This is a genomic window from Pseudomonas cremoricolorata (assembly GCF_000759535.1).
In the GTDB taxonomy this organism is placed as follows: domain Bacteria; phylum Pseudomonadota; class Gammaproteobacteria; order Pseudomonadales; family Pseudomonadaceae; genus Aquipseudomonas; species Aquipseudomonas cremoricolorata_A.
Genome location: NZ_CP009455.1, coordinates 1,886,265 through 2,809,010, shown reverse-complemented (window position 1 = coordinate 2,809,010; position 922,746 = coordinate 1,886,265). Strand labels below are relative to the sequence as shown.

Annotated in this window: 811 protein-coding genes, 18 tRNA genes, 3 rRNA genes, 1 other RNA gene and 13 pseudogenes (2 of these 846 running past the window's edge); 389 read left to right on the top strand and 457 right to left on the bottom strand. The window is 63.6% G+C overall.

All coding sequences use genetic code 11. The features are described 5' to 3' along the window. From LK03_RS12415 to LK03_RS12310, 22 genes are all read right to left on the bottom strand, one after another. Positions 1-83: the beginning of a sensor histidine kinase gene (locus LK03_RS12415; RefSeq protein WP_038412686.1), read on the bottom strand. 1,138 nt of this gene lie to the left of the window's left edge; only the first 83 of its 1,221 coding nucleotides appear in the window; the start codon lies at positions 81-83; the stop codon falls past the left edge of the window. A gap of 206 nt (positions 84-289) precedes the next feature. Next, positions 290-1,765 carry a sigma-54 dependent transcriptional regulator gene (locus tag LK03_RS12410; RefSeq protein WP_038412684.1) on the bottom strand — a complete coding sequence of 492 codons (1,476 nt, stop codon included), beginning with the start codon at positions 1,763-1,765 and terminating at the stop codon, positions 290-292. Positions 1,766-1,939: 174 nt separating this feature from the next. Further along, positions 1,940-2,236 (bottom strand): flagellar protein FliT, encoded by a 297-nt coding sequence (fliT, locus tag LK03_RS12405; RefSeq protein ID WP_038412682.1) that lies wholly within the window; start codon positions 2,234-2,236, stop codon positions 1,940-1,942. Between the two features lie 17 nt (positions 2,237-2,253). Next, on the bottom strand, positions 2,254-2,655 hold the full coding sequence (gene fliS / locus LK03_RS12400) for a flagellar export chaperone FliS (RefSeq protein WP_038412681.1): 402 nt from the start codon (positions 2,653-2,655) through the stop codon (positions 2,254-2,256). A 78-nt stretch (positions 2,656-2,733) separates the two neighbouring features. Next, positions 2,734-4,122: a flagellar filament capping protein FliD gene (gene fliD, locus LK03_RS12395; protein WP_038412680.1), complete on the bottom strand. Its 1,389-nt coding sequence runs from the start codon at positions 4,120-4,122 to the stop codon at positions 2,734-2,736. Positions 4,123-4,203: 81 nt separating this feature from the next. Further along, entirely contained in the window at positions 4,204-4,560 is a 357-nt protein-coding gene (locus LK03_RS12390) for a flagellar protein FlaG (RefSeq protein WP_038412678.1), read from the bottom strand. A 74-nt stretch (positions 4,561-4,634) separates the two neighbouring features. After that, positions 4,635-6,062, bottom strand: coding sequence for a flagellin (locus tag LK03_RS12385; protein ID WP_038412677.1), 1,428 nt, complete (start codon positions 6,060-6,062; stop codon positions 4,635-4,637). A 246-nt stretch (positions 6,063-6,308) separates the two neighbouring features. Then, the gene (locus LK03_RS12380) at positions 6,309-7,250 is read right to left on the bottom strand and encodes a ketoacyl-ACP synthase III (RefSeq protein ID WP_038412675.1); all 942 of its coding nucleotides are present in this window, start codon (positions 7,248-7,250) and stop codon (positions 6,309-6,311) included. A 299-nt stretch (positions 7,251-7,549) separates the two neighbouring features. Then, a complete protein-coding gene (locus LK03_RS12375; RefSeq protein ID WP_038412673.1) occupies positions 7,550-9,112 on the bottom strand; it encodes a flagellar hook-associated protein 3 in 1,563 nt (520 codons plus the stop codon). Between the two features lie 13 nt (positions 9,113-9,125). Beyond that, positions 9,126-11,168, bottom strand: coding sequence for a flagellar hook-associated protein FlgK (gene flgK / locus LK03_RS12370; RefSeq protein ID WP_038412672.1), 2,043 nt, complete (start codon positions 11,166-11,168; stop codon positions 9,126-9,128). A gap of 10 nt (positions 11,169-11,178) precedes the next feature. Further along, complete coding sequence (flgJ, locus tag LK03_RS12365) at positions 11,179-12,363, bottom strand: flagellar assembly peptidoglycan hydrolase FlgJ (RefSeq protein ID WP_038412671.1); 1,185 nt, start codon at positions 12,361-12,363, stop codon at positions 11,179-11,181. Between the two features lie 11 nt (positions 12,364-12,374). Beyond that, a complete protein-coding gene (locus tag LK03_RS12360) occupies positions 12,375-13,484 on the bottom strand; it encodes a flagellar basal body P-ring protein FlgI (RefSeq protein WP_038412670.1) in 1,110 nt (369 codons plus the stop codon). 12 nt (positions 13,485-13,496) lie between these two features. Next, positions 13,497-14,192, bottom strand: a complete 696-nt coding sequence (gene flgH, locus LK03_RS12355; RefSeq protein ID WP_038412669.1) for a flagellar basal body L-ring protein FlgH — start codon at positions 14,190-14,192, stop codon at positions 13,497-13,499. A 40-nt stretch (positions 14,193-14,232) separates the two neighbouring features. Continuing rightward, complete coding sequence (gene flgG, locus LK03_RS12350) at positions 14,233-15,018, bottom strand: flagellar basal-body rod protein FlgG (protein WP_028694556.1); 786 nt, start codon at positions 15,016-15,018, stop codon at positions 14,233-14,235. A gap of 48 nt (positions 15,019-15,066) precedes the next feature. Further along, entirely contained in the window at positions 15,067-15,807 is a 741-nt protein-coding gene (gene flgF / locus LK03_RS12345) for a flagellar basal-body rod protein FlgF (protein WP_038412668.1), read from the bottom strand. 164 nt (positions 15,808-15,971) lie between these two features. Then, the gene (locus LK03_RS12340; protein WP_038414705.1) at positions 15,972-16,163 is read right to left on the bottom strand and encodes a hypothetical protein; all 192 of its coding nucleotides are present in this window, start codon (positions 16,161-16,163) and stop codon (positions 15,972-15,974) included. Positions 16,164-16,226: 63 nt separating this feature from the next. Beyond that, the gene (flgE, locus tag LK03_RS12335) at positions 16,227-17,546 is read right to left on the bottom strand and encodes a flagellar hook protein FlgE (RefSeq protein ID WP_038412667.1); all 1,320 of its coding nucleotides are present in this window, start codon (positions 17,544-17,546) and stop codon (positions 16,227-16,229) included. Positions 17,547-17,576: 30 nt separating this feature from the next. After that, positions 17,577-18,272 carry a flagellar hook assembly protein FlgD gene (locus LK03_RS12330; RefSeq protein ID WP_038412665.1) on the bottom strand — a complete coding sequence of 232 codons (696 nt, stop codon included), beginning with the start codon at positions 18,270-18,272 and terminating at the stop codon, positions 17,577-17,579. A gap of 13 nt (positions 18,273-18,285) precedes the next feature. Continuing rightward, a complete protein-coding gene (flgC, locus tag LK03_RS12325) occupies positions 18,286-18,729 on the bottom strand; it encodes a flagellar basal body rod protein FlgC (RefSeq protein ID WP_028694561.1) in 444 nt (147 codons plus the stop codon). A gap of 2 nt (positions 18,730-18,731) precedes the next feature. Continuing rightward, positions 18,732-19,139 carry a flagellar basal body rod protein FlgB gene (flgB, locus tag LK03_RS12320; RefSeq protein WP_038412664.1) on the bottom strand — a complete coding sequence of 136 codons (408 nt, stop codon included), beginning with the start codon at positions 19,137-19,139 and terminating at the stop codon, positions 18,732-18,734. Between the two features lie 269 nt (positions 19,140-19,408). After that, positions 19,409-20,236 (bottom strand): protein-glutamate O-methyltransferase CheR, encoded by an 828-nt coding sequence (gene cheR / locus LK03_RS12315; protein ID WP_038412663.1) that lies wholly within the window; start codon positions 20,234-20,236, stop codon positions 19,409-19,411. A 52-nt stretch (positions 20,237-20,288) separates the two neighbouring features. After that, positions 20,289-21,218, bottom strand: coding sequence for a chemotaxis protein CheV (locus LK03_RS12310; RefSeq protein WP_038412661.1), 930 nt, complete (start codon positions 21,216-21,218; stop codon positions 20,289-20,291). 65 nt (positions 21,219-21,283) lie between these two features. On the opposite strand from LK03_RS12310, the gene flgA reads away from it, so the two are divergent. From flgA to LK03_RS12285, 5 genes are all read left to right on the top strand, one after another. Next, a complete protein-coding gene (flgA, locus tag LK03_RS12305) occupies positions 21,284-22,036 on the top strand; it encodes a flagellar basal body P-ring formation chaperone FlgA (protein ID WP_038412659.1) in 753 nt (250 codons plus the stop codon). Between the two features lie 153 nt (positions 22,037-22,189). Further along, positions 22,190-22,507: a flagellar biosynthesis anti-sigma factor FlgM gene (gene flgM / locus LK03_RS12300; RefSeq protein WP_038412658.1), complete on the top strand. Its 318-nt coding sequence runs from the start codon at positions 22,190-22,192 to the stop codon at positions 22,505-22,507. Positions 22,508-22,552: 45 nt separating this feature from the next. Next, complete coding sequence (locus LK03_RS12295; RefSeq protein ID WP_038412657.1) at positions 22,553-23,020, top strand: flagella synthesis protein FlgN; 468 nt, start codon at positions 22,553-22,555, stop codon at positions 23,018-23,020. 49 nt (positions 23,021-23,069) lie between these two features. Then, positions 23,070-23,846: a flagellar brake protein gene (locus LK03_RS12290; protein WP_205621214.1), complete on the top strand. Its 777-nt coding sequence runs from the start codon at positions 23,070-23,072 to the stop codon at positions 23,844-23,846. Between the two features lie 176 nt (positions 23,847-24,022). Further along, the gene (locus LK03_RS12285) at positions 24,023-26,251 is read left to right on the top strand and encodes a TonB-dependent siderophore receptor (protein ID WP_038412655.1); all 2,229 of its coding nucleotides are present in this window, start codon (positions 24,023-24,025) and stop codon (positions 26,249-26,251) included. A 170-nt stretch (positions 26,252-26,421) separates the two neighbouring features. Here the strand turns inward: LK03_RS12285 and LK03_RS12280 are convergent, their stop codons facing one another. Both LK03_RS12280 and bkdR read right to left on the bottom strand, forming a co-directional pair. Further along, positions 26,422-27,759 carry an MFS transporter gene (locus LK03_RS12280; protein WP_038412653.1) on the bottom strand — a complete coding sequence of 446 codons (1,338 nt, stop codon included), beginning with the start codon at positions 27,757-27,759 and terminating at the stop codon, positions 26,422-26,424. Positions 27,760-27,994: 235 nt separating this feature from the next. Further along, positions 27,995-28,480 carry a Bkd operon transcriptional regulator BkdR gene (gene bkdR / locus LK03_RS12275; RefSeq protein WP_028694571.1) on the bottom strand — a complete coding sequence of 162 codons (486 nt, stop codon included), beginning with the start codon at positions 28,478-28,480 and terminating at the stop codon, positions 27,995-27,997. Positions 28,481-28,674: 194 nt separating this feature from the next. Here bkdR and LK03_RS12270 point away from each other — a divergent pair, with 194 nt between their 5' ends. The 5 genes and pseudogenes from LK03_RS12270 (at position 28,675) to LK03_RS12250 (ending at position 35,870) form a co-directional block, all read left to right on the top strand. After that, complete coding sequence (locus LK03_RS12270; protein WP_038412652.1) at positions 28,675-29,907, top strand: 3-methyl-2-oxobutanoate dehydrogenase (2-methylpropanoyl-transferring) subunit alpha; 1,233 nt, start codon at positions 28,675-28,677, stop codon at positions 29,905-29,907. 1 nt (position 29,908) lies between these two features. Then, the gene (locus tag LK03_RS12265) at positions 29,909-30,967 is read left to right on the top strand and encodes an alpha-ketoacid dehydrogenase subunit beta (RefSeq protein WP_038412651.1); all 1,059 of its coding nucleotides are present in this window, start codon (positions 29,909-29,911) and stop codon (positions 30,965-30,967) included. Then, entirely contained in the window at positions 30,968-32,251 is a 1,284-nt protein-coding gene (locus LK03_RS12260; RefSeq protein WP_038412650.1) for a dihydrolipoamide acetyltransferase family protein, read from the top strand. 2 nt (positions 32,252-32,253) lie between these two features. Continuing rightward, a complete protein-coding gene (gene lpdA, locus LK03_RS12255; protein ID WP_038412649.1) occupies positions 32,254-33,633 on the top strand; it encodes a dihydrolipoyl dehydrogenase in 1,380 nt (459 codons plus the stop codon). A gap of 146 nt (positions 33,634-33,779) precedes the next feature. After that, a pseudogene (locus LK03_RS12250) lies at positions 33,780-35,870 on the top strand (TonB-dependent siderophore receptor). Between the two features lie 63 nt (positions 35,871-35,933). Here the strand turns inward: LK03_RS12250 and LK03_RS12245 are convergent. Next, the gene (locus tag LK03_RS12245) at positions 35,934-36,242 is read right to left on the bottom strand and encodes a DUF6555 family protein (protein WP_049870481.1); all 309 of its coding nucleotides are present in this window, start codon (positions 36,240-36,242) and stop codon (positions 35,934-35,936) included. A gap of 216 nt (positions 36,243-36,458) precedes the next feature. On the opposite strand from LK03_RS12245, the gene LK03_RS12240 reads away from it, so the two are divergent. Further along, positions 36,459-37,178: a GNAT family N-acetyltransferase gene (locus LK03_RS12240; RefSeq protein ID WP_038412648.1), complete on the top strand. Its 720-nt coding sequence runs from the start codon at positions 36,459-36,461 to the stop codon at positions 37,176-37,178. On the opposite strand, the gene LK03_RS12235 is transcribed toward LK03_RS12240, so the two are convergent. Both LK03_RS12235 and LK03_RS12230 read right to left on the bottom strand, forming a co-directional pair. Further along, on the bottom strand, positions 37,175-38,179 hold the full coding sequence (locus tag LK03_RS12235; protein ID WP_038412647.1) for a bile acid:sodium symporter family protein: 1,005 nt from the start codon (positions 38,177-38,179) through the stop codon (positions 37,175-37,177). The two genes, LK03_RS12240 and LK03_RS12235, sit on opposite strands and share 4 nt — an antisense overlap. Positions 38,180-38,329: 150 nt before the next feature. Then, on the bottom strand, positions 38,330-39,514 hold the full coding sequence (locus LK03_RS12230) for an MFS transporter (protein ID WP_049870480.1): 1,185 nt from the start codon (positions 39,512-39,514) through the stop codon (positions 38,330-38,332). Positions 39,515-39,654: 140 nt separating this feature from the next. On the opposite strand from LK03_RS12230, the gene LK03_RS12225 reads away from it, so the two are divergent. Both LK03_RS12225 and LK03_RS12220 read left to right on the top strand, forming a co-directional pair. Continuing rightward, positions 39,655-40,614, top strand: coding sequence for a LysR family transcriptional regulator (locus LK03_RS12225; protein ID WP_049870479.1), 960 nt, complete (start codon positions 39,655-39,657; stop codon positions 40,612-40,614). Between the two features lie 67 nt (positions 40,615-40,681). After that, positions 40,682-41,869: an MFS transporter gene (locus tag LK03_RS12220; protein WP_038412646.1), complete on the top strand. Its 1,188-nt coding sequence runs from the start codon at positions 40,682-40,684 to the stop codon at positions 41,867-41,869. 1 nt (position 41,870) lies between these two features. Here LK03_RS12220 and LK03_RS12215 read toward each other — a convergent pair whose 3' ends face one another. The 8 genes from LK03_RS12215 to phnN form a co-directional block, all read right to left on the bottom strand. Further along, positions 41,871-42,485 (bottom strand): hypothetical protein, encoded by a 615-nt coding sequence (locus LK03_RS12215; RefSeq protein WP_049870478.1) that lies wholly within the window; start codon positions 42,483-42,485, stop codon positions 41,871-41,873. After that, a complete protein-coding gene (locus LK03_RS12210; protein WP_038412645.1) occupies positions 42,485-43,183 on the bottom strand; it encodes a hypothetical protein in 699 nt (232 codons plus the stop codon). Before LK03_RS12210 ends, LK03_RS12215 begins: the two co-directional genes overlap by 1 nt. A gap of 89 nt (positions 43,184-43,272) precedes the next feature. Further along, a complete protein-coding gene (pstB, locus tag LK03_RS12205; RefSeq protein ID WP_240478667.1) occupies positions 43,273-44,034 on the bottom strand; it encodes a phosphate ABC transporter ATP-binding protein PstB in 762 nt (253 codons plus the stop codon). Positions 44,035-44,109: 75 nt separating this feature from the next. Next, positions 44,110-45,003 (bottom strand): phosphate ABC transporter permease PstA, encoded by an 894-nt coding sequence (gene pstA, locus LK03_RS12200; RefSeq protein ID WP_038412642.1) that lies wholly within the window; start codon positions 45,001-45,003, stop codon positions 44,110-44,112. Further along, on the bottom strand, positions 45,003-45,968 hold the full coding sequence (gene pstC, locus LK03_RS12195; protein ID WP_038412640.1) for a phosphate ABC transporter permease subunit PstC: 966 nt from the start codon (positions 45,966-45,968) through the stop codon (positions 45,003-45,005). Before pstC ends, pstA begins: the two co-directional genes overlap by 1 nt. Positions 45,969-46,037: 69 nt before the next feature. After that, positions 46,038-47,066: a phosphate ABC transporter substrate-binding protein PstS gene (gene pstS, locus LK03_RS12190; protein ID WP_038412639.1), complete on the bottom strand. Its 1,029-nt coding sequence runs from the start codon at positions 47,064-47,066 to the stop codon at positions 46,038-46,040. A 174-nt stretch (positions 47,067-47,240) separates the two neighbouring features. Continuing rightward, positions 47,241-47,317: transfer RNA gene (locus tag LK03_RS12185), tRNA-Arg, on the bottom strand. A gap of 117 nt (positions 47,318-47,434) precedes the next feature. Next, positions 47,435-48,031: a phosphonate metabolism protein/1,5-bisphosphokinase (PRPP-forming) PhnN gene (gene phnN, locus LK03_RS12180; protein ID WP_049870610.1), complete on the bottom strand. Its 597-nt coding sequence runs from the start codon at positions 48,029-48,031 to the stop codon at positions 47,435-47,437. Positions 48,032-48,377: 346 nt separating this feature from the next. On the opposite strand from phnN, the gene LK03_RS12175 reads away from it, so the two are divergent. After that, positions 48,378-48,704: an Arc family DNA-binding protein gene (locus LK03_RS12175; RefSeq protein ID WP_027915923.1), complete on the top strand. Its 327-nt coding sequence runs from the start codon at positions 48,378-48,380 to the stop codon at positions 48,702-48,704. Positions 48,705-48,770: 66 nt separating this feature from the next. Here the strand turns inward: LK03_RS12175 and mgtE are convergent, their stop codons facing one another. From mgtE to acs, 21 genes are all read right to left on the bottom strand, one after another. Continuing rightward, positions 48,771-50,213, bottom strand: a complete 1,443-nt coding sequence (gene mgtE, locus LK03_RS12170) for a magnesium transporter (RefSeq protein ID WP_038412636.1) — start codon at positions 50,211-50,213, stop codon at positions 48,771-48,773. 347 nt (positions 50,214-50,560) lie between these two features. After that, positions 50,561-50,637, bottom strand: a tRNA-Arg gene (locus tag LK03_RS12165). 70 nt (positions 50,638-50,707) lie between these two features. After that, positions 50,708-50,784: transfer RNA gene (locus LK03_RS12160), tRNA-Arg, on the bottom strand. A 70-nt stretch (positions 50,785-50,854) separates the two neighbouring features. Then, positions 50,855-50,931, bottom strand: a tRNA-Arg gene (locus LK03_RS12155). A 107-nt stretch (positions 50,932-51,038) separates the two neighbouring features. Beyond that, positions 51,039-51,129 (bottom strand) — tRNA-Ser (locus tag LK03_RS12150). A gap of 72 nt (positions 51,130-51,201) precedes the next feature. After that, a complete protein-coding gene (gene csrA, locus LK03_RS12145; protein ID WP_028694590.1) occupies positions 51,202-51,390 on the bottom strand; it encodes a carbon storage regulator CsrA in 189 nt (62 codons plus the stop codon). Between the two features lie 150 nt (positions 51,391-51,540). Then, positions 51,541-52,776: an aspartate kinase gene (locus LK03_RS12140; RefSeq protein ID WP_038412635.1), complete on the bottom strand. Its 1,236-nt coding sequence runs from the start codon at positions 52,774-52,776 to the stop codon at positions 51,541-51,543. Between the two features lie 122 nt (positions 52,777-52,898). After that, positions 52,899-55,523: an alanine--tRNA ligase gene (gene alaS / locus LK03_RS12135; protein WP_038412633.1), complete on the bottom strand. Its 2,625-nt coding sequence runs from the start codon at positions 55,521-55,523 to the stop codon at positions 52,899-52,901. Between the two features lie 291 nt (positions 55,524-55,814). Beyond that, positions 55,815-56,822 carry a succinylglutamate desuccinylase gene (gene astE, locus LK03_RS12130; protein ID WP_038412632.1) on the bottom strand — a complete coding sequence of 336 codons (1,008 nt, stop codon included), beginning with the start codon at positions 56,820-56,822 and terminating at the stop codon, positions 55,815-55,817. Positions 56,823-56,833: 11 nt separating this feature from the next. Further along, positions 56,834-57,121 (bottom strand): topoisomerase II, encoded by a 288-nt coding sequence (locus LK03_RS12125; RefSeq protein WP_028694594.1) that lies wholly within the window; start codon positions 57,119-57,121, stop codon positions 56,834-56,836. 14 nt (positions 57,122-57,135) lie between these two features. Further along, complete coding sequence (gene astB / locus LK03_RS12120) at positions 57,136-58,485, bottom strand: N-succinylarginine dihydrolase (RefSeq protein WP_038412631.1); 1,350 nt, start codon at positions 58,483-58,485, stop codon at positions 57,136-57,138. Positions 58,486-58,507: 22 nt separating this feature from the next. Beyond that, entirely contained in the window at positions 58,508-59,971 is a 1,464-nt protein-coding gene (gene astD, locus LK03_RS12115; RefSeq protein ID WP_038412630.1) for a succinylglutamate-semialdehyde dehydrogenase, read from the bottom strand. Continuing rightward, positions 59,968-60,999, bottom strand: coding sequence for an arginine N-succinyltransferase (gene astA, locus LK03_RS12110; protein ID WP_038412629.1), 1,032 nt, complete (start codon positions 60,997-60,999; stop codon positions 59,968-59,970). The genes astD and astA overlap by 4 nt, the downstream gene beginning before the upstream one ends. A gap of 56 nt (positions 61,000-61,055) precedes the next feature. Further along, the gene (gene aruF, locus LK03_RS12105; RefSeq protein ID WP_038412628.1) at positions 61,056-62,075 is read right to left on the bottom strand and encodes an arginine/ornithine succinyltransferase subunit alpha; all 1,020 of its coding nucleotides are present in this window, start codon (positions 62,073-62,075) and stop codon (positions 61,056-61,058) included. Positions 62,076-62,141: 66 nt separating this feature from the next. Further along, positions 62,142-63,362 carry an aspartate aminotransferase family protein gene (locus tag LK03_RS12100; protein ID WP_038412626.1) on the bottom strand — a complete coding sequence of 407 codons (1,221 nt, stop codon included), beginning with the start codon at positions 63,360-63,362 and terminating at the stop codon, positions 62,142-62,144. Between the two features lie 271 nt (positions 63,363-63,633). Further along, complete coding sequence (gene argR, locus LK03_RS12095) at positions 63,634-64,614, bottom strand: transcriptional regulator ArgR (protein ID WP_038412625.1); 981 nt, start codon at positions 64,612-64,614, stop codon at positions 63,634-63,636. Between the two features lie 91 nt (positions 64,615-64,705). After that, positions 64,706-65,470, bottom strand: a complete 765-nt coding sequence (locus LK03_RS12090) for an ABC transporter ATP-binding protein (RefSeq protein WP_038412623.1) — start codon at positions 65,468-65,470, stop codon at positions 64,706-64,708. A 22-nt stretch (positions 65,471-65,492) separates the two neighbouring features. Then, positions 65,493-66,191: an ABC transporter permease gene (locus tag LK03_RS12085; RefSeq protein ID WP_038412622.1), complete on the bottom strand. Its 699-nt coding sequence runs from the start codon at positions 66,189-66,191 to the stop codon at positions 65,493-65,495. Continuing rightward, entirely contained in the window at positions 66,188-66,877 is a 690-nt protein-coding gene (locus tag LK03_RS12080) for an ABC transporter permease (RefSeq protein ID WP_028694603.1), read from the bottom strand. The genes LK03_RS12085 and LK03_RS12080 overlap by 4 nt, the downstream gene beginning before the upstream one ends. Before the next feature lie 88 nt (positions 66,878-66,965). After that, the gene (locus LK03_RS12075; RefSeq protein WP_038412621.1) at positions 66,966-67,751 is read right to left on the bottom strand and encodes an ABC transporter substrate-binding protein; all 786 of its coding nucleotides are present in this window, start codon (positions 67,749-67,751) and stop codon (positions 66,966-66,968) included. 449 nt (positions 67,752-68,200) lie between these two features. After that, positions 68,201-70,162, bottom strand: a complete 1,962-nt coding sequence (gene acs, locus LK03_RS12070; RefSeq protein WP_038412619.1) for an acetate--CoA ligase — start codon at positions 70,160-70,162, stop codon at positions 68,201-68,203. Between the two features lie 397 nt (positions 70,163-70,559). On the opposite strand from acs, the gene LK03_RS12065 reads away from it, so the two are divergent. Then, entirely contained in the window at positions 70,560-70,817 is a 258-nt protein-coding gene (locus LK03_RS12065) for a DUF2790 domain-containing protein (RefSeq protein WP_038412618.1), read from the top strand. A 41-nt stretch (positions 70,818-70,858) separates the two neighbouring features. Here LK03_RS12065 and LK03_RS12060 read toward each other — a convergent pair whose 3' ends face one another. Next, positions 70,859-72,409, bottom strand: coding sequence for a sigma-54-dependent phenylalanine hydroxylase transcriptional regulator PhhR (locus LK03_RS12060; protein WP_038412617.1), 1,551 nt, complete (start codon positions 72,407-72,409; stop codon positions 70,859-70,861). 255 nt (positions 72,410-72,664) lie between these two features. Between LK03_RS12060 and phhA the strand changes: the two genes are divergently transcribed. The 4 genes from phhA to LK03_RS12045 all read left to right on the top strand — a co-directional run bounded on the left by phhA (position 72,665) and on the right by LK03_RS12045 (position 76,506). After that, entirely contained in the window at positions 72,665-73,450 is a 786-nt protein-coding gene (gene phhA, locus LK03_RS12055) for a phenylalanine 4-monooxygenase (RefSeq protein WP_038412616.1), read from the top strand. A gap of 38 nt (positions 73,451-73,488) precedes the next feature. Further along, on the top strand, positions 73,489-73,848 hold the full coding sequence (locus tag LK03_RS12050; protein WP_038412614.1) for a 4a-hydroxytetrahydrobiopterin dehydratase: 360 nt from the start codon (positions 73,489-73,491) through the stop codon (positions 73,846-73,848). 114 nt (positions 73,849-73,962) lie between these two features. Further along, positions 73,963-74,091 (top strand): hypothetical protein, encoded by a 129-nt coding sequence (locus LK03_RS22650; RefSeq protein ID WP_276203299.1) that lies wholly within the window; start codon positions 73,963-73,965, stop codon positions 74,089-74,091. Between the two features lie 258 nt (positions 74,092-74,349). Next, the gene (locus LK03_RS12045; RefSeq protein ID WP_038412613.1) at positions 74,350-76,506 is read left to right on the top strand and encodes a TonB-dependent siderophore receptor; all 2,157 of its coding nucleotides are present in this window, start codon (positions 74,350-74,352) and stop codon (positions 76,504-76,506) included. A 113-nt stretch (positions 76,507-76,619) separates the two neighbouring features. Here LK03_RS12045 and LK03_RS12040 read toward each other — a convergent pair. After that, a tRNA-Ser gene (locus tag LK03_RS12040) sits at positions 76,620-76,709 on the bottom strand. 287 nt (positions 76,710-76,996) lie between these two features. Between LK03_RS12040 and LK03_RS12035 the strand changes: the two genes are divergently transcribed. Both LK03_RS12035 and LK03_RS12030 read left to right on the top strand, forming a co-directional pair. Continuing rightward, positions 76,997-77,686: a crotonase/enoyl-CoA hydratase family protein gene (locus LK03_RS12035; RefSeq protein WP_038412611.1), complete on the top strand. Its 690-nt coding sequence runs from the start codon at positions 76,997-76,999 to the stop codon at positions 77,684-77,686. A 14-nt stretch (positions 77,687-77,700) separates the two neighbouring features. Next, positions 77,701-78,672: a magnesium and cobalt transport protein CorA gene (locus LK03_RS12030; RefSeq protein WP_038412610.1), complete on the top strand. Its 972-nt coding sequence runs from the start codon at positions 77,701-77,703 to the stop codon at positions 78,670-78,672. 15 nt (positions 78,673-78,687) lie between these two features. Here the strand turns inward: LK03_RS12030 and LK03_RS12025 are convergent, their stop codons facing one another. Further along, positions 78,688-79,410 (bottom strand): amidotransferase, encoded by a 723-nt coding sequence (locus tag LK03_RS12025; protein ID WP_038412609.1) that lies wholly within the window; start codon positions 79,408-79,410, stop codon positions 78,688-78,690. A 520-nt stretch (positions 79,411-79,930) separates the two neighbouring features. Between LK03_RS12025 and LK03_RS12020 the strand changes: the two genes are divergently transcribed. Continuing rightward, a complete protein-coding gene (locus LK03_RS12020; RefSeq protein WP_038412608.1) occupies positions 79,931-80,731 on the top strand; it encodes a cytochrome c in 801 nt (266 codons plus the stop codon). 15 nt (positions 80,732-80,746) lie between these two features. Here LK03_RS12020 and LK03_RS12015 read toward each other — a convergent pair whose 3' ends face one another. The 4 genes from LK03_RS12015 to LK03_RS12000 all read right to left on the bottom strand — a co-directional run bounded on the left by LK03_RS12015 (position 80,747) and on the right by LK03_RS12000 (position 84,031). Beyond that, positions 80,747-81,079, bottom strand: coding sequence for a ribonuclease E inhibitor RraB (locus tag LK03_RS12015; RefSeq protein ID WP_038412607.1), 333 nt, complete (start codon positions 81,077-81,079; stop codon positions 80,747-80,749). A gap of 169 nt (positions 81,080-81,248) precedes the next feature. Next, complete coding sequence (locus LK03_RS12010) at positions 81,249-81,485, bottom strand: hypothetical protein (RefSeq protein ID WP_038412606.1); 237 nt, start codon at positions 81,483-81,485, stop codon at positions 81,249-81,251. 113 nt (positions 81,486-81,598) lie between these two features. Further along, positions 81,599-83,677, bottom strand: a complete 2,079-nt coding sequence (locus LK03_RS12005) for an LTA synthase family protein (RefSeq protein WP_038412605.1) — start codon at positions 83,675-83,677, stop codon at positions 81,599-81,601. A 162-nt stretch (positions 83,678-83,839) separates the two neighbouring features. After that, the gene (locus tag LK03_RS12000) at positions 83,840-84,031 is read right to left on the bottom strand and encodes a PLDc N-terminal domain-containing protein (protein ID WP_028694618.1); all 192 of its coding nucleotides are present in this window, start codon (positions 84,029-84,031) and stop codon (positions 83,840-83,842) included. A gap of 128 nt (positions 84,032-84,159) precedes the next feature. Here LK03_RS12000 and LK03_RS11995 point away from each other — a divergent pair, with 128 nt between their 5' ends. Further along, positions 84,160-85,098: a ZIP family metal transporter gene (locus tag LK03_RS11995; protein WP_038412604.1), complete on the top strand. Its 939-nt coding sequence runs from the start codon at positions 84,160-84,162 to the stop codon at positions 85,096-85,098. Between the two features lie 65 nt (positions 85,099-85,163). Here the strand turns inward: LK03_RS11995 and LK03_RS11990 are convergent, their stop codons facing one another. Genes LK03_RS11990 through LK03_RS11980 form a run of 3 tightly spaced genes read right to left on the bottom strand, consistent with a single transcriptional unit; the run spans position 85,164 to position 86,995 of the window. Beyond that, the gene (locus LK03_RS11990; protein ID WP_038412602.1) at positions 85,164-85,685 is read right to left on the bottom strand and encodes a DUF2937 family protein; all 522 of its coding nucleotides are present in this window, start codon (positions 85,683-85,685) and stop codon (positions 85,164-85,166) included. Then, positions 85,676-86,470 carry a class II glutamine amidotransferase gene (locus tag LK03_RS11985; protein ID WP_038412601.1) on the bottom strand — a complete coding sequence of 265 codons (795 nt, stop codon included), beginning with the start codon at positions 86,468-86,470 and terminating at the stop codon, positions 85,676-85,678. The genes LK03_RS11990 and LK03_RS11985 overlap by 10 nt, the downstream gene beginning before the upstream one ends. A 12-nt stretch (positions 86,471-86,482) precedes the next feature. Next, on the bottom strand, positions 86,483-86,995 hold the full coding sequence (locus LK03_RS11980) for a hypothetical protein (protein WP_038412599.1): 513 nt from the start codon (positions 86,993-86,995) through the stop codon (positions 86,483-86,485). Between the two features lie 117 nt (positions 86,996-87,112). Here LK03_RS11980 and LK03_RS11975 point away from each other — a divergent pair, with 117 nt between their 5' ends. Further along, complete coding sequence (locus LK03_RS11975; protein ID WP_038412598.1) at positions 87,113-89,164, top strand: S9 family peptidase; 2,052 nt, start codon at positions 87,113-87,115, stop codon at positions 89,162-89,164. On the opposite strand, the gene LK03_RS11970 is transcribed toward LK03_RS11975, so the two are convergent. Next, positions 89,161-89,436: a hypothetical protein gene (locus tag LK03_RS11970; RefSeq protein WP_038412597.1), complete on the bottom strand. Its 276-nt coding sequence runs from the start codon at positions 89,434-89,436 to the stop codon at positions 89,161-89,163. The two genes, LK03_RS11975 and LK03_RS11970, sit on opposite strands and share 4 nt — an antisense overlap. Before the next feature lie 134 nt (positions 89,437-89,570). Here LK03_RS11970 and LK03_RS11965 point away from each other — a divergent pair, with 134 nt between their 5' ends. Then, positions 89,571-89,939, top strand: coding sequence for a YajD family HNH nuclease (locus LK03_RS11965; RefSeq protein WP_038412596.1), 369 nt, complete (start codon positions 89,571-89,573; stop codon positions 89,937-89,939). 99 nt (positions 89,940-90,038) lie between these two features. Further along, entirely contained in the window at positions 90,039-90,359 is a 321-nt protein-coding gene (locus tag LK03_RS11960) for a DUF2892 domain-containing protein (protein WP_038412595.1), read from the top strand. 39 nt (positions 90,360-90,398) lie between these two features. Here LK03_RS11960 and LK03_RS11955 read toward each other — a convergent pair whose 3' ends face one another. Beyond that, positions 90,399-91,610, bottom strand: a complete 1,212-nt coding sequence (locus LK03_RS11955) for a hypothetical protein (protein ID WP_038412594.1) — start codon at positions 91,608-91,610, stop codon at positions 90,399-90,401. Between the two features lie 39 nt (positions 91,611-91,649). Next, positions 91,650-92,099: a YcgN family cysteine cluster protein gene (locus tag LK03_RS11950; protein WP_038412593.1), complete on the bottom strand. Its 450-nt coding sequence runs from the start codon at positions 92,097-92,099 to the stop codon at positions 91,650-91,652. Between the two features lie 213 nt (positions 92,100-92,312). On the opposite strand from LK03_RS11950, the gene LK03_RS11945 reads away from it, so the two are divergent. Beyond that, the gene (locus tag LK03_RS11945; protein WP_038412592.1) at positions 92,313-92,906 is read left to right on the top strand and encodes a nitroreductase family protein; all 594 of its coding nucleotides are present in this window, start codon (positions 92,313-92,315) and stop codon (positions 92,904-92,906) included. 42 nt (positions 92,907-92,948) lie between these two features. Here the strand turns inward: LK03_RS11945 and LK03_RS11940 are convergent, their stop codons facing one another. From LK03_RS11940 to rnd, 3 genes are all read right to left on the bottom strand, one after another. Further along, positions 92,949-93,881 carry a D-2-hydroxyacid dehydrogenase gene (locus LK03_RS11940; RefSeq protein ID WP_038412591.1) on the bottom strand — a complete coding sequence of 311 codons (933 nt, stop codon included), beginning with the start codon at positions 93,879-93,881 and terminating at the stop codon, positions 92,949-92,951. A 75-nt stretch (positions 93,882-93,956) separates the two neighbouring features. Continuing rightward, positions 93,957-94,250, bottom strand: a complete 294-nt coding sequence (locus tag LK03_RS11935; RefSeq protein ID WP_038412589.1) for a YcgL domain-containing protein — start codon at positions 94,248-94,250, stop codon at positions 93,957-93,959. Beyond that, the gene (rnd, locus tag LK03_RS11930) at positions 94,247-95,380 is read right to left on the bottom strand and encodes a ribonuclease D (protein WP_038412587.1); all 1,134 of its coding nucleotides are present in this window, start codon (positions 95,378-95,380) and stop codon (positions 94,247-94,249) included. The genes LK03_RS11935 and rnd overlap by 4 nt, the downstream gene beginning before the upstream one ends. Positions 95,381-95,583: 203 nt before the next feature. On the opposite strand from rnd, the gene LK03_RS11925 reads away from it, so the two are divergent. Next, the gene (locus LK03_RS11925) at positions 95,584-95,820 is read left to right on the top strand and encodes a YdcH family protein (protein WP_038412585.1); all 237 of its coding nucleotides are present in this window, start codon (positions 95,584-95,586) and stop codon (positions 95,818-95,820) included. 46 nt (positions 95,821-95,866) lie between these two features. Here the strand turns inward: LK03_RS11925 and LK03_RS11920 are convergent, their stop codons facing one another. Further along, positions 95,867-97,033 carry a trans-sulfuration enzyme family protein gene (locus LK03_RS11920; RefSeq protein WP_038412583.1) on the bottom strand — a complete coding sequence of 389 codons (1,167 nt, stop codon included), beginning with the start codon at positions 97,031-97,033 and terminating at the stop codon, positions 95,867-95,869. Positions 97,034-97,172: 139 nt separating this feature from the next. On the opposite strand from LK03_RS11920, the gene LK03_RS11915 reads away from it, so the two are divergent. From LK03_RS11915 to LK03_RS11895, 5 genes are all read left to right on the top strand, one after another. Then, positions 97,173-97,634, top strand: coding sequence for an Lrp/AsnC family transcriptional regulator (locus LK03_RS11915; protein WP_038412582.1), 462 nt, complete (start codon positions 97,173-97,175; stop codon positions 97,632-97,634). 137 nt (positions 97,635-97,771) lie between these two features. Next, positions 97,772-98,767: a GTP 3',8-cyclase MoaA gene (gene moaA, locus LK03_RS11910; protein WP_038412580.1), complete on the top strand. Its 996-nt coding sequence runs from the start codon at positions 97,772-97,774 to the stop codon at positions 98,765-98,767. 121 nt (positions 98,768-98,888) lie between these two features. Next, positions 98,889-99,773 carry a LysR family transcriptional regulator gene (locus tag LK03_RS11905; RefSeq protein WP_038412578.1) on the top strand — a complete coding sequence of 295 codons (885 nt, stop codon included), beginning with the start codon at positions 98,889-98,891 and terminating at the stop codon, positions 99,771-99,773. Between the two features lie 53 nt (positions 99,774-99,826). Further along, the gene (locus tag LK03_RS11900) at positions 99,827-101,116 is read left to right on the top strand and encodes a M18 family aminopeptidase (protein ID WP_038412576.1); all 1,290 of its coding nucleotides are present in this window, start codon (positions 99,827-99,829) and stop codon (positions 101,114-101,116) included. A 112-nt stretch (positions 101,117-101,228) separates the two neighbouring features. Continuing rightward, positions 101,229-101,774, top strand: coding sequence for a lipocalin family protein (locus LK03_RS11895; RefSeq protein WP_038412574.1), 546 nt, complete (start codon positions 101,229-101,231; stop codon positions 101,772-101,774). Positions 101,775-101,931: 157 nt separating this feature from the next. On the opposite strand, the gene mqo (LK03_RS11890) is transcribed toward LK03_RS11895, so the two are convergent. The 3 genes from mqo (LK03_RS11890) to LK03_RS11880 all read right to left on the bottom strand — a co-directional run bounded on the left by mqo (LK03_RS11890) (position 101,932) and on the right by LK03_RS11880 (position 112,674). Next, complete coding sequence (gene mqo, locus LK03_RS11890; RefSeq protein WP_038412573.1) at positions 101,932-103,566, bottom strand: malate dehydrogenase (quinone); 1,635 nt, start codon at positions 103,564-103,566, stop codon at positions 101,932-101,934. Positions 103,567-103,803: 237 nt separating this feature from the next. Then, the gene (locus tag LK03_RS11885) at positions 103,804-105,156 is read right to left on the bottom strand and encodes an aminotransferase class I/II-fold pyridoxal phosphate-dependent enzyme (protein WP_038412571.1); all 1,353 of its coding nucleotides are present in this window, start codon (positions 105,154-105,156) and stop codon (positions 103,804-103,806) included. A 9-nt stretch (positions 105,157-105,165) separates the two neighbouring features. Then, entirely contained in the window at positions 105,166-112,674 is a 7,509-nt protein-coding gene (locus tag LK03_RS11880; protein ID WP_038412570.1) for a type I polyketide synthase, read from the bottom strand. A gap of 699 nt (positions 112,675-113,373) precedes the next feature. Between LK03_RS11880 and LK03_RS11875 the strand changes: the two genes are divergently transcribed. The 8 genes from LK03_RS11875 (at position 113,374) to LK03_RS11840 (ending at position 125,772) form a co-directional block, all read left to right on the top strand. Further along, positions 113,374-114,300, top strand: coding sequence for a glycosyltransferase family 2 protein (locus LK03_RS11875; RefSeq protein WP_038412569.1), 927 nt, complete (start codon positions 113,374-113,376; stop codon positions 114,298-114,300). Between the two features lie 363 nt (positions 114,301-114,663). After that, complete coding sequence (gene rfbC / locus LK03_RS11870; protein ID WP_038412568.1) at positions 114,664-115,209, top strand: dTDP-4-dehydrorhamnose 3,5-epimerase; 546 nt, start codon at positions 114,664-114,666, stop codon at positions 115,207-115,209. Next, complete coding sequence (locus tag LK03_RS11865) at positions 115,209-116,036, top strand: ABC transporter permease (protein ID WP_038412567.1); 828 nt, start codon at positions 115,209-115,211, stop codon at positions 116,034-116,036. Before rfbC ends, LK03_RS11865 begins: the two co-directional genes overlap by 1 nt. Continuing rightward, a complete protein-coding gene (locus tag LK03_RS11860; protein WP_038412566.1) occupies positions 116,026-117,372 on the top strand; it encodes an ABC transporter ATP-binding protein in 1,347 nt (448 codons plus the stop codon). Before LK03_RS11865 ends, LK03_RS11860 begins: the two co-directional genes overlap by 11 nt. 5 nt (positions 117,373-117,377) lie before the next feature. Next, positions 117,378-121,796, top strand: a complete 4,419-nt coding sequence (locus LK03_RS11855; protein ID WP_038412565.1) for a glycosyltransferase — start codon at positions 117,378-117,380, stop codon at positions 121,794-121,796. Positions 121,797-121,932: 136 nt separating this feature from the next. Further along, the gene (locus LK03_RS11850) at positions 121,933-122,925 is read left to right on the top strand and encodes a glycosyltransferase family 2 protein (protein WP_038412564.1); all 993 of its coding nucleotides are present in this window, start codon (positions 121,933-121,935) and stop codon (positions 122,923-122,925) included. A gap of 1 nt (position 122,926) precedes the next feature. Continuing rightward, positions 122,927-123,265 carry a 4-amino-4-deoxy-L-arabinose-phospho-UDP flippase subunit E gene (locus LK03_RS11845; RefSeq protein ID WP_038412562.1) on the top strand — a complete coding sequence of 113 codons (339 nt, stop codon included), beginning with the start codon at positions 122,927-122,929 and terminating at the stop codon, positions 123,263-123,265. An 8-nt stretch (positions 123,266-123,273) separates the two neighbouring features. Then, positions 123,274-125,772, top strand: a complete 2,499-nt coding sequence (locus LK03_RS11840) for a DUF7657 domain-containing protein (RefSeq protein ID WP_049870477.1) — start codon at positions 123,274-123,276, stop codon at positions 125,770-125,772. 123 nt (positions 125,773-125,895) lie between these two features. Here the strand turns inward: LK03_RS11840 and LK03_RS11835 are convergent, their stop codons facing one another. The 17 genes from LK03_RS11835 to mtnA form a co-directional block, all read right to left on the bottom strand. Further along, positions 125,896-126,813, bottom strand: coding sequence for a glycosyltransferase (locus LK03_RS11835; protein WP_038412560.1), 918 nt, complete (start codon positions 126,811-126,813; stop codon positions 125,896-125,898). A 35-nt stretch (positions 126,814-126,848) separates the two neighbouring features. Beyond that, entirely contained in the window at positions 126,849-127,739 is an 891-nt protein-coding gene (gene rfbA, locus LK03_RS11830) for a glucose-1-phosphate thymidylyltransferase RfbA (RefSeq protein WP_038412559.1), read from the bottom strand. Continuing rightward, positions 127,736-128,641: a dTDP-4-dehydrorhamnose reductase gene (gene rfbD / locus LK03_RS11825; protein WP_038412557.1), complete on the bottom strand. Its 906-nt coding sequence runs from the start codon at positions 128,639-128,641 to the stop codon at positions 127,736-127,738. Before rfbD ends, rfbA begins: the two co-directional genes overlap by 4 nt. Beyond that, positions 128,638-129,714, bottom strand: coding sequence for a dTDP-glucose 4,6-dehydratase (gene rfbB / locus LK03_RS11820; protein WP_038412556.1), 1,077 nt, complete (start codon positions 129,712-129,714; stop codon positions 128,638-128,640). Before rfbB ends, rfbD begins: the two co-directional genes overlap by 4 nt. Positions 129,715-129,948: 234 nt before the next feature. Further along, entirely contained in the window at positions 129,949-131,961 is a 2,013-nt protein-coding gene (locus LK03_RS11815; protein ID WP_205621213.1) for a polysaccharide biosynthesis protein, read from the bottom strand. A gap of 87 nt (positions 131,962-132,048) precedes the next feature. Beyond that, the gene (locus LK03_RS11810) at positions 132,049-133,077 is read right to left on the bottom strand and encodes an MraY family glycosyltransferase (RefSeq protein ID WP_038412554.1); all 1,029 of its coding nucleotides are present in this window, start codon (positions 133,075-133,077) and stop codon (positions 132,049-132,051) included. Next, the gene (locus LK03_RS11805; protein ID WP_038414697.1) at positions 133,074-134,039 is read right to left on the bottom strand and encodes a UDP-glucose 4-epimerase family protein; all 966 of its coding nucleotides are present in this window, start codon (positions 134,037-134,039) and stop codon (positions 133,074-133,076) included. The genes LK03_RS11810 and LK03_RS11805 overlap by 4 nt, the downstream gene beginning before the upstream one ends. Before the next feature lie 148 nt (positions 134,040-134,187). Beyond that, positions 134,188-135,624: an MBL fold metallo-hydrolase RNA specificity domain-containing protein gene (locus tag LK03_RS11800; RefSeq protein ID WP_038412553.1), complete on the bottom strand. Its 1,437-nt coding sequence runs from the start codon at positions 135,622-135,624 to the stop codon at positions 134,188-134,190. A 102-nt stretch (positions 135,625-135,726) separates the two neighbouring features. Then, on the bottom strand, positions 135,727-135,990 hold the full coding sequence (locus tag LK03_RS11795; RefSeq protein ID WP_038412552.1) for a lipopolysaccharide assembly protein LapA domain-containing protein: 264 nt from the start codon (positions 135,988-135,990) through the stop codon (positions 135,727-135,729). Positions 135,991-136,010: 20 nt separating this feature from the next. Beyond that, positions 136,011-136,313, bottom strand: coding sequence for an integration host factor subunit beta (gene ihfB / locus LK03_RS11790; protein ID WP_038412550.1), 303 nt, complete (start codon positions 136,311-136,313; stop codon positions 136,011-136,013). A 243-nt stretch (positions 136,314-136,556) separates the two neighbouring features. Then, on the bottom strand, positions 136,557-138,233 hold the full coding sequence (gene rpsA, locus LK03_RS11785) for a 30S ribosomal protein S1 (protein WP_038412549.1): 1,677 nt from the start codon (positions 138,231-138,233) through the stop codon (positions 136,557-136,559). 123 nt (positions 138,234-138,356) lie between these two features. Then, positions 138,357-139,043, bottom strand: coding sequence for a (d)CMP kinase (cmk, locus tag LK03_RS11780; RefSeq protein WP_028694659.1), 687 nt, complete (start codon positions 139,041-139,043; stop codon positions 138,357-138,359). After that, positions 139,040-141,247: a bifunctional prephenate dehydrogenase/3-phosphoshikimate 1-carboxyvinyltransferase gene (locus LK03_RS11775; RefSeq protein ID WP_038414696.1), complete on the bottom strand. Its 2,208-nt coding sequence runs from the start codon at positions 141,245-141,247 to the stop codon at positions 139,040-139,042. Before LK03_RS11775 ends, cmk begins: the two co-directional genes overlap by 4 nt. A gap of 92 nt (positions 141,248-141,339) precedes the next feature. Next, positions 141,340-142,434, bottom strand: a complete 1,095-nt coding sequence (pheA, locus tag LK03_RS11770) for a prephenate dehydratase (protein WP_038412547.1) — start codon at positions 142,432-142,434, stop codon at positions 141,340-141,342. Next, positions 142,434-143,519, bottom strand: coding sequence for a 3-phosphoserine/phosphohydroxythreonine transaminase (gene serC / locus LK03_RS11765; RefSeq protein WP_038414695.1), 1,086 nt, complete (start codon positions 143,517-143,519; stop codon positions 142,434-142,436). The genes pheA and serC overlap by 1 nt, the downstream gene beginning before the upstream one ends. 68 nt (positions 143,520-143,587) lie before the next feature. Further along, entirely contained in the window at positions 143,588-146,368 is a 2,781-nt protein-coding gene (gyrA, locus tag LK03_RS11760; RefSeq protein WP_038412546.1) for a DNA gyrase subunit A, read from the bottom strand. A 245-nt stretch (positions 146,369-146,613) separates the two neighbouring features. Further along, positions 146,614-147,690, bottom strand: a complete 1,077-nt coding sequence (gene mtnA / locus LK03_RS11755) for an S-methyl-5-thioribose-1-phosphate isomerase (RefSeq protein ID WP_038412544.1) — start codon at positions 147,688-147,690, stop codon at positions 146,614-146,616. 167 nt (positions 147,691-147,857) lie between these two features. Here mtnA and LK03_RS11750 point away from each other — a divergent pair, with 167 nt between their 5' ends. The 6 genes from LK03_RS11750 to LK03_RS11725 all read left to right on the top strand — a co-directional run bounded on the left by LK03_RS11750 (position 147,858) and on the right by LK03_RS11725 (position 152,871). Then, the gene (locus LK03_RS11750; RefSeq protein WP_038412543.1) at positions 147,858-149,183 is read left to right on the top strand and encodes a TRZ/ATZ family hydrolase; all 1,326 of its coding nucleotides are present in this window, start codon (positions 147,858-147,860) and stop codon (positions 149,181-149,183) included. 65 nt (positions 149,184-149,248) lie between these two features. Further along, positions 149,249-149,947, top strand: a complete 699-nt coding sequence (gene ubiG / locus LK03_RS11745) for a bifunctional 2-polyprenyl-6-hydroxyphenol methylase/3-demethylubiquinol 3-O-methyltransferase UbiG (protein ID WP_028694666.1) — start codon at positions 149,249-149,251, stop codon at positions 149,945-149,947. A 2-nt stretch (positions 149,948-149,949) separates the two neighbouring features. Then, positions 149,950-150,621 carry an N-acetylmuramic acid 6-phosphate phosphatase MupP gene (mupP, locus tag LK03_RS11740; protein ID WP_038412542.1) on the top strand — a complete coding sequence of 224 codons (672 nt, stop codon included), beginning with the start codon at positions 149,950-149,952 and terminating at the stop codon, positions 150,619-150,621. 38 nt (positions 150,622-150,659) lie between these two features. Then, the gene (locus tag LK03_RS11735) at positions 150,660-151,400 is read left to right on the top strand and encodes a YciK family oxidoreductase (protein WP_038412540.1); all 741 of its coding nucleotides are present in this window, start codon (positions 150,660-150,662) and stop codon (positions 151,398-151,400) included. Between the two features lie 101 nt (positions 151,401-151,501). Next, positions 151,502-152,395, top strand: a complete 894-nt coding sequence (locus LK03_RS11730; RefSeq protein WP_038412539.1) for a DMT family transporter — start codon at positions 151,502-151,504, stop codon at positions 152,393-152,395. After that, positions 152,392-152,871, top strand: a complete 480-nt coding sequence (locus LK03_RS11725; protein ID WP_038412537.1) for a DUF4265 domain-containing protein — start codon at positions 152,392-152,394, stop codon at positions 152,869-152,871. Before LK03_RS11730 ends, LK03_RS11725 begins: the two co-directional genes overlap by 4 nt. 46 nt (positions 152,872-152,917) lie before the next feature. Here LK03_RS11725 and LK03_RS11720 read toward each other — a convergent pair whose 3' ends face one another. Together LK03_RS11720 and cysK are read right to left on the bottom strand one after the other, a co-directional pair. Further along, positions 152,918-153,853, bottom strand: coding sequence for an aspartyl/asparaginyl beta-hydroxylase domain-containing protein (locus LK03_RS11720; protein ID WP_038412536.1), 936 nt, complete (start codon positions 153,851-153,853; stop codon positions 152,918-152,920). A 159-nt stretch (positions 153,854-154,012) separates the two neighbouring features. After that, complete coding sequence (cysK, locus tag LK03_RS11715) at positions 154,013-154,987, bottom strand: cysteine synthase A (RefSeq protein WP_038412534.1); 975 nt, start codon at positions 154,985-154,987, stop codon at positions 154,013-154,015. 126 nt (positions 154,988-155,113) lie between these two features. Here cysK and LK03_RS11710 point away from each other — a divergent pair, with 126 nt between their 5' ends. From LK03_RS11710 to LK03_RS11700, 3 genes are all read left to right on the top strand, one after another. Beyond that, entirely contained in the window at positions 155,114-156,187 is a 1,074-nt protein-coding gene (locus tag LK03_RS11710) for a DUF748 domain-containing protein (RefSeq protein ID WP_038412532.1), read from the top strand. A gap of 72 nt (positions 156,188-156,259) precedes the next feature. Then, positions 156,260-157,105: an AAA family ATPase gene (locus LK03_RS11705; protein ID WP_038412531.1), complete on the top strand. Its 846-nt coding sequence runs from the start codon at positions 156,260-156,262 to the stop codon at positions 157,103-157,105. Positions 157,106-157,116: 11 nt separating this feature from the next. Further along, positions 157,117-158,295 carry a vWA domain-containing protein gene (locus tag LK03_RS11700; protein ID WP_038412530.1) on the top strand — a complete coding sequence of 393 codons (1,179 nt, stop codon included), beginning with the start codon at positions 157,117-157,119 and terminating at the stop codon, positions 158,293-158,295. A 45-nt stretch (positions 158,296-158,340) separates the two neighbouring features. Here LK03_RS11700 and LK03_RS11695 read toward each other — a convergent pair whose 3' ends face one another. Next, complete coding sequence (locus LK03_RS11695; RefSeq protein WP_038412529.1) at positions 158,341-158,865, bottom strand: hypothetical protein; 525 nt, start codon at positions 158,863-158,865, stop codon at positions 158,341-158,343. Between the two features lie 51 nt (positions 158,866-158,916). After that, a complete protein-coding gene (locus LK03_RS11690) occupies positions 158,917-159,438 on the bottom strand; it encodes an ankyrin repeat domain-containing protein (RefSeq protein WP_038412527.1) in 522 nt (173 codons plus the stop codon). A 315-nt stretch (positions 159,439-159,753) separates the two neighbouring features. Between LK03_RS11690 and LK03_RS11685 the strand changes: the two genes are divergently transcribed. Beyond that, entirely contained in the window at positions 159,754-160,026 is a 273-nt protein-coding gene (locus tag LK03_RS11685) for a DUF3509 domain-containing protein (protein ID WP_038412525.1), read from the top strand. 55 nt (positions 160,027-160,081) lie between these two features. Here LK03_RS11685 and LK03_RS11680 read toward each other — a convergent pair whose 3' ends face one another. The 3 genes from LK03_RS11680 to aroC form a co-directional block, all read right to left on the bottom strand. Beyond that, positions 160,082-160,615 (bottom strand): hypothetical protein, encoded by a 534-nt coding sequence (locus LK03_RS11680; protein WP_038412524.1) that lies wholly within the window; start codon positions 160,613-160,615, stop codon positions 160,082-160,084. Further along, positions 160,612-161,766 carry an MFS transporter gene (locus LK03_RS11675; protein ID WP_038412523.1) on the bottom strand — a complete coding sequence of 385 codons (1,155 nt, stop codon included), beginning with the start codon at positions 161,764-161,766 and terminating at the stop codon, positions 160,612-160,614. The genes LK03_RS11680 and LK03_RS11675 overlap by 4 nt, the downstream gene beginning before the upstream one ends. A gap of 125 nt (positions 161,767-161,891) precedes the next feature. After that, positions 161,892-162,983 carry a chorismate synthase gene (gene aroC, locus LK03_RS11670; RefSeq protein WP_038412522.1) on the bottom strand — a complete coding sequence of 364 codons (1,092 nt, stop codon included), beginning with the start codon at positions 162,981-162,983 and terminating at the stop codon, positions 161,892-161,894. A gap of 157 nt (positions 162,984-163,140) precedes the next feature. Here aroC and LK03_RS11665 point away from each other — a divergent pair, with 157 nt between their 5' ends. Both LK03_RS11665 and LK03_RS11660 read left to right on the top strand, forming a co-directional pair. Then, a complete protein-coding gene (locus LK03_RS11665) occupies positions 163,141-164,106 on the top strand; it encodes an alpha/beta hydrolase (protein WP_038412521.1) in 966 nt (321 codons plus the stop codon). Positions 164,107-164,210: 104 nt separating this feature from the next. Then, a complete protein-coding gene (locus tag LK03_RS11660) occupies positions 164,211-164,990 on the top strand; it encodes a hypothetical protein (protein WP_038412520.1) in 780 nt (259 codons plus the stop codon). 15 nt (positions 164,991-165,005) lie between these two features. Here the strand turns inward: LK03_RS11660 and prmB are convergent, their stop codons facing one another. After that, positions 165,006-165,914: a 50S ribosomal protein L3 N(5)-glutamine methyltransferase gene (prmB, locus tag LK03_RS11655; RefSeq protein WP_038412518.1), complete on the bottom strand. Its 909-nt coding sequence runs from the start codon at positions 165,912-165,914 to the stop codon at positions 165,006-165,008. 179 nt (positions 165,915-166,093) lie between these two features. Here prmB and LK03_RS11650 point away from each other — a divergent pair, with 179 nt between their 5' ends. From LK03_RS11650 to LK03_RS11625, 6 genes are all read left to right on the top strand, one after another. Beyond that, a complete protein-coding gene (locus tag LK03_RS11650) occupies positions 166,094-166,684 on the top strand; it encodes a cysteine hydrolase family protein (RefSeq protein ID WP_038412517.1) in 591 nt (196 codons plus the stop codon). Positions 166,685-166,797: 113 nt separating this feature from the next. Further along, on the top strand, positions 166,798-167,358 hold the full coding sequence (locus tag LK03_RS11645) for a Smr/MutS family protein (RefSeq protein ID WP_038412515.1): 561 nt from the start codon (positions 166,798-166,800) through the stop codon (positions 167,356-167,358). 69 nt (positions 167,359-167,427) lie between these two features. After that, positions 167,428-167,973, top strand: coding sequence for a GTP cyclohydrolase I FolE (folE, locus tag LK03_RS11640; protein WP_038412514.1), 546 nt, complete (start codon positions 167,428-167,430; stop codon positions 167,971-167,973). Positions 167,974-168,043: 70 nt separating this feature from the next. Further along, positions 168,044-168,415, top strand: coding sequence for a glutaredoxin family protein (locus tag LK03_RS11635; RefSeq protein ID WP_038412513.1), 372 nt, complete (start codon positions 168,044-168,046; stop codon positions 168,413-168,415). 133 nt (positions 168,416-168,548) lie between these two features. Continuing rightward, positions 168,549-169,739, top strand: coding sequence for a benzoate/H(+) symporter BenE family transporter (locus LK03_RS11630; protein ID WP_038412512.1), 1,191 nt, complete (start codon positions 168,549-168,551; stop codon positions 169,737-169,739). Between the two features lie 173 nt (positions 169,740-169,912). Next, positions 169,913-170,098 carry a hypothetical protein gene (locus LK03_RS11625; RefSeq protein WP_028694690.1) on the top strand — a complete coding sequence of 62 codons (186 nt, stop codon included), beginning with the start codon at positions 169,913-169,915 and terminating at the stop codon, positions 170,096-170,098. A gap of 73 nt (positions 170,099-170,171) precedes the next feature. On the opposite strand, the gene LK03_RS11620 is transcribed toward LK03_RS11625, so the two are convergent. From LK03_RS11620 to cysM, 5 genes are all read right to left on the bottom strand, one after another. Beyond that, positions 170,172-170,714, bottom strand: a complete 543-nt coding sequence (locus LK03_RS11620) for a DUF2058 domain-containing protein (RefSeq protein ID WP_038412510.1) — start codon at positions 170,712-170,714, stop codon at positions 170,172-170,174. 26 nt (positions 170,715-170,740) lie between these two features. Next, a complete protein-coding gene (gene mazG, locus LK03_RS11615) occupies positions 170,741-171,577 on the bottom strand; it encodes a nucleoside triphosphate pyrophosphohydrolase (RefSeq protein WP_038412508.1) in 837 nt (278 codons plus the stop codon). 33 nt (positions 171,578-171,610) lie between these two features. Then, a complete protein-coding gene (gene relA, locus LK03_RS11610; RefSeq protein WP_038412505.1) occupies positions 171,611-173,848 on the bottom strand; it encodes a GTP diphosphokinase in 2,238 nt (745 codons plus the stop codon). Positions 173,849-173,951: 103 nt separating this feature from the next. Then, positions 173,952-175,310 carry a 23S rRNA (uracil(1939)-C(5))-methyltransferase RlmD gene (gene rlmD / locus LK03_RS11605; RefSeq protein WP_038412504.1) on the bottom strand — a complete coding sequence of 453 codons (1,359 nt, stop codon included), beginning with the start codon at positions 175,308-175,310 and terminating at the stop codon, positions 173,952-173,954. Continuing rightward, the gene (cysM, locus tag LK03_RS11600) at positions 175,310-176,209 is read right to left on the bottom strand and encodes a cysteine synthase CysM (RefSeq protein ID WP_038412503.1); all 900 of its coding nucleotides are present in this window, start codon (positions 176,207-176,209) and stop codon (positions 175,310-175,312) included. Before cysM ends, rlmD begins: the two co-directional genes overlap by 1 nt. A gap of 246 nt (positions 176,210-176,455) precedes the next feature. On the opposite strand from cysM, the gene LK03_RS11595 reads away from it, so the two are divergent. The 4 genes from LK03_RS11595 to LK03_RS11580 all read left to right on the top strand — a co-directional run bounded on the left by LK03_RS11595 (position 176,456) and on the right by LK03_RS11580 (position 181,145). Next, positions 176,456-179,212, top strand: coding sequence for a response regulator (locus LK03_RS11595; protein WP_038412502.1), 2,757 nt, complete (start codon positions 176,456-176,458; stop codon positions 179,210-179,212). 23 nt (positions 179,213-179,235) lie between these two features. Continuing rightward, entirely contained in the window at positions 179,236-180,225 is a 990-nt protein-coding gene (locus LK03_RS11590) for a 2-hydroxyacid dehydrogenase (RefSeq protein ID WP_038412498.1), read from the top strand. 84 nt (positions 180,226-180,309) lie between these two features. Next, positions 180,310-180,744 carry a hypothetical protein gene (locus LK03_RS11585; protein ID WP_038412497.1) on the top strand — a complete coding sequence of 145 codons (435 nt, stop codon included), beginning with the start codon at positions 180,310-180,312 and terminating at the stop codon, positions 180,742-180,744. Next, positions 180,741-181,145: an META domain-containing protein gene (locus LK03_RS11580; protein ID WP_038414694.1), complete on the top strand. Its 405-nt coding sequence runs from the start codon at positions 180,741-180,743 to the stop codon at positions 181,143-181,145. Before LK03_RS11585 ends, LK03_RS11580 begins: the two co-directional genes overlap by 4 nt. A 43-nt stretch (positions 181,146-181,188) precedes the next feature. Here LK03_RS11580 and LK03_RS11575 read toward each other — a convergent pair whose 3' ends face one another. Then, positions 181,189-181,656: a TlpA disulfide reductase family protein gene (locus LK03_RS11575; RefSeq protein ID WP_038412496.1), complete on the bottom strand. Its 468-nt coding sequence runs from the start codon at positions 181,654-181,656 to the stop codon at positions 181,189-181,191. A gap of 88 nt (positions 181,657-181,744) precedes the next feature. On the opposite strand from LK03_RS11575, the gene arsC reads away from it, so the two are divergent. From arsC to LK03_RS22500, 4 genes are all read left to right on the top strand, one after another. Then, positions 181,745-182,098: an arsenate reductase (glutaredoxin) gene (gene arsC, locus LK03_RS11570; protein WP_038412495.1), complete on the top strand. Its 354-nt coding sequence runs from the start codon at positions 181,745-181,747 to the stop codon at positions 182,096-182,098. Continuing rightward, complete coding sequence (gene wrbA / locus LK03_RS11565; RefSeq protein WP_038412494.1) at positions 182,095-182,700, top strand: NAD(P)H:quinone oxidoreductase; 606 nt, start codon at positions 182,095-182,097, stop codon at positions 182,698-182,700. Before arsC ends, wrbA begins: the two co-directional genes overlap by 4 nt. Continuing rightward, the gene (locus LK03_RS11560; protein WP_038412492.1) at positions 182,693-183,106 is read left to right on the top strand and encodes a DUF2069 domain-containing protein; all 414 of its coding nucleotides are present in this window, start codon (positions 182,693-182,695) and stop codon (positions 183,104-183,106) included. Before wrbA ends, LK03_RS11560 begins: the two co-directional genes overlap by 8 nt. Before the next feature lie 222 nt (positions 183,107-183,328). Then, entirely contained in the window at positions 183,329-183,637 is a 309-nt protein-coding gene (locus tag LK03_RS22500; protein WP_240478605.1) for a hypothetical protein, read from the top strand. On the opposite strand, the gene LK03_RS11550 is transcribed toward LK03_RS22500, so the two are convergent. Continuing rightward, positions 183,627-184,298, bottom strand: coding sequence for a DNA-3-methyladenine glycosylase I (locus tag LK03_RS11550; protein ID WP_038412489.1), 672 nt, complete (start codon positions 184,296-184,298; stop codon positions 183,627-183,629). The genes LK03_RS22500 and LK03_RS11550 overlap by 11 nt on opposite strands. 3 nt (positions 184,299-184,301) lie before the next feature. Then, on the bottom strand, positions 184,302-185,126 hold the full coding sequence (gene ttcA / locus LK03_RS11545; RefSeq protein WP_038412488.1) for a tRNA 2-thiocytidine(32) synthetase TtcA: 825 nt from the start codon (positions 185,124-185,126) through the stop codon (positions 184,302-184,304). Between the two features lie 255 nt (positions 185,127-185,381). Here ttcA and LK03_RS11540 point away from each other — a divergent pair, with 255 nt between their 5' ends. Together LK03_RS11540 and LK03_RS11535 are read left to right on the top strand one after the other, a co-directional pair. After that, positions 185,382-185,981 carry a Yip1 family protein gene (locus LK03_RS11540; RefSeq protein WP_038412487.1) on the top strand — a complete coding sequence of 200 codons (600 nt, stop codon included), beginning with the start codon at positions 185,382-185,384 and terminating at the stop codon, positions 185,979-185,981. Positions 185,982-186,061: 80 nt separating this feature from the next. Further along, positions 186,062-186,556, top strand: a complete 495-nt coding sequence (locus tag LK03_RS11535; RefSeq protein ID WP_038412486.1) for a SprT family zinc-dependent metalloprotease — start codon at positions 186,062-186,064, stop codon at positions 186,554-186,556. Positions 186,557-186,642: 86 nt separating this feature from the next. Here the strand turns inward: LK03_RS11535 and LK03_RS11530 are convergent, their stop codons facing one another. The 4 genes from LK03_RS11530 to LK03_RS11515 all read right to left on the bottom strand — a co-directional run bounded on the left by LK03_RS11530 (position 186,643) and on the right by LK03_RS11515 (position 190,954). After that, positions 186,643-187,965, bottom strand: coding sequence for a dicarboxylate/amino acid:cation symporter (locus tag LK03_RS11530; protein WP_038412483.1), 1,323 nt, complete (start codon positions 187,963-187,965; stop codon positions 186,643-186,645). 293 nt (positions 187,966-188,258) lie between these two features. Next, positions 188,259-189,605, bottom strand: coding sequence for an ATP-binding protein (locus LK03_RS11525; RefSeq protein WP_038412480.1), 1,347 nt, complete (start codon positions 189,603-189,605; stop codon positions 188,259-188,261). Next, positions 189,602-190,279, bottom strand: coding sequence for a response regulator transcription factor (locus tag LK03_RS11520; RefSeq protein WP_028696927.1), 678 nt, complete (start codon positions 190,277-190,279; stop codon positions 189,602-189,604). Before LK03_RS11520 ends, LK03_RS11525 begins: the two co-directional genes overlap by 4 nt. A 69-nt stretch (positions 190,280-190,348) precedes the next feature. Next, positions 190,349-190,954, bottom strand: a complete 606-nt coding sequence (locus LK03_RS11515) for an outer membrane protein (protein ID WP_038412479.1) — start codon at positions 190,952-190,954, stop codon at positions 190,349-190,351. Positions 190,955-191,089: 135 nt separating this feature from the next. Here LK03_RS11515 and LK03_RS11510 point away from each other — a divergent pair, with 135 nt between their 5' ends. Beyond that, the gene (locus tag LK03_RS11510; protein WP_038412477.1) at positions 191,090-191,893 is read left to right on the top strand and encodes a dienelactone hydrolase family protein; all 804 of its coding nucleotides are present in this window, start codon (positions 191,090-191,092) and stop codon (positions 191,891-191,893) included. Between the two features lie 169 nt (positions 191,894-192,062). Here the strand turns inward: LK03_RS11510 and LK03_RS11505 are convergent. From LK03_RS11505 to dapA, 5 genes are all read right to left on the bottom strand, one after another. Further along, positions 192,063-192,152, bottom strand: a tRNA-Ser gene (locus tag LK03_RS11505). A 91-nt stretch (positions 192,153-192,243) separates the two neighbouring features. Next, entirely contained in the window at positions 192,244-192,954 is a 711-nt protein-coding gene (gene purC, locus LK03_RS11500) for a phosphoribosylaminoimidazolesuccinocarboxamide synthase (RefSeq protein ID WP_016392503.1), read from the bottom strand. 28 nt (positions 192,955-192,982) lie between these two features. Further along, positions 192,983-193,741: an MBL fold metallo-hydrolase gene (locus LK03_RS11495; RefSeq protein ID WP_038412472.1), complete on the bottom strand. Its 759-nt coding sequence runs from the start codon at positions 193,739-193,741 to the stop codon at positions 192,983-192,985. After that, complete coding sequence (bamC, locus tag LK03_RS11490) at positions 193,742-194,857, bottom strand: outer membrane protein assembly factor BamC (protein WP_038412470.1); 1,116 nt, start codon at positions 194,855-194,857, stop codon at positions 193,742-193,744. A 17-nt stretch (positions 194,858-194,874) separates the two neighbouring features. After that, positions 194,875-195,762: a 4-hydroxy-tetrahydrodipicolinate synthase gene (gene dapA / locus LK03_RS11485; protein WP_038412468.1), complete on the bottom strand. Its 888-nt coding sequence runs from the start codon at positions 195,760-195,762 to the stop codon at positions 194,875-194,877. Between the two features lie 247 nt (positions 195,763-196,009). On the opposite strand from dapA, the gene LK03_RS11480 reads away from it, so the two are divergent. Both LK03_RS11480 and LK03_RS11475 read left to right on the top strand, forming a co-directional pair. Next, positions 196,010-196,570 (top strand): glycine cleavage system protein R, encoded by a 561-nt coding sequence (locus tag LK03_RS11480; RefSeq protein WP_038412467.1) that lies wholly within the window; start codon positions 196,010-196,012, stop codon positions 196,568-196,570. Positions 196,571-196,581: 11 nt separating this feature from the next. Further along, complete coding sequence (locus tag LK03_RS11475) at positions 196,582-197,055, top strand: peroxiredoxin (RefSeq protein WP_038412466.1); 474 nt, start codon at positions 196,582-196,584, stop codon at positions 197,053-197,055. 20 nt (positions 197,056-197,075) lie between these two features. On the opposite strand, the gene LK03_RS11470 is transcribed toward LK03_RS11475, so the two are convergent. Further along, a complete protein-coding gene (locus LK03_RS11470; RefSeq protein ID WP_038412465.1) occupies positions 197,076-198,146 on the bottom strand; it encodes an AI-2E family transporter in 1,071 nt (356 codons plus the stop codon). A gap of 18 nt (positions 198,147-198,164) precedes the next feature. Beyond that, the gene (locus LK03_RS11465; protein WP_038412463.1) at positions 198,165-198,404 is read right to left on the bottom strand and encodes a sulfurtransferase TusA family protein; all 240 of its coding nucleotides are present in this window, start codon (positions 198,402-198,404) and stop codon (positions 198,165-198,167) included. 109 nt (positions 198,405-198,513) lie between these two features. Between LK03_RS11465 and LK03_RS11460 the strand changes: the two genes are divergently transcribed. Further along, positions 198,514-199,950 (top strand): M48 family metalloprotease, encoded by a 1,437-nt coding sequence (locus LK03_RS11460; RefSeq protein ID WP_038412462.1) that lies wholly within the window; start codon positions 198,514-198,516, stop codon positions 199,948-199,950. 54 nt (positions 199,951-200,004) lie between these two features. Here the strand turns inward: LK03_RS11460 and nadA are convergent, their stop codons facing one another. After that, positions 200,005-201,063 (bottom strand): quinolinate synthase NadA, encoded by a 1,059-nt coding sequence (gene nadA, locus LK03_RS11455; RefSeq protein ID WP_038412461.1) that lies wholly within the window; start codon positions 201,061-201,063, stop codon positions 200,005-200,007. Between the two features lie 252 nt (positions 201,064-201,315). Then, the gene (locus tag LK03_RS11450) at positions 201,316-202,809 is read right to left on the bottom strand and encodes a YdgA family protein (RefSeq protein ID WP_038412459.1); all 1,494 of its coding nucleotides are present in this window, start codon (positions 202,807-202,809) and stop codon (positions 201,316-201,318) included. Positions 202,810-203,031: 222 nt separating this feature from the next. On the opposite strand from LK03_RS11450, the gene LK03_RS11445 reads away from it, so the two are divergent. Further along, positions 203,032-203,625 (top strand): biliverdin-producing heme oxygenase, encoded by a 594-nt coding sequence (locus LK03_RS11445; protein ID WP_038412458.1) that lies wholly within the window; start codon positions 203,032-203,034, stop codon positions 203,623-203,625. Positions 203,626-203,664: 39 nt separating this feature from the next. Here LK03_RS11445 and LK03_RS11440 read toward each other — a convergent pair whose 3' ends face one another. Continuing rightward, positions 203,665-204,513 carry a glycine betaine ABC transporter substrate-binding protein gene (locus LK03_RS11440; protein WP_038412456.1) on the bottom strand — a complete coding sequence of 283 codons (849 nt, stop codon included), beginning with the start codon at positions 204,511-204,513 and terminating at the stop codon, positions 203,665-203,667. Positions 204,514-204,796: 283 nt separating this feature from the next. On the opposite strand from LK03_RS11440, the gene LK03_RS11435 reads away from it, so the two are divergent. Beyond that, positions 204,797-206,368 (top strand): glycosyl hydrolase family 17 protein, encoded by a 1,572-nt coding sequence (locus tag LK03_RS11435; RefSeq protein ID WP_038412455.1) that lies wholly within the window; start codon positions 204,797-204,799, stop codon positions 206,366-206,368. Here LK03_RS11435 and LK03_RS11430 read toward each other — a convergent pair. Then, on the bottom strand, positions 206,365-206,727 hold the full coding sequence (locus LK03_RS11430; protein WP_038412452.1) for a hypothetical protein: 363 nt from the start codon (positions 206,725-206,727) through the stop codon (positions 206,365-206,367). The genes LK03_RS11435 and LK03_RS11430 overlap by 4 nt on opposite strands. Positions 206,728-207,097: 370 nt before the next feature. Between LK03_RS11430 and LK03_RS11425 the strand changes: the two genes are divergently transcribed. Further along, complete coding sequence (locus LK03_RS11425; protein ID WP_038412450.1) at positions 207,098-208,396, top strand: serine/threonine protein kinase; 1,299 nt, start codon at positions 207,098-207,100, stop codon at positions 208,394-208,396. After that, positions 208,389-209,216 carry an MlaA family lipoprotein gene (locus tag LK03_RS11420; protein WP_038412449.1) on the top strand — a complete coding sequence of 276 codons (828 nt, stop codon included), beginning with the start codon at positions 208,389-208,391 and terminating at the stop codon, positions 209,214-209,216. Before LK03_RS11425 ends, LK03_RS11420 begins: the two co-directional genes overlap by 8 nt. 55 nt (positions 209,217-209,271) lie before the next feature. Here LK03_RS11420 and LK03_RS11415 read toward each other — a convergent pair whose 3' ends face one another. After that, on the bottom strand, positions 209,272-210,207 hold the full coding sequence (locus LK03_RS11415; RefSeq protein ID WP_038412448.1) for a lipid A biosynthesis lauroyl acyltransferase: 936 nt from the start codon (positions 210,205-210,207) through the stop codon (positions 209,272-209,274). Positions 210,208-210,318: 111 nt separating this feature from the next. On the opposite strand from LK03_RS11415, the gene minC reads away from it, so the two are divergent. From minC to LK03_RS11390, 6 genes are all read left to right on the top strand, one after another. After that, a complete protein-coding gene (gene minC, locus LK03_RS11410; protein ID WP_038412446.1) occupies positions 210,319-211,071 on the top strand; it encodes a septum site-determining protein MinC in 753 nt (250 codons plus the stop codon). Between the two features lie 110 nt (positions 211,072-211,181). After that, complete coding sequence (minD, locus tag LK03_RS11405; protein ID WP_038412445.1) at positions 211,182-211,994, top strand: septum site-determining protein MinD; 813 nt, start codon at positions 211,182-211,184, stop codon at positions 211,992-211,994. A 3-nt stretch (positions 211,995-211,997) separates the two neighbouring features. Continuing rightward, positions 211,998-212,252 carry a cell division topological specificity factor MinE gene (minE, locus tag LK03_RS11400; RefSeq protein WP_028696899.1) on the top strand — a complete coding sequence of 85 codons (255 nt, stop codon included), beginning with the start codon at positions 211,998-212,000 and terminating at the stop codon, positions 212,250-212,252. Positions 212,253-212,421: 169 nt separating this feature from the next. After that, positions 212,422-213,057 (top strand): RluA family pseudouridine synthase, encoded by a 636-nt coding sequence (locus LK03_RS11395; protein WP_038412444.1) that lies wholly within the window; start codon positions 212,422-212,424, stop codon positions 213,055-213,057. 70 nt (positions 213,058-213,127) lie between these two features. Then, positions 213,128-213,292, top strand: a complete 165-nt coding sequence (locus tag LK03_RS22305; protein ID WP_167334494.1) for a hypothetical protein — start codon at positions 213,128-213,130, stop codon at positions 213,290-213,292. 47 nt (positions 213,293-213,339) lie between these two features. Further along, the gene (locus tag LK03_RS11390; RefSeq protein ID WP_038412443.1) at positions 213,340-215,505 is read left to right on the top strand and encodes a mechanosensitive ion channel domain-containing protein; all 2,166 of its coding nucleotides are present in this window, start codon (positions 213,340-213,342) and stop codon (positions 215,503-215,505) included. Here the strand turns inward: LK03_RS11390 and LK03_RS11385 are convergent. Further along, a complete protein-coding gene (locus tag LK03_RS11385; RefSeq protein WP_049870475.1) occupies positions 215,450-216,211 on the bottom strand; it encodes a UTRA domain-containing protein in 762 nt (253 codons plus the stop codon). The genes LK03_RS11390 and LK03_RS11385 overlap by 56 nt on opposite strands. Positions 216,212-216,538: 327 nt before the next feature. Between LK03_RS11385 and LK03_RS11380 the strand changes: the two genes are divergently transcribed. Genes LK03_RS11380 through LK03_RS11355 form a run of 6 tightly spaced genes read left to right on the top strand, consistent with a single transcriptional unit; the run spans position 216,539 to position 221,748 of the window. Next, positions 216,539-217,603 (top strand): ABC transporter substrate-binding protein, encoded by a 1,065-nt coding sequence (locus LK03_RS11380; protein ID WP_038412442.1) that lies wholly within the window; start codon positions 216,539-216,541, stop codon positions 217,601-217,603. A gap of 60 nt (positions 217,604-217,663) precedes the next feature. Beyond that, positions 217,664-218,470, top strand: coding sequence for an alkaline phosphatase family protein (locus LK03_RS11375; RefSeq protein ID WP_038412441.1), 807 nt, complete (start codon positions 217,664-217,666; stop codon positions 218,468-218,470). Next, positions 218,467-219,306: an ABC transporter permease gene (locus tag LK03_RS11370; protein WP_038412440.1), complete on the top strand. Its 840-nt coding sequence runs from the start codon at positions 218,467-218,469 to the stop codon at positions 219,304-219,306. The genes LK03_RS11375 and LK03_RS11370 overlap by 4 nt, the downstream gene beginning before the upstream one ends. Further along, positions 219,296-220,090, top strand: a complete 795-nt coding sequence (locus tag LK03_RS11365; RefSeq protein WP_038412439.1) for an ABC transporter permease — start codon at positions 219,296-219,298, stop codon at positions 220,088-220,090. Before LK03_RS11370 ends, LK03_RS11365 begins: the two co-directional genes overlap by 11 nt. Before the next feature lies 1 nt (position 220,091). Next, on the top strand, positions 220,092-221,081 hold the full coding sequence (locus LK03_RS11360) for an ABC transporter ATP-binding protein (RefSeq protein ID WP_038412438.1): 990 nt from the start codon (positions 220,092-220,094) through the stop codon (positions 221,079-221,081). A 13-nt stretch (positions 221,082-221,094) separates the two neighbouring features. Continuing rightward, positions 221,095-221,748, top strand: coding sequence for an HAD family hydrolase (locus LK03_RS11355; protein ID WP_038412437.1), 654 nt, complete (start codon positions 221,095-221,097; stop codon positions 221,746-221,748). 52 nt (positions 221,749-221,800) lie between these two features. Here the strand turns inward: LK03_RS11355 and LK03_RS11350 are convergent, their stop codons facing one another. After that, positions 221,801-222,763, bottom strand: a complete 963-nt coding sequence (locus LK03_RS11350) for an NAD(P)H-quinone oxidoreductase (RefSeq protein WP_038412436.1) — start codon at positions 222,761-222,763, stop codon at positions 221,801-221,803. Positions 222,764-222,902: 139 nt separating this feature from the next. Between LK03_RS11350 and LK03_RS11345 the strand changes: the two genes are divergently transcribed. Continuing rightward, positions 222,903-224,978, top strand: coding sequence for a carboxy terminal-processing peptidase (locus tag LK03_RS11345; protein WP_167334518.1), 2,076 nt, complete (start codon positions 222,903-222,905; stop codon positions 224,976-224,978). 61 nt (positions 224,979-225,039) lie between these two features. Here the strand turns inward: LK03_RS11345 and LK03_RS11340 are convergent, their stop codons facing one another. From LK03_RS11340 to LK03_RS11325, 4 genes are all read right to left on the bottom strand, one after another. Then, a complete protein-coding gene (locus tag LK03_RS11340) occupies positions 225,040-225,420 on the bottom strand; it encodes a hypothetical protein (protein WP_028696888.1) in 381 nt (126 codons plus the stop codon). After that, a complete protein-coding gene (locus tag LK03_RS11335; RefSeq protein WP_038412432.1) occupies positions 225,417-225,764 on the bottom strand; it encodes a helix-turn-helix domain-containing protein in 348 nt (115 codons plus the stop codon). Before LK03_RS11335 ends, LK03_RS11340 begins: the two co-directional genes overlap by 4 nt. Before the next feature lie 99 nt (positions 225,765-225,863). Then, positions 225,864-226,304 (bottom strand): YkvA family protein, encoded by a 441-nt coding sequence (locus tag LK03_RS11330; protein ID WP_038412431.1) that lies wholly within the window; start codon positions 226,302-226,304, stop codon positions 225,864-225,866. A 297-nt stretch (positions 226,305-226,601) separates the two neighbouring features. Further along, the gene (locus LK03_RS11325) at positions 226,602-227,357 is read right to left on the bottom strand and encodes an FKBP-type peptidyl-prolyl cis-trans isomerase (protein WP_038412429.1); all 756 of its coding nucleotides are present in this window, start codon (positions 227,355-227,357) and stop codon (positions 226,602-226,604) included. Positions 227,358-227,578: 221 nt separating this feature from the next. Between LK03_RS11325 and LK03_RS11320 the strand changes: the two genes are divergently transcribed. The 4 genes from LK03_RS11320 (at position 227,579) to LK03_RS11305 (ending at position 232,059) form a co-directional block, all read left to right on the top strand. Further along, positions 227,579-227,782 carry a ParD-like family protein gene (locus LK03_RS11320; protein WP_038412427.1) on the top strand — a complete coding sequence of 68 codons (204 nt, stop codon included), beginning with the start codon at positions 227,579-227,581 and terminating at the stop codon, positions 227,780-227,782. Further along, positions 227,779-228,570 (top strand): type I methionyl aminopeptidase, encoded by a 792-nt coding sequence (map, locus tag LK03_RS11315; RefSeq protein WP_038412426.1) that lies wholly within the window; start codon positions 227,779-227,781, stop codon positions 228,568-228,570. Before LK03_RS11320 ends, map (LK03_RS11315) begins: the two co-directional genes overlap by 4 nt. A 124-nt stretch (positions 228,571-228,694) precedes the next feature. Then, a complete protein-coding gene (locus tag LK03_RS11310; protein ID WP_038412425.1) occupies positions 228,695-229,387 on the top strand; it encodes a DUF1266 domain-containing protein in 693 nt (230 codons plus the stop codon). Continuing rightward, complete coding sequence (locus tag LK03_RS11305) at positions 229,384-232,059, top strand: DUF805 domain-containing protein (RefSeq protein ID WP_038412423.1); 2,676 nt, start codon at positions 229,384-229,386, stop codon at positions 232,057-232,059. Before LK03_RS11310 ends, LK03_RS11305 begins: the two co-directional genes overlap by 4 nt. On the opposite strand, the gene LK03_RS11300 is transcribed toward LK03_RS11305, so the two are convergent. Continuing rightward, positions 232,053-233,765, bottom strand: coding sequence for a molecular chaperone HscC (locus LK03_RS11300; RefSeq protein WP_049870474.1), 1,713 nt, complete (start codon positions 233,763-233,765; stop codon positions 232,053-232,055). The genes LK03_RS11305 and LK03_RS11300 overlap by 7 nt on opposite strands. 260 nt (positions 233,766-234,025) lie before the next feature. Further along, complete coding sequence (locus LK03_RS11295) at positions 234,026-234,994, bottom strand: LysR family transcriptional regulator ArgP (RefSeq protein WP_038412422.1); 969 nt, start codon at positions 234,992-234,994, stop codon at positions 234,026-234,028. Positions 234,995-235,268: 274 nt separating this feature from the next. Here LK03_RS11295 and LK03_RS11290 point away from each other — a divergent pair, with 274 nt between their 5' ends. The 7 genes from LK03_RS11290 (at position 235,269) to LK03_RS11260 (ending at position 240,986) form a co-directional block, all read left to right on the top strand. Continuing rightward, positions 235,269-236,186 (top strand): fatty acid desaturase family protein, encoded by a 918-nt coding sequence (locus LK03_RS11290; protein ID WP_038412421.1) that lies wholly within the window; start codon positions 235,269-235,271, stop codon positions 236,184-236,186. Positions 236,187-236,261: 75 nt separating this feature from the next. Further along, complete coding sequence (locus tag LK03_RS11285) at positions 236,262-237,185, top strand: iron-containing redox enzyme family protein (RefSeq protein ID WP_049870473.1); 924 nt, start codon at positions 236,262-236,264, stop codon at positions 237,183-237,185. A gap of 20 nt (positions 237,186-237,205) precedes the next feature. After that, on the top strand, positions 237,206-237,922 hold the full coding sequence (locus LK03_RS11280; protein WP_205621212.1) for a 2OG-Fe dioxygenase family protein: 717 nt from the start codon (positions 237,206-237,208) through the stop codon (positions 237,920-237,922). Positions 237,923-237,937: 15 nt separating this feature from the next. Beyond that, positions 237,938-238,408, top strand: a complete 471-nt coding sequence (locus LK03_RS21925) for a GNAT family N-acetyltransferase (RefSeq protein ID WP_081951589.1) — start codon at positions 237,938-237,940, stop codon at positions 238,406-238,408. Positions 238,409-238,418: 10 nt separating this feature from the next. After that, complete coding sequence (locus LK03_RS11270) at positions 238,419-239,267, top strand: ThiF family adenylyltransferase (RefSeq protein ID WP_240478604.1); 849 nt, start codon at positions 238,419-238,421, stop codon at positions 239,265-239,267. Positions 239,268-239,349: 82 nt separating this feature from the next. Continuing rightward, on the top strand, positions 239,350-240,285 hold the full coding sequence (gene argC / locus LK03_RS11265) for an N-acetyl-gamma-glutamyl-phosphate reductase (protein ID WP_038412419.1): 936 nt from the start codon (positions 239,350-239,352) through the stop codon (positions 240,283-240,285). Positions 240,286-240,485: 200 nt separating this feature from the next. Beyond that, on the top strand, positions 240,486-240,986 hold the full coding sequence (locus LK03_RS11260) for a DUF3291 domain-containing protein (RefSeq protein ID WP_081951588.1): 501 nt from the start codon (positions 240,486-240,488) through the stop codon (positions 240,984-240,986). Between the two features lie 127 nt (positions 240,987-241,113). On the opposite strand, the gene LK03_RS11255 is transcribed toward LK03_RS11260, so the two are convergent. Further along, a tRNA-Asp gene (locus LK03_RS11255) sits at positions 241,114-241,190 on the bottom strand. Positions 241,191-241,203: 13 nt separating this feature from the next. Continuing rightward, positions 241,204-241,279: transfer RNA gene (locus LK03_RS11250), tRNA-Val, on the bottom strand. Between the two features lie 208 nt (positions 241,280-241,487). Here LK03_RS11250 and rdgC point away from each other — a divergent pair. The 3 genes from rdgC (at position 241,488) to sugE (ending at position 243,922) form a co-directional block, all read left to right on the top strand. Next, positions 241,488-242,408, top strand: coding sequence for a recombination-associated protein RdgC (gene rdgC, locus LK03_RS11245; RefSeq protein ID WP_038412418.1), 921 nt, complete (start codon positions 241,488-241,490; stop codon positions 242,406-242,408). A 107-nt stretch (positions 242,409-242,515) separates the two neighbouring features. Continuing rightward, the gene (locus tag LK03_RS11240; RefSeq protein ID WP_038412416.1) at positions 242,516-243,478 is read left to right on the top strand and encodes a bile acid:sodium symporter family protein; all 963 of its coding nucleotides are present in this window, start codon (positions 242,516-242,518) and stop codon (positions 243,476-243,478) included. 126 nt (positions 243,479-243,604) lie between these two features. After that, a complete protein-coding gene (gene sugE, locus LK03_RS11235; RefSeq protein WP_038412415.1) occupies positions 243,605-243,922 on the top strand; it encodes a quaternary ammonium compound efflux SMR transporter SugE in 318 nt (105 codons plus the stop codon). A gap of 21 nt (positions 243,923-243,943) precedes the next feature. Here the strand turns inward: sugE and LK03_RS11230 are convergent, their stop codons facing one another. Together LK03_RS11230 and LK03_RS11225 are read right to left on the bottom strand one after the other, a co-directional pair. Next, positions 243,944-245,818 (bottom strand): MFS transporter, encoded by a 1,875-nt coding sequence (locus LK03_RS11230; protein ID WP_038412414.1) that lies wholly within the window; start codon positions 245,816-245,818, stop codon positions 243,944-243,946. A gap of 114 nt (positions 245,819-245,932) precedes the next feature. Continuing rightward, positions 245,933-246,631 carry a YoaK family protein gene (locus tag LK03_RS11225; RefSeq protein WP_038412413.1) on the bottom strand — a complete coding sequence of 233 codons (699 nt, stop codon included), beginning with the start codon at positions 246,629-246,631 and terminating at the stop codon, positions 245,933-245,935. A gap of 155 nt (positions 246,632-246,786) precedes the next feature. Between LK03_RS11225 and LK03_RS11220 the strand changes: the two genes are divergently transcribed. Next, entirely contained in the window at positions 246,787-247,494 is a 708-nt protein-coding gene (locus LK03_RS11220) for a CatB-related O-acetyltransferase (RefSeq protein ID WP_038412411.1), read from the top strand. A 156-nt stretch (positions 247,495-247,650) separates the two neighbouring features. Here the strand turns inward: LK03_RS11220 and LK03_RS11215 are convergent. The 18 genes from LK03_RS11215 to LK03_RS11130 form a co-directional block, all read right to left on the bottom strand. After that, positions 247,651-247,726, bottom strand: a tRNA-Lys gene (locus LK03_RS11215). Positions 247,727-247,786: 60 nt separating this feature from the next. Next, positions 247,787-248,464 (bottom strand): 7-cyano-7-deazaguanine synthase QueC, encoded by a 678-nt coding sequence (gene queC, locus LK03_RS11210; RefSeq protein WP_038412410.1) that lies wholly within the window; start codon positions 248,462-248,464, stop codon positions 247,787-247,789. Between the two features lie 15 nt (positions 248,465-248,479). After that, positions 248,480-249,127, bottom strand: coding sequence for a 7-carboxy-7-deazaguanine synthase QueE (gene queE / locus LK03_RS11205; RefSeq protein ID WP_038412409.1), 648 nt, complete (start codon positions 249,125-249,127; stop codon positions 248,480-248,482). A 160-nt stretch (positions 249,128-249,287) separates the two neighbouring features. Next, positions 249,288-250,094, bottom strand: coding sequence for a tol-pal system protein YbgF (ybgF, locus tag LK03_RS11200; RefSeq protein WP_038412408.1), 807 nt, complete (start codon positions 250,092-250,094; stop codon positions 249,288-249,290). 6 nt (positions 250,095-250,100) lie between these two features. Beyond that, the gene (pal, locus tag LK03_RS11195; RefSeq protein ID WP_028696870.1) at positions 250,101-250,604 is read right to left on the bottom strand and encodes a peptidoglycan-associated lipoprotein Pal; all 504 of its coding nucleotides are present in this window, start codon (positions 250,602-250,604) and stop codon (positions 250,101-250,103) included. Positions 250,605-250,657: 53 nt separating this feature from the next. Beyond that, positions 250,658-251,908, bottom strand: a complete 1,251-nt coding sequence (gene tolB, locus LK03_RS11190; RefSeq protein WP_049870471.1) for a Tol-Pal system beta propeller repeat protein TolB — start codon at positions 251,906-251,908, stop codon at positions 250,658-250,660. Positions 251,909-251,955: 47 nt separating this feature from the next. Beyond that, positions 251,956-253,074, bottom strand: coding sequence for a cell envelope integrity protein TolA (gene tolA, locus LK03_RS11185; protein WP_049870470.1), 1,119 nt, complete (start codon positions 253,072-253,074; stop codon positions 251,956-251,958). Further along, positions 253,074-253,526 (bottom strand): protein TolR, encoded by a 453-nt coding sequence (gene tolR, locus LK03_RS11180; protein WP_038412405.1) that lies wholly within the window; start codon positions 253,524-253,526, stop codon positions 253,074-253,076. Before tolR ends, tolA begins: the two co-directional genes overlap by 1 nt. Positions 253,527-253,540: 14 nt before the next feature. Beyond that, complete coding sequence (gene tolQ, locus LK03_RS11175; RefSeq protein WP_038412404.1) at positions 253,541-254,236, bottom strand: protein TolQ; 696 nt, start codon at positions 254,234-254,236, stop codon at positions 253,541-253,543. A gap of 2 nt (positions 254,237-254,238) precedes the next feature. Continuing rightward, positions 254,239-254,691, bottom strand: a complete 453-nt coding sequence (gene ybgC, locus LK03_RS11170) for a tol-pal system-associated acyl-CoA thioesterase (protein ID WP_038412402.1) — start codon at positions 254,689-254,691, stop codon at positions 254,239-254,241. Between the two features lie 125 nt (positions 254,692-254,816). Beyond that, positions 254,817-255,863 carry a Holliday junction branch migration DNA helicase RuvB gene (gene ruvB / locus LK03_RS11165; RefSeq protein WP_038412401.1) on the bottom strand — a complete coding sequence of 349 codons (1,047 nt, stop codon included), beginning with the start codon at positions 255,861-255,863 and terminating at the stop codon, positions 254,817-254,819. Further along, positions 255,860-256,477, bottom strand: coding sequence for a Holliday junction branch migration protein RuvA (gene ruvA, locus LK03_RS11160; RefSeq protein ID WP_038412399.1), 618 nt, complete (start codon positions 256,475-256,477; stop codon positions 255,860-255,862). The genes ruvB and ruvA overlap by 4 nt, the downstream gene beginning before the upstream one ends. A gap of 108 nt (positions 256,478-256,585) precedes the next feature. Then, positions 256,586-257,110 carry a crossover junction endodeoxyribonuclease RuvC gene (ruvC, locus tag LK03_RS11155; protein WP_038412398.1) on the bottom strand — a complete coding sequence of 175 codons (525 nt, stop codon included), beginning with the start codon at positions 257,108-257,110 and terminating at the stop codon, positions 256,586-256,588. 118 nt (positions 257,111-257,228) lie between these two features. Beyond that, the gene (locus LK03_RS11150) at positions 257,229-257,975 is read right to left on the bottom strand and encodes a YebC/PmpR family DNA-binding transcriptional regulator (RefSeq protein ID WP_038412397.1); all 747 of its coding nucleotides are present in this window, start codon (positions 257,973-257,975) and stop codon (positions 257,229-257,231) included. 111 nt (positions 257,976-258,086) lie between these two features. Then, a complete protein-coding gene (gene aspS, locus LK03_RS11145) occupies positions 258,087-259,862 on the bottom strand; it encodes an aspartate--tRNA ligase (RefSeq protein ID WP_038412396.1) in 1,776 nt (591 codons plus the stop codon). An 88-nt stretch (positions 259,863-259,950) separates the two neighbouring features. Beyond that, complete coding sequence (locus LK03_RS11140; RefSeq protein ID WP_038412395.1) at positions 259,951-260,172, bottom strand: FmdB family zinc ribbon protein; 222 nt, start codon at positions 260,170-260,172, stop codon at positions 259,951-259,953. Between the two features lie 89 nt (positions 260,173-260,261). Further along, entirely contained in the window at positions 260,262-260,600 is a 339-nt protein-coding gene (locus LK03_RS11135) for a ribbon-helix-helix domain-containing protein (RefSeq protein WP_038412394.1), read from the bottom strand. A 155-nt stretch (positions 260,601-260,755) separates the two neighbouring features. Further along, positions 260,756-261,229 carry a Dps family protein gene (locus LK03_RS11130; protein ID WP_038412393.1) on the bottom strand — a complete coding sequence of 158 codons (474 nt, stop codon included), beginning with the start codon at positions 261,227-261,229 and terminating at the stop codon, positions 260,756-260,758. A 273-nt stretch (positions 261,230-261,502) separates the two neighbouring features. On the opposite strand from LK03_RS11130, the pseudogene LK03_RS22840 reads away from it, so the two are divergent. Together LK03_RS22840 and LK03_RS22835 are read left to right on the top strand one after the other, a co-directional pair. Then, a pseudogene (locus LK03_RS22840) lies at positions 261,503-261,808 on the top strand (cold shock domain-containing protein membrane protein); the annotation flags it as partial. Between the two features lie 78 nt (positions 261,809-261,886). Further along, a pseudogene (locus tag LK03_RS22835) lies at positions 261,887-262,096 on the top strand (cold shock domain-containing protein); the annotation flags it as partial. 53 nt (positions 262,097-262,149) lie between these two features. Here the strand turns inward: LK03_RS22835 and LK03_RS11120 are convergent. Both LK03_RS11120 and LK03_RS11115 read right to left on the bottom strand, forming a co-directional pair. Beyond that, entirely contained in the window at positions 262,150-262,356 is a 207-nt protein-coding gene (locus LK03_RS11120) for a SlyX family protein (RefSeq protein WP_038412390.1), read from the bottom strand. Beyond that, positions 262,346-262,777, bottom strand: coding sequence for an HIT domain-containing protein (locus LK03_RS11115; RefSeq protein WP_038414687.1), 432 nt, complete (start codon positions 262,775-262,777; stop codon positions 262,346-262,348). Before LK03_RS11115 ends, LK03_RS11120 begins: the two co-directional genes overlap by 11 nt. Before the next feature lie 672 nt (positions 262,778-263,449). On the opposite strand from LK03_RS11115, the gene LK03_RS11110 reads away from it, so the two are divergent. The 3 genes from LK03_RS11110 to LK03_RS11100 all read left to right on the top strand — a co-directional run bounded on the left by LK03_RS11110 (position 263,450) and on the right by LK03_RS11100 (position 267,578). After that, positions 263,450-264,715, top strand: a complete 1,266-nt coding sequence (locus LK03_RS11110) for an OprD family porin (protein ID WP_038412388.1) — start codon at positions 263,450-263,452, stop codon at positions 264,713-264,715. A gap of 158 nt (positions 264,716-264,873) precedes the next feature. Then, positions 264,874-266,589 (top strand): proline--tRNA ligase, encoded by a 1,716-nt coding sequence (locus LK03_RS11105; RefSeq protein ID WP_038412387.1) that lies wholly within the window; start codon positions 264,874-264,876, stop codon positions 266,587-266,589. A gap of 20 nt (positions 266,590-266,609) precedes the next feature. Further along, positions 266,610-267,578 carry a lipoprotein gene (locus tag LK03_RS11100; protein ID WP_038412386.1) on the top strand — a complete coding sequence of 323 codons (969 nt, stop codon included), beginning with the start codon at positions 266,610-266,612 and terminating at the stop codon, positions 267,576-267,578. Positions 267,579-267,620: 42 nt separating this feature from the next. On the opposite strand, the gene dinB is transcribed toward LK03_RS11100, so the two are convergent. Then, the gene (gene dinB / locus LK03_RS11095; RefSeq protein ID WP_430962078.1) at positions 267,621-268,682 is read right to left on the bottom strand and encodes a DNA polymerase IV; all 1,062 of its coding nucleotides are present in this window, start codon (positions 268,680-268,682) and stop codon (positions 267,621-267,623) included. A gap of 206 nt (positions 268,683-268,888) precedes the next feature. Between dinB and LK03_RS11090 the strand changes: the two genes are divergently transcribed. The 5 genes from LK03_RS11090 to LK03_RS11070 all read left to right on the top strand — a co-directional run bounded on the left by LK03_RS11090 (position 268,889) and on the right by LK03_RS11070 (position 273,530). Beyond that, positions 268,889-268,965: transfer RNA gene (locus tag LK03_RS11090), tRNA-Met, on the top strand. A 122-nt stretch (positions 268,966-269,087) separates the two neighbouring features. Continuing rightward, positions 269,088-269,164 (top strand) — tRNA-Met (locus LK03_RS11085). A gap of 134 nt (positions 269,165-269,298) precedes the next feature. Further along, positions 269,299-269,375: transfer RNA gene (locus tag LK03_RS11080), tRNA-Met, on the top strand. 217 nt (positions 269,376-269,592) lie between these two features. Then, positions 269,593-272,235 (top strand): bifunctional lysylphosphatidylglycerol flippase/synthetase MprF, encoded by a 2,643-nt coding sequence (gene mprF / locus LK03_RS11075; protein ID WP_038412384.1) that lies wholly within the window; start codon positions 269,593-269,595, stop codon positions 272,233-272,235. Then, entirely contained in the window at positions 272,235-273,530 is a 1,296-nt protein-coding gene (locus tag LK03_RS11070; RefSeq protein ID WP_038412383.1) for a virulence factor family protein, read from the top strand. The genes mprF and LK03_RS11070 overlap by 1 nt, the downstream gene beginning before the upstream one ends. A 54-nt stretch (positions 273,531-273,584) precedes the next feature. Here the strand turns inward: LK03_RS11070 and LK03_RS11065 are convergent, their stop codons facing one another. Beyond that, positions 273,585-275,483: a potassium transporter Kup gene (locus LK03_RS11065; protein WP_038412382.1), complete on the bottom strand. Its 1,899-nt coding sequence runs from the start codon at positions 275,481-275,483 to the stop codon at positions 273,585-273,587. Positions 275,484-275,824: 341 nt separating this feature from the next. On the opposite strand from LK03_RS11065, the gene rimO reads away from it, so the two are divergent. From rimO to tsaA, 5 genes are all read left to right on the top strand, one after another. Then, positions 275,825-277,162, top strand: a complete 1,338-nt coding sequence (rimO, locus tag LK03_RS11060) for a 30S ribosomal protein S12 methylthiotransferase RimO (protein ID WP_038412381.1) — start codon at positions 275,825-275,827, stop codon at positions 277,160-277,162. 101 nt (positions 277,163-277,263) lie between these two features. After that, a complete protein-coding gene (locus tag LK03_RS11055) occupies positions 277,264-277,719 on the top strand; it encodes a GNAT family N-acetyltransferase (protein ID WP_038412379.1) in 456 nt (151 codons plus the stop codon). Between the two features lie 104 nt (positions 277,720-277,823). Then, positions 277,824-278,534: an rRNA pseudouridine synthase gene (locus tag LK03_RS11050; RefSeq protein ID WP_038412377.1), complete on the top strand. Its 711-nt coding sequence runs from the start codon at positions 277,824-277,826 to the stop codon at positions 278,532-278,534. A 45-nt stretch (positions 278,535-278,579) separates the two neighbouring features. Beyond that, positions 278,580-279,041 carry a DUF1456 family protein gene (locus LK03_RS11045; protein ID WP_038412376.1) on the top strand — a complete coding sequence of 154 codons (462 nt, stop codon included), beginning with the start codon at positions 278,580-278,582 and terminating at the stop codon, positions 279,039-279,041. Position 279,042: 1 nt separating this feature from the next. Then, complete coding sequence (gene tsaA, locus LK03_RS11040; RefSeq protein WP_038412375.1) at positions 279,043-279,738, top strand: tRNA (N6-threonylcarbamoyladenosine(37)-N6)-methyltransferase TrmO; 696 nt, start codon at positions 279,043-279,045, stop codon at positions 279,736-279,738. Between the two features lie 54 nt (positions 279,739-279,792). Here the strand turns inward: tsaA and fpr are convergent, their stop codons facing one another. Then, entirely contained in the window at positions 279,793-280,572 is a 780-nt protein-coding gene (gene fpr, locus LK03_RS11035; protein WP_028696841.1) for a ferredoxin-NADP reductase, read from the bottom strand. 121 nt (positions 280,573-280,693) lie between these two features. Here fpr and LK03_RS11030 point away from each other — a divergent pair, with 121 nt between their 5' ends. Further along, entirely contained in the window at positions 280,694-281,620 is a 927-nt protein-coding gene (locus LK03_RS11030) for a LysR family transcriptional regulator (protein WP_038412372.1), read from the top strand. A gap of 3 nt (positions 281,621-281,623) precedes the next feature. Here the strand turns inward: LK03_RS11030 and LK03_RS11025 are convergent, their stop codons facing one another. From LK03_RS11025 to LK03_RS11015, 3 genes are all read right to left on the bottom strand, one after another. After that, on the bottom strand, positions 281,624-281,986 hold the full coding sequence (locus LK03_RS11025; RefSeq protein ID WP_038412371.1) for a diacylglycerol kinase: 363 nt from the start codon (positions 281,984-281,986) through the stop codon (positions 281,624-281,626). Between the two features lie 61 nt (positions 281,987-282,047). Then, entirely contained in the window at positions 282,048-282,698 is a 651-nt protein-coding gene (erdR, locus tag LK03_RS11020; RefSeq protein ID WP_038412370.1) for a response regulator transcription factor ErdR, read from the bottom strand. Between the two features lie 245 nt (positions 282,699-282,943). Beyond that, a complete protein-coding gene (locus LK03_RS11015) occupies positions 282,944-283,654 on the bottom strand; it encodes a tRNA-uridine aminocarboxypropyltransferase (RefSeq protein ID WP_038412369.1) in 711 nt (236 codons plus the stop codon). 226 nt (positions 283,655-283,880) lie between these two features. Here LK03_RS11015 and LK03_RS11010 point away from each other — a divergent pair, with 226 nt between their 5' ends. Both LK03_RS11010 and LK03_RS11005 read left to right on the top strand, forming a co-directional pair. Next, complete coding sequence (locus LK03_RS11010; RefSeq protein ID WP_038412368.1) at positions 283,881-284,297, top strand: PA3611 family quorum-sensing-regulated virulence factor; 417 nt, start codon at positions 283,881-283,883, stop codon at positions 284,295-284,297. Positions 284,298-284,540: 243 nt separating this feature from the next. Continuing rightward, positions 284,541-285,659: a TIGR00730 family Rossman fold protein gene (locus tag LK03_RS11005; RefSeq protein ID WP_038412367.1), complete on the top strand. Its 1,119-nt coding sequence runs from the start codon at positions 284,541-284,543 to the stop codon at positions 285,657-285,659. Positions 285,660-285,663: 4 nt separating this feature from the next. On the opposite strand, the gene recX is transcribed toward LK03_RS11005, so the two are convergent. The 3 genes from recX to LK03_RS10990 form a co-directional block, all read right to left on the bottom strand. Then, positions 285,664-286,131 carry a recombination regulator RecX gene (recX, locus tag LK03_RS11000; protein ID WP_038412366.1) on the bottom strand — a complete coding sequence of 156 codons (468 nt, stop codon included), beginning with the start codon at positions 286,129-286,131 and terminating at the stop codon, positions 285,664-285,666. 8 nt (positions 286,132-286,139) lie between these two features. Then, positions 286,140-287,207 (bottom strand): recombinase RecA, encoded by a 1,068-nt coding sequence (recA, locus tag LK03_RS10995; protein ID WP_038412365.1) that lies wholly within the window; start codon positions 287,205-287,207, stop codon positions 286,140-286,142. A 100-nt stretch (positions 287,208-287,307) separates the two neighbouring features. Further along, entirely contained in the window at positions 287,308-287,796 is a 489-nt protein-coding gene (locus LK03_RS10990) for a CinA family protein (RefSeq protein ID WP_167334493.1), read from the bottom strand. 182 nt (positions 287,797-287,978) lie between these two features. Between LK03_RS10990 and mutS the strand changes: the two genes are divergently transcribed. Continuing rightward, the gene (gene mutS / locus LK03_RS10985; protein WP_038412364.1) at positions 287,979-290,549 is read left to right on the top strand and encodes a DNA mismatch repair protein MutS; all 2,571 of its coding nucleotides are present in this window, start codon (positions 287,979-287,981) and stop codon (positions 290,547-290,549) included. Positions 290,550-290,689: 140 nt separating this feature from the next. Further along, positions 290,690-291,013 (top strand): ferredoxin FdxA, encoded by a 324-nt coding sequence (fdxA, locus tag LK03_RS10980; protein ID WP_038412363.1) that lies wholly within the window; start codon positions 290,690-290,692, stop codon positions 291,011-291,013. A gap of 469 nt (positions 291,014-291,482) precedes the next feature. On the opposite strand, the gene rpoS is transcribed toward fdxA, so the two are convergent. From rpoS to LK03_RS10940, 8 genes are all read right to left on the bottom strand, one after another. Continuing rightward, on the bottom strand, positions 291,483-292,490 hold the full coding sequence (gene rpoS, locus LK03_RS10975; RefSeq protein WP_038412362.1) for an RNA polymerase sigma factor RpoS: 1,008 nt from the start codon (positions 292,488-292,490) through the stop codon (positions 291,483-291,485). 110 nt (positions 292,491-292,600) lie between these two features. Further along, positions 292,601-293,455, bottom strand: a complete 855-nt coding sequence (locus LK03_RS10970; RefSeq protein WP_156109531.1) for a peptidoglycan DD-metalloendopeptidase family protein — start codon at positions 293,453-293,455, stop codon at positions 292,601-292,603. Positions 293,456-293,665: 210 nt separating this feature from the next. Continuing rightward, positions 293,666-294,304, bottom strand: coding sequence for a protein-L-isoaspartate(D-aspartate) O-methyltransferase (locus LK03_RS10965; RefSeq protein ID WP_167334517.1), 639 nt, complete (start codon positions 294,302-294,304; stop codon positions 293,666-293,668). A 38-nt stretch (positions 294,305-294,342) separates the two neighbouring features. Continuing rightward, positions 294,343-295,092 (bottom strand): 5'/3'-nucleotidase SurE, encoded by a 750-nt coding sequence (gene surE, locus LK03_RS10960; protein ID WP_038412359.1) that lies wholly within the window; start codon positions 295,090-295,092, stop codon positions 294,343-294,345. Then, entirely contained in the window at positions 295,080-296,138 is a 1,059-nt protein-coding gene (gene truD / locus LK03_RS10955) for a tRNA pseudouridine(13) synthase TruD (protein WP_038412358.1), read from the bottom strand. The genes surE and truD overlap by 13 nt, the downstream gene beginning before the upstream one ends. Continuing rightward, complete coding sequence (gene ispF, locus LK03_RS10950; protein ID WP_038412357.1) at positions 296,135-296,608, bottom strand: 2-C-methyl-D-erythritol 2,4-cyclodiphosphate synthase; 474 nt, start codon at positions 296,606-296,608, stop codon at positions 296,135-296,137. Before ispF ends, truD begins: the two co-directional genes overlap by 4 nt. A gap of 83 nt (positions 296,609-296,691) precedes the next feature. Beyond that, on the bottom strand, positions 296,692-297,546 hold the full coding sequence (gene fghA / locus LK03_RS10945; RefSeq protein WP_038412356.1) for an S-formylglutathione hydrolase: 855 nt from the start codon (positions 297,544-297,546) through the stop codon (positions 296,692-296,694). 8 nt (positions 297,547-297,554) lie between these two features. After that, positions 297,555-298,667 carry an S-(hydroxymethyl)glutathione dehydrogenase/class III alcohol dehydrogenase gene (locus LK03_RS10940; RefSeq protein ID WP_028696824.1) on the bottom strand — a complete coding sequence of 371 codons (1,113 nt, stop codon included), beginning with the start codon at positions 298,665-298,667 and terminating at the stop codon, positions 297,555-297,557. Between the two features lie 108 nt (positions 298,668-298,775). Here LK03_RS10940 and LK03_RS10935 point away from each other — a divergent pair, with 108 nt between their 5' ends. Next, positions 298,776-299,672 carry a LysR family transcriptional regulator gene (locus LK03_RS10935; protein ID WP_038412355.1) on the top strand — a complete coding sequence of 299 codons (897 nt, stop codon included), beginning with the start codon at positions 298,776-298,778 and terminating at the stop codon, positions 299,670-299,672. Between the two features lie 19 nt (positions 299,673-299,691). Here the strand turns inward: LK03_RS10935 and ispD are convergent, their stop codons facing one another. The 22 genes from ispD to rpsB form a co-directional block, all read right to left on the bottom strand. Further along, on the bottom strand, positions 299,692-300,399 hold the full coding sequence (gene ispD, locus LK03_RS10930; protein ID WP_038412354.1) for a 2-C-methyl-D-erythritol 4-phosphate cytidylyltransferase: 708 nt from the start codon (positions 300,397-300,399) through the stop codon (positions 299,692-299,694). Continuing rightward, positions 300,396-300,677, bottom strand: a complete 282-nt coding sequence (gene ftsB, locus LK03_RS10925) for a cell division protein FtsB (protein WP_028696821.1) — start codon at positions 300,675-300,677, stop codon at positions 300,396-300,398. The genes ispD and ftsB overlap by 4 nt, the downstream gene beginning before the upstream one ends. Before the next feature lie 157 nt (positions 300,678-300,834). After that, positions 300,835-302,124 carry a phosphopyruvate hydratase gene (gene eno, locus LK03_RS10920; RefSeq protein WP_028696820.1) on the bottom strand — a complete coding sequence of 430 codons (1,290 nt, stop codon included), beginning with the start codon at positions 302,122-302,124 and terminating at the stop codon, positions 300,835-300,837. 258 nt (positions 302,125-302,382) lie between these two features. Then, entirely contained in the window at positions 302,383-304,011 is a 1,629-nt protein-coding gene (locus LK03_RS10915; protein WP_038412353.1) for a CTP synthase, read from the bottom strand. A gap of 270 nt (positions 304,012-304,281) precedes the next feature. Continuing rightward, positions 304,282-305,577: a tRNA lysidine(34) synthetase TilS gene (gene tilS, locus LK03_RS10910; RefSeq protein ID WP_038414685.1), complete on the bottom strand. Its 1,296-nt coding sequence runs from the start codon at positions 305,575-305,577 to the stop codon at positions 304,282-304,284. Between the two features lie 63 nt (positions 305,578-305,640). Continuing rightward, positions 305,641-306,588, bottom strand: a complete 948-nt coding sequence (locus LK03_RS10905; protein ID WP_038412352.1) for an acetyl-CoA carboxylase carboxyltransferase subunit alpha — start codon at positions 306,586-306,588, stop codon at positions 305,641-305,643. Positions 306,589-306,691: 103 nt separating this feature from the next. Then, positions 306,692-310,216 (bottom strand): DNA polymerase III subunit alpha, encoded by a 3,525-nt coding sequence (dnaE, locus tag LK03_RS10900; protein ID WP_038412351.1) that lies wholly within the window; start codon positions 310,214-310,216, stop codon positions 306,692-306,694. Between the two features lie 130 nt (positions 310,217-310,346). Beyond that, entirely contained in the window at positions 310,347-310,970 is a 624-nt protein-coding gene (gene rnhB / locus LK03_RS10895) for a ribonuclease HII (RefSeq protein WP_038412350.1), read from the bottom strand. Next, a complete protein-coding gene (gene lpxB / locus LK03_RS10890; protein ID WP_038412349.1) occupies positions 310,970-312,097 on the bottom strand; it encodes a lipid-A-disaccharide synthase in 1,128 nt (375 codons plus the stop codon). Before lpxB ends, rnhB begins: the two co-directional genes overlap by 1 nt. Position 312,098: 1 nt before the next feature. Next, positions 312,099-312,875 carry an acyl-ACP--UDP-N-acetylglucosamine O-acyltransferase gene (gene lpxA, locus LK03_RS10885; RefSeq protein WP_038412348.1) on the bottom strand — a complete coding sequence of 259 codons (777 nt, stop codon included), beginning with the start codon at positions 312,873-312,875 and terminating at the stop codon, positions 312,099-312,101. Continuing rightward, the gene (fabZ, locus tag LK03_RS10880; RefSeq protein ID WP_028696812.1) at positions 312,872-313,312 is read right to left on the bottom strand and encodes a 3-hydroxyacyl-ACP dehydratase FabZ; all 441 of its coding nucleotides are present in this window, start codon (positions 313,310-313,312) and stop codon (positions 312,872-312,874) included. Before fabZ ends, lpxA begins: the two co-directional genes overlap by 4 nt. Before the next feature lie 113 nt (positions 313,313-313,425). After that, positions 313,426-314,481, bottom strand: coding sequence for a UDP-3-O-(3-hydroxymyristoyl)glucosamine N-acyltransferase (lpxD, locus tag LK03_RS10875; RefSeq protein ID WP_038412347.1), 1,056 nt, complete (start codon positions 314,479-314,481; stop codon positions 313,426-313,428). 1 nt (position 314,482) lies between these two features. Beyond that, positions 314,483-314,986, bottom strand: coding sequence for an OmpH family outer membrane protein (locus tag LK03_RS10870; protein WP_038412346.1), 504 nt, complete (start codon positions 314,984-314,986; stop codon positions 314,483-314,485). Positions 314,987-315,030: 44 nt separating this feature from the next. Next, positions 315,031-317,412, bottom strand: a complete 2,382-nt coding sequence (gene bamA / locus LK03_RS10865; protein WP_038412345.1) for an outer membrane protein assembly factor BamA — start codon at positions 317,410-317,412, stop codon at positions 315,031-315,033. Between the two features lie 72 nt (positions 317,413-317,484). Continuing rightward, positions 317,485-318,837 (bottom strand): sigma E protease regulator RseP, encoded by a 1,353-nt coding sequence (gene rseP, locus LK03_RS10860; protein ID WP_038412343.1) that lies wholly within the window; start codon positions 318,835-318,837, stop codon positions 317,485-317,487. Between the two features lie 36 nt (positions 318,838-318,873). Continuing rightward, complete coding sequence (gene ispC / locus LK03_RS10855) at positions 318,874-320,064, bottom strand: 1-deoxy-D-xylulose-5-phosphate reductoisomerase (protein ID WP_038412342.1); 1,191 nt, start codon at positions 320,062-320,064, stop codon at positions 318,874-318,876. After that, entirely contained in the window at positions 320,061-320,876 is an 816-nt protein-coding gene (locus LK03_RS10850) for a phosphatidate cytidylyltransferase (RefSeq protein ID WP_038412341.1), read from the bottom strand. The genes ispC and LK03_RS10850 overlap by 4 nt, the downstream gene beginning before the upstream one ends. Beyond that, positions 320,876-321,631 (bottom strand): polyprenyl diphosphate synthase, encoded by a 756-nt coding sequence (uppS, locus tag LK03_RS10845; protein ID WP_038412340.1) that lies wholly within the window; start codon positions 321,629-321,631, stop codon positions 320,876-320,878. Before uppS ends, LK03_RS10850 begins: the two co-directional genes overlap by 1 nt. 15 nt (positions 321,632-321,646) lie before the next feature. After that, on the bottom strand, positions 321,647-322,204 hold the full coding sequence (gene frr / locus LK03_RS10840; protein ID WP_028696804.1) for a ribosome recycling factor: 558 nt from the start codon (positions 322,202-322,204) through the stop codon (positions 321,647-321,649). After that, positions 322,201-322,944, bottom strand: a complete 744-nt coding sequence (pyrH, locus tag LK03_RS10835; protein WP_028696803.1) for a UMP kinase — start codon at positions 322,942-322,944, stop codon at positions 322,201-322,203. Before pyrH ends, frr begins: the two co-directional genes overlap by 4 nt. 178 nt (positions 322,945-323,122) lie before the next feature. Beyond that, positions 323,123-323,986, bottom strand: a complete 864-nt coding sequence (tsf, locus tag LK03_RS10830) for a translation elongation factor Ts (RefSeq protein WP_038412339.1) — start codon at positions 323,984-323,986, stop codon at positions 323,123-323,125. A gap of 186 nt (positions 323,987-324,172) precedes the next feature. Beyond that, entirely contained in the window at positions 324,173-324,910 is a 738-nt protein-coding gene (gene rpsB, locus LK03_RS10825; protein WP_027595792.1) for a 30S ribosomal protein S2, read from the bottom strand. A gap of 338 nt (positions 324,911-325,248) precedes the next feature. Here rpsB and map (LK03_RS10820) point away from each other — a divergent pair, with 338 nt between their 5' ends. From map (LK03_RS10820) to dapC, 3 genes are read left to right on the top strand one after another with little or no spacing between them, the layout of a single operon-like run. Next, positions 325,249-326,031: a type I methionyl aminopeptidase gene (gene map, locus LK03_RS10820; protein ID WP_028696801.1), complete on the top strand. Its 783-nt coding sequence runs from the start codon at positions 325,249-325,251 to the stop codon at positions 326,029-326,031. 37 nt (positions 326,032-326,068) lie between these two features. Further along, on the top strand, positions 326,069-328,771 hold the full coding sequence (locus tag LK03_RS10815; protein WP_038412338.1) for a [protein-PII] uridylyltransferase: 2,703 nt from the start codon (positions 326,069-326,071) through the stop codon (positions 328,769-328,771). 22 nt (positions 328,772-328,793) lie between these two features. Beyond that, on the top strand, positions 328,794-329,990 hold the full coding sequence (gene dapC / locus LK03_RS10810) for a succinyldiaminopimelate transaminase (RefSeq protein WP_038412337.1): 1,197 nt from the start codon (positions 328,794-328,796) through the stop codon (positions 329,988-329,990). 57 nt (positions 329,991-330,047) lie between these two features. Here the strand turns inward: dapC and LK03_RS10805 are convergent, their stop codons facing one another. Next, positions 330,048-331,700, bottom strand: coding sequence for a Na+/H+ antiporter (locus LK03_RS10805; RefSeq protein WP_038412336.1), 1,653 nt, complete (start codon positions 331,698-331,700; stop codon positions 330,048-330,050). 310 nt (positions 331,701-332,010) lie between these two features. Here LK03_RS10805 and LK03_RS10800 point away from each other — a divergent pair, with 310 nt between their 5' ends. The 4 genes from LK03_RS10800 to LK03_RS10785 all read left to right on the top strand — a co-directional run bounded on the left by LK03_RS10800 (position 332,011) and on the right by LK03_RS10785 (position 335,127). Then, positions 332,011-332,358, top strand: coding sequence for an ArsC family reductase (locus LK03_RS10800; RefSeq protein WP_038412335.1), 348 nt, complete (start codon positions 332,011-332,013; stop codon positions 332,356-332,358). Between the two features lie 38 nt (positions 332,359-332,396). Next, positions 332,397-333,431 carry a 2,3,4,5-tetrahydropyridine-2,6-dicarboxylate N-succinyltransferase gene (gene dapD / locus LK03_RS10795; RefSeq protein ID WP_038412334.1) on the top strand — a complete coding sequence of 345 codons (1,035 nt, stop codon included), beginning with the start codon at positions 332,397-332,399 and terminating at the stop codon, positions 333,429-333,431. An 89-nt stretch (positions 333,432-333,520) separates the two neighbouring features. Beyond that, positions 333,521-334,726: an aminotransferase class V-fold PLP-dependent enzyme gene (locus tag LK03_RS10790; RefSeq protein WP_038412333.1), complete on the top strand. Its 1,206-nt coding sequence runs from the start codon at positions 333,521-333,523 to the stop codon at positions 334,724-334,726. After that, positions 334,723-335,127, top strand: coding sequence for a SufE family protein (locus tag LK03_RS10785; RefSeq protein ID WP_038412332.1), 405 nt, complete (start codon positions 334,723-334,725; stop codon positions 335,125-335,127). Before LK03_RS10790 ends, LK03_RS10785 begins: the two co-directional genes overlap by 4 nt. A gap of 12 nt (positions 335,128-335,139) precedes the next feature. Here the strand turns inward: LK03_RS10785 and tcdA are convergent, their stop codons facing one another. Beyond that, on the bottom strand, positions 335,140-335,952 hold the full coding sequence (gene tcdA / locus LK03_RS10780; protein ID WP_038412331.1) for a tRNA cyclic N6-threonylcarbamoyladenosine(37) synthase TcdA: 813 nt from the start codon (positions 335,950-335,952) through the stop codon (positions 335,140-335,142). 231 nt (positions 335,953-336,183) lie between these two features. On the opposite strand from tcdA, the gene LK03_RS10775 reads away from it, so the two are divergent. The 4 genes from LK03_RS10775 (at position 336,184) to LK03_RS10760 (ending at position 341,211) form a co-directional block, all read left to right on the top strand. Continuing rightward, a complete protein-coding gene (locus tag LK03_RS10775; protein WP_038412330.1) occupies positions 336,184-338,757 on the top strand; it encodes a glycosyltransferase in 2,574 nt (857 codons plus the stop codon). Between the two features lie 93 nt (positions 338,758-338,850). Then, positions 338,851-340,002 carry a succinyl-diaminopimelate desuccinylase gene (gene dapE, locus LK03_RS10770; RefSeq protein ID WP_038412329.1) on the top strand — a complete coding sequence of 384 codons (1,152 nt, stop codon included), beginning with the start codon at positions 338,851-338,853 and terminating at the stop codon, positions 340,000-340,002. Then, positions 340,002-340,814: a putative RNA methyltransferase gene (locus tag LK03_RS10765; protein ID WP_038412328.1), complete on the top strand. Its 813-nt coding sequence runs from the start codon at positions 340,002-340,004 to the stop codon at positions 340,812-340,814. Before dapE ends, LK03_RS10765 begins: the two co-directional genes overlap by 1 nt. 19 nt (positions 340,815-340,833) lie before the next feature. Beyond that, entirely contained in the window at positions 340,834-341,211 is a 378-nt protein-coding gene (locus LK03_RS10760; RefSeq protein WP_038412327.1) for a hypothetical protein, read from the top strand. Between the two features lie 67 nt (positions 341,212-341,278). On the opposite strand, the gene LK03_RS10755 is transcribed toward LK03_RS10760, so the two are convergent. Then, positions 341,279-341,488, bottom strand: a complete 210-nt coding sequence (locus LK03_RS10755) for a cold-shock protein (protein WP_028696759.1) — start codon at positions 341,486-341,488, stop codon at positions 341,279-341,281. A gap of 230 nt (positions 341,489-341,718) precedes the next feature. Between LK03_RS10755 and plsB the strand changes: the two genes are divergently transcribed. The 4 genes from plsB to LK03_RS10735 all read left to right on the top strand — a co-directional run bounded on the left by plsB (position 341,719) and on the right by LK03_RS10735 (position 345,951). Then, positions 341,719-344,205 (top strand): glycerol-3-phosphate 1-O-acyltransferase PlsB, encoded by a 2,487-nt coding sequence (plsB, locus tag LK03_RS10750; protein ID WP_038412326.1) that lies wholly within the window; start codon positions 341,719-341,721, stop codon positions 344,203-344,205. 108 nt (positions 344,206-344,313) lie between these two features. Then, positions 344,314-344,760 carry a YbaY family lipoprotein gene (locus LK03_RS10745; RefSeq protein ID WP_049870469.1) on the top strand — a complete coding sequence of 149 codons (447 nt, stop codon included), beginning with the start codon at positions 344,314-344,316 and terminating at the stop codon, positions 344,758-344,760. A gap of 72 nt (positions 344,761-344,832) precedes the next feature. Continuing rightward, positions 344,833-345,231: a YbaY family lipoprotein gene (locus tag LK03_RS10740; protein ID WP_038412325.1), complete on the top strand. Its 399-nt coding sequence runs from the start codon at positions 344,833-344,835 to the stop codon at positions 345,229-345,231. A gap of 30 nt (positions 345,232-345,261) precedes the next feature. After that, positions 345,262-345,951 (top strand): DUF4197 domain-containing protein, encoded by a 690-nt coding sequence (locus LK03_RS10735; RefSeq protein ID WP_038412324.1) that lies wholly within the window; start codon positions 345,262-345,264, stop codon positions 345,949-345,951. A gap of 36 nt (positions 345,952-345,987) precedes the next feature. On the opposite strand, the gene LK03_RS10730 is transcribed toward LK03_RS10735, so the two are convergent. Further along, the gene (locus LK03_RS10730; RefSeq protein WP_038412323.1) at positions 345,988-349,047 is read right to left on the bottom strand and encodes an efflux RND transporter permease subunit; all 3,060 of its coding nucleotides are present in this window, start codon (positions 349,045-349,047) and stop codon (positions 345,988-345,990) included. 6 nt (positions 349,048-349,053) lie between these two features. Continuing rightward, positions 349,054-350,151 (bottom strand): efflux RND transporter periplasmic adaptor subunit, encoded by a 1,098-nt coding sequence (locus LK03_RS10725; protein ID WP_038412322.1) that lies wholly within the window; start codon positions 350,149-350,151, stop codon positions 349,054-349,056. A 198-nt stretch (positions 350,152-350,349) separates the two neighbouring features. Here LK03_RS10725 and LK03_RS10720 point away from each other — a divergent pair, with 198 nt between their 5' ends. Beyond that, on the top strand, positions 350,350-350,979 hold the full coding sequence (locus LK03_RS10720) for a TetR/AcrR family transcriptional regulator (protein ID WP_167334492.1): 630 nt from the start codon (positions 350,350-350,352) through the stop codon (positions 350,977-350,979). On the opposite strand, the gene pdxJ is transcribed toward LK03_RS10720, so the two are convergent. The 10 genes from pdxJ to rpoE form a co-directional block, all read right to left on the bottom strand. Further along, entirely contained in the window at positions 350,969-351,694 is a 726-nt protein-coding gene (pdxJ, locus tag LK03_RS10715) for a pyridoxine 5'-phosphate synthase (protein WP_430962077.1), read from the bottom strand. The two genes, LK03_RS10720 and pdxJ, sit on opposite strands and share 11 nt — an antisense overlap. A gap of 61 nt (positions 351,695-351,755) precedes the next feature. Then, the gene (gene recO / locus LK03_RS10710; protein ID WP_038412320.1) at positions 351,756-352,439 is read right to left on the bottom strand and encodes a DNA repair protein RecO; all 684 of its coding nucleotides are present in this window, start codon (positions 352,437-352,439) and stop codon (positions 351,756-351,758) included. Positions 352,440-352,490: 51 nt separating this feature from the next. Continuing rightward, complete coding sequence (gene era, locus LK03_RS10705; RefSeq protein ID WP_038412319.1) at positions 352,491-353,393, bottom strand: GTPase Era; 903 nt, start codon at positions 353,391-353,393, stop codon at positions 352,491-352,493. Further along, on the bottom strand, positions 353,386-354,075 hold the full coding sequence (rnc, locus tag LK03_RS10700) for a ribonuclease III (protein WP_038412318.1): 690 nt from the start codon (positions 354,073-354,075) through the stop codon (positions 353,386-353,388). Before rnc ends, era begins: the two co-directional genes overlap by 8 nt. 159 nt (positions 354,076-354,234) lie before the next feature. Continuing rightward, a complete protein-coding gene (gene lepB, locus LK03_RS10695) occupies positions 354,235-355,089 on the bottom strand; it encodes a signal peptidase I (protein WP_038412317.1) in 855 nt (284 codons plus the stop codon). Between the two features lie 5 nt (positions 355,090-355,094). Then, positions 355,095-356,894, bottom strand: coding sequence for a translation elongation factor 4 (gene lepA / locus LK03_RS10690; RefSeq protein WP_038412316.1), 1,800 nt, complete (start codon positions 356,892-356,894; stop codon positions 355,095-355,097). 210 nt (positions 356,895-357,104) lie between these two features. Continuing rightward, a complete protein-coding gene (locus LK03_RS10685; protein ID WP_430962076.1) occupies positions 357,105-358,508 on the bottom strand; it encodes a DegQ family serine endoprotease in 1,404 nt (467 codons plus the stop codon). 201 nt (positions 358,509-358,709) lie between these two features. Then, positions 358,710-359,675, bottom strand: a complete 966-nt coding sequence (locus LK03_RS10680) for a MucB/RseB C-terminal domain-containing protein (RefSeq protein ID WP_038412314.1) — start codon at positions 359,673-359,675, stop codon at positions 358,710-358,712. 8 nt (positions 359,676-359,683) lie between these two features. Further along, positions 359,684-360,277 (bottom strand): RseA family anti-sigma factor, encoded by a 594-nt coding sequence (locus LK03_RS10675; RefSeq protein ID WP_038412313.1) that lies wholly within the window; start codon positions 360,275-360,277, stop codon positions 359,684-359,686. A 31-nt stretch (positions 360,278-360,308) separates the two neighbouring features. Next, complete coding sequence (rpoE, locus tag LK03_RS10670) at positions 360,309-360,890, bottom strand: RNA polymerase sigma factor RpoE (protein ID WP_011535354.1); 582 nt, start codon at positions 360,888-360,890, stop codon at positions 360,309-360,311. 434 nt (positions 360,891-361,324) lie between these two features. Between rpoE and nadB the strand changes: the two genes are divergently transcribed. After that, positions 361,325-362,941, top strand: a complete 1,617-nt coding sequence (gene nadB, locus LK03_RS10665; protein WP_038412312.1) for an L-aspartate oxidase — start codon at positions 361,325-361,327, stop codon at positions 362,939-362,941. Positions 362,942-362,945: 4 nt separating this feature from the next. On the opposite strand, the gene LK03_RS10660 is transcribed toward nadB, so the two are convergent. Both LK03_RS10660 and LK03_RS10655 read right to left on the bottom strand, forming a co-directional pair. Then, positions 362,946-363,395: a protein YgfX gene (locus tag LK03_RS10660; protein ID WP_038412311.1), complete on the bottom strand. Its 450-nt coding sequence runs from the start codon at positions 363,393-363,395 to the stop codon at positions 362,946-362,948. Further along, positions 363,379-363,633, bottom strand: coding sequence for a succinate dehydrogenase assembly factor 2 (locus LK03_RS10655; RefSeq protein ID WP_028696741.1), 255 nt, complete (start codon positions 363,631-363,633; stop codon positions 363,379-363,381). The genes LK03_RS10660 and LK03_RS10655 overlap by 17 nt, the downstream gene beginning before the upstream one ends. Before the next feature lie 156 nt (positions 363,634-363,789). On the opposite strand from LK03_RS10655, the gene LK03_RS10650 reads away from it, so the two are divergent. Together LK03_RS10650 and LK03_RS10645 are read left to right on the top strand one after the other, a co-directional pair. After that, on the top strand, positions 363,790-364,731 hold the full coding sequence (locus LK03_RS10650) for a YgfZ/GcvT domain-containing protein (RefSeq protein ID WP_038412310.1): 942 nt from the start codon (positions 363,790-363,792) through the stop codon (positions 364,729-364,731). A 56-nt stretch (positions 364,732-364,787) separates the two neighbouring features. Continuing rightward, positions 364,788-365,594 carry an HDOD domain-containing protein gene (locus LK03_RS10645; protein WP_038412309.1) on the top strand — a complete coding sequence of 269 codons (807 nt, stop codon included), beginning with the start codon at positions 364,788-364,790 and terminating at the stop codon, positions 365,592-365,594. Between the two features lie 2 nt (positions 365,595-365,596). Here LK03_RS10645 and LK03_RS10640 read toward each other — a convergent pair whose 3' ends face one another. After that, positions 365,597-366,994 carry a sensor histidine kinase gene (locus LK03_RS10640; protein ID WP_038412308.1) on the bottom strand — a complete coding sequence of 466 codons (1,398 nt, stop codon included), beginning with the start codon at positions 366,992-366,994 and terminating at the stop codon, positions 365,597-365,599. Beyond that, positions 366,984-367,658, bottom strand: a complete 675-nt coding sequence (locus LK03_RS10635) for a response regulator (RefSeq protein WP_038412307.1) — start codon at positions 367,656-367,658, stop codon at positions 366,984-366,986. The genes LK03_RS10640 and LK03_RS10635 overlap by 11 nt, the downstream gene beginning before the upstream one ends. Before the next feature lie 196 nt (positions 367,659-367,854). On the opposite strand from LK03_RS10635, the gene LK03_RS10630 reads away from it, so the two are divergent. The 5 genes from LK03_RS10630 to LK03_RS10610 all read left to right on the top strand — a co-directional run bounded on the left by LK03_RS10630 (position 367,855) and on the right by LK03_RS10610 (position 373,249). Next, on the top strand, positions 367,855-369,144 hold the full coding sequence (locus tag LK03_RS10630; protein ID WP_038412306.1) for an OprD family porin: 1,290 nt from the start codon (positions 367,855-367,857) through the stop codon (positions 369,142-369,144). Positions 369,145-369,174: 30 nt separating this feature from the next. Continuing rightward, positions 369,175-370,167, top strand: coding sequence for a Bug family tripartite tricarboxylate transporter substrate binding protein (locus LK03_RS10625; RefSeq protein ID WP_038412305.1), 993 nt, complete (start codon positions 369,175-369,177; stop codon positions 370,165-370,167). A gap of 81 nt (positions 370,168-370,248) precedes the next feature. Beyond that, a complete protein-coding gene (locus LK03_RS10620) occupies positions 370,249-370,707 on the top strand; it encodes a tripartite tricarboxylate transporter TctB family protein (RefSeq protein ID WP_038412304.1) in 459 nt (152 codons plus the stop codon). A 3-nt stretch (positions 370,708-370,710) separates the two neighbouring features. Further along, positions 370,711-372,225 (top strand): tripartite tricarboxylate transporter permease, encoded by a 1,515-nt coding sequence (locus tag LK03_RS10615; protein ID WP_038412303.1) that lies wholly within the window; start codon positions 370,711-370,713, stop codon positions 372,223-372,225. Then, positions 372,218-373,249: an AbrB family transcriptional regulator gene (locus tag LK03_RS10610; RefSeq protein WP_038414682.1), complete on the top strand. Its 1,032-nt coding sequence runs from the start codon at positions 372,218-372,220 to the stop codon at positions 373,247-373,249. Before LK03_RS10615 ends, LK03_RS10610 begins: the two co-directional genes overlap by 8 nt. 363 nt (positions 373,250-373,612) lie before the next feature. On the opposite strand, the gene ung is transcribed toward LK03_RS10610, so the two are convergent. Further along, a complete protein-coding gene (gene ung, locus LK03_RS10605) occupies positions 373,613-374,305 on the bottom strand; it encodes a uracil-DNA glycosylase (protein WP_038412302.1) in 693 nt (230 codons plus the stop codon). A gap of 127 nt (positions 374,306-374,432) precedes the next feature. Here ung and LK03_RS10600 point away from each other — a divergent pair, with 127 nt between their 5' ends. Beyond that, positions 374,433-375,542, top strand: a complete 1,110-nt coding sequence (locus LK03_RS10600; RefSeq protein WP_038412301.1) for an enoyl-CoA hydratase/isomerase family protein — start codon at positions 374,433-374,435, stop codon at positions 375,540-375,542. 20 nt (positions 375,543-375,562) lie between these two features. Here LK03_RS10600 and LK03_RS10595 read toward each other — a convergent pair whose 3' ends face one another. Next, the gene (locus tag LK03_RS10595; RefSeq protein WP_049870468.1) at positions 375,563-375,961 is read right to left on the bottom strand and encodes a hypothetical protein; all 399 of its coding nucleotides are present in this window, start codon (positions 375,959-375,961) and stop codon (positions 375,563-375,565) included. A gap of 212 nt (positions 375,962-376,173) precedes the next feature. On the opposite strand from LK03_RS10595, the gene LK03_RS10590 reads away from it, so the two are divergent. The 5 genes from LK03_RS10590 (at position 376,174) to LK03_RS10570 (ending at position 379,779) form a co-directional block, all read left to right on the top strand. After that, positions 376,174-377,664: a sensor domain-containing diguanylate cyclase gene (locus LK03_RS10590; RefSeq protein ID WP_038412300.1), complete on the top strand. Its 1,491-nt coding sequence runs from the start codon at positions 376,174-376,176 to the stop codon at positions 377,662-377,664. Next, entirely contained in the window at positions 377,657-377,878 is a 222-nt protein-coding gene (locus LK03_RS10585) for a cysteine-rich CWC family protein (protein ID WP_038412299.1), read from the top strand. The genes LK03_RS10590 and LK03_RS10585 overlap by 8 nt, the downstream gene beginning before the upstream one ends. 37 nt (positions 377,879-377,915) lie before the next feature. Further along, the gene (locus tag LK03_RS10580) at positions 377,916-378,608 is read left to right on the top strand and encodes a pseudouridine synthase (RefSeq protein WP_038412298.1); all 693 of its coding nucleotides are present in this window, start codon (positions 377,916-377,918) and stop codon (positions 378,606-378,608) included. A gap of 98 nt (positions 378,609-378,706) precedes the next feature. Continuing rightward, on the top strand, positions 378,707-379,591 hold the full coding sequence (locus LK03_RS10575; protein ID WP_038412297.1) for an alpha/beta fold hydrolase: 885 nt from the start codon (positions 378,707-378,709) through the stop codon (positions 379,589-379,591). Positions 379,592-379,705: 114 nt separating this feature from the next. Beyond that, positions 379,706-379,779: transfer RNA gene (locus LK03_RS10570), tRNA-Gly, on the top strand. A gap of 56 nt (positions 379,780-379,835) precedes the next feature. On the opposite strand, the gene LK03_RS10565 is transcribed toward LK03_RS10570, so the two are convergent. From LK03_RS10565 to LK03_RS10530, 8 genes are read right to left on the bottom strand one after another with little or no spacing between them, the layout of a single operon-like run. Further along, positions 379,836-381,020, bottom strand: coding sequence for an ABC transporter substrate-binding protein (locus tag LK03_RS10565; protein ID WP_038412296.1), 1,185 nt, complete (start codon positions 381,018-381,020; stop codon positions 379,836-379,838). After that, complete coding sequence (locus tag LK03_RS10560; protein ID WP_038412295.1) at positions 381,017-382,006, bottom strand: CobW family GTP-binding protein; 990 nt, start codon at positions 382,004-382,006, stop codon at positions 381,017-381,019. The genes LK03_RS10565 and LK03_RS10560 overlap by 4 nt, the downstream gene beginning before the upstream one ends. Then, complete coding sequence (locus LK03_RS10555; RefSeq protein WP_038412294.1) at positions 382,003-382,302, bottom strand: hypothetical protein; 300 nt, start codon at positions 382,300-382,302, stop codon at positions 382,003-382,005. The genes LK03_RS10560 and LK03_RS10555 overlap by 4 nt, the downstream gene beginning before the upstream one ends. Before the next feature lie 8 nt (positions 382,303-382,310). Then, on the bottom strand, positions 382,311-383,060 hold the full coding sequence (locus LK03_RS10550; protein WP_038412293.1) for an SDR family NAD(P)-dependent oxidoreductase: 750 nt from the start codon (positions 383,058-383,060) through the stop codon (positions 382,311-382,313). Between the two features lie 43 nt (positions 383,061-383,103). Beyond that, on the bottom strand, positions 383,104-383,865 hold the full coding sequence (locus tag LK03_RS10545; RefSeq protein ID WP_038412292.1) for an SDR family NAD(P)-dependent oxidoreductase: 762 nt from the start codon (positions 383,863-383,865) through the stop codon (positions 383,104-383,106). 32 nt (positions 383,866-383,897) lie between these two features. Continuing rightward, complete coding sequence (locus LK03_RS10540; protein WP_038412291.1) at positions 383,898-385,253, bottom strand: MFS transporter; 1,356 nt, start codon at positions 385,251-385,253, stop codon at positions 383,898-383,900. Between the two features lie 51 nt (positions 385,254-385,304). Then, positions 385,305-386,186 carry a polysaccharide deacetylase family protein gene (locus tag LK03_RS10535; RefSeq protein ID WP_028696720.1) on the bottom strand — a complete coding sequence of 294 codons (882 nt, stop codon included), beginning with the start codon at positions 386,184-386,186 and terminating at the stop codon, positions 385,305-385,307. A gap of 29 nt (positions 386,187-386,215) precedes the next feature. Then, the gene (locus LK03_RS10530) at positions 386,216-387,565 is read right to left on the bottom strand and encodes an amidase (RefSeq protein ID WP_038412290.1); all 1,350 of its coding nucleotides are present in this window, start codon (positions 387,563-387,565) and stop codon (positions 386,216-386,218) included. 301 nt (positions 387,566-387,866) lie between these two features. Here LK03_RS10530 and LK03_RS10525 point away from each other — a divergent pair, with 301 nt between their 5' ends. After that, the gene (locus LK03_RS10525) at positions 387,867-388,871 is read left to right on the top strand and encodes a GntR family transcriptional regulator (protein WP_038412289.1); all 1,005 of its coding nucleotides are present in this window, start codon (positions 387,867-387,869) and stop codon (positions 388,869-388,871) included. A gap of 102 nt (positions 388,872-388,973) precedes the next feature. Beyond that, entirely contained in the window at positions 388,974-390,689 is a 1,716-nt protein-coding gene (locus tag LK03_RS10520) for a SulP family inorganic anion transporter (protein ID WP_038412288.1), read from the top strand. On the opposite strand, the gene LK03_RS10515 is transcribed toward LK03_RS10520, so the two are convergent. Beyond that, complete coding sequence (locus tag LK03_RS10515; RefSeq protein ID WP_038412287.1) at positions 390,673-391,155, bottom strand: hypothetical protein; 483 nt, start codon at positions 391,153-391,155, stop codon at positions 390,673-390,675. The two genes, LK03_RS10520 and LK03_RS10515, sit on opposite strands and share 17 nt — an antisense overlap. A 174-nt stretch (positions 391,156-391,329) precedes the next feature. On the opposite strand from LK03_RS10515, the gene LK03_RS10510 reads away from it, so the two are divergent. Beyond that, positions 391,330-392,337, top strand: coding sequence for a DUF4917 family protein (locus tag LK03_RS10510; RefSeq protein WP_038412286.1), 1,008 nt, complete (start codon positions 391,330-391,332; stop codon positions 392,335-392,337). A 5-nt stretch (positions 392,338-392,342) separates the two neighbouring features. On the opposite strand, the gene LK03_RS10505 is transcribed toward LK03_RS10510, so the two are convergent. Then, positions 392,343-393,563, bottom strand: a complete 1,221-nt coding sequence (locus LK03_RS10505; RefSeq protein WP_430962046.1) for a class I SAM-dependent methyltransferase — start codon at positions 393,561-393,563, stop codon at positions 392,343-392,345. A gap of 87 nt (positions 393,564-393,650) precedes the next feature. After that, the gene (locus LK03_RS10500; protein WP_038412284.1) at positions 393,651-394,268 is read right to left on the bottom strand and encodes a hypothetical protein; all 618 of its coding nucleotides are present in this window, start codon (positions 394,266-394,268) and stop codon (positions 393,651-393,653) included. Between the two features lie 202 nt (positions 394,269-394,470). On the opposite strand from LK03_RS10500, the gene bglX reads away from it, so the two are divergent. The 6 genes from bglX (at position 394,471) to LK03_RS10470 (ending at position 403,562) form a co-directional block, all read left to right on the top strand. Beyond that, positions 394,471-396,759 carry a beta-glucosidase BglX gene (gene bglX / locus LK03_RS10495; protein ID WP_038412283.1) on the top strand — a complete coding sequence of 763 codons (2,289 nt, stop codon included), beginning with the start codon at positions 394,471-394,473 and terminating at the stop codon, positions 396,757-396,759. A 94-nt stretch (positions 396,760-396,853) separates the two neighbouring features. After that, positions 396,854-398,611, top strand: coding sequence for a sensor histidine kinase (locus LK03_RS10490; RefSeq protein ID WP_038412282.1), 1,758 nt, complete (start codon positions 396,854-396,856; stop codon positions 398,609-398,611). Then, complete coding sequence (locus LK03_RS10485; protein ID WP_038412281.1) at positions 398,605-399,939, top strand: sigma-54-dependent transcriptional regulator; 1,335 nt, start codon at positions 398,605-398,607, stop codon at positions 399,937-399,939. The genes LK03_RS10490 and LK03_RS10485 overlap by 7 nt, the downstream gene beginning before the upstream one ends. Positions 399,940-400,244: 305 nt before the next feature. Then, the gene (locus LK03_RS10480) at positions 400,245-401,576 is read left to right on the top strand and encodes an MFS transporter (RefSeq protein ID WP_038412280.1); all 1,332 of its coding nucleotides are present in this window, start codon (positions 400,245-400,247) and stop codon (positions 401,574-401,576) included. A 158-nt stretch (positions 401,577-401,734) separates the two neighbouring features. Further along, positions 401,735-402,883 carry a Fic family protein gene (locus LK03_RS10475; RefSeq protein WP_038412279.1) on the top strand — a complete coding sequence of 383 codons (1,149 nt, stop codon included), beginning with the start codon at positions 401,735-401,737 and terminating at the stop codon, positions 402,881-402,883. A gap of 73 nt (positions 402,884-402,956) precedes the next feature. Next, entirely contained in the window at positions 402,957-403,562 is a 606-nt protein-coding gene (locus LK03_RS10470; protein WP_028696708.1) for a flavin reductase family protein, read from the top strand. Here the strand turns inward: LK03_RS10470 and LK03_RS10465 are convergent, their stop codons facing one another. The 4 genes from LK03_RS10465 to LK03_RS10450 all read right to left on the bottom strand — a co-directional run bounded on the left by LK03_RS10465 (position 403,563) and on the right by LK03_RS10450 (position 408,339). Further along, complete coding sequence (locus LK03_RS10465) at positions 403,563-403,796, bottom strand: hypothetical protein (protein ID WP_038412278.1); 234 nt, start codon at positions 403,794-403,796, stop codon at positions 403,563-403,565. A gap of 154 nt (positions 403,797-403,950) precedes the next feature. Beyond that, entirely contained in the window at positions 403,951-405,279 is a 1,329-nt protein-coding gene (locus LK03_RS10460) for a TolC family outer membrane protein (protein WP_038412277.1), read from the bottom strand. Beyond that, positions 405,276-406,610, bottom strand: coding sequence for an HlyD family type I secretion periplasmic adaptor subunit (locus LK03_RS10455; protein ID WP_038412276.1), 1,335 nt, complete (start codon positions 406,608-406,610; stop codon positions 405,276-405,278). Before LK03_RS10455 ends, LK03_RS10460 begins: the two co-directional genes overlap by 4 nt. Before the next feature lie 7 nt (positions 406,611-406,617). Next, a complete protein-coding gene (locus LK03_RS10450; protein ID WP_038412275.1) occupies positions 406,618-408,339 on the bottom strand; it encodes a type I secretion system permease/ATPase in 1,722 nt (573 codons plus the stop codon). A gap of 378 nt (positions 408,340-408,717) precedes the next feature. Between LK03_RS10450 and LK03_RS10445 the strand changes: the two genes are divergently transcribed. After that, positions 408,718-410,841: a TonB-dependent siderophore receptor gene (locus LK03_RS10445; protein WP_081951587.1), complete on the top strand. Its 2,124-nt coding sequence runs from the start codon at positions 408,718-408,720 to the stop codon at positions 410,839-410,841. A 53-nt stretch (positions 410,842-410,894) separates the two neighbouring features. On the opposite strand, the gene LK03_RS10440 is transcribed toward LK03_RS10445, so the two are convergent. Beyond that, positions 410,895-411,803, bottom strand: coding sequence for a LysR family transcriptional regulator (locus LK03_RS10440; RefSeq protein ID WP_038412273.1), 909 nt, complete (start codon positions 411,801-411,803; stop codon positions 410,895-410,897). Positions 411,804-411,902: 99 nt separating this feature from the next. On the opposite strand from LK03_RS10440, the gene LK03_RS10435 reads away from it, so the two are divergent. The 8 genes from LK03_RS10435 (at position 411,903) to LK03_RS10400 (ending at position 422,608) form a co-directional block, all read left to right on the top strand. Continuing rightward, entirely contained in the window at positions 411,903-413,426 is a 1,524-nt protein-coding gene (locus tag LK03_RS10435; RefSeq protein ID WP_038412272.1) for an MFS transporter, read from the top strand. A 42-nt stretch (positions 413,427-413,468) separates the two neighbouring features. Then, entirely contained in the window at positions 413,469-414,158 is a 690-nt protein-coding gene (locus LK03_RS10430) for a DUF6875 domain-containing protein (protein WP_049870467.1), read from the top strand. A gap of 48 nt (positions 414,159-414,206) precedes the next feature. Continuing rightward, positions 414,207-415,604, top strand: a complete 1,398-nt coding sequence (locus LK03_RS10425) for a tryptophanase (protein ID WP_038412270.1) — start codon at positions 414,207-414,209, stop codon at positions 415,602-415,604. Positions 415,605-415,630: 26 nt separating this feature from the next. After that, entirely contained in the window at positions 415,631-416,881 is a 1,251-nt protein-coding gene (locus tag LK03_RS10420; RefSeq protein WP_049870466.1) for a hypothetical protein, read from the top strand. Continuing rightward, positions 416,878-418,356: a 4-hydroxyphenylacetate 3-hydroxylase family protein gene (locus LK03_RS10415; protein ID WP_049870465.1), complete on the top strand. Its 1,479-nt coding sequence runs from the start codon at positions 416,878-416,880 to the stop codon at positions 418,354-418,356. The genes LK03_RS10420 and LK03_RS10415 overlap by 4 nt, the downstream gene beginning before the upstream one ends. A gap of 117 nt (positions 418,357-418,473) precedes the next feature. Beyond that, positions 418,474-418,992, top strand: coding sequence for a sigma-70 family RNA polymerase sigma factor (locus tag LK03_RS10410; protein ID WP_038412269.1), 519 nt, complete (start codon positions 418,474-418,476; stop codon positions 418,990-418,992). A gap of 47 nt (positions 418,993-419,039) precedes the next feature. After that, entirely contained in the window at positions 419,040-420,011 is a 972-nt protein-coding gene (locus tag LK03_RS10405) for a FecR family protein (RefSeq protein ID WP_240478655.1), read from the top strand. An 89-nt stretch (positions 420,012-420,100) separates the two neighbouring features. Beyond that, entirely contained in the window at positions 420,101-422,608 is a 2,508-nt protein-coding gene (locus LK03_RS10400) for a TonB-dependent siderophore receptor (RefSeq protein ID WP_049870464.1), read from the top strand. A 46-nt stretch (positions 422,609-422,654) separates the two neighbouring features. On the opposite strand, the gene LK03_RS10395 is transcribed toward LK03_RS10400, so the two are convergent. The 7 genes from LK03_RS10395 to LK03_RS10365 form a co-directional block, all read right to left on the bottom strand. Beyond that, entirely contained in the window at positions 422,655-423,155 is a 501-nt protein-coding gene (locus tag LK03_RS10395; RefSeq protein WP_049870463.1) for a YkgB family protein, read from the bottom strand. Between the two features lie 243 nt (positions 423,156-423,398). Then, on the bottom strand, positions 423,399-424,058 hold the full coding sequence (locus LK03_RS10390; RefSeq protein WP_038412268.1) for a hypothetical protein: 660 nt from the start codon (positions 424,056-424,058) through the stop codon (positions 423,399-423,401). After that, entirely contained in the window at positions 424,051-424,698 is a 648-nt protein-coding gene (locus LK03_RS10385) for a hypothetical protein (RefSeq protein ID WP_038412267.1), read from the bottom strand. The genes LK03_RS10390 and LK03_RS10385 overlap by 8 nt, the downstream gene beginning before the upstream one ends. 37 nt (positions 424,699-424,735) lie before the next feature. After that, positions 424,736-425,170: a hypothetical protein gene (locus LK03_RS10380; protein ID WP_038412266.1), complete on the bottom strand. Its 435-nt coding sequence runs from the start codon at positions 425,168-425,170 to the stop codon at positions 424,736-424,738. 226 nt (positions 425,171-425,396) lie between these two features. Then, entirely contained in the window at positions 425,397-426,485 is a 1,089-nt protein-coding gene (locus LK03_RS10375) for a pyridoxal phosphate-dependent aminotransferase (RefSeq protein ID WP_038412265.1), read from the bottom strand. A 146-nt stretch (positions 426,486-426,631) separates the two neighbouring features. Further along, positions 426,632-428,815, bottom strand: coding sequence for a TonB-dependent siderophore receptor (locus tag LK03_RS10370; protein ID WP_038412263.1), 2,184 nt, complete (start codon positions 428,813-428,815; stop codon positions 426,632-426,634). A 144-nt stretch (positions 428,816-428,959) separates the two neighbouring features. Beyond that, the gene (locus LK03_RS10365; protein WP_081951670.1) at positions 428,960-430,426 is read right to left on the bottom strand and encodes an MFS transporter; all 1,467 of its coding nucleotides are present in this window, start codon (positions 430,424-430,426) and stop codon (positions 428,960-428,962) included. 140 nt (positions 430,427-430,566) lie between these two features. Here LK03_RS10365 and LK03_RS10360 point away from each other — a divergent pair, with 140 nt between their 5' ends. Beyond that, positions 430,567-431,100 (top strand): TetR/AcrR family transcriptional regulator, encoded by a 534-nt coding sequence (locus tag LK03_RS10360; RefSeq protein ID WP_038412260.1) that lies wholly within the window; start codon positions 430,567-430,569, stop codon positions 431,098-431,100. Between the two features lie 78 nt (positions 431,101-431,178). Here LK03_RS10360 and LK03_RS10355 read toward each other — a convergent pair whose 3' ends face one another. The 5 genes from LK03_RS10355 to LK03_RS10335 all read right to left on the bottom strand — a co-directional run bounded on the left by LK03_RS10355 (position 431,179) and on the right by LK03_RS10335 (position 436,372). Then, on the bottom strand, positions 431,179-431,499 hold the full coding sequence (locus LK03_RS10355; protein ID WP_156109529.1) for a hypothetical protein: 321 nt from the start codon (positions 431,497-431,499) through the stop codon (positions 431,179-431,181). 201 nt (positions 431,500-431,700) lie between these two features. Beyond that, a complete protein-coding gene (guaA, locus tag LK03_RS10350) occupies positions 431,701-433,278 on the bottom strand; it encodes a glutamine-hydrolyzing GMP synthase (RefSeq protein WP_038412258.1) in 1,578 nt (525 codons plus the stop codon). A 145-nt stretch (positions 433,279-433,423) separates the two neighbouring features. Further along, the gene (gene guaB, locus LK03_RS10345; protein WP_038412256.1) at positions 433,424-434,893 is read right to left on the bottom strand and encodes an IMP dehydrogenase; all 1,470 of its coding nucleotides are present in this window, start codon (positions 434,891-434,893) and stop codon (positions 433,424-433,426) included. 123 nt (positions 434,894-435,016) lie between these two features. Beyond that, on the bottom strand, positions 435,017-435,568 hold the full coding sequence (locus LK03_RS10340; protein ID WP_038412255.1) for a hypothetical protein: 552 nt from the start codon (positions 435,566-435,568) through the stop codon (positions 435,017-435,019). 48 nt (positions 435,569-435,616) lie between these two features. Further along, on the bottom strand, positions 435,617-436,372 hold the full coding sequence (locus LK03_RS10335) for a sulfite exporter TauE/SafE family protein (protein ID WP_038412254.1): 756 nt from the start codon (positions 436,370-436,372) through the stop codon (positions 435,617-435,619). 97 nt (positions 436,373-436,469) lie between these two features. Here LK03_RS10335 and LK03_RS10330 point away from each other — a divergent pair, with 97 nt between their 5' ends. From LK03_RS10330 to LK03_RS10310, 5 genes are all read left to right on the top strand, one after another. Continuing rightward, on the top strand, positions 436,470-437,411 hold the full coding sequence (locus LK03_RS10330; protein ID WP_081951586.1) for a LysR family transcriptional regulator: 942 nt from the start codon (positions 436,470-436,472) through the stop codon (positions 437,409-437,411). Positions 437,412-437,419: 8 nt separating this feature from the next. After that, positions 437,420-438,799, top strand: coding sequence for an exodeoxyribonuclease VII large subunit (gene xseA, locus LK03_RS10325; protein ID WP_038412253.1), 1,380 nt, complete (start codon positions 437,420-437,422; stop codon positions 438,797-438,799). A 3-nt stretch (positions 438,800-438,802) separates the two neighbouring features. Then, a complete protein-coding gene (locus tag LK03_RS10320; protein ID WP_038412252.1) occupies positions 438,803-439,630 on the top strand; it encodes a M23 family metallopeptidase in 828 nt (275 codons plus the stop codon). Between the two features lie 377 nt (positions 439,631-440,007). Then, complete coding sequence (leuA, locus tag LK03_RS10315; protein WP_038412251.1) at positions 440,008-441,681, top strand: 2-isopropylmalate synthase; 1,674 nt, start codon at positions 440,008-440,010, stop codon at positions 441,679-441,681. 195 nt (positions 441,682-441,876) lie between these two features. Further along, positions 441,877-443,535, top strand: a complete 1,659-nt coding sequence (locus LK03_RS10310; protein WP_038412250.1) for a DUF2599 domain-containing protein — start codon at positions 441,877-441,879, stop codon at positions 443,533-443,535. 48 nt (positions 443,536-443,583) lie between these two features. Here the strand turns inward: LK03_RS10310 and LK03_RS10305 are convergent, their stop codons facing one another. From LK03_RS10305 to zwf, 4 genes are all read right to left on the bottom strand, one after another. After that, positions 443,584-444,864 (bottom strand): DUF2599 domain-containing protein, encoded by a 1,281-nt coding sequence (locus LK03_RS10305; RefSeq protein ID WP_038412249.1) that lies wholly within the window; start codon positions 444,862-444,864, stop codon positions 443,584-443,586. A gap of 300 nt (positions 444,865-445,164) precedes the next feature. Beyond that, positions 445,165-445,848, bottom strand: coding sequence for a bifunctional 4-hydroxy-2-oxoglutarate aldolase/2-dehydro-3-deoxy-phosphogluconate aldolase (locus LK03_RS10300; protein ID WP_038412248.1), 684 nt, complete (start codon positions 445,846-445,848; stop codon positions 445,165-445,167). A 17-nt stretch (positions 445,849-445,865) separates the two neighbouring features. Beyond that, positions 445,866-446,579 carry a 6-phosphogluconolactonase gene (gene pgl / locus LK03_RS10295; protein ID WP_038412247.1) on the bottom strand — a complete coding sequence of 238 codons (714 nt, stop codon included), beginning with the start codon at positions 446,577-446,579 and terminating at the stop codon, positions 445,866-445,868. Beyond that, positions 446,566-448,035 carry a glucose-6-phosphate dehydrogenase gene (gene zwf / locus LK03_RS10290; RefSeq protein ID WP_038412246.1) on the bottom strand — a complete coding sequence of 490 codons (1,470 nt, stop codon included), beginning with the start codon at positions 448,033-448,035 and terminating at the stop codon, positions 446,566-446,568. Before zwf ends, pgl begins: the two co-directional genes overlap by 14 nt. Before the next feature lie 200 nt (positions 448,036-448,235). Here zwf and hexR point away from each other — a divergent pair, with 200 nt between their 5' ends. Beyond that, positions 448,236-449,108 carry a DNA-binding transcriptional regulator HexR gene (gene hexR / locus LK03_RS10285; RefSeq protein ID WP_038412245.1) on the top strand — a complete coding sequence of 291 codons (873 nt, stop codon included), beginning with the start codon at positions 448,236-448,238 and terminating at the stop codon, positions 449,106-449,108. On the opposite strand, the gene LK03_RS10280 is transcribed toward hexR, so the two are convergent. The 10 genes and pseudogenes from LK03_RS10280 to edd all read right to left on the bottom strand — a co-directional run bounded on the left by LK03_RS10280 (position 449,101) and on the right by edd (position 460,809). Next, positions 449,101-449,955, bottom strand: coding sequence for an aldose epimerase (locus LK03_RS10280; RefSeq protein ID WP_038412244.1), 855 nt, complete (start codon positions 449,953-449,955; stop codon positions 449,101-449,103). The two genes, hexR and LK03_RS10280, sit on opposite strands and share 8 nt — an antisense overlap. 121 nt (positions 449,956-450,076) lie before the next feature. Then, positions 450,077-451,420, bottom strand: a complete 1,344-nt coding sequence (locus LK03_RS10275) for a carbohydrate porin (RefSeq protein ID WP_038412243.1) — start codon at positions 451,418-451,420, stop codon at positions 450,077-450,079. 19 nt (positions 451,421-451,439) lie between these two features. Next, positions 451,440-452,605 (bottom strand): annotated as a pseudogene (locus tag LK03_RS10270) (ABC transporter ATP-binding protein); the annotation flags it as partial. A 3-nt stretch (positions 452,606-452,608) separates the two neighbouring features. Then, the gene (locus LK03_RS10265; RefSeq protein ID WP_038412240.1) at positions 452,609-453,451 is read right to left on the bottom strand and encodes a carbohydrate ABC transporter permease; all 843 of its coding nucleotides are present in this window, start codon (positions 453,449-453,451) and stop codon (positions 452,609-452,611) included. Then, positions 453,444-454,352: a carbohydrate ABC transporter permease gene (locus LK03_RS10260; protein ID WP_028696670.1), complete on the bottom strand. Its 909-nt coding sequence runs from the start codon at positions 454,350-454,352 to the stop codon at positions 453,444-453,446. Before LK03_RS10260 ends, LK03_RS10265 begins: the two co-directional genes overlap by 8 nt. Positions 454,353-454,419: 67 nt before the next feature. After that, entirely contained in the window at positions 454,420-455,682 is a 1,263-nt protein-coding gene (locus LK03_RS10255; RefSeq protein ID WP_028696669.1) for an ABC transporter substrate-binding protein, read from the bottom strand. Positions 455,683-455,813: 131 nt separating this feature from the next. After that, a complete protein-coding gene (locus tag LK03_RS10250) occupies positions 455,814-457,268 on the bottom strand; it encodes an ATP-binding protein (RefSeq protein WP_038412238.1) in 1,455 nt (484 codons plus the stop codon). After that, positions 457,249-457,947 (bottom strand): response regulator, encoded by a 699-nt coding sequence (locus LK03_RS10245; RefSeq protein ID WP_430962075.1) that lies wholly within the window; start codon positions 457,945-457,947, stop codon positions 457,249-457,251. Before LK03_RS10245 ends, LK03_RS10250 begins: the two co-directional genes overlap by 20 nt. A gap of 79 nt (positions 457,948-458,026) precedes the next feature. Further along, positions 458,027-458,986 (bottom strand): glucokinase, encoded by a 960-nt coding sequence (locus tag LK03_RS10240; protein WP_038412236.1) that lies wholly within the window; start codon positions 458,984-458,986, stop codon positions 458,027-458,029. Beyond that, the gene (gene edd, locus LK03_RS10235; protein ID WP_038412235.1) at positions 458,983-460,809 is read right to left on the bottom strand and encodes a phosphogluconate dehydratase; all 1,827 of its coding nucleotides are present in this window, start codon (positions 460,807-460,809) and stop codon (positions 458,983-458,985) included. Before edd ends, LK03_RS10240 begins: the two co-directional genes overlap by 4 nt. Before the next feature lie 264 nt (positions 460,810-461,073). Here edd and gap point away from each other — a divergent pair, with 264 nt between their 5' ends. The 14 genes from gap (at position 461,074) to LK03_RS10165 (ending at position 477,260) form a co-directional block, all read left to right on the top strand. After that, positions 461,074-462,075 carry a type I glyceraldehyde-3-phosphate dehydrogenase gene (gene gap / locus LK03_RS10230; protein WP_038412234.1) on the top strand — a complete coding sequence of 334 codons (1,002 nt, stop codon included), beginning with the start codon at positions 461,074-461,076 and terminating at the stop codon, positions 462,073-462,075. A gap of 131 nt (positions 462,076-462,206) precedes the next feature. Continuing rightward, positions 462,207-462,716, top strand: a complete 510-nt coding sequence (locus tag LK03_RS10225) for an RNA polymerase sigma factor (protein ID WP_038412233.1) — start codon at positions 462,207-462,209, stop codon at positions 462,714-462,716. Positions 462,717-462,728: 12 nt separating this feature from the next. Continuing rightward, a complete protein-coding gene (locus tag LK03_RS10220) occupies positions 462,729-463,751 on the top strand; it encodes a FecR family protein (protein WP_081951585.1) in 1,023 nt (340 codons plus the stop codon). 194 nt (positions 463,752-463,945) lie between these two features. Further along, complete coding sequence (locus LK03_RS10215; protein ID WP_038412232.1) at positions 463,946-466,540, top strand: TonB-dependent receptor; 2,595 nt, start codon at positions 463,946-463,948, stop codon at positions 466,538-466,540. A gap of 124 nt (positions 466,541-466,664) precedes the next feature. After that, on the top strand, positions 466,665-467,273 hold the full coding sequence (locus tag LK03_RS10210) for a biliverdin-producing heme oxygenase (RefSeq protein WP_038412231.1): 609 nt from the start codon (positions 466,665-466,667) through the stop codon (positions 467,271-467,273). Between the two features lie 51 nt (positions 467,274-467,324). Beyond that, positions 467,325-467,729 (top strand): YbaN family protein, encoded by a 405-nt coding sequence (locus tag LK03_RS10205; protein WP_038412230.1) that lies wholly within the window; start codon positions 467,325-467,327, stop codon positions 467,727-467,729. A gap of 74 nt (positions 467,730-467,803) precedes the next feature. Continuing rightward, positions 467,804-468,166, top strand: coding sequence for a DUF5064 family protein (locus LK03_RS10200; protein WP_028696658.1), 363 nt, complete (start codon positions 467,804-467,806; stop codon positions 468,164-468,166). A 68-nt stretch (positions 468,167-468,234) separates the two neighbouring features. Then, entirely contained in the window at positions 468,235-469,743 is a 1,509-nt protein-coding gene (locus tag LK03_RS10195; protein ID WP_038412229.1) for a sigma-54-dependent transcriptional regulator, read from the top strand. Positions 469,744-469,986: 243 nt separating this feature from the next. Beyond that, positions 469,987-471,369 carry an amino acid permease gene (locus tag LK03_RS10190; protein WP_038412228.1) on the top strand — a complete coding sequence of 461 codons (1,383 nt, stop codon included), beginning with the start codon at positions 469,987-469,989 and terminating at the stop codon, positions 471,367-471,369. A 292-nt stretch (positions 471,370-471,661) separates the two neighbouring features. After that, positions 471,662-472,039, top strand: coding sequence for a glycine cleavage system protein GcvH (gene gcvH, locus LK03_RS10185; protein WP_038412227.1), 378 nt, complete (start codon positions 471,662-471,664; stop codon positions 472,037-472,039). 10 nt (positions 472,040-472,049) lie between these two features. Continuing rightward, positions 472,050-474,905 (top strand): aminomethyl-transferring glycine dehydrogenase, encoded by a 2,856-nt coding sequence (gene gcvP / locus LK03_RS10180; RefSeq protein WP_038412226.1) that lies wholly within the window; start codon positions 472,050-472,052, stop codon positions 474,903-474,905. A 100-nt stretch (positions 474,906-475,005) separates the two neighbouring features. Next, positions 475,006-476,127 carry a glycine cleavage system aminomethyltransferase GcvT gene (gcvT, locus tag LK03_RS10175; protein ID WP_038412225.1) on the top strand — a complete coding sequence of 374 codons (1,122 nt, stop codon included), beginning with the start codon at positions 475,006-475,008 and terminating at the stop codon, positions 476,125-476,127. 346 nt (positions 476,128-476,473) lie between these two features. Further along, the gene (locus LK03_RS10170) at positions 476,474-476,686 is read left to right on the top strand and encodes a cold-shock protein (protein WP_038412223.1); all 213 of its coding nucleotides are present in this window, start codon (positions 476,474-476,476) and stop codon (positions 476,684-476,686) included. 85 nt (positions 476,687-476,771) lie between these two features. Beyond that, positions 476,772-477,260 carry an RDD family protein gene (locus LK03_RS10165; RefSeq protein WP_038412222.1) on the top strand — a complete coding sequence of 163 codons (489 nt, stop codon included), beginning with the start codon at positions 476,772-476,774 and terminating at the stop codon, positions 477,258-477,260. Between the two features lie 39 nt (positions 477,261-477,299). Here the strand turns inward: LK03_RS10165 and lptG are convergent, their stop codons facing one another. Both lptG and lptF read right to left on the bottom strand, forming a co-directional pair. Next, entirely contained in the window at positions 477,300-478,361 is a 1,062-nt protein-coding gene (lptG, locus tag LK03_RS10160; RefSeq protein WP_038412221.1) for an LPS export ABC transporter permease LptG, read from the bottom strand. Continuing rightward, positions 478,354-479,469 carry an LPS export ABC transporter permease LptF gene (gene lptF / locus LK03_RS10155; protein WP_038412220.1) on the bottom strand — a complete coding sequence of 372 codons (1,116 nt, stop codon included), beginning with the start codon at positions 479,467-479,469 and terminating at the stop codon, positions 478,354-478,356. The genes lptG and lptF overlap by 8 nt, the downstream gene beginning before the upstream one ends. Positions 479,470-479,741: 272 nt before the next feature. Here lptF and LK03_RS10150 point away from each other — a divergent pair, with 272 nt between their 5' ends. The 3 genes from LK03_RS10150 to LK03_RS10140 are packed head-to-tail and all read left to right on the top strand — an operon-like array spanning position 479,742 to position 482,074. Then, entirely contained in the window at positions 479,742-481,235 is a 1,494-nt protein-coding gene (locus LK03_RS10150) for a leucyl aminopeptidase (RefSeq protein ID WP_038412219.1), read from the top strand. 48 nt (positions 481,236-481,283) lie between these two features. Beyond that, complete coding sequence (locus tag LK03_RS10145; RefSeq protein ID WP_038412218.1) at positions 481,284-481,712, top strand: DNA polymerase III subunit chi; 429 nt, start codon at positions 481,284-481,286, stop codon at positions 481,710-481,712. 5 nt (positions 481,713-481,717) lie between these two features. Next, positions 481,718-482,074, top strand: coding sequence for a hypothetical protein (locus LK03_RS10140; protein WP_038414673.1), 357 nt, complete (start codon positions 481,718-481,720; stop codon positions 482,072-482,074). Positions 482,075-482,148: 74 nt separating this feature from the next. Here LK03_RS10140 and LK03_RS10135 read toward each other — a convergent pair whose 3' ends face one another. From LK03_RS10135 to LK03_RS10095, 9 genes are all read right to left on the bottom strand, one after another. Then, positions 482,149-482,379 carry a hypothetical protein gene (locus LK03_RS10135; RefSeq protein WP_038412217.1) on the bottom strand — a complete coding sequence of 77 codons (231 nt, stop codon included), beginning with the start codon at positions 482,377-482,379 and terminating at the stop codon, positions 482,149-482,151. Further along, positions 482,379-483,077, bottom strand: coding sequence for a lipopolysaccharide kinase InaA family protein (locus LK03_RS10130; RefSeq protein WP_038412215.1), 699 nt, complete (start codon positions 483,075-483,077; stop codon positions 482,379-482,381). The genes LK03_RS10135 and LK03_RS10130 overlap by 1 nt, the downstream gene beginning before the upstream one ends. Before the next feature lie 393 nt (positions 483,078-483,470). After that, the gene (locus LK03_RS10125; protein ID WP_049870461.1) at positions 483,471-484,820 is read right to left on the bottom strand and encodes a sensor histidine kinase; all 1,350 of its coding nucleotides are present in this window, start codon (positions 484,818-484,820) and stop codon (positions 483,471-483,473) included. Then, positions 484,810-485,493 carry a two-component system response regulator ColR gene (colR, locus tag LK03_RS10120; RefSeq protein ID WP_028696644.1) on the bottom strand — a complete coding sequence of 228 codons (684 nt, stop codon included), beginning with the start codon at positions 485,491-485,493 and terminating at the stop codon, positions 484,810-484,812. Before colR ends, LK03_RS10125 begins: the two co-directional genes overlap by 11 nt. Before the next feature lie 170 nt (positions 485,494-485,663). Then, entirely contained in the window at positions 485,664-487,304 is a 1,641-nt protein-coding gene (gene groL / locus LK03_RS10115) for a chaperonin GroEL (RefSeq protein ID WP_038412214.1), read from the bottom strand. 48 nt (positions 487,305-487,352) lie between these two features. Beyond that, a complete protein-coding gene (locus tag LK03_RS10110; RefSeq protein WP_038412213.1) occupies positions 487,353-487,646 on the bottom strand; it encodes a co-chaperone GroES in 294 nt (97 codons plus the stop codon). Positions 487,647-487,905: 259 nt separating this feature from the next. After that, on the bottom strand, positions 487,906-488,367 hold the full coding sequence (locus tag LK03_RS10105; protein ID WP_038412212.1) for an FxsA family protein: 462 nt from the start codon (positions 488,365-488,367) through the stop codon (positions 487,906-487,908). Positions 488,368-488,432: 65 nt separating this feature from the next. Continuing rightward, complete coding sequence (locus LK03_RS10100; RefSeq protein WP_038412211.1) at positions 488,433-489,164, bottom strand: HugZ family protein; 732 nt, start codon at positions 489,162-489,164, stop codon at positions 488,433-488,435. 91 nt (positions 489,165-489,255) lie between these two features. Next, a complete protein-coding gene (locus LK03_RS10095; RefSeq protein WP_038412210.1) occupies positions 489,256-490,263 on the bottom strand; it encodes a DUF481 domain-containing protein in 1,008 nt (335 codons plus the stop codon). 152 nt (positions 490,264-490,415) lie between these two features. Here LK03_RS10095 and LK03_RS10090 point away from each other — a divergent pair, with 152 nt between their 5' ends. Together LK03_RS10090 and LK03_RS10085 are read left to right on the top strand one after the other, a co-directional pair. Next, positions 490,416-490,769, top strand: a complete 354-nt coding sequence (locus tag LK03_RS10090) for an MGMT family protein (RefSeq protein ID WP_038412209.1) — start codon at positions 490,416-490,418, stop codon at positions 490,767-490,769. 44 nt (positions 490,770-490,813) lie between these two features. Next, positions 490,814-492,346 carry an AmpG family muropeptide MFS transporter gene (locus LK03_RS10085; RefSeq protein WP_038412208.1) on the top strand — a complete coding sequence of 511 codons (1,533 nt, stop codon included), beginning with the start codon at positions 490,814-490,816 and terminating at the stop codon, positions 492,344-492,346. 30 nt (positions 492,347-492,376) lie between these two features. On the opposite strand, the gene LK03_RS10080 is transcribed toward LK03_RS10085, so the two are convergent. The 3 genes from LK03_RS10080 to LK03_RS10070 form a co-directional block, all read right to left on the bottom strand. Beyond that, positions 492,377-493,621, bottom strand: a complete 1,245-nt coding sequence (locus LK03_RS10080; protein ID WP_038412207.1) for an MFS transporter — start codon at positions 493,619-493,621, stop codon at positions 492,377-492,379. A gap of 145 nt (positions 493,622-493,766) precedes the next feature. Further along, positions 493,767-494,609, bottom strand: coding sequence for a mechanosensitive ion channel family protein (locus LK03_RS10075; RefSeq protein WP_038412206.1), 843 nt, complete (start codon positions 494,607-494,609; stop codon positions 493,767-493,769). A gap of 506 nt (positions 494,610-495,115) precedes the next feature. Then, positions 495,116-495,601, bottom strand: a complete 486-nt coding sequence (locus LK03_RS10070) for a YajQ family cyclic di-GMP-binding protein (RefSeq protein ID WP_038412205.1) — start codon at positions 495,599-495,601, stop codon at positions 495,116-495,118. Between the two features lie 122 nt (positions 495,602-495,723). On the opposite strand from LK03_RS10070, the gene LK03_RS10065 reads away from it, so the two are divergent. From LK03_RS10065 to LK03_RS10055, 3 genes are read left to right on the top strand one after another with little or no spacing between them, the layout of a single operon-like run. Beyond that, positions 495,724-496,641, top strand: coding sequence for a putative 2-dehydropantoate 2-reductase (locus tag LK03_RS10065; RefSeq protein WP_038412204.1), 918 nt, complete (start codon positions 495,724-495,726; stop codon positions 496,639-496,641). A gap of 37 nt (positions 496,642-496,678) precedes the next feature. Beyond that, positions 496,679-498,703: a sensor histidine kinase gene (locus LK03_RS10060; protein ID WP_038412203.1), complete on the top strand. Its 2,025-nt coding sequence runs from the start codon at positions 496,679-496,681 to the stop codon at positions 498,701-498,703. Positions 498,704-498,705: 2 nt separating this feature from the next. After that, a complete protein-coding gene (locus tag LK03_RS10055) occupies positions 498,706-499,272 on the top strand; it encodes a cob(I)yrinic acid a,c-diamide adenosyltransferase (protein ID WP_038412202.1) in 567 nt (188 codons plus the stop codon). A gap of 7 nt (positions 499,273-499,279) precedes the next feature. On the opposite strand, the gene LK03_RS10050 is transcribed toward LK03_RS10055, so the two are convergent. The 4 genes from LK03_RS10050 to secA form a co-directional block, all read right to left on the bottom strand. Further along, the gene (locus LK03_RS10050) at positions 499,280-500,227 is read right to left on the bottom strand and encodes a Nudix family hydrolase (RefSeq protein WP_038412200.1); all 948 of its coding nucleotides are present in this window, start codon (positions 500,225-500,227) and stop codon (positions 499,280-499,282) included. Next, positions 500,224-500,856 carry a glutathione S-transferase family protein gene (locus LK03_RS10045; protein WP_038412199.1) on the bottom strand — a complete coding sequence of 211 codons (633 nt, stop codon included), beginning with the start codon at positions 500,854-500,856 and terminating at the stop codon, positions 500,224-500,226. Before LK03_RS10045 ends, LK03_RS10050 begins: the two co-directional genes overlap by 4 nt. A gap of 62 nt (positions 500,857-500,918) precedes the next feature. Beyond that, positions 500,919-502,136 (bottom strand): bifunctional glutamate N-acetyltransferase/amino-acid acetyltransferase ArgJ, encoded by a 1,218-nt coding sequence (gene argJ, locus LK03_RS10040; protein ID WP_038412198.1) that lies wholly within the window; start codon positions 502,134-502,136, stop codon positions 500,919-500,921. Positions 502,137-502,277: 141 nt separating this feature from the next. Further along, the gene (gene secA / locus LK03_RS10035) at positions 502,278-505,016 is read right to left on the bottom strand and encodes a preprotein translocase subunit SecA (protein WP_038412197.1); all 2,739 of its coding nucleotides are present in this window, start codon (positions 505,014-505,016) and stop codon (positions 502,278-502,280) included. A gap of 340 nt (positions 505,017-505,356) precedes the next feature. Between secA and LK03_RS10030 the strand changes: the two genes are divergently transcribed. Next, positions 505,357-505,812, top strand: coding sequence for a DciA family protein (locus LK03_RS10030; RefSeq protein ID WP_038412196.1), 456 nt, complete (start codon positions 505,357-505,359; stop codon positions 505,810-505,812). A gap of 88 nt (positions 505,813-505,900) precedes the next feature. On the opposite strand, the gene lpxC is transcribed toward LK03_RS10030, so the two are convergent. The 18 genes from lpxC to rsmI all read right to left on the bottom strand — a co-directional run bounded on the left by lpxC (position 505,901) and on the right by rsmI (position 525,326). Continuing rightward, positions 505,901-506,812: a UDP-3-O-acyl-N-acetylglucosamine deacetylase gene (gene lpxC, locus LK03_RS10025; RefSeq protein WP_038412195.1), complete on the bottom strand. Its 912-nt coding sequence runs from the start codon at positions 506,810-506,812 to the stop codon at positions 505,901-505,903. A 112-nt stretch (positions 506,813-506,924) separates the two neighbouring features. Next, the gene (gene ftsZ / locus LK03_RS10020) at positions 506,925-508,127 is read right to left on the bottom strand and encodes a cell division protein FtsZ (protein ID WP_028696624.1); all 1,203 of its coding nucleotides are present in this window, start codon (positions 508,125-508,127) and stop codon (positions 506,925-506,927) included. Between the two features lie 55 nt (positions 508,128-508,182). Beyond that, entirely contained in the window at positions 508,183-509,439 is a 1,257-nt protein-coding gene (gene ftsA, locus LK03_RS10015; protein WP_028696623.1) for a cell division protein FtsA, read from the bottom strand. A gap of 14 nt (positions 509,440-509,453) precedes the next feature. Continuing rightward, positions 509,454-510,323 (bottom strand): cell division protein FtsQ/DivIB, encoded by an 870-nt coding sequence (locus tag LK03_RS10010; RefSeq protein WP_038412193.1) that lies wholly within the window; start codon positions 510,321-510,323, stop codon positions 509,454-509,456. 5 nt (positions 510,324-510,328) lie between these two features. After that, the gene (locus LK03_RS10005) at positions 510,329-511,285 is read right to left on the bottom strand and encodes a D-alanine--D-alanine ligase (RefSeq protein ID WP_038412191.1); all 957 of its coding nucleotides are present in this window, start codon (positions 511,283-511,285) and stop codon (positions 510,329-510,331) included. Continuing rightward, positions 511,282-512,736 (bottom strand): UDP-N-acetylmuramate--L-alanine ligase, encoded by a 1,455-nt coding sequence (gene murC / locus LK03_RS10000; protein WP_038412189.1) that lies wholly within the window; start codon positions 512,734-512,736, stop codon positions 511,282-511,284. Before murC ends, LK03_RS10005 begins: the two co-directional genes overlap by 4 nt. Further along, a complete protein-coding gene (murG, locus tag LK03_RS09995) occupies positions 512,729-513,808 on the bottom strand; it encodes an undecaprenyldiphospho-muramoylpentapeptide beta-N-acetylglucosaminyltransferase (protein ID WP_038412188.1) in 1,080 nt (359 codons plus the stop codon). The genes murC and murG overlap by 8 nt, the downstream gene beginning before the upstream one ends. Beyond that, the gene (gene ftsW / locus LK03_RS09990; RefSeq protein ID WP_038412187.1) at positions 513,798-515,012 is read right to left on the bottom strand and encodes a putative lipid II flippase FtsW; all 1,215 of its coding nucleotides are present in this window, start codon (positions 515,010-515,012) and stop codon (positions 513,798-513,800) included. Before ftsW ends, murG begins: the two co-directional genes overlap by 11 nt. Beyond that, positions 515,009-516,355, bottom strand: a complete 1,347-nt coding sequence (murD, locus tag LK03_RS09985; RefSeq protein ID WP_038412186.1) for a UDP-N-acetylmuramoyl-L-alanine--D-glutamate ligase — start codon at positions 516,353-516,355, stop codon at positions 515,009-515,011. The genes ftsW and murD overlap by 4 nt, the downstream gene beginning before the upstream one ends. Before the next feature lie 6 nt (positions 516,356-516,361). Beyond that, the gene (gene mraY / locus LK03_RS09980) at positions 516,362-517,444 is read right to left on the bottom strand and encodes a phospho-N-acetylmuramoyl-pentapeptide-transferase (protein WP_038412185.1); all 1,083 of its coding nucleotides are present in this window, start codon (positions 517,442-517,444) and stop codon (positions 516,362-516,364) included. Beyond that, positions 517,444-518,811, bottom strand: a complete 1,368-nt coding sequence (locus tag LK03_RS09975) for a UDP-N-acetylmuramoyl-tripeptide--D-alanyl-D-alanine ligase (protein ID WP_038412184.1) — start codon at positions 518,809-518,811, stop codon at positions 517,444-517,446. Before LK03_RS09975 ends, mraY begins: the two co-directional genes overlap by 1 nt. After that, positions 518,804-520,291 (bottom strand): UDP-N-acetylmuramoyl-L-alanyl-D-glutamate--2,6-diaminopimelate ligase, encoded by a 1,488-nt coding sequence (locus LK03_RS09970; protein WP_038412183.1) that lies wholly within the window; start codon positions 520,289-520,291, stop codon positions 518,804-518,806. The genes LK03_RS09975 and LK03_RS09970 overlap by 8 nt, the downstream gene beginning before the upstream one ends. Next, positions 520,291-522,024, bottom strand: coding sequence for a peptidoglycan D,D-transpeptidase FtsI family protein (locus LK03_RS09965; RefSeq protein ID WP_167334516.1), 1,734 nt, complete (start codon positions 522,022-522,024; stop codon positions 520,291-520,293). Before LK03_RS09965 ends, LK03_RS09970 begins: the two co-directional genes overlap by 1 nt. Continuing rightward, positions 522,024-522,317, bottom strand: a complete 294-nt coding sequence (gene ftsL / locus LK03_RS09960; protein ID WP_028696612.1) for a cell division protein FtsL — start codon at positions 522,315-522,317, stop codon at positions 522,024-522,026. The genes LK03_RS09965 and ftsL overlap by 1 nt, the downstream gene beginning before the upstream one ends. Next, complete coding sequence (gene rsmH, locus LK03_RS09955; RefSeq protein ID WP_038412181.1) at positions 522,314-523,261, bottom strand: 16S rRNA (cytosine(1402)-N(4))-methyltransferase RsmH; 948 nt, start codon at positions 523,259-523,261, stop codon at positions 522,314-522,316. Before rsmH ends, ftsL begins: the two co-directional genes overlap by 4 nt. Further along, positions 523,258-523,713 (bottom strand): division/cell wall cluster transcriptional repressor MraZ, encoded by a 456-nt coding sequence (gene mraZ / locus LK03_RS09950; protein WP_038412180.1) that lies wholly within the window; start codon positions 523,711-523,713, stop codon positions 523,258-523,260. The genes rsmH and mraZ overlap by 4 nt, the downstream gene beginning before the upstream one ends. Before the next feature lie 309 nt (positions 523,714-524,022). Further along, an RNA gene (gene rnpB, locus LK03_RS21660) (RNase P RNA component class A) lies at positions 524,023-524,382 on the bottom strand. A gap of 68 nt (positions 524,383-524,450) precedes the next feature. Further along, positions 524,451-525,326: a 16S rRNA (cytidine(1402)-2'-O)-methyltransferase gene (gene rsmI / locus LK03_RS09945; RefSeq protein WP_038412179.1), complete on the bottom strand. Its 876-nt coding sequence runs from the start codon at positions 525,324-525,326 to the stop codon at positions 524,451-524,453. A gap of 186 nt (positions 525,327-525,512) precedes the next feature. On the opposite strand from rsmI, the gene LK03_RS09940 reads away from it, so the two are divergent. The 4 genes from LK03_RS09940 to LK03_RS09925 all read left to right on the top strand — a co-directional run bounded on the left by LK03_RS09940 (position 525,513) and on the right by LK03_RS09925 (position 528,951). Then, positions 525,513-527,327: a penicillin-binding protein activator gene (locus tag LK03_RS09940; RefSeq protein ID WP_038412178.1), complete on the top strand. Its 1,815-nt coding sequence runs from the start codon at positions 525,513-525,515 to the stop codon at positions 527,325-527,327. Next, positions 527,324-527,695: a YraN family protein gene (locus LK03_RS21915; protein WP_081951669.1), complete on the top strand. Its 372-nt coding sequence runs from the start codon at positions 527,324-527,326 to the stop codon at positions 527,693-527,695. The genes LK03_RS09940 and LK03_RS21915 overlap by 4 nt, the downstream gene beginning before the upstream one ends. Before the next feature lie 87 nt (positions 527,696-527,782). Continuing rightward, positions 527,783-528,376, top strand: coding sequence for a phosphoheptose isomerase (locus tag LK03_RS09930; protein WP_028696606.1), 594 nt, complete (start codon positions 527,783-527,785; stop codon positions 528,374-528,376). Beyond that, positions 528,373-528,951, top strand: a complete 579-nt coding sequence (locus tag LK03_RS09925) for a BON domain-containing protein (protein WP_038412176.1) — start codon at positions 528,373-528,375, stop codon at positions 528,949-528,951. Before LK03_RS09930 ends, LK03_RS09925 begins: the two co-directional genes overlap by 4 nt. A 50-nt stretch (positions 528,952-529,001) precedes the next feature. On the opposite strand, the gene LK03_RS09920 is transcribed toward LK03_RS09925, so the two are convergent. The 7 genes from LK03_RS09920 to rplM all read right to left on the bottom strand — a co-directional run bounded on the left by LK03_RS09920 (position 529,002) and on the right by rplM (position 533,861). Then, positions 529,002-529,427 carry a ClpXP protease specificity-enhancing factor gene (locus LK03_RS09920; RefSeq protein WP_038412175.1) on the bottom strand — a complete coding sequence of 142 codons (426 nt, stop codon included), beginning with the start codon at positions 529,425-529,427 and terminating at the stop codon, positions 529,002-529,004. 10 nt (positions 529,428-529,437) lie between these two features. Beyond that, positions 529,438-530,061 carry a glutathione S-transferase N-terminal domain-containing protein gene (locus LK03_RS09915; protein ID WP_038412174.1) on the bottom strand — a complete coding sequence of 208 codons (624 nt, stop codon included), beginning with the start codon at positions 530,059-530,061 and terminating at the stop codon, positions 529,438-529,440. A gap of 118 nt (positions 530,062-530,179) precedes the next feature. Then, positions 530,180-530,959: a cytochrome c1 gene (locus tag LK03_RS09910; RefSeq protein ID WP_038412173.1), complete on the bottom strand. Its 780-nt coding sequence runs from the start codon at positions 530,957-530,959 to the stop codon at positions 530,180-530,182. Beyond that, positions 530,959-532,170: a cytochrome b gene (locus LK03_RS09905; protein ID WP_038412172.1), complete on the bottom strand. Its 1,212-nt coding sequence runs from the start codon at positions 532,168-532,170 to the stop codon at positions 530,959-530,961. Before LK03_RS09905 ends, LK03_RS09910 begins: the two co-directional genes overlap by 1 nt. After that, positions 532,170-532,763, bottom strand: a complete 594-nt coding sequence (petA, locus tag LK03_RS09900) for a ubiquinol-cytochrome c reductase iron-sulfur subunit (RefSeq protein WP_038412171.1) — start codon at positions 532,761-532,763, stop codon at positions 532,170-532,172. The genes LK03_RS09905 and petA overlap by 1 nt, the downstream gene beginning before the upstream one ends. A gap of 262 nt (positions 532,764-533,025) precedes the next feature. After that, entirely contained in the window at positions 533,026-533,418 is a 393-nt protein-coding gene (gene rpsI, locus LK03_RS09895) for a 30S ribosomal protein S9 (RefSeq protein WP_038412170.1), read from the bottom strand. Positions 533,419-533,432: 14 nt separating this feature from the next. Then, on the bottom strand, positions 533,433-533,861 hold the full coding sequence (gene rplM / locus LK03_RS09890) for a 50S ribosomal protein L13 (protein ID WP_028696598.1): 429 nt from the start codon (positions 533,859-533,861) through the stop codon (positions 533,433-533,435). Positions 533,862-534,120: 259 nt separating this feature from the next. On the opposite strand from rplM, the pseudogene LK03_RS09885 reads away from it, so the two are divergent. The 3 genes and pseudogenes from LK03_RS09885 to LK03_RS22170 all read left to right on the top strand — a co-directional run bounded on the left by LK03_RS09885 (position 534,121) and on the right by LK03_RS22170 (position 536,484). Further along, positions 534,121-535,167 (top strand): annotated as a pseudogene (locus tag LK03_RS09885) (NADP(H)-dependent aldo-keto reductase). Positions 535,168-535,383: 216 nt separating this feature from the next. Continuing rightward, a complete protein-coding gene (locus LK03_RS09880) occupies positions 535,384-536,286 on the top strand; it encodes a GlxA family transcriptional regulator (protein ID WP_205621240.1) in 903 nt (300 codons plus the stop codon). A gap of 15 nt (positions 536,287-536,301) precedes the next feature. After that, positions 536,302-536,484, top strand: coding sequence for a hypothetical protein (locus LK03_RS22170; RefSeq protein ID WP_156109528.1), 183 nt, complete (start codon positions 536,302-536,304; stop codon positions 536,482-536,484). A 66-nt stretch (positions 536,485-536,550) separates the two neighbouring features. Here LK03_RS22170 and zapE read toward each other — a convergent pair whose 3' ends face one another. The 3 genes from zapE to LK03_RS09865 all read right to left on the bottom strand — a co-directional run bounded on the left by zapE (position 536,551) and on the right by LK03_RS09865 (position 539,738). After that, the gene (zapE, locus tag LK03_RS09875) at positions 536,551-537,645 is read right to left on the bottom strand and encodes a cell division protein ZapE (RefSeq protein WP_038412169.1); all 1,095 of its coding nucleotides are present in this window, start codon (positions 537,643-537,645) and stop codon (positions 536,551-536,553) included. A gap of 83 nt (positions 537,646-537,728) precedes the next feature. Next, a complete protein-coding gene (locus LK03_RS09870; protein ID WP_038412168.1) occupies positions 537,729-539,078 on the bottom strand; it encodes a tryptophan--tRNA ligase in 1,350 nt (449 codons plus the stop codon). Between the two features lie 24 nt (positions 539,079-539,102). Then, positions 539,103-539,738 (bottom strand): alpha/beta hydrolase, encoded by a 636-nt coding sequence (locus LK03_RS09865; RefSeq protein WP_038412167.1) that lies wholly within the window; start codon positions 539,736-539,738, stop codon positions 539,103-539,105. 141 nt (positions 539,739-539,879) lie between these two features. Between LK03_RS09865 and LK03_RS09860 the strand changes: the two genes are divergently transcribed. Next, entirely contained in the window at positions 539,880-540,317 is a 438-nt protein-coding gene (locus LK03_RS09860; protein WP_038412166.1) for a YhcB family protein, read from the top strand. Between the two features lie 56 nt (positions 540,318-540,373). On the opposite strand, the gene LK03_RS09855 is transcribed toward LK03_RS09860, so the two are convergent. Next, positions 540,374-541,570: a methionine gamma-lyase gene (locus LK03_RS09855; RefSeq protein ID WP_038412165.1), complete on the bottom strand. Its 1,197-nt coding sequence runs from the start codon at positions 541,568-541,570 to the stop codon at positions 540,374-540,376. Positions 541,571-541,697: 127 nt separating this feature from the next. Here LK03_RS09855 and LK03_RS09850 point away from each other — a divergent pair, with 127 nt between their 5' ends. Next, on the top strand, positions 541,698-542,177 hold the full coding sequence (locus tag LK03_RS09850; RefSeq protein WP_038412164.1) for an Lrp/AsnC family transcriptional regulator: 480 nt from the start codon (positions 541,698-541,700) through the stop codon (positions 542,175-542,177). Positions 542,178-542,256: 79 nt separating this feature from the next. On the opposite strand, the gene cysN is transcribed toward LK03_RS09850, so the two are convergent. From cysN to LK03_RS09830, 4 genes are all read right to left on the bottom strand, one after another. Then, positions 542,257-544,158 carry a sulfate adenylyltransferase subunit CysN gene (gene cysN, locus LK03_RS09845; protein WP_038412163.1) on the bottom strand — a complete coding sequence of 634 codons (1,902 nt, stop codon included), beginning with the start codon at positions 544,156-544,158 and terminating at the stop codon, positions 542,257-542,259. A 53-nt stretch (positions 544,159-544,211) separates the two neighbouring features. Next, complete coding sequence (locus LK03_RS09840; protein WP_038412162.1) at positions 544,212-544,553, bottom strand: four helix bundle protein; 342 nt, start codon at positions 544,551-544,553, stop codon at positions 544,212-544,214. 102 nt (positions 544,554-544,655) lie between these two features. Next, positions 544,656-545,573 (bottom strand): sulfate adenylyltransferase subunit CysD, encoded by a 918-nt coding sequence (cysD, locus tag LK03_RS09835; RefSeq protein WP_038412160.1) that lies wholly within the window; start codon positions 545,571-545,573, stop codon positions 544,656-544,658. A gap of 159 nt (positions 545,574-545,732) precedes the next feature. Next, on the bottom strand, positions 545,733-546,491 hold the full coding sequence (locus LK03_RS09830) for a Nif3-like dinuclear metal center hexameric protein (protein ID WP_038412159.1): 759 nt from the start codon (positions 546,489-546,491) through the stop codon (positions 545,733-545,735). Between the two features lie 180 nt (positions 546,492-546,671). Between LK03_RS09830 and algW the strand changes: the two genes are divergently transcribed. From algW to rhlB, 3 genes are all read left to right on the top strand, one after another. After that, positions 546,672-547,835 carry a Do family serine endopeptidase AlgW gene (algW, locus tag LK03_RS09825; RefSeq protein ID WP_038412157.1) on the top strand — a complete coding sequence of 388 codons (1,164 nt, stop codon included), beginning with the start codon at positions 546,672-546,674 and terminating at the stop codon, positions 547,833-547,835. 162 nt (positions 547,836-547,997) lie between these two features. Further along, entirely contained in the window at positions 547,998-548,654 is a 657-nt protein-coding gene (locus tag LK03_RS09820) for an alpha/beta hydrolase (RefSeq protein ID WP_038412156.1), read from the top strand. 102 nt (positions 548,655-548,756) lie between these two features. Further along, positions 548,757-550,220 (top strand): ATP-dependent RNA helicase RhlB, encoded by a 1,464-nt coding sequence (gene rhlB / locus LK03_RS09815; RefSeq protein WP_038412155.1) that lies wholly within the window; start codon positions 548,757-548,759, stop codon positions 550,218-550,220. Positions 550,221-550,326: 106 nt separating this feature from the next. On the opposite strand, the gene moaE is transcribed toward rhlB, so the two are convergent. The 5 genes from moaE to LK03_RS09790 all read right to left on the bottom strand — a co-directional run bounded on the left by moaE (position 550,327) and on the right by LK03_RS09790 (position 554,400). Then, positions 550,327-550,773: a molybdopterin synthase catalytic subunit MoaE gene (gene moaE / locus LK03_RS09810; protein WP_038412154.1), complete on the bottom strand. Its 447-nt coding sequence runs from the start codon at positions 550,771-550,773 to the stop codon at positions 550,327-550,329. A gap of 2 nt (positions 550,774-550,775) precedes the next feature. Continuing rightward, on the bottom strand, positions 550,776-551,021 hold the full coding sequence (locus tag LK03_RS09805) for a MoaD/ThiS family protein (RefSeq protein ID WP_038412153.1): 246 nt from the start codon (positions 551,019-551,021) through the stop codon (positions 550,776-550,778). Continuing rightward, positions 551,018-551,491, bottom strand: a complete 474-nt coding sequence (moaC, locus tag LK03_RS09800) for a cyclic pyranopterin monophosphate synthase MoaC (protein ID WP_038412152.1) — start codon at positions 551,489-551,491, stop codon at positions 551,018-551,020. The genes LK03_RS09805 and moaC overlap by 4 nt, the downstream gene beginning before the upstream one ends. A 93-nt stretch (positions 551,492-551,584) precedes the next feature. Next, positions 551,585-552,979 carry a PhoH family protein gene (locus LK03_RS09795; protein WP_038412151.1) on the bottom strand — a complete coding sequence of 465 codons (1,395 nt, stop codon included), beginning with the start codon at positions 552,977-552,979 and terminating at the stop codon, positions 551,585-551,587. 287 nt (positions 552,980-553,266) lie between these two features. Next, positions 553,267-554,400: a polysaccharide deacetylase family protein gene (locus LK03_RS09790; RefSeq protein ID WP_038412150.1), complete on the bottom strand. Its 1,134-nt coding sequence runs from the start codon at positions 554,398-554,400 to the stop codon at positions 553,267-553,269. Between the two features lie 136 nt (positions 554,401-554,536). Between LK03_RS09790 and yaaA the strand changes: the two genes are divergently transcribed. Further along, complete coding sequence (gene yaaA, locus LK03_RS09785; RefSeq protein WP_038412148.1) at positions 554,537-555,316, top strand: peroxide stress protein YaaA; 780 nt, start codon at positions 554,537-554,539, stop codon at positions 555,314-555,316. Between the two features lie 75 nt (positions 555,317-555,391). Here yaaA and LK03_RS09780 read toward each other — a convergent pair whose 3' ends face one another. Then, on the bottom strand, positions 555,392-556,150 hold the full coding sequence (locus LK03_RS09780; protein WP_038412147.1) for a hypothetical protein: 759 nt from the start codon (positions 556,148-556,150) through the stop codon (positions 555,392-555,394). Positions 556,151-556,382: 232 nt separating this feature from the next. Between LK03_RS09780 and LK03_RS09775 the strand changes: the two genes are divergently transcribed. Further along, entirely contained in the window at positions 556,383-556,847 is a 465-nt protein-coding gene (locus LK03_RS09775; protein ID WP_038412145.1) for a hypothetical protein, read from the top strand. 38 nt (positions 556,848-556,885) lie between these two features. Beyond that, positions 556,886-557,710 (top strand): SDR family oxidoreductase, encoded by an 825-nt coding sequence (locus LK03_RS09770; RefSeq protein WP_038412144.1) that lies wholly within the window; start codon positions 556,886-556,888, stop codon positions 557,708-557,710. Here LK03_RS09770 and LK03_RS09765 read toward each other — a convergent pair. The 4 genes from LK03_RS09765 to LK03_RS09750 all read right to left on the bottom strand — a co-directional run bounded on the left by LK03_RS09765 (position 557,645) and on the right by LK03_RS09750 (position 562,820). Then, positions 557,645-559,168 (bottom strand): efflux transporter outer membrane subunit, encoded by a 1,524-nt coding sequence (locus tag LK03_RS09765; RefSeq protein WP_081951583.1) that lies wholly within the window; start codon positions 559,166-559,168, stop codon positions 557,645-557,647. The two genes, LK03_RS09770 and LK03_RS09765, sit on opposite strands and share 66 nt — an antisense overlap. After that, entirely contained in the window at positions 559,165-560,226 is a 1,062-nt protein-coding gene (locus tag LK03_RS09760) for an HlyD family secretion protein (protein WP_038412143.1), read from the bottom strand. Before LK03_RS09760 ends, LK03_RS09765 begins: the two co-directional genes overlap by 4 nt. An 18-nt stretch (positions 560,227-560,244) precedes the next feature. Next, the gene (locus tag LK03_RS09755) at positions 560,245-561,783 is read right to left on the bottom strand and encodes an MFS transporter (protein ID WP_038412142.1); all 1,539 of its coding nucleotides are present in this window, start codon (positions 561,781-561,783) and stop codon (positions 560,245-560,247) included. A gap of 134 nt (positions 561,784-561,917) precedes the next feature. Continuing rightward, positions 561,918-562,820: a LysR family transcriptional regulator gene (locus LK03_RS09750; protein ID WP_038412141.1), complete on the bottom strand. Its 903-nt coding sequence runs from the start codon at positions 562,818-562,820 to the stop codon at positions 561,918-561,920. A 151-nt stretch (positions 562,821-562,971) separates the two neighbouring features. Here LK03_RS09750 and LK03_RS09745 point away from each other — a divergent pair, with 151 nt between their 5' ends. Beyond that, on the top strand, positions 562,972-563,424 hold the full coding sequence (locus LK03_RS09745) for a universal stress protein (protein ID WP_038412140.1): 453 nt from the start codon (positions 562,972-562,974) through the stop codon (positions 563,422-563,424). Positions 563,425-563,446: 22 nt separating this feature from the next. On the opposite strand, the gene LK03_RS09740 is transcribed toward LK03_RS09745, so the two are convergent. From LK03_RS09740 to LK03_RS09725, 4 genes are read right to left on the bottom strand one after another with little or no spacing between them, the layout of a single operon-like run. Further along, positions 563,447-564,307, bottom strand: coding sequence for an efflux RND transporter periplasmic adaptor subunit (locus LK03_RS09740; protein WP_038412139.1), 861 nt, complete (start codon positions 564,305-564,307; stop codon positions 563,447-563,449). 10 nt (positions 564,308-564,317) lie between these two features. Next, positions 564,318-564,518 (bottom strand): DUF1656 domain-containing protein, encoded by a 201-nt coding sequence (locus LK03_RS09735; protein ID WP_028696569.1) that lies wholly within the window; start codon positions 564,516-564,518, stop codon positions 564,318-564,320. After that, the gene (locus tag LK03_RS09730) at positions 564,508-566,706 is read right to left on the bottom strand and encodes an FUSC family protein (RefSeq protein ID WP_038412138.1); all 2,199 of its coding nucleotides are present in this window, start codon (positions 566,704-566,706) and stop codon (positions 564,508-564,510) included. Before LK03_RS09730 ends, LK03_RS09735 begins: the two co-directional genes overlap by 11 nt. Then, the gene (locus tag LK03_RS09725; RefSeq protein WP_038412137.1) at positions 566,703-568,229 is read right to left on the bottom strand and encodes an efflux transporter outer membrane subunit; all 1,527 of its coding nucleotides are present in this window, start codon (positions 568,227-568,229) and stop codon (positions 566,703-566,705) included. The genes LK03_RS09730 and LK03_RS09725 overlap by 4 nt, the downstream gene beginning before the upstream one ends. 186 nt (positions 568,230-568,415) lie before the next feature. On the opposite strand from LK03_RS09725, the gene LK03_RS09720 reads away from it, so the two are divergent. Together LK03_RS09720 and LK03_RS09715 are read left to right on the top strand one after the other, a co-directional pair. Beyond that, entirely contained in the window at positions 568,416-569,363 is a 948-nt protein-coding gene (locus LK03_RS09720; RefSeq protein WP_028696566.1) for a LysR family transcriptional regulator, read from the top strand. 84 nt (positions 569,364-569,447) lie between these two features. Continuing rightward, on the top strand, positions 569,448-570,422 hold the full coding sequence (locus LK03_RS09715) for a 2-hydroxyacid dehydrogenase (protein ID WP_038412136.1): 975 nt from the start codon (positions 569,448-569,450) through the stop codon (positions 570,420-570,422). Between the two features lie 19 nt (positions 570,423-570,441). Here the strand turns inward: LK03_RS09715 and LK03_RS09710 are convergent, their stop codons facing one another. The 3 genes from LK03_RS09710 to LK03_RS09700 are packed head-to-tail and all read right to left on the bottom strand — an operon-like array spanning position 570,442 to position 572,656. Then, on the bottom strand, positions 570,442-570,774 hold the full coding sequence (locus tag LK03_RS09710; RefSeq protein WP_038412135.1) for a DUF3325 domain-containing protein: 333 nt from the start codon (positions 570,772-570,774) through the stop codon (positions 570,442-570,444). After that, positions 570,774-572,354 (bottom strand): PepSY-associated TM helix domain-containing protein, encoded by a 1,581-nt coding sequence (locus LK03_RS09705; protein WP_038412134.1) that lies wholly within the window; start codon positions 572,352-572,354, stop codon positions 570,774-570,776. Before LK03_RS09705 ends, LK03_RS09710 begins: the two co-directional genes overlap by 1 nt. After that, the gene (locus tag LK03_RS09700; protein WP_038412133.1) at positions 572,351-572,656 is read right to left on the bottom strand and encodes a DUF3649 domain-containing protein; all 306 of its coding nucleotides are present in this window, start codon (positions 572,654-572,656) and stop codon (positions 572,351-572,353) included. Before LK03_RS09700 ends, LK03_RS09705 begins: the two co-directional genes overlap by 4 nt. Before the next feature lie 268 nt (positions 572,657-572,924). On the opposite strand from LK03_RS09700, the gene LK03_RS09695 reads away from it, so the two are divergent. After that, a complete protein-coding gene (locus LK03_RS09695; protein WP_038412132.1) occupies positions 572,925-573,275 on the top strand; it encodes an HPF/RaiA family ribosome-associated protein in 351 nt (116 codons plus the stop codon). Positions 573,276-573,418: 143 nt separating this feature from the next. Continuing rightward, on the top strand, positions 573,419-573,649 hold the full coding sequence (locus tag LK03_RS09690) for a DUF3509 domain-containing protein (RefSeq protein WP_049870460.1): 231 nt from the start codon (positions 573,419-573,421) through the stop codon (positions 573,647-573,649). 15 nt (positions 573,650-573,664) lie between these two features. Here the strand turns inward: LK03_RS09690 and LK03_RS09685 are convergent, their stop codons facing one another. Further along, positions 573,665-573,973, bottom strand: coding sequence for a hypothetical protein (locus LK03_RS09685; protein WP_038412131.1), 309 nt, complete (start codon positions 573,971-573,973; stop codon positions 573,665-573,667). A 153-nt stretch (positions 573,974-574,126) separates the two neighbouring features. After that, positions 574,127-574,597, bottom strand: coding sequence for a phosphate-starvation-inducible protein PsiE (locus LK03_RS09680; RefSeq protein WP_028696559.1), 471 nt, complete (start codon positions 574,595-574,597; stop codon positions 574,127-574,129). Between the two features lie 286 nt (positions 574,598-574,883). On the opposite strand from LK03_RS09680, the gene LK03_RS09675 reads away from it, so the two are divergent. Continuing rightward, positions 574,884-575,150 (top strand): YebG family protein, encoded by a 267-nt coding sequence (locus LK03_RS09675; protein WP_038412130.1) that lies wholly within the window; start codon positions 574,884-574,886, stop codon positions 575,148-575,150. A gap of 26 nt (positions 575,151-575,176) precedes the next feature. Here the strand turns inward: LK03_RS09675 and LK03_RS09670 are convergent, their stop codons facing one another. Next, the gene (locus LK03_RS09670) at positions 575,177-576,382 is read right to left on the bottom strand and encodes an MFS transporter (RefSeq protein WP_038412129.1); all 1,206 of its coding nucleotides are present in this window, start codon (positions 576,380-576,382) and stop codon (positions 575,177-575,179) included. Positions 576,383-576,560: 178 nt separating this feature from the next. Continuing rightward, a complete protein-coding gene (locus LK03_RS09665) occupies positions 576,561-577,580 on the bottom strand; it encodes a Leu/Phe/Val dehydrogenase (protein ID WP_038412128.1) in 1,020 nt (339 codons plus the stop codon). Between the two features lie 125 nt (positions 577,581-577,705). On the opposite strand from LK03_RS09665, the gene LK03_RS09660 reads away from it, so the two are divergent. Beyond that, entirely contained in the window at positions 577,706-578,512 is an 807-nt protein-coding gene (locus tag LK03_RS09660) for a SirB1 family protein (RefSeq protein ID WP_038412127.1), read from the top strand. On the opposite strand, the gene maiA is transcribed toward LK03_RS09660, so the two are convergent. From maiA to hmgA, 3 genes are read right to left on the bottom strand one after another with little or no spacing between them, the layout of a single operon-like run. Beyond that, positions 578,506-579,138, bottom strand: a complete 633-nt coding sequence (gene maiA, locus LK03_RS09655; RefSeq protein ID WP_038412126.1) for a maleylacetoacetate isomerase — start codon at positions 579,136-579,138, stop codon at positions 578,506-578,508. The two genes, LK03_RS09660 and maiA, sit on opposite strands and share 7 nt — an antisense overlap. A gap of 12 nt (positions 579,139-579,150) precedes the next feature. After that, positions 579,151-580,443: a fumarylacetoacetase gene (gene fahA / locus LK03_RS09650; protein WP_038412125.1), complete on the bottom strand. Its 1,293-nt coding sequence runs from the start codon at positions 580,441-580,443 to the stop codon at positions 579,151-579,153. A gap of 3 nt (positions 580,444-580,446) precedes the next feature. Further along, a complete protein-coding gene (hmgA, locus tag LK03_RS09645; RefSeq protein ID WP_038412124.1) occupies positions 580,447-581,748 on the bottom strand; it encodes a homogentisate 1,2-dioxygenase in 1,302 nt (433 codons plus the stop codon). A gap of 158 nt (positions 581,749-581,906) precedes the next feature. Between hmgA and LK03_RS09640 the strand changes: the two genes are divergently transcribed. Further along, complete coding sequence (locus tag LK03_RS09640) at positions 581,907-582,686, top strand: IclR family transcriptional regulator (RefSeq protein WP_038412123.1); 780 nt, start codon at positions 581,907-581,909, stop codon at positions 582,684-582,686. A gap of 219 nt (positions 582,687-582,905) precedes the next feature. On the opposite strand, the gene LK03_RS09635 is transcribed toward LK03_RS09640, so the two are convergent. Together LK03_RS09635 and LK03_RS09630 are read right to left on the bottom strand one after the other, a co-directional pair. After that, positions 582,906-583,829 (bottom strand): alpha/beta fold hydrolase, encoded by a 924-nt coding sequence (locus tag LK03_RS09635; protein WP_038412122.1) that lies wholly within the window; start codon positions 583,827-583,829, stop codon positions 582,906-582,908. 179 nt (positions 583,830-584,008) lie between these two features. Next, positions 584,009-584,470: a flavodoxin gene (locus LK03_RS09630; protein ID WP_038412121.1), complete on the bottom strand. Its 462-nt coding sequence runs from the start codon at positions 584,468-584,470 to the stop codon at positions 584,009-584,011. Between the two features lie 95 nt (positions 584,471-584,565). On the opposite strand from LK03_RS09630, the gene LK03_RS09625 reads away from it, so the two are divergent. Both LK03_RS09625 and LK03_RS09620 read left to right on the top strand, forming a co-directional pair. Beyond that, complete coding sequence (locus LK03_RS09625; protein ID WP_038412120.1) at positions 584,566-585,003, top strand: PAS domain S-box protein; 438 nt, start codon at positions 584,566-584,568, stop codon at positions 585,001-585,003. 60 nt (positions 585,004-585,063) lie between these two features. Next, positions 585,064-585,681 (top strand): PilZ domain-containing protein, encoded by a 618-nt coding sequence (locus tag LK03_RS09620; protein WP_038414668.1) that lies wholly within the window; start codon positions 585,064-585,066, stop codon positions 585,679-585,681. Here LK03_RS09620 and LK03_RS09615 read toward each other — a convergent pair. Continuing rightward, the gene (locus tag LK03_RS09615; RefSeq protein WP_038412119.1) at positions 585,666-586,595 is read right to left on the bottom strand and encodes a MerR family transcriptional regulator; all 930 of its coding nucleotides are present in this window, start codon (positions 586,593-586,595) and stop codon (positions 585,666-585,668) included. The two genes, LK03_RS09620 and LK03_RS09615, sit on opposite strands and share 16 nt — an antisense overlap. A 198-nt stretch (positions 586,596-586,793) precedes the next feature. Between LK03_RS09615 and LK03_RS09610 the strand changes: the two genes are divergently transcribed. From LK03_RS09610 to LK03_RS09595, 4 genes are all read left to right on the top strand, one after another. Beyond that, a complete protein-coding gene (locus LK03_RS09610) occupies positions 586,794-587,360 on the top strand; it encodes an antibiotic biosynthesis monooxygenase (protein ID WP_038412118.1) in 567 nt (188 codons plus the stop codon). 86 nt (positions 587,361-587,446) lie between these two features. Beyond that, on the top strand, positions 587,447-588,133 hold the full coding sequence (gene folM, locus LK03_RS09605) for a dihydromonapterin reductase (RefSeq protein ID WP_038412117.1): 687 nt from the start codon (positions 587,447-587,449) through the stop codon (positions 588,131-588,133). Positions 588,134-588,142: 9 nt separating this feature from the next. After that, complete coding sequence (locus tag LK03_RS09600) at positions 588,143-588,436, top strand: DUF1244 domain-containing protein (protein WP_028696543.1); 294 nt, start codon at positions 588,143-588,145, stop codon at positions 588,434-588,436. Continuing rightward, positions 588,433-588,774, top strand: a complete 342-nt coding sequence (locus LK03_RS09595; RefSeq protein WP_038412116.1) for a HopJ type III effector protein — start codon at positions 588,433-588,435, stop codon at positions 588,772-588,774. The genes LK03_RS09600 and LK03_RS09595 overlap by 4 nt, the downstream gene beginning before the upstream one ends. Positions 588,775-588,860: 86 nt before the next feature. Here the strand turns inward: LK03_RS09595 and fabV are convergent, their stop codons facing one another. Beyond that, positions 588,861-590,072 carry an enoyl-ACP reductase FabV gene (gene fabV / locus LK03_RS09590; protein ID WP_038412115.1) on the bottom strand — a complete coding sequence of 404 codons (1,212 nt, stop codon included), beginning with the start codon at positions 590,070-590,072 and terminating at the stop codon, positions 588,861-588,863. A 387-nt stretch (positions 590,073-590,459) separates the two neighbouring features. On the opposite strand from fabV, the gene LK03_RS09585 reads away from it, so the two are divergent. Further along, a complete protein-coding gene (locus tag LK03_RS09585; protein WP_038412114.1) occupies positions 590,460-591,638 on the top strand; it encodes an acetyl-CoA C-acetyltransferase in 1,179 nt (392 codons plus the stop codon). A 145-nt stretch (positions 591,639-591,783) separates the two neighbouring features. Next, a complete protein-coding gene (locus LK03_RS09580) occupies positions 591,784-592,740 on the top strand; it encodes a bile acid:sodium symporter (protein ID WP_038412113.1) in 957 nt (318 codons plus the stop codon). A 51-nt stretch (positions 592,741-592,791) separates the two neighbouring features. Here LK03_RS09580 and hmpA read toward each other — a convergent pair whose 3' ends face one another. Continuing rightward, complete coding sequence (hmpA, locus tag LK03_RS09575) at positions 592,792-593,970, bottom strand: NO-inducible flavohemoprotein (protein WP_038412112.1); 1,179 nt, start codon at positions 593,968-593,970, stop codon at positions 592,792-592,794. Positions 593,971-594,124: 154 nt separating this feature from the next. On the opposite strand from hmpA, the gene norR reads away from it, so the two are divergent. From norR to LK03_RS09520, 11 genes are all read left to right on the top strand, one after another. Then, entirely contained in the window at positions 594,125-595,675 is a 1,551-nt protein-coding gene (gene norR, locus LK03_RS09570; protein ID WP_038412111.1) for a nitric oxide reductase transcriptional regulator NorR, read from the top strand. Positions 595,676-595,871: 196 nt separating this feature from the next. Continuing rightward, positions 595,872-619,244: a BapA/Bap/LapF family large adhesin gene (locus tag LK03_RS09565; RefSeq protein WP_038412110.1), complete on the top strand. Its 23,373-nt coding sequence runs from the start codon at positions 595,872-595,874 to the stop codon at positions 619,242-619,244. A 67-nt stretch (positions 619,245-619,311) separates the two neighbouring features. Further along, positions 619,312-620,745, top strand: coding sequence for a TolC family outer membrane protein (locus LK03_RS09560; RefSeq protein ID WP_038412109.1), 1,434 nt, complete (start codon positions 619,312-619,314; stop codon positions 620,743-620,745). Further along, entirely contained in the window at positions 620,742-622,898 is a 2,157-nt protein-coding gene (locus LK03_RS09555) for a type I secretion system permease/ATPase (RefSeq protein ID WP_038412108.1), read from the top strand. The genes LK03_RS09560 and LK03_RS09555 overlap by 4 nt, the downstream gene beginning before the upstream one ends. After that, positions 622,895-624,079 (top strand): HlyD family type I secretion periplasmic adaptor subunit, encoded by a 1,185-nt coding sequence (locus LK03_RS09550; protein WP_038412107.1) that lies wholly within the window; start codon positions 622,895-622,897, stop codon positions 624,077-624,079. The genes LK03_RS09555 and LK03_RS09550 overlap by 4 nt, the downstream gene beginning before the upstream one ends. A gap of 209 nt (positions 624,080-624,288) precedes the next feature. Continuing rightward, the gene (locus LK03_RS09545; protein ID WP_038412106.1) at positions 624,289-625,188 is read left to right on the top strand and encodes a chemotaxis protein; all 900 of its coding nucleotides are present in this window, start codon (positions 624,289-624,291) and stop codon (positions 625,186-625,188) included. A gap of 94 nt (positions 625,189-625,282) precedes the next feature. Beyond that, the gene (locus LK03_RS09540) at positions 625,283-625,594 is read left to right on the top strand and encodes a hypothetical protein (protein ID WP_038412105.1); all 312 of its coding nucleotides are present in this window, start codon (positions 625,283-625,285) and stop codon (positions 625,592-625,594) included. Next, positions 625,591-626,325 (top strand): YkgJ family cysteine cluster protein, encoded by a 735-nt coding sequence (locus LK03_RS09535; RefSeq protein WP_038414667.1) that lies wholly within the window; start codon positions 625,591-625,593, stop codon positions 626,323-626,325. The genes LK03_RS09540 and LK03_RS09535 overlap by 4 nt, the downstream gene beginning before the upstream one ends. Before the next feature lie 174 nt (positions 626,326-626,499). Continuing rightward, positions 626,500-626,712, top strand: coding sequence for a hypothetical protein (locus LK03_RS09530; RefSeq protein ID WP_038412104.1), 213 nt, complete (start codon positions 626,500-626,502; stop codon positions 626,710-626,712). A 194-nt stretch (positions 626,713-626,906) separates the two neighbouring features. Beyond that, positions 626,907-628,238, top strand: coding sequence for an OprD family porin (locus tag LK03_RS09525; protein ID WP_038412103.1), 1,332 nt, complete (start codon positions 626,907-626,909; stop codon positions 628,236-628,238). Between the two features lie 203 nt (positions 628,239-628,441). Continuing rightward, positions 628,442-629,941, top strand: coding sequence for a GGDEF domain-containing protein (locus LK03_RS09520; RefSeq protein WP_038414666.1), 1,500 nt, complete (start codon positions 628,442-628,444; stop codon positions 629,939-629,941). On the opposite strand, the pseudogene LK03_RS22725 reads toward LK03_RS09520, so the two are convergent. Then, a pseudogene (locus LK03_RS22725) lies at positions 629,938-630,021 on the bottom strand (aldehyde dehydrogenase); the annotation flags it as partial. The gene LK03_RS09520 and the pseudogene LK03_RS22725 overlap by 4 nt on opposite strands. A 132-nt stretch (positions 630,022-630,153) precedes the next feature. Continuing rightward, a pseudogene (locus tag LK03_RS22720) lies at positions 630,154-630,513 on the bottom strand (ferritin-like domain-containing protein); the annotation flags it as partial. A 199-nt stretch (positions 630,514-630,712) separates the two neighbouring features. Here LK03_RS22720 and LK03_RS09510 point away from each other — a divergent pair. Further along, positions 630,713-630,931, top strand: a complete 219-nt coding sequence (locus tag LK03_RS09510) for a DUF3820 family protein (protein WP_038412101.1) — start codon at positions 630,713-630,715, stop codon at positions 630,929-630,931. Positions 630,932-630,938: 7 nt separating this feature from the next. Here LK03_RS09510 and LK03_RS09505 read toward each other — a convergent pair whose 3' ends face one another. From LK03_RS09505 to ptsP, 3 genes are read right to left on the bottom strand one after another with little or no spacing between them, the layout of a single operon-like run. After that, positions 630,939-632,684: a fructose-specific PTS transporter subunit EIIC gene (locus LK03_RS09505; protein WP_038412100.1), complete on the bottom strand. Its 1,746-nt coding sequence runs from the start codon at positions 632,682-632,684 to the stop codon at positions 630,939-630,941. Beyond that, positions 632,681-633,628 (bottom strand): 1-phosphofructokinase, encoded by a 948-nt coding sequence (gene pfkB / locus LK03_RS09500; RefSeq protein WP_038412099.1) that lies wholly within the window; start codon positions 633,626-633,628, stop codon positions 632,681-632,683. The genes LK03_RS09505 and pfkB overlap by 4 nt, the downstream gene beginning before the upstream one ends. Further along, complete coding sequence (gene ptsP / locus LK03_RS09495) at positions 633,628-636,489, bottom strand: phosphoenolpyruvate--protein phosphotransferase (RefSeq protein WP_038412098.1); 2,862 nt, start codon at positions 636,487-636,489, stop codon at positions 633,628-633,630. Before ptsP ends, pfkB begins: the two co-directional genes overlap by 1 nt. A gap of 326 nt (positions 636,490-636,815) precedes the next feature. Here ptsP and cra point away from each other — a divergent pair, with 326 nt between their 5' ends. After that, the gene (cra, locus tag LK03_RS09490) at positions 636,816-637,811 is read left to right on the top strand and encodes a catabolite repressor/activator (RefSeq protein WP_038412097.1); all 996 of its coding nucleotides are present in this window, start codon (positions 636,816-636,818) and stop codon (positions 637,809-637,811) included. Positions 637,812-637,813: 2 nt separating this feature from the next. Next, a complete protein-coding gene (locus tag LK03_RS09485; protein ID WP_038412096.1) occupies positions 637,814-638,596 on the top strand; it encodes a TatD family hydrolase in 783 nt (260 codons plus the stop codon). A 6-nt stretch (positions 638,597-638,602) separates the two neighbouring features. On the opposite strand, the gene ampE is transcribed toward LK03_RS09485, so the two are convergent. The 3 genes from ampE to LK03_RS09470 all read right to left on the bottom strand — a co-directional run bounded on the left by ampE (position 638,603) and on the right by LK03_RS09470 (position 642,265). Then, complete coding sequence (gene ampE / locus LK03_RS09480) at positions 638,603-639,433, bottom strand: regulatory signaling modulator protein AmpE (RefSeq protein WP_038412095.1); 831 nt, start codon at positions 639,431-639,433, stop codon at positions 638,603-638,605. Continuing rightward, positions 639,430-639,996, bottom strand: coding sequence for a 1,6-anhydro-N-acetylmuramyl-L-alanine amidase AmpD (gene ampD, locus LK03_RS09475; RefSeq protein ID WP_038412094.1), 567 nt, complete (start codon positions 639,994-639,996; stop codon positions 639,430-639,432). Before ampD ends, ampE begins: the two co-directional genes overlap by 4 nt. 97 nt (positions 639,997-640,093) lie before the next feature. Beyond that, complete coding sequence (locus tag LK03_RS09470) at positions 640,094-642,265, bottom strand: DUF1631 family protein (protein ID WP_346423492.1); 2,172 nt, start codon at positions 642,263-642,265, stop codon at positions 640,094-640,096. 204 nt (positions 642,266-642,469) lie between these two features. Between LK03_RS09470 and nadC the strand changes: the two genes are divergently transcribed. After that, positions 642,470-643,318 carry a carboxylating nicotinate-nucleotide diphosphorylase gene (nadC, locus tag LK03_RS09465; RefSeq protein WP_038412092.1) on the top strand — a complete coding sequence of 283 codons (849 nt, stop codon included), beginning with the start codon at positions 642,470-642,472 and terminating at the stop codon, positions 643,316-643,318. A gap of 62 nt (positions 643,319-643,380) precedes the next feature. Here the strand turns inward: nadC and trxB are convergent, their stop codons facing one another. Continuing rightward, positions 643,381-644,343 carry a thioredoxin-disulfide reductase gene (gene trxB / locus LK03_RS09460; protein WP_038412091.1) on the bottom strand — a complete coding sequence of 321 codons (963 nt, stop codon included), beginning with the start codon at positions 644,341-644,343 and terminating at the stop codon, positions 643,381-643,383. A gap of 323 nt (positions 644,344-644,666) precedes the next feature. Between trxB and cysZ the strand changes: the two genes are divergently transcribed. The 3 genes from cysZ (at position 644,667) to LK03_RS09445 (ending at position 646,154) form a co-directional block, all read left to right on the top strand. Then, positions 644,667-645,431: a sulfate transporter CysZ gene (cysZ, locus tag LK03_RS09455; protein WP_038412090.1), complete on the top strand. Its 765-nt coding sequence runs from the start codon at positions 644,667-644,669 to the stop codon at positions 645,429-645,431. Positions 645,432-645,457: 26 nt separating this feature from the next. After that, positions 645,458-645,673, top strand: coding sequence for a TIGR02450 family Trp-rich protein (locus LK03_RS09450; protein WP_038412089.1), 216 nt, complete (start codon positions 645,458-645,460; stop codon positions 645,671-645,673). A gap of 109 nt (positions 645,674-645,782) precedes the next feature. Next, entirely contained in the window at positions 645,783-646,154 is a 372-nt protein-coding gene (locus LK03_RS09445) for a hypothetical protein (RefSeq protein ID WP_038412088.1), read from the top strand. A 42-nt stretch (positions 646,155-646,196) separates the two neighbouring features. On the opposite strand, the pseudogene LK03_RS22830 reads toward LK03_RS09445, so the two are convergent. Together LK03_RS22830 and LK03_RS22825 are read right to left on the bottom strand one after the other, a co-directional pair. Further along, positions 646,197-646,622, bottom strand: a pseudogene (locus LK03_RS22830) (methyl-accepting chemotaxis protein); the annotation flags it as partial. A 114-nt stretch (positions 646,623-646,736) separates the two neighbouring features. Further along, positions 646,737-647,423, bottom strand: a pseudogene (locus LK03_RS22825) (PAS domain-containing protein); the annotation flags it as partial. Positions 647,424-647,684: 261 nt separating this feature from the next. Between LK03_RS22825 and LK03_RS09435 the strand changes: the two are divergent. Beyond that, positions 647,685-648,884, top strand: coding sequence for a glycosyltransferase family 4 protein (locus tag LK03_RS09435; RefSeq protein ID WP_038412086.1), 1,200 nt, complete (start codon positions 647,685-647,687; stop codon positions 648,882-648,884). A gap of 2 nt (positions 648,885-648,886) precedes the next feature. Here LK03_RS09435 and LK03_RS09430 read toward each other — a convergent pair whose 3' ends face one another. Then, on the bottom strand, positions 648,887-649,369 hold the full coding sequence (locus LK03_RS09430; protein ID WP_038412085.1) for a glutathione peroxidase: 483 nt from the start codon (positions 649,367-649,369) through the stop codon (positions 648,887-648,889). 147 nt (positions 649,370-649,516) lie between these two features. After that, positions 649,517-650,002: an FKBP-type peptidyl-prolyl cis-trans isomerase gene (locus tag LK03_RS09425; protein ID WP_038412084.1), complete on the bottom strand. Its 486-nt coding sequence runs from the start codon at positions 650,000-650,002 to the stop codon at positions 649,517-649,519. Here LK03_RS09425 and LK03_RS09420 point away from each other — a divergent pair. Continuing rightward, a pseudogene (locus LK03_RS09420) lies at positions 650,001-650,323 on the top strand (DUF3565 domain-containing protein). The gene LK03_RS09425 and the pseudogene LK03_RS09420 sit on opposite strands and share 2 nt — an antisense overlap. A 30-nt stretch (positions 650,324-650,353) precedes the next feature. After that, positions 650,354-652,441 carry a phosphate acetyltransferase gene (gene pta, locus LK03_RS09415; protein ID WP_038412082.1) on the top strand — a complete coding sequence of 696 codons (2,088 nt, stop codon included), beginning with the start codon at positions 650,354-650,356 and terminating at the stop codon, positions 652,439-652,441. Positions 652,442-652,498: 57 nt separating this feature from the next. Here pta and LK03_RS09410 read toward each other — a convergent pair whose 3' ends face one another. The 8 genes from LK03_RS09410 to LK03_RS09380 form a co-directional block, all read right to left on the bottom strand. Then, positions 652,499-653,230 carry an OmpA family protein gene (locus LK03_RS09410; protein ID WP_028696373.1) on the bottom strand — a complete coding sequence of 244 codons (732 nt, stop codon included), beginning with the start codon at positions 653,228-653,230 and terminating at the stop codon, positions 652,499-652,501. A gap of 115 nt (positions 653,231-653,345) precedes the next feature. Beyond that, the gene (locus tag LK03_RS21905) at positions 653,346-653,687 is read right to left on the bottom strand and encodes a type II toxin-antitoxin system ChpB family toxin (RefSeq protein WP_276203320.1); all 342 of its coding nucleotides are present in this window, start codon (positions 653,685-653,687) and stop codon (positions 653,346-653,348) included. Continuing rightward, positions 653,684-653,938: an AbrB/MazE/SpoVT family DNA-binding domain-containing protein gene (locus LK03_RS09405; protein ID WP_038414665.1), complete on the bottom strand. Its 255-nt coding sequence runs from the start codon at positions 653,936-653,938 to the stop codon at positions 653,684-653,686. Before LK03_RS09405 ends, LK03_RS21905 begins: the two co-directional genes overlap by 4 nt. A gap of 193 nt (positions 653,939-654,131) precedes the next feature. After that, the gene (locus tag LK03_RS09400; RefSeq protein WP_038412081.1) at positions 654,132-654,824 is read right to left on the bottom strand and encodes a sensor histidine kinase; all 693 of its coding nucleotides are present in this window, start codon (positions 654,822-654,824) and stop codon (positions 654,132-654,134) included. Continuing rightward, on the bottom strand, positions 654,821-656,425 hold the full coding sequence (locus tag LK03_RS09395) for a tetratricopeptide repeat-containing response regulator (protein WP_038412080.1): 1,605 nt from the start codon (positions 656,423-656,425) through the stop codon (positions 654,821-654,823). Before LK03_RS09395 ends, LK03_RS09400 begins: the two co-directional genes overlap by 4 nt. A 231-nt stretch (positions 656,426-656,656) precedes the next feature. Further along, positions 656,657-658,021 (bottom strand): DUF1329 domain-containing protein, encoded by a 1,365-nt coding sequence (locus tag LK03_RS09390; protein WP_038412079.1) that lies wholly within the window; start codon positions 658,019-658,021, stop codon positions 656,657-656,659. A 24-nt stretch (positions 658,022-658,045) separates the two neighbouring features. Continuing rightward, positions 658,046-659,929, bottom strand: coding sequence for a DUF1302 domain-containing protein (locus tag LK03_RS09385; RefSeq protein WP_038412078.1), 1,884 nt, complete (start codon positions 659,927-659,929; stop codon positions 658,046-658,048). A 256-nt stretch (positions 659,930-660,185) separates the two neighbouring features. Beyond that, on the bottom strand, positions 660,186-661,868 hold the full coding sequence (locus LK03_RS09380; RefSeq protein WP_038412077.1) for a fatty acid--CoA ligase: 1,683 nt from the start codon (positions 661,866-661,868) through the stop codon (positions 660,186-660,188). A gap of 147 nt (positions 661,869-662,015) precedes the next feature. Here LK03_RS09380 and LK03_RS09375 point away from each other — a divergent pair, with 147 nt between their 5' ends. The 3 genes from LK03_RS09375 (at position 662,016) to LK03_RS09365 (ending at position 664,867) form a co-directional block, all read left to right on the top strand. Then, a complete protein-coding gene (locus tag LK03_RS09375; protein ID WP_038412076.1) occupies positions 662,016-662,981 on the top strand; it encodes a 2-hydroxyacid dehydrogenase in 966 nt (321 codons plus the stop codon). Between the two features lie 51 nt (positions 662,982-663,032). After that, positions 663,033-664,031 (top strand): class I SAM-dependent methyltransferase, encoded by a 999-nt coding sequence (locus LK03_RS09370; protein ID WP_038412075.1) that lies wholly within the window; start codon positions 663,033-663,035, stop codon positions 664,029-664,031. A 248-nt stretch (positions 664,032-664,279) separates the two neighbouring features. Next, positions 664,280-664,867 (top strand): TMEM165/GDT1 family protein, encoded by a 588-nt coding sequence (locus LK03_RS09365; RefSeq protein WP_038412074.1) that lies wholly within the window; start codon positions 664,280-664,282, stop codon positions 664,865-664,867. Between the two features lie 55 nt (positions 664,868-664,922). Here LK03_RS09365 and LK03_RS09360 read toward each other — a convergent pair whose 3' ends face one another. From LK03_RS09360 to LK03_RS09345, 4 genes are all read right to left on the bottom strand, one after another. After that, positions 664,923-665,738 carry a M48 family metallopeptidase gene (locus LK03_RS09360; RefSeq protein WP_038412073.1) on the bottom strand — a complete coding sequence of 272 codons (816 nt, stop codon included), beginning with the start codon at positions 665,736-665,738 and terminating at the stop codon, positions 664,923-664,925. Between the two features lie 88 nt (positions 665,739-665,826). After that, positions 665,827-666,447, bottom strand: a complete 621-nt coding sequence (locus tag LK03_RS09355) for an SOS response-associated peptidase (RefSeq protein WP_038412072.1) — start codon at positions 666,445-666,447, stop codon at positions 665,827-665,829. 15 nt (positions 666,448-666,462) lie between these two features. Beyond that, on the bottom strand, positions 666,463-666,723 hold the full coding sequence (locus tag LK03_RS09350) for a putative signal transducing protein (protein WP_038412071.1): 261 nt from the start codon (positions 666,721-666,723) through the stop codon (positions 666,463-666,465). Beyond that, the gene (locus LK03_RS09345; RefSeq protein ID WP_038412070.1) at positions 666,723-666,908 is read right to left on the bottom strand and encodes a CPXCG motif-containing cysteine-rich protein; all 186 of its coding nucleotides are present in this window, start codon (positions 666,906-666,908) and stop codon (positions 666,723-666,725) included. The genes LK03_RS09350 and LK03_RS09345 overlap by 1 nt, the downstream gene beginning before the upstream one ends. Before the next feature lie 125 nt (positions 666,909-667,033). Here LK03_RS09345 and LK03_RS09340 point away from each other — a divergent pair, with 125 nt between their 5' ends. Both LK03_RS09340 and LK03_RS09335 read left to right on the top strand, forming a co-directional pair. Next, a complete protein-coding gene (locus tag LK03_RS09340) occupies positions 667,034-668,203 on the top strand; it encodes a lysophospholipid acyltransferase family protein (protein ID WP_038412069.1) in 1,170 nt (389 codons plus the stop codon). A gap of 111 nt (positions 668,204-668,314) precedes the next feature. After that, positions 668,315-668,521, top strand: coding sequence for a hypothetical protein (locus tag LK03_RS09335; RefSeq protein ID WP_038412068.1), 207 nt, complete (start codon positions 668,315-668,317; stop codon positions 668,519-668,521). 54 nt (positions 668,522-668,575) lie between these two features. On the opposite strand, the gene LK03_RS09330 is transcribed toward LK03_RS09335, so the two are convergent. After that, positions 668,576-669,160 carry a YajG family lipoprotein gene (locus LK03_RS09330; RefSeq protein WP_028696358.1) on the bottom strand — a complete coding sequence of 195 codons (585 nt, stop codon included), beginning with the start codon at positions 669,158-669,160 and terminating at the stop codon, positions 668,576-668,578. 144 nt (positions 669,161-669,304) lie between these two features. Between LK03_RS09330 and LK03_RS09325 the strand changes: the two genes are divergently transcribed. Together LK03_RS09325 and mqo (LK03_RS09320) are read left to right on the top strand one after the other, a co-directional pair. Then, entirely contained in the window at positions 669,305-669,538 is a 234-nt protein-coding gene (locus LK03_RS09325) for a hypothetical protein (protein ID WP_038412067.1), read from the top strand. Positions 669,539-670,153: 615 nt separating this feature from the next. Next, complete coding sequence (gene mqo, locus LK03_RS09320; protein ID WP_038412066.1) at positions 670,154-671,659, top strand: malate dehydrogenase (quinone); 1,506 nt, start codon at positions 670,154-670,156, stop codon at positions 671,657-671,659. Positions 671,660-671,716: 57 nt separating this feature from the next. Here mqo (LK03_RS09320) and LK03_RS09315 read toward each other — a convergent pair whose 3' ends face one another. The 3 genes from LK03_RS09315 to LK03_RS09305 all read right to left on the bottom strand — a co-directional run bounded on the left by LK03_RS09315 (position 671,717) and on the right by LK03_RS09305 (position 673,188). Continuing rightward, a complete protein-coding gene (locus LK03_RS09315) occupies positions 671,717-672,007 on the bottom strand; it encodes a PA4642 family protein (RefSeq protein WP_038412065.1) in 291 nt (96 codons plus the stop codon). A gap of 69 nt (positions 672,008-672,076) precedes the next feature. Continuing rightward, positions 672,077-672,547, bottom strand: a complete 471-nt coding sequence (locus tag LK03_RS09310; protein ID WP_038412064.1) for a hypothetical protein — start codon at positions 672,545-672,547, stop codon at positions 672,077-672,079. 83 nt (positions 672,548-672,630) lie between these two features. Then, complete coding sequence (locus LK03_RS09305; RefSeq protein ID WP_038412063.1) at positions 672,631-673,188, bottom strand: hypoxanthine-guanine phosphoribosyltransferase; 558 nt, start codon at positions 673,186-673,188, stop codon at positions 672,631-672,633. A gap of 165 nt (positions 673,189-673,353) precedes the next feature. Here LK03_RS09305 and upp point away from each other — a divergent pair, with 165 nt between their 5' ends. Together upp and LK03_RS09295 are read left to right on the top strand one after the other, a co-directional pair. Next, positions 673,354-673,992, top strand: a complete 639-nt coding sequence (gene upp / locus LK03_RS09300; protein WP_038412062.1) for a uracil phosphoribosyltransferase — start codon at positions 673,354-673,356, stop codon at positions 673,990-673,992. Positions 673,993-673,994: 2 nt separating this feature from the next. Next, entirely contained in the window at positions 673,995-675,269 is a 1,275-nt protein-coding gene (locus tag LK03_RS09295) for a uracil-xanthine permease family protein (protein ID WP_038412061.1), read from the top strand. A 61-nt stretch (positions 675,270-675,330) separates the two neighbouring features. Here the strand turns inward: LK03_RS09295 and hemH are convergent, their stop codons facing one another. Together hemH and LK03_RS09285 are read right to left on the bottom strand one after the other, a co-directional pair. Then, the gene (gene hemH / locus LK03_RS09290; RefSeq protein ID WP_038412060.1) at positions 675,331-676,347 is read right to left on the bottom strand and encodes a ferrochelatase; all 1,017 of its coding nucleotides are present in this window, start codon (positions 676,345-676,347) and stop codon (positions 675,331-675,333) included. 13 nt (positions 676,348-676,360) lie between these two features. Continuing rightward, positions 676,361-677,266: a TIGR01777 family oxidoreductase gene (locus LK03_RS09285; RefSeq protein ID WP_038412059.1), complete on the bottom strand. Its 906-nt coding sequence runs from the start codon at positions 677,264-677,266 to the stop codon at positions 676,361-676,363. Between the two features lie 188 nt (positions 677,267-677,454). Here LK03_RS09285 and LK03_RS09280 point away from each other — a divergent pair, with 188 nt between their 5' ends. From LK03_RS09280 to LK03_RS09260, 5 genes are all read left to right on the top strand, one after another. Continuing rightward, positions 677,455-678,441, top strand: coding sequence for an NAD(P)/FAD-dependent oxidoreductase (locus LK03_RS09280; RefSeq protein ID WP_038412058.1), 987 nt, complete (start codon positions 677,455-677,457; stop codon positions 678,439-678,441). A gap of 92 nt (positions 678,442-678,533) precedes the next feature. After that, the gene (locus tag LK03_RS09275) at positions 678,534-679,502 is read left to right on the top strand and encodes a YbgA family protein (protein ID WP_038412057.1); all 969 of its coding nucleotides are present in this window, start codon (positions 678,534-678,536) and stop codon (positions 679,500-679,502) included. After that, positions 679,492-680,364 carry a MerR family transcriptional regulator gene (locus LK03_RS09270; RefSeq protein ID WP_038412056.1) on the top strand — a complete coding sequence of 291 codons (873 nt, stop codon included), beginning with the start codon at positions 679,492-679,494 and terminating at the stop codon, positions 680,362-680,364. Before LK03_RS09275 ends, LK03_RS09270 begins: the two co-directional genes overlap by 11 nt. A gap of 29 nt (positions 680,365-680,393) precedes the next feature. After that, positions 680,394-681,812 (top strand): deoxyribodipyrimidine photo-lyase, encoded by a 1,419-nt coding sequence (gene phrB / locus LK03_RS09265; protein ID WP_038412055.1) that lies wholly within the window; start codon positions 680,394-680,396, stop codon positions 681,810-681,812. Between the two features lie 21 nt (positions 681,813-681,833). Continuing rightward, positions 681,834-682,514, top strand: coding sequence for an SDR family NAD(P)-dependent oxidoreductase (locus LK03_RS09260; protein WP_038412054.1), 681 nt, complete (start codon positions 681,834-681,836; stop codon positions 682,512-682,514). A 67-nt stretch (positions 682,515-682,581) separates the two neighbouring features. Here LK03_RS09260 and LK03_RS09255 read toward each other — a convergent pair whose 3' ends face one another. The 6 genes from LK03_RS09255 to hemA form a co-directional block, all read right to left on the bottom strand. Next, positions 682,582-683,109 (bottom strand): acyloxyacyl hydrolase, encoded by a 528-nt coding sequence (locus LK03_RS09255; protein WP_038412053.1) that lies wholly within the window; start codon positions 683,107-683,109, stop codon positions 682,582-682,584. 103 nt (positions 683,110-683,212) lie between these two features. Next, entirely contained in the window at positions 683,213-684,010 is a 798-nt protein-coding gene (gene murI, locus LK03_RS09250) for a glutamate racemase (protein WP_038412052.1), read from the bottom strand. Beyond that, on the bottom strand, positions 684,003-684,758 hold the full coding sequence (gene moeB, locus LK03_RS09245; RefSeq protein ID WP_038412051.1) for a molybdopterin-synthase adenylyltransferase MoeB: 756 nt from the start codon (positions 684,756-684,758) through the stop codon (positions 684,003-684,005). Before moeB ends, murI begins: the two co-directional genes overlap by 8 nt. Then, positions 684,752-685,582 carry a peptide chain release factor N(5)-glutamine methyltransferase gene (gene prmC / locus LK03_RS09240; RefSeq protein WP_038412050.1) on the bottom strand — a complete coding sequence of 277 codons (831 nt, stop codon included), beginning with the start codon at positions 685,580-685,582 and terminating at the stop codon, positions 684,752-684,754. Before prmC ends, moeB begins: the two co-directional genes overlap by 7 nt. Beyond that, positions 685,583-686,665 (bottom strand): peptide chain release factor 1, encoded by a 1,083-nt coding sequence (prfA, locus tag LK03_RS09235; protein WP_038412049.1) that lies wholly within the window; start codon positions 686,663-686,665, stop codon positions 685,583-685,585. It lies immediately after the preceding gene. Then, entirely contained in the window at positions 686,662-687,939 is a 1,278-nt protein-coding gene (gene hemA, locus LK03_RS09230; RefSeq protein ID WP_038412048.1) for a glutamyl-tRNA reductase, read from the bottom strand. The genes prfA and hemA overlap by 4 nt, the downstream gene beginning before the upstream one ends. Before the next feature lie 740 nt (positions 687,940-688,679). Here hemA and LK03_RS09225 point away from each other — a divergent pair. The 12 genes from LK03_RS09225 (at position 688,680) to LK03_RS22165 (ending at position 702,211) form a co-directional block, all read left to right on the top strand. Then, positions 688,680-689,657, top strand: coding sequence for a hypothetical protein (locus LK03_RS09225; protein ID WP_038412047.1), 978 nt, complete (start codon positions 688,680-688,682; stop codon positions 689,655-689,657). Positions 689,658-690,230: 573 nt separating this feature from the next. Continuing rightward, complete coding sequence (locus tag LK03_RS09215; protein WP_038412045.1) at positions 690,231-691,961, top strand: tetratricopeptide repeat protein; 1,731 nt, start codon at positions 690,231-690,233, stop codon at positions 691,959-691,961. A 3-nt stretch (positions 691,962-691,964) separates the two neighbouring features. Then, the gene (gene lolB / locus LK03_RS09210; protein ID WP_038412044.1) at positions 691,965-692,582 is read left to right on the top strand and encodes a lipoprotein insertase outer membrane protein LolB; all 618 of its coding nucleotides are present in this window, start codon (positions 691,965-691,967) and stop codon (positions 692,580-692,582) included. A 3-nt stretch (positions 692,583-692,585) separates the two neighbouring features. Beyond that, positions 692,586-693,425, top strand: coding sequence for a 4-(cytidine 5'-diphospho)-2-C-methyl-D-erythritol kinase (gene ispE / locus LK03_RS09205; RefSeq protein WP_038412043.1), 840 nt, complete (start codon positions 692,586-692,588; stop codon positions 693,423-693,425). A 34-nt stretch (positions 693,426-693,459) separates the two neighbouring features. Continuing rightward, positions 693,460-693,534: transfer RNA gene (locus LK03_RS09200), tRNA-Gln, on the top strand. 46 nt (positions 693,535-693,580) lie between these two features. After that, on the top strand, positions 693,581-694,522 hold the full coding sequence (locus tag LK03_RS09195) for a ribose-phosphate pyrophosphokinase (RefSeq protein ID WP_028696334.1): 942 nt from the start codon (positions 693,581-693,583) through the stop codon (positions 694,520-694,522). A gap of 139 nt (positions 694,523-694,661) precedes the next feature. Then, on the top strand, positions 694,662-695,261 hold the full coding sequence (locus LK03_RS09190) for a 50S ribosomal protein L25/general stress protein Ctc (protein ID WP_038412042.1): 600 nt from the start codon (positions 694,662-694,664) through the stop codon (positions 695,259-695,261). A gap of 76 nt (positions 695,262-695,337) precedes the next feature. After that, positions 695,338-695,922, top strand: a complete 585-nt coding sequence (pth, locus tag LK03_RS09185; protein WP_038412041.1) for an aminoacyl-tRNA hydrolase — start codon at positions 695,338-695,340, stop codon at positions 695,920-695,922. 22 nt (positions 695,923-695,944) lie between these two features. Then, entirely contained in the window at positions 695,945-697,045 is a 1,101-nt protein-coding gene (gene ychF, locus LK03_RS09180) for a redox-regulated ATPase YchF (protein ID WP_038412040.1), read from the top strand. A gap of 458 nt (positions 697,046-697,503) precedes the next feature. Continuing rightward, positions 697,504-698,445: a DUF4123 domain-containing protein gene (locus tag LK03_RS09175; RefSeq protein WP_038412039.1), complete on the top strand. Its 942-nt coding sequence runs from the start codon at positions 697,504-697,506 to the stop codon at positions 698,443-698,445. After that, complete coding sequence (locus LK03_RS09170; RefSeq protein WP_038412038.1) at positions 698,442-701,264, top strand: toxin VasX; 2,823 nt, start codon at positions 698,442-698,444, stop codon at positions 701,262-701,264. The genes LK03_RS09175 and LK03_RS09170 overlap by 4 nt, the downstream gene beginning before the upstream one ends. Positions 701,265-701,266: 2 nt before the next feature. Beyond that, positions 701,267-702,211, top strand: a complete 945-nt coding sequence (locus LK03_RS22165; protein ID WP_156109527.1) for a hypothetical protein — start codon at positions 701,267-701,269, stop codon at positions 702,209-702,211. A 39-nt stretch (positions 702,212-702,250) separates the two neighbouring features. On the opposite strand, the gene LK03_RS09160 is transcribed toward LK03_RS22165, so the two are convergent. Further along, a complete protein-coding gene (locus tag LK03_RS09160) occupies positions 702,251-703,000 on the bottom strand; it encodes a phosphatase PAP2 family protein (RefSeq protein WP_038412036.1) in 750 nt (249 codons plus the stop codon). A 310-nt stretch (positions 703,001-703,310) separates the two neighbouring features. Between LK03_RS09160 and LK03_RS09155 the strand changes: the two genes are divergently transcribed. Further along, positions 703,311-704,993, top strand: coding sequence for a phosphoethanolamine transferase (locus LK03_RS09155; RefSeq protein ID WP_038414664.1), 1,683 nt, complete (start codon positions 703,311-703,313; stop codon positions 704,991-704,993). On the opposite strand, the gene LK03_RS09150 is transcribed toward LK03_RS09155, so the two are convergent. Continuing rightward, on the bottom strand, positions 704,969-705,916 hold the full coding sequence (locus LK03_RS09150; RefSeq protein ID WP_038412035.1) for a helix-turn-helix transcriptional regulator: 948 nt from the start codon (positions 705,914-705,916) through the stop codon (positions 704,969-704,971). The two genes, LK03_RS09155 and LK03_RS09150, sit on opposite strands and share 25 nt — an antisense overlap. A gap of 377 nt (positions 705,917-706,293) precedes the next feature. On the opposite strand from LK03_RS09150, the gene LK03_RS09145 reads away from it, so the two are divergent. Beyond that, positions 706,294-707,760, top strand: a complete 1,467-nt coding sequence (locus tag LK03_RS09145) for a M48 family metallopeptidase (RefSeq protein ID WP_081951581.1) — start codon at positions 706,294-706,296, stop codon at positions 707,758-707,760. After that, positions 707,757-708,416, top strand: a complete 660-nt coding sequence (locus tag LK03_RS09140; protein ID WP_038412034.1) for a hypothetical protein — start codon at positions 707,757-707,759, stop codon at positions 708,414-708,416. The genes LK03_RS09145 and LK03_RS09140 overlap by 4 nt, the downstream gene beginning before the upstream one ends. A 63-nt stretch (positions 708,417-708,479) precedes the next feature. Here LK03_RS09140 and LK03_RS09135 read toward each other — a convergent pair whose 3' ends face one another. From LK03_RS09135 to LK03_RS09110, 6 genes are all read right to left on the bottom strand, one after another. Further along, a complete protein-coding gene (locus LK03_RS09135) occupies positions 708,480-709,241 on the bottom strand; it encodes an ABC transporter ATP-binding protein (RefSeq protein WP_038412033.1) in 762 nt (253 codons plus the stop codon). Next, a complete protein-coding gene (locus LK03_RS09130) occupies positions 709,238-710,299 on the bottom strand; it encodes a FecCD family ABC transporter permease (RefSeq protein WP_038412032.1) in 1,062 nt (353 codons plus the stop codon). The genes LK03_RS09135 and LK03_RS09130 overlap by 4 nt, the downstream gene beginning before the upstream one ends. Then, positions 710,296-711,408 carry an ABC transporter substrate-binding protein gene (locus LK03_RS09125; RefSeq protein WP_038412031.1) on the bottom strand — a complete coding sequence of 371 codons (1,113 nt, stop codon included), beginning with the start codon at positions 711,406-711,408 and terminating at the stop codon, positions 710,296-710,298. Before LK03_RS09125 ends, LK03_RS09130 begins: the two co-directional genes overlap by 4 nt. Positions 711,409-711,588: 180 nt before the next feature. After that, the gene (locus LK03_RS09120) at positions 711,589-712,182 is read right to left on the bottom strand and encodes an HAD family hydrolase (RefSeq protein WP_038412030.1); all 594 of its coding nucleotides are present in this window, start codon (positions 712,180-712,182) and stop codon (positions 711,589-711,591) included. Then, positions 712,179-713,048 carry an acyl-CoA thioesterase II gene (tesB, locus tag LK03_RS09115; RefSeq protein ID WP_038412029.1) on the bottom strand — a complete coding sequence of 290 codons (870 nt, stop codon included), beginning with the start codon at positions 713,046-713,048 and terminating at the stop codon, positions 712,179-712,181. The genes LK03_RS09120 and tesB overlap by 4 nt, the downstream gene beginning before the upstream one ends. Positions 713,049-713,142: 94 nt before the next feature. Further along, positions 713,143-713,712, bottom strand: coding sequence for a GNAT family N-acetyltransferase (locus LK03_RS09110; protein WP_038412028.1), 570 nt, complete (start codon positions 713,710-713,712; stop codon positions 713,143-713,145). Between the two features lie 127 nt (positions 713,713-713,839). Here LK03_RS09110 and LK03_RS09105 point away from each other — a divergent pair, with 127 nt between their 5' ends. From LK03_RS09105 to LK03_RS09085, 5 genes are all read left to right on the top strand, one after another. Next, complete coding sequence (locus LK03_RS09105; RefSeq protein ID WP_038412027.1) at positions 713,840-714,754, top strand: histone deacetylase family protein; 915 nt, start codon at positions 713,840-713,842, stop codon at positions 714,752-714,754. Positions 714,755-714,905: 151 nt separating this feature from the next. Beyond that, positions 714,906-716,144: a TIGR03862 family flavoprotein gene (locus tag LK03_RS09100; protein ID WP_038412026.1), complete on the top strand. Its 1,239-nt coding sequence runs from the start codon at positions 714,906-714,908 to the stop codon at positions 716,142-716,144. A gap of 156 nt (positions 716,145-716,300) precedes the next feature. Further along, complete coding sequence (locus LK03_RS09095) at positions 716,301-716,816, top strand: sigma-70 family RNA polymerase sigma factor (RefSeq protein ID WP_038412025.1); 516 nt, start codon at positions 716,301-716,303, stop codon at positions 716,814-716,816. Then, positions 716,809-717,771 (top strand): FecR domain-containing protein, encoded by a 963-nt coding sequence (locus tag LK03_RS09090; RefSeq protein WP_038412024.1) that lies wholly within the window; start codon positions 716,809-716,811, stop codon positions 717,769-717,771. The genes LK03_RS09095 and LK03_RS09090 overlap by 8 nt, the downstream gene beginning before the upstream one ends. Positions 717,772-717,864: 93 nt before the next feature. Continuing rightward, positions 717,865-720,333: a TonB-dependent siderophore receptor gene (locus tag LK03_RS09085; RefSeq protein ID WP_038412023.1), complete on the top strand. Its 2,469-nt coding sequence runs from the start codon at positions 717,865-717,867 to the stop codon at positions 720,331-720,333. Between the two features lie 9 nt (positions 720,334-720,342). Here the strand turns inward: LK03_RS09085 and LK03_RS09080 are convergent, their stop codons facing one another. From LK03_RS09080 to LK03_RS09075, 3 genes are all read right to left on the bottom strand, one after another. Next, on the bottom strand, positions 720,343-721,506 hold the full coding sequence (locus LK03_RS09080) for an MFS transporter (protein WP_038412022.1): 1,164 nt from the start codon (positions 721,504-721,506) through the stop codon (positions 720,343-720,345). Between the two features lie 97 nt (positions 721,507-721,603). Then, positions 721,604-721,747: a hypothetical protein gene (locus LK03_RS22300; RefSeq protein ID WP_167334491.1), complete on the bottom strand. Its 144-nt coding sequence runs from the start codon at positions 721,745-721,747 to the stop codon at positions 721,604-721,606. Positions 721,748-721,829: 82 nt separating this feature from the next. Next, a complete protein-coding gene (locus LK03_RS09075; RefSeq protein ID WP_038412020.1) occupies positions 721,830-723,029 on the bottom strand; it encodes an MFS transporter in 1,200 nt (399 codons plus the stop codon). Between the two features lie 171 nt (positions 723,030-723,200). Here LK03_RS09075 and LK03_RS09070 point away from each other — a divergent pair, with 171 nt between their 5' ends. The 5 genes from LK03_RS09070 (at position 723,201) to LK03_RS09050 (ending at position 728,562) form a co-directional block, all read left to right on the top strand. Further along, on the top strand, positions 723,201-724,145 hold the full coding sequence (locus LK03_RS09070) for a FecR family protein (protein ID WP_038412019.1): 945 nt from the start codon (positions 723,201-723,203) through the stop codon (positions 724,143-724,145). Between the two features lie 94 nt (positions 724,146-724,239). Then, positions 724,240-724,316 (top strand) — tRNA-Met (locus LK03_RS09065). 164 nt (positions 724,317-724,480) lie between these two features. Further along, complete coding sequence (locus LK03_RS09060) at positions 724,481-724,981, top strand: RNA polymerase sigma factor (protein WP_049870457.1); 501 nt, start codon at positions 724,481-724,483, stop codon at positions 724,979-724,981. 52 nt (positions 724,982-725,033) lie between these two features. Beyond that, positions 725,034-725,978: a FecR family protein gene (locus LK03_RS09055; protein WP_038412017.1), complete on the top strand. Its 945-nt coding sequence runs from the start codon at positions 725,034-725,036 to the stop codon at positions 725,976-725,978. Between the two features lie 100 nt (positions 725,979-726,078). Further along, positions 726,079-728,562, top strand: coding sequence for a TonB-dependent siderophore receptor (locus LK03_RS09050; protein ID WP_049870456.1), 2,484 nt, complete (start codon positions 726,079-726,081; stop codon positions 728,560-728,562). Positions 728,563-728,611: 49 nt separating this feature from the next. On the opposite strand, the gene LK03_RS09045 is transcribed toward LK03_RS09050, so the two are convergent. The 3 genes from LK03_RS09045 to LK03_RS09035 form a co-directional block, all read right to left on the bottom strand. After that, entirely contained in the window at positions 728,612-729,313 is a 702-nt protein-coding gene (locus tag LK03_RS09045) for a DUF3053 domain-containing protein (protein ID WP_038412016.1), read from the bottom strand. Between the two features lie 121 nt (positions 729,314-729,434). Further along, a complete protein-coding gene (rimI, locus tag LK03_RS09040) occupies positions 729,435-729,887 on the bottom strand; it encodes a ribosomal protein S18-alanine N-acetyltransferase (protein WP_038412015.1) in 453 nt (150 codons plus the stop codon). Then, positions 729,884-730,675, bottom strand: coding sequence for a hypothetical protein (locus LK03_RS09035; RefSeq protein WP_038412013.1), 792 nt, complete (start codon positions 730,673-730,675; stop codon positions 729,884-729,886). Before LK03_RS09035 ends, rimI begins: the two co-directional genes overlap by 4 nt. 183 nt (positions 730,676-730,858) lie before the next feature. On the opposite strand from LK03_RS09035, the gene mksB reads away from it, so the two are divergent. From mksB to mksF, 3 genes are read left to right on the top strand one after another with little or no spacing between them, the layout of a single operon-like run. After that, positions 730,859-732,136 carry an Mks condensin complex protein MksB gene (mksB, locus tag LK03_RS09030; RefSeq protein WP_038412012.1) on the top strand — a complete coding sequence of 426 codons (1,278 nt, stop codon included), beginning with the start codon at positions 730,859-730,861 and terminating at the stop codon, positions 732,134-732,136. Next, positions 732,126-732,806, top strand: coding sequence for an Mks condensin complex protein MksE (gene mksE / locus LK03_RS09025; RefSeq protein WP_038412011.1), 681 nt, complete (start codon positions 732,126-732,128; stop codon positions 732,804-732,806). The genes mksB and mksE overlap by 11 nt, the downstream gene beginning before the upstream one ends. After that, positions 732,803-735,610, top strand: a complete 2,808-nt coding sequence (mksF, locus tag LK03_RS09020) for an Mks condensin complex protein MksF (protein WP_038412010.1) — start codon at positions 732,803-732,805, stop codon at positions 735,608-735,610. The genes mksE and mksF overlap by 4 nt, the downstream gene beginning before the upstream one ends. Positions 735,611-735,664: 54 nt before the next feature. On the opposite strand, the gene LK03_RS09015 is transcribed toward mksF, so the two are convergent. The 5 genes from LK03_RS09015 to rplU all read right to left on the bottom strand — a co-directional run bounded on the left by LK03_RS09015 (position 735,665) and on the right by rplU (position 739,375). Further along, entirely contained in the window at positions 735,665-736,108 is a 444-nt protein-coding gene (locus LK03_RS09015; protein ID WP_038414661.1) for a CreA family protein, read from the bottom strand. A 22-nt stretch (positions 736,109-736,130) separates the two neighbouring features. Beyond that, a complete protein-coding gene (gene proB / locus LK03_RS09010; RefSeq protein ID WP_038412009.1) occupies positions 736,131-737,249 on the bottom strand; it encodes a glutamate 5-kinase in 1,119 nt (372 codons plus the stop codon). A 104-nt stretch (positions 737,250-737,353) separates the two neighbouring features. Beyond that, positions 737,354-738,577, bottom strand: coding sequence for an Obg family GTPase CgtA (gene cgtA, locus LK03_RS09005; protein ID WP_038412008.1), 1,224 nt, complete (start codon positions 738,575-738,577; stop codon positions 737,354-737,356). 187 nt (positions 738,578-738,764) lie between these two features. Further along, entirely contained in the window at positions 738,765-739,022 is a 258-nt protein-coding gene (gene rpmA, locus LK03_RS09000) for a 50S ribosomal protein L27 (protein ID WP_023533198.1), read from the bottom strand. A gap of 38 nt (positions 739,023-739,060) precedes the next feature. Continuing rightward, positions 739,061-739,375 carry a 50S ribosomal protein L21 gene (gene rplU, locus LK03_RS08995; RefSeq protein WP_028696211.1) on the bottom strand — a complete coding sequence of 105 codons (315 nt, stop codon included), beginning with the start codon at positions 739,373-739,375 and terminating at the stop codon, positions 739,061-739,063. 245 nt (positions 739,376-739,620) lie between these two features. On the opposite strand from rplU, the gene LK03_RS08990 reads away from it, so the two are divergent. The 3 genes from LK03_RS08990 to LK03_RS08980 all read left to right on the top strand — a co-directional run bounded on the left by LK03_RS08990 (position 739,621) and on the right by LK03_RS08980 (position 741,477). Continuing rightward, positions 739,621-740,589: a polyprenyl synthetase family protein gene (locus LK03_RS08990; protein WP_038412007.1), complete on the top strand. Its 969-nt coding sequence runs from the start codon at positions 739,621-739,623 to the stop codon at positions 740,587-740,589. Between the two features lie 150 nt (positions 740,590-740,739). After that, positions 740,740-741,081 carry a zinc ribbon domain-containing protein YjdM gene (locus tag LK03_RS08985; protein WP_028631723.1) on the top strand — a complete coding sequence of 114 codons (342 nt, stop codon included), beginning with the start codon at positions 740,740-740,742 and terminating at the stop codon, positions 741,079-741,081. A gap of 147 nt (positions 741,082-741,228) precedes the next feature. Beyond that, positions 741,229-741,477, top strand: a complete 249-nt coding sequence (locus LK03_RS08980; RefSeq protein ID WP_038412006.1) for a PA4570 family protein — start codon at positions 741,229-741,231, stop codon at positions 741,475-741,477. Between the two features lie 52 nt (positions 741,478-741,529). Here the strand turns inward: LK03_RS08980 and LK03_RS08975 are convergent, their stop codons facing one another. The 5 genes from LK03_RS08975 to LK03_RS08955 form a co-directional block, all read right to left on the bottom strand. Then, positions 741,530-742,147 carry an FKBP-type peptidyl-prolyl cis-trans isomerase gene (locus tag LK03_RS08975; RefSeq protein WP_038412005.1) on the bottom strand — a complete coding sequence of 206 codons (618 nt, stop codon included), beginning with the start codon at positions 742,145-742,147 and terminating at the stop codon, positions 741,530-741,532. An 87-nt stretch (positions 742,148-742,234) separates the two neighbouring features. After that, positions 742,235-742,540 (bottom strand): DUF6482 family protein, encoded by a 306-nt coding sequence (locus LK03_RS08970; protein ID WP_038412004.1) that lies wholly within the window; start codon positions 742,538-742,540, stop codon positions 742,235-742,237. Positions 742,541-742,657: 117 nt separating this feature from the next. Further along, on the bottom strand, positions 742,658-743,146 hold the full coding sequence (locus LK03_RS08965) for a TIGR00645 family protein (RefSeq protein ID WP_038412003.1): 489 nt from the start codon (positions 743,144-743,146) through the stop codon (positions 742,658-742,660). Between the two features lie 103 nt (positions 743,147-743,249). Beyond that, complete coding sequence (locus LK03_RS08960; RefSeq protein WP_038412002.1) at positions 743,250-743,588, bottom strand: hypothetical protein; 339 nt, start codon at positions 743,586-743,588, stop codon at positions 743,250-743,252. 161 nt (positions 743,589-743,749) lie between these two features. Next, positions 743,750-746,188 (bottom strand): Lon protease family protein, encoded by a 2,439-nt coding sequence (locus LK03_RS08955; protein ID WP_038412001.1) that lies wholly within the window; start codon positions 746,186-746,188, stop codon positions 743,750-743,752. A 240-nt stretch (positions 746,189-746,428) separates the two neighbouring features. Here LK03_RS08955 and LK03_RS08950 point away from each other — a divergent pair, with 240 nt between their 5' ends. From LK03_RS08950 to LK03_RS08940, 3 genes are all read left to right on the top strand, one after another. Continuing rightward, positions 746,429-746,917 (top strand): DUF3015 domain-containing protein, encoded by a 489-nt coding sequence (locus LK03_RS08950; protein WP_038411999.1) that lies wholly within the window; start codon positions 746,429-746,431, stop codon positions 746,915-746,917. 76 nt (positions 746,918-746,993) lie between these two features. Next, on the top strand, positions 746,994-748,847 hold the full coding sequence (locus tag LK03_RS08945; protein ID WP_038411998.1) for a DUF4105 domain-containing protein: 1,854 nt from the start codon (positions 746,994-746,996) through the stop codon (positions 748,845-748,847). 82 nt (positions 748,848-748,929) lie between these two features. Next, positions 748,930-749,421 carry a GreA/GreB family elongation factor gene (locus LK03_RS08940; RefSeq protein ID WP_038411997.1) on the top strand — a complete coding sequence of 164 codons (492 nt, stop codon included), beginning with the start codon at positions 748,930-748,932 and terminating at the stop codon, positions 749,419-749,421. Positions 749,422-749,427: 6 nt separating this feature from the next. Here the strand turns inward: LK03_RS08940 and gdhA are convergent, their stop codons facing one another. The 3 genes from gdhA to LK03_RS08925 form a co-directional block, all read right to left on the bottom strand. Continuing rightward, the gene (gdhA, locus tag LK03_RS08935; protein ID WP_038411996.1) at positions 749,428-750,768 is read right to left on the bottom strand and encodes an NADP-specific glutamate dehydrogenase; all 1,341 of its coding nucleotides are present in this window, start codon (positions 750,766-750,768) and stop codon (positions 749,428-749,430) included. Between the two features lie 241 nt (positions 750,769-751,009). After that, positions 751,010-752,677 carry an energy-dependent translational throttle protein EttA gene (gene ettA, locus LK03_RS08930; protein WP_038414660.1) on the bottom strand — a complete coding sequence of 556 codons (1,668 nt, stop codon included), beginning with the start codon at positions 752,675-752,677 and terminating at the stop codon, positions 751,010-751,012. A 161-nt stretch (positions 752,678-752,838) separates the two neighbouring features. Continuing rightward, positions 752,839-753,222, bottom strand: a complete 384-nt coding sequence (locus LK03_RS08925; RefSeq protein ID WP_038414659.1) for a hypothetical protein — start codon at positions 753,220-753,222, stop codon at positions 752,839-752,841. A 247-nt stretch (positions 753,223-753,469) separates the two neighbouring features. Between LK03_RS08925 and LK03_RS08920 the strand changes: the two genes are divergently transcribed. The 3 genes from LK03_RS08920 (at position 753,470) to LK03_RS08910 (ending at position 760,216) form a co-directional block, all read left to right on the top strand. Further along, positions 753,470-757,297, top strand: coding sequence for a sensor domain-containing protein (locus LK03_RS08920; RefSeq protein ID WP_038411995.1), 3,828 nt, complete (start codon positions 753,470-753,472; stop codon positions 757,295-757,297). 136 nt (positions 757,298-757,433) lie between these two features. Then, entirely contained in the window at positions 757,434-758,687 is a 1,254-nt protein-coding gene (glyA, locus tag LK03_RS08915) for a serine hydroxymethyltransferase (RefSeq protein ID WP_038411994.1), read from the top strand. 296 nt (positions 758,688-758,983) lie between these two features. After that, positions 758,984-760,216, top strand: a complete 1,233-nt coding sequence (locus tag LK03_RS08910; RefSeq protein ID WP_038411993.1) for an aminotransferase class I/II-fold pyridoxal phosphate-dependent enzyme — start codon at positions 758,984-758,986, stop codon at positions 760,214-760,216. A 3-nt stretch (positions 760,217-760,219) separates the two neighbouring features. On the opposite strand, the gene yjiA is transcribed toward LK03_RS08910, so the two are convergent. The 3 genes from yjiA to LK03_RS08895 form a co-directional block, all read right to left on the bottom strand. Then, the gene (yjiA, locus tag LK03_RS08905) at positions 760,220-761,197 is read right to left on the bottom strand and encodes a GTPase (protein ID WP_038411992.1); all 978 of its coding nucleotides are present in this window, start codon (positions 761,195-761,197) and stop codon (positions 760,220-760,222) included. A gap of 78 nt (positions 761,198-761,275) precedes the next feature. Continuing rightward, entirely contained in the window at positions 761,276-761,473 is a 198-nt protein-coding gene (locus tag LK03_RS08900; protein ID WP_028696191.1) for a YbdD/YjiX family protein, read from the bottom strand. An 18-nt stretch (positions 761,474-761,491) separates the two neighbouring features. Next, positions 761,492-763,558, bottom strand: coding sequence for a carbon starvation CstA family protein (locus LK03_RS08895; protein WP_038411991.1), 2,067 nt, complete (start codon positions 763,556-763,558; stop codon positions 761,492-761,494). 161 nt (positions 763,559-763,719) lie between these two features. Here LK03_RS08895 and LK03_RS08890 point away from each other — a divergent pair, with 161 nt between their 5' ends. Both LK03_RS08890 and LK03_RS08885 read left to right on the top strand, forming a co-directional pair. Next, a complete protein-coding gene (locus tag LK03_RS08890) occupies positions 763,720-764,085 on the top strand; it encodes a PilZ domain-containing protein (protein WP_038411990.1) in 366 nt (121 codons plus the stop codon). A 261-nt stretch (positions 764,086-764,346) separates the two neighbouring features. Further along, on the top strand, positions 764,347-765,864 hold the full coding sequence (locus LK03_RS08885; protein WP_038411989.1) for a nucleobase:cation symporter-2 family protein: 1,518 nt from the start codon (positions 764,347-764,349) through the stop codon (positions 765,862-765,864). Positions 765,865-765,913: 49 nt separating this feature from the next. On the opposite strand, the gene radA is transcribed toward LK03_RS08885, so the two are convergent. Beyond that, entirely contained in the window at positions 765,914-767,284 is a 1,371-nt protein-coding gene (gene radA, locus LK03_RS08880) for a DNA repair protein RadA (protein WP_038411986.1), read from the bottom strand. Between the two features lie 177 nt (positions 767,285-767,461). Here radA and mscL point away from each other — a divergent pair, with 177 nt between their 5' ends. After that, on the top strand, positions 767,462-767,881 hold the full coding sequence (mscL, locus tag LK03_RS08875) for a large-conductance mechanosensitive channel protein MscL (RefSeq protein WP_028696186.1): 420 nt from the start codon (positions 767,462-767,464) through the stop codon (positions 767,879-767,881). Between the two features lie 48 nt (positions 767,882-767,929). Here mscL and LK03_RS08870 read toward each other — a convergent pair whose 3' ends face one another. After that, a complete protein-coding gene (locus tag LK03_RS08870) occupies positions 767,930-768,706 on the bottom strand; it encodes a ferredoxin--NADP reductase (protein WP_038411985.1) in 777 nt (258 codons plus the stop codon). A 327-nt stretch (positions 768,707-769,033) separates the two neighbouring features. Here LK03_RS08870 and LK03_RS08865 point away from each other — a divergent pair, with 327 nt between their 5' ends. After that, the gene (locus tag LK03_RS08865; protein WP_038411984.1) at positions 769,034-769,747 is read left to right on the top strand and encodes an autoinducer binding domain-containing protein; all 714 of its coding nucleotides are present in this window, start codon (positions 769,034-769,036) and stop codon (positions 769,745-769,747) included. Between the two features lie 94 nt (positions 769,748-769,841). After that, entirely contained in the window at positions 769,842-770,966 is a 1,125-nt protein-coding gene (locus tag LK03_RS08860) for a methyltransferase (RefSeq protein WP_038411983.1), read from the top strand. 65 nt (positions 770,967-771,031) lie between these two features. On the opposite strand, the gene LK03_RS08855 is transcribed toward LK03_RS08860, so the two are convergent. The 3 genes from LK03_RS08855 to LK03_RS08845 are packed head-to-tail and all read right to left on the bottom strand — an operon-like array spanning position 771,032 to position 773,643. Next, positions 771,032-771,184 (bottom strand): DUF2474 domain-containing protein, encoded by a 153-nt coding sequence (locus LK03_RS08855; protein ID WP_038411982.1) that lies wholly within the window; start codon positions 771,182-771,184, stop codon positions 771,032-771,034. A gap of 12 nt (positions 771,185-771,196) precedes the next feature. Beyond that, on the bottom strand, positions 771,197-772,204 hold the full coding sequence (gene cydB, locus LK03_RS08850) for a cytochrome d ubiquinol oxidase subunit II (RefSeq protein ID WP_038411981.1): 1,008 nt from the start codon (positions 772,202-772,204) through the stop codon (positions 771,197-771,199). Between the two features lie 2 nt (positions 772,205-772,206). Further along, positions 772,207-773,643, bottom strand: coding sequence for a cytochrome ubiquinol oxidase subunit I (locus LK03_RS08845; protein ID WP_038411980.1), 1,437 nt, complete (start codon positions 773,641-773,643; stop codon positions 772,207-772,209). Positions 773,644-773,994: 351 nt separating this feature from the next. Between LK03_RS08845 and LK03_RS08840 the strand changes: the two genes are divergently transcribed. The 5 genes from LK03_RS08840 to LK03_RS08820 all read left to right on the top strand — a co-directional run bounded on the left by LK03_RS08840 (position 773,995) and on the right by LK03_RS08820 (position 780,972). After that, a complete protein-coding gene (locus LK03_RS08840; protein ID WP_038411979.1) occupies positions 773,995-775,224 on the top strand; it encodes an MFS transporter in 1,230 nt (409 codons plus the stop codon). Between the two features lie 176 nt (positions 775,225-775,400). Next, on the top strand, positions 775,401-776,696 hold the full coding sequence (locus LK03_RS08835) for an NCS2 family permease (RefSeq protein ID WP_038411978.1): 1,296 nt from the start codon (positions 775,401-775,403) through the stop codon (positions 776,694-776,696). After that, positions 776,693-777,778 carry a tRNA (uridine(54)-C5)-methyltransferase TrmA gene (gene trmA, locus LK03_RS08830; RefSeq protein ID WP_038411977.1) on the top strand — a complete coding sequence of 362 codons (1,086 nt, stop codon included), beginning with the start codon at positions 776,693-776,695 and terminating at the stop codon, positions 777,776-777,778. Before LK03_RS08835 ends, trmA begins: the two co-directional genes overlap by 4 nt. Positions 777,779-777,927: 149 nt before the next feature. Then, a complete protein-coding gene (ypfJ, locus tag LK03_RS08825) occupies positions 777,928-778,812 on the top strand; it encodes a KPN_02809 family neutral zinc metallopeptidase (RefSeq protein ID WP_038411976.1) in 885 nt (294 codons plus the stop codon). 204 nt (positions 778,813-779,016) lie between these two features. Then, entirely contained in the window at positions 779,017-780,972 is a 1,956-nt protein-coding gene (locus tag LK03_RS08820; protein WP_430962063.1) for a methyl-accepting chemotaxis protein, read from the top strand. Between the two features lie 136 nt (positions 780,973-781,108). Here LK03_RS08820 and ggt read toward each other — a convergent pair whose 3' ends face one another. From ggt to LK03_RS08805, 3 genes are all read right to left on the bottom strand, one after another. Next, entirely contained in the window at positions 781,109-782,776 is a 1,668-nt protein-coding gene (ggt, locus tag LK03_RS08815; protein ID WP_038411974.1) for a gamma-glutamyltransferase, read from the bottom strand. Between the two features lie 76 nt (positions 782,777-782,852). Continuing rightward, positions 782,853-783,749, bottom strand: a complete 897-nt coding sequence (locus tag LK03_RS08810; RefSeq protein ID WP_038411973.1) for a LysR family transcriptional regulator — start codon at positions 783,747-783,749, stop codon at positions 782,853-782,855. An 86-nt stretch (positions 783,750-783,835) separates the two neighbouring features. Continuing rightward, entirely contained in the window at positions 783,836-784,423 is a 588-nt protein-coding gene (locus tag LK03_RS08805; RefSeq protein ID WP_038411972.1) for an NAD(P)H-dependent oxidoreductase, read from the bottom strand. A gap of 171 nt (positions 784,424-784,594) precedes the next feature. Here LK03_RS08805 and LK03_RS08800 point away from each other — a divergent pair, with 171 nt between their 5' ends. The 8 genes from LK03_RS08800 to LK03_RS08765 all read left to right on the top strand — a co-directional run bounded on the left by LK03_RS08800 (position 784,595) and on the right by LK03_RS08765 (position 791,457). After that, the gene (locus LK03_RS08800) at positions 784,595-784,909 is read left to right on the top strand and encodes a putative quinol monooxygenase (protein WP_038411971.1); all 315 of its coding nucleotides are present in this window, start codon (positions 784,595-784,597) and stop codon (positions 784,907-784,909) included. 256 nt (positions 784,910-785,165) lie between these two features. After that, positions 785,166-785,771, top strand: coding sequence for a CDP-alcohol phosphatidyltransferase family protein (locus LK03_RS08795; RefSeq protein ID WP_038411970.1), 606 nt, complete (start codon positions 785,166-785,168; stop codon positions 785,769-785,771). A 28-nt stretch (positions 785,772-785,799) separates the two neighbouring features. Continuing rightward, positions 785,800-787,557 carry a bifunctional alpha/beta hydrolase/class I SAM-dependent methyltransferase gene (locus tag LK03_RS08790; RefSeq protein WP_038411969.1) on the top strand — a complete coding sequence of 586 codons (1,758 nt, stop codon included), beginning with the start codon at positions 785,800-785,802 and terminating at the stop codon, positions 787,555-787,557. Next, the gene (locus LK03_RS08785; protein WP_038411968.1) at positions 787,554-788,864 is read left to right on the top strand and encodes a phosphatase PAP2/dual specificity phosphatase family protein; all 1,311 of its coding nucleotides are present in this window, start codon (positions 787,554-787,556) and stop codon (positions 788,862-788,864) included. The genes LK03_RS08790 and LK03_RS08785 overlap by 4 nt, the downstream gene beginning before the upstream one ends. Next, positions 788,861-789,295 carry a hypothetical protein gene (locus LK03_RS08780; protein WP_038411967.1) on the top strand — a complete coding sequence of 145 codons (435 nt, stop codon included), beginning with the start codon at positions 788,861-788,863 and terminating at the stop codon, positions 789,293-789,295. Before LK03_RS08785 ends, LK03_RS08780 begins: the two co-directional genes overlap by 4 nt. Positions 789,296-789,304: 9 nt before the next feature. Continuing rightward, entirely contained in the window at positions 789,305-789,928 is a 624-nt protein-coding gene (locus LK03_RS08775; protein WP_038411966.1) for a lysophospholipid acyltransferase family protein, read from the top strand. A gap of 1 nt (position 789,929) precedes the next feature. Continuing rightward, positions 789,930-790,862, top strand: a complete 933-nt coding sequence (locus LK03_RS08770) for a phosphatidate cytidylyltransferase (RefSeq protein WP_038411965.1) — start codon at positions 789,930-789,932, stop codon at positions 790,860-790,862. Between the two features lie 250 nt (positions 790,863-791,112). Then, on the top strand, positions 791,113-791,457 hold the full coding sequence (locus LK03_RS08765) for a cupin domain-containing protein (protein ID WP_038411964.1): 345 nt from the start codon (positions 791,113-791,115) through the stop codon (positions 791,455-791,457). Between the two features lie 102 nt (positions 791,458-791,559). Here LK03_RS08765 and mmsB read toward each other — a convergent pair whose 3' ends face one another. Both mmsB and LK03_RS08755 read right to left on the bottom strand, forming a co-directional pair. Then, complete coding sequence (gene mmsB, locus LK03_RS08760; RefSeq protein WP_038411963.1) at positions 791,560-792,447, bottom strand: 3-hydroxyisobutyrate dehydrogenase; 888 nt, start codon at positions 792,445-792,447, stop codon at positions 791,560-791,562. 10 nt (positions 792,448-792,457) lie between these two features. Beyond that, positions 792,458-793,993, bottom strand: coding sequence for a CoA-acylating methylmalonate-semialdehyde dehydrogenase (locus LK03_RS08755; RefSeq protein ID WP_156109525.1), 1,536 nt, complete (start codon positions 793,991-793,993; stop codon positions 792,458-792,460). Positions 793,994-794,119: 126 nt separating this feature from the next. Here LK03_RS08755 and LK03_RS08750 point away from each other — a divergent pair, with 126 nt between their 5' ends. Beyond that, complete coding sequence (locus LK03_RS08750; protein WP_038411962.1) at positions 794,120-795,064, top strand: LysR family transcriptional regulator; 945 nt, start codon at positions 794,120-794,122, stop codon at positions 795,062-795,064. Positions 795,065-795,107: 43 nt separating this feature from the next. Here the strand turns inward: LK03_RS08750 and LK03_RS08745 are convergent, their stop codons facing one another. The 3 genes from LK03_RS08745 to LK03_RS08735 form a co-directional block, all read right to left on the bottom strand. Then, a complete protein-coding gene (locus LK03_RS08745) occupies positions 795,108-796,415 on the bottom strand; it encodes an HlyD family type I secretion periplasmic adaptor subunit (RefSeq protein WP_240478654.1) in 1,308 nt (435 codons plus the stop codon). Positions 796,416-796,519: 104 nt separating this feature from the next. Beyond that, positions 796,520-798,673 (bottom strand): peptidase domain-containing ABC transporter, encoded by a 2,154-nt coding sequence (locus tag LK03_RS08740; protein ID WP_049870455.1) that lies wholly within the window; start codon positions 798,671-798,673, stop codon positions 796,520-796,522. A 36-nt stretch (positions 798,674-798,709) separates the two neighbouring features. After that, positions 798,710-803,668 carry a S8 family serine peptidase gene (locus LK03_RS08735; protein ID WP_167334490.1) on the bottom strand — a complete coding sequence of 1,653 codons (4,959 nt, stop codon included), beginning with the start codon at positions 803,666-803,668 and terminating at the stop codon, positions 798,710-798,712. Between LK03_RS08735 and LK03_RS22295 the strand changes: the two genes are divergently transcribed. Continuing rightward, positions 803,663-804,202 carry a hypothetical protein gene (locus tag LK03_RS22295; RefSeq protein ID WP_167334489.1) on the top strand — a complete coding sequence of 180 codons (540 nt, stop codon included), beginning with the start codon at positions 803,663-803,665 and terminating at the stop codon, positions 804,200-804,202. The two genes, LK03_RS08735 and LK03_RS22295, sit on opposite strands and share 6 nt — an antisense overlap. Here the strand turns inward: LK03_RS22295 and LK03_RS08730 are convergent. From LK03_RS08730 to LK03_RS08675, 12 genes are all read right to left on the bottom strand, one after another. Beyond that, on the bottom strand, positions 804,169-804,903 hold the full coding sequence (locus LK03_RS08730) for a hypothetical protein (RefSeq protein WP_038411960.1): 735 nt from the start codon (positions 804,901-804,903) through the stop codon (positions 804,169-804,171). The genes LK03_RS22295 and LK03_RS08730 overlap by 34 nt on opposite strands. Positions 804,904-805,251: 348 nt before the next feature. Then, a complete protein-coding gene (locus LK03_RS08725) occupies positions 805,252-807,228 on the bottom strand; it encodes a peptidase domain-containing ABC transporter (protein WP_049870453.1) in 1,977 nt (658 codons plus the stop codon). Between the two features lie 410 nt (positions 807,229-807,638). Next, positions 807,639-809,699 (bottom strand): exodeoxyribonuclease V subunit alpha, encoded by a 2,061-nt coding sequence (gene recD / locus LK03_RS08720; RefSeq protein ID WP_038411959.1) that lies wholly within the window; start codon positions 809,697-809,699, stop codon positions 807,639-807,641. Continuing rightward, a complete protein-coding gene (recB, locus tag LK03_RS08715; protein ID WP_038411958.1) occupies positions 809,696-813,391 on the bottom strand; it encodes an exodeoxyribonuclease V subunit beta in 3,696 nt (1,231 codons plus the stop codon). Before recB ends, recD begins: the two co-directional genes overlap by 4 nt. Then, positions 813,388-816,852, bottom strand: a complete 3,465-nt coding sequence (gene recC, locus LK03_RS08710; RefSeq protein WP_038411957.1) for an exodeoxyribonuclease V subunit gamma — start codon at positions 816,850-816,852, stop codon at positions 813,388-813,390. The genes recB and recC overlap by 4 nt, the downstream gene beginning before the upstream one ends. Before the next feature lie 158 nt (positions 816,853-817,010). Then, a 5S ribosomal RNA gene (rrf, locus tag LK03_RS08705) occupies positions 817,011-817,126 on the bottom strand. Positions 817,127-817,254: 128 nt separating this feature from the next. Further along, a 23S ribosomal RNA gene (locus tag LK03_RS08700) occupies positions 817,255-820,146 on the bottom strand. A gap of 265 nt (positions 820,147-820,411) precedes the next feature. Then, positions 820,412-820,487, bottom strand: a tRNA-Ala gene (locus tag LK03_RS08695). A gap of 24 nt (positions 820,488-820,511) precedes the next feature. Beyond that, positions 820,512-820,588: transfer RNA gene (locus LK03_RS08690), tRNA-Ile, on the bottom strand. A gap of 86 nt (positions 820,589-820,674) precedes the next feature. Further along, a 16S ribosomal RNA gene (locus LK03_RS08685) occupies positions 820,675-822,211 on the bottom strand. Together the 16S, 23S and 5S rRNA genes with 2 tRNA genes alongside form the textbook arrangement of a ribosomal RNA operon. Before the next feature lie 558 nt (positions 822,212-822,769). Continuing rightward, complete coding sequence (locus LK03_RS08680) at positions 822,770-824,263, bottom strand: CoA-acylating methylmalonate-semialdehyde dehydrogenase (protein WP_038411956.1); 1,494 nt, start codon at positions 824,261-824,263, stop codon at positions 822,770-822,772. 67 nt (positions 824,264-824,330) lie between these two features. Further along, on the bottom strand, positions 824,331-825,677 hold the full coding sequence (locus LK03_RS08675) for an aspartate aminotransferase family protein (protein WP_038411955.1): 1,347 nt from the start codon (positions 825,675-825,677) through the stop codon (positions 824,331-824,333). Between the two features lie 120 nt (positions 825,678-825,797). Here LK03_RS08675 and LK03_RS08670 point away from each other — a divergent pair, with 120 nt between their 5' ends. The 6 genes from LK03_RS08670 (at position 825,798) to LK03_RS08645 (ending at position 831,671) form a co-directional block, all read left to right on the top strand. Then, on the top strand, positions 825,798-826,715 hold the full coding sequence (locus tag LK03_RS08670) for a LysR family transcriptional regulator (protein WP_038411954.1): 918 nt from the start codon (positions 825,798-825,800) through the stop codon (positions 826,713-826,715). 71 nt (positions 826,716-826,786) lie between these two features. After that, positions 826,787-827,449 carry a TetR/AcrR family transcriptional regulator gene (locus LK03_RS08665; protein ID WP_038411953.1) on the top strand — a complete coding sequence of 221 codons (663 nt, stop codon included), beginning with the start codon at positions 826,787-826,789 and terminating at the stop codon, positions 827,447-827,449. An 8-nt stretch (positions 827,450-827,457) separates the two neighbouring features. Continuing rightward, positions 827,458-828,042 (top strand): IMPACT family protein, encoded by a 585-nt coding sequence (locus LK03_RS08660; protein ID WP_038411952.1) that lies wholly within the window; start codon positions 827,458-827,460, stop codon positions 828,040-828,042. Between the two features lie 404 nt (positions 828,043-828,446). Next, positions 828,447-829,130: an SDR family oxidoreductase gene (locus LK03_RS08655; protein WP_038411951.1), complete on the top strand. Its 684-nt coding sequence runs from the start codon at positions 828,447-828,449 to the stop codon at positions 829,128-829,130. A 120-nt stretch (positions 829,131-829,250) separates the two neighbouring features. Continuing rightward, positions 829,251-830,606: an 8-oxoguanine deaminase gene (locus tag LK03_RS08650; protein ID WP_038411950.1), complete on the top strand. Its 1,356-nt coding sequence runs from the start codon at positions 829,251-829,253 to the stop codon at positions 830,604-830,606. Positions 830,607-830,723: 117 nt separating this feature from the next. Next, positions 830,724-831,671, top strand: a complete 948-nt coding sequence (locus tag LK03_RS08645; protein ID WP_038411949.1) for an adenosine deaminase — start codon at positions 830,724-830,726, stop codon at positions 831,669-831,671. 23 nt (positions 831,672-831,694) lie between these two features. Here LK03_RS08645 and LK03_RS08640 read toward each other — a convergent pair whose 3' ends face one another. The 3 genes from LK03_RS08640 to LK03_RS08630 all read right to left on the bottom strand — a co-directional run bounded on the left by LK03_RS08640 (position 831,695) and on the right by LK03_RS08630 (position 834,235). Continuing rightward, entirely contained in the window at positions 831,695-832,411 is a 717-nt protein-coding gene (locus LK03_RS08640; protein ID WP_038411948.1) for a helix-turn-helix transcriptional regulator, read from the bottom strand. A 360-nt stretch (positions 832,412-832,771) separates the two neighbouring features. Then, complete coding sequence (locus tag LK03_RS08635) at positions 832,772-833,947, bottom strand: multidrug effflux MFS transporter (RefSeq protein ID WP_038411947.1); 1,176 nt, start codon at positions 833,945-833,947, stop codon at positions 832,772-832,774. A 90-nt stretch (positions 833,948-834,037) separates the two neighbouring features. Then, positions 834,038-834,235 (bottom strand): heavy-metal-associated domain-containing protein, encoded by a 198-nt coding sequence (locus tag LK03_RS08630; RefSeq protein ID WP_028696514.1) that lies wholly within the window; start codon positions 834,233-834,235, stop codon positions 834,038-834,040. A 28-nt stretch (positions 834,236-834,263) separates the two neighbouring features. Here LK03_RS08630 and LK03_RS22640 point away from each other — a divergent pair, with 28 nt between their 5' ends. The 10 genes and pseudogenes from LK03_RS22640 (at position 834,264) to LK03_RS08595 (ending at position 843,234) form a co-directional block, all read left to right on the top strand. Then, the gene (locus tag LK03_RS22640; RefSeq protein ID WP_276203319.1) at positions 834,264-834,386 is read left to right on the top strand and encodes a hypothetical protein; all 123 of its coding nucleotides are present in this window, start codon (positions 834,264-834,266) and stop codon (positions 834,384-834,386) included. Beyond that, the gene (locus LK03_RS08625) at positions 834,383-834,769 is read left to right on the top strand and encodes a hypothetical protein (RefSeq protein ID WP_038411946.1); all 387 of its coding nucleotides are present in this window, start codon (positions 834,383-834,385) and stop codon (positions 834,767-834,769) included. The genes LK03_RS22640 and LK03_RS08625 overlap by 4 nt, the downstream gene beginning before the upstream one ends. Before the next feature lie 53 nt (positions 834,770-834,822). Continuing rightward, on the top strand, positions 834,823-837,222 hold the full coding sequence (locus LK03_RS08620) for a heavy metal translocating P-type ATPase (protein ID WP_038411945.1): 2,400 nt from the start codon (positions 834,823-834,825) through the stop codon (positions 837,220-837,222). Beyond that, positions 837,219-837,617, top strand: a complete 399-nt coding sequence (cueR, locus tag LK03_RS08615; protein WP_038411944.1) for a Cu(I)-responsive transcriptional regulator — start codon at positions 837,219-837,221, stop codon at positions 837,615-837,617. Before LK03_RS08620 ends, cueR begins: the two co-directional genes overlap by 4 nt. Positions 837,618-837,789: 172 nt before the next feature. Continuing rightward, positions 837,790-838,875 (top strand): annotated as a pseudogene (locus LK03_RS22820) (cache domain-containing protein); the annotation flags it as partial. Between the two features lie 90 nt (positions 838,876-838,965). Continuing rightward, positions 838,966-839,733, top strand: a complete 768-nt coding sequence (locus tag LK03_RS22815; RefSeq protein ID WP_430962074.1) for a methyl-accepting chemotaxis protein — start codon at positions 838,966-838,968, stop codon at positions 839,731-839,733. A 66-nt stretch (positions 839,734-839,799) separates the two neighbouring features. Then, positions 839,800-840,942, top strand: a pseudogene (locus LK03_RS22810) (HAMP domain-containing protein); the annotation flags it as partial. A gap of 90 nt (positions 840,943-841,032) precedes the next feature. Next, positions 841,033-841,800 (top strand): methyl-accepting chemotaxis protein, encoded by a 768-nt coding sequence (locus LK03_RS22805; RefSeq protein WP_430962073.1) that lies wholly within the window; start codon positions 841,033-841,035, stop codon positions 841,798-841,800. Between the two features lie 238 nt (positions 841,801-842,038). Further along, entirely contained in the window at positions 842,039-842,647 is a 609-nt protein-coding gene (locus LK03_RS08600; protein WP_038411939.1) for a TetR/AcrR family transcriptional regulator, read from the top strand. Then, on the top strand, positions 842,644-843,234 hold the full coding sequence (locus tag LK03_RS08595) for a cytochrome b (protein WP_038411937.1): 591 nt from the start codon (positions 842,644-842,646) through the stop codon (positions 843,232-843,234). Before LK03_RS08600 ends, LK03_RS08595 begins: the two co-directional genes overlap by 4 nt. 7 nt (positions 843,235-843,241) lie before the next feature. Here the strand turns inward: LK03_RS08595 and LK03_RS08590 are convergent, their stop codons facing one another. After that, on the bottom strand, positions 843,242-844,519 hold the full coding sequence (locus tag LK03_RS08590; RefSeq protein ID WP_038411936.1) for an acetyl-CoA C-acetyltransferase: 1,278 nt from the start codon (positions 844,517-844,519) through the stop codon (positions 843,242-843,244). A 143-nt stretch (positions 844,520-844,662) separates the two neighbouring features. Between LK03_RS08590 and LK03_RS08585 the strand changes: the two genes are divergently transcribed. From LK03_RS08585 to LK03_RS08550, 8 genes are all read left to right on the top strand, one after another. Further along, positions 844,663-846,015: a 3-oxoacyl-ACP reductase gene (locus LK03_RS08585; protein ID WP_038411935.1), complete on the top strand. Its 1,353-nt coding sequence runs from the start codon at positions 844,663-844,665 to the stop codon at positions 846,013-846,015. A gap of 2 nt (positions 846,016-846,017) precedes the next feature. Then, positions 846,018-846,887: a MaoC family dehydratase gene (locus LK03_RS08580; RefSeq protein WP_038411934.1), complete on the top strand. Its 870-nt coding sequence runs from the start codon at positions 846,018-846,020 to the stop codon at positions 846,885-846,887. Positions 846,888-846,970: 83 nt separating this feature from the next. After that, positions 846,971-847,276 carry a MazG-like family protein gene (locus tag LK03_RS08575; protein ID WP_038411933.1) on the top strand — a complete coding sequence of 102 codons (306 nt, stop codon included), beginning with the start codon at positions 846,971-846,973 and terminating at the stop codon, positions 847,274-847,276. Beyond that, positions 847,273-848,022: a methyltransferase domain-containing protein gene (locus LK03_RS08570; protein WP_038411932.1), complete on the top strand. Its 750-nt coding sequence runs from the start codon at positions 847,273-847,275 to the stop codon at positions 848,020-848,022. Before LK03_RS08575 ends, LK03_RS08570 begins: the two co-directional genes overlap by 4 nt. Before the next feature lie 24 nt (positions 848,023-848,046). Next, positions 848,047-848,682 (top strand): DUF4136 domain-containing protein, encoded by a 636-nt coding sequence (locus tag LK03_RS08565; protein ID WP_038411931.1) that lies wholly within the window; start codon positions 848,047-848,049, stop codon positions 848,680-848,682. Positions 848,683-848,699: 17 nt separating this feature from the next. Further along, positions 848,700-849,260: a DUF4136 domain-containing protein gene (locus LK03_RS08560; protein ID WP_038411930.1), complete on the top strand. Its 561-nt coding sequence runs from the start codon at positions 848,700-848,702 to the stop codon at positions 849,258-849,260. Positions 849,261-849,494: 234 nt separating this feature from the next. After that, the gene (locus tag LK03_RS08555; RefSeq protein ID WP_038411929.1) at positions 849,495-849,965 is read left to right on the top strand and encodes a prepilin peptidase; all 471 of its coding nucleotides are present in this window, start codon (positions 849,495-849,497) and stop codon (positions 849,963-849,965) included. A 114-nt stretch (positions 849,966-850,079) separates the two neighbouring features. Next, positions 850,080-850,856 (top strand): response regulator transcription factor, encoded by a 777-nt coding sequence (locus LK03_RS08550; protein ID WP_038411928.1) that lies wholly within the window; start codon positions 850,080-850,082, stop codon positions 850,854-850,856. Between the two features lie 114 nt (positions 850,857-850,970). Here LK03_RS08550 and pbpC read toward each other — a convergent pair whose 3' ends face one another. Next, positions 850,971-853,325 (bottom strand): peptidoglycan glycosyltransferase PbpC, encoded by a 2,355-nt coding sequence (pbpC, locus tag LK03_RS08545; RefSeq protein WP_038411926.1) that lies wholly within the window; start codon positions 853,323-853,325, stop codon positions 850,971-850,973. A 65-nt stretch (positions 853,326-853,390) separates the two neighbouring features. On the opposite strand from pbpC, the gene LK03_RS08540 reads away from it, so the two are divergent. Then, positions 853,391-853,684 (top strand): hypothetical protein, encoded by a 294-nt coding sequence (locus tag LK03_RS08540; RefSeq protein ID WP_038411925.1) that lies wholly within the window; start codon positions 853,391-853,393, stop codon positions 853,682-853,684. 55 nt (positions 853,685-853,739) lie between these two features. On the opposite strand, the gene LK03_RS08535 is transcribed toward LK03_RS08540, so the two are convergent. Further along, a complete protein-coding gene (locus tag LK03_RS08535) occupies positions 853,740-858,641 on the bottom strand; it encodes an alpha-2-macroglobulin family protein (protein WP_038411924.1) in 4,902 nt (1,633 codons plus the stop codon). Positions 858,642-858,838: 197 nt separating this feature from the next. Between LK03_RS08535 and LK03_RS08530 the strand changes: the two genes are divergently transcribed. Further along, a complete protein-coding gene (locus LK03_RS08530) occupies positions 858,839-860,176 on the top strand; it encodes an MATE family efflux transporter (RefSeq protein ID WP_038411923.1) in 1,338 nt (445 codons plus the stop codon). Positions 860,177-860,248: 72 nt separating this feature from the next. On the opposite strand, the gene speA is transcribed toward LK03_RS08530, so the two are convergent. The 4 genes and pseudogenes from speA to LK03_RS08510 form a co-directional block, all read right to left on the bottom strand. After that, positions 860,249-862,162, bottom strand: coding sequence for an arginine decarboxylase (speA, locus tag LK03_RS08525; protein WP_038411922.1), 1,914 nt, complete (start codon positions 862,160-862,162; stop codon positions 860,249-860,251). Positions 862,163-862,311: 149 nt separating this feature from the next. Beyond that, positions 862,312-862,683 (bottom strand): translation initiation factor Sui1, encoded by a 372-nt coding sequence (locus LK03_RS08520; protein ID WP_038411921.1) that lies wholly within the window; start codon positions 862,681-862,683, stop codon positions 862,312-862,314. A 207-nt stretch (positions 862,684-862,890) separates the two neighbouring features. Then, on the bottom strand, positions 862,891-863,430 hold the full coding sequence (locus tag LK03_RS08515) for an NUDIX hydrolase (protein WP_038411920.1): 540 nt from the start codon (positions 863,428-863,430) through the stop codon (positions 862,891-862,893). Position 863,431: 1 nt separating this feature from the next. Further along, positions 863,432-864,498: pseudogene (locus LK03_RS08510) on the bottom strand (DUF2333 family protein). A gap of 293 nt (positions 864,499-864,791) precedes the next feature. On the opposite strand from LK03_RS08510, the gene LK03_RS08505 reads away from it, so the two are divergent. From LK03_RS08505 to accC, 6 genes are all read left to right on the top strand, one after another. Beyond that, the gene (locus LK03_RS08505) at positions 864,792-866,408 is read left to right on the top strand and encodes a GGDEF domain-containing response regulator (RefSeq protein ID WP_038411918.1); all 1,617 of its coding nucleotides are present in this window, start codon (positions 864,792-864,794) and stop codon (positions 866,406-866,408) included. 113 nt (positions 866,409-866,521) lie between these two features. Further along, on the top strand, positions 866,522-868,483 hold the full coding sequence (locus LK03_RS08500; protein ID WP_038411917.1) for a methyl-accepting chemotaxis protein: 1,962 nt from the start codon (positions 866,522-866,524) through the stop codon (positions 868,481-868,483). 104 nt (positions 868,484-868,587) lie between these two features. Next, a complete protein-coding gene (dsbD, locus tag LK03_RS08495) occupies positions 868,588-870,366 on the top strand; it encodes a protein-disulfide reductase DsbD (RefSeq protein WP_038411916.1) in 1,779 nt (592 codons plus the stop codon). A gap of 178 nt (positions 870,367-870,544) precedes the next feature. Further along, positions 870,545-870,997: a type II 3-dehydroquinate dehydratase gene (aroQ, locus tag LK03_RS08490; RefSeq protein ID WP_028695571.1), complete on the top strand. Its 453-nt coding sequence runs from the start codon at positions 870,545-870,547 to the stop codon at positions 870,995-870,997. 93 nt (positions 870,998-871,090) lie between these two features. Next, positions 871,091-871,552: an acetyl-CoA carboxylase biotin carboxyl carrier protein gene (accB, locus tag LK03_RS08485; RefSeq protein ID WP_038411915.1), complete on the top strand. Its 462-nt coding sequence runs from the start codon at positions 871,091-871,093 to the stop codon at positions 871,550-871,552. A 17-nt stretch (positions 871,553-871,569) separates the two neighbouring features. After that, positions 871,570-872,925 carry an acetyl-CoA carboxylase biotin carboxylase subunit gene (accC, locus tag LK03_RS08480; protein WP_038411914.1) on the top strand — a complete coding sequence of 452 codons (1,356 nt, stop codon included), beginning with the start codon at positions 871,570-871,572 and terminating at the stop codon, positions 872,923-872,925. A gap of 54 nt (positions 872,926-872,979) precedes the next feature. Here accC and LK03_RS08475 read toward each other — a convergent pair whose 3' ends face one another. Continuing rightward, a complete protein-coding gene (locus LK03_RS08475) occupies positions 872,980-876,894 on the bottom strand; it encodes a hypothetical protein (RefSeq protein WP_049870452.1) in 3,915 nt (1,304 codons plus the stop codon). A 179-nt stretch (positions 876,895-877,073) separates the two neighbouring features. On the opposite strand from LK03_RS08475, the gene prmA reads away from it, so the two are divergent. From prmA to LK03_RS08440, 7 genes are all read left to right on the top strand, one after another. After that, a complete protein-coding gene (gene prmA / locus LK03_RS08470; protein ID WP_038411913.1) occupies positions 877,074-877,967 on the top strand; it encodes a 50S ribosomal protein L11 methyltransferase in 894 nt (297 codons plus the stop codon). Between the two features lie 21 nt (positions 877,968-877,988). After that, positions 877,989-879,377 (top strand): DUF3426 domain-containing protein, encoded by a 1,389-nt coding sequence (locus LK03_RS08465; protein ID WP_038411912.1) that lies wholly within the window; start codon positions 877,989-877,991, stop codon positions 879,375-879,377. 246 nt (positions 879,378-879,623) lie between these two features. Further along, the gene (gene dusB / locus LK03_RS08460; protein ID WP_038411911.1) at positions 879,624-880,637 is read left to right on the top strand and encodes a tRNA dihydrouridine synthase DusB; all 1,014 of its coding nucleotides are present in this window, start codon (positions 879,624-879,626) and stop codon (positions 880,635-880,637) included. Then, complete coding sequence (fis, locus tag LK03_RS08455; protein WP_029614158.1) at positions 880,634-880,954, top strand: DNA-binding transcriptional regulator Fis; 321 nt, start codon at positions 880,634-880,636, stop codon at positions 880,952-880,954. Before dusB ends, fis begins: the two co-directional genes overlap by 4 nt. A 79-nt stretch (positions 880,955-881,033) precedes the next feature. Continuing rightward, positions 881,034-882,641 carry a bifunctional phosphoribosylaminoimidazolecarboxamide formyltransferase/IMP cyclohydrolase gene (gene purH / locus LK03_RS08450; RefSeq protein ID WP_038411910.1) on the top strand — a complete coding sequence of 536 codons (1,608 nt, stop codon included), beginning with the start codon at positions 881,034-881,036 and terminating at the stop codon, positions 882,639-882,641. Positions 882,642-882,823: 182 nt separating this feature from the next. Then, positions 882,824-884,119, top strand: coding sequence for a phosphoribosylamine--glycine ligase (gene purD / locus LK03_RS08445; RefSeq protein ID WP_038411909.1), 1,296 nt, complete (start codon positions 882,824-882,826; stop codon positions 884,117-884,119). Positions 884,120-884,249: 130 nt separating this feature from the next. Beyond that, a complete protein-coding gene (locus tag LK03_RS08440) occupies positions 884,250-887,003 on the top strand; it encodes a hybrid sensor histidine kinase/response regulator (protein WP_038411908.1) in 2,754 nt (917 codons plus the stop codon). A gap of 8 nt (positions 887,004-887,011) precedes the next feature. On the opposite strand, the gene LK03_RS08435 is transcribed toward LK03_RS08440, so the two are convergent. The 6 genes from LK03_RS08435 to cobG form a co-directional block, all read right to left on the bottom strand. Next, the gene (locus LK03_RS08435) at positions 887,012-887,653 is read right to left on the bottom strand and encodes a hypothetical protein (protein ID WP_038411906.1); all 642 of its coding nucleotides are present in this window, start codon (positions 887,651-887,653) and stop codon (positions 887,012-887,014) included. Between the two features lie 69 nt (positions 887,654-887,722). Next, on the bottom strand, positions 887,723-888,409 hold the full coding sequence (locus LK03_RS08430; protein ID WP_038411905.1) for a hypothetical protein: 687 nt from the start codon (positions 888,407-888,409) through the stop codon (positions 887,723-887,725). A gap of 250 nt (positions 888,410-888,659) precedes the next feature. Further along, positions 888,660-890,363 (bottom strand): precorrin-3B C(17)-methyltransferase, encoded by a 1,704-nt coding sequence (gene cobJ, locus LK03_RS08425; protein WP_038411904.1) that lies wholly within the window; start codon positions 890,361-890,363, stop codon positions 888,660-888,662. Beyond that, a complete protein-coding gene (locus LK03_RS08420; RefSeq protein ID WP_038411903.1) occupies positions 890,351-891,082 on the bottom strand; it encodes a precorrin-2 C(20)-methyltransferase in 732 nt (243 codons plus the stop codon). The genes cobJ and LK03_RS08420 overlap by 13 nt, the downstream gene beginning before the upstream one ends. Beyond that, positions 891,082-891,708: a precorrin-8X methylmutase gene (locus LK03_RS08415; protein ID WP_028695558.1), complete on the bottom strand. Its 627-nt coding sequence runs from the start codon at positions 891,706-891,708 to the stop codon at positions 891,082-891,084. Before LK03_RS08415 ends, LK03_RS08420 begins: the two co-directional genes overlap by 1 nt. Beyond that, complete coding sequence (cobG, locus tag LK03_RS08410) at positions 891,701-893,026, bottom strand: precorrin-3B synthase (RefSeq protein WP_038411902.1); 1,326 nt, start codon at positions 893,024-893,026, stop codon at positions 891,701-891,703. Before cobG ends, LK03_RS08415 begins: the two co-directional genes overlap by 8 nt. 129 nt (positions 893,027-893,155) lie before the next feature. Between cobG and LK03_RS08405 the strand changes: the two genes are divergently transcribed. The 11 genes from LK03_RS08405 to cycA all read left to right on the top strand — a co-directional run bounded on the left by LK03_RS08405 (position 893,156) and on the right by cycA (position 904,172). Beyond that, positions 893,156-894,367: a bifunctional cobalt-precorrin-7 (C(5))-methyltransferase/cobalt-precorrin-6B (C(15))-methyltransferase gene (locus tag LK03_RS08405; RefSeq protein ID WP_038411900.1), complete on the top strand. Its 1,212-nt coding sequence runs from the start codon at positions 893,156-893,158 to the stop codon at positions 894,365-894,367. After that, complete coding sequence (locus LK03_RS08400; protein ID WP_038411899.1) at positions 894,360-895,454, top strand: cobalt-precorrin-5B (C(1))-methyltransferase; 1,095 nt, start codon at positions 894,360-894,362, stop codon at positions 895,452-895,454. Before LK03_RS08405 ends, LK03_RS08400 begins: the two co-directional genes overlap by 8 nt. Then, positions 895,451-896,176, top strand: a complete 726-nt coding sequence (locus tag LK03_RS08395) for a cobalt-precorrin-6A reductase (protein ID WP_038411898.1) — start codon at positions 895,451-895,453, stop codon at positions 896,174-896,176. The genes LK03_RS08400 and LK03_RS08395 overlap by 4 nt, the downstream gene beginning before the upstream one ends. A gap of 114 nt (positions 896,177-896,290) precedes the next feature. After that, complete coding sequence (locus LK03_RS08390) at positions 896,291-896,728, top strand: NfeD family protein (RefSeq protein WP_038411897.1); 438 nt, start codon at positions 896,291-896,293, stop codon at positions 896,726-896,728. 25 nt (positions 896,729-896,753) lie between these two features. Next, on the top strand, positions 896,754-897,605 hold the full coding sequence (locus tag LK03_RS08385; protein WP_038411896.1) for an SPFH domain-containing protein: 852 nt from the start codon (positions 896,754-896,756) through the stop codon (positions 897,603-897,605). 116 nt (positions 897,606-897,721) lie between these two features. Further along, positions 897,722-898,108, top strand: coding sequence for a DUF2946 domain-containing protein (locus tag LK03_RS08380; RefSeq protein WP_038411895.1), 387 nt, complete (start codon positions 897,722-897,724; stop codon positions 898,106-898,108). A gap of 47 nt (positions 898,109-898,155) precedes the next feature. Next, positions 898,156-898,638 carry a copper chaperone PCu(A)C gene (locus LK03_RS08375; RefSeq protein WP_038411893.1) on the top strand — a complete coding sequence of 161 codons (483 nt, stop codon included), beginning with the start codon at positions 898,156-898,158 and terminating at the stop codon, positions 898,636-898,638. Positions 898,639-898,657: 19 nt separating this feature from the next. Continuing rightward, positions 898,658-899,086, top strand: coding sequence for a DUF2946 domain-containing protein (locus LK03_RS08370; RefSeq protein WP_038411892.1), 429 nt, complete (start codon positions 898,658-898,660; stop codon positions 899,084-899,086). 62 nt (positions 899,087-899,148) lie between these two features. Next, positions 899,149-901,212, top strand: a complete 2,064-nt coding sequence (locus tag LK03_RS08365; RefSeq protein WP_038411891.1) for a TonB-dependent copper receptor — start codon at positions 899,149-899,151, stop codon at positions 901,210-901,212. 64 nt (positions 901,213-901,276) lie between these two features. Further along, positions 901,277-902,638 (top strand): PepSY-associated TM helix domain-containing protein, encoded by a 1,362-nt coding sequence (locus LK03_RS08360; protein ID WP_038411889.1) that lies wholly within the window; start codon positions 901,277-901,279, stop codon positions 902,636-902,638. 142 nt (positions 902,639-902,780) lie between these two features. Next, positions 902,781-904,172, top strand: a complete 1,392-nt coding sequence (cycA, locus tag LK03_RS08355) for a D-serine/D-alanine/glycine transporter (protein WP_038411888.1) — start codon at positions 902,781-902,783, stop codon at positions 904,170-904,172. Positions 904,173-904,228: 56 nt separating this feature from the next. Here the strand turns inward: cycA and LK03_RS21900 are convergent, their stop codons facing one another. After that, positions 904,229-904,528: a hypothetical protein gene (locus LK03_RS21900; RefSeq protein ID WP_240478653.1), complete on the bottom strand. Its 300-nt coding sequence runs from the start codon at positions 904,526-904,528 to the stop codon at positions 904,229-904,231. Between the two features lie 517 nt (positions 904,529-905,045). Between LK03_RS21900 and LK03_RS08350 the strand changes: the two genes are divergently transcribed. Then, positions 905,046-905,579 (top strand): GNAT family N-acetyltransferase, encoded by a 534-nt coding sequence (locus tag LK03_RS08350; protein ID WP_038411887.1) that lies wholly within the window; start codon positions 905,046-905,048, stop codon positions 905,577-905,579. Here LK03_RS08350 and LK03_RS08345 read toward each other — a convergent pair. Both LK03_RS08345 and cbpA read right to left on the bottom strand, forming a co-directional pair. Then, positions 905,566-905,871: a chaperone modulator CbpM gene (locus LK03_RS08345; RefSeq protein ID WP_028695543.1), complete on the bottom strand. Its 306-nt coding sequence runs from the start codon at positions 905,869-905,871 to the stop codon at positions 905,566-905,568. The genes LK03_RS08350 and LK03_RS08345 overlap by 14 nt on opposite strands. A 2-nt stretch (positions 905,872-905,873) precedes the next feature. After that, complete coding sequence (cbpA, locus tag LK03_RS08340) at positions 905,874-906,827, bottom strand: curved DNA-binding protein (RefSeq protein ID WP_038411886.1); 954 nt, start codon at positions 906,825-906,827, stop codon at positions 905,874-905,876. Between the two features lie 162 nt (positions 906,828-906,989). Between cbpA and LK03_RS08335 the strand changes: the two genes are divergently transcribed. Beyond that, entirely contained in the window at positions 906,990-908,267 is a 1,278-nt protein-coding gene (locus LK03_RS08335; RefSeq protein ID WP_038411885.1) for an Hsp70 family protein, read from the top strand. Here LK03_RS08335 and LK03_RS08330 read toward each other — a convergent pair. Further along, positions 908,246-909,049 (bottom strand): DUF6515 family protein, encoded by an 804-nt coding sequence (locus LK03_RS08330; protein ID WP_038411884.1) that lies wholly within the window; start codon positions 909,047-909,049, stop codon positions 908,246-908,248. The genes LK03_RS08335 and LK03_RS08330 overlap by 22 nt on opposite strands. A gap of 394 nt (positions 909,050-909,443) precedes the next feature. Between LK03_RS08330 and LK03_RS08325 the strand changes: the two genes are divergently transcribed. Next, positions 909,444-909,920 carry an Lrp/AsnC family transcriptional regulator gene (locus LK03_RS08325; protein WP_028695539.1) on the top strand — a complete coding sequence of 159 codons (477 nt, stop codon included), beginning with the start codon at positions 909,444-909,446 and terminating at the stop codon, positions 909,918-909,920. A 55-nt stretch (positions 909,921-909,975) separates the two neighbouring features. Next, entirely contained in the window at positions 909,976-910,179 is a 204-nt protein-coding gene (locus LK03_RS08320; RefSeq protein ID WP_038411882.1) for a DUF2788 domain-containing protein, read from the top strand. A gap of 3 nt (positions 910,180-910,182) precedes the next feature. Here the strand turns inward: LK03_RS08320 and LK03_RS08315 are convergent, their stop codons facing one another. The 4 genes from LK03_RS08315 to LK03_RS08300 all read right to left on the bottom strand — a co-directional run bounded on the left by LK03_RS08315 (position 910,183) and on the right by LK03_RS08300 (position 916,061). Further along, on the bottom strand, positions 910,183-910,812 hold the full coding sequence (locus tag LK03_RS08315) for a pseudouridine synthase (protein ID WP_038411881.1): 630 nt from the start codon (positions 910,810-910,812) through the stop codon (positions 910,183-910,185). A 6-nt stretch (positions 910,813-910,818) separates the two neighbouring features. Next, complete coding sequence (gene amn / locus LK03_RS08310; RefSeq protein ID WP_240478652.1) at positions 910,819-912,291, bottom strand: AMP nucleosidase; 1,473 nt, start codon at positions 912,289-912,291, stop codon at positions 910,819-910,821. 69 nt (positions 912,292-912,360) lie between these two features. After that, a complete protein-coding gene (locus LK03_RS08305) occupies positions 912,361-914,013 on the bottom strand; it encodes an acyl-CoA dehydrogenase family protein (RefSeq protein ID WP_038411878.1) in 1,653 nt (550 codons plus the stop codon). Between the two features lie 59 nt (positions 914,014-914,072). Further along, complete coding sequence (locus LK03_RS08300; protein ID WP_038411877.1) at positions 914,073-916,061, bottom strand: sensor histidine kinase; 1,989 nt, start codon at positions 916,059-916,061, stop codon at positions 914,073-914,075. A gap of 238 nt (positions 916,062-916,299) precedes the next feature. Between LK03_RS08300 and LK03_RS08295 the strand changes: the two genes are divergently transcribed. The 4 genes from LK03_RS08295 (at position 916,300) to LK03_RS08280 (ending at position 919,724) form a co-directional block, all read left to right on the top strand. Next, positions 916,300-917,097 carry a hydroxymethylpyrimidine/phosphomethylpyrimidine kinase gene (locus tag LK03_RS08295; RefSeq protein ID WP_038411876.1) on the top strand — a complete coding sequence of 266 codons (798 nt, stop codon included), beginning with the start codon at positions 916,300-916,302 and terminating at the stop codon, positions 917,095-917,097. 16 nt (positions 917,098-917,113) lie between these two features. After that, positions 917,114-917,737, top strand: coding sequence for a thiamine phosphate synthase (thiE, locus tag LK03_RS08290; RefSeq protein WP_038411875.1), 624 nt, complete (start codon positions 917,114-917,116; stop codon positions 917,735-917,737). Positions 917,738-917,754: 17 nt separating this feature from the next. After that, complete coding sequence (hemL, locus tag LK03_RS08285; RefSeq protein WP_038411874.1) at positions 917,755-919,038, top strand: glutamate-1-semialdehyde 2,1-aminomutase; 1,284 nt, start codon at positions 917,755-917,757, stop codon at positions 919,036-919,038. A 140-nt stretch (positions 919,039-919,178) separates the two neighbouring features. Beyond that, positions 919,179-919,724 (top strand): tetratricopeptide repeat protein, encoded by a 546-nt coding sequence (locus LK03_RS08280; protein ID WP_038411872.1) that lies wholly within the window; start codon positions 919,179-919,181, stop codon positions 919,722-919,724. 26 nt (positions 919,725-919,750) lie between these two features. Here the strand turns inward: LK03_RS08280 and LK03_RS08275 are convergent, their stop codons facing one another. Then, entirely contained in the window at positions 919,751-920,077 is a 327-nt protein-coding gene (locus LK03_RS08275) for a DUF1820 family protein (RefSeq protein ID WP_038414653.1), read from the bottom strand. Positions 920,078-920,317: 240 nt separating this feature from the next. Here LK03_RS08275 and LK03_RS08270 point away from each other — a divergent pair, with 240 nt between their 5' ends. The 4 genes in view from LK03_RS08270 to lnt are tightly spaced (at most 8 nt apart) and all read left to right on the top strand, a layout consistent with a single transcriptional unit that may run on beyond the window. Then, positions 920,318-921,316 carry a PhoH family protein gene (locus tag LK03_RS08270; protein ID WP_038411871.1) on the top strand — a complete coding sequence of 333 codons (999 nt, stop codon included), beginning with the start codon at positions 920,318-920,320 and terminating at the stop codon, positions 921,314-921,316. Beyond that, entirely contained in the window at positions 921,309-921,797 is a 489-nt protein-coding gene (gene ybeY, locus LK03_RS08265) for an rRNA maturation RNase YbeY (RefSeq protein WP_038411870.1), read from the top strand. Before LK03_RS08270 ends, ybeY begins: the two co-directional genes overlap by 8 nt. Before the next feature lie 5 nt (positions 921,798-921,802). Next, entirely contained in the window at positions 921,803-922,642 is an 840-nt protein-coding gene (locus tag LK03_RS08260; RefSeq protein WP_028695526.1) for an HlyC/CorC family transporter, read from the top strand. An 8-nt stretch (positions 922,643-922,650) separates the two neighbouring features. Beyond that, on the top strand, positions 922,651-922,746 hold the beginning of the coding sequence (lnt, locus tag LK03_RS08255) for an apolipoprotein N-acyltransferase (protein ID WP_038411869.1). It continues 1,443 nt past the right edge of the window; 96 of the gene's 1,539 nt are visible here — the first part of the coding sequence; its start codon is at positions 922,651-922,653; the stop codon falls past the right edge of the window.

Here is a 922,746-nt window from a genome sequence, read left to right as displayed (position 1 = left end):
TCCAGCCCCTCCCGGCTCTGCTGTTCGACCGGGACACGGCGCTGTGGATCAGGAACTCGGGAAAAGGAGGCGGCCTGGGGCATCGTGGACTCTCGCGTGGCTGACCGTCATAAAAACGACCTGTTGGCGAGGGTGTAGCAAGGGGCGTGCCGGGGTGGCTGTATGGTCTGCGCTGCTCGGTGGCCTGCACAACAGGCCTAATCCAGCCGACTCAACACAGTCAGGTATCGAGGGGGAGGATCAAGCCCCCCTTGGGCCCACAGCGGCACAACCGCTGGCCCGGCCCAGCCTACTCCTCCGCCGAGTCCTCACCATCACGGCGGCTCATGCCGTACTTGCGCATTTTCTCGACCAGTGTGGTACGGCGGATGCGCAGGCGTTCGGCAGCGCGGGCGACGATGCCGTTGGCGTCGTCCAGGGCCTGCTGGATCAGCCCTTGTTCAAGGCCCCCGAGGTAGTCCTTCAGATCGAGCCCTTCTGCCGGCAGCATCGCCTGGCTGGCGAAGTTCGGGGTATGGCCGTTGATGGCCACGCGCTCTTCGAGGTCGCTGCGCAGGCTGTCGACCAGTTGCTCGTCCTCGTCCTCGATGTAGCGGAATTTCTTCGGCAGCTCCGCCACCCCGATCACCCCATAGGGATGCATGATCGCCATGCGCTCGACCAGGTTGGCCAGTTCACGGACGTTGCCTGGCCAGCCGTGCCGACACAGTGACATGATCGCTGCCGAGTTGAAGCGAATGGACCCGCGCTTTTCATGCTCCATGCGCGAAATCAGCTCGTTCATCAGCAGCGGGATGTCTTCGACGCGCTCGCGCAGCGGGGCCATCTCGATGGGGAAGACGTTGAGCCGGTAATACAGGTCTTCGCGGAACGAGCCCGCTTCGATCATGGTTTCCAGGTTCTTGTGGGTCGCGGCGATGATGCGCACGTCCACGCTCTGGGTCTTGTTGCTGCCGACCCGCTCGAAGGTGCGTTCCTGCAGCACGCGCAGCAACTTCACCTGCATAGGTAGCGGCATGTCGCCGATTTCGTCGAGAAACAGCGTGCCGCCATTGGCCAGCTCGAAACGCCCGGCGCGGCTGGTGATGGCGCCAGTGAACGCGCCCTTCTCGTGTCCGAACAGCTCACTTTCCAGCAACTCGGCAGGAATCGCCCCGCAGTTGACCGGCACGAACGGCGCATCACGGCGCTTGGAGTGGTAGTGCAGGTTGCGCGCAACGACTTCCTTGCCCGTCCCCGATTCACCGAGAATCAGCACACTGGCGTCGGTGTCGGCGACTTGCTGCATCATCTGCCGCACATGCTGGATGGCGCGGCTGGTGCCTACCAGGCTGCGGAACAGGTTGGGCTCGCGCTGACGGCCACGCTCACGGGCCTGGTCGTACATCTCGCGATAGACCTGGGCACGGTGCAGGGAATCGAGCAACTGGCTGTAGCTGGGCGGCATTTGCAGATTGGACAGCACACGCCGGCGCTGCTCGTCGGGGAAGTCGGCGGAAGAAATTTCACCTAAAAGCATAACAGGGAGGAACTCATCCCACCCTGCGACGGTCTTAAGCTGCCCAAGGACCCCGCCCGGCGCGTCCACCGAGCCGATGAACACGCAGAGTACCTCGCGGCTCGAAGGCAATGACTCGACCGTCTGCTGCCATTGCTGGCTAGAGCAGGCAAGGTTGTCTTCGCCCAGAAAGTTCAGCACCACCGCCATATCGCGGCGCCGGTCGCTGTCGTCGTCGATCAGCAGAATCTTGGTTTCACGCCACATGCAATAGCAACTTCCCTAGTCATATCGGCGCCGGGGAGGCGAGTTCGACATCATTCCGACAAGATTGTCAGCGTTCGGACGTCTGAAATTCGAAAACAGCCACTAGTAAAGTAAAAAATGTAGATGCAGTCAAATTAATGGCGCCGAGTGGGCGTTGTTTTTGCGTCGTTCTACTCAGCTGAACAGATGGTATACCTTAGCGGCGGATTTTGCCTGATTGATCTGAGACATTTCCTCGGCAATGGCTTGCCTTTCACCCATTGTCGCGCTGAGCAGATCGCGGTAGACCTCCAGCAAGTCTTCCAGCTTGGCCTTCACTTCGCGCTCATCGACCAGCGGTGCGGTGAGCATGTCATCGATGCACACCCGGCAGGTTTCGTCGAGCCGGCCGATGGCGTCCCAGTCGCGCTCACCCAAGGCGTTGAGCAAGGCATCGCGGGTTTCGTCGAAGCGTTGCATGGCGTTGCTCACGGTGCTCCCCTTCCGGCTCAGCCGGCTTGTTGCGCTGGCGGGATCTGATCCCAGCCGCTCTTGACGGTAATCAGCAGCCGGGCGACCTCATCGATCATCTCGGCATCATTGGCGATATTGGCCTGCATCAGGCGGTTGGTCATGTACACGTACAGGCTGGCGAGTTGCTCGATTGACGCTGGGTTTTCACTCTTTTGCGCATCCAGGCCATCGCGCAGGCCGATGATGATGTCGATCGCTTTGCCGATCATCAGGCCTTTCTCGGCCACATCGCCGCGGGCCAGCGCGCCCTTGGCCTGGGCCAGGCGATCCAGGCCGCCCTCCATCAGCATCTGCACCAGCCGATAAGGCGTGGCTTCGGAGATCTGGGCATGGGAATTGACCTTCTGATACTGGCGAAGGGCTCTCATGGGGTTCATCGTGCAACCTCGGGACAGGAAAAGTTAACGGCTCGATGACTTCTATGTCGGCCGAGCCGGAAAAAACTTGATGCTCGATCAGTCGTCGCTCTTGGCTTTGTTCAGCGCGTTGAGGGTGGTCATCACGCTATTGCTCTGGGCGCGCAGCTGGGCCACCAGGGTGTCCATGGCGTTGTACTTGTCCTGCAGGGTCTTCTGCAGGGCGGTCATGCGCTCGTCGAGCTTGCTCTGCTCGGTGGTGAGCTTGTTGAGGTTGTCGGTAAGGGTCTTGGTACGCTCGGCCAGGGTGCCAGTGTTGGCCTTGGCGAAGCTCTCGGTGGCGTTCTTCATGCGCGCCAACAAGCCGTCCTTGCCGTTGAAGACGCTCGACAGGTCGGCGATGTTGGTCGCCGCGGCTGCCGTCCACTTCTTGTCGTCCAGGCTCAACAGGCCACCATCCTGGGAGGTGGTGACGCCAAACTGGGCCAGGGACTTGAACGCGCCCTGCCCCGACAGCTGGCTCAGCTCGTTGCGAATCGAGGTCACCAGGCCACGCATCGTCGCGTCACCGGTCAAGGCCCCGGCCACCGGGTTGCCATCGGCGCCTTTGGTCACCTTGGTTTCGGTGTTGATGGTGGTCATCAGCGCGTTGTAGGTGTCGATGAACCCCTGCACACCCGACTTGAGGGTCGGAGCGCTGGTAGTCAGCGACAGGTAGATCGGAGAACGCTCCTTGCTGGTGCCAGTTTCCGGGGTTACTCCGGTCAGCGTGATGCTCAGGCCACTGACGGCATCGGAGATGTCGTTGCTCTTGGAACTCATGGCGATGCCATCGAGCAGGTACTTGGCATTGGCCGGCGCGGTAATCTGCGTGTATCCGGTGTCGATGCCCGAATCTCCGCCCAGGGTGATGTCCGAGCCTTCGCCCATCTTGGTGGAGGTGACCACCAGACGCGAGCCGTTGGCGTCGGTCAGCACGTTGGCACTCAGACCTACGGTGCCGAACTGGCTGTTGATGTTGTCGCGCACCTGCTGCAGGGTCATGCCCGGCGTGACCTTGAGGTCGTAGGTCTTGCCCGACTGGCTGATGCTCAAGGTGGTCGTAGCGTCGGTCTTGTTGACCACCGAGCCTGCCCCGCCGGCGTACACCTGAGTGGAAACCTTGGAGGCGGTGGCCAGGTTTTCGACGACCAGCGAGAACGTACCGTTGGCAGCGCCATTGCTGGCCTTGACCGTGGCGACCTTTTCATCGGACGACTTCACGCTCAAGCCGCTGAAGGTGTTGCTGTCGGTCATGGTCTGCAACGCGCCGCGGAACGCATCCAGCGCCGCCTGCACCTTGCCGATCGAAGACAACGTGGTGGTCGCCTTGAGGGTCTGAGTATTGATCTGGGCCTGTTTCGGCGCTTTCTGCGAATTGACCAGTGCCTGCACGATCGCCTGGGTATCGATGTTCGAACCGATACCGCTGACTGTTGAACCTGCCATCGTTGTCTCCCTGTTTCAGTGGCCGCCAACTGCTTGACGAGCCATACGCCAGGCAGCTTGGGCAACAAGTTTCATGCCAACCTACGCTTCATCCTTGAACAGTAGACTGTTGGCATCGTTGAGGTTCTGCGCCAGCTTCAGCGCAGTCTCGGAAGGAATCTGACGCACCACCTCGCCGGTGTCGGTGGCAACCACCTTCACGACGACCTTGCCGGTGGAGTCATCTATGGAAAAATCCAGGTTGCGGTGGTTGTCGCTGGCAAATTCGCGAATCTTGCCCACGGCCTTCTCCAGGTCTTCGCGGGTCGCGGCCTGGTCCACCGGGGTCACGGCGTCAGGCGCCTTGACCGTTGCTGCTGACGGGTCCTTGTCCGAAGAGACTGCAAGCGAGGTCACGATCGGCGTGTAGGCCTGGCTCAACTTGACGCTCATGTCCATCACTGAACTCCTCTAATCAGAACGGCAAAAGGGCACGGAGTACGCGCCCTTTTGCCTCTAGCCCACTGCGCGGATTACTGCAGCAGTTTCAGGACCGAGGACGGCAGCTGGTTGGCCTGGGACAGGATCGCGGTGGAAGCCTGTTGCAGGGTTTGCTGCTTGGTCAGTTCGGCGGTTTCCGAGGCGAAATCCACGTCCTGCACGGTGGAGCGGGCAGCGGTGGAGTTCTTCTGGATGTTCTGCAGGTTGTCGACGGTGGTGGTCAGACGGTTCTGCGTAGCACCCAGGCCGGAACGGACGCTGTCGATCGAGGCGATGGCCTTGTCGATGACTGCCAGGGCGTTCATCGCGGTGGTGGCGTCGGTTACGTCGGTGTCGGAGATGGTGGTTTTCTGCGAAGTCAGTGCGGTACCCGTACCGAACACTTCTTGTGCACCCGCGCCGCTCAGCGAGTAGCCCTTGGCCGAGTCCAGCGACACTGCACCGGTGGCGACCAGGTCGTCAGCGATCGCTACCGCGCCGGTGAACTTGCCGTCGCCGCCTTTGGAGGCAACTTCGATGGCCGCACCGCCGGTGACTGCGGAAAACTTGACGTTCTCACCGGAATCGGACTTGATCGACAGAGCGCCGCTGGATTGGTCAAAGTTGACGCTGATGCCCAGTTTGGCCGAGTTGGACTTGAGCTGGTCGGCCAGGCCGGCAACGTTGGTCACACCTTTGAGGTCAACCTTCTGACCGCCCACGTCCAGGGTGAAGTCCACAGGGGTGGTGGTGGCAGCAGCAGCGTCAACGGTGAACTTGACCTCAGTGCTGGCCGAAGCGGTCAGACCGCCGATCAGACCGTTCAGGCCTTTGGCGATGTCCTTGGCCGAAGCGCCGGCAGCGACGGTGTAGTCTTCGCTCTGGCCGTTACCCGTCACGGTGATCAGGCCGCCGGTCAGACCGTTGGCTTTCGGATCCGCGCCAGTGGTCAGGCTCTTGATCTGCTGCGAACCAATGTTGTTGGCAGCGACGTTTTCCAGCGACAGGTTGATGGTTTCGTTGGCGTTGGCGCCGACCTGAATGGCTTTGGTGCCGTACGAGCCGTCCAGCAGCTTCTGGCCACCGAAGGTGGTGGTCTGGGCGATACGGGTCAGTTCGGCAGTCAGCGCCTGGTATTCGTCGTTGTTCGACTTACGGTCGTCGTTGCTCAGCGAGCCAGTGGACGAGGACAGGGCCAGGGTACGCATCTTTTGCAGGATGTCGGTCGAAGCCTGCATCGCGCCTTCAGCGGTCTGGGCGATCGAGATACCGTCGTTGGCGTTTTTCACTGCCTGGCCCAGGCCGTTGATCTGGCTGGTCAGACGGTTGGAGATCTGCAGGCCGGCGGCATCATCCTTGGCGCTGTTGATCCGAAGGCCGGAAGACAGACGCTGCATCGAGGTCGTCTGGGCGTTGCTTGCCTTGGTCAGGTTGCTCTGAGTGGTGATCGAAGCAATGTTGGTGTTAACGGTTAAAGCCATGACGAAATCCTCGGTGGATGAGTTACTGCGGCTTCCGGCCTTGGCAACCGCCGGATGTGGCCTAGAGAACCTTCGTAATGGTTATCGTCGGATGCGTCCCTGGCTTGAGGGCAATTTGCAAAAAAAATTACTAGCACCTGGCCATCTTTCGATAAATCAAGCGTTTAGCTCGCGTCTTTGGCGATGAACGGGCAAAAAAAAGCGCCCGGGCAATAGGCCCGGGCGCTGCTGTTTCCATCGCTTCGGTCAGCTTCGCTGCAAGATCGCCGAGCCCCACGACAGCCCGACGCCAAAGCCACTGATCGCCACCCGGCGCCAGGTGCCGCCGAACATGTGCTTCTCGAGCAACAGAGGAATGCTCGACGACACGGTATTGCCGGTCTCGAGCATGTCCTTGACGAACTTCTCGGGGTGTTTGTCTTCCAGCTCTTCCTCAAAACGCCGGGCCACGGCGTCGACGATGGCCGCGCTGCCCTGGTGAATGCAGAAGGCATCGATGTCGGACGACTGCAAGTCGCTGGCTTCGAGCAGCTCGCGCAGGTGCGCCGGCACCTTGAGCAGGGCGAAGTTGAACACCTGGCGGCCATTCATGAAGAACGTGCCGTCGCTGACCTTCAGGTGCGCCGCGCCGGCGCCATCGGTGCCGAAGCGTGCCTGCCCCAGCTGCCAGTCGGCGCCCTCGGCCATCCAGGTGGCGGTGGCGGCGTCACCGAACAGCATGGTGGTGTTGCGATCATCCGGGTCGACGATCTTCGAGTACGGGTCGGCGGTGATCAGCAGGCCGTTCTTCAGCCCCGCCGCTTCCATGAAGCCTTTGATCGCGTACAGCCCATACACATAGCCCGAGCAGCCCAGGGAGACATCAAACGCGGCCACCGAAGTCGACAGGCCGAGCTTGTCCTGGACGATGGCCGAGGTGTGCGGCAGGCCTTCCTCGTCGCCATTCTGGGTGACGACGATCAGCGCATCGATGCTGCGCGGGTCGAGGCTTGGGTTGTTGACGAACAGCGCCCGTGCGGCCTCGACGGCGAGGTCGGAGGTCTCTTGTGCAGCGTCCTTGCGCGGCAGGAAGGCCGAGCCGATCTTGCCGAGGATGAAGTCTTCGTTCTTCTCGAAACGTGCACCTTGGGCATAGTTGTCCACGCCCTGGGCCGGCACGTAGCTGGCGATGCTTTTAATGCCAATCATTCTGGCTTCCCAATCAAAACAGCCAAAGTCCGCCGCTCGTCGTGCGAGGGCGCCAATAGTGGGGCTGGCGCGCGAAATCACAACGCGCAGGGCTCTCGTTGCCTGTAAGTCGAAAGATAAAAGGCAACAAAATGCGACAGCCGCCGACAGGATACAGGGAAGATGCAGGTTTTGACTCATTGGTCACATGGAAATAGCCAAACGCGACCCTTCGCACATGGCCGCGCCGGATACTTCGAAGGCGCTGCAGGCCCCGAAACGCGCCGAGCCGCCCTCCCCTGGCGGGCCGGCGCGCAGGATCAGAGCTTGTTGAACAGGCTCAATTGCGACACCCGGGCAAAGGCCATTTGAGAAGCTTCAAGCATGGCCTGCTGCAAGGTCAGGGTGATCGCGGCCTGGGACATGTCGGTATTGCCGATGGCGTTCTGCGTGGTCTTGTTGGCCACACCCAGGCTGGTGTTTTCCTGGCGCTGAATCTCCAGCGAGTTGCCGCGAGCGCCAATCGAGCCACGGGTGATGTCGATGCGCTCGCGGCCGCTGGCGAGGTTGGCGACTGCCGAGGCCACGGCATTGCGCAGGTCGATGTTGACGGTTTCGCCATCGATCGGTGCATCCAGCGCGGCGCGCAATTGCGCCAGGGTCTGCAACGGGTTCTGCGTCTGGTGGGTGTCGACGCTCACGCTGAACTCATCGCCTGCCGCTGGCGCATCGCTGACCTGATAAGTCACCCCGGCCACGGTGAAGGCATTGCCGCTCATGCTGCCCGTGGCCACCGGCTGGCTGTCATCGCTCATCGGCTGGGCATAAAGCGCGTAGTCGGTGGCGCTGGTGAAGCGAATCACCGCGCCGCCACTTGGGAACGTGCTGTGGTAGTCGGTCGGGTTGCTGATGCTGCTACCGGTGATCTGCGCGGTCGAAGGGTTACCGGCGCCACGGCTGGCGGTCAGGCTGTCCGGGCGCGTCTGCAGGCTGAACTGATGGCCGGCCACTGCGGCGTCTGCGTCTTCGCCGTCCTTGAGCGACAGGTCGATGCGAAACTCCACGCCGCGCAGGGTGACCACGTTGCCGCCTTCGGTGTTGGCATCGAACACGCCATTGGTGGCGGTCTGTGCGGTGATGTCATTGCCGCTGGCGTCGGTGATGGTGAAACGGGTCGAGCTGGTGAAGTTCAGCGAGTACGGCTGGCCGCTGGCGAAGCGCTCGTTGTAGGTCGAGGTCGAGGTCATCAACCCCTGCGAGACCTGCACCTTGTTGTCGTTGGGCAGCGGCGCGGTCAGGGCCGCCTCGGTGCGGTTCTTGTTCACCGCCTGGTCGAAGACCGTGAAGCCGGTGTCATTGGTTGCCAGGTTCAGGGTATCGGACACCTGCAGGCTCAGCTGGGTCTGGTCGCCGTGATAGCTGTAGGTGCCGTCGGCATTGCGCACATAGGGCGGCTGGGCGGTCTTGGAACCACCGAACATGTAATTGCCGTTGGCGTCGCGGGAGTTGAGCAGGCCAAAGACGTTGGCCTCGATCTCTTTGAGCTCGCTGCTGATCGAGGTGCGGTCGGCGTCGGTCAGGCCCGCACCGCCAGCGCGCAGGGCCAGGTCGCTGGCACGCTGCAAGGCCTCGTTGACCGTCGACAGCACGCTCTCTTCCTGCAACAGGGCATTGTTGACCGTGTTCATGTTGGCGTCGTACTGGCCGAGCAATGCCTGCTGTTGCTGCAGAATCAACAGCCGCGCGGCGCCGACCGGATCGTCGGCGGGCGTCTGAATACGCACACCAGAGGTAATCTGGTCGTTGGTCTTGGCCATGTCGGCGAAGTTCTTCGCGTAGCTGTTGGCGCTGGCATCGTAGAACTGAGCAGTGGAAATTCGCATGGTCAGCTAGCCCTCACAGCGCGTTGATCAAGGTTTGGAAGGTTTCCTGCGCCGCTTTGATGATCTGCGACGAGGCCGTGTAGTAGTGCTGGAACTTGACCAGGCTGGCCGCTTCGTCATCGAGGTTGACCCCCGATACCGCGCTGCGGCTTTCCTTGGCTGACTTGAGTACGGCATCGGTGGCGGTGCCATCGATCTTGGCCTGATTGGCCTTGGCGCCGACCTGCTCGACCAGCGAGGCATACGAGGCTGTGAAGCTGATACCGCCGCCAGACTGCGTACCGACCGTGGCTTTGGTCTGCAAGGCCAGCAGTTGCGCGGCATTGCGATTGTCGGACTTGCCGTCACTGTTGAACGACAGGGTGAAGGTGTCATTGCCGTTGGGGCTGCCGCCGATCCGCGTCTCGACCTTCAAGGTGCGCGGGTTGCCGCTGCCGTCGAGCAGTGGCGTACCGTTGGCATCGCGCAGCGGCACACTCAGCGCCAGCTTGTTGTCCTGCCCAGGCACGATGCTGCCGGTGCCGATCGAGGCGCCCTTGGCATCGAACAGGGTGTAGTTCTGCGTGCCGTTGCTGGCCGCCTGGAACACCAGGCGTACCGGCATGGAGCTGCGCATGGCGTCCTGCACGGCGGCGGTATCGGCGCCGCCGTAAATATCGAGGCGCTCACCGAGGGTGGGCTGGGTGATGGTGCCGGTGCCGCCATTGCCGCTGCCGGCAGCGGCACTGACGGGCGCAGCGAACGCCAGTTTGTTGGCATCCTGGGTGACCGTGCTGATGCCTAAGGCGGCGCTGCGGGTCGGAATCACCTTGAAGCTGTCGCCAGCGGCCAGCGCGCCTCCCTTGAGCGCCAGAGTGAAGCCGTCGATCACCGGCGCCGGATTGGCGCTGAGGTCGAAGTTGCCCATGTCGCTGCCATCGGAACGGCGCACGCTGTACTGATTGGCGCTGGAGAACTTGACCTCGTAGTCGTAGGTGGTCAGCGCCCCGCTGTTGGCGATGGTCACATCGAGGTTGCCCGAGCCTGCGCTGTTGCTCGACGAGGCCAGGCTGCGCTGAGCGATGGCCGTGGCGCTGTTGATGCTGGAAAACAGATTGCTGCCGAACTGGCCATTGGCATCGAGCCCCTGGCCGAGCTGGCCGTTGATGCTGTCGGAAACCACCAGCGCGACGCGGCCCAGCTCGTTCATGGCCGGCATCAGCACGTCGCTGCGGTAGCGCAGCAGGCCACCGATCTGCCCGCCGCTGATCACCGAGGTCACATCCGAGCTGAAATCCTGGTACTGGATCTGGAGGCTGGCCTGACTCTTGTCGGCACTGCCTGGCTGCACCGACAGCGGGTTGGCGCGTACCCCGACCACCAGTGCCTGACCGCTGCCCAACGACACATCGAAGTTGCCATCACGCTCCTGCACGGTGACGCCGACCAGCTCATTGAGCTGACGCACCGCCTCGCTACGCGCATCGAGCAGGCTGTTCGGCGCGTTGCCGGAGGCTGACAGCGCGACGATCTGCTTGTTGTACTCGGCGATGTTGTTGGTGAGCTTGTTGACCTGCCCGGCCTGGGTCTGCAACTGCGAGTTGATCAGCTCGTTCTGCTGGCTCATCTGCCCGGAGACGGCATTGAAACGGTTGCTCAAGGTCTGCGCCTGGGTCAGCAGCAACTGCCGCGAAGCGACATCTGACGGCGAAGCCGAGGCGGTCTGCAAGGCCGAGAAGAAACCGGTGAGCACCGAACTGATGCCGGTATCGCGGTCGGCCAGCAGCTTGTCGATGCCAGTGATCTGATCCTGGAACGCCGTGGCGTCGGCTTGCAACGAAGTGGCGGTCTGCAACTGGTTGTCGAGGTAGGCGCTGTAGATGCGCCGCACTTCCGACAAGGTGGTGCCGGTGCCGAGAAAACCCGCGCCGATGTTCTGCGAGGGCGACGAGGTCTGGATGACCTGCTGACGCGAGTAGCCCGAGGTCGCGGCGTTGGCGATATTGTTGGAGGTGACCGACAGCGCCGCCTGGCTGGCACTCAGGCCGCTCAGCCCGATCGAGATCAGATTAGTCATGGGTCAATCCTTATAGAGTCTTTGCAGAGCCGGCCATGGCGTACTGGGCAGTGGGTTGCAGCTGTCGGGCGATGCTGATGATCTTGCGTGCGTAATCAGGATCGGTGGCGTAGCCGGCCTTTTGCAGCTCTCGGGCAAACTGGTCCGGTTTATCGGCAGATGCGACGGCATCTTTATAGCGGCCGTTGTCCTGCAGCAGGCTGACCAGGTCGTGGAAGCTGTCGGCATAGGAGTCGTAGGAACGGAATGCCGCGCGCTCCTTGACGAACTTGCCATCGCGGAACTCGCTGGTGATGGCACTGGCTTCGCCGCCCTGCCACTTGCCGGTGGCCTTGATGCCGAACAGGTTGTGGCTGCTGCTGCCATCGCTGTTGCGCATCACCGACTTGCCCCAACCGGTTTCCAGTGCGGCCTGGGCCACCAGGTAACGCGGATCGATGCCGATGCGCTTGGCCGCCTCTTCGGCCATGGGCAGCATGGTGCGCACGAACTCGTCGCTGCCGGAGAAGGCCTTCTGCGGGGCCAGTGGCGGTTGCGCCACGGCGCGCCCGACGATCTGCAGGCCGTTGGCGGCCGGCACGGCCAGCGTGGGCGCCGGCCTTGCGCTGTGACCGACTGCACTGTCGCGGCCCAGCCGTGGTGCGGCGTCAGCCGCGCGGGGGTCGCTCGCAGACGGCACGATGCCGGCCAGCAGGCGGTCGGTGAGCTTGCCCGGCAGGGCCAGCCGGCGTGAATTGAGCGCCGCCACATCGTTGCGCAAAACACCGCTCTGGCCGCTGGTGCCGGGCGCCGCGACCTGCGCGCCCCACAGTGTCGGCGCGTGGCCGCCCCGCGGGAACGGGCTGGCTGCGGCGCTGGCAGCGCTGGCTTTGGTCTTGGACAACTGGCGCACCAGCACATCCTGCAATCCGATACCGCCGCCTTCGCGGGACATGCTCACGGCCATCTGCTGGTCGTACATGTCCTGGTACTGCTTGACCGTATCGGTGTTCATCGGGTTGTCGTCGGCGACCACGTTACTGGCCTTGCGCGACGCCTTGAGCATTTCGCTGATGAACAGCGACTCGAACTCCTTGGCCACCTTGCGCACGTTGGCGTCGCTGTCGCGATCGCCATGCTTGAGCGAGCTCAGGCGATTGAGGTCGGTGTAGGCACCACTGTCGGGCGTGTTCGATACCAGGCTCTTGGGCGTCATCGGCGCAGACCTCAGATCACGATCAGGTCGGCTTGCAGGGCGCCGGCCTGTTTCAGGGCTTCGAGAATCGCCATCAGGTCGCCAGGCGCCGCGCCGACCTGGTTCACCGCGCGGACGATCTCATCCAACGTGGTACCCGGACCGAACTTGAACATTGGCTTGGCTTCCTGCTCGGCATTGACCCGCGAGCGCGGCACCACGGCGGTCTGGCCGTTGGAGAAGGCGCCTGGCTGACTGACGATCGGATCTTCGGTGATGGTCACCGTCAGGCTGCCGTGGGTCACCGCGGCCGGTGAAACCTTGACGTTCTGGCCGATGACGATGGTACCGGTGCGCGAGTTGATGATGACCTTGGCCACCGCCTGGCCCGGATCGATTTCCAGGTTTTCCAGAATCGACAGGTAGTCGACGCGCTGGCTAGGGTCCATGGGCGCGGTAACCTGCACCGAACCCCCATCAAGCGCCTGGGCCACCCCTGGGCCAAGCAGTTCGTTGACCTTGTCGACGATGTGCTTGGCGGTGGTGAAGTCGGGGCGATTGAGGTTCAAGGTCAGTCTGTTGCCCTGGTTGAAGCCGCTGGGCACGGTGCGTTCCACCGAGGCGCCACCGGGAATGCGTCCTGCCGACGGCACGTTGACGGTGATCTTCGAGCCATCACGGCCTTCGGCATCGAAGCCACCGACCACCAGGTTGCCCTGGGCGATGGCATAGACATTGCCGTCGATGCCCTTGAGCGGGGTCATCAGCAGGCTGCCGCCGCGCAGGCTCTTGGAGTTGCCGATGGACGACACGGTGATGTCGACCACCTGCCCGGGCTTGGCGAACGGCGGCAGATCGGCATGCACCGACACCGCGGCGACGTTCTTCAGCTGCACGTTGCCCGACCCCGGCGGCACCTTGATGCCGAACTGGGCCAGCATGTTGTTGAAGGTCTGCAGGGTGAACGGGGTCTGGGTGGTCTGGTCACCGGTGCCGTTCAGGCCCACGACCAGGCCGTAGCCGATCAACTGGTTGCTGCGCACGCCGGAAATGCTGGCGATGTCCTTGAGACGTTCGGCGTGGGCGGCGAACGCGCAGGTGAACAGCAGGGTCGCGGCGAGCAGTTGCCTTGCGTTGAACATGGTCGTCGGTACTCAGAAGGGCCAAAGCGGGCTCATGAAAAAGCGGTCCAGCCACCCAGGCTGGCTGGCGTCGGCGAACGAGCCGGTACCCGAATAGGTGATGCGGGCATCGGCGATGCGGGTGGACGACACGGTGTTGTCGGTGGCGATGTCATCGGCCCGCACCAGCCCGGCAATACGCACCAGCTCGTCACCGGTGTTGAGGGTCATCCACTTCTCGCCCCGTACCGAGATGATGCCGTTGGGCAGCACGTCGGCCACGGTCACGGTGATCGAACCGGTCAGGGTATTGCCCTGGTTGGCCTTGCTGTCGCCTTTGGTCGAGCGATCGCCGCTGTAGCCGCCGCTGAGCGACAGGTCGCCGCCACCGAACGGGTTGTTGGTGGTCGCCGAACTGCCGAACAGCGAGGTCAGACCGAGCTTGGCCTTGCTGTTCTTGGCGATCTGCGAGCCTGCGTTCTTGCTCGCCGAGGTGCGCTCGTTGAGGGTGATGGTGATGATGTCACCGACGCGGAACGCTTTGCGATCGCTGTACAGGTTCTGCTCGAAGCCAGCCTGGTAAATCGAGCCGTTGTTGGCCGCGGCCGGCAGCGGCGTGCGCGGCAGGACTGGGGCGTAATACGGGTCGTTGGGCTTGGCGGCGGGCGCCACGCACCCGACCAGCGACACGGTTCCTGCCAGGGCGAACACGGACAACAGACGACTCATGGCGCGTACCTCACGGTGTAACGGGCGCGGGAAACGGGGTTCACAGTTGCTGGGTGACGAACGACAGCATCTTGTCGGCGGTGGAGATGACCTTGGAGTTCATCTCGTAGGCGCGCTGGGTGGTGATCATGTTCACCAGTTCTTCCACGGTGCTGACGTTGGAGTTTTCCAGGGTCATCTGCTGCGTGGTACCGAAGCCGTTCAGGCCCGGGGTGCCAACCTGTGGCGCGCCGCTGGCGGCGGTTTCGAAGAACAGGTTGTTGCCGATGGCCTGCAGGCCGGCCGGGTTGATGAAGTCGGCGGTCTGGATGTTGCCGATCACCTGTGCGGCCGGGTTGCCGGCGGTGGTGATCGAGACAGTGCCGTCCTGGCCCACGGTGAAGGTCTGCGCGTCGTTGGGCACGACCACGGCAGGCTCGAGAGCGAAGCCATTGGCGGTGACGATCTGCCCGTCGGAGTTGAGGTGGAAGGTGCCGTCACGGGTGTATGAGACGGTGCCGTCCGGTTGCAGGACCTGGAAGAAGCCGCGCCCGTTGATCGCCATGTCCAGCGGGTTCTCGGTGGTTTGCAGGCTGCCGGCGGTAAAGCTTTTCTGGGTGCCGACCACGCGCACACCGGTACCGACCTGCAGACCCGAAGGCAGCTCGCTGTCCTGGGTCGACTGGGCACCGGGCTGGCGCTTGACCTGGTACAGCAGGTCCTGGAATTCAGCGCGGTCACGCTTGAAGCCGGTGGTGGAAACGTTGGCCAGGTTGTTGGAAACCACGGTCAGGTTGGTGTCCTGGGCGGACAAGCCGGTCTTGGCGACCCACAGAGCCGGAAGCATTCAGTATTCTCCTGGTGCGCCTGTTTTACGGCGCACGTTCAAGTGTGATCAGCCGATTTGCAAAACACGCGCCATGGCTTCATCGCCTTCCTTGGCCGCGTTCATCATCTTGATGTGCAGCTCGAACTGGCGAGACAGCGACAGCATCGAGGTCATTTCTTCCACTGCGTTGACGTTGCTCGCTTCGAGAAAGCCAGACACCACGCGCACGTTGACGTCGGCATCGGCCGGCTGGCCGCTGCTGGTGTGGATCAGGCCATCGAGGCCCTTCACCAGCCCTTTTGTGTCGGGATTGACCAGCTTGATGCGGTCGACCTGAGCCATCACCCGCGGGTCTTCACCCATGGCGCGGATGCTGATGGTGCCGTCGTCACCCACCTCGACCTTCTGCTCCGGCGGCACGGCGATCGGGCCGCCGTTACCCAGCACCGGCATGCCGTTGCCGGCACGCAGCACGCCGAGGGCGTCGATGTTCAGGCTGCCGGTGCGCACATAAGCCTCGCTGCCGTCGGGCGCCTGCACGGCCATGAACCCAGAGCCCGAAACGGCCACGTCCAGCTCGCGCCCGGTCTCGATCATCGCCCCAGCGGAGAAGTCGGTGGCCGGCCGCTCGGTCATGGCGTAGGCGCGCGACGGAAAGCTGTCACCGAACACCGGCATCGATCGCGCCTGCTCCAGATCACGCTGGAAACCGGTGGTGGAAATGTTCGCCAGGTTGTTGGCATGGGCCTGCTGGGCCAATGCGTTCTGGCTGGCGCCGGTCATGGCCACGTAAAGCATCTTGTCCACGGATGATCCTCTGTGTTCGAAGCGCAACGTTGTCGCTGTGCTCGGCATCAAGCAAGGATCGAACCAACTTGGCGAAAGCCTTGTTTTACGGGGGTTCGAGCAGGACAGAGAGCGTCAGAGTGTCGGTTTGCTGGCAACTTCTTGCCAGGCGCCGGCAAGCCGGCTCAGCGCGGCCGGCAGCCGGCGTTGTCGAAGGGCCCGGCATGCCACACCCAGCCCTCGCCTGGCTTGTGCTGGCTGCACAGGTAGCGGCCGGTGAGCTTGCTTTGCCACAGCTGAAAAGGCGCAGGCGCGGCCTGTACCCAGGCATGGCCGAGCAGCAGGCAGAACACGCTGATGAGAAAGGCTTTTTTCATGAAGGATTCGCGCCGACCCACAAGCCGGTGGCCGCCGTAGCGGCGCACCCGCCTGAAGCCGCGTCACGCCATCTGGATGATGGTCTGCAGGATGGTGTTCTCGGTCGAGATGGTCTTGGCGTTGGCCTGGTAGTTGCTCTGCGCCTTGATCAGGTTGACCAGCTCGCCGGTGAGGTCGACGTTGGAGTCTTCCAGCGCGCCGCCAGTGATCTTGCCCAGGGTGCCGGTGTCCGGCTCGCCCACCACCGGCACGCCGGAGGCATACGACTCTTTCCATGCCGTGCCACCGACCGGGGTCAGGCCCTGCAGGTTGGCGAAGGTGGCCATCGCCACCTGGCCAATGACCTTGTCACGGCCATTGGTGAAGCTGGCGAACAGGTTGCCGCTGGTGTCCACCGCAAGGCCGGACAGCTCACCGGTGGCATAGCCATCCTGGGTCTTGGCGGTGGTCGCCGAGGCGGCGTTGTACTGGGTGGTGGCGAGCATGTCCAGGCGCACCCCGGTCGGGTTGGCCGTGGCGCCGTTGCTCGCCCAGTCGCCCAGGGCGTTCTTGTGACCCGGCACCCAGCCATCGACCTGGAAGGTCTTGTCGGTACCGATCGACAGACCGCCTGTCACCGGACCTGCGGTCATGGCGTCTACATCCAACGAACCATCGGACTTGAACGGCAGGTTGTTGACCAGCGGCGTGGTGTTGGTCGGGTCGGTCGGGTTGCGGCCGTTGACCGTGGTGTACATGGTCCACGAGTTGCTGACCGTGTCACGCACGAAGTACTGATTCAGCTGGTGCAGGTTGCCTTGGCTGTCGTACAGCTCGGTGTTGAACGTATGGTTGTAGCTGTCGACGTCAGCCGGGTTGAACGGGGTGACCTTGGGCGCGGTGGCGGTGGAATTGAGGTTGAGGGTCTCGCTGATCTTCGAGGTCGGCTTGGGCGCCAGGTTCGAAGTGTCGATCTGCAGATCGGTCAGCGCACCACGCACCACCTTGCCCTCGGCATCGACAGGATAACCCTGCAGATTGGCACCAGAGGCATTGACGATCTTGCCGTCCTTGTCGCTGTAGAACGCGCCGGCGCGGGTGTAGATGCGCGAGCCGTTGTCGTCCATGGCGAAGAAGCCATTGCCGTCGATGGCAAGGTCCAGGCTCTTGCCAGTGCTGACGATGTTGCCCGAGCTGAACATCTGCGATACCGCGGCGGTACGCACGCCGCTGCCGACATCGGTGCGGCCGCTGGTGCCGCGTACCGAGGCCGAATACTGGTCGGCGAACTCGGCGCGCGAGGACTTGAAGCCGGTGGTCGCCACGTTGGCGATGTTGTTACCGGTGACGTTGAGGGCCTTGTTGGCTGCATACAGCCCGCTCAGTCCGATATTGAAAGACATTTACTCACTCCTGCCGACGTCGGTCGGCCCTCAGATTCCGATCACTTGGACTTTCGACAGGGGCACACTGCCCAGCCCTGCCAGGTTCAACATCATTTCGCTGCCGTTGACGCCGGTGGTAACGCTGTTGACCGTGGCTGGCAGGTTGGTGGTCATGGCGGTGGCGGTGCCCTTGATATCGGCCGTGGCCTTGAAGGTGTAGGCACCGGCTGGCGCCACTTCGCCCTTGGCATCGCGGCCATCCCACGTGAACTCGGCCAGCCCGCCGCTCTTGCTGCCCAGATCGAGGGTACGCACCAGGTCGCCCTGGCTGTTGTACACGCCCACCTTGACCGCCGTGCTCGAGGCGCTGAGGTTGACCGAGCCCTTCATGTCCTTGCTGGTATCGACGCTGGCGGTGTCGGTCTGCACCACCACGTTGCGCCCGACCAGCGACGACGCCTGCAAGGCGGTGGACGACTGGAAGCCCTGGAGAATGCTGTTCACCGAGCTGTTCAGGGTCTGCATGCTTTCCAGGCTGCTGAACTGCGCCAGCTGGGCGACGAACTCGCCGTTCTGCTGCGGATCGAGCGGGTTCTGGTTTTTCATCTGGGTCACCAGCAACTGCAGGAACGCGTCCTTGCCCAACGCGCTGCCGGCGGTGCCGCTGCTGGCGTTTGTGGAGGAGCGCTGCTGTTGCAGTGAGGTCAGGTAGCTTGAACCGTTGACGCTGTCTGTGCTGTTCATGGCGATATCCCGCTTACTGACCCAGGGTCAGGACTTTCTGCATCATGGTCTTGGCCGTGTTCATCAGCTCGGCGTTGGTCTGGAACGAGCGGCTGGCGGAAATCATGTCAGCCATTTCCTGCACCACGTTGACGTTGGGGTAGTAGACGTAGCCGTCCTTGTTCGCCGCCGGGTGGTTGGGCTCGTAGCGCGCCTGCAGATCGCTCTGGTCCTCGACGATGCCGGTGACCTGCACGCCGCGTCCGGCCTGGCCCTGGTCCTCGAACAACGATTGCCCGGCGCCGTTTTGCGCCTGCTCGAAGGTGGTGGCGAACACCGGGTGGCGGGCGCGGTAGGTCTGATCGATGCTCGAGGACACGGTTTCGGCGTTGGCGATGTTCGACGCCACGGTGTTGAGCCGGGTGTTCTGCGCGCTCATGCCGCTACCGGCGATATTGAAGACGTTGGCAAGGGACATGGTCACTCTCCGCGCAGGGCCGATACCAGCCCTTTGAATTTGCTGTTGAGCAGAGTGAAGCTGGCCTGGAAGTCCAGCGCGTTTTGCGCATAGTTGGACTGCTCCATCTGCGCATCGACGGTGTTCTGGTCAATCGACGGCTGGGTCGGAATGCGGTACATCAGCGCTTCGTCAGCGCCGCTCAGGCCCTCGGCTTCGATGTGCCTGCCGTTGGTGCGGGTCAGTGCCACGCGGCCGTTGTCCTGCTTCTGCGCCTCGGCTGCCAGCACTGCCGAGAAGTCAAGATCGCGGGCCTTGTAATTGGGCGTGTCGGCGTTGGTGATGTTGTTGGCCAACACCTCAGCCCGCTGGGCGCGAAAATTCATCGCCTGCTGGTGGATGCCGAGCGCCTTGTCGAAGTTGATGCTCATGTCGGGGAACCTGCGCAGGTTGACCGGAAATAGGTTGAGCGAAACTTAGCAAGCGCTGTGCCAAACCGGCAAAAGCCTTGCCGGCCGTGGGGTTGAATGGCTGAGCCGCAACTCTGCTCGCCAGAAAAGCGGCAAAACCCTGCCGCCGGGATGGCAGCAGGCGGCAAAAGCAGGTTGGCGCACGGGGCGCAGCAGAATTTTGACGGGGCGTCAGCAGGTGCTGGTCAGCCAAGGGGGCGCGGCCGCTGTCAAAGCCGCGGCCATGGGGCTCACTTGGCCTGGTAGATGATGCCTGGGCTGCACTGCACCATCTGATAGTGGTCCGGCAGGCCGTTGAGGGCCTCGGAAGCGCCGAGGAACAAATAACCGCCCGGCTTGAGGGTGCCGTGAATGCGCATGAGAATGTCTTTCTTCACCTGGGCCGAGAAGTAGATCAGCACGTTACGGCAGAACACCACATCGAACTTGCCCAGTGCGGCGTAGCTGTCGAGCAGGTTGAACGCACGAAACTCGACGCGGCTGCGAATCGCCGGCTTGACCGCGTAGCGACCGGCGCCCTTGCTGTCGAAATAGCGCTGCAAACGTTCAGGCGACAGGCCGCGGGCAATCGCCAGGCTGTCGTACTCGCCGGTGCGGCAGTTGTTGAGCATCAGCCCGGATAGATCGGTGGCAACGATCTGCGCCCCCATCTTCAACTGGCCAAGGTTGCTGCGCTCGAACTCATCGAGGGTCATCGACAACGAGTACGGCTCCTGCCCCGACGAGCAGGCCGCCGACCAGATGCGCAGACGCTGGCCCGGGTTGTTCTTGATGAACTCGGGAATCACCCGGTTCTTCATCACTTCGAAGGGATAGTTGTCACGAAACCACAGGGTTTCGTTGGTGGTCATGGCATCGACCACCTGCTCGCGCAGACCGCCGCGCGGCTGGGTCTGGATGCGCTGCACCAGCTCGCCGAGGGACTTGATGCCCTGCTGCTCCATCAGTTTGTTGAGGCGGCTGGAAACCAGGTACTGCTTGTTGTCACCCAACAGGATGCCACAGGCTTTTTCCAGGAAGACCCTGAACTGCTCGAAATCTGAAGTCGCCGTAGACACTGTTGCCGCCCCTCTCAAATCACAGGTGCCGGGAGCAGCGCCCCCGGACATTTCAATGTGTTGCCTTGATCCGATCGACCACGCGCTGGGCAAGGTCGTCCGGCTTGAACTTGGCAAGGAAGTCATCCGCACCGACTTTCTTGACCATCGCCTGGTTGAACACGCCGGACAGCGAAGTATGCAGGACGATGTGCAGTTTTTGCATGCGAGGATCGCTGCGAATGGCGGCGGTCAGGGTGTAGCCATCCATTTCCGGCATCTCGATGTCCGAGATCATCATCAGGAATTCTTCTTCCGGATGCTTGCCCTCATCGAGTAAGCCGTGCAGGTAATCCAGCGCCTGACGCCCGTCGTTGAGCGCCACCACTTCGACGCCTACGGTTTGCAGGCAACGGCTGACCTGCTTGCGTGCCACCGAAGAGTCATCGACGGTGAGCACCCGCAGCATGACCGCCTTGTCCTGCACCTCGGCATCGATCACGCCGGCCGACACCGATTCGGAGGTTGGCGCCACTTCGGCCAGCACCTTCTCGACGTCGATGATCTCGACCATCTTGTTATCCACCCGGGTCACCGCGGTCAGGTAGTGGTCGCGGCCCGTGCCACGGGGTGGCGGATGGATCTCCTCCCAGTTCATGTTGACGATGCGTTCTACCGAATGCACCAGAAAGCCTTGGGTCTTGGTGTTGTACTCGGTGATGATCACGAAGCTGTTGCTGATCTCTTCCTGAAGCCCCGGCAGGCCGGTGGCCATGGACAGATCGAGGATCGGAATGGTCGCCCCGCGAATGTTCGCCACACCGCGCACCACCGGGTGCGACTTGGGCAACACGGTCAGCGGCGGGCATTGCAGCACCTCGCGCACCTTGAACACGTTGATGCCGTACAGCTGCGCGCCGTTCAGACGGAACAGCAGCAGCTCAAGACGATTCTGCCCCACCAGCTGTGTGCGCTGATTGACCGAATCCATTACTCCCGCCATGCCAGACTCCTCTACCTTTCAGCCCTGACTACCAAGTCGGCACGGGCTTTGCTTTTTTGAGCGTCATGCACATGAAAACGACGATTTTCCGACGACTGACGCAACTGCTGAGCGCCCCACTGGCGGCTCTGTGCCTGCTGGCACCGGGCGCCAAGGCGCTGGCGCAGGCGTTTACCTCGCCTGAACAGCTTATCGGCGTGACGCAGGGATTTCTTGAGTTCGCCGTCGAGGATTATCTGGCCACCACGCAGACCCCGGGGCGGTATGAAATCGCAGTCAACCCGCTCGACCCACGCCTGCGCATGCCGCAGTGCAGCCAAGCGCTTGACGCCTCGCTGGAAAGTCCGGCGCAGCCGCTGGGCCGAGTGACGGTACGGGTGCGTTGCGCCGGCAGCGGACCCTGGACGGTATTCGTCCCGGCCACCGTGCGCCTGCACCGCGACGTGGTGGTGATGGTGCGCCCGCTCAAGCGCGAAAGCGTCATCGGCGCAGGCGACGTGGCGCTGCGCGAACGTGACGTCGGCACCCTCAAGCAGGGGTTCATCACTGAACTCGATCAGGCGGTGGGCATGAAGCTGCTGCGCCCGACCGTACTCGACCAGGTACTGACGCCGCAGCATCTGGAGCAGGCCGAACTGATTCGCAAGGGCGACCATGTGGTGATCGTCGCCCGCAGCGGCAGCCTCAGCGTGCGCATGCCCGGCGAGGCGCTGAGCAAGGGGGGGCTGGCCGAACAGATTCGCGTACGCAACCTCAATTCCAAGCGGGTCGTGAAGGCACGCGTGACCGCGCCCGGACAAGTGGAAGTCGCCATGTAGGACAAACGCTGGCAGGAACGTGGTGCTTTTCCTAAACTGTGCGGCACCGCACAGTACGTAGCCGTTGATCGAGGTCAACGCAGGAGTGCCTAAAGTTTTGCCTGGGATGGCCGAAAACAAGGCAAGCGTCCATATCCCCAGAGGTTTCCGATCATGGTCATCGACTTCAGTCGTTTGAATAACACACCCGCCCCGAGCGGCGGTGTGCGCGGCAATGCCGCTGCCGGCCCCGCTGAGAAAGCTGCGGGCGCCACCGATGCCAAGCCCGCCAGCGCCACCAGCAGTGGCGAGGCCGTGCACCTGAGCCCCGAGGCCCAGCAGTTGCAGAAAATCACTGACACCCTGCGCGAGCAGCCAGTGGTCGACAGCGCCCGCGTGGCGCAACTGAAGCAGGCCATCGCCGATGGCAGCTATCAGGTCGATGCCGGACGCGTCGCCAGCAAGATGCTCGATTTCGAAGCTCAGCGCTGAGTTCGGCGCGCTGGCCTTCACGGACGCCAACGTAATGAGTGAGCCATGCCCGACACCACCCTGCTGCACCTGATCGAACAGGACATCGCCCCGACCCAGGAGCTGCTCGAGTTGCTGCAAAGCGAAGCCGTGGCCCTGCATGGCCGCGACATGCCGCTGCTGGAGACGATCCTGGCGCGCAAGCAGTCGTTGATCGTGCTGCTCGAACAGCATGGCCGCAGCCGTGCGCAGTTGCTTGGCGAATTGGGTCTGTCGGCCGACCGCGAAGGCGTGCAGGCTCTGGCTGCTCGGTCGGCACAGGGTGAAGTGCTGATGCAGCGCCTCGACCTGCTCAGCCAACTGCTCGACACCTGCCACCAGGTCAACCAGACCAACGGCCGGATCATCCAGGTGCAGCAACACGTCACCTCCAATCAGCTGCGCATCATCATGGGCGGCGAATCCCCTTCCCTGTACGACAGCCGCGGCGGCACCTCGCCAATGGCGCGACACCGGGCACTGAGCCAGGTGTAATCAGCCCCTATCAAGCCGCGCAGCATGCTGGCAAAATGCCGCAACCTGGATGTGTAGCTTTTTGCCTGGAGATTGTTTCCCCGTGTTCAATGACGCCGATGCTCCTCAGCCGCCGAAGGTGCTGACCACTCCCCTGGAGATCACCGCCAACCTTCGCCAACTGCTGGACAGCCACGATCCGCTGATTCTGACCTTCCCCGAACGTAGCCAGCGTTTCCAGAGCTATGTGGTCAAGGTCGACAAGGACAGCGACCTGCTGGCGCTCGACGAATTGATGCCGCGCGATGGCGAACGCTTCATCGAAAGCGGCGAGCCGTTCCGTATCGAAGGCTTCCACGATGGCGTACGCGTGGCCTGGGAATGCAATCATCCGCTGACCATCACCGAAATCGACGGCCACCGCTGCTACCGCGGCCCGCTGCCGAGCGAAGTGACCTACCACCAGCGACGCAATGCATTTCGCGCAGCGCTGAAACTGTCGCAACTGGTCGACATCGTGGTCGACGGCAGCCACCTCGAGGGTGACGGCCCGCTGCGCGGCAAGCTACTGGACATCTCCGCCACCGGCTGCAAATTGCGCTTCGACAGCGATGTGGAAAGCCGCCTGCAACTGGGCCAGGTGTACGAGCGCTTCAAGGCCGCCACCCCGCTGGGCCTTGCCGATGTGATGGTCGAGCTGCGTCACCTGCATTTCGAAGAACGCATCAACACCACCTTTGCCGGGGTGCGTTTCCACAACCTCAACGGCCCCTCGCAGCGCCGGGTGGAAAGCTTCGTCTATCAGTTGCAGCGTGAAGCGCGCCGCTTCGACAAGGATGATTACTGAGTCGGCCATCCAGGGCCAAGGCCCCTTCTAGCTCCAAGCTCCAAGCTGCTAACTCATAACTTGCAGCTTGCAGCTCATCGCTTTCAACTTAAAACGAGATTAATTGTCATTTGCGGTTGATTTTCATGTAGATTCCGCCCCAACGGATTTCACCATGATCAAGGAGACCACCCGCAATGCGTCTGTCCATCCGCCCTTCCATGACCCTCACCCTAGGCCTGTGGGCCTCGGTGTGCAGCCCGCTGTCCCTCGCGCAGGAAAGCAAGGACGCGAAAGAGGAATCCGAACAGCAGGTCCTGGAACTGGACGCCACCGATGTCTATGCCAACAGCCTGGGCAAGACCACCGAGAACAGTGGTTCCTATACCACTGGCAGCATGAGCGCCGCCACGCGCCTGAACCTATCGATCAAGGAAACGCCGCAGTCGGTGTCGGTGTTGTCACGCCAGCAGCTCGATGACTTTCGCTTGAACACCTTGTCCGAAGCCATGGCCCACGTCACCGGGGTCACCGTGCAGCGCAACGACTCCGAGCGGCCCGCGTATTACTCGCGCGGTTATGCGATCAACAACTTCCAGATCGATGGCATGCTCAACACCTTCTCGGGGCTCAAGTCAGATTCGGACACCATTATCTACGACCGCATCGAAGTGGTCCGCGGCGCCACTGGCCTGACCACCGGCGCCGGTGACCCCTCCGGCACCATCGCCATGGTGCGCAAGCGCCCAACCCATCAGTTGGCGGTGAGCAGCGGCGTGAGTGCCGGCAGCTACGACAACTACTACAGCTACCTGGATGTCGGTGGCCCGCTGGGCTGGGACGGACGCCTGCGCGGCCGCACGGTGCTGGCCTACCGCGACAACAAATCATTCATGGACAACTACGCCAACCAGCGCGAAGTGGCCTATGGCGTGCTGGAAGCCGACCTTACCGACAGCACCGTGCTGGCGGTGGGCTACGACTACCAGAACAAGCACGTACAGGGCAGCACCTGGGGCACCGTGCCGTACTGGAATGCCGACGGCAGCAAAGCCAAGCTGCCGCGCTCGACCAGCATGACCACGCCGTGGTCGTCCTGGCCGCTGAAGGACCAGACCTTCTTCGCCACCCTCGACCAACGCCTGGGCAACGACTGGCTGATGAAGGTGGCCTACACCCATCGCCAGACCGACACCGACGGCAAGGTCTACTACGGCGGCAACGGCTTCCCCGAGGCCGACCGCAGCGGCATGAAAGCGTGGTACCAGCACTTCAGCGGCGAAGAAAAAATGGACGCCCTGGATTTCAACCTCGCAGGCCCCTTCCAACTGCTGGGCCGCAGTCACGACTTCATGGTCGGCTATGGCGAATCGGAGCGGCGCAACAGCGACCCGTACTACATCGGCCTGCCCGTGCCGGACGGCTACGATGAAATCCCCGACTGGAAGTACATGGGCTCGATTCCCAAGTTCTACGACCTCTCCACCGGTCTGGATCGCAGCCGCTCGTACACCCGGCAGAAGGCCGGCTACATCGCCACTCGCCTCAACCCCACCGACCGCCTGCACCTGGTGCTGGGCAGCCGCTATGGCAGTTGGCAAACCCAGCGGCGCAGCTGGAACTACGATGCCAACCTGGTCGGCACCGAGCAGCCGAAAAGCCAGCAGACGCAGAACGATCAGTGGACGCCCTACGCCGGACTGCTCTACGACCTGACCGATGAATTCACCGCGTATGTCAGCTATGCCGACATCTTCAACCCGCAGAACGTGGTCGACGTCAACAAGCAGTACCTGGAGCCCATCGTCGGCAAGGTCTACGAGCTCGGCCTCAAGGGCAGCCTGCTCGATGAGCGCCTCAACCTCAGCACCGCAGTGTTTCGCAGCAAGCAGGACAACGTCGCCGAGGTGGACGACTCGGTGCCGCCGAACGGCAACGAGGTCTACTACAAGAGCGGCGGCAAGGGCATCGTCGTGCAGGGCTTCGAAGCGGAGGTGGCCGGTGAGGTGATGACCGATTGGCAGATGAGCCTGGGCTACAGCTACACCCACGCCCAGACCGCAGACAAGAAACGCAAGAGCACCGAACAACCGCTGAACCTGGTGCGCTTCTCCAGCACCTACAAGATCGATCCGGCGCTGACCGTGGGCGCCAGCGTCGACTGGGAAAGCGACAAGTTCCGCATGGCCAGACGCCCGGTCGGGCGCAACAGTGAAGGCATCATCACCACCCCCGACAAGATCAGCCAGAAGGCCTTCGCCGTGGTCGGCCTGATGGCCCGCTACCAGATCGACGAACACCTGGCGGCGTCGCTCAACGTGAAGAACCTGTTCGATGAGCACTACTACAACAACGTCGGCTTCTACAACGGCGTCTACCACGGCGAACCACGGACCATGATGGTGAGCCTGGACTGGAAGTTGTGAGGCCCATGGCGTAGATCGGCGTGAACGCCATTCGCGGCTGAATCCGCCCCTACGCAAACCCCGTGTAGGAGCGGCTTCAGCCGCGATGGCCGGCACCGCCGGCCCCATGCAGGCAACCGAGCAGCGTGGATTCGATCACCGCTCCGGCACGCTCCGGTCAGCGCGATGACTCAACTGCGCGAAACCTGCTCATCCCCCGCCTGCTCGATCTCTTCGGGCTGCTCCTCTTCTTCGGTATCCTCGGCCGCCACCGGCGCCTGCATGACATCCTGCACGGTCTGTTCGTCGACCCGCGGGTCGAGTGCTGCCGACAGCGGCGAGCTGGCGGCGGGCATGGCGACGTGGCTCAGTGGCGCATCGTCGACCTGGTGCAAGCCTGTCACCGCCTGCGGGCGAATCCGCCACACCAGCACCAGGGCGAAGAAACTGAAGAAGGCGTACAGCATCTGCTCGCCGAACAGCTTCATCAGCACGCCTGCGGCCAACGGGCCGATACTCGCGCCGACGCCATAGGTCACCAGCAGCATGGCGGTCAGCGACACCCGCCGCTCGCTCTCGACATGGTCGTTGGAGAACGCCACCGCCAGCGGATACAGACCGAACTGCAGCAGCGAAATCAGAAAGCCCATGCCGAACAACAGCTCCAGCGGCACCGAGGGGAAGATCGCTAGCGGCAGCGCCACCACCGCCAACCCACCGGCGACGCTGCGGATCAGCACCGCGCGGTCGTAGCGGTCGGACAGCCAGCCCAGCGGCCACTGCACCACCAGTCCGGCGAAAATGCAGCTACCCATGAACAGACCGATCTGCTCGGTCGAAAGCCCCTGGCTTGACGCATACAGCGGCGCCAGACCATAGAACGCGCCGACAATCAAACCCGCACCGAGCACGGTGGACAGTGACTGAGGCACGCGCTTGATGAAAAACCGCGGGTCCATCGGCGCCGGACGCAACGGCGCTGGGTGAATGCGCCGGGTCATCGCCACCGGCACCAGGCACAGGGCGAAGCACATCGCCACCAGCATCAGCAGTTCCAGGCCCAACTGCGGGTGCACCACCAGAATCAGCTGGCCCAGCACCAGGCCCAGGTACGAGGCGATCATGTAGCCGCTGAACACCGCGCCGCGCTGCTTGGCGTCGGCCTGCTCGTTGAGCCAGCTCTCGATGACCATGTACTGGCACATCATGCCCAGGCCGACGATCATCCGCAGTCCGACCCAGGCCGGCAGCCAGTCGGTCATGCCATGGCCGAGCACCGCAGCGCCGACGATGCCGGCACAGGTTGCGTAGGCACGGATATGCCCGACCCGGCCGATCAGCCGGTGGCCGACCTTGCCGCCGACCGCCAGACCGAAGTAGTTGGCCGCCATCAAGGCACCTACCCACAGGCTGTCGACGTTGTCGGCAGCCAGGCGCAGGGCCAGGTAGGTACTGAGCAGGCCCGAGCCGATCAGCATCATCAGCGCGGCGAAATACAACGAACGGAAGGACTTCCAGATATGGCGCATACGTCCCGGGCGGGCTCCCTTTTGGTCGACAACAGCAGGTGGACAACAGCGTGCAAGCATAAACCGGCCGGCACTCGCGCCGCAGTCCATCAGACTAAGGTGGCGCATGGCGAGGATGTTGTGTCGCGCTCAGGCCATTGGTCGCCAGGCGCTGCTGCCAAGGGCCTTGGCAGTGCTAAGCCTTCGATGAACTGACCGACGAACAGTTCCTTCTCCAGCCGCCCATCGCCAAGGCCTATTCGCGCAGGTTCAGGCCATTGGCCGGAAGCGGCAGCGCGGTCTTGTAGCGCACTTGCTTGAGGGCGAAGCTCGAGCGGATGTTGGCCACCCCCGGCAGGCGCGTCAGGTAGTCGAGAAAACGCTCCAGGGCCTGGATGCTCGGCAGCAGCACGCGCAGCAGGTAATCAGGGTCGCCGGTCATCAGGTAGCACTCCATGACCTCGGCGCGCTCGGCGATCTCTTCCTCGAAGCGGTGCAGCGATTGCTCCACCTGCTTCTCCAGGCTGACGTGGATGAACACATTCACATCCAGCCCCAACACTTCGGGCGACAGCAGCGTCACCTGCTGGCGAATCACCCCCGCCTCTTCCATGGCGCGCACGCGGTTGAAACAGGGCGTGGGCGAGAGGTTGACCGAGCGCGCCAGCTCGGCGTTGGTGATGCGCGCGTTGGCCTGCAGGCTGTTGAGAATGCCGATATCGGTGCGATCGAGTTTGCGCATGAGACAAATTCACCGGGCTTTTGTGGTTATGCGGAATGTTTATCTGCGCCGGAGCGCAAAGGCAATCAACATCAGAGAAATATTCTCTCGCCAGGCTTCTACCCTATAGGCAGTGCTGCCCTGGCACCTTTCCACGCAGGGGCAGCGACCGCTGCAAGCTCACAACAACAATCATCCGAGCGAGCGTAATGAGCATGAACGAGTACGCCCCCCTGCGCCTGCACGTGCCCGAGCCGACCGGCCGGCCCGGCTGTCGCACTGATTTCTCCTACCTGCACCTGAGCGATGCCGGGCAGGTGCGTAAACCTGCGCTGGATGTCGAAGCCGCTGACACCGCCGACCTGTGCACCGGCCTGATTCGCGTGCTCGATGGTGAAGGTCATGCCCTTGGCCCGTGGGCCGAAGACATCGACCCGCAACTGCTGCGCCGAGGCATGCGCGCCATGCTCAAGACGCGCATCTTCGACAGCCGCATGGTCACCGCCCAACGGCAGAAAAAGATGTCGTTCTACATGCAGAGCCTGGGCGAGGAAGCCATCGGCAGCGCCCAGGCTCTGGCGCTCAATCGCAGCGACATGTGCTTCCCCACCTACCGCCAGCAAAGCATCCTGATGGCCCGCGACGTGTCGCTGGTGGAGATGATCTGCCAGTTGCTGTCCAACGAGCGCGACCCGCTCAAGGGCCGCCAGTTGCCGATCATGTACTCGGTGCGCGAAGCCGGCTTTTTCACCATCAGCGGCAACCTGGCCACGCAGTTCGTGCAGGCCGTCGGCTGGGCCATGGCCTCGGCGATCAAGGGTGACACCAAGATCGCCTCGGCGTGGATCGGCGATGGCGCCACCGCCGAGTCGGACTTCCACAACGCCCTGACCTTCGCCCACGTCTACCGCGCGCCGGTGATCCTCAACGTGGTCAACAACCAGTGGGCGATTTCCACCTTCCAGGCCATCGCTGGTGGCGAGGCGAGCACCTTCGCCGGCCGTGGCGTGGGCTGTGGCATCGCCTCGCTGCGGGTCGACGGCAATGATTTTCTGGCCGTGTACGCCGCCTCGCGCTGGGCCGCCGAACGCGCCCGGCGTGGCCTTGGCCCGAGCCTGATCGAGTGGGTCACCTACCGCGCCGGCCCGCACTCGACCTCGGACGATCCCTCCAAATACCGCCCCGCCGATGACTGGAGCCACTTCCCCTTGGGCGACCCGATTGCCCGGCTCAAGCAGCACCTGATCGCCATCGGCCACTGGTCGGACGACGAACACGCCGCCGTCAGCGCGGAACTGGAAGCCGAGGTGCTGGCCGCGCAGAAGCAGGCCGAGCAGTACGGCACCCTCGCCAATGGCCATATCCCCAGCGCCGCCTCGATGTTCGAGGACGTGTACAAGGACATGCCCGACCACCTGCGCCGCCAGCGCCAGCAACTAGGGGTGTGAGATGAACGACCACACGACCAGCCTCGACCCACACACCGCTGCCGCCACCAGCAGCATGACCATGATCCAGGCGCTGCGCTCGGCCATGGACATCATGCTTGGCCGCGATGACGACGTGGTCATCTATGGCCAGGACGTCGGCTACTTCGGCGGTGTGTTCCGCTGCACCGAAGGGCTGCAGAACAAGTACGGCAAGTCACGGGTGTTCGATGCACCGATTTCCGAATGTGGCATCGTCGGCACCGCCGTGGGCATGGGCGCCTATGGCCTGCGCCCGGTGGTGGAGATCCAGTTCGCCGACTACGTCTACCCGGCCTATGACCAGATCGTCTCGGAGATGGCCCGCCTGCGCTACCGCTCGGCCGGTGAGTTCATTTCACCGCTGACCCTGCGCATGCCCTGCGGCGGCGGCATCTATGGCGGCCAGACCCACAGCCAAAGCCCGGAGGCGACCTTCACTCAGGTGTGCGGGCTGCGCACGGTGATGCCGTCCAACCCCTATGACGCCAAAGGCTTGCTGATCGCCTCGATCGAATGCGACGACCCGGTGATCTTCCTCGAGCCCAAGCGCCTGTACAACGGCCCCTTCGACGGCCACCACGACCGCCCGGTGACGCCATGGGCCAAGCACCCGCAAAGCAGCGTGCCCGACGGCTACTACCGCGTGCCGCTGGACAAGGCGGCCATCACCCGTCCGGGCAACGATGTGACCGTGCTGACCTATGGCACCACGGTTTACGTGGCTCAGGTGGCGGCCGAGGAAAGCGGCGTCGATGCCGAGGTGATCGACCTGCGTAGCCTGTGGCCGCTTGACCTGGACACCATCGTCGCTTCGGTGCAGAAAACTGGCCGCTGCGTGGTGGTGCATGAAGCCACCCGCACCTGCGGCTTCGGCGCCGAGTTGATCGCGCTGGTGCAGGAGCACTGCTTCCATCACCTCGAAGCCCCCATCGAACGCGTCACCGGTTGGGATACGCCCTACCCCCATGCCCAGGAATGGGCGTACTTCCCAGGCCCGTCGCGGGTCGGCGCAGCATTGAAAAAGGTCATGGAGGTCTGAATGGGCACGCACGTCATCAAGATGCCGGACATCGGTGAAGGCATCGCCCAGGTCGAACTGGTGGAATGGTTCGTCAAGGTCGGCGATGTGGTCGGCGAAGACCAGGTGGTCGCCGATGTCATGACCGACAAGGCCACGGTGGAAATTCCCTCGCCGGTCAGCGGCACGGTGCTGGCCCTCGGCGGGCAGCCCGGCGAGGTCATGGCCGTGGGCAGCGAGTTGATTCGCATCGAGGTCGAGGGCAGCGGCAACCATGTCGACACACCGGCACCGGTCGCGCACGCCACTGCCGCGCCGCCACCGGCCAGCGCCCCGACTGCCGTTGAGCCGGCCGCGCCTGTAGCGCTTACAGCCAGTGCGTCCACCCCCACCGCGCGGCAACAGCAAGCGCCCGCCACTGCGCGCCAGCCAGGCGAGAAACCGCTGGCGTCACCGGCGGTGCGCAAGCGCGCGCTGGAGGCCGGCGTCGAGCTGCGTTATGTGCACGGCAGCGGTCCAGCCGGGCGGATTCTGCATGAAGACCTGGACGCCTTCCTGCACGCCCCGAAAACCGCCGCTGCGCCCCCCGCCGCACAGGCACGGCGCACCGACAGCGAACAGATCGCAGTGATCGGCCTGCGCCGCAAGATCGCCGAGCGCATGCAGGACGCCAAGCGCCGGGTCGCGCATTTCAGCTACGTCGAAGAAGTCGATGTCAGCCAGCTCGAGGCCCTGCGCCAGCAGCTCAACCAGCTGTACGGCCAGCAGCGCGGCAAGCTCACCTTGCTGCCGCTGCTGGTGCGCGCGCTGGTGGTGGCGCTGCGTGATTTTCCGCAGATCAACGCCACCTACGATGACCAGGCGCAAGTCATCACCCGTCACGGCGCGGTGCATGTCGGCATCGCCACCCAGGGCGACAACGGCCTGATGGTGCCGGTGCTGCGCCACGCCGAAGCAGCCGGGCTGTGGGACAACGCAAGGGAAATCAGCCGACTGGCCCAGGCGGCGCGCAGCAACAAGGCCAGCCGTGAAGAACTGTCGGGCTCGACCATCACCCTGACCAGCCTCGGAGCCCTGGGCGGCATCGCCAGCACCCCGGTGGTCAACACCCCGGAGGTGGCGATCATCGGCGTCAACCGCATGGTCGAGCGACCGGTGGTGGTCAACGGCCAGATCGTCGTGCGCACCATGATGAACCTGTCCAGTTCGTTCGATCACCGCGTGGTCGATGGCATGGACGCTGCCTCGTTCATTCAGGCGGTGCGCCGCCTGCTGGAACAACCTGCCTGTCTGTTCGTGGAGTGAGCATGGCTGAAATCCTCAAGACCACCCTGCTGATCATCGGCGGCGGCCCAGGCGGCTACGTCGCCGCCATCCGTGCCGGGCAACTGGGCATTCCCACGGTACTCGTCGAAGGTCAGGCGCTGGGCGGCACCTGCCTGAACGTCGGCTGCATTCCGTCCAAGGCGCTGATTCACGTCGCCGAGCATTTCCACCAGGCCCAGCGCCAAGCTGAGCACGGCGAACTGGGCATCGGCCACAGCGCGCCGACCCTCGACCTTGCGCGCAGCGTGGCCTGGAAAGATGGCATCGTCGAGCGCCTGACCGGAGGTGTCGCCGCGCTGCTCAAGAAGCACAAGGTGCAGGTGATTCACGGCTGGGCGCAGATCATCGATGGCAAGACCGCCGCCGTCGGCGAGCAGCGTATCCACTGCGAGCACCTGCTGCTGGCCAGCGGTTCGAGCAACGTCGAGCTGCCCATGCTGCCACTGGGCGGCGCGGTGATTTCCTCCACCGAAGCATTGGCGCCGACCTCGCTGCCGCAGCACCTGCTGGTGGTCGGCGCCGGTTATATCGGCTTGGAGCTGGGCATCGCCTACCGCAAGCTGGGCGTGCAGGTCAGCGTGGTCGAAGCCCGCGAGCGCATCTTGCCCAGCTACGACGCCGAGCTGACCGCACCAGTGGCCGACACCTTGAAGACCCTGGGCATCGGCCTGCACCTGGGGCATAGCGTCGAAGGCTACGAGGACGGCGCCCTGCGTCTGCGCACTGGCGCAGGCGGGCATGTGCAACTGTCGGGCGACCGGGTGCTGGTGGCGGTCGGCCGCAGGCCACGTACCCACGGCTTTAACCTCGAGTCGCTGCAACTGCGCATGAACGGCGCGGCGGTGGCGGTGGACGAACGCTGCCAGACCAGCATGCGCAATGTCTGGGCGATTGGTGATGTCACCGGTGAGCCGATGCTGGCGCACCGGGCCATGGCCCAAGGGGAATTGGTCGCCGAGGTGATCGCCGGCAAGGCGCGGCGCTTCCAGCCGGCGGCGATCGCTGCAGTGTGCTTCACCGACCCGGAACTGGTGGTGGCGGGGCTTACCCCGGAACAGGCCGCCGCGCAGGGGCTCGATTGCCTGGTGGCGCAGTTCCCCTTCGCCGCCAACGGCCGGGCCATGACGCTGGAGAGCCGCAGCGGTTTCGTGCGCGTGGTGGCGCGGCGCGACAACCACCTGGTGGTTGGCTGGCAGGCGGTGGGCGTGGCGGTCTCGGAGCTGTCCACCGCCTTTGCCCAGTCGCTGGAGATGGGCGCCTGCCTGGAAGACATCGCGGGCACCATCCATGCCCATCCCACGCTTGGCGAGGCGGTGCAGGAAGCGGCCCTGCGCGCCTTGGGGCATGCCTTGCACCTGTGACCGACGGCCTGCTCGGCCGTGCCTTGGGTAACACTGAGGCACGGTCGAGGCAGGCGCCGACATGACGGCCTTATCCACTGCACATCGCTCGTGCAAGCGAACGGAGCTAAATGTTATGTTATAGCATCAATAACGGAGAACCCACCTTGAACTCTCGCGCTCCCCTACTCGCCGGGCTCACCCTCGGCCTGTTCGGCCAACCGCTGTGCGCGGCACAGCCCCTGACCCTGGACGCCACCGCTGTCACCGACAGCTATGCCGAGGAGCGTGCCGATGGGCCGGTCCAGGGCTATCGCGCTACCCGCTCGGCCACCGCCACCCGCACCGACAGCGATATCCGCGACACGCCGCAGAGCATCGAGGTGGTGCCAGCGCAAGTGCTCAAAGACCTCAACAGCACGCGCATCGACCGTGCCCTGGATTTTGCCGGGGGCGTGGCGCGGCAGAACAATTTCGGCGGCCTGACCTTCCTCAACTACAGCGTGCGCGGCTTCACCACAGGCGAGCTGTACAAGAACGGCTTTGCCATCAACCGCGGCAGCTACAGCGCCCCGGACGCCTCCAGCATCGAGCGCATCGAAGTGCTCAAGGGGCCGGCAGCCAGCTTGTACGGGCGCGGCGACCCGGGTGGCCTGGTGAATATCGTCAGCAAGCGGCCGCAGGCCGAAACCTTCAGCACCCTGAACCTCAGCGCCGGCAGTTGGGACCGCTACCGCAGCAGCCTCGACGCCAACGCCCCGCTCGATGCCGAGGGCACCCTGCTCGGCCGGGTCAACCTGGCGGTGGAAGACAACGGCAGTTTCCGCGACCACGTCGACAGTCAGCGGCAGATCGTCAGCCCCTCGCTGAGCTGGCAGCTGTCACCCGACACGCGCCTGCTGCTCGATACCGAGTTCTCCCGCACCGACGCCGTGTTCGACCGCGGCATTCCAGCGGTCAATGGCGAGCTGGGCGCGGTCAAGCGCTCGACCTTCATCGGCGAACCCAACGACGGCAAGGTGCGCAACGACAACCAGACCCTCGACCTGGCGCTGGAACACTACCTCAACGATGACTGGATGCTGCGCCTGGCCAACCACTACACCCAGGGCACGCTCAAGGGCGACAGCTCCGAGCCGCAGGCACTGGTCGGCAACACCATCACCCGTTTCTATCGCCAGCGTGATTTCGAATGGAACGACCTGATCACCCAGGCCGAGCTGCATGGCCACTTCGAACTGGCCGGCTGGCAGCACCAGACCCTGGCCGGGCTTGAGTACGAAAACTACCGCAACAGCCAGAAGTACCCACAAAGCGCGGCGTTGCTGGACTACGGTCTGGACGTGTTCAACCCGGTTTACGGCCAGGCCAAGCCGGCACTGACCCGCGCCAATGATTTCCATGAGCACACCGAAAGCGTCGCCCTCAACCTGCAAGACCAGGTCGCCTTCAGCGACCGCCTGCGCGGCCTGCTCGGGGTGCGCCTGGAGCGCATCGAACAAACCGCGCTGAACCGCAGCAGCGGCGTCAGTAACCGCCAGGAAAAAGACGTTGCCACCCCGCGCTTAGGCCTGCTGTATCAACTGACCCCGCAGGTCGGGGTATTCGCCAACGCCTCGACCTCGTTCAAGCCCAACAGCCTTGGCAGCCAGGGCCAGGTGTACAAGCCGGAAAAAGGCCTGGGCTATGAAAGTGGGGTCAAGCTCGACCTGCTCGACAGCCGCCTGGGTGCGACCGTTGCGCTGTTCCATATCGACAAGGAAAACGTCATCACCACCGACGCCTTGGGCGAGACCGTCGCTGCCGGCAAGGCGCGCAGCCAGGGCCTGGACATGCAGTTCAGCGGCCAGCTCAGCGATACCGTGCGGGTCATCGGCGCCTACGCCTACATCGACGCCGAGGTGACCAAGGGCGATGCCGCTGTGCCCAAGGGCAGCGACCTGCTGGGCATCGCCCGCCACAGTGGCAGTTTGCTGGGGGTGTATGAGTTTCAGGACGGTCAGCTGCGCGGCTCCGACCTGGGCGCCGCGTTCAACTACGTGGGCGAGCGTTCCGGCCAGGCCGGCAGCCGCTTCACCCTGCCCCGCTACAGCACCGTCGACCTGCTGGCCCACTACAAGGCCAGCGAGCAGCTGACCGTTGGTCTGAACCTGAACAACCTGTTCGATCGCACCTACTACGAACGCTCGTAAAACAGCGCGTGGGTGGTGCCGGGCGAGCCGCGCAATGTCAGCCTGAGTCTGAGCCTGAACCTGTGACCCAGACATGAAAAAACCCGCTGCCATCCCTCGAAGGCGGCAGCGGGTCGATCGCGCTCTGGCTCAGGAGCCTTCGGCGCAGACCTTGCCGGCATCGCCACCCATGCGCTTCATGTCGATGGGCGGGGCGACGAACTCCGGACCCTGCCCGGCAATCCGCCAACGTACCTCGGTGATGCCATAGCGCTCGGCCATGGGCCGGCTGACCTTTTTTATCTTGTGCTGACCGAAGCGAGGGATGATTCCCACTCCAGCATCGCAACTGGCCCAATGCCAGGCTTCGGCGTTGTCCATACGCTCCAGACGGATGATGAACGTACGCGGCGCGCCATGCAGGGCGTACTCGATCACATACAACTGCTGTCCTGCCATTGCGGCCTCCCTAATCGTTCTAACTGGCTATGGGAGCGCTGTGCGCCGGGAAAGATTCATTCTATCTGGCAAGACAACGACATCCGCGCACAAGGTCTCTGCCACGCCACCCTGCGCCGGCCGATTGGCACCTCGCGACACACCCGCAATGGCTCTTGGCTCATACCGTTGACGCGCTTAGAGTCAAGGCTTGTACTTGCACCAGGACCTGCGACGATGAACCGCACCAACGACTACGCGCAACCGATCGGCCCAGAGCTGCCTGAATGGACGCCGCGCCCGCGACCTGGCTCGGTCACCTTGCACGGCCACTATTGCCGCCTGCAGCCGCTGGACGCCGAGACCCACGCCAGCGATCTGTACGAAGCCTATGCCACGGCCAGCGACGGCCGTGACTGGACCTACCTGTTCGTCGGCCCGTTCGACGACTTCGAGCAGTACCGCGCCTACGTACGAAGTGCAGCCCAGAGCAGCGACCCGCTGCACTACGCGGTCATCGACCAGGCCAGCGGCAAGGCGCTCGGCACCCTGGCGCTGATGCGCATCGAGCCGGCCCATGGGGTGATCGAAGTCGGCAGCGTGACGTTCTCCCCGGCGCTCAAGCAGTCGCCGCTGTCCACCGAAGCGCAGTACCTGTTGATGGCCTACGCCTTCGATGAACTGGGCTATCGCCGTTACGAATGGAAATGCGACGACCTCAACGCACCGTCGCGGCGCGCTGCCCAACGGCTGGGTTTCGTCTACGAAGGCACCTTCCGCCAGGCCGTGGTGTACAAGGGGCGCAGCCGCGACACTGCCTGGTATTCGATCATCGACAGCCAGTGGCCAGCCGTGCGCGCCGCGCTGCAGGCCTGGCTGGCCCCCGACAACTTCGATGCGCAGGGCCGCCAGCGCAAGGCCCTGAGCAGTTTCAGGGCCGGGTGCGCTGATTCCTAGCGGGCGCCCTTGACGGTAGCTTGCGCGTCGTCGAGGTCTTCCGGGCGCCGTGCGTAGCGCTGCGCCAGGGCGGCGCAGACCATCAGCTGGATCTGGTGGAACAGCATCAGCGGCAAGATCAGCAAACCGATGGTGCTGCCGGCGAACAGCACCTGGGCCATCGGCACGCCGGTGGCCAGGCTCTTCTTCGAGCCGCAGAACAGGATGGTGATGCGGTCGGCCTGATTGAAACCGAGCCAACGGCCCAGCAGCGCAGTGATGCCCAGGGCCAGGGCCAGCAGCACGCAGCAGCCCAGCACCAGCCAGCCGAGCATTGCCGGCGGCACCTGTTGCCACAGACCGCCGATCACTGCGGCGCTGAACGCCGAGTACACCACCAGCAGGATCGAGCCCTGGTCGACCACCTTCAGCCAGTTGCGGTTGCGCCCCACCCACTCGCCGATCCAGCGTCGGGCGATCTGCCCGGCGATGAACGGCACCAGCAGTTGCAGGCTGATCTTGCGGATCGCCTCGACCGTGGAGCCGCTGTCGCCATGCACGTTGAGCAGCAGAGCCACCAGCAGCGGGGTGATGAAAATGCCCAGCAGGCTCGATGCTGCCGCGCTGCAGATCGCCGCCGGGATGTTGCCGCGGGCAAGCGAAGTGAAGGCAATCGCCGACTGCACGGTGGCCGGCAGCGCACACAGGTAGAGGAAGCCCAGGTACAGGTCCTTGCCTACCAGCGGCAGCAACAGCGGCTTGAGCGCCAGGCCCAGCAGCGGGAACAGCACGAAGGTGCAGACGAACACCAGCAGGTGCAGACGCCAGTGCCCGGCACCGGCAAGAATCGCCTCACGCGAGAGCTTGGCGCCGTGCAGGAAGAACAGCAGGCCAATGGCGATGTTGGTGATCCACTCGAACAGCACCGCGACCTGATCGCGGGCCGGCAGCAGTGTGGCGGTCAGGACCACGGCGACCAAGGTCAGGGTGAAGTTGTCGGGCAGGAAACGCGAGCGAGCCATGAAAATGATCCTGTTGTTATCGGAATGGCGTGCGCGCCCGCCAAGGTCGGCAGCCTGGCAGCAGTTCGGCGCGCGAGAAGCACCATACACCGACTGCCCGTCTGCGGAAATGTTACCGGTTCTTTCCGGGCCAAGCCGAGGCCCCTCCCATCACACAGCGTTGCAAGGGGTGGCCGTACGAGCACCCAGCCAGGGACGCAGCAGGCTGAGCACACCGCACAGGGCCAGCACCGCGCCCACCCACAACGGGGCACGCAAGCCATAACCCGCGTCGATGGCGGCACCGCCTGCCCAGCTGCCGAGCGCCAGCCCCGCGGTGATCACCGAGGTATGCAACGCATTGACCAGCGCACCAGGCTCGGCGGCCTTCATTACCCGCGCGACCATGGCCGGGTTGAGCGCAACGCCGGTCAGGCCGATGGCGATGAAACACCCCAGGTTCAACCACACCACCTGCCCGGCCATGGCAAATCCGGCCATCGCCAGCATCAGCAGCACCAGGCCCCAGCCCAGCGCGCTGTAGGTATGGCTGTCGGCGATGCGCCCCACCAGCAGATTGCCGAGCACGTTGGCCACGCCATACAGCGCCAGCAGCGGCGCTACCTGGCTCGGCAGCACGCCTACCGCATCGAGCAGAATCGGGGTGATGTAGCTGAAGCCGGCGAAGGTGGCGCCGATGATCAGCCCGCTGGTGAGGTACGCACCCCACAGTGCCGGATTGCCGAGTGACAGCCACTGCTGCCTGAGCGGGGTCTGCCGGTCGCCGGCACTGGGCTTGAGACAGGTCGCCACCAGCACTGCGCACAGCAGCGACAGCGCCACGATCAGCCAGGCGCTGGCGCGCCAGCCGAAGTGATGCTCGACGATGTTGGTCAACGGCACCCCGATGACCGGCGAGAGCATCAGCCCAGCCAGTACCACAGCCACCGCCCGGCCGCGTGCCGCCGGCGCCACCAGGCTGGCGCAGAGTGTCATGCACAGGCCGATACAGGCAGCACTGGACACACCCATCAGCACCCGCGCCAGCAGCAGCACCGTATAGCTCGGCGCCGCAGCGCCCAAGGCGGCGGACAGCACGTACACCACCAGCAGGCCGAGCAACGCACGCTTGTTGCCAATCCCACGGGCCACCACCAGCACTGTCACCGGCGGCGCGCCGAGGGCCATACCCAGGGCATAGAAGGCGATCAGGTTACCGACTTGGGCCAGGCTCACGGAAAAGTCTTCGGCCAAGGCCGGCATCATGCCGGCAACCATGAATTCGGCAGTCACCAGGGAAAAGATGGTCAACCCCAGCAGGTACACCGCTGCGGGCAAGGGAGAACGATCGGACATGGGTATCTCGGGCAGGCAAACAGCGCGATACCCTAGGCAGGTTTGCCGAACAGGTCAAATGTGCGCGAGGGATGCGCACAACGACGGATGCTGGATAATGCCCCCTCGCCTACGCCGCAGACTTGGGAAAGACCTCGACCATGCAAGCCTCCGAACGCCTCAAAGGCCTCGACGTGTTCGTCTGTGTTGCCGACCGTGGCAGCTTCGCCGCAGCCGCCGAGCACCTCAACCTCAGCGCCTCGGCGGTGAGCAAGAGCATCGCCCGGCTCGAGGCACGCCTGGGCTTGCGGGTGTTCGCACGCACCACCCGGCGCCTGGCACTGACCGAGGCCGGCGCGGCCTATTATCAGACCTGCGCCCGTCTGCTGGCCGATCTGGAGCACTCCGAACAGGCCCTGCACAGCGACCGCTGCGAACTGCGCGGGCCGATCCGTATCGACCTGCCGGCCGCCTACGGCCGGCTGCACGTGCTGCCGGTGATTCTCGACTGGGCCAGGCGCTACCCGCAGGTGCAGCCGCAGATCTCCTTCAGTGACCGTTTCGTCGACCTGGCCGAAGACGGCGTCGATATCGCCGTGCGCATCGGTGGCTCAGACGTCTGGCCCGAGGCGCTGGGGCGCCGCTTCATTGGCCGTCAGCACTTCATCTCCTGCGCCGCACCTGCCTACCTCAAGGCTCACGGACGGCCGCAAAGCACTGCGCAACTGATGGAACATGCCTGTGTGATCTACGGTCAGGCCAATGGCCTGGGCAGCCCATGGCTGATCAGCGGTGACACGCCTGGCGAGGTGGAACGGCGCAGTATGCCGGCGCGGCTGACCATCGGCGACGGCGAGGCAGTAGTCGCCGCCCTGCTGGCCGGCTTTGGTATCGCGCAGGTGCCAACCTGGCTGGTCGGACAGCACCTGCAATCAGGGGCATTGGTTGAAATCTTGCCGAATTTGGCACTCGATGGCCTGGCGATGAATGTACTGTGGCTGAAAAAGCGCGAGTCATTGGCGCGGGTCGACGCGTTGCTGCAGGTGCTGGGCGCAGCGCTACGAACCGACGGCCACCAAGTGAGCGAGACGATTGGTGAATCCAGTTCATCAGTGACATGAAAACTCACCCTAAATCCACCTCTCAAGACTGATTAGACTGCCCGGTTCCTCAGTTTCGGAACCTGTCATGAACGCTTCCACTGCCGCACCTGCCGTAGCTGGCTCACACCGCTCGAGCGCGGGCATCGTCATTCTCGCCCTGTCGGCCTTTTTGATCGTCACCACCGAATTTCTCATCGTCGGCCTGCTGCCGGGGCTGGCCCGCGACCTGGGTATATCCATTTCCGCGGCTGGACAACTGGTGACCCTGTTCGCCTTCACCGTGATGCTGGCTGGACCGCCGATGACCGCAGCCCTGGCGTATTTGAATCGGCGCATGCTGTTCACCGGCATTTTGCTGCTGTTCGCTGCAGCCAACGCCTTGGCAGCGCTGGCGCCAAACATCTGGGTGCTAGCGCTGGCGCGCTTCATTCCGGCGCTGGCCTTGCCGGTGTTCTGGGGCACGGCCAGCGAAACTGCAGCCAGCATCGTCCCGCCCGAAGCGCAAGGCCAAGCCGTAGCGCGGGTCTACCTGGGCATTTCCGCCGCCCTGCTGCTGGGCATTCCACTGGGTACCCTGGCCGCCGAAGCCGTGGGCTGGCGCGGCGCATTCTGGGCACTTGCGGCGCTATCGCTGGTGATGGCGGTCGCCATGGCCATGTGCATGCCGACCCCGCCCAAGGCGGTCAAGGTCAACCTGGCAAGTCAGCTCAAGCTATTCCGCGAACCGTATTTCCTGATCAACCTGATGCTGTCGGTAGTGGTCTTCAGTGCAATGTTCACCGCCTACACCTATCTGGCCGACCTGCTGGTGCAGCGCGCCGGAGTGTCGTCGCCGAACCTGGGCTGGTGGCTGATGGCGTTTGGCACGGTCGGGTTGATCGGTAACTGGCTGGGCGGGGTGTGGGTCACTCGGACGGCCATCGGCGCCACGGCGGTGTTCGTCCTGCTGCTGGCGGTGGGCATGGGCCTGTTCGGCGGGTTGACGCAATGGCCGGTGTTGCAGTGCCTGGCGTTGGCGCTGTGGGCGGTGGCCAATACCGCGCTGTATCCGATCTGCCAGGTACGGGTGATGAACGCGGTGAGCCATTCCAAGGCGTTGGCAGGTACTGCGAATGTTTCGGCGGCCAACGCCGGCATCGGCCTGGGGGCGGTGATCGGCGGCGCAGTCATTCCCACGTTGGGTCTGGCGGCCGTCAGCTATACAGCCACCGCTCTGGCCCTACTGGCGTTGCTCCTGACCCCGGCCGTGGCGCGGCTGCGCCCGGCAGGCTGAATCAGGAGGCGATGAACTGGCCGCGTTGCCCTGTCCGTGGGGCAGCAGCGTGCTGCCAATCGAGCTGCGCCTGGGCCCGGGCCACCGCCTCGCGCACGGCACCGGTCCAGTTCGCATCCTGCGGGTCGATCACCGCAACACGGAAGCCATGCTCGTGGCCTTCGCTGCGCACGCCTTCGGAGTCGTCGACATGCAGGTCGATGTCGAACGCCGAAGGCAATTTCGACGGCGCATTGAGCAGACCGCGACTGTCCAGCACCTGCTGGTGACGACTACTGTTGACCACGCCGTCGACGCGAATGCCGTACATCAGCAGCCAGCGGCGGATGTACGCCTGACTGCGCCCGGACGAGGTGTAGATCCAGATGCTGCAGCCCTGCTCGCGCAGCTCGCGGAACAGGTCGCGGGTGCCGGCGCGCAGCGGCTCGCCCAGCCAGCGGTGCAGGCAGCCGGGCAGTACGTCCGGCTCGGCGGCGCTGTGCTCGGGCAGGCACGCCAGGGTGTCGTCGATATCGAAAGAAACGCGCAACTGCGGGCGCTTGAACGCGCGTTGCACGGCGTGCTGGGCCAGGCGGCTACCGCTGCGCCAGTGGTCGAGCAAAAGATAGCGGGCCATCAGTGGCGCTCCTGGTGAATCGGGGTTGGCACGGGGCCAAGGCCGAACCGTTCTGCGGCCGGTGCTTGAGCTTCAAGGAAGGCGGCGTACTTTTTCTTGATCTTGGGCAACTCGTACAACGCCTTGACGCCATGCTTGGCCGAGTTGCGAATGACCGAGGACGGGTTGAAATAGCCCTCGGCATTGTCCAGGGTCAGCACGAACGGTGGCAGTCCAGCACGCATCAGCAGGTAGCTGACGATCAGCGAACCGGTGCGGTGGTTGCCTTCGATGAACAGTTGCGGCTTGCTCAGGATACGCACGTAGACACCTGCGGCACGTTTCCACAACGAGTCGCTGCGGTACGCGCAATACCAGTTGAACAGGTCCTTGATCCCGCCTTCGACATTGTTGAAGAAGCGCTCTTCGGTCGCTGCCAGATGCGGTGCGAACTCCAGTCGACGCGCAGGATCGTTGCCACACAGCACGGTGGCGTTGATCTCCAGCATCAGGTTCAGCTGCTGCAGGTCGAACAGGTCGACGCCGCGGGCGACATAATCGTCGATCAGCGCGTAGCCTTCAATGACGTTGTGCAGCACTTCGTCGGTGAACGGATCACGGGGTTCGGTGAACTGCTGGCTGAGCTGGGCAAAGCGCGCCTGGACGTCGCGCAGAGCACGTTCAATGGCAGTCAGATCGAGGCGACGCGTAACGGGCATTGGCAATCCTGTGAAGCGGTGAACGAAAAGCGGCGGATGCAGCCTGCGCCGCCCCGCCCGAGTGCCAGCCCCGTGGCTGGCGACATGCATCAGCTGAACTTGCCGCTGATGTAATCGCTGGTCAGTTGTTCGCGTGGGCTCTGGAAGATCTGCGCAGTCGGGCCCATTTCCACCAGGTAGCCAGTGCGCGTGCCCTGGGAGATGTCCACCGAGAAGAACGCCGTGGTATCGGCCACACGAATTGCCTGCTGCATGTTGTGGGTCACCAGGGCGATGGTGTAGTCCTTCTTCAGCTCGACCATCAGTTCCTCGACCCGCCGCGTGGCGATGGGGTCGAGCGCCGAGCAGGGTTCGTCGAGCAGCAAGACTTCCGGCTCGGTCGCGATGGCGCGGGCAATGCACAGACGCTGCTGCTGGCCACCGGAGAGCGACAGACCACTGACCTTGAGCTTGTCCTTGACCTCGTCCCACAGCGCCGCGCCCTGCAGGGCGTGCTTGACGCGGTCGCCCAGGTCGCCCTTGTAGCGATTGAGGCGCAGGCCGAAGGCGACGTTATCGAAGATGCTCATGGAGAACGGGTTGGGCTGCTGGAACACCATGCCGATGTAGCGGCGCACCACCACCGGATCGACGCCCTTGCCATACACATCCTGACCCAGGAAGTGCACGTGGCCTTCGAAGCGGAAGCCTTTGACCAAGTCGTTCATGCGGTTGAGGCTACGCAGCACGGTGCTCTTGCCGCAGCCGGACGGGCCGATGAAACCGGTGATCTTGTTCTTCTCGATCGGCACGTGGCTGTCGCGCACGGCGAGGAAGTTGCCGTAGAAGATCTTGTCCAGCTTGCAGTCCATGACCACTGGCGCTTCGCTGGCCATTGGAGCGGCTCGTTGCGCAGTTGATACGTTCACGTTCAGGGACTCCCGTTCTCAATACTTGGGCTTGCCGAAGACTCGGCTCACGATGTTAACCACCAGCACGATCATCACCAGCACCAGCGAGGCCGCCCAGGCGAGCTCGAGCTGGTTGTCGAAAGGCATGCCAGAGAAGTTGTAGATCAGCACGGCCAGCGACGCGGTGGGGTTCATCACCGCCAGGCTGCCGTCGTGGTAGATCCAGTAGTTGCTGAACAGCGCGGTGAACAGCAGCGGCGCGGTTTCGCCCGCAGCCCGTGCCACGGCCAGCATGACCCCGGTGAGAATCGCCGGCAGGCCGGTCGGCAGGACGATCTTCCAGACCACCTGGGCGCGGGTGCAGCCCATGCCGTAGGCGGCGTCCTTCATGATCTTGGGCACCATCTTCATCGACTCTTCGGCGGTCAGCACCACGATCGGCAGCATCAGCACCGCCAGCGCCACACCGCCGGCCGGGGCGGAGTAGGTACCGGTGGTCATCACCACCAGGGCGTAGGCGAACACGCCGGCCAGGATCGACGGCAGGCCGGTGAGCATCTTCGCGGCGAAGCGCGAGGCGTTGGCCAGCTTGCTCTCGGGGCCCAACTCAGCGAGGAAGATCGCCGCCAGGATGCCGATCGGCACGGCAATCGCCGCAGCGATGCCGACCATGACGAAGGTACCGGCCATGGCGTTGCCGAAGCCGCCGCCCATTTCGAAGCCGGTGGGCGGCAATTCGGTGAACACTTCCAGACTCAGCCGCGCACCGCCGCGGGTGATCAGCATGTACAGCACGGAAATCAGTGGCACGCTGGCGATCAACGCCGCGCACCAGACCAGCGAAGTCAGCACCAGGCTGCGCAGAGCGCGGCCTTCGAAACGGCGCTGCAAGCTGGGCAGGGCTTTGCTGGGGGTCGTCAGGCTGGTCATCATTTATTCCCCCGTTGTGCGTAGAGCATCAGCATGGAGCCGAGCACGTTCACCAGCAGAGTGATGAACATCAGCACCAGCGCGGCATACATCAACACCTCGATCTCGCTTGGGCCGGCTTCCGGGAAGTTCAGCGCGAGCAAGGCCGCCAGGGTATTGGCCGGGGCGAACAGCGACACCGACAGGGTGTTGGCGTTGCCCACCAGCATGGCCAGGGCCATGGTTTCGCCAAGGGCGCGACCCAGGCCCAGCACCAGCGAGCCGAAGATGCCGGTCGCAGCCGAGGGCACCATGACCTTGAGAATCGCTTCCCAGTGGGTCGTACCCATGCCGTAGGCGGCCTGCTTGGTTTTCATCGGCACGCTGGTCAGCGCGTCCTGGGACACCGCAGCCACGGTCGGCAGAATCATGATCGCCAGTACCAGTGCCGCTGGCAGCAGGCCGGGGCCGCTGAGCGAGGTGCCGAAGAAGGGAATCCAGCCCAGCTCGCTGTTGAGCCAGGTGGTTAGCGGGCGGATGGCCGGGATCACCACATAGATGCCCCACAGCCCATACACCACGCTGGGAATCGCCGCCAAGAGTTCGACAATGGTGCGAAACACCGCCGCAAGCTTGGCGGGCAGGAAATCCTGGGTGAGGAAGATAGCGATGCTGATACCGAAGACGCCGGCGATCAGCAGAGCGATGAAGGCGCTGTAGAGCGTGCCCCAGATCGCTGGAAGAATGCCGTATTGGCCTTGGTTGACGTCCCAGACGGTGCCGAACAGCACGTCGAAGCCGTATTTTTCCATGCCGGGGAGCGCTTTGCGTCCCACCTCATAAACCAGTGCGAAGACCAGTGCGAGAATCAACACAACGCCGATGCGCGCCAGCCCGCGGAAGATGCGGTCGACCAGAAAATCCTTGGCAGACGGCGGCCGACAAGCCGAGTCGGGGTTATCCGGTATGGAAAAAGGTGTATTCATGGGCGAATTCCGGAACGGGAAACGAACGCTCCCGGCCTGCCAGGGCCTGCCGAGAGCGACCTGCTTGGCTTACTGAATGTTGGCAGAAGCCTTGCGCACCTGGTCGACGACCGACTGCGGCAGCGGGATATAACCCATCGAGTCGGCGATCTTCTGGCCTTCGGTGAGGCTGTACTCGACCATCTCGCGCATGGCCTTGGCCTTGGCCGGGTTGCCGTTGTCCTTACGGAAGATCATCCAGGTGTAGGAGGTGATCGGGTAAGACTTGGCACCCTGTGGGTCAGGCAGCCAGGCCACCAGGTTTTCCGGCATGTTCACGGCGGCCAGTGCTTCGGCACCGCTCTCGGCGCTTGGCACTACGTACTGACCGGCCTGGTTCTCCAACTCGGCGAAATCGACCTTGGCCAGCTTGGCGAAGCCGTATTCGATGTAGCCGATGGCGCCTGGGGTCTGACGCACGGTGGCGGTGATGCCATCGTTCTTCGGCGACTTGATGAACTTGTCGGTGGCAGGCCAGTTGACCGTGTTGCCCTCGCCCAGCGCTTGCTTGAAGGCAGGGCTGATGGCCGACAGATGCTTGGTGAACACCGCGGTGGTACCGCTGGAGTCGGCGCGCACGACTACGGTGATCGGCGTGGCAGGCAGTTTCAGGTCAGGGTTGGCGGCGGCGATCTTCGGATCGTTCCACTGGGTGATCTTGCCCAGGAAGATGTCCGAATACACTTCGCGGGACAGCTTCAGACCCTTGGGGTTGCCTGGCAGGTTGTAGGCCAGAACGATTTCACCGGCAGTCATGGGCAGCAGTTGCACGCCCTCGCTGACCTTGGCGATTTCCTCAGGCTTCATGGCCGAGTCACTGGCGGCGAAGTCGACGGTCTTGTTCAGGAAGTCCTGCACCCCTGCCCCACTACCTTTGGACTGATAGTCGACGGTCACACCCTCGGTTTTCTTGCTGAAATCCTTGAACCAGGTGAGGTAGATCGGTGCTGGGAAACTGGCACCCGAGCCGGTCAGGCGGATGTTCTCTGCGGCGAACGCCGAGGTGGCGCTAAGGGAGACCGCAACGGCAAGTGCAGCAGACTTCATCAGGCGTATCATGGAAAAGCGCTCCGTGTGATGGCCGAAGCACTGTGCAGCAGCAGCGTTACAAAATTATGAACGTCCGGCGGCAGCCAAGAAAGTTCCCACAGCAATAGGAAAAAAATCACAACTATGCGGCGAGAAAAGCAGCTTGATCTGATATGAAAAGAATAGCTGGGCGGGTAATGAAGATGGCGTCCCAGGCAGGACTTGAACCTGCAACCTTCCCCTTAGGAGGGGGATGCTCTATCCAATTGAGCTACTGAGACAACAGCGTGGCGCCGAACGAGCGACGGCGCGGACGGCGTGCATGTTAACCAGCACACACCGGTTTGTCATGTGCGAATCAGACCAATTGCCCGTAAGTCCTTTCCCGGGGTGAGCGATCAATCTCGTGGCGCGATGATGCCTTCGTCCCGCAGCAGGGCAAGCAAGTCTTGCACGGCCTGGTTCAGCTCGCCCGAATTGTCCAGGCGACGCACATCAGGAAGATTCTCGGCACGCCACATTCCACTGCGTGCCAGGCGTTGCTCGATGACGTCTGGCGTCTCGCGGCCGCGGGCCTGCAGGCGCTGACGCAATACCGGCATACTCACTTCCAGGCAGATCACCAGCGCCTGCGGATAGCGCGCGCGAGCCTGTGCCAGATGTCCTCTGGAACCGTTGACCAACACCGACCTGCCCTGCTCCAACCAGGCATCGAGCTGCCGAGTGATGCCGTATTGCAGGCCATTGGCCCGCCACTGCAGGGCGAACGCCTCGTCTCGACTCATGTCGTCGAATTGTTGCTCGGTCACGGCCAGCGCCTGTTCGCCCACCGCCTCTGCAGAGCGAGTGATCACCCGCTGAGCGATCTCCACCCCCTGGGCCTGCAACAGCGGCCTGACGGCTTCCAGCAGCGAGTCCTTGCCCGCGCCAGATGGACCGACCAACAGCACAAGGCGCCCACCTTCCGTCTCACCGTCACTTGCCAGATACCGGATCGCCACTACGCTCACCTCAGAGTGTTCCTACAGCTTTGCTGATTTTAACGACGCATTATCGACTGTTACATGCTGTTTACCACAACATGCCTACAGGCGCTTGAGGCATGAAAAGGCTTTCACTTTTCTAACCAGTGCGCATTTCTGATAATAGGTGCTGGCAAAAAGCCTTTATTCGGCTCACTATTTGTCACAGATTTGACGCCAAGGAACCGGCGACCCTGAGGCACTATAAGTACCCTTGTCCACGCAGCGGTTGAACATTTTGCAGTCGTCGCGGTCGTACCATCACCGTGCGGGCAATCTGAGAACCGCTCCCCCTGAACCAGAAGAACCGGTCAATTATATGCGCCCAATGAAACAGGCTATTTACTCAAGCCGCACCGCTGACAAATTCGTCGTCCGCCTGCCAGACGGAATGCGTGAGCGCATTGCCGAAGTAGCGCGCAACCACCACCGCAGCATGAACTCCGAGATCATTGCCCGCCTCGAGCAAAGCCTTATTCAGGAAGGCGCGCTGGGTGAAGAACTGAGCATGCGCCTGGACAGCCCTGAGCTGAGCCTTCACGAGCGTGAACTGCTGCAGCGTTTCCGCCAGCTTTCCCACCGTCAGCAGAACGCTCTGGTAGCGCTGATCGCCCACGATGTCGAAATGGCTGCCGACGCTTCCTGATCCATCAGCCACGCAGCAAAAAGCCAGCTTTCGCTGGCTTTTTTTGTGCCTGCCGATCAGCGCAGATCAAAGCAGGAAGACAGTCGCCAGGCCCAGGAAGATGAAAAAGCCGCCGCTGTCGGTGACGGCAGTGATCATCACGCTGGCGCCCATGGCAGGATCGCGCCCTAGACGCATCAGGGTCATCGGGATTAACACGCCCATCAGCGCCGCCAGCAGCAGGTTCAAGGTCATTGCACCGGTCATCACTACACCAAGCGACCAACTGCCGTACAGCCAATAGGCAACCGCACCGATCACCCCGCCCCAGACCAGGCCATTGATCAACGCCACCGCCAGCTCCTTGCGCATCAGGCGCGCGGTATTGCCGGGACTGACCTGATCCAGCGCCATGGCACGAACGATCATGGTGATGGTCTGGTTGCCCGAGTTGCCACCGATGCCAGCCACGATCGGCATCAGCGCGGCCAGTGCCACCAGCTTTTCGATCGAGCCTTCGAACACACCGATGACCCGAGACGCCAGGAAAGCAGTGATCAGGTTGATCGCCAACCACGCCCAGCGGTTGCGCAGCGAACGCCAGACCGAGGCGAAGATGTCTTCCTCCTCGCGCAGACCGGCCATGTTGAGCACTTCGCTTTCGCTCTCTTCGCGGATCAGGTCGACCATTTCATCGATGGTCAGACGGCCGATCAGGCGATCGCTCTTGTCCACCACCGGCGCCGAGACCAGGTCGTAACGCTCGAAGGCCTGGGCCGCGTCGTAGCCATCTTCCTCGGGACGAAAGCTGACCGGGTCGGTCGCCATGACCTCCGCTACCTTCTTATCCGGGTCGTTGACCAGCAGCCGCTTGATCGGTAACACGCCCTTGAGAATGCCGTCGTAGTCGACCACGAACAGCTTGTCGGTGTGGTTGGGTAGCTCCTTGAGGCGGCGCAGATAGCGCAGCACCACTTCCAGACTGACGTCTTCGCGGATGGTCACCATCTCGAAGTCCATCAGCGCACCGATCTGCTCCTCGTCATAGCTCAGCGCCGAACGTACACGCTCGCGTTGCTGGGCATCGAGGGTTTCCATCAGTTCATGGACGACGTCACGCGGCAGCTCTGGCGCAAGGTCCGCCAGTTCGTCGGCGTCCATTTCCTTGGCCGCGGCGAGGAGCTCGTGATCGTCCATGTCGGCGATCAGGGTTTCCCGAACGGCGTCCGAGACTTCCAGCAGAATGTCGCCATCGCGATCCGAGCGCACCAGCTGCCAGACCGTCAGGCGGTCTTCCAGGGGCAAGGCTTCGAGGATGTAGGCGACGTCGGCGGGGTGAAGGTCATCGAGCTTGCGTTGCAGCTCAACCAGGTTCTGCCGGTGAACCAGATTCTCGACCAGATCGTGGTGTGGGCTTTCCTGGCGGTGCGTGAGGTCTTCGACGATGCGCTGGCGTTGCAGCAACTCGATGACCTGGGCAAGGCGGTCTTGCAGGCTTTCCTGCGCTTTCTTTACTTCGATTTCGGTCATAGGCGAACTCCACTCCCAGCAGCGGAGCACGCCGGGAGAATCAATCGGTCAGATCAGGCTTGATGAGGCTTATCGACAAGTAACTACTGGGTAAGTCCATGGTGGGATTCCACAAGCCCCGGCGGGGCTGACGGGCGCAATCATACACTGCCAAAGCGGCGGGTTCGCTTAAATTTTTTCGCATGAACAAGCGCTTGCAGACTGAAGCTATGACAACACGCACAAGATTCAGTGCGTATCGGCGAGCCGGAAATGACTGCCGCTGCGCAGTTTAGCGAGGGGGTTGGACAGAAACGTGAATGGCGGGCAATAAAAAGCCCGCTTGATCAAGCGGGCTTCTTTGAAAGTGGCGGACCCAAGAGGATTCGAACCTCTGACCGCTCGGTTCGTAGCCGAGTACTCTATCCAGCTGAGCTATGGGTCCGTGGTGGTAGTTTTAGACCAGATACCGCTGGCTGTTGAAGTTGCCTTGATGCACAAAGCCACTTCAAAAGTGGCGGACCCAAGAGGATTCGAACCTCTGACCGCTCGGTTCGTAGCCGAGTACTCTATCCAGCTGAGCTATGGGTCCGTAGTGGTAGTTTTAGGCCAGATACCGCTGGCTGTTGAAGTTGCCTTGATTCACAAAGCCACTTCAAAAGTGGCGGACCCAAGAGGATTCGAACCTCTGACCGCTCGGTTCGTAGCCGAGTACTCTATCCAGCTGAGCTATGGGTCCGTGTCTTGCAGCGCATTATAGTTTGCTGAGCGTATTTTCCAAGTTATTTTTCGTTTAAATTCAACGAGTTAACAACTTCGATCATTCCAGCAAGCTTTGCGAAATAATGGCGGTGAGGGGGGGATTCGAACCCCCGATACCCTTGTGAGGTATACTCCCTTAGCAGGGGAGCGCCTTCGGCCACTCGGCCACCTCACCGCAACACGGGGCGTATATTAACCAGACCCCTCCCCGTTTGCAAACCTTTTTTCTAAAAAAAACCGATAAAAATTAAAGGCTTGGTTCGTCGTCCTTCTCTTTCTTGATCCGCAGGTAGATTTCTTCACGGTGCACGGCCACTTCCTTGGGCGCGCTGACACCGATACGAACCTGGTTGCCTTTGACCCCCAGAACGGTAACGGTGATTTCACCGTCTCCAATGATCAGGCTCTCGGCGCACCGACGAGTCAGAATCAACATAGCTTTCTCCTCAAACAATCAATCAGGGATAACAGTCGTTGTGCAGCAGGGCCTAGGCCCGTGGAACGGTCGTGCCGGCAAGGACAGGAGCAGGCACGAGCGCCAGAAACGCGAAAGGGCGCGGCAAGCCGCGCCCTTTCCAGGGGCGTGTCACTCGCCCTGGCGAGCCGGAGCATCCAGCTCGAAAGCGGTGTGCAGCGCGCGCACCGCGAGCTCCAGGTATTTCTCTTCGATCACTACCGACACTTTGATCTCCGAGGTGGAGATCATCTGGATGTTGATGGTCTCCTTGGCCAGGGCTTCGAACATGCGGCTGGCGACACCTGCGTGGGAACGCATGCCAACGCCGACGATGGACACCTTGGCGATCTTCAGGTCACCGATCACTTCACGCGCGCCGATTTCACGGGCGGTGTTTTCCAGCACGCTCAGCGCCTTCTCGTACTCGTTGCGGTGGACGGTGAAGGTGAAGTCGGTGGTGTTATCGTGGGCCACGTTCTGCACGATCATGTCGACTTCGATGTTCGAAGCGCTGATCGGGCCGAGGATCTTGAACGCCACACCCGGGGTATCGGGTACACCGCGAATGGTCAGCTTGGCCTCATCGCGATTGAAGGCGATACCGGAGATGATCGGCTGTTCCATGGATTCCTCTTCGTCAATGGTGATGAGGGTACCCGGACCCTCCTTGAAGCTGTGCAGCACGCGCAGCGGAACGTTGTACTTGCCGGCGAACTCCACCGAGCGAATCTGCAGCACCTTGGAGCCGAGGCTGGCCATTTCCAGCATTTCTTCGAAGGTGATCTTCTCCAGGCGCTGGGCCTGAGGTACCACACGCGGATCGGTGGTGTAGACGCCATCGACATCGGTGTAGATCTGGCACTCGGCGGCCTTCAGGGCCGCAGCCAGGGCAACGCCGGTGGTGTCCGAGCCGCCACGCCCCAGCGTGGTGATGTTGCCGTGCTCGTCGACGCCCTGGAAGCCTGCGACCACCACCACGCGACCGGCCGACAGATCGGCGCGGATCTTCTGGTCGTCGATCTGCAGGATACGCGCCTTGTTGTGCGCGCTGTCGGTGAGGATGCGCACCTGGTTGCCGGTGTAGGACACCGCCGGCACGCCGCGCTTGATCAGGGCCATGACCAGCAGCGCGATTGTCACCTGCTCACCGGTGGACACGATCACGTCCAGCTCACGTGGGTCGGGCTTGTCGCTGATCTGCCTGGCCAGGTCGATCAGGCGATTGGTTTCGCCACTCATGGCCGACAGCACGACCACCAGGTCGTCGCCCGCCTCGCGGAATTTCTTGACCTTGTCGGCAACCTGCTCGATCCGCTCGATGGAACCGACAGAGGTGCCGCCAAATTTCTGTACGATCAACGCCATTTCAAAGGTGCCTCAGCCCCCCAGGGGCCCCAGTAAACAATCCATCATGCGCCGTGCGCCGCCGCAGTCGGACGCCTTGCCGACACCGGCAAGGCCCGATACGCAGCAGCGCACGGCGCATCTCAAAGTCCCTGCTCGGCGAATGGCACGGCCAAGGCCAGGGCCTTGTCCAGTGCAGCGACGTCCACGCCGCCGCCCTGGGCCATGTCCGGACGACCACCGCCTTTGCCGCCCACTGCCGCAGCGGCTTGCTTCATCAGGTCGCCAGCCTTGAGTTGGCTGGAGAGGTCCTTGGTCACGCCGGCCACCAGCACGACCTTGCCCTCATGCTCGCTGCCCAGCAGGATCACTGCATGGCCGAGCTTGTTCTTCAACTGATCGACCAGCGCCAACAGTGCCTTGCCGTCCTGTCCGTCGAGACGGGCAGCGAGCACCTTGGCACCCTTGACCGCAACGGCCGCATTGGAGAGATCATCCCCGGCGGCGCTGGCGGCCTTGGCCTGCAGCTGTTCCAGCTGCTTTTCCAGCTGACGGTTGCGCTCGAGCACCGCCGACAGCTTGTCGATCAGGTTGTCACGGTTACCCTTGACCAGCTGCGCGGCTTCCCTGACCTGCTCTTCGGCAGCATTGAGGTAGGCCAGCGCCGCTGCGCCGGTGACCGCTTCGATACGGCGCACGCCGGAAGCGACACCGCCTTCGCTGATGATCTTGAACACACTGATGTCGCCGGTGCGCTTGGCGTGGATACCGCCGCACAGCTCGACCGAGAAGTCGCCGCCCATGCTCAGCACGCGCACGGTATCGCCGTACTTCTCACCGAACAGCGCCATGGCGCCCTTGCGCTTGGCCGTCTCGATGTCGGTTTCTTCGGTGAGCACTTCGGTGTTGCGACGGATTTCGCGGTTGACGATGTCTTCCAGCGCCTTGATCTGCTCGGGCTTGACCGCTTCGAAGTGGCTGAAGTCGAAACGCAGGCGCTGGCTGTCGACCAGCGAGCCTTTCTGCTGCACGTGCTCACCGAGCACCTGACGCAGCGCTTCGTGCAGCAGGTGGGTGGCCGAGTGGTTGAGCGAAGTAGCTTGTTGCACCTCGGCCTCGACTCGCGCCTGGACCTCGGCATCGTGTGCCAGCACACCGCTGGCCATGATGCCGTGGTGCAGGAAGGCGCCGCCGGTCTTGGTGGTGTCACGCACCTCGAAGCGAGCACCGCCCACCTCAAGTACGCCAACGTCGCCGATCTGGCCACCGGATTCGCCGTAGAACGGCGTACGGTCGAGAATCACCACGCCCTCTTCGCCTTCGCCCAACTGCTGGACGGCCTGGCCGTCCTTGTACAAGGCAACGACCTTGCCCTGACCTTCGGTGGCGGCGTAACCGAGGAACTCGGTGGCGCTGTCGACCTTGACCAAGCTGTTGTAGTCCATGCCGAACGCGCTGGCAGAGCGGGCGCGCTCACGCTGGGCGTCCATTTCACGCTCGAAGCCTGCCTCGTCGATGGTCAGCTCGCGCTCACGGGCGATGTCGGCGGTCAGGTCCATGGGGAAGCCGTAGGTATCGTAGAGCTTGAACACCACATCGCCCGGCACGACCTTGCCGTCCAGTTGTGCGAGGTCCTGCTCGAGAATGCGCAGGCCCTGCTCGAGAGTCTTGGCGAACTGCTCTTCTTCGGCCTTGAGCACGCGCTCGATGTGCGCCTGCTGGCTCTTGAGTTCAGGGAAGGCATTGCCCATCTCGGCCACCAGGGCCGCGACGATCTGGTAGAAGAAGCTGCCCTTGGCGCCCAGCTTGTTGCCGTGCCGGCAGGCGCGACGGATGATCCGGCGCAGTACGTAGCCACGGCCTTCGTTAGACGGCAGCACGCCGTCGGCAATCAGGAAGCCGCACGAGCGGATGTGGTCAGCGACCACCTTGAGCGACGCCTGGGCGTCGTTGCTGCAGCCAATGGCCTTGGCCGAGGCGGCCAGCAGGCTCTGGAACAGGTCGATCTCGTAGTTCGAGTGCACATGCTGCAGGACGGCGCTGATCCGCTCCAGGCCCATGCCGGTGTCCACCGACGGCGCTGGCAGCGGGTGCAGCACGCCGTCGGCGGTGCGGTTGAACTGCATGAAGACGTTGTTCCAGATTTCGATGTAACGGTCGCCGTCTTCTTCCGGCGAGCCAGGCGGGCCACCCCAGATGTCGGCGCCGTGGTCGTAGAAGATTTCCGTGCACGGGCCGCACGGGCCGGTATCGCCCATGGTCCAGAAGTTGTCGGAGGCGTATGGCGCGCCCTTGTTGTCACCGATGCGGACCATGCGTTCGGCCGGTACGCCAACGTCTTTGGTCCAGATGTCGTAGGCTTCGTCGTCGGTGGCGTAGACCGTGACCCAGAGTTTGTCCTTGGGCAGGTTCAGCCATTTTTCCGAGGTCAGGAAGGTCCAGGCGAAGGTGATCGCGTCGCGCTTGAAATAGTCACCGAAGCTGAAGTTGCCGAGCATTTCGAAGAAGGTATGGTGGCGCGCGGTATAGCCGACGTTTTCCAGGTCGTTGTGCTTGCCACCGGCACGCACGCACTTCTGGCTGCTGACCGCACGGGTGTAGGCGCGCTTTTCCTGGCCCAGGAAGCAGTCCTTGAACTGGTTCATGCCGGCATTGGTGAACAGCAAGGTCGGGTCATTGCCCGGGATCAGCGAGCTTGAAGCCACTCGAGTGTGACCCTGCTCTTCGAAGAAGCGAAGGAAGGCTTCACGGATTTCTGCGCTTTTCATAGGTTCTTCCACGGAAACGGCGGCCCCTTGGGGCAAACGCGTCGACGAAACGACGGCAAAGGGCCGCATTATATCGGTCCTGCAAGCTCGGTGCAGTGTGTTTTATGCGTTGGAAAGCGTCGAATGAACGGCTTTTCAGGCGGATGCGAAGCAAAACGGCATGCCGCGATGCTAAATGCAGCCTCTCGCCACTGGCAAGCCAATTACCGCCCAAGGCTGGGGAAAAGGAAACAGGCGGCGAATTAAAAGGTTTTCATGCGCCAGCGCGAGGTTGCCCTCGGCGGCCCCCGCTCAGCCCAGCTCGCTGTCGCTTGCCGGTACGATGAGGATGCCCGCGCGCAGGCCGTTGCGCACATGTGGATTGGGAAAGATGATCCGCGCGCCCTGCTCTTCCACCACCCAGCGGCTGTGCGCCAGGTCTTCGGCGAGCACATAGCCAGGGGGCAGTTCGGAGAAATTTTCGATGTTGTCAGGCAGGTGCAGGCGGAACTGATCGCTGTGCTTGATCACCTCGCGCGCCACACTGAACAGCTGCAGGCCCTCGAGCGCATCATCGATGGCCGGCTCGCAGCCCTCGATCAACTGCTCCAGGCGCAAACGCAGGCGGTCGAGGTCGACCATGCCGTTATGCCCGAACGGGCGTGCCTTGCCCAATTCCAGTGTGAAGGCCTCGGCGCCGAGGCGCTCGTAGGTGAAGGCGCTGAAGGTGATGGAAGACTTGCGTTGCAACAGCACGGCCTGCACCCCGGCCGCTTTCAGCCGAGCCAGTTGCTGGCGCGAATGGGCACGGCCCTCCTGGTACGGATACAGCGCGAACTGTTCGATTTTCGAGCCACGAATGGCGGTGTGCAGGTCGTAGTGCAGGCGGCTGCGTTCGGGGAGGCTGAAAAACACCCGGGCGAACTGTTCCAGCTCGGCCGCGCGCATGGCTTCAACGCCACTGGCAGACTCGTGACGAGCATTGAACAGGCGATTGATGTCCTGCTCGACGTAGCGCTCGCCACGGCGAATGGCCGCCGGGTTGCCGAACAGGAACAGGATGCGCGCACGGGGCTTGAGCCGGCCGCTGGCGACCGCGCCAAGCAGCTCGTCGAGCAACTCGATGGGCGCGGTTTCGTTGCCGTGGATACCGGCCGAGAGCAGCAGGTCGAGGCCGCTGTCGGTAGCCGCAGGTGGACGCACTTCCAGAGCGCCCTCGCCGAGCCAGCGCAGGCGCACGCCCTCGACAGTCACTTGGGTCTTGTCGGCCGGCTCGCGACCGGCCAGCGTCAGTTCAAGCAATTTGCCGAGGGAAAGCATAGGGCGCTTCCTTAGTGGTGATGACCGCAATCAGGGCCGTGCACGTGATCGTCTTCATCGATCTCGGCGGCTTCCATTTCCAGTTGCAGGCTGACCAGGTTGGTGGCCATCGGCCGCAGCAACAGGTTGGCATATTCGCTGTCGCCCTCGGCGACATCGACACCGATCAGCAGTTGGCCGCGGCCATCTTGCTGAATCCAGACTTCCTTGCCTTGCCACAGTACGGCAAAACGATTACAGGAGGTTTCCAGCTGGGTGCCGTCGTCATCTTCGAGGATCAGGCGCAGAGCATCGGACATTACAGGGTCTCTCTTCAAGGTTGGCGTTGGAACGGATAGACCGCGCCCAACTGGAGGATTCGGGTCAGCTCGTCGAGGGCGCAGCGCGATTCGTCGAGCAGGTGTGGGTCAGCCAGGTCGGCGTCGGTGAGGCGGTCGCGGTAGTGCCGCTCGACCCAATGCAGCAAGGTGGCATAGAGGGCGTCATCGAGGATCACCGCAGGGTTGACCGCGGCCAGCTCTGTTTCGTTGAGCGCCACGCGTAAACGCAGGCACGCCGGACCGCCCCCATTGCGCATGCTCTGCTTGAGGTCGAACACCTCGATCTGCCGCACCGGCCCGCCCTGGGCCAGCAGCTCGCCGAGGTAGCCCCAGACCCGTGGGTTGTTGCGACACTCTTCCGGTACCACCAGCAGCATCGAGCCGTCTTCACGGCTGAGCAACTGGCTGTTGAACAGGTACGAGCCCACCGCGTCCTGCACGCTCACCGCGGCGCGCGGCACGTTGATGGCGTGCAGTTGACCGCCCCGGGCGGCGAGCTTGGCCTGCAACTCGCCAAGCATCGCTTCACTGTTGAGGAATGCGTCCTGGTGATGGAACAGCACCTCGCCATTGCCCACAGCGATGACATCGTTGTGGAACACACCCTGGTCGATCACCGCCGGGTTCTGCTGGGCGAAGACCACGCCATCGCGGCTCAAGCCATGCAGCCGGGCCACCGCCTGCGACGCTTCCAGGGTCTGCCGGGCTGGGTAGACGGTGGGCGCCGGCAAGCGGCTGTCAAACGCGCTGCGGCCATAGACAAACAGCTCCACCCCGGCCTCGCCATGGTGTGCGCAAAAGCGCGTGTGGTTGGCCGCGCCTTCATCGCCGAACTGCGCCACCGCCGGCAAGGCCGGGTGATGGGCAAAGTGCTGCGGGTCGTTGAACATCGCCTGCAGCACACGGCTGGTGGTCGGGTGCTCGAGGCTGCGGTGGTATTTGCAGTTGAGGTTGGCGGCAGTGAAATGCACGCGCCCATCGGCGGTGTCGGCACTGGGGCTGACCGTCGCAGCGTTGGCCACCCACATGCTCGATGCCGAACAACTGGCCACCAGCAGCGGCATCGCGTCACGCGCGGCACGGCGAATCACTTCGGCGTCGCTACCGGTAAAACCCAGGCGACGCAAGGCGGCGATGTCGGGGCGCTCCTGGGGGGCGAGCACGCCCTGGACGAAGCCCAGGTCGGCCAGCGCCTTCATCTTCGCCAGGCCCTGACGCGCGGCTTCGCGAGGGTTGGAACCCTGTTGGCTGTTGCTCTGCGAGGCCACGTTCCCGTACGACAAGCCGCCGTAGTTGTGGGTTGGCCCGACCAGGCCATCAAAATTCACTTCGAAGGCGTTCATGGGCATGCCTCCACGGCGCGGGTCACAGGCTCACCCCGGGGCTCAAGGTGGCCGGCAAGGTCAATTGTGCAGTTTCCAGCGAGGCCACCGGGTAGGCGCAATAATCGGCGGCGTAATAGGCGCTGGCGCGATGGTTGCCACTGGCGCCGACACCGCCGAACGGTGCGCTGCTGGCCGCGCCGGTCAACGGTTTGTTCCAGTTGACGATGCCGGCCCGACTGCGCAGCCAGAACTGCTGGTAACGCTCGGCCGAATCCGACAGCAGACCGGCTGCCAGGCCGTAGCGAGTGGCATTGGCCAACGCGATCGCCTGCTCGAAATCAGCGTAACGCGTCACTTGCAACAGCGGCCCGAACCACTCTTCGTCGCGCGGCGCGGCGATGCCGCTGACATCGATGATGCCCGGGGTGAGCAGCGCAGCACCGGGCCGTGGCTGGGTCATGGCCAGCAACGCGCTCGCGCCGCTGGCCAGCAGCTCGGCCTGGGCAGCCAGCAGCGCCTGCGCGGCGTCCAGGGAAATCACCGCGCCCATGAACGGCGCCGGCTGCTCATCGAAAGCGCCGACCTTGAGCGTGCGACACACCTGCACCAGGCGTTCGAGCAGCGCATCGCCCCAGGCACCGCGCGGCACCAACAGGCGGCGGGCACAGGTGCAGCGCTGTCCTGCTGAGAGAAACGCCGATTGCACGATGACGTACACCGCCGCGTCGAGATCAGCCACCTCCTCCACCAGCAACGGGTTGTTGCCGCCCATTTCCAGGGCAAGAATTTTCTCGGCACGGCCGGCAAACTGCTGATGCAAGGCGGTGCCGGTTGCGCTGGAACCGGTAAAGAACAGCCCGTCGATGCCCTCGCTGGCGGCCAGGGCGATGCCGGTGTCACGTCCGCCCTGCACCACGTTGAGCACTCCCGCCGGCAGGCCGGCAGCAATCCAGCAGTCGAGGGTCAGTTGCGCGACCTTGGGCGTCAGTTCGCTAGGCTTGAACACCACGCAATTACCCGCCAGCAGCGCCGGAACGATGTGCCCATTGGGCAGGTGCCCAGGGAAATTGTAAGGGCCGAACACCGCCACCACCCCGTGCGGCTTGTGCCGCAGCGCGGCCGTTGCATCGCCCAGCGGCGCCTGTTTCTCGCCGGTGCGCTGGTGGTAGCTGTGCACGGAAATCGCCACCTTGTTGACCATGCTGGTGACTTCGGTGGCAGCCTCCCACAGCGGCTTGCCGGTTTCCTCACCGATGCAGTGGGCCAGCAGCTCGGCATTGGCCTTGAGCTGTTCGGCGAAGGCTTCGAGGAGCTTGATCCGGGCCTCGAGACCCAGTTGCGCCCAGGCCGGGAACGCCTCGCGCGCCGCCCGGACCGCCGCCTCCACCTGGCCTGCCGAGGCGCTCTGGCCCTGCCACAGCACGGCCTGGGTCACCGGATTGAGTGATTGCAACGGGCTGCCCTGGCCGACCTGCCAGTGGCCGCCGAGGTAGTGGGTGGTCATGGCCGAGGCTCCTTGGGCACCGACAGTGGTACCGCACGCACGTGGTCGCCAGCGCCCAGACGCAGGCGCTTGGCAGCCTGCGGATCGACCACCAGGGTGCCTGCGGCAAAGCGTGCCGGTGCTGCGGTGATGCGGCAGTCTTCACGCTTGCGGTTGTGGATCAGGTAGGTCGTGGCATCGTCGCCAGGCGTACCGACCGCCAGCACCAGGGTCTGGCTGTCACGCACGCCGCGAATCTTCGCGGTTTCGCATTCGATAGCAGGGCCGGCGTCGAAAATGTCGACGTAGCCCTGGTGGGTGAAACCCTCGCGCTCGAGCATCGCCAGCGCGGGCTCGGTATCGGCGTGCACCCGGCCAATGACGCTGCGCGCCGCTTCCGAGAGGAAGCAGGTGTACAGCGGGAAGCGCGGCATCAACTCGGCGATGAAGGCGCGATTGCCGATGCCGGTGAGGTAGTCGGCCTGGCTGAATTCCATCTTGAAGAAATGCCGCCCCAGACTCTCCCAGAACGGCGAACGCCCCGAGGCGTCACACATGCCGCGCATTTCCGCGATGACCTTCTTGCCGAACAGCTCACTGAACTCGGCGATGAACAACAACCGCGCCTTGGACAGCAAGCCGCCGTTCAGGCCGCTGCGGTAATCGCCGCGCAGAAACAGCGAACACAGTTCGGAATTGCCGGTGAGGTCGTTGGCCAGAAACAGCGTGGGAATCTCGCGGAAGATCTTCAGCTCCTGCGAGGCGCTGACGGTCAGCCCGACCCGGTAGTTGTACCAGGGCTCGCGCAGGCCGACACCGCCGGCAATGGCGGAAATACCGATCACCAGGCCTTCGTCGTTTTCCAGCACGAACAGATAATCGGCGTCACCCCGCTCCAGCTCGCCGCGAAAGCTCTTCTCAGCCAGTGTCACACGGTGAGCCAGGCGCTCTTCGTTGGCGGGCAAGGTAGTCAACCCGGTGGTGCCGGCACTGCGGGCCAACTCGATCAGCGCGGGCAGGTCGCTGCTGCGGACGGGACGAACGATCATGCTATCTCCTTGTGCGGTGGCCGGTGCCTGCCGCAAAACTCACTGTAGCCAGGCGCTCAGACGGCAACCAGGCGCACGCTGTCTTCATCGCCCACACCCAGCGCATCGGCGGCTTCGATACTCAGGACCAGCGGCTGCCCGGGGCTCCAGTCGAGTTCCAGGACCACGGCGCGAAACTCCTGCAACTGGCCGTTGCACACCAGGTACGGACGCGTGCCGCCAGCCGTGCCTGCCTGCACATCGACTGCGACCACCTGGCTCTGGGCAATCGAGCGAATGCCCGACGTGCGCGCGTGCAGGGTCGGGCCACCATCGAAGATGTCGATGTAGTGCTCGGTTTCGAAGCCTTCACGCATGAGAATGTCGAAGGTGATCTGCGCCCGCGGATGCACCTGGCCCATGGCTTCCTGGGCTTTGTCCGGCAGCAAGGGCACGTAGATCGGATAGTGCGGCATCAGTTCGGCGAGGAAGGTACGGCTCTTGAGCCCACACAGACGCTCGGCCTCGGCGTAGTTGAGGTCGAAGAAGTTGCGCCCGATCGAATCCCAGAACGGCGAGTCGCCCTGCTCGTCGCTTTGCCCGACGATTTCGGTGACCACCGACTCGGCGAAACGCTCCGGGTGCGCCGCCATGAACAGCAGGCGGCCGCGGGAGTTGAGCTCGGCCCAGGGCGTGCCAATCAGCTCGGGCAGCACGTAGAAGCTGGTCAGCAAGCTATTGCCGGTCAGATCGTGACACAGCGACAGCACGTGAATCTTGTTGTGGATCTTCAGCTCGCGCGAGGCGTGCACGAAGGTCTCGTTGCGAAAGCTGTAGAACGGTTCGGAATAGCCGGCCGAGGCGACGATCGCCGAGCAGCCGGCGAGCTTGCCGGTTGCACTGTCTTCGAGGACGAAGAAATAGCGCTCTTCGCCATTGAAGCTCACCTCGGCGGCGAACGAGGTTTCCGAGACGGCGATCTTGTCGCCCAGACGACCCGCGTCGTCAGGCAACGAGGTGACACCGATGGGGCTGTCGGCAGCCAGACGCTGCACTTCATTCAGATCAGCCATTTGCGCGGGGCGCATTACCAGCATGGTGTCACTCCTCTGGGAAAAAGCCGCAGCGCACGCGACGCTGCGGGAAAACGGTGCAGCCGCGGCTCAGCCCTGCGTCAGGCGTGCCACGGCGCGGGCGAAGCGCTCCAGGCCTTCCTCGATGTCAGCGTGCTCGATCACCAGGCTTGGCGCGAAGCGGACCACGTCGGGCCCGGCCTGGAGCACCATGACGCCTTCCTGTTCGGCGGCGTTGAGCACGTCCTTGGCCTTGCCCGCCCAGGCCGGGCTGAGCACGCAGCCGATCAGCAGGCCGACGCCGCGCACCTGGCTGAACAGCTGGTGCTCTTGGCCGATCTGCTCAAGACGGCTCTTGAAGCGCTGATGCCGTTCACGGATGCCGGCCAGGGTTTCGGGCGTGTTGACTACATCGAGCACCGCACAGGCCACGGCGCAGCCCAGCGGGTTGCCGCCGTAGGTGGTGCCGTGGGTGCCGGGGGCGAAATGGCTGGCCAGCGCTTCGGTGGTGAGCATGGCGCCAATGGGGAAGCCGCCACCCAGGCTCTTGGCGCTGGTGAGGATGTCCGGCGTCACGCCGAAATGCTGGTAAGCGTACAGCGAGCCGGTACGGCCGACGCCGGTCTGCACTTCGTCGAAGATCAGCAGCGCATTGTGCTCGTCACACAGCTTGCGCGCGCCTTCCAGGTAAGCCTGATCGGCCGGCACCACGCCGCTTTCGCCCTGAATCGGCTCGATCACCACGGCGCAGGTCTTGTCGGAAATCTGCGCCTTGAGTGCGTTCAGGTCGTTGTAGGCGACATGGCTGATGCCGGTGATTTTCGGTCCGAAACCGTCGGAGTACTTTGGCTGGCCGCCGACGCTGACGGTGAACAGGGTACGCCCGTGGAAACTGTTAACGGTGGCGATGATTTCGTGCTTGTCGGCACCGAAGCGGTCGTGGGCCACGCGACGGGCCAGCTTGAACGCCGCCTCGTTGGCTTCGGCGCCGGAGTTGCAGAAGAACGCGCGGTCGGCGAAGGTCGCCGCCACCAGCTTGTGCGCCAGGCGCAGCGCCGGCTCGTTGGTGAACACGTTGGACACGTGCCAGAGCGTGTTGGCCTGCTCGGTGAGGGCCTTGACCAGCGCCGGGTGGCAATGGCCGAGGGCATTGACCGCGATACCGCCGGCGAAGTCGATCAGCTCGCGCCCGGCCTGGTCCCACACACGCGAACCGGCGCCGCGCACCGGAATGAACGCTGCCGGGGCATAGTTGGGAACCATTACTTGATCGAAGTCGGCACGTTGCACCGGGGCTTGCTCAACGGACATCGGAGTCTCCTGGAGAGGAACGCCGTCCACGGGAGGGTCAGCGTTGGGGAATTGTAAGGACTGCTCGGCGCCGGCCCTTGCCGCCAGGCGACAACTTGTTACAGCGCCAAACCGGCTTTGTACCGGGCTTTCGACAATGCGACAAATGTTGTCGCAAAGGCGCAGTGTACCGGCACAGCGAGGTGGGGTGAACGGGGCAGTTCGCAGACGCCGGCGGCAGTGTTCAGCGCGACGCCAGACAGGGCTTGCGAGACGCTGGCCTGAGCCGCCCTCAACCCTTCTCCACCGGTGCCGAGCTCAGCTCGAACGGGCTGCTGTTGCGCCGCTGGTTGCGGTCTTCGCGGGGGGTGGCGCCAAAGAAATTGCGGTAGGCGCTGGAGAAATGCGGCCCTGACGAGAACCCGCATGACAAGCCGATCTGGATGATCGACTTGCTGGTCTGCATGAGCATCTGCCGCGCCTTGTTCAGCCGCAGTTCCAGGTAGTACTGGCTGGGCACGCGGCTCAGGTACTGCTTGAAGATGCGCTCGAGCTGGCGGCGTGACACGCAGACATGCTGGGCGATTTCATCGGTGGTGAGCGGCTCTTCGATGTTGGCTTCCATCAGCAGCACGGCCTGGGTCAGCTTGGGATGACTTGAACCCAGACGATTCTGCAGCGGAATGCGCTGGCGTTCGCCGCCTTCGCGGATGCGCTCGACCACCAGCTCCTCGGAAACCGCCCCAGCCAGCTCCGCGCCGTGGTCACGGGCCAGCACCGCCAACAGCAGGTCAGTGACCGCCATGCCGCCGCAGGCGGTCAGGCGATCGCGGTCCCAGTCGAACAGATGGCTGGTGGCAAGCACCTTGGGGAAGCGCTCGATGAAATCATCCTGCCAACGCCAGTGCACCGCCGCGCGGTAGCCATCGAGCAGACCCAGCGCTGCCAGCGGATATACCCCCGCCGACAGCCCGCCGATCATGCAGCCGGCGCGGGCGATCTGCTTGAGCGCGGCAGACAACGCAGCGCTGAGCGTCTGGGGCGGCTCATCGGCCAGCAGGAACAGCTTGTGACAGCCCTCCAGGCGCCCGTTCCAGGCCTCGCCAGGCAAACGCCAGGCGTGCTCGGCAGGCGCTTCGGCCTGGGCGAAGACCAGCTCGTAGATCACCTCCGGGTGCACCCGCTGCGCCACCTGCAAGACCTCTTCGGCCAGCGCCAGGGTCAGCGGCCGAGTGCCGGGCCAGATGAGAAAACCGATACGCTGGGTGGTCATAGAGTGCGGTCCGAAGCCTTGAGTCGTTCGAGTCGATAGCGCCAAGGGTAGCCTGCGCAGGATGCCCTATTCTGGTGCAAAGCGGCAGCCTTTACTTCAGGCTGCCGGAAAGGAACTGCTTGAGACGTTCGGATTGCGGATTGGCCAGCACCTCACGCGGGTTACCGGTTTCTTCCACCACACCCTTGTGCAGGAACACCAGCTGGTTGGATACCTCGCGGGCAAAGCCCATTTCGTGGGTCACCACAACCATGGTCCGGCCTTCCTGGGCCAGGCCCTGCATGACCTTGAGCACATCGCCAACCAGTTCCGGATCCAGGGCCGAGGTCGGCTCGTCGAACAGCATCACCTCAGGTTCCATCGCCAGCGCCCGGGCGATGGCCACACGCTGCTGCTCGCCGCCGGACATGTGCCCTGGGTAGGCATCCTTGCGGTGACTCACACCGACCTTGGCCAGGTAGTGCTCGGCCTTCTCCCGCGCTGCCTTCTTGCTCATGCCCAGCACCTGGACCGGCGCTTCGATGATGTTCTCCAGGGCCGTCATGTGCGCCCACAGGTTGAAGTGCTGGAACACCATCGACAGGCGCGAACGCATGCGCTGCAGCTGCTTGGCATCGGCCGCACGCAGTGCGCCGTCCTTGCCGGCGACCAGCTTGAGTTCTTCGTCGTTGAGCAGGATCTTGCCGGCGTGGGGCTGTTCGAGCAGATTGATGCAGCGCAGGAAGGTCGACTTGCCCGAACCGCTGGAGCCGATGATGCTGATCACATCGCCGGCCTTGGCCGCCAGCGAGACGCCCTTGAGCACCTCGTGGCTGCCATAGCGCTTGTGCAGGTCTTGGACTTGAAGTTTGTACATGCGGTCGATTCTCACAGAGCGTTCAGTGCTTGCGCGGCGCCAGATAGCCGAGCCAGCGGCGCTCGGCCAGCTTGAACAGGCGTACGAGGATGAAGGTCAGGCACAGGTAGAACACCCCCGCCGTGATGTAGGCCTCGAAAGGCAGGTAGTACTGGGCATTCACCGTGCGCGCCGCGCCGGTGATGTCGATCAGGGTGACGATCGAGGCCAGGCTGGTGGTCTGCAGCATCATGATCACTTCGTTGCTGTACTGCGGCAGCGCCCGGCGCAGCGCCGAGGGCAGCAGAATGCGCCGGTACATCCTGATCTTGGACATGCCCATGGCCTTGGCTGCTTCGATCTCGCCATGGGGCGTGGCCTTGAGGCTGCCGGCGATGATTTCTGCGGTATAGGCACTGGTGTTGATGGCGAACGCCAGGCAGGCGCAGAAGGTGGCGCTCGACAGCCACGGCCAGAAGATGCTCTCGCGCACCGCTTCGAACTGGGCCAGTCCGTAGTAGATCAGAAACAGCTGCACCAGCATCGGCGTGCCGCGGATCACATAGGTGTAGAGCCACGCCGGCAGGTTCACCCAGGGGTTCTTCGACACCCGCATCAAGCCCAGTGGCACAGCAGCGAGCAGGCCGAAGAACAGCGAAATCAGCAATACCTTCAGGGTGGTCAGCAGCCCGTCCAGGTACAGCGGCATGGCATCCCAGATGACGTTGTAGTCGAAGATCATAGTTCAGCCGCCTTGACGCCCACCGAGTAGCGCTTCTCGAGGTACTTGAGCGCCAGCAGCGAAACACTGGTCAGCACCAGGTACAACGCCGCCACCGCCAGGAAGAAAGTGAAGGGTTCACGGGTGGCATCGGCCGCCTGCTTGGCCTTGAACATCATGTCTTGCAAGCCGACCACGGAAATCAGCGCAGTGGCCTTGGCCAGCACCAGCCAGTTGTTGGTGAAACCTGGAATCGCCAGGCGGATCATCTGCGGCACCATGATGCGGAAGAACACCTGCCAGCTGTTCATGCCGTAGGCAGCACCTGCCTCGGCCTGGCCTTTGGGAATGCCGAGGAATGCCCCACGGAAGGTTTCCGATAGGTAGGCACCAAAAATGAAGCCCAGGGTGCCGATACCGGCCGCCATCGGGTTGAGGTCGATGTAGTCGTCGTAGCCCACCAGCGGGGCGATGCGATTGATGATGTCCTGACCGCCATAGAAGATCAGCAGGATCAGCACCAGGTCAGGGATGCCGCGGATCACCGTGGAGTACAGATCACCCAGCCAGGCGAGCCAACGCACGGGCGACAGGCGCAGCGACACGCCAATCAGACCCAGTACCGTGGCCAGCGCCATCGACGACAAGGCGAGCTGTAGCGTCAGCCACGCCCCGTCGAGGATGACTGCCCCGTAACCTTTCAACATCGTTGCAATTCCTCACGACTTGGAAATGAAAAATGGTGCAAACCACAGCCGTGCTGCCGTTTGCACCATTGCACAGGCGAAACCTGTCTTATTGCGATTCTGGACCGTAGATATCGAAGTTGAAGTATTTGGCTTCGATCTTCTTGTACGTGCCGTCGGCACGGATCGCGTCGATGGCGGCGTTGATGCGCTCGCGGTTGGCATCGTCACCCTTGCGCACGGCGATACCGACCCCGTCACCGAAGTACTTCACATCGGTGAAGGCCGGGCCGACGAAGGCATAGCCCTTGCCAGCTTCGGTCTTGAGGAAGCCGTCTTCAAGCAGGGTGGCATCGGCCACGGTGCCGTCGAGGCGGCCGGCGGCGACGTCGAGGTAGACTTCGTTCTGCGTGCCGTACGGCACCACGGTGGCCCCTTTGGGCGCCAGCACTTCCTTGGCGAAGCGGTCGTGGATCGAACCACGCTGCACGCCGATCTTCTTGCCCTTGAGCTCGTCGAGGCTGTCACCGACGGTAGTGCCATCCTTCATCACCAGACGTGCTGGGGTCAGGTAGTAGCGCTTGGTGAAATCGACCGACTTCTTGCGATCTTCGGTGATCGACATCGACGAGAGAATGGCGTCGATCTTGCGAACCTTGAGCGCCGGAATCAGGCCGTCGAACTCTTGCTCGACCCAGGTGCACTTGGCTTTCATCTGCTCGCACAGGGCATTGCCGATGTCATAGTCGAAACCCGCCAGGCTGCCGTCGGGCTGCTTGAAGGCGAACGGTGGGTAGGCCGCTTCGATACCGATCTTCAGCGGTTTCTCGTCGGCATGCGATACCAGGGACATCACGGACAGCGCCAGGGCGCCGAGCAGTGCAAGCTTCTTCATCAGGTAACTCCATCGGTACGGGGCAATACAGGGCAGCGTAACGGCTGCCAGGTAGGCCAAATGGGTACAGCGTGAGCCACAGGCATCGACCAGAGTCGCAGAGCACAGCGACGTGGCATTTTAACGACAGCGCGCAGGTCGATATTTCTTCAAAGCGACAACTATGTATAGATGCGCATGAATACGTGGAGGACGGCATTGACAGCCCTCGCAGAATATGCAAGAGCGAGAGGAAAACAACCCGTGAATCAAGCAATAAGCGGGCCTATTATTGGCAAAGCCCGGTGCGACGGCAAGTGCAGCGATTCAGCAACCGTCTGCGGAGCAATGATATTGCACCATCGTTCCGCATGTGTGTTTCCCGATGCCCCACTGCGGGGCGAGCGCCGGAATCAGTAACAGTCGTCGCAAATGAAAGGGGCCGCTAAGCGGCCCGCGTGGTGATCGGATCAGGCACTGGCCAGGTTCATGGCCTTGTGCGTGTCGATCAGATGCTGCACCACACCTGGGTCGGCCAGGGTGGAGATATCCCCCAGCGCATCGTATTCGCCGGTGGCGATCTTGCGCAGGATGCGCCGCATGATCTTGCCCGAGCGGGTCTTGGGCAGGCCTGGGGCCCACTGGATGACATCCGGCGAGGCGATCGGGCCGATTTCCTTGCGAACCCAGGTTTTCAACTCCTGGCGCAACTGCTCGCTCGGCTCTTCACCGGCATTCAGGGTCACGTACACATAGATGCCCTGCCCTTTGATGTCATGGGGCACGCCCACCACCGCCGCTTCGGCGACCTTGCTGTGGGCGACCATGGCGCTTTCGATTTCGGCGGTGCCCATGCGGTGCCCGGAGACGTTGAGCACGTCATCGACCCGGCCGGTGATCCAGTAGTAGCCGTCTTCGTCGCGGCGAGCGCCGTCGCCGGTGAAGTACATGCCGCGGAAGGTCTTGAAGTAGGTGTCGACGAAGCGGTCGTGGTCACCGTACAGCGAGCGCGACTGCCCTGGCCAGGAATCGAGAATCACCAGGTTGCCCTCGGCGGCACCGTCGATCAGATTGCCCAGGTTGTCGACCAGAGCGGGCACCACACCGAAGAACGGACGGGTGGCCGAGCCTGGCTTGAGCGCTGTGGCGCCTGGCAGCGGGCTGATGAGGATGCCGCCGGTTTCGGTCTGCCACCAGGTGTCGACGATCGGGCACTGCTGCTTGCCGACCACGTTGTGGTACCAGCTCCAGGCTTCCGGGTTGATCGGCTCGCCGACCGAACCGAGCAGGCGCAGGCTGGAGCCATCGGCGCCGGCGACGGCCGCCTCGCCTTCAGCCATCATGGCGCGGATCGCGGTCGGGGCGGTGTAGAGGATGTTGACCTTGTGCTTGTCGACGATCTTCGACACGCGGGTGATGTCCGGGTAGTTCGGCACGCCCTCGAACAGCACGGTGGTGGCGCCGTTGGCCAGCGGGCCATAGACGATGTAGCTGTGACCGGTGACCCAGCCGACGTCGGCGGTGCACCAGTAGATTTCGCCAGGCTTGTAGTCGAACACGCGCTCGTGGGTCAGCGCTGCGTACAGCAGGTAACCGCCAGTGGTGTGCTGCACGCCCTTGGGCTTGCCGGTGGAGCCGGAGGTGTAAAGGATGAACAGGGTTTCCTCGGCGCCCATTTCCTTCGGCGCGCAGTGCTTGGAGGCCACCGCCATGAGGTCTTCGTACCAGATGTCGCGGTGCTGGTGCCAGGCGATATCGCCGCCGGTGCGCTTGCAGACGATGATCTTCTGCACTGTCGAGGTTTCCGGGTTGGTCAGCGCCAGGTCGACGTTGGCCTTGAGCGGGGTACGGCGCCCGCCGCGCACGCCCTCGTCGGCGGTGATGACCACTTTGGAGCTGCAATCGATGATACGCCCGGCTAGCGCTTCGGGCGAGAAGCCACCGAATACCACCGAGTGGATTGCGCCGATGCGGGCGCAGGCCAGCATGGCCACCACCGCCTCGGGAATCATCGGCATGTAGATGGTCACCACGTCGCCACGGTGCACGTCCTGCCCGCGCAGGGCGTTGGCGAACTTGCAGACGTCTTCGTGGAGTTCGCGGTAGGTGATGTTACGGCTCTGGGTCGGGTCATCGCCCTCCCAGATGATCGCCACTTGGTCGCCACGCTCTTCGAGGTGGCGGTCCAGGCAGTTGTAGGACACGTTCAGAGTGCCGTCGGCAAACCACTTGATGTCGACATGGTGGTCATCGAACGAGGTCTGCTTGACCTTGGTGAAAGGCTTGATCCAATCCAGACGCTGGGCCTGCTCGCGCCAGAAGCCATCCGGGTTGATCACCGACTGCTGGTACATGGCCTTGTAGGTGGCCTCGTCAGTCAGGGTGCTGGCAGCGACCTCGGGACGAACGGGATACAGTGGAGCGGCACTCATCTCTGATACCTCGGTTTAATAGTTGTTTTTGTATGGGACCGTTGTAACGGTAACAGACTTGCGACGGCCATTCGACGTTGGTAGTAGCGGCGCGCGGCTTTGTTCGCAGGCCAGCACCGTGCCATTGCCCAGTGCGACAGGCCGTGTACGGGTGGTTCTGGCAGGCCGCGCCATGATTCTTGTCGAAAGACGAAAAATCTTTATCAGAATTGGCCCTGTTTAACTCCAGCGCTCGCCGCTTAAACTTCTTCCTGCCTGCAACGGCACTGATTAACACCGACGACCACCCCCACCACGGCCGTATTAATCAGTAACTTCTGATACTTCCTACTTCGTTGGCTGCACGGCATTTTTCATGCGCCGGGCCGCCCCACGAGTTCAAACAGGTAATTCGAACATGAACGTTCTACTGGCATTGGTACTGGGCAGCGTCTGCGGCGCAGCCCTGGCTGACGACGCCGCGTCCGCGACTGCTGAACCTGCAGTCGAAACCTACAGTTACTCGCAGCACCTGGATATTGCCAAGGTCTTGAACATGAGCCCTGTGGCCAATGTCTGCGCCGTGGTACCGGCACGCATGACCTACGAAGACTCCCACGGCCAGCGCCATGTGGTCGAGTACGAAGTCATGGGCAACGGCTGTTCGAACGGCTGAACAGCGCCTGCACAGGGCCGCATTCCGGCCCTGTGGCTTGGTCAGCGGCTGATTCCGTAATCGCGCAACTTATTGGCGATGGTGGTATGGGAAACCCCCAGACGCCTGCCTAACGCACGACTGCTGGGATGTTCCAGCGCCAGGCGTTCAAGTACCGCCTTTTCAAAACGCCCGACAATATCGGCCAGACTTCCGTCCAGGGAAAACTCACCCAGTGGTTGACGCACTCCATAATCAGGCAAGCGAATATGTTCAGCATTGACCGCCCCCTCTTCGGCCAATGAAACTGCCTGAAACAGTACATTCTCAAGTTGCCGTACATTACCCGGCCATTGATAAGCCGCCAACTTTTCAAACGCGCCCGGCATTAACCGCGGCAAGGCACAACCGATCTGCCGACTGGCCTGATCGAGAAAATGCTCGACCAACCCAGGCAGGCCATCGAGGCATTCGCGCAAGGGCGGAATGTGCAGTGAAAGCACGTTGAGCCGGTGATACAGGTCCTGGCGAAATTCGCCGCGGGCGCACAGTTCGGAAAGGTCCAGCTGGGTAGCGCAGATCACCCGCACATCCAGATACACCTCATCGTCACTGCCGACCCGGCGGAAACCGCCATCCTGCAAAAAGCGCAGCAGCTTGACCTGCAAGCGCGGGCTCATTTCGTCGACACCGTCGAGGAACAAGGTCCCGCCAGCGGTGAGTTCCAGCAGGCCCAACTTGCCTTCGGCACGCGCCCCCTCGAACGCTCCCGGGCCATAGCCGAACAGCTCGGTCTCAGCGCGTGATTCGGGCAGTCCGGCGCAATTGAGCGCCATCAACGGCGCCTGTCCGCGCGGGCTTGCCAGGTGACAGGCGCGGGCCAGCAGCTCCTTGCCGGTGCCAGTTTCCCCCTCGATCAGCAGCGGCGCGTCGAGCGGCGCCATGCGCCGCGCTTCACGCACCACCGCAGCCATCGAGCGCGAGCTCTGGAAGATGCTGTCGAAGCCGCGCAGCTCTTGCTTGCGCACGTTGTAGATGCGCTCGCCGATGCGGTCGGCGCGGTGCAGGGTCAGCACGGCGCCGGCCAGGGCCTCGCTGTCGTCGTGCTCCATTTGCAACGGCGCGATGTCGGCCAGGAACACGTCGCCCCGCACCTGCACGCGCAGGCCGTTGACCCGCGACTTGTTCGAGCGCACCAGCGCCGGCAGGTCGAAATCCTCGACATAGCGCGACAGCGGCAGTCCCGGCACTTCGTCGACCCGTACCCCGAGCAGCTGCGCGGCACTGCGGTTGGCCGCGACGATGCTGCCGGCCATGTCGATCGACAGCACCGGAAACTCCAGGGCACCAAGCAGCGCGTTGAGCTCCATGTGCCGCCGCTCGCTGGGCATCAGGCCGACACGCTTGACGCCGAACACCCCGGCAATCGCTTCGAACTTTGCCCGCAGCGCCTGGAACTGCAGGTTGATCAGGTTCGGACAGTGCAGGTAGATGGCATTGCCATGGTCGCCCCCCACCTCGCCACGCCGCACGTTGATGCCGTAGTCGACCAGCAGTTCGAGGATGTCGCGCAGGATGCCGATGCGGTTCTGGCAGTGCACTTTGATTCGCATGTCGCCTCGCAGAGCGTCGGGAACCTGCTCTCGACGCAGAAATTCTGTAAAGAAAACCTGACAAATAGCCCGGATATGAGCGCGTTCCGAAGCCGATGATCCGGCATCCCTGCGCTATTGTAAAATTTACGTTACGAAGAAACCGACACACGCTCACTTTTGCTAGCAGGCGGGGCGATGCGCCAGGGCGCGCTCGGCGCTACAACTGAACCTATGTGCACCCCACAACAACAAAGCTTTCATCAGGAGAGCGACATGAAGCAGACGCACTATGTGGCACGCGAACCCGATGCCGACGGGTTCATCGACTACCCGGCCGCGGAGCATGAGGTGTGGAACACCCTCATTACCCGCCAGCTCGAGGTGATCGAGGGCCACGCCTGCGACGAGTTCATGCACGGCCTGAAACGGCTCGACTTGCCCCATGAGCGCATTCCGCAACTCAGTGAAATCAATCAGGTACTCGGCGCCACCACCGGCTGGCAGGTCGCCCGCGTACCGGCGCTGATCCCTTTTCAGACCTTCTTCGAGCTGCTGGCCAGCAAGCGCTTCCCGGTCGCCACCTTCATTCGCACCCCGGAAGAACTCGACTACCTGCAAGAGCCAGACATCTTCCATGAGATATTCGGCCACTGCCCGCTGCTGACCAATCCCTGGTTCGCCGAGTTCACCCACGCCTACGGCCAGCTGGGCCTGGCGGCCAGCAAGGAACAGCGGGTGTTCCTGGCGCGGCTGTACTGGATGACCATCGAGTTCGGCCTGCTCGACACGGCGCAAGGCACGCGCATCTATGGCGGCGGGATTCTCTCCTCGCCCAAGGAAACCCGTTATGCGCTGTCGGGCGAGCCCGAGCACCAGGTTTTCGATCCGGTAGAAGCCATGCGCACGCCCTACCGCATCGATATCTTGCAGCCGGTGTACTTCACCCTGCCCAGCCTCAAGCGCCTGTTCGACCTGGCCCACGAGGACGTCATGGCGTTGGTCGCGCAGGCGACTGCACTTGGCCTGCATGCCCCCAAATTCCCGCCCAAGGCCGCCTGAGGCGCTTTGTCTCATTATTTCTGCAAGGAATCGTTGCCATGACCACGTTGCATCAGAACCATTGCGAAGCCTGCAGCGCAGACGCGCCGAAAGTCAGCGATCAAGAGCTGGCAGAACTGATTCGTGAAATTCCCGACTGGAGTGTCGAAGTGCGTGATGGCCATATGGAGCTGGAGCGGGTGTTCCGCTTCAAGAACTTCAAGCACGCCCTGGCCTTCACCAATGCCGTGGGCGAGATCGCCGAAGCCGAGGGTCATCACCCAGGCCTGCTGACCGAGTGGGGCAAGGTCACCGTGACCTGGTGGAGCCACTCGATCAAAGGCCTGCACCGCAATGACTTCATCATGTGCGCCCGCACCGACCGAGTGGCGGAGGGTGCAGAAGGCCGAAAGGCCTGAGCCAGAAGCCAGCTGCTAAAAACGGTCACACAAACTCCGGTATGCTGCCTGGGCCACAGCTTAGCCAGGCTTGCCTGGTGCTATCCCTTGACTCATCCTTGCGAGGACCTCGAGATGCACGAAATCCCGAACCATCCCTTCCCAAGCCTGAACCCCGAAGAGCCTGCCGTTAGCGCCCAGGCCGAACCCGCCACGACGTCCGAGCATGACGTCGAAGAACCCGCCAGCGCCGAACAGGACTGACGCCGCAGCGCATGACGGCGTGAAAAACAGCTGAATGCCGGAACCACCCGACAGCCGTTTTCCACGCCGCCCTGCCGAACAGCCCTCCCCACGCAATCGATAATTCCCCGCCTCGCCATTCGTTCTTCCTACACAAATCGGCTTTCTGCCTATGGGGCGGCGCGCCTGATACCATGTCGCGCGGAAAAATGGCGCAAAGCCATTATTGCCGTCACTCGCGCCTATCGCTGTGTTCCCGCCCGCCGCCAAGGAGTTCGCATGTCCTCGCTTCACCCTCGCCTGCCGCTGAGCCTGCTGGCCCTGAGCATGTCCCTGCCTGCACAGGCCTGGGCTGTCGAAGACGTGACCTTGGCGCCGGTGGAAATTTCCGGCAGCGTCTCCAGCAACGGCTATCAGGCACGCGACGCACAGGTCACCGGCAAGTCGGCGACGCCGCTGCTCGACACCCCAGCGGCGGTCAGCGTGTTCAACCGGCAACTGCTGGACGATCGCCAGGTGCGCCTGCTCAGCGAAGTGCTACAGAGCGACGCCTCGGTGGGCGAAAGCTACGCACCGATCGGCTACTACGAGAACTTCAACGTGCGCGGGTTCGCCCTCAATGCCGCCAGCAGCTACCGCATCAATGGCCAGACCATTGCCGGCGAGCAGAACGTCGCGCTGGAGAACAAGCAGCAGGTGGAACTGCTCAAGGGCTTGTCAGGCCTGTACAGCGGCGTCGCCGAACCGGGCGGGCTGATCAACTACGTGACCAAGCGCGCCGAAGACGTGCGCAGCGTCACCGTCGCCAGCAACGAACAGGGTGAACGTTACCTGGCCACCGACCTGGGCGGCTGGTTCGGCAGCGAGCGGCAGTTCGGCCTGCGCGCCAACCTGGCCCATGAAGACATCCGTTCCTACGTCGATCATGCCGACGGCCGCCGCGACTTCGCCTCGCTGGCCTTCGACTGGCAGATCAACCCCGCAGCGACCTTGCAACTGGATGCCGAATACCAGCACCGCGAACAGCAGTCGGTGCCCGGCTATCAGTTATTGGGCAACCGCGCCCTGCCCCACAGCGTGAACCCGCGCGACCGCCTGGGCTATCAAAGCTGGGCCAAACCGGTGCAGAGCGACTCGCTGAACCTCGGCGGGCGCTTCGAGTACCGCTTCGACGACACCTGGACCGGTGCCATCAGCGCCTCGCGCAGCCAGGTGGTGATCGACGACTACAGTGCCTTCGCCTGGGGCTGCTATGGCGCGCCAAGCTGCGCCGATGCGACCAACCCCAACTACTTCAGCCCCGAAGGCGACTACGACCTGTATGACTTCCGCAGCCCCGACGACACCCGCAGGGTGGTCGAGGCCCAGGCTACCCTAAACGGCCGCTTCGAGGCTCTGGGGGTCAGCCACGACCTCACCGTGGGCAGCACCGCGCAGCGCCGTACCCTCGATCAACGGCCGTACTACAGCGAGTATGTCGGCGCCGGCAACATCGGCGAAGATGCCCCGCCCGCCGACCCTGCCACCCGCGCCAATGGCCGCCTGGAGCGACGCCTGGACAGCCGCCAGTACAGTCTGTTCTTCACCGATACCCTCCGCTTCGATGAGCACTGGCAGGCCGTGCTCGGCGCCCGTCAGGTACGCCTGGACGAACAGACCTGGGGCGAAGGCCGCACGCCAGGGCGGCACACCCAGCGCTACCAACTGCTGCCCAACGCCGCGCTGATCTACAAGCCGCAGGCCGACACCACCTTGTATCTGAGCTATGCCAAGGGCCTCTCGGCCGGCGGCACAGCGCCGATCTATGCCAGCAACCACACCGAAATCCTTGCCCCGAGCCTGTCGCACCAGCTCGAGCTGGGCGCTAAGCGCGAATGGCACGGCATGACCTTCGGCGCGGCCTTGTTCCAGATTCGCCAAGCCAATCAGTACGCCAGGCCCGAAGCGGACGGCAGCTACCTCTACCTCGAGCAGGGCCAGCGCAAGAACACCGGCCTGGAACTGAGCGCCAGCGGCCAGGCCAGCGAGCGCCTGCAACTGCACGCCAGCGCGGCGGCGATTCGCGCGCGCATGGAAAACAGCGGCACGCCCGCCTACGAAGGTCATCAGGTACTCAACGTGCCCAAGCTGCGTGCGGCCGTGCAGGCCGACTACAGCCTGCCGATTCCAGGCCTGGCCCTGCTCGCCGGCGCACGCTACAGCGCCAGCAAGTACGCTGACCGGCGCGGCGATGTCGAGGCCGGCGGCTACACCGTGTTCGATGTCGGCAGCCGCTACCAGACGCGGATTTCCGGCTATGACACGGTGCTCAGGCTGACCGTCGACAACGTTTTCGACAAACGCTACTGGCGTGATGTGGGCGACTACCTGGGCGACGACTACCTGTTCCAGGGCGCGCCGCGCACGGCGCGGGTGTCGGCTTCGGTCAATTTCTGAGGCTGGCGGCGCGGGGCATCGACGCCCCGCGCCATGGCCCGCCGTCAGAGACCGTGCGGGCCAGAATGCAAAAATCCCCCGCTTCTTTCGAGGCGGGGGCTTCTTGACGAATGTGGCGGTGAAGAAGGGATTTGAACCCTTGATACGATTTCTCGTATACACACTTTCCAGGCGTGCTCCTTCGACCACTCGGACACTTCACCGTTTCTCTTCAAGCCATTCAGCCTGTCGAGGCGCGCTAATTTAGTGGAAGGCCTGCCCTTTGGCAAGCGCTTTTTTGAATATTTTCATGCGCTTAAGCCGCTGCTACGGCGGCATGCGCCGCTCAGGGCACTCATGCCAATCGCACGGTCGCTTTTCCCAGGCAATCATTCAACGCCTGTATCGGCGGGCCCAACCCGTGCTGCCTGACCACCCAGTCAGTCTTGCCGCTTTACCTACCCGTGCGCGCTGGGTAACGTCGGCGCCACGCCCACACAAGGATAACGCCATGAGCGAGCTGATCACTTACCACGCCGAAGACGGCATCGCCACCCTCACCCTCAGCAATGGCAAGGTCAACGCCATCTCGCCGGAGCTGATCGCCACCTTCCACACCCTGCTCGACCGTGCCGAGCAGGAACGTGCCGTAGTGGTCATCACCGGCCAACCAGGCATTCTTTCCGGCGGCTACGACCTCAAGGTCATGGGCGCTGGGCCAAAGCAGGCGGTCGATCTGGTCAGTGCGGGTTCGGCACTGACTCGCCGGCTGCTCGCCCACCCCTTCCCGGTGGTCATCGCCTGCCCAGGCAATGCCGTGGCCAAGGGCGCCTTCCTGCTGCTGGCTGCCGATTACCGTATCGGGATCGAAGGGCCGTACAAGATCTGCCTGAACGAAGTGCAGATCGGCATGACCATGCACCATGCCGGCATCGAACTGGCCCGCGACCGCCTGCGCCGCTCTGCCTTCCACCGTGCGGTGATCAACGCCGAGGTGTTCGACCCCCATGCCGCCGTCGATGCCGGTTTTCTTGACCAGGTGGTGCCCGCTGCTCAGCTTCAGGAGACTGCACTGAATGTAGCCCGCGAGCTGAAAAAACTGAACATGCTCGCGCACAAGAACACCAAACTCAAAGTGCGCCACGGCCTGCTCGCAGCGCTGGATGAAGCGATCGTCCGTGACCAGGCGCACCTGGGCTGAGAATCGGAGACACCATGGGTCGAGTCGTTGCGGCGGCGGTATACAGCGCTGGCAGAAAGGTCACCAACATCAACCTCGATGAAGGCCGTGAATGGGCGCAAAAGCCCGGTCACTTCGTCTGGATCGGCCTGGAAGAGCCCACCGCTCAGGTGCTGCACACCCTACAGCAGCAATTCGACCTGCATGAACTGGCCATTGAAGATGCGCTGGAGAAACACAGCAAGCCCAAGCTCGAGACTTTCGGTGACGCGTTGTTCATCGTCACCTATTCCCCAGTACGCGATGAAGGCCGCCTGGCCTTCATCGAGACCCACATCTTCGCGGGCAAGGGTTACGTCATCACCTGCCGCAATGGTCATTCGCAATCCTACGCACTGGTGCGCCAGCGCTGCGAGGCGCGCCCCTTGCTGCTCGAGCATGGTGAAGACTTCGTCCTCTACGCCCTGCTGGACTTCGTGACCGAGAACTACCAGCCGGTCAGCGAAGCCATCCATGAAGAAATCGAAGCGCTGGAGCACACCGTGCTGACCAAGTCTTTGCGCGAAGCCGACATCCAGCGCCTGCACTGCCTGCGCCGCGACACCTTGCGCATGCGCCGCTACGTGGCGCCGATGGTCGAAATCGGCGAAGAACTGCAGCGGCTGAACTTCCCCTTCATCGACAAGAACATGCGCCCCTACTTCCGTGACGTGCAGATCCACGTCAACCGGCAGATGGAAGACTTGAGCACCATCCGCGACATTGCCAGCCAGACCATCGAAGTGGGCATGCTGCTGGAGTCATCGCGCCAGAGCGTGACTCAGCGCAAGTTCGCCGCCTGGGCGGCGATCCTGGCGCTGCCCACGGCCATCGCCGGTATCTATGGGATGAACTTCAAGAACATGCCGGAGCTGGACTGGCACTACGGCTACTTCACCGTACTGTCGGTCATCGGCCTGGGCTGCGCAGGCCTGTATGCCAGCTTCAAGCGCTCCGGCTGGCTGTAACGCAGCGAGTCGACCTTACGCCCTGGCCGGTGCGTGCTCGATGAAGCGCAGCATCCACTCGCCAACCAGATCGCCCTGATGCGCGGTTGCCAGGCTGGCCACCGCACGCTGGTACACCTCATCGCCCAGATGCTGCTGACGGGCATCGAGCAAGGCGCGGGAGTAGTCGTTGACGAACTCAGGGTGGCCCTGGAAGCACAACACCTGATCGCCGATGTGGTACGCCGCATTCGGGCAGAAATCGCTCGAGGCGATGACCGTCGCCCCCTCTGGTAGCTGGGTGACCTGGTCCTGGTGGCTGATGAGCAACGTCAGTTCGGTGACCTGGGGATCCATCCACGGCGCATGGGCGGCCAGGCGATAGCGATGAGTACCCACGCCCCAGCCTTGCTTGGCGCGTTCGGCCTTGCCACCGAGGGTCAGGGCCAGCAATTGATGCCCGAAGCACACGCCCAGCAACTTCTCGCCGCGCGCGTAAAGTTTCAGCAGGTAGGCCTTGAGCGTGACGATCCATGCATCTTCAGCGAACGAATCGGCTTTGCTGCCCGTCACAAGATAGGCATCGAATCGTTCGTCATCGCCTGGATAATTGCCGTTCATGACGTTGTAGACGACAAACTCGGCGGGAATGTGCTGGCGTGAGAACAATTGTTCGAACATCCGTCCGTAGCCCTGGTACTGCGCGATCAATTCCTCGCGCAGGACATCGGTTTCCAGGATGCAGATGCGTAGCGACATGGCGGTAGTCCTGAACGACATAGGTTAGGGATGGCCGTAGAGACTGCCGCGAAAGATCGGTACAAGCAAGTAGGCCGCACTGACGAGTGGCTATGCCGCCGCGCAAAAGGCTGCCAGGCGTTGCAGGTGTCTAGGCAGAGCCATTGCGCAGGCGTCAGATTAAAACGATAACTCAACGCAATTAAAAACCCGACAACTAGAACAAAGGGGTCTCTGACATGGATACGCTTGGCCCTACTGTTGAATATGCAAAGACACGCTCTGCGCGCGACGCACGGGTAGCGCCCATTACCCTTGATCCGACGCCACGCAAGGAAGCCATCGGGTATACAGGAATAACAACAAGAAGGCCGTCAGCCATGTTCAGACATTCCAAGTTCCGCCAGGCCGGACTCATCGTGTTTGCCACTACGCTGTTGCTCATTCTGCCCAACATGACCCGCCTGTTTGGTTGAAAGCAGACTGGTCCGACGCGTGCGGTGCGCGTAACCTGCCGAGCCTTTTCGCTCGGAGCCAGCCCATGCGCGTTTGTCTGCTGCTATTGACAGGGTTGTTCACCCTGCCCCTTTACGCTGCGCAATTGCAGCTCGACGCCGATGCATTGTCGCGCCAGTGGAGCACCGCCGAGTTGCTCGACCATCCCCAGGCCATGGTTATCGAGGTACCTGCAGACGTTTCCTATAAACGCGCGATGCATTACCGCGCGGTGCCTCTCGCAGCTCTGCTCGAAGGTCTGGGCAGCGACGACCACCTGCAAGCTGTGGCATTGGACGGCTTCGCCGCAGAAATGCCCGCCGCGCCGCTGTTGCAGGCAGGCCCCGCAAGGGCGTGGCTGGCGGTGGAAGACCCTGAGCAGCCGTGGCCGCCGCTGGCCGCCGGCAAGCCCAGCGCCGGGCCGTTCTACCTGGTCTGGACCGATCCTCAGCGCAGCGGTATTCGCCCCGAGCAATGGCCGTTCCAGATCGCCCGCCTGCGCCGCCTGCAACCGGTCGAGCAACGCTTCCCGCAAATGCGCCCAGACCCGGCGCTGCCTGCCAATGCGCCCGAGCGTCTGGGTTTTGCCCTGTTCCAGCAGAACTGCATGGCCTGTCACCGCCTCAACGGCGGTGGCGACGCCCAGGTCGGTCCGGACCTGAACCTGCCGCACAATCCTACCGAATACTTCGCCGCGCCCTGGCTACGTCAGCTGATTCGCGACCCACAGTCGCTGCGCCAATGGCCGCAGAGCAAGATGCCGGCCTTTAGCGAGGCAGTACTGAACGAAGCGGAACTGGATGCCTTGCTGGCCTACCTCGAGCATATGGCAGGCCGCAAGTCGTGAGTGTCAGTCAGACGATCAGGCGACGATACGCTCCTGCTTGACGCCCCACCCGTTGACCTCACCACCCAGGGGCGAGACGACCCGTTCGAGCGCCTGCTCGAACGCACCGATACCCCGATGCGTGGCATACATGACTTTGCTCAACTCCAGATGCCAGTCACCCTCCTGTGACTCATGCACCTGCGCCAGGGTCGACTCACCGCGAAACGCTTGCGCGGCGCGCCAGGCGTCTTCCTCGCTGGGAAGCACGGCATAGAACTCGATGGGATGGATACGCGTGAAGTCGAACCCGCCCTCCTTCATCTGGCGGAGTACGGTGCTGCTGATGTCGTCGTTGTGGCTGGTCATGAAACGTCCTCCTGCAATGCGATGGATAGACTTTTCTTACAGTACACGGTGGCCGGCGTGACGCCTTGGAGCAGCTTGGGTGGGGGGAAGAAGACAGGGGCCGGCGCACGACAGCGCTGACCCCAAGATCAAGCCTAGCGTCACCCGCGACGGCGCGCCAGGGGCCAATTCAGGGGCGTTCGACAATTTCGCTGATAGTCACGCCGCTGTTTTCCTTGAGCCAGCGCGCCGTGGGCGACACGCTGCGATCCTGAAAATCATTGAGGTCCAGCTCATCCATGACCGGGAACAGTACCGAACGAATCGCACGCGCAGCCTCTTCCTCACTCGGGCGCTGTTCAGCGCTGAGGTGCAACGTGGTCAGTTCGCCCTTCTGATCGGCAAAGATGATGTCCCACTCTTTCATTAACGAGCCCTCTGATGGTCACGGAACAGCGAGTACTGCCTGTTCTAGCTGACCCTGGGTGCCAGGGTTTTGTTCAGTCCGCCTGCCGGGGCGCAGGGCCCCGGCAGCGGTGCTTATTGCGGGGTGCCGTGGACGACTCCGGCGGTGTTGTCCAGCAGGCTCTTGGTAGCGGTCTGGATGAACGCTTCGAGGGTCTTGAGCAACTGTGGCTGATCGGGACTTTCGATCAGCTCGGCCTTGAACTCGCGGCCCAGCTGGTAACGATACAGGCGCGGCGACATGTCCTTGGACTCGATCAGCACGCGGTCACCGGTGACCAGACCGACGATCTGCTCACTGCCCGACGGCTTGATCATGCCCACCCCAGGATCGCCCGCTGGCAGGCTGAGCAGGTCACGCCCCCAGCATTGGTGGCGGGTTGGCCCACCCAGACGGCCCATGATGGTCGGCACGACGTCCACCTGAGTACCCACGGTGTGGCTGACCGCGCCGAACTTGTCCTGAATGCCCGGGGCGATCAGCAACAGCGGGATGTTGAAGCGGCCGAGGTCGAGCTCGGTGACCTGCTGATGGTTGCCGAAGCCGTGGTCGCCGACGATGACGAACAAGGTCTCCTTGAAATACGGCTCCTTGCGCGCCTTCTCGAAGAACTGACCGAGCGCCCAGTCCGAATAGCGCATGGCGGTGAGGTGTTCATCCAATCGGCCCTGGCCGGTGACCGGCGCCACCGGCAGGTCTTTGGGCAAGGCGTAGGGGGTGTGGTTGGACAAGGTCTGCAGCAGCGCATAGAACGGCTTCTTGCCGTAGTTGTTGGCCAGTTCCTGTGCGCCGCGATCGAACATGTCCTGGTCGGAGACGCCCCAGGTCGGGTCGGAGAACACCGGATTGACGAAGTCGTTGCGGCCGATGAAGGTGGTCATGCCTTGGTTGCCGAAGAAGCCGGACTGGTTGTCCCAGGCGAAGTCACCGTTGTAAACGTACACATCGTCGTAGTCACGGGCGCTGAGCAGCGCCGGCAGCCCGGAGAGTTTGTGCCCGCCCTCGGGCGTCTGCATCAGGTACTCGAAGCCCGGCAGGTTGGGGAAGCAGGCCATTGTGGCGAACATGCCCTGGTGGGTATGGGTGCCGTTGGAGAAGAAGCGGTCGAACAGCAGGCCCTCTTTGGCCAACTGGTCGAAATTCGGGGTGATGTCGTTGGGGCCGCCGAGGGCACCGACGGAGTGGCCGGCGAAGCTTTCCATCAGAATCACCACGACGTTCTTGATCGGCAGCGTCTTGTCCGCAGGCGGGACGAAGTCACGGCGGATCGCCGCCTGGTCGGCATCGACCAGGGTGTCGTGCTCGGTCAGCAGTTGCTTGCGCACGCTCTCGAGCGCCACCTGCGGGTCGAGGGTGGCTTTCCAGATGTTGGCGCGGTCTTCACCGAAGCGGCTCTTGGCGGCATCGATCAGGGTCAGCGTGCCGTTCAGACCCAGCTGGTTGACGAAATTGGAGTCGGTGGTGAACGCATCGCCCCAGCGCATCGGTGGGCCCTGGCGTAGGGTGCCACGGGCGGCCACCACGGCAACCAGCAGAATCACCATGAACACTGCCAGACGGTTGTACCAGGGCGTCGCGCGGCTTGCGTCGAGGGTGGCGTCTGGATTGCTGCCGCCGCGGGTGATGCGGTCGATGCCTTTGAACACCAGGCTCAGCAACCAGGTGCCGAACAGCCAGGCCAGCAGGTAGCGCACCACGGGGAAGCCATACCAGAGCATGCTCAGCACCGTCTTCGGGTCTTCCTTCACATACTGGAAGACCAGGCCGTTCAAGCGCTGGTGGAACTCGCGGTAGAAGTCCAGCTCCATCAGCCCGAGCAGCAGCACCACGCTGGAGGTCAGGGTCAGCCACAGGCGAAATAAGCCACGTCGGGCCATTGCCCAGGTACTGAGGGTGGCCAGCAGCAGCGGTACGCTCAGATAGACCACCACCCGCAGGTCGAAACGCAGGCCGTTGAGAAACCCTTCCGCCACCGTGGCGGTAGGGGTATCACCGACCATATCGCTGTTGTAGAGCAACAGCGCCAGGCGTACCAGACTCAGCATGAGCATGATTGTCAGGGCGCTGAGCGCGGTGTACGCCAGGTGGCGGGAAACGGTTGGGGTAAAGGGAGCGCGCACGCCCCATTGCTTCAAGGCATTCGGATGAGCCATGAATGGAGAAGTCCTAAGAATGCAGGTTTGCGGAAAAAGCTGGGTCGTCGACAGCGCCCGCAATGACAAACTGGCAGCGGACGGACGCAGCATTATGCGGCGCGGATTTTCAGGAATCGAGTGTGAAAATTATGTCACGCCGCCCGCTGCGTCCTGCGCTGGCTAGACCCGCGGATTGCCCCGCGGCCCGGCGATGGCCCAGATGATCAGCCCCACCACCGGCAGCAGCAGGATCAACACGATCCAGAGAATTTTCGCGCCAGTCGAAGAACTGCTTCTTGCCACACTGATGATCGCCCAGATGTCCAGGGCCAGAATGATCAGCCCCACCAGGCCGTTGAATGTCGAACCCATACCCTTGCTCCTTATGAATAGCTGCACCGCTCAGCATAGCGGGCTATCGAGGCTATAGAACGGAATCCTTGGCGTGAGGTTCAGGTCAATCGCTAGACTCGCTCATTGTTCTGATTCCGAGGTTCGCGATGCCCCCAGCCGATTCTTCCACTTCCGCCCTGCCCTCGCTGCTGGGCGCCTGGCGCATACAGGCGCAGCGCAACCCGTGGCTGAGCGCCGGGCTGGGCGTGAGCCTGCTGGCGATCATCGTGCTGCTGCTGGCGAGCATCTACAACGCGGTCAATGGCGATCACGCCGACAACCTGCATTTCGCGGTGCTCGGCGGCCTGGCAGGATTCGGCGCTACCGCACTGGGCGCGGTATTGGCGGTGATTCTGCGCGATGTCAGCACGCGCAATCAGGATGTCATGCTCGGCTCCGCTGCCGGCATGATGCTCGCGGCCAGCTCCTTTTCGCTGATTCTTCCAGGGCTGGACGCTGCGCGGGAAATCACCGGCAACGGCTCGGCTGCAGCCGGCACGGTGGTGCTGGGCATGGCCCTGGGCGTGCTGTTGATGCTCGGGCTCGACCGTTTCACCCCGCACGAACACGAATCCACTGGCCCCTGCGGCCCGGAAGCGGCGCGGGTCAATCGGGTCTGGCTGTTCGTGCTGGCGATCACCTTGCACAACCTGCCAGAAGGCATGGCCATTGGCGTGAGCTTCGCCAATGGCGACATGAACATCGGCCTGCCGCTGACCAGCGCTATCGCCATTCAGGACATTCCCGAAGGCCTGGCGGTCGCCTTGGCGCTGCGCGCGACCGGGTTGTCGAGCCTGAAGGCGGCGCTGGTAGCGATTGGTTCGGGGTTGATGGAACCCCTGGGCGCGGTGATCGGCCTGGGGATTTCCACCGGGTTTGCACTCGCCTACCCGATCAGCATGGGCCTGGCCGCCGGGGCGATGATCTTCGTGGTGTCCCACGAGGTGATTCCGGAGACCCACCGCAACGGCCACCAGACCTCTGCTACCCTCGGCCTGATGGGCGGCTTTGCGGTGATGATGTTTCTCGATACCGCGCTGGGCTGAGCGGCGCAGGATTTGCGGCAGTCAGGCGCTTGGCGGAGGGTTCGCGACAGCCGGTAGAGCCGGCCTTAGCGCCAGCTCTCCTTGACCGGCCGGCGGCGTGCGCCGAGGACCAGCCAACCGATCAGACGCAACAGGCTCTCCACCGCCAGCGACAACAGCAGCCCGGCGCCCACGCCCCAGGCGATGGCTTCGGGCACCAGCAGGATCTGGTAGCTGTAGCCTTTGAGGGTTTCTTCGCGCAGGTCAGGGTCGGGCTGCACCAGCACGTGCCAGGTGCGCACCCACCAGTTGCCCTGCAAGGTCTGCCACTCGTTTTCCAGCATCTGGTTGCGAATCAGCAGGCTCTCGATGCTGTTGGCATCGCTGTTGAACACCGGGTCATCGCTGCTGCGGTAATGCCGCACCAGGGCTTGCAGGTCACCGTTGAAGAAGCGTTCGGCGGTTTCCTTGAAGCCATTCAAAGCTTCGCGGGACTCCAGCACATGGGCCTCGACCCGCTGGCTGTAGCTGTTGATCAAACCCGGCACCTGGATGCCGGCCAGCAGGCCGACGGTGAACAGCAACAGACGCAGGTAGCTCATGAACATGCCGGGGCCTCCTCGCTGTGGCCGTGGGCGGTACACTCACCGTGGCGCCACAGCGCCCAGTCACCGGGCGCGTAACGGTTCCAGGTTTCGTTTTCGGTCAGCGGCTCGGTGGCGATCACCGTGACCACGTCGTTGGGGGTGGTTTCGGTGAGAAAGTCGACGATCAGGTCGACATCCTTGAGCCGCGCCGCACCAAACGGCGCGCGCCGGGTGATGTGCACCAGCTTGGTCGAGCAGAAACAGAACAGCCAGTCGCCGTTGCTCAGCAGGCAGTTGAACACGCCCTGGCTGCGATACCCGGCGCAGGCCTCGACCAGCACCGGCAAGAGTTGCTCGACGGCCACCGGTTCGGGAAATGCTGCGCGCACGCGGTTGAGCAGGTCGCAAAACGCTGCCTCGCTGTCGGTATCCCCGACCGGACGGTAGAAGGTCTTTTCGCCGCTGAACTCACGCAATTGACCATTGTGCGCAAAGCACCAATTGCGGCCCCACAGCTCGCGTACGAACGGGTGGGTGTTGGACAGGCAGACGGTGCCGACATTGGCCTGGCGAATGTGACCGATCACCACTTCGCTCTTGATCGGGTAGCGCTGCACCAGATTGGCCACCTCCGACTCGCTGCTCGCCGACGGGTCCTGGAACAGCCGCAGGCCACGCCCTTCGTAAAAGCCGATGCCCCAGCCATCACGGTGCGGCCCGGTGCGCCCGCCACGCTGCATCAGGCCGGTAAAACTGAAGACGATATCGGTGGGCACGTTGGCGCTCATGCCGAGCAATTCACACATGAGGCTCTCCTGCTACAGGCGCGGTTCGAGACGACTACCAGCGCTGCCCGAACGCGGCGCGGCCGGTTCGAAGCGGACGTGGTCGTCGCGGTAACGATCGACACGCTCGGCGGCAAGCGACGGGTGTTCCAGCTGCTGGTCTTCGGCAGCGCGGCGTTGCGCGGCGGCCTCGGCCTGGGCACGGCGCTCGCCGGCGCGGCGTTCCAGGGGCCAGCGAATCAGCACGAAGAGGACGTACAGGATGAAGGCGATCAGGCCATACATCGCCAGATCGGACGCCGCGCGCCAGGCGTTGTTGCCGACCTTGAAGGCGAGGTCGAGGGTACTGATGGCCACGGCCGGAGCGAAACTGTCCTTGGCCGGGTCGACGATGGTCGGGCTGAACAACAGCACCGCCAGCACGACGCGCAAGGGTTCGCGCAGCCACCGCCACATCCAGCCGGTGAGTTTGAAAAAGACCAGCAGGCAGCCCAGAGCGGCAAAGGCATACAGGCCCCACGCGAGGGTGTAGTCGTGTTCGGTCATGGTGTGGGTGCACGCCAGGGAAAGAGTTGCCTATGATAACGACTTTTCCGGGCGCAGGCGCCCCCCATGCCGGCCATGCACGGGTTGACCCGGCACAGCCCCAGCCAAGAGAATCCGATGCCCGCCACCGATCGCACCGCCCAGCCGCCCATCGCCCGCACGCGGTCCTCCGGCGATCCCTACGCCTGGCTGCAACAACGCGACGACGCTGAAGTCCTGGCCTACCTGGAAGCCGAGAATACCTACCAGCAAACCTGCCTGGCACATCAGGCCCAGGCGCGCGAGACGCTGTTCGAGGAAATCAAAGGGCGCATCCTGGAAACCGACCTGTCGCTGCCTTCGCCGTGGGGGCCGTACCTGTACTACACGCGCACCACCGCCGGAGACGAATACCCACGCCATTACCGTTGCCCAAGGCCGGCCGACGATTCCAACCAGGTCGACGAGCAAGGCGAGGAACTGCTGCTCGACCCCAACGCGCTGGCCGCTGGCGGTTTTCTGTCGCTCGGCGCCTTCAGTGTCAGCCCCGACCATCAGCGCCTGGCCTACAGCCTCGATACCAGTGGCGATGAGGTCTACACGCTGTTCGTCAAGGAACTGAGCAGCGGCGCCGTCACCGCCCTGCCCTTCGACGACTGCGACGGCAGCATGACTTGGGCCAACGACAGCCAGACGCTGTTCTTCAGCGAGCTGGACGACACTCACCGACCCTGGCGCCTGCGCCGTCACACCCTTGGCCAGGACACTGCGCAGACGGTGTTCGAAGAGCCCGACGGACGCTTCTTCCTGCACTGCTACCGCAGCAGTTCCGAACGCCAATTGGTGCTGCTGCTCAATAGCAAGACCACCAGCGAAGCCTGGGTGCTCGACGCCGGCACGCCCAACGCCGCGTTCACCTGCCTGGCCCCGCGCATCGAGGGCCATGAGTACTTCCCCGACCACGGCCAGCTCGATGGCCAGTGGCGCTGGTTCATCCGCAGTAACCAGCATGGCATCAACTTCGCGCTGTTCCACGCCCCGGCCGACCAGGTGCCGAGCCAGCAACAGTGGCAGGTGCTGGTAGCCCATCGCGAGCAGGTCATGCTCGAAGGCCTCAATCTCAATGCCGGCGCCTACACCCTGAGCCTGCGCGAAGGCGGCCTGCCGATCATCGAAGTGCACCCGCAGGGCCTGGAGGCGTATCGCGTCGAGTTGCCCGATGCCGCCTACAGCCTGTATGTGCAGGACAGCCTGGAGTTCGTCAGCGCGCGCATTCGCCTGCGGTATGAAGCGCTCAATCGGCCTGCCCAGGTGCGTCAACTGAACCTGGTCGATGGCGCGCAGACGGTGCTCAAGCAAACCCCGGTGCTGGGCGACTTCGATGCCGACGCCTACGTCAGCGAGCGCTTGTGGGCGACCGCCGCCGATGGCACCCAGGTGCCGATCAGCCTGGTGCGAAGGCGCAGCGATCTGCAGCGCACGGTGCCCCTGTACCTGTATGGCTACGGTGCCTACGGCGAGAGCCTCGACCCGTGGTTCTCCCACGCACGGTTGAGTCTGCTCGAGCGCGGCGTGGCCTTCGCCATCGCCCATGTGCGCGGCGGCGGCGAGCTGGGCGAGGCCTGGTACCGCGCCGGCAAGCAGGCGCAGAAGCAGAACACCTTCGATGACTTCATCGCCTGCGCCGAGCACCTGATCGACACCGGGGTCACCACCGCCGACCGCCTGGCGATCAGCGGTGGCAGCGCTGGCGGGCTGTTGATCGGGGCGGTGCTCAACCAGCGCCCCGAGCTGTTCGGCTGCGCCATCGCCGAGGTGCCGTTCGTCGACGTGCTCAACACCATGCTCGACCCGGACCTGCCGCTGACCGTCACCGAGTATGATGAGTGGGGCAACCCCCAGGATCCGGAGGTGCATGCGCGCATCAAGGCCTATGCGCCGTACGAAAACGTCAAGGCCCAGGCCTACCCGGCCATGCTGGTAGTCGCCGGCTACAACGACAGCCGGGTGCAGTACTGGGAAGCGGCGAAATGGGTGGCGCGTCTGCGTACGCTCAAGACCGACGACAACCTGCTGCTGCTGAAAACCGAAATGGACGCCGGACACGGCGGCATGAGCGGGCGTTACCAGGGGCTACGGGACGTGGCGCTGGAGTATGCGTTCGTGCTGGAAACACTGCAGGTTGCCTAATCGCGGCCTGGAAGCCTGGCCGACGGCGTCTGCGCCGGCTGCGCCAGCGGCTGATCCTTGGGCGGGCCAGGCAGCGGCATGGGCGGCAGGGCCGGCCCACCGGGCTTGCCGGCGCCTTGACGCGGTGGGCTGCTTGGGGTGATTTGCGGATAAGGCGAGGGCGTGGCCGTGCCAGGCGCGCCCGGCGCCGGATTGAGCACCTGCGGCTGGGGCGCGGCGGCGTGAGCCGAGGCCCAGCCCGTCAGTAATGCGGCGATCAACAAGACGCGCATGGGTGAGCTCCGTTTCCTGAAAACGCTCTACAGGCTACCTGCTGGTTACACATCACGCCTGTCCGGAGTGCCGAGAGGCAGGCTAGACTTCATCCAACCGTCATTCGACTGCACACAACAGAAAAGGTAACACCATGAGCTCGGCCTCTACTTCCGCCGCCACCGCGCGCCTCGACCGCATCCTTGCCGACGCCAAGCGCGACAAGGAAATGGGCTACCGCGACAAGGCCCTGAAGATGTACCCGCACGTCTGCGGCCGCTGCGCCCGCGAGTTCGCCGGCAAGCGCCTGTCGGAGCTGACCGTGCATCACCGCGACCACAACCACGACAACAATCCCCAGGACGGCTCCAACTGGGAACTGCTGTGCCTGTACTGCCACGACAACGAACACTCCCGCTACACCGACCAGCAGTACTTCAGCGATGGCTCGCTGAGTTCCCCAACGACCGCCAAGGCGACCCACAACCCCTTCGCGGCACTGGGCGATCTGCTGAAAAAGTGACACTGCCGGCCATGGCCCGAGCGCCAGCCGGCAACCCGGCTGAACGCCTGGCCGCAGGCTGCGGTCAGCTCCTGTACCTACCCTTTCAGGAGATCAGCCATGCGCGACATTCTTTCCAACGAGCATAACGTCCAGGGCATCGAGCGTATCGGCTCGGTTGCCGGCGGCGCCCTGATGATTACCAAGGGCCTGCGCAAGGGCGGCTTCCTCGGCCTGGTGCAGATCGCCATGGGCGGCTTTGCGGTAGCGCGTGGCGTGCGCGGGCAGTGCGCTGCCAAGACCTGGTTCCAGGAGCATCGCTCGGAGTACCTGCGCCTGCGTGAGGGCATCGAACATGACGCCGCCGAGCTGACCAGGCTCAAGGCCAGCGCCGACGCCGCCACCCGCGGCGTGACCGTCACCGGTAAAGATCCGCTGTAATCTGCCAGGGCCGCCGCTCCGCGGCCCACGCTTGCCGGGCTAGGGACGCAGCACTTTGCTCTGCAACACTTCCGAGCGACGTCCCAGCACGCTCTCGCTGATCTGCACGAATTCTTCGGTACTCACGCTGGACAAGCGCATCAGCGCGCGCACTACATCATCCAGCGACCGCTTGGCGTGGGTGTGGATACGGATCTCGCTGTCCAGCGCCTGCAACAGCAGTACGCCTCGTGCCACCTGAGCCGCAGAGGCCTGCTCGCCGCGCAAGGTGGTCACTGCACTGGCCTGCTTTTGCAGACGCACCTGCAGCACCTGATAGCGGTCATCGCTGATTCCGCCGGCCCGGCGCAGCAGCTCGACGGCGTAGTGCTGGTTAAGGCTTTCGCTCAGCCAGTCACTGCGCTCGCGGTCACGGACTTGGGTAAACACCTGCACCACATCGCGCAGCAGTGGGCTGGCGCCGCTGTCGTCGATCAGCGCGCGGTTGCTGTGCAGGAAGATCGATTGATACCCCACCGACGCGCCGCGCCACATGCCGTCACGGGCGCCGACCACCAACAGCTTGCCCGGGGTGCGCGGAAAGATCGCCTGGGCCTGCGGCCAGACCACGGTGAGCAAGGTCAGCGTGTCCATGCGCCGCATGCCCTGGCCTTGGGGTGCAGCGACGGTGACCTCGGTTTCACCCAGACGGGCACGGCGGCTGCCCAGATTGCCGGCCAGTATCCAGCCGGTGGGACGGTCGAACAGCCGTGACACGGTGTCGATGCGAAACTTGTGCTTGCCGATGCGCGGCCAGGCGGTCTCGACGCTTTTCCAACCCTCGGGAAGCGTGAAACTCAGACGCGCGACCAGCTCGGTGCCATCCTGCTGATCGAGGCGCGCGGTAGGCACCAGTTGCTCACCGCGAAACACTGCCCAGTGCGGGGTGATGCGGCTGGTGAACACGCCGTTGGCTGCTGGCTGATCCAGCCGCACACGGTAGCTCAGCTGGCTCTTGCCGGGGCCCGGCTGCCAGACCCCACGTGTGCCCTGGCGCTGCCATTGGCCATCGGCGTGAAAGTCGCTATAGAGCTCGCCGCTGCCCAGGTCGAAGTCCAGGCTGCGCACCGTGCGGCCGTCCGCCAGCGACAGTTGCACCTCGGCCTGCCCGCTTTGCGGCAACAGGCGCACGGCATAATCGAGGTCGACTTTCTTGGCGAAGGCAGGGCTGCTGAGCAGCAGGCTCAATAGCAACAACAACCGGACATGCATGCAGGGACTCCTTGTCGGGGCGGGTACGCAGGGCTTAGGTCAGCCGGCGCGGAAGATCAGGTGGTCTTCCCAGTCGTCTTCGTTGACCTCGGACTCGCTGAGCATGCGCCCGGCCTGGGAGATGCGCTGGGCATGAACCTGGCTGCGATCGCCGCAGACCAGCGGATGCCAGGCGGGAAGGTCCTGGCCTTCACTGACCAGACGATAGCCACACGTGGTCGGCAACCACTTGAACTGGTCGGCCTTGCCCGGTGTGAGCTGGATGCAGTCAGGCACGGCGGCGAAGCGCCCTGGGTAATCGCTGCACTGGCAGGTCTGCAGGTCGAGCAGCTTGCAGGCGATGCGCGTGTAGTACACGCCACCGTCGTCTTCATCCTCGAGCTTTTGCAGGCAACACAGGCCGCAGCCGTCGCACAGCGATTCCCATTCGACCGGGCTCAGTTGTTCGAGGGTCTTGCGCCGCCAGAACGGCGCGGTGTCTGCGTTCATCAAACAGGGTTCCAGCGATGGGTTTCAGACCGCCAGGCGCGGCGGCGCCAGTCTAGAGCCTGCCCGACCGCTTTGCCAGACCGCTTGTCAGCGCTGCGGCTACGCGCTAGCGTGCAGCCTTTCCTACCCAGCGCTGGGCGGAACCCCAGACTGTGGCGGGTTGCACCTGCGCCTGCCAGAGCCTCTTTGCCCCCTTTCTCGACAGGAGCCGCCATGAGTGCCAACCCTCGTATCACCGAGCATGCCATCGACGAGCAGTTCATCAATCGCTGGTCACCACGGGCATTCAACGCCGAACCGATCAGCGAAGACACCCTGCTCAGCTTCATCGAAGCCGCGCGCTGGGCGCCTTCGGCCTACAACTCGCAGCCTTGGCGTTTCCTCTATGCACGCCGCGACAGCGCCCACTGGGAACACTTTCTCGACCTGCTGGTGCCGTTCAACCGCAGTTGGGCGCAGCACGCATCGGCTCTGGTGCTGATCCTCTCCAAGACCACCTTCACCGCCCCCGGCGCCAGCGAAGAAAGCCCGGCCCTGTGGCACACCTTCGACACCGGCGCAGCCTGGGGTCACCTGGCGCTGCAAGCGAGCCTGAGCGGCTGGCACACCCATGGCATGGCCGGCTTCGACCAAGAGCGCACGCGCAGCGAGCTGAACATCCCTGACGACTACGCCGTGCATGCCTTCATCGCCATCGGCAAGCAGGGTGATAAATCCACCCTGGCCGAAGCGCTGCAAGCCCGCGAAGTGCCCAGCAGCCGCCTGCCGCTGAGCGCGCTGGCCGCAGAGGGCGAGTTCAGCCTGTAACGCACCTGACGCGGCGGCCTGCCCTCAGGCAGCGCCGCTGCCTCAATAGCCGCGCTGGAAATCCACCTCACCGCGCAGCGGCTCACCGTTCTGATACGCACGCAGATTCTCGACGAACAGCCGCACCAGCGCCGGCGGTGATGTTGGTGCGGCGCTGTGGCCGGTAAGCAGCAGGCCCCAGGCGGTCCAGAACGGGTGCTTGGGCGGCAGCGGCTCCTGGCGGCAGACGTCGATCACCGCCCCGGCCAGATGCCCTTGGCGCAGCGCCTCGACCAGGTCGGCATCGACGATCGCTGCACCGCGCCCGGCATTGATCAGCAACGCTTCAGGGTTGAACTGGCGCAGCAGCGCCGCGTCGAAGATGTCCTGCGTGGCGGGCGTGTCCGGCAGCAGGTTGAGCACGTAGTCGGCCTGCGCCACCAGCCGCGGCAGCGCATCCAGACCGGCCACCTCGGCGAACGGTGCCTGCGCCCGAGCGCTGTTGGCAACCCCGTGCAGAATCACCCCGAACGGCGCCAGGTACTGCGCCACCTGCTGGCCTATCTCGCCGCAGCCCACGATCAGCACCCGCCGCCCCTCCAGGCTGCGTCCAGGCCGCTCATCCCAGCGCCGCTCCACCTGACTCAGCAAACGCGACAGCACTTCGCGCTCGTGGCTGAGCATATAGGTGAGCATGTACTCGGCCATCACCTGACCAAACACACCCACCGCACGGGTCAGCCGATAGCTTCGCGGCAAGCCGTCGCGCAGCAGTGGCGTGATGCCGGCCCAGGTCGACTGCATCCAGCTGGGCAGCGCGCCGCTGCGCAGCAGGTTGGCCAGCAGATCGGGCTGACCGAGCCAGATGTCGGCATCCACCGCCATGCGTTGCAGTTCGGCGGGGTCGCCGCTGCTCAATACCTGCACTTCAGGTGCATGATCGGCAAGCAGACGGGCATAGGTGGCGTGAGCCTTTTCGGCGATCAGCACGGGCATGGCAGGTGAACCTTGGCAGGCGATGCGGCCCGGTGGCGGGCCAGCATCAAGGGCGGGGCGTAGACGAGGGCGAACTCAGACGGGATCGTTGCGGCGCAGCAGTTCTTCGGGCAGGTGCTCGATGTATTCCTCTTCGGCAGGCGGCATCTGCAGGTGATAGCCCTGGCTGTCGAGGTTCTCCAGCACCTTGGTGATGTCCTCGCGGGCCAGGGTGCGTTCGGGAGTCAACACCAGGTCGAAGGCGTGCACGGGGGTGCCAAAGAACGGCAACAGGCCTTCCGGCACACGCTCGAGGCCGTCGGCCTTGAGCACGTACAGGTACATTTCATTCTTGCGCGGGCTTTTGTAGATCGAACAGATGCGTTTCATGACGGGTCTCCGGCACCTGCCAGGTCATCGAGCAGGGCCTGGCCCATTCGCTCGCGGCGCCAGCCACGCAGCGAATCGGGCAATTGATAGGGGCCGTTCGGGTAGCCGCTCTTGAGCAGCGCTTCGAGGGTCTTCTTGCGCAGCATCAGTTCCGGAGCGATGCCCAGCCGCTCGCCCTCGGCCTGGCCGATGGCGCGCAGGCGCTTGAGGATGCCGGACGCTTCGATGGGCAGCGGCTCGGGTTGCGCCGGTGGCCAGTCCTCGGGGGGCAGGTTGCCGGCCTGCTTGAGCAGCTTGAGCAGGTGTTCGCCATCCTGGCGCAAGGTGCGCGGGTGGATGTCGTCGATACGGGCCAGGGCGGCGAGGCTTTCCGGTTGGCTCTTGGCCATCGGCCACAGCGACTGCTCGCGCAGGATGCGGCTGCGCGGCACATCGCGGCTGCGCGCCTCGCGCTCGCGCCAGGCGCACAGTTCACGTAATACGGCCAACTGCTGGCGCGACAGCTTCCAGGCCAGCTTGACGTCGCGGTACAGGCCCTCCGGGGGCACTTCACGGCGCATCTGCGCCACCAGCTCGGCGCCATCTTCCAGCACCCAGGCGAATTTATCCGCCGACAGGCGCGGACGCAGCGCCGCGAACAGCTCGGCCAGGTGCACGGCGTCTTCGGCGGCGTAACTGACCTGAGTGTCGGAAAGCGGCCGCTGCAACCAGTCGGAGCGTGTCTCGCCCTTGGGCAGCTCGATGCCGAGCACCTCGTTGACCAGGCGCGAATAACCCATCGAGAAGCCGATGTTCAGGTAGCCGGCCGCCAGTTGCGTGTCGAACAGCGGTTGCGGCAACTTGCCAGTCAGGCGCAGCAGCACTTCGAGGTCTTCGCTGCAGGCGTGCAGCACCTTGATCACCGCGGAGTCTTCCAGCAGTTCGCCAAGCGGGGTCCAATTGCTGATCGTCAGCGGGTCGATGAGAAAGGCGCGTTGCCCGTCACCGATCTGGATCAACCCGGCCTTGGGGTAGAAGGTATCGACGCGCATGAACTCGGTGTCGACGGCCACGAACGGCAGTTCGTGCCAGTGTCGGCAGTGTTCGGCCAAGGCCTGATCGTCACGGATCCAGTGTATTTCGATGGGCACGAGGCTCTCCTACAAACAGTGGCGCGCAGTATATACGTCGAGGCCCCTGCGGGTGAAACCCGCACCGTGGTAGCCGGTCACAAGGCAGTACGATGACAGTCCCGACTGCCCGGCGCTGCGCCAGGCCCGGCAAGTTCGCCAGGCACCGGCAGCGGGTCTATCCTCAGCCACACCACCCTGTACCCCTGAACCGAGGTGAAGAGATGCCAGTTCCGCACGATTTGCTCGCCGACCTGAACATGACTGCCGACACCTTCCAGGCGCTGATCGACCAGGATCAGAACCTGCACACCCTGCACAAACAGTACAACGCCAAGGACAAGGAAGTGCTGGTGGCCGAGCGCAACGGCACCAGCGACGAGGCCATCAACCGCATGCGCAAGGAGCGCCTGCTGCTCAAGGACCAGATCGAGCGCATCGTTCACCCAACCCAGAACTGACCCCTCGCCCATTGGCTGCGCCCGGTTTGGCCGGGCCAGCCATCGCTCACCCCGCCGCCGCAGCCAGCGCCGTGTCCAGGTCGTCGATCAGGTCGCGGTAGTCCTCCACGCCCACCGACAGGCGCAGCAGGTTCTCGCTGATGCCCATGCCGTGCTTCTGCTCGGCGCTGAGCGAGCAATGCGACATGCTCCAGGAGTGGTTGATCATGCTCTCGACCCCGCCCAGCGAGTCGGCCAGCACGAACAACTGCAACGCCTCCACCAAACGATTGAGCGCAGCGTGATCGCCCTTCACGCGCATCGCCACCACCGCACCGCCACTGCGCATCTGCCGCTGACAGAGCGCGTGTTGGGGATGGCTGGGCAGGCCTGGGTAGAACACCTGCTCGATCTGTGCGTGGTTTTCCAGAAAGCGCGCCACCTGCAAGGCATTGGCGCACTGGCGCTCCATGCGCACATCCAGGGTCTTCAGCCCGCGCAGCGCCAGGTAGCAGTCGAACGGCCCCTGCACTGCGCCAATGCTCATGCTGATCCGCCGCAGTCGCGCAAGCAGGGTCTCGTTGGCGGCGACGACGATGCCACCGGTCAGGTCCGAGTGGCCGCCGATGTATTTACTCGCCGAGTGCATCACCAGATCGACGCCGAGGCTGATCGGCCGCTGGTTCCACGGCGAGCAGAAGGTGTTGTCGATGCAGGTGAGAATGCCGCGGGCCTTGGCCAGCTCGCACAGCGCCTTGATGTCGACCAAGCGCAGCAACGGGTTGGTGGGCGATTCGATCCAGATCAGCTGGGTATTGGGCTGCAGGGCGGCAGCGACGGCGTCCAGGTCGTTGAGGTCGACATAACTCGTGGTCAGTCCTGAGGTGTGCCCGCGAAAATCTTCGAGAATGCGAAACGTGCCGCCGTAGACGCCGTTCATGACCACCACGTGGGCATCCTTGGGCAGCAGCTCGAGCACTGTGGCGGTGGCGTTGACACCTGAGGCACAGGCGACCGCACCGACGCCCTCTTCCAGCGCCGCGACGCAGCTCTCATAGGCGTGCCGGGTCGGGTTGCCGACCCGGCTGTAGGAATACTCAGGCGTGTCGTCGAGGCTGCGCTTGATGAACGAGCTGGCCGTGACGATGGGCGGGAAAATGGCGTTGTCGGCGACGCGGGACTGCTCGCCAGCGTGGATCGTACGGGTGGCAAAACTACGCGGCTTGTCGGCCATGGCGGGCTCCGGTGGCTGGGAAGTGGCATCACTATGGCACAGGCATCACTGGCAGCGACGCCGCCACACGCCAGGGGATGCTTTTTCCCGCCCAGACGGTAGTCTTGAGACCTTCACCCTCAGGATCGCCCGCAACACCATGGACAGTTTCGACCAGCACATCCTCACCCTGCTGCAGCGCGATGCCTCGATGTCGCTCAAAGACCTGGCCGAGGCCGTCAACCTCTCGACCACCCCCTGCTGGAAACGGGTCAAGCGCCTGGAGGAAGACGGCTATATACGCGGCCGGGTCGCCCTGCTCGACCCGGAGCGTCTGGGGCTGGGGCTGACGGTGTTCGTCCAGCTCAAGACCCAGCGCCACGACAGCGCCTGGCTGGAACGCTTCGGCGCCACCATCACGGCCTTCGAAGAGGTGATGGAGTGCTACCGCATGGCCGGTGACTGGGACTACCTGCTGCGCGTGGTGGTGGCCGACATCGCCGCCTACGACCGCTTCTACAAGAAGCTGATCAACTGCACCGAAGGCTTGTCCAACGTGACCTCGAGCTTTGCCATGGAAAAGATGAAATACACCACGGCCTATCCCGTACGTCGCAGTTGAACGCTGATAGAGGCGATCGATGGTACGGTCGGTGAAAGCGATTTGACGGCGCCCCGATTCACGCTATAGCGTGGCCCATGCCGGGACGCGCTGCATCAAGGGCTCCTGGCAACTCTTCTGGCAACACAGGCAACGACGTGAACGACGCTTTGATCGACGGTTTCAATCGCAAGATCGACTACCTGCGGATGTCAGTGACCGACCGTTGCGATTTCCGCTGCGTCTATTGCATGGCCGAAGACATGCAGTTCCTGCCGCGCCAGCAGATTCTTTCCCTCGAAGAGCTGTACCAGATCGCCGAACGCTTCGTTGCCCTTGGCACGCGCAAGATTCGCCTCACCGGCGGCGAACCACTGGTGCGCCAAGGCATCGTCGAGCTGTGCCAGCGTATCGCTGCCCTGCCCGGCCTGCGCGAACTGTGCCTGACCAGCAACGGCTCGCAACTGCCGCGCCTGGCCCAGCCGTTGTTCGACGCGGGTGTCACCCGGCTCAACATCAGCCTCGACAGCCTGAAACCCGAGCGCTTCCACCAGCTTACTCGCACCGGCGACCTGGCCCAGGTTGTCGCCGGTATCGACGCCGCGCGCGCCGCCGGTTTCCGGCGCACCAAGCTCAACGCGGTGGTGCTCAAGGGGCGCAACGATGACGAACTGGTGGATCTGGTGCGTTTTGCCATCGAGCGCGAGCTGGATATCACCTTCATCGAGGAAATGCCGCTTGGGGTCATCAGCGAGCATGAACGCGGCGAATCCTTCTGTTCCAGCGATGAAGTGCGCGAGCGCCTGGCCGAACATTTCACCCTGATCGAGTCGGCCGAATCTTCGGCCGGCCCGGCCCGCTACTGGCGCCTGGCCGAAGCCGCGCAAACCCGAGTCGGCTTCATTTCACCGCACAGCCACAACTTCTGCGCCACCTGCAACCGCGTGCGCCTGACCGTCGAAGGTCGCCTGTTGCTGTGCCTGGGCAACGAACATTCGCTGGACCTCAAGCAGGTCGTGCGTGCCCACCCTGGTGACTGCGCACGGCTCGAAGCGGCCATCCGCGATGCGGTTCAGCTCAAGCCTTACCGGCATCACTTCGAGGTCGGCGGTGATGTGCAGATTCTGCGCTTCATGAACATGACCGGCGGCTGACGCCGGCTGCGCACCCAAGTCATCGACGCCGCTCACCACACGATCAACGTGCTCTATTAGAGATGGCGGCAACCCCCGGACTTGGTTATGGTCACAGACCTACGCACGCGCAGGTTTTTCCATGGACATCAAGCAGCTCAAATTCCTTCTGGCCCTCGACCAGACCCGCCACTTCGGCCAAGCTGCCGCCCTCTGCCATGTCACCCAGCCGACCTTGTCGATGCGCCTGCGCAACCTGGAAGACGAGCTGGAGCTGACCTTGGTCAAGCGCGGCCAGCGCTTCGAGGGCTTCACCGAGGCCGGCGAGCGCATCCTGGCCTGGGCACGCACGCTGCTGGCGGCGCACGACGGCCTGCATGCCGAGGCCGCCAGCTGTCGCGGCCAGGTGGTCGGCAACTTGCGCTTGGGTTCGGTGCCATTGGCCAGCTTCAATCCCATGAGCCTGCTGGTGCCGCTGCGTGCCGAACACCCCGGCCTGCAGTTTCAGCTGTCCTCGCTCAGTTCCGAGCAGATCATCGATGGCCTGAGCCGTAACCAGCTGGATTTGGGCATCTGCTATCTGGATCAAGTCGACACCCGCTACTTCGACGTGCTCGAACTGGGTGTGACCACCATGGGCCTGCTGCACGACACCCGTCATCACCGCTTCGAGGCCGAGCAGTTGCCATGGGAGGCGTTGGGCAGCCTTGCCCTGGGCCTGCCGAGCAAAGGCATGCATTACCGCCAGTCGCTCGACTTGAGCCTGCGCAGCCGTGGCCTGGAGCCACGTGTGGTGCTGGAGAGCGACTCCACCTTCCAGTTGCTGCAGGCGGTCAGCGGTGGCTTGTGCTGCGCGGTGATGCCGCTGGACTTCGGCCTGGAGGATGCCAGCGAGCACCTGCGCATCGTGCCGCTGGAGGATGCGCGCATCCGCAGCCAGCTGGGCCTGCTGCTGCGCCGCAGCGAACCGCGTTCGGCCATCGCCGAGCAGTGCTTCGCCCAGGCGCAGAAACTCTTCGGCGCCTGATCAGCGCGCGACAAACTGCGTTAAACTCGCGCCTCTGCTGTCTGGAGCGACCTATGCGCGATGCCCTCAATGCCGGCCTGATCGATTTCCTCAAGGCCTCCCCTACCCCATTCCACGCCACCGCGAGCCTGGCCCAGCGCCTGGAAGCAGCCGGCTACCAGCGCCTTGACGAGCGTGACAGTTGGTCGACGGTGCCCGGCGGGCGCTACTACGTGACCCGCAACGACTCGTCGCTGATCGCCATCAGCCTGGGCCGGCAGGCGCCGCTGCGCGGCGGTATTCGCATGGTCGGCGCGCACACCGACAGCCCTTGCCTGCGGGTCAAGCCGCAACCTGAACTGCAACGCCACGGCTTCCTGCAACTGGGCGTCGAGGTGTATGGCGGCGCGTTGCTGGCACCGTGGTTCGACCGCGACCTGTCGCTGGCCGGGCGCGTGACCTTCCGCCGCGACGGCAAGGTGGAAAGCCAGCTGATCGACTTCAAGCTGCCCATCGCGATCATTCCCAACTTGGCGATCCACCTCAACCGCACCGCCAACGAAGGCTGGGCGATCAACCCGCAAAGCGAACTGCCGCCCATTCTGGCGCAGGTGGCCGGGGACGAGCGTGTCGACTTCCGCGCCCTGCTCACCGAGCAACTGGCCCGCGAGCACGAACTGATCGCCGACGTGGTGCTCGATTACGAGCTGAGCTTCTACGACACCCAGGACGCTGCCCTAATCGGCTTGAACGGCGACTTCATCGCCGGCGCCCGCCTGGACAACCTGCTGTCGTGCTATGCCGGCCTGCAAGCGCTGCTCAGCGCCGACAGCGAAGAGACCTGCGTGCTGGTGTGCACCGATCACGAAGAAATCGGCTCGGCCTCGGCCTGCGGCGCCGACGGCCCGATGCTCGAACAGACCCTGCAACGGCTGCTGCCCAACGGCGATGAGTACGTGCGCACCATCCAACGCTCGCTGATGATCTCGGCCGACAACGCCCACGGCGTGCACCCCAACTACGCCGAAAAGCACGATGCCAACCACGGACCCAAGCTCAATGCCGGCCCGGTGATCAAGGTCAACAGCAACCAGCGCTACGCCACCAACAGCGAAACCGCGGGCTTCTTCCGCCACCTGTGCATGGCCGAGGAAGTGCCGGTGCAAAGCTTCGTGGTGCGCAGCGACATGGGCTGCGGCTCGACCATCGGCCCGATCACCGCCAGCCATCTGGGCGTGCGCACGGTGGACATCGGCCTGCCGACCTTCGCCATGCACTCGATCCGCGAGCTGTGCGGCAGCCATGATCTGGCGCATCTGGTCAAAGTGCTGGCCGCGTTCTATCGCAGCCACGACCTGCCCTGATCGACCCGCCGCCGCGCAGTCAACTTTCGCCGCGCCGCGGCATCAAACCTTCAGACGCTGCCGCCGCCAAGCCCATGGCGGCGGCGCCCCACCTGGCTGCTCTGGAGGTTTCATGAAAACCCGCACGCTGCTTCTGCTTGCCTGTATCCCCCTCGCCCTGGCCGCCTGCAGTAGCAGCAGCGAACGCTCGGCCTCGGCCCCCGCGACCATGCAGGTCGATCTGCAACGCTACCAGGGCACCTGGTACGAACTGGCACGGCTGCCGATGTTCTTCCAGCGCAAGTGCGTACAGTCCGAAGCCCACTACGCCCTGCGCGAAGACGGTCGGATCGACGTCACCAACCGTTGCCGCGACAAGGACGGCGAACTCAGCGAGGTCAACGGCATCGCCGAGCCGCAGGTGGCCGGCCGTACCGACAAGCTCTGGGTGCGCTTCAACAACTGGTTCAGCCGCATCGCCCCAGGCCTGACCAAGGGCCAGTACTGGGTGCTCTACCACGATCCCGACTACAAGGTTGCAGTGGTCGGCCACCCCGACCGCGACTACCTGTGGCTGTTGTCGCGCACCCCCGAAGTCACCCCCGCGGTACGTGAGCAACTGCTGAAAGTGGCGAAGGATCAGGGCTATGACACGTCGGAGTTGATCTGGCGCAAGTGATGTGAAGAGTTGAGGGGGGCTGCAATGGCGTCGTGTTCTTCAGGACGGTCAGGCGCAGCCACCACACCCAAGACACAAAAAAACCGGGCCACTACTCAGTGGCCCGGTTTTTTTCATCTCGACGATACCGCTCTGACAGCGGCATCAGCTCGACGGTTTACAGCGCCATGTCGCGTGCCGGGTCGTTCTTGGCAGGCGCGTCGGCCGGGGCGGCTTCGACGCTCTGGTCGATGACCGGCGGCTTCTCCAGCTGCAGCACTTCGGCGGTGTAGTTCCACTCTTTCTGCACCGCGGCAGCCGAGTCGTTCAGCTTGGTGCCATAGCTCGGCACGATCTGATGCAGCTTGGCTTGCCACTCAGGGGTCGCGACCTTCTCCTTGAAGATGGTTTCGAGCACGTTGAGCATGATCGGCGCTGCGGTGGAGGCACCTGGCGAGGCACCCAGCAGACCGGCCAGGGTGCGGTCCTTGGAGGCCACCACTTCGGTACCCAGCTTCAGCACGCCGCCGTGTTCGGCATCACGCTTGATGATCTGCACGCGCTGACCGGCCTGCCACAGACGCCAGTCTTCTTTCTTGGCGTGCGGGAAGTAGGTGCGCAGCGCTTCGAAGCGGTCTTCGTCCGACAGCATCAGCTGACCAGCAAGGTATTCAACCAGTGGGTATTGATCGACACCGACCTTGGTCATTGGCCACACGTTGTGCAGCGTGGTGCTCTTGAGCAGGTCGAGGTACGAGCCGTTCTTCAGGAACTTGGTCGAAAAGGTGGCGAATGGGCCAAACAGGATCACCCGCTTGCCGTCCAGCACACGGGTGTCCAGGTGCGGAACCGACATGGGCGGCGCACCGGTGGAGGCAATGCCGTAGGCCTTGGCCATGTGCTGCATGGCCACGCTCGGGTTCTCGGTGACCAGGAACGAACCGCCGACCGGGAAGCCTGCGTATTCCTTGGCTTCTTCGATGCCCGATTTCTGCAGCAGCTTCAGCGCGCCGCCGCCAGCACCGATGAACAGGAACTTGGCGTCGGTGGCCGACTCGCTGCCATCCTTGAGGTTCTTGTACTCGACGTGCCACGAGCCGTCGTCGTTGCGGGTGATGTCCTGCACTTCGCTGGACAGCTTCAGGTCGAAGTTGTCACGGGTCTGCAAGTGCTTGACGAACTGGCGGGTGATCTCGCCGAAGTTGACGTCAGTGCCGATCGGGGTCCAGGTCACCGCGAGCTTCTGGCTCGGGTCACGGCCTTCCATCATCAGCGGAACCCACTTGGCGATCTGCGCGTGGTCTTCAGAGTACTGCATCGGGCGGAACAGCGGGCTGGCTTGCAGCGCGTCGTAACGCTTCTTGAGGAACTTGATGTTGTCATCACCCCACACGAAGCTCATGTGCGGCGTGGTGTTGATGAACGAGTGCGGGTTGTTCAGCACACCCTGACGCACCTGCCACGACCAGAACTGGCGCGAGATCTGGAACGCTTCGTTGATCTCGATGGCCTTGCTGATGTTGATGCTGCCATCCTGGTTTTCCGGGGTGTAGTTCAGCTCAGCCAGCGCAGAGTGACCGGTGCCCGCATTGTTCCAGCCGTTGGAACTCTCTTCAGCCACGCCGTCCAGGCGCTCGACCATCTCCATCGACCAGTTCGGCTCGAGCTCATTGAGCCACACCGCCAGGGTGGAGCTCATGATCCCGCCGCCGACCAGCAGCACGTCTACTTTCTTGGTTTCTGCGGCGTGCGCGTGCATGAAGCTCGCGGCAACAGCCAGACCCAGCAGGGTCTTGCCAGCTTTCTTGAACATTGATCAATTCCAATCGTTAGCACGTAAGGACGGCGAGTGCCTGACCTCGATTGTTTCTGTCCTTCAGCGCACGCTTGTTATTGATCATTGGAGTCGCCAGCCGGAAAACAGCAACGCTCAGCCAAGGGTCAGAAAAACCCTACAAGGCTGAAACGTTTTTCCGATTGTAACCGAAACTCTGGCGTAAACAAATTGTCTGCCGCGTCAAGGCGGCAGGTTGTCCCAGGGCTCGACGACTCAGGCGAGCCGTGCCATTTCTTCGGCGACAATGGCGACCGTCTCGCGAATCTGCGCTTCACTGTGCTCGCACGAGACGAAAAAGCGCACCCGCGCAGCCTGCTCCGGCACCGCCGGATAGACGATGGGTTGGGCATTGATACCCCGCTCGAACAGTGCACTGGACAGCCGTCCGGCCTTGAACGAGCTGCCGGTAATCACCGGAATCACCGCAAGCCCGGTGCTGGTGGCCGTGTCCAGCCCGGCGGCAATCGCCAATCGCAGGAACAGTTCGCCGCGTGCCTGCAACTGTCCGACCCTCTCCCCTTGATCAGCCTTGAGCAGGCGCACCGCGGCCAACGCAGCCGCGGTTACCGACGGCGGCATGCCGACACTGTAGAGAAAGCCTGGGGCGAAGAATTTCAGATGCTCGACCAGCGCGCTGCACCCGGCAATGTATCCGCCGCAACTGGCGAGGGTCTTGCTCAGGGTGCCCATCCAGATATCGACGTCATCGCCGGCCAGCTGGAAATGCTCGCGAATGCCTTGGCCGGTGCGCCCCATGACCCCCAGCGAATGCGCCTCGTCGACCATCAGGAAGACCTTGTGCTTGCGCTTGAGCTCGACGAAGCGCGGCAGGTCCGGGTAGTCGCCGTCCATGCTGTAGATGCCCTCAACCACCACCAGCACGCGCTCGAAGTGCTGGCGCTGCTCACCCAGCAAACGATCAAGGGCTTGCCAGTCGTTGTGGGCGAATGACAGCCGCCGTGCGCCAGACAACTGGATGCCTTGCAGCACGCTGTTGTGGATCAGCTCGTCATGCAGCACCAGGTCGCGCGGGCCGAACAGATAGCCGATGGTGGTGACGTTGGTGGCATGGCCGCTGACCATCACCACCGCGTCATCCACCTGGTACAGCTCGGCCAGCTCGCGCTCCAGCTCGCGGTGCAACGGACGGTCGCCGGAGACCGGGCGGCTGGCCGATACCGAGGTGCCGTAGCGATCGATTGCCGCCTTGGCCGCCTCGGCGACCTCGGCGTGCCCGGAATAGCCCAGGTAGTTATAGCTGGCGAAGTTGACGTAGCGGCGCTCGGCGATGTCCGTCTGCGCCCCGGCAGTGCCTTGGTGCAGGCGGAAGAAAGGGCTGCTCAGGCCCATTCGCGCACCGGTCTGTTGCATCACCCGCAGGTGCTGGTAACCCGGGTACTGGTCGAAGCGGTAGAAGGCCTCGGGGACTTTTTGCGCAGCCTGTTGTGCCTGCTCCAATGTGGCGCCGCTCGCCTGTTCCGGCTCACTGCGCCGGCGCGCCAGCGCTTGCTGGATCAGACGTTGCTTGGCATCCACACCGAGGCCCGTAGGCGTTCTTGCTGTCATCGAGGGCTCTTAGTCAATCAATCGGTTAGGCGCCGAGCTGGCATCGGCCAGGTCGGCGTTCAGCGCAGCCATCTGCGCGGCATCCAGCTCGCTGCCATGACGGGCAAGCAGGTTCTGCGCCAGGTTATCCGGGGCCGCCTCGTCGCTGGCGTCACCGCGCAGCAGCTCGAGCAGGCGCACGCTCAGTTTGTCGATGCTGGAACTGTCGCTGAGTTCCATGACCGGCAAGCGAATCCCGAAGCGTTCTTCCAGCGCCACCACCAGCTCGACACTCATCAGCGAGTCCAGACCCAGTTCCTGCAACGGCCGCTGGGTATCCAGGCGCGCCGCCGGCAGGCGAAGGATTTCACACACCTCGTGCTTGAGCATTTCGGCGAAGCGCTCGAGCAGCTCTTCATCACTGAGTTCTGCGAGCATGCGCTGGATGTCTTCGCCATCGTTGTCATCGTCCTGGTCACCGCTATGGGCGCGGGCCAGCTCGATGAAGCGCGGGCTGCTGGAGGTGGGCAGGAAGCGCGACAGCGCCTTGAAGTCCAGTTCCAGCACGCCGTGGCCATCTTCGCCCGCCAGCAGCATGGCTTCCAACTGGGCCAGGGCAACTTCGGCGCGCAAGGCTGCGCCGCCCATACGACTCTGCAAGGCATCCTTGATCTGCGAGTTGCGGGCCAGGAAGCCGACGTCGTCGATGGCGCCCCACAGCACTGCCGTGGCAGCCAGGCCCTGGGCGCGGCGATGGCGCGCCAGGGCTTCGAGCCAATGGTTGGCCGCCACGTAGTTGGCCTGGCCAGGGTTGCCGAACAAGGTCGTGGCCGACGAGAACATGACGAAGAAGTCCAGCGCCAGGTGCGCGGTCAGTTCGTGCAGGTACTGCGCACCTTGGGCCTTGGGTGCCAGCACGCGCTGCATCTGCGCCGCATCGAGGTTGCGGATCAGGCCGTCGTCGATCACCGTCGCGGCATGCACCAGGCCGCGCAGCGGCCAGGCACTGGCGTCGATCTGCTCGAGCACCTGGGCCAGCGCGGCGCGCTCGGTGATGTCGCAAGCCACGGCACGCACATCGAGGCCCGCCGCCTGCCACTGGGCAAGGCTGGGTTGTGCCTCGACGCTGTCGACGCCACGCCGGCCGAGCAGTACCAGGTGCCGCGCGCCCTTGTCGATCAGCCATTGCGCGGTGCGCAGGCCGAAGCCGCCCAGCCCACCGGTGACCAGGTAGGTGGCATCGTCCTGCAGGCGCAGTTCGCCGCTGATCTGCTCACGGGTATCGACGGTCTGCTCGATGGGGTTGCCGTAGGTGACGACGATCTTGCCGATCTGCCGCGCCTGCTGCATGTAGCGGTAGGCTTCGACCACCTGATTGGCATCGAACTCGCGGAACGGCAACGGGTGCAGGATGCCCTGCTCGAACAGGCCCATCATTTCGCCGAACAGGCGGCGGGTCAGCTGCGGGCGTTCGCTCATCAACTGGTCGGCATCGATGCCGAAGTAGCTGATGTTGTTGCGGAACGGTCGCAGGCCGATGCGGGTGTTCTGGTAGAAGTCGCGCTTGCCCAGTTCGAGGAAGCGGCCGAACGGCTTGAGCACGCGCAGGTTGCGGTTGATCGCCTCGCCGGCCAGGGAGTTGAGCACCACGTCGACGCCCCGCCCGTTGGTCGCTGCCAACACTTGGTCGGCATAGGCCAGCGAACGCGAATCGTAGACCTTGTCGACGCCGAGCAGGCGCAGGAAGTCGCGCTTCTCGTCGCTGCCAGCAGTGGCGTGGATGTCGGCACCGAGCCATTTGGCGATCTGGATCGCGGCGATGCCCACACCGCCTGCGGCGCCGTGGATCAGCACGCTCTCGCCGGGCTCCAGGCGCGCCAGGTGGTGCAGCGCGTAGTAGACGGTGAAGAAGGTGCTGGGAATGGTCGCTGCGGCTTCGAAGGACATGCCCTCGGGAATCCGCGCCACGGCATTGGCGTTGGTCACCAGGCGGTTGGCGAAGCTACAAGGGCCGAAGCCGACCACGCGATCGCCCGGGGCGAAGTCACCTTCCACGGCGCTGCCCTTGCCCTGCACCACACCGGCGAACTCGAAGCCCAGGGTCGGGCCAGAGAATCCGTTTTCGATGGCTTCATCGGACAACAAGCCGAGGGCGAACATCACGTCGCGGAAGTTCAGGCCCGTGGCGCGTACCGCGATGTCGAGCTGATCGGCGGCAGGCTGCTGCGGCTCACGCACTTCCCAGCGCAGGTTGCGCAATTGGCCGGGCAAGTCGAAGCCCAGGCATACCCAGCCCTGATGCTCGCTGTGATCTTGCGCCTGGCGCTCGAGCACACGCAGACGCGGCACGTAACGCCGGCCTTGGGCGTCGAGTGCCAGTTCGGTTTCGCCGTCGGCATGCAACAGCGCCGGCAGCATCTGCTCGATGGCAGTGCCCGCGGCCAGGTCGAGCAGGCGAATACGGCAGCTCGGCGACTCGTTGGCCAAGGTCCGGCCAAAGCCCCAGAACGCCGCGTCGGCCAGCCCTGGCAGGCTGCTGCTGGCCGCAGCGTCATGCCAGTGCTCAGCGGCGCCGCGACTGATCAGCCAGCACTGCGGGGCGATGCCTTGCGCTTCGCAGGCCTGCACCAGGGCCGCGGCCAGCAGGCAGCGCTCGGTCTGCCCATCGAGGCCAGCCGCGCTGTCCAGGCCTGCCAGGTGAATGATGTGCTGCGGCGCCTGGTCGAGCGCGGCCAGCTGCGCTGCCAGCGCCTGGGCATCGCCCGGTTGCAGCAGGCTGACCTGCTGGCCGGCGTCACTCAGGCCAGCCAGCAATGCCTTGCAGGCAGCCTGATCGGCCGAGCCTAGCAGCGCCCAATGCGCAGGTGCGGGGGCAGCCTGGACAGGCACGGCCTTGGCGCCACTGTCGGCGAGCAGCACGTAGCTGCCGCAGGCGGTGCCTGGTAGCGCCTCGAGGGTGCTGACCGCGCTCAGGCCATGGCGCTGCAATTCATGCATCCAGAAGCTCGGCGCCTGCTGACGCGACAGCGCCTGCTGCGGGCCGGCCAGCCACCAGTCGTTCTGCGCGCCGAACACGAAGTCGACCCAACGCGCCGGGTACTGCGCCAGCAGCGCCAGTTGACCCTGCGGGTTGAGCCGCGCCGCCGCCTGCGCCAAGGCATTGCCGAGCACGCCAAGGGCACCCAGATCGCTCGGCAACAGTACCCAGTCGAAGCTGCCCGCCTCGGCCAGTTGCTGCAGATCGATCACCTGCAAGGCGGGGCAATCGTCGCCCAGGCGCTGCTCCAGGTCAGGCTCGGCGACGCAGTAGCAATAGTCGAGGCGGTCAAAATCCAGCCCCGGGTACAACAGTTCGGCGAACGATGGCCCGCCGACACCGAATTCCAGCACCCGCAGACGCTGGCCTTCGGGCAAGTGCGCCAGGCGCTCGGCCAGGCTCGCGGCAATCCCGCTACGCAGGCGTTGCTGGCCGGCAGCGCCAAGCACCAGGCGTGCCAGGCTGGCGCCGCTGGTTTCGCGCGGCTGCAAGCTGTCCAGCGTGGCCTCGCCGTCGAGCAGGCCCTTGAGGTGGCGGCCAATGCGACCCACCGAATGGATGATCTGGAAGTACTCCGGGTAGCTCTGGAACAGCTCCTGCCAAATCGCTTCGCTGCTTGGGCGCTCGTCCAGCGCCGCCAGGCTCACGCTGCCGTCGTCACTGCGCAGCAGGCTGCCGTCCTGCTCGGCGTGGCGCAACAGGCTGGACAACCAGTCGCCGTGGCTCTGCGCCCACAGCGCCAGTTGCTCGGCACTCAGGCGGCCACCAGCCTGCTCGACCAGGTCGAGCACGAAGCTTGCGCACAGCATATCGAGCAACGGCTCGACCTCATTGAGGTAGCGTTGCTGCGCAGGTTCATCCTGCAGGCTGGCCATGGCTTCGACCAGCGCCGCAGAACCCGAGGCCGAGCGCTGCAACGGCACCACTTGGCCCGGCGCTGCGATACCGACATGGCCCAGGCGCTTGACCTGCACGGCACGGTCGTATTGCAGGCGCACGCCGCGGAAACGCGCATCCTTGATCGCCAGCACGGCAGCGCCGCTGGCGTCGAACAGAGTGAAATCCACCAGCAGCGAATGCTCGGTGCGCTTGCTTTGGCGCACCTCGACCCGCTCGGGCACGCCACCGGCAACGCTGAAGGCGATGCGCCCGAACTTGACCGGAATGAAGGCCAGGCCACGGTTGCGCCCAGGCTTGCTGGCCAGCAGCTCGGTAATCAGTTGGAATGCGCCGTCGAGCAAAGCCGGGTGCAGGTGCAACTGCGGCAATTCCTGGACGATGGCCGCAGGCACGCTCAACTGGGCAAGGATGCGACCCGGCTCGACCCAGGCAGCCGCCACCGACTGATAGGCCGGGCCGTAGTTCAGCCCTACCGCGCGGGTCAGCGCCAGGTGTTGTTCACCGGTGAAGTCGGCCGCACGCTCAGGCAGCGCCGGCGCGCGGGCTTCGAGCAGCACGCCACGGGCTTCACCGGGTAGACGCGCAACCACGTGCTGCACCCAGTCTTCCTGGTGGGCCAAGGTCCGCGAGCGAATGCGCAAGGTGCCGTCGGCTTCCTCGATCTGCACCCGCACTTTCTTGCTGCCGTCACTGCCTAGCAGCAACGGGTTGTGAATCTCCAGCTCTTCGATATCGATGAACTCGCCCGGCTGGTGCAGTTGCGCCGCCGCCATGGCCAGTTCGGTGAAGCCGGCGCCGGGGAACAGCACTGACTCGCCAACCTTGTGATCGCCCAGGGTGGGGAACAGCTGGGTATCGAGACGGCTTTCCCAGGTCAGCGGCTGATCCGGCAAGGTGTAGCCGAGCAGCGGATGGCTGCGCTGACGTTGCAGAGTACCGCCACTTTCGGCGCTGACCGGCAGCAGGAAGCTGTCGCGCTGCCAGGCGTAGTTGGGCAGGCGCACTGGCTGGCCAACCACCGGAAAGCGCGGCTGGCCCTGGGGTTCGATGCCGGCGATCAACAGACGAGCGACGCAGCGCTCGAGCAGCAGCGGGCTGTGCTCGTTGCGCTTGAGGGTGGCGACCACCTGGCCGGGTTGCTCACAGGCGTTGAGCACGTCAGTGACGTAGCTGCGCAGAATCGGGTGCGGGCCGATTTCGACGAACAGGTTCGAGCCATCGCGCACCAGCGCATCGATAGCGCCCTGGAACAGCACCGGCAGGCGGATGTTCTGCCACCAGTACTGGCTGTCCAGGCGTTGGCCGTCGAGAGCACCGCCGACCACGGTGGAATAGAACGCAATGTCGCCGCTACGCGGGGTGATATGGGCAAGATCGGCAATGACCTGCGGCTCGATCGGGTCCATCGCCGCCGAGTGGAAGGCGTAGTCCAGATCGAGGCGACGGGCGAACACCTGCCGCTCGGTGAGCACCTGTTCCAGCACGCTCAGCCCATCGACGTCGCCGGCCACGGTGGCGCCGCGTTCGCTGTTCTCGCCAGCGACCACGATACGCTCGCCCAGGCCCAGCTCGGCGATCAGCGCTGCCGTGGCTTCACCCGACAAGCCCACCGCGGTCATCCGCCCGCTGCCACGGGTCAGGCCCTGCAGACGACTGCGGTGATAGATCACTTGGGTCGCATCGCTCAGGCTCAGCGCACCACTGGCCCAGGCCGCAGCCACTTCACCGACGCTGTGGCCGACCACCGCCTGCGGCGTGAAGCCCTCGCTGCGCAGTACCTGGGTGACCGCCACTTGCAGGGCGAACAGCGCCGGCTGGGCGATCTCGGTACGCGCGTAGCGCTCGTCACCGTTTTCACCGCGAAGCTCGGCCTCCAGCGAGAAGCCTGCCAGCGGCTGGAACAGCGCATCGACCTCACGCACACCCGCGACGAACTGCGGATGCTCGAGCAGCGCGCGGCCCATACCCTGCCACTGCGAGCCGTTGCCCGAATAGACGAATACCGGACCGCTCGGCGCATCCAGCGCCTGACCGCTTTCGAGCACCGCGCTCAGTTCGCTGAGGCTTGGGTCCTGGGCGTAGTCATCCAGCGCCTGGGCCGCTTCGGCCGGATCGTCACTGATCAGCACCAGGCGCTGGGCGTGGGCGTCGCGGCGGAACATGGCCTGGTAGGCCACATCGTAATAGTCAGCCTGAGGCTGCTCGGCCAGGAAGGCAGCGAAGCGTTCGGCAGTGGCGCGCAGGCCCTGCTCGCTCTTGGCGCTGAGCAGCAGCGGTACACGGCGGGGTTGCGCCGGACGTGCTGCCTGGGCCTGAGGCGCGGGGCTCTGCAGAATCACGTGGGCGTTGGCGCCGCCGAAGCCGAATGAGTTGATGCCCACGGTCAGCGGGCCCTCGGCTTTCAGCGACAGCGGTTCGGTGATCACCTGCAGGTTGAGGTCGGCGAACGGGATAGTAGCGTTGAGCGCTTTCACACCAATGGTGGCCGGCACGGTACGGGTGTGCAGGCAGTGCAGCGCCTTGACCATCCCGGCCACCCCGGAGGCGGCCTCCAGGTGGCCGACGTTGCTCTTCACCGAGCCGATCGGCAGCGGATTGCCGGCAGCACGGCGCTGCGCCAGGGCCTGGCCGATGGCGCGGGTCTCGATCGGATCGCCGACCGCGGTGCCGGTACCGTGGGCTTCCAGGTAGTCCAGCTGGGAAGGTTCGATGCCCGCCTTGGCGTAGGTGCTGTCGAGCAGCGCAGCCTGGGCCTCGGCATTGGGCAGGGTCAGGCTCGACTTGCGTCCATCGGTATTGACCGCGCTGCCGGCAACCACCGCAAGGATGGTGTTGCCGTCTGCCACGGCTTGGTCATAGTCCTTGAGCAGGAACAGGCCACCGCCTTCGGAGCGCGCGTAACCGTCGCCGTTGTCGTCGAACGACTGGCAACGCCCGGTACGCGAGAGCATGGTGGCCTTGGCGAAGATCATGAAGCCGAACGGGTGCATGTGCAGGCTGATGCCGCCGGTCACCGCCTGATCGACATCACCGCTGAGAATCGCCTGACAGGCCTGATGGAAGGCCACCAGCGACGACGAACAAGCGGTGTCGATAGCCATGCTCGGACCGCGCAGGTCGTAGAAGAACGACAGCCGGTTGGCAGCGATGCTCATGGTGTTGCCGGTGGCGGTGGCGGCATCGATCGAGGCCAGGTCATCGACCAGGCGGTACGCCTGCTCCACGCCGGCGATGCCTAGGTACACGCCACAATTGCTGCCACGCAGGCTCGATGGCTTGATGCCGGCGTTCTCGAAGGTTTCCCAGCACATCTCCAGCAGCATGCGCTGCTGCGGGTCCATCATCGCCGCTTCGCGGGGCGAGATGTTGAAGAAGCCCGCATCGAACGCACTGATGTCGCCCAGCGTGCCGGCCGCGAACGTGTAACTGGTGGCGGGGTTGGCTTTGTCCGGGTGGAGGAACTCCGCCTTGTCCCAGCGGGACGGATCGACCTGGGTGACCAGATCGCGTCCATCCATCAGGTTTTGCCAGAAGCTGGCCGACGTCGAGCCGGGGAAGCGGAATGAAGAACCAACGATTGCTACCTGTCTACGCTTGATCAAAACCCATTCCTTCAAAACTCATCGGGGGCACCGACATCTGCGGCACGCCGCCAGCACGCTTGGCCGGCCGTCGTGTGGCAGGTCGCGAGGTCAATGATGATCGCCTGATTATCTGAAGCCAGTCGGCTCGCCACGGAAAGCTAGACACCTTCGTCCAATAAAGATGTCGGAAGTTTCCTAGATATGTGAATGAATGATACGCGGTCGGCGGTTTACGGAAAACCCTAAGGCTGCCTGGCCGGCCTGGATGGGCCAAACGGTTCACATTTTCGCCTATTCAAACGGCCTAAGTCGGGCCCGCCGGGCGCGCTGATGCCAAGACACGGCGTTATTGCAGGCTGCGCTCGAGGCAGGGCCGACAACCCAAACACAACCATTAGAGTGCAGTAAAACAGCAATAAAAGCAGATGTCTGATTGATACTTTTGGTAGGAAAAATCCGAACTCCTATCAGGAGAATTCCTAATAACGACTCATGGCTTGGACGTGCATTGAAAAATCAACCCCCAACTGCGACCCTCTGACATCAGTGCTTCAGTCGTGCAAGCAGGTTCGTGACGGATGCTGGCGCTTTAATCCGACGACGGCCGTTCGATAGCGCTGAAAATCTGGCAGATCGCTTCGCGAGCTACTTTAATCAACCTGGCCTGATCCACATCGATTCGAAAACCATTGAAGCCGGCTCTACTAAAGAAGAAAAATGAACGAACCCACTGTGATTGCGATTCTTCTTTGTACCTATAACGGCTCAGCCTACCTGCGTGAACAGCTCGACTCCTTCATTGCCCAGACCCACGAACGCTGGGTGATCTACGCGTCTGACGACGGTTCCACCGATGAGACGCTCGACATTCTTCGCCAGTATCAGCAGCGCCTGGGCGATCAGCTCGTCATTCTCGATGGACCCCGCCAGGGCTTTGCCAGAAATTTCCTTTCACTGATCCAAAACCCGGCGGTCAAAGGCGACTATTTCGCGTTCAGCGATCAGGACGACATCTGGCTTGAAGACAAACTGGCCAGAAGCCTCGCCGCACTCCGCCAGCACAGCCTGGACGGTCCGGCGCTGTATTGTTCGCGCACCGACCTGGTCGATGCACAGGGCAGGCACCTAGGGTTCTCGCCATACTTTCACAAGCCGCCCAGCTTCGAGAATGCATTGGTGCAGAGCCTCGCGGGGGCGAACACCATGCTGATCAATGCATGCACGCGGCAACTGCTCGCCGCCACCAGGCCCGGCGCGCACATCGTCGCCCATGACTGGCTCACCTACCTTGTCGTCAGTGGCTACCAGGGCGTGATCGTCTACGACGCACAGCCAACGCTGCTCTATCGCCAGCATCACACCAACCTGATCGGCTGTGACAGCAGCCTGCGTAGCCGGCTGACCCGCCTGACCTGCGCACTGCGCGGTCGCTTCAGCGAATGGAATGACATGAACCTCGCCCTAATGGCCATGTACAAGCCCAGCCTTCCCCAAAGAAACCGGCGCATCCTCGAACAGTTCGAGGTGGCCAGACGCAGCCCACTGCTCAAACGCCTGCGCCTGCTGGGGAGAACCGGTGTGTATCGACAGACGCTGGCCGGCAACCTGAGCCTGCTGGCGGCGGCAGTATTGAACAAACTATGAGGTCGCTACAGGGCCCTCGACGCCAGGCCTGGGCGTTCGTTGTAAGGGGTCAGACCCCATGCTAGTCTCGAACCCGCTCACAGCAGGCCCGACGCGGGCTGTAGGCGTCATTTGCCGTAATGCCCTGCTAGCCTCTACATGCCGTCGGGCACAATCGAATGGTTCCTGCGAGCTCTGCGCTTGCACTCCAGCACGCCATCCCGGGTCTCCAGCGAGGCGGTACAGCTGCGGGCTATCACCACTGTCCAATGCTTCGTCCAAGCCGCCGCGGGTAATCGGCAGGCACACGTACGGATGCCTTTTTCAACGCCAATCAGCAGCGCCGACTCACAGGCCCTGATCGCATATGGAGATATCTGAGCAATGAAAGCTACCCCCCTTGCAATCGCCGACGTCGTGCTTTTCGAGCCCAGGGTATTCGGCGATGACCGCGGTTTTTTCTACGAAAGCTTCAATCAGAAGGTCTTTGAAGACGCTATCGGCAGACCCGTGACCTTCGTCCAGGACAACCACTCGCGCTCGGCCAAGGGGGTGCTTCGCGGCCTGCACTATCAAATCAAACAGGCACAGGGAAAGCTGGTGAGGGTGACCCTCGGCGAGGTGTTCGATGTCGCGGTGGACCTGCGCAAGAGCTCGCCGACGTTCGGCAGGTGGGTCGGCGCTCACCTCAGTGCTGCCAATCATCATCAGCTGTGGATTCCGGAGGGGTTCGCCCACGGATTCGTCGTACTCTCCGAAAGCGCCGAGTTCCTCTACAAGACCACCGATTACTGGGCGCCCGAGCATGAGCGCAGCCTGGCCTGGAATGACCCGAGCGTGGCTATCGAATGGCCCCACGACGCCTTGCCCATACTCTCGGCCAAGGATGCAGTAGCGGTGAGCTTGAAAGATGCCGAGGTGTTTGCGTAGTGAATCCTCACCTCAGCCCCCATGCCGACCCCATGAGCTTGCTGTTTGGCCTGTGGAGGAACAGGTCGCTGATCTGGCAGATGACCAAACGTGAAGTGATCGGCCGCTATCGCGGCTCGGTCATGGGTCTGGCGTGGTCATTCTTCAACCCGATCCTGATGCTGGCCGTCTATACATTCGTGTTTTCCGAAATTTTCCAATCGCGTTGGGTGGGCGTCGACACTGGTAAAGGCGGTTTCGCGATTCTGTTGTTTGTCGGCATGATCGTTCATGGCCTGTTCGCCGAGTGTGCCAATCGCGCCCCAACCCTAGTGCTGCATAACGGTAACTACGTCAAGAAGGTGGTCTTTCCGCTGGAAATCCTACCGGTGATCACACTGGGCTCGGCCTTGTTCCATAGCTGCATCAGCCTGCTGGTGTTACTCATGGCGCAGTTTCTGGTGGTCGGCACGCTTGGCTGGAGTGCATTGCTCTTCCCGCTGATTCTGCTGCCGTTGATCCTCGCGACCCTTGGAATCAGCTGGTTTCTTGCCTCGTTGGGCGTCTACCTGCGGGATGTGGGGCACGTGATCACGGTGCTGACCACCGTCCTGCTGTTCCTCTCGCCGGTGCTGTATCCAGTCGCCGCGCTGCCAGAGGTCTATCAGCCATGGCTCAAGCTCAACCCGCTGACTTACATCATCGAGGAGAGCCGCAGGGTACTGCTGTTCGGACACCTGCCTGACTGGGGTAGCCTGGCCATTGCGATCGCCGTGGGCCTCCTCATCGCCGCCGCGGGGTACTGGTTTTTCCAAAAGACACGCAAAGGATTCGCTGATGTCATCTGATCAACCAGTAATCAGCGTCAGGAACATCTCGAAGTGTTTCTACAGCTACGACAAACCCCACGACCGACTGAAACAGGCGTTCATGCCACGCGTGCAGCGCTGGATGGGTGATGCCGTCACCCAGTACGGCAAGGAATACTGGGCATTACGCGACATCAGCTTCGATGTGCAGAAAGGTGAAACCGTCGGTATCGTCGGGCGCAATGGCTCTGGCAAGTCGACGTTGCTGCAGATCATCTGCGGCACCTTGACGCCCACCGAGGGCGTGATCGAAACCCGCGGCCGCATCGCGGCACTGCTCGAACTCGGATCAGGCTTCAACCCCGAGTTCACCGGGCGCGAAAACGTCTACCTCAACGGCGCCGTGCTCGGCCTTAGCCGTGAGGAAGTCAATCAGCGCTTCGACGCCATCGCCAGCTTCGCCGACATCGGGGAGTTTCTCGATCATCCAGTGAAGACTTACTCCAGCGGTATGGCCGTACGCCTGGCCTTCGCAGTACAGGCGCAGGTCGATCCGGACATTCTCGTCGTCGACGAGGCGTTGTCGGTCGGCGACGCTCGCTTCCAGGCCAAATGCTTCGAACGCTTGCGACAATTGAAGGAAAACGGCACCAGCATTCTGCTGGTCACCCACTCCAGCGAACAGGTGGTGACCCATTGTTCACGGGCCATTCTGCTGGAACAAAGTCGGGTCGAGATGATCGGCCTGTCGCGTCCGGTGATAAATCGCTATACCGACCTGCTGTTCGGACGAAAGAAGCAGGAAGAACAAGCCCTCAAGGCCGAGCAGTCCCCGGCGATAGACCACGCATTCTCGGCCGTCGAAAACCAGGTCAGCCTGCTGTTCGACGAAGATGGGTACATCACCCGCCCAGGCTACAACAAGCATGAATACCGATGGGGCGACGGTGCCGCGACCTTGACCGATTTCCACCTTCGCGCAGGCGGCAAGTCCTACCCTGCAAGCGTAGAGCCGGGTGAAGACGTCACCCTGACCCTGGCCTTCATCTTTACCCGTGCTGTCATCAATCCAATCCTGGGCTTCACTATCAAGACCAAGGAAGGCGTGACGGTGTATGGCACCAATTCCATTTTCCTCGACTGCAAAGAAGCCCGAGAAATGGGCACTGCCGGATCGCGGAACACGGCACGCCTGCGCTTCAAGAACCGGCTCGCTACCGGCGACTACTTCATCTCCATCGGCCTGGCTTCACGTGAAGGCGAGGATGTAATTCCCCACGATCGCCGATATGACGCCATCCATTTCGTCGTCGAGCCTACGCCCCGGTTACTGGGCCTGATCGATCTTGACCTCACCATGGAAATAACCCGGTAAGCCTGATGCACACACTCGAACGACATGGCTACAGCAAAGACCCAAACACAGGCGTATGGGTGCGCTCGGACTATCAGGGAATCGCCTACAGTGATGGCGATACGACCGAGACCGACCTCGCCAGAATCATCCGTGAGGCCAGCGACGTTTCCGTACTTTCAGATGAACTACCGGAATTCTGCACAGACTGGGCGAAGCTGTATCACCTGAGTGCGACCCGCAGCAACCTGCTGCGCCCCTTCGAACACCTGCTCAAAGGCCGAGTGCTGGAAATCGGTGCCGGCTGCGGCGCATTGAGCCGTTACCTGGGCGAGTGTGGTGCAGATCTGCTGTGCCTGGAGGGCAGCCCACGTCGCGCCGCCATTGCTGCCAGCCGGACGCGCGGCTTGGACAACGTGACAGTGCTGGCCGAGCGCTTCGATGACTTTTCGCTCGATGTCCAGTTCGACGCCGTCACCCTCATCGGCGTGCTGGAGTACGCCAGCATGTTCAGCAATGCGGAAAACCCGGCGCTGGCCATGCTCAAGCGTGTTCGCCAGTTGCTCAAGCCTGACGGCCATCTGTTCATCGCCATCGAGAACCAATTGGGCCTGAAGTACTTCGCTGGCGCACCGGAGGACCATGTCGGTATCGCCATGTACGGCATCGAGGGTCGCTATGAACACGGGCAACCCAAGACCTTCGGGAAGGTGGAGCTGGAACGTCTGATCGCGTCAGCTGGATTCGCCAGTTCGGCATTCATGGCGCCCTGCCCTGATTACAAGCTACCCAATTCGATCATTACCGATGCGGGATTCAAGTGCGAGGGTTTCGACGCCGCAGCCCTGGCCTGGCAGAACGTCAAGAAGGATCCCCAACTGCCGGAGTCGACCGTTTTCAATCTGGAAAAAGCCTGGCAAGTCGTATTCAACAACCGACTTGGCATGGACTTGGCGAACTCCTTTCTGATCGTGGCTGCCTGCAGCCAGTGTGAAACCCCCGATGACCCGGTGCTGGCATACCACTACAGCGTTGGCAGAAAAACCCTGTATTGCAAAGAGTCGCTGTTCGTCCAAACCGCCGACGGTATCCAGGTCGAGTACAAGAAGCTCGGTGGCCCTCCAAGCACCGAGTGTGAGCTCGACGAGGCTGGGGTATTCAACTACGTCCTGCCACGCATCGATGCGTACGCCAGCGGCAAGGTACTGAGCCTCGACTTTCTCGACAGCGCCGCCCGTCATGACTGGACCATCGACAGCTTCGCTCCCTTCGTAAGCAGGTACCTGGGCTACCTGCAGACGCTGCTCGAGGATGCCGGCACACCTGTCGATCTGCGCTCGGCAAAGTCGATTCTTCCAGGGCAGTTCATCGATGCCGTTCCGCAGAACATCGTCATTCAAGCCGATGGCACACCGAGGCTTATCGATGTCGAGTGGGAGATGGCAGGGGGCGTCGAGCTTGGTCATCTGATGATGCGCGCGCTTCTGCTGCTGATGGCTGCTGCCAACCCCTTCTATCCCAGTCGCGTCACGTTCAGTCGCCAGGAGTTCACCATCGGCTTGTTGGCCCGCGCCGGCCTGCACATCGAGCCTGATGACTGCGAGCGATACATCGCTGTCGAAGCTGCCTTCCAGGAGAAAGTCACGGGCAAGCGGGCCGATTGCTTTCTTGACTGGGCCCCTCAGGCGCCCATCCACAAACTGGGCTCGGCCGATCGACCTACGACGCTCGCGACACTGTATATCAGTGACGAAAATGGCACATTCTCCGAGGATCACGCAGTGCATCGGGAGGTGAGTGACGGCAACCAACGGATCAGGTTCAGCTTGCCCGAGCAACTGCCACCTTCGACGCTGTTGCGTTTCGATCCCGTCAATCAGCGCCAGGCATTTTCGATTCACCAGATAACCGTCTACGCTGACGCTGGCGTGCACTGGGAATGGCCAGGTGATCCGGCTCAACCCCTGGTCGTCGCTGGCGCATTGAGGGTTCCGCGCTCAGCCGATGTGCTCCATCTGGCCCTTGATGCCGACCCAAGCGTACGCATCCCTTATACCTTCGAACCGTCGCGGAGCAGCGGCGGGCTTGAGCTTGAGATACACCTCACTTTGTTCACGGACGAGCAATCGACTCAAGAGATCGACATGATGAATCAACCGGAATTAGTCAGACCTGGTACCGATTTGCAATACGCACTAGATCTGATCGTTGACTCCAGCAAGGATATCGTCGACGCGCTGGAGCGGGTCAAGGGCTTGCTGGATCATAACGGCAGTGCACCAGCCCACGCCGGCCCACACAACGACGCTTGCGCCGCCCCTCAGGCGGCTGAGCGCCAGGCCTTGCAACAGACGCAGATCGACCATCTCAATCAGACCCTGATCGACAAGGAGGCATGCATTGCTGGGTTGCGCGAGCAGTTGCGCGTGCAGCAGGTCGAGAAGGATACCCATATCCATAACCTCAACCTGCACATCATCGCCCTGCAATCGTCGACCAGCTGGAAGGTCACTGCCCCAGTACGCCATGCGGCAAGGCTGGCCCGCAGAGCGAAGACGGTGGCCAGGCTCCTGCCCTTGATCATCCGCCGCGGTGGCGGCTTCACCTCCACCGTGCACAAGGCGCTGGCGATCTGGCGCGAGCACGGCACGGTAGGTGTCGTCAGCCGCCTGCGCTGGTTCGCTGGCGCTGGCAACTTCGAGTTCGTTGGCCAGGAAACCCGGGAAGTGCTCGATCGGCACGACTACTCCACCTGGGTGAAGTATTACGACACCCTGGATGATCACGGTCGCTGGAAAATCAGCGAAGAAATCAGAAAGTGGGCCGATCGCCCACTGATTTCGATTGTCATGCCCGTGTACAACCCTCCGCTCGACCTGCTCCGAGAGGCCGTCGACAGCGTCAGGTCACAGCTCTACACAGACTGGGAACTGTGCATCGCCGACGACGCCTCCAGCGATGCGCAAGTGCGCGCCTACCTCACCACGCTGGAGAAGCAGGAGCGACGGGTCAAAGTTATTTACCGCAAGGAAAATGGCCACATCTCCAACGCCAGCAATTCGGCTCTCGAGCTGGCCACCGGCGAGTTTGTCGCCCTCATGGATAACGACGATCTGCTGTCCGAGCACGCCTTGTACTGGATCGTAAGGGCAATTCGCGATAATCCCAATGCCGGCATGATCTACTCTGACGAAGACAAGATCGACACTTTCGGCAAACGCAGCGCACCGTATTTCAAGTCCGACTGGAACGAATTCCTGTTCAGGTCACAGAACATGGTCTGTCACCTGGGCGTCTACAAGTTGGAACTGGTCAGGAAGCTGGGCGGTTTCCGCGTCGGTTTCGAAGGTGCCCAGGACTACGATCTGGCCCTGCGCTGCAGCGAGCAGTTGCAGCGCCAGCAGATCGTGCATGTCCCGCGAGTGCTGTACCACTGGCGCATTCACGCCGGCAGCACCGCGATGGCAGGCGGGGAAAAGCCCTATGCAGCGCTCGCTGGAGTCAAGGCGCTGGACGAACACTTGCAGCGCCAGGGCAACCTCGGCACGACCGAACTACTGCCGATGGGCATGTACCGGGTGCATTACACCCCGCCCGCGACACAGCCGCTGGTATCCTTGATCATCCCCACACGCAATGCTTATGGGCTGGTCAAGCAATGCATCGACAGCATCGAGCGGCTCACAACCTACAAGCACTACGAAATCATCCTGATCGATAATGGGTCGGACGATCCTGTAGCGCTGGACTATTTTGCCAGGCTCGACCAGCAGGACAATATTCACGTCCTGCGTGACGACGGCCCCTTCAATTACTCGGCCCTGAACAACAAAGCAGTGCAACTGGCCCGCGGAGAACTGATCGGCCTGATCAACAATGATATCGAAGTGATCACGCCAGAATGGCTGGACGAGATGGTATCCATCGCCATGCAGCCAACTGTCGGCGCAGTGGGTGCTCGCCTGTGGTATCCCGACGACCGCCTGCAACATGGTGGTGTGGTGGTGGGGGTGGGCGGCGTGGCTGGGCACTCGCACAAGTACTTGCCCAAGGGTGACTATGGTTACTTCTGCAGAGCCGCACTGATCCAGGAGTTCTCGGCCGTCACCGCAGCGTGCCTGATCATCAGGAAATCGATCTTCGAACAGGTCGAAGGGCTGGATGAAGAACACCTGAAAATCGCCTTCAATGACGTGGACTTTTGCCTGCGTGTGCAGGAAGCCGGATATTTCAATGTGTGGACCCCGTTCGCCGAGCTGTATCACCACGAATCGGCAACCCGAGGACTGGAAGATACCCCCGAGAAAAAAGAGCGATTCGCCAAAGAGGTGCAGTACGCCAAATCGCGCTGGCCGAAGATTCAGGAAGATTACACCTACAATCCGAACCTGACGTTGGATCATGAGGACTTTGGGTTGGCGTGGCCGCCGAGGGTCAAGATGTGAGTGCATTGTACATCGGTGATAGACAGTATGCGTCACCGCGCCGTTCGCAATCGTTCATACTGAATCCTGCCGAACAAAGTACGGTAAGCTCGGAATTTGGCCGCATCTCCCATAACAACATTTAGATGAATTAGCGATGTCAGACATAAATGCTAGCACTACAAAAATATCGGTCGTCATCCCGTCATATAAAGTAAAGCCACATATCCTCTCAGTGATTGAGGGAATCGGCGAAGAGGTCGAAAGGATTTACGTTGTGGACGACTGCTGCCCGGAACGCTCTGGAGATTATGTCGAGGAGCACTGTGTCGACAGTCGCGTCGCGGTAATCCGGCATGCTGAAAACCAAGGTGTAGGCGGCGCAGTGATGACGGGGTACCGAGCCGCCATTGCAGATGGCATGGACATCATTGTCAAAATCGACGGTGATGGGCAGATGGACCCAAGTCTGCTACCTCGCTTCGTTGAGCCCATCATCCAAGGAGAAGCCGATTATACCAAGGGAAATCGGTTCTTCGACCTGGAAGAAATCCGACAAATGCCGAAAATGCGACTGTTTGGTAACGCGATCCTGTCATTCATAACCAAACTCTCGTCCGGGTACTGGGATCTATTCGATCCGACCAATGGCTATACCGCAATCCATAAGGACGTTGCCCGGCTATTACCGTTTCACAAAATCAGTCGCCGTTACTTTTTCGAAACCGACATACTTTTTCGCCTCAACACGATTCGCGCCGTGGCCGTTGATATCCCGATGGATGCCAGATATGCGGACGAAGTCAGCAATCTCAAAATATCCAAGATCGTCGGCGAGTTCCTGATCAAACACTTGAGAAATCTCGGAAAGCGGATTTTCTACAATTATTACCTTCGGGACATGTCCCTGGCATCCATCGAACTGCCAATTGGCACATTCCTGATCACGATCGGAACGATATTCGGCGCCTCCCATTGGATCGACTCACTACAAACTGGTGTCGCGTCGCCTGCCGGGACAGTAATGGCATCTGCACTTCCCGTCATACTTGGAACTCAATTGATTCTTGCGTTTCTCGGGCATGACATCCAATCCGTACCAAAACGTGCACTTCATCCCGTAAAGCGACTACAACAGAGACCCCTTTAAAATGATCTACATTGTTGCTCTTATTTGCGTTCTCGGGATCGCGGCAGGACAGATTCTCTTCAAGGTCAGCGCCTCCGCACTGCACCGTGCCGGAAGCATCTTTGACTTCCAGTTTCTCGCCACCTTGTTCGCCGCCTTTGCGCTCTATGGAATCACCACGATTGCCTGGGTATGGGTGCTGCAAAAAATCGAACTCGGCAAAGTCTACCCACTCATGGCGCTGGCCTTTGTGCTGGTGCCGATAGGCAGCCATTTCATCTTTGGTGAAAAGTTCCAGATTCAGTATTTCATTGGAGTGGCGGTGATTATCGCCGGCATCGTCATTACCGTCAGGGCCTGAACCACGCCATGCATACCTCACCTGCAGCTCGGCCGCTCCTCAACCTGCCCAACGTCTTCTACATCACGCTGATCCTGCTAGTCATGTGTCTGCTGAGCCCCTGCGTATCCGCTGCATCCAATGCCGGAACCGGCTATGTGGATTCAGTCAAGGTAGCGGATAACAAACTTACTCTTCAAGGCTGGGCTGGGGCGGCCGCGCCGGCGCAGCAAATCGTAGCAATGCGTATCACTCTGGGTAACAGGCAGATCTATCAGGGCCCTTTCGAGCGAATGCAGCGCCCCGATGTTGCCAAATCGACTCAACGATCAGATTGGTTGCGGTCTGGGTGGCGCATTTCCATACCGATCAGTGATGACATGGCTCCCGGTAACCAGCCGATTCTCGTCACTGCGATCCCTGATGCCGGGCCGCACTTCGATCTTCCCAATAGTGAGTCAGCCGCTACGCAAATCCCCGCTTCCGATCACTCGAATCAAAAAAATCTGGTCCGGGCTACCAAAGCTATCCTCATCTTCGCCCTCGCATTCGGCCTGTTCGTATTCGTGTATGCCGAAAAACTCTCCTGCGCGATGCTCCGCACCGACTCTTACGCGGCGCAGCTGTTTGCGGGTGCAGTCGTCCTCTGCTTTGCGTCATTCGTTTCGCTTGGACTCACAGGATCATCCATAAACTTTGGCTTAAAAAACACTCCATTCATCAGTAGTGACATGGTGAGCATCTGGGGTGCTGAACAGCCTATCCGTAGCGATGAATGGCTGGTGCTTACACCGCTTGCAATCGCTCAGTACAACCACCAGCCTGCAAATCCGGTCATCAACACTCATCACGGCGAAGATGGGCAGAACATGCTCATCGTCGGTATGACGGGTGTCCCGGTGGCACATGTGTCGCAGCTCGCCAAGCCCGCCACATGGGGCTTCTACCTGTTCGACCTGAAGCGCGCACTTGCCTGGGACTGGAACTTGCCGTTATTCGGCTGCCTGCTGGCGCTGTGGGCGGTGTTTTGCGTATTGCTCCCAGGGCGGTGGCGCGGTAACTTTATCGCGTCACTGATATTCAGTCTATCGCCCTATGTTGTTGGTTGGTCCTTATGGCCCGCCTACGCAACACTCTTTCCGTGCCTTGTATTCTTGGCATTCGTTGGATTGCTCACCAGTAGGGCGTTACTGGCAAAGGCTACCAACAGTGTGGTTCTGGGTGTAGCATTCGCTGGCTTTGTGTTCATACTCTATCCACCATGGCAAGTTTCTCTAGGATACGTTTTCGTAGCCGTGACGATCGGCGTGGCCATCCGTGACCAGCTTTATAAAAAGCTGGACCTGATCACTCTAGGCTTTCTGTTTGTCTCGCTCACGTTAGGCGGGATTATCGTAGGACTGTGGTGGATGGATGCGAAACCAGCCATCGAGGCGATGGAAAACACGGTGTATCCCGGTCAGCGCACGACCGTACTGGGTGGAAATCTATCCCTGCCGTTCATCTTGCGCGGTTTTACCAACATACAAACATTGCAACAGCTCTCCAGTCCGGTAAGTAACCAAAGCGAAATAGCGTCTTTCTACTACGTGCTGCTTCCTCTGCTGACAGCGTTCCTGATAGCCGTACGCAGGAGAGTGCTAGGCGCGGTGGAAATTTCACTCGCTGTGTTCATCGCCTTCACGTTGACGTTCATGACTGTCGGTATTCCTGAGTTTCTCGCCAAGTACTCCATGTGGGGACGTGTTCCTGCTAACCGCGCTGATCTTGGGCTAGGCCTGAGTACGCTGATTCTTGCAGTCATGCTGGTGTCGCGCATAGCGCCTAAGCATCTGAGCAATCTGGGCAAGCTGGGAGCAACATTGACATGTGTGGTATGGGCCTACGTCATTTACAGAAGCATGCACCAACTCGATGAAAGTATAATTTCGGGCCTGTCGAGCGGCGTCGTGCTCGGTGTACTCATGACGACAGGCGCCATCGGCTACAGCTTAATCGCTGGAAATCGGAAAGACTTCCTCGTACTCAGCCTTGCACTCGCTGTCGCTACCACCGCAACGATGAATCCACTCAGCATTGCACCCAAAAGCATTTCAAATACAATCGCCGATGCCAGCGGCATCCCCATTTCCAGCTCCGACAAGATCATCACTCTAAACAACATGCTCCCATCGATGTTCCTGTTAGCCAGCGGTGCTCGCCTGCACAACGGAATTTATTACTATCCACAGCAATCGCTCTGGGCTGCACTTGACCCCAAGCATGAAAAGACTGATGTATATAACCGTTACCAGCATCTATTCTTTACCTCCACCAACGAACTCGGTGAAGAGCCTTTCGAAATCACCACCCCCCAGTCCGATATTGTAAGAGTCAACATTACAGCGCGCCGTTTCGATTTCAGAATGACCGGTGCAACCATATTGGCATCACCTTCGTCGGAAGACGCCGAACTTATGGCCAATCCTGGGCTGAGGAAGCTTATTAGCGCTGATGGATGGTCGTGGTACAGGATCTCTGACCGTTGATCCTGACGGTTGGATTGCCCTGCCAAATGATGCGAACCGGCATCGGCTGACGCAAGGGGGTGCCGTTGCCCCGAAATTGCGTACGTGATAAGCCTGACATACGTCGGGCGCTCTTGCTTGAGGTCACTTCAAGCAGGCTGCCGCTACAATGCAAAACACAGCAAATATCACCTGATCTCGCGAGCGCCTCCGACATTGTCTGGATTGAATGCCCAGCGCAGCGATTGCTCGCCTACCGGTAACTTGCGGTCGGTCCGAAATAGATTGACTCCCGAGACCGGCCGTCAAATTGCTGATCCTTCGTACTTGACCTAACCACCATCCGTCCGTCATCTTTTTTACGCGCCTGATCGCAGACTGCAGACCGGAGTTCACCCCAACCTGATTCTCGGTATGTTGACGATAGTCCATGCTTGGAATGGGATCGATGTTCCAAGTAAATCCCGCACTTCGTGCAAAGGCGTAACACAGCCAGTCATGTAAAGTTACACCTTGTATATTTTCCCAGTGCTTGACTACGAAGTCGCGGAATTTATTGGCCATTTTCAGCGTCAGGACATAGGTACAGCCGGGCCCAGCCGCTTCGAACAGATAATCCCACTTCACCTGTGGCTGGGCTTTGTCCACCAGCATGCGCCGCCCATCTGGCCAGAACGCGATGACGTTGCTTGAGTAGCCGTCGATCCGCCCAGACTTTAACGTGGTTACCGCACGGTGCAGTTTGTCGGGGTACCAGATGTCATCCTGATCGGAAAAAGCAACGTAATCGAAGGCAGAAAAGTCGACGTCACGAATCAGACGGAAGAAATTGCGCGCGGCGCCACCAAAGGGGCCCGCCGCAGGCAACAACTCGACGTTGGCGTGCATTTCAGCGCAGCGAGCACACCAGGCCTCGGTGCCATCATTGGATGGGTCGACGCTGATATAAATCCTGACATCGACCTGGCCTTGCGTCAGGATCGAGGCAATCTGCTCCTCAATCCAACGCATGCCGTTGTAAGCAGCCAGCAGCACGGCGACCTGAGGCTGGGTATCTGCCATGTCAAGGGCAGTGGGCTTGCCATGATCAAACTCGCTCAGAAGTCACCTGCCGCAAGCAGCTTCTGCAAGTACTGGCCATAGCCGGTCTTTTTCAATTTCTCAGCCTGGGCTGCGACCTGTTCCTTACAGACCCAACCGTTGGCCAGCCCGATCTCCTCTAGGCAGGCCACCTTCCAACCCTGACGCTGCTCGATGGTATGAACGAAATGACTGGCTTCCAGCAGCGACTCGTGGGTTCCGGTATCCAGCCAGGCAAAACCGCGCCCGAGCATCTGCACGGTCAACGCTTTTCGCTCAAGGTAGATGCGGTTGACGTCGGTGATCTCCAGCTCGCCGCGGGCGGACGGCCTGATGTTCTTGGCAATTTCGACCACATCGTTGTCGTAGAAATACAACCCGGTGACCGCGTAATTGGACTTGGGTTTGGCGGGCTTTTCTTCGATGCTCAGTGCCCGGCCCGTCTTGTCGAACTCGACGACGCCAAAGCGTTCCGGATCATTGACGTGATACCCGAATACGGTCGCGCCTTCGGACTGCTCGGCGGCTGCGCGCAAGTTGTCCGAGAAGTGCTGCCCGTAGAAGATGTTGTCGCCCAGAATCAGGCAGCATGGGTCGTCGCCGATGAACGCCTCGCCGATGATGAACGCCTGGGCCAGGCCGTCTGGACTCGGTTGTTCGGCATAGCTCAGCTCGATACCGAACTGGCTGCCATCGCCGAGCAACTTGCGAAATGCCGGCAGATCGTCAGGCGTCGAGATAATCAGGATTTCACGCATGCCCGCCAGCATCAGCACTGACAACGGGTAGAAGATCATCGGTTTATCGTAGATCGGCAGCATTTGCTTGGACACGCCCAATGTCAGCGGATGCAAGCGTGTGCCTGAGCCACCTGCCAATACGATGCCTTTACGGTTTGTTGTTTTCATGTGTGCAAGATTTCCATGAGCATTCGAGTTACACCGGTTTTCCAGTCCGGCAATTGCACAGCGAAAGCAGTGCGTAGCTTCCTCGTATCCAAACGAGAGTTCAGAGGTCGACGGGCAGGTGTCGGAAAGTGCGTGGTGGGAATTGGGTTGATGTTCTCCACTGCCAGCCGCTCACCCGTAGCGCGGGCAAAATCGATGACGTAGGTCGCGTAGTCGTACCAAGTGGTTTCACCAGCAGGCGCCAGGTGGTAAATGCCACACAGACGTGGGTCGATCAGCGTTTTCTGCAGCGCATGCACTGCGATGTCGGCCAGCAACTCGGCACCGGTCGGTACACCGTGCTGATCGGCAATGATGTTGAGGGTCGGCTTTTCTCTGGCCAGGCGCAGCATCGTCTTGGCGAAGTTGTTGCCCTTGGCCGCATACACCCAACTGGTGCGGAAGATCAGGTGCTTGCAGCCCGAGGCAACGATCAGGCGCTCCCCTTCGAGCTTGGTTTCACCGTACTGGTTCACAGGCGCCACGGCGTCGCTTTCCTGCCAGGCTGCGGAGCCGGTGCCATCGAACACGTAGTCGGTGGAGTAATGCACGAGCAGCGCATCGAGACGCCTGGCCTCCAGGGCCATCACCTCACAGGCCTGCGCGTTGATGGTCAGTGCCAGCTCACGTTCCGTTTCGGCCCTGTCGACTGCGGTATAGGCGGCGGCGTTGACGATGACATCTGGCTCGACGTTGCGGATCGTCTGGCGTAGCTGCTCAAGATTGGCCAGATCGCCGCAGAGCGTTCCGTAGGGTGTAGACATCGGCTCGCGACTCAGCGCGATGACCTCCCCAGCCGGTATCAGCGCACGCTGCAACTCCCAACCCACCTGACCGTCTTTTCCGAGCAAAAGAATCTTCATTGTTCGCCCGCACGCGCGTTGTAGTTCTTGTCGATCCACTGCTGATAACTGCCGCTCTTGACGTGGGCGACCCACTCCGCGTTTTCCAGATACCATTGCACGGTCTTGCGAATGCCGGACTCGAATGTTTCTTCCGGAACCCAGCCCAGCGCCCGCTGAATCTTGCTGGCATCGATCGCGTAACGCAGGTCATGCCCAGGACGGTCGGTGACATACGTCACCAAGTCAAAATGCGGCACGAATTCCGAATCGCTGCGCAACTCATCCAGCAATGCGCATACCGTGCGGACCACTTCGATGTTCTGCTTCTCGTTGTGACCACCGATATTATAGGTCTCGCCGACTTGGCCTTGCGTCACCACGGTGTATAACGCGCGCGCATGGTCTTCGACAAACAACCAGTCACGAATCTGATCACCCTTGCCGTAAATAGGCAGTGGCTTGCCTTCCAAAGCATTGAGAATCACCAGTGGAATCAACTTCTCGGGGAAGTGGAACGGCCCGTAGTTGTTGGAACAGTTGGTAATCAACGTGGGGAGGCCATAGGTGCGAGCCCACGCTCGTACCAGATGGTCTGAACTGGCTTTACTCGCCGAGTAGGGCGAACTCGGTTGGTAAGGCGTCGTCTCGGTAAACAGATCGTCCGGGCCTTCCAGGTCGCCATAAACCTCGTCCGTGGAAATATGATGGAAGCGAAACGCGGATTTGCCGTGCTCATCCAGCCCTGTCCAATAAGCGCGCGCGGCTTCGAGCAGGATATACGTGCCCATGATGTTGGTCTGGATGAATTCCGCAGGGCCGCTGATTGAGCGATCAACATGGGACTCTGCGGCTAGATGCATGACGGCATCAGGTCGATGCTCACAGAACACACGGTCGAGTTCATCACGGTCGCAGATATCGACGTGTTCGAAGACATATCGCGAGTCCTGCTCGATGGACTGCAGCGATTCGAGGTTACCTGCGTAGGTCAGTTTGTCGACATTGACTACCGAGTCGTCCGTATTGGCAATAATGTGTCGCACAACAGCGGAACCGATGAAACCTGCACCACCTGTAACTAATATCTTCACGAGAATTTACTACCCTTGGGGCTGAATGTAATCAAAAGAGGTCTGCCCTGTTGAAGGACGCAACGGCACGGTAAGCGCGACCGCCGACCCCGATGCCAATAGCACGAATCAATGGAGGCGACATTCCACACATCAACATGAGCGGCGGTACTGCTTTCGCATGCTTCGAACAGATATCTCCCCCGAGTCTACTGGCCTCGATCATTGGATCGACCTGCATGCCAGCTGGTGATTTCAAGAGTCCAGACGGCGTTGCGCATACATCCAGTCAACGATCTCACCATTGGGCGAATACCCGTTCACCGTTTCGCGCAATAGCAGCCTCACCCGACTGTAGTCGTCTGCGGTAATAGCCGCGAGCAGTGCCGAGAGTGTTTCCTTGAGCGACTCCCAAGGCAGATAATCTTCATGGGCGGACATGATCATAGGATGCTCTGTGCCAGCCACTTGATCGCCAATCAGCAGCTCTTCGTAGAGTTTTTCACCTGGCCGCAAACCGGTGAACTCAATGGCGATATCACCCTGGGGATCGCGCTCGGAACGCACACTCAGTCCGGAAAGATGAACCATCTTCTCGGCCAGCTCGACGATACGCACCGGTTCGCCCATATCCAGCACGAAGACCTCTCCCCCCGCCCCCATCGAACCGGCCTGGATCACCAGTTGGGCTGCTTCGGAAATGGTCATGAAGTACCGGGTGATCTTTGGGTGCGTGACCGTGATCGGGCCGCCCGATTTGATTTGCTTATGAAACAGTGGCACGACCGAGCCGGATGAGCCCAGCACGTTACCGAAGCGCACTATGGTGAAGCGCGTCTTGTTCATGCGCGCCACCTTCCCGCTGTCGGCGAACATGATGGGCGCCATCTCACGGCTCAAGGCTTGCAGGATCATCTCTGCCAAGCGCTTGCTACTGCCCATGACATTGGTGGGACGGACTGCCTTGTCGGTCGAAATCAGTACGAAATGAGCGACACCTGCCTGCAGCGCTGCTTGGGCAGCATTGAGGGTGCCTATGACATTGTTCAGTACGCCCTCAGCCATGTTGTGCTCGACCATCGGCACGTGTTTGTAAGCCGCGGCGTGATAGACCGTATCGACATGCCATGCCCTGAAGATGTCGAGCATCTGGGCTTGATTGCGCACCGTGCCGAGCATGGGCAGCAACCGGATCGAAAGCGACTCACGGACGATGCGTTGTTCGAGTTCGGTAACAATGGTGTAAAGATTGAATTCGCAATGATCGAACAGCAGCAATGTCCGCGGGCGCAGGCTGATGATCTGCCGGCAAAGCTCCGAACCAATCGAACCTCCGGCCCCGGTCACTAGTACAGTCTGATTCTCGATGCAACGTACAAGCAGATTCTGCTGCGCCGGTATGGCGTCACGACCAAGCAGATCGGCAATGTCCACGTTCTGAATGTCGCCGACCTTGACCCGTCCACTGGCCAGGTCAGCGAATGAAGGTACGCTGCGAACAGGCAGAGTGAATGTCTCGAGAAATCCCAGAATTTCCCTGCGTCGCGCCCTCGACGCAGAAGGCAGCGCCAGCAGAATCTCCTGGGCTCCCGTCTCCTTGATCAAGTGCTCAAGCCGCTTGGGCTGGTAGACCTGTAGACCAGAAATGACGCGCCCGGACAGATCCTCGTCATCATCGACGAACGCGACCGGTCGCATCAATCGCCCCATGCGCAACGCTGCAACCAGTTGATTGCCTGCCGTGCCTGCGCCATAGATCGCAACTTTGGTGAGACCTTCATCCCGCCCCGTGAATGACATGGCGTGAGCGCCTGCAAACCAGTCTCCCATGAAGTAGTGACGCATCAGCAATCGCAGGCCACCGATGATCACCAGACTCAACCACCAGTAATTGAAAATGATCGAACGGGGCACCACTGCCTGGTGATTGCTGTACCAGAACACCACCACCGAGAGGATCAGCGACGACAGACTCACGGCCTTGATGATCGCGACCAGGGCATCGTTGCCAAAATAGCGCATGACCGCACGGTACATGCCAAATCGTGTGAACAGAGGAATGGCCACTATCGGCGCGAAGACGAACAGCCAGGCATGCTCGCGCAAAGGGCCAGCAAGGTCTTCAATACCAAGCCGGACAAGAAATGAAAGCCACAAGGCCAACCAGATGAGCAGTACATCGGTGACGACTTGAATCAGTCTCTTCTGCCGCCTGGGTCGCTCGACCAGAAAGGTCCGCAGTGTGTCCAACGGGTTATCGCTGCTCATCTACATTTCTTCATCTGCACGTGACACGTGAATGACAGAGCTGTCCATATCCCGTCCATTGAAGCACCAATATCTGCATTTCGCCGCTTATCGTTCACGCGCATTCGTTTCTCGCTTTCCTGCATGGAATCTGAGGGCCAGGGCTACCAGCGGCGCATAGGCCAGAAGCACTGCCCATACTCCATTCAGAGCCGTTTGCGCGCACAGAACGGCTATTGGCAGCAGCCAGAACACATTAATCAACGCAACCGCCAGAGTGACAGGCAGGTGCCGGCCGTAATGACGCGAGGCATATTGGTAAGCATGGGTGCGATGCGCCTCGTAAACCTTGTCGCCGCGCACTAGGCGACGTAGCAGAGTCGCCGTCGCATCGACGACAAAAACGCCCAGCAACACCAGCCAGCACCAGAACAGCTCAGCTGCAAAGGACGCTGCATGGAGCGACAGTACGCCAAGCACGATGCCCAGAAACCCGCTACCCGCGTCACCCATGAAGATGCGCGCCGGTGGAAAGTTCCAGCATAGGAAGCCGCAGACCGCCAGCGCCAGGAATAGGGGAACCCAAAGCTCGGATGGGTACCCGTTAAGGCCGTAGAGCAGACAAGCGGAAAAGCATGCAGTCACGGCTTGCACACCCGCGATGCCGTCTATTCCGTCCATGAAATTGTAGAGATTGAGCATCCATACCAGGAACACCAAGCCCACCAGCGTACCGAGCACGCCGAGATCCACTGATATGCCGAATACTGGCAGCACGGGCATGCCACCCAACCAGTAGAGCGCCCAACCGGCCGCCAGGAAATGACCCAGCAGGCGCCAGCGCGCGGCGATGTGCCCGTGATCGTCGAGAAAGCCGATTACCGCTACCCCTGCGCCAGCGCCCATCAGGGCCAGAAAGAGGCTCGGTGAGATGAGTTCGAGTCTCCGCAGGGCCAGCAACATCAGCAGGAATGTCAGCACGACGGCGACACCTCCCCCGCGAGGCGTTGGGATGCTGTGAGAACTTCGCGCATTGGGAATGTCCAGCAGGCTGCGCGCCAATGCATATCGGCGCAGCGCAGCCGTCAGGCAGAAACTAACGGCCAATGCGACGGGGATCATCCAGAACTGGCTCATCGGTCACGAGTGTCCAGGAAAGCCTGCGCAGTGAATTTCAGGCCTTCACGCAGATCGGTAGGTGGGATCCAGCCCAGCAGCGCCTGGTTCTTTTCAATATCGACCTGCAGGGATCCCAACAAGCGCTGGGCTACATCGTCTTTCCCCAGGAGGCGAGCAGTCGTGCGTAAGAGCGGCGCAGGCACCGGCAGCAACAGTGCTGGCCGGCCCAGAGCATGACCGAGTTCGCGCAACAGTCGGGTTGTCGAGACGTCGTCTCCGTCGCTCGCCAGAAAGGTTTGACCGGCTGCGGCCGGATGGTCGATGCAGACCATGATCAGGTCGATCAGGTTAGCCAGCGATACCAGGCTGCGGCGATTATCGATTGCCCCAAATGGCAGGGGCACACGCCTGTACAGCCACGTCATCATAGTCAGGAAGTTGGCCTGCACGCCCGGACCATAGACCAAGGTTGGACGAATGATCACCAGTTCCATGGTGGATGACTTGGCCATGTCCAACAGTGCCAGTTCGGCTTCGAACTTGGAAAGGCCATAAGCATCGGTAGGCGCACCCACTGCATCGGCAACGAACGGCCCAGTCAAGTCGGTAGATTCACCATTGACCTTGATGGAACTGAGGTAGATGAACCTTTTCACGCCAGCCGCCTGCGCCTGCTGGGCGAGGTTCAGCGTCCCAAGCACATTGACTTGGCGGAACGCGTCGAGCGCATTGGGCGCAGTTTCATTCATTACATGCACCCGGGCGGCAGTGTGGACAACGATCTCTACGCCCGAGAGCGCCGCATTCCAATCGGTGAACTGGCCGATATCGCCCACGCAAGTTTCGTTGCCAACACCGCTCTGGCGGGGTTTTCGGACTGCCACTCTGACGCCCTTGGAAGACGACAGCCTCAATTGGCGGCCCAACGCACTGCCCACAAAGCCGTTGCCTCCCGTTACAAGTATCGAACCTCGTTCCAATGAGCAGACTCCGAGCAAGTCGATCTTCGATGAATTCACATGCCAGGCCGTCGACTCGACAAGCATGACGACATTGAGCCCTGGCTTGGCACTAGCGACTACACCGCGTCGTGCTTCGAAAAGAGGTCAGCCAGCAAACCTAGCACACTTACGGAATGACGACAGTTGTGCGCTGACCTGCCCGAGCACAACGCTCGATCAAGGCGTTCTTCAGTGCGCGCTTGGCCGGAGTTTCGCCGTGCACAAGAACGATCTTTTCAGGCCACTGCCCGCCACAACCAGCGAACTCCACCAAACCACTCTGATCTGCGTGTCCTGAGTACCCCGGCAACGTCATGACCTTGGCGCGTATCTCGTACATACAACCATCCAGGCCAACCTGTACGAAACCAGAGGCACCTTCGCTGGCCTGGATCATGGCCCCGGGAGTGCCTTTGACCTGATGACCCACAAACATCACCTCATGCCGCGAATCCTCCAGCATCGCCTTGAGATAATTCACGATTCGGCCACCCGAGCACATGCCATTGCCAGCTATGACGATAGCTGGACGACCAGTACTTTTGAGGTAGTTCACGACCTGCTGATGACGAGCGTGGGTATCGATGCTCACGAGTTGGCGAAAATCCAGCGGATTACGCCCTTCGCGTAAGCGTACACGCGCGTGGTCGTTCCAGTGGGGGTGCAACTCCCTGTAGACGTGGGTTAAACGCTGAGCCAGCGGGGCGTCGAGAATGATCGGTAATTGCGCCAAGTCCAGCGAACCATCGACTTCCAGGCCGCCCCCTCCCCCCAGCAGCGACTTGCGATGAAGTATGTCTTCCAACTCGCAAAGCAGCTCCTGGGTGCGGCCCAGGCTGAAGGCTGGAATGAGGATGATGCCGCTGTCTGCGAGCGCGCGGTCGATCGCAGCCTCAAGACGCGATTGTCGCTCACTGCGACCTGTGTGCAGGCGATCGCCATAGGTACTTTCCAGTACCAGCAGGTCGGCGCGCTCGGGGGGCTGAACGCTGCGCAGCAAAGGATTGCATGGGGCGCCGACATCTCCAGAGAACACCACTCTAGAGGCTCGCTCGACACCGGCGTAGTGCACGTCACATTCGACATAGGCAGACCCCAGCAGGTGCCCTGCGCGCTGCAGGCGGATGGAACAGGTCAGCGCTTGCTCATCAAGCACTCGATGCCATCGCTCGAATGGCAACGCGACGATGAGCTGACTCAGAAGTGTGGTAAAGCGGTCGACGTGCGCCGGATCGCTGCTGATGCTTAGCTTGTAGGCATCCTTGAGGACCAGGGGCAACAGTGCAGCGGACGGCTCGCTGCAGATGATCGGGCCCCGATACCCAGCCGCCAGCAGGGCCGGAATTCGCCCGACGTGGTCGAGATGCACATGGGTGACCACAAGTGCGGCTATTGCGAAGGTGTCGAAAGGAAGCGGAGCGGACTCTGCGCCCACTGAAACATCGACATGCTGCAGCAGGCCGCAGTCGATGAGAAGACTGTGCTCATGGTTCAGATGGAGCTGATGGCATGAGCCAGTGACGTCGTGGACGCCACCATGATGAGAAAGGCTCGGGAACTCCATACAACCGCACGCTCATGGGGCCAAAAAATGAAGTGCGTATTACTCCACTTCTACCCGCGCACAAGGAAGCAGGCGCTTCCCTTTTAGGTGTAGGATTTTTCTTCAGTTACCATTCAGCGCTGCTTGTCGTGCAGAGGCACGAATTCTGCGCTTGCTACGTTGCAGGCCATAGGCCCCCAACAGCGGACCGACGGCTAGGCCTAGCAGCAACGCCCCCAGCAGTGGAACTGCAACCGGCATCGCGGGCGCCGACCAGCCGAACAGCACCAGCGACACCGCCTGCTGGTTTTCCAGAACGAAAAACAGCACCACGGCCGCCAATAGCAGGACGAACAGCGCCACGATGAGGCGCTTGAGATTACGCATTGATCTGCTCCTTGTAAGCCTCAACCATGGGTGACTTCGTCTTCTTCTTCGTTGACCCGATCACGCAGTTCCTTGCCTGGCTTGAAGTGCGGCACGTACTTGCCATCGAGGCTCACCGACTGTCCAGTCTTGGGATTACGCCCTACTCGCGCTGAGCGGTAGTGCAGAGAAAAGCTGCCAAATCCACGGATCTCGATGCGATCACCGGTAGCTAGGCACTGCGACATCTGCTCAAGCATGGTCTTGATTGCCAATTCCACATCCTTGGGCGAGAGCAGCCCCTGATGGGTGACAATGCGTTCGATCAGCTCCGACTTCGTCATTTTTTTCCCTTCGTTATCAAGCAGCTAGATCATTGCTTAGTCAGGTTGTAGCACGCTCCGCAGCATTTGAACAGACCAGTTCTTGACTTGCCTGAAAAATTCAAGATCAACACTTTGATCATTGCTGTTCACCACCGCGTGCAAGCGCAGCGCTCAGGGTTAGTCACCGCACCTGGGGAAAGGGTCAAATTTCAGGCAAAAAAAAGAGCGACCGAAGTCGCTCTTTTTTCACCGAAGCAGAACTTAGTTCTGCTTAGCCATTGCTTCGCGCAGCAGCGCAGCCATGGTGGTGTCTGCAGCCGCTTCTGGAGCTTGTTTCAGGCTCTGGATGGCTTCGCGCTCTTCAGCGTCGTCTTTCGATTTGATCGACAGGCTGATAACGCGGGACTTGCGGTCGACGCTGATGATCTTGGCTTCGATCTCTTCGCCTTCTTTCAGAACGTTACGCGCGTCTTCAACGCGGTCACGGCTGATTTCGGAGGCTTTCAGGGAAGCTTCGATGTCGTCGCCCAGGGTGACGATAGCGCCCTTGGCGTCAACTTCCTTGACGATACCTTTGACGATAGCGCCCTTGTCGTTGACAGCAACGAAGTTGGAGAACGGATCGTCTTCCATCTGCTTGATGCCCAGGGAGATGCGCTCACGCTCTGGGTCAACCGACAGGATGACGGTTTCCAGCTCGTCGCCCTTCTTGAAGCGACGCACGGCTTCTTCGCCAGCTTCGTTCCAGGAGATGTCGGACAGGTGAACCAGACCGTCGATGCCGCCTTCCAGACCAATGAAGATACCGAAATCGGTGATCGACTTGATGGTGCCGGAGATCTTGTCGCCCTTGTTGAAGTGGCCAGAGAAGTCTTCCCATGGGTTGGACTTGCACTGTTTGATGCCCAGGGAGATACGACGACGCTCTTCGTCGATGTCCAGAACCATGACTTCCACTTCGTCGCCAACCTGAACGACTTTCGACGGGTGGATGTTCTTGTTGGTCCAGTCCATTTCGGAAACGTGTACCAGACCTTCAACGCCCTCTTCCAGCTCAGCGAAGCAGCCGTAGTCGGTCAGGTTGGTAACGCGAGCGGTGACACGAGTACCTTCTGGGTAACGAGCCTTGATAGCGACCCATGGATCTTCGCCCAGCTGCTTCAGACCCAGCGAAACGCGGTTGCGCTCACGGTCGTACTTCAGGACTTTGACATCGATCTCGTCACCAACGTTGACGATCTCGGAAGGATGCTTGATGCGCTTCCAGGCCATGTCGGTGATATGCAGCAGGCCGTCGACGCCGCCCAGGTCCACGAAGGCGCCGTAGTCGGTGAGGTTCTTGACGATACCTTTGACCTGTTGGCCTTCCTGCAGCGATTCCAGCAGCGCTTCGCGCTCTGCACTGTTCTCGGCTTCCAGGACACTGCGACGGGAAACGACAACGTTGTTGCGCTTCTGGTCCAGCTTGATGACCTTGAATTCCAGCTCTTTGCCTTCGAGGTGGGTGGTGTCGCGCACTGGGCGGACATCGACCAGGGAGCCCGGCAGGAACGCACGGATGCCGTTAACGTCGACAGTGAAGCCGCCTTTAACCTTACCGTTGATAACGCCCTTGACCACTTCTTCGGCAGCGAAAGCAGCTTCCAGAACAATCCAGCACTCGGCGCGCTTGGCTTTTTCACGGGACAGCTTGGTTTCGCCAAAGCCGTCTTCGACCGCGTCCAGCGCAACGTGAACTTCGTCACCGACCTTGATGGTCAGCTCGCCAGCTTCGTTGAAGAACTGCTCGAGCGGGATGACGCCCTCGGACTTCAGACCAGCGTGTACGGTAACCCAGTCGCCGTCGATGTCGACAACGATACCGGTGATGATTGCGCCCGGCTGAAGATTGAGGGTTTTCAGGCTTTCTTCAAAGAGTTCTGCAAAGCTTTCGCTCATTTTCATTCCTGTAGATTCGGGCGAAACAGACGCCCATCGCCACATTCCAGACAATGTGGGTTTCGTTTAAATAAAGAAAAGCAGGCAGGACATTGACTGGTGCCCCTGCCGGCTTTCCTGGTATCAGGCGATATCGCGCAGGGCGATTTCGCTTCTGATTCGTTGCAACACCTGCTCGATGGACAACTCGGTGGAGTCCAGCTGAATGGCATCGGCCGCCGGCTTGAGCGGGGCCACTGCGCGCTGGGTGTCACGTTCATCACGTGCACGTATCTCATCTAGCAGACTCGACAGACTAACATCTTCGTTCTTGCCCTTCAACTGCAGGTAGCGGCGGCGAGCTCGCTCCTCGGCGCTGGCGGTCAGGAAGACTTTCAGGGGTGCGTCGGGAAATACCACCGTGCCCATGTCGCGCCCATCGGCGATCAGCCCGGGCACTTCACGGAAGGCGCGCTGACGCTGCAGAAGCGCCTCGCGCACCGCAGGCAGCGAGGCAACCGCAGAAGCCCCAGCCGCCACGGTTTCGGTACGAATCACGCTGCTGACATCCTCACCTTCGAGAATGATCTGCTGCAAACGCCCAGGCGCCGCGGCGATGAACTGCACGTCAAGGTGTGCCGCGAGCCGGGTGAGCAGCTCTTCGTTGGTCAGGTCGACGCCATGATTGGACGCAGCGAAGGCCAGCAAGCGGTACAGCGCGCCAGAATCCAGCAGCTTCCAACCCAGCTCGCGAGCCAGCAGGCCGGCTACTGTGCCCTTGCCCGAGCCGCTTGGGCCATCGATGGTGATGACAGGTGCCGATACGATCACGGGTTGCCCTCTTCTGCTACACGAATACCGACTTCGGCGCACAGGGCCAGGAAGTTGGGGAACGAGGTGGCGACGTTGGCGCAGTCATGGATGCGAATCGGCGCGCTGGCGCGCAGTGAAGCCACGCTGAAGGCCATGGCGATACGGTGATCGCCGTGACCATGCACTTCGCCGCCGCCGATCTGGCCGCCGTCGATGATGATGCCATCGGGTGTCGGCTGGCAGCTCACGCCCAGCGCGATCAGACCGTCAGCCATCACCTGGATGCGGTCGGACTCCTTGACCCGCAGCTCTTCGGCGCCACGCAACACCGTGCGCCCTTGGGCGCAAGCTGCGGCGACGAACAGTACCGGGAACTCGTCGATGGCCAGCGGCACGAGGTGCTCGGGAATGTCGATACCTTTGAGCTGAGCGCCGCGCACACGCAGATCAGCGACCGGCTCGCCACCCACTTCACGCTGGTTCTCCAAGGTGATGTCACCGCCCATCAGGCGCAGGATATCGATGACGCCCGTGCGGGTCGGGTTGATACCGACGTGCTCCAGTACCAGGTCAGAACCTTCGGCGATGGAGGCCGCCACCAGGAAGAACGCTGCCGAGGAAATATCCGCCGGCACTTCGATGCGGGTGGCGCGCAGCGTGCCACCGGCCTGCAGCGAGGCCACCGGGCCATCGCTGTGCACGTCATAGCCGAAGCCGCGCAGCATGCGTTCGGTATGGTCACGGGTGGGCGCGGGCTCAGTGACGGTGGTCCGGCCCTGGGCATACAGGCCGGCGAGCAGCAGGCAGGATTTCACCTGGGCGCTGGCCATCGGCAAGGTGTAGTTCAGTGCCTTGAGGGTCTGGCCACCACGGATGGTCAGCGGGGGACGCCCTTCCGGGCCCGTTTCGACCACCGCGCCCATTTCCCGCAGCGGGTTGGCGACACGGTTCATCGGGCGCTTGGACAGCGAAGCGTCACCGGTCATGGTCACATCGAACGGCTGCGCAGCCAGCAGGCCCGACAACAGGCGCATCGAGGTGCCGGAGTTGCCCAGGTAGATCGGCCCCGGTGGCTGCTTGAGGCCATGCAGGCCGGCACCGTGGATGGTCACGCGGCCGTGGTGCGGGCCTTCGATGACCACACCCATGTCGCGGAAGGCCTGCAGGGTCGCCAGCGCGTCTTCGCCCTCGAGGAAACCTTCGACCTCGGTGGTACCGTCGGCCAGCGAGCCGAGCATGATCGAGCGGTGGGAAATGGATTTGTCGCCCGGTACGCGAATACGTCCGGACAGGCGGCCACCCGGTTGGGCCAGGAAAATCAGGTCGTTGGCGTTCATAGCGTCCACATAGGCCCGGCGGGCCAGGATTTTACTGAAATGCTCGCGGGCCACCTTGGCGCGGGTGAATACCCCCAGCAGTTGGTGCCCGTCCCCTGCATCGACCGCGTCGCGCAAGGCGTCGAGGTCGCTGCGAAAAGTGTCCAGAGTGCGCAGGACAGCCTCGCGATTGGCGAGGAAGATGTCGTGCCACATGATCGGATCGCTACCGGCGATCCGCGTGAAGTCACGAAAACCGCCCGCCGCGTAGCGGAAGATTTCCAGGTTCTCGTTGCGCTTGGCCAGTGAATCGACCAGGCCAAATGCCAACAGGTGGGGCAAGTGACTGGTGGCTGCCAGCACCTCGTCGTGGCGCTCGACCGGCATGTGCTCCACATCCGCATCCAGCGCTCGCCACAACCGATCGACCAGCCGCAATGCATCTGCATCGGTCTCGGCCAGGGGCGTGAGAATCACCTTGTGCCGGCGAAACAACGCCGCATTAGACGCCTCGACGCCGCTTTGTTCGGAACCGGCGATCGGATGGCCCGGCACGAAGCGCGACAGGCCCTTGGCGAACGCCTGGCGGGCAGCGCCGACCACATTGCCCTTGGCGCTGCCCACGTCAGTGATGACGGCGCGACCGAGATCGAGTTCGGCAAGCCGCGCCAGCAGTTTTTCCATCGCCAGGATCGGCACGGCCAGCTGGATCACATCGGCGCCGACGCAGGCCAGCACAAGGTCTGACTCACACCGATCGACCACGCCCAGGGCCACCGCCTGACGCCGCGACTCGGCATCCAGATCGACCCCGACCACTTCCCGGCACAGGCCGCTTTCGCGCACGCCCTTGGCGAACGAGCCACCAATCAGCCCCAGGCCCACGACCACCAGGCGCCCGACGATCGGGCCCGGCTCTTTTGCTACCGCTTCAACCACGCGTGGAAATCCTGTTCTGTACGACAATCGTTGCCAGTCGAGCCACCGTCATCCAAAGCCTAGAGCACCGCTTTCGGATAGGAGCCCAGCACCTTCAGCCCCACCGCTTCCTGCCTGATGCTCTCGAGTACGGCCTTGATCAGCGGATCGCGGTGATGACCGACGAAATCGATGAAGAACACGTAGGTCCATTTACCGCTGCGCGACGGCCGGGTTTCGATACGCGTGAGGTCGATACCGTTTTCGTGGAACGGCACCAGCAGCTCATGCAGCGCACCCGGTTTGTTGCTCATGGAAACGATGATCGAGGTCTTGTCGTCGCCGGTCGGCGGCACTTCCTGGTTACCGATCATCAGGAAGCGCGTGGCGTTGTCCGGTCGGTCTTCGATCTTCTCGGCAAGATGGGTCAGGCCATACAGGCTGGCCGCCATTTCGCCGGCGATGGCCGCCGAATTCCACTCACCCTTGACCCGCTTGGCCGCCTCGGCGTTGCTCGACACGGCAATTCGCTCGACGTTCGGGTAGTGCGCGTCGAGCCACTTGCGGCACTGCGCCAGTGACTGCGCGTGGGAATAGATGCGGGTGATGCTGTCGGTCTTGGTGTTTTCACCCACCAGCAGGTGATGGTGAATGCGCAGCTCGACCTCGCCGCAGATCACCATGTCGTGCTCGAGGAAGCTGTCGAGGGTGTGACTGACGGCGCCCTCGGTAGAGTTCTCCACCGGCACCACACCGAAGTTGACGGCACCGGCGGCCACCTCACGGAACACTTCATCGATGGCAGCCATCGGCCGGCTGATCACCGCGTGACCGAAGTGCTTCATCGCGGCGGCTTGGGTGAACGTGCCCTCAGGACCGAGATAGGCGACCTTGAGCGGCTCTTCCAGGGCCAGGCACGACGACATGATTTCGCGGAACAAGCGCGCCATCTCTTCGTTACCCAGCGGCCCACGATTACGCTCCATGACGCGCTTGAGTACCGCCGCTTCACGCTCGGGTCGGTAGAACACCGGCTGTTCACCCTCGGCCAGGGTGGCGGTCTTGACCCGCGCCACTTCCTGGGCGCAGCGCGCTCGGTCGCTGATCAGTTCGAGGATCTTTTCATCAAGGCTGTCGATGCGCACGCGCAGCGCCTTGAGCTCGTGTTCCGACATCAACCGTGCTCCTTCTCGAATTCGCCCATGTAGGCCACCAGTGCTTCGACTGCATCCAGCCCCAGGGCGTTGTAGATCGAGGCGCGCATGCCGCCGACCGAGCGATGGCCCTTGAGGTTGAGCAGGCCCCGGGCGTCGGCACCGGCCAGGAAGGCCTTGTCGAGACGCTCGTCCGCCAGGCGGAACGGCACGTTCATCCACGAGCGAGCATTGTGGCTGATGGGGTTGCTGTAGAAGTCGCTGGTATCGATGAAGCCGTAAAGGCGATCTTTCTTGGCCCGGTTGCGCTGCTCCATGGCCTCGACGCCGCCCTGCTCCTTGAGCCACTCGAAGACCAGGCCCGAGAGGTACCAGGCGTAAGTGGCCGGGGTGTTGTACATCGACGCGTTGTCAGCCGCGACCTTGTAATCGAGCATGGTCGGGCAACTGCTGCGCGCGCGGCCGAGCAGGTCTTCGCGAACGATCACCACCACCAGCCCGCTGGGGCCGATGTTCTTCTGCGCGCCAGCATAGATCAGGCCGTACTGGGAAACGTCGATGGGCCTCGAGAGGATGTCGGACGACATGTCGACCACCAGCGGAACATCACCGGTCTGCGGCACCCAGTCGAACTGCAGGCCACCGATGGTTTCGTTGGAGGCGTAGTGCACGTAGGCGGCATCGGCGCTGAGCTGCCACTCGTTCTGACCGGGAATGGCGAGGTAATCGTAGGGCTTGGCGCTGGCGGCGACGTTGACGTTGCCGAAGCGGCGGGCTTCTTCGATGGCCTTTTTCGACCAGATACCGGTCTCGATGTAGTCGGCGGTGCCGTTTTCCGGCAACAGGTTCAGCGGAATTTCGGCGAACTGCTGGCTGGCGCCGCCTTGCAGGAACAGCACCTTGTAGTTCGAGGGAATGGACAGGAGATCTCGCAGGTCCTGCTCGGCCTTCTGCGCGATGGCCACGTAGTCGTCGCTACGGTGGCTCATTTCCATCACCGACAGGCCCTTGCCGTGCCAGTCGAGAAGCTCGGCCTGGGCCCGTTGCAGGACGGCTTCAGGCAGCGCAGCAGGGCCTGCGCAGAAGTTAAAGGCTCGTTTGCTCACATCCACTCTCGCTCTGCTCTATTCAGTCAACGGGGCGACCTGTGTCGCCCCGCCGGGTTATCGCCATGTCATTCCTGCGGCAGGTCGCCCGAGGCCTGGAGGCCGTCGTCATCCTGGCCTTCAGCGGCATCCGGCAGCTCGCCCTCGCCACCCTCTTCGCCCAGCTCAAGCAGCTCGTCGAGGTCTTCGGATGGCTCCTGGATACGCTCCAGACCCACCAGCGTCTCGTCGCTGGCCAGCTTGATCAGGGTCACGCCCTGGGTGTTACGGCTGAGGCTTGAAACCTCGCCCACCCGCGTACGCACCAAAGTGCCCTGGTCGGAGATCAGCATGATCTCTTCGCCTTCGTGCACCTGGATGGCACCGATCAGATTGCCGTTGCGGCCCTTGGTGCCCATGGCGATGACGCCCTGGCCACCGCGGCCACGGCGCGGGAACTTGGACAGCGGGGTGCGCTTGCCAAAGCCTCGCTCGGAAGCGGTAAGGATTTGCGCGCCGGATTCAGGAATCAGCATCGAGATGACTTCATGGCCTTTGGGCAGACGCATGCCGCGCACACCACGGGCACTGCGACCCATCTGCCGGACCACGCTTTCGGCGAAGCGAATCACCTTGCCGGCGCTGGAGAACATCATCACTTCCTTGGCGCCATCGGTGATGGCTGCCGCGATCAGTGTGTCGCCTTCCTTGAGCTTGACGGCGATCAGGCCGCTGCTGCGAGGACGGGCGAACTGCGCCAGCGGGGTCTTCTTGACGGTGCCGAAGGCAGTGGCCATGAAGATGAACGCGCCGGTGGGTTCGGCCACCAGTTCGGGCGTGTCGCCGTCTTCTTCGTCGACTTCTTCAGCCTCGATGACTTCACCTTCGAGCACGACGTCTTCGCCGTCCTCGATGTCTTCGTCAGGGTCGGCATTCTGCTGCAAGGCTTCGAGGTCGATCTGCAGCATCGCGGTGATGCGCTCGCCCTCTTCCAGCGGCAGCAGGTTGACCATCGGCCGACCACGCGCGGCGCGCGAGGCTTCGGGGATGTCGTAGGTCTTGAGCCAGTACACCTTGCCCTTGCTTGAGAACAGCAGCAGCGTGGCGTGGCTGTTGGCGACCAGCAGGTGTTCGATGTAGTCCTCGTCCTTGACGCCGGTCGCCGACTTGCCCTTGCCGCCGCGGCGCTGGGCCTGGTAGGCGGTCAACGGTTGAGTCTTGGCGTAGCCGCCGTGGGAGATGGTCACCACGCGCTCTTCTTCGGGGATCATGTCGCCGTAGTTGAGGTCGTGACGGGCATCGAGGATTTCGGTACGGCGCACGTCGCCGTATTCGGCGCGGATGGCTTCGAGCTCTTCGCGAATCACTTCCATCAGACGCTGGGAGCTGCTGAGGATGCGGATCAGCTCGCCGATCTGGGCGAGGATTTCCTGGTACTCGGCCAGCAGCTTCTCGTGCTCCAGGCCGGTCAGGCGGTGCAGACGCAGGTCGAGAATGGCCTGGGCTTGCTCTGGCGACAGCCAGTACTTGCCATCATGCAGGCCGAACTGCTCGGGCAGGTCTTCGGGGCGGCACGACTCGGCGCCAGCGCGTTCGACCATCACCTGCACGGCGCTGGATTCCCACGGCGTGGAAATCAGCGCTTCCTTGGCCTCGGACGGCGTCGGCGAAGCTTTGATCAGGGCGATGACCGGGTCGATGTTGGACAGTGCAACGGCCTGGCCTTCAAGGATGTGCCCACGTTCACGGGCCTTGCGCAGCTCGAACACGGTACGCCGGGTGACGACTTCGCGGCGGTGGCGGACGAAGGCTTCGAGCAGGTCCTTGAGGTTGAGCAGGCGCGGACGACCGTCGATCAGGGCGACGATGTTAATGCCGAACACGCTTTGCAGCTGGGTCTGCGAGTACAGGTTGTTGAGCACCACTTCCGGCACTTCGCCACGGCGCAGCTCGATGACGATGCGCATGCCGTCCTTGTCGGACTCATCACGCAGTTCGGTGATGCCTTCGAGCTTCTTCTCTTTGACCAGCTCGGCGATCTTCTCGATCAGGCGCGCCTTGTTCAGCTGGTACGGCAGCTCGGTGACGACGATCTGCTGGCGGCCACCGACCTTGTCGATGTCCTCGATGGTCGAGCGGGCACGCATGTAGATGCGCCCGCGACCGGTGCGATAGGCCTCGATGATGCCCTGGCGGCCGTTGATCTGGCCGGCGGTGGGGAAGTCCGGACCCGGGATGAACTGCATCAGCTCATCGACCGTGATCTCGGCGTTGTCGATCAGGGCCAGGCAGCCGTCGATCACTTCACCCAGGTTGTGCGGCGGGATGTTGGTGGCCATGCCCACGGCGATGCCGCTCGAGCCGTTGACCAGCAAGTTGGGAATACGGGTCGGCATGACCGCCGGGATCAGCTCGGTGCCATCGTAGTTGGGCACCCAGTCGACGGTTTCCTTGTGCAGGTCGGCCAGCAGTTCATGGGCCAGCTTGGCCATGCGCACTTCGGTGTAACGCATCGCTGCGGCGTTGTCGCCATCGACCGAACCGAAGTTGCCCTGGCCATCGACCAGCAGGTAGCGCAGCGAGAACGGCTGGGCCATGCGCACGATGGTGTCGTAGACGGCAGTGTCGCCGTGGGGGTGGTACTTACCGATGACGTCACCGACCACACGGGCGGACTTCTTGTACGGCTTGTTCCAGTCGTTGCCCAGTTCGCTCATCGCGAACAGGACGCGGCGATGCACCGGCTTCAAGCCGTCACGCGCATCGGGCAGCGCTCGCCCGACAATCACGCTCATCGCGTAGTCGAGGTAAGACTGTCTCAGTTCGTCTTCGATATTGACCGGGAGGATTTCTTTGGCCAGTTCGCCCATGAGAAGCCTGATTCCTTTTTCTGGTGAAACTCCGCTGGATCCCTCCTGGGACCAACGAAGCTCGTCGCCGCGACCCTCGAGAGTGCGACGACTTACGACAAATCAATGAGTTGTGACATGGATCTGCGCAAAGAAGGCGGCCGTCATACGCCGCCTTGGAAACTGCCGGATGGTATCACAACGGCCGCGCCGATGGGAGATATGGCAGGATGCCACGCGGCGCGCCGAAACGCCGCGTTCACGCCTCAATGCAGGCGCTTGCGGCACACCATCTGCGCGATCTTGGCGGTGTCGGGACGCTCGATGATGCCGCGCTCGGTGACGATGGCGTCGATCAGGTCGGCCGGGGTGACATCGAACACCGGATTGATCGCCTCGACCTGCGCCGCCACCGGCGCACCGGCCAGTTCCAGCAGCTCGTTGACCGGACGCTCTTCGAGCGGAATGTCCTCGCCACTGGCAAGGTTCAGGTCGATGCAACTGCTCGAGGCCACGACCATCAAGCGCACGCCGTGGTGCATGGCGCAGACGGCCAGCTGGTAGGTGCCGATCTTGCTCGCGACATCACCATTGGCGGCAATGCAGTCGGCGCCGACCACCACCCAGGTGATGCCTTTGGTCTTCATCAGGTGCGCCGCCGCAGAGTCGGCGTTGAGGGTCACCGCAATACCCTCGCGCGCCAGCTCCCAGGCGGTCAGCCTGGAGCCGTGCAACCAGGGACGCGTTTCGCCGGCATAGACGCGCTCGACCATCCCCTCCAGGTGCGCGGCACGCAGCACGCCCAGGGCCGTGCCGATACCGCCGCTGGCCAACGCGCCTGCATTGCCATGGGTGATGAACGTCTGCTCGCTGCCCTGGTGGCGCCGAATCAGTTCGACGCCGAACTGCGCCATGGTCAGGTTGGCCTCGCGATCGCTCTGGTGAATCGCCACCGCCTCGGCCTCCAGGGCAACCAGCGGATCTTCCTGCGCGCGCAGACGCAACAGGCGCTCACGCATGCGCTGCAAGACCCAGAACAGGTTGGCGGCAGTTGAGCGGGCTTCGCCCAACAGCTCGAAATCCTGCTCCAGCGCGCGCTCCCAGTCGTCGCCTTCGGCCAGGCGTTCACGCAACGCCAGCACCACGCCGTAGGCGGCGCTGATGCCGATGGCCGGGGCGCCACGCACGGCCATGTCGCGAATGGCCGCAGCCACAGCAGCGACGTCGCTGCAGATCAGCCAGTGCTCCACGCCAGGCAGCAGCCGCTGGTCCAACAGATGCAGGGCACCGTCCCGCCAGCGGATACCGATTACCTGCTCCGCCGCCAAAAGTCGCTCGCGCATCCCCACTCCCCGTGCCTGGCTGGTAAAAAACGGCGAAGTATACCCAGCTGTATCGGCAGGCGCTCGGGAAACCTCCGGTCTGCCTTGCGCCAGACCGCCAGCGGGAAGCTCAACCTTCTGCCATTGCGGTATACTCGCCGATCCGCCAGAACCCAGGTACACCCTGAATGCCCAGCGCCGCACCTCCCCTCGACCTGCTGCTGATTCCTGACTGGCTGGTGCCAGTCGAGCCTGCCGGTGTGGTGCTGCGTGAACACGCGCTGGGCGTGCGTGACGGGCTCATCGCCTGGATCGGCCCGCGCGACCGCGCGCCGGCTGCCAATGAAGTGCGTGAGCTGCCCGACTGCCTGCTCACGCCCGGATTGATCAACGCCCACGGCCATGCCGCCATGAGCCTGTTCCGCGGCCTGGCCGATGATCTGCCGTTGATGACCTGGCTCAAGCAGCACATCTGGCCGGCCGAAGCGCGCTGGGTCGATGAAGCCTTCGTGCGCGACGGCACCGACCTGGCCATCGCCGAACAGCTGCAGGGCGGCATCACCTGCTTTGCCGACATGTACTTCTTCCCCCGCGAAGCCTGCGACCGCGTGCATGAAAGCGGAATTCGCGCGCAGATCGCCGTGCCACTGCTAGATTTCGCCGTACCTGGCGCGCGCACCCCGGAAGAAGGCCTGCATCTGGCCATCGAACTGTTCGGCGACCTGCGCCATCATCCGCGTATCAGCATCGCCCTCGGCCCGCACGCACCGTATACGGTGAGCGACGAAAACCTGGAAAAGATCCGCGTCATCGCCGACCAGCTCGATGCGCCGCTGCAAATGCACGTGCAGGAAACTGCCAGCGAGGTGGAGCAGGCGGTCGCCGCCACCGGCGAACGCCCCCTGGCGCGACTCGCCCGCCTCGGCCTGCTGGGCCCGCGCCTGCAGGCCGTGCATGTGACTCAAGTCAGCGACGATGACCTGGCCCTGCTGGTAGAAAGCAACACCAGCGTGATCCACTGCCCCGAATCCAATCTCAAGCTGGCCAGCGGTTTCTGCCCGGTCGAGCGCCTATGGCAGGCCGGCGTCAACGTCGCCCTCGGTACCGATGGCGCGGCCAGCAACAACGACCTCGACCTGCTCGGCGAGGCGCGCACCGCAGCGTTGCTGGCCAAGGCGGTCGCCGGCTCGGCCACCGCGCTGGACGCCCACCGGGCGCTGCGCATGGCCACGTTGAACGGAGCACGCGCGCTGGGCATCGAAACCTGTACCGGCTCGCTGGAAGTGGGCAAGGCCGCCGATCTTGTAGTGTTCGACCTGTCCGGACTGGCCCAGCAACCCGTGCACGACCCTGTTTCGCAACTGATTTACGCCACCGGCCGCGAGTGCGTCCGCCATGTGTGGGTCGAAGGTCAGCACCTGCTCGACGAACGCCGCCTGACGCGCATGGACGCCCAGGCCCTGGCCGCCACCGCGCGGGCCTGGGGCGAACGCATCCGTGCCGGCGATCAATGACCGCGTGCCAGCCGAGGCTGGCAGCGCTGACACCTTTTAATGAAGTTCTTCCGAGGAATGGTTCTATGAGCAACGTCGACCGCGCCGAAATTGCCAAGTTCGAGGCCCTGGCCCACCGCTGGTGGGACCGCGAGAGCGAGTTCAAGCCGCTGCACGATATCAATCCCCTGCGGGTCAACTGGATCGACGAGCGCGTCGGCCTGGCTGGCAAGAAAGTCCTCGACGTGGGCTGTGGTGGCGGCATTCTCAGTGAAGCCATGGCCTTGCGCGGGGCCAGCGTCACTGGCATCGACATGGGCGAAGCACCGCTGTCGGTAGCGCGCCTGCACCAGCTGGAATCGGGGGTCGAGGTGGAGTACCGGCAGATCACCGCCGAGGCCCTGGCCGACGAAGCGGCCGGTCAGTTCGATGTGGTCACCTGCCTGGAAATGCTTGAGCACGTACCCGATCCTTCCTCGGTGATCGAAGCCTGCAAGCGCCTGGTCAAGCCCGGCGGCCAGGTGTTCTTCTCGACCATCAACCGTAATCCGAAGGCTTACCTGCTGGCCATTGTGGGCGCCGAGTACATCCTCAAGATGCTGCCGCGCGGCACCCACGACTTCAAGAAATTCATCCGCCCGTCCGAACTGGGCGCCTGGAGCCGCAACGCCGGCCTCGAGGTCAAGGACATCATCGGCCTGACCTACAACCCGCTGACCAAGCACTACAAGCTCAGCAGCGATGTCGACGTCAACTACATGATCCAGACCCTGCGCGAGGAATGAGCATGCGCCTGAGAGCTGTACTGTTCGACATGGACGGCACCTTGCTGGACACCGCGCCGGACTTCATCGCCATCAGCCAGGCGATGCTTGCCGATCGCGGCCTGCCGGCGATTGCCGACAAGACCATCCGCGACGTGATCTCCGGCGGCGCGCGGGCGATGGTCGCGGCGACTTTCGCCATCAGCCCAGACGATGAAGGCTTCGAGGCGCTGCGCCTGGAGTTCCTCGAGCGTTACCAACAGGACTGCGCCGTGCACAGTGCGCTGTTCCCGGGCATGGCCGAACTGCTCGCCGACATCGAGAAAGGTAACCTGCTGTGGGGCGTGGTGACCAACAAGCCACTGCGCTTCGCCGAGCCGATCATGCAGCGCCTGGGGCTGGCCGAGCGCTCCGCGCTGTTGATCTGCCCCGACCACGTCAAACGCAGCAAGCCCGACCCCGAGCCGCTGACCCTGGCCTGCGCTACGCTCAAGCTCGACCCGGCCAGCGTGCTGTTCGTCGGTGACGACCTGCGCGACATCGAATCGGGACGTGACGCCGGCACCCGCACCGCAGCCGTGCGTTATGGCTACATCCACCCCGAGGACAACCCCAACAACTGGGGCGCCGACGTGGTAGTGGATCACCCTCTGGAACTGCGCAAGGTGCTCGACAGCGCGCTGTGCGGGTGCTGAAGGCACCCTCCCGCCCTCCGATCTGAAGGACTCATTCCATGTTTGACTACACCGCCCGCCCCGAACTGCTCAAAGACCGGGTGATTCTGGTCACCGGTGCCGGCCGCGGTATCGGCGCCGCAGCGGCCAAGGCCTACGCCGCGCTGGGCGCCACGGTGCTGCTGCTAGGCAAGACCGAAGCCAACCTCAACGAGGTCTACGATCAGATCCAGGCCGCCGGTCACCCTGAACCCGTGGTGATCCCGTTCAACCTGGAAACCGCCCTGGCACATCAGTACGACGAACTGGCGGTGCTGATCGAAAACCAGTTCGGCCGCCTCGATGGCTTGCTCAACAACGCCTCGATCATCGGCCCGCGCACCCCGCTGGAGCAGCTGTCGGGCGATAACTTCATGCGTGTCATGCACATCAACGTCAACGCCACCTTCATGCTCACCAGCACGCTGCTGCCGCTGCTCAAGCTGTCCGAGGACGCTTCGGTAGCGTTCACCTCCAGCAGCGTCGGCCGCGTCGGACGCGCCTACTGGGGTGCCTATGGCGTGTCGAAGTTCGCCACCGAAGGCTTGATGCAGACCCTGGCCGACGAGCTCGAAGGTGTGGCCACGGTGCGCGCCAACAGCATCAACCCTGGCGCCACCCGCACCGGCATGCGCGCCCAGGCTTATCCGGGTGAGAATCCGCAGAACAACCCACTGCCCGAAGACATCCTGCCGGTCTATCTGTACCTGATGGGCCCGGACAGCAAGGGTGTAAACGGCCAGGCCTTCAACGCGCAGTAACCCCCTTGCCGAGCGGCGCCCAGGCGCCGCTTGGCTTTGCCCCGCGACGCTGTCACAGCGATCCAGTAGACTCTCGCCCCGCCCTGCCTCCGGAGCCGTCCGTGCCCGCTACCGCACTCGTTCGCCTGTTGCTGCTCGCCGCCGTCTGGGGCGCGAGCTTTCTGTTCATGCGCATCATCGCCCCGCAACTGGGCACCGTGCCCACGGCGTTCTTTCGCGTCGCCATCGCCTGCCTTGGCCTGCTGGCCATCGTTGCTGTCTCAGGCGCAGGTTGGCGCTTCCACGGCAAGCTCGGCGCTTGCCTGCTGCTGGGGATGATCAACTCCGGCATTCCGGCCACGCTGTATTCGGTGGCCGCGCAAGTGCTGCCGGCTGGCTATTCGGCGATCTTCAACGCCACCACGCCCCTGATGGGCGTGCTGATTGGCGCGCTGTTTTTCCAGGAAGCACTCACCGCGGCCAAGCTGGCGGGGATCTTCCTCGGTCTGCTGGGGGTGGGCATTCTCAGCGGCGCAGGGCCCGTGGCGCTGGATGCAGCGCTGCTGCAAGGCGCCCTGGCGTGCCTGGCGGCCACGACCTGCTATGGCTTTGCCGGTTATCTGGCGCGGCGTTGGGTCAGCGGCCTGGACAGCCGGCTGTCGGCCTTGGGCAGCATGCTCGGCGCCACCCTGCTGCTGGCGCCGGCGTTCGTCTGGAGCGCTGCCACCCAGCCGCCCGCCAGCTGGGGCGGCTGGCAGGTGTGGCTGTCGCTGCTGGGCCTGGGGTTGGTCTGCACGGCTTTGGCCTATGTGCTGTATTTCCGCCTGCTGGGCGATATCGGTCCGGTCAAGGCCAGTACCGTGACCTTCATGATTCCGGTATTCGGCGTGCTGTGGGGCGCCTGGCTGCTGGATGAGCCGCTGTCACTGGCCCACGCCTATGGCGGCGCGCTGATCGCCGTGGCCTTGTGGCTGGTGCTACGGCCAAGTGTCGTTCGGCCCGGCAAGCCGGCATGAACACCGACGACGCTGGCACCTGCGGCGCGCGCAAGATCCTGGTACGCCTGGCACACGACCACAACGGTTACCCCACCGCTTCGGTCGAGGGTTTGTGGGCGCAACCGGTCGAGGGTGGCTATCGCATCGACAGCCTGCCCTTCCATGCCTACGACGTGGCGCCGGGCGATATCGTCGAGGTGCGCATCGACGGCGAAATGGCCTGGCTGGAACGCGTGCAACACAGCAGCGGCGCCTCGGTGCTGCGAGTGATCGTCAAGGCTGCAGATGAGCTGAACGAGGTGCTCGCTGCGCTGCAACAGTTCGCCTGCCCCTGCGAACTGGAGCGCTCGACACGGATGATCGCCGTGCACGTGCCGGCGCAGGTCGGCATCGATGCGCTGCTGTACTTCCTGCTGGTGCAACGCCAGGCGGGGGTGGTGGATTTCGAGGAAGGGGTGCTGCGGCACGCATTTTCGGCGGGGTTACCGCTGTAGCCGAGGCGATGCTCAGGCCGACAGCGGTAACGCTAGCGGCAAGAACTCAGAACAGCCAGCGATACAGCAGGTACGCCACCAGCACTGCCAGCACCGGGCGCAGCACGCGGTAGGCCTTGGGGTTGGCGCGCTTGAAGCGTTTGACGTGGGTGCTGAGCTTGTTGCTGAAGCGCTTGCTCCAGGCGTAGGCCTGGTTGATCCCGCCAACGCGCTCTTCATCGGTGTTCTGCGGCGCGGTGGCGCGGCCGAGGAAGGCACTGACCTTGCGATTGATGCGGGTCATCAGCGGGCTGGTCAGCGGACGCTCGACGTCGCAGAACAGAATCACCCGGGTCTGCTCGGTTTCGTTTTTCACCCAGTGCACGTAGGTTTCGTCGAACATCACGTCTTCGCCATCGCGCCAGGCATAGACCTGGCCGTCGACGTAGATGCGGCAGTCGTCGGAGTTGGGCGTAGACAGCCCCAGGTGATAGCGCAACGAACCGGCGAACGGATCGCGGTGCGGATTGAGGTGGCTACCGCCGGGCAGCAGGGCGAACATCGCGCCCTTGACGTTGGGAATGCTGCTGACCAGCTCGACGGTGCGCGGGCACAACGCCTCGGCCGAGGGCAGCGGTTTGTCGTACCACTTGAGGTAGAAACGCTTCCAGCCCTTCTTGAAGAACGAACCAAAACCGGCATCGTTGTCTTTCTCGGCGGCGCGAATATAGCCCTCATCGAACAGGCGCATGGCCTCGACGCGGATTTCCTGCCAGTTGTCCTTGAGCACGTCCAGTTCGGGGAAGCACTGACGGTCGAGGTAAGGCTTGGATGGCACGCCCGAGAACAGGTACATCAGCGCGTTGTACGGGGCGAACAGCGCCGAGTGGTTGACGAACTGGCGCAGCACCGGCAGGCGCGCCTTGCCGCGCAGGTGCACGAACAGCACGCTGGCGGAGAACACCAGCAGCACACCCGCCTTGGCGATGAAGGAAAACGTCATGCAGCACTCCTTGGAGAGAAAAACCGGCGATCGCAGGCAGATCGCGCGACATCATAAACCCATCCGCCCCTGGGGAAAAACAACCCTGGGGCGGGCGGTGGTTCGGGAGTGTGCCGTGAAACCGGCGCAGAGACGTTGCGGCGGATCAGTCGAAGGTCATCACTGCTGGTTTTCCTGCTCGCTGAACAGGTCACTGAAGAGCATGCTCGACAGGTAGCGCTCACCCGAGTCGGGCAGGATGACGACGATGGTCTTGCCCTGCATCTCCGGTTTCTCGGCCAGGCGCACCGCGGCGGCCATGGCCGCGCCGCAGGAGATGCCGCAGAGGATGCCCTCTTCCTGCATCAGGCGCAGGGCCATGGCCTTGGACTCGTCATCGGTGACCGTTTCCACCAGATCGACCAGCGAGAGGTCGAGGTTCTTCGGAATGAAGCCGGCGCCGATACCCTGGATCTTGTGCGGGCTGGGCTGCAGTTCCTGGCCGGCCAGGGTCTGGGTGATCAACGGCGAGCTGGCAGGCTCGACCGCCACCGACAGAATCGGCTTGCCCTGGGTGGTCTTGATGTAGCGCGACACGCCGGTGATGGTGCCGCCAGTACCGACGCCTGCTACCAGCACGTCCACCGCACCGTCGGTGTCATTCCAGATTTCCGGGCCGGTGGTCTTTTCATGGATCGCCGGGTTGGCCGGGTTCTCGAACTGGCCGGGCATGAAGTAGGCATCAGGGTCGGAGGCGACGATCTCGCCAGCCTTTTCGATGGCGCCCTTCATGCCCTTGGCCGGCTCGGTCAGCACCAGTTCGGCGCCCAATGCCTTGAGCACCTTGCGCCGCTCCAGGCTCATCGACGCCGGCATGGTCAGCAGCAGTTTGTAGCCGCGCGCCGCAGCGACGAACGCCAGGCCGATGCCGGTGTTGCCCGAGGTCGGCTCGACCAGGGTCATACCGGGGCGCAGCTTGCCGCTGGCTTCGGCGTCCCAGACCATGTTGGCGCCGATCCGGCACTTGACCGAATACCCCGGGTTGCGCCCCTCGATCTTGGCCAGGATGGTCACCCCGCGCGGCGCGATACGGTTGATCTGGACCAGCGGCGTGTTGCCAATGGAGTGGGCGTTGTCTGCGAAGATGCGGCTCATTGCAGGGTCCTTGAGCAGGCGGGTTAGGCGTTCAAGGGTAAGCCTGCCCCGGGAACCCGTAAAGCCCGTTCGAACTCGCCGCGCGGCAGCACGGTCAACCAGCTACCGCACTTGGGAGAGCCCCTGATGAAAGCCCGTTATCGCTGGCCGCTGCTCAGTATCGCCGGCCTGGTCGCGCTGCTGGTGGCCCTGCATCTGGCCCTGCCCTGGCTGGTACGCGACTACCTCAACGGCAAACTGGCCGACATGGGCGAGTACCGTGGCGAGATCACCGATGTCGACCTGGCCTGGTGGCGCGGCGCCTACACCATCAACGGCCTGAAGATCGTCAAAACCAGCGGCAAGGTGCCGGTGCCGCTGCTGGAAGCGCCGCTGATCGACCTGTCAGTGAGCTGGCACTCGCTGTGGTACGACCAGGCGGTGGTCGCCCAGGTGACCTTCGAGCGGCCGGTGATCAACTTCGTCGACGGTGGCAGCAAGCAGAACTCGCAGTCGGGTCGCGGCACCGACTGGCGCCAGCAACTGGGCAAACTGCTGCCCATCACCCTCAACGAAGTGCGTATCCACGACGGCAGTGTGCGCTTTCGCAATTTCCAGTCCAAGCCACCGGTACAACTACAGGCCACCCAGCTGGAAGCCAGCATCCACAACCTGACCAACGTGCGCGATCAGGAAGGCCGCCGCGACGCCAGCTTCGAAGCCAAAGCGCGCCTGTTTGGCGACGCCAAGGTGGAAAGCAGCGCCACCTTCGACCCATTCAGCGACTTCGATGACTTCCAGTTCCGCCTGCGCGCCAGCGACATCACCCTGCGCCAGCTCAACGATTTCGCCAGCGCTTATGGCAAGTTCGATTTCAACGCCGGCAGCGGGGACGTGGTGATTGAGGCGCAAGCCGAAAACGGACGACTGAATGGCTATATCAAGCCGCTGCTGCGCGACGTCGAAGTGTTCGACTGGCAACAGGACGTCGAGAACCCGAACAAAGGCTTTTTCCGCTCGGTCTGGGAAGCCCTGATCGGCGCCGGGCAGACCGTGCTGAAGAATCAGCCCAAGAACCAGTTCGCTACCCGCGTGGAATTGCGCGGCAGCGTGCATCAGCAGGACATCAGCGCGTTCGAAGCGTTCCTGCAGATTCTGCGCAATGGGTTCATCCAGGCGTTCAACGCCCGCTACGAGCAACCCAAGCCGGATGCCGAATGACGCGCGTTTGCAGGCCCGGCAACGGCGGTTATAGTCGCGGGCACCTTATTTGAAGCTTGCGAGGACCGCTGAATGAAATTCGAAGGCACCCGCGACTATGTCGCCACCGATGACCTCAAGCTTGCGGTCAACGCCGCAATCACCCTGCAGCGGCCGCTGTTGGTCAAAGGTGAGCCCGGCACCGGCAAGACGCTGCTGGCCGAACAGCTGGCGCAATCGTTCGGCGCGCGGCTGATCACCTGGCACATCAAGTCCACCACCAAGGCCCAGCAAGGGCTCTACGAGTACGACGCGGTCAGCCGCCTGCGCGATTCGCAGCTGGGCGTCGACAAAGTGCACGATGTGCGCAACTACCTGAACAAGGGCAAGCTGTGGGAAGCCTTCGAGGCCGATGAGCGGGTGGTGCTGCTGATCGACGAGATCGACAAGGCCGACATCGAATTTCCCAACGACCTGCTGCAAGAACTCGACAAGATGGAGTTCTACGTCTACGAGACCGACGAAACCATCAAGGCCCGACATCGGCCGATCATCATCATTACCTCCAACAATGAAAAAGAACTGCCCGACGCCTTCCTGCGTCGCTGCTTCTTCCACTACATCGCCTTCCCCGACCGCAGCACCTTGCAGCGCATCGTCGATGTGCATTACCCCAACATCAGCCAGTCCCTGGTCAGCGAGGCGCTGGACGTGTTCTTCGATGTGCGCAAGGTACCGGGGCTGAAGAAGAAGCCGTCCACCTCCGAGCTGGTCGACTGGCTCAAGCTGCTGATGGCCGACGACATCAGCGAAGCGGTGCTGCGTGAGCGCGACCCGACCAAGGCGATTCCACCGCTGGCAGGTGCTCTGGTGAAGAACGAGCAGGACGTGCAGTTGCTCGAGCGCCTGGCCTTCATGAGCCGTCGCGGCAACCGCTGAGGAGCCTGGCCATGCTCCTGAACCTGTTCACCGAACTGCGCGCGGCCAAGGTGCCGGTGTCACTGCGCGAGCTGCTCGACCTGCATGCAGCGCTGGAGCAGCACGTGGTGTTCGCCGACATGCAGCAGTTCTATTTCCTCGCCCGCGCCATCCTGGTCAAGGACGAGCGGCACTTCGACAAGTTCGACCGCGCCTTTGCCGCTTACTTCGACGGCCTGCATGACCTCGACCAGCACCTGGAAGCATCGATCCCCGAAGAGTGGCTGCGCAAGGCGTTCGAGCGCTCGCTGAGCGCTGAAGAGCGCGCACAGATTCAGTCGCTCGGTGGCCTGGACAAACTCATAGAAGCGTTCAAGCAGCGCCTGGCCGAGCAGAAGGAACGCCATGCCGGCGGCAACAAGTGGATCGGCATCGGCGGCACCAGCCCGTTCGGGTCGGGCGGCTACAACCCTGAAGGCATTCGCATCGGCGATGCCGGCGAACGTCAGGGCAAGGCGGTGAAAGTGTGGGAACAGCGCGAATACCGCAACCTCGATGACCAAGTCGAGCTGGGCACGCGCAACATCAAGCTGGCCCTGCGCCGCCTGAGGAAGTTCGCCCGCCAGGGCGCGGCGGACGAGTTCGATATCGCCGGCACCATCGACCAGACGGCCCGCGATGCCGGCCTGCTCAACATCCAGATGCGTCCCGAGCGGCGCAACGCGGTCAAGCTGCTGTTGCTGTTCGACATCGGCGGCTCGATGGACGCCCACGTGAAGGTGTGCGAAGAACTGTTCTCGGCGTGTCGCAGCGAGTTCAAGCACCTTGAGTATTACTACTTCCACAACTTCATCTATGAAACGGTGTGGAAGAACAACCTGCGTCGCAACAGCGAGCGCATGGCGACCTTCGACCTGCTGCACAAGTACGGTGACGACTACAGCGTCATCTTCGTCGGTGATGCGGCCATGGCGCCTTACGAAATCACTCAGCCAGGCGGCAGCGTCGAGCACTGGAACGAAGAGGCCGGTTATGTGTGGATGCAGCGAGTGCTGGATAAATTCAGCAAGGTCATCTGGATCAATCCGTATCCGCTGCGCGCCTGGGACTACACCGCCTCGACTCAGCTGGTACGCGAACTGATCGGCGAGCGGATGTTCCCGATGACCTTGCAAGGCCTGGAAGACGGCATGAAGTACCTGGCCAAGTGAGAAAGGCGCGGCCCTTCCCGACTCAGGCTCAGTCGTTCAGGGCCCTCACTGCGCCGCTTTCAATGCCTCCAGCGCAGGCTCGGCAGCGATGCCGACGTGCGCAGCCAGTTCCAGCACCCGCGGCAGGTCGTTTTGCCCGACGATGACCATCTGCAACGGGTCGTCCAGCAGTTGGCTGAAGTTAACCAGCACGTAGCCACCGGCTTCCTTGTTCAAGGCAGCCATCTGCACCTGGATACGGTTCAGTGCCGTCAGCGCTTCGGTACGCTGCAATTGCTTGGGCTTGAGGTTGAAACCGATGCTGGGATCGAACGACGCGCAGATGGCTTCGAACAACTGCGGGTAGCTTTCGGCCTGGAACAGCACGGTATCGGGCAGGCTGCCGACCACGACCCACTCGCCCAAAGGGATGGGGAAGCTGTCGTCGTAGTTGATATCGGGGTTGGCAGCGAGGAACGCGGCCGGGTCGGCATAGGCCTGGGCCGCTTCCTCGGCGATACGCTCGATGTCGGCCTCAGGCATGCAGCCTGCACCGATGAGGCTGATAAGTTCGCGCAGTGAATCTTTCATGGCAGGGGCCTGGCACCTTGGTAAAAGGTGCCAAGGATACCCCCCAGGCGGTCAGCCAGCCAGCGCTTGCAGACGCTCGACCGCTTCCACCGCACCCATGGTCTGTGCCGCCACCAGTGCCGTGGCGCCGCGAGCATCGCGATGCGTGGGGTCGGCACCTTGGGCCAGCAGGTACTCGAGAATTTCGCCGCGGTTGAACATGGCCGCCAGCATCAGCGCGGTACGGCCATCCTGCGCGGCGGCATCGACCGGTACACCGTTCTCGACCAGCAGACGAATCATCGGCAGATCGCCTTTGAACGCTGCACCGGCGATGGGCAGCTGATTGTTGTCGTTGGCGATCAGTGGATCTGCACCATGGCGCAGCAGCACCTTCACCGCCTCGACATGCCCGTGATAGCTCGCCAGCATCAGCAGCGTGTCGCCCTTGCCATTGCGCAGATCGACCGGCAGACCGCTGGAGACCAGACGATCGAGCATCTGGGCGTCACCTGCCCGGGCACAGTCGAACACTTGTGCGGCGAAGGCAGCGGTTTCTTCATCGGTCATGGCAGCGGGGGCAGCGTCTTGCATGGTGAACCTCCTGGCAGATTGTGGGCCCAATGATGTGTGAGGCTGCACGGCGCGGGCAAAGGTTCCGAATCTATCGTCGCGACAGAGGCAGGCTATCTATCTGCAGGGTTACCCGCGCTGGCGCTGAGCGCGGGAAAGCCTGGCATTGCAAAATGCACTGTGCAAAATGCACGACCTTGCAGACTGCATGGAAGCACTTCGATAAAAACAGTATAAGTTACTGATTTAAAAGGATTTTATCGAAATCAAAATACTGGCACAGTCACTGCAACTACTGAACATAGAATCTTCGACCCTTCCCGTTCAGGAGTTGACATGGACCTTATCCAACAGAAATTCACTTCGGTTTTCCCGGCGTATCAGGTCAACACCCAGCCCCGTCCTGATGGTGGTGTGCTGCTGACCCTGCGCGCGACCGACGGTAAAGTCAGCCGCCGTGTGCTGTCCTACAGCCAACTGCACAGTGCTGAGCAGCTGTCCTGGGCGATCAGCGCCATCCGTCGCGACCTGGCCGAACAAGCCAGCGAACTGCCAGTCATCTCGATGCTGCAAAGCCAGCAGCGCTTCGCACTGCCGACCTACCGCTGATCGCGACTCACAGCACTGCATCAATAGGGGCCATGCTTATGGCCCCACGAATGGCCTAGAGTTCATCCATTCCTGGAAACTCCTTGGCCGTCGAAGTCTCTTCGAATACTGGCAACACGCCCTCTTTTTCCAGCAATCGCAGCGCCAGGCAGAATGGCCGATCACCCAGACTCAGCCAGCGCCCTGCCCCTTGCGGCACCCGCAGTACATCGCCTTTCTCGCCCAGCAGCGCGCAGACCCAGTCGCCGCAGCGCACGTTCAACTGTGCTCGGCCGCTGACCACGACGAATACTTCATCGCAGGCGTAGCGGTGCTCATCGGCCAGCCACAGGTTCGCTTCGGTATCGCCATCGACGTCGATCACGGTGAAGGTCTGGCAGCGCTGCGCATCCAGCCATTGCCCAACCTGCTCGCCCAGCGCCTGCAGGGCCGCTTCACGACCGGTGCCTAGCCGCGGTGGCGAGGCAATCCCGGCGGGGCTGTAGTTCAGGCCATGCTCGGCCAGCGTGGTGCGGATGTCGTCGGCATGGGTCAGCACCTTGTAGGGTTGGTGCGGGTCAGTGTTGTGGAAGACGCTGAGGATGCTCATCGCGTTTGACTCCTGCGTGCGCTCAAGCCGAGCGCGGTGATGATGGCGGCGGCCAGAGCGGCGACGCTGGCCACGGCGAAGGTGAAAGACGGCGCCAACAGGTTCCAGCTATAGCCTGCATACAGGGCCCCCAGGGCACCGCCGGTGCCCGACAGTGCGGCGTACAGCGCCTGGCCCTGACCCTGCTGGCGCGCGCCGAAACTGGCCTGGACGAAAGCAATGCTGGCCGCATGGAAGCAGCCGAACGTGGCGGCGTGCAGCAGTTGGGCCAGCACCAGCAGCGCGGGAATGTCGGCCATTGTGCCGAGCAACAGCCAGCGTGCGCTGGCGAGCAGAAAGCTCACCAGCAGCACCGCCTGCACCGAACAGCGGGCGAAGATCCGGCTCATCAGCAAGAACATCAGCACTTCGGCCACCACGCCAAGCGCCCATAGCAAGCCGATGGCGCTGCGGCTGTAGCCCAGTTGCTCAAGGTGCAAGGTGAGGAAGGTGTAGTACGGGCCGTGGCTCAGTTGCATCAGCGCCACGCAGGCGTAGAAGGCCAGCACGCCCGGCGCACGCAGTTGGCGCAGGAACCCGTGCGCCGCCGGGCGCTCGCTGTGCTCCAGCGGTTGCGCCGAAGGTACCCAGAGACTGGCAACGACGATGGCCGCCATGATCGCCAGCACCGCCAGCGGATACACATCCAGGCTCAACCACTCGAACAGCCGACCCAGGCCGACCACGGCGAGGATGAAGCCGATCGAGCCCCACAGGCGCACCTGACTGTAGCGCGAGGTCTGCCCGTGCAGGTGCGCCAGGGTGATGACCTCGAACTGCGGCAGCACCGCGTGCCAGAAGAACGCATGCAGCGCCATCACCAGCGCCAGCCAGGCGTAGCTGTGCTCGACGAAGATCAGCGCGAAGCTCGCCAGCGTACACAGCGCCCCCAGGCGCACGATCAACAGACGTCGACCGCTGCGGTCCCCCAGCCAGCCCCACAGGTTGGGCGCCACGCAGCGCATCAGCATGGGAATGGCCACTAGCTCGCCGATGCGTGCCGGAGAAAACCCCAGGTGATGGAAATACAGCGACAGAAAAGGCGCGGTGGCGCCGAGCAAGGCGAAATAGCAGAGGTAGAAGCTGGACAGGCGCCAGTAGGGAATGGGCATGGGCAATTCGATCCGATCAGGTCGTGGCGGCCAACCGGGGCAACCCGGTCAGCCGTACACCGCCGAGCCGACGCAGACCGCCGTTATCGACAGCCAGCCCCGGCAGCGTAGCGTTCGCTCACCGCTCAGCGCTGACCCAATACCGGCGTCTCGACCCGCACATCCGCGTTCTGCCCGCGGTGACGCAGCAGGTGGTCCATCAGCACGATGGCCATCATCGCTTCGGCGATGGGCGTGGCACGGATGCCCACACAGGGGTCGTGACGGCCCTTGGTGATGACCTCGACCTCATTGCCATGCACGTCGATCGAGCGCCCTGGCACGGTGATGCTCGAAGTCGGCTTGAGCGCCAAGTGGGCGACGATCGGTTGGCCGGACGAGATGCCGCCAAGGATGCCGCCGGCGTTGTTGCTGAGAAAACCTTCAGCGGTCAGTTCATCGCGGTGCTCGGTGCCGCGCTGGGCGACACTGGCAAAGCCTGCGCCGATCTCAACGCCCTTGACCGCATTGATGCTCATCAGCGCATGGGCCAGCTCGGCGTCGAGGCGGTCGAAAATCGGCTCGCCCAGGCCAGGCATCACGCCTTCGGCGACCACGGTGATCTTCGCCCCCACCGAGTCCTGGTCGCGGCGCAGTTGGTCCATGTACGCCTCGAGCTCGGGCACCTTGCTCGGGTCGGGGCTGAAGAAGGCGTTCTGCTCGACGCTGTCCCAGCTCTGGAAGGGAATTTCGATCGGGCCCAGCTGGCTCATGTAGCCGCGCACGCGGATGCCCTGGGTGGCGAGAAACTTCTTGGCGATGGCACCGGCCGCGACGCGCATGGCAGTTTCCCGCGCCGAGCTGCGGCCACCGCCGCGGTAGTCGCGCTCGCCGTACTTGTGGTGGTAGGTGTAGTCGGCGTGGGCCGGGCGGAACAGGTCCTTGATCGCCGAGTAGTCCTTGGACTTCTGGTCGGTGTTGCGAATCAGCAGACCGATCGAACAGCCGGTGGTACGGCCTTCGAACACCCCGGACAGAATCTCCACTTCATCGGCTTCCTGGCGTTGGGTGGTGTGCCGGCTGGTGCCGGGCTTGCGCCGGTCGAGGTCGAGCTGCAGGTCGGCCAGGGAAATCTCCAGGCCCGGCGGGCATCCATCGACAATGGCGACCAACGCCGGGCCATGGCTTTCGCCAGCGGTGGTGACAGTGAACAGCTTGCCGTAGGTATTGCCGGACATGGACGCTCCGCGAATCTGCCTGATGTGAACGAGGCAGGCAGTATACGGAAAATGCCGCTGGCGGGTGTAGGCGCGATCAGCCGAGCCCACTGCGCCCTGGCAGAACCTTCATCGGGCCGTCAGGTCTGAGTGTCATCTCCCCACGTAGCCCCTGTCCATGAAGTCGCGCCTTGTCGCTGTAGTGCTGCTGTCGCTGTTCGCAAGTTTCGTTCATGCCGCCGCCCCCACCGTACTGCATCGCCCCATCGAACTGGACACCGGCGACGGTGTGCTGCACGGCAGCTTGCTGCTGCCACAGCTGGACACTCCACCACCGGTGGTGCTGATCATCTCGGGCTCTGGCCCGACCGACCGGGACGGCAACAACCCTGCCTCGGGCCGCGTCGACAACCTCAAGCGCCTGGCCCTGCTGCTGGCCCGGCAGAATATCGCCAGCGTGCGCTATGACAAGCGCGGCGTGGCCGCCAGCCAGCCGGCCACGCCGGACGAACGCGATCTGAGCGTGGAGCGCTACGTGGCCGACGCAGTGGCCTGGGGTCGCCAGTTACGCAGTGATCCGCGCTTCGGCCCGCTGATCATCGTCGGCCACAGCGAAGGTGCGCTGATCGCCAGCCTGGCGGCCCACGATGCCGGTGCCAGCGCCGTGGTCACCCTGGCCGGCAGTGGCCGACCGATTGCCGAGGTTCTGCGCGAGCAACTGGCCAAGCGCCTGAGCCCGGCCGACATGCTGCGGGGCAATCTGCTGCTCGACCACCTGCAAGCCGGGCAGACCAGCCTCGACGTCCCTGCCCCGCTGCGCCAAGCCTTCCGGCCCAGCGTGCAGCCTTATGTGATTTCCCTGCTGCGCCAGGATCCGGCAGCAGCGTTCGCCAGCCTCGAGGTGCCCGCGCTGATCATCCAGGGCCGCAACGACGTGCAAGTGGACGTGCTCGACGCGCAACGCCTGCAAGCGGCCAAGCCCGACGCGCAACTGGTGCTGATCGACGGCATGAACCACATGCTGCGGATCAGCCCGCGGGACATGAGCCAGCAGCGCGAGACCTACCGCAACCCTGAACTGCCCCTGGCACGGCAGCTTGGCGAAAGCCTGGTGAGCTTCATTCGCGGTCTGCCCCAGGCATGAACCCCTCAGGTTGCCGGGATTGCTGCCGATAGCCTGGCATTGATCCCGCAGCCGCAGCGTCTGAACGCCCCGATTGCGGTCCGGCTGGATTCGAGGACCACCCCATGAGCATTGACCCCACCCCCGCAGAGCCGGCCATCACGCCGCCTGCGCCCGACGCTGCGCCGCTGCCGTGGGCCGACGTCGCCTGCGAGCACTTCCAGTTACTACGCCTGAGCCCACAGCCCACCGAACGCACCGGCCCGCGGCCGCTGCGCTTCGTGCAGCTCGGCCACGCTGAACGCTACAGCAAGACCCACGCCCTGCTGCGTATGCGTATCAGCCTGCCAGGCCAGTTGACCCACAAGGAACAGAATCAGCTGGACGTGCGCGTCGACCATGCCGAGCGCAGGGTGCAGGTCGGCGCACCCTTGCAGCTCGAGCCAGTCAACCGTGGCCTGGGCCGCTTTTTGCTGGCCAAGGCCGCGCGTTGGCTACAGCAGCGCTGGCCGGATTACCGCGTGCAAGGCATGGAGCTGGCCAGCAACGAGGTGCTCAGCGACGACGCCCGCCAGCGTCGCGACCATCTGCTGCGCAATGCCGGCCTGGACCTCAACTATGCCGACGGCCCGGCAGCCAAGGCGAGCGTGCTGGATGCCGCCGTCAGCCAGCTGCGCTCGCACTGGAACGAAGACAAGGTGCAAGTCCTGCCGGTGCTCGACACTGCAGCGCTTCTGCAGCAGGCCGAGCAGCAGTTGCAGGAACTGACCGTGCAACTGCGAGAGCGCGACGAGCGCGTGGCGCGGGTAGAGCGTGAAGACAGCGGCCTGCGCTTCACCATTACCTGCCTGGTGGCCTTCGCCGTGTTTCAGGCCGGACTGCTGATCTTCATCGCCACGCGTTGAATCGCTGCGGGTCGATCAGAGCCGCGAGCGGAACAGCTCCTGATGCTGGCGGCACTGCTCGGCGCTGAGCATGAACACACCGTGTCCGCCACGCTTGAATTCGAGCCAGGCGAAATCGACTTCCGGATACAACTGCTCGACGTGCACCTGGCTGTTGCCGACCTCGACGATCAGCAGGCCCTTGTCGGTCAGGTGGTCGGCCGCCTCGGCAAGCATGCGCCGCACCAGATCCAGGCCATCCTGGCCGCAGGCCAGCCCCAGCTCCGGCTCGTGCTGATACTCGGCCGGCATGTCGGCGAAGTCTTCGGCATCGACGTAGGGCGGATTGGACAAGATCAGATCGAAGCGCTGCTTGGGCAGGCCGGCGAAACCGTCGCCCTGCACGGTGTACACGCGCTCTTCCAGACCATGGCGCTCGATGTTCTGGTTGGCCACTTCGAGGGCTTCGAACGACAGATCGGCCAGCACCACTTCAGCCTCGGGGAACACGTCGGCAGCGACGATACCGATGCAGCCCGAACCCGTGCACAGGTCGAGAATGCGGGCCGGCTCGCTGCCCAGCCACGGCTCGAGGCGCGCTTCGAGCAGTTCGCCGATGGGGGAACGGGGCACCAGTACGCGCTCGTCGACGATGAACGACAGGCCACAGAACCAGGCTTCGCCCAGCAGATAGGCGGCCGGAATGCGTTCGTCGATGCGTCGCTTGAGCAGATGCAGCAGGCGTACCCGCTCGTCGTCTTCGAGCTGGCAGTCAAGGTAGCCGTCGGCGATTTCGTACGGCAGGTGCAAGGCACCTAGCACCAGCAGACGCGCTTCATCCCAGGCGTTGTCGGCGCCGTGGCCGAAGAACAGGTCGTGCTCATGGAAGCGGCTGACCGCCCAACGGATATGGTCGCGCAGGGTGCGCAGGCGGGAAGTGATCACTATGAACTCCTTTTGAGACAGCGTGAAAGTCTACCAGCAGAGGCCGGCAAATGGGTCGTGCGCAGGGCCTCACAGATAGCCACAGGCCAGCAACCATGCTGGCTGCGCTGTCAAGCATTCCCATTGTCGTCGCGGCAGAGGACAATAGCCGGCAAAAGCCCTAGCCGAAGGAGCCCTTGATGTCCGTTCCAACCACGATGTTCCGCCTCAGCGGCCGCGACTACCCGCCGGCCAAGCTGAGCCAGGCCAGCCTGATCATCATCGATGCGCAGAAGGAGTACCTGAGCGGTCCTCTGGCGCTGTCGGGCATGCCCGAGGCCACGGCCAACATCGCCCGGTTACTCGAAGCTGCGCGCCTGGCGGGACGTCCGATCGTGCATGTACGCCACCTGGGCACGGTCGGCGGGCTGTTCGACCCACAGGGCCCGCGCGGCGAATTCATCCCCGGCCTCGAACCCCGCGAGGGCGAGGTGGTGATCGAAAAGCGCATGCCCAACGCGTTCAAGAACACCAAGTTGCACGAGACCTTGCAGGGTCTTGGCCACCTCGACCTGATCGTCTGCGGTTTCATGAGCCACTCCAGCGTCAGCACCACCGTGCGCCGGGCCAAGGACTACGGCTACCGCTGCACCCTGGTCGAGGACGCCTCGGCCACCCGTGACCTGGCGTTCAAGGATGGGGTAATTCCCGCTGCGCAGATCCATCAGGGTGAAATGGCGGTCATGGCCGACAACTTCGCCTGCGTGGCGCCCACCTCCAGCCTGATCTGACACGGCTTGTCTGCCGGCGCAAGCGGCTGCGCGACCGGCACCGCGCATGACGCCCACAGACCTGCCGCGGCCTGGTCGACTCACGTACACTACGCCGCCCAGCTGGAGGCATCATGCAAGACGACGATTTTTCCCTCTTTCGCAGCGAAGTGCGCGGCGTCAAGCCGATCAACCACGATCGCGCCGAAGTTGGTAAGCCCAAGGCCGACCGCCAGCAACTCGCCGGCCTGCGCCAGAAGGCGACCCTGCGCAGCGACCAGCCGCTGGTGATCGACGGTCTGTCGGATCAGTTCGTCATCGACGTCGGCGCCGAAGACGAGCTGTCGTGGCGCCGCGACGGGGTGCAGGAAGCCCAGCTGCGCAAGCTCAAGCTGGGCCAGATCGCCTTCGAAGGCAGCCTCGACCTGCATGGCATGAGCGTCGAGAAGGCCCGCGAAACCCTGTGGGATTTCATCGCCGAGGCCAGCAAACTGGAAGTGCGCTGCGTGCGCGTGACCCACGGCAAGGCCGCGCGCCTGGACGGCAGGCGTCCGATGATTAAGAGCCACGTCAACACCTGGTTGCGCCAGCACGCGCACGTGCTGGGCTTTGTCTCGTGCCAGCCACGCCATGGCGGCACCGGGGCGGTGTATGTGATGCTCAAGCGAACCATGCTCGAAGGCCGCGACGAGTAACATCGCGCTTGCAGCGCCGCGCCCCGAGACTTAACCTTCATTTTTGCGAAAATTCCCACAGGTAGATCCATGTCCCTGGAACAGAACTACACCGAGATCCTTGGCCAGATCGGCGAGGACGTCTCCCGCGAGGGCCTGCGCGACACGCCCAAGCGGGCCGCAAAGGCGATGAAATACCTTTGCCGCGGTTATGAGCAGACCCTCGAAGAGGTCACCAACAACGCGCTGTTCAGCTCCGACAACAGCGAGATGGTGGTGGTCCGGGACATCGAGCTCTACTCGATGTGCGAACACCACATGCTGCCGTTCATCGGCAAGGCCCATGTTGCCTACCTGCCCAAGGGCAAGGTGCTGGGGCTGTCGAAGGTGGCGCGCATCGTCGACATGTTCGCCCGCCGCCTGCAAATCCAGGAAAACCTCAGCCGCCAGATCGCCGAAGCCATCGAGAAGGTCACCGGCGCCGCCGGCGTTGCCGTGGTTATCGAGGCCAAGCACATGTGCATGATGATGCGCGGCGTCGAGAAACAGAATTCCAGCATGATCACCTCGGTGATGCTCGGCGAATTCCGCGCCAATGCTGCAACGCGCACCGAGTTCCTCAGCCTGATTCGCTGATGCGACCGCGTTGCCAAGCCGGCCCCTCGTGGGTCGGCTTTTTCGTTTATTGCTGTTGAGGAGTGTTCTCATGATCGTCAAAGCCCTGCGGGTCGGTCTCGGCCAGCTCATCGTGTTCGGCGACTGGATCAGCCGTCCGGCCAAGCGCAAGCGTGACGCAGCGGCCCAGGCCAAGGTCGAAGAACAGGCCCGGGATCTGGCCCTGTACCAGTTCCACGCCTGCCCGTTCTGCGTCAAGACGCGCCGCGCCATGCACCGGCTCAACGTGCCCGTGGCGCTGCGCGACGCCAAGCACGACCCGGTCCATCGTCAGGCGCTGCTCGAAGGCGGCGGGCGTATCAAGGTGCCGTGTCTGCGTATCGAGGAAGCGGGTCAGGTGCGCTGGATGTACGAATCCAACGACATCATTGCCTACCTCGATCAGCGCTTTGCCAATGCCTGACCGGCACAGTTAAACCGGCATTGAGTGTAGTGATAACTGTACGGCCAAACCTGCACTTGGCTGTACCGCCCCATGAAGCGGCGCGAGGGGTAGGCTGAAAGAACTGCTTACATTCGTTCAGAGAGCCGCCCTAATGTCCGTCGCCAAACCTGCTCGCCTACGGCCCCTGGCCGACTCCTCCCCCTCGGCCGTGGTCGCTGGTTTCATCGCCATGCTCACCGGCTATACCAGTTCGCTGGTGCTGATGTTCCAGGCGGGTCAGGCGGCAGGCTTGAGCAGCGCGCAGATTTCTTCGTGGATCTGGGCCCTGTCGATCGGCATGGCGGTGTGCAGCATCGGCCTTTCGCTGCGCTACCGCACCCCGGTCACCGTGGCCTGGTCGACGCCCGGTGCGGCACTGCTGATTACCAGCCTGGGCGGCGTCAGTTATGCAGAGGCCATCGGCGCCTACATCACTTGCGCGGTGCTGGTGGTGATCTGCGGCCTGACGGGCAGCTTCGAGCGGCTGATGCGGCGTATTCCCGCCTCCTTGGCGGCAGCACTGCTGGCGGGCATCCTGTTCAAGATCGGCAGCGAAATCTTCCTCGCCGCGCAGCACCGCACCCTGTTGGTGCTGGGCATGTTCTTCAGCTATCTGCTGGTCAAGCGCGTCTCGCCACGCTACTGCGTTCTCGCCGCGCTACTGGTGGGCACCGGGCTGTCCGGCGCCCTGGGCCTGCTCGACTTCAGCGAGTTCAGCCTGGAGCTGGCCACGCCGGTGTGGACCACACCGAGCTTTTCAGTCGCGGCCACCATCAGCATCGGTATTCCGCTGTTCGTCGTGGCCATGACCTCGCAGAACATGCCAGGCATCGCGGTGTTGCGCGCCGATGGCTATCAGGTGCCCGCCTCCCCGCTGATTACCAGCACCGGGCTGGCCTCGCTGCTATTGGCCCCGTTCGGCTCCCATGGGGTGAACCTGGCGGCGATCAGTGCCGCGATCTGTACCGGCCCACACGCCCATGAAGACCCCGCCAAGCGCTACACCGCAGCGGTCTGGTGCGGCCTGTTCTATGCCGTGGGGGGAACCTTCGGCGCAACCCTGGCTGCGCTCTTCGCCGCCCTGCCCAAGGAACTGGTGCTGTCGATCGCCGCGCTGGCGCTGCTTGGCTCGATCATCAATGGCCTGAGCGTCGCCATGGCCGAAGCGCGCGAGCGCGAGGCCGCGCTGATCACCTTCATGGTCACCGCATCGGGCATGAGTCTGCTGTCGATTGGCTCGGCGTTCTGGGGAATCATCGCGGGTCTGCTGACACTGCTGATCCTCAATCCGCGCAAGGGCTGAATGCACCGCACGCAAGCCTGCCCGGCGTGCACCGGACCGGGCCGACCGTCATGACCCTGAGGCGGTTGCATGAAAGATGTTTAATCGCCGTTTTATTTACTTAGCCTGCTATCAAACCCTATAACTAAGGCCTGCGACATCGTGTCGCAATCAACCAGAAGTGGAGTTTGACGATGACTGTTCAAGTAACCGAACGCGACGAATCGAAAATGTCCCACGAAGGCCTGGCCGCCGGTGTGCGCATCTGGGATGTGCATCAGCAAGGCGAGCTGGTGGGCATGTTCCATGACGAACAACAAGCCCAGCAATACCGCGCAGAGCTCGAAGGCTGGGAAAGCCAGCGCGACGAACCGCATTGAATCGTTCGCGGCCAAGGCCGCTGCCACCGGGTGAAATGCCCTCTCGTTGGCAGCGGCCTTGGCCGCGAAGCTATTACCACATCAGATCGTCAGGAATCTTGTACGCCGCATACGGATCATCCGCTTCATCCGCTTCTTCGACGTGGGTGTTGAGCAGCAGAATGCGATGCGCGTCGCGCTCCTGGATCTTCAGCGCGGCTTCGCGCGGAATCACTTCATAACCCCCGCCATGGGAAACCACGGCCAGCGAGCCATTGCTCAACTTGCTGCGCATCAGCGCGTTGACGGCAATGCGCTTGACCTTCTTGTCGTCGACGAAGTTGAAGTAGTCCTCGGTGGTCAGCTTGGGCAGGCGGGTGGCTTCGATCAGTTGCTTGACCTGCGCCGCGCGGGCCTTCTGCTCGGCCTTGTCCTGCTGGGCGCGGTTCAGTTCCTGATCGCGCTTGGCCTTCTCGGCCATGGCTTGCTTGGCCAGACGCTGCTGCGAATCGTCCGCCTCGGCCTGGCCTTTTTGCACCAGGCGTTTTTGTTTCTTCTCGGCCTTGTTGGTTTGGGAAACCTGTTTCTGGTTGACCAGACCGGCCTTGAGCAATTGGTCGCGAAGGGAAAGGCTCATCGATGTTCACTCACTTATGCATCGGCTCAGCCGCAGCTGGGCAGGTTCTTTTCCTGACGCTTGGCTTCACCCCACAGGGCGTCCAGTTCGTCGAGGGTACGATCTTCGATCGGCAGGCCCTGCTCTCGCAAGGCCTGCTCGATGAAACGAAAGCGTCGCTCGAATTTTGCATTGGCGCGGCGCAGGGCGTGTTCGGGGTCATGCTTGAGGTGGCGCGTCAGGTTGACGGTGGCGAACAGCAGATCGCCCAGCTCGTCCTGCACCGCATCGGCGTCGCCTGCGGCCATGGCTTGCAACACTTCATCCAGTTCCTCGCGGACCTTGTCCAGCACCGGCAAGGCCTCGGGCCAGTCGAAGCCCACCGTGGCCGCGCGCTTCTGCAGTTTGGCGGCGCGTGACAGCGCCGGCAGGGCCGCCGGCACGTCGTCGAGCAACGACAACTGCTGCGGGCTGCTGGCCTGCTCGGCGCGCTCTTCGGCCTTGATCGCCTCCCAGCGCTGCTTGACCTGTTCCTCACTGAGCCGCGGCGTATCGAGCGAGGCATGCAGATCACCAGTAGGGAACACGTGGGGATGACGGCGGATCAGCTTGCGGGTGATGGCATCGACCACGCCGGCGAAGTCGAAACGACCGTCCTCGCGCGCGAGCTGGCTGTAATACACCACCTGGAACAGCAGGTCACCCAATTCGCCTTGCAGGTGCTGGAAATCACCGCGCTCGATGGTGTCGGCCACCTCATAGGCCTCCTCCAGGGTGTGCGGGACGATGCTCGCGTAGTCCTGCTTGAGGTCCCACGGGCAGCCGTGTTGCGGGTCACGCAGACGGGCCATGAGGTGCAGCAGATCGTCCAGGGTATGCTTCATCGATACGTCCTTTATACGGCGCTCAGCCACGTCTCACGGGGTACGGTTACGCCGCGTTTCGATGATGTTGGGCAATTGCGAGATACGTCCGAGCAGACGACCGAGGGCGTCCAGGCCGGGAATCTCGATGGTCAGCGACATCAATGCGGTGTTGTCGTCCTTGTTCGAGCGGGTGTTGACCGCCAGCACGTTGATCTTCTCGTTGAGCAGCACCTGCGACACGTCACGCAGCAGACCCGGACGATCGTAGGCACGCACGACGATGTCGACCGGGTAAGTCTGCACCGGAATCGGGCCCCAGCTCACCTGGATGATGCGCTCGGGCTCCTTGCCGGCCAGTTGCAGCACCGAGGCGCAGTCCTGACGGTGGATGCTGACGCCGCGGCCCTGGGTGATGTAGCCGACGATGGCATCGCCTGGCAGCGGCTGGCAGCAGCCGGCCATCTGCGTGAGCAGGTTGCCGACGCCCTGGATACGAATATCGCCGCGCTTGCCCGAACGGCTGCTGGGCTTGCGGGTGATCAGCTCGACCTGCTCGCTGCGGTCCGGTTCGAGCAACTGCTGCGCGGCGTTGACCATCTGCGCCAGGCGCAGATCACCCGCGCCGAGGGCGGCGAACATGTCTTCGGCGGTCTTGACGTTGGCCTTCTCGGCCAGGCGCTCGAAATCGACCTGCGGCAGACCCAGGCGGCTCAGTTCGCGTTCCAGCAAGGTGCGGCCAGCAGCGACGTTCTGATCGCGCGCCTGCAACTTGAACCAGTGGACGATCTTCGCCCTGGCTCGCGAGGTATTGACGTAACCGAGGTTGGAGTTCAGCCAGTCGCGGCTGGGGCTGCCGTGCTTGCTGGTGATGATCTCGACCTGCTCGCCGGTCTGCAGCACGTAGTTGAGCGGGACGATGCGGCCATTGATCTTCGCACCGCGGCAGTTGTGGCCGATTTCAGTGTGTACACGGTAGGCGAAATCGAGTGGGGTGGCGCCTTTGGGCAAATCGATGGCATGCCCGTCGGGGGTGAAGATGTAGACCCGATCAGGCTCGATGTCGACGCGCAGCTGTTCGGCGAGGCCACCGATGTCGCCCAGCTCTTCGTGCCATTCCAGCACTTGGCGCAGCCAGGAGATTTTTTCCTCGTAGTGGTTGGAGCCACCCTTGACGTCGGTGCCCTTGTACTTCCAGTGCGCGCACACGCCGAGTTCGGCCTCTTCGTGCATGCCGTGGGTCCGAATCTGCACCTCCAGCACCTTGCCCTCGGGCCCGATCACCGCGGTGTGCAGCGAGCGATAGCCGTTTTCCTTGGGGTTGGCGATGTAGTCGTCGAACTCCTTGGGAATGTGCCGCCAAAGGGTATGGACGATACCCAGCGCGGTGTAGCAGTCGCGGATCTCCGGCACCAGCACGCGTACCGCGCGCACGTCGTAGATTTGGCTGAACTCCAGCCCTTTGCGCTGCATCTTGCGCCAGATCGAATAGATGTGTTTCGCACGGCCGCTGATATCGGCGTTGACGCCGGTGGCCAGCAGTTCGTTTTGCAGCTGATTCATCACATCGCTGATGAAACGCTCGCGGTCGAGCCGGCGCTCGTGCAGCAGTTTGGCGATCTGCTTGTACTGATCGGGTTCGAGGTAGCGGAACGAGAGGTCTTCGAGTTCCCACTTGATGTGACCGATGCCCAGGCGGTGAGCCAGCGGCGCGTAGATGTCGAACACTTCGCGCGCCACGCGCAGGCGCTTTTCGTCGTCGGCAGCCTTCACCGCGCGGATCGCGCAGGTGCGTTCGGCCAGCTTGATCAACGCCACGCGCACGTCATCGACCATCGCCACGAGCATCTTGCGCAGGTTCTCAACCTGGGCCTGGGAACCGAGCACCAGTGACTGGCGCGGGCTCAGGCTGGCGCTGATGGCGGCCATGCGCAGCACGCCGTCGATGAGCTTGGACACCACCGGGCCGAAGCGCTGGCCGACTTCGGCCAGGGTCACCTTGCCTTCGCGCACCGAGCGATAGATCAGCGCGGCGACCAGTGAATCCTGGTCGAGCTTGAGGTCGGCGAGGATTTCCGCGATTTCCAGACCCGCCTGAAAACTCGACGTGCCGTCGGCCCAGGAATGCTTGGCCGGGTTGCCGTTCTTCTCGACTTCCTGAGCGAACTCGCAGGCCAGGGCCAGTTCCGTCCGGTCGAGTGCCGCGTCGACACTCGTGACATGATCCAGCCATCCCTCGAGATTGATACTGCCGTCCGTGTTGACCGGCTGGTGCACTCTCACCTGTACCATCTGTGTTCCACCTTTCCATAACAGCACGTCACACGGACATGCTGGCTTTCATCTGCGTGGCTTCCATTCCCTGGAAGCCGCGCCCACGGACCAGGCCTTGGACCTAGCCCGCTTCGAATAACGCCATGGCTTCGACATGCGCCGTCTGAGGAAACATGTCGAGAATCCCGGCCCTCGTTAACCGGTACCCCTGGTTGACCAGCACCTGCGCATCGCGCGCGAGGGTTGCCGGGTTACAGGATACGTAAACCAGCCTTTTCGCATTGAGCTGTGCGATGTGTCGCACAACCTCAAAGGCACCGTCGCGCGGTGGGTCCAAGAGTACCGCAGAAAAGCCTTCGGCGGCCCACTCGGCGCCGGCTAAAGGCTGGGTCAAATCGGCCTGAAAAAACGCCGCGTTATGCACATCGTTGTCGCGCGCGTTGGCCGCAGCCCGTTCGACCATGGTCTGCACGCCCTCGATGGCCACCACCTCACGCGCCTGACCGGCCAGCGGCAGGGCAAAATTGCCCAGACCGCAGAACAGATCGAGCACACGCTCGTCAGCCTGCGGCGCCAGCCAGTCGAGCGCTTGCTTGATCATCGCCGTGTTGACCGCGGCGTTGACCTGGACGAAATCGCCCGGTCGCCAGGCCAGGCGCAGTTGCCAGGGCGTGAGCTCGAAACCGAGCGTGGCACCTGCCACGTAGGGCGCAGGCTCGCCCTCCCCGTGCAGCCAAAGCTGCGCGCCTGCCTGCTCGCAGAAAGCCTGCAACCGCTGCAGATCGGCCTCGGGCAGTGCGCTGACATGGCGCACCAGCAGCGCCTCGGCGGTGCCGCTGAACAGCTCGACGTGGCCCAGCGCCTGGGGTTTGCCCAGGCTGCGCAGCACCGTCGGCAAATGCCGGAGAATCGTCTGCAAAGGCTGTACCAGCACCGGACATTCTTCGATGGCGATGATGTCCTGACTGGCCTCGGCGCGAAAACCGACGGCCAGCTGCTGCGCCTTGGCATCCCAGCGAACGGCGACCCGGGCGCGACGTCGATAACCGAACGCAGGGCCGAACAGGGGTGGCGCCCAGTGTTCAGGCTGGACGCCCGCCACCCGTTGTAACTGCTCGGCCAAGGTGCGCTGTTTGAGCGCCAGTTGTTCGGCATGGGGCAGGTGCTGAAGGTTGCAGCCGCCACAACGGGCGTAGTGCCGGCACGGCGCCTCGACCCGCGCGGCACTGGCCTGCAGCAATTTTTCCAGGCGCGCTTCGACGACCTTGCCGCGGGCGTTGAGCACCCGCACCTCGACCTCCTCCCCGGCCAGGGCACCGCTGACGAACCAGGTGCGCCCTTCGAAGAAAGCGATGCCGCGGCCATCGCCGGCCAGACGCTCAATGCTCAGGCGTTGCTTCTTGCCCACGGGTAGCTGGGCTGCGCGGTCGCCACCGGTGGGCTGGAAGCGCAGGCTGCTGGAGGATTTCTTTCTGGACATCAGGGTGCGTCGAACAGGCCGGTGGACAGGTAACGGTCGCCACGGTCGCAGATGATCGCGACCAGTACCGCATTTTCCAGCTCACGCGACAGGCGCAACATGCCAGCCACCGCACCGCCGGACGAAACGCCGCAGAAGATGCCCTCTTCGCGTGCCAGACGCAGGGTGGTCTGCTCGGCTTCTTCCTGGGACATGTCGAGCACCTGATCGACGCGGCTGGCATCGAAGATCTTCGGCAGGTAGGCCTCGGGCCAGCGGCGAATGCCGGGGATGGCCGAGCCGTCCATCGGCTGCAAACCGATGATCTGCACGGCGGGATTCTGTTCCTTGAGGTACTGCGAGCAGCCCATGATGGTACCGGTGGTGCCCATCGAGCTGATGAAGTGGGTCACGCTGCCGTGGGTCTGCTGCCAGATCTCCGGACCGGTGCTGTGGTAGTGGGCGATGGGGTTGTCACCATTGCCGAACTGATCGAGTACCCGTCCACGGCCCTCGGCCTGCAGGCGCTCGGCCAGGTCGCGCGCGCCCTCCATGCCCTCCTCCTTGCTCACCAGCAATAGCTCGGCGCCATAGGCCGTCATCGCCGCCTTGCGTTCGGCAGTGGAGTTGTCGGGCATGATCAGGATCATCTTGTAACCCTTGATCGCCGCCGCCATGGCCAGGGCGATACCGGTATTGCCCGAGGTCGCCTCGATCAGCGTGTCGCCAGGCTTGATCAAACCGCGCAGCTCGGCACGGGCGATCATCGACAACGCCGGACGGTCCTTCACCGACCCTGCCGGGTTGTTGCCTTCGAGCTTGAGCAGCAAGGTGTTGCTGGTGTCCCCGCCCAGGCGTTGCAGGCGTACCAGGGGCGTATTGCCGACGCAATCGGCGATGGTTGGGTACTGCGAGGTCATGGCGTAATTCGCATTCCGGGCGACAGGGGCGCCTATCATACCGGCAAACGTTTCAGCGCCATATCTCGCAATCATTGGAGGTTATAGCGCCTGGCTATATGAGCGTCGTACGAGGGACCGATGCCGCTGCATAGCAGCGGTCTGCAGGTACTGGACCTTACTAAGTCAGTGCAACCGCCAACTGACCGGGTTACCTTTCCATTCAGCGCGCAAGCAAGCGCACTGGCACATGTACAGGAGAACACTGTGCTCGATCGTCTGGGAATTCGCAGCCGCGTGCTGTTGCTGGCGCTGCTGCCGGCCAGCCTGATGGCCCTGGTGCTGGGGTGTTATTTCAATTGGCAGCAACAGGCCGAGCTGCGCGTACAACTGCTGCAACGTGGCACGCTGCTCGCCGAGCAACTGGCACCGCTGGCAGCCCCCTCGCTGGCCCGTCAGGCACGCGGGCAACTGGAACGGGTAGCGGCCGAGGCGCTGGAGCAGTCCGACGTACGCGCCGTGACCTTCCTTGCCCCCGACCGCAGCCGCCTGGCCCACGCGGGACCGAGCATGGTCAACCCACCGCCCAGTGGTGGTACCGGCACGCAACTGCTCGAGCGCAGCGGCAACGACGCCACGCGTTACCTGATGCCGGTGTTCGGCCATCATCGCGACTTGGCCACCGACGCCGTGCAGGGCGAGTCAGAACGTCTGCTGGGCTGGGTCGAGGTGGAAGTGTCCCACGATGGCGCACTGCTGCGTGGCTACCGCAACCTGTTCACCAGCATGCTGCTGATTCTCGCCTGCCTGGGCCTGACGGTGCTGCTGGCACTGCGCATGAGCCGCGCCATCAACCAGCCGCTGCATCGTATTCAGCATGCGGTGAACCAGCTCAGGGACGGCAATCTGGAAGAACGCCTGCCGGCCATGGGCAGCCACGAGCTGGATGAGCTGGCCGCCGGCATCAACCGCATGGCGCAAACCCTGCACAGCGCCCATGAAGAACTGCAGCACAGCATCGACCAGGCCACCGAAGACGTTCGGCAGAACCTTGAAACCATCGAAATCCAGAACATCGAGCTGGACATGGCACGCAAGGAGGCCCTGGAGGCCAGCCGCATCAAGTCGGAATTTCTCGCCAACATGAGCCACGAGATCCGTACGCCACTCAATGGCATCGTCGGCTTCACCCACCTGCTGCAAAAGAGCGAACTGACCCCGCGCCAGCTCGACTACCTCGGCACCATCGAGAAATCCGCCGACAGCCTGCTGGGCATCATCAACGAGATTCTCGACTTCTCGAAGATCGAGGCCGGCAAGCTGGTGCTCGACAGTATCCCGTTCAACCTGCGCGACCTGATTCAGGACACCCTGACCATCCTCGCCCCCGCCGCCCATGCCAAACAGCTCGAGCTGGTCAGCCTGGTGTACCGCGACACGCCGCTGTCGCTGATCGGCGACCCGCTGCGGCTCAAGCAGATCCTCACCAATCTGGTCAGCAACGCGATCAAGTTCACCCGCGAGGGCACCATCGTGGTCCGCGCCATGGTCGAAGAAGACCACGAAGACAGCGCGCAACTGCGCATCAGTGTGCAGGACACCGGCATTGGCCTGTCGCCGCAGGATGTGCGCGCGCTGTTCCAGGCGTTCAGCCAAGCCGACAATTCATTGTCGCGCGAGCCGGGCGGCACCGGTCTTGGGCTGGTCATTTCCAAGCGCCTGATCGAACAGATGGGCGGCGAGATTGGTGTCGACAGCACACCGGGAGAGGGCTCGCAATTCTGGATCACCCTGACCTTGCCCAAGGCCCACGACGACCTCGACCACAGCCAGCCGCAAGCGCTGCTCGGGCGCCGCGTGGCCATCGTCGAAGGCCATGAACTGGCCTGCCAGGCGCTTGAGCACCAACTCGAAGACTGCGGCCTGAAAGTCACCGCGTTCAGCTCGTTCGATCAGTTGATCCATGCCGTCGAAGCTGCAGCCCAGGCGCAGTTGCCGTTCGAGTTCGCTGTGCTTGGGGTATGCCTGGCAACTCTTTCGCCAGAACATCTGGGCCACATCAACAGCCAGCTCGAGCAACACGGTTGTCAATGCGTGGTGCTCTGCCCGACCACCGAACAGGCGCTGTACCACCCCTATCTACCCAATGGCTATGGGCAGCTTCTGTCCAAGCCATCCTGCACGCGCAAGCTGCGCCGCTTGCTGCAAGAGATCGTCCAGCCGCGCCGCGCCCTGCTCGAACCACAGGCCCTGCCCGGGCAGCGTTCGCCGCGGGTGCTGTGCGTCGACGACAACCCGGCCAACCTGCTGCTGGTGCAGACGCTGCTCGAAGACATGTGCGCCACGGTGGTGGCAGTGGACAACGGCCCAGCGGCGGTGCAGGCGGTCAAAGACGAAGCCTTCGACCTGGTATTGATGGACGTGCAAATGCCCGGCATGGATGGCTGCGCCTGTACCGAACAGATTCGCCGCTGGGAAGCCAGCCAGGGCGAGCAGGCGCTGCCGATCGTGGCCCTCACTGCACATGCCATGGCCAACGAAAAACGCGCGCTGCTGCACAGTGGCATGGACGACTATCTGACCAAACCGATCAGTGAACGCCAACTGGCCCAAGTGGTGCTGAAGTGGACCGGTCTGAACCTCAGCGCCGCGCAGCCGACCGGTACCCCGGAGCCAACGCTCGACAGCAGCGAGCTGCGCGTGCTCGATCCGGAAGAAGGGCTGCGCCTGGCTGCGGGCAAGCCGGACCTGGCTGCCGACATGCTGGCGATGCTGCTGGCCTCGCTCGAAGCCGACCGCCAGGCCATTGGTGCGGCTCGCGAGGCCGGTGATCGCCAGGCGATGATCGAGCGAGTGCACCGCCTCAATGGTGCTTCGCGCTATTGCGGTGTGCCGCAACTGCGCGCCGCCTGCCAGCGCAGCGAAACCCTGCTCAAGCAGCAGCATCCGCAAATGCTGCAGGCGCTCGATGACCTGGACCATGCCATCACTCGCCTGGCCGCCCAGGCTCACCTCGGCGCCTGAGGCCAACCTTGGAGGAACACTGCATGCGCGTTCTGCTGTTCAGCAGCCAGGAGTACGACCAGGCCAGCTTCACCCGGGCCAACCGGCACTGCGCGCTGGACCTGCATTTCCAACCCGCGCGCCTGACCGTGGACACCGCCGCGCTGGCCGCCGGTTTCGAGGTGGTCTGCGCATTCATCAACGATGAGCTCGATGCCCAGGTGCTGCAGCGCCTGGTCGACGGTGGCACACGGCTGATCGCCCTGCGCTCGGCTGGCTACAACCATGTCGACCTGAGCAGCGCAGCACGCCTGGGTCTGGCAGTGGTGCGGGTCCCGGCCTATTCGCCGCACGCGGTCGCTGAACACGCCGTTGCGCTGGTGATGGCGCTGAACCGCCGCTTGCACCGCGCCTACAACCGTACCCGCGAAGGCGATTTCACCTTGCATGGGCTGACTGGCTTCGACCTGCATGGCAAGACCGTCGGCGTGGTCGGCACCGGGCAGATTGGCGAGGCCTTTGCCCGCATCATGGCCGGTTTCGGCTGCCAGTTGCTGGCCTGCGACCCCTACCCCAACCCGCGCCTGCTCGACCTGGGCGCACGCTACCTGGAACTGCCCGAACTGCTGCACCAGTCGCGCATCGTCAGCCTGCACTGCCCGTTGACCCACAGCAGTGAGCACCTCATCAACGCCCAGACCCTGGCGCACATGCAGCCGGGCGCGATGCTGATCAACACGGGACGGGGCGCGTTGGTGGACACCCCGGCACTGATCGAGGCACTCAAGAGCGGACAACTGGGCTATCTGGGGCTGGACGTTTACGAAGAGGAAGCACAGCTGTTCTTCCAGGACCGCTCCGACCATCCCCTACAGGACGACGTGCTGGCACGCCTGCTGACGTTTCCCAATGTCATCATCACCGCGCATCAGGCGTTCCTCACCCATGAGGCGCTGGATGCGATCGCCGAGACCACCCTGCAGAACATCACCCGCTGGGCAGCAGGCAAGGCGCAGAATCTGGTCAGTGGCTGATGCCAGGCCGTGAAAAACAGGCCTCGGTACGGTTGCGATGGAGCGGGAACAGCCCCTACGATACGCGGCATTTCTGGAGGACCCATGGTCGAGCACGATTTCCGCTACACCCTGTTCAACCCGCAACACACCCTGATCGAGTGCCGGGCGCTGGTGCCAGGGCGCTACCAAGTGACCGGCAACGGTGGCTCGATCAAGAAGGATGACGTGCTGCTGGTCAGCCTCAAGGGCAGCAAGACACTGTCCATGCGCCTGATCGTGCAGACCGTGCGCCATCTGATCAACCCGCAGGGGCAATGGGTGGCCGTCGCCAGCGGGCCGGCGTTCAAGGAGCTGGAAATCCTCGAGTGGCAGGTCAAGTGCGACAGCTGCGAAGCGCTGCTGGACTTCGAATTCGCCGTGGACTCTTCACTGGGCAACAAGGCGCGGCAACCGGCAGCCAGCGCACGTATCCACGAGTTGGGCTGGAGCAGCCAGGGCGAGCGCCACTTGTGCCCGAACTGCCAGCCAACGCCATGAAGGGCCTGTGCAGCGGCGCGCTGCTGGCCTTGCTGCTGGCCGGCTGCGCGACCCCACCCTCGCCCCTGCAACGCGAACGCGGCTACGTACTGGAGTGGATCGGCGAACGCCCCCTGATGGACTACAGCCATCTGAGCCTGACGCTGGGCAGCGATGGCCGCGCCTATGGCAATGCCGGCTGCAACCACTGGTTCGCCAGCTACACACTCAGCGGCCAGCAGCTGAGCTTTGGCAAGGTCGGCAAGACCCGCAAGCTCTGCGCGCCGGCGCTGATGGAGCAGGAACAGCGCTTCCTCGCTGAGCTGGAAAAAGTGCAGCGTTGGGATGCCTCGGCCCAAGGCCAGATCAGGTTCTGGCCGGCCAGTGGTCAGGCGCTGCGGTTCTGGCCTGAGGATGACTGATCTGATCGAGGCCGCACGCGGCGGCCCCGAGTCGTGAAAGCGATCAGGCCCCGCCTTTGAGCGCGGTGATCTTCTCTTGCAGGCCTTCCAAGGTCTGCTCACCGAGCAACTGCTCGCGCACCTTGCCCTTGTCATCGATGATGTAGGTCACCGGCAATGCCTCGCTGCGCGGCAGCTCGTAACGCTCGGCGGGGTCTTGCGCCAGCACCATGAATTCGATACCCAGCGCATTGGCGGCCTCCTTGAGGTCGGCGCCTTGCAGGCCATCGAAGTTGACCCCCAGCACCTCAATGCCCTGCGCCTGCCATTGCTTGGCGGCGGCATTCAGTTCAGGGATTTCCGTGCGGCACGGGCCGCACCATTCCGCCCAGTAGTTGAGTACCAGCCAATGGCCATCGATCTGCTCGGCCTTGACGGTCTTGCCGTCCTGGTCCACGCCATAGTCCGCGCCACAACCGGCGAGCAAGAGGCTCGCGGTGATGGCCAGTGCTACTGCCAAACGCCTTGCCATGGGTCAATCCTTCTCAAAGTTTTGCAGCCTGCCAGGCAGCCCGACGGGTAGAATAGCCGCCACTCCCGGCTGGAAGCGAGACCCTGTCATGCCTGAACTGACCCTCTACCATAACCCACGCTGCTCGAAATCCCGCGCCGCCCTGGAACTGCTGGAGGCCCGAGGCCTGGCGCCGACCGTGGTGCGCTACCTGGAAACCCCGCCCGATGCCGCTACCCTGCGCGACCTGCTCGGTCGCCTGGGCATCTCGGCGCGACAACTGCTGCGCACCGGCGAAGACGAGTACAAGGCGCTGAACCTGGCCGACGCCAGCCTGGATGAAGAAGCACTGATCGCCGCCATGGTCGAACACCCCAAGCTGATCGAGCGGCCGATTCTGCGCGCAGGCGAGCGTGCAATCATCGGTCGTCCGCCGGAAAACGTGCTGGAGATCCTGCCATGAGCGCCCCTTACATCCTCGTGCTGTATTACAGCCGCCACGGCGCCACCAGCGAGATGGCCCGGCACATCGCCCGCGGCATCGAGCTGAGCGGGCTGGAAGCTCGGCTGCGCACCGTGCCAGCGGTGTCCACAGACTGCGAAGCGGTAGTGCCTGACATCCCTGCCAGCGGCGCACCCTATGCCACCCTCGATGACCTGCGCCACTGCGCCGGCCTGGTGCTGGGCAGCCCTACCCGCTTCGGCAACATGGCCGCACCACTGAAATATTTCCTCGATGGCACCAGCAGCCTGTGGCTGGGCGGCGAACTGGTCGGCAAGCCAGCGGCGGTCTTCACCTCCACCGCCAGCCTGCATGGCGGCCAGGAAACCACCCTGCTGTCGATGCTGCTGCCATTGATGCACCACGGCATGCTGGTGCTGGGCCTTCCCTACAGCGAGTCGGCCCTGCTCGACACCCGCGGCGGCGGCACGCCCTATGGCGCCAGTCACCATGCCGGGGCCGATGGCAAACGCCAGCTCGACGAACATGAAACCGCCCTGTGCCGCGCCCTGGGCCAACGCGTCGGCGCCACCGCCAAGGCGCTGGAGGCGAGCCGTGGCTAAACGGGTCAAGCCGTTGCCAGCACTGGACTGGCTGGCCCCGCGCCTGCGCATTGCCCGCAGCGCCAGCCTGGCCTGTTTCCTCGCGCTGATCGCCCTGCTGAGCCTGAACAACCTGCTGTTCGCCGACCTGCACGGCGCACGGGTTGGAGTGATCATGGCCATCGAACTGTTGCCCCTGCTGTTGCTGCTGCCTGGCATGCTCAAAGGCAGCGCCCGCGCCCACGCCTGGACCTGTTTCGTGGTCAACCTGTACTTCATCAAAGGCGTGCTCGCCGCCTTCGACCCAGCCAGAGCCCTGCTCGGCTGGGTCGAGGTCGCCCTGAGCCTGGGACTGTTCGTCAGCGCATTGCTGTATGTGCGCTGGCGGTTTCAGTTCGATCGGCGGGTGGCGGGGGAAGGTGGCTGAGGCCTAGATACCCAGACCGGACGCGCAGACATCGTGTTGAACCTGCGCAACAAGCTCTGTGGCGTCGAGTGAACTGGGCTGTTGGCTTCTTGGGTGAACGAGTCCTTGCCAATGAACTGCCCCCACCCGCAGGTCGTAATCTCGATACCGGTTGTAATGCAAGCCTGTCTCGAAGTGGCTGGAGTCGCGCGGTCCTAGCTTCTGTCCGAGGAGCTGACCGTTGTGTGTCCATTGTTGCCGCTGGATCAGGCCATTACCTTGTTCGCGGGTGATTTCGCGTTGCAGGTCATCACGCCCGTAGCTGAGCAGTTCGTGCTCGTCGAATTTCAGGCCCTGCAGGTGTCCGCTACCGTAGGTCAGCCAGCTGACGCGGTGGCCGTCCGGGCGGGTGCTGGCGATGCGCTGGTTGAGGGCGTCGTACTCGAAGTGGGTGACGCGGCGGCAATCAAACAGGATTTGGCTGGATGGGTGCTGCGGGTGAGTGGTGCCTGGGCGACCCGCACAGGTCGCGCAATGAGCCTCAGTGATTGACGGTATGCGCCAACATGACCGACAACTGGCACAGCGGCCGGCCGCTTTCGGCGTGCCACTGGTTGAAGGCGTCCTGCACCGCAGCCAGATCGCGCTGGCTGGTCGGGGCCTTGTCGATGATCTTCTGCGCGATCAACGCCGCCGAGGTGTCCTGGGTCGGCACGAAGGTGTCCTTGCCCACCATGCGCAGGAAGCGCGGCGCAGATAACCCGCCCAACTGGTTACCGTGCTTGGTCAGGTACTTCCACAGGTTGACGATATCAGTCACCGGCCAGTCGGCGATGAAGGTGCCGACGCTGCCGTGGCTCTTCTCGATGTCCAGCAGCATCTGCGCGTTGCGCGGCACGCTCTTGAGCTTGCCCAGGTGGCGGATGATGCGGGTGTCCTGCATCAGTCGCTCGAGGTGCTCGGCGCTCATCAGCACCACTTTTTCCGGATCGAAACCGAAAAACACCTGTTCGAACGCCGGCCACTTGGCGTCGACCAGGCTGTGCTTCAAACCTGCGCGAAACACGCGCAACGCCAGTGTCGACAAGTAGCGGTCGATGGGCATGGCGCGCAGTTGCGCAGGCGTGCGCGGTTGCGGCAACTGCGCTTCCAGGGCCTTGGCCGAACCGAAACGGTTCAGACAGAACTCATGCAGCCAGCGATAGTCGCGCATCGGTCAGAGGTTCACGACATCGAGAAAGCGCGGCGTGGCGCTCTGGTCGATGCTCAGGCTGGTGAAGTCGAACAGGCTGCGGTCGGCCAGTTGCGAGGGGGCGACGTTCTGCATCGCGCGGAAAATGCTTTCGGTACGGCCGGGGTGCTTGCGTTCCCAGTCGATCAGCATGTCCTTGACCACCTGACGCTGCAGGTTTTCCTGCGAGCCACAGAGGTTGCACGGGATGATCGGGAACTGCTTCATGTCCGAGTAGGCCTGGATGTCCTTCTCGTTGCAGTAGGCCAGCGGGCGGATGACCACGTTGCGGCCGTCGTCGGCACGCAGCTTGGGCGGCATGCCCTTGAGCGCGCCGTTGAAGAACATGTTGAGGAAGAAGGTCTCGACGATATCGTCACGGTGGTGACCGAGGGCCATCTTGGTCGCGCCGATTTCATCGGCGAAGGTGTACAGCGTGCCGCGGCGCAGGCGCGAGCACAGTGAACAGGTGGTCTTGCCCTCTGGGATCAGTTCCTTGACCACCGAGTAGGTGTCTTTCTCGACGATGTGGTACTCGACGCCGAGGGACTTTAGATAGGCCGGCAGCACATGCTCGGGGAAGCCCGGCTGCTTCTGATCCATGTTCACGGCCACGATGTCGAACTTGATCGGGGCCACCTTCTGCAGGTGCATCAGCACATCGAGCATGGTGTAGCTGTCCTTGCCACCAGACAGGCAGACCATGACCTTGTCGCCCTCTTCGATCATGTTGAAGTCGGTGATCGCTTCGCCGGCGAGACGACGCAGGCGTTTTTGCAGTTTGTTCTGGTTGACCGAGAGGGTGCCCATGGCGCTTGAATCCGCGAGGTGTGACAAAAGCCGGCTAGTTTACCGGCAAAGGCTGCCGAGGCGTAGCCCATCCGACAAAGACTACAAGTGAATCGTTTCGCCCCGGCACAGCGCGATTTGCTCTAAACAGCAGCGTTACTGATGGGATCGGCTTTCTATACTGCGTCATATGGCCACCCTGCCCCGCGGCATCCTGGCCGTATGGCACGGGCGCGTCGCCCAGGCCGCCTGCCCATGAGCAGAGGAGGCATCGACATGATTCATCACGTTCTGGGGCTGTTCACCCATCCTGACCAGGAGTGGAAGCAGATTCGTGGCGAGCAAGAGTCCATCAGCCATCTTTACCTCACCCACACCTTGATCCTGGCAGCGATTCCAGCCATCTCGGCATTCATCGGCACCACCCAGTTCGGCTGGGTGATCGGCGGGCGCGCAGCCGTGATGTTGGCAGTGCCTGGTGCGCTCTGGATGAGCGTGATGTCGTACATCGCCATGCTGCTGGGGGTAGCGGTGATGGGCGCGTTCATTCACTGGATGGCGCGCACCTACGACGCCACGCCGTCGATGGCGCGGTGCATCGCCTTTGCCACCTACACGGCCACGCCGCTGTTCATTGGCGGATTGGCCGCCCTGTATCCGCATGTCTGGCTGGGCATGCTGATCGGCATCGCGGCGGTTTCCTACACGGTGTATCTGCTGTACGTCGGCCTGCCGACGTTCATGGCTATTCCGGACGACGAAGGATTTCTGTTCTCGAGCTCGGTGCTGGCCGTCGGCCTGGTGGTACTGGTAGCGATCATGGCAGCGACGGTGGTGATCTGGGGCATGGGCGTGGGGCCTGTGTACATCAGCTAGCCTGCCGGACACGCTGACCAACGGTTTCTGTGCCGGCACCACGGGTGCGGCATAATGCCCGGCCAGGAGACCTCCCCTTTATGCCCGAGCAGCTCAAACAACGGGTGGAGGCCTGCTACGCGCAGGCCGAAGCCTTTTTCAAACGGCCCTTCACGCGCCCCGACGTCAGCTTCAAACTGCGTGGGCAGAAGGCCGGCGTTGCCCATCTGTACGACAACCTGCTGCGGTTCAATCCGCAGTTGTACCAGGCCAACCGCGAAGACTTCCTCCGCCAGACCGTGCCACACGAGGTGGCGCACCTGATTGCCCATCAACTGTTCGGTGCGGGTATTCAGGCCCATGGCGAGGAATGGCAGCTGATCATGCGCGGCGTCTATGAACTGCCGCCACTGCGCTGCCACAACTATGCCGTGCAGCGTCGTATGGCGACCCGCTACATCTACCGCTGCCCCTGCCCCGACAGCGACTTTGCCTTCACTGCCCAGCGCCACAAGCTGGTGCATCAGGGGCGTCGCTACCTGTGCAAGCGCTGTCGTCAGGTGCTGGTGTTCAGCGGCCAGACTCGCCACGAGTAAACCCCCGGGCCTTCCTGCCGCCCCGAGCCCAGCCCAAATAAAAAAGCCTGTCCGAAGACAGGCTTTCTCATACCACTAGCACGAACTTAGCGAGCCGGACCTTCGGCAACGCCCAGGTCGTCGGTCGGGCGGGTGTCTTCCAGCGGCGCGCCACCGGAAGCCAGCTCCGACTGCAGCTTGTTCTCGTCAAGCTCCTTGACCCACTTGGCCACGACCACGGTCGCTACCGCGTTGCCGACCAGGTTGGTCAGGGCGCGAGCTTCGGACATGAAGCGGTCGATACCGAGGATCAGTGCCAGACCGGCAACTGGCAGGTGGCCAACAGCCGACAAGGTTGCGGCAAGCACGATGAAGCCGGAACCGGTCACGCCTGCAGCACCTTTGGAAGCCACCAGCAGCACCAGCAGCAGGGTGATCTGGTGGGTGATGTCCATGGTGGTGTCAGTGGCCTGGGCGATGAACACCGCAGCCATGGTCAGGTAGATCGAGGTGCCGTCGAGGTTGAACGAGTAACCGGTAGGAATGACCAGACCGACCACCGACTTCTTCGCGCCCAGGCGCTCCATCTTCGCCAGCATGCGCGGCAGGGCCGATTCCGAAGAGGAAGTACCCAGTACGATCATCAGCTCTTCACGGATGTAGCGAATCAGCTTGAGGACGCTGAAGCCGTGGGCGCGGCAGATACCGCCGAGCACCACCAGCACGAACAGCAGGCAGGTGATGTAGAAGCAGGCCATCAGGTAGCCCAGTTGCACCAGCGAGCCAACACCGTACTGACCGATGGTGAAGGCCATGGCGCCGAAGGCACCGACCGGAGCGAGCTTCATGATCATGTTGATGATGTTGAACATGACATGGGCAAAGCGATCGATCAGGTCCAGCACCGGCTTGCCGTAGCTGCCCAGACGATGCAGGGCGAAGCCGAAGATCACCGAGAACATCAGCACCTGCAGGATGTCGCCGTTGGCGAAGGCGCCGACCACGGTGTTGGGGATGATGTTGAGCAGGAAGCCGACGGTGGTCTGCTGGGCGCCGGCGGCGGCATAGGCGGCCACGCTGCTGGCGTTCAGGGTGCTGACGTCGATGTGCATGCCTGCGCCAGGCTTGACCACGTTGACGACGATCAGGCCGATGATCAGGGCGATGGTGGACACGATTTCGAAGTACAGCAGCGCATAGCCACCGGTCTTGCCGACCGACTTCATGCTTTGCATGCCGGCGATACCGCTGACCACGGTGCAGAAGATGATGGGCGCGATGACCATCTTGATCAGTTTGACGAAGCCGTCGCCCAACGGTTTGAGGGCAACACCGGTTTCAGGATAGAAGTGACCGAGCAGGATACCGATGGTGATGGCGACCAACACCTGGATATACAGAGACTTGTACAGCGGCTGACGTTTCGTCATGGCGTGAATTTCCTCGAGTATGCCGGCTTCACCCTTCCCAGGGCGATGGCACCTGAATCGCTAACCCTCCTGCACATGGAGGGATTTGTCGTTGTGTTCGAGCTGCATGGCGCAGGCCTCTGCAAGCTGATTAGCAAGGGCAGTGCCAAGATGCCCAGGCACGGTGCAAACCCGTCATTCATGCGGGTGGAATGCGCCGCAATGGCGCAGAAAGCGCCCTCAGACATGGCGGAATTCCGCCCGGTGGCGGGAATTGAACAGGGGCGGTGGCGGGAATCCGCCCACCCCGGCATTCAGTCGAGGATGAACACCACACGAAATGCGGCACCACCGAGCGGCGAATCATCGAGGTGCAACCGGGCGTCATAGCTGTCGACGATATCCTTGACCACCGCCAGCCCGATACCTTGCCCAGGATGCTGCCGGTCGAGGCGCTCCCCACGCTGGAGGATGCGCTGGCGCTGATCAGGGGGGACACCCATGCCGTCATCTTCGATGCACAGCTCGAGTTCCCCGGCAGCGCCGCGCAGGCTTACACGCACCTGTTCCAGACACAAGCGATAGGCGTTTTCCAGCAGGTTGCCGAGCAGTTCGAGCAAAGCACCCTGCTCCATGGGCACCCGCGCCCGATCCGGCACGTCCACGGTGATCTGCACGCGCTTGTCGCGGTAGACCTTGGCCAAGGTGTTGCACAGGCTTTCAAGCAGGGGCTTGAGCTCGACCTGGTGGCGCACCAGACCACTCTTGCGCAAGCTGGCGCGCTGCAACTGGTAGTCGATCTGCTGGCTCATGCGCTCGATCTGACTTTGCAGGATGCGCGCCTGCTCGCGCTGGTCACCGCCCTTGCCCATGCTCTCGCCGACGCCTTGCAGTACCGCCAGCGGCGTCTTGAGGCTGTGCGCCAGATCATCCAGCGAATCACGGTAGCGCTGGCGCTGTTCACGCTCGCTATGCAGCAGGCGGTTGAGCGATCCGGTCAGGCGCAACAGCTCGCGGGGGTGCTCACGGCTCAGCCCCTCGCGCGCGCCAGACTCGACCTGATCCAGCTCGCGGCTGAGGTGGCGCAACGACCGCAGGCCCCAGGTCAGGCCCGCCCAGAGCAGCACCAGCAGTGCCAGCAAAGCAGCGCCGAAGCCTAGATAGAGTTTTTCCCGCAAGCCGTCGAGGGTGTGCTGGTACTCGCGCACCGGTTGCAGGGCGACGATGCTGTAGGCCGCGCTCTTGCCACCCAACAGCTTGATTTCCACGTCATAGACGAAGAACTCTTCACCATCACTCTGCCGGGCGCGGGCGAATTCGTTGCCGCGGCCGTCGTAGCGAGGGCGGTAGTCGATGTGCTGGTCGCGGGTGGCGCGGGAACGCCAGACGAGGGTGCCGTTGCGGTCGAAGATATAGCCGAGCAGACCGCTTTCGGGCAGTTTGAAGCGCTCGTCGGGCAACAACGCCGGCATCTTCAACTGCCCGCGCTCGATCCGTGCGGCCGAGATCAGCGTGGTGACATCCGAGGCCAGTCGTTGCTCGATGGACTCCTGCAAGGCCAGGCTGAACGCCTTTTGCAGCGCCGGCAGCAGCGCCAGCATGAACAATACCGCCAGCACCGCGGCGGCCAGCATCAGCCGCACGCGCAGCGAGCGAATCACCGGCAGCGCTCGTTGAACAGGTAGCCCAGGCCGCGCACGGTATCGATGGGCTTGAACCCGCCAGCCGCTTCGAGTTTGCGGCGCAGGCGGCCGACCAGCACTTCGATGACGTTCGGGTCGCGCTCGTCATCGTCGGCATACAGCTGCTCCATCAGCCGCTCCTTGGCGACCACCTGCTGGTGATGGCGCATGAGGTATTCCAGGATGCGGTATTCATAAGCGGTGAGCGCCAACGGTTGCTGGTCGAGGCTGGCCTGTTTGCGATTGATGTCGAGCAGCAGTGGACCGGCTTCGATGGTCGACTGGATGAAACCGCTGGAGCGGCGCAACAAGGCGTTGAGCCTGGCTTCGAGCTCCTCGAACTGGAACGGCTTGACCACGTAATCGTCGGCACCGGCCGCCAGGCCTTCGACCTTGTCCTGCCAGTTGCCACGCGCGGTGAGAATCAGGATCGGGAAGGTCTTGCCCTGGCGGCGCAGCTCGCCGATCAATTCCAGGCCGCTCATGCCGGGCAGACCGAGATCGATCACCGCCAGGTCGTAGCTGAACTCGCCAGCCTGATACAACGCCTCTTCGGCGTTGGCCACGGCCTGCACCACATGGCCGCTCTCGCCCAGGCGCGTGAGGAGGTGATGGCGCAACAGCGCTTCGTCCTCGACCACCAGCAGTTTCATGCATCTCTCCTCGAAGGCTGCGCCGGCGTTGGTGCGGCGGCCGGCACAGGATATCAGCCGAACGCGGCCCTAGAAGCGGTAGTTGGCCGACAGGTAGGTCTGCGCGCTGCTGGTCAGGCGCAGGGCGCCAGCCTTGGGTTCGCCATGGGGCGAGACTTCCACGCTGGCATTGCTGCGCAGGTAACGGTAGCCCAACTCCACCGAGGCGTTGTCGGTGACTTGTTGAATCACCCCGCCCTGCAGGCCAACCGCGTAGCCGTAGTCGGTATCGCGGCTGACGCCGGAAGATTCCTGGGTCAGCTTGGTCATGCCAAGGCTGGCACCGCCGAACAGCTTGGTGGTGTCACCGACCGGGTAGAACAGGTCGTAGCTGCCCAGCAGGTTTTCCTGACGCAGCTTGAGGCCGCTGTGGTCCCCCGAGACGTTGTCGTAGGTCATGTAGTAACGGGCCTGGTCGTTGATTTGCCCCAGACGCACACCCCAGGTGCCATCCTTACCGATGATGCCATCGGTGTTGAGGTTCTCGGTGTTGCGCTGCAGCAGGCCGGACTTGCGAACCTTGTCGCTGGTCTGGCCATAGGTGAGGCTGGCGAAGGTGTCGTCGGCCTGGGCGGAAGTGGCCAGGCCAGCGGCGCAGACAGCCACGGCGGCGAGCAGACTATTGAGTGTTTTCATGGGTAGGTACTCCAGTTTGGATGCGCTGAGTGTCTCTGCGGGCTAGAGTAGTGAGCGGCGCCTGAACCGCCGCTGAACCCTGGCTGAACCTGCGCTGAACGAACCTGACCCTGACCTCGATAGGGAGTACCGACCATGCGCTTCGCGCTTGCCGTGGCATTGATGTGCAGCGCTGCCTTCACCCAGGCAGCGGTGCAAACCCGCGAGATTCCTTATCAGGACGCCGACGGCAATCGCCTGATCGGCTACTACGCCTACGACGACGCACTCACCGGCAAACGCCCCGGCGTGGTGGTGGTGCATGAATGGTGGGGCCTGGACAACTACGCCAAGCGTCGCGCCCGTGACCTCGCGGCGCTGGGCTACAACGCGCTGGCCATCGACATGTACGGCGACGGCAAGCACACCGAGCACCCGGCCGACGCGCAGGCCTTCATGGCCCAGGCGATGAAAGACCCCGCCGCTGCCGTACGGCGCTTCGATGCCGGACTCGACCTGCTGAAAATCCAACCCGGCACCGACAAGCATCGCCTCGGCGCCATCGGTTACTGCTTCGGTGGCAAGGTGGTGCTCGACGCCGCCCGGCGCGGCGCCAAGCTCGACGGCGTGGTCAGCTTCCACGGCGCACTGGTCACTCAGACACCGGCGCAGGCCGGAGCGGTCAGGGCCAAGATTCTCGTCGAGCACGGCGCCGACGACAGCATGGTGACGCCGCAACAGGTGGCCGATTTCAAGCAGGAAATGCAAAACGCCAACGCGAGCTTCGAGTTCGTCAGCCTGCCCGGTGCCAAGCACGGCTTCAGCAACCCCGATGCCGACCGCCTTGGCCACGGCGAGCATGGCGGGCCGGACATTGGTTACAACAAAGCTGCGGACGAGCGTTCATGGGCTGACATGAAGCGGTTCTTCAAGGAGGTCTTCAGCAGTGATCAGGGATGACCGGAACATTTGACACCACCGTGCGCCTGCTCCACTCGATTACGCGTGCGCACCCTGCCCCCAAACCGTCAGGTTGCTCCAGGCGAGGCGGTACTGAGAGCACGGAGAAATCCTGAAACACAGATACGAAAAAGCCCCGCAAGTGATTAACTTGCGGGGCTTTTTGATATGGCGGAGAGATAGGGATTTGAACCCTAGGTACTGTTGCCAGTACAACGGATTTCGAATCCGTCCCGTTCGACCACTCCGGCATCTCTCCAGTGGCGCGCATGATACCAGCGTTTTCTCGGAAGGCAAACCTTTTGTTGAAAAAAGTCACGTGGTATCAGGCGCTTGCGTGCCAGTGCAGGTTACAGCGGCACGCCGAGACGCTTGGCGACTTCTTCGTAGGCTTCGATGACGTCGCCCAGACCCTGGCGGAAGCGGTCCTTGTCCATTTTCTTGCGGGTTTCCTTGTCCCACAGGCGGCAGCCGTCGGGGCTGAATTCGTCACCCAGCACGATCTGGCCGTGGAATACGCCGAACTCGAGCTTGAAGTCCACCAGCAGCAGGCCGGCGTCATCGAACAGCTTGCTCAGTACTTCATTGACCTTGAGCGACAGCTTCTTCATCTCGACCAGTTGCTCGGCGGTACCCCAGCCGAAGGCGACCACGTGGGATTCGTTGATGAACGGATCACCCTTCTCGTCGTTCTTGAGGAACAGCTCGAAGGTGGACGGCTCGAGCTTGATGCCCTCTTCCACGCCCAGGCGCTTGACCAGGCTGCCGGCGGCGTAGTTGCGCACCACGCACTCGACCGGAATCATGTCGAGCTTCTTGACCAGGCATTCGTTGTCGCCCAGCAGCTTGTCGAACTGGGTCGGCACGCCGGCTTCTTCGAGCTTCTGCATGATGAAGGCGTTGAACTTGTTGTTCACCATGCCTTTACGGTCCAGCTGTTCGATGCGCTTGCCGTCGAACGCCGAAGTGTCGTTGCGGAACAGCAGGATCAAGCGGTCGGCGTCGTCGGTCTGATAAACCGATTTGGCCTTGCCGCGGTACAGTTCGTCGCGTTTTTCCATGATGGGCTCCGCTTGCAGTGTGGGTGGGCTAGGCGATGTGGCGCCAGTCGAGCCCAGTGTCCTGGTTGGCCACCTGGAGCCAGTCCGGGTCGCACCCAAGGGTGTCGACGAAGCACTGACGGGCCAGATGTGGCAGGTTGTTCTTGCTGCTGAGGTGGGCCAGCACCAGGTGCTGCAAAGTATTCCAGCCCAGCTCGGCCACCAGGCTGGCGGCCTGGTGGTTGTTCAAATGCCCCTGATTGCCGCCGACCCGCACCTTGAGAAAGCGCGGGTAGTGGCCTCGGGCAAGCAGATCACGGCAGTGATTGGCTTCAATCAACAGTGCATCGAGGTCGCGGTAGCGCTCCAGCAGGCGAGCATCGTAGCTGCCCAGATCGGTCAGCATGCCGAAGCGACGACTGCCGTCACTGATCACGTACTGCAACGGCTCGAGGGCATCATGCTCGACGCGGGCGGCGCTGACCTGCAGGCTGCCGATGCCCAGTGTGGCACCGCATTCCAGAAAACCGGCGACCTCCACCGGCTTGCGCATGCCACGCAAAGTGCCCTGGCTCAGGTACACCGGCACATTGTAGCGCCGCGCCAGCAACCCAACGCCATGCACATGATCGGCATGTTCGTGGGTCACCAGCACCGCACTGAGATCACTGGCCGACACGCCAAGCAGCGCCAGGCGCCGCTCGGTTTCACGCAAGGAAAACCCGCAGTCGACCAGAATGAACGTGTCACCGCTGGCGATCAGCGTGCCGTTTCCCTGGCTACCGCTTCCCAGTACCGCGAAACGCACTTAACCCAGGTGGTCCTGAATGAGGCTCAGCACACGGCGAGCGACATCAGCCGGGGCGACGGTGTTGATGTTCTTCTCGACCGTGACCTGGACGTTCTCGCCGACCTTGCTCAGGCGAACCTGGTAACGCTCGGCACGGGCTTCACGCTCCTGCTCGGTCGGTTTGCTGCCGAACATGCGGCCGAAGAAGCCAGGCTCGTTCTGCTTGTCTTCAGGTTTTTCCGACAGGTTGATGTAGTACAGGCCCAGGCTGCGGTTGATGTCCTCCACGCGCCACTGGCCTTGCTCGAGGGCGCGGCCGACGCCAGACCAGGCGCGATCCAGATCGGAGCCCATGTAAAGCACCGGGTTGCCGCTGCCGTCTTCGCTCAGGCTGACACGGCTTGGGGTGTCGAAGTCGCGTTCGGCGAGCAGCGAGACCGAGCCGCCCTTCTCGGCGCTGCGGTTCATGCTGGCGAGCATTTCATCGACCAGCAGAGCATCGACACCGGCGTTGCGCGAGGTCGAAGGGAATGCCGGGTCGGCCGTGCTGCCAGCCGGACGCTCGACACTGACGATGTACACCTCACTGGTGTTGCGCTGCACGCCCGGTTCCATGCGCACGCGCACGCGGACTTCGCTGTCGCCGCTGCTGGCCGAACTGGCCAGGCGCTGGCCGAGCGAGGCGGACAGTTCGTCGAAACGCTGCCAGGTGGTGTTGAATTCGCCGGTCTGAGGACGCTCTTCGGCGATACGGAAGCCGTTGTCCTCGAAGAACTGGCGAGCCACCGGCCAGACTTCGGCAGGCGAGCGTTGGGCCAGCACCCAACGGCTGCTGCCGCTGCGTTGCAAGCTGTAGTCGGCGGTATCGGCAGCGGCATTGAGCGGCTGCGGACGCGGTACTTCGAATTCGCCGCTGATGTTGTCGTCGGCGACGTTACGCGGAATCGGCAGCAGTGGGTCGAGACGTTTGACGTGGGTGGCGTCCTGCGGAACCTGCATGGGCGCTGTGGTCTGCGCTTGCAGGTAGTCGCTGCCGCGATCACGGAAATAACCTTCGTCGCCCCACAGCCAGCCACAACCGCTGGTGCTGGAGATGATCAATGCCAGGGCGGATAAACCTGCCAGTCGCTTCATGCGGTGTACTTCCTCGATTAAACCAGTACGCCGGACTGGCGCAAGGCAGTACGGACTCGTTCGTGACAGCCTTCGCTCAGCCAGGTCAGGGGCAGGCGAATGCCTTTGTGCATGAGGCCCATTTCCACCAATGCCCATTTCACCGGGATCGGGTTGGCCTCGCAGAACAGATTCTTGTGCAAGGGCATAAGTGCGTCGTTGATCGCGCGGGCCTTTTCGGCATCGCCGGCAAGGGCGGCTTCGCACAGGTCGGCCATCTCGCGCGGGGCGACGTTGGCAGTGACGGAAATATTGCCTTTGCCGCCCAGCAGGATCAGCTCGACTGCGGTTGGATCATCGCCGGACAGAACCAGGAACGCTGGGTCGACGCCTTCGATGATGGCCTTGGCCCGGTCGAGGTCGCCGGTGGCTTCCTTGATGCCGATGATGTTGTGAATGGTCGAGAGGCGGATCACGGTTTCGGCCTGCATGTCGCAGGAGGTACGACCGGGCACGTTGTAGAGGATCTGCGGGATATCGACCGATTCGGCGATCAGCTTGAAGTGCTGGTACAGGCCTTCCTGGGTGGGACGGTTATAGTACGGCACCACCAGCAGGCAGGCATCGGCTCCGGCGCTTTTGGCATTCTGCGTGAGGTGAATCGCTTCGGCGGTGGAGTTGGCACCAGTGCCGGCGATGACCGGGATGCTCCGATTGCTGCGCTTGACCCGCTCGACCACGTGCTTGATGACCAGGATGTGCTCTTCGACATCGAGCGTGGCGGATTCGCCAGTGGTGCCGACCGCGACGATGGCGTGCGTGCCTTTTTCCAGGTGGAAATCGACCAGTTTGTCGAGGCTGAGCCAGTCGACGCGCCCTTGTGCATCCATGGGCGTGACCAATGCCACCATACTGCCCGCGATCATTAAGCTGCTCCTGCCGGAAAAAGAGAGCGGTAATGGTACTGGCGCCATCGACCTTGCACAAGCGAAGCTCTCGGCTGGAGCATTCCCCTGCAGCCCGGATTTCGCTACCCTTCCTCCTTTGCTCGGTAGCACGCGGCTCCACAGGCCGCCGACCCTGTTCTGCGCCAGCCGCAAGGGCTCGGTTCGATGCCGCAGCCCGGCCTCGCGCACGTTTCGTGCCGACCACTCATCGCTTTAGGAATGTTGCATGTCCACCCCAACCGTCCGTGAACAATTTCTCGTCATCAGCGCCCTGGGCCCCAACCCGATGGAGCTGGCCAACATTCTGAGCCGTGCCGCCTTCGACAATCGCTGCGCGGTGGTCACCTCGCGGCTGAGCCGCCATGGCGAAACCAGCGCCCTAGTGCTGCAGGTCGGCGGCAACTGGGACGCCCTCGCGCGCCTAGAGTCCACCTTGCCGGGTCTGGCGAAAAAACATGGCATGACCATCGATGTGGTGCGCAGCGCCGAGCAGGAGGTACGCCCCCAGGCCCTGCCCTACGTTGCCTATGTCAGCGCCGCCTATCGCCCGGACATCATCAACGAGCTGTGCCAGTTCTTCCTCGACCACCGCGTCGAGCTCGATGCCATGACCTGCGACACTTACCTGGCGCCACAGACCGGCAGCAGCATGCTCAACGCCCAGTTCACCGTGATCCTGCCGGCCGGCACGCAGATCAGCTGGCTGCGCGACCAGTTCCTGGACTTCGCCGACGCCCTGAACCTCGATGCCCTGATCGAGCCCTGGCGTCCACAGAACCCTGTTTGAGGAGACCCTGCATGAGCGTTGCCATCGACCAGGCGGTGCCTGACTTCCAGGCCCAGGCCACCAGTGGCCAGACCGTCCATCTCGCCGAGCTCAAGGGTCAGCAGGTGGTGCTGTATTTCTACCCCAAGGACAGCACGCCGGGCTGCACCACCCAGGGCCAGGGTTTCCGTGATCAGGCCTCGGCCTTCGCCGCCGCCAATACGGTGGTCTTCGGCATCTCGCGCGACGGCCTGAAATCCCATGAAAACTTCAAGGCCAAGCAGGGCTTCACCTTCGAGCTGATCAGCGACAAGGACGAAGCCCTGTGCCAGCTGTTCGATGTGATCAGGCTCAAGAAGCTCTATGGCAAGGAATACCTGGGCGTCGATCGCAGCACTTTCCTGATCGACAAGGATGGCGTGCTGCGCCAGCAGTGGCGTGGCGTGAAGGTACCCGGCCATGTCGATGCCGTGCTGGCAGCGGCCGAGGCGCTGGACAAGGCCTGACCGCCGACAGGGGCGCCGCCCTACAACAGCGGCGCCACACTTGGCTCCTGACGCGGCCAGGCATCGAGCACCGCCTTGAACAGTGTCGCCAGGGGAATGGCGAAGAAGATTCCCCAGAACCCCCACAGCCCGCCGAACAGCAGCACCGCGCAGATGATCGCCACCGGGTGCAGACTCACCGCCTCAGAGAACAGCAGCGGCACCAGCACGTTGCCATCGAGGGCCTGGATGATCGCGTAGGTCACCATCAGGTAGATGAACTGATCGCCCCAGCCCCACTGGAACAGCGCAATCAGGGTCACCGGCACCGTCACCACCACCGCGCCGACGTAGGGCACCACCACCGACAGGCCCACCAGCAAGGCGAGCAAGGCGGCGTAGTTCAGCCCCAGGCTGATGAAGGCAATGTAGGTGGCGATGCCGCAAATCAGAATCTCGATACCCTTGCCGCGGATGTAGTTGGCGATCTGGCGGTTCATCTCGTCGCCGACCCGATTGAGCAAGGTGCGCTCACGCGGCAGGTAACCGACCACCCAACGCGCGATCAGCTCACGGTCCTTGAGGAAGAAGAACACCAGGATCGGCACCAGCACCAGGTAGATCATGGCACTGACCAGCAGCGGCAGGCTCGACAGGGAAAACCCCAGCGCCCATTGGCCAAACTTGCCGATCTCGCCACGTACCGATTCGATGGCGCGCAGTACCTGCTCGTCCGACACCAGGTGCGGGTAGCGCTCGGGCAACAGCAGCAACAGCGACTGCCATTTGCCGAGCATGCCCGGCAGCTCGTTGAACAGGGTAATCAACTGATGCCAGAGCAGCGGCACCAGCACCAGCAGAAATACCGCCAGCGCACCCATGAACAGGGTGAAGACAAGACCTACCGCCACCCCGCTCGGCACCTTAAGACGCTCCAGAGCGTTGACCAGCCCCTGCATGAGGAAGGCCAGCACCATGCCCGCCAGCACCGGCGCAAGCATGCCGCCAAACGTCAGTACCACGGTGAAGGCGAGGAACAGCAGGACGGCCAGCACCACCGCCTGCTCGTCAGAGAAGTAGCGCTGCACCCAGCCGCGTAGCACGTTGAACATTACGGATCCTTGGAAAACTCAGGCCTTGCGCAGCCAGTAGGTGTAGACGCCAGCGTCGACCTGCTCGTCGACCAGGCTATGACCTGAGAGGCGGGCAAAGGTGTGAAAGTCACGCTGGGAGCCCGCATCGGTGGCGATCACCTTGAGGACCGCGCCGCTGGCCAGACCATTGAGCGCCATCTTCGCCTTGAGTAGCGGCAACGGACAGTTCAGGCCACTGGCGTCGAGTTCGGCAGCGCAGGTCAGGGGTTCGCTCACGGGGGGTCTCCACAGGGCAGGACACAAAGGCCGCCTAGGATAGCGCCACTGGTCGGCAAGGTGCGAGGCGGCTACAGTAGGAATCTTTCACTTCACGCGAGCCTACTGCATGAATTTACTGCGCCCCACCTTGCTGGCGCTGGCCTGTCTGCTGGCTGCGCCGAGCCAGGCCGACGATCTGCCGTCGTTGGGCGATTCCAGTTCCTCGATCGTCTCGCCCAAGCAGGAGCATGATCTGGGTCGCGCCTGGCTGAGCTTGTTGCGCGGCAACGTCAAGCAGTTGAACGATCCGCAGTTGAAGGATTACGTCGAGACCAGCGTGTACCGGCTGGCCGAAACCAGCCAGTTGCAGGATCGGCGTCTGGAATTCGTACTCATCGACAGCCGCGAACTCAACGCCTTCGCCGCTCCCGGCGGCATCGTGGGGGTCAACGGCGGGCTGTTCCTCAACGCGCAGACCGAAGGCGAGTACGCCTCGGTGCTGGCCCACGAACTGGCGCACTTGTCGCAGCGCCACTTCGCCCGCGGCGTCGAGGCCCAGCAGCGCATGCAATTGCCGATGATGGCCGCGCTGCTGGCCGGTATCGTGCTGGCCGCTGGCGGCGGTGGCGACGCCGGTATCGGCCTGATCGCCGGTTCCCAGGCCGCCGCGATCCAAGAGCAACGGCGCTTTTCGCGGCAGAACGAGCAGGAGGCCGATCGCATCGGCATCCAGAACCTGGAAAAGGCCGGTTACGATCCACGCAACATGCCCACCATGTTCGAGCGCCTGGCGCGGCAGTATCGCTACGACGGCAAGCCGCCGGAGTTTCTACTGACTCACCCGGTCACCGAATCGCGGATCGCCGACACCCGCAACCGCGCCGAACAGGCGCCCAAGGGTGGCGTGGAAGACAGCTTGCGCTATCAACTGATTCGCGCCCGCGTGGCACTGACCTACGAAGGCACTCCGGGCCTCGCCGCCAAGCGCTTCCAGGCCCAGCTCGATGAAGATCCGACCCTGGACGCAGCGCGCTATGGCCTGGCCCTGGCGCAGATCAAGAGCGGCAGACTCAACGAAGCGCGCGCCAACCTCAAGCCGCTGCTGGCCAAGGCACCCAACGACATTACCTACAACCTCGCGCAGATCGACCTGGAGATCACCAACAACCGCCTGGCCGAGGCCCAGCAGTTGGTGGAGCGCTTGCAGGTCCTGTACCCCGGCAGCTACCCGCTGAACCAGGTACGTGCCGACCTGTTGATCAAGCAGGGCAAGCCAGCCGAGGCGCAGAAGGTGCTCGATGCACTGCTGAAGAATCGCCCGCAAGACCCGGACGTCTGGTATGAAGTCGCAGAAGTGCGTGGCCTGTCAGGCGACACCATCGGCCTGCACCGGGCGCGGGCCGAGTACTTCACTCTGGTCGGTGATTTCGATCAGGCCATTCAGCAACTGGACTTCGCCAAGCGCCGCGCCGGCAGCAACTTCCCGCTGGCCGCGCAGATAGACCAGCGTCAGCGCGAGATCATGGAGCAGCAGCGCATGGTCAGGGACATGATGGGGCGCTAGTGAGCCTAGCGGGGGCAGCGCTCAATCGCCCCCTACAAGCGTTGCTCTGCCTGGTCAGGCATTGCCCGAGAGTTTCAACCGCGCTGCCTGGGTGAAGTCCAGCATCCGCTGCAACGGTTTGACCGCTCGCGGAATCAGCGCCGGGTCGACGCTGATCTCGTTGCTGCCGGTGCGCAGGCAATCGAGGGTGCGCTCGAGGGTGTTCATCGCCATCCACGGGCAATGCGCGCAGCTGCGGCACGCGGCGCCGTTACCGGCCGTTGGCGCTTCGATGAAGGTCTTGTCCGGGCACAACTGCTGCATCTTGTAGAAAATGCCGCGGTCGGTGGCGACGATGAAGGTGCTGCTGGGCAGGGTCTGCGCCGCTTTGATCAGCTGGCTGGTAGAGCCAACGGCATCGGCCAGCTCGATGACCGACTCCGGCGATTCGGGATGCACCAGCACCGCCGCGTCCGGGTAAAGCGCCTTCATGTCGGCCAACTGGCGTGACTTGAACTCTTCGTGAACGATGCAGGCACCGTCCCACAGCAGCATGTCGGCGCCGGTCTGCTTCTGGATGTAGCGACCCAGGTGCTGGTCAGGGCCCCAGATGAAGGTCTCGCCGTTGTCCATCAGGCTTTCGACGATCTCCAGCGCGCAGCTGGAAGTCACCACCCAGTCGGCCCGCGCCTTCACCGCCGCCGAGGTGTTGGCATAGACCACCACGGTGCGCTCGGGATGCTGGTCGCAGAAGGCCGAGAACGCCTCTACCGGACAGCCCAGATCGAGCGAGCAGGTCGCTTCCAGGGTCGGCATGAGGATGCGTTTGTGCGGGGTGAGAATCTTCGCCGTTTCGCCCATGAAGCGGACACCGGCCACCACCACCGTGTCGGCTTCGTGCTGCTTGCCGAAACGGGCCATCTCCAACGAGTCGGAAACGCAGCCACCGGTTTCCTCGGCCAGGGCCTGGATCACCGGGTCGCAATAGAAGTGGGCAACCAGCACGGCATTCTGCGCCTTGAGTTCGGCGGCGATGGCTGCGCGGTAGTCAGCCTCCTGCTCGGCCGTCAAGGGCTGGGGCTGCTTGGCATCAAGGTGGGCTTGAACCAGGAGACGTTCGGAAATCTGGGTCATGATCACGGGACCTGCGCGCGCGCGTCAATCGAGAGTAGCACCGCGTCCTGGCAGATCGGCTAAAGGTGCCGGACGGCGTGCCGTCGCGGCCCACCTGCGGGCGCGGATTGTTATCGGACGCCGAAGGCTACAGACAATCGGATCAATTCAAAAGCGATTTTTCCGAGCAGTGGTACGCCCCAGGGCACGCGGGCCTGGGGCATCGAAGCACGCCACGCACGGGCCTGGGCAGGCACCGTGCGCTACTGCCGATCAGCGCTGTGGAACCAGCGCCTGGAGCATCATCAGGAACTCTTCGACGGTCATCTGCTTGCCGTTGAAGTCGACCTGGCCGGCGGCGTAGTCCAGGCTCGAGACCACGTCATCGCCCTGCACCGTGGCCAGCCCGCTCTGCACCGCCATCATGCCGAGCATTTCACCCGCCTGGTTGGACTGCTGGGCGATCGCCTGGGCGTCGGTCTCGCCGCCGAGCAGCGCCTGCAAGGTGGCCAGGTCACCGACCATGGGCTTGGACAGCGACAGCTTGCCACTGAGCTTGGCGATGATCTGCCGGGTCAGTTGGTCAGCCGGCAGGTCGAAGGACGCCGGATTGGCGAAATCGACATCGAGTTTGAAGCGACTGGTGCCACGCGCGGTCTTGAACGACAGGTCTTCGATGGATGCCGTCGGCTTTGCCGCCAGCAGTTTCTGCAGATCACCGTGCACCTGGGCGCGCTCGGCATCGGTCATCTGAATCTGGGGCATTGCCTGGCCGTCGGCGGCTGCCGCCTGGATCTGCGGCATCTTACCCTGGTACCACTCGCTCAGCGCCAGGGTCGACGGAATGTCGAGCGAGCGGAAGGTCATGACCATCTGCCCGCTACCGACGGCACGGTTGGCGTAGGTGATGTCGGACACCTTGTATTCCAGGCGCCCGCCCAGACGGTCCTTGCCTTCGAGGTTGTACAGGTTGTTCTGCTCGATACCCTTGGCGACCAGCACGTCCTGCTTGGGCCCAAGGGTCGCCTGCAGTTGATCGAGGAACAGGTCGAGCTTGCCGACGTAGATCTTCTCGTAGTCGGTCTTGCTCAGGTCGCCACCGACCTTGAAACCTTCGAGCACGAAGGTGGCCGGTGGACGATCACCGACGATCTTCACTTCCAGCCGGTCGAAGTTGCCGTGAATCTTCATGGCGTTGCCATCGCGGTCGCCATCGACGTTCAGGGTCATGCCGGCAAAGTCGAACAGGCCGCCATTGTCCTGGGTGAACTTCAGCGGGGCGACATGCGTTTCGGTGTCGATGCTGCCACCGTAACCCAGCGTGCCGGTAGCGCTGACGGGCATCTTGCCGCCCGCTGCCTCGAACAGCGGCGCGAGCTGATCGGACTTGACCAGCTCGCTGTTGCTGACCGCCATGACCGGCAGCAGCTTGAGCGACTTGACCCGAGTCCAGGGGAACGGCCCGTGCTCGATGTGATCGGTCGCACCCAGTTCAAAGTTGAGCGGCTCACCCTGACCGATCTGCACATCCTTGATGACGATGCGGTAGCGCGCATCACTGGTGAACCAGTGCTGCTCGAGCGACACCAGCTCCATCGTCATGCTGCCACCCGTGCCGGCAACAGCGTTCTTGAACTCGGCGTTGGCACGGGTGACCGCGTGCTCCAGCTCGCCCGGAATCTGCTTGCCGGTGAACCAGGCACCAGCGGTGGTGATGGCGGCGATGGCGACGGCCAGACCGCAGAGAATACCTACTGATTTCTTCATGAATAAAACCGAATGCTGTCCATAGGGGCGACGCGGACGGCCGCGTGGACGGGAAGGATATCACCGTGGGTGGACGGTACAAGCGACCCGCGTCACGCCATCGAGTCAGCCCTGTACCGCCAGCACCATGGACCGTTCGCGCTGCCGCCGGTTCGCTGCCGCTAGTCAGCAGCCTGCGCGCCAGCCATCATATCGCCCCGCGCCCCTTCCACGGATCTTCTAATGAGTGCACCCGCCCCTTGCCTGGCCGAGCCGAGCCGCTGCAAACGCCTCAAGGCGGCCAGCAGCCGCGACCACGACAGCGTTGATGTGCAGGTCATGGCGGCTCGGCCCTTTGCCGATCTGCAACGCTATGCCTGTTTCCTACAGGTACAACACCGTTTTCATGGCAGTTTGCTCGGCCTCTACCACGACGCCGAACTCAATCGGCTGTTGCCCGGGCTCGCCGATCTGTCGCGTTTCGCTGCGGTGCGCAAAGATTTCAACGACCTGGGTCTGGCGTTGCCGGAGACACCGGCAGCCGTGCAGGCAAGTGCGGCCCACGCGCTGGGCTGGCTGTATTGCAGTGAGGGATCGAATCTGGGCGCAGCGTTTCTGTTCAAGCACAGTCAGCACCTGGGGCTGGATGCTTCACACGGTGCTCGGCACCTGGCGGCGCACCCCGAGGGACGGGCGCTGCACTGGCGTGCGTTCGTTGAACAGATCGATGCTTTGCGACTGACCGAGCAGGAGGAGTTACAGGCTCAGCAGGGTGCGATCGCAGCGTTCGACAGTTACCGCGCGCACCTGCACGCGGTGTTCGACGCCCGTCGCTGACGGGGCTGGCGGGCAGCCCCATCGGCAATGACTGGCCGCTTACTTGCCAGTCCACTCCTTGACGCGCTCTGGGTGCTTGGCCACCCAGTCTTTGGCCGCGGCATCAGGCTTGGCGCCATTCTGGATGGCCAGCATCACTTCGCCGATCTCATCCTTGGACTGCCAGGAGAACTTCTTCAGGAACTCGGCCACTTCCGGCGCTTTGGTCGCCAATTGCTTGCTGCCGATGTTGTTGACAGTTTCGGCTTCACCGAAGACTTTCTTCGGATCTTCGAGGAATTTCAGTTGCCACTTGGCGAACATCCAGTGCGGCACCCAGCCGGTCACGGCGATGGATTCTTTCTTGTCGTAGGCCTTGCCCAGTTCGGTGGTCATCGCCGCACCGGAACTGGCGACCAGTTTATAGCCGGTCAGGTCGTAGTCCTTGATGGCCTGTTCGGCCTTGATCATCACCCCGGCACCGGCGTCGATGCCGACGATCTTCTGCTTGAAGCTGCTGTCGGTCTTGAGGTCGGCGATGCTGTTGGCCTTGACGTAGTCCGGCACGATCAGACCGATCTTGGCGTCCTTGAAGTTCGGGCCGTAGTCGACCACCTTGTCCTTGTTCTTGGTCCAGTACTCGCCGTGGGTGACGGGCAGCCACGCCGACAGCGTCGCATCGAGTTTGCCGGTCGCCACGCCCTGCCACATGATGCCCGCGGCGACAGCCTGGAGTTTGACGTCATAGCCCAGCTTTTGCTTGATCACTTCGGCGGCCACGTTGGAGGTCGCGACACTGTCGGACCAACCATCCACGTAGCCAATGCTTACTTCCTTGGCCATTGCTTGCGCAGTGCTCATGGCCAGTACCAGGGCCGTTCCCACACCCAGTAAACGTCGCATTTTCATCAAAGCATCCCCGCGTCAGGTCTTATTGAGGTTCCATCATCAACCTGCGACGAGCATAGACCTGCTCCAACTGCGACCTGCACCACCGCCATATGCGACAGCACTTCGCCATTAGCGCCATTTACTCACACGGGTCTGCGCGATCCTTGCATGCCAAAGGATTGACGACGGGCTACTATCACCCGGCGTGCAGTTTCGACCCTGCACGCCACCTGAACCCCGTGCGTCTCGCCTCATCGCCTGACCGCCCCCCTGCCCTGCGCACCTGACGACGGAACGCCCGATGCCCCGCTCCACCCGCCTGCTCCTGCCACTGTACGCATTCGCCATTATCGTCGCCCTGCTCGGGCTGTGGGGCTTGTGGTACGCACTGGGTCAGCCTGTGCGCCTGGCCGACGCCGCCAGCCCCACTCACAAGCTGCAATGCGCCTCGTACACGCCCTTCGACAAGGACCAGTCGCCGTTCGACCAGCCTTTCCAACTGCGCCCGGCACGCATGGATGCCGACCTGGCCCTGCTGGCCGAGCGATTTCAGTGCATCCGTACCTATTCGATGACCGGTCTTGAAGCCATTCCAGCACTGGCGCGCAAACATGGCCTGAAAGTCATGCTCGGCGCCTGGGTCAACGCCAATCCCCAGGACACCGCACGGGAAATCGACCTGCTGATCGCCTCGGCCAACGCCAACAGCGATGTGGTCAGCGCGGTGATCGTGGGCAACGAGGCGCTGCTGCGCAAGGAAATCACCGGCCGCGCGCTGGCTGCGGCGATCACTCGGGTCAAGGCGGCGGTGACGGTGCCGGTGACCTACGCCGATGTCTGGGAGTTCTGGCTGCAGCATCCGGAAGTCGCACCGGCCGTGGACTTTCTGACCATTCACCTGTTGCCTTACTGGGAAGATCAGCCGCGCGACATCGACGCCGCGCTGGCGCATGTGGCCAAGGTACATCAACGCTTCGTCAAACGCTTCGCGCCCAAGCCGATCCTGATCGGCGAGACTGGCTGGCCCAGTGAAGGTCGCCAGCGCGAGACTGCCGTGCCAAGCCGAGTCAACGAAGCGCGGTTCATCCGCGGCTTCGTCACCCAGGCCGAGGCACACGGCTGGAACTACAACCTCATAGAAGCCTTCGACCAACCGTGGAAGCGCGCCAGCGAGGGCGCGGTGGGCGGTTACTGGGGCCTGTACGATGCCGACCGCCAGGACAAGGGTGTGCTCGAAGGGCCGGTCAGCAACCTGCCGCTGTGGACGCACTGGGCGCTGTCGAGCAGCGCGCTGATGCTGCTGACCCTGCTGCTGGGCGGACGCCCCCGCACGGTGCTGGCCGCCCTGGGCCTGCCACTGCTGGTGGCGTTCGGGGCCGGCTGCCTGGGGCTGTGGGGTGAACTGCTGCGCACCGATGCGCGCTTCGCCGGCGAGTGGCTGTGGGGACTGGCATTGGCGCTGCTGAACCTGGCGTGCCTGAGCTACACCGCCCTGGCGTTAAGCCAGCGTGCGGCATGGCGGCAACGGCTGTGGCTGCTGATCCAGCACCAGGGTCGCTGGCTGGTGCTGGCGGCCGGCTTCGCAGCGGCGGTGAGCATGCTCGGGCTGGTTTTCGATGCCCGCTACCGCAGTTTCCCCAGTGCCGCACTGGCCCTGCCGGCGCTGGTGTTGTGGCTACGTCCGCTGCCTGCGCCGCGCGGCGAAGTGGCGTTGCTGGCGTGGATAGTGGGTCTGGGGATCGTGCCGCAGTTGTATCAGGAAGGCTTGCAAAGCCAGCAGGCGTTGATCTGGGCTCTGGTCAGCGGGTTGATGACCCTGGCTCTGGTGCGTTGCCTGCACCTCACGGGCAGACAGCGCGGCAAAACCGTTTAACCCTGGGCGCGAACCACGCGCAATCCGCCGAGCACCACCGCGAACACCGCCAGACTCGCGGTGTACAGCACCAGCGCAGGAATGCCCAGCAGCAAGGCCAGCCCACCCAGCGCGCGTCCACTGCGGCCTTTGACCATCTGAGCCAGCACCGCGCTGCCCAGGGCCAGCCAGGCCAACGTCTGAAAATGAATGGTCAAGCCCAGCCATGACCGCGCCTGACACTGCCACTGGGCATCGACAGTGCTGCACAGGCCGACCCAGCGGGCGTCCTCCATCAGTCCATAACGCACGCCGTAACTGGCTGCCAACAGCAGGCCCAAGGCGAGTATGACGCTCAGTACAGCAGTGGTCCGGGTCATCCGTGCCCTCCGGGCAGCGCAGGGTTCGACATCGATAGTGGCCATTTACAACATCACTACAGACACAGCGCCACCGGGCGACTATGTTGCATGAAAACCCGCTTGCCGCGCCATTGATCCGTACGGCAATCTTTTGGGCGATAAACAGCTGCGCGGGCTGGCAACTTTGCCTCAGGCGCAGTGGTCGTAGACGTGTACGGAATGGAGTTGCATGCAGCCAGAGGGGTAGGCGCGAAGTTCGGGCAGCGCACAGCGCTGGACCATCTCACAGGTGGCCCTTGTCAGCTTCGCCCACCTTGCCGGCGCCCACCTACAGCTCCTGCACACACTAACAACGCAACGCCTTGCTGCTCTTCCCTGGGGACACCTGATGCTTCGATCATTGCGCCTTGCCGCCGTGCTGTGCGGTTCGCTTCTGGCTGCGGCCGCCTCGGCGCGGGATATCGACGCGGCCAGCTACGGCTTTCCGCTGACCAACCCGTTCGAGGCGACCATCGCCACCACACCTCCTGAACAACGTCCGACGCTGCCCAGCGACGATGACATCAATCAAAAAGACTACAGCCTGACGATGCGCCCCGAGCGTGCCTTCACCCTGCCGGACAACTTCTGGCCGGTGAAGAAGCTCACCTACCGCTTGGCCCGTCAGGACCACGCCGCGCCGTTGATCTTCATCATCGCCGGCACCGGCGCGCCGTATTCCTCGAGCATCAACGAATACCTGAAAAAGCTCTATTACCAGGCCGGCTACCATGTGGTGCAGCTGTCTTCGCCCACCAGCTGGGACTTCATGAGCGCCGCCTCGCGCTTCGCCACACCGGGCGTCAGCCAGGAAGACGCCGAAGACCTGTACCGCGTCATGCAGGCCGTGCGCGCCCAGCACGCGCGCCTGCCGGTCAGCGATTTCTACCTCACCGGCTATAGCCTGGGCGCGCTGGACGCAGCGTTCGTCAGCAAACTCGACGAGACCCGGCGTAGCTTCAACTTCAAGAAAGTGCTGCTGCTCAACCCACCGGTGAACCTCTACACCTCGGTGAACAACCTCGACAAACTGGTGCAGACCCGCGTCAAGGGCATCGACCGCAGCACCACCTTCTATGAGCTGATGCTGGAAAAGCTCACCCGCTACTTCCAGGACAAAGGCTACGTCGACCTCAACGAAGCCTTGATCTACGACTTCCAGAAGTCGCGTCAGCACCTGACCAACGAGCAGATGGCGATGCTCATCGGCACCTCGTTCCGCTTCTCGGCCGCCGATATTGCCTTTACGTCCGACTTGATCAACCGCCGCGGCCTGATCATTCCACCCAAGTACCCGATCACCGAAGGCAGCAGCCTCACGCCGTTCTTCAAGCGTGCATTGCAGTGTGATTTCGAGTGCTACCTGAACGAGCAGGTGCTGCCCATGTGGCGTGCGCGAACCGATGGCAACAGCCTGCTGCAACTGGTCGATCAGGTCAGCCTGTACGCGCTGAAAGATTATCTGCACACCTCGCCGAAGATTGCCGTGATGCACAACGCCGATGACGTCATCCTCGGCCCAGGCGACCTGGGCTTCCTGCGCCAGGTGTTTGGTGAGCGCCTGACCCTCTACCCACACGGCGGCCATTGCGGCAACCTCAACTACCGTGTCAATGCCAACGACATGCTGGAGTTCTTCCGTGGCTAATCGACTGCTGATCATCACTGCCCTGCTGCTGGCCGGCACCGTCCAGGCAGCGGAAGTCGCACCCCGTACCAGCGTGGTCGAAGCCGACGTATTCGACGCGCCCGAGCCGCAGCCTGTCGCCGGCCCGGATGGCTTTCTCAACCCATTGCGCGAGCTGAAGTTCAACCCAGGTCTGGACCAGCGCGAGTTCGAGCGCTCGACCCTGACGGCGCTCAACGTCTACGACCCCTGGGAGTCGATCAACCGGCGCATTTACCATTTCAACTACCGCCTCGACCAATGGGTGCTGCTGCCTGCGGTCGATGGCTACCGCTACGTCACCCCGCGCTTCATTCGCAGCGGCGTGACGCACTTCTTCGAAAACCTCGGGGATGTGTCGAACCTGTTCAACAGCGTGCTGCAACTCAAGGGCGAACGCGCCGGGCAGATCACCGCACGCCTGCTGTTCAACACCATCATCGGGGTCGGCGGCCTGTGGGACCCGGCGAGCAAGATGGGCCTGGCCCGGCAGAGCGAAGACTTCGGCCAGACCCTTGGCTTCTATGGCGTGCCGGAAGGTCCGTACATCATGTTGCCGCTGTTCGGTCCGTCGAACCTGCGCGATACCACCGGACGCGTGGTGGACTACGTTGGCGAGCAGTCGGTCAACTACCTCAACGTTGCCGACGCCAGCAGCCGTCACCCGGAGATCTTCGCCTTGCGCGCGCTGGACAAGCGTTACACCACCAACTTCCGCTACGGCCAGCTGAACTCGCCGTTCGAGTACGAGAAGGTGCGTTACGTGTATACCCAGTCGCGCAAGCTGCAGATCGCCGAGTAATCGCCTGGCCTGCCGCGACGCGAACCCTCCAGGTTCGTGTCGCGCGCCTGGTGCATCAACGCCGGCGCTTGTCGTACAACGGCGCGGCACCTTCGGGACGTGACTTGAAGCGCCGATGCGCCCACAGGTACTGCTCCGGACACTCGCTCGACACCCCTTCCACCCACTGGTTGATGCGCAGGCAGTCGGCCTCTTCGCTTTCACCCGGGAACCCCTCGAGCGGCGGATGCACCACCAGTCGATAACCGCTGCCATCGGCCAGGCGACGCTGGGTGAAGGGAATGACCCGGGCCTTGCCCAGGCGGGCGAACTTGGTGGTGGCCGTGACGGTGGCGGCAGGAATGCCGAACAGCGGCACGAACAGGCTTTGCTTGGCGCCGTAGTCCTGGTCGGGCGCGTACCAGATCGCACGACCTGCGCGCAGCAATTTGAGCATGCCACGCACATCTTCGCGCTCCACCGCCAGGGCATCGAGGTTGTGCCGTTCACGGCCGCGACGCTGGATGAAGTCGAACACGGCATTGTTGTGCTCGCGGTACATGCCGTCGATGGTGTGCGCCTGACCGAGCAACGCTGCACCAATCTCCAGGGTGGTGAAGTGCACCGCCATGAGAATCGCGCCCTGGCCGTCGCGCTGGGCGGCCTGCAGGTGTTCCAGACCCTCGATGTGCGCCAGGCGTGCCAGGCGCGCCCTTGGCCACCACCAGCTCATGGCCATTTCGAAGAACGCGATGCCTGTCGAGGCAAAATTTTCCTTGAGCAGACGCTGCCGTTCGTCGATGGACAACTGCGCGAAGCACAGCTCCAAGTTGCGCTCGGCCACGCGCCGGCGCTCACCGGCGAGGCGATACATGATGGCGCCCAGTACGCGCCCCAGGCTCAGCAATACGCGGTAGGGCAACTGCACGACCAGCCATAGCACGCCCAACCCCAGCCACAGGGCCCAGAAACGCGGATGAAGAAAGGCTTTACGAAAACGCGGGCGTTCCATTGAAACTCCGGCAAGACAAAGGCCGGGCATTCTACAACCTTTGGCCGCCGGTTGCGGGCCCTTGCAGTTTCTCGCTATAAGTCAGGGCACTTTTTCCGCAACAAGCCGTCTATGCAGACCATGAGCCCGAACCAGCCCCCCGACACCTCCAGCGTATTCCAGCTAAAAGGCAGCATGCTTGCCATTACCGTGCTGGAACTGGCGCGCAATGACCTGGATGCACTTGACCGGCAATTGGCGGCAAAGGTAGCCCTGGCGCCAAACTTCTTCAGTAATACACCACTGGTATTGGCCCTGGACAAGTTACCGGCCAATGCTGGCGTGCTGGATTTACCAGCCCTGATGCGCATTTGCCGCCATCACGGCCTGCGCACGCTGGCCCTGCGCGCCAGCCGCATCGAAGACATCGCCGCCGCCATCGCCATCGACCTGCCGGTACTGCCGCCTTCGGGCGCCCGCGAGCGGCCCATCGAGCCTGAGCCGGAAGTGAAAAAGCCAGAGCCGGCACCGTTGCCGCCCGCTGAACCTGAAATCCGCCCAACCCGGATCATCACCGCCCCGGTGCGCGGCGGCCAGCAGATCTACGCCCAGGGCGGCGACCTGGTGGTGACCACCTCGGTCAGCCCGGGCGCCGAACTGCTCGCCGACGGCAACATTCATGTGTACGGCGCCATGCGCGGCCGTGCCCTGGCCGGCATCAAGGGCAATACCCGTGCGCGTATCTTCTGCCAGCAAATGACCGCCGAAATGGTTTCCATCGCCGGGCAATACAAAGTCAGCGAAGACTTGCGCCGCGATCCATTGTGGGGGGCCGGGGTGCAAGTCAGCTTGTCCGGAGATGTGTTGAACATCACTCGACTTTGATTGATACTTGCCGGCATTTTCAACGAACACTCTATATAGCAACTTATTCATCGTTGCCATTTTCTGTATTTGCTGGGACACCTGTCCCGTTTATTTAGGGGTGAGAGACCTTGTCCAAAATTATCGTGGTGACTTCGGGCAAAGGGGGTGTGGGCAAGACCACCACCAGCGCCGCCATCGGTACCGGCCTCGCGATGCGTGGATACAGGACCGTCATCGTCGACTTCGACGTCGGCCTGCGTAACCTCGACCTGATCATGGGCTGCGAGCGCCGCGTGGTGTACGACTTCGTCAACGTGGTCAACAATGAAGCCAACCTGCAACAGGCACTGATCAAGGACAAACGCCTTGAGAACCTGTTCATCCTCGCCGCGAGTCAGACCCGCGACAAGGATGCCCTGACCCAGGAAGGCGTCGAGCGCGTGCTCAACGAGTTGAAGGAAACCTTCGACTACGTGATCTGCGACTCCCCTGCCGGCATCGAAAAGGGCGCCCACCTGGCGATGTACTTCGCTGACGAAGCCATCGTGGTGACCAACCCTGAAGTCTCTTCGGTACGCGACTCCGACCGCATGCTGGGCCTGCTTTCAAGCAAGTCGCGGCGCTCGGAAAACGGCGAAGACCCGATCAAGGAACACCTGCTGATCACCCGCTACCATCCCGAGCGCGTGGAAAAGGGCGAAATGCTCAGTGTGGCCGACGTCGAGGAAATCCTCTCGATCAAGCTCAAGGGCGTGATTCCCGAATCCCAGGCCGTGCTCAAGGCTTCCAACAGCGGCAATCCGGTCATCCTCGACGACCAGAGCGATGCCGGCCAGGCCTACAGCGATACCGTCGACCGTCTGCTGGGCAAAGAAAAGCCTCTGCGGTTCATCGAAGCGCAGAAGCAAGGATTCTTCGCGCGTCTGTTCGGAGGCAAATAAACCATGAACCTTTTTGACTTCTTTCGTGGCAGACAGAAAACCGCCAGCGCGTCGGTAGCGAAAGAGCGTCTACAGATCATCGTGGCGCACGAGCGTGGCCAGCGCAGCACCCCGGATTACTTGCCTGCCATGCAGCAAGAGCTGCTGGAAGTGATCCGCAAATACGTCAACATCGGCAACGATGATGTGCAGGTCGCTCTGGAGAATCAGGGCAGTTGCTCGATTCTGGAACTGAACATCACCCTGCCTGATCGTTGATCGGCCCTTGAAGAGCGGCACCGCGCCGCTCCGCAGCCCACCTTCCTGAAGCGAGTGCCGACTGTGGCGCGCGAGCAGGTATAGTGACGAGCTGTCGGAGTGGCGTGGTGCCGCTCTTTTTCGTTCGCGCCCGCCGGCTCCTGCAGCCGGCCTCTGCCGAGACTTTGCAATGCCGCTGTCGAATGTCCAGATCCTTCACCAGGACGCCGCCATCCTGGTGATCAACAAGCCCACGTTGCTGCTGTCGGTGCCGGGTCGTGCCGATGACAACAAGGACTGCCTGATCACCCGCCTGCAGGAAAATGGCTATCCTGACGCGCTGATCGTGCACCGACTGGACTGGGAGACTTCCGGCATCATCCTGCTGGCGCGAGACGCCGACAGCCACCGCGAACTGTCCCGGCAGTTCCATGATCGCGAAACCGAAAAGGCCTACACCGCGCTGTGCTGGGGGCAACCGACCCTGGACAGTGGCAGCATCGACCTGCCATTGCGATACGACCCGCCGACCAAGCCACGCCACGTGGTCGACCACGAGCAAGGCAAGCATGCCCTGACCTTCTGGCGCATCCTCGAGCGCTGCGGCGATCACTGTCGGGTAGAGCTGACGCCGATCACCGGTCGCTCGCATCAACTGCGTGTCCATATGCTCTCCATCGGCCACCCGCTGCTGGGCGACCGCCTGTACGCGAATCCAGAAGCACTGGCCGCCCACGAGCGGCTGTGCCTGCACGCCAGCATGCTCAGTTTCACCCATCCGCGCAGCGGCGAGCGGCTGCGTTTCGAGTGCCCTGCCCCGTTCTGATCTACCCGCGCGGCTGGCGTATGAAGGCGCCGGCTTGATTCCAAGGACGTTTCACACAAGGAAGTTGTCGATGTCTCCATTCATGCTTCACCTCCTGCCCATCGTCGCCGGCCTGCTGCTGCTGACACTTGGCTTCAGTCTGCGCGAGCGCAACAGCGGTGTACTGATGATGTGGATCGGCACCATCGCGGTGTTCGGCACCGCCTGCTGGAAGATCCTCGAGAAACTGGCCTGAAAAATCTCTACACTCGGGCAGTCGTTCATCCTGAGGTCGTTTTTCCAGTGCCAGCTCTTCTGCGTTGCCTGACTCTGCTGCTGTTGCTGTTCGTTGTTCCGGCCCAGGCGGCCGGCCTGCCTGGCCTGCTGGGTTCAAGCAGTACCCCGCAGCAACCCGAGGCCAGCGAGCCGCTGGGCAAGTCCCTCGACGAGGTGATCAAGAACCTTGAGAACGACCAGCAACGGGCCAAACTGCTGGCTGACCTGAAAAAACTGCGCGATGCCTCGCGTCAGTCGCAACCCAGCGTCGAGCAGGGTGTGCTGGGGCTGATCTCTGGCGCGCTGCACGATTTCGAAGAGCAGTTCAGCGGCGACTCCAGCCCCTTCGTGCGCTGGGCCGATGAATTTCACCAAGCCAAAGCCGAGCTGATCGACCGCGTCGTACCGATACAGCAGTGGCCGGCCATTCTGTTCGGCTTCGCTGCAGTGATCGCGGTGTGGAGCCTGCTGGCCTTCGCCTTCAACTGGATCAGCCATCGTGTGCGCCTGCGCTTTGGCCTGAGCGAAGAACTGCCGCAGCATCCGCGCACCTGGGACCTGGTGCGCTTCGCCCTGCGCAAGCTCGGCCCTTGGCTGGTGGCGCTGATCTTCACGGTGTACCTGAGCTTCGTCCTGCCGCCTTCGCTGGGCAAATCGCTGGCGATGGTACTGGCCTATGCACTGGTGGTGGGCACCTGCTTCTCGGCGATCTGCGTGATCGCCTTCTCTCTGCTCGACGGCCCGCACCGCCACCGCGCGCTGCACATTCTGCGTCATCGCGCGTTCAATCCGCTGTGGCTGATCGGCAGCTTCGCCGCATTTGGCGAGGCCATGAGCGATCCACGCCTGACCAGCGCCCTGGGCGTGCACCTGGCCCATTCCATCGCCACCGTGGCCAACGTCCTCGCAGCGCTGTGCACCGGGCTGTTCATCCTGCGTTTCCGCCGTCCGATCGCGCACCTGATCCGCAACCAGCCACTGTCCCGGCGCCTGACCCGACGCACGCTGAGCGACACCATCGAAGTGCTCGGCAGTTTCTGGTATTTGCCGGCGCTGGTGCTGGTGGCGATTTCGCTGTTCGCCACGTTCGTTTCGGCCGGCGACACCAGTACCGCTCTGCGTCAGTCACTGATGTGCACCGTGCTGGTGGTGGTATGCATGGTGCTCAACGGGCTGGTGCGTCGCCATGCGGCCAGAACTGCACTGACGACACGGCGTCAGGCGGCCTACACCGAACGCCTGCAGAATTTTGGCTACGCCCTGGCGCACCTGTTCATCTGGCTGCTGTTCATCGAGCTGGGCTTGCGCGTCTGGGGGCTGTCGATGATTCGCTTCGCCGAGGGCGATGGCCACGACATCAGCATGCGCCTGCTGGGCCTGATCAGCACCTTGATCGTCGCCTGGCTGGTGTGGATTCTTGCCGATACCGCCGTGCACCACGCGCTGGTGCGCTCGCGCAGGGGCATGGCCAACGCCCGCGCGCAGACGATGATGCCGCTGATCCGCAACGTGCTGTTCGTCGCCATCGCCATCATCGCGCTGATCGTCGCGCTGGCGAACATGGGCATGAACGTCACCCCGCTGCTTGCCGGTGCCGGTGTCATCGGTCTGGCAATCGGTTTCGGTGCACAGTCGCTGGTGGCCGACCTGATCACCGGTCTGTTCATCATCATCGAGGACTCGCTGGCGATCGACGACTACGTGGATGTCGGCGGCCACCTCGGCACGGTCGAAGGCTTGACCATCCGCACCGTGCGCCTGCGCGACATCGACGGCATCGTGCATACCATTCCGTTCAGCGAGATCAAGAGCATCAAGAACTACTCACGCGAGTTCGGTTACGCGATTTTCCGCATCGCCATTCCGCACAACATGAACATCGACACCGGTATGACGCTGATCCGCGACGTCGGGCAGAAGATGCGCAACGATCCGCTGATGCGCCGCAACATCTGGTCGCCGCTGGAATTCCAGGGCGTGGAGAGTTTCGAGTCGGGCGCCGCCGTTCTGCGCGCGCGCTTCAAGACTGCACCGATCAAGCAGTGGGAGGTGTCGCGGGCCTTCAACCTGGCGCTCAAGCGCCAACTCGACGAGCAAGGCCTCGACCTCGCCACGCCGCGCCTGTCGGTGCAAGTGGTCACGGCGGGGGGCGGCAAGCCGTCCGAGCCGATGCCGGCAGCCGCGACGGATTGACTTCAGCACAGATGCGAATCGCATCGTGACGCCAGTACTCCAGGTCACAATCGATCAGCCGCCCGTGCTGATCGCTGTTGCTGCGCAGCACGTGCAGCCCGGCGCTGCCACTGGACACGCGCAAGGCGCTGGCGGCTGCGGCGGGCAAGGCCGTGGGAAGGATTTCGAAGCCGACCTGGCCGTAGAAGATGCCGTATTCGCTGGCGTATAGCCGAGTCAGTGACTGGCTCAGGTCAAGTTGCAGGATGCCGGGAAAATACTGCGGGTTGAGGTAATGCTCGGCGTACAGCACCGCGCGTCCATCGATGCGCCGTACACGGCAGATGCGCACGACGCTCGACAGCGCCGGCAGTTGCAGGTGCGCGCAGATCAGCGCCGATGCCGGCTGCAGACCGGCCGACAGCAGTTGCGTGGCAGGGCTGCGTCCCTGTGCGCAAACCATCGCGTGAAAATGGCTACGCTCGATCAGGTCGTAGGTCAACCGCGCCGGCGAAACGAACCAGCCGCGGCGCTCTTCACGGTAGATCAGGCCCATGGCCTCGAGCTGCACCAAGGCCTCACGCAAGGTGATGCGGGTGGTGGCAAAGACTTCACTGAGGTGACGCTCGCCAGGCAACCTGTGGCCGGGCGCCAGCAGACCGTGTTCGATCTGCTCCTGCAAGGCATGGCAGATGGCTGTTACTGCGCGCGGTGGCGTTGACTGCATCACAAGTTACCTTTCTGGACTAGTCCAACGCACCTGAACAGGGCACCGGCTCAAGCCAGCAGCCTAAGCAGCGGCGATGACCAAGCTGTGACAACCCTCGTTGCAGTCACCGCCTGCAACCCCGCTGAGCCGCTCAGTGCTCCGCGCCGCTTGGTCTACGCTGTATTTCCAGGGTAGCGATCGATACCACCGCCCCCGCCGGCTACATCAAATTGTCACGCAACCGGCCTACCTTGGCTCGGGAGTTGCTGACCTAGACCAACCTGTTCGCAAGCACGCTTTCCTTTACCCAATCGAATGCACGGCATCCCTATAAAGGAGCTTCGGATGAAACAGTTCTTCATGGCCTCACTGCTGGGCGCAAGCATCGCCCTGTGTACTTCGGCGATGGCCGCTGACACTGATTTGAAAACCCTGGAGGACGCGGCCCGCAAGGAAGGCGTCATCAACAGCGTGGGCATGCCCGATGCCTGGGCCAACTGGAAAGGCACCTGGAACGACCTGACGCAGAAGTACGGCCTCAAGCACAGCGACACCGATATGAGCTCGGCCCAGGAAATCGCCAAGTTCGAAGCCGAGAAAGACAACGCCAGCGCCGACATCGGCGACGTTGGCGCCGCCTTCGGCCCCATCGCACTGGCCAAGGGCGTCACCCAACCGTACAAGCCGAGCACCTGGGAGCAGATCCCGACCTGGGCCAAGGATCAGGACGGTCACTGGGCCCTGGCCTACACCGGCACCATCGCTTTCATCATCAACAAGGATCTGGTCAAGGAAGAAGACCGGCCCAAGACCTGGCATGACCTGGAGCGCGGCAAGTACAAGGTCGCCATCGGCGACGTCGGCACCGCCGCCCAGGCCGCCAACGGCGTCCTGGCTGCCGCCATCGCCTACAAGGGTGACGAGAGCAACGTCCAGCCGGGCCTGGAACTGTTCACCAAACTGGCCCAGCAAAAACGCCTGTCGCTGGCCAACCCGACCATCCAGACCCTGGAAAAAGGCGAGGTTGAAGTGGGCGTGGTGTGGGACTTCAACGGCCTGAGCTACCGCGAGCAGATCGATCCGAAGCGCTTCGAAGTGCTGATTCCGTCCGACGGCTCGATCACCTCCGGCTACACCACGCTGATCAACAAGTACGCCAAGCACCCCAACGCCGCCAAGCTGACCCGCGAATACATCTTCAGCGATGCCGGGCAGATCAACCTGGCCAACGGCCACGCCCGACCGATCCGCGCCGAGCACCTCAAACTGCCCGCCGAGGTCCAGGCCAAGCTGCTGCCCAACGAGCAGTACGCGCCGGCTCAGCCGATCAAGAACGCCGACGCCTGGGAGAGCACCTCCAAAGAGCTGCCGCGCAAGTGGCAAGAGCAGGTCATCTTGGAAATGGAATAACCCCCCCGCTCGACCGGGGGCGCCTGGCGCCCCCACCTCTTCCCGGTTCGGAGCCCCCGAATGAAACATAACGTCATCCTGGTCTTGCTCGACGGCCTCAACTTCCACGTGGCCCGGCACGCCATGGGGCATCTGCATGCCTACGTCGAAGCCGAGCGCGCCGCCCTGTACCGCGTGGAATGCGAATTGCCGTCGCTGTCGCGGCCGTTGTACGAATGCATCCTCACCGGCACGGCGCCCATCGACAGTGGCATCGTGCACAACAACGTCAACCGCCTGTCCAACCAGCGCAGCGTCTTCCACTACGCTCGCGAAGCCGGCCTTGGCACTGCGGCGGCGGCCTACCACTGGATGAGCGAGCTGTACAACCGCTCGCCCTTCGACCCCCAGCGTGACCGCCACACCCATGCGCCGAAGCTGCCGATCCAGCACGGCCTGTTCTACTATGCCGACCATTACCCCGATTCCCACCTGCTGGCCGACGCCGAATACCTGCGCCGCCGGCATGCGCCAAACTTCCTCCTGGTGCACCCGATGAGCATCGACGATGCCGGCCATCACCATGGCCTGGACAGCAGCCAGTACCGCAACGCTGCACGCAGCCTCGACATTCTGCTGGCCGACTACCTGCCGCGCTGGCTCGAAGAGGGTTACCAGGTGCTGGTCACCGCAGACCACGGCATGAACAACGACCGCTCGCACAATGGCCTGCTCGCCGAAGAACGCGAGGTGCCACTGTTCGTGTTCGGCGAAGGCTTCAGCCTCGACCTCAACGCCAAGCCCTTGCAGACGCAACTGTGCGGCACCATTTGCGAGCTGCTCGGCGCAGCGCACGACAAGAGCGTATGCCGGGAGCTGCTCAAATGAGCGCGCAACCGCGTGGGCGCTACCTGGCACTGCTGTGTCTGTTGCCCTTTGCGCTGTTCTTCCTGGTGTTCCAGATCGCCCCGCTGGCGTGGGTGGCGGTCAACAGCCTGCAAAGCGAGGCTGGCTGGGGGCTGGACAATTTCATCAAGGTATTCAGCTCGAAGTTCTATCTGCAAGCGCTGCAGCGCAGCCTGGAAATCAGCTTCTGGTCGAGCCTGTTCGGCATCGTCATCGCCATCATCGGTGCCTACTCGCTGCGTCAGGTCGACTCGCGCCTGCGCGATTTCGTCAGCGCCTTCGCCAACATGACCAGCAACTTCTCCGGTGTGCCGCTGGCCTTCGCCTTCATCATCCTGCTCGGCTTCAATGGCGCGCTGACGCTGCTGCTCAAGCAGATGGGCCTGCTCGGTGATTTCAGCATCTATTCCAAGAGCGGGCTGATTCTGGTGTACACCTACTTCCAGATCCCCCTCGGGGTGTTGCTGCTGTACCCGGCCTTCGATGCCCTGCGCGAAGACTGGCGCGAATCGGCTGCCCTGCTCGGCGCAAACGGCTGGCACGTCTGGCGGTACATCGGCCTGCCGGTGCTGACCCCGGCGCTGCTGGGTACGTTCGTCATTCTGCTGGCCAATGCGCTGGGGGCCTATGCCACGGTCTACGCCCTGACTACCGGGAACTTCAACGTCCTGCCGATTCGCATCGCCGGCCTGGTGGCGGGCGATATCAGCCTCGACCCGAACCTGGCCAGTGCCCTGGCGATGGTGCTGGTGGGGCTGATGACCGTGGTCACGGTGGTTCATCAATGGCTGTTGCGAAGGAGCTACCATGCGCGCTGAACCCGGCAAGGGCGGCTGGTACCACCGTCTGGTGGTATACCTGCTGTTCGTCATTCTGCTGCTGCCACTGGCCGGCACCCTGCTCTACTCGTTGTCGACCAGTTGGTCGGCAAGCCTGCTGCCCAGCGGCCTGACCTTGAAGTGGTACGTGGCGCTGTGGAGCGAGCCGCGCTTTCTTGCTGCGTTCGGCCAGTCGCTGCTGGTGTGCGTCGGCGCGCTGCTGCTGTCGGTGGTGCTGATCCTGCCGCTGCTGTTCGTGGTGCACTACCACTTCCCGCGCCTGGATGCGCTGATGAACATTCTCATTTTGCTGCCGTTCGCAGTGCCGCCGGTGGTGTCGTCGGTGGGCCTGTTGCAACTGTATGGCAGCGGGCCGCTGGCCATGGTCGGCACGCCGTGGATTCTGATCGGCTGCTACTTCACCGTCGCCTTGCCATTCATGTACCGGGCGATCACCAACAACCTGCAGGCGATCAACCTGCGCGACCTGATGGACGCGGCCCAGCTGCTTGGCGCCAGCCCCTGGCAGGCCGCGCTGCAGGTGGTGCTGCCGAACCTGCGCAAGGGGCTGATGGTGGCGCTGCTGCTGTCGTTCTCGTTCCTGTTCGGCGAATTCGTCTTCGCCAACCTGCTGGTCGGCACCCGCTACGAGACCCTGCAGGTGTACCTGAACAACATGCGTAACAGCAGTGGCCACTTCAACAGCGCACTGGTGATCTCGTACTTCACCTTCGTGCTGGTACTGACCTGGGTCGCCAATCGCCTGAATAAGGACAAGACCTGAAATGAGCTACGTCAGCGTAAAGAACCTGCGCAAGCGCTACGCCAGCAGCACGGTGTTCGAAAACATCGACTGCCAGATCGCCCGCGGCGAATTCGTCACCCTGCTCGGCCCCTCCGGCTGTGGCAAGTCGACCCTGCTGCGCTGCATTGCCGGGCTGACACCGGTCGATGGTGGGCAGATCCTGCTCGATGGCCACGACCTGGTGCCGTTGAGCCCGCAGAAGCGCGGCATCGGCATGGTGTTCCAGAGCTACGCGCTGTTCCCCAACATGACCGTGCAGCAAAACGTCGCCTTCGGCCTGCGCATGCAGAAAGTGCCGGCCGAGCAGAGTCGCCAGCGGGTTCAGGAAGCATTGGCGCTGGTCGAACTGGGGGCGTTCGCCGAGCGCTATCCGCACCAGTTGTCCGGTGGCCAGTGTCAGCGCGTGGCCCTGGCCCGCTCGCTGGTGACCCGGCCCCGCCTGCTGCTGCTCGATGAGCCGCTGTCGGCGCTGGATGCGCGCATTCGCAAGCACCTGCGCGAACAGATCCGCGCGATCCAGCGTGAACTGGGCCTGACCACGATCTTCGTCACCCACGATCAGGAAGAGGCGCTGACCCTGTCCGACCGCATCTTCCTGATGAACCAGGGGCGTATCGTGCAAAGCGGCGATGCCGAAACCCTGTACACCGCCCCGGTCGATCTGTTCGCCGCAGGCTTTATCGGCAACTACAACCTGCTCGACGCCGACAGCGCCAGCCGTCTGCTGCAACAGCCGGTCAGCCAGCGCCTGGCGATTCGCCCCGAAGCCATCAGCCTGGGCCTTGATGGCGAGCTGGATGCGGTGATCCGCAGCCACAGCCTGCTAGGCAACGTGATCCGCTACCGGGTCGAGGTGCGCGGGATCGAGCTGGTGGTGGATGTGCTCAACCGCTCGCCGGCCGATCTGCATGAGGCGGGCAAGCGGGTATCCTTGGCGATCGATCCAACAGCGCTACGGGAAGTGGCTTAGGAGTTTCAGCAACATGGCACTGGCAATCTTCGATCTGGACGAAACCCTGATTCACGGCGACTGCTCATCGCTCTGGTGCGCGCAGATGGCGCGGCTGGGCTGGGTCGACGGCGAGTCGTTCCTGCGCCGCGACGCCGAGCTGATGCAGGCCTACGGCAAAGGCCACCTGCGTATGGAGGAGTATATGGCCTTCAGCCTGGAGCCGATCGCAGGGCGTACGCTGGAGGAAGTCGATCATCTGGTGGAGCCGTGGGTGGAAGATGTCATCGAGCCGATCATCTTCGGCGATGCCTGCCGCTGCATCGCCGAGCACCGCCAGGCTGGCGACCGGGTGCTGATCATTTCCGCTTCGAGCGCGCATCTGGTCGGGCCGATCGCGGCGCGCCTTGGGGTCGAGCAATACCTGGCCATCGACCTGGAAACCGCCCACGGCGTGTACACCGGCAACACCCGCGGGACGCTTACCTACCGCGATGGCAAGGTCACCCGACTGCTGGAATGGCTCGATCAGGAGCAGGAAAATCTCGAGGGCGCCAGCTTCTATTCCGACTCGCGCAACGACCTTCCACTGCTGCTGCGGGTCGACAACCCACGGGTGGTGAACCCAGATGCCGTACTGCGCGAACATGCCGAGCGCAATGGCTGGCCGATTCTCGAGTGGAAATGATGGGGGTCGAACCCCACCCGGCAGGCTGCCGGGCGGGGTCTGCGCAGAGTGATCAGCTCAGGCTCGGGTCGACCACCAGCACCAGCTTGCCCGACACCTGGTTGCTCGCAAGCTCGGCATAGGCCGCCTCGGCGAATGCCACCGGATAGGTATCGACCAACTGCGCACTGAGCCGGCCTTCGCCGAACAACGGCCAGATGTGCTGACGCAGGTCGCTGAGCAACTGCGCCTTGAACTCATCGCTGCGATTGCGCAGGGTCGAGCCGGTGATCTGCAGACGCTTGCTCAGCACCTGGGCCAGATCGATTTCCGCTTTGCGCCCGCTCATCAGACCGATGATGACCCAGCGCCCATCGCGGGCCAGCAGGCTTAGATTGAGCTCGACGTAGCCCGCACCGACTGGGTCGAGTACCACATCGAATGGCCCCAGTTGCTCCAACTCAGCCAAGTTGTCGTTACGCACCACCCCACCGCTGGCACCCAGCGCCTGGCAATGAGCGAGTCTCTCCTGCGAGCCGACGCTGACCCATACCGGGTTGCCGAACGCCTTGCACAATTGAATGGCAGCCGAACCCACACCACTGGCGCCGGCATGCACCAACACCTTCTCGCCCGCCTGCAGGCCGGCGAGCTGGAAGATGTTCAGCCAGGCCGTGGCGTAAACCTCCGGCACCGCAGCCGCTTCGTGCAGGCTCAGGCCATCGGGCACTGGCAGCACGTGACGCGCATCCACTACCACCTCTTCAGCGACCCCACCGCCGGCCAGCAGCGCGCAGACGCGGTCACCGACGCGCCAGTCGCAACCGGCACCGACTTCCTCGATCACTCCCGAGCATTCCAGGCCCAGATAAGGGCTGGCACCCGCTGGCGGCGGATAGAGGCCGGCGCGCTGCATGAGGTCGGCGCGGTTGAGTCCGGCGGCCGCCACGCGAATGCGTACCTGCCCCGCATCACAGGCCAGACGCGGTGCGTCGACCCAGGCTACATGTCCGTCAACGCCTTGCAATGCCTTCACAGTGCCTCCATAGTTGATTCATGACTGAGCCCGGGAAACCATGCCCGGGCTTTTTGCAGTTTCAGACCGGCTCGATGGAACCGGTGAACGGAAAAGACGGCCTACTATGCGTGATCAATTGCACCCACGTCGAATCAGCATGAAGCACTTCCTGCCCCGCACCGCACTCGCCCTGGTCGTTGGCCTGGGTACCCTTGCGCTGGGCAGTACTGCCTCGGCTGCCAACAAGTGGGACTCTCTGCAACCGGACCGCGACGAGGTGGTCGCCAGCCTCAACGTGGTCGAGTTGCTCAAGCGGCATCACTACAGCAAGCCGCCGCTCAACGATGCACGCTCGGTCATCATCTACGACAGCTACATCAAGTTGCTCGATCCCTCGCGCAGCTATTTCACTGCGGCCGACATCGCCGAGTTCGACAAGTGGAAGACGCAGTTCGACGATTTCCTCAAGAGCGGCAACCTCGACCCCGGCTTCACCATCTACAAACGCTACCTGAATCGGGTCAAGGCACGTCTCGACTTCGCGCTGGCCGAGTTGAACAAGGGCGTCGACAAGATCGACTTCACCACCCACGAAACCTTGCTGGTCGACCGCAAGGACGCACCGTGGCTGAAGAACGACGCCGAGCTCGATGACCTGTGGCGCAAACGGGTCAAGGATGAAGTGCTGCGCCAGAAGATCGCCGGCAAGGACTTGAAGCAGATTCAGGAAACCCTGACCAAGCGCTACAAGAACCAGCTCGCGCGTCTCGACCAGACCCGCGCCGAGGACATCTTCCAGGCCTACATCAATACCTTCGCCCAGTCCTACGATCCGCACACCAACTACCTGTCACCCGACAACGCGGAAAACTTCGACATCAACATGAGCCTGTCGCTGGAAGGCATCGGCGCGGTGCTGCAAAGCGACAACGATCAGGTCAAGATCGTCCGCCTGGTCCCGGCAGGTCCTGCCGCCAAGACCAAACAGGTCGCACCTGCCGACAAGATCATCGGCGTCGCCCAGGGCAACAAGGAAATGGTCGATGTGGTCGGCTGGCGCCTGGATGAAGTGGTCAAGCTGATCCGCGGTCCGAAAGGCTCGGTGGTCCGTCTGGAGGTGATTCCGGCCAACAACGCGCCGAACGATCAGACCAGCAAGATCGTTTCCATCACCCGCGAAGCGGTCAAGCTCGAAGAGCAGGCAGCGAAGAAGTCGGTGCTCAAGCTCAAGCAGGATGGCCGCGACTACAAGCTGGGGATCATCGAGATTCCAGCGTTCTACCTCGACTTCAAGGCCTACCGCGCGGGTGATCCTGACTACAAGAGCACCACGCGCGACGTGAAGAAGCTGCTCACCGAGTTGCAGAAGGAAAAAGTCGACGGCGTGGTCATCGACCTGCGCAACAACGGCGGTGGCTCGCTTCAGGAAGCCACCGAGCTGACCAGCCTTTTCATCGACAAGGGCCCGACCGTGCTGGTGCGTAACAGCGACGGCCGCGTCGACGTGCTTGAAGATGAAAATCCCGGGGCGTTCTACAAAGGTCCGCTGACGCTGTTGGTGAACCGCCTTTCTGCCTCTGCTTCGGAAATTTTCGCCGGCGCCATGCAGGACTATCACCGCGCGCTGATCATCGGTGGGCAAACCTTCGGCAAGGGCACGGTGCAGACCATCCAGCCGCTCAACCACGGCGAACTGAAGCTGACCCTGGCCAAGTTCTATCGGGTTTCTGGGCAGAGCACCCAGCACCAGGGCGTGCTGCCGGACATCGATTACCCGTCGATCATCGACACCAAGGAAATCGGTGAAAGCGCGCTGCCCGAGGCCATGCCGTGGGACACCATCCGCCCGGTGGTGCGGCCTGCGGCCGATCCGTTCAAGCCGTACCTTGCGCAACTGAAGGCGCGGCATGAAGCGCGCAGCGAGAAAGACCCCGAGTTCGCCTACATCCGCGATCGGCTGGCGCTGACGCAAAAGCTCATGAACGAGAAGACCGTCAGCCTCAATGAGCAGGAACGCCGCACCCGTCACGACGAGATCGACGCCAAGCAACTGGCCCTGGAAAACGTTCGTCGCAAGGCCAAGGGTGAGGAGCCGCTCAAAGAGCTGAAGAAAGAGGACGAGGACGCGCTGCCGACCGAGCCGGATGACACCAAGCCCGAGGACGATGCCTACCTGGCAGAGACCGGGCGCATCCTGCTCGACTACCTCAGCCTCAGTGGCGCCAAACGCTGACGCTGCAGGCAAAAAAGGGCCGAACGTGAAGACGTTCGGCCCTTTTGCTTCGTGCTGAAGATCAACAGTCCGCTGAGCGTTCCTCGGGGTAGCTGTACTCGAACACCCGCACCACCTCGGAGGCATGCCAGGAGGCCGCCTCCAGCCCATCGACCGGGCCGCTGAAACGGCCTAGACGCTCGACGCAGGCAAAGAAGCCGGTACGCGGCAGTCGACTGGCGCCCTGGCTGATCACCAGCGAACTGCGCAGTGGCTGCTCGGCCCGCGCGTCGAGCACCGCCAGGTACTCCAGCGCTGCGGTCAGGGTCTGCATGGCCGGGGTGGGAAGTTGCAGGCGTTCGATCAACGCGCGGTAGGTGAGCAAGTGCCGTTGCCGGCGGGCCAGATCGAGCTCGCCCAGCAGGCTGTGCCAATGCTGACGACTGATCCGCACCTGGCTCATGACGGCTGACTCCAGCCAGGAACACCCAGATGCCAGGCCAGGGCACGCAGGATGGCATCACCCGGCTCGCGCTCACCGGACTCTATCATTGCCAGATAGGCCGGGCTGATACCGACATTGCGCGCCAGCGCCTCGGGGGCAATGCCCTTGGTCACGCGCAGATGCGCCAACTCGCTCAGGGCCGGCAAGGCCACCTGCTCTGGCGCCAGCGCTGACGCTTCCTCACTGTGCTCGTCGCTCTTGGCCGGAGCCTGGCCTGCGGCCTTCAACAACGCCTGGTACTGCTCCCAGGGCACGACGGCGTACTCGGGCTGACCGTCCCGGCTGATGACCTGAATACCCATTGCTTCATCCTCTTGGCAGGATCACAGCATGCAATCCATCGACATGATCGTGCTGGCAAGTATAAGTCCATGCACGCGGATGTGTGCAGCGCAGGTGAATCAAGGGGCAGATCTTTCCAGGCGCAGCGCTTCTGGGCTGTCGGGGAGACGCTCGACCTTGCGCAGACGCTCTGGACTCTGGCTGTCGCGCCAGGCCTTGAAGCGGGCCAGCTCATCGGCCACGGTTTTCATCACCCAACCGAGCACGGCGATGTCGTCGAGAAAGCCGACACCCAGGATCCAATCGGGAATGGCGTCGATGGGGCTGACGAAATACAACAGGCCCGCGACGATGGTCACCAGTGCCTTGGTGCTGATCGCGCGGTACTCGCCGCGCCACCAGGCCAGACACAGCGACTGCATCAAACGCAGGTCGTCGCGCATCTTGCCAAGCTTGGGGCCTTTGCGCGCCACTGCGAAGAGCAAGGCAGGCAAACGCCCGCGACTCAGCAGGCGTTCAGCCAAAGGCAGGAAACGGGCGAAATTCCACGGTGCGCTCATGATGCCTCCGTTAGGCAGGAAGGTTATCCACATTTATTGTGGATAACCTTGTGAACAGGGGGGCGTTTTGCGTGTGATGCGCCCACAGGGCAAGGGCCGAGCTTAGATCGGGTATTTTTTACACAGTGATTTCAGCCGCGCAAAGCTTTTGCGACCGACCGTTACGGCCGTTGCCAAGGTCGTACTGCGTGGGACAGTACCTGACGCTGAGGGTTCGTTGTACCGGCATGGGCGCCAGCCAGGGCCGGATACGCGAACGCCCCGTCGAGACGGGGCGTTCGCGGTGAAGCGCTGAACTTACTGAGCCGGAGCGGCGGGTTCGGCGCTCGGCGAGTCTGGCGCCTGCTCCTGAGCCTGAGCCGGGTCCTTGATACCGAGCAGTTCGAGGTCGAACACCAGTACCGAGTTAGCCGGAATCTGTGGGCTTGGGCTTTGTGCGCCGTAGGCCAGCTCGGCGGGAATGTACAGCTTGTACTTCTCGCCAACGTGCATCAGTTGCAGGCCCTCGACCCAGCCTGGGATCACACCGCTGACCGGCAGATCGATGGGGCTACCGCGCTCGACCGAGCTGTCGAACACTTTGCCGTCGATGAGTTTGCCTTCGTAGTGAACAGTGACCACGTCAGTCGGCTTGGGCTGCGGGCCATCGGCCTTTTTCACGACTTCGTATTGCAGGCCGGAAGCGGTGGTGACGACACCCTGCTTCTTGCCATTTTCTTCGAGGAATTTCTTGCCAGCGCTGGCGGCCTCTTCGCTGGCCTTGGCCAGACGCTCTTCGGCGCGCTTTTGCAGGGCGGTGAACGCTTCTACCAACTCTTCGTCCTTGAGGCGCTGATCTTTCTTGCCGACCGCATCTTCGATACCCAGGGCCACGGCCTTGGAGTCCAGGTCGTCCATGCCTTCCTGAGCCAGGCTCTTGCCCATGTTCAGGCCGATGCCGTACGAGGCTTTCTGCGAAGGCGTCTTGAGCTCGACGTCGCTGGTCTTCGCGTCGCAGCCTGCAAGCACCAGACCTACCAGGGCAACCGCAGCCGCCAGACGATGTTGTTTCATGCTGATTCCTTGTTCATGCGCCAGAGGGGCAAATCAGGTAAAGCCGCGAGCTTAGCAGGCGGTCATGACCAATGGCTACCGGCATGAGAGCTGCTTGCGGCCATGAAGTTCCTTGGGTGAAGGCTTCTTCATGGGAACGGCGGCCAGTCAACCGACAGTGGCGCGGCAGGAGTGCCAAACGATATGCTTCGCATACGCTTCATATATCAGGGAGTACTTCAATGGGCATCGTCAAGATCTGCGACGCACTGCATCAGGACCTTCGCGTGGCGAGCACCGCCCTGTCACGCTCGATCAACGCCCAGGCCGAGCACTGGATTCGCCTGGGCATGCTGGCTGAACTGCATCCGGACTGCACCTATCAGCAACTGCTGCGCCAACTGCTGCGCCAGGAACAGGCCAACCTCAAGGAATTGCTGCAATGAGCAACGTGATCGTCAAAGATGCCGCGCAGATGGCGCTGATGCGCCATGCCGGGCGCCTGCTGGCGCAGGTGTTCGCGGACCTCGACACCTTCATTGGCCCAGGTGTCACCACCTTGCAGATCAACGACCGCGCCGAGGCCTTCATCACCGAGCAGCTCAAGGCGCGCCCCGCCAGCAAGGGCCAGTACGGGTTTCCCTATGCCCTCAACACGTCAGTGGACAACGTGGTCTGCCACGGCATGCCCAAACTCGATGAAGTGCTGCTCGAAGGCTCGATCATCAATGTCGACATCACCCTCGAACAAGGCGGCTATATTGCCGACTCATCGAAGATGTACTGCATCGGAACTATCGGCGGCGAGGCACGGCGCCTGGTCGAGACCACCTACGAGGCCCTGCGCAAAGGCATCGAGCAGGTGCGCCCCGGCGCTACCTTGGGCGATATCGGCCATGCCATCCAGAGCCATGCCGAAGCCGCTGGCTACAGCGTGGTGCGCGAATACTGCGGGCACGGGATCGGCAAGCAGATGCATGAAGCGCCGCAGGTGCTGCACTACGGCCAGCGCGGCATGGGCATGCGCTTGAAACCCGGCATGGTGTTCACCATCGAACCGATGATCAACCAGGGCAAGCGCGGCACCCGCACCCTGCGTGACGGCTGGACCGTGGTCACCCGCGATGGCGCACTTTCAGCCCAGTGGGAACACACCGTGGCGGTCACTGAGAGTGGCTTCGAAGTGCTGACCTGGCGCGAGGAAGAACGTGACGTACTGCCCATCACCGGCTGAAACCAGGCTGGCCGCGGCACCAAGTCGCCCTGCGAAGGTCTGACCCAGGTGCCATGGCCCTGCTGGCCTGGCGCCATCCCTGTTTTCCACTGCCTCAAGCCTGAGGCTCGCCTGGAGCCCGCTCATGGACGAATCCGCGCAGCACTGGCTGCACCTGCTGTCCGCCCCCATGGCCGCCCTCAACGGTGCCAGCCTGACCGCCGCCGACTACCACGAAGGCGAAGACAAGACCGACCTGGAGCGCTGGTGGGGTTTGAGCAATCGCGCTCAGTTGCTCGATATCCTCAACATGGCCGACAACGGTCATGCCCTTGAACTGGCCGACGCCTACTGGCAGTTCCAGCGCTGTCTGCCCCAGCAATGGCAGCGACGTCTGGCTGAGCTGCCGCTGCGCGAGCGCATCAAGTACCAGTACGCCGCGCGCACCTTTCCCGAATGCGGCCCCGGTGGCACCCGCGCCTGGGACCTGGGGCGCATGAGCTTTCTGCTGCGCAATGGCGTGAAGAAAGCCTGGATCACCTACGAAGAAAGCCTGTGGCTGCACTATCGCCTGGCCTTGCGTGCGCGGCATTACTACAACCACTGGGACAGCTACATCGCCGGTTACCTGTTCGGTAAGGCGCTGTGGAATGCTTCCGACTGTCCCGACGAGCAACTGGCGGCCGAGCTGCAGCGCCAGGGCAATGAGCACTGGAACCGCTGCATCGCGCTCAATCTGCGCTTGAGTGCTCAGCAACTGCTGGCCGACGTACCGTGGGACATGCCACTGCCCGAGCCCTACCGCCCCAACTCTCTGGAAGAGGACTGCTGGTCATGAGCTGCTGGATTCGCCTGGGTCTGGAACCGACCCAAGACCTCGACGCCATCCGCCTGGCCTACCGCACGCAGTTGCCGTCGCACCACCCCGAGACCGATCCGGAAGGTTTCCAGGCGCTGCGCAGCGCCTACGAAGAAGCCTTGCGCCTGGCCCGCGAGCACGAGGCGCTGGATACGCAGGCGCCGGTTGACGATGCAACCCCCACCGCCGACGCGTTGCATCCGACCCTGCAAGCCTTCCATCACCTGCTCGAAGAGCCGAGCCTGCGTTTCGACCCGCAAGCCTGGCAAACGCTGATCGACGAGCTCGACGAGTTGCCGCTCGAGCAGTTGGACGATGTCAGTTGGCAGATACTCGGCGGCCTGCGTGACTGCGGACCGATTTCGCACCGCTGCGTGGGACTGCTCGCCACCCGCCTGGGCTGGGCCGACCAGTTGCTGCGCATGGAAAACCCGCAGGAAGTCGAGGCCCTGCTGCAACGCCTGCAAGTGCCCGACCCGTTCGACACCGTACTGATGCGCGACTGGCCGCCGATGCTGCAGATGGAGGCCCTGTGGTACTTCCGCAGCCTGGAATTCATCTTCCAGAGTCGCCCGTTGTTCGAGTTCGAGCAGTTCGTCGAACAGCACACCTGCGTGGCGATGCCCAACGACCCGACCCTGATCGAACGCCTGTACATGCAGTTGAGCATGGCCGGTATCGCCAGCCCGACGGTGCATGCGCACTGGCAGGCAGAGCTAAAGGCCAGCCCGGACGATCCGGACCTGCTGTACCTGGTCGGCCGTCAGGCCGAACTGCTCGGCGACCAGACGCAGGCACTCACGTGCAACTTGCGCCTGCTGCGTGAACACGACTACCCCCAGGCCGAGCGCTGGCTGCTCGAATACTGCGCCCGCCATCAGCCGCAATGGCTGCCGTTGCTGATCCAGTCGCTCGATCAGCAACCGTTGCCCGACACCTGGCCGACCGAGCTCAGCGATCCTCTGCTGGGCATCCCGGCGCAGAACCCGCAGACGCTGGCGCGCTGGTCGGAAGCCTCCCGCGAAGGTCTGGGCGGTATTGCCGCGACCTTCATCGACTGGCGTCTGGACGGCGACGATGAGCTACCGTTGCTGGCCTGGCTGCTCGACGAGCAGGACGATGCCCTGCTGCACCGTCGTTACTGGCAGGCCTGGGCCTTGCAGCGTGGCGAAGCCGGGTTGCTGCAACAGATCATCAGTGCCACGCCGACCGACGACGCGCTGGATGCGTTGATCCTCGAAGGCTTCCAGCGGCAGGCCAATCAGCAGTTGCACTGGCTGTGTCAGTCCGAGGTTGCCGCGACCCTGACCGAGTATTCGGACCGCGACGACGCCGGCCTCGATCTGCCAGGTAGCCTGCTGACCCTGGAGGTGCATCCCGCCTGCCGTGAATGGCTGCGGCGCATGCGGGTCTATTCAGCGCCTGCGCTGCTGGGCCTGAACCGCCAGTTCCAGATGCGCCAGATGTTCACCGTACCCTTCGCCATGGCCTTGCAGGGGCAGTTGGCCGAGCGCGGCATCGTCCTGCCGCCAATGCCCGGCGGTGAGGCGCTGTGGGACTGGCACCGCCAGCAGTTGTTCATGCTGGCCATGCTCGATCAACCAGCGCGCTGGATGGAGCTGGTGTCGGCCCACGTCTCGCAACGCCTGCACTACCCACCCGAGCACCCGTTCCACGGCCTGCATCAACAACTGATCAGCGCCCAGGCCCACGCCGAGGGGGGCCTGCTGCAATGGCTCGATCACAGCGATCCAGTGCAGGAAATGGTCGCTGGGCGCCTGCTGCATTTCGGCAACGCCCTGGAGCTGGCGCGCCTGCCCAGTACCGCGCAGCTTTACGCCTGCCTGCAACAGGACACCGTGCTGATCAATGACTACCCCTTTGGCTATTCGCTGCTGTGTGCGGTGCTGCTGCACGATCTGTCGCTGGACAGCGAGCAGCGCGCCAAGCTGCTCGATCGACTGCAGGGAGCGCGAGTGGTTGCCGGATGGTTCGACGGCTTCCGCAAAGGATTGATCGAAGGCAAGCCAAAGCCCCCGGCTGCACAGGACATCAACGCACTGGGGCTCGACAGCGATCTGCTCAAACGCGTCGTGGAGGCCCTCGATCGTTTGATCAACCGCGGTCAGCCGCCCTCGACCCGGGCGCTGCGCGCGCTGCAGAGGGCCAAGGACGACGAGCACCAGAACCCTGGGCTGCGTTGCGCGATCATGGCCATTCTGAGCTGGTCGGAACGGATGCTGCGCAACCGCGCGCAACAGCCCGCGGCGCCAGCCTGGCAAGCGTGGAAGCTGCGCAGTCGGCTCGATCGCAAAGGTTATGCGCTGACGCTTGGCGCGGTAATCTTCGGCGCGGTGGCGCCGGGCTTCGTCCCTGATGTTGGTATACCGGTCATGCTTGGCGATGCCGGCAGGGTGCTGATCGTGCTGCTGCTGATCAGCGCGTTGCTGCGCAGAATGCGCGACCTAGACCAAGGCGTGTGGCTGATGATTGGGGTATTGGTACTCAGCCGCCTGATACCGTTCCTGCCGCTGGTTGTCATGGCGCTTCCCGGCGACAAGCTGCCTAACCAGTACGGCCCGCCGCCGGGCCGGTCCGAACCGTTGCAAGACGGCCTGCAAGCCGCCCTGCGCCGGCTGAACGGTCAGTAGCGCAGTTCGTCCAGCGCCTGGCTGAGCGCCTGGCGCTGGCGATTGATCTCGCTGCTCTGCTGTCCGGCGAGGACGCCGTTGAAGGTGTCCAGCCAGTTGCCGATCAACTCCCGCTCATCACCTAGCGCCTGCATCCAGGCGCGCTCCAGGCGTGCCAGCAAGGTGCGGTTGGGCAAGGTATCGCGCGGGTGGATCTTCAGGCCAGACAGGCGTTCGTGGCTGGCCTGACGCGCTTCGGGATCCAGACCGGTGGGGCTGCGGTCGATGCTGTGGCTGTGCTTGAGTCCGGTCTCGATGAAGGTGACGTCCACCTCCAGCAGGCCGTTGATGTCATAACTGAAACGCACGTCCAGCGACTGGATTTGCCCGGTCGGCTGCAACGGGATGTCGAAGCTGTCGACCAGAATGTTGTCACGCACCCACGGCCGTTCGCCCTGATACACCGCGATGCGCACACTCTTCTGCTCGGGATGAGCGCTGTAGAAGCGCTGCACCTTGGAAGTGGGGATGATGGTGTTGCGCTCGATGATCGGCGAGAACGCGCCCGGCGCATCTTCGCCGCGCTGCGAGGCCACACCCAGGGTGTACGGGCACACATCGGTGAGGATCAGTTCGTCGATGGCTGCGTCGCGCGCCTTGCAGGCCGCCTGGCTGGCGGCGCCGAGGGCGACGATGGTATCCGGGTCGAGGTGCCGATACGGCAGCTTGCCAAACAGCTTGGCCACCAGTTGCTGCACTTGCGGCATGCGCGTGGCGCCACCGACCAGTACCAGGCTGTCGAGCTCGCGCGGGCTTAACCGGGCATCGCGCAGGGCCTGCTCGATCGGCGTGCGCACACGCGCCAGCAACGGCGCCCAGATACTCTGCAAGGTGCTGTCGTCGATCTGCCATTCACGCGCCTGACCATCACCGTTCCAGTGCAGCACGCGACTGCCCTCACCGGCCTGACACTTGAACTGCTCGATGGCGTCATGCAGGCTGGCCAGCACCTGTGGCGACAGGGTCTCGAGGGTCAGCCCCCACTCGCGCAGGCAGGCCGCCAGCAAGGCGTCGGTGAAATCCTCCCCGCCCAGGTAGTTGTCGCCGGTGGAGGCATGCACCTCGATCAGCGGCAGGGCGTACTCCAGCACGGTCACGTCGAAGGTGCCGCCGCCCAGGTCGAACACCAGTGTGCGCTCGAACTTCTGCTCGTGCAGGCCGTAGGCCATGGCAGCGGCGGTCGGTTCGTTGATCAGGCGCTGCACCTTGAGCCCGGCCAGCTCGGCGGCGAACACGGTGCGTTTACGCTGCTCGTCGCTGAAGTAGGCCGGCACCGAAATCACCGCCTCGCTGACGCTGCAACCCACATGCGCTTCGGCGTCCTGCTTCAATGCCCCAAGCACCAGCGCGGACAGCTCTTCCGGGGTGAAGCGCTGATCGCCCAGCTGGAAATGCTTGTCACTGCCCATGAAACGCTTGAACGCAGCAGCCGTACGGTCTGGGTGAGTGGTCAACCGCGCACGGGCAGCCTTGCCGACCAGGATACTGCCGTCATCATCGACGCTGACCACTGAGGGCGTCAGCACCTCACCCAAGGCGTTGGCGATCAACTGCGCCTTGCCGTCCTGCCAGATGGCAATAAGGCTGTTGGTGGTGCCCAGGTCGATGCCCAGGAGGGGTGACGTGGATGTGACGTTCGGCGTGTCTGGGGCGAGGGCATCCTGCATGGGTCGGTCTCTGGCATACGGTGAATGGCCGGGAAGGTGCTCCGGCCGATGAAAACGATTGTGACGCAATGGGCGGAGCAGGTGAAGGCGTCGTAAGGTTTAGAGGCCTGCCGGTGCCGGATTGCTCAAGAGAAAATCGGAGATCACCGCACTCTGCGTGCAGTAGTGTTAACTGGGTCAGTGCTCACACACCGTCTCTCGCAACACCTCAGGTTTTGCCATGACGTCGGATAGCGAGAAACAGTGGCCGAGTCAGAGATTCATCGGGGTGGATTCAAGGGTACGCCAAGCCGCTCTGGCGAGGGTAATGAAGCGCCTAGAGCCAGTACTGCCGTAGTGCGCGGTACGATCAACCATCGCGGTGTAGACGCGAGCAGATGCTCTGTCATGCGCTTCAGCACGTCACCGCTATTACGCCAGTAATGCCAGTACAGCGGCACATCAATGGGCGTATCGGCAAAGAGCTCTTGAAGGCGTCCGTCCCGCAGTTGCTCGAGGATCTGCAACTCAGGCACGAGCCCCCAGCCGACACCCGCCTCGGCCATGCGTATGAAGCCCTCCGACGACGGGCAGTAGTGATGCTGAAAGCCGCCTTCATAACCCAGCGAGGCCAAGTAGCGGTGCTGAAGATAGTCGTCTGGACCAAACACCAAAGCCGGGCTGCAGGCAATCTGCTGCGCGGTGACCGGACCGGTGAAGTGGCGCAATCGGAACCCTGGACTGGCCACTGCACGATAGCGCATGGCACCGAGCAACTCACTGCGAGCCCCACTGAGTGGACGCTCGTTCGCACAGACGCAGGCCGCGACTTCGCCAGCGCGCAAGCGCTTGAGGCTTACGGCCTGATCATCAACCACTAGGTCCAGCAGGATTCGCTGTTCGAAGCAGAATTGTCCAACCGCTGCTGCCCACCACGTCGCCAGGCTGTCGGCATTGATCGCCAAGCGCAAACGCTCGGGTGCGCCGTCTTCATCCAGCGTGGGTACGTATTGACGTAGATCGCGCTCCAGCAGAAGCACCTGTTGAACGTGATACAGCAAGCGCCGGCCAGTTTCAGTCGGCACCGGCGGGGTGGCGCGCACGAGCACCGGTCGGCCAATCCTTGCCTCAAGCAATTTTATGCGCTGTGACACAGCAGGTTGAGAAAGCCCGAGAACTTGCGCAGCGCGTTCGAAACCAGCCTGTTCTACAACGGCGGACAAAGCGGCAAGCAGTTTGTAGTCAAACATCCATTTTCCTTATGAGCGATCACGATTTTCTTTTTTACTTCCCTGTCGGACCTGCGGAAAATCAGCGCACAAACATGACCCTGCCGAACACATGAACGTGCAAGATCAATAATTAACCATGCGCTGTTGAATCTTGCACATCGCTGGCGAGAAAAATACCGCAGGACCTACACCAACAGTTAACACGAGATCCCTCCGAAAACATATGAACTCAAAATAAAAATTGTGCAGCACCACTGGCCGCAGTAACAGACAATTCTCAATGGAGTGAACCGTGCAAAAAGCCACGACCGACGGACTGGGCAGACTCTCGCTGTCCGATATAAAAAGCAAATCCAACGATGTGACCTTCGCCTTGAAGTTCACCCTGTATGCAGCCTTGATAGGGATGGGTGGCTGGATGGCATTGAACGAACACATCGGAGTGATGCTAGGAGGTATGGTACTGCTGGGCTGCATGTTCGCCCATGGCGTTGAGCTTCAACATCAGGTACTACACGCGCAGGGTTTTCGTAACAAAAAACTGAATGAATGGATCGGCGTACTATTGGGCCTGCCCATGCTGGTATCGTTCGCTGAATACAGGGCAAGTCATATGCACCATCATCGCTTCCTGGGCACGCCCCAGAATGAGGAGTTCTTCGATTATGGCGACCAGTACGGCAAATTATCACTGCGCTCATTAAGTTCGATGCTGATCCGTCTATTCATGCTCACACACTACCTTCGGCTGCTAAGAAATATGTTTTTCAGCCTGACTTCGGAGCACCGAAAGTTCAGCCTCAACGTATCCAGACGCATCAAGCGCGACCACATTGCAATGTTGCTGATGATCGCGATGTTGAGCCTGCTCTCGGCAGAATTTGGCGTCCGCCTAGTACTCTGCCTATGGCTGCTGCCATTGCTATTCATTGCAGCACCGATTCATGCACTGATCGAGATGCCGGAGCACTTCCGCTGCGCGACCGACTCGACTGACCCGTTCCAGAACACCCGCACGATTAAAAGCAACGCATTCATGAACTGGTTCACCAACGGTAATAACTACCACGTCGAGCACCATTACATGCCGGGCCTCCCGATCGATCGACTGCACGATCTGCATGAAACTATTCATCAGCGATGCGCGTATGTGGAAACTTCATACACCGCATTTTATTCGCAACTGCTGAAGTCTGCATTCAAGCGCTGAACTCTCTAACCGACATGGCATGGCCGGTACTGGCCGAGATCGTGTGCAGCTCGTCGTCTCCCTTGAGGACTCATCATGCTTCACCACAATGAACTGCAACCCCAGATGTCGTGGCAACTGCCAACCTTCAATACCGTCCCCACGCAGCAAGTCCTGAATGATTTCTATCTTCGTGAAATCGCAGAGCCTTGGGATTTTAAAAGAGCCCCAAGGAACGACGAATACATCACAATTCATCGCCTTGAGCATCAATGGAATCAGTATGAGGAAGGTCGAGCCGACTGCGCGAACTTACCGAGCACCGCGGCCGAATTTCTCATCTGGTACCAAACGCTGCATCAAGAACACCGTCGTGAAGTAGCGCCGTTCTTCGAGTACCTCGCCGAGCGCTCATCCCTGGCAGAGCTCAACTTCTACATTGCCATGGAAGAGCAGGTTGATGGACGTTTTGACGATGTCATCGCACTCGCTCAACTGGGCATGTCCGGTGACATGAAGATGGCGTTGGCGGAGAACTTCTGGGACGAGATGGGCCTGGGCCAACTCAACGAGATGCACACGCTGTTATTCAAGGATTCGGCTCAGCGCCTGCAGGCGTTTTCCGCCTTACCAGAAACGGTTGTTGAAGCACCCTTCGAAGCCTTGAAGAACGGCAACATCCTGCTGATGTATGCCCTGCGCCGGCAATATCATCCGCGTCTGCTGGGTGCACTGACGATCCTGGAACACACTGCCCCTTATCGGTTCTCCCGCACCGTCAAGGCCATGCGTCGCCTCGGGGTGCCTGAGCAAGCCATCTACTACCACCACATGCATGTAAAGATCGATGCCAACCATGGCAAGCAGTTGCTCAACCGGGTCATCGTCCCGCTGATCGAAGCATCGCCGGCTGCGCTTGAAGAGATCTGCAGGGGTTGCCTGATTCGCTACAACATCGCTGCCGATTACTACCGCAGTATCGCGCAACGCCTGAACTTTCCGGCCAGCCTGGCCCAATAAAGACTGAAACAGGAATGCTCATGACCCTGCATGCCACTTACGACAAGGCCATCTTTGGCCTGAAAAACAACCGCTTCGTCACCGGTTCGACCAACCAACTGCTTGCTACTGACTTCGCCACATCGCCAAGCTGGCCGGCGTTTCAAGACTATTGGAACCATCTGGAACTGGACAAGTTCATGAATGATGGGGGCAAGTACCGTTACCGTCGCTTTGGCCGCTTCAAGTGGTTCGCAGACGGTAATCGCCTGGAGCAACAAGCTCACACCCCGTATTCCCAACCGGAGTATTTCAACCCGCTGAATGGTGGCATGGAACGGCACTTCGCACCCGTGACGGAGGACATGGCGAATAACTGGGTATTGCGCACCTTGCTCCTCGAATTGGCCAATAGCTATGCGCAGATCGAGGATGTGCAGAGCTGGAAGATTAATACCTATTTCAATCGCATCATCACCACTGCCGATATGCAAGGCTCACCGGTGCCGGAAGGTCGCCACCGGGATGGTGTGAAGTTCAGCTGCCTGTTCATGGCGGACTGCCAAAGCATCGCTGGCGGAGAGACGACGCTGTTCGACATCATGCATCAGCAACCCATCCATGTCGGCACGCTCGCCGCAGCAGGTCAGATGTTGGTGTTCCGGGACGACACGGTATTTCACGACACCACGCCGATTAAAATTAGCGGTGAGGCGCAGCAGGGCCATCGTGATCTGTTAGTCATCGAATTCTACTGACATTACGAGCCGAACATGACGCACTCATCAAGTCCCACAATCAGCGATCATACGACCTCCCGGCCAGCCGCGCAGGTGATTCGGATACTCGAAAAACATGAACTACCCAGCACCCTGCCATTGCTCTGCAGCGTCTACCCGTACTTATCTATCGACACACTTCAGACACGGATGGACGTTATTGCCAACGCGACATGGCAATGTGCTGGCGTGTTTCAGGACGGGCAACTGGTAGCGCTTTCCGGGTTTTGGGTGAATACCCGTTTGTATTGTGGCAAGTACCTGTACATCGACCACTTCATTGTTCAGTCGGAACAGCGCTCACTGGGTGTTGGCAGCCACCTGCTCGCCTACATGAAGCAGCAGGCTGAAGCGCTAGAGTGCGAGCAGATCTGCCTCGACACCTTCGTCACCAATCGCGTTGCCCAGCGTTTCTGGAGCCGTCATGGCTTCCACATCGTCGGCTTTCATTACGTATCCGAGTGAGGCATCAATAGTGACTCAAACCAATGATTACCCGCGCGACATCATCTACAGCCGCATGCTGGGTCTGGTCAGCGAACAGGAACTCGACACACTGGCTGGCAAGACAATTGCCGTACCGGGTTGCGGCGGGGTGGGGTTTACTCATGCGGAGACGCTGGTGCGCATGGGTGTGGGCGGCATCAAGATCGCTGACTTCGATACTTTCGGACCGGAAAATTTCAATCGTCAGTTCGGAGCAACGACCCATACGGTAGGACTGAAGAAAGCCGAGGTACTGCGCGAGCGCCTGCTGTCGATCAATCCGGCGCTGCGCATCGAAGTATTCGACGGTATCAGTGCCAATACCCTCGATCATTTCCTCGACGGTGTTGACGTACTCTGTGACGCCCTGGATTATTTCGTCATCGAACCGCGCATAAAGATGTACCGCAAAGCGCGCGAATTAAATATTCCAGCCGTCGTGTCATGCCCGATCGGCTTCGGCGGCACGCTCCACCACTTCAGCCCACAATCGATGGCATTCGAAACCTACTTTGCGCTGAGCGACGCGATGAGTGAGACCGATAAGTTGTTGAACTTCGGAATCGGTCTTGATCCGCTGCGGCTGCATCGCGCTTATTTACAGGATGCGCAGTTGGACTTTGAAAAACGCAAAGTAGCGTCGTTAAGCTCTGCCTGCCTGCTTGCCACGACATTGACCGCAACCTTCACGTTGGCCAAGCTATTGGGCCGGGAGCTATTTTTCAAGCCTGTGCCGTATGTTTACCAAATAGACTATCTCGCTGGAAAGTTTGAGGAAACTTATGTTGCAGACGGTGTGACCGGCCTCCTCAATCGTATCCATGAGACTCAGCCTTAGTATCCAATTGGATGGTTATCAACAGTGCGCCGAGATCTGTGTTAGGCTTTCGGCACATCCACTATCGCGATGATTTTTCAATATGAAGCCACTTATCTTTATCGACGGGGAAACCGGTACAACTGGCCTTCAGATACATGCGCGTCTCACGGGCCGTACTGACATCGAGCTGCTGCAATTGCCCCATAGCGAACGCAAGGATCCGGTCAAGCGTAGCGAGGCCCTGAATAGTTGTGATATCGCCATCCTCTGCCTGCCGGATGATGCAGCGAAAGAAGCCGTATCGTTCATTGAAAACCCCAGTGTACGCGTGCTTGACCCAAGTTCAGCACACCGCACCACGCCGGGATGGGTATATGGTCTTCCGGAGCTTACCGCAGGCCAGGCAGAGCGCATCGCGACCGCCAAGCGGGTGTCTAATCCTGGGTGCTACCCCACCGGCGCGATCTGCCTACTGAGGCCGTTGACCCAGGCGAGCGTTCTGCCGAAGGACTATCCAGTTAATGTGCACGCCATCTCGGGCTATTCGGGCTCCGGGCGATCCCTGATTGATGCCTATGAGTTGCCAGATCATCCCCAGCACACCACTGCGCCCTATCGTGGCTATGGCCTGAACCTCAAGCACAAGCATATTCCAGAGATGAAGGCGGAAGCATTGTTGACGCATCCACCCATCTTTACGCCGGGTTATGCCAAATACCGCCAAGGCATCGTACTCTACGTGCCACTGCACTTACGCCTACTGCCTGCTGGTGCGTCGACCGAGCAGATTCACGCGTGCCTGAGCAAGCATTACGAAGGTTGCGAGTTTATCAACGTAGTGCCACTGGACCAATCGGCTACTGTTGCACAACTGGACCCGGAGTATCTAAACGATACAAACAAACTGGATATTTACGTTTTCGGCAACGAGCAGGATGACCAGGTCATCCTTGCGGCCGTCTACGACAATCTCGGTAAAGGCGCCTCGGGCGCGGCAGTGCAGAACCTCAACCTTATGCTCAAGGGTCAGGCCTGACCACGTGACAGACTCAGCTCAGTGACTTAGCTGTTGCAAGCCAAGTCAACGTTTGCGCGTTAAATGCATGGGGCGAGGACTGCCGGGATAGCCCTGCGCTCAAACGCCCTATCTATTGTTTATTCGAACCGCTCGCGCCGCTGCTTTACCCGCAGCGGACGGGTTTCGCTTGTCTGCGATTTCTGCTGGAGAAACTATCCATGTCTGTCATGGCGCAATTCGACCTGGTCAAACCCAGGTACTCACGACTCGACCCTCGCATCGCCGAGTTCTATGCCGCAACTGAATACGTCAATGGCTTGGCTGAGGCTCATCCGGGGTTTCTCTGGCGCGAGACCCATGACAATCAGGTGCTGCTCGATGAGCTCTTTGGGGAGGGTTACCTTTACACACTGTCGGTCTGGCGCAGCCCGACGGCACTAAAGGATTTCCTCTACCGAACGCCACACAACGATTTCCGTGTGCGCGGCGCTGAATGGTTCCTGCCGATCGACGAGCCGCGGGTGGTGATGTGGTGGGTAGATGACCACCACACGCCGGACCTGATTGAAGCCAAACAGCGACTGATGCAGTTGCGCAGTGTAGGGCCTGCCGCCGACGCCTTCGACCTCAAATCAAGTCATCGATGGCATATCTCGACCGACGCTGAACTATCGAAAGGTAAGATGGAGACGTCAGAGCATTTGATGCGCAGACCTTGACGCGAGATAGACCAGGTCAACAGAATCTGCCCGACCTAAGCAGTTTCCGCCAGGCACAAAAAAAGCGACCCTAAGGTCGCTTTCTCTGTTGCTTCAAGGGTGTTCAGTGGGCCCTTGAAACTTAATATGGCGCAGCGGACGGGACTCGAACCCGCGACCCCCGGCGTGACAGGCCGGTATTCTAACCGACTGAACTACCGCTGCGCTATACATCGAGTGGTGGGTGATGACGGGATCGAACCGCCGACCCTCTGCTTGTAAGGCAGATGCTCTCCCGGCTGAGCTAATCACCCTTTCGTCTCGGTGTGGCGCGCATTCTACGGAGGAGGCCCTACCCTGGCAAGTACTTTTTTCAAAAAATTTTCGATCTTTTTCAATGACCTAGCGGAGCACCTATTTAAGCAGCGCATTTGCCCCTGATGGCTCGGTGACAGGGCTGGCATGAGATCGTCCCTCGGAGAATAATGCCCGGCTCACGTATCAATGAAGAGACTGTCCCGCATGTGGTTCAAGAACCTGCTGACCTACCGCCTGACCCAGCCCGTCGAATTCGAGCCTGAAGCGCTCGAGGCCGCCCTGGCCAGCAAGCCCGCCCGCCCCTGCGCCAGCCAGGAACTGACCACCTATGGCTTCGTCGCCCCCTTCGGAAAAGGCGAAGATGCGCCGCTGGTGCACGTGAGCGGCGAGTTTCTGCTGATCGCCGCGCGCAAGGAAGAACGCATCCTGCCCAGCAGCGTGGTCAACGATGCGGTGAAGGAAAAGATCGAAGAGATCGAAAACGAACAGATGCGCAAGGTCTACAAGAAGGAGCGCGAGCAGATCAAGGACGAGATCATCCAGGCCTTCCTGCCCCGCGCATTCATTCGCCGCGCGATGATCTTCGCCGCCATCGCCCCGCGCCTGGGCCTGGTGCTGGTCAACTCGGCCAGCGCCAAGCGTGCCGAAGACCTGCTGTCGACCCTGCGCGAAGTCATGGGCTCGCTGCCGGTGCGTCCGGTCACGGTCAAAATTGCCCCAAGCGCCACACTCACCGAGTGGGTCAAGTCGCAGCAACCGGTCGCAGACTTCCATATCCAGGATGAATGCGAACTGCGCGACACCCATGAAGACGGCGGCTCCGTGCGCTGCAAGCGCCAGGACCTGGCCAGCGAAGAAATCCAGCTGCACCTGAGCACCGGCAAGGTGGTCACGCAACTGGCACTGGGCTGGCAGGACAAACTGTCGTTCGTGCTCGACGACAAAACCGTCATCAAGCGTCTGAAGTTCGAAGAACTGCTGCAAGAGCAGGCCGAGCAGGACGGTGGCGAGGAAGCGGCTCAGCAGTTCGATGCCAGCTTCCAGCTGATGATGATGACCTTCACCGAGTTCCTTCCGGCCCTGTTCGAAGCCCTGGGCGGCGAAGACATTCCCCAAGGCGTCTGACCCGGCCCTGAAGCCGCGGGTCAGCGCTGTGCGCCTGGCCCGCCCTGCCCCCACTGCGCAAGCGCCGCTGACAAGACTCACCGCTCGATAACAACAAGGAATCCGCCATGCGTGCACTGGCTGCTCTAAGCCGCTTCGTCGGCAACACGTTCGCCCTGTGGGTGCTGTTGTTCGCCTGCCTGGCGTTCTGGCAACCGCAATGGTTCATCGGCCTGAAGGTGGCCATCGTGCCGTTGCTGGGGCTGGTGATGTTCGGCATGGGCCTGACCCTCAAGCTCGACGACTTCGCCGCCCTCGCCCGCCAGCCCTGGCGGGTGATGCTGGGGGTGGTCGCGCACTTTCTGATCATGCCGGGCGTGGCCTGGTTGCTGTGCCAGGTCTTTCACCTGCCGCCAGAGATCGCCGTTGGAGTGATTCTGGTCGGCTGTTGCCCGAGCGGCACGTCATCGAACGTGATGGTCTGGTTGTCCAAGGGCGATCTGGCGTTGGCGGTTGCCATCGCCGGTGTCACCACCTTGCTGGCACCGTTGCTGACCCCGGCGCTGATCTGGATGCTGGCCTCGGCCTGGCTGCCGGTCTCGTTCATGGACATGTTCTGGTCGATCCTGCAATTGGTGATGTTGCCTATCGTGCTGGGGGTGCTGGCGCAGCGTCTGCTGGGCAGCAAGGTCCAGGCGGCAGTGCAGGTGCTGCCGCTGGTGTCGGTGGTGAGCATCGTGCTGATCGTCTGCGCGGTGGTGGCGGCCAGTCAGGCCAAGATCGCCGAATCCGGGCTGCTGATCATGGCGGTGGTGGTGCTGCACAACGGCTTCGGTTTCCTCCTGGGCTACCTCACCGGCAAGCTGTGCAAGTTGCCGCTGGCCCAGCGCAAATCGCTGGCGCTGGAGGTTGGCATGCAGAACTCCGGGCTCGGCGCGGCGCTGGCAGCGGCGCATTTCTCGCCGTTGGCGGCAGTGCCCAGTGCGCTGTTCAGCGTGTGGCACAACATTTCCGGTGCGCTGCTCTCGACCTGGTTCCGCAAGCTCGAAGAACCGGCTGACACGGCGCGGACAAACGCCCGTGCAGAGTGAAGTCAGGGGTTGCCCTCGCCGCCGAGCATCGGCAGGATAGGCAACCACAGTTGAGGACGACCTCACGACGCACTGCGTGATCATCCGGGGACGGCCCCATCATTCCGTTATCGATGGAGGTGTCTTATGTCCTGGTTCATCCTGTTTTGCGCAGGTCTGTTCGAAATTGGCTGGGCAGTCGGTCTGAAGTACACCGATGGCTTCACCCGGCCACTGCCCACGGCGCTGACCATCGGCGCCATGGTCATCAGCATCGGCTTGTTGGGCATGGCTGTGAAGGAGCTGCCGCTGGGCACGGCTTATGCGGTATGGACCGGCGTCGGTGCGGTCGGCACAGTGATCGCCGGCATCATTCTGTTCGGTGAGTCGATGGCAGTGATTCGTCTGGTCAGCGTGGCACTGATCGTGGCCGGGCTGATTGGCCTGAAGGTCAGCGCCAGCTGATCTAAAGGCCTCTATCTGGTTTCAACGGCGGTCGCCGCGCAACGCGCTGACCCGCTCACGCAACAGCGCAGGCTGCGCCGCCTCCACCTCGATGGGGGCGCCAGCCACCACCGTCACCCGCGACCACAACCGGCGAAACACGCCCTTGTTCGGGTCACGGCTGAAGAAGCTCCCCCACAGACCTTGCAGCGCCAGCGGAATCACCGGCACCGGGGTTTCGCGCAGGATGCGCTTCACGCCACTCTTGAACACATCGATCTCGCCATCGCCGGTCAGCTTGCCTTCCGGGAAGATGCACACCAGCTCGCCCTGCTGTAGGCACTGGGCGATCCGCGCGAAGGCCTGCTCGTAGGTAGCAGCGTCCTCGCCCCGCCCGGCGATCGGAATCGCCCCAGCGGTGCGGAAGACGAAGTTGAGCAGCGGAATCCGATAGATTTTGTAGTACATGACGAAACGGATCGGTCGACGGATCGCGCCGCTGAGCAGCAGCGCGTCGACGAACGACACGTGGTTGCACACCAGTAGCGCGGCCCCTTCGTCCGGAATGCGCTCCAGCTCGCGGTGCTCGACGCGGTACATCGAGTGGCTGAGCAGCCAGATGAGAAAGCGCATGGTGAACTCGGGCACGATGCGGAAGATGTAGGCGTTGACTGCGATATTGAGCAGCGACACCACCAGGAACAGCTGCGGGATGCTCAGCTCGGCCAAGCTCAACAGGGCGATGGTCACCAGCGCCGAGGCCACCATGAACAGCGCGTTGAGGATGTTGTTGGCAGCGATTACCCGCGCCCGTTGCTCGACCGGCGTGCGCGCCTGAATCAACGCATACAGCGGCACGATATAGAAACCGCCAAACACGCCCAGACCGACGATCGACAGCATGATCCACCAGGCCTTGCTCAAGCCCAGCAGCGCCAGCCAGTCATACGGCACCTCGGTGCTCGGCACATCGCCCGAATGCCACCACCACAGCAAGCCGAACAGGGTCAGGCCGAACGAGCCGAACGGCACCAGGCCGATCTCCACCTTGCGCCCGCTGAGCCGTTCGCACAGCAGCGAACCCAGGGCGATACCCACCGAGAACAGGGTCAGCACCAGGGTCACCACGGTTTCGTCACCGTGCAACCAGTCCTTGGCGTAGGCCGGAATCTGCGTCAGGTAGATCGCGCCGACGAACCAGAACCACGAGTTGCCGACGATCGAGCGCGACACCGCAGGCGTCTGTCCCAATCCAAGGCGCAGGGTCAGCCAGGATTGCTTGAAGATGTTCCAGTCCAGCTTCATCTGTGGCGCCGCAGCGGCGGCGTGGGGAATCCAGCGGCTGGCCAGGTAGCCGAGCAGCGCCGTACCCACCACCCCGACCGCCACGACCACGGCATAGCTGCCCGACGACATCATGATCCCTGCCCCGATGGTGCCGGCCAGAATCGCCAGGAAGGTGCCCATTTCCACCAGCCCGTTGCCGCCGACCAGTTCTTCGTCGCGCAGCGTTTGCGGCAGAATCGAATACTTCACCGGACCGAACAGCGCCGAATGCGTACCCATGGCGAACAACGCCAACAGCATCAGCTCCAGATGACTGGTGAGGAAACCGGTGGCACCGATGGCCATGATGACGATTTCCGCCAGTTTGATCACACGGATCAGCGTGTCCTTGGCAAACTTTTCGCCGAACTGCCCAGCCAATGCCGAGAACAGAAAAAACGGCAGAATGAACAGCAGCGCACAGAGGTTGACCCAGATCGAGCGGTCGCCCTCCAGGCTGATCTTGTAGAGAATCGCCAGGATCAGCGACTGCTTGAACAGGTTGTCGTTGAAGGCACCCAGCGACTGGGTGACGAAAAACGGCAGGAAACGCCGGGTGCCGAGCAGGCTGAACTGCGAAGACTGACTCATCGTGCAGGGTCCTAAGGGCCTGATGCAGCAGGGCCCGTCATTGAGAAAGGGTCAAATCTGCATGCATCGCGCCGGTCTGGCAAGCCGCTCGGGCACATTGGTACGTTAGCTCGCCTAGCGCGGCATGTAGCCGCGCTGCCAGGCACGCGGAATGAACAGCGTCACGCAGGCCAGCACCAGGGTCAGTCCGGCGCACCCGACCAAGGCTGCGATGCCCAATCGCGCCTGCAGCCAGGCGCCGAGCACTGCGCCCAGCAGCATGCCGGCCCACGGCACCAGCTGCACCCGCCAGCCGCTGCGCCGTTCGCCCATCAGCCAGCGCCCCAGGCCACGACCGAAGCGCGACAACGCACCGGTCACGTAGGTCAGGCCAATCGGCAGGCCATTGACCTGCTCGACCACCGCATTGAGCATGCCCATGGCGATGATCGCCAGCGCCATCGCCAGTGGCGTCCACATCCCCGGCAATGCCGCGAGGGCGAGCGATGCGCTGATCAGCAGCAGCAACGGCGCTGCACGCCGGCGCAGGCTACGGGCGAGTATGACGCCCAAGGCGTTACCGACCACGAAGCAGACGATCGCCAGGGCCAGACGCGCGAGTGCCGAAACATCGCCGACGCTGACCGCCACCGCCAGGCGGGTAGTGTTGCCGCTCATGAACGAGACGAAATCACCGGTGGCGAGAAAGCCCACGGCGTCGGTCATCCCGGCCAGGAACGACAACGCCGCCACCAAGCCCAGGCCGACACGGCCATTGATCCGGCGCAGGCGAGCGCGGGGTGAGGTTGCAGAGTGGGGTCTATCGGGCAGCATGGATCAGGTCCGAGGGCACGACGAACGGGAAGACAACGAGGCGCCGGACGGCACCGACCAGGTATATACAGAGCTTTCCTACAGACAAGCGTAAAGATTTGCACATGATAGGGCACCTCAGCGAAGCGACGATACTACCGCTCTAGGGCTCACTCATGATCAAACTGCTGCAACCGTTCAAACAGTATCGCTACCAGCGTACTGTCCGCGCCCACGGCGGCAAGCTGGCGGCTGGGCCTACTGCATTCCAGGGTCGCGCCAGCGCCACCATCGAAGCGTTCGTCGAACTTGGGCATGTACGTATCCGCGCCGAGCATCTGACCATCGGGGCCCATACCTACATTCGCAGTCGCTGCCGCCTCGACGTCGTCTCATCCATTGGACGTTTCTGCTCCATCGGCAGCGATTGTGTGATCGGCCAGGAAAAACACACCCACCCCATTGACTGGGTCAGCACCCACCCCTTCCAGTACGAAGGGGCGCAGGCGCAGGCGTACAGGCCTGAAGAAGTCCCGTGCACCATCGGCCATGATGTGTGGATCGGTGAAGGCGCGACCATTCTCGCAGGGGTCAACGTCGCCACCGGCGCAATCGTCGCGACCCGAGCAATGGTGACCAAAGACGTGCCGCCGTATGCCATCGTTGCCGGCAATCCTGCAAGGGTCATCAGGTTTCGCCACTCGCCCGAGCTGATCGAGCGGCTGCTTGCCAGCGAATGGTGGACGCTGCGCAGCACCTTGCTGACGACCCTGGATGGCGCGCGGCCCGAGCAGTTTCTCGAGACACTGAAGGCGCAGCCGCTATCACCCAAGGCGACGTATCGCGTACTGCGTCTGGATCGGTACAAAGTCGACGTCCAATGACGTAGGCCGCTTCGTATCGATTACGGTCAAAACGACGGGCACAAAAAAACCCGCCATCAAGGCGGGCTTTCTGTGCAGAGAAGCGACATTGACTGCCGCCTCACAGGCTTGCGGGATACTTCAGCGTTGAACGCTTTCCGTCAACCATTGCAGATATGGTGGGTCGTGTAGGATTCGAACCTACGACCAATTGGTTAAAAGCCAACTGCTCTACCAACTGAGCTAACGACCCGTTGGATGGCGCGTATAATATAGAATTTCAGAGCTAAATCAATACCCTACGCGCAAAAAATTAAAAATAAGGGGTTGGATCAGCTACGCCTACGGCATGAAAGCCTTCGGCACGCAACCTGCAGCTGTCGCATTTGCCACAGGCACGCCCTTGGTCGTCGGCTTGATAGCACGACACGGTCAAGGCGTAATTCACACCACGCTCGATACCCGCCTGGATGATCTGCGCCTTGCTCATGTTCTGCAGCGGCGCTTGAATCCGAAAGCCCTGCCCTTCCACGCCGGCCTTGGTGGCAAGGTTGGCCATGGTCTCGAAGGCCTCGACGAACTCGGGGCGGCAATCTGGATAACCTGAGTAATCCACCGCGTTCACACCAATGAAAATGTCGCGCGCCTGCAGCACCTCGGCCCAGCCCAACGCCAGCGCCAGGAACACGGTGTTGCGTGCTGGCACGTAGGTGACTGGAATGCCCTCTGTGGGTGCTTCAGGCACGTCGATGCTGTTGTCGGTGAGTGCCGAACCGCCCATGCCATTGAGGTCCAGTCCAATCACTTTATGCTCGACCACGCCCATGTCGCGGGCAACCCGCGCAGCGGCGTTCAGTTCGGCGCGGTGACGCTGGCCGTAGTCGAAGCTCATGGTGTAGCAGCTGTAGCCTTGCGCTTGGGCCATGGCCACGACGGTCGCCGAGTCCAGGCCACCAGAGAGCAGAATGACTGCGCGTTTTTCAGTATTCATCAGCTAATCCTCTAATCAACGTCCGGGCTCGTCGTTCCACAGCAACTTGTGCAGTTGCAGCTGGAAACGCACGGGAAGGTTGTCGGCAACTATCCAGTCGGCCAGGTCGCGTGCATTGACCTGAACATGGCTGGGCGAGAACAGCACTTCACCAGCACGCTGAGCGAGATCGAACTCGATCAGTTTGGACACGGCCCAGTCGTAGTCCTCACGTGAGCAGATCACGAACTTGACCTGATCGTTAGGGGTGAGGTGCTGCATGTTCTCGTAGCGGTTGCGGTGACACTCCAGCGACCCCGGCGTTTTCAGGTCCACTACCCGGCTGACGCGTACATCAGTGGCAGAGATATCCAGGGCTCCGCTGGTCTCCAGGTTGACCTCGTAACCTGCATCGCAAAGCCGTTGCAGCAACGGCAGTGCGTTGGGCTGGGCGAGCGGCTCACCGCCCGTCACGCACACATGCCGCGGCTTGAACGAGGCCACCTGCTCCATCAACGAATCCAGGGTGCGCTGGGTGCCGCCAGTGAAGGCATAGGCGCTGTCGCAGTATTGGCAGCGCAGGGGACAGCCGGTGAGCCGGACGAATACGGTCGGCAGGCCTGCCGTCCGTGTTTCGCCCTGCAGCGAATAGAAGACTTCGGTAATACGTAAAGTGTCTTGCATGGTCCGCCTAGGGCAAGGCAGCGACACAGGCTGCCCGCCTCCGTGAGGCACTGATACGGACTCGACATAGCGTTATCCGCAACAGCGTGGTGGTTGAAAAGGGCGCAGAGTCTAACGAAAAAACCCGCGACAGGCGCGGGTTTCTTTCCGACGGTACCGCTTACAAACGCTGCAAGTCGCGTTGTGCCAGTTGTGCGGCAGAGGTGCCGGGATACTGGTTGACCACCTGCTGCAGGATACCTTTGACCTTGTCGGTATGGCCCAGACGTCGCTCGACATCGGCCAGTTTGTACAGTGAGTCAGGCACCTTGCTGTGTTTCGGATAGGCCTGGGCGACCTTGGCGAACGCCTGGCTGGCGCCTTGCAGATCACCTTTGGCCAGATTCACTTCACCCAGCCAGTACTGCGCGTTACCGGCATATTGGCTGCTGGGGTACTTGCGCAGGAACGCGGCGAAGGCCTGACTGGCCTTGTCGAAATCCTTTTGCTTGATCAGGTCGAAAGCAGCGTCGTAGTACAGCTTCTCTTTCGCAGGATCGCCGGCCTCGTTGCTTGAAGCTGACGGTTTGGCGTTGGTGCCCGAGTCACCACCCGCCGAGCCCGCGGCAGCGCCGCCGGCAGAAGAATTATCGGATGCCGCCGCAGGCGCAGGTGCGCTGCTGATGCGTCGATCCAGGTCCTGATAACGCTCCAGACCCTCTTGCTTCATGCGCGCAACATCGTTCTGCAGCTCTTCGATGATGCCCTGCTGGCGAGAGATCTGGTCTTGCATCTGTTGCAACTGCATGAACAGCTGCCCTTGTGCCGAAGCAGGGGTCGAAGCCCCTGCGCCGGCATAAGCGCCGCTCGTGCCATAACCCGCAGGTGGGTAGCCACCGGCGTTGTCATCAACGATAGGAACCGCAGCCAGCGCAGAAAGCGGCAGGCTGAGGGCGAGGACGGTTACAGCAAGGCGGCACTTACGCATAGGAACTTACTTACGCAGTTCTACGCGACGGTTCTGGGCCCAGCTCTGCTCGTCGTTGCCGGTAGCAACTGGACGCTCTTCGCCGTAGGAAACCAGTTCCAGCTGAGCAGGGGAAACGCCCTGCAGTACCAGGTAACGCTGAACGGCCTTGGCACGACGCTCGCCCAGAGCCATGTTGTACTCACGGGTACCGCGCTCGTCGGTGTTACCTTCCAGAACGACACGGTTGCCGTTGGCTTTCAGGTCCTTGGCGTGAACGTCCAGAGCGCGCATGGCTTCTGGCTTCAGGTCCGAGCTGTCGTATTCGAAGTAGAAGGTGGTGATTGCGCGCAGAGCAGCTTCTTCGCTCAGGCTGCCGTCGACCGCACCAGTGTTGGCACCGTAGCCAGCGTTAGGATCAACAGCAGCGCCGCCTTCACCTGCGTTGTCACCGCCCTTGGAGGAGCAACCTACCGCTACGGCCATGGCCAGAGCCAGCGCAGCGAATTTACCAAACTTCAGCATTTCCATCGTGAAACTCCTAATGAAACCCCAGTGTGTTAAGCAAAAGTATTACGCCGCAATCAGTTCAGGTAAGGGGACCAGGACGGTTCTCTGACTTCGCCTTGAGCGGTAGGAAGCGGGAGCCTCGTGCGTCCGTTTAGGGACACGAGCATCAAGACTCCCCGGCCCTGCTGGCGGGTGGCGTAGATTAGCATGGTGCCGTTGGGCGCAACAGTAGGCGACTCATCAAGACTGGTCTCGGAGAGAATCTTTACACTTCCGCGCTGCAAGTCTTGTGCCGCCACCTTGAAGTTGGTGAAACCTTGCTGGCGATGGATCATTACCAGGGTTTTTTCATCGGCGGAAAGTTTCGGGTTGGCGTTGTAGTTACCCACGAAAGTGACACGCTCGGCGCCACCACCGGAAACCGAACTTTTATAGATCTGCGGTTTGCCACCACGGTCGGAGGTGAAGTAGATGGTGTTGCCATCCTTGCCCCAGAACGGTTCAGTATTGATGCCAGGACCTGCGGTGACACGGCTGATCTGACGCGAACCCATGTTCATCACGTAGATGTCCGGGTTGCCGTCCTTGGACAGCACGAACGCCAGGCGCGAACCATCAGGCGACCAGGCCGGCGCGCCATTGAGACCTTCGAAGTTGGTGATCTGCTCGCGGCGGCCGGTGTCGATGTGCTGGACGAAGATGCGCGGACGCTTCTGCTCGAACGAGACATAGGCGATACGCTTGCCATCGGGCGCGAAGCGCGGCGACAGGATTGGCTCACGCGACTGCAGCAGGGTCACGGCCCGAGCACCGTCGTAATCGGAACGTTGCAGCGTGTAGCGGGTATTGTTGGCCGAGAAGCGTTCGGCAGTCACGTACAGCATGCGGGTGGAGAACGCACCCTTGATGCCGGTGAGCTTTTCGAACGACTGGTCGGCGATGTAGTGCGACATGTCGCGCAGCTGGTCGACCGTGCCGGAGACGCTGCCGGTCATGACCTGCTGCTCAGTGGCCACGTTGAACAGCGCGTACTGGACCTGCAGACGACCACCCGACGGGGTGATGCTGCCGACCATCACGTACTGTGCACCGAGCGCTTTCCAGTCACGGAAAATGACTTCGCTGGCCTGGCTTGGCTGGCTGATCATGTTCTGCCGGGGAATCGGCGCGTAGTAGCCGGAGTTGCGCAGGTCGTTGCCGATGATCTCGGCCATGTCCTCGGGCAACACGCTGCCGCCCTGCAGACCGAACGGCACGACCGCGATCGGAGTGGCCCGGTCGCTACCGCTGGTGACCAGGATGTTCTTTTCATCTGCCACTGCCATGCCTGCCACGCAGCAGAGCAAGACGAGCAGTCCTCTCAGACGTTTAATCACAACGCAAGATCCTCAGGTGTAAATGTCATCTTGAATGACCGATACGGGTTGAACTCGTTCGGCTTCAAGCCTTGCATTTCGGTCAGACGACCAATGTTCTTGACGGCCGCCACGGCTGAGCTGTCGAACGGACCATCGCCGCTGGACTTCAACACCTTGACGCCGGTCACCGTACCATCAGGCAGCATGTTGATCTGCAGCACCACCGTCATGCCCTTGCGTGCCGATGGTGGTCGAGCCCATCCTTCTGCCGCTCGCATGCGAATCAGGTCATCGAAATCACCTGCCACCTGGTCGCCCTGCTCGTCAGCCAGGGCCTGCTGGCGCTCGGTATTATCGGACAGCAGCTCGGCCAGGGCCTGCGCTTTCTTCTCTTCAGCCGACTTGCGTGCAGCCTCCTGGGCCTTTTTCTTCTGAGCATCTGCTGCGGCCTTTTTCTTGGCCTCTTCAGCTGCCTTCTTCTTCGCCTCTTCGGCCGCCGCTTTCTTCTTGGCGTCCTCTGCAGCTTTCTTCTTGGCGTCTTCAGCCGCCTGCTTCTTGGCGTCCTCGGCCGCCTTCTTCTTGGCCTCTTCGGCGGCCTGTTTCTTGGCCTCCTCTTCGGCTTTCTTCTTGGCCTCTTCCTCGGCCTTTTTCTTGGCGATATCGGCCTGCTGCTTTTCAGCGGCCTTCTTCGCCTCGTCAGCCTTCTTGGAGTCGTCGGCCTTCTTGGCCTCAGCCGCTTTCTTCGCTTCGTTGGCCTTGGCAGCCTCCTCGGCCTTCTTCGCCTCGGCGGCCTTGGCAGCTTCTTCGGCTTTTTGAGCAGCGTCGGCTTTCTTTTGTTCCGCGGCCTTCACGGCCTCCTGCTCGACCTTTTTCTGCTCGAGCTGCTCGACCTCGGTCTGACGCGAGGCGGTCTTCTTGGCCTCCCCGGCAATCTTCTGATTGGTCTGGGTGGTGGCCTGGCTCTTGGACTTGAGCTGATAGAGCGTAGCCTGAACGATGGGTTTGGACGGCGGCAGTTCAGGCGTCATGGCAAAGCTGACGAACAGCATGCCGAACACCAGCACATGCAGGCCAATGGCCCAGACGCTGGGCCAGAAGTAGCTTTCCGAGGCGGAGGGCTCTCGCTGCTGCATCAGGGGGCCTCGGTAATCAAGCCAACGTTACCGACACCGGCTTTCTGCAGTCCGCCCATGGCACCCATTACCGCACCATAGTCCACGGCCTTGTCGCCACGGATGAACACCTGCGTCTGCTTGCCCTGATCACGGCCTGCGGCAATGATCTTGGTCACGGCATTGGTCATGTCGGGCAACGTCATCGCCCGGTCCATCTGCTTGTCGGTGTCGACCTCGCTACCCAGATTCCAGTAGTAGGTCTTGTCGGCTTTGATCGAGATGGTCAGGATCTGCACGTTGTTGTCTTGAGGCAACGCCTCGCTGGACACTTTCGGCAGGTCTACCTTCACGCCCTGATTGAGCATGGGGGCAGTCACCATGAAGATGACCAGCAGCACCAGCATCACGTCGATGTAGGGCACCACATTCATCTCGGCGACCGGCTTGCGTTTGTGGCGAACTCGGGCCATGGGTTTCTACCTGATTACTCTTCGCTGGTGTGTACTTTGCGGTGCAGGATGGCCTGGAACTCATCGGCGAACGTGTAGTAACGGCCGATCAGTGTCTCGCTGCGGGCAGCGAAGCGGTTGTAGGCGATCACTGCAGGGATGGCTGCGAACAGGCCGATTGCCGTGGCGATCAGCGCTTCGGCGATACCTGGCGCTACGGTAGCGAGGGTCGCTTGTTGGGCGCTGGCCAGGCCGCGGAACGAGTTCATGATGCCCCAGACGGTACCGAACAGACCGACATACGGGCTGGTCGAGCCGACGGTGGCCAGGAACGGCAGGCCTTGCTCGAGCTTTTCTTCCTCACGGGAGATGGCCACGCGCATGGCCCGACCAACACCTTCCATGACCGCATCCGGGTCGACCCCAGGCTGCTGGCGCAGACGGGAGAACTCCTTGAAGCCGGCGCGGAACACCTGCTCGACACCCGAGTCCGGGTCAGGATTGCTGCCAGCCTGACGGTACAGCTTGGACAGGTCGATGCCAGACCAGAAACGCTCTTCGAACGCGTCCAGCGCACGACGGCCGGCGCGCAGCATGTTGCTGCGCTGGAAAATCATGATCCACGAGGTCACCGAGGCGGCCACCAGGGTCAACATGACCAGCTGCACCACGACACTGGCATTGGCGACCAGGCTCCACATGGAGGTATGGTCGACGACGTTTGCTTCCACGCTTATTCTCCTGCGTTCGATTGATTACCCGAGACGTCTGCCACAAAGGCATCACGCAGCGCTGGGGGGATGGCCCGGGGTTTGAAAGTTTCGGCGCGCACGGCCGCTATCAGAAATTGCCCTTCGCACAGCAGGGTCTGATCTGGCTCACGCCACACCTGCTGAGTGAAACGCAGGCTGGCCCGCCCCAGCTCCGACACGTGCGCAGTGACCCGCAGCTCGTCGTCAAGTCGGGCCGGCGCAAGATACCGCGCTTCGCTCGAATGGACCACGAACAGGAGATCCTGTTCTGCCAGTTGTGATTGGGAAAAACCAAGATGACGCAGCCGCTCGGTGCGCGCACGCTCCATGAACTTGAGGTAGTTGACGTAATACACCACTCCGCCGGCATCGGTATCTTCGTAATAGACGCGACAGCGGTGTGCGAACGGTGCCAGCTCATTTTGCGCGCGCATACTCTAGTGCTTACTCCTCAGCTTGCCAATCCGGCGAGACAACTGTTTTTTCGCCGATCATGTCGGATTGCCAGCCCCGCCTTGAACTGCCAGCGGTAGGACCACGAAAAAAGCGTTTTGATCGTTCACTGGTCGTCAGGATCGGAAAACTCCCCACCCTCGGCGAAACGCCCGGGTATGTTCAGACCAAAGTGCAGATAGGCGTGCCGGGTCACCACCCGACCGCGCGGTGTACGCATGATGTAGCCCTGCTGGATTAGGTACGGCTCCAGCACATCCTCGATGGTGTGGCGCTCTTCGCTGATCGCTGCGGCCAGGTTGTCGACGCCCACCGGACCACCGTCGAACTTCTCGATCATGGTCAGCAGTAGACGGCGGTCGGAATGGTCGAAACCGCGCTCGTCGACATCCAGCAGGTTCAGCGCCATATCGGCGATGGCCTTGGTGATGTGGCCCTTGCCCCGCACCTGGGCGAAGTCGCGCACTCGTCGCAGCAAGCGGTTGGCGATCCGCGGAGTACCCCGGGCACGGCGGGCGATCTCGAAGGCGCCCTCGGGATCGATGGGTAGCCCAAGGATGCCGGCCGAGCGACTGACGATGGTGGTGAGGTCCTTGTTGCCGTAGAACTCCAGGCGCTGGACGATGCCGAAGCGGTCGCGCAGCGGGTTGGTCAGCATGCCGGCGCGCGTCGTGGCACCGACCAGGGTGAAAGGTGGCAGGTCGAGCTTGATCGAACGTGCCGCGGGCCCTTCGCCGATCATGATGTCGAGCTGGAAGTCCTCCATGGCCGGATACAACACCTCCTCGACCACGGGGGACAGCCGATGAATCTCGTCGATGAACAGCACATCGTGAGGTTCGAGGTTGGTGAGCATGGCTGCCAGATCGCCAGGCCGCTCGAGGATAGGCCCCGAGGTGCTCTTGACCGAAACGCCCATTTCGTTGGCGATAATGTTGGCCAGGGTGGTCTTGCCCAACCCCGGAGGACCGAAGATCAAGGTATGGTCGAGCGACTCGTTACGCCCTCGCGCCGCCTGGATGAACAGGCCCATCTGGTCGCGTACCACGGGCTGGCCGATGTAGTCGTCCAGCCGCAGCGGACGGATCGCACGATCCTGCACCTCTTCGCGGTCGCGGCCACTGGCGGCGATGAGACGGTCAGCTTCGATCACTTGACGATCATCCCCTTGAGGCTGCGGCGAATCAGCTCTTCGCTGCTCAGGCCGGATTTATCCTTGATGGCGCCAATGGCCTTGCTCGCTTCCTGCGGCTTGTAGCCGAGCGAAACCAGAGCACTGACGGCATCGGCCTCGGCGCTGGAGTCGGCAGCGGCCGGCAGCGGGCCGTCGGAGACCAGCGTGAACATGGCCGGCGAGGTTTCCCAGGCCTTGAAGCGGTCCTTGAGTTCGACCAGCAGACGCTCGGCGGTTTTCTTGCCCACCCCAGGCACACGCACCAGCACCGAGGCATCCTGCGCCTGCACGCAGCGCACCAGTTCATCCACTTCGAGCCCGGACATCAACGCCAGCGCCAGCTTCGGCCCGACGCCATTGAGGCGGATCAATTCGCGGAACAGTTCGCGCTCGCGCTTCTCGAAGAAGCCGTACAACAAATGGGCGTCTTCACGCACCACCTGGTGCGTATGCAGCGTCACGGTTTCGCCGAGTTTGGGCAGACGATAAAGCGTGGTCATCGGCACCTCCAGCTCGTAGCCCAGGCCATTGACGTCGATAATCAGGTGCGGCGGCTGCTTTTCCGCCAAGGTGCCGCGCAAACGTCCAATCACGTGTCTTTCCTTCATTCGTGGGGGCGACTGTGCGACGCCTCACCCTATCAGCAAATGCCCAGGGTTAGCGTTCCCTAGGCACAAAAAATGTATCAGCGCATGAAGTGGCTAAAGGCGCAAGCGCCCGCCACGCCGGCGTGCCGTACTCAGTCCATGGGGGACCAGGCTGGAACGGGTGTGGGCGTGGCACAGGGCGATGGCCAGGGCATCGGAGGCGTCGATCTGCGGCTTCTGGGTCAGCTTGAGCAGGTGCATGACCATCAACTGCACCTGCTCCTTGTTGGCCCCGCCGGTGCCGGCCACGGCCTGCTTGATTTGTGTCGGGCTGTATTCGGCTACTTCCAGCCCTGCTTCAGCCGCCGCGACGATCGCGGCGCCTCTGGCCTGCCCAAGCTTGAGCGCCGAGTCGGGGTTGCGCGCCATGAACACCCGCTCGATGCCCATGGTCACTGGCCCGTGCTGGCGAATCACCTCGCTGACACTGCGAAACACAACCTGCAGTCGCTCAGGCAATTCACCAGAGCCTGTGCGAATGCACCCCGAGGCTACGTATTCGCAGCCACGGGCGGTCTGGCGGACCACACCGTAGCCGGTAATCCGCGAGCCGGGGTCGATACCAAGAATCAGAGTCATAGCGCCTGCAATGGAAGATGGGCGCGCGAATGCGCCAGGCAAGGGTAGAAGCTGCTCGAGGCGGCGCAGACACGCAAGCCATCGCCCCCGCGCATGCACCGCATCTCGGCAGTGGAGATCAGCCTAGCTGCGCCATGACCTCATCGGAGATCTGCGCGTTGGAATAGACATTCTGCACGTCATCGAGGTCTTCGAGCATGTCGATGAGCTTGAGGACTTTCTCGGCGCCCTCCTGGTCGAGCTCGGCGCTGGTGGTCGGCAGCATGACGATTTCCGCGTCGGCAGCCTTGAAGCCCGCTTCTTCCAGGGTGTTGCGCACCGCGTAGAAACTGTTGAACGAGGCGAAGACATCGAACGAGCCATCGTCGTTGGCGACCACATCGTCGGCATCGGCCTCCATGGCCGCTTCCATCAGCGCATCTTCATCGACCCCCGGGGCGAAGCTGATCTGGCCTTTGCGTTCGAACAGGTAGGCCACCGAACCATCGGTGCCCAGGTTACCACCACACTTGGAAAACGCGTGGCGTACGGCGGCTGCGGTGCGATTGCGGTTGTCGGTCATGGCCTCGACCATGATCGCCACGCCACCAGGGCCGTAACCCTCGTAGCTGAGCTCTTCGACGTTGTCGCTTTCATTGGTGCCGGCACCGCGTGCCACCGCACGGTCGATGATGTCGCGGCTCATGTTCGCACCCAGCGCCTTGTCCAGCGCCAGACGCAAGCGCGGGTTGGAGGCCGGATCGCCACCGCCCTGCTTGGCCGCGACGGTCAGCTCACGAATCCACTTGGTGAAGACCTTGCCTCTCTTGGCATCCTGGCGCTCTTTGCGGTGCTTGATGTTCGCCCACTTGGAATGACCAGCCATAACGACTCCAAATCCTTCATACAGAAACAGTCCCGCCCCTTGACGGGGCGGTACGGGAAAACTGCGAGACTGCACGGGACGCCTGCCAGGCACGCGCCCCTGTCACCACGCTTACTCGACTTTGGTCTGCTCACGCAGACGGATGTGCAGTTCACGCAGAGCCTTGGCATCCACCAGACCCGGCGCCTGAGTCATGACACACGCGGCGCTCTGGGTTTTCGGGAAGGCGATCACTTCGCGGATCGACTGCGCGCCGGTCATCAGCATAACCAGACGATCAAGACCGAACGCCAGGCCACCGTGCGGCGGCGCACCGAACTTCAGGGCGTCGAGCAGGAAGCCGAACTTCTCTTCCTGCTCGGCCGCGTCGATACCCAGCAGACGGAACACTGCCTGCTGCATTTCCTTGCGGTGGATACGAATCGAACCGCCACCCAGCTCGGTGCCGTTCAGAACCATATCGTAGGCACGCGACAGAGCGCCGGCAGGATTGGCTTCCAGTTCTTCAGGCGAGCACTTGGGCGCGGTGAACGGGTGGTGCAATGCGGTGAAACTGCCGTCTTCGTTCTCTTCGAACATCGGGAAGTCGACGACCCACATCGGTGCCCACTCGCAGGTCAGCAGTTCGAAGTCATGACCCAGGCGGATACGCAATGCGCCCAGGGCCTCGCTGACCACTTTGAACTTGTCGGCGCCGAAGAACACGATATCGCCATCGACCGCACCGACGCGATCGAGGATCACGTTGAGGTTGGCCTCAGGAATGTTCTTGACGATCGGCGACTGCAGGCCTTCGACGCCCTTGGCACGTTCGTTGACCTTGATGTACGCCAGACCACGCGCACCGTAGATGCCGACGAACTTGGTGTACTCGTCGATCTTGCTGCGTGGCATGGCCGCCCCGCCCGGCAGGCGCAGGGCCGTGACACGGCACTTGGGATCGTTGGCCGGACCTGCGAAGACCTTGAAGTCGACATCCTTGAGCTGGTCGGCGACATCCACCAGTTCCAGCGGGTTGCGCAGGTCGGGCTTGTCGGAACCGTAGCGACGCATGGCCTCTTCGAAGGTCATGTGCGGGAATTCGCCGAACTCCAGGTCGAGCACTTCCTTGAACAGCTTGCGGATCATGCTCTCGGTCAGGCCCATGATCTCGTCTTCGCCGAGGAAGCTGGTTTCGATATCGATCTGGGTGAACTCGGGCTGGCGATCGGCGCGCAGGTCTTCGTCACGGAAGCACTTGGCGATCTGGTAGTAGCGATCGAAGCCGGCGACCATCAGCAGTTGCTTGAACAGCTGTGGCGATTGCGGCAGGGCGAAGAAGCTGCCGGCGTGGGTGCGGCTAGGGACCAGGTAGTCGCGAGCGCCCTCAGGCGTTGCGCGGGTCAGGATCGGCGTTTCGACGTCAAGGAAGCCATTGTCGTCGAGGAAGCGGCGGATGCTGGTGGTGATGCGCGAACGCAGGCGCAGCTTTTCCGCCATTTCCGGGCGACGCAGATCGATGAAACGGTAGCGCAGGCGGGTTTCTTCGCCCACGTCGGAGTATTCGTTGAGCGGGAACGGAGGGGTTTCCGCCTCGTTCAGCACCTTCAGCTCATAACCCAGCACCTCGATGGCACCGGAGGTCATGTTGGCGTTGACGGCGCCGGCCGGACGCAGACGCACCTTGCCGGTGATCTGCACGACGTACTCGCTGCGAACGCGATCGGCTGCGGCGAAGGTGTCGGCGCGATCAGGATCGAACACGACCTGGGCCAGGCCTTCACGGTCACGGACATCGAGGAAGATCACCCCGCCGTGGTCGCGGCGACGATGGACCCAGCCGCAAAGGGTGACTTCCTGGCCGTCCAGGCTCTCGTTCAGTAGGCCGCAATAATGGCTGCGCATCATGATGGTGGTTCGCTTCTCGTGATCGTGTATTCGGTGAGGTCTCAGGCCCAGGGCCGGTGCTGCGAGACCAGGTCACTGCCAATTGAGCTCAGTCGGGCTTGTCGCCGCTGGCAAGATTCTTCTTCGCCCCGGTCTTGAAGTCGGTCTCGTACCAACCGGCCCCGCCCAGGCGGAAACCCGGTACCGACAGCTGCTTCTGGAGTTCAGGCGCCTGGCAGACCGGACAGTCGGTCAGAGGCGGTGCGCTGATTTTCTGCAACGCCTCCAGTCGGTGACTGCAGGCGGCGCATTGATAGTCATACAGGGGCATCGATGTCTCTCGTCAACCACAACGCAGACTGCCTGAGCAGCCAAAAACCGCGATTATATATGGTTAGCCGAAGCAGTGCAGCCCGCCGATCAAGGTGTGTGCGGTGGGTCGAGCAACCAGTTGACGCATACCACGCGCACCAGCCCACTGAAGTTGCGTACCCCGCCGTGGCGCAAATGCACCTCTCGGTCCAGATACGACAGCACAGCGCTGACCGAGCAGCGGTTGGCTTCGGCAATCCGCTCGAGAATATGCCAGTACACCCGCTCCAGCCTCAAGCACGTGGAAAAGCCGTTGAGCCGCACCGAGCGCGATACCGGACACGCACGCTGCATATCGAAATCGGTGCTGAATGGATCGATGCACTGCTTGCCTGGCCAGTTGCGCTGCAATGCTGTTGGACGTCCGATTGCAACCCTTGCCTCCATCGCCTACCTCCATAGTCTGAAAACCCGCCAGGAACGCGGGCGCTCATCCATGAGGCCTTCATGCTGCCGACCGATGCAGCGGGAAGCACTTGCGCCGGAGACGACAGTGCCCGGCCAGATCGCTCGGGCCGGGCACTGCAGGTAACGCCTGGAAATTACTTGCCTTCGAGCAGCGCGCGCAGCATCCAGGCGGTCTTTTCATGGACCTGCATGCGCTGGGTGAGCAGGTCGGCAGTCGGTTCGTCGCTGACTTTCTCGACCACCGGGAAAACGCTGCGCGCGGTGCGCGTGACCGCTTCCTGACCCTGAACCAGCTGGCGGATCATCTCGTCGGCCGAGGGCACGCCCTCTTCTTCGCTGATCGAAGAATGACGAGCGTAGAACGCGTAGGAACCTGGCGCCGGGAAGCCCAGTGCGCGAATACGCTCGGCAATCGCATCGACCGCCAGCGCCAGCTCGGTGTATTGCTCCTCGAACATCAGGTGCAGGGTGCGAAAAGCCGGCCCGGTGACGTTCCAGTGGAAATTATGGGTTTTCAGGTACAGCACGTAGGTGTCGGACAGCAGACGCGACAGACCATCGACGATGGACTTGCGATCTTCTTCACTGATACCGATATCAATTGCCATGAATCTCCCCTTTTGCATGAAAGCTTGATGATCAAGCAGGCGACACACACTGTATCAAGACTTGCACTGCCGTGCCGGGTTGCGCAACGCACGTGGCGAGTCGGCCGGGCTGGTTTGAGAAGCCTGCGCCTTTACTGTTAAATAGGCAGCGTGCCACCCGTGCGGACTACAAATGCCGGGTGCATAGGCTGGACCGTCACGTGATCGCGCCTACACCTGCGCACCGCGTCACCAGCTCTTCCTGTGATTGACCTTATCAATGTGAGCCAACCCATGTTCAAGATCGTCCATCTGGTGACGGGCGTTGCAGCTTTGCTGCTCGCCTCGATTCCAAGCCTCAGAACCGAGGCGATTGCGTTCCTGCAAAACCCCCAAGCCGTGTACCTGGCCCTGCTGGGCCTGCTCAACCTGCTCCTGGCGCCGGTCGTGCCGCTTTACTACCGCGCGGGGCGCCAGCAACTGCAACGCCTGGCCAGTGCACTGCTGGTGATCGCCGTGGTGCTGCAGACCGTTACCCTGCTCGCCCGCCCGGAACTGGGCACCCTGCCCGCGCTGCTGTGCGCCGCCCTGGCCGTTGCCGTGCATCTGGCAGCGGCGTTCGCACGGGCGCCGCGCAAGTCTCAGCACCCGCAGTCGGCTGCCAGCAGTGACAGCGCGCGCGATACCGGCACCGTCAAGTGGTTCAATACCTCCAAGGGCTTCGGCTTCATCTCCCGCGACTCGGGCGATGACATCTTCGTGCATTTCCGTGCCATTCGCGGCGAAGGGCACCGCGTACTGGTCGAGGGACAGCGTGTCGAATTTTCGGTGATGCACCGCGACAAAGGCTTGCAGGCCGAGGACGTGGTCGCCATCAACCGACGCTGACCGGCAACCCGACCCAAGGCGCAGACCCGCTGGCGTCTGCGCCCTTGTCCGACTCAATAATGCGGCGGCGGTGCCTCATCTTCTTCGCTGCCCACCTGCCCGACCAGATCTTCATAGCGTTTGAGCAGTTGCTGCATCTGCGCTTGCAGGCGTTCGATCTGCCGACCCTGCTCGAACACCACCTCGTTGAGCGACTGCAGCGTATCGTCCTGAAACGCCTGCCGACTTTCCAGTTCGACCAGCCGAACCTCAAGCGTCATGTGCAACCTCGGTGAACTGGGTGCCCAGCGCCTCACGCAGCCGCGCGCGGACCTGTGCCACTTGCCCAGCCTCATACGCCTTGGCCGGCACTCGCCCCCACACGGGCGCGGGCCAGGCAGCGTCGTCGCGCATGCGCACGATGACGTGCATGTGCAACTGGCTGACCACGTTTCCGAGGGTCGCAACGTTCATCTTGTCGGCGGCGTAGGCACGTTTCAGCACTTGGGCCAGCAACTGGGTTTCGACCCACAATTGCTGCTGGTCGGCTTCGTCAAGATCGAAGATTTCGCTGACCTCGGCGCGTTGCGGCACCAGGATGAACCACGGGTAGTTGGCGTCCTTGCTCAGCAGGACGCTGCACAGCGTGAGCCGACCCAGCTCGATGGAATCCTGCTGCAGGCGCGAATCCAGAACAAACACGGCGATCTCCTCAATGATGCCCGCCAGGCGGGGGAAATGAAGCGCAGAGGATACCGCGGCCATCCGACGATGGCACCGCCTAAACCCTACCCTGTCGATCTGCGCCCCATGGATGCGCACAGAACTGAGCCCGTGAACCTGGCACAAGTAACACTGCGCTACTTTTCGCACCACGATGGCGCGCCTTCGCTCACCGCTTGGCCATGACGGAGCACAAACTACTCAACTTCAATAACCCCAGGTAACACATTGACTTTGCACGCCACTCGCCTGCGTGCCGACCAGCGCATTCTTGGTACACCAGAGGCCGCTGTGGCGCCCGTAATCACTGGGGTTGTGGGCGAGAACGCAGGCGGATGTGAAAAAAGCATCAACAAAACGTGAAAATGAGCACGCTTGTTGCATTGCCTTGCAACCAGACTGGCAGGTCGCTGCTTCAGAGCAAACGAGGCAACCCGCCAGGAATCGCACCGTGAAAAATCGCGGTGATTTGCAGTACCGCAACACCGTGAGCGACAACCGAATTCAGCAATAAAAGGTTGATTTAGCCGTATCGCCAAGTACAAGTCGGCGTGCTATACCTCCACGCCGACATAACAAGAAAGAGCTGCCCCAATAACTAAAAACCCGGGTGCAGCGGTACTCTTCCTAAAACCAAAGGAGCAAATCACGATGCGCGTGATGAAGTGGAGCATGATCGCCCTGGCCGTTTCGGCGGGGACCTCGCAGATGGCATTCGCCTCTGCGCAAGACGAATCCAAGGGTTTCATCGAAGACAGCAAGCTCAACGTCAAGACCCGCATGCTGTATTTCAGCCGCGACTTCCGGAACAACGATTCCGGCAAGAGCCGTGTTGAGGAAACCGGCCTGGGCTTCCTCGGCACCTACGAATCGGGCTTCACCCAGGGCACCATCGGTGTCGGCGTCGATGCCATCGGCATGCTTGGCCTGAAACTGGACAGCGGCAAGGGCCGCGCAGGCACCGGCCAGTTCCCTGCCGGCTCCGACGGTCGCTCGCAGGATGAGTTCTCCGAAGGCGGCGCCGCCATCAAGTTCCGCGTATCCAACACCGTATTGAAAGTCGGCAACCAGTTCACCGCGCTGCCAGTCTTCGCCACCGACGACAGCCGCCTGCTGCCGGAAGTCGCCGAAGGCGCATTGATCACCAGCAGCGAAATCAAGGGCCTGACCCTGAACGCAGGTCGCTTCACTGGCCTGAACGCGCAGAACCGCACGGGTCACGACAGCCTGAACCTGAAAGAAGCCAACGTCCTGGGTGGCACCTACGCCATCAACGATGCGCTCAGCGCCAGCGTCTACTACTCCAAGGTCGAAGACTACTGGCGTAAATGGTACGGCAACCTGAACTGGGCACTGCCGATCTCCGACGACCAGGGCCTGGTCTTCGACTTCAACATCTACAACACCCGCGGCGAAGGCTCCAACGAAATTCGCGCCTACGACGGCGACAAGCTGAACAACACTGCCATGAGCCTGTCGGCAGCGTACAAGGTCGGTCCGCACACCTTCACCCTGGCGCATCAGCGCGTCAAGGGCGACGGCGACTATGCCTACGGCGTAGACGGCGGCGGTACCATCTTCCTGTCCAACTCCGTGGCCCGTTCGGACTTTAACGCCGAGAACGAAAAATCCTGGCAAGCTCGTTACGACCTGAACTTCGCTCAGTTCGGCGTTCCAGGCCTGAGCTTCATGACTCGCTACGTCTACGGCTACGACGCTCACGTCGCAGACAGCAGCAAAGGCAAGGAATGGGAACGCGATGTGGACATCAAGTATGTCCTGCAGGAAGGCCCGGCCAAGGACCTCAGCTTCCGCGTCCGTCAGGCTACCTATCGCTCGTCCGATGGCGTCTACTACGGTTCGGCTTCGATCGACGAACTGCGCCTGATCGTCGAGTACCCGCTGAGCATCCTGTAAGCTCCGGCTTGCACCGTTCAGTTGAAAGGGCCCGGCATTCGCCGGGCTTTTTCTTGGGCTGACAACGCCCTCCCCCATGGGGCATCCTGTACGCCTCTCCCTCGACCCCGTACACTAGCGGGTCATTTCAACTCCTCAGGCAATCGACACGGCTCCCCATGCGCACCAGTCAATATTTGCTCGCCACCCAAAAAGAAACCCCTGCCGACGCAGTGGTCATCAGCCACCAGCTCATGCTGCGTGCCGGCATGATTCGCAAGCTGGCTTCCGGCCTGTACACCTGGCTGCCGATGGGCCTGCGGGTGATGCGCAAGGTCGAGAACGTGGTGCGCGAGGAAATGAATGCCGCCGGCGCCCTGGAAGTGCTGATGCCAAGCATCCAACCCGCTGAGCTGTGGCAGGAGTCCGGTCGCTGGGAGCAATACGGCCCCGAACTGCTGCGCGTCAAAGACCGCCACAACCGCGAATTCTGCGTCGGCCCGACCCACGAGGAGGTCATCACCGACCTCGCTCGCAACGAGCTGTCCAGCTATAAGCAGTTGCCGCTGAACCTGTACCAGATCCAGACCAAGTTCCGCGACGAAATCCGCCCGCGTTTCGGCCTGATGCGTGGTCGCGAGTTCATCATGAAGGATGCCTATTCCTTCCATGCCGATCAGGCTTCCCTGCAGGAAACCTACGACCGCATGCACCAGGCCTACACCAACGTGTTCACCCGCCTGGGCCTGGACTTCCGTCCCGTGCAAGCCGACACCGGCTCCATCGGCGGCAGCTACTCCCACGAATTCCACGTCCTTGCCTCTTCCGGCGAAGACGATGTGATTTTCAGTGACAGCTCCGATTACGCGGCAAACATCGAGAAGGCCGAAGCCATCCCACGGGAAAGTGTGCGCCCCGCGCCTACCGAAGAGCTGCGCCTGGTCGACACGCCGAACGCCAAGACCATCGCCCAACTGGTCGAGCAACACGGCCTGCCGATCGAGAAGACGGTCAAGACCCTGATCGTGCGCGGCGCCGAAGAAGGCAAGCTGGTCGCCCTGATCATTCGCGGCGACCATGAGCTCAACGAAATCAAGGCGGTCAAGCTCGAGCAGGTCGCCGAGCCGCTGGTCATGGCCACCGAAGACGATCTGCGCCAGGCCATCGGTGCCGGTGCAGGCTCGCTGGGCCCGCTGAATCTGCCGCTCGAGTGCATCATCGACCGCTCGGTGGCCCTGATGAGCGACTTCGGCGTCGGCGCCAACATCGACGACAAGCACTACTTCGGCGTCAACTGGGAGCGTGACCTTCCGGTTCCGCAGGTGGCTGACCTGCGCAACGTGGTCGAAGGCGACCCAAGCCCGGATGGTCAAGGCACCCTGGTCATCAAGCGCGGCATCGAAGTGGGGCATATTTTCCAACTCGGCACCAAGTACAGCGAATCGCTCAAGTGCCAGGTGCTGGGTGAAAACGGCAAGCCGGTGGTGCTGTCCATGGGCTGCTACGGCATTGGCGTATCCCGCGTGGTCGCCGCCGCCATCGAGCAGAGCCATGACGACAAAGGCATCATCTGGAACGATGCCCTGGCGCCGTTCCAGATCGCCCTGGTGCCACTGCGCTATGAGACCGACGCCGTTCGCGAAGCCACCGACAAGCTCTACGCCGAACTGACGGCTGCTGGTTTCGACGTTCTGCTCGACGACCGCGACAAGAAAACCAGTCCCGGGATCAAGTTCGCCGATATGGAGCTGATCGGTATTCCACACCGCATCGTCATCAGCGATCGCTCGCTGGCCGAAGGCAACCTGGAGTACAAGCACCGTACCGAACAGGACGCCCAACCGCTGGCCGTCAACGAAGTGCTGACCTTCCTGCAAGCGCGCATTCGCCGCTGATAACCAATGCTCGAGTGAACATGTTCAAGCGAAGTACCTTCAACCTGAGCCGGGCCGCCGTTGGCGGTGCCGCGCTCAGCGGTGCGCTGCTGCTCAGTGGCTGCGCCAACCAGATGTCGCAGCGCAGCGAACACGAGGAACGTGTCGAGCGCAAGCTGCTCGAGCACAGCCTGCAGATCGACGTGGGTGAGCCCAAGGTCCTGGAATTGCCCCAGAGACGGGTGCGGGTCAGCGAGCAGAAGCGTTTCGAAGTCACCGAGTTCGAGGTGACCCGCCGCTATGATCGCTATACGCCCTACCAACCCTGGCGCGAACTCTATGAGATTCCGCTGGGCGCGGTGGCCATCGTCGCTGGGGTCGGCGCCAACGTCGTCAACGTGATCGCTCTGGGCAACCTGCCCGAAAGCGTGACCCACGACTGGCTCGAATATGGCATCGCTGGCGTCAACCCGTTCATGAACGTGCAGTCCAACGGCCGCGCGCAACAAAACCTGGCCGGTATCAGCGAGGTGCGCAAGGATCAGCGCGAAGAGTTCACTCGCCTGCCGTGGAGCGAGCGTCTGGTGGACGTCAAGGCGGGCAAGACGACCCACGCGCTGACCACCGACCGTGCAGGCATCCTGCGCCTTAACCTGCTGGACAGCCCGTTCTCGGAGCAGAACCTCAATCAGGTCGGCACCTTGCACCTGCAGGTGTTCGATGAAGACAACGGCGTACGCGGCGATGCCAGCCTGCTGGTCAGCAGCGGCCTGCGCGGCAAGCTGCGCGAGGCACATGAGCTGATCTTCGACGACCTCGAAGACGACGACGTGGGTCAATGGGTACACCGGGTCAAAAGGCTCTCCGAGCTTGGCCTGGAAGAAGAAGCCAGCGAGTTGGAGCAGAGCCTGATCGAGCTGACCCGCAACGACCCGGAACTGCAGAGCGAATTCGTTCGCACACTGGCAAAGCAGACAGGCCGCCTGGTCGCCGATCCCGGCGCACAGTAGCTGAATGACAAGCAGGGTTGCAGCGATGCAGCCCTCGCTGGCTTACATAAGGTCGGTGAACAGGTCCAGCTGTTCATGGGCACCGCGCAAATCCTGCAACCTGACCCCCACCCCCAACAGGCGCACCGGCTTAGAGCCGCGGGCGAACGCCTGGCTGAGCAACTGCTGGTAGCTGTGCAAGTCGCGACCGGCATTGGCCTGTTCCAAGGTGGTCTGGCTGAAGTCGTGGAACTTGACCTTGACGAACGGCTTGCTTGGCCGATAGCTGCTGTCCATTCGCGCAATACGCTCGTTGAGGCTGTCGAGCAGTTCAGGCAGTCGCGCCAGGCAACTGGCCAGGTCTGGCAGGTCGGTATCGTACGTATTCTCCACACTGACCGATTGCCGCCTGCTGTCGCTGTGTACGACGCGATCATCGATTCCCCGCGCCAGCCCCCACAGCCGCTCGCCGAAGCTGCCGAATTCACGCACCAACGCCAGCCGCGTCCACTCACGCAAATCCGAACAGGTATCGATACCCAGGCGACTGAGCTTGTCTGCGGTCACCTTGCCGACACCGTGCAGACGCGCGACTGGCAGCGCGGCCACGAACGCCTCGACCTCACCGGGCGTAATCACGAACAGCCCATTGGGCTTGCGCCAGTCACTGGCGATCTTGGCCAGGAACTTGTTCGGCGCTACGCCGGCCGACACCGTGATGTGCAAGGTCTGCGAGACACGCCGACGGATATCTTCGGCAATGCGCGTGGCACTGCCGGCGAACCACTGGCTGTCGGTCACATCCAGATAAGCCTCGTCCAGCGACAACGGCTCGATGAGGTCGGTGTAATCGCGAAAAATCTGCTGGATCTCGCGGGACGCCTCGCGGTAGGCCTCGAAGCGCGGCTTGACGATGATCAGGTCGGGACACAACTTGTGGGCGTGCCGGGAAGACATGGCCGAGCGCACGCCATATGCCCGAGCTTCATAGTTGCAGGTGGCAATCACCCCGCGGCGATCGGCCGAGCCGCCCACCGCCATGGGGCGACCGGCGAGCTTAGGATCGTCGCGCATCTCGATGGCTGCATAAAAGCAGTCACAGTCGACATGGATGATCTTGCGCAGAGACATGGATGACAACCGACACTGTAAATTCATACAGATACTAGCTCAGGGGCCATTTGCCACACCAGCGCTTCAAACACCTGAGCACACTGCCAGGCACGCTGCGCAAGCGTTAGACGACACGGCTAACAGCCTGACGGAGAAAGGGTTTTCCAGGGAAATTGCTTGACACGGGGAAAGATATCCGTACAATTCGATCTCACAGGCGCGGGATGGAGCAGCCTGGTAGCTCGTCGGGCTCATAACCCGAAGGTCGTCGGTTCAAATCCGGCTCCCGCAACCAGATTCAGAAAAAGGCCACTGCACATGCAGTGGCCTTTTTTATGCTCTCGGCGAAAACGCTTGTTAAATCAAGCAAATAAATCTTGCCAGTGCGCTGAACATCTGTAGAATGCGCCCCACAGACGCGGGATGGAGCAGTCTGGTAGCTCGTCGGGCTCATAACCCGAAGGTCGTCGGTTCAAATCCGGCTCCCGCAACCAAATATTGAAAGGCCACTGCTCATGCAGTGGCCTTTTCTTTTGTGGGTAGGCAACTGTCTAAAGCACCACTTGATAGCATCTGCGAGGAAAGCGTTTGACAAGCGCACACGAATCCGTAGAATGCGCCCCTCTGACGCGGGATGGAGCAGCCTGGTAGCTCGTCGGGCTCATAACCCGAAGGTCGTCGGTTCAAATCCGGCTCCCGCAACCATATTCGTCAGAACAAGCCCCGCCTGTCGCAAGACAGTGCGGGGCTTTTCGTTGTGGCCGCTCCATAAAGCCTCAACCCGCGAGCGGCACCCTCCTTTGAATGAACTATCTTTAACGCTGCCGACTTAGAGCCGGAGTAGTATCTGGATACTTTTTCAAAGGGACTTTCACTTGGCCGCACCACGCCCCCCACTCGCGCGCTCTGCACGAGGCAACTCATGACCTCCCCTACTCCAGAATCGCCGACGCCGCTGACTGCGGCATTACCGGCCGCTGCCCAGCGTCTGCCGTGGCTGGAACGGCTGAGCAAGTACCGCCAACCGCTGGGCCTGGCACTGACCCTGGTGCTGTTCGCCATGGCACTGGTCGCTTGCCGACACCTGCTCAGCGAGCTGGATATCTATGCCCTGCATGACGCCATGCTCAGTGTGCCGACCAGCGCCCTGGCAGGCGCCTTGCTGGCGACGGTGGCAGGCTTCGTCATCCTGCTGGGTTACGAGTGGTCAGCTTCGCGTTACGCCGGCTGCCACCTGCCCGCACGTACCCTGGTGATGGGCGGCCTGAGCGCATTCGCTATCGGCAATGCCATCGGCCTGTCGATGCTGTCCGGCGGATCGGTGCGGTATCGGCTATATGCTCGGCATGGCCTGAGCGCTGCGGAGGTCGCGCGAATGACGGTGTTCGCCAGCCTCTCGCTGGGCTGTGCGCTGCCGCCGCTGGCAGCCTTGGCGACCTTGAGCGACCTGGGCGCCGCGTCGGCGGCACTGCGCCTTTCGCCGACGTTACTCGGTGGCATCGCCACGGCGGTGCTGCTGCTCAGCGGAGTGCTGATCGCAGGCCTTTATCGCCGGCGCCTGGCCGAGCAACCTTCCAGGGATAACCTGCTGGTGGCCTTGGGTCGTCGCACCCTGCGCTTGCCCAGCGGCCGCCTGGCCGCGCTACAGCTGCTCATCACGGCACTGGATGTTGCAGCCGCCGCTACCGTGCTGTACCTGCTACTGCCAGAAGCACCGCCCTTCGGCGCTTTCCTGATGGTCTACCTGCTGGCCTTGGCCGCCGGCGTGCTCAGCCATGTCCCTGGGGGCGTGGGCGTGTTCGAAGCCATCCTGCTGGCCGCTTTCGCCAATCAGTTGGGGGCCGCGCCGCTGGCAGCGGCGTTGCTGCTGTATCGCCTGATCTACGTCGTGCTGCCGTTGCTGCTGGCCTGTGTGGCGCTGCTGATCAACGAAGCTCGCCGCCTGCTGTTCGCCCAGCACGCGATCCGTGCAGCGTCCGGCCTGGCCGCGCCAGTACTGGCGATTCTGGTGTTTCTGTCCGGGGTGGTGCTGCTGTTCTCCGGCGCCACGCCTGAGATCGACACCCGCCTGGAGCACATGGGCTTTCTGGTGCCGCACCGGTTGATCGACGCTTCGCACTTCGGCGCCAGCCTGATCGGCGTGCTCTGCCTACTGCTTGCCCAGGGCCTGCGTCGACGTCTTTCGGCCGCCTGGCTGCTGACCACCGTGCTGCTGCTGCTGGGTGCGCTGCTGTCGCTGCTCAAAGGTTTCGACTGGGAAGAAGCCTGCATCCTGATCGCCACCGCCGCTCTGCTGGCCTTGTTCCGCCGCTCGTTCTATCGCCCAAGCCGGTTGCTCGAGCTGCCGTTCTCGCCGGTGTACCTAGTGGCCAGCGCGTGCGCGGTCGGTGCTTCGATCTGGCTGCTGCTGTTCGCCTACCAGGATGTGCCCTACAACGCGCAACTATGGTGGCAGTTCACCCTCGACGCCGATGCCCCGCGGGCACTGCGTGCAGCCATGGGCAGCGCGGTGTTGCTGGTGATCGTCGCGCTCACCTGGCTGCTGCGCACCGCGCGCCCGGTCATCCACCTCCCTGACCAGGCCGAACTGCAGCGCGCCAGCAACATCCTGATGGCCTCCGATCAGCCCGATGGCGGTCTGGCGCTCACGGGTGACAAGGCGCTGTTGTTCCATCCTGACGACAACGCTTTTCTCATGTACGCCCGCCGGGGACGCAGCCTGGTGGCATTGTACGACCCCATCGGTCCGGCGCAGGAACGTGCCGAGATGATCTGGCAATTCCGTGACCTGTGCGATTTGCACCACGCGCGCCCGGTGTTCTACCAGGTGCGTGCCGAGAACCTGCCGTTCTACATGGACATCGGCCTGACCGCGATCAAGCTGGGCGAAGAGGCCCGGGTCGACCTGCGCCGCTTCGACCTCGAAGCCAAGGGCAAGGAGATGAAAGACCTGCGCTACACCTGGAACCGCGGCGGGCGTGATGGCTTGGCCCTGGAGGTACATGAGCCGGGTCAGGCGCCGATGGAGGCGCTCAAGGAAATCTCCGACGCCTGGCTCAGCGGCAAGAACGTGCGCGAGAAAGGCTTCTCCCTGGGTCGTTTCAGCCCAGACTACCTCAAGCATTTCCGCATCGCCCTGATCCGTTTTCAGGGCCGCCCGGTGGCCTTCGCCAACCTGCTGGAAACCCACAGCAATGAACTGGCCAGTCTGGACCTGATGCGCGCGCACCCGGATGCGCCGAAGTCGACCATGGAGTTCATGATGATCGGCCTGATCCTGCACTACAAAAGCCATGACTACGGGCGCTTCAGCCTGGGCATGGTGCCGCTGTCCGGACTGCAGCCACGCCGGGGGGCACCGCTGACCCAGCGCCTGGGTTCGATGGTGTTCCAGCGCGGTGAGCAGCTCTACAACTTCCAGGGGTTGCGACGCTTCAAGGACAAGTTCCAGCCCGACTGGGAACCCCGCTACATGGCAGTGCCCGCCGGACTCGATCCGCTGGTGGCATTGGCCGATACCGCTGCCCTGATTGCAGGCGGCCTGACTGGATTGGTGAAACGCTGATGATTCGACGTTACTGGTTGTACCTGGTCATTGCCTTGGCCGTGGCCGCTGCAGCGGCGAGCCTGGCGTTCTGGCTGTGGACTCGCCCAGCCCCGCAAGCCCATGCCGAGCACCTGACCTTGAGCGATGGCAGCAGCGCGGTGCGAGCCACACCTGGCGTTCACGCCAAGGCCCTGGTGGCCATCGGTGTGCCGCAGGAGCAGGCGCTGAGCGAAAAACAACTGCTCGATCTGAGCCAGGCCGGCGAAGCGCAGTTGGTCCAGGTGATTCTGCCTGCTGGCGATTGCACCCAGCAGCAACAGGCGATGACCCAGGCCATCGCGCAACTGGCCGGAGCGCCCACCGTGGTGGCCGGTATCGGCCCGGGCGCGGCCCAGGCCTGGCGCTGGCTGGCCGCGCAGAACGATGACAAGGCCCGGGCCATTTCGGTCGACTTCACCCTGGAACAACCCGGCTGCACGGCACCGCTGCCGAAATCTGCCGCCCATGGCCACTGGAACGTGGCCTGGAACGACAACCCGGACGACGCCAGCGCGGGCTTCGTGCGCGATCAGCCCAACGCTGAAACCAGCATCAGCGATTACGATATTCACCTGCCGCAAGTATTGAAGTCGCAACTGACCCAGGTACTGGTCGGCCAGGATGGCACGGCGCTGAGCATCCCAGTCGTGGAGGTACCGGCAGGCCAGGCCACTGATACGGTCACCTTGTTCCTCTCCGGTGATGGCGGTTGGCGCGACTTGGACCGCGACGTGGCCGGCGAGATGGCCAAGCTGGGTTACCCGGTGGTCGGCATCGATACCCTGCGTTACTACTGGCAGCACAAGACCCCCGAGCAAAGCGCCGCAGACCTCTCGGAACTGATGCATCACTATCGTCAGAAATGGGGCACCAAGCGCTTCGTGCTGACCGGCTATTCGTTCGGCGCCGACGTGCTGCCGGCTATCTACAACCGCCTGTCCAGCGAAGACCAGCAACGTGTCGACGCCGTGATCCTGCTGGCCTTCGCCCGCAGCGGCAGTTTCGAGATCGAGGTCGAGGGCTGGTTGGGCAAGGAAGGTCAGGAAGCCCCTACCGGACCGGAAATGGCCAAGCTGCCGGGTAACAAGGTGGTGTGCATCTACGGTGTCGAGGAAACCGACGAGAGCGGTTGCACCGAGGCCAGCGCGGTGGGCGAACGCATGAAGCTGCCCGGCGGCCACCATTTCGATGAAAACTACCCGGCCCTGGCCAAGCGCCTGATCGATGCCATCGAAGTGCGCCAGGGCAAGTCGAGCGTCGCGACCCAGCCCTGAACCCCTGCCAGCGCCCGCGCAGCACAGCTGCGACGGGCGCTGGCCGCATGCGGGTCAGATCTCGACCTGAGTGCCCAGCTCGATCACCCGGTTTAGCGGCAGGTTGAAGAAGCGCAGATTGCCGTTGGCGTTCTTCAACATGAAGGCGAACAGGTTGCTGCGCCAACGCATCATCCCCTCCAGGCGCGAGGCGATCACCGTTTCCCGGCTGAGGAAGTAGGTGGTGCGCATCGGGCTGAAGTCCAGGTTCTGCAACGGGCACAAGGTCAGCGCCAACGGCACGTCGGGCTCGTCCATGAAGCCGTAGTGCAGCAGCACGCGGAAGAAGCCATTGCCATAGTCCTCGACTTCGAAGCGTTCGTGCACCGGCACCCGTGGGCGATCTTCACTGACCACCGTCAGCAGCACCACCTGCTTGTGCAACACCTGGTTGTGCAGCAGGTTGTGCAGCAAGGCATGGGGCACAGCATCAGGCCGGGCGGTCAGGAACACCGCCGTGCCCTCCACCCGGTGCGGCGGTTGCACGCCGATGCTGGCGATGAAGATCGGCAACGGCAGCGCAGCTTCGTCGATGCGCTCGACCAGAATCTGCTTGCCACGCTTCCAGGTGCTCATCAAGGCGAACAGCACAATCGCCGCCAGCACCGGAAACGCCCCGCCCTGTAGAACCTTGGGCAGGTTGGCAGCAAAGAACAGACCGTCGACCAGCAAAAAACCCAGCAAAATCGGCACGGCCAGCAGCGGCGGCCACTTCCACAGCAGCAGCATCACCACCGCCACCAACAGCGTGGTCATCAGCATGGTTCCGGTCACCGCCACGCCATAGGCCGCAGCCAACGCACTGGACGACTCGAAGCCCAGCACCAGCAGCACCACACCGACCATCAAGGCCCAGTTCACCGCGCTGATGTAGATCTGCCCCTGCTCATCGCTGGAAGTGTGCTGGATGTGCATACGCGGGATATAGCCCAGCTGAATTGCTTGCCGGGTCAGGGAGAACGCACCGGAAATCACCGCCTGCGAAGCAATCACCGTCGCCAGGGTGGCCAACGCCACCAGCGGTAGCAGCGCCCAGCTGGGCGCCAGCAAGTAGAACGGGTTACGCGCCGCTTCCGGGTTTTGCAGCAGCAGCGCCCCCTGGCCGAAGTAGTTCAGCACCAGCGCCGGCAGCACCAGGGCGAACCAGGCGCGAGCGATCGGCTTGCGGCCAAAATGTCCCATGTCGGCGTACAGCGCCTCGGCACCGGTCAGGGCCAGCACGACGGCGCCGAGCACGGCCACGCCGATACCCGGATGGACCACGAAAAAGCGTACCGCCCAGGCCGGGTTGAAGGCCTTGAGCACTTCCGGACTCTGGCTGATGCCATGCACGCCAAGGGCGGCCAGCACCACGAACCAGGTCACCATCACCGGGCCGAACAGCTTGCCGATCTTCTCGGTGCCGTGCTTCTGCACCACGAACAGCGCCACCAGCACCACAAGGGAAATCGGCACCACCCAGTGGTCGATCCCGTCGAACGCCAGGCCCATGCCCTCGACCGCCGACAGCACCGACACCGCCGGCGTGATCATGCTGTCGCCATAGAACAGCGAAGCACCGATCAGCCCACAGGCGATGATTGCCTTGCGCAGCAACGGATACGGCGCTGCGGCGCGGCGCGCCAGCGCGGTCAGGGCCATGGTGCCGCCTTCGCCCTGGTTGTCGGCACGCAGAATGAACATCACGTACTTGAACGACACCACCCACAGCAGCGACCACAGAATCAGCGAAAGAATGCCCAGCACCCCGTCGTGATTGAGTGGAACCCCGTAGGCCCCGGAAAAGACTTCCTTGAGGGTGTACAACGGGCTGGTACCGATGTCGCCATACACCACCCCGACCGCGGCGATCAGCAGGCCCAGCGACCGCTTCGCCCCCTGCCCGCTTTCGGCGTGACTGCTCGCCTGAACCATTCACCACTCCCGCATTCGGCCCCTCGGCCGACAGACTACGCACCAGGCAGGCAACGCCCGGACCACGCCGCGCCGAGGACTTTTCCAGCCCCGGGCGAAACGCCGCGAAGCATAGCGCAGCGTCGTCGGATTTTCTGCTGGAGCCTGTCGGCACACCCCCTTGAAGACGCTTTTCACGCCTGCAAATACCGCCTGTCCAGCACGTCGGGCGCTATGCTTTTTTTCTGGTCAAGGGCCGCGGCTGCCGCTAGAATTGCGCACTTTTTGATCAGAGGCGCCTCAGCGCCCGCCGGGAATGCCCGCTGCCTGCGGTGCACCTGCCTTCAATACCGAGGTTAGTCATGTCCACCACCCCCGCGATCACCACGCCCAAGGTCGGCTTCGTTTCCCTGGGCTGCCCCAAAGCCCTGGTCGATTCCGAGCGCATCCTCACCCAGCTGCGCATGGAAGGCTATGAAGTCGTGCCGACCTACGAGGACGCCGACGTGGTGGTGGTCAACACCTGCGGCTTCATCGACAGCGCCAAGGCCGAATCGCTGGAAGTGATCGGCGAAGCGATCAAGGAAAACGGCAAGGTCATCGTCACCGGCTGCATGGGTGTCGAGGAAGGCAATATCCGTGACGTGCACCCTAGCGTGTTGTCGGTCAGCGGTCCGCAGCAGTACGAGCAGGTGGTCAATGCCGTGCACGAGGTGGTGCCACCGCGTACCGACCACAACCCGCTGATCGACCTGGTGCCGCCCCAGGGCGTCAAGCTGACCCCGCGCCACTACGCCTATCTGAAGATTTCCGAAGGCTGCAACCACAGCTGCAGCTTCTGCATCATTCCGTCGATGCGCGGCAAGCTGGTCAGCCGGCCGGTGGGCGAAGTGCTGAGCGAGGCCGAGCGACTGGTCAAGGCCGGGGTCAAGGAAATCCTGGTGATCTCCCAGGACACCAGCGCCTATGGCGTAGACGTCAAGTACAAGACCGACTTCTGGAATGGCCGCCCGGTCAAGACGCGCATGCTGGAACTGTGCGAAGCCTTGAGCAGCCTCGGCGCCTGGGTGCGGCTGCATTACGTCTACCCCTACCCGAACGTCGATGACGTCATTCCGTTGATGGCCGCCGGCAAGATCCTGCCGTACCTGGACATCCCGTTCCAGCACGCCAGCCCCAAGGTACTCAAGTCGATGAAGCGCCCGGCCTTCGAAGACCGTACCCTGGCGCGCATCAAGCACTGGCGCGAGCAGTGCCCCGAGCTGATCATCCGCTCGACCTTCATCGTCGGCTTCCCTGGCGAAACCGAAGAAGACTTCCAGTACCTGCTCGACTGGCTCACTGAGGCCCAACTCGATCGCGTCGGCTGCTTCCAGTACTCGCCGGTCGAAGGCGCACCGGCCAATGATCTGGGCCTGGCCGAGGTGCCAGACGACGTCAAGCAAGCGCGCTGGGACCGCTTCATGGCGCATCAGCAGGCCATCAGCAGTGCACGCCTGCAATTGCGCATCGGCAAGGAAATCGAAGTATTGATCGATGAAGTGGAAGAGCAAGGCTCAGTAGGCCGCAGCTTCTTCGACGCCCCGGAAATCGATGGCAGCGTGTTCATCGATGGCGACCACGGCTTCAAGCCAGGCGACAAGGTTCGCTGCCGGGTGGTCGATGCGGACGAATACGACCTCTGGGCCGAGCCTGTCTGAGCGGTGCGTCACTGAACTGCCTCGCCGCTGGGCGGGGCATTTTTTTGCCTGGCCAATGCCGCGTTCACCGCGGGTCGCCTCATGTCATGCAAGGAGCTGTCATGCAACCCACGCTGAAACTGCTGACCCCAAGCGTCGATGAATACCCGGAACTGATCCGTGTCTGGGAATCGTCGGTGCGGGCCACCCATGATTTTCTGCCCGAGCACTACCTGGTGGCACTGCGCGACAAGCTGTTGCCGCAGTACCTGCCGGCGGTGACGCTGGTCTGCTGCAAGGACGAACGGCAGAGCATCTGCGGCTTCGTCGGCGTCGCCAAGCAGGATGTGCACATGTTGTTCGTCGCCGATGGACAGCGCGGGCGCGGCGTTGGCAAACGTCTGCTGCAGCACGCCGTGCAGGTGCTGGGCGCTGATCGACTCGACGTCAACGAGCAGAACCCGCAGGCCCTGGCGTTCTATCAGCACCAAGGCTTCGAGGTGGTCGGGCGCTCGGAGACCGATGGCCTCGGTCAGCCCTACCCGCTGCTGCACCTGCGCCTGGGTGCTGCCAAGTAGCTGCGACGGTTTGACCATTCGCAGCCGTTGGGGGCAGATTCCCCGCCCTGGCTGTCCCTGGGCGGGTACAATGGCGCTCTAATCCGCCTCGCGAAACACACTCCATGTCTGAACCCGTACGCCTTTCCAAACGCCTGATCGAGCAACTTGGCTGCTCGCGCCGCGAAGCCGAGCTGTACATCGAAGGGGGCTGGGTCACCGTCGACGGCGTGGTCATCGAACAGCCGCAGTTCAAGGTCGCCGAGCAGCGCGTCGAATTGCTCGCAGGTGCCCGCGCCGAGCCGCTCGAACCCGTGACCCTGCTGCTCAATCAGCCCGCCAATCAGGACAGCGAAGAGGCCCGCACCAGCATTGCCATGACCACCCTGAGCCAAGCGCAACGTGGCCAGGTGCGGGCCTTGCACGGGCATTTCACCCGGCTGTCCTGTGTAGCGCCGCTCGAAGCGGGCGCCAGCGGCCTGCAATTGTTCACGCAGGATTGGCGAGTGACGCGCAAGATCGAAGCCGACATGCGCAAGCTCGAGCAGGAATACATCATCGAAGTTCGCGGCCAGGCGTCGAGCGCCGCGCTGGAGCGCCTGGCCCGCGGCATCACCCGTAACGACCGAGAGCTGCCAAAAGCCAAGGCCAGCTGGCAGAACGAGCACCACCTGCGCATGGCCTTGAAGAACCCCTACCCCGGGCTGATCGGGCAGCTGTGTGCTGCAGTCAAACTGGAGGTGGTCAGCATGCGTCGAATCCGCCTGGGCGGTGTGTCGATGGGCAAGCTGCCGCTCGGGCAATGGCGCTATGTGGCCGGCACTGAACGTTTTTAAGCTTTCGAGCCGCATTGCCCGGCTCCTGACAGGATCATTTCACCCATGACTCACAACGATGTTCTGCGCAGCCTGCGTTACCTGCTCAAGGCCAACGACGCCAAGATGGCCGAGATCACCGCCCTGGCAGGCTTGAGCGTGACGCCCGCGGCGATCGCCAATTATGTCAAGAAAGAGGATGAAGCAGGCTTCGTGCTGTGCCCGCAACCGGTCATGGCGCATTTTCTCGACGGCCTGGTGATTCACCGCCGCGGCCGCGACGACAGCCGTGCACCGCAGCCGTTGGAGCTGCCGGTGACCAACAACATCATCCTGAAGAAGCTGCGTGTCGCCTTCGAGCTCAAGGAAGACGATATGCATGCGCTGCTCAAGGCGGTGAACTTCCCCGTCTCCAAACCCGAACTGAGCGCTTTGTTCCGCAAGGTCGGGCACGACAATTACCGGCCCTGCGGCGACCAACTGCTGCGCAACTTCCTCAAGGGCCTGACCCAACGCGTGCGCGGCTGACATGCAGCACAGCGTCTCGCCGGTGGGCATCGTCCGCTCCTGCTTCAAGGAAAAGTTCGCCATTCCGCGGCAGCCGCAGCTCGCACCTGCCGCGCGGGGCGTACTCGAACTGCTGCCACCGTTCGACACCGGCGATGCGGTAGCGGGTCTGGAGCAGGTCAGCCATGTCTGGCTGCTGTTTCTGTTCCACCAGGCACTGGAAGACAAGCCGCGCCTCAAGGTGCGCCCGCCGCGCCTGGGGGGCAACAAGAGCATGGGCGTATTCGCCACCCGTGCCACTCACCGACCCAACGGTATCGGTCAGTCGGTGGTGCGCCTGCAAGGGGTCGAGCCTGGGCGCTTGCTGCTGTCGGGCATCGACTTGCTCGATGGCACCCCGGTGCTCGACATCAAACCCTACGTGCCCTACGCCGACAGCGTGCCTGAGGCCGTGAACGGGATAGCCAGCGCCGCGCCGGCCGCGATAGAGGTGAATTGGCAGGCGTCTGCGCTGGAGCAGGCCCACGCCAACGGTTTGCGCCTTGGCGAACCGCTGGTGGCGCTGATCGAGCAATGCCTGGCGCAAGACCCGCGCCCGGCGTATCAGGTGCCGCCCGCCGAGCGCGTCTATGGCGTAAGGTTCTGGGACGTGCAGGTGCGCTGGCAATACCCCACCCCCGAGAGCATTCGGGTGATCGAAGTGGCACCAGACCGCTGAGTGCAGAACAAAAAAAACGCAGACAAGGTCTGCGTTTTTTCATACCGGCAACGATTACTTTTCGACGAACGCGCGCTCGATCAGGTAGTCGCCTGGCTCGCGCATACGGGCCGAGATCTTCAGGCCGAAGCTGTCCAGTACCTGGCTGGTTTCATCGAGCATGCTCGGGCTGCCGCAGATCATCGCGCGATCATCCTGCGGATTGATCGGCGGCAGGCCGATGTCGCTGAACAGCTTGCCACTGCGCATCAGGTCGGTCAGACGACCCTGGTTCTCGAACGGTTCACGGGTCACGGTGGGGTAATAGATGAGCTTCTCGCGAACGGCATCGCCGAAGAACTCGTTCTGTGGCAGATGTTCGGTGATGAATTCGCGGTACGCCACTTCATTCACGTAGCGCACGCCGTGCACCAGGATGACCTTCTCGAAGCGCTCGTAGGTTTCCGGATCCTGGATGACGCTCATGAACGGCGCCAGGCCGGTGCCGGTGCTGAGCAGGTAGAGGTGCTTGCCAGGATTGAGGTCATCGAGTACCAAGGTGCCGGTGGGCTTCTTGCTGATGATGACTTCGTCGCCTTCCTTCAAATGCTGCAGCTGCGAGGTCAGCGGACCGTCCGGGACCTTGATGCTGAAGAACTCCAGGTGCTCTTCCCAATTCGGCGAGGCGATGGAGTAGGCGCGCATGAGCGGACGGCCGTTGGGTTGTTGCAGGCCGATCATCACGAACTGACCGTTCTCGAAGCGCAGACCCGGGTCACGGGTGCACTTGAAGCTGAACAGGGTGTCGTTCCAGTGGTGAACACTGAGGACACGTTCGTGGTTCATGTTGCTCATCGAGTGGGGCTCCTGAAAAAAGACGCAGCGCAGACCGAGCGCATAGTTGCGCGATAGTGTATTGGCAGAGAGAATATCTGTTAACTGAATTATCAAGATATGTGTTATCGGTTATATCGATATGCGATTTACCCTTCGTCAACTCCAGGTGTTCGTGGCCGTCGCCCAACAGCAAAGCGTGTCACGCGCAGCCGGGGTGCTGGCGCTGTCGCAGTCGGCTGCCAGCACGTCCATCACCGAACTGGAGCGCCAATCCAGCTGCCAACTCTTCGACCGCTCCGGCAAGCGCCTGTCACTCAACGCACTCGGCCAGCAACTGCTGCCGCAAGCTGTCGCCCTGCTCGATCAGGCCAAGGAGATCGAAGACCTGCTGCACGGCAAATCCGGCTTCGGTTCGCTTTCTGTCGGCGCCACGCTGACCATCGGCAACTACCTGGCGACGTTGCTGATCGGCAGCTTCATGCAGCAGCACCCGGAGAGCCAGGTCAAACTCCATGTGCAGAACACCGCGCATATCGTGCAACAGGTGGCGCACCACGAAATTGATCTAGGCCTGATCGAAGGTGACTGCATTCATCCCGACCTTGAAATCCAGCCGTGGGTCGAAGATGAACTGGTGGTCTTCTGCGCCCCTCAGCACCCTCTGGCAAGCGTGGGCCGAGCGGAGTGGACCGCCCTGGCCGGTGAAGCGTGGATTCTGCGAGAACAAGGTTCCGGCACCCGTCTGACCTTCGATCAGGCTATGCGCCACCACCGCTCCTCGCTCAATGTACGCCTTGAGCTGGAACACACCGAAGCGATCAAACGGGCCGTGGAATCGGGCCTGGGCATCGGCTGCATCTCACGCCTGGCGCTGCGCGATGCATTCCGCCGAGGCAGTCTGGTAGCGCTGGAGACACCGCAGCTGGACCTGCGCCGACAGTTCTATTTCATCTGGCACAAGCAGAAATACCAGACCTCGGCGATGCGCGAGTTCCTTGAACTGTGTCGTAGTTTCACCCACGGTGTGACGCGTAGCGATGAGATCGTGTTGCCCAGTATCGCGTGAGAATTACAGCAGAATCACAGCCCAGACCACCGCGACCATGCTCAGCGCTACCAGCTGCGCTGCGCTGCCCATGTCCTTGGCGTTCTTCGACAGCGGGTGACGGTCCAGCGAAATACGATCGATGGCAGCTTCGACGGCCGAGTTGAGCAGCTCGACGATCAGGCCCAGCAGGCATACAGCAATCAGCACTGCCCGCTCGGCACGACTGACCGACAACCAGCAGGCCAGTGGAATCAGAATCACGTTGAGCAATACCAACTGGCGGAATGCGGCCTCGCCGATGAAGGCTGCGCGCAAGCCATCAAACGAGTAGCTGGCCGCGTTGAAGATACGTTTCAGGCCGGTCTGGCCCTTGAATGGCGACATAGCGATCACTTCATCAGATAAAAGCCCGTCAGGGCGGAAAAGTCGGGAGAGGGGTGGCGGCTCAATTGCCCGCCACGGACTCCAGTTGTTGCAGCAGCAGCGCTGCCTGAGTGCGGGTGCGCACGCCGAGCTTGCGGAAGATGGCCGTTACGTGCGCCTTGATCGTTGCCTCGGAAACGCTCAGCTCGTAGGCGATCTGCTTGTTCAACAGCCCCTCGCAGACCATGGTCAACACCCGGAACTGCTGCGGGGTCAGGCTCGCCAGACCTTCGCTGGCGGCTTTCGCTTCAGCCGAGACATCCACCTTGTCGAACGCCTGAGGCGGCCACCACACTTCGCCATCGAGCACCTTCTGCACAGCATCCTGCAAGGTTTCCAGCGGACTGGACTTGGGAATGAAGCCGCTGGCGCCGAATTCGCGGGATTTCACCACGACGGCGGCCTCTTCCTGGGCCGAGACCATCACCACCGGAATCTGCGGATACTGACCGCGCAGCAGAACCAGGCCGGAGAAGCCATAGGCACCGGGCATGTTCAGGTCCAGCAGCACCAGATCCCAATCCGCTTTCTCGGCAAGGCGGGTTTCCAGTTCGGCGATGCTCGCCACTTCAACGATCCGCACACCTTCGCCGAGACCCAGCGTGATGGCTTGGCGCAAGGCGCTTCGAAACAGCGGGTGGTCATCGGCTATCAGGACTTCGTATGTGGCCATCGATCTGTTGATCCTGTTCTGTGCCAGGTGTGCAAGGCAGCTATCGCGTCGCCTGGCGGGCAACTCACGGCATGAACGGCGGGGACGTCTGAAGCAAAGGCATCGCCAGCGCCAGGCTGGTGCAGGCGCGCTGTTCTGGAAACGGCGCCAAGGATGCCGAGCGCGCTGCGAGGGGTCAAGCCAATTAACCCCCTTGCCCGCCGCCCCGCCAAGTATGAAGCAAATCGCCCGCTATGCCCTTTGTACTAAAGAAAGGTCTTGAGTTGCTTATGCACGGCATCGTCAAGGTCCAGCGGCAAATGCCGTTTGCCACTGAGGTAATGCAGGCTGAACACATCGAGATAGGCATCCAGCGCCTGCGCTGCCTGGCGATCGCCGGCAAGCTCCAGGCACATGGCGGCCACCTCGGCGGTGCAGAAATGGTCATCGCGCTTGGAGCGGCGCAGCCGGTAGCGCGACATCTGTTCGGGTTGCAGGCTAAGTACCGGAAACTGGTCGAGGTAGGGGCTTTTGCGGAACATCTTGCGCGCCTCGGTCCAGGTCGCGTCGAGCAGGATGAACAGCGCACGCTTGCCCGGCGCCGGCGCCGCTTCACTGACGACGCGCTCTGGCGCGACGAACTCACCGGGAAATACCAGATAGGGCTGCCAATGAGGCTGTGCCAGCAGTTCGAGCAGGGCGTGGTCGACTTCCTTGCGCTGCCAGCCGAACGCGAAGGTGTCTTCGACCAGGTCGGCAATCAGCCAGCCCGTATTGGTCGGTTTCAACGGTTCGGTGTCATGCATGATCAGGCACATGCCGGCGCCCGCGTCGACCCGTGGCTTCAAGGCGCACAGGCAGTGGCTGGCGATGACGCGACAGCCGGGGCAACGCAGGGCCCGGGAACCCCGAGCAACAAACGGCTTGTTGCTGCGCGCCAGACGCTCGGCGCGCAGACGCGCGACAGCGTGGCTCATGGTTGCAGCCGGCGATGACGTGGAGGAACGCACACTGGAGCGACTCGCTTTCAAAAAAGAGGCGCAGTTTACCAGAGGCCCATGCAATTGCCGTGTGGACTGCACGCGCTGACCTCTATAATCAGCGCCATCCGCTCCGGTCCGACTGCGTCACGTCGCCTGGACTCAGGGAACGCCCTACTTTCAAACCGGTCCAACCGACCAGTCATCGAATCAGGAGAACTCCATGCTGCGCATCATCGTCCCGACCCTGAGCCTGCTGCTGGCCTTGCCACTGGCTGCCCAAGCGGCCTCCAAGCAGGACTACGAGCTCAACCAGGAGCTGCAGAAGGTCGCCAAGGAAAGCAGCAAAGGCACCCCTCGCGCCATCAACGAAGACATCCTCGACCAAGGTTATACGGTCGAAGGTCGGGCGCTGATCAACCATCTCAGCGTGCGTGAGGGTCAGGCTCGGGAAATGGCCATGAGCCCGGAAAAAGTCCGTGACCAGTTGGGTGCCAGCGTCTGCAACAACAGTGGCTATCGCCAGTTGATGAAAAAGGGCGCAGTTATGGTCTATCGCTTCAGCGAGTACAAAACCAACCGCCAGATCGGCGACCAGGCCTTCAACGCAGCCAGCTGCGGCATGACCGGCAAGAAGTAATCCCGCCCGTCGTGCGGCGCGCCCAGCGCGCTGCACTGCGCTAGCGCCTCGAATACACTGGTTGCACGTCGCTCGACACTACTCACAGGCCCTTTGCTCAGGCAAGCCGGCACACGCTTACCTCCCCGCAGCAACCTTCGGCATGCATACTAGAGCGCTTATCGTGAAGGCACGCAGCCGTGACCGAGTGAGGTGCAATGACTCGCCTGGCACCCCACTGCCCGCTGCAGAAGGAGACCTTGAATGCCCTACCAGCCCAATGACCATCTGCTCAGCCATTTCCGCGACAACGGCATCGATTTGAGCAGTCTCGACCTGCAACTGCAGCAGGTCGCGCCCGACAGCCCCAACTTGCCCCTGTACCGCGACATGATGCTGACCATCCTGCGCATGGCCCACGACGACCGCGACCGCTGGAATGCCAAGATCACCCTGCAGACCCTACGTGAGCTGGACCACGCTTTCCGCACCCTGCAGCGCTACAAAGGCAGGCGTAAAGTGACCGTGTTTGGCTCGGCACGCACGCCGCTGGAGCATCCTTTGTATGGCCTGGCTCGTGAGCTAGGTGCGGAGCTGGCACGGTCCGAGATGATGGTGATCACCGGTGCTGGGGGCGGCATCATGGCCGCAGCCCATGAGGGTGCAGGCAGTGAACACGCTCTGGGCTTCAATATCGCCCTGCCTTTCGAGCAGCATGCCAATGCCACCGTCGACGGCACCGACAAACTGCTGCCCTTCCACTTCTTCTTCATTCGCAAGCTGTTCTTCGTCAAGGAGGCCGATGCTTTGGTGCTCTGCCCTGGCGGTTTTGGTACGCTCGATGAAGCACTGGAAGTACTCACGCTGATCCAGACGGGCAAAAGCCCCTTGGTGCCGGTGGTGCTGCTCGATTCGCCGGACGGCACGTTCTGGAAGGATTGCCTGACGTTCCTGCAACGCCAACTGCAAGAGAACCGCTACATCCTGCCCGACGACCTCAAGCTGATGCGCCTGGTGTCCAGCGCAGAAGAGGCTGTCGAGGAAATCGAACAGTTTTACAGCAACTACCATTCAAGTCGCTGGCTGCAGCACGAATTCATGATCCGCCTGCGGCGACCACTGAGTGACAGCGCTCTGCGCGAACTCGAGCAGCGGTTCGCCGACCTGCGCCTCAGTGGCAGCTTCAGCCAGAGCGCTGACAGCCGCATCGCCAATGAGCCGGAGGAGTACCTTGAGTTGACCCGGCTGACTTTCGCCTTTGGCGGCCGCAATCAGGGGCGTCTGCGTGCGTTGATCGATTTCGTCAACACCGCGGAAAACTGGGAACAGTCTACTGCCTCGGTTCTACAAGGCGATGTTCAGGAAGTGCTGAAAACCCGTTAACGACTCAGTCGTCCAGATCACGGCCGTTGAGCAAGCGGCCGATCATTTCCATCGAGAAGCCGCGGTAGGCGAGAAACCGAGTTTGCTGGGCGCGACTGCGTGCATCTTCAGGAAGTTGCCCAGAGAATTTGCGCTGCCAGACGTCCCGCAGCTTCTCAGACCAGTGCACCCCAGACGCTCGTAACGCGTGCTCGACATCGGCTCGGTCCAAGCCGCGCTGCCCGAGATCCTCGCGAATACGTGCAGGCCCATAACCCGCGTTGGATTTGTAGCGGATGAAACTTTCCAAATAGCGGGCTTCACTGAGAAGCCCTTCTTCGGCAAGCCGATCGAGCGCAGGCTCGATCAGCTCGTCGCTGGCTCCTCGCTGACGCAACTTGCGCGTCAGTTCGACCCGGCCATGTTCCCTGCGTGCCAGCAGGTCCATGGCGGTGCGCCGTACGGCAACAGGAGTGTCCAGCACAACGGTCATACGTTGGCTCAGAGGCCTGCTTCAGCGTCAGCTACATCGCTGGCATCCGCCGTTTGCGCTGCAGCCTTGCCTGCTTCGGCGACTGCGCTGACATTGAGCAGCTTGTCACGAATCTGCTTCTCGATTTCCGAGCCAATGGCCGGATTTTCTGCCAGGTACTTGGCAGCGTTGGCCTTGCCTTGGCCGATCTTGTTGCCCTGGTAGCTGTACCAGGCACCTGACTTCTCGACCAGACCCTGCGCAACACCCAAGTCGATGATTTCGCCGTTTCGATAAATGCCTTTGCCATAGAGAATCTGGAATTCGGCCTGACGGAACGGCGGCGAGACCTTGTTCTTGACGATCTTGACGCGGGTTTCGCTACCCACCACTTCGTCGCCTTCCTTGACTGCGCCGGTACGGCGAATGTCCAGACGGACCGACGCGTAGAACTTCAGCGCGTTACCACCGGTGGTGGTTTCCGGGCTGCCGAACATGACGCCGATCTTCATACGGATCTGGTTGATGAAGATCACCAGACAGTTGGCGTTCTTGATGTTGCCGGTAATCTTGCGCAAGGCCTGGGACATCAGACGCGCCTGCAAGCCCACGTGCATGTCGCCCATTTCACCTTCGATTTCGGCCTTGGGCACCAGTGCCGCGACGGAGTCGACGATGATCACGTCGACTGCGTTGGAGCGCACCAGCATGTCGGTGATTTCCAGCGCCTGCTCACCGGTATCGGGCTGCGAGACCAGCAGGTCGTCGACATTGACGCCCAGCTTGCCGGCATACTCAGGATCGAGCGCATGTTCGGCATCGACGAAGGCGCAGGTGGCACCGGCCTTTTGTGCTTCGGCAATCACCGACAGGGTCAGCGTGGTTTTACCCGAAGACTCCGGACCGTAGATCTCGACGATACGGCCCTTTGGCAGGCCGCCGATGCCCAGCGCGATATCCAGGCCCAGCGAGCCGGTGGAAATGGCGGGAATGCGTTGACGCTCATGGTCGCCCATGCGCATGACCGCGCCTTTGCCAAACTGACGTTCGATTTGACCCAGGGCCGCAGCCAAGGCGCGCTTCTTGTTGTCGTCCATTGAAATCCTCACGTGATCGACTGGCCCTGATGGCCATACACTGTATAAGTAGCCAGTATTATTTCACAGGGATGCAGTTGCGCATACCCCTGCCTGCAATTTACTCGGCGCCAAGCTGTAACAAGCCGTCTAGCGCTGCACGCACGGACTGTTCGCGCACAGCGTCGCGGTCACCGGCGAACTGGTGTCGTTGACTGTGTACCCGAGCGCCATCACCCCAGGCCAGCCACACCGTACCGACCGGCTTGCTCGGCGAGCCGCCGCCGGGGCCTGCAACACCGCTCACCGCAACGGCGAAGCGCGCACCGCTCGCGGCCTGGGCACCGCGTACCATGGCTTCGACGACCTCCTGACTGACCGCACCGACCTGCTCGAACAACGCTGCCGGTACGCCCAGCTGACGGGTTTTCTGCTGATTGGAATACGTGACATAGCCGGCCTCGAACCATGCCGAGCTGCCGGGCACGCGCGTGATCGCCTCGGCGATACCGCCGCCGGTGCAGGATTCGGCGGTTGCGACCTGAGCATTCAAGCGTTGCAGGTGCTCACCCAGACGCGCGCTCAGTGACGTGATGCAATTCACGGCCATGCTCCTGAAGGAAATCGACCTACCCTACCACTCCTGCAGGGTCAGACAAGCGCAGCCTGGCTTGGTTGCAGCCGCTGGCGGGTCGTACCCTGCACCGCCACGTCCCTGCACCCGGCGCGAAAAGTCTGTAACATTCGCGGCCTTCATCCAAGCCCACCGAATCACCGCTGCAAGGCCCTTGAATGTCTGACCTCTCCGCACACACCCCGATGATGCAACAGTACTGGAAGCTGAAAAACCAGCACCCGGACCAGCTGATGTTCTATCGCATGGGCGACTTCTACGAGATCTTCTATGAGGATGCGAAGAAGGCTGCCAAATTGCTGGACATCACGCTGACAGCTCGAGGCCAGTCGGCGGGTCAGTCGATTCCCATGTGCGGCATTCCCTTCCACTCGGTAGAAGGGTATCTGGCCAAACTGGTCAAGCTGGGCGAGTCGGTGGTGATCTGCGAGCAGATAGGCGACCCTGCGACCAGCAAGGGCCCGGTCGAGCGTCAGGTGGTGCGTATCATCACCCCCGGCACGGTCAGCGACGAAGCATTGCTCGACGAGCGCCGCGACAACCTGATCGCGGCCTTGCTCGGCGATGAGCGCCTGTTCGGTCTGGCGGTGCTGGATATCACCAGCGGCAGCTTCACGGTCCAGGAGATCAAGGGCTGGGAAAACCTGCTGGCCGAGCTCGAGCGGATCAACCCGGTCGAACTGCTGTTCCCCGACGACTGGCCACAAGGCTTGCCGGCAGAAAAGCGCCGCGGCGCGCGGCGGCGTGCGCCGTGGGATTTCGACCGTGATTCGGCGCGCAAGAGCCTGTGTCAGCAGTTCGCGACCAAAGACCTCAAGGGCTTTGGCTGCGACAAGCTGACCCTGGCCATCGGCGCTGCCGGTTGCCTGCTGGCGTACGCCAAGGAAACCCAGCGCACCACCCTGCCGCACTTGCGCAGCCTGCGCCACGAACGGCTGGACGACACGGTGATTCTCGATGGTGCCAGCCGGCGCAATCTGGAGCTGGACGTCAACCTCGCAGGTGGCCGTGACAATACCCTGCAGTCGGTGATCGACCGCTGCCAGACCGCCATGGCCAGCCGCTTGCTGTCGCGCTGGCTGAACCGCCCGCTACGCGATCCCAAGGTGCTCAAGGCGCGGCAAGACTCCATTCGCTGCCTGCTCGATGGTTTCCGCTTCGAAAAGCTGCAGCCGCAGCTCAAGGAAATCGGTGACATCGAGCGCATTCTGGCGCGTATCGGCCTGCGCAATGCGCGGCCGCGTGATCTGGCGCGCCTGCGCGATGCCCTGGGCGCGCTGCCAGAACTGCAAAATGCCTTGTCCGAGCTGGAAGCGCCGCATCTGGCGCGACTGGCCGCCATCACCGGCACCTATCCCGAGCTGGCGAGCCTGCTGGAGCGGGCCATCATCGACAACCCACCCGCGGTGATCCGCGACGGTGGCGTGTTGAAGGTGGGTTACGACAGTGAACTGGACGATCTGCTGGCCATCAGCGAGAACGCCGGACAATTCCTGATCGACCTCGAAGCACGGGAGAAAGCCCGTACCGGCCTGGCCAACCTCAAGGTCGGCTACAACCGGGTGCATGGCTACTTCATCGAACTGCCGAGCAAGCAGGCCGAACAGGCCCCCGGTGATTACATCCGCAGGCAGACCCTCAAAGGCGCCGAGCGCTTCATCACCCCGGAGCTCAAGGCCTTCGAAGACAAGGCGCTGTCGGCCAAGAGCCGTGCTCTGGCGCGGGAAAAGCAGCTGTATGAAACGCTGCTGGAAACCCTGATCGGACACCTTGCACCCCTGCAGGACAGCGCCGCGGCCCTGGCCGAGGTGGATGTGCTGAGCAACCTGGCCGAGCGCGCGCTGAACCTCGACCTGAACTGCCCAAGCTTCGTCGACGAGCCGTGTCTGCGCATCGACCAAGGCCGTCACCCGGTGGTCGAGCAGGTCCTGACCACGCCATTCGTGGCCAATGACCTCAGCCTCGACGACAGCACGCGCATGTTGATCATCACCGGCCCGAACATGGGCGGTAAGTCGACCTACATGCGCCAGACTGCGCTGATCGTGCTGATGGCGCATATCGGCAGCTTCGTGCCCGCAGCCAGTTGCGAGCTGTCGCTGGTGGATCGTATTTTCACCCGCATCGGTTCCAGCGATGACCTGGCAGGTGGACGCTCTACCTTCATGGTCGAGATGAGCGAAACCGCCAATATCCTGCACAATGCTACCGACCGCAGCTTGGTACTGATGGACGAAGTGGGACGCGGCACCAGTACCTTCGACGGCCTGTCTTTGGCCTGGGCGGCGGCCGAGCGCCTGGCGCAGCTGCGCGCCTACACCCTGTTCGCCACGCACTATTTCGAACTGACGGTGCTGCCGGAAAGCGAGCCTTTGGTGGCCAACGTCCACCTCAACGCCACCGAGCACAATGAGCGGATCGTCTTTCTCCACCATGTGTTGCCAGGCCCGGCGAGTCAGAGCTACGGCCTGGCGGTAGCTCAGTTGGCGGGAGTACCCGGACAGGTCATCCAGCGAGCGCGCGAGCACCTCGGCCGACTGGAAACAGCCAGTCTGCCCCAGGAAGCGCCCGCCGCCTCCCCAGCGGCCAAAGTGCAGACGCCGCACCAGAGCGACCTGTTCGCTAGCCTCCCGCACCCGGCTATCGACAAACTGGGCAAGCTGGACCTGGATAACACCACCCCGCGTCAAGCTATCGAAATGCTATATCAACTTAAAAACCTGTTATAACGCTGCGCCGCGCAAGCTGGTAGAATCCGGCGCGGTTTGCGAGTGCCGCAGGTTATTAGCCTGGCCTGCGGCCATGTTCCGTGAACCGTGCTGCCCTGCGGAAAAGGGCAAGCTGCCGTCGCCTGAGGAGAGAATTAGAAATGTCCTTCGTCGTCACCGACAACTGCATCAAGTGCAAGTACACCGATTGCGTAGAGGTCTGCCCGGTGGACTGCTTCTACGAAGGCCCGAACTTCCTGGTCATTCACCCTGACGAGTGCATCGACTGCGCGCTGTGCGAGCCTGAGTGCCCTGCCCAGGCCATCTTCTCGGAAGATGAAATTCCTGCTGGCATGGAGAACTTCATCGAGCTCAATGCCGAGCTGGCAGAGATCTGGCCCAACATCACCGAGAAGAAAGATGCCCTGCCGGATGCGGCCGACTGGGATGGCAAGACTGGCAAGATCAGCGACCTGGAACGCTGAGACGTACCTGATACGAAAAAAGGCCCGCAAGGGCCTTTTTCAGTTTCTGCAGAGCAAAAAAAGGGGCGGAGTTACCCGCCCACATTTTCTCCATTTTCCCTGTATTCCCGTTCATCATCCTGATGAGTCGCATCCCGCGACGTCCTTGGCCTTCGTCCGTAAGAGCCCGTGTCTGTCCGTAGACACAGGGCAGATAGTACCGTTTCCATGCGTCGGCACAATGGGCCTTACCTCTCAAAACAATACGGGCGACACACAAAAACACATCTGAAAAACCTATTTAATTCAGTAGGTTAGTAAATTTCCCCATTATTCGACGACAGCAATTGACCTCAATAGCCTTCAACGACTTACAGAACGCCTAGGAAAATGCTTACACGCAATGCCTGCAAGCGGATGCGCTCCAGACGTTTTGCAGGGCAATGAAAAGCCCCGAACGAATCGGGGCTTTGTTTCCTGCGCTAGGCTCTTACTGAAATAGCGATTCGCTGGAGAGTCCGTTCTTCTCGAGAATCTCACGCAGACGCTTGAGTCCCTCGACCTGAATCTGCCGCACGCGCTCACGGGTCAGGCCGATCTCCAGACCGACATCCTCAAGGGTGCTGCTCTCGTGACCTCGCAAGCCAAAGCGGCGGATCACCACTTCACGCTGCTTTTCCGTCAGCTCACCGAGCCATTGATCGATGCTGCGCGACAGGTCGTCGTCCTGCAGCAGATCACAGGGGTCGGTTGGACGATCATCGGTGAGGGTATCGAGCAGGGTCTTGTCGGAATCAGGGCCCAGCGATACATCGACGGAAGACACGCGCTCGTTGAGACCGAGCATGCGTTTGACTTCGGCTACCGGCTTTTCCAGCAGGGCGGCGATTTCTTCCGCAGAGGGTTCGTGATCGAGCTTCTGGGTCAACTCACGGGCTGCTCGGAGGTAGACATTGAGCTCTTTGACCACATGGATGGGCAGGCGAATCGTACGGGTCTGATTCATGATCGCCCGTTCGATGGTCTGACGAATCCACCAGGTGGCGTAGGTCGAGAAACGGAAGCCGCGTTCGGGGTCGAACTTCTCGACAGCGCGGATCAGGCCGAGGTTACCTTCCTCGATGAGATCGAGCAGTGACAGCCCGCGATTGACATAGCGCCGGGCGATCTTGACCACCAGCCGCAGGTTGCTTTCGATCATGCGCTTGCGCCCAGCCGGATCACCTTTCTGCGACAGACGCGCAAAATGGACTTCTTCTTCGGGGGTGAGCAAGGGCGAGAAACCGATTTCATTCAGGTACAGCTGGGTGGCGTCGAGCGCCCGGCTGTAATCGATGTACTTGTGATGCTTGAGCGTTGCGCTCTGTTTCGACTTGGTCCGAACCGCAGATACAACAGGTTCGTCTGACACCACATCCGTTTCCAAAACGATGCCGGTCTCCATGAGGAGTACGTCATCGTCGATGTCAAACCTCGGCACTTCTTTACTGAGAGCCATTGTTATAGTCCTTTGCTGAGTTCGAACTCAGACTCGAGCACCACCTTTATCCCTGGTAGCACTGGAGCCTGTCCCCTTTTGATCTCCAAGGAACAGGCCGGGTACAACAATCAACGGCGTGGCAGGAACTGTAGCGGATCGACGGGTTTGCCCTGACGGCGAATTTCAAAATGCAGTTTCACACGGTCGGTACCCGTTGAGCCCATTTCAGCAATCGTCTGCCCAGCCTTGACCTGCTGCCCTTCCCGAACCAAAAGCCTGCGGTTGTGACCGTAGGCGCTGACGTAGGTATCGTTATGCTTGATGATGATCAGTTCACCGTAGCCGCGCAGACCACTACCGGCGTAAACAACCGAACCACTGGACGCAGCAAAAACAGGCTGTCCCAAATCACCGGCGATATCAATGCCTTTATTCAAACTACCGTTTGAAGCGAATTTGCCGATCACCACGCCATTTGCCGGCCACATCCAGCCGCCCGAGGTGCGCTCTGCCGCAGGCACCTGAGTGACCGTCGTCGTGGTGCTTGAAGATGGCGTAGACGTCGTCTTGGTGACGGTCGGCGCTGGGCCTGCGGCACCTGCCGGACGGCGGGTGACCGTGGTTTTGCTGGACGACGACGGACTGGTCACCACGGTGGTGTTGCCAGCGCCACTGCTGAAGCGAATCGCCTGCCCGGGGCGGATGGTGTACGGGGCGGCGATGCCGTTGCGCGCAGCCAGCTCCTTGTAGTCCCAGCCGTAGCGGAAGGCGATGGAGAACAGGGTGTCGCCAGGCTTGACGAGGTATTGCCCGGTAGTCACGGCCGGACGCTTGGCGGGCGCAGCACTGTTGCGATCGACCACGCGCGCACTGTTGGAACTGGTGCTGGAACAACCGGCGAGCAACGTCCCCATGGCCAGCGCAATCACCAGAAATTTGAATCCCGCCCGTTCCTTGCGCTGCCGCATGACTGTGTCAACCACCCGCCGCTCCCCTCACGCTGCCAAAATGAAATGCCGAAACACAGGCAATGATGTTGCGATTGTTGTTTTGCCCAGTCGAATCCTGGGCTTCGGACATAGGCCACGTACGATTTCAGGCGTTTCCCGAGCCTAGTCTGGCAGCTACACGCCAGATAGACAGGATGGTCCGTCGAGAATTCGCCTGTATGGGAAAAAATCCTGTCGCCGCACTCAGGCTATCGGACCATTGACCAATGGAACGAAGCGTACGCTGCCCAGTACGGTGCGTGTGAAACCGTGCTCTTCACGGACAATCAGCAGCAACTGCTGCACCTCGCCCGCCGGCCCTACCGGTATCACCAGACGTCCGCCCGGTGCCAGCTGATCGAGCAGTGCCTGGGGCACCTCACTGGCAACTGCCGTGACGATGATGCCGTTATACGGCGCCAGCGCAGGCCAGCCTTCGCAGCCATCGCCCCAGCGGAAAACCACATTGCGCAAGTTCAGCTCGACAAGGCGTTCCTTGGCGCGGTCCTGCAGGCTCTTGATGCGCTCGACCGAGAACACACGCTCGACCAACTGAGCGAGAATCGCCGTCTGGTAGCCCGAACCGGTGCCTATCTCCATCACTTTGTCCAGCGGGCCGTCCTGTAACAACACCTCGCTCATGTGCGCGACCATATACGGCTGCGAGATGGTCTGGTTGTGGCCGATGGGTAGCGCGGTGTCTTCATAGGCGCGATGCGCCAGCGCCTCGTCGACGAACAGATGACGCGGCGTGCGGCGGATCACTTCGAGCACCTTGGGGTTGCTGACGCCCTCTTCGCTCAGGCGCTGGATCAGGCGCTCGCGGGTGCGCTGGGACGTCATGCCGATTCCACGGCGCATCAGATCATCCTGCTCGCGCATCAGAGCACGCCCTCCAACCAGCCTTCCAGCGGTTCGAACGCCTCACTGAAGGTGCGATCGAGCTGCAATGGCGTGATCGACACATAACCCTGCATCACGGCATGGAAGTCGGTGCCCGGGCCGCCATCCTCGGCATCGCCGGCCACTGCGATCCAGTAGCCCTCCTTGCCACGCGGGTTGACCACCTTGGTCGGTGCCGCGGCCCGCGCACGGTGACCCAGACGGGTCAGACGAATCCCGCGGATGTGATCGAGCGGCAGGTTGGGGATGTTGACGTTGAGCACGGTACGCGCAGGCAGGCTCAGACGCGCCTGCGCTTCGACGAGGCGACGGGCGATGTAGGCCGCGCACGGCAGATTGTCGGGCTGGCGCGACAGCAGAGAGAACGCCAGCGATGTACCGCCGAGGAAGCGCCCCTCCAGGGCCGCTGCGACAGTGCCGGAGTACAGCACGTCGTCACCCAGGTTGGCACCCAGGTTGATACCCGACACCACCATGTCCGGGGTGTGCTCCAGCAGCCCGTTCAGACCCAGGTGCACGCAGTCGGTCGGGGTGCCGTTGAGGCTGATGAAGCCATTGGCCAGACGTTGCGGATGCAGCGGCCGGTCTAGCGTCAGCGAACTGCCGGCACCGCTTTTGTCTTGCTCAGGAGCGATGACCGCGCATTGGGCATAATCGGCCAGCGCAGCATGCAGCGCCGCCAGGCCCGGTGCGGTTACACCGTCGTCGTTGGAAATCAGAATACGCATGGGCTGTCCGTCTGCCCCGCTGGCACCAGATCGACAAGTTCACGCACCACGACGGTGGCGAAGCATCCGGCCGGCAGGACGAATTCCATTTGCAGGCTATCAGGCTCGGGATAATGCCACGTCAAGCGGCCAATAGGGAGTCGCAGGATACGCCGTTCGTGATCCATGCCCGCACGCGCCAGCCACTGGCACAGCGCGCTGTGCGCCTCGGCGGTGGTCTGCTCGAGCGTTGCAGCGGCGCCGCCGGCCGGTGTGTCGCCCATGCCCCACAACGGGCCGGAGGGATGCAGGTCGAGAATCGCCAGGCGCGGATCGACGCATTCGGCCTCGCCGGCCACGAAAAAGCTGCGGCTATCGGTGAAAGCCAGCAGGTCACCCACTTGGGCCTGCTGCCAGGTACCGTCGGCTACGCGCGCCGCAAGCACCTGATTGAACAGATAGCTGCGCGCAGCCGAGAGCAGCCGCGAACGGACATTGCGCTGTTCAGGCAGCGCCTGACGCTGCGCCCAGTCCAGGGCGTCATGGACATTGCCGCCGGCAAAGCCGAAGCGCTGGGCACCGAAGTAGTTCGGCACGCCTTGCGCCTTGAGCAGCTCAAGGCGTGCATCGAGGGCCTGACGATCGGCCTGAAGTGCAGTCAGGCGCAAGGTAAAACCATTGGCCGCGTGGGCGCCGCGCTGCAATTTACGCTGATGACGAATTTGCTTGAGGATGCGCAGGGTCTGGTCTTGCGCGCGCGAAAGGTCGGGATCGGCCTTGCCCGGCAAGTGCAGGCTAAACCACTGACGGGTCAGCGCCTGACGGTCCTTGAGGCCGGCATAGCTGATCGACCTGACCGGCACGCCTGCGGCGCGGGCCAGCCGGCGAGCGGCTTCTTCGGTATTGAGGTCGCGCTTTTCCACCCACAGCCACAGGTGCTCGCCCTGCCCGGAAAGCGGAATGTCGAGTACCTCATCGACCTGAAAATCCTCGGCCACGGCCTTGAGCACCGCCGTGCCGAGAGCCTCGCCGGTTGCGCGTGGGCCCAGCAGTTCGAGCTCCGTCATGCCGACAGCAACAGGGCGACCGCGTGCACGGCGATGCCCTCCTCACGCCCGGTGAAGCCCAGTTTTTCCGAGGTAGTGGCCTTGACGTTGACCTGGTCAAGCTCGACCTGCAGGTCGGCGGCGATGCATTGGCGCATGGCTTCGATATGCGGCGCCATCTTCGGTGCCTGGGCGACGATGGTGGCGTCAACATTGCCGACCCTCCAGCCCTTGGCATGCACGATCTTCAGCACATGGCGCAACAGCACACGACTATCGGCGCCCTTGAATTGCGGGTCGGTATCGGGGAAATGCTTGCCGATATCGCCCAGTGCAGCCGCGCCGAGCAAGGCGTCGCTCAGCGCGTGCAACAGCACATCGCCGTCCGAGTGCGCCAGCAATCCGAAGCGGTGGGCGATCTTTACCCCACCCAAGGTGATGAAGTCGCCGTCGGTGAAACGGTGCACATCGTAGCCATGGCCAATACGCATAGAAAAACGCCCTGATTGAGTCAGGGCGTGATTCTACCTGCTTTGCAGTGGTGTAGGTCTAGCAGACCCTAGACCCTCTGCACTCAGACGCGGCCCAGGGCCACGGCGTGATGGCGCAGGTGCTCATCGATGAAGCTGGCGATGAAGAAGTAGCTGTGGTCATAGCCCGGTTGCAGGCGCAAGGTCAGGCTGTGCCCGCCTTTACGCGCGGCCTGCTCCAGGGCATGGGGCTTGAGCTGGTTGTCGAGGAAATCATCGCGATCGCCCTGGTCGACCAGCAGCGCCGGGCACTGCCCGGACGGGGTCTCGGCCAGCAACACGCTGGCATCCCACTCACGCCAGCGTGCACGGTCTTCACCCAGATACCGCGACAGTGCCTTCTCGCCCCATGGGCAATCCATCGGGTTGCTGATTGGCGAGAACGCCGACACCGACCGGTAGCGCCCAGGATTGCGCAAGGCGCAGACCAACGCACCATGCCCCCCCATGGAGTGGCCGCTGATGCTGCGCTGCTCCGACGCAGGGAAGTGCGCCTCGATCAGCGCCGGCAGTTCATCGACCACATAGTCGTGCATGCGGTAGTGCTGCGCCCACGGCTGCTGGGTGGCATTGACGTAGAAACCTGCGCCTTTGCCGAAATCCCAGGCGTTGTCCGGATCACCCGGCACCTGATCGCCACGCGGACTGGTGTCCGGTGCGACGATGATCAGGCCCAGCTCGGCAGCCAGGCGCTGGGCGCCGGCCTTCTGCATGAAGTTTTCGTCGGTGCAAGTCAGGCCGCTGAGCCAGTACAGCACGGGCAGTTTCACGCCCTGCTCGGCCTGTGGCGGCAGATAGACCGCGAACACCATGTCGCAACCGAGCACCTTGGAGCTGTGCCGATAGCGCTTGTGCCAGCCGCCGAAACTTTTCTGACAGGAGATGTTTTCCAGGCTCATGGCAGACCTCAGAAGTGGATCACGCTACGGATGCTCTTGCCCTCATGCATCAGGTCAAAAGCCTTGTTGATGTCTTCCAGACCCATGGTGTGGGTGATGAAGGTGTCCAGTGGAATCTCGCCCTTCTCGGACATCTCGACGTAGCTTGGCAGCTCGCTGCGCCCACGCACGCCGCCGAACGCCGAACCGCGCCAGACGCGGCCGGTCACCAGCTGGAACGGGCGGGTAGCGATTTCCTGGCCGGCACCGGCGACGCCGATGATCACCGACTCACCCCAGCCCTTGTGGCAGCACTCCAGCGCCGCACGCATCAGTTGCACGTTGCCGATGCACTCGAAGGAGAAGTCCACACCGCCGTCGGTGAGGTCGACGATGACTTCCTGAATCGGACGGTCGTATTCCTTGGGGTTGATGCAGTCGGTGGCGCCGAGCTGCTTGGCGATTTCGAACTTGGCCGGATTGATGTCGATGGCGATGATGCGCGAGGCCTTGGCCTTGACCGCGCCGATGATCGCCGACAGGCCAATGCCGCCCAGGCCAAATACGGCAACGGTGTCACCCGGCTTGACCTTGGCAGTATTGAGGACCGCGCCGATGCCGGTGGTCACGCCACAGCCGAGCAGGCAAACCTTCTCAAGCGGCGCCTCTTTCTGAATCTTCGCCACGGAGATTTCCGGCAGCACGGTGTACTCGGAGAAGGTCGAGGTGCCCATGTAGTGGAACAACTGCTGACCTTTGTAGGAGAAGCGAGTGGTGCCGTCAGGCATCAGACCCTTGCCCTGGGTGGCGCGAATGGCCTGGCACAGGTTGGTCTTGCCCGAGCGGCAGAATTTGCACTGGCCACATTCAGGGGTGTACAGCGGGATGACGTGGTCGCCGACGGCCACCGAGGTCACGCCCTCGCCAATGGCTTCAACGATGGCGCCGCCTTCGTGGCCAAGGATCGAGGGGAAGATACCTTCCGGATCAGCGCCCGAGAGGGTGTAGGCATCGGTATGGCAGACGCCGCTGGCGACTACCCGCAACAGCACTTCGCCAGCCTTGGGCATGGCCACGTCGACTTCGACGATCTCAAGGGGTTTCTTGGCTTCGAAGGCTACGGCAGCGCGGGACTTGATCATCAAAAAGCTCTCCAGGGAGGGGTCAGTTCAGCCCCGGAGTGTAATTCACCTGGCTTTGATGAATAATCCGACCCCAAACAAAACATTCTTGCTGTACAGGGATAATCCATGAGCAGTCGCTGGGAAGGCATCGATGAGTTCGTGGCGGTGGCCGAGTCCGGGCAGTTCACCGCCGCCGCCGAGCGCCTGGGGGTGTCTTCATCCCATGTGAGTCGGCAGATCGCCCGGCTCGAGGAACGCTTGCAGACGCGCCTGCTGTATCGCAGTACCCGCCGGGTGACGCTGAGCGAGGCCGGACAGACCTTCCTGCATCATTGCCAGCGTTTGCAGGATGGTCGGGAAGAAGCGTTGCGGGCCATGGGCGATCTGGCCAGCGAACCCAAGGGCCTGTTACGCATGACCTGCGCGGTGGCCTATGGCGAGCGCTTCATCGTGCCCTTGGTGACGCGCTTCATGGCGCACTATCCGCAATTGCGGATCGAGGTTGAGCTGAGCAACAGCACGCTCGATCTGCTCCATGAAGGCATGGACCTGGCCATTCGCCTGGGTCGCCTGCAGGACTCACGGCTGGTGGCCAGCCGCCTGGCGCCGCGGCGCATGTACGTCTGCGCCTCGCCGGCCTACCTGGAACACTACGGGCGACCGCACAGTTTGTCGGAGTTGGCGCGGCACAATTGCCTGATCGGCAGTTCGGACATCTGGGTGCTGCAACAGGAAGGTCGCGAACTGAGTCAGCGCGTGCAGGGCAACTGGCGCTGCAACAGCGGCCAGGCGGTGCTCGATGCCACGTTGCAAGGCATGGGGCTCGCCCAGTTGCCTGACTACTACGTGCTGGAACACCTGCGCAGTGGCGCGCTGGTCTCGCTGCTGCACGCCCATCAACCGCCCAACACTGCAGTGTGGGCGCTGTATCCGCAGCAACGGCATCTGTCACCGAAGGTACGGCGCCTGGTGGATTACCTGAAAGAGGGTCTGGCCGAATTGCCAGAGTATCGCCAGGGCTGACGACTCGCCCGCTGCTTGCTCAGCGCCGGCACGCCCAGCGTTGGCGCAACCATTCCAGATCCTCGGGCCGGGTCACCTTGAGGTTGTCGCTGCGCCCCTCGACCAACCGCGGCGCGTGCCCGGCCCATTCGATGGCAGACGATTCATCGGTCACCTTCACATCGGATACCAGGCACTCGGCCAGCGCCCGGTGCAGCATGCCGAGGCGGAACATCTGCGGGGTGTAAGCCTGCCAGACCGTGCTGCGATCGATCGTGGCACTGACCCTTCCCTGCGCATCGGCGCGTTTGAGGGTGTCTTTGACCGGCACGGCAAGCAGTCCGCCGACCGTATCGTCGGCCAGCTCAGCGAGTAATTTATCCAGATCATCGCGGGCAAGATTGGGCCGTGCGGCATCGTGGACCAGCACCCAGTCATCGTCCGCAGCGCCCTCGGCGTGCAGCAGCAACAGGGCATTGAGCACCGAGTCGGCGCGTTCCTGACCGCCAGTCGCGCGCTGCACCCGAGGGTCGCGGGCGCAGCCCAGGTTTGGCCAGAATGGGTCGTCTTCAGCAACGCTCACCACCACCCCTTTGAGCTGAGGGTGGTCGAGAAAACAGTCGAGGGTATGTTCGATCAGGGTGCGAGTGCCCAACTGCAAGTATTGCTTGGGTCTATCGGCGGCCATCCGCGCGCCCACGCCCGCCGCAGGAATCACGGCCCAGAAGGCCGGCATCAGGGTGCTCATTTCTGCGGCAACTGGTAGAGGGTCTCACCCTCCTTGACCATCCCCAGCTCATGCCGAGCCCGCTCTTCGACGGTCTCCATGCCCTTTTTCAGTTCCAGCACCTCAGCGTCCAGGACGCGGTTTCGCTCGAGCAGCCGCTCGTTCTCGGCGTGCTGGTCGTCGATCTGCTGCTTGAGCTCGGCGACCTGGGCAAGGCTGCCGTTGCCTACCCACAGGCGGTACTGCAGGCCGGCCAGCAGCAGGAGCAGAACGAGGAACAACCAGTAAGGACTGCGCATCAAGGTATCCAGGGATTCGAAAGGCTGCGGACGCATGCTTCAGATAGCACGAAGCCTGGCCAAGGCCAGGCTTCGTTGACAGAAACCCGTATGAGTGCCTGATCGCTCGAAAAAACGTCAGGCACGCTCGGTTGCCGCCTCTTTTACCACTTCTTGCTCAACCGCGAAACTCGTCGCGACCGCGGTAAACCGCTTTGGCACCCAGTTGCTCTTCGATGCGCAGCAGTTGGTTGTACTTGGACACCCGATCGGAACGGCACAGCGAGCCAGTCTTGATCTGGCCGGCGGCGGTACCCACGGCCAGGTCGGCGATGGTCGAATCTTCGGTTTCACCGGAACGGTGCGAGATCACCGCGGTGTAGCCGGCAGCCTTGGCCATCTGGATGGCTTCCAGGGTCTCGGTCAGCGAGCCGATCTGGTTGAACTTGATCAGGATCGAGTTACCGATGCCCTTGTCGATGCCTTCCTTGAGGATCTTGGTGTTGGTGACGAACAGGTCGTCGCCGACCAGTTGCACCTTCTCGCCGATCTTGTCGGTGAGGATCTTCCAGCCTGCCCAGTCGGATTCGTCCAGACCGTCTTCGATGGAGATGATCGGGAAACGCTCGGTCAGGCCCTTGAGGTAGTCGGCGAAACCTTCGGCGTCGAACGACTTGCCTTCACCCGACAGGTTGTACTTGCCGTCTTCGTAGAACTCGGACGCCGCGCAGTCCAGCGCCAGGGTGACGTCGGTACCCAGTTTGTAGCCGGCTTTTTCCACAGCTTCAGCGATGGCGCCCAGGGCGTCTTCGTTGGAGGCCAGGTTCGGCGCGAAACCACCTTCATCGCCCACGGCAGTGTTCAGGCCGCGAGCCTTCAGAACCGCCTTGAGGTGATGGAAGATTTCGGTGCCCATGCGCAGGCCATCGGAGAAGGTCTTGGCGCCGACTGGCTGCACCATGAATTCCTGGATGTCGACGTTGTTATCAGCGTGCTCGCCGCCGTTGATGATGTTCATCATCGGCACGGGCATGGAGTACTGGCCTGGGGTGCCGTTGAGGTTGGCGATGTGTGCGTAGAGCGGCAGGTCCTGATCCTGCGCAGCCGCCTTGGCCGCGGCCAGGGACACCGCGAGGATGGCGTTAGCGCCCAGCGATGCCTTGTTCTCGGTGCCATCGAGTTCGATCATGGCGCGGTCGAGGGCTTTCTGGTCGGACGGGTCCTTGCCCAGGAGCAGCTCGCGGATCGGGCCATTGATGTTGGCGACGGCCTTCAGCACGCCTTTGCCAAGGTAACGGCTCTTGTCGCCATCACGCAGCTCCAGCGCTTCGCGCGAGCCGGTGGAAGCACCGGACGGCGCGCAGGCGCTGCCGATGATGCCGTTGTCGAGCAGTACGTCGGCTTCCACGGTGGGGTTGCCACGAGAATCGAGAACTTCACGACCTTTGATGTCGACGATTTTTGCCATTGTTCTAAGCACTCCAGAATTGACGAAAACAACGCAGCTAGGAAATTTCGGCCATGGGCCAGGCGGGTGATGCAGCGGCAGGCCTGGTGCCGGCGATCCACTGACCGAGGGGTCAGCGCAAGAACGGGCGGTACTGTACCGGAGAAACACGCAGCATGTGGTTTCTACCGTCGGAAATCTTTCATGTGCGCCAGCCTGCGAGCTGGACGCAGCAGAACTCGCCCGGTGGGGATGGCTCACCACCCCCACCGGATCGACTCAGGCCTTGTCTTTGTGCGCCAGTGCCGCCTTGACGAAACCGCTGAACAGCGGGTGACCATCACGCGGGGTCGAGGTGAACTCCGGGTGGAACTGGCAGGCGACGAACCACGGGTGGTCCTTGGACTCGACCACTTCGACCAGGGCGCCATCACCTGAGCGACCGGAAATCACCAGACCCGCCTCGACCATTTGCGGCAACAGAACGTTGTTGACCTCGTAGCGGTGACGGTGACGCTCGACGATCACGTCCTTGCCATAGCAATCGTGAACCTTGGAGCTGGAGACCAGTTGGCACTCCTGGGCACCCAGACGCATGGTGCCGCCCAGGTCGGAGGCTTCGGTGCGGGTTTCGACAGCGCCGGTGTTGTCGGCCCACTCGGTGATCAGCCCCACCACCGGATGGCCGCTGTTGCGGTCGAACTCGGTGGAGTTGGCATCTTTCCAGCCCAGCACGTTGCGGGCGAACTCGATGACTGCCACCTGCATGCCCAGGCAGATACCCAGGTACGGAACCTTGTTTTCGCGGGCGAACTGCACCGCCTGGATCTTGCCTTCCACACCGCGCAGACCGAAGCCGCCCGGCACCAGAATGGCATCAGCGCCTTCCAGCAGGCTGGTGCCCTGATTCTCGATGTCTTCGGAGTCGATGTAGCGCAGGTTGACCTTGGTGCGGTTCTGGATGCCGGCATGGCTCATCGCTTCGATCAGCGACTTGTAGGCATCGAGCAGTTCCATGTACTTGCCGACCATGGCGATGGTGACTTCACGCTCGGGGTTGAGCTTGGCGTCGACCACTTTGTCCCACTCGGACAGGTCGGCGCTGTTGCACTGCAGGCCGAAGCGCTCGGTGACGAAGTCGTCCAGACCCTGGGCATGCAGCACACCCGGGATCTTGTAGATGGTGTCGACGTCTTCCAGGGAAATCACCGCACGCTCTTCGACGTTGGTGAACAGGGCGATCTTGCGCCGCGACGAAGCATCGACCGGGTGATCGGAGCGGCAGATCAGCACGTCAGGCTGCAGACCGATGGAGCGCAGTTCCTTGACCGAGTGCTGGGTAGGCTTGGTCTTGGTTTCGCCGGCAGTTGCGATGTACGGCACCAGGGTCAGGTGCATGAGCATGGCGCGCTTGGAGCCGACTTCGACACGCAGTTGGCGGATGGCCTCGAGGAACGGTTGCGACTCGATGTCACCGACCGTACCGCCGATTTCCACCAGGGCCACGTCGGCATCGCCGGCACCCTTGATGATGCGCCGCTTGATTTCGTCGGTGATGTGCGGAATGACCTGGATGGTCGCGCCCAGGTAATCACCACGGCGCTCTTTGCGCAGCACGTGTTCGTACACACGGCCGGTGGTGAAGTTGTTGTTCTGGGTCATGGTAGTGCGGATGAACCGCTCGTAGTGACCCAGGTCGAGGTCGGTCTCGGCGCCATCCTGGGTGACGAACACTTCACCATGCTGGAACGGGCTCATGGTGCCTGGATCGACGTTGATGTACGGGTCCAGCTTGAGCATGGTGACCTTGAGTCCCCGCGCTTCCAGGATGGCCGCCAGGGAAGCCGAGGCAATGCCTTTCCCCAATGAAGAAACAACACCGCCCGTGACGAATATGTAGCGCGTCATGAAAAACCCTAGAAGTCTGCGTTAAAGCGGCCAGCGCCGCCGGAGAAAGCGAAGGAAGGCCGAAGCCCCCGATCACCTGCGTCAATCACAGTGCATCTCGAAAAACTGCCGCGTCTGTACAGACCGGGGTAACCCCGGCATGGAGCTCGCTTGTCATTTTCAGAAATCAGCTCAGCAAAAAACTGCTTGGTAATCGGCAACTGCTGCGTTTTCGAAGAAGCCACAGAAGTTGTATCAAAGAAGGGAGGGTAGTCTACCGGAATGTCCACATCAGCTCAAACCTTGCGCGCAGGTCGGCGGCTGCCACAGCAGTTGCAGGTCGCTTGTGCCAAGTGCCGGCAGATTGGCCACTGCCAGCAGTCGATCACCCTGCCAGACCAGGGGCAGGCGCTGGCGAACGAAGTGCGGCAGATGGGTTTCATTGAGCAGGCGCTTGAGGTCGCGGCGGCCACGACCCGGCACCTCGAGCACCTCCCCGCCCTGTCGATAGGCCACCCGCAGTGGACCTTCCGGACACCGGCCCGAGAGGCTCAGTCGGCCATTGCCCGGCAATGGCAACGGCCGCGTCGGATCATCCCAGGTCTGCGCAGCGCTTGGCCGCTGCAACCACTCCCCGCTCAACCACCAGACCCGGCCCTGACTACGCTGCAATACACCGTCGGTGAGCGGCCACAAGGGCTGGGCATCGGCAGCGGCATCGCGCAGGTCATCCCAGCCGGCCCAGTGGCGAGTGTCGGGCAGGCGAGTCCGCGTACTCAGCCAGCGCTGCAAGGCGTTGCGCTGGCGCGCCGGCGACAGTCGACCGAGCGCCCGCAGCTCGAGCGAATCGAGGTTCAACCAGGGGAAAGCGGCTTCACCGCGAGCGGCGTGCAAGTCATCGTCGGCCACCTCATCGAGCACGCTCAGTGCCTCGCTCAGATGCCCCGCGCTGCGTGCCAGGCGCCGACTGCTCTGCGGCCAGCGCTGCTGGAGCAGCGGCATCACTGCGCCGCGCAGGTAGTTGCGGGCGAACTGCGAATCTTCATTGGAAGGATCCTCGACCCACGCCAGTCCATGCCCTTGGGCGTAAGTCAGCAACTGCTGGCGGGACGTCGACAGCAACGGCCGAACCAACTGCCCTCGCCCAAGTGGACGCTGCACCGGCATGCCGGTAAGACCGCGCAGGCCAGCACCGCGCATCAGGCGCAACAGCAGGGTTTCGGCCTGGTCATCCTGATGCTGACCGGTAAACAGTACGTCGCCCTCTTCCAGCAATGCGGTGAACGCGCCGTAGCGCGCGTTGCGAGCCGCCTGCTCGACGCTGGCGCCGGCCGGCACCTGCACCTCGATCACGTGTAACTCGACCCCCAACGACTCGCACACCTCGCGGCAATGCTGCGGCCAGGTATCGGCAATCGCTTGCAGACCATGCTGAATGTGCACTGCGCAAAGCGGCGGTATGGGCTGAGCGTGTGAGAGCGTGTGCAGCAGGTGCAGCAGAACGCTGGAATCCAGACCGCCTGACAGGGCGACGTACCAGCGACGGGCATTCAGCCAGGGACTGAACAGGGAGGGAAGATCGAACATGGTGCCCTGCTTGCTGGGGCCGCGCCGCAGGCGCAACGCAGCCCCAGGCGGGTGAGGCGGTGATTACAGACCGTAGCTCATCAGACGCTCGTAGCGGCGAGCCAGCAGCGCGTCATGGTCGAAGGTGTTCAGTTCGTCGAGCTGCTCGACCAGGCTCTGGCGCACGCGTTCTGCCATCAACGCCGGGTCACGGTGAGCACCACCCAGCGGTTCACTGATGACCTTGTCGACGATGTTCAGGCTTTTCAGGCGTTCGGCCGTAATGCCCATGGCCTCGGCCGCATCGGCAGCCTTGTCGGCGGTTTTCCACAGGATCGACGCACAGCCTTCCGGAGAAATCACCGAGTAGGTGGAGTACTGCAGCATGTTCAGCTGGTCGCACACGCCGATGGCCAGTGCACCGCCCGAACCGCCCTCGCCAATCACGGTGGCGATGATCGGCGTCTTCAGGCGCGCCATGACCCGCAGGTTCCAGGCGATGGCTTCGCTCTGGTTGCGTTCCTCGGCGTCGATACCCGGGTAGGCACCCGGGGTGTCGATGAAGGTCAGGATCGGCATTTTGAAGCGTTCGGCCATTTCCATCAGGCGGCACGCCTTGCGGTAGCCTTCCGGACGCGGCATGCCGAAGTTGCGACGCACCTTCTCACGCACTTCACGGCCTTTCTGATGACCGATGACCATCACTGGCTTGCCATCCAGACGCGCGGTACCGCCGACGATGGCAGCGTCATCGGAGAAGTGGCGATCGCCATGCAGCTCTTCGAATTCGGTGAAGATGTGCTCGAGGTAATCGAGGGTGTAGGGACGACGGGGATGACGCGCCAGGCGCGCGATCTGCCAGCTGGTCAGATTACCGAAGATGCTTTCGGTGAGGCTGTTGCTCTTGTCTTCCAGACGGGCAATTTCATCGCTGATGTTCAGCGAATTGTCGTTGCCAACCAGGCGCAGGCCTTCGATCTTGGCTTGCAGGTCGGCAATCGGCTGTTCGAAATCAAGGAAATTCGGGTTCATAAGCATCCGTCTTGGGTCTACGGCCAGGCGGCCGGCCGGTTGATCCGTTTGGCGCCATACCTTAAGGGATCAGGCGCGTTGAGGTCGAGTTTAATTGGTCGGTTCAACGATATTGCAGGAAGACGTTCTCACGTCCGAACTGGTCACGCAGGGTCTGAATCAGTCCGTCTGCTGGGTCGATGCACCACTGCTCGCCGAACTGCAACATGGCCCTGGCGTCGCTGCCGGTGTACTCCAGGGTGATCGGGCAACCGCCGCGATGACGGGTGATCAGCTCGCCCAGCCAGCTCAGCCGGTCGCCCTTGAGCGCGTCCTGGGTAATCTTCAGGCGCAGACTTTCGGCAAGCCGGGTACGGGCATCTTCCATGGTCATCACCTGCTTGACCCGCAGGCGCAGGCCGCCAGAGAAATCATCGTGGCTGACCTCGCCTTCGATCACCACCATGGCGTCGGTCTGCAGCAGAGCCTGCGCGGCCATGAAGGCGTCGGCGAACAACGAAGCCTCGATACGCCCGGAACGGTCGTCGAGGGTGACGAAGCCCATCTTGTCGCCTTTCTTGTTCTTCATCACGCGCAGGGCAATGATCATCCCGGCTACGGTCTGCACCTCACGCGAGGGCTTGAGGTCGATGATGCGCTGGCGCGCGAAGCGGCGAATTTCGCTCTCGTACTCATCGATCGGGTGACCGGTCAGGTACAGGCCCAGCGTGTCTTTCTCACCGCGCAGGCGTTCCTTGAGGGTCAGCTCGCGGGCTTTGCGATGATTGGCGTAGACGTCGGCATCCTGCTCGACGAACACCCCGCCGAACAGGTCGACATGGCCGCTCTGCGCGGTGCGCGCGGTCTGCTCGGCCGACTTGATCGCCTCTTCCAGCGCCGACACCAGCACTGCGCGGTTGATGTCGATGCTGGCGTGGTAAGCCTTGATCTCGTCGTGAAAGTGCGGACCCAGACGGTCCAGTGCGCCGCTTCGAATCAGCGCGTCGAGGGTGCGTTTGTTGATGCGCTTGAGGTCGACCCGCTCGCAGAAATCGAACAGGTCCTTGAACGGGCCACCTTCTGCGCGAGCTTCGACGATGGCCTCCACCGGCCCCTCGCCCACCCCTTTGATGGCGCCCAGGCCATAGACGATACGGCCATCGTCGTTGACGGTGAACTTGAACTCCGAGCTGTTCACATCCGGCGCGTCGAGGCGCAGCTTCATGCTGCGCACCTCTTCGATCAGTACCACGACCTTGTCGGTGTTGTGCATGTCCGCCGACAGTACCGCGGCCATGAACGGTGCCGGGTGGTGAGTCTTGAGCCAGGCAGTCTGGTACGACACCAGTCCGTAGGCGGCAGAGTGCGACTTGTTGAAGCCGTAACCTGCGAATTTCTCTACCAGGTCGAAGATGTTGCCTGCAAGATCCGCTTCGATATTGTTCCTGCTGCACCCTTCGATGAAACCGCCGCGCTGCTTGGCCATTTCCTCGGGCTTCTTCTTGCCCATGGCGCGGCGCAGCATGTCGGCTTCACCCAGGGTGTAGCCGGCCATGACTTGGGCGATCTGCATCACCTGTTCCTGGTACAGGATGATGCCGTAGGTCGGTGCCAGCACCGGCTGCAGGCCGTCGTACTGGTAATCAGGATGCGGGTAGGCCAGCTCGGCACGGCCGTGCTTACGGTTGATGAAGTCATCGACCATGCCCGACTGCAACGGGCCAGGACGGAACAGCGCTACAAGGGCGATGAGGTCTTCGAGGCAGTCGGGCTTGAGCTTCTTGATCAGCTCTTTCATGCCACGCGATTCGAGCTGGAACACCGCAGTGGTCTCGGCCTTCTGCAACAGCTCGTAGGTCTTGCGGTCGTCCAGCGGGATGAAGTCGATGTTCAGGTCGGGCAGGTCCATCTTGGCCTGCTCGCGGTTGATGGTTTCCATCGCCCACTTGATGATGGTCAGGGTACGCAGGCCGAGGAAGTCGAACTTGACCAGGCCTGCAGCCTCGACGTCGTCCTTGTCGAACTGAGTGACCAGGCCACCGCCTTCTTCATCACAGGCCACCGGCGAGAAGTCGGTGAGTTTGGTCGGCGCGATGACCACACCACCGGCATGCTTGCCGGTACCGCGGGTAACGCCCTCGAGCTTGAGGGCCATGTCCCAGATTTCCTTGGCTTCTTCGTCGCTCTTGAGGAAGTCGCGCAGGATTTCCTCTTGCTCGAAGGCTTTTTCCAGGGTCATGCCCACTTCGAAGGGAATCATCTTCGACAGGCGGTCGGCCAGGCCGTAGGACTTGCCCTGAACCCTTGCCACGTCACGCACCACCGCCTTGGCAGCCATGGTGCCGAAGGTGATGATCTGGCTGACGGCGTTGCGCCCGTAGGCGTCGGCGACGTACTCGATGACCCGGTCGCGACCATCCATGCAGAAGTCGACGTCGAAGTCGGGCATCGATACCCGCTCGGGGTTGAGGAAGCGCTCGAACAGCAGGTCGTAGGCCAGCGGGTCGAGGTCGGTGATCTTCAGCACGTAGGCCACCAGCGAGCCGGCACCCGAGCCTCGACCGGGACCAACCGGCACGCCGTTGTTCTTCGCCCACTTGATGAAGTCCATGACGATCAGGAAGTAACCGGGAAAGCCCATCTGGATGATGATGTCCAGTTCGAACTTCAGCCGGTCGAGGTAGACCTGGCGTTTCTCGTCATAGTTGGGTGTGGTGGCCTTCGGCCAAAGCACCGCCAAGCGCTCTTCGAGGCCTTCGTGGGACACATGGCGCAGGTAATCGTCGATGCCCATGCCATTGGGGGTCGGGAAATCTGGCAGGAACGCCTTGCCCAACTGCACCTGGATGTTGCAGCGCTTGGCGATCTCGACGGTATTGGCAATGGCGTCGGGCAGATCGCTGAACAGCTCGGCCATCTGTTCGGCGCTTTTGAGGTACTGCTCGTCGCTGTAGTGACGAGGCCGGCGCGGATCGTCGAGGGTCCAGCCCTCACCGATACACACGCGGGTTTCATGGGCATCGAAGTCCGACTGCTTGAGAAAGCGCACATCGTTGGTCGCCACCAGCGGCGCGCCCAGCTGATCGGCCAAAGCGACCGCGGCGTGCAGGTACTCTTCCTCGTTCGGACGACCGGTGCGCTGCACCTCCACATAGAAGCGCTCGGGGAACATCTGCATCCAGTCGCGCAGCAGTGCCTCGGCCTCGGCCTGGCGCCCGGCCAGCAGGGCCATGCCGATATCGCCCTCACGCGCGGCCGACAGGCCTATCAGGCCGGCGCTGGCCGGCGCGATCCAATCGCGTTGGATGATCACCAGGCCATTGCGCTGCCCCTCGACCCAACCACGGGAAATCAGCTCGGTGAGGTTGCGATAACCTTCGGGATTCATGGCCAGCAGGCAGATGCGCGACAGCGGCGCATCGGCCGTGGTGCCGGCCAGCCACAGGTCGGCGCCACAGATCGGCTTGATTCCAGCGCCCATGGCCGATTTATAGAACTTGACCAGCGAACACATGTTGCTCTGATCGGTAATCGCTACCGCCGGCATGTTCATCTCGCCCAGCGCCTTGGCCAGCGGCTTGACCCGCACCAGACCATCGACCAGGGAGAATTCGGAGTGAACGCGCAGGTGAACGAAAGAGACCGGCATGGATGTTCCTGTAGCAGTGTGAAACACGAGGGCGCGATTGTAGCGCAACGGTCGAGCCGATGCCGCGCACGAGGACGAGCGTGCCGTGCTGCAAGCCCGGCGTGATTTCGGGCAAAGGGGCTGGAGTTAACTACAGCAGCGTGGCCAGAGCGCTCGAGCGCCGCTCATAGGCAACCCTTACCGGGGCGAACGAGCGACGGTGGATCGGCGTTGGGCCCAGACGGGCCAACGCCTCGAGATGCACAGGCGTCGGGTAGCCTTTGTGCGCGCCAATGCCATAGCCTGGATAGAGCGCTTCGAGCGCGCTCATCTCGCGGTCGCGGGTGACCTTGGCCAGAATCGATGCCGCAGCGATGGCCGGCACCTTGCTGTCACCTTGCACCACCGGTGCTGCAGGCACCGACAGCGTTGGGCAGCGATTACCATCGATCAACGCCAGCCTGGGCGTGACATGCAACCCTTCGACCGCCCGCTGCATTGCCAGCATGGTGGCGTGAAGGATATTCAGACGATCGATTTCTGCCACCTCGGCACGGGCGATGCAGAAGCTCAACGCTTTCTCGCAGATCTCATCGAACAAGGCTTCGCGCTTGGCCTGGGTGAGTTTCTTGGAGTCGTTGAGGCCAAGAATGGGCCGCTGCGGGTCGAGGATCACTGCTGCGGTGACCACGTCGCCACACAGCGGGCCGCGCCCGACTTCATCGACACCGGCGACCAGTTCCTCGACCAGGGTGAAATCCAGGCCCATCTGCATCAGCGTGGCTCCAGCAAGGCGAGCACCGCGTCGGCTGCCTGATTGGAGGCATCGCGGCGCAGGGTTCGGTGAATCTGGTCGAAGGGTTCGGTCTGTACCGCGCCATCGCGCAGCAACGGTGCCACAGTGGCCGCCAGGGCTTCACACGTGGCGTCATCCTGCAGCAGCTCGGGCACCAGCAGGCGCTGGGCAAGCAGGTTGGGCAGCGATACATAGGGGCTTTTGACCATACGTTTGAGAATCCAGTAGGTCAGCGGCGCCAGCCGATACGCCACCACCATCGGCCGTTTGTACAGCAAGGCCTCGAGGGTGGCGGTGCCGGATGCGATCAACACGGCATCGCAGGCAGCCAGGGCCAGGTGCGATTGACCGTCGAGCAGGGTCAACGGCAGGTCACGGCCCTCGAGCATCTGCTCGACCTGCGCGCGCCGTGCAGCGTTGGCACAGGGCAGCACGAAGCGTACTCCTGGCACTTGCTGGCGCAGGCGCTCAGCCGCATCGAGGAACAACGCGCCGAGCCGACCAACCTCGCCGCCTCGGCTACCCGGCATCAGCGCCACCAGCGGCCCGGCAGGCAACCCCAGCGTGCGCCGTGCGGCGTCGCGGTCGGCTTCCAGCGGAATCGTGTCTGCCAGCGGGTGACCGACGAAACGCACTGGCACGCCTTGCTCTTCATAGAAGCGCGCTTCGAAGGGCAGCAACGTCAACATCAGGTCGCAGCCCTGGCGAATCTTCAGGACGCGCTTTTGCCGCCAGGCCCACACCGAGGGGCTGACATAATGCACGGTCTTGATCCCTGCCTGGCGCAGCTTGAGTTCGATGTTGAGGGTAAAATCAGGCGCATCGATGCCGATGAACACATCGGGCTTTTCATCGATCAGCGTGGCAATCAGTTCCTTGCGGCGCTTGAGCAACTCGCGCAGACGCCCCAGCACTTCCACCAGCCCCATGACCGCCAGGCGCTCCATGGGGAAGTATGACTGCATGCCCTCGGCTTCCATCAGCGGACCGCCAACACCGATGAAGCGCACCTGCGGGTGGCGCGCCTTGAGCGCACGCATCAAACCGGACCCGAGGATATCGCCGCTGGCCTCACCCGCGACCAGGGCTATGCAAAGCTGTGCCATATCAGCGGGTGATGCCGCGGGCAGAGGTAACGATGGACTGACGGAACAACTCGACCTCAGGGTACTTGCCAGCCATCTCGGCCAACTCGGCCACCGCCAGCTCGACGGTCAGGCCTTGGCGGTAAACGGTCTTGTAGGCTCGGCGCAAGGCGTGGATCACTTCATTACTGAAACCGCGACGACGCATGCCTTCGAAGTTCATGCTGCGCGCTTCGGCGGGGCTGCCGAATACGGTGACGAAGGCCGGAACGTCCTTGCCAATGGCAGTACCCATGCCGGAAAACGCATGGGCGCCAATGTGGCAGTACTGATGGACCAGGGTGAATCCGGAAAGGATCGCCCAATCGCCAACGTGCACATGCCCAGCCAGAGCGGTGTTGTTCACCAGAATGCAGTGGCTGCCGATGACGCTGTCGTGGCCGATGTGGGCATACGCCATGATCAGGTTGTGATCGCCCACGGTGGTTTCAGCGCGATCCTGAATGGTGCCGCGGTGAATGGTCACGCCTTCGCGGATGACGTTATGGTCGCCGATCACCAGACGCGTCGGTTCGCCTCGATACTTGAGGTCCGGCGTGTCTTCGCCAATGGAGGAGAACTGGAAGATACGGTTGTGCTTGCCGACGCGGGTCGGCCCCTTGAGCACCACGTGCGGGCCGATGACCGTGCCCTCCCCGATCTCGACGTCAGGGCCAATGATCGACCAGGGGCCCACTTCGACACCGTCGGCCAACCTGGCCGACGGGTCGATGATGGCCCGTGGATCAATCGAATTCACAGGGAGCGTTCCGCGCAGGTGATCTGTGCCGAGCATACAGGCTTGCCATCGACCAGCGCGCGGCATTCGAACTTCCAGATCATGCTCTTGCGGCTGAGGAAGGTCGCTTCCAGCACCAGCTGATCGCCTGGCAGCACCGGCTGGCGGAAGCGCAGCTTGTCGGAGCCGACGAAGTAGTAGAGCGTGCCATCGGCCGGCTTCGCGTCAAGCATCTTGAAGCCGAGAATACCGGCGGCCTGCGCCATCGCTTCGATGATCAGCACGCCCGGCATGATCGGATGGGCCGGGAAGTGGCCATTGAAGAAGGGCTCGTTGATGCTGACATTCTTGTAGGCACGAATGCTCTGGGCCTCGTAGTCCAGATCCGTCACCCGATCCACCAACAGGAATGGGTAGCGGTGAGGCAGGTATTCGCGAATCTCGTTGATGTCCATCATTTCGGGGGGAAGCCTGTAATAAGAATAGGGAGCGTAGGCGCTGACCACACGCTCCTTTTGCCATCCAAAGAGGAGCCAGCTAGCGACGAATCAAGCTTGCTCAGAAATTGCTGTCAGCCATCAGATGCCGGCTGGCCTTCCGAGGTCACGGTATCGACTCGCTTTTCCAGCTGCTGCAGGCGCTTGGCCATGTCGTCGAGTTGACGAATACGCGCAGCACTCTTGCGCCAGTCACCCAGCGGCTGCATCGCCGTGCCGGAAGAATAGGCACCCGGCTCGGTAATCGAACGGGTCACCATGGTCATGCCGGAAACGAAGACGTTGTCGCAGACATCGATGTGACCCACCATGCCGACACCGCCGGCGATGGTGCAATGCTTGCCGATCCGCGTGCTGCCGGAGATGCCCACACAGGCCGCCATGGCCGTATGGGCGCCGACGTGCACGTTGTGGGCAATCTGGATCTGGTTGTCGAGCTTGGCGCCGTCATCGATGCGCGTATCGGACAACGCGCCGCGGTCTACTGCAGTGTTGACGCCGATTTCAACGTCATCGCCCACGGTCACACCGCCAATTTGCGCGATCTTGCGCCACACGCCTTTCTCGTTGGCGAAACCGAAGCCTTCGCCACCGATCACCGCGCCCGACTGAATCACCACGCGCTTGCCGATGGTGACATCGTGGTACAACGTGACTCGCGGCGCCAGCCAACCACCCTCGCCCACCACGCTGCGTGCACCGATGAAGCAATGCGCACCGACCGTGACGCCTGGACCGATCTGCGCACCGCTCTCGATGACCGCGAACGGTCCGATGCTGGCACTTGCATGCACCTGGGCGTCGTCTGCCACCACGGCGCTGGGATGAATACCCGCCACAGCCCTGGGTTTCGGATCGAACAGGTGCGAAATGCGCGCATAGGCCAGGTACGGATCGGCGACGATCAGCGCGTTACCGGAAAAGCCCTCGGCATCGGCGGCCTTGAGCAATACCGCGCCAGCCTGGGTAGTCTCCAGGTACTTGCGGTATTGCGGGTTGGCCAGGAAGCTCAACTGACCCGGCCCCGCTTCCTGCAAGGTGGCGAGACCGGTGATGGGCTGCGCTGCGGCGCCTTGCAGCACGGCGCCGAGCGTCTCGGCCAGTTGGCCGAGGGTCATGGGCTGGGTCATGTCAACGCGCTTGGTTCATGCGCTCGATGACCTGGCGGGTGATGTCGTACTGAGGCTTGACATCGATGACCGCGCCACGCTCGAGTACCAGATCGAAGCCGCCTTTCTTGATGACTTCTTCCACGGCACCGTCGAGTTTGGGCTTCAGGGTCTTGAGCATGTCACGGTCGGCAACGGCCTTGGCTTCGCTCAGCTCCTTGGACTGGAACTGATAGTCGCGGGCCTTTTGCTTGTATTCGAGCTCGAGACGCTCGCGCTCAGGCTGGGCCATCTTGTCACCGCCCTTGATCAGACGGTCCTGAATGCCCTTGGCGCTGCTTTCCAGGCTCTTGAGCTTGTTCAGTTGCGGACCGAATTTCTTCTCGGCGTCGACGGCATAGCGCTTGGCGGCGTCGGATTCGAGCAGGGCCATCTGGTAGTTCAGTACGGCGACTTTCATTTCGGCGAAAGCCGGGGTGGCGACCAGCGCCGCAGCCACGAGGGCCAGTTGGGTCAACTTACGCACGATGCACTCCTGAATAAACCGTTGTCGTTGGGCACGGGCCGACCTCAGAAGGTCTGGCCCAGAGAGAATTGGAACATCTGGGTGTCGGCATCGTCAGGCTTCTTGACCGGCAGCGCCAGGCTGAAGCTCAGCGGACCCAGTGCCGTGACCCACGTTACGCCCAGACCGACCGAACTGGCCATGTCGGAGAAGCCGAGCTTGGCGCATGGAACCTTCTTGCCGTCGGCCGTCACCTTGGATTCACAATTACTGTCGAAGACGTTACCCACGTCCCAGAAGACCGAAGTACGCAGGGAGCGCTGATCTTTGACGAACGGCAGAGGGAACAGAAGTTCTACGCCGCCCTGCACCAGCACGTTGCCACCGAATGGAAGTGGATCCTGATCCGGGTCGCGGATAGTGCCTGGTCGGCCGCCAGCTTCAGCACCGATACTTGGGGTACTGCGCGGACCGAGGCTGCTGTCCTTGAAACCACGTACCGAGTTGAAACCACCAGCATAGTAGTTCTCGTAGAACGGCAGGCCAGAGGTGCCGCCGAAGCCGTCGCCATAACCCAATTCAGTGTGCAGACGCAGGGTGTAGTCGGTGGTGATCGGCTTGAACAGCTGGGCGCGGTAGTCGACCTTGTAGAACGACAGATCGCTGCCCGGCAGGGTGGTTTCCAGGGTTAGGCTTTGCGAATGACCACGGGTGGCCAGCACGCCTTTGTTGAGCGTCGACTCAGACCAGCCGATCGAGCCCTTGAAGTTGAGGAAGTCTTTACCCTCTTTGTCGAGGAAATCGAAGATCTCGTTGACGGTGTACTTGCCAGTCTTGATCTCGTCCTTCTGCACGGTCAGGCCGTAGGTCAGGCGCGAGGTCTCGCTGATCGGGTAGCCGAGGCTGACGCCGGCACCCAGGCTGTCCACCGCATAGCTGGCCACGTCGACGTCGAGGTCGTCGTAGTTGGTGCTGCGGTAGAAGGCGTTGTAGCCCAGGCTGACGCCGTCATTGGTGAAGTAGGGGTCAACGAAGCCGAAGTTGTAGCGGGTCTGGTATTGCGAACGGGTCAGGCCCACGGACACCTTGTTACCGGTACCGAGGAAGTTGCTCTGACTGATCGCACCACCGAGGATCAGACCGGCGCTCTGGGCGAAACCGACGCTGGCGGTGATCGAACCGGAGGCCTGTTCTTCGACGGCGTAGTTCACGTCGACCTGGTCATCGGTGCCCGGCACCGGTGGGGTTTCGACGGTCGCCTCCTTGAAGAAGCCCAGACGCTCGAGACGGGTCTTGGACTGGTCGATCAGGTAAGTCGACGCCCAGCCACCTTCCATCTGACGCATTTCGCGGCGCAGCACTTCGTCTTCGGTCTTGGTGTTGCCACGGAAGTTGATGCGGTTGACGTAGGCACGCTTGCCCGGATCGACCACGAACATGATGTCGACGGTATGGTCTTCATCGTGCGGCTGAGGGACACCGTTGACGTTGGCGAAGGTATAGCCTTCGTTACCCAGACGACGGGTGATCAGATCGGACGTGCTGGTCATCACCTTGCGCGAGAAGACCTGGCCTGGCTGCACCAGCAGCAGCGACTTGACCTGGTCTTCCGGCACCTTGAGGTCGCCGGACAGCTTGACGTCGCGAACGGTGTACTTCTCGCCTTCATTGATGTTGACGGTGATGTACACGTGCTTCTTGTCTGGCGTGATGGACACCTGGGTCGAGGCGATGTCCATGTTGATGTAGCCGCGGTCCAGGTAGTAGGAGCGCAGACGCTCGAGGTCACCGGAGAGTTTTTCGCGGGCGTACTTGTCGTCGTTCTTGAAGAACGACAGCCAGTTGGTGGTCTTGAGTTCGAACAGGCTGCTCAGCTCGTCGTCGTCGAACACGGTGTTGCCGACCACGTTGATGTGCTGAATGGCAGCGACGGTGCCTTCGTTGATCTTGATCTTCAGGCCGACGCGGTTGCGCGGCTCTGGCACCACTTCGGCATCGACCTCGGCCGAATAGCGACCCTGGGCCACGTACTGACGTTGCAGCTCGTTCCGTACGCCCTCAAGGGTCGCGCGCTGGAAGATCTCGCCTTCGGCCAGGCCCGACTGTTTGAGACCTTTCATCAGGTCGTCGGTGCTGATGGCCTTGTTGCCTTCGATCTCGATGCTCGACACCGACGGGCGCTCGACCACGTTGATGATCAGGACATTGCCGTCGCGGTCCAGCTCGATGTCCTGGAAGAAGCCGGTCTTGAACAGCGAGCGGGTCGATTCGACCAGACGCCGATCGTCCGCCTGATCGCCGACATTGAGCGGCAACGCGCCAAACACGCTGCCCGCGGACACCCGCTGCAGGCCGTTGACACGAATATCGGAGATAGTGAAGGACTCGGCGTGAACTTCAGTGGTCATCAGTGCGCAAAGCACCGCAGTTAGCAGCAGACGTTTCATGAAGTCCTTTTATTCCAACTGGCAATAAACAACCTGCCGCACAGGGCGGCAGGTTCGCAATTGAGCTAAGCGTTAAAGTCGACCCAGATCGTTGATCAACGCGAGCAACATCACGCCGATGACCAGACTGATACCGATCTGAGCCCCCCAACCTTGCACCCGATCAGATAGCGGACGACCGCGCGCCCACTCGATCAGATAGAACAGCAAATGCCCCCCATCCAGTACAGGAATGGGCAGCAGGTTCAGAACCCCCAGGCTAATGCTCAGGTAGGCGAGGAAGTTCAGAAAATCTCCCAAGCCGGACTGGGCCGAAGCGCCCGCCACTTTAGCAATGGTTATCGGTCCGCTCAAGTTTTTTACCGAGAGCTCTCCGAACAACATTTTCTTCAGCGATTCGAGGGTCAGGACGCTCATGTTCCAGGTCCGTGCGAGCCCTTCGGCGAAGCCGTCAAGCGGGCCATAGCTGACTTCACGGACCATGTTGGCAGGCCATTCACCGGCTTTCACCCCAGCCCCGAGATAACCGCCAGCGCTGGCGCCCCCCCCTCTATGACCCAGGGTGACCGGCAGTTCCATGAGCTTGCCTTCACGCTCGATGCGCAGTTGCACCTTGCTGTCAGCACGCCCGCGCACGGCGTCGACGACCTGCTGCCAGTCGGTCAACGCGGCGTCATCCAGCGCAAGCAGACGGTCGCCACTTTTCAGCCCGGCGGCCGCAGCCGGCCCCTTGGGATCGAGCTCGGCCAGCACCGGCGCGATCTGCGGACGCCACGGGCGCAGGCCCAGGGACTGGATCGGGTCTGGCTCATCGGCGCCCTTGAGCCAGTGTTCGAGGCTGACCTCATGACTGCGCTCAACGCTCGCGCCTTCATCCTGTACACCGATGCGCAGCGTTCCGCTTTCACCCAGACGGCGCACCAATTGCAGGTTTACCGCAGACCAACCGTTGGTCGGTTTGCCATCGATGGAGACGATTTCCTGGCCCACGGCGAGGCCCGCCTGGGCGGCCAGGCTGTCGGGCTCGACCGCGCCGATCACGGGCCGAATCTGCTGACTGCCGAGCATGGCCACCAGCCAGAAGAACACGATCGCCAGGAGGAAGTTGGCGATTGGTCCGGCCGCGACGATGGCGATGCGCTGGCGCACCGATTTGCGATTGAAGGACTGCTCGGCCAATGCCGGCGGTACGTCGCCTTCACGCTCGTCGAGCATCTTCACGTAGCCGCCGAGCGGAATGGCCGCGACCACGAACTCGGTGCCGTGGCGGTCATGCCAGCGGATCAGCGGCGTACCGAAGCCCACCGAAAAACGCAGCACCTTGACGCCGCAACGACGCGCCACCCAGAAGTGACCGAATTCATGGAAGGTGACCAGCACCCCGAGCGCGATCAACGTGCCGACAATCATGTAAAACGCAGACATAGATCTCTCCGAAAAACCGTGTTCGCCGACGACCGGCTAGCGGTCGTGGCGACTCAGCCACTCGCCTGCCAGCTGACGGGCACGCTGGTCGGCCGAGAACACCGCGTCGAGTGACGCGACCGGCACCACCGGCTGCTGATCGAGAACGCGCTCGATCATACTCGCGATTTCCGGGAAGCGGATACGGCCGGCCAGAAACGCCTCCACAGCGACCTCGTTGGCAGCGTTGAGCACCGCCGGTGCGCTGTCGCCCGCCTCGGCCGCCTGCCGAGCGATGCGCAAACAGGGGAAACGCTGTTCATCGGGGGCTTCGAAGTCCAGCCGGGCGATGGCGAACAGGTCGAGCGGCGCCACCCCGGAATCGATGCGCCGTGGCCAGGCCAGGGCGTTGGCGATGGGGGTGCGCATATCCGGGTTGCCCAGTTGCGCCAGCACCGACCCATCGACGTAGTCGACCAGCGAATGAATGACGCTCTGCGGGTGCACCACCACCTCGACCTTGGACGGGGCTGCGTCGAACAACCAGCAGGCCTCGATCAACTCCAGCCCCTTGTTCATCATGCTCGCCGAATCGACCGAGATCTTGCGCCCCATCGACCAGTTGGGGTGCGCGCAGGCCTGCTCAGGGGTGACCTCAGCCAACTGCGCCAACGGCGTCTGCCGGAATGGCCCACCGGATGCGGTGAGCAGAATGCGCCGCACGCCGACCGCCTCCAGGCCACGGGCATAGTCGCCAGGCAGACACTGGAAGATCGCATTGTGCTCGCTGTCGATGGGCAACAGCACCGCGCCACTGTGGCGTACGGCGTCCATGAACAGCGCGCCCGACATGACCAGCGCTTCCTTGTTGGCCAGCAAGACCTTCTTGCCCGCCTCGACAGCGGCCAGGGTCGGCTTGAGGCCTGCAGCGCCCACGATGGCCGCCATCACCACATCGACCTCGGCAGCGCTGGCGATCGCGCTCAGGCCCGCCTCGCCTTCCAGCACCTCGGTGCTGCAACCGTGCTCGCGCAGGCCGGCACGCAGTTGCGCGGCAGCAGCGGCAGTGGGAACGGCAGCAAAACGCGGGCGGTGACGCACACACAGTGCGAGCAATTGCTCAAGGCGCGAAAAGCCACTGAGCGCGAAGACCTGATACTGCTCTGCATGACGACCGATGACATCGAGGGTGCTCAAGCCGATCGAGCCAGTGGCGCCGAGCACGGTGACCTGTTGCATACGACTCACATGACACCCCATTCGGCGGCCCACAGCAGTACCGCGAACATTGGTATCGCAGCGGTCAGGCTGTCGATTCGATCCAGCACACCGCCATGGCCCGGCAGCAGGTTACTGCTGTCCTTGATGCCTTCGCGGCGCTTGAACATGCTTTCGGTGAGGTCACCCACTACCGAGGCCATCACCACCACCACCGCGCCGAGCAACCCGAGCAGCAGGCTGCCAATGCTCCAGTCGCGGTACAGGGCGACACCCAAGGTAATGAGCAGACTGACGGCCAGACCGCCATAGACCCCTTCCCAGCTCTTGCCAGGGCTGACTTGCGGCGCCAGCTTGCGCTTGCCGAAGGCCCGCCCGGAGAAGTACGCACCGATGTCGGCTGCCCACACCAGCAGCATCACCGCCAGGATCAGCCAGTTGCCTTCAGGCCAATGCTTGAGCAGCAGCAAGCCCTGCCAGGCCGGCAGCAACACCAGCAGACCGATCAGCAAACGGCACGCGGCACTGACCCACAGCTCGCTGCTGCGCGGGTAGGTCAGCACCAGCCAGGTGGCCAGGGCCCACCAGATCACCGACGCGCCCAGTACCCAGGGCGCGAGGTCCTGCATGAGGTACAGCAGCATCAAGGCCCCTGCCACCACTGCGGCATAGGCGATGCGCAGCGGCTGCGCGACCAGACCGGCCAGGCGCGCCCATTCCCAGGCGCCGAGGGTGACCACCAGCCCGATGAACAGGGCAAAGGCCGCGCCGTCGAGCAGGAAGAAGCCGCACAGGGCGACTGGCAGCAGGATCAAGGCAGTGATGATGCGTTGCTTAAGCATTAGGCGCGGGCTCCAGCTTCGACCTGCTCGCTGGTCTTACCGAAGCGGCGCTGGCGCGAGGCGAAATCGGCCAGCGCACTGCGCATGGCCTCGTGTTTGAAGTCCGGCCAGTACAGGTCGGAGAAGTACAGCTCGGCGTAAGCCAGCTGCCAGAGCAGGAAATTGCTGATGCGATGCTCGCCGCCGGTGCGGATGCACAGATCGGGCAGCGGCTGATCGCCAGTGGACAGGCAGGTCTGCAGCAGATCGGGGGTGATGTCGTCGGGGCGCAAATGCCCGGCCTGCACTTCGCGCGCGAGCCGCTGCGCCGCCTGGGCGATGTCCCACTGCCCGCCATAGTTGGCAGCCACTTGCAGGATGAATCGACTGTTGCCCGCGGTCAGCGCTTCGGCTTCGCGCATGGCGGCTTGCAACTCGGGATGAAACCGCGAGCGATCCCCAATGATGCGCAGGCAGATCTTGTTCTCGTTGAGGCGCCGAGCTTCCCGGCGCAGGGCCGAGAAGAACAGTTCCATCAGCGCACCGACCTCTTCGGCCGGGCGCTGCCAGTTCTCACTGGAGAAGGCGAACAAGGTCAGCACTTCGACCTTGGCCTCGGCGCAGACCTCGATCACCGCACGGACGGCATCGACGCCGGCCTTGTGCCCGGCCACTCCCGGCAACAAGCGCTTCTTCGCCCAGCGGTTGTTGCCGTCCATGATGATCGCGACGTGTCGCGGCACCGAAGACGGTGCCGCCAGCTTGGTCTTTTCCATTGAAGAGCCTCGGCCTCAGACAGCCATGAGGTCCTTTTCCTTGGCTTTGACTGCAACCTCGATATCTGCGACGAACTTGTCGGTCAGCTTTTGAATATCATCAGCCGCACGACGCTCTTCGTCTTCGCTGATCTCTTTCTCCTTGACCAGGTCCTTGAGCTGACTCATGGCATCACGACGAATGTTGCGCACGGCGACTCGGCCATCTTCCGCCGCATCACGCGCCTGCTTGGTGAACCCTCTGCGCGTTTCTTCGGTCAGCGCAGGCATGGTGATCAACAACAGCTCGCCCAGGTTGGTGGGGTTCAGGTTGAGGCCTGCACTGCCGATGGCCTTGTCGACGGCATTGAGCATGTTGCGCTCGAACGCGACGACCTGCAGCGTGCGCGAATCCTTGACGGTGATGTTGGCCACCTGTTTGATCGGCGTATCGGCGCCGTAGTAAGGCACCATCACGCCTTCCAGAATGCTGGGGTGCGCTACACCGGTACGGATGCGGCTGAATGCGTGCTGAAGCGAATCCAGCGACTTGCTCATGCGTTCCTGAGCGTCTTTCTTGATTTCGTTGATCATGCTTGGCCTTCCTCGATCAAGGTGCCTTCGGCGCCACCTACCACTATGTTGAGTAGCGAGCCTGGCTTGTTCATGTTGAATACGCGCAATGGCATCTTGTGGTCGCGGCACAGACAGATTGCGGTCAGGTCCATGACACCGAGCTTGCGATCCAGCACTTCGTCATAAGTGAGGTGATCGAACTTCTCGGCCAATGGATCCTTGAAGGGGTCAGCGGTGTACACACCGTCGACCTTGGTCGCCTTCAGCACCACATCTGCATCGATTTCGATGCCACGCAGACAGGCTGCGGAATCGGTGGTGAAGAACGGGTTGCCGGTACCGGCGGAGAAAATTACCACATCCCCTGAGTTGAGGTGGCGAATAGCTTTGCGGCGATCGTAATGATCGGTGACACCGACCATGGAAATGGCCGACATGACCAGCGCCGGGATGTTCGAACGCTCGAGCGCGTCGCGCATGGCCAGGCCGTTCATGACCGTGGCCAGCATGCCCATGTGGTCACCGGTGACGCGATCCATGCCGGCGGCGCTCAATGCCGCACCGCGGAACAGGTTGCCGCCGCCGATCACCAGGCCGACCTGCACACCGATACCGACCAGTTGCCCCACTTCCAGGGCCATGCGATCGAGCACCTTCGGATCGATGCCGAAGTCTTCGGAGCCCATCAGGGCCTCGCCGCTAAGTTTGAGCAAAATGCGTTTATAGCGAGGTTGGCGACCACTCACCTGCTGAGCCATTGCGTGTCTCTCCTGCGGCGTTTTCTAGAAATTCGTGCGGGCCGTTGCCGGCCTGCTTACTGTAGCGCGGCGCCGTTTGGGCGCCAGCGGTGCGGGATTGGATAAACCCCTGCCCGCTTTGACAAAGAGGCTGCGCGCGTAAGCGGGCAGCCTCTTCGGGGCGACAGACGTCTCTGTCTTACTGCTTGGCAGCAGCGACCTGTGCGGCAACTTCGGCAGCGAAGTCGTCGACCGGTTTCTCGATGCCTTCGCCAACCTTGTAGTAGGTGAAGGAAACGATTTCAGCGCCGGCTTTCTTGGCCAGTTCGCCGACCTTGACTTCCGGGTTCATGACGAAGGCTTGCTCTTTGAGCGAGGCTTCGGCTTTGAACTTGGTGATGCGACCGTTGATCATGTTCTCAACGATATTTTCCGGCTTGCCGGCGATCTTGTCGGCGTTCAGTTGCAGGAAGACGCCTTTCTCGCGCTCGATGGCCTCGGCGGAGATTTCCGACGAATCCAGGAACTCGGGGTTGGACGCTGCAACGTGCATGGCGATGTTTTTCGCCAGCTCGACGTCACCGCCTTTCAGAACGACGGCAGCGCCGATCTTGTTACCGTGCAGGTAGGCGCCGACCACGTCGCCTTCGACGCGCACCAGGCGACGAATGTTGACGTTCTCGCCGCACTTGGCAACCAGGGCCTCACGAGCAGCTTCGCGCGAAGCGATCAGCGGAGCGGCATCGGTCAGCTTCTGGGCGAAGGCTTCTTCCAGGCTTTCGGCGACGAAGTTCTTGAAGTCGTCCTGCAGGGCCAGGAAGTCGGTCTGCGAGTTCACTTCCAGCAGAACGGCGACCTTACCGTCGGTCTTGACCGCGATGGCGCCTTCGGCAGCGACGTTGCCTGCCTTCTTGGCAGCCTTGATGGCGCCCGAAGCGCGCATGTCATCAATGGCTTTTTCGATATCGCCGTCAGCCTTTTCCAGGGCCTTCTTGCAATCCATCATGCCTTCGCCGGTACGCTCGCGCAGTTCTTTGACCAGCGCCGCAGTAATTGCTGCCATTTCAAAATCCTCTTGGAAAGTTTTTCAACCATTCCACCCGCTCATCACGGGCGTTCAATTCTGCTAATCCGCTGTGTTGGCTCAGCGCGCCCATGATGCGAGGGACATGCTGACAGCAGGATTTCAAGGTGGCAAAAAGGGGGCAGAGCCCCCTTTTTGCGTGCCAAGTCAGACGCGACGCGTCACTTACTCGGCAGCAGGTGCAGCCGCTTCTTCAGCGTAGACTTCGGTGCCGCCAGCAACGTTGTTGCGGCCGCGGATGATGGCGTCGGCCATCGAAGTCATGTACAGCTCGATGGCGCGGATGGCGTCGTCGTTGCCTGGGATGATGTAGTCGACACCTTCCGGGCTGCTGTTGGTATCGACAACGCCGATAACCGGGATGCCCAGCTTGTTGGCTTCGGTGATGGCGATGCGCTCGTGGTCGACATCGATCACGAACAGGGCATCAGGCAGGCCGCCCATGTCCTTGATACCACCCAGGCTGCGGTCCAGCTTTTCCAGATCACGCGAACGCATCAGGGCTTCTTTCTTGGTCAGCTTGGCGAAGGTGCCATCTTCGGCCTGGGTTTCCAGGTCGCGCAGACGCTTGATCGAAGCACGGATGGTTTTGTAGTTGGTCAGCATGCCGCCCAACCAGCGGTGGTCAACGTACGGCGAACCAGCGCGAGCAGCTTGCTCGGCAACGATCTTGCCGGCGGAACGCTTGGTGCCGACGAACATGATCTTGTTCTTGCCCTGAGCCAGACGCTCTACGAAAGCCAGAGCTTCGTTGAACATTGGCAGGGTTTTTTCCAGGTTGATGATGTGGATCTTGTTGCGCGCGCCGAAAATGTACTTACCCATTTTCGGGTTCCAGTAACGGGTCTGGTGGCCGAAGTGCACACCGGCCTTCAGCATATCGCGCATGTTGACTTGGGACATGATAGTTCCTTGATAAGTCGGGTTGGGCCTCCACGTATCCCAATGACCAACCCGAGAATCCTGAAGATTCCGGGCACCCAGGCCATCGTGTCGACACGTGTGTGGGTTTAGGCTCGCGGGGACGCCCCCGAAAGCGGCGCATGTTATACCACAGGCCTTGCACAAACGGAACACACAACCTGACGCGTCCGTCAGGGCGTTTTGCAGTGCCGACGGCAAAGCCGCAAAATACGCAACACACCAGGCCGGTTCGCGCCTGGCCCGACCAGCGCGCTGCTCTGGTAGAATCGCCCCTTTCCCGTTCGCCTGCGCCCAGCCCGCGCCGTAGAGAGCCTGTAATGACCGTCACCATCAAAACCGCAGAAGACATCGAAAAGATGCGCGTCGCTGGCCGTCTGGCCGCCGATGTGCTGGAAATGATCGAGCCGCACGTCAAGCCCGGTGTCACCACCGAAGAACTCGACCGTCTCTGCCACGACTACATCGTCAACGTGCAGCAGGCGATCCCTGCACCGCTCAACTACAAGGGCTTTCCCAAGTCCATCTGCACCTCGATCAATCACGTGGTGTGCCACGGCATTCCGGCCGACAAGCCGCTGAAGAACGGCGACACCTTGAACATCGACGTCACCGTCATCAAGGACGGCTACCACGGCGACACCAGCCGCATGTTCCACGTCGGCACTGTCGCGCCGTGGGCCGAGCGTCTGTCGCAGGTCACCCAGGAATGCCTGTACAAGGCCATCGAACTGGTCAAGCCCGGCTGCACCCTGGGCGACATTGGCGAAGTGATCCAGAAGCACGCCGAAAAGAACGGCTTCTCGGTGGTCCGCGACTTCTGCGGCCACGGCATCGGCAAGGTGTTCCATGAAGAGCCGCAGATCGTCCATTACGGCAAGGCCGGCGAAGGCATGGCGCTGCGCGAAGGCATGACCTTCACCATCGAGCCGATGATCAACCAGGGCAAGGCCGACACCAAGGTGCTCGGCGATGGCTGGACCGCCATCACCAAGGACCGCAAGCTCTCGGCGCAGTGGGAGCACACCCTGGTGGTGACCGCGACCGGCTACGAGATCTTCACCTTGCGCAAGGACGACACTATCCCTCGCACTTCCGCCTGACCCCGGCCAGGCCTTTCCAGCACAGGAACGCGATTCGATGCCCCAGGTGGACCCCGAGCTGTTCGACCGTGGCCAGTTCCAGGCGGAACTGGCGCTCAAGACAAGCCCTATCGCTGCCTTCAAGAAGGCCATTCGCCAGGCCAGCGAGGTGCTCGACCGACGCTTTCGCGAAGGCCGCGACATTCGCCGGCTGATCGAAGACCGCGCCTGGCTGGTGGACAACGTGCTGCAACAGGCCTGGCTGCAGTTCGACTGGGGTGACGCCAGCGGCATCGCCCTGGTGGCGGTCGGCGGTTATGGCCGTGGCGAACTGCATCCGCACTCCGACATCGACCTGCTGATTCTGCTTGGCGGCGCGCACCACGAGCAGTACCGCGAGGCCATCGAGCGCTTCCTGACCCTGCTGTGGGATATCGGCCTGGAAGTCGGACAAAGCGTGCGCAGCATCGACGAATGCGCCGAGCAGGCCGAGGCAGACCTCACGATCATCACCAACCTGATGGAAAGCCGCACCATCGCCGGCCCCGAGACCCTGCGCCGGCGCATGCTCGAGGCCACCAGCACCGAGCACCTGTGGCCGAGCAAAGCCTTCTTCCTGGCCAAGCGCGCCGAGCTGCAGGCCCGTCATCACAAGTACAACGACACCGAGTACAACCTCGAACCCAACGTCAAGGGCTCGCCCGGCGGGTTGCGCGATATCCAGACCGTGCTCTGGGTGGCGCGCCGTCAGTACGGCACGCTCAACCTGCACGCGCTGGCCGGTGAAGGGTTTCTGCTGGAAAGCGAGAACGAGCTGCTGGCTTCGTCACAGGCGTTTCTATGGAAGGTCCGCTACGCCCTGCACATGCTCGCCGGGCGCGCCGAAGACCGCCTGCTGTTCGATCACCAGCGCAGCGTCGCCGCGCTGCTCGGCTACAGCGACGAGAACCCCAAGCGCGCCATCGAGCAGTTCATGCAGCAGTACTACCGGGTAGTGATGAGCATCAGCCAGTTGTGCGACCTGATCATCCAGCACTTCGAGGAGGTCATCCTCGCCGACGAAGACAGTGGCACCACGCAACCGCTGAACGCACGCTTCGGCCTGCACGATGGCTATATCGAGGCCGCCCACGCCAACGTCTTCAAGCGCACCCCGTTCGCCATGCTGGAAATCTTCGTGCTGATGGCCCAGCACCCGGAAATCAAGGGCGTACGCGCCGACACCGTGCGCCTGCTGCGCGAAAGCCGGCACCTGATCGACGACAGCTTCCGCAGCGATATCCGCAACACCAGCCTGTTCATCGAACTGTTCAAGTGCGAAGTGGGCATCCACCGCAACCTGCGACGCATGAACCGCTACGGCATACTCGGTCGCTATTTGCCTGAATTCGGTTTCATCGTCGGCCAGATGCAGCACGACCTGTTCCACATCTATACGGTCGATGCGCACACGCTCAATCTCATCAAGCACCTGCGCAAGCTTAGCTACACCCCAGTGTCGGAGAAATTCCCGCTGGCCAGCAAGCTCATGGGTCGCTTGCCCAAGCCGGAGCTGATCTACCTGGCTGGCCTTTATCACGACATCGGCAAGGGCCGCCAGGGCGATCACTCCGATCTGGGCGCGATAGACGCGCAGGCCTTCGCCGAACGCCATCAACTGCCGACTTGGGACACCCGGTTGATCGTCTGGCTGGTGCAGAACCATCTGATGATGTCCACCACCGCCCAGCGCAAGGACCTCTCCGACCCGCAGGTGATCAACGACTTCGCCCTGCTGGTGGGCGACGAGACGCGGCTCGACTACCTGTATGTGCTGACCGTGGCCGACATCAACGCCACCAACCCGAGCCTGTGGAACTCCTGGCGCGCCAGCCTGCTGCGCCAGCTCTACAGCGAGACCAAGCGCGCCCTGCGCCGTGGCCTGGAAAACCCGCTCGACCGTGAAGAACTGATTCGCCAGACCCAGAGCTCGGCACTGGACATCCTGATTCGCGAAGGCACCGACCCCGATGACGTCGAGCAGTTGTGGTCGCAACTGGGCGATGACTACTTCCTGCGCCATACCGCAGCCGATGTTGCCTGGCACACCGATGCCATTCTCCAGCAACCGGCCGATGGCGGCCCGCTGGTGCTGATCAAGGAAACCACCCAGCGCGAATTCGAGGGCGGCACGCAGATCTTCATCTATGCCCCCGACCAGCACGATTTCTTCGCCGTGACGGTGGCCGCCATGGCCCAGCTCAACCTGAACATCCATGACGCGCGCATCATCACCTCGAGCAGCCAGTTCACCCTCGACACCTACATCGTGCTGGACAACGACGGCGGCTCGATCGGTGACAATCCGCAGCGCGTGCGGCAGATTCGCGACGGCCTTAGCGAAGCGCTGCGCACCCCAGAGGACTACCCGACGATCATCCAGCGCCGGGTGCCGCGTCAGCTCAAGCACTTTACCTTCGCGCCGCAGGTGACCATCCACAACGATGCCCAGCGGCCGGTGACCATCCTCGAAATCACTGCCCCCGACCGCCCGGGCCTGCTCGCACGGCTGGGGCGGATTTTCCTGGAGTTCGACCTTTCGCTGCAAAACGCCAAGATCGCCACGCTGGGCGAGCGCGTCGAAGACGTGTTCTTCGTCACCGACGCCGACAACCAGCCGCTGTCCGATCCGCAGCTGTGCCTGCGTTTGCAGGAAGCCATCATTGAGCAGTTGCAGGCCGGCCAGGCCAGCGACGCCAGCCCTGCCCGGGTGAATTTCTAACGATTGCCGAGACCTTGCGCCGATGAACCCAGCGTTGACCCAGCTACAGCCCTACCCGTTCGAGAAACTGCGTGCCCTGCTCGGCAGCGTCACGCCTGCTAACGACAAGCGCGCCATCGCCCTGTCGATCGGCGAGCCGAAACACGCATCGCCCGCGTTCGTGGCCCAGGCCATGAGCGACAACCTCGACAAGCTGGCGGTGTACCCCAGCACCCTCGGTTTGCCGGCGCTGCGCCAGGCCATTGGCCAGTGGTGCGAGCGGCGTTTCGGCGTGCCGGCTGGCTGGTTGCAGGCCGATCAGCATATCCTGCCGGTCAATGGCACCCGTGAAGCGCTGTTCGCCTTCACCCAGGCAGTGGTCGATCGCAGTGCCGATGGCCTGGTGGTCAGCCCCAACCCGTTCTATCAGATCTATGAAGGTGCAGCGCTGCTCGCTGGCGCCACGCCGCACTACCTGCCGTGCCTGGAAGACAACGGTTTCAACCCCGACTTCGAGGCAGTTCCGGCCGAGGTCTGGCAACGCTGCCAGATTCTGTTCCTGTGCTCACCGGGCAACCCCACCGGCGCGCTAGTGCCGCTGGACACTCTGAAAAAGCTGATCGCCCTGGCCGACCAGTACGATTTCGTCATCGCCGCCGACGAATGCTACAGCGAACTGTACTTCGACGAAGATGCTCCGCCGCCCGGCCTGCTCAGCGCCTGCGCCGAACTGGGTCGCAGTGATTTCAAGCGCTGCGTGGTGTTCCACAGTTTGTCCAAGCGCTCCAACCTGCCAGGCCTGCGCTCGGGCTTCGTCGCAGGCGACGCCGAGATCATCAAGCCATTTCTGCTCTACCGCACCTACCACGGCTGCGCGATGCCGGTGCAGACGCAACTGGCGAGCATCGCCGCCTGGCAGGACGAAGCCCACGTGCGCGACAACCGTGACCAGTACCGGGCCAAGTACGATGCGGTACTGGAGATTCTGCAACCGGTGATGGAGGTGCAGCGCCCCGACGGCAGTTTCTACCTGTGGGCCAAGGTGCCTGGGTGCGATGCCGACTTCACCCGTGATCTGTTCGAGGCCGAGCACGTTACCGTGGTGCCGGGTTCGTACCTGTCTCGCGAGGTCGATGGCGTCAACCCCGGTGCAGGGCGTGTGCGCATGGCGTTGGTAGCACCGTTGGCCGAGTGCATCGAGGCGGCCGAGCGCATTCGTCACTTCCTCAGCCAGCGCTAAGCAGCCCTTCGGGCCTGCTCTGCACGGCAGGCTCCGATAGCCAACGCGGACGTGCGTTCAGCCAACCGCCCCGAGGTTGGCTTCGCTCATGTCCAGCTCGCTCAAGACCTTGCGCACCACATCGTCGCCGATCAGATGCTTGCGGTGCAGGCGGTACAGCTCAAGGCGCTGCGCCCGTAATGCCTTGAGCCGCAGCCGCCGTTCGAGCAGTTCCATGTGTTCAGCCAGCGCGCGCGCCTCGTCAGTGTCATCGTAGCTTTCCAGCTCGTTGCGGTACTCGGCCATCAAGCGCCCTTTCAGCTCGGTGGCCATTGCCGCCTGCGCGGCATCCTGAGGTGCTTGGGCATCTACCACATCCTCGGCTTCCAAGGCATGGATGGCCGCCTCTGCGGTGAGCTTCCAGGCTTGCTGCACCTCACGCTGCAGGGTCTCGTCGGCGCTCTGGCTGACGCCACGCAGCAGCATCGGCAGCGACACACAGGCCGAGACCAGCGACAGCAGAATCACCCCGGCGGCGATGAAGATCAGCAGGTCGCGTTCGGGGAACGCGGTGCCTGCGCCGATCAGCAAGGGCACCGACATCACACCGGCCAGAGTCACCGCACCACGCACCCCACCAAGGGTCAGCAACCAGCAGGAGCGCGCCGTGGGCAGCAGCACCAGCTCAGGTTTGCCACGCCAGCGACGGATCACGCCGATGGCCCGCCAGATGCTTTGCACCCAGATGAAGCGCAGCAGAATCAGCACCGCAAAGATCGCCAGCACGTCGAGGCAGCGGTAGGCCAGGGTCGGCCACAAGGTCGTTTCATGGCTGACGGCTGCCTTGACGATATCCGGCAACTGCAAGCCCAGCAGCAGGAAGATCAGGCCATTGAAGGCGAACTCGAGCAGCGACCAGACGCTGCGGTTGAGCAGTCGCGTGCTGGTCTGGCGCGGCAGCAGGTCGAGCCAGCTCTGCATCATGCCCGCAGCCACCGCCGAGAGAATGCCCGAGGCGCCCAGGCGCTCGGCCAGCACATAGGCGGCGAACGGCAGCAGCAGCATGAACACCACGTGGGTGGCCGGATCGTCCCAACCGCGAGCGATCATCCATCTGCGCAGGCGCCCCACCAGCCAGCTCAGCGCCACACCCACCGCCAGGCCGCCCAAGGCCACCAGCACGAAGGTCAGGCTCGCCTCAGTGAGGGAAAACACTCCGGTGATGGCTGCGGCCAGGGCGAACTTGAACGTCACCAGGCCCGAGGCGTCGTTGAGCAGGGCCTCGCCCTGCAACATGTGCATCAAGGGCGTCGGCAGCCGCCCCTGGGTGATCGCCGAGACCGCCACCGCATCGGTCGGCGACAGCACGGCGGCCAGGGCGAAGGCCACCGGCAAGGGAATGCTGGGCAGAATCCAGTGAATGAAGTAACCGGCGCCGACCACGATGAACAGTACCAGCCCTACCGCCAACGCCACTACCGGACCTCGCAGGCGCCACAGCTCGCGCTTGGGCATGCGCCAGCCATCGACGAACAGCAGCGGCGGCAGGAACAGAAACAGAAACAGCTCCGGGTCGAGCGCCACATGCAGACCCAGCGTCGGCCAGGCCAGCAGCGCCCCCGCGGCGATCTGCACCAGCGGCAACGGAACAGGCAGCGGAATCATGCGCCCGAGCAGTTTCGACAGGCTCACCAGCGTCAGCAGGATGAGGACGGTGTAGGCGGACTGCATGGGCGGCGTTTCCTTGGGCTAGCGAGGGAGTTGCGGGTGGAAGCGGAGGCGTCGGCACCTAGGCGTACGCATCCTGACTCAGAGCCTTCAAGGGTAAAGCCCGCAGCGCCTGGCGCACTGCTGCACCTTGGTCGTAGAGGCGATACCTCCAGCGCGGCGTCGAGCACTGTAACGGACAACACGGCACAGGTGGGGTTCATGTCACGCCCCAGCCGTGGCGCTCATCGAACCATTGCCGCATAATCGCCCGACACTTTTTTCCGGAGATCGTGGAAAGCGCTGGCCTGTCCGGCACTGTCCTCAGCATTCAATGGCGTACACCCTCTACGGCATCAAAGCCTGCGACACCATGAAGAAAGCGCGCACCTGGCTCGACCAGCAGCCGGTGGCGTACAGCTTCCATGACTACAAGACCCAAGGCATCGACCGTGCCCGCCTCGAGCGCTGGTGCGACGAGCATGGCTGGCAAGTGCTGCTCAACCGTGCCGGCACCACCTTCCGCAAGCTCGACGAGGCCAGCAAGGCCGACCTCGACCAGGCCAAGGCCGTCGAGTTGATGCTTGCCCAACCTTCGATGATCAAGCGCCCGGTGCTAGACCTCGGTGACCGCACCCTGGTCGGTTTCAAACCTGAAACCTACGCCGCGGCACTGGCCTGAGCGCCACCCGCCCACCCCCTTTCGCATGAGGTAACTGCATGTCCACTACCCTGTTCAGCCTGGCCTTCGGCGTCGGCACCCAGAACCGTCAGGAAAACTGGCTGGAAGTCTTCTACGCCCAACCGCTGCTCAAACCCAGCGCCGAGCTGATCGAGGCCATCGCGCCGATCCTCGGTTACCAGGGCGGCAACCAGGCCATCGCCTTCAGCACCGCGCAAGCCGCGCAGCTGGCCGAAGTGGTCAAACCGATCGATGCCGCACAAGGCGCCCTGCTGACCCGCTTGGCCGAAAGCCACAAACCACTGGTCGCCACCCTGCTCGGTGAGGACAGCGCGCTGACCTCGACCCCTGAGGCCTACCTCAAGCTGCACCTGCTGTCGCACCGTCTGGTCAAGCCTCACGGCCTGTCCCTGGCCGGCATCTTCCCGCTGCTGCCGAACGTCGCCTGGACCAACCAGGGCGCCATCGATCTGGGCGAGCTGGCCGAGCGGCAACTCGAAGCGCGCCTCAAAGGCGAGCTGCTGGACGTGTTCTCGGTCGATAAATTCCCGAAAATGACCGACTACGTGGTCCCGGCTGGCGTGCGCATCGCCGACACCGCCCGTGTGCGTCTGGGTGCCTACATCGGTGAAGGCACCACGATCATGCACGAAGGCTTCGTCAACTTTAACGCCGGCACCGCAGGCCCGGGCATGATCGAAGGCCGTGTTTCGGCCGGTGTGTTCGTCGGCAAAGGCTCGGATCTGGGCGGCGGCTGCTCGACCATGGGCACCCTGTCGGGAGGCGGCAACATCGTCATCACCGTCGGCGAAGGCTGCCTGATCGGTGCCAACGCCGGCATCGGCATTCCGCTGGGTGACCGCAACACCGTGGAGTCGGGCCTGTACGTCACCGCCGGCACCAAGGTGCAACTGCTCGATGAGCAGAACCAGTTGGTCAAGGTGGTCAAGGCGCGTGAGCTGGCCGGGCAGACCGACCTGCTGTTCCGCCGCAATTCAGAGTCTGGCGCGGTGGAGTGCAAGACCCACAAGTCGGCCATCGAGCTGAACGAGGCGCTGCACGCGCACAACTGAAGCCGTTGCGCGGTTGCACCCGCGGTTGCAGTGCTAAGATCGGGTCTGGCGTAATGCCAGACCCGTTTTTCTTTCCAGGCCCCGCGACCATGTTCCAGCCCTCCCCCTGGCGCGACGATTTTCCTGCCATCGCCGCCCTGCATCGCCAGCAGCAGACCTATCTGGACAGCGCCGCCACCAGCCAGAAGCCCCAGGCCCTGCTCGACGCGCTCCTGTATTACTACGGCCATGGCGCCGCCAATGTCCACCGTGCTCAGCACATGCCCGGCGCGCTGGCGACCCAGGCGTTCGAACACTGCCGCGCCAAGCTTGCCGCCTGGCTCAATGCAGGCAGCGCCGAGCAGATCGTCTTCACCCACGGCGCCACCTCGGCACTGAACCTGCTCGCCTATGGCCTGGAACATGGCTTCCAGGCAGGTGATGAAATCGCAGTCAGCGCGCTGGAACACCATGCCAACCTGCTGCCTTGGCAACAGTTGGCGCGGCGTCGCGGCCTGCGCCTGGTGATTCTGCCCATCGACGACCAGGGCCAGCTCGATCTGGATGCGGCCATGCAACTGATCGGCCCGCGCACGCGCCTGCTGGCGATCAGCCAGTTGTCCAACGTGCTCGGCACCTGGCAACCGCTCGGGCCCCTGCTCGCCCATGCCCGCGCGCAAGGCGCGCTGAGTGTGGTCGACGGCGCGCAAGGGGTGGTGCACGCTCGCCCCGACCTGCAGCAACTGGGCTGCGATTTCTACGTGATGTCGAGCCACAAGCTGTATGGCCCAGACGGTGTGGGCGTGTTGTATGGTCGCAGCCAGGCACTGGCACACGTGCGCCATTGGCAGTTCGGCGGCGAGATGGTGCACCTGGCCGAGTACCAACAGGCCAGCTTCCGCCCGGCGCCGCTGGGCCTGGAAGCCGGCACCCCGCCGATCGCCGGGGTCATCGGCCTGGGCGCGACCCTTGATTACCTGGCCAGCCTCGACGCCCAGGCGGTGTCTGCCCACGAAGCGCGCTTGCACGCCCTGCTGCTGGGCGGCCTGCAGGAACGCCAAGGCATTCGCGTGCTGGGCGCGCCACAAACAGCCTTGGTCAGCTTCATCGTCGAAGGCGTGCACAACGCCGATATCGCCCATGTCCTGACCGAGCAGGGTATCGCCGTGCGCGCCGGCCATCACTGCGCCATGCCGCTGCTCCAGCACCTGGGGCTGGACGGCGCGATCCGCGTATCGCTGGGCCTGTACAACGACAGTGACGACCTGCAGCGTTTCTTCGATGCCCTCGACCAGGGCCTGGAGCTGTTGCGATGAGCCTGCCGCTTGAAGCTGCCGAAGCGTTGCAGCGCTTTTCCCAGGCACAGGGCTGGGAACAGCGTGCGCGCTTGCTGATGCAGATGGGCGACACGCTGGAACCGCTCAGCGAAACGGAAAAGGTCGAGGCCAACCGTGTGCACGGCTGCGAAAGTGTGGTCTGGCTGGTGACCGAGCCCCGTGGCATGCACTGGCACTTCAAAGCCGGGAGCGAGGCCCGCCTGCTGCGTGGGCTGCTGGCGCTGCTGCTGGTCAGGGTGCAGGGGCTGACTTACGAGGAGCTGGCGCAGGTGGATCTGCGCGCCTGGTTCACTGAGCTGGGCCTTGAGCGCCAGCTCTCGCCTTCGCGCAGCAATGGCCTGCATGCCGTGCTGCACAGGATGTCGCAAGCCATCGCCTAAGCGTGGCCGTGCTCACTGCGCAGGCTTTGCCCGCTCGGAGGGGCGGCGGGCGCCGGCCACCAGTTTTTCCACCGCCTTGCTCGCCGCCACCATGCCGAAGGTGGCGGTGACCATCATCACCGCACCGAAGCCGCCCGAGCAGTCCAGGCGCACGCCTTCGCCGACGAAGCTCTTTTGCAGACAGACGCTGCCATCGCCTTTCGGGTAGCGCAGCTGTTCGCTGGAAAACACGCAGGGCACGCCGTAGTTGCGGCTCTGGTTGCGCGAGAAGTTGTAGTCGCGGCGCAGGGTCGAGCGCACCCGCGAGGCCAGCGGATCATTGAAAGTCTTGTTCAGGTCGGCGATCTGTATCTGCGTAGGGTCGATCTGCCCGCCTGCACCGCCGGTGGTGACGATGGCGATCTTGCGCCGCCGGCACCAGGCGATCAGCGCGGCCTTGGCCATCACGCTGTCGATGCAGTCGATCACGCAGTCCAATTGCTCGGTGATGTGCTCGGCCATGCTTTCGCGAGTGACGAAATCGGCCACGGCATGCACCTGGCAGTCGGGGTTGATCGCCCGCAACCGCTCGGCGGTGGAATCGACCTTGGCCCGGCCGATCTGCCCCTGCAGGGCGTGGGCCTGGCGGTTGGTGTTGCTCACGCAGACATCGTCGAGGTCGAACAGGCTGATCTCACCCACGCCACTGCGCGCCAGGGCCTCGGCGACCCACGAGCCGACACCGCCGATGCCGACCACACCGACGTGGGCCTCACGCAAGCGCTGCAGGCCGTCATCGCCATACAGCCGGGCAACGCCGGCAAAGCGGGGATCTTCTGTGCTCATGGCTCACCTCTGCAAAAAACGCCGCGCAGTATAGGGCAGCCACGCTTGCGAGACACCCACCACAAGGCGGTGCCGAGCGTCGCCGGTTAGGAAAGACGGCATGAACCCTGCTTTAATGCCTCACTGAAATAAGACATGGACGACAGCAAAGCGGGATACCGGCTCTTTTTTGTCAGGTATGCAGGTGCTTGTCCGCTCAGTTACCCGCTTCAATCGGAATCCCCAATCGTTATGCCCTCACGCAAATTTGGCCTCAACCTGGTGGTGGTCCTGGCCATCGCTGCCCTGTTCACCGGCTTCTGGGCGTTGATCAACCGCCCGGTCTCGGCTCCCGCCTGGCCTGAGCAGATTTCCGGCTTCTCTTACTCGCCGTTCCGCCTTGGCGAGAGCCCTCAGCGCGGTCAATACCCTACCGACGACGAGATGCGCCAAGACCTCGAGCAGATGAGCAAGCTCACTGACAGCATCCGCATCTACACCGTCGAAGGCACCCAGGCCGACATTCCACGGCTGGCCGAGGAGCTGGGCCTGCGGGTGACCCTGGGGGTGTGGATCAGCCCTGACCAGGAACGTAACGAACGGGAAATCAACAAGGCCATCGAGCTGGCCAACACCTCGCGCAGCGTGGTGCGGGTGGTGGTGGGCAACGAAGCGCTGTTCCGCAAGGAAATCACCGCCCCGGCGCTGATTCAGTACCTCGACCGCGTGCGTGCTGCGGTCAAGGTGCCGGTGACCACCAGTGAGCAGTGGCACATCTGGAAGGAAAACCCCGAGCTGGCCGGGCACGTCGACCTGATCGCCGCGCACATTCTGCCGTACTGGGAGTTCATCCCGATGCGCGAGTCGGTGACCTTCGTGCTCGACCGCGCCCGCGACCTCAAGCTGCAATTCCCGCGCAAGCCGTTGCTGCTCTCGGAGGTCGGCTGGCCGAGCAACGGACGCATGCGCGGCGGCGCCGACGCAACGCAGGCCGACCAGGCGATCTACCTGCGCACCTTGGTCAATACCCTCAACCGTCAGGGTTACAACTACTTCGTCATCGAGGCTTACGACCAGCCGTGGAAGGCCAGCGACGAAGGCTCGGTGGGCGCTTACTGGGGGGTGTTCAACGCCGAGCGGCAGCAGAAATTCAACTTCGAAGGGCCGGTGGTGGCGATTCCGCAATGGCGTGCCCTGGCGGTGGCGTCGGTGGTGCTGGCGATGATCGCCCTGACCGTACTGCTGATCGACGGCTCGGCGCTGCGCCAGCGCGGCCGCACCTTCCTGACTTTCATCACCTTCCTCTGCGGATCGGTGCTGGTGTGGATCGCCTACGACTACAGCCAGCAGTACAGCACCTGGTTCAGCCTGTCGGTGGGGGTGCTGCTGGCACTCGGTGCGCTGGGGGTGTTCATCGTCTTGCTGACCGAGGCCCACGAGCTGGCTGAGGCGGTGTGGACGCACAAACGCCGGCGCGAGTTCCTGCCCGTGGAAGGCGACTCACACTACCGGCCCAAGGTCTCGGTGCATGTGCCGTGCTACAACGAGCCGCCGGAAATGGTCAAGCAGACCCTCGATGCCCTGGCCGCGCTGGACTACCCCGACTATGAAGTGCTGGTGATCGACAACAACACCAGGGACCCGGCCGTGTGGGAGCCGCTCAAGGCCCACTGCGAAGCGTTGGGTGAGCGTTTCAAGTTCTTCCACGTGGCGCCGCTGGCCGGTTTCAAGGGCGGCGCGCTGAACTACCTGCTGCCGCACACCGCCGAGGATGCCGAGGTGATCGCGGTGATCGACTCGGACTACTGCGTCGACCGCAACTGGCTCAAGCACATGGTGCCGCACTTCGCCGACCCGAAAATCGCCGTGGTGCAGTCGCCGCAGGACTACCGCGACCAGCACGAAAGCACCTTCAAGAAGCTGTGCTACAGCGAATACAAAGGCTTTTTCCACATCGGCATGGTGACCCGCAACGACCGCGACGCGATCATCCAACACGGCACCATGACCATGACCCGCCGCTCGGTGCTGCAAGAGCTGGGCTGGGCCGACTGGTGCATCTGCGAAGATGCCGAACTGGGCCTGCGGGTGTTCGAAAAAGGCCTGTCGGCCGCCTATGCGCACAACAGCTACGGCAAAGGGCTGATGCCCGACACCTTCATCGACTTCAAGAAGCAACGTTTCCGCTGGGCCTATGGCGCCATCCAGATCATCAAGCACCATGCCTCGGCGCTGCTGCGCGGCAAGGGCAGCGAGCTGACCCGCGGCCAGCGCTATCACTTCCTCGCCGGTTGGCTGCCGTGGGTGGCCGACGGCATGAACATCTTCTTCACCGTCGGCGCACTGCTGTGGTCGGCAGCGATGATCATCGTGCCGCACCGGGTCGATCCGCCGCTGATGATCTTTGCCATTCCGCCGCTGGCGCTGTTCTTCTTCAAGGTCGGCAAGATCGTGTTCCTCTACCGCCGCGCAGTGGGTGTGGACCTACGCGATGCCTTCGCCGCGGCGCTGGCCGGGCTTGCGCTGTCGCACACCATCGCCAAGGCGGTGCTGTACGGCTTCTTCACCAGCAGCATGCCGTTCATCCGCACGCCCAAGCACGCCGACAGCCACGGCCTGTTCAAGGCCCTGGCCGAAGCCCGCGAGGAAGTGTTCATCATGCTGCTGCTGTGGGGCGCGGCGGCAGGTATCTACCTGGTGCAAGGTTTGCCCAGCTCGGACATGCGCTTCTGGGTGGCGATGCTACTGGTGCAGTCGCTGCCGTACCTGGCGGCGCTGGTGATGGCGTTGATGTCGTCGCTGCCCAAACCGAAGGAGGCAGCCTGAAGGCGGCGGGCGAATAACGATTACGGCGACCATCGGCATATTGCTATAAGATAACGCCCCCGTTTTCGCCCAAGCCTTGCCCCGGAGTCCCTCATGACCGCCCCAGCCGAGCGCTCACCCACCCTTCAACTGGCGTGCGACCTGATCCGTCGCCCCTCGGTCACCCCGGTCGACGCCGACTGTCAGGCACAGATGATGAACCGCCTGGGCGCCGTGGGCTTCGAGCTCGAGCCCATGCGCATCGAGGACGTCGACAACTTCTGGGCCACCCACGGCAGCCAGGACGGCCCGGTGCTGTGCTTCGCCGGGCATACCGACGTGGTGCCCACCGGCCCGGTTCAGCAGTGGCAGCATGAGCCATTCGATGCGCTGATCGATGCCGACGGCATGCTCTGCGGCCGCGGCGCGGCCGACATGAAAGGCAGCCTGGCCTCGATGGTGGTGGCCAGCGAGCGCTTCGTGCACGACTACCCCAACCACCGCGGCAAGGTCGCCTTCCTCATCACCAGTGACGAAGAGGGCCCGGCGCACCATGGCACCAAAGCGGTGGTCGAGCGCCTCAAAGCGCGCAACGAGCGGCTGGACTGGTGCATCGTCGGCGAGCCGTCGAGCACTCACCTGCTCGGCGATGTGGTGAAGAACGGCCGCCGCGGCTCGCTCGGCGCCACCCTCACCGTGCGCGGCAAGCAAGGCCATGTGGCCTACCCGCACCTGGCACGCAACCCGATTCATTTGGCCGCACCGGCTCTGGCAGAACTGGCCGCCGAGCACTGGGACGAAGGCAACGCATTCTTCCCGCCGACCAGCTTCCAGATTTCCAACCTCAATGCCGGCACCGGTGCCACCAACGTGGTCCCCGGCGAGCTGGTCGCGCTGTTCAACTTCCGCTTCTCGACCGAATCGACCGTCGAAGGTCTGCAGCAGCGGGTGGCGCAGATTCTCGACCGCCACCAACTGGACTGGTCGATCGACTGGGCGCTGTCGGGCCTGCCGTTCCTCACCGAACCCGGTGAACTGCTCGATGCCGTGGCTGCGAGCATTCGCCAGGTGACCGACCGCGAAACCCAGCCCTCCACCAGCGGCGGCACCTCCGATGGCCGTTTCATCGCCACCATGGGTACCCAGGTGGTCGAGCTTGGGCCAGTCAACGCCACCATCCACCAGGTCGATGAGCGCATCCTGGCCAGCGATCTCGACCTGCTGACCGAAATCTACTACCAGACCCTGGTTCGGTTGCTCGCCTGATGCTCACCTGCCCTCTCTGCCAGGCGCCGCTGACGCGGCTCGACAACGCTGTGCGCTGCGCCGCCGGGCACAGTTTCGACCGTGCCCGTCAGGGCTACCTGAACCTGCTGCCGGTGCAGCACAAGAACAGCCGCGACCCGGGCGACAACCAGGCCATGGTCGAGGCCCGCCGGGACTTCCTCGATGCCGGCCACTACGCCCCGGTGGCGCAGCGTCTGGCGCAACTGGCCGCCGAGCGGGCGCCGGCACGCTGGCTCGACATCGGCTGCGGCGAGGGCTACTACACCGCCCAACTCGGCCAGGCCCTGCCAACCGCCGACGGCTACGCGCTGGACATTTCCCGGGAGGCGGTGAAGCGTGCTTGCCGCCGCGCCCCCGCGCTGACCTGGATGGTCGCCAGCATGGCCCGGGTGCCACTGGCCGATGCCAGTTGCCAGTTCATCGCCAGCGTGTTCAGCCCGCTCGACTGGGCCGAAGCCAAGCGCCTGCTGAGTGTCGGTGGCGGCCTGATGCGGGTCGGCCCGACCCAAGGCCACCTGATGGAGCTGCGCGAGGCGCTGTACGACGAAGTACGTCCCTACGCCGACGACAAGCACCTGGCGCTGGTCCCGCAGGGCATGCAGCACCAGCACAGCGAGGTGCTCGAGTTTCGTCTGCAGCTGGCCGAGCCCAAGGCACGCGCCGACCTGCTGGCGATGACTCCCCATGGCTGGCGCGCCAGCGCCGAGCGACGCAGCCGGGTCATCGAACAGCGTGCACCGTTCGAGGTCACGATCTCCATGCGCTATGACTATTTCGTGCGCCAAGCCTGAGCACACCCTGGAGTTTCCCATGCGCCAACCTGATATCGAGATCTACCTGAAAGACGCAGACGTCGACCACACGCTGATCGCCAAGTGGCTGGCACAGGCCATTGGCCCGTGCAGCGCCTGGCAACAACGTGGTCAGACCTGGAAGTGCCACGCCGGTAACATCCCGGTCACTTGGATACCCAAAGCTGTAGGAAAATGGAACAGCCTGCTGTTGGAAAGTGACCAGACACCGTGGGAAGACGATGTCTCCTGCGCGCGGGCCGCCTACGCCGCACTGGATGTCGAAGTACGTTGCGCGCCGGGGAGTTGGAGCGAAGCCGATGGCGAGGAAGATGCCGACCGCTGGATCAGGGTCAGCGCTGATGGTGAGGAAGAAATCACCTGGCGTACGTCCTGAAACGCGGCGCCAGCCGATCGGCCGGCCATGCCTTGCACATGGCCGGCCGATACCTCAAGGGCGGGGGTTACAGACCTACCACGTCTTCCGCTTGCAGGCCTTTCTGACCCTCTACGAGTGCGTATTCGACGCGTTGGCCCTCGACCAGCGAACGATGGCCCTCACCGCGAATCGCTCGGTAATGCACGAACACGTCAGCGCTGCCTTCACGCTGAATGAAGCCAAAGCCCTTGGCATCGTTGAACCATTTGACATTCCCAGTCTCACGAGACGACATCTGCATACTCCGGATTTTTATTGTGAAAAACGCCGGTCGTGACACGATCAGTGGAGTGTGACGACACGGCGTGTAGAAAAAGCCTGCAAGCCTCAGGCCGATAATCCGATCCGTATTGAAGAAAGATATGACAGGACAAAGCGTCCTCCAGCGTTTTGCTGAACTTCTGCCTTTGCCGCAGACTAAACCACTGCGCCATCCCCGAAAAATCTGCTCCCAGGGCCTTTTCGATGACACGTTCCCCTCTGCGCCGCCTGCTCTTCAGTGCCCTGCGCCGCGTTCTTTACCTTTGGGTCCGTTCCGAGACCATCAACCAGTCGTCGACCACGCTCAACCTCGACCGCAGCCGCCCGGTGTTCTACGCCCTGCCCTCGCCCGCGCTCACCGACCTGGCGGTACTCGACCGCGAATGCACCAAAGCCGGGCTGCCGCGCCCGGTACTGCCGGTCACGGTCGGCCCTCTGCACGAGCCGGCCGCGTTCTTCTACCTGACTCCCGACCCCGACTGGCTGGGCCGTCACGACAAGCGCGGCGCACCGCCGACCCTGGAACGTCTGGTCGAGGTGCTGAGTGAGCATGCCGAAGAAGATGCGCAGATCATTCCGGTGAGCGTGTTCTGGGGCCAGTCGCCCGACAGCGAGTCGAGCCCGTGGAAGCTGCTGTTCGCCGACAGCTGGGCGGTCACCGGTCGCCTGCGCCGGCTGCTGACGGTGCTGATCCTGGGGCGCAAGACCCGTGTGCAGTTCTCGGCGCCCATCCACTTGCGCGAACTGGTGCAGCACAACAAGGGCCATGAGCGCACCGTGCGCATGGCGCAGCGCCTGATGCGCGTGCATTTTCGCAACCTCAAGAGTGCGGTCATCGGCCCTGACGTCTCGCACCGGCGCAATCTGGTCAAAGGCCTGATCCATGCGCCGCTGGTACGCCAGGCCATCAACGAAGAAGCCGAACGCCAGCACATCGACCCGGCCAAGGCAGAAGCCCAGGCGCTGCGCTATGGCAACGAGATCGCCTCAGACTACACCTACACGGCGATTCGCTTTCTCGAAGTGGTGCTGAGCTGGTTCTGGCACAAGATCTACGACGGCATCAAGGTCAATCACATCGAGCAGGTGCAGGCCATCGCCCCTGATCACGAAATCATCTACGTGCCCTGCCACCGCAGTCACATCGACTACCTGCTGCTGTCGTACCTGCTGTTTCGCAACGGTCTCACCCCGCCCCACGTAGCGGCCGGTATCAACCTCAACATGCCGGTGGTGGGCGGGCTGCTGCGCCGCGGCGGTGCGTTCTTCATGCGCCGCACGTTCAAGGGCAATCCGCTGTACACCGCGGTGTTCAACGAATACCTGCACACCTTGTTCACCAAAGGCTTTCCGGTGGAGTACTTCGTCGAGGGCGGCCGTTCGCGCACCGGGCGCATGCTGCAGCCACGCACCGGGATGCTGGCCATCACCCTGCGCAGCTTCCTGCGCTCGTCGCGCACGCCGATTGCCTTCGTGCCCGTGTACATCGGCTACGAACGGGTACTGGAGGGTCGTACTTACCTGGGCGAATTGCGCGGAGCGAGCAAGAAGAAGGAATCGATCTTCGACATCTTCAAGGTGTTCGGCGCGCTCAAGCAGCGCTTCGGCCAGGTCTACGTCAACTTCGGCGAGCCGATTCGCCTCGGGCAGTTTCTCGATCAGCAACAACCCGACTGGCGCGAACAGTCGCTGGCCCCGCAATACCGCCCGCAATGGCTGAGCGCAATCACCACCCGCCTGGGCGATACCGTGGCGCGTCACCTCAACGAAGCCGCAGCCATCAACCCGGTCAACCTGGTGGCGCTGGCGCTGCTTTCGACCAGCCGTCATGCACTGGATGAAACCGCACTGACGCGCGTGCTCGACCTGTACCTGTCGCTGCTGCGCCAAGTGCCGTATTCGCCGCACACGACCTTGCCGGAAGGCGACGGTCTGGCGCTGATCAAACACGTCAAGGACATGCAGTTTCTCGCCGAGCAGAACGATGCGCTGGGGCGCATTCTGTACCTGGACGAAGCCAACGCCGTGCTGATGACCTACTACCGCAACAATGTGCTGCACATCTTCGCCCTGCCGGCACTGCTGGCCAGCTTCTTCCTCAGCAGCTCGCGTATCAGTCGTGAGCAGATCAGCCAGTATGTCGCGGCGTTGTATCCGTTCCTGCAAGCCGAACTGTTCCTGCGCTGGACGCCCGAACAACTCCCCGAGGCCATCGATCAATGGCTGACGGCGCTGGTCGAGCACGGCCTGCTGCGTCAGGAGCAGGACGTGTATATCCGCCCCGCGCCCAGCTCGCAGCAGTTCGTCATGCTGACCCTGTTGGCCCGTGCCATCACCCAGACCCTGCAACGCTTCTACATGGCCACTGCCTTGCTGCTCAACCACGGTCAGCACACCCTCAGTGCCGAGGCACTGGAAGATCTGTGCGTGATGATGGCCCAGCGCCTGTCGATTCTGCATGGCCTCAACGCGCCCGAGTTCTTCGACAAGACGCTGTTCCGCCACTTCATCCAGACCCTGATCGAGCAAGGCGTATTGCAACCCGACGACAATGGGCGCCTGGGCTATCACCCGCGTCTGGCAGAACTCAGCGAAGGTGTGGCCAAGCGCGTATTGTCGGCCGAACTGCGACTGTCGATCCGACAGGTGGCGGCGCATCGCAAGGAACTGGGCACGCTGGCCATCAGCTGAGCGCCGGGGGAGCTTCCGAGTGCACCGCGCGCGGATCGGTCGCTATGGTCCGCGTGCCGATGAAATCTGGCACTGACGCCCTTCTTGGTCATCGGCTCTGGAGCCTCCATGCCGTGCAACATCCAACCACCGCTCATCAAGACCATCACCGTCGAGATCACCAGCAGCCAGGGCGAATCGATGCCAAGCCCTGACACGCTGATCAGCCTCAGCCTCGACGATGTCAGCCTGGCCGATGCGCCAGCCGTCAGCGTTGCCCAGAGCCAACTGCTGCTCGGCGGACCACTTCACCTGGAATTGCCCCTGAGTTACGACGAGACGCGGCTGCACAGCCGTGGTGACTACGCGCTGAGCGTCAGAATTACCCACTGCGGGCAGTTGCTGTTCATCAACACCCTGCGTCACACCTTCACCCCCGACAAGCCCTGCGACCGTGCGCGTGTGGTCGTCGAGTCCGTGTCGCGCCTCCCGCAGAATGCCACTGAGGGTATTCACGGCGGCAACCTCATTGACCGAGCCACGCAAGGCATCCACGGCGGCAACCTCAAGGAGTGATGTCAGCGCCGTGGCTATCCGTTAAAGTCCTTGGGTTGGCCTGACGCCGCCCCAAGGATCTTCGGAGACGCCATGAAAAAGCTCCTCGCGCTGTGCTGCGCCTCGTTGCTCGCCGCCTGTTCCAGCAACGCCCCTGCTCCCACCGCCAGCCTGGCTGGTGAAGTCTTCTACCTGCAACGCATCGCACTGCCTCCTGCCGCAACGCTGAGCGTCAGCCTGCAGGACGTCTCCCTCGCGGATGCTCCGGCGACCACCCTGGCCAGTCAGGCCGGCCCGGTGAAAGGCAACGTGCCACTGCCGTTTGAGTTGAACTACGACCCCAGCCAGATCAAGCCCGGCCATCGCTATGCAATCAACGCCCGTATTGAACTGGAGGGCAAATTGCTGTTCACAAACACCCAGCAACAGTCGGTCCGGCTCAACGGTCACGATCCGCAGCCGCTGCGGATCAAACTCGACCAGGTTCAGTGACCTCCCGTTTCTCCAGCAAAGGATATTTCCATGATTCGTCTCTCCGCTCGCTTGACCACCCTGTGTGCCGGCCTGCTCCTGTCGGCCAGCGCGCTGGCGCTGTCGCTCGGCGACCTGAGCCAGAACGACGCCGCCGGCGGCCTGAAAGATGCGCTGACCCAAGGTGCGCAGATTGCCGTCAAGCAACTGGGTACCCCAGGCGGCTTCAACAACAACCCCGACGTGCGTATCGAGTTGCCTGGCAACCTTGGCAAGGCAGCCAAGGCCATGAAGATGTTCGGTAAAGGTGAGCAGGTCGAGGCCTTGGAAACCAGCATGAACAAAGCGGCAGAAGCCGCAGTGCCGCAAGCCCAGGCGATTCTGGTCGATGCGGTGAAGAAAATGAGCGTGGCCGATGCCAAGGGTATCCTGCAAGGCGGCCAGGACTCGGCCACCCAGTACCTCAACACCAGCAGCCGCGAGCAGATCCGCGCCAAGTTCCTGCCCATCGTCAAACAAGCCACCGACCAGGTCGGCGTGGTCCAGCAGTACAACGCCTTCGCCGGTCAGGCTGCGGCGCTTGGGCTGGGCAAAGGCAAGAATGTCAGCATCGAGAACTATGTCACCGAGAAGGCCCTCGATGGCCTGTTCGAGATGATCGCCAAGCAGGAACAAAGCATCCGTCAAAACCCCGCCCAGGCCGCCACCAGCCTGGCCAAGAAAGTCTTCGGCCTGCTCTGAAGCCGAGCGGGCGAGGAATTCCTCGCCCGCTCTGCCCTAGGCTTTCCTGACCCTGAACCACGCCGCATACAGCGCCGGCAGAAACAGCAGGGTCAACGCCGTCGCCACGATCAGCCCGCCCATGATCGCCACCGCCATCGGCCCGTAGAACACACTGCGCGACAGCGGAATCATCGCCAGCACGGCCGCCAGCGCAGTGAGCACGATGGGTCGAAAACGGCGCACCGTCGCCTCGATGATGGCCTGCCAGCGATCCAGACCGGCGGCGATGTCCTGTTCGATCTGGTCAACCAGAATCACCGAGTTGCGCATGATCATCCCGGTCAGGGCGATGGTGCCGAGCATGGCGACGAAGCCGAACGGCTGGCGCAGTAGCAGCAGGAACAAGGTCACGCCGATCAAGCCCAGAGGCGCGGTGAGAAACACCATCAGCGTGCGTGAGAAACTGCGCAGTTGTAGCATCAGCAGGGTCAGCACCACGACGACGAACAGCGGCATGCCGGCATTCACCGAGGCCTGGCCACGCTCCGAATCCTCCAGTGTGCCGCCCACTTCCAGCAAGTAACCCTCAGGCAGTTGCGCGCGGATCGGCTCCAGGCTCGGCAGAATCTGCGCGACCAGCGTCGCCGGCTGCTGCTGATCATAGATGTCGCCGCGCACGGTCACGGTCGGCAACCGCTCACGGTGCCAGATGATGCCTTCCTCGAAACCGTACTCCAGGGTCGCCACCTGCGACAGCGCCACGCTACCGCCGTTGTCGGTGGGAATCGCCAGGCTGGCCAGGCTGCCCAGGTCGGCACGCTCAGGCGCCGTGCCACGCAACTGGATTTCGATCAGCTCGTTGTCTTCGCGGTACTGGCTGACCGTACCCCCGGTCAGGGTGTTGTGCAGGAACCTCGACAACTGCGCGGTGCTCACGCCCAGCGCCCGCGCACGATCCTGATCGACTTGCAGGAACACGCTTTTGCTCGGCTCTTCCCAGTCCAGGTGCACGTTGACCAGGTGCGGGTTCTGCCGCACCTGCTCGGCCACCTGTCTGGCCAGCGCGCGCACCTGCTCGATGTGCTCGCCGGTGACGCGGAACTGCACCGGGTAGCCCACAGGCGGACCGTTCTCCAGGCGGGTCACCCGCGAACGCACATCGGGAAACTGCTCTTGCAGGGTATCGATCAGCCAACTGCGCAGTTGCTCACGGTCCTCAAGCGAATGGGCCAACACCACGAACTGGGCGAAGCTGGTGGCCGGCAGCTGTTGGTCGAGCGGCAGATAGAACCGCGGTGAGCCGGTGCCGACGTAAGCCACGTAGTTGTCGATGCCGGGGCGGTCTTTGAGCAGGCTTTCCAGGCGCTTGACCTGTTCGGCGGTGTTGCTCAACGAAGCACCCTCGGCGAGTTTCAAGTCGACCATCAGCTCGGGACGGCTCGAGGCCGGGAAGAACTGCTGCGGCACGAAGCGAAACAGCAGCAGGCTGCCTGCGAACGCGGCGAGGGTCAGCACGATGACTGTCTTGCGTCGCCGCACGCACCACTGCACCACCTGCCGTACGCGCTGGTAGAACGGCGTGGCGTAGGGATCGTGTCCCTGGCCGGCAGGTCCCGTAGCATGGCGCTTGGCCAGGTCTGGCAGCAGGCGGTCACCCAGGTACGGCACGAACAGGACCGCCGCCACCCAGGACGCCAGCAATGCCAGGGTCACCACCTGGAACAGCGAACGGGTGTATTCCCCGGTACTCGATGCGGCGGTGGCGATCGGCAAGAACCCTGCGGCGGTGATCAGCGTGCCGGTGAGCATCGGGAACGCGGTGCTGGTCCAGGCATAGCTGGCCGCCTTGAGGCGGTCGTAGCCCTGCTCCATCTTGATCGCCATCATTTCCACGGCAATGATCGCGTCGTCGACCAACAGGCCCAAAGCCAGCACCAACGCGCCGAGGGAAATCTTGTGCAGGCCGATGCCGAAGAACTGCATGCCGGCGAAGGTCATGGCCAGCACCAGCGGAATCGCCAGAGCCACCACCAGCCCAGTGCGCAGGCCCAAGGAAAAGAAACTCACCAGCAGCACGATCACCAGTGCTTCGACCAGCACCTTGACGAACTCGCCGACCCCGGCCTTGACCGCCGCGGGCTGATCCGACACCTTGCGCAACTCCATACCGGCCGGCAAGTTCTGCGCCAGGCGGGCGAATTCGCCTTGCAGCGCCTTGCCCAGCACCAGGATGTCGCCACCGTCCTTCATCGACACGGCCAGGCCGATGGCATCCTCGCCCATGAAGCGCATCTGCGGCGCAGGCGGGTCGTTGAAGCCACGCTGCACCTGGGCGATGTCGCCGATACGCAGGGTGCGCTCGCCAACGCGAATGGGGAACTGGCGGATCTGCTCGACGCTGTCGAAGCGCCCACTGACGCGCAGTCGCACGCGCTCGCTGGGGGTTTCGAAAAAGCCGGCGCTGCTCAGCGCGTTCTGCTCCTCCAGCGCCCGCTGCACCGCTGCCAGCGGCACGCCCAGGGTCGCCAGCTTGAGGTTGGATAACTCGATCCAGATGCGCTCGTCCTGCAGCCCGAGCAGCTCGACCTTGCCGACATCCTTGACCCGCTGCAGCTGCACTTGAATACGATCGGCGTAGTCCTTGAGCACGGCGTAGTCGAAGCCTTTGCCGGTCAAAGCGTAGATGTTGCCGAAGGTGGTGCCGAACTCGTCGTTGAAGAACGGTCCTTGTGCCTCGGGGGGCAAGGTGTGACGGATGTCGCTGATCTTCTTGCGCACCTGGTACCACAGCTCGGGGATGGCATCCGAATGCAGCGAATCGCGGGCCATGAAGGTGACCATCGACTTACCGGGGCGCGAATACGAGACGATCTTCTCGTACTCGCCGGTCTCCATGAGCTTCTTTTCGATGCGCTCGGTGACTTGTCGCGACACCTCTTCGGCACTGGCTCCCGGCCACAAGGTGCGGATGACCATGGCTTTGAAGGTGAACGGAGGATCTTCGCTTTGTCCGAGCTTGGTGTAGGAAAGCGCGCCGGCCAAGGCCAGCAGGATCATCAGGAACACTACGATCTGGCGATTGCGCAGTGCCCAGGCGGAAAGATTGAACGACATCCAGGCTTACTCCTTGCCAGCCAGGTCGACGGTGCGGTTGCTGCGATCCACCGGCCGCACCTGCTGCCCTTCACGCAGCACATGACCACCTGCGGCGACGATCCAGTCGCCTGCTGCAATCCCTTCGAGCACCGGCACGCTGTCACTGCCATAGGCCCCGAGCTGGACGTTGACCCGCTGCAGACGATTCTGCGGTGTCACCCGCCACACATAGCGCTGGCCCTGTTCGGCGCTGACCGCGGCCAGGGGTAACGACAGTGTGGTAGTGGAACCTGCACCGATGAACACGCGGGCACTTTGTCCCAGTTGCGCAGGGGCCTGGCCGGCGAAGGCGATACGTGCTGCGAAGGTGCGCGACTGGGGGTCGGCTGCCGGTGACAGCTCGCGGATACACCCTTCGTAGCGGGCGTTGGGCTGCGACCATAGCTCGACGCTGACCGGCTGGCCGATGGCAAAGCGCGCGTACTGCTGCTCGGGCAGGCTGATCTGTACCTCGCGCTCGCCATCGACCGCCAGGTTGAACACCGTCTGCCCCGCCGCGACCACCTGACCCACTTCGATCTGACGCCTGGCGATGACGCCGTCCTGCGGGGCGCGCAGCACCGCGTAGTCGGCCTGGTTACCGGCCACGTCGAACTCCGCCTTGGCCTGACTCAGGCGGGCAAGGCCCGCACGGTAGAGATTTTCCGCGTTGTCGTACTGCGAGCGACTGACCATTTGCCGGTCGAGCAGCTTCTGGTAGCGATCACGCTCGGCACCGACCAGTGCCAGATTGGCTTGTGCAGCGGCCACCTGCGCCCGATTGGCCTGCAACTGCAGGCGTACATCCTGCGGATCGAGCTCGGCCAAGGGCTGGTTGGCCTTGACCCGCTGCCCTTCCTCGACCAGGCGTTTGCTGACCTTGCCTGGAATGCGAAACGCCAGCGGCGGCTCGAGCCGAGCACGCACTTCACCGGGGTAGCTTTCACTGCCGGCAACAGCGACGAAAGGCTGAACGACCAGCGCCGGGCGCGGCGCCTGGGTAACCACGTCGTCTTCGCCGCAGCCCAGCAACGACACACAGGCAACGGCAGGCAACAGCAGGCGCAACGGGTGAGACGTCATGGGCAAGTCCTTCTGCACAGGGCCATTCTAATATTTATACCGGCGGGTATAGTAAATCAGGGAACCCAAGCCGGGAAGCCTGCGTCACAGGGAAATCAGCACCCAATTGCGCACGTGCCTACAGCCTTGCACCGAGCAACCCGTTAAGATGCGCCACCCTGCGAACAGATGTCTGCGCTCAACTTCATTCGGATACCCATGCACAGCGAATCTCCCACTGGCCCCGGCCGTCCCAAGGACCTGAACAAACGTGAGGCCATCCTGCAGGCGGCCAAGCAGCTGTTTCTCAGCCAGGGCTACGCCAGCACCAGCATGGATGCCGTTGCCGCTGCCGCCGGAGTGTCGAAGCTTACGGTGTACAGCCACTTCACCGACAAACAGACGCTGTTCGAGGCCGCGGTCATGGCGACCTGCCAGGCACAACTGCCCGATCTGCTGTTTGAGCTGCCAGAGGATGCCGAGCCTGAGGCGGTGCTGCTGAGCATCGCGCGCAGCTTCCAGGCGCTGATCAGCGATGACGAATCGGTGCAGCTCAGCCGCCTGATCATGGCCGTGGGCAATCAAGACCCTGGATTCGGCACCTACTTCTACGAAGCCGGGCCGCAGCGGATTCTGGCGGGTATGGAGGGATTGCTGGGCAAGTTCGTCGAGCGCGGCTGGTTGCGAGTCGACGATCCGCGGCGGGCGGCCGAACACTTCTTTTGCCTGGTCAAGGGCGCCCCGGACTACCGCTTGCTGCTGGGCTACGCGCCAGCGCTGAGCGGCGAAGAAGCCGACGCCCACGTGCGCAGCGCCGTGGGCGTGTTCATGCGCGCGTTCAGGCCTTAGACGCTGCGAGCATCAACGCCTTCATTTCCGCTACAGCGGACTTGAAGCCTACGAATAAGGCGTGTGCCACCAGCGCGTGCCCGATGTTCAGCTCGTTGATGCCCTTGATCGCGGCGATGGCCTCGACGTTGTGGTAATGCAGGCCGTGCCCTGCATTGACGATCAAGCCCTGGGCGACACCAAAGGCGACGCCATCGGCGATGCGGCGCAGCTCATCGGCAGTCTCGCCAGGGCTGTGCGCGTCGGCATAGCGGCCGGTGTGCAGCTCGATGGCCGGAGCACCGACCCGGCGAGAGGCTTCTATCTGGCGTTCGTCGGCGTCGATGAACAGCGACACTTCGGCACCGGTGCGCGCCAGACGCTCGACCGCAGCCTTGATCCGTGCTTCTTGGCCGGCGACGTCCAGTCCGCCTTCGGTGGTCAGTTCCTGGCGCGTTTCAGGCACCAGGCAGATATGCGCCGGACAGATGCGTTCGGCGAAGGCCATCATCTCTTCGGTGACGCCCATCTCGAAATTCATGCGGGTCTGCAGGACATCTTTGAGCAGCAGCACGTCGCGTTCCTGAATGTGCCGGCGGTCTTCACGCAGGTGCACGGTGATGCCGTCGGCCCCAGCCTCTTCAGCATCCAGTGCGGCCTTGACCGGGTCCGGGTAGCGGGTGCCGCGGGCCTGGCGCAGGGTCGCCACGTGATCGATGTTGACGCCCAGAAGCATGCGGTTGCTGTGAGTCACGAAAGGCTCTCCTGAAGATTGAGCCGCACAGCATACGACGGGATCAGCGCTTGCGAAACAGTTCCCGGCTGACCAGCGGCTTGCTCCCCAGGTGCACGGCCAAGGCCTGGCGCATCAGACGTTTGCCGGCCAGCAGCGCGCCAGGTGCCTCCCAGTCGGCCTCAGCCAGCGCGTGCAACTGAATGCCGCTGAACAGGCCCGGCTGCGCCAGTTCGACGCGCTGCAGACCGGCATCGACCAGCAGCCGGTAAAGCCCCTCGGCGACGATGGGCTGATCATCGATGTCGTGGGTCAGGGAAAAGCCGTAGCCCAGCTCATCCAGCAAGCGCCATTCGAAGGCCCGCAGCAGAGGTTCCAGCGGCCGCCCGGCGGCCAAGGCCTGCAAGGTCAGGGTGTAGTGCTCGAACAAATGCGGGTGCGGGGCCTCGGCAGGGAGCAGGCGCATCAGCAGCTCATTGAGATAAAGCCCGCTGAACAACCCATCTCCGTTCAGCCAGGCGGCCACCCCCACGGTGTCCAGACGATTGACGTTCTTCAGCTCGCCTCGCCCGCGCAGCTCGACCTCCAGCAGCACGAACGGCCGCACCTGGCTACCGCCCTTGCCACGCGCGCGGCGCAATACCGCACGCACGCGCCCCTGCGCCGTGAACAGGTCGACCAGCGCACTGGTTTCTTTGTAGGCACGACTGTGCAGCACATAGGCCGGTTGGCCGACGGGATGTTCCATGGGCAAGCCCCGCAAGGAAAATGGCCCGGAGCAGTCCGGGCCATCGAGGGGTTACAGGTCGCCGTAGCCCAGCGAGCGCAGGGCGCGCTCGTCGTCGGACCAACCGCCCTTGACCTTGACCCAAAGGTTGAGCATCACCTTGGCGTCGAACAACTGCTCCATGTCCTTGCGCGCTTCGGAACCAATGCGCTTGATGCGTTCACCCTTGTCGCCAATGATGATTTTCTTCTGCCCATCCCGCTCGACCAGGATCAGCGCATGGATGTGCAGCACCGCACCCTGCTGCTTGAACTCCTCGATCTCGACGGTGATCTGGTACGGCAGCTCGGCACCCAGCTGACGCATGATCTTCTCGCGCACCAGTTCGGCAGCGAGAAAGCGGCTGCTGCGGTCGGTAATCTGATCTTCCGGGAAGAAGTGCTCGTTTTCCGGCAGATGCTTGGCGATCAGGCTTTCCAGGGCATCGAGGTTATGCCCTTGCTGAGCCGAGATCGGCACCACTTCGGCATTGGGCAATTGCTCTTGCAGCCATTGCAGGTGCGGGATCAAGTCGCCTTTCTCGTCCATGCGGTCGGTCTTGTTCACGGCGATGATCAGCGGGCCGGTGACGTATTGCACACGCTCGAGCACCAGTTGGTCTTCGTCGGTCCAGCGGGTGCGGTCGACGACGAAAATCACCACGTCGACATCTTTCAACGCGGCCGAGGCATTGCGGTTCATGTAGCGGTTAAGGGCCTTGTCGTTGGCCTTGTGCATGCCCGGGGTGTCGACGTAGATGGCCTGGACATCACCCTCGGTCTTGATGCCGAGCATGTTGTGCCGAGTGGTCTGCGGCTTGCGCGAGGTGATCGCAAGCTTCTGCCCGAGGATATGGTTGAGCAAGGTCGACTTGCCTACGTTCGGCCGGCCGACGATGGCCACGTAGCCGCAACGGGTCGGGGTGTTCTCAGTCATTGCCATTCTCCACGCCCAGGGCGATCAGTGCCGAGGCTGCCGCGACCTGCTCGGCGATGCGCCGGCTGACGCCCTGGCCGCGGCTCTTGTTGTTCAGCAGCACCACTTCGCATTCGACGAAGAAGGTACGGCAGTGAGGTTCGCCCTGGATGTCGACCACTTCGTAACGTGGCAGCTCGCAGGCACGCGACTGAAGGAATTCCTGCAGGCGGGTTTTCGGGTCTTTGTTGGTGTCGACCAGGGTCAGGCTCTCGAACTCGCCAGCCAGCCAGGCGAGGATACGCTCGCGGGCGGTCTGCATGTCAGAGTCGAGGTAGATGGCGCCGATCAACGCTTCGAGGGCATCGGCGAGAATCGACTCGCGGCGAAAACCACCGCTTTTCAGTTCACCAGACCCCAGGCGCAGGTAGTCGCCAAGATCGAAACCGCGGGCCAGTCGGGCCAGGGTTTCACCTTTCACCAGGCGCGCACGCAACCGCGATAGCTGACCTTCGCGGGCCTGCGGAAAACGCTCGAACAGCGCTTCGGCAGCGACGAAGTTGAGGATCGAGTCACCGAGAAACTCCAGCCGCTCGTTATTGCGACCTGCGTAGCTTCGATGAGTCAGGGCCAGGAGCATTTGCTCCTGGTCCTGGAAGGTGTAGCCGAGCTTGCGCTCGAGGCGGGCAAGTGGGGCATTCATGCGGCCACCTGTGGGTCATTCAACGCGTTGTTCAAATCAAAGTCCTGAAGACTGCGTGGCTGCGACCACCGTCCGATCCGGTGGATTCTCTGATCCTGAAGAACACAGCCTATGTCAGAAATGCATTCGGCGCTGCCAGGCTGGCAGCGCCGTGGTGGATCAGTGGATCAGGCCGACCCGCGACAGGTTGGGCAGATGGCTGAGCTTGGGCTCGGGCCAGCTCATCCAGACCGCGAAGGCCTTGCCGACGATGTTGCGGTCCGGAACCATGCCGTGCAGTTCCTTGGGAATGTTCGGATCGTCCCAGAAACGGCTGTCGTTGGAGTTGTCGCGGTTGTCGCCCATCATGAAGTAGTGCCCGGCAGGCACCGTCCACTGCTGGTCGGGCGGCATGCGGTAACGGCTCATTTCCTTGCGGATCAGATGCTCGGCTTCGCCGAGTTTTTCCTTGTACAGCTCTGCGCTGCCCAGGGTTCCTGGCTCGGTTCCGACGAGTTGCTCGGCAATCGCCTGCCCGTTGACGAACAGACGCTTGTCATTGGTATAGCGAATCTGGTCACCCGGTAGGCCGACCACGCGCTTGATGTAATTGACGTTCGGATCGCTGGGGTAGCGGAACACCATCACATCGCCGCGCTTGGGATCGCCCACCTCGATGACTTTCTTGTCGATCACCGGCAGGCGGATGCCGTAGGAGAACTTGTTGACCAGAATGAAATCGCCCACTTCCAGCGTTGGTTTCATCGACCCGGACGGAATCTGGAAGGGTTCGACCAGAAACGAACGCAACACCAGCACGATGAACAGCACCGGAAAGAACGACTTGCCGTATTCGACCAACAGCGGTTCCTTGTTCAGGCGCTCGATCACGGCACCCTCAGGCTGAGTGACGCTGCCCTGATAGGTGGCGATCGCCGCACGACGGCGCGGCGCCAGGAACAGCAGATCGATCAGCCCCAGCAGACCACAGACAGCTACGGCGATGACGAGCAACAGCGGGAAATTTAGCGACATAGGACCTAGCTATCCAACCTGAGCACGGCGAGGAAGGCTTCCTGTGGAATTTCCACGTTGCCGACCTGTTTCATGCGTTTCTTACCGGCCTTCTGCTTCTCCAGCAGCTTTTTCTTACGGCTGACGTCGCCGCCGTAACACTTGGCCAGTACGTTCTTTCTGAGCGCCTTGACGGTCGTTCGGGCAATGATCTGGCCACCGATGGCTGCCTGGATCGCTACGTCGAACATCTGCCGCGGGATCAGTTCCTTCATCTTTTCGGTCAGCGCACGCCCTTTGTAGGCCGCGTTGTCGCGGTGCACGATCAGCGCCAGGGCATCGACCTTGTCGCCGTTGATCAACACATCCAGCTTGACCAGATTGGCCGACTGGTAGCGGTCGAAATGATAGTCCAGCGAGGCGTAGCCACGGCTGGTCGATTTCAGACGGTCGAAGAAGTCCAGCACCACCTCGTTCATCGGCATGTCATAGCGCACCTGCACCTGACTGCCGAGGAACTGCATGTCACGCTGCACGCCGCGTTTCTCGATGCACAGGGTGATGACGTTGCCCAGGTGTTCCTGCGGCACCAGGATGGTGGCAGTGACGATGGGCTCACGGAAATCGGTGACCGACGAGACATCCGGAAGCTTGGACGGGTTGTCCACCACAATGGTTTCACCCGTCTTCAGTTCCAGCTCGTAGATCACGCTCGGGGCCGTGGTGATCAGGTCCAGGTCGTATTCGCGCTCGAGGCGCTCCTGGATGATTTCCATGTGCAGCATGCCAAGGAAACCGCAGCGGAAGCCAAAGCCCAGCGCATCGGAGCTTTCCGGCATGTATTGCAGGGACGAGTCGTTGAGCGTCAGCTTTTGCAGGGCATCGCGGAAATCCTCGAAGTCATCGGAGCTGACCGGGAACAGGCCGGCATACACCTGCGGCTGGATCTTCTTGAAACCGGGCAGCACTTCGACATCCGGCGTGGCCGCCAGGGTCAGGGTATCGCCGACCGGCGCGCCGTGAATGTCCTTGATGCTGCCGATGATGAAGCCGACTTCGCCGGCCTTCAGATCGGCGGTCTGGGTGTGCTTGGGGTTGAACACACCCACGCTGTCGACCAGGTGCACCTTGCCGGTGGATTTGACCAGAATCTTGTCGCCCTTCTTCACCCGACCCTGGCGCACGCGCACCAGCGAGACCACGCCCAGGTAGTTGTCGAACCAGGAGTCGATGATCAGCGCCTGCAGCGGGGCATCGATTTCACCGGTGGGGGCCGGGATGGTCTGCACCAGGCGTTCGAGCACTTCGTCGACGCCCATGCCGCTCTTGGCCGAACAGGCCACGGCGTCGGTGGCGTCGATGCCGATGATCTTCTCGATTTCGTCCTTGACGCGGTCCGGGTCGGCCTGCGGCAGGTCCATCTTGTTGAGCACCGGCATGACCTCCAGGCCCTGCTCGATGGCGGTGTAGCAGTTGGCGACCGACTGCGCCTCGACGCCCTGACCGGCATCGACCACCAGCAAGGCACCTTCGCAGGCAGCCAGCGAGCGGCTGACTTCATAGGTGAAGTCGACGTGGCCCGGGGTGTCGATGAAGTTCAGCTGGTAGGTCTTGCCGTCTTGCGCCTTGTAATGAAGCGTGACGCTGTGGGCCTTGATGGTGATGCCGCGCTCGCGCTCGAGGTCCATGGAGTCCAGTACCTGGGCCTCCATCTCGCGTGCCGTGAGGCCGCCGCACAGCTGAATGAAACGGTCGGCCAGCGTCGACTTGCCATGGTCGATGTGGGCGATGATGGAGAAATTGCGGATATGACTCAAATCACTCACGGGTCAACACTCGAAAAGGCTGCGAGCCGGACGCCCGCCAAAAATAGCCGGGAATTGTACCCCAACCCGCAGGGTTATGGGAGATTCCCGATCAGTTAACCGGTAACGTCCTGCTACGCGAACGACGCGATACAGACCATGGACCCGTGGCTGGCTGCCCGGCACATACGACAAGGGCAGCCGTAGCTGCCCTTGTCGATTCATGGCCGATCAGTCGGCCAGCTTGAAGGTGATGAAGCTGGCGCGCCCCTGGCGCAGCACCCGCATCGATACCGAGCGATTCTTCGGCAGTTCCTTGGCAATCTCGGTGAACTGCTTGGTCGAGAGAATGGCCTGGTTGTTCAGGTGGCTGATGACATCACCCGGACGCAAACCGATCAACGCCGCTGGACCGTCCTGCACTTCCTTGATCATCACCCCGCCCTTGAGCTCGAGCGACTTCTTCTGCTCGGCGGTCAGCTCGGCGACCGACACGCCAAGACGGTTGCTGCTGCGCTCGACGCCTTCTTTCTTGGCGCCCGGACTCAGATCAGCGTCATCGTCTGGCAGCGCACCGACGGCGATGTCGAGGTTCTGCCGCTTGCCGTTGCGGATGATTTCAAGCTTGGCCTTGTCGCCATCCTTGAGGCTGCCGACCAGGTGCGGCAGGTCGGCGGACATGACGATGGGCTGGCCGTTCATGCTGAGGATCACGTCGCCGACCTGCAGCCCACCCTTGGCTGCCGGACCGTCGTCGAGCACCTGCGCCACCAGGGCACCAGCTGGCTTGTCGAGGCCGAAGGATTCGGCGAGGTCCTTGTTGACCTCCTGAATCACCACGCCCAGCCAGCCGCGGCTGACCTTGCCGTCTTTCTTCAACTGGTTGGAAACGTCCAGGGCAACGTCGATCGGGATGGCGAACGACAGGCCCATGAAGCCGCCGGAGCGGGTGAAAATCTGCGAGTTGATACCTACGACCTCGCCATTCATGTTGAACAGCGGCCCACCGGAGTTGCCGGGGTTGATCGCCACGTCGGTCTGGATGAACGGTACGTAGCTATCGTTGGGCAAGGTACGGCCCTTGGCACTGACGATACCTTTGGTCACCGAATGATCGAAGCCGAACGGCGAGCCAATGGCCAGCACCCACTCCCCGACCTTGAGTTTCTGCGAATCGCCCAGCTTGACGATGGGCAGGTTCTTGCCCTCGACCTTGAGCAGCGCGACATCGGTGCGCGGATCGGTGCCCACCAGCTTGGCCTGCAACTCACTGCGATCGGACAAGCGCACGATGATTTCGTCGGCATCAGCGACCACATGGTTGTTGGTCAGCACGTAACCATCGGCGGAGATGATGAAGCCCGACCCGAGCGACTGCGCTTCGCGCTGACGGTCGCCGCGCGGCGAACGCGGCTGCTGCGGCAGGCTGCGTTCGAAGAACTCGCGGAACATCGGCGGCAGACCTTCCAGATCAGGCATCTGCCCCTGGGCGATACGCCGGTCGGGCAGCTTCTGCTTGGTGCTGATGTTGACGACGGCAGGCGACGCCTGCTCGACCAGCGTGGTGAAGTCCGGCAGCGCTTCCTCGGCCTGGGCCACGAGCGCCTGCCCGAGCATCAGCACGGCGGCAAACATCGACAGATAGGGTTTCAAGCGTGGTATCGACATACGACTCCCGTCACAACGAGCGCAGTTGGCAGTTAGGTTCCGCTAGGCCATGGGCAGGCCAGCTGCATGGAAAGACAGACCTATAAGAAATTTGCCCATGGATTGCAAATGACATTGCTTTAATTTCGTTTCAGCGCATGGCTGCAAGGCACGCTTCACCCGGCGTTTTCAATGGCTGGCCTGGGCATCCTGGGCTCTTACCGATAATGCCACACGTTCAGCGGTACCCAAGGGAATCTCCCCGACCACAGTGACCCTGATCGCACCCTTAGCGGTAACCAGGTGTCGGGATACCGCAGCAGTGGGGCCTAACTGTGTACGAATATCCGACTCGTTGGCATCCTTGATCGGCTCGAGAAACACAGAGAAGCGCGACAGGCCATCGTCGTACAACAGGCTGCTGCCCTGGCTGTCCTGATCACCCCGAACGTGCCCACTGCTGCCGATCAGCTCGAAGCCAGGCGGTAGCCAGTCGGAGCGCCAACCAACAAAACCGGTAGTGCTCGTGGCAACGGCCGGTTCGAGCGGTTTGCAGGCTGGGCGAGGACGCAGCTCGCTGTCGCTGGGCGGTCGATCGGTGTCGAGCGCGATCACCTGATAACGCTCCAGCAACTGGCCTTTTTCATTGACCATGAGCGAGCGCAAGGGCAATCCCGTGCGCTTGTCCAGGTCAAGGTCGAAGCCATAGCGATGTTGGTCGCGCGGGATGAGGCTGATGATCACTGCTTCACGACCAGCCACACGCGACTGGCCGGCGACCTTCAGGTCGTACCAGCTCATCAGTTTCAGCGGATCGAGAATACGGTGCGCGGTGTCGGCACGTGCGGCTGCACCGTCAAGCAAATCGCCAGTGGCGCACTTGACCTGACCGTTTACGCGGAGGATTTCCTGGCCTTCACCATCGAGCTGGGAGAGACGCTCACGGACGTTGCCGTCGACGGCTTGATGCCAGATTTGGTGAGAAGAAAAACTGCCGTTGCGTTCGTAGATGAACGAACCTTGATAACTCTGTTGGCGCTCGGCCTGTGCCAGCCTGTGCAACCAGTCATTCGCTTGTGGCGAAGAATTGGCGGCCAGTGCTGGCACTGCGGCGCAACTGCCGATCAACAGCGACAGGAGGGCTGGTGCACGCATGTTCCTGCTTACTTGGTGTCTTCCATGCTGGCGGCACGAGCATAGGGTAGAGCAGTCTCAGAACCCTTCACAGCGGAATCCTGGGCGTGCTGACGCAGGTAGTTGGGCAAACGCTGATCCCAACCCGCCTGGTTCTGCAGGACGCCGTTGGCCATGGGGCCGGTTGGCTGTTCGCTGCTTTCGCTGTAACCCGCCAGCACCGCAGGGCCTTGGGCCTGAGGAGCGCTCAGGGTCTGCTGGGCAGGCTGTTGCGCGGCAAGTTCGGGACCGGTGATGTCGTCCTGGTTGTACAGGCGAACACCCGCCAGAACGGCAACGGTGACCGACGCTGCGACCGCCAGGCGACCGATGCTGCGCCATGGGCCCTGCTTGACCTTGGCCGGAGCGGCCTCGTCAGCCAATGCTGCGGATACCGCCGAGGCGATGTCCAGCTGGGGCATCAGCAACTCTTTGTGCATAGCCGCACGAGCGACCTGGTAACGCGACCAGGTCGCGCGGGTGTCCTGATCGTCCAGGGCGTTGAGCACCCGACGCAGTTCCAGTTCATCCGCTTCGTTGTCCAGTACAGCGGACAGCGATTCCTGCAAAGCTTCACGACTCATGGCGGTTCCTCTCTTGGCTAGCGCCGCTGTCTCAGGATTCCTGCAACAGCGGTTGCAGGGCTTTATCAATGGCCTCCCGGGCGCGAAAGATTCGGGAGCGCACGGTACCCACCGGACATTGCATGACACTGGCAATGTCTTCGTAACTCAGACCGTCGAATTCGCGTAAGGTCAGGGCCGTGCGCAAATCTTCTGGCAGTTGCTGGATGGTCCGATGGACGGTGCCTTCGATTTCATCCCGCAACAACGAGCGCTCTGGGGACTCGAGATCCTTGAGGCCATGATCGCCGTCATAGAATTCCGCATCCTCGGAACTCACATCGCTGTCTGGAGGCCGCCTTCCTCGCGACACCAGATAGTTCTTCGCCGTGTTGATGGCGATGCGGTACAGCCACGTGTAGAACGCACTGTCGCCACGAAAGTTTCCCAAGGCGCGGTAGGCCTTGATGAAAGCCTCTTGCGCCACATCCTGGGCTTCATGGGTGTCGTGGACGAAACGCACGATCAACCCGAGAATCTTGTGCTGATACTTCAGCACCAACAGATCGAACGCTCGCCTGTCACCGCGCTGCACGCGCTCGACAAGCTGCTGATCCTCTTCCTGGGTTAGCATGAACACTCCTCAGTGAACTCGAAGGAGCGTTGCAAAAGCCACCGTTCAGGCTTGCAAACATAGACTCGGGCTTTAGGCAAAAGTTCTCCCCTCCAAGCAAGTTTCCTGCGGCCCTTGGTCGGCGCGCACGAGCGACGCAGTCCGGCACCGCTGACTGCATCGACATTAGGATCTCGAATACGCAGGATTTCGCCCGATAAGAGCAGCTGCCCTGCGTCGCCGCGGCAATTGTGACGTGCGGGCAGCCTTCATGGGATTTCCCAAGAGGTAGGAAAGTTCCCACGCAGATTCTTCCGCCGGCGCAAGCGCCGTTGGAAATCAGCTACCTGGGACTGCTATAAAGGCAGCCCGGCGACGATTCACGATAGTTTCACAATGCCACCTACGCATGACTATTGTGCCGTTCCCCTCCCCCAGATTACTAGTGTCCCGACATGAGCCAACAATTCCAACATGATGTCCTGGTGATCGGCAGTGGCGCAGCGGGCTTGAGCCTGGCGCTCAACCTCCCTACGCACCTGCGCGTTGCGGTGCTGAGCAAGGGCGAGCTGGCCAATGGCTCGACGTTCTGGGCCCAGGGCGGCGTGGCCGCCGTGCTGGACGACACCGACACCGTACAGTCCCACGTCGAGGACACGCTCAATGCCGGTGGCGGCCTGTGCCACGAAGATGCCGTGCGCTTCACCGTCGAGCACAGTCGCGAGGCCATCGAGTGGCTGATCGAGCAAGGCGTGCCATTCACCCGTGACGAACAGGCAGGCGGTGATGACAGCGGCTTCGAGTTCCACCTCACCCGTGAGGGCGGTCACAGCCATCGACGCATCATCCATGCCGCCGATGCCACCGGCGCGGCGATTTTCACCGCGTTGCTTGAGCAGGCACGGCGACGCCCCAACATCGAACTGCTCGAACAACGCGTAGCAGTCGACCTGATTACCGAACGACGCCTGGGCCTAAACGGCCAGCGCTGCCTTGGTGCCTACGTGCTGGACCGCAACAGTGGAGAAGTCGACACCTTCGGCGCCCGCTTCACCGTGCTCGCCACCGGCGGCGCGGCCAAGGTCTACCTGTACACCAGTAATCCCGACGGTGCCTGCGGGGACGGTATCGCCATGGCTTGGCGCGCCGGCTGCCGGGTCGCCAACCTAGAGTTCAACCAGTTTCACCCCACCTGCCTGTACCATCCGCAGGCCAAGAGCTTCCTCATCACCGAAGCCCTGCGCGGTGAAGGTGCCCTGCTGCGCCTGCCCAATGGCGAACGCTTCATGCCGCGCTTCGATGCCCGTGAAGAACTGGCCCCGCGCGACATCGTCGCCCGCGCCATCGACCACGAGATGAAGCGTCTGGGCATCGATTGCGTGTATCTGGACATCACCCACAAGCCGGCCGAGTTCATCAAGGCGCACTTTCCCACGGTCTACGAGCGCTGCCTGGCCTTCGGTATCGATATCACCTGCCAGCCGATTCCGGTGGTGCCAGCGGCGCATTACACCTGTGGCGGGGTCATGGTCGACGAACAGGGCCACACCGATGTGCCCGGCCTGTACGCCATCGGCGAAACCAGCTTCACCGGCCTGCATGGGGCCAACCGCATGGCCAGCAACTCGTTGCTCGAGTGCTTCGTTTATGGCCGCGCCGCCGCTGCCGACATCATCGCCCAGCTGGAGCGGATCGGCATGCCGAGCACCCTGCCCTGCTGGGACGCCAGCCAGGTCACCGATTCCGACGAAGACGTGATCATCGCCCACAACTGGGACGAACTGCGGCGCTTCATGTGGGATTACGTAGGCATCGTGCGCACCAGCAAGCGCCTGCAACGGGCTGCGCACCGTGTGCGCATGCTGCTCGACGAGATCGACGAGTTCTACAGCAACTACAAGGTCAGCCGCGACCTGATCGAACTGCGCAACCTGGCCCTGGTGGCCGAACTGATGATCCGCTCGGCGATGCAGCGCAAGGAATCACGTGGCTTGCATTACACACTCGATTATCCGCAGCCACTCGCCGAGGCCCGCGATACGGTGCTCGACCCGGCCGTGGGCCGGCACTGATCGCTCAGGGCGCTTGCCAGCGTCGCCGGCTGAAGGTCAGCCGCAGGCGCAGGCGGCGATGCTGTTCACGGCACAGCGCATCGGCGAGTACGCACTGGCTTTCACTCAACCTGCGCCCCTGGCGCACATAGCGCAGCACCACCAGACCGGGCACTGCCAGGCTGTCTCGGCACAGGCGCACTGGCTGCCAGCCGTGGCGCTGGCTGAACAGCTGCCAGCCGCGTGGGCTGCGGCGCAATGCGGTGATGGCGGCGGGGTGAGTGAGCAGGATATGACGCGGGATGACCCAACAGGCGTGCGCTACACCGAGCACGGCGGCGAGCGCCAGCAGCCAAGCCGGCGCCGCGCTTAGCCCCAAGGCGCACACGGCCAGCGCCTGGCATGCCAGGTAGGCCGTCAGCAGGCGGCGCGAGCCGTGCCAACGGCATTCGAAGGTGTCACTTGGGCTGGACACGGTCCAGGATGATGCGGACCATGCGTTGCAGCTCCGGATCCTGCGACTCGTTGCGCTCCATGAACCAGCCGAACATGTCCTGGTCTTCGCACTCGAGCAGGCGCCGGTACAGCGCGCGGTCGCTCTCGCCCAGGGTCGCGTAGACCTCCTGAGTGAACGGCACCAGCAGCACGTCGAGCTCGAGCATGCCGCGGCGGCTGTGCCAGAACAGGCGATTGAGTTCAGTTTGTTCGACCATGGGGCCCTCCTCGAATGGCCGGGCAGTATACAGCCTGCGCGACAGCGCGACACTCGGCATTGGTCGCACACTGTTACCACCCAGGCCATGCGCCTACCTATTTGCGCAGCGGCGTTCTATGATGGCCGCCAGACTTTCCAGCTACCGCGATGACCCATGGCCGATACCGCTTTCTACTGCCCCCTCAGCCACGAGGGCGTGCTCGCCGTCCGCGGCTCGGACGCCGGCAAATTCCTGCAGGGCCAACTGACCTGCAACCTCAACTACCTCGACGATGCACACGCCAGCCTCGGCGCCCGCTGCATGGTCAAGGGCCGGATGCAGTCGAGCTTTCGCATCCTGCCGGAAGGCAACGGCTATCTCTTGGCAATGGCCAGCGAGTTGCTCGAAGCGCAGCTGGCCGACCTGAAAAAATACGCGGTGTTTTCCAAGGCCGTGCTGACCGACGACAGCGCCCTGTGGTCACGTTTCGGTCTGCACGATGCGCAGCCGGCCTTGCAGGCACTGGGCCTGGAACTGCCGGATGAAGCGGGCGCCACGGTGCGTCAGCCCGGCCTGATCGCCACCCGCATCAGCCCCGGCCGCGCCGAGCTGTGGGTGGTCACCGAACAGGCCAGTCAGGTGCACGACCACCTCGCCGCATGCCTGACCCAGGGCACTCTCAATGACTGGCTGCTGGGCCAGGTTCGCGCCGGTATCGGCCAGGTCTTCGGCGCCACCCGCGAGCTGTTCATTCCACAGATGATCAACCTGCAGGCCATCGGTGGCGTGAGCTTCAAGAAAGGCTGCTACACCGGTCAGGAAATCGTTGCGCGCATGCAGTACCTGGGCAAGCTCAAGCGGCGCCAGTACCGTCTGACGCTGGAATCCGGCGAAGCCCCTGCGCCGGGCACCGAGATCTTCTCCCCGACCCATGCTTCGTCGGTCGGCGAGGTGGTGCTGGCTGCCGGCACTGATGCCGGCGCCGAGCTGCTGGCAGTGCTCAGCGCCGACTCGGTGGCCGACGACAACCTGCACCTGGGCGCACCCGACGGGCCGCGTCTGGACGTGTTGACGCTTCCCTATGAACTGGACCGCGATCAGGAAATCCAACGCTGATCAACCAGCCCCGCCACCCGCGTGGGGCTGCTCCCTCACCGCGGTAGAGATTCCTGATGAACAAGCTGGCCAGGACGGTGCAAGCGCAGTTGCTTGCTGCCATCGATAATGACGACCTCGTGTTGCCGACCTTGCCCGAAGTGGCCCTGAGCATCCGTGAGGCCGCTGAAGACAGCGAGATCAGCGTGGCCGCCCTGAGCCGGGTGATCGGTCAGGACGCGGCCTTGGCCGCACGCCTGATCAAAGTCGTCAACAGCCCGTTGCTGCGCGCCTCGGTCGAGGTCACCGAGTTGCACACGGCAATCACCCGACTGGGCATCAACTACAGCTGTAACCTGGCCATCGGCCTGGTGATCGAGCAGATCTTCCATGCCCGTTCGTCCGCGGTAGAGCAAACCCTGCGCGAAGTGTGGCAGACCAGCCTGGAAGTGGCCGGCATCAGCTACGCCCTGTGCCGCCGCTTCACCGACCTCAAGCCCGACCAGGCGGCACTGGGCGGTCTGGTACATCAGATCGGCGCCCTGCCGGTGCTGATCTACGCCCAGGAACACGACGAGTTGCTGTCCGACCCGGTATGCCTGCAGTACGTGATCGAGCAGATTCAGCCAGCGCTCGGGGACAAACTGCTCAGCGCCTGGGACTTCCCCGAACAGTTGGCCACCTTGCCCAGCCAGATCGACGACGTGCAACGCACAACCGCCCGCGCCGACTACGTCGATGTCGTCCAGATCGCCCGCGGCCTGCAGCGCCGTGACGACACCCAGAGCCTGCAGGCACTGCCCGCCTGGCGCCACCTGAAGCTGCCGCTGGGCAGCGAGCTGGACGCGGTGCAGTTGCTCGAAGCCCGTGACCTGCTGCGCTGACCTCAGGCCTCGTCCAGCGGCGTGTCGGCGATGAAGCTCACGCGAACGCGCAAACCGCCACTGTGGCCTTGGTGCAGGCTGATCTGCGCCAGGTGCGCACGGCAGATTTCGCCGACGATGGCCAGGCCCAGCCCGGTACCCTGGGCGCTGCGCCGGTAGAAGCGCTCGAAGACCATCTCCCGTTCGTCCGCAGGAATCCCAGGCCCGTCGTCCTCCACCTCAAGCACTGCGGGCGCCAGCACGCGAAGAATCACATTGCCGCCCACCGGGGTGTGCGCCAGGGCGTTGTCCATCAGGTTGCTGAGCAGTTCATTGAGCAGGGTCGGCTCGCCCTTGAGCCACACCGAGGCCTGGGCTTCGAGCGCCAGGGCCACCCCGCGGGCATGGGCGAGCGGCGCCATGGCCATGCCCAGCTCGCGGGCCAGTTGAGTCAGGTCCAGACGCTGGGCGCCGCCTTCGGCGATCGCCCGCGCGCCATTCTCGACCCGTGCCAGCGACAGCAACTGGTTGGCCAGGTGAGTCAGCCGATCAGTGCCCTGGGCAGCTTCGGTCAAGGTCTGACGCCACTGCTGCGGCTGGTCCGAGCGCAGACCCAGTTCGACCCGGGCCTTGAGTACCGCCAGCGGTGTACGCAGTTCATGGGCAGCCTCGGCGATGAACTGCGCCTGGCGCTCGAACTGCCCGCGCAGACGCTCGGTGAAGTGATTCAGGCCGCGCACCAGCGGCTCGAGCTCACGCTGTACCTGCACCAGCGGCAAGGGTCGCAGGTCGTCGGTCTGGCGCTCTTCCACGGCACTGCGCAAGCGCTCCAGCGGGCGCAGCGCGGCGCTGACCGCGAACCACACCATCACCAGCGCGCCGAACGCCAACATGCCAAGGCGCAGCAGGGTGTCGCCGGCCAGGGAGCGGGCCATGCTCTCGCGCGCTTCCTCGGTTTCCGCCACACGAATCTCGGCCATGCCGTTGATGTTCGGCTCACTGACGGCCCGCAGCAGACTCACCACCCGCACGTCCTGGCCCTGATAGGTGGCGTTGTAGAAACGCGCCAGGGCCGGGTAGTCGTCGGTGCGCGGCGTGCCCGGTGGCGGGGGCGGCAGGTTCTCGTAGCCCGAGATCAGCCGTTGGTTGATGTCCAGCACCTGGTAGTAGATACGTCCCGCGCTGTCGTAGGCGAAGGTGTCCAGCGCCACGTAGGGCACATCGGCGCTGAGGGTGCCGTCGCGCTGGGACAAACCGGCGGCGATGGTCCGCGCCGAGGCCAGCAAGGTGCGGTCGTAGGCGGTGTCGGCCGCCTCCCGACCGTTCCAGTAGGCGCTCAGGCCGCTGGCGAGCATCAGCACCACCAGCAAGAGCGCAAGGTTACCGAGCAGGCGCCCGCGCAAGCTGCCGTTATCCGCCATCACGGTGCTCGAGCAGATAACCCAGGCCGCGGAAGGTCACGATCGCCACCGGCTGACCATCGAGTTTCTTGCGCAGGCGGTGGATGTAGATTTCGATGGCATCGGGGCTGGCTTCTTCATCCAGACCGAACACCTGGGCCGCCAACTGCTCCTTGCTCATCACCCGTCCGGGCCGGGCGACCAGGGCTTCGAGCACGCTCTGCTCGCGGGACGTCAGGCTCAGGTGCTCGTCGCCCAGGGTGAAGCGCCGGGTGTCGAGGTGATACACCAGCGGCCCGCAGCGCTGCTGGCGCTCGCCACCGAGCACGCTGCGGCGCAGCAAGGCCTTGACCCGCGCTTCCAGCTCGGTGACTTCGAAAGGTTTGGCCAGGTAGTCGTCGGCCCCGAGGTTCAGGCCATGGACACGGTCCTTGACGTCACTGCGCGCAGTCAGCATCAGCACCGGCACGGTCTTGCCGCGGCCGCGCAGACGCGCCAGCACCTCGAAGCCATCCATGCGCGGCAGACCGACGTCCAGCACCACCGCCGCGTACTCCTCGCTGGCCAGCGCCAGGTCGGCGGCGACGCCATCATGCAACACGTCAACGGTCAGGCCCTGACTCTTGAAAGCCTGCGCCATGCTCTCGGCCAGTTGCAGGTGATCTTCGACCAGCAGCACACGCATCGCAGTTCCCCTCGATCGTACGGTTGGCGCGGAGTGTAACCGCGGCGGCGGCGCTGTGAAGCCCCTTGTTACAAACCTTTGACACTGAAAGGTTGGCGAAAGGTTGGTTGCCTAGGATCGCACCACGGTAGCCCGATCTACCCGGAGTAGCACCAACAAGGTGCAGCCCAATAAGAACAAAAAATGGAGTCACCCCATGTTGCCGCCACAGCCAAAGGCCCTCGTGCCATTCCGCTCGTTGTCCGCACGTCCCAGCGCCATTGCAGGCGCATTCGCCCTTGTGGGCGTCGCCCCGCTGAGCCAGGCCGCTTTCTTCGAAGACAGCAAGGCCACCTTCGAAACCCGTAACATGTATTTCAATCGCGATTTCCGCGATGGCACCAGCGCGCAGCAGTCCAAGCGCGACGAGTGGGCCCAGGGTTTCATGCTCAATCTGCAGTCCGGTTACACCGAAGGCACCGTTGGTTTGGGCCTCGACGCACTGGGCATGCTCGGCCTCAAGCTCGATTCGAGCCCTGACCGCACCGGCAGTGGTTTGCTGCCGACCCATGATGACGGGCGCGCCGCCAACGAATATTCCAAGCTCGGCCTGACGGGCAAAGTGCGCATTTCAGCCACCGAACTCAAGGTTGGCACACTCATCCCGGTGACTCCGGTGCTGCGTCCCAACGATGGCCGCATCCTGCCGCAGACGTTCGAAGGCGGCCTGATCACTTCCCGCGAGATCGACCGCCTGACCTTCACCGGCGCGCGCCTGGGCAAAGTCAAGGATCGCAACGACACGAACTGGGAAGATATCGCGCTGAACAACAAGAACAGACGCTTCGGCGGCAGCTTCAGCGGCGATCATTTCGACATGGCCGGGCTCGACTACGCGTTCAGCAAGTCGCTCACTGGCAGCTACTACTTCGCCCAGCTCGACGATGTCTACCGTCAGCATTACTTTGGCCTGCTCTCCAGCCACAAATGGGGCCCTGGCACCTTCGGTACCGACCTGCGCCTGTCGTTCAGCGATGAGCAGGGCCAGGCCAAGGCCGGCGACATCGACAACACCACCACCAACGTCATGCTCAGCTATGCCCTGAGCGGCCACAAGTTCAGCGCCGGCTACCAGCGCATCTCCGGCGACAGCGCCTTTCCCTACCTCGATGGCGCCGATCCCTATCTGATCAACTTCCTGCAGATCAACGACTTCGCCAACGCCGACGAGCGCTCCTGGCAGGCCCGTTACGACTACAACTTCGCAGCGTTCGGCCTGCCTGGACTGAGTTTCCTGACCCGCTATGTCAACGGCGACAACGTCAGCCGCGCCAGCGGCGGTGAAGGCAAGGAATGGGAGCGCGACATCGAACTGAAATACGTGGTGCAGAGCGGGCCGTTGAAGAACGTCGCCGTGCGCCTGCGCAACGCCAGCTTTCGCTCCAACTTCGCCCGTGACGCCGACGAAAACCGTGTGCTGGTCAGCTACAGCCTGGCCCTGTGGTAACGCATAACAACAACTGACGGAGACAACACCATGACCTTCACCCTGCGCCGCCTCGCCCTCGCCACTGGCTGCCTGCTGCTGGCCGGCAACGCCCTGGCCGCCGAACCCAAGCGTCCCGAATGCATCGCCCCGGCTTCGCCGGGCGGTGGTTTCGACCTGACGTGCAAGCTGGTACAGAGCGCGCTGGTCAACGAGAAGATTCTCAGCAAGCCCATGCGCGTGACCTACATGCCAGGCGGTGTTGGCGCCGTGGCCTACAACGCGGTCGTGGCCCAGCGCCCAGCCGATGCCGGCACCCTGGTGGCTTGGTCCAGCGGCTCGCTGCTGAACCTGGCACAAGGCAAGTTCGGTCGCTTCGACGAAAATGCCGTGAAGTGGCTGTCGGCGGTGGGCACCAGCTACGGCGCCATCGCGGTGAAGGCCGACTCGCCGTACAAGACCCTCGACGACCTGGTCGCGGCATTGAAGAAAGACCCAAGCAAGGTGGTGATCGGCTCGGGCGGTACCGTCGGCAGCCAGGACTGGATGCAGACCGCGCTGATCGCCAAGGCCGCCGGCATCAACCCGCGCGACCTGCGCTACGTGGCCCTGGAAGGCGGTGGCGAAATTGCCACGGCCCTGCTCGGTGGTCACATCCAGGTTGGCTCGACCGACATCTCCGACTCCATGCCGCACATCCAGAGCGGCAACATGCGCCTGCTCGCGGTGTTCTCCGAAGAACGCCTGGACGACCCGGAAATGAAGAACATTCCGACCGCCAAGGAGCAAGGCTACGACATCGTCTGGCCAGTGGTACGCGGCTTCTACCTGGGGCCAAAGGTCAGCGACGAAGACTACGCCTGGTGGAAGGATTCGTTCGACAAGATGCTCGCCTCGGAAGACTTCGCCAAGCTGCGTGACCAGCGCGAGCTGTTCCCCTTCGCCATGACTGGCGAGGAGCTGGACACCTACGTGAAGAAGCAGGTCGCGCAATACAAGGTGCTGGCCAAGGAATTCGGCCTGATCCAGGACCAGCCTCAGTAATCCCGGCGATCACCGCTTCCACGTCGTGTGGAAGCGGACGCTTGGCGCTGCTTCTACATGCTTTCTTCCGAGGATTCGATCATGGTCCTGCAACGCATCTTTGCCCTGATCCTGCTGGCGGTCTGTGCTGCCCTGGCAGTCATGGCCTGGCCTTATCAGGCCGCTTTTTCCTATGAGCCGGTCGGCCCCCGCGCCTACCCGCTGCTGATGCTCGGGCTGATGGGCCTGGGCCTGCTGTACCTGGCGATTCGTCCTACGCCAATCGTGCGCAAGGACGATGAGCCGGAACTGGACCGCGCCACCCTGATGAAAATCGCTGCGTGCATCGGGCTGCTGCTGCTGTTCGCCGCCACCTTCGAGTCGCTGGGCTTCATCCTCAGCGCCATCCTCGCCGGCCTGCCCATGGCACGCCTGTATGGCGGTCGCTGGTTGTACAGCGCCATCGTCGTGACCGGCATGAGCATTTTTCTCTACTGGCTGTTCGACCGCATGATGGACGTACCGCTGCCGCTTGGCCTTCTCAGCGTTCTGGAGAACTGAGACATGGATACTTTGAGCTACCTGGGCCAGGGCTTCGGCGTCGCCCTCTCCCCCTACAACCTGGTCACCGCCCTGAGCGGCACGTTGATCGGCACCGTGGTCGGCCTGCTGCCGGGCCTGGGCCCGATCAACGGCGTGGCGCTGCTGATTCCCATCGCCTTCGCCCTGGGCCTGCCGCCTGAATCAGCCTTGATTCTGCTGGCGGCGGTGTACCTGGGCTGCGAATACGGCGGGCGTATCAGCTCGATCCTGCTGAACATTCCGGGCGAAGCCTCGACCGTGATGACCACCCTCGACGGCTACCCCATGGCCCGTCAAGGCCTGGCTGGCGTGGCGCTGTCGCTGTCGGCCTGGAGCTCGTTCATCGGCGCCTTCATCGCCACCTGCGGCATGGTGCTGTTCGCCCCGCTGCTGGCCAAATGGGCGATTGCCTTCGGACCTGCCGAATACTTCGTGCTGATGGTGTTCGCCATCGTCGCGCTCGGCGGCATGGCCGGCGACAAACCGCTGAAAACCTTCATCGCCGCGCTGATCGGCCTGTTCCTCTCGGCGGTCGGTATCGATGCCAACAGCGGTGTGTACCGCTTCACCGGCGGCAGCGTGCACATGGCCGACGGTATTCAGTTCGTCGTGCTGGTGCTGGGCCTGTTCTCGATCAGCGAGATTCTGCTGTTGCTGGAGAAGACCCACCACGGTCACCAAGCGGTCAAGGCCACCGGGCGCATGCTCTTCAACATGAAAGAAGCCGCGTCGGTGTTCGTGGTCAACATCCGCTGCGGCCTGCTCGGTTTCGTCATGGGCGTTCTGCCCGGTGCCGGCGCAACGCTGGCCAGTGCGGTGGCCTACATGACCGAAAAACGCATGGCCGGTGCCAGCGGCAAGTTCGGTAAAGGCGACCCGCGCGGCCTGGCTGCCCCGGAGACCGCCATCGGTGCATCGTGCTGCGGCGCCCTGGTGCCGATGCTGACCCTCGGCGTACCCGGTTCGGGCACCACGGCGGTGATGATCGGCGCGCTGACCCTGTACAACATCACCCCAGGACCGATGCTGTTCGAGCAGCAACCAGACATTGTCTGGGGCCTGATCGCCTCGTTGTTCATCGCCAACATCATGCTGGTGATCCTCAACATCCCGATGATCCGCATCTTCACCCGTATTCTGTCGGTGCCGAACTGGGCGCTGGTGCCGGTGATCGCCATCATTACCGCGATCGGCGTCTATGCCGTACACGCCACCACCTTCGACCTGTTCCTGATGGTCGGCATCGGCATCATGGGCTACATCCTGCGCAAGCTGGACTTCCCGCTGTCGCCGATCCTGCTCGGGTTCATCCTCGGCGGCCTGATGGAGCAGAACCTGCGCCGCGCGCTGTCGATCTCCAACGGTGAACTGGGCATCCTCTGGTCGAGCCCGATCAGCCTGGGTGTGTGGATCGTCACCGCGTGCATGATCTGCCTGCCACTGCTGCGCATCTGGCGCCGCCGTGCCCAGCAACGCCGGGCCGTGGCGGATGCCTGATCGCAGGCTGCCGCTGTACTGGGCAACCGGGCTGGTCGGCCTTGCAGGCGGGTTTCTCGCCAGCAAGGTCGGCTGGCCTTTGCCGTGGATGGTCGGCTCATTGCTGGCGATCATCCTAGTGCGCTGCCTGAGCCCCTGGCAGCTCTCGGAAATCCCCAATGGGCGCAAGTGCGGGCAGTGGATCATCGGCGTCGGTATCGGCCTGCACTTCACACCCCTGGTGATCGAACAGGTCGCCAGCCACTTTGTGCTGATCTTCTTCGGCGCCCTGCTCACTACCGTGTCGAGCATCGTCGGTGTGTGGTTGCTGCGCCGCAGTGGCGAAGACCGACCAACCGCGTTCTTCGCCAGCATGCCGGGCGGTTCTGGCGAGATGGTCAACCTCGGCGCACGCAATGGCGCGGTGCTCAGCCAGGTGGCGGCGGCGCAGAGCCTGCGCGTGCTGGCGGTGGTGCTGAGTGTGCCGGCGCTGTTCAAGCTGCTGCTCGGCGATGGCCCGACGCTGCACCACAGCGGCACGGTCAGTTGGCCGTGGCTAGCGCTCATTACGCCATTGGCGCTGCTCAGCGCGTTGCTCTGGCAACGCCTGCGCCAGCCCAACCCGTGGTTGTTCGGGCCGTTGCTGGTCACCGCGGTGGTGAGCCTGATCAGCGATCAGCAGCTTTCGTTACCCGACGGCGCCAGCCAGATCGGCCAGTGGTTGATCGGCAGCGGCCTGGCCTGCCACTTCAACCGCGCCTTCTTCCGCCGCGCCCCGGCGTTTCTCGGCCGTACCCTGGTGGCCACGGCGTTGAGCATGGGCATCGCTGCCACGGCGGCCTGGGGCATGGCCAGCCTTACCGGGCTGGACGTACGCTCGCTGACCCTGGGCATGATGCCGGGCGGCATCGCCGAAATGAGTCTGACCGCCGAAACCCTGCAACTGTCGGTGCCGCTGGTGACCGCACTGCAGGTAATGCGGCTGCTGTTCGTGCTGTTTCTGGCTGAGCCGTTGTTTCGGGTTTGGCAGCGGTCGGGGGATTGATTCAGGAGAATTCTGCGGTAACCGTTAATTTGACCTATCGTCCCGGTTTCGCCTGGCGGCGACCTACTTTTTGGGGAAAAAGTAGGCAAAACCCTGTGCTCCACTAGCCGGCCCTGCACTGCGCTTCGCTCCGTTCCGGGTACCCTGCGCTCCGGTGCTCTACGGGGCGCCGCGGGCAAGGGTTGCTGCGCAACCCTAACACCTCGCGTCCTCGGCTACGCCTCGGGTGCGCTGCGCGCACGCCCCTTCGAACACCTGCGCTCCGGCCGGCTACAGTCGCGGGCGGTGGTGCCTGAACGATCTATGTAAAAGAGCAAAGAGGATGTGCCTGTAGCCACGCGGGTTCGGCCGCGAATCCATCTGCTAAACCGCCGGCAACTTCCAGTCGATCGGGGCGATTCCACGCTGCTCAAGGAATCCGTTGGTACGGCTGAAATGGCCGCAGCCGATGAAGCCGCGATAGGCCGACAGTGGCGAGGGGTGCACCGACTTGAGCACCAGGTGCTTGGTGCCGTCGATCAGCTTCTGCTTGCTCTGGGCGTGGGCGCCCCAGAGCAGGAACACTACGTGCGGACACTGCTCGCTGACCACCTGGATGATGCGGTCGGTGAAATGCTCCCAGCCTTTCTTGGCATGGGAGGCGGCGTTGGCGCGTTCGACGGTCATGGTGGTGTTGAGCAGCAGCACGCCCTGCTCGGCCCAGCTTTGCAGATAGCCATGGCTGGGGATCGGCAGGTTGAGGTCGCGTTGCAGCTCTTTGTAGATGTTGACCAGCGACGGCGGTGCCGGCACGCCGGGTTGCACCGAGAAGCACAAACCATGGGCCTGGCCGGGGCCGTGGTACGGGTCCTGGCCGAGAATCACCACTTTCACATCAGGCAGCGGCGTGGAGTTCAGCGCATTGAAGATCAGCGGCCCTGGCGGGTAGATCTGCTTGCCGGCGGCGTATTCCTGGCGCAGAAACTCGCGCAGCTGGTGCATGTAGGGCTGGTCGAACTCCTCGCGCAGCGCGGCCTTCCAACTGGGTTCGAGCTTGATGCGGTCGTCGTCGGTCATAGGAAAATCCAGAATCAGAGGGGCGCGACCCTAGGAAAGCGTGGCCGCAATGTCAATTCATCCGACCGGCGCCGGGCAGGATCGGTTCTGCCAGCCATACTGGAGCAACGACCTGAGGAGGAAGTCCATGTCCGTTCTCTGCCAAGTCCTGGCCGGCGCCGATGGTGCTGGTATCGGCGTCGCCACCCTCGACGCCCCGAACAGCCTCAATGCCCTGACCCTGGGCATGATCGAAACCCTCGACCAGCAATTGCGCGCCTGGGCCGATGACCCGAATGTGGTCTGTGTGCTGCTGCGCGGCAACGGCCGCAAAGCCTTCTGCGCCGGCGGCGATGTGCGCACCCTGGCCACGGCCTGTCTTCGCCAGCCGGGCTGCGTACCGGCCGAGGCGGCGCAGTTCTTCGCCGCCGAGTACAGCCTCGACTACCACCTGCACACCTACCGCAAACCCTTGCTGTGCTGGGCCCACGGCCACGTGCTGGGCGGTGGCATGGGCTTGCTGCAAGGCGCCGGGGTGCGCATCGTCACCCCCAGTAGCCGGTTGGCGATGCCGGAAATCAGCATCGGTTTGTACCCGGATGTCGGCGCCAGCCGCTTTCTGGGGCGACTGCCGGGCAAGCTGGGTGTATTCCTGGCGTTGACGGGCGCGCCGATCAACGCCCGCGATGCCCTTGACCTGGGCCTGGCGGATCGGGTCTGGGCGGATGACAAGCAAGCAGAACTGCTCGATGAACTGCTGCAAGTGAACTGGCAAGAACAAACCGCACTGCAACTGAACAGCCTGCTGCGCGCCGGACATCGCTGCGCCAGCGCACAGTTGCCGGTCGCCCAGTGGCTGCCGCGGCGCGGGCTGATCGATGAACTGCTGGATGTCAGCGACGCGCCCTCGGCCTGGCGCGCCCTGGCCGGGCTGCGCCATCACCCTGACCCGCTGCTGGCCGCAGCCGGCGAGCAGTTGCAGCGTGGCTGTCCGCTGACCGCACACCTGATCTGGGAACAGTCCCAGCGCGCGCGGCACCTGTCACTCAGCGAGACACTGCAAATGGACTACACCATGAGCCTGAACTGCTGCCGCCATCCGGAATTCGCCGAAGGCGTGCGCGCCCGGCTGATCGACAAGGACCACGCGCCACGCTGGCACTGGCCGGATGTGGCGCAGGTGCCGGCGGCGGTGGTCGAGGCGCATTTCAGCAAGGCCTGGGAGGGCCGCCACCCGCTGGCAGACCTCGCCCATTGACGCGGGCCTTGCCGGCCATGCTAACGGCCCGGCCAGCCGCCTGGGCCTGGCGGGCCCGGTGGGTGGCGGTAATCATGTCGCTCGCGGTCGCGTCCGTAGTCATGCCGATGGCGGTGGCCGTGATCACCGCGGCCACCGCCGCGCCAGGGCACCATCTGTGGGGGTGGATAGGGCCGGTAGTAGCGCGGCCCTGGCACCGCTCGATAGTAGCCCGGCGGCGCCGGCCGATAGCGTGGCTCGGGCGAATAGTAATAGCGCTGCTGGGGCACTACGTAGTAGCGGTCGCTGCGGTAATACCCAGGATAAACCTCAGGCTCGGCCTGGTAGACCTCGGTGCGGTAGTAACCGCCACCCTGGTACGGCGCGCACGCGGTGGCGAACAACGTCAGCACGGTGATGAAGATGATTCGAGGGTACATGGCGGCCTCCCGACCGCTAGGATGCCCGACTCAGCGACGCTGAAGGGCGTCGACCGGCAGGACGAAGGTCGACGCTGGGTAAGACTGTTGGAACAGGATTCAGTGCCATTATCGCAATAATTTGAAACAGCTGTTACAGCCCTGAAAAACATGCGGTGATTTTTCGCCCTTCTCTCTAGAATGGGCGCCTTGGCACACATCATGGGAAGATCATGCCGCCTCGTTCCGCCCTGTTCTCGCAGCGTACGTTGATCCTCACCCTGCTGATGCTGCTGAGCTGCGGTTTTTTCGCGACCTCGCTGCTGAGCTACCTCGCCTCACGCGGGGCGATCCGCGACGGCATCATCAACACCGAGCTGCCGCTGACCTCAGACACCGTCTATTCGGAAATCCAGAAAGACCTGCTGCGACCGGTGCAGATCTCTTCGATGATGGCCCAGGACACCTTCCTGCGCGACTGGCTGCTGGCCGGCGAGCAGGATGCCGAGCGCATCACTCGTTATCTGGGTGAAGTCATGGCCGGGCAGAACACCTTCACCGCATTTCTCGTCTCCGACGCCAGCCGCACCTATTACCAGGCCAAGGGCGTGCTGAAGAAGGTCGATCCCCAGGCCTGGCGTGATGCCTGGTACTTCCGCCTGCGCGACGGCAGCGCGCCGTACGAAACCAACGTCGACCTGGACATGGCCAACCAGGACACCCTGACCGTGTTCATCAACTACCGCGTGCTCGACTACCAGCAACGCTTCATCGGCGCCGCTGGCGTGGGCCTGAGCGTGGATGCGGTGATCCGCCTGATCGACCAGTACCAGCGCCGCTATCAACGCTCGGTGTTCTTCACCGACGCCGAGGGCAAGGTTCTGCTCACCGCCTCCGAAGGCGGCCCCCATGGGCTGCGGGTCGGTGACCTGATGAGTGCCAGCCCCGCATTGCGCAACCTCTCTGAGCGCATGCCGAGTCCGACCCCGGGCAGCCACAGTTATGAAGACGCCGAAGGCCATAGTCACTTCCTCAACGTGCGTCTGCTGCCCGAACTGAACTGGTACCTGATGGTCGACAAGCGCGAGACTGGCGCGCTGGACCGCATTCGCGAGTCGCTGTACATCAACCTGACCATCTGCGCGATGATCACCCTCGTGGTGCTGTCGCTGCTCAACGCCATGATCAAGCGCCATCAGGACAACACTGAAGCGCTGGCGACCCTCGACAGCCTCACCGGCCTGCCCAACCGGCGCAGCTTCGACCTGCTCGCCGAACAGGCCTTGCAACAAGCCCAGCGCGAGCAGTCGACGCTGGTGGCGCTGCTGATCGACCTGGATCATTTCAAAGCCCTCAACGACACCCATGGGCACCTGGCGGGTGATGCCGTGTTGAGCCAGTTCGCCCTGGTTCTGCAGGGCAGCCTGCGTCAAGCCGACGTGCTGTGCCGCTGGGGCGGCGAGGAATTCATCGTGCTGTTGCGTGATGTCGACGAGGCCGGCGCGCTGCAGGTCGCGGAGAAAATCCGCCTGCGCACCGAGCAGGCGCGCTTCGTCTTCGAAGACCGCTCGCTGCAACTGACCACCAGCATCGGCCTGACCCGCCTGCAAGCGGGCGATCAATTGCAAAGCCTGATCAGCCGCGCCGACCACGCGCTGTACCGGGCCAAGCAGGGCGGGCGCAACCGGGTGTGCAGCGAACGTACGAGCCGCGAACATGCCTGACGCCAGACACTGCCCGGCCTGCGGCGCACTCAACGACTGCGCCCTGGCCGATCCGCAACGGGCCACCCAGCCGTGCTGGTGCTATGCGGTGAGCATCGACCCAGCAGTGCTCGAAGCCTTGCCGGCCGAGCTGCGCAACAGCCAGTGCCTGTGCCCCGCGTGCGCCCAGGTCGAGGCGCAATTGCAAGCAGCGCAGGCGGCGACAAAGCGCTAGACTGCGGCGCCTTCACCCCAGCCAGCACGCCCCGACCATGCGCCTCGACCGATTTCTCGCCAACCTGCCTTGCTATAACCGCCAGCAGGTGCGCCTGTTGCTGGCGCACAAACGCGTGCGGGTCGATGGCCAGGTGACGGACGATCCGCGCACTGAAGTGCGGGTGTTCAGCCAGGTCGAGGTCGACGGCCAGTTGCTGCACAGCGGGCCGCCGGCGCGATACCTGATGCTGCACAAGCCCGCTGGCTGCGTCAGCGCCACCGTCGATGGCGAGCACCGCACGGTCCTAGACCTGCTGCCCGAGCCGCTGCGCGAGGGCCTGCACATTGCCGGTCGGCTCGACTTCAACACCACAGGGTTGCTGCTGCTGACCAACGATGGCCAGTGGTCGCGACGCCTGACCCAGCCGCGGACCAAGCAACCCAAGACCTACTGGGTCGAGACAGAAAACGTCATCGAAGCGCACTACGTCGAACGCTTCCGCGAGGGTTTCTACTTCGCCTTCGAAGACCTCACCACCCTCCCCGCGCAGCTCGACATCCTCGCCCCGCGCAAGGCGCGCCTGACCTTGTTCGAAGGCCGCTACCACCAGGTCAAACGCATGTTCGGCCACTTCGACAACAAGGTCACGGCCCTGCACCGCGAGCGCATGGGCGCGATCGTGCTGGACGCCGAGCTGGCGCCAGGGCAGTTCCGACCGCTGACCGCTGCAGAAATCGCCTCGGTGTAGCACGCTCGTCGGCGCTCTCACCCGCGCCCCTCTGCCTGTCACAAACCCCACGCACCCTGCCTGTCGAGAACGCCCTTTTTGCGCCAGGAGTCGACGACATGCGGCCAGAAATCGCAGTGCTTGATATTCAAGGTCAGTACCGGGTCTACACCGAGTGCTATCGCGCCAAGGCGGCCGAGCACACCATCATCCTGGTCAACGGCTCGATGGCCACCACCGCCTCGTTCGCCCAGACCGTGCGCAACCTGCACCCGCGCTGCAACGTGGTGCTGTACGACCAGCCGTACGCCGGCAAGTCGCGGCCGCACAACCACCACGAGCGGCTGCTCAGCAAAGAGACCGAAGCGCACATTCTGCTGGAGCTGATCGAGCACTTCGGCGCCGACCAACTGATGTCGTTCTCCTGGGGTGGCGCCTGCGCATTGCTGGCCCTGGCCCACCGCCCGCGCAGCATCGGCAAGGCCATCGTCAGCTCGTTCTCACCGCTGATCAACGCGCCGATGCACGACTACCTGAGCCGCGGCAGCCAGTACCTGGCCCGTTGCGACCGGCCGCGCATCGGCCATCTGGTCAACGAGACCATCGGTAAGCACCTGCCGTCGCTGTTCAAGCGTTTCAACTATCGCCACGTCAGCAGCCTCGACCGCCACGAATACGCGCAGATGCACTTTCACATCAGCCAGGTGCTCGACCACGATCTCGACCGCGCCCTCAAGGGCGGGCGCCACATTGACATCCCGCTGCTGTTCATCAACGGCGAACACGACGAATACACCACCGCCAACGACGCCCGGCAATTCGCCCGACACATCGCCGACTGCCAGTTCGCGGTGATCGACGCCGCCGGGCACTTCCTCGACATGGAACACAAGCTCGCCTGCGAGCAAACCGGCCAGGTCATGCTCGACTTCCTGCAACCCACCCCGCGAGCTCCGCGCAGCCACCCCCACCACACCCCAGCCAGCCATGCCCTGGCGCTTTGAACCGGGCACACGAAAGCGGCACCCGGCAGGGGCGCGAAAAGGCAAGGTAGAGGGATTATTTCAGCGTGGCGCTTTCAATCGGCGGGGGCTTCTGGTAAAAAGTCGCACTGCGAAGCGGGTATAGTTTAGTGGCAAAACGAAAGCTTCCCAAGCTTTAGTTGAGGGTTCGATTCCCTCTACCCGCTCCAGCTTCTCCTCCAGAGCGCCTCAGCTCAAATCCCCTACCCGCCCCATCAGCAACACCCTACCCCCGCCCAGCCCGCAACACATCCGCCCACTTGCGCACCAGATAGTTATGCTCGTCCATCACCGCATTCCACACGCTGATGCGGCTGACGCGCTGGCTGTAGGAGCCGCCTTCGCGGATCTGGCCGGGTTCGATCAGGGGTTGGCCGTCGCTGCCGGGCAGGTGTTCGGTGGCGGGTTTGCCTTCGTACCAGTAGTCCCATTCGGCGGCAGACAGGTGTTCGCGGGCACGCGGCGGGTTGGAGATATAGAAGCCCTGGCGGGCCATCATCGCGCCGGGCCAGCCGGATAGCCACCAGTTCAAGTAAGCATAGGCCGCCGCCTTGACCGGCCCGTGCACGGCGCGCGACAGCGAGAGGCCGCCGAACCAGCCGCGGTAGCCTTCCTTGGGCACGGCCTGGCGGTACTGGATGCCTTCGCGGTGCAGTTGCATCAGCGCGGGCGACCAAACGCTTTCGATATGCACCTTGGGCCCGAGCATGAGCTGGCCGGCGTCTCGGTCGTCGGACCAGAAGGCGGCGAAGTGGCCTTGGCGTTGCAGTTTGATCAGGGCGCTGGAGAGCTGGTCGATTTCATCCAGGCGCAGGTTGCCGATCACCTCGAAGTGCGCCAGGCCCTTGGCCTGTACCGCCAGCGCAGCGTCCAGCGCGCCGATCGCGGCGTCGCTTTGCAGCGCCGCGTGACCGCACCAGGCCGGGTCGACCAGCCACGACCAGCTCTCTTGTTCGCAGGAAAATCCGGGCGGCAGCAGGTCGGGACGGTAGGCAAAGCTGTCGGCGTTGTGGGTCAGCGGCAGCATGCTGATGAAGTGGCTGGGGCGCTGCCCGAGGCTGCCATCGTGCTGTACGAACAGCCTGTCGCAGGGCAGGCTGCCACCGGCCAGCGGGTCGTCTGGGTGCAACCTGCCGTGCTTGGCCAGGCCGTTGATTTCACCCCAGGCATCGATCTGGCGCACGTCGATGGGCTGGATCGCCCCCGCCGGCCAGACGAAGTCCATGCTGTGGAACCACTGGTCGTAGAGGTCGTAGCGTTCCGGGTGCATCAGGGCGATGCGCTGCACGGTCTGCACGTCGTGCACCTGGTAGTCGATGCGAATGCCCAGCGCCTGCTCGGCGCGCAGGCGAATCGATTCGAGCAGCGTCACCGAGGTGCCAAGCACGCGTAAGGTCAGCGGTTGACTCATGCCGCCCGCCCCAGGCGTTGCAGGAAGGTGTCGAACGAGCGGCGCAGCAGCGTGGTGTCGAGGTCGCGGACGATGATCACCAGCCGCGAACGGCGCTCGCCGCCCGGCCAGTGTTCGAGGTGCACCGGCGCATGCAGGCAGTGCTGGACACCGTGGATGACGATGGGCTGTTCGGCGTCGATCACGTTGAGAATTCCTTTGACCCGGAGGATGCGCTCGCCGTGGCATCTTAGCAGCATCGACAACCAAACCCCGAACGCCAGCCAATCCAGCGGCTGGGCGTACTCCAGCGCGCAGACCTGCGCCGTGCCGTGGCGCGGCTGACGGGTCGGGGCGAACAGCTGCCATCTGGCCACCTCGGCATCCGGCAGGCGGCTGCTCAGGCCCTCGCCGAGCAACTGTTGGTCACCCGCCACCACAGCACTGGTCAGCGCCACGGTCGCAGCCGGGTTGAGGGTGTGCAGATGCTTCATCAGCTCGCTCACCGCCTGCCCATCGACGCGGTCGACCTTGCTCACCAGCAGGCGGTCGGCGGCCGTGACCTGGCCCAGCCATTCGGGGTGCAGCCGTTCTTGCAACGCGGCATGCTTGGCATCGACCACAGTCACCAGCAGCCCCAGGTGATAACGTCCGCGCAGTTGCGGGTCGCGCTGCAAGGTGGCAAGGATCGGCGCCGGGTCGGCCAGGCCGGTGGTTTCCAGCAACACCCGGCGAAACGCTGGAATGAGGCCGCGGCTGCGTTTGTCGTGCAGGTCGATCAGCGCCTGCTTCAGGTCGCCGCGTACCGAACAGCACACGCAGCCGCTGGGCAGCAGCACAGTGTTGGGGGCGATTTCCTGCACCAGCAGGTGGTCGATGCCGACCTCGCCGAATTCGTTGATCAGCAGCGCTGTTTCGCCCATGTCTTCGTTGACCAGCACCCGTTGCAGCAAGGTGGTCTTGCCGCTGCCGAGAAAACCGGTGAGGACGTTGATCTGCACGCTCATGCCCGCGCCTCCAGGTGCTCGAGGATGCGCGGGTCGAGGGGGTCGAGCGGGCGGCTGAGGATGTCCTCAGCCACCTGCCACAGTTGCTCCAGGCCCGAGGCGATGCCCTGCTTGCCGGTCGGGCCTTGCAGCAGATAGCTCGCTCCTTGCACGTCACTGACCTTGAGCCGAAACGGCGTCAGCACCTGGTTGATCGCGGCGATGCGGCGCAAGCGTTCGCGCCGCCCCGGCAGGCTGCTGTCGATGGGATCGCTCCAGTGCGCGTCTTCGCCGATCAGGCCGCACAGTCCACACATGGTTCACCTCAAGGCATGACGTCGCCGGAGTTGGGGTTGAGGGTCTGGCCGACGAACAGATTGCCGCCCGGCTCGGACGCCAGCAGTACCGCCACCGGCGCCACTTCCTCGGCCCTGCCGAAGCGACCCAGCGGCAGCTCCTTGGCCTTGGCGGCCTTCCAGGCCTGGCTGATGCCATCGACCAGCGGCGTTTCGATCGGCCCCGGGGCGATGCAATTGACCAGCACGTTGTCTTTGCTCACTTCATGGGCCAGCGACTTGCTGAAGCCGATCACACCGGCCTTGGCTGCAGCGTAGTGGGTCAGTTGCGCGCCGCCCTTGATGCCCAGCTGCGAGGCGATGTTGATGATCCGCCCCCAGCGCTGTGCCAGCATATGCGGCAAGGCGCGCTGGCTGGCGACGAAGACGCTGGTGAGGTCGACGCGCAGCATGTCGTCCCACATCTGTTGGGTCAGGTCGACGCAGTCGGCCTGGGTCAGCATGCCGGCGTTGTTGACCAGAATGTCGATGCCGCCCAGCCCTTGCACGCAGGCATCCACGCCGGCTTGTGCGCCTTCGCGGCTGCCGACATCGGCCATGCATTCCAGCACTTCGGCGCCCAACGCCCGGCAGGCGGTGGCCACCGCGGCCAGGCGCTCGCCGTCGCGGTCACACAGTACCAGGCGCGCGCCGGCCTCGGCATAGGCATGGGCGATGGCCGCACCGATGCCGCTGGCGGCCCCGGTGACCACGGCGCGGCGGTTGTTCAGTAGTTGCATGGTTCACTCCTGATGGCCGCACGCCAGGCGTGCGGCGAGGGGTTCATTCCGGCCAGCGAACGGTCAGACCGCCGTCGATGGTAATGCTTTGCCCGGTGATGTAGCTCGCCTGCGGGCTGCTCAGGTAGCACACCAGCTCGGCCACTTCGCTGGCGCGCCCGACCCGACCGAGCGGGATGCTCTTGCCGGCCCTGGCCAGGCCTTCGGGGCCGAGCGAGTTCTTGCCATCGAGCGATTGCGGGGTTTCGATCAGGCCCGGAATCACCGCATTGCAGCGAATACCACGTGGCGCCAGTTCCACCGCCAGCGAGCGGCACAGCCCCGGCACCCCGGCCTTGGCCGCGGCGTAGTGGCAATGCTCCTGCCAGCCGTAGACGCCGCCGGCGATCGATGAAATGGCCACCAGCGCACCGCCCTCGCCCAGGTAGCGGCTGGCGCTGCGGAAGGTGCGCATGACGCCGGTGAGGTCGACGTCGAGCATCTCGTTCCACTGCGCGTCGGTCATCTCCAGCAGCGCGGCCTTGCGCAGCAGGCCGGCGTTGGCCACCGCGTAGTCGAGGCGGCCGAAGCGCTCTACCGCTGCCTTGGCGATGGCGTCGAGCGAAGCGCTGTCGGTGACGTCCATCGGCAGCATCAGGCACTCGCCACCGGCGGCTTGCACCAGGCGCTCGGTGTCGAGCGGGTCGTGGCCGGCGCCCGGCAGGTATCCGCCGACCACACGCACGCCCTGCCTGGCGTAGGCCACGGCCACGGCCTGGCCGATGCCGCTGGCGGCGCCGGTGATGAGAGCTACAGGTTGAGACATCGCGAGAACTCCTTATCGCTTGATCTGTTGAGTTACTTGACCGAATGCGGCTCGACATGGCGCGCGGCGAACATCACCACGCCCGAGAGGAAGCACGGCAACGCGCCGAACCACAGCGCCGCGCTGTGCCACTGACCGCCCGCGTTGAGCACGCTGGTGATGCCCAGGCCGGCGACGATGGCGCCAATCGGCCCCATGGCGTGGACGATGGCACCGCCCGTGGCACGGATACTGGTGGGGAAGCTTTCGCCCATGAAGAACAACATCGCCGAATAAGGCCCGGTGAGGAAGAACAGGCCCAGGCTGTACAGCGCCACCACGGTGGTCAGTTGGCTCGGCGCCTGCAGCATGGCAAAGAACGCCACGCCGCCACACATCCAGCCCAGCGCGACGGTATTGCGCCGTCCCAGGCGGTCGCCCAGCCAGCCATGGAACAGGTAGCCGATGAAGCCGACCAGGTTCGACAGCACCAGAATCCACAGCGAATTCTGGAACGACAGCTGGTGAACGCTGACGATCACCGAGGTGCCGAGCACGCTGAACACCTGAATCGCCGACCAGTTGAGCAGAATCGCCAGGCTCAACACCACGGTCGGGCGCAGCGCGGCACCGCGGAAGGCGGCGGCAACGCCGGCCTTGGCATGCTCGTCGTAATCGACCTGGTATTCGCTGGCCAGGCTGCGCGCAGCCGCTTCATCACCAGCCTTACGCAGTTGGCGAATACGCTGGTGCACCTGGAACTGCGGGCTTTCCTTGAGCTTGCGGGCCAGAATCGCCACCACCAGCGCCGGCACCGCCGCGAACACGAAGCAGCCTTGCCAGCCGATGTGCGGCAGCAGCAAGGCGGTGAGCCCGGCGGCGATCAGAGCACCGACTGGCCAGCCGCTTTGCACCAGGCTGTAGACGAAGCCGCGGCGCTTGATCAGCTTGGGATCGGTCGAGGCCGCATAGACCTCGGTGAGGTAGGTGGCGTTGACCCCTTCCTCGGCATACCCCAGACCCGCCACCGAGCGCACGGCAATCAGCGGCCCCTTGCCCATGCCGGCGCATACCGCAGTAAGCGCCGAACACAACGCGGTGCCGCCAATGGTGAAGATGATCCCGCCACGGCGACCGATCTTGTCTACCAATGGGCCGACGATGAAGGCCACCACCGCGCCGCCCACGGCGACCCAGGTGGCGATCTCGGCCTGCTCGGCCTCGCTCCAGGTGAAATGCCCACCCATCACCGGCAGCAAGGTGCCGAACAGGATGAAGTCATAGACAGCGAACACCCAGGCGAAGAAGGCGATCCAGGTGGCATAGCGAACATCCTTGGAATCGAGGTGTACCGGTTTCCATGCCCCGGGGGCGCCGACGGGCGTCGTGGTGGTGGCCTGCGTGGTCATCGTGGTGGGTCTCTTGTTGTTGTGGGCAGGGTTGGCAGAAGGTCGGCGGCGTCAGCCTTTGCGCGGCTGGCGGCGAATGAAGTCGTCGGCGATTTCGTCCATGGTCACGAACTTCACCCCCGCATGGCCCTGCATGTGCTCGATGAAGCGCTCGAGCATCAGCAGCACCTGCGGACGGCCGGAGACGTCGGGGTGGATGGTGATGGGGAACACGGCGTAGTCATGTTCGCGGTAGACCCAGTCGAACTGGTCGCGCCACATTTCTTCCAGGTGCCGCGGGTTGACGAAGCCGTGGCTGTTGGGCGACTTCTTGATGAACATCATGGGCGGCAGGTCATCGAGGTACCAGTTGGCGGGAATCTCCACCAGATCGGTTTCCTCGCCACGCACCAGCGGTTTCATCCAGGTGTCGGGGTGCTGGCTGTAGTCGATCTTGCTCCAGCTGTCCTTGACCCGCACGTAGTAGGGATGGAAGTCGTTGTGCATCAGGCTGTGGTCGTACTTGATGCCCTTGCGCAGCAGCAGTTCGTTGGTGACGTTGCTGAATTCCCACCACGGCGCCACGTAGCCGGTGGGGCGCTTGCCGGCGAGCTGGGTGATGATTTCGATCGACTTGTCGAGGACGATCTCTTCCTGCTCGGGGGTCATGGCGATGGGGTTTTCATGGCTGTAGCCATGCACGCCGATTTCGTGGCCGGCGGCGACCACCGCCTTCATCTGTTCGGGGAAGGTTTCCACCGAGTGGCCGGGGATGAACCAAGTGGTGCGCAGGTTGTACTTCTCGAACAGCTTGAGCAGCCGCGGCGAGCCGACTTCACCGGCGAACAGGCCGCGGGAGATGTCGTCCGGGGAGTCTTCACCGCCGTAGGACCCCAGCCAGCCAGCGACCGCATCGACGTCGACGCCGATGGAGACAAAGATTTCTTTCGCCATGATCTACACCTCATTGAGATTCAGAAGGGTTAGCGGGCTACGCCGCGTACATAGGGTTCGAGGGTCAGCGCGACGCGCAGCAGGTGCGCGTCGCTGCCACTGGGGCCTGAGACCAGCACGCTGGTGGGCATGCCGGCCTCGCCGGTGCCACTGGGCAGAGCCACCCCGGGCATGTCGAGCATGCTGCCGGGCATGGTCAGGCGCAGGGTGGCCAGATTGCTCGCGGCGAACAGCGCTGCATCGTCTTGCAGGGGCGCCAGCAACGGCGCGACATGGGCAACCGTCGGGGTCAGCAGCATCGCGCCGTCCAGCTCATCGGCGATGTGCTGGCGCAGGCTACGCGAGGCCTGGTACAGGCGTACCTGGCGGCTGGCCGGGAAATGCCGGGCGGCCTCCAGGCGGGTGCGTACACGTGGGTCGAGGTGCTCGGCGTCCGGGCTGTCGAGCAGCGACTCGTAGCGGGCGAAGGCCTCAGCGCTGCCCAGCCAGCCGACCTGTTCGATCAGCGCCAGGGCCTGATGGAACGCCTCGACGCGGCCGTATTCCAGGCTCGCACCGGCCGCTTGCAGGCGCTCGGCGGCGGCCAGCAGATTGGCTTTGACCTCCGGCTGAATGCGCGCATCCTCCAGCAGCGCGTCGTCGACCCGCAGGCGCAAACCGGCAACCGGCAGCGGCCTGGCGGCGAACGGCTTGCCCAGCAACAGGGCATCGACCGCCATGGCATCGCGCACGCTGGTGGTGATCGGGCCCAGCGCATCGAGCGACACCGCCAGCGGCGTGACCCCGCTGAAGTCATAGCGCTGGCTGCTGCTGCGGTAGCCGACCAGGCCATTGAAGGCGGCAGGGATGCGAATGGAACCGGCCGTGTCGGTCGACATGGCTATGGGCGCCACACCCTTGGCCACCGCCACCGCCGAGCCCGAAGAAGAGCCGCCGGGCACCCGCACCGGGCCTTGCGCCACGGCGTTGGCCGGGGTGCCGAAGTGCGGGTTGAGGCCCAGGCCCGAATAGGCCAGCTCGCTCAGGTTGGTCTTGCCCAAGCTGACCATGCCGGCGCGGCTCAGCACGCTCGCCAAGGCACAGTCGCAGGCTGCGGGGGCGTCATGCATGCGCACCTTGGCCCCGGCGCTGGTGATTTGCCCGGCAAGGTCGTAGAGGTCTTTCCACACCACCGGCACGCCATCGAGCGGCGACAGCGGCTGACCGGCCTGCCAGCGCTGGCGGGCGGCTTCTGCCTCACGCAGTGCGCGCTTCTGGCACAAGCTGACGAACGCCGCCGGTAGCTGCTGCGCGGCCTGCAACGCCTGCTGCGCCACACTCAGCGGATCAGCCGTTGCCTCGGCATACGCCTGGGCCAGGGACACGCCATCGACATTCATCCGCCACCTCTAAAATGTACATTTATTTAATACGTACATTTGAGAAAGCACTGAACGTGCCAAGTTGTGGCCGGCAGGTTTTCTACCAGGCCAAACCGCTCTGGCGCATGGTCGAGCCGTGCGCCGAGACAATCCATAGCGACGCTGGCGCTTAAATTGGATGTTTTTGTAAATGATCCATTTTGAGGCGTTCGGTAACAGCCTTGCCTCAGGATCGATCAGGGAAGTGTTACCGGGTGTAGGCACATTCCCGCCGTGCTTGTGAGAAACTTGCCCATTCCGCCCCATGAGACCTGACTCGATGTCCGCGACACCGCCCTTGGACGAGCGCCCAACTTCACGCTACGAAGTCATCCGCACCACCCTGCGCGAGGCGATTCTGGGCGGGCAGGCAGTGACCGGGCTGGTGCTGGTCGAGGGGCCGCTGGCGGAGCTGTTCGGCACCAGCCGGGTGCCGGTGCGCCAGGCGTTGAACCTGCTGCATGAAGAAGGGCTGATCCGCCGCTTCGAAGGCCGCGGCTTTCTCATCGACCCCCACGGCACCGAGGCCACCCCGCGGCGGGTGCCGCTGACCCGGCAACTGCTGGGCCTGGAGCGACAGGAAGAACTGATCGATTACCGCCCGTTGGGTGAGCGCATCTACGAGCAATTGGCGGAAACGGTGATTCGTTTCATGGTGTTCGGTCACTACCGCATCGACGGCCAGCGTGCGGCCGAGGCGCTCAACGTCAGCAGCAACGTGGTCAGGGAAGCGCTGATGCGCCTGCGCGACAAGGGCCTGGTGGAAAAGGAACCCTACTCGCAGTGGCTGGCCGGGCCGCTGACCGCGCAGGCGGTCAAGCAGGATTACGAGCTGCGCATGCTGCTCGAACCCGACGCCCTGCGCCAAGGAGTCGAGCGGGTGTCACGCACTGAGTTGCAGGCGATGTTGCAGCGCGTGGTCGACGCCCAGGACGCCGGGCGCGAGGTGTCGCGTGCCGACATCGAGCAGCTCGAGCACGATCTGCACGTCACCTGCCTGGCCGGCATCGCCAACACGCGCATGGCAGCGGTGATTCGCCAGTGTCAGATTCCCATGAACGTCGGCCGCATTCTTCATGAGGCGCTGCACAGCAGCAACGACCAGGCGATGCTGATGGAACACCGCCTGGTATTCGAGGCGTTGCTGTACGGCACCGTGGAATCGGCCTGCTCATGCCTGCGCGACCACATCGGCAAGGCCCGCGAGCGCACCCTCCAGCGGCTCAAGGTGCTCTCTGTGCTGCCTGAACCGCAGGTGCCCAGCTACCTGCAACGGCTGGCCTGAGGCAGCAGCCGGCGCTTGCGTCGTCGCCGGGTTTGGCGGCATATCAGGTGCTGCGGCGGTAAAGCAGCGCCATTCGGATGAACCATTTTCAAAGGACTGCCCATGTTCATTTCCCGCTGGCTTCCAGGCCTGGCCAACCTGCTGCGTTACCGCCGTGAATGGTTCTCGGCCGATGTGCAGGCGGGTCTGTCGGTAGCAGCCATTCAGATTCCCATTGCCATCGCCTATGCGCAGATCGTCGGCCTGCCGGCGCAATATGGTCTGTACGCCTGCGTGCTGCCGATGATCGTCTACGCCCTGATCGGCAGTTCGCGGCAGTTGATGGTCGGCCCGGATGCCGCCACCTGCGCGATGATCGCCGGGGCCGTAGCGCCGCTGGCGATGGGTGACACACAGCGCACCGCCGAGCTGTCGGTAGTCGTCACCCTGCTGGTGGGGGCCATGCTGATCGGCGCGGGGCTGGCCCGCGCCGGCTTCATCGCCAGCTTCTTTTCGCGGCCGATTCTGATCGGCTACCTCAACGGCATCGGCCTGAGCCTGATCGCCGGGCAGTTGTCCAAGGTGGTGGGTTTCAGCTTCGTCGGTGAAGGCTTCGTGCTGAGCCTGCTCGACTTCCTCAATCGCCTGGGCGAAATCCGCTGGCTGACCCTGACCCTGGGCCTGGCTGCGCTGGCCATGCTCATCGTGTTGCCACGGCGCTACCCGCGCCTGCCGGTGGCGCTGGTGGTGGTGGCGGTGTTCACCGCGCTCAGCGGGCTGTTCGGCCTGGACCGCTTCGGCGTCGCCGTGCTCGGCCCGGTGCCGGGTGGCATGCCGCACCTGGCCTGGCCGCAGATCAGCCTGGAAGAAACCAAGAGTCTGCTGCGCGACGCCCTGGGCATCGCCACCGTGAGCTTTTGCAGCGCCATGCTCACCGCGCGCAGCTTCGCCGCGCGCCACGGCTATGCGATCAACGCCAACCACGAGTTCGTCGCCCTGGGCGTGAGCAACCTGGCCGCCGGGCTGTCGCAAGGCTTTGCCATCAGCGGCGCCGATTCACGCACCGCGGTCAACGACATGGTCGGCGGGCGCAGCCAACTGGTGGGCATCGTCGCCGCCCTGGTGATTGCCTTGGTGTTGCTGCTGTTCACCGCGCCCATGGCGTGGATTCCCCAGGCCGCCCTCGGCGCCGTGCTGTTGATGGCCGGTTGGGGGCTGATCGATGTGCAGTCGCTGCGCAGCATCCTCACGCTCAGCCGCTTCGAGTTCTGCCTGTGCCTGCTGACCACCGCCGGCGTGCTCGGCCTGGGCGTGCTGCCGGGGATCATCTTCGCCGTGACCCTGGCCATTCTGCGCCTGCTGTACAGCATCTATCAGCCGACCGACGCGGTGCTCGGCTGGCTGCCCGGGGTCGAGGGCCAGGTCAACCTGCGCCACCACCCCGAGGCGCGCACGGTGCCGGGGCTGCTGGTGTACCGCTTCGACGACGCGATCCTGTTCTTCAATGCCGACTACTTCAAACTGCGCCTGCTCGAAGCGATGCAACGCGAGCAGCAGATCAAGGCCGTGCTGTTCGATGCCGAGGCGGTGAGCAGTCTGGATGTGACGGGCCTTGAAGCCTTGCGCGAAGTGCGCGCCACCCTGGCCGCGCAGGGTGTGCATTTCGCCATCGCCCGCGCCCGTGGGCGTTTCCTGCGCATGCTGGTGCGCTCAGGGCTGGCGCGGGAGATGGAAGGCGAGTTGCTGTTCGGCTCGGTGCGTGCCGGCATCCGCGCCTACCGGCTGTGGCGCAATCGCCAGCGCCGGGCGCAGGCGGCGCCGGCTACAGACGCGCCTTGACCTGCGCCAATGCCTGCTCGGCTTTGCCACGCCGCGGGGTGCGAGCGGCACGCGGCGTCGGCGGGCGTTGCTCGCGCTCGTGCCAGAGGTGCGCGACGATAGCCGCCGCGACCCCACCCAGCAAGCTCGACAGCACCACCGACAGCAGCGCCGGGGCTTCATCGGCCAAGGCGGGCTGGCTGAGCACCACCGCCGTCGCGCCCCCCGCCCAGATCCAGGCCAGCAGGTAGGCCAGCGAGTAGCTGCGGCCTTCGCGCTTGGCACGCAGCGCGCGGCGATTGAGCAACAGCAACACGCACAGCGCCGACGTCACCGCACAGACCACCGCCTGCGCCGTCAACACGCAACCTCGCTCACCGCAAAACGTGGTGGCGGCGAATGCGCCCAGGGCAGTCAGCACCAGCAGGATCACCGCTACCAGGCGACCCTCGACATACTGCTCGGCGCCCAGATTGTCGCTTGCCATACGCTGTAACCCTTTGCACCTTGATAAAGATGCTGCGGACGATATAGACAGCCGCGTCCGACCTCAAGGACTGGCAGATGAAAGCCGTCGCTTCCATGCGTCGAGCGCGCAACTTCTTCGCGGCAGGCAACGTGATACAGTCGCCGCGTTTGTGTTTCAGCCTACGGATACCCCATGCCAGCACGCGATGCCCACCTGCCCTCCTGGGCCGAGCTCTCCGACCGTCACGCCTACCCGGCCCTGCTGCTGGGCAACGGCGCCAGCCGCGCCCTGTGGAAGCCGTTCGGTTACTACTCGCTGTTCGAGCAGGCGCAGCAGGTACGGCACAAGGCCCTGGCGATCAGCGACCAGGCACTGTTCAAGGCATTGGGCACCGAGCTGTTCGAGCCGGTGCTGAGCGCGCTGAACACCACCATCCGCAGCAATGCCGCACTGGCGATCAACTCCACCGCGCCGCTGAACCGCTACTACTCGATCAAACAGGCGCTGATTCACGCCTTGCGCGCCGTGCACCTGCCCTTGGCACTGCTGCCGCCGGTGACCCTGGGCCAGCTCAACGCCGAACTGCGCCGTTACCAAAGCGTCTACACCAGCAATTACGACCTGATCCTGCCGTGGGCCATGGAGCACGACCCGTCGGGGTTCGCCGAACTGTTCGATGAGCAAGGCAGCTTCGATGTGCGCCGCACCGCCGGCGCCGGCACGCGGGTGCTGCACCTGCACGGAGGCCTGCATCTGCTACGCCAGGCCGACGGCACCACGCGCAGGCGTGGCGCAGTGGGCAGCGAGCTGCTCGATGGCGCGGCCGTGAACGTGCCCGGGGAAGTGCCGTTGTTCATCAACGAGGGGCCCAGCGCGCAGAAGCTTCAAGCTATTCGCAGCAGCGACTACTTGAGCTGGTGCCTGGCGCAGCTGGCTGGCGAGGACGGCAACCTGTGCCTGCTCGGCCAGCATCTGGACAGCGCCGACGAGCACCTGCTGGAGGCCATCATCCAGGCGCGGCCAGCGCGCATCGCCGTGGCCATTCGCCCCTTGGGCGAGGCCTCGGTGCACAACCAGCAGAGTCATTTCAGCCAGCGCCTGGCGGCGGTAGGCTGCGCGCTGGACTTCTTCGACGCCAGCACTCACCCGCTGGCGCAGACTACTCTGAGCATCGCCTTTCCTGCATCGCGACGCCGCTGAGACGACTACTGCGCTGCGGCCAGAAGGCCGTCGGCGCGCAGCAGCGTTTCCAGGCAGTGCTCGCTGACCCCGTAGAACGCCTTCAGCTCGGCGATGCGCGCCAGCAGGGCGGTGGTGTCCTGGGGTTGGCGGCGCTTGACCGCCAGAATCATCTTGTTCTTGTTGGTGTGTTCCAGCGAGATGAACTCGAACACCTTGGTTTCGTAGCCACAGGCTTCCAGGTACAGCGCGCGCAGGCTGTCGGTGAGCATTTCCGCCTGCTGGCCCAGGTGCAGGCCGTAATGCAGCATCGGTTGCAGCACATCGGGGCTGCGCAGTTGCGGGCGAATCTGTTTGTGGCAGCACGGCGAGCACATGATGATCGCCGCGTTGCAACGAATGCCGGTGTGAATCGCATAGTCGGTGGCGATGTCGCACGCATGCAGGGCGATCATCACCTCGATCGCCTCGGGCACCACGCTGCGCACGTCACCGCACTGAAACTCCAGGCCCGGGTGCTGCAGACGCGCCGCCGCAGCGTTGCACAGCTCGACCAGCTCGGCGCGAAGCTCGACCCCGGTGACCTCAGCAGCGCGGCCCAGGCTGTTGCGCAGGTAGTCGTGCATGGCGAAGGTCAGGTAGCCCTTGCCCGAGCCGAAGTCGGCCACCCGTAGCGGCTGTTCGGCAGGCAACGGTGCGCTGCCCAGGGCATGGTCGAAGACCTCGATGAACTTGTTGATCTGCTTCCACTTGCGCGACATCGACGGAATCAGTGCGCCTTGGGCATCGGTGACGCCGAGGTCGTGCAGAAACGGCCGGGACAGCTCCAGGTAGCGTTTCTTCTCGCGATCATGACCCGTGCTGGCCGTGGCCTTGAGCGGCGCCTGGGCGCCGTGGCGCTGCAGCATCGGCTTGCCCTTCTTGCTGAAGGTCAGCTGCACCTCACCCTCGCCGTCGAACAGGTGAGCATTGCGAAAGCTGCCCGGCAGCAGTTCACCGAGCAGCGCCGGCACCTGTTCCAGTGGCAGGTTGCGGGTGATGTCGCGGGTCTGGTGGCGGTACACCAGCGACAGACACGCCTGGCCCTTGACCAGCACCGGCTTGGCGATGATGCGCTGCAAGGTCGGGTCGGCGCCCACAGGGCGGGCCAGCACCAGCTTGCTCAGGCTGCCAGTGGCGAGCGCCTGTTGCAGCAGGGTGAAGAACTGGGTAAGGGCGTCGGGGGAAGCGGACGGCGTAGCGGACATGGACAGCAGGTGCCTCGGGATGCAGGAGCGCGGTGCGCAGTGGCGGCCATTCTACGTGGCCACGCCGCTGCCGCGAAGGCCCCGCGGTCAGTCCAGCACGCGCACCCTTGCCCCCACCAGCGCACGACGACGCGCGACGGGCAAAGCCCGGCTCAGGTGTTCAGCGCAGGCATCGATAGCCTCGATGAAACCCGCCACCAACTCGCCCTGCTGCAGGCGATGGCGCAATTGCGCTTCCACCGCCCGACAGGTTGCAGGCGGCATATGCTCGGCCACCTGGGGCGCCAGCAGGATGCGCACGTAGCGCTCAGCCTCGCAGACGAAGATCAGCGCATGCAGCCCCGACTGCCCAGCTTCACCCTGATGCACCCGGAACTGGCGCCTGCCCAGACGCGCTGCCTGCCAATGGCGCAGCGCCCGTGGCACCAACTGCGCGGCCAGGCGCGGATGGCGCAGCAGCAGACACAGCAGCAGAAACACCAGCCCGTGCACCACCATCAGCGTGCGCCCACTGGGCCAACCGGTCAGCACCTGCAGCAGCGAAGTGACGAGCAAGGCCAGCAACGCGGCCCAGAACAGCGGCAGGTAGGCGTAATCGTCGGCGCGGCGGGCGAGCACGGCGAGCAGTTCGGCAGCGGTGCGCCGCTCGGCGCGTGCGATGGCCTCGGCGAGCAGACGTTGGTCGTATTCGTTGAGCGGGGTCATGCCTGGGGTCTCGGCTACGTTCTTATAGTTGTACTGGCCATCGCGGGTCTGGAGCCGTCGCCATATTCAGGCATAATCCGCCGCTGGACCGCGGACAGATCGGCACCGTCCGGTTCGGCGAACTGTACAACAATAGCCGCCTGAAAACCTTGCTCGCGCGTATCACCCTGATACGGCCAGCGCTTCTACGATGGAATCGCGCATGAAATCGTCCTTGCTGGGTCTGGCCCTGGGCCTCGTCAGTCAGGCGGCCCTGGCCGCCACCGCCGCACCGCCACTGCAAGACAAACAGGCATTCATCGATCACCTGCTAGGGCAGATGAGCCAGGCGGAGAAAATCGGCCAGTTGCGCCTGATCAGCATCAGCCCCGAGATGCCCGCCGAGAAGATTCGCGAGGAAATCGCCGCAGGCCGCATCGGCGGCACCTTCAATTCGCGCACCGCGCCGGAAAACCGCCCCATGCAGGACGCGGCCATGCGCAGCCGCCTGAAGATTCCGATGTTCTTCGCCTACGACACCGTGCACGGCGAACGCACCATCTTCCCGATCAGCCTGGGCCTGGCCTCGAGCTGGGACATGGACGCCATCACCACAGTCGGGCGCACCTCGGCCATCGAAGCGGCAGCCGACTCGGTGGACATGACCTTCGCGCCGATGGTCGACATCGCCCGCGACCCGCGCTGGGGGCGCACCAGCGAAGGCTTCGGTGAAGACACCTACCTGACTTCGCGCATCGCCGAGGTGATGGTGCGCGGCTTGCAGGGCAAGAGCGGCGCCGAGCATGACAGCGTGATGGCCATCGTCAAGCACTTCGCCCTGTATGGCGCGGTGGAGGGCGGGCGCGACTACAACGTAGTCGATATGAGCCTGCCGAAAATGTACAACGACTACCTGCCGCCCTACCGTGCGGGCATCGACGCCGGCGCTGGCGGGGTGATGGTCGCGCTCAACTCGATCAACGGCGTACCGGCCACCGCCAACACGTGGCTGATGAACGACCTGCTGCGCCAGCAATGGGGCTTCAAGGGCGTGACCATCAGCGACCACGGCGCGATCAAGGAGCTGATTCGCCACGGCGTTGCCCGCGATGGCCGAGAGGCCGCCAAGCTGGCGATCAAGGCCGGCATCGACATGAGCATGAACGACTCGCTGTACGGCGAAGAACTGCCCGGTCTGCTCAAAGCCGGCGAAGTGTCCCAGGCCGAACTCGACCGCGCGGTGCGCGAGGTGCTGGGCGCCAAGTACGACATGGGCCTGTTCAAAGACCCGTACCTGCGCATCGGCAAGGCCGAGGACGATCTGCAGGACTACTACGCCGAAACCCGCCTGCACCGCGCCGCCGCCCGTGACGTTGCGCGGCGCAGCCTGGTGTTGCTGGAAAATCGCGACGACACCCTGCCGCTGCGCAAGTCGGCCACGGTGGCACTGGTCGGGCCGCTGGCCGATGCGCCGCTGGACATCATGGGCAGTTGGGCCGCCGATGGCCGCCCCGAGCATGCCGTCAGCGTCCGCGAGGGCCTGGAGCATGCCCTCGACGGCAAGGGCAAGCTGCTGTATGCCAAGGGCGCGGATGTCACCCGCGACAACGCCATCCTCGACTACCTGAATTTCTTCAACGCCAAGGACGACAAGATCGTCCTCGACCCGCGTCCGCCGGCGGTGATGATCGATGAAGCACTCAAGGCTGCGGCCCAGGCCGATGTGGTGGTGGCCGTGGTAGGCGAATCCAAGGGCATGTCCCATGAGTCGGCGAGCCGCACCAGCCTCGACATCCCGGCCAGCCAGAAAGCCCTGATCAAGGCCCTGAAAGACACCGGCAAGCCGCTGGTGCTGGTGCTGATGAACGGCCGACCGCTGTCGATCACCTGGGAGCGCGAACAGGCCGATGCGATTCTGGAAACCTGGTTCAGCGGCACCGAAGGCGGCAATGCCATCGCCGACGTGCTGTTCGGTGACTACAACCCCTCCGGCAAGCTGCCGATCACCTTCCCGCGTTCGGTGGGGCAGATTCCCATGTACTACAACCGGCCCAGCATCGGTCGCCCGGCTACCCCCGGCGAGCCTGGCAACTACACCTCACAGTATTTCGAAGAGCCCAATGGCCCGCTGTATCCGTTTGGCTACGGCCTGAGCTACAGCAGCTTCACCCTGTCCGACCTGACGTTATCCGCCGACCATCTGCAACGCGGGCAGCGCCTGCAAGCCAAGGTCACGGTGAAGAACACCAGCGAGCGCGACGGTGAAACCGTGGCGCAGTTGTACGTGCAGGACGTCACCGCCTCGATGAGCCGTCCGGTCAAGGAACTCAAGGGCTTCCAGAAAGTGCTGCTCAAGGCCGGCGAAACCCGCGAGCTGACGTTCACCCTCAGCGAAAGCGACCTGAAGTTCTTCAACGCGCAACTGCAACAGGTGGCCGAACCTGGGCAGTTCAACGTGCAGGTCGGGCTGGATTCGCAGAACGTGCAACAGCAGCACTTCGAGTTGCGCTGAGCCACGCGTTGACCCGGTGTTCGGCGGCGTGTGATCCACCCGCCAGCGCTGGTTTTCGATCCATCCCATGGCCCCATTGCACGCGGAACAGCCCATGCCACCGTCCTATCGCGCCCTGCGTCTGGGGCTGATGATTTTGCTGATCGTAACTGGCACCGTGCTCAGCGCCGGCTGGGCCATGCACCAGGCCAAGCGCGAAGCGCTGCAGGCCGATGCTCGGCGGGCCAGTGAGCAACTGAGCCTGTACGCCAACTCGCTGCACACCCTGATCGACCGCTACCGCGCGTTGCCTGCGGTGCTGGCGCTGGACCCGGAACTGATCGCCGCCCTGCGCGGGCCGGTGTCGCCCGCCGTGCAGGATGCGCTGAACCGCAAACTCGAACGGATCAACGGCGCCGCCAATTCCTCGACCCTGGAGCTGCTCGACCACACCGGCCTGGCCGTTGCCGCGAGCAACTGGCGTCTGCCGACCACTTACGTGGGCTCCAACTACGGTTTCCGTCCCTACTTCAAGCAAGCGCGCAGTGAGGGCAGCGGGCGCTTCTTCGCAGTCGGGGTGACCAGCGGCGTGCCCGGCTACTTCCTTGCAAGCTCGGTCAACGACGAAGCCGATCGCTTCCTCGGCGCCATGGTGGTCAAGCTGGAATTCCCCGAGCTTGAGCGCGAATGGCGCCAGGGCAACGACGTGGTGCTGGTCAGCGATGCCCGCGGCATCATCTTCATCGCCAACCAGGACGGCTGGCGCTACCGCGAACTGCGCTCGCTCAACCGCGAAGACCGTGCGGTGCTGGCCGAAACCCGGCAGTACGACAAACAACCGCTGGTGCCGTTGCAGCATCAGGTACTCAGCCGTTTTGGCGACAACAGCCGATTGAGTCGGGTGCAGGGTCCGCAGGGCCAGCGCGAGTACCTGTGGGAAAGCCTGCCACTGGAAAGCGAGGGCTGGACCTTGCACCTGCTGCGCCAGCCCCAGGTCGCCGAAGACGGCCGCAACGCTGCCCTGGGCGCCGCTGCGGTATGGCTGAGCCTGGTGTTCGCCGCATTATTCGTCAGCCAGCGCCTGCGCCTGGCCCGTCTGCGCCAGCGCAGCCGCGACGCGCTCAAGCGCGAGGTCGAAGAACGCACTCGCGAGTTGCGCATGGCCCAGGAGGGCCTGGTGCAGTCGGCCAAGCTGGCCGCGCTCGGGCAGATGTCGGCGGCCCTGGCCCACGAGATCAACCAGCCACTGACCACCCAGCGCATGCAACTGGAAACCCTGCGCCTGCTGCTCGACCAGGGTCGCTACGAGCAGGCACGCCAGGCCCTCGAGCCGCTGGAGCAGATGCTCACGCGCATGGCCGCCCTGACCGGCCACCTCAAGACCTTCGCTCGCAACAGCCCAGGCGGGCTGCGCGAGCGCCTGGATCTGGCCGGGGTGGTCGATCAGGCCCTGCAACTGCTCGACACTCGCCTGCGCAGCCAGCAGATCGACCTGGCGCTGTACCTGGCGCGCCCAGCCTGGGTGCGCGGCGATGCCATTCGCCTCGAGCAAGTGCTGATCAACCTGCTGCACAATGCCCTCGACGCCATGGCCGACAAGCGCTTCAAGCGCCTGGAAATCCGCATCGCCCCGGCCGGCGCCGACTGGCAGTTGAGCGTGCTCGATTCCGGTGGTGGCATTGCTGAGGCCGATCTGAGCAAGGTCTTCGACCCCTTCTTCACCACCAAGCCGGTGGGCGACGGGCTGGGCCTGGGTCTGGCGATTTCCTATGGCATCGTGCATGAAGCCGGCGGCCAGTTGCGCGTCGAGAACCTGGCCGGCGGTGCCTGCTTTACCCTGTCCCTGCCCCGCGATGTGGAGCCTGCATGTTGAATTCAGTGATCGTCGTCGACGACGAAGCGAGCATCCGCGCTGCGGTCGAACAATGGCTGAGCCTGTCGGGCTTCGAGGTGCAGGTGTTCGAGCGCGGCGACGCTTGCCTGGCGCAGCTGCCGGCGCATTTTCCCGGGGTGGTCATCAGTGACGTGCGCATGCCGGGCATAGACGGCCTGCAACTGCTCGAACGCTTGCAGCAGCAGGATGCCGACCTGCCGGTGATCCTGCTGACCGGGCATGGCGACGTGCCGATGGCGGTCGAGGCCATGCGCAACGGCGCCTACGACTTTCTGGAAAAACCCTTCACCCCGCAGCACCTGCTGGGCAGCCTGCGCCGCGCGCTGGAAAAGCGTCAGTTGGTGCTGGAGAACCGCCGCCTGCACGAGCAGGCCGACCTCAAATCGCGCCTGGAAGCCACGCTGCTGGGCATGTCCCAGGGCTTGCAGCAGTTGCGCCGGCAGGTGCTGGAACTGGCCGGGTTGCCGGTCAATGTGCTGATCCGCGGCGAGACCGGCAGCGGCAAGGAGCGCGTTGCGCGCTGCCTGCATGATTTCGGTCCACGGGCCGACAAGCCCTTCGTCGCGCTCAATTGCGCGGCCATTCCCGAAACGCTGTTCGAAGCCGAGCTGTTCGGCCACGAGAGCGGCGCCTTTACTGGCGCCCAGGGCAAGCGTATCGGCAAGCTGGAGTACGCCAACGGCGGCACGGTGTTTCTCGACGAAATCGAAAGCATGCCGCTGGCCCAGCAGGCCAAGCTGTTGCGGGTGATCCAGGAGCAGAAGCTGGAACGCCTGGGCGCCAACCAGAGCATCGCCATCGACCTGCGCATCATCGCCGCGACCAAGCCCGACCTGCTCGAAGAGGCCCGCGCCGGACGCTTTCGCGAAGACCTGGCCTATCGCCTGAACGTCGCCGAATTGCGCCTGGCGCCGCTGCGCGAGCGACGTGAAGACATTCCGCTGTTGTTCGAGCACTTCGCCCGCCACTGCGCCGAACGCCTAGGTCGCAGCGCAGCGCCGCTGGACGGTGCGCACATGGCGCGGCTGCTGGCCCACGACTGGCCGGGCAACGTGCGCGAACTGGCTAACGCCGCCGAGCGCCATGTGCTGGGGCTCGATGCCGGCGCCAGTCAGGCGTTGCCTGAAAGTAGCTCGTTAGGCGAACAGATGGAGGCGTTCGAGGCGCAATGCCTGCGCGCGGCGCTGCGCCAGCATCACGGCGAAATCAAGGCGGTGATGCAGAGCCTGCAACTGCCGCGGCGCACCCTGAATGAAAAGATGCAGCGCCATGGCCTGGTGCGCGAAGACTTCATCGAGCGTGAATAGGCGGATTCTTGCTCATCAGCAATCATTGATGAGCGGAAAACCGCTCGCGCCTGCGCCGACGGCACACGTTCGCGTTCGCTGATCGCTCCTCCTCCCGGCTCTGGCCGCGCTCCCGCAAAAACGCATAGCCCCCCGCAAATACTGCCTTTGAATGGGCAGACTGCACCGCCCATGCACTCATCTGGATCAGCCTGCACCCGATTGGCACAGCTTCTGCAATCGCCTGAGCCTGCCGCGCACCGATGCGGCGCGTTTCCAGGAACGAGCAAGCCAAGACCACAACAACAACGAGAAGGTATCCCCTGATGGATAACAGCACTTCCCTGCCCAGCGGGGCGGCCACCGCACCGACCGCGCAGCGCAGCACCACCAGCCGCCTCAAGTCGATCTTCAGTGGCTCGATCGGCAACATGGTCGAGTGGTACGACTGGTACGTCTACGCGGCATTCTCGCTGTACTTCGCCAAGGCCTTCTTCCCGGCCGGCGACACCACCGCACAACTGCTCAACACCGCCGCGATCTTCGCCGTGGGCTTCCTCATGCGTCCGATCGGCGGTTGGCTGATGGGCCTGTACGCCGACCGCAAGGGGCGCAAGGCTGCGCTGATGGCCTCGGTGCTGCTGATGTGCGCAGGCTCGCTGGTCATCGCCCTGACCCCCGGTTATGAAACCATCGGCGTTGCCGCGCCGATTCTGCTGGTGGTCGCGCGGCTGATGCAGGGTCTGTCGGTGGGGGGTGAATACGGCACCTCAGCCACCTACCTCAGCGAAATGGCCAGCAAGGAACGCCGTGGCTTCTTCTCCAGCTTCCAGTACGTGACGCTGATTTCCGGTCAGCTCATCGCCCTGGCGGTGTTGATCATCCTGCAGAACACCCTGACCACCGAAGAGCTCTATGCCTGGGGCTGGCGCGTGCCGTTCGTGATCGGCGCGCTGTGCGCAGTGGTGGCGCTGTACCTGCGTCGCGGCATGGAAGAAACCGCCTCGTTCACCAAAAAAGAGAAAGAAAACGACAAGCCCAAGGAAAGCCTGATGCGCACCCTGCTGCGCCATCCCAAGGAACTGCTGACCGTGGTCGGCCTGACCATGGGCGGCACCCTGGCCTTCTATACCTACACCACCTACATGCAGAAGTATCTGGTGAATACGGTGGGCATGAGCATCAGCGATTCGACCACCATTTCGGCCGCCACGCTGTTCCTGTTCATGTGCCTGCAACCGGTCATCGGCGGCCTGTCCGACAAGATCGGCCGGCGCCCTATCCTGATCGCCTTCGGCGTGTTGGGCACGATCTTCACCGTGCCGATCCTGACCACCCTGCACACCATCCAGACCTGGTGGGGCGCGTTCTTCCTGATCATGGCCGCGCTGATCATCGTCAGCGGCTACACCTCGATCAACGCCGTGGTCAAAGCCGAACTGTTCCCCACCGAAATCCGCGCCCTGGGCGTCGGCCTGCCCTACGCCCTGACCGTCTCGGTCTTCGGCGGCACCGCTGAATACGTGGCCCTGTGGTTCAAGAGCGCAGGCATGGAAACCGGCTACTACTGGTACGTCACCGCCTGCATCGCCTGTTCGCTGCTGGTCTACGCGACCATGAAAGACACCCGCAAACACTCGCGTATCACCACCGACTGATCGCAGGCAGGCTGTCACCCTGAAGGGCGCTTCGCACGACGGAGCGCCCTTTTTTCGTTCGGTTGGGGTGTGGTGAGCCGAATAGGGTTATTATTCGGCTCACCAAATGAGCCGAATAGCAGCATTATTCGGCTCATCGTGTCGCTGAGGGGAGAGTGATGAACGCACCGCAATGGATCTGGCAGAACGAAGACTGGCCGCACTTCACGTGGCAAACCGATGCCCTTGCCGGTCTGTTGAGGCAGTGCGTGGACGCTCAAGGCCGACTGCTCGGCAGGCTCAGCGCAGTCAACAGGCTGACCGACCGGCGTGCGGTACTCGATACCTTGCTGCGCAACATCGTCACGTCATCGGCTATCGAAGGTGAACAGCTGAATGTCGAATCAGTGCGCTCGTCGCTGGCGCGACGCTTGGGGGTAGAGGAAAGCGGGCCCACTTCGCCACGCAGCGAAGGCTTGGCCGAGTTGATGCTCGATGCGACCGAAGGCCTGGAGCAAGCGCTGACCCAGGAACGCCTGTTCACCTGGCACCGCTGGCTGTTCCCCAGCCAGGACAGCCTGCTCAGCCAGCCCGTGCAGGTCGGTCAACTGCGTGGGGAGGCGCCCATGCAGGTCATTTCCGGACGGCTGGACAAGCCTGTGGTGCATTTCGAGGCACCGCCACGACGGGGTCTGGAAGCACAACTGCAGACCTTCCTCGAGTGGTTCGAGCAAAGCCGAAACGACCACCTGCTCGATCCGCTGCTACGGGCCGGCATCGCGCACTTCTGGTTCGTCACCTTGCACCCGTTCGACGACGGCAATGGCCGGCTGACCCGCGCACTGACCGACCTGGCCTTGGCGCAAGGCGAGCGCCAGGCGATTCGCTTCTACACCATGGCGGCCAGCATCCTCGATGACAGGGCCGGCTACTACGCAGTGCTGGAAAGTAGCCAGAAGGCCGACCTGGACCTCACCCCCTGGCTGCGCTGGTTCCTGGCCACGCTGCTGCGCAGCCTCGAACAGGCCCTGCAACGGATTGATCGGCTTCTGCACAAGGCACGCTTCTGGCAGCGTCACCGCGAGCAAGAGCTGTCACCCGAGCAGCGCAAGGTGCTCAACCGCCTGCTCGACGGTGGGCCCAAGGGATTCGAAGAGGGCATCAGCGCTGCGCAGTATCAGGCCGTGGCGAAGGTCTCCAAGGCCACGGCCACGCGCCACCTGGCAGACCTGCTCGACAAAGGCTGCCTGATTCGCCTGCCCGGCGGCGGGCGCAGCACCCGCTACTGCGTTGCGCTCGCCGAGCCCGATGTACAGGGCGGCACTTAATACAGAGCATTTCCAGCCACGCCAAGCCTTGGCACACTAGGCAGCTCTTCCCTTGCCGACAAGGCTGCGTGCGATGCACTTCTATGAACCCGCCAAAGGCCACGGCCTGCCCCACGACCCGTTCAACGCCATCGTCGGTCCACGGCCGATTGGCTGGATTTCTTCCCACGACCGCGAAGGCCGGCTGAACCTGGCGCCGTACAGCTTCTTCAACGCCTTCAACTACATTCCGCCGATCGTCGGCTTCTGCAGTGTCGGGCGCAAAGACAGCCTGAACAACATCGAGCAGACCGGCGAGTTCGTCTGGAACCTGGCCACCCGGCCCTTGGCCGAGGCGATGAACCAGAGCTGCGCGGCGGTGCCGGCCGAGGTCGATGAATTCCAGCTCAGCGGGCTGACCCCGGCGGCCTCGCGAGTCGTCGCGGTGCCGCGGGTGGGGGAAAGCCCGGTGTCGTTCGAGTGCAAGGTGAGCCAGATCGTGCAGCTCAAGCGTGCCGATCAGGCCCTGGTGCCCAGCTGGCTGATTCTGGGCGAAGTGGTGGCGGTGCACATTGCCGAGCACCTGCTCAAGGACGGCATCTACGACACCGCGGCGGCCCAGCCGATTTTGCGTGGCGGCGGCCCGGCTGACTATTTCGAACTGGGCGAGCTGTTCAAGATGAACCGGCCGCAGGGCTGATCACCAGATCAGCTCGGCCTCGTCGCTGACGCCCTGCAAGCGCTCCAGTTCGGCACTGGCCGCTTCGTCGGCGGCCATGGCGCTGCGGAAGGTCTGGCCGTCGAGCAGCTTGTGAAAACGCGGCGCGCCGCCGCCGATCAGCTGCTTGACGGCGATGGCGGCGTGATAACCCCCGCCCTCGACCGGGACCATGGCCGAAACGGCTTCGAAGTGGGGAAAAACTCTACGGGCCATATTCGGCGCTCCGGTGGGCTGGCAAAGGGCGGGATTCTACACGCACGGAGTGCCCAGGCAAGCCAGCAGCCTGGCAGAGTCGTGTGCAGGCTTTGGGCGGCCCAGGGGTTCCCCGAGCTACCTCGGTTGCCTGAGCTGGGCCCAGCTCTGGCACTCAAAACAACGCCTGCACCTTCTCGAGCTCACGACGGGTCATTTGCCCGGTGCGGGTGTGCAGGTTGACGTAGCTTTGCAGCATCGCCAGCTTGGTATCGAGCAGGTCGCGCTTGGCGGCGAACACCCGTTGCTGGGCATCGAGGATGTCGACCGTCGAGCGCACGCCGGCACCGTAGCCCTTCTGCGCCGAGGTCAGGGCGGTTTCGCCGGAGCGCACGGCGGTGACCAGCGCCTTGATCTTCTCGAACCCGGCCACCACGCCCAGGTAGTTGAGTTCGACGTCCTCGCTCAGTTGCTGAGCCTGGGCATCCAGCCCGGCACGGGCGCTTTCCAGCGCCGCACGGGCCTTTTCCGAAGAGGCCGTGACGCCACCGCCCTGGTACAGCGGAATATCCAGCACTACACCGACGTAATAGGTCGATTGCCGCTCGGACAGCTCGTTGATATCGCTCTGGTCGATGCGCGCCACCCGCCCGCTCAGGGCCAGAGTCGGATAATGCTGGGCCTTCTGCTGGCGCAGGTTGGCTTCGGCAAGCTTGACCGAAGCGCGGCTGACACCGAGCACGCCGGCGGACTGGTCGGCCTTGGCCATCCAGTAGTCCAGATCCTGCTCGGGCGCGAGCAAGGCGGCGGCCGGTGCCTGCGCCTGCATCGGTGGAATCTGCGTGACGTTCAACCCCGAACGCCCGGCCAGGCGGCGCAACGCCGAGCGGTGCTGGGCCTGCAACTGGATTTCCTGGGCGCGGATCGAATCGAGCCGCGCCTGGGCCTCGGCCTGGTCAGTGATGGTGCCCTCGCCCGCCTCGAACAGCCGCTGGGATTGCCTGGCAAGGCCCTCGATGGAGGCCTTCTGCTGGGTGGTCAGGGCCAGTTCGTTCTCCACTTGGGCGAGGTCGAAATAGGCCTGCACCACCCGGTCGAACAGCGCCTGGTCGGCGTTGTCGTGCTGCACCTCGCCTAATTGACCGCGCGCTTTGGCCTGCTCATAGGCGGCCCAACGGCCTTTGTCGTAGAGCGGTTGGGTGACGGTCAAGGCAACGCTGTCGGAGGCGTACTGATCGTCCTGGCGGCTGGCCGGGCTTTCTTTGTCGAACTGCCCGCCATGGCCGTAACGGGCGTTGATGCCCACCTGCGGCAGCAAGGCGCTGCGCCCGATCGCGCGCTCCTGGCGCGAGGCTTCGTAGTCGTGTCCGGCCACCTGATACGTGGCATCGTTGAGCCGCGAGGCATCGTAAAGCCCAAGCAACGACAACGGCGCCTCGGCGGCACACAGCGGCGTGGCAGCCAGCACGGCCAACAGCGCAAACACAGATCGGGCCACGGTCATTCTTCCTTGAGCGCGCCAGCCATGCGCTCGGCGACAGGTTGCATAAGGTAGTTGGCCAGGGTCCGTTCGCCGGTCTTGACCAGCACTTCGGCCTGCATGCCGGGCTTGATGTCCAGGCCCAACTCACGCAGTTCGATCACAGCCTTGGGGCTGACCTGCACCTCGACCGAGAAATACGGCGAGCCGGTCTTCTCGTCCACCAGCTGGTCGGCGGACACCGTCGACACCTGGCCGACGATCACCGGCGTGTGCACGCGCTGCAACGAGCCGAAGCGCACATCGACCGGCAGGCCCGGCTTGAGGCGGTCGGCCATCATCGGCGGGAATTGCGCCTTGACCACCCAGCTCGAGCCCTGCGGGACGATGTCCATCAGGCGCTGACCGGGCTGCACGATGCCGCCGACGGTATGCACCGTCATGCCCATCACCTGACCGCTGACCGGCGCGGTCAGGGTGGCGCTGGACAGCTCGAATTCCAGTGCCTTGATCTGCTCGAGCAGGCTGGAGGTCTGCGCACTGACCTGGGTCAGCTGCGACTCGGCATCGCTGCGAAACTGCTGGGCCTGCTGCAAGCCCTTGAGCTGGCTTTCATTGACCGCCTGACGGGTACGACCGATGTCGGAAATGCTCGAGGCCAGTTGTGCGCCCAGTTGCGCCGCGCTGCTTTCGGCTTCGAACAGGCGGTTGCGCGGCAGGTAGCCTTCGCGGGCCAACTCGCGCATGCCCTGCAACGACTGCTGCTGGAACTGCAACTGTGCTGCGTGGTTGCGGCGGATTTCTTCGAAGCCCTTGAGCTGGTCGTTGAGCGAGGCGATTTCGTGCTTGCTGATCTGCATGCGGCTGGCCAGTTCTTCACGGCGCGTGGCGAACAGATAACCCTGCAGTTCCATGGCTGCCACGGCGCGTGGATCGCTGGCCCGTGCCAGCAGCGCGGCGGACCACTTCACCTGGGGCGCATCGAGGCGCTCGGCCATCAGCCGGTCTTCCACGGCCCGGGCGCTGAGCCACTGGCCCAGGGCGACGTCGAGCTGCGAGCGCGCCTGTACGGTATTGAACTGCAGCAGCACCTGGCCCTGCTCGACCCGATCGCCTTCACGCACGCGGATATGCTCAAGCATGCCGCCACTGCGTGACTGTACGGTCTTGCGCTCGCCCGAGACCACCACCGTACCGCTGCCGACCACGCCGCGGTCGAGCGGTGCGAGAAACGCCCAGAGCAGAAACCCGCCCAGGCCGAGCAACAGGCACCACAGGCCGACGCGGGCGATACCGGCGGCATCGGCGTCTGGTTGATGCTCGACCGGCGAGAGGTCGTGAGAACTGGCTTGCATGGCGGCCTCAGGCTTGTTGATCGCTGATTTCAGCAGGCTTGGCCGCAGCGGCCGGGAGCAAGGTCTTGAGCACCTGGTCACGCGGGCCGAACAGGTGCTGCACGCCATCGCGCAGGAACAATAGCTTGTCCACCGCCGCCAGCACGCTCGGTCGGTGAGTCACCAGCACCACGGTGCAGCCGTCGGCCTTGAGCTGGCGCACGGCCTGCACCAGGGCCAGTTCACCGGCATCGTCGAGGTTCGAGTTGGGCTCGTCGAGCACCACCAGCGCCGGCGTGCCATACAGCGCTCGGGCCAGGCCGATGCGCTGCTTCTGCCCACCGGAAAGCCCCAGACCGCCGCTGCCGAGCAGGGTGTCGTAGCCGTTGGGCAATTGCAGAATCATTGGGTGGATGCCAGCCAGTTGCGCCGCGGCAATCACCTTGTCAGGCTCGACTTCGCCGAAGCGGGCGATGTTCTCGGCGATGCTGCCGTCGAACAGCTCGATGTCCTGGGGCAGATAGCCCAGGTGCGGACCGAGCGCTTGCCGCGACCACTGGCCGATCTCGGCGCCGTCCAGGCGCACCGAGCCTTGCCGCGCCGGCCAGATGCCGACCATGGCCCGCGCCAGCGACGACTTGCCCGAGGCGCTCGGCCCCACCACCGCCAGCACCTCTCCCTTGGCCAGGGCCAGGGTCACGCCATTGATGGCCGGTTTCTGCTGGCCAGGTGGCGTCACCACCAGCCGCTCGAGGGTCAGCGCGCCGCTCGGCGGCGGCAGCGGCATGCGCGGCGCGGCCTTGGGAAATTCGGCCAACAGGCGGTTGAGCCGGGCATAGCTGCTCTTGGCGTTGCCCATTTGCTTCCACGAGCCGATCAGCGCTTCGGCCGGCGCCATAGCCCGGCCCAAGAGCACCGACACGGCGATCATCACCCCGGCGGAGATCTGGTTCTCGATCACCAGAATCGCCCCCAGGCCCAGCGCCAGCGACTGCCAGGTCATGCGCACGAAGCGCGACAGTGCAGCGATCCGCGCACTGCGGTCGCTGGCCCGGCCCTGCTCGACGATGACCCGCTGCTGCACGTTGAACCAGCGCTTGCGCAGTGGCCCGAGCATGCCCAGGGCCTGAATCACCTCGGCGTTGTGCAAGGTGCTGTTGACGTAGCTGGACGAGGCCACCGACAGGCGGTTGGCCTCGGCCATGCTCTTGCGCGTCGACAGCTCGTTCCACAGCGCCAAGGCGGCCAGAATCAACGAGCCGATCACCGTGAACACGCCCAGCCAGGGGTGGAACAGGAAGGTGGCGATGATGTACAGCGGCAGCCACGGCGCGTCGAACAGGGCGATGAGGCCCGGCCCGGTGACGAACTGGCGAATGGCATTGAGGTCACTGAGCACCTGCGCCGGGTTGGCGCTGTGCTCCTTGAGGCTGCGCTCGAAGGCGGCATCGAACACCCGCTCGCCCAGGTGCGTGTCGAGCCCGGCGCTCATGCGGATCATCACCTGCCCGCGCACCCATTCCAGCGCGCAACTGAGGGCGAAGAAACCCAGCAGGATCAGGCTGAGCATCAGCAATGTGGTTTCGTTGCGGCTGGTCAGCACGCGGTCGAAGACCTGCATCATGTAGATCGACGGCACCAGCATCAGCAGGTTGATGACACCGCTGAACAAGGCCAGCACACCGAACAGACGGCGATAGCGCAGCAAGGCGGCGTCGATGTCTCGCGTGGGGTCGAAGAAAAGGCGCATGTAGGTCCGACGAATGAACAACGTTGGAGATAAGCGACGCTGGGGTCGATGCCGGGCGGCGGCCGATGCTAGCACTTTGGCTCAGGGGAATGAACTGGCTGGCGAGCGGCACGTCGTGACCAGTTCATCGGCGCGCACGGCCGGTTCTTGAGGGGAGTGCCGACCGCAGCATTGCACCACTGGTCGCGACTCTCGGCTTGATCTTGTCACCCTGTAAGACAGTGCTCTATTTCCTATGTCGCGACGTATCTTGACACACTGATTGCTAACGATTCTCATAAGCAACTTTCATTTTCAGCTTTCAGGCCCTTGCCCATGTCCTGCTCTCTCCCGCTACGCCCTCGCCCGCCGTTCAACCTGCTCGCGCTGGTGGTCTGCATGGCCACCGCCACCCCGGCCCTGGCCGAGGACACCGAACCGGCAACGGCTACGCCTGCGAGCGGGGTCATCGAACTGGGCGCCACCGACATCATCAACACCCACCTGGGCAGCACCACCGAGGGCAGTGAGTCGTACACCTCGGGAGCGATGTCGACAGCCACCAAGCTGCCGCTGACCCAGCGCGAAACGCCCCAGGCGGTGACGGTGATTACCCGCCAGCGGATGGACGATCAGGGGATGACCAGTATCAATGATGTGATAAGGGCAACCCCTGGCGTTTATCTGAACTATAACGACGGCCCGGGCAGGCAGACCTACACCGCCCGAGGCTTCGACATCGACAATCTGATGTACGACGGCATCCCCAGCGGTTACAACGGCGTCAGCGTCGGCGCGCAGCCTAACTTGGCGATGTTCGACCGCGTGGAAGTGGTGCGCGGAGCGACGGGCCTGGTGACCGGGGCCGGCAACCCCTCGGCAGCCGTAAACCTGGTGCGCAAACGGCCGCTGGCTGAGCAGAAAGTGACCCTCACCGGTGCCGCCGGCAGTTGGGACGACTACCGCGGCGAGCTGGATGCCTCCAGCCCGCTCAACGGCAGTGGCACTTGGCGCGGCCGGGTGGTGACTTCCTACAACGATGCCAACAGCTTCGTCGACAACGCCATGCAGCGTCACGGCTTGTTCTACGCAGTCACCGAAGCAGATCTGACCGACAGCACCACACTGACCCTGGGGTTCTCCAACCAGAAGGACAAGACCAATTACTTCTGGGGCTCGTCGATGGTCGGCCTGGACGGCCGCCACCTGCACCTGCCGCGCTCCTACAACCCTGGCACCGACTGGGAGAGCAAGGATCAAGAGATCAACACGGTGTTCGCCGAGTTGCGCCATCAACTGGCCAACGACTGGAAGTTGCAGCTCAACGCCAACTACGCCGAGCAGGATGCGATGTTCCGAGGCTCCTATCAGTCACGCTTCACTCCGGACCAACGCCTGGCCCGCACCATCTACAAAGCCACCTATGACGAGAAACAGGCTGGCGTGGATGCGTTTGCCAGTGGGCCGTTCCAGGCATTCGGTCGCACCCACGAACTGGTGGTCGGCGCCAGCAAACGGATTTATGACATGACGGAGCAGCAATACTCTCCGTACAACCAGTCGGGTTATCCGCTGGAGGCAGGCAAACCTGACTTCACCAAGCTTGGCAGCGCTACACAAGCAGTTACCTCCCAGGAAGGCGTCTATGTCACCAGCCGCTTCAGCCTGGCTGATCCGCTCAAGCTGATCGTCGGTGGCCGCTTGGACTGGTACGACTATGACGACCGTGATGGCGAGGGCGACTATAAAGTCACCCGCAACCTGACCCGCTATGCCGGCTTGATCTACGACCTCGACCAGCATCACTCGGTGTACGTGAGCTACAGCGACATCTTTACCCCGCAATCTGAACGTGATGAGGCAGGCACACCCGTGCGGCCTATCGTGGGCAAGAACTACGAAGTGGGGATAAAGGGCGAATACTTCGACGGTGCCTTGAACGCCAGCGCGGCGCTGTTCCGTGTCGATCAGGAAAACCGAGCGGTGCAGACCAGCACTGCAGTCTGCCCTCGCGGATTGAATCAGTGCTACGAAGCCTCTGGCCAAGTGCGCAGCCAGGGCGTCGACTTGGAACTGCAAGGCGCGCTGACCGACCGCTGGCAGGTCGGCGCAGGCTATACCTACGCTCGCGTGCATACCCTCAAGGACGACAATAATCCGGGAAGCGTCAACCAGCGCTTCGATACCGACGTGCCTGAACACCTGTTCAAGCTGACCACCAACTACCGCTTCCAGGGCGACCTGGAGAAACTGCGAGTCGGCGGCACGCTGTCGTGGCAGAGCCGTTTGTACAACGACATCGAGCTGGCCGACGGCAACAACTACCGTCTGCAACAGGGCAGCTATGCCGTCACCGATCTCATGGCCGGTTACCAGGTCAACCAGCACCTCGACTTGCAGCTAAACGCCAACAATGTGTTCGACCGCAAGTACTACTCGTCCATCTCCAGCTCCTACCAGTACGGCGGCGACAACTACGGAGCGCCGCGCAACCTGATGCTGACGGCCAAGTACACCTTCTGATCCAAACAACCGGGGCCGCTTTGCGGCCCTTGGCGGCTAAACCGCAGCGCCACTCAATGCTCCCCCATCTCCCGTACCCAACACTGCTCGATCCAATCCTCCAGAGCCTTCACCCGCTTGGGCTCATAGCGGTTGTTCAGGCGCACCAGGTGCGCCGGCAGACCGGTCAGGCTCCATTTGGGCAACAACTCGACCAGCTCACCGGAGTCGATCCCTTCCTGGAATAGCCAGCGTGGCCCCGGATGGATGCCGGCGCCCTGGCGCACGGCCTGCAGAATCGCGCCGACGTTGTTGAGGTAGAACACCCCCTGCAACTCGACACTGACTTCCTTGCCGTCGCGGTTCAGGCGCAGGCGAGTGCGGTGGCGCTCCTGGCCGAGCGAATAAAGGATGCCGCGGTGGCTGGTGAGGTCCTGGGGTTTCTCCGGCAGGCCGTGGGCACGCACATAGGCGGGGCTGGCGCAGAGGACGCTGGGCATGCAGCCGATGCGCCGGATCAGCATGTCCGACACCGGCGGCTCGCCCACCCGCAGCGCCAGGTCGATGGCTTCGCCACGCAGATCGAGGCGCGCGTCCGACAGCACCAGGTCGAGCAGAATCTGCGGATGCTGCTTCTGGAATGCCGTCAACCAGCCCACCAGATGCCGCTCACCGAAGTTGACCGGCGCGGTCATGCGGATGGTGCCGGCAATCAACGGCGAGGCGCCGTCGAGGTCGGCGATCACCCCTTCCATTTCATCGATCAGCGGGCGCATCAGTTCATAAGCGCGCGACCCGGCCTCAGTCATGGTCACCTGCCGGGTGGTGCGATTGAGCAGGCGTACGTTCAGGCGCTTCTCCAGCGAAGAGATGCGCCGGCTCACTGAAGACGGCTCAAGATCGTGATCGTCAGCGGCTTTGGTCAGGCTGCCGCGCTCGACGATACGGAAAAACAGGCGCCATAGCGAAATGTCATCATTCATGCACTAACCGCAATTCTCTTTTGAATATTCTCCCCTTCAAGTGCACTTATCCCTCAAATACCATCCCCCGTCTACTGCTCAGGGACGGAGGCGATTTTCATGCAACCCCAGCAAGACACCACCCGCCGAGCCTTGGTGTTGATCGCGGTATGCACCGCCGGTTTGATCCTGCCTCTGGAGTACACCGGCCCGGCCATGGCCCTGGCGGCGATTGGCGACGACCTGGGTGGCGGCCCGGTGGCGCTGGCCTGGGTGGTCAACGCCTTCGCCTTGAGCTTTGGCAGCGCAATCATGGCCGCCGGGACCCTGGCCGACCTGTATGGACGCAAGCGCATGTTCTGCTGGGGCATCGGTAGCTTCACGGTGCTCTCGGTGGTGGTCAGTTGCGCGCCCAACGTGGTGTTCCTCGACCTGATTCGCGGCCTGCAAGGCATCGCCGCGGCGCTGACCATGGCCGGCGGCTCGGCAACCCTGGCCCAGGAATATGAAGGCCATGCGCGGACCCGCGCCTTCGGTCTGCTGGGCACCGCGTTCGGCCTCGGTCTGGCCTTCGGCCCGGTGATTTCCGGGGCGCTGGTGGAGTTCTTCAACTGGCGCTCGATCTTCCTGCTCGGTGCAGCCTTTGGCGGCCTGGCCTGGCTGCTGGCGGCGCCGCGCATGCGCGAAAGCCGCGACCCTGGCGCGCGCCACCTTGACTGGGCCGGGGTGCTGAGTTTCAGCGCCATGCTGGTGCTGCTGACCTTCGCCATCATGCAAGTGCCGGCGCACGGCTGGCGCAGCCTCACGGTGCTCAGCCTGGTGGGCGCGGCGCTGCTGATGCTGGCGCTGTTCATTGGTATCGAGCAGCGCCAGGCCCGGCCAATGCTCGACCTGTCGCTGTTCGCCAGCAAACGTTTCGTCGGCGTGCAATTGCTGCCGATTGCCACCGCGCTGAGCTTCATCGTGCTGCTGATTCTGCTGCCACTGCGCTTCGTGGGCGTCGAGGGCCTGGGCACCGGCCAGGCCGGGCTGCTGATGCTCGGCCTGTCCCTGCCGATGCTGGTGGTGCCGTTCCTCTCCGCGCTGATGGCGCGCTACATCGCCCCGGCCAACCTGTGTTTCGCCGGGTTGCTACTGGCCGCCGGCGGCCTGCTGTGGCTGGCGCAAGTGCCGGTGGGCGCCAGCTGGCTGACGCTGTGCCTGCCCATGGCGCTGATCGGCATCGGCTCGGCGGTTCCCTGGGGGCTGATGGACGATCTGTCGATCAAGGTGGTGTCGGTGGAGCGCGCCGGCATGGCCACGGGCATCTTCACCACCATGCGCGCCTGCGGCGAGGCGGTGTGCGTGGCCGCTGCACTGGCCCTGCTCAACAGCCTGTTGCAGGGGCAACTGGACACACTGCTGAACCCGGAAAGCGCCACAGCGGTGGCTGCGGAGCTGGCCACGGGAAGCTTCAGCAGCGCCCAGGCCAACGCTGCGAACGTGTCTGCCCACGCCCTCGCCGAGTGCTACAGCGCGGCCTTCGCCACCCTGACCTACGGCCTGGGCGCTCTGACCCTGGTGGCAGCGCTGCTCAGTCGCTGGGCGCTGGCCGAACCTGACATTGCTTGCGCGGCAGGAGCCGCGCCCGGTGCCGAGCGCTGAGGTTCGCCCGGCCTGATCAATCGACCCTCTGAGGACGTCATGATGGAACGTGACAACACTTCTGCCACGCAGCTCACGCTTGTCCCCATCGCCCAAGCCTTGCAGGGCCCCGGCGAGCACTGCTCGACGCAGATGACGCAGATCGCGCAGTGGTCGCACGCCTACCTGTGCAACCCGCATCCCGAACTGGGCCGCAGCGGGGCGGTGTGCCCATGGACACCGGCAGCGATCAAGCGCGAAACCTTCTGGCTGGTGGACATCGCCTTTGCCGAACGCGAGCAGGCCGCGATCTGCGCGGATCTACTGAGCCTGATCTCGCGCTTCAAGGGCAACGCGCCGCAACAGGGTAATGCCAGCCAGTTCAAGACCATCGTCGCCGTGCTGCATGGCCTGGACGACCCGGCCCAGGTCAACCATTACCATGAACTGCTCAAGCCGCAGTTCCTCGCAGCCGGGCTGATGCTCGGCGAGTTCTATTCGCACTGCCCCAAGCCCGGCCTGCGCAGCGACACCTTCAATCCGCTGCGCTCACCGGTACCGCTGCTGGTGGTGCGCGAAATGGTCGAGCTGGACATCGCGTTTCTGGCCGACCAGCCGCAGTTCGTCGAGGCGTACCTGCGTACCCATGGCGCACGGGCCAAAGTCGGCATCAATTCGGTGCTGCACCAGGAAGACCGCCTGACCCTCAGCGACGCGCAGTGGCAAGTGCTGCGGCGCATCGTCAACAGTTGATCAAACGCCAATACCCTATTCGCTTCGAGTGCCCTGGAGGCCCTGAAAATGCCCGTTCGTATGCCTGAACCGTATCGCATCAAGATGGTTGAGCCACTCAGGACCACCACCCCCGACTACCGCCAGCAAGCGCTGCACACGGCCGGCCTGAACCCATTCCTGCTGCGCGCCGACGACGTGTTCATCGACCTGCTGACCGACAGCGGCACCGGCGCCATGAGCGACCGGCAGTGGAGCGCGATGATGTCGGCCGATGAGTCGTACGCCGGCAGCCGCAGCTTCTTCAAGCTCAGCGATACCGTCGAGCGCCTGTTCGGTTTCCCCCACACCATCCCCGTGCACCAGGGCCGCGGCGCCGAGCAGATCCTCTTCCCCTGCCTGGTCGAGCGCGCCCGGCAACGCGGCGCGACAGCGCCGGTGTTCATCTCCAACCACCATTTCGACACCACCAAGGCGCACGTGGAAATCGCCGGCGCGATGGTCAGGAACCTGATCTGCCCGGCTGCCCTGGACACCGCCCGGCATGACGACTGGAAAGGCAATTTCGACCTCGCCGCCCTGGCCAGCGACATCGAACGGCTCGGTGCCGAACAGGTGGCGGCGGTGGTCATCACCATCACCTGCAACAGCGTCGGTGGCCAGCCGGTGGCGATGGACAACATGCGCGAAGCCGCCTCCATGGCCCGTCGTCATGGCATTCCGGTGGTGATCGATGCGGCGCGTTTTTCCGAGAACGCCTACTTCATCCAGCAGCGCGATCCGCGTTACCGCGAGCAGTCGATCCACACGATCGTGCGCGAGATGTTCGACTGCGCCGACATCTTCACCCTGTCGGCGAAGAAGGACGCCATGGTCAACATCGGTGGTCTGTGCTGTTTCCGCGAAGACGGCGAGCTGCTGCGCGCTGCGCAACTGCGCTGCGTGCCGCTGGAAGGCTTCATCACTTACGGCGGCCTGGCGGGGCGTGATCTCGAAGCGATGGCGGTGGGCCTGGACGAGGCCTGCGACGTGCATCACTTGGCCAGCCGTATCGCCCAGGTCGAGTACCTCGCCGAGCGCCTGCAAAAGGCCGGGGTACCGATCCAGACCCCGGTGGGCGGGCATGCGGTGTTCGTCGATGCCGGCAAGATTCGCCCGGATGTGCCCGGCCATCATTTCCCGGCACAGATGCTGGTCAACGCGCTGTACCTGGAAAGCGGCGTGCGTGCCACGGAAATCGGCTCGCTGATGATGGGCCGCCACCCGCAGACCGGCGAGCAGGAGCCGGCGTTGTTCGAGCTGATGCGCCTGACCATTCCACGGCGCACCTACACCGACAACCACATGGACTACGTGGCCGACTCGCTGATCGAGGTGGTGCAGCGCGCCGCCAGCCTGCGGCCACTGGACTTCACCTACGAGCCGGCGGTCCTGCGCCAGTTCACCGCACGTTTCAAAGAAATCTGACCCACCCCGATATCAGGATCATTTCCATGGGCCAAACAAGTACCCACGTCACGGCCGCGCCCGTCGCCGACCGGACAGTAGAAGAGTATCTCGAGCTCGCGCGCGACATACGCCACAAGCTGCGCGCCGAACAGGAAGTGAGCGACTCGCAGGGCACCTACAGCCCGGCCATGCACCACTGGTTCCGCGAGCACGGTTTCTACCGATTGCTGCAACCGCGTCGTTATGGTGGACACGAGATGAGCCTGGGCGATTTTTACCGGGTCATGATCGAGATTTCCCAGGGCCATCCGGCACTGGGCTGGAGCCTGACCCTGGCCGCCGGCCACGCCCTGACCCTTGCCTCGCACTGGCCACAGGCGGTGCAGGACGAAGTGTTCGGCAGCGATGGCCACTTCATCGCCCCGCACCGGGCGTTTCCCGGCGGCACCTGTACGCGGGTCGAGGGCGGCTACCGGGTCAGCGGCACCTTCGCCTACTGCACCGGCGTCACCTATTCCACCCACGCCATCGTCACGGTCATCGACGAGCACGCCGGGGCAGCAGGCGAACCACTGGCGTGCCTGGTGCCACGCGCCGACTTCTGCATCCTCAACGACTGGGGCGGCAGCGAGATTCTCGGCATGCGCGCCAGTGGCTCGAACAGTATCCGCCTGGACGATGTGTTCGTCCCCGAACGCGCCGCCGTGCCGTTCGCCGGCTTCTACGCCAACCAGAACGTCAGCGACGGCACCCCCGGTACGCGCCTGCACGGCAACCCGCTGTACCTGGGTTACCTGATGCTGCCCTACCACGCCAACCTGCTGGCACCGGTGATCGGCGCGGCGCGGGCGGCCCTGGATGAATACCGCGAGCTGATCGAACTGCTGCCGCACCCCCTCGACCCGAGCCGTAAGCGCGCCGAAGACGTGCAGTACCAGCGCGCCTTCGGCCAGGCCCTGGCCCTCACCGATGCCGCCGAGGCCACCCTGCTGCATACCTGCGAGCAGCATCAACGCCTCGCCCAACGCTGGTGTGAGACCCGCGAGCCGATCAGCGTGGCGCACAACGTGCGCGCCTGGGGTGCGTTGCAACAGGCCGGTCGCCAGGCCTGCGAGGCGGTCGAGTTGCTGTTCCGTACCTCGGGCACCTCCCAGGCCCGTTGCGACACGCGCATGCTGCGCTATTTCAGCGACGTGGCGATGTACCGCGGCCACGTCGGCGCGCAGTGGGAATCGTTCGCCACCTACGTCGGCCGTGCCGAGCTGGGCATCCCCTTGGAGTTTCTCGAACTATGAGCACATCCCCTCGTTCAGGCGCAGCGCAGGCGCGAACCGGCCAGCAGTACCTCAGCGCCATCGACGATGGCCGCCAGGTATTCATCAACGGCCAGTGCCTGACCCGGCACAGCCAGCATCCGGCCTTTTCCGGCGCGGTCGCCTCGGTGGCCGGGCTGTACGACTACCAGGCCAGCCACCTGGAGGACATGACCTTCGACCTCGATGGGCAGCGCCGGGTCAGCAAGGCCTGGGAACTGCCGCAGCGCCACGAGCAACTGCTCGGGCGCGCGCACGCGTCCCTGGCCTGGGCGCGACAGAGCCTGGGGTGGCTGGGGCGCAGCCCGGATCATGTCTCGGCGGCGCTGAGCGGCATGCTCACCCACATCGAGGTGTTCGAAGCGCACTGCCCTGATCGCGCTGCCGCGCTGAAAAGCTACTTTGCCTACGCCCGCGAACGCGACCTGTACCTCACCTACACCATCGTCAATCCCCAGGGCGACCGCTCGCGCAGCCCCGGCGAGCATGCGCAGAACCTCTATCACACCCTAGGTGTGGTGAAAGAAACCGATGCGGGGGTGATCGTCACAGGCGCGAAGATGCTCGGCACCGCCGCGGTGCTGGCCGATGAAGTGCTGGTGGGTGTGCAAAACCCGCTCAAGCCGGGGGTCGATGAGCGTTACGCGCTGTCCTTCGCGCTGCCGCTGAACACCCCCGGCATCAAGATTCTTTCCCGGGTGTCGTACGCCGAGGGCAGCAACCGCTTCGACCATCCGCTGAGCAGCCGCTTCGATGAGAACGACGCGCTGATCTACTTCGACAACGTGCTGGTGCCCTGGGAGCGGCTGTTCGTCTACGGCGACACCGGCATGTGCCGGCGCCAGTTCCACAGCACTGCCGCCGAGGTGCTGATGGACACGCAAAGCCTTGCGCGCCTGACCACCAAGCTGCATTTCCTGACAGGGCTTGCCCAGCGCATGACGGAAATTACCGGGGTCAGCGATTTCCCGGCGGTGCGCGAGCTGCTTGGCGAAATGGCCTGCAACACGCTGATGATCGAAGGGCTGTTCAAGAGCCTGATCCACTGCCCGGTGACACAAGGCAAGTACGTGGTGCCCGACAAGAAGCACCTGTACATGTGCCAGGCGGTGGCGCAGTCGGTGTATCCGAAATTCATCGAAACCCTGCGCAAACTGGCTGGCGGCGGGGTGATCATGCTGCCTTCCAGCGTCGACGACCTGGCCAACCCGCAAGCCCGCGCGCTGATGGAACAGACCCAGTACTCGAGCGTCGCTTCGCCCCTGGAACGGGTGCAGGTGATGAAGCTGGCCTGGGATGCGATGGGTTCGGAGTTCGGCTCGCGTCATCTGCAGTACGAGATGTTCTACTCCGGCCCGCACTTCGTCGCGCTGTCGCGGGTGCACAGTGAATACGACTGGGAAGGCGCCAAGGCCCTGGCCTGTTCGGCCCTGGCCGAGACGGCCGAGTTTCGCTAACCGAGTCGCTGGCTAGACGCTTCAACGGACACAGCGTGCAGGACAGCTCGCCGGCGGGGATGATAATAGTTTTCATTTGTTATAGAGTCGTGCGCCCCGTTGGCTTGACCTGCACGCATGACATCCTCCACTGCCGATCATCTGCTGATTTCCTTCCAGGAGCATTACGCTGATCTGCTGGCCTTCCTCGCCCGGCGTCTGGGCAATGTGGAAAACGCTGCTGACGTGGCGCAGGAAACCTTCCTGCGCCTGTCCAGGCTCGCCGACACCTCGCACATCCTCGAACCGCGCGCCTTCATCTTCAGGGTCGCTGGCAACCTGGCCCTCGATCGCCTGCGCCAGGAGCGCCTTCGCTCAGGCCTGCACAGCCCGGATACCGCACCGGACGAGCTGTGTGACCACCTGGCCTCTCCGGAAAAGCGCTTTCTCGACCGTGAAGCGGTGCAGCAGCTGGAACAATCCCTGGCGGTGCTGCCGAGCAATGCCCGGCTGGCGCTGTTGCTCAATCGCCTGGAAGGCCTGACCCACGGCCAGATCGCCGAACGCCTGGGCGTCTCGGAAAGCATGGTGGGCAAATACATCATGCAAGCCATGCGTCATTGCCGCGATTGGCTGCGTCAGTCCGAGGGGCTTTAGAATGCGCATCCCTCTGCCCGCAGCCTGCCGTTCACCGAGTGCCGACCATGCCTGACCCGATGAACCCACAGCCCACCCGCACCGAGCTCGACGAGCAGGCCCTGGAACGCTGGGTGCAGCTCAATTCCGGCAACGCCAGCCAGGCCGACTGGCAGGCTTTCCAGCAATGGCGCCAGCGCAGCGCGGCGCACGCAGCAGCTGCTGATGAAGTCGAACAGCTATGGCACACCCTGGGCCATACCCAGCCGCCGAACCTGTCCGCGCAAGTGGCGCCGGCACCTGGCCGAACCCGGCGCGTGCGCCGCTGGGCGGCACTGGCGGCCTGTGTTGCTGCCCTGGCCGTGGTTGGCCTGCACGGGCCAGCCAGGGTGCTGACCGCCGATCAGGCAACGGCCACCGGTGAGCGCCGCACGCTGACCCTCGACGATGGCAGCCAGGTCTGGCTGAACAGCGCCAGCGCGGTGAACATCGACTATTCGGCGCAGCGCCGGGAGATCACCTTGCTCAAGGGTGAAGCGCTGTTCCAGGTCAGCAAGGATGCGGCGCGACCGTTCGTGGTGGTGGCCGGAGACGGTGAGGTACGTGCAGTGGGCACGCGGTTCGACGTCGACCTGCACCGCGACCGGGTGCAGGTCGGCGTGGCCGAGGGCGTGGTGCAAGTCAGCTCCGGTGGCAGCCGCGTTCGTCTCGAACAGTCGCAGCAGGTGTCGTATCAGCAGGGCCGCGCGCCTTCGTCGGTCGACCTGTACGACCCCAGCAGCGGCGCGGCCTGGCAACGCGGCAAGTTGATCTTCAACCGCACGACCCTGGCCGAGGTGTTCGAGGTGACCGAACGCTACCTGCCCGGCGCGCTGGTGGTCAGCGGGCGACTGCCGAACAACCCGGTCAGTGGCGTCTTCGACCTCGACGACCTGCCCGCCATGCTCGATGTGCTGAGCCGCACGCAGCCGGTAAAAATCGTCAGGCTGCCGTGGCTGACCGTGGTCTTGTTCGATGAGAAAAATAAATCCGAGAGCTGACTGCAAGGTTTGCAATCGATAAACGTCGTGGCCAGTGAGCGCGAATGATTCCCATATCGCACGCCCACATTCCATGACGGATACCCCACATGCAGGCTACCTCCACCCCCTTCGTGCTGCGGCACGGTCATACCCTGACACTGGCCCTGGCCTTGGCACTCGGAACCGGCGCAGTGCTGACGCCGATCTCGGTTCTGGCCGCCTCCGCTGCCGGTACGGTCAGCCTGCACCTGGCGGCGCAGCCGCTCGATCGCGCCCTGACGCAACTGGCCGACGCCGCCAACGTGCGCATCATCTTCAATTCGGGCGACGTCTCGGCACGCCGCAGCCCGGCGCTCAATGGCCGCTATTCGCTGGCTCAGGCGCTCAACCAGTTGCTCGAAGGCAGTGGCTACAGCTGGCGCAAGCTCGATGAACACACCCTGGTGCTCGAACCCAGCAACACCCAGGCCGGCACTCTGGAGCTGAGCACCACCCTGGTCAATGCCGCAGTGCTGGGCAACGTCACCGAGGGCACTGGCAGTTATGCGCTGGGCAGTGCACAGGTTGGCGGCAAGGGTGAGCAGACGCTGCGCGAGATTCCCCAGTCGGTGTCGGCCATCACCCGCCAACGGATGAACGATCAAGGCCTGACCAGCCTGAACCAGGTGCTCGAGCAGACCACCGGCATCAGCACCACCGGCGGCAACGACGTCAACACCAGCATCCTGGCGCGCGGCTTCGCGCTGACCAATATCCAGACCGATGGCGGCGCCGCGGCTCTGCGCCAGCAGAGCTACGACACCCTGCCGGACATGACCCCGTACGATCACGTCGAGGTGCTGCGTGGCTCGGACGGCCTCTATGGCGGCACCGGCGAGCCGGCCGGCACCATCAACCTGGTGCGCAAGCGCGCCCTGGACCACAACCAGGTCATCGTGCAGAGCTCGGCGGGGAGCTGGAACAACTACCGCCAGGAAGTGGATGTCACAGGCCCGTTGGGCTTCGACGGCAAGCTGCGTGGCCGAGCGGCCGTCACCTATGAAGACAAAAACTACTTCTACGACCGCGCCGACAGTGAAAAGCACGTGGTATTCGGCACTCTGGAAGCCGACCTGAGCCCGGATACTCTGGTCACCGTGGGCGGCACCTACGAATGGCGTGACATGGACGGCTACTGGGATGAAGGCTTCCCACGCTACACCACCGGCGATCCACTGAAGCTGTCACGCAGCACATCGCTGGCGGCCGACTGGTCGACCAACAACTACACGCGCAAGGAAGGCTTCCTCAAGCTGCGCCAGCAATTGAACGACGCCTGGGAATTCAACACCAGCTACACCAAGAGCAAGTACCAGACCACGCAGAACCAAGGGCAGATCGAAGGCCCCATCGACCCCACCTTGGCTGCGGGCGGCACCTATCAGCGCTTCATTCGTGACTACAGCAACGACCAGGATCTGCTCGACGGCAACCTGATCGGCCGCATCGACGCCCTTGGCCGCAGCCACGAGCTGCTGCTGGGTGTCGACTACACGGAAAGTCACCGCACCTACGCCGACCACAGTGACTTCGGCTCAGCCGTCCCCATCGACCCCTTCGATGGCAGCATCGGCTCGATGCCCGAGCCGGCCAAACCGCCCCTGTACTACGAGACACCGACCTGGATCACCCGCAAGAGCGGCGCCTACGCCACGCTCAAGGCGCAGTTGAGCGATCCGCTGAAGCTGATCGCAGGGGCCCGCTACACCGACTTCAACGGCTTCAACCGGGTATTAGTTCCCTCGTTCAACGCCGACACCGTGCGGGGCGGCAAGGAAAGCGGTATCGTCACCCCCTACGGCGGGTTGGTGTACGAGCTCGACGATGCGTGGTCGGTCTATACCAGCTATGCGCAGATCTACAAACCGCAGACCGAATATGTCGATCGCTCGTTCGCACCGCTCAAGGCCATCACCGGCGATACCTACGAGCTCGGCGGCAAGGGTGAGCTGCTCGGCGGACGGCTGAACGTGTCGTCGGCGTTGTACTACGTCAAGCGTCAGAACGAGGCGATCAGGGTGTTCAGCGCAACCGCCCCGAACAGCCAGAACAACTGCTGCTACGTGGCCGATGGCGAGATCGTCAGCAAAGGCATCGATGCCGAAGTATCCGGTGAGCTGATGCCCGGTTGGCAGCTGTTCGCAGGCTACACCTTCAACATCAACGAACAGACCAAGGCGGCCGATGGTGCCAGCAACGGCAAGCCGCTGAGCACGCAAACGCCCAAGCACCTGTTCAAGTTCTTCACCACCTACCAGTTACCGGCGGGGCTTGAGCGCTGGAAGGTCGGGCTGGGCGCCACGGTGCAGAGTTCCAACTACGTCTCAGGCTCGGTGCAGCGCCGCCTGGGTGACGGCACCCTGAGCCCGGCGAAGGACGAATACAACTTCACCCAGGCCGGTTATGCGGTGTGGAACTCGTTGCTCGAATACCGTATCGACGAGCACTGGACTGCCGCGGGCAACCTCAACAACCTGTTCGACAAAACCTATTACCAGACGGTCGAGTCCAGCAGTTACGGCAACTGGTATGGCGCGCCGCGCAACTTCATGTTGACCCTGCGCGGTACGTTCTGAAGGCGTGCCCGTGGGCGCATGGGGCACTGCCCATGGCAGCTCGCCCCTACCCGTAGCGCTGGCATCGACCGTTGCATTCACTGTTTCGCAGTTGTCCCGCGGCATGCCTGAGCAGCAGCAGCGAACCGGCCAGCAATACGATGTCCTTGATCAGAAACCCGGCGGTGCTGCCCAGTGCTGGAAAACCACCGACTGACGCGTCCCAGCAGCCTGGGGTGGTTAATACCAGGCTGCTGGTCAATAGAAACGTCACGCTCGAGCCCGCCGCTGCCAGCAAGGTCAGCGAGGGTGCGCAGATGCCCGCCAGCAACAGCAGCGCCAGGGTCCATTCCACTGCACCCAGCAGGTAGCTGGCGCCGTGGATGCCCAGCGTCGGGTACAGCCACGACAGCACCGGGCTGTTGCTGACCAGCGGGATCAGCGCATCAGCCTCGTAGTCGAACCATTTGGCATAGCCGAACAGCACGAAGATCACGATCAGCGCCCAGCGCAACAATTCGACTTCAATGGGATAGCGAAGCAGTCGAGCCAGATAAGACGCATGCATTGGAGATGCCCTGAATAGATATGGACGGGCCAGGAAAGCCGCACTGGCAACTTCCCGGCGCCGTACAGTAGCTCGGGCCAATGGCTAAATGAATCGCTGAGACTTTACGGTATATGACAAAAACAGCCGCGAAGTTGGCAGTTATCTCGTCGCTCTTCATTTCAACTTTAGATGTTATTACCAGAGGTCGTGGGCGTTATCTTTAAAACTTGCGATAACACTCACGAATACTGTCAGAAAGTTTCAGCGTATACCGCCGATATTTTCCACGTCTGGGTACAGCCGGCTTAATGTCCGACGCGCCTGGGCGCCTTCGAGGTAGGGGAAAAGCAGATTGGCCAGTGCCTGATAGTCCAGCGTCCGGCCATTCACCTTGGGCGTGCACATCCAGATCTTGATGCGCAAACCCCCGGGCACCGGCTGCACGTGCGGTGCGGCCAAGGATGCCAGACCCACGTTCGGCAGCGGTGGCATCTGCGCGTAGGCCGCGATGGCGAACAGCAGCGAGGTGGTCACCAGACGCTGATCGACCTCGAAGCTGTCGAAGGTTTCCCAAGGCAGCTCGATGTCGTCGGCAAAGCGCAAGGTGTCGCGGCTCACCGTCAGCACCCGCGCGCCATGCCGACGGCGCAGCGCCTCGGCCAGCGACAGCCCGGCCAACCCCGCCGCCAGCAGCGCCAGGGCCAGGCCCCAGAGCACTGACAACAGGCCGCCGGACAGGTGCTCGGCAATGCGGCTGGCTGTCAGGGCAAGAAAACCGCCCGCCGCCAGCGCCAGCAGCGCCACCACGGCGCAAGCGACGGCCTTGCCGAGCGACAACTCGATGATGTCGAAGGTCTCGCTCGGGCCTTCGGCAGACGCCTGCAGCCAGGCCAGCTCGTCTTCGCCAATCACCTCATGCATGGCTGAGCAGCGCATCCAGGGTACGCTGGGCCTGGGCCGCATCGCGGTAGGCGCTGAGCAGCGCGACGACTTCCTCGCGGCCCAGTGTGCGCCCGGCCGAGGCGAGGCCTGCCGACACGATGCGCACCTGAGGCTGCGGGTCTTTGCTGACCTCGGCCTGGCTCGCGAACGGGCGCATGTGCAGCACGCGGTGCGTGGGCAGGGTTGCCGTCTCGCCCAGGGTGAGGGTCTGCGCCAGCATGGCCATGGCTTCCTTCTGCACGTCGATGTCCTCGACGTCGGCCAGCTCCACTGGCTGGTCGAGGGTGTCGACGAACAGCTGCCGCCGGGTCAGGCGCATGAAGGGCTGACCTGCGTTGCGGTGCTCCCAACTGATCCACAGCGCCCCCAGCAGCAGGAAGACGCTGGCGGCGATCATGCCGAGCTTGCCCAGGCTGATGCTGAGCGCCACCAAGCCAAGCAGCGCCACAACCGCCACCGGACCCCAGACCTTGAAGATCTTCGTGTTGGTGAACTCGGTCTGCTCCGGAACGCGCGCGATGGTTTGCCTGAGTTCGGTGATCATCCGCTCACGTTGAACGGCGCGTGCAGGGTCGTGGTCGTCGCCAGTGGCGGGCGACGGTCGTTCGGTGTAGGCCATGAATCACATCCAGGTCAGGGAAAACGACAAGCGCGAATCACTTGTGCGCATCGAGGTAATCGGTCAGAAACGCCTGGGCATTGCCTTCGTTCGACAGCCCTTCGGAGTAACCGACCGACAGCGCCTGCGCCTCTCCCGGCAGGTTCAGCTCGCCGCCCCACATGCCTTGGACGATCAGCACCACGAACTTCTGCCCGTCGACGGTGGTGGAGTAGCGGGTGTCCTTGCTGGTCTTCTCGACGTGCATCTTCTGGATGCGCATGTTCCAGTCGTGGTCGATGCCTTCGATCTGCACCAAGGCCTCGTTGGCGCTGCGCTCGCCGATGCGCAGGGTCCACACCTTGACCCCCTGCTCGCCCTGGTAAGCCACTACTTTGTCCGCCACTGGCGGGCGCTCTTCGGCGTGGGCCAGGCCCATCCACAAGGTCAGCGCTGCGACCAGCACGGCCGCCCATCTAAGATAAACACGCATCGGTTTCGATCCTGATAAAGACAAGGAACCCAAGGCTGTTGCGCCGGCGAACCGGGCCTCTGGCGTTGGAGGAAGGCGGACATTGAAGTCAACCCGCCTGCTACTGACAACCGCTGTGGGCGCTGCGCACAACAATCGCAGCGTCACTCACAACAGCATGAGCGGCGGATGTGCCGGGGTTAACAGTTCACGCTCGTCGCTGGCGTCACGCCGTGCGCGTGTGCGCTTAGCCAAGCACGCGGAAAAACGCGTCTTCGAAGCGGCGCATCTGCGCCTCGTCGCCCACGCTGACGCGAATCCACGTCGGCCAGCTCGGCCACACCCGCCCGACCAGCACCTGCTGCCCTTTGAGCGCCGCGACGATCGCCTCGGCGGGGCGGCGTACATCGACCATGAAGCAGTTGGCCTGGGACGCCGTGCAGCGCCAGCCGGCGCGGCTCAGGCGCGTCACGGTGGCGTCACGCCGCTGCTGGTTACCCTGTTTGCGCCGCGCCACCAGGCTCGCGTCTTCCAGACTTGCCAGCGCGCCACGCAAACTCGGCTCAGCCGCCACGTTGTAGCCATCGAACGTCTCCAGCGCCTCCAGCAAGGGCGCCTGGCCGACGGCCAGACCGACCCGAGCACCGGCCATGCCGTACAGCTTCGAAAAGGTACGCAGCACCAGCAGGTTGGCGTGGGTTTTCACCAGAGGAATGCAACTGGGCGCATCGCTGAAATGGATGTACGCCTCATCGACCACCACCACGCTGTCGGCCGGCGCCTTGCGCAGCAGGCGCTCGATGTCGGCCGTGGGGGTCATGCTGCCGGTGGGGTTGTTGGGGTTGCACAGGTAGATCAGCCCAGGCTTGGGGTCGATGGCCAGCATGGCATCGACATCATGCGCTTGCTGCGCATTCAGCGGCACGCTGTGCACCTTCGTACCGCGCGCCTGGGCGGTCTGCGCTGGGGTTTCATAGGACGGCTCGGGCACCACCAGGCTGCGCGGCCCGGTGAACGCATGCACGGCATTCTGCAACGCCAGTTTGGAGCCGCAGAACACCTGCACCTGATCCTCGTCCACTCCCTGCTGGCGCGCGAACACCTCGATCAACTGGTACTGCAGTGGGTATGGATAGCGCCCGCACCCGGCCACACCCTGGTGCATGGCCGCCTGCGCCGCAGCGCTGGGGCCGAACGGGCTTTCGTTGTAATTCAGGCGTACCGGCGATGGGCCTGGGGCCGCAGCAGCAGCTGCCGGCGCCGCCCAACTCAGTTGGCCGAGCAGCGGCAGCGCCGCGCTCAGGCCGACAAGACGACGACGAGATAGACCTTCCATGATTCTGCGTCTCCTGAAGTAGATTCACTGGAGGACGCATCCCTGACGAAGGGGTTTAGGGTGGCACAGAGCCACCCCTGGTCAGGCGCAGAACGCTTCGCCCGAGCTGAACCGTTCAACCTCAAGGGTCGCCACGGGCCGTTCGACTACCAACGGAAGTTCACCGACGTTACCACCTCACGCTCATCGCCATAACGGCAGATGGCGTACTCGCAGTAGGTGTACTGCTGGTTGGTGACGTTGTTGGCGTTGATGGCAACGTCCCAGTGCGGGTCGATCTGGTAGCTGGCGCGCAGGTCGAACAGGGTATAGGCCGGCCTCTGCGAATCGATGCCCGAGGCTTGCGTGGTGCCCTTGTACCGGGCACCGGCACCGACTTTCAACTGCGCCAGGCCGAACCGGCCGAAGCTGTAGTCGGCCCACAGCGCGGCCTGGTGATACGGCGTGTCCTCGCTGCGCTGGCCTTTGTCAGCGGGCGTGGCGCTCTGGGTGATGCGGGCATCGGTGTAGGCATACGAGGCCAGCAGCGTCAGATCGTCGGTCAGCTCGGCCTTGGCCTCAAGCTCAAGCCCGCGGGAACGCTGTTCGCCCACCTGCTGTGGATTGCCATTTAAGTCGTTCTTCACCACGTTCTGCTGGGTCAGTTCGTAAATAGCCGCGCTGAGCAGCAGATTGCTGTCCTGGGGCTGATAGCGGATACCCACCTCATATTGCTTGCCCTCGGTCGGCTCGAAGGTTCGCCCAGTGAACTCGGCGACCCCAACCGGGAAGAACGACTCGCTGTAACTCAGGTACGGCGCCAAACCGTTGTCGGCCTGATACACCAGGCCCGCGCGCCAAGTGGTGGCTTCATCGCTCTGCTTGAGCTTCTGCCCGGTGCGGAAGGCGCGCTGGTTCTGTCTGGCCCAGTCGTGACGGCCACCTAGCAGCAGCAGCCAGTGATCGTCGAAACGAATTTGATCCTGGAAGTACACGCCGGTCTGCAAAGTGTCGAGCTGCGAGCCACGGTCTAGCGCCTGACTTCTGTCGACCAGCACCGGCTGGCCGTAGTCGTAGCGGGTCAGGTCGAGCGCAGGAGCGGCGCCGCGAAAGTTGTGTGAATCGTAGGAAGCGTCGTAGGTGTCCACACCGAGCATGAAGGTGTGCTCGGCCCCGGCGAGGGTCCAGCGGCTTTCAAGGTTGGTGTCGCTGGCCAGGGCTCGCGAGCGTTCATGGCGGTCACTGTACTGGCGGCCCAGCAGCCCGGAGCTGGCGGAACCAGCAACGCTGCGAGGGTCGACCTGCAGGTACCTCCATTTCACCTCCGACTGGTAATAACGCAGCTTGTTGCTGATGCGCGTGTGCTCGTTGAAGTGGTGCTCGAATTCATAGCCGAGGGCGGACATCTCGCCATTCATGTCGTCGTAGTGCGGCTCGCCGATGAAATCGTGTCGGCCAATGGTGAACGGCCCGTCGCCAACGTGCTTGACCATCTGGTAAGGCAGCGGCGCCGAAAAGCGCGTGTCGCTCTTCTGATAGAACGACAGCAGGGTCAACGAGGTGTCTTCATTGGGGCGCCAGGTCAGCGCCGGGGCGATGTAGAGCTTGTCGTCGTTGATGTGATCCTGGGCGGTGTCGCTGTCGCGTTGCAGCAAGGTCAGCCGGTAACTGAGGGTGTCGCTATCGCCCAGCGGGCCACTGAAGTCACCGGTGAGCTGCTTGCGGTCGTGGCTGCCGTATTGCAGGCCCAGCTGGTGCAGCGGCGTCTCGGTCGGGCGCTTGCTGATGCCATTGACGAAGCCGCCCGGCGACAGTTGCCCATACAGCACCGACGCTGCGCCGCGCACCACTTCCACCCGCTCCAGGCCGAACGGTTCCTGCACGCCATCGTAGGAATTGCTCTGCAGGCGCATGCCATCACGCAGCGAGCCCCCGGTGCCCGACTCGACATCGAAGCCGCGCACGCGGAAACGGTCGGCAGTGCGGTTGAAGCTGCCCGGCTGGCTGGTGAAACCTGGGGTGTAGCTGACCGCATCGGCCAAGGTATCGGCGTTACGGTCGGTCATGTCCTGGGCGGTGACCACCGACACCGATTGCGGTGTTTCAGTGATCGCCGCATTGGACTTGGTGGCACTGCCATTGCGCAGCGCCACCTTGCCAGCCAGCGGCGCGGTGGGGCTTTCCCAGGCCTGCCCGCTGACCGTGGTATCACCCAGTTCGATCACGCTGGCGCCCGCCTCCTGCGCATCGGCCAACGCGGAAAACCACCCTCCCAGCGCCAGGGCCAAGGTGGTCAACTTCAACGCGGGGGGTTGCTGGCGGGTGGCGGCACTTGTTGTTCTAGACGACATCGCACTGTCCTTGCTTTGACGGATTTAACGGAAGATACGTCCCTGATCCTCGATGATTCCGGCAGCAGGACCATGACGACGGCCGCTACTCTAACGGTTGTTGATAAAGTTTCACATTACGTTTGTGCGGCTCGCAGGCGCCTGCTAGTGCGTATTCGCTTCTTTGCGCGCCCCCGCCAGCAGGAAAAACACCAGAACCGCCAGGCCTGCCATCAAGCCGGCCGTGGTCAGCAGCAGCACAGTATGGGTGGTGGAAAACGCCGCCTTGCCCGCAGTGATCAGCGCCGCAGCCTGCTCGCCGGCAAGCTGCTGCGCTACCAGGTAGGTATCGCCCATCGACGCACTGGCCTGGCTTGCCATGTCACTGGACAGCCCGTCGACCGGGGTGAGGTGGCGTCCATAGATGACCGACATGAACACCCCGAAAAACGTGATCCCAAGGCCAGTGCCCAGTTCGTACCCGGTCGCCTCCAGTGACCCGGCGGCTCCGCCCTTGCTAGCCTCGACCGCGCCCATGATGGCAATCGAGGAAGCTGTCAGGCCAATGCTCAACGACAACCCCAGCAGCGCCAGCAGCACCGGCACCAGGATGCCGGGCGCATCGAAATCTTCCACGCCAAGCCAGCCCAGCGAGAGCGCCGCTGTGAGCAACGACGCGCTGGCCACCAGGCGCAGCCCGTAACGTGCGGAAAGCCAACCGGCGATCGGGCCACCCACTGCCGCCGCCACCATGATCGGAATCATGAACACACCGGCCTGCAGCGGGGTTCTGTCCAACACGTACTGCAGCTCCTGCGCCAGGGTCAGCTCGACCCCGGCCAGTGCGCCACTGGCGACCACAGCCATGATGATCCCGGCGACGATGGCAGGATGGGCGAACAATGACAAATCCAGCATCGGTACCGCTGAACGCAACTGCTTGCGAACGAACAGCGCCAGCATGGCCACGCCGAAGGCCAAGGTCAGCAAGGCCACCAGCAGCGGTTGCTTGCCGGCAAAGCCTGCCTTGATCGCATACACCACCGCGATCATGCCGGCGACCAGCAACAGCGCCTGGCCTATCGCCCAATGTCCGGGCGTGGTCTGCTCCTGACGCGGCAACAGCAGCCAGCAGGCCGGCACCACCACCAGCATCACCGGCACATTGATCAGAAACACCGAGCCCCACCAAAAATGCTCCAGCAGCGCGCCACCGGCCAACGGCCCGATGGCCGCACCGGCCGCCCCTACCGTGCCCCACAGGCCCAGCGCCAGGCCCCGCTCCTTGCTGTCTTCGAAGGTGCGGCGGATCAGCCCCAGCACGCACGGCATGATCATCGAGCCACCCAGTGCCAGCAGCACCCGCGCGCCGATCAGCATCTGCGCCGAGGTCGCGAACGCAGCCAGGGCCGAGGCCAGACCGAAAATCACCAGGCCAATCAGCAGAATGCGCCGGTTGCCGATGCGGTCGGCCAAGGTGCCCATGGGCACCAGCAGACCGGCCATCAGCAGCGGATAGATGTCGATGATCCACAGCACCTGGCTGTTGGACGCGGCCAACGCCTGGGTCAGGGTAGGAATGGCGACATGCAGGATAGTCATGTCGAGCACCACCGGCAGGAACGCCAGCATCACGGCCAGCAGGATCAGCCAGCGCTTGGGGTCGGGTTGGCGTGGGGACACGATCTCACCTAAGATTCGAGCGGCAACGGGAATATAAATACGGTCGTATCGTAATGACGCTCAGCAACGCAGGTCAAGTGAGAAAGACAGTGGGTAGAAAACCAACCATCACCCGCGACGGGCTGCTGGATGTGGCCGAAGCACTGGTACGCGAACAAGGCGGCGCCGCGCTGACCATCGGCGCCCTGGCAAAGGCCGCAGGCATCTCAAAGGGCGGCGTGCAATACACCTTCCCCAGCCGCGACGAGCTGCTGCGCAGCCTGATCGAACGCTGGACCCGCCGCTTCGACGCGATGCTCGACGAGGCCGCCACGGACGACCCAGTGGCGTTCATTCGCAGCTACATCGCCGCCACCCGCACCTCACAGCAGGCCATGGATGCCAAGACTGCGGGGTTGATGGTCAGCTACCTGGAAAACCCCGAGCATCTGCGCGAGACCCGCGACTGGTACCGCGGCATCTTCCAACGCCTGGCCGGCGACTCACCGCACGCCAGCGCCGCCCGAGTGGCGTTCCTCGCCGTCGAAGGGCTGTTTCTGCTGCGCATCAACGGCATCGACGAAGATGGCGACTGGACGGGGTTTCTGGATGATGTGGAGGCGGTGTTGGGGCGGTTGGTGTAGATCGACGATAGCGAGCGCCCCATAGGCGCATCGCCTCAACCGTGATTGAACTGCGAAAGTACCTTTCAAACGAACGAACTATGGCCGCGTCGCATCCAGATAGAACCTCACGATAGTCAGTTGCCCACCGACTTTGAAACTGGCCACATTGTGGAAGTCATAGAGGGTGTCACGCGTGCGCAGTTTCACCGAGGTGCCAACGACCTCACGTACCGCCCCAGGCATCTTCGTCACCAGAAACGGTTTGGCCTTCCTGGTTTTCTCGAACAACGCCGCTTCACTCGGCTGTCGCTCCATGACGAAGTAGCGATACACGTAGGAGCCCGTCGCCCCGCCCGAGTCGTACAGCACCTCATAGATGGCCCCACCCTCACCCACCGGCGTCGCCGAAAGGACCATGCTTGGGTCAGGTCGCCATGACCACGACAAAAAGACCCAGAGCGCCTGTCCGAGGCAGATGACCAGCAGCGGCCAAAACATCCATTTGATTACTCTGGAATTCTGCAATGGTCACCAACCTCCAAAAAGCCAAAAGCCCGCAATTACGCGGGCTTCAGGGTATTTTTTGCTAGATCGTGCCGGGCAGTGCCGGACGCGGGATCATTCCCACTCAATCGTCGCCGGCGGCTTGCTCGAGACGTCGTAGGTCACGCGCGAGATGCCTTCGATCTCGTTGATGATGCGGCCGCTGACGGTTTCCAGCAGTTCGTACGGCAGGTGGGCCCAGCGGGCGGTCATGAAGTCGATGGTTTCCACGGCGCGCAGGGCGACGACCCAGGCGTAGCGGCGGCCGTCGCCGACGACGCCGACCGACTTCACCGGCTGGAACACCACGAAGGCCTGGCTGGTCTTGTGGTACCAGTCGGCTTTGCGCAGTTCTTCGATGAAGATGTGGTCGGCGCGGCGCAGGATGTCGGCGTACTCCTTCTTCACTTCACCGAGGATACGCACGCCCAGGCCTGGGCCGGGGAATGGGTGGCGGTAGACCATGTCGTACGGCAGGCCCAGTTCCAGGCCGATCTTGCGCACTTCGTCCTTGAACAGCTCGCGCAGTGGTTCGACCAGCTTGAGGTTCATTTCTTCCGGCAGGCCGCCGACGTTGTGGTGCGATTTGATCACGTGGGCCTTGCCGCTCTTGGCGCCGGCCGACTCGATCACGTCGGGGTAGATGGTGCCTTGGGCGAGGAACTGGATGTTTTCCAGTTTGCTGGCTTCGGCATCGAAGATGTCGATGAAGGTGCGGCCGATGATCTTGCGCTTCTTCTCCGGGTCGGCTTCGCCGGCCAGGTTGTCGAGGAACTGCGCTTCGGCGTCGGCGCGGATGACCTTGACGCCCATGTTCTCCTTGAACATGGCCATCACCTGGTCGCCTTCGTGCAGGCGCAGCAGGCCGTTATCGACGAACACGCAGGTCAGCTGGTCGCCGATGGCGCGGTGCAGCAGCGCGGCGACAACCGAAGAATCGACACCGCCGGACAGCCCCAGCAGAACGTTGGCCGAACCGACCTGCTCACGCACCTGGGCGATGGCGTCTTCGACGATGTTGGACGGGGTCCACAGCGCTTCGCAGCCGCAGATGTCCTGGATGAAGCGCGAGAGGATGCGACCGCCCTGCTTGGTGTGGGTCACTTCCGGGTGGAACTGCACGCCGTAGTAGCCGCGAGCATCGTCGAACATGCCGGCGATCGGGCAGCTCGGGGTGCTGGCCAGCACGTTGAAGCCGGCTGGCATCTGCGTGACCTTGTCGCCGTGGCTCATCCACACGTCCAGGCCCAGCACGCCGTCGGCGTCGATGTGGTCTTCGATGCCATCGAGCAGGCGGCTCTTGCCAACCACGTCGACGCGGGCGTAGCCGAATTCACGCAGTTCGGAACCGGCCACCTTGCCGCCCATCTGTTCGGCCATGGTCTGCATGCCGTAGCAGATGCCCAGCAGCGGTACGCCGAGGTCGAACACTGCCTGCGGTGCGCGCGGGCTGTTGGCTTCATGCACCGACTCAGGGCCGCCGGCGAGGATGATGCCGCGTGGGTTGAAGGCGCGGATCGCCTCGTCGTCCATGTCGAACGGGTGCAGCTCGCAGTACACGCCGATCTCGCGCACGCGGCGGGCGATCAGTTGGGTGTACTGGGAACCGAAGTCGAGGATCAGGATACGGTGGGCGTGGATATCGAGGGCCATCGGGGAATCTCTGATTCAGCTGCTAGCTTGAAGCTGCAAGCTGCAAGTTGATCGGGGGACGCGAACGACAGGTTTGAAGTTGAAAGCGGCAGGTGAGCGAGCCCAAGCGTAACGCTTGCAGCTCGTCACCTGCCGCTCGAAGCCCTTAACCGACGCGGTAGTTCGGGGCTTCCTTGGTTATCTGCACGTCATGCACGTGGGATTCGGCCATGCCGGCACCGGTGATGCGTACGAACTCCGGCACGGTACGCATCTGCTCGATGGTGGCGCTGCCGGTGTAGCCCATGGAAGACCGCAGGCCGCCCATCAGCTGGTGAATGATCGCGGCCAGTGCGCCTTTGTAAGGAACGCGGCCTTCGATGCCTTCGGGAACCAGCTTCTCGGCGCCGGCCGAGGAATCCTGGAAGTAACGGTCGGACGAGCCTTGCGCCTGGGCCATGGCACCCAGCGAGCCCATGCCGCGGTAGGCCTTGTACGAACGGCCCTGGAACAGCTCGACTTCACCCGGCGCTTCTTCGGTGCCGGCGAACATCGAACCCATCATCACGCACGAGGCGCCTGCGACGATGGCCTTGGACAGGTCGCCGGAGAAGCGGATGCCGCCATCGGCGATCAGCGGAACGCCAGTGCCTTCGAGGGCGGCGGCGACGTTGGCGATGGCGCTGATCTGCGGCACGCCGACGCCTGCGACGATACGGGTGGTGCAGATCGAACCTGGGCCGATGCCGACCTTGACCGCATCGGCGCCGGCTTCAGCCAGTGCCTTGGCCGCAGCGCCGGTAGCGATGTTGCCGCCGATCACCTGCACCTGCGGGTAGGTTTCCTTGACCCAGCGCACGCGTTCGATCACGCCTTTGGAGTGGCCGTGGGCAGTGTCGACCACCACCACGTCGACACCTGCGGCAACCAGCGCGGCGACGCGCTCGCCGGTGTCCTTGCCGGTGCCGACCGCCGCACCGACGCGCAGGCGACCCTGGTCGTCCTTGCTTGCCAGTGGGTAGGCCTTGGCTTTCTCGATGTCCTTGACGGTCATCATGCCCTTGAGGCTGAAGGCGCCGTCGACGATCAGGACTTTTTCCAGACGATGCTTGTGCAGCAGCTCGCGGACTTCGTTCTTGTCGGCGCCTTCACGCACGGTGACCAGACGCTCTTTAGGCGTCATCACGTCGCGTACGCGGGCTTCCAGACGGGTTTCGAAACGCACGTCACGGGAGGTGACGATGCCGACCAGGTCGCCGTTCTCGAGCACTGGAACGCCGGAGATGTTGTTCATCCGGGTCAGTTCGAACAGGTCACGCACGGTGGCGTCGGCTTCGATGGTGATCGGGTCCTTGACCACGCCGGCCTCGAACTTCTTGACCTTGCGGACCTCGCTGGCCTGCTGCTCGATGGTCATGTTCTTGTGGACGATACCGATGCCGCCTTCCTGCGCCATGGCGATGGCCAGGCGGGCTTCGGTGACGGTGTCCATGGCGGCGGAAACCAGGGGGATGTTCAGCTCGATGCCACGAGTCAAACGGGTCTTGAGACTGACCTCATTGGGCAGCACCTCGGAATAACCGGGTACAAGGAGGATATCGTCGAAGGTCAGGGCTTCTTGGCTGATACGCAGCATCGCGGGGGCTCCCGGGCGGGAAAAATGGAAGCGCGCCATTATACTCATGCACCCCCCGCGGCTCAACGCAATTTGCACGGCGTGTTACCAGCGGCAAACCCCGCCAACAGCACGCACGCAGCTTCAGTCGCGGGTCACCTGCACCACTGCCAGCGGCTGGTCCAGCCAGTCGGCGAACTGCTCGAGAAACGCCGGGGTAAAACCGGCCTCGCCCCAGTTGTTGAAGATGAAGCCCAGATTGGAGAACGCGCAGGGTTGCAGGAACAGAAAGCCGTTGATGTCGTCTTCATGCCCGCACAGTGGGCACATGAAGTTGTCGGTCAGCCCCGGCATCCATTCTTCCAGGCTGTCGAACAGCGGCTCGCCGACTTCTCGCCGGCACTCCGGGCAACCGGCCTCTTCGAGAAAACCCTCGGTGGGCGTATAGATGCAGCGCTTGAGCACCACTTCCAGACCGTTGGCCTGTTGCTCGAACGGCAGGCGCTCAGGATGCAGGGCGATCTTGCGCGCGCCAGGCGCCAGGGCATGGCCCATACGGTTGCCGGTGCTGCCACAGGTGCTCAGGGTTTGGTCGATGACCTTCTCGCGCACTAGCCAGCGGACGATGGCCCGCGACCGCGCTTCGTGGGCGAGCACCGTAGATTGTCGGGGGACGAGAATGCGCTGGTGATTCATGTACGGCGGGCCTGCGAACTACGATGAGACGGCAAGTCTACAGCCTGCTCAGGCGCTGAGGTAGCGCACGATCAGCGCGATACCGCTACACAGCACCAGCCAGGTGATCACCTGCACGAAGGCCTCGCGGGACAGCCTGCGAGTCAGCCGGCGCCCCAGCCACAGCCCCGCTAACATCACCGGCAACAGGCATACCGCCAGCAGCAGCAGACTGAGGTCGGCGTATACCCCGGCCACCAGGAAAAGCGCCAGGCGCACCACGGTGCTGCAACTGATCAACGCGCTTTGCGTCGCGCGGACCTGCTCTTTGACCTCAAGGCGCGCACTCAAGTACATCGCATAGAGAAAGCCGCCGCTGCCGAACATCGCCCCGAACAGTCCGCCGATCGTGCCCATCGGCGCTGCCCACAGCCCTGACAAGCGCGTGGGCCGCGCCTTGACCGCCAGGCCATAAATGCCGTAGGCGGTCACGAACACGCCCATCAACAGCAGCAACAGCTCGGATTTCAGTTGCAGCAAAAACACCACCCCCAGCGTGCAACCCAGCGCCATGAACGGCAGCAGACGCAGCAGCTCGGCGCGCACTACATCGCGCCGCGAGGGCAGCAGGTTGCCCAGCGCGGCGACGAAATCCAGCACCACCAGCAGCGGAATGACCCGCGACAGCGGCATGAAATGAATCAGCACCGGCCCGGCCACCAGCGCGGTGCCGAAGCCTGCAATGCCGAAGACGATATAGGCCGCGCCAACGGCGAGCGCGATGGGCAGCCAGTCGAGCAGGGAAAACGTGGATAAGGCAATCATGCAAAGGGCTCCGCAGGGAACGGCTGTAGCGTAGCCAGTGCCGAGCCATGCCGACTAATATGCAATTGATCACGCACCCATCTGGATACGGCATGACATGACATCCATTCGCCAACTGCGCTATTTCGTTGAGATCGCCGATTGCGGCGGATTCACCGCTGCGGCCGAGCGGTTGTACATCGCCCAATCCGCCCTGAGCCGGCAGATTCGCGACCTCGAGCAGCACCTGGGCACGGCGCTGTTCGAGCGCACGGCGCGCCAGCCACGGCTGACGCCCGCCGGCCTCGCCTTTCTCGAACGCGCTCGGCCGCTGCTGGCCGACCTGCACAAGGCCGAGCAACTCGCGCAGCAGGTCGGCCAGGGCTTGCGTGGCAGCCTGCGCATCAGCCACTCCAGCACCGTACCGCTGACCGGCACGCTGCTGCAGCGGCTTGGCCGCTACGTGCGCGACAACCTTGGCATCAGCCTGGACATCGCCCAGCAGTCCTCCGAAGCACAACTGAGCGATATCGCCGAGGGGCGGCTGGATCTCGGCCTGCTGCGCTTGCCGGTATTGCGCCAGCATCAGGACGTGCAACTGCTGCCGTTGTTCAACGAACCGCTGCTGCTCGCCGTGGCGGACAGTCATCCACTGGCCAGGGCCGACGCGGTCAGCCTCGAGGATCTGCGCGACGAGCGTTTCGTCTCCATTCCCCACCGCCAGCGCGGTGGCCTCAGCTACCTGGCCGCCGGGCTGTGCATGGAGGCCGGTTTCTTCCCCCAGGCAGCGCAGGTGGTATCGCGCAAGACCACCCAACTGCAACTGATCCAGGCCGGCTTCGGCGTGGCCCTGCTGCCGGCGTGCATGGCCGACATCGCGGCGCCCTCGGTGCGCTTCGTAGCGCTGCGTGAGCCTTGCCACAGCACAGTGGCGCTGGCCTGCCGCCGGCAGCCCGAACCGATGCTGCAGCAATTGCTGCAGGCGCTGGCCGGGAAGGCCTTCAGCACGAGCGATGATTGCCCTGAGCCGCTTGAAGGCCACGGCACGCAACTGCCATGATGCCGCCCATGATCAAAGACCCCTTCGACCGCCTCGGTCTGGACCGCGAAGTCCTCACCGTCAGCCAGCTCAACGGCCGCGCCCGGGTGCTGCTGGAAGATGTGTTCCGCAGTGTCTGGGTGGAAGGCGAGCTGTCCAACCTCGCCCGCCCGGCGTCCGGCCACCTGTATTTCACCCTCAAGGACAGCGGCGCGCAGATTCGCTGCGCGCTGTTCCGGCAGAACGCCGCGCGCGTGCGCCAGGCCCTGCGCGATGGTCTGGCAGTGCGGGTGCGCGGGCGGGTGTCGCTGTTCGAGGGGCGTGGCGACTATCAACTGATCGTCGACGCCTTGGAGCCGGCCGGTGACGGCGCGCTGCGCCTGGCCTTCGAGGCGCTGAAGGAAAAGCTCAGCGCCGAAGGCCTGTTCAGCACCGAGCGCAAGCGTCCGTTGCCCGCCCATCCGCAGCGTATCGGCATCATCAGTTCGCCGACCGGCGCGGTGATTCGCGACATCATCAGCGTGTTCGGCCGGCGCGCGCCACAGGTCGAGCTGAACCTGATCCCCACCGCCGTGCAGGGCCGCGAGGCAGTGGCGCAGATCGTTCGCGCCCTGCAACTGGCCGACCGCCAGGGCTTCGATGCGCTGATCCTGGCCCGCGGTGGCGGCTCGCTGGAAGACCTCTGGTGCTTCAACGAAGAGGCCGTGGCGCGCGCCGTGGCCGCCTGCGTCACGCCCATCGTCAGCGCAGTGGGGCATGAAACCGACGTGTCGATCAGCGACTTCGTCGCCGACGTGCGCGCCCCTACCCCTTCAGCCGCCGCCGAGCTGCTGGCGCCCGACAGCAGCGGCCTGCGCCAGCGCCTGGAAACCTTGCAGCGGCGCCTGGTGCTGCGCATGCGCAACCGCCTGGCCCACGAGCACCTGCGCGTCGAGGGCCTGACCCGCCGCCTGCGCCATCCCGGCGAACGCCTGCGCCAGCAGGCGCAGCGTCTCGATGACCTCGACATGCGCCTGCGCCGCGCCTTCGCGCAAGACCTGCAGCGCCGCCATGAGCGCCTGAGCCGCCTGGACATGCGCTTGGCGGCGCAGCATCCAGGGCGCGCGCTGACGCTGCTCAGCCAGCGCCTCGACACCCTGGCAGAACGCCTGCCACGGGCCATGCGCGAGCTGCTCAAGGACCGCCGCCAGCGCTTCCAGGCGCAGTTGCAGACCTTGCAGGTGGTCAGCCCGCTGGCAACCCTGGGCCGCGGCTACAGCATTCTGCTCGATGAACACGGCCACGCCGTGCGCAGCGCCGCGCAGACCCGCAACGGCCAGGCGCTGACCGCGCGCCTGGGCGAAGGCGAGCTGAAAGTGCGCGTCGAAGACAACTTCCAGACCCCGGTCACCCTCTCTTTACTGGACTGACACATGCCCCGCTCGCTCGCCCCGCTGTTCGCCCTTTGCCTGATTCTGCTGGCACCGCTGGCCCAGGCCAGCTACATCACCCGCGCGCTGAACAAGCCCGTGCCCGGCGGCGTGGCGGTGGTCGACCTCGGCCCTGGCGCCAACGCCCCCAGCGCCCGCTTCGACGGCAAGCCGGTGCTGGTGGTCAAGGAGCAGGACAACTGGCTGGCCATCGTCGGCATTCCGCTGACGCAGAAACCGGGCACCGCGACCCTCACCCAAGGCACGCGCCAGCTGTCCTTCAGCGTGGGCAGCAAGAAGTACCCCGAACAGCGCATCACCCTGAAGAACCAGCGCCAGGTCAATCCGAACCCGGCCGACCTCAAGCGCATCGACCGCGAACTGGCCGAGCAGATCAAGGCCTACCGCAGCTTCAGCCCGACCCTGCCGAGCAACCTGATACTCGACAAACCGGTCAACGGCCCGCTGTCGAGCAAGTTCGGCGTGCGCCGCTTCTTCAATGGCGAAGAGCGCAACCCCCACGCCGGCCTGGACTTCGCCGTACCGGCCGGAACACCGATCAAGACCCCGGCCAACGGCAAGGTGATTCTGATCGGCGACTACTTCTTCAATGGTCGCACGGTGTTCGTCGATCACGGCCAGGGCTTCATCAGCATGTTCTGCCACCTGTCGAAGATTGACGTGCAAAACGGCCAGACGCTGCGCCGGGGTGAGGTCGTCGGTCGCGTGGGTTCCACTGGGCGGGCGACAGGCCCGCACATGCACTGGAACGTCAGCCTGAACGATGCGCGGGTCGATCCGGCGATCTTCATTGGGGCGTTTCAGCCTTGAGCGTTCAGGGCCGCAGGCGGTAGCGGGCCTGCTTTGCAGGCCTTCGCGGCTGAAGCCGCTCCTACCGGTGGTGCCTTGCGCTTGTGAAAATTATTCAGCAAGCAAAAATGAAATATCGCCAATTTTGCGCTAGCTGAAAGCGTAAAAAGAAACTTTTTAAGCATTTCTCTCAATTTTTTCGCAGCGCTTGCCAACCCCCGCAGCGCTGGTTACGGTTGACGCCATGAATACCGCCCACACCCACCTTCTGCTTCGTCAGCACCGCAGCCTTTGCCTGGTCAGCGCACGACTATCCAGGTAATTCGCGTCGCCCCGCCCGCTTACCTCGTTTCTGCCCGGCAGGCCCGATCAGGCCGCACATTAAAGGATTGCTCCAAATGACCATGCTCAAAGACCCGTCGAAGAAGTACCGCGCCTTCCCCACCATCGATTTGCCCGATCGCACCTGGCCGTCCAAGTCCATCACCGCCGCGCCGATCTGGTGCAGTTCCGACCTGCGTGATGGCAACCAGTCGCTGATCGAGCCGATGGATGCCGAGAAGAAGCTGCGCTTCTGGAAGACGCTGGTACAAGTGGGCGTGAAGGAAATCGAAGCCTCGTTCCCGGCCGCATCGCAGACCGACTTCGACTTCGTGCGCAGCCTGATCGAAGACGGCCATATCCCTGACGACACCACCATCCAGGTGCTCACCCAGGGCCGTGAAGACCTCATCGCACGCACCTTCGAATCCTTGCGTGGGGCGAAGAAAGCCATCGTCCACCTGTACAACGCCACTTGCCCGGCGTTCCGCCGCATCGTCTTCAACACCGACAAGGACGGCGTTAAGAAGATCGCCGTCGACGCCGCCAAGCTGTTCGTCAAGTACGCCGCGCAGCAACCGGAAACCGAATGGACCTTCCAGTACTCGCCCGAGACCTTCAGCGCCACCGAACTGGAGTTCGCCAAGGAAGTCTGCGATGCGGTGATCGAGGTATGGAACCCTACCCCTGAGCACAAGATCATCCTCAACCTGCCGGCGACCGTCGAAGTGGCCACGCCGAACGTCTACGCCGACCAGATCGAGTGGTTCTGCCGCAACATCAATCGCCGCGACAGCGTGATCATCAGCCTGCACACCCACAACGACCGCGGCACCGGCATCGCCGCCACCGAACTGGGCCTGATGGCCGGCGCCGACCGCGCTGAAGGCTGCCTGTTCGGCAATGGCGAGCGCACCGGCAACGTCGATCTGGTGACCCTGGCGCTCAACCTCTACACCCAGGGCATCGACCCGCAACTGGACTTCTCCGACATCGACGGCGTGCGCAAGGTGGTCGAGGAATGCAACCAGTTGCCGGTGCACCCACGCCATCCGTACGTTGGCGACCTGGTGCACACCGCGTTCTCCGGCTCGCACCAGGACGCCATCCGCAAGGGCCTGAGCAAGCAGCAAGAGGGCGAGCTGTGGGAAGTGCCTTACCTGCCAATCGACCCAGCCGACATCGGTCGCAGCTACGAGGCGGTGATTCGCGTCAACAGCCAGTCGGGCAAGGGCGGCATCACCTACCTGCTCGAACAGGAATACGGCATCAGCCTGCCGCGGCGCATGCAGATCGAGTTCAGCCAGGTCGTGCAGGGTGAAACCGACCGCCTGGGTCTGGAGATGACCGCGCAGCAGATCTACAGCCTGTTGCATAAGGAATACCTGCAAGCCAACAGCCCGTACGCGCTGGTCAGCCATCGCCTGCAGGAAGAAAACGGCCACAGCGCCGTGGAAGTGGAAGTCGCCGGCGAAGGTGAAACCACCCTGCACTGGCGCGGCAAGGGCAATGGCGCCCTGGAAGCGTTGGTCGCCGGCCTGCCGGTTGCCGTCGAGATCATGGACTACAACGAACACGCCATCGGCGCCGGCACCAACGCCAAGGCGGCAGCGTACATCGAACTGCGCGTGGCCGGTGAACGCCCGGTACACGGTGTTGGCATCGACGAAAACATCACCACCGCCAGCTTCAAGGCCCTGTTCAGCGCGCTGAACCGCTCGCTGAGCCAGCAGAAGGCCAAGGCAGCCTGATCGCTGCGCGGCTCCGGTAGCAAAAAAACCCGCATCCAGTGATGCGGGTTTTTTCATGCTCTGGAAGCTGATCGCCAGACCTGCCATGAACAGAGCACTTGCCGGGCCAACAAGGGCTTTTTCCCTGCCAATTTTGCCAGTAGACGCTCGTTCTGGGCACTCGCATGGTGATGGTTCCCCTACAGGAGCCTCACCATGCGCAATCACGTCTCTGCCATCGTGCTGCTGACCGCGTTGTCGCCCGCCGTCACAGCCCAGCCGCTTATCCCCGCTCTCGACCCCCACGCCACGGTCGAGCGGATCAACCGCAACTACAACACCCTCGACAATGCCTGTCGTGAACCGGACACCGGCGCGCCGCGCGGCCACTACTATTGCAGCGGCGTGACCTTGCGCATGGTCGATGACGGGCCATTCAACCCTTGGGACTATAGCGAGTTCGCCAAGAAAACCGGCGCTACGTCCTACAGTTGGATACGCCGCGACCTTAGCATCAACGGCCTGGTGCGCCCGGCCGGATTCATACTGCGCACCCCCCGGGACGCACACGCGCTGGGCCTCCCAGTGATGGAAACCGGCTTCATGTGCATCTATTCGTTCGACGGCTTCACCGGTCCCGAGCGGCGCTGGCATGGCTGCGGTGGCTACAACCAGCCGCTGCCCACTGACAATCAGGCCAAGTCGGCCACCGTGCCGGCCAACCGCAATCAGGCGCTGGCCTGGGGCAGTTGCGACAGCCTCGGGATCGACACGGCCAACCAATGGCGACAGAACTACCGCTTCGTGCGCACCGACATGAACCGCATCCAGGTGACGCAATGCTCATGGAACGTCGAGCAGGCCAGTGACTGGGACGCAATGATCGATACCCACCAGAACCCCAACGTGCGCAACGACCACTTCGCTCGCCGCGAGCTGAGCAACGAGATGATGCTGCGCAATGCCAGCGAGGACGGCGACGGCAGCGCGCGCCTGCCCTACATCGACGCGTTCGTCTGGGACGTCAACAGCACTTATGTCGCACCGACCCGCGGCGATGTGAAGCGCCCTACCCCCGTGGTCGGCCTGGAGCCGGCACGTAATTTCCAGCGCAAGCTGTATGCCCAGGGTTACGCGGTGCCGATTCTGCGCCTGGACTTCAAGAAGCCAGCCAGCCAGCGCTTCAGCTATGCCCCCGAGGATCAGGTCATCGCGATCGGCGACCAGCCGGCAGCGCCGCGGCAGTATGTGCAGTCGGCGGACTGGGCATTGCGCCTCGACCCTGGCACTGGCCGTCAGGAATGGACCCTGACCGTAGTGCCCAGCGCACAGGGTCAGGCGATCCAGGCCAGCAACCCGCAGGCACTCTACGACGAGCTGCGTGCGCTGCGCGGCAGCGATGCGCAATGGCAGGAAAGCGAGCGCGAGCCCGGCAGCATGCGTCAGCAGTTAAGTTGCCTGATCGACAACTACCCCGCCAACAAGGTGTGGAATCTCGAACCATTTCGCCCGCTCGTCAGCCCGGCTGAAGCGGCCAGAGCCGGGTGCAACCCGTTCATCGCGCCGAGCTCACCGCTGATCGCCTCATCCGCCTGGTCGCAGTTCACCGACAGCGCCAGCGGTCAGCCCGTGTGGGGCTTGCGCGTGGTGCCGACCCAGGCCGGACGCAGTGCCAGCAATGAAGCGCTGTACGCAGAGCTGGAGCGCCTGCGTGGAACGGACCGCGAATGGCAGGAAGGCGGTCCCGGGAGCATGCGCATTCAGCTGGCCTGTCTGCAGAACAACTACCGGAACAAAGCCGACTGGAATCTGGAGCCCTACCGCCCGGCCGTGACTGCGGCGCAGGCCAAGGCACAAGGCTGTAATCCAACCTGAGTCAACCGCGAGATGCCCGACGCCGCCTGCCCGGCGTCGGGCTTTGCACTACGGATAACGAACTGCCGGGTAAGGATTGCAGCCTTGCTTGAGCGACGCTTGATGGCTCACGTCAGGGCGCACCGGCTCCAGATTGAACGAGCCCTTGTTGCGCACTTCGCGACCGTTGTCGACCAGCGCCATGTGGCAGACCAACTGCCTGCGCATACCGCCACCGTAATCGGCACCGCTCCAGCGCGGATCATTCGCGTATTTGCTCACCAGCTCGGCGTACATGGCGTCGGTCTGGTCCTCCTTGATGGTGCGGCCGCAATCGGTGGGGGTCACCGACAGGCTCCAGACGCCTTTGCCCAGATACGGATCATCGCGCTGAATCCACTGAGCCTTGTCAATGTACGACTTGCACGACTGCGCACTGGCGCTCACCCGACGCGGCAGGTCGCGGTGCTGAGCACCTTGTTCACAGGCAAAGCGCGCTTTCTGGTTGGCGTTGGCCGGGAACCCCATGTTGACCACCGGCACCCAGTTTCCGGTGCGCTGATAGTAATCGAACTGATTCTTCTGGGCATCGCGTTTGCCCTGTGCATTGCTGTAGAAAAATGCTGCGACTGGCACGTCTTCACCCTTCTTCCAGCTCACCACGCGCAACTCCGTTTGCACCTGGCGGCCTTCTTGGGTATCGGCGATAGCCTGGCGCGCCTTGATGAACTGCGCAAAGGCATCACGTCGACCTTCGCGCGACTGGCTACCGCTCATGCTGAAGGCGCACTGGCGCTTGTGTCGCTCCTGCCGATCGGCGCTGCCGCCCAACGCGTCGTACTGGCGTTTCCAATCGGCCACATCCTTGATCCCCAGCGCCTGACAACTTTTCTCTATTTGCGGTGTTTGCGAAAAGTCGCCACACCCGCGCTCAGTGCGAAAGTCTGTCCAGGCATCGATGGGATAGGCGCAGAAGACATCGAGTTTCTTCTGCGGGGCTTCGACAAACTGTCGCGGGGTAAAGATAATCCCATTATTGGCTTTTAAACCCGGATCTTCATAACCAATCTTGTCACTGCGCATCCACGACATCGACACCCCGCCAGACTGCTCGGAGTTGGGACTGGGATTCCACACATCGTATTCGCCATTCGGCGCTCGATGGGTACCGCGCATGAGGATACCAGAGCAGTCCACGGCAGGATCGCTGCCGCATCCGCTCGGCGTACTCTGATACCACGTCTGCAACTTCTTAACGACCACTTCACAACTATCGGCACTGACGGCTGGCGTGCAAATAACGAGCGAAATCAAACACGCAGGCAGCAGCGTTCCAGACAATGCGTTCATGGCATCACCTCTAGGTCTTCGATGGGTTAATTGCACCCTCAGACTAAGAGCATGAGTGCTGAATACAACTGGCAGAAATATCAGTGATTGAACGGAAGATGCACTATTGAGTAAGTGTCAGTTATCGAGGCCTTTACAATCGACTCAACGTGCAAGCGTCACACAGGGTGCTGGACCAAGGCACTGTCTGCAGCGCGTCCGTCTTGATGCCTGCGCGCGCGTTCGAACAGGCCACCAATAAAAAACGGCGCGTGCTCCGCCGAGCACGCGCCGTTTCCATGACTGGCAGTCAGGATGCTGTCAACCGTTGTTTTCCAACAACGCCATCGCCTCGGCACTGCTCGCCTCGATCCGTGCCCAGTCGCCGTTCTTGATCCAGCTGCTGTCGAGCATCCAGGTGCCGCCGACGCACATGACGTTGGGCAGGGCCATGTAGTTGCGGGCGTTGGCGGAGTTGACGCCGCCGGTGGGGCAAAAGCGGATGTCGCTGAAGGGGCCGGCGAAGGCTTTGATCGCCGCCACGCCGCCGCTGATCTCGGCCGGGAAGAGCTTGAAGCGGCGGTAGCCCAAGGCGTAGCCGCTCATGATCTCCGACGGGGTGCTGATGCCGGGCAGCAGCGGGATGTCGCTGTGTACGCCGGCGTCGAGCAACGCCGGGGTGATGCCTGGGGTGACGACGAACTGCGCACCGGCCGCCTCGACGGCAGCGAACATGCGCCCGTCAAGCACCGTACCGGCGCCCACGCACAGCTCGGGGCGCTCGGCGCGCAGCACTTCGATGGCCTTGAGCCCGTGCTCGGACCGCAGCGTCACTTCCAGGGTGCGAATGCCCCCGGCCGCCAGTGCGTCGGCCAGCGGCAGGATGTCTTGCTCGCGGGCGATGGTGATCACCGGGAGAATACGTGCCCTGGCGCAGATCGCGTCGATCGCGGCGGTTTTCTCGGCCATGCTCAGCAGCGGCTGCGGGCGTTCGAGGGTGGTCATAGCGGATGATCCTTGGCTCATGGGCACCAGTAGATGTCCAGGGGGTCGTGAAGAAAGGCGCGAATCGGCAAGGCCTGATCGTCGCTTGCGGCCAGTGCCGCGCGCAGGGCGGCCAGCTTGCCGGGGCCCTGGATGGCCAACGCGGTGAACGCCGCACTGGCAAGCAGTGCACGGGTCAGGCTCAGGCGCTGGTGCGGCACCACCGGTGCCAGCATCGGCAGGCAGCGGCGCTGGCCTTCACGGGCCAGGCCCTCGGCCAGGTTCGGGCTTGCCGGGAACAGCGAGGCGGTATGGCCGTCATCGCCCATGCCCAGCACCAGCACATCGATCGGCGGCAACTCGGCCAGCGCCGCGTCGGCCAGTTCTGCGGCGCGCTCAAGGTCGGGCGCGACCTGGTACAGGCCGATGAAACGCGCTTCGGCGGCCGGGCCTTGCAACAGGTGACGGGTCAGCAGGCCGGCGTTGCTGTCGGCGTGCTCGACCGGCACCCAGCGCTCATCGGCCAGGCTCACGGTGACCTTCGACCAGTCCAGCGACTCACGCGCCAGACGCTCGAGGAACGGCACCGGGCTGCGCCCGCCGGATACCACCAGGCAGGCCTGGCCCTTACTGGCGATGGCTGCACGCAGGTGCTGCGCGACATCGCCCGCCAGGCGTTCGGCGAACGCGGTGGCGTCTTGCAGTTGATGCGCCTTCACGCAACTCGGTAGTTGCAGGTCAGATATCGCCATACCACGCCCTCCCATCTCGGGTAATCAATGCAATCGAGCTCATCGGCCCCCAGGAGCCTGCGGCATAGGGTTTGGGGGCGTCGCCGCTGCGCTTCCAGCCAGCGATCAACTGGTCGCACCACGACCAGGCGTGCTCGATCTCGTCCTTGCGCACGAACAGGTTCTGATTACCACGCATCACCTCGAGCAGCAGGCGTTCGTAGGCATCGGGAATCCGCGAGGTGCGCCAGGTATCGGAAAAATTAAGTTGCAGCGGGCCACTGCGCAATTGCATGCCCTTGTCCAGGCCCTGCTCCTTGGTCATCACGCGCAGGGAAATGCCCTCGTCCGGTTGCAGGCGGATGATCAGCTTGTTGCCGATCTCCAGGCGCTGTTCGGGGGCGAAGATGTAATGCGGGGTTTCCTTGAAATGAATGACGATCTGCGACAGCTTCTGCGGCATGCGCTTGCCGGTACGCAGGTAGAACGGCACGCCCGACCAGCGCCAGTTGCGGATGTCGGCGCGCAGGGCGACGAAGGTTTCGGTGTCGCTGTGGGCATTGGAGTTGTCTTCCTCCAGGTACCCCGGCACCGGTTTGCCATCGCTGTAACCGGCAATGTACTGCCCGCGCACCACGCGACTGGCAAGCCCCTCACCGGTGATCGGCGCCAATGCCTTGAGCACTTTCACCTTCTCGTCGCGGATACTGTCGGCCGAAAGATCGCTGGGTGGGTCCATGGCGATCAGGCAGAGCAACTGCAACAGGTGATTCTGGATCATGTCGCGCAGTTGCCCGGCCTTGTCGAAATAGCCCCAGCGCCCCTCGATACCGACCTTCTCGGCCACGGTGATTTCCACATGGGAAATCGAATTCTGGTTCCACTGGGTTTCGAACAGGCTGTTGGCAAAACGCAGGGCGATGAGGTTCTGGACGGTTTCCTTACCCAGGTAGTGGTCGATGCGATAGACCTGGCTTTCCGGGAAGAAGCGCGCCACGGCATCGTTGACCCGCCGCGACGACTCAAGGTCGTGGCCGATGGGTTTTTCCAGCACCACTCGGGTGCGCGAGGCAAGGCCGGCCTTGTCGAGGTTTTCGCAGATGGCGCCGTACACCGCCGCAGCGGTGGCGAAATAGGCGATCAGCGGGTGCTCGCCATTCACCTGGGCCGCCAAGGCCTCATAGCCCTCGGGCTCGAGAAAATCCAGATGCTGGTAGCTCAGGCGCTGCAGAAAGCGGCTCACGGCGACCGCATCGATGTCGTCAGCGGGCACGTAGCGACGCAGCTGCGCTTCGATGGTGCGCAGGTGCTGCTCGGCGCTGCCGGCTTCCCGGGCCAGGGCCAGCAGGCGCGTGTCGGCATGTAGCAACTCGGCACGTTCGAGCTGATACAGCGCCGGAAACAGCTTGCGCAAAGCCAGGTCGCCCAGGGCACCGAACACCGCCAGGGTGCAGGGTTCAACAGAGATGGCAGGCATAATGTGGTTCTTTTATCGAGTTAGGCTAGAAATACCGCGTTCAAAACTGATTTTCAAGGATCAATGTAGTAAATCTAACAACATTGATCGGTATTCCTACGGATATGTGGTGCGTCCCACAGCGCGACAGTAGGATAGACACCATTGCAAAAAGCCTGCTGCCCAGACAGCCGGCTGTCTTATCGACCCAAGGACACCCCATGGACCGCGCGCGAAACCTCCTGGAACAAATCCAGGGCCGCCTCGACGAACTGAACAAAGCCGAACGCAAGGTCGCCGAGGTGATCCTGCTCAACCCGCAACAGGCCACCCGCTTCAGCATCGCCGCACTGGCCCAGGCGGCCAAGGTCAGCGAGCCGACGGTCAACCGCTTCTGCCGCTCGTTCGGTGTCAGCGGCTACCCGGAACTGAAACTGCAACTGGCGCAGAGCCTGGCCAGTGGCGCGGCCTATGTCAGCCGTGCGGTGGAAGCTGACGACGATCCGGCGGCCTACACACAGAAGATCTTCGGCAGCGCCATCGCCTCGCTGGACAGCGCCTGCCAGCAGATCGAACCGCAACAGATCAGTCGCGCCGTCGACATGATGATCCAGGCCCGGCAGATCCACTTCTTCGGCCTCGGCGCCTCGGCCCCGGTGGCGCTGGATGCGCAGCACAAGTTCTTCCGCTTCAACCTGGCGGTGTCGGCACATGCCGATGTGCTGATGCAGCGCATGCTGGCGTCAGTGGCGCACACCGGTGATCTGTTCGTGATCATTTCCTACACTGGGCGCACGCGCGAGCTGGTCGAGGTGGCGCGCCTGGCGCGGGCCAACGGTGCTTCGGTGCTGGGCTTGACCGCTGCCGGCTCGCCGCTGGCCGAGGCGTGCAGCCTGAGCCTGCACATTCCGCTGCCCGAAGACACCGACATCTACATGCCGATGACCTCGCGGATCATCCAGCTCACCGTGCTCGACGTACTCGCCACCGGCATGACCCTGCGCCGCGGTGTCGACTTCCAGCCGCACCTGCGCAAGATCAAGGAAAGCCTCAACGCCAGCCGCTACCCCATCGAAGACGACCTGCTCAACTGAGCCGATGTGCCTGCAGGCGCAAGTGTGCCTGCTCACCCGGCGCCAGACTCAGCGCTTCGTTACAGCCGCTGGCGGCTTCGACACAGACGAAGCCGCGCGCCTCACGCCCCGTCACCCCCACCAACGGCCGACTGCCTGGATGCCAGACTACGGTGTCGTCGCTGTCGCTGGTATCGATGCACAACGCCCGCTGCCAGGCGGCATCCTGCACCTGCACGGCGGCGCTGCCGGGATACACCCGTTGGCAACCCTCTGCGATGTTGAACGGGTTGGTCTGGCGGCAAGGAACGCGATTCATCTGGTCATAGCCCTCGACGTTTTCCAGCCCAGACAGCGCTGTCTTTGCCACGTGACCAATACGCCAGTAAGCCAGCAGCGCATGGCTCAGTTGGCAGGTTTCGCTGTCCTGGTGTTCGGTGGTGAGGGTCAGTTCGAGGGTGTCGGTGAGTCGGGCGTGCAAATCGACCTGCCAGTCGCACAGTTGCAGGCGCCAGTGCAAGGTCACGCCTTGGGCATCCTCAGCACTGTCGATCAGCTGCCAGTCGAGCAGACGCGCCCAGCCGTGGGTCGGCCACAGGTCTTCGCTGGGATGTCGGCCATACCACGGCCAGCACACCGGCACGCCGCCGCGAATGGCGCCGACATGCGGCCACTGCTCGGCACACCACAGCCACGGGCGCTCGCCGCTGGGCTGGAAATGCAGCAGCTGCGCACCTTGGCGGGCGAACACCGCCTGGCACACGGGATGCTCGATGACCAGCACATCACGCTGCTGATGACGCTGCCAGTCGAAGGTCGGCCTGGCCCGCTCGGGGCTGAACAGGCAGTGAAGCGGATGGTCGGGCATGGGCCTGAAGCTCTTGTTGTCGTTGGGTCGCTCAGGTGACGGGGCGCCGTGGCAGACGGCGCCCCGTCACGATCAACCGCAGTGCGGCTGCAAGAAGTGCGTAAATTTACAACAAGCGCCCTCAGAATGACGACTGAATCTTCACCCCGGCGACCAATGCGTTGTCGACTTCGTCCACCGCGCCCGGGCTCTTGATGTACTGCAGGTTGGGCCGCACGGTCAGCCAGTTGGTGACGTGGAAGCCGTAGTAGAGCTCGGCGTTGTACTCGGTGCGTTGCAGGGGCAGGAAGGCCGGATTGTCGTAATCATCAATTCCGCGCTGGGCATTGAGCTGAGCGGCGCGCTTGCGCACATCGTCGTTGACGTGGATGCGCGCCACGCCAAAGCCGATGTCATCCTTGGGCCGGGCGTCGAACGCGCCTTTGTAGACCATCCCCACCTGCTGGTAGTTGTCGACCACGTTGGTGGCCTTGTCGTGCACGGTGAAGTTGGCGAACAGGTTCAGCCCGCGGCTGGCATCGCCGCCGTGCGCGGTGACTTGCTGACGCGCCACTACCCACCAGCCGTGCTTGCTCGAATGCGAGCGGAAGCCGCTGCCGGTCACGCCCTGAGGATTGCCGTTGACGTCCTCGTAGACGTCCTCGGCCTTGGCCGTGCTGTAGTAGTAACCCAGGCGATATTCGCCAGGCAGGCCGTTGACCTTCGGTGACCACACCGCCTCGACCGGCACGATCGCGCCCTTGGTGCCGCTGCCGCTGAGCTTGAAGCCGTTGCCGGTATCGAGGTTCGAGGGGTTCTGCTCGAACGCCCCGACCTGCACGAACAGCTCAGGCGTGAGGTTGTACTTGACCCGCAGCGCCCACTGGCTGACCGGCCAGTTGTACCAGATGCCGCCGACCCAGTTACCCACCTGCGAACCGCAGAAGGCCAGGTTCTGGAAGTCGCAGGGGAAACTGTTGAACTCCTCGCCCGGGCCGTACTGACCGAATTTCACATCCAGCGCGCCATCGAAGTAGGTCTGTTTGAGCCACAGCTGGGTCAGCCGCCAAGTCTGCCCGCGCCCCCAGACTTCCTGCACCGAGCTGAACTGCCCGGCACGCGGATCGCTGATGCGGTCGTTGGACAGGTTTCGGCCACTGCGCTCGGTGATCGCCAGCTTGAACTCGGCGTCGTGCCAGCCGAAGAGTTTCTCCAGGTCGAGGTGCGCGCCGAGGGCGAACTGGTCGCTGTAGCGCGCGGTGCGGTCGTGGTTGTAGCCGCCGCGCAGGTTGCTGGCGACCTCGCCGACGTAGTCGAGAGTGAAGTCATAGCCCTGGTCGAGCAGCGCGGTGCGCGTGCCGCCCCAGTCCCCGGTCATCCATTTCGAGTCGCTGGCAAAGGCCTCGGCAGCCTGCGCTGCGCCGTTGCCGAGCAGCGCCAGGACGGCCAGCGAGCCGAAGGTGGTGATGTGCTTGCGATGATCCATTGCAGTGCGTCCTTCTGTTGTTGTTATTCAGACGATTGGCGCCGCGTGCGTTTACGCGACGTGCTCGTGCTGGGGAGCGACGGCGGCGCGATCGAGCCGCTCGCCAGTGCCTGCGTCGAACAGCAGGACCCGCGCTGGGTCCAGTTGCAGGCGCAGGCTGTCGCCGATCTGGCAGCTCACATCCGGCGCCAGACGGCAGCAGACCTTGGTGCCGTTGAGGGTGACGAACACCAGCAGGTCAGGCCCGGTGGGCTCGGTGACTTCCACCTGTGCGGTGATCCCCGGCATACCGTTGCCCTGGGCCGTGCCCTGGATGATCTGCTCCGGGCGGATGCCGAGTATCACTTCACGCCCGAGCCATTCTTCGCCCGCCGTCACTGGCACTGCACAACGCTCCTGACCGCTGTCGAGCAGGGCCATCATTCGCCCTTCCTGACGCACCAGTGGCGCGGGAATGAAGTTCATCGGCGGCGAGCCGATGAAGCTGGCGACGAACTGGTTGGCCGGGTCGTTGTAGATCTGCTGAGGGGTGCCGAACTGCTGGACGATGCCGTCCTTCATCACCGCCACCTTGTCGCCGAGGGTCATGGCCTCGATCTGGTCGTGGGTGACGTACACCGTGGTGGTTTTCAGGCGCTGGTGCATGAGCTTGATTTCGGTGCGCATCTCTACCCGCAACTTGGCGTCGAGGTTCGACAGCGGTTCGTCGAACAGGTAGATGCGCGGCCGACGGGCCAGCGCGCGGCCCATCGCCACGCGCTGCTGCTGCCCGCCGGAGAGCTGCGCTGGCTTGCGACCAAGCAAGTGCTCGATCTGCAGCAGCCGGGCGACCCGCGCCACCTCTTCGTCGATGGCCGCCTGCGGCAGCTTGCGAATCTTCAGGCCGAAGGCAATGTTGTCGCGCACGCTCATGGTCGGGTACAGCGCGTAGGACTGAAACACCATGGCGATGTCACGGTCCTTGGGGCTCATGCCGCTGATGTCGACGCCGTCGACCAGAATCTCCCCGCCGCTGATCTCTTCCAGGCCGGCGATGCAGTTCATCAGGGTCGACTTACCGCACCCCGACGGCCCGACCAGAATCAGGAACTCGCCTGAATCGATGGCCAGCTCGATGGACTTGAGGGTGTCCGGCAGGCCGCTGCCGTAGCGTTTGTTGACGTTGCGAAGTTCCAGACGTGCCATGTGTCACCCCTTGACTGCGCCGGCGGTGAGGCCGCGCAGGAAATATTTGCCAGCCACGACGTAGACCAGCAGGGTCGGAAGCCCCGCGATCATCGCCGCCGCCATGTCGACGTTGTATTCCTTGACCCCGGTGCTGGTGTTGACCAGGTTGTTCAGCGCCACCGTGATCGGTTGGGCGTCGCCGCTGGCGAACACCACGCCGAAGAGGAAGTCGTTCCAGATCTGGGTGAACTGCCAGATCAGGCAGACCATGATGATCGGCAACGACATCGGCAGCAGGATGCGTCCGAAGATCGTGAAGAAGCCTGCCCCATCGAGCCGCGCCGCCTGCACCAGGGCCTGCGGCACGCTGCAGTAGTAATTGCGGAAGAACAGCGTGGTGAAGGCCAGCCCGTAGACGATGTGCACCAGCACCAGGCCCGTGGTGGTGCTGGCCAGGCCCAGCTTGCCGAGGGTGAACGAGGCCGGCAGCAGCACGGTCTGGAACGGCAGGAAGCAGCCGAACAGCAGCAAACCGAAGAACAGCTGCGAGCCACGGAAGCGCCACATCGACAGCACGTAGCCGTTCAGCGCACCGATCAGGGTCGAGGCCAGGACCGCCGGCACGGTGATCTTCACCGAGTTCCAGAAGTAGCCACCGACACTGTCCCAGGCCTTGAACCAGCCGATGCCAGTCACCACCTCGGGCCAGCTCAACAGGTTGCCGGTACGGATGTCGTCCGGCGACTTGAAGCTGGTCAGCAGCATCACCAACAGCGGAATCAGGTACACCGCGCAGGCCACCAGCAGGGTGCCGTGGATGGCCAGGCGGCTTGGGGAAATCCAACGCGGGCGATGGCTATTCATGGCGCTTGTTCCTCAATTCGGAATACAGGTACGGCACGAGGATCGCCAGAATCGCCCCGAGCATGAGAATGGCGCTGGCCGAACCCATGCCCATCTGTCCACGGCTGAAGGTGAAGCTGTACATGAACATCGCCGGCAGGTCAGAGGCATAGCCCGGCCCGCCTGCGGTCATCGCCGCTACCAGGTCGAAGCTCTTGATGGCGATGTGGGCGAGGATCATCACCGCGCTGAAGAACACCGGGCGCAGGCTCGGCAGGACGATGCGCAGGTAGATGCGCGGCAGACTGGCGCCATCGACCTGGGCGGCGCGGATGATCGACGGGTCGACCCCACGCAGGCCGGCCAGGAACAGCGCCATGACAAAACCCGAGGCCTGCCACACGGCGGCGATCACCAGGCAGTACACAACCCGCTCCGGGTCCACCAGCCAGTCAAAGCGAAAACCCTCCCAGCCCCAGTCGCGCAGCAGTTTGTCCAGGCCCAGACCCGGATTGAGCAGCCACTTCCAGGCGGTGCCGGTGACGATCATCGACAGCGCCATCGGGTACAGGTAGATGGTTCGGATGAAGCCTTCGCGGCGGATGCGCTGGTCGAGCAGCACCGCCAGCAGCACGCCGAGCACCAGGCTGATGCCGATGAACAGGCCACCGAACACCGCCAGGTTCTTGCTCGCCACCCACCAGCGGTCGTTGTCGAGCAGCTTCAGGTACTGCGTCAGGCCAGCCCAGCGGTAGTTGGGCATGAACGTCGACTGGGTGAAGGACAGCACCAGGGTCCAGCCGATGTAGCCGTAGAAGCCCACCAGCACGATGAGCATGCTTGGCGCCAGCACCAGCTTGGGCAGCCAGCGCTGCAAGGCGTCCAGGGGCGAGGCCCGCAGGCGCGCGGTCGCAGTATTCATGGAGTGATCCCCAGGAAATGATTGAAAAGGGAGAGGCAGGCCGGGCACGGGGCCCGGCCAGTGGCCGTCAGCGTGAGGCCTTGATCGCCGCGCTCAGCTGTTTGGCCGCCTTGGCCGGATCGGCCTTGGGGTCGTTGAGGAAGTTGCTGACCACATCGAAGATGGCGCCCTGCACCGCCAGCGACGAGGCCATGTTGTGCGCCATGCTCGGCTGCAGACCGTCACCCTTGCTGGCCTCGGCAAAATCCTTGGCCGAGCGCTGGGTGCAGGCGTCGAACTGGCTCATGTCCATGTCCTGGCGCACCGGCAGCGAGCCCTTGTTCTGGTTGAAAGCGGTCTGGAAGGGTTTTTCCAGCGCCACTTTGGCCAGGTCGTTCTGCGCCTTGATGTCGTTGGCGTTGCTCAGCTTGAACATCGCCAGCGAGTCGATGTTGTAGGTGAAGCTGCCCTGGGTGCCGGGGAATGGCACGCATTGGTAGTCGCTGCCAGCGACCTTGTGCGCGGCGGTCCATTCGCTCTTGGCCCAGTCGCCCATGATCTGCATGCCGGCCTTGCCGGTGATGACCTCGGCGGCGGCGATGTTCCAGTCACGCCCGGCGCGGTTGGGGTCCATGTAGCCGGCCAGACGCTGCAAGGCCTGGAAGGTCTCGATCATCTTGGCGCCGGTGAGGGTCTGCTCGTCGAGCTCGACGAAGGCCTTGTGATAGCCCTGCGGGCCGAGCACGCTCAGCACCAGGCTTTCGAACACGGTGCTGTCCTGCCAAGGCTGGCCACCGTGGGCCAGGGGCTGGAAGCCGGCGGCCTTGAGCTTGTCGGCGGCGGCGAACAGCTCGTCGAGGGTTTCCGGCACCTTGGCCCCGGCCTTCTCGAACACCTGCGGGTTGATCCATAGCCAGTTGACCCGATGGATGTTCACCGGCACGGCGACGTAGTGACCGTCGTATTTCCAGATCGGCGTGAGCTTGGCCGGCAGGAGTTGATCCCAGTGGTTGGCGCTGGCCACTTCGTCCAGCTCGGTGAGCAGACCAAGGGCGCCCCACTCCTGGATGTCCGGGCCTTTGATCTGCGCGGCGGCAGGCGGATTGCCGGCCACGGCGCGGCTTTTCAGCACGGTCATGGCCGCAGCACCACCGCCACCGGCGACGGCGTTGTCCTTCCAGGTGAAACCGTCTTTTTCGATTTGTTGCTTGAGGGTCTGTACGGCCGCCGCTTCACCGCCCGAGGTCCACCAGTGCAGGACTTCGACGGTGCCGTTGTCGGCAGCCACGGCGCTCAGGGGCAGAGCGCAGGCGAGGGAAACAGCAGTAGCCAGGCGAGTGATGGCATTCATGCGGGTCAACCTTTTTTGTTGTTATGCAAGGCAAGTCATGTGCTTGCGCGTGGATCGGAGTCTAAACAGGCGACCGAAGGCGGCAGGTAACGAAGCGATGCGCGATTGTCACCAACTGGTGACATTGGCCCTCAGGGCTGCCCACGCGGCAGACTCAGGGTGACCCGCAAGCCGCCCTGGCGCAGGTTGAGCAGGCTGACTTCGCCGCCGTGGCTGTGGGCGATGTTGCGCGCGATGCCCAGGCCCAGGCCGTAGCCCTGCTGCTGCCCGGCCAGGCGAAAGTGCGGCTCGAAGACGTGCTCGAGCTGCTGTTGCGGGACGCCAGGCCCTTGATCGTCGACCTGCAGGACGAAACCGCTGGCGCTGTCGAGGATGCGCAGGTGCGCGCGCTCGCCGTACTTGATGGCATTGTCGATGAGGTTGCCGATACAGCGGCGCAACGCCAGCGACTTGCCCAGGTAGGGCGTCAGAGCACGCCCTTCGAGGGTGATGCGGCCATCGCGCAGGTAGGGTTCGGCGAGCATTTCCAGCACCTGGTTGAGATCGATCGGCTCGATGTTCTCGTGAATGTCGGTGTCCTTGACGCATTGCAGGGCGCCCTTGACCAGCAGCTCCAGCTCGTCGAGGTCACGGTTGAACGTGCGCTGCGCCTGTTCGTCTTCGAGCAGCTCGACACGCAGCCGCAGGCGGGTGATGGGCGTGCGCAGGTCGTGGGAAATGGCGCTGAACAGCTGGCTGCGCTCGGTCAGGTAGCGGCTGATGCGCTCGCGCATGCTGTTGAAGGCGCGGCTCACCTCCACCACCTCGCTGCCGCCCCCGCCTGCCAGCGGCGCCACGTCGGCGCCCAGCGACAAATCACGGGCGGCGTGGGCCAGGCGTTTGAGCGGACGGGTCTGCCAGTGCACCAGCAGGCCGATGAACAGCAACAGCAAGGCGGTGGTCAGGGCAATGAAGCCAACCTGCTGGCGCGGCAGGCGCTCGGCTTCAAGGCTGGTGTAGGGCTCAGGCATCAGCGAGGCGATGTACAGCCATTCGTGTTCACCCAGGCGTATCTGCGTCACCAGCACCGGTGGATTGAGCGGCTCCAGCGTCAGCGAATAATGCGCCCATGAGCGCGGCAGTTCATCGAGCTTCAGGCCGCTGTTGAACAGGCGCAACTCCTGCGGGCTGACGAAGGCCACGCTGATGTCCATCTGCTTGCCCAGGCGCTCGTGCAGCACCTCGTCGAACACCTCGATCACCGCCTTTTTGCGCGCGGTCAGCGGCAAACTCGGCATGTCCAGGGGCTTGTCGTTGAGCGAGACGAAAAAGCGCGTGCCGCCCATGCTGCGCAGCTGATCGAGCACCATCGGCCGGTACGCCACCGGCAGCGAGCGGAAGTAACTGACGCTGGCGCTCATCGAATGGGCCAGGCTGCCGGCACTGGCCTGCAAGCCCTGGATCTGGCTGGCGCGCAGTTGCGCCACCCAGATCAGGCTCGACAGCCCCTGGGCCAGCAGCACCACCAGCAGGGTCAGCAGCAGCATGCGCCCCAACAACGAGCGCGGCAGCAGGCGCCAGCGCGGCTCAGCCGACCGGACGGACATGGGTCGCCAGCAGGTAGCCGCTGCCACGCACGGTGCGGATCAGTCGCGGGGGTTTTTCCGTGTCGCGCAGGCGTTGACGCAGGCGGCTCACTGCCATGTCGACGATGCGGTCCAGCGGCATCGGCTCGCGACCTCGGGTGGCATTGCCGATGGTGTCGCGGTCGAGAATCTGCTGTGGGTGATCGAGGAACAGCTTGAGCAAGGCGAAATCGGCGCCGGTCAGAATGACCTCTTCCCCATCACGGTGGTACAGCCGGTGGCTGGTGGTATCGAGGCGCCAGTCATCGAAGCCAAGTATCGCGTTGCCCGGCTGCGCCTGGGCGAACTCGGTGCGGCGCAGCAGCGCCTTGATCCGCGCCAGCAGTTCGCGCGGGCCGAACGGCTTGCCCATGTAGTCGTCGGCGCCAAGCTCCAGGCCGATCACCCGGTCGGTTTCGTCGGAGCTGGCGGTGAGCATGATGATCGGCATGCGCGCATGCTGCGGGTGCTGGCGCACCCAGCGGCAGAGGCTGAAGCCATCTTCGTCGGGCAACATCACATCGAGGATCGCCAAGTCGTACGGCTGCGCTTCGAGGGACTGGCGAAAGCTGCGACCATCACGCTCGGCGCGAACCTGAAAACCGGCGCGGCTGAGGTAGGTTTGCAGCAGTTCACAGATATCGTGGTCGTCGTCGACCATCAGGATCGACTTGCTGACAGTGCTCAAAGTAAGTTCCTTGGTGTGCTGGCCCGCCGCTCTGCGGCGGCTGGGCCATGGCTCAATCGTGCAGGGCCTGCTCCAGCGCCACACCGGCGCCCAGCAGACCCGACAACTCGGCGGTGACCAGCCACACCGGAATGCCGGCGAAGTAGTCGCTCATGCAGCCTTTGTCGGTGAAGCTGGTGTGGAAACCGCTGCGCAGGAACAGCTCGGCGAAGCGCGGGATCACGCCGCCGGCGATATACACACCGCCACGCGCGCCAAGGGTCAGCACGTTGTTGCCGGCCACCCGTCCGAGAAAACGGCAGAACTGCTCGATCACCGCCGCAGCGCGCGGCTCGCCGGCCAGTGCCGCATCGGTGATCTGCGCCGGGGTCTTGTGCCGTGGCACGTCGCCGTCCAGCGCGCACATGGCCTGGTACAGCCGCAGCAGGCCGCCGCCGCTGAGTACGGTCTCGGCACTGACATGGCCGATCTGCCCATGCAGTTGCTGGTGAATCGCCGCCTCGCGGGCGTTGCCCACCGGCAGGTCGACGTGACCGCCCTCCCCCGGCAGCGCCAGCCAGCGCCGCTCGCCCTGACGCAGCAGGCAGCCCACGCCCAGCCCGGTGCCAGGGCCGATGACCAGTGCCGGCCGGGCGGCGTCGGCGTCACCCGCGCAGACCTCGATGTATTCGTCGGCCTTGAGCCGGGTCATGCCCAGAGCCATGGCGGTGAAATCATTGACCAGCAACAGCCGGTCGATCTGCAGGTGCTTGCAGAACGCGCGCTGGCTGAGGTGCCATTGGTTGTTGGTGAACTGGAACTCATCGCCATCCACCGGCCCGGCCACGGCCAGGCAGGCCGCGCTCACCTCGCCCAGGGCCACGCCCTGGTCGGCCAGGTAATACTCGATGGCCTGTTCCGGGCCGCTGTAGTCGGCGGTGGCGAACACCTCCACGGCGTGCAGCTGGTTGTCTCGCCACAGGGCAAAGCGTGCGTTGGTGCCACCGATGTCGCCGACCAGCAAGTCCTTCATCCAAGCTTCTCCAAATCCGCAGTAAAGGCGCTGGCGCCCTGCTCGGCCGAGCTGAAGGCGACGCGCATGAAGCCGAACAGCTCGCGTCCGCAGCCCAAGTCGTTGCCCTGGGGTGCGGGGGGCAGGTCGCGGCTGGCCAGTTCCTCGGCCGAGATCAGCACCTGCAGCGTGCCTTCGACGCCGTCGACGCGCACCATATCACCATCGCGCAGCCGTGCCAGCGGTCCACCATCGTAGGCTTCCGGGCACACGTGAATCGCCGCCGGAATCTTGCCCGACGCACCGGACATGCGCCCGTCGGTCACCAGCGCTACCTTGAAGCCGCGGTCCTGCAATACGCCAAGGAACGGGGTCAGCTTGTGCAGTTCAGGCATGCCGTTGCAGCGCGGCCCCTGGAAACGCACCACGGCGACGAAATCGCGCTCCAGCTCGCCGGCCTTGAAGGCCTCGGCCAGCGATTGTTGATCGTGGAAGATGCGTGCCGGGGCTTCGACCACCTGATGCTCGCGCGCCACCGCCGAGACTTTCATCACGCCACGGCCAAGGTTGCCGTTCATCACCCGCAGCCCACCCTCGGGCGAGAACGGCCGCGCCACTGGACGCAGGATCGATTCATCCAGGCTCTGCGCCGGGCCTTCGCGCCAAACCAGTTGGCCGTCTTCGAGGAACGGCTCCTGGGTATAGCGGCGCAGGCCGGGGCCGGCGACGGTGTTGACGTCTTCGTGCAAGAGGCCTGCATCGAGCAGTTCGCGAATGAGGAAGGCCATGCCGCCGCTGGCCTGGAAGTGGTTGATGTCGGCTTTGCCATTGGGGTAGACGTGCGACAGCGTCGGCACCACTTCGGACAGATCGGCCATGTCCTGCCAGGTCAGCTGGATGCCGGCGGCCTGGGCGATGGCTGGCATGTGCAAGGTGTGGTTGGTCGAGCCGCCGGTAGCGTGCAGGGCGACGATGGAGTTGACCAGCGCCTTCTCGTCGACGATTTCGCCCAGCGGCATGAAGTTGCCGCTGGCTTTGGTCATGCGGGTTACCTGACGCGCGGCCTCGGCGGTCAGCGCATCGCGCAGCGGCGTGTACGGGTTGACGAACGAGGCGCCAGGCAAGTGCAGGCCCATCACTTCCATCACCAGCTGGTTGGTGTTGGCGGTGCCGTAGAAGGTGCAGGTGCCGGGGCCGTGGTACGACTTCATTTCCGATTCGAGCAGCTCTTCACGGCTGGCCTTGCCTTCGGCGTAGCGCTGGCGCACATCGGCCTTTTCCTTGTTGGAAATGCCCGAAACCATCGGCCCGCCGGGCACGAACACGGTCGGCAGATGGCCGAAACGCAGCGCCCCCATCATCAGCCCGGGAACGATCTTATCGCAGATGCCGAGCATCAGCGCGGCATCGAACATGTTGTGCGACAGGGCGATGGCGGTGGACATGGCGATCACTTCGCGGCTGGCGATAGCCAGTTCCATGCCCGGCTCGCCCTGGGTGACACCGTCGCACATGGCCGGCACGCCACCGGCGAACTGGCCGACCGAACCAACGTCACGCAGGGCCTGTTTGATCTGCTCAGGGAAATGTTGATAGGGCTGATGCGCCGAGAGCATGTCGTTGTAAGCCGAGACGATGGCGACGTTGGCGGCGTTCATCAGGCGCAGGGTCTGTTTGTCGTCGGCGCCGCAACCGGCCACGCCATGGGCGAAGTTGGCGCACTGCAGGCTGGCACGCATGGGCCCGGTACTGGCCGCGCCGCGAATCAGCTGCAGGTAGCGTTCACGGGTGGCGCGGCTGCGTTCGATCAGCCGCTGAGTGACCTCAAGGATGCGCGGGTGCATGTACTGGACTCCAGGCTTGCGGTAAGGGCGCTCTCGGCGGGCAGTTCGCCCTGATTTGCGCGGCGACCTAGGCTCAGCAAGAGCCTACCATCACAGCGGGAAAGGGTACCCGGAGCGCTCGTTGTATGTTTAAACAAAATATTGCCACCAAAAAGGGTTGTTTTCTATCTGTCAGCGAATAATCTTGTAATTCCAACAACAAAACCGTTTCAGTGAAGCGGCTCTTTGTGCCACAGGCTTCTCCAGACTGCCAGAGGTATCGCCATGACCATTCGCATTGCCATCAATGGGTTCGGCCGCATCGGACGCAACGTGCTTCGCGCGCTGTATACCCAGGACTACCGTCACGACCTGCAGGTGGTCGCCATCAACGACCTGGGCGACAGCGCCATGAACGCCCACCTGCTCAAGTACGACAGCGTGCATGGCACCTTCGATGCGCAGGTCGAAGCCGACCACGAAAGCCTGACCGTCAATGGCGACCGCATCGCCGTCAGCGCCATTCGCAATCCGGCCGAGCTGCCCTGGAAGGCCAATGCGGTGGATGTGGTGTTCGAATGCACCGGGCTGTTCACCGACCGTGCCAAGGCCGCCGCGCACCTGAGCGCTGGCGCCGGCAAGGTGATCATCTCGGCGCCGGCCAAGGGCGCCGATGCCACGGTGGTGTACGGCGTCAACCACGAGCAACTGCGCGCCTCGCACCAGGTCATTTCCAACGCCTCCTGCACCACCAACTGCCTGGCCCCGGTCGCCCAGGTGCTGCAACGGGAATTCGGCATCGAACAGGGCCTGATGACCACCATCCACGCCTACACCAACGACCAGGTGCTCAGCGACATGTACCACAGCGACCCGTACCGGGCGCGTTCGGCCACCCAGTCGATGATCCCGAGCAAGACCGGCGCGGCCGAAGCGGTGGGCCTGGTGCTGCCGGAGCTGGCCGGCAAGCTCACCGGCATGGCGGTGCGGGTGCCGGTGATCAACGTCTCGCTGGTCGACCTGACGGTCAACCTGCAACGCGAAGCCAGCCGCGAAATGGTCAACCAGTTGTTCGAGGAAGCGGCGCGGCATTCGCCAGTGCTCGGTTACAACGCCCTGCCGCTGGTGTCGTGCGACTTCAACCACAACCCGCTGTCGTCGATCTTCGACGCCAACCACACCCGCAGCAACGGGCGCATGCTCAAGGTGCTGGCCTGGTACGACAACGAATGGGGCTTCTCCAACCGTATGCTCGACACCTGCAAAGCGCTGTTCAAGGCGCAGTAACCGCACTGGCGCCGGGGCTGGATGCCAGCCCCACGGGCCGCCGTGGGTTTGCAATCGCTGACATTTGCCGGCTTGACCAAAGAGGAAGATGATACGCATTATCAATAACTTTCCTCCGCTCAGGTTTCCCTGTGAGTCAGTCCCGGTTCAATGCCCTCTTCGTCAGCCAGCGCGTGGTGCTGCTGCGCACCTTGCAGCGCATGGTCGGCAACCCCAGCACCGCCGAAGACCTGCTGCAGGAAACCTACCTGCGGGTCACCCGCGCGCTGAGCGACCGACCGGTGGCGCACCTGCAACCTTTCGTGTTCCAGACCGCGCGCAACCTGGCGCTCGACCACCTGCGCGCCCGCCGCGTGCGCGAGCGCACCTTCGAGGATGTGCCCGAACAAGTGCTGCACAGCGTTGCCGCCCCGGCCAGCAGCAGCGAGGACGCCGCCCATGCCGAGCAATTGCTCAAGCACCTGAGCGTCAGCCTCGGGCAACTCAGCCAGCGCCAGCAGCGCATTTTCATTCTCAGCCGTGTGCATGGCGCCAGCTATGTGGAAATCGCCGAGCAGTTGAGCGTTTCGGCCAGCACCGTGCAGAAAGAGCTGAAGCTGATCATGGCCATCTGCATGGGCGTGGCCGACCGTCTGCAATGAGGCCCTGCATCGATGCAACACCTTGCCACAGGCTCGGTCAGCCTTGATCATCGCCCGATCTCTCCCCCGCAAGGACGTTCCGTGAGCGACCATCGCGCTGCCGACACCCCTGCCAGTCAGGCACACGCCCGCGCCCGCGAACAGGCGCTGGACTGGCTGGTGCGCCTGCAATGCGCCAGCGAAGACGACGAGCGCGCCTTCGCTGCCTGGCTGGGCGAGGCCGAGGAAAACGCTGCGGCGTATCTGCAAGCTGAAGCGCTGTGGAACGGTGTGCCCCTACATCAGGCAGCCGGGCAACTGCAGCAGCGTCAACGCAAGCGCATCAGCACGCGCCTGCGCCGCCACTGGAAACCGCTGGCCACCGCTGCACTGCTGGTGGTGGGGCTGTTCACCGTGGGCGATCTGCCCATGCGCCTGCAAGCCGACCACTTCACTCAAGTCGGCGAACGCCAGCGCCTGCACCTGGACGAGCACACCAATGTTCTGCTCAACACCGACAGCGCGCTGGCCAACGATAGGCGCGACGGCCGACCCGTCGCGCGCCTGCTGCAAGGCGAAGCGTACTTTCAGGTGGCCAGGGGCACGCAACCGGCACTCGAAGTTCAGGCCGGGCCGCTGCGCGCGCAGGCGCACGACACCGATTTCGCCGTGCGCTACCTCAATGGCCAGGCCCAGGTACGCGTGCAACGCGGTGATGTCGACGTTCAGGCAGCCAGCGACCGCATCCGCCTGAGTGCTGGTGACAGCATCAACATCGGTCCTCAGGGCCTGGGGCAGCCACAGCGCGCGGACCTGCGCCGGGACCTGGCCTGGGTCAACGGTCGCCTGGTGTTCGAAAACTGCCCGCTGAGCCAGGTGCTGGCCGAGGTCGGGCGTTATTACCCAGGCCTGATCATCAACCGCAACGCAGCGCTCGACACCCTTGCCGTGACCGGCAACTACCGCCTCGACCAGCCGCTGGAAACCCTGCGCGCACTGGCCCAGATCAGCTCGGCGCAGTTGCACGAATACCCGTCGCTGGTGATTCTCAACTGAGCCTGGCGCGGCACGACAGCCGGGCCCCATCGCTGAATCCAGGCCTCGGGCAAAGGCCTGACACTTACACTTACGACTATTTTTACGTCTTCCTCGCCCCTGCATCGTCTCGTTATAGCCAATGCGACTGATTCTTGTTCTTCCTCGACCAGAATCGGCCACTCATAACGTTCGCGCGACAGGGAGCGCCTTCGATGTCCACAGGTTTCAAACGCCCTTCTTCCTTGCCCGGCCAGGTTGGCCGATTGTCTCTGCTGACCCTGGCCATGCTCGCTGGCGGCGCCTGCAGCCTGCCAGCACTGGCGACGGAGCCTGCGCAGGCCAGCAGCCCGCAGGTGGGTGGCTACCGCTTCGCCATCGAGCAACAACCACTGGTCTCGGCGCTCAACGCCTTCAGCCAGGTCACCGGCTGGCAGGTCGGCTTCTCGGCCGAACTGGCCCAGGGCGTTGCCTCGGCAGGGGTGCATGGCTCGCTGAAACCGGAGGCGGCGCTCACCCGACTGCTGCACGGTACCGGGCTCAGCTACCGCACCATCGGCAGCGGCAACGTGGTGATCGAGCGGCAAACAGCAGCTCGCAACAGCAGCATTGCCCTGCAGCAATTGACCGTCAGTGCCACCCGCAGCGCCCAGGATGTGAGCCAGGTGCCGAGCACCGTCAGCGTCAAAACCCGCGAGCAGCTCGACCGCGACAACGTCAACAGCATCGCCGACCTGGCACGCTACGAGCCGGGTGTGTCGGTCAGCGGCATCGGGCAGCGCAGCGGCCTGAACGGCTACAACATCCGCGGCATCGACGGCGAGCGGGTGCTGACCCAGATCGATGGCGTGGCGATTCCCGACAGCTTCTTCTTCGGCCCCTACGCCCAGACCCAACGCAATTACGTCGACCCGGAAATCATCAAGCGCGTGGAAATCCTCCGCGGCCCGGCCTCGGTGCTGTACGGCAGCAATGCCATCGGCGGCGCGGTGAGCTACTTCACCCTCGATCCACAAGACATCATCAAACCCGGCAAGGACGTCGGCGCACGCCTGAAAACCGGCTACAGCTCGGCCGACGAGAGCTGGCTGACCTCCGCCACCGTGGCCGGCCGCCAGGGCCAGTTCGACGGCCTGCTGCACCTCAGCCAGCGCAATGGCCACGAACAGGCCTCGTACGGCACGCACAGCGGCGACGGCCTGGCACGCACCGAAGCCAACCCCGAAGACACGCGCAGCACCAACGTGCTGGCCAAGCTCGGCTGGGACTACGCAGAAGAAGGCCGCCTCGGCCTGACCTACGAACGCTTCAAGAATGACCGCGATCAGAACGTGCTCAGCGCGGTCGGCGGCCCGTTCAACAACGGTGCGGGTTTTGGCATGTACCGCAGCCGTCTGGCCAACGACACGGTCACCCGCGAGCGCTTCGGCATCGATCACGACCTGCGCCTGGACACCACCCTGGCCGACCACCTGAAATGGAGCCTGAACTACCAGATCGCCAAGACCGACCAGAGCACCGAAGAGGTCTACTTCCCGTTCAGCCGCACCGTGCTGCGCACCCGCGACACCACCTACAAGAACCGCCACTTCGTGTTCGACGCCCAGCTCGACAAGGCCTTCAGCCTGGCCGACACCGAACACGTGCTGACCTACGGCACCACCCTCAAGCACGAGAAGGTCACCGGTTCGCGCAGCGGCACCGGCACCTGCCTGGCCGTCGGCGCTGGCTGCCCCAGCATCGGCTTCGACCGCCCCACCGACGGCCAGGCGCTGGTCAGCGATTTCCCCGACCCCACCGTCAACACCTACAGCCTGTTCGTGCAGGATGAGATCCGCTGGAACGACTGGACCTTCCTGCCTGGCGCCCGCTACGACTACACGCACATGAAGCCGCGCATCACCGATGAGTTCCTGCGTGGTCTGCAAGGCAGCGCCGGCGCACCGCCAACCAGCATCGATGCCTCGGAAAAACGCTGGCACCGGGTTTCGCCCAAGCTCGGCGTCACCTACGCCTTCGACGAGCACTACACTGGCTACGGCCAGTACGCCGAAGGCTTCCGCACGCCTACTGCAAAATCCATGTACGGACGCTTCGACAACCCGCTCGAAGGCTACCGCGTCGAAGGCAACCCAAACCTTGAGCCGGAAAAGAGCAAGAGCTTCGAGGTGGGCCTGCGCGGCAACTTCGATGCCGGCCAGTTCGACGTCGCGGTGTTCTACAACACCTACCGCGACTTCATCAACGAAGACGCCGTGCAGTCGGCATCCCTGGGCGATACCTACCAGGCCAACAACATTCGCCGCGCCACCATCAAGGGCAGCGAGATCAAGGGCCGTATCGACCTTGGTCATTTCGGCGCCAGTGAAGGGCTGTACGCACAAGGCTCGCTGGCCTACCTGCACGGACGCAACGACGACACCGGCCAGCCGTTGAACTCGGTCAACCCGCTGACCACCGTATGGGGCCTGGGTTATGAGCAGCCGCACTACGGTGGCCTGCTCAGCTGGACCCTGGTCAAGCGCAAGAACCGTGTCGATGACACCAACTTCTTCGCCCCCGACGGCACCAGCAGCCGCTTCCGCACACCCGGTTACGGCGTGCTCGACCTCAGCGGCTTCTACAAGCTCACCGATGACCTGACCGTCAACGCTGGCCTGTACAACCTGACCGACAAGAAGTATTGGCAGTGGGATTCGGTGCGCGCCTATGACGGTCTGGGCGAAGCTGGGGTAACCCAACCCGCCAACCTCGACCGCCTGACCCTGCCGGGTCGCAACTTCGCCATCAACGTGGTGTGGGATATCTGACTCGAACCGCCGCGCCGGGCTCGCTCGCACAGGCACGCCCGGCGCTTTTTTTACGCTGATGCGCGGGCTGCTTCGTCTTTTATAGAGCGCCCCGAATCGACCTCTGAATGAGCAAGGACAGACCATGACCACTGCCCCTACCACCGAGCGCGCCAGCCTGCGCTCGCAACGCCTGAACCAGGCCACCCAGGCGCCACACAGCGCACTGGATGCCCTGGTCAAATCCCACGCACCCTTCGACAGCCGAGACAGCTTCGCCCAGTTCGTCGTCGCCCAGTACCTGTTCCAGGCCGAACTGCAAAGGCTGTACAACGACCCGCGGCTAGTGGCCATCATCCCCGACCTGCCCCAGCGCTGCCGGGCCGAGCAGGCGCGCCTCGATCTTGCCGACCTGGGCATGCCAGTGCCCGAGGCCGTTCCAAGCCCCTTGCAGGCGGTGGGCCTGGGTGAAGCGCTGGGCTGGATCTTCGTTTCCGAAGGCTCCAAACTGGGCGCCGCCTTCTTGATCAAGCGGGCAGCAGCCCTGGGCCTGTCCGACAGCTTCGGCGCGCGCCATCTCGGCGAGCCGACCGGTGGCCGTGCCGAGGGCTGGAAGCAGTTCACTCGGGCACTCGATGCCCTGCAGCTTTCGCCGCAGGACGACGCTGCTGCCGAACGCGCGGCGGTGGCTGCGTTCGAACGCTTCACGCAGTTGCTCGAACAGGCCTACGCGAACGATCGCGCCTCAGCCTGAAACACCCGCTCCGGCCACGGCAACATGGCCGGATGACCCTGCAGTGAGACCATGACCCAACTTGCCCGCTCCCGACTGTCCCGCCTGCTGTACGCGATCCTGGCCTACGTCAGCCTGGGCATCGGCTTGATCGCCATCGTCATTCCGGGTCTGCCCACCACCGAGTTCATCCTCCTTGCGGCCTGGGCTGCCACTCGCAGCTCGCCACGGCTAAGCGCCTGGCTGGAAAATCACCGCCTGTTCGGTCCGATTCTGCACAACTGGCGTAATGGCAAGATCATCCAGCGCCGTGCCAAGGTCAGCGCCACGCTGAGCATGCTGTTCTGCGCCGCCCTCATGCTGATCGTGCTCGAACACCACTGGCCGGTGTTCCTCGCCATCGCCGGCATGACCCTGGGCAACCTGTGGATCTGGTCGCGCCCCGAACGGCTGCCTGCCGTGGATCAGCGCCAATAGCGACTGCATCGGCTACCGTAGAGGACTGCGGGCAGCACCCGGCCTGCTCACATGACCCGACGGAGGCACACGCCATGACCCTGTTCAACCCCGGCCACCTGCACATCGAACGCCACGCGCTGAACAAGGACGACCACAGTTACGACCTGTGCATCGATTACGAGGTGTTTCAGGACCCCAAGGAAGGCTTGGGCATGACCTTTCGCCTGCACGGCACCATCGAGAACCAGCCCGTGGACGACAGCTTCTTCCTGGCCAAGGACCAGGCGTTCGACTTCGCCCGCCACGTCACCCGCCTGGCCGAACGTCACGGCCTGCCCAAGTCGGCCACCAGCCTGGCCTCTTCGCACAAGTTCTACGACCTGATGTTCGAAGACATCCGCGCCCAACTGCACGTCAAGTCCGGCGACCCGATGAAACCCGAGCACCTGACCTGACAGCGCTGGGGTTGCTGCACCAGGCGAGGCATACTGGGCGCCTTTCCCGGCCCTGACTTCGGCACCCCATGCGTATTCACGTCAGCTTCATCGACCGCGTCGGCATTACCCAAGAAGTGCTGGCCCTGCTGGGCGCGCGCCATCTCAATCTGGATGCGGTGGAAATGGTGCCGCCGAATGTCTATATCGATGCCCCGACCCTGAGCCCCGCAGTGCTCGAAGAGCTGCACGATGCGCTGCTGGACGTTCATGGCGTGCAATCGGTGGAGGTGGTCGACATTCTTCCCGGACAGCGCCGCCACCTGCAGCTCGACGCCTTGCTGGCGGCGATGAGCGATCCGGTGCTGGCGGTGGACAGCGCGGGCAAGGTGCTGTTGGCCAACCCGGCCTTGATTGCGCTGTGCGGCCGCGAGTCGGCGGGGCGCTCGGTGGGCGAGCTGTTCAACGATGCGGGGCTGTTGCAGGCGCTGCTGGACAACAATTTCCACCTGCCCATGCGCGAGATGCAGCTCAATGGCCAGAGCCTGCTGCTGGACGCCACGCCCATCACCAATGCCGGCGCGCTCCTGACGCTGTACTCGCCTACGCGCATGGGTCAGCGTCTGTCGGCGCTGCGCCACGACGCTGCCGATGGCCTGGATACGCTGCTCGGCGACTCGCCGGCGATTCGCACCTTGAAGGCGCGGGCGTTGCGGGTCGCGGCGCTGGATGCGCCGCTGCTGGTACACGGGGAGACCGGCACCGGCAAGGAACTGGTGGCGCGCGCCTGCCATGCCCTGAGCAGCCGTCAGTCGGCGCCGTTTCTGGCGCTCAATTGCGCAGCCCTGCCCGAGAGCCTGGCCGAGAGCGAGCTGTTCGGCTACGCCCCCGGCGCCTTCACCGGCGCCCAGCGCGGCGGCAAGCCGGGGCTGATGGAGCTGGCCAACAAAGGCACCGTGTTTCTCGACGAGATTGGTGAGATGTCGCCCTATCTACAGGCCAAGCTGCTGCGCTTTCTCAGCGACGGCAGTTTTCGCCGAGTCGGTGGCGACCGTGAGGTCAAGGTCGATGTGCGCATCATCAGCGCCACCCACCGTGACCTCGAACGGATGGTCGCCGAGGGCAGTTTCCGTGAAGACCTGTTCTACCGCCTGAACGTGCTCAACCTGCAAGTCCCACCGCTGCGTGATCGTGGCGAGGACATCCTGATGCTGGCCCAGGTGTTCATGGAGCAGGCCTGCACGCAGATTCAGCGACCGCCCTGCCGCCTTGGCACCGCCACCCACGCCGCGCTGCTCGGCAACCCGTGGCCGGGCAACGTCCGCCAGTTGCAGAACGTGATCTTTCGCGCGGCGGCGATCTGCGAGCGCCAGTTGATCGACATCGGTGACCTGGACATCGCTGGCACCTCGGTCGCCAGTGGCCAGCCAGGTTCGGTGGCCAGCCTCGAGGGTGCCGTCGCCGACTTCGAACGCGACCTGCTGCAGCGCCTGTACGCCAGCTACCCCTCCACCCGCCAGTTGGCCGCGCGCCTGCAAACCTCCCATAGCGCCATCGCCCAACGTCTGCGCAAGTACGGGATCGGTCGCGACAAATAGCCTGCGATCCTTCATGCGCAGGCTGCATGCTCACGAAAAAAACGCAGGATGTTGTGCGCAGAATTCGTTTGAGCCGAGCGCAGGGCTTGGCCATGGTGACAGCCTTGCCAGACAGTACCCGGCGGCACGACCGGGTGCGGCACGCGCCGCACGTGTGAGAACCGACCTTGGCCCGCTGGTCCAGCCCCCGCTCGGCAAGCGGGCGCACCCCGGTTCTGCCCAATAATAAGAGAGGACACACAAATGCAATCCAATGGTCTCAAGCAAAGCTTGAAGCAGCGTCACGTCACCATGATCGCCCTTGGCGGGGTGATCGGTGCCGGGCTGTTCATGGGCTCAGGCTCGCTGATCGCCTCGGCGGGTCCGGCGGCCATCCTGTCGTACTTCATCGGTGGCCTGGTGGTGACGCTGGTGATGTTCATGCTCGGCGAGATGGCCTGTCGCAATCCCGATGCCGGTTCCTTCTCCACCTATGCCAATACCTACCTGGGTGAGTGGGCAGGCTTTGCCGTCGGCTGGCTGTACTGGTTCAAGTCGATGATGACCATTACGCTTGAGGCGGTATTGCTCGGCGCCATCTTGCATGACTTTCTGCCTTGGCTGCCGATCTGGGCCGGGGCCGTGTTCATGCTGGTCACGCTGATGGCCAGCAATGCCTACTCGGTGCGCTCGTTCGCGGAAGTCGAATATTGGCTGGCGGCGATGAAAGTGGCCACCATCGTCATCTTCATGGCCTTGGGCATTTCCATCCTGCTGGGCCTGCACAGCGACATTCCTTCGCCCGGCCTGATCAACCTGACCGCCCATGACGGCTTCATGCCCAACGGCCTGTCGCCGGTGATGGCCGGTGTAGTGGTGGTGATTTTCTCGCTCGGCGGCAGCGAAATTGCCGCAGTGGCGGCAGGTGAATCGGAAAATCCGCGCAGGAACGTGATCCGCGCGATCAAGAGCGTGATCGTGCGGGTGATGCTGTTCTATGTCGGCTCGGTATCGATCCTGATCCTGTGCCTGCCCTGGACCGACACGGCGAATCTCGCCTCGCCGTACGTGTCGCTGTTCAGCCTGGCCGGTTTCAGCAATGCGGCGGTGGCGATGAAGATCGTGCTGTTCGTGTCGTTCATGTCGGTCATGAACTCGTTCATGTTCTCCAACTCGCGCATGCTGTTTTCCCTCAGCGAACGTGGCCATGCGCCGGCGGTGTTCTCGCGCACCACGCGCAAAGGGGTGCCGCTCAATGCTTTGCTGCTGAGCCTGGGCATCTGCCTGAGCATCCTCACCGTGCACTTCGCCAGCGGCGGCGATCTGTTCATGACCCTGGCCAAGAGCAGCGGCACCTTCGTCATGATCGTATGGATCTTCATCATCATTGCCCACCTGGCCATGCGCTGGAGCACGCGGCACGAGCCGCTCGACCCTGCGGCTTTCCGCGCCTGGTTCTTCCCCTACGGCAATATCGCTGCCCTGCTGGCGCTGGTCGGGGTCATCGCGACCCAGGCGTTCGAGCCGGCCTCGCGCTTCCAGTTCTGGTTCACTACGCTGACCGCCCTGCTGGTGGTGGCTGCATACTTCGTCATGCGTAGCCGCCGCGCATCGCGCTCGCCAGCAGTGCTGGTCAACCCGCGCTGAGCCACGGAGGATCGGCATTCCTCACTGCATCGTACCGATATCGATACACCGTATCGATATCGGTACATTCGCGTCCGAGCCACTGCACATAACCTTTTGATTGTATAAACGTTCGGCTCCAGGACTCGGTGTATCGAAATCGATACAAACGCACGACCGCTGCGGTTCCTCGCAATGCCTTGTAGCCCATTGCCTGCGCGTCTTCGCGTGCATGGCCGTGTTCTTGCTAGACAAGTGTTTCCAGAGCGCGGGACTACACTGCGCCTGACCTCCTGCATTCCGAGGACTTTTCATGAGCGAGTTGCGTTTTACCGAAGATCACGAATGGCTGCGCGCCGAGGCCGACGGCAGCGTCACGGTGGGCATCACCGCCTACGCCCAGCAAGCGCTGGGTGATGTGGTGTACGTGCAGTTGCCGGAGTTGCAGCACTACGATCAAGGCGCCGAAGCAGCCACGGTCGAATCGGTGAAGGCCGCCAGCGGCGTGTACATGCCACTGACCGGTGAAGTGCTGGAAGTCAACGAGCAACTGGCCGACCAGCCCGAGCTGGTCAACGAGCAACCGCTGGGCCAGGGCTGGTTCTTCCGTTTCCGCCCGAGCGACCCGTCCGCCCTGGCCGACCTGCTCGACCAGGACGCCTACGCCCGCCTGCTCGCCGCCACTGCCTGAGACCTTCGTAATGACCGCCAACCTCAGCACCGCCAACGAATTCATCGCCCGCCACATCGGCCCAAGCCCTGCCGACGAGCAGGCCATGCTCGACACCCTGGGCTTCGATTCCCTCGAGGCCATGAGCGACGCCGTGATCCCGGCCAGCATCAAGGGCACCAGCGTGCTCGGCAATGCCGATGGCCAGAGCGAAGCCGATGCACTCGCCGCGCTCAAAGCCATTGCCAGCAACAATCAGTTGTATAAAAGCTACATCGGCCAGGGCTACTACAACTGCCATACCCCTGCACCGATTCTGCGCAACCTGCTGGAGAACCCAGCCTGGTACACCGCCTACACGCCCTACCAGCCGGAGATTTCCCAGGGTCGCCTGGAGGCCCTGCTGAACTTCCAGACCCTGATCAGTGACCTCACCGGCCTGCCGATCAGCAACGCCTCCCTGCTCGACGAAGCCACTGCGGCGGCCGAGGCGATGACCTTCTGCAAGCGCCTGTCGAAGAACAAGGCAAGCCAACGCTTCTTCGCCTCCGTGCATTGCCATCCACAGACGCTGGACGTACTGCGCACCCGCGCCGAGCCGTTGGGCATCGAGGTGGTGGTGGGTGATGAAGCCGAGCTGAGCGATGTTTCCGGCTTCTTCGGCGCCTTGCTGCAATACCCTGCAAGCCATGGCGAAGTGTTCGATTACCGCGAGCTGGTACAACGGCTGCACGAGGGCAATGCGCTGGTGGCGGTCGCCGCCGACCTGCTGGCCCTGACCCTGCTCACCCCACCAGGTGAATTCGACGCCGACGTCGCCATCGGCACCGCACAACGCTTCGGCGTGCCGCTTGGCTTTGGCGGCCCGCACGCGGCTTACTTCGCTACCCGCGATGGCTTCAAGCGCGACATGCCGGGGCGGCTGGTCGGGGTATCCATCGACCGCTTCGGCAACACGGCGCTGCGTCTGGCGATGCAGACCCGCGAGCAACACATCCGCCGCGAGAAGGCCACCTCGAACATCTGCACCGCGCAAGTATTGCTGGCCAACATCGCCAGCATGTACGCCGTCTACCACGGCCCGGCCGGGCTGACACGCATCGCCGAGCGCATCCATGGCCTGACCGCCATCCTCGCTGAGGGCCTGACGCAGCTGGGTTTCACCCTGGTCGGCGCCACCGCTTTCGATACCCTGACCCTGCACGCTGGCGGCGACACCGCGGCGCTGCACCAACGCGCCTGGGAACAGCGCATCAACCTGCGCCAGATCGATGCCGAGCAGTTGGGGGTATCGCTGGACGAAACCACCTCCCAGGCCGATGTCGAGGCGCTGCTGGCACTGTTCGCAGGCCAACGTGCGGCGCCCGACTTCAACGCCCTGGCCGCCAGTGCCGAATCGCGCCTGCCGGCTGCACTGCGGCGTCAGTCGGCCTTCCTGCAACATGCGGTGTTCCAGCGTTATCACAGCGAGACCGAGCTGATGCGCTATCTGCGCCGGCTGGCCGACAAGGACCTGGCGCTGGACCGCAGCATGATCCCGCTGGGTTCGTGCACCATGAAGCTCAACGCCGCCAGCGAGATGATCCCAGTGACCTGGGCCGAGTTCGGCAATCTGCACCCGTTCGCACCGGCCGAGCAAAGCCAGGGCTACCAGCAACTCACCCAAGAACTGGAGGCCATGCTCTGCGCCGCCACCGGCTATGACGCCGTATCGCTGCAGCCCAACGCCGGCTCCCAGGGCGAATACGCCGGCTTGCTGGCGATCCGCGCCTACCACCGCAGCCGCGGCGACAGCCACCGCAACATCTGCCTGATTCCGGCCTCGGCCCACGGTACCAACCCGGCCACGGCGAACATGGCCGGCATGCGCGTGGTGGTGACGGCCTGCGATGCGCGGGGCAACGTCGACATCGACGACCTGCGTGCCAAGGCCCAGCAACACCGCGAGCAACTGGCCGCGCTGATGATCACCTACCCGTCCACCCACGGTGTGTTCGAAGAAGCCATCGGCGAGATCTGCACGATCATCCACGAGCACGGCGGCCAGGTGTACATCGACGGCGCCAACATGAACGCCATGGTCGGCCTGTGCGCACCAGGCAAGTTCGGCGGTGACGTGTCGCACCTGAACCTGCACAAGACCTTCTGCATTCCCCACGGCGGCGGCGGCCCGGGCGTTGGCCCGATTGGCGTGAAAGCGCATCTGGCGCCTTTCCTGCCGGGGCATGCCAGCCTCGAACACACCCAGGGCGCGGTGTGCGCGGCGCCGTTCGGCAGCGCCAGCATTCTGCCAATCACCTGGATGTACATTCGCATGATGGGCGGCGCGGGCCTCAAGCGCGCCTCGCAGATGGCCATCCTCAATGCCAACTACATCGCCCGTCGCCTCGAACAGCACTACCCCGTGCTGTACACCGGCAGCAACGGCCTGGTGGCCCACGAGTGCATCCTCGATCTGCGCCCACTCAAGGACAGCAGCGGCATCAGCGTCGATGACGTGGCCAAGCGCCTGATCGACTTCGGCTTCCACGCCCCGACCATGTCATTCCCGGTCGCCGGCACGCTGATGATCGAGCCCACCGAAAGCGAGTCCAAACAGGAGCTCGATCGCTTCTGCGACGCCATGATCCAGATCCGCGAAGAAATCCGCGCCGTGGAAGACGGTCGCCTGGACAAGGACGACAACCCGCTGAAGAACGCCCCCCACACGGCCGCAGAACTGGTCGGCGAGTGGTCCCATGGCTACGGGCGCGAACAGGCGGTGTATCCGCTGCCGAGCCTGGTGCAAGGCAAGTACTGGCCTCCGGTGGGACGGGTCGACAACGTGTATGGCGACCGCAACCTGGTCTGCGCCTGCCCACCCATCGAGCTGTATCAAGAGAGCTGATCGTTTGCCCCTCCACGCTGCCCGCGCCCTGCGCAGGGCAGCGCTGGCCGGGTCGTCGGCCTGCCGCTGGCCGCTACCTCCTAGATTCGAGGAAACCTTGATGTCCGATCCATTGCGCTGTACCCCGCTGCATACCTTGCACCTTGAACTGGGCGCCAGCATGGTGCCGTTCGCCGGCTATGACATGCCGGTGCACTATCCCCTCGGCGTGCTCAAAGAGCACCTGCACACCCGCGCAGAGGCCGGCTTGTTCGATGTGTCGCACATGGGCCAGATCCTGCTGCGCGGCGAACAGGCGGCGCAGGCGCTGGAGCGCCTGGTGCCGATGGACATCGTTGACCTGCCGCAAGGCTTGCAGCGCTATGCGCTGTTCACCAACGACCACGGCGGCATCCTCGACGACCTGATGGTGGCGCGCCTGGCCAAGGACGAACTGCTGCTGGTGGTCAATGCTGCCTGCAAGCAGCAGGACCTCGACTATCTTCGTCAGCACCTGCAGGCGCACTGCGAAGTGCTGCCGCAGTTCGAGGAACGAGCGTTGCTGGCCTTGCAAGGCCCTGCGGCTGCTCAGGTACTCGCTCAGTTGGCCCCGGAAGTGGCGCAGATGACCTTCATGCAGGTCCGTCCTGTGGCACTGCTGGATGCCCAATGCTTCGTCAGCCGCTCGGGCTACACCGGCGAAGACGGTTTCGAGATCTCTGTACCGGCCACTGCCGCCAAGGCACTGGCCCGGCATCTGCTGAGTCAGCCCAAGGTCCAGCCCATCGGTCTCGGTGCACGTGACTCGCTGCGTCTGGAGGCGGGACTGTGTCTGTATGGGCACGACATGGACAGCGATACCACGCCCGTGCAGGCCAACCTGTCATGGGCCATTTCCAAAGCCCGCCGCAACGATGGCGTCCGAGCCGGTGGTTTCCCTGGCGCCGAGACCGTATTCGCGCAGCAGCGCGACGGCGTGGCCCGTAAACGGGTGGGGTTGCTGGTCCAGGCACGCTCGCCAGTGCGTGAAGGTGCCGAGATCGTCAACGCCGCTGGTCAGGCAGTTGGCCAGGTCACCAGTGGTAGCTTCGGGCCTACGCTCAAAGCCCCCATGGCCATGGCCTATATCGATAACGAACATACTGCACCGGATACGCAACTGTGGGCTGTCGTACGGGGTAAACTGGTGCCTGTGCGTGTCAGTAAAATGCCTTTCGTTGCATCGCGTTATCAGCGCAACTGAAAGTTGTCTTCAACTCGTCGCGGTGTTCAGTTTCGAACTGCGCAGCGACGATATGAACATGGCGTAAGGCCAGGAATTGCGCCGTTTGCGACACCGGTGTCGCTTTTCTGCAAGGCGCCTGTTAGTGGGGTTGTAGAGGGCTTGTTTTCTCGCCGAGAGTTGGCGTAGAGTCGTTTCCACTGTGTTTGCATGGGTCGCTTAGTGGAACGTGACCTGGGCCAGTAGCTACCTCTCGCTACCACCCGCTCGATGCCAGACTTCCTGCAACCAGCCAGTAAGTTTTTCACTCACTCAATCGTGTAAAAACTACTGTTATTCCAAACTCAGATTCATAGGAAGTAAGACAATGGCAGAGCGTCAGAATGGTACCGTCAAGTGGTTCAATGACGAAAAAGGCTACGGCTTCATCACCCCGGAAAGCGGTGCCGACCTCTTCGTTCACTTCCGTGCAATCGAAGGCAACGGTTTCAAGAGCCTGAAAGAAGGCCAGAAAGTGTCCTTCGAAGCTGTGCAAGGCCAGAAAGGCCTGCAAGCCGATAAAGTCCAGGTTACCGACTAATCGGTGCCTGATAAAAAGCCCCTGCCAAGTGCAGGGGCTTTTTTTTGGCCGTAGAATACCGGCTTCGTTTTTCGGAGTCGTCAGCATGCCTCAGCCCTTACTGCACCCCCAGGGTGACTTCCCTTCGGTTGGCTTCCCCCGCCGACTGGCCGCGATGTTCTACGACTTTCTGCTGTGTACCGCGCTGTTGATCGTCACCGCGGGCCTGTACAAGATGATCCAGCTGGCGATCATCGGTGAAACCCGCATGCGTGCCTTGACCGATGCCGGGGCACTGGACGGTGATCCGCTGCTGTCGACGATCCTGTTGTTCGCGGTGTTCGGTTTCTTCGCCAAGTTCTGGACCCATGGCGGGCAGACACTGGGCATGCAGGTGTGGGGAGTGCGGGTGCAGAACGCCGATGGCAGTGCCATCAGCCTGTGGCAGGCACTGCTGCGTTTCCTGGTGGCGATTGCCTCATGGCTGTGCCTGGGGCTGGGCTTCTTCTGGGCGCTGATCGACAAACGCCAGCGCACTTGGCACGACCTTTACTCCGACACCCAGTTGGTCAGGGTGCCCAAGGTCAAGGGTTGAAGGCCGCGGGCAGTGCCATCCGGTACTGCCCGCCTGGCATCAGCCTGCCCTGCGTAGCAGCCACAGACCGGCCGCAGCACACACCACTGCCGGTAGCGCGACCGCCAACAGTGGCGGGAAGCCGAACACCTGACTGGAAGGGCCCAGCAACTCGCCGGCGATGCGGAACACGAAGCCGACCAGCACACCGGTGAAGACCCGCTGCCCCAGTGTCACAGAACGCAGTGGACCAAAGATGAAGGAGATGGCCATCAACACCAGCGCAGCGGTTACGGCTGGTTGCAGCACCTTGGTCCAGAACGCCAGCCAGTAACGGGCGTTGTTCAGTCCCTGATCAGCCAGGTAGTGGATGTAGTCCCACAGGCCTGTGATCGACAGCGACTCAGGGGCCAGCACCACGGTGTTGAGCAATTGCGGCGACACCGAGACATCCCAGCGCTCTTCAGGAGCCTTCACCACTTCGGTGTGATCGCCACGGAAGAAGGTGGTGCTGACATCGTTGAGCACCCAGTGATCGTCGTTGTAGGTCGCACGCCGGGCGAAGCTTGAGGTGATGATCTGGCGATTGTCGTCGAAGCGATACCGGGTCACCCCCAGCAGCAGGCCGTTGGGCTGAACCGAGTTGATGTGCACATACTCCTCGCCCTGGCGATGCCACATGCCGCGCTTGGAACTGAGCGCTTCACCGCCCCCTTGAGCCAGGGAGCGATCAGCCTGGGCCTTGTTTTCGGTCGCCGGAGCGACGTACTCACCGATCAGCACACCGGCCAGCATCAGCACCAGCATGGGCTTCATGACCGCCCAGACGATGCGCCCGATGGACACCCCGGCCGCCCGCATGATGGTCAGTTCGCTGCTGCTGGCCAGGCTGCCCAGACCAATCAGACAGCCGATGAGCGCGGCCATGGGCAGCATGTCGTAGACCCGCCGGGGCGCGGTCAGCAGCACGTACATCAAGGCGTCGCCCAGGCTGTAGGTGTTGCTCAGATCACCCATTTCATCGATGAAGGCGAACAACGAGGCCAGGCCAAGGATGATTCCCAGTACCGCCAGAATGGCCAGCAGAACGCTCTGGCCGATGTAGCGATCGAGTTTAACCACGGGCCACCTCCGCACGACGGGCAGCACGCATGAGGCGCAGCGGTTCCCAGTACATCAGGGCCAGGCCGATCATCAGGAACAGGCCATGCACCCACCACATGCCCAGAGCGATCGGCAACTTGCCTTTCTCCAGGGCGCCGCGTACGGAAATCAGCATCGTCAGGTAGGCCATGTACAGAAGAATCGCCGGCAGCAGCTTGAGGAAGCGACCCTGACGCGGATTGACCCGTGCCAGCGGTACGGCCATCAGGGTCACGATGAACACCAGAATCGGCAGCGACAGGCGCCACTGCAGCTCGGCCCGCTCGCGCAAACCGTCCTCACCGAACAGTTGCAGGGTCGGAATGGCCTCGCGCTCGGTGACTTCTTCGTTGACTTCAGGCTTGGGCAGCAACACGCCGTAGGTGTCGTACTTGATCGCACGGTAACCGGCTTCGCCGGGATTGCCGTCGTAGCGATAGCCATTTTCCAGCACCAGGTAACGGTTACCGTCGGCCTGCACTTCCTGGTGGCCCCGCTCGGCGACCAGTACGGTCGGCGGACGGTCCTTGCTCTTGTCCTGGTTGAAGCGCTTCTCGGAGATGAATACACCATCGAGCTTGACGCGGTCATCGGACAGCTGCTCGGTGTAGGTCACCCGGGTGCCATCGCGCAGGGTCTGGAAGCGTCCGGGCACCAGGGTGTCGAACTCGGTCAGGGCATCCTGCTGATTGATGATTTGCTGCACCTGCGTAACGCCCTGGGGCGCCAGGCTCAGGCTCAGCCAGGCCACCAGCAGCGCGACCAGACCGGCCGGCGCCATGGTCATGGCCAGCAGGCGCTGCTGGCTCATCCCGGTGGCCGCCAGCACGGTCATTTCGCTTTCCAGGTACAACCGGCCATAGGCCAGCAGGATGCCGAGGAACAGACCCAGCGGCAGAATCAGCTGGAGGAACCCGGGCAGACGGAAGCCCATGATCAGGAACAGCACGCCGGGATCGAGTACGCCCTGGGCCGCCTGGGCCAGGTACTTGATGAAGCGCCCACTCATGATGATCACCAGCAGCACGGCGCTGACGGCGCTCAAGGTCACCAGGACCTCGCGAGACAGATAACGGAAGACGATCAAACCAGAAACTCCTGGGTTGTCAGGGGCGAAGTGCCAGACAAGAAAATCGGACCATCAGGATCATAGCCGGTTCGCCTGAGCCAGCCGACTGAAAGTGGGCGCATTATCCTGTGATTGACCGTGCCTGTCACTTGGCCGCTTGCAGCCGCGCAGCTCGGGGTTGTCAGCATGGCGGCCACAGGCTCAAACTGGCAGCTTTTCCACTGGACCGCGACACGCGGCCAGGCTTGCACGGCACCGCGCCGATCGCACGATCTACTGGGGAGCGAACTATGGAACTGGTTGTAAAGAGCCTCAACGCTGCATCCGTGAAAACTGCAACGCTGGTGCTCGCCGTGGGCGAAGGCCGGATCCTCGGCGATACCGCCCAGGCCATCGATCTGGCCAGCAGCGGCGCCATCAGCGCCGTGCTCAAGCGTGGCGACCTCAGCGGCAAGCCAGGCCAGACCCTGCTGCTGCACAGTCTGCCGGGGCTCAAGGCCGAACGCGTCCTGCTGGTCGGTACCGGTAATGGCGAAGCGCTCAACGACCGCACCTGGCGCAAGGTCATCAACAGCGTGGCCGCAGTACTCAAGACCCTAGGAGGCGGTGACGCCCTGCTGGCACTGGACGAAGTTATCGTGCAAGGCCGTGACGGCCATTACGGCAAGTACCGCCTGCTCGCCGAAACCCTGCTCGCCGGCGCCTACGTGTTCGACCGTTTCAAGAGCCAGAAGGCCGATCCTCGGGCCCTGAAGAAAATCACCCTGATCACCAGCAAGGCCGCCCAGGCCGAAGTCGAGCGCGGGGTAAAACACGCCAGCGCCATCAGCGCCGGTATGGCGCTGACGCGTGACCTTGGCAACCTGCCGCCCAACCTCTGCCACCCAAGCTTCCTGGCCGAACAGGCCAAGGACATGGGCAAGGCGCACAAGAACCTCAAGGTCGAGGTGCTGGACGAGAAAAAGATCAAAGACCTGGGCATGGGCGCGTTCTATGCCGTCGGCCAGGGCAGCGACCAGCCACCACGCCTGATCGTGCTCAACTACCAGGGCGCGAAGAAGAGCGAGCAGCCGTACGTGCTGGTCGGCAAAGGCATCACCTTCGACACCGGTGGCATCAGCCTCAAGCCGGGCGCCGGCATGGATGAAATGAAGTACGACATGTGCGGCGCTGCCAGTGTGTTCGGTACGCTGCACGCGGTCCTGACCCTGCAACTGCCGATCAACCTGGTGTGCCTGCTGGCCTGCGCCGAGAACATGCCGAGCGGCGGCGCGACCCGTCCTGGCGATATCGTCACTACCATGAGCGGGCAGACTGTGGAAATCCTCAACACCGACGCCGAAGGCCGTCTGGTGCTGTGCGACACCCTCACCTACGCCGAGCGCTTCAAGCCCCGTGCGGTGATCGACATCGCCACCCTCACCGGCGCCTGCATCGTCGCCCTGGGCAGCCACACCACAGGCCTGATGGGCAACAACGACGAACTGGTCGAGCAACTGCTCGACGCCGGCAAGCGCGCCGATGACCGCGCCTGGCCGCTGCCGCTGTTCGAGGAGTACCAGGAGCAACTGGACAGCCCCTTCGCCGACATCGCCAACATCGGCGGGCCAAAGGCCGGCACCATCACCGCAGGCTGCTTCCTGTCACGCTTCGCCCGTCAGTACAGCTGGGCGCACATGGACATCGCCGGCACTGCCTGGATCAGCGGTGGCAAGGAAAAAGGCGCCACCGGACGCCCGGTACCGCTGCTGACCCAATACTTGCTCGACCGTATCGATGCCTGAGCCCGCAAGGACGATGAGGGGCATTGGTCACCGACTGGCTGATCAGCCATGAGCCAGGTCGACTTCTACATCCTGCCGAGCGACTCCCTGGCCGCGCGCCTGGAGTTCGCCTGCAAGCTGTGTGAAAAAGCCTGGCGCCTTGGCCACGGCGTCTACGTGCACTGCCAGGATCAGGCCCAGCGTGATGAGCTGGACGCACTGCTATGGCGTTTCAAGGGCGAAGCATTCGTACCCCATGACCCCGCCGAGCGAGCCGATGCCGGTCGGGTGGTTCTGGGCCTGAGTGCCGAGGCAGGCGAGCATAAAGACTTGTTGATCAATCTCGGTGGCGAGGTGCCCGGCTTTGTCGGGCAGTTCGCGCGGGTGGCCGAGATCGTGGTGGAAGCGCCTGATATCCGCCAGGCCGCGCGCGAGCGGTTCCGTTTCTACAGGGAACGGGGCTATGCTCTACACGATCACCGCTTACAGCGACTTTGATGACCATGGACAAGCCACACAACCCCCTCAACCACTCGACTCACCTGCTGGACGATCTGGAGTCGATTCGCGAACTGCTCGGCGATTCCGACCTGCAACCGCCACTGCTCACCGAAACCGTGGAGCAGTCGGTGCCGACGCTGGATGAGCGTGTCGACCATGCGCAACACGGTACCTCGCCCCGGCAGGACGACGCCCAGACGCGTCGCCAGGACATGTTGCTGCATCTGGACAGCGAACTGCGGGCCGCGGCCCAGTCGATCATGCAGGAGGTGATCAATGACTTCACCCCGCACATCGAGACTGAAATCAAACGTCGCCTGGCGGCGCGCATGGAACGGTTGCTGAACAGCCAGGACTGAGTGTCTGCGCGCACCGTTGCGGTGCGCCTGGTTATCGCGTCAGCCAATCGTGTACCGCCTGCTCCTGCAGCCATTCAGCCGAATGGACGCAACCCCTGACGCATCCCGAACAGGAACAACAGCAGATCATGGTCAGGCTTTGCCTGCGCCTGGGTTTCCGGCTTGCCGCGCGGCAAGGCACATTGACCTGCCAGATCGGCCTTGCTGAACACGACCATGCGCGGTTGTTCCCAGGCTGCCGCCGCAGCGGTAGTCACGGCAAGCGCAGCGATGAAGAATAAAGCTCGAGCTATTTCTAGTTTCATTACCCTAACCCTTTGACTGCGCTGCCAAACGCTGTTTGGTAAAAGTAGAGCAATGTCTGGAAATGCGCCTGGCTGATTGACGAATGGCGCTGCAATTGGCGCAAGTCGTTGTACGCCGCCCGTTGGCAACGGATACGGCGCCGGCATTTTTCCAGATCCAGCAGCGCTACCTCTACACGAGCGGCGTCATCATGCCCGCTGACTTTGACAAATACGTGTTTGCCATACAGGCAACCGTGCTGCCAGTGGCCCAGGTGCATGCGTGCCAGGTTTTCGGCCAGGTCCTTGAGCATCAGTTGGTGCACTGGCTCCGGGTAGCGCTGCAGGGCGCCTTCGGCATACCAGGTTTCTAGATCGACGAAGCCTTCGAGCGCTTCGCTCACCAGCAGCGCCCGCCACTGATGGTCGGCATCGCGCTCGGCACCGGCGAAGACGATGCGTGGCACTCGCACACCCAGTTGCTCGAAGCTGTGCAAGGCATCCAGCTCACGCAGGACCGTCGGACGACCGAACGGGTGAAGGAAGCTGCGGTAAATATGGCCGACCTGGCGTTTGGCGTAGAGCAAATGGCCATTGCCGTCATCGAGCCGTTGCACGCCGCTTTCACCGCCACGCCGTTGATTGGGGGCCTCGACCCACTCCCCCTGCTGCTGCCAGTAGAAGTCGAACTGCGCAGCTTGCTCCTGGGCGGTTGCCATTGATTGCTCTCTCTCAGGTGATGCTTGGAATCGCCACATGGCACGAAACGGCAGCACTGCCGCGTGTCGCTGGACTCAGAAGCCAGATGCAACGAAATGTTCCCAGATGGGGTCGTCGGTAACATGAAACCGTCACCGTTCCTTCAGCCGCGCGCGACGGACATTCCCAACCCCGTCGCGGTCGACACTTGAGTACCGCCTTCTGCCCGACCGCAAGCCCGAACCCCGCAGCGTCTAGCAGGCTGATCGGCACGATCACGTCCAACCAGCGGTGCACTCTCCACGGCCAGAAAACGTCCGATCGAACAAGGCGGGCCGTCCGCTCTTTTCGACCCGGGCGAAAACCCAGTGCAAGGGCCGTACCGACATCGCCTTTTCAGGCCGATAGGGTGATTATCCGTTCGGCTGATCGTCGCTCGACGAAGCGCTTTGGCTCGACGCGGGGATTGGCGCCACGGCGCCTCGCGCCTGAAGGCTCAGGTCGACCTGGAAGCGACATCCGTGTGGCGAGGTCGCGCTCAATCTGACCCGCCAGCCCTGGTCATCGCAGATACGCTGCACCAGCGACAGGCCCAGGCCCAGGCCCTCACCGCGACGTTCGTCACCGCGCACGAACGGTTTGAACATCGCCTCCCGCTGTTCTTCGGGGATGCCCACGCCGCTGTCCTCGACGCTGAAGCCATCGGCCTCCAGGCTCAGACGGATGTAGCCTGAATCGGTGTAATGGGCTGCGTTGCGCAGCAAATTGCCCATCACCGACTGCAGGAAAGTGGCGTTGTACTGCTGCGGACCGGCACTGACCCGACCGTCGTAATACAGGGTCAGGCCCTTCTGTTCGATCGTATCGCGCCATACACCGATCAGATCGTCCGCCACCTCGCGCAAGGTTGCCTTGGACGCGATGGCGCCTTCGTCACGCTGGGCGCGGGCGAGCATCAGGAAGGTCTTGACCAGCTCGCGCATCTCTTCGGTGGCGCGAGCGATGCGCTCGACCTGGCTGCGCGAACGGCTGTCGAGATTGGGATTGACCATCAACAACTCGCACGAGGTGGCCAGCACCATCAGCGGCGTGCGTAGTTCATGGCTGACATCGCTGGTGAACAGTCGCTCGCGGGTCAGCGCATCGCGCAGCCGGCCCAAGGTGTCGTCGAACGCTACGGCGAGCTGGCCGACTTCGTCGGCGGCATAGTCCGGCGCCAGTGGCGGCGCCAGGCCGAGCAACTGATCGCGATGCCTGACCTGCCGCGCCAGACGAATCACCGGCGCCATCACCCGCCGCGCCAGCAGCCAACCCAGCACCCCCGCAAGCGCCAGACTCAGCACGAAACCGACCATGACCACGAAGAACAGCACGCGCTCGCGCTCTTCGAAATCACTCTGGTCCTGCAGCAACACATAGTGACGGCCGTCTACCACCTCGACCATGGCGTGATAAGACAGCTGGTCGCGGAACACCTCGTGGAAACCGGGTTCCAGGTGGTACAGGTCCTTGGGCAGCTCGAAGTCGTCGCGACCGTCGCTGAAATAGAACAGTTGGTCGGGCCGCGGTCGATGGCTCCAGTCGCTGACGCTGTCCATGCGCAACAGGCGCTGCAGATCGCCCCCCAGCACCGAAGAAATCAGACGTTCCTCGACTAGATGCACGGTGGACACGATACCGACGGCGAACGCCCCCGCGACCAATGCGCTCATCAACGCGAAGGCGATGATGATGCGCTGGGCGAGGCTCTGTTTAAACTCCATCACGGCCCTCGGCGAGGCGATAGCCGACGCCATGGACGGTATGCAGCAGCGGTTTGTCGAAAGGCTTGTCGATCACCTGGCGCAACTGATGCACATGGCTGCGCAGGCTGTCGCTGTCCGGGCAGTCATCGCCCCACAGCGCCTCTTCCAGCACCTCGCGGCGCAGCACGTGGGGACTCTTCTGCATCAGTACGGCAAGCAGTTTCAGGCCCACCGGGTTGAGTTTGAGCGCCCGTCCCTGGCGACTGACTTCAAGGGTATCGAGATCGTAGCTCAGGTCGGCCACTTGCAGGGCCCGGCGTCCGCCGCCCTGGGCACGGCGCAGCACGGCCTCGATGCGTGCGGCCAGCTCCGATAACGCGAACGGCTTGAGCAGGTAGTCATCGGCCCCCGAGCGGAAACCTTGCAGGCGGTCGTCCAATTGATCGCGCGCGGTGAGCATGATCACCGGGGTATCGCGGCGGGCGTCTTCACGCAGGCGTTTGCACAGCGTGTAGCCGTCGATACCGGGCAGCATGATGTCGAGCACGATCAGGTCGTAATGTTCGGTCGCGGCCAGGTGCAGGCCCGACAGGCCATCCTGCGCGCAATCGACGGTATAGCCTTTCATGCCCAGGTAATCGGCCAGGTTGGCGAGGATGTCGCGGTTGTCTTCCACCAAAAGAATGCGCATCGAGGTCTCCTGTGCAGTGCTTGGGCGTGCGCAGCTTAAGGCCATCGGCCATGATGACGCCAGCATTGCAGAACAGTTAACGGCGGGCGGGCAGGCGGTCACCACTGCCCAGATACGGAAAAGCCCCGCACGGGGCGGGGCTTTTCAGGTGCTGCGGGGGTGAGGCCGGCTTACATCATGCCGCCCATGCCACCCATGCCGCCCATGTCTGGCATGCCGCCAGCTGGTTTTTCTTCCGGCAGGTCGGCAACCATGGCTTCGGTGGTGATCATCAGACCACCGATCGAAGCGGCAGCTTGCAGTGCCGAGCGGGTGACTTTGGCTGGGTCGAGAATACCCATCTCGATCATGTCGCCGTACTCGCCGGTAGCGGCGTTGTAGCCGTAGTTGCCCGAACCTTGCTTGACCTTGTCAGCGACAACGCTTGGCTCGTCGCCGGCGTTGGCGGTGATCTGACGCAGCGGCGCTTCGACAGCACGGCGCAGCAGAGCGATACCGACGTTCTGGTCTTCGTTGTCGCCTTTGAGGTCAATGATGGCAGACAGGGCACGTACCAGAGCAACACCACCGCCAGGCACCACGCCTTCTTCGACGGCTGCACGGGTGGCGTGCAGGGCGTCTTCGACGCGGGCTTTCTTCTCTTTCATTTCGACTTCGGTACCAGCACCAACTTTGATCAGGGCAACGCCGCCGGCCAGCTTGGCCAGACGCTCTTGCAGCTTCTCACGGTCGTAGTCGGAAGAGGTTTCGGCGATTTGTGCACGGATCTGGGTGACACGGCCTTGAATTTCGCCTTCAACGCCAGCACCGTCGATGATGGTGGTGTTTTCCTTGGACAGAACGACGCGCTTGGCGTTGCCCAGGTGCTCCAGGGTAGTGGTTTCCAGGGACAGGCCGATCTCTTCGGAGATCACGGTACCGCCGGTCAGGACGGCGATGTCCTGCAGCATGGCCTTGCGACGATCACCGAAGCCTGGCGCCTTGACCGCAGCGACCTTGACGATGCCGCGCATGTTGTTGACCACCAGGGTAGCCAGCGCTTCGCCTTCGACGTCTTCGGCAACGATCAGCAGCGGACGGCCAGCCTTGGCAACGGCTTCCAGAACCGGCAGCAGTTCGCGGATGTTGGAGATTTTCTTGTCGACCAGCAGCAGCATCGGGCTTTCCAGCTCGGCGACCATGGTGTCTGGCTTGTTGACGAAGTACGGGGACAGATAGCCGCGGTCGAACTGCATGCCTTCGACGACGGACAGTTCGTTGTCCAGGCCCGAACCTTCTTCAACGGTGATCACGCCTTCTTTACCGACTTTTTCCATGGCTTCGGCAATGATCTTGCCGATGGACTCGTCGGAGTTGGCGGAGATGGTGCCGACCTGGGCGATGTTGCGCGAGTCGGCGCACGGCTTGGACAGGTTCTTCAGCTCGGCGACGACAGCGGCAGTGGCCTTGTCGATACCGCGCTTGAGGTCCATCGGGTTCATGCCGGCAGCGACGGCTTTGAGGCCTTCGTTGACGATGGCCTGAGCCAGGACGGTCGCGGTGGTGGTGCCGTCACCGGCAGCATCGTTGGCCTTGGAAGCAACTTCCTTAACCAGTTGCGCACCCATGTTCTCGAACGCGTCTTTGAGCTCGATCTCTTTGGCTACGGAAACGCCGTCCTTGGTAATGGTCGGAGCGCCGAAGCTCTTGGCCAGGACCACATTACGGCCTTTCGGGCCAAGGGTCGCTTTTACTGCGTCAGCCAGAACGTTGACACCAACGAGCATTTTCTTACGGGCGGAGTCGCCGAATTTTACGTCTTTAGCAGCCATGATCGTTTAATCCTTGAATTCTCTGGAGTAACGGAAATCGGGGGGAAATCAGCCTTCGACGACAGCGAGGATTTCGTTCTCGCTCATCACCAGCAGGTCTTCGCCATCGACTTTCACAGTGTTGCTGCCCGAGTAAGGGCCGAAGACCACTTTGTCACCCACTTTGACGGCCAGTGCGCGCACTTCGCCGTTGTCCAGAACGCGACCGGTGCCGACGGCAACAACTTCACCGCGGTTGGGCTTTTCAGCAGCCGAACCCGGCAGGACGATACCGCCAGCGGTTTTCGATTCTTCTTCGCTGCGACGGATGACTACGCGGTCATGCAGAGGACGAAGCTTCATTGTCGATCTCTCCCAAATTGTGGTTTTCATCGGCCGGTGTCGACACCGGCGGGTTGAGGCATTCCGGCCTGGCCGGAGATGGCACGCCTGGGCAGGCCATCAGTGTCGTGTCTGGCGAAACGCGCCAGGAACCTTGCGGTGTCTCATAGATGAGGCCGGGCAAAACAATTACAAGGCTGTAGCAAAATATTTTTTCATTTACCGGGAACGGAAACGCCAACGGCCCCATCAGGGGCCGTTGGCAGGGGTGCATGGGCAATTACTGATCGCGGCGCTCGTACTCGCCTTCGATCACATTGGGACGCTGCAACCCCTCGCGGGGCTGAGCCGCAGCCGGGTCGTCGCGGAAAGCACGCTGGCGGGCCGCCTGGGCCTCGGCCCGTGCCCGCAGCTCGCGCGCCGCGAAATGGCGGCTGAACGGCAGCAGGCAGACCAGTCCGACGATGTCACTGAGAAAGCCTGGAATCAGCAGCAGACCACCGCCGATGGCCAGCATCATGCCCTGGAACATCTCCTCGGCAGGCAGCTCGCCGCGCTGGAGGCTTTCACGCGCGCGCAGCGCTGTCGCCAGACCGGCCACACGCATGACCAGCAGCCCCAGCGCCGAACCGGCAATGATCAGCAGCAGCGCCGGGAAGAAGCCGATCGCACCCGCCACCTTGACGAACACGAACAGCTCGAGCACCGGAAAAACAAGCAGAAGCAACAAAAAAACTCGCATCTAGAAATCCTCGCGCAAGACGACCTTGCTATAGGACTGCTAGATGGGCGCAACGATTCCCGATTTCAACCCGCCACCTGTTCAACTGCCGGCCACTGATCGGCCCGGGCCAGTAAAACCAAGGCTTCACGCACTTGTGTCGGCGTATTGCAGACGCTGGGAAACGGCAACCAGTGAATACTCTGGCCCTGACGCAGGTGCATGCCCTCGCTGTCGAGGCCGACCAGTTGCGCAGGCACGGTCGCGGGCAGGTCGTTCAGGTCCAGGTAGTGGCTGATGGCAGCCCCATGGTCGCTGTTCATGTGCTCGATCATGCGGGCCTCGGTGCTGCCATCGAACGGGTTGGCCAAGGTCACCTGGTCGAGCCAGTGAATGGCACCAAAACCGCCGATGTAGCGGTGCCGCACCGGCTCCAGGACCCAGAAATCGAAATCGTGGGCCTGGTGGTAGCCGGCAGCTTCAGGGAAATAACGGTAATAGCGCTCGGCGGCTGCCGCGATCTCGGTCGGCTCGCTCAGTGGCCGGGCCTGGGCCAGCACGGTCAGGCGCCCCACGGCCTGCACGTCCTCGGCATCGCGCTCACCCACCAGCAGCGAGCACTTGTTGTCCTGACGCAGGTTATGGGTGTGCTGGGCGATGCGGCTGATGAGGATCAGCGGCTGCCCGTGGACATCGAGGCAATACGGCACGACCGAGCCGAATGGATAGCCAGGCATGGACTTGGACAGCGTGGAGAGCACGCCCCGGTACTCCTTGAGCAGCAGCTCGCGGGCGGGGCGAAGGGCTTTGGTACTCACGTCGAAGGCTCCTGACGGACAAGTAATTGGCGCACACCATAGTCACTTATCCGCGCGGGAGCCAACCGGGCCGCCACACGGCCCATGACGCTTACCAGCTGACGCCGAAACCTGCGGTGTAGCGGGTCTTGTCGAGGTCGCTGTCCTGGGTGCCACTGATGACGTTCTTCTCGGCCTTGACGTTCAGCGAGGCCCAGTCGGTCAGCTTGTAGCGCAGGCCCAGTTCGGCATCGAGCGAGTAGTCGGCCACCGAGCCCAGTGGCTTGCCCAGCTCGCCGTTGGTGAAGAATTCGAAGCGCTTGCCGATCAGGTAGCGGTTGTAGTCCCACTTCAGGGCCACGGAGTAGAAATCATCCTTGCCGCCGTCGCGGTACTGATAGTCGGTGCGGTTGAGCAGGCTGCCGAGCGAGAACGCGCCGAGCTCGTCATCCCAGAACTGGTAGCCCGGGCCGGTACCCACGGTACGCTGGCGTTGCAGGTCTTCGACGTGATCGCGTTTGTAGTCGAAACGGCCCTGCCAGAACCACTTGTCGGTAATGAAGCGGTCGAGGGCATACTCGGCGCTCCAGTTGTCGTTGGTGGTGACGTCGTTCTGGGTATCGCGGTTGTATTCGCCCTCGGCGGTGTGCCGCCAGCGGCCATGGCGCGCGGTGGTCTTGAAGCCGATGTCGTAATTGTCGGTGTCTTTCTCGGCGCGCTTGTAATCGAGCGCTGCATCGATGCGACCCTTCCACACCAGGTCCTCGACCACCGGCTTGGGCTTGAGGATCTGCTCGATGCTGGCCAGCTCGACGGTCTTGGGCGCCTCGCCGTTGGCCAGCGTCACCTTGCCCTCCTCGGCCGGTTGCAGCGACTTGGCATGCTCGCCGGTGTAGGCATCCTGCTTGACCAGCAGCTGCTGGTCGCTTTCCAGGGTCTTGACCTGCTTCCAGTCCAGGGCGATCGAGCCGCCGTACTTGGTCTCGAGCAGCAGCTTGCCGCCATCGAAGACCTTGATGGTGCCAGTCAGGCGATCACCGTTCTTCATCCAGACAGTATCGGCCAGCGCAGGGGCAGACAGTGAGGCGACCACGAGAGACAACAAGGCTCTTGAATACATAAGCGGACTACTGGGCTCGGAAGGTGAAAACGTCGGTATTATCCGGATACCCACGAGCAGAGCAAGAACAGCTCGGGAAACGAGTCGTCGATTTGCATTCTCATTCAGTCATGCCTTTGGCATTAATCCCGCGTTAGCCCCGGAAAGCCTTGATGCTCAGTGATTCGCTCCCAGCGCCAGACAGCGCCGAAGCCCGACGAACGGCATTGTACTCTGTGCTCGGCAGCGTGCCGCCGGGCCAAGTGGTCAGTTATGGGCAGTTGGCCCAACTGGCCGGCCTTGGCCGCGCAGCGCGCTGGGTGGGCCGCACGCTGGGCCAGTTACCCAACGACACCCGCCTGCCCTGGCACCGGGTGCTCGGCGCCAATGGTCGCCTGAGCCTGCCTGTGGGTACGCCGGGCGGTGAAGAACAACGCGCGCGGCTGCGCGCCGAAGGAGTGAACATTACCCATGATCGTGTGGATATGGCACTGCATGGCTGGCGCCCCATGGAGCACACCAGTTAGAGTGCGCGTTTTGTTTTCCGCAACCTTGAGGCAGATCTTGGCCCATGTCCCGTAAAACCTGGCGCGCTGCGCTCGCTGCCTATGCCAGTCCATCGACATTGGTACTTCTGCTGCTCGGATTCGCCGCCGGCCTGCCTTACATGCTGGTGTTCTCGACCCTCTCGGTGTGGCTGCGCGAAGCGGGCGTGGCCCGTGAAACCATCGGTTATGCCAGCCTGATCGGCCTGGCCTACGCCTTCAAATGGGTGTGGTCGCCACTGCTCGATCAATGGCGGCTGCCGCTGCTTGGCGGCATGGGCCGACGTCGTTCGTGGTTGCTGCTCTCGCAGATCCTGGTGGTGATCGGGTTGATCGGCATGGGCCTGTGCGACCCGCAGAAACACCTGTCGTGGCTGATCGCTCTGGCGGTGCTGGTGGCCTTCGCCTCGGCTACCCAGGACATCGCCGTGGATGCCTACCGCCTGGAAATCGCCGACGATCAGCGTCAGGCCGCCCTGGCCGCCAGCTACATGGCCGGCTACCGGGTCGCGGCGCTGCTGGCCACCGCTGGCGCGCTGTTCTTCGCCGAGTGGTTCGGCTCCACCGGTTTCAGCTATCTGCACAAGGCCTGGACCGGCACCTACGTGCTGTTCGGCCTGATCATGCTGCCGGCCCTGTTCACCACCCTGGTGATGCGTGAGCCCCCCGTGCCGCTGCGCACCCAGCTGTCGGCGGCCCGTTACGGCCTGGGCCATCAGCTGGCCTCGGTGTTCGTGCTGATCATTCTGCTGGTGTCGGTGCCGGCCAGTTTCACCCAGATGTACAACACCGACTGGGCCAGCGTAGTGATCGGCACTGCCTCGCCGCTCGACCTGGTGATGGAAGACCGCGCATTCCTGCGCCTGATGCTCTACGGCCTGCTGACCTGGGCGTGCCTGTCGTCGATGGGCCGGCGGGGCCTGGCGCCGGTGCTCACGCCGGTCAACGACTTCATCCACCGCTACCGCTGGCAGGCGCTGTTGCTGCTGGGGTTGATCGCCACGTACCGGATGTCCGACACGGTCATGGGGGTGATGGCCAACGTCTTCTACATCGACCAGGGCTTCACCAAAGACGAAATCGCCAGCGTCAGCAAGATCTTCGGCTTGATCATGACCCTGGTCGGTGCCGGGGTCGGCGGTCTGCTGATCGTGCGCTTCGGCATCCTGCCGATTCTGTTCATCGGCGGCGCGGCGTCGGCAGCCACCAACCTGCTGTTCGTCATGCTCGCCGACATGGGCCCGAACCTGCAGATGCTGATCGTCACCATTTCCCTGGACAACTTCAGCTCGGGCCTGGCCACCTCGGCCTTCGTCGCGTACCTGTCGAGCTTGACCAACCTCAAGTTCTCGGCCACGCAGTACGCACTGCTGAGCTCGATCATGTTGCTCTTGCCGAGGCTGATGGGCGGCTATTCAGGGGTGATGGTGGAGAAGTTCGGTTACCACAACTTCTTCCTGATTACCGCCCTGCTGGGAGTGCCAACGCTGATCCTGATCGCCTTGCAGTGGCGTCTGGAATCCGGTCCGAACAAGCTCGAGCCGGTCGAGAAGCCCTGAAGCCCGAATCGGACATCAGGGCTTTGGCCTTCAGGGCGTGACCGCTCCCTGCCCCGGGCGACCGCCGATCACCTGCCACAATGGCCACAGTGCCAGCGCTCCGGCGCAACTGGCGGCTACGGCGAAGCTCAGCAAGCTCTCGCCCGCCCCGAGCATTGCCAGCAGCGCGCCGCCGAAGCCGAGCAAGGCAATGGTAATCATGCCCAGCATCGCCGAAACCAACCCCTTGCTCTGCTCGCTGGAATACAGCGTCACGCGGTACAGCACGGCATTTGCGATGCCCAGGCCCAGGGCATACAGCGACATGCCCGCCACCACGCTCGGCACCGCAGGCAGCGCCCAGGTCAGCAACAGCAACAGGCACAAACCGGCCAGATACGGCGCCAGTGCGCCGCGCAGCAGCGTGTTCAGTGGGTACCGGTCGGCAATGTGATTGATGATCAGGTTGCCGGCGATCAAACCGGCGAACACCGGCAACTGCCACAGGGCATAGGCCAGGGTGCTGAGGCCCTCGTCGTGGATCAGCAACACCGGTGACAGGCCGATCCAGCCAATCAGCGGCAAGCCCACCAAGCCCAGCGCCGCGCTGCCAGCGACGAAGCGCCGGTTACGCAGCAGTTGCCCGTAGGCCGCCATCAACGGCAACAGATGAACGGGCGTGAACGGTAGACGCGAGCCATCGCGGCGCTCGACGCCCAGGGTTTCCGGCATCAGTCGGTACAACAGTGCCCAGGTCAGCACCGCGCCGACGGCGAAGGCAACGAACAGCCAGCGCCAGTCGAGCCACTGCAGCATCAAGGTGCCGAGCAACGGCCCAAGCAGCGGCGAGAGCAGCGCGATGTTGGCCAGCAAGGCCATCATGCGCACCGCATCGGCCTCGCTGAAGGCCTCGTTCAGCGCGGGATAGCTGACGGTTACCACGAAGCCAAGGCCAACCCCTTGCAGCAGACGCAGCAGGTTGAACACGCCGATGTCATGCGCCCAGTAGGTGCCCAGGCACGCTGCGGCGAACAGCAGGCAGCCGACCAGCAGCAGAGGGCGTCGACCATAACGGTCGGCCAGCGGGCCGATCAGCCATTGCAACAGCACGCCGCCGAGCAGGTACAGGTTCAGGGCATGGGGAATGTACCCGGGGCTGGCCTTGAGTTCAGTGACCACCGCGGGCATGGCCGGCATCACCGCGTCGCTGGCCAGGTACGTGAGCAGCTCGAACAGCGCCAGGGTAAGGCCGAACGCCAGGGCGCGGGCGGGTGTGATGTACAGCAGTGGTTTCATGGTCGGGCCGACGGCAAGGAAGTCTGGGGCAGCGTGTATGCCACAACGCGCAAGATTTTGCAGTGAGGATGTGTAAATCGAGGGCTGAAAACGACTGTGGGAGCACCAGACGGCGCTCCCACAGCTTGACCCGGGCCAGCGCTTTTTACTGCGCCGCCGGCTCCTGCACCACGCGGATCACCCGCTGCGGGAACGGAATGTCGATGCCTTCGGCGCGCAGGCGGTCACGGGCCTGCTCGTTGAGCATGAACATCAGGCTCCAGTAATCAGGCGTTTTCACCCAAACCCGCAGCGACACGGTGATCGAGCTGTCGCCCAGCTCGGAGACCACTGCAGCGGGCGCCGGATCGGGCAGCACACGCGGGTCTTTGGCCAACTCCAGTAGCACGCCCCGGGCTTTCTGCAGATCTGCGTCGTAATCGACACCCACGTTGAACACCACCTGGCGAGTCGGTTGGCGGTTGTAGTTGGTGATGATGCCGTTGGACAGGCCGCCGTTGGGCACGATGACGGTCTTGTTGTCGCCGGTGCGCAGCACGGTGTGGAAGATCTGAATGCTGTCGACCGTGCCACTGACACCCTGCGCCTCGATCCAGTCGCCGATGCGGAACGGCCGGAACAGCAGAATCAGCACACCGCCGGCGAAGTTGGCCAGGCTGCCTTGCAGCGCCAGGCCGATGGCCAGGCCGGCAGCACCGATGGCGGCGACGAACGAGGTGGTTTCGATGCCGATCATCGAGGCCACGCTGACCATCAGCAGCACTTTGAGGACGATGTTGGCCAGGGTTGCGATGAAGTTCTGCAACGCCAGGTCGGAGTTGCGCAGCCCGACCAGTTTGCCGAGCCGATTGGTGATGCGGTTGACGATCCACCAACCGATGGCGAGGGTCACCACAGCCAGCAGCACCCGGCCGCTGTACTGCATGATCAAGGGAATCCAGGTTTGCGATTGGCGAACCAGCTGATCGACTTCAGCGTTCAAATCCATGTTCATCTCCAGATGCCGAGCGGCATGTACACAGTAAAACCGGCCGTGTTGTCACGACGGCCGCGGATGCGGTGGACATTGCCAGGCCCGTGGAGGTTCCTGACGCCTAGGCTCTGTCTGAAAAGCCCTGATACTTGGTGATCCTGCGTTGAAAGCAGCCTGGATCGCCAGCCCGGTCGGAATGCTCATTTACAATTAGTAAACTCCGCTTCCTCGGCTGCTTTCGCCTTGTCTCCCCGGCGTCTCAGAACTTTTCAGACAGAGCCTGGGGGCTGTTCCCGTTTCAGCGCAAACCGCGTTACCGCGCCAAATCGTGCCAGCCGAGGCGAAGGATGCAGGAAAGGGTCATTCCCTTTTCAAGTCCTTCAACGCTGGATGGCGCGATTTGGCGCGTAACCCGAAGGGCCGTGCCTGTTTTTTCGTATGAAACGTTCGAGTCTTGAACTCAAAAGGGCGAAAGAACAGGCCTCGGCGCGGTTGCGATGAAACGGGAACAGCCCCTAAGGTCAGTCGCGGAAGTTGTTGAACTGCAGCGGCATGTCGAATTCTTCTTTGCGCAGCGCCGCGATGGCGTCCTGCAGGTCGTCACGTTTCTTGCCGGTCACGCGTACCTGCTCGCCCTGGATGGCGGCCTGGACCTTGAGCTTGGCGTCCTTGATGTGGGCGACGATCTTCTTCGCCAGGTCTTTGTCGATGCCCTCGCGGAATACCGCTTCCTGCTTCATTTCCTTGCCCGACGGATAGGCATCCTTCACTTCCAGGCACTTGACGTCGATCTTGCGCTTGACCAGCGCCAGGCGAAGAATCTCGACCATGGCCTCGAGCTGGAACTCGGCCTCGGCGGTGAGCGCGACGGTCTTGTCTTTTTCCTTGAACTCGAAGCTGCCTTTGCCCTTGAGGTCGTAGCGGCGGTCGAGTTCCTTGATGGCGTTGTCGACGGCGTTCTGCACTTCGTGCTTGTCCAGTTCCGATACCACGTCGAACGAAGGCATGGGTTACTCTCCATAAATGCAAAGCGCGCTCCGTGACGCCTGGGCCTGAACGGCGAGGCGATGGAGCGCGGCGGGGTCGATGGGTAAAATGCGGGTCCATTATAACGGGTTGCGAAACACAGATGAGCAGCACCTGGCATATTCTCGGCGCCGGTAGCCTCGGCACGCTGTGGGCCTGCCGCCTGGCACGGGCCGGCAAGGCGGTGCGCCTGATCCTGCGCGACGAGCAGGCACTGGCGAGGTATCAGGCAGCCGGTGGACTGACCCTGGAAGAACACGGCAAGCGCCACCACTACGCCGTACCCGCCGACACCGCGCAAACCGCCGGCCCCGTGCATCGCCTGCTGGTGGCCTGCAAGGCCTACGACGCCGCTCCGGCGGTGGCCGCCCTTGCACCGCGACTGGCGGCCGACGCCGAGCTGCTGCTGTTGCAGAACGGCCTGGGCAGCCAGGATGAAGTCGCCGAGCAGGTGCCCACGGCGCGCTGCATCTTCGTCTCCAGTACCGAGGGCGCGTTCCGCCAGGCGCCGTTCGATGTGCGCTTCGCCGGCCACGGCCACAACTGGCTGGGCGACCCTCGGCATCCCGAACCACCGCCATGGCTCGATGAACTGAGCGATGCCGGTATTCCGGCGCAGTGGAGCGTGGACATCCTCACTCGGCTTTGGCGCAAGCTGGCGCTGAACTGCGCGATCAACCCGCTGACGGTGCTGCACGACTGCGCCAACGGCGGGCTGCTGGCACGCCTCGCTGAGGTCGACGCCCTGTGCAAGGAATTGGCCTTGCTGCTGCAGCGCTGCGGCCAGCCAGCGGCTGCCGACGACCTGGTCGGGGAAGTGCAACGGGTGATTCTCGCCACAGCAGCCAACTACTCGTCGATGTACCAGGATGTACACGCAGCACGGCGCACCGAAGTCCACTACCTGCTGGGCCATGCCTGCCGCGCAGCCACCCGTCATGGGCTGGCGCTGCCAGGCCTTGAACAGTTGCATCAGCGCCTGGTCGATACCTTGCAGGCCCGCGGCCTGCCGAGCGTCTGACGCTATCGAGGAACTCGACAACGGACCCCTTTTGCCCATGAAGCTGCATCAACGCCTGGACAACCTGCCCGTCGGGCAGAAGCTGTTCGCCGCCCTGCTGGTGTTGCTGGTGACCATCCTGGTGGTCGCCAACCTGACCTTCATCAGCGCCGCCTATTGGATCACCCAGGAAAGCATGGCGCCCCAGGCGTTGCAGACCATTGGCCGGCTGGTGGCCAATCCGAGCCTGGCGGCACGCGCCGGCGACTCCGAGCAGAACGCCGAACAGTTGCTCGATGCGCTGGACAGCTACTCTCCGCTGCGCGCTGCGGCGATCTACGGCAGCAACGGACGCATGCTCGCGCAGTTGCAGCACGGCGACGCGCTGACCTTGCCCAGACGTTTTCGCAACATCGACGGCTGGCGCCTGATGGAGTTTCGCAGCACGCAACTGATTACCCTGCCGCGACCCGGCAATCCGCCGGCGCACTTGCTGCTGGTGGCCAGCAGCGAGCTGCCGAGCGCCTTCTACACCGGCACCCTGACCGCCAGTCTGGCTATTCTGGTGTTCAGCATCCTGCTGTGGCTGGTGGTGGCGCGGCAGATCAAGCGGCTCATCACCCAGCCGATCAATCAGCTCGAAGAGCTCAGCCGCCAGGTCACCCGCGAGGAAAGCTATGCCCTGCGCGCGCAGCGCGGCAACGACGATGAAATCGGCAGCCTGGCCAACGCCTTCAACACCATGCTGTCGCGTATCGAGGCCCGCGAGCAGCAGCTCAAGCGTGCCCGCGACGAATTCCAGACCGCCTTTGACCAGGCCCAGGGGCTGGCCGAGGAAACCCGCCACACCAATCGCAAGCTGGAACTGGAAGTGCAGGTGCGCAGCAAGATCGAGAAAAAACTCACCGGTTTCCAGAACTACCTCAACAGCATCATCGATTCGATGCCCTCGGCGTTGATCGCCCTGGACGACGAGCTGTATGTCACCCAGTGGAACCAGGAAGCCACCACCCTCTCTGGCACACCCCTGTTCGAAGCGCTGAATCAGCCGATCTTCGTGGCCTTCGAACCGCTCAAGCCGTTCCTGCCACAACTCAAGGAAAGCGTGGAAAAGCACCGCGTGGCGAAGATCGAGCGGGTGACCTGGCAGCGCGGCGACACCCCGCGTCACTACGCCCTAACCTTCTACCCGCTGACGGGCGGCGGCGGGCGCGGCGTGGTGATTCGAATCGACGACATCACTCAGCGCCTGTCGCTGGAAGAAATGATGGTGCAGTCGGAAAAGATGCTCTCGGTCGGCGGGCTTGCGGCGGGGATGGCCCATGAGATCAACAACCCGCTGGGGGCGATTCTGCACAACGTGCAGAACATTCGCAGGCGGCTTTCAACCGGGTTGCCGCGCAATCAGGAGGCTGCCGAGGCACTGGGCGTCGACCTGGGCAAGGTCAACCACTACCTGGAAGAACGCGAAGTGCCGCAGTTGCTCGACGGTATCCAACAGGCCGGTGGCCGCGCGGCGAAAATCGTCACGCACATGCTCAGTTTCAGTCGCCTGAGTAACCGGCAACTGGTGCCGTGCGACCTTCCAGCACTGATCGACCAGGCCATTGACATCGCCGGCAATGATTTCGACCTGAGCGTGGGCTTCGACTTCAAGGGCCAGGCCATCGTCCGCGAGTTCGACCCGCACCTCGATCTCGTCCCCTGCACCGCCAACGAGCTGGAACAGGTGCTGCTCAACCTGCTGAAGAATGCTGCGCAGTCACTGCACCAGCGGGCGCAGCAGGACAGCCCAGGGCGCATCATCGTGCGCACCCGGCTCAACCCGCCGTGGGCAGAGATCGAAGTGGAAGACAACGGCACCGGCATGCCCGATGAAGTGCGCAAGCGCATCTTCGAGCCGTTCTTCACCACCAAGGAAGTCGGCCAGGGCACCGGGCTGGGCCTGTCCGTGTCGTATTTCATCATCACCAACAACCACAAGGGGCAGATGGAGGTGCACTCCACGCCCGGCCAGGGCACCTGCTTCACCTTGCGCCTGCCCCTGAACCCGACGGCCATGCCGTCTGCCAAGGAGTCGTGAGCATGGGCAATCGCCTGTCGAAAATCTATACGCGCACTGGGGATAGCGGTGAAACCGGGCTTGGCGATGGCCGCCGGGTACCCAAGGATCACCCTCGGGTCGAGGCCATCGGTGAGGTCGACACCCTCAACAGCCAGCTCGGTCTGCTGTTGGCAGGGCTCGCAGAGCAGGGAATCAGCGAGGTCAGCGACGTGCTGAGACCGTGCCAACATCGGCTGTTCGACCTGGGGGGCGAACTGGCGATGCCGACTTATCAGGCGCTCGATGCGCAAGAAGTCGAGCGCCTGGAAGCGGCCATCGACGTCTGGAACGATGAGCTGGGGCCGTTGAAGAACTTCATTTTGCCGAGCGGCTCGTACCTGATCGCCCTGGCCCATGCCTGCCGCAGTCAGGCCCGCACCGCAGAACGCCGCTGCCAGCAGCTCAACGCGCTGGAGCCGTTGAGCGCGGTGAGCCTGGCCTACATCAATCGGCTGTCCGACCTGCTGTTCGTCGCCGCACGCATCATCGGCCGTCGTCAGGGCGTCAGCGAAGTGCTATGGCAGGCTGCCGCGCGACCGTCGGCCTGAACCCCGTTCACTCCAGCACAGGCCACAACGCGCGAATACCCGCCACACCTTGCGCGCCGACCTGCCAGGCGCGAGAGCGATCGTCAGGCCCTACCCCGCCAAGCAGGAACACTGGCAGGTTGAAGCCGGCGATCAACCGCTGCGCCTGTTCCCAGCCCAGCGGTTGGGCATTGGGGTGCGTCTGAGTCGGCTGCACCGGTGAAAGGGTGACGAAATCGACACCCATCTGCTGCGCCAGTGCCAACTCCTCAGCATCGTGGCACGACGCTGCCAGCCAGCGCGACGCAGGGAACGGCCGGCCGTTGGCGGCATACTTGCGCAATTGCGCGGCGGTCAGGTGCCAGCCAGCGGCGGGGAAATCGCCCAGCCATTCCAGCGGCCCCTTGAGCATCAGTTGCGCCTTGCCCGCGCACAGCCCGACCGCATCCACCGCGATATCGCGGTACTTGGGGTCGTACATGTCGGGCGCGCGCAGCTGAATCAGGCCAACGCCATTGGCCACTGCCTGACGAATGCCGCGCAGCAACTGGCCCGGATCGGCGTCGTCGGGGGTGATCAGGTACTGATCCGGCAGGCGCGCAGCGGCGACGATAGCTTGGTTGGCTTCGGGGAACGCATAGTGCGGCAGATCCCGCGGCGCAACCCAGGCCAGCGGCTGCCCCTCAGCCCCGTGGGGCTCGCCGGTGAAGTCACGTACCTCGCGCACTTCCAGCAAGACCTGCTTGTCGGGGTAGTCATGGCTGACGCTGATCAGCGCGCGCGACCGCTGAACCTCGATGCCCAGTTCTTCGCGCAACTCGCGCGCAAGCGCCGCTTCGACGCCCTCACCGGCCTCGACCTTGCCGCCTGGAAACTCCCACAGCCCGCCCTGATGCTGAGTGTCGGCGCGGCGCGCGATGAGGATATGACCATCCGCGCGGCGGATCACCGCGGCGGCGACATGCACCCGGCTCACCAGGTGGTCTCCCTCAGCGCCGCCTGCTGCCAGCGCTGGAAGGCCGGCCAGGCATAAATAGCCTCGACATAGGCCTGTGCGGCAGCTGGCAGCTCGACGCGGTAACTGCGCAGACGGCTGGCGACCGGGGCAAAGAAGGCATCCGCCAGGCTGGGACTGCCGAACAGGAACGGTCCCGGGTCGGGGGCCGCTTCGCGGCATTGCGCCCACAACGCGACGATGCGATCGATGTCGGCCTGCAAGTCTGCCGAGATGGCGTCCAGCGCCTGGTCGCGCCGCAGGTCCATGGGCATCAGGCTACGCAACGTGAAAAAGCCGCTGTGCATCTGCGCACAGGCCGAGCGTGCCAGGGCGCGTGCCGCAGCATCTTGCGGCCATAGCTGAGCATCGGCATGGATTTCGGCCAGGTATTCGGCGATGGCCAGGGAATCGGCGATGGCGCCATGGGCGGTTTTCAGCACCGGCACCAGTCCTGATGGGGAGTGTTCGAGCAAGCGCTGCGCGGTGTCCGGCTGACGCAGTGGGATGAGGGTTTCATCGTAGTCGACGCCAGCCAGCTCCAGCGCCAAGGCGGCACGCAGCGACCAGGACGAGTAGTTCTTGTTGCCGATGATCAGGTGGTAATTCATGGACGCAGCTCCGTGCGGCTGGACAAACAGCGCCCGCCGTGACGCGGACGCCGCGCGAGGGGTCAGGTGCGGTATTCGGCGTTGATCTTGACGTACTCGTGGGACAGGTCAGTGGTCCAGATCGTCTCGCTGCACGGCCCACGGCCCAGTTCGATGCGGATGGTGATTTCTTCCTCGGCCATCACCGCAGCGCCCTGTGCTTCGGTGTAGCTGGCGCTACGACCACCCTTGCTGGCGATGCAGACTTCACCCAAGTAGACGTCGATCAGGCTCACATCCAGCTCCGGGACGCCAGCGCGGCCGACCGCCGCGAGAATGCGCCCCCAGTTGGGATCGGAGGCGAACAGTGCGGTCTTGATCAGCGGCGAATGGGCGACGGCATAGCCGACGTCCAGGCATTCCTGGTGATTGCCACCACCGTTGACCTGCACAGTGACGAATTTGGTGGCGCCTTCACCGTCGCGGACGATGGCCTGGGCGACCTCCATGCACACCTCGAACACGGCCTGCTTGAGCGCCTCGAACAGCTCACCACGGGCTTCGTTGACCTCAGGCACATCGGCCTTGCCGGTAGCGATCAGCATGCAGCAGTCGTTGGTCGAGGTGTCACCGTCGATGGTGATGCGGTTGAACGACTTGTTGGCGCCGTCGAGGATCAGATCCTTGAGCACCGCCGGGGCGACCTTGGCATCGGTGGCGATGTAGCCGAGCATGGTCGCCATGTTCGGACGAATCATTCCGGCGCCTTTGCTGATGCCGGTGACGGTGATGGTCTGGCCGTTGAACTGGAACTGCCGGCTGGCACCTTTGGGCAGGGTGTCGGTGGTCATGATGCCGGTTGCAGCGTCTGCCCAGTTGTCTTCGCTGAGGTCATCGAGGGCCGCCTGCAGCGCGCCTTCGATCTTCTCGACCGGCAATGGCTCACCGATCACACCGGTGGAGAACGGCAGCACCGCACTGGCATCGACGCCGGTCAGTTCAGCCAGCTTGGCGCAGGTGCGCTCGGCCGCAGCCAGGCCTGGAGCGCCAGTACCGGCATTGGCGTTGCCGGTGTTGGTCAGCAGGTAGCGCACCGGGCCTTGCACACGCTGGCGGCAGAGAATCACCGGTGCGGCGCAGAAGGCATTGAGGGTGAACACCCCGGCGACGCTGGAGCCTTCGGCGCAGCGCATCACCACCACATCCTTGCGCCCCGGGCGCTTGATGCCCGCCGAGGCGATACCGAGTTCGAAACCGGGAACCGGGTGCAGGGTAGGCAAAGGACCAAGACCGACAGCCATGTGAGCGCTCCTAAGACAAAACAGTGTGGGGACGGTGCGACCGCGTGCTGCGGTAGCGGGAAAAATGAGCAGGGCCGCTAAGCGGCCCTGAGCGACAACCAACGCCCAGCCCGAAAAAGGCTGGGCGGATGACGGGCCTGGTTACTCGATCTGCCCGTGGCAATGCTTGAACTTCTTGCCCGAACCGCACCAGCACGGCTCGTTGCGCCCCAACTTGAGGTCGTTGCGCACCGGAGCAGCGGCCACTGCGACTTCGCCAGGCTCTTCGCCCTGCTGGGTTTCAGCTTCCAGGCCCGGTGCCGGCGCATGTTCGAATTGCATGCGGCTGGCCAGCTCTTCAGCGTCGCGGCGCAGACGCGCCTCTTCCTCGGCCGGGTCTTCCTGGCGCACCTGGACGTGCGACAGCACACGAATGGCGTCGCGCTTGATCGACTCGAGCAGCTCCTGGAACAGGGTGAACGACTCGCGCTTGTATTCCTGCTTGGGGTTCTTCTGCGCGTAACCGCGCAGGTGAATACCGTGACGCAGGTGATCCATGGTGGAGAGGTGGTCTTTCCACAGGTCGTCGAGCACGCGCAGCAGAATCTGCTTCTCGAAGGTGCGCAGGGCCTCTTCGCCGGCCTGATCTTCCTTCTCGGTGTAGGCCGTAGTGATTTCGCTGAGCAGTTTTTCGCGCAGGGTTTCTTCGTAGAGGTGATCGTCTTCGTCCAGCCACTGCTGAATCGGCAGCTTCATGCCGAAGTCGCTGGCCAGCGCCGCTTCCAGACCGGCCACATCCCACTGTTCAGGCAGCGATTGCGGCGGAATGTGCTGGCTGATGGTGGCATCGAGCACTTCCTGGCGGAAGGCGACGATGGTCTCACCGATGTTCTCGGCGGCCAGCAAGCTGTTGCGCATGTGGTAGATCACCTTGCGCTGCTCGTTGGCCACGTCGTCGTATTCGAGCAATTGCTTACGGATATCGAAGTTGCGCCCTTCGACCTTGCGCTGGGCCTTCTCGATGGCGTTGGTGACCATGCGGTGCTCGATGGCCTCGCCGGACTGCATGCCCAGCGCCTTCATGAAGTTCTTCACCCGGTCGGAGGCGAAGATGCGCATCAGGCTGTCTTCCAGCGACAGGTAGAAGCGGCTCGAACCCGGGTCGCCCTGACGGCCGGAACGGCCGCGCAGCTGGTTGTCGATACGCCGCGATTCGTGGCGCTCGGAGGCGATCACGTGCAGGCCACCGGCTTCGATGACTTGCTGGTGACGCTTCTGCCAGTCGGCCTTGATCTGCGCGATCTGCTCGGCGGATGGGTCTTCAAGGGCAGCGACTTCAGCTTCCCAGTTACCCCCCAGCAGGATGTCGGTACCGCGACCGGCCATGTTGGTGGCGATGGTCAGCGCGCCCGGACGGCCGGCCTGGGCGATGATCTCGGCTTCCTTCTCGTGGTACTTGGCGTTCAGGACCTTGTGCTCGATGCCTTCCTGAGCCAGCAGGCGCGACATGTGCTCGGAGGTCTCGATGGTGGCGGTACCGACCAGCACCGGACGATCCTGGGCCATGCTTTCGCGGATGTCGGCGATGATGGCCTGGTACTTCTCGTCGGAGGTCAGGTACACCAGGTCGTTGAAGTCCTTGCGCGCCAATGGCTTGTTCGGCGGAATCACCATGACGTTGAGCTGGTAGATCTGAGCGAATTCGAACGCTTCGGTGTCGGCGGTGCCGGTCATGCCCGAGAGCTTGTTGTACAGGCGGAAGTAGTTCTGGAAGGTGGTCGAGGCCAGGGTCTGGCTTTCGGCCTGGATATTGAGGTTTTCCTTGGCCTCGATGGCCTGGTGCAGGCCTTCGGACAGGCGGCGGCCCGGCATGGTCCGGCCGGTGTGCTCGTCGATCAGCAGAACCTGACCGTCCTGAACGATGTACTCGACGTTGCGGTGGAACAGCTTGTGCGCACGCAGACCGGCATACACGTGGGTCAACAGGCCCAGGTTATGCGCCGAGTAGAGGCTCTCGCCCTCGGCCAGCAGGCCGGCTTCGGTGAGCATTTCCTCGATAAACTGGTGACCGGCCTCGTTGAGTTCGACCTGACGGGTTTTTTCATCGATGGTGTAGTGGCCCGCCTGGGTGACCTGGCCTTCGACTTCCTCGATGTGCTGGGTCAGGGTCGGGATCAGGCGGTTGATCTCGATGTACAGCTTGGAGCTGTCTTCGGCCTGGCCGGAGATGATCAACGGCGTACGCGCTTCGTCGATGAGGATCGAGTCGACTTCGTCGATGACCGCGAAATTGAGTTCGCGCTGGAATTTCTCTTCCTGGCTGAACGCCATATTGTCGCGCAGGTAGTCGAAACCGAATTCGTTGTTGGTGCCGTAGGTGATGTCTGCGCCGTAGGCGGCGCGCTTGTCTTCCGGCGGCTGGAAGGCGGAAACGATGCCCACCGACAGACCGAGGAACTCGTACAGCGGACGCATCCAGTTGGCGTCGCGGCGAGCGAGGTAGTCGTTCACCGTGACCACGTGCACGCCTTTGCCCGACAGCGCGTTGAGGTATACCGCCAGGGTACCGACCAGGGTCTTGCCCTCACCGGTACGCATTTCCGCGATCATGCCTTCGTGCAAAGTCATGCCGCCAATCAGCTGGACGTCGAAGTGGCGCATGCCCATGACGCGCTTGCCGGCCTCACGGGCGACGGCGAACGCTTCTGGCAACAGTTGATCAAGAGTCTCGCCTTTGGCCAGGCGCTCTTTGAACTCTGCGGTCTTGGCGCGCAGCTGCTCGTCGGAGAGGGCCACCATTTTCTCTTCGAAGGCATTGACGGTGCTGACCGTCTTGAGCATGCGTTTGACCTCACGCTCGTTCTTGCTTCCAAAAAGTTTCTTTAACAAAGGCGCAAACATATAGGCAGGATCTTCCACACGTGGGGATGGAGGGCGGCCCCGTGAGTCGCCCGTGCAGCCAGCAGCGGCTGCATGCGAACGAGCATTCTACCCGGAAACGATGGTGAGGAAAGTGGTGGATGTCCACGATGCTGGCACAGCGCTTTGGCAGGGGCGGTTTGTAACATAAGGTCATTATTTCCAAGTTCAAGGCATGCCAACATGAAAGCGTGCAGCCATGATCTGGATCAGCGAATTCGCCCCTGGCCAAGCCCTTCGGGTAGCCTGTGACGGGCAGCGCGCCAATGGCTCGATGCAGTTCTGCTAGACTGCGCGACTCGCCGTTAGTTGCAGACCCGCCATGGCTTACAAGCCCCCATCCGCCCTGCCCCCCTCTGCCCTGCTGCGCCAGGCGCGGCCGCTGCGCCTGCTGCTCAATCAGGCCGAGCGCATCGCCCATCTGCAGCGCCTGCTGGAAAGTCAGCTGCAACCGGCCGCCCGCGCCCATTGCCATATCGCCTCGTGGCGCGATGGCGTATTGCTGCTGGTGGTCACCGACGGTCACTGGGCCACACGCCTGCGTTACCAGCAAAGACGCCTGCAGCGCCAGTTGCAGGCACTGGAGGCATTCGCCAACCTCAGCCGGATCCTGTTCAAGGTGCAACCACCCATCACCGCGGGCAGATCAGCCGGCCACGCGCCAGCACTGTCGGCCCAGGCCAGCGAAAGCATCCGCGATTCGGCTGAAGGTATCGCCGACCCGAAACTGCGCGCAGCACTGGAACGCCTGGCCGCCCATGGGAAAAGCAAGAACTGACGGTTGCATTGCAAGCCCCAGATGGCCCACCGGCACGCATAAAAAAGGCCACCCGAAGGTGGCCTCAACAACTAGAGAGTGTTCGAAACTACACGGCTGCAACAGGGCGCATGTAGGAGATCGGTGCCGTACTGGCATCTTCGAAAACGACCACTTCCCAAGCATCAGTTTCGGCAATCAGCTTGCGCAGCAGCTGGTTGTTCAGCGAGTGGCCGGACTTGAAGCCCTTGAACTCGCCGATCAGGCTGTTGCCCAGCAGGTAAAGATCGCCAATGGCATCGAGGATCTTGTGCTTGACGAATTCGTCTTCATAACGAAGACCATCTTCGTTGAGCACGCCCTCCTCATCGACCACGATGGCGTTCTCGACGCTACCGCCCAGTGCGAGGTTGTGCTTGCGCAGGTACTCGATGTCGCGCATGAACCCGAAAGTACGGGCGCGGCTGACTTCCTTGACGAACGACGTGCTGGAGAAGTCGACACTGGCGCTTTGGGTACGGTCACGCAGTACCGGGTGATCGAAGTCGATCTCGAAGCTCACCTTGAACCCTTCGAAAGGCAGGAAGGTGGCGCGCTTGTCGCCCTCTACCACGGTTACCTCACGCAGGATACGGATGAACTTCTTGGGTGCGTCCTGTTCTTCCAGGCCGGCGGACTGAATCAGGAATACGAAGGGGCCTGCGCTACCATCCATGATCGGCACTTCCGAGGCGGAGAGCTCGACGTAGGCGTTATCGATGCCCAGGCCCGCCATGGCGGAAAGCAGGTGCTCGACGGTATCGACCTTGATGTCACCGTTGACCAGCGTGGTCGACATGGTGGTCTCGCCAACATTGGCCGCACGTGCAGCGATCTCGACCACAGGATCGAGATCGGCACGACGAAAGACGATACCGGTATCGATGGGCGCCGGCTTGAGGGTCAGGTAGACCTTCTCCCCGGAATGCAGACCGATGCCGGTGGCGCGGATGGTGTTCTTCAGGGTGCGTTGTCTAATCATGGCATTGGCCGCTTCAGCGCTAATTGCGAATTGGTATCAACAAAGGTTGGAAATAATACCAGAGCCGACCTTTGCTGAATACCAATCACCCCTATACCCCTGATAAATTCCATTAATCGGCCTGACGACGCAGGAAGGCCGGGATGTCCAGGTAGTCCAGGTCATCCTGAGGGTTGGCCTTGGCCGCAGCGGCTGCACCGGCGTGGGCCTGGTTGCGCATGACGGTCGGGCGTTCCAGGTCACGGTAGTTGACCGACGGCTGCTCGGCAGGACGGGCTGGCTGGGCAGGGTTCGACGCCTCGAAGGCTGCCTGGGCAGTCTGCAGGGTGTTGTCGATGACCTTGACCGGCTTCTCGATGCGCGCGCCCAGGCCGGTGGCCACGACGGTCACGTGCAGCTCGTCACGCATGTCCGGATCGATCACGGTGCCGACCTTGACCATGGCGTGGTCGGAGGCGAACGCTTCGATGATGCTACCGACATCGGAGTACTCACCCAGCGACAGGTCAGGACCTGCGGTGATGTTCACCAGAATGCCACGCGCGCCTTGCAGGTTGACGTCTTCGAGCAGCGGATTGCGGATCGCCGCCTCGGTGGCTTCGCGGGCGCGGTTCGGGCCGCTGGCGCAGCCGGTACCCATCATCGCCATGCCCATTTCGCCCATCACGGTGCGCACGTCGGCGAAGTCGACGTTGATCATGCCTGGACGCTTGATGATGTCCGAGATACCGCGAACGGCACCGGCCAACACGTCGTCAGCCTTGGCGAAGGCGGACAGCAAGCTGGCGTCCTTGCCGAGGATGGTCAGCAGTTTTTCGTTGGGGATGGTGATCAACGAGTCGACGCTCTCGGCCAGCATGCGGATGCCTTCATCGGCGATCTGCATGCGCTTGCGACCTTCGAACGGGAACGGACGGGTCACCACGGCAACGGTGAGGATGCCCATCTCTTTCGCCACTTCGGCGATGATCGGTGCGGCACCGGTACCGGTACCACCGCCCATGCCGGTAGTGATGAACACCATGTTGGTGCCCTGCAGCACCTCGGCGATGCGCTCACGGTCTTCCAGAGCGGCCTGACGACCGACTTCCGGATTGGCGCCAGCACCCAGGCCCTTGGTGACGCCGGTACCCAGTTGCAGGATGGTGCGCGCACCAATGCTCTTGAGTGCCTGGGCATCGGTGTTGGCGCAGATGAACTCCACACCTTCGATGTTGCTTTTGACCATGTGGTTGACGGCGTTGCCACCGCCGCCACCGACGCCGATCACTTTGATGACCGGGCTTTGCGGGACGTTGTCTACGAGCTCGAACATTTTCCCTCTCCTTACAGTTCTCTAGTTGTTGCGCCTACCACGACTGCTGTGAAACTTAGAAGTTGCCCTGGACCCAGCGCTTGAAGCGTTCGAGCACTGGGGCCTTCGGTTCCTCGCCATAGCTGTTGTTGCTGCTGTTGCCGGACAGAGGCATATCGTCGGTCTGCTTGTGCAGACCGTAGGTGAGCAGCCCCACACCGGTGGAATAGATCGGGTTGCGAACCACGTCGCTCAGGCCCCGAACGCTGTGCGGCACGCCCAGGCGTACCGGCATGTGGAAAATTTCTTCGGCCAGCTCGACCGCACCTTCCATCTTCGCGGTGCCGCCGGTGAGGACGATGCCGGCCGGGATCAGGTCTTCGTAGCCGCTGCGACGCAGCTCGGCCTGGATCAGCGTGAACAGTTCGTCGTAGCGCGGCTCGACCACTTCGGCCAGGGCCTGGCGGGACAGTTCGCGCGGCGGACGATCACCGACGCTTGGCACCTTGATGGTTTCGCCGGCGCTGGCCAGCTTGGCCAGGGCGCAGGCGTAGCGAATCTTGATTTCCTCGGCGTACTGGGTCGGGGTGCGCAGGGCCATGGCAATGTCATTGGTGACCTGGTCACCGGCAATCGGAATCACCGCGGTATGGCGAATGGCGCCCTCGGTGAAGATCGCGATGTCGGTGGTGCCGCCACCGATGTCGACGATGCACACCCCAAGCTCTTTTTCGTCATCGGTCAGCACGGCATAGGCCGAGGCCAGTTGCTCGAGGATGATGTCGTCGATTTCCAGGCCGCAGCGACGCACGCACTTTTCGATGTTCTGCGCCGCGTTCACCGCGCAGGTGACCACGTGGACCTTGGCCTCCAGACGCACGCCCGACATGCCCAGTGGCTCGCGAACGCCCTCCTGGTTGTCGATCACGTAGTCCTGCGGCAGGGTATGCAGCACACGCTGGTCGGCGGGGATGGCCACGGCCTGGGCGGCATCGAGTACGCGCTCGAGGTCGGCGACGCTGACCTCGCGGTCGCGAATGGCAACGATGCCGTGGGAGTTGAGGCTACGAATGTGATTACCGGCCACGCCAACGAACGCCGAGTGGATGCGGCAGCCGGCCATCAGCTGGGCTTCCTCCACGGCACGCTGGATCGACTGCACGGTCGATTCGATGTTGACCACCACGCCCTTCTTCAGGCCGCGGGACGGGTGGGTGCCGATGCCAACGATTTCCAGGGTGCCGTCGGCAGCGACTTCACCCACCAGCGCCACCACCTTGGAGGTGCCGATATCCAGCCCGACGATCATTTTGCCGCTCTGCGCGTTTGCCATGGTCCTGCCTCTCTCTAATTCTTCGCAACGGCGGGTTGGGCCGTCGTCGGTGCAATCGGTTCCCGCCAGCCAACGGCCAGGCCGTTGGCGTAGCGCAGATCAATGCGGGCGATGTTGTTGATCTGCTCTTTGAGTGTCTTGTCGTATATGGCAATGAAGCGGCGCATCTTCTCGAGCAGGTTGTCGCGCCCCAGCAGCAGCTCGATGCCCTGGCCGGAACTGCTGGCGCCAGTGGTCAGGAACCAGCTGCCACGCTCGCGCAATTCCAGACGGGCGATCGAGAAGCCCAGCGGACGCAGCATCTGACTCAGGACCTGGTACTGCTGCATGACTTTCTGCTGCGCACGCTGCGGCCCGGCCAACTGCGGCAGGTGCTGGTAGTTGGACAGCTCGCGCGGCGTGAACGCCTGCCCCTGATTGTTCAGCAAAGCCGCGTCCCCCCAGCGGGCTACCGGTAGCTGCTCTTCCAGGCGCACCACCACTTCGTCGGGCCATACCCGACGAACTTCGGCATGGGCGATCCACGGCATGGTTTCCAGTTCGGCGCGCATCGCCGAAAGGTCGACGCTGAAGAAGCTTGCCGCCACGAAGGGCGCGATCCGTTGCTGCACGGCCTTCTGGCTGATGTAACTCAGATCACCCTGGACGGCGATCTTGCTGATTGGCCGATCGGCGTAGGGCATCAGGCGAATCGCCCCTTCATAGGCCCCGAAGCCTGCCGCGACCAGCAACACCGGCCACAACAGACGCTTGATGAAGCCGAAGTTGGCCTTGGGCAGGCGCGCCGACATCGGCTCGGTGGCCTCCAGTCGGCTGGCACCGCGCGGCACCGGCTTGTTACGGCCGGTGGCGGGTTGCTGATGACGTACCATCGCGCCTTGCATGACCGTTAACCTCGCGTCTCGACGCTGGCAGCCAGGATCGCCAGCACCAACTGCTGGAAGTCCAGGCCAGCCGCGCGGGCCGCCATGGGTACCAGGCTATGATCGGTCATGCCTGGTGCGGTGTTGACTTCGAGCAGCCAGAAACGGCCCTGCTCGTCCTGCATCACGTCCAGCCGCCCCCAGCCGTCGATACCGATGGCATCGCAGGCGCGGGCAGTCAGATCGATCAGTTCCTGTTCTCGCGCGCTGTCGAGGCCGCAGGGAATGCGGTACTGGGTGTCATCGGCGAGGTATTTGGCGTCGTAGTCGTAGAACGAATGCGGTGTGCCCAAGGCAATCGGCGGCAGCACCTGGCCGCGCAAGACTGCGACAGTGAACTCGGGACCATGAATCCATTGCTCGACAAGGACCTGGGAATCGTAGCGGGCGGCGTCTTGCCAGGCGGCGACCAGTTCCTGGGCGCTGTTCACCTTGGCCATGCCGATACTTGAACCTTCATGGGCCGGTTTGACGATCAACGGGAAGCCCAGTTCCGTGGCGGCGCGAATACAGTCGTTTTCAGACGCGAGCACGGCGTGACGAGGTGTCGGAATGCCCAGGCTCTGCCACACCTGCTTGGTGCGCAGCTTGTCCATGGCCAGCGCCGACGCGAGGATGCCACTGCCGGTGTAGGGAATGCCCAGGCACTCCAGCAGGCCCTGCATACTGCCGTCTTCGCCGCCGCGGCCGTGCAGAATGATGAAGGCGCGGTCGATCCTTTCGCTGAGCAGACGTTGCAGCAGGTCGTCACCGACATCGATGCCGACCACATCGACACCCGCAGCGCTCAGGGCACCGAGCACGGCATTGCCGGATTTGAGCGACACTTCGCGCTCGGCGCTTTTGCCGCCGTACAGAACGGCGACCCGGCCGAAGGCTTTGACGTCGAGGGTGGAATGCAGGTTGGCGTAGGCGCTGTTCATTGCGCGGACTCCTGTTTGCTGATGGCGCCGGCAAACAGCGGGCTTTTCATCAATTGCGGGGCCAGACCACCGACATCGCCGGCACCCTGACAAAGCAGGATGTCGCCGGCGCGCAGCAGCGGCTTGACCAGTGGGGCCAGCTCGGCGCCACGCTCGATGTAGATGGGATCGAGTTTGCCGCGCTGGCGAATGCTGTGGCAAAGCTGACGGCTGTCGGCGCCGGGAATCGGCTCTTCGCCGGCCGGGTAGACCTCCATCAGCAGCAGGACGTTGGCGTCACCCAGCACCTGCACGAAATCGTCGTACAGGTCGCGGGTGCGGCTGTAGCGGTGCGGCTGGTAGACGATGACCAGGCGCCGGCTCGGCCAGCCGCCACGTACGGCCTTGATCACCGCAGCCACTTCGGTGGGGTGATGGCCATAGTCGTCGACCAGCATCACGCTGCCACCCTCGACCGGCAGCTCGCCATAGACCTGGAAGCGTCGACCGACACCCTGGAAGCCCGACAGACCCTGGATGATCGCTTCGTCGCTGATGCCCTCGTCGGTGCCGATAGCGATGGTCGCCAGGGCATTGAGCACGTTGTGGTTGCCCGGCATGTTCACCGACACCTCGAGCGGCGCGAGGTCGCGGCGCAGCACGGTGAAGTGGGTCTGCATGCCCTGCTGACGCACGTTGATGGCACGGATGTCGGCCTCGTCACTGAAGCCATAGGTCACGGTGGGGCGCTTGACCTGTGGAAGGATTTCGCGCACCACCGGATCGTCCAGGCACATCACCGCCAGGCCATAGAACGGCAGGTTGTGCAGGAACTCGACGAAGGTTTTCTTCAGCTTGTTGAAATCGCCCTCGTAGGTGGCCATGTGGTCGGCATCGATGTTGGTGACCACCGCGACCATCGGTTGCAGGTGCAGGAAGCTGGCGTCGCTTTCATCGGCCTCGGCAATCAGGTAACGGCTGGTGCCCAGCTGCGCATTGGTGCCGGCAGCGGTCAGTCGGCCACCGATGACGAAGGTCGGGTCCAGGCCACCGGCAGCGAACACCGATGCCAGCAGACTGGTGGTGGTGGTCTTGCCATGGGTGCCAGCCACCGCGATGCCGTGGCGATAGCGCATCAGCTCAGCGAGCATTTCGGCCCGTGGCACCACGGGGATGCGGCGCTCCAGCGCGGTGGCGACTTCCGGGTTGGCCGGGTTGATGGCGCTCGACACCACCAGCACATCGGCACTGGCGGCGTTCTCGGCGCGGTGACCGACGAAAATTTCAGCACCGAAGGTTTGCAGACGCTCGGTGACCAGCGAGGCCTTGAGGTCCGAGCCGGACACCTGGTAGCCCAGGTTCAGCAGCACTTCGGCAATGCCGCACATGCCCACGCCACCGATACCGACGAAGTGGATACGGCGAATGCGGCCCATCTTCGGATGAGGCATGGCTTTCTGGCTCTCAACCATTGGCCACCTCCAGGCAGATCTCGACAACGGTGCTGGTTGCAGCAGGCTTGGCCAGGCGGCGGGCGGTGCCGGCCATGGTGTTCAGTTTCTCGGGTTGCATCAGCACCTCGTTCAGGCGTTCAGCGAGCTGCGCTGCGCCAGTTGTAGCTTGTGGCATGAGGAAGGCAGCGCCCTCGTCAGCCAGGTAATGGGCATTGTGGGTCTGGTGGTCGTCGATGGCATGGGGCAGCGGCACCAGCAGCGACGGCAGGCCGGCTGCCGCCAGCTCACTGACGGTCAGCGCGCCTGCGCGGCAGACCACCATGTCGGCCCAGCCATAGGCGTGGGCCATGTCCTTGATGAAGGGTTCGACCTGCGCGTCGACGCCCGCTTCGCGGTAGCGCTCGGCGGTGACCTGCGCATGTTGCTTGCCGGCCTGATGGAACACCTCGGGGCGCAGCTCGGGGGCGACCTCCGACAGGGCCTTAGGTAGCAATTTGTTCAATGGTTCCGCACCCAGGCTGCCACCGAGCACCAGCAGCTTGGCGCGGCGTTCGGCCAGAGGCGCGCGTGGGCTTGCCAGGAACAGTTCGGCGCGCACCGGATTACCCGTGGTGCGGCGCTTGTCGCTGGCGGCGAAGGTGTCCGGGAAGGCTTCGCACACCCGTGCAGCCATCGGGACCAGCAGGCGGTTGGCCGTGCCTGCGCGGGCATTTTGTTCGTGAATGACCAGCGGGATGCCGCACAGCCTTGCAGCGACGCCACCTGGGCCGGTGACATAGCCACCGAAGCCAAGCACGCACACAGGCTTGAGTGCCTGCATGATGCGCCGGGCCTGCAGCACGGCCTTGACCAGCGTCAACGGCGCCTTGAGCAAAGACAGCTTGCCCTTGCCGCGCAAGCCGCTGACCTGAATCAGGTGCAGGGTCAGTCCGGCCTGGGGCACCAGTTCATTCTCGATGCCGCGAGGCGTGCCGAGCCAGTGCACGGTGTAGCCGCGGGCCTGGAACTCGCGCGCGCAGGCCAGCGCCGGGAACACATGGCCCCCGGTGCCGCCGGCCATGATCAGTACATTCTTGCCGTCAGCGACCATGGGTGGGCTCCTCGGCAAAGTCGTTCTCGTTGAATTCGTGCTCTTCGCTGCCCAAATGCGTTCGACTCTCCCACTCGATCCGCAGCAGCAGCCCTACGCAGGCGCAGCAGATCACCAGCGAGCTGCCGCCATAACTGAGGAAAGGCAAGGTCAGGCCTTTGGTCGGCAGCAGGCCGACGTTCACGCCGATGTTGATGAGGAACTGGCCGATCCACAGAAACGCCAGGCCGAAGGCCATGTAGGCGGCGAAGAATTGCTTTGCCTTTTCGGCCCACAAACCGATGTACAGTGCGCGTACGGTGACGAACACAAACAGCGCCACGGTGCACAGGGTTCCGACCACGCCCAGTTCTTCGGCGAGTACCGAGAACACGAAGTCGGTGTGCGCTTCAGGCAGGTAGAACTGCTTCTGTACGCTGTTGCCCAGGCCTACGCCCAGCCATTCACCGCGTCCGAACGCGATCAGCGCCTGGGTCAGCTGGTAACCGGAACCGAACTGGTCCGACCACGGGTCGGTGAAGGTAATCAGTCGCGCCATCCGGTACGGCTGCGCCTGCACCAGGACGAACACCGCCAGCACCGCCAGCACCACCATCAGGCTGAAGCGGAACAACCCAACCCCGCCGAGGAACAGCATGGCCGCAGCGGCGCCCATCATCACCACGGTGGCGCCAAAGTCAGGCTCCATCAGCAGCAGACCGGCCATGGGCAGCAGGACGATGAACGGCTTGAAGAAGCCCATCCAGCTCTCGCGCACTTCCTGCTGGCGGCGTACCAGGTAGCCGGCCAGGTAGATGACCACGAAGACCTTGGCGATTTCCGAGGGCTGAACGTTGAAGAAGCTGAAACCGATCCAGCGCATCGAACCGTTCACTTCCCGGCCGATGCCCGGCACCAGCACCAGCACCAGCAGGGCGAAGGCGCCCACCAGCATCATGAAGCCCATGCGCTGCCAGGTGGAAATCGGCACCAGCATGGTCACGCCACAGGCGGCAACGCCCAGGCCGACGTAAACCAGATGGCGAATCATGTGATACAGCGGATTGCCCGACTGCAGCGCGGCCACTTCGGACGAAGCCGAGGTGATCATCACCAGGCCCAGGCCCAGCAATGCCAGGCAACCGGCGAGGAAGGCGAAATCTAGATCGATGCCACGGCCGCTGATCAGCGGTGACGGATAAGGCTTGATGATGCCGAAGATCATGCCAGCCTCCCTGCCGCCTGGGCGAAGCGCTGTCCGCGTTCTTCGAAGTTCTTGAACATGTCGAGGCTCGCGCAGGCCGGCGAAAGCAACACGGCATCGCCGGGCTGGGCCTGCTCGGCGCAGCGCAGTACTGCTTCCTCCAGGGTTTCGACGCGGATCAGCGGCACCGCATCACCGAGCGCATCGGCCAGGCGCGCGGCGTCGCGGCCGAGCAGCACCACGGCCCGGCAGTAACGCGAAACCGGCGCGCGCAGGGCGGAAAAGTCCGCGCCCTTGCCATCGCCACCGGCAATCAATACCAGCTTGCCGCTGATGTCATCGCCCAGGCCTTCGATGGCTGCCAGCGCAGCGCCGACGTTGGTGGCCTTGGAATCGTCGTACCAGTTGACCTCATGGTGCACGCCAACCCACTGGCAGCGGTGCGCGAGACCGGTGAAGGTGCGCAGCGCTTCGAGCATCGGCGCGAACGGCAGACCGACGGCATGGCCCAGCGCCAGCGCCGCAAGCGCGTTGCTCTGGTTGTGCGCACCGCGCACCTTGAGCTCGCGCACCGGCAGCAGGCGTTCGAATTCGAAGGCCAGGTATTTCTCACCGTCGAATTCGCGCAGGCCGAAGGCTTTGAAGTCTGGGGCGTTGAGGCCAAAGCTCCAGGTCGGACGCCCTTCGACCGGCAGCGGTCGACTCAGGGCATCGGCGCGGTTGATGACCACTTGCTCGGCGCCACGAAAGATGCGGTGCTTGGCCATATGGTAGGCCGGCAGGCCACTGTAGCGGTCCATGTGGTCTTCGCTGATGTTGAGTACCGTCGCCACCTTGGCGTTGAGCTGGTCGGTGGTCTCCAGTTGGAAGCTCGACAGCTCCAGCACGTACAGCTCGATCTCATCATCGAGCAGATCGAGCGCCGGCGTGCCCAGGTTGCCGCCGACGGCCACGCGTTTGCCGGCAGCCTGCGCCATGTCACCGACCAAGGTGGTCACGGTGCTCTTGGCATTGGAGCCGGTAATGGCAACGATCGGCGCCTTGGCGTGACGGGCGAACAGTTCGATGTCTCCGGACAGCCGCACGCCGCGCTCAGCAGCAGCGTGCAAGGCAGGGGTGGCCAGGGCAAGGCCCGGGCTTACGTACAGTTCATCGGCACGGCAGAGGAAGTCGACATCCAGCTCGCCACAGCGCACCTCTACCTGCGGATAGTCGCGGCGCAACGTTTCCAGTTCCGGCGGCTGGGCGCGGGTGTCGGCGACGGCGAAGGCAATGCCTCGATTCGCCAGGAAGCGAACCAGAGACATGCCGCTCTTGCCGAGGCCGACAACGATGCGGAAGTGGTCAGAAGCGATCAATGACACGCGCGTCTACCTCAGTTTCAGGGTGGCAAGGCCGATGAGCACGAGAATCACGGTGATGATCCAGAAACGGACGATCACGCGCGGCTCGGGCCAGCCCTTGAGTTCAAAGTGGTGGTGAATCGGCGCCATGCGGAATACACGCTTGCCGGTGAGCTTGAAGCTGGCGACCTGAATCACGACCGAGAGGGTCTCCATCACGAACACCCCGCCCATGATGAACAGCACGATTTCCTGACGTACGATCACGGCGATGGTGCCCAGCGCGGCGCCCAGTGCCAGCGCACCGACATCGCCCATGAACACCTGGGCCGGATAGGTGTTGAACCACAGAAAGCCCAGACCGGCGCCGATCAGCGCACCACAGAACACGATCAGCTCGCCCGACCCTGGCACATAGGGAATCAGCAGGTACTCGGCGAACTTCACGTTGCCCGACAGGTAGCAGAAGATGCCCAGCGCACCTCCAACCATCACGGTCGGCATGATCGCCAGACCGTCCAGGCCGTCGGTCAGGTTGACGGCGTTGCTCGAGCCGACGATGACGAAATAGGTCAAGACCACGAAGCCGATGCCCAGGGGGATGGTCACATCCTTGAGGAACGGCACGATCAGCGTGGTCTCGACGCTGGTTGGCGCCGTGCTGTAGAGGAAGATGGCGGCACCCAGGCCGAACACCGATTGCCAGAAGTACTTCCAGCGGCTTGGCAGCCCGCGCGAATTCTTTTCGATCACCTTGCGGTAGTCATCGACCCAGCCGATGGCACCGAACAGCAGGGTGATGATCAGCACCACCCATACGTAGCGGTTGCTCAGGTCGGCCCACAGCAAGGTGCTGATGCCGATGGCAGAAAGAATCAGCGCACCGCCCATGGTCGGTGTGCCTGACTTGGACAGGTGCGATTGCGGGCCGTCATTACGCACGGCCTGACCGATCTGACGCATCTGCAAGGTGCGAATCATCCAGGGACCCAGCCACAACGACAGCGACAGCGCGGTCAGTACACCCAGAATCCCGCGCAGCGACAGGTACTGGAAGACCGCGAAGCCTTTGTGGAACTGTTGCAGATACTCAGCCAACAGCAGCAGCATTAATGTTTCTCCTCGCTGGAACCACACAGAGCCGCCACGACGTTTTCCATCGCAGCGCTGCGAGAACCCTTGATCAAAATGGTGGTGTTGCCGGTGTCCTGGCCGCGAATGGCCTCGATCAGCTCGGCTTGAGAAGCGAAGTGGTGGCCTTGTGGCCCGTAGGCACTGACGGCGTGAGCCATGTTGGCGCCCACCGCGTACAAGGCATCGACCTTGCCGCGTGCATAGGCACCGACTTCACGGTGACCTTCCTCGGCCCACTGCCCCAGTTCGCCGATATCCCCGAGCACCAGGACGGTGCGGCCGGAAAAGCCGGCGAGTATATCAATGGCGGCGCACATGGAGGTGGGATTTGCGTTGTAAGTGTCGTCGATCACACAGGCCCCACCCGGCGCCAGTTGCGCCACGGTGCGGCCCTTGACCGGCTGCACGGCGTTGAGCCCGGCGACGATCTGCGTCAGCTCGACGCCCATGGCGTGCGCAGCTGCCGCAGCGGCCAGGGCATTGCTGACGTTATGCGTGCCGAGCAGATTCAGCTGCACCGCGCCCTGGCCTTGCGCGCCGTGCAGGGTGAAGGCTGGGCAGCCGCGGGCATCACGAGTGATGTCGCTGGCATGGAAGTCGGCCTGCGGGTTGCTCAGGGAAAAATCGATTACCCGGCGCGCGCCATTGCGCCGCTGCCAGATGGCATAGGCCTTGTCATCCAGGTTGAGCACAGCGGTACCGCCTTCGCTCAACCCTTCGAGAATTTCACCCTTGGCCTCGACGATCTTGTCAGGGCCACCGAATTCACCGACATGGGCGGTGCCGGCGTTGTTGATCAGCACTACCTGGGGTTGCGTCAGGCCGACCGTGTAGCGGATTTCACCGATCCGCGAGGCACCCAACTCGATCACCGCTGCGCTGTGCTGTGGCGAGATTTCCAGCAGCGTCAGCGGCGCTCCCAGATCGTTATTGAGGTTGCCGCGGGTGGCGAGCACTTCACCCCGCTGGCGCAGGATGCTGGCGAGCATTTCCTTGACGGTGGTCTTGCCGCTGGAGCCGGTAATGGCTGCAACCGGGCCGGTGAATGCGGCACGGTTCAATGCGCCCAGCTGGCCGAGCGCCACGCGACAATCGGCGACCAGCAACTGGGGCAGATCCACCTCTGGTACTTCACGCTCGACCAATGCCGCAACGGCACCCTTGGCCTGCACTTCGGCCAGGTAGTCATGACCGTCGAAACGTGGTCCGCTCAGCGCCACGAACAACTGCCCGGCGCTGACCGAACGGCTGTCGATGCTGACACCCTCGAACGCGGCATCACGGCCCAGTACCCGGGCCTGCAGCGGCACGGCCAGTTGGCTGAGGGTCATGGCCTCAAGCATGGGGAACCTCCCAGGCGGCAAGGGCCTTGTCGGCCTCGACAATGTCAGAGAACGCGTGGCGCTGACCGGCGATTTCCTGGTAGTCCTCATGGCCCTTGCCAGCCAGAACGACGACGTCCTCGACACCTGCATGGGCAATGAGCTGAGCAATGGCAGCGGCGCGGCCCGGTACGAACAGCGCCTCACTGGCACGAGCGAAGCCGGGACGAATATCGGCAAAGATCTGCAAAGGGTCTTCACCGCGCGGGTTGTCGTCGGTGACCAGCACCTGATCAGCCAGACTCTCGGCCACCTGCGCCATCAGCGGCCGCTTGCCACGGTCGCGGTCGCCGCCACAGCCGAACAGGCACAGCAACTGGCCGCGAGCATGGGGACGCAGCGCGGTGAGGACTTTCTCCAGCGCGTCCGGGGTGTGGGCGTAGTCGACCACCACCAGCGGCTTGTCGCCGCCACCCAGACGCTGCATGCGCCCTACCGGCCCTTGCAGCTGCGGCACCACGCGAAGAATTTCATCCAGGGTGTAATCCAGGGCGAGCAAGGTCGCCACGGCAGCCAGCACGTTGCTCAGATTGAAACGGCCAAGCAGCTGGCTGCGCAGCGTGCGCTCGCCCTGGGCAGTGACCAGCACGGCTTGCACGCCATCGTCGCTGAACAGCGCTTCGCGGCAATAAAGAGAAGCCTCGGGATGCTCCAGGCTGTAGCTGATCAGACGGGTTTCGACGCATTCAGTGCTTGGTCGTGCAGCGAACGCCTCCGCCAGATCGCGACCGAAGGCATCGTCCAGATTCAGCACCTGGCAACGCAGGCCTGACCAGGCGAACAGCTTGGCCTTGGCGGCAGCGTAGGCCTCCATGCTGCCGTGGTAATCGAGGTGATCACGCGACAGGTTGGTCAGCACGGCGATATCGAAGGCCAGCGCGGCAACCCGCCCCTGCTCCAGGGCATGGGAAGACACTTCCATGGCCACGGCCCGGGCACCGGCCTTTTTCAGGTCGTTGAGGGTGGACTGCACGGCGATCGGGTCGGGGGTGGTCAGGCGACCACTTTGCAGATGACCGTGGAAACCGGTGCCCAGCGTGCCGATCAGGCCGCAGCGCTGGCCCAGCAGGTCGAGTGCCTGCGCCACCAGTTGGGTGACGCTGGTCTTGCCGTTGGTCCCGGTGACACCGACCATGTCCAGCTGGCGGCTCGGCTCGCCGTAGAAACGCCCGGCGATTTCCGACAACTGCGCGATCAACCCTCTGACAGGGATCAGCGGAATATCGGTCAGCGGCAGCACGGTGGCGCCCTGTTCCTCGTAGGCCACAGCGGCAGCGCCACGCGACATCGCATCAGCGATGTGCTGACGACCGTCGAGCTGCGCGCCGGGCACCGCCAGGAACAGATCGCCCGGGCGTACCTGACGGCTGTCGAGGGTCAGCTCGCGAATCAAAGGATCACGGCTGGCGTGGGCGAAAAGCTTGCTCAATGGCATCGTCATCAGCCACGCCCTCCTTTAGCGGGTACTGAATTGGCCTGTTGTGCTTCGGCAGGGGGCGGCAGGTTGTCTGGCGGTACATTGAGCAGACGCAGAGTGCCCGACATCACCTTGCTGAACACCGGCGCCGATACCAGACCACCGAAGTAGCCACCTTTGCTCGGCTCATCGATGACCACGACGATGGCGTAGCGCGGGTCGCTCATCGGCCCGAAGCCTGCGAACAACGAACGGTAGGCGTTCTCTGTGTAACCCTTGGAGCCCACGGTGGCTTTACGCGCCGTACCGGACTTGCCGGCCACGTGATAGAACGGCACCTGCGCGCGGAAGACCCCGCGAGGCGCTTCGATCACCTGCTGGAGCATGCCTTGAATGGTCTCGGCGGTTTCCTTCGGCACCACCTGGTTGGACTCAGGCTCCTTGTCGAGCTTGAGAATCGACAGCGGCACCATCTTGCCGTCGTTGGCCAGCGCCGCGTAGGCGTGCACCAGTTGCAGCGCGGTGACGGAGACGCCATAGCCGTAGGACAGCGTGGCTGTTTCGGCCTTGCGCCACTCGCGGTGGTTAGGCAGGTTGCCCACCCGCTCACCGGGGAAGCCCAGGCCGGTGTACTGCCCCAGGCCCAGCTGGGCCATGACGCGGTAGATGGCCTCGCCGCCGATGTCGAAGGCGATCTTGCTCATACCAACGTTACTGGAGTTGATCAGGATGCCGGTCAGATCGAGAATCGGGCCTTCGCTCTTGGATACGTCCTTGATGGTGTAACGACCGATCTGCAAGCTGCCTGGGTAGACCTCGACCTTGTCGGTCGGCTTCCAGCGGCCGCTTTGCAGCGCAGCACTCATCGACAGCGGCTTGACCGTGGAGCCGGGCTCGAACACGTCGATGATCGCCCGGTTGCGCATGGCCGCCGGGAACATGCTACGGCGGTTGTTCGGGTTGTAGGTGGGCTGGTTGACCATGGCCAGCACTTCGCCTGTTTTCACATCCATGATCACCAGGCTGCCGGCCTTGGCTTCCTGCTCGGCGATGGCGTTGCGCAGCTCACGGGTAGCCAGGTACTGCAAACGCAGGTCGATGGACAAGGCCAGGGTCTTGCCAGCCTTGGCATTCTTGGTGACCTGGATGTCCTTGATCAGCCTGCCGCGACGGTCCTTGATAACCTGGCGCTTGCCAGGCACGCCGGCCAGCCACTCGTCGTAGGCGAGTTCAACGCCTTCGCGACCGTGGTCATCGAGGTCGGTAAAGCCGACCATGTGTGCGGTGACATCACCGGCGGGATAGAAGCGACGGAATTCCTCCATGCCGTAGACGCCGGGCACTTTCAGGTCGAGCACCTGCTGGCCCTGCTCGGGCGTCAGGCCGCGCACCAGATAGATGAATTCCTTGCTGGCCTGCTGGGTGAGGCGTTCGGTCAATTGCTGCGGGTTTTGCCCAAGCACCGCTGCCAGTTGTGGCCAGCGGTCCTTGGAGGCCTGCATTTCCTTGGGGTTGGCCCACAGCGTGGTCACAGGAGTGCTGACCGCCAGCGGCTCACCGTTGCGGTCAGTGATCAGGCCTCGGTGGGCCGGAATGGGAATGTGGCGCAGGCTGCGGGCATCGCCCTGGCCTTTGAGGAAGTCACGGTCAACCACCTGCAGATCGATGATGCGCCAACAGATGGCACCCACCATGATCGCCAGCAGTGCGATCACCACGCGGAAGCGCCAGGGGTAGAGTGCGCCTTCAAGCTTCATCATGGCGCGATCATCCGAACTTCGTCCGCAGCCGGAACGCGCATCTTCAGTTGTTCGCTGGCCAGGTTCTCGATACGGCTATGGGCCGTCCAGGTGCTTTGTTCGAGAATCAGTCGCCCCCACTCGGCCTGGGCCTTGTCGCGGTCGTTGAGTTCGCCGTAGAGGGTGTTGAGCAACTGGCGATTCCAGTGTGCGCTATAGGACACGGCAATGGCCGATACCAATACACCGACGAACAGCACCAGCATCAGGAAGCTTCCGCCCGGCAGCGGCTTGGCGAAGAGCTTGCTCACCGGAGTTTCTCCGCAACCCGCATGACCGCGCTGCGCGACCGTGGGTTGGCCTTGAGTTCCTCTTCGGAGGCGAACTGGGCCTTGCCGATCAGCCGCGCCAAAGGTTCGAAGACTTTGTGCTGCACCGGCAGGTTGCGCGGCAGGTTGTCGGCCTCGCCCTTGGCCAGCTTGCGCATGAACAGCTTGACGATGCGATCTTCGAGGGAATGGAAACTGATGACCACCAGCCGACCGCCAACCTCCAGCGCATCGAACGCTGCCTGCAGGCCGGTTTCCAGATCGCCCAGCTCATTGTTGACGTGGATGCGCAGCCCCTGGAACGCACGGGTTGCCGGGTTCTTGCCCTTTTCCCAGGCCGGATTGGCGACCTTGAGCACTTCAGCCAAATCGGCAGTGCGGGTGAACGGCTGCTGTTCGCGGCGCTGGACCACGGCCCGCGCCATGCGACGGGCGAAGCGCTCTTCGCCGTATTCTTTGAATACCCGGGCGATTTCTTCTTCATCGGCACTGGCGATGAACTGGGCAGCGCTCAAGCCCTGATCGGGGTTCATGCGCATGTCCAGCGGGCCGTCATTGAGAAAACTGAAGCCGCGCTCAGGGTCATCCAACTGCGGCGATGACACACCAAGGTCGAGCAGAACACCGGAGACCTGGCCATCGAGCCCGCGCGCGGACACTTCATCTGCCAGCTCGGCAAAACTACGCTGCACAATGACAAAGCGGCCGTCTTCGGCCGCCAGCGCTTGCCCCGTGGCAATCGCTTGTGGGTCCTTGTCGAAGCCCAGGAGCCGTCCGGCGCTTCCGAGCTTGCTGAGAATCAGGCGGCTATGCCCACCCCGGCCGAAGGTGCCATCGAGATAGCAACCCTCGTCGCGCAGGGCCAATGCCTCGACAGCTTCGTCGAGCAGCACGGTGATGTGGTTGAAGCCGCTATCTATAGTCACAGGATCAGGTCACGCAAATCGTCGGGCACAGCGCCCGGTTGTTGAATAGCTGCAAGATCAGCGGCCGAAACCAGGTTCCAGGCCTCTTCATCCCACAGCTGGAATTTGTTCAGCTGCCCTACCAGCATCGCTTTCTTGTCCAGCTGGGCGTACTCACGCAGCCGTGGCGGCACGAGAAAGCGCCCACTGCCATCGAGCTCCAGATCAACCGCATTGCCGATCAGCAGGCGCTGAAGGCGGCGGTTTTCTTCACGCAAGGACGGCAATGCGCGCAACTTGGCTTCTATTTGCTCCCACTCATCGAGCGGGTAGACGCACAAACACTTGTCTACGGCGTCGATCGTGACGATCAGTTGGCCGTTGCAACGCGAATCCAGCTCGTCGCGATACCGACTCGGCATGGCGAGCCTGCCTTTGGCATCCAGGCTGACGGCGTTGGCTCCGCGAAACACGACTGTGATTCCCCAAAATGTTGGCTAGATGGTGGCAAAAAACCCACTTACTCCCACTTTTCGCCACTCGCGCACACTATAGGAATCCGCCCGCTGCACCGTCAAGGCACGTTCACGCGGAAAACCCTTAGAGCAAGGCGATTTAGCGCACAAAAAGAAGAGGGAAGAAGCACAGGGGGAGGCAACGGATCTTAAAAAGCAACACAACTCATACGCCTACAGCGCATAGTTAATGTTGTTTATTAAGACTAAGATTTTTTCGGCATTAGCAGAGGGCTTCTGCCATGGTTTGCAAGCGAGGGAAATGAGGTGGAGAGTCGGTCTGTAAGCCGGGTTCTGTCGAGGACAGTCATTCCTCTACGACGGCCATCACTGGACGCCTTTAGCAACCTACCCGGTTCCGACGCGGGCCACGCCTTAAGGAACCCTATTTGGTCTTGCTCCGAGTGGGGTTTACCTAGCCACGAACTGTTGCCAGACGTGCGGTGCGCTCTTACCGCACCTTTTCACCCTTACCGGCGCCGAAGCGCTTAGGCGGTTATTTTCTGTGGCACTTTCCGTAGGCTCGCGCCTCCCAGGCGTTACCTGGCACTCTGCCCTGCGGAGCCCGGACTTTCCTCCCCCCTCTTTTGCGGAACAAAAGAAGGCAGCGACTGTCCAACCGACTCTCCGCCGCCAAGGGTAACGGCAGCGCCGCTCAAGAACAAGCAACATCGTTAAACAATATCGTAATGCCACTACTTGTCTTTTTGCAGTTCCAGAGCGAACTGGTAGAGCAAGTTCTTGCGCACTCCAGTGATTTCAGCGGCCAGTGCAGCGGCTTTCTTGAGCGGCATTTCCGCCAGCAGCAGGCCAAGCACGCGCTGCGCTTCACTGTCTATCTGCTCATCGCCCACGGGCGCGACCCACCCGCCCACCAGCACCACGCACTCCCCGCGTTGCTGATTACTGTCGCCTGCGACGAAACTGCACAGCTGATCGAGCGGCAGGCTCTTGATGGTTTCGAACGTCTTGCTGATTTCCCGTGCCAGCACCGCCGGCCGGTCCTCGCCAAAGACGCTGCGCATGTCTTCCAGGCATTCCAGAATCCGGTGCGGCGCCTCATAGAAGATCAGGGTGCGCGGCTCTTCCTTGAGCTGGCCCAGACGCCCGCGACGCGCCACCGCCTTGGCCGGCAGGAAGCCTTCGAAGATGAAGCGATCAGACGGCAGGCCGGCAGCCGAGAGCGCCGCGATCAATGCACAGGCACCCGGCACAGGCACCACTTCGATACCGGCAGCACGGGCCTGGCGCACCAGGTGATAGCCAGGGTCGCTGATCAGCGGCGTGCCGGCATCGGACACCAGTGCCACGTCATCCCCTGCCAGCAAACGCCCCAGGAAGCGCCCGCCTTCATCGCGTTCGTTGTGTTCATGGCAGGCCGCCAGCGCAGTGGTGATACCGAAATGCTGCATCAGACGAATCGAATGCCGAGTGTCCTCGGCAGCGATGAGCGCGACGTCAGCCAGCACCTTCAGGGCCCGCGCACTCACGTCATCGAGGTTGCCGATGGGTGTGGCCACCACGTACAACCTGCCCTTGGCGGACTTGGGAACCCCTGCATCGTCAGTCACTCAAACACCTGCTCATCCAGATCAAAGCGGGCATTGTAGCCCGAGCGCCGGTAATGACGAGCAACGATCTTCAGCCGCGAAATACCCAGGCCGACCTATAGTAAGGCGTCAGCGCCGGTAGCATCGCGCCGCGGCGGGTGCTTGGGTACAATCGCTTCCACCTTGACCTCGTAACAGGACCCTTCCATGACCGCTTGCCTGCGGCTGTTCTCAGCCTTCTGCCTCGCTGCACTGCTCGCAGCGTGCGCCAGCTCGCCCTCATCCAGCCTGGGCGAACTGCCGCGCACGCCGGACGCCAGCATCGAGCAACTGCTCGAGCGCGCCGACTCCAGCAAGTCTGCAGCCGAGGCGGCTTCGCTGCGTCTGAGCGCCGCGGACATGGCTTACCAGCAAAAGGATCTACCCCGTGCGGCACGCATTCTCGAGCAGGTCTCGCTCGATGCGCTGAAACCTGCCCAGCAAGTGTTCGCCAGCACCCTGGCCGCCGAGCTGGCCATGAACCGCAATCAGCCCAAGGCCGCGCTGAAGGCATTGCAGCACCCTAGCCTGCAACGCCTGGGCGAACTGCCCGAGGCGCAGCAAGTGCGCACGTACACGGTCCACAGCGCCGCATTGGAGGCCGATGGTCAGCAACTTGCCGCCGTCGAGCAGCGCGTGCTGCTCGCGCCACTGCTCAGCGGCCAGGCCGCTGATGCCAACCAGAACACCATCTGGGCCCTGGTTGCCGCGCTGCCCGCCGAGCAGCTGCAGCCTGCCGCCAATCCTGTCGTGTCGGGCTGGACCAGCCTGGCACTGGCGCTCAAACGTGCCGGCACCCTGGAACAACAGCAGGCGGCGATCGACGCCTGGCGCAAGCAGAATCCCGATCACCCTGCCGCGGTCAAGCTGCCCGAGCCGTTGGCCAAGCTCAAGGAGCTGACCAGCGAACCGCTGACCAAAATCGCCCTGCTGCTGCCCCAGGAAGGCCCGCTCGCCAATGTGGCCCGCGCCCTGCGTGACGGGTTCATGGCTGCCCACCTGCAAGCCCAGCAGTCAGGCCAGCCGACACCTGACATACAGGTGTACGACAGCTCGAAAATCACCTCGCTGGACGACTTCTACCGTCAGGCCCAGGCCGCCGGCGCGCAGATGGTCGTCGGTCCGCTGGAAAAGCCGCTGGTCAAGCAACTGGCCGCGATGGCGCAACTACCCCTTCCCACGCTGGCGATGAACTACGCCGACGCAGGCCAGAAAGCGCCGCCCCAGTTGTTCCAGTTCGGCCTGGCCGCCGAGGATGAAGCCCGCGAAGTATCGCGCCGTGCCCGTGCCGACGGGCTGGTCCGCGCTGTGGCCATGGTGCCGAGCGGCGAGTGGGGTGATCGCGTCCTGGCTGCCTTCCGCCAGGATTGGGAAAGCAACGGCGGCACGCTTCTGGCCGCAGAGCGTATCGCCCAGCCCGTCGCCCTGGCCCAGCAGATCGCCGATCTGTTGAAGCTGCGCCAGAGCGAAGGCCGAGCCAAGAGCCTGCAGGAAACCGTAGGCGGCGATGTCGCCGCGCAACCTTCGCGCCGCCAGGACAGTGACTTCCTGTTCCTTGCAGCGACCCCACAGCAGGCCCAGCAGATCAAGCCCACACTGAACTTCCAGTACGCGGGCGATCTTCCGGTGTACGCCACGTCCAACCTCTACAGTGCCAGCGGTGACGTCAATCAGTACAACGACATGAACGGCATTCGTTTCTGTGAGACACCATGGCTGCTCGACAGCAACAACCCGCTTCGTCAGCAGGTCGTTCAACAGTGGCCACAGGCCGCTGGAAGCCTGGGCCGACTGTATGCCATGGGCGTCGATGCCTATGGCCTGGCCCCTCGCCTCGGCCAGCTCAAGGCTTTGCCTGACAGTCGTATCGAAGGCTTGTCCGGCAGTTTGAGCATCAACCAGAGCCAGCGCATCGAACGCCAGTTGCCATGGGCCGAGTTTGCCAGCGGTCAGGTCAAGCGTCTGCCCGATACGCCGCGCTGATGAGCGCATCGCCAGCACGCGCCGGCAGGATGGCCGAAGATCATGTCCTCGAACACCTTCAGGGACTTGGCCTGACCCTGATTGCGCGCAACTGGCGATGCCGTGGCGGCGAGCTTGATCTGGTCATGCTCGACGCCAATACAGTAGTATTCGTCGAAGTCCGCTACCGGTTGCACGCCAGCTTCGGCGGCGCCGCAGGTAGTGTCGATTACCGCAAGCAACAGCGACTTGCGCTTGCCGCTACGGTGTTTCTGCAACGGCACGCCTGCTGGGCCAATCACCCCTGTCGCTTCGATGTCGTCGCGCTTCAAGGCAGTGACCACGCCGGCGAACCCTTGCAATGGCTGAAAAACGCCTTCGACTGCTGAACCCGAATCGATCATTCGCTCTATGTTTCGCGGGCAGGCCCTGGTTGCGCTCCGCGCCGGCCACCGCCCCTCTTAAGGTCACACCCGATGGACATGCAATCCCGAATTTGCCGGCTGTTCCAGGCCAGTATCGATACCAAGCAACAGGCGATGGACGTCCTGGCACCGCATATCGAGCACGCCAGCCTGGTCATGGTCAACGCGCTGCTCAACGAGGGCAAGATGCTCGCCTGCGGCAATGGCGGCTCGGCCGGCGATGCGCAACATTTCTCCTCGGAGCTGCTCAACCGCTTCGAGCGCGAACGCCCCAGCCTGCCGGCCATCGCGCTCACAACCGACAGCTCCACCCTCACCTCCATCGCCAACGATTACAGCTACAACGAGGTATTTTCCAAGCAGATCCGTGCCCTGGGACAACCTGGCGATGTGCTTCTGGCAATTTCGACCAGCGGTAACTCGGCCAACGTGATTCAAGCAATTCAGGCCGCACATGATCGAGAAATGATTGTCGTAGCCCTGACCGGGCGCGACGGTGGCGGCATGGCTTCACTGCTTTTGCCGGAGGATGTGGAAATTCGCGTGCCGTCCCAGGTGACTGCCCGTATCCAGGAGGTTCACCTGCTGGCCATCCACTGCCTGTGCGACCTGATCGACAGCCAACTGTTCGGGAGTGAAGAATGATTTCCAAGCGTCTAGGCCTGATGGCCATCACCTTGTGTCTGGGGCTTTCGGGCTGCAGCTCAATCGTTTCGTCATCGCGCAATTCACCGATTGACGACGATCGCGGCACGCGCACCATCGGCAGCAAGATCGACGACTCGCTGATCGAAACCAAAGCCTCGGTGAACATTTCCAAGGCCAGCCCTGACCTCGACAAAGGCTCGCACATCGTCGTCAGCAGCTATAACGGCGTGGTGCTTCTGGCCGGCCAGACCCCGCGCGCCGACCTCAAGAGCCTGGCCGAGGAAACCGCCAGCCAGGTACAACGGGTCAAGCGGGTGCACAATGAATTGCAGGTCATGCAGCCCTCCTCGATCCTGGCCCGCAACAACGATGCCTGGCTCACCACCAAGATCAAGACACAAATGCTGGCTGACGTGAACGTGCCAAGTTCGCGAATCAAGGTCATTACCGAGAATGGTATCGTCTACCTGCTGGGCCTGGTCACCAAGGGTGAGGCTGCTGCCGCGACCAACGTTGTGCAAGGTGTCTCTGGCGTACAGAAGATCGTCAAGCTGTTCGAGTACATCGACTGAACCAGCGCGGCATTCAATAAAAAGGCGATCCTTCAGGATCGCCTTTTTAGTTACTTGACCACCTTCAGACTCGGCCGACCGCTGGGCCGTGGCGGCTGCCCACCGTCGTCCGGCGAGTCATCGCCATCGATGTCTTCAGCGTCCAGCAGCTCATCGCCTTCATCCACCGGCTCCAGCTCGAAGACCATGCCCTGACCGTTTTCCCGAGCGTAGATGCCCAGAATAGCGCCACTGGGCACATACAGGCTGTGGGCAACGCCGCCGAAACGGCCTTCGAAACTCACCGCGTCATTATCCATGTGCAGGTTTCGCACAGCGCTTGGCGATATGTTGAGGACGATCTGACCATCACTGGCAAAACCGTCGGGTACCTGGACCGCCGGATATTCGGCGTTCACCAGCATGTGGGGCGTGCAATCGTTGTCGACGATCCACTCGTACAGCGCTCTTACCAGATAGGGGCGACTGGAGTTCATCACCGGCTCCTTAACTATTGCGTATTTCGCGTTCAACGGATGACAGGCTCGTCTGGAAAGAAGGACGGGCGAACTGTCGCTCCATGTAATCCAGCAGCGGCTTTGCCTGCCGCGGTAATTCGATACCCATGGTCGGCAATCGCCATAGTATGGGCAATAGACAGCAGTCGACCAGGCTTTGCTCCTCGCTCATGAAGCAGGCGAATTCGCCGAACAGGGCCGACACGCCGATCAGGCTCTCACGCAGGGCCTTGCGCGCCTCGTCACGGGCCGCCTCAGCGTTGCGCGCATCGAGAATCACATCAGCCAGCGAACACCAGTCTCGTTGAATCCTGTGCATGAGCAAACGGGTATTTCCACGCGCTACCGGATACACCGGCATGAGCGGCGGATGTGGGTAACGCTCTTCGAGGTATTCCATGATCACCGAAGGCTCATACAAAGCCAGGTCCCGATCGACCAGGGTCGGCAGGCTGGCGTAGGGATTCACTTCCGCCAGCTTGGGCGGTATGCGCGCGACATCGACATCGATGATCTGCACATTGACGCCTTTCTCCGCGAGCACAAGGCGAACCCGATGTGAGTAGTGATCAGCCGGGTCCGAGTAGCAGGCCAACCGATTGGTCACCGCCATGAAGTGCCTCCTCGCATCGCAATGCGGATAAAACCATAAACGCAAACGCGCCCCGCGGCGTACTGGTCAGGACCAGGACGCCGCGGGGCGCGTTCAACCTCCAGAAGTGACTGTGAGGTCAGTGCACGTCCTTCCAGTATTCACGCTTGAGCAAGTAAGCGAACACGAAGAAGAACGCCAAGTACAGCAACACGTAGGTGCCGATGCGCTGACTCTCCAGCTTGACTGGGTTGGCCGAGTAGGCCAGGAAAGCCACGAGATTCTTGACCTTCTCGTCGAACTGCTCGGTCGTCAGGGTACCGGAATTCGGCTCGACGGTCAGCTGATCGCACGCTTCATGGGTCAACGGGCTGCCGGTCAACGGATCGAACTGCTTCTTGCCATCGACCACCGTCTGCACCTGCTTGCAGCCAATCACCTGATTGCCCTGCAGCCCGACCAGCACATTGGGCATACCGACGTTGGGGAACACTTTGTTGTTGACGCCATAGGGGCGCGAAGGATCTGCGTAGAAGCTGCGCAGGTAGCTGTAGAGCCAGTCTTCGCCACGCACCCTCGCGACCAGGGTGAGGTCTGGGGGCGCGGCGCCGAACCAGGTCTTGGCATCCTGGGGCTGCATGCCGATCTTCATGTGGTCGCCGATCTTGGCACCGGTGAACACCAGGTTGTCGAGCATCACGTCGTGGGGAATACCCAGGTCGTCAGCCACTCGCTCGTAGCGCTGGAACTTGGCACTGTGACAGCCCATGCAATAGTTGGCGAAGGTACGGGCCCCATCTTGCAAGGCAGGCTTGTCGGCCAGGTCGATATCGACCTTGTCCAGTTCAACGCCATGTTCAGCGGCCAGCACGAAGGTAGGCATCACGGCCAATAACAGTACAGCAATCAGCTTTTTCATCAGCCAGTCACCCTTTCCGGAACCGGTTTTGTCTTTTCGAGCCGGGTGTAGAACGGCATCAGCAGGAAGTAGGCGAAGTACAGGAAGGTGCAGATCTGCGAGAGCAAGGTCCTTCCCGTCGTCGGCGCCAATACCCCGAGGACGCCCAGAATCACGAAGGACACACAGAACACCAGCAGGAAGACCTTGCTCAACCAGCCCTTGTAACGCATCGAGCGCACCGGACTGCGGTCCAGCCAGGGCAGAACGAACAGCACCGCGATGGCTGCGCCCATGGCGATCACACCCATCAGTTTGTCTGGCACGGCGCGCAGAATTGCGTAGAACGGGGTGAAGTACCAGACCGGCGCAATGTGCTCAGGTGTCTTGAACGCGTTGGCTTGCTCAAAGTTGGGCTTTTCGAGGAAATAGCCACCCATTTCCGGGAAGAAGAACACCACCGAGCAGAACACGAAGAGGAAGACCACAACACCGACGATGTCCTTGACGGTGTAGTAGGGATGGAAAGGAATGCCGTCGAGCGGAATACCGTTTTCATCCTTGTGCTTCTTGATATCGATACCGTCCGGGTTGTTCGAACCCACTTCATGCAACGCCAGGATGTGCAGCACCACCAGCCCGAGGATGACGATTGGCAGCGCCACGACATGCAGTGCGAAGAAGCGGTTCAGGGTGATACCCGAGATCAGGTAATCGCCGCGAATCCACTGGGTCAGGTCGTCACCAATAACGGGGATGGCGCCGAACAGCGAGATGATCACCTGGGCGCCCCAGTACGACATCTGCCCCCACGGCAGCAGGTAGCCCATGAACGCTTCGGCCATCAGCGCCAGGTAGATCAGCATGCCGAACAGCCACACCAGCTCGCGCGGTTTTTGGTAAGAGCCATACAGCAGGCCGCGGAACATATGCAGGTAGACGACGATGAAGAATGCCGACGCGCCGGTGGAGTGCAGGTAGCGCAGAATCCAGCCGTATTCGACGTCACGCATGATGTACTCGACCGAGGCGAATGCCTCTTCGGCCGAAGGGGTGAAACTCATGGTCAACCACACACCGGTGACGATCTGGTTGACCAGCACCAACAGCGCCAACGAACCGAAGAAATACAGGAAGTTGAAATTCTTCGGTGCGTAGTATTTGGCCAGGTGGTCTTCCCACATCTTCGTGGCGGGGAAGCGTGCATCGATCCACTCCATGAACTTGCTCATCATGCGTTCTCCTGATCGACGCCAATGACGATGATGTCGTCCGACTCATAGGCATGGGGCGGGACGGGCAAATTGAGCGGGGCGGGTTGCGATTTGTAGACGCGGCCGGCCATGTCGTAGTGCGAACCGTGGCACGGGCAGAAGTAGCCACCGACCCATTTGGGACCAAGATCGACCGGCGCGACCTCAGGGCGGAACGTCGGTGAGCAACCGAGATGAGTACACAGCCCGACCAGAATCAGGATTTCCGGTTTGATCGAGCGGACCTGCGGATCGACATAGGCCGGCTGATCCGACGCCTTCGAGGACGGGTCGGAAAGATCGCCTTCGATCTTCTTCAGATTGCCGAGGATTTCCGCCGTTCGCCGCACGATGAATACCGGCTGGCCCCGCCACTCGGCGACCATCTGCTGGCCTGGCTCGACCTTGGCAATGTTGACTTTCACTGGTGCGCCGGCGGCCTTGGCCTTGGCGCTGGGGAACCACGACCCCACGAACGGTACCGCAGCTCCCACTGCCCCCGCTGCACCCACCACGGATGTGGCAGCTACAAGGAAGCGGCGCCGCCCTGCATTGACGCCGTCATTACTCATTCAGTCCTCTCCCCATCAGCGTTCACGGCCTGCTACGACAGGCATCTACTTAGGTAATGTCTGTGGCACCAAAAATTGGCCGCCATGGTAAGAAACAAATCCACACAGTGACAAGGTGATTAGCGGCGCGGCGGCAGCAACCCTCGCATTGCTTGATCTGCGTCTATAAGGAGGGAGTGCATGGGCATGGGGGAGGTTAGTTGGCGACATAAAAAAAGCCCGGTTCCTGAGAACCGGGCTTTTTTCGACTGCCGAAGCGAAATTAACGCTTGGAGTACTGAGGACGCTTACGCGCTTTACGCAGACCCACTTTCTTACGCTCGACTTCACGAGCGTCGCGGGTGACGTAGCCAGCACGACGCAGAGCAGCGCGCAGGCCTTCGTCGTATTCCATCAGAGCGCGGGTGATACCGTGACGGATCGCACCAGCCTGACCGCTAACACCACCACCAGCAACGGTGACGTAGATGTCGAACTTCTCGAGGTTCTCGGTCAGCTCCAGCGGCTGGCGAACGACCATGCGGGCAGTTTCGCGACCGAAGAAGGTGTCCAGAGGACGGTTGTTGATGGAGATGTTGCCAGTACCTGGACGCAGGAACACGCGAGCGGTTGCGGTCTTGCGACGGCCAGTGCCGTAGTTTTGAGTCGCCGACATAATGAACTATCCCGTTAGATCTTCAGTTCTTGAGGCTGCTGAGCAGTGTGTGGGTGAGTAGCACCCGCGTACACTTTCAGCTTGCGGTACATGTCGCGACCCAGCGGGTTCTTAGGCAGCATGCCTTTGACCGCGGTCTCGATCACGCGCTCGGGGGCCTTGGCGATCAACTTCTCGAAGTTGATTTCCTTGATACCGCCCGGGAAGCCGGAGTGGGAGTAGTACATTTTGTCCGAAGCTTTGGCACCAGTGACACGTACCTGCTCGGCGTTGATGACGACGATGTAGTCGCCGGTGTCAACGTGAGGAGTGTATTCTGCCTTGTGCTTGCCACGCAGACGACGAGCGATTTCAGTGGACAGACGACCCAGGGTCTGGCCAGCGGCGTCGACTACGAACCAGTCGCGCGTTACTGTTTCCGGTTTAGCAGTAAAAGTTTTCATTCTCTAAAGCCTCAGAGGCCGCCCAGCGAAAATTAAGACGGCGAATCTTACTGGTTAGTGCATCGCTTGACAAGTCAAGCGCGCAGCCGCATGCGGACGCTATAGGGGGCTCGGGTCGGCGCGTCCAGATTCGGCAAGGTTTCTCGTGCAACGCGGTGCATCACTTCCGCAGCGCACGAAGGCGCGTAATTATCCAGATTGCGCAGAGAATATCAACCTGATTCGATGATCATCGATCTATTCGAGGAGTGAACGCGTCATGGAATACCGCAAGCTCGGCCGTACCGACCTGAATGTCAGCGCCCTGTGTCTGGGCACCATGACCTGGGGCGAGCAGAACGACCCGGCACAGGCCTTCGAGCAGATCGCCCTGGCCCGCGATGCTGGGGTCAACTTCATCGACACCGCCGAGATGTATCCGGTGCCGCCCCGCCCGGAAACCTACGCGGCCACCGAGCGCATCATCGGCGACTGGTTTGCTCGGCAAGGCCAGCGCGAGCGCCAACACTGGGTGCTCGCCAGTAAAGTTGCAGGGCCCGGCAACGGCATCAGCCACATTCGCGATGGCCAACTCAGGCACAACCGCCAGCACATCGTTGCAGCCCTGAACGAGAGCCTGAAGCGTCTACGGACCGACTACATCGATCTCTACCAACTGCATTGGCCAGAACGCAACACCAATTTCTTCGGCAAGCTCGGCTACCGGCACCTGCCCAACGACCTGTTCACGCCCATCGAAGAAACCCTGGAAGTGCTGGATGAGCAAGTGCGTGCCGGCAAGATCCGCCATATCGGCCTGTCCAATGAAACGCCATGGGGCACCATGAAGTTTCTGCAACTGGCCGATAGCCGCGGCTGGCCGCGTGCGGTGTCGATTCAGAACCCCTACAACCTGCTCAATCGCAGCTTCGAGGTCGGCCTGGCGGAAGTTGCCATTCGCGAACAGTGCGGCTTGCTGGCCTACTCGCCCTTGGCGTTCGGCATGCTCTCGGGCAAATACGAGAACGGCGCTCGTCCGGCCGATGCGCGCCTGACCCTGTTCAGCCGCTTTGCCCGCTACTCCAATCCGCAAACCGTGCAGGCGTGCAGTCGCTATGTGCAGTTGGCCCGCGAGCACGGCCTGGACCCGGCGCAGATGGCCCTGGCGTTCGTCACCCGGTAGCCGTTCGTGACCAGCAATATCATTGGCGCCACTTCCTTGGAGCAGTTGCAGAGCAACCTCGACAGCGCTGCCCTGACGCTCAGCGAAGAACTGCTCGCCGCCCTCGAAGCGGTTCATCAGCAACAGCCCAATCCTGCACCATGACCCCGCCGGGGCCGCCTGGCGGCCCCGCGCAGCTTGCCAAGGCTGGACAGCACGGAGAAAAGCTAAGACGATCCAGCCAGCACTTGTCCACTCTCCCTTATAAGAACAACGACGATGATGCCCATTCAAGCCAGCTCTACGTTACGGCGCGTCAGCATTCTGGCGACCGACAACGTGTTCGCCTTCACCCTCATGCAGGCCAAGGATTTCTTCCACCTGGCCAGTCTGCGCTACAGCCGGCAACTGGGCCTGAGCCTGCAGCCGATGTTCGAGATTTGCCTGGTCAGCCCTGACGGCCAGCCTGTGGACAGTTTCAGCAATGTGCGCATACCGGTCGATGGCGGTCTGGACGATACCGACGTGATCATCCTGCCGGCCTTCTGGGACGACTTCGACAGCCTGCTCACGCGCGCACCGCAGGTGCTGCCCTGGCTGCGCGAGCAGCATGCCCGCGGCGCGGTCCTGTGTGGCGAGGCCAGCGGGGTGTTCTGGCTGGCCGAAGCGGGATTGCTCGACGGCAAGGAAGCGACCACCTACTGGCGCTTTTTCAATAGCTTTGCCGAGCGTTTTCCTAGGGTACGGCTGAACCAGGACAAGCACCTCACCGATGCCGACAACCTGTACTGCGCCGGTGGCACCACATCCGCCTGCGACCTGTACATCTACCTGATCGAACGCTTCTGCGGCGCCAACGTGGCCCGCGCCGTGGCTCGCGACATTCTCTATGAGGTGCAGCGCAACTACACCCCCGGACGCATGGGCTTTGGCGGGCAGAAACTGCACCAGGACCTGCTGATCCTGCAGATCCAGCACTGGCTGGAAGAGCACTTCGCCGACAAGTTCCGCTTCGAGGACGTTGCCCGCAACCATGGCATGAGCATTCGCAACTTCATGCGCCGCTTCCAGGGCGCGACCGGCGACAAACCGTTGCACTACCTGCAACGCCTGCGCATCGAAACGGCCAAAGGCCTGCTTTCCAGCACCCGCAAGAGCATCAAGACCATCAGCTACGAAGTGGGCTACGACGACGCCAGCTTCTTCGCCCGCCTGTTCCGTCAGCACACAGAGCTGTCGCCCAACCAGTATCGCCAACAGTTCCAGCAGGAGAGCAGCGGCTAGGAGCAGCGACTAGTTGTGAGCTTGAAGCTGCAAGCAAAAGCAAAAGCAAAAGCAAAAGCAAAAGCAAAAGCAAAAGCAAAAGCAAAAGCAAAAGCAAAAGCAAAAGCAAAAGCAAAAGCAAAAGCAAAAGCAAAAGCAAAAGCAAAAGCAAAAGCAAAAGCAAAAGCAAAAGCAAAAGCAAAAAGCCAGGGCAGATGAGGTCTGCTCTGGCTTTTTCTTGTCGCTTGTAGCTACAAGCTTGCAGCTAAAAGCTCGCAACTGCCCTCAGGGCTTGTGCGCCCGAGCGAGGAACTCGTGGGACTGCATTTCCAGCAAACGGCTGAGGGTACGCTGGAACTCGAAGCTTAGCCGTCCACCGGTGTACAGGTCTTTGAGCTCGACCTCGGCAGAGATGATCAGCTTGACGTTACGGTCGTAGAACTCGTCGACCATGTTGATGAAACGCCGGGCGATGTCGTCGGTGGTGACGCTCATCTGTTCGACGTTGCTCAGCAGCACAGCATGGAAAATCTTGCCCAGCTCGATGTAGTCGTTCTGGCTGCGGGGACCATCGCACAGGGCGCGGAAGTCGAACCAGGCGACATCTTCACAGGTGCGCAGGGCATGAATCTCGCGGTTCTCGATCACCAGCACGTCGTTCTCGACCGCCTGAGTGCAATCGGGGGTAAGCGCCTTGAAGCTCTGCTGCATGCTGGCCTGGGCGGCCTCGTTCAGCGGGTAGTGGAACAGCTCGGCTTGCTCGAGGTGGCGCAAACGGTAGTCGACGCCGCTGTCGACGTTCACCACTTCGGTGTGCTGCTTGATCATGGCGATTGCGGGCAGGAAGCGCGCACGCTGCAGGCCATCCTTGTACAGACCGTCCGGCACGATGTTGGAGGTCGCGACCAGGGTCACACCGTTCTTGAACAGCTCTTCCATCAACGTGCCGAGAATCATGGCATCGGTGATGTCGGAAACGAAAAACTCGTCGAAGCAGATGACCCGGGCTTCGCTGGAGAAGCGCTTGGCGATCACCGTCAGCGGGTTCTTCTCGCCTTTGAGGGTTTTCATTTCTTCGTGCACACGCTTCATGAAGCGGTGGAAGTGCGTGCGCATTTTCTGCTCGAACGGCAGCGCATCGAAGAACGTGTCGACCAGGTAGGTTTTGCCGCGCCCTACCCCGCCCCAGAAGTACAACCCCTTGACCGGAGCCTGCTCCTTGCGCCCAAACAGTTTGCCGAGCATGCCCGGTTTGTTGCCTTGCGCCGCCAGCAGGTCGTCATACAGACGCTGTAGATGCCGCACCGCAGTTTCCTGCGCCGCATCATGGAAGAAGTCGGGACGTTTGAGATCTGCTTGATATCGTTCTAGAGGCGTCATAAGTCGTTGGCGAGGTCACAAAACCGGGCCGTCACTGTAGCGACGGCCCTGCGCGTTGGCAATCGGACTTGCGTCAATCTGCCTCAGGCCTGCACTGGCTCAAGCGCTTTGCGCAGACGCTCGATGGCTGCATCACGGTCAGCTGCGTCGGTGAACAGGCCACCTTTGGCGACTTCGTCATCTTCGAGCCAGAGGCCGAAGCTGAGCCCCTCTACACGAATGTCGGGCGCGCCACCTTGCTGCAACTGCTTGCTCACTGCACCGGCACCCTTGCCATCGGCAAAGCTGCGCGAGAGCAGCAGTTGCTCGCCGTCGGCGGCCAGCAGGCGGAAACGGAAACTGCCGTCATCGTCACGGAAGCTGACGAAGCGCGCGGCCTTCACCGTCTTCTTGCTCGATTCGGCGCTGGCCTGGGCGATGCTGCGGAACGAGCGCAGGCCTACCGCTTCGCGCAGTTGCTCGAGGAAGGGCGTAGCGACCTTGCGTGCCTTGGCAGCGCCGGCCAGGAGGATGTCCTCGAGGTCGGCCGGGCGTGCCAGCAGTTGCTGGTAACGCTCGCGCGGCGCAGCCAGTTGCCCGTCGAGCAGCTGGAACAGACGCTGCTTGGCCTCGCCCCAACCCAGCCCTTGCAGCAGATCGTCGCGGAACGCCTGGGCGTCATTCTGGGTAGCGAAGGCCTGGTAGAGGGTGAACAGGTGGGCGTTGTCCGGGTCTTTCGCCTCGCCAGGTGCGCGCGAGTCGGTGACGATGCGCGAGATGGCGTCCTTGAGGTCCTTGGCATTGGAGAACAGCGGGATGGTGTTGTCGTAGCTCTTGGACATCTTGCGCCCATCCAGGCCAGGCAAGGTCGCCACGCTCTCTTCGATGACCGCTTCGGGCAGAGTGAAGTACTCCTGACCCTTGCCGAACAGGTGGTTGAAGCGCTGGCCGATGTCCCGTGCCATTTCCACGTGCTGGATCTGGTCACGGCCAACCGGCACCTTGTGCGCATTGAACATGAGGATGTCGGCAGCCATCAGCACCGGATAGCTGAACAGGCCCATGCTGACACCGGCATCCGGGTCTTCACCGTTCTCGACGTTCTTGTCCACCGAGGCCTTGTAGGCATGGGCGCGATTGAGCAGGCCCTTGGCGGCAACGCAGGTCAGCAGCCAGGTCAGCTCAGGAATTTCGGGGATGTCGGACTGGCGATAGAACGTGACCTTGTCGGCATCCAGGCCACCGGCCAGCCAGGTGGCAGCGATTTCCAGGCGCGAGCGCTGAATGCGCTGCGGGTCGTCGCATTTGATCAGGGCGTGGTAGTCGGCGAGGAAATAGAACGAATCGACGCCAGGCTGCTGGCTGGCGCGGATGGCCGGGCCAATGGCGCCGGCAAAATTGCCCAGGTGCGGGGTGCCGGTGGTGGTGATGCCGGTAAGGATGCGCGTAGTCATGATTATCGCTTGATCAGGCTTGGCTCATTTCGAGAGGCGCGGCAGCAACAGATCCTTGAGATCGGTCAGCTTGCCATGGAAGAAGTGTCCGCATTCTGCCACTTTCAGCAGCTCGTGCGGGCGCGAAAGCGTTTCAGACCATTGGTAGACCAGCTGTGGGTCCACCACTTCGTCAGCATCCGGTTGCACCACGCTCAGTTGGCAGTGCTGCGGCAGGGGAAACTGCTCGGTCAGGCGCATCACCGCGGGCGCGATCATGAACAGTTGCTCGACCTCGCTGCCGGCCCGCTCCAGCCGACCGGCCAGGCTTGCCGCGACGAAGCCGCCGAAGGAAAAGCCCATCAGCACTAATGGCAGTTGGGGGTGTTGCTGGCGCATCCACTGGGCGACCGCCTCGCTGTCGTCCACTTCGCCAGCGCCCATGTCATGGCTGCCAGCACTTTGCCCGACGCCGCGGTAGTTGAAGCGCAAGGTGCTGTAACCGGCATCGCGAGCGGTGCGCTGCAGGGTCGAAACCACCTTGTTGAGCATGGTGCCGCCCTGCACGGGATTGGGGTGGCAGATCAGCACCAGGCCACGGGCATCGGCGACATCAAGGTACAACGCTTCCAGCGGCCCGCTGGGGCCATCGATGAAGCAAGGGGTTTCGCGGACAAGCAAGGCAGTACTCCGTGACCCGGGAATGGGTCGATTCGTCTAGCTGAGGATGTCTGTTCTGGGATAGTTGCGATCGCTCGCGGTATATACAGCGCAGGTCTGAGCCGTTAACGTAAAGCAAAGCCGTTTATAGAGGAAGGACTCGTGGAACTCTCGCTCCTTGTTTGGTTGTTGCCGACCCTGGCACTGGTGGTCGGCGTCGTCGCCGGCTTTGTCGCTGCCCGCCTGCTGCCCCACGCAGCACCGAACAGCACGCAACGTCAGCTGGACGATATCCAGCAGCGTTTCGACAATTATCAGAACGAGGTGGTGACCCACTTCAACAGCACCGCCACCCTGGTCAAGCGCCTGACCCAAAGCTATCAGGACGTTCAGGATCACCTGGCCGAAGGCGCCGACCGCCTGGCACTGGACGATCTGACCCGTCAGCGCCTGCTCGCCGCCCTGCACTCCGACGCACCGCAGCCGCACCGCGATCGCCTGACCCCGCCGCGCGACAGCGCCGAAGTGCCACTCGACTACGCGCCGAAAGCGCCGAACTCACCCGGCATGCTCGATGAGAGCTACGGTTTGAAGCACTGATCGCTACACCGAACAAGGCCGCTGACGCGGCCTTTTTCATGCCTGCTGCCTGGCCATCACTCGACGGTGGCAAGTGCCTGGGCGAGGTCAGCCAGCAAGTCATCGATGTCCTCCAGTCCTACCGACAGCCGTACCAACCCCTCGGAGATGCCATGGGCCGCCCGCTCCTGGGCCGTGTAGCTGCTGTGGGTCATGCTTGCCGGATGCTGGGCCAGGGATTCGGCATCGCCCAGGCTCACCGCGCGGCTGAACAGCTGGAGTGCGTTCATGAACTGCCGACCCGCCGCCAGGCCGCCGCGCATCTCGAACGCCAGCATGCCACCCGGCAGACGCATCTGCCGGGTGGCCAGCTCATGCTGCGGGAACGAGGGCAGACCCGGGTAGTGCAGCACCTCTACCGCCGGCTGGCGCTGAAGAAACTGGGCGACCTGCAGGGCATTGCGGCAATGGCGCTCCATGCGCAGGGCCAGGGTCTTGATGCCGCGCATCAACAGCGACGCATCATGGGGTGAAAGCACCGCACCGGTGAGGTCTTTCAGGCCTTGCAGACGAATCCTGTCGATCAGCGTCCTGTTGCCGATCACCAGACCCGCCGTGATATCGCCGTGGCCGCTCAGGTACTTGGTGGCCGAATGCAGCACCAAGTCGGCGCCCAGCGCCAGGGGCCGTTGCAGATAGGGGGTGCAGTAGGTGCTGTCCACCACCACGGTGATGCCATGCTCGCGTGCCACACCGGTGACCGCCGCGATATCGACCAGACGCATGGTGGGGTTGGCCGGTGTTTCGAAGTAGATCATCCGCGTCTTCGGGGTGATGGCCGCGCGCAGGGCGTCGAGGTCATTGAGGTCGACATGCCGCACCTTTACGCCGAACTCACCGATGCCGTGGTGCATGAAGGCGAAGGTGCAGCCGTACACGGTGGTGCCCACCAGCAGTTCGTCGCCCGGACGCAGCAGCGTCCACAACGTCGCGCTGATCGCGCCCATGCCCGATGCCAGCGCCAGGCCCGCCTCACCCCCTTCGAGCGAAGCCATGCGCTGCTCCAGCAGTGCCAGGGTCGGGTTGGAGATGCGGCTGTAGACATGCCCGTCGGCTTCGCCGGCAAAGCAGGCAGCGCCGTATTCGGCAGAGGGGAAAGCGTAGGTTGAAGTCTGGTAGATCGGCGCAATCAGCGCGCCGCCGTGGGACATGGGATCGTAGCCGTGGTGAATGGCCCGGGTGGAAAAGCCTTGGGTGTGAGTGGAATTGTCCATGGCAGGCACCTCTGGAGGTTTGTTCTAAGCTTATGCCCAGCCACAGCGTGATTCTTGCTGTTTTGTACCGCATGTTTGCGCTGCTTGAGCAACCGATTGGCCATTGAGCAACTCAGAAAGGCACGCCATGCCCCCACCCCTGGACCGCACTGACCTGATTCTGCTGAGCGCCTTGCAGGCGAACGCACGCCTGACCATCAGCGAACTCGCCGAGCAGGTGTCGCTCACCACCTCGCCTTGCTGGCGACGGGTCAAGGCACTCGAAGAACAGGGCTATATCACTGGCTATCAGGCGACCCTCTCACCCAAGGCGCTGGGCTACGGGGTGACCGCGTTCGTCAGCATCATGATGGACTCACACGGCAAGGACGTTGCCCAGGCCTTCGAGCAACGTCTGGCGGAAATACCCGAAATCATTGCCTGCCACCATATTTCCGGGCGCTACGACTTCCTCCTGGAAGTGCTGGCGACTGACCTGGAGTCATTTGGCGAGTTCGCCCGGGAAGTGCTGCAAAGGTTGCCCGGGGTGAAGGAGATCTACTCGAGCTTTTCCTTCAAGGCGGTCAAGCAGCGAGACAAGGTTCCGCTACCACAGGCGAGGAAATGAACACGGCGTCGGTTTCCTGCGCTTGCCGCCTTAAAAGCGAAAACCCCGCCGAGGCGGGGTTTTCGTCGATCAGCCGCGGTTAGATCGCACCGCGGCGGCGCAAGGCGTCCAGCACCTGCTTCACACCCTCTTCGACGCTGGTGCTCTGAGTGTCGATCACCACATCGGCATCCAGCGGCACGTCGTACGGGAAGCTTTCGCCAGGGATGTTGTCGCCAGCGGCCGCATACAGCCCTTGCGGGTCGCGGGCGCGGCAGGCCAGCGGCGAAGCCTGGACGTAGACGGTCAGCAGGCGATCATTGCCGATCAGCGCCTTGGCCTGTTCGCGGCCTTCGGCATCCGGGGCGACGAACGCGGCCAGGGTCAGCAGGCCGGCTTCGTTGAACTGACGCGCCACATGGGCGGCGCGGCGCCAGTTCTCGGTGCGTCCGGCGCGGTCTTGCGGCAGGCCCTTGTTCAGGTCGTGACGCAGGTTCTGCCCGTCGAGTACGTACACCGCACGGCCCATGTCGAACAGCTTGCGCTCGACGGCATAGGCCAGCGTGCTCTTGCCAGCGCCGGACAGGCCGCTGAACAGGACGGTGGCCGGTTGCTGACCCAAGCGCAGGGCGCGCTCTTCGGTGGACACATGCGCGGCCTTGCCGTGCTGGCCGGTGCTGCCGTGCGGCAACACAGGCGATGCGATGATCATGCCGGCACCGACGGTGCCGTTGGTCAGGCGGTCGATGACGATGAACGCGCCAGTGGTGCGGTTGCTGTCGTAGCCATCCAGGGCGATGGAAGCGTCCAGCGCTACCTTGACCCGGCCGATCTCGTTCAGCTCCAGAGCACTGGCCGGCCCCTCTGCGAGGGTGTTGACGTCGACCTTGTGCACGATGCTGGCAATCGAGCCCGGCACGTAGCTGGTGGCACGTTTGATGTCGTATTTCTTGCCCGGCAGCATGGGTTCTTCGGCCATCCACACCAGCATCGCGTCGAACTGGTCGGTGACTGGCGGGACGTTGTCGGCATGCACCAGCAGGTCGCCACGGGAGATGTCGATTTCATCTTCCATGGTCAGGGTCACGGCCTGGCCGGGGCCTGCACTTTCCAGTTCACCCTCGTAGGTGACGATGGACTTGACCCGGCTGCTCTTGCCCGAAGGCAGCACGACCACTTCGTCACCCTTGTGCACGATGCCGCTGGCCAGGGTGCCGGCGAAGCCGCGGAAGTTCAGGTTCGGCCGGTTGACGTATTGCACCGGGAAGCGCAGATCGGTGAAATTGCGGTCGGCCGCCACTTCCACGCTTTCGAGGATTTCCATCAGTGCAGGGCCGGTGTACCACGGCGAACGCTCGCTGCGGTTGACCACGTTGTCGCCCTTGAGCGCCGACATGGGCACGAAGTACAGGCTCGACGGTTGCAGGTTGATGCGCTCGGCGAAATCGAGGTAATCGGCCTTGATCGACTCGAAGACGCCTTCGTCGAAGCCCTTGAGGTCCATCTTGTTGACCGCGACGACGATGTGCTTGATGCCCAGCAGCGAGGCGATGAAGCTGTGCCGGCGAGTCTGGGTCTGCACGCCGTAGCGGGCATCGACGAGGATGATCGCCAGGTCGCAGGTGGAGGCACCGGTGGCCATGTTGCGGGTGTACTGCTCGTGGCCCGGGGTGTCGGCGATGATGAACTTGCGCTTGGCGGTGGAGAAGTAGCGATAGGCGACATCGATGGTGATGCCCTGCTCGCGCTCGGCTTGTAGACCATCGACCAGCAGCGCCAGGTCGACCTCTTCACCGGTGGTACCGGATTTTTTCGAATCACGGGTGATGGCCTCGAGGTGGTCCTCGTAGATCATCTTGGAGTCATGCAGCAGGCGCCCGATCAGGGTGCTCTTGCCATCGTCGACGTTGCCGCAGGTGAGGAAACGCAGCAGTTCTTTACGCTCGTGCTGAGCCAGGTAGGCGAGGATGTCCTCGCTGATCAGATCGGATTGGTGACTCATTTCATTCAAGCTCCAAGCTGTTGGCTTCAAGCGGCAAGCTTGTCGGCGTACAGCTAGTTAGAAATTCTGTTGATCAACCCTGCGAGCATTCTGGATAGCTCGCGGGTTTCATTAATCCAATTGTCGGCCGGCTCGACGGGTAGATAGCCGATCTCTGCTGCGATGATCAGATGGGTGCGCAACTCGGCACACGGGGCTTTCGCGACACTGAGAAACCAGGCCTTCTCACGTTCACTGCGCCGTTCCATTCCCTCAGCGATGTTCGCCGGGACGGAAACGGCTGCGCGTGTCAGTTGAGACTTGAAGCCCAAATCCCGGCAATGCGCGAAAGCCCGATACATCTCGACCGCAAGCTTCTTGCCCCTTTGCCACACCAACAATTTCTCGAAATCCACTGCGAGCCTCCATGAGCACCCGCAGAGCAGGTGGCAATCCGCACGGCACAGACGCTACTCGCAACGCCTCTGTCCTGCAGCTTGCCACTTGTAACTCGAAGCTTAGAAATAACCCTGACGTTTCTTGTCTTCCATGGAGCCTGCGCCATCGTGGTCGATGACGCGGCCCTGGCGCTCTGAGGTGCGCGTCAGGAGCATTTCCTGAATGATGTCGGTGAGCGTTTCGGCTTCCGATTCGACAGCGCCTGTCAGCGGGTAGCAGCCCAGGGTACGGAAACGCACCTTCTTCTTGACGATGCGGGCTTTTTCTTCCTCGCTCAGGTGCTCGAGGATGCGCTCGTCGTCAATCATGATCAGGGTGCCGTTCTTCTCGATCACTTCACGCTCGGCGGCGAAGTACAGCGGCACGATCGGGATACCTTCGAGGTAGATGTACTGCCAGATGTCCAGCTCGGTCCAGTTCGACAGCGGGAACACGCGAATCGACTCGCCCTTGTTGACCTTGCCGTTGTAGACGTTCCACAGCTCGGGGCGCTGGTTTTTCGGGTCCCAGCGGTGCTTGCTGTCGCGGAACGAGTAGACGCGCTCCTTGGCGCGGGACTTCTCTTCATCGCGGCGCGCACCGCCGAAGGCGGCGTCGAAGCCGTGCTTGTCCAGCGCCTGCTTCAGGCCCTGGGTCTTCATGATGTCGGTGTGCTTGGAGCTGCCGTGGGTGAATGGATTGATGCCCTGCGCCACACCCTCGGGGTTGACGTGGGTGATCAGGTCCAGACCCATTTCCTCGACCATCTTGTCGCGGAAGCGGTACATCTCCTGGAATTTCCACTGGGTGTCGACATGCATGACCGGAAACGGCAGCTTGCCCGGGAAGAAGGCTTTGCGCGCCAGGTGCAGCATGACGGCAGAGTCCTTGCCGATCGAATACAGCATGACCGGGTTGTCGAACTCGGCGGCCACCTCGCGGATGATGTGGATGCTTTCCGCCTCCAGCTGTTTCAAGTGCGTCAGTTTGTCGACCATGGCTACTCACGAAAAACGATCTTATGGACGGCCAGCGGGCCGTGTTCGAGCGAGCCACTTTATCACAGCGACTGATTCTATTTAGAGCGCTGGATAGATCGAAACAATCTATCCATATGACTGCCGGTTTGGCCTTCTACCGCCCACGCCGGCCAGCCCTCATACCGGATTGGGACAGTCGATGAACAGGTGTTCGACGGCAAAGCGCCGAGCCAGGTAATCACCCAACGCCTGCACGCCATATCGCTCGGTGGCGTGATGCCCCGCGGCGATGAAGCTGATGCCGTTTTCCCTGGCGCTGTGGAAGGTCTGTTCGGAGGCCTCGCCGCTGATGAACAGATCGACCCCGGCCGCAATCGCCTGGTCGATGTAGCCCTGACCGCCGCCCGTGCACCAGCCGACCCGGCGGATCATCTGCTCGCCCTCGACCAGCAGCGGCTCACGCCCCAGTGCCTCGTGCACGCGACGGGCGAAATCACGCGGCGACAACGGCTCGGGCAAAGAGCCGAGCAATCCGACCACGCGGGCATCGGTGGGGTCGAGCGGGCCTTCCACGGTGATGTCCAGCAGCCGCGCCAGTTGCACGTTGTTGCCCACCTCAGGATGCACGTCCAGTGGCAGGTGGAAGGCCAGCAGGCTGATGTCGTGACTGAGCAGCGTGCTCAAACGGCGTCGCTTCATGCCGGTGATGCAAGGGTTTTCACCCTTCCAGAAGTAACCGTGATGGACCAGGATCAGGTCGGCGTCAGCCTCGACTGCCGCATCCAGCAGGGCCTGGCTGGCGGTAACGCCACTGACGATACGCCGGACCTGCGCGCGCCCCTCGACCTGCAGGCCATTGGGGCAGTAGTCGTGAATCTTCGCACTGGCGAGGTAACGCTCGGCTTCGGCGACCAGTGTCTGGAGAGCGACGGCCATGGAAAAACTCCTTCGAATCAGCGGTTGCAGCGGGCGCAACGCCCGTATAATGCCGGCCATTATGAGCCGCCTGCCGACGCGGGGAAACCGCCGGCCGACGCCGCTCGAGGCTGTCTGTTTGATCGCTTGCGGGCCCGCGCCATTTCCTCGGCGGCGGCCCCTTCTCCCAGGATTCGTTCGATGCTCAAGGCTTTGCGTTACGTTGGCTGGCCCCTTCTCACCGGGGTCCTGATCGCCCTGCTGGTCATTCAGCGCTTCCCCCAATGGGTGGGCCTGCCCAGCCAGGATGTCAATCTGCAACAGGCGCCGCAAACCACCCAAGTGGTGCAAGGCCCGGTCTCCTACGCCGACGCGGTGACCCTCGCCGCGCCTGCGGTGGTCAACCTCTACACCACCAAGGTGGTGAACAAGAACGCCGCCCACCCGCTGTTCGAAGACCCGCAGTTCCGCCGCTTCTTCGGCGACAACCTGCCCAAGCAGCGGCGCTGGGAATCGAGCCTGGGCTCGGCGGTGATCATGAGCCCGGAAGGCTACCTGCTGACCAACAACCATGTGACCAGCGGGGCCGACCAGATCGTGGTGGCGCTCAAGGATGGTCGGGAAACCCTGGCGCGGGTCATCGGCAGCGACCCGGAAACCGACCTTGCCGTGCTCAAGATCGATCTGAAGAACCTGCCCGCCATCACCATCGGTCGTTCCGACACCTTGCGCATCGGTGATGTGTCGCTGGCCATCGGCAACCCGTTCGGCGTCGGCCAGACCGTCACCATGGGCATCATCAGCGCCACCGGCCGCAATCAGCTGGGCTTGAACAACTACGAAGACTTCATCCAGACCGACGCGGCGATCAACCCCGGCAACTCCGGTGGCGCGCTGGTCGATGCCAATGGCAACCTTACCGGTATCAATACCGCGATCTTCTCCAAGTCTGGCGGCTCCCAGGGCATCGGCTTCGCCATCCCGGTCAAGCTGGCGCTGGAGGTGATGAAATCGATCATCGAGCATGGCCAGGTGATCCGTGGCTGGCTGGGCATCGAAGTGCAACCGCTAAGCCAGGAGCTGGCCGAATCCTTCGGCCTCAAAGGCCGTCCGGGTATCGTCGTGGCCGGCATTTTCCGCGAGGGGCCGGCAGCTCGAGCGGGCTTGCAGGTGGGCGATGTGATTCTGAGCATCAATGGCGAGCCGGCCGGCGACGGCCGCAAGTCGATGAACCAGGTGGCGCGCATCAGGCCGAACAACAAGGTCGCCATCGAGGTGATGCGCAATGGCAAGCAGCTCAAGCTGATCGCCGCAGTGGGCCTGCGTCCACCACCGGCGCCGGTGGTCAAGAAAGACGAGAAGTGACTTCCAACGGGGGCCGGCAAGCGGCCCCTTCGGCTCTGCCCCTGGCGTGCGGGCGATTGAAGTGGCAAAACGTCTGATGTTGCGCGATTCTCTTCAGCCATTCATACCCCTGCCTGGTGCCATGCACCGACAAAGGCAGGCCCGCACTTCATTGGAGCAGCCATGACCGACCCGTTGATTCTCGAGCCACAGAACACCGCCGATGCCTGTGTGATCTGGTTGCATGGCCTGGGAGCCGACCGTTACGACTTCCTACCGGTTGCCGAAGCGTTGCAGGCGCACCTGCACAGCACCCGCTTCGTCATGCCCCAGGCGCCGACCCAGCCAGTGACCATCAACGGCGGCTATGCCATGCCCAGCTGGTACGACATCAAGGCCATGAGCCCAGCGCGCGCCATCGATGAAGCGCAGCTGGAGCAATCGGCCGAGCAGGTCATCGCCCTGATCGAAGCCGAGCGCAGCAAGGGCATCGACCTGACCCGCGTATTTCTCGCCGGTTTTTCCCAGGGAGGCGCAGTGGTCTTGCACACCGCCTATGTGAAATGGCAGGAGGCACTCGGCGGGGTGCTGGCCTTGTCGACCTACGCCCCGACCTTCAGCGACGAACATCAGCTCAGCGCCTGCCAGCAGCGTACGCCAGCCCTGTGCCTGCACGGGGTAAACGATCCGGTGGTGATTCCATCCATGGGCCGCACCGCCTTCGAGCACCTCAAGCACTGGGGTGTCGATGCCAGCTGGCAGGAGTATCCAATGGAGCATGAAGTGCTCAACGAAGAGGTTCAAAACATATTGAACTGGCTGGTCGCACGGCTGCGCTGAGCGAGCAGCCATTTGGAGTAGTCGGCGCACCACGCTACGCCGTGCGCAGTTCTTGCTTTACACTGCCCGGCGTACATTCCTTAATCAGTTGATGAGACGACCGTGCTCAAGGCACTCAAGAAACTATTCGGCAAGGAAGACGCCGCCGCCCAGGCCGCCGCTACCCCAGCCCCCGTGGTCACTCCGCCGCCCGCAGTCGCTGTGCCGGCGCCCTCCATCGCGCAGTCCTTCGAGGCTCCGGCCGTCGGCACGCCACCGCCTTCACCACAGCCTGAGCCAGGCCCGCGCCAGCAGGCCGCCTCCAACAGCAAGCCGCGCCGTGAGCGCAAGCCCAAGCCGCAGGCGTCATTGTGGAAGCCTGAAGACTTCGTGGTCGAAGCGCAGGAAGGCAAGACCCGCTTCCATGATTTCAAACTGTCCAACGAGCTGATGCACGCCATCCACGACCTGGGTTTCCCGTACTGCACGCCGATCCAGGCCCAGGTCCTGGGCTACACCCTGCGCGGCCAGGATGCCATCGGCCGGGCACAGACCGGCACCGGCAAGACCGCAGCCTTCCTGATTTCCATCATCGCCCAGCTGCAACAGACGCCTCCACCCAAGGAGCGCTACATGGGCGAGCCGCGCGCGCTGATCATCGCCCCAACGCGCGAGCTGGTGGTGCAGATCGCCAAGGATGCCGCGGCGCTGACCAAGTACAGCGGCCTGAACGTCATGACCTTCGTCGGCGGCATGGATTTCGACAAACAGCTCAAAAGCCTGGAAGCCCGTCATTGTGACATTCTGGTGGCCACGCCTGGGCGTCTGCTGGACTTCCAGCAACGCGGCGAAGTGCACCTGGACATGGTCGAAGTGATGGTGCTGGATGAAGCCGACCGCATGCTCGACATGGGCTTCATTCCCCAGGTGCGACAGATCATCCGGCAGACGCCACCCAAATCCGAGCGTCAGACCCTGCTGTTCTCCGCCACCTTCACCGACGATGTGATGAACCTCGCCAAGCAGTGGACCACCAACCCTGCCATCGTCGAAATCGAGCCGGAGAATGTGGCCAGTGAAACCGTGGAACAGCACGTCTACGCCGTGGCCGGCAGTGACAAGTACAAGCTGCTGTACAACCTGGTGACACAGAACAACTGGCAGCGGGTGATGGTCTTCGCCAACCGCAAGGATGAAGTGCGGCGCATCGAAGAACGCCTGGTGCGCGATGGCATCAACGCCGCGCAGCTGTCTGGCGACGTACCGCAGCACAAGCGCATTCGCACCCTGGAAAACTTCCGCGAAGGTCGGGTGACGGTGCTGGTGGCAACCGATGTCGCCGGCCGCGGCATCCACATCGATGGCATCAGCCACGTCATCAACTTCACCCTGCCGGAAGATCCGGACGACTACGTGCACCGTATCGGGCGTACCGGCCGTGCCGGCAGCAACGGCGTGTCGATCAGCTTTGCCGGCGAAGACGACTCCTACCAGTTGCCTGGCATCGAACAACTGCTGGGACGCAAGATCAGCTGTGAAATGCCGCCTGAAGCATTGCTCAAGCCGGTGCCGCGCAAAGGGCAGTAAGCTGCTCAAGCCCGACAAATGGCTGTAGCGGCTTCAGCCTCGATAGGCCGCAAAGCGGCCCTACTGAACACGGTTCGCTCCACAGCGGCTTGAACTGCGCCCCTTCTCACCAACGCTCAGCCGCGTCCTGATCGCTCTGCCGACCCTCGACCCAACGCGGGCCGAGTTCGGTGGACTCTTTTTTCCAGAACGGCGCCTGGGTTTTCAGGTAGTCCATGACGAAATTGCAGGCATCGAACGCAGCCTGACGGTGGGCGCTGGCGATGCCGACGAAGACGATCGGCTCGCCCGGTTGCAACGCGCCGATGCGGTGCAGCACCTCGACCCTGAGCAACGGCCAGCGCTGCTGGGCCTGGACCAAGATCTTGTTCAGGGCCTTTTCGGTCATGCCCGGATAGTGCTCAAGGAACATCCCCGCCACTTCGCGGCCGTCATTGAAGTCACGCACGTAGCCGACGAACGCCACCACCGCCCCAACGCCGACATTGGCCGCATGCATGGCATTGACCTCCTGCCCGGCATCGAACGGCTGCGCCTGCACACGGATGGCCATGCTCAACCCCCCGTCACAGGCGGGAAGAAGGCCACTTCGTCGCCCTCTGCCAGCGCCTCGGTGAGCCGGCACAGCTCCTGGTTGCGCGCGCACATCAGGTTCTGTTCGGCGAGCACGGCGTAACCCTGGCCACGCTCGAGCAACGCCTGGCGCACATCGTCGAGCACCTTGAAGTCGCCTTCCACTACCTCGCCATCCAGCCCCAGTGCCTCGCGATAACGGGCGAAATACACCACTTGCAGCTTCATTGCGCCTGCGCCTGGAAGTCGCCGCTCTTGCCGCCGCGCTTCTCCAGCAAGCGCACCTGCTCGATGACCATGCCTTTGTCCACCGCCTTGCACATGTCGTAGATCGTCAGTGCGGCAACGCTGGCGGCAGTCAGCGCTTCCATTTCCACGCCGGTCTGTCCGGCCAGCTTGCAGCGCGCCAGGATCTGCACGGCGTCCTCACCCTCGGCGCGCAGTTCGACCTTGACACTGGTCAGCATCAGCGGATGGCACAGGGGGATCAGGTCGCTGGTTTTCTTCGCGGCCTGGATGCCAGCGATGCGCGCCACGGCGAACACATCGCCTTTAGGATGCTCGCCATCGACGATCATGCGCAGGGTCTGCGGCAACATGCGTACCCGCGCCTGGGCCACTGCTTCGCGGGCGGTGACGGCTTTTTCAGTGACGTCGACCATGTTGGCCCGTCCCTGGGAATCAAGGTGTGTCAGCACTGCTCTGCTCCTGTGAAGGGAGCGTCGAGTGTAACGCCATGGGTCGCGTTGCGCAGGGAAATGATCGGGCGGCGAACCGCCCGAACAGATGACTTACAGATGCGACTCGGCGTACTCGGCCAGTACCGAGCGCGGCACCCCTTGCAGGGTGATGTGCACGCCGTGGGGGAAGTCCTTGAAGCGCTCGGTGAGGTAGGTCAGGCCCGAGCTTGTGGCGGACAGGTAAGGCGTATCGATCTGCGCCAGGTTGCCCAGGCAGACCACTTTGGAGCCAGCGCCAGCACGGGTGATGATGGTCTTCATCTGGTGTGGAGTGAGGTTCTGGCATTCATCGATGAGGATCAGGCTTTGCTGGAAGCTGCGACCGCGAATGTAGTTGAGCGACTTGAACTGCAGCGGGACGCGCTCGAGAATGTACTCGACACTGCCGTGAGTGCTTTCGTCATCCATGTGCAAGGCTTCGAGGTTGTCGGTGATGGCGCCCAGCCAAGGCTCCATCTTTTCTGCCTCGGTACCCGGCAGGAAGCCGATTTCCTGATCGAGCCCCTGCACGCTGCGGGTGGCGATGATGCGCCGGTAGCGTTTGCTGACCATGGTCTGTTCGATCGCCGCCGCCAGGGCCAGGATGGTCTTGCCCGAGCCGGCAGCGCCGGTAAGGTTGACCAGATGGATGTCCGGGTCGAGCAACGCCAGCAAGGCCAGGCTCTGGTGAATGTCGCGGGGTTTCAGGCCCCAGGCTTCCTGGTGCAGCAACGGCTCCTGGTGCAGGTCGAGCAACAGCAGTTCGCCATCGCGTGCGCCCTTGATCCAGCCGACGAAGCCTTGCTCGTCGATAATGAACTCATTGATGTGCACCGCCTGCAACGGTTCGGCCAGTTGCACCCGATGCCAGGTACGACCACGTTCCTGGCGGGTATCGACCTTGCTTACCCGATCCCAGAACGAGCCGCTCACCGAGTGATAGCCCTTGGACAGCAGCGAGACATCGTCGACCAACTGGTCGGTGCTGTAGTCCTCGGCGGCAATGCCGCAGGCGCGCGCCTTGAGGCGCATGTTGATGTCTTTGGTGACCAGCACCACGTCAAGATCGGCGCGGGTGGCCCGCAGTTCGAGCAACTGGTTGATGATGATGTTGTCGTTGAGGTGCTCGGGCAGCAGGCGATTGGGTTCGTTGCGCTGGCTCATCAGAATCGACAGGAAACCTTTCGGCCCGCTTTTGCCACGCTGAATCGGCACGCCCCGCTCGACCGCGCTGGGCGAGGCATCACCCAGGGTCTGGTCGATCAGGCGAATGGCCTGGCGACAATCGGCGGCAATCGACTGCTTGCCTGTCTTGAGCTTGTCGAGTTCCTCCAGCACCGTCATCGGCAGGGCGACGTGGTGCTCCTCGAAGTTGAGTAATGCGTTGGGGTCGTGAATCAGGACATTGGTATCGAGGACATAGAGGATTGGCTTGCTGGAGGAAGGGGTGCGTCCTTGGTCATCCATACTCGGTCACCTTATATCGAAGCCACGTAGCGCGTACCGCTGCGCTGCAGATTGACCGCCGTTCTCCCCGTATCCGCGTCGTTACGGGCGGGGAGCGCACCTGGCTAGGAGGGCCTGGATGACGCCACCTGTGCTGCAGGATTCGGCTGTCTGCTTCTTTCATACCGCAAAACGTATTACGGAAAAAAGTAATTTTACGCTTGGGTGAAGTTTATTTTTCCGATCGACTCACTTGCCTTGCAGCCTCTGCCCGGGCGACTACAGTGAAAGGTCAGGCGCTCCTGCGATCACTCGCGCAGGGCGCCGTAGGTCTGACAATCCTCCCAACCCAAACCGCTCTGCGCCGTGCTCTGCAGCAAGGTTTCCACGGCCACCTGCGCTTTCGGCAGGCTGTCGTGGAACTGGATCACGCCCTTGCGCCAGAGCAGCATCAAGGTCAGTACCCGCTGCGCCGATTCTTCACTGCCAAGCGGGCCATCGTCCTGGGCGTCGATGTCCCACAACGCTACCTGCAAGCCCTGATTGCGCATGAATGCCTCACCATCAGCGCGTCGTTGCCCATAGGGCGGACGGAACAGCGGCACGTACTGCTCGGGCAACTCGGCCTGCACCCGCGCCTGGCTGCGGCGCAGCGACTCCTGCCAACCTTGCCATAGCGCATGGGATCGATACTCCCAGCCCTGAATGCCCACGCACTGCCCGGCATAGACCTCACGCAGCGGGCTGCCCGCTGCGCTGTCGCGCCGCTGTTGCAAACGCGTGCCGAGCACGAAGAAGGTGCCTTGCACCTGTTGGCTACGCAAGTAGTCGGTGAGGCGATCGGTACTGCCAGCAGCAGGTCCCGGGCCACCGACGAAGGTCAGCAGAAACACGCGGTCATTGAGCTCATCGCCCGTGCGCTCGGTTGCCGAAAGGCGCTGGATTTCGTTGGGACTGCTGGCGAACAGCGCGGCCTTGCGCAGCAGTTCATCGAGATAGCGTTGATGGAACGCGTAACTCGGCTCGACCCAGGGGCTGTAGAACTCGCCCACTTCCTCGGCGAACACCGCGGCACGTGCGCGGAGTTCGGCCATGCTGTCGAGCGGAAAGCAGAATGAGGCATCCTGCTCGCAGCTCTGCCGAGCCTGCTGGAAGTTCTCCCACAGACGCTGCCACAAGCGGGCGCGCACGGCGCGAATCATCGGCAGGTCGATCTGGCGCAGGCCAAGTCGCGTGGCCAGAGCGGTGTCATCGAGCCGTTCGCTTTCGTGCAACGCGCGGGCGAACGAAAGAATCTCGGCGCGCGAAGCGACATCGAACAGCACCGGGCTGTCCAGTTGCTCGGGCCACAGGTTGCGCTCGAGGCTGACGTAGGGCGAAGGCGGTGCGGCCTGTGCGGCCAGACTCAGCAGGCCGGCGAAGACCACCAGGGCAAGGCGCACGGGCGACACTCCGGTAAAAGGTAGTGTCGGCACTATAGCGTCTGGCCCGGCCATGGTCAGCGCCTATCACGCGCATAGGTTGGAGCTTGCGGGCAGCGCCCGTAGAATCGCCCGATCAACTCCAGGAGCCGACCCCATGCTGACGGTGATTTCCCCCGCCAAAACCCTCGACTACGAAACCCCGCCGGCCACCGAGCGCTTCACCCTGCCGCAGCATCTGGAACACTCTGAGGTCTTGATCGAGCAACTGCGCGAACTGAGCCCGGCGCAGATCGCCGAACTGATGCATCTGTCGGACAAGCTTGCTGGCCTGAATGCCGCGCGCTTCGGCAGCTGGAGCGAAACCTTCACTACGGACAACGCCAAGCAGGCGCTGCTGGCGTTCAAGGGCGACGTCTACACAGGGCTCGACGCGCAAAGCCTCAGCGAAGACGACTTCAGCTACGCCCAGGAGCATCTGCGCATGCTCTCGGGGCTTTACGGCCTGCTGCGCCCGCTCGATCTGATGCAGCCTTATCGCCTGGAGATGGGTACCAAGCTGAGCAATGCCCGCGGCAAGGATTTGTATGCTTTCTGGGACACGCGCATCAGCGAATGGCTGAACCAGGCGCTGTCCGCACAAGGTGACGACCTGCTGTTGAACCTGGCCAGCAACGAATACTTCAGCGCGGTGAAGCGCAGCGCCTTGAAAGCGCGGGTCATCCATGTGGATTTCAAGGACTGGAAGAATGGTCAGCACAAGATCATCAGCTTCTACGCCAAGAAAGCCCGCGGCATGATGAGCCGCTTCGTGATCCAGAACCGCATCGATGATCCGCAGCAGCTTCAGCAGTTCGATGTGCACGGTTATTACTACAGTGCCGAGCAGTCGAAGCAGGATCATCTGGTATTCCTGCGCGACCAGGCGCCTCAGTAGAATGCCGACGCTTGAGGCACTGCGGCGTCCATCGCCCCTGACGGGACGACGGACGCCGCAGGGCTCCTGGTTGGCTCAGAAGGTCAAATCCAGCGAGCCGTCTTCAATCTTGTAGTCCTTTTTGTTGTACGAGAAGCTCATGGTGAACTTGAAGGAAAGACTCTTCCCTGGTTCCCACTTGAGCGAGGTGACCTCCGGTTTTGAGGTGATTAGCGCAGCAAAGTCGACGGCCACGAACCCCGATTCCACCGACGGTTTACCCTGACCGTCATAGCGCAGCATGAAAATCACGCCAAAACGCTGCAGGCCGCCCTGAAGGTCCTTGGTCTGCATGGCGAACAGCGCAGTCGGCGCAGTCGGCTCGCCGTTGTATTCCATCGTTTTAGCCTCGATGGCCAGATTACCTTCAAGCGGCTCGTCCAGCTTGGCCGATGCGCTGCCCGAACCCTGTCCAGCCGTTCGAGCGCCGACGGAGACCGTGAACCGCCCCGCGGTCACAGTGACATTCTCTGGGTCGCTCTTGGCCACGAAATCGAACTTGCCTTCCATTTTGCGGCCAGGTGTGCCTGCCGATTGCAACATCAACGTCCCTGACGTTGCCTCTCCGGAATGCGTCCCGCCGACATACGCGCGGACCCCATCCTTGCCGATTGAGTGCTCACCCTTTTCGATGTCCTTGGGAAAGCCCAGGTAGATGAAATGGTCATCGTCGATTAAGCCAATCACGCCTCCAACCGTGTCCCATTCGACCTGAACAGCCTTGAATGCTTGGCCATCGATGCTGGCGGTCATCAAGCCCTGTGTTGCTTGTGCGGTATCAGATGTCTTGTTCATGTTCAGCCTATTGATTGCTTGAGCTAGGGTTCATCGCCCCGCAAGCGCGTTGTCCAGCGCGCGGCGCTGATGTGAGCCTTGAGCCTAAGAGCGTCAGAACCATGTTGAAACTGACAGAAATACCAGGTCAGGCCTTCCGTGCCATGGCTAAACGAGGATGCGCCCAGGTTTTGAGCCCAACGCCAATTGCCGCTAGGATGTCAGGCACTGCTCACTCCCAGGCCCGCCCACCATGCTCATCGGCGCACTGCTCATTCTCACCTGGTTGGTTCTGCTGCTGCGCTACCCGCGCAAGGCGCTGCCGCTGTCGCTGGCGGCTGCCATCGGCTTGGGTCTGGTGGCGCTTTACGTGGTGTGGGAAGACAATCGCGAAGCCTCGCAACTGGCACGCCTCGACCTGCGCCTGAGCTACAGCCCCGAGCAGTGCCCGGCCGACCGCACCTTGCTGGTCGAGCTGAACAACAGCAACGCTGTACCGCTCAGTGAGCTGCGCTGGCGCGTCGCGGCTTATGCGCCCGGCGACACCGTCAACCTCGCAGAAAGCACCTACGCGGCGCCGCGCTATCGCGGCCCAGGCGAACTGCAGGCCGGGGCGCAATGGCGCGACTGCTTGCCGTTGCCACCGTTGCGCGCCGGCTACCGGGCACAATCGCTGGAGTTTCGCGCCGAACACCTGCAAGGCACGTTCGCCAACTGAGCGTGTCCCGTCCCTACCCAGACAGAAGGCTGACCGCCATGCCCAACGTGCTCATCACCGGCTGCTCCAGCGGCATCGGCCGCGCCTTGGCCGATACCTTTCGCGATGCCGGCTACGAGGTATGGGCGACTGCTCGCAAAGCCGAAGATGTCGAGCGCTTGGGTGAAGCCGGCTTCACCGCACGAAAGCTGGACGTCAATGACCGCCAGGCGCTGGCGCAGCTGGCCGAGGAACTGCAAGCCCACAGCGGCCAGCTCGACCTGCTGATCAACAACGCAGGCTATGGTGCCATGGGACCGGTGCTCGACGCCGGCGCCGAAGGCCTGCGTCAGCAGTTCGACACCAACGTGTTCGCCGTGGTCGAGGTCACCCGCGCCCTGTTCCCCTTGCTGCGCCAGGCCAAGGGCACGGTCATCAACATCGGCAGTGTGTCGGGTGTGTTGGTGACCCCGTTCGCAGGCGTGTACTGCGCGTCCAAAGCCGCCGTGCATGCCTTGAGCGATGCGCTGCGCCTGGAACTGGCGCCGTTCGACATCGCGGTAATGCAGGTGCAACCAGGCGCCATCGCCTCGCAGTTCGCCGCACACGCCCAGCGCGGCGCCGAAGAGGTGTTGCGGGCTGAATCGGCCTGGTGGCCGCTGCGTGAACAGGTTCGTGCCCGCGCCCGCGCCTCGCAAGACCGCCCCACCTCAGCGTCAGTGTTCGCTCAAGGCGTGCTGGCCGCTGCCCGCCGTCGCCCACTGCCAGCCGTGGTGCGCCTGGGCAATGGCAGCACCGCCCTGCCCTTGCTCGCCCGGCTAGTGCCGCGGCGCCTGCTCGACTGGGCCTTGCGCAAGCGCTTCGGCCTGCTGCGGCCGCTGTGACCGCGACGCAGGCATGGCCCCCTGCTCGGCCTCGAAAGCCTGCCAGCCACCACCCAGCGCCTTGTACAGCCCTACCAAAGCCTGCGCGACTGCGGCCTGGCTATCGATCGACTGCTCCTCGCTTGCCAGCAGCGCGCTCTGCACGCTGAGCACGTTGAGAAAATCCACCGTCCCTTCGACGTACTGTTGCTGCGCAGTGCGCAGGGCGATGCGGTTTTCCTCCACCGCCTCGGCGAGGTGCTCGCGGCGCACCTGGCTGGCGTTGTAGCGGCGCAGTTGATCGTCGATTTCGTGCCAGGCGCCGAGCACCACCTTGCGGTAGTTGAGCGCCGCTTCCTGCTGCTGCGCTTGGCGCAGGTGCAACGTGCCGCGCAAGCGCCCGCCTTCGAACAACGGCAGCGAAAGCTGCGGTCCGAAGGCGAAGCGTCGCGCCCCCCAACTGCCCAAGTCCGACAGTTGCAGGGCCTGGAAACCGACGCTGCCCGACAGCGTGATGCGCGGATAGAAATCGGCCTGGGCCATGCCGATACTGGCAGTCGCCGCATGCAGGCGCGCCTCGGCCTGGCGGATATCCGGACGCCGCGCAGCCAACTCCGATGGCAGGCCGATGCCCAGGTGCTGGCGTGGCTCAGGTTGTGCCCAGGGGGCCAGCAGTTGTCGGTGCAGGCTGCCCGGCGGCTCGGCAGCGAGCAGGCTCAGCGCATTGATCAGTTCGTCGCGGCGCGCTTGCAGGTCAGGCAGCCGGGCTTCGATGGAGGCGACCTGGGCACTGGCCTGGGCAACATCCAGGCGCGTGGCCACGCCCTCTGCCTGGCGCCCACGGGACAAGCGCAGGCTGTGCCGGGCCAGCTTCAGGTTGTCTTCGGTAACGCTCAAGGTGCGCTGCACCGCGCGCAGTTGAATGTAGTCGCTGGCGGTGTCGGCCAGCAGGCTCAACAGCACGCCGCGGCGATCATTCTCGGCCACCTGCACGCTGGCGTCAGCGGCCTCGACCTGGCGCCGTACCCGGCCCCAGAGGTCGAGTTCCCAGCCTGCAGCCAAGTCGCCCTGCCACAGGTTGTAGGCGGCCTTGCCGGCATTGCCGGAGGGGTCGTTGAGGCCTTCGGCACTGTTGCGCGCGCGGCTGTAACCGGCATCGGCACGTACGTTCGGCGCCTGCTCGGCGGCCACCGTGCTGCGCAGCGCGCGGCTTTGCAGCATGCGCGCGCTGGCCATCTGCAGGTCGAGGTTACGCGCCGCAACCTGCTCGATAAGGGCGCTCAGCCGCGGGTCGTGGAAACTGTCCCACCAGCGCAACTGCAGCGGCTCGGCCTCGGCCCGACTCGCCGCCGCATCGCCCTTGGGCTGTGCCCACTGCGCCGGGGCAGTGCTCGCAGGCGTGTGAAAGTCCGGTCCCAGGCTGCAACCGGCCAGCGCCATGGCCAGCAGCAGCGGGCTGCATCGCGTCATCGCCTTCATCGCGCACTGACCTCGCGCCGGCCCAGGGCGTCATCGCCGGTGTCGATCGATGCCTCCACCGACATCCCTACGCGCAGACGCTGCAAGGCGGGCTGGTCGGCATCGAAGACGATCTTCACTGGAATCCGCTGCACCACCTTGGTGAAGTTGCCGGTGGCGTTGTCCGGCTTGACCGCGGCGAAGGTCACGCCGGTGGCCGGGGCAATGCTCTGCACACGGCCGCGCAAGGTGTGTCCGGCGAAGCTGTCGACGCGAATCTGTACCGGCTGGCCGGGCTGCACATGGGTCAACTGGGTTTCCAGGAAGTTGCCGATCACGAAGGCCTGCTCCAGCGGCACCACCGACAGCAAGCGGGTACCGGGGCTGACATACGCGCCGGCGCGCACTGCACGCTCGCCGACCATGCCGGCAACCGGCGCGCTGATACGTGTGTACGACAGATCGAGGCGTGCCTTGGCAACGCCCGCTTCTGCCTGCTTGAGCTGACCATCGGCACCCGCCAACTGCGCCTTGAGCACCTCGACCTGCTTGCGTGCAGCCAGCAGCGCGGCGTCGGCATCGGCGCGGTGCGCCCGGGCCTGCTCGACCCGGCTGCGCGCCTGCTGGGCGTTCTGCACGGTGCCGGCACCCTGCGCAGCCAGGCGCTGGTAACGGCCGACTTCGTGCTCGGCGAAGGCGTCTTCGGCTTTGGCCGCCTGCAGCGCTGCCTGGGCCTGGGCGATCACCGCGCTCTGCCGCTCGAGGGTGGCCTGGGCGTTGTCGCGCTGAGCCTTGGCCACCAGTTGCCGGGCCTGGGCGGCGTCGAGGGCGGTCTGGTAGTCGCGGTCATCCAGGGTGGCGAGCAACTGCCCGGCCTCGACCGCCTGGTTGTCCTCGACGCGAACGTCCTTGATGAATCCAGCCACCTTCGGCGCGACCACCGTGTAGTCGGCACTGATATAAGCATCGTTGGTGCTTTGGCGGCGGTCGCTGCCCAGCAGCCAGGGGCCGACCAGGGCCGCCAGTACGGCCACGGCCAGTACGCTGGCGATGATCAGGGTCTTGCGCGTGTCTTTCATGTCGGCGAAGTCTCAGGCTCAGGTCACCGCGCGCGGCGGATACACCCGTGTAGGAATGATGGGAATCAGGCAGATCAGCGCAAGGCCGACGCCGGCCAGCACCAGGTAGAGGTCGGCCGAGGTCAGCACCAGGGCCTGGGCGTGGATGCGCTGGGCCAGGCCGGCGGCGTGATCGTCGAGCAGCGGTGCGTTGCCCAGGCTGTCCACCAGATGGGTGGAATGGGCATGCCGGCGCCAGGTGCCGAGCGCCTCCAGCAGCGCCCCGGCCACCACCACGCTAAGCCCGCGCACAGTGTTGAACCAGGCCGAGGCGAACGGACCCTGTTGCGGGCTCATGCCATTGGTCGACAGCAACAGCAACGGCAGCACCGCCATCGGTTGGCCGAACACCTGCAACAGGTAGAACGGGTAGAAGTCGTCACGAATCCATTGGCTGGTCAACGTGCTGCTGCCCAGGCACGACAGCACCAGCATGCCCAGACCGGCTGCCAGCACCCAGCGACAATCCACCGCACGCAGGTTGCACAGCGCTGCAGTCAGCGCCAGGGCCAGCAACTGCGGCAGTGCTACCAGCAACATCAGCGGACTGGTCTGCGCCGGGCGATAGCCATGGATCTGGGCGAGGTACGCGGAGGGCACGCTGCCCACACCCGACAACACGATCAACACCCCGGCCAAGGTCAGCAGGGCGAACATCAGGTTGCGCCGGCCCAGCATGCGCAAGTCGAAGAACGGCACCGGCTCGGACCACTCGTTGTACAAGAACAGCACCAGCAGCAGACCGCCGCCGCCCAGTAGCACGCTGATCAGCGGCGAATCGAACCAGCCCCAGCGATCGCCCAGGGACAGCCCCAGCACCAGACAGCTCAGCGCCGGCAGCCCCAGTAGCACGCCGCGCCAGTTGAACTGGGCGAAACGCTCCAGGCGCAGCGGATCCTGCGGCAGCCCCCAGGCTACGCAGGCCGAGGCCAGCAGTGAAGGCGCGACGATCTGCCAGAATGCCCACTGCCAACCGACGTATTCGGTCCAGAGCCCCGCCAGCGGCGTCGCCAGGTTCGGCCCGAAGGTCGCGGTGAGCGCGTAGCAGGCCAGGCCATACACCTTGATGCCCGGCGGCAGGAAGCGCAGCGCCACGCTCATCAGCATCGGCGGCAAGGCGCCCGCTGCCAGGCCCTGGAGGATGCGCAGCAGCATCAGGCTGTGCAGGTTCGGCGCGAACGGCTGCAGCAGCCCCAGCAGCGCAAAAGCGCCAATCGCGCAGAGGGTGAAGCGCCGCAGAGAGAAGGTCGTCGCCAGCCACGGTGACACGGCCGTCGCCGAAACCGCTGCGGCGCTGTACACCGCCAGCAGCCAGGCCCCTTCGTCGGCGCCGATGCCCATGGCGCCGCGGATGTCGGCCAGCGACAGTTTGGTCACCGCCTCATTCAGGCCCGCGCACAACACCGCCAGCAACACACCGAACAAGCCGACCACTACCCTTGCCCCGAACGCTGCCTGCGCGGGTGCCGCCACGGGCGCGGGGCCAGCGGCGGCATAGGTAGGGGAAGGCTGCGACATGCCCAGAAAACTCCAGCAACAAATTTGAGGCTGGCAAGTCTAGAAACATCGATTACTTACGAAAACTGACTTATCGGTAGTTTTTAGTTGCGTCAAACGCAATCGACAACATACTCCCCGTGCGTTGAAACGCATCAGGGTTGCGCTTCGCAACACGCCTTGAGGGTCTGGCGCAGCCAACGGTGAGCGGGGTCATGGTGAAAACGCGGGTGCCAGGCCTGCATGACCGTGACCCGCTCTAACGCCAACGGAATGTCGAACGCGCGTAATGGCAGGCCAAGCTTGCGCACGCTGGCCAGGATGTTCGCCGGCATCGGCAGGATCAGGTCGGAATCGGGCAGCGAGAACATCGCCGAATGAAAACTTGGGGTAATCAGCGCCACGCGCCGTTGCACGCGAAACGGCGCCAGTTCGACATCGATCGGGCCATTGGCGCGGCCGCGTCGCGACACGCTGATGTGCGGGTAGGCGGCAAAGCGCTCCGGGCTGATGACCCCGTCGAAAATCGGATGATCCTCACGCGCCAAGCCGATGTATTGCGTATGGAACAGCCGCTGCACCTTGATCTCCGGGCCCAGGTCGATGGTCGAGCTGATGATCAGATCAGTGCGTCCATCACGCAATACCGCATCGTCGTCGCCGCTTTCCGGCACGAAACGCACCACCGTGCGCGGCGCCTGCTCGTGCATCATGCGCAGCAATTGCGCGCCGTACAGCGCGATGAACAAGTCGTTGGTGCGGATGTTGAAGGCACGCTCCAGAGTGGGCAGGTCCACCGCATCGCCGCTGCGAAACACCTCGCCAGCCTGCTCGACCAGCTGACTCACCTGTTCACGCAACGCCAGCGCGCGGGGCGTTGGCACCAGCCCGCGCCCGGCACGTACCAGAATCGGGTCGTTCAACGCTTCACGGATGCGTCCGAGGGTGCGACTCATCGCCGCCGGGCTCAGGTTCATACGCTGCGCGGCCCCGACCACACTGCCCTCGTCAAGCAATGCATCGAGCGCCACCAGCAGGTTCATGTCGGGAAGCGGCATGGAAATGTCCGAAGGTGAAGTGGAAAAAAATCGATCTTAGCAGTTGGCAAACGTGCACTAGACACAACCTGCGGTTGCACGCCAGGCTATTTATCCGGCTCCTTCGAGGCCCGACAATGCGCACGCCCCCTTCCCCGTCCAAGGAATGCCCATGCCCCGCACGGTCCTGATCGCCATCGACGCCTCCCCCGCCCGCACCGCTATCGTTGCCCTGGCGCGGCGTTACTGCAGGCCGGACGAGCATGAGCTGCACGTGCTGCTGGCGATCGACCCCAGCTTTGCCGTACACCGCAGCCCAGGGCTGTTCAGCGCCGAGGAACTCGACCAGTACCCAGCAGCCTGCGACGAACAGCGCCAGGCCGAGCAGGCCATGGCGCAGGCCTTGCAGGCGCTGCGCGAGGCCGGCTTCACCTGCGTGGGCAGCACTGAGCCGGGTCAACCCGTGGAGGTGATCGTGGCCAGCGCCCAGGTGCTGGACTGCGAGCTGATCATCATGGGCCACCGCCATCTGTCACGCCTGGGCCGGCTGCTCGACCCGTCGGTGAGCAGCAAGGTCATCGACCGGGTGCAGGTGCCGGTGCTGGTGGCGGTCGCCGAAGGCTGACGGGTTTGCCTATTGCCAGCCTTCAACTGTCGCGGGGGCGTACCACCACGGTACAGGTCGTCCCTGCGGCAAGCAGAAAACCCTCCGGCACGGCATCGATCTGAATCCGCACCGGCACCCGCTGGGCCAGACGCACCCAGTTGAAGGTCGGGTTGACGTCGGCCACCAGCTCGCGGCTTTGCGGGTTGTCGCGGTCGTAGATGCCGCGGGCGATGCTTTCGACGTGGCCTTGCAAACGCTCGCCGCTCATCATCTGCAACTCGGCCGGATCGCCCACGCGCACGTGCGGCAGCTTGGTTTCCTCGAAATAGCCATACACCCAGAATGACTGCGCATCGACCACCGCCATCAAGGGCTCGCCGGTGCGCGCGTAGTCGCCGCGGTGCACGTTGAGGTTGGTCACGTAGCCGTCGACGCTGGCGACGATGCGTGTGCGCGCCAGGTTCAGCTCGGCCGCCGCCAACTGCGCCTGGGCCTGCTGGTATTCGGCCTGGGCGGTGCTGGCGATATCGCGGGCGTCGTCGCGGCTCTCGGCCGAGATCACCAGGTTGTCCAGGTCGGCGCGGCGCCGGGCGTTGACCTGGCGCATCTGCCAGGCGGCCTTGCGCGCCGCCACCAGTGCCTTGGCCTGCTCCACCGCCACTTGGTAGTGCGCCGGATCGATCTGCATCAGCAGCTCGCCCTTGCGCACCCGCTGGTTGTCGCGCACCGGCACATCGACCACATAGCCGGGCGAATCGGCGGCGACGTTGATGATGTCGGCGCGTACCCGGCCGTCTCGGGTCCAGGGCGTGGTCATGTAGTCGAGCCACAGCTGGCGACCGATGAACACCGCCGCGGTGAGCACGAGCAAGGTGGCGATCAGGCTGAAGAACTTTTTCATCGAAGGAGGGTTACCCGTAAATGGTCAGCGCCAGGGCGCCGAACAGACAGACGAACAGCGACAGACGCAACAGCGCCGGGTGCCAGAAGAAGCGGTAGCCGTCGACGCTGGCGATGAAGCGATCCAGCCCCCAGGCCAGGCCCGCAGCGAGCAGGAACATCAAGGTCATGCTGGGCATGTACAGGCCGTGGAAGGCGATTTCACGGGGCATGGGCGGCTCCTTGGGCGGGCGGCACAGTGGGCGGTGTCAACGGCGATTGCGGGTCGAGCAACGAGGTGCGGATGAAGTGCAGGTAGCTCTGCACCCGGCGCAGCACCGAGGTGTCGAAATGCCGGGCGAACGGTTCGTCGGTGGCTTGCACACGGCCGATGGCGTGGTCTACCGCGATCAGCGCACGCTGTTGGTTGCTGGCGCCGGGTTGCAGGAACAGCCGGGTCAACGCCCGCCCCATCACCCGAATCGCCTGCCGCCATGCCTGGCTTTCGGCATAGGCCGGATGCACCGGCGCCTGGGCCTGCTCCTTGCGCAGTTCGATGACCGCATGCCCGACCTCCAGCACCACGAACATCCAGCCCATCAGCTCGCGCTGCACCTGAGGGCGCCCGGCCGCCAGGCCATAGGCCTGGTGCAGCAGGTCGCGGGTGCGGCTTTCGAACGCCGAACTCAGGCCACGCAGACGCCCACTGATGGCGAACAGAACTTGGGCACGCAGATCCTGCTCGAGGCGCTGCCACAGCCAGCGGCTGTTGGGCGGCAGGATGATCGCACCGGCCGCGGCGCATACCAGCATCCCCAGAAGCATGCCCAGGTAATCGTTGATGAACACATAGGGGTCGTACACGGTGAGGTTGTTCGGCACCGAGCCGATGCCGAAAAACACCAGCAGGCCGATACCGTAACCGGCATACAACGGCCGCGAGGCGAGAAACGCGCCGAGCACGAACACCGGCGCCAACACCATGCACAGCAGCGCGAAACCATCGATCCAAGGGAACACGAAAAAGGTTTCGAAAAAGCCGACCAGCGCCCCGAGCAAGGTGCCGCAGGCCATCTGAAAGGCCATGCGCCGGGGGTTGGGCGAAGCCGCTGAAAGGCCTGCGGTGACGGTGGCAATCAGCGTCATCATCGCCCCGCTCGGCCAATCGCTGAGCAGCCAGTAGCTGCCCAGCAGCAGCAGCACCACCGCCGAACGCAGCCCGGCGGCGGCCGACACCAGCCAGTTGGTCTGCGCCACGTAGGGCTCGTCCCACTGCTCGCGCTGGTGCCGGTGCGCGGCCAGCGAGGCGTGGGTCTGGGCGAAGTTGTAGAGGTCGTCGAGCAGGCGGTAGAGCAACTCGAAGGCAGTATGAAAATCCAGCAGGTCGGCCTCGCTCGGCGCACTGGCGAGAAACTGCGCGCGCAGCTCGCGCACCTGCTGTTGCAGGCCGTCGCGGTAGCCCGCCAGCTCCAAGGTCAGGCGCAGCGCATCGGCGTCGGTCAGCGAGCGCCCGACATAGGGTTCGAGCAGCTCGATCAACGGCGCCATGCCCGGCTGCAACACCGCGTTCAACTGCAACGGCCCGCGCTCGCGCTCGCGCAGGCGTTCGAGCAGGCGGTTGAGCGCGTGAAAGCGCGTGGTGATGGCCATGAACTCACTGTTCAGGCGCATCAGCCGGCCATTGCGCCGGCGCATGTGCGGGTCTTCGAAGGCGGTGACGTTGCGCAGGCTCTCAAGGCCCACGGCCTCGGCGACGAAACGCACGTTGCTGGCCTCGAGCCGTTCCCGCTGACTGTTGCCGCGCAGCGCCTCGACGGCGACCGCGGCAAAGCCACCGAAGCGCTGGTACAGGGCATGGCGCATCGCCGCACTGGCCGACTGCGGCAGAATCGCCGCGCTGACCGCGGTGGACACGACGATCCCCAGGCTGATTTCCAACACCCGCCACACCGCCGCGAGAAACGCCTGCTCGGGATGTTGCAGCACTGGCAGGCCGATCATCGCTGCGGTGTAGCCGGCAAGCACGAAGCCATAAGCACGGAAGGTGCGGTAGCGCATGGCGCCGGCAGCGCACAGCCCGACCCACAGCGCCAGGCTGGGCAGAAACAGTTCGGTGTTCTGCGGAAACAGCGCCACCAGCAGCACCATCATGCTCGACCCGGCCAACGTGCCCAGCAGACGGTAGAAGCTCTTGGCGAACACATGGCCGCTCTGCGGCTGCATGACGATGAACACGGTGATCATCGCCGTGCGCGGCTGCGGCAACTCCAGGCGCATGGCCAGCCACAGGGTCAGGAACGCGGCCGCCAGCACCTTGAAGATGTATACCCAGGTCACGCCGTCGGTGCGTGCCCAAGCGTAGAAACCGCGCTGCCACGGCAGTCGGTGCAGCCATTGCCAGCCTTGGCGCAGGCTGTTCATTGCCGGGCCTCGGGCTTGATGAACACGGCCAGCGCCGCCGGTGCGTCCGGGGCGGCTTCACGCGTGCTCGCCGGGGTGTCGGCGCCGGCCTGCAAACCGCCGCCCAGCGCAGTTGCGAGGTCGGCGTGCACGCTCAGCCGCGCGGCCCACACCTGCTGCTGCACCTGTTGCTGACGCAACAGCAGGGTCTGCGCATCGAGCACCTCCAGGTAGCCAGTCAGGCCGCGCTGGAAGGCCACGCTGGCGATGTCGTAGCTGCGCTGCGCGGCCGCCACCGATTCATCTGCAAGGTGCGCCTGGGTCTGCATCGATTCACGGCGGATCAGTTGGTCGGAAATGTCCTTGAGCGCCAGCACCAGGGTCTGGTTGTAGTCGGCGACCGCTTCGTCATAGCCCGCAGCGGCGGCGCCCAATTGCTCGCGCAGCCGGCCGCCATCGAAGATCGGCACGCTCAGCGCCGGGCCTACGCCGTAGTTGAAGGTTCGCCCGCTGAGAAAACCCAGGGCGCTGCCACCGGTGGCGATGAAACCCAGATTGCCGACCAGGTCGATATTGGGCAGAAAGCGCGCCTGGGCCACCTCGATACCGCGCGCCTGGGCCGCCACCTGCCAGCGCCGGGCGACCACGTCGGGGCGTTGCCCAAGCAACTCGGCCGGCAGCGTGGCAGGCAACCCAAGCGGGTTGGCCAGGCGCAACTGCGGACGTTGCAAGCGCGCGCCAGCACCCGGGCCGAGACCGGCCAGTGCGGCCAGCTGGTTACGCGTCAGCGCCATGGCCTCGACCAGGCTGTCCAGCTGACGATGGGTTTCCGGCAGTGGCGCCTGCGCCAGGCTCACCTCCAGATGCGTGCCCATGCCCGCATCGAGACGACGCTGGGCGAGGCCCAGAATCTGCTGTTGCTGGGCCAACTGGCGTTCGACGATGTCGTGCCGGGCATACAGCAGGGCCAGTTCGATGTAGCGCTTGACCACGTTGTTCTGCAGTTCGAGCTGCGCCTGGCGCGCTTCGGCGGCGCGGCGATGGGCGATGTCCAGGGCCTGCTCGCTGGCGTTGCGCGCCTGGCCCCAGAGGTCCAGCGGGTAGCTCAGGCCGATGCCGGCATGGTTGTCCCAGGTGGTGGCGCCCGACAGATCGCCGGGGCCATAGAACGCGTCCTGCGGCCAGTTGTGGCGTTTCAGTGCGGCGTCGCCATCGCCCTGCAGGCGCTGGGCCGACTCGGCCACGCCCGCCAACGCCTTGGCCTGGCGCAGCCGCGCCAGGGCCAGCGCCAGGCTCGGGCTGCCGGCCAAGGCCTGGTTGAGAAACTGGTCGAGCTGCGCATCGCCATAGGCCTGCCACCAGCGCTGCGCCGGCCAGTGGGCATCGCGCTCGGCGTCGGCCAATGTGCTGTCGAGGGCGAGGTTGTCGGGGTCGAGGCGTTGGCTATGGGGGGTGATGTCTGAGGTTGCGATACAGCCACTCAGGGTCAAACTAAGGGCACAGGCAGTGAGCACGGTGAGCGCTCTGTCGAGGCGACGCAGCACAGCGGCGATTTCCCGGGGAATGAGGTCAAGGGGGGGGCAATGCAATTCTAGGGGGCAGCCGCGGGTGGCGATAAGCGTGGATTCCTGCGAATCTTTGTTACCGAAAGCGTGATAATCCGGCTTTGGTCGAAGCTTCAGAGGCGATGCTTCATGTCACAATTTCGCCCTCAACCTTGAGAGTGACCCATGGACACCCTGCAAAACATGCGTGCGTTCAGTTGCGTGGCCCAGCTTGGCAGTTTCACCGCCGCGGCAGGGCAGCTCGACACCACCACTGCCAACGTGTCACGCGCTGTCTCCAACCTCGAAGCGCACCTGCAAACCCGCCTGCTCAACCGCACCACCCGGCGCATCGCCCTGACTGAAGCCGGCAAGCGCTACCTGATGCGCTGCGAGCAGATTCTCACCTACGTCGAAGAAGCCGAAGCCGAAGCCAGCGACGCCCACGCACGCCCTGCCGGGCAGCTCAAGGTGCACTCCATGACCGGGGTCGGTCAGCACTTCGTGGTCGACGCCATCGCCCGCTACCGCGAGTCGCACCCGGATGTGACCTTCGACCTGACCATGGCCAACCGCGTCCCCGACCTGCTCGATGAAGGCTACGACGTGTCGATCGTGCTCGCCAGTGAGTTGCCGGACTCGGGCTTCGTCTCGCAGCGCCTGGGGATTACCTACAGCATCGTCTGTGCTTCACCGGACTACGTCAGCCGCCACGGCATCGCGCAAAAACCTTCAGACTTGCTCAAGCATGCCTGTCTGCGCATGGTCAGCCCGGTCATCCCGCTGGAGAAATGGCTGTTCGACGGCCCGCAGGGCCAGGAAGTGGTGAACATCGCCAGCTCGCCGTTCCAGGTCAACTCCGCCGATGCCATGAAGACCGCAATCCGCAGTGGCATGGGCGTCGGCGTGTTGCCGATCTACTCGGCCATCGATGGACTGCGCGACGGCAGCCTGGTGCGGGTGATGCCCGACTACCGCCTGCAGGAGCTGAACCTGTACGCCATCTACCCTTCGCGCCAGTACCTGGATGCGAAGATCAAGACCTGGGTCGAGTACCTGCGCAATTCGTTGCCGGAGATACTCGCCGCCCATGAGGCCGACCTGAAGATCCACGAATTGCAGATCGCCCACTGACCACCGCGTTGCGCCGCTGCGGGTGTCGATCCCGGGCCCGGCGCAGCATCGTCCTTGCCGCTCACCTTGCAGAGATGCCGACCGATGAAAAAGACCGTACTGGCTTTCAGCCGCATCACCCCGGCCATGGCCGAACGTTTGCAGCACGACTTCAACGTGATTCTCCCCGACCCCAAGCGCGGTGACATCGCTGCGCAGTTCAACGAGGCGCTGCCCGAGGCCCACGGCCTGATTGGCGTCGGACGCAAGCTGGGCCGCGCGCAACTGGAGGGTGCCGGCAAGCTGGAAGTGGTGTCGAGCGTGTCGGTGGGTTACGACAACTACGATCTGGACTACTTCAACGAACGCGGCATCGCCCTGACCAACACCCCTGACGTGCTCACCGAAAGCACCGCCGACCTGGGCTTCTCGCTGATCATGGGCTGCGCGCGGCGCACCGCGGAACTCGACGCCTGGACCAAGGCCGGCAACTGGCAAGCCACCGTCGGCCCCGCGCAGTTCGGCAGCGACGTGCATGGCAAGACGCTGGGCATCGTCGGCCTGGGCAATATCGGCGCCGCCATCGCCCGCCGTGGCCGCCTGGGCTTCAACATGTCGGTGCTGTACACCGGCAACAGCCGCAAGCCGGCGCTGGAGCAGGAGCTTGGCGCGCAGTTCCGCAGCCTCGACCAGTTGCTCGGCGAAGCGGACTTCGTCTGCCTGGTGGTGCCGCTGTCCGATGCCACGCGCAAACTGATCGGCGCCCGCGAGCTGCAACTGATGAAATCCAGCGCGTTTCTCATCAATATCTCCCGTGGGCCGGTGGTCGATGAGGCCGCCCTGGTCGACGCCCTGCGCCAGGGCACCGTGCGCGGCGCCGGGCTGGACGTGTACGAGAAGGAGCCTCTGGCCGACTCTCCGCTGTTTCAGTTGCCCAATGCGCTGACCCTGCCGCACATCGGCTCGGCCACCGCCGAAACCCGCGCGGCGATGGCCAACCGGGCCATGGACAACCTGCGCGCTGCGCTGCTCGGCGAGCGGCCGCGCGACCTGGTCAACCCGCAGGTGTGGAAGGGCTGAGTGAACGCGCCGGGGCGGGCTAGCGAATCAGGCTGGCCAGTCCCAGCAGCGGGCCGAGCACCAGGCTGATGGCGGCAAGCCCCAACAGCCAGCGTGGCCGGTACGGCAGGATGAACACCCACAACGTGACCGCGGCCATCAGCAGCGCCATCCATTCCACCAGGCCAAAGGCCAACCCGCGCAGGTGCACCGCCAGTACCAGCGAGGCCAGCAACAGCCCCCACCCCGCCCAGCGCAAGCTGCGCAGGTGCACTGCGCGGGGGGTGTGCTTGAGCAGCTCCTTGAAGTGTTTATCCATGGCCAGGCACAACGCGGCGAATCCCGCGTAGCCCAGCAGTGCAACGCTGAGCATCAGTTGGCCTCCGCTTCGGCAGTGACCTTGCCCTGCGCTGCTGCACGCGGCGCACGCTTCTTGGCCGCAGCCGGCACACGCAGCATCTTGCGCGCCAGCCAGGCCATGAACAGCCCGGTGGCCAGGGCCGTCAGATCGACACCGGCCATGGCCCAGTCACCCACGGCGATGGAATGGTTCAGGCCTTGCCCGGTACTCAGCCCATTGAGCAGCGGCAACAGGCCGAAAGCGACCGCACCAAGCCCCAGTTGCTCGGCCCAGGCGCGACGGCCGGGACGCACCGCCGCATGCAGCAGCGAAGCGGCCCAGACCCACAGAAACGCGTTGACCTCCCAGTCGGCACGTCCTTGCAGCGCGACCGGCAGCAGCCGGTTGGCCCAGAAGAACGCCGCCACCGCCAGCAGCAACCCACTCATGCTGGCGATGTTGAGCACCTCCACCAGACGTAACTCACCGGGCTGACGCTCGCTCTTGGCATGCTTGAGCTGGCGCTTGCCCAGCCACATCACCAGGCCCGTGCCGATCACCGCAGTGCCGGCCACGCCGAACACGAAGTACAGCCAGCGCAGCCAGGGTCCGGCGAAATTGCCCATGTGCAGGCCGGCGAAGGTAAACGAGGTCATCATCATCGCGCTTTCCGGCGCCCCACTGGACACCTGCGCACCGCTCACGCCATCGAATGTCCAGCTCTGACTGCGGCGGTAGGCGACGCCGTCGGACGAGGCCCGGGTGAAGCTGACCCGGGCGTTCTGATCGTTGGGGTTCTGCACCTGGATGTAGCCCATGCGCGCGCCGGGCGCCCCCTCCTGGGCCTTGGCGTACAAGCCTGGCAATGCCACCATGGGCGCGACTACCCCAGCCGAACTGACGTCAACGTCACGCCCGAACAGGTCGCTGAAATAGCGGTTGGTTTCGCCACCGTAGCTGGCCATGATGCCCGCCGGCATCACCATGTACATGAACAGCACCAGGCTGCTGTAGCTGATCATCAGGTGGAACGGCAGCACCAGCACGCCGATGGCATTATGCCCATCGAGCCACGAACGCTGACCCTTGCCGGGGCGGAAGGTGAAGAACTCCTTGAAGATCTTCTTGTGGGTGATGATGCCGGTCACCAGGCCCAGCAGCATGATGAACGCGCACCAGGTCGACAGCCAGCGCCCCCACGGGTGTGGCAATTCGAGCTGGAAGTGGAAACGGTAGAAGAAATCCCCGCCACGGCTTTCCCGCGCCTGGACCACCTCGCCGCTGGCGGCGTCGAGGGATTTGCTGACAAAGCCCCTACGGCCCTGCCCCGGTTCGCGCCAGCCAACGCTGATGGCCGGCTCGCGATCGCTGGGCAACTGGATGAACCAACTGGCGGCGCTGCCGGCGTTGGCATCGAGGTAACGCTGGGCCAGGCCCAGGCTGTGGGCTGGATCAAGCGCGTGGCGCTGGATTTCCGGCTGGCTCCAGTGGCTGATTTCGTCCTTGAAGTACGACAGTGTGCCGGTCAGGAAGATCGCGAACAGCAGCCAGCCGAAGATCAGCCCGGTCCAGGTGTGCAACCAGGCCATGGCCTGGCGAAAGCCTTCTTTCATGACGTTTGCATCCCGTAGGCCACGCCATCGATCAGCGCCAGCAACGCGCTCGGTGCCAGCACCCCGGCCCAGGCACGCCAGGCGCTACGACAGGCGAAACACCAGATGAACGCCAGCAGATACACCAGAAACGACAGCATCATGCCCAATAGTGCGGCATCCACCTGGCTGATGGGCGTCAACAGCGCCAGGGCGATGTTCGCCAGCGAGGCAAGCAGGTAGCCGCCCAGCAAGGCGGCGAGGCTGCGAGAGGCGACGGCCAGGCGATATGCCAGGGGCAGGCCGGCGGCGGTACGTTTCATGTCTGCGATCCGGGGTTTCAGGGGTTGCAATAGTAATGATTTCAATTCTCATAAGCAAAGACTGGCGGATGAGATACCCTGCAAAAAATTCCGTCCAATCACGCCGCTGGTGCAACCATTTGCAACAGAAGATTTATTTGTCATCAGGGCTTGAAATCATCCATCGCTTGCCTGACCTTAGAGTCAAGAGGCGCAGAATTTCCCCCTGCTTCAAGGGTTTCCACTCTGTCATGCACCTCTTGCGAGCCAGCTGAATAAGGATTGAATCATGCAAATCCAGGTAAACAGCAGCAACCAGATCCAAGGCAATGCCCGTCTCAACGATTGGGTCCGCAGCACCTTGGAAAGTGGCCTCGAACGCTTCGAGGACGACCTCACCCGAGTCGAGGTCCACCTCAGCGACGACAATGGCGCCAAGCCAGGCCCGCATGACAAACGCTGCCAGATGGAGGCTCGCCCCAAAGGTCATCCACCCATTTCGGTCAGCCACACCGCAGGTTCCCTGGACCACGCCGTGGATGGCGCCACCACCAAGCTCAACCACGCGCTGGACCATTTTTACGGCAAGTTGCGCAGCAAGCGCGGCACTCTGGAACTGGCTGAGCCTGAAGACGAATGAATCCGGTTGTCTGAACTGAACGCAAACGCCCGAGGCAGTGCCTCGGGCGTTGTTTTTGTGCAAAGGTCATTCGTCGCAGGCCGCTGAACCATCAGCTCCAACCCTCGGTCAACAGCTCCACGTCCCATCTGCAGAAGTCGATCATGTACAACCCGTTCGCTCAGATCAGTGCCGCCTTTTCCGCCGACTACCGGGTCAATCTGTCCATCGTTGGCCTTGACGGCAGCATCATGCTGACCCTGTCAGACGACAGCGGCATCGCCGCAAAGCGGCTGATCAAGCAGGCACAACGCAATGACCCGCTGCACTTGCAGCGGGTCATCGACAGTATTCAGCTGGACCTTGCCGTGGAACGCGGCGCGATGGCCTGCTGAACGGCGGGCGCTTGCTCAGCGGCCCGAATCGAGTAAGCCGCGAATGGCTTTTTCGATATCCGGCAGGCGCAAGCGATACTCACGGTGCTCGGCAGCGAAACTGTCAGGCGTCGTGAAGATGCCCACCAGGCCGGGGTCATAGGTGGGTTCCTCGCCCTCTCCAAGCCAGTGCAGCACTTCATCGACCAGCGACCGCGACTCGACCACCTGGGGTTCGAGCACGTTGTCCACTTGCGTGACGAAAGTGAATTCCACATCCAGCTCCAGCGGTAAAAAGTAGCCGTCGAGGTAATCGATGACTTTCAGTCGGTCCAGTTCACTCATGGCGTTCTCCTCAGATCAAGCGCGGGCCGGCAACCGCAACGGTTTGCCCCAAAGCCGCGCAGCGCAGATTGAACGCCAATCCCTCACTGCCCACTCTCTAGATATTCAGCACCTCGAACGCTCTATCTTGTAGCGTGACGCTCGCGGCACACCTCACCGATTCTCTTCCAGTTCCTTGCCATGGGCATCCAGCGCGCGAGTCGAGGGATAGCGATACGACGCATAACGCACCACCAGAATGGCAAAGGCCAACAGCAGGATCCCCCCGCAGACGTACAGCAGCCCGACGTCGGGCGCCTTGTGGTGCGAAACATCGCCGATCAGCAGCCGCGTCAGCGCGGTGATGGCTACGTACAGCAGGAAGCGGATGGGCATGTGGTTGGTCTTGAAGTAAATCCCCACCATCGCTCCCAATTCCAGGTAAATGAACAGCAGCAGAATGTCATCCACGCTGACGCCGCCCTTGCCCAGCATGTCGAGGAAGGTCATTACGGCGGCCCAGGCGGTGATGCCGCCGATGCCGAACAATGCCAGGTAGTGGAACGATTCGACGCACAGGTTGCCCAGCGAATCGGCGGAGCCGTGCAGGCCCTTGCGCAGCTTTTCAGCCCATTTGATGTTCACGATGTCAGCTTCCCAGGTACGAGCAGAAAAGAGTGCTTCGGCGATATGACGCTTGTGCCACGCAGTAAAAAGGCCAGACCCACGCCTTGGAAGGCGACCGATCGCCGCACGGCACGTCAGCGAGGGATGCGCCAGCTCAACCGCAACGTCGCGGTTGCAGCCAGGCCGGACCTTCGTATACTGTATATAGATACAGCACACCTGTGACTGATTCGATCATCCCCGCTTGAGCGACACAGGCCGCGCCCCGCCGGCGCCCCTGACATCACTGACTGAGAGGCCTCCCATGGCTGTTGAGATTCTTTACCGCAGTACGCGCGATTTGGAGACTACGTTTTTGGACCGCAAACTCGCAGACGCCCATGACCAGATGCTGGAACTGGCCGAAGTGCTGACCCAGGTGCTGGTGAAAAACGTGCCAGGGCTTGAGGAAAACCTCGCCGAGGAAGCGAGTATCTTCATGGCCAAGAACCGCGCCGTATTCGCCGCGGCGTTCAAGAACAACGCCGCGGCGCTGGCGGAACTGGAAGGGTCGGGCAGCGAAGAGGCCTGAGTCTGCCAGCGCTGCCCCAAGCAGTGTCAGGCCTGCGCCTGGCCTGCTGCCGCAGTAGGGTTGCGCTTCTCCAGGCCAGCAGACACCGCCCAGATCGCCAGCCCGCCCAAGGCAAGGCCGCAGCCCACCCAGCCGGGGGAGGTCCAACCGTAGCCGGCCGCCAGCGCCAGGCCACCGAGGAACGGGCCCAAGGCATTGGCGAAGTTGAAGGCCGAGTGGTTCAGCGCAGCAGCCAGCCCCTGGGCATCGGCTGCCACATCCATGAGGCGGGTTTGCAGGACGGTGCCGAGCGCGCCGCCCGAGCCGATCAACAGCACACACAGCGAGATCGTCCAGACGTTGCCTGCGGCGAAGGGAAACAGCGCCAGCATCACAGCGCTGAACACCAGCATGCCGCCGGCAGTGGCCATCAGCGCGCGGTCGGCGAAGATCGGCACGATCAGGGTGCCTAACGTCATGCCGACGCCGAACACCGCGAGCACCAGCGGAACCGTACTGTGCGGCACGCCAGTGACAGCGCCGAGGATGTCGGCCAGGTAGGTATACACCGCGAACAGGCCACCGAAGCCAATTGCGCCAATGGCCAAAGTCAGCCAGACCTGGGTATTGCGCAACGCACTGAGTTCGCGCAGCGGGCTGGCGGTGGGGTCAGCCTTGTCGCGAGGGGCGTACAGGGTCAGGGCGAGCATGGTGCTCAGGCCCAGCAACGCCACCAGGGCGAAGCTGTAACGCCAGCCGAACAGCTGGCCCAGCCAGTTGGCCAGCGGCACGCCCACGATGGTGGCGATGGTCAGGCCAAAGAACATGCGCCCCACCGCCCAGGTACGGCGATTGGCCGGCACCAGTGAAGCGGCGACCAGGGACGCGATGCCGAAGTACGCGCCATGGGGCAAGCCTGCGATAAAGCGAAACACCAGCATCCAGTGATAATCCGGTGCCACCGCCGATAGCCCATTGCCTACCGCGAACAGCGCCATCAGGGCGATCAACAACGTGCGCCGCGATAGCCGTGCGCCGAGCACCGCCAGTAGCGGAGCGCCGACCACAACGCCCAGGGCATAGGCACTGATCACGTGGCCGGCAGTAGGAGCATCGATGCCCAGGTCAGGGGCGAAGAACGGTAGCAGGCTCATGGTGGCGAATTCGGTGGTGCCGATGGCAAAGCCACCGACCGCCAGCGCGAACAGCACCAGTGCCGTGCCCGCGTGGGGTTCGGTGTGTCGTAATGTCATGAAAAACCTTATGGTTGCAAGGGTGCGCTGCAAGGTCGAGCGCGTTGACGCATGCGCGTGCCGCCCTTATGAGGCGGCACGGCCAGAGACGCCAGTTTAAGGGGACTGCGACGCGAGGTCGAACCGCCAGCGCGTAAGCGTTATGAGCGACCGCCGCCGCGCAGGTTCCCGCTGATCGCTAACCGTACAGCAATCGCTCGGCAAGCACCTGCGCCACCCTGGCAGGCGAGCGGTTTTCCGCCTGGGCATGGGCGAAAACCTCGGTCAGTCGTGATGGAATACGTGCAAGGTGCTCGGTGATGGCTTCGACAGCCTGGCCGTGGTGGGACAACGCCACGTAGATCAGACCGCCCGAATTGATCACGGTGTCGGGCGCATAGAGGATACCGCGCGACTCCAACTGGTCGGCCACTGGCAGGCCAGTCAACTGTTGATTGGCGGCCCCGGCCACGGCAGCGCAGCGCAACTGCATGACACTGTGGGCGCTCAGCACCGGCCCTACCCCGCATGGCGTGAAGATGTCGCAAGGCGTGGACAACACCGCGTCATGGGCCACCGGCCAGGCATTGAAGCGCTCCACGGCCAGCCGTACCCGCCCAGGATCGAGATCGCTGACCAGCAACTCAGCGCCGGCGGCGTGCAACTGCTCGGCCAGGGCAAAGCCGACGTTGCCCAACCCCTGCAGCGCCACGCGCAAGCCTTCGAGGTTGCTGCTGCCCAGACGCGCCTGGGCAGTGGCACGCAGCCCGGCGAACACACCCATGGCCGCATAGGGCGCAGGATCACCGCCGGCGGTGGTGCTGCTGACGTGCACGGTACTGCGGGCGATGCAGTCCATGTCCACGGTCGAGGTGCCGCTGTCGACTGCCACCACCAGACGCCCTTGCAAGGTATCGACGAATCGACCGAAGGCTTCGAACAAGGCGGCGCGGTTCTCTACATGGGGGCTGCGCAGAATCACGGCCTTGGCGCCACCGAGCGGCAGTCCGGCAAGCGCTGCCTTGTAGCTCATGTTGCGTGCCAGGTGCAGCGCGTCGCTGATGGCGCTTTCATCATCGGCATAGGGCAGGTAGCGACAGCCACCGAACGCTGGGCCGAGTTGCTCGCTGTGAATCGCCACGACCGCGCGCAGACCGGTCGATGGATCGCTCCACAGATGAAGCGCATGGGCGCGGGTGCTTTGCATGAGCGCGAACATCGACGAGCTCCCGATTACGGTGCAGATTCCCAGTATAGGCAGCCCCACGCACGGCGAAGCCGATCCGGACCACTGGACGAATGATGCCCTGCGGACTACAAGTTAGACGTGTATGGAGGGCCTCCATGAATCCACGTCAACGCTGCCTGTCATGCCTGCAACGCTCCCCGGCCGCTCTACTGGAGGCAGCGCTGTGGATCGCCGTCGAACATGATGGCTCTGTCACGCCAGCAGACAGCCTGGATCGGCTGCTGCACCTCCAGCAGCAGGTGCGCAACCTGCTGCCGGTATTGCCGCTGGGCGAACTGGCGCAACCCCTGCTGCGGGCGTTGAACACCCTCGGCTTCCAACAGGATGAATATCACCCCATCCGCCCCCACGCCGCCTTGCTCGACAGCGTGCTCAAGCGCCGCCGCGGCCAACCCCTGGCACTGGCCATCGTCGCCCTGGAGCTGGCTCAACGGCTGGGCATTCCACTGGAGGGGGTGAACTTTCCGGGGCACTTTCTGCTGCGTCTGCCAGGCGCTGACCACTTGCTCGATCCGTGCGGCGGCAGACGACTGTACGCCAAGGACTGCCGTGACTTGCTCGCCCGGCAGTATGGCGACAGCGCCACGCTCAATGGGGATCACCTCATCCGCGCCACGCCGACCCAGATGCTCCAGCGCCTGTCACGCAACCTGCGCCAGTTGCACACCACCCACGACCACGACCTGGCCGCACTCGTCGATGCCGAACGGGTCATGCAACTGGGCCCGGTGGGCAGCGCCGACTATCTGGCGCGGGCCAACCTCTACCAGCGCCTGAATTGCCCGCAGGCCGAGCGATTCGATCTGCAACATGCCCTGCTGCTCAGTGACGATCCACTGCAACGGTTGCAACTGACTGAACGCCTGGGCCTGCTCGGCACGCCCTCAGCCTCGCTTCACTGAGCCGGCGCATCCGCCTGCCGGGCCGGGTGCGCGGCCTGCCACTGCGGGTGCTGCGCGGCCAACGCCGCGACCCGGGCAATCCTCGGGTAGCCGCTGAGCTCCAGGCCGAAGCGCTGCGCAGCGTAAAGCTGCGCCACCAGGTATACGTCGGCCAGCCCTGGCGTTGCGCCGAAGCACCAGCCCTGATCGTCGAGCAACTGCTCGACCGCCTGCAGCCCGTGGCCGATCCAGTGTTGAACCCACTGGTAGACCGCCGGCTCGTCGAACCCGCAAGCCCGCAGTCGGTTGAGCACGCTGACGTTGTGCAAGGGATGCACATCGCAGCCGATCAACGCCGCTACACCACGCACTCTGGCACGGGCTGCGGCATCGGCCGGCAGCAGCGCGGGCTCGGGGTAGACCTGCTCCAGGTATTCGATGATCGCCGCCGATTGCACCAGCACCTGGCCATTCTCAGTGCGCAGGGCCGGTACTCGACCTTGGGGATTGACGGCCAGATAGGCCGGCAGGTGCTGCTCACCGCTGAGCAGGTTGACCGGCACCGCCCGGTAGTCCAGGCCCTTGAGGGCCAGCGCCAGACGTACGCGGTAGGACGATGTGGAACGGTAGTAGGTGAACAGCTCCATCACGCTTGCCTCTCAAGGTGCCGCGACGACTCTGCCGCGGCACTCGCCGAAGCCGATGCTGGCAACGCCCTCACGCACGCAGCGACCGCGCAGGATGATCTCGTCGCCATCTTCGAGGAAGGTGCGTTGCTCGCCATTGCTCAGCAGCAACGGCCGTTTGCCGCCTTCGGTGATCTCCAGCAGGCTGCCATAGGCCTGGGGGTCTGCACCGGACAGCGTGCCCGAGCCGAACAGGTCGCCCGGTTGCAGCTGGCAGCCATTGACGCTGTGGTGCGCGACCAACTGCGCCACGGTCCAGTACATGCTCAAGCTGTTGCTAAGGGTCAGGCGCTGCGGTGCCAGACCCTGTTCGCGCATGGTCGGGGTCAGCAGCAGCACCTGCAGTTCGATATCGAAGGCGCCATGGGCCTGGTCGGCGGCATCGAGCATGTACGCCAGCGGTTGCGGATCACCTGCCGGGCGCGCCGGCTGGGCGCAGCGGAAAGGTTGCAAGGCTTCGGCCGTGATGACCCAGGGCGACAGCGTGGTGATGAAGCTTTTCGACAGAAATGGCCCAAGCGGCTGGTACTCCCAGGCCTGGATGTCGCGCGCCGACCAGTCGTTGAGCAGGCACAAGCCAGCCACGTGCTGACCAGCCTCGGCGATGTCGATGGGTTCGCCGATGGCGTTGCCCTGGCCGATCCAGATACCCAGTTCCAGTTCGTAATCGAGGCGTGCGCAGGGCCCGAAGCGCGGCTCGCTGTGGCCGGCGGGTAACGTCTGGCCTTTCGGCCGGCGCACGTCGGCTCCGGAGGGGCGCAAGGTCGAGGCGCGGCCGTGGTAGCCGATCGGTACGTATTTGTAGTTGGGCAGCAATGGGCTGTCGGGGCGGAACAGCTTGCCTACGTTGGTGGCGTGCTGGATGCCCACGTAGAAATCGGTGTAGTCGCCAACCCGCGCGGGCACGTGCATCTGGCATTCGCTGCTCGGGTACAGCAGCGGCTCGAGGGCGGCCTGGTGCTCGCTGTGTTCGCCAAGCAGGTCAAGCAGGCGCTCGCGCAGCGCAACGCGCGCCGCCGGACCCAAGCCGAACAGGCCGTTCAAGGCGCCATCGGCGGTGGCCTCGACGGCCTGGCGCGCCAGCCCGTCGAGCAAACCGGCGGCCAGCACGCCGTGCAGGTCGAGCACCGCCTCGCCGATGGCAACGCCGCAGCGATGGGCGGCGTCACCACGACTGAAGATACCCAGCGGCAGGTTGTGCAGTGGGAAATCCGCGTGGCCATTGGCGTGGTCGATCCAGCTACGGGATTGGCGAGTGAGAATCATTGGTCAGCTCCGTGGCGGGGTGAAGGTGGTGGCAAGACTCGCCCAGCACTGGTCATAGTCCGCCTGCAGTTGCGCACTTTCCAGGGCCTGCGTGCTGGGGCGCAGCACCTGGCTGGTTTCGAACATGAAGGCCATGGTGCCGTCGAGCTTGTGCGGCGCCAACTGCGCCTCGATGGCCTTGCTGCAGCTTTCGGCATCGGGGCCGTGGGCACTCATGCACGGGTGCAGCGAGGCTCCGCCGGGCAGGAAACCTTCGGCCTTGGCGTCGTAGGCGCCGGTGATCAAGCCCATGAATTCGTTCATCAGGTTGCGGTGGAACCAGGGCGGACGGAAGGTGTTCTCGGCCACCATCCAGCGAGGCGGGAAGATCACGAAATCGATGTTGGCCTGGCCAGGCACGCTGCCGGGCGAGGTCAGCACGGTGAAGATCGACGGGTCGGGATGGTCGTAACTGACCGTACCCAAGGTGTTGAAGCGGCGCAGGTCATACTTGTACGGCACGTTGTTGCCGTGCCAGGCGACCACATCGAGCGGTGAATGGCCCAGCTCGCAGCCCCAGTACTGGCCGAGGAATTTCTGCACCAGCGCGGTCGGCGTAGTGCGGTCTTCGAAGTGTGCGACCGGGGTGAGGAAATCACGCGGGTTGGCCAGACCATTGCTGCCGATTGGGCCAAGATCGGGAATGCGCAGCGGCGAGCCGTGGTTTTCCGCCAGATAGCCGCGGGCCTGCCCATCAGGCAACTCGACACGAAACTTCATGCCACGCGGCAGCACGGCGATTTCCTGCGGTTCGACCAGCAGCACCCCCAGCTCGGTGACGATACGCAGGCGACCCTGCTGCGGTACCACCAGCAACTCGCCGTCGGCGTCGAAGAAGGCGCGCTGCATCGAGCGATTGGCCGCGTACAGGTAAATACTCACCCCGCTGGCAGCATCGCCTGCAGCGGTGGCGGCCATGGGCAGCCAGCCGTCGATGAAATCGGTCGGCACCCCAGGCAATGGTTGCGGACTCCAGCGCAGACGGTTTGGGTTGACCGCCCCGGCACCCGCCGCCAGCGGCTGCTGCGCCAGCCGCTCGAAGCGCGGATGCAGGGCGCTGGGGCGGATCCGGTACAACCAGGTTCGCCGCTGTTCATGGCGCGGCATGGTGAACGCAGTGCCAGAAAGCTGCTCGGCATACAAACCATGAGGCACCCGCTGCGGGGAGTTCTGCCCCACTGGCAGCGCGCCGGGTAGCGCCTCGCTGGCGAACTCGTTGGCGAAACCGCTGAGATACTGCAGATCGGTTGAAGGAACGTGCTGCATTGATGCCTCCGGCTGACCGCAGGGGAATCGAGAGGCAATGGTTGACCCTGAATCCCGCGCTGAATTGTATTTATCGTAATCAGATTACGAATAACGTAATTTGCTCCGGAGCAAGCGTCAAGCTATAAGGTCGCCAACTCAACTGGGAAATCATTCCAATGACCAAGGTCAATGTTTCCACCTCTGACAGCGGTAAACAGAAGGTCCGCTCGGCAGAAGTCGGCACCGACATCCTCAAGGCGTTGGCACAGTTGTCCCCCGCAACCTCGTTGTCGCGCCTGGCCGAACACGTCGACATGCCCGCCAGCAAGGTCCATCGCTATCTGCAGGCGTTGATTGCCAGCGGTTTCGCCGAGCAGAACCCGGCAACCAACCATTACGGCCTCGGCCGCGAGGCCTTGCGCGTGGGGCTCGCGGCCCTGGGCAGCATCGATGTGCTGAAGGTCGCCGCCGTGCCGCTGTCGCAATTGCGCGACACTCTCAACGAGAGCTGCTTCGTCGCGGTCTGGGGCAATCAGGGCGCAACGGTGGTCAACATCGAGCCGGCAGTGCGCGCGGTAACCGTGGTGACGCAGATCGGCTCGGTGCTGCCGCTGCTCAGCTCGTCCACCGGGTTGGTGTTCGCCGCCTACCTGCCCGAGCGCGAAACCGCCGAGCTGCGCGACCAGGAACTGGCCCGCCTCGGTCGCAGCGCCGACGACTACACGGCGCTGCTGGCCGAGATTCGCAACAACGCCCTGCACCACGTGCATGGCCTGCTGATGCCGGGGGTCGATGCGTTGTCGGCGCCGATCTTCAATGCCATGGGTGAAATCGCCGCAGTCATGACCGTGGTCGGTCCTACCTCGATGTTCAATGCCGACAGTCAGGGCCCAGCAGCCGAGCGTCTGCGCCTGGCTGCACAGGCGACCAGTTGGCGCATGGGCCACCAAGCTTGAGCAGCCACACGGTCGGTCCACTGTTACCCGGCAGGTAACAGTGAATGTCTCGGATGAGTGTTTTTCCCCTGCGGTCAACGGCTTATGCTGGCTTCACTGACCATCGGTCCGCGCACCTCCCCCTCCGCGCTGGACGGTGGTCGGTATACCTAGGCTGATTTTGAAGCTCCTTGATCTGCCGTCTTCCTTGAGCCGCTGCGTTTACGCAGCGGTTTTTTTTCATGAGCCGATGGCATGGACGCTCCAGGCTGCTTTCTGCGGCAGGTGAGCCAGCGGTTGGTCACGAAATGCCAGGTAATGATGCAAGACCTGCACTGCGGCTTCGGTATGGGGGTAATGGCCGATGCCCGGCAACAGCACCATGTCGGTGTCGGGCAGTAGTTGCCGGTAGCGCTCCAGCACCGGTGCACTGCACAGCGGGTCGAGCGCACCATTGATCAGCCCCAGCGCCACGCCCTGGCGTTGCAGGGCGCCGACCCACCGCTCCCGGTACAGGCTGCGCTCACGCACATAGCCCATCAGCTTGTGCAGAATGCGCGTGCCCCGGTTGGCCACGATCAGGCTCCAGTAGTCGTCCAGCGCGCTTTCATTGGGGTGGGCGCCCAGGCTGCACACCTGCGACAGACTGCGCACCAGGTCTTCACGACCGAAGGCACGACCGACCAGCCAGCCCAACGGGCTCAACAGCAGCTTGTGGGCCATCTGCAAGGGATGACACTCCGCCAGCAAGGCGCTGTTGAGAAACATGCAGCTGCCAAGCTCGGCGCGCCCTTCATGATGGCGCGCCAGCAGTTCCTGGGCCACGCTGCCACCGTAATCGTGGGCCAGCACGTGCACCGGCTGGTCAATGCGCAAATGGGCCAGCAGCGCTTGCTGCAGGTCGGCCTGCTCGAGCAGGCTGTACGCGTGCTGCAACGGCTTGTCAGAGTCACCAAAGCCAAGCATGTCGCAGGCGATCAGGCGAAAGCGCTGGGCCAAGGGCGCCCATAGGTAGTGCCAGTCCCAACTGGCGGTGGGAAAACCGTGCAGCAGCAACAGCGGCTCGCCCTGGCCTGCGCTCCAGTAGCGGATGCTCTGCCCGCGGAACAGGAAAGATTGCGCACGGGTGCGCCAGATACGAAGGGGAATTTCGGCGAGGGGCATCAGACACGCCCCTCTGAACCACCGGACTGCAACGACTCGGCTACGATCATGGCAACTCACCTCGGCACATGCATGTGCTCTCTGTATCGAGGCTGAGTCTAGTCAGCCGGCAAGGCCCGGGAGATTGCCTTGGCAGCCAGCTTGATGACCGTGCAGGACAGCGGTGCGAACGGTAGGCCTCAGGCCTGACGCGCCTTGAGCGCCGTCACCAACTCCGCGAGCCAGGGCTCGGCATCGGTTTCCGGGGTCACTGTCTCACTGGCATCCAGACGCAGCAGCGGCAGCACCGATTCGATGCCCAGCTCGTCGAACAATTCGACCATCTGCTCGCCGCCGGCGCAGAACGTGTCGTAGCTCGAATCGCCCAGTCCGATCACCGCGCCCGGTAGACCACGCAGTTCGCTCGGCAGGGTGTCGCGCAGCGCGCTGTAGAGATCCATCAGGTTGTCCGGCAGTTCGCCCATGCCAGTGGTCGAGGTCACGGCCAGCACGGCATCGGGGGCGAAGCGCCGGATGTCCTGGAGAGTGCCACGCGTGGCGTGCCAGGCCTGCAACCCAGCGGCGTTGAGCAAAGCCTCGGCGTGATGGGCGACCTCTTCGGCTGCACCGAAGACCGAACCGGAAAGGATGGCGACTTTCATCAGGAAACGATTCCGAACTTGAGTGTAAACGTAGGATACTAACATTCGTCGTCGCTGGCCGCCTGGCCTGCGCACCCCTATGAAAGGCCCGAGGCATGATCAACGCGCAACTGCTGCAATCGATGGTCGAGGCCTGCAACGACGGCATCGTGGTCACCGAGCGAGAAGGTGAGGACACCATCCTCATCTACATGAACCCGGCCTTCGAGCGGCTGACCGGCTATTCCAGCAGCGAGGTGCTGTACCAGGACTGCCGCTTCCTCCAGGGCGACGATCGTGACCAACTGGCCCGTGCGCGCATCCGCCGCGCATTGGCAGCCGGTCAGCCATGCCGGGAGATCCTGCGCAATTATCGCCGCGATGGCAGCGCGTTCTGGAACGAGCTGTCCATCGCCCCGGTGCATACGCCCGGTGATCCACGTGTCTACTACATTGGTGTGCAAAAAGACGTTACCCGGCAAGTGGAGCTCGAGCGCCAACTGGCCGAAGCCCAAGCCAGGCTGGCCGCACTGCAGGCCGACCTGCAAGACTGACCCCAACCGCGACGACCGCCCCTTCGCCCGTCGCCTGTGAGAATGACCGTGAGCAACGACATGTCCGCCGACCCTCTGCTCAGCCAGGACGAACTGGACTTCATCCAGCACCTGCAGCACGCGCCGCAGTTGCACCTGGCTGATCCGACCTCGCGCCTGCTGGTCAACGGCGACGGGCGCACCAAGGCGCTGCTCACGCGCCTGGTGGCCAACGAGCAGGTGACCCTGCAGGCCAGCGTCAACAATCAGCAGATCACCTTCCCGCTGCACGTGGTCGAGGACGAATTCCACGCCCTGCACCTGCAACTGGGCTCACCGGAAATCTACGAAGACGGTCCAATGCTGCGCGCCTGGCGCCTGGCGCTCGAACGACCCTGTGCCCTGCACGACGCCCAAGGTCAGGCCAGTGCGCTGTGGGTGCGTGACCTGTCGTTCAAGGGCATGCTGGTGGAGCTACGCGACCAAGCGCCGGCACCGGCAGCGTTCGACTTGCAGTTCACCCCGCCCGGACTCTGCCCTATCACCCTGCACGGTGAACTGCGCCGACGTATCGGGGCCGATCTGGCCGCCTACGACCTGAGCCACAGCGCCACCGATGAAATCGAGCGCTTGCGCGACTATGTGCTGCACGCACACCGCCAGGCCCATCCCGAACTTCACGCTCAAGTATCGAGCTGAGCGCTCATGAACAACGCCAGACGCTGACGCATCTGCGTCGCCTGCGCACCCAGGCAGGCGATGGCGCTGGCCTGCAAACGCGCTTGCGCCCGCTCCGACATCTCCCCGGCCAGCGCCAGTGGGCACACCAGCCCGCAGGCCACCTGGGCCAGACGCGGTGCCAACTCCGCTGACGGGTGATGATTGGAGACCAGTATCAGCGCATCGGCGCGGCGGCGCTCGCAGACCAGCGCCAGCTCGTCAGGTGGTTGCCCTGGCGGCAGCACGATCACCCCGATCTCGTCGCTGCACAGCAACAGCCCGGCCACCAGCAACTCCAGCTTGGCGACATCGTCGTTGAGCGGCGCCACCAGAACATTGAGCGTACGGTTGCCAGCCTGCGGCAAGCGCTGCCACACCTGATGGCGCAGGAATTGGTCAAGGAACAGCCATTCGCTGGTCTGCCCGTAACCCTGCCGCGCGCCGCGCAGGGTGGTCCACAGTGGCATCCATACCTGTTCGAACACTGCATCCTGACCCAGCACCGCCAGGGCGCGCTGATAGACCTCGCCCAGCTTGGCTGGATCGAACTCGGCCAGCGCTGCGCGCGCTTGAGTCTGCCAGTAGCGCGGCGGCTGGGAGGCGCCCGCCGGCAGCAGGTGTTCACTGGGGCGTGCGAGGATCCGCGCCACCCGGCTCACCGGCACGCCGCGGGCGAGCCAGCCAAGGATGCTGTGGATCGTGTCGATGTCCGCACCGCTATAGAGCCGGTGCCCGCTCTCGGTGCGATGGGGCTGCAAAAGGCCATGCCGGCGCTCCCAGGCACGCAGGGTCACGGCATTCACGCCAGTACGGCTGGCCACTTCACCGATCGAGTACAGCACTGGCTCGGCAGTGTCGGCGTCGGCCCGTGGGCCGGGGGCCTGGTCGTTCATCGGCATGTAACCTGTGCGAGGTAAAGAACGCCAGTGTACGCCGCTGAAAACCCACCGAGCTGGAAAACCTGTCGTCGGCACACGAACTGCGCGATGATTCGCGCCTGATTCTTGCATCCACGCTTGCATCGCCCACCACCCCGGGCGATCGAGCCCAGGTGCCGGCTACCCGCCAGCGCCGCGTTGAGGAGATACATAATGTCTACCGCACCTGTGACCTTGATGGTCTCGCGCCGCGCTGCCCGTGGCCGCTACCAGGAGCTGCTGGCCTGGCTGCACGAAGGCGAACAGCTGGCCACCGACTTCCCCGGCTACCTCGGCTCGGGCATCCTCGCCCCGCCCGCCGATGGCGATGCCTTCCAGATCATCTTCCGCTTCACCAACGAACAGACCCTGCATGCCTGGGAGTTCTCCGCCTCGCGCCGTGCCTGGTTGCAACGCGGTGACGGCCTGTTCGAACGGCCCACCGAGCACCGCGCCAGCGGCATTGAAGGCTGGTTCACCAGCGGCCTGGTGCGCCCGCCGCGCTGGAAACAGGCCATCGCCATCTGGCTGGCGTTCTTCCCGGTGTCGTTGCTGTTCAACCTGGTGTTCGGCCCTTGGCTGAGCGCCCTGCCCCTACTGCCGCGCATTCTGCTCAGCACGGCGGCACTGACACCGCTGATGGTGTACTGCTTCATACCGCTGTCGACGCGTCTGTTGGCCAACTGGCTGAATGCTGCGCCGCGGGCAGGCAAGGCCACGCGCCAGCTGCACAGCCGCTGAGCCAACCGGGCAGGCGGCCACACAGGGAAACAGTTCGGGTATGCTGGGCGATCATCGCCAGGACAGACGAGTCGACCGCCCCGAACATGAACAGTCCTATCCTTCTCACCGGCGCCAGCCAACGCGTCGGGCTGGCCTTGGCCCAGGCCCTGGCAGAGGCCGGCCACACGGTCATCAGTGCCAGCCGCCGCCAGCCGCCCGCGCACCCGAATATCCAGCATTTCGAAGCCGACCTGTGCCGGGCCGATGATCGCCAGGCGCTGATCGACTACCTGCAGCGCCATTGCCAGAGCCTGCGCGGGGTCATCCACAACGCCTCTTTGTGGCTCGATGACAGCCTGGAAAACCTCGATACGCTGTTTCGTCTGCATGTCGAGGCGCCCTACCATCTGAACCTGGCACTGGGCGAGTTGCTCGGCAATGCCGGCAAGGCCGACATCATTCATATCTGCGACGAGACCTCCTCACGGGGCAGCCAGAGCCATATCGCCTACGCCGCGACCAAGGCCGCCCTGCAGAACATGGTGCTGTCGTTCGCGCAGAAGTACGCGCCCAACGTGCGCGTCAACGGTATCCTCCCGGGCCTTCTGATGTTCAAGCCCGACGGTGACGAAGCCTACCGTCAGCACACCCTGCAAAAAGCCCTGCTGCAATTCGAACCTGGCGCCCAGCCACTGATCGAGGCCGTGCTGTTCCTGCTCGAAAGTCCGTACAGCACCGGCACGTTCGTGACCATCAATGGTGGTCGCCACCTGAAAAACCGCATGACCTGAGAGCCCACCATGACCCCACAACAACAGCTCGAACTCGAAGCCGCTGCCTTCCGTCGCCTGGTCGACCACTTGCAGCAGCGCACCGACGTGCAGAACATCGACCTGATGAACCTCTCCGGCTTCTGCCGCAACTGCCTGTCCAAGTGGTACAAGGCCGCAGCCGACGAGCGCCAGCTCGACGTCAGCCTGGATGACGCCCGCGAGGCGGTGTACGGCATGCCCTACGCCGAATGGAAAGCCCAGTACCAGAAAGAAGCCAGCGCCGAACAACAAGCGGCGTTCGACCAAAGGAAAGCACCGTGACCGATCTGAACACCCTGCGCGCATCGCTCAACAGCGGCGAACACGCCTTCGCCAGTACCCTGGCGTTCGTCGCCGAACATTATCGCTACACCCCGCAAGGCTTCGACAACGGCGGTCTGGTCAGCGCCGCCGGGCAGAACGAAGGCTCGTGCAAGACCCTGGGCCTGGCCCTGCTCGAAGGTTTGAGCGACCAGGAAGCCCTGCTGGCCTTCGGCGAGCACTACCGCAGCGTGCTGGAGACGCCCGAAGGCAGCGACCACGGCAACATCCGTTCGCTGATCAAGCATGGTCTGGCTGGGGTACGTTTTGCGCAGCAACCGCTCGAGCGGCTGGGCTGATGGATTCAGCCTGAGACGGCGCGGGCCGACGCGAACAGCGTCGACCGCGGCCATGGGCGCTGGTGAACACCAGCGCCTGACGGGCGTTACAGCTGGACGCAGTCGAAGTCCACCAGGGTGGCGACGTCCTGGTCGTAGTCGACATCGCTGCGCTCGAAGCCGAACAGGTTGAGGAACTCCTTCTTGTAACCGGCGTAGTCGGTGACTTCGAACAGGTTCTCGGTGGTCACTTGCGGCCACAGGGCCTTGCAGGCGTCCTGCACGTCGTCGCGCAGTTCCCAGTCGTCCAGACGCAGGCGAGCCTTCTCGTCGACTTCGGCAGGCTGGCCGTCTTCACGGTACAGACGCTCGCGGAACATGCGGTTGAGCTGGTCGCCGGTGCCTTCGTGGACACCCTTCTCCTGCATGATCTTGAACACCATCGACAGGTACAGCGGCATCACCGGGATGGCCGAGCTGGCCTGGGTGACGACCGATTTCAGCACGGCCACGTTGGCGCCGCCGTGAATCGAAGCGGACAGCTTCTGGTCCAGGCGCAAGGCGGTTTCGTCGAGGTCCTGCTTGGCCTGGCCGAGCGCGCCATGCCAGTAGATCGGCCAGGTGATTTCAGTCCCGATGTAGCTGAAGGCCACGGTACGCGCGCCTTCGGCGAGCACGTCGGCGCCAGCCAGGGCGTCGATCCACAGCTGCCAGTCCTGGCCGCCCATGACGGTGACGGTGTCAGCGATTTCCTGCTCGGTGGCCGGCTCGATGCTGGCTTCGGTGATGCAGTCCTTGTTGGTGTCGATGGCGGTCGACGTGTACGGCTGACCGATGGGTTTGAGCGCCGAGCGCACCACCTCGCCACTGCCGGGCAGCTTGCGCACCGGCGAGGCGAGGGAGTAGATGACCAGGTCGACCTTGCCGCCCATCTCGTTCTTGATCAGTTCGATGACCTTGGCACGCGCCTCGTCGGAGAACGCATCGCCATTGATCGACTTGCTGTACAGGCCCTCGGCCTTGGCGAACTTGTCGAACGCGGCGGCGTTGTACCAGCCGGCGGTACCGGCCTTGGTTTCGCTGCCCGGCTTTTCGAAGAACACGCCCAGGGTATCGGCCTTGAAGCCGAACGCGGCAGTGATGCGCGCCGCCAGGCCGTAGCCGCTGGAGGCACCGATGACCAGAACCTTTTTCGGCCCGTCTTCGCGCACACCCTGCTTGCGGGTGGCTTCGATCTGATCACGGACGTTGAGCTCGCAGCCCTTCGGATGGGTCGTGGTGCAGATGAAACCGCGAACCTTGGGATGAATGATGGCCAATGTCTGTACCTCGTCAGGTTTAATCGGGTGTGGAGTCGCGTGGGGCGATCTCGTATCGGTAGGGGTCGTATGAAAAGCTGTCGGGCGCTGTGCCTGATAGGGAGGAGCGGGTTTACCCGCGAAGGGCCGCAAAGCGGCCCCAATACCCTTGATGAACAGCGGCCCAACCTCTTTTCATACAACCCTTGGCGGTGCGTAAGACTACACCGGTCAGCGTTGCGACACATCTTAAGGGCTGCACGTCACGTTTCAAGCACCTGCACAATCAGTGTCAATCCACCTGATTGATTGCAAAAGCCGATCAATCACCCAGAAAAACAAACTTCTCAACTGCCCTGCAGGCGTGGATGCTGTGGCCTTCACAGCCTCGCCTTTCGGAGAACCGCAATGAACGAAGTCGCCATCGTCGCCGCCACTCGCACCGCCATCGGCTGTTTCCAGGGCGCCCTGGCCAACGTGCCGGCCATCGAACTGGGCGCTGCGGTGATCCGGCAACTGCTGACCCAGACCGGCCTGGACCCGGCCGAGGTCGACGAAGTGATCCTTGGCCAGGTGCTCACTGCCGGCGCCGGGCAGAATCCGGCGCGCCAGAGTGCGATCAAGGCCGGCCTGCCCCACGCAGTGCCCGCACTGACCCTGAACAAGGTCTGCGGCTCGGGGCTCAAGGCCGTGCACCTGGCAGCCCAGGCGATTCGCTGCGGCGACGCCGAGGTGGTGATCGCCGGCGGCCAGGAAAACATGAGCCTGGCGCCCTACGTGCTGCCCTCGGCGCGCACCGGCCAGCGCATGGGCCACGGACAGATGCTCGACAGCATGATCAGCGACGGCCTGTGGGACGCGTTCAACGACTACCACATGGGCATCACCGCCGAGAACCTGGTCGATGCCTACCGCCTGACCCGCGCCGAGCAGGACGCCTTCGCCGCCGAATCCCAGCGCAAGGCCCTGGCAGCGATTGCCAGTGGGCGCTTCGTCGAGGAAATCACCCCCGTGCACATTCCCCAGCGCAAAGGTCCGGCGCGGGTGTTCGACACCGACGAGCAACCGCGCGCGGGCACCACGGCCGAGAGCCTCGCTGGCCTGCGCCCAGCGTTTCGCAAGGACGGCAGCGTCACCGCCGGCAACGCCTCGACCCTCAACGATGGCGCCGCCGCAGTGCTGCTGATGAGCGTCAGCAAAGCCCAGGCTCTGGGCCTGCCGGTGCTGGCGACCATCAGTGGCTATGCCAGCGCGGGTGTCGACCCGGCGATCATGGGCATCGGTCCGGTGTCGGCCACCCGCCGCTGCCTGGAGAAAGCCGGCTGGCAGTTGCAGGACGTCGAGCTGATCGAAGCCAACGAAGCCTTCGCCGCCCAGGCCCTGGCAGTGGGCCGTGAGCTGCAATGGGAGGCGAGCCGGGTCAACGTCAACGGCGGGGCCATCGCCCTCGGCCACCCGATCGGTGCATCCGGCTGCCGGGTATTGGTGACGCTGCTGCATGAAATGCTCAAGCGGGACGCGCACAAGGGCCTGGCAACGCTATGCATCGGGGGTGGCCAGGGCGTGGCGCTGGCCATCAGCCGCTGAGCGCAGCGTTTGCCCGGCCAAGGGGATCGGCGGTTCACCGCAGCGCGCCGCTGACGCACAATGCGCAGCCACCCGTCGGTGGCCGCGCAAAGGGTCACCGGCGCGGTCGCTGCGCGGCTCGCTCATCTCACTCCCGGTACCTGCCTTGACCCGCGAACAACTGGAACACCAGCAAATCCCGCTGTATTTCGTCGTGGTGCTGGCCGCCGCCGTCCTGGGTCTGACCCTGCCAGCACTGGCCGCCCACGGCGAGTGGCTGATCAGCCCGGCGCTGGCCCTGTTGATGTACGTGATGTTCCTGCAACTGCCGCTGTTCGAGTTGCGTCAGGGCCTGCGTCAGGCGCGTTTTCTCGCCGCCTTGCTGATGGCCAATTTCGTCTTCGTGCCGCTGCTGGTGTGGCTGGCCAGCCGCAGCCTGCTGGGGCATCCGGCGCTGCTGATCGGGGCGCTGCTCGTGCTGCTCACCCCCTGCATCGACTACGTCGTGGTATTCACCCAACTGGGCAAGGGCGACGCCAGCCTGACCCTGGCCGCGACGCCGCTGTTGCTGCTGGTGCAATTGCTGCTGTTGCCGCTGTACCTGGCGCTGATGGTCGATACCCAGTGGGTGCTTGACCTGCCGCTGACCCCGTTCGTCGAAGCCTTTGTCGGGCTGATCGCCGTGCCCCTCGGGCTGGCGCTGCTGACCCTGGCGGCGGCGCGCCGGCAAGCGGCGGTCGCTGCGTGGAGTCAGGCGTGCAGCTGGCTACCGGTGCCGGCCATGGCTCTGGTGTTGCTGCTGGTGGTGGGTTCGCAGAGTGGCAAGGTGGCCGCCGACTGGCCCGGCATCGTGCCAGTGCTGCCGGTGTACCTGGGCTTTGCCGTGCTGGCGCCGGCGCTGGGGCTGCTGACGGCGCGGCTGTGGCGCCTGCCGCCGGCGCAGACCCGCTCGCTGATGTTCAGCAGCGCCACACGCAATTCACTGGTGGTGCTGCCGCTGGCCCTGGCCTTGCCGGCCGAGATGCGTAGCCTGGCGGCGGCAGCGGTGGTCTGCCAGACCCTGGTCGAGCTGCTCGCGGAACTTGCGTACATTCGCCTGCTACCGCGGCTGGTGCGCGGCTGAGGCAGCGCAAGGGCGGCGGGCAGCTTGGCCTGACACCCCTGCGCTCGACCTTCAGACCAGCGCCGCAGCGGGGCCGAAGAACTCGAAGCGGCTCTGCGCCTCTGGTACGCCCAAGGCCTTGAGCTGCCGCTTGATCGCTGCCATGAACGGCTTCGGCCCAAGGAAGTACACGTCGACGTCGCGCTCGCTGGGCAACCACTCGCCAAGCAGGTCCTGGCTCATCCGCCCCAGCGCATGGGCATGCCCGCTGCCGTCGTCCTCGTCGTAGCAGTAGAAGCGCTTGAGCTGAGGATGCTGCGCTGCCAGCGTGTCGACCGCGTCGCGGAAGGCATGCACCGCACCGTTGCGCGCGCAGTGGATGAAGTGCACCGGGCGGCCATTTTCCACGGCCGCCTGCAACATCGCCAGGGTCGGGGTGATGCCCACACCACCGCTGATCAGCACCAGCGGCTTGTCGCTTGCGACCAGGGTGAAATCCCCCGCTGGCGGAAACAGCGGCAGCGTGTCGCCGACCTTGAGCTGGTCATGCAGGTAGTTGGAGACCTTGCCACCGGCCTCGCGCTTGACGCTGATGCGGTACTCGCGGCCATCGCACCGGGCCGACAGCGAATAGTTACGGCGCTGCTCGCTGCCGTCGATGAACAGCTGCAGGCCGATGTACTGGCCAGGCTCGGCCTTGAGTACCGGCTTGCCGTCGACCGGCGCGAAGTAGAACGACACGATCTCCTCGCTTTCCTGCTCGCGGCGCACCAAGGTGAAAGCCCGCGCACCGCGCCAGCCGCCCTCGGCGTGTTCCTTGGCCTGGTACAGACTTTCCTCGGCACCGATCAGAATATCCGCCAGTTGCCCGTAGGCCGCTGCCCAGGCATCGATGACCGTAGGCGTGGCAATGTCCTCGCCAAGCACCTCCTTGATCGCCCGCAGCAGGCACGCGCCAACGATCGGGTAGTGCTCGGGAAGAATCTGCAACGCCACATGCTTGTTGATGATCTGCCCGACCAGGCCGCCCAGTTGTTCCAACTGGTCGATGTGCCTGGCATACATCAGCACGCCGTTGGCCAGGGCGCGCGGCTGGTCGCCACTGGCCTGGTGCGCCTGGTTGAACAGCGGACGCACTTCGGGGTGCTCGTCGAGCATCATCTTGTAGAAATGCGTGGTCAGCGCCTCGCCGCCGCTTTTCAGCAGCGGGACGGTGGCTTTGATGATGGCGCGTTGGTCAGCGGTGAGCATTGGCGATTCTCCTGAAACGATGATCTGAACGATGCAATGCACATTTCAGTAATCGTGCCAACGCTGCAGACTCGTAAATTCAACGGCTGGGTACCCGTACAAGTCAAAATGACCTAGCTCGCGCTATAGTCCAAACGACTACACCGGAGTCCTTATGACTGCTACGCCGTTGCTCACCGCCCTTCTACCGCTGGTACGCGACCTGTCGCGCGACCTGCCCGACCACGAGCGCTACCGCCGCCTGCTGCAAGCCCTGCGCGATCTGCTGCCCTGCGATGCGGCCGCCCTGCTGCGCCTGGAGGGCGAGTGGCTGGTGCCCCTGGCCGTCGATGGTCTGGTGGCAGACACCCTGGGCCGGCGCTTCAAGGTCAGCGAGCACCCACGCTTCGCCGTTCTGCTGGGCAATCGATCACCAACGCGCTTTGCCAGCGACAGCGATCTGCCCGACCCGTACGACGGCCTGGTCGCCGCCGCCCATGTCGACCTGCAGGTGCACGATTGCATGGGCTGCCCGCTGATGGTCGACGAGCGGCCGTGGGGCCTGCTGACCCTCGACGCGCTGACCGCAGGCCAGTTCCAGCCGCTGCAACTGGACGCCTTGCAGGCCTTCGCCAGCCTGGCGGCGGCTACCGTCACCGTCGCTGAGCGCATCGAGCACCTGGCCCTGCGGGTAAAAAACGAGCAGCAGCGTGCCGAGCAGTACCGCCAGGCCACCCATCAGGAGCGCCAACTGATCGGTCAGAGCAACGCCCACCGGCAATTGCTGGAAGAGATTCGCCTGGTCGGCAACAGTGAACTGACGGTTCTGGTCACCGGTGAAACCGGTGTCGGCAAGGAATTGGTGGCCCAGGCGCTGCACCAGGCCAGCACGCGCGCCGACAAGCCGCTGGTCAGTCTCAACTGCGCGGCGCTGCCCGATACCCTGGTGGAAAGCGAGTTGTTCGGCCACGTCCGTGGCGCCTTCACCGGCGCCCATGTCGAGCGGCGTGGCAAGTTCGAGCTGGCCCACGGCGGCACGCTGTTTCTCGATGAGGTCGGCGAGCTGCCCCTGGCCGTCCAAGCCAAGCTGCTGCGGGTGCTGCAGAGCGGACAACTGCAGCGCCTGGGCTCGGACCGTGAGCACCATGTCGATGTGCGCCTGATCGCCGCGAGTAACCGTGATCTGGCCGAGGAAGTACGCTGCGGGCGCTTTCGCGCCGACTTCTACCACCGCTTGAGCGTTTATCCGCTGCAGGTGCCGCCACTGCGTGAACGCGGACGCGACGTACTGCTGCTGGCCGGCTACTTCCTTGAGCAAAACCGTTCGCGGCTTGGCCTGAACAGCCTGCGCCTGAGCATGGATGCCCAAACTGCGCTGCTGGACTACGACTGGCCCGGCAATGTCCGCGAACTGGAACACCTCATAGGCCGCAGCGCCCTCAAGGCACTCGGCCAGCATCGCTTGCGTCCGCGCATACTGACGCTCACTTCAAGTGATCTGGAATTGCACCCAGGCACTGTAGCACCGGCCGTCATTAGCGAGATGCCACTACCGCCGGTCGGTTCCTCCCACGTCGGATTGCGTCGTGCAGTGGATGACTTCCAGCGACAGCTCATCCTGAAAAGTCTCGACCGCCATGAGCAAAACCGCGCCGCTGTGGCTCGGGAGCTGGAAATCGATCGCGCCAACCTGAGCCGCCTGGCCAAGCGCCTGGGAATCGACTGAGCGCCAACTAACCGACGCGCCTTTATTTGGCGCGCCAGGGAAACTGGTCCGTTCGGTCAGCTCTGCCTATACCTGCCAAACGATCTGTAACAGGGCTGTTACAGGCCTCCCGCGTGTGCTCATGCGCGTGCTCGGAGGCAAGGATTAGCTGCTCGTCACCTCGGACGAGTGGCACCCCATCCAGCAGGGAGTGCTTATGGATAACATCGTCGTCGCCGATAAAAATACCGCCCAACTGTCGCAAACCGCCTGGGGCGACCTCAGTCTCAGCCAAGCAAGCCTGGTGCAACTGCCGGTGTCGCCAGATGCGGTGGCCTCGGTCAGCCGCAACGGGCAGAACTTGGTGCTGACACTCAAGTCTGGGGAGCGTCTGACCATCGCCAACTTCTTCGTCGTCGATCAGGACGGCGTGGGCAACGACCTGGTCTTCGTCGGCGAAGACGGCACTCTCTGGCAGGCGTCTTATGATGCCAATGCCTTCAGCGGTTTCACTTTCGATGAAGTCGCCTCCCTCGATCAGCTGATGGCGGGCATCGGCGAGGCTGGCAATGCCACGCAGACCTTCGCCATTGCCGGTCTTGGCCTGCTGGGCCTGGGCGGTGCAGCCGCCGCGGCAGGCGGCGCAGGTGGCGGCGGAGGTGGTGGCGACGGTGAACCCGGCGACACCCTGGCCCCGGCCCGCCCCACCGACCTGCTGGTGTCAGCCGATGGCCTGCGCCTGAGCGGCCGCGGCGAGGCCGGCACGACGGTCAACGTGCGCGACGCAGCCGGCAATCTGATCGGCAGCGGCACTGTTGGCAGCGACGGTAGCTTCGATCTGGCGCTGGACACGCCCCAGGCCAATGGCGAGGTGCTGACCGTCGACCTGACCGACGCCGCCGGCAACGTCTCCGAACCCGGCACCGTCAACGCCCCGGACATCACACCGCCTGCCGCCCCCACCGACCTCGCCATCGATGACGCAGGCATCGTGCTCAGCGGCCGCGCCGAGCCTGGCTCGACGGTTCAGGTGCGCGGCCCCGATGGCAACCTGCTGGGCAGCGCCGTCAGCGGCAGCGACGGCACCTTCAGCGTGACCCTGCAACCGCCGCAGAGCGCCGGTCAGACCCTGCAAGTCAGCGCCACCGACGCCGCTGGCAACACCTCACCGGCCAGCACCCTTAGCGCGCCCGACCTTGGCACACCGCCCGATACCACCGCACCCGATGCGCCGACCGACCTGGTGATCGGTGACAGTGGCCGTCAGCTGAGTGGCCGCGGCGAAGCGGGCACTGGCGTGACCGTGCGTGATGCCCAGGGGAATGTGATTGCAACCGGCGTTGTTGCCGCTGATGGCACGTTCTCGGTGGTGCTTGATCCGGCGGTCATCGACGGCAGCAGTTTGCAGGTCGATCTGACTGATGCCGCAGGCAATGTTTCTGAACCCGCTTCGGTAGCCTCGCCAGACTTGATTGCGCCGGCGCAGCCGACTGAACTGGCTCTGGCCAATGGCGTGACGTTGACCGGCCTTGGTGAACCAGGTGCGACCGTGCAGGTGCGTGATGCTTCGGGGGCGGTGATTGGCAGTGGCGTGGTGGGCGCGGATGGGCGCTTTAGTGTCGAATTGGACCCAGCGCAGGCCAATGGCGAGTTCATCGATATCCGCCTGATCGATGCCGCCGGCAATGAGTCGCTGCCGCTGGCCTTCCAGGCACCGGATATCACGGCGCCGGAGGCGGTTACCGATGTAGTGGCCAGTGCCGATGGGCTGACGGTTTCGGGGCGTGGTGAGATTGGGGCTAGTGTTGAGGTTCGTGATGCTCAGGGCACCGTCATCGGCACCGGTGTTGTCGGTGCAAATGGCGCGTTCGTTATTGCCCTGGACAGTGCCGTAGCGGCTGGCGATGTGATCAATCTGGTGCAGACCGATGCGGCAGGTAATGCCTCGCCAGCTACAGACTTTACCGTTCCTGCAACGCCTGCTCCTGCCACCCCGACCGAACTGACATTGAACGCCGATGGCTCAGAACTGAGCGGCCTTGCTACGCCCGGAAACCGTGTAGAGGTCCATGGCGCAGACGGCATGCTGCTGGGCAGTGCTATCGCGGGTGAAGATGGTTCGTTCACCATCCCCCTCGTCCCTCCACAGGCAAATGGCGAAGCCCTGGAGGTGGTGGCGATCAACACCGAAACTGAACAAAGTTCGATTCCGGCCAGCATCACTGCTCCAGATATCACCCCGCCTGTTGCTCCATCCGAATTGTCGGTAAGCGCCGACGGCACCGTGCTCACCGGTCGTGGAGAGCCGGGCAGCACCATTCGTGTCACTGATGCTCAAGGCAATCAGCTAGGCACTGCCGTGGTGAACGCGGCGGGTAGCTTCGCAGTAACGCTGGTTCCAGCACAGACCGAAGGGCAAAGCCTGGAAGCCACGGCTCAAGATGCCGCTGGCAACATATCGCCCGCCGCCTCGGTGATAGCACCTAATCTCGAAGCGCCTATCGACAACACCCCACCTGACGCCCCGATCGACTTGGCTGTCAGTGCAGGTGGTACACAACTGAGCGGTCGTGGCGAAGCGGGCACCACGGTGAATGTCCGCGATGCTCAAGGCAACGTGATCGCAACCGGTACAGTTCAAGCCGACGGCACCTTTTCGGTTGCTCTCGATCCCGCAGTTATCGACGGCAGCAGCTTGCAGGTCGATCTAACCGACGCCGCAGGTAATGTGTCCGAGCCGGCTTCGGTTCAATCCCCCGATTTGATTGCACCGGCACAGCCGACTGATCTGGCCTTGGCCGAAGGCGTGACGCTGACTGGCCTTGGAGAACCAGGCGCGACCGTGCAGGTGCGTGATGCTTCTGGGGCGGTGATTGGCAGCGGAGTCGTCGGAGCTGACGGTCGGTTCACCGTAGAGCTCGACCCCGCACAAGCTAATGGCGAGTTCATCGATATCCGCCTGGTCGATGCAGCCGGTAACGTGTCTATTCCGCTGGCATTCCAGGCACCGGATATCACCGCACCCGAGGCGGTTACCGATGTGGTGGTCAGTGCTGATGGGCTGACGGTTTCGGGGCGCGGTGAGATTGGGGCGCTCGTTGAGATTCGAGATGCGCAGGGTGTTCTGATCGGCACCGGTGTGGTCGGGGCGAATGGTGCCTTTGTCATCGCTCTGGAGGATGCTGTCGCTGCTGGCGACGTGATCAATCTGGTGCAGACCGATGCGGCAGGTAATGCCTCGCCAGCCACCGATTTCACCGTGCCTTCCACCCCTGCCCCTGCCACCCCGTCCGAGCTTGCGCTGAATGCCGATGGCTCCGAACTGAGCGGCCTCGCCACGCCCGGAAACCGTGTCGAGGTGCATGGCGCAGACGGAGCGTTGCTGGGCAGTGGAATCGCTGCAGAGGATGGTTCTTTCAACATCACCTTGGTGCCGCCACAGGCCAACGGCGAAGCGCTGGAAGTGGTGGCGATCAATACCGAAACCGAACAAAGCTCCATTCCGGCCAGCATCACCGCGCCAGATATCACACCACCTGTGGCGCCATCCGAGTTGGCCGTAAGCGCAGACGGTTCCGTGCTTACCGGACGCGGTGAACCGGGTAGTACCGTTCGGGTCGTCGATGCGCAGGGCAACGAGCTGGGCAGCGCTGTGGTGAACGCGACGGGTAGTTTCGCCGTGACGCTGGTGCCGGCCCAGACAGAAGGGCAAAGCCTAGAGGCGACGGCTCAAGATGCTGCCGGCAACGTATCGCCAGCGAGTTCGGTCACTGCACCGAATCTTGAAGCACCAATCGACAACACTCCGCCGGATGCCCCGATCGATTTGATCGTTAGCACAGGCGGCAACCAACTGAACGGCCGTGGCGAGGCGGGCACCACCGTGACCGTGCGTGATACCCAAGGCAATGTGATTGCCACAGGGGTCGTTGCGGCTGATGGCACGTTCTCGGTTGTGCTTGATCCCGCAGTCATCGACGGCAGCAGCTTGCAGGTCGATCTGACTGATGCCGCAGGCAATGTTTCCGAATCCGCTTCCGTTGCCTCGCCGGACCTGATTGCACCGGCGCAGCCGACTGAATTGGCCTTGGCCGAAGGCGTGACATTGACTGGCCTTGGTGAGCCGGGCGCGACCGTGCAGGTGCGTGATGCTTCTGGGGCGGTGATTGGCAGCGGAGTCGTCGGAGCTGACGGTCGGTTCACCGTAGAGCTCGACCCCGCACAAGCTAATGGCGAGTTCATCGATATCCGCCTGGGCGATGCAGCCGGCAACGAATCACTGCCGCTGGCCTTCCAGGCACCGGATATCACGGCGCCGGAGGCGGTTACCGATGTAGTGGTCAGTGCCGATGGGCTGACGGTTTCCGGGCGCGGTGAGATTGGGGCCAGTGTCGAGGTTCGTGATGCTCAGGGCACCGTCATCGGCACCGGTGTTGTCGGTGCAAATGGAGCGTTCGTTATTGCCCTGGACAGTGCCGTTGCGGCTGGGGATGTGATCAATCTGGTGCAAACCGATGCGGCTGGAAATACCTCTCCGCCCACTGACTTCACTGTTCCGTCGACCCCTGCTCCTTCTACCCCGACCGAACTGGCATTGAACGCCGATGGCTCAGAACTGAGCGGCCTCGCCACGCCCGGAAACCGTGTCGAGGTGCATGGCGCAGATGGCACGTTGCTGGGCAGCGCTATTGTGGGTGAAGACGGATCATTCACCATTACCCTCGTGCCAGCACAAGCCAACGGCGAAGCGCTGGAAGTATTCGCGGTCGACGTAGTCACCGATCAGGCCTCGATCCCGGCCAGCATCACAGCGCCAGATACCACACCTCCGCTGGCGCCATCCGAATTGGCCGTTAGCGCAGACGGCAGCGTGCTTACTGGTCGTGGAGAGCCAGGCAGCACCGTTCGGGTGGTCGATGCGCAGGGCAACGAGCTTGGCAGCGCTGTGGTGAACGCTGCAGGGAGCTTCGCCGTGACGCTGGTCCCGGCACAGACCGAAGGTCAGAGCCTAGACGCCACGGCACAGGATGCCGCTGGCAACGTATCGCCAGCGAGTTCGGTCACCGCACCGAATCTTGAAGCACCAATCGACACCACCCCGCCAGATGCTCCGACCGATCTGGTCGTTAGCTCAGGTGGTCGTCAATTGTCAGGACGTGGTGAAGCTGGCACCACCGTTACGATTCGCGATGCGCAAGGCAACGTGATTGCCAGCGGCGTTGTTGCCGCTGATGGCACGTTCTCGGTTGTGCTGGATCCAGCGGTCATCGACGGCAGCAGTTTGCAGGTCGATCTGACTGATGCCGCAGGCAATGTTTCCGAACCCGCTTCGGTAGCCTCCCCGGACTTGATCGCCCCTGCGCAACCAACTGAGGTGGCCTTGGCGGAAGGCGTGACATTAACTGGCCTTGGCGAACCGGGCGCGACCGTCCAGGTGCGGGATGCTGCCGGTGCAGTGATTGGCACTGGAGTGGTGGGCGCGGATGGGCGATTCAGCATCGAGCTGAACCCTGCACAAGCGAATGGCGAGTTCATCGATATCCGCCTGGTCGATGCAGCCGGTAACGTGTCGATTCCGCTGACATTCCAGGCACTGGATATCACTGCACCCGAGGCGGTTACCGATGTGGTGGTCAGTGCTAATGGGCTGACGGTTTCAGGACGTGGTGAGATTGGCGCCAGTGTTGAGGTTCGTGATGCTCAGGGAACGGTGATTGGCACCGGTGTTGTCGGTGCAAATGGTGGATTCGTTATCGCATTGAACGGTGCCATTGCGGCTGGCGATGTGATTAATCTGGTGCAAACCGATGCGGCTGGAAATACCTCTCCGCCCACTGACTTCACTGTTCCGTCGACCCCTGCTCCTTCTACCCCGACCGAACTGGCATTGAACGCCGATGGCTCAGAACTGAGCGGCCTCGCCACGCCCGGCAATCGTGTCGAGGTACGTGGCGCTGACGGCACGTTACTGGGCAGCGCTATTGCGGGTGAAGACGGCTCGTTCACCATTACCCTCGTGCCAGCACAAGCTAACGGCGAAGCGCTGGAAGTATTCGCGGTTGACGTAGTCACCGATCAAGCCTCGATCCCCGCTACCATCACTGCTCCAGATATCACCCCACCTGCTGCGCCAGGTGAGTTGGCCGTAAGCGCCGACGGCACCGTACTTACCGGACGCGGTGAGCCGGGCAGCACCATTCGTGTCACTGATGCTCAAGGCAATCAGTTAGGCACTGCCGTGGTGAATGCGGCGGGCAGTTTCGCCGTTACGTTGGTTCCGGCACAGACCGAAGGGCAGACCCTGGAGGCCGCAGCACAGGACACTGCTGGCAACCTATCGCCCGCCAGTTCGATCACTGCACCCAACCTCGAAACCCCTATCGATAACACCGCGCCGCAAGCGCCAACCGACCTGGTGATCAACGCCAGTGGTCGCGAGCTCTCTGGCCGGGGCGAAGCCGGCACCACCGTGACCGTGCGTGATGCCCAAGGCAATGTAATCGCCACGGGGATCGTTGCGGCTGATGGAACGTTCGCCATCACGCTCGCTCCAGCGGTCATCGACGGCAGCAGCTTGCAGGTCGAGCTGACCGATGCCGCAGGTAACACCTCGCAGCCTGCTTCGGTGGCCTCGCCGGATTTGACTGCACCAGCGCAGCCGACTGATCTGGCGTTGACAGAAGGCGTCACGCTGACCGGTAGCGGCGAACCGGGCGCGACCATACAGGTGCATAGTGCCACTGGCGAAATCATCGGCAGCGGTGTCGTCGGGGCGGACGGGCGATTCAGCATCGAGCTGAACCCAGTCCAGGCCAATGGCGAGTTCATCGATATCCGCCTGATCGATGCAGCCGGCAATGAATCGCTGCCGCTGGCCTTCCAGACGCCTGATACCACCGCGCCTGTCGCGCCGTTCGAATTGCAGGTCAGCGCCGATGGCAGCGTGCTCAGCGGTCGCGGTGAGCCGGGGAGTACGGTTCGAATCGTCGATGCACAGGGCAATGAACTGGGCAACGCTGTGGTGGGCGCCGCAGGCAGCTTCGCAGTGACGCTGGTGCCTGCCCAGACCGAAGGGCAGAATCTTCAAGCCACTGCACAGGATGCTGCTGGTAACGTGTCGCCGACCACCTCGGTCATCGCACCGAACCTCCAAACGCCGATCGACGATACCCCGCCGGATGCACCCACCGGCCTCTTGATCAATGCGGCCGGGCGCGAGTTGTCGGGCCGTGGTGAAGCGGGCACGACCGTGACCGTGCGCGATGGGCAGGGTACTGTCCTCGCCAGCGGCACGGTTGGAGCTGATGGCCGCTTCTCGGTCGTGCTCGATCCCGCTGTCATCGATGGCAGCAGCGTCCAAGTCGATCTGACCGACGCAGCGGGTAATGTCTCCCCCGCCGTTTCGGTAGTCTCGCCAGACCTGCTCGCCCCTGCACAACCGACCGATCTGGCCCTGGCCGAAGGCATAACCTTGACCGGCAGCGGTGAGCCAGGTGCGACGATAGAGGTGCGCGATGCTGCCGGCGCGGTGATTGGCAGCGGGACTGTCGGGGCCAATGGCCGCTTCACCGTCGAACTCGCGCCGGCCCAGGCTAATGGCGAGTTCATCGACGTTCACCTGATCGATGCGGCCGGCAACGAGTCGATTCCGCTGGCCTTCCAGACGCCCGATATCACCGCGCCGGAGGCGGTGGCCGAGGTAGTAGTCAGCGCCGACGGGCGCACGGTTGCAGGCCATGGCGAGATTGGCGCCAGTGTGGAGGTACGTGATGCGGCTGGCGCCATCATCGGCACCGGCGTAGTCGGAGCCAACGGCGCGTTCGTCATTGCCCTTGACGGTGCAGTAGAAGCTGGCGAAGTCATCAACCTGGTGCAGACCGATGCAGCCGGCAATGCCTCGCCGGCCATCGACTTCACCGTTCCTGCGACCCCTGCCCCTGCCACCCCAACCGAGCTGGCACTGAGCGCCGACGGCTCCGAGCTGACCGGCGTTGCAACGCCCGGAAACCGGGTCGAGGCCCACGCCGCAGACGGTACCTTGCTGGGCAGCGCAATCGCCGCTCAAGACGGTTCCTTCACCCTCACCTTGGTGCCAGCACAAGCCAATGGCGAGGTGCTGGAAGTGTTCGCGGTTGATGTGGTCACCAATCAGGCCTCGATCCCCGCCAGCCTCGTCGCTCCGGATATCACTCCGCCGGTGGCACCGTCTGAATTGGCGGTCAGTGCAGACGGCAGCGTGCTCAGCGGGCGTGGCGAGCCGGGCAGTACCGTGCGGGTGGTCGATGCGCAGGGCAATACCCTGGGCACGGCGATCATTAATGCGGCGGGCAGCTTCGCCATCACCCTCGACCCACCGCAGACCGCAGGTCAGACGCTCGAAACCAGCGCGCAAGATGCAGCTGGCAATGTGTCACCAAGCGGTTCGGTCACGGCCCCCAATCTTGAGACGCCTGTTGACGATACCCCGCCGCAAGCCCCGACCGATCTGCTCATCAGCGCTGGCGGCAGCCAACTGAGCGGACGCGGCGAGGTGGGAACCACTGTCAGCATTCGCGATGCCCAGGGCGCTGTGCTCGCCACGGGTGTGGTTGCGGCGGATGGCACCTTTTCGGTCGTCCTCGATCCAGCCGTGATCGACGGCAGTACGCTGCAAGTCGACCTTACCGATGCCGCGGGCAATGCTTCCGCCGCCGTCTCGGTCGTCTCACCGGACCTGCTCGCCCCTACTCAACCGACTGACCTGGCCCTGGCCGAAGGCATAACTCTAACCGGCAGCGGCGAACCAGGCGCAACGGTAGAGGTGCGCGACGCTGCCGGCACGGTGATTGGCAGCGGGACTGTCGGGGCCAATGGCCGCTTCACCGTCGAACTCGCGCCGGCCCAGGCCAATGGTGAGTTCATCGACATTCACCTGATCGATGCCGCCGGCAATGAGTCGATTCCCCTGGTCTTCCAGACGCCCGATATCACCGCGCCGGAGGCGGTGACCGAGGTGGTGGTCAGCGCCGATGGGCGCACGGTTGCAGGCCATGGCGAGATTGGCGCCAGTGTGGAGGTACGTGATGCGGCTGGCGCCATCATCGGTGCCGGTGTCGTCGGTGCCAACGGCGCCTTCGTCATTGCTCTGGACGGTGCAGTAGAAGCTGGCGAAGTCATCAACCTGGTGCAGACCGATGCAGCCGGCAATACCTCGCCGGCCATTGACTTCACCGTTCCGGCAACCCCCGCCCCTGCCACGCCAACCCAGCTTGCACTGAATGCCGATGGTTCGGAACTGAGCGGCCTCGCGACGCCCGGAAACCGGGTCGAGGTCCACGCCGCAGACGGCACCCTGCTGGGCAGCGCAATCGCCGCTCAGGACGGTTCCTTCACCCTCACCTTGGTGCCAGCACAAGCCAACGGCGAAGCGCTGCAAGTATTCGCGGTTGACGTAGTCACCGATCAGAGCTCGATTCCGACTAGCATCACCGCTCCAGATATCACCCCGCCTGTCACCCCATCTGAATTGGTAATCAGCGCTGACGGCAGCGTGCTCAGCGGGCGTGGCGAGCCGGGCAGTACCGTTCGGGTAGTCGATGCCCAGGGCAACCCATTGGGCACGGTGGTGATCAATGCGGCAGGCAGCTTCGCCATCACCCTCGACCCACCACAGACCGCAGGCCAGCGCCTGCAAGTCAGCGCCGTGGACGATGCCGGCAACCTTTCCGACAACGCAGCCATCACCGCGCCGAACCTGGAAACCCCGGTCGACGACACGCCACCTGCAGCGCCCACGGGCCTGGTGATCAATGCCGGCGGCAGCCAACTCAGCGGTCGCGGCGAGGCGGGCACCAGCGTCAGCGTGCGTGATGCTCAAGGCAACCTGATCGCCACCAGCACGGTCGCTGCGGACGGCACGTTCTCGATTTCACTCGACCCAGCCGTGATCGACGGCAGCGCCTTGCAAGTCGCGCTGACGGACGCGGCGGGCAATGTCTCCGAAGCGGCGTCGGTGCGCTCGCCAGACCTGATCGCCCCCGCGCAGCCGACTGACCTGACCTTGGCCGCAGGTGTGACCCTGACCGGCAGCGGCGAGCCGGGTGCGAGCGTGCAGGTGCGCGATGCGGCGGGCGCAGTCATCGGCAGCGGCGTGGTCGCTGCCAATGGCCAGTTCAGTGTCGAGCTGACCCCGGCACAGGCCAACGGCGAGTTCATCGACGTCCGCTTGATCGATGCGGCCGGCAACGAGTCGATTCCGCTGACGTTCCAGGCGCCGGACATCACCGCGCCGGTGGCGCCCTTCGACCTTGCCGTGAATGCAGACGGCAGCGTGCTCACGGGTCGTGGTGAGCCGGGTAGCACGGTGCGTGTCGTCGATGCCCAGGGCAATCCATTGGGCACAGCAGTCATCAATGCGGCGGGCAGCTTCGCCATCACCCTCGACCCACCGCAGACCGCAGGCCAGCGCCTGCAAGTCAGCGCCGAGGACGCTGCCGGCAACCTTTCCGACAACGCAGCCATCACCGCGCCAAACCTGGAAACCCCGGTCGACGACACGCCACCTGCGGCGCCCACAGGCCTGGTGATCAATGCCGGTGGCAGCCAACTCGGCGGTCGCGGCGAGGCGGGTACCACCGTCAGTGTGCGCGATGCCCAAGGCAACCTGATTGCCAGCGCAACAGTCGCCGCCGATGGCAGCTTCTCGGTTACCCTCAGCCCTGCCGTCACCGATGGCAGCACGCTTGAGGTGCAACTGAGCGATGCAGCCGGCAATGTCTCCGCGGCCACGTCGATCACCTCCCCCGACCTCATCGCGCCGGCGCAACCCACCGCGTTGACGCTGCTCGATGGCGTGACCCTCACCGGCAACGGCGAATCCGGCGCCACGGTGCAGGTGCGTGATACCACAGGTGCGCTCATCGGCAGTGGCCAGGTCGGCGCCGGCGGCACGTTCAGCGTCACCCTCGATGCGCCGCAACGCAACGGCGAGCTGCTCGACATTCGCCTGGTCGACGCCGCCGGCAATAGCTCCACCCCGCTGCAATTCCAGGCGCAAGACACCACGGCGCCTGCAGCCATCACTGATGTGGTGGTCAGCGCCGATGGTTTGAGCGTGTCTGGCGACGGTGAGCCGGGCGCTACCGTGCAAGTTCGTGATGCCGGGGGCAACCTGATCGGCAGCGGCGCGGTCGGCGCCACTGGCAGCTTCGTGCTGGAGCTGGACAGCCCGCTCGCCGCTGGCCAAGTGATCAGCCTGGTTCAGACCGACGCTGCGGGCAACGCCTCGCCGGCCACCGAGTTCAGCGTGCCGAGCACCCCAGCACCCGCCACTCCCGGCGATCTGCTGCTCAGTGCCGATGGCAGCTCGCTCACCGGCAGCGCAACCGCCGGCACCCGCGTCGAGGTGCGCGGCGCCGACGGCACGCTGCTCGGCAGCGCCGTGGCAGGTGCCAATGGCGCCGTTGCCATCACGCTGACCCCAGCCCAACGCAACGGCGAAACCTTGGAAGTGGTAGCGGTCGACCCGACCACTGGACAGAACTCCATCCCCGCGACCCTCAACGCCCCGGACACCACCGCGCCGGACACGCCGGCGCAACTGCAGGTCAGCGCCGACGGCAGCAGCCTCAGCGGTCGCGCCGAAGCGGGCAGCAGCATCCGTGTGACGAACGCCCAGGGCGCAGTGATCGGTACCGCCCAGGTCGCCGCCAACGGTACCTTCAGCGTCACCCTCGACCCGGCGCAAACCGCAGGTCAGGTTCTACAGGTCAGTGCCGAGGATGCCGCTGGCAACGTTTCGACCAACGCCAGCGTCACCGCACCAGACCTGGAGGCGCCAACCGACGACACGCCGCCAGAAGCGCCAACCGGCCTTACCATCAACATCGGTGGCAGCCAGCTGAGCGGTCGTGGCGAAGCGGGCACTACCGTCACCGTGCGTGATGCCCAAGGCAATGTGATCGCCAGCGGTGTCGTCACTGTCGACGGTGAATTCAGCCTCACCCTCGATCCGCCAGTGATTGACGGCAGTCGCCTGCAAGTGATGCTCACCGATGCTGCGGGCAACGACTCCACCCCGGTGTCGTTGAGCAGCCCCGACCTGACCCCGCCAGCGCAGCCAGGCGACCTGCAACTGGTCGACGGCAGCGTGCTCAGCGGCACGGGCGAGGTCGGTGCGCAGGTGCTGGTGCGTGACGCCAACGGAACCCTCATCGGCAGCGGCCAGGTGGACGCCGATGGCCGCTTCGAGCTGGTTCTGGATGTGCCGCAGTTCAACGGTGAAACCCTCGACATCCGCCTGCTCGACGCCGCTGGCAACAGCTCGACGCCGCTGCTGTTCCAGGCCCCAGACATCAGCTCGCCCGACCCGGTCAGCGACATCCTGGTCAGTGTCGACGGCAGCCTGATCGGCGGGCGTGGCGAGCCGGGGGCGACGGTCAGCGTGCGTGATGGCAATGGCCAACTGCTGGGCACTGGGGTGGTCGGCATCGACGGCAACTTTGTTGTGACCCTGGACCCAGCGGTGCAGGCAGGCGCCACCCTGACGCTGGTGCAGACCGATGCGGCCGGCCTGACGTCGGACTTCGTCAACCACCTGGTGTCGGCCATCCCGGCCTTGCCCAGCCCGGGCGATCTGCTGCTGGCAGAAGACGGCAGCAGCCTCAGCGGCAGCGCGCCTTCAGGGGTTACCGTGCAGGTGCGCAATGCCAGTGGCGAGACGCTGGCGAGCGTCGTGGTCGGTGCCGAGGGCACCTTCACGCTGCCGCTCAATCCGCCGATTGCCGACGGTCAGCCGTTACATGTGGTGGCGCTGAACGCCAATGGCAGCAGCTCGCTGCCAACCCCCATTACCGCGCCCGACCTCACCGCGCCTGACGCGCCGGTCGAGCTCAGCGTCAGCGCCGACGGCAGCCTGCTGATCGGCCGCGCCGAGCCAGGTAGCCAAGTGCAGGTGCGCGATGCCCAAGGCACTGTGCTGGGTTCCGGCACCGCCAACAGCACCGGAAGCTTCGTGGTCAGCCTAGACCCGGTTCAGGTCGACGGTCAGACTTTGCAGGTCAGCGCTACCGATGCGGCGGGCAATACCTCGATCAGCGGCAGCGTCAGTGCTCCGGACCTCAGCCTGCCGGTGGACATCACTCCACCCCAGGCCCCGACCGACCTGGCGATCAGCAATGACGGCAGCCGCGTCTCGGGACGCGGCGAGCCGGGCACCGTGGTGCGGGTACTGGATGCCCAGGGCCAAGTGCTGGCCGAAGCGGCGGTGCCGGCCAATGGTGAGTTCACCGTGCAGGTGCAACCGCCGGTGATCGACGGCAGCCCGCTGCGCGTGACCCTCACCGATGCCGCCGGCAACAGCAGCAGTGCGCCGCTGACTGCGCCGGACCTGGTCGCGCCTGGGCCTGCCGCTGATCTGCTGTTCAGTGATGGACAGACCCTCACCGGCAGCGCCGAAGCGGGCGCGCGGGTCGAGGTCCGCGACGCCGATGGCGAGCTGCTGGGCAGTACCGTGGCCGATGGCGACGGGCGTTTCAGCCTGACCCTGGAGACGCCGCTGCGTAATGGCGAGACGCTTGCCGTGCAGGTCATCGACGCCGCCGGCAATCGCTCGACCACGCTCGACTATGCAGTGCCCGATACCACGCCTCCAGCAGCCGTTAGCGACGTGCAGATCGACCTCACCGACAGCGTGCTGGCCGGTCGCGGTGAACCGGGCGCTGTGGTGCAGGTGCGCGATGCCGAAGGCGTGTTGCTGGGCAGTGCCGACGTTGCCGCCGATGGCAGCTTCCGGGTGACGCTCGATCCGCCGGTGACCGCAGGTGCGGAGCTGACCGTGGTGCAGCAGGATGCTGCCGGCAACCTGTCGCCGACCCTGGAGTTCAGCGTACCGCCGACCGTACTGCCAGCCAGCCCCAGCGATGTTCAAGTCAGTGCCGATGGCAGCAGTGTCAGCGGCAATGCGTCAGCCGGCAGTGAGGTGCAGGTGCGCGACAGCGACGGCAGGCTGATTGGCAGCGTCCAGACAAACCCTGATGGCAGTTTCGATCTCCCACTCGAGCCACCGCTGCGCAACGGCGAATCGCTGAGCGTGGTGGTGGTCGACGCTGCGGGCAACAGCTCGCTGCCCACCCCCACCCAGGCCCCGGACACCACCGCACCGCAACCGGCCAGCGACCTGCAACTGAGCGCCGATGGCAGCACCCTGAGCGGTCGCGGCGAAGCCGGTGCCCGTGTCGAGGTGCGCAATGCCCAGGGCGAATTGCTGGGCAGCGCCAGCGTGGCCGACAACGGCAGCTTCAGCCTGACCCTGCAACCGGCGCAGATTCAAGGTCAGCAACTGGATGTCAGCCTCACCGATGCGGCGGGCAACAGCTCGGCGCCCAGCAGCGTCACCGCGCCCGACCTGCTCGGCCCGTTGCAGCCCTCGGCCATCGTGGTCGATGCCAGCGGCAGCCTGCTCAGCGGCATCGGCCAGGTCGGCTCTACCCTCACCGTGCGCGGGGCTGACGGCGAGGTGCTCGGCAGCACCACGGTCGGCGCCAGCGGCCGCTTCGAGATCAGCCTGGAACCGGTGCAACGCAACGGCCAGCAGCTCAGCGTCGAGGCCACCGATGCGGCCGGCAACAGCGCTGAGCCGGTCACCATCACCGTGGCCGATACGCAACCGCCAGTGCCGGTCGAGGCGCTGCAATTGAGCGCCGATGGCCTGCAAGTCAGCGGCCAGGGCGAGCCGGGTGCCGTGGTCAGCGTGCGCGACGCCGAAGGCAACCTGCTGGGCACGGCGCAGGTCGATGCCGACGGCACCTTCAGCGTTGCGCTCGACAGCGCCCAGCGCAATGGCCAGGCACTCACCGTCGAACAGCGCGATGGGGCGGGCAATGTCTCCGAGCAGGTCGCATTGCAGGCGCCCGACCTCGAAGCGCCAGCGGCGCCCAGCCAACTGCTGCTATCGGCCGATGGCAGTAGCTTGCGCGGTGTCGGCGAACCCGGCAGCACAGTGACGGTACGTAACGCCCAGGGCATCGTCGGCAGCGCCGAGGTGGGCGCGGACGGGCGCTTCGACGTGCCGCTCACGCCCGTCCAGCTCAATGGCCAGACCCTCTCCACCACCCTCACCGATGCTGCCGGGAACGTTTCGCCGCCAGTTGAGCTGACCGCCCCCGATCTGCAACCGCCACTGGCGGCTGATGACCTGCAACTCAATCCAGCCGGCACCCTGCTCAGCGGCAGCGCCGAGCCGGGCAGCCGGGTGGAGGTGCGCGACAGCGCCGGTGCCCTGCTAGGCAGCGCCGAGGTCGATGACGACGGCCGCTTCAGCATCGGTCTGCCCGCGCAGACCAACGGCGAAGTGCTGGCCGTGCAAGTCATCGACGGCCAGGGCAACGCGTCGCCGAGCGTCAGTTACACCGCCGCTGACACCACCGCCCCTGATGCGCCGAGCGAACTGCAGATCAACGCCAATGGCTCGCAAATCAGCGGCCGTGGCGAAGTCGGCAGCGTGGTCGAGGTGCGCAACGCAGCCGGCGTGCTGGTCGGCGAAGGCGTGGTACTGGAGGGTGGCGCGTTCCTGATCAACCTCCAGCCTGTGCAGAACGATGGCCAGGCCTTGCAGGTGACCTTGCGCGATGCGGCCGGCAATACCTCGGATGCGACCGACATCACTGCGCCCAATACCGCACCGCCAGAGGTGCCGGCCAGCGCCACGGTGAGCCTTGACGGCAGCACTGTGAGGGGCAGCGCGCCGGGCGCCAGCCAGGTGGTGGTGCGTGACGCGGCCGGCAATGAGCTGGCCAGCGCGCCAGTGGCCGCCGACGGCAGCTTCAGCGTCAGCCTGCCGACCCCGCTGACCAATGGCGAAGCCCTCAATATCGTGGCGGTCGATGGCGGCGGCCTGAGTTCGGCCGAGTTGCCGGTCAATGCCCCCGACACCACCCCGCCGGCAGCGGCGCAGAATGTGCTGGTCAGTGCCGATGGCAGCAGCATCAGCGGCAACGCCGAGCCTGGCAGCACGGTGATCGTGCGTAACGCCAGCGGCGAACTGGGACAAACCACGGCGGCCAGCGATGGCAGCTTCGTGCTCACGGTAGAACCGCCGCTGCAACCCGGTGACAGCGCCGAGGTGGTGGTCATCGACCAGGCCGGCAACGAAACCCTGGAGCCGGTCGACGTCAGCATTCCGCCCGCGCAAACCATCGACACCCCAAGCGCCTTGCAGATCAGCCTCGACGGTTTCAGTCTGAGCGGCCAGGCCACTGCAGGTACGGTAGTCAGCGTCAGTGCCGGCGGTGTTGCCCTGGGCAGCGCCACGGTGGGCAGCGACGGTAGCTTCCTGGTGTTCTTCGAGCGCGCCCAGCTCAACGGCGAGGTGCTGCAGGTCAGCGCCCGCGCAGACAATGGTGTGGTCTCGGAGCCTGCGAGCATCACCGCGCGCGACATCACCCCGCCAGATGCGCCGCTGCAAATCGTCGTCGAGCGCGACGGTGCGGCGCTGAGCGGGCGCGGCGAGGCCGGCGCCACGGTCAACGTGCGTGACAGCGCCGACAACCTGCTGGGCAGCGCGCAGGTCGATGACAACGGCGCGTTCCGTGTCGACCTGCAACCGGCGCCGGTCAACGGCGAAACCCTGCTGGTGCGTCTGATCGATGCGGCCGGCAACCCCTCGCCGATCAGCAGCGTGCAGGCGCCGGACCTCACCCCACCGCAGGCAGCGACCGCCCTGGCGCTGAATGATGCCGCCACGGTGCTCAGCGGTCGTGGCGAAGCCGGCGCCAGTGTCAGCGTGCGCGACGCCGACGGCGTGGTGCTGGCAACCGGCACGGTGAACCAGAGCGGTCAGTTCCAGATCACCTTGCCCAACGCGCAGATCAGCGGCGCACGCTTGCAAGTCATCCTCACCGACGCCGCCGGCAATATCTCTGACCCTGCCAGCATTGCCACCCCCGACCGTACGCCACCGGCTGCGGTCAGCCAGCTCAACCTCAGTGTCGACGGCAGCCAGCTCACCGGCACTGGCGAGCCGGGCGCAAGCGTGCGCGTGCGCACTGCCGCAGGCGCCGTGGTCGGCAGCACCACAGTCGATGCCGATGGCTACTTCACGGTCACCTTCACCCCGCCACAGAACAGTGGCCAGCCCTTGGGCGTGACCCAGATCGATGCTGCCGGCAACGTTTCGCCTGCCGTGACGCTGAACACCCCTGACCTGCAAGCCCCTGCTGCACCGACCAACGTGGTGCTCAACCTTGACGGCCTGACCCTGCACGGGGCGGGCGAAGCCGGCAGCCAAGTAAGTGTGCGCAACGCCCAGGGCGCACTGATCGGCAGTGGCCAGGTGGCCGCCAATGGCAGCTTCACCCTGACCCTCGACACCGCCCAGCTCAACGGCGAGGCACTGAGCGTGGTGCTGACCGATGCGGCCGGCAACGCGTCCACTCCTACAGGGTTGGTCGCGCCTGACCTGACCCCACCTGCGGCACCTGACGATTTACTGCTGGCAAGTGGTGGTCTGCAATTGTCCGGCAGCGCCGAGGCAGGCAGCACCATCAACGTACGCTCGGCCAGCGGTGAGCTGCTCGGCACCGGACAGGTGGCCAGCAATGGCACCTTCCAGCTGACCCTGAACAGTCCACAGACCAACGGCGAGCAGCTGTCGATCACCGCCACCGATGCGGCGGGTAATGTCTCGCCGGTCGCCAATCTGGAGGCCGCCGACACCACGCCGCCGGCACTGGTCACCCACCTGGCGGTGGCCGCCGACGGCAGCAGCCTGAGCGGTCACGGCGAGATCGGCGCGACCGTCACCGTGCGCAATGCCGACGGCGAGGTGCTGGGCAGCGCCGAGGTCGATGTCGACGGCCACTTCGTCGTCACCCTCACGCCGGCAGCGGCGCCGGGCACGACCCTGAGCGTGGTGCAGGCCGATGCCAGCAACAATGTGTCCTTGAGCGAAACCTTCACCCTGCCCGGCGTGCTCGCCCCAGACGTGCCAGCGGCACTGCAACTGGCCGCCGATGGCCAGAGCGTGAGCGGCCAGGGCAGCGTCGGCAGCCGTATCGAGGTGTATGGCCCGACCGGCCTGCTACTGGGCAGCGCCGAGGTGCGCGCCGACGGCAGCTTCACGGTGAACCTGCAACAGCCCCAGGCCAACGGCGAACGGCTGGAGGTCAGCGCGGTCGGCGAGGACGGCACGCGTTCGCTGCCGGTGCTGCTGCAAGCGCCGGATACCACTGCACCGCAGCCGCTCAGCGAGCTGCGCCTGTCGGTCGATGGGCTGGTCGTCACGGGTCGAGGCGAAGCGGGTGCCCAGGTGAGCATCACCGGCAACGGTGGGGTCATTCTCGGCAGCGGGCAGGTGGGCCCCAACGGCCGCTTCAGCGTTACCCTGAGCGCTGCGCAGATCAACGGCGAACGCCTCGACGCCAGCCAGACCGACGCCGCCGGTAATATCTCCGACAGCGTCAGCCTGCTGGCGCCGGATCTGGTCGCACCCGAGCCTGCCGAGGATCTGCAACTGAGCGCTGGCGGCAGCCTGCTGCAAGGCACCGGCGAAGCCGCCGCACGGGTCACGGTGCTGGCCGCTGATGGGAATGTGATCGGCACCGGCATGGTACGTCTGGACGGCACCTTCCAGGTCGAGCTACTGCCGCTTCAGGCCAATGGCGAAACCTTCAAGGTGGTGCTCACCGACGCCGCCGGCAACCGCTCGGCCGCCGCCGAGTTCACCGCCCCCGACACCACCCCGCCGGCGGCACTCAGTGAGGTCAGCGTTGCGGCTGACGGCGCCAGCCTCAGTGGTCGTGGCGAGGTCGGTGCAGTGGTGACGGTGCGCAATGCCGACGGTGAACGCCTGGGCAGTGCCACGGTCGATGCCAGCGGCAACTTCACCCTGGTGCTCGACCCGCCGCTGGGCAACGCCGAAGTGCTGAGCCTGAGCCAGGCCGATGCTGCCGGCAACGTCTCGCCAGTCATCACCCTGACCACTCCAGACTTCACCCCACCGGCAGCACTCACCGAGGTGCGTATCAGCGCCGACGGCGCAGTGGTGACCGGGCGCGGTGAACCCGGCGCCAGCGTCACCATCAGCGACGCCGCTGGCGTGGTGATCGGGCGTGGCGTGGTGCAGGCCGACGAGACCTTCCGCATCGAACTGACCCCCGCGCAGATCAACAATCAACAGCTCAGCGTGGTGCAGGCCGATCCGCCCGGCAACCTCAGCGAGGCGGTGCTGATCATCGCTCCGGATCGCACTCCGCCACTGGCGCCGCAGGAACTGCGCCTGAACGCTGCCGGCGATCTGCTCAGCGGTACTGGCGAAGCCAACACCACCGTGCGCGTCAGCGTCGCCGGGGTCGAGGTCGGTCGCGCCACGGTGGGGGCCGATGGGCGCTTCAGCGTTGCCCTCGACACGCCACTGCGCAATGGCGAACAACTCCAGGTGAGCCTGGAAGACGCCAGCCAGAACCGATCGCTGCCGACCCTGCTCGACGCCCCCGACCTCACCCCTCCGGCCCAGGTGGTAGCCAGCCTCGACGCCGAAGGCACGCGTTTGAGCGGCAGCGGTGAGGCCGGCGCCCGGCTGACGGTGCTGAACAACTTCGGCGATCGGGTCGGCCAGGGCACCATCGACGCCGAAGGCCGCTTCGTCGTCGAGTTGACCCCGCCGCAGCGCAATGGCGAAGTGCTGAGCATCGTCGCCCAGGATGCCGCGGGCAATCCGTCGCAGCCCTTGTTGCTGACCGCGCCTGATCTCACGCCACCTGCGCAACTGCAGGATCTTTCCCTCAACCCCACCGGCACCACCCTCACCGGCAGCGGCGAGGTGGGCAGCATGGTGCGCGTGCGGGGTGCCGACGGCAACCTGCTCGGCGAGGCCGTGGTGCCGGCAGGCGGCACCTTCGTCATCACCCTGTTGCCGCCCCAGGCCAACGGCCAGACCCTGACCGTGACCGCCGCCGACGCAGCGGGCAACACCTCGACCCCGCAGACCGTGGTCGCCGCCGACACCACCGCACCCGACCCGGTCAGCAATCTGTCGATCAACAGCGCCTATGAGGTGTTGGTCGGTCGCGGTGAAGTCGGCGCCACGGTGCGTGTCGTGCAGGGCGGCACCTTGCTCGGCAGCGCCGAGGTCGGTGCCGATGGCCGCTTCCAGGTCAGCCTCAGCCCGAAAGCCAACCCCGGCGTGGAACTGGCAGTGACGCAGACCGATGCCGCCGGCAACACCTCGACGGTGGTGCCGTACACGACGCCACTGGAACCGGTGCCGGCCACACCGACCCTGGTGCAACTTAGCGTCGATGGCCTGGTGGTCAGCGGACGCGCCACGGCGGGCAGCGAAGTGCGCGTGGTCAACGCCGCCGGAACACTCCTGGGTTCAGCCCAGGCCAGCGCCGCCGGCACCTTCACGGTCGAACTGAACCAGGCTCAGCTTAACGGCCAGCGCCTGGACGTCAGCGCCCGCTCCAGCGGCGGCGAGTCGCAGCCGTTCGTGCTGATCGCCGCCGACGTCACCCCACCTGCGCAACCGCTGGTCACGGCGCTCTCGGCCAATGGCCTGGTGCTCAGCGGCAGCGGCGAAGCAGGAGCCACGGTGACCGTGCGCAGCGCCAACGGCACCTTGCTCGGCACGGCAGTGGTCGGCCTGGCCGGCACGTTCAGCGTCGATCTGGCCAGCGCGCAGCTCAATGGCCAGGTGCTGAGCGTGCGGCAGACCGATGCGGCGGGTAATCCCTCCCCCGTGCTCAGCTATACCGTGCCGGACGTGCAGGCGCCGCTGGCGCCGAGCAACCTGCAACTGCTCGACGGCGGTAGCCGCCTGAGCGGGGTCGGCGAAGCCGGCGCGCGGATCGAGGTGACCGGTCGCGGCGGCGTGGTGCTCGGTTCGACCACCGTGGCCGCCAACGGGCAATTCAGCCTGGTGCTCAACGCGGTGCAGGCCGACGGTCAGGTGCTGACCGTGCGCCAGACCGATGCCGCCGGCAACACCTCGGCCAGCGCCAGCCTCACTGCCCCGGACACCACGCCACCGGCGCTGCCGAGCGCCACCCTCAACGCCGCCGGCACGCTGCTCAGCGGCAGCGGCGAAGCGGGGGCGCGAGTCATCGTGCGCAGCAACGGCAACGTCATCGGGCAGGCTGTGGTGGCCGCCAACGGCACCTTCGTGGTGACTCTGACCGCTGCGCAGATCAACCATGAAACCCTCAGCGTCAGCCTCACCGATGCCGCTGGCAACGTCTCGCCGGTGCTGACCCTCACCGCGCCGGACATCACCCCACCGGCCATCGCCGCAAACCTGCTGGTCAACGCCACCGGCAGCGAGCTCAGCGGCACCGGCGAAGTCGGTGCCCGCGTCACCGTCCGCGGGGCCGATGGCAGCGTGCTGCAAAGCGGCGTGGTGATCGGCGCCGATGGTACCTTCCGCGTGGTCCTGAACCCCGCGCAGGACAACGGTCAGCGCCTGAGCGTGACCCTCACCGACCCGCGCGGCAATGTCTCGGGTATCGCCACGGTGGTGGCGCCGGACGTCGATGCCGACCGGCCAGTGGTGGCCAGCGACAACCTGGTCACCGCCGTGGTCAACCTGGCGCCGGTGACCAGCAAGCTGCCGACCATCAACGACAGCTACACCCTGCTGGTCGGCCTCAACACCACCAAGGCCTTCACCTGGAGCGTGGCCGCCGGCACCACCGTCAACCCGACCCTGACCCTGAGCGTCGACAACCTCATTGGCGTGCTCAACAACCCGACCTTCACCTTGCAAGTGAAGAACGCCGCTGGCGCGTGGGTCGATGTCGCCACCGGGGGCAGCTCCGCCCTGTTGACCCTGGTGCTGCTGCCCGGCGTCGGTGTGCGTGCCGAGATCGGCGCCCTGCGCGCCGGTGACTACCAACTGCTGGTCACCTCCGGCGGGTTGAGCGCAGTGACCACGGTCAATACCCGGCTCGAACTCGAGGTCACCAGCCTGACCCAGTTCACCGGCAGCGGCGTGGTCAAGAGCGGCAACGTCATCACTGACCCGGGCACCGATGGCACGCCAGACATTCTCGGCCCGGACAACGGCGCGGTACTGCAAGTGCTCAAGGGCGGCGTGTACGTCAATGCCGGTGCCGCCACCAGCGTGCAAGGGCTGTACGGCACCCTGCTGATCAAGGCCGATGGCAGCTACACCTACACGCCCAGCGGCACCCCGGCCAGCGTCGGCAAGGTGGATGTGTTCAGCTATCAGCTGAGCCACCCCAACGGCAAGAGCGACACCGCCAACCTGTACGTGCGCATCGACAGCCCGCAGGCCACGGAGATCTGGAACGACGCCAACCTCGGCGCACCCGCCACCGTGGTCGATGCGGTGGACGATGTCGGGCGCAGCACGGTGAGCCTGACCAACAAGCTCACCCCTGGTAGCCAGGCGTTCGATCCGATCAGCCTGGCCGGCCTGGCAGGTACGCGGGTCGGCACGGTGACGCATACCGTGGCCAACAACACCACCGCCGACCTTGAGGTGAACCTGACCACCAACAGCCTGCTCAACCTGGGCAACAGCATCACCCTGGAGCTGAGCAAGCTGGGCAGCAACGGTCGCTATACGGTGGTCAATACGGTCAGCGGCAGTCAGTTGCTAGACCTGCTCGGCAGTGGCGGCAAGAGCCACGTGTTCCGTGACCAGACGGCAGGTACTTACCAGGTGACGATCAAGGCGGCCGTGACGCTCGGCCTGAGCGGCTCGGTGACAGCCAGCCTCAACACCACCACCAAGTCGCTCACCGAGTTCGTGGTCAATACCGCCACCACTGCCACCGGCAACCTGCTGAACGGCGACACCCTAGGTTCGAGCCTCACTACCCTGAGCGTGCAAACCGCCGCCAACAGCTATGCCCTGCCCGGTTACAACGGCGTCAGCGTGGCCGGGCTGTACGGCACGCTGCTGGTGTTCGCCGATGGCAGCTACAGCTACACCCTCAAACCCGGCCTCAGCGCTGCGGTGGTCGGCCAGGTCGATACCTTCAACTACACCCTCACCCACCCCAACGGCAGCAGCGACACCGCGCAGTTGAAGATCACCATCGCTACCGGCGCTTCAGGGGCGCGGATGCTAGAAGCCCAGGCCGATGAAGGTAGCGAGGCCGTGGTGCTGGCGGCCCTGGCCGATCAGCAGGACGACGGGCAGGATGCTGCCGCGTCCGCTGCCGCTACGCCCGGTACGGACGATGAGCCGGGATTGGCCGCGCAGACCGCCGACGATGCAGTGCTGGCCGAGGAAACCGGCTTTGCCAGCATCGGTGCGGACAACGCCGACACCACCCTGCTGTGGCAAGGCGGCGATGCCAGCATCGACCTGGCCAGCCTGGTCGGCGAGGTGCACGACCTCGAAGTGCTCGACCTCAACGCCAGCAGCGCGGTGAGCCTGAGCCTGACCCTCGACGACGTGCTGGCCGTCACCCAGGAGCAGGGCAACACCCTGCTGATCAAGGGCGACGACGCTGACACCGTGCGCCTGGGCGATGCCTGGAGCCTCACCGGCCAGGACGTCGCCGATGGCATCGACTATAACCAGTACACGGCCGCGGAGGATCCGAGCCAGCAGTTGTGGGTACAGAACGGCATTCATGTGGTTTAGGGGTGCCTGCAGGGCCGCCGGGCGATGCGCCCGGCGTTCAGGGATGAAACGCCAGTAAGGGAATACCGTGAAGCAAGGTTGTCTGCTGTCACCGCTGTTGCCGGGGGCCTTCGCGCTCCTGGCCTGTTTCTACCACCCGGCTGCCGTGGCGGCCGATGACACCGACCCGGCCCTGCGCCAGATCGGCCCCTCCACCCTGCACGACCCCGCCGCCGCGCTGCCGGCGCGCCCGGCGCTGGCGCGGGCAGGTGCCGATTCCGGGCGCCTGGGGTTGGCCGAGGCGGTACTGCAGGCCGTGCAATGGCACCCCAGCATCGCCCAGGCGGTGGCCGACCTCGACCGCCAGGGCGAGGGCATCACCGTCGCTCGCGCCGGTTACTACCCGCAGATCTCCGGCGGCCTGCGCGGCGGCTACGACTCCGGCTACGGTGGCGACCGCAACAGCCAGGCGCTGAACCTGTCGCTCAAACAGATGCTGTATGACTTCGGCAAGGTCGACCATGCGGTGGACGCAGCGCGCGCCGCCGCCGCGAGGGCCCAGGCCAACATCCTGCTGGTGGTCGACGACCTGGCGCGGGAAACCGCCTACGCCTGGATCGAGACCCGTCGCTATGCGCAACTGATGAGCATCGCCCGCGAGCAGATCGCAGGCGTCGGCGACATCGTCGGCCTGGCCCGACAGCGCAGCGACATGGGCGCCAGTACCCGCTCCGATGTGGTTCAGGCGCAGTCGCGGGCCGATGGCGCACAAGCGGTGTTCGAGGAGTACCAGGCGCAACACCAGCGCTGGCGTTCGGCGCTGGCGACCTTGCTCGGCCGGGTGTCGCCGCCGGCGCTGGCCGACGAGACCCCGGCGCAACTGCAACAGGCCTGCAACCGTCCCCTGCAAAGCGATGATCGCCTGCCAGCGGTGCTCATGGCCCTGGCTCTGCGCAGCCAGTCCCAGGCCGAACTGGCCCAGGCCAAGGCCGAGGCCTACCCGACGGTGTCCCTGCAACCGCAGCTCAACCACTATCTGGACAACGACTACAACCGCGACAACCGCCGCCTCGACCGCACCCAGGCGGGCATCTACCTCAATGTCGAGGTGCCGATCTACCAGGGCGGCGCCATCGACGCCCGCAGCCGCGCCGCCGGGCATGCCCTGAGCGCCGCCGATTCGGCCGAAGATGCCGCCCGCCTGAGCGCCCGCCGCGGCCTGGCTGAAGCCCAGGCGCAGACCGCAGGGCTCGGTCGACGCCTGCGCGCCCTGCAAGCGCGGCAAAGCAGCATCCAGGAGGCGCGCATGCTCTACGGCCGGCAATACCTCGACCTCGGCACGCGGCCGCTGCTCGACCTGCTCAACGCCGAGCAGGAAATCTACCAGTCGCGCTTCGACATGGCCGGCACCCGCTCTGACCTGCTGCGCCTGAACATCGATTGCCTGTACAACAATGGCGCCCTGCGCCCGGTGCTGGGCCTGGAAGGGCGCAGCCTGCAAGGCGTGGAGATCCTGCCATGAACGACACCGTCCAGATCACCCATGCCCCACCGCCAGCCGCCGAAGCGCGCGCCGACCTCACGCCGTGGCTCGAATGCATGCTGCAGGTGGCGCGCCACTACCGCCTGGATGTCTCGCCGCAACGCATCCGCCTGGCCGCCGCCGAAGACGCGCGGCCGCTGGACGACATTCTCCAGCACATGGCGCGCCAGGCCGGGCTGACGTTGCGTTTCGTGGCCTTCGATGCCAAGGCCTTGCGCCAGTGGCGTACGCCCCTGCTGCTGGAGCTGGACGACGGCCAGTTGGCGGTGGTCGAAGCCGTGACCGAAGACGATCACCTGGCCCTGTCCTTTGCCGGTGACCAGGGCCTGACCAGCCGCCTGCACCGCGACCAGCTGCAAGGGCGCATCACCCGCGTCGCCCTGCTGCGCCCGGCACGGCCCTTGCGCGACGTACGCACCGATGACTACACCGCCCCCTACGACCGCCACTGGTTCGCGCGCATCGTACTGCGCGACATCCGACCGTATGGCCAGGTGATGCTTGCCTCACTGGTGGCCAACGTATTGGCCCTGGCCGGTGTGCTGTTCTCCATGCAGGTCTACGACCGGGTGATTCCTGCTGAATCCCTGCCCACCTTGTACGTGCTGTTCGGCGGCGTAGTGCTGGCGCTACTGTTCGACCTGACCATGCGCCTGCTGCGTCTGAAGGTCACCGACCTGCTCGGCAAGCGCGCCGACCTGCGTATCTCCGACCTGGTGTATGGCCATGCCCTGCGCCTGCGCAACTCGGTGCGACCGAAATCCACCGGCTCGTTCATCTCGCAGTTGCGCGAGCTGGAGCAGATCCGCGACCTGATTACCTCAAGCACGGCTACGGCATTGGCCGACCTGCCGTTCTTCCTGCTGTTCCTCTTCGTGTTCTGGCTGATCGGCGGTGTGCTGGTGGTGATTCCGCTGGTGGCGCTGGTGCTGATGGTGCTGCCGGGCATCCTCGCCCAGCGCCGCCTGGCGCGCCTGGCCAATGCTTCGATGCGTGAATCGGCGCTGCGCAACGCGATGCTGGTGGAAAGCGTGCAAGGGTTGGACGAGATCAAAGCCCTACAGGCCGAGGCGCGCTTCGAGCGGCAGTGGAACCAGTACAACGCCGCCTGCGCGCACAACAGCCTGCGCCTGCGCACCCTGACCAACGGCCTGGTGACCTGGACGCAGAACATCCAGGGCGCGGTGTTCGCCGTGGTCGTGGTGGTGGGTGCGCCGATGGTCATCGCTGGCGATCTGACCACCGGCAGCCTGGTGGCGGCGTCGATGCTGGCCTCGCGGATGATGGCGCCGATGGCCCAGCTGACCCACGTGCTGACCCGCTGGCAGCAGGCCAAGGTGGCGCTCGAAGGCATCGACAAACTCATGCAGAGCCCGGTCGATCACCCCGAAGGCGAAGCGCGGGTGCACCTGCCGGCGATTCGTGGCGACTACCATCTGCGTCAGGCGGTGTTTCGCTACAGCCCGGAAGCCGCGCCGGCGCTGAGCATCGGCCAACTGCGCATCAGCCCTGGCGAACGCATCGCCGTGCTGGGGCGCAATGGCGCCGGCAAGTCGACCCTGCTGCAAGCGCTGGGCGGCGCGATGGACCTGATGCAGGGCGAAGTCAGCCTCGATGGCATCGCCGTGGCCCATCTGGACCCTGCCGACCTGCGCCGCGATGTCGGCCTGCTGGCCCAGCATGCCCGGCTGTTCCACGGGACCCTGCGGGAAAATCTCAGCCTCGGCGCCGGCCAGGCCAGCGATCAGGAGCTGCTGACGGCGCTCAACGCTACCGGCGCGCTGGAGTTCGTCCGGCAACTGCCCAAGGGCCTGGAGCACCTGATTCTCGAGGGCGGCCTGGGCCTGTCCGGCGGTCAGCGCCAGGCGCTGGTGCTGTCGCGCCTGTTGCTCCGCCAGCCGCAGGTGCTGTTGCTCGACGAACCCACCGCGGCACTGGATGACGTCACTGAACGCAAGCTGCTGGATAACCTCGAGCGCTTCTGCCAGGGCCGCACGCTGATCATCGCCACCCACCGCCTAAGCGTGCTGCAACGGGTCGACCGCATCCTGGTGCTTGATGGCGGGCGAATCGTCATCGACGACCCACGCGACGCTGCCCTGGCGCGCCTGCAACAAGGAACCCAGTCATGAGCCGCGACAGCCTGCCCGCCTCCTACCTCGATGGCCAGGATGACCACGCCGTGCTGCGTGCCGGGCGGATCATCATCGTCTGCGCGCTGATGCTCGCCGCCTTCCTGGCCTGGGCGGCGTGGTTCGAGGTGGTCGAGGTGTCCACCGGCACCGGCAAGGTGATTCCCAGCTCGCGGGAACAGGTGATCCAGTCGTTCGAAGGCGGCATCGTCGCGCAGATGAACGTCGCCGAGGGTGACCGCGTGCAGCGCGATCAGGTCCTGGCCCAGCTCGACCCGACCAAGAGCGAATCCAACGTCGGCGAGAGCGAGGCCAAGTACCGCGCCGCATTGGCCAGCGTCGCCCGGCTGCGCGCCGAAGTCAGCGGCAAGCCATTGCAGTTTCCCGCCAGTCTGGCCGATTCCACCGAGCTGACCGATGCGGAAACCGCGTTGTACAAGACTCGCCGCCAGGGCCTGGAACAGACCTTGGCCGGCATTCAGGATTCGCTGCGCCTGGTGCGCAGCGAACTGCAGATCACCGAGAACCTGGCCAAGCTCGGCGCCTCCAGCCGGGTCGAGGTGATTCGCCTGAACCGCCAGCGCTCGGAACTGGAGCTCAAGGCCACCGAGGCGCGTTCGGACTACCTGGTGCGCGCCCGCGAAGAGCTGGCCAAGGCCAGCGCCGAGGCCGACAGCCTCAAGGCGGTGATCCGCGGACGCAACGACTCGCTGACCCGCCTGACCCTGCGTTCGCCGGTGCGCGGCATCGTCAAGGATATCGAGGTCAACACCCTCGGCGGCGTGGTGCAGCCGGGCGGCCAGGTGATGAAGATCGTGCCGATGGACGAACGGCTGCTGATCGAGGCGCGCATCTCGCCGCGGGACATCGCCTTCATCCACCCCGAACAAGCCGCCAAGGTGAAGATCAGCGCCTACGACTATTCGGTGTACGGCAGCCTCGACGGCCAGGTGGTAGGCATCTCCCCAGATACCTTGCAGGATGAGGTCAAGCCCGAGATCTACTACTACCGGGTGTTCATCCGCACCGAGCACGACAGCCTGCGTAACAAGGCCGGCAAGGAATTTGCGATCACCCCGGGCATGGTCGCGACGGTGGATATCCGTACCGGCGAGAAGACCATTCTCGATTACCTGATCAAGCCGATGAATCGCGCGCGGGAGGCGTTGCGCGAGCGGTAGGGCCGCGTGGTTTCCGAGCTGTCGGGGTCGGGCCTGCTGCGCAGGCCATCGCGGCTGAAGCCGCTCCCACAGTGTGTGTGTACAAGCGACTTCAGTCGCGAAGGCCGGCAACGCCGGCCCAGCTCAGGGAGCCAGGATTGCTCCTCGGCTAAAGCCCCCCGCCCTCGCGCCGATAACCAGTCATTCCCTCTTTTTGCAAAGGTCGCCCGATGGCCTCCCAATCCGCCCGTGCCGACTCGCTGTCGCTGCTGTTGTTCACCCTGCGCAGCGGCAAGCTGATGGCGATCAACCTGCTCAAGGTCAGCGAAATCATTCCCTGCCCGAGCCTGACTCGGCTGCCCGAAGCCCACCCTCATGTGAAGGGTGTGGCAACCCTGCGCGGTAATCCGCTGTCGGTGATCGACCTGGCCCGTGCGCTGGGTGAGCGCCCGCTGGAGCAGCCCGACAGCGGCTGCCTGATCGTCACCGAGATCAGCCGCTCGCGCCAGGCCCTGCACGTGCAAGCGGTAGTGCGCATCATTCACTGCCGAACGACCGACATCAAACCGCCACCCTACGGCTCGGGCAGCCGCTCGTTCATCACCGGCGTGACTCGGGTGGACGATCAACTGGTGCAGGTACTGGACATCGAGAAGGTCATCCACGGCATCGCCCCGCCGCCGCCGGCTCCGGCGCCGGAAACCCTCGACGAGGACGCCGCCAGCCTGTTCGCTGCGGCCAACATTCTGGTGGTGGACGACAGTCAGGTCGCCTTGCAGCAGTCGATCCACACCCTGCGCAACCTGGGCATCGACTGCCACACCGCACGCAGCGCCAAGGAAGCCATCGAGCTGCTGTTGGAGTTGCAGGGCACCGCCCTGGAAATCAACATCGTGGTGTCGGACATCGAAATGTCCGAGATGGATGGCTACGCCCTTACCCGCACGCTGCGTGAAACACCCGACTTCAAGCACCTGTACATCCTGCTGCACACCTCGCTGGACAGCACCATGAGTGGCGAGAAGGCTCGCCTGGCCGGTGCCAACGCGATTCTCACCAAGTTCTCATCACCCGAGCTGACCGACTGTCTGTTGGTGGCGGCACGCAGCGTGGTGTTTGGTGAGCATTGAGCCTTCTGATACCTGGAGACATAACCGCAGGGTTGCCGACTGACACGGGTCGGGCATAATTCAGCGTCTTTAAATGAATTAGCCGGTATCGCGTATGAAGTTTTTCTGCTCCATCCTGATCACCTGCGCCTTGGCCAGTGGCGCTGCCCATGCCTCCAGCAGCCAGGCCTGGAACGAACACCGTCAACTGATGCTCAAGAGCTGCCTGGCCGCCAGCCAGTTCAAAGATGCCCACGCCCGTGGCAAGCCTGCCGAGTTCGACGACCAGGTCGGCTACAGCGCCATGCTCATCGAAGGCGTGTACCCGCAGAAGTACATGAAGGGCCGCACCGGCACCGAGCTGTGCCTGTATGACCGTCGCGTGCAGAAGGCCTTCGTCAGCGAGTGGACCTCGGGCAAGTCGTGAGCACCGCGTTGCGCTTCGCCTGCACCGGTTGTGGCAAATGCTGCAGCGGCCACCACGTGCCGCTGACCCTCGACGAAACCCGGCACTGGGCTGCCCGCGGCGGCCAGGTGATCGTGCTCATCGAAGGCTTCATCAGTGATGGGCCAGGCATGCCGCTCGAGCAGCGTGAACACGTGTTGCGCCGCTCGTTGGCGGTGCCGTGCGGGGCCGGTGAAGTGCGGGTCTCGGTGACCTTCGCCGCCTTCAACCCCGGACGCTGCCTGCACCTGGATGCGGCCGACCGCTGCAGCATCTATGAGGATCGACCGCTGGTCTGCCGCATCTACCCCATGGAAATCAACCCGCATATTCCGCTGCGTCCCGAGAACAAGGACTGCCCCAGCGAAGCCTGGGAGCAAGGCCCCGAGTTGATTCATGGTCAGATCGCCGTCGATCCGCACTTGCGCGCCTTGATCGAAGCTTCGCGCCAGGCCGACCGTGACGACATCGCCGCCAAGGTCGCCGTGTGCCAGGCCCTGGGCATGACCACCAGCGCACTCAAGGGCAACGGTTTCACCGCATGGCTGCCGGACATGGGCGCGCTGGCCGCCGCGCTGGACGCAAGCGCCCAAGTCGCCGATCAGGCCTGGCAGTTGCACATCGAAGACCAGGCCCTCAGCGATACCCTGGCGGCTCTGGGCGTACAGTTCACCGCACAGCCCTCTGCGCGCTACGCCTTCATCGGCTTCTGATACCCCGGCGCCGCTCAACGGCGCGGGTTTGACGGCGATCGTGCGGCGAACGGCCGGCTATCTTTACCTTTTTTGCAACAGTGCTTATTCAACCCGGCGCTGTTTCCGCCTCTGTCCAGGGACTACCGTAGTGGCGTTCACATAGCACTTGCCAAGCAAGAAGGTAGTTACATCATGTCCAACAGTATGGGTCTTGCCAGCGTCTTCGTTCTGTCTTCGGTGTTGTTGTCGCCCCTGGCCTTCGCCGAAGAGTCCCCGGTGTTCGCCGCGCGCAACCAGGCCGTGGCCGAACACGCCGAAGCGCTTTTCGCGCAGCAGCGCGACGTGGTTAAAGACGCGCAGCAGACCGCTTCGAAGCTTCAGGCGGACGATCACATCGACAGCTGAACACGGCACGCACGACACGCCGGGCCGTTTTCCTGCAACCTACGGTTGCGCTGAGATCCTCGCGTGTTAGCCTGCAAGGCCGCTGCCAGACAGCGGCTTTTTCATGTTCGTGCAGACGCAGGGAGGCGGTTATCCAGCAGGGTGAAAGCACCTTGGCGTGCTGCTCGAGGTCACCCGCAAAGGAGCTGTGCCCGGTGCTGTCCGCATTCCGCTATACCCCGCTGTTCGTTGCAATGGCTGCAACGATGCCTGCCCACACCCTGGCCGATGAGGCCGCCCAGGAAGGGTTCGTGGCCGGCTCGTCGCTGAACATCAAGCTGCGCAATGCCTACTTCCATCGCAATCAGCTCGACGCGGGTGTGCATGACAACCGCGAGTGGGGCCAAGGCGCAGTGGCGCGCTTCGAGTCGGGCTATACCGAAGGCACGGTCGGCGTGGGTGTCGATGCCTTCGCCATGCTCGGCCTGAAGCTCGACGGCGGCGGCGGCCACGCCGGCAGCAGCATCCTGCCGCTGAACCAGCGCAGCGATGGCGAACTTGGCGCCGCGCCCCGCTCGTTCTCCACCGCCGGAGCGGCGCTGAAGCTGCGCGCCTTCGACACCGAGCTCAAGGCAGGCGATCTGTTCATCAACAACCCGGTGATCGCCGGCGGCGAAACCCGCATGCTGCCGCAGACCTTCCGCGGCGTCAGCCTGAGCAACACCTCGCTCGATGGTCTACTGCTCGAAGCCGGCCAGGCCAGCTTCACCAAGCCCTACAACCAGAGCGGCCACCGCCGTATCGACAGTTTCTATGCGAGCCTGCCCGAAGGTCGTCACAGCGACCACCTGAACTGGGCCGGCGGCACCTGGACCGGCACCGATGCCTTCAGCGCCAGCCTGTACAGCGCAGAACTCAAGGACATCTGGCGCCAGCACTACCTCAACCTCGAATACACCTACGTGGTCAACGATCAGCTCAGCCTCAACCCTGGGCTGAACCTGTACCGCACCGAGGACACTGGCAAATCGCTGCTCGGCGACATCGACAACACCACCTTCAGTCTGCACCTGATCGTCGCCGCCGGCGCGCACAGCGTCACTGCCGCCTACCAGCGGGTCAACGGCGACACGCCGTTCGACTACATCAACCAGGGCGACAGCGTGTTCCTCGACAACTCGCGGATGTACTCGGACTTCAACGGCCCCCACGAACGCTCGTGGAAACTGCAGTACGCCTACGACTTCGCCGGCCTCGGCGTGCCGGGGCTGACCTCGACCGTGTCGTACTCGCGCGGCACCCTCGACCTCACCCGGGCGAATGCCGACAGCGTTGGCTATGGCAGCTGGTACAGCGCCGATGGCAAGGATGCGCGGCATTGGGAGCGCGATCTGGATGTGAAGTACGTGGTCCAGCAAGGCGCCGCCAAGGACCTCTCGGTGTTGCTGCGCTATGCCAGCCACCGCGGCAGTCGCGGCTATTCCTCGGTCGACCGGGACAACGACGAAGTGCGAGTCATCGTCGATTATCCGATCAACGTGTTCTGAGCCATTTGCCGCCCTGGCGCAGCCGTTGACGCTGCGCCGCGGCTGGCGTCACGGCGGCTGGCGCGAGGGTCGCTCAGCCGCGTTGACATCTCTGGGCCATGCTCCCGTAGTAGTTGTCCGACAATCTACGCTTGCCTAGAATGGCGCCTTCCTTCACCGCAACCCCGCACGCTTTGCAGGGTTATAGAACCGTGAGCCTGCCGTTGCCCTCGCCTAGCGCTTTGTTCGCCGTGTTCAAGTCTCGTCCGGAATTGTCGCTGAGCCTGGGCAGTTGTCTTGCAGTGCTGGCCATCGTCAGCATCGTCGGCTATCTGCTGGCGCGCGAGCGCGATGGCATCGAGCAGGCGGCGATCCGCGCATCGAACAACATCGTGCAGCTCATCGAGAGCGACATCCTGCGCAACGTCGAGCTGTACGATCAATCGCTGCGCGGTGTGATCTGGGGCGTCAAGCACCCAGAACTGCTGCGCCTGCCACCGCAATTGCGCCAGCAAATCTTGTTCAGCCAAGCCTTTACCACGCCGGTGCGCGGCGACATCCTCTGGCTCGATAGCAACGGCGACGTGCGCGGCGATTCCACCAGCAGCACGCCGCGCCAGGCCAATTTTGCCGACACCGCGCCGTTCCAGACGCACCGTAGCCAGCCGGGGCTCGGGCTGTTGATCAGTCCGCCGTTCAAGGCGCGCCTGGGCGATCTGGACTGGTGCATCAGTTTCACCCGGCGCATTTCCGGCGAACATGGCGAGTTTCTCGGCATCGCTGCCGGGGCGCTGCGCCTGTCGTACTTCGACGAGCTGTTCAAGCGCCTGGACGTGGGCGAAGACAGCAGCGTCAACCTGTTCAACCTCGATGGCCAGTTGCTTGCGCGCCAACCCGTGCGCGCGGGCGACCCGCAAGTGGGCAGCAACTACGGCGCGCGGCCCAACTTCCAGCGCATCATCAGTGAGCATAAGGGTAGTTTCATCGCCCCTTCGGCAGAACGTAACGGCGAGCGGCGCATGTACACCTTCGCCAAGGTCGCCGACCTGCCGCTGATCGTGCTGGTGGTGCATTCCGTGGATGAAGTGTTCGCGCCCTGGCGGCGCACCGCGATGCTGGTCGGGGGTGCCACAGGCGTGTTGTGCCTGGCGATCCTCTGGCTGAGCCTGCTGCTGGGCCGCGAACTGCGCCGGCGCCAAGTGGCCGAACAGAACCTCGAAGCGCTGGCAGCCACCGACGGCCTGACCGGCCTGGCCAACCGCCGGCGTCTGGATCAGGTGTTACGGCAGGAATGGGCGCGCGCCCAGCGCAATGCGCAGCCGCTGGCGGTGCTGATGATCGATGTCGATGACTTCAAGGCCTTCAACCAGCGTCATGGCCATGCCGGCGGCGACCATGCGCTGCGCGAGGTGGCGCTGACCCTGCAGCGCTGCATCAGGCGGCCTGCCGATCTGGCCGCGCGTTACGGCGGTGAGGAGTTTCAGGTGGTGCTGCCGGAAACTGACCTGGCCGGTGCCTATTGGCTGGCTGAGCGGATTCGCAAGGCAGTGGCGGCGCTACCGCCGTTCGGCGGCGACAGCGCGCCGGTGACGGTGAGCATCGGCATTGCCGTACACACAGCACAAACCCAGCACGATCTGACGACCTTGCTGGGCTTGGCGGATGAAGCGCTCTACCGGGCTAAGGCCGCAGGCCGTAACCGGGTAGAGGGTGCGCTGGCTTAGGAGCGCGCGCGCGCCTGGTCACGCAGGGCTTTGACCTGGTCGTGATTGCGCTGCACGCCATCGAGCTGCTCCTGGACCAAGATGAAGGCCCTGGTCGCGTTGTCGGCTACAGAACCGGTGATCGCGTCGGCTGGCGCAGTGGTGGTGGTGCCCAGTGGCGCTGCATGGCCGGTAGTACCCAATGGCGCGGCATGGTTGGTGTTGGCGCCGAGCTTGACCAGCTTCTCGCGAGCATCCTTGTAAGCCTTGAGTGCATGGTCTTCGCCGCGCTCGACTTCGTTCAGCACCGCCTCTTCGTCCTTGCCGGTCACTATCGACTTGAAGTTAACCCAGCCGCGGTGGAGGTCGCCGGAAATGCTTGTAGAGTCTTTCGGTTCACCGCCCAGGTGGCGAACCTCAGCCTGTAGCTCGTGCACAGCAGTGGCGCACGCCGCGGCCCGCTCAGCGAAAAACCGTTTGAGATCCGGGTGCTTGACATCATCTGCCGATTCTTTGAAACCCTTCTCACCGTCCTTGCTGTATTCGATCAGGTCGTTGAGAACGTCGATTACATCTTTGTTCGGATTGCTCATGGCTCAAACTCCTTGGCACTGGTTTAGTCTCAGGAATAGAGCAGCCTTCGTGCCAGCTTTTATACCTCCATAAAATCCTTGAATATCAGATACTTACAATAATGTGGCGCAACGCCATGCGTCGCGTTATGCATGATCGGTGTTGGGCGGTCGTGCAGTTTGCAGTATGGTCCGCGCTTGCCCATTCAGAGTGCCAGCGATGAAACCTGAAACCCTGCAATTGCTGGTGACCCGAACCATGCCGTTCGGCAAGTACCAGGGCCGGCTGATCGCCGACCTGCCCGGCGACTACCTGGCCTGGTTTGCCCGCAAGGGCTTCCCGCCCGGGGAGTTGGGCGGGTTGCTGGCGTTGATGCACGAGATCGACCACAACGGCCTGATGGAGCTGCTGACCCCATTGCGGGGCCAGCGCGGCTGACGCTGACTCAGCCCTTGGCTGGTGCCACGACCATTTCTACCGGCTCGCCTTTCTTGATCAACGCATAGATCAGCGCCGTCACCAGGCTACCGGCGACGATCGCCAGCAAATACAGCAAGGCGTGGTTGATGGCGTTGGGAATGAGCATGACGAACAGCCCACCATGCGGCGCCATCAACTTGCAGCCGAAGTACATCGACAGCGCGCCGGTCAGCGCGCCACCGGCGATGCTCGCCGGAATCACCCGCAGCGGGTCCTTGGCGGCGAAGGGAATGGCGCCTTCGGAGATGAAGCACAGGCCCAGCACGAAGGCCGCCTTGCCGGCTTCGCGCTCGCTCTGGGCGAACTTGCGCCGGGCGATGAAGCTGGCGATGCCCAGGCCGATCGGCGGCACCATGCCCGCCGCCATGGTGGCGGCCATCGGCGCGTAGCTGGACGACGCCAGCAGACCGACCGAAAACGCATAGGCTGCCTTGTTGATCGGCCCGCCGAGGTCGACGCACATCATGCCGCCGAGCAGCACGCCGAGCAGAATGGCATTGGTGGTGCCCATGCTGTCGAGGAACTGTGTCAGCCCTTCGAGCATGGCCGCCACCGGTTGCCCGACCACGTAGATCATCACCAGGCCGGTGAACAGGCTGGCCAGCAATGGAATGATCAGAATCGGCTTGAGCGCTTCGAGGCTGGTGGGCAGGCGTACCCATTGGGCAATCGCCTTGGCGCTATAGCCGGCAAGAAAGCCCGCGACGATCCCGCCAATGAAGCCGGCGCCCAGGGTACTGGCGAGCAGCCCGCCGATCATTCCGGGGGCCAGACCCGGCCGGTCGGCAATCGACCAGGCGATGTACCCGGCCAGCAGCGGCACCATCAGTTTGAACGCGGCATCACCGCCGATCATCATCAGCGCCGCCGGCAGGGTGCCCGGCTCCTTGTGGGCATTGATGCCGAAGACGAACGACAGCGCGATCAACAAGCCGCCGGCCACCACCATCGGCAGCATGAACGAGACACCGGTGAGCAAGTGCTTGTACACCCCGGTGTTCTCGGCCTTGGCCGGCTCGGCGCTGGTCGCGCCAGCGCTTTCCTGCTTGCCCTCGGCCAGGGCCTTGTCCAGGGTCGCCGCGGCCTGCTTGAGGGCGATGCCGGTGCCACAGCGGTAGATGCGCTTGCCAGCGAAGCGTGCGGTCGGTACTTCGATGTCGGCCGCCAGCAGCACCACGTCGGCTTCAGCGATGGCCTCGGCCGGCAGCGGATTGCGCGCCCCCACCGAGCCCTGGGTTTCCACGGTCAGTTGGTAGCCTTTGAAGGCAGCGGCCTGCTGCAGGGCTTCGGCGGCCATGAACGTGTGGGCCACGCCGGTTGGGCAGGCGGTGACCGCGACCAGCTTCGGCGCAGCGGTAGCCGGCGCGACGTCGGCAGACGCACTGGCCACGGCGCTGGCATCCAGCACCTGAGCGTTGGCGGCCGCTTCGTCGAGAAACCGCTCGCGGTCGGCCAGGGCTTGGGCCGGCGTGCTCTGGTACACGCGCTTGCCGATGAAGCGCTGCACATCCAGTGGGCCGGTGGCGATCACCAGTATCCAGTCGGCGGCAGCGATCTGCGCTTCGCTCAGACGCTGCTCGGGGTGCTCGGGGTCGGCGACTTCGACGCTGACGCTCCAGCCACGACGGTGCGCTTCGGCAGTCAGCAGGCGTGCGCTGAGTACGCTTGAGACCTGCCCATTGGGGCAGGCAGTGACGATGGCGATGTTCATCGGCTGGCCTCGGAGTGTTCGGTAATGTGCACGGCCGCTTGCAGACGCGCCAGTTGTTCGCGGTCACGGATGCCGAAGCCGACCTGGGTCACTGCCTGCGCGGCAATGGCCGTGGCGCGGCGCAAGGTCTGCGCGGCCGGCTCGTCCTGCAACAGACCATGCAGCATGCCGGCCACCAGCGAATCGCCGGCGCCGACGGTGCTCGCCACCTGCACGGCGGGCGGCTGCGCATGCAGGGTCGCGCCGTGGGAATACCAGCTCAGGCCCTCGCCGCCGTTGGACAACACCAGGTGCTCGACACCCGCATCCAGCAGTTGCTGCACCAGTGCCTGACGAGCCGCTGCATCCGGCACGGGATGACCCAGCGCCTCGGCGAGCTCCTCCAGGTTGGGTTTGACCAGCCAGGGCGCGCAGGCAAGCCCGACGCGCAGTGCTTCGCCACTGGTATCGAGCACCACCTTCGCGCCCTGCCTGCGCAGTTGTTGCAGCAACTGCTCGAACCACGCGAGGGTAATGCCTCGCGGCAAGCTGCCGGCGACCACCACGGCATCGAACTCGGGCACCAACTGCTCGAGGCGCCTCAGCAGCGCGCTCTGCGCGGCGACGTCGACCACCGGGCCTTGGCCGTTGATGTCGGTGACTCGGCCATCGGCTTCCACCAGCTTGAGGTTGCTGCGGGTCTCGCCCGGCACGCGCACGAAATGGTCGGCAAAGCCGCGCCACTCGATCAGTGCCTCGAAGGGTTGCAGGTTATCGCGGCCGAGAAAGCCCGCCACGCTGATGGCATGGCCTAGGTCGGCCAGCACCTGCGCGACATTCAGGCCCTTGCCGGCGGCATGGCTGTGCTGCGCGTGGCTGCGGTTGACCTGGCCTGGGCGCAGGGTGTCGAGGCTGACGGTGAGGTCCAGCGCCGGGTTGAGGGTCAGGGTCAGGATCTTGGCCATCAGTTGTGCTCCACCAGCGCGCGCACCGAGGCGGCGCTGTCTTGTTGCAAGGCGGCCTGCGCGAGGGCGCGGGCGGCTTGGAAATCGGTTTCGCGGATCAGCGCCTTGACCTCGGCGATGCTGCGCGCAGCCACGCTCAGCTCATCCACCTCCAGACCCAGCAGAATCGCCACCGCCTGGGCATCGGCGGCCAGTTCACCGCAGACCCCGACCCACTTGCCATGGGCATGGGCAGCGCGCACGGTCATGTCGATCAGTTGCAGCACCGCCGGGTGCAGGCCGTCGGCCTGGGCCGACAGGCTCGGATGGCCGCGGTCGATGGCCAGGGTGTACTGGGTCAGGTCGTTGGTGCCGATGCTGAAAAAGTCCACTTCACGTGCCAACTGCGGTGCCAGCAACGCGGCGGACGGCACCTCGACCATGATCCCGACCTGCAGGTCGGCCACTGGAATCTCCAGGCGCAGACGCTCGACCATGGCCTTGGCTTCGCGCCATTCGTGCATCTGCCCGACCATCGGGAACATGATGCGCAGCGGGCGGTTGTCGGCAGCGCGCAGCAGGGCGCGCAGCTGCTCTTCCATGATCTGCGGGCGCTGCAAGGTCAGGCGCACGCCGCGCACACCGAGGAAAGGGTTTTCTTCGGCAGCGATGGGCCAGTACGGCAGCGGCTTGTCACCGCCCACATCGAGGGTGCGCACCACCAGCGGGCGACCGCCAAGCCCGTCGAGCACACGCCGGTAGTCGGCCTCTTGGGTGGCTGCATCCGGCGCCTGGGAATGACCCATGAAGATCAGCTCGGTGCGCAGCAGGCCAATGCCTTCGGCGCCCTGCTCGACCACTTTGTCGATACCAGCGGTCTCGCCAACGTTGGCGAATACCTCCAGGGCATGGCCGTCGCGGGTCACCGCAGGCTGATGACGCTCAACCCAGGCGGCTTGCAGGCGCTGCTCGCGACGATCGCGCTCGGCCAGGGCCTGCTCCACGTCGCCAGCAGATGGTGCGATGCTGACGCGGCCGCGCTGACCGTCGAGCAGCAACGCAGTACTCGATTGCAGAGCGAGGATCTGCGCGCCCGCGCCGACCACCGCCGGAATGCCCAGCGCGCGGGCAACGATGGCGCTGTGCGCGGTGGCGCCGCCGTAGGCGGTGACGATACCAGCGACCCGCGCAGGATCGAGACGTGCGACATCGGACGGGCCGACTTCGGCCATCACCAGCACGTACGGCTGCTCAGGCTCGCCGGCCTGCTGCACGCCGCACAGCTGCTGCAACACGCGCCGACCGATGTCGCGCAGGTCGGCGGCGCGCTCGGCGAGCAAGGTGTCGTTGAGCGCTTCCTGTTGCCGGGCGGCGCTGTCGATCACCGCCATCCACGCCGCGGGCGCGCTTTCACCCTCGGCCAGGCGCTGCTGCACGTCCTCGACCAGCGCCGGGTCGGCCAGCATCTCCTGGTGGGTGATGAAGATGTCGCCGATGGCCTTGTCGCTGCGGGCGATCAGCCCTTGCAGCTCGTTATCCACCGCCGTCAGGGCCTGCTCGAGGTGCAGTCGTTCCTCGCTCGGGGAGGTGCCACGCAGCGGGTAGTCGATGGTGCGCTCGACCTTGACGTGCGCCGGCCCAGTGGCGATGCCCGGTGAAGCCGACACGCCCTGAATCACGCTGCCGGCCGCCGGCGCCGTCACCTCGTCCACAGGCGCAACGGGCGTAACTGCGGTATCGACCTGCGCCGCCTGCACCGGTTCGACCTCCTCGCCCAGACCTTCCTCGATGGCCTGTAGCAGCGCCGGCAAGGCGTCGCCAGCGATCTGCGGCTCGGCCAGCAGCTCCAGGGTCTGGCCGCGCCGAGCACCGAGGCTGAGCAGCTTGCTCAGGCTCTTCACCGAAACGGCGGCCTCACCACTGTCGACCACGCGCAGGCGAATCTCGCCGTCGAAGCGTTTCGCCAGCTGCGCCAGCACCTTGGCCGGACGCGCATGCAGGCCGTGGGCGTTGGCCAGGACGATGCGGGCGCTGGGCCAGTCTGGGGTGACTTCACCACCGAGCACCTCCAGCACGGTGCGGCTGCTGGTGGCCTGGTAAAGGGTCTGCCCGCGGCCTTCGATGAGCACTTCGCAGAGCCGTTCCAGCAGGGCCTGGTGCGCGGCGCCGAGGCTGGCCAGGCAGAACAGTCCACGCAACGGCTGATCACGGTACTGCAGCGGCTGTTGTGGCGTGATGAACGCCAGCCCCGGTTGCAGGACATGGCGCTCGCTGTGCAGCCACCACAGGCCATCGCCCAGCGGCAGCGGTTGCGCCTGTTGCAGTGCGGCGGTAAAGCCCGCTTCGGCGCAGCCGGCACGGCGCAACAGGCGCGCACCGCGCCAGCACAGTTCGTCGAAGTCGTCGGCGGGCAGGTTGAGGCTGACCAGTTGCGCATCCAGCGCCAGCTCGCGCGGGGCGCCTTGCAACAGCTTGAGCAGCGCCTCGGGGGAACTGGCGCGGCGCAGGGCCTCGGCCAGGTCGGTCTCGCCCAGGGCGCGGGTCAGCAGTTGCAGCAGACGCAGGTGCTCGTCGGAACGCGCGGCGATGCCGATGGCCAGGTAGACGATCTGGCCGTCGCCCCAGTCGACGCCATCCGGGAACTGCAACAGGCGCACGCCGGTGCTGAACACCAGGTCGCGGGTCTGCGGTGTGCCGTGGGGAATGGCGATGCCTTGCCCGAGGAAGGTTGAGCCCTGCGCTTCGCGGGCCTGCAGACCTTGCAGATAACCTTCGGCGACCAGCCCATCAGCCTGCAGGCGTTCGGCCAGCAGGCTCAGGGCCTGGGATTTGTCAGCCGCTACCTGGCCCATCGCTATCTGCTCTTTGACGAGCTCGAGCATGACCTTCTCCTTTTGCAGCCCCGCGCCGGGGCCGAGGTATTGTTGTGGACGCATGAGTATGGATGATGGTGCAGCGCTGGCAGCGCGCCAGTGGCAGCGTGGACCAGGCATCGCACCTTCGCGTTTGAGCAGGGCCAAAACCTGGCAGTAATCCCCGGCTGAAACGTTTAATCTGAAACGCCGGCCACGTTACTCGATAATCTGGCCGTGAAAAAGCCCCAGACTGTCGGACAATTGCGACGTTGGTCGCCTGCGAGGCCTTGCTCATTTGGGTCAGACTAGCGGGTACGGCTGCGGATCAGCCCGGTCAAAATAAGGAACATTTGGTGAAACTCAGCGATATCGCCCGTCTGGCTGGAGTGTCGGTGACCACTGCCAGCTATGTGATCAACGGCAAGGCCGAGCAGCAGCGCATCAGCAGCGCCACGGTGGACCGGGTGCGCGCGGTGGTCGAGGCCCATGGCTTCATGCCCAACCCGCAAGCGGCCGGTTTGCGCAGCCGTCATACGCGCACCCTTGGCTTTATCCTCCCCGATCTGGAGAACCCCAGCTACGCGCGTATCGCCAAACAGCTGGAGGCCGGCGCACGGGCTCGTGGCTACCAGTTGCTGATCGCCAGCAGTGACGATCAGCCCGACAGCGAGCGGCAGTTGCAGCAGCTGTTCCGCGCCCGCCGCTGTGATGCGCTGTTCGTCGCCAGTTGCCTGCCGCCGGACGATCACAGCTACCGCGAGGTGCTCGACAACGGCCTGCCGGTGATCGGCATCGACCGCAGCCTCGACCCTGCGCAGTTCTGCTCGGTGGTCAGCGATGACCACCAGGCCAGCCTGCAACTGACCCGCAGCCTGCTCGACAGCGCCCCGCAGCGCATCGCGCTGATCGGCGCACGCCCGGAACTGTCGGTCAGCCAGGCCCGTGCGGCCGGCTTCGACAGCGCCTTGCAAGGGTTTGGTGGAGAGGTGCGGCGTTATGCGGGCGAAGCGTTCAGCCGCGCCTGTGGTCAGCGCCTGATGAACCAGTTGATCGATGAACTGGGCGGCCTGCCCGATGCCCTGGTGACCACCTCCTACGTGCTGCTGCAGGGGGTGTTCGATGCCCTGCAATGCCCTGCCGGCAGCGCACCCCCTGTGCAACTGGGCACCTTCGGCGACAACCAGTTGCTCGACTTCCTGCCGCTGCCGGTCAATGCCATGGCCCAGCAGCATGGCCTGATCGCCGCTGCTGCGCTGGAACTGGCCTTGGCCGCCATCGAACAAAAGCGCTACGAGCCGGGCGTGCACGCGGTGCCGCGAACCTTCAAGCAACGTATCCGCAGCGCCTGAACATGCGCCTGGTCGACACCCACACCCACCTCGACTTTCCCGACTTCGACAGCGATCGCGAATCGCTGTTGAACGCAGCGAAGGCTGCGGGGGTCGAGCGGGTGATCGTGCTGGGGGTCGAACAAGCCAACTGGCAACGGGTATGGGACACCGTCTGTGCGCACCCTGGGCTGCATGCGGCGCTGGGCCTGCATCCGGTGTACCTGCAGGCGCATGAGGATCAGCACCTCGAGCAACTGCGCGACTGGTTGCAGCGCCACCGGGGCGACCCACGGCTGTGCGCGGTCGGTGAGTTCGGCCTGGACTTCTACCTGCCCGAGCTGGATCGCCAGCGCCAGCAGTACTGGTTCGAAGCCCAGCTGCACCTGGCGCTGGAATTCGAGCTGCCCGCGCTGCTGCATGTGCGCCGCAGCCATGCCGAGGTGATCGCCACGCTCAAGCGCCATCGGCTGCCGCGCGGCGGTATCGTGCACGCCTTCGCCGGCAGCTTTGAAGAGGCACGCGAGTACATCAAGCTGGGGTTCAAACTGGGCCTGGGCGGCGCCGCGACCTGGCCGCAGGCGCTGCGCCTGCGGCGAACCCTGCCGCGCCTGCCACTGGACAGCATCGTGCTGGAAACCGACGCCCCGGACATGGCCCCGGCGATGTTCCCGGCGCAGCGCAACAGCCCGCTGCACTTGCCCGATATCGCCACCGCGCTGGCCGAGGTGATGGGCATCGGGCGCGAGCGCCTGGCCGAGGCCAGCAGCGCCAACGCCCGAGCGCTGTTTGGCTGGGCCGATTGACAGGCGTCAGGCAAATACCGTGAACAGCGCGAACACCACGTACCACAACACCGCGCTGCGCAGCAGCAGATCCCACAGGCTGTCCAGGCGCTGGTTGGCCTGCTCGGCACCGTCGTCTTCGGGAATATCGTCTGCGACCCGGCCCAACTGCACCACCCAAGGCTCGGCGCGCAGCTGGCCGTTGAGCAGATCATGCAGCATCACGCGGCCTACCGCGACGAAGTTGCCGACCAGGGCGAAACTGATGCCCAGCGCCCGCACTGGCAGCCAATCGAGCCAGTGCCGCAGGCGTCCGGTCAGGGCCTGCACGCTCGCCTGCCGGCTGTGCTCCAGGGTCAGCGCCAGCAACCGATAGGCCAGCGCCGCAGCAGGGCCCAGCAGGAAGTACCAGAAGATCACCGCGAAGAAGCTCTGGTAGGCCTGCCACAGCAGGTGCCCCTGGACCTGGCGCGACAGCTCGCCAGGCTGCTCGGCGCGCAGGTCAAGGTCGCGTTCGGCGACATGCAGGGCGCCCTGCTCATCGCCGCGCCGCCAGGCATCACGCAGCGGGCCCAGCGCGGCCTTGGCATCGCCACGGCCCAGGCTGTACAGCAGCACCAGCAGGTGCACCGGCAAGGCCAGCAGTCCGTAGGCGACTGGCTGCAACACGTGCAGCAGCAGTGCCAGCAACAGCACTGGCGCCAGCACCATGATCGCCAGCGTCAGCCACGGCCGAGGCTGGCGCCCGCGCTCGACACGCAGCAACTCGCCGACGAAGAAACCATCGCGCTGCACACGCCGGCGCAAGGCCGAGAACTTCTCGATCCACAGCACCAGCACCAACACCAGAAAACTCATGCTCTGTCCTCCTCGTGCGCCAGGCCGGCGCGATAGCGCGACCAGTCGAATGCCGGACCTGGATCGGTCTTGCGCTGGGGCGCAATGTCGCTGTGGCCGCAGATGCGCGAGGCATCGATGGCCGGCCAGCAGGCCTGGATCTGCCGCGTCAGCTGCAAGAGCGCCTGATACTGCGCATCGCTATAGGGCAGCGAATCGGTGCCTTCCAGCTCGATGCCGATGGAAAAGTCATTGCACCCCTCGCGCTCGGCAAAGCGCGATACCCCGGCATGCCAGGCGCGCTCGCGCAACGACACGAACTGCGTCACGCCGCCGTCGCGCTCGATGAACAGATGCGCCGAAACGGTCAGGTGCCCGATGGTCTGGAAGAAGGGATGCTCGCTGGGTTCGAGGCGGTTCTGGAAGAACTGCTGGACTTTGCCGGTGCCGAAGCAGCCGGGCGGCAGGCTGATATTGTGGATCACCAGCAAAGACACCGCTTCGCCTGGGGGACGAGCATTGCAGTTGGGTGACGGGCAATGGCTGACACCGGAAAACCAGCCGCTGTCATGGTCCAGTTGCATGGGGCATATCCTGAAAGACGCCATGGGGCGCCCAGTATGCCGCTATGCTTCTACCCTGGGAATCACTGCTGCCGGCGATGCGGGCAGCCGCGTCAACTCAATGCAGGGGACCTGCGCGCAGTTGCTTCAAGGCCAGTTGCAGGGCACGTTCGAACACTTGGCCGGCCTCCAGCAAGCGGACTTCGCCCCGTTGCAATGCCTCGACCAGCTCCACTCGACGCCACTCGCGCACCTTCACCCCCGCCTGATTGGCGAAGACATAACGGTCACTGCCTTCGACGCGGGCCAGCAACCGGCAGCGCATGGGCGTGGCGCGCTGGCGCACTTCGATCCAGCTGCCGATGCGCAGCCGATGCAGGCTTTTGAGCGCCGGATCGTCCGCAGCCAAGCTCAGCGCAGCGGGCTGCGAGGTCGGCTCGGCCAGGCGGATGGGGCGGCGTACGGTGATCAGCCGCAGCGGGCCATGGCTGGCGGCGGGTTGTCCGGGTGAACGGTAAGCCTGCACATGCAGGCGTTCGAGCTGAACGAAGAAATCGCGCAGGCTCGACGAGTTGAGGGCAACGCTGTTCAAGCCTTCGCGCAAGGCCTTGAGCAATGCCGGCACCTGCCTGACCAGCCGTCCTCTGGCAGGGGCATGGGGCACCACACTGGCCAGCAGATCATCGACGGTGCGCAGCGCGTTGTGCCAGGCCGGCGACGACTCGCCCTGTTTGAGCCAGGCCATCAGCAACACCTGGCTCCACGCATCGGCGAGCATATCCAGCACGACCCTGGGCACGGCGCGGCCTTGCACGCGCAGATTGAGCGCATGTTCCACCGCCTGACGGGCATGCAGCATGCGCAGGCGGCCTTGCTCGGCATCGCGGGCACGCTGTTCGAGCAGGTCATTACGCCGCCGCTCTTCAAGGCTCAGGGTGAGAAATGCCTCGAGGTGGCTCTGGATATCCGCGCCATTGTCGGCGCAATCGTCGAGCAGGCGCTGAACCACGCCTTCCAGGCGCAGGTACAGTTCATCGGAAGCGTCGTCGTCGGCCTGCCAACCGATCGCGGCCGCCGCCAGCTCATCCAGAAGACGTCGAGCCGGGTGACTGCTGCGGGTCAGCAGGCTCTTGTCGAACAGCGCCACCTTGAGCAATGGCAACTGCAAGCGAGTCAGCAATGCGCGCATGCGCGGATGAAGATCGGTGTCGCATTCGATGGCGGCGAACAGATGCCCGAGCAGATTGATGGCGTCTTCGTCATCATGGCTCAGGCACAGGCGCTGACCGCTGCGAGCGGAAATCTTCAGCATCAGCGCCTGCAATTCTTCACCCAGTTCGCGCGAGCCTGCGCAAGCGTGCCGTTGCAGATGCGAGAGCATGCGCGACAGGTCCTCCGGGGCCACGGCTGAAGCATGCTCTGGCCCGCTCAGCCGCGGCGTCAGTTGGCCGCGCAACGGCGCCAGCAAGGATTGCAGATCAGCGAAGAAGGCTTCACCGACAGCCCGCAGCGAGGCGTAGCGTGGGTCGACCACGGTCGAGGCCGGCATGGCCCGTGGTCGCGATTCGGTCGCAGGCTGGCTGACGGCAGCAGCGGGTAGCGTCGGCAGGACGCCGGCACCGACCAGCAGGCGATTGGCTTCGCCGTAACACTGGCCCAGCCGGTGCAGCACGTGCTGCTCGAACAGTGTCAGCAGCACCTGGATACTGGCCGGATCGATCGCGTGCTCGGCACCCACCTCGAGCACACTGCGGCACAGCCAGGCAGGGCTCAGCGGATTGCGTTGGCTGACTTCCAGGGAAAACTCCAGCAGCGCTTCGAAGCGGGCGTTGAGCTGCTCCAGGGCGATGCCATCACGCGCCATGGCGCGCTCGACCATAGCAGTTTCCGGCAACGGGTCGACCACCGGTTGCGCAAGGTCGCGGGCGCGCAGCAAGGCCTCGTCGAGCAAGCCGATGCCCGGCCCTTGAGCCATGCGCGAAAAGGCTTCGTGGAAACTGTCGAGCACGCCCAGCTCGATGTGCTTGCGCTTGAAGCGCACTTCGCGCACGGCCTGCAGGCGACGCTTGCGCTCAGCACCCTCGGCCTTGTCAGCGCGCTCCAGCAAGGTTTCGTCAGCCGCATCGAACAGCGCCTGCAGGCCGTTGCCCACTTGCACCGCAGCCTTGTCGCGCACCCTCAACAACAACAGCGGCAGACCTGGCGCGAGCAGCGCTGTGCGTCGGTCGATGGCCGAAGTCAGAGGAATCACGTTGCCTTCATGGCGCATTTCAAGCTCCTTGCTGTTCATGGGCGGGGGTCATTCCGTGACGGCGCGCCGGCGCAGGTGTGGCTGATTTTCAAAGACATAGAGCGACCGCTGCGGGGTTCGATACTCATTGACCGGAAAACGTTCCCGCTGCTCCCCTGACCAGACCAAAGGTTGCCAGTCCAGCGCGTGTACACACCCGTCCCCTGCCCTATAATCGCCGCCACCTTGCCTGTGGAGCCGACCATGCCGAACCTACGCCTCGCCGACCTGACCGCCGAAATCGAAGCCAACGTGCGCCGCGCGCTGCTCGAAGACCTCGGCAGCGGCGACATCACCGCTCAGCTGATTCCCGCCGAGCGCCTGGCCAAGGCCACCATCATCACCCGTGAGGCCTGCGTGATTGCCGGCAGCGCCTGGGTCGACGCCGTGTTCCGTCAGCTCGACCCGCGCGTCGCAGTGCACTGGCAGGTGGTCGACGGTCAGCGCGCCGAGGCCAATCAGGCATTGTTCCACCTCGAAGGTCCGGCCCGCTCACTGCTCAGCGGCGAGCGCACGGCGCTGAACTTCCTGCAGATGCTCTCGGGCGTCGCCACCCGGGCGGCCGCCCTGGCACGCTTGGTAGAAGGGACGGGGGTACGCCTGCTGGACACCCGCAAGACCTTGCCGGGCCTGCGCCTGGCACAAAAGTATGCGGTGACCTGCGGCGGCTGCGACAACCACCGCATCGGCCTGTACGACGCCTTCCTGATCAAGGAAAACCACATCGCCGCCAGCGGCGGGGTTGCCGCTGCGGTCAAGGCCGCACACGGCATCGCTCCGGGCAAGCCGGTGGAAATCGAAGTGGAAAACCTGCAAGAGTTGCGTGAAGCGCTAGAGGCGGGGGCCGATATCGTCATGCTCGACGAGTTGAGCCTGGATGACATGCGCGAAGCGGTGCGCATCACTGCCGGCCAGGCCAAGCTGGAAGCCAGTGGCGGGGTCAATGAGCAGACCTTGCGGGTGATTGCAGAAACCGGAGTGGACTACATTTCCATCGGCGCCATGACCAAGGACGTCAAGGCGGTCGACCTGTCGATGCGCCTGAGCCTGTGATGTGAGCCTGTAACTGCGCGCAAACGCGCGACGGCGGGAATCACCCCGCCGTCAGCGTTCGATCAGAACGAAGCGTTGGCCAGGCCGTCGAGGTAGCGCTCGACATCCAGCGCGGCCATGCAGCCGGCACCGGCCGAGGTGATCGCCTGGCGGTAGACGTGGTCGGCCACGTCGCCGGCGGCGAACACGCCTTCGACATTGGTGGCGGTGGCATTGCCTTCGCGGCCGCCGGCGACGACCAGGTAGCCGTCCTTCAAGGTCAGTTGGCCTTCGAACAACGAGGTGTTCGGCGTATGACCGATGGCGATGAACACGCCATCGACGGTGATTTCGTCGAAGCTGCCATCGTTGTTTTTCAGGCGCGCACCGGTCACGCCCATGTTGTCACCCAGCACTTCGTCGAGGGTGGCGTTGAGCTTGAGCTCGATCTTGCCTTCGGCCACGCGGGCGTTGAGCTTGTCGATCAGGATCTTCTCGGCGCGGAAGGTATCGCGGCGGTGTACCAGGGTCACCTTGCTGGCGATGTTGGCCAGGTACAGCGCCTCTTCCACAGCCGTGTTGCCGCCACCGACCACAGCCACTGGCTTGTTGCGGTAGAAGAAACCGTCGCACGTGGCGCAGGCGGAAACACCCTTGCCCATGAACGCTTCTTCCGACGGCAGGCCCAGGTAACGGGCGCTGGCGCCGGTGGCGATGATCAGCGCGTCGCAGCTGTAGGTACCGCTGTCACCAGTGAGGGTGTAGGGCTTGCTGGCCAGATCGACGGCGTTGATGTGGTCGAAGACGATCTCGGTCTCGAAGCGCTCGGCGTGTTCCTGCATACGCTGCATCAGCGCCGGGCCGGTCAGGCCATGGGGGTCGCCCGGCCAGTTGTCGACTTCGGTGGTGGTGGTCAGCTGGCCGCCCGCCTGCAGACCGGTGATCAGCAGCGGCTTGAGGTTGGCACGGGCGGCGTACACCGCAGCGCTGTAGCCGGCAGGGCCGGAACCCAGAATGATGACCCGCGAGTGACGAACTTCAGACATGGCGAACTCCTGTGGAACCTGCCATCGGCCGGCAAGTGCGCCGGGCAGGCAGGGCTGGAATTGAAAGGGGCCTGTACGGCATGGAAGGAGCACCTTCATCCACAGGCCCGCAAGAATGCATTGGGCGGACTGTATCGAGGTGGCAGAGATTAAGGAAATATCCTTAGACAATCCACCTTATAGACAAGCTCTATGTGCTGCTGTAGTCATTCGAAACCCGGCCAATGCTGCCTGGCCGGCCGGTTAAGCCAGGGGAAACGCCTTCCCCGGCCCGGCCAAACTCGGTAAGGTCAGCGCGTTTTTATTTTCGATGGAGCCTGTCCATGCCCGCCCCCGTTCTGTCCGGCCCGCAATACCTGCGCGAAGGCCTGAGGCTGGTGCTCAGCCCCGGCCTGCGCTTGTTCGTGCTACTGCCGCTGGCCGTCAACCTGCTGCTGTTCGGCGCGCTGGTCTACTTCGCCGGCCATCAGTTCAGCCTGTGGGTCGACACGCTGATGCCCGCCTTGCCGCAGTGGCTGGGCTTTCTCACCTACATCCTCTGGCCGCTGTTCGTGGTGCTGGTGGTACTGATGGTGTTCTTCACCTTCACCCTGGTGGCCAACATCGTCGCCGCACCGTTCAACGGCTTTCTGGCGGAAAAGGTCGAGGTGGTCGCCCGTGGCGAAGACACCTTCCCACCGTTCAGCTGGGGCGAACTGGTGGCGATGGTGCCCCGCACCTTCAGCCGCGAGATGCGCAAACTCGGTTATTTCCTGCCACGTGCCCTGGGGCTGTTCGTCCTGTCGTTCATTCCCGTGGTGAACGTCATCGCCGCGCCGCTGTGGCTGATCTTCGGTATCTGGATGATGGCTATCCAGTACATCGACTACCCGGCCGACAACAACAAGATGAGCTGGCAGGACATGCTCGCCTGGCTGCGCAGCAAGCGCTGGCAGTCGATGAGTTTTGGCGGCGTGACCTACCTGGCACTGCTGATTCCGGGTGTGAACGTGCTGATGATGCCGGCGGCGGTGGCCGGGGCGACGTTGTTCTGGGTGCGGGAGAAAGGCGATGGCCGCGTTGTCAAAACGGGCGATCAGCGCGCCTGACCCTGGCGCGCCCGCAGGAGCTTCCCATGAATCGCTTCAACCCCGCGAAACTCAAACTGTCGAAATGGACCGCGACGCAGCCGGTGAACCGTGAAAAGCACTTTCTGGTCACCGATCTGGAGCACGACGAAGCGGGCGTTCTGCTGCGCATTGAACTGCAGGCCGTGCACAGCGGGCGCAGCGAGTGGCTCGACTGGCGGGTGCTGCGCGACGCGCAGGTGTGGGCGATGGGCTGGCGTTAGTCATGGGGAAACGCGGCTGAGACACATCTACCGCGCGGCATGCAGCCGTGAGGTTTTCAATGCGCACCTGCGGCACTTGCGCCGTCAGGCACTCATATAGGAAACCACCATGACTGACGATCCACGCGACTACCTCGACCTCAGCGACATCCCTGAACATCAGCAAGACCTGCGCCTGCTGCAACACAAAGCGAGCTGGCGGCTTGACGAAAAGCTCAACGAAGTCGGCGTCACCACTCCGGCAGCGCAGATTTTCCTCAACAGCCATGACGGCAATGGCCTGGTCATCGACTCGGCCTCGCTGATCGACCTGGTGGTCAATGCCGTGCAGCACGGTGATTTGCCCAGCCCGAGCGAAGACTATTCGGGACTGTTCTACGTTCAGTCGTCATTCGACGACGCCCATCGGGTCGGTGACGAACTGCTGCTCGATCAGGCCATGGACGTGGTCGGTCAGGTCCACGCCCAGTTGCAAGGCTGAACGCTGTCACATCAGGCCCGCGCTCAGCGGGCCTGATGCCAATCAGCCGTTGAGCTGGCTGGAGAACTGCCCCACCGCTTCCACTACCCGCTTGGCCCCGTCCTGAATTTCCCCGATCACCCCACCGGTTTCATCGGCCAGGGTCAGCCCCTGCTCGGCCTGGCGCTTGCTGGTGTCGATGATATCCACCGCCGTTTGCGCAAGCTGCTCGTTCTGCTTGACCACGCGGGCGATTTCTTCGGTGGCGCTGCTGGTGCGCGAGGCCAGTTGCCGGACCTCATCGGCGACCACCGCAAAACCACGCCCCTGCTCGCCGGCACGGGCCGCTTCGATAGCCGCGTTGAGCGCCAGCAGGTTGGTCTGGCTGGCAATGTCGCTGATGGTCTTGATGATCGCGCCGATCACGCGTGACTGGGTGTCGAGCGCCTGGATACCTTCGGCCGCGCGTTGCATCGACGCCTCCAGACCACGCATGACCTCGACGCTCTGGGTCACCACGTCATTGGCCTTGTTCGCGCTGGCATCGGTGTCGAGCGAGGTTGAGTAGGCGATGTCCGCGGCCTGCGCCACAGCTTGCTCGCGATTGACCTGGTCAGTGATGACAGTGGCGAACTTGACCACTTTGTAGAGCACGTCGTGGGCGTCGAAGATCGGGTTATACGAGGCTTCCAGCCAGACGGTGTGACCATTGGCATCGACACGCTTGAAGCGGTCGGCGATGTACTCGCCGCGGCGCAGTTTCTCCCAGAACGCCTGATAGGCACTGGAGCCATACTCCTGAGGTTCGCAGAACATCTTGTGATGGCGGCCTTTGACCTGGTCGAGGCGATAGCCCATGGCATGCAGGAAGCGGTCGTTGGCGTGCAGCACCTCGCCCTCGAGGTTGAACTCGATCACCGCGGTGGAGCGCATCAGCGCCTTGATCAGGCTTTCGTGCTCGCGGGAGGTCTTGATGGTGCGGGTCAGGTCACTGGAATGCAGGCTGAAGTGCTTGAGCCGGCCATCGGCGCAGCGCACCGGTTGCAGAATCGAGCGCAGCCAGGCCTCATCGCCATCACCGCGCAGCAGGCGGAATGCGCCATGCAAATGCTCGCCACGGGTCAGAGCGGTGTGCATGCGCTGGTAGAAGTCGAGCTTCTTGACGTGTGCGGGCACGAACTCCTCCAGCGAGCGGCCGATCATCTGCTCGGGACGGTAGTGCATTTCCTTGGCGAAGTTGTCGTTGACCTTCTCGATTTTCCCTTGCGGGTCGAGTTGCAACACCAGCATTTCGCTGTCAAGGCTGTCCATGACCTGCTGGACCGTGAGCAGATCCTCACGCAGCTGCTGAACCCTCTGCTTCAGTTTCGTATTGAACATCACCACACCCGCCCGAGCACCTGTCATTCGATGCCTGTTTCATCGGCAGCGCGCGCCCAGTTCTTGAGTGCCTGGGAATGAAATTTTCGCCATCCACCGCACCGTTCCGACATCCGGCGCCTGGGCATGCGTTGTCATGCAACCGCAACGCTCGAAGCGGACACTTTGCCCATGAACACACCGCCTCTACATATCGTCCTGGTCAGCGAAACCTTTCCGCCGGAAATCAACGGTGTGGCCAATACCCTTGGCCGCCTGAGCGAGGGCTTGCGCCAGCGTGGGCACCGGGTCGAAGTGGTGCGGCCGCGTCAACGCGACGACAGCCCCGGCCAGCCCGGCCCCGACCTGCTGCTGATCCGCGGCTGGCCGCTGCCAGGCTATCCGGGATTGCAGTGGGGCGAGGTGTCCATGCACAGACTGTTGCGACGTTGGCGACGCCAGCCTCCGGATGTGCTGTACATCGCCACGCAAGGCCCGCTGGGGCTCAGCGCGCTGCGCGCAGCACGGCGCCTGGGCATCGCCATGGTCAGCGGTTTTCACACCAACTTCCCGCAGTATTCGGGTCAGTACGGCCTCGGTTTGCTGGCTCGGTTGCTGACCTTCTACCTGCGCGCCTTCCATCGACGCACCGCCATTACCCTGGTGCCCAGTCTCAGCCAGCGCCTGGATCTGCAACGCCGCGGTTTCGAGCGCCTGGCGCTGATGGCCCGTGGCGTCGATGCCGAGCTGTTCAACCCTGCCAGGCGCAGCCAGGCTCTGCGTGAGCGTTGGGGGCTGGCAGCTGATGACATCGCGGTCCTGCAAGTCGGGCGACTGGCGGCTGAGAAGAACCTGGGTCTGCTCGAACCGTGCATGGCGGCGTTGCAACGCGCGCATCCGCAGCGTCGGCTACGCCTGATCGTCATCGGCGATGGCCCACAGCGGACACACCTTGAACAACGGTTGCCCGATGCGCTGTTCTGCGGCGTACAGCGCGGGGAGTCTCTGGCCGAACACTATGCCAGTGGCGATCTGTTCCTGTTTCCCAGCCTGACCGAGACCTTCGGTAATGTCGTGCTCGAAGCGATGGCCTCGGGACTGGCCGTGGTGGCCTTCGACGAGGCGGCAGCGGCGCAGCACATCCACCACGGCCACAGCGGCGCGCTGGCGATGCCGGGCGACAGCGCAGGGTTTCTGGAGGCCGCCTGCTGGCTGCTGGAGGAGGATGAAACCTTGCGCCGTGTGCGCCTGAACGCGCGTCAGCATGCGCGCCAGCAAGGCTGGGCCAGCATCGTCGAGCAGTTCGAGGGCTACTTGCTGGCAGCCCGCAGCCAGAGCGCCGCGCAGGCGATACCGGTCAAAACCATTGAAATGAGCAAACCCTCGGTCTGAGCTCAGAGCAGGGCTTTGTCGATGGCCTGGATCAGTGCCCGGTCATTGGGCAAAGTACGCGGAGCGAAACGGCCGAGCACACGGCCGTCGCGGCCCACCAGAAACTTTTCGAAATTCCAGCTGATATCACCCGGAAACTCGGCCCCCTCGCCTGCCAGCAGACGGTAGAGCGCATGTCGCTGCGGACCGTTGACGTCGAGCTTGCTACTCATTGGAAAGCTCACGGCATACTCGCTGCTGCAGAACGCCTCGATGGTTCGCTCATCGTCGGGCTCCTGCCCGGCGAACTGATTGCACGGCAGCCCAAGCACACTGAAACCTTGGGCCTGATAGCGCTCGTGCAACATCTGCAAGGCGGCGTACTGCGGCGTGAGCCCGCATCTGGAAGCCACGTTGACGACCAGCAACACTTTTCCCTTGAGGGTGGTGAGCGGCAAGTCGCCGCCCTTCAATGCCTGCACCTTGACCTGATGAAACGCGCTCATGCTCGACCCCTTTGCGGCTGTCTTCTGGTCGCAGTCGACGCCGAACGGCGCCCACGAAAAAGGCGCTGAACAAGCCGGTCGGCGTTCCTCGAAGGAAGGCCCGGCTCGTCCGAGCGCCTGGCGACGTTCTGAGCGTAGCGCAGAATATCAGTGGTGGTGGCCACCTTCGCCGTGAACATGGCCGTGGGCCAGTTCTTCCTCGGTGGCGTCGCGCACGTGAACGACCTTGACCTTGAAGGTCAGGCGCTGACCGGCCAGCGGGTGGTTGCCATCGACGGTCACGTCGTCGCCATCGACGTCGCGGATGGTGACGATCTGCATCTGGCCATCCGGCGCGGAAGCATGGAACTGCATGCCTACTTCCAGCACGTCGACGCCTTCGAACAGGCTGCGGTTGAGGGTGCTGACCAGTTCGGCCGAGTATTCGCCGTAGGCCTCTTCAGGCTCGATGGTGACGTTCAGCTCATCGCCGGCCTGCTTGCCTTCCAGGGCTTTTTCCAGGCCTGGGATGATGTTCGAGGCACCGTGCAGATACGCCAGCGGCGCACCGCCGGTGGAGCTGTCGATGACCTCACCAGCGTCGTTGGTCAGGGTATAGTCGATAGAGACAGCCTTGTTGGCGGCGATCAGCATGGGGCGAGACCTTTGCAAAAGAATGTAGAACCTGGAAGTGTAACCAAGGCATCGCCTGATTGCGAACCTGCCATGGCCTCGGCACGACCCAACGGTAGCCACGGGCGACCCGTCAGTCGGATCGAGGCTTTTCGTCGTGACGAGGAAGGTCACTGGGTCGCCGAGCTGAGCTGTGGCCATACCCAGCACCTGCGCCATCAGCCGCCCTGGCAATCGCGTGCCTGGGTCATGGACGGCGCCGAGCGGCAACGACGTATCGGCGCAGTATTCAACTGCGGCTGGTGCGCCCAGGCTGTGGATGGCGCTACCCTTGTCGACTGATTCCACGCAGGTCCAACCCGAGAGCCTTGCATGCAGACATTCTTCATCGCGCCGACCGACTTTGGCGTCGGCCTGACCTCGATCAGCCTGGGCCTGGTTCGCACCCTCGAGCGTGCCGGGCTCAAGGTCGGCTTCTTCAAGCCCATCGCCCAGCCGCATCCAGGCGATACCGGTCCGGAGCGCTCAACCGAACTGGTGGCCCGCACCCATGGCATTCGTCCGCCCACGCCGCTGAGCCTGGGTGAAGTCGAACGCATGCTCGGCGATGGCCAACTGGACGAACTGCTCGAGCTGATCGTCAACCTCTATCAGCAAGCCTGCCACGGCAAGGATGTGGTGGTGGTCGAAGGGATGGTGCCGACGCGCAACGCCAGCTACGCCGCGCGGGTCAACCTGCACCTGGCCAAGAGCCTGGATGCCGAGGTGATTCTGGTTTCGGCGGCCGAGCACGAGGTGCTCAGCGAACTGTCCGGGCGGGTCGAGTTGCAGGCGCAACTGTTCGGCGGGCCACGCGATCCGAAGGTGCTGGGGGTGATCCTCAACAAGGTACGCACCGACGAGAGCATGGCCGATTTCGCCCGGCGCCTGCGCGAGCATTCGCCGTTGCTGCGCGGTGACGACTTCCGCCTGCTGGGCTGCATCCCGTTCCAGGCCGAGTTGAATGCCCCGCGCACCCGCGACGTCGCTGAATTACTCGGCGCCCAGGTGCTCAATGCCGGCGATTATGAGCAACGCCGCATGAACACCATCATCATTTGTGCCCGCACCGTGGCCAACACCGTGCCGCTGCTCAAGCCCGGCACCCTGGTGGTGACCCCGGGCGATCGCGACGACATCATCCTGGCCGTGAGCTTGGCGGCGATCAATGGTGTGCCCCTGGCCGGTCTGCTGCTGACCAGCGACAGCAAGCCCGATCCGCGCATCCTCGGCCTTTGCCACGGCGCGCTGCAGGCCGGCCTGCCGATTCTGTCGGTGAGCACCGGCTCGTACGACACCGCGACCCAGCTCAATTCGCTCAACCGCGAAATTCCGGTGGACGACCGCGAGCGCGCCGAATTCATCACCGATTTCGTCGCCAGCCACCTCGATGCGGTCTGGCTGCACCAGCGCTGCGGCACGCCGCGCGAGCTGCGCCTGTCGCCTGCGGTGTTCCGCTATCAGCTGATCCAGCGCGCCCAGCAGGCCGACAAGCGCATCGTGCTGCCCGAAGGCGCCGAGCCGCTGCTGGTGCAAGCCGCCGCGTTATGCCAGGCGCGTGGTATCGCCCGCTGCGTACTGCTGGCCAGGCCCGATGAAGTCCATGCGGTGGCCCGCGCTCAAGGCATCAGCCTGCCGGCCGATCTTGAAATTCTCGACCCCGAGCAGATTCGCAGCCGCTATGTCGAACCGATGGTCGAGCTGCGCAAGAGCAAGAACCTCAACGCGCCGATGGCCGAGCAGCAGCTTGAAGACCCGGTGGTGCTGGCGACCATGATGCTGGCCCTGGGCGAGGTCGATGGCCTGGTGTCGGGCCTGGTGCACTCCACCGCCAATACCATTCGCCCGGCGCTGCAACTGATCAAGACCGCACCCGGCTGCAGCCTGGTGTCGTCGGTGTTCTTCATGCTGTTTCCCGACCAGGTGCTGGTCTACGGCGACTGCGTGATGAACCCCCACCCCAGCGCACCGGAGCTGGCCGAGATCGCCCGGCAGAGCGCGGTGTCGGCCGACGCCTTCGGCATTGCCCCGCGGGTGGCGATGATCAGCTATTCCACCGACTCAGCCAGCGACGAGGAAGTCGGCAAGGTGCGCGAGGCCACCCACCTGGCGCAACAGGCGGTACCGGAGCTGTTGATCGACGGCCCATTGCAGTACGACGCCGCGGCCAACCCGGATATCGCCCGCCAGTTGGCACCTGATAGCCAGGTCGCCGGGCGTGCCACGGTGTTCGTGTTCCCTGACCTCAACACCGGCAACACCACGCACAAGGCCGTGCAGCGCAGCGCCGATGGCGTCAGCCTCGGGCCGATGCTGCAAGGCCTGCGCAAGCCAGTGAACGACCTGCCACGTGGCGCCCAGGTCGACGACATCGTGCACACCATCGCCCTCACCGCCATCCAGGCCAGTCAGGTGCAATGAACGTAAAACGGGGCAGCCGGTTACCCGTGCTGCCCCGTTTGCGTCAGACGCGATGAATCAGGGGTACTGCTGAACCTGACCCTGCTGTTGACCCTGTTGCTGGTATTGCTGGCCTGGAATCGGCTTGAGGTTGACTTCCACGCGACGGTTTTGCGCACGGCCATTGGCATCGGCGTTGCTGGCGACCGGCTGGTCCGGGCCCAGGCCACGCACGGAAATCCGCGAGCCATCGACACCTTGCGAGCTCAGGTAGGTGCCCACGGCCTGGGCGCGGCGCTGCGACAGGTCCATGTTGTGCTGACGGCTGCCGGTGCTGTCGGTGAAACCGACGACTTCGATGGTGTTCTGGTTGAACTGCTTGAACGAGCTGGCCAGGTTGTTCAGCGGCGAGTAGAAGCTCGGCGCGATGTTCGACGAGTCGGTGGCGAAGGTGATGTTGCCTGGCATGATCAGCTTGATCTGATCGCCTTCACGCTGCACTTCGACACCGGTGTTGGCCATGCTTTCACGCAGGGCCTTTTCCTGGCGGTCGGCGTAGTAGCCATAGCCGGCCGCGGCGGCACCGACGGCAGCGGCGCCGATCATCGCGCCCTTGCCACGGTGGTTGTGGTCGATGGCCGCGCCGGCAACGGCACCGGCCAGAGCGCCGAGACCGCCGTACTTGGCGGTCTTGCTCATGCCCGACGAGCCTTGTGCCTGACCTTGGTTTTCATAGGGGTTCTGGCTGGCACAGCCGGTCATCAGCGCAGCAGCGGTGGCGAGAACGATCAAAGGACGCAGGGAGAACATGGGCAAGCTCCTGGGGCAGGATGAAGAATGCAGCGGTCTGTGAGGCGACCCGTACGGGGTTTTGAGTGTACGCAGCGGGGAAAATTCCGTGGTGAGGTGAGCCGCTACACTTCAATCAAATAATGTTTGAACTCGAGCCAACGCGTCCACTACCACCCCATCCGCCACCGCCTCGACTCTCATGGCACCGTGCTTCGAGATCAACGCTGCGCAGTTGATTGCACAGAACGACACCCTGCGTTTCAGTTCCTGCCCCACTTAGAGTCACTGCAAAACCGCGGTGGCGCGCAAAATCACCGCCTTGGGTGATGGGGGCGACAACTGCCAGCCCCAACCTGTTGAAAGTAGCGGCTGTCAATACAAGAGCAGGTCTGGCAACACCTTGCTGCTCCCTGCCTGCAACCGGTTGCAGATTTAGCCGCACAATGTCGCCTCTGGAAAAGTTGCCGCGTTTCATTCTTCGCGCCCAACAGGATGCAGGTTGTTCCAGGCAGCCATGTCTTCGGGCTCGGGCGCATCTGGATCACATTCAGATATGAGCCCTTCGAGGGTGTAACAGGGTGCTGACCCGATGGGTTTGAGGACCAGCGATTGTCCTTCCCTGTCCAGGCTCAATGTCGAGCCTATATCCAAGTGCAGTTGTCTGAGCAACGCTGCCGGCAAGCGGATGACTGCGCTGTTGCCCCATTGCTGAATCTTGATCTGCATGAGCACCTCCCAGGATTGATGCATGGTAAGGCCCCTCCTGTCATTGGCAAAGTGATGTGTCGACACAGGGTCGCTACTCTGTCACCCCCTGGACTCAGGTTGAAGGCCCTGTGCGACCCTGCAGAAAGGGCCTACCCATGGCACCGAAACCACCCACCCCGGGCAAAAACTCGACACAACCTACGCGCTGAAACTACGGCAGATACAACCTGAACAACCCCCCACCCAACTCCCCGCCATTGGCAATCTCGATACGCCCACGCTGCCCGCCCTGCTCATGCAATGCCGCGATGCGCGCCGCGAAGTACAGGCCAAGGCCGGTGCTGCCGCTGCTCTGGTCGATGCCCGGCACATAGTCCAGCTGCTGCTCGATGAGCCGCTGCGGGTAGCCCGGGCCGTCGTCGTTGATGCAGATCACCAGCTCATTGCCCGACTCTTCGATGCTCAGCAGCAAGGCCTTGTCGGCATGGCGGATGGCATTGGTGAGCATGTTCGACACCACCGAAGCCACCAGCTCGCGGTCGAAGAAAGCCAGCGGCGCCATCGTGTCCAGGCGACAGGTGGCGACGATGTCGCGGTGCCGGATGACTTCTTCATGGGCCGCCAGCTGGGCCTCGAGGAAGTCGTCCAGCTCGTGGTAGTCGGGGCACACCGGCAACTGGTTGACGCCCAGTTTGTACAGCCCGAGCAGTTGCACCAGCATGCCGTTGAGGTGGCTCAGCTCATGCTCCACCACCCCCGGTTCACTGCCGCTGCGCAGGTCTTCAGGCAGCCGCTCCAGCCATTGGTGATGGGCCTGGATCAGCGCCGACAGCGAGTTCTTCATGTCATGCACGGTGGAGGCGATCACCGTGGAAAAATCCAGCCCCTGGTCGTTCTGATTCATGCGCCGAACACTCGGATATGCAACTTGCGGTAACGGTCATAACGGCTGTCACTGGCAGGAATGCCGGCCACGCTGCCAAGGCAGTCGCGGCATTCCTGAATGACCTCCGGGGTCAGTTTTTCACCGGCCACGCGCAGCAGCGCCTGGGCGGTGTTGAGCGCGATGCTGATGTTCTTGGCCTGCAAGGCCAGGGCCCTGCGGAACATGCTCAGGGCCAGTTCCAGGTGGCCTGCCTGGTAGGCGCGCACGCCCTGGCGGTTGAGGTCGACGGCATCGGCCACGGCGTTGAGCACGTCCGGGTCTTCGGTCAGCTGGCCGACCCGCTCCATCACCTTGGGATCGTCGCCATACGATTCCACGCAGGCCTTGAGCACCGATTTGGCTGCCGCGCCCTGGCCCATGGCCTTCATTTGCGCGGCCACGGTGAGCGCCGAGTCGACCGAGAAGAACTGGTTCATCTTGCCCAGACGCTGCATGGCCTGCTCGGTCAGCTTGCCGGCCGACTCGGCGTCGCCGGCCTGCACCAGGCTCGAGGCTTTCATCATCCGCGCGCGCACTTGCAGGCCCTGGTCTTCCGGGTAGTCCTTGGCCACTTCGCCCAGGGCATTGTTGATCTCCACCCGGGTCCGCGCATCCAGCCCGCCGCTGCTGCGGCTCATCAGCGCCTGGGCCAGGCCCAGGTTGCTTTCCGGGTCCTTGTAGCGCGAGCTCTGACCCTGGTTGACCGCATGCCGGAAGGCCTTGGCGGCGCTGTCGAAGTCTTCGTTCTCGTAGGCCAGCTTGCCCAGCGTGGCCTGGCGCTTGACCGACAGCGGCGAGAGGCGCACGGCCTCTTCGAGAATGTTCTGTGCGCGCTGGCTGTCGCCCTGGGCGATCAGCACATCGGCCATGCCATCGTACAGGTTAGGCATGATCGGGAAGGCCTTGAGCGCCTGCTCGTAGATACCCTGGGCCTGAACGTTGCGTCCGCGCTTGTGCAGCAGCTTGCCCATGGCCGCGTAGACCCACGGCTGCGGACGGCTGGCAAGAATCGCACCGAGGTACTTTTCCAGCTCATCGAAGCGCCCCAGGTCACGCAGGGCATCGGCGCGGTAGCGCAGGCACAGCGGCGCGAAGCGCGGGTCTTGCTTGCAGATGTCGGTGCACGCCGCCAGCACTTCGGCGGGCCGGCCGCGGTCGAGCGCCTGCAGGATCGGCTTGAGCAGCGTCTTGCGCTGCACCAGCTTTTCCAGACGCTGGGCCAGGCCCATGCGGTTGAAGGGCTTGGTGATGTAGGCGTCAGGCTCGTGTTCCAGCGCGCAGAGCACGATCGACTGACTGCTCTCAGCAGTGACCATGACGAACACGCATTCATGGCTGATCAGCTTGTCGAGGATCAGGTCCTCGAGCACCTGCTGGCCGTTCTTCTTGCCGTCACCGAGGTGGAAATCCTGGAGGATGAAGTCGTAGCGCTTCTGCGCACACATGCGCAGCGCCTGCTCGCCACTGTCGGCGGTATCGACCTGAGTTGCGCCAAGCTCGCGGAGCATGGAGCGGGTCGCCGTGCGGAAATCGGTGAAGTCGTCGACGATCAGAAAGCTTTTTTGCCCGTACTGCAGCATCAACACGACCTGTTGTAGTGAAAAGTTGAAGACATGGCGCGCGGGGACGCGTACCGCCGACCGCTGTATCGGCCGATAGGCAGAAAAACTGAAAGGGAAAACCCGTGGCCGACTAGTAGCTTAAGGCCATCAGTGTATCGACAGGCGCCGCCCCAGGCCAGCCGGCGGCGCACTGGCCTGGCTATCGAGCGCCCGTTGCGCACGCTCGGCCAGGCCTCGAACGGCAACCCCTCAGCGCACCCCTTCCTGGCGCAACGCAGCGGGCTGGAAATCGCTCTTGCTGGCGCTGAAGCCAAAATCGTAGGCGCGGCGCTCTTCGTTCTTCATGCCCAGTGCCAGGTAGCGGCCCGACTGCAGGTCGTAGATGGCTTCAAGGGTGTACCACGGCACCTGGACGTTGTAGTACGACTGCGCATGGGCTTCGGAAACCCGCCACAGCTGCCCGCGACCGTCGTACTGATCGATCACCGCCGCCTGCCAGGTGTCTTCGTCGATGTAGAAATCACGCTTGGCATAGATGTGCCGCTGACCCGGCTTGAGGGTCGCGACCACATGCCAGACCCGGCGCAATTCATAGCGGGTAAGGTCCTGGTTGATGTGCCCGGCCTTGACGATCTCGGCGTACTTGAGGCTCGGCGAGTCGAGCTTGAAGGCGTTGGAGGCGATGTACAGCTCCTTCTTGCCCTCCAGCTTCCAGTCATAGCGGTCCGGTGCGCCGTTGAACATGTCGAGGTTGTCGGAGGTGCGCAGGCCGTCGGCCGCCGTACCCGGGCCGTCATAGGACACTTGCGGGGCCTGGCGCACGCGGCGCTGGCCGGCGTTGTAGATCCACGCCTTGCGCGGCTCCTTGACCTGGTCGAGGGTCTCGTGCACCAACAGCACGGTGCCGGCCAGGCGCGCCGGAGCGGTGACTTTCTGCTTGAAGTAGAACAGCACGTTACCCGGATTGGCCGGGTCGTAGTCCTTCATGCGGTCGCGGAAGACGAACTGATCCTGGAACGACACCGGGCTATAGGAGCCATTCTGCTGCGGCGTCACCTGGACCACCTGACGGTTGACGCTGCCACCACGGTAGCGGGTGATGTGGTTCCAGATCACCTCCAGCCCGTCTTGCGGAATCGGGAACGGGATGGCCGTGCGGAAATCGTTCAGGCCGTTACCGCCCTGCACCAAGGTGGTCTTGGTGGCGTTTTCCTTGATGGCGGCGAACACCTCATCCGGCACGGTGGCGCTGCGGTGGGTCTTGTACACCGGAATGCGGTAGGTGTCAGGGTAGCGCTTGAACATCGCCAGTTGGCCCGGTGCGAGCTTGTTCTGGTACTGCTGCACGTTCTGCGCGGTGATGGTGAACAGCGGTTTCTCGCTGCCGTAGGGGTCAGACAAAAAGCCCTTGGCATCGACACTGCCGGCGGTCTTGGCCAAGGGTTCCCACGGGCCGATCGAGCCATCGGCATTGCCGGCCTTCTCAGCGCCCATCGGCGTCAGACTTGCGCCAAGCTTGGCCGCTTCGCCGGCCGACACCGCGGCCATGACTTCGCTGCTCAGCAAAGACAGTCCCAATACACCGATTTTCAGCAGACTTGAGGTGCTCTTCATACGCGTGTCGTCCTGATCGAATGCTTAGAAGTTGACGCCGAAGCTGAGGGCGACGAAGTCGCGGTCGTCCACGGTGCTGTACTTGCCGTCGAAGAAGTTGGTGTACGAAAGGCTCGCCGTGTAGGTGTTCTGGTACTCGGCGTCCACGCCCAGGCTGACGGCCTTGCGGCCTTCCTCGAAGTTGCCGCCCGGGCCTGGCGAATAACCGGACACATCGTGGGACCAGGCCACGCTGGGCTTGAGGTTGACCCCAGCGAAGACGTCGGGGTAGTCCCAGATCACCCGGGTGCGGTAGCCCCACGAGGTGCTGGTGGTGTAGCCGTCGTTCTCGCACTTGCGGCTGAGGTTGCTGGTCGAGGCGCCCGCGCCGGCGCCGCCGATGGTGCTGGCGTTGAGCGCCTGGCAGGTGTTCTGCCCGCCGGTGTCGGGCAACGGGCCTGGGCCGAACACCGGGTCGCGGCCGTAGCGGGTGTCGTGGGCACTTTCCAGACCGCCGACATGGGTGATGCCCAGCTCGCCGACCAGGGTCATGCGGCTGGCGCCCATCACCTGGTCGAAGAAGTGCGTCAGGGTGGTCTGGAACTGCGTCACTTCCTTGCGCCGGTAGCCGTGCAGGTCCTGGCCGGGCACGCCGTTGAGCAAGGAGGCGTTGCTCAGGGCGCCGCCCAGCGGCTTGACCCCGGAGAACAGAATGTCGGTGGTGTTGAGCTGCACCGGGGCGTTGGGCCGGTAGCTGATCTCGCCGCTCCAGGCCGTGCCGGTAGGCAAGGTGGTGGAGAAACTCAGGCCGTACAGGCGGATGTCTTCCGGGTACTCGACGAAGTACTGCGAGTTGCCGGCGACGATCAGCGGCGCCAGCGCCCGCAGCGCCGGCGGCAGGCCAGCCACGCCCTGGAACACCGAGGCCGGGGCGCCGGTGGCGCTGAAGATCGGCGCACGGCTGTGGTAGTTCATGAAGTAGGCGCCGAACTCGGTGTCCAGCGGGTCGAACATGTAGCGCAGGGCGACCCCGAACTGGCCACTGTCGCGGGCGTCGCGGTCACCGCCACGGGCCACGCGCACGCCCTCTTCGTTGACGTCCACACCTTGGCTGGCCAGGAAGCCTTGCGCCGCCAGGGGCAGGCTGCGGCTGCTGTTGAGCACGCGCAGGTTGTTGTTGCAGCCGTCGGCGATGATGTCGGGCTGGGAGAAGAACGTGCCGCAGTTGTCGACCACCGTCTGGTCCCATTCCAGCTGGTAGAACGCCTCGGCGGAGAGGTTGTCGGTCAGGCTCTGGGACACGTAGAACATGTTGACCGGAATCAGGCCTTCCTTGATTTCCGCGCCCGGTCGGCGAAACGCTGCCACGTCGATCGGGTTGATGGCGTTGATGCCATTGCCGATGAAGGTGCTCTCGCCCCAGCTCACCACCTGTTTGCCGAAGCGTACCGAGCCGGGTTGATCGGCGATGGAGTAGTTGTGGTACACGAAGGCGTCGAGCAGCTCAGCGCCGGAAGACTTGGCGCCTTCCTTGCGGTTCGAGTCGCTGATGTCCTTGAACTGGCGGTGTTCGTCCTTGAGCTCGAAGTCGTACCAGTACTTGCCGCGCACGAAGATGCCGGTATCGCCGTACTTGAGTTCGAGGTCGTGGATGCCTTTGAAGATTTTCGAGAAAGTCTCGCCGCGCTTGAAGTTCAGGTGGCCATCATCGGAGGTTTGCGACAGCCCCTTGCCGCCGTTGTTGACGCCGATCAGGTTGCGGTTCGGGCTGGCGGTCGACCAGCTCGCGCCTACGGAGAGGGACGAGTCGAACTGGCCCTCGATTTCACCGATGTTGAAGCTCACGCCTAGCGCTGGACCGGCCAGTGATGCAAGGCTTGCCGCCAGGGGCAACCTGGCCCGGCGCCACAGGGTGTTGGCAGATTTCATCGACCCTACTCCATGTCATTTATTGTTATGGCAGGGAGTGCCTGCGCAACGGCCCGGCGCACGCAGCGCGTGGCGCCGCCCCATCCGTTCGCGAAGATTTCCTGCCGGGCCTGCAGCCCGCCACCATGACGGGACACATCCCTCGAAGGTGTGATTGGTATGCGACGCCAGCAAGCATGGCTGATTTGTCAGCAATGGCAAGTTGCCACCCGCTATGCGCCACGGCTTGCCTCAGACCGGGCGCAGCGCGGGATGTTCACAGCGTCGATAAAAACCCGCTGTCGCTAGCCTGCCACTGGGCCACGTCCAGGCGAATACGTTTCTTGTCCAGCTTGCCGACGCTGGTCTTGGGGATTTCTGCCACCACTGCGATCTGCCGTGGAATCGCCCAGCTGTTGATCTGCCCCTGCTCGACGAACGGCTGCAGATGCGCCTCGAGCGCCTGGGCATCCAGGTGCTGTCCCTCGTGCAGCACCAGCAGGGCGAAGGGCCGCTCCCCCCACTGCGCATCGGCAATACCGACCACCGCCACCTCACGCACCGCCGGGTGACGGCTGATCAAGTCTTCCAGGGCCAGTGACGACAGCCATTCGCCGCCACTTTTGATCACATCCTTGATGCGGTCGCGGATGTCGATGAAGCCCATGGCATCGAGGGTGGCAACATCACCAGTGTGCAGCCAGCCGCCCTCCCACAGCTCGCGGCTTTGCTCCGGCTGGCGGTAGTAGCCAGCGCTCAGCCAGGGTGCGCGCAACACCAGCTCGCCCTGGGTCTGGCCATCAGCGGCGAGGAAGCGGCCTTGGCCGTCGACGATGGCCGCCTCGACCAACGGCACCGCCACACCGGCCTTGAGACGGGCGCTGATCTGCTCGTCTTCGCCGCTGGCGAGCAGCTCTTCGTTGAGGTGCGCGCAGGCGATCAATGGGCAGGTCTCGGACATGCCGTAGGCGGCCGTGAGCTGAATGCCGCGCGCGCGGGCCGCGTCATACAGGGCGCGGTTCAGCGCGCTGCCGCCGATGATGATCTTCCAGCCGTTGAAATCCTCGCCCTGCGCCGCAAGGCAGTTGAGCAGCATCTGCAGGATGGTCGGCACGCAATGCGAGAACGTCACGCCCTCGTCACGCCACAGCCGCAGCAGCATCTGCGGCTCGTAGCGCCCCGGATACACCTGCTTGAGGCCGAGCAAGGTCGCCACGTAGGGAATGCCCCAGGCGTGTACATGGAACATCGGCGTGATGGGCATGTACACGTCGTCGCTGCCCATCAGTCGCACGCTGTCCAGGCCGCCCAGCACCGCCGCCTCGGCCAGGGTGTGCAACACCAGTTGGCGGTGACTGAAATACACGCCCTTGGGGCTGCCGGTGGTGCCAGTGGTGTAGAAGGTGGTAGCCACCGAGTTCTCGTCGAAGTCGGGGAAATCATAGTGCGGGCTGGCCGCCGCCAGCAGTTGCTCGTACTCGCCGAGCAGGCCTGGCAGCTCAGCCGCAGGTGCGGGTTCATCGCTGAGCAGGATGGTCTTGTCGACCGTGGTCAGTTGCCCGGCAAGTGCCTGGTACAGCCCGACGAACTCGCTGTTGACCAGTACCAGGCGGTCTTCGGCATGGTTCATGGTGTAGAGGATCTGCTCGGGCGACAGGCGCACGTTGATGGTGTGCACCACGGCGCCGATCATCGGGATGGCGAACATGCATTCGAGATACCGATGGCTGTCCCAGTCCATCACCGCCACCGTGTCACCGGCCTTGACCCCGGCCTGGCTGAGCACATTGGCCAGACGGGCGATGCGTTCGATCAGTTGTGGGTAGTTCAGCCGGACCTGATCGCGATAGACGATTTCCCGCGTACGCTCGTAACGCCCGCCCGACAGCAACAGGCGCTTGATCAGCAGCGGGTAGGCGTGGGCGCCTGGGGTGGCTTCGAGGAGGCGTGTCTGCAACATGACAATCCCTTTTATGGCAGGCGATGGGGCGAAGGCTGCCCCTCACTGTAGACGCTGAGCGCCTCGCCGTGCCCGCCCCTGCCTTGACACTGCCACACACCTTCAGGTTGATTGACAGCCCTTGCCATTGCCTGCACCGGAGCCTTCATGTCCAGCCTGCGCCGCGTTGTCTTTCTCGACCATGCCTCCCTCGACCTGGGCGACCTCGATCTGAGCCCGTTGCACGAGGCGTTCGATGAGGTGCAATTGCATGATGCGACAGAGCCCGCGCAGGTCGCGCAGCGGCTGCAAGGCGCGGTAGCGGTGATCAGCAACAAGGTGCAGATCGACGCCGAGATTCTTGCCGCCAACCCGCAATTGAAACTGGTGCTGATCGCCGCCACCGGCACCAACAACGTCGACCTTGCCGCAGCCCGCGCCCAAGGGGTGACAGTGTGCAACTGCCAGGGCTACGGCACCGCGTCGGTCGCGCAGCACACCCTGGCGTTGCTGTTGGCCCTGACCACGCGCCTGTGCGATTACCAGCGCGCGGTCAGCGAAGGCCGCTGGGCTGCGGCCAAACAGTTCTGCCTGCTGGATTTCCCCATCAGCGAACTCTCTGGCAAGACCCTCGGCGTGCTCGGTCATGGCGAGCTGGGCGGCGCCGTGGCGCGGCTGGCCGAAGCCTTTGGCATGCGCGTGCTGAGCGGACAGATTCCTGGGCGACCAGCACGGGCCGAGCGCATCCCGCTGGCCGAGCTGCTGCCCCAGGTCGATGCGCTGACCCTGCACTGCCCGCTCAACGAGCACACCCGGCACCTGCTCGGCGCCGCAGAGTTGGCCCAGCTCAAGCCGGGTGCGCTGGTGGTCAATACCGCGCGCGGTGGACTGATCGATGAGCAGGCCCTGGCCGATGCGCTGCGCAGCGGGCACCTGGGCGGTGCGGCGACCGACGTGCTCAGCGTCGAGCCGCCGGTCGACGGCAACCCGCTGCTGGCGGCGGACATCCCGCGCTTGATCATCACCCCGCATTCGGCCTGGGGCGCAGTGGAGGCGCGCCAGCGCATTGTCGGCCAGCTGGCAGAAAACGCTCGCGGTTTCTTCGCCGGGCAAGCGTTGCGGGTTGTCAGCTGATACAGGCGCCTCTGGTACACTTCGCCCCCTTTTTTTCAGGAGGCGTCGTCCATGGACCCGCGCAGTGAAGTGTTGCTCCGCCAGGCCGAGCTGTTCCGCGGCCCGTTGCTGATCGCAGGGCCGGCCCCGGACGGTCTGCTCGGGCAGTTGCCAGAGGCCCATGGCTGGAGCTGGCACGCCGGCGACCAGGCGCTGCTCGACAGCCGCTTCCCCGGCCGCTGCCACTACGGCACCGAGGTGCCGGAGGTTGCCTTCGATGCCGCGGTGATCTTCCTGCCCAAGTCCCGCGAGCTGGCCAACTACCTGCTGACCGCCCTGGCCTCGCGCCTGGCTGGAAAGGCGTTGTTTCTGGTCGGGGAAAAACGCGGCGGTATCGAAGGCGCGGCCAAGCAACTGAAGGCCTTGGGCCACGCACGCAAACTGGACAGCGCCAGGCACTGCCAACTGTGGCAGGTGAGCATCGAGCAGGCGCCGCCCGCGCCCGTGCTGACTGACCTGGCGCAGCGCTTCGAGCTGGCGCTGGAGGAAGGCCCATTGCAGGTGGTGAGCTTGCCCGGCGTGTTCAGCCACGGTCGGCTCGACCGCGGCACTGCGCTGCTGTTGCAGCATCTGGATCAGCTACCCACCGGCAAGGTGCTGGACTTTGGCTGCGGCGCCGGGGTGCTCGGCGCCATCGTCAAGCGTCGTTATCCGCAGAGCGAGGTGACCCTGCTCGATGTCGATGCCTTCGCCGTGGCCAGCAGCCGCCTGACCCTGGCCGCCAACGGGCTGCAAGGCGTGGTGCTGAGCGGCGACGGCATCGATGCTGCGCCGGTTGAGCTGGACGTGATTCTGAGCAATCCGCCGTTTCACACCGGCGTCCATACCGATTACCGTGCAGTGGAAAACCTGCTGGCAAAGTCCCGCGAACACCTGCGAAACGGCGGCGAAATGCGCCTGGTGGCGAATACCTTTCTACGCTACAAGCCGCTCATCGAGGCGGCGCTGGGCAACTGTGAAATGCGCGTGGAAGATCAGGGCTTCCGGATTTACCAGGCCCGGCGCCAGTGAAAAACAGGGCTTGCCGAAAGCCCAAGGGCTAGGCAGAATCCGCTCCGTCCTAGGGGAGTAGTCTCCCGCGAGCGCCACGCTCGCCCGGTACGCGTCAACATGCTTGGTCCACCGACCATGGCGCGTGCGACCCGAGGACCCGCGCAGACGGGTCCGGGGTTTGACAAGACCTATGACACGCACACCTTACCCGGGGCGGGGAGGTCGTTCGTGTCATAGCCGTGTCGACCCGCCCCTTAGGAACCCTGATGCTGGAATCCCTGCTGGTCCCCACCGCCATCGTTGCCCTCGCCGAAATCGGCGACAAGACACAATTGCTCGCGCTCATTCTCGCTGCCCGCTTCCGCAAGCCGTGGCCGATCATCGCCGGTATCGTCGCCGCCACCCTGGCCAACCACGCCGCAGCCGGTGCGGTCGGTGCGTGGGTGAGCGGCTTCTTCACCGAGTCGGTGCTGCACTGGATTCTCGCCGCAAGCTTCACCGCCACAGCTCTGTGGACCCTGGTGCCGGACAAGATGGACGATGACGAGGCCAGCAATGCGCGGCGTTTCGGACCGTTCCTGACCACCCTGATCGCCTTCTTCCTCGCGGAAATCGGCGACAAGACCCAAGTGGCGACGGTGATGCTGGCAGCGCAGTACCCGCACCTGATCATGGTGATCATCGGCACCACGCTGGGCATGCTGATCGCCAACGTGCCGGTGGTGCTGGCCGGCAACTTCGCCGCCGACAAACTGCCATTGGCGCTGATTCGTCGCCTGGCTGCCGCAGCATTCTTCGTGCTGGCGGTGGTGGCGGTGTATTCGGCGATGAAAACCAGTGGGTGGATCGGCTGATAACGCCGATCTAGAGGAGGTTCGCAAGCCTGCCAGGCAGGCTTGCGGGCAACGCTTACTTCTTCGCAGCCTGATACAGCGGCATGACCTTCGGAATCGCCGCTTCCAGCGCCGCGATACGGCTTTGCGAGGCCGGGTGAGTGCTCATCCACTCAGGCGGCGCGCCCTCGGAGGCCTTGCTCATCTTGTTCCACAAGGTGATTGCGGCATTCGGGTCGTAACCGGCACGGGCCGACAGCTCGAGGCCTAAAAGGTCGGCTTCGTTCTCGTTGGCGCGGCTGTTGGGCAGGGTCATGGCGTAGTTGACCACGGTGTCGGCCAGGGCCAGACCGCCCTCACCCAGGCCCAGCAGCGCACCGGCGCCGTTGCGCGCCATCTGCACGCCATAGGCCTTGGACATTGCCTCGCGACCATGCTCGCGCAGCGCGTGGGCGATTTCATGGCCCATCACCGCCGCGATTTCGGCATCGGTGAGCTTGAGTTTGTCGATCAGCCCGGTGTAGACGATGATCTTGCCGCCGGGGCCGCAGTTGGCATTGAGCTCATCGCTCTTGATGACGTTGACTTCCCATTTCCACTGCGCCGAATCAGGCCGCAGCTTGGGCGCCTGGGCGATCAGGCGGTCGGCGATGGCCTGCACGCGACGAGCATCGGCACCACTCTTCTCCAGCGCACCCTTGCTAGACGCCTCGCTCAGCGTCTTCTGGTACGACTGGGCGTACATCTGGTTGACCTCGTCGGTCGACAGCATGCTGAACATGTACTGCTTACGGTGCACGCCAACCGAATCACCACTGGTGGTGTTGACGGCCTGGCAGCCGCCGAGCAGCACGCTCGCGCTGAGCAGGCTGACGATAAATTGCTTACGCATGGAAACGCTCCTTTTTACACGCCGCGTATCCTAGGCGCACAGGCCGGCCCGGCGCTAGAGGCAGGTGAAGATGTATGTGACACGCTACTCAGGCTGGCGTGAGGCACTCCGGCGCATCCAGCTTGGGATCATTGACCAGGTTGGCGAGCACTCGTTCGCGCAGGGTCGCAGGCGGGCTGGCCAATAATTCCTGCAGACGTGCCAGCGGCGTTTGCGGGTCGAGCCAGGCCTCTTGGCCGGCGGCGTCGAGTATCAGCGGCCGGCGTTGGCTCATCGCTGCCTGGGTCACCATCGCGCAACTGAGCCACACCTGTTCCTGCACCGGATACTCCTCCCACAGCGCTGCGAAGAACAGCGTCGCGCCCTCCCCCTGGGTCAGCCAGTACGGCCGCTTGCGCGTGGTGCCGCGCCATTCGTAAAAGCCGTTGGCCGGCAGCAGGCAACGCCGCTTGCGCAGTGGCTCACGGAACATTGGCTGCTCGGCCAGGGTTTCACTGCGGGCATGGGCGGGCGTACGCGAGAGGTCGGTGAGCCAGGCCGGGGTCAGCCCCCAGCGCGCCCGGGCCAGCTGCGTGACGCCGTCCAGGCGGCGCTGGATCAGCACCGAGGCGCCGGGCGAGATGTTCCATTGCGCGCGCTGGTCGGCCGGAAAGCCGGGCAAGGCGGCGAATGCTGGCGTCCAGCGAAATAGGGCGTAGCGTCCAGACATGGGAAAATTGGCGACCTAACAAATGAGTGTGCCGGGATAGCTGTCCGGCTCGTCGCCCAAGACGGGCTGGGCGGCATTGTACGCATCGATCAGCTGGCGTGCGTAGCCGGCCTGCTCATCGGCCACTGCCAAGCCCAGCAGACCCTGAATCGGCAGCTCGCCAGCCGCGCCGACCAGATCGCGCCCGATCAGGAACACCTCGATGCCCTCATTGGCCAGCATGCCGACCAGCATCTGCGCTTCCATGAGGTTTTCCGGCTCGTAGATACGCTGCATCAGGCATCGTCCTCGCGCCTGACGTCGAGCATCCACTCCTGCCCATGCACCTGGAGAATGAACACGATCGGCTGACAGCAGACCTGGCAGTCTTCGGTATAGACCTGATCGCCCGCAGACAGGTCGACCAGCGTCTGTACATGCTCGCCACAGTAAGGACAATCGTACGACTCCTCTTCCAGCATCGCGGTCTCCCCTTGGAGTTGTGCGTATAATCGCCGTTCTGTTCGCAGGAACCGCCGGTGGCCGAACCGTTTCTCGGCACCCACCCTGCCTTTATCACCTTAGCCGTTTCCAACAAGAGAGCATGATGGGCGAATTCGATGCCATCCGACCCTACGACGACGCTGAAGTACCCGCCGTTCTCGCGCGCCTGCTCAGCGACCCGGCGTTTCTGGATATCCTCACCCACTACCGTTTCCCGCGCGCCGCGAGCCTGTTCGGCTGGCTGCTCAAGCCGCTGATCGCGCGCAAGCTGCGCCAGCAGTTCGCCGGCGTCAGCTGTGTGTCGACCTTGCAGGACAAGGTCGAGTACTACGTCGACCGCACCATCGACAAGGCCACCGACGGCGTCACCTACACCGGTGTCGAACAGCTCAAGTCCGGCACGCCGTACCTGTTCTTCGCCAACCACCGCGACATCGTCATGGACCCGGCCTTCGTCAACTATGCGGTGTACCACGCCGGCCTGCCGACACCACGTATTGCCATCGGCGACAACCTGCTGCAAAAGCCCTTCGTCAGCGACATGATGCGCCTGAACAAAAGCTTCATCGTGCACCGCTCACTGACCGGTCGGCGGGAAAAACTCGCTGCCTACCAGCAGCTGTCAGCCTACATCAACCACTCGATCCGCGAAGATGGCGCCTCTATCTGGATCGCCCAGGCCGAAGGCCGTGCCAAGGACGGTGACGACCGCACCGAATCGGCGATCCTCAAGATGTTCCACATGAGCCGCAAGGACGAGCCATTCGGTGCAGTGATCCAGAGTCTGAACCTGATTCCGGTGACCATCAGCTACGAATACGACCCGTGCGACCTGGCCAAGGCTCGCGAGCTGTACATTCGCGCCACCACCGGCAGCTACACCAAGGCGCCGGGCGAAGACGACAAGAGTATCGCCTTGGGCATTACCGGCTACAAAGGCCGCGTGCACATCCACTTCGCCCCGCCGGTCACCACCTACCACGACGACACCAAGCAACTGGCCCAGGCCATCGATCAGCAGATTCTGGCCGGCTATCGCTTGTTCCCCGTGCATTACCTCGCCTATGCCATGTGGGCGGACAAGGACGACTCGCTGCAGGTGCCCAGTGCCGAGCAGGTGTTCCCGCGCGATGAGCTGGACAAGGCCAAGGCGCAGTGGCAGAGCCGTCTGGATGCCTGTCCGGCCGAGCAACGGCCGTACCTGGTGCTGCAATATGCAACACCGGTGCGCAACCAGTATCAGGTCAAGCGTCAGAGTGACGTGCTGGGCTGAGGCGGGCGAACGCCCCGGTCGTTGCGACCGGGGTGGGTAAATTTCTGCTGTCACACGCTCGTCATTGTCAGGGGGCACGCTAGCGGCCCTTCCTCACAACGGAGTGTGACCATGCTGCATGCCCAGAATCAGGACTGTCTGTACCTGATTGCCCCAAGCGATGAACAACAGGCGCTGATCGACGGTTTCGCCATCAACGTGCAGGACCGTCAGTGGCTGGTGTATTGCGCCCTGGGCGGGCACAGCCACCGCGATTTGCCGGAAGTCGACCTGCTGACCGGCATCAGTGTGCTCGACCTGCATACCGAAGCTGCATGAAGTCGCCGCGAACCGGTGTGGTTCGCGGCTGCGCATCGGCGTTCGACGGACCGATTACTGGCCCAGCACCTGGCCGATGCTCTGGTCCTTGAACAGTCGAGTCAGCGCATCGCTCAACACATCGCTGACCAGCTTGTTGTTGGTTTCCTGATTGGGCGCCATGCCGAAGCGCTGGTCGAGGGACGCGCCGTAGCGGCCACTGTAGGTACGACCGCCATTGGCCACGTCAGCACGGAAGGTGGCGCCGATGGTCGCCTCGGTGACGTACATTTTGTCCTTGGGCGACTGATACTTCAGCTCAGCCAGGGTCACGGTCAGCTTCGGGGCATTGTAGGCGTTGCCGGTCGGGGTAAAGCCGAGCAGGCGCACCGCGGCCTCGGCCTGGGCTTGCAGCTTGGGCACCACCTCGTTGCCACTGACGCTGATGGTGCTGGTTTCCGGATACATGCCGCCACGGGTACCGAGCGAAGGCGATGGACGACCGTCGACCACGCGCACCACCACCGGCTGGCCGTGCCCGACCGGCGCCAGTTGCGCATTGATCTTGGGCTGCGGGGTTAGCTGCTGCGGACTGTGGGCACACCCGGCAAGGCCCAGGCCCGCCACCGCGATCAAACCGAACACCAGACGTTGCAACATGCGCATTTCTCCAGAAAAAGCCGCAAAGGCGTCGAGTATACCCAGCCCTTGAAGCGCCAGCCATCGGCCCGACGCGCTTGTCACATTGGTTTAACCGGGTGGGGCTAGCCTTGCTCGCAGTCGCCTCCCTCTAGGAACTCTGCCATGGCCTCGTTCTGGACCCTGCTGCTGCAACGCCCGCGCCACCGCACCTACGCCCGCCTGGATGGTCAAGGTCGCTGCCTGGCGTTCAAGACCTGCGCCGGCCGACCGGAACACGGCATCTGGGTCGAGGTCAGCGAGCAACGTCTGGCCTGGCTGGGCCAGCCACTGCCGCAAAGCGCACGCCTTCGTCGCAGCGCGGGCAACCGCTGGCAGGGACGCAGCGTTCCGGCCTGACCAAGGGCAGAAGAAATTCCCGCCAAGGGGGACTTTTCTCCCCGCGACCTGGCTATAATCTGGCCCCGATTATAAGGACGTCTCCTGATCGGGCCCCCGCATCCGCCGCCTCACCCCGGCACGTTCACCGCCTCGCCCACAGAGAGCCTTCCACTCAGGTCTTGCCCCGGCAGTCGCCCACCCTCACTGGCGCCTGGCTGGCATGAACCTGCGGGTTGTCTGCGCACAGCCTGCTTTTGAGGTTCACGTCTCCAAAAGAGCGTGAAAAACGGGTTATTACAACTTCACAAGAGTGTGGCGAGCAATGAACAGTCTGGCATGTGTAAATGCGACGCAAGTGTCTCCAACAGCGCCGAACGCACGGCGATCCTACCGCTCTAAGGCCGGTATGAACGCCGCTGCATAGCTCAATCCTGACACCTTGACCATAAGTCGAATTGCCGCAGGCAGGGCAAACAGCGTTCAATAGGCGAACGTGAAGGCTTAATGGCGGTGTCCGCGAGCGATGCACGAACTGCAAAACGTCGGACATGGCGTACCTGGGCTTCGTTGAACACAACACCCGGGGAATCCTGTGCTGTCAATTAGGTTGCTGTAGATTGTGGAGACGCGGTAATGGCGCAGAACGAATCGGTTGATGTAGTACTGGTAGGCGCGGGCATCATGAGTGCCACCCTGGCCGTACTGCTCAAGGAGCTCGACCCCAGCCTCAAGCTGGAGGTGGTCGAAGCGATGGACTCCGGAGCTGCGGAAAGCTCCAACCCCTGGAACAACGCAGGCACCGGCCACGCCGGCCTGTGCGAGCTGAACTACACACCGCAGGCCGCCGATGGCAGCATCGACATCAAGAAAGCCGTGCACATCAATACCCAGTTCGAGGTGTCTCGCCAGTTCTGGTCGTACCTGATCCGCAAGGGCAGCCTCGGCTCGCCGCGCGCCTTCATCAACCCTGTACCGCACCTGAGCTATGTCGAAGGTGACAAGGGCGTCGCCTTCCTCAAGAAGCGCTTCGAGTTGCTCAAGCAACACCACGCCTTCGCCGAGATGCAATACACCGAAGACAAGGCCGTGATGCAGCAGTGGATGCCGCTGATGATGCCCGGCCGCCCAGCCGACCAGCACATCGCCGCCACCCGCGTGATGAAGGGCACCGACGTCAACTTCGGCGCACTGACCAATCAACTGTTGGCACTGCTCGGCAAGGTGCCGGACGCGCAGGTCAAGTACAGCAAGAAGGTCACCGGCCTGCGCCGTAACGGCAGCGGCTGGAGCGTGACCATCAAGGACGTCAACAGCGGCAACAGCCGCGACGTCGACGCACGCTTCGTCTTCCTCGGCGCCGGTGGCGCGGCACTGCCGCTGCTGCAAGCCTCGGGCATCCCGGAAAGCAAGGGCTTCGGCGGCTTCCCGGTCAGCGGCCAGTGGCTGCGTTGCGACAACCCGGAAATCGTTCGCCAGCACCAGGCCAAGGTCTACAGCCAGGCCGCGGTCGGCGCGCCGCCGATGTCGGTGCCGCACCTCGACACCCGCGTGGTCGACGGCAAGACGTCGCTGTTGTTCGGCCCCTACGCCGGCTTCACCACCAAATTCCTCAAGCACGGCTCGTTCACCGATCTGCCATTCTCGGTGCGCCTGGGCAATATCGGCCCGATGCTCGCGGTGGCCCGCGACAACATGGACCTGACCAAGTACCTGGTCAGTGAAGTGATGCAGTCGATGGAACAGCGCCTGCAGTCGCTGCGCCGCTTCTACCCCGAGGCCAAAGCCGAGGACTGGCGTCTGGAAGTGGCCGGTCAACGGGTGCAGATCATCAAGAAAGACCCGAAGAAAGGCGGTGTGCTGCAATTTGGCACTGAGCTGGTCGCCGCCCAGGACGGCAGCCTGGCGGCACTGCTGGGCGCCTCCCCTGGCGCCTCGGTGACCGTGTCGATCATGCTCGACCTGATCGAGCGCTGCTTCCCCGAGCAGGCCAAAGGCGTCTGGGCCAGTAAACTGGCGGAGATTTTCCCCGCCCGTGAAAAGACCCTGGCCACCGATGCCGCGCTGTACCAGAAGATCAGCGCCGAGTGCGACGCTGCCCTGCAGATGGTCGAAACCACGCCGGCGCAGCAGTTCGCCTGAGTCGTGCGACCACAAAAAAACGCCCTTCGGGGCGTTTTTTCATTTCAGCGAAGCGACTCAGCCACGGGCGTTGTCGATGATCTCGATGTACTCGGGCGCGGTGCGCTGATCGGCAATCTGCTCGACGAAAGTCTTGCCCTCGGCATCCTTGCCATCGAGGTCGTAGCCGGCCTCGACGAAGAAACCGACGAAGCGCTGGAAGTCGTCGACACGCAATCCGCGATAGGCCTTGACCAGCTTGTGCAGCGAGGGCGAGGTCACCCCATCGGCCGGCTCGAACAGCAGGAAGGCCTTGATGTAGTCGTCGCTGATTTCGTCACCAATGATCTGCTTCTTGTCTTTGCGCATTGAAGGCTCCAGCCGCCTGATTCGGGTAATTCGAAAGGCCGGCAGTGTACCGTCCCTGCCCCGCGCGCCTCAACGCGTACGCACGGTGCCGGTGTGCAGGTCGGCCCAGATATGGCCGTTGGCATAGGTGAGGAACTGCACGTACAGGGTTTCATTGCGCAGCAGGTCCATGATCACTCGGTAGTCACTCACCGGGTAGGTCAGGGTCAGGCGGCGGTTGGCCTCGTCGTACACGGGCTTCTTCAGGCTCTTGCCGCCTTCGGCATCGAAGCTGAGCAGCACCTGGGCGATGCTCGCACCCTTGCTCAGCGGCTTGCCCTTGAGCTTGATCTGCAGGCTCGAGGTGATGGGGATCGGTTGCTGGTCGGACTGGCGCTGGGCGCCCACCACGACGGCATAGTCGGTGACCTGCAGCAATTGCTGGGCGGTCGGCGCTTGCTGACGCAGGCCTTGATCGTCAGGAGGAAGGAACTGGCTGTGAAACGGGGCCGCGGACAACGGCAGGCTGACAGCCAGCAGCAGTGGGGCAAGTGCGCGCATGTGAGGCTCCTGGGCATGAAGCGGCACTCTAGCATGCCGCTACGGCCCCGCACGCCAACCCTCTGCGGCGGATCACGCCAGCCTCACATGCCCTTGACGGCGAAAATGCCATTGGCGTTGCGCCAGTAGCCTTTGTAGTCCATGCCGTAGCCGAATATGTAGCGGTCGACGCAGGGCAGGCCCACGTAGTTGGCCTTCAGCTCAGGGCTGGCCTTGCGGTCGTGGTCCTTGTCGATCAGCACCGCGGTGTGCACGGCGCGGGCGCCGGAATGCGTGCAGAAATCGATGATGGCGCTGAGGGTGTGGCCTTCGTCGAGGATGTCGTCGACGATCAGCACGTCGCGGTCGATGAACGACACTTCCGGCTTGGCTTTCCAGAACAGCTCACCGCCGCTGGTCTGATTGCGGTAGCGGGTGGCGTGCAGGTACGAGGCTTCCAGCGGGAACTGCAGATGGGTGAGCAGCTTGCCGGCGAAGATCAGGCCACCGTTCATGACGCAGAACACCACGGGGTTCTTGTCGTGCAGGTCCTGGCAGATCTGCTGGCCGACCTTGGCGATGGCGGCTTCGACGTCTGCTTCGCTGTACAGACAATCTGCCTCGTGCATGACTTGACGGATATGCTCGAGATCGGCGGGCATGGCGCGCTCCAGGGGCTGGGAAATGGAAAAGCGGGCAAAGGTACGCATCCGTTCACCGCAGATCAAGCGAATATGCACTAACGTGCTGAATGACCGCACGACATGCCGAACCGAATCGATTAATCTAGCGCGGTTTTTTTGCCCGCCTTCCGGAGCCCTCTTTATATGCCCACGCGTGAGATCCGCCATCCGCTGATCCGTCACAAGCTCGGCCTGATGCGCCGTGCCGATATCAGCACCAAGAATTTTCGCGAACTGGCCCAGGAAATCGGCGCGCTGCTGACCTACGAAGCCACCCAGGACCTGGCCCTGGAAACCTATGAAATCGACGGCTGGTGCGGCAAGGTGCCGGTCGAGAAGATCGCCGGCAAGAAGATCACCGTGGTGCCGATCCTGCGCGCCGGTATTGGCATGCTCGACGGCGTGCTCAGCCTGATTCCGGGCGCCAAGGTCAGCGCCGTTGGCGTTGCGCGCAACGAGGAAACCCTCGAGGCGCACACCTACCTGGAAAAGCTCGCGCCGGAAATCAACCAGCGCCTGGCGCTGATCATCGATCCGATGCTGGCCACTGGCAACTCCATGGTCGCCACCATCGACCTGCTGAAGAAGGCCGGTTGCCGCGACATTCGCGCCATGGTGCTGGTGGCTGCGCCCGAAGGTATCGCCGTGGTCGAGAAGGCTCACCCGGACGTGCGCATCTTCACCGCGTCCATCGACCAGGGTCTGAACGAAGACAGCTACATCGTGCCTGGCCTGGGCGATGCGGGCGACAAGATCTTTGGCACCAAGCAGAAGGACGCCTGAGCATGCAGGACGGCTTCAACGACCCGCTTTGGCGCCAGGTCGTGTCCGGTGCGCAGATGCTTTTCGTGGCCTTCGGCGCCCTGGTGCTGATGCCACTGATCACCGGCCTCGATCCTAACGTGGCGCTGTTCACCGCTGGCCTTGGCACCTTGCTGTTCCAGCTGGTCACCGGCCGTCAGGTGCCCGTCTTCCTGGCCTCGAGCTTCGCCTTCATCACTCCGATCATTCTGGCGAAGGGTCAGTTCGGTCTGGCCGAAACCATGGGCGGCGTCATGGCCGCAGGTTTCGTCTACACCTTCATGGGCCTGATGGTGAAGATCAAAGGCACCGGCTTCATCGACCGCCTGCTGCCGCCGGTGGTGATCGGTCCGGTGATCATTTCCATCGGCCTGGCCATGGCCCCGATCGCCGCCAACATGGCGATGGGCAAGGCAGGTGACGGTTCGGCACTGATGCCGTACCAGACCGCCATGCTGATCTCCATGCCGGCCCTGCTCACCACGCTGCTGGTCGCCGTGTTCGGCAAGGGCATGTTCCGCCTCGTGCCGATCATCTCAGGAGTACTGGTCGGCTTTGCCCTGTCGTTCGCCTTCGGCGTGGTCGACACCGCGAAGATTGCCGCCGCTCCCTGGCTGGAGCTGCCCAACTTCACCGCCCCGGCATTCAACTGGCAGGCCATTCTTTTCATCGTGCCGGTCGCCCTGGCGCCGGCCATCGAACACATCGGCGGCGTCATCGCCGTCGGCAGCGTGACCGGTCGCGACTACCTGAAAAAGCCCGGCCTGCACCGCACCCTGCTCGGCGACGGCCTGGCGACCACGGCTGCCGGCCTGTTCGGCGGCCCGCCCAACACCACCTATGCCGAAGTCACCGGCGCGGTGATGCTGACCAAGAACTACAACCCGAAGATCATGACCTGGGCGGCGGTATTCGCCATCACCCTGGCCTTCATCGGCAAGTTCGGCGCCTTGCTGCAAAGCATTCCAGTGCCGGTGATGGGCGGGATTCTCTGCCTGCTGTTCGGCTCGATCGCGGCGGTGGGCATGAACACCCTGATTCGCCACCGCATCGACCTGGCCGAGGCACGCAACCTGGTGATCGTCTCGGTGACCCTGGTGTTCGGCATCGGCGGCGTGCTGATCGGCAGCGGTGACGGCCCGGACGACTGGGGCCTGAAGGGCATTGCGCTGTGCGCCGTGGTGGCGATTGCCTTGAACCTGATCCTGCCCGGCAACGACGGCTGGAAAAACAACAAGCTCGACGATCAGTTGCCGTAAGTACGCTTCGCTCAGCTAAAAACGACGAACCGGCCAATGGCCGGTTCGTCGTTTTCAGGGTTCAAGCGCGTTCGCAGAGCGTTGCCAGCACCTCGGCCCACTGCGGATCATCGTTCAGGCATGGCACCAGCACCAGTTCCTCACCCCCCGCCTCGGTGAATTGCTCGCTGCCGCGCATGCCGATCTCTTCGAGCGTCTCGATGCAGTCGGCGACGAACGCCGGGCACATGACCAGCAGCTTCTTCACCCCCGCCTTGGCCAATTCCTCAAGACGGTTTTCGGTGTAGGGCTCGATCCACTTGTCTCGGCCCAGGCGCGACTGGAACGACACCGACCATTTCCCGTCGGCAATGCCCAGGCGCTGGGCGAAGGCCTTGGCCGTGGCCTGGCACTGACCGCGATAGCACACCGCACGAACCTCGGCACTGGCTCCTGCGCAGCACTGCGCCGCACGCAGGTCATGGCCGCTACCCTTGGGCAACAGCTTTTTGATATGCCGCTCCGGTAGTCCGTGGAAGCTCAGCAACAGGTGATCGTAGCCCTGCTCGAGGTAGGGCCGCGCGCTGTTGGCGAGGGCATCGATGTAGCGTGAGTCATCGTAGAACGGTGCCAGCACGCGCATCTGCAGCGCCAGTCGCTGTTCGGCGATGGTCTGCCGCGCCTGTTCGACCACGGTGGTCACGGTGCTGTCGGCAAACTGCGGATACAGCGGCGCCAGCGTCACCTGACGCACGCCCTGGGTGGCCAGGCGCGCCAGCACTTCAGGCAAGGCAGGCTGGCCATAGCGCATGGCGATTTCCACTGGGCCATGGGGCCAGTAGGGGGTAATCGCCGCTTGCAGGCGACGGGTCAGCACGATCAGCGGCGAGCCGTCGTCCCACCAGATCGATGAATAGGCATGGGCCGACTGCTCAGGACGCTTGATCAGAATAAGCGACACCAGCAGCCGCCGCAGTGGCCACGGTAGGTCGACCACGTAGGGGTCCATCAGGAACTGGTTGAGGTAACTGCGCACATCGTCCACCGAAGTGGAGGCTGGCGACCCCAGGTTGACCAGCAGCAGGGCGTGATCGGTCATGCAGCATCCTATGTCAGAGAGCGCTGGACAGATCGTCCAGTGCCGATTGCAGATCGTTGAAGCGGAAAGTGAAACCAGCCTCCAGCAACCGTGCCGGGCGTGCCCGCTGGCCGCCCAACAGCAGCCCGGAAAGCTCGCCGAGCAGCGCCTTGAGCACGACTGCCGGCAGCGGCATGAACGCCGGGCGGTGCAGCGTTCGGCCCAGGCGCTGGCTGAACTCGCGGTTGCGTACCGGCTCCGGGGCGCAGGCATTATACGGACCGCGAGCATCGGGGTTTTGCAGCAGAAAATCGATCAGTGCCACCTGATCGGCGATATGAACCCACGGCATCCACTGCCGCCCATTACCGATCGGCCCGCCCAGGCCCAGCTTGAACGGCACGCGCAGGCGCGTCAGCAGCCCACCTTCGGCAGACAGCACCAGACCGGTGCGCACCAGCACCACGCGCAGCCCCAGCGATTCTGCGCGAAGCGCCGTTTCTTCCCAGGCGATGCACAACTGGCTGGCGAAATCCTCCTTGACCGGGGGTGACGCTTCGCTCAGCTCGCGCTCGCCGCCATCGCCGTACCAGCCCACGGCCGATCCTGAAACCAGCACGCCGGGGCGCTGCTGGCGTCGCTCCAGCCAGCCCAGCAGCTGTTCGGTGAGGGTAATGCGGCTGGCCCACAACAACGCCCGCCGAGCGCCAGTCCAGGGTCGATCGGCAATGGGCGCTCCTGCCAGGTTCACCACCGCGTCGACCCCTTCATCGGCGGCCAGTTCGTCGAGCCGGGCGATGCCGCGCACGCCAGGGCCGCAGCGTTGCGCGACCGTTTCAGGAGCGCGGCTCCAGACCGTCACACGGTATCCGTGGTCGCTCCATAGGCGACAAAGCTGCCGTCCTATCAAACCTGTACCACCGGTCAGCAATATATGCATGGCTGTGTCCTCGCGGGCTTGAGGTGTGGTCTATTTTTACGACCATGGCACTTTTTCGACGCAAACGCTCTCGGATAAACATAGGCCAAGCCATGGACCGAGCGGTATAACCTTATACACAAGTTTTGCATTGTACAGGTTTGTCCAGCGGCGTAGGCTGCCTGAAAGCATGCTGCGAAGAGGCCCACATGACAGTTCCTATTGCCATCATCGGCGCCGGTATCGCCGGCCTGTCAGCCGCTCAGGCCCTGCAGGCCGCTGGCCAGACGGTGCACATTTTCGACAAGGGCCGAGGCAGCGGCGGGCGCATGGCCAGCAAGCCAAGCGACGCCGGCGCCCTGGATCTTGGCGCGCAATACTTCACTGCTCGCGACCGACATTTCGTCGAACAGGTGCGCCAGTGGTTCGATCAAAAAACGGTCGAAGCCTGGAAGCCCCAGTTATACAACTATCGCGACGGCGTGCTCACTCCTTCGCCGGATGAACAAATCCGCTGGGTCGGCGTGCCGCGCATGAGCGCGATTACCCGCGGCATGCTTGGCGACCTCGATGTCAGCTTCGGCTGCCGTATCACCGAAGTCTTCCGCGGCCAGGAATACTGGCATCTACAGGACGCTGAAGGCTGCAGCCACGGCCCGTTCAGTCGCGTCGTGATCGCCGTTCCTGCACCGCAGGCCACGCCGCTGCTGGCCGCCGCGCCGAAACTTGCAGGCATCGCAGCCGGCGTGCAGATGGAGCCCACCTGGGCAGTCGCACTGGGTTTCGCGGAGCCCTTGAACACGCAGATGCAAGGTTGTTTCGTGCAGAACAGCCCCCTCGACTGGCTGGCCCAGAACCGTAGCAAGCCGGGCCGAGACAAGCGCCTGGACACCTGGGTGCTTCATGCCACCTCCCACTGGAGTCGACAACACATCGACCTTCCCAAAGACCAAGTGATCGACCAACTCTGGGGTGAGTTCGCCGAACTGATCGGCTGCGTGGTACCTGCCCCGACGTTTTCGGTGGCTCATCGCTGGCTGTATGCGCGTCCGGCCGGGAATCACGAATGGGGTTCGCTGGCCGATCCCGACCAAGGCGTTTACGCCTGTGGCGACTGGTGTCTGTCGGGACGCGTGGAAGGGGCATGGCTGAGCGGCCTGCACGCGGCCAAACGACTGCTGAGCCACTTCGACTGATCGGCAAACGGCAAAAATTATTGAACGAGTTCGCCGCTTTGCCGGTATTACTTGTATAAGATTTCAACCTTGTACAAGATTTGGAGGCTGCAATGACTGGGTCATTTTCCACCGGCAAGTTCCGCATTGGCATCAGTGCCTGCCTGATCGGTGAGAACGTGCGCTTCAATGCCGGTCACAAACAGTCGTCGCTGTGCCACGAACTGTTCGACGAGCACTTCGATTGGGTATCCGTGTGCCCCGAGGTTGCGATTGGCCTGGGTATCCCGCGCGAGCCCATTCGCCTGGTAGGCGATCCGGACCATCCCCGAGTGGTGGGCACCCGTGATGCAGAACAGGATTTCTCTATTCCCTTGCGCGACTACGGCGCATTCATGGCCGAGCAGTTGCACGATATCTGCGGCTATGTGTTCATGCAAAAGTCGCCTTCCTGCGGCCTGGAACGAGTGAAGGTCTACCAGAGCGGCGGCCGGCCTGCGGTCAAGGGAGGACGCGGCGCCTTTGCCGAAGCGTTCACCGCCCGGCGCCCGGATCTGCCGGTCGAGGAAGAAGGCCGCCTGCATGACCCGGTGCTTCGGGAGAACTTCATTAGCCGCGTATACGCCTATGTCGACTGGCAGCAAGTGCTTGCACAAGGTCTGACCCGTGGCGCGCTGATCGCTTTCCACTCGCGCTACAAATACCTGCTGATGGCCAACAATCCCCAGGCATATCGGGATATTGGCCGCCTGCTGGGCACACTCAAGCGTGACGATGATCCCAACGAGATCGGCGCGCGCTACTTCAGCCGCCTGATGCAGGCCCTGCGCCGTTGTGCCAGCCGTGGCACCCACAGCAATGTGCTGCAGCACCTTTCCGGGTATCTGCGCGAGTCATTGGATGCCGACGATCGCCAGGAACTGCAACAGCTGATCGAGCAGTACCACCGCGGCAGTGTACCGCTGGTGGTGCCGATGACCTTGTTCAAGCACCATCTGCGCAACCATCCGGACCCCTACCTCATGCAACAGGCCTACCTGCACCCTCACCCCGCCAAGCTTGGGCTGCGCAATGCAATCTGAACAACTGCTGCCCATTCGTGAAGTGGCGCGTCTGACCGGGGTCAATCCGGTCACCCTGCGCGCCTGGGAACGTCGCCACGGCCTGTTGTCACCGCACAGAACCGCGAAGGGTCACCGGCTCTATGCGCTCGATCAGGTCGAACGAGTGCGGGATATCCTGCACTGGTTGGCTCGCGGTGCTTCCGTGGGACAGGTGCGTGAACTGCTGGAACGCAAACCGTCGGTTGCCCCACAGGGCGACTGGGAAATGCGTTGCCAGCAGCTGACCGATGCCATCACCCAGTTATCGTCTCGAGCGCTGGACCAGCATTTCAATCAGGTCATGGCGCTGTATCCGGCGATCACCCTGTGCGAGCACCTGCTGGTGCCGCTGCTGGCGCAGCTCACCGAACGTTGGCGCCATCAGTTCAATGCACGGCTGGAACAGGTGTTCTTTTTCACTTGGCTGCGCAGCAAGCTGGGCACGAGGGTCTATCACGACAATCAATCGCTCGAAGGTGCGCCAGTGCTGATCGTGCAAGAAGAAACTGCCTCGTTCTGCGCCGACGCCTGGCTGTGCGCCTGGCTGTTGAGCAGTAGCGGACAGCCCGTGGTAGTGCTTGATCAGCCCATCGGACTGGGGCAGTTGCGTCCTGCCATTGTCCAATTGCGCCCAACGGCGGTGGTGCTGTGCGTGGGTGCGCAATTCGAACGGGCCACGCTGCTAAAGGCCCTGCACGAATCACCGATACCGATCTTGCTAGGTGGCCTGGCGGCAAGCATTCACGAGTCTGAGCTGCTGGCGCTCGACCTGCCTGCCTTGCACCTGTTCAGCAGTGCCCATGAGGCTCTGCGCCAGTTTCAGCGCTTGCGCGCCGCCTGACCTTCTACCTGCCTTTGGGACCGACTTCCATGCAATTGATCTGGCTGCGCAATGATCTGCGTATCAACGACAATACCGCCCTCACTGCCACCTGCCAGCGCGGACCGACGCTCGCGGTGTGGATCGCCAGCCCCGAGCAATGGCAGGCGCACGATGAGGCGCCTTGCAAGGTCGATTTCTGGCTGCGCAACTTGCGCGAGCTGCGCAAATCCCTCGAAGCGTTGAACATTCCCCTGCTGGTGCGCACCACGCGCACCTGGCAAGACGTGCCGCAGACCGTGCTTGAGCTATGCCAGAAGCACCAGGTCGAAGCGGTGCACTGGAACGACGACTACGGCGTCAATGAAATGCGCCGCGACCAGGCCACCCGCGAGGCGCTGCAGACCGCCGGGATTGGGGTACACAGCTACCTCGACCAGTTGCTATTCAGCCCCGGCACCATCCTCACCCGCAGCGGTGGCTATTTCCAGGTGTTCAGCCAGTTCAAGAAAGTCTGTCTCGAGCGCCTTCACGTCGGTGTGCCAAAACTGGCCGACAAGGTCACTAAACAGAAACCGCTGAAGATCAGCAGTGACGCCATACCGCGACATATCGAAGGCTTCGAGACGCCCCCGGACGCGCTACGCAAGCTCTGGCCTGCTGGCGAGCAAGAGGCGCAGACTCGTCTGCAACGTTTCGCCGATGAGTCAATCGACGACTATCACGTGGCGCGCGACCTCCCGGCACGCCCTGGCACTAGCCAGATCTCCGCCTACCTCGCTGCGGGCGTAGTGTCGCCCAGGCAATGCCTGCACGCCGCGCTGTCGAGTAACCGGGGCGAATTCGACAGCGGCAGTACCGGCGCGCAAACATGGATCGGCGAGTTGATCTGGCGCGAGTTCTACAAACACATTCTGGTCGGCTACCCCCAGGTGTCGATGCACCATGCATTTCGGGCTCACACCGAAAAACTGCAATGGCGCAAAGCGCCTAAGGAGCTTCAGGCTTGGCAGGAAGGCCGTACCGGTTTTCCGCTGATCGATGCCGCTATGCGACAACTGCTCGCCACCGGTTGGATGCACAATCGGCTGCGCATGGTGGTAGCGATGTTCCTCAGCAAGAACCTGCTGATCGACTGGCGTGAAGGCGAGCGCTTCTTCATGCGCCATCTGATCGACGGCGATCTGGCTGCAAACAACGGCGGCTGGCAGTGGAGTGCATCGACCGGCACTGATTCTGTGCCCTACTTCCGAATTTTTAATCCAGTCACGCAGTCTAAACGGTTTGATCCCGAAGGTCGGTTCATCGCCCACTGGCTTCCAGAACTTGAACGACTGGACAAGAAATCGATCCACATGCCAGTGAAATCCGCAGGTGACTTTGCTACAACTAACTACGTAAAACCGATGGTCAGTCTCGACAGTAGTCGTAAGCGCGCGCTGGAGGCGTTCAAAAGCCTCCCCCGCTGACAGAATGAGAGGGGCGGCATCTTGAATGACTCACGGCGGTTCTGGGTAACCGGAAGCACCAACGGGCTGGGCATGGCCCTGGTCGAACAACTGGTGGCGCACCAAGTGCGCGTCGCCGCAAGCGGACGCAACAATCTGCAATTCCACGCCATGGCCAGGCGCCATGGCAGCCGTCTGCTGGCGCTGCCCGGTGCACCCCATACCGGAGGGGAGTACTTGCAACAAACCTGGGGCGCGCTCGATACCCTGGTCGTCAATGCGGGCACCTGCGATTACTTGCCCGTGAACATCACCGAAAGCCAGCTGGTACACGCGGTGATAAAAACCAACATGCAAGCCTTCGAGCAGTTTCTCGAGGCCGCGCTGCCGTTGCTCGAGCAGGGTGAGCGTCCGCAGCTGGTGGTCATTCTCAACCTCTATACGGTGTCGCAGCTGTCTGATCCCAGTCTTCCGCCCTTGCCTGCCAATAGCCTGCCGTATCGACTTGAACAGCTTCGACCTCAACTGCGCCAGGTTGGCGTCGATCTAACCGTGATTACGCCTCATGGGCAGGATACGCCATGGGCAATCGACCACATCCCCGAACGCTGGACGGCGCAAACGGCAGCCAAGGAAATCCTTGGCAGATTGCCCGAACGCGAACCGGAAATAGTGCTTGAGGCGCTGGGCCTGAGGACATTGTGGCCGCTGATGTCGATCTAGTCAGCCTGCCACGGATTCGACTACAAGGCTTGCGCTGCTCGGCAAGCCTTGCAGGTACGGGGGGTGATTACAGCGCCATACGGTAGTGCAGGGAATAAGCTTCGACGCCGTCGTTGGGCTGCTTTATACCGGCGTTGGAGTAGTGAATGGCGCGCACGCCCACCTCATGCCCACCGGCGAAGCGCAGGCCGAAACCGATGCGGTCTTCGAACTGGAACGACCCACCCAGATCGTTGCTCTCCAGCTTGCTGCGTGCAAATGCCGCGACACCGATGCCTGCTTCGACGTAAGGCTTGACCGATTCGCCGGCAAATTCGTAGACGAACACCGGTGCGAACGAAAGGCTGTGGTTGCTGGCGCGATCATCGCCATCCCAGAAGGTATAGGCCCCATCCCAGTACCCGGTAACGCGACCGACGCTGGTCTGCCACCAACTGGCATCCCAGTTCGACTGGACCCCCAAGCGGTAGACCATGGTGGAGTCACCGGTCTGCCCCACCGACAACGAGACGTCCGCCGCCTGCGCCGTCACCGCTTGCCCCAATGTCAAAGCAGCAATCGCCGCCAAGCCGAGCAGTTTCTTCATGAGAAACATCCTTCTTTCGATGCTGTTATTGGTGTGTGCCTCAACAGGCCGTTGTGTAGAAAACGCCACTAGTACGATAGTTCAGCTTTCAGCACGGCTTTTCACATTTTTTTTACAAGCGAAAGCTTTGCACACTGTCAGCTTTATTCCACAACAAAGGAAGGATTTTTCTCAGATTCTGCGGATCGGCACTGGTCCAGAAACAGGTGCTGCGCGCTGGCCCCTCGGCCAGCAATCCGCGCTCGTCCAGCAGGCGCTGCAGCTGCCGCGCTACCGCTGCACCGGTGTCGATGATCGTGACATCCTGCGGCACCATCGTCGCCAACAGGGGACGCAGGAAGGGGTAATGCGTGCAGCCGAGGATCAACGTGTCGCAGCCGGCTTCCAGCAATGGTTGCAGGTAATCGGCGAGCAGGCGACGTAGCGCCGGGCTGTGCAGATCACCGGCTTCGATGCACTCGACCAGGCCCGGACACGGCTGGGTGATCACCCGCACATCGCTGGCGAAGCGATCGAGCAACGCGGCGAACTTGGCGCTTTGCAAGGTGCCGGTAGTCGCCAACACCCCGACCACGCCAGAGCGGGTCGCCGCCGCAGCCGGCTTGACCGCAGGCTCCATGCCTACCAACGGCCAGTCCGGATACAGCGCACGCAGATCGGCGACTGCCGCCACCGTGGCGGTGTTGCAAGCCAGCACCATGGCCTTGGCGCCTCGCGCTTGAAAAAATGCCGCAATGTGCCGGCAACGCTGACGGATGTATTCGGGGGATTTTTCGCCATAGGGCACATGCCCACAGTCGGCTACGTAGAGCAGCGACTCGTTGGGCAATAGCTGCTGGATCTCGGCGAGGACCGACAAACCGCCCACACCGGAATCCATCACGCCGACCGGCGCTGCACGGTCACTCATGGCGGCTGGCGCATACCACACAGGCCGGGTCGCGCTTGACCCGCAATTCGCGCATGCGGCTGCTGCTGGCGTCGATCAACAGCAGTCGACCGACCAGCGGCTCGCCGAAACCTGCCAGCAGCTTGAGTGTTTCCAACGCTTGCAGACTTCCGACCATGCCGACCAACGGGCCGAGCACGCCCGCTTCGCTGCAGCTCAACTCCGCCTCGCTGCCATGACCGTACAGGCAGTGGTAGCACGGGCTAGCCGCAAGCCGTGGGTCGAACACCGACAACTGCCCCTCGAGGCGGATCGCCGCGCCGCTGACCAACGGCTTGAGCGCTGCCACGCAGGCCGCGTTGACCGCTTCGCGGGTGGCGAAGTTATCGGAACAATCGAGCACTACATCGACGGCCGCCACTGCTGCGGTCAGGGTCTGCCCTTCGAGCGCCTCGCGGTGGGCGTGCAGCGCTACATCAGGATTGATCGCCCGCAGGCGATCGATGGCCGAATCGACCTTGCTCATGCCCACGCTGGCGCTGTCATGCAGCACCTGACGCTGCAGGTTGGTCAGGTCGACGTCGTCGAAGTCGGCCAGGTGCAACTCGCCAACCCCAGCGGCGGCCAGATACAGGGCCGCCGGCGAACCTAGCCCACCCAGGCCGACCAGCAGTACCCGGCTGTTCTTGAGCCGCAACTGGCCTTCGATGTCCACCTGCGCCAGAAGAATCTGGCGGCTGTAGCGCAGCAGTTCAGCATCGCTCAACATGGCAGCCGACCCAGCGAGACGCGGGCATGACCGCCCAGATCAAGACGGCTCTCGACCTCGACGAAGCCTTGCCGGGCGAGCAGTTCGCGCACGGCCGGCGCCTGGTCATAACCATGCTCGAGCAGCAGCCAGCCTCCGGCCTGCAAGTGCTGCGGGGCCTGGGCGATGATCTGGCGCAGATCGTCGAGCCCGTCGGCGCCGGCCACCAGCGCACTGCTGGGCTCGAAGCGCACGTCGCCGCGCAGCAGGTGCGGATCGTGCTCGGGAATGTAAGGTGGATTGCTCAGGATGAGTTCGAAACGCTGACCAGCCAGGCCAGCGAACCAGTTGCTGGCCAGCACGCGGACATTGCTCAGGTCCAGCCGCTGTCGATTACGCTCGGCCAGGGCCACGGCAGCCTCGACGCGATCCACCGCAGTGACCTGCCAGGCGGGACGCTCGCTTGCCAGCGACAGGGCAATGGCCCCGGTGCCGGTGCCCAGGTCGAGCACCTGTGCCGGCGTCGCTGGCAACAGGGCAAGCGCGGTTTCCACCAGCACTTCGGTGTCCGGGCGGGGAATCAAGGTGTCGGGCGCTACTTCCAGCTCCAGGGTCCAGAACCCTTGATGGCCGAGAATGTAGGCCACCGGCTCGCCGCTGCGGCGCCGCGCCAGATACCCCTGGAAGCACTGCGCCGCTTCGCTGCTGACGATCCGCTCAGGCCAGGTGCGCAGGTAACTGCGCGACTTTCCCAGGGCCGCTGCAAGCAGCAGTTCGGCATCCAGGCGGGCACTGTCCGAAGCAGGCAACTGCGCGTCCCGCAGCAGGCTGGCGATGATGGTCATTCAGTCCCCCAGCGCGGCGAGTTGATCGGCCTGATACTCGCTGAGCAGCGGCTCGATCACCGCTTCCACGCCGCCTGCAAGCACCTCGTCGAGCGAATACAAGGTCAGGTTGATACGGTGATCGGTGACCCGGCCCTGGGGGTAGTTATAGGTGCGAATGCGCTCGGAACGGTCGCCCGAACCGACCAGCAGCTTACGCTCGCTGGCGATGGCGTTCTGCGAGGCGCTGGTCTGCATGTCATTGAGCTTGGCCGACAGCCACGACAGCGCGCGAGCACGGTTCTTGTGCTGCGAGCGTTCTTCCTGGCACTCGACCACGATGCCGGTGGGCAAGTGGGTGATGCGAATCGCCGAGTCGGTCTTGTTGATGTGCTGACCGCCGGCACCGGAGGCGCGATAGGTGTCCACGCGCAGGTCGGCCGGGTTGATTTCGATCGCCACCTGCTCGTCGGGTTCGGGCAGCACCGCCACGGTACACGCCGAGGTATGGATACGGCCCTGGCTTTCGGTTTCCGGCACGCGCTGCACGCGATGGGCGCCGGATTCGAACTTGAGTTTGGCGTAGACGCTGTCGCCCTCGACCCGGGCGATGATTTCCTTGTAGCCGCCGTGTTCCCCTTCGTTCTCCGAGAGCACTTCCAGCCGCCAGCCGCGTTTTTCCGCATAGCGCGAATACATGCGGAACAGGTCGCCGGAGAAGATCGCCGCCTCGTCGCCGCCGGTACCGGCGCGGATCTCGAGGAACACGTTGCGGTTGTCGTTGGGATCCTTGGGCAACAGCATGCGCTGCAACTGCGACTCCAGCTCGACCAGCCGCGCCTTGGCCTCACGCACCTCTTCCTGGGCCATTTCGCGCAGATCGGGGTCGGCATCCTTGAGCAGCGCCTGGGCGCCTTCGAGGTCATCCTGCACCTTGCGCCAGGCCTGATAGGCGGCGATCACCGGCTCCACCTCGGCATATTCGCGCGAATAGGTGCGGAAACGGGTCTGATCGGCGATCACTTCGCCGTCACCGAGCAAGGCGGTGAGTTCTTCGAAGCGGTCCTGGAGCGTGTCCAGTTTGTTCAGCAGCGACGCTTTCATTGCGGGGTCTTGTCCGTCGAGCCCTCAGAGAGGGCGAAGAGTTCCTGAGCCATCGCCAGCGCATCGACGCGGCCTTCGGCAGAGAGCTTTTTCAATTGCACGCTGGGCGCGTGCAGCAGTTTGTTGGTCAAGCCCCGGGCCAGCTGCGCCAGCACCTCTTCCGGGTTGGCGCCATTGGCCAGCAGGCGCTGCGCCTTGTGCAGCTCTTCGTCGCGCAGACGCTCGCTCTGCTGACGGTAGGCACGCAGCACATCGACCGCGGCCAGCTCGCGCAGGCGCGCCATGAAATCATCGGCGCCGACCGCGACCAGTTCCTCGGCAGCCTGGGCAGCCCCCTGGCGGCTCTTGAGGTTTTCCGCGACCACGTCGTGCAGGTCATCGACGGTGTACAGGTAGACATCGTCGAGCTCACCGACCTCGGGCTCGATGTCGCGCGGCACGGCGATGTCGACCATAAAGATCGGCTTGTGCCGACGCGCCTTCAGGGCACTTTCCACCGCGCCCTTGCCCAGAATCGGCAGTTGGCTGGCGGTGGAGCTGATGACGATGTCGCTGTTGGCCAACTCCTGGGGGATATCGGCCAGCAACACGGCGTGGGCGCCGAACTGCTCGGCAAGAAGGCTGGCTCGCTCCAGGGTGCGGTTGGCGACGACGATGCGCCGCACGCCTTGCTCGTGCAAGTGCCGGGCGACCAGGGTGATGGTTTCGCCGGCGCCGATCAGCAGCGCCTGGCTGCGCCCCAGGTCACTGAAGATCTGCCGCGCCAGGCTGACTGCGGCGAAGGCCACGGACACCGGGTTCTCGCCGATGGCGGTGTCGGTGCGCACCTGCTTGGCGGCGCTGAAGGTGGCCTGGAACAGCCGACCCAGCAACGGGCCGACCGTGCCGGCCTCGCGGGCCACGGCATAGGCCGATTTCATCTGGCCAAGAATCTGCGGCTCGCCGAGCACCAGCGAGTCGAGCCCGGAGGCGACGCGCATCATGTGCTTTACTGCAGCATGCTCTTCGTGCACATAGGCACTGGCGCGCAGCTCATCGAGGCTCAGACGGTGGTAGTCGGCCAGCCACAGCAGTACGTCGTCGGCCGAGAGGGTGTCCTGTTCCAGGTACAGTTCACTGCGGTTGCAGGTCGAAAGAATCGCCGCCTCGCGGCTGGCAGTGAGGCGACACAACTGCTGCAGGGCATCGACCAGCTGCTCGGGCGTGAACGCCACGCGCTCGCGTACGTCGACCGAGGCAGTCTTGTGATTGATCCCGAGTGCGAGAAAGGCCATGCGCGGTCGCTGATTGTGACGTGAAGCCGATAATTGTCCTACTTCGCAGGATTCAGAACAACCACCGTTCGCTATTGTCGCCGTGCGCAGCGGCTCAGACGGCCGACGCCGCCCCCCGAGCTACGGGGTTTATAGCAATTGCTCTCGGTGAGTGCGGTCTGAAGCCGCAGGGGGCGACCCTCGGAGCACTCATCCCCGACGCCCACACCGTGCGGCGTTTTGCGTGCAGGACCGCCGGCTCGCCCATGGGCCGTGATGCCCATCGGTGCCCGCCAAGCACATTAGGCTCTGTATGAAAAGTCCTGATACTTGGTGATCCTGCGTTGAAAACAGCCTCGGAATGCTCATTTACAGACCGTAAACTCCGCTTCCTCGGCTGTTTTTGCGGGGCCACCATCGGCCTTGTCTCCCCGGCGTCTCAGAACTTTTCACACAGAACCTACAAGCCCCTGCCTGTTGTGGATATCTTTCGAAACAACTACGCAGCAACAATTCATATTCTTGTAGTCCATTTCCCAAATGCACCTTGAGCCATTGCCGAAACTTGATCGCCCCGTATAAGTTCAAGCCCTTGACGCGAGCTGATCTCTCAGCACAGCCACATCACAGCATGAAGAAATACGCCTGCACTTCGCCCGGCCTTTGAGCAACTCGAAAACTCGACTCTATTACTGCCCTCAAGCTTTGAGTTCAGCACACGTCATCCGTGATTGGCGCACTGTGCATCTCCAAGGAAGACCATGACGCAAGCCCGTGCATTCATTAATCCGACACTGAGAAACTACCAAGCCCTCAAGTCTGAACTTGCGCTAAGCGGATACTCGATCGGAAAGTTCGACAGCGTCAACCCACATATTTACAACAGCGTCGTGCGCAGCGGTGAACTGGTCGTTCTCGGCGACGCATCGACACCCGCCTGCACGCGCGAGGAAGCCTACCTCATGGCAAAAGCTGCAGCGGTGCATGCCGAGCTGCTGCGTAGCGGAGAAGGGTTCGATGCGTTTTTCCTGAACAATTTCGAATTGCTCAAGAATCTGCTGGGCCACGCTTCGCTGGGCGCAGGTGTGGTCAGCGACGGATGGAGCCGACACCTGGATACCATCAAGCGTACCCTTCAGGAAATTCAGCACCTGCATGACGCCCATCTGAGTTCAGGCACCTTCCGAGCTCGCGACGAGTTCTACAGCAAGCGCGCCGCGCTGTTCAGGCAACTGGACTCCCAACTTGGCAGGCTGGCGGCGTTCGGCTCGGGGTTGCGTAATGGCGGCTCGATCAAACGGACCCTGGGCCTTTCCACCAAACGGTTCTTGAGCAAGGGCGAAATCGCAGGTTATGCCGACAAAGTGGCGGGCGTTAGCCGGGCGGCCAGCCTTATCAAGCGAGGCACTTATATTGGCGTTGCGCTGGAGGTGGCGAGTGCGGGCTTGTCGATTAGACAAGCGTGCCTAGAGGGTCGCGAAGAGGCGTGCAGGCGAGCACGTATCGTGGAGGGGAGCGCGCTGGTGGGCAGCCTCTCATTAGGCTCAGCGTTGGCGAAAGTTGGCGCCCTGGCCGGAACGACGATTTGTGCGGTCGTATTAGGCATTCCATCAGGCGGAACAGGCGGACTCGCCTGCGCTGTCATGGGCGGCGCTGTTGGGGGTATGGTAGGTGGAGAAGCTGGTGGCTCCGCTGGGGCGTCCATTGGTGAATTAATCTATGAACGGACCAACATGTGATGTTACTTCAAGACCTATTCATAGCTGCCTACGTTGTAATCATTGCCTCCCTCTGTATCAACTTGGCAATTACTGTTTACCTGGCTCACCGCCTTACCGAAGAGATCGAGTCACAGCTCACAAACTCCAAATTAATCATGGACAACCTGAAAATATATGCATCAAAAGGCATCGCAGGGAAAATTCATCGACTTGGGGTCATCTCGTTGGTATTTATGGCACCCCAAGTCTTCGCTCGCAAACACCTCGTAGACCTCCAAGAAATCAACCGAATTCCTATTCATACGAGAAAGCGCCTAAGCAGACTTACAATCACGTGCGCAGCACTCTGTGTTGCATTCCTTTCGTTATGGGCCTGCGTGTATTTCGCCAAGCCTTATCTGGGCATTTCACCTCCCTGACCATCACGATCGCCACGCCTTCTTCACCCAGCCCTTACGAACCCTCCCATTTACCCGCTGTCAGACCCTAGGTCGCTGCCAAGCGACAGGCCACGACCATCGTCGGTGGGTTTGCCACCGCGCTTGTGTCATCATGCCCCACACCGCCGGTCAGCCCCCTCAAGCCTTCTTTATGAATAGACGCTACGCATTGCTGCTCGCCCTCGCCCTGCTTCAGGGCTGCCAGAATCTGCCGCCGCATCACGCGGCATCCGAGCCCCAGGCGTCCGAGGCTAGCGAGCAAGAGGCACCGGCCGAACCTGTGGTGTACGGCTCGTTCAAGCCCGATACGCTCTACAGCCTGCTGGTGGCCGAGCTGGCCGGTCAGCGCAACCGTTTCGACATTGCCTTGGCCAACTACGTCGACCAGGCGCAAAAGACCCAGGATTCCGGGGTTTCCGAACGCGCCTATCGCATCGCCGAGTACCTCGGCGCCGATGAGCCGGCACTGGACACCGCACTGCTGTGGGCGCGTAACGATGGCGCAAACCTGGACGCCCAGCGCGCTGCCGCCATCCAGTTGGCACGCGCCGGGCGCTACGATGAATCCATGTCCTACATGGAAAAGGTCTTGCAGGCCAAAGGCGATACTCATTTCGACTTCCTTGCCCTATCGGCAGCCGAAACCGACCAGAGCACCCGCGATGGTCTGCTGCAGAGCTTCGACCGCCTGCTGGTCAAGCACCCGGCCAACAGCCAACTACTGTTTGGCAAGGCGCTGCTGCTGAACCAGGACGGCAAGAGCGAGCAAGCGCTGGAGCTGCTCGAATCGCACCCGGTGCAGGATGGCGAGATCGCGCCGATTCTGCTGCGTGCCCGCCTGCTGCAGACCCTCGACCGTGGCGACGAAGCCCTGCCGCTGTTGCGTGGCGCCATTCGCGACAACCCCGACGACAAGCGCCTGCGCCTGAACTACGCGCGCACCCTGGTCGAGCTCGACCGCATTCCCGAGGCCAAGAGCGAGTTCGTCAGCCTGGTCCAGCAGTACCCCGAAGACGACGAACTGCGCTATTCCCTGGCGCTGGTCAGCCTGGAAAACAAGGACTGGGACGAGGCCGAAGGCTACCTGCAAGAGCTGGTCGAACGCGACGCCAATGCCGATGCCGCGCACCTGAACCTGGGGCGTATCCGCGAAGAGCGCAACGATCCTCAGGCCGCGCTGCGCGAGTATGCGCTGGTCGGGCCAGGCCCCGATTACCTCGCCGCGCAGCTGCGCCAGGCCGATATCCTCATTGCCAATGGCCGCGCCAGCGAAGCCTCGCGCCTGCTCGCCGAGGCCCGCGAAACGCAGCCGGACTACGCCATCCAGCTGTATCTGATCGAATCGGAAAGCTACAGCAACAATGGCAAGGACGCCGAAGCCGACCAGGTGCTGCGTCAGGCCACCCAGCGCTTCCCCGACGACCTCAACCTGCTCTATAGCCGGGCCATGCTGGCTGAGAAGCGCGGCGATCTGTCGCAGATGGAAAAAGACCTGCGCGCCATTCTCGACCGCGAGCCGGAAAACGCCATGGCCCTGAACGCTCTGGGCTACACCCTGGCCGATCGCACCACGCGCTTCGAAGAAGCCAAGCGGCTGATTGAAAAAGCGCTGTCCTTGACTCCGGACGACCCGGCGGTGCTCGACAGCCTGGGCTGGGTCAACTATCGCCAGGGCAACCTCGACGAAGCCGAGCACCACCTGCGTGCAGCATACGAGCGCCTGTCCGATCCGGAAGTGGCAGCGCACCTGGGCGAAGTGCTGTGGGCCAATGGCAAGCGCCGCGAAGCACGCCAGATCTGGAGCAAGGCCCTGGCCAATCAACCCGACAGCGAGGTCCTGCGCAAAACCATTCTGCGCATGACCGGATCCGAGGTTCTCTAAGACATGTTCATGCGTCAACTCATTACCTTCTCCCTGATCGCCCTGCTCGCCGGCTGTGCCGGCACCGGCTCTCGCGAAGCCTTGCAAGGCCAGGGCAATTCCCAGCAATGGCGTGAGCACAAGGCGCAGCTCAGCAGCCTCGATGGCTGGCAGATCAACGGCAAAGTCGGCATCCGCGCCCCGCAGGATTCGGGCAGCGGCACGCTGTTCTGGCTGCAGCGGCAGGATTACTACGACATCCGCCTGGCCGGCCCGCTGGGCCGTGGCGCCGCACGCCTGACCGGGCGTCCTGGCGCAGTCGTGCTGGAAGTTGCCAACCAGGGCCGCTATGAAGCGGCCGACCCTGAAGCACTGCTGCAAGAACAACTGGGCTGGCGCCTGCCGGTGTCGCACCTGGTCTGGTGGGTGCGAGGCCTGCCGGCGCCCGACAGCAAGAGCCAGCTGACCCTCGACGGCGACAGCCGCCTGGCCAGCCTGAAGCAGGATGGCTGGCAGGTCCAATACCTCAGCTATGCCGAGCAGAACGGCTACTGGCTGCCCGAGCGCCTCAAGCTGCACGGCGAAAACATCGACGTGACCCTGGTGGTCAAGGACTGGCAGCCGCGCCAGCTGGGGCACTGATTCGTGCTAACCCTGCCTGCCCCTGCCAAGCTCAACTTGTGGTTGCACATCCTCGGTCGCCGCGACGATGGCTACCACCTGCTGGAAACCGTGTTCCAGTTCCTCGACCACGGCGACACCCTGCGCTTCGCGCTGCGTGAAGATGGCGAAATCCGCCTGCACGACGCGCTTGAATCAGTGCCGCACGACAGCAACCTGATCGTTCGCGCTGCGCGTCAATTGCAACAGCTCGCCGGCTGCCCACTGGGTGCCGACATCTGGCTCGACAAGGTGCTGCCCATGGGTGGCGGCATCGGCGGCGGCAGCTCCGACGCCGCCACCACGCTGCTCGGTCTCAATCATCTGTGGCAACTGGGTTGGGATTTCGACCGTCTGGCACAGCTGGGTCTGGGCCTGGGCGCCGATGTGCCGGTGTTCGTGCGCGGGCATGCGGCGTTCGCCGAAGGGGTCGGCGAACAGCTCACACCGGTCGATCCCCAGGAGCCCTGGTATGTCGTGCTGGTGCCGCAAGTGTCTGTCAGCACAGCGGAAATTTTTTCGCATCCGCAGTTGACACGTGATTCCCTCCCCCTTAAGATGCGCCCCGTTCCCGAGGGAAACAGTCGTAATGACTGCCAACCGGTGGTAGAGCAACGTTATCCAGAAGTTCGCAACGCGCTGATTTCATTGGGTAAATATACGGAAGCTCGATTGACCGGCACTGGAAGTTGCGTGTTTGGGGCCTTCCCAAGCAAAGCCGAAGCTGATAGAGTTCTGGCCCTTCTTTCAGAGACCCAAACAGGGTTTGTCGCTAAAGGTTGCAATGTCTCGATATTGCACCGCACGCTTCAAGACCTGCTCTAGAAGTCGAATACACAGTATTCGCAGCAACAGATACAGGGGCGTCGCCAAGCGGTAAGGCAGCAGGTTTTGATCCTGCCATGCGTTGGTTCGAATCCAGCCGCCCCTGCCATTTTCCTATTTTCATCCAGGTTACCCTCAGCCTTCAGGTACTGCGCGTGTCCAAGATGATGGTCTTCACGGGGAATGCCAACCCCGATCTGGCTCGGCGTGTCGTACGTCAGCTGCATATCCCACTGGGTGATGTTTCTGTCGGTAAGTTCTCCGACGGCGAAATCAGCACTGAGATCAATGAAAACGTTCGCGGCAAAGACGTCTTCATCATTCAGCCGACGTGTGCCCCGACCAACGATAATCTGATGGAACTGGTAGTGATGGCCGACGCCTTCCGCCGCTCCTCAGCCTCCCGAATCACCGCCGTGATTCCCTACTTCGGATACGCCCGCCAGGATCGCCGTCCGCGTTCGGCCCGTGTAGCCATCAGCGCCAAAGTCGTCGCTGACATGCTCACCGTCGTCGGCATCGACCGTGTACTCACCGTCGACCTGCACGCAGACCAGATCCAGGGCTTCTTCGATATCCCCGTCGACAACATCTACGGCTCGCCCGTACTGGTCGACGACATCGAAGACCAGCGTTTCGACAACCTGATGATCGTCTCCCCGGACATCGGTGGCGTGGTGCGTGCTCGCGCCGTCGCCAAGTCCTTGGGCGTCGATCTCGGGATCATCGACAAACGCCGTGAAAAGGCCAATCACTCCGAAGTGATGCACATCATCGGCGACGTCGAAGGTCGCACCTGCATCCTGGTAGACGACATGGTCGACACCGCCGGCACCCTGTGCCACGCGGCCAAGGCGCTGAAGGAACACGGCGCTGCCAAGGTTTACGCCTACTGCACGCACCCTGTCCTTTCCGGCCGGGCGATCGAGAACATCGAGAAGTCGGTACTCGACGAGCTGGTGGTGACCAACACCATTCCGCTGTCTGCCGCTGCTCAAGCCTGTGACCGTATCCGCCAGCTGGATATCGCACCGGTAGTTGCCGAAGCGGTTCGCCGTATCAGCAACGAAGAATCGATCAGCGCGATGTTCCGTTAAGGGCTTTGCCCTGCTGCGAAACGTCCGTTGATGAAAGCGCCCCGCCCCAACACCTTCGTTGGGGCGGGGCTTTTTTGCCCACCCCGCCTTGGCACTGGTCGCAAGTGTCACCCGGGGCTGGCTACATTGGAGAAGTAAAATGAACGAATTCACCCTGAACGCCCAAGCGCGTACTGACCTGGGGAAAGGTGCGAGCCGCCGCCTGCGTCACTCCGCCAACATCCCGGCCGTCGTTTACGGCGGTAACCAGGAAGCGCAATCCCTGACCATCGTGGCCAAGGAAATCGCCAAACTGTTCGAAAACGAAGCTGCCTACAGCCACGTTCTGGAACTGAACGTCGACGGCGCCAAGCAGAACGTCATCGTCAAGGCCATGCAGCGTCACCCGTCCAAGGGTTTCATCATGCACGCCGACTTCGTTCGCGTTGTCGCTGGCCAGAAGCTGACCGCCAAGGTTCCGGTTCACTTCATCAACGAAGAGACCACCCTGAAGAACGGCGGCGAAATCTCGCACACCGAGACCGAGCTGGAAGTGTCCTGCGAAGCTAAAGACCTGCCTGAGTTCATCGAAGTCGACCTCAATGGCGCCGAAATCGGCACCATCATCCACCTGTCGGACCTCAAGGCTCCGAAAGGCGTCGAGTTCGTGGCCCTGGCCCACGGTGACGACAAAGCCGTCGCCAACGTTCACGCCCCGCGTATCGTTGCCGAAGAAGGCGAAGAAGGCGCTGCCGAGTAATCACTCGCACGCCGGTGTTGCTCAGGGTACAGTGCCGCGCACCGTACCCTGACTACCCCAAGGAAGAGCCCCTGACGTGACCGCCATCCAGTTGATCGTCGGCCTGGGAAACCCAGGCCCCGAATACGAACAGACCCGGCATAACGCAGGGGCTCTTTTCGTTGAACGCATCGCCAGCGCCCAGCGTGTTTCACTCAACGCTGACCGCAAGTATTTTGGCCTGACGGCGAAATTCAGCCATCAGGGCCGTGATGTTCGTCTGTTGATCCCCACCACCTACATGAACCGCAGCGGCCAGTCCGTGGCGGCATTGGCCAATTTCTTCCGCATCGCGCCGGAAGCGATTCTGGTGGCCCACGACGAACTCGACCTGCCTCCAGGGGTCGCCAAGCTCAAGAAGGGCGGCGGCCACGGTGGCCACAACGGGCTGCGCGACATCATCGCGCAACTCGGCAACCAGAACGATTTCCATCGCCTGAGGCTTGGCATCGGCCACCCAGGTGACGCCAAGCTGGTGTCCAACTTCGTCCTTGGCCGCGCCCCGCGCGCCGAGCAGGACAAACTCGACACCAGCATCGATTACGCCCTCGGCGTGCTGCCGGATGTCCTCGCTGGCGACTTCGCCAAGGCGATGCGCGAGCTGCACGGCCAAAAGGCCTGACTTCCTAGAGAGGGGAATTCCCATGGGTTTCAATTGCGGCATCGTCGGCCTGCCCAACGTTGGCAAGTCCACCCTGTTCAACGCGCTGACCAAGTCCGGCATCGCCGCTGAGAACTTCCCCTTCTGCACCATCGAGCCCAACAGCGGTATCGTTCCCATGCCCGATGCGCGCCTTGCGGCACTGGCAGAAATCGTCAAGCCCAACCGCATCCTGCCCACCACCATGGAATTCGTCGACATCGCAGGGCTAGTCGCGGGCGCCTCGAAAGGTGAAGGCCTGGGCAACAAGTTCCTCGCCAACATCCGCGAGACCGACGCCATCGCCCACGTGGTGCGCTGCTTCGAAGACGAGAACGTGATTCACGTCTCCAACAGCGTCGACCCCAAGCGCGACATCGAGATCATCGACCTGGAACTGATCTTCGCCGACCTCGACAGCTGCGAGAAGCAACTGCAGAAGGTTGCGCGCAACGCCAAGGGCGGCGACAAGGAAGCCCTGGCGCAGAAGGCCATTCTCGAACAACTCATTCCGCACTTCACCGAGGGCAAGCCGGCACGCAGCCTGATGAAGCGCATGAGCGCCGACGAGAAAGCCGTGATCCGCGGCTTCCACCTGCTGACCAGCAAGCCGGTGATGTACATCGCCAACGTCGCCGAAGACGGCTTCGACAACAACCCGCACCTGGACGTGGTCAAGGCCATCGCTGAAGAAGAAGGCGCGGTGGTGGTGCCGGTGTGCAACAAGATCGAAGCGGAAATCGCCGAGCTGGACGACGGCGAAGAGAAAGACATGTTCCTCGAAGCCTTGGGCCTCGAAGAGCCTGGCCTGAACCGCGTGATCCGCGCCGGGTACGAACTGCTCAACCTGCAGACCTACTTCACTGCCGGCGTGCAGGAAGTACGTGCCTGGACCGTGCGTGTCGGTGCCACTGCCCCACAGGCCGCTGGCGTGATCCATACCGACTTCGAGAAAGGCTTCATCCGCGCCGAAGTGGTGGCCTACGACGACTTCATCCAGTTCAAGGGTGAAAGCGGCGCCAAGGAAGCCGGCAAATGGCGTCTGGAAGGCAAGGAATACATCGTCAAGGACGGTGACGTGATGCACTTCCGCTTCAACGTCTGACGTCCCCTTCAGCGTTCGGCAATGTTCGCTGGAATCGGCAGGCCCTTTGCCCAAGGGCCTGCCGCACCCGCCGCTCCGCCGACCCCGTCGTACTGCCAGCAATACGGCCGATGCTATCTGGCTCTGCTGCCCCCTCCCCGCTACGCCCCTTCCCCCTGATGCACCCTGCCAGCGCTTTTCAAGCCGGCACTCTCTCCTGCTGAAACCACTTACAGCCCGCTTTTCCAGGCACGCCTCGAGCCTTACAGCGAGAAAAGGACGCTTCCTGCACGTTCCTCAGACCGTTCTCAATTCCCAACCTCGGATGATGCTTCTAAAAAGAGTGACCGCCACTTGACGCCAGAGACGGCCATTCAAGTTCGTCCTCACCGGGAGCTCACCATGACGATTTCATCTTTCATCATCCGCTGGATAGCTGACGCTTGCCACAGCATTGCTGCCTGCAGGGGAGCTGCCTGATGAGCGCAACGTCCGAGTTTCCCGACTATTCGCGCCAAGTGGTGAAGGCATCTCCCATACCGGACTGGGCCACACTGCAACAAAGCGCTCGGGCATGGGTCTGGCTGAACGGCGCACTGAGCCAAACCCTCCAGGATGAACTCAAGCAGCTCGACCGATTCTTCAACGGTCGCTGGCTGTGGTACGGCACACCGTGGGCGTTCACCCCACCGGGCTATCGTTCAGGGCCGCTGCTGGTGACGCTCGATGAGTCGATCTTCAACCACGCACTCGCTCACTGGCTGCCCCAGCAGATCGGCTTGATTGTGCTGGCGCCGGACGATGAAGACAGCCTCGTGGCCCACCTCGAGCATCTGCAACAGCTGACAGGTGCCAACGGTCAAGCGCTGTCGTTCGGCCTCGGTGCCTTTCGCGCCCTCGAAGAACTCTGCGAAGCCTTGCCAGCCGAGCGGCTGGCGCAACTGCTCGGCCCTATTCAACGTCTTGTCTGGTACGCCGGCGACCAACACTCGGGCGAGTGGGTATCGGTCGATGCGCCCGTGACCGGCGCGGCGCCGACCATCGCGCAACGGCCCTTCGAGCTGAGCACATACGAAGAGGCGGCGCTGAACCCGGCCACCCAGGCATGGTTCATGCGCGATTGCGCCCGTGAGTTTCGCAGGCGCTTCCCGGTCTACGACGCTGCAGACGCTCAGGCCGAGCTCTGGCGCCGACTGAACGCCTTCGCCCTTGAAGCCAGCGCGCTGACGCTACGCACAGAGCGCGACGTACGCCACTTCATGGAGCTGCGCTTGCGGTATCCACAGCGCTTCTTCGACCACGACCGGGTGCTTCGCGAAATCATGCTGCGGCGCGCGGTCGAGGGAAAACAGCGGCTGATCGACGCAGAAGCACGGCTCGCGCAATTGGCAGCGCAGGATGTGACCGGAGAAACGCCATGACCCGCACGTACAAGATCGCCCTCGGCACCAACCGGCCTAATCAGAAGGAAGTCGGCGTCGGTATCATGCACCCGCCGTGCGAACCCAGTATCCCGCTCTATCCGTTGCGCTACGGGATCGTCGACACGCCGCTCGAACCCAGCATCTTCCCCACCCTCTGCACCGACGGCTATCCCGCCCTTGGCTCAGGCAAAGCCTATGGCCTGCGCTTATTGCGCCCTGGCAGCTACGTCTACCTGTGCTACTTCAAAGACGGGCGCATGTGGACCCAGCACTATCAGGTCACCGAGGACATCCGCTTCGCCCGCATCTGGTGGGACCGCTGCGACGAAACCAATGCCACCCCAGGTCGCCAATGCGTGCCTGAAACCCATCAAGCCAGGCCCTACCTGCAAGCCCCGCAAAGCCATATCGCCGAGCAGGTGTACGTGATGATCAGCGACACGCTGCTCAGCCACCGTGCGCTGTGGGCCATCGAAACCAATCAGGATGGCCTGCGCGACACCCTCGCCGTCAGGCTCGACCCCGCGGCCGGGCCTGAGCAGCCCCATGCCTTCAATGCCGCGCTGGTCGGCAATGCCACCCCGGAACTGGTGCCCAGAGGCTACAGCACGCCCAGGCACTTCGAGTGGAGCGAAACCCAGTTTCCCAACACCGCACCTGACTACAACGCCATCATCCAGGGCCTCCATGCCGGACTCTACGGACGCCGCGATATCACGCCGCTGGCCGTTGCCCTGCCCGATCCCATCGGCATTGCCAGCGAGCTGCATTACCTGGTCAGCAGCGCGGTGGAGCGCAAGACGAAGTATGCCGGCCAGAATGCCCACGCCCTGCAGAGCGCGACGCTCATCAGCAACTACTTCGAGGCCATGCACAAGCAGGCTGCTTATTCCGAAGAGGGAGCCAATGCGCTGATCCGGCAGAAAAAGCTCGTCAAATACACTGACGCCATGGCATTTCCGGCCGAGTACGCCGAGCGCATCAACGCCTTCGATCAAACCATCGCCCTGGCGGTGAACGACGCCATCGCCTGGGTGGCGCTAATGAATCCGGTCAAGCTGCTGGGCAAGGCGCTGCGCTGCTTCGATACCCGCGTGATCCCCACGGCCCGTGCCTACGAACAGGCGGTTTTCCAGTGTATCGGCGCCCTGGTGCACACCCAGCGCGGCACGCAGATGCTGGCCCAGCTGATCGACATGCCCGTGGACAGCAGCCCCTATTGGCTGGCGCTGGCCAATGGCAGTGAGACCCTCCTCGATCGCTTGCGCGACAGTGCCGGGGGGCTGGCCAAGAATGTCTTCCAGGTGCTGGACGCCTTCATGGAAGAACATGCCATCACCCCGGCCACCAACGCCCTGATCGGTCTGCTGCAAGCGATACCCGCGGCCAAACGCGCGGACGTGCTGATACCCCGCTTGCGGCATGTGATGGAGATCAGGGCCAACGTCACTCTGGTCCGGTACGAAATGAACCTGGCAGACCTGCAACGGGCCGCTTATGAGTTCCAGGGCCACCAAAGCCTGGAAACCGCTAGAGCGCAAGGCTGGAAAGTACCGACGCCGAAGATCACCCAGTTCGACTTGACTGTCCGAATCCCCCTCTATGAATGGGTCAAGGTCGGCGAGACCAGCTACCACGAAATCGACAGTCCGCCCAAGGATCGACCGGCGCTACCGCCGCCACGGGCGATGGAACTGGAGGGGAATCCGTTCATGAATGCGGTGAAACGAATGCGGGAGCCGGCGGGGCATTTGTTTGTGGGATTGGGGGGGTATTTGGCTGTTGTGGGGATGAGGAATGCGTTGAAAGATGCGAATACAGCCAGCGATAGGTTAGGTGCTGGGTTCGCTTTGCTGGGTGCCATCACCGCGCTAATTGCCTCATCGATAGAAGTCAGTGCGAGCATCGCAGCTGTCAAATTACGTATCCAAGGAATTAAGCCGCCGAACGACGGAGCCAAGATCATCGCTTCGAAAAGAAGCGTAGCTACTTTAGGTGCTATTGGAGCTGGACTTGTAGCAATAGGCGACCTATCGAAAGCCATTAGCGCATTTAGCGTCAGCAACAGAGAACAAGGATTATTTCTGCTGGAATCGGCATTGGCAGGTGGTGTTCTTGCTGTGGCAACGCGGGCAGGTGCTATGGCTTCAGCCGCAACAATGGCGAGCACTGCGGGTCGAGTGCTAGTTCTTGGCCTAAGTGCGGGCGCATGGGCAATTGTGGCTTTCGCTGCGGTGGTAGCTATCGTGCTATTCGCAGTGGGTGCTGACTTGGTTAAACACGGACCTGTAGAGATTTGGCTCAAGCACAGCGCTTGGGGAATAAACTACAGCCGCTATACCAATGCACAAGAATTGGAAGCGGTCTACTGCTTATACCACCGGCCACGCCTCGCAGTGGCATGGGAGCAAAGATCTGGAGATTCAGTAGGCACATTACGCATTCATTGCCGACTCCCGGGGATAGATGGCCTGCCGGGAGAGCGATTTCAGACACGATTATCTTTTTATTATCACGACAAGACAATCCGTGCTATCAAAGGACCTATCATCTATTCCGGTTTCAATCCTATTAATTATCGTCAGGAATGCCTAGTCACCTCTTTGGGATCCACGAGTGAAGAGTGTGGCTGGTCGATTCAAATGCATCAGTTTGCGAAAGTCAAACTTGAGTATGCCTACTTTCCTGACTCCGTGCGACAACCTGGCCTGATGTTGACTCAACCTGGAGCTCCTGAGCCCCTGGTGTTTAAAGCGGGCACTTGGTTTTGGGACCCAACCGACATAACCAAGCTGCAACCTCTAGAGGACTTTTAACAATGTCAACCATCAAGCGACTGCCCAAAAGTATTCGATTTGGCGGCACGCGCCTGCATACACCATCTCCTACAGGCGAACCCGCGAGGCCAGATGGCGTGCGTAGAATCAACGACACCGCTATTGAACTCGAAACGTATACGAACTGGGATCGCCGCGGAGCCGCAGGAAGCTTTGGGCTTTCATTCATAGTCGCACTCGCGGCATTTCCAATTATATTGATCGCACTCAGCAGAGAGGCAATTACACTAACGATTGTTTTAGAAACAATTCTGGTCACCTCCATGCTCCCTGCACTGGCGGCGATTTCATACTTCAGCGACGGAACAAGTCGTTGTCGCGGGGCTTATATCCGCCTTCATCGAGGCACTCGCAAGCTCTACTTCGTGTATCCCCATCAACAGCGTTTGCACATCGCAGATTGGGATAGACTCGAAGTTTTGGCCGGGTATATTCCTATCTGGACTGCGACTGGTTTTACTAGCCGACACCCCCTGTACCTGATCGGCGTCGACTACAACATGGATCCGCCCACCGAAATCTGCGCCGCATGCGGAAATCTCGGTGTATTCGACGGCGACCGCTCAGCCAAGTCTCTATTTTCCTATCTCCAGGCCTTCATGGAAAACGGTCCCGAAGGATTGCCTAAACCCCCACCCATCCCCCCACGACTAAGCCGTCGAGAGGAAGCACTGCAACCTTACCGTGACTGGTACGCCGGCCTGCGGCGCACATTGGCAAAACCCTACGGCCTGCTCAAGGCGCCGATAACGATTCCGCTCTGGCTCGGTTGGCTGCTGATCAACGCCTACCCCGAAAGCTTCGAAAACTTCATCCAGTACAACGTACCCTATTCGAAGTTTCCGAAAGAAATCGACAAACTGTGCGGCTTCCAGGATAAGCGCAAACCGGTAATACGGGTGAACGGGACGCGTATCGACTCATAAACATACCCACGCCCGCCGTAGCCCCTGGCACCTTCGCACTCAGCCGGCAATACGCACGGCCCCGCGCGGCGCTTGAGGGAGCGACACGTGATTACCCGGTCGATACACCAGCCATCGGTAGCACAGCACGCAAATCATCCAGTCGATCAGCAGTGTCCACAGGTTGTGCGAGAGGAAATGCGCGCCCTGGGCCATGCGCCCGAGGGACAGCACCGACCCCAGAATGAGGGCCAGTGCCAGCGCAACGCGGGCGGTTTTGGGGCGGCGGTCACGCAGGGCGAAGAACAGCGCCAGCAGTGAGAACCCGGTAGAGGCGTGGCCACCCGGCCAGCACAGGCCGGGCTTGATGGCCTCGGCACGATGGGCCAGCAAGGGTGTGTAGGTCTCGATGCCGCCGAACTCGCTGAGGCTCCAGGGGCAATGCACGCCGGTGGCGATCTTCAACGGGGTCACCACCGAGGTGGTCAGGCTCAAGGCCAGCACGACGTAACCCAGCGGCCTGCGCAAGTGCCGTAGCGGCGCATACAGGCAACTGACCACAAAGGCGACGAGCATCAGCACCGCCAGCACGATCACCGCCTGTTTGACGCGGTCATGCAGGATGTTTTCCAGCCAGTAGCTGTTACGGCCGATGAAGCCCTCGCCGGGCTGGTAGAACAGATGCGCCAGCTGGAAATCGATGGAGGTCATGTCGAACAGCAGCATCAGCCCCATCAATAACAAAGGAACGCCCAGCGCCCAACGAAAATCGAACGGCCGCGAGGGATTGGAAAAAGGCGCGATGGCCATGTCGGAAACTCCGCAAACAAGGGGTAGAGGGTACAGCGCACGGTTGTGCGACCGCTGAAATGGCCGCGCGACAGTAGTGGGCAAACCATTATCAAACAGTGAAAGACCTGTAAAAAAATCGTTAAACAGCGGCGCGCACGCCAAACTAAATAAACATTCATCCAGGCTTCACAGACTTTAATAATTTCCCTACAAATAATTACATTTGGCGCGAAACCCTTTCACGAAAACTTGATGAATGACGGCCTAGAGTCTGCGCATCCAAGAACGGCTTATGCCCCTGCCTTTCCACTTTTCGTCAAAGATCATCATGCTGACCTTGAAACCTGTGCGTCCCGAAGTTGTGGCGGTCGCCGCCAGTGCGTTTCTGCTGGCCGCCTACAACGTGCCCCTTTGGCAACACCTTGATCGCATCGCCAGCTGGCAACCTGCCCTGGCGTTCATCCTCATGCTGTTCGGCGCGTTCAGCGCCATTCTCACCTGGCTGGCGGTGCCCAGAGTGTTCAAGCCGGTGCTGATCACGCTGTTCATGATCAGCGCGGGCGTGGCGTATTTCATGAACCGTTACGGCATCCTGATCGACACGGGCATGCTGCGTAACACCGCCGAAACCAATGCCACCGAAGTGCGTGACCTGCTCTCTTGGAAACTCGTTCTCTATATCGCATTGTTAGGATTATTGCCATCGCTGTTGTTATGGCGAACGCCCATCGACTATCGCCCGGTATTGCCCAACCTGTTTGCCAAACTGTTGATGACGGTGGGCTGCGCTGTGCTGATCGTCGGCGCCGGGCTGATCAACTATCAAGGATTGTCGTCGATGCTGCGCAATCATCACGAACTTCGTTTGATGATTGTCCCGAGCAACTATATCGGCGCCTCGATCAATTACCTGCGCGAACAATGGGCCAGTGCACAAGCGCCGTTCACGCCGATTGCCGAAGATGCCCTACGGGTAAAGCCCGCCAGTGCACAGGTCCGCAAATCGCTGACCGTACTCGTGGTCGGCGAAAGTGCGCGTGCCGACAACTTCAGCCTGCTGGGCTACCCGCGCGACACCAACCCTGAGCTGAGCAAACAGCAGGGCCTGGTGGCGTTCACCGACATGCACTCCTGCGGCACTGAAACCGCCGTCTCGGTACCGTGCATGTTCTCCAACCTGGGCCGCGCCGGCTACAGCGCGGCGGCGGCGAGCAACCGCGAAGGCTTGCTCGATGTGCTCAAGCGCGCTGGGCTGGATGTCATCTGGCGCGACAACCAGTCCGGCTGCAAGGGCACCTGCGCCCGCGTGACGGTCGAGAACCTCAGCAATGCCAGCGACAGCAAACTGTGCGCCGACCACGAATGCCGTGACGAAATCCTGCTGCAAGGGCTGCAAACGATGATCGATAACCTCGACCAGGACACGGTGCTGGTGCTGCACCAGATGGGCAGTCATGGTCCGGAATACTACAAACGCTACCCCGCCGCCTTCGAACGCTTCACCCCGGTGTGCAAGAGCAATGCCCTGGACCAGTGCAGCCGCGACAGCATCGTCAATGCCTACGACAACACCCTGCTGTACACCGACCATGTGCTGGCGCAGTTGATCGAGACCTTGCGCAGCAATCAGGACCGTGTCGACACGGCGATGATCTACCTCTCCGACCACGGTGAATCGCTGGGCGAGTACAACCTGTTCCTGCACGGCACGCCGTACATGCTCGCGCCCGAGCAGCAGAAACATGTGCCGCTGCTGGTATGGCTATCGACCTCGTATCAGCGCTCGACCGGCATCGACAGCACGTGCCTGCAAGGGCAGCGCGACGCAGCGCTGAGCCAGGACAACCTGTTCCACTCGATGCTCGGCCTGCTCGGCGTGCAGACCCACGCCTACAAAGCCAACCTCGACCTGTTCGCCAGTTGCCGGCGCAGTCAGGTCGCCGGCAGCCCGGCAGGCAATACAGTGGCGGTCAGCGCCGATGCGGCTCAGCGCTCGGCGCCAGGCGGGTGACCGAAATGCGCCTTGTAGGCGTGGTTGAAGTTGGCCGGGTTGGCGTAGCCCAGGCGGAAGGCCACCTGCGCCACCTGCCAGCGGCCCTGGCGCAGCAGCGTGCGTGCCAGTTCCATGCGCTGCTGTCGCAGGTACTGCAACATCGATTGACCGTAAATGCTGCTGAAGGCCCGGCGCAGGGTGGTTTCGCCTACCTCCAGCTGACGGGCCAGGGCGACGCTGCCGGGTGGGTCGATGAGGTTGGCGTCGAGCACTCGACGCGCCTCGTGGGCGATATCGCGCTGTCCACGCGGCGCGGCGGCCACCTGCGCCGGCTCACCGCTGAGGTGGCTGGCCAGCTCCACCAGCACGGCCAGGCTCAGGCTCTCTTGGTTGAGCCGCTCCAGCGCGCCGACGTAGGGTGAGTGGTAGAGCCGCTCGAGCAGGCTGCCCAGGGCGCGGCAGCGGTTGAAGGCTGAAAACTGCATGCCATCGTCGAGCAGGCCGAGCAGCGGTTGCAGCGCCGGGTCTTCCTCGGCCAGCTCGCGCAGGAAATCCCCGGCAATGCGTAGCCCGGCCATGCGCACATGGCTGCCGCCGGGCAACTGATCTACCGCCTCCATGCTCTCGCTCAAGCCAAGACCATGGGTGCCGCCCAGGGTGTACTGGTTGAGATGGCCATCGACGCGGTGCTGCCACTGGCCGTCGAGCACGTGCACGATGCACAGGCTGCCCGGCAGGACCTTGTCGATGCGCAGCGGTTCGGGGAATTGCAGGTTGCAGTCGAAATACTGCAGGTGCGGGCGCACGGTCCGGGCGCGGTAGTGACCGATGGCGCTGCCCATCACCTGCTGCGCGCTGTCATCGAGGACACCGGCCTCGGCAATGGCGGCAGCGTGGTCGAACACGAAATGCGTGTCCAGGTAGGGGTTCCAGCGTTTCATCGGCAAGCGTATCCACGGCGGCTGAGCGGCGAAGCGGTGTTAACGCCGTCACAGCGGGTTCATCGGTGATTGTGAGGCATGGTCTGTTTGTTGTGGGCAGCGGCCCCGGCGCTTGGCAGATCGCCTGGGGTTGCCTTCAATGGCAGCCTTGGACTCACAAGGAACATCAACATGCAGCTGCAGCACGAACGGGTGGCCGCACCGCAGAGGCCACCGGCTGTGGCAGGTATCGCTGTACGCCACGGCCATCGGCCGCGTGTGCGGCCGAAGCCAGTAGACCGCGCTGACCGTGCGAAATTTCACCTACTCGCTCCGGAAAACCCCATTACGCCTGCGCTGTGTCGTGTACGCCCGGCGTCGACGCGGAGGGCTTGCCCATGCAACGTCTGCGTCGCCTGATCTGGCCGCTGACGGTCGTGCTGCTGCCCTTGGCGCTGATGGCCTGGACCAGCCTGCAAGGCTGGCGCGCCAGCAGCGTGCTGGATGAGGCGCAGGTGATGCGGCAATGGCTGGCCAACCCCAGCGATGGGTTGCTTGAGCAGCTGTCGTACCAGGAGCGCGTCCAGGCCAGCAGCGTCGGCCGGGCTGACCGCTTTCAGTTTCAGGTCGAGCAGGCCGATGCCGACCGCGGCTGGTTGCGCCTGCGTCAGGCCCTGGCCGGGCTGGGCTTCTGGTTGGCCCTGGCCGCGCTGCTGGCCGGGCCTGCCGGCTGGCTCAAGCTGCGCCTGGACGCCTGGCGCGCACTGAAATCCCAGACCTTCCTGTACCAGCATCTGAGTCGCAGCTGGCACGCGCTCGGGCGATGGCTGGTGGCCTACACCTGCCTGCTGGTCGCTGCGCTGACGATGGTGCTGCTGTATGAACTGAGCTGGGGCTGGAGCCACCTCAAGGCCGGCGGCTGGACCCTGCTGCTGCTGGCGCTGCCGCTGGCGGGTGTGATTTACCTGGGTTTGCTGCTGATCGAGCGACTGCGCAGTCAGTGGCACGCCATGCAGGCGCCCTCTTCGGCCTTTCTCGGCCGCGCCCTTGGCCGCAGCGAGGCGCCGCAGCTGTGGGCGTGGATCGAGCAACTGGCGCAAGCCCTGAACGCCCCGGCGCCCGATCACATTGTGGTCGGCGTCGATCAATCGTTCTTCGTCACCAGCGTGCCGGTGGCCTTGCAACCGTCGCAGCATGAACTCAGCGGACGCACGCTCTACCTGCCGCTGACCTACCTGTCGAGCCTCAGCCAGGCGGAAAGCGCGGCGATCATCGGCCACGAACTGGGCCACTTCAGCAACCGCGACACCGAGCGCGGCAGCGAAGTCAGCGCGCGCTTCAGCCTGATGTGCGCGCACTTCGCGCTGATCAGCGGCGCGGATGCAGACCCTGCGTGGATCGAGCGGCCGGCGATCTGGATGGCCGCGCACTTCCTCCACCACTTTCAGCTCGCGGTGCATCACTGGGGCCGCCAGCAGGAATTGCTCGCCGACCGCAGTGGCGCTGCAGTGGCCGGTGAGCGGCTGTTCTGCCAGGCCCTGCTGCGGGTGATCGCCCTCGACCGTGAAATCGACCAGGTGCTGCGTGAGCGCCCTGCCGGCAACCTGATCCAGGCCCTGTCGCAGCGCCTGCAAAACAGCGTTCTGCAGTTGGGTGGCGAGCAACTCGAGCATGCCATCGGCCATCCTTTCGATACTCATCCGTCCACCGCACTGCGCCTGCAACAGCTGGGCATCGCCCTCGACGCGCCGTTACTGGCGGCTGCCACCCGGCGCCCCAGCGACGACGACCGGCAATGGTTCGCCCAGCTCACCCAGGCCACGCCGACAACCGCCGCGACTACCTCCAAGGAAACCTTCATATGAGCAACCCACAAAACCCAGACCCGTTAGCCCATCTCGCCGACGACCTCAGCGCCGAATATGGCCAGGCGCGCCAGGCCGACCAACAGCGTGCGATCGACGAGCTCAAAGCCGTGATCGAGCGCGTGCCTGAGCAGAGCGAGTTCACCGAGAGCAAGCGCTTCAAGATCCTCGCGCCGTTGTTCGCGGTGGTTTCAGTGGCGCTGCTGGGCGTGGCGATCAACTCGGGCAAGACCGGGGCGATCATCTTCACGGCATTGATGGTGCTGCTGTTCATCGTCACCGCCTGGCAGCACCGTAATGCTGGCAGCCATGTGTTCATGCGTCTGACTCGCCGGCAGTTGATCGTCGATACCCTGGATGCACCGGTCGACTTGCTGGACGTCACCGAGGTGCTGGTCAAGGACGAAGGCATCGTCACCCTGCAGCGCTTCACCCTGCGCCCCGGCGCGCCGCTGCCCAAGCACCGCCACTGCGGCAAGCTGATGGGCGCCCAGGGCATGGCGCTGGCCAAGCCGTTTGCACAGGTGCGCATTCACTCGCCAGGCCTGATGCTCAATGGCCGCAAGCTGACCATCGATGAAATCGCCGAAATCATCGACGGCTACCGCATGGCGGCGCATGCCCAGCAACAGCTCGACGCCCTGCAGCGAGGCTAGACTGGCCGATTACACCCGGCGCCGCCGCACACCTCGCGCAGCGGCGCCTCTTGCCTTCCAGCCTCAGGGCAACGCGCGGTCCACCAGCACCTGCAAGCGTTGCCGCGAGCAGCGCTCCACGCGCGCTTCGACGCCATACACCTCAGCCAGCAGCTCAGGCTGCAACACCTCATGCGGGGTGCCACAGGCAACGATGCGGCCCTGGCTGAGCATCACCAGAATATCGGCGTGGCTGGCGGCCAGGTTGATGTCGTGCAGCACGGCAATGGCCAGCAGACGCTGCCCATGCACGCGCTCGCGCACAGCGTCCATCACCCGCAACTGGTAATGCAGGTCGAGGGCACTGGTGGGTTCGTCGAGCAGCAGCACCTGCGGGTTGCGCGCCAGCAACTGGGCCAACGCCACCAACTGTTTCTGCCCGCCCGAGAGGCTGTTGAGCATCTGCTCGGCCAGGTGCTCGATGCCCAGCTGGCGCAGCGCCTCGAAGGCCAGCGCCGCAGGCTGTTCAGCGCCACTGACGCGCAGGCCGGCGATGATGCTTTCCAGCACACCCAGAGCAATGCCCGGCGGCAGTTGCTGGGGCATGTAGCTCAGGCGCCGGGCGCGCTCGGCGAAGGCCAGACGGGCGACATCCTGGCCCTCGAGGCTGAGGCGGCCCTGCATCGGCTCCAGGCCCGCCAGCGCCCGCAGCAAGGTGGACTTGCCAGCGCCATTGGGGCCGACCAGGGCCACCAGGCTGCCGCTGGGCAGGGCCGGCAGGCTCAGGTTATGCAGGACCTTGCGCGCGCCATAGGCCACCGACAGTTGCTCGACCAACAGACTCACAGGCTTCTCCCACGGCGGAACACCAAGGCGACGAACACCGGCACCCCGACCAGCGCGGTGACGATGCCGACCGGCACGATCACCCCTGGCATGATCAGCTTGCTGGCGATCGATGACAGCGCCAGCAACAGCGCGCCGACCAGGGCGCTGGCCGGCAGCAGGAAGCGTTGATCCTCGCCCACCAGCATGCGCGCGATGTGCGGCCCGACCAGGCCAATGAAGCCGATGGTGCCGACGAACGCCACCGCCGTTGCCGACAGCAGGCTGATGCGCAGCAGCGAGGCATGGCGCAGGCGCCGAGTGTCGACGCCAAAGCTGCGCGCGCGGTCCTCGCCCATGCGCAGCAAGGTCATCGCCGGGGCCGCGCGCAGGGAAAACGGCGTCACCAGCAGCAGCACCACAGCCAGCATGCCGAGCTTGTTCCAGTCGGCCCGGGCCAGGCTGCCCATGGTCCAGAACACCAGTTGCTGCAGCACATCTTCGGTGGCCAGCAGTTGCAGCAACGACACCAGCGCGTTGCAGCTGAATACCAGGGCGATGCCGAACAGCACCAGGCTCTGCACTCCGGCGCCGCGCAAACGCGCCATGAACTGCAACAGCAGCACCGACAAGCAGGCGAAGGTGAACGCCATCAACGTTACCTGAAGGCTTGGTGCCAGCCAGGCCACGCCCAGTGGATAGGCAATCGCCAGCGAAGCGCCCAGCGCTGCCGAGGACGACACGCCGAGGGTGAACGGGCTGGCCAGGGGGTTGTCGAGAATCGCCTGCATCTCGGCCCCGGCCAGCGACAGTGCGGCGCCTACCAGCACCGCCATCAGCGCATAGGGCAGGCGCACGTTCCAGATGATCACCCGCTCGGTAGCGCTCAGGCTGCCGGGGTCGAACACGCCGTGCAGCAATTGCCCCAGGCCCATGCCCGAGGCGCCGCTGGCCAGATCGCCAAGCACCGCCAGCACCAGCAACACTGCCAGGCCCAGCACCAGCCAGGTGCGCCGCCACAACAGACGGCGATAGCGGCTGGCCGCCTGGGCGGCATCGGCAGACAACGCCTGGGTCATTTCGCGTCGATCCAGTACTGGCCGTCGAGGTCGACGTTGAGCAGTTGGTTGATCTCGCGCTGAGTCGCCTTGGGATCGATGTCCTCGAACAACTCAGGGTGAATCCAGCCGGCCATGGCTTCGATGGCCAGGATGTTGAACGGCGAATTGTAGAAGTCGTGCCACAGGGCATGGGCCTGGCCTTGCTGGATTGGCCGCAGCGGCGCGAATTCCGGGCGTGCAGTGATGCGCGCCAAGCTGTCGCGGGCGGTCTGTTCGCTGACCCCGGCGCCGAGCAATACGCCTGGGGCGCGGTTGCCAGTGGCGATGTACACATCCGGGTCGCGCTCGAGCACGTACTCGACGCTGACATCGCCCAGCGCGCCGGGTACCACGTCGGCGGCGATGTTATGCCCACCCACGGCGGTCACCACACTGCCCAGGCCGCTCTTGCCGGTGGTGTGCCCCGGCGCCTGCCAGACCCCCGGCAGCAGTTCGAGGAAGACCTTCGGCCGCTCGCTGTCCTTGATGCCGACGACGCGGTCGGTGACCTGCTTGAGGTGGCGGTCGTAGAGGCTGAGGAATTCATCGGCCTGGGGTTTGCGCTCGAGCAGGCTGCCCAGTGCTTCCAGGCTGACCCGGGTGTTGCGAATCGGGTGCACACGAAAATCGATGAACAGCACCGGCACCCCGGCCTTGGCCAGCAGGTCGGCGACCGGGCTGTGCTGAGTCGGGCCTTCGCCCGAGATGCTGAAGATCGCCAGATCAGGCTTGAGGGCGAGGATCTGCTCGGCGCTGACGCTCTGCTCCGAGGCCTGGCCGATCAGCGGCAGCTTGGCGATCTGTGGGTACTGTTTGGCGTACACCTCATAGGTGTGCGGGTCGAGCAGGCGCATGTCGTTCTGCCAGCCGACCACGCGCTGGAACGGGTTGTCACGGTCGAGCAGGGCCAGGGCGAAGAACAGCCGACCTTCGCCGAGCACGATACGTTGCGGTGCTTTGTCGAGGCTTACGGTGCGGCCGAGCACATCGGTGACCTGCACCGCACTGGCGGGCAGTGCCAGGCCGAGCCAGCAGCAGACGATAGCGAACAACGGCAGCAGACGCCGCCAGGCGGGATAGAGGTTCATCAGCGCAGCTCCAGACGGGTCGGTGAGCGCCGTTCGGAAAGGACGGCGCTGTAGCGAATGAATCGCATTCGAGCGGCGCAATTGTAATGACCTGACGGCCTCGACCGCAGCGCGCAAATGTAATGGTCTGCCATAGGCGGCAGAACCGTTACATGTTGTTACATCGACCCCGGTGCAGGCCTATTGGCTCAGCAGCGCCTGCAAGGCGCGGCAATCGGCGGCATGCCAGTCGGTCAGCTGCGGCCAGGGATTGTCTGGCAGGTTGACCAGTACCGTGCGCGCACCCGCTGCCCGGCCACAGTCGAGGTCGTTGAGGTAATCACCGACCATGACCATCTCGTGCGGTGCCACCGCCCAGGCCTGGGCGATCTTCAGCAGGCCTTCGGGGCTGGGCTTGGGCTCGGCGTCGTCGCGCCCCAGCACGTGCTCGTGCTCGAAGCAGTCAGCGATGCCGATCGCCTGCAAGGTGACGTGGGCCAGTTCACGCGCATTGCGGGTGAGGATCGCCAGCCGGCAACCGCGCCCGGCCAATTCACGCACCAGCGCCACGGCACCCGGCGCAGGCCGCGAGCCGAGCGCCAGGTCGCGCTCGTGCTCGAGCAGCCAGGCATGCTTGGCCGCAGCTTCCTCAGCGGGCAGCGCGGCCAAATGGCTGAGGATGTCGTCCTGTGCCGGAATGTCGAGGGCCACCCGGATAGCGGCGAAATCGTGCACTGCCACGGTCAGGGTGCCGTCCATGTCGAACACCCAATGACGAATCTGCGAGAGCGTCATGCCCAGTCCTTGCGGTGGCGGATGAGTCCTTCCTGGCTGGACGAGGCGACCAGCTGGCCTGCGCGGTTATAGATGCTGCCGCGGTTGAAACCACGGGCGTTGCCCGCCCACGGGCTGTCGGTGGCGTACAGCAGCCACTCGTCGGCGCGCAGGTTGGCGTGGAACCACAGCGAGTGGTCGAGGCTGGCGATCTGCATATCGTTCTGCCACACCGACTTGCCGTGGGGCAGCAGCGAGGTGGTCAGCAGGCCGAAGTCCGAGGCGTAGGCCAGCAGGTATTTATGCAGCGCAGGCAGGTCAGGCAGCATGCCGTCGGCGCGGAACCACACGTACTTGATCGGATCGCCCGGCTTGGGGTTGAACGGGTCGCGCTCGGTCACCGGGCGGATTTCGATGGGCTTGGGGCGCAGCACCTTTTCCCGCAGGCGCTCGGGCAGATGCGCAGCCAGGGCACTGGCCAGCTCCACTTCGCTGGCGAGGTTTTCCGGGCCGATTACCTCAGGCATCGGCGCTTGGTGCAGGAAACCTTCTTCGTCGTACTGGAACGATGCGCTGCAGGTGAAGATCGGCTGGCCTTTCTGGATCGCCGTCACCCGCCGCGTGCTGAAACTACCGCCGTCACGCACCCGGTCGACCGAGTACACCACCGGCATGCTGGCATCGCCCGGGCGCAGGAAGTAGCCATGCAGCGAGTGCACGTGGCGGGCGTCCTCGACCGTCTGGCTGGCCGCCGAGAGCGACTGGCCGAGCACCTGGCCGCCATACAACTGGCGAAAACCCAGGTCCTGGCTGCGCCCGCGGAACAGGTTTTCTTCGATCGCTTCGAGGCTCAACAGGTCGACCAGGTCGTCCAGCACTTCACTCATCAGGGTTCTCCTAGCACGGCTTTGGCGCACTGCGGTGGTTCAGGCCGCGGCGTTTTAATGGGGAAAGATCATACAGGGTTTGTCGCCAAATCCCTCAGCCGTGCCAGGTCTGCTGCCACTGCGCCCGGTCGATGCGGTACAGCACGTGAGGGCGCAGGGGATGCTCGGCAGGCAGGCGCGGGTGATCGAAACTGCCGTCCGGATCGTGCTGCATGCCGATGGCCTGCATGACCTTCTGCGACGCCAGGTTGCCCTCGGTGGTGAACGCGACCACCTCATCCAGATGCAACTGGCTGAAGGCGCAGCGCAGGCAGGCCCAGGCCGCTTCGCTGGCAAAGCCCAGGCCCCAGTGCCGACGCGCCAGACGCCAGCCGATTTCCACCGCGGGGGTGAATGGCGCATCGAAGCTCACGTTGAGCAGCCCGGTCATGCCGATGAAGGCGCCGGTGTCCTTGCGCTCCAGCGCCCACAGGCCGAAACCGTATTCATTGAAGTGGCCACGCAAGCGCCCCATCAATGCCGCCGTCTCCAGCCGCGTCAGCGCTGCTGGAAAATGCCGCATCACCTGCGGGTCGGCGCACAGCGCAGCGAACTCGGCAAGGTCATCGTCGTGCCACTGGCGCAGGATCAGGCGCGGGCTTTCGAGGGTGGCGATCAGGGTCATGGCAGGCTCCGGCACGGCTGACAGGCGAGCAGTCTAACGGGTAAGACCTGCGCTCGGCGCTGGCGTGCGACTGGTCGTGGTCGGGCGTGGCTGGCAAGATCAGCGCTGACCGCCACTCGAGCCAACCATGCCGCTGCCGCTGATCTACCACGACGACTACAGCCCGCCGTTCCCCGCCGACCACCGTTTCCCGATGGACAAGTTTCGCCTGCTGCGCGATCACCTCGTCGACAGCGGCCTGACCTGCGACCAGGCCTTGCTGCGCCCTGAACTGTGCCCTGTGGATATCCTCGCCCTGGCCCACGACCGCAGCTACATCGAGCGCTACATTCACGGCGAGCTGTCACGCGAGGATCAACGCCGTCTCGGCCTGCCGTGGAGCGAAGCCCTGGCGCGGCGCACGGTGCGCGCCGTCGGCGGCTCGCTGCTGACCGCCGAGCAGGCCTTGCAGCACGGCGTTGCCTGCCACCTGGCCGGCGGCACCCACCATGCGCACTACGACTACCCGGCAGGTTTCTGCATCTTCAATGACCTGGCCGTCATCAGCCATTACCTGCTGGCCGCCGGGCGGGTGCAGCGGGTGTTGATCTTCGACTGTGACGTGCACCAGGGCGACGGCACGGCCCGTATCCTCGAGAACACCCCGGATGCGATCACCGTGTCGCTGCATTGCCAGCAGAACTTCCCGGCACGCAAGGCCGACAGCGACTGGGACATCGCCCTGCCCCGCGGCATGGGCGATAGCGACTACCTGCAAGTGGTCGACCAAGCGCTGAACTACCTGTTGCCGCTGTATCAGCCAGATCTTGTGCTGTACGACGCCGGCGTCGACGTGCACCGCGACGATGCGCTGGGCTACCTGCAACTGAGCGATGCCGGGCTGGCAGCACGGGATGAAGCGGTGCTGCGCCACTGCCTGGGCCGCGACATCCCGGTGATGGCGGTGATCGGCGGTGGCTACAGCAAGGACCGGCAGGCCCTGGCCAAGCGTCACGGGATTCTTCACCACAGCGCAGCGCGGGTGCTCGGTTACCCACAATGACTGTGGAACCGACTGTGGATAACCTGCGCGAAACCCCGTCCAGCCCACGCTGCACAAGGCCTGCGCACACCTGTACGTTTTTTGTACAGTGTCGTCGAAGGCATGCCTGGGGTAGAATGCGCGCCCTCTTTTCCACAGCCCGCCGCCCGTCATGACCGATTCCTTGCCCGCTGCCCTCCCCGTTGTCGTGATCGGCGCTGGCCCCGCCGGGCTGATGGCTGCCGAAGTGCTGGCGAACGCCGGGGTGCCCGTGCAGGTGTTCGATGGCATGCCTTCGGTGGGGCGCAAGTTCCTTCTGGCCGGTGTCGGCGGCATGAACATCACCCATTCCGAGGCCTATACGGCGTTCGTTGCGCGCTATGCCGAGCGCAGTACGGCCATCGATGCGTTGCTGCGCGACTTCGATGCCGATGCCCTGCGTCAGTGGATCCATGGCCTGGGTATCGATACGTTCGTGGGCAGCTCCGGGCGGGTGTTCCCCCGCGACATGAAAGCCGCCCCGCTGCTGCGCGCCTGGCTCAAGCGCCTGCGCGAGGCCGGGGTGGTTATCCACACCCGCCAGCGCTGGCTGGGCTGGGCGGGCGATGGCCGCTTGCGATTGAGTGGTGCACAGGGCGAGCAGCAGATAGCGGCGCGCGCGGTGGTGCTAGCCCTGGGCGGCGCCAGCTGGGCGCGGCTGGGCTCGGATGGCGCCTGGGTGCCGCTGCTGCAAGCGCGGGCTGTGGATATCTCACCGCTCAGGCCAAGCAACTGCGGCTTCGAGGTGGCCGGCTGGAGTGACGTGCTGAGCGCCAAACACGCGGGTGCACCGGTGAAGAACATCGCCCTCAGCGTGCCCGGCGCAGCGCCGCGCAAGGGTGAGTTCATCCTCACCGCGCAGGGTGTGGAAGGCAGTCTGGTGTACGCCTGGTCGGCGCCACTGCGCCAGGCCATCGAGCGCGACGGCAGCGCCGTGCTGCGTCTCGACCTGCTGCCGGACAAATCCGTGGAAAGCACTGCTAAGGCCCTGGCCCGCCCGCGCGGCTCGCGTTCGATGGCCAAGCACTTGCAGGCGCAGTTGGGGCTCGAAGGGGTCAAGGCGGGGCTGCTGCGCGAGCTGACCGAACCTGCGCTGTTCAACGACCTGCCGCGCCTGGCCGAAGCGATCAAGGCGCTGGACATTCGCCTGCTACGCACCCGTCCGCTGGACGAGGCGATCAGCACGGCAGGCGGCGTGCGCTTCGAAGCGCTCGACCCCGGCCTGATGCTCAAGGCCGTGCCCGGCGTGTTCTGCGCGGGCGAGATGCTTGACTGGGAGGCGCCGACCGGCGGCTACCTGCTGACCGCCTGCTTTGCCAGCGGCGTGCGCGCCGGACGGGCCGCAGCACACTGGCTCGCGCAACAGGATTGAGCCGCCGCCCGGCTCTGCGCGGTCGCCGTTCATCCGATCAGGCCAGCTGGCAACCGGACAAATACCTGGGATGGCATTGCCCCGTGGCAATCGGCCCGCATAGAATTGAGAACGATTAACAATCATTCCTCCATTCCAGCGCAGGCCGCCATCACCATGCAGGTCAATCACCCACTGCCACCCGCCGAGGTCGATCTGCTCTACCAGGCGCATAACGCCTGGCTGCGCGGTTGGTTGAGGGCCCGGGTCGGTTGCCGCGAGCATGCGGCCGATCTTGCCCAGGACACCTTCGTGCGCCTGCTGCGGGCCCGCCAGAGCGCCCCGCTGAAACAGCCCCGGGCCTACCTGAGCAGCATCGCCCGGGGCCTGATGATCGACCAGTTGCGCCGCCGCGCCCTGGAGCGGGCGTACGCCGACAGCCTGGCCCATCTGCCCGAGCTTCAAGCACCGAGCGAAGAGCAACGGCTACTGATTCTCGACACCCTGGAACGCCTCGATCGCGCCCTGCATCAGCTCAAGCCACGGGCGCGGCAGGCGTTCTTGCTGGCGCAGCTGGAGGGCCTGAGCATCGTTCAGGTTGCCGAACGCCTGGAGGTTTCGCGCGCCACGGTCGAGCGCGACCTGGCCCGGGCGCTGGGCGCCTGCTACCGGATTCGCTACGCCGATGCCTGAGCGCGACGCCACCAGCAGCCTCGCCCAGGAACAGGTCGACCAGGCCATCGAGTGGCTGGTGCGGCTGCGCTACGACCGCCCCAGCCCCGGCACCGAACGACAGTTCCAGCACTGGCTCAGCAGCCATCCGCACAATGCCCTGGCCTGGCAGCGGGTCAGCAACCTGGGCGATGAACTGGCCAGCCTGCCCAGCGAGCTGAGCCGCAACACCCTCGAAGGCAGCCATCGCCAGCGCATCAACCGGCGCGATCAGCTCAAGCTGCTCGGCGTGCTGGCCATGGCCGGCGGCCTGGGCTGGATCAACCGCGAGCCGCTGGGCCTGGAGCGCTGGCTGGCCGACAGCCGCACCGCCACCGGCGAGCGGCGCGACGTGCGCGGCCGCGACGGCAGCCGTATCCAGCTCAACACCGCCAGCGCCATCGACCTGCGCTTCAGCCACGACCTGCGCCGGCTGACCCTGCTGCAGGGCGAGGTCAGCCTCGACAGCAACGGTGACGATCGGCGCCCCTTCCTCATCGACACCCGTGTGGCGCAGCTCACCACCCAGGGCGGCCAGCTGCTGCTGCGCGAACAGGGCGCCGGCCTGCTGCTGGCGGTCAAGCGCGGCGAGGTGACACTGAACGGCGCTGCCGGCCAATCGCGGCGCATCGCCCCCGGCGAGGTGCTGCAACTGGACGCTGCCGGGCAGTTGCGGGCCGCCCACCTGCAGGTCGATCCCTGGGGCTGGACCGATGGCGTACTCAGCGTGCAGCAGATGCCTTTGGCGGCCTTCTGCGCCGAGCTGTCGCGCTACCGGCCGGGCTTTCTGCGCTGCGCCGAGCAGGTCGCCGAGCTGAAGGTGTCCGGTACCTTCCAGTTGGCCGACACCGAGCAGATCCTGCGCCTGCTCGCCCGCAACCTGCCGGTGCAGGTGCATTACCGCACGCGCTATTGGGTCAATCTCGAAGCGGTGTGAAAAAAACGTGAAAATAAATGAGGTGGAATCTCATTCTCGTGCGGCCTGAAGGAACAAAGCCCGAAAAGTGGTCTTAACCTTCAGGAGCGTTTCATGGTTCACCTTGCCCCTTCCGATCGCCTGCGCAGTGCCGTGCGTACGGCGCTGTTCGGCCTCAGCCTGGCCGGCGCCTGTGGCGTGTCCAGCCTGGCCCAGGCCGCCGAAGCCAGCCAGACGCAACAACGCGACTGGCGTATCACCAGCGGCCCACTGGCCCCGGCGTTGGATCAACTGGCGCGGCAAGGCGGGCTGAACCTCTCGTTCGACGCCGCCAGCCTGCAAGGCAAAAGCACTCAGGGCGTTCAGGGCCGCTACAGCAGCGCTCAGGCGCTGTCGATTCTGCTGCAAGGCAGCGACATGCAGGCCCAGCAGCAGGGCGACAACAGCTTCATGCTGATGCCGACGCTGGATCTGGGCGGGGCCATGGAACTGGGCGCCACCAGCATTTCCAGTAATCACCTGGGCATCACCACCGAAAACAGCGGCTCGTACACCACCGGCGCGGTGACCATCGGCAAGATGCCGCAGAGCCTGCGCCGCACCCCGCAATCGGTGACCGTGGTCACCAGTCAGCGTCTGGCCGACCAGAACATCACCAACCTCACCTCGCTGCTCGAACAGACCCCAGGGGTGGTGGTCAACCTGGTCGACAGCGAGCGGGTGCAGTACTACTCGCGCGGCTACGCCATCGATGCCATCCAGTACGACGGCGCCACCGTGGCCCAAGGCAGTGGCGGCGGCTCGTTCGTGCAGAGCGACGCAGCGCTGATCGACCGCGCCGAAGTGTTGCGCGGCGCCACCGGCATGCTGCGCGGCGCCGGCAACCCGTCCGGCACCGTCAACCTGGTGCGCAAGCGGCCGACGGCCGAATTCCACGGCCAGGGCAGCGTGACCCTCGGCTCGTGGGATTCACAGCGCTATGTGGCGGACATTTCCGGGCCGCTGACCGAAACCGGCAACGTGCGTGGGCGGATGATCGCCGTGCACGACGACAAGGAACACTTCCAGGAATCGCGCAAGGAACGCAAAGAAGTGCTGTACGGCGTGCTGGCCTTCGACCTGAGCGAGGCCACCACCCTCACCACCGGCCTTGAGTGGACCAAGCTCGACGCCACCGGTGCCTGGGGCAACCTGCCGGCCGACTTCGATGGCTCGCCGCTGCCGTTTGGCCGCAGCACCTACCTGGGCGCCGACTGGAACCGCTGGAACCGCAGCAACCTGCAAACCTTCGCCGAGTTGGAGCACCGCTTCGACAACGACTGGTCGCTCAAGCTGATGGCCCAGCGCACCCATTTCGAGCTGGCCGACGATGGTTTCAAGCAGACTTACATGAGCCGTGCGCGCAGCGAGGACAACCCCACCAACAACCCCTATCTGATGAGCTACCAAGTGGTCGAGGGCGATGGCGGCGAGAGCCTGCAGAACAACCTCAGCGCCACCCTCAACGGCCCGTTCGAGCTGCTCGGTCGCAGCCATGAGCTGATGCTCGGGGTCGAGCGCATCCGCAACGACTCCTACGCCTCGGCGACCGCCAACGTGCAGTCGGGGCTGTTCGACATCCGTGACTGGGACCCGAAGACCAGCCTCGGCAACCCGAAGATCGACATCACCGCGCATCCGGTGCGTACCCGCACCACTCAGCAAGGCGCCCATGCCACCTGGCGTATTTCCCTGGCCGACCCGCTGACCGCGATCATCGGCGCGCGCACCAACTGGTACGACTACGAGCAGGAAAACAACACCCGCAGCAATGGCAAATTCAGTGTCGACAACGAGGTAGTGCCCTATGCCGCGCTGATTTACGACCTCAACGACAACTTCAGCACCTACGCCAGCTATACGGAAATCTTCAACCCGCAAACTGCCACCGACAGCAGCGGCGCGGTGCTCGCACCGGTCACCGGCGAAGCCTATGAAACGGGCATCAAGGGCGAGTTCTACGAGGGCCGGCTGAACACCTCGCTGGCGTTCTTCCGCATCTATCAGGTCGGCAACGCGCTGGACGACATCAGTGGGCCGAACCCGTGCCTGCCCAACTACACCAACGGCTATTGCAAGATCGCTGCCGGCAAGAACCGCAGCCAGGGCTTCGAGCTGGAGGTGTCCGGTGAGGTGCTGCCGGACTGGAACGTCGGTGGTGGCTTCACCTACAACACCACCCAGTACTTGAAGGACACCACCAGCAACACCGGCAATGCCATCCGCACCACCGACCCCAAGCGCATGCTGCGGCTGTTCACCAGCTACCGCCTGCCGGGCGAATTGCAGGCCTGGACGGTTGGCGGCGGCGTGCAGGCGCAGAGCAGCATCTACAACCGCGCAGGCGCGGCCGAGGCGTCGCAATCGGGTTATGCGGTGTACAACGCCCTGCTCAGCTACCGCTTCGACGACCATTATTCGGTGCAGCTCAACGCCAACAACATCTTCGATCGCAAGTACTACCGCCAGGTCGCACCGACCGCCACCGGCTACTACTGGGGTGATCCGCGCAACGTCTCGCTGACCCTGCGCGGCACATTCTGACACGCGCCGTCAGCCCTGCTCGGGCAGCGGCGCTCGCTCGGCGTTGCGCCGGTACGCCGCCCAGGCGAAGCAGACGAACAGCCCGGCCATCAACGCCAGCGCCACGGGCAGGCCATGGGGCGCAACCTCCATGGCCGCGCCACTGAGCAGTGGCCCGACCAGGCTGCCGACGCCCCACAACAGGCCCACGCTGGCGTTGGCGGTGACCAGGTCGCGGCCGCTGAACTGCTGGCCGATCAGCACCAGCGCCAGGGTGTAGATGCCGCCGGCCACGGCGCCCAGCAACACCAGCAGCGGCCACAGCAGCCAACTGACCTGCAGCAGCCATGGCAGGCTGATGCCGATCAGCATCGCCAGCACGCCGCAGGCCAGGTGCAGGCCGGTGCGCTCGACCCGGTCGGCCAGCCAACCCAGCGGCAGCTGGAACAGCATGTCGCCGGCGAACACCACCGTCACCATCAACGCGGCGACCGCCACGGCAAAGCCGTGGCTGCTGGCATACACCGGCAGCAACGACAGCACCACGGCATCGAAGAACGAGAAGAACAGCACGCCCATGCACAGCGCCGGCGCCACATGGAAGAACCCGGCCAGGCCGAAGGTCGCCTCGTCGCCGTGATGCACCGCGCGGTCGTTGGGCACCGTCAACACGATGCACAGCAGTGCCAGCCCATAACAGGCCGTGACCAGGCCGATCAGCCATGGGCTCTGCGCCCCCAGCAGCGACAACAGCGCCGGGCCGAGCACCTGAAAGCCGGTGAAACAGGTGGCGTACAACGCCATGACCTTGCCGCGGTTGTCTTCCCGACACAGCTCATTGACCCACGATTCGCCCAGAATGATCGCCACCCCCATGCCCAGGCCCAAGGCCAGACGCAGCAGGGCCAATTGCCACAGCGCGGCGAAACCCCAGGGCAGCAAGGCGATGCTCACCGTGCACAGGCTGAAGCTCAGCAGATAGATGCTGCGCCGGGTCAGGTGTCGGCAGCAGGCGTCGACCAGAAACGCCGACAGCATCATCCCCGCCGCCGGAATCGCCGAGACCACGCCGATCTCCAGGGTGCTCGCCCCCTCGGCATGCAGCCGCAAGGCCACCAGCGGCAACGTCGCGCCCAGACTGAAACCGACCACCGACACCGCGAACAACAGACCCACCAACAGACGCATGTTCATGACTACTCCACACCCGCCAGGCAAGGACTGGCAGGCATTCTTCACGCAGGTAAAGGACGAATGCAGGCGCCGACCGCGCAAGGCCGAACGGCGCAGATCAGTGGCGGGTGGGGTGTGGCGAGAAGGTGAAGGCGAACAGCACGCTGCGCCGGCGCTTGAGCACCGTGTCGCTGGGCCAGGTAGGGCGCAGGGCCTCGGGCTCAGGCTGACGAGAAGCGGCGATGATCGGCAGGCGCTGCATGACGGCGGGTTACGTGAGAAGACAGGAGGCGGACTCTAGGCCAGCCACCCTGTCCTCGTCAATTGAGCGAAAGTCGAGCCACTCAGCGCTTGCTGGTCGAGGGCAACAACACCGTCAACAACCCGAATAACGGCAGGAACGAGCACAGCCCGTAGACGTATTCGATGCCGCGCAGGTCGGCGACGTAGCCGAGCAGTGCGGCGCCGATGCCGCCGAAACCGAACATCAGGCCGAAGAAGATCCCGGCGATCATGCCCACGCTGTTGGGCACCAGCTCCTGGGCGTAGACGACGATGGCCGAGAACGCCGAGGCGAGGATGAAGCCGATGATGACGCTGAGCACGGTGGTCCAGAACAGGTCGGCGTAGGGCAGCGCCAGGGTGAACGGCGCCACGCCGAGGATCGAGAACCAGATCACCGCCTTGCGCCCGATACGGTCGCCGATCGGCCCGCCGAAGAAGGTGCCGGCGGCCACCGCACCGAGGAACAGGAACAGGTGCAACTGCGAGCTGGCCACCGACACGCCGAACTTCTCGATCAGGTAGAAGGTGAAGTAGCTGGTGAAGCTGGCCATGTAGAAGTACTTGGAGAACACCAGCAGGCCGAGAATCACCAGGGCGGCGATGACCCGCCCGCGGGAAATGCCATGGCCGGCCTGCACCGCCTTGCGCGCCTTGAACTGGTTCAGGTGCTGGCTGTACCAACTGCGCAAAATCAGCGTCACGCCGAAGAAGAACAGCGCCGCCAGGCCGAACCAGGCCACGTGGGTCTGGCCGAAGGGAATGATGATCGCCGCCGCCAGCAACGGGCCGAGCGCCGAGCCGGCATTGCCACCGACCTGGAAGCTCGACTGCGCCAGACCAAAGCGCCCGCCCGAGGCCAGGCGGGCGATGCGCGAGGTTTCCGGGTGGAAGGTCGACGAGCCGATGCCGACCAGCGCCGAGGCCAGCAGAATCATCGGGAAGCTGCCGACGAAGGCCAGCATGACGATGCCGACCAAGGTGCACAGCGTGCCCATGGGCAACAGATTGGGGTTGGGCCGGCGGTCGGTGAAGAAACCCACCCAGGGCTGCAGCAGCGAGGCGGTAACCTGGAAGGTCAGGGTGATCAGGCCGATCTGGGTGAAGCTCAGGTCGTAGTTGGCCTTGAGCATCGGGTAGATGGCCGGCAGCACCGACTGGATCAGGTCGTTGATCAGGTGCGCCAGCGCGCAGAAGCCGATGATGCGCATCACCAGCGGCGTGCTGCTGGCAGTGGAGGTCTGCGTACTGCTGGTGGCCATAGCCTGAATCATCCGTCCGCGAAATGAACGGCGATTATCCGGAAACAACTAGTTACTTAGCTACCTTTTTTACCACCCATCTACTGCACACTTGTAAATGGTTCTCACTCTAATTAGCATCCTTGGCACACCTACCCACCCTCTTCCACATGGTTCACGAGCGCTCGAACGATGCAGCCGATGCCCGCCCTGCAGCCTGAAGTCGATGCCGATGGCGATGTCCATCAGCACGCCACCCAATGGTTCATCCGTTTGCAGCAACCCAACTGCGACCGGCGTCTGCGCGAGGCGTTTGCCCAGTGGTATGCCGAGCCGCGCAACGCCGAGGCCTATGCCGCAGTGCAGGCTCGCTGGCTGCGCAGCGCGGTGCCGCCCGAGCGTCCCCGCCCCAACCCTGTGCAATTGCGCCGCAGCAAGGCCGGGGCGTACCTGGGCGTGCTGTTCCTGCTGCTGCTCGCTGCGCTGGCCTACCTCTACTGGCCATGGGCCCAGCGCCAGACCAGCGACCTGCACAGCGCACCCGGCGAGCGGCGCATAGTCAAGCTCAACGAAGGTTCAAGCGTGCAACTGAATGGCGCCAGTGCGCTGAACCTCGACCTGCGCGGCCGCGTCCGTCAACTGCACCTGCTGCAAGGCCAGATGTACCTGGAAGTGCGCCTGGACGGGCGCGCCATGGAAGTGCAGGTGGACGATGCGCGCATTCAGGTGTTCGGCACCCGCTTGCTGATCGGCCGCCGCGCTGACGGCGGCGAGCTGGTGGTACTCGATGGCAAGGCGATGGTCACTCAAGGCGGCGACCAGCGCCTGGTGTCGGCCGGCGAACGGGTGAGCTTCGGCGCGCACGGCATCGCCACCGTGCAGAAGGCAGACATCCAGGCCGCGCAAGCCTGGCGCAAGGGCGAACTGATCGCCCAGGACATGCCCCTTGGCGAACTGCTGCAACGCCTGACCAGCCCCCAGGGCCAGCGCGTATGGCTGCTCGACGAGCAAACCGCGCATCGGCGAATCAGCGGTCACTTCGATCTGGACCACGCTGAGCAGACCCTGCAACGCCTGGCCGCCGAGCAGCAGGTAGCGCTGCATGACCTGTTCGGCCACGGCTGGCTGCTGCGCTGAGCGCAGTGGCGGGCTAAGTTTCTGAAAGCGTGTGGATTTTTTTTGCAGGGAGTGTTGACAGAGGGGCGAGTGAAGAGAATAATGCGCGCCAGTTGGCTACATAGCTCAGTTGGTTAGAGCATAGCATTCATAATGCTGGGGTCCGGGGTTCAAGTCCCTGTGTAGCCACCAAACTCCGAAAAGGGCTTACCGCAAGGTAGGCCCTTTTCTTTTGCGTCCAGAAAAGCCCAGCCGGCGCTAGGACCGGGTCATGGGCAAAGCCTGAACTCAGCATTGAGAATAAGTACCATTCACGCTAGCATGCCGCACCTTTGGCCGCCGTCAGGATGTGGGCAATGTCGCAAGATCGCGAGCACCTGCTGGCGGCGTTTCTGGAAAACCGTGAAGCCTTGCAGGCGTACCTGGCTCGCCAGTTCGGCAACGTCGGCGTGGCCGAAGACCTGACCCAGGAAACCTGGCTGCGGGTCGCCAGCCGTACCCTTGGCGCGCACATCGGCAATCCCCGCGCGTACATCTTCCGCATCGCCCGCAACCTGGGCATGGACCTCTACCGCCGGCAGTCGCTGGGCATCGAGTTGCAGCTCGATCCACTGGCCGTCGAGCAGATCGCCGATGCGCGGATCGATCCGGCGCACTCCCTCGAACAACGCCGTGAACTCGAACGCCTGGTGCAGGTGCTCGACGAACTGCCACCGCGCTGCCGGGAAGTGTTCATCCTGTGCCGCGTCGAGGGTCTCGACCATCAGCAGATCGCCGAGCGCCTGAACATCTCCAAGAGCACCGTGGTGTCGCAGATGGTCAAGGCCATGCAACGGCTCGAGCGAGCAATGCGGTGAAAGGCCGATTACACTCCCCGCCCCGTCCCCAGCCTGACTTGGCCGCTTGCCTATGACCGATCCGCAGACTGCCACCCCGCTCGACCAGGCGCTGGAGTGGTGCGTGCGCCTCGCTGATCCGGGCGTAACGGTCGCGCAGCGCCGGGCGTTCGAACGGTGGCTGGCCGCCGACGAGCTGCACGCGCAGGCCTGGCAACGGGCGCAGCAGGTCTGGCAGGCCGCTGGCCCCGCCGCCGAGCGCAGCGCCGCGCGACGGCCGCTGGCGCCACGTCGGCGCGCACGCTTGGCCGGCTTTGCCAGCGCTGCACTGGTACTGCTCGGCCTGCTGCTATGGAATCTCGACCCGGCGCGCCACGCCGACTACCGCACCGACGTGGCCCAGGTACGCAGTTGGACCCTGGACGACGGCTCGACCGTGCAACTGGCGCCGCACACCGCCCTGGATGTGCGCTACAGCGAAGGCGAACGGCGCATCCGCCTGTACCGCGGTGAAGCCTGGTTCCAGGTCGCTGGCAACCCGCAGCGGCCGTTCATCGTCGAAAGCGCAGGGGGCACCACCCACGCCCTGGGCACCGCTTTCGATGTGCGGGTGCTGGACGATGGCGCGCAGGTCAGCGTCACCGAGCATGTGGTGCGCATCAACCAAGGCCAGCAACAGCTCGACCTTGCCAGCGGCCAGGCAGTGCGCTATGGCGCCGACGGCATTGGCTCGCCCATTGCCTTCGATGTCGAGCAACTGAGCTGGCGCGAGCAGCGCCTGAGCTTTCGCAATCAGCCGTTGCAGGACGTCATCGCACGCTTGCAGCCCTACAGCCGCGCCCACCTGATGCTGTTCGACGAGGGTCTCAAGCACCTGCCGGTGACCGCCTCGGTGCGCACCTCCGAGGCCGACGCTGCCCTGCGCAGTCTGCAAGTGGTGCTGCCGGTGCAGGTGACTGAAGTAGGTCCGTGGCTGACCCTCATACGCCCCGCAAAAACGCCTGCGGAAAAAAGATAGCGAAGTGGCATCGTTGTCTTCGGCGAGTCGTCCGTCATAAGTCCTGATCGCAAACGAGAAACACTCGCGAGCACGACTGACCCTTACGGATAACCCGCCCATGCGCACCCCTGCCCGCCGAACCCTTCCTTGCCACGGCCTGTCCACCTGCCTGACGCCGCTGCTGCTGAGCACTGTCCTGGGCTGCCCGCTGGCCCTGCTGCCACTTGCCAGCAGCGTGGCCGCCGCCACTGTGCAAAGCGCCGAGCACAGCTATGCCATCGCCGCCCAGCCACTGGATGCGGCCATCCTGCAATGGTCGGCGACCAGCGGCGTGCAGCTGTTCGCCGACGGCGAACTGACCCGTGGCAAGCGCAGCAGCGCGGTGCAGGGCCGCTACAGCGCCGAGGCCGCCTTGCAGCAGTTGCTGGCCGGCTCCGGCCTGACCTTCAGCCTCGCCAGCGGTCAGCGCGCCTACCTGCAAGCGCTGCCCGAACAGGGCGCGGCCATGCAACTGGGCGCCATCACCATCGACAGCCAGATGCTCGGCGCCACCACCGAAGACACCGGTTCGTACACCACCGGACAAGTGTCGATCGCCAAGACCGGGCAAACGCTCAAGGAAACTCCGCAGACAGTCAGCGTCATGACCCGCCAGCGCATCGAGGATCAGCACCTGACCTCGATCCACGACGTGCTCAACCAGACCAGCGGCGTGTCGGTGTACCAGGGCTCGCTGACCAGTTCGCGCTACCTCGCGCGCGGCTTCGAGATCACCAGCTACCGCATCGACGGCGGCTCGCCGCTGGGCAGCGCGGCCTATGCGCGCAAGGACCATGACATGGCCATGTACGACCATGTCGAAGTGCTGCGCGGCTCCGATGGGCTGTTCTCCGGTAACGGCGAGCCGGGCGGCAGCATCAACCTGGTACGCAAACGGCCCACCGCCGCGCCGCGGGTCGAGTTGGAAAACTCGGTCGGCAGTTGGAACAACTACCGCTCGATGCTCGACGTCAGCGGCCCGCTGGCCTTCGACGGCAAGCTCAAGGGCCGCTCGGTGCTGGTCTACAACGACCGCGACATGTTTTACGACAAGGCCGACGCCCAGCGCTCGTTCTTCTACGGCGTGCTGGAAGCCGACCTGAGCGACGACACCACCGTGCTGGCCGGCATGACCTACGACCACAACCGCACCTCCGACCAGGCCTACGGCTGGCCGCGGGCGCTGGACGGTACTTCCCTGGGCCTGCCGCGCAGCCATTTCCTGGCTGGTGCCGATGACTTCATCAAGACCAAAGGCGAGTCGTTCTTCCTGCGCGTCGACCAGCGCCTGTCCGACACCTGGACCGCCACCCTCGACACCCTTTACGCCCAGGCCGACCAGGGGCGTGGCTACTACAACTTCTACGGCGTCATCGATCCGGCCGACGGCTCGGGTTCCGGGGCCAACTGGCAGGGCCAGGCGCAGGACCTGTCGAGCAAATCAGTGGACTTCAACCTCAAGGGCGACAGCACCGTGTTGGGTCTGGAAACCACCACCCTGGTGGGCTGGAACTGGACCGACGTGGTGTTCGACAACGATCACTGGGAAGGCGAGGAATTTCGTCAGATCGACGACATCTTCGCCTTCGACCCCGACGACTACCGCAAGCCCGGCAGCACCGTGCCGACCTACAAGGAATACCAGCGCATGAAGCAGAACGGCCTGTACGGCTCGTTGCGCGTGCGCCTGTTCGACCCGCTGCACGTGATTGTCGGTGGCCGCTACAGCAACTACAGCTACACCTACGACACCGACTACGTCAGCGGGCGCAGCACCACCAACCCCTACAGCGACCGACGGGTGTTCACCCCTTTCTTCGGTGCCACCTACGACCTCACGCCGCAGTGGAGCCTGTACGCCAGCGTCGCCGACATCTACAAATCCCAGGCCGATCTGCGCAAGGCCTCGGGTGGGCCGCTCAAACCGATCACCGGCACCAGCCATGAACTGGGCATCAAGGGTGAGTTGCTGGACGGGCGGGTGAACACCTACGCCGCGCTGTACTACGTCAAGCGCGAAGGCCAGGGTGTGCGCGAGTTCCGCAACGGTGTCGACAACTGTTGCTACAACGACGATGGCCTGGTGACCAGCAAGGGCCTGGACCTTGAAATCAGCGGCGAGCTGTTCGAGCGCTTCCAGGCCAGCCTGGGCTACACCTACAACCATGTGCGCAACAACGTGGCCGGATCGGCGACCAACTCGCTGACGCCCAAGCATCTGCTCAAACTGTTCGGCGCCTATCAGATGCCGGGTGCATGGTCGGCGCTGAAAGTCGGCGGTGGGGTAACGGCGCAATCACCGTCCTACGTCAGCGGCAGCCTTTACGTGCGCAGCAGCGACGGTGAGTTCGAGGAAACGTCCGACAGCTACGCCTTCTCCCAGGCCGGTTACGCCATCTGGAGCGGCTTTGCCGAGTATCAGCTGGATAAACACTGGAGCCTAGCGCTCAATGCCAACAACCTGCTGGACAAGAAGTACTACGCCACCGTCGGCCAGGCCGAGTACGGCAACTTCTACGGCGATCCGCGCAACTACACGCTGACCTTGAGGGGGGTGTTCTGAGGTTCAGGATGCGGCGCCAGGCTTCCCAGCGCCGCACTGAGGCAGCTGATCAGCGCCCGAGCATGACCGCTTGCATGCGCGACTGCGCCTGCTGCACGGCCTGGCCCTGTTCGTTCAGGCTTTTCAGGCGGGTGTTGAGCTCTTCGAGCACTTTCGGATCCTGCACGGAAATCTGCGTGCCCTTGATCTCGATCTGCGCTTTGTGCGCCTCGACGTAGTTGCCGACGTCCTCGATACCGGCCATGGCCGTGTCGATCTGCGGCAGCAAAGCCAGGAAGGTGTCGGCCGGCTTGCTCACGGTGCGCTCGTAGGCCTGGTCATACACCGGCTTGAGGTCTTCAGGCTGCTTGAGCTGGGCCTTGGCGGCGTCGGCCTCTTCCTTGTACTGCTTGAGGTTCTGGCCCATCTCCGACAGACCGGTTTGCGCCGCCTTGAAGTCGTCGCGGTGCTCGATGACATCGTTCAGCGAGCGCACGGAAATCTTCTTGGTCAGCTCGCCCAAGGGTTTGACGCTGGCGTCCATCTTGCCGTTGAAGTCGGTGATCACCGAATAGTGCGAAGCGTAGTCGCCGAACGCCTTGGTTTCTTCGGCCGAAGGTTTGGGCACATGCACGCCTGGCTTGTCGAGGATGCGCGTTTGCAGGAACTGCTTGAAGGCGGCGCGCTGGTCCGGCTCGCTGTCACCGCAGGCGGTGAGCATGAAAGGGATGACGGCAGCGAGCAGCCATTGCGGACGGAAAGAGACGTTCATGTCGGTGACATTCCTTGCAGACAGGGAGGTGTTACCGGGATTAGTCCGACGAAACGTGGAGAAGTTTTGTCCATCCGTGTGACAGGCCGCACAGGCCTGCCTGCTAGCTGAACAAGCGGCGCTACTCGAACAACGTACAGGCCATCACCAGGGCGTCTTCCCGGCCACCGGCCATGGGGTAGTAGTCGCGGCGCCGGCCAATCTCGTTGAAGCCAAAGCGCTCGTACAGACGATAGGCCGACTGATTGCTGGCGCGCACCTCGAGGAAGCACTCGCGGCCGTTGAGCTGCCAGGCCCGGGCCATGAGGTGTTCGAGCAGGCGCAGGCCCAGGCCGCGACCCTGGTTCTCGGGCTTGACGGTGATGTTGAGCAGGTGCGCTTCATCGATGATGACGTTGATCACCCCATGGCCGACCTGCTGCTGGCCGTCGAACATCAGCCACACCTCGTAGGACTTGAGCGCATCGAGGAAGATGCCGCGGGTCCAGGGATGGCTGAAGGCGGCATATTCGATTTTCAGTACGGCATCGAGGTCCGCCTCGGTCATGGGGCGGAAACTGAGGGTGTCGGTCATTGCGCAGGCTTCCAGCGCGCCATCAGCTGGCGCATGGCTTTCCAGACGTCAGCCTTGCGCTGCGGCTCGTCCATCAACAGTTCAAGTCCCGGCAGCGCCCAGGCGGCGCCCAGGCTGTCGACCTGGAGCAGTTGGTAATAGCTGTGCTCATCGCCCTGGCCGGCGAAGCGTATCGCCGGCAGGCCAACCAGCCACAGGCAGACACTGGGCGAGTCTTCCAGGCGGGCCTGGACGAAGGCCTGGAGAAACTCCCGCGCAGCGTCCGGGCCCTGATCCATGTTGCCGCGGGTGAACATCGGCCAGCGCACCGGCTCACCGACGATCTGCGGCGCGTCGGGCAGACCGGCGGCGCGCAGCATGTCCTTGAGCAGCAGGTAGGACGGGTCGCGGCTCTGGAACGGCTGCCCGGTGGCCAGTTCGACCAGCAGCAGGCAGTTGCCGGCGCGCAGCAGTTGCAGGGCGAAGCGCGGTGGCGCGACGCGCTGAGCACGCGGCTCGCTGGGTTTTTCCGGGCTGTCGAGCACTGCTGGCGCCGGTTTGGCCAGGCTGGCCGGACGCGGAATGTCGATTTTCGCCCGCGGCGCAGGACGCACCGTCGGCGCCTCGGGCCGCGCTGCTGGAGCGATCGCGGCAGCATCCTCGACTACCGGCAACGGCGCTTCGGGCGGCGTCTGCGGCAACAGCAGCTCGGCACGCGAGGGCGCCGCGAACGGCAGCTCGGCACGCGGCAGCCAGTGCACCACTTGCATGGCGGAAAGGTAGGCGCGGCGGCGGGGTTCGGTGAGCACGGCGAATCGTCCGGGAAAAACAGGCGGGCATTCTACCGCTGTTGCCGCTGATTTACCGCAACAGACCGGCGGAAAAGCCGCCCTGCCAATGCCGCCACACCAGCGAGTGATCAGGGGGTGAAATCCTCCCGGTGCTATGCAGTACAATCGCCCCCCTTTGTGTGGCAACGAGTCGACCCGCCAATGATCGAACCCAAGCGTGTACTGCGCGCCCTCGCCGAGCACTGGGCGCTGATCGAACCGCTCTGCGAGCGTTTCGACCAAGGCACCCTGAGCCTGATCGAGTTGCGCCAGCACCTGGCCCGCCATCAGCTCGACAGCACCCCGCAGGACATCACGCAACTGCTCGACCTGTGGATTCGCCTGGACATCCTGGTACCGGTGGCCAAGAGCCCCAACCGTTTCGAGCTGAACGCGCAGATTCACGACTTCCTCGCCTACCTGCGTCGCGAGCACCGGCTGGGCCTGTGTCTTGAGATCGAAGCCTACCTGCGCCACCTCGAACGCCTGGCCGGACACATTCAGGACGCCTTCGACACCCGCGACAGCGACGACCTGGCGCGCCAGCTGCGCCTGCTCGACATGCGCGTGCGCGATGTGCTGAAGAAACTCGACAACGACGAGCAGGCGCTGGTGGCGGTGGCCGAGCGCGCCAAGACCAGCAACCGGCAGATTCCCCTGCGCCAGCGCTACGCCGAAGTGCTGGCGACCTGGGACGAGTACGTCGAGCCGATGATCCAGCTGGTCAACGCCGATGGCGCCTTCGAGCAGGGCGTGCGCAAGGTCGAGAGCGTGCTGCTGCACCTGCTGGGCGAACAGGCGCGGTTGGGGCATCTGGTCGACGACGACATGCTGCTGCGCACCCACGCGCGCATTCTGGAAATGCAGACCAGCGCCCAGCTGACCCTGCGCCATGCCCGCGAGCTGCTGCTGCCGCTGCGCGAGGAGGCGCGTCGACACAACGCCGTGACCCGTGGCGCGGCGCTGGCGCTGTCGGTGATCCGCCGCAAGGGCCTCGACGCCCTGCCCCACGCCGCCATGCCGCTGTTCACCCGCCCGCAAAGCACCTTCCTCGGCAGCGCCAGCCAGGTCGAGGCCTACGTGTATGCTCTGGCCCGTTTCGAGCCCAAGCCTGCACGCTTCCCCAAGGCGCACAAGACCGACAAAGACCCGGCAACCCAGGCGCCGCGCACGGTCAAGGAAATGCTCCAGCGCTGCGAAGACGCCCTGCCCATGCCTGACCTGATGCTCTGGCTGCTCGAGCAGGAGCCCAATGGCGCCACCGATGAGCTGCTGTACTGGTTCTCGCGCCTGTCACGGGACAAACGCTTCGCCCGACAGCGCCTGGCCCGACGCGACTACCTCACCTGCGAGCACAGCGTCAGCCTGCACTCCTTCGCCCTGACCTCCAGCCGCGACGCCACGCCCGAATCCACCGCGAGTTCCGCCCATGCATCTTGATCTCTCCGAACTGTCCCAGCTGGCGCCGATCTTCCGCGAGCTGTTCAAAGGCTTCCACGTCAGCCGCCGCGACCCCGAGCTGTACGCGCAACTGTCGAACTTCCAGGACCAGTACCGCACATTGTTCAAGGCCCTGGGCTTCGAGCTGGTGTGCGATACCCGCGGCTTCTACTACTTCGTCCCCGAACAGGCCGCAGCCCAGGTCAACAAGACCGCCCAGCGCCTGTCGCTGTTCACCTTCATCCTGGTCGAGCACCTGGCTGACCAGGGCCGCGACCCGATGGCGGTGCTCGACGGCGGCAGTCTGGGCCGCGACGAGCTGCCTTCGCTGCTCGACAAGTACCGTGACCTGTTCCTGCAAGCCGAAGTGCAGAGCGTCGAAGAGCTGGAAGAAAAGATCCTGCGGCGCATGACGCAACTGGGCTTCGCCCACGAGGAAGGTGGCGTGTACCGCTTCCTGCCGCCCATGCACCGCTTCCTCGATGTGTGCCTGTCGGTGCAGCAGGATCGCGACCTGGCCGCCACGCTGCACAGCGCACTGCCCTTACCGACTCCGGTGCTGGCAGAAGAAGCGCCGGATGACGACGCCGCCTCGGTGGATGAAGAAGAAGACGAAGCAGCCGCCTTGGCCCGCGCCATTCGTGACGAGCAACAGGAGATCGACGCATGAGCCAGGAACGCTACGGCATCCGCCGTTTCGCGCTGCTCAACACGGCCGGCTACAGCCTCGGCCTGTTCCCCCTCGAACACCCGCTGTCGGTGTACGGTGCCAACAACCTGGGCAAGTCGGCGTCGATCAACGCACTGCAGTTCCCGATCCTGGCGCGCATGTCGGACATGAGCTTCGGCAAGTACAGCCTGGAGCAGTCGCGGCGCTTCTACTTCGCCAGCGACACCAGCTACATCCTCTGCGAACTCAAGCTGCCCCACGGCAGCCATGTGGTGGGGGTGGTCGGGCGTGGCCCGGGCGGTGGCTTCGGCCATCAGTTCTTCGCCTACAAAGGCGAGCTGGACCTGGCCCACTATCAGCAGGACGACACCTGCCTGCGGCAGAAAGAGCTGTTCGCCAACCTCGAGCGCCACGGCCTCAAGGCCTATGAACTCAAACCCGACGAACTGCGCCGACTGCTGGTCGGCGGCCACACCTCGGTGCCGCTCGACCTGACCCTGATCCCGCTGCGCTCGACCAGCGAGCACAGCCTCAAGACCTTCCGCGCGCTGTTCATCAACTTGCTGCACATGCGCGAAATCACCGCGGCCAAGCTCAAGCAGCTGTTCCTCGATGCGTTCGAGCACAGCCTGCGCTCGGGCAGCGTCGACTACATCGCTGCCTGCGAGGAAGCCTTCCGCGACGTGCGGCGCATGGAGCAGGACTACAACGCGCTGGTCACCGCCGGCCCGCTGATCGAGGCCCTGGCCGGCGGCGTGGCCCAGCGCGATGTGCTGCGCGGCAAGCTGCACCGCATCTCGCCCCTGCTCGATAACCTGCTCGGCACCTGGCAGGAATACGCCATGGCGCGCAAGGAAGAACTGGTGATCCAGGCCGAGCACTACCGCAGCGAACAGGACAACCTGCAGACCACCCAGCGCAGCGGCACTCAGGAGCTGATGCGCCTGGAGCGGGAAATCACCGGTTGCCAGCGCTGGCTTGGCGAACTGGCGGTGCTGAAGAATCGCTTCGCCCTGATCGACGACGTGAAAGTGCTCGAGCAGCAACTGCTGGCGGCCAAGGACGCCCATGACGAACTGGCCGGCGCCCTGGCGCAATCGCGTCAGTTCAGCGCCGAAGACCTCGACGAGCGCCTGCGCGACCTCGAACAGCGCCTCAAAAGCGTCCGTCAGCAGCTCGACCACGCCGACAACAACAGCTACGCCAAGCTGCGCGAGGAGTTCTCCCAAGCCGACGTCGAGCGCCTGATGCGCCTGTTCAACGGCGCGCTGTTCAGCCTGCCGCTGGGCGAGCGCGGCATCGCCCTGGACGACGACGGGCTGTGGGTCAAATCCCTCGAAGCCCTGCTTGACGGCTTCAACGGCGAGCGCTTCGAAGTGCCGGGCCTGGCCATCGACCTCTCGCACATCGACCCACCGGCGTTGCAGGCGCTGGCCGATCGCGCCGCGCTGCGCGAGCAGAAGGATCGCCTCGACAAAGAACTCAAGCAGCTCAAGGCCCAGCAGTCGGTGGCTGTCGACCGCAACGCCAGCAAGGCCCAGACCGAGGCGCTGTACCAACAGGTGCTCGACGCGCAGAAGGCGCTGGAAGACTATCGCCGCAGCCAGACCCTGAGCGTTGAAGAAGCCGAGAAGCTCGAACAGCTGGCGCAACTGGAAGCGGCCCAGGATGAGCTCAAGCGCTCCAGCGATGCCTTCACCGAACGTGTCCAGCAGTTGTCGGCCAAGCTGCAACTGGTCGGCCGGCAGTTGTCCGATATCGAGTCCAAGCAACGCACCCTCGACGACGCCCTGCGCCGCCGCCAACTGCTGCCCAGTGACCTGCCGGCCGGCACGCCGTTCATGGAAGTGGTCGATGACTCGATGGACAACCTGCTGCCGCTGCTCAATGACTACCAGGACAGCTGGCAGGCCTTGCAGCGGGTCGATAACCAGATCGAGGCGCTGTACGCCCAGGTGCGCCTCAAGGGCGTGGCCAAGTTCGATAACGAAGACGACATCGAGCGCCGCCTGCACCTGCTGATCAACGCCTATTCGCACCGCAGCGAAGAGGCCCTGACCCTGGCCAAGGCGCGCCGCGCCGCGGTCACCGACATCGCCCGCACCCTGCGCAACATCCGCAGCGACTACGACAGCCTCGAACACCAGTTGGCGCTGTTCAACCGCGAAATCAACAAGCGTCAGGTGTCGAACCTGGAAAGCTTCCGCGTGGTGCTGGCGCCGAACAAGGAAGCGCTGCGGCACATCGACCAGATCATCCACAGCGCCGGCAAGTACGAAGAAGGGGAAACGCTGTCGGTGTTCGACCTGACCCACAGCGTCGAGCAGGACCAGAAGAACGAAGAGGCCAAGGAATACCTGGCACGGCTGGTGGCGGCCAACCACAACCAGTTGGGCTTGAAAGAGCTGTTCGAACTGGCCTTCGAGATCACCAAGATCAACGGCCAGCCGGTGATCCACGCCGACATCGACGGCGCTGCGTCCAACGGCACCACCATGACCATCAAAGCGCTGACCAACATGTACCTGTTGCTGCACCTGATGGACCGCGACCTGGCCGGACGCATTCGCCTGCCCTACTACCTCGACGAAGCCGCCGACATCGACGAACGCAACCAGACCGCCTTGCTGGAAACCAGCCAGCAACTGGGCTTCGTGCCGATTCTGGCGAGCGTCAAGCCACAGGTTTCGGCCCACGTGGCCATCGACCTGGAAGGCGGCAGCGGGCCGAACGGGATCTATATCGATGAGTCGGACTGGAAGTTCATCAGCCGGCTGGAAGAGGGAGAGGCTGGCGCGGCGTGATCGGTCACTGCTTGTGGGGCAGCTCAGAGTTGAGCTGCCCCACAATGACGGACATCACTGCACCCAAGGCAGAATCGGAATCGCCGTCACAGCGTTCTGTGGGCTGCCTTCGATGACGCGGTCGCTGTAAACCAGGTAGACCAGGGTGTTGCGTTTCTTGTCGAAGAAGCGCACCACCTGCATGGTCTTGAACACCAGCGAGGTGCGTTCCTTGAACACGCTTTCGCCGTCCTTGAGGTCGCCCTTGAAATTGATCGCACCGACCTGGCGGCAGGCGATCGAGGCTTCGGCGCGGTCTTCGGCCAGGCCCAGGCCACCTTTCAAGCCGCCGGTCTTGGCCCGCGACAGGTAGCAGGTCACGCCTTCGACCTTGGGATCGTCGAAGGCCTCGACGACGATACGGTCATTCGGGCCGACGAACTTGAACACCGTCGACACATTGCCGATTTCCTCGGCGCCGGCCAGCAGCGGTGTAGCCAGGGCAACAACAGCGAGCATCCGTTTCAGCACGGCAAATTCCTCAGACCAGAACCAGGTTGTCGCGATGGACCAGCTCGGGCTCGGCGCTGTAACCGAGGATGGCCTCGATGGCGTCGGACGGCTGGCCGATGATTTTCTGCGCTTCCAGCGCACTGTAGTTGGCAAGCCCCCGGGCCACTTCACGGCCATCGAGGTCGACGCAGATGACCATCTCGCCGCGGCGGAAACTGCCCTGCACGGTCTTCACGCCCACCGGCAGCAGGCTCTTGTGCGCCGCCTTGAGCGCCTGCACGGCGCCGGCGTCGAGCACCAGCGTGCCGCGGGTCTGCAAATGCCCGGCCAGCCATTGCTTGCGCGCCGCGAGCATGCCGCGCTCGGGCGAGAGCAAGGTGCCGAGGCGCTCACCGGCCTTGAGCCGATCGAGCACGCGCTCGATGCGCCCGCCGATGATGATGGTGTGGGCGCCGGAGCGGGCTGCCAGGCGTGCGGCGCGCAGCTTGGTCTGCATGCCGCCACGGCCCAGGGCGCCGCCAGTGCCGCCGGCGACGGCATCCAGGCTCGGATCATCGGCACGGGCTTCGTAGATCAGCGAGGCTTCGGGGTTGTTGCGTGGGTCGGCATCGAACATGCCGTCGCGATCGGTAAGAATCACCAGCAGGTCGGCTTCCACCAGGTTGGCCACCAGTGCGGCCAGGGTGTCGTTGTCGCCAAAGCGAATCTCGTCGGTGACCACTGTGTCGTTTTCGTTGATCACCGGCACCACGCCGAGGTCGACCAAAGTGCGCAAGGTGCTGCGTGCGTTGAGGTAGCGCTTGCGGTCGGACAAGTCATCGTGGGTCAGCAGAATCTGCGCGGTGTGCTTGCCGTGCTCACCGAAGCTCGACTCCCAGGCCTGCACCAGGCGCATCTGGCCCAGGGCGGCGGCGGCCTGCAGTTCGTTCATCGCGCTCGGTCGGGTGCTCCAGCCCAGTTGGCTCATGCCGGCAGCGACCGCCCCGGACGAGACCAGTACCAGCTCCACGCCCGCTTCACGCAACGCCACCATCTGCTCGACCCAGACCGCCATGGCACCGCGGTCCAGCCCTTTGCCGTCGGCTGTCAGCAGGGCACTGCCGATCTTCACGACCCAGCGCCGCGCACCTGTCACCTTGCTTCGCATCTTCTTTCCAACCTATGTCGAATCTGTAGATAGCGTTGATATGTGGATACTAAAACGCCGCTCGATTGAGCGGCGTCCAGTGTACTGCAACTTGCTGCAACCAATCAGTCGCGCACGTAAATGATTTCCGGGCCGTCTTCGTCGTCTTCGAAGTCGTCCCAGTCATCGTCGTCGCCGATGTCGTGCACGCTCTTGACGCCGGTGCGGCGCAAGGTGCGAGCGTCGTCCAGGGCTTGCAACTGGGCGCGCGCCTCGTCTTCGATGCGCTGGTCGAGCTCGGCGAGTTCGGCGGCGAACGCCGGGTCGTTGGCCAGGCGATCAGCGCGGTCTTCGAGGTAGCGCATCAGGTCGTGGCTGAGCTTCTCGGTGCCCTGCTTGGAGATCGCCGAAATCACATAGACCGGGCCTTCCCACTGCAGGCGCTCGACCACTTCCTTGACGCGTTCATCGCGCTCGTCGTCCATGACCATGTCGGCCTTGTTCAGCACCAGCCAGCGCTCACGCTCGGCCAGCGATGGGCTGAAGCGGGTCAGCTCGTTGACGATCACTTCGGCGGCATCGGCCGGGCTGCTTTCGTCCAGCGGCGCCATGTCCACCAGGTGCAGCAGCACGCGGGTACGCGCCAGGTGCTTGAGGAAGCGAATACCCAGACCGGCACCCTCGGAAGCGCCTTCGATCAGGCCGGGGATGTCGGCGATGACGAAGCTCTTCCAGCGGTCGACGCTGACCACACCCAGGTTCGGTACCAGGGTGGTGAACGGGTAATCGGCAACTTTCGGCTTGGCAGCCGAGACCGAGCGGATGAAGGTGCTCTTGCCGGCGTTGGGCAGGCCGAGCAGGCCGACGTCGGCCAGCACTTTCATTTCCATCTTCAGGTCGCGCTGATCGCCGGGCTTGCCAGGCGTGGTCTGGCGCGGCGCACGGTTGGTGCTGGACTTGAAGCGGGTGTTGCCCAGGCCATGCCAGCCGCCCTGGGCGACCATCAGTTTCTGACCGGGCTTGATCAGGTCACCGATGACTTCCTGGGTGGTGGCATCGATCACCGTGGTGCCAACCGGCACGCGCAGGAACAGGTCTTCGCCTTTCTTGCCGGTGCAGTCGGTGCTGCCGCCGTTGGCGCCGCGTTGGGCCTCGTGGTGGCGGGTGTAACGGTAGTCGACCAGGGTGTTGAGGTTTTCGTCGGCGACCATGTACACCGAACCACCGTCACCGCCGTCGCCGCCGTTGGGGCCGCCGTTCTCGATGAATTTCTCGCGACGGAAGCTCATGCAACCGTTGCCGCCGTCACCGGCCTTGACCCGAATGGATACTTCGTCAACAAACTTCATAAAAACCGCCTCTCGCCTCTCGACGAGTTGAATACTGAATAACCTTGAGGCTCTTGCGAAGATGGCGCGGCGGCCCCGTACAGCAGTAGAAACCCACGCCGGCAGCCCATACAAACAGCTTTGCAAGAGGCTCACTACAAACGAAAAAGCCCCGTCGCATGACGGGGCTTCTGGAGCGACGTCGCGATTAAGCGGCGACGATGCTCACGTAACGGCGGTTGAACTCGCCTTTCTTCTCGAACTTGATCACGCCTTCGATCTTGGCGAACAGGGTGTGATCCTTGCCGATGCCCACGCCGTAGCCCGGGTGGAATTCGGTGCCGCGCTGGCGGACGATGATGTTGCCTGGCTTGATAACCTGGCCGCCATACATCTTCACGCCAAGGCGTTTCGATTCTGAGTCGCGACCGTTACGAGTACTACCACCAGCCTTCTTGTGAGCCATGGTTCAATTCTCCAAATAAATTCAGGGGACCGAGGCGATTAAGCCTGGATACCGGTGATTTTGATCTCGGTGAACCACTGGCGGTGGCCCATACGCTTCATGTGGTGCTTACGACGACGGAACTTGATGATGCGCACTTTATCGTGACGGCCTTGCGACACGACTTCGGCAACGACGGTAGCGCCGGCGACGACTGGAGCACCGATGGTGACGGCGTCACCGTTGGCAACCAGCAGAACGCGGTCGAAGGTTACGGATTCGCCAGTGGCGACTTCCAGTTTCTCGACCTTGAGGTATTCACCTTCAGCGACTTTGTACTGCTTGCCGCCGGTAACGATTACTGCGTAAGACATGGGTATTTCTCCGATAATCCTGCTCACCCAGCGCTTTATAAGAAGAGTATTGGCTGGCATGGCTGCACGAGGCTGGAAAGGCCCGGTGCAATTGCGTAAGGCAGGTGCTGCCCAGGAAAGTAGGGTGCGCGATTGTACGCAACCGCCCTGCCCCTTGCAAGTACCGCCCCCGCGCCCGCCGCCACGCGCCTTGACACACCCGTACCCGCGACCTAGCATGCCGCGCAACCTCAATGGAGCAGCCGATGCAACCCCAATCCTTCTACCGCGCGGTGGCTGAAGACTTCAGTGCCGTCGACGAGATCATCAAGAAGCAGCTGACCTCGCGCGTGCCGCTGGTATCGAAGATCGGCGACTACATCACCTCGGCCGGCGGCAAGCGCTTGCGCCCCCTGCTGGTGCTGCTCTGCGGCAAGGCCCTGGGCCGCGAAAGCGACGACCTGCGCCTGCTCGCCGCGACCATCGAGTTCCTCCACACCGCCACCTTGCTGCATGACGATGTCGTCGACATGTCCGGCATGCGCCGTGGCCGCTCCACCGCCAACGCCCTGTGGGGCAATGCGCCGAGCGTGCTGGTGGGCGACTTCCTTTATTCGCGCTCGTTCGAAATGATGGTCGAGCTGGGCTCGATGCCGGTCATGCAGATTCTGTCGCGCGCGACGCGAGTCATCGCCGAAGGGGAAGTGCTGCAACTGTCGCGGGTACGCGACGCCAGCACCAGCGAAGAGGTGTACATGGAGGTCATCCGTGGCAAGACCGCCATGCTCTTCGAAGCCTCGACCCACAGCGCCGCCGCCCTGGCCGGTGCCGATCAAAGCCAGTGCGAAGCACTGCGCACCTTCGGTGACCACCTGGGTGTGGCCTTCCAGCTGGTCGACGACCTGCTCGACTATAAAGGCGACTCGCAAACCCTGGGCAAGAACGTCGGCGACGATCTGGCCGAAGGCAAACCGACCCTGCCGCTGATCTACACCATGCGCGAAGGCACGCCCGAGCAGGCCGCGCTGGTACGCCAGGCCATCCAGAAAGGCGGCCTGGAAGACCTCGAGCAGATTCGCCTGGCGGTCGAGCAATCCGGCGCATTGAAGTACACCGCCGAGCTGGCACGCGACTACGTCAAGCGCGCCATCGAATGCCTGGAAGTGCTGCCGGCCAGCGAGTACCGCACGGCCCTGATTGAACTGAGCGAGTTCGCCGTCGCACGTACGCACTGATTCCCCAGCGCTCCATCCTCGCGGGTGAACCCCCTGCTGCATAACTCGCAACGGGAGGTTCACCCGCGCTGCATTTGTCCGGACATAAACACTTCGCCACCAATACCTTATACAATGTGGGCCTTTCCGCCCCCTGCTTAAGGAACCGAAGTGAGCACGCTGCCCCCCTGCCCCAAATGCAATTCCGAATACACCTACGAAGACGGCACCCAGCTGATCTGCCCTGAATGCGCCCACGAGTGGTCGGCCAGCGGCGACGCCGAGGCGGCCAGCGATGAAGTGGTGAAGAAGGATTCGGTCGGCAACGTGTTGCAGGACGGCGACACCGTGACCGTCATTAAAGACCTCAAGGTCAAAGGCTCGTCGCTGGTGGTCAAGGTCGGCACCAAGGTGAAGAACATTCGCCTGTGCGACGGCGATCACGACATCGATTGCAAGATCGACGGCATCGGCGCCATGAAGCTGAAGTCGGAATTCGTGCGCAAGGTCTGATCGCGCTGTGCACGGGGCTGCCTGAAGGTGGCCCTGGCAGATCCTGCAAAGGGATCACGCACAGAATCATGAAATCCGCCAATAGGCGCTTGCTATTCTGATAATAAGAATTATTCTCATTGGAAACGCTTTCCAAGGAGAAACCCCATGACCTACCTCATCGACGCCTGGCTCGACCGCCCTCAACCTTACCTGCGCATCCTCCATCGCGAGACCGGCGAAGTCTGCGCGGTGCTTGGCGAAGACGCCATCGACGAACTGCGCGATCAGGGCGACCTCGACCTCGACGGGCTGAATTCCAGCGAACCGATCGTGCTCAAGGAACTGGTGCGTAACCTGTTTCTATTCTGCTATGCCAGAGCGTTGCGCCCGGGTGGCGCGCAATGGGGGCACTGAAAAGCGCGTTGCGGGGCCAGATGCAGCGCCCCGCGCGCAGTGAGGCGGGGAATTACAGGACGTCGAGCAGCTCGATGTCGAAGATCAGAACGCTGTGCGGGGCGATGCTGCCAACGCCCTGGGCGCCGTAGGCCAGCTCGCTCGGCACGTACAGGCGCCATTTGCTGCCGGCGTTCATCAGTTGCAGGGCTTCGGTCCAGCCGGCGATCACGCCGCCCACCGGGAATTCGGCAGGCTGGCCACGCTGGTACGAGCTGTCGAACACCGAACCGTCGATCAGGGTGCCGTGGTAGTGGGTACGCACGGTGTCGTCACGGCCAGGCTTGGCGCCTTCGCCAGTGGTGACCACTTCGTACTGCAGGCCCGAGGCCAGGGTGATCACGCCTTCGCGCTGAGCGTTTTCGGCGAGGAATGCCTTGCCAGCGCCCGCTGCCGCTTCGGCCTTGGCCGCAGCTTCAGCCTGCATCACTTCACGGATCACCTGGAAGCTGGCCGACAGGTCGGCTTCGTTGACGCGGCTTTCGGCACCGTTGAAGGCGTCGGTCAGGCCAGCGACGATGGCTTCGAGGCTGACACCCGGTGGCGGATTGTCACGCAGCTGACCGCCCAGCTGGCGGCCGATGCCGTAGCTGACGCGGGTTTCGTCGGTGGACAGATTGAGTTCGGACATTGGCTTGCTCCGCTGCCGGGCGCACGAACGCTGCGCCCTGAATGATAAAGGGCGAGCAGCCTAGCACACCCGCGCGCGGGTAATCAGCTACCAGGTCGGATGGGGCGAGATGGCGACTTTGATGTCTTCTTCGGGGTGCACGCCCATGCCGCACATCTCGTCCTGCACCGACCAGTGCACCAGATTCATCGACTCGATGGGCAGGGCCTGCAGCAGCTCGCGGGCCTCGGTTACCGAGCGCACCCGCAGGCGCTGGCCCTGGGCGTCGGCAAGTGGATGGGGTTTGCCATCAAGGCAGGCTTCGAGCAGGTAATCACCGCCCTCGATGCCGATCAGGTTGAGTTCTTCCACACGGCCAGCGATGGCCTCGAGATGAAGCTGATGCAGGTTCATGGACACACCTCTGGGCACACGGCCATGGAGGCTCATTTTTCGTACAGATCGAGGTAAAGCACAACCCGCAGCGAGCGCCGCTGGTCTGGCGGGCATGGGCCCGCCGCGGATCGATGGTCAGTGTTTGGTGAGCTTGTCCAGATAACCCATGACGAACGCCGAAACCACGAAGGTCATGTGGATGATCACGTACCACATCAGGTACTCGGTAGAGATGTTCTGCGCATCCATGAACACCCGCAGCAGGTGAATCGAAGAAATCGCCACGATGGACGCCGCGACTTTCATCTTCAGCGAGGTGGAGTCCATCTTGCCCAGCCAGCTGAGCTTTTCCTTGCCCTCGTCGATGTCCATCTGTGACACGAAGTTCTCGTAGCCGGAGAACATCACCATCACCAGCAGACCACCGACCAGCGACATGTCGATCAGCGACAGGATCACCAGCACCAGGTCGGCCTCGGCCATGCTGAATACGTTGGGCAGAACGTGAATGATTTCCTGGAAGAATTTCAGCGCCAGGGCCAGCAGGCCCAGCGACAGGCCAAAGTAGATCGGAGCGAGCAGCCAGCGGGAGGCGTACATCGCGTTTTCAAGAAAGCGTTCCATGGGGAGAGGACTCATCAGGTGGCGGGACAGCGCGGGCGAGTATATCCAGCAGGCTGTGACAGAAAAAGCCCGTGGCAGATACCCATCACTGCCCGCTGCGCGCTTACTGCTCAGGGTGGAATTGATAATCCCCAAGGTTGCGACAGCGTTCGCCGTTGATGCGGCGCAGTTGCCCCTGCAGATGCACGCACCAGATCTGCGGGTCGTCGGCGACCTGGTACCCGTGCAAGGTCAGGCTGTCGACGATGGCATTCATGACCGACTCGGCCACCAATGGCCCATGAAACGGCCCTTGGGCCTTGATCGCCGTAGGTTGCTCGCCCTGCATGCCAGCGGCGAACAGCAGCGTCCACAGGCCGTTGTCGCCGGCCAGCGGGCGGATCGAGCATTCGATACGGGTCACCAGGCCCAGGCACTGGCGGGTGAGGCTGAGGTTGCGCATGGCGGCCGCCCCTCTGATCGAGCACCTTCAGCCCCCTACCGGCAGGGCTGTTTTCGTCGTGAACCCTGAAACCGTCCTTGCTTGAGCGTAGTAGAGAGTGACTGACAGTTGGAAAACCGGCGCCGAACGGTAGCCATTCGCCTTCAGCGCCGGTTTATTGACTAGTCAGGTTTTGCCTGCGCCACCATGCTTTCAAGGCGTTCTTTTTCTGCCTCCTTGATGTCTTCCTCGCTGACCATCTCGGCAATGAAACGCAGCCGCTCGACCACCCGCGCATTGACGCTGCCTTCGGGGAATTCACCCTGCGCATCCGGGGTGCCGGCATCCTCGCCAACCAGCAGGCTCAGGGCCTCATCGGCCTGGCTGACCGCATAGACGTGGAACTGGCCGTTTTCCACCGCTTGCAGCACGCGCTGGTCGAGCATCAGCGTGGCGACGTTGGCCTTGGGAATGATCACCCCCTGCTCACCTGTCAACCCACGGGCCTGGCACAGGCGGAAGAAGCCTTCGATCTTCTCGTTGACGCCACCTACCGCCTGCACCTCACCGAACTGGTTGATCGAGCCGGTGATGGCGAAGCACTGTTTGAGCGGGGTACGCGACAGTGCCGAAATCAGCGTGCAGGCCTCACCGAGCGAAGCGCTGTCGCCGTCGACATAACCGTACGACTGCTCCAGCGCGATGCTTGCGGAAATCGCCAGGGGGAATTCCTGGGCGTAGCGACTGCCCAGATAGCCGGTGAGGATCATCACCCCCTTGGAGTGAATCGGCTGGCCGAGGTTGACCTCGCGCTCGATGTCGACGATGCCGCTGCCCCCGGGGTAGACGGTCGCGGAAATACGCGCCGGCATGCCGAAGGCCGAATCCCCCACTTCCAGCACGGTCAGGCCGTTGCACTTGCCGATGGCGGCGCCGTGGGTGTCGATGAGGATGATGCCGGCGAGCATGTCGTCCAGCACCCGTTGCGATACCCGCCCGGTGCGTGTGGCCTTGGCCCGCAGCGCGCGTTCGATGTGGCCGGCGTCGGTCATCTCGTCGCTGGCCAGTTGGCGAATGAAATCGGCTTCGCTGACCAGCTGGAACAGGTCACCGATGCGCGCCGAGAGCCGCGACTGGTTTTCTGCCAGGCGCGCGCTGTAGGTGGCCAGGCGCGCCACGGCATCGCTGGTCAGCGGCGCCATGCCCTCTTCGTTGGTACGGGTGCGCAGCAACTGGGCGAACTGCTCGAGGTTCTCGTCGACCATCGGCATGTCTTCGTCGAAGTCCACCAGCACGCGGAACATCTCCTGGAAGTCCGAATCGTGGTCCTGCAGGGCGTAGTACAGCTGGCGCGAGCCGATGATCACCAGCTTGACGCTGAGCGGAATCACTTGCGGGGTCAGGCTGATGGTCGCGACCCGGCCGAGTTCGCCCAGCGGCGATTCCATCTTCAACTGGCGCGACTGCAGGGCGCGCTTGAGGCCGTCCCAGACGAACGGCTCGCCGAGCATTTTCTCGGCTTCAAGAATCAGGAAACCGCCATTGGCGCGGTGCAGTGCGCCGGGGCGCAGTTGCCGGTAGGAGGTGTACAGCGCGCCCTGGTCGGTGCTGTATTCGATGCGCCCGAACAGGTTGTCGTAGGTCGGGTGTGGCTCGAACACCACCGGCGCCCCGCTGTTGCCGGCGTGACCGGCGACCAGGCTCGGCACGTACTGGTCTTCGAGCAGCTTGCGCGCGGCGGCGTCGGTCTTGCTGTCTTCGACCAGTTGCTCGATCACCGTACGCAGCAGGTTGAGCTGCACCGATTGCAGGTAGGCGCAGACCCCGGCGTTTTCCGCATACTTTTGCGACAGCGGCGCCAACAGCGGCTGCAGGGCCAGGGTGATGGTTTCTTCGTTGAGCTGACGCAGCTGATTGTTCGACTCGCGCTTCCACTGCGGCAGGCTGGCCAGTTCTTCGTTGAGGCGCTCTTCCAGGGCGGCGATATCGCTGTGGAAACGCTCGCGCACTTCATCAGGCAACTGGGCGAACTCGGCTTCATCCAGCGCCTTGCCATCGGCCATCGGGGTGAAGGCGACATTGCTGCTGTCGCGGTACAGCGCCACATCACGCTCCAGCGAGGCGCGCTCGATGACGTCGAGGGCGCGGTCGTAGCGCTGGTTGAAGGTGCGGTCGATGGCGCCCTTCTTCTGCTGGAACGAGGGGTGTTCGAACACCGCCGGGAAAGTCGCCAGCAGGTTGTCGATCAGGCCATGCATGTCGGCGACGAAGTCACCGGCGCTGCCCGATGGCAGCTCCAGCGCGCGCGGCTCGCGGGGGTCGTCGAAGTGGTTGACGTAAACCCAGTCGGCCGGGGTCTTCTGACGCTTGCCTTCGGCTTTCAGGTAGCGTTTGACGAACGAGAAGCGGCCGGTGCCGGGCTCGCCCATGACGAAGACGTTATACCCGGGACGCGGCATCGCCACGCCGAACTGCAAGGCCTCGACGGCGCGCTCCTGGCCCAGTACGCCACGGAACGGCTCCAGATCATCGGTGGTGGAAAAGTCGAACTGTTCAGCGGAGAAACGCCGGGTCAGGGCTTCAGGCGCGAGACGCAGGCGCGAGGCGACAGGATCGGGCATTGGGTTTCCTTAGTTCGGCGGGCAGTGCTGGCATTCTGGCGCTGCCTGCGCACGACTGGCAAGGCTCGCTCGGACTTTATGTCGCAGTCGCACACGCGCAAATTTTTAGCGATAAGCCACGCAACCTTTGCAACCGGCCTAGACTCCAAATTGCGCGGGAGGAGTAGAAAGACTTCCCGAACTGGCATCTCGCTGCCAGACCCTGACCATTGGAACGTCTACGAAAAAGAGAACAATGCTATGAAACGGATTCTTCTGGGTACCCTGTTCGCCGCAGTTTCGATCAACGCCATGGCCGAAGCGCCAGGCGGCCCGAACTGCGGTTGGGGCAACATGCTGTTCGAGGGCCAGCGCGGTACTCCGGCCCATTTCCTGGCTTCAACCACCAACGGCACTTCGGGTAACGCCACCTTCGGCATGACCTCGGGCACCAATGGTTGCTCGACCAAGGCTTCGCTGACCTACGGCGGCAAATCCTGGCTTGCCATGAATGGCATGATGAACGAGCTGTCCGAAGACATGGCGCAAGGCCAGGGCGAAGCCCTGACCACCTACGCCGTGGTCATGGGTGTGGCGCCTGAAGATCGTGCGCGCTTCGCCTCCGTCACTCACGAGCACTTCCAGCAGATCTTCAACAGCGCGGACGTCAACGCCGAGACCGTGCACACCAACACCCTCGCGGTCCTCAAGACCGACCCGCAACTGGCCAAGTACGCCACCGAGGCTTGAGTCCTGCCAACCCGCCCTGCACAACAGGGCGGGTTCGGTGCATCCTATCGGCCTCCTCCTGACCTAGTTGCCCGACATGCTCAAACGCCTTTCCCTGCTGGCGCTCAGCGTCAGCGCACCGCTGCATGCCGCACCCCACCTCGATTCGGCCCGCGCGCAGCAGCTGGCTGACCTGCCGTACTGGATCGCCCTGGGGCATTACGAAAAAGGCAAGCTGGGCGGTTGGCGCAGCTATGTCGACGACCGCAAATTCTTCCTCGCTGACGACGGCGCGCATCATCCCGCGCAAGAGCTGCAAGCGACCGTCGCGGCGCTGTATGCCCCCTCCAGCCTGGGCAACCAACATGCGCAGTGTGTATTCCCAGCGCGTACGCGCTGGCTGCGCGAGCAACTGACCCTGACCGATCTGCCGCGCCCGGACTGCAGCGAATACCGCGAATGGTATGCCGATGTCGCACCGCACAGCGCAGCGCTGATCTTCCCGGCGGCCTACCTGAACAGCCCGTCGTCGATGTTCGGCCACACCTTGCTGCGTATCGACAAAGCCGATACCCACAGCAACGAAACCTCGCTGCTGAGCTACGCGATCAACTTCGGCGCGTACATCGAAGGCAGTGACAACAGCATTCTGTACGCCTGGAAAGGCCTGGCCGGCGGCTACCCCGGCCTGTTCGCGCTGATGCCTTACCAGGACAAGCTCTCTGAATACCGCAGCCTGGAGAACCGCGACCTGTGGGAATACCAGCTGAACCTGACGCCGGAAGAAACCGGGCGCATGGTCGAGCACGTCTGGGAACTCAAGCAGGTGCAGTTCGACTACTTCTTCTTCGACGAAAACTGCTCGTATCGCCTGCTCGAACTGCTGCAGGTGGCACGTCCGTCCCTCGACCTGACCTCACAATTCCCCCTGACCGCGATTCCCACCGATACGGTCAAGGCGGTCAAGCAGTCGGGCCTGGTCGCCGACACCCGCTACCGTCCGTCCCGCGAGCGCGAACTGTTGGCCCGGGCAGAACCGCTGGATGCCGAGGAACAGCAGCAGGTGCTGGCGCTCAGTGCCGACACCGCGCAATTGCACAGTCCAGGCTTCACCGCCCTGCCGCGCGAGCGCCAGGCGCTGGTGCAGGACGCCGCCTACCGGCTGGAGCGCTACCGCGCCAATGGCCAGGAGCGTGATCCGGCGCAAGCCACTCGCAGTTTCGAACTGTTGCGGGCGATCAACCGTAATCCGCCGCCGCCCTTGCAGATCGAAAAACCCGGCCTGCCGGAAGAAGGCCATGAGTCGCGTACCTGGCAACTGGGCGTCGGCACCCGTGATGACCGCGCCTACGCCGAATATGGCCTGCGCATGGCCTACCACGACCTCAACGACAACGCCTATGGCTTCCCGCTGGGCGCGCAGATCGAAATCCTCCAGCTCAAGCTGCGCCAGTACGAAGGTAATGACTGGCAGGTGCAGCGCCTCGACCTGGCCACCATCCGCTCACTGACCCCGCGCAACGCCCTGCTGCAACCGTGGTCGTGGCAAGTGGCCGGTGGCCTCGAGCGGGTGCCGGGCAAGCATGGCGATGAGGTGCTGGTCAGCCACGTCAATGGCGGTGCCGGTGGTACCTGGCAACTGGCCGACGAGGTGCTGGGTTTTGCCCTGGGAACGGCGCGGGTCGAACACCACAATGACTTCGCCGAGTTCATCTCCCCCGCTGCCGGTTTCAACACCGGCGTGCTGTGGCGCAACGGGCTGGGCAACCTGAGCCTTGAGGCCAAGGGTGATTTCTTCACCAATGGCGAGGTACGGCGCAGCCTGAGCCTCAACCAGCAGTGGGAGCTGTCGCGCAACCTGGGCCTGCGCCTGAGCGCCAAGCGTGAGTTCAGTCACCTGACCTCGGCGCAGAACGAGGTCATGCTGGAAATGAAGTGGTATCACTACTGAAAGGCCGTGTCCGCGTCGCTTACGGACATTCGGCGAAACCCTCGCTCTGCGAGCATGGTCTTCTCTCTACAGGAGGCCATCGATGAGCCGAGCATTCGTCAACGAAGACCACGCCGCCGCCCAGGCCAGCCAGCCGGTCGAGCGGCGTGTCAGCGACCAGCCCAACTACGTCACCGCCAATGGCCTGGCACAGTTGCAGGCGCGGGTCGCGACCTTGAACAGCGAACACGCTCAATTGCAGGCGCAGGGCGAGCGCGCTGACAAACAGCGCCTGGCCGACAACGAGCGGGATTTGCGCTATTTCAATGCGCGAGTGTTGAGCGCCCAGGTGGTGCCTGCCGCGACCTCCGGTGACACGGTGCAGATCGGCAGCCAGGTGACTTTCGTCGATGAGCATGACCAGCAGCAGGTGGTGCGACTGGTCGGCGAAGATGAAGCCGATGCCGGCCGCGGGCTGATCAACTGGGGCTCACCCCTGGGCCGCGCCCTGCTTGGCGCGGCGCCAGGAGATGAAGTGATCTGGAAGCGACCGGCGGGTGATCTGTCGATCGAAGTGCTCGAGATCGGCAGGTAGTGCGGCTTACACCACCCCTTGCGCCAGCATGGCATCGGCCACTTTGACGAAGCCTGCGATGTTCGCGCCTTTCACGTAGTTGACGCTGCCGTCGGCCTCTTCGCCGTAGTGCACGCAGGCATGGTGGATCGACTGCATGATGTTGTGCAGTTTGTTGTCCACCTCACCTGCGGTCCACAGCAGGCGCATGGCGTTCTGCGACATTTCCAGCCCCGACACGGCAACGCCACCGGCGTTGGAGGCCTTACCCGGGGCGAACAGCGTGCCGGCCTCGATGAACAGATCGACCGCATCGAGGGTGGTCGGCATGTTCGCGCCCTCGGCGACGCAGAAGCAGCCATTGCCGAGCAGGGTGCGGGCATCCTCCAGGTTCAGCTCGTTCTGCGTGGCGCAAGGCAGGGCGATGTCGCAGGGCAGCGACCACGGCGTCTGGCCTTTGCGGAACTCCAGGCCCAGCTCACTGGCCAGCGCACTGAGGCGCCCGCGCTTGACGTTCTTTAGCTCCATCAAGGCATCCCACTGGGCATCGTTGAGGCCAGCTTCGCAGTACAGCGTGCCTTCCGAATCGGACAGCGAGATCACCTTGCCGCCCAGATCCATGACCTTGCGCGCAGCATACTGAGCCACGTTGCCGGACCCGGAAATCGCCACGCGGTGACCGTCGATGCGCAGCTGTTTACGCTTGAGCATTTCCTCGGCGAAATACACACAACCATAGCCGGTGGCCTCGGGGCGAATCAGGCTGCCGCCATAGTTCATGCCCTTGCCGGTGAGCACCGAGGTGAACTGGTTGGCCAGACGCTTGTACTGGCCGAACAGGTAACCGATTTCACGGCCGCCGACCCCGATATCACCGGCCGGTACGTCCACATCGGCGCCGATGTGGCGATACAGCTCGCTCATGAAGGCCTGGCAGAAGCGCATGACTTCGCCATCGCTCTTGCCCTTCGGGTCGAAGTCCGAGCCACCTTTGCCACCGCCCATGGGCAGCGAGGTCAGCGAGTTCTTCAGTACCTGCTCGAAGGCCAGGAACTTGAGCACGCTGAGATTCACCGACGGGTGGAAGCGCAGGCCGCCCTTGTACGGGCCGATGGCGCTGCTCATCTGAATGCGGAAGCCGCGGTTGACCTGCACCTTGCCCTGGTCATCGACCCAGGACACACGGAACAGCACCGCACGCTCGGGTTCGCACATACGTTCGAGAATGCCCGACTGCAGGTAGTGAGGGTTGGCTTCGAGGAAGGGCCAGAGGCTGCGCAGCACCTCTTCGACGGCTTGGTGGAATTCGGGTTGGGCAGGGTCGCGCTGGTGCAGGCGGGCCAGGAAACTGTCGACGGATTCGATCATGCTAGACATCTCACCAAGAGGAGGAACTTGTTGATTTTTTCCCGACTCTAGCAAGAGCAACCGCACTGCAAAAGTGCACAATGTCGTTTTAATGAAAGTTTTTTGGTGCGTTTATATAAATGTATACAAAATTCGATCTGCTCTGAGCCCCTGATTCCCCGCCGGATCGGATTATGGTCCAATAAGCCAAGCACAAAAATGGGGCCGATCATGGCCCCATTTTCGTGCAACCGCCGGCTAATTACTGGGCCAGCTTCTTGTGACGCACGCGATGCGGCTGGGCTGCCGCGTCGCCCAGGCGTTTCTTGCGATCGGCTTCGTACTCGGTGTAGTTGCCTTCGAAGAACACCACGTTGGAATCGTCTTCGTAGGCCAGGATGTGCGTGGCCACACGGTCAAGGAACCACCGATCGTGGGAAATCACGATGGCAGCGCCAGGGAAGTCGAGCAACGCTTCTTCCAGCGAACGCAGGGTTTCCACGTCGAGGTCGTTGGACGGTTCGTCGAGCAGCAGCACGTTGCCGCCCTCTTTCAAGGTCAGCGCCAGGTGCAGACGGCCGCGCTCACCACCGGACAGGTCCTTGACGAACTTTTGCTGGTCGCCGCCCTTGAAGTTGAAGCGCCCGACGTAGGTGCGCGACGGAATTTCATAGTTGCCGATGCGGATCTGGTCGGAACCGTCGGACACCTGCTGGAACACCGTCTTGCTGCCGTCGAGGTCTTCACGGCTCTGGTCGACACACGCCAGTTGCACGGTTTCACCAATCTCGATGCTGCCCGAGTCCGGCTGTTCCTTGCCCATGAGCATGCGGAACAGCGTGGATTTACCGGCGCCGTTACCACCGATCACGCCGACGATGGCGCCCTTGGGCATGCTGAACGACAGGTTGTCGATCAGTACGCGGTCGCCATAGCCCTTGCTGACGTTCTTGAACTCGATGACCTTGTCGCCCAGGCGCTGGCCAGCAGGGATGTAGATCTCGTTGGTTTCGCTGCGCTTCTGGAATTCCTGCGACTGCATTTCCTCGAAGCGTTGCAGACGTGCCTTGGACTTGGACTGACGAGCCTTGGCACCTTTGCGCACCCACTCCAGTTCTTCCTTCATGGCCTTTTCATGGGCGCTTTGCTGCTTGGATTCCTGGGCCAGACGGTCGGACTTGGCTTCCAGCCAACCCGAGTAGTTGCCCTCGTAGGGAATGCCGGCGCCACGGTCGAGCTCGAGAATCCAGCCGGCGACGTTGTCGAGGAAGTAACGGTCGTGGGTAATCGCCACCACGGTGCCGGGGAAGTCGTGCAGGAAGCGCTCGAGCCAGGCCACCGAGTCGGCGTCCAGGTGGTTGGTCGGTTCGTCGAGCAGCAGCATGTCGGGGGCCGACAGCAGCAGACGGCACAGCGCCACACGGCGCTTCTCGCCACCGGAGAGGTGTTCGATTTTCGCCTCCCAGGCCGGCAGGCGCAGGGCGTCGGCGGCGACGTCCAGCTGGCGTTCGAGGTTGTGGCCGTCGGCCGCCTGCAGAATGGCTTCGAGCTTGGCCTGTTCGGCGGCCAGTTTGTCGAAGTCGGCGTCCGGCTCGGCGTAGGCTGCGTAGACTTCGTCCAGACGCGCCTGGGCGTCCTTGATCACGCTGACCGCCTCTTCGACCACTTCACGCACGGTCTTGCTCGGGTCGAGCTGCGGCTCCTGGGGCAGGTAGCCAACATTGATGTCGGGCATCGGACGGGCTTCGCCGTCGAACTCCTTGTCGACCCCGGCCATGATCCGCAGCAGGGTCGATTTACCGGCGCCGTTCAGGCCCAGCACGCCGATCTTGGCGCCGGGGAAGAACGACAACGAAATGTTCTTGAGGATTTCGCGCTTCGGCGGCACGACTTTGCTCAGCCGATGCATGGTGTAGACGTATTGAGCCAAGACCAAGCCCTCTCTCTGATAGGTAAGGACATCGACGGGCGCGCAGGCAGGGCCTGGTCCCGGAATGAAATAGATGTCGTGGAACGAAGCGGGCCATTCTACGCCAAGTCGTGACCTTGCACAGATGGCCCGACGAAGCCGGACAGCGCCGGCGGCGCGGTTCAGCCCCGGCTTTTGCGCCGGGTGCCACGCGGGGCCCGGTTGCCGCCGCCTTGCTCGGCCAGTTGCGCGGCCCAGGCCGCCTTGACGCTGAAGGCCGGAGCCACGCTGGCGCTGGCGGGCTGCACGGCAGCACGCGGTGCGTGGCTGGCCGGCGCGTCGGAACGCGCAACCGCGAGCGGGGCGGTAATGGCCTTGGCCGCTCTGGCCTGCTGGCGCAGCTCGGCCAGCGAGGGCGTCCTGGCCACGGTGGTGGCAGCCGGCTTGAGCAGCGAGCGCTGGCACGACTTGCACGACACCTCGTCGCTCACGGCAGTGCTGACCAGCGTCTGGGCGCGCCGCCCGCAGGCGGCCTCCAGGCCATTGGGGGAATAGTGGGTAACCAAAACAGGCTTCTCCAGGAACACATGCATTGAGACGGCCGGCATTCTCGCACACCCCATCGTTCACTGCCGACCCGACGGGCCGGACAGGACAGAACTCTGGCACTTTGCCATAATGCGTCGCCCTGTTTTGCAGCAGGCTAGTCTAGGCTTAGTGCGCAGTCTTATAGTGCGCCAGCTTTTGTCGAGCCTGCGGCCCAGCCCAACAGGCGTTTCCCTGCCATCGCCAGCCCTTTCGCAGGATGAGCGCGTGACCGACTTCACCTCACCTTCAGTTCAGCTCCCAGTGGCCCCGGCCAAGGCGCTGGGTGGTTCGCTCAAGGCCGCGCTGGCGCTGCTCGTGCTGGTGCTGCTGGGCCTGCTCGTCTGGCAATTGTTCGCGCAGTTTCGCGCCACCCAGCTGGAGCAGCGCGAGCAAAGCCTGGGCGCCAGTGCCGAACTGGCCGATCACCTGGAACTGAACCTGGCGTTGCGTGCCCAGCAAGCCCTGACCCTGTTGCAGCCCTATATCGACGTCCCTGTCGGCAGCGCCGTCGACAGCGCGTTCCTGCAGCTTCAGGGGCGCCTGCCGGCACTGCAGGACGTGGCCTGGCTGGACGCCGCGGGCCAACTCCAGGCCGACAGTCAAGGCATGGGCCCAGCGCGCAGCGTGATAGACGAACTGCTCGGTCTGGGCGGGCACCGGGCGTTTTTCTACAGTAACGCCGGCGATGGCTCAGGCGTCTACCTGCTGCTGCCACGCGGCGCGCAGGGCGAGTACGGCGCCAGCGCAGGGCACTGGCTGCTGCGCCTGTCCAGCGAGTACCTGTACAGCCTCACTCAGCGCCTGGACGGCCCCAGCCATCCACTGTGGCTGCTGGAGAACAGCCGCAGCGCCGAGGTGCTGGCCCAGCATGCGGCGATCGAAGACAGCACGCAGCTCGACAGCGTGCTGCTGAGTTTTCTCGACAACAGCAACTGGCAGCTGCGTGGGCTGTTCGACGCTGCGCAGGCGCGCAACCAACTGCTACCGGCACTGATCGGCAAATGCCTGCTGGTGCTGTTGTGCGCCTCGCTGCCGGTGCTGGCGCTGTTCAACCTGCGGCGTCGCCAGCGCACCCTCCAGGAAGAACGCCGACGCTACCACGACATCTTCGAAGGCACTGGGGTGGCGCTGTGCGTGCTCGACCTGTCGAGCCTGCCGGGTCAACTGGAGCGCCATCACTTGAGCAACCGCGCCGGCCTGCGCCACAGCCTGGCACTGGACCCGAACCTGCGCCGCGCACTGCTCCAGCAACTGAAGATCACCGAGACGAACCAGGTGGCACGCCAGCTACTGGAGGTCGAATGCAACGAGCACGCCTGGCAGCGGCTGATCGAAGGCAGCGGCGATGGCCGCGACAGCGTCGGCATGCAGCTCATCGATGCCGTGCTCGGGCGCCGCCAGCAACTGGAACTCGAGGTGCGCCTGCCGACGTCCCAAGGCGGCGACCTGCATTTGTGGCTGATGGTGCGCCTGCCCGAGCCGCGCGACTATCGCGCGGTGATCCTCAGCATCAGCGACATCACCAGCCGCAAGCAGGTCGAGCTGTCGGCGCTGGAGCGCGAGAGCTTCTGGTCGGATGTGGTGCGCACGGTGCCGGATCAGCTCTACGTGCAAGACGTGCTCAGCCAGCAGATGATCTTCAGCAACCGCCACCTTGGCCAGACGTTGGGCTATAGCCGCGCCGAGCTGGCGCAGATGGGCGATCGCTTCTGGGAGATGCTCATGCACCCGGACGACGCCCAACGCTACCGCGCCCAGCGCTGGCACCTGCGCCGCCATGACGATCAGCCGCTGCACTACCACGCACGCTTCCGTCATCAGGACGACTCGTGGCGTTGCTACGACATCCGCGAGCAGGTGCTGGCCCGCGACACAGCGGGCCAGGTGACACGCATCATCGGCGTCGGCAAGGATGTCACGGTGCAGATCGAAGCCAGCGAGTCGCTGCGTGATAGCGAACAGCGCTACCGCATGCTCGCCGAAAGCATCAGCGACGTGATCTTCTCCACCGACAGCCAACTCAAGCTCAACTACGTCAGCCCATCGGTCAAAGTGGTGCTGGGCTATGAGGTGGAGTGGATCTTCAGCAACGGCTGGCAATCGACCATCGCCAACCCGGCGCAGCTCAGCGGAGTGCTCAAGCTGGTCGAACAGGTGACCAGCGCCCTGGGCGACCCAGAGCGCCTGGCGCGCCTGCACAGTGACCTGCCGACCCAGTTGTTCGTGTTCGACTGCCTGCGCGCCGATGGCCGCAAGATTCCCATCGAGCTGCGCGTGGTGCTGGTCTGGGACGAGCATGGCGGCTTCGAAGGCATTCTCGGCGTGGGCCGTGACATCAGCCAGCAACGCCGGGCCGAGAAAGACCTGCGCATGGCTGCGACCGTCTTCGAGCACTCAACCTCGGCCATTCTCATCACCGACCCGGCCGGCTACATCGTCCAGGCCAACGAAGCCTTCAGCCGGGTCAGTGGTCACGCGGTCAGTGACGTGCTCGACCAGTTGCCAGGCATGCTGGTGGTCGACAATCAGCAAGAGGCCCACCTGCGCTACGTGCTCAAGCAACTGCACCAGCGCGGCAGCTGGGAAGGCGAAGTCTGGCTCAAGCGCCGCAGCGGCGAGCACTACCCGGCCTGGGTCGGCATCACCGCGGTGGTCGACGACGAAGGCGATCTGGCCAGCTACGTGTGCTTCTTCACCGATATCAGTGAGCGCAAGGCCAGCGAGCAGCGCATCCATCGCCTGGCTTACTACGACGCCCTGACCCACCTGCCCAACCGCACGCTGTTCCAGGATCGCCTCTACACCGCCTTGCAACAGGCGCAGCGCAACACCTCGTGGGTGGTGCTGATGTTCCTCGATCTCGACCGTTTCAAGCCGATCAACGACTCGCTCGGCCACGCTGCGGGCGATCGCATGCTCAAGGACATGGCCGAGCGGCTGCTGGCCTGTGTCCACGACGACGACACCGTGGCGCGCATGGGCGGCGACGAGTTCACCCTGCTGCTGCAACCCCGGCCCAGCCGCGAGGCTTCGTTGACCCGCGCGATCCATGTGGCCGAGAACATCCTCGCCAGCCTGGTGCGACCGTTCGTGCTGGAAAACCGTGAGTTCTTCGTCACCGCCAGCATCGGCATCGCCCTCAGTCCACAGGACGGCAGCGAGCTGAGCCAACTGATGAAGAACGCCGATACCGCGATGTACCACGCCAAGGAGCGCGGCAAGAACAACTTCCAGTTCTACCAGGCCGACATGAACGCCAGCGCCCTGGAGCGCCTTGAGCTGGAAAGCGACCTGCGCCACGCCCTGGAGCAGAAGGAGTTCGTGCTGTATTACCAGCCGCAGTTCAGCGGCGATGGCAAACGCCTGACCGGTGCCGAGGCGCTGCTGCGCTGGCGTCACCCGCGCCGCGGCCTGGTGCCGCCAGGCGAGTTCATTCCCGTGCTGGAAGAACTGGGTTTGGTGGTGGAGGTCGGCGACTGGGTCTTGCGCGAGGCCTGTCGGCAGTTGCAGATCTGGCGCGAAGCCCGCGTGCGTGTGCCCAAGGTAGCCGTCAACCTCTCGGCCCGGCAGTTCTCCGACGGCCAGCTGGGCACGCGTATCGCCGGCATTCTGCAAGAGACCGGCCTGTCGCCGGGTTGCCTGGAGCTGGAACTGACCGAAAGCATCCTCATGCGCGAGGTCGATGAAGCCATGCAGATGCTCGCCAGCCTCAAGCAATTGGGCCTGAGCATCGCGGTGGATGATTTCGGCACCGGCTACTCGTCGCTCAACTACCTCAAGCAGTTCCCCATCGACGTACTGAAGATCGACCGCACCTTCGTCGACGGCCTGCCCTGCGGTGAGCAGGACGCGCAGATCGCCCGCGCGATCATCGCCATGGCCCACAGCCTGAACCTGACGGTGATCGCCGAAGGCGTGGAGACCCACGAGCAACTGGAGTTTCTCCGCGAACACGACTGCGACGAAGTGCAGGGCTACCTGTTCGGCCGCCCGATGTCGGCCCACCAGTTCGAAGCGCAGTTCAGTAATGAGGCGCTGTTCATGCTGGAGTGAGGCAGCGGCAAGCTGCTAGCGGCAAGCGACAAGAAAAAAGCTGTGCTGCTTCAACTTGCCGCTTGCCGCTTGAAGCTTGCCGCTGCCCAATGCTGTAGAATGTTGCCCCTTTCCCGCCCGATCCTTGAGGACCGCCATGTTCAGCCGTGATTTGACCATTGCCAAGTACGACGCAGAGCTCTTCGACGCCATGCAGCAGGAAGCGCTGCGCCAGGAAGAGCACATCGAGCTGATCGCTTCGGAAAACTACACCAGCCCTGCCGTCATGGAAGCCCAGGGTTCGGTGCTGACCAACAAGTACGCCGAAGGCTACCCAGGCAAGCGCTACTACGGCGGTTGCGAGTATGTCGACGTGGTCGAGCAACTGGCCATCGACCGTGCCAAGGAACTGTTCGGCGCCGATTACGCCAACGTTCAGCCCCACGCCGGTTCCCAGGCCAACGCTGCGGTCTACCTGGCGCTGCTGTCGGCCGGTGACACCATCCTGGGCATGAGCCTGGCCCACGGGGGTCACCTGACCCACGGCGCCAGCGTCAGCTCTTCGGGCAAGCTGTACAACGCCGTGCAGTACGGCATCGACGGCAACGGCCTGATCGACTACGACGAAGTTGAGCGCCTGGCCGTCGAGCACAAGCCGAAGATGATCGTCGCTGGTTTCTCGGCCTACTCGCAGGTGCTGGACTTCCCGCGCTTCCGCGCCATTGCCGACAAGGTCGGTGCCTACCTGTTCGTCGACATGGCCCACGTCGCAGGCCTGGTCGCTGCTGGCGTCTACCCCAACCCGGTCCCGTTCGCCGATGTGGTCACCACCACCACCCACAAGACCCTGCGCGGTCCACGTGGCGGCCTGATCCTGGCCCGCAGCAACCCCGAGATCGAGAAGAAGCTCAACGGCGCCGTCTTCCCAGGCGCCCAGGGCGGCCCGCTGGAGCACGTCATCGCGGCCAAGGCGATCTGCTTCAAGGAAGCGCTGCAGCCTGAGTTCAAGGCCTACCAGCAACAAGTGGTGAAGAACGCCCAGGCCATGGCCAGCGTGTTCATCGAGCGCGGCTTCGACGTGGTCTCCGGCGGTACCGAAAACCACCTGTTCCTGCTCTCGCTGATCAAGCAGGACATCTCTGGCAAAGACGCTGACGCAGCGCTCGGCAAAGCCTTCATCACCGTCAACAAGAACTCGGTACCCAACGACCCACGCTCGCCGTTCGTAACCTCCGGCCTGCGCTTCGGCACCCCAGCCGTCACCACCCGCGGCTTCAAGGAAACCGAATGCCGCGAACTGGCCGGCTGGATCTGCGACATCCTCGCTGACCTGAACGACGAAGCGGTGATCGACGCCGTGCGTGAGAAGGTCAAGGCGATCTGCAAGAAGCTGCCGGTTTACGGGCAGTAAGTGCAGGCATTGGGTAGCCGGGTGCTATTCATTCAAGCTTGATGCAACACGAATTGGGGCTGTTTCGCAGTCCATCGCGGCTAAAGCCGCTCCCTGTAGGAGTGGCTTTAGCCGCGATGGGCCGCCAAGCGGCCCAATCCGCCGGGCCTTTTATTCATATCAAACGCACAGACCAACACCTGCTGCCTGTACCAACTCCCCCCACCAGAAAACGCCGCCCTCGCGCCGGAAGCGTCTGATTAGCCCGCTCCCGTTTCGTCGTCATGCTGTCGCCCTTCCTTCGGCGAGGTTCACCCATGAACGGCAACCACAATCAGCATGGCAACTACAAACGGGTCATCGACACGGCCGAGACGAGCTGGGACTGCTCGCAGCGCAGCCGGCTGTCGGGGCTGAATGTCACGGTGCTGGCGCCGAACCACCTGGCCGATCAGTTCGGCAGGCGTTTGCATCACTTCTGCACCAGTTCCTACCTGGGCTTGGACTATCACCCGCGCCTGCTCAATGGCGCGGTGGATGCGATTCGCCAGAACGGCACGCTGCGTATCGCCAATTCACGCAACCGCTGCAAGCTGGGGGTGCTGGACGATTACGAGTGGCGGCTCTCGGAGCTGTTCCAGAGCCACTGCCTGGCGACCTTGTCGTGCAGCGCAGCCAGCGCAGGCGTGCTGCCATTACTGGCCGCCGGAATTTTCTCCGACAAGCAGCCGCCGACACTGGTTTTCGACCGTTTCGCCAATGCCTCGATGAGCCATGCCAAATCTGCCTGCGCCGACGAAACCCAGGTACTGACCCTGCCGCACAACGACATGGATCAGCTCGAACAGCTGTGTCGCGATCATCCGCGCGTGGCTTACGTCGCCGACGGGCTCTACAGCATGGGCGGGATGTGCGACCTCGAAGGCTTGCTGTTCCTGCAGGATCGCTACGGCCTGCTGCTGTACCTGGATGACTCCCACGCCCTCTCCACCTTGGGCGAGCAAGGCGCCGGGCTGGTGCGCCCGGAGATCGACCAGGACAACGAACAGACCATCATCGTCGCCTCCCTGGACAAGTCGTTCGGCGCCGGCGGCGGGCTGGTGATGCTGGGCAGCGAACGGCACAAGCGCCTGATTCACCGCTACGGTGGGCCGACCAACTGGTCACAGAGTCTCAATACCGCGATGATCGGTGCAGGGCTTGCGTCGATCGAGCTGCACAGAACCCAGACCTTGAAGGCCGCGCAGGACAAACTGCAGAAAAACCTCAAGCTGTTCGACTCGCTGGTGCCGAGCGAACAGGCCGGCAGCCGCTCACCGATCCGACTGGTGCGCACCGGTGACGCGCAAAGCGCCAACCAGCTGTCGGCGCGCCTGGCCGACTTGGGCTACCTGACCTCGGCAGTGTTCTTTCCCATCGTGCCCAATGGCAGCGCTGCGGTGCGCATCACCTTGCGCGCCGACATGGAGGCGTCGGTGATCATTCATTTTTGCACTGCGCTGCTGGAGCTGGCCGGCGCGCACCTGCACCGGCGTGTGTCGCAGCGCTGAGGCCTATGAGCTGCTGAGGGCGGCGAAGCCTATGCGGATTTTTTCTTCGGGCAGCTCATCGCCGATGAATACCAGCACGCTTTCGCGCGACTCGTCGGCCTTCCACTCGCTGTCCCAGTCGAAGCCGTACAGCTTGAGCACGCCCTGGAACACCAGGCGCCGCGCCTCACCGGCGATGCTCAGCACACCTTTGTAGCGCAGCAGTTGCTTGCCGTGCTCTTCGAGCAACTGGTTCATGAAGTCGCTGAGGTGGTCGATGTCCAGCGGCGTCTCGCTGCGCAGCACCAGGGTGGCGATGCGGTCCGGGGTGGCCGGCTTGAGCACTGGGCGCAGGGTCGGGGTCGGACGCAGGCCCAGTTCTGGGTTGAGATTGAAGCCGCGCACATCGAGCAGCTCGGCCAGCTCGATGCGGCCGTGCTCGACGGTACGAATCGCGGCGCGGCCATTGATGCGGCCCAGGCGTTCGCGCAGCGCGTCGAGCGTGGTCGCATCGACCAGGTCGGTCTTGCTCAGCAGCAGGCGGTCGGCAAAGCCGACCTGGGCCTGGGCGATGCTCTGGGTCAGGTGCAGGTCGGCGTGCTTGGCGTCGACCAGGGTGATGATGCCGTCGAGGATATAGCGCTCGCGCAGTTCCTCGTCGATGAAAAAGGTTTGTGCGACGGGTGCCGGGTCGGCCAGACCGGTGCATTCGATCACCAGGCGGTCGAAGGCGATTTTCCCGGCGTCGAGGCGTTCGAGCAGCAGGTACAGGGCACGGGTCAGGTCGCCGTGGATGCTGCAACAGACGCAGCCATTGGCCAGGGTCATGACCTGCACCGGCTCATCGCCAAGCAGCTGGCTGTCGATGCCGGCCTCGCTGAATTCGTTCTCGATCACGGCAAGCTTGAGCCCGTGCTCGGCCTTGAGCATGTATTTGAGCAAGGTGGTCTTGCCGGCACCGAGAAAACCGGTGAGGACGGTGACGGGAATAGGCGTGGACACGCAGGTACCTCCATGAAGCAGAAATGAACGTGGGAGTCCGTTCGACCGGACTCCCACGGATTCACGCGTGGCGCAGCGTCAACAGCACTTGGGCCCGGACTTGCCGCCGTAACGGGCTTCCTGGCGTTCGCGGAAGAACGCCTCGTAGCTCATCACCGGCTGGTCCGGATGCGTGCGCTGCATGTGCTCGACGTAGTTGTCGTAGTCAGGCATGCCCACCATCAGGCGGGCGGCCTGGCCGAGGTACTTACCCAGTTTCCCCAGGTCGTTGAACATCACTGCGACCCTCTGTGATCACGCATCAGGCAGCGCCTGGAACGGGGTTTCCTTGTCGGTCCGTTCCTTGCGACCCAGTGCGCGATAGCCCACTTTGACGGCGAAGAACAGGATGCTGAACACCACTACCAGGAACAGGATGGTGAGCGTGGCGTTGGTGTAGGCGTTGAAGATCACGTGCTGCATCTGCCCGATATCCTTGGCCGGCGCCAGCACCTGACCGGCGTCGAGCGCGGTGCGGTACTTGTTGGCCAGGGCCAGGAAGCCCACCGCCGGGTTCGGGTCGAACAGCTTGATCAGGCCCGCGGTGGTGGTGCAGATCAGCAGCCACACAGCCGGCAGCAAGGTCACCCACATGTACTGCTGGCGCTTCATCTTGATCAGCACCACGGTGCCGAGCATCAGCGCGATGCCTGCCAGCATCTGGTTGGAGATACCGAACAGCGGCCACAAGGTGTTGATGCCGCCGAGCGGATCGATCACCCCCTGGTACAGCAGGTAACCCCACAGCGCCACGCAACCGGCAGTCGCCAGCAGGTTGGCGCCCCACGACTCGGTACGCTTGAGCGCTGGCACGAAGCTGCCCAGCAGGTCTTGCAGCATGAAGCGTCCGGCACGGGTACCGGCATCCACTGCGGTGAGGATGAACAGCGCCTCGAACAGGATCGCGAAGTGGTACCAGAAGGCCATGGTGTTCTCACCCGGCAACACCTGGTGCAGGATCTGCGCGATCCCCACCGCCAGCGTCGGCGCACCACCGGCACGGGCCAGCACGGTGTGCTCGCCGATGTCGCGGGCCACCGCCTCGAGCTGTTCGGGGGTGATCAAAAAGCCCCAACTGCTGACCGTCTGCGCCACCGAAGCGACGTCGGCACCGACCACCGCCGCCGGGCTGTTCATGGCGAAGTACACGCCCGGCTCGATGACCGAGGCGGCGACCATCGCCATGATCGCCACGAACGACTCCATGAGCATGCCGCCATAGCCGATGTAGCGGGCGTTGGTTTCGTTGTCCAGCAGCTTGGGCGTGGTGCCTGAGGAGATCAGCGCATGGAAGCCCGACACCGCGCCACAGACGATGGTGATGAACAGGAATGGGAACAGCGTGCCCTTCCACACCGGGCCCGTGCCATCGGTGAACTGTGTGAGCGCCGGCATCTTCAGCTCGGGCGCGATGATCAGGATGCCGATGGCCAGGCCGACGATGGTGCCGATCTTGAGGAAGGTCGACAGGTAGTCGCGCGGCGCCAGCACCAGCCACACCGGCAGCACCGCAGCGACGAAGCCGTAGCCCACCAGCATCCAGGTGATCTGCACGCCGGTGAAGGTGAACGCCGGGCCCCACACTGGATCGGCCGCCACCAGACCACCGGCCCAGATCGACAGCAGCAGCAGGACCACGCCGATGATGGAAATTTCACCGATGCGTCCCGGGCGGATGTAGCGCATGTAGATGCCCATGAACATCGCGATGGGGATGGTCGCCATCACCGTGAACATGCCCCATGGGCTCTCGGCCAAGGCCTTGACCACGATCAGCGCCAGCACCGCGAGGATGATGATCATGATCAGGAAGCAGCCGAACAGGGCGATGGTACCGGGGATGCGGCCCATTTCCTCGCGCACCATGTCGCCCAGCGACCGGCCGTTACGGCGGGTGGACATGAACAGCACCATGAAGTCCTGCACCGCGCCGGCCAGGACCACGCCGGCGATCAGCCACAAGGTACCGGGCAGGTAGCCCATCTGCGCGGCCAGTACCGGCCCGACCAGAGGCCCGGCGCCTGCGATGGCGGCGAAGTGGTGACCGAAGAGGATGTGTTTGTTGGTGGGGACGTAGTCCAGACCATCATTGTTGAGCACCGCCGGGGTAGCACGGCGCGGATCGAGTTGCATCACCTTGGTGGCGATGAACAGGCTGTAGTAGCGGTAGGCGACCAGGTAGATGGCCACCGACGCGACGACAATCCACAAGGCATTGATCGCTTCGCCCCGACGCAGGGCGACCACACCCAGCGCACAGGCCCCTATCACCGCCAGCGCCAACCATGGCAGATGGCGTAGCAGGCTATTATTGTTGTTCATGGTTTTGCTTCCAGCTTGAGGTTTGGAATAAGACCGCTCACCGAGTCTAGGGCCAGTCCTTGAGCATTGCCACACTTGCTTTGGTCTAGAGCCTCTGCCGGCCGATTCGCAGCATCGTCGCACCCTGCCGGGTGCCCACTGTCATTCGAGGGTTTTTCAGCATGAGCGGTCATCAGCAACGTCGACGCTTTCAACGCATCCCTTTCGACGCCAGCACCGAGCTGTGCCAGGACGATCGGTGCTGGCCGGTGAGCTTGCTCGATCTTTCCTTGAAGGGCGTATTGATCGCTGCGCCGGATGACTGGGATGCAGACCGCGAACGGCCCTTCCAGGCCACCGTGCACCTGGCCACCGATGCCGTGATGCGCATGCAGGTGGAGTTGCGCCATCACGAGGGCAAACGCCTGGGCTTTCATTGCCTGGTGATGGACATCGACTCGATCAGCCATCTGCACCGCCTGGTCGAGCTGAACCTGGCCGATGGCGTGGCGATGCAATGCGAGCCGGGTGAATTGATCGAAGATTAGAATCTATTAGCAAGCTATCTATCCGAGCGCTGCGGAATTTCTGTCCAAACAGTCAGCTTCAGACGCAGCGCCCGGAAACTTGTATACACCCCTCTAGTACCGCATTTCCCTTCCTGTAACGCAACCTGCATACAACCCAGGCAGTGAGCGGTGGCGCGCGTGCGGTTTCACATCCAAATTATTGTATACAACCTGACCGATCGGTTAGGTACGATTCATAGCGCTAGCGCCACAGAACAATAATTCAAGAGAGCCTGCGCCATGACCACGCTACCCGGTTCGACCCCAGCCCCGCGTCCCGAGGACGAAAACCTCGGCATCGGAGCAAACCTCGCTTACGGCCTGCAGCATGTGCTGACCATGTACGGCGGCATCGTCGCGGTGCCGTTGATTCTCGGTCAGGCAGCGGGGCTGAGCGCTGCAGACATCGGTCTGCTGATCGCCGCATCGCTGTTCGCCGGCGGCCTGGCGACCCTGTTGCAGACCTTGGGCCTGCCCTTCTTTGGCTGCCAGCTGCCCTTGGTGCAGGGAGTGTCGTTCGCCGGGGTGGCGACCATGGGTGCGATTTTAAGCAGCCAGGATGGCGGTGGCCTGCCGGCGGTGCTCGGTGCGGTGATGGCAGCGGCGCTGATCGGGTTGCTGATCACCCCAGTGTTCTCGCGCATCACCCGTTTCTTTCCGCCGCTGGTGACCGGTATCGTCATCACCACCATTGGCCTGACCCTGATGCCGGTAGCCGCGCGCTGGGTCATGGGCGGCAACAGCGCGTCGGCGGATTTCGGCAGCGTGGCCAACATCGGTCTGGCGGCGCTGACCTTCGCCATCGTCCTGCTGCTGAGCAAGCTGGGCAGCGCCAGCCTCTCGCGGCTGTCGATTCTGCTGGCGATGGTCGCCGGCACGCTGATCGCCTGGGCGCTGGGCATGGCTGACTTCAGCCAGGTTGGTGAAGGACCGTCATTCGCCCTGCCAAGCCCCTTCCACTTCGGCCTGCCGACCTTCCATATCGCCGCGATCCTGTCGATGTGCATCGTCATCATGGTGACGCTGGTGGAAACCTCGGCCGATATTCTTGCGGTGGGCGAAATCATCGACACCAAGGTCGACTCGAAACGCCTGGGCAACGGCCTGCGTGCCGACATGGCGTCGAGCATCCTGGCGCCGATCTTCGGCTCGTTCACCCAGAGCGCTTTTGCGCAGAACGTGGGCCTGGTGGCGGTGACCGGCGTGAAGAGCCGTTATGTGGTGGCCACCGGCGGCCTGATCCTGGTGGTGCTCGGTCTTTTACCGGTGATGGGAAGGGTGATCGCTGCGGTGCCGGCCCCGGTGCTCGGCGGCGCCGGCCTGGTGCTGTTCGGCACGGTCGCAGCCAGCGGGATTCGCACGTTGTCGAAGGTCAGCTACCAGAACAACGTGAACCTGATCATCGTCGCCGCGTCGCTGGGTTTTGGCATGATTCCCATCGCCGCGCCGAACTTCTACCAGCACTTCCCCGGCTGGTTCGAGACCATTTTTCACTCCGGCATCAGCTCGGCGGCGATCATGGCCATCGTCCTCAATCTACTGTTCAACCATCTCACCGCCGGCAACCCGCACAACCCGTCGGTGTTCGCTGCCGGCTACGAACGCACCATTCACTATTCGGATATCTCGGCGCTGCGCGACGGTGACTACTTCAAGGACGGCAAGCTGTTCGATGCCGAAGGCCATGAGGTGCCGGTAAGGGAGGTAAGCGAGCAGAGCAAGCCCGCTTCGCGGCGCAAGCCGGTGGCCGAGCACTGATCGATTGCCGGTGCAGGGGCCGATGCGCATCGTCGGCCCCTTTTTTCAGTCAGTCGTCGAACAGCGCATCCAGCGCCTGCTCCAGGCGCGTCACGGCAATCACCTGCAAACCGGCCGGGGCTTCCTTGGGCGCGTTGCCCTTGGGCACGATGGCGCGCTTGAAGCCATGCTTGGCCGCTTCCTTGAGGCGTTCCTGGCCACTGGGCACAGGACGCACCTCACCCGACAAGCCAATTTCCCCGAATACCAGCAAGCCATGGGCCAAAGGCCGGTTGCGCAGGCTGGACATCACCGCAGCCAGCAAGGCCAGATCAGAGGCGGTTTCCAGCACCTTCACACCGCCCACCACGTTGAGGAACACGTCCTGATCGTGGGTCGGGATACCGCCATGCCGGTGCAGCACCGCCAGCAGCATCGCCAGACGATTCTGATCCAGGCCCAGGGTGACGCGGCGCGGATTGGCCAGGTGGCTGTCGTCGACCAATGCCTGCACTTCCACCAGCATCGGCCGGGTGCCTTCCCAGGTGGCCATGACCACGCTGCCGGGCACTTCCTCCTGGGCACGGTTGAGGAAGATCGCCGACGGGTTGGAGACTTCCTTGAGCCCGCGATCGGTCATGCCGAACACGCCCAGCTCGTTGATTGCACCAAAACGGTTCTTCACCGCCCGCAACAAGCGCAGGCGGCCATCGGATTCGCCTTCGAAATACAGCACGGTGTCGACCATGTGCTCGAGCACTCGGGGGCCTGCCAGGGAGCCTTCCTTGGTCACATGGCCGACCAGGAAAATCGCCGTGCCACTTTGCTTGGCGTAGCGCACCAGCAGCGCCGCGCTTTCGCGCACCTGGGCCACGCCACCGGGGGCGGACTGCAACTGTTCGGTGAAGATGGTCTGGATCGAGTCGATGACCATCACCCGCGGTTTTTCCATGCGCGCGGTGGCGATGATGGTTTCGATGCAGGTTTCGGTCATCACCTTGAGCTGGTCCTGGGGCAGACCGAGACGGCGCGAACGCATCGCCACCTGTTGCTGCGACTCTTCGCCCGTGACGTACAGCGCCGGCATGTGGGTCGCGACGTTGCACAAGGTTTGCAGGAGGATGGTCGACTTGCCGATGCCAGGGTCACCGCCGATCAGCACCACCGAGCCATCTACCAGGCCGCCACCCAGGACGCGGTCGAGTTCGGCGCTGCTGGTGGTGAAGCGAGGGATTTCCTCGACGCTGACTTCGGCCAGGGTCTTGATCTGCGCCTGTTGACCAGTCCAGCCAGCGCGGCCGCTGGGCGCTGCGGCACCGGCGCTTTCGATCATGGTTTCCACCAGGGTATTCCAGGCACCGCATTCGCCACACTGGCCCGCCCATTTGGGAAAGGTCGCACCGCATTCGGTGCAGCCATACAAGCGCTTGGCCTTGGCCATGGGTCGGTCTCCTGGAAAAACCGCCATGATAACCCTAGGGACCGTTGCCTGCCGCATCCTGCAATCGTCTAAAACTATTGGCTGGCAATACAGTCACTTGCAGCATGCGCAAGGCATGAAATCCATCGCTGGCTTACACTGCGAGCACATTCTTCATTTGTTACAAGGAACTACAGCATGAGCGTGATCAAGGAATTCAAGGCCTTCGCGGTCAAGGGCAATGTCGTCGACATGGCAGTCGGTATCATCATCGGCGCGGCGTTCGGCAAGATCGTCTCGTCGTTCGTGGGTGATGTGATCATGCCGCCGCTGGGTCTGTTGATCGGCGGTGTCGATTTCAGCGACCTGGCCATCACCCTCAAGGCCGCCCAGGGCGACGTTCCGGCGGTGGTTCTGGCGTATGGCAAGTTTATCCAGACGGTGATCGACTTCATCATCGTGGCGTTCGCCATCTTCATGGGCGTCAAGGCGATCAACCGCCTCAAGCGCGAAGAGGCCGTGGCCCCGAGCGCCCCGCCAACGCCGACTCCGCAAGAAACACTGCTGACGGAAATCCGCGATCTGCTCAAGACGCAGAATCAGAACCGCTTGCCGTAACGACAAAGGGCCGCATTCAGCGGCCCTTTGTTCATGCCTTGGCAGCCATCACCAGTAGGTTTCCACCGCGACCTGCCCGGGCCTGCGGCTCAGGCTCAGTTGCAGATCGCGGGCCTTGAGCACCTGACGGGTATCGTCGATCATCTGAGGGTTGCCGCAGAGCATGATGCGTGAATGCTCAGGTGATAGCTCAAGTCCTGCAGCACGCTCCAGCTCACCATTCTCGATCAGCGTGGTGATGCGCTCGCCCAAAGCACCCGGGTGGGCTTCACGGGTGACCACCGGAATGAACTGCAACTTGCCGGCAAACTCTTGCAGGTACTCGCGCTGCTCGAGCGCGGCGATTTCATCGAGATAGGCCAGTTCTTTGGCCTCGCGCACCGAATACACCAGCTTGATCGATTCGAAACGCTCCCAGGCTTCGAAATCCTGCAGGATCGACATGAACGGCGCGATGCCGGTGCCAGTCGCCAGCAGCCACAGATCACGTCCGCCGATGAAGCGATCCAGGGTAAGGAAGCCAAACGCCTGGCGGTCGATCAGCAGCGTGTCGCCTGCCCCAAGCCGGCTCAGCTCGCTGGTGAACTCGCCGTCCGGCACCACGATGGAAAAGAAGTCGAGAAATTCGTCGTGGGGCGCGCTGACCATCGAGTAGGCCCGCCACACCACGCTGCCGTCAGCCTTGCTCACTCCAAGCCGAGCGAACTGCCCGGAGCGAAAGCGAAAGCCCGCGTCACGGCTCACGCGCAAGGTGAACAGATTCGGGGTCAACGGCTGAACATCCAGCAAGGTCTGGCAGGTGTACTTGTCGGTATCGGCGGTCATGGCGAGCTCCAGTAAAACAGTGCGCAAGTGTGGCGCAAAGCGTTATGGATAAAAACCACCTTGTCAGCGGGGTGAAGTCGTCACGCGTGGCGCGATCGTCTGAAGCACGCTGTTGTGCAAGTACCACTGCCTCTGCCAACCGAGGGCGCTTACCAGCAACCGACGAGTGGCAGTAACCCCAGCTTTCGGGGCTGAACGCCGCTTGGTAGCAGTCGAAATGACTAAACCGAAAGTGAGCTATAGCAAAAAAAGCGCACCTTCAAATGGAGGCTTTCCTACAATGCGAACGTGCAGTCAAAATCAAACCGGTGAGTCTGGGGAAACGCGATGCCACATTGGACGTCTGACCAGCTGCAGGGATTGCTGGAAAACCGCGAGCCTAGGGCCGTTTTCGATCGAGCTGTCGAGCTGACCCAAGCACTGGGAATGACCCATCTCGGCATTCGGCTGCACGTCCACACCGTCGCTCGTGGTAACGACACGGTTCTTTACAATAATTATCCGCCCGAGTGGAATGAGCAGTACGAGCGAGAGAATTTCTGCCAGCTCGACCCCATCAAGTCGTTGTGCCATCACACCACGCTGCCAGTGCTCTGGGATGAAGACCATTTCGCCAGCACCCCACGCTTTCGCAAGGCCGCCTGCCGGCACGGCCTTCGCCACGGCTGGACGCAGTCGGTGCACGGCCTGCGCGGGCATGAAAGTCATCTGAGCGTGTCGCGCGCTTCCGGCAAGATCAGCGTCGCCGAATTCTATGAAAAGGGCGCCGAAGTCCTGTGGCTGTGCAATACCCTGCATGCGGTGCTGTGTGAGCATCACCAGAATCGTCTCGACGCCGTTTCACCCCCGCCAAACCTGAGCGACCGTGAGCTGGAAGTGCTGCGCTGGTCTGCTGCCGGCAAGACTGCCGCCGACATCGCCTGCATTCTGTCGCTGTCGCAGAGCACGGTGAATTTCCATATTCGCAGCGTCATCACCAAGACCAACGCTTCGAACAAGGCCGGTGCCATCGCCATCGCGGCCATGCAGGGCATGCTCTGACGCGCTGCGCCCAACGCGCCCGCAAAGCCCTGTAGAATCCCCGCCTCACGTGCAGCGTGCCAACGTTGCAGGATTCGCCTCAGAGCCAGACCCAATGCCTTTGCTGACCAGCCCCTACGCCGACCTCGACCTGATTCGCCAGCCCGAGCAACCCAACGATCCATTGCAAGCCTTCGATGCCGCCGACGAGTACCTGTTGCAGCACCTGGCTGCTCAGGCGCCGGGCGTAGATTGCCGGGTGCTGGTGCTCAACGACGCGTTCGGCGCGCTGGCAGCAAGCCTGGTCGGCCACGTTCAAGTGCTCAGCAGCGGTGACTCGCACCTGGCTTGGCTGGGGTTGCAGAAAAACCTCGCGCGTAATGGCAAGGCGCCGGACAGCGTGCCGTTCGTGCCGGCCAGTGCCCAGTGGCAGGGCCCGTTCGACCGCGTGCTGCTGCGCGTGCCGAAAACCCTGGCCCTGCTCGAAGAACAGCTGATTCGCCTGCAAGGCCATCTGGCGCCCGGTGCCCAGGTGATCGCCGGGGCGATGCTCAAGCACTTGCCGCGGGCTGCGGGTGATTTGCTGGAGAAATACATTGGCCCGGTGCAAGCGTCCCTGGCGCAGAAAAAAGCCCGCCTGTTGACTGCCACCCTGGCCGAGCGTCCCGCCTTCGTTTCGCCCTACCCCACCACCTACCGCCTGCAAAGCCCGGCGCTCGAACTGCGTAACCACGCCAACGTGTTCTGCCGGGAAGACCTCGACATCGGCACCCGTGCTTTCCTGCCCCACCTGCCAAACAACCTGGGCAGCGCCCGGGTCGCTGATCTTGGCTGCGGTAACGGCGTACTGGGGATTGCCAGTGCGCTGAGCAACCCCGAGGCGCAGTACACCCTGGTGGATGAGTCGTACATGGCCGTGCAGTCGGCCGAGGAGAACTGGCAGGCGGCACTGGGGGAGCGGGAGGTGGAGATTCGCGCCGGTGATGGGCTGGCCGGGCAGGCCAAGCAGTCGCTGGATGTGGTGCTGTGCAACCCACCCTTCCACCAACAGCAAGTGGTGGGCGATTTTCTCGCCTGGCGCATGTTCCAGCAGGCTCGTGAGGCGCTGGTGGTCGGCGGCGCGCTGTACATCGTCGGCAACCGGCACCTGGGTTATCACAGCAAACTGGCGCGGCTGTTCAGGGGCGTCGAGCAAGTCGCCGCCACGCCCAAGTTCGTGATTCTCAAGGCGCGCAAATAACAGGGCCGGCGGTGCCGGCCATTCGCGGCTGAGGTCGCGCCCACAGGTGCTGCGAATGGCCGCACCTAGTGCGTGGTCAAGCCCGCCGCCGCCATGAACAGCCGCATCAGCCAGGCCGCCACACCCAGGGTGGCGACGCTGGCGAGCCAGATCAGCACCAGCCAGCCCAGGCGCTGCCACAACGGTTTCTTGACCTGCACATCGGGTTCACCGGTCATGGTCATCTCCTGTCAGTGGTACCCATCGTCGTGGCTGACCTTGCCGCGGAACACGTAGTAGCTCCAGAACGTGTAGCCAAGGATGAACGGCAGGATGAACAGCGTGCCCACCAGCATGAAGCCCTGGCTCTGCGGCGGTGCGGCAGCCTCCCAGATCGAGATCGACGGCGGGATGATGTTCGGCCACAGGCTGATGCCCAGGCCGCTATAGCCCAGGAAGATCAGCACCAGGGTCAGCAGGAACGGCGTGTAGTGGGTATCCCGCGCCACCGCCCTGAGCAGCGCATAGAAGGTCACCATGACCAGAATCGGCACCGGCATGAACCAGATCAGGTTGGGCATGCTGAACCAGCGCTCGGCGATCTGCCCATAGGCCAGCGGCGTCCACAGGCTGACCACGCCGATCACTGCCAGCAACACCAGCGCCAACGGCCGCGCCAGGTCGTGCATGCGCTGGTGCAGCGGGCCGCTGGTTTTCATGATCAGCCAAGTGCAGCCCAGCAGGGTGTAGGCGACGATCAGCCCCAGCCCGCAGAACAGGCTGAAAGGTGTGAGCCAGTCGAGTGTGCCGCCTGCGAAATGTCGGTCGACCACCTTGAAGCCTTCGATGAACGCGCCCAGCGCCACGCCCTGGAAGAAGGTCGCCACCAGGGAACCCCAGATGAACGCCTTGTCCCACAGATGCCGCTTGGCATCACGTGCCTTGAAGCGGAATTCGAAGGCCACACCGCGGAAGATCAGCCCCACCAGCATCAGGATCAACGGCAGGTACAACGCCTCCAGCACCACCGCATAAGCCATCGGGAACGCGCCGAACAGCGCCGCCCCACCCAGCACCAGCCAGGTCTCGTTGCCGTCCCACACCGGCGCTACGGTGTTCATCATCACGTCGCGGTCGGCCTTGCCCTTGACGAAGGGAAAGAGCATGCCGATGCCTAAGTCGAAGCCATCCATCACCACGTACATCATCACTCCGAAGATGATGATCACGGCCCAGATCAGCGGAAGATCGATACCCATGTTCAGTTCCCCTCGTTCGGGCGAGCGGCGGCGTGTTCGCGGCCATCGTCAGCGGCAGACAATGGCCGCGCTGGCGTACGTTGTTGTCCCGGGCCACCGGATTGCGGCTGCTCGCCGACCGTGCTCTGCGGACCTTTGCGCACCAGGCGCATCATGTAGCCAAGGCCGGTGCCGAACAGCGCGAAGTAGACCACCACGAACATCACCAGGGTGATGCCCAGTTGCGTGTAGCTGTGGTTGGACACCGCGTCGGCGGTGCGCATCAGCCCATACACCACCCACGGCTGACGGCCGATCTCGGTGGTGAACCAGCCGGCGAGGATGGCGATCAGCCCCGAGGGCCCCATCCACAAGGTCAGATAAAGGAACGGCCGCGAGCTGTACAACTTGTCGCTGCGGCGCAGCCACAGGCTCCACAGGCCGACCAGAATCATCAGCATGCCCAGACCGACCATGATCCGGAACGACCAGAACACCACGGTCGAATTGGGCCGGTCTTCAGGGGCGAACTCCTTAAGCGCCGGCACCTGTTTATCCAGGCTGTGGGTCAGAATCAAGCTGCCCAGGGCTGGGATTTCCAGCTTGAAACGTGTGGTTTCAGCCTGCATGTCAGGCAAGCCGAAGAGGATCAGCGGCGTCGGCTCGCCCGGGTGGTTTTCCCAGTGGCCCTCGATGGCAGCGATTTTCGCCGGCTGGTGCTTGAGCGTATTGAGACCATGGAAGTCGCCGATCACCGCCTGCACTGGGGCAACGATCAACGCCATCCACATGGCCATCGAGAGCATCTTGCGCACCGCCGGGTTATCGCGCCCACGCAGCAAATGCCAGGCCGCCGAGGCGCCGACGAAGAACGCCGTGGCGACGAACGCCGCGGTGGCCATATGCATCAGGCGGTAGGGGAACGAGGGGTTGAAGATCACCGCCAGCCAGTCCACCGGAATCACCCGGCCATCGATAATCTCGTGGCCTTGTGGGGTCTGCATCCAGCTGTTGGAGGCCAGGATCCAGAAGGTCGAGATGATCGTGCCGACCGCCACCATCACCGTGGAGAAGAAGTGCAGGCCGCGCCCGACGCGGTTCCAGCCGAACAGCATGACGCCCAGGAAGCCCGCTTCGAGGAAGAAGGCAGTGAGCACTTCGTAAGTCAGTAACGGCCCGGTAATCGAGCCTGCGAATTCCGAGAAGCGGCTCCAGTTGGTGCCGAACTGATAGGCCATGACCAGGCCAGAGACCACGCCCATGCCGAAGTTGACGGCGAAGATCTTCGACCAGAAATGGTAGAGGTCGCGGTACACCTGCTCGTGGGTTTTCAGCCACAGCCCTTCGAGCACCGCCAGGTAGCTGGCGAGACCGATGGTGATGGCCGGGAACAGGATGTGGAACGACACGGTGAAGGCGAACTGAATTCGGGCAAGCTCAAGGGCTTCTAGGCCGAACATGGTGTTTCCTCGTCAGATGGTACGGCGGTACGGCACGCGGCCTACGCCCACTGCCCCCTCGAGTATCGAGCGCTGTCTGTTGGAATTGTTCTGTCGGATTACGGGGGTCCGGCTGCTCGCTGGCTGGCGAAAATTGATCCAGATCAATCGAGCACTGGAAGCATAGCCCCGAATGCCCCGACCCGACGTGTGGTTGAATGCCGCGTGACCCGTTGTCCCACCGCCTTTACCCAGTGGGTCGAAGCGTGCCCACCCCAGCAATCAGCAAACATTTGTTACAACCAGGTGATAGGCTCTGCCTGAGCCTGTAACGGCCGACCCGCACCGCTTCCCCGAGGTATCAGCCCACCGATGTCCGCCTCTCCTGTCCTGTTGCTACGCCACCAGCGCCCCTTCGTCGCCTTCTGGTTCGCCCGGGTGTTCACCGCCAGCGGTTTTCAGATGCTCACCGTGGCGATTGGCTGGCACCTGTATCAACTGACCGGCAATGTGCTCGACCTCGGCCTGGTGGGCCTGGTGGAGTTCGCCCCACGGGTGCTGTTCATGCTGCACACCGGTCACGTCGCCGACCGCTACGACCGACGCCGCGTGGCCGCGCTGTGCCAGACCTTGCAGGGCCTGATCGCACTGGGTCTGGCGGTCGGTAGCGCCACCGACAACGTCAGCCGCGAGTTGATTTTCCTTCTGGCGTTCCTGCTCGGCGCCACCCGCTCGTTCGAAATGCCGGCGACCCAAGCGCTGCTGCCCAACCTGGTGCCGGCAGCGCTGTTCCCGCGGGCGGTGGCGGCCTCCGCGTCGGCCACCCAGTCGGCGACCATCGTCGCCCCGGCCATCGGCGGCTTCCTGTATGCCTTCGGCAGCCTGTGGGTGTACGGCCCGACCGTGGCGCTGTACGCCATCGCCTGCCTGCTGACCCTGAGCCTCAAGGTGCGGCCACAGGTGATGCAGGCCGGTCGCGCCAGCCTCGACTCGCTGCTGGCAGGGGTGCGCTTCATTCGCAGCCGGCCGGATGTGCTCGGCGCCATCTCGCTCGACCTGTTCGCGGTACTGCTGGGCGGCGCCACAGCGCTGTTGCCGGTGTTCGCCAAGGACATCCTGTTCACCGGCCCCATGGGCCTGGGCCTGCTGCGCTCGGCGCCGGCGGTGGGGGCGCTGCTGATGTCGCTGTGGCTGGCGCGTTTTCCCTTCGAGCGCAAGGTCGGCCGCACCATGTTCACCGCCGTCGGCGTGTTCGGGGTGGCGACCATCGCCTTCGGCCTGTCGACCTCGTTCTGGTTCTCCCTGGCGGTGCTGGTGGTGCTCGGGGCGGCCGATATGATCAGCATGGTCATCCGCAGCGCCTTCGTGCAGTTGCAGACCCCCGATGAGATGCGCGGGCGGGTCAGCGCGGTCAACGGGCTGTTCATCGGCGCCTCGAACCAGCTCGGGGAGTTCGAGTCAGGGCTGACCGCGCACTGGTTCGGCACGGTGCCGGCGGTGGTGCTGGGCGGTGCCGGCACCTTGCTGGTCACCGGCCTGTGGATAAAGCTGTTTCCGACCCTGGCCAGGCGCGACCGCCTGCATCAACCGCCCGTCGCCTGACGCCCCGGCCCAGGCTGCGCAGTTCACCTGGCCGCTACATTCACTACCGTTCGCCGAACAGGCTGGTATGATGCGCGGCTTTTTTCCGCCCCGGAAAAACACGGCAGCCCTCGGGCGCTGTGCTTTGCTGATGGGGTCGATACATTCACGGCGCCGACGGCGACTTGGGAGCGGGCATGCTGGACAGGCTGTTTCAACTAAAAGCACACAACACCAACGTGCGTACCGAGATTCTTGCGGGCGTCACCACCTTCCTGGCCATGGCCTACATCCTCTTCGTCAACCCGAGCATCCTCGGCGAGACCGGCATGGACAAGGGCGCGCTGTTCGTCGCCACCTGCCTGGCCGCGGCCATCGGTTCGGTGACCATGGGCCTGATCGCCAACTACCCGATCGCCCTGGCCCCCGGCATGGGCCTGAACGCCTTCTTCACCTACACCGTGGTGCTGCACCAGGGGCACACCTGGCAAGTGGCGCTGGGCGCGGTGTTCCTCTCGGCGGTGCTGTTCTTCCTGCTGTCGATCTTCCGCATCCGCGAATGGATCGTGAACAGCATCCCGCTGCCGCTGCGCTCGGCCATCGCCGCTGGTATCGGCCTGTTCCTGGCGCTGATCGCGCTGCACAACGCCGGGATCGTGGTGGATAACCCGGCCACCCTGGTGGGCCTGGGCGATCTGCGCGCACCGGCACCGATCCTCGCCACCCTGGGCTTCTTCCTGATCGTCGGGCTGGAGTCGCTGAAGGTGCGCGGTGCCGTGCTGATCGGCATTCTCGCGGTTACCGTCGCCTCCATCGTGCTCGGTTTCACCCCGTTCGGTGGCGTGGTGTCGATGCCGCCGTCGCTGGCGCCGACCTTCCTGCAACTGGACATCGCCGGCGCCCTCGACGTGGCGCTGATCAGCGTGATCTTCGCCTTCCTGTTCGTCGACCTGTTCGACAACTCCGGCACCCTGATCGGCGTGGCCAAGCGTGCCGGGTTGATGGGCAAGGACGGCCACATGCCGAAAATGGGCCGCGCGCTGATCGCCGACAGCACCGCCGCCATGGCCGGCTCGCTGCTGGGCACCTCGACCACCACCAGCTACATCGAATCGGCAGCGGGCGTCAGCGCCGGTGGCCGCACCGGCCTGACCGCCATCGTGGTCGCCGTGCTGTTCCTGCTGGCGCTGTTCTTCGCGCCGCTGGCGAGCAGCGTGCCGGCCTTCGCCACCGCCCCGGCGCTGCTGTTCGTCGCCGTGCTGATGGCCTCGGGCCTGGCTGAAATCAACTGGGACGACATCACCGAAGCCGCACCGGTGATGGTCACCGCCCTGGCTATGCCGTTGACCTACTCGATCGCCAACGGCATCGCCTTCGGCTTCATCACCTGGACGGCCATCAAGCTGATCTCCGGCCGCTACCGTGACCTCAACGCGGCGCTAGTGATTCTTTCGGTACTGTTCGTCATCAAACTGGGCTGGTTCAACGCATGAGTGCTGCCTTCGATCCTTCGACCTACAGCGAACAACTCGCCGCCAAGGCGCAGCGCCTGCGCGAACTGCTGGCACCGTTCGCCGCCCCCGAGCCGCAGGTCTTCGATTCGCCGCAGGCGCACTATCGCCTGCGCGCCGAATTCCGTCTGTGGCGCGAAGCGGGCCAGCGTCATTACGCGATGTTCGCCCCCGGTGAAAAGCACACAGCCATTCTCATCGACGACTTCCCCATCGCCAGCCAGCGCATCAATGAGCTGATGCCGCGGCTCAAGGCCGCCTGGCAGCGCAATGAAGACTTGAGCAATCGCCTGTTCCAGGTCGAGTTCCTCACCACCCTGGCCGGCGATGCCATGGTCACGCTGTGCTATCACCGTCCGCTGGACGAGGCCTGGGAAGTCGCCGCCCAGGCGCTGGCCAGCGAGTTGGATGTCAGCATCATTGGCCGTTCCAAGGGCAAACGCCTGGTGATCGGCCGTGATTACGCGGTCGAGAAACTCGAGGTTGCCGGTCGAACCTTCAGCTACCGCCAGCCGGAGGGCGCCTTCACCCAGCCCAATGGCACGGTCAACCAGAAGATGCTCGGCTGGGCCTATGAGGCCATGGGCGAGCGCAGCGACGACCTGCTCGAGCTGTACTGCGGCAATGGCAACTTCACCCTGCCGCTGGCGACCCGGGTGCGCAAGGTGCTGGCCACCGAAATCAGCAAGACCTCGGTCAACGCCGCCCTGAGCAACCTCGACGAGAACGGCATCGACAACGTCTGCCTGGTGCGCCTGTCGGCAGAAGAGCTGACCCAGGCCCTCAACGAGGTGCGTCCGTTCCGCCGCCTGCAGGGCATCGACCTCAAGCAGTACGATTTCGGCACCGTGTTCGTCGACCCGCCGCGCGCCGGCATGGACCCGGACACCTGCGAGCTGACCCGGCGCTTCGAGCGCATTCTGTACATTTCGTGCAACCCGGAAACCCTGGCGGCGAACATCGCGCAACTGCACGACACCCACCGCATCGAGCGCTGCGCAGTGTTCGACCAGTTCCCCTATACCCACCACATGGAAAGCGGTGTGTTGCTGGTGCGTCGCTGAAGCATCACGCGCGTTGACTGGGGCTGTTTCGCAGCCCCTGCTGCGGCGCTCGTTCACCCCCACCTCGTTACCCCCCGCAGCAGCACCGCCCACACCTGAACTAATCTGCATGGGCAAAGCTCATACAGGCTTATTGCAGGAGAACTTCGATGGATTGGCGAAAAGGTCGGCGCAGCGACAATGTGGTGGATGCCCGCGGCTCGGGCGGTGGCGGCGGTATGCGCTTTGGTGGCGGCAAGGGCCTGGGCCTGGGCGCCATTCTATTGATCGTCGGCATCGGCTGGCTGACCGGCCAGGACCCGTTGCAGATCCTCGGCCAGCTCACCGGCCAGATGGAACAACGCCAGGCTGCCCCCGCCGGCACCGAGGGCAAGGCGCCGCCGGCCAACGACGAACAGGCCGAGTTCGTCTCGTCGATTCTGGGCGACACCGAAGACACCTGGAAGGCGCTGTTCGCCCAGTCCGGCCAACAGTACCGCGAGCCGAAGCTGGTGCTGTTCAGCGGGCAGGTGAATTCGGCCTGCGGCTTCGCCTCGGCGGCGGTCGGCCCGTTCTATTGCCCGGCCGACCAGCGCGTGTACCTCGACATGTCGTTCTTCCGCGAGATGGAAACGCGCTTCTCTGCCGCTGGCGACTTCGCCCAGGCCTACGTCATCGCCCATGAGATCGGCCACCACGTGCAGACCCTGCTGGGTGTGTCGAAACAGGTGCAGGCGGCGCGTCAGCGTGGCGAGCGCATGGAAGGCGCCAATGGCCTGCTGGTGCGTCAGGAGCTACAGGCCGACTGCTTCGCCGGGGTCTGGGCCTACCAGGCTCAGAAGCGCCTCAACTGGCTGGAGCCGGGTGATGTCGAAGAAGCCCTGAACGCTGCCAACGCCATCGGCGATGACCGTTTGCAGCAACAAGGCCAAGGCCGCGTGGTACCGGACTCGTTCACCCACGGCACCTCGGCGCAGCGCGTGCGCTGGTTCAAGACCGGCTTCGACCAGGGTGACGCACAGCGCTGCGATACCTTCAACGCCCGCAGCCTCTGACCCTCGCCTCCCGACCCTGACGGTTGCTCGACCGTCAGGGCCACTACACCGCCTCCCCCCTTCGCACTCAAAGGCGCCGCTCGGCAGGTATTTGCCAATCGTCGACGAATTCTGCTGAAAAAGCGTTTCAGCTCACCCGATGCCAGCCGATAACCCCTGACGACTCAGCGGGCTCTGAAGAACAACAACGCCCCGCGATCGAGAATGACGGAGCAAGACTTAATCTTCAGGAGTGCGTGCATGAACAGCTGGTTTGCCAACATCAGCGTGAATTTGAAACTGGGACTGGGCTTCGGCGTGGTTCTGCTACTGACCGGCCTGCTGGCCCTGACTGGCTGGTTCAGCGTCGGTGGCCTGATCGACCGCAGCAACTGGATGAGCGACATCGGTCAGCTCAACAAGGACCTCACCGAGCTGCGTGTTGCCCGCCTGCAGTACATGATCGCCAACGGCGACGACGCCTCGGCGGCCAACGTCCAGGCCAAGCTCGATACCTTCAGCGCGCAGCAGCAGCGCCTGACCAGCACCTTCAAGAGTGCCGAGAACGTCCGCCTGCTGGGCGAACTGGGCAAGACCATCGAGCAGTACAAGGCGTCCTTGAATCTGATGCGCAGTGGCTACAAGACCTCCTTGGCCGCACGCGAGCGCATGCAGGAGGCGTCTGCGCGTGCCGATGCCACCCTCGAAGCGCTGGCTAAAGCCATGCTGGCCCGCTCGGAACCCGACGGCATGCTGCTGGCACACTACCAACTGACCAGCGAAGCGCGTCTGCAACTGCAGCGGCTGATCGTCGACGTGCGTGGCTACATCGCCGACAGCAGTGCCGCCAACGAGCGCACCGCCCTCAACCAGTTGCAGAGCACCGTCAGCGCGGCAGCCGACCTGCAAGCGCAACTGCCGCGCGACGCCGACGGCGCCCAGCGCTTCACCGCGCAGGTCGGGGTATATCGCGATGCGGTGCAGTCGTTCCGCGAAGCGGTCGCCACCATCGCCAAGGCCCGCCAGGAAATGACCGTCGAAGGCGCCGATATCGTCAAGACCAGCAATGCCCTGTACCAACTGCAACTCGATCGCCGCGACAGCGAGAGCGCCCAGGCGCGCACCTTGCAGATCGGCGCCACCTTGCTGGCCCTGTTGTTCGGCATCATCGCTGCAATCGTCATTACCCGGCAGATCACCAAGCCGTTGCAGGAAACCCTGAGCGTGGTCGAACGCATCGCCAGTGGCGACCTCACCCACACCCTGCACGTCAAGCGCCGTGACGAGCTGGGCGTGCTGCAACAGAGTATCGGCCACATGGGCACCACCCTGCGTGAACTGATCGGCGGCATCCGCGATGGCGTCACGCAGATCGCCAGCGCCGCCGAGGAACTGTCGGCAGTGACCGAACAGACCAGCGCCGGGGCCAACAGCCAGAAAGTCGAGACCGATCAAGTCGCCACCGCCATGCACGAAATGGCCGCCACCGTGCAGGAAGTTGCGCGCAATGCCGAGCAGGCTTCGGTTGCCGCCACCAGCGCCGACGGTGTCGCCCGCGATGGCGAGCGCGTGGTGGGCGAGGCGATCTCGCAGATCGAGCGCCTGGCCGGTGAAGTGCACCGCTCCAGCGAAGCGATGAACAGCCTGCAACAGGAAAGCCAGAAGATCGGCAGCGTCATGGACGTGATCAAGTCGGTGGCCGAGCAGACCAACCTGCTGGCCCTCAACGCCGCCATCGAAGCCGCCCGTGCCGGTGAGGCCGGCCGTGGCTTCGCCGTGGTCGCCGACGAGGTGCGCGGCCTGGCGCAACGTACGCAGAAATCCACCGAGGAAATCGAAGCGCTGATCGAGGGCCTGCACAAAGGCACGCAACAGGTCGCCACGGTCATGCTCGGCAGCCGCGAGCTGACCGACAGCAGCGTCGAGCTGGCACGCCGGGCCGGCGACTCGCTGGGCACCATCACCGGAACGGTGTCGAGCATCCAGGCGATGAACCAGCAGATCGCCGCCGCTGCCGAGCAGCAAGGCGCCGTGGCCGAGGAAATCAGCCGCAGCATCCTCAACGTACGCGACGTCTCGGAACAGACCGCCGCCGCCAGCGACGAAACCGCTGCCTCCAGCGTGGAACTGGCACGGCTGGGCGGGCATTTGCAGATGCTGGTGAGTCAGTTCAAGGTGTGATTCAGGGGCGCCTTGCGCACCTCTGAGACTTGCATGGCCTGAGAGATTTTTCGCGGCTAAAGCCGCTCGTACACAATTTCTTGTAGGAGCGGCTTTAGCCGCGAATCGCCTGCCGCCTTATCAAAATCCTCGCAGGCTACCGCACAATCACCCCAACCCCACGCCCGCGGGGATCGGAAGCGGTTTCCACGCGCTCGCCGGTCACCCGAATCGCCTGCACATCGCCCATGTTCCAGCCCTGGTCTTCCAGGGTGTAGCCCATCTTCTTGAGTTCAGCGGCCACAGGCCCGGTCAGCGGCGCATAGCTGTCGTAATAGATCGTGTCCTTGGGCAGCAACTGATGGTGTACGCGCTGGGCGGCGACGGCTTTTTCCAGCGGCATGTCGTAGTCATACAGGTTGTTCAGCACCTGGAAGATCGAGGTGAAAATCCGCGAGCCGCCTGGGGTGCCGAGCACCAAGGTGACCTTGTAGTCGCGGGTGACCAGAGTCGGGCTCATCGACGACAGCATGCGCTTGCCCGGCTCGATGGCATTGGCGTCGCCGCCAATCACCCCAAACACATTGGCGGTACCGGGCTTGACGCTGAAATCGTCCATTTCATCGTTGAGCAAAAAGCCCGCGCCCTTGACCACCACACCACTGCCGTAGTCGAGGTTGAGGGTGTAGGTGTTGCTCACCGCATTGCCCTCTTTGTCGACGATGGAAAAATGCGTGGTCTGGTGCGACTCCAGGCCCGGCTTGATCGACTCGGTGGCCGAGATCGCCTGCGGGTTGACCTGGGCGGCGCGCTGCGCCAGGTAGTCCTTGGCCATCAGGCGCACCATGGGGACCTGGGTGAACGCCGGATCGCCGAGGTAGTCGGCGCGGTCGGCGAACACACGTTTTTCGATTTCCGCCAACAGGTGGATATAGCGCGCCGAGTTGTGCGGCACGCCTTTGAAGTCGTCAGCACGGACCTCCTTGATGCCCAGCAACTGCGCCAGGGCGATACCGCCCGAGCTCGGCGGCGGCGCGGTGTAGACGATGTTGCCGCGCCACTCGATGGCCACCGGGTCGCGCCACAGCGCTTTGTAATCACGTAGGTCGTCGGCAGTGATCAGGCCCTTGTCGGCTTTCATCTGCGCCACCAGCAGTTCAGCGGTCTTGCCCTGATAGAACTCGGCGGCGCCTTTGTCTGCGATGCGTTCGAGGGTCTTGGCCAGCTCCGGCTGCTTGAACGGCTCGCCGACTTTCATGCTGCCGAAATAGTCGTTGAAGTTGGTCCCGGCCTTGAACAGACGATGGGCATCGTCGCGATACTGATACTGTTTTTCGGCGATCTTGAAGCCATTGCGCGCGTAGCCAATGGCTGGGGTCAGCAGTTCGCTCCAAGGCAGCTTGCCGAATTGCTGATGGGCTTCCCACAAGCCCATCACGGTGCCAGGCACCCCGGCGGCGCGGGCGCCGACCAGGCTGAGGTTTTCGATCACCTGGCCTTTGTCGTCCAGGTACATGTTGCGGCTGGCGGCCTTGGGGGCCACCTCGCGGTAGTCGAGAAAATACGGGTTGCCGTCCATGAACAAGGCCATGAAGCCGCCGCCGCCAATGTTGCCGGCCTCGGGGTAGGTCACCGCCAGGGTGAAGGCGGTGGCCACAGCAGCGTCTACTGCGTTGCCGCCGCGCTTGAGAATATCGGCGGCCACCTGCGCGCCGTACTGGTCGGGCGCGGCCACTGCGCCGGCCTGCAAGGTCACGGCGTAACTGGCGGAGCTGGTGAAGATCGCGGCGGCTATGGCCACCGACTGGAACACAGTGATGCGCATGGGCACTTCCTTGGTCATTGTTCTTCTCGGCCTTTCATTAAGGCCCAAGCCCCGCGGTGCTGCAAACCGGCGTTGCTCAACAGGCATAGGCCGCCAGCTTGTGCTGGATGAAATCGAGGAAGCACTGGATGCGCAGGGCCAGTTGCGTGTTGCGGTAGTACACCGCGTGGATCGGCTGGCGATAGCCGCTGTTGGCGTCGGCCAGCAGCACCTGCAGGCGGCCGCTGCGGATGTCCTCGTGGGTCATGAAGTGCGACAGGCAGACGATGCCTTCTCCGGCCAAAGCCAGCGCGCGCAAGGTCTCGCCCGTGGAGGCCAGCAGCTGCGGACGGATGCTCCAGCGGTCACCTTCGGCGTGGCGCAGCGGCCAGTGGTTGAGGCTGTCCGGCTGGGTGAAACCGAGCAGGCAATGCTGCTCGAGGTCCTGCACCTGACGCGGCGTGCCGTGGCGCGCCAGGTAGCCGGGGCTCGCCAGCACCTGCAGTGGGCTGCAACCGAGCGAACGGGCATGCAGGCTGGAATCACTCAGCTCGCCGATGCGAATCGCCACATCGGTACGCTGTTCCAGCAGGTCGATGATCAGGTCATCGGTGTTCAGCTCCAGCTCGATGTCCGGGTACTGGCGGCGGAACTCACCGATCCAGGGCACGATCGCGTGCAGCATGAACGAGGTCGCGGCGTTGATGCGCAGGCGTCCGGCCGGGCTCTGGCGGTGCAGTGACAGGCGCTCTTCGAGCTCTTGCATCTGCCCGAGGATCAGCCGCGAGCGTTCGAGAAAGAACCGCCCCTCTTCGGTCAGCTCCATGCGCCGGGTGGTGCGATTGAGCAGAGTGGTGCCCAGCCGCGCCTCGAGCCGCGACAGGCTGCGGCTGAGCGAGGACGGTGTCTGCCCCAATTTTTCGGCAGCAGCGGAGATCGACCCACAGTCGATCACCGCGACGAATACTTGCAGTTCTTCTGAGCGCGTCTTCACAGCGGGCAGGCCTGTCTGGGGGTGGCCGATGATTGATAACGGCTCATCGCCGGCCCTGCAAGCCTGTTTGCCCTCAGCCATCGATTTCAGCCGCGTGCGAACACCTCGCCCAGGTGCGCCTGGTAACGAGCGACGGTGGCCGGCACGTCGGGGCGTTTCATCACATCCACCGCGAGGAAGGTCGGCAGTGCGGCCATGCCGAGGAACTGATGGGCCTTGTGGAACGGGAAGTACACGGCATCCACGCCCTTGCCCTCGAAGAAGTCGTGCGGGTCGTCGAAGGCCTGCTGCGGGGCATTCCAGGTGGCGGAAATCAGGTAGCGCTTGCCCTGGATGAGGCCGCCGCTGCCGTACTTCTGCGAGGCATCGCTGCGGGTGCGGCCATCGTTGGCGTAGAGGCTGCCGTGGCCTGCGGTGAACACCTCATCGAGGTACTGCTTGACGGTGTAGGGCGCGCCCATCCACCAGCCCGGCATCTGGTAGATCACAACATCGGCCCAGAGAAATTTCTGCACTTCTTCGTCGACATCGTAACCACCATCGATGAAGGTTTCGCGCACCTCGAAGCCGGGCTGGTCGAAGAACGCCACGGCGCTGTCGTGCAGGGTCTGGTTGAGGCGCCCGTCGGAATGGGCGAAGCGTTTGCCGCCGTTGAGCAGAAGGATGTGCTGCATGGAAAGCCTCTCGGGTCGTCGACCCAATCAATGAACAGGGCGGCAGACTACCCAGCGCACCCGCGATGAAACATCCATCTGCGGGCAAATGATACTTGCGCAAAAATCACGAATTGCGCGGTTGGCGTTGTCATAGACTCAGCCACTCCCACTTTCAGGAATCCGTTCACCATGACCGAACCCTACGCGTTCATTCTCAAAGCCAAGACCCGCGCAGAAAAAGCCGACGCCTTCGAACTGCTGTTCCGCGCCGCCGTGCAATCGAGCCGCGCTGAAAAAGGTTGCATCGAATACCACATGCTGCGCGACAAGAAAGACCCGAGCCTGTTCGTGTTCTTCGAGGTGTGGGCCAGTGAGGCCGACTTCCAGGAGCACCTGAAAAAACCGCACATGGTCACCTTCCACGAGCAACGCACCGAATACCTGGAAACCGATTTCGATATCCAGTCCATCGAGATGCTCAGCCCAGCCTCATCCAGCCGTTGAGCCCTTGTGCGACGTCAAGCGGGCCGAGCCGGGCACCGTACCAACAAGAAGGTGAGCGCCACCGGCAACCAAAGCGCTGGCCTGAGGTCTTGATAGAAACCCGAAAAAGGCGGCATGACAGGGATTGCCGGAGTGCGCGGGGTCGCGAGGCGGCCTGCACATGCACTGCATCACATCCGCATCCCTCATCACTTGCCCTGCCCCTGGGCGTTTGCCGACAATCGCCGCACCCAGCACCGTGAGAAGGATTTCCTGCATGCCGTCGATCTACCAGCTCAAGCCGCGTTTCCAGGCCTTGCTGCGCCCCAGCGTGGAGCGCCTGCACGCCCGCGGCGTGACCGCCAACCAAGTGACCCTGGCAGCGGCCGGGGTTTCGCTGCTGCTGGGCCTGCTGCTGGCCTGGCAGGTACAGGCCACCTGGTTGTTCCTGCTGGTGCCGCTGTGGATGCTGCTGCGCATGGCGCTCAATGCCATCGATGGCATGCTGGCCCGCGAATTCGGCCAGCAATCGACGCTCGGCGCCTACCTCAACGAACTCTGCGACGTGGTCGCCGACGCGGCGCTGTACCTGCCGTTCGCCCTGCTGCTGGGCGTGTCTGCGCCGCTGGTGGTGGTGGTCGTGCTGCTGGCGGTGATCAGCGAATACGCAGGCGTCATGGGGCCGCTGGTCGGCGCCTCGAGGCGCTATGACGGGCCGATGGGCAAGAGCGACCGCGCCTTCGTCTTCGGCGTGATCGGCGCCGGCGTTGGCTGCGCCGTGCTGCCGGCCAGTTGGATCAACGGCCTGCTGGCGGTGGTTCTGCTGCTCTCGCTGTATACCCTCTACAACCGGGTTCGCCATGGCCTGAGCGAAACCCGCTGAGCCCTCCTGACGGACAAGGAACCTCACCATGCGCCAAGCGCAATCGCTGCATTTCTCAACCCATGATGGCGTCGAGTTGCACTACCGCCACTGGCCAGCCACCCGTAACGAGCATCAGCCCCGCCGCGCCGTGGTGATGTTCCACCGCGGCCATGAACACGGCGGGCGCCTGGCGCACCTGGCCGATGAGCTGGACATGCCCGGCTACGACTTCTTCGCCTGGGATGCCCGCGGCCACGGCCACTCGCCCGGCGCCCGCGGCGACAGCCCAGGCTTTGCCACCAGCGTGCGCGATGTGCAGACCTTCATCGAGCATGTGCAACGTACCCACGGCATCGAGCAGCACAACATGGTGGTACTGGCGCAAAGCGTCGGCGCCGTGCTGATCGCCACCTGGGCGCACGATTACGCACCCAAGGTGCGTTGCCTGGTGCTGGCCTCGCCGGCTTTCAAGGTCAAGCTGTACGTGCCCTTCGCCCGCCCCGGCCTGAAGCTGCTGAAAAAGCTGCGCGGCAACTTCTTCGTCAACAGCTACGTCAAGCCGCGCCTGCTCACCCATGACCCGCAGCGGGTGATGTCGTACCGCGCCGACCCGCTGATCAGCCGGCCGATTTCGGTAACCATGCTGCTGGGCTTGTACGAGGCCGCAGACCGCGTGGTGGCCGATGCCCAGGCCATCCAGTTGCCGACGCAGTTGCTGGTGTCGGGGGCTGATCTGGTGGTCGAACGCGCCCCGCAGGAACGCTTCTTCGAGCGCCTGGGCAGTGCCCGCAAGGAAATGCACCTGCTGCCAGGGTTCTTCCACGACACCCTCGGCGAGCGTGATCGCGGCCATGTGCTCAGGCGCATCGAGCGCTTCGTCAGCCAGTGTTTCGACGCGCCGCTGCCGGCCCCTTCGCTGCTCGATGCCGACCGGGTCGGCGCCAGCTGCGCCGAAGCCGAAAGCCTGGCCGCGCCGCTACCGCGCCATTCGCCGCGCGACCTGTACTGGCGCGCCACCCGTGCCGGCCTGCGCCTGGGCAAGGGCCTGTCGGAGGGGGTGAAGCTGGGCTTTGACACCGGCTTCGATTCCGGCAGCACGCTCGACTACGTGTACCGCGACCTGCCCACCGGCAAAGGCCGACTGGGACGCATGATCGATCGCAACTACCTCGACGCCATCGGCTGGCGCGGCATTCGCCAGCGCAAGGTGCACGCCGAGGAGTTGTTGCGCGAGGCCATCGCGCGTTTGCACCAGCAGCAGCGCCCGGTGCATATCGTCGATATTGCCGCCGGCCACGGCCGCTACATCCTCGAAGCCCTGCAAGGCCTGCCGCAGTTGCCCGATTCGATTCTGCTGCGCGACTACAGCGAGCTGAACGTGCGCCAGGGCAGCGCGCTGATCGACGAAAAGGGCCTCGGCGCCATCGCCCAGTTCGTTCAGGGCGATGCCTTCGACCGCGATAGCCTGGCCAACCTGCCCACCCGCCCAACCCTGGCGGTGGTATCAGGCCTGTACGAGCTGTTCGCCGACAACACCCAGGTGGGCAACTCCCTGGCCGGGCTCGGTGACGCCGTCGAGGAAGGTGGCTACCTGATCTACACCGGCCAGCCGTGGCACCCACAGTTGGAGATGATCGCCCGTGCCCTGACCAGCCATCGCCAAGGCCAGGCCTGGGTCATGCGCCGGCGCAGCCAGGCAGAAATGGACCAACTGGTGGAGGCGGCAGGTTTCCGCAAGATCAGCCAACGCATCGACGAGTGGGGCATCTTCAGCGTCAGTCTGGCGCAACGGGTGAGTGAATGAACCCAGCCCGCGAGCCGCGGCTGATCCGCCGCGGGTTGTTGTGGCTGCTGCTGCTTGGCCCGTTGTTCTTCCTCAGCTACGGCCTGAGCAACAGCTACAGCGCAGGCCGCGCCGACGTCGGCAGCCTGGTGTTCGACTGGGAGCGGCATATGCCGCTGTGGCCGTGGACCATCGTGCCGTACTGGTCGATCGATCTGCTGTACGGGTTGTCGTTCCTGCTGCCGCTGAGCCGCCGGGAAATGGATCGCCACGCCTTGGCACTGCTCACCGCCCAGGTGCTGTGCGTGATCGGCTTCCTGCTCTGGCCGTTGCGTTTCACCTTCGAGCGACCGGCCCTGGAGGGGCTGTTCGGGATGATGTTCGACGTGCTGATGGGCTTCGACAAACCGTTCAACCAGGCACCCTCGCTGCACATCGCCCTGCTGGTGATCATCTGGACGATGTTCGCCCGTCACGTGCAGCGCCAGCCCTGGCGCTGGCTGGTACATGGCTGGATGGCGCTGATCGGCGTGTCGGTGCTGACCACCTGGCAACATCACTTCATCGACGTGCCCAGCGGTGCCCTGGTGGGACTGTTGTGCGTGTGGTTGTGGCCGGGCCATGGCGTGTTGCCATGGCAGCAGGCGCGTCTGGCACGTGAGCGCAAACGCTGGCTGCTTGCGACAGCCTATGGGCTGGGCGCGGCGCTGCTGCTGGTACTGGCACTCGACGTGGGTGGCCTGGCGCTGCTGTTGCTCTGGCCAGCGCTGTCATTGAGCCTGGTGGCGCTGAACTACGCCTGGCTGGGGCCGAGCGGATTTCAGAAAGGCCGCGATGGCCGCCTGTCCAGCGCCGCCTCTTGGCTGCTGGCGCCCTACCTGGCGGCAGCCTGGCTCAACTCGCGGCTGTGGACCCGGCGCCACCCGCAGGCCGATGAAGTGTGCGCCGGGGTATACCTCTGGCGCCTGCCCGGTGCCGGCCAGGCGAGCGGCTTCGCAGCCATCGTCGACCTGTGCGCCGAGTTGCCCTGCCGGGCCGAAGTGGCGCACTACCACAGCCTGCCCAGCCTCGACCTGATCGCCCCAGAGCACGCCACCCTGGCCGCGGCGGCCGAGGCTATCGAGCGTTCGCGTGGCCATGGCCCGCTACTGGTGTGCTGCGCCCTGGGCTACTCGCGCAGCGCCAGCGCAGTGGTCGCCTGGCTGCTGGCGAGCGGTCGCTGCGCCACCCTTGAACAGGCGTTGGCGCAGGTGCGTCAGGCGCGTCCCGGCGTGGTGTTGCGTGCAGCGCACCGCCAGGCGCTGCAAGTGCTGGAGCGGGCGCAATGAAGTTGCTGCTGACCGCCAGCCTGTTGCGCCGTGGCGCGCAGCTCGAGCGGGTGTCCGATGGCATCAGCCTGCTCGCCCTCGGCTATGCGCTGACGCCATTGCTGGGGCTGAAGCTGACCCTCGGCGCCAGCCTGCTGTGCGCCGTGCTGGTGCTGCTGGGCCTGGTGCACAAGTACTGGGCCGTGCGGGTGGCGCTGGATGCCGAGCTGTTCGCCAGCCTTGCCGCCCGCCACGCGACACTCATCGAAGCCACCCAGGCTCTCGACCAGGCATTGGCCGACCTGCGCCTGAAGCCGCCAGGCCCTGTCCCACGCAGCTGGGATTCGCGCTGCCAGGGCGCGTTGAGCCTGCTGCGCCGCCAGACCCTGTGTTTTGCCCTACAGACCGTGCTGCTGTTGGCTACCCTGCTGACACTGCCTTTCATCGGATGATCCCCACCCATGTTCGCTGACCTGACCGCCTTCATTATCACTTCCGCCGCGCGCCTGATCACCGGCGCACGGGCGTTGTGGCTTGGTTGCACACCGCAGCCGGTGCAACGCCTGTACTACGCCAACCACAGCAGCCACGGCGATTTCGTGCTGCTGTGGGCCTCACTGCCGGCCGAACTGCGCAAGCACGCGCGGCCGGTGGCGGGCGCCGACTACTGGTGCAAGCCCGGCATCCGTGAGTTCCTCATCCGCAAGGTGTTCAACGGCGTGCTGATCGACCGCCAACGTGGCGAGCCAGGCGACAACCCGCTGCAACCGGTGCTCGATGCGCTGGGCCAGGGTGACTCGCTGATCTTCTTCCCGGAAGGCACGCGCAACCTGGGCGAAGAGCAACTGTTGCCGTTCAAGAGCGGCCTGTTCCACCTGGCCGCGGCCAATCCGCAGATCGAGCTTGTGCCGGTGTGGATCGCCAACCTCAACCGGGTCATGCCCAAGGGTCGGGCGCTGCCACTGCCGTTGCTGTGCACCCTGAGTTTTGGCGAACCGCTGCACGCCATGGCCGATGAAAGCAAACCTGAGTTTCTCGAACGGGCCCGTGAAGCCTTGTTGAACCTGGCCCCCAAGGACGCCTGACATGGACGACAACACCCTCTCGCTGTTCGCCGGCATCGGCGCCCTGTTGCTGCTCGCCAGCCTGATCGGCCGTTTGCTGAAATGGCGCGCCGGCCCCGGCCCGCATGCCGTTATCGACAACCTCAACGCACGCATCAACGCCTGGTGGGTGATGGTGCTGGTCATCGGCCTCGCCTTCGTGTTCGGCAAGTACGGCGTGATCGTGCTGTTCTACTGCGTGTCGTTCTACGCACTGCGCGAATTCATGACCCTCACCCCGACCCGGCGCAGCGACTACCCGGCGCTGGCGGCCGCCTTCTACCTGGCACTGCCGGTGCAATACCTGCTGATCGCCAGCGACTGGTACGGCCTGTTCAGCATCTTCATTCCGGTGTACCTGTTCCTGCTGCTGCCGATTCTCGCCAGCCTCGGCGGCGACACCACGCGCTTTCTGGAACGCGCCTCGAAGGTGCAGTGGGGGCTGATGATCGCGGTGTACTGCGTGTCGGCGGTACCGGCGTTGATGACCCTGGAGATTCCCGGCTATGAAGGACGCAACCTGCTGCTGATCGCCTGGCTGATCATGGTGGTGCAGCTCAGCGACGTGCTGCAGTACGTGTGCGGCAAGCTGTTCGGCAAGCGCAAGGTGGCGCCCAACCTGTCGCCGTCCAAGACCCTCGAAGGCCTGCTCGGCGGCGTGGCGCTGGCAACGCTGATCGGCGCCCTGTTGTGCTGGATCACCCCGTTCAACTTCTGGCAGGCGGCGCTGATGGCGCTGACCGTCAACGCCATGGGCTTCTTCGGTGGGCTGGTGATGTCGGCGATCAAGCGCGACCGCGGGGTCAAGGACTGGGGCCACATGATCGAGGGGCATGGCGGCATGCTCGATCGCATCGACTCGGTGTGCTTCGCAGCGCCGGTGTTCTTCCACTTCGTGCGCTACTGGTGGGCGTAGGCTTTGTGCGAAAAGTCTTGAGACGCCGGGGAGACAAGGCGAAAACAGCCGAGGAAGCGGAGTTTACTGGTTGTAAATGAGCATTCCGAGGCTGTTTTCAACGCAGTATCACCAAGTATCAAGGCATTTCGCACAGAGCCTAATCCGGCGATAGCGCGAAGAGACAGCTTTGTGTCGAGTGCAGGCAACTGACGTGCGCGGGATGGGCCTATGGTGGCCTGTCATCCAGCGACCTTTCAGGAGCCTGCACATGTCTGATTTCATCACCGTCCTGCGCGAAACCTGCCCCACTCCGGTAGTCGACGCCACCAAGTGGAAACGCATCGGCGGCGAGCCGCACACAGTCAACCTCAACGCCTACCTGTCGGCTGACGGCAGCAAGATCATGGGCACCTGGATCTGCACCCCAGGCAAGTTCGAGGTCAACTACGACAAGTGGGAGTTCTGCCACTTCCTCGAAGGCTACTGCATCATCACCCCCGAAGGCGAAGAGCCCAAGCACCTCAAAGGCGGCGACGTGTTCGTCATCGAACCGGGGATGAAAGGCACCTGGGAAGTGGTCGAGACCGTGCGCAAGTACTTCGTTTTCGCCTGATCCGTTTACCAGGCTAATTCGCGGCTGAACCGGAACGCCGCCTGCTCCGGTTTAGCCGCGATGGGCCGGCAACACCGGCCCGCTGTACTGCCCTACAGTCTCTCAGCCCTTGCGCCGATACCCCTCGACGATCGCCGAAAAATCCTTGCCGCCCTCGCCGCGCAGGCTCATCGCCTGGTACAGCTGCTGCGCCACTGCACCGAGAATCACGGGCTGGCGGGCCTGGCGCGCGGCCTCGGTGGCAAGACCCAGGTCCTTGAGCATCAGTTCAGCGCCAAAGCCGCCGGTATAACCGCGGGCAGCAGGCGCAGTGTCGATCACCCCGGGCCAGGGGTTGTAGGTGTCCGAGCTCCAGCAACGGCCGGTCGAGCTGTTGATGATGCCGGCCAGTACCTGGGTGTCGATACCCAGCGCATCGCCCAAGGCCATGGCCTCGGACACCCCCACCATCGAGATGCCCAGCAGCAGGTTGTTGCAGATCTTGGCGATCTGCCCGGTGCCGACGCCACCACAATGCACGATGTTGCGGCCCATCTGCTCGAGCACCGGTTTGAAGGTGGCGAACAGCTCGGCGCTGGCGCCGACCATGAAGGTCAGGGTGCCTGCCGCCGCGCCACCGGTGCCGCCCGACACCGGCGCATCGCCCAGTTCGACACCCTTGGCCGCAGCCGCTTCGGATACCTCACGGGCGGTCTGCGGATCGATGGTGCTGCAATCCAAAGTCGGCGTGCCGGCGCGGATACCCGACAACACGCCGTCATCACCGAGATAGACACTGCGCACATGGGCCGCCGCAGGCAGCATGGTGATCACCGCCTCGGCGTCAGCGGCGGCTGCCTTGGGCGAGGCGCTGATCTGCCCGCCCAGCTCGGCGAGTTCGGCCAGCACCGCCTGGTTGAGATCGAACAGGTTCAGTTGATGCCCGGCCTTGAGCAGGTTGCGCGCCATGGGTGCGCCCATGTTGCCCAGGCCGATGAATGCGATACGCATGGTGATCTCCTCAACGCAGGCTGATGGTGGTGTTGACGCCCTGATCGGCGCTGTCATCGTCGAACCAGCGCGCAGTCACGGTCTTGGTCTGAGTGTAGAACTGCACCACTTGCTTGCCGTACGGGCCGAGGTCGCCAAGCTTGGAGCCGCGCGAGCCGGTGAAGCTGAAAAACGGCACCGGCACCGGAATCGGAATATTGATGCCCACCTGGCCAACGTCGATTTCATTCTGGAACTTGCGCGCGGCCGCGCCACTTTGCGTGAACAGCCCGGTGCCGTTGCCGAACGGGTTGCGGTTGACCAGCGCAATGGCCTCATCGAGGGTATCGACCGCCAGCGTCACCAGCACCGGACCGAAGATTTCCTGGGTGTAGATCTGCATATCGGTGGTCACCCCCGAGAACAACGTCGGGCCGACGAAGTTGCCCTGCTCGTAGCCCGGCACCTGCACGCCTCGGCCGTCCAGCTCAAGGGTCGCGCCCTCGCTGACGCCGCTGTCGATCAGCCCCAGCACCCGTTCCAGCGCCTGGCGCGACACCACAGGCCCCACGTCGGTGCCCGCTTCGCAACCGGCGTTGACCTTGAGCTTGCTGGCAGCAGCCTTGATGTCGGGCAACCATTCGCGAGCCTTGCCCACCAGCACAGCCACCGAGGTGGCCATGCAGCGCTGCCCGGCTGCGCCGAAGGCGGCACCGACCAGCGCGTTGACGGTTTGCGTGCGGTTGGCATCGGGCAGCACCACAGCATGGTTCTTCGCCCCCATCATCGACTGCACGCGTTTGCCGTGCTGGCTGGCAAGGTTGTACACGTGGGTGCCCACTGCGGTAGAGCCAACGAAAGAGATCGCCTTGATGTCCGGGTGGGTACACAGCCCGTCGACCACCTGCTTGCCGCCGTGCACCACGTTCAGCACACCTGGCGGCACGCCGGCTTCCAGCGCCAGCTCGACCAGCATCATGGTCGACAGTGGGTCCTGCTCGGAAGGTTTGAGCACGAAGGTATTGCCGCAGACGATGGCCATGGGGAACATCCACAGCGGAATCATCGCCGGGAAGTTGAACGGGGTGATGCCGGCACAGACACCGATTGGCTGGCGCAGGGTGTAGGTGTCGACACCACCGGCCACGTTCTCGGCAAACTCGCCCATTTGCAGGCTGCCGATGGAGGCCGCGTGCTCGACCACTTCCAGGCCGCGGAAAATGTCACCTTCGGCATCGGCCAGGGTCTTGCCCTGCTCGGCACTGAGGGTCTGGGCGATGCGCTTGCTGTGTTCGCGGATCAACGCCTGGAGCTTGAGCATGATGCGCATGCGTGCGCCGATGGGGGTGTCGCGCCAGCTGTGGAAGGCCCTCTGCGCGGCGGCGACCGCCTCGTTCAGTTCCGCTTCGGTGGCGAACGGCACCCGCGCCAGCACTTGCTGGGTGGCCGGGTTGACGATGTCGCGCCACTCGCTGGAGGTCGATTCACGCCACTGCCCATCGATCAGCAGCTTGACCTGTTCGACCTGGGTGGGTTGTTGGGATTGGGCGGGGTTCACTGCGTTCATCGGCGTGCTCCTTGGAATTATTGTTGGGGCGCGATTGCCGGCGCCGGCTGAGATAGCGCCGCTGGGATGAATTCGAGTATAGATATGCATTCATCCCATAAGAACGCATAAAAAAACCGGATCAACATGCAAAAAGACCCGACCTCCCTCAGTGCACTGAACTGGGATGACTTGAAGTTCTTCCTAGAAGTGGCGCGCACGCGCAAAGCCAGCAGCGCGGCGAAACGCCTGGGCGTCGACTACACCACGGTGTCGCGGCGCATCGCCTCGCTGGAAAGTGCCTTGGGCACGTTGTTGTTCGAGAAATCCCGCAGTGCCGGCTTCGTGCTGACCCGTGAAGGCCAGCGCCTGCTGAGCTACGCCGAATCCATCGAAAGCACCCTGCACATGGCCTGCGAGCAGGTGTCGGGTTCGAGCATGGCGTTGTCCGGGCATGTGCGCATGGGCTGCACGGAAGGTTTCGGCAGCTTCTTCATCACCCCGCAACTGAGCCACTTCGTCGAAGCCTTCCCGGCCATCTCGGTCGATATTCTGCCGCTGCCGCATTTCATCAGCCTGTCCAAGCGCGAAGCCGACATCGTCATCGCCCTGGAACGCCCCGAGCACGGCCCCTACGTGTGCTGCAAACTGTGCGACTACCGCCTGCGCCTGTACGCCACCCAGGATTATCTAGACCGCCACGCGCCCATCACCCAGGTCAGCGACCTGCGCCAACACCCGTTCATCAGCTACGTCGACGACCTGGCCTTCAGCTCCGAACTGCTCTACCTCAACAACCTCATCCCCGGCGCCCAGGCGCACCTGCGCAGCACCAGCGTCATCGCCCAGTACACCGCCACCCTGCAAGGTCGCGGCATGGCCATCCTGCCCTGCTTCCTCGCCGCGCAAGACCCTCGCCTGATCGCTGTGCTACCGGAGCAAATCGAAGTCACCCGGCAGTTCTGGATGTACTGCCGCGAGGATCTGCGCACGTTGAAGCGGATTACGTTGTTGTGGGATTACATTCGGCAGGTGACCGAGGCCAATAAGGGGTTGTTGAGTGGGGAAACGCGGGAGATACGGTTTGCCTGACATTGGGTATATCGCTCGATTACAACCCGCAAGCATTTCCCATCTAACGTTCATGCAAGCTCTCGCGCCCCATGACCTCCAGCGGCGTCAGGAAGTAGCTGATCAAGCGACGCTGGCGGGTGGTGATTTCTGCGGTCACAGCCATTCCAGGTGCGAGGGCCAACGCCGGTCCATCAGGACGCTGTAACCAGGGACTCTCAAGACGGATCCGCACCGCATACACCAATCCACGCTCCGGGTCTTCGATGGCATCCGGCGAGACGCTGGTGACGATGCCCGACACCAGCCCATAGCGGGTGTAGCTGTACGTCTCGACCTTGACTTGCGCCACCTGCCCCGCCTGTACGAAACCCACGTCCTTGTTCGCCAAAAAAGCCTCGACCTCGATGACCGCGTCCCTAGGCACGATTACCATCAGCGGCTGAGCCTCGGTAGCGACGCCTCCGACCGTGTGTACGGCCAACTGTTGCACCGTACCGTCGACCGGCGCGCGCAGTGTGCGTTGGGTATGCCGCAGTCGAGCCTTGTCCAGCTCCTGTTCCAGAGCGTTCTCCCTGAGCTCGGCCTCATGCTGCAGGTCCAGCGATGTGCGCCGGTGCTGGGCCAGGATGATCGTTCGTCGGTAGGCCGCAGCCTCCAGCGCAGCGGCCACTTCGCTGCGCCGGGCGAGCAACTGGTCAAGCTCACGCTTTTGCTGGAGGTACTCGTGCTTGCGTTGCAAGTACTGGTGTTTGGCAACCGCGTGCTCAGCAAGAAGCTGTCCGTAGTCATTCATCAGCTCTTGGGCAATGGGGAGCGACTGTTGCAACGCATCTGACGCAACGTCGATCGAGGCGAGCTCATGTTCTGCACGTTTGACTTCGGCAGCAGCGTGATCGAGCTGACTTCGCACTTCCAGGTACTGGCCGTCCAACCACCGCTGTACCGCCAGGCGTTTGCTGCCCTCGACGTCGGCCAACTGTTCGCTCGAAAGCTCTGGAGGCTGGTGGCTGTCCATGCTTGCGAGCATGGCTACAGAACGTGCCGCATCGATACGTGCCGAAAGCACATCTGCACTCAGTCGCAGAAGATCTGCCGTCGTTGCCCGAGGTTCAAGCTCAACCAGGATGTCGCCGGCGGTCACTCGCTGACCATCCTGCACGTTGATTGCCTTGATCACGCCGCTCTCACTGGGCTGTATCACCTTGCTACGTCCACTTGGCACAACTCGGCCATCAGCCGTGGCTACCACATCGACCCTGCCCACGATCGCCCAGGTCAATACAAGCACAAGGGCTGCAATAATCAGCCTTTGCAGCAGTCGCGGGAACGCGTGGGGCGGGCGTTGCTGCAGCGCCAGCACCGGTGCCATGAACTGCCACTCCTGGTCCAGGTCTTCCCCAGCAGGCCTACGGCGCGCAGACCACGCCTGGCGCCAGACCGACCCGTATCGCTGTATAACGGCTCGCCAGCGAGTCATGCGTACTCCTCCTGCTGTATATGCAGCAGCCGGGCGTAGTGTCCATCAGGCATGGCTGCCAGCTCTGCAGGAGTTCCTTGCTCTACAAGCCGCCCCTCGCTGAGTACGACAATGCGGTCGCAGGACGTCAAGGTCTCAAGACGATGGGCAATCATGATCATGGTCCGACCGCGCGCTATGGTCGGCAAGTGATTCAGCAGCTCAGTCTGGCTCTGGGCATCCAGAGCGCTGGTCGCCTCGTCGAACAACAGTATCGGCGGGTTAGTTAACAGCGCCCGCGCGATGGCGATACGCTGGCGTTGTCCACCGGACAGGTTGCCTGCCGCTTCCGTCAGCGGGGCCTGGTAACCACCAGGCAGGCGCTGGATGAACGCATCAGCGCCAGCCAGCCGGGCCGCGTTCCTGACCTGCTCTGCACCCGCGCCCGGACAGGCCAGCGCGATGTTGTCATGAACCGAGCCCTTGAACAGAAAGGGGTGTTGAGTGACAACGCCTATCTGACGTCTCAGGCTGGCCATGTCGGCCGTGGCGATGTCATGACCGTCGAGCCTCACCGTACCTTTGTCCAGTGCGGCGAACCCGAGCAGCAGTTTGAGCAGCGTGCTTTTCCCAGAGCCTGACGCACCGGTAATGCCGATGCATTGGCCCGACTCGATCACCAGGTTCAGATCCTCGAGCGCCCATGGGCGATCCTGGTCGTAGCGGAAACAGAGCGATTGCAGCGCGATATGGCCCGTCAAACGTGGCAAAACCGTTATGCCAAGCCGAGCCTGCGTCGGCTGTTCAAGAATCATCGACAAGCGCTGCAAGGCGACCTGTGCTTGCTGCCACTGAGCCCACACCTGCCCCATGCGCAATGCCGGCTGAACCACCCGGTTGGCGAACAGACTGAAGGCGATGAAACTGCCTACGCTGAGCTGACCGGCCATGACCGCCTGTACGCCCCACCAGAGAATCGCTGCCGTGACCAACTTGCTGACCAGCCCGATGGACTCCTGGGCAAAGGCCGCTGACAAGCCGAGTCGACGCTGCGCCTGAACGGCCTGAGTTATGCGGGCATCCCATTGATCAGCTGTCCAACGTTCGGCACCGATGCCTTTGAGCGTTCGCACCGCATTGAGCGACTCCACCAGAAAGCCTTGATCGTCGGCTGCGCGCACTTGCACCTGCTCAGCCAGATGACGCAGCACTGGCCCCCAGCCCAAGGCAAGCGTGGCATAGGCAACCAGCGAGACGGCCACTATGGCGGTCAGCGCGGGGCTGTAGAGCAGCATCATGGCGAGAAACACCAGGGAGAACAGCCCATCCAGAACCACGGTCAGGCTGTGGTGAGTGAGAAAGTCCCGAACGGTGTCGAGTTCACGCATCCGCGCGGCGATTTCACCCACGGGCCGCTGGGCGAAGAAGCTCGGGACGACCGTGAGCAAGTGCTCGAACAATCCTGCTTTCAGTTCGGCATCGATGCGCGCCAGAGGGTGGGCGAACAACCCGTAACGGGCCGCACTGAACAACGTTTCGAAAAGCATGACGGCAAGCAGGCCCGTCATCATCACCGCAAGCGTCGGCAGGCTGCGATGCACCAGAACATGGTCCATCACCACTTGAAAGAACAGTGGCGTGACCAGCGAAAAAGCCAGCAGACACACGCCGGCTAATAGCACCCTGCCCAGTGAACCGTGGTACTTGCGCAGCACAGGCCAGCACCACTGCAGAGCGGTGCGTTCAGGTGACGGCTGCGGCGCAGCGGGACGCAGCAGCACCGTTGCACCCGCACATCTGCTCGACAGTCCCGCATGACTGACAGCGAAGGGTTTGGCGTCGCCGGAGTATTGGATATAGGTTCTGTTGGCGCAGCGACGCCAGAGAACGAAGGGTCGGTTCTCGCGATCGTAGCCAATCGCTGGCAATGGCAGACGGTGCAGACGTCCACGACCCCTTTGAACCTGCGTATCGAACCCCGCTGACCGGGCCGCATGCTGAAACTGATCGAGGCTCAATGGCTGCCCCTGCTGAGCGAATTCGTGGGCCAAGGTATCCGCACAACAGGCCAGTCGGTAATGGCGAGCGAGTTGGGCCAACGCCCACAGTGACGGGTCGACCGACGGCTCGGGGTCGAAAGGCTTGGTCATTGGCGAGTCTTCCAGAAGCATGCCGCCCCTCCAGGGCGGCAGTGGTAGAGGAAAGTGTCAGGCAACTTGAGCGAGCACAGGCGCAAAGGAGGGTTGGCGCAGCTCTGGTGGCGTAGCAAAGCCACCGGAATCGTCGGCGCTGAAGGCAGCCATGGCATGCCGGAGCGCTGCCGGATCTGGTAAGGCTGGCGCTCCCAGCACTGCCCGGTCCACCTCCTGTGGATCGATCACCGCCAGCAACTGCTGCGCCGTCGACGTCGCGGGTTCGGGCAGGTAGGGCGTGCTTCCTGCCGGCGCGTACAGAAAGTGCTCGGGACCAAGGTGGTTGGGGTCCAGTCCATCGAGGTACACCACGTCGATGAAGCGACCTGCGCTGTCGGGCTGCGTGTTGACCTGGGCACCGTTGGCCAGTGCCAGCCCGTTGATGACGATCCGCTCGCGTTTCTGGATGGACAATTGACTCCACTCGGAGATACCCAATTGCGACAGGTCGATCTTGTCGGTGGCCGGATTGAAGCCGCGCATGGCGTTGCCAAGGTTGGTCTGTCCCTCTTGCCGGGCAGCGACGAAAATTGCGGGTGCCGGACCTTGACGTTCGTACACCACTCCACCGAGCTCAGCCTTGGCACGCCCCTCAAGGTCGAACTTGAGACTTACCCCTTTACCGCCACCGGTCATGACGACCTCTCCAGGACGTGATTCCGGGATCGCGGTCGGTGGCGTTACAGCCCCGTCGAAATAGCCATCGGGAAGGCTGAACTGTCGATCGAAGCGCACGTGCTCCGCTGCCAGGCTTGCTGCTTGGGTGCCCATCAAATGGATGCGCTGGCCCTGGGGCAGCTGGATGAGCGTGTGGTCCTGCTCCTGAGTGATGGTCAGTTCTGCAAAGCTCCCGACGCCCGTTCCGCTCAGATGCAGCAGCTCGTTCTTGCCTACATCGAAGCCTTGGAGATAGTCCTGTCCACCCGCCCGCTGGCGAACCACATAGAGGTCTCGACCGCCGCCTCCAGTCAGGGTATTGGCACCTCGTCCGCCATCGAGCACGGTGCCGTCTTCGGAGGCTATGAGATGATCGTTGCCATCGCCGCTGACGAGTCGGTTCAGTGCACCGGGTGAGACGATCGCCAGAGGCTGACCTGCCAACGTTGCATTGCCCAGTTGCAGGTCGACCCTGACATCGCTGGACACGGCGGCTGCATTGAAGGTGTTGAAGCCGCCGGCAGTACCCTGCACGGCGTCATCGAGTGTTGCACGGGCTGTATCCTGGGCCAGGCTGGCAAACGCGTCGGTGTAGACGTACTGGTCATCCGCAGAGGCCGCTTCGCCATAGACGCGCATTCCCCAGCCGTGCAACGTGATCGGCTTGCCGCCTTCGGCGTTGATCGCCTCCAGCGCCCAAGTGCCTTGGCTGTACTCGCCCCAGTGCTGGGTAGACATGAAGCTGTAGTTGAACGTGCCACTGCGCTCGCTGCCACGGTCGGCATCGCCAGCACCTTCGCCGAAGCGCTTTTTCCCTGCGCGGTCGAGCAGCAGGCTCTGGGTACCGGACGGTGAGGTCAGGCGCAGTTGCAAGTCGCCCAATTGACCGACTTCGCTGTACAGATCGACCTCGACATGTTCGATCTTCACGCCCGCCGTCATGGCCTGCTCGGCGCGCATGGACTGACCTGCCGCAAGCACATGATCGAGCGTCGTCTTGCCTGCCCCCAGCGTTGCCTCATTGTTCAGCGTGCGGGTACCGGTCCAGCTTTCGGCCAGGCGCACCGCAGCGCGAGCGTCGACCTTGCCGAAACCGTAATCGTCGCTTTTGCGCAACCCGCCGCCGTTCCAGTGCCGTGCGCCGTTGTCCGTCCATACGGTCGCAGCGTCGGATACCGAGGTCGCGGACAGCGCGAGGATGTGCTGCACATCGCGGTAGCCCAACGATGGGTTGGCCTCCAGCATCAACGCCGCTACACCGGAAACGATCGGTGCAGCAAAGCTCGTGCCTTGAGTGGACGCATGGTCGCTACCGAAGAACGCTCCGCGCGCAGTTTCCACCTTACGGCTTGGGGCAAGCACGTTGCTTCCCGGCGCCGAGACCAGCAAGCTGCTGCCGGGGTTGGAAAACGGCGCAGCGCCAATGTGCAATGTGGACAGGTCGCCGGTGGCGTTGATCGCGCCCACCTGGATGCCATAGCGGCTGTTGTTGGTCAGTGAACCTTGCGCGCTCCCCCCCTCTGCACGCTTGTTGCCGCCTGAACTGACGATGACCGTACCCAGCCCTCCCCTGCCGTTACCCGCTGCATACTGACTGGTGAGCATGAGAGCGGTCTCGGTGGTGACCCCGCCACTGGTGAGATTCGTCAGGCCGAAATCGGTGGCGAACCCCCAGCTGTTATTGGCGACATCGTAGTGCGAGGTGTTGGTCAGACCCTTGAGATCGTCGCCGCGGTTGGCCAAATGGTGCCCACCCAATGTGGCACTCGGTGCGACGCCCACGGCGCCCTGCCCATCCCGCGCTGCGGCGATCACCCCGGCGACCTGAGTGGCGTGATTGGAGAACTGCGGCGGCAGGATGCCCTCCTTGCGTTGCGAGGCGAGCCACGCCGGATCGACGTTGGCAGCCAGGTCCGGGTGATGGATATCGAACGTTTCCGGCCCCACGGAGAACTCACCACCAGGCTCGAACACGCCAACTCGCACGCCTTTGCCGCTGTACTGTTCCCAAACAGGCAATACGCCGATATCCGCCAAGTACCATTGCCGCGCAGCCAGCGGATCATCGGGCACCTGATCGGTCAGCAGATGCACCTCACCACGCATGGGCGCCGCTTCGCCGGTTTTCAGGCTCACTACATCCATCGCCGGATTGCCCGCCGCATCGACGACCGCATACTTGAACCCCATGGCGCCATGGCCGGCAAGATCTGGGGTGAACAGTACATCGCCATTTTCATCGAGTACCGCTGTGCCGCCCAGGGCATCGCCCACTTCATGGATGCGCAGCGGACCTTGACTGCCCATGGGCTGGTCGTTGCCCAGCAGCGCTGCCGCAGCGATGACTCGAGCGCCATCGCATCGCGTCAGGCCCTGGCCCGCAGCGTCGGTTCGAACGCTGTCCGTTACGGGCATAGCGCCCGGCCCGCCCAGAGTGACGGCGGAAATATCGGCGAAATTCAGCTTCTGGATGCGCGTCAGGGTCAAGGCGCCGTCTCGCCCCGCCACCTTGTCCTCGATGCGATAGCCGGTCACGGTCGGGATGATGCTGTACTCACCGTGGTTGCCATGCAAACCCACGATGTTGATTCCACCACCGCCATCGATCAGCGCATCGCCCTTGCCAGCCTCGATGACATCATCGGCATCACGCCCGTGGATGGTCGCCTGGCCTGCCCCGGCATAGATGATGCTCCCCTGCATGGACCCATAGATGAGGTCGTTGCCAGGCCCGGCATAGATCACCGACTTGCCCGCACCACCCACGATGGTATTGCGTCCCTGGCCACCGACCAGCACATCGTTGCCGCCGCCGCCGATCAGGGTGCTGCCCGCAGCACCGCCTTTGAGGTAAACACCGTAATTGCCGCCAGCGATCAATACATCATGGCCGCGCCCGCCCTGGGCCATGAGCAGTCCAGCCTTGGCCAGATTCAGCGCGACACCCTGGTCACCCACCACGATGGCGCTGTCACGCCCGCCGCCGCCGCTGATCTGCGAGGGGTCATCGCTGGCGCTGATGATGAACACATCATCACCCGCACCGCCCTCATAACGATTGCTGCCGCCGCCACCCATCAGCCAACTGCCTTCGGCTGCCGCCTTGAGCGTGTCGTTGCCCTGCCCGCCTTGTACGGTCTGCACGCCCAGTGCCTGGGCGTCCAAGGTCACGCCGCTGGCGTCTTGACTGACATAACTGGCGCGGATCACATCGGCGCCGCGGCTTTCGATACGCTGCCCGTGCTCGTCCGCCTGCAGGCGATGGCCCACCGCATCGCTGAGAAAGCTCACGGCAACCGCTTCGCGCTGTTCTCCAGCCAGGGTGAAGGTGCCGCTGGCGCGTCGTGTATTACCGGTCGGGTCGACGACGTCCTGTGCCGACGCGGCTACGGCGATGTCGGAAATTGACCACGCGTCGAGGGTTTTCAGTTCATCCGGCTCACTGCTGCCATTGCGGTTGTCATCGCTCCACACACGCAACTGGGTCCATTGCGTATCCGCAGCGGTGATATGGCCATCGCCATCGCTGTCCAGCGATGCAAGAGCGGCGAAGGCGTGCGGAAAAGTCACCTCACCCGGCTCGCCTGCCTCTCCAGACTTGCCGCCCAGGTACTCGGACACCAACTGCCCGCCATGGCGAACGCTTCCGGTACCATCGTCGAGCACCAACAAACCAGTGCCAGCCCCGGCCCAGCCGGTGCGTCGAACCGCACCGCTGTTGTCGATATCGAACACAGTGCCATCGGCGATGGAGGTCATCTTCACGCCCTGGCCGGTCAGGTCGAGAAGCAACGGATCGACGTAGATATTGTTGATGGTGTTGACGCTGAGGTTGTTGATCAGCAGGTTGTTCTGCAGCCGTTCCGAAGGTGTGCAGGCATCTCCCTTGTCGATGTATGCCTCCTGCAGCGCCTCGTTGAGACTGACATTGGGATCGCGCTGCATCTGCCCGGGTCGCAGCCCACCGGTGGCAAGGCTGGCGCTCTGTGTCGAGAACAGGTCGGTCTTGTCGAGCTGCCCGTTTTCCAGGCGAATCTGATGGGTTGGCTCGAAAACTGCGTTGCCATTGCGCACCGAGTCGACGGCTTCGGTTTCTTCGCGGGTGCTGTCTTTGGGTAGGAGGTCGGTCTGGATGTTGATCATCGGTTCTTCTTTGCGGAAGTATGGCTCCAGGCCAATGAGTTGTTCCGCAGCATCTTTGCCTATCACTTGCGCATGTTTCAGAAGCGGGCCTTGCAACGCCGATGCTACTTCCGGACTGGCCATACGTCCCATCCATCCGCTGACCTCACCATCCGGAGCCGTAGAGGCATGCATGGCCATTTCCTTGAAGGTACTGCCGGCGATGATCATTTCGCCGGTGAAGTCGCCGGCTTGTTTGAGCGTGCTTTCCCAGTAAGCTTGGTGCTCGCTCTTTGGGATCACCTTAAGTACAGCATCGAGTGTCCAGTATTCTGGAGCGAGGCCTGCTTGAGTGAACGCTCGATTGTGAAAATCGATTGCTTGATCGAGGCTCACATCACCATTCAACAATCCTTCATTGACGTTTTTTCGTATCGCCACGAGCGCCGACTCGGCCATCAGCAACTTAACCTCATCTCGCTTGAAACCCGGCATTGGCTCACCATGTTTCTCCGCGTAGACGCGATTCATAAATCCCACAGCGGCATTGCCAGCATACCCATCTTCTTTCGCAACACCATTAGCCAGCTTGGCATACCGAGAACCCTTGAGTTCGAGGAAATCGTAAAAGCTACTAGGCCCTTGCTCACTGAGCAGCTTCTGTGCGTGGATAATATCTTCAGGCGTCAGCTTCATCATTTTTCTCCATCCAGTTTTTTGTATTTATAGACAGCCAAATGTTTTTCAGCAGATGACAGATACAATTTCCAGTCGCCGATATAATCAACCACAAAGTTGACCTCAATCGAAACACCCAAAGTTTCACTGTATGTTATGAACTCACATACCGAGACAGTCGTTTCCACACTACAGCTGCCTAGCACGACTGGATATTGTTTAGACGCAGGCCTCCAGAAAACGCGCTCGACCTTCACGAATTTCGAATCAAAGTAGTAAAGGCCCAACTTTTCATCATAGCCATCCCTCACGTCGGCTAGCTGGTTGATTCTTTTGGCACTCATCATGTTATCCAAGTACTTGAGATCCACGATCGCTGCCAGCCTAAGCGTTACAGGGCAGCTACTATTGTCTGCATCGAAATAGTTGGCCAAGAGATAGTTTGGCGCACACATCTTAGCCAAAAGGCCTGTGAACTGATCAAAACATCCACGTTCGGCATTTAAAAACTTTCCACTCCACGGATCATCCCCCACATACTGAGCCCACGAACCAAATATCGATTTCGGAAACTTGTAGACCCACTCACCAAACACGCCACACAGGTAATTGCTGTCGTTCTGCGATATCGCCGTGCCCGTATCATGGGTTGTGGCAGGCGGCGGTGGATGGGCGTCGCCGTGCGACAGGTAACTGAGTCGAACTGCCGCGAATACGGCCAGGGCCAGCATCACCAGTGTGGTTTTTGTCATGGATTCACACCTCGAATATCAATATTCAACTGCGACTTCCCGCATGCAGGAAGTTTATCTATCCCGCCATCCGCTCGGGCTGCACACCCACCACTTGCCGATCAAGCACTTCAAAGAAATGCTTCCAGCGAGCGATATGCTTCATGAAAAAATCACTTCGACTCGCGGGGATATGCTCCACCTGTGCACTGCGTTTCATGTAAATGGCAAACATCGAAACGAGCACTGGGAAAAATATAACCAGCCAATATCGCGATCTCATTAATAACTCCCATGGGCATAGTTCGAATATGGACCTCGAGGTATTGCTGTTTCGATTCAGGGAACGACGACATGCTTCAGCCGGATTTATTTCGACTGCTGTTCACTGAATTCAATGATCCGCTCAGCCGCTCTGAGTGCTTGGGCCTTGTGCGCGATGATCAGCACCGTTCGGTCTTTGCTGATATCAGGCATGCGTTCGAGGATGTAACGCTCGGCGTCGGCATCCAGCGCACTGGTTGCTTCATCCATGATCAGGATGCGCGGCTTGGCGAACAGCGCACGTGCCAGGGCGATGCGCTGGCGCTGGCCGCCGGAGAGTGAGCCTCCGCCTTCCTGCAGTACGGTTTCATAGCCTTGGGGGAGCTTGAGAATGAACTCATGGGCGCCGGCCAAGCGCGCGGCCACCAGTACTTCGCTCAGCGGCGCGCCCGGATCGTTGATGGCGATGTTCTCGCGCACGCTGCGACTGAGCAGTACCGAATCCTGGGCCACGACCCCAACCTGCTGGCGCAAGGACAGCGGCTGCACGGTCGCCAGATCGATTCCGTCGATCAGTACCTGGCCACGCTCGGGAATCACCAGTTTCTGCAGCAGCAAGGCCAGCGTGCTTTTCCCGCAACCGGATGGTCCTCGAATGCCAATGACCTCGCCTGGTCTTACCCGCAGCGAAAAGCTGTTGAGAATCAGAGGCTGGCCTGGGGCATAGCGGAAATGGACGTTGCGAAACTCAAGCGCCCCGGTAATGACAGGCATTGCCTGGAGCGTGGAATCACTATCTTCACGGGGTGCATCCAGCACGTCGGCCAGGCGATGCATGGCAATGGCGGCTTGCTGCAGATGCACCCAGAGCTGGGCGAGCCGTTGCACGGGCTGTGCGATGCGCGCAGCCAGCAGGTTGAACGCGATCAGTTGCCCCAGCGACAACTGTGACCGGATGACCAGCCAGGCGCCGATCCCCAGTACCGCTGCGGTGGTCAGCTTGCCGACCAGCTCCACACTGTGCTGCATCAGCATGGATGCATTGCCAGCCCGAAACCCGGCAGACAAGGTACGTGCTTGCAGGCTCGTCCAACGTCGCCTGAACAAGGGTTCAGCCGCGAGGATCTTCACCGTGTCGATACCGCGTAAGGTTTCCAGCAAGAACGTGTGCTGGGCAGCGCTGTGCCTGGCGTGCTGCTCCACCCGCTGCCGCAGATGGGGGGTGACCCACAGGGCCAGCAGCCCGTATAGCGGCAGCGAGCCCAGCACCACCAGCGCCAGCAGTGGGCTCAGCAGGAACAATGCCGCCCCGAAGAACAGGAAAAACGCAGCGTCGATCAGCGCACTGAGGGTGTGCGCAGAAAGGAAATGGCGCAGGGTTTCCACCTCGCCCAGCCGCGCCACCAGATGCCCGCACTGCCGCGCCTGGAAGAACGGCAGCGGCAGAGCCAACAGGTGACGGTAGAGCTGACTGCCCAGCGCGGCATCGATGCGCGCGCTGGTGTGCTCCAGCACGTAGGTGCGGATGGTGCTGAGCGCACTTTCCAACAACGCCACCACAACACAGGCGATGACCAACACTTCGAGCGTATGCAGGTTGCGATGCAACAGCACTTTGTCCATCGCCGCCTGGAACAACAGCGCAGACATGAGCGCGAACACTTGCAACCCGAACGCTGCGATCAGCACTTGCCCCAGACATTTGCGGTGCTCTACCAGTGAGGGCAAGAACCAGCTGAAATCGAACCTCGCCAGACTGCCCATGGCTGCCTGAACGGGGTGCAACTCCAGCAACTGTCCAGACCAACGAGTGGCTAGTTCGGCCAATGGCAGAGTATTCGACTGACCGCTGAGCGGGTCATGGATCAACGCTTCTCCATCGCGCAGGGCGGCAAGGATGAACCCATATCCATCAATACCAAGAAGGAGGGCCGGGCAGGTTGTTTCGTTCAGATCAGCGGTAGTACCGCGCCGGTATTCACCTGCCAGACCTAACTGCCGAGCGTGATCGAGCAACGAGTCCCAGCCGATGTCGCAGTACTCTGGGGTGCCGACCTCGAGCTGGTGATAGCGGCTGATCATGTGTAGGCATGCCAAAAGGCTTGCTGCGGGAGTTTCCATGGTAATGGCCTGCTCGACGAAGTCAGTGCAAGACTATCCATGCCCGGCCATAGGCGATGTCAGCTCTGATCCGAAGACTTCGCGGGACTTTTCGTGGCGCGTTCCTACAGCTCTGTAGGAAAAGCAAAAAGTACCCATGCTGGCAGTAGGAAAAGGTTGCTCAATTCGTAAGAATTTCTCAACCGGATGCTGCCGCTCCACAAGGCTAGTAGCGGCCAATCGGGAGGCGCACCATCTGCGGCCATGCTTGCCCAGATAGCTCGAATTCAGTACCCGACCAAGCAGAACGCCATAGGTGGTCCCACCCGGCGTCAGAACGCTTTGTAGGAACCCCGACACAGAAAGTTACGACCTTAAACGCTTAACCGTCTTCACAACCCTTGACCACCCTCCAACATCAACCCACTCAACCGCCGCACCCGCCGCTTCACCGCCTCCTCGAACACCCCGACCCGTGGCTCGACCAGGGTGAACCAGGTGCGTGCGCGGGTGATGCCGGTGTAGACCAGCTCTTTGGTCAGTACCGGGTTGAGCACGTCCGGCAAGATCAGCGCGGTGTGCTCGAACTCCGAGCCCTGGGACTTGTGCACGGTCATGGCGTAGACGGTTTCGACATCGTTGAGGCGGCTGGGCAGCACCAGCCGTACGCCGCCCTGACCGTCGTTGCGTGGGAAGGCCACGCGCAGGGTGAGGCGCTCGCTGTGTTCGGCTTCGGGCAGGCGCAGGGTGATGCCGATGTCGCCGTTCATCAGGCCCAGACCGTAATCGTTGCGGGTGATCAGCACCGGGCGGCCTTCATACCACGGGTGGTCGCCTTCGATCAGGCCGGCGGCCTGCAGGGCGCGGGTGGCCCGCTGGTTGATCGCCTCGACGCCCCAAGGGCCCTTGCGCACGGCGCAGAGGATCCGGAAGCGATCGAACGCGCTGAGCACCGCAGCGGCCCAGTGCTGCCAGGCTGGGTCGGCCAGTGCGGTGGTGGCGGGGGGACGCTGGCGTTGCAGGGTGTCGAAATAGCTCCGGTAGCCTGCAGCCTGGCTGCGTCCCTGGGCGCTGCCGTTGACCAGCAGGCGATCCAGCGCGGTGTCCTGCTCGCCCAGCAGGCGGCAGCTGGTGATGTCGGCGAACTGCGTGTGCGCGAGGGCGCGCCGGGCATCGGCCGGGCGTTGCTCGTTGACTGCACGGGCCAGCTCGCCGATCCCACTGCCTTCGGCGAAACGCCGGGAATGACGCAACATCACCACTTGTTGCGCGAGTACGTGACGCTGCTCATCGCCCTCGCGCAAGCCACTGGCATCCAGACGCTCGCCGTTGACCGTCTCCAGCCACGCCCACGTGGCAGGGCTATAGAACCCCGCTTCGGCATCGCGACACAGATCGCCCAGCACCGCCCCGGCCTCGACCGAGGCCAGTTGGTCCTTGTCGCCCAGCAGCACCAGGCGGGCCTTGGGCGGCAGGGCTTCGAGCAGGTTGGCCATCATTTCCAGGTCGATCATCGACGCCTCGTCGACCACCAGCACATCCAGCGGCAGCGGATTGCCGCGGTGATGGCGGAAGTGTCTAGTGCCGGGTCGGCTGCCGAGCAGGCGATGCACGGTCGTCACCTCGGTGGGAATGCGTGCCTTGATCGCTGGATCGACGTCGAGGCTCTGCACCTGGGCACCAATGGACTCGGTAAGCCGCGCAGCCGCCTTGCCGGTCGGCGCGGCCAGGCGAATGCGCAGTGGCCGCTCGGCCGCCACCCGCGGTCCTTGCAACAGCGCCAGCAGACGCACCACGGTGGTGGTCTTGCCGGTGCCAGGGCCGCCCGTGATGATGCTCAGCGCCGCTCGGGTGGCCAGGGCGCAGGCGAGTTTCTGCCAGTCGATGCGCGGTTCGGCGGTGGGCGGAAACAGCGCCGCCAGGCGCGTCGGCAAGTCGTCTGGAACCTCCACCGGCAGGGCCAGGCGCTTGTGCAGACTGCTCTGCACTGCCCGCTCGTAGGTCCAGTAGCGGCGCAGGTACAAGCGCTCACCGCTGAGCACCAGGGGCCGGTCATGCGGGCCGTGCTCACCCTGCGCAACCAGGCTGGAAGCGTTCAGAGCATCGAGCCATGGCCCCAGTTGCACCTCGGCCATCACGCTCGAGGGCAGGATTTCCACGGTGTGGCTGTCTTCACCTTCCGGCGGCAGCGACAGGGCGAAGTCCGGCTCGGCCAAGGTTTGCGCCAGATCGAGGCAGACATGCCCGTGGCCTAGCTGGTGGCTGGTCAGCGCTGCGGCCAGCAACACCAATGGTTGCGCGGATGCCGCATGTTCAGCCAGAAAGCGCACCAGGGCGACGTCCAGCGGGCGCAACCAGCCGCGCTCGACCCAGCGCTGCAACACGACGAACAGCTCGTCCGTGGTGTTCAGGGACGGTGCCGGCAGGTCGACAGAAGCGAACAGATCGGTCATGGGTACGCCTCGCCGAACAGGTCAGCCTGGGCCGCGGTGGCCAGGGTATGCAGCTTGCCCTGGAACAACAGGTCGAGTTCCTCGATCAGCACCCTGGGTGGACGGCTGAAGTGCACGCCGCGACTGAGCGCGCTGAGCCCGCGCAAGAAGATGAACAACGCCCCGCCGATATGGCGGTCGTAATCGTAGTCCGGCAGACGAGCTTTGAGCTGGCGATGCAGGGCCAGCAGGTAGAGCACGCATTGCAGGTCGTAACGGTGTTCGAGCATGGCGCCCTCCATGGCCACCGGGGAATAACTGGCGTTCTCGGCGCCCAGCCAGTTGGACTTGTAGTCGGCGACGTAATAGCGGCCTTCGTGCTCGAAACACAGGTCGATGAAGCCTTTGAACAGGCCGTTGAGGCGACCGCTCTCGGCCGCAGCGCGGGGCGCGCCGTGATGGGTATGCTGGCGCACCAGCGTATCGAGGCGCAGTACATCGACCTCGCGGCTGGCGAACCAGAATTCCATCTCGAAACGGTAATCAACGAGCTCGCACAGGCGCACCTCAGCCCCCTCGCCTGCCGGCATCGGCACCGTCAACAGGTGGCTCAGCCAGGCTTCCAGGGTCGGTATCCAACCATCCCAGCCGCGCGTGGCGCAGCGCCGGGCGACACCATCACGCAGGACCTCGGGTTGCTGCGCCAACGCCGCGAAGCCCTCGCGCGCGGTCCACTCCAACAGGCCGTGGAGAAAGGTGCCGGGATGCGGACCGCGGGGAAACTGGTGGATCGAGCCGTGGCCTGGGTAGAACTCATCGGCCTGGGCCAGCGGCTCGTCGTCGAGCAGGTTCTGCGCCAGCAGGCTGTCCGGTGCCCACTCACCGCTGACGCTGTCGGCAATGCGCAGGGCACTGTACGAAGCGATCCACCAATGCTCGGCCGCACGCCGGCCCGGCTCGCGTGCGGGCTGCAAGCGCTGTTCGCCGCGTACCGGCACATACAGCTGCTCAGCCACCTCAGGCAAGCTTTGCACGGCGAGCGCCGGGCAACCGTTGGCCATGTCGTTCAGCCAGCCGGCCAGACCTGCGGACGCCTCCAGCGGCACGCCTCCACCGAGCAGGTACCCCAACGCCGAGCGGTGCAACTGCGAACGGCTTTCGCGACCTCGTTTGAGATCGGCCACGCCCAGCCAGCAGGCGTACTGGGCACGGGTCAGGGCCACATAAAGCAGGCGCAGGTCTTCACCGAGGCGCTCATCGTCGGCGGCGGCGAGCACCGCTTCATCCGGGGTCATGGTCAGGCGCAGTTCGCCGTCCGTGTCGTGCCAGCTGACAGGCAATCGGGTGCCGTCCACCGGCCGCGTGTTGCACACGAACGGCAGGAATACCAAGGGGTATTCCAGGCCTTTGGACTTGTGAATGGTCACCACCTTGACCAGTTGCTCGTCGCTTTCCAGACGCACCACCTGCTCTTCGCCGCCATCCACTTCGCTGGTGAGCCGCTCGCTCAGGTAGCGCACCAGCGCCTGTTCGCCGTCCAGCTCGGAGGAAGCTTGCTGCAACAACTCGGTCAGGTGCAGCAGGTTGGTCAGCACCCGCTCGCCGTCGCCCTGGGCCGCGAGGCGCACCGGCAGCTGGAAGTCGTGCAGCAGCCGGCGCAGCATGCTCAACACACCTTGGCTGCGCCATAGCGTGCGGTAGTCACGGAACTGCATGACGCGCCGTTCCCAGGCCAGCTCGTCACGGTTCAGCGCATCCAGCTCGGCCAGCGGGCGTGCCAGGGTGACGCTGGCCAGCGCGGCGCGCAGCAGGCGCTCGGCGTCCGGCTCGGCGCAGGCGCGCAGCCAGGCCAATACATCGACCGCTTCCTGGCTGCGGAATACCGATTCCTTGTCGGACAGATACACGCTGCGTACACCGCGCAGGCGCAGCTGCGCACGAATGGCGCGGGCCTCGCCGCCATCGCGCACGAGGATGGCGATATCGGCCGGGGCGAGCGGGCGCTGGGTGCCGTCTGCCTGGTCGAAGCCGCACTGGCCGAGCTTGGCCAGTTCCAGCAGGCGCACGATCTCGCTGGCGCAGGCGGGCGCCAACTGATCGCGGTAGGTGCCTTTGGCCAGCGGCTTGTCGCTGGGCAGTTGCCAGAAGGTCAGGGCCGCATGCGCCTGGCCTTGCACGGCCAAGACATCTTTACGCCCCTGGGCTGCCACCGGTAGGAACGGTACCGGATTGTCGTCACCGTCACGGAACAGGAAGGCCCCTCGCCCTGCGGGCCTGCGCTCGGCATATTCGAATACCTGGTTGACCGCCGCGACCATGGCCTGGGTCGAACGGAAGTTGGTGCCCAGGCTGTGCAGGCGCCCGGCACTGGCGCGTCGCGCGCGCAGGTAGGTATGGATGTCGGCGCCGCGGAAGGCGTAGATCGCCTGCTTGGGGTCACCGATGAGGAAGATGCCCAGATCCTCGCGATTCTGCTCGATCTGGTAGATGCGCTCGAAGATGCGGTACTGCACTGGGTCGGTGTCTTGGAATTCATCGATCAGCGCCACCGGGAACTGTTCGCGAATCACCTGCGCCAGCGCCTCGCCGGCGTCCCCGCGCAAGGCTGCATCAAGGCGCAGCAGCATGTCATCGAAGCCCATTTCTGCGCGCCGACGCTTTTCACTTTCAAACCGCGCCGCAACCCAGGCCGCGGCGTGGGCCAGTGCATTGGCACCGGGGTCAGGTAATTGCTGCAAGCGCTCGCGCAGAGTGAGCATGTCATCCAGCGCCGGGTGGCTGGGCGGCTCGCCCTTCCAGGCCTCGGCCAGACCCTGCGGGGTGAGGCGCTCGAAGCCCTTGCCGATGTCCAGCGCGGTGCTTTCAGGGGTGGCCTGCCATTGTGTGAGGCTCTCGAGCCAGGGTTCGAAGTAGCGTGGTTGCAATTTACGCGCATCGACCGCTTTTGCCGCGACGGCTTGCTGCAACAGTTCGCGTAGTTGCGCGATCCATTCGCCCCATGGCGCCTTGATGGCCTCGAGCGACTGCATGCGCTGGCGCAATCCACCTTCGATATGTTGTGCCGGATCAGCCTGCTCGTCGAGTTCGCCAGCGCTGCCGAGCATCGGCCTGACCCGGCTCAGCAGTGCCCCCGGCGATTTCCACTGCTCGCGCACCCAGCTCAAGGTCTGGCCGGACATGGCGTAGCAGTACTGGCGCCAGTAATCGCGCATGACCTCGCCAAGCAGCTCGCTGTGGTCGGTTTCTAATGTCTGGGTGAACAGGCTGCCGCTGTCCAGGGCGTGCTCGCGCAGCATGCGCTGGCACCAGCCGTGGATGGTCGACACCGCCGCCTCGTCCATCCACTGCGCGGCAGCGTCCAGCTTGCTGGCGCACAGCGGCCAAGCGTCGCGTGGGTAGTCATCGCGCAGCTGTTCGAGCAGCGGATCAGGGGTGGCGATTTCCTCGCGGAAGAACTGTGCGCCTTGGGCCAGGCGTGCACGAATACGGTCGCGCAGCTCCTTGGTGGCGGCATCGGTGAAGGTCACCACGAGAATCTGCGGCGGCAGCACTTCGCGCCCAAAGCCGCTCGGCTCGCCGCCATGGCCCAGTACCAGGCGCAGGTACAGCGCAGAGATGGTGAAGGTTTTGCCGGTGCCGGCGCTGGCTTCGATGAGTTGGCTGCCGCGCAGTGGGAAGGTCAGCGCCAACGGGCGTTGGGCGGGCTGGCTCATCGGGTTTTCTCCTGGGCCTGCGCATCGACCCACGGGGCGCTGAACAGCGGTTGGTAAAGGGCTTGCACCCAGCCTTCAAACGACTCGTCGGCGCACAGTGCGGCGAAATCGGGATACTGCCGGGCCAGGGCCATGTCGCGGCTGCGCTCGCCGGCATCACCCTTGGCGAATTCCGAGCCTTCATAAGCCACCTGCGCGGCCTTGAGGGCAGCGTCTGGGTCTTTTGCGCCGAGAAACGCGAACGCGGTGCGCGGTGCCACCGGCAAGGGTTGCGACATGCCGTGACGCCAGCCCAGCAGCAGATCGGCCAGTGCCAAGCGAGCCGTTTCGCCATCCAGCGGCGCCAGTAGCAGTGTGGTATCGGCCGCGACCACAGCGGTATGCAGCGCAAGCCCCTCGCTGCACGCCGCCAGATGGTGCACCCAGCTGTCGATCAGCCGCGGCCACTTGCGTCCGCTTTTGGTGTTGATGGCGTTGGCCAGCAGCGTGACCCGCAACAGACTGCCATCGGCGGCCTCGTGCACACCTGCCAGCCAGCCCTCCACGTGCAGGCCGTGGGCGCTGAAAGACAACGGCAGGGCGCTGTCCAGGGGGGTTGGCCAGCGCGTGAGCAGCGCCTGATAGCGCTCGATCAGGTCTGGCAATGGCGCGATCAGTTCAGCTTGCAACGACTCGCCAAAGCCCGCCATGGGCAGTTGTCCACTGCCTTGCAGCCTGCTCGCCTGGTGACGCAGGCGTTCTTGCAGCGCACCTTCGCCTGCGCTGAGGATGGTCTCGAGCAGATCACTGCTCAGGGTGTAGTGCTGCAAGCCATCGAGGCTGAACGGCTCGGCTTCTTCCAGCGCGCCCTGGACCTGTTCGAAATGCACCTTCAGGCGCTGGGTGTAGAAGTGCTTAACCGGGTTGCGCAGGAAATTGCTCAGCACCTCGATCGCAAGCGGGCCCTCTGGCTCGAATGCAGCCAGGCGATCGTCCGCGGCTTCCAGCGCCTGGGGCTCATGCACGGCCTGCCATTCGCGGGCATAGCTGAACAGTGCCGGCTGACCCTGCTGGAAGTAACGAATGCTGAACGGTTGCAGGGGATGTTCGAGGGTCAGCGCTTCAAGCAACGCCTCGCCGGTAGCGGTAGTGTCAGACAAGCGCCAGCCCGCAGCGAGATGATCGCGCAATTGCCCTACCAGTACCGAAGGTGGTCGCTCGGTATTGTCACGAATGCTGCGGCCCACCCAACTGATGTAAAGCTGCTTACGCGCTGAAAGCAGCGCTTCGAGCATCAAGTAGCGGTCATCTTCCCGACGCGAACGGTCACCGGGCCGGTAATCGCTGGCCATCAGGTCAAAATCCAGCGGTTGCTGAGCACGCGGATAGTCACCGTCGTTCATGCCCAGCAGGCAGACCATCTCGAAGGGAATCGCGCGCATCGGCATCAGGGTGCAGAAATTCACCGAACCTGCGAGGAACCGATGGTTGAGGCCGCCCTGATCGAGCCCGGCCAACCAGGCTTCGCGCACGACCGTGACCGGCAACACTTCCTCCAGCTCGACCGACTCACAGGTGCGCAGCCACTGGTCGCGCAATTCGTCGAGCTGAATCAACAGCAATTCGCTGTGCTCGTCCTCGGGCTTGAAAAAGTCACTGAGCAGGCCTTGCAGGCGTTTGCCCCACACGGGTGCCGTAGCAGGCTCCAGCAGCGCCTGATACCAGTGATCGAGCCGGTCGATGAGGGCGAACAGCGGGCCGATCAGCGCAGCATCGAGCCCTCCCACTTCGTCATAGGGTTCGACTCCGGCGAAGCCTTCGCCATCACCTACCGCATAGCCCAGCAACATCCGGCGCAGGCCGAAGCGCCAACTGTTCTGTTCCATCTGCCCAGGCAAGCCCAGTGCTTCACGCTGCCGCGCATCCAGCCCCCAGCGAATGCCAGCGCCTTCGATCCAGCCATGCAGGGTGGCCAGGGACTGCTCGGGAATGTCGAACTTGGCACGTACCGCCGGAACGTCGAGCAGGTCGAGGATTTCACCCACGGCGAAACGGCTGTCGGCCAGGTGCAGGAGGTGTTCGAGGGCGATGAGCAGCGGTTCGCGACCGCGTTGCGCCTGATCGTTGAGGGTGAACGGAATGAAGCGTTTGTCCTCCCGCGGCACCTGGCCGAAGACGGCGCGGATGTGCGGGGCATAGCCGTTGATGTCCGGCACCATGACGATGATGTCGCGAGGCTTGAGCTGTGGATTGCGGGAAAAGTGTTCGAGCAGTTGATCGTGCAGCACTTCGACTTCGCGCTGCGCGCTGTGGGCGATGTGAAAGCGTATGGATTGATCGACCGCTGGATCGATGGCGGGCCATTGCTCACGGGTTTCAGCCAGTGGGCGCAGTTCGAGAATATCGTTCTGTAGCTGGTTGAGCAGCGTGTCGGCCTGCTCGTCGCTGTAGAGGTCGATCTTGCCGTCGCTGAATGCGCCCTTGTAGCTGTCCGGCTGGTCGAATTCGTCGAGCAGGGCGATGTAGTCCCTGCCCTGCTTGCCCCAGGCGGCCAGCAGTGGTTGTGCATGCTGGTGCAGGCTGGTGGCATCGAGCTGCAGGGGCATACCGGGCTTGCGGCTTTGCCGGCGATATTCGCGCCTGAGCAGCTCTTTATCGGCGACGATATCGGCCCAATGGTGGCGGCAGGGGTTGTGTACACAGAGCAACACCTGGCTGAACCGGGCCAGGCCGGCCAGCGCATGCAACACCTGCGCTGGCAGCGAAGAAATGCCGAAGACGATGACCCGGGTGGGCAGCCCGGGCGGGGCGGTCTGTGCTGACAGCACTGTCTCCATATAGCGCTGATGCACGCCTGCACGGCTTTGCGCCATGCCTTCGGTGCCAACGTCGTCGAGCAGCGCCTGCCACAACGCTGCCTGCCACTGGCTCGCTTCGCCCAATGGCCGTAGCTGATCGCGGCCATTGCGCAATTGATAGCGGCCAGCGGCCCAATCCTCCAGCCAGTCGGCGCGGTACACCTGATATTGATCGAACAGATCGGCGAGGCGCTGCGACAACTGATAACGTTTGCGCATGTCCTGGTCGTCGCGGAGAAAGCGTGCGAGCGGTGCGAACAGCGGCTGCTGCATGACTGCTGGCAGCAGACGCATGAGTCGCCAGGTCAAAGGGCCTTTGTCCAGTACGGAGGTTTCCGGAATCTCCGAGCGGCCCAACACCTCGCGGTACAACCGCCAGAGAAAACTGCCTGGCAGTTGCACATCGACAGCCGCCGCCACGCCACAACCGCCTTCGTCGACGTCGGCAGCCAGGGCCATTTTCAGCCACTGCGCGATGCCGTTGCTTTGCACCAGAGCGACTTCATTTTCCAGAGGACGCAACGGGTAGCGACGCATCCACTCAACCACCAGGCTGCGCAGGTCATCAGAGCGATTACCGTGGATCACCATGAAGCCTGGGGTGATGGATTCGAACTGCGACATTAGGGCTACCTGGTGGGAATCAAAGGGAAACGATGCCATCTGCCCCTGGGCGGAGCAACCGCAGTTGCGCTGATCTTGGGTTGCGCACGATGATTTTTAATGACCAGAAAAGACAAAACCCCTACCTGCTCGCGCAGATAGGGGTTTTGCGAAATGAATCTTGACGATGACCTACTCTCACATGGGGAAACCCCACACTACCATCGGCGATGCATCGTTTCACTGCTGAGTTCGGGATGGGATCAGGTGGTTCCAATGCTCTATGGTCGTCAAGAAATTCGGTAGCCGGTGCGTTCTGAGAACGTGCCAGCGAATTCGGATATGTGATGTCTGTGAGCTGCGAATTTTCGGTTTCAGCGTCTTCACCACCACAATCTGCGTTGCAGATTGCTTGGGTGTTATATGGTCAAGCCTCACGGGCAATTAGTATGGGTTAGCTCAACGCCTCACAGCGCTTACACACCCCACCTATCAACGTCGTAGTCTTCGACGGCCCTTCAGGGGATTCAAGATCCCAGTGAGATCTCATCTTGAGGCAAGTTTCCCGCTTAGATGCTTTCAGCGGTTATCTCTTCCGAACATAGCTACCCGGCAATGCCACTGGCGTGACAACCGGAACACCAGAGGTTCGTCCACTCCGGTCCTCTCGTACTAGGAGCAGCCCCTCTCAAATCTCAAACGTCCACGGCAGATAGGGACCGAACTGTCTCACGACGTTCTAAACCCAGCTCGCGTACCACTTTAAATGGCGAACAGCCATACCCTTGGGACCGGCTTCAGCCCCAGGATGTGATGAGCCGACATCGAGGTGCCAAACACCGCCGTCGATATGAACTCTTGGGCGGTATCAGCCTGTTATCCCCGGAGTACCTTTTATCCGTTGAGCGATGGCCCTTCCATACAGAACCACCGGATCACTAAGACCTACTTTCGTACCTGCTCGACGTGTGGGTCTCGCAGTCAAGCGCGCTTTTGCCTTTATACTCTACGACCGATTTCCGACCGGTCTGAGCGCACCTTCGTACTCCTCCGTTACTCTTTGGGAGGAGACCGCCCCAGTCAAACTACCCACCATACACTGTCCTCGATCCGGATGACGGACCTGAGTTAGAACCTCAAAGTTGCCAGGGTGGTATTTCAAGGATGGCTCCATGAGAACTGGCGTCCCCACTTCAAAGCCTCCCACCTATCCTACACAAGCAAATTCAAAGTCCAGTGCAAAGCTATAGTAAAGGTTCACGGGGTCTTTCCGTCTAGCCGCGGATACACTGCATCTTCACAGCGATTTCAATTTCACTGAGTCTCGGGTGGAGACAGCGCCGCCATCGTTACGCCATTCGTGCAGGTCGGAACTTACCCGACAAGGAATTTCGCTACCTTAGGACCGTTATAGTTACGGCCGCCGTTTACCGGGGCTTCGATCAAGAGCTTCGCTTGCGCTAACCCCATCAATTAACCTTCCGGCACCGGGCAGGCGTCACACCCTATACGTCCACTTTCGTGTTTGCAGAGTGCTGTGTTTTTAATAAACAGTCGCAGCGGCCTGGTATCTTCGACCGGCATGAGCTTACGGAGCAAGTCCTTCACCCTCACCGGCGCACCTTCTCCCGAAGTTACGGTGCCATTTTGCCTAGTTCCTTCACCCGAGTTCTCTCAAGCGCCTTGGTATTCTCTACCCAACCACCTGTGTCGGTTTGGGGTACGGTTCCCGATTGTCTGAAGCTTAGGAGCTTTTCTTGGAAGCATGGCATCAACCACTTCGTCGCCTAAAGGCAACTCGTCATCAGCTCTCGGCCTTGAGATCCCGGATTTGCCTAAGATCTCAGCCTACCACCTTAAACTTGGACAACCAACGCCAAGCTGGCCTAGCCTTCTCCGTCCCTCCATCGCAACAATCGGAAGTACAGGAATATTAACCTGTTTTCCATCGACTACGCTTTTCAGCCTCGCCTTAGGGACCGACTAACCCTGCGTCGATTAACGTTGCGCAGGAAACCTTGGTCTTTCGGCGTGCGAGTTTTTCACTCGCATTGTCGTTACTCATGTCAGCATTCGCACTTCTGATACCTCCAGCAAGCTTCTCAACTCACCTTCACAGGCTTACAGAACGCTCCTCTACCGCATCACCAGAGGTGATACCCGTAGCTTCGGTGCATGGTTTGAGCCCCGTTACATCTTCCGCGCAGGCCGACTCGACTAGTGAGCTATTACGCTTTCTTTAAAGGATGGCTGCTTCTAAGCCAACCTCCTAGCTGTCTAAGCCTTCCCACATCGTTTCCCACTTAACCATGACTTTGGGACCTTAGCTGACGGTCTGGGTTGTTTCCCTTTTCACGACGGACGTTAGCACCCGCCGTGTGTCTCCCATGCTCGGCACTTGTAGGTATTCGGAGTTTGCATCGGTTTGGTAAGTCGGGATGACCCCCTAGCCGAAACAGTGCTCTACCCCCTACAGTGATACATGAGGCGCTACCTAAATAGCTTTCGAGGAGAACCAGCTATCTCCGAGCTTGATTAGCCTTTCACTCCGATCCACAGGTCATCCGCTAACTTTTCAACGGTAGTCGGTTCGGTCCTCCAGTCAGTGTTACCTAACCTTCAACCTGCCCATGGATAGATCGCCCGGTTTCGGGTCTATACCCAGCGACTAAACGCCCTATTAAGACTCGCTTTCGCTACGCCTCCCCTATTCGGTTAAGCTCGCCACTGAATATAAGTCGCTGACCCATTATACAAAAGGTACGCAGTCACCTAACAAAGTAGGCTCCCACTGCTTGTACGCATACGGTTTCAGGTTCTATTTCACTCCCCTCTCCGGGGTTCTTTTCGCCTTTCCCTCACGGTACTGGTTCACTATCGGTCAGTCAGTAGTATTTAGCCTTGGAGGATGGTCCCCCCATATTCAGACAAAGTTTCTCGTGCTCCGTCCTACTCGATTTCACCGCCAAGAGATTTTCGTGTACGGGGCTATCACCCACTATGGCCGCACTTTCCAGAGCGTTCCACTAATCTCAAACCGGCTTAAGGGCTGGTCCCCGTTCGCTCGCCACTACTAAGGGAATCTCGGTTGATTTCTATTCCTCAGGGTACTTAGATGTTTCAGTTCCCCTGGTTCGCTTCTTGCACCTATGTATTCAGTACAAGATACCTAGGTTATCCTAGGTGGGTTCCCCCATTCAGAGATCTCTGGATCACAGTCTGTTTGCCGACTCCCCAAAGCTTTTCGCAGGCTACCACGTCTTTCATCGCCTCTGACTGCCAAGGCATCCACCGTATGCGCTTCTTCACTTGACCATATAACCCCAAGCAATCTGGTTATACTGTGAAGACGACATTCGCCGAAAATTCGCGTGCTCAAGGAGCACTCACAAATTTTACCTTAGCCTGATCCACCAGCAGTGAAACTGGTGTTCAGTCTATTTCTATCACATATCCGAATTTTTAAAGAACGATCTGACAAAAGTCAGAAATCAACATTCACTTCACTCGCTACCCGAGTGGAATGTTCATTTCTGTATTCTGAACAGTGCGACGATCAAGCGTACACTTCAGCAAAAGGTGGTGGAGCCAAGCGGGATCGAACCGCTGACCTCCTGCGTGCAAGGCAGGCGCTCTCCCAGCTGAGCTATGGCCCCGTATCTCTAGGCTGCACCATGAAATGGTAGGTCTGGGCAGATTTGAACTGCCGACCTCACCCTTATCAGGGGTGCGCTCTAACCAACTGAGCTACAGACCTATAACAGGGTCGCGTTACAGCATCGTCTTCGTACAAAGAATCAAGCAATTCGTGTGGGAGCTCATCAGCAGGCTGATGTCTTCGATTAAGGAGGTGATCCAGCCGCAGGTTCCCCTACGGCTACCTTGTTACGACTTCACCCCAGTCATGAATCACACCGTGGTAACCGTCCCCCCGAAGGTTAGACTAGCTACTTCTGGTGCAACCCACTCCCATGGTGTGACGGGCGGTGTGTACAAGGCCCGGGAACGTATTCACCGCGACATTCTGATTCGCGATTACTAGCGATTCCGACTTCACGCAGTCGAGTTGCAGACTGCGATCCGGACTACGATCGGTTTTGTGAGATTAGCTCCACCTCGCGGCTTGGCAACCCTCTGTACCGACCATTGTAGCACGTGTGTAGCCCAGGCCGTAAGGGCCATGATGACTTGACGTCATCCCCACCTTCCTCCGGTTTGTCACCGGCAGTCTCCTTAGAGTGCCCACCATAACGTGCTGGTAACTAAGGACAAGGGTTGCGCTCGTTACGGGACTTAACCCAACATCTCACGACACGAGCTGACGACAGCCATGCAGCACCTGTGTCAGAGTTCCCGAAGGCACCTATCCATCTCTGGAAAGTTCTCTGCATGTCAAGGCCTGGTAAGGTTCTTCGCGTTGCTTCGAATTAAACCACATGCTCCACCGCTTGTGCGGGCCCCCGTCAATTCATTTGAGTTTTAACCTTGCGGCCGTACTCCCCAGGCGGTCAACTTAATGCGTTAGCTGCGCCACTAAAATCTCAAGGATTCCAACGGCTAGTTGACATCGTTTACGGCGTGGACTACCAGGGTATCTAATCCTGTTTGCTCCCCACGCTTTCGCACCTCAGTGTCAGTATCAGTCCAGGTGGTCGCCTTCGCCACTGGTGTTCCTTCCTATATCTACGCATTTCACCGCTACACAGGAAATTCCACCACCCTCTACCATACTCTAGCTTGCCAGTTTTGGATGCAGTTCCCAGGTTGAGCCCGGGGCTTTCACATCCAACTTAACAAACCACCTACGCGCGCTTTACGCCCAGTAATTCCGATTAACGCTTGCACCCTCTGTATTACCGCGGCTGCTGGCACAGAGTTAGCCGGTGCTTATTCTGTCGGTAACGTCAAAACAACCAGGTATTCGCTGATTGCCCTTCCTCCCAACTTAAAGTGCTTTACAATCCGAAGACCTTCTTCACACACGCGGCATGGCTGGATCAGGCTTTCGCCCATTGTCCAATATTCCCCACTGCTGCCTCCCGTAGGAGTCTGGACCGTGTCTCAGTTCCAGTGTGACTGATCATCCTCTCAGACCAGTTACGGATCGTCGCCTTGGTGAGCCATTACCTCACCAACAAGCTAATCCGACCTAGGCTCATCTGATAGCGCAAGGCCCGAAGGTCCCCTGCTTTCTCCCGTAGGACGTATGCGGTATTAGCGTCCCTTTCGAGACGTTGTCCCCCACTACCAGGCAGATTCCTAGGCATTACTCACCCGTCCGCCGCTGAATCGAAGAGCAAGCTCTTCTCATCCGCTCGACTTGCATGTGTTAGGCCTGCCACCAGCGTTCAATCTGAGCCATGATCAAACTCTTCAGTTCAATACTGCTTGGGTTTTTAAGAAACCCTAAACTTGGCTCAGCAATCTCAAATGACTATGTGATTTCTCGCATGGCCACTTGTGATGCTGATAATCTATGCGACGATCAGTCCATACTCACAAGCACCCACACGAATTGCTTGATTCAATTTGTTAAAGAGCGTTTGGTTAAGAGTCTTTCGTCTCAACCGAGGCGCGCATTCTACGCTTTCCTCTAAGCCTGTCAAGCGTTTATTTCGAAGTATTTTGCGAGAATCTCGTTCAACTTCAAACACTTGGCTCGCTGCGATCACTCGTAGCGGGAGGCTAATCATACAGCGTTAAACACCGCTGTCAACCACCTTTTTTCACCGCTGCCGATCAGCAGATCGAAGCACTTCCAGCACTGCCAGAACATCTAACTCATTGAAACTCAAGGAGTTTTCCGTTCCGTTTGCCCCGGAAGTGGTGCGCAGTATAAAGAGATTCCGAGAGGGGTCAAGCACTTATTTCACGAAAGTTTCAAATAACCGAAAAACACAGCGGGGCGGCTATATAGTCGCCCCGCCGTGTCACTCGATTAGAGGCTCGGGAACGCGAACTGAGACGCCTCATGGCTCTTGCGCTGCGGCCAGCGCTGGGTGATTGCCTTGCGCCGGGTGTAGAAACGTACGCCATCCGGGCCGTAAGCATGCAGGTCACCGAACAGCGAGCGCTTCCAGCCCCCGAAACTGTGGTACGCCACCGGCACCGGCAGCGGTACGTTGACGCCGACCATGCCCACTTCGATCTCATCGCAGAACAGCCGCGCCGCTTCGCCATCGCGGGTGAAGATGCAGGTGCCGTTGCCGTATTCGTGATCGTTGATCAGGTGCATGGCCTGCTCCAGGCTCTGCACGCGCACCACGCACAGCACCGGGCCGAAGATCTCTTCTTTATAGATGCTCATTTCCGGGCTGACCTGGTCGAACAAGGTACCACCGAGGAAATAGCCCTGCTCGTGCCCCGCCACCTGCAGGCCGCGGCCATCGACCACTAACCTGGCGCCTGCCGCGACGCCTTCTTCTATATAGCCGACGACCTTGTCGCGCGCAGCCGCCGTTACCAGCGGGCCCATGTCCAGGCCGCAGGAGGTGCCAGCACCAATCTTCAGCGCCTTGATCTGCGGCTCGAGCTTGGCAATCAGGGCATCGGCTACCTGGTCACCGACACACACTGCGACCGAGATCGCCATGCAGCGCTCGCCGCACGAGCCGTAGGCCGCGCCCATCAGCGCGCTCACCGCGTTGTCCAGGTCGGCATCGGGCATCAGCACCGCGTGGTTCTTCGCCCCGCCCAGTGCCTGTACACGCTTGCCGCGCTTGGTGCCTTCGGCATAGATGTACTCGGCGATCGGCGTCGAGCCTACGAAACTCAAGGCCTTGACCCGCGGCGCCTCGATCAGGGCATCGACCGCTTCCTTGTCACCGTGCACGACGTTGAGGATGCCCTTTGGCAGCCCGGCTTCCAGCAGCAGTTGAGCGATGAACAGGGTCGAGCTTGGATCACGCTCCGACGGCTTGAGGATGAAGGCATTGCCGCAGACGATCGCCAGTGGGTACATCCACAGCGGCACCATGGCCGGGAAGTTGAACGGAGTGATGCCGGCGACCACACCCAGTGGCTGGAAGTCCGACCAGGCGTCGATGTTCGGCCCCACGTTGCGGGTGTACTCGCCCTTGAGAATTTCCGGGGCGGCGCAGGCGTACTCGACGTTTTCAATACCGCGCTTGAGCTCGCCAGCAGCGTCCTCGAGGGTCTTGCCGTGTTCTTCGCTGATCAGTTGCGCGATCTGCGCCTCGTTCTGCTCCAGCAACTGTTTGAAGCGGAACATCACCTGGGCGCGCTTGGCCGGGGGCGTATTGCGCCAGGCTGGATACGCGGCGGCGGCCGAGTCGATGGCCTGCTGAACGGTGGCACGGCTGGCCAGCTCGACCTTGCGCGTGGCCTGGCCAGTGGCAGGGTTGAAGACATCGGCAGTGCGCTCGCCGCTGGACACCAGCTGGCCGTCGATCAAGTGCTGAACGGTGCTCATGCAAAACTCCATGGACAATAAGGAAGATGCGGGCGCCTGCGATGGCGCCCGTGTCGAAACGGCTGGATCAGTCGACCCGATTGAGGGTCTCGCCCACCGCATCGAACAGGCGGTCGAGTTCCTGCGGCTGGGTATTGAAGGTGGGGCCGAACTGCAAGGTATCGCCGCCGAAGCGCACGTAGAAACCTGCCTGCCAGAGCTTCATGGCCACCTCATAAGGACGCACGATGGCATCCCCGTCGCGCGCGGCGAGCTGGATGGCGCCGGCCAGGCCGTAGTTGCGAATGTCGACGACGTTCTTGCTGCCTTTCATGCCGTGCAGCAGGGTCTCGAAGTGCGGCGCCAGCTCGGCCGAAGCCTGCACCAGGTTTTCCTTTTGCAGCAGATCGAGCGCCGCGATGCCCGCCGCGCAGGCCACCGGGTGCGCTGAGTAGGTATAGCCGTGTGGGAATTCCACGGCGTACTCGGGGGTCGGCTGGTTCATGAAGGTGTGGTAGATCTCGCTGCTGGCAACCACTGCGCCCATCGGAATGGCGCCGTTGGTGACCTGCTTGGCGATGCACATCAGGTCAGGGGTCACACCGAACGCTTCGGCGCCGGTCATTGCGCCCATGCGACCGAAGCCTGTGATGACCTCATCGAAGATCAGCAGAATGTTGTGCTGGTCGCAGATCTCGCGCAGCCGCTTGAGGTAACCCACCGGTGGCGGCAGTACGCCGGCCGAACCTGCCAGCGGCTCAACGATCAGTGCGGCGATGTTGGACGCATCATGCAGCTCGATCAGTTTGAGCATTTCATCTGCCAGGGCGATACCGCCTTCCTGGGGCATGCCCTTGCTGAACGCATTGACCGGCAGCACGGTGTGCGGCAGATGGTCGACATCGAGCAACTGACCGAACATCTTGCGGTTGCCGTTGACCCCACCCAGGCTGGTGCCAGCGATGTTGACGCCATGGTAGCCGCGGGCGCGGCCAATGATCTTGGTCTTGGTCGCCTGGCCCTTGAGGCGCCAGTAGGCGCGGACCATCTTCAGCGCAGTGTCGGCGCACTCGGAACCGGAGTTGGTGAAGAACACATGGTTCAGCTCACCTGGGGTCAACTGGGTGATTTTCTCGGCCAGTTGGAACGACAGCGGATGGCCGAACTGGAAGGCCGGGGCGTAGTCGAGGGTCGCCAACTGGCGAGTGACCGCGTCGGTGATTTCCTTGCGGGTGTGACCGGCGCCGCAGGTCCATAGCCCGGACAGTGCGTCGAACACCCGGCGGCCCTTGTCATCCACCAGATGATTGCCGTCTGCCGCCACGATCAGACGCGGATCGCGGTGGAAATTGCGGTTGGCCGTGTAGGGCATCCAGTGAGCATCCAGCTTGAGCTGGCTGGCGACGCCGACAGGGGCGGTTTCGGGCATGTTCATCGGTGATTCCTCAAAAGACGATCAAACAACGATGCAGGTGTGGTTGCCACTAAACTGGCACGTCGATAAAGTCTGGAAAATCCTGCTTTTCTAAAGCTCAGGCAGTAGCGGACTAAACTTATGAGCCGACGCCCCGACCCACTGGCACAGGTCAGCGACTTCGATATCCGTTTATTGAAGATTTACCGCAGCGTAGTCGAATGCGGCGGTTTTTCTGCGGCAGAAAACGTGCTCGGCATTGGCCGTTCCGCCATCAGCCAGCAGATGAAAGACCTGGAGCAGCGTCTGGGCCTGCGCTTGTGCCAGCGGGGCCGGGCAGGATTTTCCCTGACCGAGGAAGGTCGCGAGGTGTACCAGTCGGCGCTGCAGTTGCTCGGCGCTTTAGAGACATTTCGTACCGAAGTGAACGGCCTGCACCAGCATTTGCGCGGCGAGCTGAACATCGGCCTGACCGACAACCTGGTAACCCTGCCACACATGCGCATCACCCACGCCCTGGCACAGCTCAAGGACCGCGGCCCGGATGTGCGCATCCAGATTCGCATGATCGCGCCCAGCCAAGTGGAGCAAGGTGTGCTCGACGGCAGCCTGCATATCGGCGTCGTGCCACAGACCACGCCACTGCCCGGCCTCGATTACCAGCCGCTGTACAGCGAACGCTCGCTGCTCTACTGCGCGGTGGGCCACCCGTTGTTCTACGCCGAGGACGCACGCATCGACGACCAACGCCTGGACAGCCAGGACGCCATCGCGCCGACCTTCCGCCTGCCGGCCGAGGTTCAGGCGTGCTATCAGGCGCTGCATTGCACCGCCAGCGCATCAGACCGTGAAGGCATGGCGTTCCTGATCCTGACCGGGCGCTACATTGGCTACCTGCCCGACCACTACGCCAGTTTCTGGGTGCAGCAAGGCCGCTTGCGCGCGCTCAAACCCCAGCAACGCTTCCACGACCTGAGCCTGAGTTGGGTGACGCGCAAAGGCCGGCGGCCGAACCTGGTGCTGGAAAGCTTCATCGATAGCCTGGCAACGACCCGCTAAGGGTTGTCAGGGATGCACAGGCAGGTAATCTGTCCGACAATCCGTTTCACCCGACCTGCACGGAATCGTCCATGAGCCTTGAAGTTCCCGCCCACCGCCTCCCCGCCTCAGGCAAGCCCGCCGGTCGCATTCGCCAGCAGAACGAACGCGCCATCATTCAGGCGGCCGAGGATGAGTTCGCCCGGCATGGCTTCAAGGGCACCAGCATGAACACCATCGCGCTCAAGGCCGAACTGCCCAAGGCCAACCTGCACTACTACTTCACCAATAAGCTGGGCCTGTACATCGCGGTGCTGAGCAACATCATCGAGCTGTGGGACAGCACCTTCAACGCCCTGAGCGTGGACGACGACCCTGCCGAGGCGCTGAGCACCTACATTCGTACCAAGATGGAGTTCTCGCGGCGCAACCCCCAGGCCTCGCGCATTTTCGCCATGGAAGTGATCAGTGGCGGCGAATGCCTGAGCGAGTATTTCTCTGCCGATTACCGGGTCTGGTTCCGCAGTCGCGCTGCCGTGTTCGAAGCCTGGACCGCGGCCGGCAAAATGGACGCGGTCGACCCGGTGCACCTGATTTTCCTGCTCTGGAGCAGCACCCAGCACTACGCCGACTTCGCCACGCAGATCTGCCAGGTCACCGGTCGCAGCCGCCTGACCAAGCAAGACATGCAACAGGCCAGCGACACGCTTATCCACATCATTCTCAAAGGCTGTGGCGTGCGCCTGCCCGCCTGACGTGATCTATGCCCTCTACCCTGCTTGAGCCGTGCGAATTTCGCGAAGAAATCCGCAAGAGCCGTTTCATCACCCTGGCTGCGCCCATCGACAGCGCGGACCAGGCCATGCAATTCATAACCACCCACAGCGATCTGGCGGCCACGCACAACTGCTGGGCGTGGAAAATCGGCAGCCAGTACCGCAGCAATGACGATGGCGAGCCCGGCGGCACGGCCGGCCGGCCGATCCTGGCCGCGATCGAGACGCAGGATTGCGACCAGGTGGTGGTGCTGGTGATCCGCTGGTATGGCGGCATACAACTGGGTACGGGCGGCCTGGCTCGAGCCTACGGCGGCGGTGCCAACAAGTGCCTGCAACAGGCGGCCAAGCGTGCACTGATCCAACGCAGCGAGTTCACCTGCAGTTGCAGCTTCAGCGAGCTGGCATTGGTCAAGTTGCGCTTGGCCGACATCGACGGCGTGCTACTCGATGAGCAATTCACCGCGCAAGGCGTCGATCTGACCCTGGCGTTTTCGGACGCCCATCTACCGCCCTTCCAGCAACAACTGGCCGATCTGAGCCGCGGGCGAATTCTTCTTATCCCTCGTTGAACGATTGCCCACAATCGCTGTGGGCCTGACTGTGGATAACCTTGGGGTAGCCGAGTGAAGGCCTTGCGCGGCAAGGCGCGCGCGGAGTTGGTCATTTTTTAGCCAGCCCTCGATCAGCCGTGAACAATCCACCGGTTATCAACGGCTTATCCCCTGTGAACGTGAATTCGACGATGCCGAGTGGGCAGGTTATCCCCCGCTATTGCGTTGCACACAGTTGGTGTGGAGCAGTCTGTGGATAAGCCGTGCGTCTCATGCTGCAAGCCACAGCGCATAAGGCCTACAGGGTTCTGTACGTTTTTTGCACAGCAGCTCTGTAACGGTGCAGCCTACCCAAGCTGTGGATATTTCCCACAGGGTGTGCGTTATGCTGCACCGCTCAGTCACCTTCCTGGAGTACCGCAATGTCCAACCCATCCGCACTCATCATCGGCGCTTCACGCGGCCTTGGGCTCGGCCTGGTCGAGCGACTGAGCGAGGCTGGCTGGCAGATCACCGCCACGGTGCGTGATCCGCACAAGGCTGAAGCGCTCGAAGCTGTCCCGGGCGTGGCCGTAGAAACACTGGAGATGAATGACGCTAGCCAACTCGAGGCACTGGCCGAGCGACTACAGGGTCGCACGTTCGACCTGCTGTTCATCAATGCCGGCGTAATGGGGCCGCTGCCCCAGGACCCGCGCAGCGTGCAGCTCAAGGACGTCGGCGAGCTGTTCATGACCAACGCGGTGGCACCGATTCGCGTCGCGCAGCGTCTGCTTGGCCTCGTTCGCCGGGACAGCGGCGTGCTGGCCTTCATGAGCTCCGGCCTGGGCAGCGTAGCCAGCCCCGATGGCGGCGAAATCTGCTTGTACAAGGCCAGCAAAGCCGCGCTCAACTCCATGATCAACAGCTTCGTGGTCCAAGCTCAGCGCCCTGATCTTGCCGTGCTGGCGATGCATCCGGGCTGGGTCAAGACGGCCATGGGCGGCGACAATGCCGAGATCGATGTGCTCACCAGCACGCGAGGCCTGCTCGAGCAAATCGACGCACACCGCGGCGTGCCAGGGCTGCGCTTCGTCGACTACCGCGGTGAAACCCTCACCTGGTGAATTGAACCCCGCGTGGGGCGGCGCTAGACTTGGCGCCCCGCCCCCGCGGCGGACCTGGATCAGCAGACAGGGCAACACTGAGCTGGCTTACCTGAACCCACTTTCAGAGGAGCCGGCGCCATGCCTGCGATCCGTACCTGGTTGAAATCCCCGCTCGCCATCTTCACCGCCAACGACATCGATGCCCGCGGCGGGCTGGTCATCGAAGATGGCTTGATCAGCGAATGCCTGGCCCTGGGCCAACAGCCCTCGACCCCCTGCCAACACGTGTTCGACGCCCGTGAGCATGTCGTTCTACCCGGCCTGATCAATACCCATCATCACTTCTACCAGACCCTCACCCGCGCCTGGGCGCCGGTGGTCAATCAGCCGCTGTTTCCCTGGCTCACCACCCTGTATCCGGTGTGGGCCAGGCTGACAGCCGAGCAACTGGCCCTGGCCAGCCGGGTGGCTATGGCTGAATTGCTGCTGTCGGGCTGCACCACCGCAGCCGATCACCACTACCTGTTTCCCCAGGGCCTGGACGAGGCCATCGATGTACAGGTCGAGGTGGTGCGCGAGCTGGGCATGCGCGCGATGCTCACCCGGGGTTCGATGAGCCTGGGGCAAGCCGAGGGTGGCCTACCGCCGCAGCAGACCGTGCAGCGGGGCGAGGTCATTCTCGCCGACAGCCAGCGCCTGGTGCAGCGTTACCATGAACGTGGCGCCGGGGCTCAAGTGCAGATCGCCCTGGCGCCCTGCTCGCCGTTCTCGGTCACCAGCGAGATCATGCGCGCCAGCGCCGAACTGGCCGCGTCACTGGACGTGCGGCTGCATACCCATCTGGCCGAAACCCTCGACGAAGAGGCGTTCTGCCTGCGTCGCTTCGCCCTGCGCACGGTCGACTACCTCGACAGCGTCGGCTGGCTCGGCCCTCGCACCTGGCTGGCCCATGGCATTCACTTCAACGAGCAAGAGATCACTCGCCTGGGTGCGGCCGGTACGGGCATCTGCCACTGTCCGACATCGAACATGCGCCTGGCGTCGGGCATCTGCCCGAGCCTGGAGCTGGAACAGGCAGGCGCGCCGTTGGGACTGGGAGTCGACGGTTCGGCATCGAACGATGCCTCCAACCTGTTGCTGGAGGCGCGTCAGGCGCTGTATCTGCAACGCCTGCGCTACGGCGCCGAGCAGATCACCCCGCACCGCGTACTGGGCTGGGCGACCCGCGGTTCGGCACAGCTGCTGGGACGCGACGACATCGGCAGGCTTGAAGTCGGCAAACAGGCGGATCTTGCGCTGTTCCGCTTGGATGAGCTGCGTTTTTCCGGCAGTCATGATCCCTTGGCCGCCTTGCTGTTGTGCGCCGCCGATCGCGCTGATCGGGTGATGATCGGCGGGCAGTGGCGTGTCATCGATGGGCAGATCGAAGGCCTGGATGTGCAAGGTCTGATCGCCGATCACCGCCAGGCTGCGGCGCGGCTCATCGCCGGCTGAAGGAGCTCGGACATGCATCCCTTGGACGAACGGACCGCGCCCAAGGGACGCAGGCCGGGCATACGGAACAAATTCCAGTAGAATGGTCAAGACTGTACCCGATTGAGATGTATAACCATGTATGACTGGCTCAATGCCTTGCCCAAGGCTGAATTGCACATGCACCTCGAAGGTTCGCTGGAGCCTGAGCTGCTGTTCACCCTGGCCGAGCGCAACAAAGTCGATTTGCCCTGGAAGGATGTAGACGCGCTGCGCGGTGCCTACGCCTTCAATAACCTGCAGGAATTCCTCGACCTGTACTACCAGGGTGCGGGTGTGCTGCAGACCGAACAGGACTTCTACGACCTGACCTGGGCGTACCTGCTGCGCTGCAAGGCGCAGAACGTGATTCACACCGAGCCGTTCTTCGATCCACAGACCCACACTGACCGCGGCATCCCTTTCGAGGTGGTGCTCAACGGTATCAACCAGGCACTGCGTGATGGTCGCCAGCAACTTGGCGTCGGCAGTGGGCTGATCCTGAGCTTCCTGCGCCACCTCAGCGAAGAAGAGGCCGAGAAAACCCTCGACCAGGCCCTGCCGTTCCGCGATGCCTTCATCGCCGTCGGCCTGGACAGTTCCGAGCGCGGCCATCCGCCCAGCAAGTTCGAGCGCGTGTTCGCCCGTGCCCGTAGCGAAGGCCTGGTGGCTGTGGCCCACGCCGGCGAGGAAGGCCCGCCCGAGTACATCTGGGAAGCACTCGACCTGCTGCACATCAAGCGCATCGACCACGGCGTGCGCGCCATCGAAGACGATCGCCTGATGCAGCGCATCATCGACGAGCAGATCCCGCTTACCGTGTGCCCACTGTCCAACACCAAGTTGCGGGTGTTCGATCACATGGGCCAGCACAACATTCTCGACATGCTCGAACGTGGTGTGAAGGTAACCGTCAACTCCGACGACCCGGCCTATTTCGGCGGGTACGTCACTGAAAACTTCCACGCCCTGCACGAGCACTTGGGCATGACCCAGGACCAGGCTCGTCGCCTGGCGCAGAACAGCCTGGATGCCAGGTTGATCTGAACCTGTGCGAAGTCTTCGCCCGGCTAACCCACCTGCAAGGTGCTGACCCGGGCGATGCCATTGATTTGCTGGATACCCAGTGCAGTGGTTTGCAGGGCCCGCCCGCCTTCCTGGTCGAGCATCCACCCCGATTGCATGAACAGTTTGAACAAGGCCTGCCCGAGCACCCCGCCCAGGTGCGGTCCTTGATCGCTCCACTGACTGCAGCGGCAGATCACCCCGCCACGGTGCGCATGGGGTGCCAGGGCATCGATGTACACGCCAAGATGCTCCAGCTCCAGACGCCCCTGGCCACTGACCAGCAATTGCTCGCCGCGCCGAGAAAGCCAGCCTGCGTCTACCAGTCGCTGGAACAGCTCGGCCGCCAGCTCACCGCCCAGGTGATCGCCACAGCGGCGCGCGCGGCGCATCGCCAGCGGAATCTGCAGAGGCGCCGGCGAGCCGCCGCGTCTTGCCTCGCCGGCCTCCATCACCAGGGTCGCCAGTGCCTCGACGGCCGCCGCCACCTCTGGCGTGGCAAGACGGAAGTAGCGGGTTCGGCCTCGGGACTCCAGACGCAACAACCCCGCGGAAGACAACAACGACAGATGCGCGCAGGCCGAGGAACAGGTCAGCCCGGCCATCATTGCCAGTTCGGCGGTAGGTCGTGGAGTGCCGTCGATCAGCGCCCAAAGCATGGCGCTGCGCTTGGGGTCTGCCATGAGGCTGGCGATACGGCTGATGCTGCTCACTGCTTGCATGTCTGCGCTACTCCCTTCGAGGTGATGTCCTGAGCCGGGCGTTAGCGCGCTGAGGGCCACACCGCAGCGGTCGCCGAGGCCGCCCGGGCGACCTGCCAGGGCGAGTATAAGCCGCGGCGGGTCGACGACTACGGGGTGTTCAGCGGCGTTCACCAGAGAAAGTACAGAGGGTCATGGCACCCAATGAGGAAGCTTCTCCTCAGTCAATAAAGGCCCAATTGCGCCTTAGGGCCTGCGCTATAGCCCTTGGAGCGCAGATGACAGCCGTGTCGCGTTGAAAAACATGCGATTAAGCCGACACCCTGCTTCCACAGGTATTGCAGAAAAAAGAGACTCTGCGACAACGCAATTTGGCCCTGCTCAGGCGAGCGCCTGCCAGCGCCGGGTACACAGGGCGATCGTCACCACCAGCACCCCGCAAAGGCTGATCACCAACGTCATCGGCACCGCGCTGCCATCGGCCAACACCCCTACCAACGCCGCGGCGCCTGCGGCGACACTGAATTGCAGGCTACCCATCAGCGCCGAGGCACTGCCGGCGCGGCCGCCCTTGCCCGCCATGGCCAGAGCCGAGGCATTGGGGGCAATGCAACCCAGGCTGGAAATGCACACGAACAATGGCACCAGCAACGGCCATAGCTGCACTGGTCGCAACGCGGTTATCGCCAGCAACACTGCGCCACTGACCAGGTATACCCACACCGCCTTGCCCAGTAACACGGCCGGACCGCGCCTGGTCAGCAAGCGGGCGTTGACCTGAGCAACCAGAATGAAGCCTGCCGCATTGATGCCGAACAACCAGCCGTAATGCTCGGCCGGCACGCCATAGAGACGAATGAACACGTACGGTGAGCCGGCGATGTAGGCGAACATGCCAGCGATGGCGACGCCGCCGGTCAAGGCATGGCCGATGAACACGCGGTCGCGCAACAGACGCAGGTATTGCCCACCGGCACCGGACAGCGGCGCACGGGCAATGTGCGCCGGCAGGCTTTCCGGCAGACCCAGCGTCACCGCCAGCAGGCAACTGGCGCTGAACAACGCGAGCACAAGGAAGATCGACTGCCAGCCCACGCTGTTGACCAGCAGGCCTCCGAGCATCGGCGCCAGAATCGGCGCCAGCCCCATGACCAGCATCAACTGCGAGAAGACCTTGGCCGACTGCACGGCGTCGCAGCGGTCGCTGACGATGGCCCGTGACAGCACCATGCCCGCGCAGCCACCGAGGGCCTGGACGAAGCGCGCCGCGATCAGCGTGTCGAGGTTCGGCGCATAGGCGCAGGCCAGCGAGGCAAGCGTGAACAGGCCGACGCCGAACAACAGGGGCAAGCGTCGGCCAAAACGGTCTGCCACCGGCCCGTAGGCCAGTTGACCGATGGCCAGCCCCAGGAAGTAGGCCGCCAGGGTGGTCTGCACGTGGGGCTCGTCGGTGGCGAACGCCTGAGCCATGGCCGGGAAGGCCGGCAAGTAGAAATCAATCGCCAAAGGCCCGAACGCACTCAGTGCGCCCAGGATGAGGACCATTCGCAGGTTCATCGGGAATCCGTAGCAAGCTAAGCAAGTGCCGCATTCTACGCGTCCCGCGGCCAGCAGGGGGAAAAACTGCCCCCCGCTCGTCCCTCGGTGTCAGGCGCTCTCGGCCTGGTAGCCTTCCTCGCGAATGGCCTCGAGCAGTTGCTCGGCGCTCAGTTGACTCTGCACCTTGACCTGCTTGCCAGCCAGGTCGACTTCGACCTGCGCCGCTGCATCCTGCGCCTGAACGGCGCGGGTGACGGCCTTGACGCAGTGGCCGCAGGTCATGCCTTGCACGTTGAATACTTGCATCGGGAGCTACCTCGTCTCGGTGGAGGGTGTGCAGTCTCAACCTTGCCACCAGGGCAAGGTCAAGGGCTGGATGGAATCGGGCTGGCAATCCGCGCGCTGCTCGGCCAAGCTTGAGCGCTCGACCCGCTCTGAGCAGGAGACCTTGCCATGATCACCACCGCCCTGCGCGTACTCGCGCTGCTCGGCGCCTCGCTGGCCGCGCCCTTTGCCAGCGCTGACGGCACTTCGGACTACAGCGTGCTGATCATTTCCCGCGAGCGTCTGGAAGTGGCGACCAACTGTGAAATCGGCATCTACCTCAACGATCAGCTCTCGGCCCGGCTGTTCCAGGAGCAATCCACCAGTTTCAATCTGCCGCCCGGCACCGTGGATGTGCGCCTGCGCTTGTTGCCAGGGCAAGTCGCCGGCTGCAGTGCGGGCCTGGAGAACCAGCGCAATCAACGCCTGACCCTGAGCAGCGGACAGATCAATAAATACCGCATCGCCATGAATCAGGACGGGCTGTACCTGACCCGTGTCGGCCTGGGCTATTGACCTTACCCGCATGGCAAGGTTGAAGCTGATGGCCTGACACAGGGAGTAGCGCCATGTCCGCATTCACCACCTATCAATTACCTATCGTCGGCATGACCTGCGCCAGCTGCGCCGGGCGAGTCGAGCGCGCACTGGGCAAGGTTGCCGGCGCCCAGGGCGTCAGCGTCAACCTGGCCACGGAACAGGCGCGGCTGAGTGCGCCCGCTGGCAGCCTGCCGGCACTGCTCGACGCGGTGCGTACGGCCGGCTACGAGGTGCCGACGCGCAGCCTCGAACTGCAGATCGGCGGCATGACCTGCGCCTCGTGCGCAGGCCGCGTCGAGCGAGCGTTGGCCAAACAACCTGGCGTGCAGCAGGTCAGCGTGAACCTTGCCAGCGAGCGCGCCCACCTGCAGGTGCTGGCCAGCGTCGACGATGCCGCCTTGCTCGCCGCGGTCGACACCGCCGGCTACAGCGCCAGCCTGCCGCAGGCCCGCGGAGATGACGCCGAGCAGGCACAACGGCGCCTGCGCAATGAACGCCTGGCCGTAGGGGCGGCGCTGCTGCTGGCACTGCCGCTGGTGCTGCCGATGCTGGGACAACCATTCGGCCTGCACTGGATGCTGCCGGCCTGGGCGCAATTTCTGCTGGCCACCCCGGTGCAGTTCATTCTCGGTGCGCGCTTCTACGTGGCGGCCTGGAAAGCCGTGCGTGCCGGCGCGGGCAATATGGACCTGCTGGTGGCGCTGGGCACCAGCGCCGGCTACGGCCTGAGCCTGTATCAGTGGGCCAGTGCCGAAGCGGGTGTAGAGCCCCACCTGTATTTCGAGGCCAGCGCCGTGGTCATCGCCCTGGTGCTGCTGGGCAAGTACCTGGAAAGCCGCGCCAAACGCCAGACCGCCAGCGCCATCCGCGCGCTCGAAGCGCTGCGCCCCGAGCGCGCCCTGCGGGTGGTCGAGGGTATTGAGCAAGACGTCGCCATCAGCCAACTGCGCCTGGGTGACCAGGTGCTGGTCAAACCCGGTGAGCGCTTCCCGGTCGACGGCGAAATCATCGACGGCCACAGCCATGCTGATGAAGCGTTGATTAGCGGCGAAAGCCTGCCGGTGGCCAAGCAGCCGGGCGACCGGGTGACCGGTGGCGCCATCAATGGTGAGGGACGGCTGCTGGTGCGCACTGAAGCGCTGGGCACCGAAACCGTGCTGGCGCGCATCATTCGTCTGGTGGAAGACGCGCAGGCCGCCAAGGCGCCGATCCAGAAGCTGGTCGACCGCGTCAGCCAGGTGTTCGTCCCGGCGGTGCTGCTGCTGGCACTGGCCACCCTGCTCGGCTGGTGGTTCAGCGGCGTGCCCCTGGAAACGGCGTTGATCAACGCGGTCTCGGTGCTGGTGATCGCCTGCCCTTGCGCGCTGGGCCTGGCGACACCTGCCGCGATCATGGCCGGCACCGGTGTTGCCGCCCGCCACGGCATCCTGATCAAGGACGCCGAGGCGCTGGAACGTGCCCACGCGGTCAACCGCGTGGTGTTCGACAAGACCGGCACACTGACCTCGGGCACCCCACGCATCGTCCACAGCCAGACCCTCGACGCCGACCCTGCCGACGCCCTGCGCCTGGCCGGTGCCCTGCAGCGCGGCAGTGAACACCCGCTGGCCAAGGCGGTGCTCGACCAGTGCGCAGAACAACACCTGCAAGTGCCCGCCGTGGACGCCAGCCAGGCGCTGACCGGGCGAGGTATCGCAGGCGCTGTCGAAGGTCGGCAACTGGCCCTTGGCAACCGCCGCCTGCTTGATGAGAGCGGGCTCGAACCCGGTGAACTGGCGGCCAGCGCCCAGGCCTGGGAGGCCGAGGGGCGTACGCTGTCGTGGCTGATCGAGCGCGGCGAGCGGCCACGGTTGCTGGCACTGTTCGCCTTTGGCGACAGCCTCAAGCCCGGTGCCAAACAGGCCATCGAAGCGCTGCATCAGCGCCACATCAGCAGCCACCTGCTGACCGGCGACAACCGCGGCAGCGCCAAGGTGGTGGCCGAGGCTCTGGGCATCGACGACGTGCATGCCGAGGTGTTGCCCGCCGACAAGGCCGCCAGCGTCGCCCGGCTCAAGCTGGACGGGGTGGTGGCGATGGTCGGTGACGGCATCAACGATGCCCCGGCGCTGGCCGCGGCAGACATCGGCATCGCCATGGGCGGCGGCACCGATGTGGCGATGCAGGCAGCCGGCATCACCCTGATGCGCGGCGACCCGCGCCTGGTGCCGGCAGCGCTGGAGATCAGCCGCAAGACCTACGCCAAGATCCGCCAGAACCTGTTCTGGGCCTTCATCTACAACCTGGTGGGCATTCCCCTGGCGGCACTGGGCTACCTCAATCCGGTGCTGGCCGGCGCCGCCATGGCGCTGTCGAGCGTCAGCGTGGTCAGCAACGCCCTGTGGCTGAAAACCTGGAAGCCCGATACGCATGACTCGGAGACGCCATGAACATCGGTCAGGCCGCCCGCCGCAGCGGGCTCAGCGCGAAGATGATCCGTCATTACGAAGCCATCGGCCTGCTCGCCCCAGCGGCGCGCAGCGACAGTGGCTATCGCCTGTACCAGGCCGACGACCTGCACCGTCTGGCCTTCATCAAGCGTTCACGGGACCTGGGTTTTTCCCTCGATGAGGTGGCGCGCCTGCTGACCCTCTGGCAAGACCGCCAGCGCGCCAGCGCCGACGTCAAGGCCCTGGCCCAGCAGCACATCGAAGCCCTCGACCTGCGCATCGCCGAGCTGGTCAGCCTGCGCGAAACCCTGGGTGAACTGGTCGCCGGCTGCCAGGGCGACGAGCGTCCCGACTGCCCGATCCTCAAGGATCTGGCCAGCGGCGGCTGCCACTGAAACACCCGGCCTGCGCCCTGACGCAGGTCGCTTTCGGCCAAATGCGACAGGCCCGTCGCTGCGGGCGACCGCCGGCGACGAAATCCGTCGCCCTGCCCTTCACAAAACCCCACCGCTGCCGATGACCTGACACGGGCGTCATGTGTCTTGAACATCTGCTTTTGGAGTGGGGATGAATATCAAACAAAAACTGACCTGGGCCTTCGCGATCATTGCCGGTCTGCCGATCGCGCTGGTGGCGACGATGGTCGTGCTGAGCCTGCGTGAAGATGCGCGGGACGACTTCGTCGACAGCAGCACCCGGGAGATCCGCCAGGTCGGCAATGCCATGCAGTTGTTCTTCAAGGCCATCGACCAGAACGTCGATTTCCTCGCCCAGCAGCCGCTGATCACCGAATCGGGCAGCAACCTCAACAAGTACCTGACCGCCGACGCCTCCAACGTGCTGGGCGAGCAGGACCAACGCGTGCAGCGCCTGCTCGACCAGCTCGGCTCCACCCATTCCAGCTACGCCTACATGGCCTATGCCCTGGCCGACGGCGGCTACGTCGGCTGGCCTGCCGGGCAGAAGCTCGCCAGCTACGATCCGCGCGAGCGCCCCTGGTACAAACTGGCGATGGCCAACCCCGGCAAGGTGCTGCGCACCGACGCCTACTACTGGGCCGCCGACGATGCGGTGCTGATCAGCACCGTGCGCAGCGTCACCAACCCGCTGGGCAACCCTGGCGGCGTGGTCAATATCGACGTGTCGCTGAACGGCCTGACCGAGATCGTCAAGAACATCAAGGTCGGCGACAGCGGCTACCTGATGCTGGTCGAGCACAACGGCAACGTGCTGGTCGATCCGCGCGATGCCAGCCACAACTTCAAGCCGCTGGCGAGTTTCGAAGGTGGCTATGCCGAGCTGGCCAAGGCCGGCAAAGGCCTGGTGGAAGTCGAGCTCAATGGCGTGCCCTACATGGCCAACGTCTACACCGACGAGCAACTGGGCTGGACCTTCATCGGCCTGATCCAGCATGACGAGGTGATGCAGAGCACCACCGAGCTGAGCTGGATGATCGGCGGCATCGCCGTGCTGCTGGCAGCCCTGTTCGCCGTGGTCGGGGCCGCCTTCGCGCGGGTCATCGTGCGCCCGATCAATGGCGTGACCCGTGGCCTGGAAGACATCGCCCAAGGCGAAGGCGACCTGACCCGCAACCTGGCCGTACAGGGGCGTGACGAAACCGCCCAGCTCGCCAGCTGGTTCAACCAGTTCCTCGGTGCCATCCGCAGCCTGATCCAGCACATTAGCGGTTCGGCCGGAAAGATTCTCCAGGCCTCGGCCACCGCGACCCAGGTGTCGAACGACATGGCCGATGCCGCCGGGCGCCAGCGTGAGTCGGTGGACATGGTGTCCACCGCCTTCCACGAAATGGTCGCCACCGCCAACGAAGTGGCGCGCTCGTGCAGCCAGGCCGCGCAGTCGGCCGACAGCGGCCAGCAGCAGGCCCGCGAAGGGCAAGCGCAGATCGATGCCGCAGTGACCAGCGTCGATCGTCTGAGCCAGGAGATCGAGCAGTCGGCGCAGTCGATCCAGCAACTGGAGCGCGACAGCAACGCCATTCAGTCGATTCTCGGCACCATCCGCTCGATTGCCGAGCAGACCAACCTGCTGGCGCTCAACGCCGCCATCGAAGCCGCCCGCGCCGGTGAACAGGGCCGCGGCTTTGCCGTGGTGGCCGATGAAGTGCGCGCCCTGGCCAAACGCACCGCCGACTCCACCGCGGAAATCGACGGTCTGCTCGGCAACCTGGCCAACCGTACCGCCGAGGTGGCCGAGCAGATGCACGCCAGCCTGGAGGTGTCGGTGCAGTCGGTGACGCGCATCGGCATGGCCCGCGACAGCTTCGGGCAGATTCGCGAATCGGTGGATGTGATCCGCGACATGAACACCCAGATCGCCACCGCCGCCGAGCAGCAGCACCAGGTGGCCGAGGACATCAACCGGCACATCAGCCAGATCCATGGCGATGCCCAGCGGGTGGCCGAACTGGCCCATTCGGCGCGCCAGGATTCCAACGAACTGGCGGGTTTTTCCAACGAGCTGGATGCGCTGGTCAGACGCTTCCGCACCTGAAACGCAGCACCGCGCGCGCCGTTCACCCGGCGTGCGTCAACCCCGTAGTACGCGCCCCACATAATAATGATTGCTTCGCCCAGACCCTCTGCCCTGCAGCACAACAAGAATCGGAGCGTAGTCATGAATATCAAGCACAAACTCACCTGGGCCTTCGCTGTCATCGCCGGCCTGCCCATCGCCCTGGTGGCCGCCATCGTGGTGTTCAACCTGCGCGATGAGGCCCGCGATGACTTCGTCGAAAGCAGCAGCCGCGAAATCAGGCAGGTCGGTAACGCCATGGGCCTGTTCTTCAAGGGCATTGACGAGAACGTGGCCTTTCTTGCCGCGCAGCCGATGTTCAACAGCCTGAGCAACAACCTCAACAAGTACATGGCCGACAAGCCTTCCTACGAACTCACCGAGCAATCGCAGGAAGTGCTCACCTACTTCGATCGCCTGGCCAAATCCCACCCCGACTATGCCTATGTGTCCTACGGCGTGGCGGACGGCGGTTATGTGAGCTGGCCGAACAGCAACAAGCTCGACGGCTACGACCCGCGCAAGCGTCCCTGGTACCAGAAAGCCATGGCCAGCCCCGGCAAGCCCCTGCGCTCCGAGGCCTATTACTGGGCGGCCGACGATACCGTGCTGATCAGCACCGGGATCACCGTGGCCAATGCCTTCGGTGCCAATGGCGGGGTGCTCAACATCGACGTCTCGCTCAACGGCCTGACCGAGATCGTCAAGAAGATCAAGCTCGGCGAAAGTGGCTACCTGATGCTGATCGAGAACAACGGCAACGTGCTGGTCGACCCGCGTGATGCCAGCCACAATTTCAAGCAGCTCGACAGCCTCGGCGGCGACTACGCCACTCTGGCCAAGGCCGGCAAAGGCCTGGTCGAAGTGCAGCTCAACGGTGAGCGCTACATGGCCAACGTGTATCCCGACGAGCAACTGGGCTGGACCTTCATCGGCCTGATCCAGCACGACGAAGTGATGCAGAGCGCAACCCGCCTGAGCTGGCTGATCGGCGGCGTTGCCATCGTGCTGGCGGCGCTGTTCGCGGTGATCGGCGCGGCGTTCGCCAAGGTCATCGTCAGCCCGATCAACAGTGTTTCCAGCGGCCTGGAAGACATCGCCCAGGGCGAAGGCGACCTGACCCGCAACCTGCAGGTGCGCGGCCGCGACGAAACCGCCCAGCTCGCCAACTGGTTCAACCAGTTCCTGGGTGCCATCCGCAGCCTGATCCAGCACATCGGCCAGTCGGCCAGCAAGATCCTCAGCAGCTCGGCCAGCGCCACCCGCGTCTCCGGTGACATGGCCGACGCGGCCGGGCGCCAGCGTGAAGCGGTGGACATGGTCTCTACCGCCTTCCACGAAATGGTCGCCACCGCAAACGAAGTGGCGCGCTCGTGCAGCCAGGCCGCGCAGTCGGCCGACAGCGGCCAGCAGCAGGCCCGCGAAGGGCAAGCGCAGATCGATGCCGCAGTGACCAGCGTCGATCGTCTGAGCCAGGAGATCGAGCAGTCGGCGCAGTCGATCCAGCAACTGGAGCGCGACAGCAACGCTATTCAGTCGATTCTCGGCACCATCCGCTCGATTGCCGAGCAGACCAACCTGCTGGCGCTCAACGCCGCCATCGAAGCCGCCCGCGCCGGTGAACAGGGCCGCGGCTTTGCCGTGGTGGCCGATGAAGTGCGCGCCCTGGCCAAACGCACCGCCGACTCCACCGCGGAAATCGACGGTCTGCTCGGCAATCTGGCCAACCGTACCGCCGAGGTGGCCGAGCAGATGCACGCCAGCCTGGAGGTCTCGGTGCAGTCGGTGACGCGCATCGGCATGGCCCGCGACAGCTTCGGGCAGATTCGCGAATCGGTGGATGTGATCCGCGACATGAACACCCAGATCGCCACCGCCGCCGAGCAGCAGCACCAGGTGGCCGAGGACATCAACCGGCACATCAGCCAGATCCATGGCGACGCGCAATTGGTGGCCGAACTGGCCCAGGCCGCGCGCCAGGACTCCGAAAGCCTGGCGGGGCTGTCCAACGAGCTGGACGCACTGGTGCGGCGGTTCCGTACCTGATCCTGAACCGAAACCAGGGCTGCGCCCTGGTTTCGCGGCTAGAGCCTCAGACCACCGTGTAGGAGTGGATTTACCCGCGAGTGGCCGGCACAGCCGGCCCAATCCAGACTGCGCGTGGCCGCCCCACAACCGCTCAAACCCCCTACCCAGAGCCTCTCAAGCCACTCCACAAGCAATTGACGTACGCGTCGTATGCCAATAGCATGCGCGCCGTATGTCAATGCCTGAGGAAAGTCGCATGGCTCAAGCACGCCGCAGTCGCGCGCACATGATCGAAGAGACACGCGCCAAGCTGATCGCCACGGCACGCAGCGCGTTCGCCGAACACGGCTTCGCGAATACCTCGATGGATGATTTCACCGCCGCCGTGGGCCTGACCCGCGGCGCACTGCACCACCATTTCGGCAACAAGGAAGGGCTGTTGATCGCGGTCATCGAGGAAATCGAAACCGAGGTCAACGAGCACCTGCGCCGCGTATCGGCGGCGGCGCCGAACCGCTGGGAAGGCTTCCGTCAACGTTGCCGCACCTACCTGCAACTGGCCCTGGAGCCGGAGATTCGCCGGATCATCCTGCAGGATGCCCGCGCCGTGTTCGGTGACGTGCCCGCTGCCGCACAGTCGCTGGGGGTCGCCGAATTGCAGGCGGCGCTGGATCAATTGCTGGCCGACGGCGTGATCGCAGCGCTGCCGACCCCGGTCATGGCGCGAATGATCTATGGCGCGGTCACCGAGGCCTCGTGCTGGATCGCCGAACCGGACGCCGAACTGAATGAACGCCTGCACCAGGCACTGGACGCTCTTGAGCGTCTGCTGGACGGGTTGCGGGTCACAGGAGAACACCCATGAGTACCGTCAACAGCGCCCAATGGCGCAACACCTCGACGCAGTTCGGCAGGCTCGCCAAGTGGCTGCACTGGACCAGCGCGGCAGCCTTCATCGCCGCTTATGTGGTGGTGTATTACGTGATCTGGTTCATGGACGATGAATCACCCGAGGCCTGGCCGGTGCTCAACGTGCACTGGATGCTGGGCTTGCTGGTCGGTTTCCTGGTGGTGCCCCGCCTGCTATGGCGCGCGCTCAACGTGCAACCTGAAGCGCCGCTCGGCTCGCCCGTCGAGCATGCTCTGGCGCGGGTCGCGCACTGGGGCCTGTATGGCCTGCTGATCCTCATGCCCTTGACCGGCTACCTGGGCACCGGCGCCGACACCGATTACGGCCTGTTCAGCGTCACCGGCTTCAACGAAACGGCGCTGTTCGGCTGGATCAGCAACCACTACGCGGTGAGCTGGGAAGCCTTCGAAGCGCCGCTCGATGTCGTGCACCACTTCGTCGGCAAATGGGTGGCCTGGGTCGTGGTGGGCCTGCATGTGCTGGCCGCGCTGTACCACCACGCGGTGCGCCGCGACGACACCCTGCGACGCATGCTGCCCTGAGCGAGCGCTAGCGCTCGACGATCACCGTCACCCCTTGCCCGCCGGCAGCGCAGATCGAGATCAGCCCGCGGCCCTTGCCCGCCTTGCTCAGCAACTTGGCCAGGTGGGCCAGAATGCGTCCACCGGTCGCAGCGAATGGATGGCCGGCGGCCAGTGAACTGCCCTTGACGTTGAGCTTGCTGCGGTCGATGGCGCCCAGTGCCTGATCCAGACCCAGCTTGCTGCGGCAGAACTCATCGTCTTCCCAGGCCTTGAGGGTACACAGCACCTGGGCGGCGAAGGCTTCGTGGATTTCGTAGTAGTCGAAATCCTGCAAGCTCAGACCGTTGCGCGCCAGCAGGCGTGGCACGGCATACACCGGCGCCATCAGCAGCCCCTCGCTGCCATCGACGAAGTCCACCGCAGCGGTTTCGCCATCGACCAGGTACGCCTGCACCGGCAGATCGTGCGCTGCTGCCCACTCTTCACTGGCCAACAGCACCAGCGAGGCGCCATCGGTCAGGGGTGTCGAGTTACCGGCGGTCAGGGTGCCTTTTTCGCTGCGCTCGAACACCGGTTTGAGTCGGCTGAGCTGCTCCAGGGTCAGGTCCGGGCGCAGATTGTTGTCGCGCACCAGGCCCTGGTAAGGCGTGAGCAGATCATCGTGCCAGCCCTCGGCGTAAGCGGCAGCGAGCTGCTTGTGGCTGTTGAGCGCCAGGGCATCCTGGGCGCTGCGGGGAATCTGCCAGGTCTGCGCCATGCGCTCGCAGTGCTCGCCCATCGACAGCCCGGTACGTGGCTCGCCATTGCGCGGCAGTTCCGGCTTGATGTGGCCGGAGCGCAGGCCAAGGAAGGGTTTCAGGCGCTGGCCCAGGCTCTTGCCGCGGCTGGCCGCCAGCAGAATACGGCGCAGCCCTTCATTGACGGCGATGGGCGCATCGGAGGTGGTGTCGACGCCACCGGCCACCGCGCAGTCGATCTGCCCAAGGGCGATCTTGTTGGCCACCAGCAGCGCCGCTTCCAGGCCAGTGCCGCAGGCCTGCTGAATGTCATAGGCCGGCGTCTGCGGGGCCAGACGCGAACCGAGCACGCACTCGCGGGTCAGGTTCATGTCCCGCGAGTGCTTGAGCACCGCCCCGGCCACCACCTCACCCAAGCGCTCGCCCTGCAAGCGGTAGCGTTCGACCAGCCCTTCCAGCGCAGCGGTGAGCATCGCCTGGTTGCTGGCGGTGGCATAGGCGCCATTGGAACGGGCGAAAGGAATGCGGTTGCCGCCCAGAATCGCGACCCGGCGAATTGAAGCCATGTGCTGGTTCCTCCTGAAACCTGTTGATCGGTACAGCCTAGGCGCTTTACGAAAAGCACAGCCCGGTGTTTTTCCCTGATTCGAACGACCCACCTGCGCAGGTGGTCCACACTGCATGTTTGCCCTTCACGGAGACCCTTCCCATGAGCGATCGCTATCTCGGCTTTGCCAATTCCAACCTCGGTCGACGCCTGGTCGATGCCCTCGGCCTGCCGCGCCCGGCCGCCCTGGAACGTTGGCAGGCCGGGCGCATGCGACCGGTCGACGGTGCCCTGCTGCTCGGTGGCGGGCCGTTGATCGCACGCGTCGAGGGCTTCGCCAAACGCCTGAGCGACGAACTCTACGGCTTCGAGACCGCTGAGTTGCAGGCACCGAGCTGGGTCGCGGGCCTGGGTAACAAGGTCGAGGCCGTGGTGTTCGACGCCAGTCATCTGTCCGACAGCGATCAACTGCGGCAGTTGCGCGAATTCTTCCAGCCGCTGCTGCGCAGCCTCGCACCTTGTGCCCACGTGGTGATTCTTGGCCGCCCCCCGGAGCAGCTCGACGACCCGCAAGCGAGCATCGCCCAGCGCGCGCTGGAAGGCTTCAGCCGCTCGCTGGCCAAGGAACTGCGCAATGGCGCCACGGCGCAGTTGCTGTATGTCGGCGCGGATGCCGAAGACCAGCTCGAAGGCGCGCTGCGGTTTTTCCTGTCGCCGAAAAGCGCGTTCATTTCCGGTCAGGTGCTGCGCCTGCAAGCCTGCGCTGCCCAAGTGCAGGACTGGAGCCGCCCGCTGGCCGGGCGCCGCGCGCTGGTCACCGGTGCGGCGCGTGGTATTGGCGCATCGATCGCCGAAACCCTGGCGCGTGACGGGGCCGAACTGGTGCTGCTCGACGTGCCCGGCGCCAGCAAAGACCTCGAAGCGCTGGCTGCGCGCCTGGGCGCACGCACCCTGGCCCTGGACATCTGCGCCGCCGATGCCCCCGAGCAGTTGCTCGACGCACTGCCCGAAGGCGTCGACATCGTCGTGCACAACGCCGGCATCACCCGCGACAAGACCCTCGCCAACATGACCCCGGACTACTGGGACGCGGTGCTGGCGGTCAACCTCAAGGCGCCGCAGCGCCTCACCCAGGCGCTGCTCGACAGTGGTCGACTGGGCGCCGATGCCCGCATCGTATTGCTGGCCTCGGTCAGCGGCATCGCCGGTAACCGCGGGCAGACCAACTATGCCGCGAGCAAGGCCGGGCTGATCGGCCTGGCCCAGGCCTGGGCGCCATTGTTGGCGGCTCAGGGCGCCAGCATCAACGCGGTGGCGCCCGGTTTCATCGAAACCCACATGACCGCCGCCATGCCCGTGGGCCTGCGCGAAGCCGGACGCCGTCTGAGCTCGCTGGGCCAGGGTGGCAAGCCGCAGGATGTCGCCGAAGCCGTGGCCTGGCTGAGCCAGCCGGGCAGCGGTGCAGTCAGCGGCCAGGCCCTGCGCGTCTGCGGTCAGGCACTGATGGGAGCATGAGCATGACTCGGCAATGGCTCGACCTGCACCACCCCGACTCACGCGCCAGCCTGTACCTGCGCGCCGTCGGCAAACGCAAGATCAGCGGCAGTGAGCTACCCAGCCGCGGCCTGCGCTGCCATCTGCCGGTAGTGGCCGACAACCTCGCCGCCTACCGGCGCCTGTGCCACTTCCCCGACGACGGACGCCTGCCGGCCACCTATCCGCATGTGATGGCGTTCAACCTGCAACTGCAATTGCTCACCGGCAGCGACTTCCCCTTCCCCCTGCTCGGCCTGGTGCACCTGCACAACAGCGTCGAGGTGCGTCGCCCGCTCGGTGGTCTGGAGGGCCTGCGCATGTCGGTGTGGGCAGAGAACCTGCAACCCCACGCCAAGGGCGGCACCTTCGACCTGATCAGCGAGGGCGAAGACGGCCTGGGTCTGCTCTGGCGGGAAACCAGTCGCATGCTGGTGCGCGGCCTGAAGCTCGAGCAGGCGCCGGCCAGCGAAGCCGACAGCGAACTTGCGCCCGGTGTTGAGGCCGCAGCGCTCAAAGAGGCCTCGCGCTGGTACGCCGATGCCGACATTGGCCGGCGCTACGCCAAGGTGGCGGGTGACTACAACCCCATCCACCTGAGCGCAGCCAGCGCACGTTTGTTCGGTTTCCCCAGCGCCATCGCCCACGGCATGTGGAGCAAGGCCATGGCCCTGGCCGCACTGCGTGGGCACCTGCCCAAGAGCGGCTATCGCTTCGAGGTCGACTTCCACAAACCCATACGCTTGCCGGCCGAGGTGGTGCTCAGTGCCAGCGAAGCGGGCCCAGCCGGTGAACTGCTTCTGCACGGCAACGAGCAACGCCTGCACATGAGCGGACGCTGGGCGGTGCTGTGAAGCGCCGCTTGGTGAGCTTCACGCTCGTTGGCGCTTGATTTGCCGTGGGGCTCGCCTGAAGCTATGCGCCCAAGGAGAGCCCCATGAACCTGCAAGAACTGACCGAACGCCTGCACCGCATCCGCGACAACAACGACTGGCAACGCTTCCACAGCCCTAAGAACCTCGCCATGGCCGCCAGTGTCGAGATGGCCGAGTTGGTGGAAATCTTCCAGTGGTCGAGCGAAGACCAATCGCGCCAACTGGCGCCCGAGCAACTGGCCCATGCCGGCCAGGAGGTCGGCGATGTGGTGCTGTACCTGTTGCTGCTGTGCAGCGAGCTGGGCCTGGACATGGATGAAGTGGTGCGCGCCAAGCTGGCCGACAGCGAACGGCGGTTCGCCAAGTGAACGACCGCCACTTCGACACCCTGGCCACACGCTTTGCCGAGAAAATCTACGGTGGCGCCAAAGGTGCCATTCGCCTCGCCGTGCTCCAGGCCGACCTGGCTGAAGCCCTGCCCGCGCGCCCACTGCGGGTGCTGGATATCGGCGCAGGCCTTGGCCATATGGCGCTGTGGCTGGCCGAACAGGGCCACCAGGTGACCTTGGCCGAGCCGGCTGAACCCATGCTCGATGGCGCCCGGGCGCGCTTTGCCGAGGCAGGGCGTGCGGCCAGGTTCATCCAGAGCCCCTGGCAGACGCTGGGCGAACACTGCGATCAACCCTTCGATCTGGTGGTGTGCCATGCCCTGCTGGAGTGGCTGGCCGAACCCAAGGCCATCCTGCCGGTGCTGCAGCGCCTGACGGTGGCCGATGGCTGGTTGTCACTGGCCTTCTACAACCGCGACGCGCTGGTGTATCGCAACCTGATCAAGGGCCACTTCCGCAAGCTGCGCAGCAATCAGCTGGCAGGTGAAAAACAGAGCCTGACGCCGCAGAGACCGGTTGACCCGCGCGAACTGCGGGCGCAACTTGAACCGAGCTGGCGGGTCGAACAGGAAAGTGGCGTCAGGGTGTTTCACGACTACATGCCCAAGCCGTTTCAGGACAAAGCCGCCCTCCCCGACCTGCTGGAAATGGAACTGGCCCACCGCCGTCATCCCACCTTCGCCGGCCTTGGGCGTTACCTGCACTGGATCTGCCGACCGCGCTGAGCGGCCCGCCTCCGGGAGACTGTCATGCTCCACCGCATTCTCTGCTTCGCGCTGTTGCCGCTGTCGCTGGCTGCGTGCCAGGGCACCAATCCCTACGTGGCCAGCAGCCGCCCGCTGCCGCCAGCGCCGCCGCAAGCGGCCACCACGTTCGATGCCAGCGCCTACCCGGCGCCTGCGCGCGACTATGGCCACTACCGCACCTGGGCCTGGCGCAATGGCCAGTTGCCCAGGGCCACGGCCAATACCGATCCGGCGCAACTGGCCGAGGTGATCGCCAGCGGGCTCGACCAGCAGGGCCTGCGCCCGGCGCGCAACGGCCAGGCCGACGTGCTGGTCAGCGCTGACCTGCGCGTCGAACGGCGCGTACGCCAGGTGCGCGACTACGACAGTTACGATCCTTACTACGGCCCTGGTCCCTACGGCGGCATGGGTTACGGCGGCTACCGCAACGGTTTCGGTGCCTATGGCAGCGTGCCGGTGACGCGCACCTATCAGGTCGAGGTCAGCGTAGTCCACATCGAACTGTTCGATGCCCGCGATGGCCAGCCGGTGTGGAGCGCCAGCGCCGAGAGCGGTGCCGACCGCTCGACGATACGCGAACGCGAAACGGCGCTGCGCGAGAGTGTGCAGAAGGCCCTTAGCGGCTACCCCCCACGTTGATTGCTCGGAGAACCGCCATGATGCGACGTCTCGCTGTACTGTCTTTCACACTGTTGCTGGCCGCCTGCTCGAGCAACAACGTTCAGCAGGATTACGACGCCAGCCGCGATTTCGCCGGCTACCGCAGTTGGGCCTGGCAAGAACCGGCGATGCACTACCGTCCGGACGATCCACGCATCAAGAGCGACCTCACCGAGCAGCGCATTCGCCAGGCGGTGGCCGAGCAACTCGACCAGCGCGGCTTACGCCCGGTGCAAGGCAATGCGCGGGCCGACCTCAAGGCCCAGGCATACCTCATCGTCGAAGACCGCCAGCGGGAAATCACCACCCACTATGGCGGCGGCTGGGGTGGCTATTGGGGCGGCTACTGGGGCGGGCCGATGTACAACGAGACCCGCAGTGTCGACTACAAGGTGGCGACCATCCAGGTCGATCTGTTCGATGGGCGTGACGGCAAGCTGGTCTGGCGCGGCAGTGCCGAACAGATGATGAACAGCTACCCTCCTACCCCACAGGAACGTACCCAGGCGATTCAAAAGACAGTCACGCAATTGATGGCGAACTATCCACCGCGCTGATAGTGACCCCTTACCTTGTGTTTAACCCCGCCCCACCGGGCATTGGCGACGATGCCCGGCGTATTGTTCCCACCCCGCATGGGCAAAAACCTCGTTAAACGGCAAAAAAATCTGACTCGCCATGCAGTTTTTTCCGAGCGGTAAAGCCTGCCTGCGCGATCCCGTCTACCCTGAGCAGTGGGCCGCCGTGGCCTGAGGGAAAACGCCTACCAAAATAAGGACGAAAGGCCGCCAATGCAGAGCATTGTTCTCTTGATGTGGCTCGCGTTATGTACTGAACAGGATGTGCGGGAACGCCAGGTGTCAGATCTTTTGACCTTGGGTGTGGGCGGCGCTGCGCTGATCTGGTTGTTCATCACCGGTCACAGCTGGCTGGGCGCTGAAGCCAGCGATGCCGGTTGGGGGCTGGCGATCGTCATGTTGCTGACCCTGCCCGGCTACATGCTTGGCCGGCTTGGCGCCAGCGATGTCAAGCTGCTTGCAGCGTTGGCCCTGGCCAGTAGTCATCACTACGTGCTCGGCACCTTCATTGGCGCAGGGGTCACGGTGGTGGTGTGGATGATGTTCAGGCGCAGGTTGTGGACGCTGCTCAACCCAAAGGTAAAAAAGCGCCTGCAAGCGCTTGCCCAGCAATTGAACGACAAGCAGCCTTTCGTTCCTTACGTGATCGCAGGCTTCCTGCTGACCTCGGTGTGGATACAGTAGCGGCCTGTGCGGTCGAACATCGTTCTGGCCTGGAGTGGGCTGGAGCACAGACGTCTTTTAATGGCCGATATGGCTGGCCCCGGATCAGGGCCATGAAACGACAGGGAGTTGTCCATGAGTAAAGCTGTCAGTGAAGTGAAGGTTCTGCTGGTCGACGACCAGGCCCCGGCCATCAAGGCCATCAGTGCCTTTCTGGAACGCCAAGGCTATCGCTGCGTTGCCGCGCAGAACGCCGAACAGGCCGTCGACTGCTACCAGCGCGATAGCGCCATTGGCTTGGTGCTGTGTGACCTGCACATGGCCGACGCCGATGGCCTGCAACTGCTCGACCGGCTCAAGGCGGCCGATACCCGGCCGCGTCTGTTCGAAGCGATCCTGCTGACCGAGCAGACCGACAAACAACAGGTCATCCACGCTCTGCGTGAGGGCTTCGCCGACTATTACCAAAAGCCCGCCGATCTCGATGACCTGCTCAATGGGGTGCGCCGTCAAGAGCAGTCGCTGCTGGAGCGCCAGCGCCAGGTGCGCGAGCTGGGCAGTCTCAACCAACGTCTACACGAGCTGGCCGAATCGCTCGACGAACTGTACCTGGACCTTGAAAAAGCACGTGGGCAGAGCCTGCAGCGACGCTCCACCGACCCCGCCGAAGGCGAAGCCGAACTGCCGGCAGTGTTCGACAAGCTGTCGCCCAGACAGCTGGAAGTCGCGCGACTGGTCAGCAAGGGCAAGACCAATTTCCAGATCGCCTGCGAGCTGGGTATCACCGAGAACACGGTGAAGCTGTATGTCTCGCAAGTGCTGCGCCTGACCCACATGCACAACCGCACCCAGCTGGCGCTGGCCCTGACCCCGCGTACCTCACCGGTGCATCAGCGGTTTACCGCGCATTGATTGGGGTGGAGGAACAGCTTCGCGGCTAAAGCCGTTCTTACAGGAATCTCGCGACCTGTGGGAGCGGCTTTAGCCGCGATGGCCGGCGAAGCCGGCCCCATAGCGGTGTCGACCTCATTCGCTCACCTGAAACGCCACCCGCGCGGTTTCGCCGCTTTCGTCCAAGGCGCTCAGCTCGAACTGCCCCGCGCGCTCGAAGGACACGGTCAGGGCCTGCTGCTCGACGCTTTCCCCCAGCGGCTGACCATTGAGGAACCACCAGCGCCGCCCGCCCCCGCCCAACGCCGACACTTGCAACTGCAACGGCTCGCTGTCGCTCGCCGGGCGGCGCAGGTGATCGCCGCTGCGCACGCCGACGATCGACAGCGGCGGCGCAGTGGCTGCCACCTGCGGTGGGCAGCTGGGGTCGATGGCCGGCAGGCGCGCGGCGCGGCGCTCGGCACGCGGTAGCCACGGCTCCAGCGGTGCCGGCCACAGCGCCACGTGGCGTGCTTGCGCACCGGGGCACCCGGCATCCACACGCAGCCCCTGGGCGTTGACCCAGAGTGTTTCGCGCAAGCCAAGACCCAACGGCTGGTCGGCGGCTTGCAGGGTCGGCGGTGTGGTGCCTTGCAAGGTCCAGGCGAAGCGCTGACGGCGGCAGTTGTCGTCTTGCCGCGACATGGGCTGGCCCAGCGGCCAGCAGATCGCCGCAACGCCGACACTGGCCGGCACCGGCTCGCTGGCGCTGACGACGCCGCGCTGACGATCACGGTTGCTCAGCAGGTCATGCACTTGCAGCATCAGCGGCGCAGCCGAGGCCAGGCCGAATTGCCCGGCCACCGGCGTGCCATCTGGGCGACCGATCCATACACCGATCAGGTAGCGCGGGCCGACGCCAATCGACCAGGCATCACGAAAGCCATAGCTGGTGCCGGTCTTCCACGCCAATGCCGGGCGCTGTACCAGCTCGGCGTGCGGGTCACGGTCGGGACGCGCCTGGCCGCTGAGAATGCGCCGGATGATCCACGCCGACCCCGGCGACAACAGCCGGTGTTCGATCAGCGGTGCCTGGGGCTGCAAGCGAATCTCGGCGCTGCGCCCCTGGCGCGCCAGCGCCGCATAACCGCCGACCAACTCTTCCAGGCGACTGCCCGCCCCACCCAGAATCAGTGCCAGGTTCGGTTCGGCCAGCGGCGGCAGCACCAGCGGTACACCGCCCATGCGCAGTTGCGCGGCGAAGCGCTTGGGGCCGTAGGCTTCGAGCAGTTGCACCGCCGGCAGGTTGAGCGACAGCGCCAGCGCGCTGCTGGCTGACACCGGGCCACTGAAGCCCATGGAGAAGTTGCCCGGCCGATAATCGCCATAACGCCGCGGCACGTCTTGCAACAGTGACTCGGAGTGAATCAGGCCATCGTCAAGGGCCATGCCGTAGAGGAAGGGCTTCAAGGTCGAGCCCGGTGAACGCAGGGCGTGGATCATGTCGACGTGACCAAAGCGCCGGGCATCGCCAAGGTCAATGGAGCCCAGGTAGGCGCGCACCGCCATGCTCTTGGCCTCGACCACCAGAATCGCCGCCGAGGTGCGCTCCGGGAGCCGTGCGCGCCACCCCAGCAGCAGGTCTTCGAGGCGCCGTTGCAACGCTGCATCGAGGGTGGTGTGGATCAGCGCCGGGCTGCCGGGCGTGTTCAGTCGCCGCGCCAGCAGCGGGGCCAGAGCCGGCTCCTGGCGTGGCGCCAGCAGCAAGGCCTCTTCGCGGGCCTCACGCAGCCGTTCAGGCGGCCACACCTGGTAGTCGGCCAGCCGTTGCAGCACTTTGTCGCGAGCACGCTGGGCGCGCTCGGGGTGACGATCCGGGCGCAGCCGGCTGGGCGCCTGGGGCAACACGGCAAGCAGCGCTGCCTCGGCCGGAGTCAGGTGCTGCGGCGACTTGCCCAAATAAGCCCAACTGGCCGCAGCCACACCCTGCAAGGTGCCGCCGAACGGCGCGCGGTTGAGGTAGATCTGCAGAATCTGTGCCTTCGACAGATGCCATTCGAGCTGCGCGGTACGCCACAGCTGGCGCAGCTTGCCGGCCAGGGTGCGGTCGTGCGGATCGAGCAGGCGCGCCACCTGCATCGACAGCGTGCTGCCGCCCGACACCACCCGCCCGCCGCTGAGGTTGAGCCAGGCCGCACGCAGCAGGGCCATGGGGTTGACCCCGGGATGGCGGTAGAACCAGCGGTCTTCATAGGTCAGCAGCGCCTGCAAGTACAGCGGCGACACCTGCTCGGCGCTGACCGGGTAGCGCCACACGCCGTCGGCGTCGGCAAAACGCCACAGCGGCGTGCCATCCTCGGCCAGCACCACCCGCGCCAGGTCATCGCCGGGCAGTGGCAGCGGCCAGATCCGGTCGGCCAGCCATAACGCGCCGACCAGCAGCACAAGGCTCAGCACGCCGCGCCGCAACCAGCGCCCGGCGCGGCGGTGCAGGCGAGCTACGCTTGCCATCGGGAACCGACCTGGCCGGATGATGGCCAAAGCCGTGACGCCGATTCGTTCATCAGGAAGCAATCATGCATGTAGAAGGTTTTTTCGAATGGCTGGGCCAGGCGCTGGGGTCGTTGATCCGCATCGTCGTCGATGCCTTGAGTGGCCTGTTCAACCTGCTGGCCAACGCTGGCGGTAATTTCATCGATGGCCTGTCGCGCACGCTGGGCATGGACACCTCACTGGTGAGCATCCTGGCGCTGATCGTCGGCCTGCTGTTGCTGTGGTCGGCGATCCGCGCGTTCATGCGCGCCTCGGTGATCATGGGCATCATCTGGCTGTTGCTGGGCCTGTGGGTGATGAGTTGGGTGATTCACTGATGCACGTTGCGCAGAGCGGTCAGCAACGTCTGACCGCTCTGCGCGCTGAGTCGCCTTAACGCGGCTTGACCACCAGCTCACCCTGGCTCTCGCCCACCGCTTGCAGGTTCGGCCGGTACATCGACTCGACCTGCGCCGGCGGAATGCGATAGCTGCCAGGGGTCACCGCCCGGGCCAGGTACAGCAGGTGGGTGGTGCCGTAGCTTTCCAGCTTGACCGCTGCCACGTAGCGGTCGTCGCGGAACTCCTGGTGCACCAGGTTGGCGTTCTGCATCGATTCACGCCACTCCTTCACAGCACTGCTGGCGTTGTCCAGGCTGGCCGCGCTTTGCGCCAGGTTCTGATTCTCAAGCTCAAGGCCTGCAGGCAGCAGGTCGACTACCAGCGCATCGGGCACGTACTGCTTGGCCTTCAGCGCCACGTGTACCAGCACCAGATCACCACTGCGCAGGTTGCCCAGGTTCAGCGGCTGGCCGTTCAGGCCCAGGTACTCGCGGCGGATCTCCAGACCATTGCTGACCGGCGCGGGTGCCTGGCGAGGGTAGCCGGACAGGGTCAGTTGCTGGTACAGGGTGTCGCTGCTCTGGTTCTGCACGGTGAGCGGCGAGGCCAGCATGGCGCCTTCAAGCTTCAGCCCGGCGTCCTGGTTGTTCAGCTCACGCATATCGCCGGCGCTGTCCAGACGCGCCTGCCACTGCCCCTCGGGCTTGCCCAGCAGGCCACGGCCGGCGAGGAACAGCGCGTTGCGCTCCTGGGTCGACAGCCAGTTGTTGGCGGCCAGTTCGTCCGACAGCGCGAACAGCCGCTGCTCGACCTGGTTGCCGGCCAGCTTGTTTTCTTCCAGCAGGGCCAGAATCAGTGCCTGGTCACGCAACGGGCTGCCGTAGTCGGCCATCCAGCCCTTGCTGCGGCTCACGGCCAGCCCGGCCTGCAGGGCCTCTTGCGCACGCGGCTTGTCACCCATCTGTTCGAGGGCCACCGCCAGTTGCACCAGCGGCAGGCCGGAGCGCACGTCGGCGCGCCGCTCGAACAGACTGCGCAGGGCACCGAGCGGCGCCTGCTGGTTACGCGCCAGCACCAGCGCGGCGTAGGCCTGCACGGCGAAGCGGGTGTGCTCGACGTTGTCGCTGGCCTCGACCTCGATCAGGTTGCGCTCCTGCAAATAGCGCAGCAGGCGCTCGTTGGCTTTCTTCAGCGCTTTGGCCGGCACGCCATAGCCTTGGTCACGGGCGCGCTGAAGGAAGTCGGTCACGTAGGCGGTCAGCCAGTATTCCTCTTCGCTGTCGGCGCTCCACAGGCCGAAGCTGCCGTTGTAGCGCTGCATGCCGAGCAAATGCTCGATACCGGCTTCGATCTTGCGCTTGCGCACATCGGCCGCCTCACCCTTGATGCCCAGGCGCTTGAGGCTGGCGGCATCGGCGTACAGCGACGGGTACAGGCCACTGGTGGTCTGTTCGGCGCAGCCGTAAGGGTAGGCTTCGAGGGCGCGAATCTGCTCGGCGATGTTCAGCGGCGGACGGCTGGACAGCGCCAGGGTCGCCTCCAGACCTGCCGGCTCGAACGCCGCCAGTTCCTGCTCAGGCAGGCTCCAGGGCTGATCCTTGAGCGCCACGCGGAAATGCTTGAGCAGCGCCGGATAAGCAGGGCGTACGCCCAAGGTCCACTCGCGGCTGAACGGCTTGGCCGCCTCGCCGGGCAGCTCCAGGCCGCTGACCTGCACCAGCACCTTGCCCTGCCCCAGGCCACCTTCGGCCTGCACCGGAATCATCAGCGTCTGGCGCTGGCCTTCAGCCAGACTGATCTGCTGTTCGGTGCTGCCGGTCAGGCTCAACTGACCCTCACTGCGCACGTGCACGGTCAGTTGCTGCGCGCGCCCCGACAGGTTGGCCAGATCCAGCGCCAGCCGGGTGCGGTCACCGCCTGCCAGGAAGCGCGGCGCCGACAGCTCGGCGATCAGCGGTGCGGCGACCACGGTCTTGCCCTCGGCAACGCCGAAGTGCTCGTCGGTCCAGGCCTGGGCCATCAGGCGCAGCTCGCCGTTGAAGTCGGGGATGTCGACCGTGGCAACGCCCTCGCCTTTGTCGTCGAGGGTCACCGGCAGACTCTGCTGGGCGACGATGGTGACGGTGGTGTTGGGCCGCTTGCCGCCCTTGGCCATGGCCGCGTCACCGCCGAAGGCCAGGCTCGCCAAGCGCCCCTGGCCGGCTTCGATCAACTGCCCGTAGATGTCCAGCTGATCGGCCCCGTAGGCCTTGCGCCCGAACAGGCTGGCGAACGGGTCGGGGGTCTTGAAGTCGGTGATGTTGAGAATGCCCACATCCACCGCCGAGAACAGCACATGCACCTGCTTGGGCACGCTGCCATCGGCGTTGACGGCCTTGAGCTTGACGCTCAGCGGCTGCTTTGGACGCATTTTCTCCGGCGCCTGCAGGGTCAGCGCCAGCTTGCGCTCGCCGCGCTGCAGCGGCAGGTGCAGCACGCCGACTGCGCGCTTGGGCGTGGCATTGGCCTTGCGCTCGCCGGGACGAATCACCAGGGCGCTGACATACAGGTCATGGCGCGCCCATTTCGGGTCGAGACGAATATCGAAGGTCTTGCCTTCAGCCGGCACCTCGATGGCCTGCCACCACAGCGGACCGTCGGCCGACTCGACCATCAGGTAGCCACTGCCGGCAGCCGGCGGAGTGACGGTGACCTGGGCAGTGGCGCCATCGCTGTAGGCCGGTTTGTCCAGCGCCAGCTTGACCTGGTCGGGACGCACCGCGCCGCCTTCGGCGTTGTCCTGGGCACGGTAGCCGGCCCAGAAGCGTTCACTGGAAACGATGCCGGTCTGCGGGTCTTCGACTTCGACGCGGTACGGGCCCCACTCCACCGGGAAGCTCAGCTTGGTGGTGGAACCGGCCTTGACGCTGACCACCTCTTCGCTCTGGGTGAGGAATTTCTCGTTGAAGTTGTAGCTCCAGCCGTCATCCTGGGAGTAGTTCCAGTAGTAGTCGCGGCGCTCGCGAATCAACCGCACCTTGAGCTCGTCGGCGGCCAGCTTGTTGCCCTCACGGTCGGCCACGAGGATCTCGAATTGCACCGGGGCGTCGCTGTCGGTTTCTTCACCGTCGAACAACCCGCGCAGGCCGGGCAGCCGTTCGGCTGGCCAGATCGGCTGCTCGAAGCGCCGGGTGATCGGCCGGCCGCCCGATTCCTGCAAGCTGGCCTGCACGGTCAGTTGCAGCGGCGAGCGCGCCTCGGCCCAGCGGCTTTCGATGTCCAGGCTGGCCTTGCCGGCCTGATCGAGGGTGACTTCGTCCAGTTCCAGGTCCTGGCTGAGGTCGCTCTCGCTGACCGAGCCGAACTGGTAGCCCGGCAACGCCGGCACCGCTTCGCGCATCGGGCGCAGGTAGGCCTGGCCGCTGAGGCGATTGCCCGCCGCCGGGGCGCCGTAGAGGTAACGGCCATTGACCTGAATGTGCGCGGTCTGCTCGGGGCTCAGCGGCGTGGCACTGCCTTTGAGCTCCAGCGCCAGGCGCTCGGGGAGGAAATCTTCGACGAGGAATTCGTACACCTGCTTACGGCCACCGCCGAGGTCGAGCAACAGCTGCCAGCGGCCGGTCGGCGCTTCGCCGGAGAGCTGCAACTGGTACTGGAACAGGCCATTGGCGTCGGCCTCCCAGACGAACTTGCGGCTGACCTGCTCATCGGGACGGCGCACTTCGACGTTCACCGGCTGGGCCTTGACCGGCTTGCCGTCCTGGTCGCGCAGCAGGCCGTTGAGCAGCACGGTTTCGCCGGGGCGGTAGAGGTCGCGCGGGCCGAAGATGAAGAACTGCAGCGGGTTGTTCTGCGGCCCGGTGATATCGAATTCCGCCAAATCCAGCGCCGAGCCGCTCAGGCGCAGCAAGGTGGTGTGCACGCCCTGGGTGGCGATCAGCGTGTCGGCCTTGGCATCGATCGGCAGTTGCGCGTGGCCGTCGCCGTCGCTGCTGGCTTCTGCCAGCAGCTTGCCCTTGGCGTCATGCAGTTCGAGCTTGACGTCCTTGAGCGCCTTGCCGCCTTCCAGCGCCTGGGTGAAGACGTCGATACGGTCGCGGTAACGGTGCGCCGAGACGCCGATGTCGCTGAGGGTGAACAGCGTCGCCGGCTGCGAGTAGTCATAGGTGCCCGAGGCGCGCATCACCGCCAGGTAGACGCCCGGTTCCTGCAACGGCTTGATCCCGGCGATCGGCAGCAGCACGGTTTCACGGGTATTGCGCGCAGGATTGAGGTCGAAACGGCCGCTGTAGACCAGATCGGCCTGGGCCAGGGTCTCCTTGGACTGGTAGTAGTACAGGCTGCTGTTACGGCCCCAGCCGGCCAGGAAGCTTGAAAGCATCTCGGGCTTGACGCGGAAGAACTCGACATCGACCTTGTCGACGTTCAGGGCGATCACCGGCAGGCCCTCGGCGAGCCGGGTCGGCAGCAGCGAGCCACGGCTGGCAAAACCTACGGTGGCCTGCATGTCACGGGTTTCCAGACGGCTCACCAGCTCATCGGCCAGGGTCTTGCCGTTGACCCCGAGCAGGCCCTTGTCGACGGTCAGCACCAGTTTGCGCTGCGGTTCGAGGTGGCGCAGGCGCAGTTCCATCTGGTTGTCCGACAGCTCCCAGGCGCCATCGACCTTGCCCTTGACGGTATCGACCAGGTGCAGCTTGGCGGCAAAATCCTGCTCGGCATCGAGCGGCGCCGAGAAGCTCACCGACAGCGCGCTGGCGCCATCGATCTGCACTTCCGAGACATCCAGCACGTTCAACTCACGCCCCGCGTAGCGCTTGGCCAGGACTGCCGGGTCTTCGCGCTTGGCCGCAGGTGCCGCCGCCGGGCTGGCCGCCGCAGGCTTGGCAGCCGGCGCAGGTTGCTCGGAGGTGGACGAATCACAGGCACTGAGCAGTGCCAGCGCACAGGCCAGCAACAATCCTTTGTTGAACATGGGTCGAGACTCTTCGGCAGCGTGGTCGTGAGGGCGGCAACTATAGCCCACCGGGAAGCGATGCACTCGCAGGTGTGCGTGGGCTGAGACCCTGTTCTCAGGGATTGGTTGCTCGATCTGCGAGGCACTTTACAAAATGTGTCGCTAACACTCCAGGCCGATAGAATGGCGCGCCCCCAGCCATTTGCGGAGTTTCAATGCCTGCACTGCTCGCCGACTGGCGTCACCGCGCTACCCACCGCAGGGTCTGGGCGCTGGCGGCGCCGATGATCCTGTCCAACATCAGCGTGCCGCTGGTGGCACTGGTCGACAGCACCGTCATCGGCCATTTGCCCCATGCCCACCAGTTGGGCGCGGTGGCGGTAGGCGCGATGCTGTTCACCTTCATGATGGGGCTGATGGGCTTTCTGCGCATGGGCGCCACCGGCTTCGCGGCCCAGGCGGCGGGCCGCGGCGATGGTGATGGACTGCGCCAGGTGCTGCTGCAAGGCTTGCTGCTGGCGCTGCTGCTGGCAGGCCTGCTGGCGGTGCTGGCCCTGCCGTTCAGTCACCTGGCGCTACAGGCGATGCAGCCCAGCGCAGCGCTGCAACAGGCAACCGAAACCTTCTTCCACACCCGCCTGCTCGGGCTGCCTGCGGCGCTTGCCAGTTATGCCCTGGTCGGCTGGTTTCTCGGCACGCAGAATGCCCGCGCACCCCTGGCGATTCTGCTCACCACCAATGTGCTCAACATCGCCCTGAACCTGTGGTTCGTGCTGGGCCTGGACTGGGGGGTGGCAGGTTCGGCGCGGGCCTCGGTGATCGCGGAATGGAGCGGCGCGCTGCTGGGCCTGGCGCTGACTCGCCCGGCTCTGCGCGCCTACCCTGGGCAAGTAGTGTGGTCGGCGCTGCGGCGCTGGCAGGCCTGGCGACCGATGCTGGCGGTCAACCGCGATATTTTCCTGCGCAGCCTGGCGCTGCAATGCGTGTTTCTGTTGCTCACCGTGCAGGGCGCGCGGCTGGGCGAGGCGACGGTTGCGGCCAATGCGCTGCTGCTCAACGGCCTGCTGCTGACCGCCTATGCCCTCGATGGCCTGGCCCATGCGCTGGAAGCCTTGTGTGGACACGCCATCGGCGCGCGCCAGGGTGCAGTGCTGCGCCGTTCACTGGTGGTGGCCGGCGGCTGGTCGCTGCTGGTGAGCCTGGTGTTCGCTGCGGTGTTTCTGGCCGGAGGACATTTGTTCATCGCGGCGCAGACCGACATTGCCAGCGTGCGTGCCGCTGCTGAGCCGTACCTGCCGTACCTGGCGGTGTTGCCGCTGGTGGCGGTGTGGAGTTACCTGCTCGACGGCCTGTTCATCGGCGCCACCCGCGCGCGGGAAATGCGCAACGCCATGCTGCTCTCGGTGTTGCTCGCCCTGCCCCTGGCGTTGCTGTTGCGGGGCCTGGGCAACCACGGGCTGTGGCTGGCGTTTCTGGCGTTCATGGGCTTGCGTGCGCTGACGCTGGGCTGGATGGGCTGGCGCTTGCAGCAGCGTGGGGCGTGGGTGGGTTGAGGGGACTGGCGGGAGGGCCGTTTGCGGCTGACCGAAGTATCGGCCAGCCGCAACGTGCGGGCAGCGGGTCGATCAGGACGACAGGTACGACGAACGGGTCAGGCCCAGGCGCAGGGCGTCGAGGTACTGGGTGCGTTCGCGGGCGGTGATCTTGGCGCTGGCGACCTTGTCACGGTAGTGGGTCATCAGCTCCTCCGGCGACAGGTGCACGTAGCGCAGCATGTCCTCGATGGTGTCGTGGGTCTCGATGCCGGCGTGGTACACGCTGCCGTCGGCGTTCTGGTAGATGTTCACCGAATCGGTGTCACCGAACAGGTTGTGCATGTCGCCGAGGATTTCCTGGTAGGCGCCGACCAGGAAAATGCCCAGCAGGTAGTCCTCACCCTCGTTGATGCCATGCACCGGCAGGCTGGTTTCGATGCTCTGCTCGTCGACGTACTGGTTGATCTTGCCGTCCGAGTCGCAGGTCAGGTCTTGCAGCACGGCCCGGCGCAGCGGTTCTTCGTCCAGACGGTGCAGCGGCAGAATCGGCAGCACCTGGCCAATGGCCCAGGTGTCGGGCAGGCTCTGGAACACCGAGAAGTTGCAGATGTACTTGTCGGCGAGCTTGTCGTTGAGCTCGTCGAGCACCTGGCGATGCGAGCGCTGGCGAGCCTTCAGCGAGTTGTGCAGGCGACGGCAGACGGCGAAATAGCACTGCTCGGCCAGGGCTTTTTCCGACAGGCTGATCTTGCCGTCGGCGTACTGCGCGGCGACATCACCCAGGTAGTGGGTGGCGCGCCAATAGGTTTCGGTGACCATCTCGATATCGGTCGGACCCAGCAGGTCGACCAGCCACTGCACGGTTTCCGGCAGGCTGCTCTTGTCTTCGATGGTCGGCACCTGGTCGTTGTGCTTCTCGACGTCGGTGACCTGCACCACCAGCATGGCGTGATGTGCGGTCAGCGCACGGCCGCTCTCGGAGAAAATGTGCGGATGCGGCAGGCCCTGGGCATCGCAGAACTCCTTGAGCATACCCACCACCACGGCGGCGTAATCGTCGATGTCGTAGTTGATCGAGCTGGCGTTGCGCGAGTGGGTGCCGTCGTAGTCCACGCCCAGACCGCCGCCGACGTCGATATGGTCGACCGGCAGGCCCAGGGCGCGCAGTTCGCCGTAGTAGCGAATCGCTTCCTTGAAGCCGTGCTGGTAGTCGGCGAGGTTGGCGATCTGCGAACCCATGTGGAAGTGCAGCAGGCGAATGCCCTGGTCGAGGCCGGCATCCTTGAAGCGCTGCACCACCGACAGCAATTGCGCCGCCGACAGTCCGAACTTGGACTTTTCACCGCCAGTGTCGGCCCACTTGCTCGACGCCAGCGACGACAGGCGCACGCGCAGGCCGACCTGAGGCTTGACCTTCAGCTCGCCGGCTTCTTCGATCACCAGCGCCACTTCCGACTCTTTCTCGATGACGATGAATACGTTGTGGCCCAGCTTCTGGCCCATCAGTGCCAGGCGGATGAACTCGCGGTCCTTGTAGCCGTTGCAGACGATGGTGCCGCCCTTGGGCGCCAGCGCCAGCACGGCCAGCAGTTCGGGCTTGGAGCCGGCTTCCAGGCCGATGGAGACGTTCTGCGTGGCGATGATGTTCTCGACCACCGCTTCCTGCTGGTTGACCTTGATCGGGTACAGCGCGGTGTACTGGCTCTGGTATTCGAGCCGCGCGATGTTTGCGTCGAAGGCGCCGGTCAGCTGGCGCACGCGGTCTTGCAGGATATCGGGGAAGCGCACCAGCAAGGGCAGCGACAGGCCGCTCTGGCGCAGTTGGTCGACCTGCTCGAAGAGGTCGATGGGCGAGCTGTCCGGGCCATTGGGGCGTACTTCGACGCGCCCGGCTTCATTGATGGCGAAGTAACCCGCGCCCCAGTGGCGGATACCGTAAACACTGCGGCTGTCGGCCACGGTCCACTGGCTGCCATCGTCTTTGCGTGTGCGTCGTACGGACATTCAAGTCCCCTATTGATGAGTCAAGACACTGCCCCGCCGGGGGCGCAGGCAGTGTAGGAGCGGAAAATGACGGTTCGTCCATGCCCTGGGGTAGACCCTTCAAGCCTGATCGAGTTTAGAAAGGGCTGGGCAAAATGCCCATTGCGGCTTCAGCCGCCGGACTTCTTGGCCTTGAAGCCAAGCTTGACCAGTTCGGCGATGAGCAGCTCGACGTGGTCGCCCTGAATCTCGATGACGCCGTCCTTGAGCGCGCCACCGGTGCCGCAGCGGCGCTTGAGGTTGCTCGCCAGGGTTTTCAGTTCATCGCCGGCCAGCGGCACGCCGCTGACGGTGGTGACAGTCTTGCCACCGCGGCCCTTGCTTTCCCGGCGCACGCGGGCAATGCCGTCGCCTTCGGGGACGCGCTGCTGATGACAGATACAGGCGTCCACCGGCTGGCTGCATTCAGGGCAGTGTCGACCGCCATCGGTGGAAAATACGAGACCGCCAAGGGCGGAAAAGGAGGAGGCTTTCTTGGCCACTTTTGTACCTCTTGCTGAGGACAAAAACTGATCGGGCCTGAGCCAGGGCCGACCGCGATGCCCCACTCTGGCAGGGGCGGCGCTTTTGCCATGGACCCATGACAACCCGAAAAGGGCGCGCAGTTTAACCACAAATCTGCTGCCGCCCAAGTAGTGGAATGCGGCATTTTGCGCAGGTTATGCGACCTCGGCCAACCCTGGCCGGGCCTAGCCGTGACCGGCCTGGCGGTAGCGCTGCAAGGCCGCCAGAGAGTCAGGGCAATACGGCTGCTGCTGGCTGTGAGCAAGGGCCTGGGCAACGCTGACGAAGCGCGCCTCGATCACCTCTTGTGGCTGCAAGCGCAGCGGCCCATCCCACACGGCCGAAAATACCGCGCACCAGAGGTGGTTGTCGGGCTGGTCGAAGAAGAACTTCTCATGGAACCGCAAGGGCACGCCGCTCACCCCCAGTTCTTCCTCCAGCTCGCGGGCAGCCGACTCGGCGTAGCTTTCCGTGGCGCCGACCATGCCGCCTGCAGCCACGTCCCAGAAGCCTGGGTACAGCGCCTTGCTCAGCGTGCGGCGGTGCACGCACAGCTTACCTTGGCTGTTGAACAGCAGGATGAACGTGCCGCGACCGATCAGGCCACGCTCGCGCAGTTCGGCGCGGGGCAAGGCGCCGAGCGGCTGATCATCGGCATCCACCCAGGCGATCAGCTCGGCATCGGAGGCCGCCCGGTGGGCGACCTCGCTGGCGTCGATCGGCATATCAGCCCTGCGACAGCAGCTGACGCAGGTCGATCACCGCAGCGTTGGCACGGGAGATGTAGTTGGCCATGACCAGCGAATGGTTGGCCCACATGCCGAAGCCGCTGCCGTTGAGCACCATCGGGCTCCACAGCGGTTCCTGCGAGGCTTCCAGCTCGCGGATGATCTGCCGCACGCTGACGGTGGCGTTCTTCTTCGCCAGTACGTCGGCGAAGTCGACCTCGATGGCGCGCAGCAGGTGCGACAGCGCCCAGGCCTGACCACGGGCCTCGTAGAAGACGTTGTCGATCTGCAGCCATGGGGTTTCCACCAGTTCTTCGTCAACCTGCGGCGCCTGGCCAGGCACGATGGCTTCGGTCTTCAGGTTGCTGTTGAGCTTGACCCGGCCAACGCTTGCCGACAGGCGCTGGGACAGCGAGCCCAGACGCGTGGCGACGTCGCCCAGCCAGTTGTTGAGGTTGTCGGCACGGGTGTAGAAGATCGCGCCCTTGTCACCGGCAGCCAGGCGCGCCTGGTAGCGCGACAGCGACTTGATGCCTTCCTCGAACTCCGATTCGCTCGACGGCAGAATCCAGCTCTTGTGGTCGAAGTTGAAGCGCGGCTCGGCCTTGGCCAGGTCGGCGTCTTCGGTCGATTGCGACTGCGAACGGGCGAAGTCCTTGCGCAGCGCACGGGACAGATCACGCACCTGCACCAACACGCCATATTCCCAGCTCGGCATGTTGTCCATCCACAGGCCTGGTGGGAAACGGTCGTTGGCGATGTAGCCGCCCGGCTTGTTGAGCAGGGTTCCGGCGACGGTCTTGAGGGTTTCCACGGTGGTGTAGCCGATGACCATCTGCTGGCCATCACGCTGCGCTGCAGCCTGCGCGTTCTGCTGCACCGGGAACAGCTCGGGCTCCTGGCTCCAGTACCAGCTAAGGCCTATGCATACCAGCAGGTAAACACCGATGACGATGCCCAGGGTGCGCCCCCAGATGCCGCCGCGCTTGCTGCGGGGGTGGTTTTACGGGATTCGTCCCGCTCGCGGGGCTCGGCTGCGGCCTCGCGTTTTTTCCAGTCCAGCATGGCTATAGTCCTTAGTCAGTCACGTCGAATTCGAAGCGTTATGGCAAAGCCGCCGCAGTGCGCAGGTACTTTTTCCACACAACCTGGGGTTAGGACCGCAGGCTGCAGTCAGGGTGCCACGGCTGTCGCCACCTCCAGCACTATAAAGCAGACACTCCCATGCGCATACGCGACCCAAGGGTCGTCAACTGAATGCATGGCCGATGGCACTTTACCCGACGGAGCGCGGTCACAGTCCTGCAAGCAGTGCTAGCATAGAGCCACTATCTAGCTGCCCCTATCGCAGTGTGCCGATGAACCAGCCAGCCGTGCCTAACCTCGATCGCCTCCAGCAGTTGTGCACCCAACGGGTGATGCAACGTATCCGCCATGTGCTGCAAATCTGGCAGCGTCTCGCCCACGATGGCTGGGCGCCCGGCACCGTGAATGCGCTGCACGACGCCAGCCAGCAACTGCTGCAAGACGCCGAGCGTTTCGAGCTGCCGACCCAGGCCAAGCTCGCGCGCACGCTCTGCCAGTATCTGCAACCGTTGTACGAGCAGGCTGCACCACTCGACGAACCCTCCACCGCGCAGATGCGCAGCCTGCTCGAACGCCTGGCGCATGCCAGCCTGCGCCGCGGCGAGCAGTTTGAAGAAGTCCCCCTGCCCGACCTGCCAAGACCGGCTTACATCCTCCTGCAGGATCGTGAACAGGCCGAGCATCTGGCCCAGCAACTGGCCTTCTATGGCACCGCGGCGCACGCCCTGGCAGATGCCAACGCCTTCCGTGAGGCGCTCACCGAGCGTGCGCCGGCCCTGGTCGTGATGGATGTCGATTTTACCGGTGCCGGCCAGGGCATCGGCCTGGCCGAGCAGGTCCGGGACGTCTGCACAGAGCCGGTGGCGCTGCTGTTCTACTGCGTCGATGAAAGTGACACGGCTTCCCGCCTGGCGGCCCTGCGCGCTGGCGGCCAAGGATTTCTGACCGGCACTGTCGAAGCATCGTCGCTGCTGGAGAAGATCGAGCAGCTCGAACATCCCGCCCACAACGAGCCGCTGCGGGTACTGATCATCGATGACTCACGCACCCAGGCGCGCTACAGCGAACGCCTGCTCAACGCCGTGGGGATCGACACGCGGGTGTTGACCGAACCGCTGCAGGCCATGGAAACGCTGGCCGACTTCCAGCCCGACCTGCTGATTCTGGACATGTACATGCCGACCTGTACTGGCCCGGAGCTGGCCAAGGTGATCCGGCACAACGAGCGCTACGTCAGCTTGCCGATCATCTACCTGTCGGCCGAAGACGACCTGGACAAACAGCTCGACGCCTTGAGCGAAGGCGGTGACGACTTCCTCACCAAGCCGGTGCGTTCACGGCAGTTGATCAGCACCGTGCGCAACCGGGCCGCCCGCGCCCGCCACTTGCAGACGCGCCTGGTGCGCGACAGCCTGACCGGCCTGTACAACCACACGCACATTCTGCAACTGCTGGAAGATTGCAGCACCCGCGCCAGGCGCGGCGAGCAGCCGCTGAGTTTCGCCATGCTCGACCTCGACCACTTCAAGCGAGTCAATGACCAGCATGGCCACCCGATGGGTGATCGCGTACTCAAGACCCTGGCCCTGTTCCTGCGCCAGCGTTTGCGCCGCAGCGACTGCATCGGTCGCTATGGCGGGGAGGAATTCGCCGTGGTCATGCCCAACACCGAACTGGACGCCGCCCATGGCGTGCTGGACGAAATCCGCCAGCGCTTCGCCGACCTGCACTTCCCTGCGCAACGCCAGCAGTTGCAGTGCACCTTCAGCGCCGGGGTGGTGATGCTCACGGGCGACATGGACGTGATGGAACTGGCCAGCGCCGCCGACCAGGCGTTGTATGCGGCCAAGCACGGCGGGCGCAATCGGGTCGAAAAAGCCGATCGCTGACCACTGAAGGCCAATTGCCACTTTTTTTGGCGTCAAACCGCTGTCGTCATCAATCGGTCACACCTTGGCAATACTGTCTGCGCCCACCAATCCCTTGCTGGAAGTGCGCGGCCATGCGTCTGAAGCTGCTGACCAACTTCAATACCCTGCTGCTGGTAACCGTGTGCATCGCCCTCGGCGCGACCCTGTGGTGGTCGCAGCAGGCGCTGCAACGCCCCTACCAGATGATGGAGCGCTACCTGGGCCTGGCGCAGCAGTTCCAGAGCGACGTGTCGAGCAACGTGCAAGCGTACCTGGCCAGCGGCGATGCCCTGCGCCATGCCGCTGCCGTGCAGGGCACCGAACAGCTGCAGGCTGAACTGGCCGCCTGGCCGGCCGAACTGGCCGACACCTTGCACCCCAGCCTCAATCAATTGCAGGCCTTTGCCGGCAGTGACCTGCTGGCTGCCGGCAAGCTCGCAGGCGACCCCCAGGCCCTGCTCCTGCAGGCCGAACGCGAGCTGGGCGCCAACCTCGAACAGCTCGCACGCTATGCCGATGGCAGCGACACGCCCCTCGCCGACCGCTACCGCGCGCCACTGCTGGAGGCCGCCGTACACCTGGCGCGACTGTCGCTGGCGCGCGACAAACTGGTCAGCAGCGGCCGCGCCGAGCTGGCCGCGGAAGTCGAGCGCGAGTTGCAGCAGATCGACGCTCAGGCCGAGCATCTGGATGCGCTGGCGCTGCTTGGCGTCACTGCGCCAGCGCAGTCGAGCAGCGATGATTTCGCCGCCATGATGGGCTTGCAGAGCGAGGCGCAGAAAGCCCCGGAAGACCTCGGCGTCGACCTCAAGCGCCAGTTGCACAGCCTGCTTGGCCGCTATCCCGCAGAATTGCAGCGCACCCGCGAGCAGATCGAACGGCGTACGGCACTGGCGGCCAGCACGCAAGCGCATCTGGACGCGGTGCAGCAGGCGATCGCCGCGCTGGAGCCGCAGGTGCGTGGCCTGCATGGGCAGATCCAGGGCGAGGTGCGCACCCTGCAAGTGCTGATGATCGCGGTGATTCTGCTGATCGCGGTGCTGATCGACACCTTGCAACGACGCATGGCGCGGACCTTGAGCAATCTGGCGCCGGCGCTGTCGCGCTGGGCCGAAGGTGATTTCGCCGAGACCATCTCGCTGGGGCGTACCAACCGCGAACTGCACGACATTCAGGATTCGCTCAACCGCCTGCGCCAATACCTGGTGGAGCTGGTCGGCACCCTGCGCCACCATGCCGAGCAGGTCGGCGGCAGCAGCCATGCCCTGGCCGACATGAGCAGCGCCCTGCATGACGGTGCCGAACGCCAGGCCAGCGACACCGCGCAGATCCGCGATGCCCTGGGCGAGCTGGAGACGACCATCGTTCAGGTCGCCAGCGACGCCAGCGCCGCGGCCAACGCCGGGCACGATGCCGGGCGCGCCGTGCAACACGGCCAGCAGGTGATCGGCAGCAGTTTGTCGGGGCTGCGTACGCTGGTCGACGAGGTGCAGGGCAATGCCCGCAGCATCGAACAGCTGGCCGAGGAATCGGCCACCATCGGCGGCGTGCTGACGGTGATTCGCTCGATTGCCGAGCAGACCAACCTGCTGGCCCTGAACGCCGCCATCGAGGCGGCGCGGGCCGGGGAAATGGGCCGCGGCTTTGCCGTGGTCGCCGACGAAGTACGTTCGCTGGCCCAGCGCACCACAGGCGCTACCGGGGAAATCCAGAGCCTGATCGACCGCCTGCAACAGGCCGCGCGGCAATCGGTGGCGGGCATGCGTACCCAGCTCGAACACGCCCGCACCACCGCCAGCCAGGCCGAGGCGGCAGACGGCGCGCTGGATGAGATCGTGCGCGCCATCGACACCATCGCCGCCACCGCCGTGCGCATCGCCGATGCCACCGCGCAGCAGCGCGGTGCGGTCAGCGAAATCCGCGACCACAGCGAACGCATTCATGAGCTGGGCAACGACAACCTGCAACGCATCGGCGAAGGCCGTGAACAAGGCGGTCAGTTGCTGCGCCTGGGCGGTGAACTCAATACCGCGGTACGAGCGTTTCGCGTGTGAAGCGCGCTGCGGCCATTTGGCGCGGTGCGCCGTCCGGCCTGCGTCGATGCCTGCCAAGCGCAAGTCGGCTATGATGCGCCCACGTTTTGCCTAGCGAGTCCGTCATGCGCCGCCTGTTCCTCCTGCTGCTCCTGCTGCTGACCACACCGGTATTCGCCGCCGGGCTGCTCGACAACCGCCCCAGCGCCACCCTCGGCGCCGCTGCCAGCAGCAACCAGGCCGATTTTCTGCCGGTCGAGCAAGCGTTCCAGCTAAGCCTGGTCAAGGCCGACGCCCAGTCGATCACCGTGCGCTTCGTGGCCACCGACGGCTACTACCTTTATAAGCACCGCTTCCAGTTCCACAGCGAACCGGCCGATGTTGCGCTGGGCGCAGCGCTGATTCCGCCGGGCGAGGCCAAGCACGACGAATTCTTCGGCGATGTCGAGGTGTACCACGGCGTGCTCGACATCGAGCTGCCGCGCCCCGCCAGCGCCAGCCACGCCTTCACCCTGCTGGTGGGCTATCAGGGCTGCGCCGACAAGGGCCTGTGCTACCCGCCGCAGACCCAACGCCTGGAGATTCCCGGTGATGGCCCCGCGCCGAGCGGGGCGACGTTGGCAACCGAACAGGGCTGGACCTGGAAATCGCTGCTGCTGTTCTTCCTCGCCGGACTCGGCCTGACCTTCACCCCCTGCGTGCTGCCGATGCTGCCGATTCTCTCGGGGGTGGTCTTGCGCGGTCAGGTCGGGGGCGCGCGCGGCCTGGCACTGTCGCTGGCCTACGTGCTGCCGATGGCCGCCAGCTTCGCAGTGCTGGGCGCCTTGATGGGCCTGTTCGGTGCCAGTCTCAACTTGCAGGCACAACTGCAATCGGCCTGGGTGCTGGTGCCGTTCGCGCTGTTCTTCGTGGTGTTTGCCCTGGCCATGTTCGGCCTGTTCGAAATCAAGCTGCCGCAGGCGTTGAGCAGCCGCCTCGACAGCGTCGCCAGCCGCACGCGTGGTGGCTCGCTGCTGGGTGCGGCGGTACTGGGCGTGCTGTCCAGCCTGCTGGTATCGCCCTGCGTGTCGGCGCCGCTGGCCGGTGCCCTGCTGTATATCAGCGCCAGCGGTGATGCGCTGGGCGGGGCTTTGAAACTGTTCGCCCTGGGCCTGGGCATGGGCGCGCCGCTGCTGCTGGTGGCCACCGGTGGCGCGGCCTGGCTGCCGAAAAGCGGGCCGTGGATGAATACGGTGAAGAACGCCATCGGCGTGTTGCTGCTGGGCCTGGCCATCGGCCTGCTCAGCCGCGTGCTGCCAGGGCCGCTGACACTGTTGCTGGTCGGCTTGCTGGCTGCTGGCGTGGCGCTGTTCCTCGGCACGCTCGAGTGGGTAGTGAAGACCCCACGCCAGCGCTTGGCGCAACTGCTCGGCCTGCTGCTGCTGAGCTACGCGCTGGCCTGCTGGTATGGCGCGCTCAGCGGCCAGGGCGACCCACTGCGGCCCTTGCCCGGCGCAGTGCCAGCGGTGGCCGGCGCCGCCCAGCCCGGCACTCAGTGGCAGACCATCAGCAGCCCGGCAGCGCTGGATGCGGCGTTGGCCGCGGCCAAGGCTGAAGGTCGCCCGGTACTGCTCGACTGGTACGCCGACTGGTGCATCAGTTGCAAGGTGATCGAACACGAAGTGCTCAACGCGCCCAGCGTACAAGGCCCGCTCGGCGATTATCGCCTGCTGCGTTTCGATATCACCCAGAGCAACGCCGAACAGCGCGCCCTGCTCGACCGCTACGGCCTGTTCGGCCCGCCTGCGCTGTTGTTCTTTGCTGCGAACGGCGAGGAAGTGCGCGGCGAACGGGTGGTTGGCGAGATCAACGTCGGCGATTTCGTCGAGGTGCTGTCGCGTGTGGGCTCGATCCTGAACCGATGAGCCTGCCTGCTGCGGGCACTGCGCAGGGATGAGTGACCAAACCCAGGCATTCAGTCACATACTTTCCCTGAACCTCGGACATCGTGCTGTCTATTGCTGGGAACTGGACACTCGAGGTCGGTTTACGGCATAGTCGCCGCGCTATGTCGAATTGCCCTACAAAACCAAGGAAACCTCGATGGCAACCCTACTGGTCCTGCACGGCCCCAACCTGAACCTGCTGGGCACCCGCGAGCCGGGCCACTATGGCGCCGCCACCCTCGCCCAGATCAATCAGGACCTGGAGCAGCGTGCGCGTGCCGCAGGCCATCACCTGCAGCATTTGCAGAGCAATGCCGAGTACGAACTGATCGAGCGTATTCACGCAGCCCGTGACGAGGGCGTCGACTTCATCGTAATCAACCCGGCGGCGTTCACCCACACCAGCGTCGCGCTACGTGACGCATTGCTGGCAGTGAGCATCCCATTCATCGAAGTGCATCTGTCCAACGTGCACAAACGCGAACCGTTCCGTCACCACTCCTACTTTTCCGATGTTGCCGTAGGGGTGATCTGCGGCCTGGGCGCCACCGGCTACCGCTTGGCCCTGGAGTCCGCGCTGGAACACCTGGCTGCCAACGCACAGCCCTGATGACCCCAAGCCCTGGCCTTGCGCCGGGGCCTCGAAGAAACGTCAGCGAACGTTTTTACCCTACACCCCCGACCGAATCCTGGGAGTTGCTTAATGGATATCCGTAAAGTCAAGAAACTGATCGAGCTGCTGGAAGAGTCTGGCATCGACGAGCTGGAGATCAAGGAAGGCGAAGAGTCCGTCCGTATCAGCCGTCACAGCAAGACCCCGGCTGCTCAGCAGTTCTACGCTCCTGCCCCGGCTCCGGCCGCTGCTCCAGTGGCCGCAGCCCCTGCAGCCGCCGCCGCGCCAGCCGCCGAAGCGGCCGCTCCGGCCCTCAAAGGCACCGTGATCCGCTCGCCGATGGTCGGCACTTTCTACCGCAAGCCTTCGCCGACCTCGCCGAACTTCGCTGAAGTCGGTCAGAGCGTGAAGAAAGGCGACACCCTGTGCATCGTCGAAGCCATGAAGATGATGAACCACATCGAAGCCGACATCGGCGGCGTCATCGATGCCATCCTGGTGGAAGACGGTCAGCCGGTTGAGTACGACCAGCCGCTGTTCACCGTCGTTTGAAGCGCGGAGAGCCAACGATGTCTGCGAAGCTCGAAAAAGTCCTGATCGCCAACCGTGGCGAAATCGCCCTGCGCATCCTGCGTGCCTGCAAAGAGCTGGGCATCAAGACCGTCGCCGTGCACTCCATCGCCGACCGTGAACTGATGCACCTGGGTCTGGCAGACGAGTCGGTCTGCATCGGCCCGGCACCGTCCAACAAATCGTACCTGCACATCCCGGCGATCATCGCCGCTGCCGAAGTGACCGGTGCGACTGCCATCCACCCCGGCTACGGCTTCCTCGCGGAAAACGCCGACTTCGCCGAGCAGGTGGAAAAATCCGGTTTCGCCTTCATCGGCCCGAAAGCCGACACCATCCGCCTGATGGGCGACAAGGTGTCGGCCAAGGAAGCCATGATCAAATCTGGCGTTCCGACCGTACCGGGCTCCGATGGCCCGCTGCCGGAAGACGAAGAGACCGCCCTGGCGATCGCTCGTCAGGTCGGCTATCCGGTGATCATCAAGGCAGCAGGCGGCGGCGGTGGCCGTGGCATGCGCGTGGTGCACAAGGAAGAAGACCTCATCGCTTCGGCCAAGCTGACCCGTACCGAAGCCGGTGCGGCCTTCGGCAACCCGATGGTCTACCTGGAAAAATTCCTCACCAACCCACGTCACGTGGAAGTGCAGGTGATGTCCGACGGCCAGGGCAACGCCATTCACCTGGGTGACCGCGACTGCTCGCTGCAGCGCCGCCACCAGAAGGTGCTGGAAGAAGCACCGGCCCCGGGCATCGATGAAAAAGCCCGTCAGGAAGTGTTCAAGCGCTGCGTCGATGCCTGCATCGAGATCGGCTACCGCGGTGCTGGCACCTTCGAGTTCCTCTACGAAAACGGCCGCTTCTACTTCATCGAGATGAACACCCGCGTGCAGGTGGAGCATCCGGTGTCGGAAATGGTCACCGGTATCGACATCGTCAAGGAGATGCTCAGCATCGCCGCGGGCAACAAGCTGTCGATTCGCCAGGAAGACGTGGTCATTCGTGGTCACTCGCTGGAATGCCGGATCAACGCCGAGGACCCGAAGAAATTCATCCCCTCCCCTGGCACCGTCAAGCATTTCCACGCGCCGGGCGGCAATGGCGTGCGGGTCGATTCGCACCTGTACAGCGGTTATTCGGTTCCGCCGAACTACGACTCGCTGATCGGCAAGCTGATCACCTACGGCAAGGACCGCGACGAAGCCATGGCGCGCATGCGCAATGCCCTGGACGAGATCGTCGTCGACGGCATCAAGACCAACATCCCGCTGCACCGCGACCTGGTGCGTGATGAAGGTTTCTGCAAAGGTGGCGTCAACATCCATTACCTCGAGCACAAACTGGCCAACCAGGACTGATCGAGCGCTGCTGCGATGAGAAAACGCCCCGGCATCTGCCGGGGCGTTTTCATTTCAGCCGCTGGACAGATCGACCAGGGTCAAGCCGTGGTGACGATAAGCGCTGGCGCTCTGCACCTGTCCCGCTGCGTTGCGCACCAGGCCATCGCTGCCCTGGTACAACGGCTCGCTTCGCACGCGGGCCATGAAACGCCGCGCCCGCTCGGCCAGGGCACCGGGGGCTCCCCGCTGGGCAGCGCGCATCAGCGGATCGAGTACCTGCTCCACCAACTGGCCATCCATCGAGTAGACCCGCGTCAGCCCAGTGCGCAAGTCGAGCGTCAGGCCATAGGTATTGCCCAGACAACTGGAGTACGACCAGTGCTGCCAGCTCGGACGGACCCCATTCTGGCGCAGCACTGCACGCACCGGACCGCCGATGTCCTGCCCGCCAAGCCAGTCGCCGCCTGCCATCACCGCCCGCAGCGAACCGCTGCCCTCACTGCGGATACGCCCCAGCACGTCACGCACGGTCTGCTCGATCAGGGGCTTGATGTTGTGATCGAAGTGAATCACGGCGCCAGCCTTGGTTGCCGGGTTGTACAGCGACACGGCCACGCAGGTCTGGGCATTGAGGGTGAACAGATAGGCGTCGTCGCCCGCTTGGCCCAGCCGCCCGACCAACGCTTCGCCTTGCAGCGCCCCACGCAGGTTGTTCGGCGCGCCCTCACCCAGTGCCACCTGACGCGGCGAGCTGATGCGCCCGACATCCTCAATCGGCGCCCCGCCACGTAATCCCGGGCTATTGGCCAGCCAGCGTCCATCGGCGCCACGCGCCACGGCCGGGTGATGAAAACTGCCGGGCAGGTTGGCCTTGAGCACCCGCAGGGTGTGCTGGGCCGAATCGTACTCGACTTTGAAATACCGCCCTTGGTGGCGAATGAAATGCGCCACGCCAGGCGCCTCGGCGTTCGTCGCGCTGCGCCAGGTGCCCAGCCAGATACCTGGCTCGTGCACCTGCTGCAGCTCATCAGGCACTTGCGACACCGCCCAGCGGCGATCGAACTCTAGCGCCGCCGGACGGCGGGTTGCGGTGATACGCACCCGCGCCCTGGCGCCCGCACGGCGCGTGCCTTGCAGCAGCGGCCTGACCGCACGCAAGCTGGCGCCAGGCAAGGTCGCCAGCCCACCGAGTGCAGCCCAGGACGCTTCCAGCCATGCCTGGAGTGCCCGGGCGGTATCACCCTGGGTGTGGGCGATCACCGCCGAGCGCAGCGGCGCCACCACGAACCAGGCGCCGAGCAGGGCGGCGAATGGCGGATAGATCAGGCTCAGCGGCGCGGCGAACAAGAGACCCTTGATGACCTGCGCGCGGATCACCTCGGCGCGGCTGTGGGTGGCGTCTTCGACATCGGCCAGGCCATGCTCGATGAGACGGTCGAATTCACGCGGCAGGTTGAGCACCTGATCGATCTGGCGCAACGAATCGAGGTGCGCCTGCTGGTTCGCCAGCGCCTGCAAACGCTGCTCGACCTCGCCACGCTGGGCCAGCCGGCTGCGTGTCAGCAGGTAGCCGGCCAACGTTCCACCCGCCGCCGTGGCGAGCCGTGCGTAGGGTCGCCACAACACGCCATCTGGCGCATCGGCGGTGTACAGCCAGTCTTCGGCGACACCCCCACGGATCAGCCGAAACACGTAGCAGCCTATGATCGCTGCACCCGCTACGCGCAAACGCAGCACGCCCGGGCGGTCGAGCACCGCCTGCGATGCAGAATCGTCGAGATCATCCGGCGCCAGAGCCACTAACTCGTTGATCAGCCCCAGCAACTGATCATAGGTGCCGCGCTGCAACTGCCCACTGGCCAGGGCCAGGCGCAGGTCGCGCTCCACCCCGGCACTCATCGCGTCGGCGAAACGCAACTGATGCTGGCGGTAATCGGCGCCACTGGCGGCCAGGTAGCGGCTACGCACCTCGGCCACGTACTGCTGACCGAGGTACGCGCGCCGGGCATAACGTGCCAGATCGGCGCTGCGAAGGGCCGACAGGTCCTGACCGACGGATGAGCGCACGCCGCGGTCGGGATGGTCGATACCGCTGTTGTCGTCGTAGCCGAAGCACACCAGATCGATCAGGTTGATCGACTCGACTGGGCCATCGCCCAGCGACGGCTGCAAGTCGATGATGATCGACTCCGGATCGACCGCCTCGCTCAGCCCCTTACTGGTCAGATACGGCGCAATGGCCTCGCTCACCGCCTTGCGCGCATAGCCCAGAAAACTCGGACAGTCGCCGAGGTTTCTGGCGAAGGCCTGCTCGGCCAAGCGGGCACGCTGTCGTAGCTGATTGACGGCGCGTCGCTCATCAAGGCTCGCTGCGTCATACCAGTGCGGCGCAACGCTGTGGGCCACCTGCGCTTCGCGGCTCTGTAGTCGCGCCTGAAGCCCGCGCTGCACAGCGCTTGAGTAATCGCCGCTGGCGCTACGCAGATCGCGGTCCAAAGGCCATTGGGAAGGGTCCTCCTGCGCCTGCTCAAGCCGCACGCCCAGCGGCTGACGCTGGTCGAACGGCAACTGCTCGAGCAGGTAGTGACGTCCGACAGCCGAGCCCAACCACTGTCCCAGCTCGGCGCTCAGCGCCCGCGCCGACGGCAGTATGACCCATTCCTGGCCGTCCGCTTTGCCAGGGGCATAGAGCGCCAAGGCTTCGGTCTCGCCCTGAGTGTCATGAAAACTGAACACCAGCAGGTCGCTGCAGGGCGCATCGAACACCTCCAGGCTGCTGACCTGCACCGAAGTCGAGGGCCGCTCCAGTGCCGTCAGTATCTGCTCATGCCGCGCCGTCGGGAGGTGACCGGCAAAGTCTGCACGCAGGGCGCTGTAGCGCAGTTGACGATCGACCACATCCAGCAAGGCCTGGCGCACCTCGCCCTGAGCATGCCGGGTTTGCACAGCCGCCAGATAGCCGGCGCGGCCGTCGCATTCGAGCAGCAGACGCTGAATGTCAGCAGGCGTCGGTGCGGCGCTCAGGCGCACGGCGCTGCTGACCTCACGCAGCGCGTACAGCACGTTCAGATCCTGTGCGCCGCCAGCGACCAGCTCGGAGAGACTGCGCCGCAGCGGCGGCAATTGCGGATGGTCGCGGCTGCCGAGTTCGACGCGTATCAGGTCGGGCGACAACTGCATGTCCAGTTGCTCGGCCAAGTAATCGCTGGCCAGGGCACGGGCATGCTCATGCAGGCTGGTCACGCCTGAAAGTAACCTCCGTGCCTGGGCCTCGGCTGCGCGCCACAGGTCGAAGGCGTCCTGCAGGCGAGCACGCTCGGCATCGTTCAACCGGTGAAACGCCTCGGGCAGCTGCGCTTGCGCCAGTCGATCGAGCGCTGCACGCTCGTCGCTGCTGGCCAGGCTGACGAGCGCATTCTGCGCGTGCCAGGCGCGCTCCAGAGCATGGATGGCTGCGCGAACCTCGGCGATCGACAGCGCTGCCAGCGCGGTCGGTGCCAACGCCGCGCTCAGCTCGGCCTGGTGTTCCGCCAGCCAGGCAGCGCAGCGCTGGCGATAGTCGTCTGGCGCGGGCAGGTCATCGGGAACTGCGTGCCAGTGGCGGGTCAGGTAGTCGTGGTAATAGTCAAGCAAGCGCGTGCCGACGCTCTCGATCAGCAACTCGATGGTCTCTCGCCGTTGCTCGTCGATCTCCTGCACCGCCTGCCCTTCCCAGCGCCACGGCGCATGGATGGACGGGTCGAAGGCAAGCGGCTGCTCACTGACGTGCCGCAGCAGCGCAGCATCGAGCAGATCTTGCACCAGACGCGGGTCGATCGGACCGCTGTAATGGGTGCGCAGCTCGACGCCAATGTGTTCTTCGAGCACTTCGAGCAGGCTCAACTGCGCCCGCAGTCGCGGCTCGAGCACGGCCGACCAGGCCAGCAGGTTGTCGAGCAGTGCGGCGACAGCGGTGGGGGTCAGCGTCTGGGAGGTAGAAGTGGTCACAGGTGATGCTCCGGGTAGTGGACAGAACCGCCACGCTGCGTCTTTCACCTGCCCGGGAGGGGCTATGTATTGCTGGGCGGCATTGCCCCACGCCCTCCCCTTTCCCTTCGGCCTGGCGTAGACTGCGCGCTTTGCACAGCCCTTGCGGCTGTCCCGTCGATTTCTCTAAGGTGCCCGCCATGCCCTGGCTGCAAGTACGTCTGGCCATCAGCCCGGAACAAGCCGAAACCTACGAAGATGCGCTGCTGGAAGTCGGTGCCGTGTCCGTGACCTTCATGGATGCCGAAGACCAGCCGATCTTCGAACCAGACCTCAACACCACGCCGCTGTGGTCCAACACCCATCTGCTGGCGCTGTTCGAGGCCGAAGCCGAACCGCAGGCAGTGTTCGCGCATCTGCAACTGCTGACCGGCGCCGAGCTGCCCGAACACCAGGCCGAAGTCATCGAAGACCAGGACTGGGAGCGCAGCTGGATGGACGGCTTCCAGCCCATGCGCTTTGGCCAGCGTCTGTGGATCGTGCCGAGCTGGCATGAAGCGCCGCAGGCCGATGCGGTCAACCTGCTGCTCGATCCGGGCCTGGCGTTCGGCACCGGCACCCACCCGACCACCGCCCTGTGCCTGGAGTGGCTCGACGGCCAGGCGCTGGAAGGCGTGCAGGTGCTGGACTTTGGCTGCGGCTCGGGCATCCTCGCCATCGCCGCCCTGCTGCTCGGCGCCCGTGAGGCGGTCGGTACCGACATCGATGTGCAAGCACTCGAGGCTTCGCGCGACAACGCCGGACGCAATGGCATTGCCGAGCAACGCCTGGCGCTGTACCTGCCCGAGCAGATGCCGGCCATGCAGGCTGACGTGCTGGTCGCCAACATTCTGGCCGGGCCGCTGGTGTCGCTGGCGCCCCAGCTGGCAACGCTGGTACGCGAGGGTGGCCTGCTGGCGCTGTCGGGCATCCTCGCCGAACAGGGCGAGGAAGTCGCCGCTGCCTACGCCGAGGCTTTCGACCTCGACCCGATCGTCGAGCGCGATGGCTGGGTGCGCATCAGTGGCCGCCGGCGCGTCGCCACTTCCGTCTAACTCCCTCCCCCGGATCGCCGCATGACCGACAGTTTCGTCACCCAGTGCCCGCAGTGCCAGACGCGCTTCAAGGTCACCCACCAGCAGTTGAGCGTGGCCCGCGGCGTGGTCCGTTGCGGCCATTGCATGCATGTGTTCAACGCGGCTCGGCAGTTGCTCGAACAGAGCCAGGCGGCGACGCTCGACCCGAGCCTGGCGGCGCCGTTGGCGCCCGCCGCTGGAGCCGCTGAACAGGCCACGGTCGCTGACCCCAGCGCCAGCGCGCCGAGCCCGGTCAGCGTCCCGCCGCTGCCGGTCGCGGCGGCCCGGCCGACCCAGGCCGACTGGGAAGCCACCACCCTGGCGCTGGATGCCCTCGACCTCGATCAGGCCCTGGCCAGCCTTGAACGCCGGCACACGCCCCGCGCTGACGAAGCCTCGCATGACACGGCGCCGTTGCAGGCACGGCGTGACGACCACAGCCTCGACGACCACGCGCACGAACCGTTCGGCACCGCTACCGAGGCGCCCCACGAAGAGCCGCAAGTGCCCTTCGCACCCGTGCCGACTTTGCATGAAGACGACGCGCTGGAGATCGCTGACGATCCTCAAACGCGCACCGAGCCCAGCTTGGGCCTGAACGCGAACGACGCCTACCAGCCCCTGGCCCTGGCGCCGCTGAACGAACAGCACGAGCCGCGCCTGGGCCGCCTGGAGCACGAAGAGGCCGCTCAGGCCACCGCCGGACTCAGCGCACTGGACGACACCCCTGCCCGCGACCGCTTGTCGGCCCACGATGACGACGATGCTCAGCCCCTGCACGACCATGACAGCGACGACGAGCGTGTCGAGCCCAGCGTCTCGGCACGCCCGGGCCGTGGGGCCTACAGAGAACCGCTGATCGATGTGGTCGACGATCCGTTGCAACTGGACTGGCAACCCGAGCCAGCGCGCTGGGGTCGGCGCCTGCTGTGGGGACTGCTGTGCCTGCTGGCCCTCGCCGGTCTGGGTGTGCAGTACGTGAGCTATCACTTCGATGAGCTGGCCCGCCAGGACCGCTACCGACCACTGTTCCAGCAGGTCTGCCCGTTGCTCGGCTGCAGCGTGCCGACCCGCATCGACGTTCAACGCATCAAGAGCAGCAACCTGGTGGTGCGCAGCCATCCGGACTTCAAGGGCGCGCTGATCGTCGATGCGATCATCTACAACCGCGCGCCGTTCAGCCAGCCGTTCCCGCAACTGGAACTGCGCTTCGCCGACCTCAACGGGCAGCTCATCGCCAGCCGCCGCTTCAAGCCCAGCGAATACCTTTCGGGCGAATTGGCCGGGCGCGGCGACATGCCCAGCCAGACCCCGATCCATATCGCCCTGGATATCCTCGATCCGGGGCCCAAGGCGGTGAACTACAGCCTCAGCTTCCGCGCCGAGTAGCTGAGAGCTGCAAGAGAAAGCAAAGCGGCGTTTTTTCTGCCTTTTGCAGCTGGCAGCACCGGTAGCCGCCATTCGCCGGAATGCAAAGCCGCTTGTCGCTTGAAGCTTCAAGCTTGCCGCTGGCAGTTGGCTACCGCCAACTGCTCACATTTTATCCAACTCCATCTTTATCCAGTCATCGAGAGCGGGTATCATGCCCACCCTTTTTCGAACTCCAATGATTCGGCCCCACAACAGGGAACACCTATGTCGGCGGTACGCATCGGCCCTTACACACTGAAGAACAACCTGATCCTAGCGCCCATGGCCGGGGTCACCGACCAGCCTTTCCGTACGCTTTGCCAGCGCCTGGGCGCGGGCATGGTGGTGTCGGAGATGGTCACCAGCGACATGAGCCTGTGGAACAGCCGCAAGTCACGTCTGCGCCGCATCCACAAAGGTGATCCCGGGCCACGCTCGGTGCAGATCGCCGGGGGCGATGCGCAGATGCTGGCGGCTGCGGCCCGGGCCAATGTCGAAGCTGGCGCGCAGATCATCGATATCAACATGGGCTGCCCGGCGAAAAAAGTCTGCAACAAAGCCGCAGGCTCTGCTTTATTGAGAGATGAAAGCCTGGTCCAGGACATCCTCCATGCCGTCGTCGGCGCGGTGGACGTCCCTGTGACCCTGAAGATTCGCACCGGCTGGGACCGGGCGAACAAGAACGGCGTAACCGTGGCGAAGATCGCGGAACAAGCCGGTATTCAGGCCCTGGCCGTGCATGGCCGGACCCGGGCCGACCTGTACACCGGCGACGCCGAGTACGACACCATCGCGGCCATCCGTCAGGCGGTGTCGATTCCGGTGTTCGCCAATGGCGACATCACCTCGCCCGAAAAAGCCCGCGCCGTACTGCAGGCCACCGGTGTCGATGGCCTGCTGATCGGCCGTGCGGCGCAAGGCCGGCCCTGGATCTTCCGTGAGATCGAGCACTTCCTGCACACCGGCGAGCATCTGCCCGCGCCGAGCCTGGATGAAGTACAAGGCATCCTGCTGGAGCACCTGGGCGCGCTGCATGCGTTCTATGGCGAGGTGATGGGCGTACGCATAGCCCGCAAGCATGTGGGCTGGTACCTGGCGACCCGACCCGGCGGCAAGGAATTTCGCGCCCGGTTCAACGCACTGCAAGACCCGCAGGCACAGCACGATGACGTTGCCGCGTACTTCCAGGAGCGTCGACAGAGCCTTGGCACAGAGGACGAACAAGGGGTGGCCGCATGACCATGATGACCGAGACATTAGTGAGTGGAACAACGCCCGTGAGCGACAACGCCAACCTCAAACAGCACCTCAACACGCCGAGCGAAGAGGGTCAGACCCTGCGCGACAGCGTCGAGAAGGCGCTGCACAACTACTTCGCCCACCTCGAAGGCGCAACCGTCACGGATGTGTACAACCTGGTGCTCTCCGAAGTCGAGGCTCCGCTGCTGGAAAGCGTGATGAACCACGTCAAGGGCAACCAGACCAAAGCCAGCGAGATGCTCGGGCTCAACCGCGGCACCCTGCGCAAGAAGCTCAAGCAATACGATCTGCTCTAAGCCAGAACCCCAACCAGAAAAGGCGACTCCCGAACGGAGACGCCTTTTTTGCTGACTCCACCGCGTTATGGAATCCGAAATGACCGACCAGACTACCCGCCTGCCGATTCGCCGCGCCCTGATCAGTGTCTCCGACAAGACCGGGATCCTCGAATTCGCCCGTGAGCTGCAGCAGCTCGGGGTCGAGATCCTGTCCACCGGCGGCACCTACAAGCTGCTCAAGGACAACGGCGTCAACGCGGTGGAAGTGGCCGATTACACCGGCTTCGCCGAAATGATGGACGGCCGGGTCAAGACCCTGCACCCGAAAATCCACGGTGGCATCCTCGGCCGTCGCGGCACCGACGACGCCATTATGGCCGAGCACGGCATCCAGCCCATCGACCTGGTGGCAGTCAACCTGTACCCCTTCGAAGCGACCATCGCCAAGCCTGGCTGTGACCTGCCGACCGCCATCGAGAACATCGACATCGGCGGCCCGACCATGGTCCGTTCGGCCGCCAAGAACCACAAGGACGTTGCCATCGTGGTCAACGCCAGCGACTACCAGGGCATCGTGCAAAGCCTCAAGGCCGGCGGTCTGACCTATGCCCAGCGCTTCGACCTGATGCTCAAGGCGTTCGAACACACTGCCGCCTACGACGGCATGATCGCCAACTACATGGGCACCATCGATCAGGCGCGCGACACCCTCGGCACCGAAGATCGCAGCCAGTTCCCGCGCACCTTCAACACCCAGTTCGTCAAGGCGCAGGAAATGCGCTACGGCGAGAACCCGCACCAGAGCGCGGCGTTCTACGTCGAAGCGAACAAGGGTGAGGCGAGCATCTCCACCGCCACCCAGCTGCAGGGCAAGGAGCTGTCATTCAACAACGTGGCCGACACCGACGCGGCCCTGGAATGCGTGAAGAGCTTCGTCAAGCCGGCCTGCGTCATCGTCAAGCACGCCAACCCGTGCGGCGTGGCGGTGGTGCCGGAAGAAGACGGCGGCATCCGCAAGGCCTACGACCTGGCCTACGCCACCGACAGCGAGTCGGCGTTCGGCGGCATCATCGCCTTCAACCGTGAACTGGACGGCGAAACCGCCAAGGCCATCGTCGAGCGTCAGTTCGTCGAGGTGATCATCGCCCCGTCGATTTCCCAGGCGGCCCGCGAAGTGGTTGCGGCCAAGCAGAACGTACGCCTGCTCGAATGCGGCCAGTGGCCGGCCGAGCGCGCTGGCGGCTGGGACTTCAAGCGGGTCAACGGTGGCCTGCTGGTGCAGAGCCGCGATATCGGCATGATCGGCGCCGATGATCTGAAGATCGTCACCCAGCGTGCACCGAGCGAGCAGGAAATCCATGACCTGGTGTTCGCCTGGAAAGTGGCCAAGTTCGTCAAGTCCAACGCCATCGTCTACGCCAAGAACCGCCAGACCGTCGGCGTCGGTGCCGGGCAGATGAGCCGGGTCAACTCCGCGCGCATCGCCGCCATCAAGGCCGAGCATGCCGGCCTGCAGGTGCAGGGCGCGGTGATGGCCTCCGACGCCTTCTTCCCGTTCCGCGACGGCATCGACAATGCGGCCAAGGCCGGTATCAGCGCAGTGATTCAGCCGGGTGGCTCGATGCGTGATGCAGAAGTCATCGCGGCGGCCGACGAGGCCGGAATCGCGATGGTGTTCACCGGTATGCGCCACTTCCGCCATTGATGTATTGCAATCGGCCGCACTGAAGCAGGCATCTGCTGCGTTGGGGCCATTTCCGCCGATGCTCATTGCCAAGAGGCAACTGCGCTCAGCGAAAACGGCCCCGCCTTGCATCTACCTGCTTCATTGCGACCTCGTACAGTGTGAGGCTGGTCCTCACGCCCGACAGTATTCGAGGTTTTGACATGAAAGTTTTGATCATTGGCAGCGGCGGTCGTGAGCACGCGCTGGCCTGGAAAGTCGCGCAGGACCCGCGGGTCGAGAAGGTCTTCGTTGCGCCGGGTAACGCCGGTACTGCCATCGAGGCCAAGTGCGAGAACGTCGCCATCGGCGTGACCGATATCGAGCGACTCGCCGACTTCGCCGAAGGCAACGTGCAGATGACCATCGTTGGCCCGGAAGCACCGCTGGTGGCGGGCGTGGTCGATCTGTTCCGTCGCCGTAACCTCGACTGCTTCGGCCCGACCCAGGCGGCAGCCCAGCTGGAAGGCTCGAAAGCCTTCGCCAAGGACTTCCTGGCACGGCACCAGATTCCCACCGCCGAATACCAGAACTTCACCGAGATCGAGCCGGCGCTGGCCTACCTGCGTGAGAAAGGCGCACCGATCGTGATCAAGGCCGATGGCCTGGCCGCAGGCAAAGGCGTGATCGTCGCCATGACCTTGCAGGAAGCCGAAGACGCCGTGCGTGACATGCTCGCCGGCAATGCCTTCGGTGACGCCGGTTCGCGGGTGGTGATCGAGGAGTTCCTCGACGGCGAGGAAGCCAGTTTCATCGTCATGGTCGATGGCCATAACGTGCTGCCCATGGCCACCAGCCAGGACCACAAGCGCGTCGGCAACCAGGATACCGGTCCGAACACCGGCGGCATGGGTGCCTATTCCCCCGCGCCGGTGGTCACTGCCGAGGTCCATCAGCGCGTCATGGACCAGGTCATCTGGCCCACCGTGCGTGGCATGGCCGAAGAAGGCAACGTCTACACCGGCTTCCTCTATGCCGGGCTGATGATCGACAAGGCGGGTAACCCCAAGGTCATCGAGTTCAACTGCCGCTTCGGCGACCCGGAAACCCAGCCGATCATGCTGCGTCTGGAGTCGAGCCTGGTGCTGCTGATGGAAGCTGCATTCGCCAAGGCGCTGGACAAGGTCGAGGCGCAGTGGAATCCCCAGCCGAGCCTGGGCGTGGTCCTGGCTGCTGGGGGTTACCCAGGCGACTACGGCAAGGGCCAGGTGATCGAAGGCCTCGAAGCGGCAGCCAAGCTTGACGGCAAAGTGTTCCACGCCGGCACTGCGCTGCAGGACGGTCAGGTGGTCGCCAACGGTGGTCGCGTGCTCTGCGCCACAGCCCTGGGCCAGACGGTTGCCGACGCCCAGGCCCATGCCTATCGTCTGGCCGGGCTGGTGAGCTGGGCAGAAAGCTTCTACCGTACCGACATCGGTTACCGCGCCATTGCCCGCGAACGTGGCGAGCACCACGACTGAGCACCTTCGCAGCGCCCTGCAGCCTTGGCTCGCACGGCGTGCCGACCGGGCCCCGTGGCGGCCCTTGGGATGGGTCGCCGGCGCCACTTCGAGTGGTCGTCCGGCATTTGAGCTAGGAAGGGATTTCGTCTTGCGTCGGCTTCGGATTGCCATTGCCCTGTTCGTCAGCCTGCTGACCCTGCTCTGCCTGTCGCCGGCCAACGCCGACGATGGCGCAGGTTGGTCTTTGTTGCTCGATGAACAGGCCAACCTGCAACTGAGCGATGTTCGCTCCGAGCGTTATCGCAACCAGTTCGCCCCGGTGCAGCTCGACCAGCTCGATGCGGCGCTGCCCGAGCAGGCGCTGTGGTTGCACTACCGGCTCGAACCGGGCGAGCAGGAGCAACTGGTACGCATCTTCGCCCCCGATCTCTCTCGCCTGGACCTCTACGCGCTGGAAAACGGCAGGCTACTGCGTCAGTTGCACCACGGCCTGCACAGCGAAGACAGCAGCCCCACGCTGCGCGGCAGCGACCACGTACTGCCACTGCCCAACAGTGCCCAACCGGTCGACGTCTACCTGCGCCTGGTCTCGGAACACCAACTGCGTCCGGCCATCAGCCTGGAGCCTGCGGCCGTCGCCGCTGCCGAGCAGTTCCAGCCATTGCTGTTCGGCGTGCTGTTCGGCGGCATGCTGATGCTGATCCTCGACAACCTGGTGCGCTTCGCCAATGCCCGGTCGAGCTCGGCGCTCACCCTGGCGCTGTATCACGGGCTGATGCTGCTCAGCGCGCTGATTCTGCTCAACCTCAGCGGGCCGTGGTGGAACACCTGGCACAGCGCGCAGACCCCGGCCGCCTACCTGACCCTGGTACTCGCCGGGATGGCAGGCCTGTATTTCACCCAGCATTACTTCGCGCCCTGCGCGGCGCCGCGCCTGGTGCGGCTGCTGCAGGCCGAGATCGTATTGACCGGGCTCAGCGGCCTGGTGCTGCTGTTCGTCGATACCTTGCCGCTGAACCTGACCACCTATGCCCTGCTCGCGCTCAGCAGCCTGAGCATGCTGGCCACCGGTATCTACCACTGGCATCGCGGCTACGCCCCGGCACGGCTGTTCACCTGGGCCATGCTGGTGTTCTGCATCGGCGGCCTGGTGCTGTTACCTGCGCTGCTGGGCCTGACCCGTACGCCAACGCCCTGGCTGCTGTTCATTCTGCTGGGGCTGACCCTGCTCAGCGGGCTGATGCTCAACCTGGCGGTGGGTGGACGCCTGCGTGGTATCAGCGAGGAACGCTTCCGCGCCAGCCGGGCGCTGGCGGCCAGTGATGCCGAGGTCAACGCCAAGGCCGAGTTCCTGGCCAAGATCAGCCATGAGATCCGCACACCCATGAATGGCGTGCTGGGCATGACCGAGCTGCTGCTCGGCACACCGCTGTCGGTCAAGCAACGTGACTACGTGCAGACCATCCACAGTGCTGGTAACGAACTGCTGACCTTGATCAACGAGATTCTCGACATCTCCAAGCTCGAGTCGCGGCAGATCGAGCTGGACGATGTGCAGTTCGACCTCAATGCCCTGCTCGAAGACTGCCTGAGCATTGTCCGGGCCAAGGCCGAGCAGCAGAACATCGAGCTGATCTGCTTCAACCATCCGCAGGTGCCGCAGGTCATCAGCGGTGATCCGACGCGCTTGCGCCAGGCGGTGTCGAGCCTGTTGGAAAACGCCCTGAAGAACACCGCTCAAGGCGAAATCCTGCTGATGACCGCGCTGGATTCGCGCAGCGAAGGCCCGCGTTTGCGCATCAGCGTGCAGGACAGCGGCGAGACCATGCCCCATACCGAACGCGAAGGCCTGCTGCAGGCCGAGTTGCACAGCCGGCATTTCCTCTCCAGCAACAAGCTGGGCGGCCACCTGGGTTTGATCATTGCCAAGCAACTGGTCGGTTTGATGCAGGGCGAATTCGGTATCAAGCCTGGGGGCGGTCCGGGCAATACCCTGTGGCTCACCCTGCCGCTGGACCCCGCGCGACTGGAACAACCCGCCACCGACCTGGACGGGCCGCTGCGCGAAGCGCGGGTGCTGGTGGTGGACGACAACGACACCTGCCGCAAGGTGCTGGTGCAACAGTGCACCGCCTGGGGCATGAATGTCAGTGCGGTGCCCTCCGGCAAGGAAGCGCTGGCGCTGCTGCGCACCAAGGCGCATCTGCGCGACTATTTCGACGTGGTTCTGCTCGACCAGAACATGCCCGGCATGACCGGCATGCAACTGGCGACCAAGATCAAGGAAGACCCCAGCCTGAATCACGACATTCTGGTGGTGATGCTCACCGGCATCAGCAACGCACCGAGCAAGGTGATCGCGCGCAATGCCGGCATCAAGCGCATCCTGGCCAAGCCGGTGGCCGGCTACACCCTCAAGACCACCCTCGCCGAAGAGCTGGCCCAGCGCGGTCGCGATAACCCCGCAGCGCTACCCCCCGGCACGCCGCCGCCTGCGCTGGAACTGCCCAGCGACTTCCGCATTCTGGTGGCTGAAGACAACAGCATCTCGACTAAGGTGATCCGCGGCATGCTCGGCAAGCTCAACTTGGAGCCTGACACCGCCAGCAATGGCGATGAAGCGTTGCAAGCGATGAAGGCCCAGCGCTACGACCTGGTGCTGATGGACTGTGAAATGCCGGTGCTCGATGGCTTTTCCGCCACCGAGCAACTGCGCGAATGGGAGGCAGCCACGCAGCGCACCCGCACGCCAGTGGTCGCGCTCACCGCACACATCCTCAGTGAACACAAGGAGCGCGCGCGTCAGGCGGGCATGGACGGGCACATGGCCAAGCCGGTCGAGCTGTCGCAACTGCGTGAGCTGATCCAGCATTGGGCGGCCAAGGGCGTACGGGCGTCGTGAACGAAGGCTCAACCACTCGGCAGCTCAGGTAGGCGCAAACGGTCGATCTGCTGGCCTTGAATCTCCGCCAGCGACCGTTCCACCTTTTCTCTGACTGTCTGGTCGAACAGGCGCACGTTGAAGCGCACCAGCTCCGCCCTGACCTGACTCTGGCGTCGCTGGCGGAAGAGAAAGCCCGAGGTCAGGTGCCGTGCCTCGGACGCTTCGTGATACAGCACCATGTCGACCCGATTGGCGCCGGCCGGTGCGCACGGCAACAAACGAAAATGGCCTGTTTGTAACGCCCGCTGCTCGAACTGCAACAGCGTAGGGGGCTGCTCACGCAGCCCGGCAAAGGCCAGCTTCATCGCCTCGACATGCTGTTCGCCTGCGGTCTTGCCGATGGCGTGCAACGCGTCATCGCGCAGCTCATCACGCCGCGAGTCCGGCCAATGCACCTGCTGCGGTGTCGTCGCATCCCAACCGTAGTAACGCAATTGGTTGCGATAGAACTCGAGCCAGTTGATGCCATGGCCCTGCTCCATGGCCTTGGCGGTGCTGTATTCGGCCATTAGCAAGGCCAACATCACCGACTCTCGATGAGCAGGGGGAACCTGCGCCATGAAGGAAACCACGCTACCAGCGACTAGCGCAGCGCTTGAAGTAGTCATGCACGCCTCCGCCGCAGCACGTCACCGGGCTGCGGGAATGGTTGATGGGAAGAACGGCTGGTGGGTGGTTCAGGCCTTGGGCAGGGTGATGTTCAGCACACCCTTGACGGTATGTTCGCCCAGTTGCTCGAGAATATGCTCGCGCACCTGGCCGTACAGCGCGGCATTGAGCGCCAGCACCGCCGTGCCCTTGTAGTACTCGCTGCCTTCGAGCTTGACGTTGATGCCCAGCACGTCCAGATCGTTGCCGGGGGTCTTGGCATCGACGGCGCTGATGACCATGGTCAGCACGCCCTCGCTCTCGACACAGCCGACGATGCCGGTCAGACCCTTGAGCGAATCCTGCTTTTTCGCCAGGAATGCCTCGACGTCCTTGGTCATTACGCTGAGGCCATCGAACGCCTGTGCCGCGAGTGCCCCCAGCGCATCGCCGATGGGCCCGCCCAGCACGGCCCGGCCCGCCACACCGAACACCCGCAGCGCCACGTCACCGACGGTGATCGAGGTAGAGGACGTGGTTTCCTTCTCGTAACTGCGCTGCTGCACCGACCAACCGCAGGTGCGCAGGATCTCCACCATGCGGTCGAACCACTGTTCGCGCTGCTGCTTGCGATCGAATTCGACGCTGGCCGCCAGGGCGGCGAACTGGAAGCTGTTCTGCGCATCCTGACGGTTCTGCGCGCTCATGCCGGCGCGGAAGGTACTGACCACGTTGTCGATCAGCGCCGCGGTGTCGACAGCGGTCGGCGAGGTCATCAAGTGTGGTGGCGCATCTGGTCCCGCCTTGGTTGGCGGCGTCACAGCGCTACCCGGCAGCGTGGGCTTGCTGCCTGTAGAGGGGGTGATGGTAGGGGTTGGTTTGACACCCGAGGCGGGCGTCAGCGACGAAATCGGTTTTGGCGGAAGGCTCATGATGTATGTCCTGAAGTCAGATCACCCGGCATGGGTGGGCGCTGATTCTAGGAATCACGCTGCCAGACTCGACAGCGTGAAGGCCTTCCTCGCTTCAGGGCCGTTGCGGATACCAGCGCGGCGTGTACACCCACTGACCACCATCGGCCCGCGGGAACACGCAGGTCGTGGATGACCCCACCAACACCATGGTGCGCATGTCGACCATGCTCGGCTGCAACTCGCCAAGGCTGACCACCTTGAGCGTGGCGCCCGGACGCCCGACGTCACGCCCCAGCACCACCGGCGTGTCAGCTGCACGATGCCGTCGCACCACGTCCAGTGCCCGGCCTAGCTGATGCGGCCTGGCTTTGGAGATCGGGTTGTAGAACGCCAGCACCAGATCGGCCTGGGCCGCGAGGTCGAGGCGGGTTTCGATGATCGACCAGGGCTTGAGGTTGTCCGACAGCGACATCACGCAGAAATCGTGACCCAAGGGTGCACCGGCCCAGGCAGCAGTCGCCAGTGAGGCGGAAACACCGGGCAGGATCTCCAGCTCGACCCGCTGCCAGGCAGGGTCGGTGGATTCGTGCAGCGCTTCGAGTACCGCTGCGGCCATGGCGAACACCCCCGGGTCACCCGACGACACCACCACCACCGAGCGCCCTGCGGCGGCCAGTTCGAAAGCGTGCCGGGCACGCTGCATTTCTTCGCGGTTGTCGGTGCAGTGCAGCACCTGGTCATCACGGAACGGCCCTGCCATGCGCACGTAGGTTTCGTAACCCAGCACATCGTCGGCGCGCGCCAGTTCGGCCTTGACCGCCGGCACCATCAATTCTGCCGCGCCAGGCCCCAGGCCGATCACCGCCAGACGCCCGCGCCCACGGCCGATCCGCTCAGGCTCCAGCGGTGCGTGAGAGACAGCCATGGGCAACGGGCCGCTGAGCACGAGGTGCGCTTCGGGCAGGCTCTGCGCGATCAACTGCTCGAGGCTGGACGCTGCGGGTGCGAAACGCAGCGCCACCCCCAGCACGCGGGCGGCCTCGTGCAAATCAGGGTCGGCCATGTCTGAGTCACTGGCCAGCAGGCAACCCAGCGCCCGCTCGGTGCTTCCTGCCGCGTGCAGCGCCTGGCGCACCTGCGCAGGCAGATCGTCCTGACCACTGCGGACCGCCACCAGCACGCAGCGGCTATGGATCGACAGACTGTCGCGGCTGGCCGGGCGCGCCTGCCAGCCGACGTGCAGCGTGCGTTGCCCCTGCTCACTGGTCGGCAATCGCGCCTCGCTCAGCCACGGCGCGTCGCCTTCGACGCGCAAGGTCTGGCCGGCCAGCAGGTCGGAAACGAAGCGTTTGCCCTGCTCCAGGTCATCCAGCACATAGCCGGCGGGCGGGTTGAGCAAGCAGGTGCCGAAGCGCAGTTCGCCACTGGTGGTGATCGCCGCCGCCACCTGCAGATGCGCGGCGATCTCCCGCGCCATGCGGTTGACGCCACTGAGGCCACCGAGCAGCGGCACCACCGCGCTGCCATCTTCGGCCAGCGCCAGTACGGGTGGCTCGTTGTCCTTGTCGCCGAGCACGCTGGCCAGACTGCGAATGACGATGCCGGCGGCGCACAGGGCGATGATCGGCGTCTCGGCCTGGTACAGCGCACGCAAGTGATCGGCGAACCCATCGTACAGGTGCTCGACGCCCTCGACGCGCCCGCGCAAACCATGAATCTGCCCGGCGCCATACAACTGCTGCACACGCCGGGCAGTGTCCAGGCTACCGGCACCGAGAACGACGATGGCCGGTACGCGATCGGTTACCCCTGCCATTTTTCCCCCGGCACGATGATCAACGAGAAATACGGCGAAGACTGCGGATCGACATCGGCCAGGGGCACGATCTTCTGGTTGCCCATGGTCGCCCGCTCGACGTACAAGGCACGCCGGTCCAGGCCCAGCTCCACCAGCACCTGGCGCACCTTGGGCAGATTGCGCCCAAGTTTCATCACCACCGCAGCATCGGCATCGGCCAGGCGCCGTTTCAGCTCTTCGGCTGGCAACACCCCGGACAGCACCGACAGGCTCTGGTTGCGGTACACCAGGGGTGCGCCGAGCACCGAGGCACCACCGAGCATGGAACAGACCCCGGGAATGACTTGCGCCTCATAGCGCTGGGCCAGGCGGTCGTGCAGGTACATGTACGAGCCGTAGAAGAACGGGTCGCCCTCGCAGATCACCGCCACATCGCACCCCGCATCCAGGTGTTCGGCTACCTGCACGCTGGCTTCGTCGTAGAAGTCGCTGATCACTTGCTCGTACGACAGCGGCGCCGGCAGCACTTCGGTGGTCACCGGGTACACCAACGGCAACAGGGTTTGCTGCGCATCCAGATGCCCTTCGATGATGCCGAAGGCATTGCCGCGCTTGCCCTTGGCGACGAAGTACGCCACCACCGGCGCTTCGCGCAGCAGGCGCAGGGCTTTCACGGTGATCAGCTCGGGGTCGCCGGGGCCAACGCCCAGGCCGAGCAAACGTCCGCGGTCCTGCATCACTCCACCTCCGTGGCCAGGGCGTTGACCGCCGCCGCCGCCATGGCACTGCCGCCCAGGCGGCCCTGCATGATGACGAAGGGCACGCCGCGGCTGTCGGCGGCAAGCATCGCCTTGGATTCGGCGGCGCCGACGAAACCGACCGGAAAACCGAGGATCAGCGCCGGTTTCGGCGCCCCGGCATCGAGCATTTCCAGCAGGTAGAACAACGCCGTCGGGGCGTTGCCGATGACCACCACGGCGCCCTCCAGGTGCGGCCGCCACAACTCCAGAGCCAGCGCCGAGCGGGTGTTGCCTGCCGCTTTCGCCAGCCCCGGCACGCTGGGGTCGCGCAAGGTGCAGATGACCCGGTTATCGGCCGGCAGGCGCGCGCGGGTGATGCCTTCCGCGACCATGTGCGCATCGCACAGGATCGGCGCACCGGCCTGCAACGCCTCGCGCCCGGCGCGTCCGGCACCCTCGGAGAACTGCAGGCCATCGACCGCCTCGACCATGCCGCAGGCGTGAATCACGCGCACGGCGAGCTTTTCCAGGTCGGCCGGGATGCGCTCCAGGCGCGCCTCTTCGCGGATGATGCGGAAGGAATTGCGATAGATCTCCTGACCATCGCGGATGTAGTCAATCATCAAGGTGCTCCGTCGGCAGGTCGAGCATGGCGCCTGCTTCTTTCAAGGTAAGGTCGCGCCCGCGCAGGGCACCGAAGCCCGGCACGCGCGGGTCGCGCAGATAGAGGTCGTAGCGCCCCGGCGCTCGCGCCAGCAAGGTCGCCGGCGCCACGTGGGCCAAGGCGCAGGAGCGCGGGCAGCCGGTCAGGTGCACACTGGCCGGTGCCTGTGGCCCCAGCCACTGCGCCAGCTGCACGGCATCGGCCTTGGTCTCGGAAAGGCCTTTGGCGCAGCCGCTACTGCCAGTGCAGGCCGTGAGCCGCGCCAGCGGCTGGGCGTGATCGCAGATAAAGCCCAGTTTGCCCAACGCTGCCAGCGCGCGGTCTTGCGCGGCTGGCTCGACACTGGGCAGCAGCAGGCTCTGCCACGGGCTCAGGCGCAGGCTGCCATCGCCCTGTTCGCGGGCCACACGCGCCGCGCCGCGCAGCATCGCCGGGGTCAGCCGGCCCAGTGGCGGGGCGACGCCAAGGGCGCTGCCCTGGGCTTGTGCAAGCACCCCCAGCCAGCGGCAGGCCTGGCGTGGACGTTGCCAGTCGAGCACCGCGCGGTCGCGACGTAGCGGCAATTGCAGCCCGTCGATGAATGCCTCAGGTGAGCAATCGACCAGCACCTGGCGCATCCGTGATCGCTCGGCGCTGGCCAGCTGCAGGAAGCGTTCGAGCACCGCGCGCACCAGGCTCAGGCCGTCGGCGTAAGGCACCGCCGCCAGGGGCCGAGCGTTACCCGGGCAACCGGCCAGGCCCACGGCCAGCCACAGCTGACCGTCCAGGCGCAGCGCTGAAAGCCACACATCATGGGGGTGATCGAGCATCGCCAGGGCCTCGCCGCCGTCGAGCAACAGGGCGAACTTGGCTGACAAGCGGTGGAAGGCCGGGGTGCCTTCGAGCAGTTCCAGCACCTGCGCGGCCAGTGGCCGGGTGTCGACCAGCGCCTGCGGGTCGTGGCCGGCCAGGGGGCTGAGCATCAAGTTGCGCACATCGTCGCTTTCGGCCTGACGCGGGCCGAGGCCTGCGGCCAGCAGGGCTTCGACCAGGCCGGCGTGATCGGCGCCGATGCCGCGAATCTGCAGGTTGCTGCGGTTGGTCGCCTCGATCACCCCACCGGCGTAGCGCTCGGCCGCCTCGGCGACGGCATCGGCCTGGTCTGCCGAGAGCACGCCGGCGGGCAATTTGATGCGGCAGATGCCGCCATCGCGGGCCGCAACGATGCGCCACAACCCCGGGCAGGCCGAGGGGCGAGGAACGACATCGAGGGGCGGGGCCTGCTTCAAAGGGGGCATTCCGGTAATCGTCAAGGAGCGCTTCGGGATGGAAGGCGCGGTATTATGCCTGCTTTGTCCGGCGGCATGAAAAGCCGGTGGTCGAAGGCCCGCGCTACCCGCACTGGCCGGTATTCATTCGAGGAACACATGACACCCTGGCTGACGGTAGTGGGCATCGGCGAAGACGGCTTCAGCGGCCTGGGCAAACAGGCCCGGCGGGCGCTGCTGGCGGCCGGGCAGATTTTTGGCAGCCCACGGCAACTGGCGCTGTTGCCACGCTGCGTCAGCGCGGCGCAGGTCAACTGGCCGAGCCCGTTCAGCCTGGCGCCGGTACTGGCGCAGCGCGGTCAGCCAGTGTGCGTGCTGGCCAGTGGCGACCCCATGTTCTACGGCGTCGGCGCCAGCCTGGCGCGGCAACTGCCGGCAGACGAGCTGCGCGTGCTGTCGATGCCCTCCTCCTGCGCCCTGGCGGCGGCGCGCCTGGGCTGGCCGCTGCAAGAAGTGAACGTGCTATCGCTGGTGGCCCGGCCCCTGGCGGCGCTGAACGCCGAGCTGTACAGCGGCGTGCGCCTGCTGCTGCTGAGCAACGATGGCGACACCCCCGCAGCGGTCGCCGCGCGACTGTGCGAGCGCGGCTTCGGGCAGAGCCGGTTGCACGTCTTCGAGCATCTGGGCGGCAGCGATGAGCGCTGCTTGCACGGTTATGCCCAAGACTGGCCGCACGCCCGCGTCGCAGCGCTCAATTTGATCGCCGTCGACTGCCTGGCAGGGCCCGATGCCACACCGCTGTCGCCCTTGGCAGGGCTCAGCGACAGCGCCTTCCGCCACGATGGCCAACTGACCAAACGTGACGTGCGCGCCATCACCCTGGCCCGTCTGGCGCCGCAGCCCGGCGCGCTACTGTGGGATGTCGGCGCCGGCTGCGGCTCGATCGGCATCGAGTGGATGCGCGCCCACCGTAGCTGTCGTGCGCTGGCCATCGAGGCCGATGATGGCCGCCAGGCGTTCATCGAATTCAACCGCGATGCCCTCGGCGTGCCCGGCCTGCAACTGGTCCGCGGCCGCGCACCCGAGGCGCTGCACGGCCTGGAACGCCCCGATGCGGTGTTCATTGGCGGCGGCGTCACCCGCGACGGGGTACTGGACACCTGCTGGGCGGCACTGCGCCCCGGTGGACGCCTGGTGGCCAACGCCGTCACCCTGCAAAGCGAGCTGGCCCTGGCGCACTTCCGTCAGCAGCACGGCGGCGAGCTGACCCGTATCCATATTGCCCAGGCGCAGCCGCTGGGCAGCTTCGACACCTGGCGCCAAGCCCTGCCCATCACCCTGCTGGAGGCGGTCAAGCCCCTCGATGCGTGAAGAAACCCGCGAACAGCCCGCGCCGCTGCGCAGTGGCCTGACCACCGGCAGTTGCGCCACCGCCACCAGCCTGGCCGCCGCGCGCCTGCTGCTGACCGGGCGCAGCGCCGATGCCGTGCACATCACCCTGCCCAAAGGCAAGGTGGTGCAGATGCGCCTGGAGTTCTGTCGCACCACCGAGCTGGGCGCCGAAGCGGGCACACTGAAGGATGCCGGCGACGATCCGGACGTCACCCACGGCGCCCTGCTCTACAGCCAGGTACGCCTGCTCGACACCCCCGGCGTGCGCTTCGTCGCAGGCATTGGCGTCGGCACGGTCACCCGCCCCGGCCTGGTGCTGGCGGTGGGCGAGCCGGCGATCAACCCGGTGCCGCGGCGGATGATCAGCGAGCACCTGCAGCAGCTGGCCGGCGAGCACGGCTTCAGCGGCGGCTTCGAGGTCACGGTGAATGTACGCGACGGCGCGCAACTGGCCCTCAAGACCATGAATCCAAGGCTGGGCATCCTCGGCGGGCTGTCGATCCTCGGCACCAGCGGCATCGTCCGGCCGTTTTCCTGCGCCGCCTATATCGCGTCCATCCAGCAAGGCATCGATGTCGCTCAGAGCAATGGCTACACCCACATCGCCGCCTGCACCGGCAATGCCAGCGAAGACTGCATGCGCCGGGTGTATGCCATGCCAGACATCGCCCTGATCGAAATGGGCGACTTCGTCGGCGCCGTGCTCAAGCACCTGCGCCGCGTGCCCATGGCGCGGCTGAGCCTGTGCGGCGGCTTCGGCAAGATCAGCAAGCTGGCCGCCGGGCACATGGACCTGCACAGCCGACACTCCAGCATCGACCTGCCGCAACTGGCCGCCTGGGCCGCCGACCTGGGCGCCGACGCCGCGCTGCAACAGGCGATCATCGCCGCCAACACCAGCCAGCAGGCGCTGGCCCTGGCCCATGCCGAGGGCGTGCGTCTGGGCGATGCCGTGTGCGCCCATGCCCTTGCCTTCGCCCGCAGCGTGGTGCCGGCGCAGGTGCAGGTGGAGGTGTTCGCCATCGACCGCCAGGGCGGCATCGTCGGCACGGCGGGGGTGGCATGAGTCGGCGCATCCTGCTGCTGGGCGGCGTCACCGAAGCCTTGGCCATCGCGCGCCGGCTCGGCCCCGCGCACATCTACAGCCTGGCAGGCATTGGCCGGGTGCCGACCGACCTGTCCTGCCAGGTGCGGGTCGGCGGCTACGGCGGCGCCGACGGTCTGGCGCACTATTTGGGTGAAGCGGGCATCGACCTGCTGATCGACGCCACCCACCCGTATGCTGCGCAAATCAGCCGCAACGCGGTGATCGCTGCGAGCGCTGCGGGTATCCCCTGCTGGGCGCTGCGGCGACCGGCCTGGCAGGCGCAGTGCGGTGACGACTGGCGCGAGGTCGACGACTGGCCTGGACTGGTCGGCGCATTGCGCAGCTTTCGCCGGCCACTGTTCACCCTGGGCCGCGAGCCGTTGCAGCATCTGGCAGAAATCCCGCCCGAGCAGTTCTGGACCCTGCGCGCGCTCGACGCCTGCCCTGGCAACGAGCGCTGCGAGGTGATCGGTGCGCGCGGGCCATTCACGCTGGAAGACGAGCGCACCCTGTTCCAGCGGCGCCAGATCGACGTGCTGGTGAGCAAGAACAGCGGCAGTGCGGCCACCGAGCCGAAATTGCAGGTGGCGCGGGAACGGGGTATCCCCGTGCTGGTGCTCAAACGCCCCACACTGCCGAGCGTGGACCGCGCGTTTTTCCAGGTGGAGCAGCTTCTGACAGCATTGGGGCTGCAGCCGTAGCATGGTCCTACAGCCTCTGAACAGGTTTCCTGCACGCTTTACGGAATTACAACCGTGGCCGTCAGCCGCTGATCTGCCGTAAGCTGCGCGTTCTCTTTTCGGAAGACCTTCCATATGGACATGCAATGGTGGACCTGGCTGGTATTCGGCGTCGCGCTGATCCTGCTCGAACTGATCCTGCCGACCTTCTTCATCATCTGGTTCGGCATCGGCGCCGTGCTGGTCGCGCTCATCGCCCTCGTCGCACCCAGCCTCAACCTGGCCACCCAGGTGCTGCTCTGGGTGCTGTTCTCGTCGGTCACCACCCTGCTGTGGTTCAAGCTGTTTCGGCGCAAGAAGGCCGACACGCGCTGGACCGCCGACAGTGTCATCGGCGAGGTCGGGCTGCTCACCGCAAACGTTTCCGAATTCCAGAAAGGCCGCGTGCGCTTCCAGAAGCCGGTCCTCGGCAACGAAGAATGGGTCTGTGTCGCCGACACCGACATCGCTGCGGGCGAGCGCGTGCGCCTGACCGCCATAGAAGGCAACACCGCCCGCATCACCCGGGCCTGAATCCGCAACCAAAGGACGCTGCACCATGACCAGCCTGATCGTCGCCATCACCCTTGCCCTGTTCGTTCTGATCACCGTATTCAAGGGGGTGCGCATCGTGCCCCAGGGCGAGGAGTGGATCGTCGAGCGCCTGGGGCGCTACCACAGCACCCTCAAGCCCGGCCTGAACATCCTCATCCCCTACATGGACGTGGTCGCCTATCGCCTGCCGACCAAGGACATCATCCTCGATGTCCAGCAGCAGGAGATCATCACCCGCGACAACGCCGTCATCGTCGCCAACGCACTGTGCTTCGCCAAGGTCGTCGACCCGCAGAAAGCGTCCTACGGCGTGCAGAACTTCTCCTTCGCCGTCACCAGCCTGACCATGACCTCGCTGCGCGCCATCATCGGTGCCATGGACCTCGACGAGGCACTGTCGAGCCGCGAGCAGATCAAGGCGCGCCTGCGCGAGGCGATGTCCGAGCAGACCGAAGACTGGGGCGTTACCGTCCGCTCGGTCGAGATCCAGGACATAAAGCCATCGCCGAACATGCAGATCGCCATGGAGCGTCAGGCTGCGGCCGAGCGTGAGCGTAAAGCCGAAGTGACCCGCGCCGAGGGTGCCAAGCAGGCGGCGATTCTCGAGGCCGAGGCACGCATGCAGTCGGCGCGACTGGACGCCGAGGCGCAGATCAACCTGGCCGAAGCCTCGGCCCGCTCGATCACCCTGGTACGCGAGGCGATCGGCAGCGAAACCACGCCGGCCATGTACCTGCTGGGCGAGCGCTACATCGGCGCCATGGAAACCCTGGCCGCCAGCGACAACGCCAAGATCGTGGTGCTGCCTGCCGACCTGCAGGAAACCGTACGCGGCCTGCTCGGGCGCAAAGCCTGACGCGCCATCGCAGTCAACGGGCATGTGCCGCGCAACTGCGGCACATCACCGCACGGTGATATTTTTCCCTATACTGCGCCGTACAATGCACACCTGATTCCTGACCGGATCTCTCCATGCCCCCATGTCGCCACATCGCCTGGATCGCCTGCCTCGCAGTGCTGTTCAACCTGTTGGCCATGCCGCTCTCCGCTGCCGCACCGAAAGGCGCGGCCGAGCAGTTGCTGTGGGGCGCGTTCTGTACCAGCGGCGGCAAGGCACTGGTGGAAGTGCAAGGGCTGGCCAAGATCGATCTAGGCCAATCGCAGGACGACCACTCCAACATGCAGCACTGCTGGTGCTGCTCGGGCGCCGCGCCGCTGCTGGCACTCGGCGGCCAGGCGCCGCAGTTGCGCACACCGCCACAACGGGTCATCGGTGCGCTCGACGAGCATCCCACCTACCGACCCACACCGCGCCAGCAATGGCCTGGCATCAATCCCCGCGCCTCTCCCCTCGCTTGAGTCATCCAGCGCTGCCCGCCTGAACCTCAATCGATCGGAGCTTCATCATGCTCAAGCAAGCCCTCGTCGTGGCCGCCCTGCTGCTGCCCGGCGCATTCGCCAGTGCCCATGAATACAGTGTTGGTGACCTGCACATCGCCCACCCCTGGTCGCTGGCCCTGCCGCCCAACGCGCCGAACGTCGCGGCCTATTTCGTCGTGCACAACAACGGCCAGCAGGACGACCGGCTGCTCTCGGTGGACACCCCGCTGAGTACCGATGCGCAGTTGCACGAGCATGTGCAAGGCAGCGAAGGTGCGATGAAGATGCAGCAGGTCGACAGCATTGTCGTACCCGCTGGCAAGGATCTGACCTTCGCCCCCAGTGCCTATCACGTGATGATCCTGCAACCCCAGGACCGCAGCCTGCTGGTCGCTGGCCAGCGCTTCCCGCTGACCCTGCATTTCCAGCGTGCAGGCGATGTCACCGTACAGGTCGCCGTGCAGCAGCAGGCGCCCGCTGAACAGCAGGATCACAGCCACGCCCACTGATCGCTGAAACGCCCGCTCCATGAGCCTCTCGCGCCACAGGCACGTGCGCACCACCCGCCCTGCTCGCAGGCGCGTCGGTGGCGGCTGGCTGAGCCTGTTCGCCATGTGGATGATCTTCATCGGCCCACTGGTTTCCCAGTCGATGCCGATGAATCATCACGCCGGCATGGACATGGCAATGCCCATGGACATGCCCATGGCCAGCGAGCACGGCCACGGCCAGCACGCCCCGGCGAACGATGGTCAGTTGCATGTGCTGTGGGAAAAATGCGGCTATTGCAGCCTGCTGTTCAACTGCCCGGCACTGCCGCAGACCGTCAGCCCGCTCACCCTCGGCAACCTGCCACCGGTCATTGCCGCAGCCCTGGCCGTGCAGTCCGGCCACGCCGCTCAGGCGGTATTCCCCGGCGCCCGCAGCCGCGCCCCGCCCCAGTCGCTGATCGTCTGATTTCACCATTGCCCGGAGCCTCGCGCTTCGCGCTCACCCCTGACTGATCGACTGGAATACTTATGTCCGGCTGTACCTTTGCACCTGCACTTTCCCTGCGTGGCAGCATCGCCCTGCTCTGTGGCTCGCTGATCGCCCCCGTCGCCCTGGCGGCCGACCTCAGCCATAGCCAGCACGCGGCCGAGCAGCCCGAACTGAGCCCCACGGTAATCACCGCCGTGGCGCCCAGCTCGCCGCTGACCGTCACCACCAACCCCAAGGACCCTCGCCAGCCGGTGCCAGCCAGCGATGGCGCCGATTACCTGAAGACCATTCCCGGCTTCTCGGCTATTCGCAGCGGTGGCACCAACGGTGATCCGGTGCTACGCGGCATGTTCGGCTCACGGCTGAACATCCTCACCAACGGCGGCGTGATGCTCGGCGCCTGCCCGAACCGGATGGACGCGCCCACCTCGTACATTTCCCCGGAAACCTACGACCGCCTGACCGTGATCAAAGGCCCGCAGAGCGTGGTCTGGGGTCCCGGCGGCTCGGCTGGCACGGTGTTGTTCGAGCGCGAGCCAGAACGGTTCGGCGAACTCGGTAGCCGAGTCAATGCCAGCCTGCTGGCCGGCTCCAATGGGCGCTTCGACAAGGTACTGGACGCCGCCGCCGGCAACCGCGAAGGCTACGCCCGCTTCGTCGGCAACCAATCGCGCGCCGGCGACTACGACGATGGCCACGGCGACCGCGTACCGTCGCGCTGGGATAAATGGAACGGCGATGTCGCCCTGGGCTGGACGCCCGACAGCGACACCCTGCTGGAACTGACCGCCGGCAAGGGCGACGGTGAAGCCCGCTATGCCGGACGCGGCATGGACGGTTCGCAGTTCAAGCGCGAAAGCCTCGGCCTGCGTTTCGAGAAATCCAACCTCGGTGAGGTGCTCGACAAGCTCGAGGCGCAGGTCTACTACAACTACGCCGACCACGTGATGGACAACTACAGCCTGCGCCGGCCTTCGGGCAGCGGCATGATGGGCATGCCGATGGTCAGCAACGTCGACCGACGTACGCTTGGCTCGCGGCTCAAGGCCACCTGGCGCTGGGCCGATGTGCAACTGATCAGCGGCCTCGACGCGCAGACCAACGAACACCGCAAGCGCGGCGGCATGGGGGTCGACGCGCACCGCGGCAAGGCCTGGACCAAGGACGCCGACTTCCACAACTACGGCGTGTTCAGCGAGCTGACCTGGTACGCCACCGGCGATGATCGCGTGGTCAGCGGTGCGCGACTCGACCGTGCCTCGGCGCGGGATTTTCGCCAGAACATCGCCACCAGCGGTGACACCCGCGCCGACACCCTGCCCAGCGGTTTCGTGCGCTACGAACACGACCTGACGGCCCTGAACGCCACCAGCTACATTGGCCTTGGCCACGCCCAGCGCTTCCCCGACTACTGGGAGCTGTTCTCGCCCAAGCAGGGGCCAGCCGGTTCGGTCAATGCCTTCGACGGCATCAAGCCTGAGAAAACCACCCAGCTCGATGTCGGCATCCGGTACCGCGACGAACGCCTGGAGGCCTGGGCCTCGGGCTATGTCGGCCAAGTGCGCGACTTCATTCTGTTCGACTACCGCAGCGGCATGATGGGTCCGACCAGCCAGGCGCAGAACGTCGACGCGCGCATCATGGGCGGTGAGCTGGGCGCGGCCTACATGCTCAGCGAGCGCTGGAAGGCCGATGCCACCCTGGCCTACGCCTGGGGCAAGAACAGCAGCGACGGCAAGGCTCTGCCGCAGATGCCGCCGCTGGAAAGCCGCCTGGGCCTGACCTACAGCCGCGACGCCTGGAGCGTCGGCAGCCTCTGGCGGCTGGCGGCGGCGCAGAACCGGGTGGCCATCAACCAGGGCAACGTGGTGGGCAAGGACTACGAGAAAAGCGCAGGTTTCGGCGTGTTCTCGCTCAACGGCGCCTACAAGGTCAACGCCAACCTCAAGCTCAGTGCCGGTGTCGACAACCTGTTCGACAAGGCCTACGCCGAGCACCTGAACCTGGCCGGCAACGCAGGCTTCGGCTATCCGGCGCAGGACCCGCAGGCGGTCAATGAGCCTGGCCGCACCCTGTGGACCAAAGTCGACTTCACCTTCTGACAACAACAATGGGCGCAGCACGAGCTGCGCCCCTTTACCTGACCTGATGAGTCGGGAGGTTATCGTGCGTGCACCCCGTACCTCGTTCTATTCCCTGGCCTGGCGCTGGCATTTCTACGCCGGGCTGTTCGTTGCACCGTTCATGATCCTGCTGGCGCTGACCGGCATCATCTACCTGTTCAAACCGCAGCTCGACCCGCTGCTGTACCGTGACCTGATGCTGGTCGAGGCCGGCGAGCACCGGCACAGCGCCGATCACCTGCTGGGCCAGGTGCAGCAGGCCTACCCCGAGGGCCACATCGGCCAGTACCTGCCGCCTGCGGCCGCTACCCGCAGCGCGCAGTTCGTGGTGCATGACGGCGGCCGCGAGCTGAATGTGTTCGTCGATCCCTACAGCGCCAAGCTGCTCGGCGCCCAGGACGGCAAGCGCAACCTGCAAGCCATCGCCCGTGCCCTGCACAGCGAACTGATGATCGGCACCCTCGGTGATCGCCTGATCGAACTGGCCGCCGGCTGGGGCATCGTGCTGGTGGTGTCCGGGCTGTACCTGTGGTGGCCGCGTGGGCGGCGCAGTGGCGTGCTGTGGCCGCGCTTGAATGCCAGGGGCCGCGTGCTGTGGCGCGACCTGCATGCGGTCAGCGGGTTCTGGGGCGCGGGTCTGCTGCTGGTGATGCTGCTCAGCGGCATGACCTGGACCGGCCTGTGGGGCAAGCAGTACGCCGAGCTGTGGAACCGCTTTCCAGCAGCGATGTGGACCGATGTGCCGCAGTCCGATCGCCAGGCCGGCGAGCTGAATAGCGCGCACCGCCAGACCGTGCCCTGGGCGCTGGAAAACACCCCCATGCCAGCCTCCGGCGCCCATGCCGAGCATGCCGGACACGGGGCGCATTCCAGCGCTCCAGCTGCGCCCCAGGTGAGTCTGCAACAGGTCGAGGACATCGCCACTGCCAGGCATATCGAGCCGGGCTACAGCATCACCCTGCCGACCACCGCCGAGGGCGTGTTCACCGTTTCGGTATTCGCCGACGACCCACGCAACGACGCCACCTTGCATGTCGACCAGTACACCGGCCAGGTGCTGGCCGATGTGCGCTGGCACGACTACAGCCCGGTGGCCCGCGCCACCGAGCTTGGCGTCAAGCTGCACGAGGGCAAGATGTTCGGGCCACTGAACCAGATCATCGTGCTGCTCATCTGCCTGATGATCCTGCTCGGTTCGGTCAGTGGTCTGGTGATGTGGTGGATGCGCCGCCCGGCCCGAGGCCTGGGCGTGCCGCCCCTGCGTCACGACCTGCCGCGCTGGAAAACCGCGATCGGGGTGATGCTGGTGCTGGGCGTGGCGTTCCCGCTGGTGGGGGTGTCGATGCTGCTGTTGTGGGCATTCGACAGCCTGCTGCTGCGCCGCGGGCTAACGGTCAACGCCTGAGTACCCTGGACCGACTGCGTCACTCGCGGTCGGTCCTGCACCGGGGTTATCGAGGCGATCTGTCGCGCCACGACCTGGAACGCGCGTGTTAGCCTACGCGGCTACGTCTCTGAAGAAGACGACCTCATAACGGAATACGCCCATGACCCGGACGACCGCGACGCCTCCCGACGACTCGCACCTGCAACGCAACCTCAGCAACCGCCACATCCAGCTCATCGCCATTGGCGGTGCCATCGGCACCGGCCTGTTCATGGGTTCGGGCAAGACCATCAGCCTCGCCGGCCCGTCGATCATCTTCGTCTACATGATCATCGGCTTCATGCTGTTCTTCGTCATGCGGGCGATGGGCGAGCTGCTGCTGTCGAACCTCAAGTACAAATCGTTCATCGACTTCTCCGCCGACCTGCTTGGCCCCTGGGCCGGTTATTTCACCGGTTGGACCTACTGGTTCTGCTGGGTCATCACCGGCATCGCCGACGTGGTGGCGATCGCCGCGTACTCGCAGTTCTGGTTCCCCGACCTGCCGCAGTGGATACCGGCGTTGAGCTGTGTGGCGCTGTTGCTGTCGCTGAACCTGGTGACGGTGAAAATGTTCGGCGAAACCGAATTCTGGTTCGCCATGATCAAGATCGTCGCCATTCTCGGCCTGGTCGCCACCGGGCTGTACATGGTCATCACCGGCTTCGTCTCCCCCGGCGGCAGCACCGCGCAACTGTCCAACCTGTGGAATGACACAGGGATGTTCCCGCACGGCCTGATGGGCTTCTTCGCCGGCTTCCAGATCGCCGTGTTCGCCTTCGTCGGCATCGAGCTGGTGGGCACCACCGCGGCCGAGGCGAAGAACCCCGAGCGCACCTTGCCGCGGGCGATCAACTCGATTCCCGTGCGCATCATCGTGTTCTACGTGCTGGCGCTGATCACCATCATGGCGGTCACGCCCTGGCGTGACGTGGTGCCGGGCAAGAGCCCGTTCGTCGAGCTGTTCGTGCTGGCCGGCCTGCCGGCGGCGGCGAGCATCATCAACTTCGTGGTGCTGACCTCGGCGGCGTCCTCGGCCAACAGTGGCGTGTTCTCCACCAGCCGCATGCTCTACGGCCTGGCCCAGGAAGGCGACGCACCGAAGTCGTTCGAAAAACTCTCACGCCGCGCGGTGCCGGCCAACGGCCTGCTGTTCTCCTGCGTATGCCTGATGCTCGGTGCAGTGCTGATCTACCTGGTGCCGGATGTGGTCGAAGCCTTCACCCTGGTGACCACGGTGTCGGCGGTGCTGTTCATGTTCGTCTGGACGCTGATCCTGCTGTCGTACCTGACCTACCGCAAACGCCGCGATGCCCTGCACCAGGCCTCGAAGTACAAGATGCCGGGCGGGCGGGTGATGTGCTACGTGTGCCTGAGCTTCTTCGCCTTCATCCTGGTATTGCTGAGCCTGGAAGCCGACACCCGCTCGGCGCTCTTGGTTACGCCGCTGTGGTTCGTGGTGCTCGCGGTGACGTATCAGTTCGTGCGACGCAAGCGGCAGGTTAGCCGCTGATCCATAACCGCAAATGGGCGCTCTTCAAGCATGAATAGCGCCCATTTTCGTTTCAGCTACTCGGCTTCGATGCCCTCTAGTACGGCCTCAGCCAGCGCCAAACCTTTCTCTAGCGAATTTTCAGTAGCCGCCAACAGGCTGCGCAGCGGCTCGTCCGCTTTTTCCAGCGCAACCGCGTTGGTTTCGTAAGCGGCCTTCAATGCGGCGACAGCACACACCAGGGCATCTTCACCATCGATGCCCTCGCGAACCGTGAACGTTGGCTCGTGGGCATGGTTGCAAGTGCCAAAAGAAGCGGAGGCAGTGACCGGACGGGCTGTGTCAGGTCTGGGGAATGGACTTGAAGGCAGGTTCACCGGCGCACCTCCCGGAAGACGGAGCGGCGTTCGAACGACAGGCAGGGTGGATCTGGGACGGTTTTCTCAAGCATGGGCTACTCCTTGCAACGCTCTGTGATGTCACTCCGTACCCATACGCCAATATAGGTGGGCGGAGCCGTGCGGGTTGGCGTGCCGGACAGAGAACCGGTGGGCCCGAAAGCCCCCACACACGGCGCCGCCCATAGAGGGTGCCGCCCTGCAGGACACCGCTGCCGTGGGCAGCCGTATCCATTCTCTGTAATGTCGGGACGCCAATCCCGTGCCGCAGAATCTACTGCGGTGGCGCACGGTACTCAAGTCTCCGAAACGTGTCAAAACGTTAGTTAACCCGCTTGCTGCGCTGCCGACTGAACCGGGGAGCCTGCCTGGCAGAAGGTCCCATCACGGCTCGGAACGCTGGACGAGGTCTTCCATCCCCCCTATAAATGCCAAGATCGCCGATCCCGCCCGCGCGCGCCTGTCCCATTCCTTCAACCGCGAACGAATAGCCTCCATGACCCTTGCCATCCGCGAAGCCTCATCAGACGACCTGCCCGGTATCCTCGCCATCTACAACGACGCCGTGCACAACACCCTGGCGATCTGGAATGAACAGCCGGTAGACCTCGCCAACCGCCAGGCGTGGTTCGAGGCGCGGGCGCAGCAGGGGTATCCGATTCTGGTGGCGGTGGATGCCAGCGGCGTGCTCGGCTATGCCTCGTTCGGCGACTGGCGCCCGTTCGAGGGCTTTCGCCTGACCGTCGAGCACTCGGTGTATGTCCGCCACGATCAGCGTGGCAAAGGCTTGGCGGGGCAGTTGATGACAGCGCTGATCGAGCGTGCTCGCGCTTGTGGCAAACACGTGATGGTGGCAGCCATCGAGAGCGGCAATGCCGCTTCGATTCGTCTGCACGAACGCATGGGCTTCGTCTTGACCGGACAGATGCCACAGGTAGGGGTGAAATTCGGTCGCTGGTTGGACCTGACCTTCATGCAGTTGCAACTGGACAATCAGGCACAACCGCCCGCCGCGATCACACCTGCGTAAATCGGCCCAGGCGCTGGCGCAGCATGCTGTTCTCGGTGCGCAGGTGCTGCACCTCCTCCAGCAACTCCAGGGCCAGCGCCACTCCTTCCCACTCCAGCTGCAATTGCTCGCGCAGCTTGGCGGCGCGCTTGGCCAGCAGCGGCGCCTGATCGTCGAACAGCCATTCGTCCGGCGTTCGTCCCTTCGGTTCGACGATGCCATGCTCGACGATCTCGATGACATAGTCGGCAGACACGTTGGCTTCACGGCACAGGGTACGCATGTCCAGTTGCACGATCAGGGTGCTGCTCATGGTCACTTACTCCAGTTGGCCCTCGGATCGAAGGCGGCATGCTGTGAGAGTTGGGTCCACAGTTCACGGCTGGTGGCATCGGACTGACTCGGCATGACCACCTTGAGTTGGGCGTACAGGTCGCCGCGCTCGCCCTGCTTGTTGGCCAGGCCCATGCCTTTGACCCGCAGGCGCTGGCCGCTCTGGCTGTCGGGACGGATGGTCAGGTTGATGCGTCCGGTCAGGGTCGGCACGGCGACCTTGGTGCCCAACGCCGCTTCCCACGGCGCCAGCGGTACGGTGATGATCAGGTCGTGGCCTTCGACGTCGAACTGCGGGTGCGGGGCCAGGCGGATGGTCAGGAACAGGTCGCCGTTGGCACCGCCACCAATGCCCGGCGCGCCCTGGCCCTTCAGACGGATACGCTCGCCATCGACCACGCCGGCCGGAATCTTCACGTTGAGGGTCTTGGTGCTGAAGCCGGTGCGCTGGCCGGCGGCATTGCTCTGCGGCACCTGGAAGCTGATCTGCTTGGAGTCCTTGCTCAGGGTTTCTTCGAGGAAGATCGCCAGCTCCAGTTCAACGTCCTGGCCGCGCCGGCCAGGGCTGCGCTGCTGCTGGCCGCGGCCGAACGGGCTGCCGCCACGGTTGCCGAAAATCGAGCTGAAGAAGTCTGAGAAATCGCCGTTCTCGAAACCGCCGCCGGCACCGCCGCGGCTTTCCCAACCCGGTGGCGCCTGGAACGGCCGGCCATGCTGGCCGCCGTACTTGCGCAGTTCATCGAACTCGGCGCGCTTCTGCGCATCGCCGAGCACTTCATAGGCCTCGTTGGCCTCTTTGAATTTGTCCTCGGCGTCGCGCTCCTTGCTGACATCGGGATGATACTTGCGCGCCAGCTTGCGATACGCGGCCTTGATGGCCTTGTCGTCAGCAGTCGGCTCGACGCCCAGTATCTTGTAATAGTCTTTGAAGTCCATCCAAGGGTCACCAATGTGAAATACGTGTTGCCACTGAAGATAAGGCCCAAGAATAGCCGTTCAAGGTCACCTTGGGGGTTTTGCCAGGCAGATCGACGGTCTTGATTTAGCTGCGCACTCGCATACACTGCGCGGCCGTTTTGCCTCCGGAAGCTTTTCTTCATGTCTGACGTATCACCGGCCCGCGCCTGCGGCATCGACTTCGGCACCTCCAACTCCACGGTCGGCTGGCATCGCCCCGGGGTCGACTCGCTGATCGCGCTGGAGGACGGCAAGATCACCCTGCCTTCGGTGGTGTTCTTCAACCTCGAAGAACGTCGCCCGGTATACGGTCGCCAGGCCCTGGGCGAATACCTGGAAGGCTATGAAGGCCGGCTGATGCGCTCGCTGAAAAGCTTGCTCGGCTCCAAGCTGATCAAGCACGACACCAGCGTGCTGGGCACGGCACTGCCGTTCAAGGACTTGCTCGGCCTGTTCATCGGTGAACTCAAGCAACGCGCCGAGGCCAACGCCGGGCGCAGCTTCGAGCAGGTGGTGCTGGGCCGGCCGGTGTACTTCGTCGACGAAGACCCGGCTGCCGACCAGGAAGCCGAAGACACCCTGGCCGAGGTGGCGCGCAAGATCGGCTTCAAGGACGTGTCGTTCCAGTACGAACCGATCGCTGCGGCCTTCGACTATGAAGCCAACATCAGCCGTGAAGAACTGGTGCTGATCGTCGACATCGGCGGCGGTACCTCTGACTTCAGCCTGATTCGCCTGTCGCCCGAACGTCATCACCAGGACGAGCGCCACAGCGACATTCTCGCCACCGGCGGGGTACACATCGGCGGCACCGACTTCGACAAGCAGCTGAGCCTGCAAGGGGTGATGCCGCTGTTCGGCTATGGCAGTCGGATGAAGAGCCAGGCACTGATGCCGACCAGCTACCACCTCAACCTCGCGACCTGGCACACCATCAACGCGCTGTACTCTAAGAAGTCGCAACTGGCGCTGGGCAGCATGCGCTACGACATCGAAGACACCCTCGGCATCGACCGCCTGTTTAACCTCATCGAGCAGCGCGCCGGCCACTGGCTGGCGATGGAAGTCGAAGCGAGCAAGATCGACCTGACCGAGCAATCGCAGCGGCAGATCGACCTGAGTCGCATCGAAGCGGGCCTGACCGCCGAGCTGACCCGCGCGCTGTTCGAAAGCGCCATCGATGGCTTGCTCGTGCGTGTGCGCGGCAGCGTGCGCGAATTGCTGAACAAGGCCGGTGTCACTGAGCAGCAGGTCGACACGGTGTTCTTCACCGGCGGCTCCAGCGGTATTCCGGCGCTGCGCAACAGCGTCGCGGCCATGCTGCCCAATGCCCGCCATGTCGAAGGCAACATTTTCGGCAGCATCGGCAGCGGCCTGGCCATCGAAGCGCGCAAGCGTTACGGCGTGTCGAGCCTGTAGCCGCGACTGGCCAGGCAGGTGCCCAGCGCCTGCTGGTAACCCTGCAACACCTCGGGTGCCGGTGCGTAGCTGGCGCTGGCCGGGTCGAAGCCGGTCTGGCTGACCGCCCAGCGGTAGCACTGATAGCGATCCTGCTGCTGTTGCTCGGGACTCTGGCCGCTGAGCGGGTACGGATCGATCATCGCCGCACCACCCGGCAGCGGTGCAGGCGCGGCGGGGTCGACCACCACGTACTCGCCGCTACCGGGCAGGTACTGGTAGTACGTGTCGGCAACCACGAACAGCGGTCTTCCGCCCAGCCAGACCTCCTGGGCATAGTCGGGCAGCATTTCCACACGCAGGCCACGTGGCGGGGTCACCACCACGTAGGCGTTGCCGTAGGGGCGATACCAGTAGCCGCCGGAATAGAAATACTCATCACCCCGGTAAGGAATCTTCCAGTAGCGCTCGGGGAAGCGCTCGATGTGCTGCCCGGGCCGGTAATGCGGGCCGCCACCCCAGCCATCGCCATGCCCCGGTGGACGCCCGGGCCAGTCGCCGCCTGGCCGCTGGCCTGGGCCGCCGGCCTGCCAGCGGCGGTAGTCGCCGTCTCGTCGCGGGATGTCCTGGTAATAGCCTGGGCGTGGTGGCTGGGTCTGGCGCACTTCGTCGCGGCTGTTGAGTGGCGACTGGCCTGCCGGTGCGGCGCCAGGCGCGTCCGCAGGGCCGAGCGCCAGGGCGCTGGCGGTCAGGCTCAGGCAAAACAGGGCAACACAGGTATCACGGCCCCGGCGTGGCTTCATGGCGTCTCTCTCGGGCAAATTGGCAACAGGCCTGCTGAGTCTACGCGTTCGTTGCGCCCAGGCGATGAATCCTGGGCATGAAAAAAGGGAGGCCTGCGGGGCCTCCCTCTTGAATGGTTGTCCGTGCTCGACGTGGATAACGCCGGCTCACCTCACCTGGTCTTCTGGACTCGGTGTAGCCCGGGGGCCTGGCCGATCCGATGGGATGGCTGGCCGCAAAGCCCCGTCTAGGGCGCTTCGCTGTGGACTGATGTCCGGGCAGTGATTCTGTGGATAACGATAGCGCTACGCTGCCGGCAGATGATTGCGAATATTGCTCAGATAAATAGCACTTGCGCAATTTTTAACTCTCTATTGATAATTCGCGGCAATCCGAAAAGAAAAGGCCTTACACATGAGCAAACTCGACCGCTACGACCTGAGCATCCTCGCCGAATTGCAGCGCGATGCGCGGATTTCCAACCAGGAATTGGCCGAGCGCATCGGCCTGTCGCCCTCGCCCTGTTCGCGGCGGGTCAAGCAGTTGGAAGACGACGGCTATATCTCGCGCCAGGTCGCGTTGCTCGACCGCAAGAAGCTGGGCCTGAGCCTGACCGCCTATGTGCTGATCGGCATGGACCGCCACACCCCGGAGCGCTTCGAAACCTTCGAGGCGGCGATTCGCAGCCTGCCGCAGGTGCTCGAGTGCTGCCTGGTCACGGGTATGGACGCCGACTACCAGCTCAAGGTGGTGGTGCCGGACATGGACCACTACCAGAAACTGCTGCTGGGCAGCCTGACGCGCATCGAAGGGGTCACCAGCGTGCGCTCCAGCTTCGTCCTCAATCAGGTGCTGGCCAGCACCGAGATGCCGCTGACTCACCTGCGCTGAGTCCGCCCTGCCGGCGTATACTCGCCGGCCGACTCACGGCTGATGGAGCATGGCGATGGACCCGGCGGTTTTCGAAGAGTGGATGATGATCCTCCTGGTCAGCGCGCTGATCGGCTTCATGGGCTTCATCGTCTGGGACCTGGCGAAGCAGTCGCAAGCGGGCCGCTTCGGCACGCTGATCCTGTTCGGCGTGCTGGGCCTGGGCGTACTGGCGTTCATCATCAAGAGCGTGGCGGTGGCGCTGATCGAAGGCCTCTGAGCGTCACAGCCTGGCTGGCACTTCGCGCCAGCTGCCAGGCTCCAGATCATCGAGTGCCCAGTCACCGATACGCACCCGCACCAGGCGCAGGGTCGGCAGCCCCACCGCCGCAGTCATGCGCCGCACCTGGCGGTTGCGCCCTTCCCGAATCACCAGCTCCAGCCAGCAGGTCGGCACGCTCTTGCGAAAGCGTACCGGCGGCGTGCGTGGCCATAGCGCCGGCTCGTCCAGTTGCCGCGCCTGGGCGGGCAAGGTCGGGCCGTCGTTGAGCTGCACGCCGTCGCGCAACTGCTGCAACTGCGCCTGGCTGACCTCTCCTTCCACTTGCACCCAGTAGGTCTTGGGCAACTTGTGCTTAGGATCGGCAATGCGCGCCTGCAAGCGGCCATCGTTGGTCAGCAGCAACAGCCCTTCGCTGTCACGATCGAGGCGTCCTGCCGGGTAGATGCCGGGGATATCGACGAAATCCTTGAGCGTTGCGCGGCCTTCGCCGTCGCTGAACTGGGTCAGCACGTCAAAGGGTTTGTTCAGCAGAATCAGCCGCGGCTCGGCCGGCGGCGCCTTGGCCTGACGCCGTTGGGCGGCAGGCCGCGGCGCTGGGCGACGCGGGGTGGGACGGGACGGCGGGGGCATGCAACCTCAGCGGAACGGCGGCTCATCGAAGCTGCGCAGTTTACGCGAGTGCAGCGAGTTGAGCTCGGTGCGCAGCAGGTCGAGGGCGGCGATGCCGATCTTCAGGTGCTGGCTCACCGCGCGGTTGTAGAACGCGTTGGCCGAACCGGGCAGCTTGATTTCGCTGTGCAGGGGTTTGTCGGACACGCACAGCAAGGTGCCGTAAGGCACCCGCAGGCGATAGCCCTGGGCGGCGATGGTGCCGCTTTCCATGTCCACCGCCACGGCGCGCGAGAGGTTGATCAGCGGCCGTTCCTGGGCCCAGCGCAGCTCCCAGTTGCGGTCGTCGTAGGTCAGCACGGTGCCGGTACGCAGGCGCTTTTTCAGTTCATCGCCACGCTCGCCGGTGATCTGCGCCGCCGCCTCCTGCAACGCCATCTGCACCTCGGCCAGCGCCGGGATGGGAATATTCGGCGGCACCACGCGGTCGAGAATGCCGTCACGGCGCATGTAGGCGTGGGCCAGCACGTAGTCGCCGATGGTCTGCGATTGGCGCAGGCCGCCGCAGTGGCCGATCATCAGCCAGCAGTGCGGACGCAACACGGCGAGGTGGTCGGTGATGTTCTTGGCGTTGGACGGGCCGACGCCGATGTTGACCAAGGTGATGCCATCGCCATCGGCAGCAATCAGGTGGTAGGCCGGCATCTGGTAGCGGTGCCAGACCACGCTGGCCACCAGCCCCTGGACCTCTTCCTCGGCCATGGTGTTGTCGATCACCACGTTGCCGGGCAGCACCATGCGCACGAAACGCGGGTCGTGGCGCAGTTGCTCGAGGCCGTGGGCGATGAACTGGTCGACATAACGGTGGTAGTTGGTCAGCAGGATCCACGGCTGCACGTGGCGCCAGTCGCTGCCGGTGTAGTGCACCAGACGGCGCAGCGAGAAATCCACACGCGCGGCGTCGAACAGCGCCAGCGGCAGGGCCTCGGCGTTGCCCCAGTCCCACAGGCCGTCGGCGATGTCATCGGTGGCCGCCGACAGGTCGGTACTGGGGAAGACCCGCGCCAGTGCCGCTGCGGTGATGCCGCTGCCGGCCAGTTCATCGCCTTGGTCGACCACATAGGGGTAGGGAATACTCTGTTCGCTCATGCCGACTTCCACGGTCACCGTGTAGTCGTTCATCAAGGGGCGCAACTGGTCGAGCAGGTAGCCACGGAAGGCTTCGGGCTGGGTCACGGTGACGCTGTAGGTGCCAGCCACCTGAACCTTGGCATAGGCCCGGGTAGTGGCGGCGACTTCGCCCTGGCTGTAGTAGGTCAGGCGCAGGGCCGGGTAGCGGTACAGCGCGCGTTCGCTGGGGCTAGGTTCGGAACGGTCCTTGAGGTAGCGCTTCAGCGCTGCGCTGAGGGCGCCGGTGGCCTGTTCATGCAGGGCCGCCAGACGGTCGACGGCCTGTTCGGGGGTATCTACGACTTCAAACGCTTGGCTCACGCGGGGCATCCTGTCTGGACATGCAGGGCACTCATCTTGCCTCGGTTCGCCGGGAAATACACCCCCAGTGCCTGCTGGTCAGAGCGGCCAGGGCGGTGTCGCCCGCGCCACCAGGGCAGCGACGTCGGTGCCGCGCGGCAGCGTGCCGTAGAGCCGCCCGCCAGCGTCGAGGCGGCTGCCGATGAACGCTTCGCTGAGGTGACTGGGGCCGCCTTCGAACAACAGCCTGGCCTGCACCGCCAAGGCAATGTCTTCGCTCAGTTGCCGGGCACGGGAAGGCAGCTCGGCGGGATCATCCAGCGCCTGGCGCAGACGCTGGATGTGGACGGCCAAGCGGCGGTCGCCGTGCCCGTCACCCAGCTCGTCGAACAGCGCCTCGCGTACACCGTCTTCCCTGTCCAGGGCGCGCAACACATCCAGGCACTGCACGTTGCCCGAGCCCTCCCAGATGGAATTGACCGGCGCTTCGCGGTACAGCCGCGGCAGGATGCTGTCTTCGATATAGCCCGCGCCGCCCAGGCATTCGGCGGCTTCGTTGATCATCGCCGGGGCACGTTTGCATATCCAGTATTTGCCCACGGCGGTCATCAACCGGGCGAACAGCCGCTGCTGGGTATGGTCCAGGCGGTCCAGCGCCTGGGCCATGCGCAGGCTCAGGGCCAAAGCCGCTTCACTTTCCACGGCCAGGTCGGCCAGCACGTTCTGCATCAGCGGCTGTTCGCTGAGCAGGCGCCCGCTGACCGTGCGGTGGGCGCAGTGATGGCTGGCCTGGGTCAGCGCCTGGCGCATCAGGGCGCTGGAGCCGACCATGCAGTCGAAGCGGGTCATGCCGACCATTTCCAGAATGGTGGCGATGCCCCGTCCCTCTTCGCCCAGCATCCACGCCAGGGCGCCGCGAAATTCCACTTCGCACGAAGCATTGGCGCGGTTACCGAGCTTGTTCTTCAGGCGCTGGATGTACAGCTCGTTGCGGCTGTCGTCGGGGCGGTGGCGTGGCAGCAGAAAGCAGCTCAGGCCGTGTTCGGTCTGCGCCAGTGTGAGGAAGGCATCGCACATCGGCGCCGAACAGAACCACTTGTGCCCAAGCAATTCGTACGCCTCGCCCGGCCCGCTGGCCGCCACCGGGAACGCCCGTGTGGTGTTGGCACGCACGTCGCTGCCGCCCTGCTTTTCGGTCATGGCCATGCCCAGGGTGACGCCGGCCTTGTGCCGGTCGCCAACGTTGCGCGGGTCGTAGTCGCAGGCCAGCACCTTGGGCAGCCAGTGGGCGGCCAGCGACGCTTGCCGGCGCAGCGCCGGGACGGCAGCGAAGGTCATGGTCAGCGGGCAGCCGCTGGCCGCTTCGGCCTGGCTGTGCAGGTAAGTCATGGCCGCGCGGGCCACGTGCGCGCCGGGGCGGGGTTCGCTCCAGGGCAGTGACGGCAGGCCATGTTCGATGGCCGTGCGCATCAGCAGATGATAGGCCGGGTGGAAGTCGACCAGGTCGATGCGGTGCCCATAGCGGTCATGGCTGTGAAACTGCGGGGGATTGGCCTCGGCAAGAAATCCCGCAGCCATCAGCGGGCCGCCCGCCAGCGCGCCATAGGCCTCGATGCGCGCCTCGGCCCAGCCGGCGCCGAAGTGCCTGGCCCAGTGCTGCAAGGGCAGGTCGATGCGGTACAGGTTGGCGCCATCGAGCGGCGGCGGCTGGTTGCTGACGGTGTGGGTTTCGGCGTACGCGTGCAGGTTCATGGGCGCCTCCAATCGATGCGCATGATCGCAGCCGTTGCGTGCGACCTGTCCTACAGAGCCTAGAAGCGTCCGCGACGCTGCGCCTCCTCAACCTGCGGCACCCGCCCCTGCACCACCGCCAGGCTCAGGCTCAGCTCGAAGCGGCTGCCCTTGCCTGGGGTCGAGACCTGCGACAGCCGCGCACCGAGCAGCTCGGCCATCTGCCGGCAGATCGCCAGGCCGATGCCCAGGCCGCCGTGCTGACGGGTGGTGGAGCCGTCGATCTGGAAGAACCGCTGATACAGGCTGGCCTGGTCGAGGTCGGCGAAGCCGATGCCGCTGTCGATCACGCTGAAGGTCAAGGCCACCCGGTCAGGCCCGGTGCGACGGCCACGCACCTGCACCATCACCCCGCCCTGGGCGGTGAACTTCAGGGCGTTGTCGAGCAGGCAGGCCAGGCAGCGCGTCAGCTTCTGCGCATCGCCCAGCAGGTACTCGGGCAATTCCGGGCTGAGGTCGAGGCTCAGGTACAGCCCTTTACCCAACGCCTGGCCGGCGTAGCGCGCGCGCAGCTCCTGCAGCAGTCGACCAAGGTGGAACGGCACTGCCTGCGCCTGCAGGCGCCCGGCCTGCAGCTCGGTCAGCACCAGCAGGTCATCGACCATGGCCAGCATGTCGTGGGCGGCTGCGCTGGCGCTACGGTGAAACTGCGCCTGTTCGGCGCTAAGCGTGGGTGAGTGGAGCAGTTCCAGCGAACCGACCACGCCGTTCATCGGCGTGCGCAGTTCATGGCTGACGGTGGCGAGGAACTCATCCTTGAGCCGATTGCTGCGCGCCAGTTGCTGGTTGAGCTGCTCGAGCGTGGCGCCGGTTTCACGCAGGGTGCGCGCCTGTTCGTCGCGCATACTGTTGATACGGTCGGCCAGCGCCAGCGACAACAAGGCCACTTCCAGCGCCGAGCCAAGCTGGCTGGCGTACATGGTCAGGAACACGTTGGGCAGGTACCCCAGCACCATCAGGGAGTTGATCAGTCCGCCAAAGAGAAACGCCGACCAGGCGATGATGAACCAGCGCGCTACCCGCAGCCCGCGCCACCAGGCCAGCAGGCCTGCTGCGAAGATGCTCAGGGTGAATGCCAGCGCCAGCCCGGTCGCCAGGCGCAGCGCCAGGCCGTAGGGCGCCAGCAACGCCATGGCCATCACTACCGCAGCAGCGGCCATTAGCCCGCGCAGCAGACGGTCGCAGGCACGGCTGACACGCGCCAGTTGCAGGAACTGCCGGGCGAACTGGCAACCGAACAGCCCCGCCGCGCCGATGAAAAAGGGCGTCGCGGCATTCGCCCACCAAGGGTTGTCGGGCCACAGGTAGGCAACGCCGGCCCCGTTGACCGACACCTGGTACAGCCCGAACGCGGCGATATAAAGGATGTAGTAGAGGTAGGCGACATCACGCACGCTGACGTACAGGAAGAAGTTGTACACCAGCATCACCAGCAGCACACCGTAGATCATGCCCAGCACATACAGGCGGCTGGGCTGCTGCTCGATGTAGGCATGCGCCGACCACAGGGTCAGCGGCGCCTGCAGCGAGCCCTCGCTGTGGATGCGCAGGTAGACGGTGGTGGTGTGGCCGGGGCGCAGCGGCAGGTCGAACAGGTAGGCATCCTGGCGGATCTGCCGGCTGGCGTAGGGCAAGGCGTCGCCTGTGCGTTGCGCCAGCCGGTAGCCGCCCTGGCCATCGGGCAGGTACAGCTCGAGGTGATCCAGCGGTGGATACGCCAGCTCAAGCAGCCACTGCTTTTGCGTGCTGCCTGGGCCTTCGCTGTAGGTCAGCGGCACCTTGAGCCAGAACACCGAGCGTGAATAGCCGGCATTGAGCACGTCGCGGTCCTGCTGGCGAAAGCCGCGAAAGCGTGGCGCGCTGACCTCGTCGATGGTGCTGGCACCGCCGCGGTCTTCGAACACCTGCAGGGCCCGACCCAGCTCCAGCCGCGTGGTGGCGTTGTCGAATCCGACCGCCTGGGCCAGCAGGGGCACGCAGCCCAACAGGAAAATCAGCAAATAGCGCATACAGCCCCAGCATGGCCCGTCCGTCGGCGTCGCAGTGTTCTCCTGTCCGTGTGAGAGAGGGCGCTGGAGGGCGCCCGCCTATCGAATCGATCGCGGACTCTAGCATAGCTTGCCCAGGTAACGCCCCCACTCGCACAGCGCGCAGGCCGCACCGCGCCTGGGCTGGCAACCCTGGCAAGGAGCCTGGCCAGGCACCTGGCGCGTCGTCCTGGACGGTTTGGTGGTAAGCTCGGCGACCATGACTATCTATAGCTCCCGCCCCGTTGTCCTCTGTCTCTCCGGCCACGACCCCAGTGGCGGCGCCGGTCTGCAGGCAGATATCGAAGCCCTGCTCGCTCAAGGCTGTCACGCCGCACCTGCGGTGACCGCGCTGACCGTGCAGGACACCGTCAATGTCAGCGACTTCCGCGTGCTCGACCGCGAGTGGGTACTGGCCCAGGCCAATGCCGTGCTCGCCGACTCGCAGGTCGCCGCGGTCAAGCTGGGTATGCTCGGCTCGATCGAGATGGTCGACACCGTCGCAGAACTGCTCAGCGCTTATCCGCACCTGCCATTGGTGTGCGACCCGGTGCTGCGCGCCGGCGGCGGTGGCCAGCTGGGCAAGGACGAGGTCGGCTACGCCCTGCGTGAGCGCCTGTTGCCGCTGTCGGTAATCGCTACGCCCAACCTGCCCGAAGCACGCATTCTCGCTGAACTGCCCAACGGCACGGCCGATGAATGCGCCGAGGTGCTGCTGCGGTTTTGCCGCAATCTGCTGATTACGGGCGGGCATGGCGACGAAGCGCAGATCCACAACCGTTTCTACAGCCGCTTCGAGGCCCCACAGACCTGGCTCTGCGAACGCCTGCCCGGCAGCTACCACGGCTCCGGCTGCACCCTGGCCAGTGCCCTGGCCGGGCGCCTGGCCCTGGGCGAACAACTGCCCAGCGCGGTGCACAGCGCCCTCGACTACACCTGGCGAACCCTGCGCGACGCCGAGCGACTAGGCCACGGCCAGTTCGTCCCACGTCGCCTGCCGCTGGATTTCTGCTCCTGATCTGACGAGGCCCAAGATGACCCTACGCGGTCTTTACGCCATCACCGACAGTCAACTGCTGGCCGGTCGCCTGCTGCCTTATGTCGAGGCGGCACTGGACGGCGGCGTTCGCCTGCTGCAGTACCGCGACAAAAGCGACGACACCGCCCGTCGGCTGCGCGAGGCCGAGGCTCTGCAAGGTCTGTGCGAGCGCTATGGCTCGACGCTGGTGATCAACGACGACGCCGAGCTGGCCGCGCGCCTGGGGGTCGGCGTGCACCTGGGCCAGACTGACGGTCCGTTGACCCCGGCACGCGCCCTGCTTGGCAGTCAGGCCGTCATCGGCTCGACCTGTCATGCCAGCCTCGAACTGGCCGCCCAGGCTGCACGTGAAGGGGCCAGCTATGTAGCCTTCGGGCGCTTTTTCAATTCCCTGACCAAACCCGGCGCCCCAGCCGCCAACCTAGAGTTGCTGAGCCAGGCACGGGCGCAGATACGCCTGCCGATCGCGGTGATCGGCGGCGTCACCCTCGACAACGCTGCCCCGCTGGTCGCCCACGGCGCCGACCTGCTGGCAGTGATCCACGGCCTGTTCGGTGCCGACAGCTCGGCCGAGGTCACTCGCCGCGCCCGCGCCTTCAACGCCCTGTTCGCTTCCTGATTCAAGAGAGTATGTCCATGTCCCGTTCCGAAGACCTGTTCGCCCAAGCCCAGAAACACATCCCCGGCGGGGTCAACTCGCCGGTGCGCGCCTTCCGTAGCGTCGGTGGCACGCCGCTGTTCTTCAAGCACGCCGAAGGCGCCTACGTGATCGACGAGGACGACAAGCGCTATGTCGACTATGTCGGTTCCTGGGGGCCGATGATTCTCGGCCACGGCCACCCTGAGGTGCTGGAGTCGGTGCGCAAGCAATTGGCGCACGGCCTGTCCTACGGCGCGCCAACCGCCATGGAAACCGAGATGGCCGACCTGGTCTGCTCGATCGTGCCGTCGATGGAAATGGTGCGCATGGTCAGCTCGGGCACCGAAGCGACCATGAGCGCCATTCGCCTGGCCCGGGGCTACACTGGCCGCGATGCCATCATCAAGTTCGAAGGCTGCTACCACGGCCACTCCGACAGCCTGCTGGTCAAGGCCGGTTCCGGCCTGCTGACCCAAGGCGTGCCCAGCTCGGCCGGGGTGCCGGCTGACTTCGCCAAGCACACCCTGACCCTGCCGTTCAACGACCTGGCCGAGGTGGAAAAGACCCTCGCAGAAGTCGGCGACAGCGTCGCCTGCATCATCGTCGAGCCGGTGGCCGGCAACATGAACTGCGTGCCGCCTGCGCCGGGCTTCCTCGAAGGCCTGCGTGAACAATGCGACAAACATGGCGTGGTGCTGATCTTCGACGAGGTGATGACCGGTTTCCGCGTCTCCCTCGGCGGCGCCCAGGGCTATTACGGCATCACGCCCGACCTGTCGACCTTCGGCAAGATCGTCGGCGGCGGCATGCCGGTGGGCTGCTTCGGCGGCAAGCGGGCGATCATGGAATGCATCGCGCCACTGGGGCCGGTGTACCAGGCCGGCACGCTGTCGGGTAACCCGCTGGCGATGGCTGCGGGCCTGACCACCCTCAGGCTGATCAGCCGTCCGGGCTTCCATGACGAGCTGACGGCCTTCACCAGCCGCATGCTCGATGGCCTGCAGCAACGTGCCGATGCCGCTGGCGTGCCGTTCGTCACCACCCAGGCGGGGGCCATGTTCGGCCTGTACTTCAGCGGCGCCGACGATATCGTCACGTTCGACGACGTCATGGCCAGCGACTCTGAACGTTTCAAGCGCTTCTTCCATCTGATGCTCGAAGGCGGCGTCTACCTGGCGCCGAGCGCGTTCGAGGCCGGTTTCACCTCGATCGCCCACGGCGACAAGGAGCTGCAGATCACCCTCGACGCTGCCGAGCGGGCCTTCGCCGCACTGCGCTGAGGGCGCGATATCGCCAAGGGGAGCGGCAGCGTTCGCTCCCTGGGCAGAAATTCGCGTAAATCTTTGTAAGGTTGGCGTTGCTTATCCCATAATGTGCCACCAGACATTGGCCGCAGCTTTGCAGAGGTAAGTCTATCCCCATGAACCGCACCGGCCGCGCCCTGACCCTGGGGTGCCTGTTGCTTCTCACGCCCCTGCTGACACTGGCAGAGGAAGGCAACTCGTTGCTGATCCCAGCCACGGGCCGTTGCACGCTCAATACTCAGCCCCAGGACCTCGACAAGGCGCTCAAGGCGTGCGAAAGCACCGCCGACGCCGGCGATGCCGAGGCGCAGTTCGAACTGGGCGAGTACTACCATACGCAGTCACCGCCGCAACTGGACAAGGCCCTGGCCTGGTTCCAGAAGGCCTCGTTGCAAGGCCATGCCGAAGCCCAGTACCGTCTGGGCGGCATGTTCTTCAAGGGTGAAGGGGTCAAGGCCAACAATGTGCAGGCCTACATCCTGCTGAAAATGGCCGCGGTCAACGGCGCCGAGGATGCGCTGGACATGGCGGATGAAGTCAGTGAGCAGATGCCGCGCGAAGAACTCGAGCACGCCACCCAGGTGCTGGGGCAGATCTTCCGCAAATACCTGCTCGAGCTGCAGAACGCCGAAGGTCGCTCGCCTTTCTCTCCCCTGCCCTGAGTGAGTTTGCCGCGTTACCTGTGGCCTCAGCGTTCAGGTACTGGCAGGGGGAACGGCATCACGTTGCCACCGCCCTTGGCTTCACTGATCTTCGCCGTCCCAAGCCGCTCCACCTCGTCGATGCGCACGATCGACTGCAGGGGAACGAAACTGCGCACTACGCCCTCGAACTGAGTCTTGAGCTTTTCCTCACCGGGATCGACCAGCAGTTGGCTACGCTCGCCGAAGACAATTTCTTCGATTTCCAGAAAGCCCCATAGATCGCTCTGGAAAATCTGCTTGGCGTACAACTCGAAGACCTGGCCCTGGTTGAGGAAGATGACTTTATAGATGGCGGGTTCGCGCTTGCTCATGTTCGCTGGACGGTACGTGCTGGAAAAAAGGCCGGGCATCATAGCAGAGCACCGGCCCCTGCAAGCACCGCCGAGCAGTGACAGCGTGACTGTCATGCATGGCATCGACAATGCTCCCTGCTGCCTGCAGGTCCGCCACCGTCTTTCGCTGACCCTTGATCGTTTCAGTGCTTTCGTCCCTGTCACTCAAGGGTTATTCTTCAGCTCACATTCATTGCCGTCGAGCGGCCAAAAACCACCTTGAACGCACCCATACAACCCCATCGTTTCCTCCTCGAGCCCTTCGAGGCCCATCGCTTCGCCAACTTGTGCGGCCAGTTCGACGAGCACCTGCGCCTGATCGAACAACGCCTGGCCATCGAAATCCGCAACCGCGGCAATCAGTTCGAACTCATCGGCGACGCCAAATCCACCTCCGCAGCCGAGCAGCTGCTGCGCCGTCTCTACCGTGAGACCAAGGCGACCGACCTGTCGCCAGAGATGGTGCACCTCTACTTGCAGGAGTCCTCGGTGGAAAACATCGACAACCCGGCCGTCAACGAGGTCAGCGTCTCGCTGCGCACGCGCAAGGGCCCGATTCGCCCGCGCGGTGTCAACCAGCAGCGTTACGTGAAGGAAATCCTCGCCAACGACATCAACTTCGGCGTCGGTCCTGCGGGCACCGGCAAGACCTACCTGGCCGTCGCCTGCGCGGTGGACGCGCTGGAGCGCGAACAGGTACGGCGCATTCTGCTGGTGCGCCCGGCAGTCGAGGCCGGCGAGAAGCTCGGCTTCCTGCCTGGTGATCTGGCTCAGAAAATCGACCCCTACCTGCGCCCGCTGTACGACGCGCTGTATGAAATGCTCGGCTTCGAACACGTGGCCAAGCTGATCGAACGCCAGGTGATCGAAATCGCCCCGCTCGCCTATATGCGCGGCCGCACCCTGAACAACAGCTTCATCATCCTCGATGAGAGCCAGAACACCACGCTGGAACAGATGAAGATGTTCCTCACGCGGATCGGTTTCGGCTCCACCGCGGTGATTACCGGCGACATCACTCAGGTCGACCTGCCGCGCGGCACCAAGTCGGGCCTGACCCACGTCATCGAGGTGCTCAAGGACGTGCCGGGCATCAGCTTCACCCACTTCCAGCCCAAGGACGTGGTGCGCCACCCGCTGGTGCAGCGCATCGTCGAGGCCTACGAGCGCTTCGATGGTCAGCAGAGCGGTGCAGAGGCCACGCGCAAAGATGCTTGAACTCGACCTGCAACGGGCTTCGGCGGCAGCCGCGCCCGATGACGCCGCGTTCCGCCACTGGTGTGAACTGGCCCTGCGCCAACGCAGCGCAGATTCCGAGTTGACTATCCGCCTGGTCGACGAAGCCGAAGGCCGCGAGTTGAACCACACCTGGCGGCACAAGGATTACGCGACCAACGTGCTGTCCTTCCCCGCCGACGTGCCGGATGAACTACTCGACATCCCCCTGCTGGGCGACCTGGTGATCTGCATTCCGGTGGTCGAGCGCGAGGCACACGAACAAGGCAAGGCGCTGGATGCCCACTGGGCGCACCTGGTCATTCACGGCTGCCTGCACTTGCTCGGCTACGATCACATCGACGATGACGAAGCCGAAGAGATGGAAGCCCTGGAACGCACACTGCTGGCGGAACTGGGTCATCCCGACCCGTACGCCGACGACGAACATTCTCCAACCGCTGACTGCAAGGACCACGAGTAACCGCCATGAGCGAAGACCGATCGAGCAACGGGCAAAAGTCCTGGCTGGGTAAACTGACCCAGGCTTTTGCCCATGAGCCGAAAAACCGCCAGGAGCTCCTCGAGCTGCTGCGTGAAGCCCATCAGAACAAGCTGCTCGACAGCGAAGCGCTGGCCATCGTCGAAGGCGCCATTCAGGTCGCCGACCTGCAGGTGCGCGACATCATGGTGCCGCGCTCGCAGATGATCAGCATCAAGGCCGGGCAGACGCCTCGCGAGTTCCTCCCAGCGGTGATCGATGCCGCGCACTCGCGTTACCCGGTGATCGGCGAAAGCCACGACGATGTGCTCGGAATCCTCCTGGCCAAAGACCTGCTGCCGCTCATCCTGCGCGAGAATGGCGACAGCTTCGACATCAAGCAGTTGCTGCGGTCGGCCACCTTCGTGCCCGAATCCAAGCGCCTCAACGTGCTGCTGCGCGAGTTCCGCGCCAACCATAACCACATGGCCATCGTGGTCGATGAGTACGGCGGCGTCGCCGGACTGGTGACCATCGAAGACGTGCTGGAGCAGATCGTCGGCGATATCGAAGACGAGCACGACGTCGAGGAAGACAGCTACATCAAGCCGCTGCCCAACGGCGACTTCCTGGTCAAGGCACTGACCCCGATCGAGCACTTCAACGAGTTCTTCGACGGCGAGTTCTCCACCGAGGACTTCAACACCGTCGGCGGGCTGGTCATGACCGCGTTCGGTCACCTGCCCAAGCGCAACGAGACGACGGAAATCGGCCTGTGGCGCTTCCGCATTCTCAATGCCGACAGCCGACGCATCCACCTGCTGCGCCTGACCCCGATCAACCGTTAAGGACTCCCATGCGCTGGATCACCCGCCCCGGCTGGCCCGGTAACCTGCTGGCCGTGGCGGCTGGCGCTTCGACGCTGCTGGCCCTCTCGCCCTTCGACCTGTGG

Coding starts and splice junctions, on each gene's coding strand:
- LK03_RS12410 (WP_038412684.1), bottom strand. CDS start 1,765: ATGTGGCGTGAAACCAAGATTCTGCTGATCGACGACGACAGCGACCGG.
- fliS (WP_038412681.1), bottom strand. CDS start 2,655: ATGAACCCCATGAGAGCCCTTCGCCAGTATCAGAAGGTCAATTCCCAT.
- fliD (WP_038412680.1), bottom strand. CDS start 4,122: ATGGCAGGTTCAACAGTCAGCGGTATCGGTTCGAACATCGATACCCAG.
- LK03_RS12390 (WP_038412678.1), bottom strand. CDS start 4,560: ATGGACATGAGCGTCAAGTTGAGCCAGGCCTACACGCCGATCGTGACC.
- LK03_RS12385 (WP_038412677.1), bottom strand. CDS start 6,062: ATGGCTTTAACCGTTAACACCAACATTGCTTCGATCACCACTCAGAGC.
- LK03_RS12380 (WP_038412675.1), bottom strand. CDS start 7,250: ATGATTGGCATTAAAAGCATCGCCAGCTACGTGCCGGCCCAGGGCGTG.
- LK03_RS12375 (WP_038412673.1), bottom strand. CDS start 9,112: ATGCGAATTTCCACTGCTCAGTTCTACGATGCCAGCGCCAACAGCTAC.
- flgK (WP_038412672.1), bottom strand. CDS start 11,168: ATGACTAATCTGATCTCGATCGGGCTGAGCGGCCTGAGTGCCAGCCAG.
- flgJ (WP_038412671.1), bottom strand. CDS start 12,363: ATGACGCCCAAGAGCCTGGTATCGAACACGCCCGACAGTGGTGCCTAC.
- LK03_RS12360 (WP_038412670.1), bottom strand. CDS start 13,484: ATGTTCAACGCAAGGCAACTGCTCGCCGCGACCCTGCTGTTCACCTGC.
- flgH (WP_038412669.1), bottom strand. CDS start 14,192: ATGAGTCGTCTGTTGTCCGTGTTCGCCCTGGCAGGAACCGTGTCGCTG.
- flgG (WP_028694556.1), bottom strand. CDS start 15,018: ATGCTTCCGGCTCTGTGGGTCGCCAAGACCGGCTTGTCCGCCCAGGAC.
- LK03_RS12340 (WP_038414705.1), bottom strand. CDS start 16,163: ATGAAAAAAGCCTTTCTCATCAGCGTGTTCTGCCTGCTGCTCGGCCAT.
- flgE (WP_038412667.1), bottom strand. CDS start 17,546: ATGTCTTTCAATATCGGACTGAGCGGGCTGTATGCAGCCAACAAGGCC.
- LK03_RS12330 (WP_038412665.1), bottom strand. CDS start 18,272: ATGAACAGCACAGACAGCGTCAACGGTTCAAGCTACCTGACCTCACTG.
- flgC (WP_028694561.1), bottom strand. CDS start 18,729: ATGTCCCTTGCCAACGTCTTCAATATCGCCGGTAGCGGCATGAGCGCG.
- flgB (WP_038412664.1), bottom strand. CDS start 19,139: ATGAGCATCAACTTCGACAAGGCGCTCGGCATCCACCAGCAGGCGATG.
- LK03_RS12310 (WP_038412661.1), bottom strand. CDS start 21,218: ATGGCGGGAGTAATGGATTCGGTCAATCAGCGCACACAGCTGGTGGGG.
- flgA (WP_038412659.1), top strand. CDS start 21,284: ATGCACATGAAAACGACGATTTTCCGACGACTGACGCAACTGCTGAGC.
- flgM (WP_038412658.1), top strand. CDS start 22,190: ATGGTCATCGACTTCAGTCGTTTGAATAACACACCCGCCCCGAGCGGC.
- LK03_RS12295 (WP_038412657.1), top strand. CDS start 22,553: ATGCCCGACACCACCCTGCTGCACCTGATCGAACAGGACATCGCCCCG.
- LK03_RS12290 (WP_205621214.1), top strand. CDS start 23,070: ATGTGTAGCTTTTTGCCTGGAGATTGTTTCCCCGTGTTCAATGACGCC.
- LK03_RS12285 (WP_038412655.1), top strand. CDS start 24,023: ATGCGTCTGTCCATCCGCCCTTCCATGACCCTCACCCTAGGCCTGTGG.
- LK03_RS12280 (WP_038412653.1), bottom strand. CDS start 27,759: ATGCGCCATATCTGGAAGTCCTTCCGTTCGTTGTATTTCGCCGCGCTG.
- bkdR (WP_028694571.1), bottom strand. CDS start 28,480: ATGCGCAAACTCGATCGCACCGATATCGGCATTCTCAACAGCCTGCAG.
- LK03_RS12270 (WP_038412652.1), top strand. CDS start 28,675: ATGAACGAGTACGCCCCCCTGCGCCTGCACGTGCCCGAGCCGACCGGC.
- LK03_RS12265 (WP_038412651.1), top strand. CDS start 29,909: ATGAACGACCACACGACCAGCCTCGACCCACACACCGCTGCCGCCACC.
- LK03_RS12260 (WP_038412650.1), top strand. CDS start 30,968: ATGGGCACGCACGTCATCAAGATGCCGGACATCGGTGAAGGCATCGCC.
- lpdA (WP_038412649.1), top strand. CDS start 32,254: ATGGCTGAAATCCTCAAGACCACCCTGCTGATCATCGGCGGCGGCCCA.
- LK03_RS12245 (WP_049870481.1), bottom strand. CDS start 36,242: ATGGCAGGACAGCAGTTGTATGTGATCGAGTACGCCCTGCATGGCGCG.
- LK03_RS12240 (WP_038412648.1), top strand. CDS start 36,459: ATGAACCGCACCAACGACTACGCGCAACCGATCGGCCCAGAGCTGCCT.
- LK03_RS12235 (WP_038412647.1), bottom strand. CDS start 38,179: ATGGCTCGCTCGCGTTTCCTGCCCGACAACTTCACCCTGACCTTGGTC.
- LK03_RS12230 (WP_049870480.1), bottom strand. CDS start 39,514: ATGTCCGATCGTTCTCCCTTGCCCGCAGCGGTGTACCTGCTGGGGTTG.
- LK03_RS12225 (WP_049870479.1), top strand. CDS start 39,655: ATGCAAGCCTCCGAACGCCTCAAAGGCCTCGACGTGTTCGTCTGTGTT.
- LK03_RS12220 (WP_038412646.1), top strand. CDS start 40,682: ATGAACGCTTCCACTGCCGCACCTGCCGTAGCTGGCTCACACCGCTCG.
- LK03_RS12215 (WP_049870478.1), bottom strand. CDS start 42,485: ATGGCCCGCTATCTTTTGCTCGACCACTGGCGCAGCGGTAGCCGCCTG.
- LK03_RS12210 (WP_038412645.1), bottom strand. CDS start 43,183: ATGCCCGTTACGCGTCGCCTCGATCTGACTGCCATTGAACGTGCTCTG.
- pstB (WP_240478667.1), bottom strand. CDS start 44,034: ATGGACTGCAAGCTGGACAAGATCTTCTACGGCAACTTCCTCGCCGTG.
- pstA (WP_038412642.1), bottom strand. CDS start 45,003: ATGACCAGCCTGACGACCCCCAGCAAAGCCCTGCCCAGCTTGCAGCGC.
- pstC (WP_038412640.1), bottom strand. CDS start 45,968: ATGAATACACCTTTTTCCATACCGGATAACCCCGACTCGGCTTGTCGG.
- pstS (WP_038412639.1), bottom strand. CDS start 47,066: ATGATACGCCTGATGAAGTCTGCTGCACTTGCCGTTGCGGTCTCCCTT.
- LK03_RS12175 (WP_027915923.1), top strand. CDS start 48,378: ATGCGCCCAATGAAACAGGCTATTTACTCAAGCCGCACCGCTGACAAA.
- mgtE (WP_038412636.1), bottom strand. CDS start 50,213: ATGACCGAAATCGAAGTAAAGAAAGCGCAGGAAAGCCTGCAAGACCGC.
- csrA (WP_028694590.1), bottom strand. CDS start 51,390: ATGTTGATTCTGACTCGTCGGTGCGCCGAGAGCCTGATCATTGGAGAC.
- LK03_RS12140 (WP_038412635.1), bottom strand. CDS start 52,776: ATGGCGTTGATCGTACAGAAATTTGGCGGCACCTCTGTCGGTTCCATC.
- alaS (WP_038412633.1), bottom strand. CDS start 55,523: ATGAAAAGCGCAGAAATCCGTGAAGCCTTCCTTCGCTTCTTCGAAGAG.
- astE (WP_038412632.1), bottom strand. CDS start 56,822: ATGCTTTCCCTCGGCAAATTGCTTGAACTGACGCTGGCCGGTCGCGAG.
- LK03_RS12125 (WP_028694594.1), bottom strand. CDS start 57,121: ATGTCCGATGCTCTGCGCCTGATCCTCGAAGATGACGACGGCACCCAG.
- astB (WP_038412631.1), bottom strand. CDS start 58,485: ATGAACGCCTTCGAAGTGAATTTTGATGGCCTGGTCGGGCCAACCCAC.
- astD (WP_038412630.1), bottom strand. CDS start 59,971: ATGACCACCCACTACCTCGGCGGCCACTGGCAGGTCGGCCAGGGCAGC.
- astA (WP_038412629.1), bottom strand. CDS start 60,999: ATGATCGTTCGTCCCGTCCGCAGCAGCGACCTGCCCGCGCTGATCGAG.
- aruF (WP_038412628.1), bottom strand. CDS start 62,075: ATGCTGGTAATGCGCCCCGCGCAAATGGCTGATCTGAATGAAGTGCAG.
- LK03_RS12100 (WP_038412626.1), bottom strand. CDS start 63,362: ATGTCCGTTGAGCAAGCCCCGGTGCAACGTGCCGACTTCGATCAAGTA.
- argR (WP_038412625.1), bottom strand. CDS start 64,614: ATGACCACCCAGCGTATCGGTTTTCTCATCTGGCCCGGCACTCGGCCG.
- LK03_RS12090 (WP_038412623.1), bottom strand. CDS start 65,470: ATGTACAAACTTCAAGTCCAAGACCTGCACAAGCGCTATGGCAGCCAC.
- LK03_RS12085 (WP_038412622.1), bottom strand. CDS start 66,191: ATGATCTTCGACTACAACGTCATCTGGGATGCCATGCCGCTGTACCTG.
- LK03_RS12080 (WP_028694603.1), bottom strand. CDS start 66,877: ATGTTGAAAGGTTACGGGGCAGTCATCCTCGACGGGGCGTGGCTGACG.
- LK03_RS12075 (WP_038412621.1), bottom strand. CDS start 67,751: ATGAAGAAGCTTGCACTGCTCGGCGCCCTGGCGCTGTCCGTGATGTCC.
- acs (WP_038412619.1), bottom strand. CDS start 70,162: ATGAGTGCCGCTCCACTGTATCCCGTTCGTCCCGAGGTCGCTGCCAGC.
- LK03_RS12065 (WP_038412618.1), top strand. CDS start 70,560: ATGAACGTTCTACTGGCATTGGTACTGGGCAGCGTCTGCGGCGCAGCC.
- LK03_RS12060 (WP_038412617.1), bottom strand. CDS start 72,409: ATGCGAATCAAAGTGCACTGCCAGAACCGCATCGGCATCCTGCGCGAC.
- phhA (WP_038412616.1), top strand. CDS start 72,665: ATGAAGCAGACGCACTATGTGGCACGCGAACCCGATGCCGACGGGTTC.
- LK03_RS12050 (WP_038412614.1), top strand. CDS start 73,489: ATGACCACGTTGCATCAGAACCATTGCGAAGCCTGCAGCGCAGACGCG.
- LK03_RS22650 (WP_276203299.1), top strand. CDS start 73,963: ATGCACGAAATCCCGAACCATCCCTTCCCAAGCCTGAACCCCGAAGAG.
- LK03_RS12045 (WP_038412613.1), top strand. CDS start 74,350: ATGTCCTCGCTTCACCCTCGCCTGCCGCTGAGCCTGCTGGCCCTGAGC.
- LK03_RS12035 (WP_038412611.1), top strand. CDS start 76,997: ATGAGCGAGCTGATCACTTACCACGCCGAAGACGGCATCGCCACCCTC.
- LK03_RS12030 (WP_038412610.1), top strand. CDS start 77,701: ATGGGTCGAGTCGTTGCGGCGGCGGTATACAGCGCTGGCAGAAAGGTC.
- LK03_RS12025 (WP_038412609.1), bottom strand. CDS start 79,410: ATGTCGCTACGCATCTGCATCCTGGAAACCGATGTCCTGCGCGAGGAA.
- LK03_RS12020 (WP_038412608.1), top strand. CDS start 79,931: ATGCGCGTTTGTCTGCTGCTATTGACAGGGTTGTTCACCCTGCCCCTT.
- LK03_RS12015 (WP_038412607.1), bottom strand. CDS start 81,079: ATGACCAGCCACAACGACGACATCAGCAGCACCGTACTCCGCCAGATG.
- LK03_RS12010 (WP_038412606.1), bottom strand. CDS start 81,485: ATGAAAGAGTGGGACATCATCTTTGCCGATCAGAAGGGCGAACTGACC.
- LK03_RS12005 (WP_038412605.1), bottom strand. CDS start 83,677: ATGGCTCATCCGAATGCCTTGAAGCAATGGGGCGTGCGCGCTCCCTTT.
- LK03_RS12000 (WP_028694618.1), bottom strand. CDS start 84,031: ATGGGTTCGACATTCAACGGCCTGGTGGGGCTGATCATTCTGGCCCTG.
- LK03_RS11995 (WP_038412604.1), top strand. CDS start 84,160: ATGCCCCCAGCCGATTCTTCCACTTCCGCCCTGCCCTCGCTGCTGGGC.
- LK03_RS11990 (WP_038412602.1), bottom strand. CDS start 85,685: ATGTTCATGAGCTACCTGCGTCTGTTGCTGTTCACCGTCGGCCTGCTG.
- LK03_RS11985 (WP_038412601.1), bottom strand. CDS start 86,470: ATGTGTGAATTGCTCGGCATGAGCGCCAACGTGCCCACCGATATCGTC.
- LK03_RS11980 (WP_038412599.1), bottom strand. CDS start 86,995: ATGACCGAACACGACTACACCCTCGCGTGGGGCCTGTATGCCTTTGCC.
- LK03_RS11975 (WP_038412598.1), top strand. CDS start 87,113: ATGCCCGCCACCGATCGCACCGCCCAGCCGCCCATCGCCCGCACGCGG.
- LK03_RS11970 (WP_038412597.1), bottom strand. CDS start 89,436: ATGCGCGTCTTGTTGATCGCCGCATTACTGACGGGCTGGGCCTCGGCT.
- LK03_RS11965 (WP_038412596.1), top strand. CDS start 89,571: ATGAGCTCGGCCTCTACTTCCGCCGCCACCGCGCGCCTCGACCGCATC.
- LK03_RS11960 (WP_038412595.1), top strand. CDS start 90,039: ATGCGCGACATTCTTTCCAACGAGCATAACGTCCAGGGCATCGAGCGT.
- LK03_RS11955 (WP_038412594.1), bottom strand. CDS start 91,610: ATGCATGTCCGGTTGTTGTTGCTATTGAGCCTGCTGCTCAGCAGCCCT.
- LK03_RS11950 (WP_038412593.1), bottom strand. CDS start 92,099: ATGAACGCAGACACCGCGCCGTTCTGGCGGCGCAAGACCCTCGAACAA.
- LK03_RS11945 (WP_038412592.1), top strand. CDS start 92,313: ATGAGTGCCAACCCTCGTATCACCGAGCATGCCATCGACGAGCAGTTC.
- LK03_RS11940 (WP_038412591.1), bottom strand. CDS start 93,881: ATGCCCGTGCTGATCGCCGAAAAGGCTCACGCCACCTATGCCCGTCTG.
- LK03_RS11935 (WP_038412589.1), bottom strand. CDS start 94,250: ATGAAACGCATCTGTTCGATCTACAAAAGCCCGCGCAAGAATGAAATG.
- LK03_RS11925 (WP_038412585.1), top strand. CDS start 95,584: ATGCCAGTTCCGCACGATTTGCTCGCCGACCTGAACATGACTGCCGAC.
- LK03_RS11920 (WP_038412583.1), bottom strand. CDS start 97,033: ATGGCCGACAAGCCGCGTAGTTTTGCCACCCGTACGATCCACGCTGGC.
- LK03_RS11915 (WP_038412582.1), top strand. CDS start 97,173: ATGGACAGTTTCGACCAGCACATCCTCACCCTGCTGCAGCGCGATGCC.
- LK03_RS11905 (WP_038412578.1), top strand. CDS start 98,889: ATGGACATCAAGCAGCTCAAATTCCTTCTGGCCCTCGACCAGACCCGC.
- LK03_RS11900 (WP_038412576.1), top strand. CDS start 99,827: ATGCGCGATGCCCTCAATGCCGGCCTGATCGATTTCCTCAAGGCCTCC.
- LK03_RS11895 (WP_038412574.1), top strand. CDS start 101,229: ATGAAAACCCGCACGCTGCTTCTGCTTGCCTGTATCCCCCTCGCCCTG.
- mqo (WP_038412573.1), bottom strand. CDS start 103,566: ATGTTCAAGAAAGCTGGCAAGACCCTGCTGGGTCTGGCTGTTGCCGCG.
- LK03_RS11885 (WP_038412571.1), bottom strand. CDS start 105,156: ATGACAGCAAGAACGCCTACGGGCCTCGGTGTGGATGCCAAGCAACGT.
- LK03_RS11875 (WP_038412569.1), top strand. CDS start 113,374: ATGAACGAACCCACTGTGATTGCGATTCTTCTTTGTACCTATAACGGC.
- rfbC (WP_038412568.1), top strand. CDS start 114,664: ATGAAAGCTACCCCCCTTGCAATCGCCGACGTCGTGCTTTTCGAGCCC.
- LK03_RS11860 (WP_038412566.1), top strand. CDS start 116,026: ATGTCATCTGATCAACCAGTAATCAGCGTCAGGAACATCTCGAAGTGT.
- LK03_RS11855 (WP_038412565.1), top strand. CDS start 117,378: ATGCACACACTCGAACGACATGGCTACAGCAAAGACCCAAACACAGGC.
- LK03_RS11850 (WP_038412564.1), top strand. CDS start 121,933: ATGTCAGACATAAATGCTAGCACTACAAAAATATCGGTCGTCATCCCG.
- LK03_RS11845 (WP_038412562.1), top strand. CDS start 122,927: ATGATCTACATTGTTGCTCTTATTTGCGTTCTCGGGATCGCGGCAGGA.
- LK03_RS11840 (WP_049870477.1), top strand. CDS start 123,274: ATGCATACCTCACCTGCAGCTCGGCCGCTCCTCAACCTGCCCAACGTC.
- LK03_RS11835 (WP_038412560.1), bottom strand. CDS start 126,813: ATGGCAGATACCCAGCCTCAGGTCGCCGTGCTGCTGGCTGCTTACAAC.
- rfbA (WP_038412559.1), bottom strand. CDS start 127,739: ATGAAAACAACAAACCGTAAAGGCATCGTATTGGCAGGTGGCTCAGGC.
- rfbD (WP_038412557.1), bottom strand. CDS start 128,641: ATGAAGATTCTTTTGCTCGGAAAAGACGGTCAGGTGGGTTGGGAGTTG.
- LK03_RS11815 (WP_205621213.1), bottom strand. CDS start 131,961: ATGAGCAGCGATAACCCGTTGGACACACTGCGGACCTTTCTGGTCGAG.
- LK03_RS11810 (WP_038412554.1), bottom strand. CDS start 133,077: ATGAGCCAGTTCTGGATGATCCCCGTCGCATTGGCCGTTAGTTTCTGC.
- LK03_RS11800 (WP_038412553.1), bottom strand. CDS start 135,624: ATGGAGTTCCCGAGCCTTTCTCATCATGGTGGCGTCCACGACGTCACT.
- LK03_RS11795 (WP_038412552.1), bottom strand. CDS start 135,990: ATGCGTAATCTCAAGCGCCTCATCGTGGCGCTGTTCGTCCTGCTATTG.
- ihfB (WP_038412550.1), bottom strand. CDS start 136,313: ATGACGAAGTCGGAGCTGATCGAACGCATTGTCACCCATCAGGGGCTG.
- rpsA (WP_038412549.1), bottom strand. CDS start 138,233: ATGAGCGAAAGCTTTGCAGAACTCTTTGAAGAAAGCCTGAAAACCCTC.
- pheA (WP_038412547.1), bottom strand. CDS start 142,434: ATGTCGGAACACGAGCTCAAGGCGCTGCGCGTGCGCATCGACAGCCTT.
- gyrA (WP_038412546.1), bottom strand. CDS start 146,368: ATGGGCGAACTGGCCAAAGAAATCCTCCCGGTCAATATCGAAGACGAA.
- mtnA (WP_038412544.1), bottom strand. CDS start 147,690: ATGCGCGAGCGACTTTTGGCGGCGGAGCAGGTAATCGGTATCCGCTGG.
- LK03_RS11750 (WP_038412543.1), top strand. CDS start 147,858: ATGCCCAGCGCCGCACCTCCCCTCGACCTGCTGCTGATTCCTGACTGG.
- ubiG (WP_028694666.1), top strand. CDS start 149,249: ATGAGCAACGTCGACCGCGCCGAAATTGCCAAGTTCGAGGCCCTGGCC.
- mupP (WP_038412542.1), top strand. CDS start 149,950: ATGCGCCTGAGAGCTGTACTGTTCGACATGGACGGCACCTTGCTGGAC.
- LK03_RS11735 (WP_038412540.1), top strand. CDS start 150,660: ATGTTTGACTACACCGCCCGCCCCGAACTGCTCAAAGACCGGGTGATT.
- LK03_RS11725 (WP_038412537.1), top strand. CDS start 152,392: ATGAACACCGACGACGCTGGCACCTGCGGCGCGCGCAAGATCCTGGTA.
- LK03_RS11720 (WP_038412536.1), bottom strand. CDS start 153,853: ATGACGTTTTCCTTCATCGCCAAGGCGGGTGTGCTGCTGGTGTTCTCC.
- cysK (WP_038412534.1), bottom strand. CDS start 154,987: ATGAGCCGCATCTTCGCAGACAACGCCCACTCCATTGGCAACACGCCG.
- LK03_RS11710 (WP_038412532.1), top strand. CDS start 155,114: ATGAAAGCCCGTTATCGCTGGCCGCTGCTCAGTATCGCCGGCCTGGTC.
- LK03_RS11705 (WP_038412531.1), top strand. CDS start 156,260: ATGAAATTCGAAGGCACCCGCGACTATGTCGCCACCGATGACCTCAAG.
- LK03_RS11700 (WP_038412530.1), top strand. CDS start 157,117: ATGCTCCTGAACCTGTTCACCGAACTGCGCGCGGCCAAGGTGCCGGTG.
- LK03_RS11695 (WP_038412529.1), bottom strand. CDS start 158,865: ATGAAAGATTCACTGCGCGAACTTATCAGCCTCATCGGTGCAGGCTGC.
- LK03_RS11690 (WP_038412527.1), bottom strand. CDS start 159,438: ATGCAAGACGCTGCCCCCGCTGCCATGACCGATGAAGAAACCGCTGCC.
- LK03_RS11685 (WP_038412525.1), top strand. CDS start 159,754: ATGGACCTTATCCAACAGAAATTCACTTCGGTTTTCCCGGCGTATCAG.
- LK03_RS11680 (WP_038412524.1), bottom strand. CDS start 160,615: ATGAGCATCCTCAGCGTCTTCCACAACACTGACCCGCACCAACCCTAC.
- LK03_RS11675 (WP_038412523.1), bottom strand. CDS start 161,766: ATGCCCATTCCCTACTGGCGCCTGTCCAGCTTCTACCTCTGCTATTTC.
- aroC (WP_038412522.1), bottom strand. CDS start 162,983: ATGTCCGGCAATACCTACGGCAAGCTGTTCACTGTCACCACCGCTGGC.
- LK03_RS11665 (WP_038412521.1), top strand. CDS start 163,141: ATGAAGTCGCGCCTTGTCGCTGTAGTGCTGCTGTCGCTGTTCGCAAGT.
- LK03_RS11660 (WP_038412520.1), top strand. CDS start 164,211: ATGAGCATTGACCCCACCCCCGCAGAGCCGGCCATCACGCCGCCTGCG.
- LK03_RS11650 (WP_038412517.1), top strand. CDS start 166,094: ATGTCCGTTCCAACCACGATGTTCCGCCTCAGCGGCCGCGACTACCCG.
- LK03_RS11645 (WP_038412515.1), top strand. CDS start 166,798: ATGCAAGACGACGATTTTTCCCTCTTTCGCAGCGAAGTGCGCGGCGTC.
- folE (WP_038412514.1), top strand. CDS start 167,428: ATGTCCCTGGAACAGAACTACACCGAGATCCTTGGCCAGATCGGCGAG.
- LK03_RS11635 (WP_038412513.1), top strand. CDS start 168,044: ATGATCGTCAAAGCCCTGCGGGTCGGTCTCGGCCAGCTCATCGTGTTC.
- LK03_RS11630 (WP_038412512.1), top strand. CDS start 168,549: ATGTCCGTCGCCAAACCTGCTCGCCTACGGCCCCTGGCCGACTCCTCC.
- LK03_RS11625 (WP_028694690.1), top strand. CDS start 169,913: ATGACTGTTCAAGTAACCGAACGCGACGAATCGAAAATGTCCCACGAA.
- LK03_RS11620 (WP_038412510.1), bottom strand. CDS start 170,714: ATGAGCCTTTCCCTTCGCGACCAATTGCTCAAGGCCGGTCTGGTCAAC.
- mazG (WP_038412508.1), bottom strand. CDS start 171,577: ATGAAGCATACCCTGGACGATCTGCTGCACCTCATGGCCCGTCTGCGT.
- relA (WP_038412505.1), bottom strand. CDS start 173,848: ATGGTACAGGTGAGAGTGCACCAGCCGGTCAACACGGACGGCAGTATC.
- rlmD (WP_038412504.1), bottom strand. CDS start 175,310: ATGTCCAGAAAGAAATCCTCCAGCAGCCTGCGCTTCCAGCCCACCGGT.
- cysM (WP_038412503.1), bottom strand. CDS start 176,209: ATGACCTCGCAGTACCCAACCATCGCCGATTGCGTCGGCAATACGCCC.
- LK03_RS11590 (WP_038412498.1), top strand. CDS start 179,236: ATGCGCGTTCTGCTGTTCAGCAGCCAGGAGTACGACCAGGCCAGCTTC.
- LK03_RS11585 (WP_038412497.1), top strand. CDS start 180,310: ATGGTCGAGCACGATTTCCGCTACACCCTGTTCAACCCGCAACACACC.
- LK03_RS11580 (WP_038414694.1), top strand. CDS start 180,741: ATGAAGGGCCTGTGCAGCGGCGCGCTGCTGGCCTTGCTGCTGGCCGGC.
- LK03_RS11575 (WP_038412496.1), bottom strand. CDS start 181,656: ATGGCAAGGCGTTTGGCAGTAGCACTGGCCATCACCGCGAGCCTCTTG.
- arsC (WP_038412495.1), top strand. CDS start 181,745: ATGCCTGAACTGACCCTCTACCATAACCCACGCTGCTCGAAATCCCGC.
- wrbA (WP_038412494.1), top strand. CDS start 182,095: ATGAGCGCCCCTTACATCCTCGTGCTGTATTACAGCCGCCACGGCGCC.
- LK03_RS11550 (WP_038412489.1), bottom strand. CDS start 184,298: ATGCGCGACTATCGCTGGCTGCATGAGTTCTGTCTGAACCGTTTCGGT.
- ttcA (WP_038412488.1), bottom strand. CDS start 185,126: ATGGGCACCCTCTCGGTCAACCAGAACAAACTGCAAAAACGCCTGCGT.
- LK03_RS11540 (WP_038412487.1), top strand. CDS start 185,382: ATGATTCATCACGTTCTGGGGCTGTTCACCCATCCTGACCAGGAGTGG.
- LK03_RS11535 (WP_038412486.1), top strand. CDS start 186,062: ATGCCCGAGCAGCTCAAACAACGGGTGGAGGCCTGCTACGCGCAGGCC.
- LK03_RS11530 (WP_038412483.1), bottom strand. CDS start 187,965: ATGACGAAACGTCAGCCGCTGTACAAGTCTCTGTATATCCAGGTGTTG.
- LK03_RS11520 (WP_028696927.1), bottom strand. CDS start 190,279: ATGAAACTGCTGGTGGTCGAGGACGAAGCGCTGTTGCGCCATCACCTC.
- LK03_RS11515 (WP_038412479.1), bottom strand. CDS start 190,954: ATGAAAACACTCAATAGTCTGCTCGCCGCCGTGGCTGTCTGCGCCGCT.
- LK03_RS11510 (WP_038412477.1), top strand. CDS start 191,090: ATGCGCTTCGCGCTTGCCGTGGCATTGATGTGCAGCGCTGCCTTCACC.
- purC (WP_016392503.1), bottom strand. CDS start 192,954: ATGGAAAAACGCGACGAACTGTACCGCGGCAAGGCCAAATCGGTTTAT.
- bamC (WP_038412470.1), bottom strand. CDS start 194,857: ATGAAGCGACTGGCAGGTTTATCCGCCCTGGCATTGATCATCTCCAGC.
- dapA (WP_038412468.1), bottom strand. CDS start 195,762: ATGATCGCGGGCAGTATGGTGGCATTGGTCACGCCCATGGATGCACAA.
- LK03_RS11480 (WP_038412467.1), top strand. CDS start 196,010: ATGTCCACCCCAACCGTCCGTGAACAATTTCTCGTCATCAGCGCCCTG.
- LK03_RS11475 (WP_038412466.1), top strand. CDS start 196,582: ATGAGCGTTGCCATCGACCAGGCGGTGCCTGACTTCCAGGCCCAGGCC.
- LK03_RS11470 (WP_038412465.1), bottom strand. CDS start 198,146: ATGTTCAACGTGCTACGCGGCTGGGTGCAGCGCTACTTCTCTGACGAG.
- LK03_RS11460 (WP_038412462.1), top strand. CDS start 198,514: ATGAATTTACTGCGCCCCACCTTGCTGGCGCTGGCCTGTCTGCTGGCT.
- nadA (WP_038412461.1), bottom strand. CDS start 201,063: ATGACCCAGATTTCCGAACGTCTCCTGGTTCAAGCCCACCTTGATGCC.
- LK03_RS11450 (WP_038412459.1), bottom strand. CDS start 202,809: ATGAAGAAATCAGTAGGTATTCTCTGCGGTCTGGCCGTCGCCATCGCC.
- LK03_RS11445 (WP_038412458.1), top strand. CDS start 203,032: ATGAGTGCACCCGCCCCTTGCCTGGCCGAGCCGAGCCGCTGCAAACGC.
- LK03_RS11440 (WP_038412456.1), bottom strand. CDS start 204,513: ATGAAAATGCGACGTTTACTGGGTGTGGGAACGGCCCTGGTACTGGCC.
- LK03_RS11435 (WP_038412455.1), top strand. CDS start 204,797: ATGCCCCGCTCCACCCGCCTGCTCCTGCCACTGTACGCATTCGCCATT.
- LK03_RS11430 (WP_038412452.1), bottom strand. CDS start 206,727: ATGACCCGGACCACTGCTGTACTGAGCGTCATACTCGCCTTGGGCCTG.
- LK03_RS11425 (WP_038412450.1), top strand. CDS start 207,098: ATGCTTCGATCATTGCGCCTTGCCGCCGTGCTGTGCGGTTCGCTTCTG.
- LK03_RS11415 (WP_038412448.1), bottom strand. CDS start 210,207: ATGGAACGCCCGCGTTTTCGTAAAGCCTTTCTTCATCCGCGTTTCTGG.
- minC (WP_038412446.1), top strand. CDS start 210,319: ATGCAGACCATGAGCCCGAACCAGCCCCCCGACACCTCCAGCGTATTC.
- minE (WP_028696899.1), top strand. CDS start 211,998: ATGAACCTTTTTGACTTCTTTCGTGGCAGACAGAAAACCGCCAGCGCG.
- LK03_RS11395 (WP_038412444.1), top strand. CDS start 212,422: ATGCCGCTGTCGAATGTCCAGATCCTTCACCAGGACGCCGCCATCCTG.
- LK03_RS22305 (WP_167334494.1), top strand. CDS start 213,128: ATGTCTCCATTCATGCTTCACCTCCTGCCCATCGTCGCCGGCCTGCTG.
- LK03_RS11385 (WP_049870475.1), bottom strand. CDS start 216,211: ATGCAGTCAACGCCACCGCGCGCAGTAACAGCCATCTGCCATGCCTTG.
- LK03_RS11380 (WP_038412442.1), top strand. CDS start 216,539: ATGAAACAGTTCTTCATGGCCTCACTGCTGGGCGCAAGCATCGCCCTG.
- LK03_RS11375 (WP_038412441.1), top strand. CDS start 217,664: ATGAAACATAACGTCATCCTGGTCTTGCTCGACGGCCTCAACTTCCAC.
- LK03_RS11370 (WP_038412440.1), top strand. CDS start 218,467: ATGAGCGCGCAACCGCGTGGGCGCTACCTGGCACTGCTGTGTCTGTTG.
- LK03_RS11365 (WP_038412439.1), top strand. CDS start 219,296: ATGCGCGCTGAACCCGGCAAGGGCGGCTGGTACCACCGTCTGGTGGTA.
- LK03_RS11360 (WP_038412438.1), top strand. CDS start 220,092: ATGAGCTACGTCAGCGTAAAGAACCTGCGCAAGCGCTACGCCAGCAGC.
- LK03_RS11355 (WP_038412437.1), top strand. CDS start 221,095: ATGGCACTGGCAATCTTCGATCTGGACGAAACCCTGATTCACGGCGAC.
- LK03_RS11345 (WP_167334518.1), top strand. CDS start 222,903: ATGAAGCACTTCCTGCCCCGCACCGCACTCGCCCTGGTCGTTGGCCTG.
- LK03_RS11340 (WP_028696888.1), bottom strand. CDS start 225,420: ATGAGCCAGGTGCGGATCAGTCGTCAGCATTGGCACAGCCTGCTGGGC.
- LK03_RS11335 (WP_038412432.1), bottom strand. CDS start 225,764: ATGGGTATTCAGGTCATCAGCCGGGACGGTCAGCCCGAGTACGCCGTC.
- LK03_RS11330 (WP_038412431.1), bottom strand. CDS start 226,304: ATGAGCGCACCGTGGAATTTCGCCCGTTTCCTGCCTTTGGCTGAACGC.
- LK03_RS11325 (WP_038412429.1), bottom strand. CDS start 227,357: ATGAAACAACATCGTCTGGCGGCTGCGGTTGCCCTGGTAGGTCTGGTG.
- LK03_RS11320 (WP_038412427.1), top strand. CDS start 227,579: ATGGGCATCGTCAAGATCTGCGACGCACTGCATCAGGACCTTCGCGTG.
- map (WP_038412426.1), top strand. CDS start 227,779: ATGAGCAACGTGATCGTCAAAGATGCCGCGCAGATGGCGCTGATGCGC.
- LK03_RS11310 (WP_038412425.1), top strand. CDS start 228,695: ATGGACGAATCCGCGCAGCACTGGCTGCACCTGCTGTCCGCCCCCATG.
- LK03_RS11305 (WP_038412423.1), top strand. CDS start 229,384: ATGAGCTGCTGGATTCGCCTGGGTCTGGAACCGACCCAAGACCTCGAC.
- LK03_RS11300 (WP_049870474.1), bottom strand. CDS start 233,765: ATGCAGGATGCCCTCGCCCCAGACACGCCGAACGTCACATCCACGTCA.
- LK03_RS11295 (WP_038412422.1), bottom strand. CDS start 234,994: ATGTTTGACTACAAACTGCTTGCCGCTTTGTCCGCCGTTGTAGAACAG.
- LK03_RS11285 (WP_049870473.1), top strand. CDS start 236,262: ATGCTTCACCACAATGAACTGCAACCCCAGATGTCGTGGCAACTGCCA.
- LK03_RS11280 (WP_205621212.1), top strand. CDS start 237,206: ATGACCCTGCATGCCACTTACGACAAGGCCATCTTTGGCCTGAAAAAC.
- LK03_RS21925 (WP_081951589.1), top strand. CDS start 237,938: ATGACGCACTCATCAAGTCCCACAATCAGCGATCATACGACCTCCCGG.
- argC (WP_038412419.1), top strand. CDS start 239,350: ATGAAGCCACTTATCTTTATCGACGGGGAAACCGGTACAACTGGCCTT.
- LK03_RS11260 (WP_081951588.1), top strand. CDS start 240,486: ATGTCTGTCATGGCGCAATTCGACCTGGTCAAACCCAGGTACTCACGA.
- rdgC (WP_038412418.1), top strand. CDS start 241,488: ATGTGGTTCAAGAACCTGCTGACCTACCGCCTGACCCAGCCCGTCGAA.
- LK03_RS11240 (WP_038412416.1), top strand. CDS start 242,516: ATGCGTGCACTGGCTGCTCTAAGCCGCTTCGTCGGCAACACGTTCGCC.
- sugE (WP_038412415.1), top strand. CDS start 243,605: ATGTCCTGGTTCATCCTGTTTTGCGCAGGTCTGTTCGAAATTGGCTGG.
- LK03_RS11230 (WP_038412414.1), bottom strand. CDS start 245,818: ATGAGTCAGTCTTCGCAGTTCAGCCTGCTCGGCACCCGGCGTTTCCTG.
- LK03_RS11225 (WP_038412413.1), bottom strand. CDS start 246,631: ATGCTGCCCGATAGACCCCACTCTGCAACCTCACCCCGCGCTCGCCTG.
- LK03_RS11220 (WP_038412411.1), top strand. CDS start 246,787: ATGATCAAACTGCTGCAACCGTTCAAACAGTATCGCTACCAGCGTACT.
- queC (WP_038412410.1), bottom strand. CDS start 248,464: ATGAATACTGAAAAACGCGCAGTCATTCTGCTCTCTGGTGGCCTGGAC.
- queE (WP_038412409.1), bottom strand. CDS start 249,127: ATGCAAGACACTTTACGTATTACCGAAGTCTTCTATTCGCTGCAGGGC.
- ybgF (WP_038412408.1), bottom strand. CDS start 250,094: ATGCGTAAGTGCCGCCTTGCTGTAACCGTCCTCGCCCTCAGCCTGCCG.
- pal (WP_028696870.1), bottom strand. CDS start 250,604: ATGGAAATGCTGAAGTTTGGTAAATTCGCTGCGCTGGCTCTGGCCATG.
- tolB (WP_049870471.1), bottom strand. CDS start 251,908: ATGGCAGTGGCAGATGAAAAGAACATCCTGGTCACCAGCGGTAGCGAC.
- tolA (WP_049870470.1), bottom strand. CDS start 253,074: ATGCAGCAGCGAGAGCCCTCCGCCTCGGAAAGCTACTTCTGGCCCAGC.
- tolR (WP_038412405.1), bottom strand. CDS start 253,526: ATGGCCCGAGTTCGCCACAAACGCAAGCCGGTCGCCGAGATGAATGTG.
- ybgC (WP_038412402.1), bottom strand. CDS start 254,691: ATGCGCGCGCAAAATGAGCTGGCACCGTTCGCACACCGCTGTCGCGTC.
- ruvC (WP_038412398.1), bottom strand. CDS start 257,110: ATGACTCTGATTCTTGGTATCGACCCCGGCTCGCGGATTACCGGCTAC.
- LK03_RS11150 (WP_038412397.1), bottom strand. CDS start 257,975: ATGGCTGGTCATTCCAAGTGGGCGAACATCAAGCACCGCAAAGAGCGC.
- aspS (WP_038412396.1), bottom strand. CDS start 259,862: ATGATGCGCAGCCATTATTGCGGCCTACTGAACGAGAGCCTGGACGGC.
- LK03_RS11140 (WP_038412395.1), bottom strand. CDS start 260,172: ATGCCCCTGTATGACTATCAATGCGCCGCCTGCAGTCACCGACTGGAG.
- LK03_RS11135 (WP_038412394.1), bottom strand. CDS start 260,600: ATGGAGGCAAGGGTTGCAATCGGACGTCCAACAGCATTGCAGCGCAAC.
- LK03_RS11130 (WP_038412393.1), bottom strand. CDS start 261,229: ATGGCAATTGATATCGGTATCAGTGAAGAAGATCGCAAGTCCATCGTC.
- LK03_RS11120 (WP_038412390.1), bottom strand. CDS start 262,356: ATGACGCTTGAGGTTCGGCTGGTCGAACTGGAAAGTCGGCAGGCGTTT.
- LK03_RS11110 (WP_038412388.1), top strand. CDS start 263,450: ATGCGCGTGATGAAGTGGAGCATGATCGCCCTGGCCGTTTCGGCGGGG.
- LK03_RS11105 (WP_038412387.1), top strand. CDS start 264,874: ATGCGCACCAGTCAATATTTGCTCGCCACCCAAAAAGAAACCCCTGCC.
- LK03_RS11100 (WP_038412386.1), top strand. CDS start 266,610: ATGTTCAAGCGAAGTACCTTCAACCTGAGCCGGGCCGCCGTTGGCGGT.
- mprF (WP_038412384.1), top strand. CDS start 269,593: ATGACCTCCCCTACTCCAGAATCGCCGACGCCGCTGACTGCGGCATTA.
- LK03_RS11070 (WP_038412383.1), top strand. CDS start 272,235: ATGATTCGACGTTACTGGTTGTACCTGGTCATTGCCTTGGCCGTGGCC.
- LK03_RS11065 (WP_038412382.1), bottom strand. CDS start 275,483: ATGGTTCAGGCGAGCAGTCACGCCGAAAGCGGGCAGGGGGCGAAGCGG.
- rimO (WP_038412381.1), top strand. CDS start 275,825: ATGTCCACCACCCCCGCGATCACCACGCCCAAGGTCGGCTTCGTTTCC.
- LK03_RS11055 (WP_038412379.1), top strand. CDS start 277,264: ATGCAACCCACGCTGAAACTGCTGACCCCAAGCGTCGATGAATACCCG.
- LK03_RS11050 (WP_038412377.1), top strand. CDS start 277,824: ATGTCTGAACCCGTACGCCTTTCCAAACGCCTGATCGAGCAACTTGGC.
- LK03_RS11045 (WP_038412376.1), top strand. CDS start 278,580: ATGACTCACAACGATGTTCTGCGCAGCCTGCGTTACCTGCTCAAGGCC.
- tsaA (WP_038412375.1), top strand. CDS start 279,043: ATGCAGCACAGCGTCTCGCCGGTGGGCATCGTCCGCTCCTGCTTCAAG.
- fpr (WP_028696841.1), bottom strand. CDS start 280,572: ATGAGCAACATGAACCACGAACGTGTCCTCAGTGTTCACCACTGGAAC.
- LK03_RS11030 (WP_038412372.1), top strand. CDS start 280,694: ATGCGATTTACCCTTCGTCAACTCCAGGTGTTCGTGGCCGTCGCCCAA.
- LK03_RS11025 (WP_038412371.1), bottom strand. CDS start 281,986: ATGTCGCCATTCAAGGGCCAGACCGGCCTGAAACGTATCTTCAACGCG.
- erdR (WP_038412370.1), bottom strand. CDS start 282,698: ATGGCCACATACGAAGTCCTGATAGCCGATGACCACCCGCTGTTTCGA.
- LK03_RS11015 (WP_038412369.1), bottom strand. CDS start 283,654: ATGAGCCACGCTGTCGCGCGTCTGCGCGCCGAGCGTCTGGCGCGCAGC.
- LK03_RS11010 (WP_038412368.1), top strand. CDS start 283,881: ATGCTGCGCATCATCGTCCCGACCCTGAGCCTGCTGCTGGCCTTGCCA.
- LK03_RS11005 (WP_038412367.1), top strand. CDS start 284,541: ATGCCCTACCAGCCCAATGACCATCTGCTCAGCCATTTCCGCGACAAC.
- recX (WP_038412366.1), bottom strand. CDS start 286,131: ATGACCGTTGTGCTGGACACTCCTGTTGCCGTACGGCGCACCGCCATG.
- recA (WP_038412365.1), bottom strand. CDS start 287,207: ATGGACGACAACAAGAAGCGCGCCTTGGCTGCGGCCCTGGGTCAAATC.
- LK03_RS10990 (WP_167334493.1), bottom strand. CDS start 287,796: ATGGCCGTGAATTGCATCACGTCACTGAGCGCGCGTCTGGGTGAGCAC.
- mutS (WP_038412364.1), top strand. CDS start 287,979: ATGTCTGACCTCTCCGCACACACCCCGATGATGCAACAGTACTGGAAG.
- fdxA (WP_038412363.1), top strand. CDS start 290,690: ATGTCCTTCGTCGTCACCGACAACTGCATCAAGTGCAAGTACACCGAT.
- rpoS (WP_038412362.1), bottom strand. CDS start 292,490: ATGGCTCTCAGTAAAGAAGTGCCGAGGTTTGACATCGACGATGACGTA.
- LK03_RS10965 (WP_167334517.1), bottom strand. CDS start 294,304: ATGACGTCCCAGCGCACCCGCGAGCGCCTGATCCAGCGCCTGAGCGAA.
- surE (WP_038412359.1), bottom strand. CDS start 295,092: ATGCGTATTCTGATTTCCAACGACGACGGTGTAACCGCACCGGGCCTG.
- truD (WP_038412358.1), bottom strand. CDS start 296,138: ATGACGGAGCTCGAACTGCTGGGCCCACGCGCAACCGGCGAGGCTCTC.
- ispF (WP_038412357.1), bottom strand. CDS start 296,608: ATGCGTATTGGCCATGGCTACGATGTGCACCGTTTCACCGACGGCGAC.
- fghA (WP_038412356.1), bottom strand. CDS start 297,546: ATGAGCCTGGAAAACATCTCCTGTCAGAAAAGTTTCGGCGGCTGGCAC.
- LK03_RS10940 (WP_028696824.1), bottom strand. CDS start 298,667: ATGATCAAGTCCCGCGCTGCCGTAGCCTTCGAAGCCAAGAAACCCCTT.
- LK03_RS10935 (WP_038412355.1), top strand. CDS start 298,776: ATGAGCAGTCGCTGGGAAGGCATCGATGAGTTCGTGGCGGTGGCCGAG.
- ispD (WP_038412354.1), bottom strand. CDS start 300,399: ATGAGCACCCTGATGCCGGCCTTCTGGGCCGTGATTCCTGCGGCGGGC.
- ftsB (WP_028696821.1), bottom strand. CDS start 300,677: ATGCGCAGTCCTTACTGGTTGTTCCTCGTTCTGCTCCTGCTGCTGGCC.
- eno (WP_028696820.1), bottom strand. CDS start 302,124: ATGGCAAAAATCGTCGACATCAAAGGTCGTGAAGTTCTCGATTCTCGT.
- LK03_RS10915 (WP_038412353.1), bottom strand. CDS start 304,011: ATGACGCGCTACATATTCGTCACGGGCGGTGTTGTTTCTTCATTGGGG.
- tilS (WP_038414685.1), bottom strand. CDS start 305,577: ATGTTCGATCTTCCCTCCCTGTTCAGTCCCTGGCTGAATGCCCGTCGC.
- LK03_RS10905 (WP_038412352.1), bottom strand. CDS start 306,588: ATGAACCCGAATTTCCTTGATTTCGAACAGCCGATTGCCGACCTGCAA.
- dnaE (WP_038412351.1), bottom strand. CDS start 310,216: ATGCCGGTCTCTTTCGTTCACCTGCGCGTTCACTCCGAATTCTCCCTG.
- rnhB (WP_038412350.1), bottom strand. CDS start 310,970: ATGCAGATGGGCCTGGATTTCACCCTGGTCGAGGAACTGGTCGCCGGT.
- lpxB (WP_038412349.1), bottom strand. CDS start 312,097: ATGGCACAGCTTTGCATAGCCCTGGTCGCGGGTGAGGCCAGCGGCGAT.
- fabZ (WP_028696812.1), bottom strand. CDS start 313,312: ATGATGGACATCAACGAGATTCGCGAATACCTGCCTCACCGCTACCCA.
- lpxD (WP_038412347.1), bottom strand. CDS start 314,481: ATGACCCAGCCCATGACCCTCGGCCAACTGGCCGAGACGCTCGGCGCC.
- bamA (WP_038412345.1), bottom strand. CDS start 317,412: ATGAAACGTCTGCTGCTAACTGCGGTGCTTTGCGCACTGATGACCACT.
- rseP (WP_038412343.1), bottom strand. CDS start 318,837: ATGTCTGCGTTTTACATGATTGTCGGCACGTTGATCGCGCTCGGGGTG.
- LK03_RS10850 (WP_038412341.1), bottom strand. CDS start 320,876: ATGCTTAAGCAACGCATCATCACTGCCTTGATCCTGCTGCCAGTCGCC.
- uppS (WP_038412340.1), bottom strand. CDS start 321,631: ATGGAAAAGACCAAGCTGGCGGCACCGTCTTCGGTGCCGCGACACGTC.
- frr (WP_028696804.1), bottom strand. CDS start 322,204: ATGATCAACGAAATCAAGAAAGACGCTCAGGAACGCATGAGCAAGTCG.
- pyrH (WP_028696803.1), bottom strand. CDS start 322,944: ATGGCTCAGCAGGTGAGTGGTCGCCAACCTCGCTATAAACGCATTTTG.
- tsf (WP_038412339.1), bottom strand. CDS start 323,986: ATGGCAGCAATTACTGCGGCGCTGGTCAAAGAACTGCGCGAGCGTACC.
- rpsB (WP_027595792.1), bottom strand. CDS start 324,910: ATGTCCCAAGTCAACATGCGCGATATGCTGAAGGCCGGTGTGCACTTC.
- map (WP_028696801.1), top strand. CDS start 325,249: ATGACCGTCACCATCAAAACCGCAGAAGACATCGAAAAGATGCGCGTC.
- LK03_RS10815 (WP_038412338.1), top strand. CDS start 326,069: ATGCCCCAGGTGGACCCCGAGCTGTTCGACCGTGGCCAGTTCCAGGCG.
- dapC (WP_038412337.1), top strand. CDS start 328,794: ATGAACCCAGCGTTGACCCAGCTACAGCCCTACCCGTTCGAGAAACTG.
- LK03_RS10805 (WP_038412336.1), bottom strand. CDS start 331,700: ATGCAGTCCGCCTACACCGTCCTCATCCTGCTGACGCTGGTGAGCCTG.
- LK03_RS10800 (WP_038412335.1), top strand. CDS start 332,011: ATGGCGTACACCCTCTACGGCATCAAAGCCTGCGACACCATGAAGAAA.
- dapD (WP_038412334.1), top strand. CDS start 332,397: ATGTCCACTACCCTGTTCAGCCTGGCCTTCGGCGTCGGCACCCAGAAC.
- LK03_RS10790 (WP_038412333.1), top strand. CDS start 333,521: ATGTTCCAGCCCTCCCCCTGGCGCGACGATTTTCCTGCCATCGCCGCC.
- LK03_RS10785 (WP_038412332.1), top strand. CDS start 334,723: ATGAGCCTGCCGCTTGAAGCTGCCGAAGCGTTGCAGCGCTTTTCCCAG.
- tcdA (WP_038412331.1), bottom strand. CDS start 335,952: ATGAGCACAGAAGATCCCCGCTTTGCCGGCGTTGCCCGGCTGTATGGC.
- LK03_RS10775 (WP_038412330.1), top strand. CDS start 336,184: ATGCCCTCACGCAAATTTGGCCTCAACCTGGTGGTGGTCCTGGCCATC.
- dapE (WP_038412329.1), top strand. CDS start 338,851: ATGACCGCCCCAGCCGAGCGCTCACCCACCCTTCAACTGGCGTGCGAC.
- LK03_RS10765 (WP_038412328.1), top strand. CDS start 340,002: ATGCTCACCTGCCCTCTCTGCCAGGCGCCGCTGACGCGGCTCGACAAC.
- LK03_RS10760 (WP_038412327.1), top strand. CDS start 340,834: ATGCGCCAACCTGATATCGAGATCTACCTGAAAGACGCAGACGTCGAC.
- LK03_RS10755 (WP_028696759.1), bottom strand. CDS start 341,488: ATGTCGTCTCGTGAGACTGGGAATGTCAAATGGTTCAACGATGCCAAG.
- plsB (WP_038412326.1), top strand. CDS start 341,719: ATGACACGTTCCCCTCTGCGCCGCCTGCTCTTCAGTGCCCTGCGCCGC.
- LK03_RS10745 (WP_049870469.1), top strand. CDS start 344,314: ATGCCGTGCAACATCCAACCACCGCTCATCAAGACCATCACCGTCGAG.
- LK03_RS10740 (WP_038412325.1), top strand. CDS start 344,833: ATGAAAAAGCTCCTCGCGCTGTGCTGCGCCTCGTTGCTCGCCGCCTGT.
- LK03_RS10735 (WP_038412324.1), top strand. CDS start 345,262: ATGATTCGTCTCTCCGCTCGCTTGACCACCCTGTGTGCCGGCCTGCTC.
- LK03_RS10730 (WP_038412323.1), bottom strand. CDS start 349,047: ATGTCGTTCAATCTTTCCGCCTGGGCACTGCGCAATCGCCAGATCGTA.
- LK03_RS10725 (WP_038412322.1), bottom strand. CDS start 350,151: ATGACGTCTCACCCGTTGCGCCTGCTGTTGCCTGCCGTTGCCTGTGTG.
- LK03_RS10720 (WP_167334492.1), top strand. CDS start 350,350: ATGCACAGCGAATCTCCCACTGGCCCCGGCCGTCCCAAGGACCTGAAC.
- pdxJ (WP_430962077.1), bottom strand. CDS start 351,694: ATGCTTCTGGGCGTCAACATCGATCACGTGGCGACCCTGCGCCAGGCC.
- recO (WP_038412320.1), bottom strand. CDS start 352,439: ATGGAACATCCCGTCGGCCAACCGGCCTATGTGCTGCACAGTCGTGCC.
- era (WP_038412319.1), bottom strand. CDS start 353,393: ATGACTGAGAACACCCCGACCCGTTGCGGCTACGTGGCCATCGTCGGC.
- rnc (WP_038412318.1), bottom strand. CDS start 354,075: ATGAATGCCCCACTTGCCCGCCTCGAGCGCAAGCTCGGCTACACCTTC.
- lepB (WP_038412317.1), bottom strand. CDS start 355,089: ATGTCGCTAAATTTCCCGCTGTTGCTCGTCATCGCCGTAGCTGTCTGT.
- LK03_RS10685 (WP_430962076.1), bottom strand. CDS start 358,508: ATGTTTGCCGCCGTGCTGATGCTCGGGCAGGCGCTCGTGGCCCAGGCC.
- LK03_RS10680 (WP_038412314.1), bottom strand. CDS start 359,675: ATGCGTGCACCAGCCCTCCTGTCGCTGTTGATCGGCAGTTGCGCCGCA.
- LK03_RS10675 (WP_038412313.1), bottom strand. CDS start 360,277: ATGAGTCGTGAAGCTTTGCAGGAATCGCTGTCCGCTGTACTGGACAAC.
- rpoE (WP_011535354.1), bottom strand. CDS start 360,890: ATGCTAACCCAGGAAGAGGATCAGCAGCTTGTCGAGCGCGTGCAGCGC.
- nadB (WP_038412312.1), top strand. CDS start 361,325: ATGAGCCAACAATTCCAACATGATGTCCTGGTGATCGGCAGTGGCGCA.
- LK03_RS10655 (WP_028696741.1), bottom strand. CDS start 363,633: ATGGTCGAACAAACTGAACTCAATCGCCTGTTCTGGCACAGCCGCCGC.
- LK03_RS10650 (WP_038412310.1), top strand. CDS start 363,790: ATGGCCGATACCGCTTTCTACTGCCCCCTCAGCCACGAGGGCGTGCTC.
- LK03_RS10645 (WP_038412309.1), top strand. CDS start 364,788: ATGAACAAGCTGGCCAGGACGGTGCAAGCGCAGTTGCTTGCTGCCATC.
- LK03_RS10640 (WP_038412308.1), bottom strand. CDS start 366,994: ATGGCGGATAACGGCAGCTTGCGCGGGCGCCTGCTCGGTAACCTTGCG.
- LK03_RS10635 (WP_038412307.1), bottom strand. CDS start 367,658: ATGCGTGTGCTGCTGGTCGAAGATCACCTGCAACTGGCCGAGAGCATG.
- LK03_RS10630 (WP_038412306.1), top strand. CDS start 367,855: ATGTTGCCGCCACAGCCAAAGGCCCTCGTGCCATTCCGCTCGTTGTCC.
- LK03_RS10625 (WP_038412305.1), top strand. CDS start 369,175: ATGACCTTCACCCTGCGCCGCCTCGCCCTCGCCACTGGCTGCCTGCTG.
- LK03_RS10620 (WP_038412304.1), top strand. CDS start 370,249: ATGGTCCTGCAACGCATCTTTGCCCTGATCCTGCTGGCGGTCTGTGCT.
- LK03_RS10615 (WP_038412303.1), top strand. CDS start 370,711: ATGGATACTTTGAGCTACCTGGGCCAGGGCTTCGGCGTCGCCCTCTCC.
- LK03_RS10610 (WP_038414682.1), top strand. CDS start 372,218: ATGCCTGATCGCAGGCTGCCGCTGTACTGGGCAACCGGGCTGGTCGGC.
- ung (WP_038412302.1), bottom strand. CDS start 374,305: ATGACCGACGACGACCGCATCAAGCTCGAACCCAGTTGGAAGGCCGCG.
- LK03_RS10600 (WP_038412301.1), top strand. CDS start 374,433: ATGTCCGTTCTCTGCCAAGTCCTGGCCGGCGCCGATGGTGCTGGTATC.
- LK03_RS10595 (WP_049870468.1), bottom strand. CDS start 375,961: ATGTACCCTCGAATCATCTTCATCACCGTGCTGACGTTGTTCGCCACC.
- LK03_RS10590 (WP_038412300.1), top strand. CDS start 376,174: ATGCCGCCTCGTTCCGCCCTGTTCTCGCAGCGTACGTTGATCCTCACC.
- LK03_RS10585 (WP_038412299.1), top strand. CDS start 377,657: ATGCCTGACGCCAGACACTGCCCGGCCTGCGGCGCACTCAACGACTGC.
- LK03_RS10580 (WP_038412298.1), top strand. CDS start 377,916: ATGCGCCTCGACCGATTTCTCGCCAACCTGCCTTGCTATAACCGCCAG.
- LK03_RS10575 (WP_038412297.1), top strand. CDS start 378,707: ATGCGGCCAGAAATCGCAGTGCTTGATATTCAAGGTCAGTACCGGGTC.
- LK03_RS10565 (WP_038412296.1), bottom strand. CDS start 381,020: ATGAGTCAACCGCTGACCTTACGCGTGCTTGGCACCTCGGTGACGCTG.
- LK03_RS10560 (WP_038412295.1), bottom strand. CDS start 382,006: ATGAGCGTGCAGATCAACGTCCTCACCGGTTTTCTCGGCAGCGGCAAG.
- LK03_RS10555 (WP_038412294.1), bottom strand. CDS start 382,302: ATGTGTGGACTGTGCGGCCTGATCGGCGAAGACGCGCACTGGAGCGAT.
- LK03_RS10550 (WP_038412293.1), bottom strand. CDS start 383,060: ATGCAACTACTGAACAACCGCCGCGCCGTGGTCACCGGGGCCGCCAGC.
- LK03_RS10545 (WP_038412292.1), bottom strand. CDS start 383,865: ATGTCTCAACCTGTAGCTCTCATCACCGGCGCCGCCAGCGGCATCGGC.
- LK03_RS10540 (WP_038412291.1), bottom strand. CDS start 385,253: ATGACCACGCAGGCCACCACCACGACGCCCGTCGGCGCCCCCGGGGCA.
- LK03_RS10535 (WP_028696720.1), bottom strand. CDS start 386,186: ATGGCGAAAGAAATCTTTGTCTCCATCGGCGTCGACGTCGATGCGGTC.
- LK03_RS10530 (WP_038412290.1), bottom strand. CDS start 387,565: ATGAATGTCGATGGCGTGTCCCTGGCCCAGGCGTATGCCGAGGCAACG.
- LK03_RS10525 (WP_038412289.1), top strand. CDS start 387,867: ATGTCCGCGACACCGCCCTTGGACGAGCGCCCAACTTCACGCTACGAA.
- LK03_RS10520 (WP_038412288.1), top strand. CDS start 388,974: ATGTTCATTTCCCGCTGGCTTCCAGGCCTGGCCAACCTGCTGCGTTAC.
- LK03_RS10515 (WP_038412287.1), bottom strand. CDS start 391,155: ATGGCAAGCGACAATCTGGGCGCCGAGCAGTATGTCGAGGGTCGCCTG.
- LK03_RS10510 (WP_038412286.1), top strand. CDS start 391,330: ATGCCAGCACGCGATGCCCACCTGCCCTCCTGGGCCGAGCTCTCCGAC.
- LK03_RS10505 (WP_430962046.1), bottom strand. CDS start 393,563: ATGTCCGCTACGCCGTCCGCTTCCCCCGACGCCCTTACCCAGTTCTTC.
- LK03_RS10500 (WP_038412284.1), bottom strand. CDS start 394,268: ATGACCCCGCTCAACGAATACGACCAACGTCTGCTCGCCGAGGCCATC.
- bglX (WP_038412283.1), top strand. CDS start 394,471: ATGAAATCGTCCTTGCTGGGTCTGGCCCTGGGCCTCGTCAGTCAGGCG.
- LK03_RS10490 (WP_038412282.1), top strand. CDS start 396,854: ATGCCACCGTCCTATCGCGCCCTGCGTCTGGGGCTGATGATTTTGCTG.
- LK03_RS10485 (WP_038412281.1), top strand. CDS start 398,605: ATGTTGAATTCAGTGATCGTCGTCGACGACGAAGCGAGCATCCGCGCT.
- LK03_RS10480 (WP_038412280.1), top strand. CDS start 400,245: ATGGATAACAGCACTTCCCTGCCCAGCGGGGCGGCCACCGCACCGACC.
- LK03_RS10475 (WP_038412279.1), top strand. CDS start 401,735: ATGAACGCACCGCAATGGATCTGGCAGAACGAAGACTGGCCGCACTTC.
- LK03_RS10470 (WP_028696708.1), top strand. CDS start 402,957: ATGCACTTCTATGAACCCGCCAAAGGCCACGGCCTGCCCCACGACCCG.
- LK03_RS10465 (WP_038412278.1), bottom strand. CDS start 403,796: ATGGCCCGTAGAGTTTTTCCCCACTTCGAAGCCGTTTCGGCCATGGTC.
- LK03_RS10460 (WP_038412277.1), bottom strand. CDS start 405,279: ATGACCGTGGCCCGATCTGTGTTTGCGCTGTTGGCCGTGCTGGCTGCC.
- LK03_RS10455 (WP_038412276.1), bottom strand. CDS start 406,610: ATGCAAGCCAGTTCTCACGACCTCTCGCCGGTCGAGCATCAACCAGAC.
- LK03_RS10450 (WP_038412275.1), bottom strand. CDS start 408,339: ATGCGCCTTTTCTTCGACCCCACGCGAGACATCGACGCCGCCTTGCTG.
- LK03_RS10445 (WP_081951587.1), top strand. CDS start 408,718: ATGGCCACCGCCACCCCGGCCCTGGCCGAGGACACCGAACCGGCAACG.
- LK03_RS10440 (WP_038412273.1), bottom strand. CDS start 411,803: ATGAATGATGACATTTCGCTATGGCGCCTGTTTTTCCGTATCGTCGAG.
- LK03_RS10435 (WP_038412272.1), top strand. CDS start 411,903: ATGCAACCCCAGCAAGACACCACCCGCCGAGCCTTGGTGTTGATCGCG.
- LK03_RS10430 (WP_049870467.1), top strand. CDS start 413,469: ATGGAACGTGACAACACTTCTGCCACGCAGCTCACGCTTGTCCCCATC.
- LK03_RS10425 (WP_038412270.1), top strand. CDS start 414,207: ATGCCCGTTCGTATGCCTGAACCGTATCGCATCAAGATGGTTGAGCCA.
- LK03_RS10420 (WP_049870466.1), top strand. CDS start 415,631: ATGGGCCAAACAAGTACCCACGTCACGGCCGCGCCCGTCGCCGACCGG.
- LK03_RS10415 (WP_049870465.1), top strand. CDS start 416,878: ATGAGCACATCCCCTCGTTCAGGCGCAGCGCAGGCGCGAACCGGCCAG.
- LK03_RS10410 (WP_038412269.1), top strand. CDS start 418,474: ATGACATCCTCCACTGCCGATCATCTGCTGATTTCCTTCCAGGAGCAT.
- LK03_RS10405 (WP_240478655.1), top strand. CDS start 419,040: ATGCCTGACCCGATGAACCCACAGCCCACCCGCACCGAGCTCGACGAG.
- LK03_RS10400 (WP_049870464.1), top strand. CDS start 420,101: ATGCAGGCTACCTCCACCCCCTTCGTGCTGCGGCACGGTCATACCCTG.
- LK03_RS10395 (WP_049870463.1), bottom strand. CDS start 423,155: ATGCATGCGTCTTATCTGGCTCGACTGCTTCGCTATCCCATTGAAGTC.
- LK03_RS10390 (WP_038412268.1), bottom strand. CDS start 424,058: ATGCATGAGGTGATTGGCGAAGACGAGCTGGCCTGGCTGCAGGCGTCT.
- LK03_RS10385 (WP_038412267.1), bottom strand. CDS start 424,698: ATGGCCTACACCGAACGACCGTCGCCCGCCACTGGCGACGACCACGAC.
- LK03_RS10380 (WP_038412266.1), bottom strand. CDS start 425,170: ATGCGTGTTTATCTTAGATGGGCGGCCGTGCTGGTCGCAGCGCTGACC.
- LK03_RS10375 (WP_038412265.1), bottom strand. CDS start 426,485: ATGGAAGGTCTATCTCGTCGTCGTCTTGTCGGCCTGAGCGCGGCGCTG.
- LK03_RS10370 (WP_038412263.1), bottom strand. CDS start 428,815: ATGTCGTCTAGAACAACAAGTGCCGCCACCCGCCAGCAACCCCCCGCG.
- LK03_RS10365 (WP_081951670.1), bottom strand. CDS start 430,426: ATGCTGGCGTTCCTGCCGGTGGTGCTCGACATGACTATCCTGCATGTC.
- LK03_RS10355 (WP_156109529.1), bottom strand. CDS start 431,499: ATGGTCCTTTCGGCGACGCCGGTGGGTGAGGGTGGGGCCATCTATGAG.
- guaA (WP_038412258.1), bottom strand. CDS start 433,278: ATGGCCCTCGATATCCACGCCCACCGTATCCTGATCCTCGACTTCGGT.
- guaB (WP_038412256.1), bottom strand. CDS start 434,893: ATGCTGCGTATCAGCCAAGAAGCCCTGACCTTCGACGATATCCTCCTT.
- LK03_RS10340 (WP_038412255.1), bottom strand. CDS start 435,568: ATGAATCACCAGCGCATTCTCGTCCCCCGACAATCTACGGTGCTCGCC.
- LK03_RS10335 (WP_038412254.1), bottom strand. CDS start 436,372: ATGATTGCCTTATCCACGTTTTCCCTGCTCGACTGGCTGCCCATCGCG.
- LK03_RS10330 (WP_081951586.1), top strand. CDS start 436,470: ATGACATCCATTCGCCAACTGCGCTATTTCGTTGAGATCGCCGATTGC.
- xseA (WP_038412253.1), top strand. CDS start 437,420: ATGATCAAAGACCCCTTCGACCGCCTCGGTCTGGACCGCGAAGTCCTC.
- LK03_RS10320 (WP_038412252.1), top strand. CDS start 438,803: ATGCCCCGCTCGCTCGCCCCGCTGTTCGCCCTTTGCCTGATTCTGCTG.
- leuA (WP_038412251.1), top strand. CDS start 440,008: ATGACCATGCTCAAAGACCCGTCGAAGAAGTACCGCGCCTTCCCCACC.
- LK03_RS10310 (WP_038412250.1), top strand. CDS start 441,877: ATGCGCAATCACGTCTCTGCCATCGTGCTGCTGACCGCGTTGTCGCCC.
- LK03_RS10305 (WP_038412249.1), bottom strand. CDS start 444,864: ATGAACGCATTGTCTGGAACGCTGCTGCCTGCGTGTTTGATTTCGCTC.
- LK03_RS10300 (WP_038412248.1), bottom strand. CDS start 445,848: ATGACCACCCTCGAACGCCCGCAGCCGCTGCTGAGCATGGCCGAGAAA.
- pgl (WP_038412247.1), bottom strand. CDS start 446,579: ATGGCGATATCTGACCTGCAACTACCGAGTTGCGTGAAGGCGCATCAA.
- zwf (WP_038412246.1), bottom strand. CDS start 448,035: ATGCCTGCCATCTCTGTTGAACCCTGCACCCTGGCGGTGTTCGGTGCC.
- hexR (WP_038412245.1), top strand. CDS start 448,236: ATGGACCGCGCGCGAAACCTCCTGGAACAAATCCAGGGCCGCCTCGAC.
- LK03_RS10280 (WP_038412244.1), bottom strand. CDS start 449,955: ATGCCCGACCATCCGCTTCACTGCCTGTTCAGCCCCGAGCGGGCCAGG.
- LK03_RS10275 (WP_038412243.1), bottom strand. CDS start 451,420: ATGGATCATCGCAAGCACATCACCACCTTCGGCTCGCTGGCCGTCCTG.
- LK03_RS10265 (WP_038412240.1), bottom strand. CDS start 453,451: ATGAATAGCCATCGCCCGCGTTGGATTTCCCCAAGCCGCCTGGCCATC.
- LK03_RS10260 (WP_028696670.1), bottom strand. CDS start 454,352: ATGAATACTGCGACCGCGCGCCTGCGGGCCTCGCCCCTGGACGCCTTG.
- LK03_RS10255 (WP_028696669.1), bottom strand. CDS start 455,682: ATGAATGCCATCACTCGCCTGGCTACTGCTGTTTCCCTCGCCTGCGCT.
- LK03_RS10250 (WP_038412238.1), bottom strand. CDS start 457,268: ATGTCCGTCCGGTCGGCTGAGCCGCGCTGGCGCCTGCTGCCGCGCTCG.
- LK03_RS10245 (WP_430962075.1), bottom strand. CDS start 457,947: ATGGTCGACGACGACCACGATATCTGTGAACTGCTGCAAACCTACCTC.
- LK03_RS10240 (WP_038412236.1), bottom strand. CDS start 458,986: ATGAAGGACTTGCTGGTCGGCGACATCGGTGGCACCAACGCACGCTTT.
- edd (WP_038412235.1), bottom strand. CDS start 460,809: ATGCACCCGCGCATCCTTGAGGTCACTCAGCGGCTGATCGAACGCAGC.
- gap (WP_038412234.1), top strand. CDS start 461,074: ATGACCATTCGCATTGCCATCAATGGGTTCGGCCGCATCGGACGCAAC.
- LK03_RS10220 (WP_081951585.1), top strand. CDS start 462,729: ATGCAACACCTTGCCACAGGCTCGGTCAGCCTTGATCATCGCCCGATC.
- LK03_RS10215 (WP_038412232.1), top strand. CDS start 463,946: ATGTCCACAGGTTTCAAACGCCCTTCTTCCTTGCCCGGCCAGGTTGGC.
- LK03_RS10210 (WP_038412231.1), top strand. CDS start 466,665: ATGACCACTGCCCCTACCACCGAGCGCGCCAGCCTGCGCTCGCAACGC.
- LK03_RS10205 (WP_038412230.1), top strand. CDS start 467,325: ATGACCCAACTTGCCCGCTCCCGACTGTCCCGCCTGCTGTACGCGATC.
- LK03_RS10200 (WP_028696658.1), top strand. CDS start 467,804: ATGACCCTGTTCAACCCCGGCCACCTGCACATCGAACGCCACGCGCTG.
- LK03_RS10195 (WP_038412229.1), top strand. CDS start 468,235: ATGCGTATTCACGTCAGCTTCATCGACCGCGTCGGCATTACCCAAGAA.
- LK03_RS10190 (WP_038412228.1), top strand. CDS start 469,987: ATGCAATCCAATGGTCTCAAGCAAAGCTTGAAGCAGCGTCACGTCACC.
- gcvH (WP_038412227.1), top strand. CDS start 471,662: ATGAGCGAGTTGCGTTTTACCGAAGATCACGAATGGCTGCGCGCCGAG.
- gcvP (WP_038412226.1), top strand. CDS start 472,050: ATGACCGCCAACCTCAGCACCGCCAACGAATTCATCGCCCGCCACATC.
- gcvT (WP_038412225.1), top strand. CDS start 475,006: ATGTCCGATCCATTGCGCTGTACCCCGCTGCATACCTTGCACCTTGAA.
- LK03_RS10170 (WP_038412223.1), top strand. CDS start 476,474: ATGGCAGAGCGTCAGAATGGTACCGTCAAGTGGTTCAATGACGAAAAA.
- LK03_RS10165 (WP_038412222.1), top strand. CDS start 476,772: ATGCCTCAGCCCTTACTGCACCCCCAGGGTGACTTCCCTTCGGTTGGC.
- LK03_RS10150 (WP_038412219.1), top strand. CDS start 479,742: ATGGAACTGGTTGTAAAGAGCCTCAACGCTGCATCCGTGAAAACTGCA.
- LK03_RS10145 (WP_038412218.1), top strand. CDS start 481,284: ATGAGCCAGGTCGACTTCTACATCCTGCCGAGCGACTCCCTGGCCGCG.
- LK03_RS10140 (WP_038414673.1), top strand. CDS start 481,718: ATGGACAAGCCACACAACCCCCTCAACCACTCGACTCACCTGCTGGAC.
- LK03_RS10135 (WP_038412217.1), bottom strand. CDS start 482,379: ATGAAACTAGAAATAGCTCGAGCTTTATTCTTCATCGCTGCGCTTGCC.
- LK03_RS10130 (WP_038412215.1), bottom strand. CDS start 483,077: ATGGCAACCGCCCAGGAGCAAGCTGCGCAGTTCGACTTCTACTGGCAG.
- LK03_RS10125 (WP_049870461.1), bottom strand. CDS start 484,820: ATGGAGTTTAAACAGAGCCTCGCCCAGCGCATCATCATCGCCTTCGCG.
- colR (WP_028696644.1), bottom strand. CDS start 485,493: ATGCGCATTCTTTTGGTGGAAGACAACCGCGACATCCTCGCCAACCTG.
- groL (WP_038412214.1), bottom strand. CDS start 487,304: ATGGCTGCTAAAGACGTAAAATTCGGCGACTCCGCCCGTAAGAAAATG.
- LK03_RS10110 (WP_038412213.1), bottom strand. CDS start 487,646: ATGAAGCTTCGTCCTCTGCATGACCGCGTAGTCATCCGTCGCAGCGAA.
- LK03_RS10105 (WP_038412212.1), bottom strand. CDS start 488,367: ATGCGAGTTTTTTTGTTGCTTCTGCTTGTTTTTCCGGTGCTCGAGCTG.
- LK03_RS10095 (WP_038412210.1), bottom strand. CDS start 490,263: ATGTATTCAAGAGCCTTGTTGTCTCTCGTGGTCGCCTCACTGTCTGCC.
- LK03_RS10090 (WP_038412209.1), top strand. CDS start 490,416: ATGCTCAGTGATTCGCTCCCAGCGCCAGACAGCGCCGAAGCCCGACGA.
- LK03_RS10085 (WP_038412208.1), top strand. CDS start 490,814: ATGTCCCGTAAAACCTGGCGCGCTGCGCTCGCTGCCTATGCCAGTCCA.
- LK03_RS10080 (WP_038412207.1), bottom strand. CDS start 493,621: ATGAAACCACTGCTGTACATCACACCCGCCCGCGCCCTGGCGTTCGGC.
- LK03_RS10075 (WP_038412206.1), bottom strand. CDS start 494,609: ATGGATTTGAACGCTGAAGTCGATCAGCTGGTTCGCCAATCGCAAACC.
- LK03_RS10070 (WP_038412205.1), bottom strand. CDS start 495,601: ATGCCTTCGTTCGACGTGGTATCGGAACTGGACAAGCACGAAGTGCAG.
- LK03_RS10065 (WP_038412204.1), top strand. CDS start 495,724: ATGAGCAGCACCTGGCATATTCTCGGCGCCGGTAGCCTCGGCACGCTG.
- LK03_RS10060 (WP_038412203.1), top strand. CDS start 496,679: ATGAAGCTGCATCAACGCCTGGACAACCTGCCCGTCGGGCAGAAGCTG.
- LK03_RS10055 (WP_038412202.1), top strand. CDS start 498,706: ATGGGCAATCGCCTGTCGAAAATCTATACGCGCACTGGGGATAGCGGT.
- LK03_RS10045 (WP_038412199.1), bottom strand. CDS start 500,856: ATGAATTACCACCTGATCATCGGCAACAAGAACTACTCGTCCTGGTCG.
- argJ (WP_038412198.1), bottom strand. CDS start 502,136: ATGGCTGTCGGTCTTGGTCCTTTGCCTACCCTGCACCCGGTTCCCGGT.
- secA (WP_038412197.1), bottom strand. CDS start 505,016: ATGTTTGCGCCTTTGTTAAAGAAACTTTTTGGAAGCAAGAACGAGCGT.
- LK03_RS10030 (WP_038412196.1), top strand. CDS start 505,357: ATGGCTTACAAGCCCCCATCCGCCCTGCCCCCCTCTGCCCTGCTGCGC.
- lpxC (WP_038412195.1), bottom strand. CDS start 506,812: ATGATTAGACAACGCACCCTGAAGAACACCATCCGCGCCACCGGCATC.
- ftsZ (WP_028696624.1), bottom strand. CDS start 508,127: ATGTTCGAGCTCGTAGACAACGTCCCGCAAAGCCCGGTCATCAAAGTG.
- ftsA (WP_028696623.1), bottom strand. CDS start 509,439: ATGGCAAACGCGCAGAGCGGCAAAATGATCGTCGGGCTGGATATCGGC.
- LK03_RS10010 (WP_038412193.1), bottom strand. CDS start 510,323: ATGCAAGGCGCGATGGTACGTCATCAGCAACCCGCCACCGGCCGTAAC.
- LK03_RS10005 (WP_038412191.1), bottom strand. CDS start 511,285: ATGAACAGCGCCTACGCCAACCTGCATTCCACCCTCGACGTCAAAGCC.
- murC (WP_038412189.1), bottom strand. CDS start 512,736: ATGGTTGAGAGCCAGAAAGCCATGCCTCATCCGAAGATGGGCCGCATT.
- murG (WP_038412188.1), bottom strand. CDS start 513,808: ATGGTCGCTGACGGCAAGAATGTACTGATCATGGCCGGCGGCACCGGG.
- ftsW (WP_038412187.1), bottom strand. CDS start 515,012: ATGATCTTCGGCATCATCAAGCCTTATCCGTCACCGCTGATCAGCGGC.
- mraY (WP_038412185.1), bottom strand. CDS start 517,444: ATGCTGCTGCTGTTGGCTGAGTATCTGCAACAGTTCCACAAAGGCTTC.
- LK03_RS09975 (WP_038412184.1), bottom strand. CDS start 518,811: ATGCTTGAGGCCATGACCCTCAGCCAACTGGCCGTGCCGCTGCAGGCC.
- LK03_RS09970 (WP_038412183.1), bottom strand. CDS start 520,291: ATGACGATGCCATTGAGCAAGCTTTTCGCCCACGCCAGCCGTGATCCT.
- LK03_RS09965 (WP_167334516.1), bottom strand. CDS start 522,024: ATGAAGCTTGAAGGCGCACTCTACCCCTGGCGCTTCCGCGTGGTGATC.
- LK03_RS09940 (WP_038412178.1), top strand. CDS start 525,513: ATGACCGCTTGCCTGCGGCTGTTCTCAGCCTTCTGCCTCGCTGCACTG.
- LK03_RS09930 (WP_028696606.1), top strand. CDS start 527,783: ATGGACATGCAATCCCGAATTTGCCGGCTGTTCCAGGCCAGTATCGAT.
- LK03_RS09925 (WP_038412176.1), top strand. CDS start 528,373: ATGATTTCCAAGCGTCTAGGCCTGATGGCCATCACCTTGTGTCTGGGG.
- LK03_RS09920 (WP_038412175.1), bottom strand. CDS start 529,427: ATGAACTCCAGTCGCCCCTATCTGGTAAGAGCGCTGTACGAGTGGATC.
- LK03_RS09915 (WP_038412174.1), bottom strand. CDS start 530,061: ATGGCGGTGACCAATCGGTTGGCCTGCTACTCGGACCCGGCTGATCAC.
- LK03_RS09910 (WP_038412173.1), bottom strand. CDS start 530,959: ATGAAAAAGCTGATTGCTGTACTGTTATTGGCCGTGATGCCTACCTTC.
- LK03_RS09905 (WP_038412172.1), bottom strand. CDS start 532,170: ATGAGCAAGTTCATGGAGTGGATCGATGCACGCTTCCCCGCCACGAAG.
- petA (WP_038412171.1), bottom strand. CDS start 532,763: ATGAGTAATGACGGCGTCAATGCAGGGCGGCGCCGCTTCCTTGTAGCT.
- rpsI (WP_038412170.1), bottom strand. CDS start 533,418: ATGTCGGCGACTCAAAACTACGGCACTGGCCGTCGCAAGACCGCAACC.
- rplM (WP_028696598.1), bottom strand. CDS start 533,861: ATGAAAACTTTTACTGCTAAACCGGAAACAGTAACGCGCGACTGGTTC.
- zapE (WP_038412169.1), bottom strand. CDS start 537,645: ATGACGCCTCTAGAACGATATCAAGCAGATCTCAAACGTCCCGACTTC.
- LK03_RS09870 (WP_038412168.1), bottom strand. CDS start 539,078: ATGACTACGCGCATCCTTACCGGCATCACCACCACCGGCACCCCGCAC.
- LK03_RS09855 (WP_038412165.1), bottom strand. CDS start 541,570: ATGGACAATTCCACTCACACCCAAGGCTTTTCCACCCGGGCCATTCAC.
- LK03_RS09850 (WP_038412164.1), top strand. CDS start 541,698: ATGCCCCCACCCCTGGACCGCACTGACCTGATTCTGCTGAGCGCCTTG.
- cysN (WP_038412163.1), bottom strand. CDS start 544,158: ATGAGTCACCAATCCGATCTGATCAGCGAGGACATCCTCGCCTACCTG.
- cysD (WP_038412160.1), bottom strand. CDS start 545,573: ATGGTCGACAAACTGACGCACTTGAAACAGCTGGAGGCGGAAAGCATC.
- LK03_RS09830 (WP_038412159.1), bottom strand. CDS start 546,491: ATGGCCGTCGCTCTCCAGACACTGGTCGCCGAAGCCGAGCGTTACCTC.
- algW (WP_038412157.1), top strand. CDS start 546,672: ATGCTCAAGGCTTTGCGTTACGTTGGCTGGCCCCTTCTCACCGGGGTC.
- LK03_RS09820 (WP_038412156.1), top strand. CDS start 547,998: ATGACCGACCCGTTGATTCTCGAGCCACAGAACACCGCCGATGCCTGT.
- moaE (WP_038412154.1), bottom strand. CDS start 550,773: ATGGCCATCCGTGTGCAGGCGCAGCCGTTCGATGCCGGGCAGGAGGTC.
- LK03_RS09805 (WP_038412153.1), bottom strand. CDS start 551,021: ATGAAGCTGCAAGTGGTGTATTTCGCCCGTTATCGCGAGGCACTGGGG.
- LK03_RS09795 (WP_038412151.1), bottom strand. CDS start 552,979: ATGGATGACCAAGGACGCACCCCTTCCTCCAGCAAGCCAATCCTCTAT.
- yaaA (WP_038412148.1), top strand. CDS start 554,537: ATGCTGACGGTGATTTCCCCCGCCAAAACCCTCGACTACGAAACCCCG.
- LK03_RS09780 (WP_038412147.1), bottom strand. CDS start 556,150: ATGAACAAGACATCTGATACCGCACAAGCAACACAGGGCTTGATGACC.
- LK03_RS09775 (WP_038412145.1), top strand. CDS start 556,383: ATGCTCATCGGCGCACTGCTCATTCTCACCTGGTTGGTTCTGCTGCTG.
- LK03_RS09770 (WP_038412144.1), top strand. CDS start 556,886: ATGCCCAACGTGCTCATCACCGGCTGCTCCAGCGGCATCGGCCGCGCC.
- LK03_RS09765 (WP_081951583.1), bottom strand. CDS start 559,168: ATGAAGGCGATGACGCGATGCAGCCCGCTGCTGCTGGCCATGGCGCTG.
- LK03_RS09760 (WP_038412143.1), bottom strand. CDS start 560,226: ATGAAAGACACGCGCAAGACCCTGATCATCGCCAGCGTACTGGCCGTG.
- LK03_RS09755 (WP_038412142.1), bottom strand. CDS start 561,783: ATGTCGCAGCCTTCCCCTACCTATGCCGCCGCTGGCCCCGCGCCCGTG.
- LK03_RS09750 (WP_038412141.1), bottom strand. CDS start 562,820: ATGCCGCTTCCCGACATGAACCTGCTGGTGGCGCTCGATGCATTGCTT.
- LK03_RS09745 (WP_038412140.1), top strand. CDS start 562,972: ATGCCCCGCACGGTCCTGATCGCCATCGACGCCTCCCCCGCCCGCACC.
- LK03_RS09740 (WP_038412139.1), bottom strand. CDS start 564,307: ATGAAAAAGTTCTTCAGCCTGATCGCCACCTTGCTCGTGCTCACCGCG.
- LK03_RS09735 (WP_028696569.1), bottom strand. CDS start 564,518: ATGCCCCGTGAAATCGCCTTCCACGGCCTGTACATGCCCAGCATGACC.
- LK03_RS09730 (WP_038412138.1), bottom strand. CDS start 566,706: ATGAACAGCCTGCGCCAAGGCTGGCAATGGCTGCACCGACTGCCGTGG.
- LK03_RS09720 (WP_028696566.1), top strand. CDS start 568,416: ATGGACACCCTGCAAAACATGCGTGCGTTCAGTTGCGTGGCCCAGCTT.
- LK03_RS09715 (WP_038412136.1), top strand. CDS start 569,448: ATGAAAAAGACCGTACTGGCTTTCAGCCGCATCACCCCGGCCATGGCC.
- LK03_RS09710 (WP_038412135.1), bottom strand. CDS start 570,774: ATGCTCAGCGTTGCACTGCTGGGCTACGCGGGATTCGCCGCGTTGTGC.
- LK03_RS09705 (WP_038412134.1), bottom strand. CDS start 572,354: ATGAAAGAAGGCTTTCGCCAGGCCATGGCCTGGTTGCACACCTGGACC.
- LK03_RS09700 (WP_038412133.1), bottom strand. CDS start 572,656: ATGAAACGTACCGCCGCCGGCCTGCCCCTGGCATATCGCCTGGCCGTC.
- LK03_RS09695 (WP_038412132.1), top strand. CDS start 572,925: ATGCAAATCCAGGTAAACAGCAGCAACCAGATCCAAGGCAATGCCCGT.
- LK03_RS09690 (WP_049870460.1), top strand. CDS start 573,419: ATGTACAACCCGTTCGCTCAGATCAGTGCCGCCTTTTCCGCCGACTAC.
- LK03_RS09685 (WP_038412131.1), bottom strand. CDS start 573,973: ATGAGTGAACTGGACCGACTGAAAGTCATCGATTACCTCGACGGCTAC.
- LK03_RS09675 (WP_038412130.1), top strand. CDS start 574,884: ATGGCTGTTGAGATTCTTTACCGCAGTACGCGCGATTTGGAGACTACG.
- LK03_RS09670 (WP_038412129.1), bottom strand. CDS start 576,382: ATGACATTACGACACACCGAACCCCACGCGGGCACGGCACTGGTGCTG.
- LK03_RS09665 (WP_038412128.1), bottom strand. CDS start 577,580: ATGTTCGCGCTCATGCAAAGCACCCGCGCCCATGCGCTTCATCTGTGG.
- LK03_RS09660 (WP_038412127.1), top strand. CDS start 577,706: ATGAATCCACGTCAACGCTGCCTGTCATGCCTGCAACGCTCCCCGGCC.
- maiA (WP_038412126.1), bottom strand. CDS start 579,138: ATGGAGCTGTTCACCTACTACCGTTCCACATCGTCCTACCGCGTACGT.
- fahA (WP_038412125.1), bottom strand. CDS start 580,443: ATGATTCTCACTCGCCAATCCCGTAGCTGGATCGACCACGCCAATGGC.
- hmgA (WP_038412124.1), bottom strand. CDS start 581,748: ATGCAGCACGTTCCTTCAACCGATCTGCAGTATCTCAGCGGTTTCGCC.
- LK03_RS09640 (WP_038412123.1), top strand. CDS start 581,907: ATGACCAAGGTCAATGTTTCCACCTCTGACAGCGGTAAACAGAAGGTC.
- LK03_RS09635 (WP_038412122.1), bottom strand. CDS start 583,829: ATGCCCCTCGCCGAAATTCCCCTTCGTATCTGGCGCACCCGTGCGCAA.
- LK03_RS09630 (WP_038412121.1), bottom strand. CDS start 584,470: ATGAAAGTCGCCATCCTTTCCGGTTCGGTCTTCGGTGCAGCCGAAGAG.
- LK03_RS09625 (WP_038412120.1), top strand. CDS start 584,566: ATGATCAACGCGCAACTGCTGCAATCGATGGTCGAGGCCTGCAACGAC.
- LK03_RS09620 (WP_038414668.1), top strand. CDS start 585,064: ATGTCCGCCGACCCTCTGCTCAGCCAGGACGAACTGGACTTCATCCAG.
- LK03_RS09615 (WP_038412119.1), bottom strand. CDS start 586,595: ATGAACGACCAGGCCCCCGGCCCACGGGCCGACGCCGACACTGCCGAG.
- LK03_RS09610 (WP_038412118.1), top strand. CDS start 586,794: ATGTCTACCGCACCTGTGACCTTGATGGTCTCGCGCCGCGCTGCCCGT.
- folM (WP_038412117.1), top strand. CDS start 587,447: ATGAACAGTCCTATCCTTCTCACCGGCGCCAGCCAACGCGTCGGGCTG.
- LK03_RS09600 (WP_028696543.1), top strand. CDS start 588,143: ATGACCCCACAACAACAGCTCGAACTCGAAGCCGCTGCCTTCCGTCGC.
- LK03_RS09585 (WP_038412114.1), top strand. CDS start 590,460: ATGAACGAAGTCGCCATCGTCGCCGCCACTCGCACCGCCATCGGCTGT.
- hmpA (WP_038412112.1), bottom strand. CDS start 593,970: ATGCTCACCGCTGACCAACGCGCCATCATCAAAGCCACCGTCCCGCTG.
- norR (WP_038412111.1), top strand. CDS start 594,125: ATGACTGCTACGCCGTTGCTCACCGCCCTTCTACCGCTGGTACGCGAC.
- LK03_RS09565 (WP_038412110.1), top strand. CDS start 595,872: ATGGATAACATCGTCGTCGCCGATAAAAATACCGCCCAACTGTCGCAA.
- LK03_RS09555 (WP_038412108.1), top strand. CDS start 620,742: ATGAACGACACCGTCCAGATCACCCATGCCCCACCGCCAGCCGCCGAA.
- LK03_RS09550 (WP_038412107.1), top strand. CDS start 622,895: ATGAGCCGCGACAGCCTGCCCGCCTCCTACCTCGATGGCCAGGATGAC.
- LK03_RS09545 (WP_038412106.1), top strand. CDS start 624,289: ATGGCCTCCCAATCCGCCCGTGCCGACTCGCTGTCGCTGCTGTTGTTC.
- LK03_RS09540 (WP_038412105.1), top strand. CDS start 625,283: ATGAAGTTTTTCTGCTCCATCCTGATCACCTGCGCCTTGGCCAGTGGC.
- LK03_RS09530 (WP_038412104.1), top strand. CDS start 626,500: ATGTCCAACAGTATGGGTCTTGCCAGCGTCTTCGTTCTGTCTTCGGTG.
- LK03_RS09510 (WP_038412101.1), top strand. CDS start 630,713: ATGAAACCTGAAACCCTGCAATTGCTGGTGACCCGAACCATGCCGTTC.
- LK03_RS09505 (WP_038412100.1), bottom strand. CDS start 632,684: ATGAACATCGCCATCGTCACTGCCTGCCCCAATGGGCAGGTCTCAAGC.
- pfkB (WP_038412099.1), bottom strand. CDS start 633,628: ATGGCCAAGATCCTGACCCTGACCCTCAACCCGGCGCTGGACCTCACC.
- ptsP (WP_038412098.1), bottom strand. CDS start 636,489: ATGCTCGAGCTCGTCAAAGAGCAGATAGCGATGGGCCAGGTAGCGGCT.
- LK03_RS09485 (WP_038412096.1), top strand. CDS start 637,814: ATGCGCCTGGTCGACACCCACACCCACCTCGACTTTCCCGACTTCGAC.
- ampE (WP_038412095.1), bottom strand. CDS start 639,433: ATGAGTTTTCTGGTGTTGGTGCTGGTGCTGTGGATCGAGAAGTTCTCG.
- ampD (WP_038412094.1), bottom strand. CDS start 639,996: ATGCAACTGGACCATGACAGCGGCTGGTTTTCCGGTGTCAGCCATTGC.
- LK03_RS09470 (WP_346423492.1), bottom strand. CDS start 642,265: ATGAACAGCAAGGAGCTTGAAATGCGCCATGAAGGCAACGTGATTCCT.
- nadC (WP_038412092.1), top strand. CDS start 642,470: ATGCCGAACCTACGCCTCGCCGACCTGACCGCCGAAATCGAAGCCAAC.
- trxB (WP_038412091.1), bottom strand. CDS start 644,343: ATGTCTGAAGTTCGTCACTCGCGGGTCATCATTCTGGGTTCCGGCCCT.
- cysZ (WP_038412090.1), top strand. CDS start 644,667: ATGCCCGCCCCCGTTCTGTCCGGCCCGCAATACCTGCGCGAAGGCCTG.
- LK03_RS09450 (WP_038412089.1), top strand. CDS start 645,458: ATGAATCGCTTCAACCCCGCGAAACTCAAACTGTCGAAATGGACCGCG.
- LK03_RS09445 (WP_038412088.1), top strand. CDS start 645,783: ATGACTGACGATCCACGCGACTACCTCGACCTCAGCGACATCCCTGAA.
- LK03_RS09435 (WP_038412086.1), top strand. CDS start 647,685: ATGAACACACCGCCTCTACATATCGTCCTGGTCAGCGAAACCTTTCCG.
- LK03_RS09430 (WP_038412085.1), bottom strand. CDS start 649,369: ATGAGCGCGTTTCATCAGGTCAAGGTGCAGGCATTGAAGGGCGGCGAC.
- LK03_RS09425 (WP_038412084.1), bottom strand. CDS start 650,002: ATGCTGATCGCCGCCAACAAGGCTGTCTCTATCGACTATACCCTGACC.
- pta (WP_038412082.1), top strand. CDS start 650,354: ATGCAGACATTCTTCATCGCGCCGACCGACTTTGGCGTCGGCCTGACC.
- LK03_RS09410 (WP_028696373.1), bottom strand. CDS start 653,230: ATGTTCTCCCTGCGTCCTTTGATCGTTCTCGCCACCGCTGCTGCGCTG.
- LK03_RS21905 (WP_276203320.1), bottom strand. CDS start 653,687: ATGAAACGCGGCAACTTTTCCAGAGGCGACATTGTGCGGCTAAATCTG.
- LK03_RS09405 (WP_038414665.1), bottom strand. CDS start 653,938: ATGCAGATCAAGATTCAGCAATGGGGCAACAGCGCAGTCATCCGCTTG.
- LK03_RS09400 (WP_038412081.1), bottom strand. CDS start 654,824: ATGAATCAGAACGACCAGGGGCTGGATTTTTCCACGGTGATCGCCTCC.
- LK03_RS09395 (WP_038412080.1), bottom strand. CDS start 656,425: ATGCTGCAGTACGGGCAAAAAAGCTTTCTGATCGTCGACGACTTCACC.
- LK03_RS09390 (WP_038412079.1), bottom strand. CDS start 658,021: ATGAAGAGCACCTCAAGTCTGCTGAAAATCGGTGTATTGGGACTGTCT.
- LK03_RS09385 (WP_038412078.1), bottom strand. CDS start 659,929: ATGAAATCTGCCAACACCCTGTGGCGCCGGGCCAGGTTGCCCCTGGCG.
- LK03_RS09380 (WP_038412077.1), bottom strand. CDS start 661,868: ATGTTGCAGACACGCCTCCTCGAAGCCACCCCAGGCGCCCACGCCTAC.
- LK03_RS09375 (WP_038412076.1), top strand. CDS start 662,016: ATGTCCAGCCTGCGCCGCGTTGTCTTTCTCGACCATGCCTCCCTCGAC.
- LK03_RS09370 (WP_038412075.1), top strand. CDS start 663,033: ATGGACCCGCGCAGTGAAGTGTTGCTCCGCCAGGCCGAGCTGTTCCGC.
- LK03_RS09365 (WP_038412074.1), top strand. CDS start 664,280: ATGCTGGAATCCCTGCTGGTCCCCACCGCCATCGTTGCCCTCGCCGAA.
- LK03_RS09360 (WP_038412073.1), bottom strand. CDS start 665,738: ATGCGTAAGCAATTTATCGTCAGCCTGCTCAGCGCGAGCGTGCTGCTC.
- LK03_RS09355 (WP_038412072.1), bottom strand. CDS start 666,447: ATGTCTGGACGCTACGCCCTATTTCGCTGGACGCCAGCATTCGCCGCC.
- LK03_RS09350 (WP_038412071.1), bottom strand. CDS start 666,723: ATGCAGCGTATCTACGAGCCGGAAAACCTCATGGAAGCGCAGATGCTG.
- LK03_RS09345 (WP_038412070.1), bottom strand. CDS start 666,908: ATGCTGGAAGAGGAGTCGTACGATTGTCCTTACTGTGGCGAGCATGTA.
- LK03_RS09340 (WP_038412069.1), top strand. CDS start 667,034: ATGGGCGAATTCGATGCCATCCGACCCTACGACGACGCTGAAGTACCC.
- LK03_RS09335 (WP_038412068.1), top strand. CDS start 668,315: ATGCTGCATGCCCAGAATCAGGACTGTCTGTACCTGATTGCCCCAAGC.
- LK03_RS09330 (WP_028696358.1), bottom strand. CDS start 669,160: ATGTTGCAACGTCTGGTGTTCGGTTTGATCGCGGTGGCGGGCCTGGGC.
- LK03_RS09325 (WP_038412067.1), top strand. CDS start 669,305: ATGGCCTCGTTCTGGACCCTGCTGCTGCAACGCCCGCGCCACCGCACC.
- mqo (WP_038412066.1), top strand. CDS start 670,154: ATGGCGCAGAACGAATCGGTTGATGTAGTACTGGTAGGCGCGGGCATC.
- LK03_RS09315 (WP_038412065.1), bottom strand. CDS start 672,007: ATGCGCAAAGACAAGAAGCAGATCATTGGTGACGAAATCAGCGACGAC.
- LK03_RS09310 (WP_038412064.1), bottom strand. CDS start 672,547: ATGCGCGCACTTGCCCCACTGCTGCTGGCTGTCAGCCTGCCGTTGTCC.
- LK03_RS09305 (WP_038412063.1), bottom strand. CDS start 673,188: ATGCCCGCCGATCTCGAGCATATCCGTCAAGTCATGCACGAGGCAGAT.
- upp (WP_038412062.1), top strand. CDS start 673,354: ATGCCCACGCGTGAGATCCGCCATCCGCTGATCCGTCACAAGCTCGGC.
- LK03_RS09295 (WP_038412061.1), top strand. CDS start 673,995: ATGCAGGACGGCTTCAACGACCCGCTTTGGCGCCAGGTCGTGTCCGGT.
- hemH (WP_038412060.1), bottom strand. CDS start 676,347: ATGACCGATCACGCCCTGCTGCTGGTCAACCTGGGGTCGCCAGCCTCC.
- LK03_RS09285 (WP_038412059.1), bottom strand. CDS start 677,266: ATGCATATATTGCTGACCGGTGGTACAGGTTTGATAGGACGGCAGCTT.
- LK03_RS09280 (WP_038412058.1), top strand. CDS start 677,455: ATGACAGTTCCTATTGCCATCATCGGCGCCGGTATCGCCGGCCTGTCA.
- LK03_RS09275 (WP_038412057.1), top strand. CDS start 678,534: ATGACTGGGTCATTTTCCACCGGCAAGTTCCGCATTGGCATCAGTGCC.
- LK03_RS09270 (WP_038412056.1), top strand. CDS start 679,492: ATGCAATCTGAACAACTGCTGCCCATTCGTGAAGTGGCGCGTCTGACC.
- phrB (WP_038412055.1), top strand. CDS start 680,394: ATGCAATTGATCTGGCTGCGCAATGATCTGCGTATCAACGACAATACC.
- LK03_RS09255 (WP_038412053.1), bottom strand. CDS start 683,109: ATGTTTCTCATGAAGAAACTGCTCGGCTTGGCGGCGATTGCTGCTTTG.
- murI (WP_038412052.1), bottom strand. CDS start 684,010: ATGAGTGACCGTGCAGCGCCGGTCGGCGTGATGGATTCCGGTGTGGGC.
- moeB (WP_038412051.1), bottom strand. CDS start 684,758: ATGTTGAGCGATGCTGAACTGCTGCGCTACAGCCGCCAGATTCTTCTG.
- prmC (WP_038412050.1), bottom strand. CDS start 685,582: ATGACCATCATCGCCAGCCTGCTGCGGGACGCGCAGTTGCCTGCTTCG.
- prfA (WP_038412049.1), bottom strand. CDS start 686,665: ATGAAAGCGTCGCTGCTGAACAAACTGGACACGCTCCAGGACCGCTTC.
- hemA (WP_038412048.1), bottom strand. CDS start 687,939: ATGGCCTTTCTCGCACTCGGGATCAATCACAAGACTGCCTCGGTCGAC.
- LK03_RS09225 (WP_038412047.1), top strand. CDS start 688,680: ATGACGCAAGCCCGTGCATTCATTAATCCGACACTGAGAAACTACCAA.
- LK03_RS09215 (WP_038412045.1), top strand. CDS start 690,231: ATGAATAGACGCTACGCATTGCTGCTCGCCCTCGCCCTGCTTCAGGGC.
- lolB (WP_038412044.1), top strand. CDS start 691,965: ATGTTCATGCGTCAACTCATTACCTTCTCCCTGATCGCCCTGCTCGCC.
- LK03_RS09190 (WP_038412042.1), top strand. CDS start 694,662: ATGAACGAATTCACCCTGAACGCCCAAGCGCGTACTGACCTGGGGAAA.
- ychF (WP_038412040.1), top strand. CDS start 695,945: ATGGGTTTCAATTGCGGCATCGTCGGCCTGCCCAACGTTGGCAAGTCC.
- LK03_RS09175 (WP_038412039.1), top strand. CDS start 697,504: ATGAGCGCAACGTCCGAGTTTCCCGACTATTCGCGCCAAGTGGTGAAG.
- LK03_RS09170 (WP_038412038.1), top strand. CDS start 698,442: ATGACCCGCACGTACAAGATCGCCCTCGGCACCAACCGGCCTAATCAG.
- LK03_RS22165 (WP_156109527.1), top strand. CDS start 701,267: ATGTCAACCATCAAGCGACTGCCCAAAAGTATTCGATTTGGCGGCACG.
- LK03_RS09160 (WP_038412036.1), bottom strand. CDS start 703,000: ATGGCCATCGCGCCTTTTTCCAATCCCTCGCGGCCGTTCGATTTTCGT.
- LK03_RS09155 (WP_038414664.1), top strand. CDS start 703,311: ATGCTGACCTTGAAACCTGTGCGTCCCGAAGTTGTGGCGGTCGCCGCC.
- LK03_RS09150 (WP_038412035.1), bottom strand. CDS start 705,916: ATGAAACGCTGGAACCCCTACCTGGACACGCATTTCGTGTTCGACCAC.
- LK03_RS09145 (WP_081951581.1), top strand. CDS start 706,294: ATGCAACGTCTGCGTCGCCTGATCTGGCCGCTGACGGTCGTGCTGCTG.
- LK03_RS09140 (WP_038412034.1), top strand. CDS start 707,757: ATGAGCAACCCACAAAACCCAGACCCGTTAGCCCATCTCGCCGACGAC.
- LK03_RS09130 (WP_038412032.1), bottom strand. CDS start 710,299: ATGACCCAGGCGTTGTCTGCCGATGCCGCCCAGGCGGCCAGCCGCTAT.
- LK03_RS09125 (WP_038412031.1), bottom strand. CDS start 711,408: ATGAACCTCTATCCCGCCTGGCGGCGTCTGCTGCCGTTGTTCGCTATC.
- LK03_RS09120 (WP_038412030.1), bottom strand. CDS start 712,182: ATGACGCTCTCGCAGATTCGTCATTGGGTGTTCGACATGGACGGCACC.
- tesB (WP_038412029.1), bottom strand. CDS start 713,048: ATGAGTGAAGTGCTGGACGACCTGGTCGACCTGTTGAGCCTCGAAGCG.
- LK03_RS09110 (WP_038412028.1), bottom strand. CDS start 713,712: ATGACCCTGATCGCCACCCTCGAAAGCCCGCGCCTGATCCTGCGCCAG.
- LK03_RS09105 (WP_038412027.1), top strand. CDS start 713,840: ATGCCGCTGCCGCTGATCTACCACGACGACTACAGCCCGCCGTTCCCC.
- LK03_RS09100 (WP_038412026.1), top strand. CDS start 714,906: ATGACCGATTCCTTGCCCGCTGCCCTCCCCGTTGTCGTGATCGGCGCT.
- LK03_RS09095 (WP_038412025.1), top strand. CDS start 716,301: ATGCAGGTCAATCACCCACTGCCACCCGCCGAGGTCGATCTGCTCTAC.
- LK03_RS09090 (WP_038412024.1), top strand. CDS start 716,809: ATGCCTGAGCGCGACGCCACCAGCAGCCTCGCCCAGGAACAGGTCGAC.
- LK03_RS09085 (WP_038412023.1), top strand. CDS start 717,865: ATGGTTCACCTTGCCCCTTCCGATCGCCTGCGCAGTGCCGTGCGTACG.
- LK03_RS09080 (WP_038412022.1), bottom strand. CDS start 721,506: ATGAACATGCGTCTGTTGGTGGGTCTGTTGTTCGCGGTGTCGGTGGTC.
- LK03_RS22300 (WP_167334491.1), bottom strand. CDS start 721,747: ATGCAGCGCCTGCCGATCATCGCCGCTTCTCGTCAGCCTGAGCCCGAG.
- LK03_RS09075 (WP_038412020.1), bottom strand. CDS start 723,029: ATGGCCACCAGCAGTACGCAGACCTCCACTGCCAGCAGCACGCCGCTG.
- LK03_RS09070 (WP_038412019.1), top strand. CDS start 723,201: ATGCAGCCGATGCCCGCCCTGCAGCCTGAAGTCGATGCCGATGGCGAT.
- LK03_RS09060 (WP_049870457.1), top strand. CDS start 724,481: ATGTCGCAAGATCGCGAGCACCTGCTGGCGGCGTTTCTGGAAAACCGT.
- LK03_RS09055 (WP_038412017.1), top strand. CDS start 725,034: ATGACCGATCCGCAGACTGCCACCCCGCTCGACCAGGCGCTGGAGTGG.
- LK03_RS09050 (WP_049870456.1), top strand. CDS start 726,079: ATGCGCACCCCTGCCCGCCGAACCCTTCCTTGCCACGGCCTGTCCACC.
- LK03_RS09045 (WP_038412016.1), bottom strand. CDS start 729,313: ATGAACGTCTCTTTCCGTCCGCAATGGCTGCTCGCTGCCGTCATCCCT.
- rimI (WP_038412015.1), bottom strand. CDS start 729,887: ATGACCGACACCCTCAGTTTCCGCCCCATGACCGAGGCGGACCTCGAT.
- mksB (WP_038412012.1), top strand. CDS start 730,859: ATGATCGAACCCAAGCGTGTACTGCGCGCCCTCGCCGAGCACTGGGCG.
- mksE (WP_038412011.1), top strand. CDS start 732,126: ATGCATCTTGATCTCTCCGAACTGTCCCAGCTGGCGCCGATCTTCCGC.
- mksF (WP_038412010.1), top strand. CDS start 732,803: ATGAGCCAGGAACGCTACGGCATCCGCCGTTTCGCGCTGCTCAACACG.
- LK03_RS09015 (WP_038414661.1), bottom strand. CDS start 736,108: ATGCTCGCTGTTGTTGCCCTGGCTACACCGCTGCTGGCCGGCGCCGAG.
- proB (WP_038412009.1), bottom strand. CDS start 737,249: ATGCGAAGCAAGGTGACAGGTGCGCGGCGCTGGGTCGTGAAGATCGGC.
- cgtA (WP_038412008.1), bottom strand. CDS start 738,577: ATGAAGTTTGTTGACGAAGTATCCATTCGGGTCAAGGCCGGTGACGGC.
- rpmA (WP_023533198.1), bottom strand. CDS start 739,022: ATGGCTCACAAGAAGGCTGGTGGTAGTACTCGTAACGGTCGCGACTCA.
- rplU (WP_028696211.1), bottom strand. CDS start 739,375: ATGTCTTACGCAGTAATCGTTACCGGCGGCAAGCAGTACAAAGTCGCT.
- LK03_RS08990 (WP_038412007.1), top strand. CDS start 739,621: ATGCAACCCCAATCCTTCTACCGCGCGGTGGCTGAAGACTTCAGTGCC.
- LK03_RS08980 (WP_038412006.1), top strand. CDS start 741,229: ATGACCTACCTCATCGACGCCTGGCTCGACCGCCCTCAACCTTACCTG.
- LK03_RS08975 (WP_038412005.1), bottom strand. CDS start 742,147: ATGTCCGAACTCAATCTGTCCACCGACGAAACCCGCGTCAGCTACGGC.
- LK03_RS08970 (WP_038412004.1), bottom strand. CDS start 742,540: ATGAACCTGCATCAGCTTCATCTCGAGGCCATCGCTGGCCGTGTGGAA.
- LK03_RS08965 (WP_038412003.1), bottom strand. CDS start 743,146: ATGGAACGCTTTCTTGAAAACGCGATGTACGCCTCCCGCTGGCTGCTC.
- LK03_RS08960 (WP_038412002.1), bottom strand. CDS start 743,588: ATGCGCAACCTCAGCCTCACCCGCCAGTGCCTGGGCCTGGTGACCCGT.
- LK03_RS08955 (WP_038412001.1), bottom strand. CDS start 746,188: ATGCCCGATCCTGTCGCCTCGCGCCTGCGTCTCGCGCCTGAAGCCCTG.
- LK03_RS08950 (WP_038411999.1), top strand. CDS start 746,429: ATGAAACGGATTCTTCTGGGTACCCTGTTCGCCGCAGTTTCGATCAAC.
- LK03_RS08945 (WP_038411998.1), top strand. CDS start 746,994: ATGCTCAAACGCCTTTCCCTGCTGGCGCTCAGCGTCAGCGCACCGCTG.
- LK03_RS08940 (WP_038411997.1), top strand. CDS start 748,930: ATGAGCCGAGCATTCGTCAACGAAGACCACGCCGCCGCCCAGGCCAGC.
- gdhA (WP_038411996.1), bottom strand. CDS start 750,768: ATGATCGAATCCGTCGACAGTTTCCTGGCCCGCCTGCACCAGCGCGAC.
- glyA (WP_038411994.1), top strand. CDS start 757,434: ATGTTCAGCCGTGATTTGACCATTGCCAAGTACGACGCAGAGCTCTTC.
- LK03_RS08910 (WP_038411993.1), top strand. CDS start 758,984: ATGAACGGCAACCACAATCAGCATGGCAACTACAAACGGGTCATCGAC.
- LK03_RS08900 (WP_028696191.1), bottom strand. CDS start 761,473: ATGTTCAACGACCTGGGGAAACTGGGTAAGTACCTCGGCCAGGCCGCC.
- LK03_RS08895 (WP_038411991.1), bottom strand. CDS start 763,558: ATGAACAACAATAATAGCCTGCTACGCCATCTGCCATGGTTGGCGCTG.
- LK03_RS08890 (WP_038411990.1), top strand. CDS start 763,720: ATGAGCGGTCATCAGCAACGTCGACGCTTTCAACGCATCCCTTTCGAC.
- LK03_RS08885 (WP_038411989.1), top strand. CDS start 764,347: ATGACCACGCTACCCGGTTCGACCCCAGCCCCGCGTCCCGAGGACGAA.
- radA (WP_038411986.1), bottom strand. CDS start 767,284: ATGGCCAAGGCCAAGCGCTTGTATGGCTGCACCGAATGCGGTGCGACC.
- mscL (WP_028696186.1), top strand. CDS start 767,462: ATGAGCGTGATCAAGGAATTCAAGGCCTTCGCGGTCAAGGGCAATGTC.
- LK03_RS08870 (WP_038411985.1), bottom strand. CDS start 768,706: ATGACCGCCGATACCGACAAGTACACCTGCCAGACCTTGCTGGATGTT.
- LK03_RS08865 (WP_038411984.1), top strand. CDS start 769,034: ATGCCACATTGGACGTCTGACCAGCTGCAGGGATTGCTGGAAAACCGC.
- LK03_RS08860 (WP_038411983.1), top strand. CDS start 769,842: ATGCCTTTGCTGACCAGCCCCTACGCCGACCTCGACCTGATTCGCCAG.
- LK03_RS08855 (WP_038411982.1), bottom strand. CDS start 771,184: ATGACCGGTGAACCCGATGTGCAGGTCAAGAAACCGTTGTGGCAGCGC.
- cydB (WP_038411981.1), bottom strand. CDS start 772,204: ATGGGTATCGATCTTCCGCTGATCTGGGCCGTGATCATCATCTTCGGA.
- LK03_RS08845 (WP_038411980.1), bottom strand. CDS start 773,643: ATGTTCGGCCTAGAAGCCCTTGAGCTTGCCCGAATTCAGTTCGCCTTC.
- LK03_RS08840 (WP_038411979.1), top strand. CDS start 773,995: ATGTCCGCCTCTCCTGTCCTGTTGCTACGCCACCAGCGCCCCTTCGTC.
- LK03_RS08835 (WP_038411978.1), top strand. CDS start 775,401: ATGCTGGACAGGCTGTTTCAACTAAAAGCACACAACACCAACGTGCGT.
- trmA (WP_038411977.1), top strand. CDS start 776,693: ATGAGTGCTGCCTTCGATCCTTCGACCTACAGCGAACAACTCGCCGCC.
- ypfJ (WP_038411976.1), top strand. CDS start 777,928: ATGGATTGGCGAAAAGGTCGGCGCAGCGACAATGTGGTGGATGCCCGC.
- LK03_RS08820 (WP_430962063.1), top strand. CDS start 779,017: ATGACGGAGCAAGACTTAATCTTCAGGAGTGCGTGCATGAACAGCTGG.
- ggt (WP_038411974.1), bottom strand. CDS start 782,776: ATGCGCATCACTGTGTTCCAGTCGGTGGCCATAGCCGCCGCGATCTTC.
- LK03_RS08805 (WP_038411972.1), bottom strand. CDS start 784,423: ATGCAGCACATCCTTCTGCTCAACGGCGGCAAACGCTTCGCCCATTCC.
- LK03_RS08800 (WP_038411971.1), top strand. CDS start 784,595: ATGACCGAACCCTACGCGTTCATTCTCAAAGCCAAGACCCGCGCAGAA.
- LK03_RS08795 (WP_038411970.1), top strand. CDS start 785,166: ATGCCGTCGATCTACCAGCTCAAGCCGCGTTTCCAGGCCTTGCTGCGC.
- LK03_RS08790 (WP_038411969.1), top strand. CDS start 785,800: ATGCGCCAAGCGCAATCGCTGCATTTCTCAACCCATGATGGCGTCGAG.
- LK03_RS08785 (WP_038411968.1), top strand. CDS start 787,554: ATGAACCCAGCCCGCGAGCCGCGGCTGATCCGCCGCGGGTTGTTGTGG.
- LK03_RS08780 (WP_038411967.1), top strand. CDS start 788,861: ATGAAGTTGCTGCTGACCGCCAGCCTGTTGCGCCGTGGCGCGCAGCTC.
- LK03_RS08775 (WP_038411966.1), top strand. CDS start 789,305: ATGTTCGCTGACCTGACCGCCTTCATTATCACTTCCGCCGCGCGCCTG.
- LK03_RS08770 (WP_038411965.1), top strand. CDS start 789,930: ATGGACGACAACACCCTCTCGCTGTTCGCCGGCATCGGCGCCCTGTTG.
- LK03_RS08765 (WP_038411964.1), top strand. CDS start 791,113: ATGTCTGATTTCATCACCGTCCTGCGCGAAACCTGCCCCACTCCGGTA.
- mmsB (WP_038411963.1), bottom strand. CDS start 792,447: ATGCGTATCGCATTCATCGGCCTGGGCAACATGGGCGCACCCATGGCG.
- LK03_RS08755 (WP_156109525.1), bottom strand. CDS start 793,993: ATGAACGCAGTGAACCCCGCCCAATCCCAACAACCCACCCAGGTCGAA.
- LK03_RS08750 (WP_038411962.1), top strand. CDS start 794,120: ATGCAAAAAGACCCGACCTCCCTCAGTGCACTGAACTGGGATGACTTG.
- LK03_RS08745 (WP_240478654.1), bottom strand. CDS start 796,415: ATGGCACCGGTGCTGGCGCTGCAGCAACGCCCGCCCCACGCGTTCCCG.
- LK03_RS08740 (WP_049870455.1), bottom strand. CDS start 798,673: ATGCTTCTGGAAGACTCGCCAATGACCAAGCCTTTCGACCCCGAGCCG.
- LK03_RS22295 (WP_167334489.1), top strand. CDS start 803,663: ATGCATGGCCATTTCCTTGAAGGTACTGCCGGCGATGATCATTTCGCC.
- LK03_RS08735 (WP_167334490.1), bottom strand. CDS start 803,668: ATGCATGCCTCTACGGCTCCGGATGGTGAGGTCAGCGGATGGATGGGA.
- LK03_RS08730 (WP_038411960.1), bottom strand. CDS start 804,903: ATGACAAAAACCACACTGGTGATGCTGGCCCTGGCCGTATTCGCGGCA.
- LK03_RS08725 (WP_049870453.1), bottom strand. CDS start 807,228: ATGATCAGCCGCTATCACCAGCTCGAGGTCGGCACCCCAGAGTACTGC.
- recD (WP_038411959.1), bottom strand. CDS start 809,699: ATGACCGATCTGTTCGCTTCTGTCGACCTGCCGGCACCGTCCCTGAAC.
- recB (WP_038411958.1), bottom strand. CDS start 813,391: ATGAGCCAGCCCGCCCAACGCCCGTTGGCGCTGACCTTCCCACTGCGC.
- recC (WP_038411957.1), bottom strand. CDS start 816,852: ATGTCGCAGTTCGAATCCATCACCCCAGGCTTCATGGTGATCCACGGT.
- LK03_RS08680 (WP_038411956.1), bottom strand. CDS start 824,263: ATGAGCACCGTTCAGCACTTGATCGACGGCCAGCTGGTGTCCAGCGGC.
- LK03_RS08675 (WP_038411955.1), bottom strand. CDS start 825,677: ATGAACATGCCCGAAACCGCCCCTGTCGGCGTCGCCAGCCAGCTCAAG.
- LK03_RS08670 (WP_038411954.1), top strand. CDS start 825,798: ATGAGCCGACGCCCCGACCCACTGGCACAGGTCAGCGACTTCGATATC.
- LK03_RS08665 (WP_038411953.1), top strand. CDS start 826,787: ATGAGCCTTGAAGTTCCCGCCCACCGCCTCCCCGCCTCAGGCAAGCCC.
- LK03_RS08660 (WP_038411952.1), top strand. CDS start 827,458: ATGCCCTCTACCCTGCTTGAGCCGTGCGAATTTCGCGAAGAAATCCGC.
- LK03_RS08655 (WP_038411951.1), top strand. CDS start 828,447: ATGTCCAACCCATCCGCACTCATCATCGGCGCTTCACGCGGCCTTGGG.
- LK03_RS08650 (WP_038411950.1), top strand. CDS start 829,251: ATGCCTGCGATCCGTACCTGGTTGAAATCCCCGCTCGCCATCTTCACC.
- LK03_RS08645 (WP_038411949.1), top strand. CDS start 830,724: ATGTATGACTGGCTCAATGCCTTGCCCAAGGCTGAATTGCACATGCAC.
- LK03_RS08640 (WP_038411948.1), bottom strand. CDS start 832,411: ATGCAAGCAGTGAGCAGCATCAGCCGTATCGCCAGCCTCATGGCAGAC.
- LK03_RS08635 (WP_038411947.1), bottom strand. CDS start 833,947: ATGAACCTGCGAATGGTCCTCATCCTGGGCGCACTGAGTGCGTTCGGG.
- LK03_RS08630 (WP_028696514.1), bottom strand. CDS start 834,235: ATGCAAGTATTCAACGTGCAAGGCATGACCTGCGGCCACTGCGTCAAG.
- LK03_RS08625 (WP_038411946.1), top strand. CDS start 834,383: ATGATCACCACCGCCCTGCGCGTACTCGCGCTGCTCGGCGCCTCGCTG.
- LK03_RS08620 (WP_038411945.1), top strand. CDS start 834,823: ATGTCCGCATTCACCACCTATCAATTACCTATCGTCGGCATGACCTGC.
- cueR (WP_038411944.1), top strand. CDS start 837,219: ATGAACATCGGTCAGGCCGCCCGCCGCAGCGGGCTCAGCGCGAAGATG.
- LK03_RS22815 (WP_430962074.1), top strand. CDS start 838,966: ATGGCCGATGCCGCCGGGCGCCAGCGTGAGTCGGTGGACATGGTGTCC.
- LK03_RS22805 (WP_430962073.1), top strand. CDS start 841,033: ATGGCCGACGCGGCCGGGCGCCAGCGTGAAGCGGTGGACATGGTCTCT.
- LK03_RS08600 (WP_038411939.1), top strand. CDS start 842,039: ATGGCTCAAGCACGCCGCAGTCGCGCGCACATGATCGAAGAGACACGC.
- LK03_RS08595 (WP_038411937.1), top strand. CDS start 842,644: ATGAGTACCGTCAACAGCGCCCAATGGCGCAACACCTCGACGCAGTTC.
- LK03_RS08590 (WP_038411936.1), bottom strand. CDS start 844,519: ATGGCTTCAATTCGCCGGGTCGCGATTCTGGGCGGCAACCGCATTCCT.
- LK03_RS08585 (WP_038411935.1), top strand. CDS start 844,663: ATGAGCGATCGCTATCTCGGCTTTGCCAATTCCAACCTCGGTCGACGC.
- LK03_RS08580 (WP_038411934.1), top strand. CDS start 846,018: ATGACTCGGCAATGGCTCGACCTGCACCACCCCGACTCACGCGCCAGC.
- LK03_RS08575 (WP_038411933.1), top strand. CDS start 846,971: ATGAACCTGCAAGAACTGACCGAACGCCTGCACCGCATCCGCGACAAC.
- LK03_RS08565 (WP_038411931.1), top strand. CDS start 848,047: ATGCTCCACCGCATTCTCTGCTTCGCGCTGTTGCCGCTGTCGCTGGCT.
- LK03_RS08560 (WP_038411930.1), top strand. CDS start 848,700: ATGATGCGACGTCTCGCTGTACTGTCTTTCACACTGTTGCTGGCCGCC.
- LK03_RS08555 (WP_038411929.1), top strand. CDS start 849,495: ATGCAGAGCATTGTTCTCTTGATGTGGCTCGCGTTATGTACTGAACAG.
- LK03_RS08550 (WP_038411928.1), top strand. CDS start 850,080: ATGAGTAAAGCTGTCAGTGAAGTGAAGGTTCTGCTGGTCGACGACCAG.
- pbpC (WP_038411926.1), bottom strand. CDS start 853,325: ATGGCAAGCGTAGCTCGCCTGCACCGCCGCGCCGGGCGCTGGTTGCGG.
- LK03_RS08540 (WP_038411925.1), top strand. CDS start 853,391: ATGCATGTAGAAGGTTTTTTCGAATGGCTGGGCCAGGCGCTGGGGTCG.
- LK03_RS08535 (WP_038411924.1), bottom strand. CDS start 858,641: ATGTTCAACAAAGGATTGTTGCTGGCCTGTGCGCTGGCACTGCTCAGT.
- LK03_RS08530 (WP_038411923.1), top strand. CDS start 858,839: ATGCCTGCACTGCTCGCCGACTGGCGTCACCGCGCTACCCACCGCAGG.
- speA (WP_038411922.1), bottom strand. CDS start 862,162: ATGTCCGTACGACGCACACGCAAAGACGATGGCAGCCAGTGGACCGTG.
- LK03_RS08515 (WP_038411920.1), bottom strand. CDS start 863,430: ATGCCGATCGACGCCAGCGAGGTCGCCCACCGGGCGGCCTCCGATGCC.
- LK03_RS08505 (WP_038411918.1), top strand. CDS start 864,792: ATGAACCAGCCAGCCGTGCCTAACCTCGATCGCCTCCAGCAGTTGTGC.
- LK03_RS08500 (WP_038411917.1), top strand. CDS start 866,522: ATGCGTCTGAAGCTGCTGACCAACTTCAATACCCTGCTGCTGGTAACC.
- dsbD (WP_038411916.1), top strand. CDS start 868,588: ATGCGCCGCCTGTTCCTCCTGCTGCTCCTGCTGCTGACCACACCGGTA.
- aroQ (WP_028695571.1), top strand. CDS start 870,545: ATGGCAACCCTACTGGTCCTGCACGGCCCCAACCTGAACCTGCTGGGC.
- accB (WP_038411915.1), top strand. CDS start 871,091: ATGGATATCCGTAAAGTCAAGAAACTGATCGAGCTGCTGGAAGAGTCT.
- accC (WP_038411914.1), top strand. CDS start 871,570: ATGTCTGCGAAGCTCGAAAAAGTCCTGATCGCCAACCGTGGCGAAATC.
- prmA (WP_038411913.1), top strand. CDS start 877,074: ATGCCCTGGCTGCAAGTACGTCTGGCCATCAGCCCGGAACAAGCCGAA.
- LK03_RS08465 (WP_038411912.1), top strand. CDS start 877,989: ATGACCGACAGTTTCGTCACCCAGTGCCCGCAGTGCCAGACGCGCTTC.
- dusB (WP_038411911.1), top strand. CDS start 879,624: ATGTCGGCGGTACGCATCGGCCCTTACACACTGAAGAACAACCTGATC.
- fis (WP_029614158.1), top strand. CDS start 880,634: ATGACCATGATGACCGAGACATTAGTGAGTGGAACAACGCCCGTGAGC.
- purH (WP_038411910.1), top strand. CDS start 881,034: ATGACCGACCAGACTACCCGCCTGCCGATTCGCCGCGCCCTGATCAGT.
- purD (WP_038411909.1), top strand. CDS start 882,824: ATGAAAGTTTTGATCATTGGCAGCGGCGGTCGTGAGCACGCGCTGGCC.
- LK03_RS08435 (WP_038411906.1), bottom strand. CDS start 887,653: ATGACTACTTCAAGCGCTGCGCTAGTCGCTGGTAGCGTGGTTTCCTTC.
- LK03_RS08430 (WP_038411905.1), bottom strand. CDS start 888,409: ATGACCTCGCCGACCGCTGTCGACACCGCGGCGCTGATCGACAACGTG.
- cobJ (WP_038411904.1), bottom strand. CDS start 890,363: ATGGCAGGGGTAACCGATCGCGTACCGGCCATCGTCGTTCTCGGTGCC.
- LK03_RS08420 (WP_038411903.1), bottom strand. CDS start 891,082: ATGCAGGACCGCGGACGTTTGCTCGGCCTGGGCGTTGGCCCCGGCGAC.
- LK03_RS08415 (WP_028695558.1), bottom strand. CDS start 891,708: ATGATTGACTACATCCGCGATGGTCAGGAGATCTATCGCAATTCCTTC.
- cobG (WP_038411902.1), bottom strand. CDS start 893,026: ATGCCCCCTTTGAAGCAGGCCCCGCCCCTCGATGTCGTTCCTCGCCCC.
- LK03_RS08405 (WP_038411900.1), top strand. CDS start 893,156: ATGACACCCTGGCTGACGGTAGTGGGCATCGGCGAAGACGGCTTCAGC.
- LK03_RS08400 (WP_038411899.1), top strand. CDS start 894,360: ATGCGTGAAGAAACCCGCGAACAGCCCGCGCCGCTGCGCAGTGGCCTG.
- LK03_RS08395 (WP_038411898.1), top strand. CDS start 895,451: ATGAGTCGGCGCATCCTGCTGCTGGGCGGCGTCACCGAAGCCTTGGCC.
- LK03_RS08390 (WP_038411897.1), top strand. CDS start 896,291: ATGGACATGCAATGGTGGACCTGGCTGGTATTCGGCGTCGCGCTGATC.
- LK03_RS08385 (WP_038411896.1), top strand. CDS start 896,754: ATGACCAGCCTGATCGTCGCCATCACCCTTGCCCTGTTCGTTCTGATC.
- LK03_RS08380 (WP_038411895.1), top strand. CDS start 897,722: ATGCCCCCATGTCGCCACATCGCCTGGATCGCCTGCCTCGCAGTGCTG.
- LK03_RS08375 (WP_038411893.1), top strand. CDS start 898,156: ATGCTCAAGCAAGCCCTCGTCGTGGCCGCCCTGCTGCTGCCCGGCGCA.
- LK03_RS08370 (WP_038411892.1), top strand. CDS start 898,658: ATGAGCCTCTCGCGCCACAGGCACGTGCGCACCACCCGCCCTGCTCGC.
- LK03_RS08365 (WP_038411891.1), top strand. CDS start 899,149: ATGTCCGGCTGTACCTTTGCACCTGCACTTTCCCTGCGTGGCAGCATC.
- cycA (WP_038411888.1), top strand. CDS start 902,781: ATGACCCGGACGACCGCGACGCCTCCCGACGACTCGCACCTGCAACGC.
- LK03_RS08350 (WP_038411887.1), top strand. CDS start 905,046: ATGACCCTTGCCATCCGCGAAGCCTCATCAGACGACCTGCCCGGTATC.
- LK03_RS08345 (WP_028695543.1), bottom strand. CDS start 905,871: ATGAGCAGCACCCTGATCGTGCAACTGGACATGCGTACCCTGTGCCGT.
- cbpA (WP_038411886.1), bottom strand. CDS start 906,827: ATGGACTTCAAAGACTATTACAAGATACTGGGCGTCGAGCCGACTGCT.
- LK03_RS08335 (WP_038411885.1), top strand. CDS start 906,990: ATGTCTGACGTATCACCGGCCCGCGCCTGCGGCATCGACTTCGGCACC.
- LK03_RS08330 (WP_038411884.1), bottom strand. CDS start 909,049: ATGAAGCCACGCCGGGGCCGTGATACCTGTGTTGCCCTGTTTTGCCTG.
- LK03_RS08325 (WP_028695539.1), top strand. CDS start 909,444: ATGAGCAAACTCGACCGCTACGACCTGAGCATCCTCGCCGAATTGCAG.
- LK03_RS08320 (WP_038411882.1), top strand. CDS start 909,976: ATGGACCCGGCGGTTTTCGAAGAGTGGATGATGATCCTCCTGGTCAGC.
- LK03_RS08315 (WP_038411881.1), bottom strand. CDS start 910,812: ATGCCCCCGCCGTCCCGTCCCACCCCGCGTCGCCCAGCGCCGCGGCCT.
- amn (WP_240478652.1), bottom strand. CDS start 912,291: ATGCCCCGCGTGAGCCAAGCGTTTGAAGTCGTAGATACCCCCGAACAG.
- LK03_RS08305 (WP_038411878.1), bottom strand. CDS start 914,013: ATGAACCTGCACGCGTACGCCGAAACCCACACCGTCAGCAACCAGCCG.
- LK03_RS08300 (WP_038411877.1), bottom strand. CDS start 916,061: ATGCGCTATTTGCTGATTTTCCTGTTGGGCTGCGTGCCCCTGCTGGCC.
- LK03_RS08295 (WP_038411876.1), top strand. CDS start 916,300: ATGACTATCTATAGCTCCCGCCCCGTTGTCCTCTGTCTCTCCGGCCAC.
- thiE (WP_038411875.1), top strand. CDS start 917,114: ATGACCCTACGCGGTCTTTACGCCATCACCGACAGTCAACTGCTGGCC.
- hemL (WP_038411874.1), top strand. CDS start 917,755: ATGTCCCGTTCCGAAGACCTGTTCGCCCAAGCCCAGAAACACATCCCC.
- LK03_RS08280 (WP_038411872.1), top strand. CDS start 919,179: ATGAACCGCACCGGCCGCGCCCTGACCCTGGGGTGCCTGTTGCTTCTC.
- LK03_RS08275 (WP_038414653.1), bottom strand. CDS start 920,077: ATGAGCAAGCGCGAACCCGCCATCTATAAAGTCATCTTCCTCAACCAG.
- ybeY (WP_038411870.1), top strand. CDS start 921,309: ATGCTTGAACTCGACCTGCAACGGGCTTCGGCGGCAGCCGCGCCCGAT.
- LK03_RS08260 (WP_028695526.1), top strand. CDS start 921,803: ATGAGCGAAGACCGATCGAGCAACGGGCAAAAGTCCTGGCTGGGTAAA.